Origin of the sequence: Duganella dendranthematis (assembly GCF_012849375.1) — a bacterium.
Lineage (GTDB): Bacteria > Pseudomonadota > Gammaproteobacteria > Burkholderiales > Burkholderiaceae_D > Rugamonas > Rugamonas dendranthematis.
In genome coordinates this window covers 339,276-1,251,462 of record NZ_CP051684.1, presented here as the reverse complement: position 1 = coordinate 1,251,462, position 912,187 = coordinate 339,276, and the positions used below count along the sequence as shown (strand labels likewise).

817 protein-coding genes, 9 tRNA genes, 1 other RNA gene, 14 pseudogenes and 1 riboswitch (2 of these 842 only partly in view) are annotated in these 912,187 nt (G+C 62.8%); of the genes and pseudogenes, 474 read left to right on the top strand and 367 right to left on the bottom strand.

Going from position 1 to position 912,187, the window contains the following annotated elements:
* Positions 1–716 carry the 5' end (the start) of a methyl-accepting chemotaxis protein gene (locus HH213_RS05840; protein ID WP_169111359.1) on the bottom strand. It extends 1,096 nt beyond the left edge of the window, so 716 of the gene's 1,812 nt are visible here — the first part of the coding sequence; the start codon lies at positions 714–716; its stop codon lies beyond the left edge, outside the window.
* A 257-nt stretch (positions 717–973) separates the two neighbouring features.
* Between HH213_RS05840 and HH213_RS05835 the strand changes: the two genes are divergently transcribed.
* Positions 974–3,505, top strand: coding sequence for a S9 family peptidase (locus HH213_RS05835; protein WP_169111357.1), 2,532 nt, complete (start codon positions 974–976; stop codon positions 3,503–3,505).
* 64 nt (positions 3,506–3,569) lie between these two features.
* Here the strand turns inward: HH213_RS05835 and HH213_RS05830 are convergent, their stop codons facing one another.
* From HH213_RS05830 to HH213_RS05760, 15 genes are all read right to left on the bottom strand, one after another.
* Complete coding sequence (locus HH213_RS05830; RefSeq protein WP_169111355.1) at positions 3,570–5,804, bottom strand: Ig-like domain-containing protein; 2,235 nt, start codon at positions 5,802–5,804, stop codon at positions 3,570–3,572.
* A gap of 2 nt (positions 5,805–5,806) precedes the next feature.
* Positions 5,807–6,535 (bottom strand): LytR C-terminal domain-containing protein, encoded by a 729-nt coding sequence (locus HH213_RS05825; protein ID WP_169111353.1) that lies wholly within the window; start codon positions 6,533–6,535, stop codon positions 5,807–5,809.
* Between the two features lie 4 nt (positions 6,536–6,539).
* Positions 6,540–7,463 carry a type II secretion system F family protein gene (locus HH213_RS05820; RefSeq protein ID WP_110845013.1) on the bottom strand — a complete coding sequence of 308 codons (924 nt, stop codon included), beginning with the start codon at positions 7,461–7,463 and terminating at the stop codon, positions 6,540–6,542.
* A 9-nt stretch (positions 7,464–7,472) separates the two neighbouring features.
* Positions 7,473–8,447, bottom strand: a complete 975-nt coding sequence (locus HH213_RS05815) for a type II secretion system F family protein (protein WP_110845012.1) — start codon at positions 8,445–8,447, stop codon at positions 7,473–7,475.
* Positions 8,448–8,455: 8 nt separating this feature from the next.
* The gene (locus HH213_RS05810; protein WP_110845644.1) at positions 8,456–9,793 is read right to left on the bottom strand and encodes a TadA family conjugal transfer-associated ATPase; all 1,338 of its coding nucleotides are present in this window, start codon (positions 9,791–9,793) and stop codon (positions 8,456–8,458) included.
* 22 nt (positions 9,794–9,815) lie between these two features.
* The gene (locus HH213_RS05805) at positions 9,816–10,985 is read right to left on the bottom strand and encodes a CpaE/TadZ family protein (RefSeq protein ID WP_110845011.1); all 1,170 of its coding nucleotides are present in this window, start codon (positions 10,983–10,985) and stop codon (positions 9,816–9,818) included.
* 39 nt (positions 10,986–11,024) lie between these two features.
* Positions 11,025–11,306 (bottom strand): hypothetical protein, encoded by a 282-nt coding sequence (locus HH213_RS05800; RefSeq protein ID WP_110845010.1) that lies wholly within the window; start codon positions 11,304–11,306, stop codon positions 11,025–11,027.
* Positions 11,303–12,811, bottom strand: a complete 1,509-nt coding sequence (locus HH213_RS05795; RefSeq protein WP_169111351.1) for a type II and III secretion system protein family protein — start codon at positions 12,809–12,811, stop codon at positions 11,303–11,305. Before HH213_RS05795 ends, HH213_RS05800 begins: the two co-directional genes overlap by 4 nt.
* A gap of 21 nt (positions 12,812–12,832) precedes the next feature.
* On the bottom strand, positions 12,833–13,690 hold the full coding sequence (gene cpaB / locus HH213_RS05790) for a Flp pilus assembly protein CpaB (RefSeq protein ID WP_169111349.1): 858 nt from the start codon (positions 13,688–13,690) through the stop codon (positions 12,833–12,835).
* Between the two features lie 15 nt (positions 13,691–13,705).
* Positions 13,706–15,115 (bottom strand): DUF8689 domain-containing protein, encoded by a 1,410-nt coding sequence (locus tag HH213_RS05785; protein ID WP_110845007.1) that lies wholly within the window; start codon positions 15,113–15,115, stop codon positions 13,706–13,708.
* Between the two features lie 98 nt (positions 15,116–15,213).
* Positions 15,214–15,786 (bottom strand): prepilin peptidase, encoded by a 573-nt coding sequence (locus tag HH213_RS05780; protein WP_169111347.1) that lies wholly within the window; start codon positions 15,784–15,786, stop codon positions 15,214–15,216.
* Between the two features lie 109 nt (positions 15,787–15,895).
* The gene (locus tag HH213_RS05775; RefSeq protein ID WP_110845005.1) at positions 15,896–16,069 is read right to left on the bottom strand and encodes a Flp family type IVb pilin; all 174 of its coding nucleotides are present in this window, start codon (positions 16,067–16,069) and stop codon (positions 15,896–15,898) included.
* 75 nt (positions 16,070–16,144) lie between these two features.
* Positions 16,145–16,288, bottom strand: a complete 144-nt coding sequence (locus tag HH213_RS05770; RefSeq protein ID WP_158288029.1) for a Flp family type IVb pilin — start codon at positions 16,286–16,288, stop codon at positions 16,145–16,147.
* A gap of 187 nt (positions 16,289–16,475) precedes the next feature.
* Entirely contained in the window at positions 16,476–17,141 is a 666-nt protein-coding gene (locus HH213_RS05765; protein ID WP_110845004.1) for a response regulator, read from the bottom strand.
* Between the two features lie 12 nt (positions 17,142–17,153).
* Entirely contained in the window at positions 17,154–18,842 is a 1,689-nt protein-coding gene (locus HH213_RS05760) for a sensor histidine kinase (protein WP_146235876.1), read from the bottom strand.
* A 392-nt stretch (positions 18,843–19,234) separates the two neighbouring features.
* Here HH213_RS05760 and HH213_RS05755 point away from each other — a divergent pair, with 392 nt between their 5' ends.
* The 3 genes from HH213_RS05755 to HH213_RS05745 are packed head-to-tail and all read left to right on the top strand — an operon-like array spanning position 19,235 to position 21,728.
* Positions 19,235–19,672, top strand: a complete 438-nt coding sequence (locus tag HH213_RS05755) for a TadE family protein (RefSeq protein ID WP_229263315.1) — start codon at positions 19,235–19,237, stop codon at positions 19,670–19,672.
* A complete protein-coding gene (locus tag HH213_RS05750; protein WP_169111345.1) occupies positions 19,669–20,316 on the top strand; it encodes a TadE/TadG family type IV pilus assembly protein in 648 nt (215 codons plus the stop codon). The genes HH213_RS05755 and HH213_RS05750 overlap by 4 nt, the downstream gene beginning before the upstream one ends.
* A 2-nt stretch (positions 20,317–20,318) precedes the next feature.
* Positions 20,319–21,728 carry a TadE/TadG family type IV pilus assembly protein gene (locus HH213_RS05745; RefSeq protein ID WP_110845000.1) on the top strand — a complete coding sequence of 470 codons (1,410 nt, stop codon included), beginning with the start codon at positions 20,319–20,321 and terminating at the stop codon, positions 21,726–21,728.
* A gap of 3 nt (positions 21,729–21,731) precedes the next feature.
* Here the strand turns inward: HH213_RS05745 and HH213_RS05740 are convergent, their stop codons facing one another.
* Entirely contained in the window at positions 21,732–22,418 is a 687-nt protein-coding gene (locus tag HH213_RS05740; protein WP_169111343.1) for a hypothetical protein, read from the bottom strand.
* Between the two features lie 178 nt (positions 22,419–22,596).
* Here HH213_RS05740 and HH213_RS05735 point away from each other — a divergent pair, with 178 nt between their 5' ends.
* The gene (locus HH213_RS05735; protein WP_169109982.1) at positions 22,597–23,517 is read left to right on the top strand and encodes a hypothetical protein; all 921 of its coding nucleotides are present in this window, start codon (positions 22,597–22,599) and stop codon (positions 23,515–23,517) included.
* 8 nt (positions 23,518–23,525) lie between these two features.
* Here the strand turns inward: HH213_RS05735 and HH213_RS05730 are convergent, their stop codons facing one another.
* Positions 23,526–24,425 carry a LysR family transcriptional regulator gene (locus HH213_RS05730; RefSeq protein ID WP_169111341.1) on the bottom strand — a complete coding sequence of 300 codons (900 nt, stop codon included), beginning with the start codon at positions 24,423–24,425 and terminating at the stop codon, positions 23,526–23,528.
* A gap of 106 nt (positions 24,426–24,531) precedes the next feature.
* On the opposite strand from HH213_RS05730, the gene HH213_RS05725 reads away from it, so the two are divergent.
* From HH213_RS05725 to HH213_RS05700, 6 genes are all read left to right on the top strand, one after another.
* The gene (locus HH213_RS05725) at positions 24,532–25,380 is read left to right on the top strand and encodes an aldo/keto reductase family oxidoreductase (protein WP_169111339.1); all 849 of its coding nucleotides are present in this window, start codon (positions 24,532–24,534) and stop codon (positions 25,378–25,380) included.
* A 224-nt stretch (positions 25,381–25,604) separates the two neighbouring features.
* Complete coding sequence (locus HH213_RS05720; RefSeq protein WP_110844995.1) at positions 25,605–27,185, top strand: isocitrate lyase; 1,581 nt, start codon at positions 25,605–25,607, stop codon at positions 27,183–27,185.
* Between the two features lie 125 nt (positions 27,186–27,310).
* The gene (locus tag HH213_RS05715) at positions 27,311–28,072 is read left to right on the top strand and encodes a class I SAM-dependent methyltransferase (protein ID WP_229263314.1); all 762 of its coding nucleotides are present in this window, start codon (positions 27,311–27,313) and stop codon (positions 28,070–28,072) included.
* 3 nt (positions 28,073–28,075) lie between these two features.
* The gene (locus HH213_RS05710) at positions 28,076–28,462 is read left to right on the top strand and encodes a ribosomal maturation YjgA family protein (protein ID WP_229263313.1); all 387 of its coding nucleotides are present in this window, start codon (positions 28,076–28,078) and stop codon (positions 28,460–28,462) included.
* Positions 28,463–28,752: 290 nt separating this feature from the next.
* A complete protein-coding gene (locus HH213_RS05705) occupies positions 28,753–30,633 on the top strand; it encodes a S53 family peptidase (RefSeq protein WP_169111337.1) in 1,881 nt (626 codons plus the stop codon).
* Between the two features lie 65 nt (positions 30,634–30,698).
* On the top strand, positions 30,699–31,238 hold the full coding sequence (locus tag HH213_RS05700; protein WP_169111335.1) for an FxDxF family PEP-CTERM protein: 540 nt from the start codon (positions 30,699–30,701) through the stop codon (positions 31,236–31,238).
* 48 nt (positions 31,239–31,286) lie between these two features.
* Here the strand turns inward: HH213_RS05700 and HH213_RS05695 are convergent, their stop codons facing one another.
* The 9 genes from HH213_RS05695 to HH213_RS05655 all read right to left on the bottom strand — a co-directional run bounded on the left by HH213_RS05695 (position 31,287) and on the right by HH213_RS05655 (position 38,502).
* Positions 31,287–31,523: a hypothetical protein gene (locus tag HH213_RS05695; protein WP_169111333.1), complete on the bottom strand. Its 237-nt coding sequence runs from the start codon at positions 31,521–31,523 to the stop codon at positions 31,287–31,289.
* A 28-nt stretch (positions 31,524–31,551) separates the two neighbouring features.
* Positions 31,552–33,018: a ribonuclease G gene (rng, locus tag HH213_RS05690; RefSeq protein ID WP_161058103.1), complete on the bottom strand. Its 1,467-nt coding sequence runs from the start codon at positions 33,016–33,018 to the stop codon at positions 31,552–31,554.
* A gap of 98 nt (positions 33,019–33,116) precedes the next feature.
* Positions 33,117–33,737 (bottom strand): Maf family protein, encoded by a 621-nt coding sequence (locus tag HH213_RS05685; protein WP_169111331.1) that lies wholly within the window; start codon positions 33,735–33,737, stop codon positions 33,117–33,119.
* Between the two features lie 10 nt (positions 33,738–33,747).
* Positions 33,748–34,218: a 23S rRNA (pseudouridine(1915)-N(3))-methyltransferase RlmH gene (gene rlmH / locus HH213_RS05680; RefSeq protein WP_160989439.1), complete on the bottom strand. Its 471-nt coding sequence runs from the start codon at positions 34,216–34,218 to the stop codon at positions 33,748–33,750.
* Positions 34,219–34,224: 6 nt separating this feature from the next.
* Positions 34,225–34,905 carry a ribosome silencing factor gene (gene rsfS / locus HH213_RS05675; RefSeq protein WP_110844989.1) on the bottom strand — a complete coding sequence of 227 codons (681 nt, stop codon included), beginning with the start codon at positions 34,903–34,905 and terminating at the stop codon, positions 34,225–34,227.
* Positions 34,905–35,564, bottom strand: a complete 660-nt coding sequence (gene nadD / locus HH213_RS05670; RefSeq protein WP_169111329.1) for a nicotinate-nucleotide adenylyltransferase — start codon at positions 35,562–35,564, stop codon at positions 34,905–34,907. The genes rsfS and nadD overlap by 1 nt, the downstream gene beginning before the upstream one ends.
* A 1-nt stretch (position 35,565) precedes the next feature.
* On the bottom strand, positions 35,566–36,489 hold the full coding sequence (gene hemF, locus HH213_RS05665) for an oxygen-dependent coproporphyrinogen oxidase (protein ID WP_169111327.1): 924 nt from the start codon (positions 36,487–36,489) through the stop codon (positions 35,566–35,568).
* 1 nt (position 36,490) lies between these two features.
* Complete coding sequence (purD, locus tag HH213_RS05660; RefSeq protein ID WP_169111325.1) at positions 36,491–37,759, bottom strand: phosphoribosylamine--glycine ligase; 1,269 nt, start codon at positions 37,757–37,759, stop codon at positions 36,491–36,493.
* Between the two features lie 17 nt (positions 37,760–37,776).
* Positions 37,777–38,502 carry a YebC/PmpR family DNA-binding transcriptional regulator gene (locus HH213_RS05655; protein ID WP_110844985.1) on the bottom strand — a complete coding sequence of 242 codons (726 nt, stop codon included), beginning with the start codon at positions 38,500–38,502 and terminating at the stop codon, positions 37,777–37,779.
* 205 nt (positions 38,503–38,707) lie between these two features.
* Between HH213_RS05655 and HH213_RS05650 the strand changes: the two genes are divergently transcribed.
* Positions 38,708–41,218, top strand: coding sequence for an alkaline phosphatase D family protein (locus tag HH213_RS05650; protein ID WP_169111323.1), 2,511 nt, complete (start codon positions 38,708–38,710; stop codon positions 41,216–41,218).
* Here the strand turns inward: HH213_RS05650 and HH213_RS05645 are convergent.
* Both HH213_RS05645 and HH213_RS05640 read right to left on the bottom strand, forming a co-directional pair.
* Positions 41,211–41,510: a transcriptional regulator gene (locus tag HH213_RS05645; protein ID WP_169111321.1), complete on the bottom strand. Its 300-nt coding sequence runs from the start codon at positions 41,508–41,510 to the stop codon at positions 41,211–41,213. The two genes, HH213_RS05650 and HH213_RS05645, sit on opposite strands and share 8 nt — an antisense overlap.
* Positions 41,501–41,890, bottom strand: a complete 390-nt coding sequence (locus tag HH213_RS05640) for a type II toxin-antitoxin system RelE/ParE family toxin (RefSeq protein ID WP_229263312.1) — start codon at positions 41,888–41,890, stop codon at positions 41,501–41,503. Before HH213_RS05640 ends, HH213_RS05645 begins: the two co-directional genes overlap by 10 nt.
* Before the next feature lie 47 nt (positions 41,891–41,937).
* Between HH213_RS05640 and HH213_RS05635 the strand changes: the two genes are divergently transcribed.
* From HH213_RS05635 to HH213_RS05620, 4 genes are read left to right on the top strand one after another with little or no spacing between them, the layout of a single operon-like run.
* Complete coding sequence (locus HH213_RS05635) at positions 41,938–42,843, top strand: DMT family transporter (RefSeq protein WP_169111319.1); 906 nt, start codon at positions 41,938–41,940, stop codon at positions 42,841–42,843.
* Positions 42,844–42,857: 14 nt separating this feature from the next.
* Positions 42,858–43,238, top strand: a complete 381-nt coding sequence (locus HH213_RS05630) for a methylglyoxal synthase (RefSeq protein ID WP_110844981.1) — start codon at positions 42,858–42,860, stop codon at positions 43,236–43,238.
* Between the two features lie 15 nt (positions 43,239–43,253).
* Entirely contained in the window at positions 43,254–44,228 is a 975-nt protein-coding gene (locus HH213_RS05625; RefSeq protein ID WP_169111317.1) for a quinone oxidoreductase family protein, read from the top strand.
* Entirely contained in the window at positions 44,225–44,701 is a 477-nt protein-coding gene (locus HH213_RS05620; RefSeq protein ID WP_169111315.1) for a DUF6328 family protein, read from the top strand. Before HH213_RS05625 ends, HH213_RS05620 begins: the two co-directional genes overlap by 4 nt.
* A gap of 65 nt (positions 44,702–44,766) precedes the next feature.
* Here the strand turns inward: HH213_RS05620 and HH213_RS05615 are convergent, their stop codons facing one another.
* On the bottom strand, positions 44,767–45,456 hold the full coding sequence (locus HH213_RS05615; protein ID WP_169111313.1) for a DUF4136 domain-containing protein: 690 nt from the start codon (positions 45,454–45,456) through the stop codon (positions 44,767–44,769).
* A gap of 213 nt (positions 45,457–45,669) precedes the next feature.
* Between HH213_RS05615 and pepN the strand changes: the two genes are divergently transcribed.
* The 8 genes from pepN to HH213_RS05580 all read left to right on the top strand — a co-directional run bounded on the left by pepN (position 45,670) and on the right by HH213_RS05580 (position 51,770).
* Entirely contained in the window at positions 45,670–48,312 is a 2,643-nt protein-coding gene (gene pepN / locus HH213_RS05610) for an aminopeptidase N (protein WP_169111311.1), read from the top strand.
* 75 nt (positions 48,313–48,387) lie between these two features.
* Positions 48,388–49,392 (top strand): class 1 fructose-bisphosphatase, encoded by a 1,005-nt coding sequence (locus HH213_RS05605; protein WP_110844976.1) that lies wholly within the window; start codon positions 48,388–48,390, stop codon positions 49,390–49,392.
* A 106-nt stretch (positions 49,393–49,498) separates the two neighbouring features.
* Positions 49,499–49,574 (top strand) — tRNA-Thr (locus HH213_RS05600).
* A 125-nt stretch (positions 49,575–49,699) separates the two neighbouring features.
* The gene (locus tag HH213_RS30635; RefSeq protein ID WP_371875695.1) at positions 49,700–49,930 is read left to right on the top strand and encodes an NYN domain-containing protein; all 231 of its coding nucleotides are present in this window, start codon (positions 49,700–49,702) and stop codon (positions 49,928–49,930) included.
* Complete coding sequence (locus HH213_RS05595) at positions 49,927–50,163, top strand: OST-HTH/LOTUS domain-containing protein (protein WP_169111309.1); 237 nt, start codon at positions 49,927–49,929, stop codon at positions 50,161–50,163. The genes HH213_RS30635 and HH213_RS05595 overlap by 4 nt, the downstream gene beginning before the upstream one ends.
* A gap of 114 nt (positions 50,164–50,277) precedes the next feature.
* A complete protein-coding gene (locus tag HH213_RS30630) occupies positions 50,278–50,874 on the top strand; it encodes a PAAR domain-containing protein (RefSeq protein WP_169111307.1) in 597 nt (198 codons plus the stop codon).
* Positions 50,816–51,460, top strand: coding sequence for a hypothetical protein (locus tag HH213_RS05585; protein ID WP_199240413.1), 645 nt, complete (start codon positions 50,816–50,818; stop codon positions 51,458–51,460). Before HH213_RS30630 ends, HH213_RS05585 begins: the two co-directional genes overlap by 59 nt.
* Positions 51,461–51,470: 10 nt before the next feature.
* The gene (locus tag HH213_RS05580; protein ID WP_169111305.1) at positions 51,471–51,770 is read left to right on the top strand and encodes a hypothetical protein; all 300 of its coding nucleotides are present in this window, start codon (positions 51,471–51,473) and stop codon (positions 51,768–51,770) included.
* 7 nt (positions 51,771–51,777) lie between these two features.
* On the opposite strand, the gene HH213_RS05575 is transcribed toward HH213_RS05580, so the two are convergent.
* Positions 51,778–52,410: a response regulator transcription factor gene (locus HH213_RS05575; RefSeq protein WP_169111303.1), complete on the bottom strand. Its 633-nt coding sequence runs from the start codon at positions 52,408–52,410 to the stop codon at positions 51,778–51,780.
* A 181-nt stretch (positions 52,411–52,591) separates the two neighbouring features.
* Here HH213_RS05575 and HH213_RS05570 point away from each other — a divergent pair, with 181 nt between their 5' ends.
* The gene (locus HH213_RS05570; protein WP_169111301.1) at positions 52,592–53,497 is read left to right on the top strand and encodes an AraC family transcriptional regulator; all 906 of its coding nucleotides are present in this window, start codon (positions 52,592–52,594) and stop codon (positions 53,495–53,497) included.
* Positions 53,498–53,742: 245 nt separating this feature from the next.
* Complete coding sequence (locus HH213_RS05565; RefSeq protein WP_161044861.1) at positions 53,743–54,285, top strand: hypothetical protein; 543 nt, start codon at positions 53,743–53,745, stop codon at positions 54,283–54,285.
* 57 nt (positions 54,286–54,342) lie between these two features.
* Here the strand turns inward: HH213_RS05565 and HH213_RS05560 are convergent, their stop codons facing one another.
* A complete protein-coding gene (locus tag HH213_RS05560) occupies positions 54,343–55,398 on the bottom strand; it encodes an FUSC family protein (protein ID WP_169111299.1) in 1,056 nt (351 codons plus the stop codon).
* A gap of 105 nt (positions 55,399–55,503) precedes the next feature.
* On the opposite strand from HH213_RS05560, the pseudogene HH213_RS30625 reads away from it, so the two are divergent.
* Positions 55,504–56,390: pseudogene (locus HH213_RS30625) on the top strand (LysR family transcriptional regulator).
* Here HH213_RS30625 and HH213_RS05550 read toward each other — a convergent pair.
* On the bottom strand, positions 56,378–57,121 hold the full coding sequence (locus HH213_RS05550) for a substrate-binding periplasmic protein (RefSeq protein ID WP_169111297.1): 744 nt from the start codon (positions 57,119–57,121) through the stop codon (positions 56,378–56,380). The pseudogene HH213_RS30625 and the gene HH213_RS05550 overlap by 13 nt on opposite strands.
* A 97-nt stretch (positions 57,122–57,218) precedes the next feature.
* Between HH213_RS05550 and HH213_RS05545 the strand changes: the two genes are divergently transcribed.
* Entirely contained in the window at positions 57,219–58,493 is a 1,275-nt protein-coding gene (locus tag HH213_RS05545; protein WP_169111295.1) for an aminotransferase class V-fold PLP-dependent enzyme, read from the top strand.
* Positions 58,494–58,736: 243 nt separating this feature from the next.
* Complete coding sequence (locus HH213_RS05540) at positions 58,737–59,570, top strand: alpha/beta fold hydrolase (protein WP_199240426.1); 834 nt, start codon at positions 58,737–58,739, stop codon at positions 59,568–59,570.
* A gap of 24 nt (positions 59,571–59,594) precedes the next feature.
* Here the strand turns inward: HH213_RS05540 and HH213_RS05535 are convergent, their stop codons facing one another.
* The gene (locus HH213_RS05535; protein ID WP_229263310.1) at positions 59,595–60,959 is read right to left on the bottom strand and encodes a PepSY-associated TM helix domain-containing protein; all 1,365 of its coding nucleotides are present in this window, start codon (positions 60,957–60,959) and stop codon (positions 59,595–59,597) included.
* A 63-nt stretch (positions 60,960–61,022) separates the two neighbouring features.
* A complete protein-coding gene (locus HH213_RS05530) occupies positions 61,023–61,367 on the bottom strand; it encodes a DUF2946 domain-containing protein (protein ID WP_169111291.1) in 345 nt (114 codons plus the stop codon).
* A 781-nt stretch (positions 61,368–62,148) separates the two neighbouring features.
* Here HH213_RS05530 and HH213_RS05525 point away from each other — a divergent pair.
* Entirely contained in the window at positions 62,149–62,802 is a 654-nt protein-coding gene (locus HH213_RS05525; RefSeq protein WP_169111289.1) for a TonB family protein, read from the top strand.
* On the opposite strand, the gene HH213_RS05520 is transcribed toward HH213_RS05525, so the two are convergent.
* Positions 62,803–63,210, bottom strand: a complete 408-nt coding sequence (locus HH213_RS05520) for a response regulator (protein ID WP_110844960.1) — start codon at positions 63,208–63,210, stop codon at positions 62,803–62,805. It abuts the gene before it with no gap.
* Between the two features lie 195 nt (positions 63,211–63,405).
* Between HH213_RS05520 and msrA the strand changes: the two genes are divergently transcribed.
* From msrA to HH213_RS05480, 8 genes are all read left to right on the top strand, one after another.
* On the top strand, positions 63,406–63,903 hold the full coding sequence (gene msrA, locus HH213_RS05515; RefSeq protein ID WP_169111286.1) for a peptide-methionine (S)-S-oxide reductase MsrA: 498 nt from the start codon (positions 63,406–63,408) through the stop codon (positions 63,901–63,903).
* A 111-nt stretch (positions 63,904–64,014) separates the two neighbouring features.
* The gene (locus HH213_RS05510; protein ID WP_110844958.1) at positions 64,015–64,413 is read left to right on the top strand and encodes a DUF1842 domain-containing protein; all 399 of its coding nucleotides are present in this window, start codon (positions 64,015–64,017) and stop codon (positions 64,411–64,413) included.
* Positions 64,414–64,445: 32 nt separating this feature from the next.
* Entirely contained in the window at positions 64,446–65,462 is a 1,017-nt protein-coding gene (locus HH213_RS05505) for a cupin-like domain-containing protein (RefSeq protein WP_169111284.1), read from the top strand.
* 39 nt (positions 65,463–65,501) lie between these two features.
* Positions 65,502–66,233 (top strand): YoaK family protein, encoded by a 732-nt coding sequence (locus tag HH213_RS05500; protein WP_169111282.1) that lies wholly within the window; start codon positions 65,502–65,504, stop codon positions 66,231–66,233.
* 18 nt (positions 66,234–66,251) lie between these two features.
* Complete coding sequence (locus tag HH213_RS05495; RefSeq protein ID WP_169111280.1) at positions 66,252–66,950, top strand: TetR/AcrR family transcriptional regulator; 699 nt, start codon at positions 66,252–66,254, stop codon at positions 66,948–66,950.
* A complete protein-coding gene (locus HH213_RS05490) occupies positions 66,950–67,438 on the top strand; it encodes an arsinothricin resistance N-acetyltransferase ArsN1 family B (RefSeq protein WP_169114982.1) in 489 nt (162 codons plus the stop codon). The genes HH213_RS05495 and HH213_RS05490 overlap by 1 nt, the downstream gene beginning before the upstream one ends.
* Positions 67,439–67,509: 71 nt before the next feature.
* Positions 67,510–69,729 (top strand): ATP-binding protein, encoded by a 2,220-nt coding sequence (locus tag HH213_RS05485; protein ID WP_169111278.1) that lies wholly within the window; start codon positions 67,510–67,512, stop codon positions 69,727–69,729.
* Between the two features lie 8 nt (positions 69,730–69,737).
* On the top strand, positions 69,738–70,193 hold the full coding sequence (locus HH213_RS05480) for a response regulator (RefSeq protein WP_110844952.1): 456 nt from the start codon (positions 69,738–69,740) through the stop codon (positions 70,191–70,193).
* Here HH213_RS05480 and HH213_RS05475 read toward each other — a convergent pair.
* Positions 70,180–71,799: a response regulator gene (locus HH213_RS05475; protein WP_169111276.1), complete on the bottom strand. Its 1,620-nt coding sequence runs from the start codon at positions 71,797–71,799 to the stop codon at positions 70,180–70,182. The two genes, HH213_RS05480 and HH213_RS05475, sit on opposite strands and share 14 nt — an antisense overlap.
* Positions 71,800–71,926: 127 nt before the next feature.
* Between HH213_RS05475 and HH213_RS05470 the strand changes: the two genes are divergently transcribed.
* On the top strand, positions 71,927–72,511 hold the full coding sequence (locus HH213_RS05470; RefSeq protein ID WP_308494528.1) for a biliverdin-producing heme oxygenase: 585 nt from the start codon (positions 71,927–71,929) through the stop codon (positions 72,509–72,511).
* On the opposite strand, the gene HH213_RS05465 is transcribed toward HH213_RS05470, so the two are convergent.
* Together HH213_RS05465 and HH213_RS05460 are read right to left on the bottom strand one after the other, a co-directional pair.
* Positions 72,474–73,595, bottom strand: coding sequence for a branched-chain amino acid ABC transporter substrate-binding protein (locus HH213_RS05465; protein ID WP_169111272.1), 1,122 nt, complete (start codon positions 73,593–73,595; stop codon positions 72,474–72,476). The genes HH213_RS05470 and HH213_RS05465 overlap by 38 nt on opposite strands.
* Positions 73,596–73,856: 261 nt before the next feature.
* Positions 73,857–76,352, bottom strand: coding sequence for a hypothetical protein (locus tag HH213_RS05460; RefSeq protein WP_169111270.1), 2,496 nt, complete (start codon positions 76,350–76,352; stop codon positions 73,857–73,859).
* Between the two features lie 180 nt (positions 76,353–76,532).
* Between HH213_RS05460 and HH213_RS05455 the strand changes: the two genes are divergently transcribed.
* The 5 genes from HH213_RS05455 to HH213_RS05435 all read left to right on the top strand — a co-directional run bounded on the left by HH213_RS05455 (position 76,533) and on the right by HH213_RS05435 (position 83,784).
* On the top strand, positions 76,533–76,886 hold the full coding sequence (locus HH213_RS05455; RefSeq protein WP_110844947.1) for an ElaB/YgaM/YqjD family protein: 354 nt from the start codon (positions 76,533–76,535) through the stop codon (positions 76,884–76,886).
* A gap of 87 nt (positions 76,887–76,973) precedes the next feature.
* Positions 76,974–79,394: a catalase gene (locus HH213_RS05450; protein ID WP_169111268.1), complete on the top strand. Its 2,421-nt coding sequence runs from the start codon at positions 76,974–76,976 to the stop codon at positions 79,392–79,394.
* A gap of 108 nt (positions 79,395–79,502) precedes the next feature.
* The gene (locus HH213_RS05445; protein ID WP_169111266.1) at positions 79,503–81,134 is read left to right on the top strand and encodes an MFS transporter; all 1,632 of its coding nucleotides are present in this window, start codon (positions 79,503–79,505) and stop codon (positions 81,132–81,134) included.
* Between the two features lie 5 nt (positions 81,135–81,139).
* A complete protein-coding gene (locus tag HH213_RS05440; RefSeq protein WP_174864393.1) occupies positions 81,140–82,354 on the top strand; it encodes an HlyD family secretion protein in 1,215 nt (404 codons plus the stop codon).
* Positions 82,351–83,784 (top strand): efflux transporter outer membrane subunit, encoded by a 1,434-nt coding sequence (locus tag HH213_RS05435; protein ID WP_229263309.1) that lies wholly within the window; start codon positions 82,351–82,353, stop codon positions 83,782–83,784. Before HH213_RS05440 ends, HH213_RS05435 begins: the two co-directional genes overlap by 4 nt.
* Before the next feature lie 73 nt (positions 83,785–83,857).
* Here the strand turns inward: HH213_RS05435 and HH213_RS05430 are convergent, their stop codons facing one another.
* From HH213_RS05430 to HH213_RS05395, 8 genes are all read right to left on the bottom strand, one after another.
* Positions 83,858–84,316, bottom strand: a complete 459-nt coding sequence (locus tag HH213_RS05430; RefSeq protein WP_169111264.1) for an AraC family transcriptional regulator — start codon at positions 84,314–84,316, stop codon at positions 83,858–83,860.
* Entirely contained in the window at positions 84,288–87,413 is a 3,126-nt protein-coding gene (locus HH213_RS05425) for an efflux RND transporter permease subunit (protein WP_169111262.1), read from the bottom strand. The genes HH213_RS05430 and HH213_RS05425 overlap by 29 nt, the downstream gene beginning before the upstream one ends.
* Before the next feature lie 8 nt (positions 87,414–87,421).
* Complete coding sequence (locus HH213_RS05420; protein WP_169111260.1) at positions 87,422–88,531, bottom strand: efflux RND transporter periplasmic adaptor subunit; 1,110 nt, start codon at positions 88,529–88,531, stop codon at positions 87,422–87,424.
* 15 nt (positions 88,532–88,546) lie between these two features.
* Entirely contained in the window at positions 88,547–90,187 is a 1,641-nt protein-coding gene (locus tag HH213_RS05415; RefSeq protein ID WP_229263308.1) for a TolC family protein, read from the bottom strand.
* 101 nt (positions 90,188–90,288) lie between these two features.
* Positions 90,289–91,479, bottom strand: coding sequence for a GGDEF domain-containing protein (locus HH213_RS05410; RefSeq protein ID WP_169111258.1), 1,191 nt, complete (start codon positions 91,477–91,479; stop codon positions 90,289–90,291).
* A gap of 282 nt (positions 91,480–91,761) precedes the next feature.
* The gene (locus tag HH213_RS05405) at positions 91,762–93,120 is read right to left on the bottom strand and encodes a hybrid sensor histidine kinase/response regulator (RefSeq protein ID WP_110844938.1); all 1,359 of its coding nucleotides are present in this window, start codon (positions 93,118–93,120) and stop codon (positions 91,762–91,764) included.
* 53 nt (positions 93,121–93,173) lie between these two features.
* Positions 93,174–93,914 (bottom strand): 2OG-Fe dioxygenase family protein, encoded by a 741-nt coding sequence (locus tag HH213_RS05400; RefSeq protein WP_169111256.1) that lies wholly within the window; start codon positions 93,912–93,914, stop codon positions 93,174–93,176.
* A gap of 5 nt (positions 93,915–93,919) precedes the next feature.
* A complete protein-coding gene (locus HH213_RS05395; RefSeq protein ID WP_110844936.1) occupies positions 93,920–94,378 on the bottom strand; it encodes a MarR family winged helix-turn-helix transcriptional regulator in 459 nt (152 codons plus the stop codon).
* A 116-nt stretch (positions 94,379–94,494) separates the two neighbouring features.
* On the opposite strand from HH213_RS05395, the gene HH213_RS05390 reads away from it, so the two are divergent.
* Both HH213_RS05390 and HH213_RS05385 read left to right on the top strand, forming a co-directional pair.
* Entirely contained in the window at positions 94,495–95,580 is a 1,086-nt protein-coding gene (locus HH213_RS05390) for an HD-GYP domain-containing protein (RefSeq protein ID WP_169111254.1), read from the top strand.
* Positions 95,581–95,583: 3 nt separating this feature from the next.
* Positions 95,584–97,515, top strand: a complete 1,932-nt coding sequence (locus HH213_RS05385) for a CHASE domain-containing protein (RefSeq protein WP_169111252.1) — start codon at positions 95,584–95,586, stop codon at positions 97,513–97,515.
* Here the strand turns inward: HH213_RS05385 and HH213_RS05380 are convergent.
* Positions 97,506–98,321, bottom strand: coding sequence for a sugar phosphate isomerase/epimerase family protein (locus HH213_RS05380; protein ID WP_169111250.1), 816 nt, complete (start codon positions 98,319–98,321; stop codon positions 97,506–97,508). The two genes, HH213_RS05385 and HH213_RS05380, sit on opposite strands and share 10 nt — an antisense overlap.
* Positions 98,321–99,160, bottom strand: a complete 840-nt coding sequence (locus HH213_RS05375) for a phytanoyl-CoA dioxygenase family protein (protein WP_169111248.1) — start codon at positions 99,158–99,160, stop codon at positions 98,321–98,323. Before HH213_RS05375 ends, HH213_RS05380 begins: the two co-directional genes overlap by 1 nt.
* A gap of 110 nt (positions 99,161–99,270) precedes the next feature.
* Between HH213_RS05375 and HH213_RS05370 the strand changes: the two genes are divergently transcribed.
* The 3 genes from HH213_RS05370 (at position 99,271) to HH213_RS05360 (ending at position 101,409) form a co-directional block, all read left to right on the top strand.
* On the top strand, positions 99,271–100,206 hold the full coding sequence (locus HH213_RS05370) for a LysR family transcriptional regulator (protein WP_229263307.1): 936 nt from the start codon (positions 99,271–99,273) through the stop codon (positions 100,204–100,206).
* 286 nt (positions 100,207–100,492) lie between these two features.
* On the top strand, positions 100,493–100,816 hold the full coding sequence (locus HH213_RS05365) for a low molecular weight protein tyrosine phosphatase family protein (RefSeq protein WP_169111246.1): 324 nt from the start codon (positions 100,493–100,495) through the stop codon (positions 100,814–100,816).
* Positions 100,817–100,851: 35 nt separating this feature from the next.
* A complete protein-coding gene (locus tag HH213_RS05360) occupies positions 100,852–101,409 on the top strand; it encodes a hypothetical protein (RefSeq protein WP_169111244.1) in 558 nt (185 codons plus the stop codon).
* 22 nt (positions 101,410–101,431) lie between these two features.
* Here HH213_RS05360 and HH213_RS05355 read toward each other — a convergent pair whose 3' ends face one another.
* Positions 101,432–102,187, bottom strand: a complete 756-nt coding sequence (locus tag HH213_RS05355; RefSeq protein WP_169111242.1) for an SDR family NAD(P)-dependent oxidoreductase — start codon at positions 102,185–102,187, stop codon at positions 101,432–101,434.
* A 158-nt stretch (positions 102,188–102,345) separates the two neighbouring features.
* Between HH213_RS05355 and HH213_RS05350 the strand changes: the two genes are divergently transcribed.
* Positions 102,346–103,290: a LysR family transcriptional regulator gene (locus tag HH213_RS05350; RefSeq protein WP_169111240.1), complete on the top strand. Its 945-nt coding sequence runs from the start codon at positions 102,346–102,348 to the stop codon at positions 103,288–103,290.
* Between the two features lie 18 nt (positions 103,291–103,308).
* Here HH213_RS05350 and HH213_RS05345 read toward each other — a convergent pair whose 3' ends face one another.
* The gene (locus HH213_RS05345) at positions 103,309–104,814 is read right to left on the bottom strand and encodes a S10 family peptidase (protein WP_169111238.1); all 1,506 of its coding nucleotides are present in this window, start codon (positions 104,812–104,814) and stop codon (positions 103,309–103,311) included.
* Between the two features lie 59 nt (positions 104,815–104,873).
* The gene (locus HH213_RS05340) at positions 104,874–105,935 is read right to left on the bottom strand and encodes a M29 family metallopeptidase (RefSeq protein ID WP_169111236.1); all 1,062 of its coding nucleotides are present in this window, start codon (positions 105,933–105,935) and stop codon (positions 104,874–104,876) included.
* 150 nt (positions 105,936–106,085) lie between these two features.
* Between HH213_RS05340 and HH213_RS05335 the strand changes: the two genes are divergently transcribed.
* Positions 106,086–106,535 (top strand): hypothetical protein, encoded by a 450-nt coding sequence (locus HH213_RS05335; RefSeq protein WP_110844924.1) that lies wholly within the window; start codon positions 106,086–106,088, stop codon positions 106,533–106,535.
* Between the two features lie 84 nt (positions 106,536–106,619).
* A complete protein-coding gene (locus HH213_RS05330; RefSeq protein ID WP_169111234.1) occupies positions 106,620–106,958 on the top strand; it encodes an apolipophorin in 339 nt (112 codons plus the stop codon).
* A 10-nt stretch (positions 106,959–106,968) separates the two neighbouring features.
* On the opposite strand, the gene HH213_RS05325 is transcribed toward HH213_RS05330, so the two are convergent.
* The 4 genes from HH213_RS05325 to HH213_RS05310 all read right to left on the bottom strand — a co-directional run bounded on the left by HH213_RS05325 (position 106,969) and on the right by HH213_RS05310 (position 113,551).
* On the bottom strand, positions 106,969–109,074 hold the full coding sequence (locus HH213_RS05325; protein WP_308494527.1) for a diguanylate cyclase: 2,106 nt from the start codon (positions 109,072–109,074) through the stop codon (positions 106,969–106,971).
* A gap of 122 nt (positions 109,075–109,196) precedes the next feature.
* A complete protein-coding gene (locus tag HH213_RS05320) occupies positions 109,197–110,981 on the bottom strand; it encodes an ABC transporter ATP-binding protein (protein ID WP_169111232.1) in 1,785 nt (594 codons plus the stop codon).
* Between the two features lies 1 nt (position 110,982).
* Complete coding sequence (locus HH213_RS05315; RefSeq protein ID WP_169111230.1) at positions 110,983–112,737, bottom strand: ABC transporter transmembrane domain-containing protein; 1,755 nt, start codon at positions 112,735–112,737, stop codon at positions 110,983–110,985.
* The gene (locus HH213_RS05310; protein WP_169111228.1) at positions 112,730–113,551 is read right to left on the bottom strand and encodes a phasin family protein; all 822 of its coding nucleotides are present in this window, start codon (positions 113,549–113,551) and stop codon (positions 112,730–112,732) included. Before HH213_RS05310 ends, HH213_RS05315 begins: the two co-directional genes overlap by 8 nt.
* Positions 113,552–113,734: 183 nt before the next feature.
* Here HH213_RS05310 and HH213_RS05305 point away from each other — a divergent pair, with 183 nt between their 5' ends.
* The 5 genes and pseudogenes from HH213_RS05305 to HH213_RS05285 all read left to right on the top strand — a co-directional run bounded on the left by HH213_RS05305 (position 113,735) and on the right by HH213_RS05285 (position 119,435).
* Positions 113,735–115,009 (top strand): amidohydrolase family protein, encoded by a 1,275-nt coding sequence (locus tag HH213_RS05305; protein ID WP_169111226.1) that lies wholly within the window; start codon positions 113,735–113,737, stop codon positions 115,007–115,009.
* A 68-nt stretch (positions 115,010–115,077) separates the two neighbouring features.
* Positions 115,078–115,599 carry a GNAT family N-acetyltransferase gene (locus HH213_RS05300; protein WP_110844918.1) on the top strand — a complete coding sequence of 174 codons (522 nt, stop codon included), beginning with the start codon at positions 115,078–115,080 and terminating at the stop codon, positions 115,597–115,599.
* Positions 115,596–116,108 carry a GNAT family N-acetyltransferase gene (locus HH213_RS05295; protein WP_110844917.1) on the top strand — a complete coding sequence of 171 codons (513 nt, stop codon included), beginning with the start codon at positions 115,596–115,598 and terminating at the stop codon, positions 116,106–116,108. Before HH213_RS05300 ends, HH213_RS05295 begins: the two co-directional genes overlap by 4 nt.
* A gap of 136 nt (positions 116,109–116,244) precedes the next feature.
* Positions 116,245–117,867, top strand: coding sequence for a methyl-accepting chemotaxis protein (locus tag HH213_RS05290; protein WP_169111224.1), 1,623 nt, complete (start codon positions 116,245–116,247; stop codon positions 117,865–117,867).
* A 114-nt stretch (positions 117,868–117,981) separates the two neighbouring features.
* Positions 117,982–119,435: pseudogene (locus HH213_RS05285) on the top strand (putative bifunctional diguanylate cyclase/phosphodiesterase).
* A gap of 1,533 nt (positions 119,436–120,968) precedes the next feature.
* On the opposite strand, the pseudogene HH213_RS30045 reads toward HH213_RS05285, so the two are convergent.
* Positions 120,969–121,103: pseudogene (locus tag HH213_RS30045) on the bottom strand (hypothetical protein); the annotation flags it as partial.
* Positions 121,104–121,912: 809 nt separating this feature from the next.
* The gene (locus HH213_RS05275; RefSeq protein WP_169111222.1) at positions 121,913–123,757 is read right to left on the bottom strand and encodes a glycoside hydrolase family 13 protein; all 1,845 of its coding nucleotides are present in this window, start codon (positions 123,755–123,757) and stop codon (positions 121,913–121,915) included.
* A 451-nt stretch (positions 123,758–124,208) separates the two neighbouring features.
* Between HH213_RS05275 and HH213_RS05270 the strand changes: the two genes are divergently transcribed.
* From HH213_RS05270 to HH213_RS05260, 3 genes are all read left to right on the top strand, one after another.
* Positions 124,209–127,013: a TonB-dependent receptor gene (locus tag HH213_RS05270; protein WP_110844913.1), complete on the top strand. Its 2,805-nt coding sequence runs from the start codon at positions 124,209–124,211 to the stop codon at positions 127,011–127,013.
* A 77-nt stretch (positions 127,014–127,090) separates the two neighbouring features.
* The gene (locus HH213_RS05265; RefSeq protein ID WP_169111220.1) at positions 127,091–128,617 is read left to right on the top strand and encodes a tryptophan halogenase family protein; all 1,527 of its coding nucleotides are present in this window, start codon (positions 127,091–127,093) and stop codon (positions 128,615–128,617) included.
* Positions 128,614–129,084 carry a hypothetical protein gene (locus HH213_RS05260; RefSeq protein WP_169111218.1) on the top strand — a complete coding sequence of 157 codons (471 nt, stop codon included), beginning with the start codon at positions 128,614–128,616 and terminating at the stop codon, positions 129,082–129,084. Before HH213_RS05265 ends, HH213_RS05260 begins: the two co-directional genes overlap by 4 nt.
* A 92-nt stretch (positions 129,085–129,176) precedes the next feature.
* On the opposite strand, the gene HH213_RS05255 is transcribed toward HH213_RS05260, so the two are convergent.
* Positions 129,177–130,994: a M2 family metallopeptidase gene (locus tag HH213_RS05255; RefSeq protein ID WP_169111216.1), complete on the bottom strand. Its 1,818-nt coding sequence runs from the start codon at positions 130,992–130,994 to the stop codon at positions 129,177–129,179.
* Between the two features lie 299 nt (positions 130,995–131,293).
* On the opposite strand from HH213_RS05255, the gene HH213_RS05250 reads away from it, so the two are divergent.
* On the top strand, positions 131,294–132,928 hold the full coding sequence (locus HH213_RS05250; RefSeq protein ID WP_169111214.1) for an ATP-binding domain-containing protein: 1,635 nt from the start codon (positions 131,294–131,296) through the stop codon (positions 132,926–132,928).
* Here the strand turns inward: HH213_RS05250 and HH213_RS05245 are convergent, their stop codons facing one another.
* On the bottom strand, positions 132,929–135,370 hold the full coding sequence (locus HH213_RS05245) for a TIM-barrel domain-containing protein (protein WP_169111212.1): 2,442 nt from the start codon (positions 135,368–135,370) through the stop codon (positions 132,929–132,931).
* A 159-nt stretch (positions 135,371–135,529) separates the two neighbouring features.
* Here HH213_RS05245 and HH213_RS05240 point away from each other — a divergent pair, with 159 nt between their 5' ends.
* The 3 genes from HH213_RS05240 to HH213_RS05230 all read left to right on the top strand — a co-directional run bounded on the left by HH213_RS05240 (position 135,530) and on the right by HH213_RS05230 (position 140,261).
* Complete coding sequence (locus HH213_RS05240) at positions 135,530–136,846, top strand: MFS transporter (protein ID WP_110844907.1); 1,317 nt, start codon at positions 135,530–135,532, stop codon at positions 136,844–136,846.
* Between the two features lie 100 nt (positions 136,847–136,946).
* Positions 136,947–138,578, top strand: a complete 1,632-nt coding sequence (locus HH213_RS05235; protein WP_169111210.1) for an alpha-D-glucose phosphate-specific phosphoglucomutase — start codon at positions 136,947–136,949, stop codon at positions 138,576–138,578.
* Positions 138,579–138,596: 18 nt separating this feature from the next.
* On the top strand, positions 138,597–140,261 hold the full coding sequence (locus tag HH213_RS05230; protein WP_169111208.1) for an alpha-amylase family glycosyl hydrolase: 1,665 nt from the start codon (positions 138,597–138,599) through the stop codon (positions 140,259–140,261).
* Positions 140,262–140,263: 2 nt separating this feature from the next.
* Here HH213_RS05230 and HH213_RS05225 read toward each other — a convergent pair whose 3' ends face one another.
* From HH213_RS05225 to HH213_RS05185, 9 genes are all read right to left on the bottom strand, one after another.
* Positions 140,264–140,887: an NF038129 family PEP-CTERM protein gene (locus tag HH213_RS05225; RefSeq protein ID WP_169111206.1), complete on the bottom strand. Its 624-nt coding sequence runs from the start codon at positions 140,885–140,887 to the stop codon at positions 140,264–140,266.
* A 9-nt stretch (positions 140,888–140,896) separates the two neighbouring features.
* Complete coding sequence (locus tag HH213_RS05220) at positions 140,897–142,537, bottom strand: right-handed parallel beta-helix repeat-containing protein (protein WP_169111203.1); 1,641 nt, start codon at positions 142,535–142,537, stop codon at positions 140,897–140,899.
* 50 nt (positions 142,538–142,587) lie between these two features.
* A complete protein-coding gene (locus tag HH213_RS05215) occupies positions 142,588–144,390 on the bottom strand; it encodes a sensor domain-containing phosphodiesterase (protein WP_169111201.1) in 1,803 nt (600 codons plus the stop codon).
* A 156-nt stretch (positions 144,391–144,546) separates the two neighbouring features.
* The gene (locus tag HH213_RS05210; protein ID WP_169111199.1) at positions 144,547–146,829 is read right to left on the bottom strand and encodes a GH92 family glycosyl hydrolase; all 2,283 of its coding nucleotides are present in this window, start codon (positions 146,827–146,829) and stop codon (positions 144,547–144,549) included.
* Between the two features lie 3 nt (positions 146,830–146,832).
* Entirely contained in the window at positions 146,833–147,180 is a 348-nt protein-coding gene (locus tag HH213_RS05205; RefSeq protein ID WP_169111197.1) for a PKD domain-containing protein, read from the bottom strand.
* Positions 147,181–147,183: 3 nt separating this feature from the next.
* Positions 147,184–149,895, bottom strand: coding sequence for an alpha-1,6-glucosidase domain-containing protein (locus tag HH213_RS05200; protein ID WP_169111195.1), 2,712 nt, complete (start codon positions 149,893–149,895; stop codon positions 147,184–147,186).
* 107 nt (positions 149,896–150,002) lie between these two features.
* A complete protein-coding gene (locus tag HH213_RS05195) occupies positions 150,003–150,278 on the bottom strand; it encodes a type II toxin-antitoxin system RelE family toxin (RefSeq protein WP_169111193.1) in 276 nt (91 codons plus the stop codon).
* On the bottom strand, positions 150,262–150,489 hold the full coding sequence (gene relB / locus HH213_RS05190; RefSeq protein WP_169111191.1) for a type II toxin-antitoxin system RelB family antitoxin: 228 nt from the start codon (positions 150,487–150,489) through the stop codon (positions 150,262–150,264). Before relB ends, HH213_RS05195 begins: the two co-directional genes overlap by 17 nt.
* A gap of 17 nt (positions 150,490–150,506) precedes the next feature.
* Complete coding sequence (locus HH213_RS05185) at positions 150,507–152,069, bottom strand: POT-type proton-dependent oligopeptide transporter (RefSeq protein WP_169114970.1); 1,563 nt, start codon at positions 152,067–152,069, stop codon at positions 150,507–150,509.
* A 219-nt stretch (positions 152,070–152,288) separates the two neighbouring features.
* Here HH213_RS05185 and HH213_RS05180 point away from each other — a divergent pair, with 219 nt between their 5' ends.
* Complete coding sequence (locus HH213_RS05180) at positions 152,289–153,926, top strand: alpha-glucosidase (RefSeq protein ID WP_169111189.1); 1,638 nt, start codon at positions 152,289–152,291, stop codon at positions 153,924–153,926.
* A 67-nt stretch (positions 153,927–153,993) separates the two neighbouring features.
* Complete coding sequence (locus HH213_RS05175; protein ID WP_169111187.1) at positions 153,994–155,868, top strand: glucokinase; 1,875 nt, start codon at positions 153,994–153,996, stop codon at positions 155,866–155,868.
* Here HH213_RS05175 and HH213_RS05170 read toward each other — a convergent pair whose 3' ends face one another.
* Positions 155,869–157,998 carry a TonB-dependent receptor gene (locus tag HH213_RS05170; protein ID WP_169111184.1) on the bottom strand — a complete coding sequence of 710 codons (2,130 nt, stop codon included), beginning with the start codon at positions 157,996–157,998 and terminating at the stop codon, positions 155,869–155,871.
* 170 nt (positions 157,999–158,168) lie between these two features.
* On the opposite strand from HH213_RS05170, the gene HH213_RS05165 reads away from it, so the two are divergent.
* Positions 158,169–158,708: a PadR family transcriptional regulator gene (locus tag HH213_RS05165; protein WP_169111182.1), complete on the top strand. Its 540-nt coding sequence runs from the start codon at positions 158,169–158,171 to the stop codon at positions 158,706–158,708.
* Entirely contained in the window at positions 158,705–159,949 is a 1,245-nt protein-coding gene (locus tag HH213_RS05160; protein WP_169111180.1) for an MFS transporter, read from the top strand. Before HH213_RS05165 ends, HH213_RS05160 begins: the two co-directional genes overlap by 4 nt.
* On the opposite strand, the gene HH213_RS30040 is transcribed toward HH213_RS05160, so the two are convergent.
* A complete protein-coding gene (locus HH213_RS30040) occupies positions 159,946–160,536 on the bottom strand; it encodes a hypothetical protein (protein ID WP_229263305.1) in 591 nt (196 codons plus the stop codon). The genes HH213_RS05160 and HH213_RS30040 overlap by 4 nt on opposite strands.
* Positions 160,537–160,747: 211 nt before the next feature.
* On the opposite strand from HH213_RS30040, the gene HH213_RS05150 reads away from it, so the two are divergent.
* The 6 genes from HH213_RS05150 to HH213_RS05125 all read left to right on the top strand — a co-directional run bounded on the left by HH213_RS05150 (position 160,748) and on the right by HH213_RS05125 (position 164,562).
* Positions 160,748–161,647 (top strand): 2-dehydro-3-deoxygalactonokinase, encoded by a 900-nt coding sequence (locus tag HH213_RS05150; RefSeq protein WP_371875694.1) that lies wholly within the window; start codon positions 160,748–160,750, stop codon positions 161,645–161,647.
* Between the two features lie 2 nt (positions 161,648–161,649).
* Positions 161,650–162,273 (top strand): 2-dehydro-3-deoxy-6-phosphogalactonate aldolase, encoded by a 624-nt coding sequence (locus HH213_RS05145; RefSeq protein ID WP_169111176.1) that lies wholly within the window; start codon positions 161,650–161,652, stop codon positions 162,271–162,273.
* A gap of 31 nt (positions 162,274–162,304) precedes the next feature.
* Positions 162,305–163,186, top strand: coding sequence for an SMP-30/gluconolactonase/LRE family protein (locus HH213_RS05140; RefSeq protein WP_169111174.1), 882 nt, complete (start codon positions 162,305–162,307; stop codon positions 163,184–163,186).
* Positions 163,187–163,215: 29 nt separating this feature from the next.
* Complete coding sequence (locus HH213_RS05135) at positions 163,216–163,638, top strand: DUF7684 family protein (protein WP_161054294.1); 423 nt, start codon at positions 163,216–163,218, stop codon at positions 163,636–163,638.
* Between the two features lie 62 nt (positions 163,639–163,700).
* Positions 163,701–164,186: a hypothetical protein gene (locus HH213_RS05130; RefSeq protein WP_169111172.1), complete on the top strand. Its 486-nt coding sequence runs from the start codon at positions 163,701–163,703 to the stop codon at positions 164,184–164,186.
* Positions 164,187–164,199: 13 nt separating this feature from the next.
* Entirely contained in the window at positions 164,200–164,562 is a 363-nt protein-coding gene (locus HH213_RS05125) for a hypothetical protein (protein ID WP_169111170.1), read from the top strand.
* Here the strand turns inward: HH213_RS05125 and HH213_RS05120 are convergent.
* From HH213_RS05120 to groES, 4 genes are all read right to left on the bottom strand, one after another.
* Complete coding sequence (locus HH213_RS05120; RefSeq protein ID WP_169111168.1) at positions 164,559–164,987, bottom strand: VOC family protein; 429 nt, start codon at positions 164,985–164,987, stop codon at positions 164,559–164,561. The genes HH213_RS05125 and HH213_RS05120 overlap by 4 nt on opposite strands.
* Before the next feature lie 86 nt (positions 164,988–165,073).
* Positions 165,074–165,526, bottom strand: a complete 453-nt coding sequence (locus HH213_RS05115; RefSeq protein WP_169111166.1) for a cupin domain-containing protein — start codon at positions 165,524–165,526, stop codon at positions 165,074–165,076.
* An 88-nt stretch (positions 165,527–165,614) separates the two neighbouring features.
* The gene (gene groL / locus HH213_RS05110) at positions 165,615–167,264 is read right to left on the bottom strand and encodes a chaperonin GroEL (RefSeq protein ID WP_110844882.1); all 1,650 of its coding nucleotides are present in this window, start codon (positions 167,262–167,264) and stop codon (positions 165,615–165,617) included.
* Positions 167,265–167,311: 47 nt separating this feature from the next.
* Positions 167,312–167,602: a co-chaperone GroES gene (gene groES, locus HH213_RS05105; RefSeq protein ID WP_026637491.1), complete on the bottom strand. Its 291-nt coding sequence runs from the start codon at positions 167,600–167,602 to the stop codon at positions 167,312–167,314.
* Between the two features lie 196 nt (positions 167,603–167,798).
* On the opposite strand from groES, the gene HH213_RS05100 reads away from it, so the two are divergent.
* Positions 167,799–168,554, top strand: coding sequence for a helix-turn-helix domain-containing protein (locus HH213_RS05100; RefSeq protein ID WP_229263304.1), 756 nt, complete (start codon positions 167,799–167,801; stop codon positions 168,552–168,554).
* Positions 168,555–168,608: 54 nt separating this feature from the next.
* The gene (locus tag HH213_RS05095; protein WP_169111162.1) at positions 168,609–170,063 is read left to right on the top strand and encodes an FAD-dependent monooxygenase; all 1,455 of its coding nucleotides are present in this window, start codon (positions 168,609–168,611) and stop codon (positions 170,061–170,063) included.
* Here HH213_RS05095 and araH read toward each other — a convergent pair.
* The 5 genes from araH to dgoD are packed head-to-tail and all read right to left on the bottom strand — an operon-like array spanning position 170,038 to position 177,299.
* Complete coding sequence (araH, locus tag HH213_RS05090) at positions 170,038–171,018, bottom strand: L-arabinose ABC transporter permease AraH (RefSeq protein ID WP_110844879.1); 981 nt, start codon at positions 171,016–171,018, stop codon at positions 170,038–170,040. The genes HH213_RS05095 and araH overlap by 26 nt on opposite strands.
* Entirely contained in the window at positions 171,015–172,589 is a 1,575-nt protein-coding gene (araG, locus tag HH213_RS05085) for an L-arabinose ABC transporter ATP-binding protein AraG (RefSeq protein WP_169111160.1), read from the bottom strand. Before araG ends, araH begins: the two co-directional genes overlap by 4 nt.
* Before the next feature lie 2 nt (positions 172,590–172,591).
* Complete coding sequence (locus HH213_RS05080; RefSeq protein WP_110844877.1) at positions 172,592–173,563, bottom strand: arabinose ABC transporter substrate-binding protein; 972 nt, start codon at positions 173,561–173,563, stop codon at positions 172,592–172,594.
* A gap of 29 nt (positions 173,564–173,592) precedes the next feature.
* Positions 173,593–176,157, bottom strand: a complete 2,565-nt coding sequence (locus HH213_RS05075) for a beta-galactosidase (protein ID WP_169111158.1) — start codon at positions 176,155–176,157, stop codon at positions 173,593–173,595.
* On the bottom strand, positions 176,151–177,299 hold the full coding sequence (gene dgoD, locus HH213_RS05070; protein WP_169111156.1) for a galactonate dehydratase: 1,149 nt from the start codon (positions 177,297–177,299) through the stop codon (positions 176,151–176,153). Before dgoD ends, HH213_RS05075 begins: the two co-directional genes overlap by 7 nt.
* A 220-nt stretch (positions 177,300–177,519) precedes the next feature.
* Here dgoD and HH213_RS05065 point away from each other — a divergent pair, with 220 nt between their 5' ends.
* The 8 genes from HH213_RS05065 to HH213_RS05030 all read left to right on the top strand — a co-directional run bounded on the left by HH213_RS05065 (position 177,520) and on the right by HH213_RS05030 (position 186,436).
* Positions 177,520–178,446, top strand: coding sequence for an SMP-30/gluconolactonase/LRE family protein (locus HH213_RS05065; RefSeq protein ID WP_229263303.1), 927 nt, complete (start codon positions 177,520–177,522; stop codon positions 178,444–178,446).
* Positions 178,447–178,504: 58 nt separating this feature from the next.
* Positions 178,505–179,473 carry a LysR substrate-binding domain-containing protein gene (locus HH213_RS05060; RefSeq protein ID WP_169111154.1) on the top strand — a complete coding sequence of 323 codons (969 nt, stop codon included), beginning with the start codon at positions 178,505–178,507 and terminating at the stop codon, positions 179,471–179,473.
* Positions 179,474–179,610: 137 nt separating this feature from the next.
* Entirely contained in the window at positions 179,611–182,142 is a 2,532-nt protein-coding gene (locus tag HH213_RS05055) for a TonB-dependent receptor (RefSeq protein WP_169111152.1), read from the top strand.
* A 104-nt stretch (positions 182,143–182,246) separates the two neighbouring features.
* Positions 182,247–185,027: a beta-galactosidase GalA gene (gene galA, locus HH213_RS05050; protein ID WP_169111150.1), complete on the top strand. Its 2,781-nt coding sequence runs from the start codon at positions 182,247–182,249 to the stop codon at positions 185,025–185,027.
* 88 nt (positions 185,028–185,115) lie between these two features.
* Positions 185,116–185,358, top strand: coding sequence for a hypothetical protein (locus tag HH213_RS05045; RefSeq protein WP_169111148.1), 243 nt, complete (start codon positions 185,116–185,118; stop codon positions 185,356–185,358).
* Positions 185,355–185,666 (top strand): cell division protein ZapA, encoded by a 312-nt coding sequence (locus tag HH213_RS05040; protein ID WP_110844870.1) that lies wholly within the window; start codon positions 185,355–185,357, stop codon positions 185,664–185,666. Before HH213_RS05045 ends, HH213_RS05040 begins: the two co-directional genes overlap by 4 nt.
* 55 nt (positions 185,667–185,721) lie before the next feature.
* A non-coding RNA gene (gene ssrS / locus HH213_RS05035) (6S RNA) lies at positions 185,722–185,901 on the top strand.
* Between the two features lie 76 nt (positions 185,902–185,977).
* A complete protein-coding gene (locus HH213_RS05030; protein WP_169111146.1) occupies positions 185,978–186,436 on the top strand; it encodes an EVE domain-containing protein in 459 nt (152 codons plus the stop codon).
* On the opposite strand, the gene lgt is transcribed toward HH213_RS05030, so the two are convergent.
* Positions 186,420–187,277: a prolipoprotein diacylglyceryl transferase gene (gene lgt / locus HH213_RS05025; RefSeq protein WP_110844868.1), complete on the bottom strand. Its 858-nt coding sequence runs from the start codon at positions 187,275–187,277 to the stop codon at positions 186,420–186,422. The two genes, HH213_RS05030 and lgt, sit on opposite strands and share 17 nt — an antisense overlap.
* Positions 187,271–188,179, bottom strand: a complete 909-nt coding sequence (locus HH213_RS05020) for a LysR family transcriptional regulator (protein WP_169111144.1) — start codon at positions 188,177–188,179, stop codon at positions 187,271–187,273. Before HH213_RS05020 ends, lgt begins: the two co-directional genes overlap by 7 nt.
* A 157-nt stretch (positions 188,180–188,336) precedes the next feature.
* On the opposite strand from HH213_RS05020, the gene ilvD reads away from it, so the two are divergent.
* Positions 188,337–190,199: a dihydroxy-acid dehydratase gene (ilvD, locus tag HH213_RS05015; protein ID WP_169111142.1), complete on the top strand. Its 1,863-nt coding sequence runs from the start codon at positions 188,337–188,339 to the stop codon at positions 190,197–190,199.
* Positions 190,200–190,270: 71 nt separating this feature from the next.
* Here ilvD and HH213_RS05010 read toward each other — a convergent pair whose 3' ends face one another.
* Complete coding sequence (locus HH213_RS05010; protein ID WP_110844865.1) at positions 190,271–190,495, bottom strand: TIGR04438 family Trp-rich protein; 225 nt, start codon at positions 190,493–190,495, stop codon at positions 190,271–190,273.
* A gap of 155 nt (positions 190,496–190,650) precedes the next feature.
* On the opposite strand from HH213_RS05010, the gene HH213_RS05005 reads away from it, so the two are divergent.
* A complete protein-coding gene (locus HH213_RS05005; RefSeq protein ID WP_110844864.1) occupies positions 190,651–190,971 on the top strand; it encodes a c-type cytochrome in 321 nt (106 codons plus the stop codon).
* Between the two features lie 53 nt (positions 190,972–191,024).
* Here HH213_RS05005 and HH213_RS05000 read toward each other — a convergent pair whose 3' ends face one another.
* The 5 genes and pseudogenes from HH213_RS05000 to folD all read right to left on the bottom strand — a co-directional run bounded on the left by HH213_RS05000 (position 191,025) and on the right by folD (position 196,238).
* Entirely contained in the window at positions 191,025–192,161 is a 1,137-nt protein-coding gene (locus HH213_RS05000) for a branched-chain amino acid ABC transporter substrate-binding protein (protein ID WP_110844863.1), read from the bottom strand.
* 244 nt (positions 192,162–192,405) lie between these two features.
* Positions 192,406–192,783, bottom strand: a complete 378-nt coding sequence (locus HH213_RS04995; protein WP_110844862.1) for a DUF2486 family protein — start codon at positions 192,781–192,783, stop codon at positions 192,406–192,408.
* The gene (locus HH213_RS04990) at positions 192,780–193,211 is read right to left on the bottom strand and encodes a DNA polymerase III subunit chi (RefSeq protein WP_110844861.1); all 432 of its coding nucleotides are present in this window, start codon (positions 193,209–193,211) and stop codon (positions 192,780–192,782) included. Before HH213_RS04990 ends, HH213_RS04995 begins: the two co-directional genes overlap by 4 nt.
* A gap of 90 nt (positions 193,212–193,301) precedes the next feature.
* Positions 193,302–195,373 (bottom strand): annotated as a pseudogene (locus HH213_RS04985) (M3 family metallopeptidase).
* A 19-nt stretch (positions 195,374–195,392) separates the two neighbouring features.
* On the bottom strand, positions 195,393–196,238 hold the full coding sequence (gene folD / locus HH213_RS04980; RefSeq protein ID WP_169111139.1) for a bifunctional methylenetetrahydrofolate dehydrogenase/methenyltetrahydrofolate cyclohydrolase FolD: 846 nt from the start codon (positions 196,236–196,238) through the stop codon (positions 195,393–195,395).
* Positions 196,239–196,504: 266 nt separating this feature from the next.
* On the opposite strand from folD, the gene aceE reads away from it, so the two are divergent.
* From aceE to HH213_RS04950, 6 genes are all read left to right on the top strand, one after another.
* Positions 196,505–199,195 carry a pyruvate dehydrogenase (acetyl-transferring), homodimeric type gene (gene aceE, locus HH213_RS04975; protein WP_110844858.1) on the top strand — a complete coding sequence of 897 codons (2,691 nt, stop codon included), beginning with the start codon at positions 196,505–196,507 and terminating at the stop codon, positions 199,193–199,195.
* A 29-nt stretch (positions 199,196–199,224) separates the two neighbouring features.
* On the top strand, positions 199,225–200,883 hold the full coding sequence (gene aceF / locus HH213_RS04970) for a dihydrolipoyllysine-residue acetyltransferase (protein ID WP_169111137.1): 1,659 nt from the start codon (positions 199,225–199,227) through the stop codon (positions 200,881–200,883).
* 6 nt (positions 200,884–200,889) lie between these two features.
* Entirely contained in the window at positions 200,890–202,689 is a 1,800-nt protein-coding gene (gene lpdA / locus HH213_RS04965) for a dihydrolipoyl dehydrogenase (protein ID WP_169111135.1), read from the top strand.
* Positions 202,690–202,751: 62 nt separating this feature from the next.
* On the top strand, positions 202,752–203,135 hold the full coding sequence (locus HH213_RS04960) for a hypothetical protein (protein WP_110844855.1): 384 nt from the start codon (positions 202,752–202,754) through the stop codon (positions 203,133–203,135).
* An 18-nt stretch (positions 203,136–203,153) separates the two neighbouring features.
* On the top strand, positions 203,154–203,306 hold the full coding sequence (locus tag HH213_RS04955) for a TfoX/Sxy family protein (protein WP_169111133.1): 153 nt from the start codon (positions 203,154–203,156) through the stop codon (positions 203,304–203,306).
* A 4-nt stretch (positions 203,307–203,310) separates the two neighbouring features.
* Positions 203,311–203,619 (top strand): hypothetical protein, encoded by a 309-nt coding sequence (locus HH213_RS04950; RefSeq protein ID WP_169111131.1) that lies wholly within the window; start codon positions 203,311–203,313, stop codon positions 203,617–203,619.
* Between the two features lie 11 nt (positions 203,620–203,630).
* Here HH213_RS04950 and HH213_RS04945 read toward each other — a convergent pair whose 3' ends face one another.
* Together HH213_RS04945 and HH213_RS04940 are read right to left on the bottom strand one after the other, a co-directional pair.
* A complete protein-coding gene (locus HH213_RS04945; RefSeq protein ID WP_169111129.1) occupies positions 203,631–204,929 on the bottom strand; it encodes a M20/M25/M40 family metallo-hydrolase in 1,299 nt (432 codons plus the stop codon).
* Positions 204,930–204,951: 22 nt separating this feature from the next.
* On the bottom strand, positions 204,952–205,374 hold the full coding sequence (locus HH213_RS04940; protein ID WP_169111127.1) for a PACE efflux transporter: 423 nt from the start codon (positions 205,372–205,374) through the stop codon (positions 204,952–204,954).
* Positions 205,375–205,473: 99 nt separating this feature from the next.
* Between HH213_RS04940 and HH213_RS04935 the strand changes: the two genes are divergently transcribed.
* Together HH213_RS04935 and HH213_RS04930 are read left to right on the top strand one after the other, a co-directional pair.
* Entirely contained in the window at positions 205,474–206,385 is a 912-nt protein-coding gene (locus tag HH213_RS04935) for a LysR family transcriptional regulator (RefSeq protein WP_169111125.1), read from the top strand.
* A 33-nt stretch (positions 206,386–206,418) separates the two neighbouring features.
* On the top strand, positions 206,419–207,084 hold the full coding sequence (locus tag HH213_RS04930) for a thiol:disulfide interchange protein DsbA/DsbL (RefSeq protein WP_169111123.1): 666 nt from the start codon (positions 206,419–206,421) through the stop codon (positions 207,082–207,084).
* Positions 207,085–207,087: 3 nt separating this feature from the next.
* Here HH213_RS04930 and HH213_RS04925 read toward each other — a convergent pair whose 3' ends face one another.
* The 4 genes from HH213_RS04925 to HH213_RS04910 all read right to left on the bottom strand — a co-directional run bounded on the left by HH213_RS04925 (position 207,088) and on the right by HH213_RS04910 (position 209,509).
* Positions 207,088–207,600, bottom strand: a complete 513-nt coding sequence (locus HH213_RS04925) for a GNAT family N-acetyltransferase (RefSeq protein WP_110844850.1) — start codon at positions 207,598–207,600, stop codon at positions 207,088–207,090.
* The gene (locus HH213_RS04920; RefSeq protein WP_158288021.1) at positions 207,597–208,535 is read right to left on the bottom strand and encodes an alpha/beta fold hydrolase; all 939 of its coding nucleotides are present in this window, start codon (positions 208,533–208,535) and stop codon (positions 207,597–207,599) included. The genes HH213_RS04925 and HH213_RS04920 overlap by 4 nt, the downstream gene beginning before the upstream one ends.
* 1 nt (position 208,536) lies before the next feature.
* Complete coding sequence (locus HH213_RS04915) at positions 208,537–208,719, bottom strand: hypothetical protein (protein ID WP_110844848.1); 183 nt, start codon at positions 208,717–208,719, stop codon at positions 208,537–208,539.
* Between the two features lie 76 nt (positions 208,720–208,795).
* Entirely contained in the window at positions 208,796–209,509 is a 714-nt protein-coding gene (locus HH213_RS04910; RefSeq protein ID WP_110844847.1) for a TetR/AcrR family transcriptional regulator, read from the bottom strand.
* Between the two features lie 130 nt (positions 209,510–209,639).
* On the opposite strand from HH213_RS04910, the gene HH213_RS04905 reads away from it, so the two are divergent.
* The 3 genes from HH213_RS04905 (at position 209,640) to HH213_RS04895 (ending at position 213,928) form a co-directional block, all read left to right on the top strand.
* Complete coding sequence (locus tag HH213_RS04905; RefSeq protein ID WP_169111121.1) at positions 209,640–210,764, top strand: HlyD family secretion protein; 1,125 nt, start codon at positions 209,640–209,642, stop codon at positions 210,762–210,764.
* Between the two features lie 10 nt (positions 210,765–210,774).
* Positions 210,775–212,388 carry a DHA2 family efflux MFS transporter permease subunit gene (locus HH213_RS04900; RefSeq protein ID WP_110844845.1) on the top strand — a complete coding sequence of 538 codons (1,614 nt, stop codon included), beginning with the start codon at positions 210,775–210,777 and terminating at the stop codon, positions 212,386–212,388.
* A gap of 64 nt (positions 212,389–212,452) precedes the next feature.
* Positions 212,453–213,928 (top strand): efflux transporter outer membrane subunit, encoded by a 1,476-nt coding sequence (locus HH213_RS04895; RefSeq protein WP_110844844.1) that lies wholly within the window; start codon positions 212,453–212,455, stop codon positions 213,926–213,928.
* On the opposite strand, the gene HH213_RS04890 is transcribed toward HH213_RS04895, so the two are convergent.
* Positions 213,915–214,850: a LysR family transcriptional regulator gene (locus HH213_RS04890; RefSeq protein WP_169111119.1), complete on the bottom strand. Its 936-nt coding sequence runs from the start codon at positions 214,848–214,850 to the stop codon at positions 213,915–213,917. The genes HH213_RS04895 and HH213_RS04890 overlap by 14 nt on opposite strands.
* A gap of 96 nt (positions 214,851–214,946) precedes the next feature.
* On the opposite strand from HH213_RS04890, the gene HH213_RS04885 reads away from it, so the two are divergent.
* The 5 genes from HH213_RS04885 (at position 214,947) to HH213_RS04865 (ending at position 219,473) form a co-directional block, all read left to right on the top strand.
* Positions 214,947–215,555 carry a short chain dehydrogenase gene (locus HH213_RS04885; RefSeq protein WP_169111117.1) on the top strand — a complete coding sequence of 203 codons (609 nt, stop codon included), beginning with the start codon at positions 214,947–214,949 and terminating at the stop codon, positions 215,553–215,555.
* Positions 215,552–216,151, top strand: a complete 600-nt coding sequence (locus HH213_RS04880; protein ID WP_169111115.1) for a short chain dehydrogenase — start codon at positions 215,552–215,554, stop codon at positions 216,149–216,151. Before HH213_RS04885 ends, HH213_RS04880 begins: the two co-directional genes overlap by 4 nt.
* A 45-nt stretch (positions 216,152–216,196) precedes the next feature.
* Positions 216,197–217,897, top strand: a complete 1,701-nt coding sequence (locus HH213_RS04875) for a DUF8614 domain-containing protein (RefSeq protein ID WP_169111113.1) — start codon at positions 216,197–216,199, stop codon at positions 217,895–217,897.
* A gap of 96 nt (positions 217,898–217,993) precedes the next feature.
* Positions 217,994–218,674: a DUF2268 domain-containing putative Zn-dependent protease gene (locus HH213_RS04870; RefSeq protein ID WP_169111111.1), complete on the top strand. Its 681-nt coding sequence runs from the start codon at positions 217,994–217,996 to the stop codon at positions 218,672–218,674.
* A gap of 88 nt (positions 218,675–218,762) precedes the next feature.
* Positions 218,763–219,473 (top strand): BON domain-containing protein, encoded by a 711-nt coding sequence (locus HH213_RS04865; RefSeq protein WP_110844838.1) that lies wholly within the window; start codon positions 218,763–218,765, stop codon positions 219,471–219,473.
* 83 nt (positions 219,474–219,556) lie between these two features.
* On the opposite strand, the gene HH213_RS04860 is transcribed toward HH213_RS04865, so the two are convergent.
* Entirely contained in the window at positions 219,557–220,669 is a 1,113-nt protein-coding gene (locus HH213_RS04860; RefSeq protein WP_169111109.1) for a DegT/DnrJ/EryC1/StrS family aminotransferase, read from the bottom strand.
* Positions 220,670–220,678: 9 nt separating this feature from the next.
* Positions 220,679–221,569, bottom strand: coding sequence for a glycosyltransferase family 2 protein (locus HH213_RS04855; protein ID WP_169111107.1), 891 nt, complete (start codon positions 221,567–221,569; stop codon positions 220,679–220,681).
* A 258-nt stretch (positions 221,570–221,827) separates the two neighbouring features.
* Between HH213_RS04855 and HH213_RS04850 the strand changes: the two genes are divergently transcribed.
* Both HH213_RS04850 and HH213_RS04845 read left to right on the top strand, forming a co-directional pair.
* Positions 221,828–223,135 carry an MFS transporter gene (locus HH213_RS04850; protein WP_169111105.1) on the top strand — a complete coding sequence of 436 codons (1,308 nt, stop codon included), beginning with the start codon at positions 221,828–221,830 and terminating at the stop codon, positions 223,133–223,135.
* A gap of 88 nt (positions 223,136–223,223) precedes the next feature.
* Positions 223,224–225,371: a metallophosphoesterase family protein gene (locus HH213_RS04845; RefSeq protein WP_169111103.1), complete on the top strand. Its 2,148-nt coding sequence runs from the start codon at positions 223,224–223,226 to the stop codon at positions 225,369–225,371.
* A 1-nt stretch (position 225,372) separates the two neighbouring features.
* On the opposite strand, the gene HH213_RS04840 is transcribed toward HH213_RS04845, so the two are convergent.
* Positions 225,373–227,484: a dipeptidyl-peptidase 5 gene (locus HH213_RS04840; RefSeq protein WP_169111101.1), complete on the bottom strand. Its 2,112-nt coding sequence runs from the start codon at positions 227,482–227,484 to the stop codon at positions 225,373–225,375.
* Between the two features lie 98 nt (positions 227,485–227,582).
* Between HH213_RS04840 and HH213_RS04835 the strand changes: the two are divergent.
* Positions 227,583–228,427, top strand: a pseudogene (locus HH213_RS04835) (PhzF family phenazine biosynthesis protein).
* A gap of 6 nt (positions 228,428–228,433) precedes the next feature.
* Here the strand turns inward: HH213_RS04835 and HH213_RS04830 are convergent.
* From HH213_RS04830 to HH213_RS04805, 6 genes are all read right to left on the bottom strand, one after another.
* Positions 228,434–229,213, bottom strand: coding sequence for a substrate-binding periplasmic protein (locus HH213_RS04830; protein ID WP_169111099.1), 780 nt, complete (start codon positions 229,211–229,213; stop codon positions 228,434–228,436).
* Positions 229,204–229,977 (bottom strand): substrate-binding periplasmic protein, encoded by a 774-nt coding sequence (locus HH213_RS04825; RefSeq protein ID WP_110844829.1) that lies wholly within the window; start codon positions 229,975–229,977, stop codon positions 229,204–229,206. The genes HH213_RS04830 and HH213_RS04825 overlap by 10 nt, the downstream gene beginning before the upstream one ends.
* 118 nt (positions 229,978–230,095) lie before the next feature.
* Positions 230,096–230,171 (bottom strand) — tRNA-Lys (locus HH213_RS04820).
* A 49-nt stretch (positions 230,172–230,220) separates the two neighbouring features.
* Positions 230,221–232,020 (bottom strand): type IV pilus assembly ATPase TfpB, encoded by a 1,800-nt coding sequence (gene tfpB, locus HH213_RS04815; RefSeq protein WP_169111097.1) that lies wholly within the window; start codon positions 232,018–232,020, stop codon positions 230,221–230,223.
* A 19-nt stretch (positions 232,021–232,039) separates the two neighbouring features.
* Positions 232,040–232,843, bottom strand: coding sequence for a spermine/spermidine synthase domain-containing protein (locus tag HH213_RS04810; RefSeq protein WP_169111095.1), 804 nt, complete (start codon positions 232,841–232,843; stop codon positions 232,040–232,042).
* A 101-nt stretch (positions 232,844–232,944) separates the two neighbouring features.
* Entirely contained in the window at positions 232,945–233,460 is a 516-nt protein-coding gene (locus HH213_RS04805; protein WP_110844826.1) for a glycine zipper 2TM domain-containing protein, read from the bottom strand.
* A 421-nt stretch (positions 233,461–233,881) separates the two neighbouring features.
* Between HH213_RS04805 and HH213_RS04800 the strand changes: the two genes are divergently transcribed.
* The 5 genes from HH213_RS04800 to HH213_RS04780 all read left to right on the top strand — a co-directional run bounded on the left by HH213_RS04800 (position 233,882) and on the right by HH213_RS04780 (position 239,020).
* Positions 233,882–234,274, top strand: a complete 393-nt coding sequence (locus tag HH213_RS04800; RefSeq protein WP_229263302.1) for a barstar family protein — start codon at positions 233,882–233,884, stop codon at positions 234,272–234,274.
* An 80-nt stretch (positions 234,275–234,354) separates the two neighbouring features.
* Positions 234,355–234,966 (top strand): phosphoribosylglycinamide formyltransferase, encoded by a 612-nt coding sequence (gene purN, locus HH213_RS04795; protein ID WP_169111093.1) that lies wholly within the window; start codon positions 234,355–234,357, stop codon positions 234,964–234,966.
* Positions 234,967–234,985: 19 nt separating this feature from the next.
* Positions 234,986–236,293: an RsmB/NOP family class I SAM-dependent RNA methyltransferase gene (locus HH213_RS04790; protein ID WP_169111091.1), complete on the top strand. Its 1,308-nt coding sequence runs from the start codon at positions 234,986–234,988 to the stop codon at positions 236,291–236,293.
* Between the two features lie 68 nt (positions 236,294–236,361).
* On the top strand, positions 236,362–237,708 hold the full coding sequence (locus HH213_RS04785) for a mechanosensitive ion channel family protein (protein ID WP_169111089.1): 1,347 nt from the start codon (positions 236,362–236,364) through the stop codon (positions 237,706–237,708).
* Between the two features lie 115 nt (positions 237,709–237,823).
* On the top strand, positions 237,824–239,020 hold the full coding sequence (locus HH213_RS04780) for a DesA family fatty acid desaturase (protein WP_169111087.1): 1,197 nt from the start codon (positions 237,824–237,826) through the stop codon (positions 239,018–239,020).
* Positions 239,021–239,149: 129 nt separating this feature from the next.
* Here the strand turns inward: HH213_RS04780 and HH213_RS04775 are convergent.
* The 4 genes and pseudogenes from HH213_RS04775 to radC form a co-directional block, all read right to left on the bottom strand.
* Positions 239,150–240,547: pseudogene (locus HH213_RS04775) on the bottom strand (methyl-accepting chemotaxis protein); the annotation flags it as partial.
* Between the two features lie 85 nt (positions 240,548–240,632).
* Complete coding sequence (gene rpmG / locus HH213_RS04770; RefSeq protein ID WP_005665735.1) at positions 240,633–240,800, bottom strand: 50S ribosomal protein L33; 168 nt, start codon at positions 240,798–240,800, stop codon at positions 240,633–240,635.
* Between the two features lie 13 nt (positions 240,801–240,813).
* On the bottom strand, positions 240,814–241,050 hold the full coding sequence (rpmB, locus tag HH213_RS04765; RefSeq protein WP_008451488.1) for a 50S ribosomal protein L28: 237 nt from the start codon (positions 241,048–241,050) through the stop codon (positions 240,814–240,816).
* A gap of 161 nt (positions 241,051–241,211) precedes the next feature.
* Positions 241,212–241,886, bottom strand: a complete 675-nt coding sequence (gene radC, locus HH213_RS04760) for a RadC family protein (RefSeq protein WP_110844820.1) — start codon at positions 241,884–241,886, stop codon at positions 241,212–241,214.
* A 111-nt stretch (positions 241,887–241,997) separates the two neighbouring features.
* Here radC and HH213_RS04755 point away from each other — a divergent pair, with 111 nt between their 5' ends.
* The 6 genes from HH213_RS04755 (at position 241,998) to HH213_RS04730 (ending at position 247,335) form a co-directional block, all read left to right on the top strand.
* Positions 241,998–242,450, top strand: a complete 453-nt coding sequence (locus HH213_RS04755) for an FKBP-type peptidyl-prolyl cis-trans isomerase (protein ID WP_169111085.1) — start codon at positions 241,998–242,000, stop codon at positions 242,448–242,450.
* Positions 242,451–242,457: 7 nt separating this feature from the next.
* On the top strand, positions 242,458–243,423 hold the full coding sequence (ispH, locus tag HH213_RS04750; protein WP_169111083.1) for a 4-hydroxy-3-methylbut-2-enyl diphosphate reductase: 966 nt from the start codon (positions 242,458–242,460) through the stop codon (positions 243,421–243,423).
* Positions 243,424–243,671: 248 nt separating this feature from the next.
* Positions 243,672–244,601, top strand: coding sequence for a branched-chain amino acid ABC transporter permease (locus HH213_RS04745; protein ID WP_161046799.1), 930 nt, complete (start codon positions 243,672–243,674; stop codon positions 244,599–244,601).
* Positions 244,602–244,613: 12 nt separating this feature from the next.
* Positions 244,614–245,831: an ABC transporter permease subunit gene (locus HH213_RS04740; protein WP_110844816.1), complete on the top strand. Its 1,218-nt coding sequence runs from the start codon at positions 244,614–244,616 to the stop codon at positions 245,829–245,831.
* An 11-nt stretch (positions 245,832–245,842) separates the two neighbouring features.
* Positions 245,843–246,613 (top strand): ABC transporter ATP-binding protein, encoded by a 771-nt coding sequence (locus tag HH213_RS04735; RefSeq protein WP_169111081.1) that lies wholly within the window; start codon positions 245,843–245,845, stop codon positions 246,611–246,613.
* A complete protein-coding gene (locus HH213_RS04730; RefSeq protein ID WP_110844814.1) occupies positions 246,613–247,335 on the top strand; it encodes an ABC transporter ATP-binding protein in 723 nt (240 codons plus the stop codon). The genes HH213_RS04735 and HH213_RS04730 overlap by 1 nt, the downstream gene beginning before the upstream one ends.
* 247 nt (positions 247,336–247,582) lie before the next feature.
* On the opposite strand, the gene HH213_RS04725 is transcribed toward HH213_RS04730, so the two are convergent.
* On the bottom strand, positions 247,583–248,140 hold the full coding sequence (locus HH213_RS04725; RefSeq protein WP_169114966.1) for a phasin family protein: 558 nt from the start codon (positions 248,138–248,140) through the stop codon (positions 247,583–247,585).
* A 340-nt stretch (positions 248,141–248,480) separates the two neighbouring features.
* On the opposite strand from HH213_RS04725, the gene HH213_RS04720 reads away from it, so the two are divergent.
* From HH213_RS04720 to pbpG, 3 genes are all read left to right on the top strand, one after another.
* The gene (locus HH213_RS04720; protein ID WP_174864392.1) at positions 248,481–249,389 is read left to right on the top strand and encodes a DMT family transporter; all 909 of its coding nucleotides are present in this window, start codon (positions 248,481–248,483) and stop codon (positions 249,387–249,389) included.
* A gap of 10 nt (positions 249,390–249,399) precedes the next feature.
* Positions 249,400–250,095, top strand: coding sequence for a nitroreductase (locus HH213_RS04715; protein ID WP_169111079.1), 696 nt, complete (start codon positions 249,400–249,402; stop codon positions 250,093–250,095).
* Between the two features lie 130 nt (positions 250,096–250,225).
* Entirely contained in the window at positions 250,226–251,296 is a 1,071-nt protein-coding gene (gene pbpG, locus HH213_RS04710; RefSeq protein ID WP_110844811.1) for a D-alanyl-D-alanine endopeptidase, read from the top strand.
* On the opposite strand, the gene HH213_RS04705 is transcribed toward pbpG, so the two are convergent.
* The gene (locus tag HH213_RS04705; RefSeq protein ID WP_110844810.1) at positions 251,278–252,057 is read right to left on the bottom strand and encodes an IclR family transcriptional regulator; all 780 of its coding nucleotides are present in this window, start codon (positions 252,055–252,057) and stop codon (positions 251,278–251,280) included. The genes pbpG and HH213_RS04705 overlap by 19 nt on opposite strands.
* Positions 252,058–252,152: 95 nt before the next feature.
* Between HH213_RS04705 and HH213_RS04700 the strand changes: the two genes are divergently transcribed.
* The 10 genes from HH213_RS04700 to HH213_RS04655 all read left to right on the top strand — a co-directional run bounded on the left by HH213_RS04700 (position 252,153) and on the right by HH213_RS04655 (position 261,317).
* The gene (locus HH213_RS04700; RefSeq protein ID WP_110844809.1) at positions 252,153–252,536 is read left to right on the top strand and encodes a diacylglycerol kinase; all 384 of its coding nucleotides are present in this window, start codon (positions 252,153–252,155) and stop codon (positions 252,534–252,536) included.
* Between the two features lie 88 nt (positions 252,537–252,624).
* Complete coding sequence (locus HH213_RS04695) at positions 252,625–253,629, top strand: sulfate ABC transporter substrate-binding protein (protein WP_161046792.1); 1,005 nt, start codon at positions 252,625–252,627, stop codon at positions 253,627–253,629.
* Between the two features lie 16 nt (positions 253,630–253,645).
* A complete protein-coding gene (locus HH213_RS04690; protein WP_169111077.1) occupies positions 253,646–254,206 on the top strand; it encodes an RBBP9/YdeN family alpha/beta hydrolase in 561 nt (186 codons plus the stop codon).
* A 22-nt stretch (positions 254,207–254,228) separates the two neighbouring features.
* Positions 254,229–254,867: a peroxiredoxin gene (locus HH213_RS04685; protein ID WP_169111075.1), complete on the top strand. Its 639-nt coding sequence runs from the start codon at positions 254,229–254,231 to the stop codon at positions 254,865–254,867.
* An 85-nt stretch (positions 254,868–254,952) separates the two neighbouring features.
* Complete coding sequence (locus tag HH213_RS04680) at positions 254,953–255,729, top strand: sulfite exporter TauE/SafE family protein (protein WP_110844805.1); 777 nt, start codon at positions 254,953–254,955, stop codon at positions 255,727–255,729.
* A 95-nt stretch (positions 255,730–255,824) separates the two neighbouring features.
* A complete protein-coding gene (cysT, locus tag HH213_RS04675; RefSeq protein ID WP_229263301.1) occupies positions 255,825–256,700 on the top strand; it encodes a sulfate ABC transporter permease subunit CysT in 876 nt (291 codons plus the stop codon).
* A 2-nt stretch (positions 256,701–256,702) separates the two neighbouring features.
* The gene (gene cysW / locus HH213_RS04670; RefSeq protein ID WP_169111073.1) at positions 256,703–257,593 is read left to right on the top strand and encodes a sulfate ABC transporter permease subunit CysW; all 891 of its coding nucleotides are present in this window, start codon (positions 256,703–256,705) and stop codon (positions 257,591–257,593) included.
* Positions 257,594–257,597: 4 nt separating this feature from the next.
* Complete coding sequence (locus HH213_RS04665; protein ID WP_110844802.1) at positions 257,598–258,668, top strand: sulfate/molybdate ABC transporter ATP-binding protein; 1,071 nt, start codon at positions 257,598–257,600, stop codon at positions 258,666–258,668.
* Positions 258,665–259,597, top strand: coding sequence for a CysB family HTH-type transcriptional regulator (locus HH213_RS04660; RefSeq protein WP_169111071.1), 933 nt, complete (start codon positions 258,665–258,667; stop codon positions 259,595–259,597). Before HH213_RS04665 ends, HH213_RS04660 begins: the two co-directional genes overlap by 4 nt.
* Before the next feature lie 115 nt (positions 259,598–259,712).
* Positions 259,713–261,317 carry a methyl-accepting chemotaxis protein gene (locus HH213_RS04655; protein ID WP_169111069.1) on the top strand — a complete coding sequence of 535 codons (1,605 nt, stop codon included), beginning with the start codon at positions 259,713–259,715 and terminating at the stop codon, positions 261,315–261,317.
* A 73-nt stretch (positions 261,318–261,390) separates the two neighbouring features.
* On the opposite strand, the gene HH213_RS04650 is transcribed toward HH213_RS04655, so the two are convergent.
* The 6 genes from HH213_RS04650 to HH213_RS04625 form a co-directional block, all read right to left on the bottom strand.
* A complete protein-coding gene (locus HH213_RS04650; RefSeq protein ID WP_229263300.1) occupies positions 261,391–263,715 on the bottom strand; it encodes a TonB-dependent receptor plug domain-containing protein in 2,325 nt (774 codons plus the stop codon).
* Positions 263,716–263,909: 194 nt separating this feature from the next.
* Positions 263,910–264,959: an aldo/keto reductase gene (locus HH213_RS04645; protein ID WP_169111065.1), complete on the bottom strand. Its 1,050-nt coding sequence runs from the start codon at positions 264,957–264,959 to the stop codon at positions 263,910–263,912.
* Positions 264,960–264,972: 13 nt separating this feature from the next.
* Positions 264,973–266,013: a quinone-dependent dihydroorotate dehydrogenase gene (locus tag HH213_RS04640; protein ID WP_169111063.1), complete on the bottom strand. Its 1,041-nt coding sequence runs from the start codon at positions 266,011–266,013 to the stop codon at positions 264,973–264,975.
* A 33-nt stretch (positions 266,014–266,046) separates the two neighbouring features.
* Entirely contained in the window at positions 266,047–266,775 is a 729-nt protein-coding gene (locus HH213_RS04635; protein ID WP_110844796.1) for an arginyltransferase, read from the bottom strand.
* A gap of 7 nt (positions 266,776–266,782) precedes the next feature.
* Positions 266,783–267,544, bottom strand: coding sequence for a leucyl/phenylalanyl-tRNA--protein transferase (aat, locus tag HH213_RS04630; RefSeq protein ID WP_110844795.1), 762 nt, complete (start codon positions 267,542–267,544; stop codon positions 266,783–266,785).
* 9 nt (positions 267,545–267,553) lie between these two features.
* On the bottom strand, positions 267,554–268,135 hold the full coding sequence (locus tag HH213_RS04625) for an NUDIX hydrolase (RefSeq protein ID WP_110844794.1): 582 nt from the start codon (positions 268,133–268,135) through the stop codon (positions 267,554–267,556).
* Positions 268,136–268,296: 161 nt separating this feature from the next.
* Between HH213_RS04625 and HH213_RS04620 the strand changes: the two genes are divergently transcribed.
* Positions 268,297–268,373, top strand: a tRNA-Met gene (locus tag HH213_RS04620).
* Between the two features lie 22 nt (positions 268,374–268,395).
* On the opposite strand, the gene HH213_RS04615 is transcribed toward HH213_RS04620, so the two are convergent.
* From HH213_RS04615 to HH213_RS04590, 6 genes are all read right to left on the bottom strand, one after another.
* Positions 268,396–268,863: a DUF29 domain-containing protein gene (locus tag HH213_RS04615; RefSeq protein WP_169111061.1), complete on the bottom strand. Its 468-nt coding sequence runs from the start codon at positions 268,861–268,863 to the stop codon at positions 268,396–268,398.
* 46 nt (positions 268,864–268,909) lie between these two features.
* Positions 268,910–269,944: a MerR family transcriptional regulator gene (locus HH213_RS04610; protein ID WP_169111059.1), complete on the bottom strand. Its 1,035-nt coding sequence runs from the start codon at positions 269,942–269,944 to the stop codon at positions 268,910–268,912.
* Positions 269,945–269,954: 10 nt separating this feature from the next.
* A complete protein-coding gene (locus tag HH213_RS04605) occupies positions 269,955–270,767 on the bottom strand; it encodes a class I SAM-dependent methyltransferase (RefSeq protein WP_169111057.1) in 813 nt (270 codons plus the stop codon).
* Positions 270,768–270,832: 65 nt separating this feature from the next.
* Complete coding sequence (locus HH213_RS04600; RefSeq protein WP_169111055.1) at positions 270,833–271,720, bottom strand: DNA-3-methyladenine glycosylase family protein; 888 nt, start codon at positions 271,718–271,720, stop codon at positions 270,833–270,835.
* The gene (locus tag HH213_RS04595; protein WP_169111053.1) at positions 271,717–272,601 is read right to left on the bottom strand and encodes a DMT family transporter; all 885 of its coding nucleotides are present in this window, start codon (positions 272,599–272,601) and stop codon (positions 271,717–271,719) included. Before HH213_RS04595 ends, HH213_RS04600 begins: the two co-directional genes overlap by 4 nt.
* 181 nt (positions 272,602–272,782) lie before the next feature.
* Positions 272,783–273,805, bottom strand: a complete 1,023-nt coding sequence (locus tag HH213_RS04590; protein WP_169111051.1) for an XdhC family protein — start codon at positions 273,803–273,805, stop codon at positions 272,783–272,785.
* Positions 273,806–273,855: 50 nt separating this feature from the next.
* On the opposite strand from HH213_RS04590, the gene HH213_RS30430 reads away from it, so the two are divergent.
* Positions 273,856–273,984, top strand: coding sequence for a hypothetical protein (locus tag HH213_RS30430; protein ID WP_255458245.1), 129 nt, complete (start codon positions 273,856–273,858; stop codon positions 273,982–273,984).
* Here the strand turns inward: HH213_RS30430 and HH213_RS04585 are convergent.
* From HH213_RS04585 to HH213_RS04515, 15 genes are all read right to left on the bottom strand, one after another.
* Complete coding sequence (locus tag HH213_RS04585) at positions 273,981–274,376, bottom strand: surface-adhesin E family protein (RefSeq protein WP_110844787.1); 396 nt, start codon at positions 274,374–274,376, stop codon at positions 273,981–273,983. The two genes, HH213_RS30430 and HH213_RS04585, sit on opposite strands and share 4 nt — an antisense overlap.
* Positions 274,377–274,391: 15 nt before the next feature.
* Positions 274,392–275,474: a M48 family metallopeptidase gene (locus HH213_RS04580; protein WP_229263299.1), complete on the bottom strand. Its 1,083-nt coding sequence runs from the start codon at positions 275,472–275,474 to the stop codon at positions 274,392–274,394.
* Positions 275,475–275,500: 26 nt separating this feature from the next.
* Entirely contained in the window at positions 275,501–275,950 is a 450-nt protein-coding gene (gene dut / locus HH213_RS04575) for a dUTP diphosphatase (RefSeq protein ID WP_110844785.1), read from the bottom strand.
* Complete coding sequence (gene coaBC / locus HH213_RS04570) at positions 275,951–277,174, bottom strand: bifunctional phosphopantothenoylcysteine decarboxylase/phosphopantothenate--cysteine ligase CoaBC (protein WP_174864448.1); 1,224 nt, start codon at positions 277,172–277,174, stop codon at positions 275,951–275,953.
* 15 nt (positions 277,175–277,189) lie between these two features.
* Positions 277,190–277,693: a signal peptidase II gene (gene lspA / locus HH213_RS04565; protein WP_110844783.1), complete on the bottom strand. Its 504-nt coding sequence runs from the start codon at positions 277,691–277,693 to the stop codon at positions 277,190–277,192.
* Positions 277,694–277,810: 117 nt separating this feature from the next.
* On the bottom strand, positions 277,811–280,678 hold the full coding sequence (gene ileS, locus HH213_RS04560; RefSeq protein ID WP_169111049.1) for an isoleucine--tRNA ligase: 2,868 nt from the start codon (positions 280,676–280,678) through the stop codon (positions 277,811–277,813).
* 63 nt (positions 280,679–280,741) lie between these two features.
* Complete coding sequence (locus tag HH213_RS04555; RefSeq protein ID WP_110844781.1) at positions 280,742–281,710, bottom strand: bifunctional riboflavin kinase/FAD synthetase; 969 nt, start codon at positions 281,708–281,710, stop codon at positions 280,742–280,744.
* Between the two features lie 115 nt (positions 281,711–281,825).
* Positions 281,826–283,049 carry a tetratricopeptide repeat protein gene (locus HH213_RS04550; RefSeq protein ID WP_229263298.1) on the bottom strand — a complete coding sequence of 408 codons (1,224 nt, stop codon included), beginning with the start codon at positions 283,047–283,049 and terminating at the stop codon, positions 281,826–281,828.
* A gap of 71 nt (positions 283,050–283,120) precedes the next feature.
* The gene (locus tag HH213_RS04545; protein ID WP_174864391.1) at positions 283,121–283,549 is read right to left on the bottom strand and encodes an ExbD/TolR family protein; all 429 of its coding nucleotides are present in this window, start codon (positions 283,547–283,549) and stop codon (positions 283,121–283,123) included.
* A 59-nt stretch (positions 283,550–283,608) separates the two neighbouring features.
* Positions 283,609–284,037, bottom strand: coding sequence for an ExbD/TolR family protein (locus HH213_RS04540; RefSeq protein ID WP_110844780.1), 429 nt, complete (start codon positions 284,035–284,037; stop codon positions 283,609–283,611).
* 6 nt (positions 284,038–284,043) lie between these two features.
* Positions 284,044–284,946: a MotA/TolQ/ExbB proton channel family protein gene (locus HH213_RS04535; protein WP_169111047.1), complete on the bottom strand. Its 903-nt coding sequence runs from the start codon at positions 284,944–284,946 to the stop codon at positions 284,044–284,046.
* 83 nt (positions 284,947–285,029) lie between these two features.
* Complete coding sequence (locus tag HH213_RS04530) at positions 285,030–285,692, bottom strand: energy transducer TonB (protein ID WP_169111040.1); 663 nt, start codon at positions 285,690–285,692, stop codon at positions 285,030–285,032.
* Between the two features lie 528 nt (positions 285,693–286,220).
* Positions 286,221–287,759, bottom strand: coding sequence for a SpoVR family protein (locus HH213_RS04525; RefSeq protein ID WP_169111038.1), 1,539 nt, complete (start codon positions 287,757–287,759; stop codon positions 286,221–286,223).
* A 12-nt stretch (positions 287,760–287,771) separates the two neighbouring features.
* Entirely contained in the window at positions 287,772–289,040 is a 1,269-nt protein-coding gene (locus HH213_RS04520) for a YeaH/YhbH family protein (protein WP_110844777.1), read from the bottom strand.
* Between the two features lie 61 nt (positions 289,041–289,101).
* Complete coding sequence (locus tag HH213_RS04515) at positions 289,102–291,024, bottom strand: PrkA family serine protein kinase (RefSeq protein ID WP_110844776.1); 1,923 nt, start codon at positions 291,022–291,024, stop codon at positions 289,102–289,104.
* A 442-nt stretch (positions 291,025–291,466) separates the two neighbouring features.
* Here HH213_RS04515 and HH213_RS04510 point away from each other — a divergent pair, with 442 nt between their 5' ends.
* Positions 291,467–292,474, top strand: a complete 1,008-nt coding sequence (locus tag HH213_RS04510; protein ID WP_169111036.1) for an adenosine deaminase — start codon at positions 291,467–291,469, stop codon at positions 292,472–292,474.
* The gene (locus HH213_RS04505) at positions 292,475–295,012 is read left to right on the top strand and encodes an ABC transporter permease (RefSeq protein WP_169111034.1); all 2,538 of its coding nucleotides are present in this window, start codon (positions 292,475–292,477) and stop codon (positions 295,010–295,012) included.
* Positions 295,013–295,016: 4 nt separating this feature from the next.
* Here HH213_RS04505 and HH213_RS04500 read toward each other — a convergent pair whose 3' ends face one another.
* On the bottom strand, positions 295,017–296,024 hold the full coding sequence (locus HH213_RS04500; RefSeq protein WP_169111032.1) for a hypothetical protein: 1,008 nt from the start codon (positions 296,022–296,024) through the stop codon (positions 295,017–295,019).
* 3 nt (positions 296,025–296,027) lie between these two features.
* Positions 296,028–297,299, bottom strand: a complete 1,272-nt coding sequence (locus tag HH213_RS04495) for a sensor histidine kinase (protein ID WP_110844771.1) — start codon at positions 297,297–297,299, stop codon at positions 296,028–296,030.
* Between the two features lie 175 nt (positions 297,300–297,474).
* Here HH213_RS04495 and cqsA point away from each other — a divergent pair, with 175 nt between their 5' ends.
* From cqsA to HH213_RS04465, 6 genes and pseudogenes are all read left to right on the top strand, one after another.
* On the top strand, positions 297,475–298,707 hold the full coding sequence (gene cqsA / locus HH213_RS04490) for an alpha-hydroxyketone-type quorum-sensing autoinducer synthase (protein WP_169111030.1): 1,233 nt from the start codon (positions 297,475–297,477) through the stop codon (positions 298,705–298,707).
* Between the two features lie 14 nt (positions 298,708–298,721).
* A complete protein-coding gene (locus HH213_RS04485; RefSeq protein WP_161046756.1) occupies positions 298,722–299,114 on the top strand; it encodes a group II truncated hemoglobin in 393 nt (130 codons plus the stop codon).
* Between the two features lie 4 nt (positions 299,115–299,118).
* Positions 299,119–300,393, top strand: a complete 1,275-nt coding sequence (locus HH213_RS04480) for a DNA recombination protein RmuC (RefSeq protein WP_169111028.1) — start codon at positions 299,119–299,121, stop codon at positions 300,391–300,393.
* 10 nt (positions 300,394–300,403) lie between these two features.
* A pseudogene (locus HH213_RS04475) lies at positions 300,404–301,903 on the top strand (acyl CoA:acetate/3-ketoacid CoA transferase); the annotation flags it as partial.
* A 52-nt stretch (positions 301,904–301,955) separates the two neighbouring features.
* Positions 301,956–302,735 carry a DeoR/GlpR family DNA-binding transcription regulator gene (locus tag HH213_RS04470; RefSeq protein WP_169111024.1) on the top strand — a complete coding sequence of 260 codons (780 nt, stop codon included), beginning with the start codon at positions 301,956–301,958 and terminating at the stop codon, positions 302,733–302,735.
* Positions 302,736–302,740: 5 nt separating this feature from the next.
* Entirely contained in the window at positions 302,741–303,895 is a 1,155-nt protein-coding gene (locus HH213_RS04465) for an MFS transporter (protein ID WP_110844767.1), read from the top strand.
* Here the strand turns inward: HH213_RS04465 and HH213_RS04460 are convergent.
* The 5 genes from HH213_RS04460 to HH213_RS04440 all read right to left on the bottom strand — a co-directional run bounded on the left by HH213_RS04460 (position 303,846) and on the right by HH213_RS04440 (position 311,685).
* Positions 303,846–304,643 (bottom strand): ABC transporter permease, encoded by a 798-nt coding sequence (locus HH213_RS04460; protein WP_169111022.1) that lies wholly within the window; start codon positions 304,641–304,643, stop codon positions 303,846–303,848. The genes HH213_RS04465 and HH213_RS04460 overlap by 50 nt on opposite strands.
* Positions 304,640–305,260 (bottom strand): ABC transporter ATP-binding protein, encoded by a 621-nt coding sequence (locus tag HH213_RS04455; RefSeq protein WP_169111020.1) that lies wholly within the window; start codon positions 305,258–305,260, stop codon positions 304,640–304,642. Before HH213_RS04455 ends, HH213_RS04460 begins: the two co-directional genes overlap by 4 nt.
* Positions 305,261–305,266: 6 nt before the next feature.
* Positions 305,267–307,267, bottom strand: coding sequence for a molybdopterin molybdotransferase MoeA (moeA, locus tag HH213_RS04450; protein WP_308494526.1), 2,001 nt, complete (start codon positions 307,265–307,267; stop codon positions 305,267–305,269).
* 7 nt (positions 307,268–307,274) lie between these two features.
* A complete protein-coding gene (gene moaA, locus HH213_RS04445) occupies positions 307,275–308,390 on the bottom strand; it encodes a GTP 3',8-cyclase MoaA (protein ID WP_169111016.1) in 1,116 nt (371 codons plus the stop codon).
* 166 nt (positions 308,391–308,556) lie between these two features.
* Positions 308,557–311,685 carry an Rne/Rng family ribonuclease gene (locus HH213_RS04440; protein WP_169111014.1) on the bottom strand — a complete coding sequence of 1,043 codons (3,129 nt, stop codon included), beginning with the start codon at positions 311,683–311,685 and terminating at the stop codon, positions 308,557–308,559.
* Positions 311,686–312,356: 671 nt separating this feature from the next.
* Between HH213_RS04440 and HH213_RS04435 the strand changes: the two are divergent.
* The 4 genes and pseudogenes from HH213_RS04435 (at position 312,357) to HH213_RS04420 (ending at position 315,425) form a co-directional block, all read left to right on the top strand.
* Positions 312,357–313,339: pseudogene (locus tag HH213_RS04435) on the top strand (RluA family pseudouridine synthase).
* An 11-nt stretch (positions 313,340–313,350) separates the two neighbouring features.
* Positions 313,351–314,010 (top strand): HAD-IIIA family hydrolase, encoded by a 660-nt coding sequence (locus tag HH213_RS04430; RefSeq protein WP_110844756.1) that lies wholly within the window; start codon positions 313,351–313,353, stop codon positions 314,008–314,010.
* The gene (locus HH213_RS04425) at positions 314,011–314,388 is read left to right on the top strand and encodes a Rieske (2Fe-2S) protein (protein ID WP_110844755.1); all 378 of its coding nucleotides are present in this window, start codon (positions 314,011–314,013) and stop codon (positions 314,386–314,388) included.
* Between the two features lie 20 nt (positions 314,389–314,408).
* Complete coding sequence (locus HH213_RS04420; protein WP_110844754.1) at positions 314,409–315,425, top strand: S49 family peptidase; 1,017 nt, start codon at positions 314,409–314,411, stop codon at positions 315,423–315,425.
* Between the two features lie 172 nt (positions 315,426–315,597).
* Here the strand turns inward: HH213_RS04420 and HH213_RS04415 are convergent, their stop codons facing one another.
* On the bottom strand, positions 315,598–315,894 hold the full coding sequence (locus HH213_RS04415; RefSeq protein ID WP_174864390.1) for a hypothetical protein: 297 nt from the start codon (positions 315,892–315,894) through the stop codon (positions 315,598–315,600).
* 123 nt (positions 315,895–316,017) lie between these two features.
* Between HH213_RS04415 and HH213_RS04410 the strand changes: the two genes are divergently transcribed.
* From HH213_RS04410 to motD, 10 genes are all read left to right on the top strand, one after another.
* Positions 316,018–316,734, top strand: coding sequence for a pseudouridine synthase (locus tag HH213_RS04410; protein ID WP_169111012.1), 717 nt, complete (start codon positions 316,018–316,020; stop codon positions 316,732–316,734).
* Entirely contained in the window at positions 316,731–317,711 is a 981-nt protein-coding gene (locus HH213_RS04405; RefSeq protein ID WP_169111010.1) for a fumarylacetoacetate hydrolase family protein, read from the top strand. Before HH213_RS04410 ends, HH213_RS04405 begins: the two co-directional genes overlap by 4 nt.
* A 128-nt stretch (positions 317,712–317,839) precedes the next feature.
* Positions 317,840–319,030, top strand: coding sequence for a flagellar biosynthesis protein FlhB (flhB, locus tag HH213_RS04400; RefSeq protein WP_169111008.1), 1,191 nt, complete (start codon positions 317,840–317,842; stop codon positions 319,028–319,030).
* Positions 319,027–321,150, top strand: coding sequence for a flagellar biosynthesis protein FlhA (gene flhA / locus HH213_RS04395; protein WP_110844750.1), 2,124 nt, complete (start codon positions 319,027–319,029; stop codon positions 321,148–321,150). The genes flhB and flhA overlap by 4 nt, the downstream gene beginning before the upstream one ends.
* A gap of 43 nt (positions 321,151–321,193) precedes the next feature.
* Entirely contained in the window at positions 321,194–322,231 is a 1,038-nt protein-coding gene (locus HH213_RS04390) for a DUF4351 domain-containing protein (protein WP_169111006.1), read from the top strand.
* Between the two features lie 129 nt (positions 322,232–322,360).
* Complete coding sequence (gene flhF, locus HH213_RS04385) at positions 322,361–323,821, top strand: flagellar biosynthesis GTPase FlhF (protein WP_169111004.1); 1,461 nt, start codon at positions 322,361–322,363, stop codon at positions 323,819–323,821.
* Positions 323,814–324,614 carry a MinD/ParA family ATP-binding protein gene (locus HH213_RS04380; protein ID WP_110844747.1) on the top strand — a complete coding sequence of 267 codons (801 nt, stop codon included), beginning with the start codon at positions 323,814–323,816 and terminating at the stop codon, positions 324,612–324,614. The genes flhF and HH213_RS04380 overlap by 8 nt, the downstream gene beginning before the upstream one ends.
* Before the next feature lie 20 nt (positions 324,615–324,634).
* The gene (locus HH213_RS04375) at positions 324,635–325,366 is read left to right on the top strand and encodes an RNA polymerase sigma factor FliA (RefSeq protein WP_110844746.1); all 732 of its coding nucleotides are present in this window, start codon (positions 324,635–324,637) and stop codon (positions 325,364–325,366) included.
* A complete protein-coding gene (locus tag HH213_RS04370; protein WP_169111002.1) occupies positions 325,348–326,094 on the top strand; it encodes a flagellar motor protein in 747 nt (248 codons plus the stop codon). Before HH213_RS04375 ends, HH213_RS04370 begins: the two co-directional genes overlap by 19 nt.
* Before the next feature lies 1 nt (position 326,095).
* Positions 326,096–326,866, top strand: a complete 771-nt coding sequence (gene motD, locus HH213_RS04365) for a flagellar motor protein MotD (protein ID WP_169111000.1) — start codon at positions 326,096–326,098, stop codon at positions 326,864–326,866.
* A gap of 66 nt (positions 326,867–326,932) precedes the next feature.
* Here motD and HH213_RS04360 read toward each other — a convergent pair whose 3' ends face one another.
* The 3 genes from HH213_RS04360 to flgA form a co-directional block, all read right to left on the bottom strand.
* A complete protein-coding gene (locus HH213_RS04360; protein ID WP_110844743.1) occupies positions 326,933–327,409 on the bottom strand; it encodes a flagella synthesis protein FlgN in 477 nt (158 codons plus the stop codon).
* A gap of 7 nt (positions 327,410–327,416) precedes the next feature.
* On the bottom strand, positions 327,417–327,734 hold the full coding sequence (gene flgM, locus HH213_RS04355) for a flagellar biosynthesis anti-sigma factor FlgM (RefSeq protein WP_110844742.1): 318 nt from the start codon (positions 327,732–327,734) through the stop codon (positions 327,417–327,419).
* Positions 327,735–327,830: 96 nt separating this feature from the next.
* Positions 327,831–328,526 carry a flagellar basal body P-ring formation chaperone FlgA gene (gene flgA / locus HH213_RS04350; RefSeq protein ID WP_110844741.1) on the bottom strand — a complete coding sequence of 232 codons (696 nt, stop codon included), beginning with the start codon at positions 328,524–328,526 and terminating at the stop codon, positions 327,831–327,833.
* Positions 328,527–328,680: 154 nt separating this feature from the next.
* On the opposite strand from flgA, the gene flgB reads away from it, so the two are divergent.
* From flgB to flgL, 11 genes are all read left to right on the top strand, one after another.
* Positions 328,681–329,109: a flagellar basal body rod protein FlgB gene (flgB, locus tag HH213_RS04345; RefSeq protein ID WP_110845623.1), complete on the top strand. Its 429-nt coding sequence runs from the start codon at positions 328,681–328,683 to the stop codon at positions 329,107–329,109.
* 2 nt (positions 329,110–329,111) lie between these two features.
* Positions 329,112–329,522, top strand: a complete 411-nt coding sequence (gene flgC / locus HH213_RS04340; protein WP_110844740.1) for a flagellar basal body rod protein FlgC — start codon at positions 329,112–329,114, stop codon at positions 329,520–329,522.
* A gap of 22 nt (positions 329,523–329,544) precedes the next feature.
* Positions 329,545–330,243, top strand: coding sequence for a flagellar hook assembly protein FlgD (locus HH213_RS04335; RefSeq protein WP_110844739.1), 699 nt, complete (start codon positions 329,545–329,547; stop codon positions 330,241–330,243).
* 26 nt (positions 330,244–330,269) lie between these two features.
* On the top strand, positions 330,270–331,826 hold the full coding sequence (locus HH213_RS04330) for a flagellar hook protein FlgE (protein WP_110844738.1): 1,557 nt from the start codon (positions 330,270–330,272) through the stop codon (positions 331,824–331,826).
* A 23-nt stretch (positions 331,827–331,849) separates the two neighbouring features.
* Positions 331,850–332,590, top strand: coding sequence for a flagellar basal-body rod protein FlgF (gene flgF, locus HH213_RS04325; protein ID WP_169110998.1), 741 nt, complete (start codon positions 331,850–331,852; stop codon positions 332,588–332,590).
* Between the two features lie 70 nt (positions 332,591–332,660).
* Positions 332,661–333,452 carry a flagellar basal-body rod protein FlgG gene (gene flgG, locus HH213_RS04320; RefSeq protein WP_110844736.1) on the top strand — a complete coding sequence of 264 codons (792 nt, stop codon included), beginning with the start codon at positions 332,661–332,663 and terminating at the stop codon, positions 333,450–333,452.
* A gap of 10 nt (positions 333,453–333,462) precedes the next feature.
* On the top strand, positions 333,463–334,125 hold the full coding sequence (locus HH213_RS04315; RefSeq protein ID WP_169110996.1) for a flagellar basal body L-ring protein FlgH: 663 nt from the start codon (positions 333,463–333,465) through the stop codon (positions 334,123–334,125).
* Positions 334,126–334,130: 5 nt separating this feature from the next.
* Complete coding sequence (locus HH213_RS04310; RefSeq protein ID WP_110845621.1) at positions 334,131–335,252, top strand: flagellar basal body P-ring protein FlgI; 1,122 nt, start codon at positions 334,131–334,133, stop codon at positions 335,250–335,252.
* 12 nt (positions 335,253–335,264) lie between these two features.
* On the top strand, positions 335,265–336,236 hold the full coding sequence (flgJ, locus tag HH213_RS04305) for a flagellar assembly peptidoglycan hydrolase FlgJ (protein ID WP_169110994.1): 972 nt from the start codon (positions 335,265–335,267) through the stop codon (positions 336,234–336,236).
* 54 nt (positions 336,237–336,290) lie between these two features.
* Positions 336,291–338,237, top strand: coding sequence for a flagellar hook-associated protein FlgK (gene flgK / locus HH213_RS04300; RefSeq protein WP_110844734.1), 1,947 nt, complete (start codon positions 336,291–336,293; stop codon positions 338,235–338,237).
* Between the two features lie 16 nt (positions 338,238–338,253).
* The gene (gene flgL, locus HH213_RS04295; protein ID WP_110844733.1) at positions 338,254–339,528 is read left to right on the top strand and encodes a flagellar hook-associated protein FlgL; all 1,275 of its coding nucleotides are present in this window, start codon (positions 338,254–338,256) and stop codon (positions 339,526–339,528) included.
* Positions 339,529–339,624: 96 nt separating this feature from the next.
* On the opposite strand, the gene HH213_RS04290 is transcribed toward flgL, so the two are convergent.
* The 14 genes and pseudogenes from HH213_RS04290 to fliF all read right to left on the bottom strand — a co-directional run bounded on the left by HH213_RS04290 (position 339,625) and on the right by fliF (position 361,152).
* Positions 339,625–349,188, bottom strand: a complete 9,564-nt coding sequence (locus HH213_RS04290) for an SPM autocatalytic domain-containing protein (RefSeq protein ID WP_229263296.1) — start codon at positions 349,186–349,188, stop codon at positions 339,625–339,627.
* A 75-nt stretch (positions 349,189–349,263) separates the two neighbouring features.
* The gene (gene fliR, locus HH213_RS04285) at positions 349,264–350,115 is read right to left on the bottom strand and encodes a flagellar biosynthetic protein FliR (RefSeq protein ID WP_169110991.1); all 852 of its coding nucleotides are present in this window, start codon (positions 350,113–350,115) and stop codon (positions 349,264–349,266) included.
* An 88-nt stretch (positions 350,116–350,203) separates the two neighbouring features.
* Complete coding sequence (gene fliQ / locus HH213_RS04280; RefSeq protein ID WP_110844731.1) at positions 350,204–350,473, bottom strand: flagellar biosynthesis protein FliQ; 270 nt, start codon at positions 350,471–350,473, stop codon at positions 350,204–350,206.
* A 9-nt stretch (positions 350,474–350,482) separates the two neighbouring features.
* Positions 350,483–351,244 carry a flagellar type III secretion system pore protein FliP gene (gene fliP, locus HH213_RS04275; RefSeq protein ID WP_110844730.1) on the bottom strand — a complete coding sequence of 254 codons (762 nt, stop codon included), beginning with the start codon at positions 351,242–351,244 and terminating at the stop codon, positions 350,483–350,485.
* Entirely contained in the window at positions 351,234–351,914 is a 681-nt protein-coding gene (fliO, locus tag HH213_RS04270) for a flagellar biosynthetic protein FliO (RefSeq protein WP_229263291.1), read from the bottom strand. The genes fliP and fliO overlap by 11 nt, the downstream gene beginning before the upstream one ends.
* A complete protein-coding gene (fliN, locus tag HH213_RS04265) occupies positions 351,911–352,348 on the bottom strand; it encodes a flagellar motor switch protein FliN (RefSeq protein WP_110844729.1) in 438 nt (145 codons plus the stop codon). Before fliN ends, fliO begins: the two co-directional genes overlap by 4 nt.
* Positions 352,349–352,374: 26 nt before the next feature.
* Entirely contained in the window at positions 352,375–353,355 is a 981-nt protein-coding gene (gene fliM / locus HH213_RS04260) for a flagellar motor switch protein FliM (RefSeq protein ID WP_110844728.1), read from the bottom strand.
* Between the two features lie 25 nt (positions 353,356–353,380).
* Positions 353,381–353,896 carry a flagellar basal body-associated protein FliL gene (gene fliL / locus HH213_RS04255; RefSeq protein ID WP_169110989.1) on the bottom strand — a complete coding sequence of 172 codons (516 nt, stop codon included), beginning with the start codon at positions 353,894–353,896 and terminating at the stop codon, positions 353,381–353,383.
* Between the two features lie 202 nt (positions 353,897–354,098).
* A complete protein-coding gene (locus tag HH213_RS30520) occupies positions 354,099–355,733 on the bottom strand; it encodes a flagellar hook-length control protein FliK (protein ID WP_169110987.1) in 1,635 nt (544 codons plus the stop codon).
* 18 nt (positions 355,734–355,751) lie between these two features.
* Positions 355,752–356,192, bottom strand: a complete 441-nt coding sequence (fliJ, locus tag HH213_RS04245; RefSeq protein ID WP_110844725.1) for a flagellar export protein FliJ — start codon at positions 356,190–356,192, stop codon at positions 355,752–355,754.
* A 34-nt stretch (positions 356,193–356,226) separates the two neighbouring features.
* On the bottom strand, positions 356,227–357,660 hold the full coding sequence (fliI, locus tag HH213_RS04240; RefSeq protein WP_169110985.1) for a flagellar protein export ATPase FliI: 1,434 nt from the start codon (positions 357,658–357,660) through the stop codon (positions 356,227–356,229).
* A gap of 4 nt (positions 357,661–357,664) precedes the next feature.
* Positions 357,665–358,420 (bottom strand): flagellar assembly protein FliH, encoded by a 756-nt coding sequence (locus HH213_RS04235; protein WP_110844723.1) that lies wholly within the window; start codon positions 358,418–358,420, stop codon positions 357,665–357,667.
* Complete coding sequence (gene fliG, locus HH213_RS04230; RefSeq protein ID WP_110844722.1) at positions 358,420–359,418, bottom strand: flagellar motor switch protein FliG; 999 nt, start codon at positions 359,416–359,418, stop codon at positions 358,420–358,422. The genes HH213_RS04235 and fliG overlap by 1 nt, the downstream gene beginning before the upstream one ends.
* Positions 359,411–361,152 (bottom strand): annotated as a pseudogene (fliF, locus tag HH213_RS04225) (flagellar basal-body MS-ring/collar protein FliF). Before fliF ends, fliG begins: the two are co-directional and overlap by 8 nt.
* Before the next feature lie 184 nt (positions 361,153–361,336).
* Here fliF and fliE point away from each other — a divergent pair.
* Entirely contained in the window at positions 361,337–361,681 is a 345-nt protein-coding gene (gene fliE / locus HH213_RS04220; RefSeq protein WP_110844720.1) for a flagellar hook-basal body complex protein FliE, read from the top strand.
* 27 nt (positions 361,682–361,708) lie between these two features.
* On the opposite strand, the gene HH213_RS04215 is transcribed toward fliE, so the two are convergent.
* The 13 genes from HH213_RS04215 to HH213_RS04160 all read right to left on the bottom strand — a co-directional run bounded on the left by HH213_RS04215 (position 361,709) and on the right by HH213_RS04160 (position 374,615).
* Positions 361,709–362,467 carry a flagellar brake protein gene (locus HH213_RS04215; RefSeq protein ID WP_169110983.1) on the bottom strand — a complete coding sequence of 253 codons (759 nt, stop codon included), beginning with the start codon at positions 362,465–362,467 and terminating at the stop codon, positions 361,709–361,711.
* 15 nt (positions 362,468–362,482) lie between these two features.
* Positions 362,483–362,815 (bottom strand): EscU/YscU/HrcU family type III secretion system export apparatus switch protein, encoded by a 333-nt coding sequence (locus HH213_RS04210; RefSeq protein WP_169110981.1) that lies wholly within the window; start codon positions 362,813–362,815, stop codon positions 362,483–362,485.
* Positions 362,805–364,352 carry a flagellar hook-length control protein FliK gene (fliK, locus tag HH213_RS30515; protein ID WP_169110979.1) on the bottom strand — a complete coding sequence of 516 codons (1,548 nt, stop codon included), beginning with the start codon at positions 364,350–364,352 and terminating at the stop codon, positions 362,805–362,807. The genes HH213_RS04210 and fliK overlap by 11 nt, the downstream gene beginning before the upstream one ends.
* Positions 364,353–364,366: 14 nt before the next feature.
* Complete coding sequence (locus tag HH213_RS04200; RefSeq protein WP_110844716.1) at positions 364,367–364,696, bottom strand: flagellar protein FliT; 330 nt, start codon at positions 364,694–364,696, stop codon at positions 364,367–364,369.
* Positions 364,697–364,699: 3 nt separating this feature from the next.
* Positions 364,700–365,134: a flagellar export chaperone FliS gene (fliS, locus tag HH213_RS04195; protein WP_110844715.1), complete on the bottom strand. Its 435-nt coding sequence runs from the start codon at positions 365,132–365,134 to the stop codon at positions 364,700–364,702.
* Between the two features lie 30 nt (positions 365,135–365,164).
* The gene (fliD, locus tag HH213_RS04190) at positions 365,165–367,147 is read right to left on the bottom strand and encodes a flagellar filament capping protein FliD (protein ID WP_229263290.1); all 1,983 of its coding nucleotides are present in this window, start codon (positions 367,145–367,147) and stop codon (positions 365,165–365,167) included.
* The gene (locus tag HH213_RS30015) at positions 367,084–367,839 is read right to left on the bottom strand and encodes a flagellar cap protein FliD N-terminal domain-containing protein (RefSeq protein ID WP_229263288.1); all 756 of its coding nucleotides are present in this window, start codon (positions 367,837–367,839) and stop codon (positions 367,084–367,086) included. Before HH213_RS30015 ends, fliD begins: the two co-directional genes overlap by 64 nt.
* A gap of 209 nt (positions 367,840–368,048) precedes the next feature.
* Positions 368,049–368,435: a flagellar protein FlaG gene (locus tag HH213_RS04185; protein WP_169110977.1), complete on the bottom strand. Its 387-nt coding sequence runs from the start codon at positions 368,433–368,435 to the stop codon at positions 368,049–368,051.
* Between the two features lie 91 nt (positions 368,436–368,526).
* Positions 368,527–370,077 (bottom strand): flagellin N-terminal helical domain-containing protein, encoded by a 1,551-nt coding sequence (locus tag HH213_RS30510; RefSeq protein WP_110844712.1) that lies wholly within the window; start codon positions 370,075–370,077, stop codon positions 368,527–368,529.
* Positions 370,078–370,370: 293 nt separating this feature from the next.
* Complete coding sequence (locus HH213_RS04175; RefSeq protein ID WP_169110975.1) at positions 370,371–371,963, bottom strand: GGDEF domain-containing protein; 1,593 nt, start codon at positions 371,961–371,963, stop codon at positions 370,371–370,373.
* Positions 371,964–372,140: 177 nt separating this feature from the next.
* Positions 372,141–372,788 carry a response regulator gene (locus tag HH213_RS04170; protein ID WP_169110973.1) on the bottom strand — a complete coding sequence of 216 codons (648 nt, stop codon included), beginning with the start codon at positions 372,786–372,788 and terminating at the stop codon, positions 372,141–372,143.
* Between the two features lie 48 nt (positions 372,789–372,836).
* On the bottom strand, positions 372,837–374,033 hold the full coding sequence (locus HH213_RS04165) for a sensor histidine kinase (RefSeq protein WP_169110971.1): 1,197 nt from the start codon (positions 374,031–374,033) through the stop codon (positions 372,837–372,839).
* Between the two features lie 12 nt (positions 374,034–374,045).
* Positions 374,046–374,615: a hypothetical protein gene (locus HH213_RS04160; RefSeq protein WP_169110969.1), complete on the bottom strand. Its 570-nt coding sequence runs from the start codon at positions 374,613–374,615 to the stop codon at positions 374,046–374,048.
* A gap of 49 nt (positions 374,616–374,664) precedes the next feature.
* On the opposite strand from HH213_RS04160, the pseudogene greB reads away from it, so the two are divergent.
* The 4 genes and pseudogenes from greB (at position 374,665) to HH213_RS04140 (ending at position 377,325) form a co-directional block, all read left to right on the top strand.
* Positions 374,665–375,230, top strand: a pseudogene (greB, locus tag HH213_RS04155) (transcription elongation factor GreB).
* Positions 375,172–376,107 carry a hypothetical protein gene (locus HH213_RS04150; RefSeq protein WP_229263287.1) on the top strand — a complete coding sequence of 312 codons (936 nt, stop codon included), beginning with the start codon at positions 375,172–375,174 and terminating at the stop codon, positions 376,105–376,107. Before greB ends, HH213_RS04150 begins: the two are co-directional and overlap by 59 nt.
* A gap of 209 nt (positions 376,108–376,316) precedes the next feature.
* Positions 376,317–376,604: a hypothetical protein gene (locus tag HH213_RS04145; protein ID WP_229263286.1), complete on the top strand. Its 288-nt coding sequence runs from the start codon at positions 376,317–376,319 to the stop codon at positions 376,602–376,604.
* A gap of 67 nt (positions 376,605–376,671) precedes the next feature.
* A complete protein-coding gene (locus HH213_RS04140; protein ID WP_169110967.1) occupies positions 376,672–377,325 on the top strand; it encodes a transposase in 654 nt (217 codons plus the stop codon).
* 66 nt (positions 377,326–377,391) lie between these two features.
* Here the strand turns inward: HH213_RS04140 and HH213_RS04135 are convergent, their stop codons facing one another.
* The 4 genes from HH213_RS04135 to HH213_RS04120 form a co-directional block, all read right to left on the bottom strand.
* Positions 377,392–379,725 carry a RelA/SpoT family protein gene (locus tag HH213_RS04135; RefSeq protein WP_110844706.1) on the bottom strand — a complete coding sequence of 778 codons (2,334 nt, stop codon included), beginning with the start codon at positions 379,723–379,725 and terminating at the stop codon, positions 377,392–377,394.
* 82 nt (positions 379,726–379,807) lie between these two features.
* Entirely contained in the window at positions 379,808–380,011 is a 204-nt protein-coding gene (gene rpoZ / locus HH213_RS04130; protein WP_056443456.1) for a DNA-directed RNA polymerase subunit omega, read from the bottom strand.
* 25 nt (positions 380,012–380,036) lie between these two features.
* Positions 380,037–380,675, bottom strand: coding sequence for a guanylate kinase (gene gmk / locus HH213_RS04125; RefSeq protein ID WP_110844705.1), 639 nt, complete (start codon positions 380,673–380,675; stop codon positions 380,037–380,039).
* Between the two features lie 83 nt (positions 380,676–380,758).
* The gene (locus HH213_RS04120; RefSeq protein ID WP_110844704.1) at positions 380,759–381,502 is read right to left on the bottom strand and encodes a DUF72 domain-containing protein; all 744 of its coding nucleotides are present in this window, start codon (positions 381,500–381,502) and stop codon (positions 380,759–380,761) included.
* Between the two features lie 72 nt (positions 381,503–381,574).
* Here HH213_RS04120 and HH213_RS04115 point away from each other — a divergent pair, with 72 nt between their 5' ends.
* Positions 381,575–381,862 (top strand): putative quinol monooxygenase, encoded by a 288-nt coding sequence (locus tag HH213_RS04115; protein WP_169110965.1) that lies wholly within the window; start codon positions 381,575–381,577, stop codon positions 381,860–381,862.
* On the opposite strand, the gene HH213_RS04110 is transcribed toward HH213_RS04115, so the two are convergent.
* The 3 genes from HH213_RS04110 to HH213_RS04100 form a co-directional block, all read right to left on the bottom strand.
* Positions 381,840–382,247 (bottom strand): type II toxin-antitoxin system VapC family toxin, encoded by a 408-nt coding sequence (locus HH213_RS04110; RefSeq protein WP_308494525.1) that lies wholly within the window; start codon positions 382,245–382,247, stop codon positions 381,840–381,842. The genes HH213_RS04115 and HH213_RS04110 overlap by 23 nt on opposite strands.
* 22 nt (positions 382,248–382,269) lie before the next feature.
* Positions 382,270–382,527, bottom strand: coding sequence for a type II toxin-antitoxin system Phd/YefM family antitoxin (locus HH213_RS04105; RefSeq protein ID WP_169110963.1), 258 nt, complete (start codon positions 382,525–382,527; stop codon positions 382,270–382,272).
* A 66-nt stretch (positions 382,528–382,593) separates the two neighbouring features.
* Entirely contained in the window at positions 382,594–382,980 is a 387-nt protein-coding gene (locus tag HH213_RS04100; protein ID WP_169110961.1) for a nuclear transport factor 2 family protein, read from the bottom strand.
* A 209-nt stretch (positions 382,981–383,189) separates the two neighbouring features.
* On the opposite strand from HH213_RS04100, the gene HH213_RS04095 reads away from it, so the two are divergent.
* The 3 genes from HH213_RS04095 to HH213_RS04085 are packed head-to-tail and all read left to right on the top strand — an operon-like array spanning position 383,190 to position 386,095.
* Complete coding sequence (locus HH213_RS04095) at positions 383,190–384,224, top strand: sensor histidine kinase (RefSeq protein WP_229263284.1); 1,035 nt, start codon at positions 383,190–383,192, stop codon at positions 384,222–384,224.
* A complete protein-coding gene (locus tag HH213_RS04090) occupies positions 384,221–384,982 on the top strand; it encodes a LytR/AlgR family response regulator transcription factor (protein ID WP_169110959.1) in 762 nt (253 codons plus the stop codon). Before HH213_RS04095 ends, HH213_RS04090 begins: the two co-directional genes overlap by 4 nt.
* An 18-nt stretch (positions 384,983–385,000) precedes the next feature.
* Positions 385,001–386,095, top strand: a complete 1,095-nt coding sequence (locus HH213_RS04085; RefSeq protein ID WP_169110957.1) for a S41 family peptidase — start codon at positions 385,001–385,003, stop codon at positions 386,093–386,095.
* A 46-nt stretch (positions 386,096–386,141) separates the two neighbouring features.
* On the opposite strand, the gene HH213_RS04080 is transcribed toward HH213_RS04085, so the two are convergent.
* Entirely contained in the window at positions 386,142–387,032 is an 891-nt protein-coding gene (locus tag HH213_RS04080) for a YicC/YloC family endoribonuclease (RefSeq protein WP_110844698.1), read from the bottom strand.
* A gap of 88 nt (positions 387,033–387,120) precedes the next feature.
* Between HH213_RS04080 and HH213_RS04075 the strand changes: the two genes are divergently transcribed.
* The 5 genes from HH213_RS04075 to hemW are packed head-to-tail and all read left to right on the top strand — an operon-like array spanning position 387,121 to position 391,671.
* The gene (locus HH213_RS04075; protein ID WP_169110955.1) at positions 387,121–388,116 is read left to right on the top strand and encodes a serine/threonine protein kinase; all 996 of its coding nucleotides are present in this window, start codon (positions 387,121–387,123) and stop codon (positions 388,114–388,116) included.
* A 17-nt stretch (positions 388,117–388,133) separates the two neighbouring features.
* Positions 388,134–389,075, top strand: coding sequence for a PP2C family protein-serine/threonine phosphatase (locus HH213_RS04070; RefSeq protein ID WP_169110953.1), 942 nt, complete (start codon positions 388,134–388,136; stop codon positions 389,073–389,075).
* Between the two features lie 9 nt (positions 389,076–389,084).
* Positions 389,085–389,819 (top strand): ribonuclease PH, encoded by a 735-nt coding sequence (gene rph / locus HH213_RS04065; RefSeq protein ID WP_169110951.1) that lies wholly within the window; start codon positions 389,085–389,087, stop codon positions 389,817–389,819.
* Positions 389,820–389,827: 8 nt separating this feature from the next.
* The gene (rdgB, locus tag HH213_RS04060; protein WP_169110949.1) at positions 389,828–390,412 is read left to right on the top strand and encodes an RdgB/HAM1 family non-canonical purine NTP pyrophosphatase; all 585 of its coding nucleotides are present in this window, start codon (positions 389,828–389,830) and stop codon (positions 390,410–390,412) included.
* Positions 390,409–391,671: a radical SAM family heme chaperone HemW gene (gene hemW / locus HH213_RS04055; RefSeq protein ID WP_169110947.1), complete on the top strand. Its 1,263-nt coding sequence runs from the start codon at positions 390,409–390,411 to the stop codon at positions 391,669–391,671. The genes rdgB and hemW overlap by 4 nt, the downstream gene beginning before the upstream one ends.
* On the opposite strand, the gene HH213_RS04050 is transcribed toward hemW, so the two are convergent.
* From HH213_RS04050 to zwf, 9 genes are all read right to left on the bottom strand, one after another.
* Positions 391,607–393,247 (bottom strand): methyl-accepting chemotaxis protein, encoded by a 1,641-nt coding sequence (locus HH213_RS04050; protein WP_169110945.1) that lies wholly within the window; start codon positions 393,245–393,247, stop codon positions 391,607–391,609. The genes hemW and HH213_RS04050 overlap by 65 nt on opposite strands.
* Positions 393,248–393,333: 86 nt before the next feature.
* Positions 393,334–394,962, bottom strand: coding sequence for a methyl-accepting chemotaxis protein (locus tag HH213_RS04045; RefSeq protein WP_169110943.1), 1,629 nt, complete (start codon positions 394,960–394,962; stop codon positions 393,334–393,336).
* A 99-nt stretch (positions 394,963–395,061) separates the two neighbouring features.
* A complete protein-coding gene (locus HH213_RS04040; protein ID WP_169110941.1) occupies positions 395,062–396,135 on the bottom strand; it encodes a patatin-like phospholipase family protein in 1,074 nt (357 codons plus the stop codon).
* Between the two features lie 13 nt (positions 396,136–396,148).
* Complete coding sequence (gene tal / locus HH213_RS04035; RefSeq protein ID WP_169110939.1) at positions 396,149–397,084, bottom strand: transaldolase; 936 nt, start codon at positions 397,082–397,084, stop codon at positions 396,149–396,151.
* Between the two features lie 72 nt (positions 397,085–397,156).
* The gene (locus HH213_RS04030) at positions 397,157–398,020 is read right to left on the bottom strand and encodes an EamA family transporter (RefSeq protein WP_169110937.1); all 864 of its coding nucleotides are present in this window, start codon (positions 398,018–398,020) and stop codon (positions 397,157–397,159) included.
* Positions 398,021–398,023: 3 nt separating this feature from the next.
* Positions 398,024–398,422, bottom strand: a complete 399-nt coding sequence (locus HH213_RS04025; protein ID WP_229263282.1) for a response regulator — start codon at positions 398,420–398,422, stop codon at positions 398,024–398,026.
* A 9-nt stretch (positions 398,423–398,431) separates the two neighbouring features.
* Positions 398,432–399,868 (bottom strand): ATPase domain-containing protein, encoded by a 1,437-nt coding sequence (locus tag HH213_RS04020; RefSeq protein ID WP_229263280.1) that lies wholly within the window; start codon positions 399,866–399,868, stop codon positions 398,432–398,434.
* Between the two features lie 62 nt (positions 399,869–399,930).
* On the bottom strand, positions 399,931–400,785 hold the full coding sequence (locus HH213_RS04015) for an SIS domain-containing protein (RefSeq protein WP_110844686.1): 855 nt from the start codon (positions 400,783–400,785) through the stop codon (positions 399,931–399,933).
* Positions 400,786–400,790: 5 nt separating this feature from the next.
* Positions 400,791–402,263: a glucose-6-phosphate dehydrogenase gene (zwf, locus tag HH213_RS04010; RefSeq protein ID WP_110844685.1), complete on the bottom strand. Its 1,473-nt coding sequence runs from the start codon at positions 402,261–402,263 to the stop codon at positions 400,791–400,793.
* A gap of 921 nt (positions 402,264–403,184) precedes the next feature.
* Between zwf and HH213_RS30755 the strand changes: the two are divergent.
* Positions 403,185–404,039: pseudogene (locus HH213_RS30755) on the top strand (methyl-accepting chemotaxis protein); the annotation flags it as partial.
* Here HH213_RS30755 and HH213_RS04000 read toward each other — a convergent pair.
* From HH213_RS04000 to pgi, 12 genes are all read right to left on the bottom strand, one after another.
* The gene (locus tag HH213_RS04000) at positions 404,014–404,622 is read right to left on the bottom strand and encodes a hypothetical protein (protein WP_110844683.1); all 609 of its coding nucleotides are present in this window, start codon (positions 404,620–404,622) and stop codon (positions 404,014–404,016) included. The pseudogene HH213_RS30755 and the gene HH213_RS04000 sit on opposite strands and share 26 nt — an antisense overlap.
* On the bottom strand, positions 404,615–404,881 hold the full coding sequence (locus HH213_RS03995; protein ID WP_110844682.1) for a PAAR domain-containing protein: 267 nt from the start codon (positions 404,879–404,881) through the stop codon (positions 404,615–404,617). The genes HH213_RS04000 and HH213_RS03995 overlap by 8 nt, the downstream gene beginning before the upstream one ends.
* 5 nt (positions 404,882–404,886) lie before the next feature.
* Positions 404,887–405,468, bottom strand: a complete 582-nt coding sequence (locus tag HH213_RS03990) for a hypothetical protein (RefSeq protein WP_169110931.1) — start codon at positions 405,466–405,468, stop codon at positions 404,887–404,889.
* Positions 405,452–406,090, bottom strand: a complete 639-nt coding sequence (locus tag HH213_RS03985; RefSeq protein ID WP_169110929.1) for a hypothetical protein — start codon at positions 406,088–406,090, stop codon at positions 405,452–405,454. The genes HH213_RS03990 and HH213_RS03985 overlap by 17 nt, the downstream gene beginning before the upstream one ends.
* Positions 406,087–406,677 (bottom strand): hypothetical protein, encoded by a 591-nt coding sequence (locus HH213_RS03980; RefSeq protein WP_110844678.1) that lies wholly within the window; start codon positions 406,675–406,677, stop codon positions 406,087–406,089. The genes HH213_RS03985 and HH213_RS03980 overlap by 4 nt, the downstream gene beginning before the upstream one ends.
* 1 nt (position 406,678) lies before the next feature.
* Positions 406,679–407,314 carry a hypothetical protein gene (locus HH213_RS03975; protein ID WP_169110927.1) on the bottom strand — a complete coding sequence of 212 codons (636 nt, stop codon included), beginning with the start codon at positions 407,312–407,314 and terminating at the stop codon, positions 406,679–406,681.
* Complete coding sequence (locus HH213_RS03970; RefSeq protein ID WP_169110925.1) at positions 407,311–408,954, bottom strand: hypothetical protein; 1,644 nt, start codon at positions 408,952–408,954, stop codon at positions 407,311–407,313. Before HH213_RS03970 ends, HH213_RS03975 begins: the two co-directional genes overlap by 4 nt.
* Before the next feature lie 29 nt (positions 408,955–408,983).
* Positions 408,984–409,448 carry a hypothetical protein gene (locus HH213_RS03965; RefSeq protein ID WP_169110923.1) on the bottom strand — a complete coding sequence of 155 codons (465 nt, stop codon included), beginning with the start codon at positions 409,446–409,448 and terminating at the stop codon, positions 408,984–408,986.
* 1 nt (position 409,449) lies between these two features.
* The gene (locus tag HH213_RS29830; protein ID WP_217363491.1) at positions 409,450–410,913 is read right to left on the bottom strand and encodes a hypothetical protein; all 1,464 of its coding nucleotides are present in this window, start codon (positions 410,911–410,913) and stop codon (positions 409,450–409,452) included.
* Positions 410,914–410,915: 2 nt separating this feature from the next.
* Positions 410,916–413,648 (bottom strand): type VI secretion system Vgr family protein, encoded by a 2,733-nt coding sequence (locus HH213_RS03955; RefSeq protein WP_169110921.1) that lies wholly within the window; start codon positions 413,646–413,648, stop codon positions 410,916–410,918.
* 145 nt (positions 413,649–413,793) lie between these two features.
* The gene (locus HH213_RS03950) at positions 413,794–414,678 is read right to left on the bottom strand and encodes an SMP-30/gluconolactonase/LRE family protein (RefSeq protein ID WP_229263279.1); all 885 of its coding nucleotides are present in this window, start codon (positions 414,676–414,678) and stop codon (positions 413,794–413,796) included.
* A complete protein-coding gene (gene pgi / locus HH213_RS03945) occupies positions 414,675–416,327 on the bottom strand; it encodes a glucose-6-phosphate isomerase (RefSeq protein WP_169110919.1) in 1,653 nt (550 codons plus the stop codon). Before pgi ends, HH213_RS03950 begins: the two co-directional genes overlap by 4 nt.
* Before the next feature lie 225 nt (positions 416,328–416,552).
* Here pgi and edd point away from each other — a divergent pair, with 225 nt between their 5' ends.
* Together edd and eda are read left to right on the top strand one after the other, a co-directional pair.
* Positions 416,553–418,487 carry a phosphogluconate dehydratase gene (edd, locus tag HH213_RS03940; protein WP_110844672.1) on the top strand — a complete coding sequence of 645 codons (1,935 nt, stop codon included), beginning with the start codon at positions 416,553–416,555 and terminating at the stop codon, positions 418,485–418,487.
* Positions 418,488–418,489: 2 nt separating this feature from the next.
* Positions 418,490–419,113, top strand: a complete 624-nt coding sequence (eda, locus tag HH213_RS03935) for a bifunctional 4-hydroxy-2-oxoglutarate aldolase/2-dehydro-3-deoxy-phosphogluconate aldolase (RefSeq protein ID WP_110844671.1) — start codon at positions 418,490–418,492, stop codon at positions 419,111–419,113.
* 6 nt (positions 419,114–419,119) lie between these two features.
* Here the strand turns inward: eda and HH213_RS03930 are convergent, their stop codons facing one another.
* The 5 genes and pseudogenes from HH213_RS03930 to HH213_RS03910 all read right to left on the bottom strand — a co-directional run bounded on the left by HH213_RS03930 (position 419,120) and on the right by HH213_RS03910 (position 422,089).
* Positions 419,120–419,758 (bottom strand): phytanoyl-CoA dioxygenase family protein, encoded by a 639-nt coding sequence (locus tag HH213_RS03930; protein ID WP_217363490.1) that lies wholly within the window; start codon positions 419,756–419,758, stop codon positions 419,120–419,122.
* Entirely contained in the window at positions 419,759–420,070 is a 312-nt protein-coding gene (locus tag HH213_RS03925; RefSeq protein WP_169110917.1) for a hypothetical protein, read from the bottom strand.
* Positions 420,071–420,138: 68 nt separating this feature from the next.
* Entirely contained in the window at positions 420,139–420,363 is a 225-nt protein-coding gene (locus HH213_RS03920; RefSeq protein ID WP_169110915.1) for a BrnA antitoxin family protein, read from the bottom strand.
* 89 nt (positions 420,364–420,452) lie between these two features.
* Positions 420,453–420,635, bottom strand: a pseudogene (locus tag HH213_RS30010) (BrnT family toxin); the annotation flags it as partial.
* 44 nt (positions 420,636–420,679) lie between these two features.
* A complete protein-coding gene (locus HH213_RS03910; protein ID WP_169110913.1) occupies positions 420,680–422,089 on the bottom strand; it encodes a cytochrome P450 in 1,410 nt (469 codons plus the stop codon).
* Positions 422,090–422,142: 53 nt separating this feature from the next.
* Here HH213_RS03910 and HH213_RS03905 point away from each other — a divergent pair, with 53 nt between their 5' ends.
* Together HH213_RS03905 and HH213_RS30005 are read left to right on the top strand one after the other, a co-directional pair.
* Positions 422,143–422,823, top strand: a complete 681-nt coding sequence (locus HH213_RS03905) for a DUF6597 domain-containing transcriptional factor (RefSeq protein WP_229263277.1) — start codon at positions 422,143–422,145, stop codon at positions 422,821–422,823.
* Positions 422,777–423,007, top strand: a complete 231-nt coding sequence (locus HH213_RS30005) for a helix-turn-helix transcriptional regulator (RefSeq protein ID WP_229263275.1) — start codon at positions 422,777–422,779, stop codon at positions 423,005–423,007. Before HH213_RS03905 ends, HH213_RS30005 begins: the two co-directional genes overlap by 47 nt.
* Here the strand turns inward: HH213_RS30005 and HH213_RS03900 are convergent.
* From HH213_RS03900 to HH213_RS03885, 4 genes are read right to left on the bottom strand one after another with little or no spacing between them, the layout of a single operon-like run.
* Positions 422,989–423,462 (bottom strand): DUF6265 family protein, encoded by a 474-nt coding sequence (locus HH213_RS03900; protein ID WP_169110911.1) that lies wholly within the window; start codon positions 423,460–423,462, stop codon positions 422,989–422,991. The two genes, HH213_RS30005 and HH213_RS03900, sit on opposite strands and share 19 nt — an antisense overlap.
* A gap of 8 nt (positions 423,463–423,470) precedes the next feature.
* A complete protein-coding gene (locus HH213_RS03895; protein WP_169110909.1) occupies positions 423,471–424,412 on the bottom strand; it encodes a sensor domain-containing diguanylate cyclase in 942 nt (313 codons plus the stop codon).
* Positions 424,409–425,041: a chemotaxis protein CheC gene (locus HH213_RS03890; protein ID WP_110844664.1), complete on the bottom strand. Its 633-nt coding sequence runs from the start codon at positions 425,039–425,041 to the stop codon at positions 424,409–424,411. Before HH213_RS03890 ends, HH213_RS03895 begins: the two co-directional genes overlap by 4 nt.
* A gap of 2 nt (positions 425,042–425,043) precedes the next feature.
* The gene (locus HH213_RS03885) at positions 425,044–425,415 is read right to left on the bottom strand and encodes a response regulator (protein WP_110845612.1); all 372 of its coding nucleotides are present in this window, start codon (positions 425,413–425,415) and stop codon (positions 425,044–425,046) included.
* Positions 425,416–425,604: 189 nt separating this feature from the next.
* Between HH213_RS03885 and rpiA the strand changes: the two genes are divergently transcribed.
* Complete coding sequence (gene rpiA, locus HH213_RS03880) at positions 425,605–426,282, top strand: ribose-5-phosphate isomerase RpiA (RefSeq protein ID WP_169110907.1); 678 nt, start codon at positions 425,605–425,607, stop codon at positions 426,280–426,282.
* Positions 426,283–426,369: 87 nt separating this feature from the next.
* Here the strand turns inward: rpiA and HH213_RS03875 are convergent, their stop codons facing one another.
* Together HH213_RS03875 and argA are read right to left on the bottom strand one after the other, a co-directional pair.
* Complete coding sequence (locus tag HH213_RS03875) at positions 426,370–426,642, bottom strand: oxidative damage protection protein (RefSeq protein WP_161043868.1); 273 nt, start codon at positions 426,640–426,642, stop codon at positions 426,370–426,372.
* Positions 426,643–426,677: 35 nt separating this feature from the next.
* Complete coding sequence (argA, locus tag HH213_RS03870) at positions 426,678–427,988, bottom strand: amino-acid N-acetyltransferase (RefSeq protein ID WP_110844661.1); 1,311 nt, start codon at positions 427,986–427,988, stop codon at positions 426,678–426,680.
* 56 nt (positions 427,989–428,044) lie between these two features.
* On the opposite strand from argA, the gene hrpA reads away from it, so the two are divergent.
* Together hrpA and HH213_RS03860 are read left to right on the top strand one after the other, a co-directional pair.
* A complete protein-coding gene (hrpA, locus tag HH213_RS03865) occupies positions 428,045–432,154 on the top strand; it encodes an ATP-dependent RNA helicase HrpA (protein ID WP_371875693.1) in 4,110 nt (1,369 codons plus the stop codon).
* A 64-nt stretch (positions 432,155–432,218) separates the two neighbouring features.
* Positions 432,219–433,349, top strand: a complete 1,131-nt coding sequence (locus HH213_RS03860) for an extracellular catalytic domain type 1 short-chain-length polyhydroxyalkanoate depolymerase (RefSeq protein WP_169110905.1) — start codon at positions 432,219–432,221, stop codon at positions 433,347–433,349.
* A 7-nt stretch (positions 433,350–433,356) separates the two neighbouring features.
* Here the strand turns inward: HH213_RS03860 and HH213_RS03855 are convergent, their stop codons facing one another.
* Positions 433,357–434,610, bottom strand: a complete 1,254-nt coding sequence (locus HH213_RS03855) for a putative Na+/H+ antiporter (RefSeq protein WP_169110903.1) — start codon at positions 434,608–434,610, stop codon at positions 433,357–433,359.
* A 117-nt stretch (positions 434,611–434,727) separates the two neighbouring features.
* Between HH213_RS03855 and imuA the strand changes: the two genes are divergently transcribed.
* Genes imuA through HH213_RS03835 form a run of 4 tightly spaced genes read left to right on the top strand, consistent with a single transcriptional unit; the run spans position 434,728 to position 438,475 of the window.
* Complete coding sequence (gene imuA, locus HH213_RS03850; protein WP_169110901.1) at positions 434,728–435,420, top strand: translesion DNA synthesis-associated protein ImuA; 693 nt, start codon at positions 434,728–434,730, stop codon at positions 435,418–435,420.
* Positions 435,350–436,828 carry a Y-family DNA polymerase gene (locus HH213_RS03845; RefSeq protein ID WP_110844659.1) on the top strand — a complete coding sequence of 493 codons (1,479 nt, stop codon included), beginning with the start codon at positions 435,350–435,352 and terminating at the stop codon, positions 436,826–436,828. The genes imuA and HH213_RS03845 overlap by 71 nt, the downstream gene beginning before the upstream one ends.
* Before the next feature lie 39 nt (positions 436,829–436,867).
* Positions 436,868–437,689, top strand: a complete 822-nt coding sequence (locus HH213_RS03840; protein ID WP_169110899.1) for a TlpA disulfide reductase family protein — start codon at positions 436,868–436,870, stop codon at positions 437,687–437,689.
* Positions 437,690–437,716: 27 nt separating this feature from the next.
* On the top strand, positions 437,717–438,475 hold the full coding sequence (locus HH213_RS03835) for an alpha/beta hydrolase family protein (RefSeq protein ID WP_110844657.1): 759 nt from the start codon (positions 437,717–437,719) through the stop codon (positions 438,473–438,475).
* On the opposite strand, the gene HH213_RS03830 is transcribed toward HH213_RS03835, so the two are convergent.
* The 3 genes from HH213_RS03830 to HH213_RS03820 form a co-directional block, all read right to left on the bottom strand.
* A complete protein-coding gene (locus HH213_RS03830) occupies positions 438,472–438,810 on the bottom strand; it encodes a hypothetical protein (RefSeq protein WP_110844656.1) in 339 nt (112 codons plus the stop codon). The genes HH213_RS03835 and HH213_RS03830 overlap by 4 nt on opposite strands.
* 27 nt (positions 438,811–438,837) lie before the next feature.
* Positions 438,838–439,476 carry a glutathione S-transferase family protein gene (locus tag HH213_RS03825; RefSeq protein WP_169110897.1) on the bottom strand — a complete coding sequence of 213 codons (639 nt, stop codon included), beginning with the start codon at positions 439,474–439,476 and terminating at the stop codon, positions 438,838–438,840.
* Between the two features lie 89 nt (positions 439,477–439,565).
* A complete protein-coding gene (locus tag HH213_RS03820; protein WP_169110895.1) occupies positions 439,566–441,440 on the bottom strand; it encodes a M61 family metallopeptidase in 1,875 nt (624 codons plus the stop codon).
* A 225-nt stretch (positions 441,441–441,665) separates the two neighbouring features.
* Here HH213_RS03820 and HH213_RS03815 point away from each other — a divergent pair, with 225 nt between their 5' ends.
* The 5 genes from HH213_RS03815 to coaD all read left to right on the top strand — a co-directional run bounded on the left by HH213_RS03815 (position 441,666) and on the right by coaD (position 447,033).
* Positions 441,666–442,121 carry an Hsp20 family protein gene (locus tag HH213_RS03815; RefSeq protein WP_110844653.1) on the top strand — a complete coding sequence of 152 codons (456 nt, stop codon included), beginning with the start codon at positions 441,666–441,668 and terminating at the stop codon, positions 442,119–442,121.
* Between the two features lie 141 nt (positions 442,122–442,262).
* Positions 442,263–443,759: a Do family serine endopeptidase gene (locus tag HH213_RS03810; protein WP_169110893.1), complete on the top strand. Its 1,497-nt coding sequence runs from the start codon at positions 442,263–442,265 to the stop codon at positions 443,757–443,759.
* 48 nt (positions 443,760–443,807) lie between these two features.
* A complete protein-coding gene (locus HH213_RS03805) occupies positions 443,808–444,467 on the top strand; it encodes a response regulator (RefSeq protein WP_110844651.1) in 660 nt (219 codons plus the stop codon).
* Positions 444,464–445,852, top strand: a complete 1,389-nt coding sequence (locus HH213_RS03800; RefSeq protein ID WP_169110891.1) for an ATP-binding protein — start codon at positions 444,464–444,466, stop codon at positions 445,850–445,852. The genes HH213_RS03805 and HH213_RS03800 overlap by 4 nt, the downstream gene beginning before the upstream one ends.
* 32 nt (positions 445,853–445,884) lie before the next feature.
* Positions 445,885–447,033: a pantetheine-phosphate adenylyltransferase gene (coaD, locus tag HH213_RS03795; protein WP_169110888.1), complete on the top strand. Its 1,149-nt coding sequence runs from the start codon at positions 445,885–445,887 to the stop codon at positions 447,031–447,033.
* On the opposite strand, the gene HH213_RS03790 is transcribed toward coaD, so the two are convergent.
* The 8 genes from HH213_RS03790 to HH213_RS03755 form a co-directional block, all read right to left on the bottom strand.
* Entirely contained in the window at positions 447,034–447,543 is a 510-nt protein-coding gene (locus tag HH213_RS03790; protein WP_110844648.1) for a hemerythrin domain-containing protein, read from the bottom strand. It abuts the gene before it with no gap.
* Between the two features lie 103 nt (positions 447,544–447,646).
* Complete coding sequence (locus tag HH213_RS03785; protein ID WP_169110886.1) at positions 447,647–448,372, bottom strand: tetratricopeptide repeat protein; 726 nt, start codon at positions 448,370–448,372, stop codon at positions 447,647–447,649.
* A gap of 13 nt (positions 448,373–448,385) precedes the next feature.
* Complete coding sequence (locus HH213_RS03780; RefSeq protein WP_169110884.1) at positions 448,386–450,503, bottom strand: bifunctional 2',3'-cyclic-nucleotide 2'-phosphodiesterase/3'-nucleotidase; 2,118 nt, start codon at positions 450,501–450,503, stop codon at positions 448,386–448,388.
* A 73-nt stretch (positions 450,504–450,576) separates the two neighbouring features.
* Positions 450,577–452,289, bottom strand: a complete 1,713-nt coding sequence (locus tag HH213_RS03775; protein WP_169110882.1) for a DUF3443 family protein — start codon at positions 452,287–452,289, stop codon at positions 450,577–450,579.
* A 10-nt stretch (positions 452,290–452,299) separates the two neighbouring features.
* On the bottom strand, positions 452,300–452,773 hold the full coding sequence (locus HH213_RS03770) for a DUF2844 domain-containing protein (RefSeq protein ID WP_169110880.1): 474 nt from the start codon (positions 452,771–452,773) through the stop codon (positions 452,300–452,302).
* 83 nt (positions 452,774–452,856) lie between these two features.
* Positions 452,857–453,219, bottom strand: coding sequence for a hypothetical protein (locus HH213_RS03765; RefSeq protein ID WP_169110878.1), 363 nt, complete (start codon positions 453,217–453,219; stop codon positions 452,857–452,859).
* 55 nt (positions 453,220–453,274) lie between these two features.
* Positions 453,275–455,659 (bottom strand): TonB-dependent receptor plug domain-containing protein, encoded by a 2,385-nt coding sequence (locus HH213_RS03760; protein WP_169110876.1) that lies wholly within the window; start codon positions 455,657–455,659, stop codon positions 453,275–453,277.
* Between the two features lie 132 nt (positions 455,660–455,791).
* Complete coding sequence (locus tag HH213_RS03755; protein ID WP_169110874.1) at positions 455,792–456,580, bottom strand: PhzF family phenazine biosynthesis protein; 789 nt, start codon at positions 456,578–456,580, stop codon at positions 455,792–455,794.
* Between the two features lie 90 nt (positions 456,581–456,670).
* On the opposite strand from HH213_RS03755, the gene HH213_RS03750 reads away from it, so the two are divergent.
* The 4 genes from HH213_RS03750 (at position 456,671) to HH213_RS03735 (ending at position 461,472) form a co-directional block, all read left to right on the top strand.
* Positions 456,671–457,471 carry an alpha/beta fold hydrolase gene (locus HH213_RS03750; RefSeq protein WP_229263273.1) on the top strand — a complete coding sequence of 267 codons (801 nt, stop codon included), beginning with the start codon at positions 456,671–456,673 and terminating at the stop codon, positions 457,469–457,471.
* 76 nt (positions 457,472–457,547) lie between these two features.
* The gene (locus tag HH213_RS03745; RefSeq protein ID WP_110844638.1) at positions 457,548–457,904 is read left to right on the top strand and encodes a toxin-antitoxin system TumE family protein; all 357 of its coding nucleotides are present in this window, start codon (positions 457,548–457,550) and stop codon (positions 457,902–457,904) included.
* Positions 457,905–457,909: 5 nt separating this feature from the next.
* On the top strand, positions 457,910–458,260 hold the full coding sequence (locus tag HH213_RS03740) for an HVO_A0114 family putative DNA-binding protein (RefSeq protein WP_169110870.1): 351 nt from the start codon (positions 457,910–457,912) through the stop codon (positions 458,258–458,260).
* 50 nt (positions 458,261–458,310) lie between these two features.
* Positions 458,311–461,472 (top strand): error-prone DNA polymerase, encoded by a 3,162-nt coding sequence (locus tag HH213_RS03735; RefSeq protein WP_169110869.1) that lies wholly within the window; start codon positions 458,311–458,313, stop codon positions 461,470–461,472.
* 4 nt (positions 461,473–461,476) lie between these two features.
* Here HH213_RS03735 and HH213_RS03730 read toward each other — a convergent pair whose 3' ends face one another.
* A complete protein-coding gene (locus tag HH213_RS03730; protein ID WP_158288018.1) occupies positions 461,477–461,653 on the bottom strand; it encodes a hypothetical protein in 177 nt (58 codons plus the stop codon).
* Positions 461,653–462,072, bottom strand: a complete 420-nt coding sequence (locus HH213_RS03725; RefSeq protein WP_110844635.1) for a PRC-barrel domain-containing protein — start codon at positions 462,070–462,072, stop codon at positions 461,653–461,655. The genes HH213_RS03730 and HH213_RS03725 overlap by 1 nt, the downstream gene beginning before the upstream one ends.
* Before the next feature lie 144 nt (positions 462,073–462,216).
* On the opposite strand from HH213_RS03725, the gene pyrG reads away from it, so the two are divergent.
* The 11 genes from pyrG to HH213_RS03670 all read left to right on the top strand — a co-directional run bounded on the left by pyrG (position 462,217) and on the right by HH213_RS03670 (position 471,317).
* The gene (pyrG, locus tag HH213_RS03720; protein ID WP_169110867.1) at positions 462,217–463,866 is read left to right on the top strand and encodes a CTP synthase; all 1,650 of its coding nucleotides are present in this window, start codon (positions 462,217–462,219) and stop codon (positions 463,864–463,866) included.
* Positions 463,863–464,717, top strand: coding sequence for a 3-deoxy-8-phosphooctulonate synthase (gene kdsA, locus HH213_RS03715; RefSeq protein ID WP_110844633.1), 855 nt, complete (start codon positions 463,863–463,865; stop codon positions 464,715–464,717). The genes pyrG and kdsA overlap by 4 nt, the downstream gene beginning before the upstream one ends.
* A gap of 126 nt (positions 464,718–464,843) precedes the next feature.
* Complete coding sequence (gene eno / locus HH213_RS03710; RefSeq protein ID WP_110844632.1) at positions 464,844–466,127, top strand: phosphopyruvate hydratase; 1,284 nt, start codon at positions 464,844–464,846, stop codon at positions 466,125–466,127.
* Positions 466,128–466,169: 42 nt separating this feature from the next.
* Positions 466,170–466,505, top strand: a complete 336-nt coding sequence (ftsB, locus tag HH213_RS03705; protein ID WP_169110865.1) for a cell division protein FtsB — start codon at positions 466,170–466,172, stop codon at positions 466,503–466,505.
* A 31-nt stretch (positions 466,506–466,536) separates the two neighbouring features.
* Complete coding sequence (locus HH213_RS03700; RefSeq protein ID WP_229263272.1) at positions 466,537–467,328, top strand: transporter substrate-binding domain-containing protein; 792 nt, start codon at positions 466,537–466,539, stop codon at positions 467,326–467,328.
* Between the two features lie 3 nt (positions 467,329–467,331).
* Positions 467,332–467,712, top strand: coding sequence for a VOC family protein (locus HH213_RS03695; protein ID WP_169110863.1), 381 nt, complete (start codon positions 467,332–467,334; stop codon positions 467,710–467,712).
* A 51-nt stretch (positions 467,713–467,763) separates the two neighbouring features.
* Positions 467,764–468,732 (top strand): L,D-transpeptidase family protein, encoded by a 969-nt coding sequence (locus HH213_RS03690; RefSeq protein ID WP_229263271.1) that lies wholly within the window; start codon positions 467,764–467,766, stop codon positions 468,730–468,732.
* Between the two features lie 67 nt (positions 468,733–468,799).
* Positions 468,800–469,189, top strand: a complete 390-nt coding sequence (locus HH213_RS03685) for a hypothetical protein (protein WP_169110861.1) — start codon at positions 468,800–468,802, stop codon at positions 469,187–469,189.
* A 122-nt stretch (positions 469,190–469,311) separates the two neighbouring features.
* Positions 469,312–469,944, top strand: a complete 633-nt coding sequence (locus tag HH213_RS03680) for a glutathione S-transferase (protein WP_110844627.1) — start codon at positions 469,312–469,314, stop codon at positions 469,942–469,944.
* A gap of 60 nt (positions 469,945–470,004) precedes the next feature.
* Positions 470,005–470,775, top strand: coding sequence for a transporter substrate-binding domain-containing protein (locus HH213_RS03675; RefSeq protein WP_169110859.1), 771 nt, complete (start codon positions 470,005–470,007; stop codon positions 470,773–470,775).
* Between the two features lie 11 nt (positions 470,776–470,786).
* The gene (locus HH213_RS03670; protein ID WP_169110857.1) at positions 470,787–471,317 is read left to right on the top strand and encodes a gamma carbonic anhydrase family protein; all 531 of its coding nucleotides are present in this window, start codon (positions 470,787–470,789) and stop codon (positions 471,315–471,317) included.
* 12 nt (positions 471,318–471,329) lie between these two features.
* Here HH213_RS03670 and HH213_RS03665 read toward each other — a convergent pair whose 3' ends face one another.
* On the bottom strand, positions 471,330–471,773 hold the full coding sequence (locus tag HH213_RS03665) for a hypothetical protein (protein WP_146235868.1): 444 nt from the start codon (positions 471,771–471,773) through the stop codon (positions 471,330–471,332).
* Between the two features lie 179 nt (positions 471,774–471,952).
* On the opposite strand from HH213_RS03665, the gene HH213_RS03660 reads away from it, so the two are divergent.
* The gene (locus HH213_RS03660) at positions 471,953–474,229 is read left to right on the top strand and encodes a TonB-dependent hemoglobin/transferrin/lactoferrin family receptor (protein ID WP_229263270.1); all 2,277 of its coding nucleotides are present in this window, start codon (positions 471,953–471,955) and stop codon (positions 474,227–474,229) included.
* A 10-nt stretch (positions 474,230–474,239) separates the two neighbouring features.
* Positions 474,240–475,421 (top strand): hemin-degrading factor, encoded by a 1,182-nt coding sequence (locus tag HH213_RS03655; RefSeq protein WP_169110853.1) that lies wholly within the window; start codon positions 474,240–474,242, stop codon positions 475,419–475,421.
* Positions 475,422–475,457: 36 nt separating this feature from the next.
* On the opposite strand, the gene HH213_RS03650 is transcribed toward HH213_RS03655, so the two are convergent.
* The 3 genes from HH213_RS03650 to HH213_RS03640 all read right to left on the bottom strand — a co-directional run bounded on the left by HH213_RS03650 (position 475,458) and on the right by HH213_RS03640 (position 480,334).
* Positions 475,458–476,555 carry a S41 family peptidase gene (locus HH213_RS03650; RefSeq protein WP_169110851.1) on the bottom strand — a complete coding sequence of 366 codons (1,098 nt, stop codon included), beginning with the start codon at positions 476,553–476,555 and terminating at the stop codon, positions 475,458–475,460.
* A 186-nt stretch (positions 476,556–476,741) separates the two neighbouring features.
* On the bottom strand, positions 476,742–477,944 hold the full coding sequence (locus tag HH213_RS03645; RefSeq protein ID WP_169110849.1) for a glycerophosphodiester phosphodiesterase: 1,203 nt from the start codon (positions 477,942–477,944) through the stop codon (positions 476,742–476,744).
* Complete coding sequence (locus HH213_RS03640; protein WP_217363489.1) at positions 477,944–480,334, bottom strand: TonB-dependent receptor; 2,391 nt, start codon at positions 480,332–480,334, stop codon at positions 477,944–477,946. Before HH213_RS03640 ends, HH213_RS03645 begins: the two co-directional genes overlap by 1 nt.
* A gap of 113 nt (positions 480,335–480,447) precedes the next feature.
* Here HH213_RS03640 and HH213_RS03635 point away from each other — a divergent pair, with 113 nt between their 5' ends.
* On the top strand, positions 480,448–480,759 hold the full coding sequence (locus tag HH213_RS03635; RefSeq protein ID WP_110844618.1) for a hypothetical protein: 312 nt from the start codon (positions 480,448–480,450) through the stop codon (positions 480,757–480,759).
* Positions 480,759–481,724 (top strand): bile acid:sodium symporter family protein, encoded by a 966-nt coding sequence (locus HH213_RS03630; RefSeq protein WP_110845607.1) that lies wholly within the window; start codon positions 480,759–480,761, stop codon positions 481,722–481,724. Before HH213_RS03635 ends, HH213_RS03630 begins: the two co-directional genes overlap by 1 nt.
* 31 nt (positions 481,725–481,755) lie before the next feature.
* Here the strand turns inward: HH213_RS03630 and hslO are convergent, their stop codons facing one another.
* Both hslO and HH213_RS03620 read right to left on the bottom strand, forming a co-directional pair.
* Complete coding sequence (gene hslO / locus HH213_RS03625; RefSeq protein ID WP_169110847.1) at positions 481,756–482,712, bottom strand: Hsp33 family molecular chaperone HslO; 957 nt, start codon at positions 482,710–482,712, stop codon at positions 481,756–481,758.
* 3 nt (positions 482,713–482,715) lie between these two features.
* Positions 482,716–483,240 (bottom strand): gamma carbonic anhydrase family protein, encoded by a 525-nt coding sequence (locus HH213_RS03620; protein WP_169110845.1) that lies wholly within the window; start codon positions 483,238–483,240, stop codon positions 482,716–482,718.
* Positions 483,241–483,385: 145 nt separating this feature from the next.
* Between HH213_RS03620 and HH213_RS03615 the strand changes: the two genes are divergently transcribed.
* From HH213_RS03615 to bamC, 9 genes are all read left to right on the top strand, one after another.
* Positions 483,386–484,273 (top strand): alpha/beta fold hydrolase, encoded by an 888-nt coding sequence (locus HH213_RS03615; RefSeq protein ID WP_169110843.1) that lies wholly within the window; start codon positions 483,386–483,388, stop codon positions 484,271–484,273.
* Between the two features lie 9 nt (positions 484,274–484,282).
* Positions 484,283–485,122 (top strand): 3',5'-nucleoside bisphosphate phosphatase, encoded by an 840-nt coding sequence (locus tag HH213_RS03610; protein ID WP_169110841.1) that lies wholly within the window; start codon positions 484,283–484,285, stop codon positions 485,120–485,122.
* Positions 485,123–485,242: 120 nt separating this feature from the next.
* Entirely contained in the window at positions 485,243–486,118 is an 876-nt protein-coding gene (gene htpX, locus HH213_RS03605) for a protease HtpX (protein WP_169110839.1), read from the top strand.
* A gap of 3 nt (positions 486,119–486,121) precedes the next feature.
* The gene (locus tag HH213_RS03600; RefSeq protein WP_110844612.1) at positions 486,122–486,745 is read left to right on the top strand and encodes an L-threonylcarbamoyladenylate synthase; all 624 of its coding nucleotides are present in this window, start codon (positions 486,122–486,124) and stop codon (positions 486,743–486,745) included.
* A 76-nt stretch (positions 486,746–486,821) separates the two neighbouring features.
* On the top strand, positions 486,822–487,499 hold the full coding sequence (locus tag HH213_RS03595; RefSeq protein ID WP_110844611.1) for a site-2 protease family protein: 678 nt from the start codon (positions 486,822–486,824) through the stop codon (positions 487,497–487,499).
* A gap of 2 nt (positions 487,500–487,501) precedes the next feature.
* Positions 487,502–488,704: a tryptophan--tRNA ligase gene (locus HH213_RS03590; protein ID WP_169110837.1), complete on the top strand. Its 1,203-nt coding sequence runs from the start codon at positions 487,502–487,504 to the stop codon at positions 488,702–488,704.
* Between the two features lie 15 nt (positions 488,705–488,719).
* The gene (locus HH213_RS03585) at positions 488,720–489,268 is read left to right on the top strand and encodes a class I SAM-dependent methyltransferase (protein ID WP_169110835.1); all 549 of its coding nucleotides are present in this window, start codon (positions 488,720–488,722) and stop codon (positions 489,266–489,268) included.
* A gap of 84 nt (positions 489,269–489,352) precedes the next feature.
* Positions 489,353–490,228: a 4-hydroxy-tetrahydrodipicolinate synthase gene (dapA, locus tag HH213_RS03580; protein WP_110844608.1), complete on the top strand. Its 876-nt coding sequence runs from the start codon at positions 489,353–489,355 to the stop codon at positions 490,226–490,228.
* A 79-nt stretch (positions 490,229–490,307) separates the two neighbouring features.
* Positions 490,308–491,507, top strand: coding sequence for an NlpB/DapX family lipoprotein (gene bamC, locus HH213_RS03575; protein ID WP_169110833.1), 1,200 nt, complete (start codon positions 490,308–490,310; stop codon positions 491,505–491,507).
* Positions 491,508–491,664: 157 nt separating this feature from the next.
* Here bamC and HH213_RS30000 read toward each other — a convergent pair whose 3' ends face one another.
* The 9 genes from HH213_RS30000 to HH213_RS03530 all read right to left on the bottom strand — a co-directional run bounded on the left by HH213_RS30000 (position 491,665) and on the right by HH213_RS03530 (position 499,454).
* Entirely contained in the window at positions 491,665–491,901 is a 237-nt protein-coding gene (locus HH213_RS30000) for a hypothetical protein (RefSeq protein ID WP_110844607.1), read from the bottom strand.
* Between the two features lie 275 nt (positions 491,902–492,176).
* The gene (locus HH213_RS03565; RefSeq protein ID WP_169110825.1) at positions 492,177–492,653 is read right to left on the bottom strand and encodes a DUF7931 domain-containing protein; all 477 of its coding nucleotides are present in this window, start codon (positions 492,651–492,653) and stop codon (positions 492,177–492,179) included.
* Positions 492,654–492,669: 16 nt separating this feature from the next.
* Positions 492,670–493,791 (bottom strand): cupin domain-containing protein, encoded by a 1,122-nt coding sequence (locus HH213_RS03560; RefSeq protein WP_110844605.1) that lies wholly within the window; start codon positions 493,789–493,791, stop codon positions 492,670–492,672.
* Between the two features lie 85 nt (positions 493,792–493,876).
* Positions 493,877–494,629 carry an ABC transporter permease gene (locus HH213_RS03555; RefSeq protein WP_174864388.1) on the bottom strand — a complete coding sequence of 251 codons (753 nt, stop codon included), beginning with the start codon at positions 494,627–494,629 and terminating at the stop codon, positions 493,877–493,879.
* Positions 494,629–495,858, bottom strand: a complete 1,230-nt coding sequence (locus tag HH213_RS03550; RefSeq protein WP_169110823.1) for an ABC transporter substrate-binding protein — start codon at positions 495,856–495,858, stop codon at positions 494,629–494,631. Before HH213_RS03550 ends, HH213_RS03555 begins: the two co-directional genes overlap by 1 nt.
* Complete coding sequence (locus HH213_RS03545; RefSeq protein WP_169110821.1) at positions 495,855–496,700, bottom strand: ABC transporter ATP-binding protein; 846 nt, start codon at positions 496,698–496,700, stop codon at positions 495,855–495,857. Before HH213_RS03545 ends, HH213_RS03550 begins: the two co-directional genes overlap by 4 nt.
* On the bottom strand, positions 496,697–497,767 hold the full coding sequence (locus HH213_RS03540) for an acyl-CoA dehydrogenase family protein (protein ID WP_169110819.1): 1,071 nt from the start codon (positions 497,765–497,767) through the stop codon (positions 496,697–496,699). The genes HH213_RS03545 and HH213_RS03540 overlap by 4 nt, the downstream gene beginning before the upstream one ends.
* A 2-nt stretch (positions 497,768–497,769) precedes the next feature.
* On the bottom strand, positions 497,770–498,324 hold the full coding sequence (locus tag HH213_RS03535; RefSeq protein WP_110844601.1) for a carboxymuconolactone decarboxylase family protein: 555 nt from the start codon (positions 498,322–498,324) through the stop codon (positions 497,770–497,772).
* Positions 498,325–498,488: 164 nt separating this feature from the next.
* Positions 498,489–499,454 carry an AraC family transcriptional regulator gene (locus HH213_RS03530; RefSeq protein ID WP_229263269.1) on the bottom strand — a complete coding sequence of 322 codons (966 nt, stop codon included), beginning with the start codon at positions 499,452–499,454 and terminating at the stop codon, positions 498,489–498,491.
* 83 nt (positions 499,455–499,537) lie between these two features.
* Here HH213_RS03530 and HH213_RS03525 point away from each other — a divergent pair, with 83 nt between their 5' ends.
* Positions 499,538–500,080, top strand: a complete 543-nt coding sequence (locus HH213_RS03525) for an FKBP-type peptidyl-prolyl cis-trans isomerase (RefSeq protein WP_110844600.1) — start codon at positions 499,538–499,540, stop codon at positions 500,078–500,080.
* Between the two features lie 13 nt (positions 500,081–500,093).
* Here HH213_RS03525 and HH213_RS03520 read toward each other — a convergent pair whose 3' ends face one another.
* From HH213_RS03520 to HH213_RS03500, 5 genes are all read right to left on the bottom strand, one after another.
* Entirely contained in the window at positions 500,094–501,074 is a 981-nt protein-coding gene (locus HH213_RS03520; protein WP_110844599.1) for a hypothetical protein, read from the bottom strand.
* Positions 501,071–503,749: a DNA mismatch repair protein MutS gene (gene mutS / locus HH213_RS03515; RefSeq protein WP_169110817.1), complete on the bottom strand. Its 2,679-nt coding sequence runs from the start codon at positions 503,747–503,749 to the stop codon at positions 501,071–501,073. Before mutS ends, HH213_RS03520 begins: the two co-directional genes overlap by 4 nt.
* Positions 503,750–503,861: 112 nt before the next feature.
* Positions 503,862–504,470, bottom strand: coding sequence for a cytochrome c (locus HH213_RS03510; protein ID WP_169110815.1), 609 nt, complete (start codon positions 504,468–504,470; stop codon positions 503,862–503,864).
* Complete coding sequence (locus HH213_RS03505; RefSeq protein ID WP_169110813.1) at positions 504,467–505,387, bottom strand: hypothetical protein; 921 nt, start codon at positions 505,385–505,387, stop codon at positions 504,467–504,469. The genes HH213_RS03510 and HH213_RS03505 overlap by 4 nt, the downstream gene beginning before the upstream one ends.
* Positions 505,388–505,413: 26 nt before the next feature.
* Entirely contained in the window at positions 505,414–506,397 is a 984-nt protein-coding gene (locus HH213_RS03500) for a hypothetical protein (protein ID WP_169110811.1), read from the bottom strand.
* A gap of 161 nt (positions 506,398–506,558) precedes the next feature.
* Here HH213_RS03500 and HH213_RS03495 point away from each other — a divergent pair, with 161 nt between their 5' ends.
* From HH213_RS03495 to HH213_RS29995, 5 genes and pseudogenes are all read left to right on the top strand, one after another.
* Positions 506,559–507,002 (top strand): DUF6152 family protein, encoded by a 444-nt coding sequence (locus tag HH213_RS03495; RefSeq protein WP_169110809.1) that lies wholly within the window; start codon positions 506,559–506,561, stop codon positions 507,000–507,002.
* Between the two features lie 134 nt (positions 507,003–507,136).
* The gene (locus HH213_RS03490; RefSeq protein WP_169110807.1) at positions 507,137–509,764 is read left to right on the top strand and encodes a TonB-dependent receptor plug domain-containing protein; all 2,628 of its coding nucleotides are present in this window, start codon (positions 507,137–507,139) and stop codon (positions 509,762–509,764) included.
* 11 nt (positions 509,765–509,775) lie between these two features.
* Positions 509,776–510,264, top strand: a complete 489-nt coding sequence (locus HH213_RS03485) for a DUF6644 family protein (RefSeq protein ID WP_169110805.1) — start codon at positions 509,776–509,778, stop codon at positions 510,262–510,264.
* A 9-nt stretch (positions 510,265–510,273) separates the two neighbouring features.
* Entirely contained in the window at positions 510,274–510,744 is a 471-nt protein-coding gene (locus HH213_RS03480) for a DUF6644 family protein (protein WP_169110803.1), read from the top strand.
* A 3-nt stretch (positions 510,745–510,747) separates the two neighbouring features.
* Positions 510,748–511,746 (top strand): annotated as a pseudogene (locus HH213_RS29995) (dipeptidase); the annotation flags it as partial.
* A gap of 115 nt (positions 511,747–511,861) precedes the next feature.
* Here the strand turns inward: HH213_RS29995 and HH213_RS03470 are convergent.
* Together HH213_RS03470 and HH213_RS03465 are read right to left on the bottom strand one after the other, a co-directional pair.
* A complete protein-coding gene (locus tag HH213_RS03470) occupies positions 511,862–514,159 on the bottom strand; it encodes a hybrid sensor histidine kinase/response regulator (protein ID WP_169110801.1) in 2,298 nt (765 codons plus the stop codon).
* Between the two features lie 8 nt (positions 514,160–514,167).
* A complete protein-coding gene (locus HH213_RS03465) occupies positions 514,168–515,373 on the bottom strand; it encodes a GAF domain-containing sensor histidine kinase (protein WP_169110799.1) in 1,206 nt (401 codons plus the stop codon).
* Between the two features lie 159 nt (positions 515,374–515,532).
* On the opposite strand from HH213_RS03465, the gene HH213_RS03460 reads away from it, so the two are divergent.
* The 4 genes from HH213_RS03460 to HH213_RS03445 all read left to right on the top strand — a co-directional run bounded on the left by HH213_RS03460 (position 515,533) and on the right by HH213_RS03445 (position 520,732).
* Complete coding sequence (locus HH213_RS03460) at positions 515,533–516,207, top strand: type 1 glutamine amidotransferase domain-containing protein (protein WP_161056571.1); 675 nt, start codon at positions 515,533–515,535, stop codon at positions 516,205–516,207.
* 2 nt (positions 516,208–516,209) lie between these two features.
* A complete protein-coding gene (locus HH213_RS03455; RefSeq protein ID WP_169110797.1) occupies positions 516,210–516,512 on the top strand; it encodes a putative quinol monooxygenase in 303 nt (100 codons plus the stop codon).
* A 175-nt stretch (positions 516,513–516,687) separates the two neighbouring features.
* Positions 516,688–517,551, top strand: a complete 864-nt coding sequence (locus tag HH213_RS03450; protein ID WP_169110795.1) for a hypothetical protein — start codon at positions 516,688–516,690, stop codon at positions 517,549–517,551.
* A 421-nt stretch (positions 517,552–517,972) separates the two neighbouring features.
* On the top strand, positions 517,973–520,732 hold the full coding sequence (locus HH213_RS03445) for a TonB-dependent receptor (protein ID WP_169110793.1): 2,760 nt from the start codon (positions 517,973–517,975) through the stop codon (positions 520,730–520,732).
* Between the two features lie 54 nt (positions 520,733–520,786).
* Here HH213_RS03445 and HH213_RS03440 read toward each other — a convergent pair whose 3' ends face one another.
* On the bottom strand, positions 520,787–521,662 hold the full coding sequence (locus HH213_RS03440; protein ID WP_169110791.1) for a LysR family transcriptional regulator: 876 nt from the start codon (positions 521,660–521,662) through the stop codon (positions 520,787–520,789).
* A 114-nt stretch (positions 521,663–521,776) separates the two neighbouring features.
* Here HH213_RS03440 and HH213_RS03435 point away from each other — a divergent pair, with 114 nt between their 5' ends.
* Positions 521,777–522,805, top strand: a complete 1,029-nt coding sequence (locus tag HH213_RS03435; protein ID WP_169110789.1) for a zinc-binding dehydrogenase — start codon at positions 521,777–521,779, stop codon at positions 522,803–522,805.
* Here HH213_RS03435 and HH213_RS03430 read toward each other — a convergent pair.
* A complete protein-coding gene (locus HH213_RS03430; RefSeq protein ID WP_169110786.1) occupies positions 522,769–523,641 on the bottom strand; it encodes an ion transporter in 873 nt (290 codons plus the stop codon). The genes HH213_RS03435 and HH213_RS03430 overlap by 37 nt on opposite strands.
* A gap of 112 nt (positions 523,642–523,753) precedes the next feature.
* Between HH213_RS03430 and HH213_RS03425 the strand changes: the two genes are divergently transcribed.
* Entirely contained in the window at positions 523,754–524,761 is a 1,008-nt protein-coding gene (locus tag HH213_RS03425; protein ID WP_169110784.1) for a glycoside hydrolase family 53 protein, read from the top strand.
* On the opposite strand, the gene HH213_RS03420 is transcribed toward HH213_RS03425, so the two are convergent.
* The gene (locus HH213_RS03420; RefSeq protein WP_169110782.1) at positions 524,758–526,386 is read right to left on the bottom strand and encodes a diguanylate cyclase domain-containing protein; all 1,629 of its coding nucleotides are present in this window, start codon (positions 526,384–526,386) and stop codon (positions 524,758–524,760) included. The genes HH213_RS03425 and HH213_RS03420 overlap by 4 nt on opposite strands.
* 221 nt (positions 526,387–526,607) lie before the next feature.
* On the opposite strand from HH213_RS03420, the gene HH213_RS03415 reads away from it, so the two are divergent.
* Positions 526,608–527,261 (top strand): hydrolase, encoded by a 654-nt coding sequence (locus HH213_RS03415; RefSeq protein WP_110844578.1) that lies wholly within the window; start codon positions 526,608–526,610, stop codon positions 527,259–527,261.
* On the opposite strand, the gene HH213_RS03410 is transcribed toward HH213_RS03415, so the two are convergent.
* The gene (locus HH213_RS03410; protein WP_169110769.1) at positions 527,262–528,506 is read right to left on the bottom strand and encodes an MFS transporter; all 1,245 of its coding nucleotides are present in this window, start codon (positions 528,504–528,506) and stop codon (positions 527,262–527,264) included.
* Positions 528,507–528,786: 280 nt separating this feature from the next.
* Here HH213_RS03410 and HH213_RS03405 point away from each other — a divergent pair, with 280 nt between their 5' ends.
* Positions 528,787–530,538: a methyl-accepting chemotaxis protein gene (locus HH213_RS03405; protein ID WP_169110767.1), complete on the top strand. Its 1,752-nt coding sequence runs from the start codon at positions 528,787–528,789 to the stop codon at positions 530,536–530,538.
* A 48-nt stretch (positions 530,539–530,586) separates the two neighbouring features.
* Here HH213_RS03405 and HH213_RS03400 read toward each other — a convergent pair whose 3' ends face one another.
* From HH213_RS03400 to HH213_RS03385, 4 genes are all read right to left on the bottom strand, one after another.
* Complete coding sequence (locus tag HH213_RS03400) at positions 530,587–531,072, bottom strand: Dps family protein (protein WP_371868288.1); 486 nt, start codon at positions 531,070–531,072, stop codon at positions 530,587–530,589.
* Positions 531,073–531,152: 80 nt separating this feature from the next.
* A complete protein-coding gene (locus HH213_RS03395) occupies positions 531,153–532,574 on the bottom strand; it encodes an efflux transporter outer membrane subunit (protein WP_229263268.1) in 1,422 nt (473 codons plus the stop codon).
* Positions 532,571–533,725, bottom strand: coding sequence for an efflux RND transporter periplasmic adaptor subunit (locus HH213_RS03390; RefSeq protein WP_169110765.1), 1,155 nt, complete (start codon positions 533,723–533,725; stop codon positions 532,571–532,573). The genes HH213_RS03395 and HH213_RS03390 overlap by 4 nt, the downstream gene beginning before the upstream one ends.
* Positions 533,715–536,885 carry an efflux RND transporter permease subunit gene (locus HH213_RS03385; RefSeq protein ID WP_229263438.1) on the bottom strand — a complete coding sequence of 1,057 codons (3,171 nt, stop codon included), beginning with the start codon at positions 536,883–536,885 and terminating at the stop codon, positions 533,715–533,717. Before HH213_RS03385 ends, HH213_RS03390 begins: the two co-directional genes overlap by 11 nt.
* A 397-nt stretch (positions 536,886–537,282) precedes the next feature.
* On the opposite strand from HH213_RS03385, the gene HH213_RS03380 reads away from it, so the two are divergent.
* Positions 537,283–538,017: an alpha/beta fold hydrolase gene (locus tag HH213_RS03380; protein WP_169110761.1), complete on the top strand. Its 735-nt coding sequence runs from the start codon at positions 537,283–537,285 to the stop codon at positions 538,015–538,017.
* Positions 538,018–538,020: 3 nt separating this feature from the next.
* Here the strand turns inward: HH213_RS03380 and HH213_RS03375 are convergent, their stop codons facing one another.
* From HH213_RS03375 to HH213_RS03360, 4 genes are all read right to left on the bottom strand, one after another.
* Positions 538,021–538,902 (bottom strand): cyclase family protein, encoded by an 882-nt coding sequence (locus HH213_RS03375; RefSeq protein WP_169110759.1) that lies wholly within the window; start codon positions 538,900–538,902, stop codon positions 538,021–538,023.
* A gap of 102 nt (positions 538,903–539,004) precedes the next feature.
* Positions 539,005–540,351 carry a YncE family protein gene (locus tag HH213_RS03370; RefSeq protein WP_169110756.1) on the bottom strand — a complete coding sequence of 449 codons (1,347 nt, stop codon included), beginning with the start codon at positions 540,349–540,351 and terminating at the stop codon, positions 539,005–539,007.
* The gene (locus tag HH213_RS03365; protein WP_229263267.1) at positions 540,348–540,764 is read right to left on the bottom strand and encodes a DUF305 domain-containing protein; all 417 of its coding nucleotides are present in this window, start codon (positions 540,762–540,764) and stop codon (positions 540,348–540,350) included. The genes HH213_RS03370 and HH213_RS03365 overlap by 4 nt, the downstream gene beginning before the upstream one ends.
* Positions 540,765–540,768: 4 nt before the next feature.
* Entirely contained in the window at positions 540,769–541,095 is a 327-nt protein-coding gene (locus HH213_RS03360) for a CzcE family metal-binding protein (protein ID WP_169110754.1), read from the bottom strand.
* 127 nt (positions 541,096–541,222) lie between these two features.
* Here HH213_RS03360 and HH213_RS03355 point away from each other — a divergent pair, with 127 nt between their 5' ends.
* The 6 genes from HH213_RS03355 to HH213_RS03330 all read left to right on the top strand — a co-directional run bounded on the left by HH213_RS03355 (position 541,223) and on the right by HH213_RS03330 (position 546,363).
* Entirely contained in the window at positions 541,223–541,894 is a 672-nt protein-coding gene (locus HH213_RS03355) for a heavy metal response regulator transcription factor (RefSeq protein WP_110844568.1), read from the top strand.
* Positions 541,891–543,318, top strand: coding sequence for a heavy metal sensor histidine kinase (locus HH213_RS03350; RefSeq protein WP_169110753.1), 1,428 nt, complete (start codon positions 541,891–541,893; stop codon positions 543,316–543,318). The genes HH213_RS03355 and HH213_RS03350 overlap by 4 nt, the downstream gene beginning before the upstream one ends.
* Before the next feature lie 76 nt (positions 543,319–543,394).
* Positions 543,395–543,835: a VOC family protein gene (locus tag HH213_RS03345; protein WP_169110751.1), complete on the top strand. Its 441-nt coding sequence runs from the start codon at positions 543,395–543,397 to the stop codon at positions 543,833–543,835.
* Positions 543,836–543,845: 10 nt separating this feature from the next.
* Positions 543,846–544,259, top strand: a complete 414-nt coding sequence (locus HH213_RS03340) for a YciI family protein (protein ID WP_169110749.1) — start codon at positions 543,846–543,848, stop codon at positions 544,257–544,259.
* Positions 544,260–544,295: 36 nt separating this feature from the next.
* Complete coding sequence (locus HH213_RS03335) at positions 544,296–545,108, top strand: YciI family protein (RefSeq protein WP_169110747.1); 813 nt, start codon at positions 544,296–544,298, stop codon at positions 545,106–545,108.
* Positions 545,109–545,139: 31 nt separating this feature from the next.
* A complete protein-coding gene (locus tag HH213_RS03330) occupies positions 545,140–546,363 on the top strand; it encodes an RNA polymerase sigma factor (protein WP_169110745.1) in 1,224 nt (407 codons plus the stop codon).
* Here the strand turns inward: HH213_RS03330 and msrC are convergent.
* Positions 546,360–546,866, bottom strand: a complete 507-nt coding sequence (gene msrC / locus HH213_RS03325) for a free L-methionine (R)-S-oxide reductase MsrC (RefSeq protein ID WP_169110743.1) — start codon at positions 546,864–546,866, stop codon at positions 546,360–546,362. The genes HH213_RS03330 and msrC overlap by 4 nt on opposite strands.
* 167 nt (positions 546,867–547,033) lie before the next feature.
* Between msrC and HH213_RS03320 the strand changes: the two genes are divergently transcribed.
* From HH213_RS03320 to HH213_RS03295, 6 genes are all read left to right on the top strand, one after another.
* Positions 547,034–547,216 (top strand): hypothetical protein, encoded by a 183-nt coding sequence (locus HH213_RS03320; RefSeq protein ID WP_169110741.1) that lies wholly within the window; start codon positions 547,034–547,036, stop codon positions 547,214–547,216.
* A 76-nt stretch (positions 547,217–547,292) separates the two neighbouring features.
* Entirely contained in the window at positions 547,293–548,429 is a 1,137-nt protein-coding gene (locus HH213_RS03315; RefSeq protein ID WP_169110739.1) for a ligase-associated DNA damage response exonuclease, read from the top strand.
* A complete protein-coding gene (locus tag HH213_RS03310; RefSeq protein ID WP_110844561.1) occupies positions 548,422–550,041 on the top strand; it encodes an ATP-dependent DNA ligase in 1,620 nt (539 codons plus the stop codon). The genes HH213_RS03315 and HH213_RS03310 overlap by 8 nt, the downstream gene beginning before the upstream one ends.
* Positions 550,038–552,536, top strand: coding sequence for a ligase-associated DNA damage response DEXH box helicase (locus tag HH213_RS03305; RefSeq protein ID WP_169110737.1), 2,499 nt, complete (start codon positions 550,038–550,040; stop codon positions 552,534–552,536). Before HH213_RS03310 ends, HH213_RS03305 begins: the two co-directional genes overlap by 4 nt.
* Positions 552,533–553,174: a ligase-associated DNA damage response endonuclease PdeM gene (gene pdeM, locus HH213_RS03300; protein WP_169110735.1), complete on the top strand. Its 642-nt coding sequence runs from the start codon at positions 552,533–552,535 to the stop codon at positions 553,172–553,174. Before HH213_RS03305 ends, pdeM begins: the two co-directional genes overlap by 4 nt.
* 113 nt (positions 553,175–553,287) lie before the next feature.
* Positions 553,288–553,614 carry a KGG domain-containing protein gene (locus HH213_RS03295; protein ID WP_169110733.1) on the top strand — a complete coding sequence of 109 codons (327 nt, stop codon included), beginning with the start codon at positions 553,288–553,290 and terminating at the stop codon, positions 553,612–553,614.
* A 68-nt stretch (positions 553,615–553,682) separates the two neighbouring features.
* Here the strand turns inward: HH213_RS03295 and HH213_RS03290 are convergent, their stop codons facing one another.
* Entirely contained in the window at positions 553,683–554,180 is a 498-nt protein-coding gene (locus HH213_RS03290; RefSeq protein ID WP_169110731.1) for a pyridoxamine 5'-phosphate oxidase family protein, read from the bottom strand.
* A 151-nt stretch (positions 554,181–554,331) separates the two neighbouring features.
* Between HH213_RS03290 and HH213_RS03285 the strand changes: the two genes are divergently transcribed.
* The 5 genes from HH213_RS03285 to HH213_RS03265 are packed head-to-tail and all read left to right on the top strand — an operon-like array spanning position 554,332 to position 558,754.
* Positions 554,332–554,979: a PepSY-associated TM helix domain-containing protein gene (locus tag HH213_RS03285; protein ID WP_169110729.1), complete on the top strand. Its 648-nt coding sequence runs from the start codon at positions 554,332–554,334 to the stop codon at positions 554,977–554,979.
* 17 nt (positions 554,980–554,996) lie between these two features.
* Positions 554,997–555,506, top strand: a complete 510-nt coding sequence (locus HH213_RS03280) for a DUF2271 domain-containing protein (RefSeq protein WP_110844557.1) — start codon at positions 554,997–554,999, stop codon at positions 555,504–555,506.
* Positions 555,507–555,529: 23 nt separating this feature from the next.
* Positions 555,530–556,357, top strand: coding sequence for a DUF4198 domain-containing protein (locus HH213_RS03275; protein WP_308494524.1), 828 nt, complete (start codon positions 555,530–555,532; stop codon positions 556,355–556,357).
* A 7-nt stretch (positions 556,358–556,364) separates the two neighbouring features.
* On the top strand, positions 556,365–557,390 hold the full coding sequence (locus HH213_RS03270; RefSeq protein ID WP_169110727.1) for an FAD:protein FMN transferase: 1,026 nt from the start codon (positions 556,365–556,367) through the stop codon (positions 557,388–557,390).
* Entirely contained in the window at positions 557,390–558,754 is a 1,365-nt protein-coding gene (locus HH213_RS03265) for a sulfite reductase subunit alpha (protein WP_169110725.1), read from the top strand. Before HH213_RS03270 ends, HH213_RS03265 begins: the two co-directional genes overlap by 1 nt.
* On the opposite strand, the gene HH213_RS03260 is transcribed toward HH213_RS03265, so the two are convergent.
* The 6 genes from HH213_RS03260 to HH213_RS03235 all read right to left on the bottom strand — a co-directional run bounded on the left by HH213_RS03260 (position 558,751) and on the right by HH213_RS03235 (position 563,097).
* Complete coding sequence (locus tag HH213_RS03260) at positions 558,751–560,055, bottom strand: DUF2325 domain-containing protein (RefSeq protein ID WP_169110723.1); 1,305 nt, start codon at positions 560,053–560,055, stop codon at positions 558,751–558,753. The genes HH213_RS03265 and HH213_RS03260 overlap by 4 nt on opposite strands.
* Before the next feature lie 15 nt (positions 560,056–560,070).
* Positions 560,071–560,403, bottom strand: a complete 333-nt coding sequence (locus tag HH213_RS03255; RefSeq protein ID WP_110844554.1) for a hypothetical protein — start codon at positions 560,401–560,403, stop codon at positions 560,071–560,073.
* Positions 560,404–560,512: 109 nt separating this feature from the next.
* On the bottom strand, positions 560,513–560,707 hold the full coding sequence (gene hemP, locus HH213_RS03250) for a hemin uptake protein HemP (RefSeq protein ID WP_174864386.1): 195 nt from the start codon (positions 560,705–560,707) through the stop codon (positions 560,513–560,515).
* Between the two features lie 190 nt (positions 560,708–560,897).
* Positions 560,898–561,692: a Crp/Fnr family transcriptional regulator gene (locus HH213_RS03245; RefSeq protein WP_110845596.1), complete on the bottom strand. Its 795-nt coding sequence runs from the start codon at positions 561,690–561,692 to the stop codon at positions 560,898–560,900.
* A 203-nt stretch (positions 561,693–561,895) separates the two neighbouring features.
* On the bottom strand, positions 561,896–562,540 hold the full coding sequence (locus HH213_RS03240; protein WP_110844552.1) for a response regulator: 645 nt from the start codon (positions 562,538–562,540) through the stop codon (positions 561,896–561,898).
* A gap of 89 nt (positions 562,541–562,629) precedes the next feature.
* Positions 562,630–563,097, bottom strand: a complete 468-nt coding sequence (locus HH213_RS03235) for a universal stress protein (RefSeq protein ID WP_110844551.1) — start codon at positions 563,095–563,097, stop codon at positions 562,630–562,632.
* 268 nt (positions 563,098–563,365) lie between these two features.
* Between HH213_RS03235 and HH213_RS03230 the strand changes: the two genes are divergently transcribed.
* The 19 genes and pseudogenes from HH213_RS03230 to HH213_RS03140 all read left to right on the top strand — a co-directional run bounded on the left by HH213_RS03230 (position 563,366) and on the right by HH213_RS03140 (position 585,015).
* On the top strand, positions 563,366–564,187 hold the full coding sequence (locus HH213_RS03230; protein ID WP_110844550.1) for a protein phosphatase CheZ: 822 nt from the start codon (positions 563,366–563,368) through the stop codon (positions 564,185–564,187).
* Positions 564,187–566,094: a chemotaxis protein CheA gene (locus HH213_RS03225; protein ID WP_169110721.1), complete on the top strand. Its 1,908-nt coding sequence runs from the start codon at positions 564,187–564,189 to the stop codon at positions 566,092–566,094. The genes HH213_RS03230 and HH213_RS03225 overlap by 1 nt, the downstream gene beginning before the upstream one ends.
* A 196-nt stretch (positions 566,095–566,290) precedes the next feature.
* Positions 566,291–567,694: a 3-isopropylmalate dehydratase large subunit gene (leuC, locus tag HH213_RS03220; RefSeq protein WP_110844548.1), complete on the top strand. Its 1,404-nt coding sequence runs from the start codon at positions 566,291–566,293 to the stop codon at positions 567,692–567,694.
* Between the two features lie 24 nt (positions 567,695–567,718).
* Positions 567,719–567,841 (top strand): entericidin A/B family lipoprotein, encoded by a 123-nt coding sequence (locus HH213_RS03215; RefSeq protein WP_169110719.1) that lies wholly within the window; start codon positions 567,719–567,721, stop codon positions 567,839–567,841.
* Between the two features lie 53 nt (positions 567,842–567,894).
* On the top strand, positions 567,895–568,542 hold the full coding sequence (gene leuD, locus HH213_RS03210) for a 3-isopropylmalate dehydratase small subunit (protein ID WP_110844546.1): 648 nt from the start codon (positions 567,895–567,897) through the stop codon (positions 568,540–568,542).
* An 11-nt stretch (positions 568,543–568,553) separates the two neighbouring features.
* Entirely contained in the window at positions 568,554–569,624 is a 1,071-nt protein-coding gene (gene leuB, locus HH213_RS03205) for a 3-isopropylmalate dehydrogenase (RefSeq protein ID WP_110844545.1), read from the top strand.
* 25 nt (positions 569,625–569,649) lie between these two features.
* On the top strand, positions 569,650–570,777 hold the full coding sequence (asd, locus tag HH213_RS03200; protein ID WP_169110717.1) for an aspartate-semialdehyde dehydrogenase: 1,128 nt from the start codon (positions 569,650–569,652) through the stop codon (positions 570,775–570,777).
* A gap of 227 nt (positions 570,778–571,004) precedes the next feature.
* On the top strand, positions 571,005–573,776 hold the full coding sequence (locus HH213_RS03195) for a motility hub landmark protein FimV (RefSeq protein WP_169110715.1): 2,772 nt from the start codon (positions 571,005–571,007) through the stop codon (positions 573,774–573,776).
* Between the two features lie 50 nt (positions 573,777–573,826).
* Positions 573,827–574,630, top strand: coding sequence for a tRNA pseudouridine(38-40) synthase TruA (gene truA, locus HH213_RS03190; protein WP_169110713.1), 804 nt, complete (start codon positions 573,827–573,829; stop codon positions 574,628–574,630).
* Positions 574,631–574,633: 3 nt separating this feature from the next.
* Positions 574,634–575,305 carry a phosphoribosylanthranilate isomerase gene (locus HH213_RS03185; RefSeq protein WP_169110711.1) on the top strand — a complete coding sequence of 224 codons (672 nt, stop codon included), beginning with the start codon at positions 574,634–574,636 and terminating at the stop codon, positions 575,303–575,305.
* A gap of 7 nt (positions 575,306–575,312) precedes the next feature.
* Positions 575,313–576,545, top strand: coding sequence for a tryptophan synthase subunit beta (gene trpB / locus HH213_RS03180; RefSeq protein WP_110844540.1), 1,233 nt, complete (start codon positions 575,313–575,315; stop codon positions 576,543–576,545).
* A gap of 11 nt (positions 576,546–576,556) precedes the next feature.
* Positions 576,557–577,354, top strand: coding sequence for a tryptophan synthase subunit alpha (trpA, locus tag HH213_RS03175; RefSeq protein ID WP_169110709.1), 798 nt, complete (start codon positions 576,557–576,559; stop codon positions 577,352–577,354).
* 159 nt (positions 577,355–577,513) lie between these two features.
* A pseudogene (accD, locus tag HH213_RS03170) lies at positions 577,514–578,385 on the top strand (acetyl-CoA carboxylase, carboxyltransferase subunit beta).
* A gap of 80 nt (positions 578,386–578,465) precedes the next feature.
* Positions 578,466–579,755, top strand: coding sequence for a bifunctional tetrahydrofolate synthase/dihydrofolate synthase (folC, locus tag HH213_RS03165; protein ID WP_169110707.1), 1,290 nt, complete (start codon positions 578,466–578,468; stop codon positions 579,753–579,755).
* 22 nt (positions 579,756–579,777) lie between these two features.
* On the top strand, positions 579,778–580,806 hold the full coding sequence (locus tag HH213_RS03160) for an SPOR domain-containing protein (protein ID WP_169110705.1): 1,029 nt from the start codon (positions 579,778–579,780) through the stop codon (positions 580,804–580,806).
* A gap of 1 nt (position 580,807) precedes the next feature.
* The gene (locus HH213_RS03155) at positions 580,808–581,296 is read left to right on the top strand and encodes a CvpA family protein (protein ID WP_169110703.1); all 489 of its coding nucleotides are present in this window, start codon (positions 580,808–580,810) and stop codon (positions 581,294–581,296) included.
* A gap of 51 nt (positions 581,297–581,347) precedes the next feature.
* Positions 581,348–582,874, top strand: a complete 1,527-nt coding sequence (gene purF, locus HH213_RS03150; RefSeq protein ID WP_110844534.1) for an amidophosphoribosyltransferase — start codon at positions 581,348–581,350, stop codon at positions 582,872–582,874.
* A 2-nt stretch (positions 582,875–582,876) separates the two neighbouring features.
* Positions 582,877–584,121 carry a cystathionine gamma-synthase family protein gene (locus tag HH213_RS03145; protein WP_110844533.1) on the top strand — a complete coding sequence of 415 codons (1,245 nt, stop codon included), beginning with the start codon at positions 582,877–582,879 and terminating at the stop codon, positions 584,119–584,121.
* Between the two features lie 108 nt (positions 584,122–584,229).
* Positions 584,230–585,015: an SEL1-like repeat protein gene (locus HH213_RS03140; protein ID WP_169110701.1), complete on the top strand. Its 786-nt coding sequence runs from the start codon at positions 584,230–584,232 to the stop codon at positions 585,013–585,015.
* Here the strand turns inward: HH213_RS03140 and lexA are convergent.
* The 3 genes from lexA to HH213_RS03125 form a co-directional block, all read right to left on the bottom strand.
* Positions 585,012–585,650 (bottom strand): transcriptional repressor LexA, encoded by a 639-nt coding sequence (gene lexA, locus HH213_RS03135; RefSeq protein ID WP_110844531.1) that lies wholly within the window; start codon positions 585,648–585,650, stop codon positions 585,012–585,014. The genes HH213_RS03140 and lexA overlap by 4 nt on opposite strands.
* Positions 585,651–585,743: 93 nt before the next feature.
* Positions 585,744–588,353, bottom strand: a complete 2,610-nt coding sequence (locus HH213_RS03130; protein WP_217363488.1) for a DUF5695 domain-containing protein — start codon at positions 588,351–588,353, stop codon at positions 585,744–585,746.
* A gap of 46 nt (positions 588,354–588,399) precedes the next feature.
* Entirely contained in the window at positions 588,400–589,140 is a 741-nt protein-coding gene (locus HH213_RS03125) for a DUF5695 domain-containing protein (RefSeq protein ID WP_169110699.1), read from the bottom strand.
* Positions 589,141–589,297: 157 nt separating this feature from the next.
* Here HH213_RS03125 and rpsF point away from each other — a divergent pair, with 157 nt between their 5' ends.
* From rpsF to HH213_RS03065, 12 genes are all read left to right on the top strand, one after another.
* A complete protein-coding gene (gene rpsF, locus HH213_RS03120) occupies positions 589,298–589,684 on the top strand; it encodes a 30S ribosomal protein S6 (protein ID WP_110844529.1) in 387 nt (128 codons plus the stop codon).
* 21 nt (positions 589,685–589,705) lie between these two features.
* Positions 589,706–590,011, top strand: coding sequence for a primosomal replication protein N (gene priB, locus HH213_RS03115; protein WP_161053856.1), 306 nt, complete (start codon positions 589,706–589,708; stop codon positions 590,009–590,011).
* A 15-nt stretch (positions 590,012–590,026) separates the two neighbouring features.
* Positions 590,027–590,317, top strand: coding sequence for a 30S ribosomal protein S18 (gene rpsR, locus HH213_RS03110; protein ID WP_090176193.1), 291 nt, complete (start codon positions 590,027–590,029; stop codon positions 590,315–590,317).
* A 27-nt stretch (positions 590,318–590,344) separates the two neighbouring features.
* Complete coding sequence (gene rplI, locus HH213_RS03105; RefSeq protein ID WP_110844527.1) at positions 590,345–590,797, top strand: 50S ribosomal protein L9; 453 nt, start codon at positions 590,345–590,347, stop codon at positions 590,795–590,797.
* Between the two features lie 119 nt (positions 590,798–590,916).
* On the top strand, positions 590,917–592,302 hold the full coding sequence (locus tag HH213_RS03100) for a replicative DNA helicase (RefSeq protein WP_110844526.1): 1,386 nt from the start codon (positions 590,917–590,919) through the stop codon (positions 592,300–592,302).
* A 65-nt stretch (positions 592,303–592,367) separates the two neighbouring features.
* Positions 592,368–592,994 (top strand): DUF47 domain-containing protein, encoded by a 627-nt coding sequence (locus HH213_RS03095; RefSeq protein WP_110844525.1) that lies wholly within the window; start codon positions 592,368–592,370, stop codon positions 592,992–592,994.
* Between the two features lie 10 nt (positions 592,995–593,004).
* On the top strand, positions 593,005–594,015 hold the full coding sequence (locus HH213_RS03090) for an inorganic phosphate transporter (protein WP_110844524.1): 1,011 nt from the start codon (positions 593,005–593,007) through the stop codon (positions 594,013–594,015).
* A gap of 98 nt (positions 594,016–594,113) precedes the next feature.
* Positions 594,114–594,497 carry a hypothetical protein gene (locus HH213_RS03085; protein WP_174864385.1) on the top strand — a complete coding sequence of 128 codons (384 nt, stop codon included), beginning with the start codon at positions 594,114–594,116 and terminating at the stop codon, positions 594,495–594,497.
* Positions 594,498–594,575: 78 nt separating this feature from the next.
* On the top strand, positions 594,576–595,427 hold the full coding sequence (locus HH213_RS03080; protein ID WP_169110697.1) for a metallophosphoesterase: 852 nt from the start codon (positions 594,576–594,578) through the stop codon (positions 595,425–595,427).
* Positions 595,428–595,437: 10 nt separating this feature from the next.
* Complete coding sequence (locus HH213_RS03075) at positions 595,438–595,896, top strand: GNAT family N-acetyltransferase (protein ID WP_174864384.1); 459 nt, start codon at positions 595,438–595,440, stop codon at positions 595,894–595,896.
* On the top strand, positions 595,893–596,801 hold the full coding sequence (locus tag HH213_RS03070) for an alpha/beta hydrolase (protein WP_169110695.1): 909 nt from the start codon (positions 595,893–595,895) through the stop codon (positions 596,799–596,801). The genes HH213_RS03075 and HH213_RS03070 overlap by 4 nt, the downstream gene beginning before the upstream one ends.
* Positions 596,802–596,876: 75 nt before the next feature.
* Positions 596,877–597,425 (top strand): cyanophycin synthetase family protein, encoded by a 549-nt coding sequence (locus tag HH213_RS03065; RefSeq protein WP_110845595.1) that lies wholly within the window; start codon positions 596,877–596,879, stop codon positions 597,423–597,425.
* Here HH213_RS03065 and HH213_RS03060 read toward each other — a convergent pair whose 3' ends face one another.
* Positions 597,426–598,322, bottom strand: a complete 897-nt coding sequence (locus HH213_RS03060; protein WP_169110693.1) for an MBL fold metallo-hydrolase — start codon at positions 598,320–598,322, stop codon at positions 597,426–597,428.
* A gap of 229 nt (positions 598,323–598,551) precedes the next feature.
* Between HH213_RS03060 and HH213_RS03055 the strand changes: the two genes are divergently transcribed.
* From HH213_RS03055 to HH213_RS03005, 10 genes are all read left to right on the top strand, one after another.
* Complete coding sequence (locus HH213_RS03055; RefSeq protein ID WP_169110691.1) at positions 598,552–600,195, top strand: HD family phosphohydrolase; 1,644 nt, start codon at positions 598,552–598,554, stop codon at positions 600,193–600,195.
* A complete protein-coding gene (locus HH213_RS03050) occupies positions 600,176–602,440 on the top strand; it encodes a CHASE2 domain-containing protein (protein ID WP_229263266.1) in 2,265 nt (754 codons plus the stop codon). The genes HH213_RS03055 and HH213_RS03050 overlap by 20 nt, the downstream gene beginning before the upstream one ends.
* A 142-nt stretch (positions 602,441–602,582) precedes the next feature.
* Entirely contained in the window at positions 602,583–604,160 is a 1,578-nt protein-coding gene (locus HH213_RS03045; protein WP_169110689.1) for a ShlB/FhaC/HecB family hemolysin secretion/activation protein, read from the top strand.
* Positions 604,161–604,176: 16 nt separating this feature from the next.
* On the top strand, positions 604,177–608,979 hold the full coding sequence (locus HH213_RS29990) for a beta strand repeat-containing protein (RefSeq protein ID WP_229263265.1): 4,803 nt from the start codon (positions 604,177–604,179) through the stop codon (positions 608,977–608,979).
* Complete coding sequence (locus HH213_RS03030; protein ID WP_169110687.1) at positions 608,948–609,796, top strand: FecR family protein; 849 nt, start codon at positions 608,948–608,950, stop codon at positions 609,794–609,796. The genes HH213_RS29990 and HH213_RS03030 overlap by 32 nt, the downstream gene beginning before the upstream one ends.
* A gap of 68 nt (positions 609,797–609,864) precedes the next feature.
* A complete protein-coding gene (locus HH213_RS03025; protein WP_229263264.1) occupies positions 609,865–612,087 on the top strand; it encodes a heavy metal translocating P-type ATPase in 2,223 nt (740 codons plus the stop codon).
* Positions 612,084–612,470 (top strand): Cu(I)-responsive transcriptional regulator, encoded by a 387-nt coding sequence (gene cueR, locus HH213_RS03020; protein ID WP_110844514.1) that lies wholly within the window; start codon positions 612,084–612,086, stop codon positions 612,468–612,470. The genes HH213_RS03025 and cueR overlap by 4 nt, the downstream gene beginning before the upstream one ends.
* Before the next feature lie 68 nt (positions 612,471–612,538).
* Positions 612,539–613,390: a hypothetical protein gene (locus HH213_RS03015; RefSeq protein ID WP_169110685.1), complete on the top strand. Its 852-nt coding sequence runs from the start codon at positions 612,539–612,541 to the stop codon at positions 613,388–613,390.
* A riboswitch (cobalamin riboswitch) is annotated at positions 613,387–613,605 on the top strand. Its footprint overlaps the gene before it by 4 nt.
* A 60-nt stretch (positions 613,606–613,665) precedes the next feature.
* Complete coding sequence (locus HH213_RS03010) at positions 613,666–615,720, top strand: TonB-dependent receptor (RefSeq protein WP_169110683.1); 2,055 nt, start codon at positions 613,666–613,668, stop codon at positions 615,718–615,720.
* Between the two features lie 41 nt (positions 615,721–615,761).
* Entirely contained in the window at positions 615,762–616,484 is a 723-nt protein-coding gene (locus HH213_RS03005; RefSeq protein ID WP_169110681.1) for a glutathione S-transferase, read from the top strand.
* Here HH213_RS03005 and HH213_RS03000 read toward each other — a convergent pair.
* Positions 616,414–616,800, bottom strand: a complete 387-nt coding sequence (locus tag HH213_RS03000) for an HVO_A0114 family putative DNA-binding protein (protein ID WP_229263263.1) — start codon at positions 616,798–616,800, stop codon at positions 616,414–616,416. The genes HH213_RS03005 and HH213_RS03000 overlap by 71 nt on opposite strands.
* Before the next feature lie 88 nt (positions 616,801–616,888).
* On the bottom strand, positions 616,889–617,089 hold the full coding sequence (locus HH213_RS02995) for a heavy-metal-associated domain-containing protein (protein WP_169114922.1): 201 nt from the start codon (positions 617,087–617,089) through the stop codon (positions 616,889–616,891).
* Between the two features lie 84 nt (positions 617,090–617,173).
* On the opposite strand from HH213_RS02995, the gene HH213_RS02990 reads away from it, so the two are divergent.
* From HH213_RS02990 to HH213_RS02980, 3 genes are read left to right on the top strand one after another with little or no spacing between them, the layout of a single operon-like run.
* Positions 617,174–617,599: an HD domain-containing protein gene (locus HH213_RS02990; RefSeq protein ID WP_169110679.1), complete on the top strand. Its 426-nt coding sequence runs from the start codon at positions 617,174–617,176 to the stop codon at positions 617,597–617,599.
* Between the two features lie 58 nt (positions 617,600–617,657).
* Positions 617,658–618,422: a DUF4349 domain-containing protein gene (locus tag HH213_RS02985; protein WP_169110677.1), complete on the top strand. Its 765-nt coding sequence runs from the start codon at positions 617,658–617,660 to the stop codon at positions 618,420–618,422.
* Positions 618,423–618,474: 52 nt separating this feature from the next.
* Positions 618,475–619,014, top strand: coding sequence for a hypothetical protein (locus HH213_RS02980; protein WP_169110675.1), 540 nt, complete (start codon positions 618,475–618,477; stop codon positions 619,012–619,014).
* On the opposite strand, the gene HH213_RS02975 is transcribed toward HH213_RS02980, so the two are convergent.
* Positions 619,011–619,298 (bottom strand): type II toxin-antitoxin system HicB family antitoxin, encoded by a 288-nt coding sequence (locus HH213_RS02975; RefSeq protein ID WP_110844507.1) that lies wholly within the window; start codon positions 619,296–619,298, stop codon positions 619,011–619,013. The two genes, HH213_RS02980 and HH213_RS02975, sit on opposite strands and share 4 nt — an antisense overlap.
* A gap of 284 nt (positions 619,299–619,582) precedes the next feature.
* On the opposite strand from HH213_RS02975, the gene HH213_RS02970 reads away from it, so the two are divergent.
* Positions 619,583–620,227: a CCXG family PEP-CTERM protein gene (locus tag HH213_RS02970; protein ID WP_110844506.1), complete on the top strand. Its 645-nt coding sequence runs from the start codon at positions 619,583–619,585 to the stop codon at positions 620,225–620,227.
* 68 nt (positions 620,228–620,295) lie between these two features.
* On the opposite strand, the gene HH213_RS02965 is transcribed toward HH213_RS02970, so the two are convergent.
* From HH213_RS02965 to HH213_RS02920, 10 genes are all read right to left on the bottom strand, one after another.
* Positions 620,296–622,137, bottom strand: coding sequence for a PhoH family protein (locus tag HH213_RS02965; protein ID WP_169110673.1), 1,842 nt, complete (start codon positions 622,135–622,137; stop codon positions 620,296–620,298).
* Positions 622,138–622,384: 247 nt separating this feature from the next.
* Positions 622,385–622,807, bottom strand: coding sequence for a peroxiredoxin (locus HH213_RS02960; RefSeq protein WP_202424299.1), 423 nt, complete (start codon positions 622,805–622,807; stop codon positions 622,385–622,387).
* A 51-nt stretch (positions 622,808–622,858) separates the two neighbouring features.
* Complete coding sequence (locus HH213_RS02955) at positions 622,859–623,806, bottom strand: polysaccharide deacetylase family protein (protein ID WP_169114921.1); 948 nt, start codon at positions 623,804–623,806, stop codon at positions 622,859–622,861.
* A gap of 21 nt (positions 623,807–623,827) precedes the next feature.
* Complete coding sequence (locus tag HH213_RS02950) at positions 623,828–624,880, bottom strand: bifunctional UDP-4-keto-pentose/UDP-xylose synthase (protein ID WP_169110671.1); 1,053 nt, start codon at positions 624,878–624,880, stop codon at positions 623,828–623,830.
* Between the two features lie 37 nt (positions 624,881–624,917).
* A complete protein-coding gene (locus HH213_RS02945; RefSeq protein ID WP_169110669.1) occupies positions 624,918–625,862 on the bottom strand; it encodes a formyltransferase in 945 nt (314 codons plus the stop codon).
* Positions 625,855–626,868, bottom strand: coding sequence for a glycosyltransferase (locus HH213_RS02940; protein ID WP_110849174.1), 1,014 nt, complete (start codon positions 626,866–626,868; stop codon positions 625,855–625,857). Before HH213_RS02940 ends, HH213_RS02945 begins: the two co-directional genes overlap by 8 nt.
* Positions 626,865–628,004 (bottom strand): DegT/DnrJ/EryC1/StrS family aminotransferase, encoded by a 1,140-nt coding sequence (locus HH213_RS02935; RefSeq protein ID WP_169110667.1) that lies wholly within the window; start codon positions 628,002–628,004, stop codon positions 626,865–626,867. Before HH213_RS02935 ends, HH213_RS02940 begins: the two co-directional genes overlap by 4 nt.
* Positions 628,005–628,068: 64 nt before the next feature.
* Positions 628,069–628,440: an SMR family transporter gene (locus HH213_RS02930; protein WP_110849172.1), complete on the bottom strand. Its 372-nt coding sequence runs from the start codon at positions 628,438–628,440 to the stop codon at positions 628,069–628,071.
* A 15-nt stretch (positions 628,441–628,455) separates the two neighbouring features.
* Complete coding sequence (locus HH213_RS02925; RefSeq protein ID WP_169110665.1) at positions 628,456–630,114, bottom strand: glycosyltransferase family 39 protein; 1,659 nt, start codon at positions 630,112–630,114, stop codon at positions 628,456–628,458.
* On the bottom strand, positions 630,114–630,506 hold the full coding sequence (locus tag HH213_RS02920) for an Mth938-like domain-containing protein (RefSeq protein ID WP_110849170.1): 393 nt from the start codon (positions 630,504–630,506) through the stop codon (positions 630,114–630,116). The genes HH213_RS02925 and HH213_RS02920 overlap by 1 nt, the downstream gene beginning before the upstream one ends.
* A 198-nt stretch (positions 630,507–630,704) precedes the next feature.
* On the opposite strand from HH213_RS02920, the gene HH213_RS02915 reads away from it, so the two are divergent.
* On the top strand, positions 630,705–631,937 hold the full coding sequence (locus HH213_RS02915; protein WP_161053543.1) for a pyridoxal phosphate-dependent aminotransferase: 1,233 nt from the start codon (positions 630,705–630,707) through the stop codon (positions 631,935–631,937).
* A gap of 21 nt (positions 631,938–631,958) precedes the next feature.
* Positions 631,959–633,281, top strand: a complete 1,323-nt coding sequence (locus HH213_RS02910) for a homoserine dehydrogenase (RefSeq protein WP_169110663.1) — start codon at positions 631,959–631,961, stop codon at positions 633,279–633,281.
* Between the two features lie 76 nt (positions 633,282–633,357).
* Here the strand turns inward: HH213_RS02910 and HH213_RS02905 are convergent, their stop codons facing one another.
* The 5 genes from HH213_RS02905 to HH213_RS02885 form a co-directional block, all read right to left on the bottom strand.
* Positions 633,358–633,690, bottom strand: a complete 333-nt coding sequence (locus HH213_RS02905; protein WP_110849167.1) for a BON domain-containing protein — start codon at positions 633,688–633,690, stop codon at positions 633,358–633,360.
* A gap of 199 nt (positions 633,691–633,889) precedes the next feature.
* Entirely contained in the window at positions 633,890–635,290 is a 1,401-nt protein-coding gene (locus HH213_RS02900) for a sigma 54-interacting transcriptional regulator (RefSeq protein ID WP_110849166.1), read from the bottom strand.
* The gene (locus HH213_RS02895; protein ID WP_110849165.1) at positions 635,287–635,856 is read right to left on the bottom strand and encodes a hypothetical protein; all 570 of its coding nucleotides are present in this window, start codon (positions 635,854–635,856) and stop codon (positions 635,287–635,289) included. The genes HH213_RS02900 and HH213_RS02895 overlap by 4 nt, the downstream gene beginning before the upstream one ends.
* A complete protein-coding gene (locus HH213_RS02890) occupies positions 635,846–637,270 on the bottom strand; it encodes a sensor histidine kinase (RefSeq protein WP_110849164.1) in 1,425 nt (474 codons plus the stop codon). Before HH213_RS02890 ends, HH213_RS02895 begins: the two co-directional genes overlap by 11 nt.
* Before the next feature lie 83 nt (positions 637,271–637,353).
* On the bottom strand, positions 637,354–637,695 hold the full coding sequence (locus HH213_RS02885) for a ribonuclease E inhibitor RraB (RefSeq protein WP_110849163.1): 342 nt from the start codon (positions 637,693–637,695) through the stop codon (positions 637,354–637,356).
* Positions 637,696–637,968: 273 nt separating this feature from the next.
* Between HH213_RS02885 and HH213_RS02880 the strand changes: the two genes are divergently transcribed.
* The gene (locus HH213_RS02880; protein WP_229263262.1) at positions 637,969–638,598 is read left to right on the top strand and encodes a 4'-phosphopantetheinyl transferase family protein; all 630 of its coding nucleotides are present in this window, start codon (positions 637,969–637,971) and stop codon (positions 638,596–638,598) included.
* 42 nt (positions 638,599–638,640) lie between these two features.
* Here the strand turns inward: HH213_RS02880 and HH213_RS02875 are convergent, their stop codons facing one another.
* Both HH213_RS02875 and HH213_RS02870 read right to left on the bottom strand, forming a co-directional pair.
* Positions 638,641–639,201 carry an outer membrane beta-barrel protein gene (locus HH213_RS02875; protein ID WP_169110661.1) on the bottom strand — a complete coding sequence of 187 codons (561 nt, stop codon included), beginning with the start codon at positions 639,199–639,201 and terminating at the stop codon, positions 638,641–638,643.
* 126 nt (positions 639,202–639,327) lie between these two features.
* Positions 639,328–639,957 carry an energy transducer TonB gene (locus tag HH213_RS02870; protein ID WP_169110659.1) on the bottom strand — a complete coding sequence of 210 codons (630 nt, stop codon included), beginning with the start codon at positions 639,955–639,957 and terminating at the stop codon, positions 639,328–639,330.
* 132 nt (positions 639,958–640,089) lie between these two features.
* Between HH213_RS02870 and HH213_RS02865 the strand changes: the two genes are divergently transcribed.
* The 9 genes from HH213_RS02865 to HH213_RS02825 all read left to right on the top strand — a co-directional run bounded on the left by HH213_RS02865 (position 640,090) and on the right by HH213_RS02825 (position 649,756).
* Positions 640,090–640,728: a response regulator transcription factor gene (locus HH213_RS02865; protein ID WP_110849159.1), complete on the top strand. Its 639-nt coding sequence runs from the start codon at positions 640,090–640,092 to the stop codon at positions 640,726–640,728.
* The gene (locus HH213_RS02860) at positions 640,728–642,005 is read left to right on the top strand and encodes a sensor histidine kinase (protein WP_169110657.1); all 1,278 of its coding nucleotides are present in this window, start codon (positions 640,728–640,730) and stop codon (positions 642,003–642,005) included. The genes HH213_RS02865 and HH213_RS02860 overlap by 1 nt, the downstream gene beginning before the upstream one ends.
* A gap of 86 nt (positions 642,006–642,091) precedes the next feature.
* Entirely contained in the window at positions 642,092–644,236 is a 2,145-nt protein-coding gene (locus HH213_RS02855) for a TonB-dependent receptor (RefSeq protein WP_169110655.1), read from the top strand.
* A gap of 14 nt (positions 644,237–644,250) precedes the next feature.
* Complete coding sequence (locus HH213_RS02850) at positions 644,251–644,523, top strand: hypothetical protein (RefSeq protein WP_169110653.1); 273 nt, start codon at positions 644,251–644,253, stop codon at positions 644,521–644,523.
* A complete protein-coding gene (locus HH213_RS02845; RefSeq protein WP_169110651.1) occupies positions 644,513–644,782 on the top strand; it encodes a hypothetical protein in 270 nt (89 codons plus the stop codon). Before HH213_RS02850 ends, HH213_RS02845 begins: the two co-directional genes overlap by 11 nt.
* Positions 644,779–646,338: a PepSY-associated TM helix domain-containing protein gene (locus tag HH213_RS02840; protein WP_169110649.1), complete on the top strand. Its 1,560-nt coding sequence runs from the start codon at positions 644,779–644,781 to the stop codon at positions 646,336–646,338. Before HH213_RS02845 ends, HH213_RS02840 begins: the two co-directional genes overlap by 4 nt.
* An 86-nt stretch (positions 646,339–646,424) precedes the next feature.
* Positions 646,425–648,329, top strand: a complete 1,905-nt coding sequence (locus tag HH213_RS02835) for an MFS transporter (protein WP_169110647.1) — start codon at positions 646,425–646,427, stop codon at positions 648,327–648,329.
* Positions 648,330–648,331: 2 nt separating this feature from the next.
* Positions 648,332–648,856 (top strand): GNAT family N-acetyltransferase, encoded by a 525-nt coding sequence (locus HH213_RS02830; protein ID WP_169110645.1) that lies wholly within the window; start codon positions 648,332–648,334, stop codon positions 648,854–648,856.
* A gap of 150 nt (positions 648,857–649,006) precedes the next feature.
* A complete protein-coding gene (locus HH213_RS02825; protein WP_174864383.1) occupies positions 649,007–649,756 on the top strand; it encodes a hypothetical protein in 750 nt (249 codons plus the stop codon).
* Between the two features lie 14 nt (positions 649,757–649,770).
* Here the strand turns inward: HH213_RS02825 and HH213_RS02820 are convergent, their stop codons facing one another.
* The 3 genes from HH213_RS02820 to HH213_RS02810 are packed head-to-tail and all read right to left on the bottom strand — an operon-like array spanning position 649,771 to position 654,950.
* The gene (locus HH213_RS02820; protein ID WP_169110643.1) at positions 649,771–651,300 is read right to left on the bottom strand and encodes a hybrid sensor histidine kinase/response regulator; all 1,530 of its coding nucleotides are present in this window, start codon (positions 651,298–651,300) and stop codon (positions 649,771–649,773) included.
* 5 nt (positions 651,301–651,305) lie between these two features.
* Complete coding sequence (locus tag HH213_RS02815; RefSeq protein ID WP_110849150.1) at positions 651,306–652,799, bottom strand: ATPase domain-containing protein; 1,494 nt, start codon at positions 652,797–652,799, stop codon at positions 651,306–651,308.
* A 51-nt stretch (positions 652,800–652,850) separates the two neighbouring features.
* Positions 652,851–654,950 (bottom strand): diguanylate cyclase domain-containing protein, encoded by a 2,100-nt coding sequence (locus tag HH213_RS02810; protein ID WP_169110641.1) that lies wholly within the window; start codon positions 654,948–654,950, stop codon positions 652,851–652,853.
* Between the two features lie 291 nt (positions 654,951–655,241).
* Between HH213_RS02810 and HH213_RS02805 the strand changes: the two genes are divergently transcribed.
* The 5 genes from HH213_RS02805 to HH213_RS02785 all read left to right on the top strand — a co-directional run bounded on the left by HH213_RS02805 (position 655,242) and on the right by HH213_RS02785 (position 662,502).
* Positions 655,242–656,441, top strand: coding sequence for an efflux RND transporter periplasmic adaptor subunit (locus HH213_RS02805; RefSeq protein ID WP_174864382.1), 1,200 nt, complete (start codon positions 655,242–655,244; stop codon positions 656,439–656,441).
* Between the two features lie 11 nt (positions 656,442–656,452).
* Positions 656,453–659,590, top strand: a complete 3,138-nt coding sequence (locus HH213_RS02800) for an efflux RND transporter permease subunit (protein WP_169110629.1) — start codon at positions 656,453–656,455, stop codon at positions 659,588–659,590.
* Between the two features lie 4 nt (positions 659,591–659,594).
* Positions 659,595–661,028 (top strand): AdeC/AdeK/OprM family multidrug efflux complex outer membrane factor, encoded by a 1,434-nt coding sequence (gene adeC, locus HH213_RS02795; RefSeq protein ID WP_169114917.1) that lies wholly within the window; start codon positions 659,595–659,597, stop codon positions 661,026–661,028.
* A 68-nt stretch (positions 661,029–661,096) separates the two neighbouring features.
* Positions 661,097–661,708: a TetR/AcrR family transcriptional regulator gene (locus HH213_RS02790; RefSeq protein WP_110849146.1), complete on the top strand. Its 612-nt coding sequence runs from the start codon at positions 661,097–661,099 to the stop codon at positions 661,706–661,708.
* Positions 661,709–661,794: 86 nt separating this feature from the next.
* Complete coding sequence (locus HH213_RS02785; RefSeq protein ID WP_169110627.1) at positions 661,795–662,502, top strand: fumarylacetoacetate hydrolase family protein; 708 nt, start codon at positions 661,795–661,797, stop codon at positions 662,500–662,502.
* A 5-nt stretch (positions 662,503–662,507) separates the two neighbouring features.
* Here HH213_RS02785 and HH213_RS02780 read toward each other — a convergent pair whose 3' ends face one another.
* Positions 662,508–663,332 (bottom strand): SIR2 family NAD-dependent protein deacylase, encoded by an 825-nt coding sequence (locus tag HH213_RS02780; RefSeq protein ID WP_169110625.1) that lies wholly within the window; start codon positions 663,330–663,332, stop codon positions 662,508–662,510.
* Positions 663,333–663,401: 69 nt separating this feature from the next.
* Here HH213_RS02780 and HH213_RS02775 point away from each other — a divergent pair.
* Positions 663,402–663,478: transfer RNA gene (locus HH213_RS02775), tRNA-Pro, on the top strand.
* Positions 663,479–663,565: 87 nt separating this feature from the next.
* On the opposite strand, the gene HH213_RS02770 is transcribed toward HH213_RS02775, so the two are convergent.
* Together HH213_RS02770 and HH213_RS02765 are read right to left on the bottom strand one after the other, a co-directional pair.
* Entirely contained in the window at positions 663,566–663,793 is a 228-nt protein-coding gene (locus HH213_RS02770) for a site-specific integrase (protein WP_169110623.1), read from the bottom strand.
* 80 nt (positions 663,794–663,873) lie between these two features.
* Positions 663,874–664,176, bottom strand: coding sequence for a hypothetical protein (locus HH213_RS02765; protein WP_169110621.1), 303 nt, complete (start codon positions 664,174–664,176; stop codon positions 663,874–663,876).
* A gap of 282 nt (positions 664,177–664,458) precedes the next feature.
* On the opposite strand from HH213_RS02765, the gene HH213_RS02760 reads away from it, so the two are divergent.
* Positions 664,459–664,962 (top strand): DUF4760 domain-containing protein, encoded by a 504-nt coding sequence (locus HH213_RS02760; RefSeq protein ID WP_169110619.1) that lies wholly within the window; start codon positions 664,459–664,461, stop codon positions 664,960–664,962.
* 280 nt (positions 664,963–665,242) lie between these two features.
* On the opposite strand, the gene HH213_RS02755 is transcribed toward HH213_RS02760, so the two are convergent.
* The gene (locus HH213_RS02755) at positions 665,243–668,107 is read right to left on the bottom strand and encodes a sensor histidine kinase (protein ID WP_169110617.1); all 2,865 of its coding nucleotides are present in this window, start codon (positions 668,105–668,107) and stop codon (positions 665,243–665,245) included.
* Positions 668,108–668,399: 292 nt separating this feature from the next.
* Between HH213_RS02755 and HH213_RS02750 the strand changes: the two genes are divergently transcribed.
* A complete protein-coding gene (locus HH213_RS02750) occupies positions 668,400–668,960 on the top strand; it encodes a manganese efflux pump MntP (RefSeq protein WP_110849142.1) in 561 nt (186 codons plus the stop codon).
* 61 nt (positions 668,961–669,021) lie between these two features.
* Positions 669,022–669,231 carry a hypothetical protein gene (locus HH213_RS02745; RefSeq protein WP_110849141.1) on the top strand — a complete coding sequence of 70 codons (210 nt, stop codon included), beginning with the start codon at positions 669,022–669,024 and terminating at the stop codon, positions 669,229–669,231.
* A gap of 7 nt (positions 669,232–669,238) precedes the next feature.
* Here HH213_RS02745 and HH213_RS02740 read toward each other — a convergent pair whose 3' ends face one another.
* From HH213_RS02740 to HH213_RS02725, 4 genes are read right to left on the bottom strand one after another with little or no spacing between them, the layout of a single operon-like run.
* A complete protein-coding gene (locus HH213_RS02740) occupies positions 669,239–669,469 on the bottom strand; it encodes a hypothetical protein (RefSeq protein ID WP_110849140.1) in 231 nt (76 codons plus the stop codon).
* Complete coding sequence (locus HH213_RS02735; protein ID WP_169110615.1) at positions 669,466–670,044, bottom strand: TadE/TadG family type IV pilus assembly protein; 579 nt, start codon at positions 670,042–670,044, stop codon at positions 669,466–669,468. The genes HH213_RS02740 and HH213_RS02735 overlap by 4 nt, the downstream gene beginning before the upstream one ends.
* A complete protein-coding gene (locus tag HH213_RS02730; RefSeq protein ID WP_169110613.1) occupies positions 670,031–670,468 on the bottom strand; it encodes a TadE/TadG family type IV pilus assembly protein in 438 nt (145 codons plus the stop codon). The genes HH213_RS02735 and HH213_RS02730 overlap by 14 nt, the downstream gene beginning before the upstream one ends.
* Complete coding sequence (locus HH213_RS02725) at positions 670,465–671,937, bottom strand: pilus assembly protein TadG-related protein (RefSeq protein WP_169110611.1); 1,473 nt, start codon at positions 671,935–671,937, stop codon at positions 670,465–670,467. Before HH213_RS02725 ends, HH213_RS02730 begins: the two co-directional genes overlap by 4 nt.
* A gap of 274 nt (positions 671,938–672,211) precedes the next feature.
* On the opposite strand from HH213_RS02725, the gene HH213_RS02720 reads away from it, so the two are divergent.
* The 7 genes from HH213_RS02720 (at position 672,212) to HH213_RS02690 (ending at position 682,862) form a co-directional block, all read left to right on the top strand.
* Positions 672,212–673,471, top strand: a complete 1,260-nt coding sequence (locus HH213_RS02720; RefSeq protein WP_169110609.1) for an ABC transporter substrate-binding protein — start codon at positions 672,212–672,214, stop codon at positions 673,469–673,471.
* Positions 673,472–673,552: 81 nt separating this feature from the next.
* A complete protein-coding gene (locus tag HH213_RS02715) occupies positions 673,553–674,563 on the top strand; it encodes a LacI family DNA-binding transcriptional regulator (protein ID WP_169110607.1) in 1,011 nt (336 codons plus the stop codon).
* 96 nt (positions 674,564–674,659) lie between these two features.
* Positions 674,660–675,949, top strand: coding sequence for a glycoside hydrolase family 5 protein (locus HH213_RS02710; protein WP_169110605.1), 1,290 nt, complete (start codon positions 674,660–674,662; stop codon positions 675,947–675,949).
* A gap of 1 nt (position 675,950) precedes the next feature.
* Positions 675,951–677,297 (top strand): GH1 family beta-glucosidase, encoded by a 1,347-nt coding sequence (locus HH213_RS02705; protein ID WP_169110603.1) that lies wholly within the window; start codon positions 675,951–675,953, stop codon positions 677,295–677,297.
* A gap of 21 nt (positions 677,298–677,318) precedes the next feature.
* The gene (locus tag HH213_RS02700; protein ID WP_169110601.1) at positions 677,319–679,844 is read left to right on the top strand and encodes a glycoside hydrolase family 3 protein; all 2,526 of its coding nucleotides are present in this window, start codon (positions 677,319–677,321) and stop codon (positions 679,842–679,844) included.
* A 24-nt stretch (positions 679,845–679,868) separates the two neighbouring features.
* Entirely contained in the window at positions 679,869–681,173 is a 1,305-nt protein-coding gene (locus HH213_RS02695) for a sugar MFS transporter (RefSeq protein WP_169110600.1), read from the top strand.
* Positions 681,174–681,302: 129 nt separating this feature from the next.
* Positions 681,303–682,862 carry an oleate hydratase gene (locus tag HH213_RS02690; protein WP_169110598.1) on the top strand — a complete coding sequence of 520 codons (1,560 nt, stop codon included), beginning with the start codon at positions 681,303–681,305 and terminating at the stop codon, positions 682,860–682,862.
* On the opposite strand, the gene HH213_RS02685 is transcribed toward HH213_RS02690, so the two are convergent.
* The 3 genes from HH213_RS02685 to HH213_RS02675 all read right to left on the bottom strand — a co-directional run bounded on the left by HH213_RS02685 (position 682,863) and on the right by HH213_RS02675 (position 686,323).
* The gene (locus tag HH213_RS02685; RefSeq protein WP_169110596.1) at positions 682,863–683,327 is read right to left on the bottom strand and encodes a hypothetical protein; all 465 of its coding nucleotides are present in this window, start codon (positions 683,325–683,327) and stop codon (positions 682,863–682,865) included.
* A gap of 248 nt (positions 683,328–683,575) precedes the next feature.
* Positions 683,576–684,043 carry a cyanophycin metabolism-associated DUF1854 family protein gene (locus HH213_RS02680; RefSeq protein WP_110849128.1) on the bottom strand — a complete coding sequence of 156 codons (468 nt, stop codon included), beginning with the start codon at positions 684,041–684,043 and terminating at the stop codon, positions 683,576–683,578.
* 6 nt (positions 684,044–684,049) lie between these two features.
* Entirely contained in the window at positions 684,050–686,323 is a 2,274-nt protein-coding gene (locus HH213_RS02675; protein ID WP_169110594.1) for a cyanophycin metabolism-associated ABC transporter, read from the bottom strand.
* Positions 686,324–686,540: 217 nt separating this feature from the next.
* On the opposite strand from HH213_RS02675, the gene HH213_RS02670 reads away from it, so the two are divergent.
* Positions 686,541–688,715, top strand: a complete 2,175-nt coding sequence (locus HH213_RS02670; RefSeq protein ID WP_169110592.1) for a cyanophycin synthetase — start codon at positions 686,541–686,543, stop codon at positions 688,713–688,715.
* Positions 688,716–688,742: 27 nt separating this feature from the next.
* A complete protein-coding gene (gene cphA, locus HH213_RS02665; protein WP_169110590.1) occupies positions 688,743–691,313 on the top strand; it encodes a cyanophycin synthetase in 2,571 nt (856 codons plus the stop codon).
* 26 nt (positions 691,314–691,339) lie between these two features.
* Here cphA and HH213_RS02660 read toward each other — a convergent pair whose 3' ends face one another.
* A complete protein-coding gene (locus tag HH213_RS02660) occupies positions 691,340–692,530 on the bottom strand; it encodes an MFS transporter (RefSeq protein ID WP_169110588.1) in 1,191 nt (396 codons plus the stop codon).
* 85 nt (positions 692,531–692,615) lie between these two features.
* On the opposite strand from HH213_RS02660, the gene HH213_RS02655 reads away from it, so the two are divergent.
* The 7 genes from HH213_RS02655 (at position 692,616) to HH213_RS02625 (ending at position 699,415) form a co-directional block, all read left to right on the top strand.
* The gene (locus HH213_RS02655) at positions 692,616–693,173 is read left to right on the top strand and encodes a TetR/AcrR family transcriptional regulator (protein WP_169110586.1); all 558 of its coding nucleotides are present in this window, start codon (positions 692,616–692,618) and stop codon (positions 693,171–693,173) included.
* A 104-nt stretch (positions 693,174–693,277) separates the two neighbouring features.
* Positions 693,278–694,741 (top strand): catalase, encoded by a 1,464-nt coding sequence (locus HH213_RS02650; RefSeq protein WP_169110584.1) that lies wholly within the window; start codon positions 693,278–693,280, stop codon positions 694,739–694,741.
* 45 nt (positions 694,742–694,786) lie between these two features.
* Complete coding sequence (locus HH213_RS02645) at positions 694,787–695,890, top strand: patatin-like phospholipase family protein (protein ID WP_229263260.1); 1,104 nt, start codon at positions 694,787–694,789, stop codon at positions 695,888–695,890.
* Positions 695,891–695,977: 87 nt separating this feature from the next.
* Positions 695,978–697,474 (top strand): succinyl-CoA:acetate CoA-transferase ScpC, encoded by a 1,497-nt coding sequence (gene scpC / locus HH213_RS02640; RefSeq protein WP_169110583.1) that lies wholly within the window; start codon positions 695,978–695,980, stop codon positions 697,472–697,474.
* Between the two features lie 33 nt (positions 697,475–697,507).
* Entirely contained in the window at positions 697,508–698,635 is a 1,128-nt protein-coding gene (locus tag HH213_RS02635; RefSeq protein ID WP_169110582.1) for a M14 family metallopeptidase, read from the top strand.
* A gap of 2 nt (positions 698,636–698,637) precedes the next feature.
* The gene (locus tag HH213_RS02630; protein WP_169110581.1) at positions 698,638–699,102 is read left to right on the top strand and encodes a CYTH domain-containing protein; all 465 of its coding nucleotides are present in this window, start codon (positions 698,638–698,640) and stop codon (positions 699,100–699,102) included.
* Positions 699,103–699,130: 28 nt separating this feature from the next.
* Positions 699,131–699,415, top strand: a complete 285-nt coding sequence (locus tag HH213_RS02625; protein WP_169110580.1) for a hypothetical protein — start codon at positions 699,131–699,133, stop codon at positions 699,413–699,415.
* 30 nt (positions 699,416–699,445) lie between these two features.
* Here the strand turns inward: HH213_RS02625 and HH213_RS02620 are convergent, their stop codons facing one another.
* Positions 699,446–700,708 carry a DUF2863 family protein gene (locus HH213_RS02620; RefSeq protein ID WP_169110579.1) on the bottom strand — a complete coding sequence of 421 codons (1,263 nt, stop codon included), beginning with the start codon at positions 700,706–700,708 and terminating at the stop codon, positions 699,446–699,448.
* A gap of 77 nt (positions 700,709–700,785) precedes the next feature.
* Positions 700,786–701,682, bottom strand: a complete 897-nt coding sequence (locus HH213_RS02615) for a LysR family transcriptional regulator (protein ID WP_229263259.1) — start codon at positions 701,680–701,682, stop codon at positions 700,786–700,788.
* A 76-nt stretch (positions 701,683–701,758) separates the two neighbouring features.
* Between HH213_RS02615 and HH213_RS02610 the strand changes: the two genes are divergently transcribed.
* A complete protein-coding gene (locus HH213_RS02610; protein ID WP_169110578.1) occupies positions 701,759–703,540 on the top strand; it encodes a M61 family metallopeptidase in 1,782 nt (593 codons plus the stop codon).
* A 15-nt stretch (positions 703,541–703,555) separates the two neighbouring features.
* Here the strand turns inward: HH213_RS02610 and HH213_RS02605 are convergent, their stop codons facing one another.
* From HH213_RS02605 to HH213_RS02585, 5 genes are all read right to left on the bottom strand, one after another.
* Positions 703,556–704,707, bottom strand: coding sequence for an acyltransferase family protein (locus HH213_RS02605; RefSeq protein ID WP_217363487.1), 1,152 nt, complete (start codon positions 704,705–704,707; stop codon positions 703,556–703,558).
* Between the two features lie 142 nt (positions 704,708–704,849).
* Positions 704,850–707,558 (bottom strand): aconitate hydratase AcnA, encoded by a 2,709-nt coding sequence (gene acnA / locus HH213_RS02600; protein WP_110849111.1) that lies wholly within the window; start codon positions 707,556–707,558, stop codon positions 704,850–704,852.
* Between the two features lie 64 nt (positions 707,559–707,622).
* Positions 707,623–708,144, bottom strand: coding sequence for a hypothetical protein (locus tag HH213_RS02595; RefSeq protein ID WP_169110577.1), 522 nt, complete (start codon positions 708,142–708,144; stop codon positions 707,623–707,625).
* The gene (locus HH213_RS02590; RefSeq protein ID WP_110849203.1) at positions 708,144–709,148 is read right to left on the bottom strand and encodes an HpcH/HpaI aldolase/citrate lyase family protein; all 1,005 of its coding nucleotides are present in this window, start codon (positions 709,146–709,148) and stop codon (positions 708,144–708,146) included. Before HH213_RS02590 ends, HH213_RS02595 begins: the two co-directional genes overlap by 1 nt.
* Before the next feature lie 101 nt (positions 709,149–709,249).
* A complete protein-coding gene (locus HH213_RS02585; protein WP_110849109.1) occupies positions 709,250–710,242 on the bottom strand; it encodes a malate dehydrogenase in 993 nt (330 codons plus the stop codon).
* 257 nt (positions 710,243–710,499) lie between these two features.
* Between HH213_RS02585 and HH213_RS02580 the strand changes: the two genes are divergently transcribed.
* The 7 genes from HH213_RS02580 to gltA all read left to right on the top strand — a co-directional run bounded on the left by HH213_RS02580 (position 710,500) and on the right by gltA (position 716,501).
* The gene (locus tag HH213_RS02580) at positions 710,500–711,297 is read left to right on the top strand and encodes a GntR family transcriptional regulator (protein ID WP_169110576.1); all 798 of its coding nucleotides are present in this window, start codon (positions 710,500–710,502) and stop codon (positions 711,295–711,297) included.
* A 210-nt stretch (positions 711,298–711,507) separates the two neighbouring features.
* On the top strand, positions 711,508–711,930 hold the full coding sequence (gene sdhC, locus HH213_RS02575) for a succinate dehydrogenase, cytochrome b556 subunit (protein ID WP_110849107.1): 423 nt from the start codon (positions 711,508–711,510) through the stop codon (positions 711,928–711,930).
* A 2-nt stretch (positions 711,931–711,932) separates the two neighbouring features.
* Positions 711,933–712,304, top strand: coding sequence for a succinate dehydrogenase, hydrophobic membrane anchor protein (gene sdhD / locus HH213_RS02570; protein WP_110849106.1), 372 nt, complete (start codon positions 711,933–711,935; stop codon positions 712,302–712,304).
* A gap of 2 nt (positions 712,305–712,306) precedes the next feature.
* The gene (sdhA, locus tag HH213_RS02565) at positions 712,307–714,085 is read left to right on the top strand and encodes a succinate dehydrogenase flavoprotein subunit (protein ID WP_110849105.1); all 1,779 of its coding nucleotides are present in this window, start codon (positions 712,307–712,309) and stop codon (positions 714,083–714,085) included.
* Positions 714,086–714,095: 10 nt separating this feature from the next.
* The gene (locus HH213_RS02560) at positions 714,096–714,806 is read left to right on the top strand and encodes a succinate dehydrogenase iron-sulfur subunit (RefSeq protein ID WP_110849104.1); all 711 of its coding nucleotides are present in this window, start codon (positions 714,096–714,098) and stop codon (positions 714,804–714,806) included.
* Positions 714,807–714,868: 62 nt separating this feature from the next.
* Entirely contained in the window at positions 714,869–715,147 is a 279-nt protein-coding gene (locus HH213_RS02555; RefSeq protein WP_110849103.1) for an FAD assembly factor SdhE, read from the top strand.
* A gap of 52 nt (positions 715,148–715,199) precedes the next feature.
* Positions 715,200–716,501, top strand: coding sequence for a citrate synthase (gene gltA, locus HH213_RS02550; RefSeq protein WP_169110575.1), 1,302 nt, complete (start codon positions 715,200–715,202; stop codon positions 716,499–716,501).
* A gap of 72 nt (positions 716,502–716,573) precedes the next feature.
* On the opposite strand, the gene HH213_RS02545 is transcribed toward gltA, so the two are convergent.
* From HH213_RS02545 to HH213_RS02535, 3 genes are read right to left on the bottom strand one after another with little or no spacing between them, the layout of a single operon-like run.
* Positions 716,574–717,560: an alpha/beta hydrolase gene (locus HH213_RS02545; RefSeq protein WP_169110573.1), complete on the bottom strand. Its 987-nt coding sequence runs from the start codon at positions 717,558–717,560 to the stop codon at positions 716,574–716,576.
* A 5-nt stretch (positions 717,561–717,565) separates the two neighbouring features.
* Positions 717,566–717,904, bottom strand: a complete 339-nt coding sequence (locus HH213_RS02540) for a PilZ domain-containing protein (protein ID WP_169110571.1) — start codon at positions 717,902–717,904, stop codon at positions 717,566–717,568.
* A 33-nt stretch (positions 717,905–717,937) separates the two neighbouring features.
* Positions 717,938–718,294 carry a hypothetical protein gene (locus HH213_RS02535; RefSeq protein ID WP_229263258.1) on the bottom strand — a complete coding sequence of 119 codons (357 nt, stop codon included), beginning with the start codon at positions 718,292–718,294 and terminating at the stop codon, positions 717,938–717,940.
* Positions 718,295–718,506: 212 nt separating this feature from the next.
* On the opposite strand from HH213_RS02535, the gene HH213_RS02530 reads away from it, so the two are divergent.
* A complete protein-coding gene (locus HH213_RS02530) occupies positions 718,507–719,754 on the top strand; it encodes a hypothetical protein (RefSeq protein ID WP_110849097.1) in 1,248 nt (415 codons plus the stop codon).
* A gap of 10 nt (positions 719,755–719,764) precedes the next feature.
* On the opposite strand, the gene HH213_RS02525 is transcribed toward HH213_RS02530, so the two are convergent.
* The 3 genes from HH213_RS02525 to HH213_RS02515 form a co-directional block, all read right to left on the bottom strand.
* On the bottom strand, positions 719,765–720,142 hold the full coding sequence (locus HH213_RS02525) for a BlaI/MecI/CopY family transcriptional regulator (protein ID WP_110849096.1): 378 nt from the start codon (positions 720,140–720,142) through the stop codon (positions 719,765–719,767).
* An 18-nt stretch (positions 720,143–720,160) separates the two neighbouring features.
* Complete coding sequence (locus tag HH213_RS02520; RefSeq protein WP_169110569.1) at positions 720,161–721,450, bottom strand: leucine-rich repeat-containing protein kinase family protein; 1,290 nt, start codon at positions 721,448–721,450, stop codon at positions 720,161–720,163.
* A gap of 75 nt (positions 721,451–721,525) precedes the next feature.
* A complete protein-coding gene (locus HH213_RS02515) occupies positions 721,526–722,359 on the bottom strand; it encodes an MBL fold metallo-hydrolase (RefSeq protein WP_169110567.1) in 834 nt (277 codons plus the stop codon).
* A 100-nt stretch (positions 722,360–722,459) separates the two neighbouring features.
* Between HH213_RS02515 and HH213_RS02510 the strand changes: the two genes are divergently transcribed.
* From HH213_RS02510 to HH213_RS02480, 7 genes are all read left to right on the top strand, one after another.
* Positions 722,460–723,377 carry a LysR family transcriptional regulator gene (locus HH213_RS02510; RefSeq protein ID WP_169110565.1) on the top strand — a complete coding sequence of 306 codons (918 nt, stop codon included), beginning with the start codon at positions 722,460–722,462 and terminating at the stop codon, positions 723,375–723,377.
* Between the two features lie 214 nt (positions 723,378–723,591).
* On the top strand, positions 723,592–726,447 hold the full coding sequence (locus HH213_RS02505; RefSeq protein WP_110849092.1) for a 2-oxoglutarate dehydrogenase E1 component: 2,856 nt from the start codon (positions 723,592–723,594) through the stop codon (positions 726,445–726,447).
* A 75-nt stretch (positions 726,448–726,522) separates the two neighbouring features.
* Positions 726,523–727,779: a 2-oxoglutarate dehydrogenase complex dihydrolipoyllysine-residue succinyltransferase gene (gene odhB, locus HH213_RS02500; RefSeq protein WP_169110563.1), complete on the top strand. Its 1,257-nt coding sequence runs from the start codon at positions 726,523–726,525 to the stop codon at positions 727,777–727,779.
* Between the two features lie 87 nt (positions 727,780–727,866).
* The gene (locus tag HH213_RS02495; RefSeq protein ID WP_110849090.1) at positions 727,867–728,196 is read left to right on the top strand and encodes a PspC domain-containing protein; all 330 of its coding nucleotides are present in this window, start codon (positions 727,867–727,869) and stop codon (positions 728,194–728,196) included.
* A gap of 3 nt (positions 728,197–728,199) precedes the next feature.
* The gene (gene lpdA / locus HH213_RS02490; protein WP_110849089.1) at positions 728,200–729,630 is read left to right on the top strand and encodes a dihydrolipoyl dehydrogenase; all 1,431 of its coding nucleotides are present in this window, start codon (positions 728,200–728,202) and stop codon (positions 729,628–729,630) included.
* Positions 729,631–729,699: 69 nt separating this feature from the next.
* Positions 729,700–730,797 (top strand): cell division protein ZapE, encoded by a 1,098-nt coding sequence (zapE, locus tag HH213_RS02485; RefSeq protein ID WP_110849088.1) that lies wholly within the window; start codon positions 729,700–729,702, stop codon positions 730,795–730,797.
* A gap of 17 nt (positions 730,798–730,814) precedes the next feature.
* Complete coding sequence (locus HH213_RS02480) at positions 730,815–731,474, top strand: hypothetical protein (RefSeq protein ID WP_169110561.1); 660 nt, start codon at positions 730,815–730,817, stop codon at positions 731,472–731,474.
* A 92-nt stretch (positions 731,475–731,566) separates the two neighbouring features.
* Here HH213_RS02480 and HH213_RS02475 read toward each other — a convergent pair whose 3' ends face one another.
* Positions 731,567–732,328, bottom strand: coding sequence for a PP2C family protein-serine/threonine phosphatase (locus HH213_RS02475; RefSeq protein WP_110849086.1), 762 nt, complete (start codon positions 732,326–732,328; stop codon positions 731,567–731,569).
* Between the two features lie 115 nt (positions 732,329–732,443).
* Here HH213_RS02475 and HH213_RS02470 point away from each other — a divergent pair, with 115 nt between their 5' ends.
* Together HH213_RS02470 and yoaA are read left to right on the top strand one after the other, a co-directional pair.
* Positions 732,444–732,644, top strand: a complete 201-nt coding sequence (locus HH213_RS02470) for a YdcH family protein (protein WP_008450659.1) — start codon at positions 732,444–732,446, stop codon at positions 732,642–732,644.
* A 157-nt stretch (positions 732,645–732,801) separates the two neighbouring features.
* Positions 732,802–734,706, top strand: coding sequence for a DNA repair helicase YoaA (gene yoaA / locus HH213_RS02465; RefSeq protein WP_229263257.1), 1,905 nt, complete (start codon positions 732,802–732,804; stop codon positions 734,704–734,706).
* 88 nt (positions 734,707–734,794) lie between these two features.
* Here the strand turns inward: yoaA and HH213_RS02460 are convergent, their stop codons facing one another.
* Complete coding sequence (locus HH213_RS02460; RefSeq protein WP_169110559.1) at positions 734,795–735,781, bottom strand: NADPH:quinone oxidoreductase family protein; 987 nt, start codon at positions 735,779–735,781, stop codon at positions 734,795–734,797.
* 158 nt (positions 735,782–735,939) lie between these two features.
* Here HH213_RS02460 and HH213_RS02455 point away from each other — a divergent pair, with 158 nt between their 5' ends.
* From HH213_RS02455 to pbpC, 9 genes are all read left to right on the top strand, one after another.
* Entirely contained in the window at positions 735,940–736,545 is a 606-nt protein-coding gene (locus tag HH213_RS02455; RefSeq protein WP_110849083.1) for a toll/interleukin-1 receptor domain-containing protein, read from the top strand.
* 9 nt (positions 736,546–736,554) lie between these two features.
* Positions 736,555–738,516, top strand: coding sequence for a tetratricopeptide repeat protein (locus HH213_RS02450; RefSeq protein WP_169110557.1), 1,962 nt, complete (start codon positions 736,555–736,557; stop codon positions 738,514–738,516).
* A 70-nt stretch (positions 738,517–738,586) separates the two neighbouring features.
* Positions 738,587–739,324 carry a 5'/3'-nucleotidase SurE gene (gene surE, locus HH213_RS02445; RefSeq protein ID WP_169110555.1) on the top strand — a complete coding sequence of 246 codons (738 nt, stop codon included), beginning with the start codon at positions 738,587–738,589 and terminating at the stop codon, positions 739,322–739,324.
* On the top strand, positions 739,321–740,187 hold the full coding sequence (locus tag HH213_RS02440) for a protein-L-isoaspartate(D-aspartate) O-methyltransferase (RefSeq protein WP_169110553.1): 867 nt from the start codon (positions 739,321–739,323) through the stop codon (positions 740,185–740,187). The genes surE and HH213_RS02440 overlap by 4 nt, the downstream gene beginning before the upstream one ends.
* 27 nt (positions 740,188–740,214) lie before the next feature.
* Positions 740,215–741,168 (top strand): peptidoglycan DD-metalloendopeptidase family protein, encoded by a 954-nt coding sequence (locus HH213_RS02435; protein WP_169110551.1) that lies wholly within the window; start codon positions 740,215–740,217, stop codon positions 741,166–741,168.
* Between the two features lie 38 nt (positions 741,169–741,206).
* Positions 741,207–742,202: an RNA polymerase sigma factor RpoS gene (gene rpoS / locus HH213_RS02430; protein WP_110849078.1), complete on the top strand. Its 996-nt coding sequence runs from the start codon at positions 741,207–741,209 to the stop codon at positions 742,200–742,202.
* Positions 742,203–742,280: 78 nt separating this feature from the next.
* The gene (rlmD, locus tag HH213_RS02425) at positions 742,281–743,621 is read left to right on the top strand and encodes a 23S rRNA (uracil(1939)-C(5))-methyltransferase RlmD (RefSeq protein WP_169110549.1); all 1,341 of its coding nucleotides are present in this window, start codon (positions 742,281–742,283) and stop codon (positions 743,619–743,621) included.
* An 80-nt stretch (positions 743,622–743,701) separates the two neighbouring features.
* Positions 743,702–749,386, top strand: coding sequence for an alpha-2-macroglobulin family protein (locus HH213_RS02420; RefSeq protein WP_169110547.1), 5,685 nt, complete (start codon positions 743,702–743,704; stop codon positions 749,384–749,386).
* Complete coding sequence (gene pbpC, locus HH213_RS02415) at positions 749,383–751,491, top strand: penicillin-binding protein 1C (protein WP_169110545.1); 2,109 nt, start codon at positions 749,383–749,385, stop codon at positions 751,489–751,491. The genes HH213_RS02420 and pbpC overlap by 4 nt, the downstream gene beginning before the upstream one ends.
* Before the next feature lies 1 nt (position 751,492).
* On the opposite strand, the gene HH213_RS02410 is transcribed toward pbpC, so the two are convergent.
* Together HH213_RS02410 and HH213_RS02405 are read right to left on the bottom strand one after the other, a co-directional pair.
* Complete coding sequence (locus HH213_RS02410; RefSeq protein WP_169110543.1) at positions 751,493–752,188, bottom strand: endonuclease/exonuclease/phosphatase family protein; 696 nt, start codon at positions 752,186–752,188, stop codon at positions 751,493–751,495.
* Positions 752,189–752,251: 63 nt separating this feature from the next.
* On the bottom strand, positions 752,252–752,932 hold the full coding sequence (locus HH213_RS02405; RefSeq protein ID WP_110849073.1) for a Bax inhibitor-1/YccA family protein: 681 nt from the start codon (positions 752,930–752,932) through the stop codon (positions 752,252–752,254).
* Between the two features lie 273 nt (positions 752,933–753,205).
* On the opposite strand from HH213_RS02405, the gene ndk reads away from it, so the two are divergent.
* The 30 genes from ndk (at position 753,206) to HH213_RS02255 (ending at position 790,250) form a co-directional block, all read left to right on the top strand.
* A complete protein-coding gene (gene ndk, locus HH213_RS02400; protein ID WP_019920462.1) occupies positions 753,206–753,613 on the top strand; it encodes a nucleoside-diphosphate kinase in 408 nt (135 codons plus the stop codon).
* A 70-nt stretch (positions 753,614–753,683) separates the two neighbouring features.
* A complete protein-coding gene (rlmN, locus tag HH213_RS02395) occupies positions 753,684–754,856 on the top strand; it encodes a dual-specificity RNA methyltransferase RlmN (RefSeq protein WP_110849072.1) in 1,173 nt (390 codons plus the stop codon).
* Positions 754,856–755,677 carry a type IV pilus biogenesis/stability protein PilW gene (pilW, locus tag HH213_RS02390; RefSeq protein WP_110849071.1) on the top strand — a complete coding sequence of 274 codons (822 nt, stop codon included), beginning with the start codon at positions 754,856–754,858 and terminating at the stop codon, positions 755,675–755,677. Before rlmN ends, pilW begins: the two co-directional genes overlap by 1 nt.
* Positions 755,678–755,690: 13 nt before the next feature.
* On the top strand, positions 755,691–756,677 hold the full coding sequence (locus HH213_RS02385; protein ID WP_169110541.1) for a RodZ domain-containing protein: 987 nt from the start codon (positions 755,691–755,693) through the stop codon (positions 756,675–756,677).
* A gap of 29 nt (positions 756,678–756,706) precedes the next feature.
* On the top strand, positions 756,707–757,972 hold the full coding sequence (gene ispG, locus HH213_RS02380) for a flavodoxin-dependent (E)-4-hydroxy-3-methylbut-2-enyl-diphosphate synthase (protein WP_169110539.1): 1,266 nt from the start codon (positions 756,707–756,709) through the stop codon (positions 757,970–757,972).
* Complete coding sequence (gene hisS / locus HH213_RS02375; RefSeq protein ID WP_110849068.1) at positions 757,959–759,302, top strand: histidine--tRNA ligase; 1,344 nt, start codon at positions 757,959–757,961, stop codon at positions 759,300–759,302. The genes ispG and hisS overlap by 14 nt, the downstream gene beginning before the upstream one ends.
* 34 nt (positions 759,303–759,336) lie before the next feature.
* Complete coding sequence (locus HH213_RS02370; protein ID WP_169110537.1) at positions 759,337–759,987, top strand: tetratricopeptide repeat protein; 651 nt, start codon at positions 759,337–759,339, stop codon at positions 759,985–759,987.
* 94 nt (positions 759,988–760,081) lie between these two features.
* Positions 760,082–761,221, top strand: a complete 1,140-nt coding sequence (gene bamB, locus HH213_RS02365) for an outer membrane protein assembly factor BamB (RefSeq protein ID WP_110849066.1) — start codon at positions 760,082–760,084, stop codon at positions 761,219–761,221.
* A gap of 4 nt (positions 761,222–761,225) precedes the next feature.
* Positions 761,226–762,572: a ribosome biogenesis GTPase Der gene (gene der, locus HH213_RS02360; RefSeq protein WP_110849065.1), complete on the top strand. Its 1,347-nt coding sequence runs from the start codon at positions 761,226–761,228 to the stop codon at positions 762,570–762,572.
* A gap of 192 nt (positions 762,573–762,764) precedes the next feature.
* A complete protein-coding gene (gene hfq, locus HH213_RS02355; protein ID WP_072780809.1) occupies positions 762,765–763,001 on the top strand; it encodes an RNA chaperone Hfq in 237 nt (78 codons plus the stop codon).
* A gap of 42 nt (positions 763,002–763,043) precedes the next feature.
* The gene (hflX, locus tag HH213_RS02350) at positions 763,044–764,213 is read left to right on the top strand and encodes a GTPase HflX (RefSeq protein ID WP_110849064.1); all 1,170 of its coding nucleotides are present in this window, start codon (positions 763,044–763,046) and stop codon (positions 764,211–764,213) included.
* Between the two features lie 17 nt (positions 764,214–764,230).
* Entirely contained in the window at positions 764,231–765,541 is a 1,311-nt protein-coding gene (hflK, locus tag HH213_RS02345) for an FtsH protease activity modulator HflK (RefSeq protein WP_229263256.1), read from the top strand.
* Positions 765,541–766,452 carry a protease modulator HflC gene (gene hflC / locus HH213_RS02340; RefSeq protein WP_169110532.1) on the top strand — a complete coding sequence of 304 codons (912 nt, stop codon included), beginning with the start codon at positions 765,541–765,543 and terminating at the stop codon, positions 766,450–766,452. The genes hflK and hflC overlap by 1 nt, the downstream gene beginning before the upstream one ends.
* 201 nt (positions 766,453–766,653) lie before the next feature.
* Positions 766,654–767,814 carry an ATP phosphoribosyltransferase regulatory subunit gene (locus HH213_RS02335; RefSeq protein WP_110849061.1) on the top strand — a complete coding sequence of 387 codons (1,161 nt, stop codon included), beginning with the start codon at positions 766,654–766,656 and terminating at the stop codon, positions 767,812–767,814.
* Positions 767,815–767,818: 4 nt separating this feature from the next.
* Entirely contained in the window at positions 767,819–769,129 is a 1,311-nt protein-coding gene (locus HH213_RS02330; protein WP_161044114.1) for an adenylosuccinate synthase, read from the top strand.
* Between the two features lie 12 nt (positions 769,130–769,141).
* Positions 769,142–769,687: a phosphoribosyltransferase gene (locus HH213_RS02325; protein ID WP_110849059.1), complete on the top strand. Its 546-nt coding sequence runs from the start codon at positions 769,142–769,144 to the stop codon at positions 769,685–769,687.
* A gap of 49 nt (positions 769,688–769,736) precedes the next feature.
* Positions 769,737–770,333, top strand: a complete 597-nt coding sequence (locus tag HH213_RS02320) for a MarC family protein (protein WP_110849058.1) — start codon at positions 769,737–769,739, stop codon at positions 770,331–770,333.
* A gap of 191 nt (positions 770,334–770,524) precedes the next feature.
* Positions 770,525–771,538: a LacI family DNA-binding transcriptional regulator gene (locus tag HH213_RS02315; protein ID WP_169110530.1), complete on the top strand. Its 1,014-nt coding sequence runs from the start codon at positions 770,525–770,527 to the stop codon at positions 771,536–771,538.
* Between the two features lie 61 nt (positions 771,539–771,599).
* Positions 771,600–774,449: a TonB-dependent receptor gene (locus HH213_RS02310; RefSeq protein ID WP_169110528.1), complete on the top strand. Its 2,850-nt coding sequence runs from the start codon at positions 771,600–771,602 to the stop codon at positions 774,447–774,449.
* 10 nt (positions 774,450–774,459) lie between these two features.
* On the top strand, positions 774,460–775,878 hold the full coding sequence (locus HH213_RS02305) for a glucoamylase family protein (protein WP_199240540.1): 1,419 nt from the start codon (positions 774,460–774,462) through the stop codon (positions 775,876–775,878).
* On the top strand, positions 775,875–777,140 hold the full coding sequence (locus HH213_RS02300) for a sugar ABC transporter substrate-binding protein (protein WP_169110526.1): 1,266 nt from the start codon (positions 775,875–775,877) through the stop codon (positions 777,138–777,140). The genes HH213_RS02305 and HH213_RS02300 overlap by 4 nt, the downstream gene beginning before the upstream one ends.
* On the top strand, positions 777,137–778,012 hold the full coding sequence (locus HH213_RS02295; protein ID WP_110849053.1) for a carbohydrate ABC transporter permease: 876 nt from the start codon (positions 777,137–777,139) through the stop codon (positions 778,010–778,012). Before HH213_RS02300 ends, HH213_RS02295 begins: the two co-directional genes overlap by 4 nt.
* Positions 778,009–778,824: a carbohydrate ABC transporter permease gene (locus tag HH213_RS02290; protein WP_161044120.1), complete on the top strand. Its 816-nt coding sequence runs from the start codon at positions 778,009–778,011 to the stop codon at positions 778,822–778,824. Before HH213_RS02295 ends, HH213_RS02290 begins: the two co-directional genes overlap by 4 nt.
* A 2-nt stretch (positions 778,825–778,826) precedes the next feature.
* Positions 778,827–782,003, top strand: coding sequence for a discoidin domain-containing protein (locus tag HH213_RS02285; protein WP_217363486.1), 3,177 nt, complete (start codon positions 778,827–778,829; stop codon positions 782,001–782,003).
* A 19-nt stretch (positions 782,004–782,022) separates the two neighbouring features.
* On the top strand, positions 782,023–783,381 hold the full coding sequence (locus HH213_RS02280) for a GH1 family beta-glucosidase (RefSeq protein WP_169110523.1): 1,359 nt from the start codon (positions 782,023–782,025) through the stop codon (positions 783,379–783,381).
* Positions 783,382–783,386: 5 nt separating this feature from the next.
* On the top strand, positions 783,387–787,205 hold the full coding sequence (locus tag HH213_RS02275) for a GH36-type glycosyl hydrolase domain-containing protein (RefSeq protein WP_217363485.1): 3,819 nt from the start codon (positions 783,387–783,389) through the stop codon (positions 787,203–787,205).
* A gap of 10 nt (positions 787,206–787,215) precedes the next feature.
* A complete protein-coding gene (locus HH213_RS02270; RefSeq protein WP_169110521.1) occupies positions 787,216–788,301 on the top strand; it encodes an ABC transporter ATP-binding protein in 1,086 nt (361 codons plus the stop codon).
* A 75-nt stretch (positions 788,302–788,376) separates the two neighbouring features.
* Complete coding sequence (locus HH213_RS02265; RefSeq protein ID WP_169110519.1) at positions 788,377–788,664, top strand: autorepressor SdpR family transcription factor; 288 nt, start codon at positions 788,377–788,379, stop codon at positions 788,662–788,664.
* A complete protein-coding gene (locus HH213_RS02260; protein WP_169110517.1) occupies positions 788,661–789,296 on the top strand; it encodes an SdpI family protein in 636 nt (211 codons plus the stop codon). The genes HH213_RS02265 and HH213_RS02260 overlap by 4 nt, the downstream gene beginning before the upstream one ends.
* A gap of 12 nt (positions 789,297–789,308) precedes the next feature.
* Complete coding sequence (locus HH213_RS02255) at positions 789,309–790,250, top strand: alpha/beta hydrolase (RefSeq protein WP_169110515.1); 942 nt, start codon at positions 789,309–789,311, stop codon at positions 790,248–790,250.
* A gap of 10 nt (positions 790,251–790,260) precedes the next feature.
* On the opposite strand, the gene uvrB is transcribed toward HH213_RS02255, so the two are convergent.
* The gene (gene uvrB / locus HH213_RS02250; protein ID WP_371875706.1) at positions 790,261–792,369 is read right to left on the bottom strand and encodes an excinuclease ABC subunit UvrB; all 2,109 of its coding nucleotides are present in this window, start codon (positions 792,367–792,369) and stop codon (positions 790,261–790,263) included.
* 78 nt (positions 792,370–792,447) lie between these two features.
* Between uvrB and HH213_RS02245 the strand changes: the two genes are divergently transcribed.
* From HH213_RS02245 to HH213_RS02205, 9 genes are all read left to right on the top strand, one after another.
* Positions 792,448–793,644, top strand: coding sequence for an amino acid aminotransferase (locus tag HH213_RS02245; protein ID WP_174864381.1), 1,197 nt, complete (start codon positions 792,448–792,450; stop codon positions 793,642–793,644).
* A 113-nt stretch (positions 793,645–793,757) separates the two neighbouring features.
* Positions 793,758–793,833, top strand: a tRNA-Asn gene (locus HH213_RS02240).
* A gap of 55 nt (positions 793,834–793,888) precedes the next feature.
* Positions 793,889–794,137, top strand: a complete 249-nt coding sequence (locus HH213_RS02235) for a hypothetical protein (RefSeq protein ID WP_110849044.1) — start codon at positions 793,889–793,891, stop codon at positions 794,135–794,137.
* 74 nt (positions 794,138–794,211) lie between these two features.
* A tRNA-Asn gene (locus HH213_RS02230) sits at positions 794,212–794,287 on the top strand.
* Between the two features lie 20 nt (positions 794,288–794,307).
* A tRNA-Asn gene (locus tag HH213_RS02225) sits at positions 794,308–794,383 on the top strand.
* Between the two features lie 218 nt (positions 794,384–794,601).
* A complete protein-coding gene (locus HH213_RS02220) occupies positions 794,602–795,294 on the top strand; it encodes a DUF3334 family protein (RefSeq protein ID WP_110849043.1) in 693 nt (230 codons plus the stop codon).
* A gap of 388 nt (positions 795,295–795,682) precedes the next feature.
* Positions 795,683–797,881: a TonB-dependent receptor gene (locus HH213_RS02215; RefSeq protein WP_169110511.1), complete on the top strand. Its 2,199-nt coding sequence runs from the start codon at positions 795,683–795,685 to the stop codon at positions 797,879–797,881.
* Between the two features lie 441 nt (positions 797,882–798,322).
* Complete coding sequence (locus HH213_RS30505; protein ID WP_169110509.1) at positions 798,323–799,897, top strand: methyl-accepting chemotaxis protein; 1,575 nt, start codon at positions 798,323–798,325, stop codon at positions 799,895–799,897.
* A gap of 93 nt (positions 799,898–799,990) precedes the next feature.
* Positions 799,991–800,066: transfer RNA gene (locus HH213_RS02205), tRNA-Asn, on the top strand.
* A 42-nt stretch (positions 800,067–800,108) separates the two neighbouring features.
* Here the strand turns inward: HH213_RS02205 and HH213_RS02200 are convergent.
* Positions 800,109–800,381 (bottom strand): DUF2322 family protein, encoded by a 273-nt coding sequence (locus HH213_RS02200; RefSeq protein ID WP_371875692.1) that lies wholly within the window; start codon positions 800,379–800,381, stop codon positions 800,109–800,111.
* Positions 800,382–800,542: 161 nt separating this feature from the next.
* Positions 800,543–801,097 (bottom strand): flavodoxin family protein, encoded by a 555-nt coding sequence (locus HH213_RS02195; RefSeq protein WP_110849040.1) that lies wholly within the window; start codon positions 801,095–801,097, stop codon positions 800,543–800,545.
* A 208-nt stretch (positions 801,098–801,305) separates the two neighbouring features.
* Between HH213_RS02195 and poxB the strand changes: the two genes are divergently transcribed.
* Positions 801,306–803,027 carry a ubiquinone-dependent pyruvate dehydrogenase gene (gene poxB, locus HH213_RS02190; RefSeq protein ID WP_169110504.1) on the top strand — a complete coding sequence of 574 codons (1,722 nt, stop codon included), beginning with the start codon at positions 801,306–801,308 and terminating at the stop codon, positions 803,025–803,027.
* Here the strand turns inward: poxB and HH213_RS02185 are convergent, their stop codons facing one another.
* The gene (locus tag HH213_RS02185; protein ID WP_169110502.1) at positions 803,028–804,275 is read right to left on the bottom strand and encodes a coiled-coil domain-containing protein; all 1,248 of its coding nucleotides are present in this window, start codon (positions 804,273–804,275) and stop codon (positions 803,028–803,030) included.
* Between the two features lie 148 nt (positions 804,276–804,423).
* Here HH213_RS02185 and HH213_RS02180 point away from each other — a divergent pair, with 148 nt between their 5' ends.
* Entirely contained in the window at positions 804,424–805,128 is a 705-nt protein-coding gene (locus HH213_RS02180; protein WP_110849038.1) for a glutathione S-transferase N-terminal domain-containing protein, read from the top strand.
* On the opposite strand, the gene HH213_RS02175 is transcribed toward HH213_RS02180, so the two are convergent.
* Positions 805,129–805,905 carry a hypothetical protein gene (locus tag HH213_RS02175; RefSeq protein ID WP_169110499.1) on the bottom strand — a complete coding sequence of 259 codons (777 nt, stop codon included), beginning with the start codon at positions 805,903–805,905 and terminating at the stop codon, positions 805,129–805,131.
* A 102-nt stretch (positions 805,906–806,007) separates the two neighbouring features.
* Here HH213_RS02175 and HH213_RS02170 point away from each other — a divergent pair, with 102 nt between their 5' ends.
* The 4 genes from HH213_RS02170 (at position 806,008) to HH213_RS02155 (ending at position 812,487) form a co-directional block, all read left to right on the top strand.
* Positions 806,008–806,847 carry a M15 family metallopeptidase gene (locus HH213_RS02170; RefSeq protein ID WP_169110497.1) on the top strand — a complete coding sequence of 280 codons (840 nt, stop codon included), beginning with the start codon at positions 806,008–806,010 and terminating at the stop codon, positions 806,845–806,847.
* Positions 806,848–806,946: 99 nt separating this feature from the next.
* Positions 806,947–810,753 (top strand): type VI secretion system membrane subunit TssM, encoded by a 3,807-nt coding sequence (gene tssM / locus HH213_RS02165; RefSeq protein WP_174864380.1) that lies wholly within the window; start codon positions 806,947–806,949, stop codon positions 810,751–810,753.
* The gene (tagF, locus tag HH213_RS02160; RefSeq protein WP_169110495.1) at positions 810,750–811,718 is read left to right on the top strand and encodes a type VI secretion system-associated protein TagF; all 969 of its coding nucleotides are present in this window, start codon (positions 810,750–810,752) and stop codon (positions 811,716–811,718) included. The genes tssM and tagF overlap by 4 nt, the downstream gene beginning before the upstream one ends.
* Before the next feature lie 13 nt (positions 811,719–811,731).
* Positions 811,732–812,487, top strand: a complete 756-nt coding sequence (locus HH213_RS02155; protein ID WP_169110493.1) for an OmpA family protein — start codon at positions 811,732–811,734, stop codon at positions 812,485–812,487.
* Position 812,488: 1 nt separating this feature from the next.
* Here HH213_RS02155 and icmH read toward each other — a convergent pair whose 3' ends face one another.
* Together icmH and tssK are read right to left on the bottom strand one after the other, a co-directional pair.
* The gene (gene icmH / locus HH213_RS02150; RefSeq protein WP_169110491.1) at positions 812,489–813,271 is read right to left on the bottom strand and encodes a type IVB secretion system protein IcmH/DotU; all 783 of its coding nucleotides are present in this window, start codon (positions 813,269–813,271) and stop codon (positions 812,489–812,491) included.
* Complete coding sequence (gene tssK, locus HH213_RS02145) at positions 813,268–814,614, bottom strand: type VI secretion system baseplate subunit TssK (protein ID WP_169110489.1); 1,347 nt, start codon at positions 814,612–814,614, stop codon at positions 813,268–813,270. The genes icmH and tssK overlap by 4 nt, the downstream gene beginning before the upstream one ends.
* 179 nt (positions 814,615–814,793) lie before the next feature.
* Between tssK and HH213_RS02140 the strand changes: the two genes are divergently transcribed.
* From HH213_RS02140 to HH213_RS02100, 9 genes are all read left to right on the top strand, one after another.
* Positions 814,794–815,393 carry a tetratricopeptide repeat protein gene (locus HH213_RS02140; RefSeq protein WP_169110487.1) on the top strand — a complete coding sequence of 200 codons (600 nt, stop codon included), beginning with the start codon at positions 814,794–814,796 and terminating at the stop codon, positions 815,391–815,393.
* Between the two features lie 9 nt (positions 815,394–815,402).
* Complete coding sequence (gene tssB / locus HH213_RS02135; RefSeq protein WP_169110485.1) at positions 815,403–815,903, top strand: type VI secretion system contractile sheath small subunit; 501 nt, start codon at positions 815,403–815,405, stop codon at positions 815,901–815,903.
* Position 815,904: 1 nt separating this feature from the next.
* The gene (gene tssC / locus HH213_RS02130) at positions 815,905–817,392 is read left to right on the top strand and encodes a type VI secretion system contractile sheath large subunit (protein ID WP_169110483.1); all 1,488 of its coding nucleotides are present in this window, start codon (positions 815,905–815,907) and stop codon (positions 817,390–817,392) included.
* 24 nt (positions 817,393–817,416) lie between these two features.
* Positions 817,417–817,908: an Hcp family type VI secretion system effector gene (locus HH213_RS02125; protein ID WP_169110481.1), complete on the top strand. Its 492-nt coding sequence runs from the start codon at positions 817,417–817,419 to the stop codon at positions 817,906–817,908.
* Between the two features lie 95 nt (positions 817,909–818,003).
* On the top strand, positions 818,004–818,465 hold the full coding sequence (gene tssE / locus HH213_RS02120) for a type VI secretion system baseplate subunit TssE (RefSeq protein ID WP_169110479.1): 462 nt from the start codon (positions 818,004–818,006) through the stop codon (positions 818,463–818,465).
* On the top strand, positions 818,462–821,071 hold the full coding sequence (gene tssH, locus HH213_RS02115; protein WP_169110477.1) for a type VI secretion system ATPase TssH: 2,610 nt from the start codon (positions 818,462–818,464) through the stop codon (positions 821,069–821,071). The genes tssE and tssH overlap by 4 nt, the downstream gene beginning before the upstream one ends.
* 9 nt (positions 821,072–821,080) lie before the next feature.
* Entirely contained in the window at positions 821,081–821,941 is an 861-nt protein-coding gene (gene tssA / locus HH213_RS02110; RefSeq protein WP_169110475.1) for a type VI secretion system protein TssA, read from the top strand.
* Between the two features lie 101 nt (positions 821,942–822,042).
* Positions 822,043–823,770, top strand: a complete 1,728-nt coding sequence (locus HH213_RS02105) for a methyl-accepting chemotaxis protein (protein WP_169110473.1) — start codon at positions 822,043–822,045, stop codon at positions 823,768–823,770.
* Positions 823,771–823,790: 20 nt separating this feature from the next.
* Positions 823,791–824,417 (top strand): tRNA-uridine aminocarboxypropyltransferase, encoded by a 627-nt coding sequence (locus HH213_RS02100; protein ID WP_169110471.1) that lies wholly within the window; start codon positions 823,791–823,793, stop codon positions 824,415–824,417.
* On the opposite strand, the gene HH213_RS02095 is transcribed toward HH213_RS02100, so the two are convergent.
* From HH213_RS02095 to HH213_RS02085, 3 genes are read right to left on the bottom strand one after another with little or no spacing between them, the layout of a single operon-like run.
* Entirely contained in the window at positions 824,401–827,253 is a 2,853-nt protein-coding gene (locus tag HH213_RS02095) for an Hsp70 family protein (protein WP_169110470.1), read from the bottom strand. The genes HH213_RS02100 and HH213_RS02095 overlap by 17 nt on opposite strands.
* Before the next feature lie 2 nt (positions 827,254–827,255).
* Positions 827,256–829,103 (bottom strand): Hsp70 family protein, encoded by a 1,848-nt coding sequence (locus HH213_RS02090; RefSeq protein WP_169110468.1) that lies wholly within the window; start codon positions 829,101–829,103, stop codon positions 827,256–827,258.
* Positions 829,100–829,681, bottom strand: a complete 582-nt coding sequence (locus tag HH213_RS02085) for a DUF2760 domain-containing protein (protein ID WP_169110466.1) — start codon at positions 829,679–829,681, stop codon at positions 829,100–829,102. Before HH213_RS02085 ends, HH213_RS02090 begins: the two co-directional genes overlap by 4 nt.
* 173 nt (positions 829,682–829,854) lie before the next feature.
* Between HH213_RS02085 and HH213_RS02080 the strand changes: the two genes are divergently transcribed.
* Complete coding sequence (locus HH213_RS02080; RefSeq protein ID WP_169110464.1) at positions 829,855–831,012, top strand: PA0069 family radical SAM protein; 1,158 nt, start codon at positions 829,855–829,857, stop codon at positions 831,010–831,012.
* Here the strand turns inward: HH213_RS02080 and HH213_RS02075 are convergent.
* The 3 genes from HH213_RS02075 to HH213_RS02065 form a co-directional block, all read right to left on the bottom strand.
* Complete coding sequence (locus tag HH213_RS02075) at positions 831,004–831,573, bottom strand: gamma-glutamylcyclotransferase (protein ID WP_169110462.1); 570 nt, start codon at positions 831,571–831,573, stop codon at positions 831,004–831,006. The two genes, HH213_RS02080 and HH213_RS02075, sit on opposite strands and share 9 nt — an antisense overlap.
* Before the next feature lie 44 nt (positions 831,574–831,617).
* The gene (locus HH213_RS02070) at positions 831,618–832,169 is read right to left on the bottom strand and encodes an NAD(P)H-dependent oxidoreductase (RefSeq protein WP_169110460.1); all 552 of its coding nucleotides are present in this window, start codon (positions 832,167–832,169) and stop codon (positions 831,618–831,620) included.
* A gap of 99 nt (positions 832,170–832,268) precedes the next feature.
* On the bottom strand, positions 832,269–833,183 hold the full coding sequence (locus HH213_RS02065) for a LysR family transcriptional regulator (RefSeq protein ID WP_110849029.1): 915 nt from the start codon (positions 833,181–833,183) through the stop codon (positions 832,269–832,271).
* A gap of 87 nt (positions 833,184–833,270) precedes the next feature.
* On the opposite strand from HH213_RS02065, the gene HH213_RS02060 reads away from it, so the two are divergent.
* The 4 genes from HH213_RS02060 (at position 833,271) to HH213_RS02045 (ending at position 836,868) form a co-directional block, all read left to right on the top strand.
* On the top strand, positions 833,271–833,810 hold the full coding sequence (locus HH213_RS02060; RefSeq protein ID WP_169110458.1) for a VOC family protein: 540 nt from the start codon (positions 833,271–833,273) through the stop codon (positions 833,808–833,810).
* Positions 833,807–834,829, top strand: coding sequence for a fumarylacetoacetate hydrolase family protein (locus HH213_RS02055; RefSeq protein ID WP_169110456.1), 1,023 nt, complete (start codon positions 833,807–833,809; stop codon positions 834,827–834,829). Before HH213_RS02060 ends, HH213_RS02055 begins: the two co-directional genes overlap by 4 nt.
* Positions 834,829–835,473: a maleylacetoacetate isomerase gene (gene maiA, locus HH213_RS02050; RefSeq protein WP_169110454.1), complete on the top strand. Its 645-nt coding sequence runs from the start codon at positions 834,829–834,831 to the stop codon at positions 835,471–835,473. The genes HH213_RS02055 and maiA overlap by 1 nt, the downstream gene beginning before the upstream one ends.
* Positions 835,474–835,623: 150 nt before the next feature.
* Positions 835,624–836,868 (top strand): glucoamylase family protein, encoded by a 1,245-nt coding sequence (locus tag HH213_RS02045; RefSeq protein ID WP_308494523.1) that lies wholly within the window; start codon positions 835,624–835,626, stop codon positions 836,866–836,868.
* On the opposite strand, the gene HH213_RS02040 is transcribed toward HH213_RS02045, so the two are convergent.
* Entirely contained in the window at positions 836,800–837,852 is a 1,053-nt protein-coding gene (locus HH213_RS02040) for a S41 family peptidase (protein WP_169110450.1), read from the bottom strand. The two genes, HH213_RS02045 and HH213_RS02040, sit on opposite strands and share 69 nt — an antisense overlap.
* 117 nt (positions 837,853–837,969) lie before the next feature.
* Here HH213_RS02040 and HH213_RS02035 point away from each other — a divergent pair, with 117 nt between their 5' ends.
* From HH213_RS02035 to HH213_RS01985, 11 genes are all read left to right on the top strand, one after another.
* Positions 837,970–838,746, top strand: coding sequence for a uracil-DNA glycosylase family protein (locus HH213_RS02035; protein WP_169110448.1), 777 nt, complete (start codon positions 837,970–837,972; stop codon positions 838,744–838,746).
* Between the two features lie 116 nt (positions 838,747–838,862).
* On the top strand, positions 838,863–839,342 hold the full coding sequence (gene iscR, locus HH213_RS02030; RefSeq protein WP_110849022.1) for a Fe-S cluster assembly transcriptional regulator IscR: 480 nt from the start codon (positions 838,863–838,865) through the stop codon (positions 839,340–839,342).
* A gap of 37 nt (positions 839,343–839,379) precedes the next feature.
* Complete coding sequence (locus HH213_RS02025) at positions 839,380–840,636, top strand: IscS subfamily cysteine desulfurase (RefSeq protein ID WP_169110446.1); 1,257 nt, start codon at positions 839,380–839,382, stop codon at positions 840,634–840,636.
* 25 nt (positions 840,637–840,661) lie between these two features.
* Positions 840,662–841,054, top strand: a complete 393-nt coding sequence (iscU, locus tag HH213_RS02020; protein WP_110849020.1) for a Fe-S cluster assembly scaffold IscU — start codon at positions 840,662–840,664, stop codon at positions 841,052–841,054.
* Between the two features lie 49 nt (positions 841,055–841,103).
* Positions 841,104–841,427: an iron-sulfur cluster assembly protein IscA gene (iscA, locus tag HH213_RS02015; RefSeq protein WP_110849019.1), complete on the top strand. Its 324-nt coding sequence runs from the start codon at positions 841,104–841,106 to the stop codon at positions 841,425–841,427.
* A gap of 6 nt (positions 841,428–841,433) precedes the next feature.
* Positions 841,434–841,949: a Fe-S protein assembly co-chaperone HscB gene (gene hscB / locus HH213_RS02010; RefSeq protein WP_169110444.1), complete on the top strand. Its 516-nt coding sequence runs from the start codon at positions 841,434–841,436 to the stop codon at positions 841,947–841,949.
* Between the two features lie 60 nt (positions 841,950–842,009).
* Positions 842,010–843,890 carry a Fe-S protein assembly chaperone HscA gene (hscA, locus tag HH213_RS02005; RefSeq protein WP_110849017.1) on the top strand — a complete coding sequence of 627 codons (1,881 nt, stop codon included), beginning with the start codon at positions 842,010–842,012 and terminating at the stop codon, positions 843,888–843,890.
* 22 nt (positions 843,891–843,912) lie between these two features.
* Positions 843,913–844,254, top strand: coding sequence for an ISC system 2Fe-2S type ferredoxin (gene fdx / locus HH213_RS02000; protein ID WP_110849016.1), 342 nt, complete (start codon positions 843,913–843,915; stop codon positions 844,252–844,254).
* Positions 844,255–844,264: 10 nt separating this feature from the next.
* Positions 844,265–845,155 carry a class I SAM-dependent methyltransferase gene (locus HH213_RS01995; protein ID WP_169110442.1) on the top strand — a complete coding sequence of 297 codons (891 nt, stop codon included), beginning with the start codon at positions 844,265–844,267 and terminating at the stop codon, positions 845,153–845,155.
* Positions 845,155–846,165, top strand: a complete 1,011-nt coding sequence (gene ltaE, locus HH213_RS01990) for a low-specificity L-threonine aldolase (RefSeq protein ID WP_169110440.1) — start codon at positions 845,155–845,157, stop codon at positions 846,163–846,165. The genes HH213_RS01995 and ltaE overlap by 1 nt, the downstream gene beginning before the upstream one ends.
* Before the next feature lie 34 nt (positions 846,166–846,199).
* Positions 846,200–846,838 (top strand): RNA pseudouridine synthase, encoded by a 639-nt coding sequence (locus HH213_RS01985; protein WP_169114904.1) that lies wholly within the window; start codon positions 846,200–846,202, stop codon positions 846,836–846,838.
* On the opposite strand, the gene HH213_RS01980 is transcribed toward HH213_RS01985, so the two are convergent.
* The 5 genes from HH213_RS01980 to HH213_RS01960 all read right to left on the bottom strand — a co-directional run bounded on the left by HH213_RS01980 (position 846,839) and on the right by HH213_RS01960 (position 851,278).
* On the bottom strand, positions 846,839–848,971 hold the full coding sequence (locus HH213_RS01980) for a prolyl oligopeptidase family serine peptidase (protein ID WP_169110438.1): 2,133 nt from the start codon (positions 848,969–848,971) through the stop codon (positions 846,839–846,841).
* Positions 848,972–849,078: 107 nt separating this feature from the next.
* Positions 849,079–849,606 (bottom strand): RDD family protein, encoded by a 528-nt coding sequence (locus HH213_RS01975; protein WP_169110436.1) that lies wholly within the window; start codon positions 849,604–849,606, stop codon positions 849,079–849,081.
* A complete protein-coding gene (locus HH213_RS01970) occupies positions 849,596–850,303 on the bottom strand; it encodes a DUF3106 domain-containing protein (protein WP_169110434.1) in 708 nt (235 codons plus the stop codon). The genes HH213_RS01975 and HH213_RS01970 overlap by 11 nt, the downstream gene beginning before the upstream one ends.
* 4 nt (positions 850,304–850,307) lie before the next feature.
* The gene (locus HH213_RS01965; RefSeq protein WP_169110432.1) at positions 850,308–850,712 is read right to left on the bottom strand and encodes a DUF3619 family protein; all 405 of its coding nucleotides are present in this window, start codon (positions 850,710–850,712) and stop codon (positions 850,308–850,310) included.
* Complete coding sequence (locus HH213_RS01960) at positions 850,709–851,278, bottom strand: RNA polymerase sigma factor (protein ID WP_110849009.1); 570 nt, start codon at positions 851,276–851,278, stop codon at positions 850,709–850,711. Before HH213_RS01960 ends, HH213_RS01965 begins: the two co-directional genes overlap by 4 nt.
* Positions 851,279–851,736: 458 nt before the next feature.
* Here HH213_RS01960 and HH213_RS01955 point away from each other — a divergent pair, with 458 nt between their 5' ends.
* The 5 genes from HH213_RS01955 to HH213_RS01935 all read left to right on the top strand — a co-directional run bounded on the left by HH213_RS01955 (position 851,737) and on the right by HH213_RS01935 (position 856,044).
* The gene (locus HH213_RS01955) at positions 851,737–853,476 is read left to right on the top strand and encodes an acetolactate synthase 3 catalytic subunit (RefSeq protein WP_110849008.1); all 1,740 of its coding nucleotides are present in this window, start codon (positions 851,737–851,739) and stop codon (positions 853,474–853,476) included.
* Between the two features lies 1 nt (position 853,477).
* Complete coding sequence (gene ilvN / locus HH213_RS01950) at positions 853,478–853,969, top strand: acetolactate synthase small subunit (RefSeq protein WP_110849007.1); 492 nt, start codon at positions 853,478–853,480, stop codon at positions 853,967–853,969.
* 42 nt (positions 853,970–854,011) lie between these two features.
* Positions 854,012–855,028 (top strand): ketol-acid reductoisomerase, encoded by a 1,017-nt coding sequence (gene ilvC, locus HH213_RS01945; RefSeq protein ID WP_110849006.1) that lies wholly within the window; start codon positions 854,012–854,014, stop codon positions 855,026–855,028.
* A 120-nt stretch (positions 855,029–855,148) separates the two neighbouring features.
* Positions 855,149–855,841: a hypothetical protein gene (locus HH213_RS01940; protein WP_169110430.1), complete on the top strand. Its 693-nt coding sequence runs from the start codon at positions 855,149–855,151 to the stop codon at positions 855,839–855,841.
* Entirely contained in the window at positions 855,838–856,044 is a 207-nt protein-coding gene (locus tag HH213_RS01935; protein WP_110849004.1) for a DUF6434 domain-containing protein, read from the top strand. Before HH213_RS01940 ends, HH213_RS01935 begins: the two co-directional genes overlap by 4 nt.
* Positions 856,045–856,051: 7 nt before the next feature.
* Here the strand turns inward: HH213_RS01935 and HH213_RS01930 are convergent, their stop codons facing one another.
* Positions 856,052–856,303: a hypothetical protein gene (locus HH213_RS01930; RefSeq protein WP_169110428.1), complete on the bottom strand. Its 252-nt coding sequence runs from the start codon at positions 856,301–856,303 to the stop codon at positions 856,052–856,054.
* A 176-nt stretch (positions 856,304–856,479) separates the two neighbouring features.
* Between HH213_RS01930 and HH213_RS01925 the strand changes: the two genes are divergently transcribed.
* The 10 genes from HH213_RS01925 (at position 856,480) to HH213_RS01880 (ending at position 864,533) form a co-directional block, all read left to right on the top strand.
* Positions 856,480–857,241, top strand: a complete 762-nt coding sequence (locus tag HH213_RS01925; protein WP_169110426.1) for an SIMPL domain-containing protein — start codon at positions 856,480–856,482, stop codon at positions 857,239–857,241.
* Positions 857,242–857,359: 118 nt separating this feature from the next.
* Positions 857,360–857,986, top strand: coding sequence for an Npun_F0296 family exosortase-dependent surface protein (locus tag HH213_RS01920; RefSeq protein WP_169110424.1), 627 nt, complete (start codon positions 857,360–857,362; stop codon positions 857,984–857,986).
* Between the two features lie 42 nt (positions 857,987–858,028).
* Positions 858,029–858,769 (top strand): SIMPL domain-containing protein, encoded by a 741-nt coding sequence (locus tag HH213_RS01915; protein ID WP_169110421.1) that lies wholly within the window; start codon positions 858,029–858,031, stop codon positions 858,767–858,769.
* A gap of 97 nt (positions 858,770–858,866) precedes the next feature.
* Positions 858,867–859,736, top strand: a complete 870-nt coding sequence (gene pssA, locus HH213_RS01910) for a CDP-diacylglycerol--serine O-phosphatidyltransferase (RefSeq protein WP_110848999.1) — start codon at positions 858,867–858,869, stop codon at positions 859,734–859,736.
* A gap of 58 nt (positions 859,737–859,794) precedes the next feature.
* A complete protein-coding gene (locus HH213_RS01905; protein ID WP_169110419.1) occupies positions 859,795–861,342 on the top strand; it encodes a 2-isopropylmalate synthase in 1,548 nt (515 codons plus the stop codon).
* The gene (locus tag HH213_RS01900; RefSeq protein WP_169110417.1) at positions 861,339–862,262 is read left to right on the top strand and encodes a sugar kinase; all 924 of its coding nucleotides are present in this window, start codon (positions 861,339–861,341) and stop codon (positions 862,260–862,262) included. The genes HH213_RS01905 and HH213_RS01900 overlap by 4 nt, the downstream gene beginning before the upstream one ends.
* Positions 862,263–862,331: 69 nt before the next feature.
* The gene (locus HH213_RS01895; RefSeq protein ID WP_110848996.1) at positions 862,332–862,640 is read left to right on the top strand and encodes an NIPSNAP family protein; all 309 of its coding nucleotides are present in this window, start codon (positions 862,332–862,334) and stop codon (positions 862,638–862,640) included.
* On the top strand, positions 862,637–863,533 hold the full coding sequence (locus tag HH213_RS01890; RefSeq protein ID WP_169110415.1) for an alpha/beta hydrolase: 897 nt from the start codon (positions 862,637–862,639) through the stop codon (positions 863,531–863,533). The genes HH213_RS01895 and HH213_RS01890 overlap by 4 nt, the downstream gene beginning before the upstream one ends.
* On the top strand, positions 863,530–863,862 hold the full coding sequence (locus tag HH213_RS01885; protein ID WP_169110413.1) for an antibiotic biosynthesis monooxygenase family protein: 333 nt from the start codon (positions 863,530–863,532) through the stop codon (positions 863,860–863,862). Before HH213_RS01890 ends, HH213_RS01885 begins: the two co-directional genes overlap by 4 nt.
* Positions 863,859–864,533, top strand: coding sequence for an ArsR/SmtB family transcription factor (locus tag HH213_RS01880; protein WP_169110411.1), 675 nt, complete (start codon positions 863,859–863,861; stop codon positions 864,531–864,533). Before HH213_RS01885 ends, HH213_RS01880 begins: the two co-directional genes overlap by 4 nt.
* 11 nt (positions 864,534–864,544) lie before the next feature.
* Here the strand turns inward: HH213_RS01880 and HH213_RS01875 are convergent, their stop codons facing one another.
* From HH213_RS01875 to HH213_RS01865, 3 genes are all read right to left on the bottom strand, one after another.
* A complete protein-coding gene (locus HH213_RS01875) occupies positions 864,545–865,588 on the bottom strand; it encodes a TonB family protein (protein WP_169110409.1) in 1,044 nt (347 codons plus the stop codon).
* Positions 865,589–865,635: 47 nt separating this feature from the next.
* Positions 865,636–866,448, bottom strand: coding sequence for a hypothetical protein (locus HH213_RS01870; RefSeq protein WP_169110407.1), 813 nt, complete (start codon positions 866,446–866,448; stop codon positions 865,636–865,638).
* 110 nt (positions 866,449–866,558) lie between these two features.
* Positions 866,559–867,044 (bottom strand): hypothetical protein, encoded by a 486-nt coding sequence (locus HH213_RS01865; RefSeq protein ID WP_169110405.1) that lies wholly within the window; start codon positions 867,042–867,044, stop codon positions 866,559–866,561.
* Positions 867,045–867,190: 146 nt separating this feature from the next.
* On the opposite strand from HH213_RS01865, the gene rpsO reads away from it, so the two are divergent.
* The 16 genes from rpsO to HH213_RS01785 all read left to right on the top strand — a co-directional run bounded on the left by rpsO (position 867,191) and on the right by HH213_RS01785 (position 881,149).
* A complete protein-coding gene (rpsO, locus tag HH213_RS01860) occupies positions 867,191–867,460 on the top strand; it encodes a 30S ribosomal protein S15 (RefSeq protein WP_026637007.1) in 270 nt (89 codons plus the stop codon).
* Between the two features lie 191 nt (positions 867,461–867,651).
* On the top strand, positions 867,652–869,772 hold the full coding sequence (gene pnp / locus HH213_RS01855; RefSeq protein ID WP_110848989.1) for a polyribonucleotide nucleotidyltransferase: 2,121 nt from the start codon (positions 867,652–867,654) through the stop codon (positions 869,770–869,772).
* 201 nt (positions 869,773–869,973) lie between these two features.
* Complete coding sequence (locus HH213_RS01850; RefSeq protein ID WP_169110403.1) at positions 869,974–870,429, top strand: hypothetical protein; 456 nt, start codon at positions 869,974–869,976, stop codon at positions 870,427–870,429.
* 69 nt (positions 870,430–870,498) lie between these two features.
* Positions 870,499–871,017: an SEL1-like repeat protein gene (locus tag HH213_RS01845; protein WP_169110401.1), complete on the top strand. Its 519-nt coding sequence runs from the start codon at positions 870,499–870,501 to the stop codon at positions 871,015–871,017.
* Between the two features lie 268 nt (positions 871,018–871,285).
* Positions 871,286–871,699, top strand: coding sequence for a hypothetical protein (locus HH213_RS01840; protein ID WP_169110399.1), 414 nt, complete (start codon positions 871,286–871,288; stop codon positions 871,697–871,699).
* 215 nt (positions 871,700–871,914) lie between these two features.
* On the top strand, positions 871,915–872,292 hold the full coding sequence (locus tag HH213_RS01835) for a hypothetical protein (protein WP_169110397.1): 378 nt from the start codon (positions 871,915–871,917) through the stop codon (positions 872,290–872,292).
* Positions 872,293–872,311: 19 nt separating this feature from the next.
* Positions 872,312–872,692 carry a nuclear transport factor 2 family protein gene (locus HH213_RS01830; protein WP_169110395.1) on the top strand — a complete coding sequence of 127 codons (381 nt, stop codon included), beginning with the start codon at positions 872,312–872,314 and terminating at the stop codon, positions 872,690–872,692.
* On the top strand, positions 872,685–873,197 hold the full coding sequence (locus HH213_RS01825) for a hypothetical protein (protein WP_169110393.1): 513 nt from the start codon (positions 872,685–872,687) through the stop codon (positions 873,195–873,197). Before HH213_RS01830 ends, HH213_RS01825 begins: the two co-directional genes overlap by 8 nt.
* Before the next feature lie 9 nt (positions 873,198–873,206).
* Entirely contained in the window at positions 873,207–873,422 is a 216-nt protein-coding gene (locus HH213_RS01820; protein WP_169110391.1) for a hypothetical protein, read from the top strand.
* Positions 873,419–873,754, top strand: coding sequence for a hypothetical protein (locus HH213_RS01815; protein ID WP_146235974.1), 336 nt, complete (start codon positions 873,419–873,421; stop codon positions 873,752–873,754). The genes HH213_RS01820 and HH213_RS01815 overlap by 4 nt, the downstream gene beginning before the upstream one ends.
* An 86-nt stretch (positions 873,755–873,840) precedes the next feature.
* Positions 873,841–875,424, top strand: coding sequence for an AAA family ATPase (locus HH213_RS01810; protein WP_169110389.1), 1,584 nt, complete (start codon positions 873,841–873,843; stop codon positions 875,422–875,424).
* Positions 875,421–876,401 (top strand): hypothetical protein, encoded by a 981-nt coding sequence (locus HH213_RS01805; RefSeq protein ID WP_169110387.1) that lies wholly within the window; start codon positions 875,421–875,423, stop codon positions 876,399–876,401. The genes HH213_RS01810 and HH213_RS01805 overlap by 4 nt, the downstream gene beginning before the upstream one ends.
* Positions 876,398–878,161: a vWA domain-containing protein gene (locus HH213_RS01800; RefSeq protein WP_169110385.1), complete on the top strand. Its 1,764-nt coding sequence runs from the start codon at positions 876,398–876,400 to the stop codon at positions 878,159–878,161. The genes HH213_RS01805 and HH213_RS01800 overlap by 4 nt, the downstream gene beginning before the upstream one ends.
* Positions 878,158–878,751, top strand: coding sequence for a hypothetical protein (locus HH213_RS01795; protein ID WP_169110383.1), 594 nt, complete (start codon positions 878,158–878,160; stop codon positions 878,749–878,751). Before HH213_RS01800 ends, HH213_RS01795 begins: the two co-directional genes overlap by 4 nt.
* Positions 878,736–880,106: an AMP-binding protein gene (locus HH213_RS01790; protein WP_169110381.1), complete on the top strand. Its 1,371-nt coding sequence runs from the start codon at positions 878,736–878,738 to the stop codon at positions 880,104–880,106. The genes HH213_RS01795 and HH213_RS01790 overlap by 16 nt, the downstream gene beginning before the upstream one ends.
* A complete protein-coding gene (locus tag HH213_RS01785) occupies positions 880,103–881,149 on the top strand; it encodes an AAA family ATPase (RefSeq protein ID WP_169110379.1) in 1,047 nt (348 codons plus the stop codon). Before HH213_RS01790 ends, HH213_RS01785 begins: the two co-directional genes overlap by 4 nt.
* Here HH213_RS01785 and HH213_RS01780 read toward each other — a convergent pair.
* A complete protein-coding gene (locus HH213_RS01780) occupies positions 881,095–882,018 on the bottom strand; it encodes an MBL fold metallo-hydrolase (RefSeq protein WP_110848977.1) in 924 nt (307 codons plus the stop codon). The two genes, HH213_RS01785 and HH213_RS01780, sit on opposite strands and share 55 nt — an antisense overlap.
* A gap of 119 nt (positions 882,019–882,137) precedes the next feature.
* Here HH213_RS01780 and HH213_RS01775 point away from each other — a divergent pair, with 119 nt between their 5' ends.
* Together HH213_RS01775 and HH213_RS01770 are read left to right on the top strand one after the other, a co-directional pair.
* On the top strand, positions 882,138–882,479 hold the full coding sequence (locus tag HH213_RS01775) for a YciI family protein (RefSeq protein ID WP_169110377.1): 342 nt from the start codon (positions 882,138–882,140) through the stop codon (positions 882,477–882,479).
* 220 nt (positions 882,480–882,699) lie between these two features.
* Complete coding sequence (locus HH213_RS01770; RefSeq protein ID WP_169110375.1) at positions 882,700–882,924, top strand: hypothetical protein; 225 nt, start codon at positions 882,700–882,702, stop codon at positions 882,922–882,924.
* 76 nt (positions 882,925–883,000) lie between these two features.
* Here HH213_RS01770 and HH213_RS01765 read toward each other — a convergent pair whose 3' ends face one another.
* Positions 883,001–884,362, bottom strand: coding sequence for a PQQ-dependent sugar dehydrogenase (locus HH213_RS01765; RefSeq protein WP_169114902.1), 1,362 nt, complete (start codon positions 884,360–884,362; stop codon positions 883,001–883,003).
* 119 nt (positions 884,363–884,481) lie between these two features.
* Complete coding sequence (locus HH213_RS30500) at positions 884,482–886,137, bottom strand: methyl-accepting chemotaxis protein (RefSeq protein ID WP_169110373.1); 1,656 nt, start codon at positions 886,135–886,137, stop codon at positions 884,482–884,484.
* 170 nt (positions 886,138–886,307) lie between these two features.
* On the opposite strand from HH213_RS30500, the gene HH213_RS01755 reads away from it, so the two are divergent.
* A complete protein-coding gene (locus HH213_RS01755) occupies positions 886,308–887,021 on the top strand; it encodes an alpha/beta hydrolase (RefSeq protein ID WP_169110371.1) in 714 nt (237 codons plus the stop codon).
* Here the strand turns inward: HH213_RS01755 and HH213_RS01750 are convergent.
* The 12 genes from HH213_RS01750 to HH213_RS01695 form a co-directional block, all read right to left on the bottom strand.
* Positions 887,006–887,101 (bottom strand) — tRNA-Sec (locus HH213_RS01750). The two genes, HH213_RS01755 and HH213_RS01750, sit on opposite strands and share 16 nt — an antisense overlap.
* Before the next feature lie 22 nt (positions 887,102–887,123).
* Complete coding sequence (gene selB, locus HH213_RS01745; RefSeq protein ID WP_169110369.1) at positions 887,124–889,022, bottom strand: selenocysteine-specific translation elongation factor; 1,899 nt, start codon at positions 889,020–889,022, stop codon at positions 887,124–887,126.
* Positions 889,019–890,512 (bottom strand): L-seryl-tRNA(Sec) selenium transferase, encoded by a 1,494-nt coding sequence (gene selA, locus HH213_RS01740; RefSeq protein WP_169110367.1) that lies wholly within the window; start codon positions 890,510–890,512, stop codon positions 889,019–889,021. Before selA ends, selB begins: the two co-directional genes overlap by 4 nt.
* Positions 890,509–891,516 carry a formate dehydrogenase accessory protein FdhE gene (fdhE, locus tag HH213_RS01735; protein ID WP_110848971.1) on the bottom strand — a complete coding sequence of 336 codons (1,008 nt, stop codon included), beginning with the start codon at positions 891,514–891,516 and terminating at the stop codon, positions 890,509–890,511. Before fdhE ends, selA begins: the two co-directional genes overlap by 4 nt.
* Before the next feature lie 164 nt (positions 891,517–891,680).
* Positions 891,681–892,334, bottom strand: a complete 654-nt coding sequence (locus HH213_RS01730; RefSeq protein ID WP_110848970.1) for a formate dehydrogenase subunit gamma — start codon at positions 892,332–892,334, stop codon at positions 891,681–891,683.
* On the bottom strand, positions 892,331–893,245 hold the full coding sequence (fdxH, locus tag HH213_RS01725; protein WP_110848969.1) for a formate dehydrogenase subunit beta: 915 nt from the start codon (positions 893,243–893,245) through the stop codon (positions 892,331–892,333). Before fdxH ends, HH213_RS01730 begins: the two co-directional genes overlap by 4 nt.
* A gap of 18 nt (positions 893,246–893,263) precedes the next feature.
* Positions 893,264–896,335: a formate dehydrogenase-N subunit alpha gene (gene fdnG / locus HH213_RS01720; RefSeq protein WP_169110365.1), complete on the bottom strand. Its 3,072-nt coding sequence runs from the start codon at positions 896,333–896,335 to the stop codon at positions 893,264–893,266.
* 135 nt (positions 896,336–896,470) lie between these two features.
* The gene (locus HH213_RS01715) at positions 896,471–897,925 is read right to left on the bottom strand and encodes a histidine-type phosphatase (RefSeq protein WP_169110363.1); all 1,455 of its coding nucleotides are present in this window, start codon (positions 897,923–897,925) and stop codon (positions 896,471–896,473) included.
* 3 nt (positions 897,926–897,928) lie between these two features.
* Entirely contained in the window at positions 897,929–900,046 is a 2,118-nt protein-coding gene (locus tag HH213_RS01710; protein WP_169110361.1) for a TonB-dependent siderophore receptor, read from the bottom strand.
* Between the two features lie 110 nt (positions 900,047–900,156).
* Positions 900,157–901,059, bottom strand: coding sequence for a carbohydrate kinase family protein (locus tag HH213_RS01705; RefSeq protein ID WP_169110359.1), 903 nt, complete (start codon positions 901,057–901,059; stop codon positions 900,157–900,159).
* 1 nt (position 901,060) lies between these two features.
* A complete protein-coding gene (locus HH213_RS01700; RefSeq protein WP_169110357.1) occupies positions 901,061–902,272 on the bottom strand; it encodes an AGE family epimerase/isomerase in 1,212 nt (403 codons plus the stop codon).
* A 2-nt stretch (positions 902,273–902,274) separates the two neighbouring features.
* Positions 902,275–903,303: a LacI family DNA-binding transcriptional regulator gene (locus HH213_RS01695; RefSeq protein WP_161044210.1), complete on the bottom strand. Its 1,029-nt coding sequence runs from the start codon at positions 903,301–903,303 to the stop codon at positions 902,275–902,277.
* Positions 903,304–903,569: 266 nt separating this feature from the next.
* Here HH213_RS01695 and HH213_RS01690 point away from each other — a divergent pair, with 266 nt between their 5' ends.
* Genes HH213_RS01690 through axe2C form a run of 6 tightly spaced genes read left to right on the top strand, consistent with a single transcriptional unit; the run spans position 903,570 to position 911,366 of the window.
* Positions 903,570–904,841 (top strand): sugar MFS transporter, encoded by a 1,272-nt coding sequence (locus HH213_RS01690; RefSeq protein WP_169110355.1) that lies wholly within the window; start codon positions 903,570–903,572, stop codon positions 904,839–904,841.
* Positions 904,838–907,030, top strand: a complete 2,193-nt coding sequence (locus tag HH213_RS01685; RefSeq protein WP_169110353.1) for a beta-glucosidase family protein — start codon at positions 904,838–904,840, stop codon at positions 907,028–907,030. The genes HH213_RS01690 and HH213_RS01685 overlap by 4 nt, the downstream gene beginning before the upstream one ends.
* Before the next feature lie 16 nt (positions 907,031–907,046).
* On the top strand, positions 907,047–908,369 hold the full coding sequence (locus HH213_RS01680; RefSeq protein ID WP_229263254.1) for a glycoside hydrolase 5 family protein: 1,323 nt from the start codon (positions 907,047–907,049) through the stop codon (positions 908,367–908,369).
* Positions 908,366–909,568 (top strand): glycoside hydrolase family 27 protein, encoded by a 1,203-nt coding sequence (locus tag HH213_RS01675; RefSeq protein ID WP_169110351.1) that lies wholly within the window; start codon positions 908,366–908,368, stop codon positions 909,566–909,568. Before HH213_RS01680 ends, HH213_RS01675 begins: the two co-directional genes overlap by 4 nt.
* Positions 909,569–909,575: 7 nt before the next feature.
* Positions 909,576–910,322 (top strand): GDSL-type esterase/lipase family protein, encoded by a 747-nt coding sequence (locus tag HH213_RS01670; protein ID WP_169110349.1) that lies wholly within the window; start codon positions 909,576–909,578, stop codon positions 910,320–910,322.
* A 3-nt stretch (positions 910,323–910,325) separates the two neighbouring features.
* The gene (gene axe2C / locus HH213_RS01665) at positions 910,326–911,366 is read left to right on the top strand and encodes a bifunctional acetylxylan esterase/glucomannan deacetylase AxeC2 (RefSeq protein WP_169110348.1); all 1,041 of its coding nucleotides are present in this window, start codon (positions 910,326–910,328) and stop codon (positions 911,364–911,366) included.
* Here the strand turns inward: axe2C and HH213_RS01660 are convergent.
* Both HH213_RS01660 and HH213_RS01655 read right to left on the bottom strand, forming a co-directional pair.
* The gene (locus HH213_RS01660; RefSeq protein ID WP_110848956.1) at positions 911,353–912,036 is read right to left on the bottom strand and encodes an LrgB family protein; all 684 of its coding nucleotides are present in this window, start codon (positions 912,034–912,036) and stop codon (positions 911,353–911,355) included. The genes axe2C and HH213_RS01660 overlap by 14 nt on opposite strands.
* On the bottom strand, positions 912,033–912,187 hold the final stretch of the coding sequence (locus tag HH213_RS01655) for a CidA/LrgA family protein (RefSeq protein ID WP_169110347.1). Its footprint extends 256 nt past the window's final position; only the last 155 of its 411 coding nucleotides appear in the window; its start codon lies beyond the right edge, outside the window; it ends in the stop codon at positions 912,033–912,035. The genes HH213_RS01660 and HH213_RS01655 overlap by 4 nt, the downstream gene beginning before the upstream one ends.

The window sequence follows — 912,187 nt, the reverse complement described above, 5'->3', positions numbered from 1 at the left end:
ATCCGGCTGCGCAAATCGCCTGCTGCGACCGTGCGCGCAATCCGCACCGCCGCACTGAGCGGACCGACGATGCTGCGGCTCAGGATCCACGCCAGCACCGCCGCCAGCGCCACCGTCAGCAGGCCGCCGATGATTATGGTGTTGGCGGTCAGGCTTTGCAGCGAGGCGGCATCGGCCGCGCGCTGCACCAGCAGCGTTTGTTCGGCGCCGCTGATGTCCTTGAGCAGTGCGCGCATCGCATCCATGCCGGCGCGGCCACGGCCTTCGCGCTCGAATTGCAGCAGCGGGTCGATGCTGGCGCCGTCGTTGGCCTTGGCGCGCAACGCCAGCACCGGCGCCACCGCATCGGCGTACCACGCCTGTTCGGCCTGTTCCAGCTTGCGCAGCCGGTCCTGTTGCGCCGGGTTGTCGGCAGTCAGCGAACGGGCTTGGTTGAGGTGTTGGGAAAATGCCGCCTGGCCGGCCTTGAGCGGCGCCATCGAGGCGTCCTCACCGGTCAGTGCGTAGCCGCGTTCGCCCGTTTCCATATTGAGCAAGCTCTCCAGGATGGCCTGGGTTTCGGCGATCACTTCATGGGTATGGTTGTTCCAGCCATTGGCCTGCGCCAGCCGCGAGAAGTTGGTGTAGGCGGTGCCCAGCAGTAGCGCCAGGATGACCACCACCGCGCCGAAGCCGAGATACAGCTTGCGGGTGATGCCGAAGTCGGAGAATCGCATGGTGATACCCTCCCGATGAGCACGTCAAAGTTTTAGGTCAAGCAGCCAGCAAACAATTTAGTGTATCGAAGTTTTCCGGCACGGCCTACCTCGATCCGAAATATTCGCGGCTAGCAAGCACGCAGTAATGCAACTTGCATGCAACAATTTATTATTGCTCCAGAAATGTTTTCGTGGCTTAATGTTCCGTTCCACATGCGCGGACAGCGATCCTGTCCATGCATTCATGTAGTTACATAAATCGGGAGAGAAATACTATGCAGGGACAACACCTGTTGCGCACGCTGGTCAGCGCAGCCCTCGCCGCCGGCCTCAGTACCGCTGCCGTGGCCGCTCCAGCGGCGGCCACCATGCCTACGCCAGCCGCCAGCATCTACAACCAGCCACCGAAAGAGATCCTCGACGTGATGCGCGCCGCGGCGCCGCCGTCGCCGTCGCTGAGTCCGACCCGCGACAAGCTGATGCTGGTGACCATGCAGGACTACCCGTCGATCGCCAAGGTGGCGACGCCGTTCCTGCGCCTGGCTGGCGTACGCATCGAGCCGGGCAACCACAGCCAGCACGATACGCCGGGCGGCTACGGCATCCCGCCGTGCGTCAGCGCCATCGATCTGGTGCAGGTGGACAGCGGCAAGAGCATCGCCGTCAAGCTGCCGGCTGCGGCCGACGCCTGCCCGCGCCGTCCGGTGTGGAGCGCCGATGGCCAGCGCTTCGTGTTTGAAAACGTCACCACCGACGCGGTGGAACTGTGGGTGGGCGACGCCAAAAGCGGCGCCATCCGCCGTCTGCCGGGTGTGCGCCTGAACCAGATGTTCGGCGACCAGCTGCACTGGATGCCGGACCAGAAGACGCTGCTGGTCAAGCAGGTCGTCGCGCGCAAGGCGCCGCCGGTTGAAGCGCCGGGCTCGGAAGGTCCGGGCATCCAGGAGTCGCTGGGCCAGAAAGGCCAGAGCAGCACCTATGAAAACCGCGACACGCTGCGCAACCGTCACGACGAAGAGCTGTTCAACTACTACGGCACCTCGCAGCTGGCGCTGGTCGATGTGGCCACCGGCAAGATCACCCCGGTTGGCAAGCCCGGCCTGTATGAAGACCTGTCGATCGCACCGGATGGCCGCCATGTGGTGGTGACCGAGATCCGTCCGCCGTATTCCTACGTCACCACGTTTGACCGTTTCCCGAAACAGGTCGACCTGTGGGATCTGGCCCAGCGTCCGGGCAAGGACGGCAATCCGGTGGTGCGCGAAATCGCCGCGCTGCCGCTGGCCGACCGCGTGCCGAACCGCGGCGTGCCGACCGGTCCGCGCAACTTCACATGGCGCCCAACCGACGCCGCCACGCTGGTGTGGGTGGAAGCGGTCGACGGCGGCGATCCGAACGTCAAGGCCAGCGAACGCGACAAGCTGATGCTGCTGAAGGCGCCGTTCAACGCCGCGCCGGTCGAACTGACCCGCACCGAACAGCGCTTCGGCGGCCTGTCGTGGAGCGAACAGCCTGGCGTGGCGCTGCTGACCGACTACGACGTCAACCGCAAGTGGGTGCGCACCTGGCAAATCAATGTCGACGATGCGGCCAATTCGCGCCGCCTGATCTGGGACCAGTCGAGCGACGAGAAGTATGCCAATCCGGGCCAGCCGGTGCATCGCCGCCTGCCGAACGGCTTCTCGGTGATCCGCCTGCAGGGCGACACCATGTACCTGTCCGGTGCCGGTTCGTCGCCGGATGGCGACCGTCCGTTCCTCGACAAGTTCGACCTGAAGACGCAGCAGAAAGAACGCCTGTTCCGCAGCAGCAAAACCTCGTATGAACAGTTCATCGGCTTTGCCGGCCCCGGCGAAGGCCGTTTGCTGACCTGGTCGCAGTCGCCGGAAGATACGCCGAACGCCTTCGTCCGCACCTTGGGCGCCAGCACCACCGCCGAGGCGGGTGAACCGACCTACGCGTCGTCCAGCGTGGCGCTGACTCACCTGGTCGATCCGGTACCGCAAGTGCGCGAGATCAAGAAGCGTCTGGTCAAGTACAAGCGCGCCGACGGCATCGACCTGTCGTTCACGCTGTACACGCCGCCGGGCTACAAGGAAGGCACGCCGCTGCCGACCATCCTCAACGCCTATCCGATGGACTTTGCGGATGCGTCCAAGGCTGGCCAGACCACCGGTTCGCAAGCTACCTTCACCCGTCTGCGCCAGTACCGTCTGCTGCTGTTGTCGGGCTACGCGATTATCGACAGCGCAGCGTTCCCGATCGTCGGCGATCCGCGCAAGGCGTATGACACCTACACCGAACAACTGGTCGCCAACGCCAAGGCTGCGGTGGATGAGGCGGTACGTCTGGGCGTAACCGATCCGAACCGTGTCGGCGTCACGGGCCACAGCCACGGCGCGCTGATGACCGCCAACCTGCTGGCGCATTCGGACCTGTTCCGTGCCGGCGCCGCCACCAGCGGTTCGTACAACAAGTCGCTGACGCCGTTCGGTTTCCAGAACGAGCGCCGCTCGGTGTGGGAAGCGCCGGATGTCTACACCAAGGCGTCGACCTTCTTCTACGCCGACAAGCTGAAGACGCCGTTGCTGATCGTGCACGGCGGCGACGACGCCAACCCAGGCACTACGCCGCTGCAATCGGTCAAGCTGTTTGAAGCAATCCGCGGCAACGGTGGCGTGACCCGCCTGGTGATGCTGCCGCACGAACCGCACTGGTACGCCGCGCGCGAGTCGAACGAACAGCTGATCTACGAAATGCTGCGCTGGTTCGACAAGTATGTAAAAGACGCGCCGCCGAAGCAGTAACGCGAACGGCGCAATAAAAAAGCCGCCAGGTTGTGACCTGGCGGCTTTTTTTTGTCCAGCGATTTTAGTCGGTGACCGGGAAGCTGGCGCTGGTGGTGGTGCCGTTTGGCGTGGTCACGGTAATCGTCAACGCGCCGCTGGAAATGGCGTTGCTGCACACCAGGGTGTCGGAGGCCTGGGTGGCGTCGCTGGCCAGCAGCACGGTGTAGACCCACGAGTTGGAGTCGGCGTCGTTGGTGCTTGGCACTGCCAGCGAGGTGGCCGAGCCGATCAGGCCGTTAGACGTGCTGAACAGGATTTTGCTTCCTGCCGGCAGCGGATTACCCGGCCGGTCGAACAGCCACAGCGGATCGCCGGGATGCGCCGCCATGCGGTTGTTGGCAAACACGGTCGGATTGTTATCGCGGATCGCGAAGTGGAAGGTGCGGCTGACGTTATTGAATACGGTGCCGCTGGTGCAATGCGGCAGCGCCAGACCGGTGACCGGCGACTGGTCCAGCAGCGAGATGGCGGCCGTGCTGTTGGACATCACCATCACCATCGATTTGCGCACATGCACGGTGTTGTTGATGGCGGTGTTGGGCACCGCGCGCAGCACGCCATTGTATACGCCGTCGCCGGTGGCGTTCCAGGCGCCGTCGCCGTTCGAGTCGATGTATTGCTCGCCGCTGACGCGGGTGGCGTTGCCGCTCTTCCAGATATCGTCGGTGCCGTTGGCATTGTCGTCGGTGACGGCGCGGTCATTGCGGAACGGATCGCCCAGGTCGCCAAATGGTTCGCCGGCGTCGTAACGGTTGTTGCCGTTGTTGTCGACAAAGCTCTCCTCGCCCAGCGCATAGGCCAGCACGGTGATGCGGCCGTCTGCCTGGCGCGGATTACCCGAGCAGAAGCGGACCGTGCACTCGCCCGGCGTGCCTTTTTGCGTGATCACGGTGCCATCGGTCAGCGTGGTGCTGGTCAGACCGGTCAGGCAGGACGCATCGATCGAACCACCCTCGGCGGTGAAGCTGACGGCGGTGCCGTCCGGCGCCGGGTTGTGGAAGTGGTCGGCCAGGCGCGCCGTGACAATGGTGCCGGTTGGATCGGTACAGCCGTTGAACTGGCCGCCTTCGACATTCTTGATGACGGCGCTCAGCGAGAAGCTGTTTTGCTCCGGCACGCCGGTCGACACCACCAGCTGGTCGGACAGGGTGCTCAGCGTGGTGCCCGGCAAGGTGGCGGTGACGCGCACCGGCGTATTGACGGTGCCGGAGGCAACCGTGGTGGTAACCAGGCCGCCGGCGCCGGTGGTGGCGCTGGCAGGATTCAGCGACAGGCCGCCGGCGGTGGTGTTCAGCGCGAAGCTGACGGCCTGCCCGGATACCGGATTGCCGTTGCGGTCGAGTACCTTGAAGGTGACGGTCGAACTCTCCTGACGACCGGCGCCGCCGGTGCCTTTCAGCGAGATATTCTGCGGCAGCGCCGAGACAAACACCAGTTGCCCGGCCGCTGCCGGCTGCACCGTCAGGTTGGCGCTGCTGGTAATGGTGACGCCATTGGCGACGAAGGAAGCGGTCACCGGGTCGACGCCGCCGCAACCGAGGTCGGTGTAGGAGGTGGTGGCGATGCCGCTGACGGTGGTGACCGGCGACGCGATGCGCGCTTTGCCGGCGGTGACGCACGGCGAGCTGAAGGTGACAACCTGGGCCGGCGCATACGGCGTGCTGCCGTTGAGCACGGTGGCGGTCAGGCTGGCGGTGCCGCCGGCTGCCAGCGTGCTTGGCGAAATGACCGGCGCCGCCAGCGTCAGTTGCAGCAGGGTGACGGTGTAATTGAGCGTGGCGCTGAGCGCCGTACCGTTGACCGTAGCGTTGGCGGTGGCGCTGAAAGCGCCGGCCGCGGTGCCGGCCGCGATGCCGATGCTGGCTTTGCCGCTGGCGTCGCTGACGGCGGTGCCGGTGGCTGGCGTCAGTACGGCGCTCTTGTCGGTGGTGGCGAAGCTGACCAGGGCGTTGGCCACCGCCAGGCCGTTGGCGTCCTTGACGGTGGCCACCAGCGTGCCGCTGCGGTCGGTGGCGATGCTGGTGGTGGCCCCGCTGGCGTCGTTCAGCGCCAGCGCCAGCGTCGACTTGCTGGCATCCGGCGTGGTGGTGGTCGGGCAGCCGGGCAAGCTGGATGGGCGGCTCGGATCGATCGTGGTGCAGCCGGCGCTGTTGCTGCCGCCACCGCCGCAACCGGCCAATATTGCCGCGAAGGCGGCCGCCAGCATCCAGCCGGCGGCATCATGAGCCCAGTGTTGGGGCTGCTTGTTTCTGAACATAGTTACTCCTGGTTGAAAGAGGGGAGTGCCGGCGCGTCGAGCGCGCTCAGCAGCGGCGCCGTGGCGGCTAGCCGGGCAGCCGGCGCGGCCAGTGCTGCCAGCGTACTGAGCCGGGCGACGTGGTCGCGGCCCAGCACCAGCCGCAGCGCCAGCCCATCGGGCAGCGCGCGCGCCGGCAGCAGCACGGCATGGCCGTTGAGCGCGGTTCGCACGTCGGCGGCGCGTTGCTGCTGGCCGGGCAGGTATTCGATGATGGTGGTGCGCTGGTAGTGGCCACGCTGGTTGACGACCCGGCTGGCGGCGATGCCCTGGCGCGCCAGCAGTGCGCGCACCCGCTCGCCCATGCCGCGCACGCCGTTGCCGTTGACGATTTGTAGCGGTGCGGCGGTGTCCTGGCCGGCAGACGCAGTGGCGGCGGGGCTGGCAGCGGCAGGCTGCTGGCGGTACTGCAGCCGGTATTCGTTCGGTCCCAGCTGGACGATTTCCATGCGCGACGGCGTCACGGGCAGCGTGGCGCGCTGCGCGGCGAGCGAGATTGGCGACACTGGCGCCACGGTTGCCGGCGCCGGCTGGCGCGGCAGCGCTGAGGCGCGTTGCTGCGTCAGCATGGCGCGCGCGTCGTCGATGCGCAGCACCGGCGTCACCGCCAGCGACGCCTGGCCGCAGGCTTGCAGCAGGGCGCCGGTCAACATCGCGGCGGCCGTCGTGACGAGCGAGTTGGTGCGGACCATGCGCCTAGCCTCCCTCAACCAGATTATGGTACAGGGTCAGCACCGCCGGTCCCAGCAGCACGGCGAACAGGGCCGGGAAAATAAAGAACACCAGCGGGAACAACAGTTTCAGCGAGACCTTGGCGGCCTGCTCTTCCGCGCGCTGGCGGCGTTTGATGCGCAGCTGCTCCGATTGCACCCGCAGCGAATCGGCAATGCTGGTGCCAAAGCGGTCGGCCTGGATCAGCAGCGTGACCAGCGCATCGACATCCTCGACCCCGGTGCGCAGCGCCAGATTGCGCAGCGCCTTGTCCTTGGCGCTGCCGGCGCGCAGTTCCAGCGTCACCAGTTGCAGTTCTTCGGCCAGCACCAGGCTTTTCAGGCCGATCTCGTTGGCCACGCGGGCCAGCGCCGCATCCATCGCCAGGCCGGCCTCGACGCAGACCGTCATCAGGTCCAGCGCATCCGGGAAGCTTTCAAAAATGTCGCGCTGACGGCGCTTGACCACATGGTTCAGCACCAGGTTGGGCAGGTAGTAACCGAGGCCGGCGCTGGTGATCAGCCACAGCAGCTTGCTGTCGTCGCCATCGGCGGGCCGGCTGCTGAGATACAGGAAGGCCAGCAGCGGCAGCACCAGCGCCAGCATGGTTTTACCGGCATAAAACATGCCGGGCGTGGACGGCGTGCGCCAGCCGGCGTTGATGAAGCGCTTGCGCACCGGCGAGCTTTCCCAGCCCTCGGTCGGCACCGACAGCTTGGCCAGCGGCGCCGCCATGTTGACCAGCGTATCGACCCATTGGCGGTTGTTGCGGGTGACCTTGCTGCGCTCTTCCAGCGCCTCCAGCCGGTCTTTCAGCGGATTGCTGGTCAGCACGCGCACCGCCAGCAGAATGCCGCCAAACACCACGATGAACAGCACCAGCAGAAAGGCGATTTGAATGACTGTCATGGCGGCTCCTCAGACCCGGACCTGGGTAATGCGGCGCGTAGCGAACATGCCGATCACCATCAGGATGCCGACGATGGTCATCATCTTCTGGCCCAGCGGGTCGGTAAACAGTGGCGCCAGCGTTTGTGGATTGGTCAGCCCGATAAACCCGGCCATGGCGAATGGCAGCGAACTCAGCACCCAGGCCGACATGCGGCCCTCGGCGCTCATCACGCGGATCTGGCCGAGCAGCTTGAGGCGGTCGCGGATGATCGCGCTGATCGACGTCAGCAGGTCGGTCAGGTTGCCGCCGGTCTCGCGCTGGATCAGCACGGCGATGACGAAATAGCGCAAGTCGGTGCTGGGCACGCGGGTGGCCAGGTTCATCAGCGCATCCGGCATGGCGACGCCGAAATTGACTTCGTCGAACACCGCGCGGAACTCGCCGCCGAGCGGATCGGCCAGCTCTTCGCCGACCATTTTCAGCGCGGTTGGGAAGGCGTGGCCGGCGCGCATGGCGCGGCTCATCATGTCCAGCGCATCGGGCAGCATGGCTTCGATCCGGGTCAGGCGCTTGCTTTTGGCGCGGTTGGCTTCCAGCAGCGGCAGCCCGGCAAAGCCGAGCGCCAGCAGCAGGCGTAACAGCCACGGCAGGTGCATGCCGGACAGGATGATCAGCCCCAGCAGCCAGCAGCCGCCCATCAGCACCAGCAGTTGCGCGGTGGTCATGCTGCGGCCGGTTTGCAGCAGCAGGCGGTCCAGGCGCTGGATGCCGGGCAGCCGTTGCAGCAGTTTTTGCAGGCCGGGATCGCGGCTCAGCACGCGTTCCTTGGTGATCGACACCGCCAGTTCGCTGCCTTCGTCGCCGATGGCGTTGCGCAGGCGGCGCGCGACCCGCTCGGCTTCCGGGCCGCGGGTGGTGTTCCAGCCGCTGTAGACGCCCCACACCAGCAGCGCCACGGCGCCGAAGATCAGCAGGCCAAACAAGAGCAAACGGATATCCATGATGGGACCTAGCGGTTGACCGGATCGAACACGTTGGCCGACACCGTCACGCCGAAGTTGCGCAGGCGCTCGATGAAGCGCGGCCGCACGCCGCTGGCGGTGTGGTGGCCCAGCACGGTGCCGTCGTCGGCCAGCCCGGTCTGTTTGAAGGCGAAGATTTCCTGCATGGTGATGATCTCGCCCTCCATGCCGGTGACTTCCTGGATCGACATCACCTTGCGCTTGCCGTCGGTCTGGCGCGAGACCTGCACCACCACCCCCACGGCCGAACTGATCTGCTGGCGCATGGCCTTGGTTGGCAGGTTGGCGGCCGCCATGCTGATCATGTTCTCCAGCCGGGTCAGGGCGTCGCGCGGGGTGTTGGCGTGGATGGTGGCCATCGAGCCTTCGTGGCCGGTGTTCATCGCGCCCAGCATGTCGAGCGCCTCGGCGCCGCGCACCTCGCCCAGGATGATGCGGTCGGGGCGCATGCGCAGCGCATTGCGCACCAGCGCCCGCTGCGACACTTCGCCCTTGCCTTCGATATTGGCCGGGCGGGTTTCCAGCCGCACCACGTGCGGCTGCTGCAGTTGCAGCTCGGCCGCGTCTTCCACCGTGACGATGCGCTCGGTGCGGCCGATGAAGCCGGAAATCACGTTCAGCATGGTGGTCTTGCCGGAGCCGGTGCCGCCGGAAATCAGGATGTTGACCTTGGCCTTGCCCAGCCCTTGCAGCACCTCGGCCATATCGGCCGTCATGCTGCCGTAGGCCACCAGGTCGGCCAGCCGCAGCGGGTCGGCCGAAAAGCGCCGGATCGACATGATCGGACCATCGATCGCCAGCGGCGGGATGATGGCGTTGACGCGCGAGCCATCCGGCAGGCGGGCGTCGACCATTGGGCTGGACTCGTCGATGCGGCGGCCCACCCGTGAGACGATCTTGTCGATGATCTTCATCAGGTGGGCGTCGTCGCTGAAGGTGACGTCGGTCAGCTCCAGCTTGCCGCGCCGTTCGACATAGATCTGGCGGTAGGTATTGACCAGGATGTCCGACACGGTCGGGTCTTCCAGCAGCGGTTCCAGTGGGCCAAAGCCCAGCATCTCATTCTGGATGTCGCGCGTCAGCGTCTTGCGTTCGGCGTCGTTGATCACCACCGCGTCTTCTTCCAGCAGTTTCTCGACCAGGTTGCGCAGCTCGGTGCGCAACTGGTCCTGGGTCAGCCGCTGCATGCTTTCCAGGTCGACCCGGTCGAGCAGCGCGGCGTGCAGCCGCTGCTTGAGCTTCTGGTAGGCGCGGTTGTCGATGCCGGTGACGCGCTGGCCGGCGACGCGGGCTTCGCCGCTCTCCAGCCGTTCACGCAATGAAATCGGGGTGCTCATGGTTCAATCCTTATTTGCGCGGCAGCAGCTTGGACAGCCAGCCGCCGCCCTGAGCTTCCGGCGCCGCTTCGCCGGTCAGGGTGCGGGCCAGTGCCGCCAGCGCCAGGCTCAATGGACTGCTCGGCGACAGCTTCAGCACCGGCACGCCCTGGTTGACCGAGGCGGCGGCCGCATCGTAATGGTTGGGGAAGGTGATATTGACGTCGGCGTCAAACGCGCCTTCCAGGTCTTGCAGGCGGATCTCGCCGCCCTTGTCGTAGCGGTTGACCGCCAGGTGGATTTTCTCCTTGCCGTATTCCAGCGAACGGAACACGTTGAGCAGGCGCTTGCCGTCGCGGATATACGGCAGCGTGGTCTGCAGAATCGGGTAGATATGGTCGGCATGGTCGAGCGCGCGGATGCTGACCGCGTCCAGGCTGCGGCCGACGTCGAGCAGAATGAAATCGTACTGGCGGCGCGCCAGCTTGAGGATGGCGTCGATGTGGTCGGGCTTGACGTCGTTGGCGTGGGCCGGATCGGACGGCGCCGCCAGCACGCCATAGTTGGGCGTCACGCTCAGCATGCTGGACGACAGGAACGACGGGTCCAGCCGGTGGATCTGCTGCGCCACATCGCTCAGCGTGGCCAGCGGCTTGTGGTCGGAGACGAACAGCGAGGCGTCACCGAACTGCAGGTTCATGTCGATCAGCGCCACCTTGTGCTTGCCGCTGGCGGCCAGCGCGTAGCCCAGATTGGTGGCGAGGAAGGTGGCGCCGCTGCCGCCCTTGCACGAGATGAACGCCAGCACCTTGCCGCTGACCTGGCCGCGCCGCTCCAGCTTTTCGCCGATGCGTTCGATGGCCGGATACAGCGTGGTGCTGGTGGCCGGCGACGGCAGCACTTCGCGCACGCCGGCGCGCATCGCCTGCATCAGGAATTCCGGATCGCGCTCGGTGCACAGCGCCACGCAGGCGATGCGCGGATACTGCGCCGAGAAGCGCTCCAGATTTTCCAGGTCGCCATCCTCGCGCGATGGCCGGTCGAGGATCAGCACGTCCGGCAGCTGTTCGTCGGTTAGCGTGGCGGCGCGCGTGACGCCCCCCACCAAGTGGTCGATTTCATCGGCGGGCGAGCGCGCGCGCAACATGCGCATCACTTCGGCCAGGTGTCGCTCATCGCGGGAAATGACTGCTATCTTCAATTTGGTTCCTGCATGCTCGTGAGTGGGCGGATGCGGCGGCTACCTGGTGGCGCCGATGCTGAAACTGTTTTGCTGCTGTTCCGGGCTGGCATACGAACGCTGGTAATTGTCGTAGGCGCTCTTGGCTGCCTGGGCGTCGAGGCCGTTGACCGGGGCGCGGTTGTCGCGCGCCTGCGGATTGAGCGTTTGCTGCGCCAGCGCCAGGCGCACGCTGCTGCCGAAATTGCGGTCGACCCGCGGCGTCAGCGCACAGGCGCCGAGACTGGCCGCCATCGCCATCACGGCCAGCAGTCGGGCGGTCGGAAAGAGAAAAGTTTTCATGGGCGGTCCTGTGGGGCGGCGGGGGCCGGCGGCGGCGTGCCTTCCATTTTGCCGCGCAAGAAGAAATCGGCGCGGTTGGGCGGCGTGTAGTCGTCGGTCGGCAGCTTGTGGTCGGGTGGCAGCGGTTGCGCCAGGTGCGGCGTGACGATGAACACCAGTTCGGTGCGGTCGCTCTGGAAGTCGCTGCTGCGGAACAGCGCGCCGAGGATCGGAATTTCACCCAGGCCGGGGAAGGCCTTGATGCTGGTGGTCACATTGTTCTTGATCAGGCCGCCGATAGCGAAACTCTGGCCGTCGTACAGCTGCACCGTGGTGCTGGCGCGGCGCGTGGTAAACGACGGCAGCACGGCGGTGGCGGTGGCGCCGGTGGCCGAGATGCCGATGCCTTCGCGGTTCAGTTCGGACACCTCGGGCGACACGCGCAGATTGATGCGGCCGCCTTCCAGCACGGTCGGCGTGAACTTGACCGCCACGCCGTATTCTTTTTCTTCCAGCGTCACGCGGCCGGAGCCGCTGGTGCTGTCCTGCGCCACCGGAATGAAGATTTTGCCGCCGGCCAGGAAGCTGGCCTCCTGGCCGCTGATCGCCATCACCGTCGGCTCGGCCAGGATCTTGATCAGGCCGTCGTTCTTTTGGGCGTCCAGCGTGGCGAACTTGCCGTTGGCGCGGTTGAAGGCGTCGAGTTTGTTCGGATTGCCGCTGAGCAGATTCGACAGCAGCGTATAGGTCCAGTTGCCGGCGGTGCCGGTCAGGCCGACGCTGGCGCCCAGCTGGTCGACCAGGGTCTTGGAAATTTCGGCGATGCGCACTTCCAGCATCACCTGTTGCGGCGCGGCGATGGCCAGCATATTGATGACGCGTCCGCTGTTCTGGCCTGAACCCTGGCTGGCGGCGGGATCGGCGGCGGGGGCGGCGGCGGCCGGCGCACCGGCGCCAGCGCTGGCATTGGCGGCGGCCGCTGGTGCGGCACCGCCAGCATTGCCGCTGCTGCGGCTGCTGCGCTGCAGGTGAGCGCTGGCGACGGCGACGATCTGCGCCGCCCGCACCGAGTCGGCCACCGTGCCCGACAGGATCAACGAGCCGCCCGAGACCGTCATGCGGATGTCTTTTTCAGTCGGGAACAGCTGGTCGAACTGCTGGCGCAGCAGGCTGGTGTCGAGGCCGACCACGATGTCGATGATGGTGGCCTGGTTGGCCTTGTTCCAGACGATTAGATTGGTGGTGCCGCTGGCTTTGCCCAGCATGTACACCTCGCTCGGATTGATCAGGATGACGTCGGCAATGTGGGCGTCGCCGACCGCCAGCCGGGCGGCCGGGAACGGCAGGTGCATCAGCGTCGACTTGCCTTCCGAGAGCGTCATCTGCGCCGCCAGTTCCACGCTGGTGGTCTGGCCCGGTGCGCTGGCCGGGGCGGTCTTGACTGCGGCGGCCTGGGCCGGGGCGATGGCCAGCAGCGCGGCCAGCAGGGCGACTTGCAGCGGCGTGGCCGGGTAAGGAACGGACATCAATCAGTCTCCTGGTTAGCTTTAAAATTGTTGTGAACTACGGTCCAGGCCCTTGATGACTTCGATGGTCTCGCCGCGCGGCGCCGGCTTGGCCACGGGCGCGTGCACCGCCGCCGGCGGTGGCGGCGGCGCCGATGGCGGCGCGCTCACGGCCGGCCGCTGCGGCTTGCCGTCATCCAGCAGCGAACTCTTGGTCGCGCCCTCGGTGTTGGCCACTTGCGGGTCGACCTGGTTGCGCAGCACCAGCGACAGGGTGCCGACGCTGCGCGCCAGGTCCAGCTTCTCGACCTGCTCGGGCGTCAGTTCCAGCGTCACCGCGTTCACCACTTTTGGCTTGGTGTCGTCGCGGTTGGACTCCTGCGCGATCGCCAGCACCAGGATACGTTCCAGCACAATTTTGGAAATCGCCTGGTCGCGCGGCGCATTGTCGCCGCGGTAGTCGCTCTGGGTGTTGACCAGGATGTCGACGAAATTGCCGGGCAGCGCAAAGCCGGCCACGCCGACCACGTCGTTGACGCGCACCGTCATCGCGCGCTTGCCGGCCGCCACCACGGCCGACAGGCCGCCGGTGGTGCCGGCCGGCGCCAGCTTGCCTTCGGTGATCGGTTCGCCGCGCTGGATATTGGTGCGGGTGATGCGGCCGTCGGTCGACTTGAGGTCGACCAGCGCGCCGGGCGGCATCGAGTTGGTCGGCCAGTCGACCATGTGCACCAGCTCGGGCGTGACGCGCGCGCCCATGCTGATGTCGAGCAGCGCCACCGCCACCTTGTTGCTGTTGGTGGCCGACTGGCCGGCGATCCATTGCGCCGCCAGCACCACGGCGCCCAGTGCCATCACCAGCGCCACTGCAATCATTGTCAAGGCCCGCGTATTTCTCATGCTGTACTTTCTCGGTTATCCCAAAATCGGGGAGTCGCGTCGTTCGCGCTCCTTTTTTTGCTGTTCGGCCGCGACACGTCGCGCGCCGGCGCCAGCGAAATAATTTTGCCAGGCCCAGTCGAGCGAGCGCCGGTCGATTTTCGGCTGCGTGTTTTCATAGCGCGCCAGATCGCGCACTTGGCGGATCAGGTCGCGCGGATAACAGGCCAGCAACGGCGTCTGGTCCTTGGCATGGTGTTCGTTGAGCAGATACGCGAAGGCGTCGGCGTCGAACGCCATGCCGTGCGCGGTGCAGGCCTGGCGAAACAGCAGCTCATATTCCGCCTGGGTTTGGGGCGGGACTTCAATCTTGTAACCCAGTCGGCGCAAGAAGGCGCCGTCGGACAATCGTTCAGGAAGAAAGTTCGAGGAGAATACCACGACGACATCGAACGGCACCTGAAAAACCAGTCCCGTGTGCAAAGAAAGATAGTCGACGCCACGGTCCATCGGCACGATCCAGCGGTTCATCAGTTCCAGCGGCGAGCAGCGCTGCCGTCCCAGGTCGTCGATGATGAAGATGCCGTTGTTGGCTTTCAGGTGCGGCGGCGCCTGGTACAGGCGGGTGTTGGCGTCGAAGCGCAGGTCCAGCATCTCCATGGTCAGTTCGCCGCCGGTCAGCGCGGTCGGCCGCTGCAGGCCGCGTACCCAGCGCGCATCCAGCGTGCGGTTGCGGTCGCCGAACTCAATGGAGATGGTGTCGCCCGGCGCGCTGGCTGCCGCCGCCACCGGCTGGTGCTGCACCGGATCGTAGAACGGCACCACCTCGGCGTCGATCATGATCGCGTAGGGCACGGCAATCGCGCCGTGCAGCAGGCCGCACAGGCGCTCGGCCAGGAAGGTCTTGCCGCTGCCGGCCTGGCCGTAGATGAACATCGCGCGGCCGGAATTCATGGCCGCGCCCATCTGGTCCAGCACGCCCTGGCTGGCGACCACGTCGCTGAAGGCGCCGGCGACATCGGCGCGCGTCACATGCAGGTGGCGCACGCTCTGGGTGGCGACCTGCGCCACGTAGGCGGCCAGCGTCACCGGCGCCGGGCCGGCGTAGGCGTTGCGGTTGAGGCAGGCGGTGGCGCGCAGCGCGCCGGCATCGGTCAGGTGATAGGTGAGGTCGGCGTCAGTGCCGCTGTGGCCGCTGCGCGTGACTTCGCACAGCTTTTCATCGCGCAGGAAAGTCACCAGCGGCGTGATGACGCTGATGCTGAGTTTGATATGGACCGCCAGTTCGGGCAGCCGCACCTGGCCGCGCTGGAATAGTACCTTGAGCACCAGCTCGGTGAGGAACAAGAACGACAAACCGGTTTCTTCGACGCTGCGCGGCGCGCGGGCGTCGGCGGGAGCGCTGGATTCTGCAGCAGTGGCGACTAAGCCGTGCTCAGCTTGCATGAGGTCCTTGATAGTTAGCGGTCAACAATTTTGTTGATTTGAAAATTATATCGCCAGCAAGGGCTAGCGCCTGCACCTTGTTGTAAAAAAAAGACTGTTCAGACCAGCGCGTTGCCGGTCAGCGCGCCCGCCACCAGCCACGGCAGCGTGCCGGCGGCGATCGCCACCGCATACGGCAGGCGGCCGCTGGCTTCGGCCGGCGCGTCGAACTGCAGGCGTTCGCCGCTCAGGTTGCGGAACATGGCATGCACGCCCATCTGGTAGGTATTGCGCAGCAAGTGACGCAGGCGGCCAGTGGCGGCCGCCACCGCCAGCGCCAGCACGCCGCCCGCCAGCAACGTCAGCGCGGTGCACACCAGCACCCCGTGCGGGCCGACGAAGGCGCCCACCATGGCCATCATCTTGACGTCGCCGGCGCCGAGCGTGCGCAGCATATACATGGGCAGCAGCAGGCCGAGGCCGGCGCCGAGACCGGCCAGCGACATCAGGAAGCCGAGGCCGCCGAACGGCGTGGTGAACAGGCTGTCGCCGGCCGGGTAGGCGCTGTTCAGTGCCACGCCCAGCAGGGCGCCGCCGAACACCAGCAGATTCGGAATGCGGCGCGTGCGCACATCGTTCCACACGGCCAGCGCAAGCAGGCAGCACAGCAAAATCAGAGGCAGTCGGGTCATGGCGCGGGGCGGGATAGAGGATGAACAATGTTACCGCAGCAGACATCGCTTGCGGGCAAAAAAAAGCGGACCTGCAGGTGCAGGTCCGCTTTCTTGAAGCAAGCGAGGCTTAGACAGCGGTGCCGCCCAGTGCGACCAGAACAGCGTTCAGTTTGGTTTTGACTTGGGTACCGATGTTGGTGAAGACCACGCCCACGATGGCGGCGATGGCGCCAGCGATCAGTGCGTATTCCATGGCGGTGACACCGGATTCGTCCTGGATGAAGTTTTTGATGGCGTTCATGATAGTTTCCTTGATATCTGTGGGTTAAATTAAGTTTGTGTACATCGTCAATTCAACTAAAACGGGGTTCAGGTTTTAGGTCCTAAAAAATGCGAGCAGCGCGATGATGACGATCACCGATCCGAGAGCTGTCATCAGTGCGTATTCCATCAGGGTGGCGCCGTGCGTGTGGCGGATAAAGCGGCCGACGCGGTGTGCCTTACTGATTGAACGCTGCATGCTGATGCTCCTGTTAGCCTTTCGGTCCGTTGCCGGTTCAGCCGGTACAACACCGCTGCTGATGTAATGAATTCTACGGAAGCCCCGGCGGCGTGACATCCGACAGATGTCACTTTGTGGGCAGGAGGATGGTCACGATTTGCACGGCGGCAGGCGTGACATTTGTCACGCCTGCCGCCGCCGGCCGTCATTGCAGGCCGTGGCGGGTGGCGTAGACGTACAGTTCCAGGCGGTTGGCGACGCCCAGTTTCTGATAGATCGAGGTCAGGTTGTTGCGCAGCGTCGGTTCGGCGATGAATAGCTTGGCCGCCAGCTCCTTGTTGGCGGCGCCATTGCTCTCGACCACGATGGCGACGATCTTGCGTTCCTTCGGCGTCAGCGTGGCGATGCGCGCAGCTTCCGGATCGGCCTTGACCGGCGCCGGCTGGGCCAGCAGCGCGCCCATCAGGCTGGCGTCCAGGTGCATTTCGCCGGCATGCACCCGTTCGATGGCCTTGATCACCTGGTCGGCCGGCGCTTCCTTGCTGAGCACGCCGCGCGCGCCGAGCTTGACGGCTTGCGCCAGCAGCGACTGGTCGCGGTTGCCGCTGAGGATCAGCACGCGCGCGCCGCTGTCCTGCAGCAGTTGCGGCAGCACTTCCAGCGAGCTGCGGCCTTCGAGGTCGAGGTCGAGCACGATCAGGTCCGGCCGCAGGCGGCTGGCTTCGCGCAAGGCGCTGTCGTTGTTGTGGGCGGTGCCCACCAGCCGCAGCGCGGCGCCGGCGCCTTCGATCAGTTTTTCCAGCCCCCACAACATGGTCTTGTGGTCGTCGACCAGCATGATGCGGATCGGAGTAGCAGTGGTAGTGGTCATTTCTAGTCTGGGTCAGACCGGAATGGTGATGTTGACCGCAGTGGCGCCGGGCGCCGCGCGGTCGATCGTGATCGTTCCACCGAGCGCTGCAGTGCGCTCGGCGATCGATCCTGGCAGGAATGGGGCCGGTGGACCTTCCGGTGTTTCATTTTCAATGCGGATGCGTAGCTGGTCATCGACGGTGCTTAGGTAGATGCGCCCGCTACGCGCGCGGGTGTGTTTACGGATGTTGCTCATGCCTTCATTGACGATCTGGAACACCTCGGCCGCCAGCCGGTCGCTGACGCGCAGGCCGTCGGCGGCATCGACCGCGATCGCCAGGCCGTAAAATTCCTGGACCTGCCTGGCCTGGCGCCGCAGCGCCACGAGCAATTCGTGTTCCTGCCGGGCTGCACCTTCCCGCACGGTTTTGGCAAACGTCCGCATGTCGGTGATGACCTGGCTCGTCATGTCCAGTAGTTTATCGAGTTCCGGCACACTTGGGTGTTCTGATTGCATGCTCTGGCGAATCGCACTGATGCCGTGGCGCAGGCCGATGTAGGGCTGGATCGTGGTGTCATGCAAGTCACGGGCGATTTTTTGCCGCTCGCGGAACGCCGCGTCCGAGGCCAGCCGGTCCAGCAGCACGATGTTTTCGATCACCGGGAAGAACTGCGCCGCCAGTTGCCGCAGGAAGGCGGCGTCGCCGCGCGTCAGGCGGTAGCCGGCCGATACCACGTACAGCCGGCCTTCGCCCTTGCGCAGCGGCAGCGGCACGCTGACGAACGAGGCCGCATCGAGCAGGTCGACCAGATTGGCCAGTTCGGCGGGCGGCAGCTTGCGCCACGCCGGATCGCCGCCGTCGCGCACCCGCGCCTCGACCGTGCCGCCCAGGCGCGGATGCAGCGCGCGGGCGAATTGCACCATGGTGCGCGGACCAAACGCCAGCAGCGGCGCCGCGGCGGCGTCGGATAAATGCGACAGTGTGACCTTGTCCCCGGTCGCCGAATGCAGCTGCCACAGGTCGTCGGCGCCGCTGCGCATCAGCAGCAGGCAGTTGCTGGCGTGGTAAAAACGCCCGGTCTGCTGCAGCATCGAGGCGATGGTCTGGTCGACGCCGAAGCGCGGATTGGATAGCTGGCTGACCCGCCGCAGCAAGCTCAGACGGCGACGCTGCGACAAGCCCATGCCGCCCCAGTAGGAAATCATATAGCCCAGCGCCAGCAGGAAGGTGGCGCGCAGCAGCAGGTGGGCCTGGTCAGTGCTCTGGTCCGCCAGCCAGGTCGACAGGGCCAGCACCAGCGCCGCCGCCAGCGTGATGCGGGCGCCTTCGTCAAAGCCCCACTGGAACGAGGCGGTCAGGATCACGAAAAAGAAAAACGGGAAGAAGAAGCTGTTGGTGCCGCCGCTGCAGTACACCATCAGGCCATACCAGCCGAGATCGAGCCAGTACACCACTTTGCCGTGCCAGAACGGCGTGCGGTGGCGGCGCGCGGCCACCAGCAGCGTTACGCTATGCACCAGGTAGGCGCTGAACACCAGCCATGGCAGCAGGCCCGGCGCGCCGGGATTGCCCAGGTCGGCCGGAGCGATGGTCAACGTCAGCAGTGCGGACAACGCCAGCAGCAGACGCATGATGAACACCATCGAGGCGCCGGCGACATCGCCGTTGCGGCCATGAAGGCTATCAATGTCGCTTGCTTGCTGAGTAAGGTCGTCCAATGTCGTTCGCGTGGGCGTATGGATTAAATAATATTAACTTAGTTGCTCTACTTGCAATTGCGCGAGTCTACTCATAGAATCGGGTCCTGTCCAGCGCCGTTTTGGCGGCGCTTGACCTGACCCGCTGCCGTGCCAGGGCGACAGGTGTTGTGCGCGACTGACTTGATACTTGAAATCAACTTTAAATGAAAAGACGAAACATTCAAATCAGGCTACAATGCGCCATCGCCACCTCAATCCCGTGACGCCGCCGCGCCTGCAACAGGTTGCCGGCCGCCGTTTCGCCGTGCCGCGCAGTGCGCGCCGCCGCCCGTTTCCCTTCTTTTACGCTTCACGGACGCCAGGTCATGAGAGTACATAATTTCAGGTCACGCCGAGCCGGCGGATCGACGGTGGTTGAGTTTGCGCTGGTGGCGCCCATCGTGCTGCTGCTGATGTGCGCGATTCTGGAATTCAGCCTGCTGTTCTTCACCACGATGACGATGCAATACGCGGTGCGCGAAGCCGCGCGCTACGGCGTCACCGGCCAGTCCGACAAGGACCCGAGCGGCGGCAACCAGCGCTACAAGGCGGTGCTGCAGGTGCTGCGCGATAACTCGGTGGGCATGTACGATATGGTGTCGCCGGTGATCACCGTCAACGGCACCACCTATGCCACCACGTCGGCGTATTCCAACACCATGTTCGGCGCGCCGGGCGACATCGTGTCGATCCGCGTCGATTGCAGCTGGAAATTCGTGACGCCGCTGATCGGCGCCCTGTTCAAGGACGGCAAGCTGAGCTTCACGGTGGGCGCGACCATGCTGAACGAAACGTGGAATTCATTATGATGGCCGAACTGGTTCAACCTGGCCGCGCGCGCCGGCGGCAGCGCGGCATCGCGGCGCTGGAACTGGCGCTGATGCTGCCGATCATCGTGGTGCTGTTCATGGGCCTGGTCGATATCGCGCGCGGCATCCAGGCCAATATGATCCTGATTAACATCGGCCGCGAAGCGGCCAATCTGGCGTCGCGTTCGCCGGGGCAGCTGTCCGACAATGCGCAAATCATCATGAAGGCGGTGACGGACTCGGCGCCGCCGCTGAATATGAACCAGCAGGGCATGATCTACATCACGCGCATCGTCGGCCAGAAAACCGGGACCGCCAGCACGCCTACCCGCACCATCGTCGATGCGCAATTCCGCTGGGACGATAGCGCCAACAACCGTGGCTACCGCGTCAGCGGCTATGCGCCGCTGAGCAAAGTCTGGAACTGCGGGAACTGGGCTGGCTCGACCGGCGGCAGCTGCACGGTGCCCAGCGGCAGCAGCGCGCCGGTGATTTCGCTGCTCAGCAATCAATTGGCTGATGGCCAGGTGGTGTATGCGGTCGAAGTCTTCTACAAATTCAACATGGTGTTTTCGCCGATCACGTTGGGATCGACCGGCACCGGAACCATCGGTCCAGACCTTTACTCAATGTCGGTATTCTGATCATGCGCATTCATACACGTCAACAACAGGGAGCGGTGATGCCGCTGGTGGTGCTCGGTCTCATGGTGCTGATCATGGCGGTCGGCCTGGCGTTCAGCGCCGGTCTCAGCTACATGATCAAGGCCAGGCTGAATGCCGCCACCGACTCGGCCGGCCTGGCGGCGGCGAACGCCATCAGCCAGGGCACGACCCAGGCGGAACAGATCACCTTCGCCAAGAACGCCGCCACCAACTTTTTCAATGCTAACTTCCCGGCCGGCTACCTGGGCTCGACCGGCAAGCTGGGCGACGTGTCGGTGACTTTTGACAACAACGCGGTCACCGTCTCGGTGTCGGCCTCGGCCACCATGCCGGCGACCCTGCTCGGCACCAACCTGAGCGGTCCGCTGACGCCCAGCGTGACGACCCAGACGGTGCGCAAGAACCTGGATATGGTGCTGACGCTGGATACCTCGGGATCGCTGAGTTCCAGCGGCGCGACGGTGCGCAGTTCGGCCATCACCTTCCTCAATCAGTTCAATATCAATCAGGACCGGGTGGGACTGGTGCATTTCGCCTTCGGCTCGGTGGTGGATGATGCGATCCGGACCACGGTGGGCGCGCGCGGTTTCGACCGCGTCAGCATGACCAATCACATCAATGACACCAAAGCGTTCAGGTTCGAAGGCTCGACCGCTTCGGTGGAGGGCATGTGGCGGGCGCGGGATCAATTGAACAGTGTACCGACGACCAATCTGAACCGTTCCAACCTGCGGGTGATCGTGTTCTTCTCGGATGGCGCCCCGAACTCGTTTGCCGCCTATCTCAACTGGAAAACGCCAAGCGACTGCACCGTGGCGGGCACGATCGCCACCGACGATGACGGCAGCGGTGAACCGTATGGCCTGTACAGCCCGGACGCGACTTACACCGCTTCGCCTGACAAATGCAACACCTATAACTACTATGGCTACAATTATCAGAAGGGGAAGTACAACTACGAGTTGTCGGCCAAGGTGGACTCCTTGCCGGACTGGTACAACGGCCATAATCTGCCCACCAATCCCAACGATCCGAACGCGCGCGATTTCAAGATCGTGACCAATTCGCCGCGCGTGGTGACCAACGCCATCACCTACCAGAACGTCAACCGTGCCGCGCGTAATCTGGTGGAAGCGATGGCGGCGAAGTCACAGGATGAAGGGATCTACGTGTTCACGCTGGGCCTGGGATCGCAATTGAAGGCCGCTTCCGGTTTCGATGGCGAAAAGGGGGAGGACACGCTGAAATGCATGGCCAATTCGGTGGACGCGCCGGCGCGCTGCGCGCGTCCCACCAAGCCGATGGGCGTCTACTGCTACGCCGCCACCCAGTCCGACCTGACGCCATGCTTTGGCAAGCTGGCGTCGGCCATCATGCGGATTACCAAGTAAGTCTTAGTGCACCGCCGGCGCGGTCGCTGCCAGCGCCGGCGCCTTGTGGGTAAATGACATCAGCTCCCAGCTGTCGCGGCTGTAGAGCCGGCCGGCGGCGTCGGCGTCCTGGTAGTCCAGCTTGACGTAGTTGCTGAGCGTCGGCACAAACCACACGGTCTCGGTCAGCTTGCCGCCGATCTTGCTGCTGTCGTTGACGTCGGCATACTGGGCCTCGACCACGATCTTCAGCGCGTCGAACTCGCCAGCCGGCACCCGCACTTTTTCCCAGTCCACCACTTTGCCCTTGATCGCATAGCGCCATTGCTTGCCGGCCTTGCTGTTATCGCCGAGCACATCGTTGCTCCATTCGGCGCCGGGCGCCAGCGGGAACACGTAGCGCGTGAACGACGGCGCGAAATGCATGCCGCCGCGCTCGACCGGATTCATCTCGGGGGTGAATAACTGCGTGCTGATCAGGGCGCCGCTGGCGGCACGCTTGATCGCCACGTGGATGCCGGCGTCGTCAATCGCCGCCACTTCCATGCGGTTGATGTTGCCCTTGGCCCCTTTCCATACATCGGTATATTGATAGGTCCACGAATCGCCGACCGCCTGTGCCGGGGCCGGCACCGCTTCGTGGTTGCCCGCGTGCGCGAGTGCGCACGGCAGGATGAAACAGAGCACTGCAAACGAACGTTTGATGGTCATGCTGTCTCCTTTATTGTGATTTGTGCATTGAATATAGCACAAGGTTGGAGCAGTGCAAGCTGCATGTAACGCCGGAAAACAGTGTCAAAAAGTTTGAACCCGTTGCGCGCCGGCGACGAATAGCTAGGTGTCCGCCCAATCCACGCGGTCGCCAACCTATACACTTAAAGGAATCACCATGCGCGCATTTCACCTGACTTTGACCGCAATCCCCCTGGCCCTTGCGCTCACCCTGAGCGCCTGCGGCGGCGGCGGCGGCAGCGATACCGATACCGCCGCCGTCACGCCGCCCGTGACGACGCCGCCGGTCACTACGCCGCCTGTCACAACCCCGCCGGTGACCACGCCGCCGGCCACCACCGGCAACGACCTGAGCTCGTTCGCCGTGGCCTGGGCCAGCTTCCAGATGCTGGAATCGGTGCAGGCGCTGCAATTGACCGCCGGCGGCAGCGGCAACTGCGGCGCGGGCGGCACTACCGCCTACGACGCGAATAAGGCCACGCAGACGCTGAACCGTTGCAAGCTGAACGAAATGCCGTACCAGCTGTACAGCGGTACCAGCACCGTCAAGCAATTGACCGCCAATGCCGACCACACGCTGGTGGTGGCGCAGCTGACCGCGCCGGCGATCGATGTGTTGGACACCGACGGCGCGCTGGAGTTCAAGCTGGTCGGCGGCGATATTAACGGCACCATGCAGGACAACGGTAGCGACGACAGTTACTTCTACAACTCCACCCAGTTGCAATTCCGCGCCGGCGCTTCGACCAATTACACCATCAGCAACGCCGGCAGCACCTCGACCGTGATCGTCTTCGTTGCCGGCAAGCCGGAGCGCAGCACCAACAACCTGGTGTACACCGTCAGCAACGGCAAGGACAGCTGGCAGGTCAGTGTGATGAGCCCGGTGCATGAGGCCGGCGACAACCGTCCCGACCGTGGCCAACTGATGATCACCCGCCTCGGCGCCACCCAAGCGTTGCAGGCCGTGTTGGGTAGCAACGGCGTGACCCTGTCCGGCGGCGAGCAGAATCAGACCCAGACCTATGGCTGGACCGACGCCAGCCTGCGCGCCGCTATCGCGACCGCTACCCAGTAAGCGCCGACTTACCAGCGCATGGTCTGGATGAAATCGGCGAAGGCGCGTAGCGGCGCCGGCAGATAGCGGCGGCCGGGGTAGTACAGCGACGGCCCGCTGAAGGCCGGCCACCAGCGTTCCAGCACCGGCGCCAGTTCACCGCGTTCCATATACGGTCGCAGCCAGTCCTCGAACAGGTAGACCAGGCCGCTGCCGGCCAGCGCTGCATCGACCGCAAGGTCGGCGCCGGCGCCCAGGCTGACAATCAGCGGGCCGGCCGGCTCGATCACCACCGTGCGGCCCTTGTTGTGGAACTCCCAGGCCGGCATAGCGCCGCTGGAAAAGCGTCCGCGCAGGCAGATGTGCTGCAACAAGTCCTGCGGCTTCTTCGGCAGCCCATGCTGCTGCAGATAGGCCGGCGACGCCGCCAGCGCCATGCGCTGCGTGCGCGGGCCGATCGGCAGCGCCACCATATCCTGTTCCATGCGCTCGCCGTAGCGGATGCCGGCGTCGCAGCCCGAGCGCAGCAGGTCGACAAAGCTGTCCTCCACCGTGACCTCGACGCAGATCTCCGGATAGGCCGCCATGAACGGCGGCAGAATGCGCGGCAGGATCAGCTTTGACGCACTCAAAGGCACGTTGAGGCGCAGCCGTCCGGCAGGGCGGTCGCGGAAGCCGTTCACCACATCCAGCGCCGAGGTGACCGCGTCCAGCGCCGGCGTCAGCTGCTCCAGCAGGCGCTGGCCGGCTTCGGTGGCGGCCACGCTGCGGGTGGTGCGGTGGAGCAGGCGCACGCCCAGTTGCGCCTCCAGCCGCCGCACCGCCTCGCTCAGTTGCGACGCGCTGCTGCCGCTCTGGCGCGCCGCTTCGCGAAAGCCGCCATGCGTGGCCACCGCCACGAAGGCGCCGATGTCCTGTAATTCCGCCATTTTTGGATTGTCCTGTTTTCGGCACAAGCTGTGCCACTGTGATGTATTGTCGCACAGCAGAAAGCTGCCTAGACTGTGTTCATTCACTCATCCACAGGAGAACACCATGAGCACCTTTCAACTCGGCGACCTGACTGTCAACCGCATGGGCTATGGCGCCATGCAACTGGCCGGCCCGCACGTGTTCGGCCCGCCGAAGGACCGCGAGGCGGCGCTGGCCGTGCTGCGCGACACCGTGGCCAACGGCATCAACCACATCGACACCAGCGATTTCTACGGCCCGCACGTGACCAATCAGCTGATCCGCGAAGCGCTGCACCCGTATGCGGACGATCTGACCATCGTCACGAAGGTCGGCGCCTTCCGGGATGCAGAAGGCGGCTGGCTGCCGGCGCAATCGCCGCAGCAACTGGAAGCGGCTGTGCATGACAATCTGCGCAACCTCGGACTGGACGTGCTGGACGTGGTCAACATGCGCCTGATGTTTGACGTGATGGGGCCGGCCGAAGGCGACATCGAAGCCCACATCAATGCGCTGGCCGGCTTGCAACAGCGCGGCCTGATCCGCCACATCGGCCTGAGCAACGCCACCGCCGCGCAAGTGCGGCAGGCGCGCAGCATCGCTCCCATTGTCTGCGTGCAGAACCAGTACAACCTGGTGCACCGCCATGACGACGCCATGATCGATGAGCTGGCGCAAGACGGCATCGCCTACGTGCCGTTCTTCCCGCTGGGCGGTTTCTCGCCGCTGCAATCGTCGCAGCTGGCCGAGGTGGCGGCCGAGCTGGACGCTACGCCGATGCAAGTCGCGCTGGCCTGGCTGCTGCAACGTGCGCCGAACATCCTGCTGATTCCCGGCACGTCGTCGGTGGCCCATCTGCGCCAGAACATCGCCGCCGCCACGCTGGTGCTGCCTCCGGCAGCGCTGCGCAAGCTGGACAGCATCAAGAGCTGAAAACGCCTTCCACATTATGGGATGCGGCATGATGGGCTGCCGCATCTTTTTTTCCATTTTTTGAAAAGACGTTTCACATCAAGAAAAGTGTGGTCTATCTCATTGAAAAATAACGAATAAATTTAACTTATATGTCTTATATAAGACTTGGTGCAACGCATCAGAATGTCCTACTATTTAGTCATACGGTTTTGCTTATTTGTGTTTTTCTTTAGGAGATAAAAATGTCCCAGTACCAAGACGACATCAAGGCAGTTGGCGCTTTGAAAGAGCAACAAGGTTCCGCCTGGAACGCCATCAATCCCGAGTCCGCCGCCCGCATGCGCGCGCAGAACAAATTCAAAACCGGCCTGGACATTGCCAAATACACGGCTGGCATCATGCGCGCCGACATGGCAGCCTACGACGCCGATCCAAGCAAATACACCCAGTCGCTGGGCTGCTGGCACGGTTTCATCGGCCAGCAAAAAATGATCTCGATTAAAAAGCACTTCAACAGCACCGACCGCCGCTACCTGTACCTGTCGGGCTGGATGGTTGCCGCGCTGCGCTCGGAATTCGGCCCGCTGCCGGACCAGTCGATGCATGAAAAAACCGCTGTTTCGGCGCTGATCAAAGAGCTGTACACCTTCCTGCGCCAGGCCGATGCGCGGGAACTGGGCGGCTTGTTCCGCCAGCTGGACGCCGCCGAAGGCCCGGCCAAGGCCGCCATCCAGGACAAGATCGACAACCACGTCACCCACGTGGTGCCGATCATCGCCGACATCGACGCCGGCTTCGGCAATGCGGAAGCGACCTACCTGCTGGCCAAGCAGTTCATCGAAGCGGGCGCCTGCTGCATCCAGATCGAAAACCAGGTATCGGACGAGAAGCAGTGCGGTCACCAGGACGGCAAGGTCACCGTGCCGCATGAAGACTTCCTGGCCAAGATCCGCGCCATCCGCTACGCCTTCCTGGAACTGGGCGTGGACAACGGCATCATCGTCGCCCGCACCGACTCGCTGGGCGCCGGCCTGACCAAGCAGATTGCCGTCACCGCCGAGCCGGGCGACCTGGGCGACCAGTACAACGCCTTCCTTGACTGCGAAGAAGTGTCGGCCGATGCGCTGGGCAATGGCGACGTCATCATCAAACGCGAAGGCAAGCTGCTGCGTCCTAAGCGCCTGCCGAGCAACCTGTTCCAGTTCCGCGCCGGCAGCGGCGAGGCGCGCTGCGTGCTGGATTGCATCACCTCGCTGCAAAACGGCGCCGACCTGCTGTGGATCGAAACCGAGAAACCGCACATCGCGCAGATCGGCGGCATGGTCAGCGAAATCCGCAAGGTCATCCCGAACGCCAAGCTGGTGTACAACAACAGCCCGTCGTTTAACTGGACGCTGAATTTCCGCCAGCAGGTGTACGACGCCTTCAAAGCCGAAGGCAAGGACGTCTCCGCCTACGAGCGCACCCAGCTGATGAGCGTGGAATATGACGAGAGCGAGCTGGCCAAGGTGGCCGATGAAAAGATCCGCACCTTCCAGGCCGACGCCGCGCGCGAAGCGGGCATCTTCCACCACCTGATCACGCTGCCGACCTACCACACCGCTGCGCTGTCGACCGACAACCTCGCCAAGGACTACTTCGGCGACCAGGGCATGCTGGGCTACGTGGCCGGCGTGCAGCGCAAGGAAATCCGCCAGGGCATCGCCTGCGTCAAGCACCAGAATATGTCCGGCTCGGACATCGGCGACGACCACAAGGATTACTTCAGCGGCGAAGCGGCCCTGAAGGCGGCCGGCAAAGACAACACGATGAACCAGTTCTAAACACCGGTTCACGCACCACTTCAAGCTCGCTTCGGCGAGCTTTTTTTTATGCAGTAAGATAGCGCTGCCGCGCGACGTGTGCGGAAAAATCAGGAAAGGTCCGATCCATGAAATCAGTATTGTTCTTGAAGTCAGCGCTCGTGACGCTGGCGGTTGCACCGGTGTTGTGGTCCGTGCCGGCTCAGGCACAGGCGCCGTCGGCGGCGGTGACGGCGGCGGTTGCCGATAAGGCCCGGCCGGAAAAAGATGTGCAGCAGGATGCAGTGCGTCATCCGGCCGAGCTGGTCGCTTTCGCCAAGGTCAAGGCGGGGGATACGGTGGTCGATGTCTGGCCGGGCGGCGGCTACTGGTCGCGCCTGTTCTCCACGGTGGTTGGCCCCAAGGGCAAGGTGTACGCCTATGTGCCGGCCGAGATTACCGGCTTCAAGTCCGATCCGCTGGCGCTGGCCAAAGCTATCTCTACCGAAGCCGGACACGGCAATGTCGAGGCGACTTCTTACCCGGCCGCCGAGCAGCCTGCAGCCGATATGGTCAACAAGGTGGATGTGGTCTGGACCTTCGAGAACTACCACGACCTGCATGACAGCTTCATGAAAGGCGCCGATGTGAACGCCTTCAACCAGGCCGTCTTCAAGCGCCTGAAATCGGGCGGCTACTACATCGTTGCCGACCATGCCGCCGCTGCCGGAACCGGCTTGAAAAACACCGAAGACCTGCACCGTATCGATCCGGCCACGGTGAAAGCCGAAGTGGAAAAAGCCGGCTTTGTGCTGGATGGCGAAAGCACCGTGCTGGCCGTCGCCGGCGACGACCACCAGCTGAAAATCTTCGACCCGGCCATACGCGGCAAGACCGACCGTTTTGTGCTGCGCTTTAAAAAGCCCTGACGCGTGGCACGAAATCGGCTGCTGTATTGCGGCATCACGTTGGCTGTCATTGCGATCGGCCTGGCGTCGCGGCGTTTTCCGATGATGTTGCCCGCTGCGGCGGGCAAGTATCCGGGTGACGTACTGTGGACCATGATGGTGTTTTTTGGTCTCGCCGTTATCTGGCCGAGACTTGGCGTCATGCGGCTTACCGCTGGTGCGCTGGTGATTTCGTATGCGGTTGAATTCAGCCAGCTGTACCAGGCACCGTGGATCAATGCGGTACGCGCACATCCGCTTGGGCACCTGGTGCTGGGTTCCACCTTCAACTGGCCCGACCTGGCGGCCTATGCCATCGGCGCTTTACTGGCCATGCTGCTCGAGTTGTCCATCAGACAGTTTGCTGCGTGACATAACTACAACATTTGTATCGATTTGTATCAAATCTATAACAGCTAGCGTCGCGCCGCATTTAATCATTCGCTACCCGCTTGCAAGCCGCAGCACGCGCGTTTTCCCTCTGGCGCCCGCTACATCATGAATTTCCTTCAAGTAAAAACACTGGCATCCCTGTAACTATGCGGATTTTCCGTCTATCAATGCTCGGGAAAATATGTATAAATTTCAACAACGGAATGCTAGAGTGGTGTGTCAAAAATCATCACATTCATTGACATTCATACCAGCCGATAAGGGATCAAATGAAGACTAAGCTTCTGATAGTGTGTGCCGCCATCGCGGCCGTAGCGGGTAGCTCGCAGGCCATCACTCTGCCGGGTACAACTCCCCTGACCAAACCGCGCGTCGCTGCCGATACGCGGATCGTCGACCTCGGTCTGGCCGCCTCGACCGATGTGAAGACCATCTCGCTGTCGCTGGCGGTCCGCAACGCCGACCAGCTGGATACGTTCATCGCTAGCCTGGCCGATCCGACCAGCACCAACTTCCGCAAATTCATCACCCCGCAGCAGTTTGCCGCCAACTACGGCCAAAGCGCGGAATCGGTGGCCAGCGTCGTCAGCTACCTGAAGTCCAAAGGCTTCACGATCAACAAGGTGTTTGGCAATAACCTGCAGATCACCGCCACCGGCACCAATGCCCAGATTAGCGCCGCCTTCGGCGCCAGCGTGCACAACTACTCGCTGCTGGGTAACCGCTTCCAGGCCGCCGCCACCACGCCCACCATCCCGACCGCGCTGGCGTCGGTCGTGAAGGCGGTCAACGGCATCAGCACCCGCGCGCTGTTCAACAAGCATTCGACTGCCGTGCCGCGCACCGGCGCCCTGGCTGGCGACGTCAATCTGAAAGTGGCGGGCGCCATCGGCGGCACCCCGGGCCAGTACACCACCACCGATCTGGCGGCCAAGTACAACATCAATCCGCTGTACGCGCGCGGCATCACCGGCGCCGGCAAGACCATCGGCATCGCCACGCTGGCCGGCTATCTGCAATCGGACGCCTTCGCTTACTGGAACCAGCTCGGCCTGAGCGTCGACAGCAAGCGCATCACCGACGTGCTGGTCGACGGCGGCCCGCGTCCGCAGGACGGTCCGGGCTCGGACGGCGCCGGCGAAACCACGCTGGACGTGCAGCAGTCGGGCGGGGTGGCGCCGGGCGCCAAGCTGCGCGTTTACCTGGCGCCGAATACCGACGCCGGCTTCATTGACGTGTTTGCGCAAGCGGTGGACGAGAACCTGGTCGACGTGCTGTCGGTCAGTTGGGGCAATCCGGAAGTGTATTTCGACGATCCTACTATCGCTGCCTTCCATGCCGTATTCCAGCAGGCGGCCGCACAAGGCATTCCGGTGATCGCCGCCTCCGGCGACGCCGGCGCGTTCGATATCAACCGTTCGCTGCCATATCCGGCGTGCACCACGCTGCTGGGGGTCGACTTCCCGGCCGCCGATCCGCTGGTGCTGGCCGCCGGCGGCACCACGCTGCCGAATACTGCCGTGCGTAAATACGGCACCGTCACCGTGCCGACCGAGCGCGCCTGGGGCTGGGACTACCAGAAAGACTACATCGTCAAGTACTACGGTACCGATCTGTACTACGCCAGCTACCTGGCCGTAGGCGGCGGCGGCGGCGTCAGCTCGGTCTACGCTGCGCCGTCGTACCAGAAGAACCTGGCCGGAGTGCAGAAAACCGCCGCTGCGCAATCGCTGGTGTGCGAAAACGCGGTGTTCGACCAAGGCGCCGGCTATGGCGACTACCTCGACCTCCCGGCCAACCTCCCTGGCCGCAACCTGCCGGACGTGTCGCTCAATGCCGACCCGTACAGCGGTTATGCGGTGTACGTCAACGGCGCCTGGTCGACCGGTTCGGGCGGCACCAGCTTCGTCTCGCCGCAGCTGAACGGCATCCTGACCCTGATCAGCGCCGGCATCAACGGCCGCGTCGGACCGATCAATCCGCAGCTGTACAGCGCCTTCAAGACCTACGGCTATGGCGCCGGATCGCCGTTCAAGCCGATTACCGCCGGCACCAACCAGTTCTATCCAGCCACCGCCAGCTACAACCCGGCCACCGGCCTCGGTTCGCTGGACGTGAACGCGCTGGCCAAGGCGCTGGGCCTCAAGTAAGCACTACCTGGACGGCGCCCGGGTGGCCGCCGTCTTTTTCCTGACCTTTTAGATATGGATAGCACATGAAATTCTTCAAGCAACTCATCGTTACCGTCGCGCTGGCCATGAGCGCCTTCGCCGCCCATGCGGACACCTTTATCAACAAAGACATCGGCGTACCAGGCGACTTCGACAATACCTGGACCTTCCTCGGCTCGACCGACACCGCGCACGCGGCCGGCCAGATGTTCGAAGACTTCTTCATCTTCAACGTGCCCGATACGCAGTACATCTCGGTCACGCTGACCTCCCTGTTGCGCGGCAAGTCGGATGGCGTCAACTTCCTGGGTGGCGGCTTCCTCATTTACACCTACAGCGATGGCGACGTGGTGGCCGCAGTCGACGCCACCAAATCCAACACCGTTACCGGCGACGCATGGCTGTTGGGCAGCGGCACCTACGGCCTGTATGTGGCCGGCACCTATCTGCTCAACGGCGGCAACTACGGCGGCCAGATCCTGGGCACGCCAGTGACGGCCGTACCGGAGCCATCGAGCATCTTGATGCTGCTGGCAGGCATGGCGCTGGTGGCGGGCGTGGCCCAACGCCGTCGCCGCAGCTAAGCGCTTTTACGGTATTGAAAGCCGCGCTGCCGCGCGGCTTTTTTTATGTCAGCGCGACGGCAGGCCGCGCGACTCCGCGCACGGGTCGTTCTCGTCTGGAATGTGGCGCACCTTGCTGGTGGCGGTGGTGGTCGCGGCCGGCGCGGCGCCGCAGGCAGTGCGGGCGTTGCTGCCATTGCTGCCATTGCTGGCGGCGCTGACCGGCGGCGCCGCCTCCTGCTTGGCCGGCGCACAGGCGCTAAGACACAGCAGCATCAGCCAGCGGGGAAGGGCGGAAGAGGTCATGGCGACTCCACAAACGTTCGGTGTGTAGTTACATCAAAATGACGTCGTACTGTTCCTGGTCGTAGGCGGTTTCCACTTGCAGTGAAATCTTCTTGCCGATGAAATCGCCCAGCATCGCCAGGTGCTGGGATTCCTCTTCCAGGAACATATCCACCACCTCCTGCGAGGCGAGGATGCGGAATTCGCGCGGATTGAACTGCTTGGCTTCGCGCAGCAGTTCGCGCAGGATTTCGTAGCAAATGGTGCGCGAGGTTTTCACCTGACCTTTGCCGTGGCAGGCCGGGCATGGTTCGCACAGGATGTGCGCCAGCGATTCGCGGGTGCGTTTGCGCGTCATTTCCACCAGCCCCAGCGCCGAGAAGTTGCTGACCGAGACCTTGGTGCGGTCGCGCGACAGCGCTTTCTTCAACTCGCCCAGCACGGCGTTGCGGTGCTCGGTGTTCTCCATGTCGATGAAGTCGAGGATGATGATGCCGCCCAGGTTGCGCAAGCGCAGCTGGCGGGCGATCGCGTGCGCCGCTTCCAGATTGGTCTTGAAAATCGTATCGGCGAAATTGCGTCCGCCCACAAAGCCACCAGTGTTGACGTCGATGGTGGTCATGGCTTCGGTCTGGTCGACGATCAGATAGCCGCCCGATTTCAGGTCCACGCGCCGGCCCAGCGCGCGCAGAATTTCTTCTTCCACGCCATACAGGTCGAACAGCGGCCGTTCGCCGGTGTAGTGGTGCAGCCGTGGCAGCACGCCCGGCGTGTAAGCCTGGCCGAATTCCTGCAGGTTCAGATAGTTCTCGCGCGAGTCGACCTGGATGGTGGCGGTTTCGTCCTGCACGAAGTCACGCAGCACGCGCTGGGCCAGGCTCAAGTCCTGGTGCAGCAGCGTGGTGGCCGGCTTGGTGCGGGCACCGTGGGTGATCGCGGCCCAGGTCTTGCGCAGGTAGTCGACATCGGCGGCGATGTCCGGATCGGAGGCTTCTTCCGCCTGCGTGCGGATGATGTAGCCGCCTTTTTCATCCTTCGGCAGCAGGCTTTGCAAACGCGTGCGCAGCGCTTCGCGTTCGGCTTCCTTTTCAATTTTTTGCGAGACGCCGATATGGCCATCCTGCGGCAGGTACACCAGCATGCGGCCGGCGATCGAGATCTGCGTCGACAGGCGCGCGCCCTTGGTGCCGATCGGGTCCTTGATCACCTGTACGGTCAGCACCTGGCCGTCGAACAGCAGCTTCTCGATTGGCGTCGGGGTGGCGTTGTTGCCGCCATCGTGCGGGCGGGCTTCCCAGATATCGGCCACGTGCAAAAACGCGGCGCGTTCCAGGCCGATGTCGATAAAGGCGGATTGCATGCCGGGCAGCACGCGGACCACTTTGCCGGAATACACGTTACCGGCCAGGCCGCGCGTGAGCGTACGCTCGATATGGAGTTCCTGCACTGCGCCCTGGACGATCAGGGCGACGCGGGTTTCCTGCGGGGTGATGTTGATCAGGATGTCTTCGTTCATGCCCTGATCATACACGGGCGCGTGCAGACCGCCAACCCGCACCGGCCAGCGGGGTCTGACCCCGTGCGGGGTCAGACCCCTGCATCTGTCTTGCGGGTTTAGGGGAGCGGCAAACCGGCTTGGCGCAGCAGTTGCACCGTTTCGTAGATGGGCAGGCCCATGATGCCGGAATGGCTGCCGTCGATGTGCTCGATGAACTGCGCGGCCGGTCCCTGGATGCCGTAGGCGCCGGCCTTGTCGTACGGTTCGGCGGTGGCGCAATAGGCGGCGATGGCGGCCGGCGACAGCACGCCGAAGCGCACATCCGATACTTGCGTGATCTGCGCCGAGAAGCCGGCTGCTTCCACTGCAATCGCCGTCAGTACCTGGTGCGTGCGGCCCGACAGTTGTTGCAGCATGGCGGTGGCTTCGGCCGGATTGGCCGGCTTGCCGAGGATGGCGCCATCGATGGTGACGGTGGTGTCGGCCGACAGCACCGGGCGCGGCGCCATGCGGCGGCGCACCACCAGGTCGGCCGCGAACACGGCTTTTTCCCTGGCCACGCGGGCCACGTAATCGAGCGGCGCTTCGCCGGGCAGCACTTCTTCCGTCACGTCGGCGCCGCGCGGGCCGTCGTTGCGCAGCAGCAGAAGTTCAAAGTCGATGCCCACCTGGCGCAGCAACTCGCGCCGCCGTGGGCTTTTGGAAGCAAGGTAGATCTTCTTGTCGACCGGTTTCATATGGTTATTGTTAGACGCGGTGATAAGGGTGGTTCTGCGTAATGGTCCAGGCGCGGTACAGCTGCTCGGCCAGCATCACCCGCACCATACCATGCGGCAGCGTCATGCTGGAAATGCGGATCAAGCCTTCCGCGCGCGCCTTGAGCGCCGGATCGAGGCCGTCGGCGCCGCCGATCAGGAAGGCGGTGTCGCGGCCATCCTGCTGCCAGGTTTCCAGCTGCTGCGACAGGCCGACCGACGTCAAATCCTTGCCGCGTTCATCGAGGGCGATGATGCGCACCGATTTCGGCAGCGCCGCCTCGATGCGCTCGCGCTCCAGCGCCATCGCGGTGGCGGCGGTCTTGCTGCCGGAACGCTCGACTGGCTTGATTTCTTTCAGCACGATCTTCAGTTCCGGCGGCATGCGCTTCACATACTCGGCGTAGCCGCTTTCGATCCAGGCCGGCATCTTGTGGCCGACCGCAGCGATAATCAGCTGCATGCCGGATTACTCTTCCGATTTTTTGATGCGCTTGATGACGGTTTTGACCGGCGCTTCGTCAGCCTTCGGCTTGGCGACTTTTGGCTTGGAAGCCTTCAGTGCCTTGACGGCGGCGGCGGTGGCCTTCGGCACGCCGACCTTGATCTTCTTGCCGGCTGGGACGGCGGCCGGCTTGGCGGCGGCTTTTTTGGTCGCGGTAGTCGCTTTGGCGGCGGCAGGCTTGCGTGCCGAGACCTTTTTCTCGACCACTGGCGAGGCTTCCACGGCTTTTTTGCCGGCGGCCAGGTGGGTGCTGACTTTCTTCGGCTCGGCGGCGGCTTCACCTTCGGCGGTGTTCTTGCGCTTGGCGGCGCCCAGTTTCACCGGCTTGTCGCCCCACAGCTCTTCCAGGCGGTAGTAGGCGCGGATCGGCGCTTGCATGATGTGGACGATGATGTCGCCCAGGTCGACCAGCACCCATTCACCGGTGTCCTCGCCTTCCATGCCATAGACTTCGCCGCCGGCGGCTTTGACCTTGTCGCGCACCGAGGCGGCCAGCGCCTTGGTCTGGCGATTCGAGGTACCGGACGCGATGGCGATGCGGTCGAACAGGCTGGTGAGGTGGGTCGTGTCGAACAGGACGATGTCTTGGGCCTTGACGTCTTCGAGGGCGTCAACGACCAGGGTTTGCAGTTTTTTGATGTCCATTAGCTTTTGTATAGATGATGTTGTTCAATATAGTCTAGCACTAGCGGCGGGATAAGCGAGTCTGCCTTCTCCCCCCGTTGTAATGCCGCACGTATCTGGGTGGCGGAAATATCCACCGCGAAGTCTTGTGCCAGATAAGTCAGACCATGCGGCGTGTTACGGATTTGTTCAGGCGTTCCCAGTCGGCTGGAAAACGCCTCGGCCACTGCTGGCGGCAAGCCGGCGGTGGCCATGTCATAGCCTGGACGGGCCGCTACGCAGAAATGCGCGTAGCCGAACAGCGACTGCCATTCGTGCCAAGAGTCGAACCGCTGCAGCTGGTCGGCGCCCATCAGGAAACTGATCGAGGCTTGCGGCCCCAGTTCGGCGCGGATCTGGCGCAGCGTGTCGATGGAATACGTCGGCAGCCCCTGGGCGCCGCGCGCGATTTCCTGCAGGTCGACCGCGACGCTGAACGGGCGGCCGGCAAACGCCAGTCCCAGCATGTCGGCGCGCTGCTGCGCCGATGCTTTCAGCGTGGCTTTCTGCCACGGCAGTCCGGTCGGGATCACGCGCAACTGGTCGACTTGCAGCAGCGCGGCGAAATATTCGCCCAGCGCGACGTGACCTAGATGCACCGGATCGTAGCTGCCTCCCAGCAGTGCGATGCGGTATGCCATCTTATGCGGCAAGCCAGTCGCGGTGCGGCAGGAAGTCGGTGTACAGCGCCGCCTCCGGCGTGCCGTCTTCCGGTTCCCAGCGATAGCGCCATTTGACGATCGGCGGCATCGACATCAGGATGGCCTCGGTGCGGCCACCGGATTGCAGGCCAAACAGCGTGCCGCGGTCGAATACCAGGTTGAATTCGACATAGCGGCCGCGCCGGTAAGCCTGGAAGTCGCGTTCGCGCTCGCCGTACGGCGTGTCCTTGCGCGCTTCCAGGATCGGCAGGTAAGCGGTGAGGAAGGCGTCGCCGACGCTTTGCGTCATGGCGAAACTTTGCTCGAAACCGCCGGCGCTGTGGTCGTCGAAGAAAATGCCGCCGACGCCGCGCGCTTCCTGGCGGTGTTTCAGGTAAAAATACTCGTCGCACCATTGCTTGAACTTGCCGTGCAACTCAGCGCCGAACGGGGCGAGGGCGTCATGGCAGCTCTGGTGGAAATGCTTTGCGTCGTCCTTGAAGCCGTAGTACGGCGTCAGGTCCATGCCGCCGCCGAACCACCATACCGGCTCGCCGGCAGCGTTGGTGGTGCTGAAGAAGCGCACGTTCATGTGCACCGTCGGCGCGTACGGATTGCGCGGATGGATCACCAGCGACACGCCCATGGCTTCCCACGGATTGCCGCCGATGTCAGGACGGTGGGCCGACGCCGACGGCGGCAGCTTGGCGCCCTGCACATGCGAGAAATTGACGCCGCCGCGCTCGATGACATTGCCTTCTTCCACCAGGCGCGAAATGCCGCCGCCGCCTTCAGGACGCTGCCACGCGTCGCGCAGGAATGGCGTGCCGTCGATGACTTCCAGTCGCTGCACGATGCGGGCTTGCAGGTCGAGCAGCCAGGCCTTGACGGCTTGCGGCTGCGGTGAAGAGGCGGTTACGGTCATCTTAGTGTTTCAGACCACGCCAGCCGATGTCGCGGCGGCACTGCATGCCGGCGAAGTGGATCTGGTCGACCACTTCGTAAGCCTGCTTCTGCGCCAGCTTGACGCTGTCGCCCAGGCCGACCGCGCACAGCACGCGGCCACCGGTCACCACCAGCTGGCCGTCCACTTCGGCGGTGCCGGCGTGGAAGGTCACCGATTCCGGCGTTTCGGCCGGGATGCCATCGATCACGGCGCCTTTCAGCGGCGCGTCCGGATAGCCTTCGGCGGCCAGTACCACGCCGACGGCGGTGCGGCGGTCCCATTCCAGTTCGATCTGGTCCAGCGTGCCGTTGACGGCGTGTTCCATCACCGCCAGCAGGTCGGTCTTCAGGCGCGACATGATCGGCTGGGTTTCCGGATCGCCCATGCGGCAGTTGAATTCCAGCGTGCGCGGATTGCCGGCGGCGTCGATCATCAGGCCGGCGTACAGGAAGCCGGTGAAGACGATGCCGTCCTTCGCCATGCCGGCGATGGTCGGGTTGATGATCTCGCGCATCACGCGGGCGTGCATTGCCGGCGTCACGATCGGGGCAGGGGAGTAGGCGCCCATGCCGCCGGTGTTCGGGCCTTCGTCGTTGTCCTTGAGGCGCTTGTGATCCTGGCTGGTGGCCAGTGGCAGGATGTTTTTGCCGTCGCACATGACGATGAAGCTGGCTTCTTCGCCGGCCAGGAATTCTTCGATGACGATGCGGGCGCCGGCGTCGCCGAAGCGGTTATCGGCCAGCATGTCGTCCACTGCCTGGTGCGCTTCTTCCAGCGACAGCGCCACCACCACGCCCTTGCCGGCGGCCAGGCCGTCGGCCTTGATGACGATCGGTGCGCCATGGGCGTCGATGTAGGCGTGCGCCGGAGCGACGTCGGAGAAGGTTTCGTACTTGGCGGTCGGGATGCCGTGGCGATGCATGAACGCCTTGGCGAAGTCTTTCGACGACTCCAGCTGCGCCGCTTCTTTCGTTGGGCCGAAGACTTTCAGGCCGCGCGCGCGGAACAGGTTGACGATGCCGCCGGCCAGCGGGGTCTCCGGGCCGACCACGGTCAGGCTGATGCCTTCGCTCTCGACGAAGTTCGCCAGCTCGTGCAGGTCGGTGATGTTGACGTTGACCAGGCGCGAATCGCGCGCGGTGCCGCCATTACCTGGGGCCACGTACACCATCTGGATGCGCTCGGACTGCGCCAGTTTCCAGGCCAGTGCATGTTCACGGCCGCCGGAGCCGACTACCAATATTTTCATAATCCCTCAGTCTTCGCTCAGTCTTCAATCAGGGTGTTGGAATACACTTCCTGCACATCGTCCAGCGCTTCCAGCGCGTCCAGCAGTTTCTGCATCTTGATCGCGTTGTCGCCGTTGACGGCGATTTCGACATCCGGCTTCATGATGATCTCGGCCACTTCGGCCTTGAAGCCCTTGGCTTCCAGCGCGTCTTTCACGCCGGCGAAGTCGTGCGGGCCGCACAGCACTTCGATGCCGCCTTCCTCATCGGTGACCACGTCTTCGGCGCCGGCTTCCAGCGCCGCTTCCATCAGTGCGTCTTCATTGGTGCCCGGCGCGAACAGGAACTGGCCGCAGTGCTTGAACATGAAGGCCACCGAGCCTTCGTTGCCCATGTTACCGCCATTCTTGTTGAAGGCGTTGCGGACTTCAGCCACGGTGCGCACGCGGTTGTCGGTCATGCAGTCGACGATGATCGCCGCGCCGCCGACGCCGTAGCCTTCGTAGCGGACTTCCTCGTAGGCCGCGCCGTCTTCGCCGCCGGTGCCGCGGGTGATCGCGCGCTGCACGTTATCTTTCGGCATATTGGCGTCGGCCGCCTTGTCGATGGCGAGGCGCAGGCGCGGATTCGACGTGATGTCGCCGCCGCCCATGCGCGCAGCAACGGTGATTTCCTTGATCAGGCGAGTCCAGATCTTGCCGCGTTTCGCGTCAGTTGCTGCCTTTTTGTGCTTGATGTTGGCCCATTTGCTGTGTCCAGCCATGTTCGGTCTTCCTTCGGCGGTGTGTCGGTAATTTAAGCGATGGTGCTGCGGTGAGGGCGGTATTCTAGCATAAGAGCCTTGACAGAAACCGTCTTGGCCTCCCTGTGCTGCCGCTAGAGGCCGGCCTCCACTTTTTGTAGGGAAGTTGTCACATCGACCTGCTAATGTTGATTCTTTTGTCACTATTACATTGGCGGGAGTGGACATGGATCGTCGGCAGTTTATTAAATTCGGCAGCTTTATCACGGTATCGGTGGCCTCGGGCGTGGGCTTGAGCGCCTGCGGCGGCAGCGATGGCGCGCCCGGCAGCGACCTGGCGCTGGCCAGCGGCGCGTGGAAATTCCCGCAAAGCGTGGCCTCCGGCGACCCGCGCGCCGACAGCATTATGCTGTGGACCCGCGCCGTGCCGTCGGCTTTCGACAACGTCGCCGTCGCCACCGGCAGCGACACCGCCATCCGTCTGATCGTCACCACCACCGACAACAGCGCCGCGCTGGGCAGCAATGCCGCGCTCAGCGGCGCCACCGTGGCCGACGTCAAGCTGCCGTTGCAGGTCCAGTACGACAACACCGTGCGCCACAAGCTGACCGGGCTGTCGGCCGCCACCACTTACTATTACCAGTTCATCGCCGGCGACAACCGCTCGAATGTCGGCCGCTTCAAGACCGCACCGGCGGCCGACGCCGACGTCGCGCAGCTGCAGTTCGTCTACATGACGTGCCAGGACTGGAGCGTCAACCACTGGGGCGCGATGACGTCGATCGCCGCCGAGCAGCTGGACTTCATCGTCCACCTGGGCGATTACATCTACGAAACCGTGGGCGAGGACTTCCAGCTCGGCGCGGTGGAAAGCCGCCACGATGCGCTGGTGCTGCCGGACGGCGTGTATAAAAACGGCAGCTCCGGCGCCAAGTACGCCAACACGGTCAACGATTACCGCTACCTGTACAAGAAATACCGCACCGACGCGCGCCTGCAGGCGCTGCACGAGCGCTTCGCCTTCATCGCCATCTGGGACGACCATGAATTTACCGACGACGCCTGGCAGGACGCCGAAACCTACGACGGCTCGTTCAACGCCGACGGCTCCGACCTGCACCAGCCGGCGCGCCGCCGCAGCGCCAACCAGGCCTGGTTCGAGTACATGCCGGCCGATGTGACGCTGGACGGCGCCAACACCACCTTCCAGAACATCAAGATCTACCGCGACTTCCAGTTCGGCAAGCTGATGCAACTGGTGATGACCGACGAGCGCCTGTACCGCGCCGACCACATCATTCCGGAATCGTCGATTAACCCGGCAACCGGCAAGCCGCTGGGCCGCATCGGCTCGCGTTACCTGGTGCCGCAAGACCTGTTCAATAGCGTGGAAGCGCAGAAGATGGCCGGCGCCAAGAGCATCGGCCTGGACCCGCTGACCACCGCCACCATGCTCGGCAACACCCAGCGCCAGTGGTGGATGGACAAGATGAAGGCCGCCACCGCGACCTGGAAACTGTGGGGCAATGAAGTCTCGCTGCTGCGCATGGGCCTGAACGGCGTGGACGCCATTGCCACCTTGCTGGCCTTGAACGCGGTGACGACCGTGGCGACTTCGGTCGGCACGGCCGCTGCATCGACCGGCGGCAACTTCGCCGTGGCTGGTGCGATTGTGGCGGGTGTGACGGCGGGCGCATCATCGGCCGTGGCGCAAGCGGCCGCAGTCGCCATCGCCACCAAGGCGGCCGGCGGCGCCGCAGCGGATGCGCAAGCGGCGGCTGGCGTGGCGGCCGGACTGACGGCGGCGCAGGCGGCGATTGCCGTCGCCACCTTCGGCAAGGTCGCTGCTGCGGCGGCTGCCGGCCAAAGCGGCGCGGCGCTGGCTGCGGTGGCGGGGCAGACCATCGCCTTCGGCTACATCAAGCCGGAAGTGCAGGCCAACAAGGCCAATTCCGCGTTTGTGGCGGCATCGGGCAAGAAGGATGCGCTGTCGGCGTTCTTCACCAAGTTCCTGCTCAACTGTGACCAGTGGGACGGCTACAACAGCGAGCGCAAGGCGCTGATGGCTCACCTGAAGACCAACAACATCGGCAACGTGGTGGCGATGACCGGCGACATTCACTCCTTCTTCGCCGGCACCGTCAACGACGACTTCGACGCCACCGGTGGCGGCACGCCGGTGATGGTGGATCTGGTATCGGCCGGCATCAGCTCGGACTCGTTCTTCAGCTACCTGCGCGATGCGGCATCGACGCTGGGCGACATCGGCACGCTGGTGTCCTACCCGGTAGCGGTGCCGGTGACCGGGCTGGGCACGGTCAACCTGAACTTCAACCTGCTGGATTACACCATGGGCAAAGCTGCGCCGACGGTGGCGTCGCTGGCCGAACAGACCCGCGTGCAGCTGCGCGGCGCGCTGGCGGCGAAAGGCGTGCCGGAGTCGCAGCTGGAAGCGACCACCGGCGCCGTACTGGCCGGCCTGCAAGCCAACAGCGACTTCAACACCAGCCTGCTCACGCTGGCGCAGCAACTATCCGCGCTGGGCAACAATCCGTGGCTCAAGCATCTGAACACCGATGCGCAGGGCTACACGCTGGTGACGCTGACGCCGGGCAAAATGACGGCCCAGTTCCGCCAGGTGAACAAGCTGGTCGGCACCACCGCCCCAGCCACCATCGTCGCCCGCACCACCACCGCGACGGTCACCGCCGGCACGCCAGCGGTGACGATTAGCTAGCAGCAACCCCCAACGCCAGCCTGAGCGCCTTTTCTACCGCTCTCAGGCTGGCGGTGTCTGGCGTTGCGTCTTGCGAAAGCAATTGCTGCAGTGTCTCCGCCGTCAATGACAAGGAATGTGCCAAAGCTGAGAACCCAACTGTGCCGAAGGTTAAGACTCGCAATATACCTTTTGCGATATTGTTTTCATCTTCTGCAAAAGCTTCATTTACTTCTGTCATCAAGGCGACGGCAAAAGCTGGCTCACGTTGAATGCGCTCAACAATGCCGACTTCAAAACCCGCTAGCTCCATAGTAATCCTCCGCCGGTCTCTTTCTTGCGCCTTTTGAATTCTTCGTGCATGAGCTTTGCGCGTGTGATATCGATTTGTTGATGTTTTTTTGTTCCGCCACCAAGCAATAGAATCGTCATCGCGCCGTCTTTTGCAAGATAAATCCGATATCCAGGCCCCCAGTCGATGACATATTCCCCAATACTGGCAAACCATTTCACTCGGGACAGGTTTCCATCGCCCATTCTAAATAGCGCCCTTGAGACTTTTGCCGCCGCGAGTTTGTCCAAATGGTCAAACCATTGTTGGAAGGGAACGGATAGATCCGCTCGCGTATATCTTCGAATCTCCATCTCGCGATGCTCACACAGCCTATCACCAATCAAATTGACGCGGCTCAAAATGGGGCTGCCGAGCGAGGTTGGGGTTTAGGCGATACAATTTGCCTATGGACAAAAGTACCACACACAGCCCGCTGACGCGCGCGGCATTTCTCAGCGGGTTGGGTATCGCCATCGGCGGCTCGGTTCTGTTTTCCACCAAGGCCATCGTCGCCAAGCTGCTGTACCGCTACCACATCGACGCCGTCACCCTGATCGCTTTCCGCATGCTGTTCTCGTTCCCGGTGTTCGCCGCTGTGGCGGTGTGGAAGATGCGCACCGGCGCGCCGCTGACCGGTGGCGACCGCTGGCGCATCCTCGGCCTCGGCCTGGTCGGCTACTACCTGTCCAGCTTCCTCGACTTCCTCGGCCTGCAATACATTTCAGTCGGCCTGGAGCGGCTGATCCTGTTCCTGACGCCCACCTTCGTGCTGCTCATCAGCTCCACCTTTCTCAAGCAGCACATCAGCCACAAGCAGTGGATGGCGCTGCTGATTTCTTACTGCGGCATCGTGCTGGTGTTCGTGCACGACCTGCAGGGCGGCCATAACGTCGTGTTGGGTGCGGCATTGGTGACCGGCTCGGCCGCCGCGTATGCCGCCTACCTGCTGCTGTCCGGTGAAATGGTCAAGCGGCTCGGCTCGCTCAAGCTGGTGTCGTACGCGATGTGCGTCTCGACCGTGGCCTGCGTTGGCCAGTTCTTCCTGCTGCGGCCGCCCGAGATGCTGATCCAGCCGTTGCCGGTGTACGGCCTGTCGCTGCTGAACGGCCTGCTGTGCACGGTGGCGCCGGTGTTCATGACCATGATCGCCGTCGAACGCATCGGCGCGGGCACCGCCTCGCAGGCTGGTATGATCGGCCCGGTGTCAACGCTGTTCCTGGGCGCGCTGCTGCTGGGCGAACCCGTCACCTCCTGGCAACTGGGCGGCACCGCCCTCGTGCTGGCCGGGATCTATCTGCTGTCCAAAAAATAAACTAGGATCAAGACATGAAATTCCGCATTGCCCTGATTGCGCACGACAAGAAAAAAGACGACATGATCACGCTGGCCACCGAATACAAGGCGTTCCTGTCGACCTGCGCGCTGGTGGCCACCGGCACCACCGGCGGCCGCCTGATCAACGAAGTCGGCCTGGAGGTGGAGCGCAAGCATTCCGGCCCGTTCGGCGGCGATTTGCAGATCGGCTCGCTGCTGGTGGAAGGCCAGATCGACTGCGTGATCTTCCTGCGCGATCCGATGACGCCGCAGCCGCACGAACCGGACATCAACGCCCTGGTGCGCGCCTGCGACGTGCACAATACGCCGTGCGCCACCAACCTGTCGTCGGCACATCTGGTACTGTCTCAGCTTCAGCAACGCGCTGCCTAATTGAGGAGAAGAGCAATGGTCAAGGCGATCCGCATCAACCGCGTCGGCGGTCCCGAAGTGATGGAACTGGTGGAGGTCGATCTGCCGCCGCCCGGTCCGGGCGAGGTGCGGATGCGCCATGAAGCCATTGGCCTGAACTATATCGACGTCTACCACCGCACCGGCCTGTACCCGCAGCCGATGCCCGGCGCGCTGGGCGTGGAGGGCGCCGGCGTGGTGGAAGAAGTGGGCGAGGGCGTGACCGATCTGAAGGTCGGCGACCGCGTGGCCTACGGCGGCCGTCCGCTGGGTTCGTATTCGGAAGCGCGCATCATCCCGGCCTCGCAGCTGCTGGTGCTGCCGAACCAGATCGAATTCGACACCGCCGCCGCGATGATGCTGCAAGGGCTGACGGTGCAATACCTGTTCCACCGCACGGTGCCGCTGAAGGCCGGCGACACCATTCTGTTCCACGCGGCGGCCGGCGGCGTCGGCCTGATCGCCTGCCAGTGGGCGAGGGTGATGGGCGTCAAGCTGATCGGCACGGTCGGCTCGGAAGAGAAGGCGGCGCTGGCGATTGAAAACGGCGCCGCCGAGGTCATCAACTACAACAAGGAAAACTTCACCGAGCGCGTCAAGGAACTGACCGACGGCAAGGGCGTCTCGGCAGTCTACGACTCGATCGGCAAGGATACCTTCATCGGCTCGCTGGATTGCCTGCAGCCGCTGGGCACGATGGTCAGTTTCGGCAACGCCTCCGGTCCGGTGACGCCGTTCGCCCTGAGCGAGCTGGCCAGCCGCGGTTCGCTGTTCGTCACGCGGCCGACCTTGATGACTTATGCCGCCAGGCGCGAGGATCTGGAAGCGATGGCCAAGTCGCTGTTCGGCGTGGTCAGCAGCGGGGAAGTGAAAATAGATATTCGCCAACGCTATGCGCTGGCCGACGTGCAACAGGCGCACCGCGACCTGGAAGCGCGCAAGACCACCGGCTCGACCATCCTGCTGCCATGAGCGCGGCCCCGGAAGAGCGCGACAACGACACCCAAAGCGACGAGCGCGACGACGGTGATTTTTCGGACATGCTGAGCGAAATGCGCATCCTGCTGCCGGGTGCGCAGATGCTGTCGGCGTTTCTGATCATCCTGCCGTTCAACGGCGGCTTTGCGAAAATTGTGCACCTTGAAAAGCTGCTGTTCCTGGCGACCTTCTTGTTTTCGCTGGCCAGCCTGGTGCTGCTGAGCGCGCCGGCGATCCAGCACCGGCTGCTGCGGCCGCTGAAGGACCGGGCCCGCTTCAAGCGCATCGCCACGCGCCAGATCGTCGCGGGCGCGTTTGCGCTGGCGATTGCCCTGGTGCTGGGGACGGATCTGGTGATGTCGGAAGTATTTGGCGCCACCGTGGGGATGGCGGTTGCCGCCGTGATGGGGCTGCTGATTGTGTGCGCCTGGTGGCTGATGCCGGTCTACCTGAAGCGCCGGTTATGACGCGTCGCTCCCGCGCAAGCGGGAGCCCATGCTGAGTATGGATTCCCGCGTGCGCGGGAATGACGTCAGTTAGCCTTCGGCGCCGGATTGGCCGCCTGCACCGTCGGTGTCTTCGGATCGATGGTGATGTCGATGGTACGCGGCACGCCATTCTGGCCCGGGAAGCCGGTGAACGCACTCTGCACCAGCGCCGGCATCACATACGGCGTCGCCTGCACGCCGCTGGTGTTCTGCACCGTCACGTCATACAGCTTGCGGCCCGATACGGTATCGATGGTCACACGCAGCTGGCGTTGATACTGGTGCTTGATCTGCTCGCTCACATAACGCGGACCGAAACGGTACGGATCATAGAAGAACGGACGATAAGCCCAGCGCGAATAGCCGAAGCGGCCATAGTAGCCGTAGCGGCCAAAGCCCGGCCCCCAGTACGGATCGTCAAACGGATCGGCCTGAATCACGCGCACCGGATGATCGATGGTGAAGTATTTCATGCTGACCATCAGCTGCGGCTGTTGGCCTTCGCCAGCCTGATGGAAGCCCAGCTGGGTCAGCTGGTTGGCCACCAGCGCCTGGTAGTTGCGGAATTCCAGCGTATCGTTGGCCCCCTGCGGCGCCTCGAAAGCGAAGGACTTGTCCTGAAGATCGGCGGCCGGCCAGTCGTTGAACGCGGTGACGTTGCTGTGCAGCGTGGTCGCGCATCCGCTCAACAGCACCACGGCGGCCGCTCCCAGCGCGGCAAGATAGTTTTTCATGATGATTCCCTTTCAGCTAAAACGGGTGATCCGGGATCCAGTGTATGCCGCCGGCACGGCGCCCGCTTGATTATTACAGACTGTTACGGCGCGATGTACGCCAGCAATGTTAGTTCCCACCAAAGGTCAATTGTCTCTCAAACCACGATTCCGCGCATCAGGCAGCCCCGGTATTGGTAAAATAAGCCTTTGTATCCGTCCTCAGAGCCTCCAATGCGCACCGACAGCAGCCCCACGACGATCTACCGCAAAGATTACACCCCTCCCGCCTTCCTGGTTGACACCGTAGAACTCGGTTTCGACCTGGCGCCAGCGCGGACCGTGGTGGCGAATCGCATCACCCTGCGCCAGAACCCGGCCTCGTCCAGCCACGACATCGTGCTGCATGGCGAAGCTATTGAACTGGTGCAACTGCGCCTGAACGGGAAGCAGCTGGACGTCGGCGATTACATGCTGACCGAATCGACGCTCACCATCCGCAAGGCGCCGGCCGATGTGGTGCTGGAAATCGAAACCATCTGCGCGCCGGTGGAAAACACGACTTTGTCCGGCTTGTATGTGTCCAACGGCAACTTTTTCACCCAGTGCGAGGCTGAAGGCTTCCGCCGCATCACCTTCTTCCCCGACCGTCCGGACGTGATGGCCAAGTACACCGTGATGCTGCGCGCCGACAAGGCCGCCTACCCGGTGCTGCTGTCCAACGGCAATTTGATCGAAGAGGGCGATCTCGGCGACGGCCGCCATTACGCCAAATGGGAAGACCCGTTCAAAAAGCCTTCCTACCTGTTCGCGCTGGTGGCGGCCAAACTGGTTTGCCAGGAAGAAACCTTCAAGCTGGCCGACGGCCGCGACGTCCTGCTGCAAGTGTGGGTGGAAGAGGGCAACCTCGACAAGACCGACTACGCCATGCAGTCGCTGAAGAACTCGATCCGCTGGGACGAGGAACGCTTCAACCTGGAACTCGACCTGGACCGCTTCATGATCGTCGCCGTAGGCGATTTCAACATGGGGGCGATGGAAAACAAGGGCCTGAACATCTTCAACACCAAGTTTGTGCTGGCCAACCCGCGCACCGCCACCGACATCGACTTCGCCGGCATTGAAGCGGTGGTTGGCCACGAATACTTCCACAATTGGACCGGCAACCGCGTGACCTGCCGCGACTGGTTCCAGCTGTCGCTGAAGGAAGGCCTGACCGTGTTCCGCGACCAGGAATTCTCGGCCGACATGATCGGTACCGACAGCGGCCGCGCCGTCACCCGGATCGACCAGGTGCGCACGCTGCGCCAGGCGCAGTTCCCGGAAGACGCCGGCCCGATGGCGCACCCGGTGCGTCCCGACTCCTTCGTCGAAATCAACAACTTCTACACCGTCACCGTGTACGAAAAAGGCGCCGAAGTGGTGCGCATGTACCAGACCCTGCTGGGCCGCGACGGCTTCCGCAAAGGCATGGACCTGTACTTCGAGCGCCACGACGGCCAGGCCGTGACCTGCGACGACTTCCGCGCCGCCATGGCCGACGCCAACGACCGCGACCTGGCCCAGTTCGAGCGCTGGTATTCACAGGCCGGCACGCCGGTGGTGACCGCGCGCACCCGCTACGACGCAGTCAAGCGCAACTTCGACATCATCCTGTCGCAGCGCGGCCAGGCCGACCAACAACCGTTCCACATTCCGGTGGCGGTGGGCCTGCTGGGCGCCGACGGCAAGGACCTGCCGCTGACGCTGGAAAATGGCAAGCACGAAAAAGGCGCCACCACCATCGTGCTGGAGCTGACCACGCAGGAGCAGATCTTCCGCTTCCGCAACGTCGACGAACGGCCGATTCCATCGATCCTGCGCGACTTCTCGGCGCCGGTGATCCTCGAATACGACTACACCGATGGCGAACTGCTGCACCTGTTCAACCACGACAGCGACCCGGTCAACCGCTGGGAAGCCGGCCAGCGGCTGGCCATGGAGCGCCTGCTGAAACTGACCGCGCAAGTGGCGGCGCACGGCGACGGCAACCTCAAGCTGGACAACACCTTCATCAACGCCATGCGCACCGTGCTGACCGACGAAACGCTGGACCCGGCGTTCCGCGAACTGGCGCTGATCCTGCCGTCGGAAACCATCATCGCCGAGCAGATGGAAGTAGTCGACCCGCAAGCCATCCACACCGCGCGCCAGTTCCTGCGCCGCACCATCGGCGCCGCGCTCAAGCCGGAACTGCTGGCGCAATACCACGCCAACCAGACGCCGGGCGAGTACAGCCCGGACGCGCTGTCGGCCGGCAAGCGCGCGCTGAAAAACCTATGCCTGTCTTACCTGATGGCGACGCCGGACATGGCCGAGCTCAAACTGTCGCAACAGCAGTTTGAAAGCGCTACCAACATGACCGACCGCTCGGCCGCACTGGTGGCCATGATCCACAGCGGCGTCGAAGCCGGTCCGTACCTGAAAGCCTTCTACCAGGACTTTGAAAACGAAGCGCTGGTCATCGACAAATGGTTTGCCATGCAAGCCTCGGCGCCGACCACCGATGCGGCGGCCGTGCGCAAGCTGATGCAGCATCCGGCCTTCACGCTGAAGACGCCGAACCGCGCACGCGCGCTGATCTTCAACTTCACCAACGCCAACCCGTCGCAATTCCACGCTGCCGATGGCAGCGCCTACGATTTCTGGGCCGAATACGTAATCAAGCTCGACGCCATCAACCCGCAAGTGGCGGCCCGCCTGGCGCGCGCCATGGACCGCTGGCGCCGTTACGCCCCGGCGTTGCAGGCCAAGATGAAACAGGCGCTGGAAAAAGTCGCCGCCCAAAAACTGTCTAACGACGTCGCCGAAGTGATCACCAAAGCACTCGCGGCCTAGCACGCGTCATTCCCGCGAACGCGGGAATCCATGCTGAGCCGAAAAAATCGCATTACCTCTACCTCAAGGGAAAACATGAAACGCATCAGTCTTACGCAATACCTGGTGGAAGAACAACGCCAGCACAACACGATCCCGGCCGAACTGCGCCTGCTGATCGAAGTGGTGGCGCGCGCCTGCAAAACCATCAGCCACTCGGTGGGCAAGGGTGCGCTGGGCGAAGTGCTCGGCACCGCCGAGACCGAAAATATCCAGGGCGAAGTGCAGAAAAAGCTGGACATCATCTCCAACGAAATCCTGCTGGAAGCCAACGAATGGGGCGGCCACCTGGCTGCCATGGCATCGGAAGAAATGGAATCTATCCATCCGATTCCAAACCGCTATCCAAAGGGCGAATACATGCTGCTGTTCGACCCGCTGGATGGCTCGTCGAACATCGACGTCAACGTCTCGATCGGCACCATCTTCTCCGTGCTGAAAGCGCCGGAAGGCATGGGCCAGCCGACAGAAGCCGACTTCATGCAGGCTGGCACCAAGCAGGTTGCCGCCGGCTACGCCGTGTACGGCCCGCAGACCATGCTGGTGCTGACCACCGGTAACGGCGTCAACTGCTTCACGCTGGACCGTGAAATGGGTTCGTGGGTACTGACCCAGCGCGACATCCAGATTCCGGCCAAGACCAAGGAATTCGCCATCAACATGTCGAACCAGCGCCACTGGCATGCGCCGGTGCAGCGCTACATCGGCGAACTGCTGGCCGGCGACACCGGCCCGCGCGGCACCAACTTCAACATGCGCTGGATCGCCTCGATGGTGGCCGATGTGCACCGCATCCTGAACCGCGGCGGCATCTTCATGTACCCGGCCGACACCCGCGACACCTCGATGCCAGGCAAGCTGCGCCTGATGTACGAAGCGAACCCGATGGCCTTCATCGTCGAGCAGGCGGGCGGCGCGGCCACCGACGGCAAACAGCGCATCATGGACATCCAGCCGCACAAACTGCACCAGCGCGTGCCGGTGTTCCTGGGCTCGCGCGACGAGGTGGCGGTGGTCACCGGTTACCATAGCGAAGGCTGAAAAGCCTGAAACCGGCATAAGGCAATGAAATAGTTGCAACCAGCGCCAAAAATTATTGCTTTGGGGCTGGTTGGAGTGCTGGTTCTTTGTTAAAATGCTGGTCGTCGCCGCTTTAGCTCAGTTGGTAGAGCAGTTCATTCGTAATGAAAAGGTCGCCAGTTCGATTCCGGCAAGCGGCACCAAGGAATAATCAAGAAACCCGTTTTTCTCTTTGAGGAAAACGGGTTTTTTGTTATCTGCAGCCAAAAGCGGGTTCAACTTCCATTTTCTACTCGCTTTATGAAGTGTCGGTGTTAGTATTTAGGCATTGCCCAACACTCTGCATCTCCTTTCAGATAGCGATTTCACCCGGCTTGCCACGCGCATTCGCGAAGCCGGTTTGCTGGCATATGGCTTTGGCGAAAAGAAAACGCCTGAACCTTTTGTTGTGGCATGTGACAAGTTTGTGTACACGGAAATTCTGAGAATTGCGCCGTCTTCGGCCGGTGAGTCAAAACTTTCACTTGCGACGCCCCCAAGCCTGTTATCGAATCAATGACCGGACTAGAAGACTTGTTCCGGAAAGCGATTTTGGCGGTGGCGCGCGATGATGGATTTGCTCCTCTTGGGCCGGTCGGACACCTGATGCTAAAAATGGATCCGTCATTCGACCCCCGTAATTACGGTAGCCAGAAGCTCGGTGAGCTGGTCAGAAAGCAGCAATACATCGAAGTGAAAGAAGTCCTGAGCGAGAAGTCTACTGCACCCCATTTATATATCCGCCTCAAATAAAAGACCGGACCGACGCTCCTGAAGTGTTTGCATTGAGCGTGGCTCTTGCGCATACGCAAAGAGGGTAATTGCAACAGGTTAATAATTAGCGCTTCATCTTGCCGGAGAATAAGGATGAGGCGTCACACAATCACGCTTGGAGCATCAACCTCTGCGGGCGGTAAAGTTATCTCTGCGAGCAGCGCAGGGAGCATCAATGGCGCGACGATCGCATTGGAAAGCGATGCAATCTTTTGTCATGCGTGTAAATCGCAGGGGAAAATACTCTGTGTCGGTCCGCGCATTCCTGAGACGTGGAATGGGAAGCAAATCGCGTTGGAGGATGATTTGTGCGCGTGCGCTTGCCCCATCCCCCCAAAGCTGATTCCCAATCAGAACATGCGATACCAAGTCATCGAAGCGCCAGCTGGTACGCCTACGGTGGCGTCGAATGCTGCTACAGGTGATATTTGCAATCTGAAAACTAATAGATCCAACTACGATCTGGTCTTCGTGATTCAGGATCAGGGTACAGGGCTTCCTCTCGCGGGAATCCCATACAAGATAACACTTGAATCAGGAAAAACCATCACAGGAATCAGCGATCAACAAGGACGGACGCAGTTGGTGTCAAGTGATGTCCCTGAAACTGCCACTCTTGAGGCTCCATACTATGACCAAGACTCGACACAGACTGACGGCTGTTTCGGATACGACGCCTGCGATTGCTAAGATTGCCTGCCGAGAGCTGAGTGGCGTCATATGGGTATCTAGGTTTCCCGGTAGTGTGTCGCTCAGTGACTTGGCTCCGCCTTTCCAGGACTATGCCAATGCCTTTATTGATGCGCTCAAGGCCGCAGGTGCAGTAGTATCAATTGCAGCCACGTACAGGCCATTGGAACGAGCTTATTTGATGCATTGGTCATGGCTGATTGCGAAAGCGGGGCAAGATCCACGGAAGGTACCGTCTACGCCAGGCGTTTCGATCCAGTGGGATCATCAGGATGATGAAGGAGAGTATTCGTCGGAGCGTTCGATCGATGCAGCCAAAGCCATGACCAAGGCGTACGGTATCGATACCCTTGCGATAGCCCCTGCATTGATCTCACGGCACACAGCCCGCTGCGCAGTTGATATGTCGATTCGCTGGCATGGTGCTTTGGGTATCTTGTCGGCGGATGGGAGCCATGTATGCATTGCGGAGGGGCCGAAGACCGGCATGAACCGTCAGTTGCATATGGTCGGCGCGACGTATGGCGTGATTAAATATAACCAGCGTGGACAGGACCGTCCGCACTGGTCCGATACGGGAGCTTAAGGTGAGGACATTGCTGATTGCAGCGTTTTTGTTATTGGGTAACTTGAATATGGCCCATGGGGCGTCTGCCGTTCCCAAGGACGTTAGCAGCTTCATTTCGAAAAGGGATGGCTGCGATCACTTTCGTGGCGAACTTCCTGATCCATCGGAGAAGAAACGTATGAAGGAAGTCATCCGCAAAATCAACACCCTGTGTAAGGGCACCGATGAGGCGTTGGCTGCGTTGAAGAAAAAGTACGCCAATAACGCGAAGGTCATGTTTCTGCTTAATGAGTACGAAGAAGAGATCGAAGGCCATCCAGTCCAGTAGCTACGCGCTACACCCGCAACATTCCCCGCTGCAGCGCAATGGTCACCGCATGCGTGCGGTCGTGGGCCTTGGTTTTCGCCAGGATGGTTTTGACGTGGGTCTTGATGGTCTCTTCGCTCAAGCCCATCAGCTCGCCGATTTTGCGGTTGGTGTTGCCGACGGCGACGTAGCGCAACACCTCCAGCTCGCGCTGGGAGAGCAGCTCGCTGTCGCAGTAGTGGCCCAGCTCCAGCGCGACGTCGAGCGAGATATGCTTGAAGCCGTTGGCGATGTTGCTGATCGCCTCCACCAGCTCTTTGCGGATGCCGTGTTTCAGCATGTAGCCTGCGGCGCCGGCGGCTAGCACTTCGCGCGCCAGTACGTCTCCCTGGTAGGCGGTCAGCGCCAGAATGCGGGCCGCGCTGTCGATGCGGCGGATGGCCTTGATCGCTTCGATGCCGCCCATCAGCGGCATTTTCAAATCGAGTACCGTGACGTCCGGGCGTAATTGCTCAAACAGCACCACCGCCATTTCCGCATTGTTCGCCTCGCCCACGACGTCGATCGCTTCCATGGTCGAGAGCACTGACACGATGCCTTCACGAAGAATTTCATGGTCATCGGCGATCAGGACCCGGACAGGTTTCGTTGAGGTTTTCATTGTCGGCTCAGTCAAGTATGTGTCAGTTGGCACCGTCATATCTTACGATTCGGCCGCAATCGCTGCCAAGCTCTGCTGCGGTTTCAGCGCGATTCGCAGCGCGATCCTTCCAGTTATGCGGATTTTGTTCAAGCGCCGTCAAAACTTGCTAAGATGATTAATTCGCACATTGGAAAGAGTCATGGAACGGGCATACGGCGAAACAATGGGCGACTACTTTGCAGAGCAGCAGGCAGCTCTGCAAATCCGCTCGGCCGCGCTGGATCATCATGTGGCGGTGACGCACATGCGCTACGACGGCCCGGGAACCGGCTTCACCGATCCGGTGCCGCCGCAGCCCGCGCTGCTGATGGCGGTGCAGTTGAAGCCGCTGCTCAAGCACAATCTGTGGGTGGACGGCAAGGACATGCGGGTCAAGCCGTATCCGGCCGGCGCCCTGACGATGATGGATCTGCAGGCTTCGCCCATGGCCAATCTGGCCAGCAGCTACAACTGCGTGCAGCTGTATTTCGCCCGCGGCGCCCTGGACGCGCTGTCGGAGGCGGAGGGCGTCGCCAGGTTTGGCGAAATCCCGCTGATCAACGGCGGTGAAGACACCATCCTGGCGCATCTGGCGCAAATGGCCGTGTTCGCCGTCTCCCACGTTGGGCCGGCCACGCCGCTGTTTCTGGAAGCGATGGCGCTGTCGGTCCATCGTCATCTGCTGAAACAATATTTTGGCCGCGCGCCGGCCTCGACGGCCGTGCGCGGCGGACTGGCGGGATGGCAGGAGCGCCGGGTGAAGGAGTACATCGAGGCCCATCTGCACGCGGGGATCGGGTTGCTGGCGCTGGCCGAGCAAGCCCAGCTGTCGCCGAGCCAGTTTGGGCGCGCCTTCAAGGCCAGCGTCGGCATCACGCCGCATCAGTGGATCATCAGCCGCCGGCTGGCCCGGGCCCGGGCGCTGATCGCGCAGCCGCATTTGTCGCTGGCGGAGGTGGCGCGTCTGTGCGGCTTTGCCGACCCAAGCCACCTGGCGCGGGAGTTCCGCAAAAGCGAGGGCGTGAGCGCCAGCGCGTGGCGCAAGGCGTTCGCCATCAACGGCTGACCGCATGTTCGGCTCTGCCGGTCGGCTGGCGGTGTTGCCATAGGCGGTGGCTTGTCTGGCCGCGCGGCCACAGGGGAGGGCACTGGCCTACCCAACTCAGGGATGCCGCGCGTTTCGCATGGCATATGTGTCCGCACTTCCTTTGCGATTGTCGTGAAAATTTGTCGCCTGCGATGATGATGTCTCCAGCCAACCTGCTCGAACTTTCCAAACGTTTAGATGCATTTCATTTCAGGAGAATTATCATGACTGTTATCCGTACCGACCTGGTGTTGTCGCAATCCGCCTTCAGCCACATCGTCGACGTGCCGTTTGAACAAATCGATATCGCCAAGTGGCTGTTCGCCTTGCCCGATGCGGAATACCAGCGCTGCGCGCCGCCCGACCACATCGCCGCCGGTGCCACCTTCACCGATGACGGCCGCCGCATGTCCATCAACGTGGAGATGATCGGCACCGGCCTGGTGGTGCAGCATTACGTCGGCGACATCACCGAAGCGGCGCATTGCCGCATGGTCTCCACCTCCGACGTCTTCACGCCCAACGGCCGCACCAAGGTGCAGGTGATCTGGGATCTGAGCGCGAAGAAAATCGACGACAACCGTACCGAGTACACCAACAGCGTGGTGTCGCATCCGACCGAAGAGTTCCTCGACTTCATCAAGGCACATGGCATCTCGTGGGAGCAGGCGTGCGCCGACCGCCAGGCCTCGTCGGGCGACCACAATCGCCGCGAGACGCCGCTGTTTGCTGAAAGCATCGCCCGCGCGGCGCGTGCCAACGGCTGATTGTGGCGGTTGCGGATTCCGCATCAACCGCCATGGCCGAGCGGGACGCTTGGCAGCTTACTTTCTGAAGCGCTCCGTCAGCGGCCACAGGGTCAGTGTGGCGACTATGGCGATGGCGCTGCCGAGCAGGTTGGTTTCCAGTCGCGCCAGTGCGTAGTTGTATTCGTTGAAGACTGGCATGGCGTAGTCGGCCACCAGTACGAAGGAGGGCGTCAGGAAGGCGACGAAGACGCCGTAGCCCACTGGCCGCAAAGTCATCGTCAGGCCGATCAGCGGGAACACCGCCAGCGCGATTGCCAGTGGCGACGTTGCAAGGCCGCTGATGGCTACCGCGATGATGGTGCCGACCACCGTGCCAACCGCGCGCTCGACGCTACGCGGCAGCGTGCCCGAGGCGGACGGTTGCAAGATCAGCAGCACTGCCATGGTCGCCCAATACCCGTTCGACAGATCCAGCATGTGCACCGTCAGGTAGGCCACGGTGGTGGCGATGCCGAGCCGCAGCGCGAAGTGCACGCCGTCGCTGGACAGCGAGGCGTGGTTGCGCAGATGCCGCCAGCCTTCGCGCACGCTCCGCGCGCCGGCGGCGTGCCAGCTGGTGGCGTAGTGCTCCGGCGCGAAAGGGCGGATCTGCCAGATCACCACGCTCAGCGCGGTGGCGAACAGGCAGCCGAACAGGTACACGCCCAGGTAGGCCATGCCGCCGCTGCCGCCATGCCACGGCCGGTCCACCATCACCACGCAGGCGGTGGCGGCCAGGATGGCGACCTGGTAGGCCTTGGCGCCCCACACGCGCGCCAGTCCGGCGCCGGTGACCACCACCAGAATGGCCAGCGCGCCGGCCGCCGTGCCCAGGCTGGCGGCGTAGGTGGTCAAGCCGCCGGCCACGGTCGACAGCACGGCGAACGACAGCATCGACGCCAGCCGGTTACGTGCAGTGTCGGAGGCGGTAGCCAGCGAGGTCCAGAAAGCGCCAATCGCCGCCCACGCAAAGTCCGGCGCGTGCAGCGCGCAGCCCACCAGCAGCATGATGGCGGACGCCGAGGCGGCGCGCATGCCTTCCAGCAGGTTGGCCTTGTCGGTGGCGTGGGTGAGCAGGGATTTGAGCATCATGAGGTCCAGCTTAAGCGCACACGCTCCGCGAATCCAATATTTCGTGCTAGTCTCTTCAAGACGAAAAAGATATCGCAACATGCTCTTCAAGATGAAAGGACAACGATGGAGTTTCGCCAGTTACGCTATTTTCTGGCCGTGGCCGAGCACCTGCACTTCACGGTAGCGGCTGAGCGGCTGGGCATTGCGCAGCCGCCGTTGAGCCAGCAGATCATCAAGCTGGAACGGGAGATCGGCACGCAGCTGTTCATCCGCCATCCGCGCCGCGTGGAGTTGACTGCGGCAGGGGTGATTTTCAAAGAGCGCGCGCGGCGCGTGCTGGACGACGCCAACGACGCGCTGGAACATGTGAAGATGGCGGCGCGCGGCGAGAGCGGCAACCTGTCGATCGGTTTCGCCGGGTCGACGGTGTTTCATCCGACCGTGGCGCGTCTGCTGCGCCGCTTCCGCGAGGACTATCCGGGGGTGAAGATCCGCACCGAGGAGAGCAACAGCACGGCGCTGCTGGGCAAGCTGGCCGACGCCCAGGTCGATTGCGCCATGATCCGCCTGCCCTCGATTGCGGCGACCTGACCGTGACGCCGCTGGTACAGGAGAAGATGATCGCGGTGCTGCCCAGCGGCCATGCGCTCGGCCGGCGCCGCACCATCGACTTGAAACAGCTGGCGGCCGATCCGTTCATCCTGTACCCGCGCGCCATCAATCCGGAGCTGTACGACGCCATTATCAGCGCCTGCCACGTGGCCGGCTTTTCACCCAGGATCGAAATGGAGTCGCCGCAGATTTCGTCGGGCGTCAACATGGTGGCGGCGGGCTTCGGCGTGGCCATCATTCCGGAGTCCATCGGCCAGTTTCGTTCCGAAGGCGTCACCTATCAGGACCTGCGCAATCAGGGACTGGGCACGGCGATTGCGCTGATCACGCGGCCGCGCGAGAAGTCGGTCACGGTGCAGAACTTCACCGAGATGGTCAAGCAGTTTTACCGGCGCTGAGGGCGATGTAGCAACTCGTCCAGCACGCGTTTCTGGCGCAGCTGGCGGCAGGCCGTTTGCAGCGCGGCGATGGTGGCGGCGTCGAGCTTGGGCTCGGCGTACAGCGCCACCCGGCCGCTCGCCAGCGTATAGCGCGGACTGACCTCGCCGGCCGCTTTACCCAGCGCATATTCGATGCTGTCGCGCACGCCGAGCACCACATCCAGCCGGCCGGCCTGCAGCATGCGCACGCCCTGGTCGTAGCTGTCGAAAGCGTGTTTGCGGATGCGCGCTTCGGCCTCCAGTTCCGGGCTGTAGCCGGAGTGACGCAGCGTGCCGACGGTTTTGCCGAACAGGTCTTCCATGCGCTGGAAGCGGAAGCCGCTGCGGCCGAACACCACAATATCGACCGTGCCCACGTAGTCGATGCCGCCGCCTTTGGCGCTGGTGTCGATGATCAGCATCAGGTCCGCACCGCCGCTGTTCAGCATGTGCGGCGCACGGCCGTACGGCACCGGAATGGGTGTGATCGGCACGCCGCTCAGCGTCGCCATTTGTGCGCATAAGCCGATCAAGGCGCCGATCGGCCGGCCATGCGCGTCGTTGCTGGCCCACGGCATCAGGTTGACCATCGTCAGGCGCAGCGGCGCGCGTGCACTGGCGGCGGAGGCCGACGATGTCGCCGGCAGTGCGCCGAGCGCCGCGATGGAGGCCATGGACGCCAGGGCACGGCGGCGTGTTGGTACATGCATGGAATGCTCCTCGTGCGCGTTATTCTTCCCGTATTATGCCCATGAGCTGGCGAAAGCTGTGCAACTGGTTTGCGATACTAACTTCTGGAGGTACGGAATGGATGGATTTCAAGCGGGGCGGCGCAGGTTGTTGGGGGCGGCTGCGGGGATGACGGCGCTGGCGGTGCCGGGCGTTTCGTCGGCATTGCCGGCGGCGCCGTCGTCGTCGGCGGACTGGGAGGCGGTCGCGCAAAGTTACGACGTCGCCGGCGATATCGTCAATCTGGAAAACGCCTATTACGGCATCATGGCGCGGCCGGTGGTGGAGGACTTCAAGCGCAATATCGATTACCTGAACCGCAACAACTCCTACTATCTGCGCCGTCAGTTCGACCACGCCGGCATGGAGCAGCTGCGCGCGCTGCTGGCGACACACACCGGCGTGGCGGCGGAAGAACTGGCGATCACGCGCGGCGCCACCGAGTCGCTGCAAAACCTGATCTGCAATTATCGTTTGCTCAAGCGCGGCGACACCATCATGTACGCCAATCTCGATTACGACGCCATGCAGTACGCGATGAACGATCTGGCCCAGCGCAACGGCGCTAAAGTGGCGCTGGTGAAGATCCCTGAGCCTATCAACCGCCAGACCGCCATCGACGTCTATGAACAGGCCTTGCGCCAGCATCCGCGCACCCGCCTGCTGCTGCTCACGCACGTCAATCACCGCACCGGCTTTGTGCTGCCGGTTGTGGAAATCATCAAGCTGGCCAAGGCGCGCGGCGTCGATGTGATCCTCGACGTGGCGCAGTCGTGGGGACAGCTGGACTACAAGCTGCCCGACCTGGGGGCGGATTTTATCGGCGCCAATCTGCACAAATGGGTTGGTGCGCCGCTGGGCACGGGTTTTCTGTATATTCGCAAAGAGCGGCTGGCGGATATCGGCATTGAGCGAGGCGACGAGGATTATCCTGCCGGCGATATCCGTTCGCGCGTGCATTCGGGTACCTTCAACGCTGCGGCTTTGATGACCGTACCGGCGGCGCTCAAGCTGCACGCCGAAATCGGCGTCGCCAATCGCGGACGCCGCCTGCGCGAGCTGCGCGATTACTGGGTGCGGAAGGTGCGCGGCATGGACGGCGTGCAGGTCCTGACGCCCGATGAGGCGGGCAGCTATGGCGCGGTGACCTCGTTCCGCCTGCGCGGTCACACCTCGTTTGAACAGAACGCGGCGCTGGTCAACCGGCTGGTGGAGGAATACCGGATTTTCACCGTGGCGCGCAAGGGGCCGGTGGGCGGCGCCTGTATCCGGGTCACCCCCGGCTTGTTCACCCGCACCGGCGATCTGGATCAGCTGGTGTCCGCAATCAGTCACTTATCCAAAATGGGATAAGCCTACCTTTAGGCGGGTTACAAAAGAGGGTCGGTTCGGTTCCAATGTGATCTGGCTTTGCCACATCAATCACATAAGAAGGAGTATCACGTGAATTCCGAAAAGACTTCCTCCGACGTCAGCTCATCCCGCCGCTCGGCCATCGTCGGCGGCCTGGGTGCTGTTGCCGCCGCAGCGGCTGGCCTGCCTTCGATCGCCTCGGCTGCGACATCTTCCACCACCCCTCATCAAGGAGCATTCAACATGGACAGCGGTTTTGTTACAGTAAAAGACGGTAGCCAGATTTTCTACAAGGACTGGGGTCCTAAAGACGCACCAGTCGTCTGGTTCCACCACGGCTGGCCGCTGAGCTCGGACGACTGGGATGCGCAGATGATGTTCTTCCTGCAGCACGGCTACCGCGTCATCGCCCATGACCGTCGCGGTCACGGCCGTTCGACCCAGACCGACCATGGCAACGACATGGACACCTACAGCGCCGACACCGCCGCCGTAGTCGCGGCATTGAAAGTGAAGAGCGCGATCCACGTGGGTCACTCGACCGGCGGCGGCGAGGTAGTCCGCTACGTGCGTCAACACGGCAAAGGTCTGGTGACCAAGGCTGTGCTGATCAGCGCCGTGCCACCAATCATGGTGCAATCGGCCACCAATCCGGACGGCGTGCCGCTGAAAGTCTTCGACGACATCCGTCAGGGCACCGCGTTCAATCGTCCACAGTTCTACATGGACCTGACGATTCCGTTCTACGGCTACAACCGTCCAGGCGCCAAAGTGTCGGAAGCGATTCGCCAGAACTGGTGGCGTCAAGGCATGAACGGTGGCGTTAAAGCCGCCTACGATTGCATCTTCCAATTCGCCCAGGTGGACTTCACCGAAGACCTGCGCGCGCTGGATATCCCAGTGCTGGTGCTGCACGGTGAAGACGACCAGATCGTCCCATTTGGCAACAGCGGCGCGAAATCGGTCAAGCTGCTCAAGCATGGCAAGCTGATTTCCTACCCAGGCTTCCCACACGGCATGCCGACCACGCACGCCGATGTGATCAACCCGGACCTGCTGGCCTTCTTCAAGTCCTGATAGCCGGTTGGCGCAGACCGTCCCTTAAAGTGATGGTCTGCGCCTTGCAGTAAGCAGGGCCGCCAGCAGCATTGACGCGCCCAGCAACGGAAACATCATGCCGGTGACGACGGCAATGATGATGGCGCCCAGCGCCAGGCGATCCCCATCCCGGCATGGCGGCGGTGCAAAGCTGCCCGTGGGTCTACGTTTCCACCACACCACCACGCCGCTCACGCACAGCAGCATCAGCGCGACGCAGCCGAGCAGCATCACCATCTGATTGATCCAGCCATATTCCCCACCCTGATGCACGCTGACGCCCCATTCGGTAACGCGGCCAATCGCGCCGATGCGGTCCGCGCCGAGGTCCATTAGCACCTTGCCGCTGTACTGGTCGAGATGGATCACGCGCCGTCCGGCCAGCTGGCGCGGCGTGCGGATGGCGCTATAGACGGCTTGCGCGTCTTGCGGCAGCACCAGCCGGTAGCCTTGGCGCAGGCCGGCGGCGGCCAGCGTGCTGACTGCCTGGTCGGCGCTAACGCGGGCAATGCCGGCCGGCGCGACGGGGCCGTGGTGGCCGCCATGCCCGTGGTGTTCGGCGTGCGGATCGTCGGAGGCGGGCAGTGGTTGCTGCTGCAAGGTCCAGGGCAGGTCGCCCAGCGCGGAAGCGGGGACGGTGGAATGCGGCAGGTTGCGCCACATGCCGTTCGGCGCGCCAAGATCATGTTCGCTGAGCCAGCGGTTGACTTGCTGGCCCCAGACCGCAGTCCACGGCATGCCGGTCAGCGCCAAAAACAGGATGACGATGCCGCCGAAGGCGCCGGTGACGGCGTGCAGGTCGCGCCACCAGTTGCGTCCTGTGGCGCCGGGACGGATGCTGATCACGCCGTGACGGCGGCCGCGCGGCCACCACAGGTAGGCGCCGGTCAGTATCAGCACGATGATCCAGCCGGCCACGGTTTCGATGACCATGCGGCCGCCGTTGCCCAGTACCGTCAGCGAATGCAGGTGCTTCACGAAGGTCATCACGCGCGCCGATTCGTCGATAGCGCCGAGCACTTTGCCGGAGGCGGGATCGATGAATACCTGGCGCACTTTGCCGCCGGCTTGCGTGACGTCTACCTGCACGCTGTGCGTGTCGTCGTCCGGCAGCGTGATGGCTTTGACGTCGCCGGGTTCGGCGCGCAGGGCGGCGGCGATCAGCTGTGTCGGCGCCAACGTTGGCCTGGGGTCGGCTTCGCGCAGTAGCAGGCGGGCGTAGATGACGTCGTCGATCTGCTGGTGGAACAGGTAGGCGGCGCCGGTCAGCGCCAGTAAAAAGATAAAGGGCAGGCAAATCAGGCCGGCATAAAAATGCCAGTGCCAGACGCGCCGGTACATTCCGGACGCGGAGGACGGGTGGGACATGAGCAATCTCCAGCTTTACAGATGCGAAAGCGCAGCGCGCTAACAGCGCTGCGGACGAACGGATTAGATCAAAGCGGGAGGCGCGCGTGGATTGGCGGTCGACCAGGCGAATAGCGGCGACGGCGCGTGGTAATACAGCGCAGGGAAAATCGGCTGCGCGCGGTGCAGCGGAAAGTGCCATGCCGACTGTGGCGGCAACGCGGGCGGCGTCGCGTGCGCGGCGCAGTAAGGACAATGTTCGAAGGCGTGCACAATCGCGTCCGACAGCGACTTGCCCGGTGGCGCCTTGACGCCGGCTATGGTACACAGCTCCAGCCCCGGAACGCCGCCGGCCCCCGACATCGCATGCGACACGGCAGGCGCAATCGCACTAAATAGCAGCGCCAGAATGGCGATCCACAAGTGCAAGACGTTCCGTTTATCCGATAGGCGCATCCACCAATTATACCCACCCGCGCTGCGCTATCTTACATGACTTGGATCATGCGGCGTGTGGCTGAACTTCAGTAGGCTGGAAGTCTCATCCGTCTACCGGGGCGCTGCATGAACCAGAAAGAAAAAAGCACACTGGATTGCTGGCAGAATTTTGTCGTCACGCTATACCGTCACTTTTGGTATTGGCTTCTTAATTGGCGTGATTTTTTCTGCTGTGTTTGGTTACCTGTCCACTGAACCCGTTCGCCTGCTTCACAATGTGTTACCGGCTTCCGGTGCGGCTATTGTATTTATATTCGCCGCGCATATTATTGAGAGATCCTTTCGTCACGTACGTGGCAAAGAAGATTTCTTTGAGTTTTTGACAGATAAGTAGGAGGCACTAATGGACCCCTTCTCTGTTTTTTTTAATGGTAGGCATGGGCATTTGCGCGCTAATGGGTATTCGGGTTGCTTACGATTTGTACCGGACGTTTTTTATGTACAGCAAGCTGGTGCAGAGCTTGGCGAAAGATCCCGAATTTCTACAGCATGCTTCGCACACCTGGGATGATGAACAGTTTGAAAGATTGCGCATTGTGGTGCGCAATCATATCTAGCGTCTCCGCTTTCCCAATCCGGCACAAATAGTATGGCCGTTGAACCAAACGCCCGTGGCCAACCGCTTCAGTTATGTGCGTGGCTTGGCGAGCGCTGCCGAGAAACGTGCTCAGCAGGCTCAGTAAGAAGCTGACAAGTAAGCTATCATCGCGGCATGAACCGGAAACTTCTTGCCCTCGCCGCGATCTCTGCGGTGTTTGGCGTCATTAATTTCGCCAGCCGTGCCGCCCAGTCGGGGCAGCAGGCGCCGTTTCAGGCCTTGGTCAGCCCGGCCAGTTGCGCGCAGCCGCAGTGGCCGGCTGAGGCGCGCCGCTATGAAATCGAGGGCGCGACGACGATCCGCTTTGAAATCGGCAGCGACGGTCGGGTGCTGCATCCGTCGGTGACACAGGGCAGCGGCTGGCAAATCCTCGATCAGGCGGCGCTGCAAGGCATCGCCAGCTGCGTGTTCCAGCCGGATCTGCCAGCCGCCAGCAAGCAGACGGTGTTCCCGTTACAGTACGTGTGGAAATTGAGCGGCACGCCGGCGGCGCGGCCGGTGCTGCTGGCCGACAGTTGCCCGCCGTCCGACCGCTTTGCCACTTTCCGCGCGGCCGACCAGCGGCCCAGCAATGCCGATGGCATCCTGCTGCGTTTTCTGGTGAACGCCGACGGCGCGCCGACCCGCGTGGTGGCCGAGCCGAACGGCCAGCCGCCGGCGCTGGTGGCGCAGGCGGTTGGCTATCTGCAAAGCTGCCGCTTCGGCTACGCCGCCGGTCAGGCCGGCGAACGCACCGATACCGGTTTCGGCCGGGTGTTGCTGAAGTGACTAGGCGGCGCTGGTGTGCATCTGCGCGCGCGCGGCCAGTGCTTCGCGCACCGCGTTCAGGATGCGTTCCAGGTTGGCCGGTTTGATCACGTGGGCGTCGAAGCCGGTGTCGATCACGCGCTGGCGGGTGACGACGTCGCCCCAGGCGGTGAAGGCGATCAGCGCCACCTGGTCGAAGTCCGGCACGGCGCGCAGCGCGGCCGCGACCTGGTAGCCGTCCATGCCGGGCATGCCGAGGTCCAGCAGCACGGCGTGCGGCTCGAAAGTGCGCACCGCTTCTAGCCCGGTCAGGCCGGTGTAGGCGACTGCGGTGCGATAGCCGTGCAGTTCCAATAGTTCGGCCGAGATGTCGGCCGCTTCGCTGTTGTCGTCGACAACGAGAATACGTTGGGTAGTGGTCTGGTCCATGATATGAACGAAAAATGAAACGTTGCGTTCGGCTGGGTCCAGGCCGGAGGAGAGAGGGCGCGACAGGGAAGGGGCACGCGAGCCAAAGAAATTTGGCTTTCCTAGCGTCAATTATAGTGCTTATTCCGCTGTTTGCTTGAAGAATCGTCGAGATGTCTCCAAATTAGCTAAGAACATTTATTGAAAGGAACGAATATGAGCACGGAAAAAGCCATTCTGGCCGGCGGATGCTTCTGGGGCATGCAGGATCTGATTCGCAAAATGCCGGGCGTGGTGTCCACGCGGGTCGGCTACAGCGGCGGCGACGTCGCCAACGCCACCTACCGCAACCATGGCACGCACGCCGAGGCGATCGAGATCAGCTTCGATCCGGCCGTGCTCAGCTACCGCAAAATCCTGGAATTTTTCTTCCAGATTCACGACCCGAGCACCGCCAATCGGCAAGGCAATGACCTTGGTACGAGTTACCGTTCGGCTATTTATTATGCTGATGAGAAACAACGTGAGGTGGCCGAGGACACCATCGCCGATGTTAACGCCTCTGGTTTGTGGCCGGGCAAAGTGGTCACCGAACTGGCCCCGTTTGGCCCGTTCTGGGAAGCCGAACCGGAGCATCAGGACTATCTGGAACGCATTCCGAACGGCTACACCTGCCATTACATCCGTCCGGGCTGGGTCTTGCCCAAGCGGTAAATTGTCTTTATAAACAGCGGCTTACGAATCGGAAGGTAACCGGAAGGCAATTCTGTGGCGGTCCGCCTACAGTGCAGAGCATGTTTTCAGCTCTTCACTTTAGGAAATGCCATGAGTCAGTTATTTGCCGCCGTTTATGAAATCCACAGCGCCGCCCTGGGCCGTCCGTCGCTGCGTCTGAACCTGGTTGTCAACCGCGAAACCGAGAGCGTGGTCGGCACCGCGGTGCTGGAAACCGTCACCGGCGAAGTGCACGAAATGTCGGTGCGCGGTCACCACATGGAGATCGATACCGGCGAGCCGATGCAGGCCATCGTGCTGGCCGGCACGCCGCCGATTTTCGGCGCGCAGAGCGATCAGCCGACGTCGTTCCAGATGTTGCTGGTGTTGCCGACTGCATGGAAAGATGGCCAGGCTTGTTATAAGATGAGTTTCGGCAAAGTGTTCCCGCGCGTGATCGATGTCCGCGACGGCGTGGCGCGTGCAGTGTTGCCGGAAACTGTGTATTAAAAAAGCAACAATGCAAAAAGGATAGCTCGCCGATGAACCGCCAGGATGCCGTGCCGCCGATCGCTGTCAACGATTCCTGGCGCGGCTGGATCGCCGAGAACCTGATCCTCGGCGGCCAGCCCGGGCATCTGGCCGGCATCATGGTCCAATCCGGCATCGCCGAGGCGGCGGCGCGCGCCGAGGTCGAGGCGGCGCTGGCCAGTCCCTATTTGCGCGGGGTGGCGCGGTTGCACAACCGGCTGGCCAAGCGCGACTGGGTGCTGGGCATCCAGTCTCGGCTGAATCAGCTGGCGCCGGCCGAGGTGCCGCGCCGCGAGCGCCTGTCGGGCGACGCATTCCTGCACGAGTTCTACCAGCGCAACCAGCCGGTCATCATCACCGGCATGCTGGACGACTGCGCCGCGCGCGAAAAATGGACCTTCGACTACCTGGCCGCGCAGTTGGGGCAGCGCGAGGTGGAAGTGCAGTTCGGCCGCAACGCCGATCCGGACTACGAGATCAACAGCACCTCGCACCGCCGCCGCATGCCGTTCAGCGACTATGTGGCGCTGGTGCAAAACGCCGGCGTTACCAACGATTTCTACATGACCGCCAATAACGACGGCCAGAACCGCGCCGCCTTGCAGGAGCTGATGGCCGACCTGCCGCCGCTGGACGCCTATCTGCAGCCGGGCAGCAGCGGCTTTTTCTGGTTTGGCCCGGCCGGCACCATCACGCCGTTCCACCACGATCTGACCAACAACTTCATGATCCAGATCGCCGGGCGCAAGCGGGTGCGGCTGGTGGCGCCGTGCGACACGCCCAGGATGTACAACCAGCGCCACTGTTTTTCACCGGTGGACGGCCGACACATCGACCTGGAGCGCTTCCCGCTGATGGCCGGCGTGCCGGTGCGCGAGTGCGTACTGGCGCCGGGCGAGATCCTGTTCCTGCCGGTCGGCTGGTGGCATTTCGTCGAGGCGCTGGATGTCACCATCACCATCTCCACCACCCACTTCCACTGGGACAACGACTTCTACAGCCAATATCCGGCCACCCAGGACTTCTGATTTACAATCGACGGGCGACATTCCTCACGGAGACCCGTCATGCCCATGCACTATCTGCGCACCTACGCCAGTCCGCAGCGCACCGATCTCAGCAACCGCCGGCTGGGGCGCGCGCTGGCGTTTGTGGCCGGGGCAGTCAATGCGGGCGGCTTTTTCGCGGTCGGCCAATACACGTCGCACATGTCGGGCGTGGTGTCGGCGCTGGCCGACAATCTGGCGCTGGGCCAAGGCGGGCTGCTGCTGGCGGGGCTGGCGTCGCTGGCGGCGTTTTTTCTCGGCGCCGCCACTTCGGCCATCCTGATCAACTGGGGCCGGCGCCGCGCCGCGCACAGCTGTTACGCGCTGCCGCTGCTGCTGGAGGCGGCGCTGTTGCTGGCCTTCGGCTTGCTCGGCGCACGGGTGGCGGCGCACGGCCATATCGCCGCCACCGTCGCGCTGCTGTGCTTTGTGATGGGGCTGCAAAACGCCATCGTCACCAAGGCCTCGCGCGCCGAAATCCGCACCACCCACGTCACCGGCCTGGTGACCGATATCGGCATCGAGCTGGGCAAGCTGTGTTACTGGAACCGCGCTGCTGACGTCACGCCTGTGACGGCCGATCACCGCCGGCTGGCGCTGCTCGGCTCGCTGCTGGCGATGTTCTTGGCGGGCGGCGTGGCCGGCGCCTTCGGCTTCCAGCAATTGGGCTTCGCGGCCACGTTGCCGCTGGCGGCGGCGCTGCTGCTGTTGGCCATCGTGCCGCTGCTGGACGACGTGCGCGGACGTAATTAGTTGGTCTATACTTCCCGCATGAACGAAATCCTCACCACTCCAGCACCCAATCACCAGCAGCGCGTCGGCATCGAACGGCGCGAGCGCACCCGCGCGCTGCTGATCCGCAGCGCCATCGACGTTTTCGCCCGGCTCGGCCCGGACGCGCCGGTGATCGACGACTTTATCGCCGCCGCCGGCGTGGCGCGCGGCACGTTCTACAATTATTTCAAGACCACGCACGAGCTGCTGGCGGCCGTCACCGAGGACCTCAACGAAGAGCTGCTGGGCGTGGTCGATCCGCAGGTGCTGCGCTACGACGATCCGGTGGTGCGGTTTTGCGTCGGCACCCGGCTGTATGTGTATTTTGCGCTGCGCTATCCGGTGTGGGGCACCTTCCTGACGCGCATCGGCCCGGCGCACGCGGTGCGCGGGCGGCGGCTGGACCGCTACCTGTTGCGCGACCTGGAACTGGGCCTGGCCAGCGGCCGCTTTGCCGCCAGCAGCGCGCTGGCGCTGCGCGACATGATTCTGGGTTCGCTGTTCTTCGGCATCGAGACCCAGCTGACCGAGGGCGGCGGCGGGCCGCAGCACATCGAGGAAATGCTGACGGTGGTGCTGCAAGGCATCGGCTTGCCGGCCGACGAGGCGCGCGCCATCGCCTTCATGCCGCTGCCGGACACCGGCCCGATGGCCTCGCCGCTGTTCGCCTCGTTGCGTCCGGCGACCGACAATTGATGCTGCGCGCCGCCACACCGGAGGACGCCGGCGCCATCGCCGCCATCTACAACCACTACATCGCCACCACCACCATCAGCTTCGAGGAGCGCGCGGTCACGGAAGAGGAGATGGCGCAGCGCATCCGCGACGTCAGCGCCGTGCTGCCGTGGCTGGTGCGCGAGGACGCCGCCGGCCAAGTGACCGGCTACGCCTACGCCACCAGATGGCGGGTGCGCAGCGCCTACCGTTTCTCGGCCGAAACCAGCGTGTATGTGGCGCCGGGGCAGGGCGGGCAGGGCATCGGCAGCGCGCTGTACACCGCGCTGCTGGACCAACTGCGCCAGCGCGGCGTGCACATGGTGATCGGCGGCATCGCCCAGCCCAATCCGGCCAGCGTGGCGCTGCATGAGCGGCTGGGCTTCGTCAAGGTGGCGCATTTCAGCGAGGTCGGGCGCAAGTTCGACCGCTGGATCGACGTCGGCTACTGGGAATTGAAACTGGGCTGAGGCGTGCGGCGGCGTTGGCTAGAACTTGCTATCATGCAGGCCTGATAACTTCGTATTTTTGCGTCCAGACAATGCCCCAGGATAGTCCCGCCATCGATCTCACCAGCTGCGACCGCGAACCGATTCGCACGCCCGGCGCGGTGCAGCCGCACGGCTTTTTGCTGGCGCTGGACGAGCAACTGACGGTGCGCCAGGTCAGCGCCAACCTGGCCCCGTTCACCGGGATGACGCCGGAGCAGGCGCTGGGCCGGCCGCTGGCCGAGGTCATCGGCGCCGAAGGCGCAGCGCTGCTGGCCCCGCACCTGACGGCCGGCGGGCTGCGCGAGCAGCCGGCCTATCTGGCCACCGTGGTACAGAGCGCGTCACGCTTCGACGTGCTGGCCCATGCGTGGGACGGCTTGCTGCTGCTGGAATTCGAGCCGGCCAGCGGCGCCGGCAGCGATCTGCAGCAGCTGTATCCGCTGGTAGGCGATTTCCTCAACAAGATCAGCGACGCCGACACCATCGCCGAACTAAGCCGACTGGCGGCGGAGGACATCCGCGCCCTGACCGGCTTTGGCCGGGTGATGGTGTACGCCTTCGACGAAGACGGCCACGGCACGGTGCTGGCCGAGTCGCTGGCCGACGGCTACGACAGCTATCTGGGCCAGCGCTTTCCCGCCAGCGACATTCCGCGCCAGGCGCGCGCGCTGTACGTGGCCAACCGGGTGCGGCTGATTCCGGACGCGCACTACACGCCGGCGCCGCTGGTGCCGCCGCAGCATCCGTTCGGCGGCCACGCCAGCGACCTGTCGTTTGCGGCGTTGCGTAGCGTGTCGCCGGTGCACCTGCAATACATGCGCAACATGGGCACGCTGGCGTCGATGTCGGTGTCACTGGTGGTCAAGGGCAAGCTGTGGGGACTGATCTCCTGCCACCATGCGCAGCCGCACCGGCTCAGCTTCCACCAGCGCACCGTGTGCGAGCAGCTGGGGCAGATCCTGGCGCTGCACATCAAGAACCGCAGCGACGCCGACGAGTTGCAGTTCCGCCTCGAAGTGCGGCGCGCCATGGTGCGCATTCTCGGCGGCCTGACCCAAGGCGCCGACTTCATCGAAAACCTGCGCAGCGTGCTGCCCGAGCTGCTGCACTTCGCCCGCGCCGGCGGGGTCGCCATCGTCATCGGCGAACGGCTGATTACGTTTGGCGACACGCCGTCCGAGGAACAGATCCAGGCGCTTGCCGCCTGGCTGAATGGAGAGGTGCACGACGACGTGTTCCACAGCGCCCACCTGGCGGCGCGCTATGCGCCGGCAGCCGCCTACACCGATTGCGCCAGCGGCCTGATGGCGATGCAGATCTCGCGCATCCACCCGCACTACCTGCTGTGGTTCCGGCCCGAGCACGTGGTGCAGATCGACTGGGCCGGGCGTCCGGACGACAAGCCGGCCGGCCCGTTCGGCCAGCTGTCGCCGCGCAGCAGTTTCCAGCTGTGGCGCGAGACCATCCATGGCAACAGCGAGCCATGGCGCGACGGCGAGGTGGAACTGGCGCTGGAATTCCGCACCGCGCTGCTGGGCATCGCGCTGGAGCGCGCCGAACAGATGGCCGATCTGGCCGAGGAACTTGGCCGCGCCAACAAGGAGCTGGAGGCGTTCTCGTATTCGGTGTCGCACGACCTGCGTGCGCCGCTGCGCCACATCGTCGGCTTTGCCGACCTGCTGCTGGAGGCGGCCGCCAACGACAATCAGGAACGCCGCCAGCGCTTCCTGGTCAACATCAAGGACGCGGCGCGGCTGGCCGGCAAGCTGGTCGACGATTTGCTGAGTTTTTCGCAGATGGGCCGGGCGGCGTTGCGGCCGGTGCCGGTGCGCATGGAGCAGCTGGTGCGCGGCTGCATCGACAAGCTGTCGCCGGACTTGCCGGCGCACCGCATCGAGTGGGTCATCGAACCGCTGCCGGAGATCATCGCCGACCCCACCTTCCTGCAGCTGGCCTTGTATAATTTGCTGTCGAATGCAGTCAAGTTCACCAGCACGCGCGATCCGGCGGTGATCCGTATCAGCAGCGTGCAGTTGCCGGGCGAGACTGTGTTCCACGTGGCCGACAATGGCGTCGGCTTCAACATGGAATATGCCCACAAATTATTTGGCGTATTCCAGCGCCTGCACCGGATGGAAGATTTCCAGGGCACCGGCATCGGCCTGGCCAATGTGCGCCGTATCATCGAGCGCCATGGCGGCCGCGTCTGGGCCCACTCGGTGCCGGGAGAGGGCGCCACGTTTTCGTTTGCTTTACCCGTAACTGATTGAGACCGACTATGTTAAAGCCCATCCTGCTGGTGGAAGACAATCCCAACGACCTGGAACTGACCCTGATCGCGCTCGAGCGCAGCCAGCTGGCCAATGAAGTGGTCGTGGTACGCGACGGCGCCGAAGCGCTCGACTACCTGCACGCGCGTGGCGCGTACGGCAGCCGCGACCAGGGCAACCCGGCGGTGGTGCTGCTGGACCTGAAACTGCCCAAGGTGGATGGGCTGGAAGTGCTGGCCGAGATCCGCGGTTCGGCGACGCTGAAAAGCATCCCGGTGGTGATGCTGACCTCGTCGCGCGAAGAGCAGGACCTGGTGCGCAGCTACGAGCTGGGCGTCAACGCCTATGTGGTCAAGCCGGTCGACTTCACCGAATTCGTGCGCGCGATCGCCGACCTGGGCATCTTCTGGGCGGTGCTCAACGAACCGCCGCCGGGATCGCAGCGCTACGTCAAGCCGCTGTAGAAGCGGCGCGCTGCCCCAGCAAGTGGCGGATGCGCGCGCTCAATGTTTCGGCGCTGTACGGTTTCGGCAACAGGTTGACGCCCGGCGGCAGCTTGCCGTCGTGCGCCAGCACCCCCTCCGCGTAACCCGACGTGAACAGAATCTGCGCCTGCGGCAGCTTGCGCTTGACCAGCTCGCTCAAGGCCAGGCTGCTGACGCGGCCCGGCATGACGACGTCGGTAAACAGCAAGTCGATGTGGGCGCCGTCTTCGATCAGCCGGGCGGCCTGTTCGCCGTCGACGCTGCTCAGCACATCGTAGCCCAGTGCCGCCAGCAGGTCGGCGGTGGCGGCGCGCACATCTTCCTCGTCCTCCACCACCAGAATGGTTTCGGCGCCGCCGCGCAGTGGTACGGCCGTGTCTGGCACGGTGCCGGCCGGCGTGCCGTGGCTGCGCGGCAAATAGATCTGCACGCAGGTGCCGTGGCCGACCTCGCTGCGCAGCGCGATCTCGCCGCCCGACTGCTTGACGAAGCCATACGCCATGCTCAGGCCGAGGCCGGTGCCCTGGCCGGTCGGCTTGGTGGTAAAGAACGGCTCAAACGCGCGTTGCAGCACTTCCGGCGGCATGCCGGCGCCGGTGTCGGCGATTTCGATCAGCACATAGTCGCAGCCGCACGGACCTTGGTTGTCCGGCAGCGGCGCGCCAGCGGCGACATTGCGGGCGCGGATGGTCAGCGTGCCGTCGCCGTGCATGGCGTCGCGGGCGTTAATCGCCAGATTCAGGATCACGTTGTTGAGCTGGCCGACATCGACCTCGGTGTGCCACAGCTGCGGCGCCAGGTCGGTCAGCACCTGGGCCTGCGCGCCCAGCACGCGGCGCAGCATGTCGTCCATATTGGCCAGCAGCGGCGCCAGCGCCACCACCGCCGCCTGCAAGGGCTGGCGACGGGCAAAGGCCAGCAGGTGGGCCGCCAGCCGGGCGCCGCGCTCGACGCCGTTGAGGGCGTTGTCGACCCGCGCCAGCCCCTGCGGATTGACGCCGCCGATCATCTTGACCAGCTGCAAATTGCCGCCGATGACCTGCAGCACATTGTTGAAATCGTGGGCAATGCCGCCGGTCAGCTGGCCGATGGCTTCCATTTTTTGCGACTGGTGCAGCGCGGCCTGGCTGGCGCGCAGTTCCGCCTCGCGCTCGCGCAATTCCAGGAAGGCGGCGTCGCGCTGGCGGCGCGCCTGGTAGGCGGCGCTGTGATAGCGGATGCGCGCCTCCAGTTCGCGCGCCTCCGGCCACTTGACCAGATAATCGTTGGCGCCGAGCGCGAAGGCGCGTGCCTTGGTATCGGCGTCGTCCTCGGACGACAGCAGGATGACCGGCACATGTTCCGTTTCGGGGGCGGCGCGCAGCAGTCGGATGACGTCGAAGCCGTCCGGCCCCGGCATGCGCAGGTCGACCAGCACCACGCTGGCCGCGGTCTCGCAGCATAGCTTCACCGCCAGCTCGGCGCGGGCGTCGTAGCGCAGCCGGATGTCGGCCTGCTGCGACAGGCGATAGCCGATCAGGTCCTCGGCCATGGCTTCGTCATCGATCAGCAGCACGGAACAAAAAGAGGCAGGAATGTCGTTCATGGGCGCGGCAAAAAAAAGATGATTAAAATTTTACCTGAGCGCGGCCCTCTGCGATGGTGCCATAGCGTACCGTGCGCGGGTAATGACTGTGTAGAATCGTCACTTCATGTTGAATCTGGGGAATATATTGGATGTCTTGACCGCCCTGCGCGCCGCCACTGCCGACCGTCACGCCGAGCTGGACTCGCGCACGCCGCTGGCGGCCGCCGCGCCGGACCTGCGCGCCTACCGCGATCACTTGCAGTTGCTGGAGACGTGGCTGGCGCCGCTGCAAGCGTGGCTGGACAGCTACCCGGATGGCCCACGCCAGCAGATGCCGCCCCGCGATTATCTGGCGCAGCTGCGTATCGACCTGGCCGATCCGTCGCTGCAAGGGCTGCCCGCCGCCACGCCGCTGGCGGCGCAGCCGCCATGGCCGCCGCAGGCCAGTGCCGCCTATCGTTGGGGCGTCAGTTATGTCATCGAAGGTTCGCAGCTGGGCGGGGCGGTGCTTTACAAGCGCCTGGCCGCATCATTGGCGCCGCATCCACTGGGCTATCTGCGCGGACAGGGCTCGCCCGGCCCGCGCTGGCAGCAGTTCCTGGCCGCCCTGCGCGCCGACGTGGTGACGCCGGTGCAGGTCGAACAGGCATGCCAGGGGGCCCAGCAAGCCTTCGACAGCCTGATCGGGCTGCTTAATAGCTGGTCAACGGCACCGGCTGGCCGCCCTTGAAGGTGAAGATGGTCACCGGCGACTGCTTCATGTCGCCCTTGGCGTCGAAAGCATAGGTGCCGGCCACGCCCTGGTAGGAGCCGGCGCTGATGATGGCCTGCACTTTTTGCGCATCGATCGAGTTGGCCTTTTGCATGCCTTGCGCGTACAGCATCACCGCATCGTAATAAGCGGCGGCGTAGACGTCGGCGTCCTGCTTGAAGCGGGCCTTGAACTTGGCCTTGAAGGCCGGGCCGGTGGCGGCCTTGTCGAGGATGGCGCCGCCTTGCGAGCACAGCACGTTGTCGCCGACGGTGTCGCCGCCCAGCTTGCCCATTTCGGCGGTGCAAATGGTGTCGCCGCCCAGCAGCTTGGCGGTAATGCCCAGCTGTTTCATCTGGCGCGCCATCGGCGCGGCTTGCGGCGCGTAGCCGCCGAAGAAAATCGCCTGCACGTTCTTGGTCTTCAGCTTGGTCAGGATGGAGGTGAAGTCGAACGCCTTGTCGTTGGTGAATTCGTGGCCGGCCACGGTCATGCCGGACGCCTTGGCCTGCTTCTTGAATTCTTCCGCCAAGCCCTGGCCGAAGGCGGTGCGGTCGTCGATCACGGCGACGTTTTTCAGTTTCATTTCATTGGCGGCGTACAGCGCCATTTTCGAGCCCAGCTGGGAGTCGCTGGCGTTGACGCGGTACAGGCCTTTGTAGCCTTGTTGGGTCAGCTTGGGGTTGGTGGCGACGCTGGCCACCAGCGCGCCGGCGTCGTTGTAGGCGCGCGAGGCAGGGATGGCGACACCCGAGTTGTACGGGCCGACCACGTAGTGCACGCCAGCGTCGATCAGTTTCTGGGCGGCGGCCATGCCGGCTTTCGGGTCGCCCTGGTCGTCTTCCGACAGCAGTTCGAATTTCAGCTTCTTGCCGGCCACGGTGATCGGCTTGGCATTGAGTTCTTCCACCGCCAGGCGGGCGCCGTTTTCATTGTCCTTGCCGGCAAATGCCTGGGCGCCGGACAGCGGGCCGCTGTGGCCGATTTTGATGACGGTGTCCTGGGCATGGGCGCCAAAGGCGGCCAGCAGGGCCAGGGCGGCGGCGGTGTGCTTCAATTTCATGCGATCTCCTGTTTGTTGATGCGATGATTATCGCTAAAAACGCAGAATATTATCGTGCGAGTTGCGCTAGCAAACAGGGAGTCTTCAAAATTTAATTTGGCCGGCCGTGCCGGTGGCGGGGCGATGTGGCGAGCGCGCCCCGCGCCAGTGCACTCGCCGGCATGCGGTGCGCGGTCCGCACGGTCGCGGTGCGCCGCCCGGCGCGAATGACGGAGCGGCGCGTCGCCAGAGCGGAATGCCGCGCCCGGCGAGGCGTCGGGGTTACGGTGCGTTGCCGATGCTGCGGGTGGCGCTGGTGGCGTTGACCGCGCCCACACGCGGAATCGCGGCGGTGGCGGCGCGGGCGGCATTGGCGGTGGTGCCGGCAATGTCGTTGACGTTGTAGGCGGCAATGGCGGCGGCCAGCGCTGGATTGGCGCGCAGATCGGCCGGCGTGTTGACGACGTTCTGTGCTGCGGCCACTTGGGCGGCGTTGGTCTGCTCGGCGGCGGCTTGCGCTGCGGCTGCCTGCTGAGCGGCATTGGCGGCGGCAGCGGCTTGCTGGTTGGCGTCGGCGGCGGCAGCGTTGGCGGCGGCCAGGCTGGCGGCGGTCTGCTGTACGGCCGCGGCTTGTTGCGCGGCGACGTTGGCTGCGGTGGTGGCGGCATCGGCGGTGCCGACGTTATTCTGCGCCAGGCGAGATTGCGCGGCGGCCGCCACGGCGGCTGCGTTCTGCGCGGCCATGGCGTCAGCGGCATTCTGCGCGGCCTGGGCCTGCACGGCGGCCGACTGCGCTGCCGAGTTGGCGATCGCCACCTGGGCGGCAGCGGCCTGCGCGGTCTGGGCTTGCTGCGCGGCGGTGGCGTTGGCCGGCAAGGTCGGGATGTTCTGTACGGCGTTCTGGGCCGCCACGGCTTGTTGCTGCGCCTGCTGTGCGGCGCCGGTGGCGGTGGTGACGGTGGCCGTGGCCTGCTGACGCGCTGTTTGCGCCTGTGCGGTGGCCTGCGCCTGCTGGGCTGCGGTCAGCGCGGTTTGCTGCGCCTGCTCGGCGGCGGTCGGTGCGGCTTGCTGGGCTTGCTGTGCCGACGCCGCATTCGCTGCATTCTGGGCCTGTCGGGCATTTTGCGCCTGCAGACTGGTTTGGGCGCGTTGCGCCGCCAGCGTCTGCTGCGCCTGCTGTCCTTGCAACGCGGCCTGGGCTTGCTGCGCGTTCTGCGCCTGCTGCCCTTGCAATGTGGCTTGGGCTCGTTGCAACGTCTGTGCCTGCTGGCTTTGCAGCGTGCCTTGCGCTTGCTGTGCATTCTGCGCTTGCTGGCCCTGGCGCGCCGCCTGGGCTTCCTGTGCGGCGCGAGCCTCCTGTTGCGCTTGCTGCGCGGCCTGATTCAGTTGCAAGGTTTGCTGCAAGGCCGATACCTGGGCCGCCTGCGCCTGCTGGGCGTTCTGCACCTGCGTGGCCGCCTGCTGCACTTGCGCTTGTTGCGCGGCGCGTGCCTGGTCGAGCTGGGTTTGCTGGTTGAGCGCCGCCTGCGTCTGTTGGGCCTGCGTCAGGTTGGCTTGCTGCGTCGCTGCTTGCAGCAACTGCGCTCGCTGGGCATCGGCGGTCTGGTCGGCCTGCGCCAGTTGCGCCGTCCGCAATTGATCGGCCTGCGCCTGCTGTGCGGCTTGCTGGGTTTGCTGCGCGGTCAACTGGTTGGCCTGCAGCTGCTGGGCGTTGGTTTGCTGATCCTGCAATTGCTGTTGCGCCAGTGCCTGATTGGCCTGTTGCTGGGCGTTGGTCTGCTGTGCGGCCTGAGCCTGCTGGGTTTGCGCCAGATTGGCTTGCTGGGTGGCTTGTGCCTGCTGGTCGGTGGTGGCCTGGTCAAGCAGGGCTTGTTGCAGATTGGCCTGCTGGACGTTGGCCTGTGCCTGTTGCGCCGCTTCCGCCTGCTGTTGCTGCACGATGGGCGATGGCGTTTCCGGCTGCTGCGCCGTATTCGTTTGCTCCAGTTGCGCGCGCTGTGCCGACAAGCGGTCGGCCGCCGTTTCCGGCAGCGGGTTCTGCGACAGGTTATCGATTTCCTGTCGCGCCAGGTCCAGTCGCGTATTGGCCGACAGTTCTTCCGGCGTCAAGCCGGCGCGCTGCTGCACGTTCAGACTCTGGAACGGATTGCTGCCCAACGCAGGAAACTGCGCGCTGCCCGCCACGCTGAGTTGCTCGGCAAATTCGGTTGCCAGCGTGCGGAAATTGTTCAGGGTATTGTCCAGCGTCGATGTGGTCTGCTGATTGTTGGCGTTGAAGGCGGCGCGGAGTTGCTCCGGTTCCAGCGACAGGCCGCCGGTTAGTGCCGACAGCAACGGCGGCTGCAAGGTCACGCCCAGTTGCGCCAGATTCTGCGCCTGCGTGGTGGTGCTATCGTTGAGCTGCTGGTTCAGGCTGCTGACCAGGTTGTTCAACAAAGATCCTTGCAGCGGTTGGCCCTGATCGAAATCCACAGTCGGCAGCAGGTTGAACGCATCCACCACATTCTGCACCGCCGTATTGACGGTATCGGCGCGTTGCGCAGTGTCGAGCAAGGTGTTGCCCTGCACCTGAGATAACTGCTGCTGAGCGTTGGTCACCGACAACAGAAAGCCCGCTACCGGCGACAAATCCACCGTCACCGACGCCGCCGGTGGCGCATCCAGCGCGCTGCCGACCGCATTGATGGTGGCGTTATTCACCGCCGCCGTTTCCGAAGCGCGGTTGACCGCTTGCAACTCCGTCGTCGCCGATGGCGTCAGGGATGAGATGGGAAACATTGCCGCTCTCCAAAAGTAGGTATGGCTCACGTATAGCATGCTCCGATGTGGCAGCCGCGTCCGTGTGTCATTTCACATAGCCGGCCATTTTGCACACTGTGTGTTCCCGCACGGTCAAGCGCGCTGGTCAAGCCTATCGTAAGCCTTCCAACCCCGAACAACCCACGAGAGGATCGCATTATGGATAACAGCATCGATACCAAAATCAACAGCACCCGCGACGGCGTTACCCAAATCGGCAAAGACCTGCGCGCCGACGCCCACGCTGCCATTGACAAAGTCGCCGACAAAGTGCCGCCGACCACCGACCGTCTGGCCAGCCAGGCCCACACCGGCGTCGACAAAGTTGCCGACACCGTGGAAAGCACCTCCGACACGCTGGCCGCACGCAGCAAGCAAGTCGTTGAATCGTACAAAAACTTCACCGAAGCGAGCCGCACCCACGTGCGCGCCAATCCGGTGATCTCGGTACTGGTGGCAGCGGCCGCTGGTTACGGCATCTCCAAGCTGCTGGGTTCGCGCGGCAGCAAGTAAATTTTTCGTTGGCCCGGCTGGTGTCATCGCCGGGACGACCGGTGATGTCCGCAAGGGCATTCCGTTCGTCTCGTTCAAAGGATATCCATGACCACCAAGCAAAAATCGCCGGCCTCCGTAATGGGGGCCGGTAGTGTATTGAGCACCGTTGCGGGCCCATCGTCCGCCAATCCGCCCACCAGTCTGGGTGGCGCCAGCACCCAGGACCAGGCCCTGATCGACAAAGTGACCGGCGGCCAGCAGGCCGCCGACGCCATGCCGTACAACGCCAATAAAGCCGGCGAACACGGCGAAGCCGCACGTACGCCGCAGCCCGGCCAGACCTGCCCGGTGCCGCACCCGGTGGCCAGCGCCAGTACCGCCGGCGAAACCACCCCATCGCCGAAGACCGGCAATGGCGCGCCGCCGCTGGGCGTGTGCCCTGCAGGTGACCTGGACCGTGTGCGCGCAGACGGCAGCGACCAGCGTCTGACCACCAACCAGGGCGTGCCGGTCGCCGACAACCAGAATTCGCTGAAAGTCGGCCTGCGCGGACCAACCGCGATGGAAGACTTCATCCTGCGCGAAAAAATCACCCATTTCGACCATGAACGCATTCCGGAACGCGTGGTGCATGCGCGCGGCTCGGCCGCCCATGGCTACTTCGAAAGCTACCAGGACCTGAGCGACCTGACCCGCGCGGCGCCGTTCGCGGCGGCCGGCAAGCGCACCCCGGTGTTCGTGCGCTTCTCGACCGTGGCCGGCGAGCGCGGTTCGGCCGACACCGTGCGCGACGTGCGCGGCTTTGCCGTCAAGTTTTACACCGACGAAGGCAACTGGGATCTGGTGGGCAATAACATTCCGGTGTTCTTCATCCAGGACGCGATGAAATTCCCGGACCTGATCCACTCGGTCAAGCCCGAGCCGCACAACGGCATCCCGCAGGCGGCCAGCGCGCACGATACCTTCTGGGACTTCGTCACGCTGATGCCGGAATCGACCCACATGCTGATGTGGCACCTGTCCGACCGCGCCATCCCGCGCAGCTACCGCACCATGCAGGGCTTCGGCGTGCATACCTTCCGCCTGGTCAATGCGCAGGGCGCCTCGGTGTTCTGCAAATTCCACTGGCAGCCGGTGGGCGGCACCCACTCGCTGGTGTGGGACGAGGCGGCCAAGATCATCGGCGCCGATCCCGACTTCCACCGCCGCGACCTATGGGAAGCGATCGAGGCCGGCGCCTATCCGGAATGGGAACTGGGCCTGCAGATCTTCAGCGAAGAGCAGGCGGCATCGTTCCCGTTCGACGTGCTGGACCCGACCAAGATCGTGCCGGAAGAGCTGGTGCCGGTGCAGGTGGTCGGCAAGATGACGCTGAACCGCAACCCGGACAATTTCTTCGCCGAGACCGAACAGGTGGCGTTCTGTACCGCGCACATCGTGCCGGGCATCGACTTCACCAACGACCCGCTGCTGCAGGGGCGTATCCATTCGTATCTGGATACGCAGATTAGCCGCCTGGGCGGCGTCAACTTCCACGAGATTCCGATCAACGCGCCGCTGGCGCCGGTGCACAACAACCAGCGGGACGGCATGCATCGCCAGGCCGTACATCGCGGCCGCGTGGCCTATGAGCCGAACTCGCTGGGTGGCGGCTGTCCGTTCCAGGCCGGCATGGCCGGTTTCACCACCGCCTTCAGCCAGATGCCGCAACCACTGGAAGACAAGGTGCGCGGCAAGCCGGAACTGTTCGCCGACCACTATTCCCAGGCGCGCCTGTTCTGGATCAGCCAGAGCCCGGCCGAGCAGGCCCACATCGTCAACGCCTACCGCTTTGAATTGAGCCGGGTAACGGTGCCGGCGATCCGCGTACGTCTGCTGTCGATGCTGGCCAATGTCGACCCGATCCTGGCCGAAGGCGTGGCGCAGGGACTGGGCATGGAGGTGCCGCCACCGATGCCGCTGGCGACCGACGCGCCGCCGCCGCACTACGAGCCATCGCCGGCGCTGTCGCTGCTGAGCCGTCCCGGTGCCATCGGCGCCAAGACGCGCAAGGTGGCCATTCTGGCCGGCCACGGGGTTGACGCCGACAGCGTGAAAAAAGTGTATGCCGCGCTGCTGGCGGCCGGCGCCGTGCCACGTGTGGTGGCGCCGCAACTGGGCCAATTGACGGCGGCCGACGGCAGCCGTCTGGATGTCGAGATCTCGATCGAAGCCGGTCCCGGCGTGCTGTATGACGCGGTGGTGATCGCCGACGGCGCCACCAGCGCCTCGATGCTGGCCGGCGACGCCGACGCCCGCGACTTCGTGCGCCTGCAATACCGTCACTGCAAGCCGATGCTGGCGATCGGCGACGGTCAGCAGCTGCTGGCGGCGGCCGGCATTCCAGCCGCGCTGGCCGACGGCACGCCTGATCCGGCGCTGTGGCAGGTTTCTGCCGGCGCGTTGGACAGCGCATTGAGCGAGTTCCAGCAGGCGCTGGGCGGTCACCGTAACTTCCAGCGCGAAACCGACGCCGTGCCACTGTAAAACCGTCCTGTACCATTGACGTGTTCCATTGATGGCGAGCATAGTGATATGCTCGCCATTAACGCTTTTATTGCCTCTACCAAAAGAAAGAATCAGGATACCTGACGCATGGACGTATACGCCCCTCAAGTATGGCAGCCGCACGAACGGCCGACCCTGCCGGGATCGCCGTCCAATCCCGACCATTCCATGCCGAAGCGGGTGGCCTTCCTGGTGGTGGGCTTCATCGTCGCCATCACCGGCGGCCTCGGCAATGCGCTGGTGTCGGTCAACCTGCCATATCTGCAAGGCTCGCTGGGCGTGTTCACCACCGAAATCCAGTGGCTGCCGGCCGCCTATGTGATGACCAACGTGTCGATGAACCTGCTGCTGGTGAAATTCCGCCAGCAGTACGGGCTGCGCCTGTTTACCGAATTGTTCCTGGTGCTGTATGCGCTGGTCACCGTGGCCCACTTGTTCGTGCATGGCCTCGGCTCGGCCATCGCCGTGCGGGCCGCGCACGGCATGAGCGGTGCGGCGCTGACCACACTCGGCCTGTATTACACGCTGCAAGCCTTTCCGGCCAAGCATCGGCTCAAGGGGGCGGTGCTGGGCATCGGCTTTTCTCAGCTGGCGATTCCCATGGCGCGGCTGTTCTCGTCCGACCTGCTGGACTTCGGCGAATGGCGCGGCCTGTACTTCTTCGAACTGGGCATGGCGCTGGTGTCGCTGGCCTGCGTGCTGGCGTTGAAGCTGCCGCCGGGCGACCGCATCAAGGTGTTCGAGAAAATGGACTTTTTGACTTTCGGCCTGTTCGCCCCCGGCGTGGCGCTGCTGTCGGCCGTGCTGGCGCTGGGCCGCACCGTCTGGTGGCTGGACGCGCCGTGGGTCGGCTATGCGCTGGCCGGCTCGATCGCGCTGATCTGCGCCGCGCTGGCGATTGAACACAACCGCGCGCGGCCGCTGCTCAACACGCGCTGGCTGATCAATCCCAACATCGCCCGGCTGGCCACCTCGGTACTGCTGATCCGCGTGGTGCAGTCGGAAGCCAGCGGCACGGTCGGCTTTTTGCAGACGCTGGGCCTGAACAACGACCAGATGCTGACGCTGTGGTGGATCGTCATGGCCGGCGCCGTGGCCGGACTGGTGGTCAGCGCGCTGTACATTGCGCCGTCGCGCATTCCCGGTCAGCTGCTGTTCTCGCTGGCGGTGATGGCGCTGGGCGCCTACCTGGACTCCGACGCCACCAATCTGACGCGGCCGCAAGACCTGTACTTGTCACAGTTCCTGCTCGGCTTTGGCGGCGCGCTGTTTGTCGGTCCCACATTCATCTCAGGCTTTGGCGCGGTGATCGCCGCGCCGAACAACCTGGTCAGCTTCTCGGTGATGTTCTCGATCACGCAGACGCTGGGTAGTCTGCTGGGTACGGCGCTGACCGGCACCTTCCAAGTATGGCGCGAGAAATACCATTCCAGCATTCTGGTTGAGCACCTGACGCTACTCGACCCGCAGGTGGCGGCGCGCATCCAGTCCGGCGGCGCGCGCGGACTGGCCTCGCTCAGTGCGACGGCCACGCGCGAAGCCAACATCCTTGCCTACAACGACGTCTTCCTCGGCGTGACTGTGCTGGCGCTGTTTACGATGGCGGCGATGCTGACGCATTACCTGTGGACCGCCTGCGTGTCCCATCAATCGAAATCGGTGCAGAACGCCCAGACCGGCATGGCGGCTGCTTCTCTTAACAATTCCGGATCTCGCTGAAACCTATGGCCACTACTCCACCTCCCGACACCCCGTCCACTTCCGACAGCCGCATGGCGGCGATGGCTGCCGCGGCGGCCGCTGCTGCCGTGGCGGCGTCCAGTCCCGCCGCGCAGACTCCGGACCGGCGCGCGCAAGTGCTGTCCGCAACCTTGTTTGCGCTGGTGGCGCTGGTGGGCGTGCTGGTGGTGCTGTATGCGTGGCGGCTGCCGCCATTCACCAGCGCCATCGTCTCCACCGAGAATGCGCTGGTGCGCGGCCAGGTGACGCTGATCGGCACGCAGTTGCCCGGCTATGTGGTGGACGTCAAGGTACAGGACTTCCAGTGGGTTAAGCAGGGCGAGTTGTTGGCGCAGATCGACGACCGCATCTACCAGCAGCGCTACGAACAGGCGCACGCGCAGCTGGCCGCGCAAAAAGCCGCGCTGGAAAACTGGGTGCAGGCGCATCGCTCGGCCGAGGCCAGTGTGCTGCTGAACCAGGCCACGCTGGCCAACGCGCAGGCGCAGGCAGCCAAGTCGGTGGCCGATCTGAAGCGCGTCAATTCGCTGGCGGAAGATGGTTCGCTGTCGCTGCGCGAACAGGATTCGTCGCGCGCGGCCAATGCCCAGACCTCGGCGGCGGTGGCGCAGGCGCGCGCCGGCCTGGATATCGCCAAGCAGCAGGTGTTGTCGGTAACGGTCAACAAGCTGTCGCTAGAGGCGGCGGTGGCCAACGCGGAAGCGGCGCTGAAGGCGGCCAAGGTGGATCTCGACAATACCCGCATCACGGCGCCGGAAGATGGCCAGCTGGGGCAGGTGACGGTGCGCAAGGGCGCGTACGTCAACGTCGGCGCGCAGCTGATGGGGCTGGTGCCGAAGCAGCTGTGGGTGATCGCCAACCTCAAAGAAACGCAGATGAACGGCGTGCAGGTCGGTCAGCCGGCCACGTTCAAGGTCGACGCGCTGGATGGCGCGCAGCTGACCGGCGTGGTGGAGCGGATATCGCCGGCCACCGGCTCGGAGTTCAGCGTGCTGCCGGCCGATAACGCCACCGGCAACTTCGTCAAGATCGCCCAGCGGATTCCTGTGCGCATTCGCATCGACCAGGGCCAGGCCAATGCGCGCCGGCTGGCGCCGGGCATGTCGGTGGTGGTCAGCATCGACACCTCGGTCAAGGTGCGCGAGACGGCGCATAGCCAGCCCGCACCAGCCGTAACGCCGACGGGAGCCCAGCCATGATGTGGCGCGCCTGGTGGAGGCGCCCGCGCGCCACGGGCGTGGCGTTGGCCGTGGCGCTGGTTCTGGCTGGCTGCGCGGCGACTGTTGCACCGCCGCCGGCATCGACCTTGCAGGTGCCAACCGCATGGCGCACGGCGGTGCAGCAGCAGGGTAGCGGGCCAGTGGCGCAGCAGTGGTGGCAGAGCTTTGGCGATCCCGCCTTGACGGCGCTGGTCGACCAAGCCTTACAAAACAACGGCGACCTGCGCGTGGCCCGCGCCCGCGTTGCGCAGTACCGCGCGCTGATCGGCGTGGCCGAAGCGGGACAGAAACCCACCGTCTCGGTCGACTCGACGCCGACCCGCGCGCGCCAGCTGGCCTACAACGGCGTGCCATACGTGACCAATGTCTACCAGGCCGAATTCCAGGCCAGCTACGAAATCGACGCGTGGGGCCGACTGGCCGCACTGACCGACGCCGCCACTGCCACCTATCAGGCCGAGCAAGCCAACGCCGATGCGGTGGCGCTGTCGATCGCCGCCACCGTGGCTTCCGGCTATCTCAACCTGCGCGGGCTGGATGCGCAGCTGGAACTGACCGAAGCCACGCTCAAGCTGCGCGAAGAATCCGCCAAGCTGGCTAAGCGCCAGTTCGACGTCGGCTACAGCTCGCGGCTGGAATGGCTGCAGGCGCAGGCCGAGTACCAGACCACCGCCGAAACCGTGCCGCAGCTGAAACGGCAAATCTTTGAACAGGAAAATGCGCTGTCCATCCTCACCGGCGGTAATCCCGGGCCGGTGGCGCGCGGCACCGCATTGGCCGACCTGCAATCGCCGCCGGTGCCGGAAGGGCTGCCGTCGGAACTGCTGCGCCGCCGTCCCGACATCGCGCGCGCCGAATACAACCTGGTGGCCCTCAACGCCAACCTGCAAGCCACGCGCGACCAGTTGCTGCCGTCGTTCCGGCTGACCGCAGCGGGTGGCGTGCAGAATCTGAAGTGGCACGATCTGCTCAATGCGCCGACGGCGCTGTGGCACCTGACCGCCGCCGTGGCCGCGCCGGTGTTTGACGGCGGCCGCGTGCAGTCGCAGACCGACTCGGTGGCGGCGCAGCGCGACCAGAGCATCTATGCGTATGAGAGTGCGGTGAGGACGGCGTTTTCGGAAACCGAGAATGGTCTTGGCGCGATTGTACGGCTGCGTGAACAGGCGATCCAGAACGACGCGCGTCGCGCCACGGCGGCGGAAACGCTGCGCATCGCGCACAACCGCTATCGCAACGGCTACGCCTCGTATCTGGAAGAACTGGACGCCCAACGCACGCTGTACAGCGCGGACGTCGGACGCCTGCAGTTGAAGACGCGGATACTGGTCGCTTCAGTGGACCTGTACCGCGTAATGGGCGGGGGATGGCAACCGCGAGTCGGCGGCGCCGATTTGGGTGCAAGGTGACGGCGCCCGCTACCCCGCACGGCGGCGTGCCGGGGTCAGACCCCGTGCGGGGTCAGACCCCTTCGGACTGGGGTTACTTAACAGGGATGCACAGTTCTGCGGAGAACACGCCGGTGTCCGGGTCCATGTTGTACTCGGCCGGATAACGCTCGAAGCACACGCCTTCGTCGATCTTGCCCTCGGCCGACAGTTGGCCGAAGAATTCGCCCCATGCTTTCGGGACGTCGGCGCCGGCGCCCTTGAACGGCGCCACCGCGTAATGCCCCGCCGGCAGGTGCGATTCCTTGGCCGGTGGCTGGATCGGATACTCGGCCGATACCGCCACGCAGGCGTCGTAGCGGCACTCGGCGGCCGGCGTGGTGGACGGATCATCCTGCGCCACGCCGTAGGTCACTTTGCCGGTCAGGCCCATGGCCTGCTGCCACGGCGTGAACACTTCCTTCCAGAACTCGCCGACGGCGGGACCGAACGGTCCCTTGTAGCGCAAGTAGGCGACACGGACTTCAGGCAGTTCTTTTATCTCGTATTGCATGCACGTCTCCTTCATGAACAGCCGGCTGGCGGCGCACCTTGCGCAGCATGCGCTGCAGCCAGTGTTCAAAGTCGTCGACATAGGTGAACACGGCAGGCACCACCAGCAAGCTCAAAAGCGTTGAAGTAATCAGGCCGCCAATCACGGTGATCGCCATCGGGGAGCGGAAGCTCGGGTCGGCGCCCCAGCCCAAGGCCAGTGGCATCATGCCCGCGCCCATCGCAATGGTGGTCATCAGGATCGGACGGCTACGTTTGTGGCAGGCATCGACCAGCGCTTCAAAGCGCCCCATGCCTTCCTGACGGGCCAGAATAGCATAATCAACCAACAAGATTGAATTCTTGGTCACGATCCCCATCAGCATGATCAAGCCGATCATCGACGGCATCGACAGCGCGCTATGCGTCACCAGCAGCGCCACGAAGGCGCCGCCGATCGACAGCGGCAGCGCCGCCAGAATCGTCGCCGGCTGCATGAAGTCTTTGAACAGCAGCACCAGCACACAGTAGATGCACAATACGCCGATCAGCATGGCGAGGCCGAAGCTGGCGAACAGCGACGCCATCTCCTGGGTGTCGCCGAGTTCCGCGATCTTCACCGACGGCGGCAGGTTTTTCAGCGACGGCAGCGCGCGCGCTTCGCTGTTGACTTCACCCAGCGCGCGTTTGCCCAGCTCCACTTCCAGCGTGACGTTGCGGCTGCGGTTGAGGCGATTGATCTGCGCCGGACCGCTTTCCATGCTGATGTCGGCCACGGTGGCCAGCAGTACCGGGCCGTTCTTGCCCGGCACCGTCAGGCGGCCGATGGCGTCCAGGTCGGCGCGTACCGCGTCCGGCAGCTTGACGCGGATCGGCACCTGGCGCTCCGGCAGGTTCATTTTGGTCAGGTCGGTGTCGTAGTCGCCGGCGGTGGCCACGCGCACCGTCTGGCCGATGGATTCGGCGGTGACGCCCATGTCGGCCGCCTTGGCGAAATCCGGCTTGACGATGATTTCCGGCCGCACCAGCGACGCGGTCGAGCGCACGTTGCCGACGCCCTTCAGCGTGCGCAGTTCACGTTCGGCTTTCTGTGCGGCGGCTTTCAGCGCCACCGGGTCTTCGCTGCGCAGCACCAGCTGCATCTTGACGCCGTTGTCCGGCGGGCCGACCTTGAAGCGGGCGCCGGGAATGGCGTCCAGCTTGTGGCGGATTTCGGCTTCCAGATCGGCCATCGATTCCTTGCGGTCGGTGCGGTGCACGGTGGTCAGCGTCAGCACGGCGCTGCGCGCTTCGGCTGCGGCGCCGGGGGCGAAGGCGTCGCCGCTGGAGCCGCCACCGATGGAGCTGAAGATCGACTTGATGCCTTTGACCTGCATCGCCGCCTGGCGCGCGCGCTCGGCCACCACGCTGGTTTCGGCCAGCGTGGAGCCGGGCGGCAGTTCCAGGTTGATCTGCGTCTGCGAGCGGTCGGCGGCGGGCACGAAGCCGGTCGGCAGCAGGCCGACCAGCATGATCGAGGTGACGAAGAACACGGCGGCGGCGCTGGCGGTCACCAGGCGGTGCGTCAGGCACCAGCGCATGACGCGGATGTAGCGCGACATCAGCCAGCCGTCTTTTTCTTCCTTGTGCGCGGCAGGCTTGAGGATGTAGGCCGCCATCATCGGCGTCAGCAGACGCGCGACCACCAGCGACGCCAGCACCGCGATCACGGCGGTCCAGCCGAACTGCTTGAAGAACAGGCCGGGAATGCCGCTCATGAAGGCGGTCGGCAGGAACACCGCCACCAGCGCGAAGGTGGTGGCGATGACGGCCATGCCGATTTCGTCGGCCGCTTCCATCGCCGCTTCCATCGGCGTTTTGCCCATGCGCAGATGGCGCTCGATGTTTTCGATTTCAACGATGGCGTCGTCCACCAGCACGCCGACCACCAGGGCCAGCGACAGCAGCGTGACGGTGTTGAGCGTGTAGCCGAACAGGTAGATGCCGAGGAAGGCCGGCATCACCGACAGCGGCAGGGCGGCGGCGGCCACCAGCGTGGCGCGCCAGTCGCGCAGGAACCACCACACCACCAGTACCGCCAGCAGCGAGCCTTCGTACAGCAGTTCCATCGAGCCGTCGAAGTTTTCTTCAACCGGATGGGCGTTGTCGATGACCTGTTTCAGTTCGACTTTTGGATTGTTCTTTTGCAGCTCTTCGATGGCGGCGCGCGCGCCTTTGGCGACCGCCACTTCGCTGGCGCCCTTGGTACGGAAGATTTCAAAGCCGACCACTGGCGCGCCGTCTTGCAGTGCGACGGCGCGCGGTTCGGAGACGGTGTCGGTGACGGTTGCCACCTGATCGAGCCGCACGCGGCGGCCGTCCGGCAGCGGCAGGTCCATGGCCGCCAGTTCGGCCGCCGTCTGCACGGTGGCGATGGTGCGCACCGATTGTTCTGCGCCGCTGACGTCACCGCGTCCGCCTGGCGCTTCCTTCTGTACCTGATGCAGCTGGCGCGAGACGTCCAGCGCGGAGACGCGCAGCGCTGCCATGCGGGCGTCGTCCAGCTCCACGCGGATTTCGCGATAAACGCCGCCGACGCGCTTGACCGCGCCGACGCCGGGCACCGCCAGCAGGCGCTTGGCGACGGTGTTATCGACGAACCAGCTGATTTCCTGGCTGTCCATTTTGTCGCCATGGGTCGGCGCGGCGGCGGCGGTGAAGGTCAGCACCACGCGGCCGGCGGTGGAGGCTTTGGTGACGCTGGGGTCGCGCAGCTCGGCCGGCATGTCGGCCTTGACGCGGGCGACGGCGTCGCGCACATCGTTCACCGCGTCGGAGATGTTCTTCTCCAGGATGAATTCGATGGTGGTGGTGGAAACGCCATCGAGCACGGTGGTGGAGATGTTCTTGATGCCTTGCAGCGTGGCCACCGAGTCTTCGATCTTGCGTGAGACTTCGGTTTCCAGCTGCGCCGGCGCGCTGCCGTCCAGCGTGGCGGTGACGGTGACGATCGGCAGTTCGATGTCCGGGAAGTCCTGCACCGGATTGGCTTTGTAGGCCAGGAAGCCGGCCAGCGACAGCAGCGCAAACAGCATGATCGCCGGGATCGGATTCTTGATGGAGAGGGCGGAGAAGTTCATGCTGTTCCTTAGCTGGCGACGACGTTGACCAGGTCACCGTCGTTCAGGAAGCCGGCGCCACGCACCACGATCTGGGTGTCGGCTTTGAGGCCGCCCAGCACTTCGATGCGGTCGCCGAGGCGGCGGCCCGGCTGCACCTTGATCTGGCTGACATGCTTGTCGGCGTTTAGGCGGAACACGAAGCTGAAACCGTCGCGCACCACGATGGCCTGCTGCGGCACGGTCATGGCGTCGGAGGCGCCCAGTTGGAACTGGCCGCTGGCGAACATGCCGGCCTTGAACGGCGCGTCCTTGCTGCCGGCGCTTTGCGGCAGGTCCACGTAGACCAGTGCCGAGCGGGTTTGCGGGTCGACGGTTGGTGCGATCATGCGCACCTTGCCGGTGACTTCGCTGCCGTTGGCGGCTTTGACGATGGCGTTGACGCCGGGCTTGAGGTAGCGCAGGTCGGCGGCGACGACTTCGGCGCGCCATTCGAGGCGGCCCTGGCGGATCATGCGGAACAATTCCGTGCCGGCGCCGGAAACCGCGCCGACGGTGGCGCTGCGGGCCGAGATGACGCCGCTGTCGGGGGCGACGACTTTGGTGTATTTGAGGCGCAGCTGTTGGCTGGCCAGTGCCGCCTTGGCAGAGGCGATGCGGGCGTTGGCGGTTTGCTCGGCGGTGTTGTATTGGCTGATCTGCTGCGTGCTTAATGCGCCGGAGTTTTGCAGGGTGCGGGCGCGGGCGGCGTTGGCGGCGGCATCGGCGGCATTGGCTTCGGCTTCGTGGACAGCGGCTTGGGCTTGCGCGAGGTCGGCGTTGACGGTGTCGGCGGAGAACACGGCCAGCACCTGGCCGGCCTTGACGATGTCGCCGACGTTGACGCGCACGTCGGTCAGGCGCAGGCCACTGGATTCGCTGGAAACGCTGGCTTCCTGCCAGGCGGCGACGTTGCCGTTGGCGGCCAGTTTGATCGGCAGGCTGGCGGCGCTGGGCTGGGTGATGGTGACGGTCAGCGCGGCTTTCGGCGCTTCGGCTTTCTTGTCGTCGGCGGCTTGCGCGTAGCTGGCGATGCCGGCGGCGGCTACTGCAAAAGCGGCGGCCAGGACGTAGGCGAGTGGTTTCAGTTTAGCGTTCATGATGGGTTGATGGAGTTAGTTGGCGACGCGGAGGATGGCTGCCACCTGGGCAGGGCGGCCAGTGGTTGCCGTGACAGCGGCGCGGGTGGCGTCGTCGGCGGCGCTGAAGCCGCCGACTGGCGCGGTCGGCTGCGGCGCGGCTGCGGCTGAAGGCTGCGGGCTAGCGGGTGGTGTGAAGCCACCGCCGGCGGCGCGGTACAGGGCCACCCAGGCGGCGCTGCGGTCGCGTTGCAGGTTGATGACGGCTTGCTCGGCGGTGAGGCGGGTGCGGCGCGCGTCTTCCAGTTCGAACAGGCTGGCCATGCCGTTCTTGTAGCGCTCATCGACGGCGGCGTAGTTGGCGCGGTAGCCTTCCAGCGCGCTCTGGGCGTGGCCGGCGCGGGCGGCGGTGCTGTCCAGGTTGACCAGCGCCTGTTCGACTTCACTGACCGCCTGGCGCACGGTGGCGCGGTAGCTGCTGACGGCGGCGTCATAGCGCGCATTGGCCGAGTCGACGTTGGCGCGGCGGCGGCCGGCGTCGAACACCGGCAGCGACAGCGCGACCGGGCCGATGGTCCAGGTGTCGGTTTTGGTGTTGTCGCCGCTGGCGCGGAAGTTGGCGACGCCGACCGAACCGGATAAGGTCAGGCGCGGATAGCGCTGCGCCTGGGCGTTGCCGACATCGGCACTGGCGGCTGCCACTTCGCGTTCGGCAGTGAACACGTCCGGCCGCTGACTTAAGGTACGCGCCGGCAGCTCGGCAATCGCCATCGCCGGCGCGGTGAAGGACGCATACACAGCGTCCGTTGCTGTGTCGGCCGCGCCGCTTAGCATTTCGCCCGCAGCGCGGCCCATCATGCTGCCGCTGCCGCTGCCGCTGGCAACGCGTGTCGCATCGTTCGGTAGGCCGGCCGCGAGTTTCTGGCGCAGTGCCGGTTCGTCGATGGCGGTCAGGGCGGACAGCACTTTGACGTCGATGTCGCACGCGGCACGCTGGGCGAGGTAACGGTTGTTGCCGTCGGCGGCGCTGGCGCGGGCCAGCGACAGGCTGGCGGGCGACTGGAAGCCCGCTTTGGCGCTCAGCGCCGTCAGCCGCTCGGTGTCGTCGCGCGACCTTGCATCCTGCTGCGCCACGGCCAGCAGCTGCTCGCAGGCGCGCAGACCGTAATACTGGTTCGCCACCTCGGCCGCCACCGATACGCGCGCATCATGCCAGCCCGCATGCGCGCTCTCCAGCCGCGCCTGCGCCGCGTCGCGCGCCGCGCGGTTGGCGCCAAACAGATCCACCTCCCACGACGCATTCAACGCTGCTTGCGAGGTGGTCCCCATCGGCAGCGACGACTGCTGGTTGGAGCGGTTCACGCTGGCCGCCGCATCCACATTCGGCAGCAGCGCCGCTCCTGCGGCCACCCGCTCGGCACGCGACTGCGCAATGCGCGAGGCGGCCGACGCCACGGTCGGACTGACCGCCTGCGCCGATTCGATCAGCTGCACCAGCAAGCCATCGGCCTGTCCGCGCCACCAGGTGGCGAGATCGGTCTGGCTGCCGTTATGCGGCAACGGCGCCTGCCACTGCTGCGGCGTTGGCGCTTCCACTTGCGCCGCCGGTCCCTGTACCGCGCAGGCGCTCAACGTCGCCGCGACGGCCAGGGCCATCGCGCGTAATAAAACTTTCATGCTTTCCCTTGTTGTCGTAGTGTGTTTTTCGCGTTGACCGCTGTGTAGACGCGACTGCGCCTCCAATATTGCAGGATCGGAAAAATAAATAACGAAAAGGATCAGGCCACGAGTGCGGCCGGCGGCTGGTTCAATTCTTCTTCATGCAGGCGAACACGATTGCGGCCGTGGCGTTTCGCGTAATACAGCGCCTGGTCGGCGCGGCGCAGGGCGTCTTCCCAATGCTGATCGTCGCGCATGCAAGCGGACAGGCCGACGCTGACGGTCAGCGTCAGGCTACGATCATTGAGTTGCAGTGCTGCTGTCTCGATCTGCCCGCGCAGGCGTTCGCCAACCTGGAGCGCGTGCTGCGGACTGCTGCCGGCGATCAGTACGGCGAATTCCTCGCCGCCGATGCGGAAGCGGGCGTCGTAGCCACGCAGCGCCTGCGCAGCAACGTCGGCCACATGGCGAATGGCGGCGTCGCCGGCGGCATGGCCGTATTGATCGTTGATCGGTTTGAAGTGGTCAATGTCAAACATCAGCATATGCAGCGCGGCGCCGCTGCGGCGATGGCGCTGGAATGCCGGTTCCGCGGCTTCCTGCAGCGCGCGGCGGTTGTGCCAGCCGGTCAAGGCGTCGGTCAGCGCGGCGCTGTGCAAGGCCAGTTCCTGACGCCGCATGACGATCAGCGCGCAGCACATCGTGGCCAGCGACAGGAACGCCAGGACCGCCAGCGAACCGGTGGTCTGCACCCACTGGGCGCCGATGAAGGTCAGCTGCGAGGGCTGGTCCTGCGCCATGACGATCGTGCGCGCCGCCTGCTGCAGCATGAAGACCGCTTCCACCAGCATGAGCGGCAGATAGCACGATCGCATGGCGGGATCGGTGCGGCGCGCCAGCAGCCAGACTACGCTGGCGTTGATGACGATGATGGCCGGCGCCAGCATCACCAGGCGCTGGTTGACCGGGCCGTGCGCGTAGTTGGTGGTGTGGATCGCCAGCAGTGACAGCGCCAGCAACGCCAGCCAGTCGAAGCGCGGCCGCCGGCCCAGGTGGCGGCGCACGCCGGCCAGTATCAGGTAATGACCGCTGATGTAGAAGACGTTGGCCAGCCCCGGCACCAGCAGGAACGGCAGCCGGTGGTGGATGGCGCCCAGCGCCAGCCCATTTGATGCGAGGAAGGCCAGCCCGGCCAGTGACCAGTCCAGCAGACAGCGCTCGCGCGGGCTTGCGCGGTGCAACAGGAACATGCTGGCGGCCATGATGGTGGCGGCCATTGCGGTCGAGATGACCAGAGTAGAGGGATCCATGGCGATGCAGGATGGCGCAGGGATGGGGCGCCGGTAACAATGTAGCCTGGAAGTATAGATGTTTGAGTATCGGAAAGACTCTCCATTTCTCACCGTGTCGCATTGCTGCATCAGCAGTCGCCATCCCTGGTACAGGCAAAAAAAAACCCGCTGCCAGTGGCGCGGGTTGAATTCCAATGTTCAGCGAACGGATTGGAGGAGACAGTTCCAACTATACCCCTCTTTATGTTGCACTGCAATACCGTAGAATTACGTTGTTATTATTGTCATCTTTTAAAATCCTCAAACGCCTCTGGCAGGCAGTGCCAGCGTGAAGGTGCTGCCTTGGCCGAAGTCGCTCTTGAAGAACAGCGAGCCGCCGATCAGGTTGGCCAGGTTCTGGCACAGGTACAGGCCCAGGCCGGCGCCTTCGGCGTGCCGGGTGGAGGTCGAATCCAGCTGCGAGAACGCCTGGAACAGCTTGGCCTGGTCTTCCTCGCGGATGCCGGCGCCGCTGTCGGCCACCGAAAATTCGATCACCGGCGCCTGGCCCTCGACCACGCGCTGGCTCAGCGACACGCGCACGGTGCCGCTTTCGGTGAACTTGATGGCGTTGTTGCCCAGGTTGAGCAGAATCTGCGTCAGCGCCCGGCGGTCGGTCTCCAGCACGATGGCCGGATCGGCCAGGTCCATTTCCAGCGTCAGGTTCTTTTGCACGGCCAGCGGACGTAGCGTGTCCACCACATCCTTGACCACGCCCTGGCACTGCACGGTTTCTAGTTCCAGCGTGACCTTGCCGGCTTCGATCTTGGCCACGTCCAGAATGTCGTTGATCAGCGAGAGCAGGTGGCGCGCGCTGGTGCGGATGGTGTTGAGCTGCTTGTCCTGTTCCGGCGTCAGCGGGCCGGGCAGCTTCATCAGCAGCGCGCCGGTGAAGCCGATGATAGCGTTCAGCGGCGTGCGCAGTTCGTGCGACATATTGGCGATGAAGGCTGACTTCATGCGGCTCGCCTCGGCCAGCTCCAGGTTCTTCAGCGCGATTTCGCGGTTGATGGTTTCCAGTTCGCCGGCGTGGTGCGCCAGCCGCATATTCAATTCGATCACCTGGCGCTCGCGCGCTTGCAATTCGCTATTGACCTGCACCGCCTGTTCGTAGGTGGAGATCAGCAGGTCGAGGATCTGCTGGCGGTCGGCGTTGATGAAGTGCTTTTGCTCGCCCAGATACAGGGCGATGCCGATCTCCATATTCTGGTTCTTGCGCAGCTTCTGGTTCATCAGCATATGGCCGATGCGGTTCAGCAGATAATCTTCCGCGTACGGCTTGCGGATGAAGTTATCGGCGCCGCATTCGATGCCGCGGATGATGTCCTTCGGGTCCATCAGCGAAGTGACCAGGATCACCGGGATGTCGCGCAGTTCCGGGTCGGCCTTGATGGCGCGGCACAGCGTGTAGCCGTCCATTTCGGGCATGACGATGTCCGACAGCACCAGGTGCGGCTTGCGCTCGCGGATGGCTTCCAGCGCCAGGCGGCCGTTCGGCGCCACGCGGGCGTTGTAGCGCATCGACTGGATCAGCCGGCGCAGACGTTCGGCCTGGGTGGGACTGTCTTCGACGATCAGTATTTCGATTTCATCTGGCTGTATTTCGTAACTGGTGTCCACAGACCACCCTCCTGGTGCATAGTTGGCTAGGCAAACTATATCGGATTACCCCATCAAGGGGAAGTTTCCTGTCCCTGGAAACTGCCGGCGCGCCAGGTCAGTACCAGTGTGTCGCGATGGCCGTGTTGCGCCAGGGGCTGGATCGGCGTGGATTCATGGATGACAGTGGCGTCATTCAGCAACAACATGGTCCACGGCGCGGTCATGGTGAAACGCTTGCCGTTCGGGCCATCGGCCTCGAACACGCGCGTCTCGCCGCCCTTGATACCGTCGCGGGCGATCAGGATCACGGCGACGAAATCGACGCCGTCGCGGTGCGCGCCTTCCGGCGTGGGCCGGCCGATGCCGTCGGTGGTGTCGATGCGGAACTGGTGCGCTTCAACATACCAAGGCGCGGAAGTGTCGCGCGCCGCGCTGCACAACTGGCCGATGGCGGTGATCAGCGCCGGCCAGCTTTGCTGCGTGACGGTGGCCGGCAGCACCGGCTCGAACAGCCGGTGCATGCCGCCGTGCAGGGCGTTGTATTCCAGCGGCTGCCAGTGCGCGCGGTGCGGCGTCTGCGTCAGGTGGCGGCCTTCCTGGATGAAGCAGGAATGGCGGCGGCGCCGGTAGCGGCCGCCGTCCTTCAGATACTGGTCGGTCGCGAGGTCGTTCCAGCTGGGGATCAGCGCGTCCAGCGCGGCCAGCGGCAGGCCGGCCAGCGTGGCCACGTCCTGCGGTTGTAGCAATGCATAGCCGTCGCGGCGCAGGGCCGTCACGGTGTCGGCCAGTGGCGTGTAGATAGGTGTCGTCATATTAGTTAACCGGCCGAGGTCATCAGGCTGGAACGCAGTTCGTCCAGCTGCTGTTTCATGCCCACCACCTGGTCCAGCGTGCATTGCGTGGCTTGCAGGATGGACGGCGGCAGCTTGGCCGCCTCGTGGCGCAGCGCGTCGCCGTGCGGCGTCAGCTTGATGATGACCTGGCGTTCGTCGCTGGCGGCGCGGTTGCGGGTGATCAGCTCCGCCACTTCCATGCGCTTGAGCAGCGGCGTCAGGGTGGCCGAGTCGAGGAACAGGCGTTCGCCGACTTCCGACACGGTCAGTTCGTTTTTCTCCCACAGCACCATCATGACGAGGTATTGGGAGTAGGTCAGACCCAGGCCGCGCAGCAGCTTGCGATACAGCTTGCTCATTGCCAGCGAGGTGGAGTAAAGAGCGAAGCACAGTTGCTGATCGAGCTGCGGGACGCCGGAGGTGGGGGTAGTTTGCGTATCCATCTTCCCAGTATAGGTAGTGCACTATCCAATTGCAAGCTCGCCGGGGAAAAATAGTTTTGGCCGGCAAATCCGCTCGGTTATGATGATGGAAAGAATACTCGCGGGAGCAGCGGCGCATGAATGTCAAAAAGGCCATCGTACTCATAGTCGATGAAGCGACGGACAACCTGATCCAGATGAATAGCATGCTGGAGGATCAGTACGAAGTCCGGCTGGCCAACAGCGGCCGCGCGGCGCTGGACATCATGCAGCACGTGCCGCGCCCGCACCTGGTGGTGGTGAATGCCGACCTGCCCGGCGTGGACGGCTACAGCGTCTGCCAACAGCTCAAGTCCAGCCCCGACACCGCCGATATCCCGGTCATTTTCCTGCAACGCGCGCTGGACGAGCAGCGCGCGCTGGACGCCTGCGCGGCCGACGTGGTGCCCAAGCCGGTGCAGGGCGGCGTGCTGCGCGCGCGGGTCGACACCCATCTGCAACTGCGCCACGCGCGCGAACTGCTCAAGCAGCAGCGCAATCTGCTGGAACACGTGGTGGAAGAGGTGACGGCGGAACTGAGCCAGATGCTCGATGCGATGATCTGGGCGCTGGCGTCGCTGGCCGAAACGCGCGAATACGAAACCGCCAACCACCTGCGCCGGGTGCAGCACTACATTGTGGCGCTGGCGCGCCAGCTGCGCCATCACAAGCGCTTTGAGGAAGAACTGAGCGACGCCAATATCAAGGCGCTGTTCAAGGCCGCGCCGCTGCACGATATCGGCAAGGTGTCGATCCCGGACGCCATCCTGCTCAAGCCGGACCGTCTGACCGACGCCGAATTCGAGGTCATGAAAAAGCATACGGTGTATGGCCGCGACGCCATCGCCAACGTCGAGAACACGCTGGGCTACACCAACACCTTCCTGCGCTACGCGCGCGAGATCGCCTATTCGCACCAGGAGAAGTTTGACGGCTCCGGTTATCCGCAAGGCCTTGCGGCCGAGGCGATCCCGATGTCGGCGCGCCTGATGGCGGTGGCCGACGTGTACGACGCGCTGATTTCCAAGCGCGTCTACAAGCCGGCCTTCACCCACGAAACCGCCATGGAGATGATACGGCAGGGAAGCGGCGAGCATTTCGACCCGGACGTGGTCGACGCCATGCTGACGGTGGAGGAGGAATTCATGGCCATCGCCAACCGTTACAGTGACGCTGCCGGCTAGGCCATGCGCGCGCGCGGCTACCTGGCTTTCTTTGTCGGGATCTGCCTGACAGCCTGGACCTGCTATTTTGTGATTCAGGAACAGCAGAAGCAGCAAGTGCAGGCCAGCTTCCAGCGCGACACCGAGAGGGTGGCGCGCGATATGCAGAACCGGCTGCAAATCTATTTCGACACGCTGCACAGCATGAAGGGCATGTATGCGCTTAGTGACAGTATCGATGCCATCGACCGCAAACACTTCCACCGCTTCGTCAATGAACTGAAGGTCGACAAGCGCTACCCCGGCTATCAGGCCTTGCAGTTTGTGCGCGTGGTGCCGGAGGCGGAACTGCCGGCGTTTGTGGAACGTGTGAAGCGGGACACTACGCTGGAAGCGCAAGGCTATCCGCAATTTCATGTGCACCCGGCCACGCGCCGCCCGCTGCACTACATCATTGAATACACCGAACCGCTGAAGGGCAACGAGAACGCCTTTGGCCTCGATCTGGCGGCGCTGGCGCCGCACCTGAAGGCGCTGGAACTGGGACGCGACAGCGGCGACATCGTCGCCACCGAGCGCATCACGCTGGTGCAGGACGCCAGCGGCGAACCGGGCTTCGTGGCGCGCGCGCCGGTGTACCGCAACGGCCTGCCGCTGGAGACCACGGCGCAGCGGCGCGAGGCGCTGGAAGGCTTTGTGGCGATTGTGTTTCGCGTTAATGCGCTAATGCGCGAGGTGCTCGATCCGGCGCTGCTGGAGCATTTGCACGTGCGCATCGAGGACGGCGGCTTTCAGCAGGGGAAACCGCCGGCGCCCGGCGTCGACACACTGCTGTACGACAGCGACGGCAGGGTCGAGACACATCAGGAGCGCGGCGAGAAGGTGACTGGACTGACGGCGCAAACCGTGCTGCCGGTGGCGCAGCGCCACTGGATCGTGCGGTTTGAAGGCCGCGCCGGCGCGCGTTACGGCCGCTCGCAATTGCCGGTGGTGCTGATCGGGATAGCGGGCGTGATCATCAGCGCGCTGATCGCCGCGCTGCTGGTGGTCAACCGGCGCGAGACGGATGCGCGGCACGGCATGGAATTCAGCCTGAATGAACTGGCGCTGCAAAAGCAGAATGCCGAGCAGGCGCGCAACAGCCTGTCGCGCGTGGTGGCGACGCTGAAGCAAGCGCAGACCAATCTGCAAACCTCGGAGAAGATGGCGTCGCTGGGGGCGCTGGTGGCCGGGGTGGCGCATGAACTGAATACGCCGATCGGCAACAGCCTGCTGACCGCCACCGCGCTGGCCGACATGGTGCGCGACTTTGAGCGCCGCTTGCAGGAAGGCGGTGGCCTGAAACGTTCGGCGCTGGAGGCGCATCTGGCCGACGCCCGCAAGGCTTGCGACATCATGGCGCATTCGCTGACGCGGGCGGCGGACCTGATCACGTCCTTCAAGCAGGTGGCGGTGGACCAGGCCAGCGGCCAGCGCCGCCGCTTCCGGCTGGACGAGGTGCTGCACGATACGCTGGCCACCTACGCGGCGCAGCTGCGGCGCGCCTGCTGCACGGTGACGGTGGACGTGCCGGCCGATCTGATGTTCGATTCCTATCCGGGGAGTTTGGGCCAGGTGCTGAGTAATCTGATCGGCAACGCGCTGCTGCACGGCTTCGATGGCCGCGAGAGTGGTGTGCTGGCGATCAGCGCGCGGCGCGAGGGACGCGACCTGGTGGTGCTGCAAATGAAGGACGACGGCATCGGCATGACCGACGTGGTGCTGCACAAAATCTTCGATCCCTTCTTCACCACCAAGATGGGGCAGGGCGGTTCAGGGCTGGGGATGAATATCGTTTATAACATTGTGACCGGTGTACTGAAAGGGACCATCCGCGTAGAGTCGGTGCCGGCCGGTGGCACCAGCGTGCTGCTGGTGCTGCCACTGGCGCCGGAAGAGGAATTGGCTCAGGCGTAGCGCTGGCGCAGCAGCTGGAGCATTGCCACGTTCAGTTCCCACGCGTTCGAGACTTCCTTCTGCGTGTAGGGCAGGGTTTGCGTGTAGGGCACCGGGCCGAATTCCGGCGTCAGCGTCATGCGCGATGCACCGGCGGCGCGGCGCAGGCGTATCACTTCATCCCACCATGACAGGTGCGCTTCCAGAGCGGCCTGCGATTCCGGCGCGCGGAAGTCGGCTACTTGCGGACCTTGCGCGTGTCCCACGCGGGCGTGGATGTGGCGCACGTGCGGCAGCGTTTTGGCCAGCGTCTCCGGCTGGTCTTCCAGCAGGGATTCGCAGGCGCAGCACCAGTGTGACAGGTCGGCCGTCAGCTGCAGGTCCGGCATCTGTTCAAGGTAAGGCATCAGCAGCATCGGGTGGCCGCTGAAACGGCTGCGGTGGATCTCGTGGACGATCGGCACGCCATGCTGGCGTGAGATGTCGGCGGCGAGGTCCAGCAGTTCGCGGTTCTGCGCAGGCGTGAAGTAGTCCTTGCCGGTGTGCGAATTGACGTGCAGCGGCCTGGCGGCGCAGGCGTTGTGCAGCAGTTCGGCCAGCGCTTGCTTGTGCGGCGCGAAGGTCGGGTGAAACACCGTCTCCCATTGGGCGACGATCAGGCCCAGACCCGCGTCAGCGATCTGGCGGGTCCAGTCATCGCGTTCGGCGGCGTCGAGCGGCAGCGACATTTCGATGCCGTCGAAACCTGCGGCTTTCACGCGCTCGATGAACACCGGCGCCGGCAGCTCGTTATTGCCCCACTGGGCGGCGAAAATCTGGATCTGCATTACAGGAAGCCTCGCGCCGGCAGTTTTTCGTCGCGCTGGATCCAGTTTTGCGGCGAGTAGCGGGTGGCGCCGTCGGTGACGTGCAGCGTGTAGGCGTGGCGCGATACCGCCGAACGGTTCGGCGCGCTGTAGTGTGGCAGCAGGCCGTGGAAGCACACCAGGCTACCGGCCTTGCATTCCAGCGGCACGGCGGTGCTGTTGTCCGGCCAGCCCATGTCGCTGAGCTTTTCCATGCGCACGTCGTCGCCGTTGCGCAGGAAGCGTTCGCGCATCGGGCCGCGATGGCCGCCTGGTTCAGCCCACATGCAACCGTTGTCCAGGGTGGCGTCTTCCAGCGCGAACCAGAAGGTGGTGACGCTGACCGGATCGGTGTCGAAGTAGGTGGCGTCCTGGTGCCAGCGCACTTCGCCGCCGATGCCGGGCTGCTTGAAGATGTACATCGACTGCCAGACTTTTGGATCGGACAGACCGAGTTCGCGCGCCAATTCTTCCAGACGGGCGTCGGCGGTGAAGGCGCGAAAGGCCGGGTCGAGATCGTGCATGGCGTGGCCGATCTTGTTGATCGATAGTTCCTTGGCCTGTTTCAGCAGGCCGTCGGCGCCGAAGGCTTCTTCTTCAAAGAAGCAGCGCACGGTGTTGTCGGAGCCGAGGAAGTAATCGTCGGTGGTCTTTTCCTGCTCGATTGTGCTGAAGATGCCGGATTGCGCGGCCGGATCGAAATCGTTGACAATCTGCGCGGCGCGGGCGCGCAGCCTGGTGATCTCATCGGCGCTCTTGAAACCGGGGATGACGATGAAGCCATCGCGTTGATATTGTTGTTTTTGTGATTCTGTCAGCATGTCTGGCTCCATGGCGGGATATTTGATCCATCGCATTTTACGGACATGATAGGGCCATCACAATCCGCAAAAGGTTGACACATTGTCGCTAAAGTGGAGACAATCAAGGTATGGACCAATTACGGGCGATGGAAATATTTGTTGAGGTGGCACGGCAGCGCAGCTTCAGCGAGGCCGGCCGCCGCCTGGGACTGACGCGCGCCATGGTTAGCAAGCACATCCTGCAACTGGAGGGAAATCTGGGCGCGCGGTTGCTGCACCGCTCCACGCGTGAAGTGAGTCTGACCGACGTCGGCCAGGCGTATCTGACGCCGTGCATGGCGACGGTGGCGCAGGCGCAGGAAGCGGCGCGGGTAGTGGCGCAGCAGGCCGGCGACGAGCTGGCAGGGCCGCTGCGGATACAGGCGCCGTCGAGCTTCGGCAGCGAGTGGCTGGCCGGCGCGCTGGCGCGCTTCGCACTGCTGCATCCCTTGCTGGAGCCGATGCTGTTCGTCGACGACGCGCTGCTCGATCCGATCGAACATGGCTTCGACCTGACGATACGGGTGGGCGGCATACCGGACGTGCATGCGCTGGCCATGCGGCCGCTGGCGCCGTGTCGCGGCGTGCTGTGCGCATCGCCGTCGTACCTGGCGCGGCATGGCGTGCCGGCCACGCCGCAGGATTTGCAGCAGCACCGCTGCCTGCACTTCAGCCACCTGACCGACGGCACGCAATGGCATTTTACGCGCGGCGACCAACAGCAATCGGTGCGCGTCGCCGCCAGCTTCACGGCCAACAATGGGCTGGTGCTGCAACAGGCCGCGCAGCAGGGACTGGGCATCGTCTACAACACCACCTTCCTGGCTTGGCGCAGCCTGATGGAAGGCACGCTGGTGCCGGTGCTGGGCGACTGGGAACTGCCGCTGAATCACCTCAGCGCACTGTATCCGGCCAGCCGCCAGCCATCACCCAAAGTGCGCGCGCTGATCGACTTCCTGGTCGCCGAATACCATCCCGTGCCGCCGTGGGACCGCGAATTGCAGACCTCCGGCATATTGCGTTAAGCCGGTGGAAATGCGCGTATTTCTTGGATTGAGTAAAGTGTTATTCTAATCGTCAACATTTCCATGATTGGGGTTACATAGATTAGGTTGGCACAAGCTCGATCTTGATTTTTTCTGCCACGCAATAATGCGCTTTACTGCGACCGCTGCCGCTTCTTCCAGCAAGCCTTCCTCCATCAGGTTCAGTCGCAGGTGTCCGCTGCGATTTCTTAATAAACCCATGAAGCAGCACTATGGCGTTTTCTAGCTTGGAGTGATCTTTGAATTTTATTATTGGCGAAATCGATTGAAACGAGCCTTGTTCATCTGTAGCCAGAACCGTCTGCGAAGCCCGACGGCCGAGCAGATATTTTCTACGTGGCCTGATGTGGAGACCGACTCGGCCGGCTTGGGCGGCGATGCGAATGTGCCGCTGTCAAGCGAGCAGATTGCGTGGGCCAATATCATCTTCGTGATGGAAAAAGCCCATCGGAATCGCTTGTCGACCAGGTTCCGCTCTCACCTTAACGGCAAGCGCATTATCTGTCTCGATATCCCTGATGATTACGACTATATGCAGCCGGCGTTGATCAAGCTGCTGGAGGTCAAAGCTGGTCGTTTTCTACGCTAGACGGTGAATGAATTCAGTGGAAAGGTAATGTGATTATGAGCTTCGAAGAAGACTCAGAACTAACTCCGCTTACTGACGCCCAGATGGAAGCGTTACGCAGGCTTACGATTGAACGGGCACCTGGAGAACTGGCCACAGTGGACAGGGCGGCGACGGACCTGGACTTGTTTTACGCATTGCCTCATGGCGCCATGGGCGCGTGGCATCTCGGAAAAATCGACCTTGCCATCAGCCTGGCAGAAAAAGCGCTCGCCATTGCGCCAAACTTTACGGACGACTGGAACTATGGGAATGCGCTGCACTTTGGCCATACCGCCCTTGGACTATGCGCGCTGCACAACGGCCAAGCCGACGAGGCGTTGACCCGGCTTCACCAGGCTGGCGAGACGCCAGGGTCGCCGCAACTGAATTCCTTCGGTCCGTCGATGCAACTCGCCAAGGCCTTGGCTAAGCAGGGCGAGTTCAGCGCCGTCCTCACCTACCTGGAACAATGCCGCGTCTTTTGGAAGAGCGGCGATGTGTGGCTGGCCTTATGGAAGAAGAAGCTGTTGGCCGGGGACGTGCCAAATTTCTCCTTCTCCGCATACCGCTGAGGCGGACCCTGTTTCCTTAGCCTTAAACCTGCGCCATGCCGCCGTCCACGCTCAGGTCGATGCCGGCGACGAAGCTGCTCTCATCCGACGCCAGGAACAGCGCGGCGGCGGCGACTTCTTCCGGACGGCCCATGCGGCCGAGTGGGATCATTGTCGAGAACATATTGCGTAGCTGATCGGCGCTGGCCTGGTCGCTGGCCTGGCTGTCGATGATCGGCGTATCCACCGGCCCTGGGCTGAGCGTGTTGACGCGGATGCCGCGCTCCTTCAATTCTATGGTCCAGGTGCGCGCGAACGAACGCACGGCAGCCTTGCTGGCGCTGTAGGTGCCGTAGCCTGGCATGCCCTTGACCGAGGCGATCGACGCGGTCAGCACGATGGCGCCGCCTTTGCCCATCAGTGGCAGCGCTTTTTGCACCGTGAACAGCAAGCCTTTGGCGTTGATGTCGAAGGTCTTGTCGTAGTGCTCGCTGGTGACGTCGTCGATGCCGGTCGGATCGACGATGCCGGAGTTGGCCACCAGGATGTCCACCCGGCCTTTGCTGGCTTTCACCGTGGCGTACAAGCGGTCCAGGTCGGCCAGCTTGCTGACGTCGCCTTGCACGGCGGTGACATTGGCACCGATCAGTTCGACGGCTTTGTCCAGCTCGACCTGACGGCGGCCGGTGATGAACACATGTGCGCCTTCGGCAACGAAACGCTGCGCGGTCGCCAGACCGATGCCGCTGCTGCCGCCCGTGATGACGGCGATTTTGCTTTCCAGTTGAAGCTTGCCCATGTTGTTGCTCCTTTAATGAGTTGATAAAGCTGGTGAGCCGGCTATTCCGCTGCACCATGACCAGCAGTATCGAGATCCGGGCCAGAATTGATAAGTCAATGCCGCCGTATAATGCTCATTCCTCAGAAGCATGAATCGGCGTATTTTGGAGTGATTTAATGGACCGCTTTCTTTTGATGCACTGCTATGTCCGCGCCGTCGAAACCGGCAGCTTTTCCGCCGTCGCGCGCGAACTGGGCACCGGCCAGCCCAACATCAGCCGCAATATCGCGGCGCTGGAGCAGCATTTGGGCACGCGGCTGCTGCACCGCTCCACCCGCAAGCTGACGCCAACCCCGGAGGGTGAGCGCTACTACGTCGAGGTGCGCCGGGTGCTCGATGCCGCCGAGGAAGCCGACGCCAATGCACGCGGGGAGGGCAAGCCGAGCGGCCTGTTGCGGGTCAGTTGTTCGACCGTGCTGGGACGCGTGCATCTATTGCCGCATGTAGGGGCACTGCTGGCCCGCTATCCCGAGATGGAACTGGACCTGCAACTGAGCGATCGCTATATCGATCTGGTGGAAGATGGCGTCGACCTGGCGATACGGGTTGGCGTGCCGGAAGATAGTGCGCTGCGCGCGCGCCGCATCGGCATGTCGGAGCGGGTCTGCGTGGCGAGTACCGCGTATCTGGCCGGACGCGCGGCGCCGCAAACGCCGGGCGACCTGCAGCAGCATCACTGCATTGTCTACACGCTGATGAATTCAGGCATCAGCTGGCGCTTCCGTGAGGGCGAAGTGCCGGTGCGCGGTAGTTTTCGCTCGAATACGCTGGATGGCGTGCATCGCGCTGTCATGGATGGGCTGGGAATCGGCTACGGGCCGCAATGGATGTTCGAGCGCGAGATACTCGACGGCAGCGTGCGCATGCTGTTGGCTGACCACTATGCGCCGGCGGTACCGATCAACATCATTTATTCCGCGCATCGCCTGCTGCCACGGCGCGCCGCTGTGTTCATGGACTTCATCGCCGAAGCGTTTGGCCGCGATCCGACATTACAGGAAGGAGCGCTGGCGCGCTTGTCGGCAAAGACGCCTTCGCGCAGGCGAAGGCGTCGTCGATAACACCTCGTTAAGCGTGATTCACTTCGCGAATAAGGCTTGCGCGTCGCGCTTGAAGGAGAGTGCCGAACCATCGCGGCTGTAGAACATGTGGCCGCCTGGGTAGACGGCCAGTTTCGCCGGGGTGGCCATGGCGGCTGGCATCTGATCGAGGATCAGCGACGACGTGAAGTACGGGCACGACAGGTCGTTGTAGCCGTGCGCGATCAGCACGCCCATTTTCGGATCGTTGGCCATAGCCTGGCGCAAGTCGCTCACCGGCTTGTCCTGGCTGGCGCCACGGTCCCAGGCGGCATTCACTTCATACGACAGCGCCTTGTACTGGGCGTCCGTTTTCCAGCCGACTTCACGCGTGATGAAATCGACCATGGCGCTGGTGGTCGGGGCGATCAGCGCGTTCAGGATCGGGTCGCCCGACTTGCGCTCGGCCGAGGCCGGGAACGGGTCGTAGGCGGTGACGTTGGCGTCGTACACGGAGCCGATCTTGCGGTCGTTGCGATGCAGTTCGCGCAGGAAGGTCTGGATGTCGAGGCGGCCGTCCAGGCGGCCCACTGTGACGGCGTCGATGCCGGTCAGCTCGCTGACCTTGCCCACCAGGCGCGTGATGGCGCCGGGATCGGAACGGCCCGCCAGCAGGTCGGTGGCGAACTGACCACGGGTGTAGGCTTCCACGCTGCGCATCGCCTCCGGCGTCAGGCGTTGCTGCGCTTCCAGGTGCGAGGCCGCCATCGACGGCAGGTTGATCATCCATGGCAGCGGCGACAGCGCGGTGTCGTCGCCAATCGCGGCCGGGTCCAGATACGGCGAGACCATGAACAGGCCTTTGATGCCGACGCCCAGCTGGGTTTGCAACTCGCGGGCCAGGCGCGGCGCGCGGTAGCCGCCGTAGGATTCGCCCATCAGGAATTTCGGCGAGCGCAGGCGGCCGTTCTTGACCAGCCAGTCATACACGGTGCGCGACAGGTATTTGATGTCCGGTTCGGTGGCGTAGAAGTCGGCCTTGGCCTTGGCCGGTTCTTCCAGCGCGCGGCTGAACCCGGTGCCGATCGGGTCGATGAAGACCAGGTCGGTCATGTCCAGCCAGGTGTGCGGATTGTCCTGCAGTTCCGACGAGTCGGACGGCGTATCGCCGGCGGCGCCAAACTGCACGCGGCGCGGGCCGATGGCGCCCAGGTTCAGGTACACCGACGAGGCGCCTGGACCGCCGTTGAAGGCGAAGGTGACCGGCCGGTTGGGGCTGCTGCCCGGCACCGTGTAGGCGGTGTAGACCACTTCGCCGATCACTTTGCCTTTGGCGTCGCGCACTTTGATGGTGCCGACCGTGGCATCGTAATTGAACGGCTTGCCGTTCAGGCGGATGGTCTGGTGGATGGTTTTGTCGTCCGGCAGCGGCGGCAGTTCGAGGTCGGATTTGGCTTTGGCGTCGGCTGCCGGTGGCGTATCGGCGGCGTGAACAACGGGCAGGGCGATCAGCAACGTCGCAAGCGCGGCGGTGCGAAGCAGGCTGGAAACTGGTGAGCGGGGCATGACATCCTTATCTGGAAAAATGTGACCAGCGCAACATTAGCACAGCCCTTCGTCCGGCGTCAGGGGAGCTGCCAGGCGGCGTCCTGGTACACGCGCTGGTCGTCGAGGTAGACGCCGTCGGTGACGGCGAAGACGTCAATGTGGTAGCGGGCGTCCTTGCGTTTCAGCTGCGGTTTCATATAGACGCCGTGCTTGGCGCCGAGCGACAGGTGGATGCCGCACATGCGCTCGTAGGTGCCGATGTCGTCCACCATGCGGTCGCGCGCGAAGGCGCGGTTCATGCCGAAGCCCAGTTCGCGCAGCCACACTTCGCCTTCGTGTTCGCGGATGATGGCCAGCATTTCGTCGAATTCGGGCGTGCTGTTTTCGGTGCCGACCACGCGGCCTTTTTCTACGACGATGGTAATCGGCGCGGCCGGGCGGTTGACCAGGAATTTGGTGTCGCCAAACACGAAGATGCGAGCGCGGCCGCTGACCGCTTCCAGATCCTGCGCTTCGGTAAACACTTCGCCCAGCGGGAACTGGCCGCCGACGTTGGTCATGCCGCTGTAGTCGCCGATATTCAGCTTGGCTGCTTCAAACGGCGAGGCAAACACCAGCTGCGCGCCGTCGCCGCTGTCGACCACACCGCGTTGCGCGCGGTCGATGCGCGCCTTCAGGCCGTGGCCGACGCCGCGGTAATAGGCCGGGTCGTAGGCCAGCGAGTTGATGTAGTGCAGGCCCTGTTCGCCCGGCATGCGCGACAGGTGGACGTGCTCGATCACTTTCAGCCCGCGCTTGAACAGCTCGATGCGGATGCGGTAGGCGTCCATGCGGAAGCTGGTCGATTGCACCAGCACCACCAGGTCGCCGGCTTGCAGGCGCTCGAAGGTGGCCAGGGTGGCGGCCGGCTCGGTGCTGTCGAAGTCGATGAACTGGGCGTCCGGCGCGGCGCGGCGATAGGCTGCCGTCAGCGCGCGATTAAGGTCGGTGCGGGTGTCGTAGACGATCAGCGCGGCGTGCGGTGCGCGGTGTTCGATGGCGATGGTCAGCGTGTCGTGCAGGTGGCGTGCGGCCTGGTCGACGGCGGCTTCGGGAATGGCGCCGAAACGGGACAGGGTGGGGGAAGCGGAGGACGTCATGGTGAGGCGATATTGGGATCAGCCCGCATTATAAGGTAGTTGTCGGCAATGCCACGCTGACACGCATTCTTCTTGTAATAGAGAAAAGAGCGATATAGAATTAAAAAATAGCCTACCGGCAACTCCGTGGCGATAACAACAGGAAGCGTGATGACCGTATTAATGGGACAGGATTTGCCGCTGGAACGACCGGATATGACCGGGCGGGCCGCATTGTTTGTGCCGACGGCATCGATCAAGGGCGATGTGCTGGAGACGGTGCGGATGGGGGCGGCAATTGTCGGTTATGGCAACCACGATCGTACCTTGACGATTTATTACGAAAGCAACCGCTTCAACGAGCCGAACCTGGTCAAATGGGAGCAGAAAGCGCGCAAGGCGTTTGAGCGGCTGGCGGAGAATCTGCCGACCGTCTCCAAGATGGTCAGCAAGCCGGAGAATTTTGAGCAGGTGGGTTACATCAGCAGCAAGGGCATCCTGATCCGCCGCATGGAAAAGCTGCGCAACTGGCTGGAAAAGTCCGAGATGCTGGACGGCGGGCCGGAATCGGAAAACGTCGTTTTCACGCCACCCCCACCACCGAAGAAAATCGTCGAATAGCAATCCGCAATTCTGGTTAGGCGTGCGCTGCGAAGCAGTAGGACGTTGTATGCTCTTGGCAAGAATTCATTCTTTCAGGAGACGATGATGATGATCCGTTATGTAGCGGTGACGTTGACGGCGCTGGCGCTGCTCGGCGGCTGCCAGAAGAAGGACGATCCGAGCGAAGCCGGTCCTGCCGAACGCGCCGGCCGCAAGCTGGATGAAGCCACGCAGCAAGCCGGCCAGAAGCTGGACAACGCCGCGCAGCAAGCCAATCAGCAACTGAGCGACGCCGCCAAGGACACCAGCCAGAAACTCGACAAGGCGGCCGATACGGCCAGCGAGAAGTTGAACGAGGCCACCAAGGAAGCCGGCCGCAAACTGGAACGGGCCGGCGAGAAGATGCAGACCGCCGCCGACGAGCGCGAGGCCAAGAAGTAATCAGTGTTTGTCAGTGTTTATGCCCGGCCTGCTTGATCGAGACCACGTTGAGGTGCTCGCTCGGGGCAGGCGGGTGCGTGTCCGGATCGCCGCCCAGCACCACGCTCAGGTCGACGAAGCCGGCACGCCAGGCACGTTCCAGATCGCGTTCGATCGCCTCCATCGAGGTCAGATGGAAGTTCTCGAAGCCGCGCACGCCGTAGGCGCGGTTGCGGCCGTGCGCCTTGGCCAGGTACAGCGCCATGTCGACCAGGTTGACCGCGCGTTCCCACACCAGCGGCACGCCGTCCGGCATCAGCGGGAACGGCGAGAAGCCCACCGACACATTCACGCTGATCTCATGCTCGCCGTATTGGAGCGACTGCGATGAGATGCTGGTGAGGATGCGGCGCGCCACTTCTTCCATGCCATGGCGCGGTATCGCCGGCAGGAAGGCGAGGAATTCCTCGCCGCCCCAGCGCACGATCATGTCGGTTTCACGCAGCGCGATGCGCAGATTCTCGGAGATCATCTTCAGCACCGCATCGCCGGCCGCGTGGCCGTAGTTGTCGTTGATATGCTTGAAGTGGTCGACGTCCAGCAGGAACAGCGCGCCGACCACGTCGTCGGAGCGCTCCTGTATTTTCAGGCCGCGCATATAGTCCTGGAAGTGGCGACGGTTGTACAGCGACGTCAGTGGATCGAGCGTGGACTGCGCCTTCAGCTCCAGGTTCTTCACCTCCAGCTGGGCGTTGGTGTGCCGCACCTTGCGGTACAACAGGCCGACCACCGCCGCCGCCAGCGCAAACACCAGTGCCAGCAGCCACCACACGCGCTGTTGCAGGCGGCGGTTGTCGATCTCCGCGCCCTTGACCTGGTTCTCGCGGCTCAGTAGTTCGATCTGGCGCTGCTTCTTCTCGGTCTCGTACTTTTCCTGCAGTTCCAGCATGGCCTGCTGGCGGCGCTTTTCAAACAGCTCGTTGGAGATATTGCGTTCGCGGTGATAGGCGGACAGCGAGCCGGCCAGGTCGCCGGCACGCTCCAGCGCTTCGCCATATTCGCGCAGCGCCGCTTGCAGATCGGGCTTGTTGTTCTCCTGCTCCATGCGCGCCAGGCCCATTTCGAACTGCCGCTTGCCTTCGGCCAGCCGCCCGGTGCCGAGGTAAGTCTGGCCCAGGTTGACGCGCGCCGTCGCTTCGGTGGTTTTGTCGCCGGTCTTTTGCGCCGACAGCAGCGACTCCTGCGCGTACTGCGCGGCGCGTGCAAAGTCGCGCTGCTTCAAGGCGTTGTCCGACAGATTGACCAGCGTGATGCCGACCATGCGTTCCGCCCCCAGCTTGCGTTCCAGCGCCAGGCTTTCCTCCAGCACGCGCAAGGCGCGCTTGGGCTGCCCCGAGTCGATGGCCAGTCCGTACTCGGTGTTCTTGGCCATCGCCATGCGGCCGGGCGAATCGAGTTTTTCGGTTTCCGCCAGCAGCTCTTTCAGTGTTTCGGCGGCGTTTTCGTATTCCTTCATTTGCACGTGCAGCTTGGTCAGCGCATTGAGCGCAGCCACCAGGCTGATGGCGTCGCCGGCCGGCGGACGCGCCTGGTCCACCGCATGCTGCAGCTTGAGCAGCGCGGCCGGGAAGTTGCCCTGTTCGGCGTAGGATTGTCCGGCGGTGATGGTCGATTGGACCTTGAGCCCGATGTCGCTGGTGGTTAGCGCCAGCGCCTCGGAATCGAACGCCAGGCGGTGCGCGGCGTCGACGTCGGCCTGCGCAAACAGCACATAGGTCTTGGCCAGCATGCCCTTGGCGATGATGGTGTTGTCGCGCAGCGATTGACCCAGCGTGATGACCTGCTCGGCCGTTTCCATGGCCCTGTCGTTCTGGCCCAGTCGCATGCGCACGGCGCTCATCTGGGTGAGGAATTCGGCGCGGGTATGGGGCGGCGCGTCGCGCAGTTCCGGTTGCAGCTTTTGCAGTTGCGCCAGCGCCTTGTCGGGCACGAAACGACTTTGTTCGCGGATGTCGAGGATGCGGTCGTCCAGCGTGGCCGGAGTTTGCGCCCACGCCGGCGCCAGCGTCAACGCCATGGCTGCCGCCACGGCCAGCCGCTTGCTATGCCACCATCCACCGTTTCTTGATCCAGCCAACTTGACGCCCCCAAAACGCAACGCAATGTCTAGACAATTATAGGCGTGTTGCAGTCGAGAACGCCCTTGAGCGTGCGATTTTTCCTCAAAATCGCACAGTTTTCAATGGCTTTTCAACTACATTAAGCAGCTAGTTGCTGCAAAAGGTATAGGCGTTGATACAAGCCGCCGTCGATCTGCATCAGCTGCTCGTGCGGGCCGGTTTCCGTGATGCGGCCGTGATTGAGCACGATGATGCGGTTGGCGTCGCGGATGGTGGACAGGCGGTGGGCGATGGCGATCACCGTCACCTTGCCGCGCAGTTCATCCAGCGCCACTTGCACGATCTGCTCGGTTTGCGAATCGATGTGCGAGGTGGCTTCGTCCAGCAGCAGGATGCGCGGCGCGCCGGCCAGCGCGCGGGCGATGGCGATCAGCTGCTTCTGGCCGACCGACAGGCGCGAGCCGCCTTCGCCCAGCGGCGTGTCGTAGCCCTGGTCCAGCGCCGCAATGAAGTCATGCGCGTGGGCGGCGCGGGCGGCCGCTTCGATCTGCGGCTGCGTCAGGCCGCGGCCCATGTCGATGTTTTCGCGCGCGGAGGCAGCCAGCAGGAAGGGGTCTTGCGGCACCAGGCCCACTTCGGCGCGGAAGCGTTCATTGTCGATATCGTCAAGCGGCACACCGTGCATCAGGATACTGCCGTGCGGCGCCGGATAGAAGCGCAGCAGCAGCGACAGCAAGGTCGATTTGCCGCTGCCGGTGTGGCCGACGATGCCGACGAAATCGCCCTGCGGGATCTCCAGCGACAGGTCGTGCAGCACCGGCTGGCCGGGGTTGTAGGCGAAGTCCAGGTGGCTGATCGAGACGGCCGGCGCGCTGCTGTCGTTGGCGGCGGCCTGGCCGGCGCTGGCGCGGTTGCTGGCGTGTTCCTGTGCCGCGCCTTCTTCCAGCAGCGTCGCCACGCGCGCGCTGGCCACCACTGATTGCTGCAATTGGCTGAACTGCATGGTGATCTGGATCAGCGGTTCGATCACGCGCGCCAGGTAGCTGATGAAGGCGTACAGGATGCCGACTTCGGTGGCGGTCATTTCGCGCTGGCCGAACATGAAGATCACGGCGCCCAGCAGGATGATGTTGAACATGTCCAGCGCGGGCCGCAGCAGCCAGGCGTTGGCGCGCAGTTCGGCCAGGCGCGCGGTGTAGTGGTCCTGGTTGGTGTTGGCGAAGCGCTGGCCGAAGCGCGCCTCGGCGTTGCTGGCCTGGAGCACGCTCATGCCGCCGATGGATTCGGCCATCTGGCCATTGATCTCGCTGCGCAGCGCGCGGGCGCGGGTCACGGCCGGCGCGCTCCAGCGCTGGTACAGCCAGACGATCAGCAGCACCGCCGGCAACAGCGCCAGCACGATCAGCATCAGGCGCCAGTCGAGGAAGGCCATGGCGCAGACGGTGCCGATCAACACGATGGTCGAATCGAGCATCACGAACAGCACCTGGATATAGAGACTCTTCACCGCCTCGGTATCGTTGGTCACGCGCGAGACCAGCTGGCCGGTGATGGCGCGGTCGAAGAACGACATCGGCAGCAGCAGCACGTGGGTGTAGACCATCTGCCGCAGCCGCATCACCGAGCGCATGGCGAGGCCGGACAGTCGCACCAGTTGCAGGTAGCGCAGGCCGCTGGCGATCCAGCCGGTCAGCACCACGCCGGCCAGCAGCGCGGCCATGCGCGGCCAGTCCAGGTGATGCGGTAGCAGGTGCTCGTCGATCAGCGCCTTGCCCATGATGGGGCCCATTACTTCCAGCAGCGCGGCGGCGACCAGCCACAGGACTGCCCAGCCGAGATGGTGCTGGTCGGGCAGGGCGGCGCGGCGCAGCAGGGACAGCGCCTGGCGCAGCTGGCCGCGTGGATTGGCGGTTTCAGACTTCATTTCAGGCTTCATCAAGACTTGCTTCCAATTGTTGATAGCGCCACTGGCTGGCGTACCAGCCATCCAGTGCGAGTAGCTGTTCGTGGCTGCCGGTTTCGCTGATGCGGCCATCGCGCAGCACCACAATCAGGTCGGCGCTGACCACGGAGCTCAAACGGTGGCTGGCGATGATGGCGCTGCGGCCCTTGCGCGCCTGGCGCAGTTCTTCCAGATGGTGGAGGATGCGCGTCTCGGTGCCGGTATCGACGGCGGACAGCGCGTCGTCGAGCAGCAGCAGGTCGTTGTCGGCCAACAGCGCGCGGGCGATGGCGACGCGCTGGCGCTGGCCGCCCGACAGCGTGATGCCTTTTTCGCCGACCTGCGTATCGTAGCCGTCGGCGAACAACAGGATGTCGTCGTGGATGGCGGCCAGGTCGGCGGCGTGTTCGATCTGCGCGCGCGTGGCGTCCGGGCGGGCCAGCGCGATGTTGTCGGCGATCGAAGCGGAGAACAGGAAGGACTCCTGCGGCACCCAGCTGATGGCGGCGCGCAGCGCCTGCAGCGTGTAGGCGTCGAGCGTATTGCCGCTCCATTGCGCGCTGCCGTGTTGCGGCGTGACCTGGCGCAGCAGCACGCGCAGCAGCGTCGACTTACCGCTGCCGGTGGGACCGACCAGGCCGAGCGTCTGACCGGGCTTCAGTTCCAGCGTGATGTCGCTGATGGCTTGCACGGTCTGGCCGGTGTAGGCGTAGCTGATGTCGCGCAGCGACAGCGGGCCGGCCGGCACGGTGGCCAGCGTGCCGTGATCGTCGATGGCCAGCGGCGCATCCAGCATCGGTTGCAGTCGCTGCCAGGCGGCGCGACCACGCTCGATCAGCGACAGCACCCAGCCGGCGGCGAACATCGGCCAGATCAACTGGCCTAGGTACATGGTGAAGCTGGTCAGCGCGCCGATGGTCAGCTGGTTGTGCCAGATCAGATAACCGCCGAGGCCCAAGGTCAGGCCGGTGGCAGCGGTCAGCGTCAGGCCGACGGCGGGTTCGTAGGCGGCTTCCCAGACTTGTGCGCGCAGGCTGGCGTCGGAGGCCTTGGAGGCCAGTTCGGAAAACTGGTCGGCGCTGCGCTGTTCCAGGCCGAGCGCGCGCAAGGTGCGCACGCCGGACAAGGTTTCCTGTACATGGTCGTTCAGCGCGCTGAAGCGCTTGAGCGAATCGGTGGAGGCGGTGTGGATGTGGCCGGAGATGTACCAGAACGCCCAGCCCATCAGCGGGAACGGCAGCAGCGCGATGCAGGCCAGGCGCCAATCGACGCCGAGCAGCATCACCCCCAGCACCATCACCAGTGTCAGGGCGCCGTCGAAGCCGGCCAGCATCGCTTCGCCTGCGGCCATTTCGATGGCGTCGATATCGTTGGTGGCCAGCGCCATCAGGTCGCCGGTGCGCTGGCGCTGGTAGAAGGCCGGGCCTTGTAGCGTCATGCGGGTGTAGAGGCGGGTACGCAGCGACACGCCGAGCTGGTAGGCGGCGCCGTACAAAATCTGGCGCCAGGCCACGCGCAGGAAGTAGATGCCCAGGCCGATCAGCAGCAGCGAGCCGATTTGCATCAGCAGTGCGTTGCCGGACAGGGTATGGTTGGCCAGCCCGTCGATCATGGCGCCGACCTTGCGCGGCACCCAGACGCTCAGGGTAGCGACGCCGGCCAGCATGATGCCGGACACGATATAGGCGCGGCTGTGCTGGCAGACAAAGCCGCCGATCAACCGGGAGAGTTTAGACATGCATGTTGCCTTGAAAAGCGTATAGCCCGCTAGGATACAACATGCACAAAAAAGGCGTAAAAGCCAACGGCTGCTGCGCACCCCGCACTGCGCTGCGGCTAGGGTCTGACCCGTGCCGGGTCAGACCCTTTCGTTCGGGGGCAGCTGGTTTATTTCTTGGCTTTGGGGCGGATTTGGCAGGCTTGGTTTCCGGCGCCAGGGCGATCGGCTTTGGCGGCGGCGCCGGGAAGCTTGGCTTGACCTGGGCTTTGACTTCGATGAATTCTTGCTGCTCCGGGATCGGCGCGGCGGCTGGTTTGGCTTTTGGCGGTTTCGGCGGGGTGGCGATCGGTTCGTTGGCGGCGATGACCGCCGCGCTGACCGCTGCGGCCAGCGCCGGCGCCGCCTCAGGAATCGACTGCGCCGAAGGCGCGGCCGGCGCCGCTGGCGCTGTTGGCGCGGACGGCGCCAGCACAGTCGGCTTGGTCGCCGCCAGGTCGCTCACCTGCTTGAAGCTGCTCTGCGCGCTTTTGATCAGCTCGGCCTGGGCGGCGGAGGCGATGCTGGCCAGTTCGCGGCCATAGGCCAGCAGGCTGTCGAAGCTGCCCGTCGGCTGCGCGCCCAAGGCGAAAAGTTCTTTCGGGTCCTTGACGGCCAGCCATTGCTTGGCGGCGGCCGAGGATTTTTCTACCGAAGCCTTGGTGGCGTTGATGTTGAGCGCGATGACTTTTTCTGCGCTCTCGACCGCCGCGCTGGCGATGGTGTTGAAGATCTGGAATTGCGCTTCTAGTTGCGATTTCGTGGCTGCGGAAAACTGTTCGGTGATCGAAGACATGGTTTCTCCTGAAATTATGATGCAACGCAATAAGCCCATTCTAACGACGATTTTTGGCGATGGAAAGTTATTTTTTCTACCATGTGCATGCAGGAAATATATAAGCCTTAGTGCAATGCAACAATTGCTGTATTTTGTTGAATATGTCTACAATGGTTTTACTTGAAATCAATGGGAGCGCAGATGGATGTCGTGATACGCAACGCCAATCTGGCCGATGGCCAGCAGGGTGTGGATGTGGCCATCGAGCACGGCCGTATCGTCGAGGTCGGGCCGCGTCTGGCGGTGCAGGCCGGACAGGAAATCGATGCCGACGGCGATCTGCTGAGCGCGCCATTTGTGGACGCGCACTTTCACATGGACGCCACGCTCAGCTACGGCCTGCCGCGCGTCAATGCGTCCGGCACGCTGCTGGAAGGCATCGCGCTGTGGGGCGAGCTGAAGCCGCACCTGACACAGCAGGCGCTGATCGACCGCGCCTTGCAGTATTGCGATTGGGCGGTGGCGCGCGGCCTGCTGGCGATCCGTTCCCATGTCGATATCTGCGACGACCGTTTGCTGGCGGTGGAAGCGCTGCTGGAGGTCAAGCGCCGCGTGGCGCCGTATCTGGATTTGCAGCTGGTGGCGTTTCCGCAGGATGGCGTGCTGCGCGCGCCGAATGCGCTGATCAACCTGAAGCGCGCGATCGGCATGGGTGTGGATGTGGTGGGCGGCATTCCCCATTTCGAACGCACCATGGCCGATGGCGCCGAGTCGGTGCGCATCCTGTGCGAATACGCTGCCGACCAGGGCTTGATGGTGGACATGCATTGCGACGAGTCGGACGATCCGATGTCGCGCCATATCGAAACGCTGGCCTATCAGAGCAACCGTCTCGGCCTGCACGGCCGCGTGACCGGCTCGCACCTGACCTCGATGCATTCGATGGACAACTACTATGTCAGCAAGCTGCTGCCGCTGATGCGCGAGGCCGGCGTCAACGCTATTGCCAATCCGCTGATCAATATCACGCTGCAGGGCCGCCACGATACCTATCCGAAGCGGCGCGGCATGACGCGCGTGCCGGAGTTGCTGGCGGCCGGCGTGCCGGTCGCCTTCGGCCACGATTGCGTGATGGACCCCTGGTACAGCTTGGGCTCGGCCGATATGCTGGAGGTGGCGCAGATGGGCTTGCACGTGGCGCAGATGACGGGGCAGGAGGCGATGCGCGATTGCTTCCGCGCCGTGACCAGCACGCCGGCCGCCATCCTCGGCCTGCAAGGCTATGGCGTGGCGCCCGGCTGCCATGCCGATCTGGTGTTGCTGGATGCTGCCGACCCGGTGGAGGCGATCCGCCTGCGCGCCGCGCGCCGCATGGTGATGCGTCGAGGAAAAATTATTGCAGAGTCGCCACGCGCCCATGCGCGCCTGAGCTTGCCGGACCGGCCGGACAGTGTGAATTTCCGTCTGAACCGCTAGCATGCGTGCTGGACTTGGGCGGGGAAATCCATGACAATTGAACACTGTTTAATGCGCTTGGAGTTGCCTTGAAAGAAATCGCCATCCGCCCCGCCACGGAAGCCGACTTCGGCGCCATGTGGGACATATTTCAGGAACTGATCGCCAGCGGCGACACCTATTATTTTGCCGCCGATACCAGCCGCGAGGATTGCCACGCTTACTGGTTCGGTCCCGGCATCGACAGTTACGTGGCCATCCACAACGGCGAACGACTGGTCGGCATGTACCGGCTGATGCCCAACCAGCGCGACCGCGGCGCCCATGTGGCGAATGCTTCGTTTATGGTCAGCCCGGCGGCGCAGGGCGTCGGCGTCGGCAAGCTGCTGGGCGCCGATTGCCTGGAACGGGCCCGCGCCGAGGGTTATCTGGCGATGCAGTTCAATTACGTGGTCAGCTCGAATATGCCGGCCGTGCTGCTGTGGAAGAAGCTGGGCTTTTCCATCGTCGGCACCTTGCCGCGCGCGTACCGCCACCAGTATCTCGGCTTTGTCGATGTGTATGTCATGTACCAGTTGCTGGAGGATCCTTCACACTGGCCGGACGCATGAAGATACTTGAAACGCAACGCCTGTGCCTGCGCACCATTACGCCCGACGACGCGGCGTTCTATTATGAGCTGGTCAACGATCCGACCTGGATCGAGCATATCGGCGACAAGGGTATCCGCAGCGTGGAGGGCGCCCGCATCGCTATCATTGATGGGCCGTGCGCGATGCAGCAGCGCCATGGGCATTCGCTGTATGTGATGGAACGCAAGAGCGATGGCCAGGCGCTGGGCTTGTGCGGACTGATCAAGCGCGACAGCCTGCCGGATGTCGATATCGGCTACGCCATCCGGCCGGCGCATTTTGGCCAGGGCTATACGTACGAGGCGGCGTCGGCAGTGGTGGCATATGCGCGCGATGTGCTCGGCATGAAGTGCTTGATGGGCATCACCAACCCGCACAACACGGTATCGATCAAACTGCTGGCCAAGCTTGGCCTGACGTTTATTGAACACAAACCGCTGCCGCCCGATAATCGTCCTACCAACATTTACCGACTCGCGCTCTCCTAGCGTGGAGATTTGATAGATTTTTTCAGCGCGATATAGCAAGATGGACTCCGGGTATTGAGTATTGCCCGTTCCCCAAACAACGGAACCAATTAAGCACAGCAAGCTTGTCTGAATTGAATTCTTGAAAGGGGTAGTCATGAAACTCGCCAATCTAAAGATCGGTGTGCGCTTGGGCCTGTTGGGGGCGTTCTTCTTCCTGGCACTGGCGATCGTGGCGCTGGCCGGCTGGCGCGCGTTGGACAGCAGTAACACGCGCAGCGCAGAAGCGCTGGCGCGTTCGGTGGCGCTGAGCCAGGCCATCGACACCGCGCGCAGCGCGCAGGTGGAATTCAAAATTCAGGTGCAGGAATGGAAGAACATCCTGGTACGCGGCAACGATCCCGCCCAACTCGACAAATACAGCAAGGCCTTCGTCAAGGGCGGCGAAACCACGCGCGGCGAGCTGCAAAAGCTCGATGGCCTGCTCAGCAAGCTGGGCCTGAAAACGCCGCTGGTGGATGAGGCGATACAAACCCAGAACGAGCTGGTGGCGCGCTATATGGAGGCGCTGAAGAAATACGATGCCGCCAATCCCGACAGCGCGCACCTGGTGGACAACCTGGTCAAGGGCATGGACCGCGAGCCGACCAAGAAAATCGATGACATCGTGGCCTTCATCGGCAAGGAGTCGGTGCGGCTGATCGGCGCGATCGAAGAGGAAAGCAGCGCTGCTTACCGGCAGACGCTGATTACCATGGGCGTGACACTGCTGGTGACGGTGGTGGTGGGCGTGCTGACGGTGACGTCGCTGATCCGCAGCATCACGCGGCCGCTGGATGCCGCGGTCAGCGTGGCGCAAACGGTGGCCGCCGGTGACCTGCGCAGCGAGGTGCGGGTCGACAGCAAGGATGAGATCGGCGACCTGCTGGGGGCGCTGAAGCTGATGCAGAGTAATCTGAGTTCCATCGTCGGCAAGGTGCGCACGGGAACCGAGACGATCCACGGCGCCTCGGTCGAGATTGCCGCGGGCAATCTGGATCTGTCGGGCCGCACCGAGGAGCAGGCTAGCTCGCTGGAGGAGACGGCGGCGGCCATGGTGGAGCTGACCGCCACCGTCAAGCAGAATAACGAGAACGCGGCCGAAGCCTGCCGCCTGGCCGATAGCGCGCGCGAGGTGGCGGCGCGTGGCGGCAACGCGGTGGCCCAGATGGTGCGCACCATGGGCGAGATCAACGACAGTTCGCGCCAGATCGCCGACATTATCGGCGTAATCGATGGCATCGCCTTTCAGACTAATATCCTGGCGCTGAATGCGGCAGTGGAGGCGGCGCGCGCCGGCGAACAGGGGCGCGGCTTTGCGGTGGTGGCGTCGGAAGTGCGGACGCTGGCGCAGCGCTCGGCTGCGGCGGCGCGCGAGATCAAGGAGCTGATCGGCACCTCGGTCGGTCGGGTAGAGGCGGGCAGCCGGCTGGTCGGCCAGGCTGGCGAGACGATGAGCGAGGTCGAGGCCAGCGTGCAGCGCGTCACCGCCATCATCGGCGATATTTCGGTGGCCAGCGGCGAGCAGCGCGACGGCATTGAGCAGATCAGCATCGCCATCAATCAGATGGACAGCGTGACGCAGCAGAACGCGGCGCTGGTGGAGGAGGCCGCCGCCGCCGCCGAGTCGCTGGAGCAGCAGGCGGCCAGGTTGTCGGAGGCGGTCAGCATCTTCAAGCTGCACGGACCGGTGGTGGCATTAGCGCCATCGCGCCGCCGCACCTTGCAGCTGGCTGGCTGAAAATTGCCACAAGCCGTTTGACGTGCCTCAAGCGGGCGGCTGAACGGCTCATCGGGCGCAGCCCGATCCACTATCATTCCCTCTTCCGCACTGCAGCCGACGAAGAGGGACAGCATGAACAGCATATGGCCGGTAGCGGCCGGCGTTGCGCCATGTTTGCTGGCGCTGTTGGCCGGTCAATGGCAGACGCGCGGCCTGCGCGCGCGCTGCACCCAGTTGCAGGCGGCGCTGGCGGCGCAGCGCGACAATGAGATGCGGCTGGATTTCATCGCCCATCACGACAGCCTGACCGGCCTGCCCAACCGCTTGCAGTTCCAGATGCAGCTAGAGCATGGCGTGGCCTATGCGCGCCGCCACGAGAGTTTGCTGGCGGTGCTGTTTGTCGATATCGACCGCTTTAAAACCATTAACGATACGTTGGGCCATGACGCCGGCGACCAGGTGCTGGTGCAGTTTGCCCAGCGCCTGCGCCAGTGCGTGCGTGAGGTGGATACGGTGGCGCGCCAGGGCGGCGATGAGTTCATCGTGCTGCTGACGGAGCTGCACAACGGCGCCGATGCGCAGCAGGTGGCGGAGAAGATCATGAACACCATCGCCGAGCCGTTTGTGGTCAATGGCGATCTGCTGGACGTGGCGGCCAGCATCGGCGTGGCGGTGTATCCGGATGACGACGACGATATCGAGACGCTGATCGAGAAGGCGGATCTGGCGATGTATGCGGCCAAGCAGCGCGGCAAGGGCGCCAGCCTGCGCTTCCTGCCCAGCATGCAGGCCAAGGCTTATTCGCGGCTGATCCTGGAGACGGCGCTACGCCACGCGCTGGACAACGATGAGTTTATTCTTACTTATCAGCCCAAGCTGGATCTGAAGCGGCAGCAGATCACCGGCGTGAAGGCGCTGCTGCGCTGGAAGCATCCGGAGTTAGGCGTGGTGATGCCGCTGGATTTTCTGCCGGTGCTGGAACAGAGTTCGCTGATCATGCCGGTGGGGGCGTGGGTGATGGCGACGGCGGCCGAGCAGGCGCGCCGCTGGCTGGAGCAGGGCAGGGCGCTGACGGTGACGGTGCATCTGTCGCAGCGTCAGTTCTTCCACAAGGATATCGTGCCGAGTTTTGCGGCGATACTGGAGAAGGCCGGTGTGCCGGGCCGTTGCATCGAGCTGGAAATCACCGAGGCTATGCTGATCGATAAAAACCAAAACGCGGAGGAGATCCTGCAGCAGTTCAAACAGTTGGGTATGCGGATTGCGATCAGCGATTTCGGCACCGGTTATGCGTCGCTGAATTATCTGCGGCGTTTTGCGGTGGATGTGGTGAAGATCGATAAGTCGTTTGTCGATGATCTGGCGCGCGGCGGGCCATGGTGCGGGCGATTATCGAGATGGCGCATACACTCGACATGCAGGTGATTGCGGCCGGCGTGGAAACCGCCGATCAGCTGGCGCAGTTGCAGCAGATGGCGTGCGACGAGGCGTTTGGTTTCTGCATCAGCGCGGCGGTGCCGGCGGATGAGGTGGAGCTGCTGCTGGCGGGCGGCCAGCAGCAGGTGGCGGCAGCGCTTACTTCTTGACTTGCGCAGCCGGCATGATGCGCACGGCGTCGATGTCGAACTTGTTGGATGGCCCCGGACGCCACCTGCATCACTGTAGGTGGCGTTGTTTTTCATGTAGCTCATGTTGTAGAAGTCTTCCAGTTGCAGCGTGTAGCTGCCGGGCTTTAACGCGGCGCGCAGTGGCGTCGAGTATTTGGCGCCTTCGCTGGCCGGGGAGTGCGGCAGTTGGACTATGCCGCTGGCGACTGTGGCGCCGCTGCTGTCTTTCAGCGAGGCCCATTTGACGCCGCCGCTGATGCCCAGGTTGATCTGGTGCGCGGTGTTGCGGTATTTGATTTGCACCGCGTAGTCGCCGGCGCTGTCTACTTTGAAGGCTTGCGCGAAGGTGTCCGCCGGCGCGCCCCAGCCGGCGCGGGAGACGTCGATTTCCTGGCCGTTGTTCAGGCATGCGGGCATGCTGTGGTGGCTGCGGTTGCCAGAGCGCGTGTACACGGCTTCCACCGCGTAGCAGGCATTACCTTCCTTGCCGGCGTGGCGGTCGGACCACATGCTGGCGCTGATGCGCGGCCCGACCAACTGGCCGTTGCGGTAGATGTTGTAGGTGATGGCATCGCCGGCCGCCTTGTCACCCGCGCCGCCAGTCGCACCGCCGTCGATGTGCAGCGTCGGGAAACCGTAGGCGCCGCGTTCCAGTTTGGTGATGCGCGGTTCGACCGGTGCGTAGACGGCGGCGTCGTGCGCCAGTGGTTTGGCGGTCACGCTGCGCTTGGCCTGCTGGCCCGGCAGCAGTTTGCCGAGGCGGATCTCGATGCTGTTGTCGTCGCCCAGCGCATCCCATGCCAGCGCCGCGCTGGCAGGCTTGCCGTTCAACGTGATGCCGGCGACTGCGTAGTAGCCATCGCCCGCAACGGCGGTCGGCAGTTGCACGCGCACGGCGATGCGCTTGCCGCGAAGCGTGAGTTGATTCAGCGTGATCGCATCGCTGCCTACAAATGTCTCGCGCCGCAGCCGCGCCGTGATGAACGGCCGCACGGCGATGCCGTCGTTGGTGGTCTGCACGCCAAACACGCTGCCCACCACCATGCCCAGGTAACCGCCGACAGACCACAACTGGCGGCGCGAATTGACTACCGGACCACTCAGTTTGCCGTCGTCGAGCATCGGCTGGCCGGACAGCCATTCCAGATTTTCCATGTTGGACAGGTTGGTGGCTGCGCCGCGCATCAGCGTGGCGTAGGCCGCATCTGCCACGGCGACGTTGCCGCCGATGGCAGCCGCCTTCAAGCCGTACGCGGTAACGAACGGCCACATGGCGCGGTTGTGATAAACGGCGGTATTGGCCTGCTGCGGCCAGATGACCGGCGCGCCGAACGGGCCATGCGGATAGTGGGCCAGAATGCTTTCCGTCTGGCGCTGATCGGCGATGCCGGTGACGATGGCCAGCGACTGCCCCAGCCAGTCGTATTTGTACAGCGCCGCGCCGTCGAAGTGGCCGGCGGTGACGCTGCTGTACATGCCGCTGTCGGCTTGCCAGAAGCGCCGGTTGATGGCGGTCTTCAATGCGGTGGCCCAGCCGTTGTAACGCGCGGCGGTGGCGGTGTCGCCCTGTTCCTTGGCCAGTTGCGCGGCCAGCGTCAGCGCCTTGTAGTGGGCGGCGTTGGTGGACAGCGCCTTGGACGTGGCCATGTACGACAGCTCGTTCGGCAGCCAGGCGGCGTAGCTTTGTTCGCGCCAGTCGAGGAAGGATTCTTCGCCGTTGTACAAGCCGTCGGCGGCGTCCCAGATGGCGATGCGGTCGTTGTCCAGCGTGTTGCGCAGGGCGTGCAAGGCTTGTTGTGCGAAGGCCTGGCGTTCGGCCGGCGGCAGCGCTTTCAAGGCTTCGTCAGCGCCGAAGGCCCAGCTGACGCGATCGGTGCTGACCGGCCAGCTGCCGCCGCTGCCGGTGTCCTGCACGATCTGGTAGCCGTCGCCGACCGCGTGGGCGCCAGCCGTGACGCCATCGCGGTAGCCGGCAAGTTTGAAGGCAAGCGAGTTGCGGGTGCGTTGCGGGTCGAGCATGCCGAGGCCCAGCAAGGCGGCGTAGGACAGGTCGCGCGTCCACACGTAGTGCCACAACTCGCCGGTTTCGAAGCAGTCGCACGGGATGGCGTTGCCGCCGTTGTAGCTGCCGTCGCGGATTTCACTGACGGAGTCCAGCTTCATTTCGGCGCCGGCCAGCGCGAACAGGGCGTCGAAGGCGAGGTTGCCGCTGCGGACCGTTGGCAGCGACGCGCTTTCGCTGTAGCTGATTTCTTGTTTGCCGCCTTCGCGCACCTTCATGGTGGTCGACTGGGTGTAACTGCGCTGCGCGGCGCCGGCGTCCGGGGTGGCGTAGCGCACGGTTTCCTGCTTGCCGTCCCAGGTCGGGTAGCTGGCAGTGGCGGTGCTAGTGCCGGCGGCCGCGTGGGCGAATAACGGCAGCAGCGCGGCGCAGAGCGCGGTGCGGACGGGCTTCATTATTGGATCTCCAGGATCATCACCGAGCGCGCCGGTAGCCTGACTTCGCCCGCCAAGGACACGCGCTGACCGGTCATGACGTCGGTGCCGGCGCTGACGCCGTCCAGCATTTCGTGGAAGCGGCCGGTCTTCAGCACGGTGTCGGTCTGGTTCTTGTTGAAGGCCACCATGACTTTGTGCGTGCCGTCATAGCGGAAGTAGACGTAGGTGTTCTGCTCCGGACCGTAGTGCATCATCTTGCCGTTGTGGATGACGGTGGCGTTCTTGCGCCAGTTGAACAGCCGCTTGACGTAGGCTTGCGCCGCCAGCTGCTGTGGCGTCAGGCCCTGGCCGGTGAAGGCGTTGACGGTGTCGCCGCTCCAGCCGCCGGGGAAGTCGAGGCGGTAGGAGGCGTCGTCGCGGTGCTTGACGGTGCTGGTCATCAGGATCTCGCTGCCGGTATAGAACTGCGGGATGCGCGGCGCGGTGGCGACGAAGGCCATCGCCATGCGGAACAGGTTTTCATCGCCATGCAGTTCGCTAAAGATGCGCGACATGTCATGGTTGCCCTCGAACAGCACCAGGTTGCCCGGATTCGGGTACAGGTAGTCGAGCGACAGCGCTTCGTACAGCGTGGTCAGGCTGCGCTCGTCGCCATCGGCGGCGGCCAGGCCGCGGCGCATGGCGTCGGTCAGCGGGAAGTCCATCATGCTCGGCATGTGCGATTCGTAGCCGTTGAAGTTGCGCTTGCCCTGCTGCCAGTGAGCCACCACCGGCGCCATGGTGCTCCATTCCTCGCCCACCAGATTCAGGTGCGGGTACTCGGCCATCAGCGCGCCGGACCAGCGGCTGAGGAAGTCGGTGTTCGAGTAACCGTAGGTGTCCACCCGCAGGCCGGCCAGGCCGGCGTATTCGATCCACCAGATGTCGTTCTGGATCAGGTAGGTGGCCAGGTAGGGATTGGCCTGGTTCAGGTCCGGCATGCTTTGCACGAACCAGCCGTCGGTGAAGTTGCGCTTGTCTTCGTCCGATGCGTACGGGTCCTGCAACGCCACGCGGTGGTGCTCGGTCGGCACGTATTTGCCTTGATAGGTCAGCCAGTCCGGGGTTGGCATGTCCTGCAGCCACCAATGGCTGGAACCGATGTGATTCAGCACCACGTCCTGGATCACGCCCAGCCCTTTGCCGCGCGCGGCCGCCACGAAGTCGCGGTATTCGGCGTTGCTGCCGTAGCGCGGGTCGATGCGGTAATGGTCGGTGGTGGCGTAGCCATGGTAGGAGTAGGCCGGCATGTTCGACTCCAGCAGCGGCGTCGGCCACAGCATGGTGAAGCCCATGCCGGCGATGTAGTCGAGGTGCTGGGCCATGCCGCGGATGTCGCCGCCGTGGCGGCCGCCGCCTTCGGCGCGGTTGGCGCGCTCGCGCATGCCCGCGGCGTTGTCGTTGGCCGGGTCGCCGTTGGCGAAGCGGTCCGGCATCACCTGGTAGATCGCGTCCTTGCTGCTGAAGCCGGCGCGCTGTGCCGAGCCGGGTGCGCGCGCCAGCAGCTGGTAGCTGTAGTGGACGTTCTGGCTGCCGCGCTGGAAGGTCAGGTCGATCTTGCCGGGCTTGGCGTCGGGGGCGATCTCCAGGTCGACAAACAGGTAGTTGCGGTTGGCGACGCGGCTGACCGAGGCGATGCGCACGCCTGGATAGGCCAGCGCCGGTTCCAGGTCGGCGATCTGCTGGCCGTGCACCATCAGTTGCAGCCGGCTGTTGTGCATGCCGGTCCACCACAGCGGCGGGTCCATGTGGTCGATCTGATAAGGGGCGGCGGTGGCGCTGAGCGGCAGCAGCGCCAGCAGGGCGGCGAGAATCTTGTGCATATGGTCTCCGGAAGCACCCGTGGTAGTTGTACTACAGATGCGTTTTGATGGTTTTTGGCGAGAATACTACGGAATCCGGCTGAATTTCTAGTTTTAATACAGATATTCGACCGAGGGCGGTGCCGTGCGTGGTGGCGAAGGGTTGACAGGTAGGAAATGCCACAGAATTGCAGCTTGCCGGCCACTAAAATGTAGTTCCACTACAGTTTGATGACGACACTTCTGTAGCCGAAATACAACGACATCGCGGTTTTCATAGGAGAAGCAAGGGCTGGCGCACCTATGACGCCGTAGGATTACAGAAGCTTGATTGACACAGAATCTAGTTTTAGTACAAAATTCTGTTTAGAACGTCCTAAAGAGCGTTCATATTCCTTGGAACCCGTGTAGTCGATGTAGCCAGAGCCGGCCGTGGTGTCGCGGGTATTTTTTTGATGATGAGGGGACACAGATGAAGAATTCCGTTAACCAGCGCGGCGCCGCCCAGGCCGTTGTATTTAAATTGAGCCCGGTCGCAGCTGGTTGCGCCGTCTTGCTGTCGACTCTGGTCCAGCCTGCGTTTGCGCAGACCGCGCCAAGCGCCGACAGCGTGCAGAGCGTGACCGTGTCCGGCATCCGCCGCGGCATCGAGGACGCGATTTCGGTTAAGAAAGACGCCAGCTCCATCGTGGAAGCGATTTCGGCGGAAGATATCGGCAAGCTGCCGGACACCACCATCGCGGAATCGCTGGCACGCCTGCCGGGCCTGACCACCCAGCGTACCAAGGACGGCAACGCCTCCACCGTCAGCATCCGCGGCCTCGGCCCGGACTTCGCCGGCTACCTGCTGAATGGCCGCGAACAGACCAGCACCGGCGACAGCCGCGCGGTCGACCTGAGCGCGTACCCGGCTGAACTGATCGCCGGCGCCACCGTTTATAAAACCACCGATTCGACCGTGATGGGTGCGGGCCTGGCCGGTACCATCGACCAGCAGCTGATCGATCCGCTGGCCTTCGGCAAGCGCACCATCGCCGCCAAGTTCCAGCGCACCAAGAACGGTCTGGGCCTGGAAGCCCAGGGCAAGGGCCACCGCGAGAGCGTCACCTACATCGACCAGTTCCTGAACCGCACGCTGGGCGTGGCGGTCGGCTTCGTGCGTCAGACCAACGATTCCTCGCAATATGAATTCGGCACCTGGGGCGACTACACCGGTGCCGTCACCGACACCGCCGGCAATACCGTCACCGCCAAAGTACCGGGTGGCTCGGGCTATAACGCCAGCACCCGCAATGTGCGCGACGACCGCAAGGGCGTGGCGGCGATCATCGCCTTCAAGCCTAGCCGCGACTTCAACAGCCAGATCGATATGTTCTGGTCGAAGATCGACGACTACACCAAGCTGAGCCAGATCCAGGTGCCAGGCACCGGCGTGTTCACCAACGCCACGGTGGCCAACGGCATCGCCACCTCGGCCACCATGAACAATGTCGGCCTGATCGACCGCAACGAAGGTATTCTGGACAACGACACCATCAAGTCGATCGGCTGGAAAACCAACCTCAAGCTGGGTAACGGCTGGAGCACCATGGTTGACCTGAGCCACAATTCGGCCGACCGTGTTGAGCGCGACGTGGAATACTACGGCGGCACCCCGACCAACGCTGCGCTGACGCTGACCGGCCTGGATGGCCACATCCCGAGCATGAGCTACGGTAACAGCCTGACCGATCCAAACACCATGGCCGTGCGTAACCAGTGCGGCTGGTCCGGCATCGCCAATACCTCGGCCTGCGGTTCGGTGTCGCAAGCCGGCTACTACAAGGGCCCGACGATCCGCGACCAGGTCAATGCGATCCGCGCCGAAGCCAAGTACGAAATCCCGGAGAATAACTACTTCTCGAACCTGCGCTTTGGCGTCAACTTTACCGACCGCACCAAGAAGCGCGTGGCCGATGAAGGTGTGATCCAGTCGGCCACCAACGACGGCTACGACCGCGTGCCGTTCCCGAGCGGTTCGACCGTGGCCAGCAATGTCGGCGGCACCGGCATCAGCATGCTGGTGTTCGATCCACAGGTGGACCTGATCCCGGGCGCGGTAGTGCAGCGCAAGTACGCCAACGACATTCTGTCGAAATCCTACGGCGTGCAGGAAAAACTGAGCACGGTCTACGCCAAGCTGGATATCGACAGCCGCGTGGGCGAGATCCCGGTCAGCGGTAACGTCGGCTTCCAGGCGGTGCACACCAAGCAGGAAGCGACCGGCTACCACGCTGCCGTGGGTTCGTCGCCAGTGCTGAACGACCCATCGACCGGCCTGGTGACCGATGGCACCAGCTACAACGATTTCCTGCCGTCGCTGAACCTGAATTTCGATCTGGGTAACAGCTACCTGGCGCGTTTCGGCGCGTCGAAACAGGTGGCGCGTCCGAACATGACCGACATGCGCAATTCGTTCAGCTTCGCCGTGAACAATACGCCAACCGCCGTCAATGGCGTGGTGCCGCCGGCCCGCTTTGAAGGCTCGGCCGGCAATCCGAACCTGAAGCCGTTCCGTGCCGATGCGCTGGACTTCTCGCTGGAGAAATACTTCGCCAAGAAGGGCTACGTCAGCGCCGCGCTGTTCTACAAAAAGCTGAACAGCTACATCGTGCCGCAGACGATTTCGGACTTCGACTTCTCGCCGTACCTGACCACCTTCGGCCTGTCGACTCCAGCCGGTGGTAACAAGGGTATCTACACCACCACCACCAATGGTAACGGCGGCAACCTGAAGGGCTTCGAGCTGACCGCATCGGCGCCGTTCGAGCTGATTCATCCGATCCTGAATGGCTTCGGCGCCTCGGGCAGCTACTCGTCGACGTTCAGCTCGGTGCAACTGCCTAACATCATCGGCAAGAATCCGGACCAGGCGGCTGACGCCGGCAACATCCCGCTGCCAGGCCTGTCGAAGACCAACGCCAAGCTGCAGGTGTACTTCGAGAAGAAAGGCTTCAGCGCCTTCGTGGCCACCAACTACCGTTCGCGTTACGTGGGTAACGTCGCGAATGATACGGTCGGCGGTTTCCCATCGCTGGTGTACATCGAGTCGCAGAAGTGGCTGTCGGCACAGATCGGCTACGAGATCCAGGAAGGTCCGATGAAAGGACTGTCGTTCCGCGTCGAGGGTAACAACCTGAACAGCCCTTACTACGTGGAGTCGAATGCCGACGGTTCGACCAAGACCCGCACGCAGACCGGCCGCACCCTGTTCTTCAGCCTCAGCTACAAGATGTAAGCTGAAGTTGTGAGGTAAAGTGAAAGCCCCTTGACCGGATTTGTTCGGCAAGGGGCTTTTTCTCTTCTGGAGCGAAGATGCAACCATTAAAAGACATCGTCATCGTCGGTGGCGGCACCGCCGGCTGGATGACGGCTGCAGCGCTGTCGAAGATGCTGAAGGGCCAGTACAACATCAAGCTGGTGGAATCCGACCAGATCGCCACCATCGGCGTCGGCGAGGCCACCATCCCGATGATTAACCTGTTCAACCGCATGCTCGACCTCGACGAGGACGATTTCATGCGGCAGACCCAGGGCACCTTCAAGCTGGGCATCGAGTTTGTCAACTGGGGACGCATCGGCGACCGCTATGTGCACGGGTTCGGCGTGATCGGCCAGGATGGCTGGACGGTGGATTTCTACCAGCACTGGCTGCAGCAGTACCTGGCCGGCAAGGCGTCGGCGCTGGAGCACTACTCGATCAACAATGTCGCCGCCATGCACAACAAGTTCACGCGCGCGCGGCCGGAGCTGGGCAATTCGCCGCTGTCGCAGATCGTCCATGCGTACCAGTTCGACGCCTCGCTGTATGCGCGCTTCCTGCGCAATTTCAGCGAGACGCGCGGCGTGCAGCGGGTGGAGGGCAAGATCACCCAGGTGCGCCAGCGCGATGCGGACAACCACGTCACCGCCGTGGTGCTGGAAAACGGCACGGTGATCGCGGGCGATCTGTTTATCGACTGTTCCGGCTTCCGCGCGCTGCTGATCGAAGGCGCGATGAATACGCCGTTCGAGGACTGGTCGCACTGGCTGCCGTGCGATACGGCGATTGCGGTGCCGTGCGCGAATGCGCCGGAGTTGACGCCGTACACGCGCGCCACCGCGCATGGCGCCGGCTGGCAGTGGCGCATCCCGCTGCAGCACCGCATCGGCAATGGCCATGTGTTCTCCAGTAAGTTCATGAGCGCGGACGAGGCGCAGTCCATTCTGATGAATAATCTGGATGGCGAGGCGCTGGCCGAACCGCGCACCCTCCGTTTCCGCACCGGCAAGCGTAGCAAGGCGTGGCATGGCAACGTGGTGTCGATCGGGCTGTCGTGCGGGTTTATCGAGCCGCTGGAGCCGACCAGCATTCATCTGATCCAAATGGCGATCGCGCACCTGATCAGCTACTTCCCCTCGGGCGGTTTCGAGGCGGCCGACATCCGGCAGTACAATCGGGTGATGGATGAGGAATACCGCTGGGCGCGCGATTTCGTTATCCTGCACTACAAAGCCACCGAGCGCGATGACACGCGCTTCTGGAACTACTGCCGGCAGATGGAGGTGCCGGAAGATTTGCAGCACCGGATCGATTTGTTCCGCAGTCACGGCCGGGTGTTCCGCGATGGGCTGGAGCTGTTCACCCAGCATAACTGGCTGCAGGTGCTGCATGGCCAGCGCGTGCGGCCGCGCGCCAGTCATCCGCTGGTGGGCCTGACTGGCGAGGCGCAGATCGATGGTTTGCTGAAGGAAGTGGAAAGTGTGATCCGGAACTGCGTGGGCGCGATGCCGACGCAGGCCGCGTTTATCGCCGCACATTGTGCGGCGCCTATTATAAAAACCGAGGGGAGAAAACAATGAAAAAAATCGTTCGCGTCGCCATGGCGGCTGCGGTAGTGGCAGTTTTTAGCGGCTGTGCAGCGCCAGGTGCGCGCACCGCGATGCTGACCTACGACAGCATGCCGGTCGGCGCCACCATTTACGAAAACGGCAAGGCGCTGGGCGTGGCGCCAGTGGTACGCACCTATCAATATCCGGATGGGGTGAGCAGCATCGCCACGCCGGAAGTGACGGCGGTGTGGGTCAGCGGCGCGAAGAATACTTATTGGACCAACCTGCCGGTGTTTGCCGATCTGGCGGCGACCATCACGCGTCCGGCCAATGTGCCGGGGCTGGAGCAGGATCAGGCGGCGGCGCAGCCGATCATGGAAGCACGCGCGCGCGAGGCGGAGCGCCTGAAGGAAGAAAACCAGCGCACCATGGCGCGTGATTCTCCTCGTTGCCGCGAGCAGCAGAAGAAGGGGATTGTGGCGGGATCGGATTGTTGATTGGGCGGTATTAGCACTGCGCTCCCCGAGGCTTGCGCTCGGGGTCTGACTCCGTACGGAGTCAGACCTTTGCGTTGCCGTGCGGGGTGGCTTTACGACTTCTTCTCTGCCGCCGCCAGCGCGGCGTTCTGCTGATCCAGCCAGGTTTTCAGCGGCGCGAAGTATTCGAGCAGCGCGTTGCCGTCGATTTTGTCTTCGCCGGAGATGGCTTTCAAGGCTTCCGGCCATGGCTTGCTGGCGCCCAGTGCCAGCATCTGTTGCAGCTTGGCGCCGGCCTTGGCGTTGCCGTACACCGAGCAGCGGTTCAACGGGCCGGTGTAGCCAGCTTCGCGGCACAGCGCGCGGTGGAACTGGAATTGCAGCATGTCGGCCAGGAAGTAGCGCGCATACGGCACGTCGGCCGCTACGTGGTACTTGGCGCCGGCGTCAAAGCCACTGGTGCCGTTGGCCGGCACTGGGCGCTTCATGCCCATGTATTGCTCACGCAGCTGCCACCAGCTGTTGTCGTAGTCGGCCGGCTTGGTTTTGCCGGAGTAGACGTCCCAGCGCCATTTATCCACCGAGTAGGCGAACGGCAGGATCGCCACCTTGCTCAGCGCGCGTTCCAGCAGTTGCGGGATGTCGGCGGTGACGTCCGGTTCCTGGTCCATCAGGCCGATCTGCTTCAGGTAGCTCGGCGTGATCGACAGCGCGACGGTGTCGCCGATGGCTTCGTGGAAGCCGTCATTGGCGCCGTTGCGGAACAGGAAGGGCTGCTTGGTGTAGGCCAGGAAGTAGTAGATGTGGCCCAGTTCATGGTGGATCACGGTGAAGTCTTCGGCGGTCGGCGTGATGCACATCTTGATGCGCACGTCGTCCTTCTCATTCAACGGCCAGGCCGACGCGTGACACACCACGTCGCGGTCGCGCGGCTTGGTCAGCAGCGAGCGTTCCCAGAACGATGTCGGCAGCTTCTGCATGCCCAATGAGGTGTAGAAGCCCTCGGCATATTGGGTCATCTGTTTGGCATCGGTCTTGCGTTGCTCCAGCACCTTGGTCAGGTCGTAGCTGCTGGCGCCCGTCGTCGGTTTCAACAGCGGGTACAGGTTGGACCAGTTTTGCGCCCACATATTGCCGAATAGGTGCGACGGAATCGGGCCGTCCAGCGGCACCACGTCCGGGCCGTAGGTGGCGCGCAGCTTGTAGCGGGTGTAGGTCAGCAGCGAGTCGTACAGCGGCTTGACCTGCTGCCACAGACGTTCCATCTCGGCGGCAAAGGCTTCCGGCGGCATGTCGTACTGCGAGCGCCACATCACGCCGGTATCGGCAAAGCCCATCTGCTGCGCGCCTTTGTTGGACAGGGCGACGTAGTCGATGTATTTCTGTTTGTACGACGGCGACTGGGCGTGCCAGCCGACCCACATTTCCTTCAGTTTGGCTTCGTCGTGGCTGGTGGCCAGGACTTTTTCCATTTCGCCGAGCGCCATGCAGTTGTCGGGCGTGGAGCAGTATTTGGCTTTGCCGTAGGCGCCGTTCATGGCGGCTTGCAGCTGGGCGTACTGTTCGCGTTCCTTCGGATCGGCGAAGACCAGCGTTTGCTGCAGCAGCATGATCTTGCGCGCGGATTCCGCCGGCAGCTTGACGCCGTTGAAGCGGCGCGCGCCGATGGCGGCTTCGCCGGAGGCGGTCAGGTAGCGTTCGGCGAAGTAGGAGGCGATGCCTTCGGTGTCGTCGGTGATGAAGTTGGAACCGACCCAGGCGGCGCGCGACTGTTCGTTGTTCAGCTTATTCAGCCTGGCTTCAGTGTCGGCAAGGAAGCGTTCGGCTTCGGCGGCGGTGGGTTTGGCAGCGGGTGCGGCCAGCGCGGTAACGCTGGTGGCTGCGAGGGCGGAGGCCAGCAGCGTGCTGATAATTTTTGGTGTCACAGACATCTCCCGAGGTATTGGTGTTGGTCATCGCACGACGGCGGCGATGAGTAATGATACATGGTCGAAGGCGGTCTATATCGGGTAGGTGGACCGTCCCCCGCTCCCTGTGGATTTCGTTCTATTTGGCCTTCTATTTCCTTCTATTTTTCTCTGTTTGGTTCTGCAGCCCACTTAATAGAAAAAAGCAGAAGAAAATAGTGAAAAATAGGGGCGAAAATAGAAGGATTGCCACAGGGGCGTAGATCGGGCTCCCGTGGGTATATAACTTACAATGTATTTTTTATTAGGGCGGCGCTCACTACATGGCTCATCTTCATCCCACCGGCTGGCAAGAGATGTCGGCGACTGGCGCGGCGGCGCGCGAGATTGAAACGCTGGCGTATCTGAATGCGACGCTGGCGGAATCGCCCTACCATATCTATCACGGCGTCCACTGGACTAATGTGGAGAAGGGCTACTCGGCGTTTGACCAGGTTGACTTTGTGATCGTGGCGCCGAACGGCCGGGTGCTGCTGATCGAGCAGATCGCCGGCTTCCTCAACGAGACGCCGGATGGCCTAGTCAAGCAGTACGCCGGCAAGCCGCGCCGCGTGGCGCAGCACATCATGCGTTCGATCCGCGTGCTGACCGAGCGCTTTGGCAGCGAGCTGTCGATCGACTACGTACTGTATTGCCCGGACTACCTGGTGCGCGATCCGCACCTGGCCGGGCTGGACCCGCGCCACATCATCGACGCCAGCAACAAGCACCTGCTGGCGCAAATGGTGCGCGACATCCTGCCGGTGGGCGATGCGCCAGCCGACGCGCAGTTCGACAAGGTCACGCGCTTCCTTGGCAATATGCTCAGCCTCCGTCCCGACCCGAGCGCGATGATCGGCAATGCCGCGCGCATGGTGGCGCGGCTGTCGGGCGGCCTGGCAACGTGGGCGCACCGGCTGGAGTTCGCGCCGTTTCGCCTGCGCGTGATGGGCACCGCCGGCAGTGGCAAGACGCAGCTGGCGTTGTCGGAATACGCGGCCGCCATCGAAGCGGGCCTGTGTCCGCTGTACGTGTGCTACAACCGGCCGCTGGCCGACCATATCCAGACGCTGGTACCGGACGGCGGCCGCGTGACCAGCTTCCACATGCTGAGCGACGCCTTCGCGCGTGAGCAGGGCAATACGCCCAACTATGCCGCGCCGGATGTATGGGAAAAAATCGAAGCAGAAATGACAGTGTCGCCGCTGCCGGCGAACTGGCAATACGATGTGCTGATCGTCGACGAAGGGCAGGATTTCTCGTCCGCCTGGCGCGACATTTTGCTGCGCATGCTCAGGCCCGAAGGCCGCGCAATCTGGCTGGAAGATCCGAATCAAAACCTGTACGGCAAGGAGAGTGTTCCTTTGCCTGGCTGGGTAACGCTGCACTCTGACACCAACTACCGCAGTCCGCGCCAGATCGTCGAACTACTGGCGACCATCGGCGCCACCGACACGCCGGTGGAAGCGGGCAGCCCGTTCAAGGGCGCCGATATCGAGGAACTGGTGTATCCGGAAGGCGACACCGAGGCGATGCTGGCGCAAACGCGGCGCGCCGTCACACTATGCCTGGGCGCCGGCTTTACGCGCGAGGACATCGCCATCGCGTCTTTCCGCGGCCGCGAGAAATCGGCCATCCTGCACCTCGACCAGCTGAGCGATGTGCACACGCTGAAGTCCTTCACCGGCGAATACGATTTGTTCGGCAATCCGCAATACCGCGACGGCGGCCTGCTGGCGGAATCGGTGTACCGCTTCAAGGGCCAGTCGGCGCCGGCCATCATCTTCACCGAGATCGATTTCGAGGAGATGGATCAGCTGGTGCTGCGCAAGCTGTTCGTCGGCATGACGCGCGCGCGCCTGAAGCTGGTGCTGGTGCTGAGCGAAAGGGCCGAGCAGCAGCTGCTCGACCGCATCTGACTACAGCGCGATCTCGACGCTGCGGCTGGCCTGCGCGCTGGCCGGCAGGTCGACGGTGAGCAGCCTGGCCGCCTCGTCCCACGCATAGACGGCGATCTTGCCATCGACGCGTACCGACGATGGCGCGGCCGTGACGTTATGCACGGTCAGCGCGATGGCACGTTCCGGCCGCTGGTAGTGCTGGCCGACTTCCGACTCCACCCGCAGCGACAGCGCCTTGCCTTGCAGCTTGCTGGCGAAGCGCACCAGCTCATACTTGCCTTGTTCGTAGGCTTGCGCGGTCAGGCCGTCGTCGTCATATAGCTTGCCGCTGCCGGCTGGCGCCGAGGGGTCGTGCCAGTAGTGCAGTTCCAGCTGACGCGTGTTGTAGTCGCGCGTGGTCTGCACCACTTTCGTCATCGGGATGAAGGCGCCGGCACGGACGTAGACCGGTACGTGGTCGGGCGTCAGCGCGACCGAGCGCGTGGCCCCGCCGGCCTGCTTCTCGCCGGTGTAGAAGTCGAACCACGCGCTGCGCGCCGGGAAGTAGACGTCGGCCGTGGTGGCACCAGGCTTCATCACCGGCGTGACCAGGAAGTCCTTGCCCCACAAGTAGGTGGACGACATGGCGCGCACCTTGGCGTTGCCCGGCTCCTCGTACAGCATGGGACGCATCAGCGGCAAGCCTTGCTGATTGTTGTCGAAGCCCAGCGTGTAGTTATACGGCAGCAGGCGGTAACGCAGGCGAATCGCCTCGCGCGCCAGCGCCTTGGTTTTTGCTTCGCGATAGACTGGCTCGGACGGCACTTCTTCCTGCGCATGCGGGCGGAATACCGGCTGGAACACGCCGTATTGCAGCCAGCGCTGATACAGCTCGTTGTCCAGCACCGGGTTGGCGAAGCCGCCCAGGTCCGAGTGCATATAGCCGACGCCCTGCATGCCCATTTGCAGCGAGATTTCCGGCTGCGATTGCAGTCCGTCCCAGCCGCGATTGACATCGCCCGACCACGGCATGATGCCGTAGCGCTGCGTGCCCGAATAGCCGGCGCGCATCAGGATAAACGGCCGCTCGTTCGGGAAGTCGCGCTGGTAGCCTTCCGCCACCAGTCGCGCCCATTGATGGCCGTAGATGTTGTGCACCTGGTCCGCGCTGCCGGTGGCGTGGCGCGCCGCAGTCGGATGCACTTCCGGTTCACCGAGATCGCCCCACACGCCCTTGACGCCTTGCTGGTGCAGGCCCTTGTAGATATCCCACAGCCAGTCCTTGCCCTGCGCGCCGAAGATGTCGATCAAGCCGGTGTGGCCGAAGTAGAAGTCGTAGGCCAGCGGCTGGCCGTCGGCACCGGTGGCCAGCACCTTTTTGTCGACCGCCTCCTGCCAGCGGCTGGAGGTATCCAGCACAAACGGCTCGGAGATCAGCACCGTCTGCACGCCCTTGCTCTGGAAGTCGGCGATCATCGCCTGCGGATTGGGGAAGTTATTCTTGTCCCAGGCCAGGTTACCCATGGTGCCTTTGATCTCTTTGCCGAACCAGAACAGGTCGAACACGATGGCGTCCAGCGGAATGTCGTCGGCGATGAACTGGTTGACCGTGTCGCGCGCCTGCTGCTCATTGTGGTAGCCGAAGCGCATGGCGAAATTGCCGAAGGCCCAGCGTGGCGGCAATGGCTGCTTGCCGGTCAGGCTGGTGTAGTTGCCCACCACGTCGGCCCAGCTGTCGCCGGCGATCACCTGATAGGTCTTGCGTCCGCCGATCGCTTCATAGGTCAGCGTGTTGTCCTTGCGGCTGTCGAAATCGAGGTAGCCAGTTTGCGGATTGTCGAAGTGGATCGCGTACATCTTCGACGACAGCGCGACCGGCATGGTGTAGCCCATCAGCTCCGAGTGTTCGCCGTAGCCGTAGTGCGCCTTGTTATATAGTGTGAAGCGGTAGCCGCGACGGTCCATGCCGACCGCGCGCGAGCCGGCGCCGTACAGGGCTTCGGTTTTATCGAGCGCGAACTCGATGGCCTCCAGCGTGCGCGGCTCGCCCTTGTTGATATCCTTGCTGCCCTTGGCCACGTCGTCGGTGACGTGGATGTAGCCGCGTTTTTCGGCCACCAGCGGCTTGCCCTTGTAAGCGTAGGCGATCCTGAACGGCGACTTGGTGATGATCACGGTCAGGCCCGGCGTGGCGTATTCGATGGCGCCGGCCTTCTGTTTCAGCGTGGTCTTGACGGCGGCCGGCGCCAGCACCACCGCGTGCGAGGCCGGATCGGCGCTTTCGCCCTTGGGCACGAAGGTGGTTTCGATAATGCCGGCCGAGTAGGGCGTGATCAGGTAGCTGCCGTCGCTGGTGCGGACTTCCAGATGGCCGTCACGCTGGGTGACGCCGTCGAACTTGCGGTCGGCGTTTTGCGCGTGGGCGGGCAGGCTGGCCAGCAGCGTGGCGGCGGCCAGGGCGGTGAACGGGGTGATTTTCATGTAGTTAAGTCTCAGCGCTTGTTGTTTGGCTACATTTGACACCATATCTGCTCCACTAAACAAGCATATTCCCTTCATTTCATTGGGATTTCGTTGTGATTGACACGTCTGGGGTCGCGTGTTATTTTGCTACAAATTTTAAAATTCGGGACGCGCAGCATGCAATCTTCCAGCCACAAGCCCCTCCTGTCATTCTGGCAGTTGTGGAATATGAGCCTCGGCTTCTTCGGCATCCAATTCGGCTTTGCGCTGCAAAACGCCAATGTCAGCCGGATTTTCTCCACGCTGGGCGCCAATCCCGACGATTTGTCCCTGTTCTGGCTGGCGGCGCCGGTGACCGGACTGCTGGTGCAGCCCATCATCGGCTACCTGAGCGACAACACCTGGCACCCCGTGTGGGGCCGCCGCCGGCCGTTCTTCTTCGTCGGCGCCTTGCTGGCGTCGATCGCGCTGCTGCTGATGCCCAATTCCGTTTCGCTGTGGATGGCGGTGATCGTCCTGTGGCTGCTGGACGGCGCCATTAACGTTTCGATGGAGCCGTTCCGCGCCTTCGTCGGCGACAAGCTGGGACCGCGCCAGCAGACCGCCGGCTTCGCGATGCAGACCTTCTTCATCGGCTGGGGCGCGGTGATCGCCTCGCTGCTGCCGACCATCTTCACCCACTTCGGCGTCAGCAACGACGCTGGCGGCGGCGCGATTCCCGACACCGTGCGCTACGCGTTCTACGCCGGTGGCGCGGTGTACTTCTGCGCCGTGCTGTGGACCGTGCTGACCGCCAAGGAAACGCCGCCGACCGACCTGGCCGCGTTCCGCGCCGAACAGCAGCGCAGCGCGGGCCTGGGCCACGCGCTGAAGGAAATCTTCAGCGGCTTCGCCCACATGCCAAAGACCATGGTGCAGCTGGCGGCGGTGCAGTTCTTCACCTGGATTGGCCTGTTCGCGATGTGGATCTACACCACCAACGCGGTGGCCGAAAACGTGTTCGGCACCACCGACGCGCAATCGGCGGCGTTCCAGAACGCCGGCAACCACGTCGGCGTGATGTTCGCCGTGTACAGCGGCGTGTCGGCGCTGGCCGCGTTCATCCTGCCGGTGTTCGCGCGCCGCACCAGCCGCAAGTTCGTGCACCTGGTGTGCCTGGTCATCGGCGGCGTCAGCTTGTTCAGCATCTACGCCATCCGCGACCTGGAAAGCCTGTACTACCCGATGATCGGCATCGGCATCGCCTGGGCCTCGATCCTGACCATGCCGTACGCGATCCTGGCCGGGGCGCTGCCGGCCAACCGCATGGGCTACTACATGGGCGTGTTCAACTTCTTCATCGTTATCCCGCAGATCGTCAGCGGCCTGCTGCTGGGCTTTGTGACCAAGCACTGGTTCGCCGGCCACACCGTCAAGACCCTGATGCTGGGCGGCGTGTGCATGGTGGTGGCGGGCGTTTTGACGCTGCTGGTGCGGGACGACGCCGAGCAGTGATGTAATATTGTCCGCGAGACAAGTTAGTTGTGCGACGCGATTTTGCCGGAACAGGTAAAACCGTTGGGTTGAATTTGTCAATTACCTACGCGGAGCAATCATGAGCATCAACACGGTCAGCACCACTCCCTTCCCCGGCCAGCGGCCGGGCACCTCGGGCCTGCGCAAGAAAGTCAGCGTATTCCAGCAGGCCCATTACCTCGAAAACTTTGTGCAAAGCGTGTTCGACACGCTGGGCGACTGCGCCGGCAAGACGCTGGTGCTGGGCGGCGATGGCCGCTTCCACAACCGCGAGGCGGTACAGACCATCCTGCGCATGGCGGCGGCGCACGGCTTCGCCAAGGTGCTGGTGGGGCAGGGCGGCATTCTGTCGACGCCGGCCGTCAGCTGCGTCATCAGAAAGCACGGCGCGCTGGGCGGCATCGTGCTGTCGGCCAGCCATAATCCAGGCGGCCCGGATGGCGATTTCGGCATCAAGTACAACATCAGCAACGGCGGCCCGGCGCCGGAGAGCGTGACCGAGGCAGTCTACCAGCGCACCGAATCCATCACCGAATACCGCATCAGCGACGCCGCCGACATCGACTTGCAGAAAATTGGCGCCACGCGCATCGAAGCGATGGATGTCGAGGTGATCGACTCCGTCGCCGACTACGCGGAACTGATGCAGCAGCTGTTCGACTTCGACGCCATCCGCAAGCTGTTCGCCGGCGGCTTCCGCATGTGCTTCGACGGCATGCACGCCGTCTCCGGCCCGTACGCCAAGGCCATCTTCGAAGGCCAGCTGGGCGCCCCGGCCGGCAGCGTGATCAACGCCGTGCCGCTGGAAGATTTCGGCGGCCACCATCCGGACCCGAACCCGGTCAACGCCGCGCAGCTGATCGACATCATGGCGGCCGATGACGCCCCCGATTTCGGCGCCGCCTCCGACGGCGACGGCGACCGCAATATGATCCTGGGCCGCAAATTCGATGTCACGCCGTCCGACAGCCTGGCGGTGCTGGCCGCGCATGCGACGCTGGCGCCGGGCTACCGCGCCGGCCTGAAAGGCATCGCCCGTTCGATGCCGACCTCGCAGGCAGCCGACCGCGTGGCGCAGGCGCTGGGCATCCCGGCGTTTGAAACGCCGACCGGCTGGAAGTTTTTCGGCAACCTGCTGGACGCCGGCAAGGCCACGCTGTGCGGCGAAGAGAGCTACGGCACCGGCTCGGATCACATCCGCGAAAAAGATGGCGTGTGGGCGGTGCTGTTCTGGCTTAATCTGCTGGCGGCGACCGGCAAGTCGGTGGAAGCGTTAGTCAGCGAACACTGGCAGCGTTTTGGCCGCAACTACTATTCGCGCCACGACTACGAAGGCGTCGATACCCACGCCGCCAATGAACTGATGGCGTCCCTGCGCATCAAGCTGGCCCCGATGAAGGGCCAGGACCTGGGCCACTACGTAGTCGACTTTGCCGATGATTTCGAATACAAGGATCCGGTCGACGGGTCGGTGTCGCAGCAGCAGGGCGTGCGCATCGTCATGACCAACGGTTCGCGCATCGTGTTCCGGCTGTCCGGCACCGGTACCGAAGGGGCAACGCTGCGGGTCTACCTGGAACGCTACGAAGCCGATCCCGAATTCCACCATCTGCCGACGCAGCAGGCGCTGTATCCACTGATCCTGATCGCCGAGCAGGTCGCGGGCATCGCCGACTGGACCGGCCGCGCTCACCCCACCGTCACAACATAAACCATAAAGGACGACAGCATGAAATTGACGACACTCGCATTGACCATGGCACTGGGCTTTACAGCGGCCGCACCGGCCGTGGCGGCCGACAAGCCGAGGCCCTTCCTGTGGGAGAATGCGACCGTCTATTTCCTGCTGACCGACCGCTTCAACAACGCTTTCACTGGCAACGACCTGGCCTACGACCGGAAGAAGGACGCGGCGCCGCTGCGCGGCTACATGGGCGGCGACCTGGCCGGCGTGATCAACAAGATCAACGACGGCTACTTCGACAGCCTGGGCGTCAACGCCATCTGGATCACGCCGCCGGTGGAACAGATTCACGGCAGCACCGACGAAGGCACCGGCAAGTCCTACGCCTTCCACGGCTACTGGGCCTCCGACTTCACGGCGGTTGACGCCAACCTCGGTACCGAGAACGACTTCCGCAACCTGGTCGACGCGGCGCACGCGCACGGCATCCGCGTGCTGCTGGACGTGGTGATGAACCACACCGGCCCGGTGACGGAAGAAGACCCGGTGTGGCCGAGCGACTGGGTGCGCACCGCGCCGCAGTGCACCTACAAGACTGCCAAGACCACTATTGAATGCACGCTGGTGAAAAACCTGCCGGACTTCCTGACCGAGAGCGACACCCCGGTGGAGCTGCCGGAACGGCTGGCCGCCAAATGGCAGCGCGAGGGCCGTTTCGAGGAAGAGATCAAGAGCCTCAACGACTTCTTCGCCCGCACCGGCTACCCGCGTGCGCCGCGCTACTACCTGATCAAATGGCACACCGACTGGATCCGCAAGTACGGCGTGGACGGCTTCCGCGCCGACACCGTCAAGCACGTGGAAGCCAAGGTGTGGAAAGAGCTGCAGAAGGAAGCCGCGCTGGCGTTCGAGGACTGGAAGAAGGCCAACCCGGAGAAGAAGCTGGGTGACGACAAGTTCTACACCACGGCGGAAGTCTACAACTACAAGGTCAGCGACGGCCTGTATCACGACCTGGGCGCAGGGCAGAGCGTCAACTACTATCTGGCCAACTTCAACAGCATGATCAACTTCGGACTGGTGAAGGATGCGGAGCAGGATTATGAAACGCTGTTCAGCAGCTACTCCACCGCGCTGCATGGCGGCCGTTTGAATGGCTACTCGGTACTGAACTATCTCGACTCGCACGACGACGGCGCGCCATTCGACCCGTCGCGCAAAAAGCCGTTCGAGAGCGCCACCAAGCTGCTGCTGGCGCCTGGCGCGGCACAGATCTACTACGGCGACGAAACCGCGCGCCGGCTGGATGTGGCGGAAGCCACCGGCGACGCCAAGCTGCGCTCCTTCATGAACTGGAACGAGCTGGCGCAGAACACCGCGCGTGATGGCTACAAGGTGGCCGAGGTGCGCGCGCACTGGGCCAAGCTGGGCTTATTCCGCAAGGCCCACGTGGCGGTCGGCGCCGGCGTGCACCAGCAGCTGCAGGCCAAGCCTTACGTTTTCAAACGCACCTACGACAAGGACGGCGTGCGTGACAAGGTAGTGGTGGCGCTGGACCTGCCGACCAATAAATCCACCAGCATCAATCTGCATGGCGTGTTCGCCAACGGCCAGCGCGTGACTGACTACTACTCCGGCAAGACCGCCGTGGTATCCGGCGGCGCTGTCAATTTCGGCACGCGCAACGCGGTGGTGCTGATTGGCCAGTAGCCTTAAACGCGGCGGGCGATCAGGCCGGTGATCAGCAACAGGCCCGCCGCCAGCATCACGTAGGTCGCCGGTTCCGGCACTGGGCTGATGTTGCTGACGGTGGCGTAAGCCGCATCCGTGCTGACCGTTGTAACGGCGGCCGGCAGCAGCGCGAAGGTGGCGATGTCGCCGCTGGCGCCGAGGTAATTCAGGCCGGCGTCCAGCAGCGCGACCGACAGCGTGGCCCCGGCGACGCTGCTGCTGCTGCTGCTGCTGCTGCTGCTGCCGGCCGGCCGGCTGAAGCTGACGTCGAACGACAGTGTGCCACCCAAGCGCGTCCACTGCGCAAACTCATTCCACGCGTCGCCGTTGCCAATGGTGAGCTGCGACGCCAGCGATCCAGACACCTGTCCCTGCGCGAAACTGGACGAGGTGAAGTCGCCGGCAAAGTTGGACAGTTTTGCCTGCACTGGACCGGCATTGGCCAGCCCGAGAAACAGGAAGTCCAGATAGCCTTCGCGCCCCGCCAGCGTGCTGGTGTCGATCGACACATGATAGGACTCGGCCGAAGCCGAAGCCGGCACCACGTCGGCGACCAGCATCAGCGCAAACAACAAGCGCGCACTCAGTTTATTCAGAATCGACATCGTTGCTCCTTAAGGCGTGCCGGCAATCAGCTTGGGCAGATAGCCCACGCTGGCGCGGTTGGGATTATTGAAGATGGTGGTGACGCTGGCGGTCTGCCCCGGCGCCAGCACGGACACCGGCAGCGCCAGCGTCGGCGAGCCGCCTTGCACGCCGCTCTGGTTATCCAGCGTCACGCCCTCGGTCAGGTAGTCGGCGCGGAACAGGAGATTGCCGCTGATGATGGCGTTGGAGGTATTGGTGAACGACACCGTGCCCTTGCTCTTTTGCGTGGCGCGGTCCAGCGTCAGCCCTGACTGCACAACCTTCACGCTGGCGGTAACGTCGGTGAGTAGCGACACCCTGGCGCTGCCTTCAAACGCGCCCAGGTCCGGCGCGGTGCCGCTGTAGGGCAGGCCCAGATTCACACCCTTGTCGATCAAATCGCTGCCGGCCGCCAGATGCAGGTAAGGCAGCAGCGGCAGGCTGCCGTCCGGCTGGCGCGGGGTATCCCAGCCGGTGGTCGACACGCTCTGGAAGTCGGCCGCTGTCACGCTGACCGGCAGGCTCCAGCTGTTGTAGGCGGTATCGGCGCCGCCGGCACTGGCGATCGGCGTGTTCTCGACAGCGAGGTTGTTGCGCGCCACACCCAGCGAGATGGCGGCGTTGGCCGAATCGATGCCGAGGAAATTGAAGCCGGCGCCATTGGCGATGCTGGTGTTGTTGTAATACAGGTTGGCGACCGGATGGTGATTTGCATAAAAGCCGTTGGCTTTGTTCTTGAACGCCACCGAAAAACGCACCGTGTGCACCGGCGCATTGGGCTGATACACACCGCTGTAGCCGCCGACCTTGAAGCCATTGCCGTTGCCCGCCGCCAGCGAGGTGAAAGTGCCCGGCAGGTAGCCGTGCTGCCACGCCCACGAATTCTCGATCAGCACCGGCGAGTAAGCGTTGATCAGGTCAAAGCCGTCGTCGGTATTGGCCCACGCGCGGCAACCGCGAAACACATTGCCCGGATTGCCGGCCTTAATATGCGCGCCGAAGCCGTCGGCATTCTGGCCGGCGCCGGATTTGCTGTATGGGTCGTAGTTGTGGTGCAAGTCGACATTGAGCACCAGGTTGTAGCTGCCGTTCGACAGGAAGAAGCCTGGCCCCATATGGTGATGGGTGTTGAGCGCTTCAAAAGTGTTATAGCTGCCCTTGACCCAGATGCCCCACGATTCGTTGTTGAGTAAATTGCCGGGCTGCTGCGGCGCGCCTTTCAGCTCCAGCCCTTTCAGGTGCAGATAGCTGGCCGTGACGTTGAAACCCTTGACGCGGCAGTTCTCCTTGATCGGCGTGAAGTCGAATACCGGCGTCTCGCCCGGATAGGCCCAGTAGCGGATCGGCTGGTCCTGCGCGCCGCTCTTGTCCAGCGTGATGGCGTTGACCACGTCGGTCTGGCTGGCGCAGCTGGCGATGGTGCCGGTGTAGACGTAATCGCCGCCACGGAAATAGATGGTGTCGCCCGGCGCTGCTGCCGCCTGCGCCCTTGCGATGGACTGCCATGGCGCCGCCAGCGTGCCGGCATTGCTGTCATTGCCGCCCGGTGCGACGTAGTAGGTTGCCGCCTGCGCGGCAGACGTCAGTGCGAACGCCGCCAGCGCGGCGCCCTTGTGCCACTTGCTCATCACTGCTCCTGTCGTAGTCGATGGTGTATGCCACGGACTGTAAAGGAAGCTTATATGTCGGACAACGAAGCAATTCGCGCTTGTTTATTCTGTTGGGTTATTTGATGCGTGTGCTGCACAAAGGCGGCCGGCTCCAGCGGCTTGGCGAACAGGTAGCCCTGGACTTCATCGCAACCGGCGCGGCGCAGGAAGGCCAGCACCGCCTCCGTCTCGACGCCTTCCGCCACCACGCGGTGGCCCAGGTCTTGCGACAGCGTGATCATGGCCGTCACCAGCGCCTGCTGTCGCTTGTCGTCGGCCAGGTCGCGGATGAAGGACTGGTCAATCTTCACCACATCGGCCGGCATGGTCTGCAAATACGACAGGCTGCTGTAGCCGGTGCCGAAATCGTCGATCGCCAGACCGACACCCAGCGCGGCGATCTGCGTCAGCGTGGCGTGCGCTTTTACCGGCTGCTCCATGATGGCGCTCTCGGTGATTTCCAGCTCCAGGCAATCAGCCGGCAGCTGGCAGCGCGCCAGGCCGGCCGCCACGCTGGCGGCAAACGCCGGCTCCAGCAGGTTGGCTGCCGATACGTTCACCGACACCTGCACCACCAGGCCGCACGCGCGCCAGGCCTGCTGCTGGCGCAGCGCCGCCTCCAGCACCCATGCGGTGGTCGCTTGCGCCAGCTCCGAGCGTTCGATGATGGGAATGAATTCCGCCGGTCCGATGGCGCCCAGTTCCGGATGGTTCCAGCGCAGCAGCGCTTCGGCGCCGATGCACTGGCCGCTGGCGACGTCGATGCGCGGCTGGTACACCAGCCGCAGCTGGTCGCCGCTGTCGAGCGCAGCGACAAAATCGTTCAGCAGGCGGAAACGGCGCTGGTACAGCGCATCCTCCACCTGCGAGTAGACGGCGACATGGGTCGAGCTGTCGATGGCGTCATGCGCGGCGCTTTGCGCCTTGCGTAGCACCATCATGCTGTCGGCGCGGCCGATCTCGAACGGCACCACGCCGGCCGATGGCGTCGCCATATGGCGCGCCTTGGCGATGAACAGCGCATCCTGCATCCGAGCTTTCACCACCGGCACGATGGTGTCCAGCGTGGCGCCGGGCGGCGACAACAGCATGAACTGCGCGGTCGCTACATGGTAGATGCGGCGGTGAGGGCCGATTTCGGCGCGCAGCCAGCGCGCCGCCTCGGTCACCAGTTCGTCCAGATAAGAAGATTTCATGGCGCGCGTGGCGTGCACCACCTGTTCCGGCGTGGCCAGGTTGACCAGTACCGCCAGCCGCTGCTCGCCATCGACACTGTCCAGTTCCAGGTCGGCGAAATCCTCGATGAACTGATGGCGGTTGGGCAGGCCGCTGACGGCGTCGATGCGGCCCAGCGCGTGCTGCAATTCGATCTGTGCCATCACCATGCCGGCCAGGTCGCACAAGGCGGTCAGCTCTTCCGGCGTGGTGTCGCGCGGTTCGGTCCCCAGCACGCACATGGCGCCCAGACAGTGGCCGTCGGTGGTGGTCAGCGGCGCGCCGGCGTAGTAGCGGATGCCGCTGGCGGCGAGCGGGCTGTCGCGATAAAAGTCGTCGGTCAGCAGATCGGGAATCACCAGCACATCGCTGCTGTCGGCCACCTGGGCGCACGGCGCGCGCAGGCGCGGAATGCTGGTGTGCTCGACGCCGACGCGCGACTTGAACCACTGGCGGTCGGCGTCGGTCAGCGAGATGGCGGCGACCGGCAGCTTGAAGACGCTGGCCGCCATGCGCGTGATGCGGTCGAACGCCTCGCTGGGCGGCGTGTCCAGCAGATTGAGTTTGTGAAGCGCATCGAGGCGGCGCGCCTCGGTAAGTTCGCAGGATATCGTCATGTGCAATCCGAAAAGCCGGTCAGGTAGCAATGCGGGGCGGGGCACTGGCAATAAAAGCGGGAGCGGGGCGGGGCTCGCGATGGCGGAAATATAACTATATTTCCGCATGGAAACCGTATGGTATCACGATTCGGCCCCCGCCGCCGCTGGTGTTTTCTATGGGACCGATAGCGAATACGGTGCATCGGCGGCGCTGGCGCCGCGCGCTGTGTTGGGCGTGGCCGACATCTCGAAGTCCAGTGTGGCGCCCCGCATCAGCGCCGCATGATCGAGCCAGTTGTGCGCGTAGGGCTTGCCGTTGACCTTCAGCGCCCGCACGTAGCGCTGCCGGTCACTATTGGCCGGCGCGTTAATGATGACGGTTTTGCCATTCTCCAGATGCAGCGTGGCTTTCTTGAACAGCGGCGCGCCCAGCACGTACTGCGGCACCGCCGGCGTCACCGGGTAGAAGCCCAGCGCCGAGAACACATACCAGGCCGAGGTCTGGCCGTTGTCCTCGTCGCCGCAGTAGCCGTCCGGCGTGGCCTTGTACAGGCGGTTCATGGTTTCGCGCGCCCAGTACTGGGTTTTCCACGGCGCGCCGGCGTAGCCGTACAGGTAGATCATGTGCTGGATCGGCTGGTTGCCGTGCGCGTACTGGCCCATGTTCGCGATCTGCATTTCGCGGATCTCGTGGATCACTTCACCGTAGTAGCTCTCGTCGAAGACCGGCGGCAGCGTGAACACCTGATCCAGCTTGGCGACGAACTTGTCACGGCCGCCCATCAGCTGCATCAGGCCCTGCACGTCCTGGAACACCGACCAGGTGTAGTGCCAGCTATTGCCCTCGGTGAAAGCGTCGCCCCACTTGAAGGGATTGAACGGTGACTGGAAGCTGCCATCCTGATTCCGGCCGCGCATCAGGCCCGTCTCCGGATCGAACAGTTTTTTGTAGTTCATCGCGCGCTGCTTGTAGATGGCGATTTCCGACTCCGGCTTGCCGAGCGCTTTGCCCAGCTGCCAGATGGCGAAATCGTCGTAGGCGTATTCCAGCGTGCGGGCGGCGTTCTCGTTGATCTTGACGTCGTAGGGCACGTAGCCCAAGTCGTTGTAATACTTGACGCCCTTGCGGCCGACGGCGTCCATCGGCCCTTCATTGTCGGCGCCGTGCTTGAGCGCCTGCCACAGCGTCTCGACATCGTAGCCGCGCAGGCCTTTGACGTAAGCCTCCGCCACCACCGAGGCCGAGTTATTGCCGATCATGACGTTGGCCAGGCCGGGACTGGACCACTCGGGCAGCCAGCCGCCTTCCTTGTAGTCGTTGACCAGGCCCGCCTGCATTTCGCGGTTGATCGACGGGTACATCAGATTCAGGAACGGATACAGTGCGCGGAAGGTGTCCCAGAAGCCGGTGCCGGCGAACATATAGCCGGGCAGGATCTGGCCATTGTAAGGACTCCAGTGGACGATCTGGTTGTTGGCGTCGATTTCGTACAGCTTATTCGGGAAGAACAGCATGCGGTACAGGCTGGAATAGAAGGTGCGCGTCTGATCGACGCTGCCGCCTTCCACGCTGACGCGGCTCAGCGTCTTGTTCCAGACATCCTTGCCCTTTTGCGCGGTGGCGTCGAAGCTGTCGTCGGCCAGTTCGCGCTTGAGATTCAATTCCGCCTGTTCCTCGCTGATGAAGGAGGAAGCCACGCGCATGCCGACCTTTTCGCCTTTCTCGGTCTTGAAGCCGACCACCACGCCGCTATGGTTGCTGGCCAGCTCCGTCACGCCGTCCACCAGCTTGTCGCCGCTCCAGATGTGGGTGGAGGTGAACGGTTTGTCGAAATAGATGACGAACCAGTTCTTGAAGTTCTTCGGCAGCGGGCCGCGCGCGTAGCGGGTGCTGTAGCCGACGATCTTGCGCTGCTCCGGCAGCACCTTGATGTAGGAGCCCTTGTCGTAGGCGTCCACCACCACGTAGGCCTCATCGGTCTTCGGATAGGTGAAGCGGAACTGCGCGGCGCGTTCGGTCGGCGTGATTTCGGTGGTGACGTCGGAGTCGGCCAGATACACGCTGTAGTAGTAAGGCTTCGCCACTTCCGCCTTGTGCGAGAACCAGCTGGCGCGGTCGTCCTGCGTGAAGCGCATTTTTCCCGTCAGCGGCATGATGGCGAACTGGCCGTAGTCGTTCATCCACGGCGACGGCTGGTGCGTCTGCTTGAAGCCGCGGATCTTGTCGGCGTCGTAGGTGTAGGCCCAGCCATTGCCCATCTTGCCGGTTTGCGGCGTCCAGAAATTCATCCCCCACGGCAGCGCGATGGCGGGGTAGGTATTGCCGTTGGAGAGTTCCGGCTTGCTGGCGGTGCCCATCAGGGGATTGATCCATTCGACCGGATCGGTGATCGGCGCGGCAGTGGCGGCGGAGGCGGTGAGTATCGTGAAGAGGAACGGCAGTGCGAGTAGTTTCATGTCCTATTGCGCTGTAATGGTGACGGAGGAAGGCGCGCTATCGAGCTTCCCGTCATTCACTATCAGCGTGGCGACATACACGCCCGGCAGGTCGGCGAAAAAGGTCGGTGTGGCGACATGGTAGTTTAGCAGCGTTGCGCCACTGCCTGCCGGTTTTGTCAGTGTCCACGAATACAGCACAATATCCTGGTCGGCATCGGCGCCGCTGCCGGCCAGTTTGATCGAACTGCCGGCAGCGACGGTTTGCGCCGCGCCGGCGTTGGCTACCGGCGCGCGATTGGCCTGCGGCGTGTAGTCACCACCGCCGCAGGCGCTCAGCGCCAACAGGATCGCAAGGGGGAATTTTCGCATCCATCAATTTTCAACGAAAACGACCGCGCTGCGTGCAGGGATGGTGAAGGTACCGCTGAGTTTATCGTATTTGGCTTCCGCGGCCACGCGTTTGTCCGCTGCGGCCATGCCGGTGTGGACAGGATGCAGCTGATAGCGGCGGTTGCGTTCTTCGGTGGCGGTGACGCGCTGCTCGGTCTTGTCGACGTTGATCAGGTAAACCACCGTCTTGAAGCGCGCGCCGGCGTAGCCCTTGCCGTCGATGCGGGCGGCCACCACGGTCGGCACCTGTGACGGACCGGTATTGAAGAAGCGCAGGCGCTGCTTGATGTCGGCCGCGCTACGCAGGCGGAACAGCGTGCTGCTGCTGCGGATCGCCAGCAGGTCGCGGAAGGCGTCGCGCGCGTAGGCGATGTCCGCCGGCGCCGGCTTGATGTTCTCGTTGCGCAGCACGGGTTTGAGCAGCGCGTAATCCTTGCCGTTGTCGGCGGCCGGCGGCAGGCCGGTGCCGAAGTAGTTGTCCTGGTAGCTCCAGTCCAGGCGATTGAACCAGTCGCCCGATTCAAAGCTGTTGCGGTCCAGCGATTTGGATCGCAGGATGTCGAAACCGGCGTGGAAGTAAGCCACGCCCTGACTGAAGGCGTTGATGGCGGCGCCCAGCATCTGCACCTGCGCGCGGTCGTGCGCAGTGGTGGACTGCGGCAGCTTGAAGGCGTTGATGTCGTACAGCGTCTGGTTGTCGTGGTTCTCGACGTAGTTGACCACTTCACCCGGTTCGCTGGCGTAGCCGGCCGGCTGGTTGCCGCCGTAGACAATGTCCTGCAAGGCCACGGTATTGCCGTCGGCGGTGGTCAGCTGGTAGGTGCGCAGCGTGCCGGCCAGTCCGACCTTGACCATGTCCGAGGCGTGCAGCAGGTCGGCGACGGGACGCTGGCCGACTTGCGCATTGGTGTCGTAGACCAGGCCATTGATGTATCCCTGCTGCGCGAACAGCTGCTGGCCGCTGTCGCCGGCGCCGCCGCCGCGAACGGCGTCGCGTCCACGGTCGCTAAAGGTGCCGATGCCGCTGCCGTTGAGCGACAGCTGCGAGGCTTGTAGGAAGCGCGCGCCGTCGGCCACTTCGCCGAAGTTCCAGCCTTCGCCGATCAGGTTGATGTGGCGGCCGGCGGCCTTGTCGGCGCGGGCCTGCACTTGCTCCATTACGGCGCGCGGCTGGTGGCCCATCAGGTCGAAGCGGAAGGAATCGATCTTGTAGTTCCTGGCCCAGAAGGCCACCGAGTCCACCATCAACTTGCCCATCATGAGGTTTTCGGTGGCGGTGTTGTCGCAGCAGGTCGAGCGTTCGATATCGCCTTTGGCGTTGAGGCGGTGGTAGTAGCCGGGCACCACGCGGTCCAGTACCGATTTCTCGTTCTGGCCGGCGATAAAGGTATGGTTGTAGACCACGTCCATGCCGACCCGCAGGCCGGTCTTGTGCAGCGCCTGCACCATCTGGCGGAATTCGACGATGCGCCTGGCGCCGTCGGCGGGATCAGTGCTGTAGCTGCCTTCCGGCGCGTTGTAGTGGAAGGGATCGTAGCCCCAGTTGAAGCAGTCCTGCGCGCTGGCTTCGGCCACTGCGGCCTGCTGCGCGTCGCTGTCGGCATCGGCGACTGGAATGGCGGGTGTTACGCAGGCTTTTTCCGGCACGCTGCCGATGTCGTAGACGGGCAGCAGGTGGATGTCGGTCATGCCGGCTTTGCTCAGCGCGGCCAGGTGTTTCATGCCGTTGGACTTGGCCTCGGTGAAGGCCAGGTACTTGCCGCGGTTGGCGGCGCTGACGGTGTTGTCGTTGATCGAGAAATCGCGCACGTGCAGTTCGTAGACCGTCATGTCGGTCTGCGCGGCGACCTTGTTTGGCGACGGCGTGCCGTCCCAGCCGGCCGGTTTGAGTTTGGCGGCGTTGAGATTGGCGACGTAGCTGCGCTTCGAGTCGGTGGTCAAACTCACCGAGTAGGGATCGGTCACCAGGTTGCGGACGATGCCGGCGCTTGGTGTCATCACGTCCACCACGTACTGGTAGTAAGGGCCCTGAGCGCTGGCGGACCAGATGCCGGTGGCGTCGTCGCGTTGCATGGTCGTGATGGCGGTGGCTTTGCCGGCGCCGCTGGCGTAGGAGCAGACGGCCACGCTTTGCGCAGTGGGAGCCCACAGCTTGAAGGTGGCGCCGCGCGCTGTGACGGTGGCGCCGAGATCGTCGGCCTTGGCGGCGTTGGCGTAGAGGTCATCCAGCGCGCCGGCGATTTGCAGCGAGGTGGCGGCGATGACGGCGCCGTCGTCGGCTTCCTGCACCAACAGCACTTGCTGCGTCATCAGCTTCGCTGCATTGGCGACATTGAACACGATGCCGTCGGCGGTGAACTTGAAGCGCTGCGCGGCGGCAGCCGGCACGTCGCCCTCAAAGCGCGCCAGCGTCAGCACGCCATCCTCACCGCTGACGCGTGCGCCGGGCGCTGCGCGCAGTAAGGCGTTGGAGGAGAAGTAGAGTTTGAAGACGCCGCGCGATGCATCGACGCCCGGCCATTTGATCAACTGACGATTCAGCCAATAAGCGCGGGCATCGACGGCGGGAGCGGCATGCAGCGGCGCGGCAAACGGCCCATCGCAATCCGCCAGCGCCGGCGCCGCCGACGCCGTCAAACAAGTCAGCGCCAGAGCGCCCCCCAACGAACCAGCCGCCCAACGCTTACCAACCATCTACCGTCTCCTGAAACTTGAAATTGGCGGCTATGGTACTCCAGAATCAACAGCTTTGAAATTCGCGCTCTGCAGTGTGTAAAAGTCGGAGGTCACAAAGTGTGATCTTAAACCTGACGGTATATTTGCTTACGATAACCGATGCCGACGACAAGCACATGGAGAATTCCATCCTGTATGTCGCAGATGATGCGGTAGTCGCCAACACGGTAGCGCCAGTAGCTGCCGAGTTTTGCTCCGGTCAATGCTTTGCCCAGGCTACGCGGGTCAGCTTGCGGCGCAACCTGCTGGTCCATATAGTCAAGAATGCGCCGCGCTGCGGCTTTGTCCAGCTTTAATAGCTGACGCTGTGCCTGGCGAGTGTAGTCAATCTGCCAGGCCAAGATTTTTCCTGACCTGTTCAGATGAATAAACCGGCTCTTTGCCGCTGGCTACGCGCTGCATCGTGGCCTCGGCGAGATAGAGATCTTCCAGATCGTCGATGCTTTGCGCGATGAGTTCTTGCAGGTGGGCGTCTAGCGACTTCCCGGTGCGCATGGCCAGCTTTCTTAAGCGCTGTTCTGTTTTGTCATCCAGTTCAAAAGAAATGGCCATGGTTTGCCTCTCTGTGATTATGCCGTCTTGCGGTAATTATCCACCATCTTGTAGCGTAGGGCGTAGAGCGCGAAGAGTGCGGCGACTGCGGCGGCGAAGGCGGCGAACAGGAACATCTGGAAGGCGATCGGACTCAGGCCGCTGCTGGCGATCCAGCCGCCCACCACGTCGTTCTTCACGCCGGCATTGACGATCAGTACCCACAGGTTGCCGACCGTGACGGCCAGGTACCAGAAGCTGAGGATGATGCCCTTCATCGAAGCCGGCGCCTGGCTGTAGGCGAATTCCAGTCCGGTGGCCGACACCAGCACCTCGCCCAAAGTCAGCAGCGCATATGGCAGCAGCTGCCACAGGATGGAGACTTTGTCGCCGCCATCCATCCACAGCTGGATCATGCCGATCACCACCCAGGCCGATGCCGACAGCGCGATGCCCAGCCCCATGCGGCGCAGCGGCGTCGGCGTGATGCCGACCGCGCGCATGAGCGGGAACAGCGCGACGTTGTTGAACGGGATCAGCAACATCACCAGGATCGGATTGACCGCCTGCATCTGCGCCGGCAGCAGCGTGAAGTTCCAGCCGAAGATCGACAGCAGCGGGCTGTCCATGGTGTTGGCCTGGACGATCCAGGTCGAGGCCTTCTGGTCGAACAGCGACCAGAACGGCGTGGTCAGCGCGAACACGATCAGGATGCGCAGCACCGAGCGCACGCCTTCCACCGCTTCGTCGGTGTGCTTGCCGCGCGCGCGTTCCAGCTGCATCGACACGCCGATGCCGCCAAACGCCAGCACCAGCGCCAGCGCCGTGCAGGCGGCGATGACGAAGCCCCAGGCCGGCGTCATGCACAGCGAGACCACACCGGCCAATGCGCCGAAGCCGGCCACCATCAGGCCGGGACGCGACAGACCGTGCCACGACTGGCTGCTGGCGCGCGCCAGCAGGGCGGTGCGCGCCACGCTGCTGAATGAATCCGGATTCGGCGCGGCCGGCGGCACGTGCACATACTTGCCGCGGCCCAGCCAGAACACCAACGTCGCAATCGCCATCAGGATGCCGGGAATGCCGAACGCCACGGCCGGGCCGTAGTCGCGCAGGAACAGCGGCATCAGCAGCGAGGCAAAGAAGGAGCCGAAGTTGATGATCCAGTAGAAGGCGTCGAACACCAGCTTGGCGCGGTTCTTGTTGGTCTGGTCGAACTGGTCGCCGACGAAGGACACCACCAGCGGCTTGATGCCTCCCGAGCCGAACGCGATCAGCGCCAGCCCAAGGTAGAAGCCTTGCAGGTTGTGTTCAAAGATCGCCAGGCAGGCATGGCCCGCCACGTAGATCAGGCTGAACCAGAACACCGTCTTGTACTTGCCCCAGAAGCGGTCGGCGATCCAGCCGCCCAGCAGCGGGAAGAAGTAGACGCCAATGACAAAGGTGTGGAACACATGCTTGGCTTCGGTGGCGCGGTCGCCAATCGGAATGAACAGCAGCAGGGTACTCAGCAGGAAGGGCGTGAGGATGTTGCGCATGCCGTAAAAGCTGAACCGCTCGCAGCCTTCGTTGGCGATGATGTAGGGAATTTGCCGGGGCATCGGCCCGTTGCCGTTGTTGCTCACTGTATTTCACTCCTGATGTTGTGTAGTTTGACTACTATTTTTTATCTAAAGAATCCCGGTTGGAATTCTTAAGTTTTTGTTTTTAAAGGGTTGTTTGCTATTTTAGTGTGACTGGGTGCGGATTGAAAAATCTGTTTTCGTGCTGTATATTCTCTACAAAAATGTGTGACCGCCCAGCCAACCCCGGATTTTCTTATGACTAAGCAACTTACTCAAGTGTCCCCCCACTCCCCAGACTGGTATCGCGACGCGATCATTTACCAGGTTTACCCGCGCAGCTACATGGACAGCAACGGCGACGGCGTGGGCGATCTGCCGGGGATTACGGCAAAGCTGGACTATATCGCATCGCTGGGCGTGGACATCCTGTGGATTTCGCCTTTCTTCAAATCACCGATGAAAGACTTCGGCTACGACATCGCCGATTACTGCGACGTCGATCCTCTGTTCGGCACGTTGGCCGACTTCGATGCGCTGATCGCCAAGGCGCACAGCCTGGGCCTGAAGATCATGATCGACCAGGTGATGGCGCATACTGCGGAAGATCATGCGTGGTTCAAGGAGAGCCGTTCCAGCCGCGATAATCCGAAAGCCGACTGGTACGTCTGGTCCGATCCCAAGCCGGACGGCAACCCGCCCAACAACTGGCTGTCCGTGTTCGGCGGTTCGGCCTGGCAGTGGGATACGCGCCGCCGCCAGTACTACATGCACAATTTCCTGGTCAGCCAGCCGCAACTGAACTTCCACAATCCGGCGGTGCAGCAAGCGCACCTGGATGCGCTGCGCTTCTGGCTGGAGCGGGGCGTCGACGGCATTCGCCTGGACGCCTGCAACTACCACTTCCACGACCAGCAGCTGCGCGACAATCCGCCGGCCACCAACCGCGACTCGATCACCGTCACTGACGTCAACCCGTACGGCATGCAGGCGCACGACTTCGACAAGACCCGTCCGGAGAACGTACCGTTCCTGCAAAAGCTGCGCGCGCTGCTGGATGAATACAAGGCGGTGTCGATCGGCGAAGTCGGTTCCGACGATTCGCTGGCCACCATGGCCGAATACACCGCTGGCGGCGACAAGCTGCACATGGCCTATAGTTTCAACCTGCTGGTCAACCTGCTGTCGTCGCACTACATCCGCGAGCAGGTGGAGCAGTTTGAAAAACGCGTGAAGGGCGGCTGGGCCTCGTGGTCGGTCGGCAATCACGACGTGCCGCGTGTGGCCTCGCGCTGGGGCGGGCCGTCGGCGCCGCAGGCGTTTGCCAAGCTGGCGCTGGCGATGCAGCTGTCGCTGAAGGGCACGCCGTGCCTGTATCAGGGCGACGAGCTGGCCTTTGCCGAAGCGGACGTGCCGTTCGAGTTGCTGCAAGATCCGTATGGCATCACCTTCTGGCCGGAGTTCAAAGGCCGCGATGGTTGCCGCACGCCGATCGCCTGGACCGATGGCGCCAACGGCGGCTTTACCACCGGCAAGCCATGGCTGCCGGTGTCGCCGGACCATCTGGCCAAGGCGGCCTCGGTGCAGGAGGCGGACGCGGCATCGTCGCTGGCCTTCACCCGCGCCTTCACCGCCTGGCGTCGCCAGCATCCGCAACTGCTGCGCGGCGAGATCGCCTTCTTCGACACGCAAGACCAGGTGCTGGCATTGCGCCGCGACCTGGCCGGCCAGCGCAGCATCTTCGCCGTGTTCAACCTGAGCGGCGAAGCGCAGACGGTGGACCTGCCGGCCAGCGCCGGCGCCGAGCAGTTGCAAGGCTACGGCCTGCCGGGCACCGCAGCGGACGGCAAGGTCCAGCTGCCGCCGTACGGCGCTTGGTTCGGCTACGCGGTCTAAGGGGATTTCCTTCTTAACATCAGGTATTTCAGGTATGCTTCCGCCAACTGTTTGGACTGAACCGACAATGAAACAAGCTGAAGTGGATCAAAAACTGAATCGTACCGCCTTCGCCGACGGCCCGCGCCTGCTGGCCGACATCGGCGCCACCCATGCCCGCTTCGCCTTGCAGACCGCGCCCGGCGAGTTCCGCGCCGTGCGCGTGCTCAAGTGCGACGACTATCCGGACATCGTGGCGATGCTGCGTTCGTATCTGTCGGACCACGCCGGCGTCAACCTGAACCACGCGGCGCTGGCCGTGGCCAACCCGGTCAGCGGCGATTACATCCGCATGACCAACCGCGACTGGGAATTCTCCACCGACGAAGTGCGCCGCGCGCTCGGCCTGCACACGCTGCTGGTGGTGAATGACTTTACCGCGCTGGCGATGTCGCTGCCGGGCCTCAAGCCGGCCGATTTAATGCAGGTGGGCGGCGGCAAGCCGGCCACCAATTCGGTGATCGGCGTGCTGGGACCGGGCACCGGTCTGGGCGTGTCAGGCGTGATTCCGACCGTCGACGGTTTCGTCACGCTCGGTTCGGAAGGCGGCCACACCAACTTTGCGCCGGCCGACGAGCGCGAATACGCGATCCTGCAATATGCATGGCAAACCTGGTCGCACGTGTCGACCGAGCGTTTGATTTCCGGCCCCGGCATGGAAATCATCTACCGCGCCATCGCCAAGCGCAACGGCCGCCAGGTGCGCGATCTGAGTTCGCAGGAAATCATCTCCGGCGCGCTGACCGACAAAGACCCGCTGTGCCTGGAAGTGCTGGAATGCTTCTGCGCCATGCTGGGCGGCGCCACCGCCAACCTGGCCGTGACGCTGGGTGCGTTCGGCGGCATGTTCATCGGCGGCGGCATCGTGCCGCGTCTGGGCGAATGGTTCGCCTCGTCGCCGTTCCGCGCGCGCTTTGAGGCCAAGGGCCGCTTCACCAGCTACCTGGCCGAGATTCCGACTTACGTGATTACCACGCCGAATCCGGCGTTCTACGGCGTGGCGACGATTTTGTCGGAACACCTGCGCGGCCGCAGCGGCGCCAACACGCTGATGGAGCGCGTGCAGCATCTGCAACACGAGCTGACCCCGGCCGAGCAGCGCGTGGCGCAGCTGGTGCTGGAGCAGCCGCGCCTGGTGCTGAACGAGCCGATCGCCGATATCGCGCGCATGGCGGAAGTCAGCCAGCCGACCGTGATTCGCTTCTGCCGTTCGCTGGGCTTCCTCGGCCTGGCCGACTTCAAGCTGAAGTTCGCCAGCAGCCTGACCGGCGCGATTCCGGTGCGCCACAGCCAGGTGCGCGTCAGCGACAGCACGCACGACCTGAGCGCCAAGGTGATCGACAACACGGTGTCGGCGATTTTGAAATTCCGCGACCAGCTGGACGTGCGCTCGCTGGACAAGGCGATTGCGCTGGTGGCCAAGGCCAAGCGGGTTGAGTTCTACGCCATGGGCAATTCGCGGGTGGTGGCGCTGGACGGCCAGCACAAATTCTTCCGCTTCCGCATTCCGACATCGGCGTATGGCGATTCGCACTTGCTGACGCTGGCGGCCGAGCTGCTGAATCCGGGCGATGTGGTGATTGCCATCTCCAATTCCGGCAAGCTGCCGGATTTGCTGGCGGCGGTGGATGCGGCGCGCGCCGCCGGCGCCGACGTCATCGCCATTACCTCCAGCAACTCGCCGCTGGCGAAGAAAGCCACTGTCTGCCTGGCGGTCGATCACACCGAGGACAGCACCAGCTTCCTGTCGATGATCTCGCGCATCCTGCAACTGCTGCTGATCGACATCCTGTCGGTCGGCATTTCGCTGGACACGCAAAACGCCCGCCTGGTGGTCGAACACAAGAGCAACAACGGCGAGGCCGACAACCGCCGCTTGATGATCTCCCACCTGGACGGTTAATTACAGCTTGTAGCGCAGCGTCAAGGCGATGCTGCGCGGCGAACCTGGCAAGCTCAGGTTAGGGCTGGAGCCGTGACCGGAGACGATGTAGCGCGCGTCGCCGATGTTGTTCAGGTTCAGCTGCACTTCATATTTGCTCGCCTGGTACGCCAGCATGGCGTCCGCCGTGATATAGCCCGGCAGCACCACGGTGTTGCCGGTGTTGGCGTAACGGCTGCCAACCGCATTAATGCCGCTACCGGCCTTGAAGCCATATCCCAATTCCTTGGTCAGCCACAGGTTGCCGCTGTTGCGTGCCGTCAGCGTGGCGCGCTTGCCTTGTACCGGAATCTGCGCGCCCACGGTTTTGCCGGGCTGGTTGACGCTGGTATCGACCGCCACCGATTCGGTCACGGTGGCGTCGGTGTAGGCGTAGCCGGCCAGCACCTTCCAGGCGTTGCCCAGGTCGGCGCTGAAGGTCAGCTCCAGGCCGTCCGAGCGCTGCTTGCCGATCGGGACGATGCGGTTGGTCAGCGGATCGGTGATCTTGATGTTGTCGCGCTCCAGGCGGTACAGCGACACGGTGGCGTTGGCGCGGCCGCCCCACAGGTCATATTTGCCGCCCACTTCGGCATTGCGCGTGGTTTCCGGCGCCAGGTCGGCATTGTTGGCGGCCAGCGCGAAGTTCTCGCCGCTCGGCTGGAAGGAACGGCTCCAGGACGCGTAGTACGACTGCTGCTGGCTCGGCTGCCACACCAGGCCGGCGCGCGGGCTCCAGGCGTTGTCGGTGCGGCTCAGGCTGGTGGCGACACCGGCCGGGCTGACGATGCGCGATTCCTGCTTGAAGCCGTCGTAGCGCACGCCAGCCAGCGCCTTCCATTCATCGCTGAACACCAGGGCATCCTGCAGATAGGCGGCCGAGGTTTTGTAGGTGCCGAAGGTGTCGGTGCGCGCGCCGAGTTTGGCCGGATCGACCTGCGGCAGCACCGGGTTGAAGATCGACACATTGGTGGCCACCACCACGGCGGCGTTGGTGAACGCATCCTTGCGTTGCTGGCCGAATTCCACGCCGTACAGCAGTTCGTGCTGGATGCCGCCGGTGGTCAGTTTTTGCGTCAGCTCGGTCTGGTTGGACCAGCCGTGTTCCACGCGCGCCAGCTTGGCGTGCGCCAGCGACATGGTGGCGGCCACTTCGTTGACGTTGCCTGAGATGTTGGTGTTGTTGCGGTCCAGCGTGTAGTCGTAATAGCGCAAGCCGTTGCGCAGCGACAGGCTGGCGTCGACGCGGTGCGTCAGCGTGGCGGCGCCGGAGACCACGCGCGACTGGCTGTAGTCGGCCTGGCGGGCGTTGGCGGCGCCGTAGTACCGGCCTGGCTCGACGTCGACCGCGCGGCCGTTGTACGACGGGATGCCGAAGTCGGTCAGGCGGCGGTCTTCCAGGTAGTCGGCTTGCAGCAGCACTTTGGTGTCGGCCGACACGCGCAGCGCCACCGATGGGGCCAGGGCAGTGCGGTCGAGGAATTGCTGCGAACGGTAGCTGTCGGCTTTTTCGCGCGCGCCGGTCAGACGCCAGGCCACGGTGTCGCCGGCGCGGCCGAAGTCGATCTCGCCACGGCGGCCGCTGTGGTCGCTCAGGCTGACGGCGATGTCGTTGACGTCGGCGCCCGGTTTCTTGGTCACGCGATTGACCAGGCCGCCCGATGAGCCTCGGCCATACAGCACGGCCGCCGGTCCTTTGACCACTTCCAGTCGCTCGATGTTGGACAGGTCGCGGAAGTACAGCGCGTCGTCGCGGAAGCCGTCGACGAACTGGTCGCCGATGGCGGTGAAGCCGCGAATGAACACCTGGTCGCGCTGGCCGTCGCCGGTGGACAGGCCGACGCCCGGCACGGTCTTCAGCACGTCTTGCAGCGACGTCGCGTGCAGATCCTTGATGACGGCGGCGGGGATGACGTTGACGGTTTGCGGCACGTCCTTCAGGTCCATATCGGTCTTGGTGGCGCCGCCCGAGCTGCGCGCCACGTAGTTGCTGCCGTCGTCGCGCGCGCCCACCACTTTGATTACCTGCAACTGCTGATCGTCTTCCGCATGTGCCACCAGGGCGAACGCCGACCACACTGCAATACTTACCGCTTTCATCTTCAACCGCATTTTGATCCCCGTACGCATGTAAATCCTGCAATTGTAAGGCGTATGTAAAGAATAGTAAATGCGAATCAATCTCATTAATTATTTCGCGCTGTTACAAATCGGTACTTGAGGTTCTGAAAGAATAGGTTAAGATATATCGAAATAAGTTATATCTTAAAAGGAGTTTCACCATGTTTGGATTTCATCACCACCACCGTCCACACGGCCCGCACGGCCATCACCCACACCATGGCGGCCCTGGCCATGGCGGCGGTCCCCGTGGCCGTGGACCGAAAATGTTCGACGCCGGCGCCATGCGCTATGTCGTGCTGCAACTGATCGCCGAGAAGCCGCGCCATGGCTACGAAATCATCAAGGAGCTGGAGCAGCGTTCCAGCGGCGGCTATTCGCCGAGCCCGGGCGCGATCTATCCGCTGCTGTCGATGCTGCTGGACATGGGCCACGTGCTGGCCTCGCCGGACGGCAACAAGAAGCTGCACACCATCACCCCGGAAGGCGAGGCTTTCCTGGCCGAGAACCGCCAGTTTGTCGACGCCATCCTGGCGCGCCTGGCGGAAGGCGACGAGCACCGCGAAGGCCTGCGCACCGCCATGCACGAGCTCAAGCATGCCGCCATCGAGCAGGCCCGCGCCAGCAACCACAGCCCGGAACGGATCGAGCAGATCCGCGCCATCCTGCGCCAGGCTGTGGTGGACATTAACGCCCTATGAGCAGCGCGCTGCCTTTGACACCGGCGCGCGAGCGCATCGTGCTGTGGCTGCTGGCGCTGACGCAGTTCACCGTCATCATGGACTTTATGGTGATGATGCCGCTGGCGCCGCAATTGATGCGGGCGTTCGCCATCGAGCCGGCGGCGGTGTCGGGCGCGGTCTCGGCCTACGCCTGGTGCGCCGGCATATCCGGGCTGGCGGCGGCGATGTATATCGACCGCTTCGACCGCAAGAAGCTGCTGCTGGTGGTGTTTGCGCTGTTTACGCTGTCCAACCTGGCGTGCGCGGCGGCGCCGAACTTCCATGTGCTGGTGCTGTCGCGCGCCTTTGCCGGCTTGAGTGGCGGCATCCTCGGCGCCATCGTCATGGCCATCATCGGCGACCTGATTCCGGCCAACCGCCGTGGCGCCGCCACCGGCATCGTGATGACGTCGTTCAGCATGGCCTCGGTGCTGGGCGTGCCGACCGGCGTGATGCTGGCCGCGCATTACGGCTGGGCGTCGCCGTTCTATATTCTGGTCATTTGCTCGCTGCCGATTCTGCTGCTGGCGGCGCGCGTGCTGCCGGCGCTGGACAGCCATATGCCGAACAACACGCCGTTGTCGGCGGTGCTGCCCAACCTGCTCGCGCTGTACAAGAAGCGCGAGCATCTGAAGGCCTTCCTGCTGTCGGTAGTCAACATGATGACGGGCATGATGGTGATTCCGTTTATTTCGCCGGTGCTGGTCAACAACGTCGGCTTGCAGCCGGCCGAGATCACCTATGTCTATCTGGCCGGCGGCCTGGCGACTTTCTTCACCGCGCGCCGCATCGGTACGTGGTCGGACCGTTACGGCGCACAGAAGGTGTACCGCATCGTCTCGCTGCTGTTCATCTTGCCGGTGCTGTTCATCACCCATATGCCGGTGCTGCCGCTGGTGGGCGTGATGCTGTTCTTCCCGTTCTTCATGGTACTGGCGTCGGGCCGCAATATTCCGATGCAGGCGCTGATGACCACGGTGCCGGAGCCGGCACGACGCGGCGCCTTCCTCAGCGCGAACGCGGCGATCCAGCAAGTGGGCACCGGCGTCGGCGCGTTGCTGGGCGGGCTAACCTTGCATACGCAGGCGTCGGGCCACATCGCCGGTTACGGTCTGAACGGCTGGATTGCGGCCGGGCTGTCCTTGTTGACGGTGCTGTGGGTCGGGCAGGTACGCGGCGCCGCGCCAGCGGCGGCGCCGGTAGGGGTGAAAGCGGCTTAGTTGGCCGGCTGGCTGTCGAATGCGGTGCGCTTGGCTGGATGCTTTTCGCGGCGCCAGCGCGCCAGGCTGATGACTTCGTCGTTGGCGCCGTCTTCGACCAGGATCTCATCGTCGCTGGACGACACCAGGAAGCTTTCCCAGCGCAGCGCCGACTCGGCACTGTTTTCCACAAAGCTGAACTGCCAGTAGTTTTTGCCGTTTAGCTTGCGTGGCACCGGATCGTATTCCAGCAGGCCGCCGTGGGCCTTGCCGTTGGTGTTTTTCTCAATCAGCGCCGACCAGGCTTGCAGTTCCGGCAGCGACATCAAAGCCGCTGCGCCTTGTTCCTTGGTGCGCACGGCACGCGGCTCAGGCGGTGGCGCCGGGTCCTTGATCTCGGCCGGACGTGCTGGCGTCGCGGCCGGGACCGGCTTCTTGGCGACGGCTGCGCTGCTGGCGCTGGCCGACGACGCTGCGGGCACCTTGACCACGACCTGCGATTCGGCTGACGGGGCGCTGGCAAAATAGGCGGCAAAGCCCAGCGCGACAACCGCCGTGGCGACGCCGGCGATGACCAGTTTGCGGGAAGACTGCTTGCTTAATTCCATGAGGGGGATTCAGAAGACTGATTTTATAGTCGGCCATACTAAACCAAAGGCATCTTAGGGGCAACTTTTGCTCTTTTTTTACGCGTTTTGCATTGCTTTGTCGATAATGTTTCGTGGCTTCCCTATATTATTTTGGTATTACTCCGGCGAGATAATTCATTGGCTGTTGAGGGCGGATTTTCGTACCATCGTCGCAGCATCAGTAAAGGATATGCCTGTGAACAAGAATATTGTGGGAATCGATTGGGGCACCAGCAACCGGCGCGCCTATCTGATAGATCAATCGGGCGCCTGCCTGGCCGAGCATGAAGACGGCCAGGGCATGCTGGCCGTGGGCGGACGCGACCAGTTTGGCGCCTCGCTGGCCGGTCTGCTGGACGCGATGCAACTGCCGGCCGACGTGCCGGTGATCATGTCCGGCATGGTGGGCAGCGCCTCCGGCTGGCAGGAGGTCGATTACCTCGACGCCTCGGTGCCGCTGACGCAGTTGCCGCAGCACTTGGCGGCCGTCACCGATCCGGCCTGGGCCGGCCGTGCCACCATCGTGCCGGGCTATGTGTACCGCAACGGTGCTTCGTCCGATGTGATGCGCGGCGAGGAAACCCAGCTGCTGGGCGCGGTCGCGCAGGGCCACCGCGACGGCTGGCTGGTGCTGCCCGGCACCCACAGCAAGTGGGTGTTGCTGCGTGACGGCGTGATCCAGTCGTTTGCCACCTACATGACCGGCGAACTGTTTTCCATGCTGTCCAAGGGCGGCACCTTGTCGTCGATGATGGGCGGCGACAGTGCCGACGCCGACGGCTTTGCCACCGGCCTCAATCAGGCGGCGCGCAACGAACCGCTGTCGAATAGTCTGTTCCGCGTGCGCGCCGGCGTGGTGTCGCGCGCGGCGCCGGCACAGCAGGCGGCGGCCACCGTCAGCGGCCTGCTGATCGGCGCCGAGTTCGCCGCTGCGGCGCGTGCGGCCGAAGGGCAGGGCATTGCCGTGATCGGTTCGCCGGCGCTGGCGGCGCGCTATGCGCTGGCCGCGCAGCATTTCGGCTTGAACTGTAAGGTGCTCGACCCACATGCGGTGTATTGCACCGCCATTTCCCAATTCCTGAAAGCCTGACCATGACTACTGTTACCCATCCTGCCACGCCGCTGGTTGCCATCCTGCGCGGCTTGAATCCCGCCGAAGCGGTGGATGTCGCCAAGGTGCTGCATACGGCTGGCTTCCGCGCGCTGGAAGTGCCGCTGAACCGTCCGGGCGCGCTTGAGGCGATCGCCGCCATCGTCGCGCTGGAACTGCCCGATACGCTGGTCGGCGGTGGCACCATGCTCACCGTCGATCACGTGGACGCAGTCTTCGCAGCCGGTGGCCGCCTGCTGGTGTCGCCGAACTGCGTGCCGGCGGTGATCCGTCGCGCGGCCGAACTGGGCATGTACTGCGCACCAGGCGTGGCGACGCCAAGCGAGGCGTTTGCCGCGCTGGACGCCGGCGCCCACGCGCTGAAGATTTTCCCGGCCGAGTCGGTTGGCCACGGCGGCATCAAGGCGCTCAAGAGCGTGCTGCCGGCTGGTACGCCGGTGTGGCCGGTGGGCGGCGTGTCGCCGGAAACCATGGCCGACTGGGTCAAGGCCGGCGCCACCGGTTTCGGCATCGGCGGCGCGCTGTACACCCCGGGCGTGACGCTGGAGCAGCTGAAGGAGCGCGCGGAAGCGTTCGTTAGCACCTGGCGCGCTTTGGCCGTATGATGGCGGCTCTCTAATCTGAGGAACCGAACTGATGAGCAAGCATGATGTGCAGTGCCTGTGGGACCTGGGCGCACAACTGGGCGAAGGCCCGCTGTGGGTGGCGGAACAGAACCGCCTGTACTTTGTCGACCTGAAAAGCCAGAACCTGCACGCGGTCGATGTCGGCAGCGGCGAGCGCTACAGCTGGGCCATGCCGGACTACATCTGCTGGCTGATCGCACGCCGCGACGGCGACGGCTTCATGGCCGGCCTGCGCGACGGCATTGCCCGCGTGTGGCTGGAGCCTGAGCTGCGCATCGCGTATCTGCACCGTCCGTTCCCCGAGGATAGCGGCCTGCGCATGAACGATGCCAAGGTCGACAGCGCCGGCCGTATCTGGGCCGGTTCGATGCACAACACCGATTACGCGCAAGCGATCGGCACGCTGTTCCGCCTGGATACCGATCATCAGCTGCACGCTACCGAGAACGACTATCACATCTGCAACGGCCCGACCTTCAGTCTGGACGGCGCCACCATGTACCACACCGACAGCTACGAAGGCCGCACCTACGCCTATCCGCTGGCGGCCGACGGCACGCTGGGCGAGCCGCGCGTATGGCGCCAGTTCGGCGATGGCGAAGGTTCACCGGACGGCATGACGGTCGACAGCGAAGGCTGCGTGTGGATCGCGCAATGGGGTGGCAGCCGCGTCTGCCGTTACTCGGCGGATGGCGAGTTACTGGAGACCATCGCGGTGCCGGTGCGCAATCCGGCCTCGTGCACCTTCGGCGGCGACGATCTGAAAACGCTGTTCATCACCACCGCCAGCGAGGACAACACGCCCGAGCAACTGGCCGCTCATCCGCTGACCGGCGCCGTGTTTGCGGTACGGGTTGACGTTGCCGGCGTGCCGGCGGCGCGCTTCGGCTAAAATGCGGGCTTTAGTACAAGCCCGCCGCCATGCAAACTCCAGCACCTAAATATTTTCACTTTCACCCGGACGCCGACCTTCCTGTATTGGAAGGCCTGCGTGCGTTCAAAACCATTCTTGTCGCCGATGTTGAAGTGCAGGAAACCACCATGTGGGACATCAGCCGCTGGCTGATCGAGTCCGGCAGCCTGTATGTGCTGGTGTGGGGCAAGGACAGCGAACAATGGCGCGAGGCGGTCGAGGATGCGGCGCTGGAAGCCGTCAACTACGAAGACGTGGCGGAACAGCACCGCGTGCTGGTCACCGCGCATGAGGATGACGATCTGGAAGAAGTGTTCTGGTTCGCCCGCCACCGCGCGTCCCATCCGGCTGACCTGCAAGACACCCTCATCCTCCACATCGCCGACACCCCGCGCCGCGAAGAACTCGAAGACGCGTACAGCGACGCCTGAGTTGATCAGCCTCAGTCGCCGCCACGCTTCGTTGTGCTACAAGCGCAGGAGGAGGTGGCGACATGAACAGCAAGCGCATCTATTATTCCTGCAGTACGTGGCTGTCCTACCAGATCTGCCAGCATTATTATGGCCAGCGACATTACGCCTGGTGCGCACCCTTCTTCGACGCGGAATCTGTGTTCAGCCTGCCCAACTCGATCCCGCCGAGTTCGAATCCCCGCGCTATCTATTGGAGTCTCAAAAGGGATGTCGACGCTGGCGACCTTCACTCGGCAAAGATAGCGGACGTGCGGGACGGAATTGAACATGGAGCAGCCATCAAGCGCGCGGCTGGTATCATAACGCGATCGCAATACCTTCAAATCAAACGGATAGCACGGTTTGCTCACGTATCAGATTTTGTGCCACTAATGTTTGTTATTCCCTTGCATCCTGTTACCGGCAGAGTGAAGTTGGTTGATATCAGAAACAGGGCCAGTTCGTTATCCGAGGAATACATCATCACGGATCTGCCACGTCATCTGTTCGATGCGATTGAACTGTAACAGGGAGGATGACATGAACATACTTGCTTATGTTGAATCAGTACCTTATGACACAGCTATCGAAGCAATGTTCTACGTTCGGCGAGCATTTGAGCATGCGGCGTGGCCTAAGGAAATGCGACTGGATATCTTTACGGATCATCCCGATTGCGTGCCTGGCCCGGAGAGTCGGGCGCTAACGCTCGCAATTCTGGCGGGCATCGAAGCCGAGCAGCAAAAAGAAATTGATCAGCTGGATCAACAGACCATCCGGCACTACTCCATCGCCATGAGTGAAGCGAGTACCATCCTGAAAGAGCGCGATCCGGAAATGTACCCGGACAATGGCGAGGAGTTGCTGCGCCAGTTGCGCGCGGAATGGCCTCGCCACCGTTAGAACGTGATGCGCACGGACGGCGCGCTGCGCTTGGCCTCACCGTGGAACACCGCTTCGATGTTGTTGCCGGCCGGGTCGAGCACGAAGGCGGCGAAGTACCCGGGGTGGTAGGGACGTTCGCCCGGTGCGCCATTGTCCTTGCCGCCGGCGTCCAGGGCCGCGTGGTAGAACGCCTCCACCATCTTGCGGTCGCTGGCCTGAAACGCCAGGTGATGGCGGCCCGTCAGCACGCCTAGCGCCGCATCGCTGTCCGCGGTCGACACGAACAACTCATCAGCCCAAAAATAGTCGTCGCCGGCGCCACCCAGTGGGATGCCCAGCACGTCAAACACGGCGATATAGAATTTTTGCGTAGCGGGAAGGTCGGACACGACCAGGTGAATATGGTCGATCAAGCGGCCACGGTGCAGTTCTTGTGTTTCCATGCTGTACTCCTTCAGGCGAAGTTCATGGGAACGCAGATTGTAGTCCGAAAGCGCCTTTGGGACGCGCCACGATAGCGGTCGGGCGGTTATTTTGGGGCGCCGACAGGCGCGGCGGTCAGGACGTCATCGTCACTGCTCCACGCGGGCGACGTGACGGCGTAGAACGTCAGCGGCACGCCCTTGCTGGCGCGGATCGAGCGCACCGTGCTGGGCTGGATGACGATGTAGGAACCAGGCTTCACCGCCTGCACCTTGCTGTCGGTCCAGACCTCGCCCTCGCCGCTGAGCACGAAGAACGATTCCTCGCCCAGCTTGTTGTGGCTCCACGCGCTGGCCTTGCCGGGTTCGAGCCGGAACAGCGCCACGCTGACCTTGTCGCTGCGGGCGCCGGGGGGCGCGGTGCGGCCGCTCAGTTCCCACAGCGTGACGCCGGGCGCGGCGTGGATGGCATTCAGTTGGTCGGGATGCAGCACCGGCGGCACGTCCTGCGCCAGTGCGATGGCCGGCAGCGCGGCGAGCAAAAGAGGGAATAATTTCATGCGCATCAGTTTAGCAGATGCAAAAAAGCCCGCGTCGCCGAAGCTTCGCGGGCTCTTGTTGGCAGGCTAAGTCAGCCGGCCGGCAACATTACATCATGCCGTCCATGCCACCCATGCCGCCCATGCCACCCATACCGCCCATGCCGCCGGCTGGTTTGTCTTCGGTGACTTCAGCGATCATGCAGTCGGTGGTCAGCATCAGGCCAGCGATCGACGCTGCGTTTTGCAGTGCCGAGCGGGTGACTTTAGCTGGATCCAGCACGCCCATTTCAACCATGTCGCCGTAGGTGCCGTTGGCAGCGTTGTAACCGTAGTTACCGGTGCCAGCCAACACAGCAGCAACCACTACCGACGATTCTTCGCCAGCGTTTTGCACGATCATGCGCAGTGGCTCTTCCATGGCGCGCAGAACGATCTTGATACCTGCGTCCTGGTCTGGGTTGTCGCCTTTCAGGCCTTGTACCAGCGCACGAGCGCGCAGCAGGGCAACGCCGCCGCCTGGCACGATGCCTTCTTCCACGGCAGCGCGGGTAGCGTGCAGTGCATCTTCCACGCGGGCTTTTTTCTCTTTCATTTCAACTTCGGTAGCAGCACCGACTTTGATCACGGCAACGCCGCCGGCCAGCTTGGCCACGCGCTCTTGCAGTTTTTCACGGTCGTAGTCCGAGGTCGCTTCTTCGATCTGCACGCGGATTTGCTTGACGCGCGCTTCGATGTTAGCGGCTTGACCAGCGCCATCGATGATGATGGTGTTTTCTTTGCCGACTTCGATACGCTTGGCTTGACCCAGTTCTTCCAGGGTGATTTTTTCCAGGGTCAGGCCGATTTCTTCAGCAACTACCTGGCCGCCGGTCAGCACAGCGATGTCTTCCAGCATGGCTTTACGACGGTCGCCGAAGCCAGGAGCTTTGACAGCAACGGTTTTCAGGATGCCGCGGATGTTGTTGACCACCAGGGTAGCCAGTGCTTCGCCTTCGATGTCTTCAGCGATGATCAGCAGTGGACGGCCAGCTTTGGCGACTTGTTCCAGTACCGGCAGCAGGTCACGGATGTTCGAGATTTTCTTGTCGCACAGCAGGACGAATGGGCTGTCCAGCGCGGCAACTTGTTTCTCTTGATTGTTGATGAAGTATGGCGACAGGTAGCCGCGGTCGAACTGCATACCTTCAACGATGTCCAGCTCGTCGTTCAGCGATTTGCCGTCTTCCACGGTGATCACGCCTTCTTTGCCGACTTTTTCCATCGCTTCAGCGATACGCTCGCCGATCGAGGTGTCCGAGTTGGCCGAGATCGCGCCGACCTGGGCGATTTCTTTCGAGGTGGTGGTTGGCTTGGCGATTTTTTTCAGTTCTTCGACGGTCGCTGCAACAGCTTTGTCGATACCGCGCTTCAGGTCCATCGGGTTCATGCCGGCGGCAACGAACTTCATGCCTTCGCGCACGATGGCCTGGGCCAGCACGGTTGCGGTGGTGGTGCCATCGCCGGCGTTGTCGCTGGTACGGGAAGCAACTTCCTTGACCATTTGCGCGCCCATGTTCTGCAGCTTGTCTTTCAGTTCAACTTCTTTGGCAACGGATACGCCGTCTTTGGTGACGGTAGGGGCGCCGAACGAACGTTCCAGCACAACGTTGCGGCCTTTCGGGCCCAGGGTGACTTTAACGGCGTTAGCCAGGATGTTCACGCCTTCAACCATTTTGGCGCGCGCTGCGTCGCCGAAAATAACTTCTTTAGCTGCCATGTTTATTGCTCCTTGAGGTGTTGAGTGGGATCAGTCGGGACCAGGAATTACTTGGTGACGATCGCCATGATGTCTTCTTCGCGCATGACCATCAGTTCCTGGCCGTCGATCTTGACGGTCTGGCCGGCGTATTTGCCGAACAGGACGCGGTCGCCTACCTTGACATCCAGAGGACGGACTTTGCCATCTTCCAGGATCTTGCCATTGCCAACCGCCAGGACTTCGCCTTGATCTGGTTTTTCAGCAGCCGCATCAGGGATGATCAGGCCGGACGCAGTTTTGGTTTCCTGGTCGAGGCGTTTGACGATTACGCGATCGTTCAAAGGGCGAAGGTTCATACAAAACTCCTTAATTTTTAACAATGGTACAGTTGGTTGTCGTTTCAATCAGATTGCTACGACGGAAAGTTGAGCTGGGTGCTGTTAGCACTCCACCGTAACGAGTGCTAATTATAGGGACGACCTCGGTCCATTTCAAGGCGCACAAGCTTGCGAAGCATCAAATAAACATGAAAATAGTATCGATATGACTACAATGCATGATCTTCACCGCGAATTTGCGCCTCCTGAGCCGTTGCGCGGCGCCATCCGGTGCTTCTGGCACACCCGCCGCGCCGACCATGGACCGCGCTTCGAAATCATCCCGGATGGGTATGCGGAGATCATTTTTTACTTCGGTAGCTGTTATCTGGATGGCAAGCCACTGCCGTCGCCATTCCTGATGGGTTTGCTCAACCAGCCGCTGCATCTGACCACCGACGACGTGCTGGAGGTGATCGGCGTCCGCTGTTATCCGTGGACCGTGTTCGATTTGCTCGGCCTGCCGGCGGACAGGGATGGCTTGCGCGCGTTCGAGCATCCGGTGGCGGCGCTGCAACCGGCTTTGCAAGCCTGCGTGGCTGACGGGCGCATCGAGGATGCGGTGGCGCTGCTGGCGGATTACTTCAACGGCGCACAGCCGGCAGCGCTGGATCCTACGCTGTTCAAGGCCGGCGCGGCGATGCTGGAGGCGCGCGGCGTGCTGCCGGTCAGCGAGGTGGCCGCAGCGGCGCATGCGACGGTGCGCACGCTGGAGCGCAAGTTCAAGCAGTCGTCCGGGCATACGGTGAAGGACGTGTCCGGCCTGATGCGCTTTGAACAGGCGCGTAACCGGCTGTGGGCCGAGCCGGACATCAAGCTTGCCGACTTGGCGCAGGCGCTGGGCTACACCGACCAGTCGCACCTGAGCCGCGATTTCAAGCGCTACAGCGGCATGACGCCGGCGGCGTTCGCGCGCAAGCGAAGACCGTAATTTTTGTCGCGTTTGTACAATCCGGCCTGGCCCGCAGAATTTAGACTTGCGGGCATGAAAACTTATGACATCATTATTTCAGGCGCCGGTCCGGTCGGCCTGTTTCTCGCTTGCGAGCTGGCGCTGGCCGACTGTTCCGTACTGATTCTGGAGAAGGCGGAAGATCCGCACTCGCCGTTGAAGCAGATGCCCTTTGGCATACGAGGTCTGAACGCGCCGTCGATTGAGGCGCTGGATCGTCGCGGCCTGCTCGACCAGCTGGAAGTGCCTAAACGTGTCAAAAATCCGTTTGGTCATGTGGGCTCGGCGCAGGCGGGGCATTTTGCTGGTATTCCGTTTTTGTATGGCGATATCGATACCGCACAGTGGCCGCATCGGCTGCCCAGTTCCACGCCCACCAATATGATCTCTGAAATGGCGGAGACCGAAGCGGTGCTGACGCGTCGCGCACAGGCGCTGGGCGTTGAGATCCGGCGTGGCGTGGGCGTGACTGGCGTTGAGCAGGATGATGCTAGCGTTACGGTGAAGGCCGGCTACAGCAGCTTCCAGGGACTGTGGCTGGTGGGTTGCGACGGCGCGCGCAGCGTGGTGCGCAAGGAGGGCGGTTTCGAGTTCGCCGGCACCGAGCCGGAATTCACCGGCTACACGGTGAAGGTGGATTTCGCCAATCCGGAGCTGCTTAATTCCGGCCGCAACGTTACGCCGCGCGGCATGTACTTTCAAACGCAGCCCGGCTACCTGGCTATCCAGGATTTTGATGGCGGCGCGTTTCATCAGCGCGGCGAGGCGGTCACGCTGGCGCACGTGCAATCGGTGTTGCGCAGGATTTCGGCTACCGACATCACCATCAGCGCACTGCACGTCGCCACCACGTGGACTGACCGCGCGCGCCAGGCCACCAGCTACCGCAATGGCCGCATCCTGTTAGCCGGCGATGCCGCGCACATTCACTCTCCGCTGGGAGGGCAGGGCCTCAATCTGGGACTTGGCGACGCGATGAACCTAGGCTGGAAGCTGGCCGCCACCATACGCGGCGATGCACCGGACGGTCTGCTGGACAGCTACGAGGCCGAACGCCATCCGCTGGGCGTGCGTGTGCTGGACTGGTCGCGCGCGCAGGTTGCCATCATGCGTCCTGGCCCGGAAGCCAGCGCGCTGCATGCGATCTTCCGTGATTTGATCAAGACACGCGACGGCGCGACCTACATTGCCGGCCGTGTGTGGGGTATCACCACCAACAGCGTACCTAACTTTGAAATTGATGGCGTGACGGTGCAGGCACTGATGCGTGACGGGCTGGGCATGCTGCTGGACTTCGACGCCGATCCGGCGCTGCGCAGTTGGGCGACTTCGCATGCCGTCAAGTACGTGACGGGCAGCGTGCCGGACCGGCTGGGATACAGCGCATTGCTGGTGCGCCCGGATGGCGTGATTGCCTGGCGAGACGGCGACGGCGACCTTGCGCAGGCCGCCGCGCCGTGGTTCAACGTCGCTCGCCGCGCGTCTTGAGCTGGTCGAGCAGCACCGCGACCAGCAGAATCAGACCGCGCATCAGGTATTGGTAGAAGGCGTCGACGTCCAGCAGGTTCATGACGTTTTCCACAGTCCCCATAATCAGCACGCCGATCAGCACACCGAAGATGCGCGCCTTGCCGCCCTGGAGCGAGACGCCGCCCAGCACGCAGGCGGAGATCACGTCCAGCTCAAAGCCTTGCGCCGCGTTCGGCTGGCCGCTGGTAATGCGTGAGGCGAGGATCAGGCCCGCCATGGCGGTTACCACGCCTTGCAGCAGGAAGATCCACACGCGCAGTCGTTCGACGCGCACGCCGGCCAGCCGCGCGGCTTCTGGATTGCCGCCGATGGCCAGCGTGTTGCGGCCGAAGACCGTCTGGTTGAGCAGGATGCCGAAGACGACGAAGCAGGCGCCGGCCACCAGCACCGGCAGCGGCAGGCCGAAGATGCGGGTGTCGCCGAAGTCGATAAAGCTGTCGTCGTTGATGCCGACTGCCTGGCCTTTGGAGACGATGAAGGCCAGGCCGCGCACCATCAGCATGGTGGCCAGGGTGGCGATCAATGCGTTCACGCGCAGGTAGGCGATCAGGACGCCATTGAGGGCCCCGATCAGCGCACCGGCGCCCAGGCCGGCGGCGACGGCGATGGCGACGCTGCCGCTATGTTCCAGCACGATGGCGCCCAGCACGCCGGCGAAGGCGATGGTGGAGCCGACCGACAGGTCGAAATCGCGCGAGGCAAGGCACAGCATCATGGTGCAGGCGACCATGCCGATCTGCGCCACCGACAGCATCAGCCCGATGACGTTGGTCACGGAGAAGAAATTTTCCACCGTCGCCGACAACACGGCGAACAGCACCAGGTAGGCCAGCGGCATGCTGTATTCCGACAGCCATTGGCGCGAGATTAGCGGCGAGGCCGCAGCGGCGGGATTGAGTTGAGAGACGCTCATGCGATGCTCCGTGTAGGTTGGGCAGGCGATTCGATGTAGGCGGCCGGCGCGGTGGTGGAGGTGGCGGCGGCTGGCGTGGCGCCGTCAGGCAGGGCGAGGCGCAGGACTTCGGTTTCGTTGGCGTCTGCGCGCGACAGTTCGCCGCAGATGGCGCCTTCGCGCATGACGATTACGCGGTCGGCGATGCCCAGCACTTCCGGCAGTTCGCTCGACACCACGATCACGCAACAACCGCGTTCCGCCACTTCATGGATGATGCGGTAGATATCGTTCTTGGCGCCGACGTCGATGCCGCGCGTCGGCTCATCGAGTATCAGCACCTTCAGGCCCGGCTCCGCCAGCCAGCGCGCCAGAATCACCTTCTGCTGATTGCCGCCTGAGAGCAAACGTATCTCCTGCTGGCGATTGGGCGTCTTGATGCGCAGACGGGCGATGAATTCATCCGCCAGCGCCGCTTCGCGCTTGTGGCGCAGGAACACGCCGCCACGCAGATCATTCCTTCGCACGCTGATGTTGATGTTCTCCGCCACCGACGCCGTAGCAAGAATGCCTTGCTCCTTGCGGTCCTCCGGGCACAGCACGATGCCGGCGGCAATCGCATCCGCCGGACCGCCAGTGGCGACAGGCGCGCCATCCAGCAGCACCGTGCCGGCACTGCGCGCATCGGCGTTGTACAGCAGGCGCATTAACTCGCTGCGTCCCGCACCCACCAGGCCGAAGAAGCCCAGCACTTCGCCACCATGGACGCTGAAGCTTTGCGGTCCTTTAATATGCTTGCCATCGAGGCCTTGTACCTGCAGGCGCGCTTGCGTATGCGGACGTTCTCGATAATCGTAGATATCGCTTAGTTCCCGGCCGACCATATCGCTGATCAGCCGATCGCGTGGCACGTTGGCCATCACCTCATGCGTGACGATCTTGCGGCCATCGCGAAAGATGGTGCAGGCGTCGCACAGCTCATACAACTCTTCCAGTCGGTGCGAAATGTAAATCAGCGTGCGGCCATCGGCGCGCAGCTCTTTCACTAAGCGGAACAGGATTTCGGTTTCGCGGTGCGACAGCGAGGAGGTGGGTTCATCGAACGCGATCACCTGCGCGTCCTGCATGATGGCTTTGCAGATCTCCACCATCTGCCGCTGCGCGATCGACAGGTCGGCCAGCCGCGCAGCTGGCGACAGGTCTACGCCGATGGCGGCTAGCTTCTCCGCCACGATGCGATGCGCGCGCGCCTTGTCGAGAAAGCCGAAGCGCGACGGCATGCGGCCCAGCAGCACGTTCTCCGCCACTGTCAGTTCGGGCACGTACTGCAATTCCTGGTGAATGATGGCGATGCCGGCGCGGATTGCATCCTTGGCGCTGGTGAAGTGGCGCTCCTGCCCATCCACCAGCAGCCGGCCGCCATCCGGCTTGTACTGGCCGCCGAGTATTTTCAACAGTGTTGACTTACCTGCGCCATTCTCGCCCAGCAGCCCATGCACCTGACCGGCGTGGGCTGCGAAGCTCACACCGTTCAGCGCCTTCACGCCGGGGAAGAATTTGCACACATGGTCGAATTCCAGATATGCGGCCATGGCTACTGGCCCATCGCTTTGCGGACCTCGGCCTGATTGGCGCGGGTCATCAACATTCCTTTGGTGAGCACTTCAGCCGGTGGCGTGGCTTTGCCGTTGATCCAGTTAACCAGATTGACGGAGGTCTGGTAGCCGTGTTCCTTAGCGCTGATCATCACCGAGCCAAAGAAGCCGGTTGGCTGCGGCTTGTTCAATTCATTTTCCGCGGCCTTGGCGCCGCCGATGCCGATGCCGATCATGTTGTCGGCCTTGATGCCGCGTCCTTCGGCGGCGCGCACGGCGCCGAGTACCGCTTCATCGTTCAGGCCCACCGCCACCCAGTGTTTGAACTTGGCGTTCTTGGTCAGCGCGATGTTGGTGGCGTTGAAGGCGTTCTCGGTGTCGGTCTTGGCTTGGGGAGCGTCGATGATGTTCGCGGCCGGGAAGCCGGCGGCTTTCAGCGCATCGACTGCGCCGGTGGTGCGTTCCTTGCCGGTCGGGAGCTGGTCGTAGGCGACGCGGATTGCGCCGACTTCCGCCATATTCCATTTGCGGGCCTTGATTTCGGCGATGATGCCTTCGCCGACCTGCTTGCCGATCTGGTAGCCGGAAATGCCCATGTGAGGTATGGACTCAATCGGCTTGCCGCTGCCATCGACCAGACGGTCATCGACTGAAACGACTTTGAGGTTGTTGCGCTTGGCCGCGCGTTCGATGGCCTTGCCCAGCTTGACGTCCGGCGCGCAGATGACAAAGCCTTGTGCCTTCTGCGCCGCCAGATTGTCGATGGCCGCCATGGTCTTTTCGCCGTTGGGGATGCCGATCTTCACCAGCGTGAAGCCTTTCTCCTTGGCGGCGACTTCCGCATAACGCCACTCATCCTGGAACCACGGCTCCTCCGCCTGTTTGACGAGGAAGCCGATTTTTACGGGATCAGCGGCATGCGCCCAGGCCGCAGCGCAAAGCGCCGCGGCAACCAACAAAGTACGTTTCATATCCTGTCTCCATTCGATTTATATCGTTATTATGGGTTGATACGTAATTGATACACTGGAATCACCGTCACACTGCGCACGGTTGCCATCTGCTTCGCGCCGCCGAAATCGGGGCGTGCCTCTTTGGGCAGGTAGATAGGCGCATCGGCGCGGAGCGGCAACACGGATACGGTCAGCGGCTGGTCCAGCAGCGCGGCTTGCTGACGCAGGCCGAACTGCCATTGATAGCCGCTGTAGTACCAGTCGTCCAACATGCGGGTGCCTGCATACAGGCGGCCGATGTCGCCGACAAAGTCGATTTGCAGCAGGGCGTCGTCCAAACCTTTCAGCTGCTCGCGCGGGACGTTGATCTGCCATGCGCCGGCGGCCTTGAAGTTTTCCGGCGCCGGCTGGATGGCCGCTTTCGCGCTGCCGCCGATAACCACAGGCGCCGCTTCTTGCGCGTTGCGGGTCTGCGTGACAGTAGCTTTGATCTCGTGCGCAGGCAGCGTCGCTTCAAACGCCTGGAAGATGCCGTCGTTGCCGGCCGCGCGCAGGGCGACGGTGGCGGTCGGCGCATCCACAGCCGCATACGCGCCGGCGTTGGACGGCGCTGCCGCAGCCTTGGCCGCCGGCTTGGCATTCCACGCCGCGCCGGTGGTGGTGGCTTTTGGCGCATTCACCAGTGCCGGGTAGATCGCGAAGCGGAACTTGCTGTCGCCGACCGAACGCAGTTGCAGCGCGTTGCCGTCAACGTAGGCCTGGTCGGCGCTAAGCAGCAGCCGCTGTTGGCCGGCCAGCTGCACCACGCTCAGTTGCTGCGATTGTTCCGCCGTCAGCACCACGATGGTTAGCGGACGCTTGCCGTCGCGCTGCACCGTCACCGCCGCGCCAGCGCCAGGCTGCACGCCGGTGACCAGCGTGTGGCCGGCGCTGGCGGCAACTTGTGCACCGCCTGCCGCCGTAACACGTGTTCCGGCATCGAACGACAGCTCGACCGGCACGCCGGCATTGGCGCCGAATACCGCCACCAGGCCTGCCTTGCCCTGATCCAGCAGCGTCAAAGGCTGGGCGGTGGCGTAGTGCAGGTTGGTGCCGTCGAGGTCCAAATTCAGCGGCCAGATGAAGTAAGCGCCGTTGGCGATGTCCACCGGCTTGCTCGGCAGCGTGATCTGCTGGCCCGGTAACTTGACCGAGAATTGCGTCGTCTTCTGCGCAGCCATGTCGTACTGGCGCACGTGGTTGTTCACGAACAGGAAGCCGCGTTCACCTTCGCTGCGCACCGCAAAGCGCGCGGTGCTCAGGTCATCTGGCTTGGCCGGCGACACGTCCGGCTTGCGCACGGTCATCGGCGCCAGGCGTGAACCGAAGGCGCGCGTGAACAGGTGGAATGGACGCAGCTTCTCCAGCACCTTGCGCTGCTGGCCATCCGGGCCGAGTGGCGCCTGGAAGTCGTAGCTGATCATGGTGGTGTCGTTGTAGCCGCCACTGAGGGAGCTTTCTTCCATGCCGGTGCCGCCGAGGCTCAGCGGATTGCGGCCGCCGTGGAACATGTAGTAACCCATCAGGTTGACGCCGGAACCCAGCTGCACCGGCAGCATGGAGGCGATGTCGTCGGCCGATACCACGGTGCGGCGGCGATACATGAACGGCAGTCCGGCGCCATATTCGGCGCCGAGGAATGGCGTGACCTCCTTGTCGGTTTCGGCGGTGCCCGGCGCGTGGGCCGCGGTCTGCGCACCCAGGTCGCCGCTGACGCGGGTGTCGAAGCGGAAGGCATAGGTTTCTTTCGGCGGCAGCTCTTTGGTGCTAACGCCCCAAGGCTCGTCGGGATAGCCGCCGAATACCGGCGTCACTTCGCCGGTCGGGTAGATGGTGCCGTCCCAGCCGGTGACGGTGTAGTAGGGCACATCCATGCCCGCCTTGAGCGCCAGCTTTTTCAGCGCGGCGATGTGTGCCGCGCCTTTGCCGGGACCATCGATGTTGTATTCGTTTTCCAGCTGGATGCCGATCACATGGCCGCCGTCTTTCCACAGCTGGCCCTTGAGCTGCTGGCCGATCTGCCCATACAGGCGCTCGACGAAGCGCATGTACTGCGGATCGTTGCCGCGCGTCGGCATGGCGTTGACCACCCAGTCCGGGAAGCCGCCGAACCGCACTTCGGCGTGCGCCCACGGGCCGACTCGGACCACGACATCCAGCCCGGCCTTGCCAGCCAGTTCGATGAAGCGATGCAGGTCGCGGTTGCCGGACCAGTCGAATTTTCCTTCGACTTCTTCGTGGTGATTCCACATGACGTAGCTGGCGACGATGTCGATGCCGGCCGCTTTCATCTTGCGCAGTTCCGCTTCCCATTGCGAGGCGGGGGTGCGGCTGTAGTGGAATTCGCCCATCACCGGCAGCCATGGGGCGCCGTTGCGGGTCAGGTAGCGGGCGTTGGCGCCGAGCGTGGCGCCATTTGGCGCGGTGGCGGTGCCGAGCCGCAGCGCGGCGTTGAGCGGGGCGGGCGTTGGCGCGCTGGCGTCGATGGACAACGTGCCGGCGCCGGCAAAGCCGGTGGCCAGCACGCTTGCCACCACCGCCGCGCAAATGCGGAGGCGGGGCGCGATCACCATTCGGCGACGCTGCCGTCTTCGTGGCGCCATACCGGGTTACGCCAGTCCGGCGCGTTCTTGGCGGCTTCGATGACGCGCTCTTCGTCCACTTCCACGCCCAGGCCTGGTTTCGGCAGCGGGTTGCAGTAGCCGTCGACGATCTTGAAGTCTTCCTTGTTGATCACGTAGTCCAGCAGCTCGCCGCCCTTGTTGTAGTGGATGCCCATGCTCTGCTCTTGCAGCACGGCGTTGTACGACACGAAGTCCACCGCCAGGCAGGCCGCCAGCGCGACCGGGCCCAGAGGGCAGTGCGGCGCCAACGTGATGTCGTAGGCTTCGGCCATCGAGGCGATCTTCAGGCACTCGGTGATGCCGCCGGCGTGCGACAGGTCCGGCTGCACGATCGACAGGCCACCGGCCGCGAACACGTTCTTGAATTCGAAGCGCGAGTACATGCGCTCACCGGCGGCCAGCGGGATCGAGGTCATCTCGGCCAGGCGCGGGTAGTACTCGGCCTGCTCGGCCAGTACCGGTTCTTCCACGAACAGCGGACGGAATTGTTCCAGCTCGCGCAGCAGGGTCTTGGCCATCGGCGCGGCCACGCGGCCGTGGAAGTCCAGGCCGAATTCGATGGTGGTGCCGAAGGCTTCGCGGATCTCGGCCACGCGGCGCACCGCTTCGTCGACCTTGGCCGAGGTGTCCAGCATGCCCAATTCTTCGGTGCCGTTCATCTTGAAGGTGTTGAAGCCGCCCTTTTGCAGCGTGCGGATTTGTTCGATGATGTCCGACGGACGGTCGCCGCCGACCCAGCTGTACATTTTCATGCGGTCGCGCACCAGGCCGCCCAGCAGTTCGACCACCGGCTTGCCCAGTACTTTGCCCTTGATGTCCCACAGCGCCTGGTCGATACCGGCGATCGCGCTCATCAGGATGGCGCCGCCACGGTAGAAGCCGGCGCGGTACATGGTCTGCCACAGGTCGTTGATGCGGGCCGGGTCCTGGCCGATCAGATACGGCTCCATCTCCTGAACCGCAGTCTCCACGGTGCGGGCGCGGCCTTCGATGACCGGTTCGCCCCAGCCGACGACGCCTTCATCGGTTTCGATTTTCAGCAGCATCCAGCGCGGTGGAACACGGTAGGTCGTCAGTTTAGTGATTTTCATAGGGTAAAGTCAGGATGGAGTTCGGGGAACAGACGCTCAGTCTAAAACGGCCGGCTAGACTGGAAATATGATTAATTCGCTGGGAGCCATATCATTATCGGATAGCAGCCATGCCGGCGCTGCTATCCGATATCTGCATGGCTGGCGGCGCTTTATTCATAGCTGCGGCCGGCCGCCTTCCCTTAGACTTTCCGCTGTCGAAAACCGTTTCAGGACTCCTATGAATGTAGCCACCCATGCAGCCACCCCGGTCGCCTCCACGCCCGGCATCATGCTGATCCGGGTGGGGCAGGCCGGCTGCGCGCTGCGTTGGGATGCTGTACAGCAATGTTGGCGCTGGCCCGATCCGGTGGGCAGCCAATTGTATGCATGGCCGGCGCCGCCCGCCATGCCGAGCGGCGTCCGCCTGCACGAGAGCGCCTGCGTGATGGTCTGTTGCAGCTCCGGCCGCGTGCTGCTGGGACTGGGCAAGCGGCTCGGCATGCTGGAATTGCCGCAGCCGGGCCAGCCGGTGCGCACCTTGCAGGCCCAAGTGCTGATCACCATCGACGCGGCCGAACCGCGCACCGCCATCAGCGACGGTTGCACCGACCGCGACGGCAATTTCGTGTTCGGCACCGCCAACACGGCGCAGGACCAGCGGCCGATTGGCAGTTTTTACCAGTATTCGCAGCGCTACGGTTTGCGCCGGCTGGCTTTGCCGGCAGTGGTGAAGGCCGCCAGCATCGCATTCAGCCCGGATGGCCGCACGATGATCTTTGCCGACGCCACCCGCGGCGAGTTGATGCAATGCGACTACGATGCCGAGCGGGCCAAGGTTGGCGGAATGAGAACTTTTTCGCAACTGGTCGAGCGCGGCGCCGGCGCCGCCATTGCTGATAGTAAAGGCAACATCTGGAGCGTGCAGGGCGGCGTGCTGGTGCAGTACGACAGCGCCGGCGAAGTCTTGCGGCAGATTTCGCTGGCGCGCGAGGCCGTCGCCTCGGTGGCGTTTGGCGGCGAAGGCCTGCGGCAATTGCTGGTGCTTGGCGCGCAGGGCGGCCTGTACGGCTTGCCGCCCGATGTGGCCAAGGGACTGGCGCGGGGCGTCGCCGACAGCCTGTTTATTGATAGCGGTAGCGCTTCCATACCGGTTTCCCGCACGTGACGGTGATTGACGCTGGTCCAGCCCGCATTTATGATGGGCAATCAAACCAATCACCCTTATGACTGATTCCCGCTCGGACCGCTTTGTTCGTTCCCACCTGAAAACCCGCCACCTGGTCCTGCTCGTTGAGCTGGGCCGGCACGGCTCCATCGCTCACGCAGCGCAAGCCGCCAATCTGACGCAGCCTGGCGCGTCCAAGTTATTGGGCGAGCTGGAACACGCGCTTGGGGTGCAGCTGTTCGAGCGTCTGTCGCGCGGCGTGTCGCCAACGTGGTACGGCAAGGTGCTGATTCGCCGCGCCGGCGCGGCGCTGGCCGAGATGGATGCGGCGCATCAGGAAGTGATGGAACTGCTATCCGGCCTGCGCGGCCGCGTGGGCCTGGGCACGGTGCTGGCGCCGGCCACTGGCCTGGTGCCGAAGGCGATTAACCTGCTGAAGGCGCGACATTCGCGCGTGCATGTGGCGGTGACCATGTCGACCAGCAAAGTGCTGGTGGAACGCCTGCGCAGCGGCGAACTGGATCTGGTGGTGGGCCGCATCCTCGATACCGAGGCGGCCGACGAACTGAATTTCGAACCGCTGACCGACGAGCCGCATGTGCTGATCGCCCGCGCCAGTCATCCGCTGATCGACCGCGCAGACCTGAAGCTGGAAGACCTGATGGAGCAGTGCTGGATCCTGCCGCCGGCCGGCTCCATTCTGCGCGATCGCCTGACCGCGCTGTTTTTATCGCATGGCCTGGAGCAGCCGGCGGAAACCGTCGAAACGCTGGACATGCCGGTGGTTGCTAGTCTCCTGCTCAATAACGACATGATCGTGGCGCTGCCGGTGGAAGCAGTGCAGCCGTATCTGGACGCCGGTTTGTTGAAGGCGCTACCGTTCGATCTGGGTGTGAGCATGGATTCGTTCGGCATTGTGACGCGCAAGCGACACCAGCTCTCGCCTGGCGCCGATGCCATGCTGATCGCGCTGCGCGACGCCGCAGCCAGCATCTATCCTCACTATCGCGCGCCAGCGCAGGCATGACTTGCAGCGTGATATACGAACTTGGTATGGCCCGCGCTAAATAATCTATTGGTTTGAAAATTGGTGTTTCGCTAGCATCCGGTTATCCGTCCAATCTTTAACAGAGACGGGACAAAGACAAACACTGGAGATGCACAATGAAACACAAAAAAATGAGCTGGCTGATTGCCACGCTCTTCACTTCCCCGCTGCTGGTTCAACAGGCCATGGCACAAGACGCCGCCGCAGCAGCAGGCGACATTCAACAAATTAATGTGACCGGTATCCGCGCCTCGGTGCGCAATGCGCTGGCGGCCAAGGAAGCCTCCAACAGCATGGTGGAAGTCGTATCGTCGGAAGACATCGGCAAACTACCGGATACCACCATTGCAGAATCGCTGGCGCGTTTGCCAGGTTTGTCGTCCGGCCTGGATCGCGGCAACGCATCGCAGATCGTCGCGCGCGGTATGGGTCCACGCTTCATCGGCGCCACGCTGAACGGCCGTGAGCTGGCCTCGTCGGAACCAGATCGCGCAGTGCGTTTCGAGCAGTTCCCATCGGAGTCGATCAGCGGCGCGACTGTGTATAAAACGCAGAACGCGGAACTGGTGGAAGGCGGCATCGCTACCACCATCGACCTGCAAACCGTATCGCCACTGAAGTACAACGGCCGTCAGATCAACCTGAAAGCCGATGCACTGTACTACCCGATCTCGAAAGACATCGCCGGCGCCGACAAGACCGCGCCACGCGTGGGCGGCATTTACGTCGACCAGTTCCTGAACAAGACGCTGGGTGCGGCCATCGCTTTCAGCTACCAGGACCAGCCATCGGTGCAGAAGGGCGTGCAGCAGTGGGGCTTCGATGAAAGCACCGCCACCAACAAGACGCCTTGGGGCTTCCAGGATGACATCCGCCGCGGCGACAACAAGCGTAGCAGCGTGCTGGGCAAAGTCGAATGGAAACCGAACAACGATGTCCTGATCACCGCCGACACGTACTTCGCCAAGACCAAGATCAACGAAGACCAGTTGCAGCATTGGACCGAAGGTCTGGCCAACTACGGCAACTACACCAACGTTAACCTGATCAACGGTTACGTGGCCGGCGCTACCGCCGACTGGACCAAGGTTGTGAACAACCACTCGCGCTGGCTGCAGGACGCCAATGTGGCCGCCACTGGCCTGAACGGCAAGTTCACCGCCGGCGACTGGAAAGTCGAAACCGACCTGTCGACCTCCCACGCCATGCGCAGCAGCCAGTGGGTGGATGTGCGCCAGTGGAGCAACGACTACATCAAGACCACCTTCGACTTTACCGGTAACGAACACCAGGCCTACAGCTTCGGCATGGACACCGGCAATCCGGCCAACTACAGCGCCGCAACGCTGTACGTCGACACCGACGGCCACGTGAAGGATCTGCTGAATGCCGTGTCGGTCAGCGCTTCGCGTCCGATCGATAACAGCATCATCAGCCGTATCAAGGTTGGTGTGCGCGCCACCGATCGCGAGAAGAGCTATCGCCAGACCACCTGGGATATGGGTTCCCAAGCGATTCCGCAATCGGCATTTGAAACCGTGAATGTCGCTGGCTTCCCGTCGTACATCGCGCTCAAGGACTTCGACAGCACCATCGCCTCGGTCTACGGCGCCAACGCCACCAACCCGACCGGCCGCGTGCAGACCCAGGACGATCTGCTGTCCGGCTGGAAGGTCAAGGAGCGCAGCACCTCGGCCTTCATCCAGGGTGACCTGGACGGCGAAGCCTTCGGCAAAACCTACCGCGGCAACGTCGGTGTGCGCGTTGTGCACACCAAGACCGACAGCTACGGCATGGAGTCGATCGGCGGCGCGGATGCCACGCCAGTGGAAGGCGGCACCTCGTACACCGAAGTCCTGCCTAGCCTGAACCTGATCTTCAATCTGGACGAAGCGCAGGAACATCAGATCCGCTTCAGCGCGGCGCGCGCCATGTCGCGTCCACCGCTGGACGAGCTGCGTGCTTCGCGCATCCTGAGCACCGTCACCACCGGCCGTCCGCAAACCGGTACCGCCGGCAATCCTGATCTGCTGCCGATGATGGCCAATCAGCTGGACCTGGCGTACCAGTGGTACTTCGCCAAGGGCGGCCTGGTATCGGTGGCCGGCTTCTACAAGCAGGTGCAGCGTTACATCGCCATCACGCAGAGCGAGGCAATTACCCGCTCGGTCAATGGCGAAGGCGGCAATGTGCGCGGCCTGGAACTGGTGTATCAGCAGGCATTCAACTTCCTGCCGGCGCCATTCGACGGCCTGGGTATCGCCAGCAACTACGCTTACACGCTGAGCTCCATCCATGAACAGGTACCGGTCGGTAATCCGTACCCGATCCAGGGTCTGATGAAGAACAACGGCGGCATCACGCTGTGGTACGAGAAAGCAGGCTACGAAGCACGCCTGTCAGCTACCCATCACAGCTCGTTCGTGCGTAACCCAAGCTGGGATGCCGGCCAGCTGCTGGTGAACGGCGCGGAGACCTACTACACGCTGAACCTGGCCAAGCAACTGACGCCTAACATTCAGGTCCGCTTCGGCATCGATAACCTGAGCAATCAGAAATCGGTCTACACCAGCGCCAACAACCCGCTGCAACAGCAGGTGACCGATTACGGCCGCCGCTACAATCTGGGCCTGTCGTTCAAGCTGTAAGCACGTAACCTTTTTATCGTGGTATTTGCGGAGCGGTGCGTGATGGCACTGCTCCGTTTTTTTTATCAGGGGAGACTGCTTTGAAAATAAGACTGATAAGTATCATGCTGTTGTTGATGGCCTGCGTGAATGTCAACGCCGCCACACGCGAACGGCTGTCGCTGGATCGCGGCTGGCTGTTCCACCAGGGTGACATCGTTCAGCCGCCTATCGTTGGACACGAAGAATCCTACAGCAACGCCAAAGCCGGCAGCGCCGGCGGCGCGGCTGGCAATGAATACGACGACTCGGACTGGCGCCGCCTCGACCTGCCGCACGACTGGGCCGTCGAAGGTCCGTTCGATCCGAAGGCCAATGTGGCGCAGGGCTACCGTCCGCGCGGCATCGGCTGGTATCGCCGCTACCTGCAAGTCGATCCGGCGGATCGCGGCAAGCATTTTGAATTGCAGTTCGACGCCATCGCCACCCACGCCACGGTGTGGGTCAACGGTAATGTGGTCAGCCGCAACTGGTCCGGCTACAACGCCAGCTACATCGACATCACCCCGTTCCTGCGTTATGGCGATGCGATGAACACCATCGCCATCCGCGTCGATGCGGAAGCGATGGAGGGCTGGTGGTACGAAGGCGCCGGCATGTATCGCCACAGCTGGCTGGTGAAGCGCAATCCGGTGCATGTGGTGACTGACGGCGTGCACGCCACGCCGCGCCTGGTGAAGGACAAGCAGTGGAGCATTCCGGTTGAAGTCACGCTGAATAACAGCGGCAAGGCCGCCAGCGACGTGATCGTCGAAGTGACGCTGTACGACGCCGCAGGCAAGCAGGTGGCGCAGCGCACCGCCCCGGCGCGCGTGGGCGTGCTGGCCACCAGCACCGTGCAGCTGCCGATCACCGTCAACAATCCTGCCATCTGGTCGCTGGAGAAAACCAATCTGTATCGCGTGACCACGCGCGTTCTGCAAGCCGGCAAGGCGCAGGATGAAGTGTCGCTGAACACCGGCTTCCGCACCATCCGCTTCGATGCGGCGCAGGGCTTCTTCCTCAACGGCGTGCACGTCAAGCTGCAAGGCGTGTGCATTCACCAGGATCACGCCGGCGTCGGCGTGGCGGTGCCGGATTCTGTGTGGGAGTTTCGCCTGCGCCGTCTGAAGGAAATGGGCGTCAACGCCATCCGCTTCTCGCACAATGCGCCGGCGGCGGAAGTGCTGGACATGGTGGACCGCATGGGCTTCGTCGTCATGGACGAGAACCGCAACTTCAACCCGTCGGCGGACTACATGAAGCAGCTGGAGTGGATGGTCAAGCGTGACCGTCACCACCCTGGCATCGTCCTGTGGTCGGTGTTTAACGAGGAGCCGGTGCAGGCCACCGAAGTGGGTTACGAAATGGCGCGTCGCATGTCGGCCGCCGTCAAGGCACTGGACGATACGCGTCCGGTCACCGCTGCGATGAACGGCGGTTTCCTGACCGAGTTGAATGTGTCGCACGCGGTGGACGTGGTCGGCGCCAATTACCAGGTGCCGGATTACGACCGTTATCACAAGGCTTATCCGAACAAGCCGTTCACCAGCTCCGAAGACACGTCCGCCTTCATGACGCGTGGCGAGTACAAAACGGTCAAAGAGAAGAACCTGATCGCCAGCTACGACGACGATGCGGCGCAGTGGGGTAATACCCACCGCGATGCGTGGGAAGCCATCGACAAGCGTCCTTTCGTGGCGGGCGGCTTTGTGTGGACCGGCTTCGATTATCGCGGAGAGCCGACGCCGAATGAATGGCCTTCGGTGAGCTCCGTGTTCGGCATCATGGACTTGAACGGTTTCCCGAAAACCGCCTACTACATCCACCAGGTACAGTGGATCAAGGACAAGCCGCTGATCCACATCGCGCCGCACTGGAACTGGAAGCAGGGCGACAAGGTGCGCGTGATGGTGATGGCCAACGTCGAACGCATCCAGCTGCTGCTGAATGGCCGCGCCTTGGGTGAGCAGAAGACCGATCCTTATCGCATGAATAACTTCGACGTCGCCTTCGAGCCGGGCAAGCTGGAAGCCATCGGCTACCGTGGCGGCAAGGAAGTGGTGCGCACTGCCGTGGAGACCACCGGCGCGCCGGTGTCGCTGGAGCTGGTGCCGGACCGCGCGCAACTGAACGGCGATGGTCGCGATGCGCTGCCGATCACCGTGCGCGCGCTGGATGCACAGGGGCGCGCCGTGCCGCTGGCGGACAATGAGGTGACCTTCGCCGTCACCGGCGGCGGCCGCTCCATCGGCCATGGCAACGGCGATCCGAATTCGCACGAAGACGAGAAGGGCGCCACGCGCCGCCTGTTCAACGGCCTGGCGCAGCTGATCGTGCAGACCAACTACGATGCCAAGGATGCCGTCACGATCAGCGCCACGGCGCCCGGCCTGCAAGCGGCGCGCGTGACGATTCCGGTCAAGCCGGTGGCGGCCGAACCGTTCGTGGCGCCGGCCGATGCGCCGCTGACGTTTGTGCGCAGCTGGCGGATCGCGCCGGATGGCGACGCGCGCCCGGACCCGAACCAGAAGCTGGCCAGCTTCGACATGAATACCTGGGGCTGGGGATCGCCGCCGATGCGCGCCGCCGCAGGCAGCAAGTATCACCTGTACCGCGCCAGCTTCACGCCGCGCAAAAACCTGTCGGATGGCAGTGGCCACATTCGCTTTGCGTCGATCAAGGGCAAGGCCGAGATCTGGCTCAACGGCGCGCTGGTCGGCAAGAAAGACAGCTACGCCGCCGCGCCACTGGACGTGGTGCTGCCGGCCGGCGACGGCAAGCGCGAGATCAATGTGCTGATCGAAGCGGAAGCGGGGCAGGGCGGCGGCATCGAGGGCAATGTCACCATCGAGCCGGTGCAGTAGTTGACGGCGAGTAAATAAATCGCGTGCTTGTCGGTAGCAAACACGCGATTCGGTTGACGGCATCCCGCGCGCTGCCTATAGTGGCGGGATGATTTCAGATTTCCAAGAACTGTCCGATAAAATCGACCAGCTGGCCGAGATGACCGTCGCCCTGCGCCGGGAAAATGCGCAGCTGCGCCAGGCCAACGCCGCCCTCGTGGTGGAGAACATGGGTTATCAACGCCGCCTGAGCGAGGCCTCGACGCGGGTCGAGGCTTTGCTGGAGCAGATCCCGTCCCTGGACGCCGACACTCCCGACGAAAAGCAGCCTGAAAACGAGGACGCACGATGATCCAGGTGGATGTGACCATCATGGGCCTGAGCTACAAGCTGGCCTGCAAGGAAGAGGAAGAAGCGGCGCTGCGCAAGGCGGCGTCTTTCCTGGACAAGAAAATGTCGACGATCCGCGACGCCGGTAAAGTCAAGGGCAATGACCGCATCGCCGTGATGGCGGCATTGAGCGTGGCGGCGGAATTCCTGACGGTGAAAGCGCCGCAAGGTCCGTTGTCTGACATGTCGATTCTGGAAGTACAGACCAAGATCAGCGCCATGCACAAAGTGCTGGACGCCGCGCTGACGCCACAGGAAACCTTGTTTTAATTCGTTTTTAATTGGATCAGCCCTTCCTTTGCGGCGCACAAGAGAGTAAACTTCATTCACCCTGCAGTGTTCGAGACTTGTCATATATTCCTTGAACCATTTTTTTGCACCGGTTACGGAAATTTGTTCGATGGGCGAGAGCGTCGCTAGTCCGATGAACCCGAAATTGAACTAACTGTGACCACCTGAGCCTTTTGGTTCGGGATGCCGGCAAGACGGCACACGTGGGGCCCTATTCAACGAAGAGCGGTTGCAAGCATGTGAATGCGCAGCCGCTTTTTTTCGTCTGGACGTTTTTGCGAGGAGGCGCGATGCAGTATTGGCTGATGAAATCCGAACCGGATGAAGTGAGTATCGACGACGTCATGGCTTCGAAGGACCAGACCACGCCGTGGTTCGGCGTGCGCAACTACCAGGCGCGCAATTTCATGCGCGACCAGATGCAGGTCGGCGACGGCGTGTTGTTCTACCACTCCAGTTGCCCGGAGCCCGGCATTGCGGGCCTGGCGGAGATAGTGAGCGCTCCTTATCCGGACGCTTCGCAGTTCGACGCCAAGGGCAAATACTACGATCCCAAGGCCACGCAGGAGCAGCCGCGCTGGATTTCGATCGATGTGAAGGGCACGCGGAAAACGCGCTTGCTGTCTCTCGCGGAGATGCGGACCATCCCGGCGCTGGAAGAGATGACGGTGCTGCAGAAGGGCAGCCGCTTGTCCATCACGCCGGTCACGCCGGCGCAATGGAAGGCAGTGGTCAAGCTTTTGAAATAATCGGCGGCCGTCCCTGCTGGCGGACCTTGTAAGCCCACACCAGCATCAGGATGGCGCCGACGATCATCGGCAGCGACAGCACCTGGCCTGAGGTGATCGGCAAACCAAGCACGTTGGTTTCCCAGTCCGGCGTGCGGAACCATTCGGTGAAGAAGCGCGCGCAGCCATACAGCAGCGTGTACATGGCGCCGACCGCCAGGCGTGGGCGCTCCTTGCGCGAGTACAGCCACAAAATCACGAACACCAGCAGGCCGTCGATCAGCATCTGGTAGATGGGCGACGGATGGCGCAGTCCTTGCAGGAACACCGGGTCCGGATGCAGCGGGTAGCGGATGTCCGGCCACAGCATGGCCCACGGCAGCGATGGATCGCTGACCACGCGGCCCGGCAGTTCGGCGTTGATGAAGTTGCCCATACGGCCGGCGGCGTAACCCAGCGGCACCAGCGGCGCGATGAAATCGTACACGTCCAGCAGGTTGCGGCCGGCCTTGCGCGCCCACAGCGACATGGCGATCACCACACCGAGGAAGCCGCCGTGGAATGACATGCCGCCATGCCAGACCTTGAAGATTTCGATCGGGTCGGAGAAGTATTTTACCGGCTCGTAGAACAGCACCTCGCCCAGGCGGCCGCCGATGATCACGCCCATCATGCCGTAAAACAGCATGTCGTCCAGATCCTCTTTCTTCCACAGCTGCGCGGCGATGTGCGGCTGCTTGATGCGCACCCGTCCCAGCGCGATGAACAGCGCAAAGGCCAGCACGTACATCAAACCATACCAGTGGATTGCTACCGGCCCCAGTTGCAGGGCGACGGGATCGGGCATTGGGTGTATCAGCATAGAGCGCTTTTCCTCAATTCGTTTCTTAATAAATCCAAAAAGCCGTGCAGCACCGGCGAGGCGTTGTCGCGCCGCCAGGCCAGGCCGGTTTCGACCAGTGGCGTGGCGGTGGCCAGCGCCCGGTATTCTACCCCGGTCCGCATCAGATTGGAGACGGACTGCGGCACCAGCGCCATGCCAATGCCGGCCGATACCAGGCTGACGATGGTCTGCATCTGGATCGCTTCCTGCCCGATCTGCGGCGTGATGCCGGCGTCGCGGAACACGGACAGGATGGCGTCATGCAGCGCCGGCGAGATCGCGCGCGGGAAGATGATCAGCGGTAGTGGCGGCAGGGCTGACAGCGTCAGCTTGCCTTTCTTTTTCAGCGCCGGCAGGCCGGCGGGCAGGGCCAGCACCAGCGGCTCGTTCAACACTGGCAGGTAGTCGAGTTGTTCTTTCGCCTTGTCGGGCAGCGGCGGGATCAGCAGGCCGGCGTCGATGCGGTTGTGCAGCAGGTCGTTCAGTTGCAGGTCGGAGGTGGCTTCCTGCAGTGTGATCTGTACTTGCGGATAGGCGGCGCGGTAGGCGCGCAGAAAGGGCGGCAGCACGCTGTAGTCGGCCGACGAGACGAAGGCCAGCGTCAGGCGCCCGACTTCGCCGCCGGCGGCGCGCTGCACCAGTTGCGGCAGCTCCTGCGCGTGCGCCAGCATGCGGCGGGCTTCCGGCAGCAGCGCGGCGCCGGCCGGCGACAGCGTCACGCCACGGCGGTTGCGCTCGAACAGCGGCGCTCCCAGTTCTTCCTCCAGCGCCTGGATGGTTTGCGACAGCGGCGGCTGCGTCATGTGCAGGCGTAGCGCCGCCTTGCCGAAGTGGAGTTCTTCGGCGACGGTCACGAAGTAGCGCAGCTGTCGCAGTTCCATATGGTTTACTATGTTGTTTTTGCTCTGTGATATTTTATACGACTCACAGCTGTGCAAATCATATATTTGACACCATCGTGGGGACGTCGCAAACTCCCATGCTAAGCCAGCCGAATTAAGCTCGCCTTAGCAGCCGAGCAACACCAGGAGAAACACCATGCCGCAATACCGTTCCCGCACCACCACCCACGGCCGCAATATGGCCGGCGCCCGCGCACTCTGGCGCGCCACCGGCATGAAAGATGGCGACTTCGATAAGCCGATCGTCGCCGTGGTCAACTCCTTTACCCAGTTCGTGCCGGGTCACGTGCACCTGAAGGACCTGGGTCAGCTGGTCGCGCGCGAGATTGAAAAAGCGGGTGGCGTGGCGAAAGAATTCAACACCATCGCGGTGGACGATGGTATCGCCATGGGCCACGGCGGCATGCTGTACTCGCTGCCGTCGCGCGACCTGATCGCCGACTCGGTCGAGTACATGGTCAACGCCCATTGCGCCGATGCGATGGTCTGCATCTCCAACTGCGATAAGATCACGCCGGGCATGCTGATGGCTGCCATGCGCCTTAACATTCCGGTGGTATTCGTATCCGGCGGCCCGATGGAAGCGGGCAAAGTGGTCAAGGTGGTCAACGGTGGACAGAAGATCATCAAGCTCGATCTGGTGGACGCCATGATCAAGGCCGGCGACAGCAGCGTCAGCGACGCCGACGTAGCCGAGATTGAGCGTTCGGCCTGTCCGACCTGCGGTTCGTGCTCCGGCATGTTTACCGCCAACTCGATGAACTGCCTGACCGAGGCGCTGGGCCTGTCGCTGCCGGGTAACGGCACCATCGTCGCTACCCATGCGGACCGCGAACAGCTGTTCCTGCGCGCCGGCCGCCTGATCGTCGAACTGGCCAAGCGCCACTACGAGCAGGACGACTATTCGATCCTACCGCGCACCATCGCCAACAAGGCGACGTTTGAAAATGCGATGGCGCTGGACGTGTCGATGGGCGGCTCGACCAACACCGTGCTGCACCTGCTGGCGGCCGCGCACGAAGCCGGCGTGGACTTCACCATGGCCGACATCGACCGCATCTCGCGCAAGGTGCCGTGCCTGTGCAAAGTGGCGCCGATGACTGACAAGTTCCACATCGAAGACGTGCACCGCGCCGGCGGCATCATCTCGATCCTGGGGGAACTGGCACGCGGCGGTCTGCTGGATACGTCGCGTCCGACCATTCATGCGCCGACGCTGGCCGATGCGATTGAACGCAACGACATCAAGCGCAGCGACGATCCTGCCGTGCACAAGCTGTTCAGTGCAGCGCCGGGCGGGGTGCCGACCCAGGTGGCGTTCTCGCAGTCCGAGCGCTTCGCATCGCTGGATCTGGACCGTTCCACGGGCTGCATCCGCGACAAGGAACACGCGTATTCGCAGGACGGCGGTCTGGCGGTCTTGTACGGCAATCTGGCGGAGAAGGGCTGCATCGTCAAGACGGCGGGCGTGGATGAAAGCATTCTGAAATTCAGCGGCAAGGCGCGGGTGTTTGAATCGCAGGACGCGGCGGTCGAAGCGATCCTCGGCGACCACGTGCATGAAGGCGATGTGGTCATCATCCGCTACGAAGGTCCGAAGGGCGGTCCTGGCATGCAGGAGATGCTGTATCCAACCTCCTACATCAAATCGAAAGGTCTGGGCAAGGCATGCGCGCTGTTCACCGATGGCCGCTTCTCAGGTGGTTCGTCGGGTCTGGTGATTGGCCATGCTTCGCCGGAAGCGGCGGAAGGCGGGGCCATCGGCCTGGTGGAAGAGGGCGACATGATCGACATCGACATCCCTAACCGCACCATCGGCCTGCGCATCACCGACGCCGAACTGGCAGCGCGCCGAGCTACCATGGAAGCCAAGGGCGTCGACGCATGGCAGCCGGTGAATCGCGAGCGCTACGTCTCGCAAGCACTGCAAGCCTACGCCGCCCTGACCACCTCCGCCGACCGCGGCGCGGTGCGCGATCTTTCTCAGCTTAAGCGTTAACCCGCACTTCGGACGCGAGGGTCTGACCCCATGCGGGGTCAGCCCCTTTTTGCCGCATTGCGGGGTTGGCTTTATTTCTTGTTGTCGAACGACTGTTTGACGCGTTCCTTGCGGCGTTTTTCGTCTTCGTTGTGGGCCTTGCGTTTGTCAAAGCCCAGCATCGGTTCGAGGAATTCGAACCACAGGAAAGCCAGCACCATCAGGGCGCCGATCGCCCACCAGGACAGCTCGGCAAACTTCCAAACTTCAAAATAGCGTAGCACTACCAAAGCTAGAATTAGCAAGATCAATGGCATGATATTCTCCTTTTCCGCTATCTTACATTGGTTTCATTGACAGCAATATTCCCCGCATCGTCAACCATTACTTGATTTGAGCGTTAAATGCGCTAAAGCAAAACGCGGTAAAATGGTTCGGCAAGATTTAGTCGCATTCACCTGGAGAACACACAATGAAACGCAATTTGATGATGGTTGGGGTAGTGGTGGCATCGGCCTTCGCTTCGCAAGTCGCCATGGCGGACGCCGGCCTGGATCTGGCCAAGGCCAAGAACTGCATGGCTTGCCACGCGGTCGCCAACAAGGTCGTCGGTCCTGCCTACAAGGATGTCGCCGCCAAATACGCCGGCCAGAAAGATGCCGAAGGCAAACTGGTTACCAAGGTGATGAAGGGCGGTTCGGGCACCTGGGGCGCGATCCCTATGCCAGCCAATCCTCAGGTGAGCGAGGCCGAAGCCCACACCCTGGTGAAATGGGTGCTGTCGCAGAAATGAACGCGGCCGGCTGATGCATAAAAAAACGCGCCTTCAAGGCGCGTTTTTCATTATTACTTGATGACTTCAAACTTGGTCTTCTTGCCGTTGTCATAGTTGAACAACGTCAGTGCGCCATCCTTGATGTCGCCCTTGGCGTCGAACGAGATCAGGCCGGTCACGCCCTGATACTTGATCTTCTGCAGGAAGGGCAGGTACTTGGCCGGCTGTGCGGAGTTGGCTTCCTGCATGGCGGTAGCCATGGTCATCACCGCATCGTAGACGTAGGGCGAATACAGCTGCACGTCGGCGTTGTATTTCTTCTTGTAGCGGGCCTGGAAGTCGTCCATGCCTTTCTGCTGTTCGGCGGTGACGCCGCCGGCTTCGGCGCAGGTCACGGTGCCGGTCACGGCCGCCACGCCGGCCAGCTTCGGCAGCGATTCGGTGCAGGTGCCGTCGCCGCCCATGTACTTGGCGGTGATGCCCAGCGCCTTCATCTGGCGCAGCAGCGGGCCGCCGACCGAGTCCATGCCGCCGAAGAAGATCAAGTCCGGATTCTTGGCCTTGATCTTGGTGAGGATGGCGTTGAAGTCGGTGGCTTTGTCGGTGGTGAATTCCTTGGCGACGATGTCGATGCCTGGCGCCGCCTTCTTGGCGCCCTTTACGAATTCTTCCGCCACGCCCTGGCCGTAGGCCGTGCGGTCGTCGATCACGGCGATTTTCTTGGCGCCGATTTTGCTGACGGCGTAGCCGCCCAGCGTGCCGCCCAGCTTGGCGTCATTGGCGACTACGCGGAAGGTCGATTTGAAGCCTTGCTGCGTGTACTTGGTCTGGGTGGTAGCCGGCGAGATTTGCGGGATGCCGGCGTCGTAGTAAATCTTGGAGGCGGGGATGGAGGTGCCGGAGTTCAGGTGGCCGATCACGCCGTTGACCTTGGCGTCGACCAGCTTCTGTGCGACCGCCGTGCCTTGCTTCGGGTCGCCGCCGTCGTCTTCCAGCTGCAGCACGAACTTGACCGGCTTGCCGTCGATCTTGATGCCCTTGGCGTTCAAATCCTCGATCGCCATTTTGGCGCCGTTTTCATTGTCCTTGCCGAGGTGAGCCGATGGACCCGAGACCGGCGCCACGTGGCCGATCTTGATCACTTCCTGCGCACCGGCGCTGCCGGCAAACGCCAGGGCCAGGGCCAGGGGAATGAATTTGAACTGCATGTGCAAATCTCCAAAGTTGTATGCAAGGCCACCAAGGTACAACAATTTATTCGCCGCGCAAAGCGGCAAACAGGGGCTTTTGAACTTTTTTGGAGCGTTTCCCTGATTTGAGGCAAAGCTGCTTCAGGGTGGTGCGGGTGGCGCACTATGATGGTGTTGATTTGGCGGCTGGCGACACCGTTTAACCCGCACTGCAACAGTGCCGGGGTCTGACCCCGCATGGGGTCAGACCCCTTCGGCAGGATTACTTTTTCTGCGCTTGCAGATGGGTCAGTTCCTGGGCGACTGCGCGCGAGACGATCTTTTCGATCGTGTCGTGCAGGCCGATGCGGATTTCGTTGGTCAGGTCATGCAGTGCATGGCTGAGCACTTCGGCCATGCTGTCCTTGATGCGCTGCTCCAGCACAAAATCCACGCGCGACTGCAACTGGTGCATGATGCGTACCGACAGCCGGTGTTCCATGACGGCCCATTCGGCGTCGGTCCAGCCGTCGATGGCCTCGGCTTCCAACTGGGCCTCGGTGGAGATCGGTGGCGGCGGTGCGCCTTCGTCATTCAAAGGCTCCGCTTTCAGAACTTCCGTCAGGACAGGGATACTTGCGTCAAACGATGCTTGGCTCATGATTTTCCTGCGACAAAGTGGGTAAGTGGATAGTCTTGCTGCTTGTATGCGACATAACGCTTGCGGCCGGCAGCCGCATCATCTTCTTCAGAAGAAATCACTTCAATCATGCGCGCAAACTGCGTCACATTGCGCGGGGCGCGGCGCGACAGATTGACCAATAATTCTTTGTGCGTGTGTGGTAATTCCGCCTCATCATCGTCCGTCAGCAGGATTGGGGTGTGCGCCGCCAGCGCATCGTCCGCCAATACATGCGGCAGAAAGTCGGTGGAAGAAAATGCCCACATCGCCGCGTTAAGTTCTGCCAGTTGCACGGCATCGTCGGTCATCAGCACCACGCGGTTATTCGCGGCCCAGGCCTTGCGCACCAGGCGGCAGGCGTAGGCGACTTTGTCCGGGACGTTGGTGTGGAAGTCGATGCGTGTCATGGTAAATCCAGTGTATGCGAAAACGCCGGAAACCGCTGGCATCGATGTTGCTACCGCGCGGTTCCCGGCGGGGGGAAGGAAGAGGAATGGTTACGCGGCCATGCCGCTGTGACGCAGCAGTGCGTCGATGCTTGGCTCGCGGCCGCGGAAGGCGGTGAACGATTCCAGCGCCGGACGCGAACCGCCGACCGACAGGATCTCGGCCAGGTAGCGCTTGCCGGTTTCCGACACGGCGGCCGCCCCAGTTTCTGCGCTTCTTCAAACGCGGCGTACGCATCGGCGGACAACACTTCGGCCCACTTGTAGCTGTAGTAGCCGGCCGCATACCCGCCGGCGAAGATGTGGCCGAACGAGTTCTGGAAGCGGTTGAACGCGGGCGGAATCACCAACGAGAATTTGCTGCGCACTTCGTCGATCAGCTGCTGCACGCTCTTGCCGCTGCTGGCGTCGTAATCGTAGTGCAGGTGCATGTCCAGCAGCGAGAACTCGACCTGGCGCAGCGTCTGCAAACCGGACTGGTAGTTCTTCGCGGCCAGCATCTTGTCGTACAGCGCGCGCGGCAGCGGCTCGCCGGTGACCGCGTGCGCGGTCATGTGTTCCAGCACTTCCCACTCCCAGCAGAAGTTTTCCATGAACTGCGACGGCAGTTCCACCGCGTCCCACTCGACGCCGGAAATGCCGGATACGCCCAGCTCATCGACCTGCGTCAGCATGTGATGCAGGCCGTGGCCGAATTCGTGGAACAGCGTGATCACTTCATCGTGCGTGAACAGCGCCGGCTTGGCGACGCCGTCTTCCACCGCAGGTTCGGTGAAGTTGCAGGTCAGGTAGGCGACCGGCGTCTGCACATTGGTGGCGTCGGCGCGGCGGCCGCGCGCATCGTCCATCCAGGCGCCGCCGGACTTGCCGGCGCGCGCGTACAGGTCGAGGTAGAACTGGCCGATCAGCTTGCCATCACGCTCGATGCGGAAGAAGCGCACGTCCTTGTGCCACACCGGCGCGTCGTCGGGCTTGATCTCGACGTTGAACAGGTTCTGGATCTGGCGGAACAGGCCGTCGACCACTTTGTGTTCAGGGAAGTATTGCTTCACTTCCTGCGCCGAGAAGGCGTAGCGCGCTTCCTGCAGTTTTTCGGAGGCGTACGGAATGTCCCAGGCTTTCAGCTCGTCGATGCCGAGCTCGTCCTTGGCGAAGGCGCGCAGTTCGGCTAGGTCTTTCTCGGCGAACGGGCGCGCGCGTCGGGCCAGGTCTTCCAGGAAGGCGATCACTTCGTCGGGCGACTTGGCCATCTTCGGCACCAGCGAGACTTCGGCGAAGTTGTTATAGCCGAGCAGCTTGGCTTCTTCGTCGCGCAGCTTGAGCAGCGTGACGATGTTGGCGGTGTTGTCCCAGTCTTCCTTTTTGCTGAAGACGTCGCCTTGTTCGGAGGCCTTGGTGGCGTTGGCGCGGTAGATGGTTTCGCGCAGTTCGCGCTTGTCGGCGAATTGCAGGATCGGGTAGTACGACGGGAAGTGTAGCGAGAATTCCCAGCCTTGTTTTTCGGCCTTCTCGGCGGCGGCGCGGGCGGCGGCCTTGACGTCTTCCGGCAGGCCGGCCAGATCGGCTTCATCGGTCACCAGCAGCTTGTAGTCGTTGGTCGCGTCCAGCACGTTTTCCGAGAAGCGGGTCGAAGTCTTGGCGTGCTCTTCCTGAATGTCGGCGAAGCGTTCTTTTTGCGCTTCCGGCAGTTCGGCGCCGCCCATGCGGAAATCGCGGATGGCGTTGTCGATGATGCGCTGGCGGGCCGGCGTCAGCGTGGCGAATTCGGCCGAGGCGCGCAGCGCCTTGTACTTGGCGAACAGCGCTTCGTTCTGGCCCAGCTCGGTCCAGAATTCGGTCACTTTCGGTTGGTTCTCGTTGTAGACGGCGCGCAGTTCCGGCGTGTCCACCACGTTGTTCAGATGACTGACGATGCCCCAGGCGCGGCCCAGCAGCTCGGTGGCGTCTTCCAGCGGCGTGACGAAGCTGTTCCAGGTGACGTGGTCGGCAGGTGCTTGCAGCTGTTCGACCACGGCGCGGCTTTTGGCCAGCAGGTCGTCGATGGCTGGGGTGACGTGCTCCGGTTTGATGGCGTCAAAACGCGGCAGGCCGCTGAAGTCGAGCAGGGGATTCTTGTCAGTCATCTTGGGGTCCTATATTGGTTTATACGCGCTCGGCCGCTTCCACCGTGTTCATCAGCAGCATGGTGATGGTCATCGGACCCACGCCGCCGGGTACCGGCGTGATGTGCGATGCCACTTCCTTGATGCCGTCGAAGTCGACGTCGCCGCACAGCTTGCCTTCGTCGTTACGGTTGATGCCGACGTCGATCACGATCGCGCCCGGCTTGACCATATCAGCAGTCAGGGTATTGCGGCGGCCGGTTGCGGCCACGACCACGTCCGCCTGGCGGGTGTACACGCCGATGTCCGGGGTCGCACTATGACAGATGGTGACGGTGGCGTTGGCTTGCAAGAGCAGCAGCGCCATCGGCTTGCCGACCGTGTTGCTGCGGCCAATGACCACCGCATGCTTGCCGCGCAGGTCCACGCCGGTGCTCTCGATCAGTTTCATGCAGCCATACGGCGTGCACGGGCGGAAGCCTTCCAGGCCGGTCATCAGCTCGCCCGCGCTCAGCACCGAGTAACCGTCGACGTCTTTCTTAGTGGAGATGGCTTCGATGACCTTGTGCGGATTAATGTGCTTGGGCAGCGGCATCTGCACCAGGATGCCGTGGATGGCCGGATCGGCGTTCAGCGCGGCGATGCGTTCCAGCAGTGCAGCCTCGCTCAGATCCGCAGGGTATTGATCCTTGAGCGAATAGAAACCGGCGTCCTCGCAAGCCTTGACCTTGTTGCGTACATACACGTGGCTGGCCGGGTCGTCGCCGACAATGATGACGGCCAGGCCGGGCTGCTTGCCTTGGGCGGTCAGTTTTGCAGCACGTGCAGCAATTTCCGCGCGCAGTTTTTGGGAGAGGGCGATTCCGTCGATCAGTTGAGCAGGCATGATTTAACCAGAGTGGTAGAGGGAGAACCGCATTATAAAGCGGCAGCGGCCATCCCGCCGCGTTTTCCGCCATCGCCGAATGCTGCACTGCACAAGGTTTTCATAGGGAAATCCCATAATATGAAATGCCTTATCGTAATTTGAAAAAGGCAAAATAGGCTGCTAGAATCCCCACACATCATTAAAGTAATAGTAAATAATCAGCAAACTCTCAACCCGGAAGCCGCATGGTTCGGGGCACAATCTCAACTCAGGAGACTTAATACATGTCAGCTCAACTTGACCAGGTAACGGCAAACACCGACCCGGATTCGCAAGAAACTAAAGAATGGTTGGATTCCCTGGCCTCAGTGCTGGAACAAGAGGGCCCTGATCGTGCTCACTACCTGCTGGAACGCCTGATCGACCTGGCCCGCCAGAGCGGCTCGGACATCCCGTTCTCGGCCAACACCGCTTACGTCAACACGATTCCACTGTCCCAGGAGCAACACTGCCCGGGCAACCTGGAATACGAAGAAAAACTGCGCTCGTGGATGCGCTGGAACGCCATGGCGATGGTGGTCAAGGCCAACCGCGTTGACGGCGACCTGGGTGGTCACCTGTCCTCGTTCGCCTCGCTGGCCAACATGCTGGGCATCGGCTTCAACCACTTCTGGAAAGCGCCGAGCGAAAACCACGGCGGCGACCTGCTGTACATCCAGGGCCACTCGTCGCCTGGCGTCTACGCGCGCGCCTTCCTGGAAGGCCGCCTGAGCGAAGACCAACTGCTGCACTTCCGTCGCGAAGTCGACGGTGGCGGCCTGTCGTCGTACCCGCACCCGAAACTGATGCCAAGCTTCTGGCAGTTCCCGACCGTCTCGATGGGCCTGGGCCCGCTGATGGCGATTTATCAGGCACGCTTCCTGAAATACCTGCACGCGCGCTCGATCGCCGACACCACCGACCGCAAAGTCTGGGCCTTCTGCGGCGACGGCGAGATGGACGAACCGGAATCGCTGGGCGCGATCGGCATGGCCGCGCGCGAGAAGCTGGACAACCTGGTCATCGTGGTCAACTGCAACCTGCAGCGCCTGGACGGTCCGGTGCGCGGCAACGGCAAGATCATCCAGGAACTGGAAGGCGAATTCCGTGGCGCCGGCTGGAACGTGGTCAAAGTCATCTGGGGTCCGGGCTGGGACGCGCTGCTGCAACAGGATAAAGAAGGCATCCTGCGCAAAGTGATGATGGACACCGTCGACGGCGAGTACCAGAACTACAAGGCCAAAGACGGCGCCTACGTGCGCAAGCACTTCTTCGGCAAGCATCCAAAGCTGCTGGAGATGGTTGCCAACATGACCGACGACGACATCTGGCGCCTGACCCGCGGCGGTCACGATCCGCACAAGATCTACGCCGCCTTCAAGGTCGCGCAAGAACACAAAGGCCAACCGACCGTCCTGCTGGTGAAAACCATCAAGGGCTTCGGCATGGGCAAGCACGGCGAAGCACGCAACACCGCGCACAACACCAAGAAACTGACCGACGAAGCCGTGCGCGAAATGCGCGACCGCTACTCGATCCCGATTCCGGACGATCAACTGGCCGACATCCCGTTCTACAAGCCAGCCGACGACGCACCGGAAATCAAATACCTGCACGAGCGCCGCGCCGCGCTGGGCGGCTACCTGCCGGCCCGTCGCCAGCAAGCCGACGAAAAACTGACCGTACCGCCGCTGAGCGCCTTCCAGAACGTGCTGGACGCGACCGCCGAAGGCCGTGAAGTGTCGTCGACCCAGGCTTACGTACGTATCCTGACCACGCTGCTGAAAGACCAGAGCGTCGGCCCACGCATCGTGCCGGTGCTGGTCGATGAATCGCGTACCTTCGGTATGGAAGGTCTGTTCCGTCAGGTCGGTATCTTCAACCAGCAAGGCCAGTTGTACGAGCCGGTCGATAAAGACCAGGTGATGTACTACCGCGAAGACAAGGCCGGCCAGATCCTGCAAGAAGGTATCAATGAAGCCGGTGGTATGAGCTCGTGGATCGCTGCGGCGACCTCGTACTCGACCAACAACCGCGTGATGATCCCGTTCTATACCTACTATTCGATGTTCGGTATGCAGCGTATCGGCGATCTGGTGTGGGCAGCGGCCGACATGCGCGCACGCGGCTTCCTGATGGGCGGCACCGCCGGCCGCACGACGCTGAACGGCGAAGGCCTGCAGCACGAAGATGGTCATAGCCACCTGTTCGCAGCGGCTGTGCCGAACTGCATGCCGTATGACCCGACCTTCGGTCACGAGCTGGCAGTGATTATTCAAGACGGTATGCGCCGCATGGTGGAAGAACAGGAAGACGTGTTCTACTACATCACCATCATGAACGAGAACTACCCACACCCAGGCATCAAGCCAGGCCAGGAAGAGGGCATCCTGAAAGGTATGTACCTGCTGCAGCAAGGCGACGAGTCGCTGAAACAGCGCGTACAGCTGATCGGCTCCGGCACCATCCTGCGTGAGTCGATCTTCGCGGCTGAACTGCTGAAGAACGACTGGAACATCGCTGCCGACGTGTGGTCCGCTCCTTCGCTGACACTGGTGGCGCGCGATGGTCAGGACGCCGAGCGCTGGAACCTGGTCAATCCGACCAAAGAACAGCGCGTGCCATACGTGGCGCAACTGCTGAAAGACACCAGCGGTCCGATCGTGGCGACCACTGACTACATGCGCGCGTTTGCTGAACAGATCCGCGCCTTCATTCCTAAAGACCGCACCTACCGCGTGCTGGGCACCGATGGTTTCGGCCGTTCGGACAGCCGCGCCAAGCTGCGCGAGTTCTTTGAGGTGAACCGTTACTACATCACGGTCGCCGCACTGAAGTCGCTGTCGGAAGAAGGCAAGATCGACGCTTCGGTGGTTGAACAGGCTGTGGCCAAGTACAACCTCAATCCGAACAAGCCAAATCCGGTGACCCAATAATCCGCTTAGAAAAATACGGAGCAAACGCTATGAGCATTGTGGAAGTTAAAGTCCCGGATATCGGCGATTTCAAGGAAGTTGAGATCATCGAAGTGATGGTCAAGGTTGGCGACACCATCAAGGTCGATCAGTCGCTGATCACCGTTGAATCGGATAAGGCCAGCATGGAGATTCCTTCGTCGGCCGCCGGCGTGGTGAAGGAGATCAAAGTGAAGGTTGGCGAGAAGGTTGCCATGGGTTCGCTGGTGCTGCTGCTGGAGGCCGATGGCGCCGCCGCTGCGCCTGCGCCGGCTGCCGCTCCTGCCGCCGCTGCGCCAGCACCGGCTGCCGCTGCCCCTGCGCCGGCGCCAGCCGCCGCGCCGGCAGCATCGGCCGGCCCGGTTGATGTCAAGGTACCGGACATCGGCGACTTCAAGGAAGTGGAAGTCATCGAAGTCATGGTCAAGGTTGGCGACACCATCAAGGTAGACCAGTCGCTGCTGACCGTTGAATCGGACAAGGCCAGCATGGAAATCCCATCGTCGCACGCCGGCGTGGTGAAAGAAGTGAAGGTCAAGGTAGGCGACAAGGTTGCCATGGGCACGGTTGTATTCGTCGTCGACGCGGTGGGTAGCCCAGTCGCCGCTGCGCCTGCGCCGGCCGCTGCTCCTGCTGCTCCGGCGCCTGCCGCCGCTGCACCGTCGCCAGCACCTGCGCCGGCTGCTGCCGCTGCCGCACCGACCGCATCGCAAGGTTCGGTCGCAACCGGCAAACTGGCGCACGCATCGCCATCGATCCGCAAATTCGCCCGCGAACTGGGCGTGGACCTGGGCAAAGTGCCAGGCTCCGGTCCTAAAGGCCGCATCACACAGATCGATGTGCAGAACTACGTCAAGGGCGTGATCGCCGGTACCGTTGCTGCACCTTCGGGCGCTGCTGGTGGCGCCGTCGGTGGCGGCGGCAACTTCAGCGTGCTGCCATGGCCGTCGCTGGACTTCAGCAAATTCGGCGAAACCGAACTGCTGCCGCTGTCGCGCATCAAGAAAATCTCGGGTCCTAACCTGCACCGCAACTGGGTGCAGATCCCGCACGTCACGCAATTCGACGACGCCGACATCACCGACCTGGAAGCCTTCCGCGTTGAATCGAACGCCGCTACCGCCAAGAACAAGGACGCCACCAAGCTCACCATGCTGGCCTTCGTGATCAAGGCGTCGGTCGCCGCGCTGAAGAAATTCCCGACCTTCAATTCGTCGCTGGACGCGAAGGGCGAGAACCTGATTCTGAAGAAGTACTACAACATCGGCTTCGCCGCCGACACGCCGAACGGCCTGGTTGTCCCAGTGATCAAAAACGCCGACCAGAAATCGGTCACGCAGATCGCCAAGGAAATGACCGAGCTGTCGCTGCAAGCGCGCGAAGGCAAACTGAAACCGGCCGACATGCAAGGCGCGACCTTCACCATTTCGTCGCTGGGCGGTATTGGCGGCACGCACTTCACGCCGATCGTCAACGCGCCGGAAGTGGCGATCCTGGGCTTGTCCAAGGCATCGCTCAAGCCGGTGTGGGATGGCAAGGCGTTCCAGCCTCGCCTGCTGATGGGTACCTCGCTGTCCTACGATCACCGTGTGGTTGATGGCGCGATGGGCGCGCGCTTCTCCGTGTACCTGAGCGAAGTGCTCGGCGACATGCGTAAAATTCTGCTGTAAGGAGCCATGATGAGCACAGAAGTAAAAGTGCCGAATATCGGCGACTTCGCGGAAGTAGAAGTAATCGAAGTGATGGTCAAGGTGGGCGACACGATCAAGGTGGATCAGTCCCTGATTACCGTGGAATCGGACAAGGCCAGTATGGAAATCCCATCGTCGCACAGCGGCGTGGTGAAGGAAGTGCGCGTCAAGGTTGGCGACAAGGTCAAGGAAGGCGTTGCGCTGCTGGTGGTTGAAGCCAGCGAAGGTGCTGCTGCTGCTCCTGCTCCTGCTCCTGCGCCTGCCGCTGCTGCCCCAGCAACTCCCGCCGCCGCATCGGCGCCGGCAGTTGCTCCTGCCGCACCGATCGCCGCGCCAGCCGGTAGCAGCTACACCGGCCAGGTCGACATCGACTGCGACATGATGGTGCTTGGCTCCGGCCCTGGCGGTTACTCGGCTGCGTTCCGTTCGTCGGACCTGGGCCTGAACACCGTGCTGGTCGAACGTTACGACGTGCTGGGAGGCGTGTGCCTGAACGTGGGTTGCATCCCATCGAAGGCGCTGCTGCACGTGGCAGCCGTGATCGACGAAACCTCGCACATGGCCAAGACCGGCGTGACCTTCGCCAAGCCGACCATCGACATCGACCAGGTGCGCAAGCACAAGGAAAGCGTCATCAAGAACATGACCAACGGCCTGGCCGGCATGGCCAAGGCACGCAAGACGCAGGTTGTCACCGGCGTCGGCCAGTTCCTGAGCGCGAACCACATCGAAGTCACCGCCAACGACGGCACCAAGAAAGTGGTGCAGTTCAAGCAGGCCATCATCGCCGCCGGTTCGTCGGTGGTGAAGCTGCCGTTCGTGCCGGAAGATCCGCGCATCGTCGATTCGACCGGCGCGCTGGAACTGCGTCAGATCCCGAAACGCATGCTGGTTATCGGCGGCGGCATCATCGGCCTGGAAATGGCCACCGTCTACTCCACTTTCGGCGCGCGCATCGACGTGGTCGAAATGATGGACGGCCTGATGCAAGGCGCCGACCGCGATGCGGTCAAGGTCTGGCAGAAGTACAACGAAGCCCGCTTCGACAACATCATGACCAAGACCAAAACCGTCGGCGTTGAAGCGCTGCCGGAAGGGATCAAAGTCACTTTTGAAGCAGCGGAAGCCGGCGCACCGTCGCCTGCGCCACAGGTCTATGACCTGGTGCTGGTGGCCGTTGGCCGCAGCCCGAACGGCAAGAAGATCTCCGCCGACAAGGCTGGCGTGGTGGTGACCGACCGTGGCTTCATCCCGGTCGACAGCCAGATGCGCACCAACGTGCCGAACATCTTCGCCATCGGCGACCTGGTGGGCCAGCCAATGCTGGCGCACAAGGCGGTGCACGAAGGCCATGTAGCTGCCGAGGCGGCAGCGGGCCAGAAGTCGCACTTCGATGTGAAGGTGATTCCATCGGTGGCCTACACCGATCCGGAAGTGGCGTGGGTCGGCGTGACCGAAGACGAAGCGAAAGCCAAGGGCATCAAGGTCGAGAAGGGCCACTTCCCTTGGGCCGCGAGCGGCCGCGCTGTGGCCAATGGTCGCGCAGAGGGCTTTACCAAGCTGCTGTTCGACGCTGAGACGCATCGCATCATCGGCGGTACCATGGTCGGCACGCACGCCGGCGACATGATCGGCGAAATCGCGCTGGCCATCGAAATGGGCGCCGACGGCACCGATATCGGCAAGACGATCCACCCGCATCCAACGCTGGGCGAATCGATCGGCATGGCCGCCGAAGTCTACGAAGGCGTCTGCACCGACCTGCCGCCACCGCGCAAGCGCTAAGCAGGTAGTGGCAACACAAAACCGGGACATGCTCCCGGTTTTTTTATTTGTGAGGTTTGACCATGAGCTCTTTTTCTTTTTTGTTTCTGCTGCTGATCGTGGCGCTGTACGCCGGCAGCGTCAAGCTGGCGGCCTTGCTGTACAAGCGCGCCCGTTTGAGCTGGCGCGACGCCAGCATCTTCAGCCTGATTTTATTGCTGGTGCTGGGCGCCGGTATGCTGCTCAACCGCTTGTCCGGGGACGTGATTCCTGACTTGGTGGCGGTGGCTGCCAGTGTCGTCATTCAGGTCGGCATCGGCGCCTGGTATCTCGCTGCGCGCGCCCGCACGCTGGATGGCAAGCCGGTAGGCAGCAAAGGCGCCGCCATGTTGTCGCTGATCGCCTACGGCTTGCTGGTGCCGCTGGTGATGGTGTGGGCGGTGATGCATTCGGCGATGATGCACTAAATTTTATCGGAGACGCGCATGGCCGCGAATGTTGAGCAGCCCTTCAAGTACACCACCAAAAAGGGCGAGGTCACCGTCCGCAAGTTCTACACCGCCCCGGAATTCCTGCTCGACGATGCCGAACAACTTCTGCATTGGTCTCGCCGCGCCATCGACGCCGCTGCGGACTAAAACCATGAAAACTCTTTGCCCCGCGATTCTTCTGGCTGCGTTATGCGCCACCGCTCATGCGGATGTCGATATCGATACCGCGCGCAAACTGGCTGCAGTGGATAGACAGTGTCTTCGTCAGGACGACCTGGTCAAGGTCTTTCAGAGTGCGCCAGTAGCATCGGCTTCGCCGGCATTTCCCGAGCCGACGCTGCCCTGCATCCCGGTCCGCACCTACCAGTTTGTTTTTCCCGGCCACAGCGACAGTGAAATGTATTTGCGCGTGGTTCAAACTGGAGACTGCATCACCACCGTGGATTTGATCAGGAATTAGCTTCAATAAAATCAGCGCGTCAGGCGATACAGCAGGATGGCGGTGCGGATGGTGGCGCGTTCGATCGAGGCGATTTCCAGGTCTTCGTCGGGCGAGTGGGCGCCATTGCCGGTGGCGCCCAGACCGTCCAGCGAATCGAGCAGCGGGGCGACGAACTGGATGTCGCCTGCGCCGCGTTGGCCCGGTGGCAGCGCGGGGATCTCGCCCAAGCCAGCGTCCTGGCTGGCCTGCGAATAAATTTTCAGCACCGCCAGGTTGCCGGCAGTCGGCGACATCGGCGGATATGAATCGTGGAAGGTGATGCTGGCGCTGGTGCCCGGCAGGTTCTGGGCGACGATGGCTTTCATTTTCGCGTGCGCGCGGTCGCGCTGTTCGTAGGTCAGGTAGCGCAGGTCGCCCTCCACGGTGGCGCTGCGCGAGATGACGTTGGTCTTACCGGCCGCCTGACCGGTGGTGCCGAGCGTGTTGGTGCTGGCGTCGGTGCCGCCGACGATCATGCCGGGGCTGAAGGTCAGGTCCGGCTCGATCACCTGCTGACGGAAGCCGTCGAGGATGCGCGCCGCTTCGTAAATCGCGCCATAGCCGGCGCTGTCGCTGAAGATACCGCTGGAGTGGCCCTGCTTGCCGCTGACTTTCAATTCCCACGACGACGACGAGCGGCGGCCGATAGTGCCGGTATCGCGCCCGCTCTTGTCGCGCACCGTGGCTTCGAAGGCCAGGGCGATGTCGCTGCGTTTGGCGGCGTTGACCATGTCGGCGCGCGAGACCGCAATCGGCTCGCCGGCATTCTCTTCATCGCCGCTGAAGACGATGGTGATGCTGGTGTTGTCCAGCGCTCCCACGCGCTGCAAGGCGCGCAGCGCTTCGACGATGATGACGTCGCCGCCTTTCATGTCGTTGACGCCCTGGCCGCGCACGCGGTCGCCGTTGCGCTGCCACAGCTGCACCTGGCTGTCCTTTTCAAACACCGTGTCCAGATGGCCGATCAGCAGCAGGCGCTTGCCTTGCTTGCCTTCGCGCGTGGCGATCAAGTGGCCGGCGCGCTGCATCGCGGCCGGCATGTCGGACCAGCGCGTGGCAAAGCCCAGCTGGGCGAACTGTTCTCCAAACAGCTTGCCGACCGCGCGCACGCCGTCGTGGTTCATGGTGCCGCTGTTGATGTTGACCGAGCGTTCCAGCAGGTCCAGTCCCTGCGGCGCATGCGCCTTGATTTCGGCGACGATTTTCTGCTCGGTGGGGGAGAGTGCATCGGCATGCGCCGCGCTGAAGGTCAAAGCCAGGACTGCGACAGCAAGCGGATGCAACTTCATGTGATCTCCAATAGGTGGTGGCTTAGCCTTGCGCCGATGCGGGCAGGCCGAAGATTCGGTCGAACGTCAGGCTGAAGATATACGTATACACCATAAAGAACAACAGCAGGCCGATATCCAGCACCAGCGCGTCCCACAGTGAGATGCGCAGCCACCAGGCGAACAGCGGCACCAGCATCACCACCAGCCCGCCCTCGAAGCCCACAGCGTGGGCGACGCGGCGCTTCCAGTTGCGACCGCGCGTGGCCTGGCGCGTTTCCCACGCCTCGAACGCCGAGTTGAATACGAAGTTCCAGGCGAAGGCGACGCTCGACGACGCCACCGCCGCCACGCCGGCATGGCTGGCGTCGTGGCCGGCGCCGAACATCAGCAGGCTGCTGGTCAGGCCGATGGCGATCAGTTCAAACAGGGATGCGTAGACGACTTTGCGTTTCATGCCTTGCATGGGATTTCCTTGGTTCAGATAACAACAGTGCGTATGGTATGGGAATTTTTCTGATTGAAAAAGTCAGCCGCTGTCAGTTTTTCTGATAGATTGCCAGCTATGGCTTTTTCATCGGATAACGTCGCGGTCTTTCTGGCGGTGCTCGACCACGGTTCGTTCTCGGCGGCCGCGCGGGCGCTGGGACGGGTGCCGTCGGCGGTCAGCATGACCATCGGCCATCTGGAGGCGGAACTGGGGCTGGCGCTGTTCGAGCGCAGTTCGCGCGAGGTGCGGCCGACCGAAGCGGCGCGCGCGCTGGAGGCCGAGGCACGCCAGATGGCCGGTCAGCTACGCCGCCTGCAGGCGCACGCGCTGTCGCTGCACCAGGGGTTGGAGCGCAGGCTCACGCTGGCGGTGGCGCCGGAACTGCTGTCGGCGCCATTCAGCGATCCGCTGGCGCGGCTGGCCGAGGAATTCCCCTCGCTGGAGGTCGAGGTGCTGTCGGCGCCGCAGGACGCCTTGCAGCGCATGCTGCATGACGGCACCGCGCAACTGGGTTTGATGTATGAGCGCACGCGGGTCGATGGCCGCGAAAGTTTTCAGGAGCTGGGCAGCGAGGTGCTGGTGCCCGTCATCGCGCCGCGCCACCCGCGCGCCCTCGCGCACAACGGCAGCTTCCGGCTGGAAGATCTGGTCGACTTGCGGCAGATCGCCATCGCCAGCAGCATCGGCGAGCAGGCCGACCTGCGCCTGCTGATCTCGCGCAAGTTGTGGCGCACCGACAGTCATCTGGCCACGCTGGGACTGGTGCGCGCCGGTCTGGGCTGGGCCTACCTGCCGCGCCGCCTGGCGCAGCCGCTTATGGACAGCGGCGAGCTGCTGGGCATCGTCTTCGCGCACATGAGCAGCGAGTTGCGGCTGTGGGTCGACGTGGTGTGGATCAACGACCGGCCGCTGGGCCTGGGCGCGGCGCGGCTGATCGCGCTGATGCAGGATATCGCCGGTTTGGAAGCGCGCCCGCCACAGAAGTGATAATCTGCTGTCTTTGCTCTTTTGAGGATGATCATGCGTTTGTTGAAGATTGCCCTGGTGGTCGCCGGCCTGTGCGCCGCCACCGCGTTTGCTTCGCCGACCGCGCCGCGTAACGGCGCCGAATACACCACCCTGAAAACCCCGCAGCCGGTGCAGGCGCAGGGCCAGAAGGTCGAGGTGATCGAGTTCTTCATGTATCACTGCCCGGCGTGTTACGCGCTGGAGCCGGACATGCTGGCTTGGGTCAAGAAGCAGGGCGACAACATCGTGTTCCGCCGCATCCACCTGCCGCTGACCGGCGAGAATGATCCGGAAGCGCATATGTTCCTGACGCTGGAAGCGCTGAAGCTGGAAGAGCAGCTGCACGCCAAGATCCTCAGCACCTGGCACGTCGAGCGCCGCCGTCTGAACAGTGACGAGGCGAATATCGACTGGGCGGTCAAGAACGGCATCGACAAGCAGAAGTTCACCAGCATGTACACCTCGTTCGCGGTGATGACGCGCCTGAAGAACGCCGGCCGCGTGGCCAGTACCTATGAAGTCAACAGCACGCCGACGATGGTGGTGGACGGTCGCTACGTCACCAATCCGACCATGGTCGACGCCAGCAATCCGGGCACGCCGCGCCAGCAGCTGAACGCGGCGACGCTGCAGGTGCTCGATGCGCTGGTGGCGCAGGCGCGCGCCGGCAAGAAGTAAGCTCTACAGGTGACACTGGTACAGGTGGGAGGCGTGATCGACGCCGTTCACCTGCGTCGTCACCGGTGCGGCCAGCGCATCACGCGTGAAGCCGCATTTCTCCACCACCCGCCGTGAGCCGAGGTTTTGCGGCGAGATCCAGGCGTTCAGCATACGCAGGCCGTAGCGCTCGCGCGCCAATTCCATCAGATGCGTTAACGCCTGGCTGCCCAGCCCCTGGCGCGCTTGCGCCTGGCCGATGCGGTAGCCGACTTCGCCGCTGCCGGCTGCGTGGTCGATATGGCGCAGGTTGGCGCGGCCGATGATGGCGGCGCCGTCGTCGCTGGTCAGCACGCACGGATGCATGGCGCCGGCCTGGTAGCTGTCCAAGTAATCGGCGATATGGGCGGCGACGCCGGATTCCGAATAGAAGCTGGGCGCACGCGCTTCGACGTGCTGCTCGAACCAGGCGCGGTTGGCGGTTTCAAACGCCAGCAGGCGCTCGACGTCATCGGCTTGCAGAGTGCGGATGTTCATGGATGGGCCGCCAGGTAAGTCAGCATGTCGTGGTTGAACAGGGCCGCCTGCTCCATCTGCGGCAGGTGGCCGGACTGGTCGATCTCGCGGTAGGCGGTCGACGGGATGGCGTTGCGGATATGCGTCGCCTGCGCTACTGGAATGGTCGGGTCCTGCTTGCCCCACACCAGATGCACCGGCGTGCCGGCGCGGGCGATGGCGGCGTAGATGCCGTCAAAATCCTCGCGTGCCAGCGCGACGCGCGACCGGTACAACGCGCGGCCGAAGCCGTGGTACTGCATCTGCTGCTTGTAGCGGTCGGCCCAGCCGGGGAATTGTTCCGGATGCAGGAAGTCGCTGCTCTGGTTGTCCGCCATGCCGGGCACGGCGCCGGTCTGGAACAGGTAGGGGCCAAGCAGTGGGGTGGTCATCTGCCAGCCCAGCTTGGGTGCGCTGTTGGACGGGTCGACCAGGTTTAGAGTGCGGATGCGCTGCGGATGGGTCGAGGCGTAGTGTGCGCTGACATAGCCGCCGAACGACAGCCCGAACAAATCGATCTTGCCGTCCACCTTCAGTGCGGCCAGCAGCTGGTCCAGCTGGCGGTCGTAGAAGGCGCCGTCATAGGCGGCGTCGGGCCGGTCCGACAGGCCGCGGCCGTACAGGTCGTAGCGGATCACGCGATAGCCGGCGTCGCGCAGCGCGGCAAAGGTCGGGTCCCAAATATACGAGGGCACCGAGAAGCCGTGCACCAGCACCACCACCCGGCCGTTGTCCGGGCCGGCCACTTCGTAATGGGTGACGCCGTCGCCCAGCGTGACGTAGGCGCCGGGCGCCTGGGCGTCGCGCCGTGCCACCGTATTCAGCGTCAGCGATTCGGGATTGCGGATGTAGTAGTAGCCGGCAGCGCCAACGCCTGCCAGCACCAGGGCCAGCACGGCCCAGCGCAGGGCTTTCATGTCAGTTGACGGTAAAACGCGCCGGGATTTCGATGCCGCCGCTGCGCGCTGCTTCTGCATACGCCTGCAGTTCGACGATCACCGCTTCCAGCTGTTCCTGGCCCGGATTGGCCTGGAAGTTCTTGATGCGCTCATTCATGAGCGTGATTTGTTTGCTCCAGTCCAGACGATTCATTTTGCTCATGTGCGCTCCGATTTTCAAAAAACCAGTATAGAACAAAAGGCAAATACGCGGCGCCTTTTGATGTGCGCTAGCGTACTTAGCGCAGCACGCCGCGCAGGAACAGATCCAGCCCCTCGTCGGCTTGGCGGCGCAGTTCTTCCCGCGTGGCCGGCTGCTCGGCCGGGAACAGCAGGCGCGCCATGTGGTCGCCCATCAGGCAGTTGATCAGGAACACCGGCAGCAGGTCGGGGCGCAGGTCGGGCCGCAGCTGCGCCTGGACGTCGGCGCGGGCGAAGAAACGGCCGAGTTCCTCGCGCGTGCGCAGCGGGCCGGCCTCGAAGAATGCGGCCGCCAGTTCCGGCGTGCTCTTGGCTTCGGCCACCACCATGCGGTGCAGGCTGGTGAAGGTGGGCAGCGAGATCAGTTCCAGGAAGCGCACGGCGAAGTCGGACAGAATCTGCTGCATCGGTCGCGGATCGGTTTCCATGTTGGCCACGCCGGCCATGTAGTTGGCACGGCCGTCGGTGATGATGGCTTCCAGCAGGCCGACCTTGCCGCCAAATTTGACGTAGATGGTGCGCACCGCCACGTGGGCTTCGCGGGCGATCATTTCCAGGCTGACCTTGCTGTAGCCTTTTTCCAGGAACAGCTGGCCGGCAGTGTGCAGCAGGGCGGCGCGGCGCGCGGCCTTGTCGGCGGCGCGCGGGCGGCCGGCGGCCTTGCCGAAGCACGGCGAATCGGGGGAGTAATGGCCTTCCGGACAATCTTGCTCGTCCAGCGCGGCGGCCTCGGTGGGGGCGGTGGTATTCATGGCGGTCGAATGATAGCGAATGCCGCCATGCTAGTCCAAAAAAAAATGAAATGCAACCGTTTCATTTCTTGACTTTGCGCAGAAACCCGCCATAATGCTCCCATCTCATTTCATTTTCTCGGAGCTGTCCATGTCCACCCAAGAACAAAAAATCAGTGCCGTTCCTCCAGCGGCAGCACCAGCCGCCCCTGCAGCCCCGGCAGCGCAGGGCCCGAACCGTCGCGTGCTGATCGTGGCCGCCATCGTCGCGCTGGCCGCGATCGGCATCGGTGGACGCATGTGGTACCGCAGCCATTACTATGTCGAGACCGACAATGCCTACGTGGCCGGCCACGTGACGCCGGTATCGTCGCGCATCGCCGGTGTGGTGACCAAGGTGCTGATCGAGGATAACCAGCTGGTCAAGGAAGGCGATGTCATCGCCGAGCTGGACCCGTTTGACCAGGGCGTGCGCGTCGAACAGATCCAGGCGCAGATCGCCTCGGCCAAGCAGCAGGTGGTGCAGGCCGACGCGCAGATCGTGCAAGTGCAGGCGCAAGCCAGCGCCGCCGCCGCGCAAGTGGCGCAGTCGCAGGCGCAGCTGGTGCGCGCCAATCAGGACGCCGAGCGTTTCGGCCAGCTGTATAACAGCCAGATGAAAGCCGTGTCGAAGTCCGAACTGGATGCCGCCGTCGCCGCCCGCGCCAGCGCCGTGGCCGATGTCGCCGCGCGCAAGGACAGCACGTCCGCCGCCAAGGCCCAGATCGAGTCGGCCAAGTCGGCGCGCGATGTGGCGCAGGCGCAGGTCGGCGTGCTGCAAGTGCAACTGAAAGACGCGCAGCAGCAACTGGCGTACAACAAGATCCTGGCGCCGGTGTCGGGCCGGATCGGCAAGCGCACCATCGAAGTGGGCCAGCGCGTGCAGCCGGGCCAGCAACTGACCGCCATCGTGCAGGAAAACGTCTGGCTGACCGCCAACTTCAAGGAAACCCAGCTGGCCGAACTGAAGCCGGGCCAGGAAGTCAAAGTGTCGGTCGATGCGCTGCCGGGCAAGGAACTGATCGGCAAGGTCGACAGCTTCTCGCCAGCCTCAGGCGCGCAGTTCGCGCTGCTGCCGGCCGATAACGCCACCGGCAACTTCACCAAGATCGTCCAGCGCGTGCCGGTCAAGATCACCTTCAAGCCGGAAGACGTCAAGGCCCTGAGCGGCCGTCTGGTGCCGGGCATGTCGGCGATCGCCGAAGTGTCGCTGAAGTCCGATAACGCCGCCCGCTAAGGAGCGCGTCATGGCTAGCACCACAATCGATACGCCGGCCGGCGGGAAGGCGGCCGCCCCGGCGGCGCCGAGCGAAAAGGTCTCCGGCCGCACCTGGCTGGCGGTGGCCGCCGGCATGTTGGGCGCCTTCATGGCGGTGCTCGACATCCAGATCACCAACTCGTCGCTGAAGGACATCCTCGGCGCCCTGTCCGCCACCCAGGAAGAGGGCTCGTGGATCGCCACCGCCTACCTGGTGGCGGAAATCATCGTGATTCCGATGACCGGCCTGTTCGTGCGCGTGTTCGGCATGCGCGCCTACATGATCGGCACCACCACGCTGTTCCTCGGCTTCTCGACGCTGTGCGGCTTCGCCTGGAACCTGCCGAGCATGATCGCCTTCCGCATGCTGCAAGGCTTTACCGGCGGCGCGCTGATTCCCATGGCGATGACGCTGGTGATGGCCAAGCTGCCGCCATCGAAACGCGCCACCGGCATGGCCATCTTCGGCCTGACCGCCACGCTGGCGCCGTCGATGGGCCCGACGCTGGGCGGCTACCTGAGCGACCTGTATGGCTGGCCGTCGATCTTCTTCATCAACTGGGTGCCTGGCCTGCTGCTGATCGGCGGTATCGCCGTCGGCCTGGACAAGGAGAAGCGCAACCTGTCGGCCCTGCTGGACGCCGACTGGCTGGGCATCGCCTTCATGGCCGTCGGCCTGGGTAGCCTGACCGTGTTCCTGGAAGAGGGCAACACCAAGGATTGGTTCGACTCGCCGTTCATCAACACCTTTGCCGCGCTGGCCGTGGTCGGCTTGCTGGGCTGGGTGGTCAACAGCACTTTGCGCAAGCAGCCGTTTGTCAATCTGGGCCTGTACGGCCAGCGCAACTTCGCCGCCGCCACCGCGCTGTCGATGGCGATGGGTATGGGTTTGTACGGTTCGGCGTTTATTTTGCCGCTGTTCCTGGCGCAGATTCCGGGTTACTCGCCGATGCAGATCGGTGAAGTGATCATGTGGGCCGGCCTGCCGCAGCTGTTCATCATGCCGTTCGTGGCCAAGCTGTCGTCCAAGATCGACAACCGCGTGCTGTGCACCTTCGGCCTGCTGCTGTTCGGCGGTTCGTGCCTGATGAACGCCTACATGGACGCCACCACCGGCTACGACCAGCTGCTGCTGTCGCAGATCGTGCGGGCGCTGGGGCAGCCGTTCGTGATGCTGACCTTGTCGAACTTTGCGATGAACGGCATTCAGCCGAAAGATATTCCATCGGCGTCGAGCCTGATCAACATGACCCGTAACCTGGGCGGTTCGATCGGCATCGCGCTGCTGGCCACCGCGCTGACCAACCGCGAACACTTCCACTCGGCCCGCATCGGCGAGTCGGTCAGCAATTACGCGCTGACCACGCAGGAACGCCTGTCGACGCTGACGTCGTCGTTCATCAACAACGGCTTCGATAGCGCCACCGCGGCCGACATGGCGCTCAAGGCGGTGGACGGCATCGTCCGTCGCGAAGCGTACGTGATGGCCTATAACGACGGCTTCTTCCTGGTGGCGATGGTGCTGTTTGGCTGCATCGCGGTGCTGTGGTTCTCGGACAAAGTCAAAGCCCCCTCCGGCGGCGGTGGCGGCGGTGCGCACTAATAACGTCGTCGTTCCCGCCTGCGCGGGAACGACGGGATAACTGTTTAATCTTAGAGGTAATCACATGTTGAATTCAGCTCTGAAGCGCCTGACGCTCGCTGTTTCCGTCACCCTGGCCGTCACCGGCTGCACCACCGTAGGCAGCGACTTCAAGGCGCCGGCGAATGTCGCCGACGCCTCGTTCCGCCATTTGCCGCAGGCCGGCGCCAACGCCGCGCACCTGCCGGCGCAGTGGTGGACCGTGTTTAACGACGCCACCCTGAACCAGCTCGAAGAAACCGCGCTGCGCGACAATCCGAGCGTGAAGGCAGCCGCCGAACGCCTGATTCAGGCGCAGCAGCAGGCCGGCGTTTCGCGCGCCAACCAGCAGCCGCAGTTGAGCGTCAACGCCGGCATCTCCAACTCGCGCACCTCGGCCGAAACCTCGCAGGGCCTGGCGCTGGGCGGCCGCGCGATCGAAGGTAACAACTACTCGGTCGGCACCAGCTTCTCGTATGAAGTGGACTTGCTGGGCCGCGTGCGCCGTCTGGTGGAAGCATCGGACGCGCAAGCGCTGGCGGCCGAAGCGGACCGCGACGGCGTGCTGCTGGTACTGTCGTCGCAACTGGCCACCACCTACTGGCAGCTGCGCGGCCTGGATGCAGAAATCGCCATCCTGAACGGCGCGCTGGATACCCGCCGCGAAAGCGAACAGCTGGTGACGGCGCGTTTTGACGCCGGCCTGTCGAACGAACTGGACGTGTCGCGCGCCCGCATCGAGCGCGCCAATGCGCAGGCCGACCTGCATGAAGTGCAGCGTCAGCGCAACCTGCTGGAACACAGCCTGGCGACCCTGGTCGGCGCCTCGCCGTCGTCGCTGCTGACCGCGCCGAAAGCGGATGCCGCCGTGCTGCCGCAGCCGCCGGCGATTCCGGTCGGCCTGCCGGCCAGCCTGCTGGCGCAGCGTCCGGATTTGGCCGGCAGCGTGGCGACGCTGCGCGCCGCCAATGCGCAAATCGGCGTGGCCGAAGGCGCGTTCTATCCATCGTTCTCGCTGACCGGTAACTTCGGCTTTGCGTCGGAAAGCCTGAGCAATCTGGCCAAGGGCGATTCGCGCCAGTTCAGCGTCGGCCCGCTGGCATTGTCGCTGCCGGTGTTCGACGGTGGCCGCAACAAGGCCAACCTGGCGATCGCCAAGTCGCGCTACGAAGAGGCGATTGCCAACCACCAGACCAAGCTGCTGACGGCGCTGCGCGAAGTGGAAGATGCGCTGTCCGACGTGCAGCAACGCCAGCAACAGGGCGATGCGCAGCAAGCCTCGCAGGTGGCGGCAGCGCGTGGCTACCTGGTGGCGCGCGCCCGCTATGAACGCGGCGTCTCGACCTACCTTGACGTCACCGATGCCCAGCGTAGCGCGTTGACGGCGGACCGCGCGGCGGTGCAAATCAATACTCAGCGCCTGCTGGCGGCAGTGGCCGTGGCGCGCGCGCTGGGCGCCGGCTGGCAGCCTTCGGCGCAGCTGTCGCAAGTGGCGCAGAACGGCAATCTCAAGGCGCAGTAAGCGTCGTCCTTTTACGCGAAGAGGCCAGCGGCAACGGTGCCGCTGGTCCTAAGCGTTCCAGAATAAAGTCAATGAAGGTGGTCAGCTTGGGCGTGGCGCGGCGGTCGCGCGGGTAGACCACGTGCATGGCGCGCGGCGCCGGCAGGTAGTCGCTCAAAATCGGCACCAGCCGGCCGGCGGCGATGTCCTGCGCCAGCAGCACTTCGGCCTGCATCACAATCCCGAAATCCTTGAGCGCGGCCATGCGCAATGCCTGGCCATTGTTGGCGCGGAAACGGCTCGGCGGCAGCGCGTGCTTGCCGTGCACCGATTGCAGGCGCCAGCTGACACCGATATCTCCCACCACGAAATCCAGGCATTCATGCTGCGCCAGCTCCTGCGGCGTGTGCGGCGTGCCGCGCTGCCGCAGGTAGCCGGGCGCGGCGCAGATGGCCATCTTGTATGGCTGTAGCGGACGGGCGATCATGCCCGAGTCGTCCAGCGCGCCGATGCGGATGGCGGCGTCGTAGCCCTCGTCCACCAGATCGACCGTGCGGTCGTTCAGGTTCAGGTCCACGCTCACTTCTGGATGCAGGCGCAGGTAGTCGGTCAGCGCCGGCGCCAGCCATTCGTTGCCGAAAGAGGTGGAGGCGGTGACGCGCAGGCGGCCGCGCGGCACGCTGCGCATGGCTTCGGCGCCGCGTTCGGCGGCTTCAATCTGCGCCAGAATCGCGCGGCATTGGTCGGCGTACTGGGCGCCGATTTCGGTCAGGCTCTGGCGGCGCGTGGTGCGCGTCAGCAGGCGCGCGCCGAGCGTGGCTTCCAGTTGCGCGATGTGTTTGCCGACCATCACCGGCGACAGGTTGAAGCGGCTGGCGGCGGCTGTGAAGTTGCCGGCATCGACCACCGCGATGAAGATTTCCATGCTGCGCAGCTTGTCCATCGATTGCTAACTGTGGGTTGGTAATGTTGTTCATGGTAGCGCATTTATTCTTTGGTGGAAGGGGACCATACTGGATTTTTGATACGGAGGTTCAGCATGAAAGTGATTGTGATCGGCGCAACGGGCGCAGTGGGCAAGGCGGTGGTGGCGGAGCTGGGCCAGCGCCATGAGGTGGTAATGGTGGGGGCGCGCGGCGGCCAGCATCAGGTGGACTTCGCCGATATCGCCTCGGTGCGTTCGCTGTTTGCCAAGGTGGGCAAAGTGGACGCGGTGGTGGTGGCGGCAGGCTCGTTGCACTTCGCGCCGCTGGACAGCTTTACGCCGGAGCAGTTTTACGTGGGACTGAACAGCAAGTTGATGGGACAGGTGAATGTGGCGCTGGTGGCGCAGGAGTATCTCAACGACGGCGGCTCGATTACGCTCACCAGCGGGATTGTGGCGGAGGAGCCGATCCGCAACGGCGTTAGCGCCACCATGGTCAACGCGGCCGTCGAAGGCTTTGCGCGGGCGGCGGCGATCGAGCTGCCGCGCGGCCTGCGTATCAACGTCGTCAGCCCGACGGTGCTGGCGGAATCAATGGACAGCTATGGCCCGTTCTTCGTCGGCTTCGAACCGATTGCCGCCAGCCGCGCCGCGCTGTCATACGCGCGCAGCGTCGATGGCGCCCAGACCGGGCAAGTTTACCGCGCGGGAGGACGCGCATGAAAGTGATGGTGATCGGCGCCACCGGCGCCATTGGCTCCGCCGTGGCGCGCGAGCTGGCGCAACGGCACGAGGTGATTGCGGTGGGTTCGCGCAGCGGCCAGTATCAGGTGAACATCGAAGAATTCGACCAGGTACAGCGCTTGTTTGCGCAGGCCGGCAGTCTGGACGCGGTGGTGGTGGCGGCCGGCGCCTTGCATGTGGGGCCGCTGGCGCAGCTGGCGCCGGAGCATTTTCACGTCGGCCTCAGGGGCAAGCTGATGGGGCAGGTCAACGTGGCCCTGGCTGCGCAGCAATACTTGAATGACGGCGGCTCCATCACGCTGACCAGTGGCGTCGATACCGATCATCCGATACGCGGCGCGGTCGCGGCCTCGACCGCCAATGCCGGGGTGCTGGGGTTTGTGCGCGCAGCGGCAATCGAACTGCCGCGCGGCCTGCGCATCAACGTGGTCAGCCCGACGGTGCTGCAGGAATCGATGAGCACCCATGGTCCGCTCTTCATCGGCTTCGAACCGATTGCCGCCAGCCGCGTTGCGTTGTCGTACGCGCGCAGTGTCGATGGCGCGCAAACGGGGCAGGTCTACAAAGCCTGGTAAGCCGCGGTGCTTTACAATGTGGTCCTCACTGCACAAGAGGACCACATGAAAAAAATCCTGCTCCCGCTGGCGCTGGTAGTCGCCTGCGCCACCGCCTGGGCCGCCCCGGCCGACGTCAATCAACTCAACCAGATGAGCCAGCGCTACGCGCCGGTCGCGCTGACCGCCGATACCAGCCAGCTGTCGGCCGGCGACAAGAAAGCCATCGCCAAACTGATCGAAGCGGCCAAGATCGTCGACGTGCTGCAACTGCGCCAGCGCTGGTCCGGCAACGAAGCGCTGTGGGCCGCGCTGCAAAAAGACACCACGCCGCTCGGCAAGGCCCGCCTGAACTATTTCTGGCTCAACAAAGGCCCATGGTCGATCCTCGACGATCACCAGTCCTTCCTGCCGGCGGAAGTGGCCGGCATCCAGGTGCCAGCCAAGAAGCCCGAAGGCGGCAATTTCTATCCGGCGGGTGCCACCAAGGCCGAACTGGAAAGCTGGATCAACGCGCTGCCGGCGGCCGACAAGGAGCAGGCGCAGTGGTTCTTCACCGTGATCCGCAAGAACAAGGATGGCAAGTTCGCCACCGTCAAGTATTCCGAGGAATACAAGGCCGATCTGGAAAAAGCCGCGTCGCTGCTAAAGCAGGCCGCCGCCGATACCGACAACGCCTCGCTGAAAAAATTCCTGCAACTGCGCGCCGAAGCCTTCCTCAGCAACGACTACCTGGCTTCTGACTTCGCCTGGATGGACCTGGATGCGCCGGTCGATATCACCATCGGCCCCTACGAGACCTATAACGACGAACTGTTCGGCTACAAGGCGGCGTTTGAAGCCTACGTCAACATCCGCGACCAGAAGGAAACCCAGAGGCTGGACTTCTTCGCCAAGCACATGCAGGAGCTGGAAGACAATCTGCCCATCGATGCGCAATACCGCAATCCGAAAGTCGGCGCGCTGGCGCCGATGGTGGTGGTCAATCAGGTGTATGGTGCCGGCGACGGCAATATGGGCGTACAGACCGCCGCCTACAACCTGCCCAACGACGAGCGCATCATTAGCCAGCGCGGCTCCAAGCGTGTAATGCTGAAGAACGTGCAGCAGGCCAAATTCAAGTCGACGCTGACGCCGATTTCCAAGCTGGTGCTGCGTCCGGCCGACCAGAAGGATGTGGATTTCGACTCCTTCTTCACCCATATCCTGGCGCATGAAATCACCCACGGCCTGGGGCCGCACATCACCAAAACCGGCGGCAAGGAATCGACCCCGCGCCAGGACTTGAAGGAAGCCTATTCCACCATCGAGGAGGCCAAGGCCGACATCACCGGCCTGTACGCGCTGGCCTATATGATGGACAAGGGCCAGCTGAAAGGCACGCTGGGGCAGGGCGAGGCGGCCGAGCGCAAGCTGTACACCACCTTCCTGGCGTCGGCCTTCCGCACGCTGCACTTCGGCCTGACCGACTCGCACGCGCGCGGCATGGCGATCCAGGTCAACTACATCCTCGACAAGGGTGGCTTTGTGTCGCATGGCGATGGCACGTTTGCGGTGGATTTCGGCAAGATCAAGCAGGCCGTGACCGACCTCGACCGCGAGTTCCTGACCATCGAAGCCACCGGCGATTACGCGCGCGCCAAGGACTTGATGACCAAGTACGTGGTGATCCGTCCGGACGTGCAGAAGGCCTTGGATAAGATGAAATCTGTACCGAACGACATCCGTCCGGAATTCAAGACCGCCAATAGCCTGCTGGGCAAGTAGCATTCCAAAACCTTAATCATTCAGGTTTTTCTACGTAGTAATTTACCTGCCACCGGGCAATAATTCTTGCCCGGTGCATGCTACAGTTTGATCACCATGATCAAGCGCGCCTTCCTCCCCTTGCTATTGTTGACGTCCGGTCTGGCCTCGGCTGCCGACCTGACCGAGATGGAAATCCGCTGGCTGAGCGCCGGCGCCGCGGTGCTGTCCTATGCCAAGCAAGACCTGAAGCTGCCGATCGATATCACCGTCCAACCGCAGGTCGGCCCCAACGACGTGCCGCTGGCGCTGGGTTACGACAAGGGCCGCTGCAAGCTGGTGCTGTCGATGCGCGGCAATCCCACCGCCGAAGACATCCTGAACAATGTAGCTCCCGCACAACGCCCGCTGATGATCGAAGCCATGGTGGCGCATGAAATCGGCCACTGCTGGCGTTATGCGCAAGGTGTGTGGCACGTGCTGCCGGCCGGCTTTGAAGCCAGCCAGAACCAGACCACGCCGCACGAAGCCGCCGCCGATCAGCTGCGCGACACCCGCCGCGAGGAAGGCTATGCCGACCTGGTGGCGCTGGCGTGGATCCAGCAGCGCCATCCCGACCAATACGCCACGGTGGCGACCTGGATGCGCCAAGTGCGCGCACCCTCGCCCGCCGCCGGCAGCCACAGCACGTTGAACTGGCTGCAACTGGCGTCCACCGGCGCCGCCTTCACGCCGGGACTGCCGGTGTTTGAACAAGCCAGCCTGGTGTGGCGCCAGGGCTTGTTGCAAGAACAATGAAAACCGGTTCTGTGTACGTTTCCGCACGGAGGCTGTAGCCCGGCGGGGGTTTAATGTGTCCATCAACCACCACAAGAGGGACACGATCATGAATAAATTACTCTGCTTCGTGCTGGCCACCGCCGCCAGCGCCGCCTTTGCCGCCACCCCGACCAACGACACCGTGGCCTACAAAGCTGCGATCAACCAGTCGGACGCCGCCTACAAAACCGCCAAGGCCGCCTGCGATGCACAATCGGGTAATGCCAAGGATGTCTGCCAGGAACAGGCCAAAGTCAGCCGCGCCAACGCCGAGTCGACCGCCGCCCTGCAATACAAGAACGATAAAAAATCGGTCGAGAAAGCCCAGATCAATGTGGCCGACGCCAACTATGACCTCGCCAAAGCCCAGTGCGCCAACCGCACCGGCGCCGACAAGGACAGCTGCCTGAGCGGCGCCAAACAACAGCACACCGCCTGGGTCAGCGATGCCAAAGCCGGCAAGAAAGCTGCCGACACCGCGCAGACCGGCATTGACTGCAGCACCATGACCGGCACCGACAAGGCATCGTGCGAAACCCGCTCGAAAACCGCGCTGACCAAGGATGCGCTGGCCGACACCGCCATCACCACCAAAGTCAAAACCGAACTGCTGGCTGAGCCTGCACTGAAATCGCTGGACGTGCACGTGGAAACCAACAACGGCACCGTGATGCTGAGCGGCTTCGTGCCATCGCAAGCTGAAGTAGATAAAGCCGTTGACGTCGCCCGCAACGTCAAGGGTGTGAACAAGGTGCAAAGTTCGCTGCGCATCAAGTAATGCACAGGGCGGCGCTGAGCGCCGTCTGATCCTGACGCCCGGCCGGTCTTCAGTGACGCGGCCGGGCGTTCGCTTATGCGCCGTCAGGCGGCCGAGACGATCAACTCGATGATGCGTTCCTGCTGCTCGACCGGCAGGTCCGGATAGATTGGCAGGCAAATCACTTGCTGGGCCGCCTGGCGCGCGGTCGGCAGCAACGCCGGCGCCGCCGAAGGCAGGCCGCGGTACATCGGGAAATCGCTGATGAGCGGATAGAAATAGCGGCGCGCCATGATGCCGTGCTCGCGCAGGCGGGCGAACAGCCCGTCGCGGTTGAGCGCAAAGCCAGGTTGCACCAGGATCGGGAAGTAGGCGTAGTTGGCCACCGCATCGTCCGAGCCGGACAGCAGGCCGATGCCGGTGATGCCGCCCAGCGCCGCGCGGTAGCGGGCGTCGATGGCCTGGCGCCTGGCGATGGCGTTGTCGATGTCCTTCAGCTGCAACAGGCCGAGAGCGGCGTTGAACTCGCTCATCTTGCCGTTGATGCCCGGCGCGATCACGGTCACTTCGTCGACAAAGCCGAAGTTTTTCAGGTGATCGATGCGTTGCTTGGTCTTGGCGTCCGGGCAAATGATGGCGCCGCCTTCGAAGGTGTTGAACACCTTGGTGGCGTGGAAGCTCAGCACCGACAGGTCGCCGTAATTGAGGATGCTGCCCCGGGCGTTCCTGACGCCGAACGCGTGGGCGGCGTCGTAAATCACCTTCAGCCCGTAGGTATCGGCGATGCGCTCGATGCGCTCGACGTCGCACGGGTGGCCGTAGCAGTGCACCGGCATGATGGCGGTGGTGTGCGGCGTGATGGCCGCCTCGATGCAGTCCGGGTCGAGGTTGAAGTTGCGCGGGTCGACATCGATGAACACCGGCTTGACGCCGGTCCACAACAGCGAGTGCGCGGTGGCGACGAAGGAGTAGGGTGTGGTGATCACTTCGCCGGTGATGCGCAGCGCCTGCAGCGCCGTGATCAGCGCGATGGTGGCGTTGGTGAACAGGCTGATGTGCTTGACGCCCAGGTGCTCGCACAGCGCCTGCTCCAGTTGCTGGTGGAACGGCCCGCCGTTGGTCAGCACCTTACTGTCCCAGATCTGTTCCAGGTAGGGAATAAACTCTTCCAGCGGCGGCAGCGCCGGCTGGGTCACATAAATGGGCTTGTTCGACATCGGATGGCTTTATTTATTCCGCAGGTGGCGACCGATACACTTGGAGACGATCTCGGCAAACAAGGCTGGATCCGGCACTCTGCGGCCCAGTTTGAGCAGCAGCGGCAGCGATTGTTCAACCACGGTAATTGCCACCTCCTGGCTCGTGAAAGAGGTCATCAGGGAGAAAAACTCGGCCAGGTTGTCAGGCGCGTCGCCGTCCAGCAGGGCCGTAATATATTTGCGCTTGATGATCAGGTCGCGCTCGTATTGCAGCTGCATCTTCTGCACGCTAACCGAGTTGGCGTGGCGGCGATAGTGCGTTAGCACGTCCGGCAGGTTGGTATAGCGTTTGCCGAGCAGCGCGCCGCGAGTCCACAGGTCATAGTCTTCGGCAAAATCGACCCGCGTGTCGAACACGCCGACGTCGTCGAAAAAACTCTTGCGGAAGGTCGACGCGGTGTGCGACAGGGCCGAGTATTGCAGCAGCGCAGTCTTGATGGTGGCGTCGTGCTGCGGCTTGGTCAGCACCTCGGTGGCCTTGCCGTCGTCAAAAAACATCTGCATCGCGCTGCTGCAGACGGCGATGTCCCGATTGGCTTCCAGGAACGCCATCTGCCGTTCCAGCCGTTGCGGAAAGGCCATATCATCGGCGTCCAGGCGGGCGATGTATGGCGATTCAATTAGCGCCAGACCGTGGTTCAGGGCGCCTGCAACGCCGGCGTTTTCGGTCAGCGTCACCACCTCGATCGCCAATTGTTGACGGTAGCCGAGCGCAAGCTCGGCGGTGTTGTCGGCGGACGCGTCGTTGATGATCAGGACGTCGAAATCGCGATACGTCTGGGCGACCAGGCTGTCCAATGTTTGGGCCAGCGTGGCGGCGGCGTTATGGGCCGGGATGAGAACGGTAACGGCGGGCATGGTGTTCCTTAGTAAGGCAGATCTGTTGCTTCAGCGCCAGACGTTATTTCAGTGGACTTCCGGACCGGTAATCGGTGCTATGCAGCTACATTGCCAATGATGCTATAAGGACGCTTGCGCGTCAAGAAAGGTGCTGGCAGTACAACAGACGCAGCGGCGCCGGCGTTAGCCCCGTATTTTTCTGATTGTATTCATTACGATCATCATTTAAAATACAGGCAAGCGTGCTGCCGGCGCGCATTGCCTTGCGAGGATCTGATGTTTGCACAACCGTTATCCAATTGGCTGCACCGCCGTGGCCTGCACTTTTCCTGGGTGATCGTCGCCCTGACTTTCCTGACTGCGTTGAGCTCGTCGGCGGCGCTGGGGCTGCCGGGCGCCTTGCTGCAGCCGCTGTCCAAGGAGTTCGGCTGGGACGTCGAGCAGATCTCGTCCGCGCTGGCCCTGCGCTTCGCCCTGTTCGGCCTGATGGGACCGTTCGCCGCCATCCTGATGGAGCGCTTCGGCGTGCGCAACGTGGTGGTCACGGCGCTGACGCTGGTGGCGGCCGGCATGGCGCTGGCCACGCAGATGACGCAGTTGTGGCAGCTGGTACTGTTCTGGGGGATCATGCTCGGCGTCGGCTCTGGGCTGACCGCGCTGGTGCTCAGCGCGGTGGTGTCGAATCGCTGGTTCGACAGCCATCGCGGCCTGGTGGTCGGCCTGTTGACCGCCAGCTCCGCCACCGGCCAGCTGATCTTCCTGCCGGTGGGGGCGTGGTTGGTGGAGCACTTCGGCTGGCGCCTGGCGGTGCTGCCGGTGCTGAGCGCCTGCGCGCTGGTGGCGGTGGCGGTGTTCCTGCTGATGCGCAACCGGCCATCCGATGTGGGCCTGACGCCGTTCGGCGCCGCGCCCGGCACGCCGGTGGCGGCCGCTGCACCGGCCATGCGCATCACCTTCGCCACGCCGTTCAAGGTGCTGGCCGAGGCCGCGCAGCACCGCGTATTCTGGGTACTGGCCGGCACCTTCTTCATTTGCGGCCTCAGCACCAACGGCCTGATCCAGACCCACTTCATCTCGCTGTGCGGCGACGCCGGCCTCGGCCCGGTGCCGGCCGCCTCGGTGCTGGCGATGATGGGCGCGTTCGACCTGGTCGGCACCATCGCTTCCGGCTGGCTGTCGGACCGTTACGACAACCGCAAGCTGCTGTTCATGTACTACGGCCTGCGCGGGCTGTCGCTGCTGTGGCTGCCGTATTCGGAATTCACCTTGTACGGCCTGTCAGTGTTCGCCATGTTCTACGGCCTCGACTGGATCGCCACCGTGCCGCCGACCGTGCGCCTGACCGCCGCCACCTTCGGCAAAGAAAAGGCCGGCATGGTGTTCGGCTGGATCTTCGCCGCCCACCAATTGGGGGCAGCGGTGGCCGCGTATGGCGCCGGCCGCGTGCGCACCTTGCTGCTGACCTATGACCCGGCGCTGTTCGCCGCCGGCGCCGCCTGCCTGGTGGCGGCCGCCATGGTCTGGATCATCCGCAAACCGGCCGCCGCCAGCGCGGCCGCTCCGGCCCAAGCCAAGGCCGCATAAAAAATGGGAGCGCTTCCAAAATGTAATCAGCTTGTCATTTGCTAATGTGACAATGCGGCGGTTTGCAACCAGCCTGATGGAGTTTTGTATGCGTTATGCCTTGCCTGCGGCGGCCCTTGCGGCTGCTGCCGCGGTTGCCACTTCCGCGCTGCTGGCCGCCTGCGGCAGCGACAACCAGCCCGCTGCCGCCACCCAGCCGGCCGACACGGTCAACCAGACCGCGGTCGCCTTCATGAGCGACGTCCACTTCGAGAACATCTACGGCGACCTGAAAAGCACGCAGTTCGCCGGCATCCCGACCAAGGATGGCAAGAACGCCACCATCCGCACCATGTACGCCCAGCTGACCTCGACGCGGCTGTTCAACGAAAACTACTTCGCCTTCCGCGCCGCGCTTGACGACGCCTACAGCAAAGGCCTGCGCCTGGTGGCGCTGCCGGGCGATATCTCGGACGACGCCCAGCCGATCAACATCGATGGCCTGACCGACATCCTGCACGAATACCAGGCCAAGGGCATGCGCTTCTTCATCGCTCCCGGCAACCACGACCCGAACGAGCCGTTCGACGACGACGAAGCCGGCAAGAACGACTTCCTGACCAAGGACGGCAAGGAGCAAAAAATCTACGCCGTCAACAACGCCGCCTGCAAGGCCAAGGACCCGGCGGTGGTGTGCACCAACCAGCTGATGGAGCAGGGCTACGACAAGCTGCTGACCAAACTGGCCGAGTTTGGCTACGCGCCGAACAAGAACGACGTCTACTGGGAAACCCCGTTCACCACCTACGCCGATGGCAAGTACAGCTACGACGCTGCTGCCGCAGCGGCCGACCTGAGCAAGCGCAAGTTCGAAATTTGCAGCGAAGGCGAGGGCGGCAAGTACAAGGTGGCCGGCAAGACCTACAGCCGCTGCGCCAATATCATCGACGCCAGCTACCTGGTGGAACCCGTCAAGGGCGTCTGGCTGCTGGCGCTGGACGCCAATGTGCACGTGCCGAACGCCAACTTCGACCCGGCCAATCCGACCGCCTTCAAAGGCTTCGACAACGCCGGCGACGCCGGCTGGAACAAAGTGCAAACGCACAAGATTCACCAGATGGAATGGATCAAATCGGTGGCCGCGCGCGCCAGGGCGCAGGGCAAGCAACTGATGGCGTTCTCGCACTATCCGACCATGGACTTCTACGCTAACCAGACCGACGCGATGAAAGCCGTGTTCAAGCCGGGTGCATTCCAGGTGACGCGCATGCCAGCGGCGGCCACCACCGCCGCGTTGGCGGCGACCGGCCTGCCGCTGCATATCGGCGGCCACATGCACTTCAACGGCAGCAACGATTACAAGGACAGCGCCGGCAACTATCTGGTCAACGTGCAGTCGCCGTCGCTGGCGGTGTTTGGCGCGGCGTACAAGATCGTCAGCTACCAGAGCAAGGACGTGATCGACGTGCAGACCGTGGGTCTGAACAGCGTGGCGCGTCACAACGAACTGTTCCCGCTGTACCAGGTGGAGTACGACTACCTGCAAGGCAGCACTGCGGCCGGCGACATCGCCAAGCGCTGGAATCGCAGCATCCTCGACAGCAAATCGTATGGCGAATTCACCCGCACCTACTTCGGCGAACTGTCGCGGCTGCGCTTCATGAGCGACTACTGGCCATGCGAAATGAAGGAAGCGGCGATGTCACTGGATGCGCGCCAGATGTTGATTTTGTCGCAGCTGCAAACCAAGGTCACCCTGGCGCAGTTGAAGGACAATCCATCGGTGCTGCCGATCACCGCGACCTGCGCCGCCAAGGGCACGGCGTCCGGCGACGGCGTCGCCGCCAGCCAGCTGACGGCCGACTGGGCCACGGCCACCGCCAAGGCCGAGCAAGTGGCAGCAGCCGCCAACCTCAAGCTGGCCGACTTCGCCAAGATCAGCGCCTATGAATTCTATGGCGACTTCCACCGCACCGTGTACGCCGGCGAACTGGCTTTGCGCGACATGGGCGCGGAGCGGGTGGCGCAATACAAGGTGCTGATGAACGCGTTCCCGGCCTCGCCGGCGGCGATCGTCAGGATCGGCGACCAGCTGTCCGACCAGAACCCGGTGCAGGTGGCGTTCCAGTCGCAGTTCAAGCAAGTGTTCGCAATCCTGAAAGGCCTGGGCTCCGGCAAGCCAAGCGACCACTTCACGATCGACCTGAAAGCGCAGAAGCTCAGCAACGCCAGCAGCAGCGCACTGAGCTTCAACTAGCTTATTTCAGGTATTTGGCCAGCCAGCCGTGGACTTCGCTGTAGAAGTAGCGGCTGTTTTCGCCTTTGAGGATCCAGTGGTTTTCGTCGGGGAAGACCAGCAGTTTGCTCGGCACACTCAGGCGCTGCTGGGTGGCGAAGTTCATCAGGGCGTTGTTGGCCGGGACGCGGTAGTCCAGCTCGCCCACCGAGATCAGGATCGGCGTCGTGAAGCCGGTGCCTTTGGCGTGGTTGCCGCCTTGTAGCACCGGGCTTTGTTCGCGCCACACGGCCTGGTCGCCCCAGACCGGGCCGCCGCTGTTGACTTCGCGCCCCCAGATGCTGTCGCTGCTGCCCCATTGCATCATCAGGTCCATCTCGCCGGCGTGCGAGATGATGGCCTTGTAGCGCGTGGTGGTGGCTTGCAGCCAGTTGGCCAGGTGGCCACCGTAGCTAGCGCCGCCAGCCGCCAGTTTGCTGCCGTCGATGTAGCTGTATTTTTTGACGGCTTCATCGACCGCCTCGTTGATTTCGTCGGCCGGGCCTTTCAGCGGATCGCCCTGGATGGCGCGGGCGAATGCTTCGCCGTAGCCGGTCGAGCCTTTGTAGTCGGTCAGCAGCACTACGTAGCCGGGCTGGGCCAGCAGGTGGTAGTTCCATCGCAGCACGAACTGGTCGCGCCACATATTGGCGGCGCCGCCGTGGATCACCGCGAACAGCGGATACTTTTTGCTCGGATCAAAGTTGGCCGGCTTGATCAGCATGTTGTGGATCATGCGGCCGTCGCTGGCCTTGAACCAGAAGTGTTCCGGCGTCTGCCAGTCAATGGTCGCCGCGCGCGCGGTGTTGAAGGCGGTCAGGCGTTTCGGCGCGCCGTTGCCGAAGGCGTACACCTCCGGCGGATTGATCGCCGATTCCCACACGCCCACCACGGCCTTGCCGCCGGCGTTCAAAGAGTTGATGCTGCCGGTCGGCAGCGATGCTTCGTCGCGCAGGTCGCCACCGGCGTAGTTGATCGAATGCAGCTGCTCCAGGCCTGCATACTCGAAGCTGAATACGACGCGGTTGCTGCCGGCCGGCAGCGCGTAGCGCGTGATCGAGCGGTCCAGCGTGGCGGTCAGGATTTTCGGTGCGGGGTTGGCGATCGGCCAGGCGAAGCTGGCCAGGCGGCTGAGGTCGTAGACCTTGCCGGCTTCTTCCGCTTCGGTCAGCGTGAACAGGATCTTGCCGTCGGCGCTAAATTTCAGGTTGTTGTAGCTGTGCTTGTCCGCAGTCAGCTGGGTGGCGTCGCCGCCCGTGACCGGCACGCTGAAGATCTGCGTGTAGGCCGCGTTGCGCGCCTGTTCGTCGCGGTTGGTCGAGGCCGAGAACACGATGCTGTTGCCGTCCGGCGCCCAGATCGCATCCAGCGATTGGCCTTCGTCGCCCTGGCCGCCGCCGAAGCCCGGCAGCGCCGCCAGCTTGCTGCCGCTCAGCAGGTCGCGCGGCTTGGCGCCGGTGGCGGCGTCCATCACGAACAGGCGCACTTGTTTGTCGTCCAGCCATTTGTCAAAGTAGCGCGGCGGGAAGCTTTCGTAGGCGCGCGCCGAGTATTTGCGGTCCTTGCGTTCCTTGGCGGTTTTCTTGACGTCGTCTTCGGTCACGTTGCCGGGGAAGATGTCGCTGACGAACAGGATCTGCTTGCCGTCCGGGCTGAACTTCGGCGTGCGGGCGCCCAAGGTCAGCGTGGTCAGGCGCTGGGCTTCGCCGCCGCCGGCGACGTCGATGCGGTAGATCTGGCCGGCGTCGTCGCCGTCGCGCTTGGCGATGAAGACCAGTCGTTTGCTATCCGGCGACCAGTTGACCGAGCCTTCGCCGCCTTTGCTGAAGGTCAGGCGGCGTGCCGGCGTGTCGTCGGTCAGCGATTTGATCCACAGGTCCGACCATTGTTCCTTGCTGTCGTAGGCCGGATCGGTGACGGAGAACACGGCCCAGCGGCCGTCCGGACTCGGCTGCGGCGCGCCAACGCGCTTCATCAGCCAGACGTCTTCGTGGGTGATGGCGTGCTTGGCAGGGATCGCGTCGGCGGCGACCGCGGCGCAAGTCAACTGGGCCGAAATGATGAAGGCAAGAACGGAAAGTCGCGGTATAGTCATGGCGAGTTCGGTAATAAAGTCAGTGAAAACAACGATAGTGGCCACATCCCTCATTGCTGTCAATCAAGTATCCGCAACTTTCCAAGCCAGGAGACAACATGCAGACGATTACCAAAGTTCACAAAGTGGCAGCGTTCACCGCCGGCGCGCAGGGCGGCAATCCGGCCGGCGTGATGATCCGCGCGGCGCTGCCGGAGGAGCCGGCGATGCAGCGGATCGCCAGTGAAATGGGCTACTCGGAAACCGTGTTTGCCGCGCCGCATGAAGACGGCTGGCGCGTGCGCTATTTTTCGCCGGACGGCGAGGTGCCGTTCTGCGGCCACGCGACGATCGCGCTGGGCGCCGTGCTGGCGCAGCAGAATGGTGACGGCATTTTTCCGCTGACCACCAATCACACGCGGGTGACGGTGGAGGGCCGTGCACATGCCGATGGCGCGCATGCGGCGCTGCAATCGCCGGCTACGCACAGCTCGCCCGCCACGCCGGCGCTGGTGCAGGAGGCGCTGGCGCTGTTCGGCTACACGCTGGCCGACCTAGACGACCGCATTCCTCCGGCGGTGGCGAATGGCGGCGCGCACCATCTGATCCTGGCGCTGAAAAGCCGTGACAAGCTGCGCGCGATGCGCTACGAACTGGCCGCCGGCCGCGAGCTGATGCGCCGGCATGGTTTTGCCACCATCTCGCTGATCTATGCGGAAACGCCGCAGCGCTTCCATGCGCGCAATGCGTTTGCGTCGGGTGGCGTGTACGAGGACCCGGCCACCGGTGCTGCTGCGGCGGCGCTGGCCGGCTATCTGCGCGACCTCGATTGGCCGCATGGCGGCGCGATCGACATCATCCAGGGCGAAGACATGGGGCGCCTTGTCATCTGCAGGTGCAGATTCCGGCCGAGCAGGGGAGTTCGATACGGGTGGCGGGCAGCGCCCGATGGCTGGGCGAATAAGGTTGCTCAGTCCCACTTCTTCAGCAGCTTGGCCAACTCGCCGCTGCGGTCCAGCTGCTCCACCGCGCGCTGCACGCGCAGCCGCACGGCGGGATCGACGTGGGTGCCCATCGCCATGTAGACGTCGGTGGAAGCCATCACCGCCGGCAGGATCTTGACCTTGCCGGCCACACCGGCGCGGGCGATAAAGCCCTGCATGCCGGGCGCGCGGTGCAGGAAGAAGCGGCCGCGTCCCGCCACCAGCTTGTGCAGATTGATGCTGGGGCTGGTGGCGCTGGAATCTACGCGCAGGCCGCCGATCCGCTCCAGCATTTCCGGCGTGGTGTAGCCGCGGTTGGTCAGCACCACGCCTTGCGTGCCAAGCTTGCGCACATCGTCCCAGTTGGCGATGACGGCCGGATCGTCGGCGCGTGCAATCAGCTGGTAGCGGAACTGGAACAGCGGCGGATCGAGGAAGACATACTGGCGGGCGCGCTCGTCGGTGCGCTGCACGGCGCACAAGGCGTCATGCTGGTGGGTGGCCAGTTCGGAATGTGCGCGCAGCAGCGGCAGCCATTGCTGGTCGCCGACAAATTGCAAGCCGGGATCGACCCGCTCGATGGCGCGGTACAGATCGACGCACAGGCCGACCACGCGACCGATGCCGGCCGGGATGAACTTGGGTTCGGTGCCTTCCTGCGCCACTACCTTCAGCACGGTCGGTTGCGCCCACGCCAACGGCGCGCACAGCAGTGCGCCGCTGAATAGCAGTCGTGCTTGCCATCGTGCTGGCGCCTTCAATCCCATTTGTGTATCAGCCTTTCCAGTTCACCTTTTTTTTCCAGCGAGAAGAGCGCGTTCGCGATGCGGTCGCTGGTCTTGCGGTCCAGCTGCTTGCTGGCAGTGAAGTATAACTTGGCGCTGTACATTATCTGCGGCAGGATTTTGACCTGGCCGGCGGTGCCGGTGCGTTGCAGTAGTTTATGCAAACCGGGGCCGCGATGGAAGTATAGGCGGCCGCGCCCGGCGACCAGTTTATGCAGGTTCAGTTCGGCGCGCGGCGAACTGGCGTCGACCGTGAAGCCGCCCATGGCGGTGAGGATCTCGCCGGCCGCATAGCCGCGATTGACCAGCACCACTGCGCTGGGTCCCAGCTTGCGCACGTCATCCCAGTTGTTGACGGTGATGTCGTCGTCGCTGCGGACCAGGAAGTGATAATCGATGGTGTACAGCGCCGGGCCGATGAAGTTGAAGAGTTTTTCGCGATCCGGCGTGCGCTGGATGGCGCAGCCCGCGTCCTCGGTGCCGTTGGCCAGTTCCGCGATAACGCGGATCAGCGGCTTCCATTGCTGATCGCCGACGAAGCGCAGGCCAGGATCGATCTGCTCGACAGCGCGCATGATGTCGATGCACAGGCCGGCGATCTTGTCCTTGCCGTCGGCGATGAATTTGGGTTCGGAGCCTTCCTGGGCGGCGGTGCGCAATGTCACCGTGGCTTCGGCGGCGGCCAGCGTGGGCATCCAGAACGCCGCTACCAGCAGCGCTGCCCCTATGCTGTACATGCCTGCCATAACGTCCCCAAAAGTCCGGCGCCTCGCGCTCTATGACACTAGCTTACACCAGAGGATGCTTGCCAACATCCGGGGCGAAAAAAAAGCTTCCAGTCTGGAAGCTTTTTTAGGAATTCGGTGGTAGGCCGTGCGGGATTCGAACCTGCGACCAACGGATTAAAAGTCCGCTGCTCTACCAGCTGAGCTAACGACCCCCGAAAGAGGCCGTATTATATACAGTCCGGCGACAATTGCAAAGTTCTTTTATTTCATGCCCAGCGCGGCCGTGACTTTCAGCACTTCGTCGGCGGTGGTGACGCCTTCCTCGATCTTCAGCGCGCCGGCGATGCGCAGCGGTTTCATGCCGTCGGCCAGGCTTTGCCGGCGCAGCGCCTGGATGTCGGTTTCTTCGCGCACCTGCGCGCTGAAGGCTTCGGTCACGGTCAGCAGTTCGTACAATCCCGTGCGACCGCGATAGCCGGTCTGCCGGCACTCCGGACAGCCGACCGGCTTGTACACGGTGGCCGGCTTGGGCAGATTCCATTCGCCCGCCAGGCTGGACCAGATCTCGTCGCTCAGCTCGCCACCCTCGGCCTTGCAGTCTTCGCACAGCGTGCGCACCAGCCGTTGCGCCATGATGCCGATCAGCGTGGCTTCCAGCAGGTAGTAGGGCACGCCCAGCTCCAGCAGTCGCATCACGGCCGATGGCGCATCGTTGGTGTGCAGCGTCGACAGCACCAGGTGGCCGGTCAGCGCCGCCTGGATCGCCATCTCGGCGGTGGCCAGGTCGCGGATCTCGCCAACCATGATGATGTCCGGGTCTTGCCGCATCAGCGCCCGCACGCCATCGGCGAACGACAGGTCGATGCCGGGCTGCACCTGCATCTGGTTGAAGGCCGGCTCGACCATCTCGATCGGATCTTCCACCGTGCAGACGTTGACCTCGGAAGTGGCCAGCGCTTTGAGCGTGGTGTACAGCGTGGTGGTCTTGCCGGATCCGGTCGGTCCGGTCACCAGGATGATGCCGTGCGGACGCTGGGTCAACGCGTCCCAGCGTTCGGCGTCGTCCAGCGGGAAGCCGAGTTCCGGCAGCGTCTTGACCACCACCTCGGGATCGAAAATCCGCATCACCAGCTTTTCGCCGAACGCGGTCGGCAAGGTCGACAGGCGCAGCTCGACTTCCTGGCCGCCGGCGGTGCGGGTCTTGATGCGGCCGTCCTGCGGGCGGCGCTTTTCGATCACGTCCATGCGGCCCAGCAGCTTGATGCGCGCGGTCATGGCGATCATCACCACCGCTGGCACCTGGTAGACCTGATGCAGCACGCCATCGATGCGGAAGCGGATCGCCGCCATGTCGCGCTTGGGTTCGAGATGGATGTCGGAGGCGCGCTGTTCAAACGCGTACTGCCACAGCCAGTCGACGATGTTGATGACGTGCTGGTCGTTGGCGTCGACCTGCTTATTGCTCTTGCCCAGCTCGACCAACTGCTCGAAGTTGTTGCGCAGCGACAGGTCGTTGCCGCCGGTCTTATTGGCCTTCTTGATCGACTTGGCCAGGCTGAAGAACTGCGTGATGTACTGCGCGATGTCGAGCGGATTGGCGATCACGCGGCGCACCGCGCGGCGCGAGATCTTGGCGATCTCGGCTTCCCACTCGTGCGAATACGGATCGGCGGTGGCCACCACCAGCGTATCGGCGTTGAGTTCCACCGGCAGGATGTTGAAGCGGGCGGCGTAGCTGGCCGACATCACATCGGCTACTTTGGTGAAGTCGATCTTCAGCGGATCGATGCGGATGAAGGGCAGGTTGACGCGCGCCGCCAGCCATTCGCACAGCGCGTCAAGCGTCAGCAGGCGGTGCGGCGGTTGCGCCGACAGCAGCTTGGCGTGCGCCACCGCGCACAACGGATGCATATAGCCGCTGGTGTTCTTCAAAATGGCCGAGCTCTGCGCGTAGAGCTCCTTAACCTCGGCCTTGCGGATCATGCCGTCGGCCAGCAGCCAGGTGTAGATCTGTTGCAGATCGAGCGGGGCCGCTTTGCTCGGGGCGATTGCTGAATTCATCTGTGCGGCCACCTTTCCGTTATTTTGTGGCGATGCCCTTGACCCAGGACTTGGCCGGCAGTTTGGTCGCGGCGACGATCTGCGCGGCACGCGCCGTCAGCGCTTCCAGGTCGATGCTGCGGGCGCGCTTGAAGGCGATCGCGACTACGTTACCATCATGCACCTGCGGCAGGCAAATCACCTGCGCAAAGGCGAATTTGATGGCCTTGAGGTTGCGCGCGTAGCTCGGGTGGTCGCCGAACAGGTTGATGGTCATCACGCCGTCGTCGGTCAGGCAGGCGTTGCAGGCCTGGTAGAACTCCGGCGTGTCGAGCACTGGACCGCGCGCGGTGGCGTCGTACAGGTCGACCTGCAGCGCGTCCAGCGTGTCGACGTTGGCCTTGTCGTTGACGAAATCCAGCGCGTCCATTTCCAGCACATGCAGGCGCTCGTCGTTGGGTGGCAGCTTGAACATGGTCTCGCAGATGGTGATCACCGACGGATTCAGTTCGATCGCGGTGACCTGCGCCGAGGGAAAGGTGGTGTAGCAGAACTTGGTCAGCGCGGCCGTGCCCAGGCCCAGCTGGGCGATGCGGCGCGGCTGTTCCAGCCACAGCATCCAGGCCATCATCTGCTGCGCGTATTCCAGCTCCAGCCAGTTCGGCTTGCGGATGCGCATCGCGCCCTGCACCCACTCGGTGCCGAAGTGCAGGTAACGCACGCCATCGAACTCCGACAAGGTCACCGGCGCATACTTCGGCTTGCGCGCCGGTTTGGCGGCCGGCGCCGATGCTGCCGGACGCGAGGATTCTTCTTTTTCGATGGATTTACGTTTGATTAACATTGGGAGTGATTAGAGGACAGCAGCAGGAGGATGAACCGGCATTATCTGAAAACAACAATGCCGGCGCAAGGCCGGCATTGAAAAGACGTAAGCTGATTGGCTTAACGTTGCGATGGCTCAACCACCACGCGCAGACGGATGCGGTCACCCGGGTCGTAGGACATCGGGGTGGTGTAGTTGCGGCCCTGGTAGCTATACGTCACCTGGTAGCCCGAGGTGCGCGACTCCCAATGGTCGACGGTGCGGCATTGCTTGACCGCTTGTTCCTGCACGCCGCCGCTGTTTGGCGTGTTGGCGTTGTCGACGCGGTCACCGACCAGCGCGCCGGCGATGGCGCCCGCAGCGGTAGCCACCGAACGGCCCGAGCCGCCACCGATCTGGTTACCGGCCAGGCCGCCCACCAGGCCGCCCAGGATGGCGCCGCCGACGCCGCGTTCCGGCGCCGGTTGCTGGACCTGTACATATTCAGTGCGGCATTCCTGGCGCGGGCTGTTGACTTGTTGGACTTGTGGCACGACATTCACCACGCGGCCGAAATCTTCAAAATCGGCGGCCTGGGCAAAAGGCAGGGCGCTAGCGCAGAGTGCAGTTGCGATCAGTTTGGCTTGCAAGTTCATTTGGAGACCTCGTTGTGTTCAGGGTGTCTATCAGGGGGATTCTGATATTGCATGAATCGTATGGTAATCCTGTCGCCGCGGCGCGACTAGCCCCTCTTCGGTATCTGTGGCAACAAATTGTAACAGCGGACATCAAGCGAATTGTGCCGATTTCACCGCTAAACCCGATGAAAATCTTCTGTTTTTAACAAATATTGCGTTGAATATCATATACGTGTTGATCTGGGAGGAACAACACGTTACCCTAATATGCGTATGGGATTCAGAAACATATTGAATCAACCATGGCCGGCGCCGACCCGTCAGCCATGTTTCGTGGACAGGTGCTCAAATTATTTACTCATTAATTCACAAGTTAGGCACTCCCGACAGCAAAGTGGACACTCCGTACATACCAGGTCAAATTGAGGGAAACGAGAGCTTGCTGGCCAGTGTGCCGGCCAACCTCGTGCAGTCGATCCGCGCCTTCCGCGTCGGTGAGCTGCAGGAAGAGGCGGCCCGCCTGGGACAGCACTTCCTGTATGCGCATCCAAACACCGGCGCCACCAAGCAGCAGGTGCTGGGGCTGATTGCGGAATCGTTCCTGTTTCCCAAGGGGATAGGCAAGAATTTCGACGGTCTGCGCGCCACGCTGACCGACACCATGTTCCAGGCCGGTACGCAAACCGGCTTCCTGGTGGTACTGGAACAATTGCCTAACACCCAGAAATTTGACAAGGAAGCACGGGAAACCCTGCTGGACGTGTTCCGCGACGCGGCCGACTACTGGGCCGACAAAAAAGTGCCGTTCCGGGTCTTTTACTCCTTCGAGTAGGCCGGCGCGCGCCTGCTGCATCGCAACAATTCTTGCCTTTTAGTGGCCCTGCGAGGTGGGACGCGGTACAATGCCGGGTTATGAAAAACATCGTCATTCTGATTTCTGGTCGCGGCAGCAATATGGAAGCCATCGTCCAGGCGCTGCAATCCGAGCGCTGGCCGGCCCGCATTGCCGCTGTCATCAGCAATCGCGCTGACGCGCCCGGCCTGGCTTTTGCGGCCGCGCACGGCATCGCGACGGCGGTGGTGGCCAACAAGGACTACGCCAGCCGCGCCGAATTCGACGCCGCGCTGCAAACCGTGATCGACGGCTTTGCGCCGGATCTGGTGGTGCTGGCCGGCTTCATGCGCATCCTGACCGAGGCATTCGTCACGCATTACGCGGGCCGCATGCTGAATATCCATCCGTCGCTGCTGCCGCTGTTCCCCGGGCTGGCGACGCATGCGCAGGCGCTGGCCGCCGGCGTGCGCGAGCATGGCGCCACGGTGCATTTCGTAACGGCCGAACTCGACCACGGGCCGATGGTGTTGCAGACCAGCGTGCCGGTGCAGCCGGAAGATACGGTCGAAACCCTGTCGGCCCGCGTACTGGAACAAGAGCATGTCATTTACCCGCGCGCAGTGCGCTGGTTTGTAGAAGACCGGCTGACGGTGGCGCAGGGCGCGGTCCAGGTGGACCACAGCAAGTAAAAATTAACCAAGGAATTCCATGAGATTGCCTCCAGCGATACTCGCCAACGCCGAAGAAGTGTTGCGCGAGATTTTGCGCTTTGCCGCGCCAGCCGATACCACCCTGTCGCGCTATTTCAAAGACCACCCGCGCCTGGGCGGCCGCGAACGCGGTGCGATTGCCGAGTCCGTGTACAACGTGCTGCGCAACAAGAACTTCTACACCGACTTCTCCGAAGCCGGCGGTGGCGCCACCATGCGCCGCCTGACCCTGCTGGGCATGGCCGACGCCGTCGGCCTGGACTCGCTGGGCGGCCTGAGCGAAGACGAAGTGGCGTGGGTGACCCGCATCCTGGAAATCGACCGCAAGGTGATGCATAAATCCAGCCGTTCCAACATGCCGAAATGGCTGTTCGAGAAACTGGTGGAGCAGTATGGCGAAGCAGAATCGCTGGAGCTGGCCGACGCCCTGAACCAGCCGGCGCCGCTGGACCTGCGCGTCAACACGCTCAAGGCCAACCGCGACGACGTCATCGCCAAGCTGGCCGAGGCGCCGATCCGCGCCACGCCGACGCCGTTCGCGCCGCAGGGGCTGCGCGTGCTGCAAAAGCCGCAGCTGCAAAACCTGCCGCTGTTCAAGGACGGCCACATCGAAGTGCAGGACGAAGGCAGCCAGCTGCTGTCGGCCCTGGTCGCGGCCAAGCGCGGCGAGATGGTGGTGGACTTCTGCGCCGGCGCCGGCGGCAAGACGTTGTCGCTGGGCGCGACCATGCGCAACACCGGCCGTCTGTACGCGTTTGACGTGTCGGAAAAGCGTTTGACCAAGCTCAAGCCGCGCCTGGCGCGCAGCGGCCTGTCGAACGTGCATCCGGTGGTGATCGCGCATGAGCGCGACGCCAAGATCAAGCGTCTGGCCGGCAAGATCGACCGCGTGCTGGTCGATGCGCCATGCTCGGGCCTGGGCACCTTGCGCCGCAACCCTGACGTCAAATGGCGCCAGAAGCCGGAAGCCATCGGCGAACTGCAAGTCAAGCAAGCCGCCATCCTGGACGGCGCCGCCCGTCTGGTCAAAGGCGGCGGCCGCCTGGTCTACGCTACCTGCTCGGTGCTGGAAGACGAGAACGAGTTCATCGCCAAGCAATTCCTGGAAAGCCATCCGGACTTCGAACTGGTGCCGATGAACAAGGCGCTGGCCGAGCAGAAGATCGAGCTGGAGATGGGCGACTATCTGAAGCTGCTGCCGCACAAGCACCAGACCGACGGCTTCTTCGCCGCCGTGTTCGAGCGCAAGCCGATGGCCAAAAAGGTCAAGCAAGAGGAAGAACCGGCCGAGCAAGCCGACGAGTAATGCAACAGGCCGGAGATTCCGGCCTGTTTTACGTTAATCTATCCATCCCTTATATACAGTCACGCGCAATGACCCAACAACAGCCCCTGCTCAATCTGATCGACGACCTGACCGGTGACCTGCATGAACCCAGCCTGGTATTGCAGCTGCTGGCCATCGCGCTGTCGGTGCTGGTCGGCTTTGGCCTGGCGCGGCTGTTGCGCAAGCGTTTCGGCCGGCACCACGAGGCGCACACCGGCATGCTGGGCTTTGGCGTGGAGAGTTTCGGCCGCGTGATGGCGCCGTTGGCGGTGATCGGCCTGCTGGCCTTGTCGCGCCTGATCCTGGTCAAGTACCACTACACCCATGTCAACTGGATCCGGGTGGCGATGCCGATCTTCGGTTCGCTGGCGGTGATCCGCTTCACCTTCTATCTGCTGCGCCGCGTGTTTGCGCGCAATGGCCGCACCATCAGCCCGAATATGCTGGCGTTCGAGAAAGTGTTCCAGCTGCTGGTGTGGCTGGCCTTCGTGCTGTACATCACCGGCCTGTGGGTCGATGTGTTCGAGTTTATGGACAACACCGTGCTGCCGCTGGGGAAATACAAGGTGTCGATTGGCGACATCCTGCAGGCCACGGTGTCGGTGGTGGTGCTGCTGATGCTGGCGCTGTGGGCCGGCGCCGCGCTGGAAGAATGGCTGATGAAAATGCCGGGCATGCACACCAATCTGCGGGTGGTGGCGTCGCGCACGGCGCGCGCGGTGCTGATCCTGGTGGCTGTGCTGATGAGTCTGTCGCTGGTGGGGATCGACCTGACCGTGCTGTCGGTGTTCGGCGGCGCGCTGGGCGTCGGCCTTGGTCTGGGCTTGCAGAAGATCGCCAGCAACTATGTGTCCGGCTTCGTCATCCTGCTGGACCGCTCGCTGACCATCGGCGACATGATCACGGTCGACAAATACAGCGGCAAAGTCACGCAGATCAACACCCGGTACACGGTGCTGCAAAGCCTGGACGGCATGGAATCGATCGTGCCTAATGAAATGCTGGTGTCGGGCGCGGTGCAGAACTCGTCGCTGTCCAATAGTCTGCTGAATATCTCGACCAAGGTGTCGGTGGCGTACGACACCGACGTCGATCTCGTCATCCAGCTGTTGAACGACGCCGCCTTGACGGTCGAGCGCGTGTTGAAGGACAAAGCGCCGTCGGTCAACCTGACCAGCTTTGGCGCCGACGGCCTGGAACTGACGGTCAGTTTCTGGATCAACGATCCGCAGAACGGCCGCGGCGGCGTAACGTCCGACGTCAACCGGGCGATCTGGCGTACACTCAAAGAAAACAATATCTCTGTGCCATTCCCGCAACGGGAGATGCGCATCCTCGGCCCGGTGCCGGCCGTCCTGGCGGAACCGGAAAGCACGACCGTGCCTAAAGAATAGTCAGTAGACCCCGCTTGTTTCAGCGTACAATGTCGTCCAAAAGTTATAACTGACGGGTGACCGTACGCCTGTCGAAAACACAATCTTGGCCCTCCGGCCATCCTTTGGAGTAGTAATGGATTTATACGCAGTATTGGATTTCTTGTCGAACGGCATCACCCGCCTGAGTGGCTGGGAAGTGTTCTTCTACACGATGGTGGTCACCCACATCACCATTGCCAGTGTGACGATTTACCTGCACCGCTGCCAGGCGCATCGTGCGCTGGACCTGCATCCGATCGTCAGTCACTTCTTCCGTTTCTGGCTGTGGCTGACCACCGGCCAGGTGACCAAGGAGTGGGCCTCGATCCACCGCAAGCACCACGCCAAGTGCGACACCGAGGAAGATCCGCACAGCCCGGTTACGCGCGGCATCAAGAAAGTATTCTGGGAAGGCGCCGAACTGTATCGCGCCGAATCGAAAAACCAGGAAACCATGGACAAGTATGGCCATGGCACGCCGGATGACTGGATGGAACGCAACGTCTACACGCGCCACAGCGCGGCCGGCGTGGTAGCGCTGCTGGTGATCAACTTCGCGCTGTTCGGCGTCATCGGCATCACCGTGTGGGCGGTGCAGATGATGTGGATTCCGGTGACGGCGGCCGGCATCATCAACGGCATCGGCCACTATTGGGGCTATCGCAACTACGATTGCGCCGATGCGGCCACCAACATCATCCCGTTCGGCATCCTGATCGGCGGCGAAGAGTTGCACAACAACCATCACACGTTTGCGACCTCGGCCAAGCTGTCGTCCAAATGGTACGAGTTCGACATCGGCTGGGGTTATATCCGCGCGCTGGAAATCGTCGGCCTGGCCAAGGTGAAGAAACTGGCGCCGGCGCCGAAGTTCGCCAAGGACAAGCTGGAAGCCGACTTCGACACGCTGCAATCGGTGATCGCCAACCGCTACGACGTGATGGCCAAGTACGCCAAGTCGATGAAGCATGCATGGAAAGAGGAACTGGAGCACCTGAAGGACAAGGCCCAGCTGGAAGCGCGCTTCCTCAAATCGTCACGCAAGCTGATGCAGCGCGAGCCGGCCAAACTGGAAGCGCCGCAGCAGCAGCAGCTGACGGAACTGTTCCAGCACAGCAAGGCGCTGGAAACTATGCACAATATGCGCGTGGAACTGGGCGTGATCTGGGAGCGTTCGCACTTCACCCGCGACCAGCTGCTGCACAAGCTGCAAGACTGGTGCAACCGCGCCGAAGCGTCGGGCATCAAGTCGCTGGAAGACTTTTCGCTGCGCCTGCGTAGCTACGCTTAACGCGGCGACACGCGATACCATGGCCCTGCGGGGCCATTTTTTTTGTCGTCCGCAATATGCGATAACAGTCCCGGCAGTGGGCGCGGGACGAAAAAAAAGCCACTCACACACCGAGTGCGGTTGTCAACCTCAGTTGGCGTCCTGCAGCATCAGTCCGGCCGGTGGTGCAGCGCGCCGTGGCGCCGGCCCGGTGTGGCGGGCGTCGCTGCGGCTGTCGCCCAGCTGGAACACGCTGACCGCCTGCGACAGGTCTTGCGCTTGTTCCTGCAGCGCGCCAGCGGCAGCGGCCGCTTCCTCAACCAGCGCGGCGTTCTGCTGGGTCACCTGGTCCATCTGGGTGATGGCGTCGTTGACCTGCTCGATGCCGTTGCGCTGCTCTTCGCTGGCGGCGGCGATATCGTTGATCAGATCGGCCACGCTGCGTACGCTGGCCACCACTTCCTGCATAGTGGCGCCGGCGCGGTCGACCAGCTTGCTGCCGGCATCGACTTTGTTGACCGAGTCGTCGATCAGGGTCTTGATTTCCTTGGCGGCGCTGGCCGAGCGCTGCGCCAGATTGCGCACTTCGGTGGCCACCACGGCAAAGCCGCGGCCTTGTTCGCCGGCCCGCGCCGCTTCCACCGCCGCATTCAGCGCCAGGATATTGGTCTGGAAGGCGATACCGTCGATCACGCCGATGATGTCGGCAATCTTGCGTGCCGAATCGTTGATGGTGCCCATTGTGGTCACCACTTCGGCCACCAGCTCGCCGCCGCGCGTGGCCACCCCGGAGGCCGTGCCGGCCAAGTCGCGCGCCTGGCGGGCGCTGTCAGCATTCTGCTTGACGGTGGACGTCAGTTCTTCCATGGAGGACGCGGTTTCTTCCAGCGAACTGGCCTGCTGTTCGGTGCGCGACGACAGGTCCATATTGCCGGCGGAGATTTCGACCGCCGCCGTGGCGATGGTGTCCGTGCCCTAGCGCACGCCGCGCACGATGGTGGTCAGCGCGGCGTTCATGTCGCGCAGCGCCTGCATCAGCTGGCCGATCTCATCCTTGCTATCGACCGAGATATGGCTGCTCAGGTCGCCACGCGCCACGCGCTGCGCCAGCGTTACTGCGGCCGACAGCGGCACGCTGATGTTGCGGCCCAGGAGCCAGGCCAGCAGTGCGGCCAGCGCCGCCGCCGCCAGGCCGCCGCCGATGATCAGCAACTCCGTCTGGCTACGCACGGCAGCCGCTTCCGTATTGCGGCGCTTGAGCAGATCGCGCTCGGTGCCGCCGATGTCGCTCAATAGTTGGCGCATGCTGTCCATGGCCGCCTTGCCCTTGCTGGACTGTTCCTCGGCGACCACCGCCGCCAGCGCCTCGGCATCGTCGCCGCGGCGACGCAGGGCGATCGCCGGATCGATCGCGGCGCTGAGCCATTCCTGCTGTTTTTCCGCTAAGCGCTTCAGGCGTTCCTGTTGCGCCGGGTTGTCGGCGGTGAGTTCGGTCAATTCGCGCAGATGGGCCTGGAACGACTTCTTGCCGCCGTCAATTGTGCGTAGGGGCAATACTTTGGAGAGAGGACGGGCAGAGGGCAAAAAAAACCGCTGACGTCGTCAGCGGCTTTTCGTAAGAAGCGAGATCGAATTACTTGATCTTGGTTTCTTTGTAGATCACGTGCTTGCGTGCTTTAGGATCAAACTTGGTGATCTCCATTTTAGCAGGCATCGTGCGCTTGTTTTTGGTCGTGGTGTAGAAGTGACCCGTACCTGCGGTCGATTCCAGCTTGATTTTGTCGCGGCCAGTTTTTGCCATGATAGCTCCCTATTTAGACTTTTTCGCCACGGGCGCGCATGTCGGCCAGTACGGCATCGATGCCGACTTTGTCGATTACGCGCAGACCAGCGTTGGACAGACGCAGGGAGACCCAGCGGTTTTCAGATTCAACAAAAATACGACGGTTCTGCAGGTTAGGCAGGAAACGACGTTTGGTTTTGTTGTTTGCGTGGGAAACATTGTTGCCGACCATCGGCTTCTTCCCAGTAACTTGGCAAACACGTGCCATAACGCACTCCTTAAAAGACATTCCACAATTGGAAAAACGAGAGTATATCCAAAAACAGCAGGTTTTTCAATCACTTACGAAAAACAATTGTGTCTTGATATCGTTAAAAAATTTAACAATTGTGAATCCACTCGTAAACCCTTGAGCGCACAGGGGTAAACTTACAGTTGTCCATGCTCGGCAAACGAATGAACTTGATGCCCGGCCACCACAAAATGGTCGAGGATGCGGATATCCACCAGCGCCAGCGCCTGCATCAGGGCCCGCGTCAGCAGCAGGTCGGACTCGCTGGGCTCCGGCGTGCCGGACGGGTGATTGTGGGCCAGCATCACGCTGGCTGCGTTGCGCGCCAAGGCTTCCTTGACCACCTCGCGCGGATACACGGAGGTGTGCGTCAAAGTGCCGCGAAACATTTCCTTGGCGTCGATCAGGCGGTTCTTTACGTCCAGGAACAGCACGTGGAAGGATTCAAATGGCTTGCCGGCAAAGGCGGTGCGCAGGTATTCCTTTACCGCGCGCGGTGAGCTGAGCATGACGCCGGCCTTGATCTCTTCAAGAATGGCACGCCGCGCCAGTTCCATCACCGCCTGCAGCTGGGCGAACTTGGCCGGTCCCAGCCCGTGCACCAGGGCGAATTCCGGCAGGGTCGCGCCGAATAGCCGTTGCAGTGATCCAAAGTGGTGCATCATCTCCTGGCCCAGCTGAACCGCATCCTTGCCGGCCACGCCGGTGCGCAGGAAAATCGCCAGCAACTCGGCCTCCGACAGCGCCTGCGCGCCTTCGCGGATCAGCCGCTCACGCGGGCGTTTTTCTTGCGGCCAGTCCAGGATCGGCATGTGGATTCTCCTAAATCGCCATTTACTTTGCATCAGTGGCGGGCAGACAAAGCGATGCGGATCAAAGGTGGCTTACAATATGGCCTTTCCCAGTCCAACGAAGCTTAAGTCATGTCTAACGAGCAACCTGTTGTCACCGCGTCGTCGTATCTCACCCTGAATTACCGTCTGGCCTCGCTGGATGGCAACAATATTGTCACCACCTTTGACGCCACGCCGGCCACCCTGCTGATGGGCCAGGGCCAGTTGGCACCGGTGCTGGAAGAATTGCTGATCGGCCTGCCTGAAGGCACGCACAAGACCTTCGACCTGGAACCGGGCGTCGGCTTCGGCCCGCGTAATCCGGAGTTGATCCGCGAAGTCAGCCGCGCTACGCTGGACCAGAACTCGGCGCCGGACGCCGACTACAAGATCGGCGACCTGGTCGACTTCGCCGCGCCGGGCGGCGGCCGCTTTGCCGGCATTCTGCGCGAGCTGGGCGATGAAACCTGCGTGTTCGACTTCAACCACCCGCTGGCCGGCCAGCCGCTGAAGTTTGAAGTGCAACTGATTTCCGTACTGTGAGGAATGCATGAGCGATAAAGAACTCCTGCTGGCCCAGCCGCGCGGCTTTTGCGCCGGTGTCGACCGCGCCATCGAAATCGTCGAGCGCGCGCTGCAACAGTTTGGCGCGCCGATCTACGTGCGCCATGAAATCGTCCACAACGCCTACGTGGTGGCTGACCTGCGCGCCAAGGGCGCGGTCTTTATCGAGGATCTGAACGAAGTCCCGGCCGGCAATACGCTGGTGTTCTCGGCGCACGGCGTGTCGAAGGCGGTGCGGGCGGAAGCCGACGCCCGCGGCTTCAGCATCTTTGACGCCACTTGCCCGCTGGTCACCAAGGTGCACGTGGAAGTGGCCAAGATGCGCAAGCAGGGCTGCGAGATCATCATGATCGGCCACGACGGTCACCCGGAAGTGGAAGGCACCATGGGTCAGACCGAAGAGGGCATGTATCTGGTGGAAACCGTGGCCGATGTGGCCAAGCTGCAGGTCGCCAAGCCGGACCAGCTGGCATACGTGTCGCAGACCACGCTGTCGGTCGACGACACCGCCGACATCATCGCCGCGCTGAAGGTTAAGTATCCAGCCATCATCGAGCCGAAGAAGGGCGATATCTGCTACGCCACCACCAACCGCCAGGAAGCCGTGAAGTTCATGGCGCCGCAGGTGGAAGTGGTGATCGTGGTCGGCAGCCCGAATAGCTCCAACTCCAACCGCCTGCGCGAAGTGGCGGAAAAGAAAGGCACGCCGGCCTTCATGGTCGACAACGCCACGCAGATCAAGCCGGAATGGCTGGAAGGCAAGCTCCGGGTCGGCGTCACCGCTGGTGCCTCGGCGCCGGAAGTGCTGGTCCAGGCCGTGATCGACCGGTTGAAGGAACTGGGTGTGCGCAGCGTACGTCCGCTGGAGGGCGTGGAGGAGAATGTCACCTTCCCGCTGCCGAAAGGTCTGGACGGTGGGCCAAAAACTGCACCAATCGAGGGCGCGGCCTAATCATTTACCTTTAAAAACGGAATATAATTCCGTTCTGTTCGCGTTATTCCGGGATTAGTTTTCTGGAATTCTCGTTATGATTTGCCTCGCCCTAAAAAGTTGTCCTTTCGGCTTAATAAAACCGGGCGACAGAGAGATCAGGCAGGCATGAAACTTGCATCGTGAACGTGTAGTCAACGGCGGCACTACGGGGACACCCGGGTGCCGTTTTTGTTACATGGACGCATAACAATAGGTAAAGGCAGAGCATGGATACTTTTATCCAACAAATTATTAACGGGCTAGTGCTGGGCAGCATGTACGCACTGGTCGCGCTGGGCTACACCATGGTGTACGGCGTACTGAATCTGATCAACTTCGCCCACGGCGACGTGCTGATGATCGGCGCCATGACCGGCTTGACGATCCTCAACTTCCTCAACACGCATTTCCCCGACATGCCGGGCGCCGTCAAACTGGCGATCGCCATCGGCGGCGCCATTCCGGTCTGCATGATCGTCAACATCATCATCGAGCGCGTGGCTTACCGCCGCCTGCGCAATGCGCCACGGCTGGCGCCGCTGATCACCGCGATCGGCGTCTCGACCCTGCTGAACGTGTTTGCCATGATGATCTGGGACCGCAACCCGCTGCCGTTCCCGCAACTGCTGCCGTCCGACCCGGTCATGATCGGCGGCGCCGTGATTACCCCGACCCAGATCCTGCTGCTGGCGCTGGCGCTGGTGTCGATGGCCGGCCTGGTGCTGCTGGTGGAAAAAACCAAGATGGGCCGCGCCATGCGCGCGACGGCGGAAAACCCGCGCGTCGCCGGCCTGATGGGCGTCGATTCGAACCTGGTCATCGTCGCCACCTTCGCGCTGGGCGCGGCGCTGGCGGCGGTGGCTGGCGTGATGTGGGGCGCCAACTATGCGTCCGTGCAATTCACGATGGGCTTCCTGCCGGGGCTGAAAGCCTTCTGCGCGGCGGTGCTGGGCGGCATTGGCAATATCTACGGCGCCATGGTCGGCGGCATCGTGCTGGGCATTATTGAAAGCCTGGGCGCCGGCTACATCGGCGACCTGACCGGCGGCTTCCTCGGCAGCCACTACCAGGATATCTTCGCCTTCGTGGTGCTGATTCTGGTGCTGACGGTGCGTCCGTCCGGCATCATGGGTGAGCGCGTGGCGGACCGGGCATAAGGGGAGACGACCATGGCACTGATTAATTTCGACTTCCAACGCAATCCGCGCAAGGCCGCCGTCAGCACGACGGTGCTGGTGGCGCTGTTGCTGATCTTCCCATTCTTTGCCCAGCAGTTCGGCAACTCCTGGGTGCGCATCGCCGACATGGCGCTGCTGTACATCATGCTGGCGCTGGGCCTGAACATCGTGGTCGGCTTTGCCGGCCTGCTGGACCTGGGCTATATCGCCTTTTACGCGGTCGGCGCCTACCTGGCCGGCCTGCTGGCCTCGCCGCAATTTGCGGCGCTGCTGGAATCCATCATTAACCAGTACCCGGTGCTCGGCGATTCGCTGGTGGCGATTCTGGGACCGGAAATCCAGCAGAACGGCATCCACCTGTCGGTGTGGGCCATCGTGCCGATGGCGGCGGCGCTGGCCGGCTTCTTCGGCGCGCTACTTGGGGCGCCGACGCTGAAGCTGCGCGGCGACTACCTGGCCATCGTTACGCTGGGCTTTGGCGAGATCATCCGCATCTTCATGAACAACCTGAACGAGCCGATCAATTTCACCAACGGTCCGCAGGGCATCAATATGATCGACCCGATCCGCGTGTTCGGCGTCAATCTGGGTGGCGAGGCCGGTTCGCGCGCCACCGTGTTTGTCGGCGGCTTCGGCATTCCTTCGGTCAACGCCTACTACTTCCTGTTCCTGGCGCTGTGCGTGGCGGTGGTGTTCGTCACCTCGCGCCTGCAACACTCGCGCCTGGGCCGCGCCTGGGTGGCGATCCGCGAAGATGAGATCGCCGCCAAGGCGATGGGCATCAACACCCGCAACGTCAAGCTGCTGGCGTTCTCGATGGGCGCCTCGTTCGGCGGTGTGGCCGGCGCCATGTTCGCCTCGTTCCAGGGCTTTGTGTCGCCGGAGTCGTTCTCGCTGACGGAATCGATTGTGGTGCTGGCGATGGTGGTGCTGGGCGGTATCGGCCACATTCCGGGCGTGATCTTGGGCGGCGCGCTGCTGGCGGCGTTGCCGGAGGTGTTGCGTCACGTGGTGGAGCCGCTGCAGGAGAAATTGTTCGGCCACGTGCTGATCGAGGCGGAAGTGCTGCGCCAGCTGCTGTACGGCCTGGCGCTGGTGCTGACCATGCTGCTGCGGCCGGCCGGCTTGTGGCCTGCGCCCAAGCATGAAGACCGGCCGGATGGCGACTCCGACACCAAGAATCAATCGTCCGGCGTGATGGCGGCGTAAGGAACACAGACATGACAGAACAGGTAATTCTCCAGATCGCCGGCGTCAACAAGCGTTTCGGCGGCTTGCAGGCGCTGACCGATGTCGGCATCAAGATCATGAAAGGCCAGATTTATGGCCTGATCGGCCCGAATGGCGCCGGTAAAACGACGTTTTTCAATGTGATTACCGGCCTGTACCAGCCGGACACCGGCACCTTCGAGCTGGCCGGCAAGCCGTATTCACCGTCCGCGCCGCATGAGGTGGCCAAGGCGGGGATCGCCCGCACCTTCCAGAATATTCGCCTGTTCGGCGAGATGACAGCGCTGGAAAACGTCATGGTGGGGCGTCACGTGCGCTCCAGGCAGGGCGTGTTCGGCGCCATCTTCCGCCACAAGGCGGCGCGCGAGGAAGAGGCGGCGATTCGCCAGCGCGCGCAGGAGCTGCTGGATTTCGTCGGCATCGGCAAGTTTGCCAGCCGCACCTCGAAATTCCTGTCGTATGGCGACCAGCGCCGCCTGGAAATCGCCCGTGCGCTGGCGACCGATCCGCAGCTGCTGGCGCTGGACGAACCGGCGGCCGGCATGAACGCCACCGAGAAACTGGCATTACGCGATTTATTGACAAAAATCAAAGAACAGGGCCGGACAGTGTTGCTGATTGAACACGATGTCAAGATGATGATGAGCTTGTGCGACCGCATGATGGTGCTGGAGTACGGCAAGCCGATTGCAGAAGGACTGCCGGCGGAGATACAAAGTAATCAGGCTGTGATTGACGCCTACCTGGGAGGATCGCACTAATGAGCGACAATGTTCTTAAAGTATCGGGACTGAAAGTCGCGTACGGCGGCATTAAAGCCGTCAAGGGTATCGATCTGGAAGTGAATAAGGGCGAGTTAATCGCTTTGATCGGCGCCAATGGCGCCGGTAAAACCACCACGTTGAAAGCAATTACCGGCACGCTGCCGCCTTGTAAAGTCGAAGGCACGATTACTTATCAGGGTGAATCGCTGAAAGGCAGTAAATCTTTTCATTTGGTTGAAAAGAAACTGGCGATGGTACCGGAGGGCCGTGGTGTATTTACCCGTATGTCGATTCAAGAGAATCTGATGATGGGTGCATATACTCGCAATGATAAAGCCGGGATTGAAGCGGATATTGCCAAGTGGTTTGATATATTCCCGCGTTTGAAAGAACGCGCGCAGCAATTGGCAGGGACGTTATCGGGCGGTGAACAGCAGATGCTGGCGATGGCGCGGGCATTAATGTCGCATCCCCAATTGCTGTTATTGGATGAGCCGTCGATGGGCTTGTCGCCTATTATGGTGGAAAAGATTTTCGAGGTGATTCGCAATGTCTCGAAAGAGGGCATTACCGTGCTGTTGGTGGAACAGAATGCGAAACTCGCACTGCAAGCCGCGCACCGCGGTTATGTCATGGACTCCGGGAATATCACTATGACCGGCAACGCCAAGGATATGCTGGACGATCCACGCGTCAAGGCCGCCTACCTCGGGGAATAAGCCCCAAGCATCATGCAAAGCCGCTCAGAGCGATCTGAGCGGCTTTTTCTTGGGCGATGCATGCCATTTATTGGCATATTCGCGCCACGCTTTAGCGTAGGCGGCGACTTTGTACCCCCGCACATCACTGCGGCCGGGGTCTGACCCCGGATGGGGTCAGACCCCTCTGCTAGGGGTAATAAAAAAGCCTCGGGTCACCGAGGCTTTTGCGAGATAAGCGGCACCCTACCGTGCCGTTTTATCTTAATTATTTCTTAGGCGTTACTTTAGCGGCAGCAGCGTTGAATTGGCTCACGGCTGCATTCACATTGGTTTCCAGCGATTCAACAGCTTGTTTCGCGGTTTTGGTGAACTGCTCGTAACCGGCGGTGGCATTGCCGATTGCCGATTTAAACAGTGCCACGGCATTTTCGCTACCGGCTGGTGCATTTTTGCTGACTTCATCAACCAGCGAAATAACTTTACGATTGGTTTCAGCGATTTGGTTTTCAGCAGCTTTGCTGAATTCAGCGCCGGTGGTGCTGGCGATGGTTGCCAAGTGGCGGCCATACGCGATGGTTTTTTCTGCATTAGGCTGAGCTTGAGCAGTAGCCAGCGAGAAGAATTCTTGTGGATCTTTAGCGGCCAGCAATTGCTTGGTGGTTGCCGAAGTTTCTTCCAACGAAGCCTTGGCAGCGGTCAGATTCAAGTCGACGAATTTCTCCACGCCTTCAAATGCTTTATTGGTCAGGGTCGAGAAGATAGCGAATTGCGCTTCGAAATTGGCTTTGGTCGCATTGGAAAATTGCTCAGGAATCGAAAACATTTGGTTCTCCAGAAAATAGTCGTTCATTAAAATAACTGCTTGTGTGTGTTTCTACCGTCGGTGAGAAACAGCCCAACTACGTTTCAGACCGAACAACAAATTGTGCAACGCAACAAACCCGATTTTACGACCTCCAGAAATTAAGTCAAGCGATTTTTTGTGCGTTGCATCAAAGAACCTTAAGTTCGTCAACTAGAATATTTTCCTAGGGAACTATTCCTTAGGAATGAGGCAAACAGGGGCTTGCCGGTGGAAAAAACGCTGCCGTGTTAGACTCAATGACACCCGAGTCGGCGCCGCATTCCGGCGCCGATTGCCTTTTAGATCACAAGTTATTCTGATGCCTGATACGCCCCACGCCGCGCAAACCGCCCGGAACGCCAGTTTTTTGTCGCCGTTGCCGCTGTTTTTCGTGCTGTTGTGGAGCAGCGGCTTTATCGTCGCCAAGTTCGGCCTGCCGTATGCGCCGCCGCTGACTTTCCTGTTGTTGCGCTTTCTCGGCGTGCTGGTGTTCCTGGTACCGGCCGTGCTGGTGCTGCGCGCGCCTTGGCCGCATGGCAAGATCGGCCACATCGCGCTGGCCGGGCTGCTGGTGCAGGCCGGCTACCTGATCGGTGTCTGGTGCGCCATCAAACAGGGCATGCCTGCCGGCTTGTCGGCGCTGATCGTCGGCATGCAGCCAATCCTGACGGCGTTCGCCGCGCCCCTGATCGGTGAAAAAGTGCTGCCGCGCCAATGGCTGGGTTTGCTGTTCGGCATTGGCGGGGTAGGGCTGGTGGTGGCCGCCAAGATCCAGCTGGTCGGACTTTCGCCGGATGCCATTTTATTGTGCGTGCTTGCACTATTCAGTATCACGGCCGGCACGCTGTACCAGAAACATCATTGCCCGCAATTCGACCTGCGGGTGGGCACGGTGATCCAGTTTGCCGCCTCGACCATTGTGGTCTTGCCGCTGGCAATGTACTTCGAAGGTCTTGGCCCGGATTTTGCTGCGGTGCAGTGGACACCGCGCTTTGTGGGCGCTTTGCTGTGGTCGGTGCTGGGGCTGTCGATCGGCGCGATTTTCTTGCTGTTCGCGTTGATCCGCAGAAATGACGCCACCCAGGTCACCAGTTTGATGTATCTGACGCCGCCAACCACCGCTATCATGGCATGGCTGATGTTTGGCGAAGCGTTCAACGCCCTCGGCATGGCTGGCATGGCGCTGGCGGTGACCGGCGTGATATTTGTAGTCAAGAAATCCAAGTGAGCGAGGAAGCATGATTTCAACTCCCGAGCAGCAGGCTGTCGACGCCGCGATCACCTCGCGCCGCTCCCTGCGTGCCTTTTTGCCGACCCCGGTCGCGCACGAGGATATCGAACAGATTTTGCAAGTGGCCGGCCGCGCGCCGTCCGGCACCAACACGCAGCCGTGGAAAGTCTATGTGTTGCAAGGTAAGCGCAAGCAGCAGTTGTCTTCGGCGATATTGGCCGCACATAATAATCCAGAGCAAGCGAGTCAGCACAAGGAAGAGTACGCCTATTACCCGCAGGAATGGGTATCGCCTTATATAGATCGCCGCCGCAAGGTAGGCTGGGATTTGTATTCGCTGCTGGGCCTGACTCGGGACAACAAAGCCGGCATGGCCGCCCAACATGCAAAGAATTACGATTTCTTCGGCGCCCCGGTCGGCCTGATCTTCACCATCGACCGCGTGATGGAGCAGGGCTCCTGGCTGGACTACGGTATGTTCCTGCAGAACATAATGGTCGCGGCCCGGGCCCGCGGCTTCGACACCTGCCCGCAGGCAGCTTTTACCCAGTATCACCGCATCATAAGCCAGCAGTTGCAGTTGCCTGAAAGCGAAACGGTGGTGTGCGGCATGGCGCTAGGTGTGGCCGATTTGAGCAAAATCGAAAACTCTTTAATCACTGAGCGGATGCCGCTCACAGAATTTGTTAAATTTGTCGAGTAAGACTAGCTTGTTTTTTCCTCTATTGCGCCAACACAACCATTGGTGCGATGAGTGTTAAATTTCCTTGCGCTGGCGCAGCGTTTTGCTACACTGCAACGGGTCTTGGCTGATTTCTTTTTTGGGGATACGAATGATCAAACTCGCATTAAGCGCCCTTATTTCGCTGATGTTTGCTTCCGCAGCCATTACCGTGCAGGCAGCCGACGCCGGCAGCGCGCCCAATAAAAAGCTGGTGCTGAAAAAGCGCCAACCGGTGCGCGTGGCCGCCGCCGATGCAAGCGACCGCATGGTCAAGCGCGTGATCAAGGTCAAGGGCAAGCGTAAGGTGGTCTACCAGCGCGTGCTGGCAGCGGCACCTGCCGTGCCGACCATGGGTGACCTCGCCGGCCTGAACAGCACGCACGATCCGCTGGACCTGAAATCCAACGTGGCGCTGGTGCTGGATCAGGCCAACTCGGAAGTGCTGTTTGAAAAGAATTCCAACGTTGCCTTGCCGATCGCCTCCATCACCAAAATGATGACTGGCCTGATCGTGGTGGAAGCCAAGCAGGACATGGACGAAATCCTCACCGTGACCGACGAGGATGTGGACCGCGAAAAATTCAGCAGCTCGCGCCTGAAAGTCGGCACGCAGATGACGCGCGCCAATATGCTGCACATCGCGTTGATGAGTTCGGAAAACCGCGCCGCCTCGGCACTGGGCCGCAACTATCCGGGCGGCCGTCCGGCGTTTGTGGAAGCGATGAATGCCAAGGCGCGTGAACTGGGCATGAGCGACACCCACTACGTCGATTCCAACGGCTTGTCGAAAATGAATGTGGCCAGCGCGCGCGATCTGGCCAAGCTGGCGATGGCGGCGTATCAGCAGCCGATGCTGCGCCAGTTCTCCACCGATCCGAAAGCCACGGTGGAACTGAGCAACGGCCGGCCGATGCAGTTCGGCACCACCAACCATCTGGTGGCCAGCCCGGACTGGGCGATCGGTTTGCAGAAAACCGGTTTCATCAATGAAGCAGGGCGTTGCCTGATGATGCAGGCGGTCATTGAAGGCCGCTCGGTGATCATGGTGTTCCTGGATTCCAAGGGCAAGCAATCGCGGACGGCAGACGCCGGCCGCATGCGCAAATGGCTGGAAGCGCTGCGTCCGGCCAACCTGGTCGGCGGCGGCAGCAGCACCGGTGCTTATTCGACCGGCATGTAACCCAGCGTGACGGAGATCTGGCGCGCAGTCAGCACCAGATCTTCCAGCCAATCTTCCTGCAAGCGGTCGGCCGGCGCCGAGATCGACAGTCCGGCAATCAGCTTGCCGCTGTCGTCGTAGATGCCGGCGGCCATGCAACGCACCCCAAGCTCCAGCTCTTCATTGTCGCGCGAGTAGCCGCGTGACTTCACCAGCCCCAGTTCGCGCTCCAGCTTGCCCAGATCGGTAATCGAATTTTTGTTGTGTCCGGCCAGCCCGGTGCGCGTGGCATAGGCGCGGATGGCTTTCGGCTCATCCACCGACAGGAACAACTTGCCGGTCGAGGTCAGGTGCAGCGGGCCGCGGCCGCCAATGGCGCGCACCACCTGCATGCCCGAGCGTTCCGAGAAGGCGCGGTCGATGTAGACGATCTCGTCGCCCTGGCGCACCGACAGATTGATGGTCTGCTGGGTTTTTTTGTGCAGTGCACGCATGAAATCCAGCGCAGCTTCGCGCACCGACAGCCGGCTCTTGACCACATTGCCGAGTTCCAGCAGCCGCATGCCGAGCCGGTAAGTGCCCGGTTCGACCCGGTCGACAAAGCGGGTGACCACCATGTCGTTCAGGATGCGATGGGCGGTGGACGGGTGTAGCCCCGAGACCTTGGACAATTCCTTGAGGCTGACGGGGTCGGGATACTTGGCCAGCGCATCGAGCAGCGCTACCATGCGTTCGATCACCTGGATGGTGGTCTTCTGCTCGGGAACGGATTCGATTTTCATGATGTGGTTGGTGCAATGCGGTAAGGGATACCTGATTTATACCATAATGTGGTAAAAGGTGCATAATATGCTATTCACAACGCACAACTATTCCCATGCAACCGATCAGCGAATTCAAGAGTAAAAGCGGCCTCAAACGTATCCACCAGGCGTTCTTCTACTCGCTCGATGGCTTCCGCTCGGCGTGGCGGAATGAACACGCTTTCCGCCAGGAGGTCAGCGTGTTTGTCGTCGGCACCATCATTGCGCTGCTGTTGCGCGTGTCGGCGTTTGAAAAGCTGGTGCTGATCGGCGTGCTGATGCTGATCTTGATTGTCGAGCTGATCAATTCGTCGATCGAAGCGGTGGTGGACCGGGTCTCGTTGGAGCGCCATCCTCTGTCCAAGAACGCCAAGGATTTCGGCAGCGCGGCAGTATTGCTAACCTGTTTGCTGGCGATCGCCACCTGGGCGGTGGTGCTGTATAACCGATTCATATGATTTTTCGGTATATAGAACTGATAAAAGCTTAGTTCTCATTTATAAGGGGCAGCAGTAATCTGGAGACCTTCACTACTAGGGGAATCAAATGCTGTCCAAAAAAATTATTGCCGCTGCTGTTCTCGCCATTTCCGCCGTCGCCCCAGCAATGGCAGCGGACATCTCGCTGTTGAACGTGTCGTATGATCCAACCCGCGAGTTGTACCAGGACGTCAACACAGCATTTGCCAAAGAGTGGAAAACCAAGACCGGCGACACGGTCAAGATCAAGCAGTCGCACGGCGGTTCCGGCAAACAGGGCCGCGCGGTGATCGACGGTCTGGAGGCCGACGTGGTCTCGCTGGCACTGGCCTACGACATCGACGCCATCGCCGAACACAAGTTGCTGTCGCCGGACTGGCAGAAAAAGCTGCCGCACAACAGCACCCCGTACACCTCAACCATCGTGTTCCTCGTCCGCAAGGGCAATCCTAAGGGCATCAAGGACTGGGCCGACCTGGTCAAGCCAGGCGTATCGGTCATCACCCCGAATCCAAAAACCTCTGGCGGCGCCCGCTGGAATCACCTGGCCGCTTACGGCTACGCGCTGCGCCAGCCGGGCGGTAGCGAAGCCAGCGCCAAGGACTACCTGACCAAGCTGTATAAAAACGTGCCGGTGCTGGATTCCGGCGCGCGCGGCGCCACCACTACCTTCGTCGAGCGCGGCATCGGCGACGTGCTGATCGCCTGGGAAAACGAAGCGCTGCTGGCCGTGAAGGAACTGGGCCCGACCAAGTTCGACATCATCGCGCCGTCGGTCTCGATCCTGGCGGAACCGCCGGTGGCCGTGGTCGATAAAGTGGTCGACAAGCGCGGCACCCGCAAGGTGGCGGAGGCTTACCTGAACTTCCTGTACACCGACGAAGCGCAGGACATCATCGCCAAAAACTACTACCGTCCAGCCACCGAGAAAGCCGCCAAGAAATACGCCGGCCAATTCCCGAAAGTGAAGCTGTTCACTCTGGCTGACGTAGCCGGCGACTGGACCAAGGCGCAGAAGACCCACTTCGCCGACGGCGGCCTGTTCGACCAGATTTACCAGCCTAACAAGTAATCTGCGAGGTAAGCTAATGACCAGCGTCTTTGAACAGTTTCGCGTGCTGATCGCGCCCGGCCTGCATAACAGCGGACCGGATCACTGGCAAAGTCGCTGGCAACGGCTGTTCCCCGCTTTCGAGCGGGTGCAGCAGGATGACTGGGAAGTACCCGACCTGCCGCGCTGGTCGGCGCGCGTAGACCAGCTGCGCCAACGCGGCAACGATCCACGGCCGATGCTGATCGTTGCCCACAGCTTCGGCGCGCTGGCCACGGTGCACAGCGTGGCGCGCAATGCCGGCGGCGTGGCTGGCTTGCTGCTGGTGGCGCCGGCCGATCCCGACAAGTTCAATGTGGCGTCCTTGCTGCCGCAGCAGGCGCTGGCCGTGCCGTCCATCATGGTCGGCAGCACCAACGATCCGTGGATGGCCGCGCCGCGCGCCGCCTTGTGGGCACAGCGCTGGGGCAGCCGCTTCATCAACGGTGGACCGCTCGGCCACATCAATGCGGAGTCCGGCCTGGGCGACTGGCCGGAAGGACTGGAAACCTTGTATTTTCTGTCAGAACAAGCGCACAATGGTGCGTTGTCCGCGTGACCTTTTTATTCTGGAGACCAACATGACTATCCGCCTGGGCGATACCGCCCCTGATTTCGAACAAGATTCTTCCATCGGCCCACTGAAGTTCCATGAATGGGCTGGCGATTCGTGGGTGGTGCTGTTTTCGCACCCGGCCGACTTCACGCCGGTCTGCACCACCGAGCTGGGCCTGACCGCCAAGCTGAAGCCTGAATTTGACAAGCGCAATGTGAAAGCCATCGCGTTGTCGGTCGACCCGGCCGAGTCGCACAAAGCCTGGATCAAGGACATCGAAGAAACCCAGAAGACCGTGGTCGGTTTCCCGATCATCGCCGACGCGGACCGCAAGGTCTCGGGCCTGTATGACATGATTCACCCGGAAGCATCGGCCACGGCCACCGTGCGCTCGCTGTTCGTGATCGATCCGAACAAGAAAGTGCGCCTGACCATTACCTATCCGATGAGCACCGGCCGTAACTTCGACGAAGTGCTGCGCGTGATCGATGCGCTGCAACTGACTGATGGCTACACGGTGGCCACGCCCGGCAATTGGAAAGATGGCGACGACGTCATCATTCCGCTGACCGTGCAGGATCCGGAAGTGCTGAAGCAGAAATATCCAAAAGGCTTTACCGCCGAGCGCCCATATCTGCGCGTGACCCCACAGCCAAACAAATAAGCGAGCAAATAAGCTTATTAGTTTTCCGTTGTTTGGATCTTTCCCCAGAGTAGGTTAACCTTCGGGCCTACTTTGGGGAAATCGCATGGATGTGCAGTTTGTCGTTTCAGGATTCGCAGTCGGCTTACTGGTCGGCATGACCGGCGTCGGTGGCGGCTCACTGATGACGCCGCTGTTGACCTTGCTGTTCGGCGTCACGCCCGCCGTGGCGGTCGGCACCGATCTGGCGTTTGCCTCGCTGACCAAGGGCGTCGGCACCTTCACCCATAAAATGCGCGGCACCGTCCACTGGGACATCGTGCGCCGCCTGTGCATCGGCGCGCTGCCGGCCGCCTTCTTCGCCAGCCTGGCGCTCAAGCACTTCGGCACACTCAACAAAGAAATGGGTCAGATCATCCGCTACATGATCGCCAGCTCGGTGCTGCTGACCGTGATCGCGCTACTGTTCAAGCGCAAGATGCTGGCCTGGATCACCGCCCATCCGGAACGCCAGCTGCAAGGCCGTGCGCTGAGCAGCGCCACCATCGTCTCCGGCGCCGTGCTGGGCACGCTGGTGACGATCTCGTCTATCGGCGCCGGCGCGATTGGCGCCACGCTGCTGGTGATGCTGTATCCGCGCCTGACCGCCGCCGAAGTGGCCGGCACCGACATCGCCTACGCCGTGCCGCTGACCGCCATCGCGGCCGTCGGCCACTGGTGGCTGGGCTCGATCAACTGGAGCTTGCTGCTGACCTTGCTGGTCGGTTCGCTGCCCGGCATCACCATCGGCGCCTATGCCGCGCGCGCGGTGCCCGAGCGCCTGTTGCGGGGCTTGCTGGCGGTAACACTTGTTGCCGTTGCGGCAAAGCTCGTATATAGCTGAATCATCTAATCAAATGACTATTGCTTCGTTTGTATTATGAAGCAGAGGTGAGAACATGCAGCCCTTATAGAAGGTTTTGTAATAAGGGAGCATTCATGTCAGCTGTTCTTGCAGCATCCGAGGTCACCCCGCCGGTGGCCAAGCGGGGCGCACCATTCCGCGTGATGCCGGGATTCCGGCTCTCGCTGGGTTTCACCATTTTCTACCTGACGCTGATCGTCCTGATCCCGCTGTCTGCGGTGTTCCTCAAAACGTTCACGCTGACCTGGGATTCGTTCTGGACCACGGTGACGTCGGCGCGCGTGATGGCTTCTTACCGATTGACGTTTGGCGCCTCGCTGCTCGGCGCGTTCATCAACGTCATCTTCGGCGGCATCGTGGCGTGGGTGCTGGTGCGCTATGAATTCCCCGGCAAACGCATCATCGACGCGCTGGTCGACCTGCCATTCGCGCTGCCGACCGCGGTGGCAGGCATCACGCTGACCGCGCTGTATTCGGCCAATGGCTGGCTCGGCCAGGTGATTGAAGGCATGTGGGGCATCAAGGTGGCGTTCACGCCGGTCGGCGTGGTGATCGCGCTGACCTTCATCGGCCTGCCGTTCGTGGTGCGCACGGTGCAGCCAGTGCTGGAAGACGCGGAACGTGAACTGGAAGAAGCCGCCGCCAGTCTCGGCGCCAACGCCTGGCAGACATTTTCGCGCGTGGTGTTCCCGACCATCATGCCGTCGCTGATGACTGGCTTCGCGCTGGCCTTCGCCCGCGCTACCGGTGAATACGGCTCGGTAATTTTCATCGCCGGCAATATGCCGATGGTGTCGGAAATCACGCCGTTGTTCATCATCACCAAGCTGGAGCAGTACGACTACGCCGGCGCCACCGCGATTGCAACCGTGATGCTGGTGGTGTCCTTCCTGCTGCTGTTGGGGATTAATCTGCTGCAAGCCTGGGCGCGCGGAAAGTCGGGGAAATAATCATGAGTGCTACGCCTGTTACTGTCGCCCGTCGCGGCGAATTGCCGTCGGCGCCGAGGAGCCTGGAACCAGGCTGGGTCCGCATCGTGCTGATTGCCATCGCGCTGATCTTCCTGACTTTGTTCCTGTTCGTGCCGCTGGTGTCGGTATTCTACGAAGGCCTGAAAAAAGGCTGGGACGCCTACGTCGCCGCGATCATCGACGAAGACGCCATCTCGGCCATCAAGCTGACGCTGATTACCGCCGCCATCGCCGTGCCGCTGAACCTGGTGTTTGGCGTGGCGGCCTCGTGGTGCATCGCCAAGTTTGAATTCCGTGGCAAGAGCATCCTGCTGACCTTGATCGACCTGCCGTTCTCGGTGTCGCCGGTGATCTCCGGTCTGATTTACGTGCTGCTGTTCGGCGCGCAAGGCTACTTCGGCCCCTGGCTGATGGACCACGACATCAAGATCCTGTTCGCGGTGCCGGGCATTGTGCTGGCCACCATCTTTGTCACTTTCCCGTTCGTGGCGCGCGAGCTGATCCCGCTGATGCAGGCGCAGGGCAGCGAAGAAGAAGAGGCCGCCATCGTGCTGGGCGCGTCGGGCTGGGACACCTTCCGCCGCGTGACGCTGCCGAATATCAAGTGGGGCCTGCTGTACGGTGTGATCCTGTGTAACGCCCGCGCCATGGGCGAATTCGGCGCGGTGTCGGTGGTGTCCGGCCACATCCGTGGCGAGACCAACACCATGCCGCTGCAAGTGGAAATTCTCTACAACGAATACAACTTTGCCGCCGCCTTTGCCGTGGCGTCGCTGCTGGCGCTGCTGGCGCTGGTGACGCTGGTGGTGAAAACCTTTATCGCCTGGCGCCTGAACGAATCCGTCGCTGACGACGCCCGCATTTCGGAGTAATACCATGACGATCCAAGTTAAAAACATCAACAAGCGTTTCGGCGATTTCGTCGCCCTCAACAACGTGTCGCTGGATTTCCCGCAAGGCGAGCTGACTGCGCTGCTGGGCCCGTCCGGCTGCGGCAAGACCACGCTGCTGCGTTGCATCGCCGGCCTCGAACATCCGGACTCGGGCCAGGTGCTGCTGGAAGGGCAGGATGCGTCGCGCAGCCATGTGCGCGAGCGCCAGGTCGGCTTCGTGTTCCAGCACTACGCGCTGTTCAAGCACATGACCGTGTTTGAAAACGTCGCCTTCGGCCTGCGCGTCAAACCGCGCAGCGAACGTCCGTCGGAAGACCAGATCCGCCGCAAGGTGAAAGACCTGCTGGAACTGGTGCAGCTGGACTGGCTGGCCGACCGCTATCCGCCGCAACTGTCGGGTGGCCAGCGTCAGCGCATTGCGCTCGCGCGGGCTTTGGCAGTTGAACCTCGTGTATTGCTGCTGGACGAACCGTTCGGTGCGCTGGACGCCAAGGTGCGCAAGGAACTGCGCCGCTGGCTGCGTCGCCTGCATGACGAGCTGCACGTCACTTCCATCTTCGTCACCCACGACCAGGAAGAAGCGCTGGAAGTAGCCGACCAGGTGGTGCTGATGAACAAGGGTAACGTCGAACAGATCGGTGCGCCGGACGAGGTCTACAACCATCCGGCCTCGCCATTCGTCTACGGCTTCCTCGGCAATGTGAACGTGTTCCACGGCCGCGTGCAGGACGGCATCCTGGCCAGCGGCGACGCCAGCTTTACCGTGCCGGGCGAAGGCGGCGCGGCCGGCAAAGGCACGGCTTATGTCCGTCCGCACGAGCTGGAAGTGGACCGCTACACGCCGGGCGCCGAAGGCATTGTGGTCAAGCTGCGCCGCGCGCATGCGATCGGCCCGCTGGCCCAGCTGGACCTGGAACGCGACGATACCAACGAATTGATTGAAGCAGTGATTCCGAATGAGCGCTTCAGCTCCCTGGGCCTGAAAGAAGGCGAAACTTTAGTTGTACGTCCAAAGCGCCTGCGGGTGTTCGTGGACGAAGGAGCCTCCATATGAATTTTCAACAGCTGCGGTCCATCCGCGAAGCAGCCCGTCGTGGCTACAACCTGACCGAAGTGGCGAATGCCCTGTTCACCTCGCAGCCTGGCGTGTCGCGCCAGATCCGTGAGCTAGAAGACGAACTGGGCGTCGTGATTTTCGAACGCAACGGCAAGCGCCTGACCGGCATGACCGAGCCGGGCAAAGGGATCTTGAAGATCATCGACCGCCTGCTGATCGAGGCCGAGAACCTGCAACAGGCCAGCCTGGAATATACCGGCCAGCAGAGCGGCACCTTGAGCGTGGCGGCTACCCACACGCAGGCGCGCTACGCGCTGCCGAAAGTGGTGCAGAGCTTCCGCACCGCCTATCCGGACGTGCGCATCGCCTTGCAGCAGAGTGCGCCTGAGCACATTGCCGAATGGATCTTGTCCGGCAAGACCGACATCGGCATCGCCACCGAAGGACTGTCGCAGTTCCCGGACCTGGTGTCGTTCCCGTGCTACCGCTGGAGCCATTTGATCGTGGTGCCGGATGGCCATCCGCTGCTGTCGCGTTCGCCGATCAGGCTGGAAGACCTGGCCGAGTTCCCGCTGATTACCTATGACGTCGGTTTTACCGGCCGTGGCCATATTGATGCGGCGTTCGCGCAGGCCGGCGTCAAGCCGGACATCGTGCTGACCGCCATGGATTCGGACGTGATCAAGCAGTACGTGTCGCTGGGCCTGGGCGTCGGCATCGTCGCCTCGATGGCCTTCGACCACGGCCGCGACAAGGGCATGCGCGCGGTGGAAGCGTCGCACCTGTTTGCGCAGAACACCACCCGGCTGGCGGTGCGCAAGGGCGCCTACCTGCGCTCATACGCCTACCACTTCATCCAGGAATTCGCGCCGGATCTGACCCGCGCCGACATCGACGCCGCCCTCAACGGCGGGGATCTGTCCTGATCTGTTGCTGCCGCCGCATCAGTTGTGGCGGCAGCAAAACAGTCGTTCAATTTTTTCATTTGCCATATCGAAATGACCATATACTGAATCCCTGCAACCAACTTTGGGAGCGCACATGGGTATCGGTAATTGGAAAATCGGCTACCGCCTGGCGGCCGGTCTGGGCATGGCCATCATTTTCATGATCGGCATCGCCGTCGAAGGCATCAGCAATCTTGGTAAGCTCAACAGCAACACCAAGGATCTCGCGGTTGATAAAGTCCCCAAGGTCATCCTGGCTTACGAAACGATAGGCGGTCTGAACGACATCGCCCGCGCCATGCGCAACGCCATGCTGTCGACCGATCCGGCGGTGGTCAAGGCCGAGCTGGAGCGGGTGGAAAAACGCCGCGTGGAAAACGTCGAACGGCTTGACAAGCTGGGCAAGCTGATCGCCGATGACGGCGACCCGCAAAGCAAGCTCAAGCTGCAGGCGGTGCTGGAGGCGCGCGAAAAATATGTGGTGGTGCAGAGCGCGTTCCTGAAAATGTCCACTGACCAGAGCCAGCGCGACGAGTCGGTCAAGTATCTGCTGACCACGGTGCGCAAGGAGCAGACCGCTTACCTGAATGCCTTGAACGACATGGTCAAGTTCCAGATCGCCGCTGTCGAGGAGACCAGCGCGGTGGCCGAGCGCGCCTATGCCAGCTCGCGCACCACGATGATTGTACTGACCGTGGTGGCGGCCGCGCTGGCGGCGTGGGTACTGTACGTGATCACGCGCAGCATCACGCTGCCGCTGAACCGCGCGGTCGGTATGGCGCAGGCGGTGGCCGGCGGCGACCTGACCATGCGCATGGAGTGCCACACCACCGATGAGACCGGCCAGCTGCTGCGCGCGCTGATCGACATGAACGATGCGCTGGCGCGCACCGTCGGCCAGGTACGTTCGGGCACGGATACCATCGCCACGGCGTCGAACGAAATCGCCAGTGGCAACCTGGACCTGTCGTCGCGCACCGAGCAGCAGGCATCCAGTTTGGAAGAGACGGCGTCCTCCATGGAAGAGCTGACCTCGACCGTGTCGCAGAATGCCGAGAATGCGCGGCAGGCAACCAAGCTGGTGGTGACTGCCAGCGACTATGCCACCAAAGGCGGCCAGGTGGTCGGCCAGGTGGTGACCACGATGGGCGCGATCAAGGAAAGCTCCAGCAAGATCGTCGATATCATCAGCGTGATTGATGGCATTGCGTTTCAGACCAATATTCTGGCCTTGAATGCGGCGGTGGAAGCGGCGCGTGCCGGCGAGCAGGGGCGGGGCTTTGCGGTGGTGGCGTCGGAAGTGCGCAACCTGGCGCAGCGGTCGGCCTCGGCGGCCAGAGAAATCAAGGAGCTGATCGGACGTTCGGTGGAGACCGTCGATGCCGGCGCGGCGCTGGTCAGTCAGGCTGGCGCGACGATGGAGGGCATTGTGCAGTCGGTGCAGCAAGTGGCGGAAATCATGCACCAGATCAGCGCCGCCAGCAGCGAGCAGAGCACGGGCATCGAACAGGTCAATCAGGCCATCGTGTCGATAGACGATGTAACGCAGCAGAACGCCGCGCTGGTGGAACAGGCCGCCGCCGCCGCGCAAAGCATGCGCGACCAGGCGGACTTGCTGGCGCAGGCGGTGAGCGTGTTCAAGCTGGCGGGGAGTCCGTTGCCAGCAACACCGCGCGTGACCCGGCTGGCGGTGGCGTGAGCCGTAACGCTAAACCCGGGCACACCGGGGTCTGACCCGGCACGGGTCCGACCCCAGCGCGCCGCCGTGCGGGTTACCAGGTGTAGCTGGCCTTGGCGTAGTAGTAGCGGCCATTGAAACCGTTCGGCGCCCAGCCGCTGTACGGGTAGATGCCGTTGGTGTTGAGGTTGCCCGCCGACGTTACCTGGTCCGGGTAGCGGTTGGTGGCGTTATCCACGCCCGCCGTCAGGCGCCAGTTCTTGCCCAACTTGACGTTGCCCGACAAGTCCAGCGTCCATTGCGGATCGTAGGTCTGATCCAGCGTCGCGTTGTTCTGCGGTACCGTGAAGCTGCCGTAGCGGTTGACCACGGCGCGCAGGCCCCAATTGCTGATGGCCCAGTCGGTCGTCAGGCTCAGCTTGTCTTTCGGCGAACCGACGGTCAGGCGGTTGACGGTCTGGCGGTCGATCAGCGTCAGGCCGTTGGCGGTCAGGATCGCCGGGTTGGCTTTGATGCCTTCCACATCCGTCTTGTTATGGTTATACGCGCCGGTGAAGTCGAAACGGCCGTAATCGCGCGTGTCCCAACGGTAGGTGCTCAGCACATCGACGCCGGTGGTGCGGGTGTCGATGGCGTTGGTGAAGTAGCGGCCCGCGCCGACCAGAATGCCTTGCGTGGCCAGCGCATTTTTGAGCGTCTGGTTCAGCGTCATATTGGCCGACAGCGCCACGCGGTCGTCGATATTGATGCGGTAGGCGTCCACCGTGGTGGTCCAGTTGCGGCTTGGCTGCACCACCAGGCCGAGGCTGTAGTTGCGGGCTTTCTCGGCCTTCAGCGGGGTTGCGCCGAGCGCGGTGGCGGCGGCGCTGCCGACCGCAAAGGTGCCGGTTTCAATCGGCGTGTTGACGCCATTGACCACGGAGAAGTTGGTGGTGGTGATCGTGTAGAACTGCTGCGCCAGCGACGGTGCGCGGAAGCCCGACGAGGCGGTAGCGCGCAGCGACACGATGTCGTTGAACGCATAGCGGGCCGAGCCCTTGGCCGAGGTGGTGTTGCCGAAATCGCTGTAGCGCTCGTGACGCAGCGCGGCGGAGGCCGAGAACTGCTTGGTGATCTCCGCTTCCACGTTGGCGTAAATGGATTTGTTGTTGCGGCTGTTGCTGCCGGCGTTGACCGGACGGAAGCCCGAGAAGCCTTGCGCGCCAGTGCCGCTGTACGAGGCCACGTCGCCGGCGCCGATTTCATAGGTCTCCTTGCGGTACTCGGTGCCCAGCGCCACGGTGACCGGGCCGCTGAAGGCCTCGACCGGGAAGTCCTTGGCGACGTCGAAGTTGAGCACGGTTTCCGAGTTCTTCAGGCGGCCGGCGTAGAAGTGCGTCGGGCTGTTGGCGCCCAGGTCCTGGTTGACGGTGTTGTCCAGGTTCAGTTTGAACTCGTTCTCGCCGTAGTTCACGCTCAGGTCCCAGCGCCAGCCGGTGTTTTCGCCGCGCACGCCGGTTACCAGCGAAGTGTCGGTCGAGCGGCTGTTTTCCAGCGGCAGGAAGCCTTGCGGGAACAGCGGCGAACGCAGCGCGGTGCCGTTGAAGGCGGTGCGCCAGGTGGCCGCCGCCGAAGTGTCGCGCTGGCCGTAATTGGCGAAGGCGTACCAGTCGATGTCGTCGGTAACGCGGTATTCGCTGTTGAGGAACAGCGAGGCCGGCTTGGTGTCCGGATCGCCGAAGCGCTGCGTGACCTTGCCGTACAGCGGCTCGGCCGGATTGCGGAAGTCGGCGCCGGCGCGGTTGGTCGGATCGCGGTCGGCGGCATCGACTGCCAGACGTACCCAGCCGCTTTCGCCAAGCGCCAGGCCGCCGGAAGCGCGCACCGAGCGTTGGCGGCCGTCGCGTTTCTGGTACTCGCCAAAGCCGATTTCCGCTTCGCCGCCGCTGGCGCCTTTTTTCAGGATGATGTTGATCACGCCGGCAATCGCATCGGAACCGTACTGGGCGGCGGCGCCGTCACGCAGCACTTCGATGTGGTCGATGGCCGACAGCGGAATCGCATTCAGGTCGACCGGCGCCGAGCCGCGGCCCTGGGTGCCGTTGACGTTGACTACCGCCGACGTGTGGCGGCGCTTGCCGTTGACCAGCACCAGCACCTGGTCCGGGGACAGGCCGCGCAGCTGGGCCGGGCGCACCGCGTCGGAGGCGTCGGCGCCGGATGGGCGCGGGAAGTTCAGCGACGGCAGCACACGGCCCAGCACGGTGGCCAGCTCGGTCGAACCGCTGGCTTGCAGCTCCTTCGCGCCGATGATGTCGATCGGCGATTCCGAGTCGACGGTGCGGCGGTTCTTGGCGTAGGTGCCGGTGACGACGACGGACTGCAATTCGCCGTCCGTAACGCTGCTTTCCTGCGCCTCCGCGGCAAAAGTAGTCACCATCAGCCCGCCCAACAGCAGGGCACGAGGCAGTGGGGCGAGAGCGAAGCGGGGAGCGGTGCGGCGGTTCTGCATGGTGACTTTCTTTCTCAAGTGGCATTAATACGTAAATCTTATATGCCGCGCCCCCCAAAGCACACTACTCGTTAGCAATTAACATATGTGAATTTTGAATATTGTTGTTACAGCGCCCGGATTTACTGGCCTGGATTGGTGATTTCGGCGTGGATCTGGTCGATTTGCTTGATGACGTCCAGCGACAACACAATGCTGTAGGCGTCGATATTGGCTTGCAATTGTTCCAGGCTGGTGGCGCCGATAATGGTCGAGGCCACGAACCAGCGCGAGTAGCACCAGGCCAGCGCCAGTTGCGCCGGCGTCAGGCCATGCTCGCGCGCCAGCTGGACGTAGCGGCGGGCCGCTTCCACCGTAGCCGGCCGCACGTAGCGCGGGCTCCAGTTGGCCGGGAAGATGGTCAGGCGGCCGTGCGCCGCCGGATCGTCGATGTATTTGCCGGTCAGTTGACCGAACGCCAGCGGACTGTAGGCCAGCAGGCTGACGTTCTCGCGATAGCAGGTCTCGTCCAGCAGGCTGGTTTCGTAGTGGCGCGCGGTCAGGTTGTACAGGTTCTGGATGGTGGCGATGCGCGGCAGACCGTTGATCTCGGACTGCTTGATGAATTCGCTCACGCCCCAGCACGATTCGTTGGAAACGCCGATCGCGCCGATCTTGCCTTCCTTGACCAGCTCGCCCAGCGCGGCCAGCGTTTCTTCAATCGCCACGCCGGCGCGTTCCTGCTTGGGATTGAAGACGTTGTTGCCGAAGATAGGCACGTTGCGGCTCGGCCAGTGCAATTGGTATAAATCGATATGCTCGATTTGCAGCCGCTTCAGGCTGGTCTCTACCGCGGCCTTCAGGTTGGCGGCGTCGAAGTTGCGGGCACGGCCGCCACGCAGCCAGCTGATGCTGGCGTTCGGTCCGGCCGCCTTGGTGGCGATCACCAGCTGGTCGCGCCGGCCGCTTTTCTTCAGCCAGCTGCCGATGTAGCGCTCGGTCGCGCCCTGGGTTTCAGCGCGCGTCATCACCGGGTACATTTCCGCCGTATCGATGAAGTTGATGCCGCGCTCGATGGCGTAATCGAGCTGGCTGTGCGCTTCCGCTTCGGTGTTCTGCTCGCCCCAGGTCATCGTGCCGAGGCAGATTTTGCTGACGTTGAGGTGGCTGCTACCCAGTTGTACCTTGTCCATGCAGAACTCCGTGTTAGTGGCCGCGCAGGGCGTCGGCGCAATCCTTGATCAGTGCCGGGCCGGCGTAAATCAGTCCGCTGTACAGCTGCACCAGCTGGGCGCCGCACTCCATCTTCATGCGCGCATCCAGCCCCTGCATGATGCCGCCGACGCCGATGATCGGCAGCGCATCGCCCAGCTCGGCCTTCAGCAAGCGGATCACGGTATTGGAGAACTGGAACACCGGCGCGCCCGACAGCCCGCCCGCTTCGGCGCCATGCAGCATGCCGGTGACAGCGTCGCGGTTCAGTGTGGTATTGGTGGCGATGACGCCATCGATCTTGTGGCGGATCAGCGCGTCGGCGATGTTCTTGACCTGGTCGCCGTCCATGTCCGGCGCAATCTTCAGCGCCAGCGGCACGTAGCGTTTATGCTGGTCGGCCAGGCGCAGCTGGGCTTGCTTCAGCGTGCTGAGCAAGCCGTCCAGTTCCGAGCCGCCTTGCAGCTGGCGCAGGTTTTTGGTGTTCGGCGACGAGATGTTGACGGTGACGTAGCTGGCGTATGGATAGACTTTTTCCAGGCAGTGCAGGTAGTCCTCGGTGGCGCGCTCGATCGGCGTATCGGCGTTCTTGCCGATGTTCAGGCCCAGCACGCCTTCCTTGTTCTGGTAGAAGCGCGAAGCCTGCACATTGGCGACAAAGGCGTCGACGCCGCCGTTGTTGAAGCCCATGCGGTTGATGATGGCGTGCGCTTCCGGCAGGCGGAACATGCGCGGCTTCGGATTGCCCGGCTGTGCGCGCGGCGTCACGGTACCCACTTCGATCGAGCCGAAGCCGAGGTCGGCCAGCGCGTCGATGTAGGCGCCGTCCTTGTCCAGGCCGGCGGCCAGGCCGACCGGGTTCTTGAAGGTAATGCCCATCACGGTGCGCGGATCGGCCTGCGGCTGCTTGACCAGCTTGGTCAGGCCCAGCGCGGCGGCGCGTTTCAGTGCGGGAAGGGTGAAGTGGTGGGCGGCTTCGGCGTCCATCGAAAACAGCATAGGACGGGCCAGGGAATACAGGAATTTGTTGGACATGGGGCGCTCAGGTTGTGGTTCGCCCGTATTTTATCAGGCGTCCAGCACGCTCCACACGCCTTTGACCCGCGCTTCCAGCGGTTTGAAGTTGGTTTTATAGGACATTTTCGGGCTTTCCTTGATCCAGTAACCAAGGTAGACGTATGGCAGCTTGAGCTCGCGCGCCTGTTCGATTTGCCACAGCACGTTGAAGGTGCCGTAGGACGCGCCTTCCATATCCGGGTCGAAGAAGGTGTACACCGACGACAGGCCGTCCGACAGCACGTCGATGATGCTGACCATGCGCAGCGTGCCGCCCGGTTCGCGGAATTCCACCAGCCGCGTGTTGACACGGCTTTGCAGCAGGAACTGCGCGTATTGATCGCGGCTGTCCTGGTCCATGCCGCCGCCGGCATGGCGCCGGCTCTGGTAGCGAAGGTAGAGGTCGTAATGCTCGTCGGAGAACGACAGCGTGGCGACGCCGGCGGTCAATTCGCCGTGCTTCATCCACGCGCGGCGCTGGGTGCGGTTGGGACGGAACTCGTCGGTCACCACGCGCACCGGGATGCAGGCCTGGCAGCCGTCGCAATATGGACGATAAGTAAAGATGCCGCTGCGGCGGAAGCCGTTCTTCACCAGCTCCGAGTAGACATCCGCGTTGATCAGGTGCGACGGCGTCGCCACCTGCGAACGCGCCTGGCGCGCGTCAAGGTAGCTGCAAGGGTAGGGCGCCGTCGTGTAAAACTGCAGCGTCGCGAAGGGCAGGTCGTTCAGGTGCGTCATGCACGTCCTATCGAGCGGTGGTGGAGTCTATGGCTAGCTTAACACCGTCCGGGCCCAGAGGTGCAATGGGTTCCCATTTGCTGATCTGCGGCAAGTCGATATTGTTGCGCAGATGCGCCAGGAATTGTGACCGTGCAATCGGCGCCGCCCCCAGCGAAGCCAGATGCCCGGTCTCCTGTTGACAATCGATCATCGCCACGCCGTGCGCGTGCAGAAAGCGCACCAGATAGGCCAAGGCGATCTTGGACGCATCGGTGACGCGTGCGAACATCGATTCGCCATAGAACATGCGGCCCAGGCAGACGCCGTAGGCGCCTCCGACCAGTTCGCCATCGAGCCACACTTCGGCCGAGTGCGCGTGGCCCATGCGGTGCAGGCCGCTGTAGCCGGCGATGATCTCTTCCGAGATCCAGGTGCCGGGGCCGTCGCGGCGCGGCGCGGCGCAGTTGCGCATCACCTGCTCGAAGGCGCTGTCGAAGCGGACTTGCCAGCGGCCGCCTTCCTGCCGGCTGCGCTCGACCTTGCGCAGGGTTTTCTTGAGCGAGTCGGAAACACGGAACTGTTCGGTGCGCAGTACCATGCGCGGATCGGTGCTCCACCACAGGATGGGCTGGCCTTCCGAGAACCACGGGAAGATGCCGTGCCGGTACGCCATCAGCAAACGCTGCGGTGACAGGTCGGCGCCGGCCGCCAGCAGGCCGGGCGCGTCGGTGGTCAGCGCCTGGCTAACGTCGGGGAAGGGCGTGTTGGTGTCGAGCCAGGGAATCATGCGGCCGCGTCAGGTTGGCTGGTCGTCGGAGCGCATGGGGCGCGTGATGTCCTGGGTGTGGAAGCCGTAGCCGCCGCCTTCGCGGATCTTGACGCGGTCGGCGAAGAACAGTTCCAGCGTGGTGCGGATGGTGGGGAAGGCCAGGTCGTCCCACGGGATCTCGCTTTCGGTGAACAGCCGCACGTCCAGGCTTTCCTCGCCGGGGGCGAAGTCGAGGTCCAGCAGCTCGGCCAGGTAAAACATATGCACCTGGTGCACGCGCGCCACGTTGAGCAAGCTGAACAGATTGCCAAGCTTGATATTGGCGCCAGCTTCTTCCTCGGTTTCGCGGATGGCGGCCTCGCCGGTGGTCTCATTGTTTTCCATGAAGCCGGCCGGCAGCGTCCAGTAGCCATGGCGCGGCTCGATGGCGCGCTTGCACAGCAGCACCTTCAGTTCGCCGTCGCGTTCCCAGACCGGGATCGAGCCGAGCACCATTTTCGGATTCTGGTAATGGATGGTCGCGCACTGGCTGCACACATAGCGGGGACGGTTATCGCCAGCTGGGATGCTGAGGCTGACAGGGGAGGCGCATTCGGAACAGAATTTCATAAGCTAGTAGTGAGGTCGGTTTATGCTTACTTTACACCGATTGCCCCTGCTACGGCACGCCCGCTACGGACGCGGCTCAGCATTTATTCGATCTATCGTGCCGGATTCAAGGATTAATATTGCCTAATCACCTGATCTGCCCTATAATACATGCATACAGACGCGGGGTGGAGCAGTCTGGCAGCTCGTCGGGCTCATAACCCGAAGGTCACAGGTTCAAATCCTGTCCCCGCAACCAAATTCAAAAGCCGTTGATACCGTTAAGGTTCAACGGCTTTTTCGTTTTCGCCGGGGAAAAAATCTTCGTCAAAGATTTGCTGTTGCGAGAAAGGACATTTCCTGGGAAAGATGGACGGCGGCAATCGCGTTTCCAGTGCGGCCTCCCGCACCGCCCGGGGATACGCGTCCATGATGTATTCGGCGAGCACTGGCGCCAGGCTAGGCATCTGCTTGATTATCCCGCCGATCTTCATGCGGTGGTTGTGGATGGTGTGGATCCAGCTTTTGCTGATGCGTTGCGGCTGGTATTGGTATTTCAGCAGATGGCTGAGCAAACCCACCATGCGGTGCGCCACCTGACGTTTGTCTTTTCGCACTTGGTATCCTAGTTCTGAAATGATGTTTTCCAGATCCAGCTGATCGAATTTGCCGGCGCGCAGCAGCGCGATCTGGGTTTCGGTCCAGATCAGGGCGTCGGATTCGTAGAGGTTGTTGAGATGATCGTCCATAAGACACCATCATAGAACGGGGATTGGGCTTTTACTTTATGCCGTATCAACCTGCGCCGCAAGCGGCCACGGCCTGACGGATGAAGGCGATGGTGTCCTTGCTGACCCAGGTGCCTTTCAGCAGCTCGGGCTCGGCTTCGTGGGCGTGGCGGATTTTTGCCTGCGTCTGCGGATCGCTGCCGGCGCGCGCGTGGAACAGGCGCATCCACTCTTGCGCCAGCGCTTGCGACGACGGCGCTTCCGGCGGTACGCCTTGCTCCATCTGCTTGTGGACTTCAATGAACAGCAGTATCCATTCCTGCTGATACTTGCGGCTGTGCTCGCGCAGGTAGTGCAACTCGTCGTCGTTGAGGTATTTCGCGTACAGCGCCATCTTGCGGGCGTTGAAGGCGGCGCCGATGTAGAGTTGCATCTCTTCGGTAATCGGCGAACGGCGGCCTTCCGCGCGTTCTTGTTGCAGCAACTGCGTCATGCGGTGGGCGAAGGCGGGATTGGTGGCGGTGTCGTGTTCCAGTGTCTCCATCCAGCGCTGGGACAAGGCGCTGGCCTCTTCACTGTCGGTGGCGACGCCGCGCTCCATCAGCGATTGCAGCTCGTTTACCATCCCGCGCCACCTGGCGTTGCGGCGTGCGCTCTGCTGCCAGAACGGCAGCCGGCGCAATTCCTCCGGCGTAAAGTATTGTTCGTACAGCTTCATGTGTTCGAGCGCGCCCAGCCAGTCTTCCAATGCCGGCGCCTCCTCACTCGGCATCTGCCGCTGTAACAGGCTGAGTTGATCACGCAGTGTGCTGGCCTGCTTGATCTGCTGGTCCAGCGCGACGATCTGCTGCGCGACGATGTCGGCAAACTGCGCATCCGGACTGGCGAGGAAGGTGGCGATGTCCGCCAGCGACATGCCGAATTTGCGCAGCGCCTGGATCTTGTGCAGGCGTTCGACGTCGTCGCGGTTGTAGAGACGATAGCCGGAATCGGCGCGCGCCGATGGCGTCAGCAGTTCGATGCTGTCGTAGTGGTGCAGCGCGCGCACCGTGAGGCCGGAGCGTGCGGCCAGTTCGCCGATTTTCAGTACGGTTTTTTCCATGCCCCGTAGTTTAAACCGTGGCGCGAACCAGGCGGAAAATCCCGCTCAGGCGCGGACCATACAGCGCACTCAATTCCTCCGCGCCGAAATGTTCGATGTGGCGATAGCCGTGATGGCGCAGCATGTGTTCCAGCAGCGGCGGCTCAAAGCTGCTCTGTAAAGGTTCGCCTTGCGCCGCCAGCGCGGCGGCGACGAAGTCCAGGCCAGCGCGTTCGTTGTCGTTGAGGTGGCGGCGCTGCACGCAGTAGTCGAACACGATGCTGCTGCCGGGCGCGCAGTCGGCGATGTCGCGCAAGGTGCGCATGACTTCATCCGGCCGCAGATACATGCTGACGCCCAGCCACGAGAAGCACGCCGGGTGCGCGGCGTCGAAGCCTTGCTGTTGCAAGTCTTCCAGCAGGCTGCCGTCGGTGAAGTCGGTGGCGGTGTAGCGCACGTTGGCCGGTTCGCTGATATCGGCGGCACGCAGGCAGTCGCGCTTCCACTGCTGCATGGCTGGCAGATCGACTTCGTAGATGTGCGCTGTGTGTTCGGCGCGGTAGGCGTAGGTGTCGAGGCCCGCGCCGAGGATGACGTATTGCTGCATGCCGCGCGCTTGCGCCGTCAGCCAGCTGTCTTCCGCCAATCGCGCACGGACCGCCATGGTGGCGCGCATGGCAACGGCCAGCGGATGCTGCTGGCGCTGGGCGTCGGCGCGCAGTTCGGCCTCGCGTTCCGCGCCCAGCAGGCGCACGGCCAGCGGGTCGTTCAGGATCAGTGGCTGGTCGTACAGCTGGTGGGCGGCGCGGGCGGTGGCGGTGATCCAGGCGCTGGGCTTCTGCATTGTGCTCTCCTTGTAGTTGATGAGAAGAGCGTAAAGCCTGACGTTACGTGAGGCTCAAGCGGAATTTAGTCGCGTGGGTGCAGGCTGGCCCACAGGTGGGCGGCGGCCATGGTGCGGTGAGGGCTGTAGCGGGCGAGAATTTCTTCGGTGCGTTTGATGCCCGGTTTGACGTCTTCGCCGAGCAGCGTTTGCAGCGCGGCGCGCACGGCGACATCGCCATGCAGCGAGCAGTCGGCATGTCCGTAGCCGCGCAGCAGGCCGTAGTTGACGGTCCACGGACCGATGCCTTTGACCGCCAGCAGCGCGGCCGAGATCTGATCGATGCTGTTGTCGTCCGCCGGTTCCAGCCGCAGTTCGCCGTTGGTGATCAGCGCGGCCAGGCGTAGGATGGTTTCGGCCTTGGCACGCGAGAATTTGCGGCTGGTGAGGTCTTCCAGCGTCAATGCGGCGGCGCGGTGGGCGTCGGGATAGCACCACAAGCCGCTGCTGTGCTGACGGCCGGCCAGCAGGATGAAGGTGCGGCGTAGCGCGATCGCAAACGACAGGTTGATCTGCTGGCCGATGATGGCCCACGTCAGCGCCTCGAATACGGTGGCCGATTGCACGATGCGCAAGCCGGGCTGCTTGCGCGCCAGCGCGGCAAAGAGTTTGTCCTTTTTCACGAAGGTGTAGAACGGCGCGGGATCGATGCGCAGTCCGAGGATATTCAGGACGGCGTCGCGAGCTTGCTGCTGTGCTGCTGCGGTCAGTTTGGCGTCTGCATGCACAGTCACCTGTGCGGAGGAAGACGACAGCGCGATGTCCAGCACGACCGGTATGCCGTCCAGCAGCATGCCTTTGCGAAAGCGCTCAGCGCTGACTTCCTCGGCGACGCTTTCGGTGTCGCGGCGGTGGAAAGCCAGCACGTCGTCGACGCGGTAGTCGTCCGGCAGCGGCAGCGTGTAGGGCTTCATGCGGTGCGCGGTTTCAGGCGGAAGCTTGGGCGGAATCCAGTTACCAGCGCGGTGCCGGTGATGACGATGGCGGCGCCTGCGAAGGTGTACCAGCCGACCGTCTCGCCGAGGAACATGACGCCCCACAAAATGCCGAACAAAGGACTGAGGAACGTCACGGTCAATGCGGACGACGGGCCGACATCCTGGATCAGGCGGAAGTAAATCAGGTAAGCCACGCCGCTGCACAGCACCGCCAGCGCGATCACCGCGCTCATGATGCCGATGGTCGGCTCGGCCGGCGCCGGGAAGAACGGCACTACCGGCAGCACCAGCAGCGCCGAGGCCCACATCGAACCATGCGCATTGGCGAACGGTTCGACCGCCTTGGCCTGCTTGGCGTAGTTGCTGGCGATGCCGTAATTGAATGAGGCGAACAGCACGGCGGCGATGGCGATGCCGGCGCCTGGCTTGGTGCTGACGTGGTCAAAGCCGACCAGCAGGGCGACGCCGCAGGTACCCAGTCCGAGGCCCATCAGCACTTTGCCGCTGACCATGGTGCGCGACCAGATGGCGGCGATTAGCGTGCCCCACAGCGGCGTGGTGGCGTTCAGCACCGCCAGCACGGAGGCCGACAGGGTGCGCGCGGCGAAGGCGAACATCAAAAAGGGCAGGGCGGAGTTGAACAGGCCGAGAATGAAGAAGTGCTTCCAGTGCTGCTTCCACATCAGGGATTTTTTCAGGAATACGCCGACGATTGCGAGGAAGATGGCGGCGAACAGCACGCGGTATTCGATCAGCACCGCAGCGCCCAGCACCGGCGCGGCGATGCGCATGAAGAGGAAGGAGCCGCCCCAGATGGCGGCGAGCAGGATGAGGCGTAACAGGTTGGCGGTGCTCATGCGGGTTCCAGTGGGTTGAGCGGGGGCGGCGTACCCCAGCCGCGCTATTGTCGCTTAAGCGCGCGCAGCAAACCAGCCGATTCTTGCTTTTGAATTGAAAGTTTAAGTTAGCCGCATATTCACCCGGTAGAGGCAGGGTCTGACCCCGCAGGGTCAGACCCTTGAATGCCGCCGTGCGGGTCTATACCGCGCCGCTGTCCACCACGCAGACCGCGTCGCCGGCCTTGGTCGGCGCGGCGGCGTGCGGCACGATCAGATTGGTCGGCACGCCGTTTTTGATGGCCGTCATTTCGGCCAGGATGGAGATGGCGATTTCCGATGGCGTCTTGCTGCCGATGTACAGACCGATCGGCCCGTGCAATCGCGCCAGCTGTTCCGGCGTCAGGTCGAATTCCAGCAGTCGCTCGCGGCGCTTGCTGTTGTTCACGCGCGAGCCGATGGCGCCGACGTAGAACGCGTCCGACTTCAACGCCTCCATCAGCGCCAGGTCGTCCAGCTTGGGATCGTGGGTCAGCGCGACGACCGCGCTGCGGTGGTCCAGGTTCATTGCCAGCACGACGTCGTCCGGCATGTCGTGCACCAGCTGCACGCCGTCGACATGCCAGCCGGCGCGATATTCCTCGCGCGGATCGCAGACGGTGACGCTGTAGTCCATGGCCAGCGCAATCTGCGCCAGAAAGCGCGACAGCTGGCCGGCGCCAATAATCAGCAGCCGCCAGCGCGGCCCGTGCAAGGTCACCATGGCCTGCTCGCTGACTTGCATCTGTGCGCCGGCGCCGGCCTTGGACAGTTCGACTTCGCCGCTGCGCAGGTCCAGCCGGCGCTGCACCAGTTCGTGCTGTTCCAGCCGCGCCAGCAGTTCGTCGATGCGGCTATGCGCCGACAGTGGCTCGATCGACAGTTCAATCGTGCCGCCGCAAGGCAGGCCGAAACGATGCGCTTCGTCAGCGGTAATGCCGTAGCTGACGATTTCCGGAATGGTGCGGCGGATGCCTTCGTCGCGCACGCGCGCGATCAAATCGTCTTCAATGCAGCCGCCTGACACCGAACCGACCACCGTGCCGTCTTCGCAGATGGCCAGCGTGGCGCCGACCGGACGCGGGCTGGAGCCCCAGGTCTTGATGACAGTGATCAGCTCACAGCGGCGTCCGGCCGCGATCCACGCGGCGCTGGTTTTTAATACTTCGAGGTCGATAGAGTCCATGAATGGAATATACTACGGCTCATCAAAGCTTGCAGACACCGGAGAAGCGTATGCCCCTTAAGGAAGATGACGGCGCCCCCAAATTTGGCCGTTTGCTGGTCGTGCTGATTTTTGCCGTGCTGCTGTGCGCCGGCCTGACCTGGCTGATGGCGACGGTGTTCCCCAACTTCCCAGGCTAGCTTTTGCAGGCGGCGGCCAACGTGGCGTCGAACGGGCTGTCAGGCACAATGTCTTCCGGGTTGAACTTTTCGAACTTGTAGTTCTCCACCGGCTCGCCCTTGCCCATCGCTTCCGGATAATAGACCTGCGCCAGCAGGGTGGTGGTGTGGTCGTCGCAGCCATACACGTGCAGCATCTTCACCGACTTATACAGCTTGCCCTCCGGCGTCTTCTGCATGCGGGCATAGGTTTGCATCGACCACGCCTTGCGCGTCTTGTCGATCGGGATCACGCTGGCTTTGTCGATGTAGTAGGTGGCGGTTTTGTTGCCGCCCACGCGCACCCACTGCGCCGCCTGGGCCGAGCCGGCCGCCAACATCAGGATGATTGCGATCAGGCCGGACTTGTTCATGGCGTCATCTCTCGATTAAGGAACCAGCGGCTGCTTGGCCGACCGTTTGTTGCGGATCGCCGCCACGCTCTTGTCGATGGTCGACAGGCGATAGGCCACGGCTGGGTGGTTGGCGGTATAGCCGTTCAACACGGTGGCCGGATATTGCGTGGCCAGGCGCTGCCAGAAGGCGCGCGCGCCATCGACGTTGTAGCCGGCGCGCGCCACCATGTACAGCGACAGGTTGTCGGCCGCCGCATCCAGCTCCTGCGGCATCGGCTTGACGCCGGCGGTGCCGATCAGCATCGACAAATCAGGCCGCACGGCCACCAGGTTGTCGATGATGCTGCCCACCGTGTAAGCCTGCTTGGTGGTGGCGGCGTGGCCCAGCACATTGTGGGCGATGTCCTTGGCCAGCACGTAGGCGATGGCGTCATCGCTCTGCGCAAAGTTGACCATGCCGCGCGTGATCATCACGCGCTGGCCGTCGGAATAGGCGTTGATATTGTCCGAGTTGCCGATGTCGATCTTGAAGGCGCAGGCGCGCGTCACCGGCACCCGCAGCTGCTGGTTGTTGCCCCCGCGCGCGATGGTCAGCGTCAGTACCTTGTTGGCGCTGACCAGTGGACCGAGTACCGCAGCCGCTTCGGTTTCCGCGTTGGTCCCCACCGGCAGCAATTTGCCGTCGGCGGCCACCAGTACGTCACCCTTGCGCAGGCCGACACGGGCGGCGCCGCTGCCGGCCAGCACGCTGGCTACTTCCAGGCGGTCGCCGTAGTTCAGCACCGCTTGCGCGGCGTCGACGAATTCGCCGGAGTACGAATATTTGTTCTTGGCCGTGAAGCCGAGCAGGTTGCGCGCCTGGTTGCGGCACAGGTCTGCGTTGTTGATCAGCAGCGGGCCGGCGACGCGGTACAGGCGATCCTGCAGCGCCACCATCTGGCTCAGTTGCTGGCGCGCGGCGGCCATCTTGGCGGTGACCACCGGCGGCGCTTCGGTGACGGTCGTCACCACCGCCGGCGCAGGTTCCGGCGCGGCCGGTTGCGATTGAAAGGTGGAGCAGGCGGAGAGCAAGGCGCTCGCAGCCACCAGGGAGAAGGCGCCAAATTTATTCGTCATATTCATCCCTGCACTCCGTCTCCATTTTATTGTTTGCCGGTGCTGCCGAAACCGCCGACACCACGCTCGCTCGATTCGAATTCTTCCACAACGTTAAAGCCGACTTGCAGCACCGGCACAATAATCAGCTGCGCCAGGCGCTCCATCGGGTTCAGCGTAAAGGCGCTGTGACCGCGATTCCAGGTCGAAATCATCAACTGACCCTGATAGTCGGAGTCGATCAAGCCTACCAGATTCCCCAGCACGATGCCGTTTTTGTGGCCCATGCCGCTGCGCGGCAGGATCATGGCGGCATAGCCCGGATTGGCGACGTGGATCGCCAGGCCGGTTGGAATCAGCACGGTCTGGCCGGCTTCGATCACCATCGGTGCGTCGATGCAGGCGCGCAGGTCCAGGCCCGCCGAACCAGGGGTGGCGTAGGCCGGCAGTTGGTCCTTCATGCGCGGGTCGAGGATTTTTACGTCTACAGTGTTCATTTACTTGGCGAAGAGAGAGTGCTGCGAGATGCGTTTCGAGATCTCGGAAATCAGTTGGCGCGCCAGCGTCAGTTTGTCGGCGCGCGGCAAAATGGTGTGGCCGTTTTCATCGAACAGGATGATGGTGTTGTCGTCCTGACCGAAGGTGTGGTGGCCGATATTCCCTACTAGCAGAGGGATGCCTTTTTTCTCGCGCTTGTCGGCGCCGAACTTGACCAGGTTTTCCGACTCGGCGGCAAAGCCGACGCAGTACGGATGGCCGGCCAGATTGGTCAGCGCGGCCACCGAGGCCAGGATGTCCGGGTTCTGCTCGAACTTCAGGTCCGGCGCGGTGCCGTTCGGGTTCTTCTTCAGTTTCTGGTCGCTGGCGTTGGCGATGCGCCAGTCGGCCACCGCCGCCACCGCGATGAAGATATGCTGGTGGTCGACATTGGCCATCACCGCGTCATACATCTGCTGCGCGCTCTGGACGTTGATGCGCTGGACGCCGAAAGGCGTCGGCAGGGCCACCGGGCCGGAGATCAGCATGACTTCGGCGCCGGCTTCGCGCGCGGCGCGCGCCACGGCGTAGCCCATCTTGCCCGAGGACAGATTGGTGATGCCGCGCACCGGATCGATCGGTTCGAAGGTCGGGCCGGCGGTGATCAAAATGCGTTTGCCCGCCAGGACTTTCGGCTGGAAGGCGGCGATCACTTCTTCCAGCAGCTGTTCCGGTTCCAGCATGCGGCCGAAACCCACTTCACCGCAGGCCTGGTCGCCGGCCGCCGGGCCGAAGATGGCAATGCCGTCGTCGCGCAGCGTCTGCACGTTGCGCTGGGTGGCGGGATTGAGCCACATCTCGACGTTCATGGCCGGTGCGATCAGCAGCGGCACATGGCGCGGACGCGCCACGCACAGCGTTGACAGCAGGTCGTCGCAGGCGCCGTGCGCCAGCTTGCGGATAAAGTCCGTTGAGCAGGGCGCGATGATGATGGCGTCGGCGTCACGGGTGACGTCGATGTGGGCCATGTTGTTGTTGACGCGCGCGTCCCACTGGTCGGTGTACACCGGGCGGCCGGACAGCGCCTGCATGGTGACGGCCGTGATGAAGTGGGTGGCCGCTTCCGTCATCACCACCTGCACCGAAGCGCCGGCCTTGGTAAAGGCGCGGCACAGTTCCGCCGCCTTGTAGCAGGCCACGCCGCCGGACAGGCCGAGGACGATTTTTTTACCAGTCAGTTCCATCATGGTGCGGCTCCGTTATTTATTCACCCGGCGCAGTTCGTCGAGGATGAACAGGGCGGCGCCGACGCAAATGGCCGAATCGGCGACGTTGAAAGCCGGGAAGTGGCCCAGGCCTTGCCAGTGGAAGTCGAGGAAATCGACCACGTGGCCATACAGCAGGCGGTCGATGACGTTGCCCAGCGCACCGCCCAGCACCAGCGACAGCGCCCACGCGAACATACGCTGGCCACTGTGCTTTTTCAGCAGGTAGATGATGAAGATGGCGGCGCACAGGCCGATGCCGGTGAAGAAGTAACGCTGCCAGCCGCCGCTATTGCTCAAAAAGCTGAAGGCGGCGCCTTTGTTATACGCCAGCACCAGGTTGAAGAACGAGGTGATGAATTTTTCTTCGCCCAGCTGGAAGGTCTTGGTGATGGTGATCTTGGTCAGCTGGTCGATCAGGATCACGAGCGCAGCGACGCACAGCCATGGCGTGATGCTGGCCGAGGATTTGGTCGGGAAGATTTTTTTGGTGGCCATGTTATTTAATTTACGTAGCTTCAAACCCGTCATTCCGCCGCACGCCGGAATCCATAGAACGCATGAGCGCAAGCGACGTATGGATGCCGGCTTTCGCCGGAATGACGGTGCGTCATATTAAGCGAACTTGCGTTTTTCGCCCGCACCAAACAGGTTGCTGTAGCAGCGGCCGCACAGGGTAGGGTGGTCGGCGTGGGCGCCGACGTCGGCGCGGTAGTGCCAGCAGCGCTCGCACTTCTCGGCGGTCGACGCGGCCACGGTAACCGCTTCTTCCGCTTCCGACGCCACTTCCGTCACTTTCGCCAGCGAGGTGATGAAGATGAACTTGAGGTCATCTTCCAGGCTGGCCAGCAGCTGGTACTTGTCGCCGGCGGCCTTGATGCCCAGTTCCGCCTGCAGCGAGGAGCCAATCGCGCCCGAGGTGCGCAGGTCTTCCAGCTGTTTGGTGACGTCGGTGCGCACTGTGCGCAGCGCCGCGTACTTGGCCAGCAGCGCGTCGCCGTCGGCCAGCTCCGGCAACTGCCACCAGGTTTGCGTGAAGATGGTTTCATCGCTGGCCTTGAAGGCTTCTTCGCCGGCGAAGATGGCCCATGCCTCTTCGGCGGTGAACGACAGCGCCGGCGCCATGATGCGCAGCAGGCTTTGCGTGATGTGCCACAGCGCGGTCTGCGCCGAGCGGCGCGCGTGCGAGGTCACGGCAGTGGTGTACAGGCGGTCTTTCAGCACGTCCAGGTAGAAGCCACCCAGGTCTTCCGAGCAGTAGTTCTGCAGCTTGGAGTAAACCGGCTGGAATTCATACTGCTCGTAGTGCGCTTCGATTTCCTTCTGCAGCGCGGCCATGTTGGCGATTGCGTAGCGGTCGATTTCCAGCAGCTCGGCGACCGGCACGGCGTCTTGCGCGTGGTTGAAATCGGAGATATTGGCCAGCAGGAAGCGCAACGTGTTGCGGATGCGGCGATAGGCTTCCGTCACGCGCTTCAGGATCTCGTCCGAGATCGACAGCTCGCCGGTGTAGTCGGTCGAGGCGATCCACAGGCGCAGAATGTCGGCGCCCAGCGTGTCGGAGATTTTCTGCGGCGCCAGCGTGTTGCCCAGCGACTTGGACATCTTCTTGCCTTCGCCATCGACGGTGAAGCCGTGCGTCAGCAGCGCTTTGTACGGCGGCGCGCCGTTCAGCATCGAGGAGGTCAGCAGCGACGAGTGGAACCAGCCGCGGTGCTGGTCCGAACCTTCCAGGTACAGGTCGGCCGGGAAGGCCAGCTGCTGTTTGTGCGAGCCGCGCAGCACGGTCTGGTGGGTGGTGCCGGAGTCGAACCAGACGTCCAGCGTGTCCTTGTTCTTGACGTAGTCGGATGCCTCTTCGCCGATCAGGTCTTTCAGGTCCAGCGCCAGCCAGGCGTCGATGCCGCTCTTTTCGATCAGCTGGGCGACTTGCTCCAGCAGTTCCGGCGTGCGCGGATGCAGCGCGCCGGTTTCCTTGTGGACCACGAAGGCCATCGGCACGCCCCACTGGCGCTGACGCGACAGGGTCCAGTCCGGACGGTTGGCGATCATGCCGTGCAGGCGCGCCTGGCCCCAGTCCGGGAAGAACTTGGTCTCGGCGATGCCTTTGAGCGCGGTCTCGCGCAGGCTGGCGTCGCCGTCTTTCGGCTTGATGTCCATGCCGGCGAACCACTGCGAGGTGGCGCGGTAGATGATCGGGGTCTTGTGGCGCCAGCAGTGCATGTAGCTGTGGTCGAACATCTTGACTTCAAACAGCGCGCCGGCTTCGCGCAGCGCGTTGCAGATCGGTTTTGACGCTTCCCAGATGGTCATGCCGCCGAACAGCGGCAGGGTCGAGACGTATTTGCCGTCGCCCATCACCGGCGTCAGGATGTGATCGTCCTGCATGCCGTGGGCTTTGCAGGAGATGAAGTCGTCCAGGCCATATGCAGGCGCCGAGTGCACCACGCCGGTGCCGCTCTCGGTGGTCACGTAGTCGGCCAGGTACATCGGCGACAGGCGGTTGTAGAAGGTGTCGGCGGCGTGCAGCGGATGCAGGAAGCTGATACCGGACAGGTCTTCGCCCTTGCAGGTGGCGATGGTGACGCCTTCCAGCTTGAAGCGCGCCAGCGACGACTCCACCAGGTCTTGCGCCAGGATCAGCAGCAGCGGCTGGCCGTCACGCTCGGTCTGCACCAGCGCGTAGGTCACTTCCGGATTGACGTTGAGCGCCTGGTTGGCAGGAATGGTCCATGGGGTGGTGGTCCAGATGACGATGTAGCCTTCATGCGTCGGCAACTGGGTCAGGTCGAAGGCGTTGGCCAGCTTGTCGAATTCAGCGAACTTGAAGCCGACGTCGATCGCCGGATCGCGCTTGTCCTGGTATTCCACTTCCGCTTCGGCCAGTGCGGACTGGCAGTCGAAGCACCAGTTGACCGGCTTCAGGCCGCGATAGACGTAGCCTTTTTCCAGCATGGTGCCGAGCGCGCGCAGTTCGTCGGCCTCGTTGGAGTAGTTCATGGTCAGGTAAGGGTTCTGCCATTCGCCCAGCACGCCCAAGCGGATGAAGTCCTTGCGCTGGCGGTCGACCTGTTCCAGCGCGTAGGCGCGGGCCTTGGTCAGCACGTCGGCGGTCGGCAGGTTTTTGCCATACAGCTTTTCGATCTGGATCTCGATCGGCATGCCGTGGCAATCCCAGCCCGGCACGTAAGGGGCGTCGAAACCGGCCAGCGAGCGCGATTTGATCACCATGTCCTTGAGGATCTTGTTGACGGCGTGGCCCAGGTGGATGTCGCCGTTGGCGTACGGTGGGCCGTCATGCAGGATGAATTTCGGACGGCCGGCGGCGGCCTTGCGCACGCGCTCGTAGATCTTCTTGGTCTGCCATTGCTGGACCCAGTTCGGTTCGCGCTTGGCGAGGTCGCCGCGCATCGGGAACGGGGTTTCGGTCATATTGACCGGGTATTTGCTTTCAGGCTTTTTTGCGGATTTGTTATCGGACATAGTGGTCTTCAGTGATTTATTCGGGAATGCTGGGTAGCCGGCGCGCGTAGCTAAATCGCGCGGTCAAATTCGGTCGGTGGCGGCGGTTGCCATGCGCTGGGCAAAGAAGGCGCGGGCGATGTCGGCGTCGCGATGGATGGCGGCCGTTAGCGTCGGCAGGTCGATGTATTTTTCTTCGTCGCGGATCTTCTGCAGGAATTCGACGCGCACCTGGCGGCCGTAGCAGCCCTGGTCGAAGTCGAACACGTGCACCTCCAGCAGCACGCGGCCGCTGTCGTCGACGGTCGGACGCACGCCCAGGCTGGCGACGGCCGGCAACGGCTGCTCGGCCAGGCCGTGCACCTGCACGATGAAAATGCCGGACAGCGCAGGGCGGTGCGGCACGCGCAGGTTGAGCGTCGGGAAGCCCAGCGTGCGGCCCAGCTTCTGGCCGTGGATCACATGGCCGGAGATGGCGTACGGATGGCCCAGCAGCGCTTCGGCGTGCGGGAAGTCGCCTTGGTTCAGCGCGGCGCGCACGGCGGAGGAGGAGATGCGGGTGCTGCCGTTCATCACGGTCGGCAACGTCTCGACGTGGAAGCCGTATTTCTGGCCGGCCTCCAGCAGCATTTGCACATTGCCGGCGCGGCGGGCGCCGTAGCAGAAGTCGTCGCCGACCATCAGCCATTTGACGTGCAGGCCTTCGACCAGCACTTTTTCGGTGAACTCCTGCGGCGTCAGCGCCGCGAACGGCGCCGAGAAATGCTCGACGATGACGCGGTCGATGCCGTTGTCGGACAGCGATTGCAGCTTGTCGCGCAGGTTGGCGATGCGGGCCGGGGCGCGCGACAGGTCGCCGGCTTTCTGGGCGAAGAATTCGCGCGGATGCGGCTCGAAGGTCATCACGGCCGCTTCCAGTCCCAGGCCGGTGGCGGCCGCGCGCACGCGGGCCAGCAAGGCCTGGTGGCCGAGATGGACGCCGTCGAAATTGCCGATCGTGAGCGCGCACGGCGCGCGCGCCGCTGCATTGGGAAGACCTCGAAATACCTTCATGGGAATCTGGGGAAAACTTGTCGCAAATACGGGATTATACGGGGAATCCCTCAAAGCGAAAAAAAAGCGCTGTCCGGCTGGGCCGGAGCAGCGCTTTGCTGATCAACCGCCCGAATTACATCGGGTGATTAATGTTCAGGGTCCAGTAGCGGGCCAGATCGGCGGTGCCGTCGGTGCCTTTTACGGTTTTCAGGGTTGCCAGCGCAGCAGGTTTCTTGCCGGCGATGCTCTGAGCGATACCGTAGTGCAGTTTGATGGCTTCCGGATTGCGGCCGGTGCCCAGCTTGACGGCTTGATCCATCAGCGGCAGACCCTTGTCGGCTTTGCCTTCCGACACCAGGCCGTAGCCCAGGTTGGCCAGTGCGTCGGCGTCTTTGGCTTTGACGGCTTCGGCTTCAGCCGTCGCGGCCTTGGCGTCGAACTCGGTCTGGGTCTTGGCGGCCAGGTCTTTCAGACGCTGGTGGCGCGGCGCGTCGGAGCCGGTGCCCAGAATGCCTTTTTTGTAGCCCTGGTCGATGATCTTGATGGCTTCAGCCGGGTTGCCGGCTTGCAGCGACAGCTGGGCCATTTCCAGGTATTCCGATGGTTTGGTCAGCAGGCCGTTGACCAGGCGCAGGCGCAGCACGTCCAGCGACAGGGTCGGCGAGAAGCCAGGCTTGCCCGAGACGCGGTTCAGCAGGTCGGCCCAGTAGCTGGTTTTTGGATACGAACCGGCCAGTTTTTCCAGCGTCTGGACATAGCCGGCCTTGTCGTTCTGCTTCAGCTGGATATTCGCCAGCATTTGCAGGTTCTGCTCCGATGCACCCTTGGCGTTCGACAGTTCCTTGGCGGCTTCAGCGTACTTGCCGCTGATGTAGTAGGTCTGGATCAGCAGGTCATGCATCTGACCATCGTTTGGATTGTCTTTCAGCGCGCGCTGGATCCAGGTGATGGCTTTTGGGTAGTCCTTGGCGCGGTAGTAGATACCGGCCAGGGCCTGGGTGAATTTGGGTTGTTCGGCAGCCGACAGCTTGCCCGAATTGATGACCGACTCAAAGGCTTTGGCGGCGGCGTCGTTATCGCCAGCAGCAGCTGCAGCCGAGGCGCGGGTGCGCTCGATCAAATAGGTCTCGTTGGCGGATTTGCCGCCGACAGAATCAGTTTCTTTCAGTTTGGCAAGTGCTTCTTTGTTCTTGCCGGCCGCGGCCAGTTTCTGTGCTTCTTGCAATGGTTTGCCGATTTCTGCGCGTACCGTTTCGGCGGCGTAAGCGACCGACGAGAAACCTGCGAGTGGAGCTGCTGCGGTAAAACCAATAGCGGCCATTACCAGGCCGAGATGAGCGAGACGAAACTTGGTCATGGGTGAATTTTCTTTCTTCAAAAAAGCAAATAGGCAGGAATGGTCCTGCCTATTATTGTACATGGGACTGTTTACTGGAACTGTTCGTTACCGACCAGACCAATTTTGGTCACGCCCAAGCGCTGGGCCGAAGCCATGACGCCTGCGACAACTTTGTACGAGACCAGCTTGTTCGGACGCAGATGCACTTCCGGCTGATCCGCTTGCGCGGCGACGTCGGTCAGTTTCGCTTCCAGGGTGGCGCGGTCAGGTACGACAGCGTTATCCCACAGAATCGTACCGTCGAAGTCGACGTCAATCGTTACCACCACTGGCTCCTTGGTCGGAGGCGGCGGGGTGCCGACTGGCATATTCAGGTTCACCGAGTGGTTGGCCTTAGGAATCGTAATGATCATCATGATAATCAGCACCAGCATCACGTCGATGAGGGGCGTCATATTCATTTCCATCATTGGTTCCGGATCCGCGCCTGCGGAAGGGGAGCCCACATTCATACTCATGATGTTTTCCTTTTGAGAAGGGCAGGCCTGCGGACAGGCCTGCGATGCACTGTCGGGTATTAACCCTTATCAGGCGGTTCGGTGATGAAGCCGACCTTCTGAATACCAGCACGCTGGGTGGTGAAAATAACCTTGCCGATGGCTTCGTACTTGGTTTCTTGGTCGCCACGTACATGAACTTCCGGCTGAGGCAGTTTCACAGCTTCCACCTTCAGATTGTCGAACAGCTCATTGGCGTCGCGCATTTTGCGCTGATTCCAATAGATGTCGCCATCTTTGCTAACGACAATGTTGACGTCTTCCGGCTTGGTCTGGATAACCTGGTTGGTTTCCTCTGGCAGCTTGATCTTGATCAGCTTCAGAACAACCGGGCTCGTGATCAGGAAGATAATCAGCAGCACCAACATGATGTCCACCAGGGGCGTCGTGTTGATTTCTGACATGACTTGATCTTCGTCTCCGCTATCGGAGCCTACGGACATGGACATGGTTAATTACCCAACTTTTTTGTTGCCGGTAGCGGTCGACATGGCGCCCGAGATCAGCACCGAGTGAACGTCAGCCGAGAAAGCACGGACATCTTCCATTGCCGACTTGTTACGACGCACCAGCCAGTTGTAACCCAGAACGGCTGGAACTGCCACGAACAGACCGAAAGCGGTCATGATCAGCGCTTCACCCACTGGACCTGCGACTTTATCGATCGAGGCGTTACCCGACATGCCGATGGCGATCAGTGCATTGTAAATACCCCACACGGTACCGAACAGACCGATGAACGGTGCGGTCGAACCCACGGTTGCCAGGAACGACAGGCCATCTTGCAGACGCGATTGGACTTTCTCAACAGCGCGCTGGATCGACATGGTCACCCAGGTCGACAGGTCGATTTGTTCCAGCAGGGCGCCGTCGTGGTGCGCGGTCGCCTTGGTGCCGGTTTCAGCGATGAAGCGGAATGGCGAACCGTCGGTCAGCGAAGCCGAACCAGCAGCGATCGACGAAGCTTTCCAGAACTTGGCCGAAGCTTCTTTCGATTGCTTGAAGATCTTGGTCTGGTCGATCAGTTTGGTGATGATGATGTACCACGAACCCATCGACATCAGCGACAGGATGATCAGGGTGCCGCGCGAAACGAAACCAGCTTCCCACACAGCTGCGAAGCCGTATGGATTTTCCACTTCTTCTTTACCGCCTTTAGCTGCTGGCGCTGCGGCTTCTGCTGCTGGCGCTGCTGCTGCATCCGCTGCTGGCGCTGGTGCTGGCGCTGCTGCGTCTGCTGCTGGAGCCGAAGCGGCTGCCGAGGCTTGCTCTTGAGCCGAGCTAACCAGGGCGGTGGCTGCGGTCACCGAGAACAGCACAGCGGCCAGTACAGCGGACAAACGGGTATTCTTAAACATGCTTCCTCCAAATTGATAAAATAATCAGATCGCTGGCGTAATGACAACGAAAACTACATATGAGACGGTGTTCTGCCTCGGTTTTACTCCAGCGTCCAGACGTATTGCATCTGCTGCCAGCCTTCTTTTGGTACGCCATCTTCCGTTGCCGGTTTGAAGCGGCATTTGGTGATACCGGCAATCGCGGCCTTGTCCAGATCGCGGAAACCACTGGATTTCACGATCTTGCCTTCGGCGACGCGGCCATCGGCTGCGATCAGGAAGGACAGCTGCACGGTACCGGTTTCTTCGTTACGCAGCGACGACTTCGGCCATTCCGGCTTGGCGCAAGTGCTGAAGTCAACCACTGCTGCAGTACGCACACCGGTTTTGGCCGGGCCAGGTGGCGCCGCAGGTGGTGCTGGCGGTGCCTTCTGGATCTCGGTGGTGGCCGGCTTCACGTTAGTCGCGTTCTGAATAACGTTGTTCGGCGGTGGCGGCTGCTGCACGTTCACCTCAACTGGTGGGATGAATGGCGGTGGTGGCGCTTTCATCTCTGGCGGAGGTGGCGGTGGTGGGAGTTCCTTTGGTGGAGGAGGTTTGACCTCCTCAATGATCTTGGTCTCCACTGGTTCGACCATTTTGGCCACCAGACGTTTTCCCAAGCCCGTCACGATCCCATAAGCAACCAGGATGTGCAACAAAACGACAATCGTAATGCCTGTAAAGTTCTTCCCGGTGCTTTTCTCGTTGTGCGTGAAATTCATGCCTGCTTTCTCCAATACCAACTCTCTTTGGTGCTACTTAAACCCCAAAATGGCGACACAAAACAACAGCCGCATCCGGGACGTCGGCGAATTATACATACGAATTCTTGATTTTACATAGAATTTTCATCCCTAAAACCGGTTAAATTTCATAGGGTTTTCCTATGTGGTAGCGCTCCCTTTGCACCGTTCTGGCTCAACGAGCAAGACTCTACGGCGCATTTTTGGGCGTACACGCACCACGACGTTACTTAGTTTTCCCTTAAGGCCAAAAACGGAATTTTATGCCGGTAGTTTTACTACAGGCAGTTGATAATTTGGCCGTAAATGTTTCTTTCGTGAAATTCTAGCGGGCACTACTATACAAGTAGCTTCAGAAAAATATTGACTTCTGCCCCGCATCATGCATCCGCGAAAAAAAACCGGGAACAACGCGCCGTCGCTGCCCCCGGTTCTGACTCTTGCAAGAGCCGTGCCTGAAACTGGTGCAGGACACGCCGCCTGAAAAAAGCCTTATATATTAGTTGGTCACGGAATCCTGCTGCGTTTCTCCCGTCTGACCTCCAGGGTACTAATGACTTCGCCGTTTGGCGCCACTGTTTCCAGATGGACGTCGAAGCCCCATAAGCGTGCAACATGCTTCAGCACTTCGCCGGCCTGCTGGTTCAGCGGACGGCGCTGGAACTGGGTATGGCGCAAGGTCAGCGCGCGGTCGTCCTGGGTGTTGACCGACCATACCTGGATGTTGGGCTCACGGTTACCCAGATTATATTGTTCCGCAAGTTGCTGGCGCACGTATCGGTAGCCGCTGTCGTCGTGGATGGCCGAGACGTTGAGCTTCTCGTTGTTGTCGTCGTCCAGCACGGCGAAGAAGTGGAACTCACGGATCAGCTTGGGCGACAGATACTGGGCGATGAAGCTCTCGTCCTTGAAATTGCGCATGGCGAAATCGAGCGTCTTTTGCCAGTCGCTGCCGGCGATGTCGGGGAACCATTCGCGGTCCTCATCGGTCGGATTTTCGCAGATGCGCCGGATGTCGGTCATCATCGCAAAGCCCAGTGCATACGGGTTGATGCCGCTGTAATGCGGGCTGTTGACCGGCGGCTGGTACACCACGTTGGTATGGCTCTTGAGGAACTCCATCATGAAGCCGTCGCCGATCACGCTCTCATCGTACAACTGGTTGAGGATGGTGTAATGCCAGAAGGTGGCCCAGCCTTCGTTCATCACCTGGGTCTGGCGCTGCGGGTAAAAGTACTGGGAGATCTTGCGGACGATCCGCACCATCTCGCGCTGCCACGGTTCCAGCAGCGGCGCGTACTTCTCGATGAAGTACAGCAGATTTTCTTCCGGCTCGACCGGAAAGCGCTTGGCGGCCTTGGCGGTTTCTTCTTCCTCGCGGCGCGGCAAGGTGCGCCACAGGTCGTTGAGCTGCGACTGCACATAGGCTTCGCGTTCCTTCTGCCGCGCGCGCTCTTCCATCAGCGACAGCTTGGCCGGCCGTTTGTAGCGGTCGACGCCGTAGTTCTGGATCGCGTGGCAGGAATCGAGCAGCGTTTCGACCGCGTCGATGCCATGGCGCTGTTCGCACTCGGCGATGTAGTTCTTGGCGAACACCATGTAATCGACGATGGCCTCGGCATCGGTCCAGGTACGGAACAGGTAATTGCCCTTGAAGAAGGAGTTGTGCCCATAGGCCGCATGCGCGATCACCAACGACTGCATGGTCAGGCTGTTTTCCTCCATCAGGTAGGCGATGCAGGGATTGGAGTTGATGACGATCTCGTACGCCAGTCCCATTTGCCCGCGCTTGTAGCCCTTCTCGGTGCTGAGGAAATGCTTGCCGAACGACCAGTGGTTGTACGACACCGGCATGCCGACCGAGGTGTAGGCGTCCATCATCTGCTCGGCGGTGATGATCTCCAGCTGGTTCGGATACGTATCCAGCCCGAAGCCTTCGGCCACGCGGCGGATTTCCTGGTGAATCTGTTCGATCAGCTCAAAGGTCCATTCCGACTGCTCGGGCAGGGCGTTGGGGTGACGCGGTTTGGCGGTCATGTCATTCATAGATGGGGTCCACTATTTCGGCTGCTTCTTGAACAGTTCACGGAACACCGGATAGATATCGGCCGGCGTGACGATTTTCTGCATGGCGAAATGCTGGTGGTGATCCGGCACCTGCGAATACTGTTCCCACAGATTTTGCGGCGGGCCGTCGGTAATCTCGACGTAGGTGTAGTACTGGACCTTGGGCATGATGGTGTTGACCAGCAGCTGGCGGCACAGCACCGAATCGTTGTCCCAGTTGTCGCCGTCCGACGCTTGCGCCACGTAGGCGTTGTAGCTGCCGCCGCCGTAGCGCTCGTCGATGATCTTGTCCAGCAAATGCAGCGCCGACGACACCACCGTGCCGCCCGACTCGCGCGAGTGGAAGAACTCTTCCTCATCGACCTCGGCCGCCGCCGTGTGGTGGCGGATGAACACCACCTCGATCTTGTCGTACACGCGCTTGAGGAACAGGTACAGCAGGATGAAGAAGCGCTTGGCGGTGTCCTTGCGCGTCTCGTCCATCGAACCGGACACGTCCATGATGCAGAACATCACCGCCTGCGTCATCGGCTTGGGCACCTTGATGCGGTTGGTGTAGCGCAGGTCGAACGGATCGATGAAGGGGATCGCCAGCAGGCGGGTGTGCAGGTGGTGGATCAGTTTTTTCAGTTCGACCACGCGCGGGTCGAGCAGCGGCACGCCGTCCAGCAGCAGTTGTTCCAGTTCGCGCTCGGCTTCGGCGACGCGCTTGCGCGAACCGCCGCCAACCGCGATGCGCCGGCCCAGTGCGCCGCGCAGCGAACGCAGCACATGGATGTTGGAGGGCGTGCCGGACATATTGTAGCCGGCGCGCTGGTTCTTGAAATCGGTGCTGGCGGTCAGCTGGGTCTTGACCATGTGCGGCAGTTCCAGGTCCTCGAAGAAATAGTTCATGAATTCTTCGCGCGACAGTTCGAAGATGAAGTCGTCTTCGGTCATCTGGTCGCTATTGCCGGCCTTGCCGCGGCCGGAACCGGCGCCGCCCTTGGGCCGGTTGATCTGATCGCCTTTGAGGTATTCCTGGTTGCCGGGGTTGACCACTTCCCACACGCCGCCATGGGCGTGGCCAAACGAGGGCTCGCTCACATCCTTGACCGGGATGGAGACCTTTTCGCCGTTCTCCACGTCGGTGATGGAGCGGCCCTTGATGGCGCGGCCCACCGCGTCCTTGATCTGCGATTTGTAACGCCGCAAGAAGCGTTCGCGGTTGACGGCGGACTTGTTCTTGCCTTGCAAACGACGGTCGATGAGGTAAGTCAAAAGATGCCTCCTACAACTGTTTTCCGGCCGTCCCTCCCACGTCAGCAGGAGGGACGAGGCACTACGAGGACTTCCTCACGCGCAGATACCATTCGCACAGCAAGCGGACCTGCTTGGCGGTATAGCCTTTCTCCACCATGCGCGCGACAAAGTCGGCGTGCTTGTTGGCGTCTTCCGCGCTGGCCTTGGCGTTAAACGAAATCACCGGCAGCAGCTCTTCCGTGTTGGAGAACATTTTCTTCTCGATCACGGTGCGGAACTTTTCATAGCTGGTCCACGCAGGATTCTTGCCCCCATTATTAGCGCGCGCCCGCAGTCCGAAGTTGACAATCTCGTTGCGGAAATCCTTGGGATTCGAAATGCCGGCCGGCTTCTCGATTTTTTCCAGTTCATTGTTCAGCGATTCGCGGTCGAAGCTCTCGCCGGTATCGGGATCGCGGTATTCCTGATCCTGGATCCAGAAGTCGGCAAAGGTGACGTAGCGGTCGAAGATATTCTGGCCGTATTCGGAATACGATTCCAGATAAGCGGTCTGAATCTCCTTGCCGATAAACTCGACATAGCGCTGCGCCAGGTGCTCCTTGATGTACGAGAAGTATTTTTGCTCCAGCTCGGGCGGGAACTGCTCGCGTTCGACCTGCTGCTCCAGCACGTACAGCAGGTGCACCGGATTGGCGGCCACTTCGGTGTTATCGAAGTTAAACACCTTGGACAGAATCTTGAATGCAAAGCGCGTCGACAGCCCGTTCATGCCTTCATCCACACCGGCATAGTCGACGTACTCGTGGATCGACTTGGCTTTCGGATCGGTGTCCTTCAGATTGTCACCGTCGTACACCAGCATCTTGCTGAAGATGCTGGAGTTCTCCGGATCCTTCAGCCGCGACAGGATGGCGAACTGCGCCATCATGCGCAAGGTGCCCGGCGCGCAAGGCGCACTCGACAGCGAGGAATTGAACAGCAGCTTGTCGTAAATCTTGATCTCATCGCTGACGCGCAGGCAATACGGCACTTTGACGATGTAGATACGATCGAGGAACGCCTCGTTGTTGCGGTTGTTCTTGAAGGTTTTCCACTCAGACTCATTCGAGTGCGCCAGCACCACGCCGTCGAACGGAATCGCGCCAAAGCCTTCGGTGCCCTTGTAGTTGCCTTCCTGCGTGGCGGTCAGCAGCGGATGCAGCACCTTGATCGGCGCCTTGAACATCTCGACGAATTCCATCAGGCCCTGATTGGCCAGGCACAGGCCGCCGGAGTAGCTGTAGGCGTCCGGATCGTCCTGCGAATAATCTTCCAGCTTGCGGATATCGACCTTGCCGACCAGCGAGGAAATATCCTGGTTGTTCTCGTCGCCCGGTTCCGTTTTGGAAATGCCGATTTGTTTCAGCACCGACGGGTAGCGCCGGATCACGCGGAACTGGTTGATGTCGCCGTTAAACTCGTGCAGGCGCTTGACCGCCCACGGCGACGGGATATTGCGCAGGTAGCGACGCGGGATGCCGTAGTCTTCTTCGAGGATGGTGCCATCCTCCTCCTCGTTGAACAGGCCCAGCGGCGATTCATTCACCGGCGAACCCTTCAGGCAGTAGAAGGGCACATGTTCCATCAGCGACTTGAGCTTTTCCGCGATCGACGATTTACCGCCGCCCACCGGGCCCAGCAGGTAAAGGATCTGCTTGCGTTCTTCCAGTCCCTGCGCCGCGTGGCGGAAATAGGACACCACTTGCTCGATGACTTCCTCGGTGCCGTAGAACTCGCGAAATGCCGGATAAATCTTGATGATCTTGTTGGCGAAGATGCGCGACAGGCGCGTGTCGTTGCGCGTGTCGATCAGGGTGGGTTCGCCGATGGCGGCCAGCATGCGCTCGGCGGCGCTGGCATAGGTCAGCCGGTCTTTCTTGCAAAGTTCGAGATATTCCTTCATGGACATCTCTTCTTCTTTGGTCCGTTCGTATCGTGCGGCGTAGTTGTCAAAAATGGTCATGTGAATGTCCTTTGATGATGAAAACCTGCTGGTCACGAGTCACCGGCAGTTCGCCTGCCCTGGCTCTGATTTGTATAATCCCTTTCGTTCTTATTTTTCTTCTGGTCAGCTTCTCTTGGGTGGCACGGATTGCCCGTGCCGGTGAGCTGGCTTTCTGGCCGGATGGCGGCTTTTATGTGTTGGTCGTAACGCTTCTTACGTCTATGAAATTGATTATTGCGCTATTGCCGCAGGAAGTCAAAAGGTATGTCGTAATATCGTTAATACTCTTTTGTAACTTCATGATTTAAAAAGAAAATATCGATTTAATCACGCCAATTTCGTGGTGTTTTTTAGTCCTTCAACACCACAGTAACACGGCTTGGGAAGATGTGCTGACACGCTATCCGCCGCATGAGATAAGATGGATCAATTCAGGAACCAGGTAACAGGAATAAATCAAATGTTGAACGATCAATTACGCCGTGTTTTGCAGCAAATGCCCAAAGCCGAGCTGCACATCCATATCGAAGGCTCGCTTGAGCCCGAACTGATCTTCGCGCTGGCCGAACGCAATGGCGTCCAGCTGGCGTACGGTTCGGTGGAAGAGTTGCGTGCGGCGTACGCTTTTACCGATTTGCAATCCTTCCTCGACATCTACTACGCCGGCGCCAGCGTGTTGTTGCAGGAACAGGATTTTTACGACATGACCGCCGCCTACCTCAAGCGCGCGGAACAGGACAATGTCCGTCACACCGAAATCTTTTTCGATCCGCAGACGCACACCGCGCGCGGCGTCGACATCAAGGTGGTGATTGAAGGCATCTACCGTGCCTGTCAGGACAGCCCAGTCAGCGCCAAGCTGATCCTGTGCTTCCTGCGCCACTTGTCGGAAGAAGATGCGATCGCCACGCTGGAGGCGGCGTTGCCGTACCGCGACAAGTTCATCGGCGTCGGACTGGATTCGTCGGAAGTCGGCAATCCGCCAGAGAAATTTGCCAACGTGTTTGCGCGTTGCCACGCACTGGGGTTGCACCTGGTGGCGCACGCGGGCGAAGAGGGACCGCCGGCCTACATCTACACCGCGCTCGATACGCTCAAGGTGGAACGCATCGATCACGGTGTGCGCTGCCTGGAGGACAAGGCGCTGACCCAACGCCTGGCACGCGAAAAAATGGCGCTGACCGTGTGCCCGCTGTCCAACATCAAGCTGTGCGTGTTCGACAAAATGGAGCAGCACAATATTCTGGAACTGCTGGACGCCGGCATCGTGGCGACCGTGAACTCGGACGATCCTGCCTACTTCGGCGGCTACATGAACGACAACTTCATCGCCACCTTTGAAGCGCTGCCTTTGGGGCTGTCGCACGCGCAGACGCTGGCGCGCAACGGCTTCTCGGCAGCCTTCCTGCCGGCCGACAAAAAGCAGCAGTATCTTGATGAAGTAGACGCCTTCTTCGCTAAAATCTAAATGCTCAAACTCGCCCTCAACATGACGGCGCGCGACTGGCGTGCCGGCCAGTTGCGCTTTCTGCTGATCGCGCTGACGGTGGCGGTGGCCGCTTTGTCTGCCACCGGCTTCTTCATCGACCGCCTGCGCAGCGGGCTGGATCGCGACGCCCATCAACTGCTGGGCGCCGACGTGGTGGTCAGCGCCGATTTGCCGGTACGTGCCGACTGGCGCGCGCAAGCCATCCAGCGCGGCCTGACGGTGACCGATACCGTCACCTTCCCCAGCATGGCGCAAGCCGGCGAGGGCGATGCGTCCACCTCCATGCTGTCGGCTTTGAAAGCCGTCGGTCCCGGCTACCCCTTGCGCGGCAAGGTGAAGATCACTACCGACGCCGCGCAGGCCGAGCAAAGTATCGGCACGCCTGCCAGCACCGTTCCCGCACCGGGCACGGTGTGGATCGAACCAGGCTTGCTGGGCAGCCTCAATACCAAGGTCGGCCAGCCGCTCAAGCTGGGCGACAAGACCTTCACCGTCACGCAACTGATCGCTACCGAACCGGATCGCGGCGCCAACTTCCTGGCCTTCGCGCCGCGCGTGATGCTGGCGCTGTCGGACCTGGACGCCACCAATCTGATCCAGCCCGGCTCGCGCGTGAATTACCGGCTGCTGGTCGGCACGCCGCCGTCGCTGAAGAACGGCGCCGCCGTCGCCAAGGCTTATCAGGACTGGCTGCAAGCGCAAATCAAGAACAACAATATCAAGGGCGTGCGGGTCGAGTCGCTGGAAAACGGCCGCCCTGAAATGCAAACCACGCTGGAACGCGCCGACCGCTTCCTGTCGCTGGTCGGCCTGCTGTCGGCGATGCTGGCGGCGGTGGCCGTGGCCATGGCCGCGCGCCGCTTCATGCAGCGCCACCTCGACGCCTGCGCCATGCTGCGCTGCCTGGGACTGACGCAGAATCAGGTCACCAGCATGTACCTGATCGAATTCCTGCTGGTCGGCCTGCTGGGCAGCGCGATGGGCGTGGCGCTCGGCTTCGGCGCGCACTACGTGCTGCTGGAAGTGCTGGGATCACTGGTCTCCGCCGAACTGCCGGCGCCGACCATTTATCCGGCGCTGCAGGGCATGGCGATTGGCATCCTGCTGCTGGCCGCGTTTGCGCTGCCGCCGATTCTGCAACTGCGCAAAGTGCCGCACAACCGCGTGATCCGTCGCGAGCAGGAACCGCCCAAAGTCACCGCGCTGGCCACCTACGGCTTCGGCATGGCCGGCTTTGTGGCGCTGCTGCTGTGGCAAGCCGGCGATGTGGCGATGGCACTGTACACGGCGCTTGGCTTCATCGGCGCTTTTGCCGTCTTCGCGCTGGTGGCCTGGCTTGGCCTGCGTTCCCTGCGCTCGCTGCGCGGCGCGATTGACCATCAAAGCTGGCGTTTCGCCGTCACGTCCTTGCAGCGCCGCCCCGGCGCGACCATCGTGCAGGTGGTGTCGCTGGCGCTGGGCATGATGGCGCTGCTGGTGCTGACCGTGGTGCGCGGCGACCTGATGACTGCCTGGCGCAACGCCACGCCGCCGGATGCGCCGAACCGCTTCATCATCAACATTCAGCCGGAGCAGCAGCAGGACCTCGGCAAGCGCCTGCAGGCTGCGGGTGTACAGTACGCGCCGCAGTATCCGATGATACGCGGCCGCCTGACCGCCGTGAACGACAAGCAGGTCACCGCCGACACCTATACCGAAGACCGCGCCAAAGGCCTGGCCGACCGCGAATTCAATCTGTCTTCGATGGCGCAGATGCAGGCCGAGAACAAGCTGGTCGAAGGCAAATGGTTCGAGGACAAGCCGGGCGCCGGCGAAGCCTCGGTGGAGCAGGGCATCGCCAAGACGCTGCACTGGAAGCTGGGCGACAAGCTGCGCTTCGATATCGCCGGCACGCCGGTCGATGTGACCATCACCAGCATCCGCAAGCTCGATTGGGGATCGATGCGGGTCAACTTCTTCGTCATCATCAACCCGGCGGCGATGACGGAGGTGTCGCAAAGCTGGATCACCGCCTTCCATCTGCCACAAGGGCAGGGCGCGGCGATGAATGCGCTGACGCGCGATTATCCCAACCTGACCATCGTCGATGTCGGCGGCATCCTGCGCCAGGTGCAGGCGGTGCTGGACCAGGTGATTACGGCGGTGGAGTTCCTGTTCATCTTTACGCTGGCCTCCGGCGTGCTGGTGCTGTACGCGGCGCTGATGGGATCACAGGACGAGCGCACGCGTGAAGCGGGCCTGCTGCGGGCGCTGGGCGCGACGCGCAAGCAGCTGTCGCAGGCGCAGCTGATCGAGTTCACGCTGGTCGGCGCGCTGTCCGGCGTGCTGGCGGCGACCGGCGCGGCGGCCATGGGCTGGGCGCTGGCCACCTACCAGTTCAAGTTTGCTTGGGAATTCAGCCCTGTGGTGTGGCTGGTCGGCCTGCTGGCCGGCGCACTGTGCGCCATCACCGGCGGCTGGCTAGGACTGCGCAACGTGCTGCGCCAGCCGCCGCTGCAAACGCTGCGCGAAGCGTGAACGGTTATGCCGCAATCACCTGCGGCTGCAGCTCCTGCAGGAACTGCGCATAGGTATGGGGGCGCTGGTCGAAGTAATGGGCCGGCAGTTCGAACAGCGCCCAGTAGTAGGTCTCCTTGCCCTGGCAGATGCGCGGCGCGGCGCTGTAGCGGTGCCAGTTCTCGCTCATGCTGCTGGTGTACATGCCGTCGCCGAACGGATCGCTGAAGAAGGTCAGCACGCGCCGCTCCAGCAGCGCGCGCAGCAGCGAGCGTGGGGCGTCGCTGTCACGGGCGATTTCGTATTGCGACTGCATGCTTTCCTCGGTTTCAATCATCATCAGCGTGGCCTTGCCGTCGCGGTCGAGGAACAGGATACCGGTCGGATTGGGGAAGATGTAATGCTCGACAAAGCCCAGCGTGCGCTTGAGTTCCCGCACCACTTCCGCCAGCGCCGGATCGGTCAGAAAGCGGTAATCGTGCAGCGCCACCATGTCGCGGATGGTGTCGGAGCGGTTGTCGAAATAGCGCTCCTGTAGCGCCGCCACTTCCATCTCCAGGATATCCAGCGCGTGGTCGTCGCTCTTCTTGATATAGCGGTCGATCAGGCCGCGGTTGAAGGCGCTGACGGCGATCTTCTCATCGGCCGCGCCGGTGAATAGGATCTTCTTGCATGGCAGGTGCGCCACCGCTTCGCAGAACTCCACCCCATTCATCTGCGGCATCGAATAATCCACCACCAGCACCGATGGAATCGCAAAGCGTTCGCGCTGTTCGGCGATGCGGTAGATGCGCTCCAGGTCCAGCGCCACGTTGCACTGGTCGGCGGGCAGGTTCTGCATGTCGAAGTTGACGTGCAGCGGCACGCCGGGTTCTGGCGCGCTGGCGCGTAGCCAGAGCAGCGCTTCGGCGGTGTCGTGGAAGGTCTTGTTGGCCAACATCGGATCCAGCTGAAACGACAGACTACGCAAGAACGAGTCGCTGTCGTCAATCAGTACGGTCAGCGTGGGATGGGCGTAGACGGGTAGATGCATGGTTCACCTCGCGGGGAATTCCAGAATAAAGATGGCGTAGGCGCTCTCGCGCGATACGCAACGGATCTTGGCGCGCCACGCGTCCATGATTTCCTGGCACAGCGCCAGGCCGATGCCGGCGCCGTTGTGCGGCGGATGCGAATAGAAGCGGCGGAAAATCATCGCCAGCTGCGAGGTCGGTATGCCGCAGCCGGTATCGATGAACAGCAGGCGTGGCGGCTGGTGGCCGCCGTCGATAATGATGCGCACGCGTCCCTTGCCGGCGCGCTGCACGGCGCGCAGCGCGTTGCGCAGCAGATTAAGCAGCACCACCACCGCCAGTTCCGTCTGGCCGGCGAACTGGAAGTTGTGGCGCACCTCCAACCGGACCTGCTTCTGCTGCTTGGTGCTGGAGAATGGATAGCGCTTCAGCACCGCCTCCACCACGGTCTCCATCGACACCGTCTCCACCGGGTGCAGGTTTTGCCGCACCGCCGTGGCGCTCAACAAAAACAGATCGATCATGTGGTTCATATGGCGCACCTCGAACTGGATGCGCGCCAGCGCGTCGATGATGGTCAGGCGGTCGTCCGGACTCTGGCCCTGGCTCTGGGCGTCGGCCATCATGCGCAGCAGGCCGCGCACATTGGCGTCGACGCTGGTCAGCGGCGTGCGCAACTCGTGCGCCACGGTGGCCAGGCCGGCGCCCATGCCGGCCAGCTTTTCCTGCGCCAGCACGTGGCGGCTGATCTTGGCCACCGACAGCACGGCGATGGTGAACAGGTGGATTGGAAGTTGCTGCAACACCTGCCGGCTCAGCAGCATGTCGCCGGCGCCCAGCGCGCTCGCCGCCACGCAGGCCAGCGTGGTGCCGATGACGTAGGCGCGCAGCGCCAGGCCGGTATCGAAATGGAACAGCACCACCAGCCCGATCAAAAGCGATTCGCCCCATACGCCGGACGCGTGATTCATCAAAAACATAAACGTGAAGAAGAACGGGAAGATGTAGCTGAGCGTGACCAGCAGGTACAGGTTGAGCATCTGCCGGCTGAACTGGCGCGCGAACAGACCCAGCGCGCACAGCAGGATGCCGAGCAGGCGCAGCGACAGCGACTCGTACTCCTGCGGAAAGAAGTGCTGCCAGATCACGTAGTACAGCGGCATGCCCACCGTGCCGATGCAGGACAGCAGCAGCACGCGCACGGTCGCATGGTCTTCGCGGCCGTGATACAGCAACAAAGACTGCACCAGTCCGTGTTGCCAGCGCTTCCAGCGTTCTTGCAGGGTCGGGCTCATGATTACGTTTGATTTTTATCAAGTTGCCATCATGGCCTTAATTTACAACGTGGTTGGGGGTATCAAAACGGGAATTGATCCGCATCAATCTCTTTGAGTTTTTTTCGCCGCATCGTGGGCTTCGCGGTTCATAAAAAAACAATCTTTCTTGTTACTACCTCCAGGAGATTTCGCCATGACCTACGCTATTGCCGACCACCAAGCTCATTCCCTGTTTCCCGACTTTGTCGCGCGCCGCATGGACTTGCACTATGTCACGCGGATCGCCCAGTTGCTGGGCGGCGAGCATCCACACGCCTGGCAACCGACGCCGGCCAACGCGGTTTTTTTGGCTGGCAATGACTATCTGTGCCTGGCCGGGGAACCAGCACTGGTGCGCGCGCAGGTAACCGCCTTGCAGCATAGCCAGGGCGAGATGCTGATGTCGGCCGTGTATCTGCAGGAGGGCAGCCCCCAGCACCGGCTGGAACGCAAGCTGGCGCGCTTCATGGGGGCGGAGGACGGCATTCTGGCGCAATCCGGCTGGGCCGCCAACGTTGGCTTGGTGCAGACGCTGGCCGGGCCGGGCATCCCGGTGTATCTGGACATGCAGGCGCACGCCTCGCTGTGGGAAGGCGTGCAGTCGGCCGGCGCGCTGCCGGTGTCCTTTCTGCATAACGACATGGAGCATTTGCAGAAGCAGTTGCAGCGCCACGGCCGTGGTCTGATCGTGGTCGATGCGCTGTACAGCACCAACGGCAGCGTGGCGCCGCTGGCGGATCTGGTGGAGATCGCGGAGCGCAGCGGCTGCATGCTGATTGTCGACGAGTCGCATTCGCTGGGCACGCACGGTCCGCGCGGCGCCGGGCTGGTGGCGGCGCTGGGCTTGAGCGACAGGGTGCATTTCCGCACGGCGTCGCTGGCCAAGGCGTTTGCCGGACGGGCGGGCTTCATCAGTTGTTCCAGCTATTTCAAGGGTTACTTCTTGTCGGAGTCGCGGCCGGCGATTTTCAGTTCCTGCCTGCTGGGGCATGAGCTGGCGTGGTTCGACGCCGCCATCGACTTCATCGCCGCTGCCGATGACCGCCGCGCCACGCTGCATGCGCACGCGCGGGAGCTGCGCGAGGAGTTGAGCGCCTTGGGCTACAACGTCAGCGACGGCAGCGAACAAATCATCGCGTTGGAGCCAGGACCGGAACCGAAGACGCTGGCCCTGCGCAAGCTGCTGGAAAACCATGGCGTCTACGGCGCCATGTTCTGCGCGCCGGCCACGCCGAAGAATCGCTCGCTGGTGCGGCTGACGCTCAATTCCGGGCTGGATCGCTTGCAGCTGGCGCGCATCGTCCACGCTTGCGATGCGATTCGCAGCCAGATCGAGCTGGAGAACTGGTCTTCCACGCGGCGCCTGCGCAAGCTGGCGCTGGTATAAGCTATCATGGCGGGATGACTGAAGAATCCCGCACCCTGTATGAAGTAATTGGTGGCGAGCCGACCGTGCGCGACATGGTCGATCGCTTTTATGATTTGATGGAACTGGAACCGGAGTTTCAACTGCTGCGCTCCGTGCACGGCCCGTCGCTGGAGAATGCGCGCCAGCGCCTGTTCATGTTCCTCAGCGGCTGGATGGGCGGCCCGGATCTGTACCAGGAAGCGCACGGCCATCCGCGCCTGCGCATGCGGCACATGCCGTTCGCCATCGGCACCCAGGAGCGCGACCAGTGGCTGCGCTGCATGGCGTGGGCGATGGAGGATGTCGGCATCGACACCGAGCTGCGTGTGCGGCTGATGAACTCCTTCTTCCAGACCGCCGACTGGATGCGCAACAAGCCGGATTAAGCCCATGAGCCAGATCGAGTTTTTCGTGTTGTTGGCGGCGCTGGCCGCCGTGATCGTATTGCAGGTACTGGCGATGCTGCGATCCCGCAGCAGCCCGGCGGCCGATCTGGCCGAACGCATCGAACGCGTCGAGCGCGAAGTGCGCATGCAGCTGCAAACCACGGCGCAGACCAGCAACGCCGCCACAATGCAGCAGTTTGAAGCGATGCGCCGCCAGCTGGAGGCGCAAGGACTGGTCGGCCGCAACGAACAGGCGCGCAGCCTGAAGGCGTTTGCCGACACCATGCATCAGCGCATGGAAGAAATCCGCGGCACGCTGGAAACCAAGATCAAGGATCTGCAAGCCGACAACGGCATGCGCCTGGAAGAGATGCGCAAGACAGTCGACGAGAAACTGCACGCCACGCTGGAGACGCGTTTGACCGCGTCGTTCCAGCAGGTGTCGGAACGGCTGGAGCGCGTGCATCAGGGCCTGGGCGAAATGCAGCAGCTGGCGCTGGGCGTCGGCGATTTGAAGCGCGTGCTGACCAACGTGAAAACGCGCGGTACCTGGGGCGAAGTGCAGCTGGAAATGCTGCTGGAGCAGGTGCTGACGCCGGAGCAATATGGCAAGAACGTTGAGACCATCGCCGGCAGCGGCGCGCGCGTCGAGTTCGCGCTCAAGCTGCCGGGGCAGAACGACAATGGCACGCCGGTGTGGATGCCGATTGATGCCAAGTTCCCGAAAGAGCAGTACGAACGTTTGCTTGAAGCGGCCGACAACGCCGATGCGGAAGGCGTGGCGCTGGCCGGCCGGGAACTGGAACGCGCGGTGCGGGTCGAAGCCAAGACCATCTCCGAAAAGTATGTGTCGCCGCCGCACACCACCGACTTCGCCATCCTGTTCCTGCCGACCGAAGGCTTGTACGCGGAAGTGATGCGCCGTCCCGGCCTGGCCGACGACCTGCAACGCGTGCACCGCATCAGCATCGCTGGACCATCGACGCTGACGGCGCTGCTCAACAGCCTGCAAATGGGCTTCCGCACGCTAGCGCTGGAAAAACGCTCGTCGGAAGTGTGGCAGGTGCTGGGTGCGGTCAAGACCGAGTTCTCCAAATTCGGCGATGTGCTGGCCGCCACCAAGCTGACGCTGGAACGCGCCGCCAAGAATATCGAATCGGCCGAAACGCGCAGCCGCGTGATGGCACGCAAGCTGAAGACGGTGGAGGCGCTGCCGAGCGAACAGGCGCAGTTGCTGATGGGAGCAGAGTTGGACAAGAGCGACCTCGATACGGAATAAGGAGCGCGGCATGGACGGCAAGGTGGTGAGCGCGGCGCACGCCGTGGGCCTGATACGCGACGGCGACACTATCGCCACCGGCGGCTTTGTCGGCGTTGGTTTTGCCGAAAACCTGGCAGTGGCGCTGGAGCAGCGCTTCCTGACCACCGCCACGCCGCGCGACCTGACGCTGGTCTATGCGGCCGGGCAGGGCGACGGCAAGGACCGTGGCCTGAATCACCTCGGCCACGAAGGGCTGGTGCGGCGCATTATCGGCGGCCACTGGAGCCTGGTGCCCAAGCTGCAACAGCTGGCCATCAGCGGCAAGGTGGAAGCGTACAACCTGCCGCAAGGGGTCATCAGCCAGCTGTTTCGCGATACCGCCGCCGGCAAGCCGGGATTGCTGACGCACGTTGGCCTAGGCACGTTTGTCGATCCGCGTCATGGCGGCGGCAAGATCAACGACCGCACCACCGAAGACCTGGTCGAGCTGACCACGCTAGGCGGCAAGGAATACCTGTTCTACAAAACCCATCCGATCCAAGTGGTACTGATACGCGGCACCACGGCCGACGCCAACGGCAACGTGACGATGGAGCGCGAGGCGCTGACGCTGGAGGCCTTGGCCATTGCCATGGCGGCGCATAACTCGGGCGGCATCGTCATCGTGCAGGTGGAGCGCATCGCGCAGCGCGGCACGCTCAATCCACGTCAGGTGAAAATCCCCGGCATCATGGTGGACTACGTGGTGGTGGCGGAGCAGCCGGCCTATCACATGCAGACGTTTGCCGAGGCCTACAACGCGGCCTTCGCCAGCGAAGAGCGTGTGGCCTTGTCGGCGCTGGGCGAGATGCCGCTGTCGGACCGCAAGGTGATCGCGCGCCGCGCGCTGATGGAGCTGCGGCCGGGCGACGTGGTCAACCTCGGCATCGGCATGCCGGAGGGCGTGGCGGTGGTGGCGGCGGAAGAGCAGATGCTGGAACTGGTGACGCTGACGGCGGAAGCGGGCGTGATCGGCGGCATGCCGGCGTCGGGCCTGAATTTTGGCGCCGCGATCAACGCCGACGCGGTCATCGACCAGCCCTACCAGTTTGACTTTTACGACGGCGGCGGGCTCGATGTGGCCATCCTCGGGCTGGCGCAGGCGGACCGGCAGGGTAATCTGAACGTCAGCAAATTCGGCAGCAAGCTGGCTGGCGCGGGCGGGTTTATCAACATCAGCCAGAACGCGCGCAAGGTGGTGTTTGTCGGTACCTTCACCGCCGCCGGCGGCGCCACGCGCAAGTTTGTCCATGAAGTCGAACACCGCACTTACAGCGGCAGTTATGCGGCGCAGCGCGGGCAGGAAGCGTTGTTCGTAACGGAGCGCTGCGTGTTCCGGCTGGTGCTGCGGGATGGCGAGTCCGGGCTGGAGCTGATCGAGATCGCGCCGGATATCAACGTGGAGCGCGACATCCTGGCGCACATGGACTTTCAGCCAGCGATCAGCCCGCAGCTGAAAATGATGGATGCACGTTTGTTCCTGCCTGGCATCATGAATCCTTAGTTATGCGTGTTTGTGCGTATTTGTGTACAATGTGCGCATGAAAACAGACAACCTACTGCTGCCCGAGCGGCATGCGTTAATACTTAAGCAACTCGAAACCGAAGGCCGCGTGCTGGCCGCCGTGCTGGCGCGTGAGCTCAACGTTACCGAAGACACGATCCGCCGCGACCTGCGCGACTTGGCGGCTACCGGCTTGTGCCAGAAGGTCTACGGCGGCGCGGTGCGCATGCCGGCCGCGCCGGAAGGCGGCACGCTGACGCAGCGCATGACGCGCCAGCAGTCCGACAAATCGCGGCTGGCGGTTGCCGCAGTTACGCTGGTGCAGCAGGGCGCCACCATCTTCCTCGACGCCGGCTCCAGCAACCTGGCCATCGCCGACGCGCTGCCGGCGGTGCCGCTGACGGTGCTGACCAACGCGCCATCAATCGCCGCGCGGCTGCTGGATAAGCCGCATATCGATCTGATCATGATCGGTGGCCGCATCAAGCAAAGCCTGGGCGGCAGCGTCGGCGCGACCGCGCTGCGCGAGGTGGAACTGATTCATCCCGACCTGTACTTCATCGGCGCCTGCGGGGTGGATGTTGATGCCGGCGTCACTGCGGTCGATTACGAAGAAGCGGAATTCAAGCGCCGCCTGGCCGCGCAAAGCAAAGCCACCGCCGTCGTCGCCACCGGCGCCAAGCTGGGCGCCGTGGCGTCCTACCGCGTGCTGCCTCTCTCTCAACTCACTCACCTGATCGTCGAAGCGGAAGCGGGCGCGGAACTGGTTGCGGCGTATGCCGCCGCCGGCGCCAACCTGCTGCGCGCGGACGCCTGAATACAATGAAAACAACTGGTTTAAAGCAGCGCGTTTCGACGCGCCTGGCGTTCCTGGCGGCCGGCATGGCCATGTCCTCGTGGGCGCCGCTGGTGCCGTATGCGCAGGCGCGCACAGGCGTCGAGGCCGCGCAACTCGGCCTGCTGCTGCTTTGCTTAGGCATCGGTTCCCTGCTGGCGATGCCGGTGACCGGCATCCTGGCTGCACGCTTCGGCTGTCGCCGCGTGATCCTGTTGTCTGGTCTGGGCTGCTGCGCGGTGTTCCCTTTTTTGGCCATCGCGCCGAGCGCGCCCTTGCTGGCGCTGGCTTTGTTCCTGTTCGGCGCCACCATCGGCACGCTGGATGTGTCGATGAACGTGCAGGCGGTGATCGTCGAGAAGGATTACGGCGGCGCGCTGATGTCCGGCTTCCATGGCCTGTTCAGTGTGGGTGGCATCGTCGGTGCGGGTAGCATGAGCGCCATGCTGTGGCTGGGCATGGACATCGTCAGCGCCTCGGTGGCGATGACGATTGCGGTAGCGTTGGTGCTCCTGGCGGCGGGTCCGAACCTGCTGCGTGAAGCGCCGGCAGCGGAACGCGATGCGCCGCTGCTGGTGGTGCCGCGCGGCGCGGTGGTGCTGATCGGCGTGTTGTGCATGTTCGTGTTCCTGGCCGAAGGCGCGGTGCTCGACTGGAGCGCGGTGCTGCTGACCAATGGCGGCATGAGCGGCGCGCAGGGCGGCCTGGGTTATGCGGCGTTTGCGGTGGCGATGACCATCGGCCGTTTGAACGGCGACCGCATTGTGCAGCGCTGGGGCGGCCGCCGCATCATGCTGCTGGGCGGTCTGGCGTCGGCGCTGGGCTTCTTGCTGGTGGTGCTGGCGCCATCGGCTTGGCTGGCGCTGCCGGGCTTTGTGCTGATCGGCTGTGGCGCGTCCAACATCGTGCCGGTGCTGTTCACGGCGGCGGGTAGCCAGCGCGATATGCCGGCCAGCCTGGCCGTGAGCGCGATTTCTACAATCGGCTATGCGGGCATCCTGGCCGGTCCCGGCGTGATCGGCTTCGTGGCGCACGCCGTTGGCTTGCAGTGGGCATTTGCGGCGCTGGCGTGCGGCATGCTGGTGGTGGCGCTCAGCGGCTCGTCAGTCGCTCCAGCCGCAGGCGGTGACGCTCGTCCGTGACGCTGCGCGCGGCCAGGTAGACCGCCAGCGTGACGGAAATGCCGCTGCCGCCGGCCAGCAAAAACATCAGCAGGATCTGGTAGCGCACCGCGTCCATCGGGTCCATGCCGGCGAGGATCTGGCCGGTCATGATGCCAGGCAGCGTGATGATACCGGCCGCCGACATCTGGTTGATGATCGGGATCAGGCCTTTGCGCACCGAGTCGCGGATCAGCGGCGCCAGTGCTTCGTTGCGGGTGGCGCCCAGCACCAGCTGCCCTTCGATGGCGGCGCGCGAGTTGACCACACCGCCGTAGAAGGTGTCCAGTCCCAGGCTGGCGGAGTTCAGCACGTTGCCCAGCACGATGCCGATCAGCGGCACCGCGTACTGCGGCTCGTACCACGGTGTCGGGTGCAGCACCGTCAGCAGCGCCAGCACGACGGTGGCGATGCTGGACAGGCCGACGCTGGCCGTGGCCAGCCCTACGCCGGGCCAGCCGCGCACGCTGTGCGCCGGCCGCGCCACCACCTCGCGCGCGGCGGCGACAATCATCAGCAGCGCTACCGCCAGCGTGGCGGCGGGCGACGCCAGCGCGAACACCCAGCGCAGCACCAGGCCTACCAGCAGCAGTTGCACCACCATGCGCACGGCGGACCATAGCATCATGCGCTGCATGCGCAAGCCGAGATAGGCGGAGATGCCGGCGTTGAGCACCACCAGCGAGGAGGCGATGGCGAGATCGATGGCGCCGGGCTGGATGGCGTTCATGGCGTGGCCCCGCCATGCATGTGCAGCTGGCGGTCGCGCAGGGTCATGTGGCGGTGGCCCAATGTTTGCGCCTGCGCTTCGGAGTGGGTGACCAGGATTAGCGACAGGCCGTTGGCCACTTCCTGATGCAGCAGCGCTTCGGTGGCGGCCACGGATTCCGGGTCCAGCGCGGCGGTGGGTTCGTCCAGCAAGAGCACCTTGGGATTGCAGGCCAGTGAGCGGATCAGTGCCATGCGCTGGCGTTCGCCGGTGGAGAGGCGGCTCACTTCATGTTCCAGCAGTTGCGGCGACAGGTTCAGTTGCGGCAGCAGCTCCTGCATGCGCGGAATCTGGCCTGGCCGGAAGTGCGCGCCGGCAGTAGGCAGCCACCATGCCGGCTCGGCCGGCTGGTACAGCACCTGCGCGCGCCACGCGGGCGGATTGATGCTGGAGCGCGGCGCGCCGTCCAGCAGAATTTCGCCGGTGTTGGGATCGAGGTCGCACAGCATCCGCAACAGCAGGCTTTTGCCCGAGCCTGACGGGCCGGAGATGGTGATGCACTGGCCGGCCGCCAGCTCGAATGAGTAGGGGCCGGCCAGTGGCGATTGTAGTTGGCGGACCTGAAGGCGCGGCGGCATGTCGCTTCAGGTCAGGCCGTCGAACAGCAGCACGTCGACCAGTTGGCCGGCGGCGACGTTGGCCTGCGCGTGGTGCAGCACGACGATGCAGTTTGCTTCGGTCATGGAGCTGAGGATGCCGGAACCCTGGGCGCCGGTCAGGCGCACTTGCGGCGTGCCGTCGGCGGCGGTGCTGACGATGCCGCGCTGGTATTCGGTGCGGCCGGGACGCTTGCGAATGTTCTCCGCCGCGTGCGCCTGCATGGTCTGCAGTTTGCTGTCGGCGCCCATCATGCGCAGCAGGGCGGGGCGGGCGAACAGGTAGAACGAGACCATGACGGCCACCGGGTTGCCGGGCAGGCCAAACAGCCAGGCGCTGTCTTGCTCCGTTTGGACTTTGCCGAAAGCGAGCGGACGGCCGGGACGCATGGCCAGCTTCCAGAAAGCGACGTCGCCCAGCAGCGCCATGATGTCGCGCGTGTAGTCGGCCGCGCCTTCGGAGACGCCGCCGGAGGTGATGATGGCGTCGGTGGTTTTGGCGGCCTGGCGCAGCGCGGCTTCCAGTGCTTGCGGGTCGTCGCGCACCACGCCCATGTCGATGATGTCGCAGCCGAGCCGTTGCAGCATGCCGAACAGGGTGTAGCGGTTGCTGTCGTAGACGCAGCCGGCTTCCAGTTGTTCGCCGATGGAGCGCAGTTCGTCGCCGGTGGAGAAGAAGGCGACGCGCAGTTTGCGGCGCACTGTCACGTTGGGGATGCCGAGTGAGGCGATCAGGCCGAGGTCCGCAGGACGCAGCAGTTTGCCGGCGGCGATGGCGATGCCGCCTTGTGGCAGGTCTTCGCCGGCGCGGCGCAGGTTTGCGCCGGCGCGGATGACGTTGGCGGCGATGGTGACGTTTTCGCCGTCAATCGCGGCGGTCAGTTCTTGCGGCAGCACGCTGTCGCAGCCGGGCGGGATGGCGGCGCCGGTCATGATGCGGATGCATTCGTTTTGCTGCGGCGCTTGCGTGAACGGGTGGCCGGCGTAGGCGATGCCGATGTTCTTGAAGGTGACCGCGGCGGCGCCGTCGGCGGGCAGGTCGGCGCCGCGCAGGGCGTAGCCGTCCATGGCCGAGTTGTCGTAGGCGGGGACGTTGATCGGCGAGATGATGTCGACGGCGAGCACGCGGTCCAAGGCGTTGAGCAGAGGGAGGGTTTCGGTGGCCTCGACGGCGGTGATGCGGTCGCAGATCAGGCGCTGCGCTTCATCGACCGGCAGCGCGGCCGGATCGTTGTCTGCCGGGCGGGCGGCGGGCGCGCTGGTCGCAGCCGGCTCGAAACCGGCGGCGGGGTCGGCGGACGGCGCTGGCGCCAGGCCGGACGCGGCGTCGGCACTCGGCGCCGGTGTGGCGGCCGTCTGCACGGCTGGCGTGGCGCGTTCGGCGCGGTGCAGGTCTTCGAGGGTGTTGATGTTGCCGAAGGCGGCGCTGTCGTCGAACAGCACTTCGGCCACGCGCAGGGATTTGAAGAAGCCTTCCATGCGGCGCCCGCCGGTTTCCAGATACGCGTCCAGCTGCGGCAGCACGCTGGCCTTGATCAAGCTGAAGACGGGGTGTGGCTGGCGGTACGGCGCGGCGTCCGGCTGCTCAGGGTCGCGCTCCATGGTCACCGCCATCGCCAGGTCGGCATCCTGGACCGCCATCGCCGCGTGCAGGCGCTCGGCCAAATCGAGCGGGAAGAACGGCGAATCGCACGGCGTCGTCAGCAGCAACTCGGTCGGGCAGAACTGCAAGCCAATCTGCAAGCCCGCCAGCGGCCCGGCAAACCCTTCGAGGAAGTCCGGCAGCACCGGCGATGCGCCAGCCACCACCTGATACTGCGGCAAATTACGGTTGGCGTTGATCGCCACCGACGCCACTTGCGGCGACAGACGCGCCAGCACATGCGCTACCAGCGTCGATTCGCGAAACGGCTGCAAGCCCTTGTCCACACGGCCCATGCGTGTGCCGCGACCGCCCGCCAGTACCAGTCCCGTGACCTTGCTCTTCAAAGACAAACTATCCCCCGATATATGACATTTCCACTTTATTGGCGCTGCGCTCGCGCTTCAGCTCCTCGGTCTGACTGGTGCGCAGCTCCGAATAGCGGTCGCCGCGCGCGCGCCACAGATGCGCCAGCGCGGTGCTGATTTCGGCATCGCTGCGGCCTTCGCGCAGCAGCGCGCGCAGATCGTGGCCGCTGGTGGCGAACAGACAGGTGTACAGTTTACCCTCAGTTGACAGTCGCGCGCGAGAGCAGTCGGCGCAAAAAGCCTGGGAGACGCTGGAAATCACGCCGATTTCACCGCCGCCGTCGGTATAACGCCAGCGCGACGCCGTCTCTCCGGTGTAGTTGGCGGCGATGGGCTCCAGCGGCATGGCGGCGCTGATGCGGCGCACCACTTCCGCCGACGGGACTACCTCATCCATCTTCCAGCCGTTGGAAGCGCCGACGTCCATGTATTCGATAAAGCGCAGGATGTAGGGCGAACCACGGAAATGGCGCGCCATTGGCACGATCTCCTGGTCGTTCATGCCGCCCTTGACCACCATGTTGATCTTGATTGGGCCGAGGCCGACCTGGTGCGCGACGTCGATCCCCTTCAGCACATCGTCCACCGAAAAATCGACATCGTTCATGCGGCGGAAGGTGTCGTTGTCGAGCGCATCGAGCGACACCGTCACGCGTTGCAGGCCGGCGTCCTTGAGCGACTGCGCCTTGCGCGCCAGCAGAGAGGCATTGGTGGTCAGCGTCAGGTCGAGCGGCTTGCCGCTGACGGTTTTCAGTTCGGCCAGCATGCCGATCAGGCGTTCGACGTTCTTGCGCAGCAGTGGCTCGCCGCCGGTCAGGCGCAGCTTTTCCACGCCGTGTGCGACGAACAGGCGCGCGATGCGGGTGATCTCTTCAAACGACAGCAGCGAGGTATGCGGCAGGTATTGGTAGTTATTGTCGAACACCGCCTTCGGCATGCAGTACACGCAGCGGAAGTTGCAGCGGTCGGTGACCGAGATGCGCAGGTCATGCAGCGGCCGCGCCAGGCGATCGCTCAGCAGACCGGTAGGCGCTTCCAGCGTGGTGGGGATGACCGGCGTATCGCCGCGCTGCTCGGTCATCATGATGATTTTTTCTGCCATGGGTCATGCAATCTTGCTGTTTTTGAAAAACGGCGCGCACCCTCGTACGTACCAACCGGGTACGATACCACGAGCGGCCAGTTGACGTACTACCCAGAGGTGAGAAGCAGGTTGCCAAGAAAAAAGGGAAGCCGAAGCTTCCCGTTTTTTTCTTTACCGGAGCAGATTAGCGGCGAGTATCGACCTGGATCAATGGCTCGTCAACTTGCTGCTGTACTGGCTTGCGTTCACGCGGCACGCGGACCGGCGGCGCGACTTGCGCAGCAGCTTCCTGTGCTGCACGCAGTTTTGCCGGATCGGTGGCTGCCAGCGTCAGGCCGGCGGAGCCGAGCACTGCTTGCAGGTCGATTGTCGCCGATGGGGCTGGCGCAGGGGCTGGTGCTGGAGCAGGAGCAGGCGCGGCAACGACCGGTGCTGGCGCTGGTGCGGCCACTGGTTCTGCAACCACCGGTGCAACTTCTACTGCTACTGGCGTTGCTTCGAGCACCACTGGTGCGGCGACTGGCGCTTCTGCTACAGGCGCTGGGGCCGGTGCTGCTTCCATCACTGGCGCGGCGACGGCGACTGGCGCGGCTTCTTCTACCACGGCCGGTGCGGCGATGGTTTCGGCTGCCACTTCAACTACCGGTGCTGGCGGAACAATTGCTTCCGCCACAACGGCGACTGGCGCGGCTTCGACTGGTGCCGGGGCTGGCGCCTCGACCACTACCGGAGCGGCTTCTGCTACTGGCGCGGCAGGTGCAGCTTCCACGACTGGGGCAGCGTCAACAACTGGGGCAGCGTCAACAACTGGGGCAGCTTCAACCGCCGGAGCGGCAACAGCCACAGCCTCGGTGACGACTTCCGTCACGGCGACAGCGGTGACGGCCACAGCGGCGGTTTCCGCGACTGGCGTGAAGCTCAGTTCTGCCTGTTCGCCCGCTTCGCCTTCCTGACCTTCTACGCCATCCACGCCTTCAGCGCCTTCGCGCTCACGACGGTTACGGTTACGGCCGCCACGACGACGACGACGGCGTGGCTCATCGCCTTCGCCTGCGACGTCGTTTTCATCGCCTTCCGGACCGGCGTTCGGTGCGGTTTTCAGGATGCTGGCGGCGTCGGCCACTGGACCGGTCGCTGGAACACCGGCGTTCAGTGCCAGTTCTTCCACTTTGGCTTCTACTGGCGCCTTGTCGCCGCGCGGTTCGCGTGGCTGGCGTGGTGGACGCTCGCCACGTTCCGCACGCTCGGCGCGCTCAGGACGTTCTGCGCGTTCCGGACGTTCTGCACGCTCAGCGCGTTCACGGCCCTGGCCTTCGGCGCCCGCTTCACGTGGCTCGCGGCCTTCACGCGGTTCGCGGGGTGGACGTGGCTGACGTGGTGGACGGCCGTTGGCGTCGGCTGCCTTGCCTTCTTCCTGGCCGGCGCCGGCGCGGGCTGCGCCTGGTTCTTTCTCTTCACGCTCAGGACGGCCGGTTTTGCCGTTGCGGTTGCGGCCGCGTGGGCCACGGGCGTTGCGGTCGCCACGGTCGGCGCCGGCTGGCGCCTTGACCACGATGGTCGGCTGCTGCGGCAGGGCCGGAGCGGCTGGCGCGCCGGTGAAGAAGCTGATCAGCTTGGCGAAGAAACCTTGCGGGGCCGGCGTCGGCGCTGGCGCCGGTGCTGGCTTGATCACGGTTTCGGTCGGCTTGCGCTCGACCAGCGGCGCCGGTTGATCAGGAGTGATGGTCTTGACCATGGCTTCCTGGCGCGGCTTGGCTTCTTCCTTCTGGCGCTTGCTGTAGGCCATGTCGGTTTCGGCGGTCTCGGCCAGCGAGTAGCTGGCGGCGCTGTCTTCCAGGCGCGGATCGTCGTGCTTGATGCGCTCCAGCTTGTAGTGCGGGGTTTCCAGGTGCTTGTTCGGCACCAGGATGACGTTGATGCGGTGACGCGTCTCGATCTTCAGCACTTCGCTGCGTTTTTCGTTCAGCAGGAAAGCGGCGACGTCCACGGGCACTTGCACGTGGATGGTGGCCGAGTTTTCCTTCATCGCTTCTTCTTGGATGATGCGCAGGACTTGCAGCGCCGACGATTCGGTATCGCGGATGTGGCCGGTGCCCGAGCAGCGTGGGCAGGCAACGTGCGAACCTTCCGACAGCGACGGACGCAGGCGCTGGCGCGACAGTTCCATCAGGCCGAAGCGGGAAATCTTGCCCATCTGGACGCGGGCACGGTCGTGGTGCAGCGCATCTTTCAGGCGCTGTTCCACTTCGCGCTGGTTCTTGGCCACTTCCATGTCGATGAAGTCGATCACGATCAGGCCGCCCAAGTCGCGCAGGCGCAGCTGGCGGGCCACTTCTTCAGCAGCTTCGCAGTTGGTGTGGAAGGCGGTGGTTTCGATGTCGGAACCGCGGGTGGCGCGGGCCGAGTTGACGTCGACCGAGACCAGGGCTTCGGTGTGGTCGATGACGATGGCGCCGCCCGATGGCAGCGGCACGGTGCGGCTGTAGGCGGTTTCGATCTGGTGTTCAATCTGGAAACGCGAGAACAGCGGCACGTCGTCGCTGTAGCGTTTTACACGGTGCACCATGTCGGGCATCACGTGGCTCATGAACTGATGGGCTTGCTCGTAGATCTCGTCGGTGTCGATCAGGATCTCGCCGATGTCCGGCTGGAAGTAGTCGCGGATGGCGCGGATCACCAGCGACGATTCCTGGTAGATCAGGAACGCGCCCGAGGCCGATTTGCCAGCGCCTTCGATGGCGCGCCACAGTTGCATCAGGTAGTTCAAGTCCCACTGCAGTTCATCGACGTTGCGGCCGATGCCGGCGGTGCGGGCAATCACCGACATGCCTGGCGGCAGGTCCAGCTTGTCCATGGTTTCGCGCAGTTCCTGACGCTCTTCCCCTTCGACGCGGCGCGATACGCCACCACCACGCGGGTTGTTCGGCATCAGCACCAGGTAGCGGCCGGCCAGCGAGACGAACGAGGTCAGGGCGGCGCCCTTGTTGCCGCGTTCTTCTTTTTCGACCTGAACCATGATTTCCTGGCCTTCGCGCAGCGCATCCTTGATCGAGGCGTTACGGACATCGACGCCTTCCTTGAAGTAGGTGCGGGCGACTTCCTTGAAGGGCAGGAAACCGTGGCGGTCTTCGCCGTAGCTGACGAAGCACGCTTCCAGCGACGGTTCGATACGGGTGATCACGCCTTTGTAGATGTTGGACTTGCGCTGTTCGCGTCCGGCGGTTTCGATGTCGATATCGATCAGCTTCTGACCGTCGACAATCGCTACGCGCAGCTCTTCTTGCTGCGTAGCGTTAAATAACATGCGTTTCATTTTTATTAACTCCGCGACCCTCGGGCCATCTATGCTGTCCGGTTTCTTAGTCCGGTCCAGCAAGCTACAGGGATATACGCGAGAATAGGAGTGATTGCGGTGGGTTATGCCCATCCTGTGCGGCTGCACGAAACGGCCGCAACTGGGCGCATGAGGCTGATCGACATGCCGAGTGCTCGCTTCATCTGTAGTTCTCCATGCGGCCCCAACGGACGGCAGAAAAGAACAGACGGAGAGCAGCGTCTAAATGACCAGATCTCGACCATGCTTGCTACTACAAATAATGCAACTTCGGTAACCAGGCTGGTTTCCAGCCTTCCGTCGAGCTTGCAGTAAAGCATGGGGTCTGGCGAAAACGGCAAGCGTTATCAACTACTCATCAAACCGGCCAGCCCGCGTGAGCTGGCTGACCGGACTTTTATCCTTACTAACCAATCAATCTTCTTCGCCACCCCTGCCGCCCTCCGATTACAACGACGGTGCAACCTTGATTCCGTCAGGGATGGTGCGTATACATTTTTTCCTCTGAATTTGCAATTTGGCGAGGCCAGTGGAGACGCCCCTGTGTAAAATGTGCTTTTATTCTTACACTTGCCGCAGGTTGAACCGCAGCGAAACAATTATATATTCAAAATGAAGGACTTAGAGAGATTTCTGGGAAGACAGAGCAAATGAAGATGCAAAAAGATGTTGTTCCCGCTTCAACGTCCGCCCCGCTGCAAGCCCAATTCGTCACCATCACTGAAGAAGAAGCCGGTCAACGGATCGATAACTACCTGTTGCGTATCTGCAAAGGCGTGCCGAAAAGTCACGTCTATCGTATCCTGCGCTCGGGCGAAGTACGCGTTAACAAGGGGCGTATCGACCAACTGTACCGTCTGGTACAAGGGGATGTTGTGCGGATCCCCCCATCCGTTTGGCAGAGAAGCCGGATAACCACGTGCCGGCGGCCGAATTCGATATTATTTTCGAGGATAGCCACCTGCTGGTGATCGACAAGCCGGCCGGCGTGGCCGTGCATGGCGGTTCCGGCGTCTCGTTCGGCGTCATCGAGCAGTTGCGCGCCTCGCGGCCGGACGCCAAGTTCCTGGAACTGGTGCACCGCCTGGACCGTGAAACCTCGGGCCTGTTGTTGCTTGCAAAGAAACGCTCGGCGCTGACCAACCTGCACGAGCAAATGCGCGACGGCCTGACCGACAAGCGCTACCTGACCATGGTGGCAGGCGACTGGAAAAACGCCCGCCAGCATATCAAGTTGCCATTGCATAAATACACGACGGCGGATGGCGAACGCCGCGTGACCGTGTCGCACGAAGGCGGCATGGCGTCGCACACGATTTTTTCGCTGCTGAAGAAATTCGACGGTTTCGCCTTGCTGGAAGCCGAACTGAAAACCGGCCGTACCCACCAGATTCGCGTTCATCTGTCTTCGTCGGAGTTTCCCATCCTCGGTGACGACAAATACGGCGATTTCGCGCTGAACAAGGCGTTGCTGAAAGCTACGGACAAACGCGGCGCGCTGAAGCGCATGTTCCTGCATGCGCATCAAATTACGTTTACCCATCCCGAATCTGGCAAAAACATGACGCTCAATGCGCCATTGGCCGCCGAATGTGAGCGATTCTTGGTAAGCTTGGGCAAACCTCTTAATTAATCGCAAACACAATGGCAAGAAAGCAATTTGATCTGATCGTCTTCGATTGGGATGGCACCTTGATGGATTCCACCTCCACCATCGTGAAATGCATCCAGGCGGCGGCGCGCGACCTGGCGCTGCCGGTGCCGCGCGACGAAATGGCGGCGCACGTGATCGGCCTCGGCCTGCACGAAGCCATGCAAGCGGTATTGCCGGACATCGATCCGACCTACTACCCGCGCATGGTGGAGCGCTATCGTTACCACTTTTTGTCGCGCGACCACGAAATCAGTCTGTTCCCCGGCGTGCACGACATGCTGGAGGATTTGTCGCACCACGGCTATTTCCTGGCCGTGGCCACCGGCAAGAGCCGGGTCGGTCTGAACCGCGCCATGAACGACGTCAAGGTGCTGTCGTTGTTCGACGCCACGCGCTGCGCTGACGAAACCTTCTCCAAGCCGCACCCGGCCATGTTGCAGGAATTGACGCGCGAGTTGGGCCAGGATATGCGCCGTACCGTGATGATCGGCGATACGTCGCACGATTTGCTGATGGCCAATAACGCCGGCGCGGCCGGTGTGGCGGTCGAGTACGGCGCGCATCCAGTCGAGCAATTGACCGCCTGCAAGCCGATGTTCTCGGCCAAGACGGTGGCCGAGCTGCATGGCTGGTTGAGCGAGAATGCCTAGATGAGTGACACCGTGGATGACATCCTGATCTGCGCCTCGGACGCCATCGAGAATGGCGGCAAGGGCGTGCGCTTTCCGCTGACGGCTGGCGGCGAAGACGCCACCGGCTTCGTGGTGCGTCACGGCGGCACCGCCTACGCCTACCTGAACCGTTGCGCCCATGTGCCGATCGAACTGGATTGGGCGGAAGGCGAGTTCTTTGAATCCAGCAAGCTGTACCTCATGTGTTCGACCCACGGCGCGGTGTATGTGCCGGAAACCGGGCAGTGCGCCGGCGGGCCGTGCCGTGGTGGACGGCTGCGGCCGATCGCCGTGGTCGAGCATGACCAGCAGATTTACTGGCAGCCGGATGAATACGTGCGCCCCGTGCGCGCCTGATTAACCAAGACAAGCAATCCATGAGCGACAACATCGATCCGAGCAGCACCCCGACGCCGACGCCTGCTCCGCAGCCGGCCAAGCCAGCCGTCAGCGCCTCCAACTGGGAGCGCGAGGTGCTGGAAAAGCTGGTGTTCGCCACGCTGAAGGAACAGAAGGCTGCGCGCCGCTGGGGTATTTTTTTCAAGGCCGTGACCTTGCTGGTGATCGTGTTTGCGCTCAGCGCCTACTTCGACTTCAGCTGGACCGGCTCGGACAGCGAAACGCTGGGCCGCCACACGGCGCTGATCGAAGTCGAGGGCGCCATCGAATCCGAAGGCAGCGGTTCGGCGGCAGTGGTGATTCCGGCGCTGAACAAGGCGTTTTCGGACACCGGCTCGGTGGCGGTGGTGCTGCATATTAATAGCCCCGGCGGCAGCCCGGTGCAAGCCGGCATGATCGTCGACGAGATGGTGCGTCTGCGCAAGGGCTATCCGGCCAAGCCGCTGTACGTGGTGGTGGACGAGATCTGCGCCTCCGGCTGCTACTACATCGCCGCCGGCGCCGATCGCATCTACGTCAACAAGGCCAGCATCATCGGCTCGATCGGCGTGCTGATGGACGGCTTCGGCTTTACCGGCGCGATGGAAAAGCTGGGCGTCGAACGCCGCCTGCTGACCGCCGGCGAAAACAAAGGTTTCATGGACCCGTTCAGCCCGCTGACCGAGAAACACAAGCAGCACGCGCAAGTGATGCTGAATGAAATCCACGAACAGTTCATCCAGGTGGTGCGCAACGGCCGTGGCAAGCGCTTGAAGGAAACGCCGGAGATGTTCTCCGGCCTGTTCTGGACCGGCGCCAAGTCGATCGACATGGGCCTGGCCGATGCTTACGGCACCGTCGATACGGTGGCGCGCGACGTCATCAAGGCCGAAGACATCGTCGACTACACGCAGCACGAAGGCCTGCCTGAACGCGTGCTGAAGAAATTCGGCGCGGCCATGGGCGCGGGCGCGATGAAGTCGGCGGTCGATACCGTGCGGCCGAGCCTGCATTAGCCTGCGTCATGGTATGACTGGCGCGGCGATTAACATTATCAATACGGTCTCTTTTTCACTTGCATATCCGGGGTGGTGAACTATAGTGGTGTTGTAGTTCTTTCCAAGGGGGGCCGATATAAACAGTTTAGCTTGTTGTCAGCACGTTCTTGATTCAGACTGAATGATGGAACTACTCCACCGCATCGTCGATGCGGCTCAGAGAGAATTTCGATTCCTCTTTCGAGTCCCCTTGTGGGGCTGAAAACAGCGGCGCAATGCCGCTGTTTTCTATTGGTGGCTCGCTTTGTGCAAAGCCGCCGGCATCCAGCCAGGCCAGGAACAGGGTTTGCTGATAGCGGTGCCACAGCGCTTGCGCGGTAGCGGTCGGTGCGGGCAGTGGCTGCTCATAACGGCAGCGTTCCAGCAGCAGCGCGGCCCGGTGCCTGGCTGCCTGGGCTTGCGCCGCTGGGTTGGCGGGAAAAGTCATATGATGTCCTGCTGAAATTCCGAAGCGCAGTAGGGGAATTCCTAATGCAGTTTCAGTTTATCAATAGAATCCGAGCAGGGCTTGATATGCATCAATGATCCAGACTCCTGTAAAATCCCGGCCATGAGCAAATTATCCTTGGACCGCATCCTGCAATCGCAGGGCTATGGCACCCGCAAATACTGCCGCTCCCTGATTGAGGACGGCGAAGTCACCATCAACGGCGTGGTGCACGACAATTACAAAGAAACCATCGACACCGACGGGTTGGTATTCAACCTGTTCGACGAAGACGTCGTGTACCGCGAACACGTCTATATCGCGCTGTTCAAGCCGCAGAACTACGAATGTTCGCGCAAGCCCAGCCACCATCCGGGCGTATTGACCCTGCTGCCGGAGGAACTGACCTGGCGCGACGTGCAGCCGGTCGGCCGGCTCGACCACGACACCACCGGCATGCTGCTGATGTCAGACGATGGCGCGTTTATCCATGCGCAATCGTCGCCGAAGCGGCATGTGCCGAAGATTTATCAGGCCACCACGGCTGAGCCGGTCACCGATGAACTGATCGCCCAGCTGCTGGCCGGCGTGCAGCTGCATGACGAACCGGCGCCGCTGGCGGCGCAGACCTGCATCAAGCGCGGCGAATTCCAGCTGGAAATCGTGCTGGAGCAGGGCAAATACCACCAGGTCAAGCGCATGCTGGCTGCGGCCGGCAACCATTGCTCGGCGCTGCACCGTTCCGCCATCGGTGGCCTGGAGCTGGTGTCGCTGGGCATCGAGGAGGGCGACTGGTGCTACCTGACGCCTGAACAATTGGCTTTGCTGACGCCGGCATGAAACTCGCGACGCTGAAGGACGGCACCCGCGACGGCCAGTTGATGGTGGTCTCGCGCGACCTGAAAACCGCCCAGCTGGCCGACGGCGTGGCCCGCACGCTGCAACGGGCGCTGGACGATTGGACCTTCATCTCCCCGCAACTCGATGCCATCTACCGTGAACTGAACCGCGGTGACGGCCGTCGCAGCTTCGATTTCGAGCCACAAAACTGTATGGCGCCGCTGCCGCGCGCATTCCAGTGGGCCGACGGTTCGGCCTACGTCAACCACGTCGAACTGGTGCGCAAGGCGCGTGGCGCCGAGCTGCCGGCTTCGTTCTGGGAGGAGCCGCTGATGTACCAGGGCGGCAGCGACGACCTGCTCGGCCCGACCGACGACATCGTATTGGCGCATGAAGAGTGGGGCATCGATTTCGAAGCAGAAGTCTGCGTGATCACCGACGATGTGGCCATGGGATCGACGCCTGACCAGGCCCACCAGCGGATTCGCCTGCTGATGCTGGCCAACGATGTGTCACTGCGCAACCTGATTCCGGAAGAGCTGGCCAAGGGTTTCGGCTTCGTGCAATCCAAGCCGGCCACCAGCTTTTCGCCGGTGGCGGTGACCCCGGACGAGCTGGGCGACGCCTGGAAAAACGGCAAGGTGCATCTCCCACTATTGTCGACCTTGAACGATAAACTGGTGGGCAAACCGCATGCCGGCGTCGATATGGTGTTCAATTTTCCGCAACTGATTGCCCATCTGGCCAAGTCGCGCAATGTGCGGGCCGGCTCCATCATCGGCTCGGGCACGGTGTCCAACAAGGACGCCAAGCGCGGCTATTCCTGCATCGCCGAGCAGCGCTGCCTGGAGATGATCGCCGGCGGCGCGCCGGTCACGCCGTTCATGGCGTTTGGCGACACCATCCGCATCGAAATGCTGGACGACGGTAAATCCGTGTTCGGCGCCATCCAGCAAACCGTCAAGCAAACCGCTTAACCAGCCTGAGTTTCCGTATGGAATTGTGGAGTAGGCGGTGAAAAACCGCCGTATTCCACCGATGCCGCGCGCCTGCCGCCGTCGATAATGGCACTGTCGACAATTAACCCACGCAGCAGGCAGAATCCATGGCAGAAGACAGCGACGCCGAAAAGACCGAACCCGCGTCAGCGAAGCGCCTCGAGCAGGCGCGCGAAGAAGGCGATGTTCCCCGTTCGCGGGAAGTGGCGACGTTTACCGTGCTGATGTCGGCCGGTGCCGGCCTGTGGATGACCGGCGACGGCTTGATCCGGCAGCTGGAGACGGTGCTGGTGTCAGGCCTCAAGCTGACTCAGGAGCAGATTTTCGACAGCGACGTGCTGATTCACCGCATTGCCGTGGACTTGGTGCAGGTGCTTATCGCCTGCCTGCCGCTGGGTGTGGCGGTGATGGTGGTGGCGCTGGCCTCGCCGTTGCTGGTGGGCGGCTGGCTGTTCAGCAGCAAGGTCTTCACGCCGAATTTCGGCAAGCTCAATCCGATCAGCGGCATTACCAATATGTTCTCGAAGAACTCGCTGGTCGAGCTGTTCAAGGCCATCCTGAAAACGGTGGTGGTCGGCTTCGTCACCTATCTGGTGGTGATGAAGTACAAGGATGCGGTGATCGGCCTGTCGGTCGAACCGCTCAAGCTGGGCATCGGCCACACGCTGAACATGCTGGCGTCCAGCTTTATGTTCATCGTCGGCGCGCTGGGCCTGATCGCCGCCATCGACGGCCCGTACCAGATGTGGCACTACGCCGACAAGCTGAAGATGACGCGCCAGGAGCTGATCCAGGAATCCAAGGAATCCGACGGTAATCCTCAGATCAAGGGCAAGATCCGCCAGCTGCAACGCGAAATGGCCAAGCGCCGCATGATGGCCGACGTGCCGACCGCCGACGTCATCGTCACCAATCCGACCCACTATGCGGTGGCGCTGAAATACAACGACGGCATGCGCGGCGCGCCGAAAGTGGTGGCCAAAGGTATCGACGAGGTGGCCGCCAAGATCCGCGAAATCGGCAAGGAAAACAAGGTGGCGATCCTGGAAGCACCGGCACTGGCGCGGGCGCTGCACAAGCACACCGAGATCGGCGACGAAATTCCGGAGCAGCTATACGCGGCCGTGGCCGAGGTGCTGGCGTATGTGTTCCAGCTGCGCGTGTTCAGCCGTGGCGGTGGCAACCGTCCGGAAGAGCCGAAGCAGCTCGACGTGCCAGCCACCCTGGACCCGCTGAACCCCGCTTTTATCCCGAAGCATGGCAAGAACCCAGATTTGAATAACGGAGCATCCGCATGAACGCCCTCAGCAACGTGAAGTTACCCCCATGGCTGCAAGGCCTGGCGTCCTCGCCGAACAAGTCCAGCCTGGCGGCGCCGGTCCTGATCATCATGCTGCTGGCAATGATGATCCTGCCGTTGCCGGCGTTTGTGCTGGATATCTTCTTCAGCTTTAATATCGCGCTGTCGGTGATTGTGCTGCTGACCTCGCTGTACACGGTGAAGCCGCTGGACTTCATGTCGTTCCCGACCATCCTGCTGGTATCGACCATGCTGCGGCTGTCGCTGAACGTGGGCTCGACCCGCGTGGTGCTGACCGAAGGCCATACCGGCGCCGATGCGGCCGGTAAGGTGATCGAGGCCTTCGGCCACTTTCTGATCGGCGGGAACTACACGGTCGGTATCGTGGTGTTCATCATCCTGACGATCATCAACTTTGTGGTGGTGACCAAGGGTGCGGGCCGTATCGCCGAGGTGGGGGCGCGCTTCGCCCTGGACGCAATGCCAGGTAAACAGATGGCGATTGACGCCGACCTCAACGCCGGCCTGATCGGCGAGGCGGAGGCCAAGAAGCGCCGCAGCGAAGTATCGATGGAAGCCGAATTCTACGGCGCCATGGACGGTGCATCGAAGTACGTTCGCGGCGACGCCGTGGCCGGCATCATGGTGACGGTGATTAACGTGATCGGCGGCCTGCTGGTCGGTCTGATTCAGCACGACATGCCGTTTGCCGACGCGCTGAAAAACTACACGCTGCTGGCCATTGGTGACGGCCTGGTGGCGCAGATTCCCTCGCTGATTATTTCGGTGGCGGCCGGTATCGTGGTGTCGCGCGTGGCCAGCGACAAGGATATCGGTACGCAACTGGTGGGCGAGCTGTTCGCCAAGCCGGAAGTGCTTTACATCACGGCCGGCATCATCGGCGGCATGGGCCTGATTCCCGGCATGCCGAACCTGGTGTTCATCATGCTGGCCAGCACGCTGGCCGGTTCGGCTTATCTGATGTCGAAGAAAAAAGTACAGAAAGTCGCGGCGGAGACGGCTGCGGCGGAAGCGGCGGCGCCGGCTGCGGCGGCCACCTCGGAGCAGGAAGAGGCGACCTGGCAGGACATCATGCCGGTCGATACACTGGGGCTGGAAGTGGGCTATCGCCTGATTCCGCTGGTGGACAAGACCCAGGGCGGCGAGCTGCTCAAGCGCATCAAGGGCATCCGCAAGAAGTTCGCGCAGGAGGTGGGTTTCCTGGCGCCGCCGGTGCATATCCGCGATAACCTGGAACTTAAGCCGTCGGCCTATCGCATCGCGCTGAAGGGCGTGGAAGTGGGCGCGGGCGAGGCGTTCAATGGCCAGTTCCTGGCGATTAATCCGGGTATGGCGAGCGGCACCTTGCAGGGTATGGTGACCACCGATCCGGCCTTCGGCCTGCCGGCGGTGTGGATCGACGCCAGCCTGCGCGACCAGGCGCAGGGCATGGGCTATACCGTGGTGGACGCCGGCACGGTGGTGGCGACGCACTTGAATCACCTGATTACCACGCATGCGTCGGAGCTGCTGGGCCGTTCCGAAGTGCAGTCGCTGCTGGATCACCTGGCCAAGGAATCGCCGAAGCTGGTGGAGGATCTGGTGCCGAAGATGGTGTCGATCTCGACCTTGCAGAAAGTGCTGCAGAATCTGCTGACGGAAGGCGTGCATATCCGCGATATGCGCACCATCATCGAGACGCTGGCCGAGCATGGCGCGCATACCCAGGATGCCGGCGACCTGACGGCGCTGGTGCGCATTGCGCTGGGCCGGGCGATTGTGCAGCAGCTGTTCCCCGGCGCCGGCGAGTTGTCGGTGATGACGCTGGATAATCGCCTGGAACGCTTGCTGATGCAGGCGCTGGCGGCCAGTGGTCCGGATGGCGCCGGCATCGAGCCGGGGCTGGCCGATACCATTGCACAGCAGGCGGCGGCCGCCACGCAGCAGCAGGAGGCGCTGGGCCTGACGCCGGTGCTGCTGGTGCCGGGGCCGTTGCGGGCCTTGCTGTCGCGCTTCCTGCGCCGTTCGCTGCCGCAGCTGAAGGTGCTGTCGCATGCCGAAATCCCGGAAAGCAAAACCATCCGCGTGACGGCGCTGGTGGGCCAGCAGCCGGCTTGATCTAGCGCGTCATGTTCCCATGCAGGCAGCCTAGACTGCCTGCATGAATGACGATTACGATACGCCGTGGAAGGACGTGATCACCGATCACTTCCCTGAATTCATGGCTTTCTACTTCCCCTCGGCGCATGCCGTGATCGACTGGTCGCGGCCGCATGATTTTCTCGATCAGGAGTTGTCTGCGCTGTCGCCCGGTGCCGAGCTGGGCAAGCGCCTGCTGGACAAGCTGGTGCGCGTGTATCTGCATCACGGCGGCGAGCAGTGGGTGCTGGTGCACCTGGAAGTGCAGGGCTGGCGCGACGTCGGTTTTGCCGAACGCATCTTCACGTATCACTACCGCGTGTATGACCGCTATCGCAGGCCGGTCGCCAGCATGGCGGTGCTGGCCGATCCGGGGCCGCGCTGGAGGCCAGCATCGTTCGCGTATTCCCTATTGGGCTGCGAGTTGCGCTTGAATTTTCCAGTGGTCAAGCTGCAGGACTATGCCGGCTGCATGGACGCGCTTTTGACTGATGCCAATCCGTTTGCGCTGGTGACTGCGGCCCACCTGTTGACGCAGCAAACCAAACACAGCCCTCATCAACGCCGCCGCGCCAAGTGGCGTTTGGCCAAGCTACTGTATCAACGTGACTGGGACAAGCGGCGTATCATTAATCTGCACCGCACGATCGACTGGCTAATGCGTCTGCCCAAGTCGCTTGATAAGCGGCTTAGGTATGGAATCCTGGAATTGGAAAGGAGAAGAGCTATGCCTTATGTCACCTCATATGAGCGTATAGGGATGGAGATTGGTATGAACAAAGGCCTGCAGGAGGGGTTGCAGAAAGGATTGGAGGAGGGGTTGCAGAAGGGAATGCAGAAGGGGTTACAGGAAGGCCGACAGAAGGGGCTGCAGGAAGGCCGACAGGAAGGTCGAAAGGAAGGTGGGGCGGAGCTGCTGGTGGCGCTACTGAACAAGCGCTTCGGCCCGCTCGCTCCTGACATGGTGGCGCGCCTGGCTAACGCCGAGGTTGACCAACTGTCCAAATGGGGGCTGAACTTCGTTGACGCCAGTACCCTAGACCAGGTTTTCCGCGACTGAAATACGGGCCATTTGTGCTCCTGTTCATCAGATCGTTTCCAGAGTGCATCGTCAATAATGGAAGCATTGGAGTCGAGGCGTCTTGCTTTAAAGGCGCGTGGCTCAACCTGGTTCCCTTGAGAGACGGTCATGAACGTTAAAAAATTTACCGCACCGACTTCCCGCGAAGCGCTGCGCAAAGTCCGCGAATCCCTCGGCCCTGACGCCGTGATCCTGTCCAACCGTCAATCCGACGGCATCGTCGAAATCCTCGCCCTGGCAAACGACGACGCCGCCTCTCTGGCCATGCCGGCGCCGCATTCGCCGATGGCGGAACCCGCACCGTCGCTGGACCTGGACGCCCCGGTGATCGCCGCCGGCCGCGTCGAGCCGCGCTTCGAAGATGAATTGCCGCATATGTCGCCGCCGGTCGCCAACACCCGTCCAGCCAGCCTGCCGGTGCAGCCGCAACGCCGCGTGGTGGCCTCGCATTCGTCGCTGGCCACCAAGGTTGCCGCTGCCGCGCCTGCACCAGCACCGACCCCGGCGCCAGCGCTGCAACCGAAAGCCGCGCCAGCCATCGACGCCCACCAGATCGCCGCCCTGGTCACCGCCGCCGTCGCCAGCGCCAAGGAATCGGCCGCCGTCGAGATGAGCGGCATGATGAGCGAAATCCGCGCCATGCGCGGCATGATGGAAACCCAGTTGGCCGAACTGTCGTGGGGCGCCACGCAAGCGCGCGAACCGCAGAAGACCGCCGTGCTGCGCGAAATGCTGGCGGCCGGTTTCTCGGCCAGCCTGGCGCGCTACCTGATAGAAAAATTGCCGGCCGGCCGCGATGCCGCCGACAGCCTGCGCTGGATGAAAACCGTCCTCACGCGCAACCTGCAAACCATGGCCAACGAAGACGCGCTGATCGAGCAGGGCGGGGTGTTCGCGCTGGTCGGTCCGACCGGCGTCGGCAAGACCACCAGCACCGCCAAGCTGGCCGCGCGCTGCGTGATGCGCCACGGCCCGGACAAGCTGGCCCTGATCACCACCGACGCCTACCGGATCGGCGCGCATGAACAGTTGCGCATCTACGGCAAGATCCTCGGCGTGATGGTGCACTCGGTCAAGGACGAAGCCGACCTGCGCATCGCCTTGAAAGAACTGAAGAACAAGCATACCGTGTTGATTGACACCGTCGGCGTCAGCCAGCGCGACCAGATGGTCACCGAGCAGGTGTCGATGCTGCAAGGCGCCGACACCAACGTCAAGCGCCTGCTGTGCCTGAACGCCACCGCGACCCAGGAGACCCTGAGCGAAGTGGTGCGTGCCTATCAGGGCAGCGGCCTGGCCGGCTGCATCATGACCAAGCTCGACGAAGCGGCCGCGATCGGCAATGCGCTGGACGTGGTGATCCGCCACAAGCTCAACCTGTTCTACGTGTCGAACGGCCAGCGCGTGCCGGAAGATCTGCACCTGGCCGATCCGGCCTACCTGATCGACCGCGCCTTCAAGCTCAAGCGCGACATCGTCAACACCCAATACCAGGATGCGGAGCTGCCTGTGCTGATGAGCAACGCAACCCAAGACAACCGCAGCATGCGCGAGGTGCAACTTGGCTAATTTTAATTTCGACCAGGCGGAGGGCCTGCGCCGCATGCTGGCCGGGGCCCAGCCCCGCATCGTCACCTTCTTGTCGGCCGCGCCGCAGGACGACAAGGGCGCCATGCTGGTCAACCTGGGCGCCTCGCTGGCCCGCGCCGGCAATGACGTGCTGATCGTCGACGCCTGCGCCAGCGCCCACGGCGTCGCCTCGCGCCTCGGCGTCGACGGCGGCGACAGCCTGCTGAACGTGGCGCGCCAGGAATGCGCGCTGAACCAGGTGATCCACGCGGTGCCGCAAGGTTTCTCGGTGGCGTCGATGACGCGCGGCGCGGTGCGCGGCGGTCCGGACGAGACCCGGCGCCTGGCCAAGGCCTTCGATGTGCTGGCCAAACAGACCGGCATGGTGCTGGTCGACGGCGAATTCGACGGCGAAGCCTTCCCGGTGCCGATCATGGCCAGCTCGGAGATTGTGGTGCAGGTCTCGAATAGCGCTACCTCGATCAAGGCTGCGTACAGTATGATTAAGCGCCTGAACCAGGAACTGGGCCGTCGGCCGTTCGGCATTCTGGTCACCGGCGCCTCTGAAGACGAAGCGCGGTTGGTTTACGATAATATGGCACAGGCGGCAAGCCGTTACCTGGCCGTCAACTTGGTGTCGATGGGATCGGTACCGGCGGATGAGTACCTGCAACGTGCGGCGCGCTTGGGGCGCGCGGTGGTCGATGCATTTCCGCTGGCAGGGGCCTCGGTCGCGTTTCGCCAATTGGCGGGCCGCTTCGCGCTGGGGGGGGATCACCAACTGCGCGCTTGATTAATATAATAAATATTCGAATGTATACGGTAAAAGGGAAAGCGGACAAGGATACTTTACTGACGGAGCATATGCCGTTGGTGAAACGCTTGGCCCACCACATGAAGGCGAAACTGCCGCCCAGCGTCGAAGTCGACGATCTGGTGCAAGCCGGAATGATCGGCCTGTTGGACGCCATCAGCCGTTACGAAGAAACCCACGGCGCGCAATTTGAAACCTATGCGGTGCTGCGCATCCGCGGCGCCATGCTGGACGAACTGCGCAGCAGCGACTGGCTGCCGCGCTCGCTGCGGCAGAATATGCGCAAGGTCGAAGCCGCCATGTCGACGCTGCAGCAGCGCCTGGGGCGGCCGCCTAGCGAATCGGAAGTCGCCAAGTCGCTCAAGCTGTCGCTGGCCGACTACCAGGAAATGCTGGGCGACGGCGGCGGTCACCAGCTGGTGTATTACGAAGATTTCCATGACGACGACGGCAACGACAGCTTCCTCGACCGCTATGCCGCCGATGACGACGCCGATCCGCTGCGTTCCCTGCTGGACGGCGACTTCCGCCAGGCCGTGATCGATGCCATCGATATGCTGCCGGAACGCGAGAAGATGCTGATGGGCTTGTACTACGAAGAGGAGCTCAACTTGAAAGAAATTGGCGCCGTGATGGGCGTATCCGAATCGCGCGTATCGCAATTGCATACGCAGGCCGTGGCGCGTCTGCGCGCCTCACTCCGGGAGCGGTCTTGGACTGGGCCAGCGTAGCCGGCGTGCTGCTGGCGCTGGCCGGCATCATGGCCGGCCAGACCATGGAGGGCGGCAAGCTCACTTCCTTGTTGCAACCCGCGGCGTTTGCGATCGTCGTGGTCGGCACGTTTGGCGCGGTGCTGTTGCAGACCCGTTTCAAGACCTTTGTTCGCGGCGTGCGCATGCTGCGGCTGGTGTTTGCGCCGCCCAAGGACACCCGCGCCGCCCTGGCGCGCGACATCAACGCCTGGAACCTGGCGGCGCGCCGCGACGGCCTGCTGTCGCTGGAGCGCTATATGCTGGCGTCCAAGGACCAGTTCAACGTCAAGGGCTTGCGCTTGATCGTCGACGGCATCGCGCCGGAAAAACTGCGCCAGCTGCTGGACACCGAAATCACCGCCTATGAAACGGCCGAACGGCAGGCGGTGCGCATCTGGGAATCGGCGGCCGGCTATTCGCCGACCATTGGCATCCTGGGCGCGGTGCTGGGCCTGATCCATGTGATGGAAAACTTGACCGATCCCAGCAAGCTGGGTTCCGGCATCGCGATCGCGTTCGTGTCGACCATTTACGGCGTCGGCCTGGCCAACCTGTTCTTCTACCCGATCGCCAATAAGCTGAAGGCCATCGTCACGCAGGAAGTGCACCAGCAGGAGATTGCCGCGGCGGTGTTCTACGACATCGCCACCGGCGACCACACGCGGGTGATTGACGAACGCATCGCCACGCTGCTGCGGGAGCATTGAGATGTATTACCGTCGCGCCCGCAAAAAGTTCGACGACGAGCCGGAGAACCATGAGCGCTGGCTGATTTCGTATGCCGACTTCATCACGCTGCTGTTCGCGTTCTTTGTCGTGATGTATGCGATTTCGGCGGTCAATATCGGTAAGTACAAGGTGTTTTCCGATGCGCTGGGCAATGCCTTCGGCGGCCAGGGTTCGGCCACGCCGGTCAATACGCAGGTGCAGAACCTGCCGATTCCCAATCCCGGCCTGAAGCGCCGCACCGAGATGCTGCGCAAGGAAAAAGAGCAGATGACGCGGCTGGCCCAGGATTTGCTGTCGACCATGGCGCCGCTGGTCAAGGAAGGCAAGGTGCGGGTGACGCAGAACAGCCGCGGCGTCAGCGTCGAAATCAATGCCTCGGTGCTGTTCGATCCGGGCGAGGCCAGGCTGATGCCGGAATCGGTGGAGGCGCTGCGCGCGGTGGCCAATCTGCTCAAGAGCGACGGCCACGATGTGCAGGTGGAAGGGCATACGGACAACCAGCCGATCGCCAATCCGCGCTATCCATCCAATTGGGAATTGTCGTCGGTGCGCGCCAGCAGTGTGGTGCGGCTGTTTATCGATGCCGGCGTGGCGCCGACGCGGTTGACTGCCGTGGGTTTCAGTTCCAACCAGCCGGTGGCCGATAACGACACGCCACTGGGCCGCGCGCGCAACCGCCGCGTGGCGGTGACGATCTTGTCGGGAATTCCTGATCCGAGTACGGAAGTCCCAACTCTGCCAGCGCAGTAACCCTCAGCAAAAAAGGGTCAGTCCCCGCATGGGGACTGACCCTGGTATGCGCAGTGCGGGGGAGCGTCAGCCGGCCAGAAAACCGCGGCTGCGCGGCAGGGTGGTGGTCACACCGCCTGGACCGTAGAAGTTATTGCCAGCCGAACCCTGCGGACGCAAGGCGTGCAGCGCATCCTGGGTTTGCCCCATCTGCTTGTTGATCAGCACGCCATTGATGAGGTTCAGTTCCTTGGCGGTGCGGGTATGCTGCAACAGCGCCCCCCACAAGCTTTCCGATTCCGCGCGCGCCTCGCCGCTGGCGGCGATCCACGCATCCATGCCGGCTTCCTCTGCAGGAAAGCCGCATTTGCCCAGCGAGCGGTGACGTTGCGCGGACAACAGGGTCATTTGCGTGACCAGCGCGGTCTTGCGGGTGGTGACGGCCGGCAGGCCTTCGATATCCGCCGCCACCAGCATTTGCTGTTCCTGGCGCAGCACATCCAGCAGGGTGGACATGATGTGTTCTTCTTCGCGCAGGCTGTTCAGCGGGGTGACGGTGGTCATGACTATCCTATCGTTTTCTTGAGTGCAGCAGATCCTTGACGGTATCCAGCAAGCCATCCGCTACTTTTTCCGAGTTGACCTGGAACTGGCCATCGGCAATTGCCAACTTGATGCGCTCGACTTTTTTGGTGTCGAACACGGCATTGGCGCCGCTGGCCGAACTGGCCGCCATGGCCTGGCCTTGCGGCGACAGGCGGACACTGTCCGACGCCACATTCGACGGCGCCGCTTCCGCTGCCTTGTCCGCGCCGCGCGCGGTGGAGCTGGTTGCAGCAGGCGTCGACGGCAGGCCGGGCGTGCTCTTTAATGTATCGTTAATTTTCACAGCATTTCCTTCTCAGCGAGGAGTACGAAACTCCGGGATCTGAGTCGGTAACGGCGATTCGGTCGTAAACTTTAGCCGGGTTTGCCTGGCCATTGCTCAAAATGCCACCTCGACCATACCACCGGTCTTGGCGATGCCGGTAATCTGTTGCCCATTGCCGGTTTTTACCTGTACCACCTGGCCGTCGCCGGCCGTGCTCATGGCGCGGCCCTCGGCCGACACGCTGAAACCGCTGCCGCTCGACACCAGCCGCACCAGCTGGCCGGACTGCACCACCGGCTTGCTGCGCAGCGTGTCCAGACGCAAAGGAGTGCCTGGGGGCAACGATACCGAGGCGCTGCGGCCGATCACCTGGCTAGCGTCGGTAGCTATACCTGCCGGCAACATTGTCAGATCGCCTTTGAGGACGGTCAGCTGGTTGGCGTCGATTGGCTGGCCCTGCACCAGCGGGGCGGCGGCGGCGATGTATTCGCCCACCACGGTCACGTTGGCTTGAATATATACCGTCCACGTGGCCGGTGTCGCACAGCGCACGCCGACCGTGGTTTTGCCCCAGGCGCGGGCGCCGGGCATGAAGAAAGCTTGCGGATCGGGGCAGGCGGCCAGTTGCATGCGCGGATCGATGGCGCCGACCGTGACCGTGACCTGGCCCGGCAAGCCGCCCGCCTGCACCTGCAGGAATTGTTCGACCGTGCGCTTGATGGCGGCGATGTCCTGCCGACCGGGCTGGGCGGCGGCGCTGGCGCTGAGTGCAATGGCTAACAGTGCAGGGAGGAGCAGACGTGGTTTCATGGTGATGGTTTCCCGTTCAATAGTGCCATCATAGTCTGGCGGTCTGAACTTGAAGCGTTGAATAAGACGGGAAATGGCGTGCTTATCGCCAGATTGTTACGGCGGGCAACTCCGTATCATCGATCCTGTCATCAATGTGGAAGGGGAGCACATCATGCTCGGCAGCAAGTTAGACGATTACATGCGCTTTAATGAAACGGCACTGAGCCTGCGTTCCACGCGCCAGTCGGTGCTCGCCTCCAATATTGCCAACGCGGACACGCCGAATTACAAGGCGCGCGACATCGACTTCAGCGCCACCATGCAGGCCGCGCTGGACAAGGCCAATCCGAACGCCCAGCAATCGTTGGCCACCACCGCCGTCAAGCATTACCCCAACCCTCTGCAAGACGCCGGTACGCTGGCCGACGGCACCCCGCTGCTGTACCGCGGCGTGATCCAGGGCGCGGTGGACGGTAACACGGTGGACATGGACGTCGAGCGCAACCAGTTTGCCGACAACGCCATCCGCTACGAAGCCGGCATCACCGCCATCAACGGCCAGATCAAGTCGATGCTGGCGGCGATCCAGTCAGGGAGCTGATCATGTCACTGTTTAATATTTTTAATGTTTCCGGTTCGGCCATGAGCGCGCAGTCGCAGCGGCTGAACGTGGTGGCCTCCAATCTGGCCAATGCCGACAGCGCCACCAGCGCCACTGGCGAAGCCTACCGCGCGCGCCAAGTGGTGTTCGAGGCGCAGACGCCAACCAATGGCGGCGCCTCCACCGGCGTGCGCGTCAAGCAGGTGGTGGAAGACCAGTCGCCGATGAAGATGATGTACGACCCCAAGCATCCGGGCGCCGACGAAAACGGCTACGTCACCATGCCGAACGTCAATGTCGTGGACGAGATGGTCAACATGATGTCGGCCTCGCGCTCCTACCAGAACAATGTGGAAACCATGAATACGGCGAAAACGCTGCTGTTGAAAACCCTGACCATCGGTCAAAACTAAATAAGAGAAACAAGAGGCCATCATGACCATTAGCGGCATCATCGACACGCCGGCGGCGGTAAACAGTACTCCGACCACCACGACCACCACCTCGACCGACAGCGTGCAGGCGGACCAGGACAAGTTCATGAAGCTGCTGGTGACCCAGCTGCAGAACCAGGATCCGCTGAATCCGATGGACAACGCGGCCATGACCAGCCAGCTGGCCCAGCTGTCGACCGTGACCGGCATCAACAAGGTCAACGCCACGCTGGAATCGCTGCGCTCCGATATCGCCAGTTCGCAGTCGCAAAGCGCGATCAGCATGATCGGCAAGGGCGTGCTGGTGGAGGGCAAGGGCATCGAACTGGCGACCAGCACCGCCGACGACGGCACCAAGACCAGCTCCAGCGTGTTCGGCATCGATCTGGCCTCGGCGGCGCAGAGCGTCACCATCGCGATCCAGGACAGCACCGGCAAGACGGTGCGCACCATGGCCATGACCAATGCCGACGTCGGCACCTATCCGATCACCTGGGACGGCACCCAGGACGACAAAACCGCGGCGCCGGCCGGCAAGTACACCTTTACCGTCACCGCCACCAGCGGCGGCAGCACGCTGACCGACGCCACGCCATTGCAACTGGCGGCGGTGGCCAGCGTGTCGACCGGCAGCGGCGGCGTCAAATTGAATACCTCGCTCGGGCAGTTCGCCATGAGCGATGTCAAAGAAGTTCTGTAAGCAGTCATCACCAATAGGGGAATACCATGTTCCAACAAGGACTGAGCGGCTTGAATGCTGCATCCAAATCGCTGGACGTCATTGGCAACAACATTGCCAATGCCAGCACGGTGGGTTTCAAGGCATCGCAAGCGCAGTTTGCCGACTTGTACGCCAACTCGCTGAACGGCGTGTCCGGCAACAACGCCGGTATTGGTGTGACGGTGTCGAAACTGGCGCAGCAATTCACGCAGGGTAATATCGAGACCAGCAGCAATCCGCTGGACGTGGCGATCAATGGCGGCGGTTTCTTCCGCCTGGTGGTCAACGGCGCGGTGGAATACTCGCGTAACGGCCAGTTCCACGAGGACGCAAGCCACACACTGGTCAACGCCCAGGGCGCACAGCTGACCGGTTATCTGTCCAACACGGCCGGCGTGATCCAGCTCGGTTCGCCAGTGCCGCTGACCTTGGACAAGTCCGACCTGACGCCGGTGGAAACCACCGAAGCCAACTTCCAGCTGAACCTGAGCTCGGCGGAAAAAGTGCCGGCCACGATTCCGTTCGACGCCACCGATCCGACCAGCTACAACAAGCAGACCGTGCTGAACGTGTACGATTCGCTGGGTACGGCGCACATCATGACGACTTATTACGTCAAGACCGACGCCAACACCTGGGATGTGTACGCCGCCGCCGACAACAAGGAAGTGGTGTCGGCCAGTGTGGCCGCCGCCGTCAACAGCAATGCCGATGTGGTGGCCGCCCGTACCGCATATAACGCCGCGGTCCAAGCTACCCCGCCGGATGCCGACGCCATCGCCCAGGCCGCAGGCGCCTATGCTGCCGTGGCTTACCAGACCATGTTTGATGCGGCCCAAGTGGCGCCAGCCGCCGCCAGCCAGGCTCAGCTGGATGCGCTGACCGCCGCCTACACCGCGCTGGACCCGAGCGGCAGCCAGTCGATCACCGGCAAGACGCCGGACCAGATCAATGCCCTGCTGGGCGCCGCCATCACGGTGCCGGCGGTCAAGGCCGGCACGCTGCTGTTCACCAAGAACGGCGCGCTGGACCCGCAAGCCATGGCGCAGCTGGACCCGCCACAAACGCTGCCATTCCAGATCCAGCTGCCAATCTTCCCGGACACCGGCGCGCAAGAGCCGATGACGGTCGCCACCACCTTCGACAAGACCACCCAGTACGGCAGCGTGACCAACGACCTGGGCTCGACCCAGAACGGTTACTCGGCCGGTTCCTGGCAGCGTTATTCGATCGACGAGAACGGGGTGATCCTGGGCCAGTACAGCAACGGCAAGTCGCGCGCCATGGGCCAGATCGCCATGGCCAACTTCGCCAGCGTCGACGGCCTGACGCCGCTGGGCAACAATGCCTGGGCGGAAAGCTCGTCGTCGGGTCCGCCAACTATCGGCGTGCCGAACGCGGGCTCGATGGGCTCGCTGCGGTCGTCGGCGGTGGAGACTTCCAACACCGACCTGACGGCCGAACTGGTCAACATGATCACCGCGCAGCGCGTCTACCAGGCCAATGCGCAGACCATCAAGACCGAGGACTCGATCCTGCAAACGCTGGTCAATCTGCGTTAATGACGCAGTTAAAGGGATAAGTTATGGACCGTCTCGTCTACACCGCGATGACCGGGGCCCGCCACGTGATGGAGCAGCAAGCCACCGTGTCGAACAACCTGGCCAACGCCACCACCACCGGCTTTCGCGCCCAGCTCGATACGTTCCGGGCGGTGCCGGTGGTGTCCGAGGGCTTGCCCACGCGCGCCTTTGTGGTCGACTCCACGGTCGGCACGGACTTCCGTTCCGGCCCGATCGAGACCACCGGCCGCGCGCTGGACATCGCCATCCGCGACCAGGGCATGATCGCGGTGCAGTCGGCGGACGGTTCCGAAGCCTATACCCGCAACGGCAGCCTGAAAGTCACCGAAAACGGCATCCTGCAAACCACCAGCGGGCAGAACGTGATCGGTGACGGCGGGCCCATCGCGGTGCCGCCGGACACCAAGATCACCATCTCCAGCGACGGCACGGTGAGCGTCAACGACGACAACTACGCGCCTGGCCCGGCCAATGTGCTGGGCCGCATCAAGCTGGTCAATCCGGACACCAAGACGCTGCTGCGCGGCGATGACGGTCTGTTCCGCCAGGCCGACGGCACGCCGGCCCAGAACGACCCGACCGTGCGGGTGGTCGACGGCGCGGTCGAGGGCAGCAACGTCAATCCGGTCGATTCCATGGTCAACATGATCAGTCTGGCAAGGCAGTTCGAAATGCAAATGAGCCTGATGAAGAACGCCGAGAATAACGCCGCAAAAGCCACCCAGATCCTCGCTTTGAGTTGATGCGCCCTCCCGCATAATGCTTGCATGGGATGAACAGGTTTGATGTTCGTCCGGCATTGGGAGAAGCATCATGATACGTTCGTTATGGATCGCCAAGACTGGCATGGAAGCGCAGCAGACGCAGATGGACGTGACGTCCCATAATCTGGCCAACGTCAGCACCAACGGTTTCAAGAAGTCACGCGCCGTCTTCGAAGATCTGCTGTACCAGAATATCCGCCAGCCGGGTGCGCAATCGTCGCAGCAGACCAATCTGCCGTCCGGCATGCAGCTCGGTACCGGTGTGCGCACCGTCGCCATCGAGCGCATCCACACTCAGGGCAATCCGCAGTCGACCGGCAACGATAAAGACATCATGGTCAACGGCAGCGGCTTCTTCACCGTGCTGCTGCCGGACGGCACCACCGCCTACACCCGCGACGGCTCGTTCCAGCGCGACCAGAACGGCCAGATGGTGACTTCGGAAGGCTTCGCGCTGCAACCGGCCATCACCATCCCGATCACCGCGCAATCGATCACCGTGGCGCGCGACGGCACCGTCTCGGTCAACATCGCCAACACCAACGGCGCCACCACCACCCAGCAGCTGGGCAGTTTGCAGCTGGCCACTTTCATCAACCCGACCGGGCTGGAATCGAAGGGCGAGAACCTGTACGTGGAAACCACCGCTTCCGGCGCGCCGCAGCAGAACACGCCGGGCAGCAACGGCACCGGCACGATCTTGCAAGGCTATGTGGAAACCTCCAACGTCAACGTGGTGGAGGAGATGGTCAATATGATCCAGACCCAGCGCGCCTACGAGATCAATTCCAAGGCCATTACCACCTCCGACCAGATGCTGCAAAAACTGTCGCAGATGTAAGGACATGATCATGAAATACGCCATCCCCTTTGTTGCTGTTGTTGCCGCCGCTCTGTTGAGCGCTTGCGCTTCGACGCCGACCTCGATCGTCAGCGCGCCGATGACCGCGCGTCCGCTGACCACCGAGCAGATGCAGGCAGTGCCGAACAACGGCGCCATCTACCAGCCGGCCGCGTTCCGTCCGGTATTCGAAGACCGCCGCGCGCGCCATGTGGGCGATGTGCTGACGCTGGTGATCACCGAGCGCACCTCGGCCAACAAGGCTGGCACCGCCACCGGCAACAAGTCGGGCAGCGTCAGCGCCACCTTGCCTGGCAAGCTGAGCAGCACCTTCGGCAATCCATTGACTGCCGCCACCACCAACACCTACACCGACGGCGACAACCAGACCGCCAGCAACGCCTTCACCGGCACCATGGGCATCACGGTGGTGGAAGTGCTGGGCAACGGCAACCTGATCGTCGCCGGCGAAAAGCAGATCGGCATGAACAAGGGCACGGAATACATCCGCTTCTCCGGCATGATCAATCCGGACAGCATCGCCACCGGCAACACTGTGCAGTCGACCGCCGTGGCCGACGCCCGCGTCGAGTACCGCACCGCCAACCATATCGACCGCGCCGAGCTGTCGTCGATGGCGTCGCGCTTCTTCCAAAGCTTGCTGCCTTTCTGATGATCATGAAAACTCCACTCAAAGCCGCCATCCTGGTCTGCCTGGCGTTGTTATCGCCGCTGACCCAGGCCGAGCGCATCAAGGATCTGGCCAGCATCGCCGGGGTGCGGAACAACCAATTGCTGGGCTATGGCCTGGTGGTCGGCCTCGACGGTTCGGGCGACCAGACCACGCAGACGCCGTTCACCGTGCAAAGCGTGGTGTCGATGTTGCAGCAACTGGGCGTCAACCTGCCGCAGGGCGGCACGCAGTTGCAGCTGAAAAACGTCGCCGCCGTGATGGTCACGGCCACGCTGCCGCCGTTTGCGCAGCCGGGGCAGCAGCTGGACATCACCGTGTCGTCGATGGGGAACGCCAAGAGCCTGCGCGGCGGCACGCTGCTGATGACGCCGCTGAAAGGCGCCGACGGCCAGGTGTATGGCATGGCGCAGGGCAATGTGCTGGTCGGCGGCGTCGGCGTGCAAGCCGGCGGCGGTGGGGGCGGCGGCAGTTCGCTGACCGTCAACCACCTGAGCGTGGGCAAGATTTCCGGCGGTGCAACGGTTGAGCGCGCTGTCGCTTCCAACTTGGGCGAAGGCAATATGATCAAGCTGGAACTCAACAGCGCCGACTTCGCCACCGCCAGCCGCGTGGTCGAAGCCATCAATGACAAATACGGCGCCGGCATCGCCTACGCGCTGGACAGCCGCGTGATCCGCGTGCAGGCGCCTAGCAGCAGCGACCAGCGCGTGACCTTCATCGGCACGCTACAGGACATGCAAGTCAATCCGGCCGAGCAGCAGGCCAAGGTGATCATGAACGCCCGCACCGGCTCGGTGGTGATGAACCGCGCCGTGACGCTGGATACGTGCGCCATTTCCCACGGTAATCTGTCAGTATCGGTCAACGCCGATACTTCAGTCAGCCAGCCGAACCCGTTGTCGGGCGGCCGCACGGTGGTCACGCAGAACCCGCAGGTCGGCATCAAGGCCGATGGCGGCAAGGTGATGCTGGTCAAGGGCGGCGCGTCGCTGGCCGATGTGGTCAAGGCGCTTAACGCCATCGGCGCGACGCCGCAGGACCTGCTGTCGATCTTGCAGGCGATGAAGGCGGCAGGTTCGCTGCACGCCGAACTGGAAATCATTTAAGCAGGTGCGACCATGACCAGTCCAACTTCGACCAATACCGACCTGAGCGGCAAGTTTGCGCTGGATGTGCGCGATATGGGCAGCCTCAAGCAGTCGGCCCGCGCCGGCAGCCCGGCCGCGCTGAAGACCGCCGCCACCCAGTTCGAAGCCATGTTCGTCAACATGATGATGAAGAGCATGCGCGAGGCGACGCCGCAGGATGGCCTGACGGACAGCGCGCAGACCAAGATGTTCCAGACCATGCAGGACCAGCAGACCAGCCAGAGTATCGCCAAGAAGGGCATCGGCCTGGCCGATATGCTGGTGCGCCAGCTCAACAAGCAGACCGAAGCGCAAGCGCTGGCGCTCAGCGGCGAGGCGGCCGACAGCAGCAGCGGCGCCAACGCCGGCAGCTTTGCCGGCGTGGCCAGCCTGATGGACGCCAAGCTGCAACGGGCGATCGCCGCCGCCGGCGGCAATGCCGCCGCCACCACGAGCGCCACCACCAGCACCGACGCCACCAGCAGCAATAAAGGTTCGCAGGCGCCGCATGTGCGCAGCTTCCAGGAGAAACTGGCGTCGCACGCGGAAGAGGCCAGCAAGGCCACCGGCATTCCGGCCAAGTTCATGCTGGGCCAGGCGGCGCTGGAGTCGGGCTGGGGCAAGCGCGAGATCAAGGGCCGCGACGGCACCAACAGCCACAACCTGTTCGGCATCAAGGCCAGCGCCGACTGGAAGGGCAAGGTGGTCGAGGCCACCACCACCGAATACGTCAACGGCAAGGCGCAGACCAAGGTCGAGCGCTTCCGCGCCTATGACAGTTATGCCGATAGTTTCAAGGATTACGGGAAATTGCTTGCGAGTAACCCCCGCTATGAAAAAGTCTTGGCCAGCGCAGGCGACGCCAGCAGCTTTGCCCAGGGCTTGCAGAAGGCCGGCTACGCTACCGATCCGAATTACGCCTCCAAGCTGACCAGCATCATCAAGCGCTCGCTGGCCGGCTAATCAAGTTTTTCGGCGGTTTGCCGTTAACACGCATATCACAGAGTTAAACATACTATGTCCAGTCTTCTCAGCATCGGTAAAAGCGGTTTGTTGGCTGCCCAGGTCGGTTTAGCGACCACCGGCAACAACATCACCAACGCCAATACGGCCGGCTACAACCGCCAGGTGGCCATCCAGGGCGATACCGGTACCCAGTACCAGGGCTTCGGCTACGTGGGCACGGGTACCGAAATCCAGGCTGTGCGCCGCTATTACGATAACTTCCTGGCCACTTCGCTGCGCGGCGCCGAGGCCAACCAGGCGTCGCTGGACGCCTATAGCGGCCAGATCAGCCAGATCGACAATCTGCTGGCCGATCCGACCGCCGGCCTGTCGCCGGCGCTGCAGGACTTCTTCAGCGGTGTGCAGGACGCCACCGCCAATCCGGCCTCGGCCGCCGCGCGCCAGTCGCTGCTATCGAACGCGCAGTCACTGGCGTCGCGCTTCCAGGACATGAGCGCCAAGCTGACCGAGATCAGCTCCGGCGTCAATTCGACAATCACGTCCAGTGTCAACGAAATCAATTCCTACGCCACGCAGATCGCCGCGATCAACAACACCATCGCCGGCCTGACCACCGACCAGGCCGCGCCGAACGACCTGTTGGACAAGCGCGACCAGATGCTGACCGAGCTGAACAAGCTGGTCAAAGTCAGTGTGACGCCGGGCGACAACAATATGCTCAATGTGCAGTTCGGCACCGGCCAGCCGCTGGTGGTGGGCAACCAGCCGTTCCAGCTGACCACGTCCACCTCGCCGACGGATGTCAGCCGGGTGACGATCGGCTACCAGTCGTCCAATGGCAACTTCAGCGCGCTGCCGGACAGCGCTTTCACCGGCGGCCAGATGGGCGGCCTGATGGAGTTCCGCAACGGCGCGCTGGACAAGGCGCAAAACGCGCTGGGACAGGTGGCGGCCAGCCTGGCCACCGCCTTCAACGCCCAGCACGTGCTGGGGCAGGACCAGAACGGCGACCTGGGCACCAATTTCTTCAACCCGATTCAGGCCTATGTCGGCACCAACACGCACAACTCGCCGGCCAGCACGGCGGACGTGACGGCGGTGGTGACCGATGGCTCGGCGCTGACCGCCAGCGATTACAGCGTCGATTACGACGGCACCAATTACAACGTCACCCGCAAGAGCGACGGCCAGGTGACGGCGGTGACCGGCTCGCCGCAGGAAATCGACGGCGTCACCTACACCTTCAGCGGCACGCCGCAGCAGAACGATAACTTCCTGGTGCGGCCGACCTACAACGCCGCCACCAGCCTGTCGGTGGCGATCACCGACACCACCAAGATCGCGCTGGCGGCGCCGATCGCCACCGCTGCCGCGACCGCCAACGCCGGCAACGCCAAGATCAGCGCCGGTAGCGTCGACAAGAATTACCTGACGCCTGGCAATGCGCTGACGGCGCCCGCCACGCTGACCTTCGACAGCGCCAGCGGCACCTTGTCCGGCTTCCCGGCCGGCCAGGATGTGACGGTCACCGTGAACGGCACGCCGACCGTGTACCCGGCCGGCACGCCGGTGCCGTATACCGACGGCGCCAACATCAGCTTTGGCGGCGTCAACTTCGCCATCAGCGGCACGCCGGTCGACAAGGACACCTTCACGGTCGGCCCCAACACCAGCGGCGTCGGCGACAGCCGTAACGGTGCGCTGCTGGCCGGCCTGCAGACCAAGAACGTGATGAACAACGGCACCGCCACCTTCCAGACCAGCTACGCGCAGATGGTCAACTTCGTCGGCACCAAGGCGCGTGAGGCGCAGATCAGCAGCACCGCCGCCGATGCGTCGGTCAAGCAGGCCACCGCCGCGCAGCAAAGCGTGTCGGGGGTTAATCTGGATGAGGAAGCGGCCAATCTGCTGCGCTACCAGCAGGCTTACCAGGCCAGCGGCAAGGTGATGCAGGTGGCCAGCCAGTTATTTGATACTTTGCTCAGCATCGGCAATTAAGGAATAGGGTAGCTCTATGGTTATGCGCATCAGCACCAGAACAATTTTTGACACCGGCTCGATGCAGATCACGTCGCTGAGTTCGGCCATGGCGCGCACGCAGCAGCAGCTGTCGACCGGCCGCAAGAACCTGACCGCGGCCGACGATCCGATCGCCAGTTCGCGCGCGCTGGAAGTGACGCAGTCACAGTCGCTCAACACCCAGCTGGCCACCAACCGCTCCAACGCCAAGGGCGTGCTGGGGATCGAGACGACGGCGCTGTCCAGCACCACGTCGCTGCTGCAGGACATCAAGGACCTGGCGGTGAAGTCCGGCAACGGCACCTACACCGACGCCGACCGCGAGTCGGTGGCGATCGAGCTGGAAGGCAAGCTCGCCGACCTGATGGGCATCGCCAACACCGCTGACGGCGTCGGCGGCTATGTGTTCTCCGGCTACAAGTCGACCACTTTGCCGTTCACCAAGACCGCCACCGGCGCCGACTACCAGGGCGACCAGGGACAGCGTTCGCTGCAAGTGGGCACCACCCGCACCGTGCCGATCACCGATTCCGGCTCTTCCGTGTTCGAGGCCAACCAGACCGGTAATGGCACCTTTGTCACCAAGCCGGACCCGGGCAACTACGGTCGTGGCGGTAGCGGCATCATCAGCGCCGGCTCGGTCAAGGACGCAACCCAGGTGCTGCCGGGACACAATTATCAGATCAGTTTTCAGGTGGTGCCGGCCACGGCGGGCGTGCCCAAGGCCACCACCTACACAGTGACCGACATGACCGATCCCGCCAACCCGGTGCCGGTGCCGCCGACCCCGGTGCCGGCCGTGCCGCAGGCGTATGTCAGCGGCCAGAATATCTCGTTCGACGGCGTGCAGTTTGATGTCCAGGGCGATCCGGCCGACGGCGACAGCTTTACGGTCGAGCCATCGACCAAGCAGTCGGTGTTTACCACGGTGCAGAGCTTTATCGACCAGCTGCGCCAGCCGGGTTCCGGTCCTGCCGGCCAGGCCAGCCTGAACAATATGCTGAACCAGTTGCAGGTGAATATCGATAACGCCGCTGAAAATGTGTCGTCGGTCAACTCTGCGGTCGGCGCGCGGCTGAAGGAGCTGGATTATCTGGACAGTTCGGGTGATGACGCCGGCTTGCAGTACGCCAGCACGCTGTCGACCCTGCAGGATCTGGATTACACGGCGGCGATTTCGCTGTTCACGCAGCAGCAGACCACGCTGACGGCGGCGCAGAAATCGTTCACCACGATGTCGGGCCTGTCGCTGTTTAATTACATCAGCTAAGTTATATCCATTCAGTTTTCGCCGCCATAAAAAAACGGCCAGCTTGCGAGCTGGCCGTTTTTGTTTGTGCGCCCCGCCGTAGCAGGTCGCTGCCGCTTACTTGGCCGCCAGGATGCCGTGGCTGGCGCTGGCCTGCTTGCGCAGCCAGTCGTCGTCGCGGGTGGCCGTGGTGACGCCGCTGAGCGCGGTGGTGGCCTGGTAGTGATGCATTTCCCCGGCCAGCGCGGCCACGCTGCTGCTGAGGCCGCTTGCAGTAGTCGTGTCCAGTTTCGTCGCCGGCGTGCTGGTCGTGCTCGTGGCGCTACTGTTCTGGTAACCGCTGATGGCCGAACTCAGCGCACTGACATCGCTGGCGCGTCCCGCCTGGAACCAGACGTCGGCCAGCGCATGCGTGCTGCCATCGGTGCTGGTGTAGCTCGACTCCATGCCGATCCAGTTGCCGTTGTCGAAGTTCTTCACGCCTTGCGCCGCCACCGTCAGGCTGGCGATGTTCAGCGAAGCCAGCGTCTTCAGTTCGTCGGCCTGGCTGACGCCGTCCGCATTGGCGTCCACCCACACGCGCAGGTTGCCGAACTGCGCATCCTTGCTGTCGATCACGCCATCGTGGTTGCTGTCGATGTCGGCCAGCGCGGCAAAGCCGTTGCTGGTCTTGCCACCGCTGCTGCTGGCGGTCGCCGTGCCGAACAGTTCGCTGCCGTCGTTGATGAGGCCGTCGCCGTTGCGGTCCAGGGCCAGCAAACCGTCGCCGGAACCGACCCAGCCGGTGTTGACCTTGGTGCCGTCGGCGCGGATGTCGAAGGTGACGCCGGCGTTGATGTTCAGCGTGTTGATGCCGAGGCCATCCAGATCCAGCACCAGCGGGCTGGCGGTCAGCGCCGCCAGTTGGTCGGTCGACAGCGAGGCCTTGGCCGGATTGGCCAGCAAGGCGGTGGCCTGGGTCATGCTGAGTGCCGCCAACTGGTCGGTGGTGATGGCTTTGAGCTGGGTCGAGATCAGCGATTTCAGCTGGCCGGTGGTCAGCGCCTTGAACTGGTCGGCGCTGAACAGCTCCACCGTGGCCGCCTTCAGGCCGACCAGCTGCGCGGTTTTTAGCGCCGCCATGTCGGTGGCGTCGAGCGCGGTGATCTGGTCGGAATTGAAGGCGTTCAGCGCCACCACCGACAGCGCGCCGAGGTCGGCGGTGCTAAGGGTGGCGATCTGCGTGGTGGTCATGCCGGCCACCTGGGCCGTGGCCAGCGCCGACAGCTGGCGCGTGCTCAGCGTGTCGAACAGGCTGTCGGACAGCGCCGCTACCTGTTCCGAGGTCAGACCCGGGATTTGCAGCGTGGTGAAACCAGCCAGCGTGTTCATGCCGCTCAACTGCTCGGTGGTCAAGCCCTTGATCTGGCTAACCGTCAGCGCCGCCAGCGTGCGCGTCGACAGTGCGTTCAGCTGCGTCGCCGTCAGCACGCTCAGTTGGGTGGTTTTCAGCGTGCTGATCTGGGTCGAAGTCAGGCCGCTCATGGCCGTCACGCTCAGCAGCGGGAACTGCTCGGTGGTCAGGTAGGTCAGCGTCAGGCCGCTGACCTGCTGGGTGGTCAGGTTGGCCAGCTGGTCGGTCGACAGCGCCGCGACCTGGGCCGCTTTGAGCGCCGCCATCTGCGCCGAGCGCAGCGACAGGAAGCTGTCGTCGTCCAGCGCACCCAACTGCTCGACGGTCAGTCCCGCGACCTGACTGTCGTTCAGCGTACCCAGCGTGACCAGCGCGTTCAGCTGGTCGGTGCTGAGCGCCTTGAGGTCGGCGGCGTTCAGGCCCGGCAGTTGCGACGATTTCAGGCTGGACAACTGGTCCAGCGTCAATGCCGTCACTTGGGTGGTGTTCAGCATCGCCAGCTGGGCGCTGCTGAGGGCGGCCGCGTCTTCCACTTCCATCAAGGCGATCTGTTCGGTCGACAGGCCGGCCAGCGCGGCCAGCGCCAGCGCCCGTGTTTGCGCGGTGGTCAGCGCAATGATCTGATCGGTGCCCAGGATCTGCAGCTGGGTCTTGGTCAGCGCAGCGACTTGGCTGGTTTTCAGTGTGGCGATGTGGGCCGCGTCCAGCGATTGCAACTGCTCGCTGGTCAGGCCGCTGAATTGCAGCGTGGTCAGCGGATTGAGCGAGTTCAGTGCGGCCAGCTGGTCGGTGGTCAGGGTCTTGAGCTGCGCCGCCGTCATCGCGGCGATCTCGGCGGTGCTGAGCTGGCCCATCTGGTCGAGGCTCAGCTGGCTGATCTGCAAGGTGCTGAGCGCGGCGAACTGGTTGGTCTTGAGGCCGGCCAGGTCTTCCTGTTCCATCGCGGCTAGCTGCTCGCTGCTGAGGGCGCGAATGGCGCCGGTGCTCATGGCGCGCCATTGCGCCACCGACAGCGCCTGGATCTGGTGCTCGGTCAGCGTGGCGATCTGCTTGCTCGACAGCGAGGCGATCTGGGTCGTGCTGAGGTTGCCCAGCTGGCTATCGTCCAGTCCGCTCAAGTTGTCGGTGCTGAGCGCCGGCAGCTGGCGGGTGCTCAGCCAGCCGATCGGCAGCAAGGCTAGCTGCTCGGAACTCAGCGCGGCGACCTGGGCGGTGCTGAGCGCGCGCACTTGCGATGAGGTCAGGCCTTGCAGCTGGTCGTTGCTGATGATCTGGATATCGGCCGTGCCCAGCGCAACGATTTGCGCGGTGGTCAGCGACGCCATGTCGGCCGCCTCGATGGCGCCGAACTGGGTGGCGTCGAGTGCGGCGATGGCCTTGGTGCTGAGGGCGCGCAGCTGGCCGCCAGTCAGGCCGGTCACCTGGCCGGCACTCAGGCTCTGCACCTGGGCCACGGTCAGGCCGGCCATGGCGGCGGTGCTGAGGAAGCTGATCTGGTCGTTGGTCAGTGCGCCGAACTGGGCCGAAGTCAGGGCGGCGATCTGCGCCGATTTCAGCGCGACCAGGTCCTGGCCTTCGATGGCGGCGATCTGCTCCACGCTCAGCGATTGCAGCGCGCGGGTATTCATTGCCAGCAGGTCGCCGGTTTCCAGTGCGACGATCTGTTCGGTGGTCAGCGCCGCGGCCTGGGCATTGCTGAGGGCGGCGATCTGGTTGGTCTTCAGCGCGGCGATCTGGTCGGACGACAAGCCGGTGATCTGGTCGCTGGTCAGCGCACGCACCTGCGCCGTGCTGAGGCCGACGATGTGCAGCGCGTTCAGTTGCTCGGCGCTCAGCGACGGCAGCACGGCGGCCTTCAGGCCCGCCACGCCCTGGGTACTGAGGGCGGCAAACTGGTCGCTGGTCAGTGCGGCCAACTGATCGGTAGTGAGCGCGGCCACCTGGGCCGATTTGAAGAAAGCGAAGTCGTCGGCGTCGATGCTCGGCAACTGGGCGGCCGTCAAGCCGGCCAGGCCCTTGATGCTGAGCGCGCCGATCTGGGCGCCGCTCAGGGCGGCCAGCTGGGTGGCGTCCAGCACGCCGGTCTGCACCGACGTCAGGGCGCCGATCTGGCGCGTGCTGAGCAGGGCCAGGTCGTCCGCCGTCAGCGTCATGATGCGGTCGGTCGACAGGCCGGCGATCTGGGTGGTGGTGTAGTCGGCCAGGTTGCCCAGCGCGGCCAGTTGGGCGGCGCTGAGGGCGCCGATCTGGGCCTGGCTGAAGGCGTTGATGTTGGCGCTGCTCAGGGCATGCAGTTGCTCGGTCAGCAGCACCGCCATCTGGTCGGTGGTCAGCGCGCGCAGCTGGGTGCTGCTGAGCGCGGCAAAGTCTTCGGTCTCGATGGCGGTCAGCTGGGCGTCGCTCAGGTGCGCGATCAGCGCGCTGGACAACGAGCGCACCTGGCCGGTGCTGAGGGCGATCAGTTGCGCCGCGCTCAGGCCGTCCGCCTGGGCGGCGGTCAGGGCCGCCAGCTGGCTGGTCTTGAAGGAGGTCAGCTGGTCGACCGTCAGGCCGCCGATCTGGTCGCTGCCGAGGGCGCGTACCTGGCTGCTAGTCAGCGCTGCCAGGGTGGCCAGGGCGGCCAGCTGGGTGTTGTCCAGCCAGCTGATCTGGCGGGTGCTGAAGCCGGCGATTTCCTGGGTGGTCAGCACACCGTACTGGGCCAGCGTCAGCGCCGCCAGCTGGTCGCTGCCGAGGGCGGTGATCTGGCGGGTGCTGAAGGCGCGCAGGTCGGCGTCTTCCAGCGCCGCCAGCTGGTCCGGCGTCAGCGCGGCAATGGCGGCGTTTGACAGCGAGCGGATCTGGGCGGTGGTCAGGGCCGGGATCTGCGTGACGCTCAGGTACTGGATCTGGGTGCTGCTGAGCGCGGCGATCTGGCTGGTTTTCAGGTTGGCGATCTGGTCCGGCGTCAGCGCGATGATCTGGTCCGACGACATGGCGGCGATCTGCTTGGTGCCGAGCCCGCCCAAGCTGCCGAGCGCGGCGAACTGGGCATCGCTCAGCACGCTGAGCTGGGCCGGTGTCAGCGCGGCGATTTCCTGCGAGGTGAAGGCCGAGAGCTGGGCCACCGTCAAGGCCGCCACCTGGTCGGTGTTCAGCGCCACCACTTGCGCGGTGGACAGCGCGGCGATATCGTCCAGCGCGATTTCGGCGATCTGGTCCGGCGTCAGCAGCGCCAGCGCGGCGCCCAGGCCGCGGATCTGCGCGGTGCTCAAGGCCACCAGCTGGTCTTCGCTCAGCGTTTGCAGCTGGTCGCTGGTGAGCGCGCGCAGCTGGCGCGTGGTCAGCGTGCCGATCTGCGGCAGCAGCAGGCTGGTGATCTGGCCGCTGGTCAGCGCGCGCACCTGGTTGGTGGTCAGCGGCGCCAGCGACGCCAGGCTGTCGATCTGGTCATTGGACAGGGCCGCCACCTGGCGGGTGGTCAGGCTGGCCAGGATGGCGGTGCGCAGCGCCGCGAACTGGGATGACGTCAGCGCCCCCAGCTGGCTGCTGGTGAAAGCGGTGATCTGCTTGCTGGTCAGCGCGCCGATGTCGACCGCTTCAATCGCCGCCACCTGGCTGAGTGACAGCGCGCCCAGCGCGCTGGCGCTCAGACTGCGCACCTGGGCGGTGGTAAGGGCGACGATTTGGCTATTGGTCAGCGCGCCGATCTGGTCGCTGGTGAGGCCGGCGATCTGGTTGGTCTTCAGCGTGGCGATGCTCGACAGGCTGGCGATCTGCTCGGTCGTGAGGGCGCCGATCTGCTTGCTGGTCAGCGGCGCCAGCGTGCTCAGCGCCGCCATCTGCCGGGTACTCAGCGCATGCACCTGGGCGGTGGTCAGCGCGCTGATCACTTGCGTGCTGAGGCCGCCGATCTGGCTCAGCGTCAGGCTGCTGATCTGGTCGGTGCTGAGGCCGACGACCTGCTTGGTCGACAGCGCTTGCAGGTCGGCCACCTCGATGGCCTGGATCTGGTTGGTGCTGAGCGCCGACAACTGCAGCGTGCTCAGCGCACGCACCTGGCCGGTGCTGAGGGCGATGATTTCGGCGCTGGTCAGCACGCTGGTCTGTTCGGTGGTCAGGGCGGCGATCTGGCGCGTGGTCAGGCTGGCCAGCGTCGCCAACGGCAGCGCGACGATCTGCTCGGTGGTCAGCGAAGCGATGGCCAGTGTCGAGAAGCTGGCCAGCGACGGCAGGGCGGCGATCTGTTCGCTGCTGAGCACGGATTTTTGCGCCGGCGTCAGCGCCGCCACTTCGGCCGTGGTCAGCGCGGTGATCTGCTGGGTGGTCAGGGCCACCACCTGGTCGGTGGTCAGCGACGCGATCTGGCGCGTGCTGAGGCTGGACAGCGCGGCGCCGCTAAGCGAGGTCAGCTGCTCAGTGCCGAGCGCCTGGATGGCGCGCGTGCTGATGGCGCGCAGCTGTTCGTTCAGCAGGCCAGCCAGCTGGGCGGTGCTGAGCGCCGCCACCTGGTCGCTGCCGAGCGCCGATACCTGGCGCGTACTGAGCGAGCGCAGGTCGGCCACGTTCAGGTGCGACACCTGTTCGGTACTGAGCGCCTGCAACTGGCGGGTGGTCAGCGCGCCGAGGGTTTGCAGCGCGTCGAGCTGGGCATCCACCATCGCGCTCAATTGCAGCGCCGTCAGCGCGGCGATTTCCTGGGTGGTCAGCGCGCGCAGCTGGGCCGTGCTCAGCGCGGCCAGCTGGTCGCTGGTCAGCGCGGCGATCTGGCGCGTGGTCAGCGCCGCCAGGTCGCCGTTGCTGAGGGCGACGATGCGGTCATCGGCCAGCGCCGACAGTGTGGCGGTGCTCAGCGCGCGCAGCTGGTCGGTGCCCAACGCCACCATCTGGGCGCTGGTGATGGCGCCGGCCTGGGCCGCCGACAGCGCGGCCAGCTGCACGGTTTGCAGCTTGGCGAAGTCGCTGCTGCTCATCTGCGAGATCTGGTCGCTGGTCAGCGCGACGATTTGCTTGGTGACCAGCGGCAGCAGTTGCAGCACGGTCAGTTGCTCGGTGGTCAGCACGCTGATCTGGGTCGGCGTCAGCGCCCGCACTTCGGCGGTGGTGAACGCGGCCAACTGGTCGCTGGTCAGCGCCATCACCTGGTCGGTACTGAGGCGGGCGATCTGGGCGGTCCGCATAGCGCGGATGTCGCGGGTTTCGATGGCGGCGATCGCTTCCAGGCTGAGCGCGGTAATCGCGGCGGTGCTCAGTGCGGCGACCTGCGCCGTGCTGAGCGCGACGATCTGGGCGGTGCCGAGCGCCTGCAACTGGTCGCTGCTGAGGGCGGCCAACTGGCGGCTGGTCAGCGTCACCAGGTCGTCGGTGTTGAGCGCGCCGAGCTGGTCGCTGGTGAGGGCGCGGATTTGCAGCGTGGTCAGCACGCTGAGATTGCTCAGCGCGTCCAGCTGAGCGTCGTTCAGCGTGGCGATCTGGTCGCTGGTCAATGCGGCGGTCTCGGCGGTGGTGAGCGCGGCCAGCTGCTCGGTCAGCAGCGCGACGATCTGGTCGGTGGTGAATTTGGTGATCTGTTGCGTGCTGAGCGCGGCGATGTCGCGGGTTTCGATCGCATGCAGCTGGTCGGGGGTGAGGGCGGCGATGCCGACCGAACTGAGACCGCGGAACTGGTCGCCGCTGAGGGCAACGATCTGGTCCGATGTCAGCGACTGCACCTGGTCGGAGGTCAACACACCCAGCTGGCTGCTGGCCAGCGTCGTCAGGTTGCGCGTCGACAGCGTGCTGATCTGGTCGGTGGTGAAGGCCGCCAGCTGGCGGCTGCTGATGCCGGCCAGCGTGCTCATGGCGTTGAGTTGCTCGCTGGTCAGCACCTGGATCTGCGCGGTGCTGAGGGCGCCGATGGCGGCGCTGCTGAGCGCGGTGAACTGGTCGGTGGTTAGTGACGACAATTGACCAGTTGCCAGCGCCGCCACTTGCGCGCTGCGCAGCGCGGCGATGTCGCGGGTTTCAATCAGGATCAGCTGGTCGGTGGTCAGCGTGTTGAGCATGTCGGTGCCCATGCTGGCGTACTGGTTGGTGCTGAGGTCGACGATCTGGGTGGCGCTCAGCGACTGGATCTGGTCGACGGTCAGCGCGGCCAGCTGGGTGCTGGTCAGCGCCACCAGGTCGCGGCTTTCCAGCCCCACCAGCTGGAGCGTGGTCAGCGCCTGGATTTGCAGCGTGCTGAATGGCGCCAGCGATGCCAGCGCGGCGATTTGTTCGGTGGTCAGCGCGGCGATCTGGTCGGCCGTCAGGCCGCGTTCGGCGGCGCTGCTCAGCGCGCCGAACTGGTCGGTGGTGAGCGCGGTCAGCTGCTCGACCGACAGCGCGCCGATCTGCGCCGAGCCGAGCGCGGCGACGTCGCGGGTTTCCAGCACCTGCAACTGGACGGGCGTCAGTTCGCTCAGCAGCGTGGTGCCGAGCGTGGTCATCTGGGTGGTGCTCAGCGCCACCAGCTGGTCCGAGGTCAGTGCCTGCACCTGCTCCAGGCCGAGTGCGGCCAGCTGGGCGCTGGTCAGGGTGGCGATGGTCTTGGTTTCCAGTGACGCCACCTGTTCGGTGGTCAGCGCGGCGATCTGCGCGGTGGTCAGCGGCAGGATGGTCTTGATCGCGACGATCTGGGCGGTGGTCATCACGGCCAGTTGGTCCGGGCGCAAGGCCTTGGCGTCGTCGGTGGTCAGCGCGTAGATCTGATCGGTGGTCAGCGCCACCAGCTGGTCGCTATTCAGCGCGCCGATCTGGCCGGTGGTCAGGGCGCGGATGTCGCGCGTTTCAATCGCGGCGATCTGGGCGGCGCTGAGCTGGCCGACCACGGCGGTGGTCAGGGCGCTGACCTGGGCTGAGGTCAGCAGCACCACCTGGTCGGTGCTCAGTGCGGCGATCTGGTCGCCCGTCAGCGCGCCCAGCTGGGCGCTGGTCAGGGCCACAAAGTCGCGGGTTTCCAGCCCGGCCAACTGGTCGGTAGTCAGCGCGGCGAACTGCGCGGTGGTGAGCAGCAGCAGGTTTTTCAGCGCGGCGATCTGGTCGGTGTTGAGGACGCTGATCTGGTCCGGGCTCAGCGATGGCAGCATGGCGCTGGACAAGGCCGCCAGTTGGCCGGTGGTGAGCGCCACCAATTGGTCGTAGGTGAGGGCGCGCAGCTGGCCGCTGGTCAGCGCCGGCACGTCGCGGGTTTCCAGCGCCCCCAGCTGGTCGGTGCTCAGCTGGCTGATCATGCCGGTGGTCAGGGTCGACACTTGCAGGCTGCTGAGCGCGACGATCTGGTCGGTGCTGAGGCTGGCGATCTGGTCGGCGTTGAACGCGGCCAGTTGCTCGCTGCTGAGGGCGGTGATGGTCTTGGTGGTCAGGCCGACGATCTGGTCCACCGTCAGGCCGCCGATCTGCGCCGAGTTCAGCGGCGACAGCGTGGTCAGCGCATTCAGCTGGTCGGTGCTCAGCGCGCTGATCTGGTCGGCCAGCAGGGCGGCGATTTCGTTGGTGCGCAGCGCATGCAGCTGGTCGGTGCTGAGGAAGGCCAGTTGATCGCCGTTGAGCGCGCGGACCTGCTGGCTGGACAGCCAGATCAGGTCGCGGGTTTCCAGCGCGGCGACCTGGTCGCCGGTCAGTGCCGCTACCGAAGCGGTCGCCAGCGAGGCGACCTGGAGCGTGCTCAGGTAGGCGATCTGGTCGACGTTCAAGGTATTCAGCTGGCTGGCGTTGAGGGCATTGATCTGGTCGGTGCGCAGCGCTTGCAGCGCCTGCGAACTGAGCGACGCCACCTGGTCGGACGTCATGGTGGTCACGGCGCTGGTGCTGAGCGCGCGCAACTGCAGCGTGCTCAGCGCGGTGAACTGGTCGGTGCTCAGGGCCGGCAACTGGTTGGAATTGACAGCGGCGATCTGCTGGGTGCGCAGCGCGCGCAGGTCGTCGGTTTCCAGCGCGGCGAACTGGGCGGCCGACAGCGCGCTCACCTGGCCGGTGGTCAGGGCCGGCATGTCCTGGGTGGTCAGCGCCACCAGCTGGTCGGAGGTCAGGCCGGACAGGATGGCGGTCGGGATCGCGGTCAGCTGGGTGGTGCGCAGCGCCTGGATGCCGTCGGTGCTCAGGCCGCCCAGGGTGGTGGCGGTCAGCTGGGTCACGGCGCGGGTGGTCAGCGCCCGCACCTGGTCGGTGCTGAACCAGCTCAGCTGGTCAGACGTGAGGGCCTGCATGTCTTCGCTGGCCAGTGCTGCAATCTGCTCGGTCGAGATGGCGGCGATTTGGTCAGAATTGAGGTTGGCGATAATCGAAGTCATTACAGGATCTCCCTAGGGTGCTGCCATGATACGCGTTAAATTTCCTTAAGGAAACCAAAATGCGAATGGATGAGGCTATTCCGCCATCGGTTGCAGCACCGCTGGCCGAACCGGAACGGTTGCCGGTTTGACTACTTGCGGTCGCTGCGACCAGGTCCGCGGCATCAGCCGCGCGCGCTCTATCCCGTCCAAAAACAGATTCTGGATCGGCATTCCCAGGTAAGGCAGCGTCATGGCGATGACCAGCAAGCCGACGCCCAATGTTATCGGGAAGCCAATGCCAAACAAATTCAGCTGCGGCGCGGCGCGCGTCAGGATGCCGAGCGCCACGTTAGTAATCAGTAAAGCTGCGACGATCGGCAACGACAGTTGCACCCCGACGCTGAAAATCATGCCGCCCCAGTCGGCCAGCTGCTTGAAACCGCCGCCGTAGACTGGAATGGCCGACACCGGCAGCGTGGAAAAACTTTCCACCAGCGCCGACAGCAGCACCAGGTGGCCGTTGACCGCCAAAAAGGCCATGGTCGCCACCAGCGACAGAAACTGGCTGATCGCCGACGAGCGGCCCTGGGTGGTCGGATCGAAAAAGGTGGCGAATCCCAGGCCCATGGTCAAACTGGAAATTTCCCCCGCCATCTCCACCGCCGCAAAAATAATGCGGATGCTGAAGCCCATGGCCAGCCCGATCAACATTTCCTGCATAACAATCAGCAGGCCGGCCCAGGACATCGGGTCGGTGGCTGGCCAGGCCGGCACCGCCGGCGCGACGATGGCGGCGATCATCACCCCCAGGCTCAGCTTGACGCTGGCCGGCACCGCGCTATTGCCCAGCAGCGGCGAGGCGGCGATCAGCGCCATGATGCGGCACAGCGGCCACAACAGGCCGGCGATCCACATATTGATATCGGCAGAAGAGACGGTCAGCATAAGGGTCTGTTACATTTCCGTCCGGCATCTTTTGTATTGTAGATCAAGTGCTTACTAAATCGGAAACTGTTACATATTGATAAAGTGACTATCCCACCAGCAGGGGGATGCCGCCGAACACTTCGCGCATGTAGTCGAGCATGATGGACAGCATCCACGGGCCGGCCACCACCAGCGCCACAAACACCCCGACCAGCTTGGGAATGAAGGACAGCGTCTGTTCGTTGATCTGGGTGGCGGCCTGGAAAATGCTGACCACCAGGCCGATGACCAGCGCCACCAGCAGCAGCGGCGCGGCCACCATCAGGGTGATTTCCATGGCGTGCTTGCCCATGGTCATGACGCTTTCGGGTGTCATGGCGACCTCCTAGTAGAAACTCTGGGCCAGCGAGCCGAGCAGCAACTGCCAGCCGTCCACCAGCACAAACAGCATCAGCTTGAACGGCAGCGAAATCACTGCCGGCGACATCATCATCATGCCCATCGACATCAGTACAGAGGCGACCACCATGTCGATAATCAGAAATGGAATGAAGATGGCAAAGCCGATCTGGAACGCAGTTTTCAGCTCACTGGTGACGAACGCCGGCACCAGAATGCGCAGCGGCACGTCTTCCGGCCCTTGCAAGGCCGGGCTGCGCGACAATTTGACGAACAGCGCCAGGTCGGCCTCGCGGGTTTGCTTGAGCATGAACGTTTTTAATGGCGCGGCGCCCTTGTCCAGCGCCTGACTCATGTTGAGCTTGTTTTCCTGCAGCGGCAGGTAGGCTTCGTTGTAGATTTTATCGAACGTGGGGCCCATGACGAACAGCGTCAGGAACAGTGCCAGCCCGACCATCACCTGGTTGGGCGGCGCCGATTGGGTGCCCAGCGCCTGGCGCAGCAGCGACAGCACGATGATGATGCGGGTGAAGCTGGTCATCAACAACAGCGCTGCCGGGATGAAGGTCAGCGCCGTCATCAGCAGCATGGTCTGGATCGGCAGCGTGTAATTGGTGCCGCCGCCCGGCGCCGGGGTCGCGTTCAGGGCCGGGATGCCGATATTGGATTCGGCGCCGGCCACCAGCGGCAGCGCCAGCAGCGTCAGCGCGAGCAGCGGCGGGATGTAGCCGGACAGCTTATTTGCCATTGCGTTTGTCGATCGTTTGTTTGAACCATTCGGCGAAATTGGCGGTCGGCAGGGCGACCGTCTGCAACGGTTCGCTGCTTTCCTGGCGCGGCATGGTGGCCAGCGCGTTCATGCGGCCGGGCGAGGCGCCCACCACGATCCATTGCTCGCCCACTTCCACCACCAGGATGCGCTCGCGCGTGCCGACGCTGAGCGTGCCGACCAGCTTGATGTTGCTGTTGCCGCCGCCGAAGTTGCGCGGGCCGAAGCGTTTGGTCAGCCAGGCCAGGCCGAGCATCAGGCCGATCACGAAGATCAGCGCCAGCGAGGTTTGCAGCAGGCCGCCGCCGGTCGATGGCGCGGCCGGTTGCGGCGTCGGGATGGTCATGGCCATGGCGCCGGATGGGGCAGGCGCGGCTGGCGTGAGCGGGACAGCCGGTGCGGCCGGGGCAGATGCCGCGGCAGCGTTGTCGGCCGCCGCAGCGGCCGTGCCGCCGGCCGTCGGCGCAGTGTCCGCCGGCGCCGGCGTGGCAGCGGTGGCGGCGGTGGAGGCTTGCGCGGTGGCGGCTGCGGCGGCCGGTGTGGCCGCATGGGCGCCGCCGATGGTGCCCGACACAGTGTGCTGGGCCATCGCAGGCGCGGCGGCCAAGGCCGCCGCGATCGTCAGAGAGGAAATCAGTCCGTGCTTCATTTATTCAATTTTCGGATACGTTCGGAAGGCGTGATGATGTCGGTCAGGCGGATACCGAACTTGTCGTTCACCACCACCACCTCGCCCTGGGCGATCAGGCAGCCGTTGACCAGCACGTCCATCGGTTCACCGGCCAGGCCGTCCAGTTCCACCACCGAGCCCTGCGCCAATTGCAGCAAGTTCTTGATGGCGATCTTGGTGCGACCCAGCTCCACCGTCAGCTGGACCGGGATGTCGAGGATGAAGTCGATATCGTTATGGGTTTCGGTCTTGCTCGGCGTGCTGGAAAAATCCTTGAACACGGCGGCGCTGGCCGCTTGCGACGCGGCTTGCTGCTTTTCCAGCGCGGCCGCTTCGGCCTGCGCCTGTTCGGCGATCGCCGCACCCCATGGATCGTCATCGTCCAGCGGTTGATCGTCTTGATTGTCCGACATGATTCTCTCCGGGTTTATTTACTTGCTTATTTAAGGTTATCGGCATTGGCCAGCAGTTTCTCGACCTTGAGCGCGTACTGCCCATTCATCACGCCATAACTGCAATCCATGACCGGCACGCCGTCCACGGTGGCCGAGATGAATTCCGGAATCGACAGCGGGATGATGTCGCCCACCCGCATATTCAGGATCTCGTCGAAATTGACTTTGGCCGTGCCCAGCGAGGCCACCAGTTCGACTTCGGCGATCTGGATCTGCTGCGTCATCAGGCGGATCCAGCGCTTGTCCACTTCCAGCGCCTCGCCTTGCAGGCTGGAGGTCAGCGAGTCGCGGATCGGTTCGATCATCGAGTACGGCATGCAGAAGTGGATCTGGCCCGACACCGAGCCCAGCTCCACCGTGAAGGTCGACGCCACCACCACCTCGTTCGGCGTGGCGATGTTAGCGAACTGGGTATTCATTTCCGAGCGGATGTATTCGAACTCGACCGGATAGACCGGCTCCCACGACTTGGTGTAAGCCTCGAACACGATGTCCAGGATGCGCAAAATGATGCGCTGCTCGGTCTGGGTAAAGTCGCGGCCCTCGACGCGGGTGTGGAAACGGCCGTCGCCGCCGAACAAGTTGTCCACCAGCAGGAACACCAGGCCCGGATCGAACACCATCAGCGCGGTGCCGCGCAGCGGCTTCATATGCACCAGATTCAGGTTGGTCGGCACCACCAGGTTACGGATGAACTCGGAATACTTGGAGACCCGCACCGAGCCGACCGAGACCTCGGCGCTGCGGCGCAGGAAGTTGAACAGGCCGACACGCAGCAGGCGGGCAAAGCGTTCGTTGATAATTTCCAGCGTCGGCATCCGGCCGCGCACGATACGTTCCTGGGTGGCCAGGTTGTACGTGCGTACGCCCGCGACGTCTTCCGCCGCCGCGACATCGTCCTGGTCGCCGTTGACGCCCTTTAAAAGGGCATCGACTTCTTCCTGGGATAGAAAATTATCAGCCATGGGGTGTGCTCTGCTTACTTTCTACTTACTGGATGATGAACGACGTAAACAATACGTCTTCGATTTCTTGCGGCGAACCACGGTCTTCAAACGGTTCTTTCAGCGCCGTGATGATTTCCTTGGCCAACTGGATCTTGCCTTCCGGCGTGTTGATGTCGGCGGCGTGCTTGGCCGACAGCAGCAACAGGATGCGGCTGCGCACCTTGGCCATGTTCTTCTTGACCTCTTCCTGGGTTTCGGCGTCCGCCACCTGCAGCGAGAACGCCACTTGCAGATACTGGTCGGCGCCGCTTTCGCCCGGTTGCAGGTTGACGGTAAATGGTTCGACCGGCTCGTAAATCGCCGGACCGGCCGGCTTCTTGGATTTTTTCTTCTTGGACGGCGCCTCGTCGTGCTCTTCGGCATCGGCTTTGCCGTGCAGGAAGAACCAGGCCGCACCGCCGCCGGCGGCGCCCAGCACCAATACCACGGCCAGAATGATGATGATCAGTTTTTTGCTGCCACCGCCTGCGGGTGCTTCAACTTTCTGATCGGCTTTCATTTTTGGGTTCGCTTTCAAAGTAGCCCTTCATGTTGCGGAGTGTTTCACGCCGCCATTATGTCATTATCAGTCGCGCCAAGGCAGACGGAAGCGCTGAAAAGAGGGGCGTTCCCGGTGCTGCTTGACATTTCCCTAGTGTAACAGACAACAAAACCGGGAGGGCGTGAGCGCCGGTCCCGGTTTGCGCTGTGGCCGAGCCCGCTCAGGCGAAGGTATCGACCGCACCGGCCGGCAGGCGGCGCACCGGCGGCGCGCTGCGGGCCGCATCGGCCTGGTTGTTGTTATCGCGCCCATAGCTGCCACCCGAACGGCCGCTGCCGCCACCGTTGCCGCTCTGCGCCGAGCTGGCTTGTTGGCTGAAGCTGCTGTTGCTCTGGTCCGACATGCTGGACGAGACGGTGGCGCTGCCCAGCTGGATGCCGGCGTCGCTCATCATTTCCTTCAGCTTCGGCAAGGCGTTTTCCAGCGCCTGACGCACTTCCGGCGCGGCCGAGCTGAAGGCGGCGGTGGCCTGGTCCTTGTTGACGCTCAACACCACCTGCAGCGGACCCAAGTCTGGCGGATTCAGCTCCATGGTGGCGCTCTGTTCGCCGCCGGCGGCCATGAAGATGATTTTCTGGCCCAGTTGCTGGTCCCAGGCCTGGCTGCCGACGCGGCTGCTGAGCTTGTCGGTCGGCACGGCGGTGGCGGTGGCCTTGGCGATCTCCTGCGCCGCATGGCTGGCGGTCGGCGCGATGGTGATGCTGGCTTGTTCTTTCAGCGTTGCGGCGGCCTCGGCGTTGGCAGCGGTGGCTTTGGGCGCGGCGGCCAGCTGGGCCGGATCGGCGGCCGCCTGCTGTTGCTGCTGGGTTTGCGACACTTGCGGCTGGGCGTCAGTCTTCGGCGCGGCCTTGGTGTCGATGTGGTTGATGGCGTCGGCGCCGGTTTTTGGCGCGGCGGCATCGGCCACGGCGGCGTTGTCGGCCGGCTGCGCGGCGGCCTTGGTGCTGTCAGCAGCATCGCCCGCTACGGTGGTGGCGACGGTCACTGGTTTGAGGCTGTCGGTGCCGTCGCCCTTGCCGGCAGCGGCTTTGACGGCGGCAGCGGCGGCCAAGGTCGCTGCGTCGGCGGCGGTTTGCGTGGCGGTGCCGGCCTTGTCCAAGGTGCTCTTGAAGTCGGCCGCGCCAGCGGCGGCCTGGTCCTGGGCGGTTTGCAGCGCGGCGGCATCGGCAGCGAGTGCGGCGGCATCGGCAGCGGTGGCTGGATCGGCGGGCAGGGCGGCGCCAGCGGCGCTTGCGGCAGCCTGGGCGGCCGCAGCCGCAGCGGCATCGGCGGCCAGCGCGGCGGCGCTGCCACCACCGGCGCCAATGGCGCCAGCGTCCGCCGCAGTGGCGGCCGGTGCGGCAACAGGCGCGGCAGGCTGATTGAAAGCTGCGACCAGGGCCAGCATATCGGCTACCGGATCGGCTGCTTGCGCTGCCTGGGCGTCGCTGTTGGCGCTGTCTTTGTCACTGCTGTCGCTATCGCTGGCGGCGGTTTTTTCCTGCACCGGCGCGGCAGCTGGCGCGGCGGCGGCTTCGTTATTGGTATTGGCTGGCGCGTCGGCCTGCTCCGATTGCGCCTGCCTGGCCGGCGCGGCTTGCTGTTTCGGCGCCGAGGCGCGCGATGCGTTCGGCCGTTCGGCGGCCTTGGCCGGCTGGTTGCTGCTGGTGTTATTGGCCTGGCGCTGGTCGATCTCGCGCGACAGGGCTTGCTTGAAGGCGCTGTTGTCGCCGCCCGCACTCAGGTTCAGGTTGACTTTGGGCGCGGCCACTGCATTGGCATTCAGGCTGGGAATCTGGAGGTTATTGCTTTGCATGTTACGCGCTCTCTCGTGTCATCGTTTGTAGTACGCCCCGCGTGCCGCGTGTTCGTCCATGGCCTTCTGGTCGCGCTTGTTTTCCAGCTTGAGCGCCGCCGCATCGGCCCGGTCGTTCAGGGTGGAATACGACATGCGCTTGCGTTCGCTGCCTTGCCACGCCGCTTTTTCTTGCTCGCTGCGCAGCTGGGCGTGCCGTATCATTTCCAGCTGGCCCTTGATCGCCACTTCCAGCTTGTCGATGAACGCCACGAAGTTGCGGTAGGCCATGGGCGTGATACCGGCCGCCTGGGCTGCCTCGAAACGCTTGATGTATTCCTCGCGGAAACCGATCAGCATTTCGTGCTTTTGCTTGGCCTCGTCGACGGCTTTCAGGGACGCACCGAGCCGCTTGGCGGCGTCGTCGGTTTCACGCCGTGCCAGGTCCATCAGGGTTTCAAGTTGCGCTTTGGAGGCCATGGTGAGAATTATAAGGAACGTCCAGCCAGATCAATCAGTCGAATAGAGAGGTCAATTGCCCCAAACTCTCGCCCATGGTGACCTGTTCCGTGATTTGTTGCTGTAAGAAATTTTCTATCCGATCATGCAATTGGATAGCCTGATCCAGCACCGGGTCGGTACCGGCGGCGTAGGCGCCGACGCTGATCAGGTCGCGGCTGCGCTCGAAGCGCGAAAACAGTTGCTTCAGCTGGCGCGCCTTGCTCTGATGCTCGTGCGAGGTGATCGAGTGCATGGCGCGGCTGATCGACTGTTCGATATCGATGGCCGGGTAGTGGCCGGCTTCGGCCAGGCGGCGGTTCAGCACGATGTGGCCGTCCAGGATCGCCCGCGCCGAGTCGGCAATCGGGTCCTGCTGGTCGTCGCCCTCGGTCAGCACGGTGTAGAAGGCGGTGATCGAGCCGCCGCCCAGCTCGCCATTGCCGGCGCGTTCGACCAGCACCGGCAGCTTGGCGAAGACCGACGGCGGATAGCCCTTGGTGGCCGGCGGTTCGCCGATGGCCAGCGCGATTTCGCGTTGCGCCATGGCGTAGCGGGTCAGCGAATCCATGATCAGCAGCACGTTCTGGCCCTTGTCGCGGAAGTGCTCGGCAATCGCGGTGGAATAGGCCGCGCCTTGCAGTCGCATCAGCGGCGGCGTATCGGCCGGAGCCGCCACGACCACCGAACGCGCCAGGCCATCCTCGCCGAGAATTTGCTCGATGAATTCCTTGACCTCGCGGCCCCGCTCGCCGATCAGCCCGACCACGATGATGTCGGCTTCGGTGTAGCGCGCCATCATGCCCAGCAGCACGGATTTACCGACGCCCGAGCCGGCGAACAGGCCCATGCGCTGGCCGCGTCCCACGGTCAGCATGGCGTTGATGCAACGCACGCCGACGTCCAGCGTCTCGACAATCGGCGCGCGGCCCAGCGGATTGGCCGGGCGGGTGTTGATCGGCGCGCTGTCGACGGCGTTGATCGGGCCCTTGCCGTCCAGCGGGCGGCCGGCGGCATCGACCACCCGGCCCAGCAGTTCGACGCCGACCGGCAGGTGGCGCGCGCGGTCGCTCGGACGGCGGCGCGGATGGGCCACGCTGCCCGGTTTCGGAATGGCCGGCTCGACCGGGAAGACGCGGGTGCCGGGCACCACGCCTTCGACGTCCGACTGCGGCATCAGGAAGAGTTTGTCGCCTTCAAAGCCGACCACTTCGGCTTCGATCTTGCCGCCGTTGGGCAGCGGAATGGTGCAGGCGGCGCCCACCGCCAGGCGCAGGCCGACCGCTTCCATCACCAGCCCGGCCACGCGCGTGACGCGGCCGGAGATCTGCATCGGCTCGACCATGCTGGTCAGGGCGGCGCAATCGCTGAGGTAGGATTTCCAGCGGCCGGCGTGCGGGCTGGCGGCGGGGGCGGTGTTGCCGGCGGGGCTGCGGTCGATGGTGTCCATGGCGTCAGTCCAGCCAGTCCACTTCCTTGCCGAGCGCATGGCTCAGGCGCTGCCAGCGCGCGGCGGCGGTGGCGTCGATGGTGTTGCTGGCGGTATCGACCTTGCAGCCGCCACGGCCGACCGACGGGTCTTCGACCACGCGCCAGCCGCCCTTGTCCAGCTCCTCGCCGATGCCGGCGCGCACAGTGGCGGCGTCGTCCGGATGTAGCACCAGCAGGGCAGGTTGTTGCAGCACCGGCAGGTATTCGATGGCGTCGCGCACGATCGGCAGGATCAGCTCCGGCTTGACCTGCAAGGCGTTCTTCAGCATGCCTTTGGCCAGTTGCAGCGCCAGTTCCAGCACCTCGTTGGCGATCAGCTGGTCGGCGTCCTGCAGTGCGGTGCTAAAGTTGTTGGCGATAACGCGCACTTGCTCCAGTTCACCCTTGAGCGCTTCCTTGGCCACTTCCATGGCGTCGGCGTGACCGGCCTCATGACCTTCCTGGTAGCCATCCTTGCGGGCGTCCTCGCGGATGCCTTCCAGTTCCTCGACGGTGGGGTATTCGATGGGCGGCGGCAGCGGCGGCCCCATTTCCATTTGCTGCTGCTGCGCCTGCAAGGCTTCGTGCACCCGCTGTTCGGCTTCCAGCCGGGCGTTCTCGGCGTCGATCTCGCGCTGTTCCGCTTCGCGCAGCGCCACCGTGCTGGGGCGTTCGTCGCCAAACGAGGTCATTTCCCAGCGTTTGAAGGCCGGCTGCGCGTCTTTGCTGTGCATACTCATTAAACGAAGGAATCCTCACCTTTGCCACCGAGCACGATCTGGCCTTCGTCGGCCAGGCGGCGCACGATTTGCAGAATTTGCTTTTGCTGGGTTTCCACTTCCGACAGGCGCACCGGACCCTTGGACTCCAGGTCTTCGCGCATCATTTCCGAGGCGCGCGCCGACATGTTCTTGAAGATCTTGTCGCGCAGCTCCTGCGAGGCGCCCTTGAGCGCGACGATCAGCATTTCCGACTGCACTTCGCGCAGCAGCAGCTGGATGCCGCGGTCGTCGATATCGATCAGATTATCGAACACGAACATCTCGTCCATGATCTTCTGCGCCATATCGTTGTCGTAGTTCTTGATGTTGTCCATGACCGAGCTTTCCTGCTCGCCGGACATAAAGTTAAGAATCTCGGCCGCCGCGCGCACCCCGCCCAGCGTCGATTTCTTGATGTTCTCGTTACCCGACAGCAGCTTGGTCAGCACGTCGTTCAGCTCGCGCAACGCGGCCGGCTGTACGCCGTCCAGCGTGGCGATACGCAGCACCACGTCGTTGCGCAGGCGGTCGGTGAAGTTGCCGAGAATCTCGCAGGCCTGGTCGCGCTCCAGGTGGACCAGGATGGTGGCGATGATCTGCGGGTGTTCGTTGCGGATCAGCTCGGCGACGGATTGCGAATCCATCCACTTCAGCGACTCGATGCCGGAGGCGTCCTTGCCGCCCAGAATCCGCGACAGCAGCACCGACGCCTTGTCGTCGCCCAGCGCCTTGGTCAGCACCTGGCGGATGTACTCGTCCGAATCCAGGCCCACGGTGGAGGCGGCCGCGACCATGTCACGGAAATTGTCGAGCGTGCCGACCACTTCCTCGTGCGGCACGTTCTTCATGGTGGCCATGGCGGCGCCGAGCTTCAGCACCTCGCGCGGGCCGAGGAATTTCATCACCTCGGCGGCCTCGGTTTCGCCCATCGCCAGCATCAGGATGGCGGCTTTTTGCAGTCCGGTATTCTCAGTCATTGGCGCCTATCCATTCCTTAATCACGTTGGCCACAATGCGTGGGTCTTCCACCGCCAGTTTCTTGGCCATGGCCAGGTTTTCGCGGTAGCCGCGGGCGGTGCTCTCTTCCATTTTGCGCAGTGCTTCTTCGGCGATGAGGGCCTCGTCCGGACCTTCCTCGACCTCTTCTTCCGGCACTTCCGGCTCCGGCTCGGGCGCATTGATCTCGTCGATTTTCTTGAACACCGGGCGCATCATCGGACGCACAATGCGCATCACGATGTACAGCAGAATCAGGGCGGTGATCAGGAACTTCGCCAGATCCTTGGCCATCGGCAAGTTGGCCGGATCGCGCCACCAGTCAGGCGGGCGCTCGAACGGCTTGTCGACGCCGTCGAACGGCGAGTTGGCGACGCTGACGGCGTCGCCGCGGTCCTGGTTGTAGCCCATGGCCTGCTTGACCAGATCATTGATCTTGGCCATCTCTTCAGGAGTATAGGCTTTTACCGTGACTTTGCCGTCCTTATCGACGATGCGCTTGAAATTGACCACCACCGCCACGGTCAGGCGGCGCAGGCCGCCCATGCCGCGTTGCTCGTAGCGCACAGTCTTGTCGACTTCATAATTGGTGGTCGATTCCTTGTGCGACGGCGAACCGGCGGCGCCGCTGGCGGGCAGCGCGCCCGGCGGCGTGCCGGGGGCGGCGCGTTGGGGCCGTTGGCGGCGGCGGTCTGGTTCAGCGGCGCGGTGGCGGTGCCCGGCGGCTGGTTCGACAGCGCACCCGGAATCCCGCCCGGATTGGCGGCGTTGTTGTTGCCATTGGTCTCGCTGGTCTGCTGGCTGCGGATGGCGGAGGCGGCCGGCGGCGAGTTCGGCTTGTAGTTCTCGGTGGCTTGCTCGATCTGGGCGAAGTCGACATCGGCCACCGCTTCGGCGCGCACATTGCCGTCGCCGACGATCGGGATGATGATCGACTCCACCTGCTTGATCACCTGGGTTTGCATGTCCTTGACGTATTTCAGCTGCTGCTCGTCGAGCTTGGCGTTGCCGGCGCCGGCCTTTTCCTGGTCGGAAATCAGATTGCCGGCCTGGTCGACCACGGTGACGTTGGCCGGCAACAGCTCCGGCACGCTGGAGGCGACCAGGTGGACGATGGCGCCGGTTTGCTGCTTGTCCAGCATGCGGTTCGGGTGCAGCGTGACGATCACCGATGCGGTCGGCTTCTGCTGGTCACGCACGAACACGGACGGTTTCGGCAGCGCCAGGTGGACGCGGGCGTTTTCGACCGGCGCCAGCGACATCACCGACCGCGCCAGTTCGCCTTCCAGCGCGCGCTGGTAATTGACCTGTTCCTGGAATTGCGACACGCCCAGCTTCTGATTCTCCATCAGCTCGAAGCCGACGTTGCCGCCTTTCGGCAGGCCCTGGGCGGCCAGTTTCAGGCGGATGTCGTGCACTTGCTCGGCCGGCACCAGGATGGCGGTGCCGTTGTCCGAAAACTTGTGCTTGACGTTCATCTTGTCCAGCTCGGCCGTGATGGCGCCGCCGTCGCGGTCGGTGTAATTGGAGAACAGCACCGCGTACTCGGGTGGTTTGTTCCACAGCCACAGGCCGATCAGGATGGCGACGATCGCCGCAGCGCCGGCGGCGCGCACGAAGATCTTGCCCATCGGCGTCTGGATGAAAGGCAGTTTCTCGGCGCCGTCGTCTGGCGCGCCTGCTGTGGCGTTATCGATTTCTTCCGCTACGGCCATGATGATTAGGTCCCGAATACGAGGGTTCTTGAAGGAATAGCGCCATTATTACTTGTAACGGGGAAATTCAAATCCTTGAATAGCGCACCCTTTACGGCCCTGCTCGATGCTGGTGGGTGGACTTTCCCTTGGTATTCTGTCAGCACTGATAGAGCCTTGCCCTATTGTAACAAGAGGAGTAGCAATGAGAACAGGTGGAATCGACAGCAGCCAGATTCAGTCGATGATCGCGCAGCTGAAAGCCCACGCCACACGGCCGAGCCTGACGCCGCCGGTAATCCAGACGGAGCCGGCCGCCACGCCCAAGGCCGACTTTGGCGACGCGTTGAAAAAGTCGCTGGACGCAGTCAACGCCAGCCAGATGGAGGCGGACGGCATGGGCAAGAAATTTGCGATGGGGGACGACTCGGTCAGCCTGTCGGACGTGATGATTGCGCAACAAAAAGCCAGTATCAACTTCCAGGCCACCCTGCAGGTGCGCAACAAGCTGGTGTCGGCCTATCACGACATCATGAATATGCAGGTGTAAAAAAAAGGAGCTACGGCTCCTTTTTTCTTAGCTGAGGCCGGCGATGCGGGCGTTGCGTTCGCGTTCCAGCTTGGTGATGTAGCGCTGCACCGTTGCCAGCGCGCCGCGTGAGATGTTGCGGAATTCACAGCCCAGCCGGCGGTTGCTCTTGTTGTTGAGCAGCGTCAGGTCCAGCGAATTGCGCACCTGTAGCGCGGTGGCGACCGCCCCCACTTCCGGCAAGTCGATGCGGCAATCCGGATATTCCTTGCCGACCGCGTTCCCCAGGATCATTTTGTTGTCGAGGATGGAGATGCCGCCGCAGCTGATGTCGGCCAGCGGGAAGCTGGTCGGTCCACCCAGCTCGGCCGGCAACGCGATCAGCACCCGCACCGGGTTGCTGACCGGCGTGCCGATGCGGTAGAACTCGCGCCGCTGCAAGCGGATCAGCGTGGCGGGAATGGCAATCTTGAAGGCGGGATTGCCTTCGTAGGTGGTGGCTTCGACGTTTTCGGCGGCAAACAGGATGCGCACCTTGTCCAGCGTGGTCTCAAACGACAGCTGGCGTGACGCCAGCACCCGCCGGTTCTGGTCCTGGTCGATCGAACAGTCGAGGTAGACGGCCTGCGCCGCTTCGTCGACATCCAGAATAGAGGTCACGCAGACATCGGCCTCGCCCTTGATGAGCATGCGGATTAACTGATTTTTCTCGCCGATGCCGCGCAGCAGGGCGATGATCTCCCGCCGCGACTCGACTTCAAAATCATGCCAGTTTTCCAATTCCGCATCCTGAAAGTGTGGGTACATCTGTTACCAGTCGAGTCAAATTTCGGTCAATGGGATGCTGGTGTCCGGCGCCGGCGGCAGTGGCGTACCAGACTTTTGCGCTGCTTCAATATGATATAGCCACGCTAATAGTTCCGCAATCGTCCGATACAACATGGGCGGAATCTGTTGATCAAGATCAATATCCATGAGCAGCGAGACAAGCTCCTTGGATTCGTGGATAGCCACTCCGGCTTCCTGGGCGACGTGGATGATCTGCTCGGCGATCAGGCCACGGCCCTTGGCCACCACTTTGGGGGCCGGCTGGCCGGTGTCGTAGGCCAGCGCCACCGCCTGTTGCAGCGGCTTGCGGGCGGTTTCATCCGGCATCGCCGTCCTCCTGGCTGATGCTCAGCGACGATAACTGGGCGCCGGCCGCCGCCATGGCGCTTTCCAGCTGGCCGGACCAGGCGCGCAGCGTGGTGGCGCTGCCGTCGCTGGCGGTCTGGACCTGAATGTGGACCTGGTCGCCGATCAGCGTCACCGCCGCCGACACCGCGCCCAGCAGCGGCAGGCGAAAACGCACGCCACTGCGCCAGATCGGCTCGGCCTGTTCGTCGGCCTCGCCGCCGCGACCGCCTTCGCGCTGGTCGCGCTGCACTTCCCATTGCATTTGCTGGCCCGGCCAGGCCTGGCCGTTCCACAGCACGCGGTTCTGCTCCTGGGTGTGCAACTGCTGATTGACCATCTGCGCGGCGCTCAGGTCGGGACCGTTGGTGGCGGCGCGCGCGGTTTCGGCGCCTTGCTGCATCAGGCGTTGCATTTGCGGCTCGCGCATCAGGTCGGCCAGCGGACGGTCGCCCTTGACCCATTCGGCCACATGCGATTCGTAGAACAGGCCGCTTTTGGAGATGCTGTCCTGTAGCTTTTGCGCCAGGTCGGCGGTGTCCGGCGCGGCGTTGCCGAACAGCGCGGTCTTGCCGATCAGGGCCAGTTGTCCCGTCTGGCCGGCCTGGGCGGTGCTGAGCAGCGTGGTCAGCGCGCGGGCGGCGCTGCTCAGCGTCGGCTGCGGCGTGCTGGCGTTCAGGTCGGGCAGTTCGCTGGATGGCGTCAGCGGCGCCTTGCCCAGCAGTGTGGCGGCCAGGCTTTGCGGTTTGACGCCGTCGGCCGGGGCGGCGCCGCCAGCCGTGCCGGCCGCCAATGCAGCGCCGGCCTGGGCCTGTGTCAGGACCGGGGCCTGGCCCGGCGTCGCCAGCGCGGCGGCCGGATTGGGCGTGGCGCCGCCAGTCACGACGGGGCGGCCGGCCTGCGGCAGCGCCGCAGCGGGCAGGTCGGCGGCGCCGGCTGGCAGGCCGGGACGGGCGGGCGTGGCGGTGGCGGGCGTATTGGCGGCGCCGGGTCTGGCTTGGCCGGGAATGGCGTCGGCGTCGCCTTGCGGCGCCGCGCCGGCGGCTTGCCCGGCGTTGGTCGCGCCACCCGGCAGCGCGGGCTGGCCTGGCGCCGCGCCGCTGGCTGGCTTGCCGCCACCGGGCACATACACGGCCGCGCCTTGCGAGGGCAGGGTGGCGGCCGGTTCGCCGCCGTCAGGGACGCTGCCCTCGGCAGTGACCAGAGTCGGCGTGGCGCCCGGCGTGGTGTTACCGAGCTGGAAGGTGGGACGGGGCTGGGCGCTGAGCACGGTCAGCGACACATTGCTGCCGATCTGGGTGTCGCCCGGCAGCGCCATGCGCACGGTGTTGTCGGCCACCTTGACCAGGTAGCTGCCGTCCTTCATCTTGGACACGACCTCGGCGCTGACGGTCTGTCCAACGAGGCCTTGCAGCGCGCGCTGGAACGCGGCCTGGCGGCTGTCGCCAACCGCCGCGCCGCCGCCAGCGCCGTCAGCCGGTGTAACCGGCGGGAGAGCGGCGTCCAGGCGCGGCAACATGGCGCGCGCCGGCGTTAAACGCTACCGTAGGCGTTGACGACGCGCCGTTCCGTGCCGGTGGAGTTGATCAGCTTGGACAACTGGGCCATCCACGGCATGGTCAGGTCGCGGATCTGGCGGTCGGCGTTCAGCATCTGGCGGATGAGTTCGATCTTGCGCTCACGGTCGGCGCCGCGCATCGGTTGCAGCGTTTCCTGTTCGCGCAGCGCTTGCGCATGGGCGGCGCAGCGCTGTTCCAGCAGGACCAGGGCATCCCAGTCGCTGCGCGTGGCGGCCTGCACCATTTGTTCGGTCAGGTCGGCCATGGCGGCGTACACGGATAGCACGTCTTGAATCGTCATCATAAATCAGGCGCTCGCGAGGTTAGGTTGGGGGATGCCGCTTGCGGCAGGGGTGTCGGCGATGGCGTTCCAGGCGTCGCGCAACTCGATCAGCAGGCGCTGCACTTCCTCGACCATGCCGAGGTCGCTATTGACGTTGGCGGCCAGCAGCCGGTTGCTCATGTATTCGTACAGCGCATCCAGACTTTCGGCGATGTCGCCACCGGCTTTCTTGTCGAGCGCGGCGCGCAGGCCGCTGTCGATGATCATGATCGCCTTCGACAGCGATTTGCCTTTCTGGCCGATGTCGCTGTTTTTGATCCCGGCCGCCGCATCGTTGAGCGCGGTCAACGCGCCGTCGAACAACATCACGATCAGCTTGTGGGGGCTGGCGGCCAGGACACCGGTTTCCATGCCGATTTTGGCATAGGCGTTGACGCCAGTTTGTCGAGATCCGAACATACGTATTACTCCTTTTCAGTGCGGTCGTGCTTAGCTGTTGGCGGCCAGTTGCGCCAGCTGTTGGGTCAGGAACTGCTGGGTGCTGTTCATGCTGGCGATGGTGGTGTCGAGCGCCGAATATTGCGTGCGGTAGCGTTTTTCGATATCGGTCAGGCGGTCGGCAAAGCTGGCGCGCTGGGTGGCGATGTCGGTTACCGACGCATTCAGCCCCTTGGTGCGGCTGGCAATCGTGCCGCTGCTGCCGAGGTAGCCGGCCGCCAGCGTGTTGAGCATGTAGGCATAGCCCTGCGAGAAGCCGAAGGTGCCGCGCGCGCCCAGGGTGTCGCCCTTGACCGTCAGCTTCAGGCCGTCGACCGGGCCGCCGGGCGACCCGGTCAGCACCTGGCCCTTGCCGGTGGCGCTGTAACCGCCGATGGTGCCGACCACATCGAGACCGTCGACCGCGCTGCCAGTGCCGAACACGGCCGAGACATCGGTGCCCGTGGCGGTGGTGATCTTCAGGTTGGACGCGGCGCCGTAGGAGGCCGACTGCAGCTTCAGCGAGCCGTCGTCGCCCAGCGTGGCGGTGACCGCCGCGCCGGCATTGGAAAACGCGCTGACGCCGTTGATGCTGGATTGCAGCAGCGTCGCCAGCTGGCTCGGATTGTAGGTGCCGGCTGGCAGCGTGATGGTGGCGGTGTTGGCCAGCGTTGGCGGCGTGGTGTCGTCCAGCGTCACGGTCCAGGTGGTGTCCTGGTCGATGGTGGTCTCGGCCGGCAGCGGCACATTGCCCTGCAGCGTGCCCTGGGTGGCCAGCTGGGTGATGTTGATGCCGTAGCTACCGGCCTGCGTCTTGGTCGACGAACTACTGAACGTGATGTCCGGGTCGGACGAGCGGCCCACCGCCGCAAACAGGCCGGCGATGTCGTTGAAATTGTTGGTGATGGCCTTTTGCAACTTGGCGTTGTCGACCGCCAGCGAGCCGTCCTTCTGGAATGACACGCCGATCTGCGACAGACTGGTCAGGCTGGTGCTCTGCAGGCCGGCGATCGCACTGCTGAGCGTGGCGCGCACCGACGACGACAGGTTGCGCAGCGTGCTGTCGCCCAGCAGCGGGCCGGCGGCCTTGGTGTCGGGGTCGTAGGAACCGAGCGCGGCCAGCTGCGTGTTGAGGTCGTTGTAGGCCTTGACGAAGGAGTTGACCGAATTGGTCAGGGTGGACGAGTCCTTGGCCACTGTGACGCTGGTGCTGCCGATCTTGAGCGCGTTGAAGGTGACGCCGGTGACGGCGCCGGTGATGCTGGTGCCGCTGCTGGTGACGGCGATGCCATTGACGGTGGCCAGGGTATCGGCGGCGGCCGCCTTCTGGCTCAGGTTCTGGTCGCCGCCCGGATCGTAGCCCAGCAGCTTGACCAGGTCGGGGTCGGCCGGGTCGCCGCCGGAACCGGCCAGCGTGATCTTCATGGTCGAGTTGGCGCCGGTGGAGCTGGAGGTCAGCACCAGGTGATTCGGCGTGGCGCCGGTGCCGGTGCTGCCGTCCGAGACGATCGACGCGGTGACGCCAAAGTTGCCCTTGTTGATGGCATCCATGATGCCCTGCAGCGTGTTGTTGGTACTGTCGATGACGATGTTGCCGGCGGTGCGGGTGGAATCGGCGCTGAAGTCGGCGCTCAGATAGTTGCCGCCGACACCGGCCGTCAGGCCGGCCGCAGCCGGGTTGCTGCCGCCCACGGTGATCGGGCTGCCGTCGGCCGACACCAGCGTGATGGTGCCGACCGCGGTGACGCTGGAACCGATGTTGGCGGTGCCGGCGGTGTTGCCGATGCCGCCGGTCACATTCCCGGTGACGGTTTCGGTCAGCGCCACGTTGCTGCCGTCGGCGTTGCTGAACTGTAGGTCGCCGCCGGCAGCGGTGCCGGTGACGGTGATGTTGGCGTCGGCCAGGGCGCGCGAGATGGCGGTGTCGCCGCTCAGCGCAGCGTCCAGCGAGGCGGCGGTGACGCCGGCGCCGCCGGCCACATTGGCGCCCTGCACCGCGATGTCGACGCCGCCAACCGACAGCGTATAGCTGCCGCCGGTGCTGGTGTCGATGTCGCCAAAGGTGCTGAACAGCGCCTTGTCGGTGAGCGCCGGCGAGGCCTTGGCCGAGACCCGGTGGTGGTGGTCTTGTCGTTGATGGCGTCGGCCAGCGCGCGCGCGCTGCGGGTGGTGTTGTTGGTGGTGATGGTGGTGCCGTTGATGCTGACCGAGCCGGCCGTCAGGCCACTGGTGCGCATGCTGTTGGCCAGCGCCGTGCCGGCGATGCCGAATTCGCTGTTGCTCACCGTGCCGAGCGCGAAACTAATGGTGGTCTTGGCGCCCGTGCCGAGGGTGGCCGTGCTGCTCTTGTAGCCGCCCGACGCCAGCGTCTGCGCCTGCGCCAGCTGGCTGATGTTGACCCGGTAATTGCCGGCCTGGGCGCTGCTGGTGGTGGTGGCCGTGACCACCGTCGCGTCGCCCGGCGTGGTGGTTAGGGCCTGGAAGCTGGCGATCGAACTGAGGCTGGTCAGCGTGCTCTGGAAATTGCCGAGCGCACTGGACATGGCGCCAAACGCCGAAACCTGCGCCTGGAAGCTGGCGGTCTTCTTGTCGAAGTCGGTCAGTGGCGCCGACTCCACGGCCATCAGTTTGCTGACGATGGTGTTGACGTCAAGGCCTGAACCAATGCCGGGTGATGAAATGCCCACGATGCGCTCCTAAGTAAAGCAATAATATAAGCTGATATCGGCAGAATCAAACCGGACTTGAGAGGGGGAAATACCGGCTTGTTTGGCGCAAGCTGTGAAAGCGGGTAAAAACCCAGTGCGGAGGGCGGATCACCCCGCAGGCAGGCGCTCCCGGAACAGGATGCCACAGATGAGAAAAAAACGGCGCGCACCAGGTGGTGCGCGCCGTTTCAGGCGGTCTGGTCGATCAACAGACCGGGACTGCCTTTGCTTTCTTCGTCGAGCGCCTTGGCGATCGCCAGTGCTTCCTTGGTCGGAAACTGGCGCACCACTTCTTTGGTGTTCTGGTCGATCACCTTGACCACCGTGCGCTTGGTGTCCTGGTCGACCGAAAACTCGAGGTTGTTGGCTTGTGCCTGCGGCGTCTTGTTCAACTTGGACAGCGCATCGCTGACTTGCTGTTCGCTCGGCAAGGCTTCGGCGGCCTTGACCGCGTTGGCAGTCTCGACGGGGGCGGCCGGGGCGCGCGCAGCGCCGCTGGCCGGCGTGGCGTCGCCGCCGACCGCGCGGTCGGTGGGGCGCGCCGTGCTGGCGGAGCCTATCGTGTCGATAGTCATGATTGTTCCTTTGTGAAAAATCCCCGGCTGAATAAATCAGCCGGGGACCCCGATCAGCGTGACCGTTAGCCGGTCACCGCTGCTCCGGATTTTAACGCAGCAGGGACAGCACGCCGTTCGGCAGCGAGTTGGCTTGCGCCAGCATCGCGGTACCAGCTTGTTGCAGGATCTGGCCGCGGGTCAGGTTGGCCGTTTCTGCTGCAAAGTCGGTATCTTGAATCCGGCTACGCGACGCGGTCAAGTTTTCCGTGGTCGTGTTCAGGTTCGAGATGGTCGACGTGAAACGATTCTGGATCGCACCCAGTGCTGCACGGTTGCTGTCCACCTGGGCCAGGGCCGAGTCGATGGTTTTCATCGCCGCGTTGGCGCCATCCACGGTGCTGACGTCGATCTTGGCGACCGATTGCAGGTCCGAACCGGCGGTGCCGGTCAGGATGCCGGAACCGCTGTCGGTGATGGTGAAACCGCTGTCCGACGAGAAGCTCAGGTGGCCGCCGACGGTGGCGCTGAGGCCGGCCGTGACAGGGATCGGCGCGCCGGTGGCGGCGCCGGTGCCAGCCGCACCCGAACCAGGCTTGTCGGTGCCCAGCAGGTTGGCGGCTGCCAGGGCATCGGTGGTGCCGGCCGCTGGCGCGGTGTTGACGTTCTCCAGCTGGATGTCGGAGCCGGAGGCATTGGTCATCTTCAGCTGTTTGGCGCCGCTGGAATCGAGTTCGATTGCTGCCGTGATGCCGGTGGTGCCGGACTGGGCGTTGATGGCCTGGGCCAGCGACGACAGGTCGTTGTTCTTCACCTGGGCCGAGATGGTTACAGCGGCCGAGTTTGGATCAGCTTCAGTCGAGTTGTCGCCGCGCAGCTTGAACTGTACCGAACCGTTGCCGACGCCGGCCAGCGTGGCGCTGGTGGTGGCGGTGGCGGTCACGCCGCTTTTGCCGCTCAGGGCGTTGACGTTGGCAGCGACCTTTTTGGCGCTGTCGCCGTCATTGGCGATGTTGACGGTGGTGGAGATGCCGTTGCCCGACGTGATATTCAGCGTCTGGGTGCCCTTGATATTGTTGACCGTGCCGGCCACTGCGGCGTCAGCGGCGCCGGTGGTGGCAGCGTCGCCGTAGTCGGCTTGCAGGGTGTTGTTGCCGATATCGGTCGCTTTGGCCGACAGGATGCCGACGTTGATGGTCTGACCCGAGTTGGCGCCGACCTGGAACTGGGCCGAGGTCAGCGAACCGTCCAGCACGTTCTGGCCGTTGAACTGGGTGGTGTTGGCAACGCGGTCCAGCTCTTGCGACAACGAGGCGACCTCGCCCTGGATCGATTGACGGTCCGATGCCGAGTTGGTGCCGTTGGCCGACTGCACGGCCAGCTCACGGATACGCTGCAGCAGGTCGCCGGCGGTGCTCAAGCCACCCTCGGCCGTTTGCGCCAGCGAGATACCGTCGTTGGCGTTACGTGCAGCCGTGGTATTACCGCGAATCTGCGCGCTGAAGCGGTCGGAAATGGCCAGACCGGCAGCGTCGTCCTTGGCGCTGTTGATGCGCAGACCCGACGACAGACGTTGCAGCGAGGTCTGCAGGCTAGCTTGCGAGGACGACAGGTTGCGTTGCGAGTTCAGCGATGCGACGTTGGTATTAATGACTTGTGCCATGGTATTTCTCCAAAACTGGTATTACATATTGTGGGCTGGGTGCCTCAGTTCCCTTTGGTGTGTCTCCTTGTTTCGAGACAATCACACCGCAGTTATTGCTGGTAACGGGTTCCCGTATGGAAAGTTTAGGCACAAAAAGCAGGTAAATTTTTACGATCAGGCCTCAAGTTCGTCCCGCCTAAGCGTCTAAACGACGCCGGAAAACGAAACTTGAGGGCGAAAAAAAATTTATTTCGGGCAAAAAAAATGCCCGGCGCAGGGTCCGGGCACGTTGTTGGAGCTGAGAAACTTATTTATTCGGCAACGACCACCCGGTTTTTGCCGGTTTGCTTGGCGGTGTACATGGCCTTGTCGGCCCGTTTGACCAGCTCGGTCTGCTCTTCGTTGGGACGGCGCAGCGCCACTCCGGCCGAGAAAGTGATCAGCACTTTCTCGTTATCGTGCAGGAAGAAATGTTTGGTCAGCTCGCGCTGCAGCCGGGTCATCGTCGATGCTGCCGCCTCGACCGAGGTCTCCGGCATCAGGATCAGGAATTCCTCGCCGCCGAAGCGGGCGATCACGTCCATCGAGCGCAGCGTGTCCTTGACGATCTTGACCAGGTGCTTCAGCGCGGCGTCGCCGGCGATGTGGCCGTAGGTGTCGTTGAGCTTCTTGAAATCGTCCAGGTCCAGCACGGCGATGCACAGCGGCGTGCCGCGGCGGTCGGAGCGGGCGGTCTCGCGCTCGAACACATCGTCCAGGCCACGACGGTTGAGGCTGCCGGTCAGCTGGTCTTCGCGCACCAGTTCGCTCAAATGCTGCAGCTTGGCTTCCAGCGAGTGGATGCGCGCTTCGGCATCTTGCACTTCCTGCTTGGCCAGCATCATCTTGTCGCGCGCTTTCAGCGCCTCGCTCTGGACCAGCCGGGTTTCCTTCAGCACCTCGTCGAGGATGCTGTTGAGTTCGGCGATATTGTCGGCCTTGCTGATCTTGTCGGAATAGCCGCCGATTTTTTCGTGGAAGTCGCCGGTCGACGCGGCCACCTGGCCGAGCCGGTCGATAAAGGTCATCATCATATTCTTGACGGTGAGCTTGACGTCCGACAGGCTGTGCTTGAGCTGCCCCTGTTTATAGATGACTTCCTTCAGGCTGCGGGTGGCTTCCTCCAGCGCGCGCACGTCCAGCGGGCCGGCGATCAGGTTCTGCACCGCCTCGATCTGGCCGCGCAGCCAGCTGTCGTCGTCCAGCAGCTCGCTGACGTTTTCCAGCAGCAGGCGGAACAGGCGCAGTAGCAGCTCCTGCTGTTCGCCGCTGTCGCCGCCGCGCACTTCGATCTGGTAGCACAACTGTTTCAGCCGCACGGCGATCTCGGCCAGCGCTTCCTCGCTGTGGGCGCTCTTGGTGGCGTTGCCCAGCGATTCGGCCTCGGCCGCCAGCACCGGCGCCCCGGCCAGCAGCGACGCCACGGCAAAGGTCAGGGTGCGCGCCAGCAGGTCGCGCAGGCTGCGCGACTGTTCGCTTTCCTCACCGCCGATGCCGGCCACTTCGATGCCTTTTTTCGGGCTGACAAAGTGTTTTTCGACCAGTTGCGACAAGGCGCGCGCATAGCCTTCCCAGTCGCGCGTCTTGACGGCGCGGTTGAAGCGGCGGCCATACTCGCCCAGTTCGCCGGCGCCTTCGGTCATGCGGGTGGCAAACTGGCTCAGCACCGATTCCGGTCCGGGATCGGCGCTGCCCAGTGGCGCAGCGGTAGCCGGGGCCGGCTCAGGCGCGATGCCGGCAATTTCGTTATAAATCTCGCGATAGGCTTCCGGGGTCGGGGCGATGCGGCGCACCGCCAGGCGACGGAACGCCTCGCGTGCGATATCGGCCGGATTCTGCTCGGGCGTAGTGGGTTTGCTGGACATAATGACGCGCGTACCTCTGTATGGATTACCAATTACAGCAATGATAAGCGCGCTGCCCAGCCGGCATTGCCCGAATAAAGGGCGGGAAGGTGGCTTTCATCAAAGCATTAACCATTTTCCTTTCGGCAACGTTGGCGTGATGCGATCGTTGCGCAGGAGTTGTTATCTTACTCTGGCTTATTCAATGAGTTGATTTTTAATGGCGTAATGCGTCAATTCGGCGCTGTTTTTCAGTTTCATCTTGACCAGCAGGCGGGCCCGGTACTCGCTGACCGTCTTGACCGACAGCGACAGTTCCTTGGCGATCACGCCGACCGTCTTGCCGGAGGCGATCATGGTCAGGGTCTGGTATTCGCGGTCGGACAGGCTCTCGTGCAGCGGCGCCTCGTGGTCGTCGCCGACGTGGTTGGCCAGTTCCTGCGCCAGCGCCGCACTGATGTACTTCAGACCGCCGCCGACCTGGCGGATCGCCGTCACCAGCTCCTTCGGCGCGCTCTGTTTGGTCAGGTAGCCGGACGCGCCGGCCTTCAGCGCGCGAATCGCGTACTGATCTTCGCGATGCATCGACAGCATCAGCACGGCCAGTTCCGGTTTTTCCTTCTTGATCTGCTTGAGCACCTCGATGCCGTTGCGATCTGGCAACGAAATGTCCAGCAACAGCACCTGGCATTCGGATTTGCGGAACAGCTTGATGGCGTCCAGGCCGTTTTCCGCCTCGCCGGCCACCACGATGTCGCGCGTTTCGGCCAGGATTTGCTTCAAGCCTTCGCGCACAATGGCGTGATCATCGGCGATGAAGACCTTGATGATGGCTTTTTCTGTCATGAACTCTCTTTTACCCTGTGTTTCCTGTCGTGTGTTCGTGACGACACATTATTTCGCGGAAGAAATGTTTTCTTCCGCTATTGTAGCGCCCGCAGTGAGCTGCAGGAGGCTATCCTGTGCAGTGTCCGGCTTAATTTCTTGCTTGATCTTGATCGCGACCACCGTGCCGCCGCCGCTGGCGTGGCTCAGGGTCAGGGTGCCGCCCAGCGCGCGGGCGCGTTCGGCCATGCCGCGCAGGCCGAACGAGGCCGGTTTGCTGCGGTCGGCGTGGGCGATGCCGGTGCCGTTGTCGCTGATTTTCAGGGTCACGTGGTAGCGCTGCTTGACCAGTTTGACGCTGACCCTGGTTGCGTGCGCATGCTTGGCGACGTTGGTCAGCGCCTCCTGGGCGATGCGGAACAGGGCGGTGGCCTGGTCGGTGTCGAGGCCGATGTCGCGCTGGTTGGCGCTGAAACTGGCGTGGATGCCGGTCTGCTTGTCGAATTCCTTGGTTTGCCATTCCAGCGCCGCCACCAGTCCCAGGTCCAGCAGCGGCGGCCGCAGGTCCAGTGAAATGCGGTGGATCGCCTCGATGGTGCGGTCGACCAGCAGGTCGACATAGTCGGTCTTCTCGCGCAGCGCCGGCTCGGCCGCGCTGTGCTCCAGCCGCGCCGCCAGCATCGCCACCGCCATCTTGATCGCGGTCAGGTTGCCGCCCAGCTCATCGTGGATTTCGCGGGCGATGCGGGTGCGTTCCTGTTCCTTGACGCGGTCGGTATGCGCGCTCAGCTCGGCCAGGCGGGCGCGTGAGTGGCGCACTTCCATTTGCTCCAGCTTGCTGTCGGTGATATTCGTCATGATGCCGTCCCAGCGCACCGCGCCGTCGCCCAGCGCGTGGGGCGTGCTGCGCAGATTGATCCACTTGATGTCCTTCCAGGCGTCGACCCAGATGCGGCCTTCCCAGTTCCAGCTCCACTGCGCCGCCGCCGAGGCGCGCATGGCGTCCAGGTAGGACGGGCGGTCATCCGGCAAAATCAGTTCGAGAAAGCGCTGCGGCGTGGCGTGCAGTTCGGCCGTGGTCAGCCCCAGCAGCGCCTGGCAGCCGTCGCTCAGGTAGGGGAAGCTGACCTGGCCGTCGGCGTGCAGCACAAACTGGTACACCAGCCCGGGCGTGTTGGAGACGATCGCGGCAAAGCGCGCGCGCACCTGTTCCAGTTCCGCCGCCAGGGCCAGGGGATCGTGAAGGGAGGGGACGGTTGCGCTCATGTGACCGCCATTCTAGCGCGTGTCCCAGCGGCGGCGGAAGCGCTTCAGCAGACGGCGGAAGCGCGCCAGCCAGCTGCCGGGCCGCGGCGCGACGTGCTGGCGCCAGTGGTGGAAGGCGTGGCGCAACGCTTCGACCTTGCGCCAGGCGCGGGTGGCGCGCAGCCGTTCGATCCAGCGTTCCTTCAGCGCCAGGAACCAGCCCAGCAGCGCGGCGAACCAGACGATGGTCATCAAGACCGGCCGCGTCAGCAGATACAGCCGCGCCACCGCGGCCGCGCCGCCCAGCTTGGCCAGCACGATCACCGTCACGCCGGTCAGCGGGTGGCCGTTGGCCATGGCCCACAGCGCCAGCAGCTTGACCGGGAACAGCAGCGTGGCCGGCAGCACGAACAGCACCAGCGCCGCCTTCGGGCCGAGGCGGCAAATCCACGCTTCCAGCCGGTGCAGCGGCGGCCACTGGGCCAGCCGGTTCATCACCCGCGCGCCGAGGTTCCACAGCCAGTCTTCCAGCAATAGCAACAGCGCCGCCAGATAAACCAGCGGCGCAAACAGCCAGCGACGGTAGCGGTGCAGTGTTCTCATGGTTGTTCCTTCGACAGCATGATACGTGAAAGCCGTTACAATAGCCCGTATGAATAAAGCCTTTGTCAAAGAGAGCGACCAGGACGATGACGACGAAGCCGCAGCGCTGGCGTTGGCGATCCCGGCTGGCTCGAAAAACTACATCCGCCCGAGGGCTACCAGCGCATCAAGGAAGAGTTGCTGCAATTGATCGACGTCGACCGGCCGGAAGTGGTGAAAATCGTCCACTGGGCCGCCTCCAACGGCGACCGCTCGGAAAATGGCGATTACATCTACGGCAAACGCCGGCTGCGCGAGATCGACCGCCGCATCCGTTTCCTGACCAAGCGGCTGGATTCGGCCGCGATCGTCGATCCCAGCGCGCATTTTGGCAGTGATCAAGTATTCTTTGGCGCCACAGTGACCTACAGCAACCAGAGCGGCGAGGAACGCACCATCACGATCGTCGGCATCGACGAGCTGGACCCGCTGAACGGCAAGATCAGCTGGGTGGCGCCGGTGGCGCGCGCGCTGACCAAGGCGCGCGAAGGCGACACCATCACCTTCCAGGCGCCGCATGGCGTCGAAGAACTGGACATCCTGGAGGTACGCTATCCTGCGCCGGTCGCTGACTAAGTTCGGGAAGTGGCTGTGCCTGCTGGCGCTGGCCGGCTGGCAGGGCGTGGCGTGTGCGGTCGATGTCTATACCATCGACATGAATTCCAGCAAATCGCAGTACAGCGACAGCCACATCGTGCATCTGCTGCAAGCGGCGCTGGACGCGTCGCGGCCCAAATACGGGCCATACGAACTGAAAATAGCGCAGCTGCGCATGGAGCGCGACCGGCTGATGCAGGAAATGATCAAGGGCGAGCTGGTCAACCTGAGCGGACAGGTGACGTCGCTGGAGTGGGAGCAAAAGCTGACCCCGATTCGGATTCCGCTCGACAAGGGGATCTCCTGCTACCGCATCTCGCTGATCGACGGTCGCAACCAGGACTTGTTCAGCGCGGTGCGCAATGTCGAGCAGTTGAAAGCGCTGTCGCTCGGCGCCGGCCGCCAGTGGAGCCTGACCATCACCTACAAGCAGGCCGGATTCCATGTGGTGGAGGGCAGTACCTCGGCCGGCTTGCACGGCATGCTGGCGGCGGGGCGCTTCCAGCACTTTCCGCGCGCGATAGATGAAGCGGTGTATGAACAGGCGGCGTATATGCCGGGCTTCCCGACACTGGCGCTGGAGCGCAGCTTTGCGCTGTACGTGCCGTCGCCGCGCTACTTCTTCCTGGGCGGCGCCGAACAGCGGCGCCTGGCGCAGCGGCTGGAATACGGCATGCAATTATTGATTGCCGACGGCCGCTTCGATCAGTTGTTCCATCAATTTTACGATGCACTGATCGACAAGGTGGGCCTGCGCAAACGCCGCATCTTCCGGCTGGAGAACCCGCTGCTGTCGCCGCAAACCCCGTTGTCCAACAAAGCCTACTGGTTCGACCCGTTGGATCCGCCGCGCTAGTGTGTGTTACCTCAAAAGGGCTGCCCGGTGCGTCGGCAGGCGTATTTGCGGCTATTTCAGCAAGCGCTGACCCCAATGCAGGTGGAGCAGATTCGTGCCGCAGGCAATAGCAGCGGGGGGCTGGGTGATGCAGCGTTTGTCGCCAGCCATCAACGTCCCACCCGCAACCGCAAGTGATAGTATGATTCGCCGCATAGGGGTCTGACCCCATGCGGGGTCAGACCCCGCCTGGCGGTGCGGGTCTAGTTTCGTTCGCGCAGAATGCGATGGACGCCGGCCACGAGGCGCACATTGCGCAGCGGCTGGAATATGGTATGCAATTATTGATTGCCGACGGCCGCTTCGATCAGTTGTTCCATCAATTTTACGATGCGCTGATCGACAAGGTGGGCATGCGCAAACGCCGCATTTTCCGGCTGGAGAACCCGCTGCTGTCGCCGCAAACCCCGTTGTCCAACAGAGCCTACTGGTTCGACCCGTTTGATCTGCCGCGCTAGTTTGTGTTACCTCAGTAAATGGCTGCCCGGTGCCTGCTATTTTGGCTGGATATTGGGGAGGAAAGCCATGCCACGCCATTCTCGTGTTGTGTTGCCCGCTGTTCCGTTACATGTGATTCAGCGAGGGCATGATCGGCAGCGTTGTTTTTTTGTGGATGAGGATTTTGCGGCATACCGGCAATGGCTACATGAGGAGGCCGTTGTTGCCGGGTGTCGAATTCATGCGTATGTGCTGATGAGTAATCATGTGCACTTGTTGTTGAGCGTGGAGGGTGTGGAACAACTGGCGAGGCTGATGAAGAACGTGGGGCAACGGTATGCGCAGCGTTTTAATAAATGCCATGGGACGTCAGGATCGCCTTGGGATGGGCGGTACAAGAGTTGTCTGGTGCAGACTGAGGGATATTTGTTGACGTGTCAGCGGTATATTGAGCTGAATCCGATAAGGGCGGGAATGGTGCGGTTTCCCGGCAATTACAAGTGGTCCAGTTACCGGTCGAACGCGGAAGGGCGGCATGATGGGGTGGTGACGCCGCATTTAGTGTATGACAGGATGGGGCGGGATGCATCGGCGCGTCGGCAGGCGTATTTGCGGCTATTTCAGCAAGCGCTGACCCCAATGCAGGTGGAGCAGATTCGCGCAGCAGGCAATGGTAGCGGGGTGCTGGGCGATGCAGCGTTTGTCGCCAGCCACCAACGTCCCACCCGCAACCGTAAGTGATAAGTATGATTCACCGCATAGGGGTCTGACCCCATGCGGGGTCAGACCCCGCATGGCGGTGCGGGTCTAGTTTCGTTCGCGCAGAATGCGATTGACGCCGGCCACGCGGCGCACGTTGCGCAGCAGGCCTGCCAGGTGCACGCGGTCTTTCACCTGCACGGTGAAGCGCAGCTGGTGCAGCACGTTGTCCTTGTCCTCGTCCATGCCGACGTAGGTGATGTTGGCGTCCGATTCGCCGATCTCCGCCGCCACGCGCGCCAGGATGCCTTTTTCGTTGTTGATCAGCAGCTTAATGCGGCTGTCGAAACGGCGGTTCAGTTCCGTCCCCCATTTGACGGCGATCCAGCGGTCCGGCTCCTTGGCACGCTGACGCTTGGCCTGCGTGCAATCCGACGTATGCACCAGCAAACCCTGATCGCGCCGCAGCTGGCCGATAATCGCATCGCCCGGAATCGGCAGGCAGCACGGCGCCAGTTGCACCGACACGCCTTCGCTGCCGCAGATGGTGACCGGGTCCAGTTCGGCCGCGCTGTTGTGATCGATCGGCGCGCTGGCCGATTCGCCGCCGCGCAGACCAAAGATATGGCGCGCCACCAAGGCCGCCATGCGCTTGCCGACGCCGATATCGGCATACAACTCATCCAGCGACTTGGCGCTCGATTCCTTCAGCAGTCTCTCGACCAGATGGTCTTCCAGATCCGGGCTGATGCCCAGCGAGGTCAACGCATGCGCCAGCAATTGCGCACCCAGCGCGATCGATTCCGGCAGGTTAATCGTGCGCAGGTGGTGACGGATCGCCGAACGCGCCTTGCCGGTGCGGACGAACGACAGCCAGCTCGGGCTTGGACGCGAGTTCGAATCCGTTACGATCTCGACGATGTCGCCATTGCGCAGCTCGGTGCGCAGCGATGCCGGTTCGTTGTTGATGGTGACCGACACCGTGTGGTCGCCAATGCCGGTGTGAATCGCATAGGCAAAATCGATCGGCGTGGCTCCGCGCGGCAGCGCGATGATCTTGGACTTTGGCGTAAACACGTACACCGAATCCGGGAACAGATCGACCTTGACGTGTTCCAAAAACTCGGCCGAGTCGCCGGTCTGCTGCTGGATGTCCAGCAGCGATTGCAGCCACGCGTGGGTACGCTGCTGCAAGTCCGACATATTGGCGTCGCCGTTCTTGTACAGCCAGTGCGCCGCCACGCCCGATTCGGCGGTGCGGTGCATTTCCTGGGTGCGGATCTGGAACTCCACCGGCGTGCCATACGGGCCGATCAAGGTGGTGTGCAGCGACTGGTAGCCGTTCAGCTTGCGAATCGCAATATAGTCCTTGAACTTGCCCGGCATCGGCTTGTACAGCTGGTGCAGCGTGCCCAGTGCCACATAGCATTCGGAGAAGTTGTCGACCACCACGCGGAAGCCGTACACGTCCAGCACCTGCGAGAACGACAGGTGCTTGTTGCGCATCTTCTTGTAGATGCCGAACAGGGTCTTTTCGCGGCCATATACTTCGGCCTCGATATTGGCCGTGGACAGCGTATTCTTGACCGACTCCAGGATTTTCTTGACCACTTCGCGGCGGTTGCCGCGCGCCGCCTTGACGGCCTTGCCCAGCACGCGATAACGCAGCGGGAACAAATGGGCAAACGACAAGTCCTGCAGTTCGCGGTAGATGTTGTTCAGGCCGAGCCGGTGCGCGATCGGCACATACACTTCCATGGTCTCTTTGGAGATACGGGCCTTGGCGGCCGGCTTCATCACATCCATGGTGCGCATATTGTGCAGGCGGTCGGCCAGCTTGATCAGGATCACGCGCACGTCCGAGGCCATGGCCAGCAGCATCTTGCGGAAGTTTTCCGCCTGCGCTTCGATCTGGCTCTGGAACTCGATTTTTTCCAGCTTCGACAAGCCGTCCACCAGGTTGGCGACCGGCGCGCCGAAGCGTTCGATCAGCTCGTCCTTCTTGACGTCCTGGTCTTCCATCACATCGTGCAGCAGCGCGGCCATGATGGCTTGCGCGTCCAGCTTCCAGTCGGCGCAGATTTCCGCCACCGCGATCGGATGCGAGATGTACGGCTCGCCCGACTTGCGCAATTGCCCAAGGTGCATCTCGTCCGAGAAGCGATAGGCTTCCTTGACCTTTTTGAGATCGGCGGCCGACATGTATTCGGCCAGTTTTTCGGTGAGATGGGTTACCGACGCGACACCGGCCGTCAGGGCAGGAGGCGTGGCCAGGGGCGACGAGGAAATCACAGGCGGGACTGGGGGTGGGGCAGGTGGGGCGGAGACAGTGGCGTCCCCTGCGCTGGTCTCAGACGTGACCACAGCCGACGCTTTGGCCGGCCGTTTTGCCCTGGTGGGCGGGGTGTCACTCAGTGTCGGATCGGCAGGGATCAGATTCATACGTATGCGTTCCGTCTCGATGAGAATGTCTAGCTGCTACAAAACATACCACATTCGCATTGATCGGGAACGCGGTCCCAACTTACATTGGGACCTTTTTCAACATTTCCAGACCGACTTTGCCGGCTGCGATTTCACGCAGGGCGACCACGGTCGGCTTGTCCTTGGCTTCCACTTTTGGGGTGTGGCCTTGCAGCAGTTGGCGCGCGCGGTAGGTGGCGGCCAGGGTCAGCTGGAAACGGTTCGGTATATTTTTCAGACAATCTTCAATCGTAATGCGGGCCATCTAAAACTCCTAAAATCTTGTGTAATTATTCAGCGTGGATGCCCAGCTGGGCAAAGAGCGAGGTGTTGCGTGCCGCTTGTTGCGCAAACCGGCAACGGGCCGCTCGGACTATCGCTGTCAATTCCGACAGCGCGACGTCGAATTCTTCGTTGATAATAGCATACTCGAACTCGGGAGCGTGGGCGATTTCGCCGCCCGCCGCCAGCAGCCGTTTGGTGATCACGTGCGGTTCATCGGTGGCGCGTTTTTTCAGGCGCTCTTCCAGCGCGTCGATCGATGGCGGCAGGATGAAAATGCCGGCCGCTTGCGGGAACAGTTTCTTGACCTGGCGCGCGCCTTGCCAGTCGATTTCCAGCAACACGTCGGTGCCGGATTTCATCTGTTCTTCCACCATCAGGCGCGAGGTGCCGTAATAATTACCGTGCACTTCGGCCCACTCCAGGAACTCGCCGTTGTCGGCGCGCGCGACGAAATCTTCCGCCGTGGTGAAGTAGTATTGCTGGCCGTGGGTTTCGCCCGGACGCGGCGCGCGGGTGGTGGTGGAAATCGACAGCTTGATGGTCGGTTCCTTGGCCAGCAGCGCGTTGACCAGCGTCGACTTGCCGGCGCCGGACGGCGCCGCCACCACGAACAGGCTGCCCGAAAATGCCTTGGTTGAGCTCATGTTGATCTTTCAAATTCGTCAGCGGGCGCCGTTTTCCGTCGCCCAAAGATGTATTTTACCAAGAGCAACGCGAGGTACTCAATTTACAGCAACGACAGCAAGTGTTGCGCCGCCGCCGGCGCCCGCTCCTTGGCGCCGTTGATGAAGTAGACGTAGACCTGACCGGACTTGGCTTGCTGCTGCCAGGCCTGCGCCTGCTTGGCCCACTTCTTCAGCGCCGGCTTGGTGTAACCGGTTGCGATGTCGCTGTGTGCATCCATCAGGCGGGCGTAGGCGAAGTCGCCGGTGAGCTCGGTGAAGTTGGGGAATTTCGGCGAGTCGGTGATGACGGTGGCGACCTTGTATTTACGCGCCAGCTTGAGGTAAGCGTCGTTGAGAAAGCTGTCGTGGCGCGCGTCCAGCACGTGCTGCAGCTTGCGTTTACCGAGCTTGGTAGGCAGCAGCTTGAAAAACGCTTCCAGGTCGTCGGGATCGAACTGCTTGGTGGCGGCCAGCTGCCACAGGATGGGGCCGAGTTTGTCGCCCAGTTCGGTCAGGCCGCTGTCCATGAAGCGCGCGATCGACTCGCCGGCTTCGGCCAGCACCTTGCGGTTGGTGGCGTAGCGCGAGGCCTTGACCGAGAACACGAAGTCATCCGGCGTCTTCTCGGCCCAGCTGGCGAAGTGTTCGGGCTTGGCGGTGCGGTAGAAGGTGCCGTTGATTTCGATGCTGGTCACCTGCGTGCTGGCGTATTCCAGCTGCTTCTTGATCGGCACTTCCTTGGGATAGAAAGTTTCGCGCCAGGGTGCGAAGTCCCAGCCGCCGATGCCTGCCCGTATCTCTGCCATATGGTCTGCTCTCCTGCCGAGTTGTGGCGCCGATGATAGTATCGGTTTTTTTAGCCTAGACAGGGATATACCATGAAAGATCTGATCGTCGTCGCCACCATCACCGCAAAAGAGGGCAATGAAGTGCTGGTGCGCGAGGCGCTGGAGCGGGTGGTGCCGCCAAGCCGCGCGGAAGCCGGCTGCCTGCGCTACGACTTGCATATCGACCTCGGCAACCACGCCAGCTTCGTCATGCTGGAAGCCTGGCGCGACCAGGATGCGCTGACCGCGCACGAAGCCACGCCGCACTTCCAGGACCTGGTCAAAGCCATGGGCGGCAAAGCCGACATCCAGATCCTCAAGCTGAATCAGGTGTTATAAGCGGATTTATAACGGTAACGCCCATGGGGTGAAAGTCACGTGTATTCCGTGTGATTACGACCATGCCATGCACGAGCGCGGTGGCTGCGATAAACGCATCCGCCCATGGGCGTGTCTGCGGAAAATGTAGCGCGGCGCTGCTTTGTGCCACTGTGGTATCTATCGGCAGGATGCGGCCCGAAAAAGTTTTTAGTACATAGCTGTCCAGCCATCTGCGCAGGGCTTCGCTGCTGAAGTCACGGCGGCGCTGGAGCCGACAAATCCCTACCTCCAGCTCATGAATAGTGATGGCTGACAGGTACATCGTGTCGACATCCTTCTGTGATGCCCATCTTTGGACATTCACGTTGGCTTTGCCGAGTGCGACTTTGCGCAGTTCGGACACCACTTGGTATCCAGGATAATCATTACGAGAGGTCGGCTGGGGGCACCGATTCGATGGAGCGCACAGGGTCGAAGTCGATGTCCGGCATGCCCGGCATCCACAACATTTCGATGATGTTCAGCTTGCCGCTAATAATGCGCTCGTAGTCGGCGATGGTCATTAGTACGTGCGAAGGGCCATGTTCGTCGCTCAAAAACACTGGCCCGTCGCTGCACTCTTCCAGCAGCAGGTCGGGCAGATTGGGATCGATTTTTCTACTCGGTAAGGTGGCTGTGGCCATGATGACGCCTCCTCCTGAAAGTGAGTCAACATTACGCTTTTCAGGAGGAAGTCGCAAGCAAGCTGTTCAGTCTGGCGTGAAGGCTTTGGCGGCGGCGAGGGTGTCGAGGGCTTCGCGCAGGTGTTTGATTTTGCCGTTTTCGGCCACCAGCATGCCGGCGTAGGTTTGTTTGTAGATTTTGCCGGTCGACGGCACCAGGGCTTCCACGCTGTATTCGCCGAATACTTTGTCTTCCGTGTCGATGAACAGCTGCACATCTTTGAAGTAGAAGTCCGGCACTTTTTTCAGCAGACCGCCGATGAAGCTTTCGATCGCGGCGGGGCCGACCGCGCGCACTTGCGGGCCCAGCGATGGCAGTTCCAGCACGCCGTCGTCGGCAAACAGCGCCGCAGCGGCGGCAGGGGTTTGGATATTGGCCAGGTAGGCGTGCAACAGTTGGTTAGCGTTTTTCATGATATTTCTTTCGGTAAGAAGTTGAAGTGACTCCACTGTAACGCCAGTCGATTGTTGAATAAATCCGCTAAAGACGAAATGTTTATTCCCATGGGTGGATAATCGCCGACCGGCTCGCCGCAAGGAATGCACGGGTCGCCGCATGGGACTGGACCGCCACGCGGCCTTCACCTAAGATCAATGCTTCCTTACATCTTTGGAAAGCCTGCGTGAAAGTTGAAACGCCCTTGCTTGCTCCCGTGCTGGCCGCACTGCCGGTGTGCGTCTGCATGGCCATCCTGGGCCTGCCGGCCTACAGCAATCGCTATATCATCGCCTTTCGTGCGCTGTTCTTCGTCGCCTGCCTGTTGTGGCTGATTCCGCTGACGCTGATGCAGCGGGCCATGTGGCGCCGCGAATGGTCGTGGCTGCGGATGGGGCCGATACTGCTGGTGACCACCTATGCGATGGCGATTACCAACGCCTTTCTGGGACAGAGCTTTGGGATCGCGATCGGACGGGAGACGGGCTACCAATGGCAATATCTGGCACGGGGCCTGGATAGCTGCTGGCTGGCGCTGGTCGCATTCTGCGCGGTGCATGCGGTGGCCGCCTATTACCTGTCGCTGCAGCAGGTCCGCCTGCATCTGGCCCAGGCGCAAAGCGCGGCCCGCGACGCCGAGTTGCGCGCGCTGCGCCTGCAGGTCAATCCGCACTTTCTGTTCAACTCGCTGAACGCGATCTCGGCGCTGGTGTCGGCCCAGTCCAACCGGGAAGCCAACCGCATGCTGGCGTGCGTGGCCGATTTCCTGCGCGCCACCCTGGCGCATGATGGCCGCCACGAGCATGCGCTGGCCGATGAACTGGCTCTACTGGACGCCTACCTCGCCATCGAAAAGGCGCGCCTCGGCGAGCGCCTGCAGCTGACGATGAAGACCGGCCCCGATCTGCTGGGCAGCGTCGTGCCCTACCTCATGTTGCAGCCGCTGGTCGAGAACGCGATCCGCCACGGCATCGCGCCGCTGGCCGCGCCTGGCCGGCTGGATATTCTGGTCGAGCGCGCCGGCGCGCGCCTGTTGATCGGCGTGCAAAATGACGGCCAACCAGCGGCGAACGAAGGCAGCGGCATCGGCCTGGCCAACGTCCGGGAACGCCTGCGCCACCTGTACGGCGCGGATCAGCAGGTGGATGCCGGCTGGCGCGCGGACGGCCGCTTCCACGTGCAAATTTCCATGCCGCTGCGCGGTATGGAGGTGGCGGCTTGAACATCCGGGTGGTGATCGTCGACGACGAGCCGCTGGCCAGGCTGGCGGTCAAAGTGAGGCTGGCGCAGCGCGCCGCCTTCGAGCTGGTGGGCGAATTTGGCGACGGCGACAGCGCGTACGAAGGGATTGTGGCGCTGAAGCCCGACCTGGTGTTCGTCGACGTCGAGATGCCGGGCAAGAGCGGCCTCGACATGCTGGCCGCACTGCCGCCGGCGCAGCGGCCGATGGCGATCCTGCTGACCGCCTACGAAGGCTTCGCCCTGCAAGCGTTTGAACTGGCCGCCCTCGATTACCTGCTCAAGCCGGTCGATGACGAACGCTTCGACGAAGCCCTGGACCGCGCGCAGCAGGCGTTTCCCTACCGTTGCCAAAGCCGTGCCGCAGCACAGGCAGCACCTGTGGCACCGGCGTTGCGCAGCTTCAGCGTGCGGGTGGGATCGCGCACGGTGCTGGTGCCGGTGGCCGACGTCGAGCGCATCGAGGCCGACGGCGACTACGCCTCGCTGCATGCCAACGGCAAGATCTGGCTGGTGCGGGAACGCCTGCACAACCTCGCCACGCAGCTCGATCCACGCCAGTTCCACCGCGTGCACCGTTCGTCCATCGTGCGGCTGGACATGATCACCGAGCTGCGTTCGCTCACCAACCGCGACGCCATGCTGCGCCTGCGCGACGGCAGCGTGCTGCGCGCCAGCCGCTCCTATATGCCTGCCTTGACGGAGGCGCTACAACACCTCAACACCAAAACCGATTCGTAGTCCAACCTGGAGGAATGTATGTCTGGTAGCAAGAAGCTTATCGCAGCGGTCGTGTTGGGGGCGCTGTTGTCGTGGCCCGCCCTGGCGGTGGAGGACACCGCGTTGAAAGCATCCGATCGCGCCGCAATCGTGCAGACGCTGGCGGCGAAAATCAACGCGAATTACATCGAGCCGGAAAAGGCCGAACGGCTCGGCAGTGCGATCATCAGGAAGAATGCCGACGGAGGCTATGCGGACGCCGCCGGCGCCAAGGCGTTCAGCGCGGCGCTGCAGCAGGACTTGCGCGCATTGAGCGGCGACCTGCATTTCAGCGCCGCGCGTTACGAGGGTTTCACCGAGCCCAGCGGTCCGCCGGAGCCGCCGACCCGCGCCAAGCTGGACGAATGGCGCAACGCGGCCGCGCGGCGCGGCTATGAGATCGAGAAGATCGAACGCCTGCCTGGCAACGTCGGCTACATCGAGTTGCGCGGCTTCGGCAACGTGGAATTCGTCGGCCCGGCCTACGCGGCGGCGATGTCGCTCATCAGCGGCACGGATGCGCTGATCCTCGACCTGCGCCGCAACGGCGGCGGCAGTCCGGCCAGCGTGGCTTACCTGATGAGTCATTTCCTGCCGGCGGGCGACGTGCGCCACCTGATCGACATCTACGATCGCCCGACCGACACGACGCGCCAGATCTGGAGCGTGCCGACGGTGGCGCAGCGTTATGACAAGCCGGTGTATGTGCTGACCTCGGCCCGGACAGGTTCCGGCGGCGAGGACTGCGCTTACGACTTCCAGGTGCTGAAGCGCGGCACCCTGGTCGGTGAAACCACGGCCGGCGCCTCCAACCCGGTGAGCTGGTTCAGCCTGGGACACGACATCGTGGCCTCGATCCCGACGGCGCGCACCACCAATTTCGTCTCCAAAACCAATTGGGAACACGTCGGCGTGAAACCGGACGTCGCCGTGCCCGCAGCGCAGGCATTGCAGACCGCGCATGTCGCCATCCTGCGCAATCTGGTGGCCGCTGCAAAGCAGGGCGACGAGCGCACGGAACTGCAGCGCCTGCTTGCCATGGCGGAGAAAGGCGAGGTCGATCAACCGGTCTACAAGCTCAAAGGGCAGCTTTGAGCCAAGCGGTTGCGCCATAAAAAAAAGGAGCCGCGGCTCCTTTTGATTACTCCAGGTTTTGCACCTGTTCGCGCATCTGTTCGATCAGCAGCTTGAGTTCCATCGACGCATCGGCCAGTTCCTTCACCGACGCCTTGGCGCCCAGCGTATTGGCTTCGCGGTTCAGCTCCTGCATCATGAAGTCCAGGCGCTTGCCGACCTGGCCGCCTTTTTTCAGGATATGACGGGTCTCGGTCAGGTGTGCCGACAGGCGGCCCAGCTCTTCGGCCACGTCAATGCGGATGCCGTACAGGATCACTTCCTGCCGAATGCGCTCCAGCGCATCCTGGCGCGACAGCGCCGAATTCGACCCCTGGCACGCCAGCCCCAGCGCATCCTGCATGCGCTCGATTGCCTTCTGCTGGAACGCCGCCACCACTTGCGGTATCAGCGGCGTAATGCGCTTGACGATGGCTTCCATCGCCTCGATGCGCGAAATCAGCATTGCTTCCAGCGCCGCGCCTTCGCGTTGACGGCTGGTCACAAACGCTTCGATGGTGCGGCCGGCGAGGGTGGCCACATCCGCCTGCAGCGACTCCTGGCCGATCTGCGCCTCTTCGATAACGCCGGGCCAGCGCAGTAATTCTGCTACTGACATCGTTTGCACGCCGGGGAACAGGCCGCTGACTTCGCCCTGCAAGCGTTGTATTTCAGTCAATAAGGGGAGATTCAGCGCCTGGGTGCCGGTGGTGGCCGCCTTGCGTCCGAAGCTGAGGCGCAATTCCACCTTGCCGCGCGTGATAGCGCCCATGATCGCGGAGCGTAAATCGGGTTCGAGCGCTCGCAAATCGTCGTTTATTCGAAACTGTAAGTCCAAAAATCGTGAGTTGACGCTCTTGATTTCAATGGTCAGTGTTCCCGCCGCACTTTCACTGGTGGCGACCGCGTAGCCCGTCATGCTGGAAATGCTCAATGGATATCCCCGATTTAATCTTTACAAAACAGTGATTTATCCACACAATCCGGGTGTTGAGGCGAGGAATCTTATGGCTGCACAAAACAACGCCCCGTTACCAGATGGTCTGGAAATTGCTGGATATCGCATTGTAAAGAAAATTGCGTCCGGTGGGTTCAGTATTGTTTACCTTGCATATGATACTGATGGTAACGCGGTGGCAATCAAGGAGTATTTGCCCAGTTCTTTGGCGCTGCGGCAGCCCGGCGAACTGGTGCCTTCCGTCTCAAAAGCCCATCTTCCCGTGTTCCGCATCGGTCTCAAGTGCTTTTTTGAGGAGGGCCGGGCGTTGGCCCGCATCTCGCACCCGAATGTTGTAAGTGTGCTCAATTTCTTCCGCGCGCACGAAACTGTTTATATGGTGATGGCCTACGAATCGGGGCATTCGCTGCAGGAACACATCCAGCGGCAGCGCGGCAAGGGCAGCAAAGTGGGCGAAGCCTTCATCCGCACCATTTTCACGCAGGTGGTCAAGGGGCTGCGCGAAGTCCACGCCAACCAGCTGCTGCACCTGGATCTGAAACCGGCCAATATCTACCTGCGCACCGACGGCACGCCGATGCTGCTGGACTTTGGCGCCGCGCGCCAGACCGTCAACACCGACCTGCCGACGCTGACACCGATGTACACCCCCGGCTTCGCGCCGCCCGAACTGTACGCCAAGACCGGGCTGGGACCGTGGACCGACATCTATAGCATCGGCGCGTCGATGTTTGCCTGCATGGTCGGCTCGCCGCCGCAGCCGGCCGACCAGCGCAAGAGCGAAGACAAGATGGCCAGCCATTTCCAGCAGCTGAACGGCATGTATTCGGCGGAACTGGTGCAACTGGTGCGCTGGTGCCTGGAAGTGGAGCCGCTGGAGCGGCCACAAAGCCTGTTCGCGGTGCAGAAGGGCTTGCAGGCCGCCGTGGCCGTTGCGATGCCGGCGCCGGCCGCGCCGACCATGATCGACAAGCTGCGCGGGCTGATGGGCAGGCTGGGCGGCAGCGGCGCCCGCGCCAAGGCCGGCCCGGACACGCTGGTCTGAATCGAGAGGACGACACCATGCAATTCTCCGTGTATCAGGAAAGCCACATCGGCGGCCGCAAGGTCAACCAGGACCGCATGGGCTACAGCTTTACGCGCGACGCGCTGCTGCTGGTGCTGGCCGACGGCATGGGCGGCCATCTGCGTGGCGAAGTGGCGGCCACGGTGGCGCTGCGGACCATTTCCACCATGTTCCAGCAACAGGCGCAGCCCTATGTGAAGAAGCCGCAGCGTTTCCTGGAAGAGGCGCTCCACGCCGCCCACCGCGACATCCACCAGTACCGCATCGAACAGCAGATGCCGGAGGCGCCGCGCACCACCATCGTCGCCTGCCTGATTCAGCACAACATAGCCACCTGGGCCCATTGCGGCGACTCGCGCCTGTACTGGCTGCGCGAAGGCCAGCTGCTGGCGCGCACCCGAGACCACTCGCACGTGGAAAACCTGATCGCGCGCGGCCTGGCGCAGCCGTCCGAGCGCGCCACCCATCCGGACCGCAACAAGCTGTTCAACTGCCTGGGCGCCGACAGCCCGCCCAAGGTGGAAGTCTCGCCCGGCGCCAGCCTGCTGCCGGGCGACCGGCTGCTGTTGTGCTCCGATGGTTTGTGGTCTATGCTGCCGGACGATGAACTGGTACGCCGCATGCACGAGCAAACCGTGGTGCGCGCCGTACCGGATATACTGCAGGCCGCGCTGACGGCGGCGGGCGGCGCCAGCGACAACGTCACGGCGCTGGCCATCATGTGGCAGGGCAGCAGTATGGCGGATGATCTGGGGCCGATCACGGCCACCATGATTTCCACCGAAGCGCTGCCGCAAGACCTGCACAGCACCACCATCCGCGACACGCCGGCAGCCGATGACGCCGCGCCGGCCGACGCCTTCGATGACGACGAAATTGAAAAAGCCATCGCGGAAATCCGCGGGGCGATCGAGAAATCCTCCCAAATACTCAAATAAGGAATCCCCATGACTGTTGTAACCCGTCCTAGCGGCCGCGCTGTCGATGCGCTGCGCACCTTGCGTCTGACCCGCGACTTCACCAAGCACGCCGAAGGTTCGGTGCTGATCGAATGCGGCGACACCAAGGTGATCTGCACCGCCAGCATCGAAGACAAAGTGCCGGGCTTCCTGAAGGGTAAAGGCCAGGGCTGGCTGACCGCCGAATACGGCATGCTGCCGCGCTCCACCAACACCCGCATGGACCGCGAAGCGGCGCGCGGCAAGCAGTCCGGCCGCACCCAGGAGATTCAGCGCCTGATCGGCCGCTCGCTGCGCGCCGCCTTCGACCTGGAAGCCTTCGGCGAACGCACGCTGCACCTGGACTGCGACGTGATCCAGGCCGACGGCGGCACCCGCACCGCCTCGATCACCGGCGCCATGGTGGCGGCGTATGACGCCTTCTCCAAACTGGTGGCGCGCGGCGCGATCCCGGCGATTCCGCTGAAGCACTTCGTGGCCGCGATCTCGGTCGGCGTCTATCAAGGCACGCCGGTGCTGGACCTGGACTACGTGGAAGACTCCAACTGCGACACCGACATGAACGTGGTGATGACCGACGCCGGCAACTTTATTGAAGTGCAGGGCACGGCAGAAGGCGCGGCGTTCGACCGCGCCGGCATGGACCGCCTGCTGGACCTGGCGCAGGCCGGCATCGCCGACATCGTCAAGCTGCAAAAGCAGGCACTGGGCATCACGGAGTAAAATACGCCATGACCAAACGCCTGATCCTCGCCTCCAACAACAAGGGCAAACTGAAGGAGTTCAACGAGCTCCTGTCCACCGTCGGCTTCTCCGTGCACGCGCAGGGCGAGTACGATGTTCCTGAAGCGGATGAACCTTTTCACACGTTTGTGGAAAATGCACTGCAAAAGGCCCGCCACGCGGCGCGCATCACCGGCCTGCCGGCGTTGGCCGACGATTCCGGCGTGTGCGTCAACGCTTTGGGCGGCGCGCCCGGCGTGTACTCGGCGCGCTTCGCCGGCGAGCCGAAATCGGACGCCCGCAACAATGAGAAGATGATCGTTGAACTGGCCAAGCATGAAGACAAGTCCGCGTATTACTACTGCGTGCTGGTGTTCTTGCGCCACGCCGACGATCCGCAGCCGATCATCGCCGACGGCCGCTGGAACGGCGTGATGGTCGATACGCCGCGCGGCCAGGGCGGCTTTGGGTACGATCCTTACTTCTTCATCCCATCGCTCGGCAAATGCGCCGCCGAATTGGCGCCGGAAGAGAAAAACGCCTTGTCGCATCGCGGCCAGGCATTGCGCGCATTGGTAGAGAAACTGAAATGATCCCGATTAAAGTCGTCGGCGCCAGCACCAAGGCAAACGCCAAGCCAGCAGCCGACATCAGCGAAGCCGCCGGCGTCGCTGCGAAATACCTGCAAGGCGGCTCGCTGAACCTGACGGCGCTGCCGCCGCTGTCGCTGTACATTCACTTCCCGTGGTGCGTGCGCAAATGCCCGTATTGCGATTTTAATTCGCACGAGCCGAAGGAGGGCGAAGCCTTCCCCGAACAGGAATACCTGGACGCGGTGCGCGCCGACCTGGAACAGGCCTTGCCGCTGATCTGGGGCCGCAAAATCTATACGATCTTCATCGGCGGCGGCACGCCGAGCCTGATGTCGGCCGCGGGGCTGGACCGCCTGCTGTCCGACATGCGCACCTTGCTGCCGCTCGACAGCGACTGCGAGATCACGATGGAAGCCAATCCCGGCACCTTCGAGGCGGAGAAGTTCAAGTCGTACCGCGCCAGCGGCGTCAATCGGCTGTCGATCGGCATCCAGAGTTTCAACGCGCGTCACCTGAAGGCATTGGGCCGCATCCATGACGACGGCGAAGCCAAACGCGCGGTGGAAATCGCGCTGGACAACTTCGACAACTTCAACCTGGACCTGATGTACGCGCTGCCGTCGCAAACGCTGGAAGAAGCGCGCGCCGACGTGGAAACGGCGATGGCGTTCAAGCCGCCGCACCTGTCGCTGTATCACCTGACGATGGAGCCGAACACGCTGTTCGCCAAGTATCCGCCGTCGCTGCCGGACGATGACGCCAGCGCCGACATGCAGGACATGATCGCCGAACTGACCGCCGCCAATGGCTACAACCAGTACGAGATTTCAGCCTACGCCAAAGAGGGCCATCGCGCGCGCCACAACCTGAATTACTGGGAGTTCGGCGATTACCTCGGCATCGGCGCCGGCGCGCATTCCAAGCTGTCGTTCCCGCACCGCATCCTGCGCCAGGCCCGCTACAAGCAGCCCAAGGCCTATATGGAACAGGTCAAACTCGGCGCGCCGGTGCAGGAGGAGTATGAAATCCAGCGCGAGGACATGGGCTTCGAGTTCATGCTCAACACGCTGCGCCTGCACGGCGGCTTCGACCCCAATCTGTTCAGCGAACGCACCGGCTTGAGCATCAACGCCATCGACCAGCAGCTCAATGCGGCCGAGGCCAAAGGGCTGCTGTATCGCGACTACAAAATCATCAAGCCGACGGAATTAGGCCAACGCTTCTTGAACGACCTGCAGGAGATGTTCCTGAAGGGGTGAAGCGCGCAGTTGCGCTGGCGCTGGCATCGCTACGCAGTTTGAACTGCGACGATACACCGGCCAGCGACGCCGCCTGATCCTGCATGCTGGCCGCCGCCGCTGCCGCCTGTTCCACCAGCGCCGCGTTCTGCTGCGTCATTTCATCCATCTGCGTAATCGCTTCGTTGACCTGATTGATGCCGATGCTTTGCTCCGCGCTGGCGGCGGTGATTTCGCTCATGATGTCGGTCACGCGGCGCACGCTGGCCACCACTTCCGCCATCGTGGCGCCGGCCTGCTGCACCAGCTGCGAACCGGCATCCACCTGCGCTACCGAATTATCGATCAAGCCCTTGATCTCCTTGGCCGCCGCCGCCGAGCGTTGCGCCAGGCCGCGCACTTCGGACGCCACCACGGCAAAGCCGCGACCTTGTTCGCCGGCGCGCGCCGCTTCCACCGCCGCATTCAGCGCCAGGATATTGGTCTGGAAAGCGATGCCGTCGATGACGCTGATGATGTCGACGATCTTGCGCGCCGAACCATCGATGGCCCCCATGGTGTCGACCACCTTGTTGACGATGGCGCCGCCTTGTTCGGCCACCGCAGACGCGGCATGCGCCAGCTTGTCGGCCTGGCGGGCGTTGTCGGCGTTCTGGCGCACGGTGGTGGTCAGTTCCTCCATCGAGGCGGCGGTTTCCTCCAGCGCGCTGGCCTGCTGCTCGGTGCGCGCCGACAGGTCATGGTTGCCGGCCGCGATTTCGCTGGACGCCAGCGCGATCGCCCTGGCGCCATGCTGGACGTCGCCCACCACCTTGACCAGTTCATTGTTCATGCCTTGCAGCTCGCGCATCAGGTCACCGATCTGGTCGCGCGTAGCGACGCCGAATTCGGTGGTCAGGTCGCCGCCGGCCACCGGGGTGGCCACTGCCACCGCCGATTCCAGCGGCCGCGTGATGCTGCGCGAAATCAGCGCCGCGCACACCACGCCCAGCGCCACCAGCAGCACGCCCAGCGTGATCGACAGGTTGATGCTGCGGCTGGTGGCGGCCTCCACATCCTGCGCCATCTGGTCCAGCACCTTGCGCTCGTACTCCACCAGTTTCAGCATGCCGGCCTGGTAGGCTTCGGCCGATGGCGTAAAGCTGGCAGTGAAGATGCGCGCCGCGTTGTCGCTGTCGCCGGCCTTGTTGGCATCCATTAGCGCCTGCTTGGATTCGACGAACTTGGCGCGCACGCCCAGCGTGGCCTGGTAGATGGCTTTTTCCTCATCGCTGCTGATCAGCTCACCCATCTTGCGGTTCATGACGTTGCCCTTTTTCGAGCCGTCGGCCATGGTTTCGGCAAAGGTGGTGGCCAGCGAGGTGTCGCTGCTCTTGGCCATCATGATGGTGCGGGCGATGGTGACGGCGGTCTGCGTGTACCAGTCGGTGGCGAGGCGTTCGCGCGCCAGCGGTTCGGCCATCATGCGCTTGGTGGCGGCGGCGTTGTCCACCGCGTTGCGCAGCGCGAACGAGGTCGAAATAATGGAGAGTATGAGAACAATGGCAAAGCCCAGCGCCAGCCGGGAACCAATGCGGATGTTGGAAAGAAAGGACATGGCTGGTCGCAAGCCGCAGATGGCTTGTAATTATTGGTAACGCTACCAATATATCCTTTTGTTTAAAAAGTTTGGTTTTAGAAATATTACGTTACAGAATGCTGCAACGTTGGTCCCAGCGCCAGTCGCCGGGCCGGCGCCGCCAGCCTGGTGTGCAATCCGTCATTGCCGAGCCGGAAGGACGACGCCACCTCGGCAAGCCGGGCCGCCTGTTCCTGCATGCTGGCGGCGGCCGCAGCAGCCTGTTCGACCAGCGCGGCGTTCTGCTGCGTCACGCTATCCATCTGGCCGATGGCGGTGTTGACCTGGTCGATGCCGATGCTTTGCTCGCTGCTGGCCGAGGTGATCTCGGCCATGATGTCGGTTACGCGGCGCACGCTAGCCACCACCTCGTCCATGGTACTGCCGGCCTGCTGGACCAGCTTGGAGCCGATCTCTACCTGATCGACCGAATTGCCGATCAGTTCCTTGATCTCCTTGGCGGCGCCGGCCGAGCGCTGCGCCAGGTTGCGCACTTCGGACGCCACCACGGCAAAGCCGCGTCCCTGTTCACCGGCGCGCGCGGCTTCCACTGCGGCGTTGAGCGCCAGGATATTGGTCTGGAAGGCGATGCTGTCGATTACGCTGATGATGTCGAAGATCTTGCGCGAGGAATCGTTGATCGAGCCCATGGTGTTGACCACCTGGCCGACGATGGCGCCGCCTTTTTCCGCCACATCGGACGCGGTCTGCGCCAGCTGGTTGGCCTGGCGGGCGTTCTCGGCGTTCTGACGCACGGTCGAGGTCAGTTCTTCCATCGAAGAGGCGGTCTCTTCCAGCGAACTGGCTTGTTCCTCGGTACGCTGCGACAGGTCCATATTGCCGGAAGCGATCTGGTTGGAGGCAGTGGCGATGGTGCTGGTGCCGATCTGCACCTGGCTGACCACGTTGCGCAGCGCGTCATTCATGCCGCTCAGCGCTGTCATCAGGTCGCCGATTTCGTCCTTGTCGTGGCGCGTGGCGAATTGCGTGGTCAGGTCGCCGTTGGCGACGGTAGCGGCGATGTCGACCGCCGATTTCAGCGGCACGGTGATCGAACGCGAAATCACCCAGGCCGCCAGCGAGCCGATGGCCACCATCAGCCCGCCCAGCACCAGCAGCAGCGCGTTGCTGCGGTCGTTGGCGGCATCGATCGCGTGGGCGGTGTCGTCGATGGCCTTGCGCTGCATGGCGAGGAAGCTCTTGACGCGGTCCTGGTAAGCCGAGGCGGACGGCGAGAAGCCGTTCTGGAACAGCTGTTCTGCGCGGGCGGCGTCACCCGCCTTGCGGGCGTTCATGACGTCGGTCTTGGCCTTCTGGTAGGTGTTGCGCAGCGTCGTGATCTCGTCGTAGATCTTGCGTTCCTCGTCCGTCGACAGCAATTCCTTGATCTGGCCCAGCAGCTCACCGCCGCGCTTGGTGCTGGCGGCGATGACATCGGCAAAGGTATCGGACAGTTTGTCGTCGCTGCTGCGGGCGATCAGTGCGGTGCGGGCGATGGCCGAGTAGATCAGCACATACCAGTCGGACACCAGCCGCTCCTTGGCCAGCGGCTGCTCCATCATGGCGCGTGTGGCCTTGGCGTTGGTGCGGGCGTTGACCAGCGCCACCGAGGTGGCCAGGATGGCCAGCAACAGCACCACCGCGAAACCGATGGCCAGACGGGTGCCGATACGCATCTGCGACAGGACGTTCATAATCATGACTCCCAACAAGAAAGCGGACAATAAAGTATGCACCTGTCGCGGCGGCTGGTGGCCGCCTTCGTGGCGTTTCGTTGCGTTTTGGGAACAGAGTCAGAAACTGGCGGCTTGCTTCAGGTCGGGTTGCTGGCACCAGCGGGCGAAGTCGTCGGCCATCCGCTGGCTCTCGCCGATGGCCTGCAGCCAGTCGCGATTACGGCGTCCGTGGTCCTGGGCGTAGACGGTGAAATCCTTGCGGTCCGGCAGCTTGGCGTTGGGCAGCTTGCGGACGAAATCGGCCGACGGCGAGACCAGGATCAGATTGTCGAGCGACTGGTCGCGCGCGCGGCGCCACGGCATCGATTTGTCCAGCCAGCCGGGCACGATGCCGTCACTGAAATGCGGGTACAGCACCAGGCCGGGATCGCGCTGGTAGGGCAGGTGCAGGTGGTAATCGATCAGGCCGCCATCCCAGTAGGCGCCGGTAGGAGCGCCGGCGATGTCGGTCACCGCCTGCAGCACCAGCGGGATCGAGCCGGAGGCCAGCAGGGCGTCGCGCAGATTGTCTGCCGACAGGCCGACGAAGTGGCCGGCGAAGGCGTCGAATTCCTCGCGCAGCCAGCGCGCGTCGTCGTCGCGGTGGTGGAAAATCACGCGTTCCATCGAGGCCGCCAGGCGCTTGCGCGACACGGCGTTACCGGCGGCGGCCAGCAGAAAGCCGGCCATTTCACGCCAGCGGGCGCCGTTGGTATTGCCGAGCGCGCCGATGCCGCGCACCGTCAGCACGGAGACGTGGTGGTGTGGGTGATTGACGGCTTCGGCGGCGCGGCCGTCCAGCAATTCATCGAGCAGCGCGCGGCAGGTGCGGCTGACGTAATCGGGCGTGACCTTGGCGGGGTAGCGCTGGCCGGCATACAGCCGCACCAGCCGCTGATGCGCGGCGACCGGATCATCGAAGGCCGACGCCGCCATGCGCCAGGCGCCGATCGACGCGCCCACGAGACGGCGCTGGCGTGGCGCGTGACGCAAGAATTCGCCGAACATCCAGCAATCGAGGCCGTGCAGGATCAGGCCTTTCGGCCCGCCGGCCGCCGCCGGCACGATAGCGATATCGGCCGCCTGCACGCCCTCGGCCGCAATCCGCTCCCGCGCCCGCCGCCCCAGCCGAATCGTAATCGACGAACTCATCAAGCCCGGTAGATTAACGCATGCCCGAGATGATTTGCTTTAGCTTGCCGGTGTCGGCGACGAAGGCGCGGATGCCTTCGGCGGTTTTTTCGGTCGCCATCGCGTCTTCGTTGACCATGAAGCGGAAGGTGGCTTCATCCATCGCGATTTTGCCGATGGTGGCGTTTTTGCCGCTGTCCGAACTCAGCTTGCGCTCGACTGGGGCGTTGGTGTCGGCCAGCTGTTGCAGCAGGTCCGGGCTGATGGTCAGCAGGTCGCAGCCGGCCAGTTCCAGGATCTGGCCGGTGTTGCGGAAGCTGGCGCCCATCACTTCGGTCTGGTAGCCGAACTTGCGGTAGTAGTTGTAGATGCGCTTGACCGACTGCACACCCGGATCTTCCGCGCCCTGGTAGTCAATGCCGGTCGATTTCTTGTACCAGTCGTAGATGCGGCCGACGAACGGCGAAATCAGCTGGGCGCCGGCTTCAGCGCAGGCGATCGCCTGCGGCAGCGAGAACAGCAGCGTCATGTTGGTGTGGATGCCTTCTTTTTCCAGGATCTCGGCGGCACGGATGCCTTCCCACGTCGAGGCCATCTTGATCAGGATGCGCTCGCGCTCGATGCCATTCTTTTCATACAGCTTGATCAACTCGCGGCCCTTGGCCACCGAGCCGGCGGTGTTGAACGACAGCGCGGCGTCGATCTCGGTCGACACGCGGCCCGGAATCACGCGCAGGATCTGCTTGCCGAACGCCACCAGCAGGTGGTCGATCACTTCGCCGGTGCTGGCGTCCAGGTTGTCGCGCACGGCTTTTTCCAGCAGCGGCTTGTACTCGTCCTTCTGCACCGCCTTCAGGATCAGCGACGGATTGGTGGTGGCGTCGCGCGGCGTGTATTGCTGGATGGCCTGGAAATCGCCGGTGTCGGCAACTACGGTGGTGTATTGTTTGAGTTGTTCGAGTTGGTTCATAAGCACTGCCATTCTGATAAAGAAGTTGTTGTCCGTTTATTTTACTCCGAACCTGCCGCGTTGCCGTCCTATTCAGCCCAGCCGCATGACAATTGCGCCACAGGCAATCAGGCTGACGGCGACGATGCGCCCCGGCGCCAGCCGTTCGCGCAGGAACACGGCGGCGATGACGGCCGCAAACAGGATCGACGTCTCGCGCAGCGCCGCCACCGCCGCCACCGGCGCCAGCGTCATCGCCCACAGCGCCAGCCCGTACGAGGCCAGCGTGCCGCCGCCGCCCAGCAGCAGGACCCGCGCATGGCGCCGTGCATAGGCCGGCAGTTCGGCCCAGCGGTTGGCGGAGCACAACAGCAGCAGCACGGCGGTCAGCACGAACAGCCACATGGTGTAGCCCGCCGGCGTACCCGAGCGCCGCACGCCGACTGCGTCGATCATGGTGTAGGTGGCGATGACGGCGGCGTTCAGCAGGGCGTAGCCGGTGGCGCGGCGGCGGGCGTCACGGTTGGCGGCGGTGTCGGCGCCGGCGCGGGCGCCGCGCAGGATGGTCAGCGTCAGTACGCCACCGCAGATCAGCATGACCGCGATGTCCTGGCGCAGGTGCAGCCGTTCGCCCAGCAGCGGCACGCTGGCCAGCGCCACCAGCAGCGGCGCGGCGCCGCGCATCAGTGGATAGGCCTGGCTCATGTCGCCGTGGCGGTAGGCGGCCGCCAGCAGCCGGTAGTAGATCACCTGGCAGCAGGCCGACGCCACCAGCCACGGCCAGCTGTCGGCGTGCGGCAGCGCCGCCAACGGCAGCAGCGGCAGCGATACCAGACCGGCGCCGCAGGCCACCAGCAGGGTGCTCAGGTATTTGTCGGGGCCGGCCTTGACCAGCGCGTTCCAGCTGGCGTGCAGCAGCGCGGCCAGCAGGACGACGGTAACGACCTCGCCCGCCATCGGCTAGTCCGGGCGCGCGATCAGTTGGTGGATGGCCGCCAGCAGCGTGTCGAACGACACCGGCTTGCGGAAGAACAGGTCGTACGGCGGCAGCAGGTCGCGCGGCAGGATGCCGGCGCTGGTGAGGATGAACGGGATGGCCGCCAGCGCCGGGTCGGCGCGCCACGCCACGCACAGGTCGGCGCCGTTCATGACCGGCATCATGTAGTCGGACACCACGATGTCGGGCCGCTCGCGCTGCGCCGCCGCCAGCGCCTCGGCGCCGTTGGCGGCGGTGCGCACGCGAAAACCGCGAAACTCAAACAGCATGGTGTAGGCCGACAGGACGTCGAATTCGTCGTCGACCACCAGAATGAGCTTGCCATCCGGGTTGCTGTCCATGAGGGCGGGATGATCGCTCATGGCCGCACGCTACCGGTTCAGCACGGGCGGCACGCTGGGGGACACGGGGCCGTCGATGCTCATGCCCAGGTCGGAAATGAGCAGCACGTGGTTGGCGGCGTCGTAGCCGTTTTCGCGCAGCTTGAGCACGCCGATCTGGCGCAGGTTGATGCCGGCCACGTCCACATAGCGCAGCAGGATGATGTTTTCGAACAGCATCGAGGCGGTGACCTCGCCCTGCACCGTGCCGGCGCCGAAATACGGCAGTTCCTGGGTGAAGAAGGTGGTGACGTTGCGCACCCGCAGTTCGTTGACGAGCGCCGCCAGGAACGAGCGCGAGCGGCCCTCGTGCATGACGATTTCGCGCAGGCCGTCGATGCCGTCGATCAGCAGCCGCGTCACGCCGCGCTGTTCGATGTTGCGCAGCAGGCCGTTGGCCAGGCTGTCGACCAGCACCTCCAGCGGCGGATGCCAGATGATCTGCAGCGCGCCGTTATGGAAATAGGTGGCCAGATCGAGGCCGACGCTGCGCGCCTTTTCCAGCAGCCGCTGCGGCGACTCGTAGAAGCCGATGATCAGCGCCTGTTCGCCGCGCTGCAGTCCCTCGTGGATGAAGTGCAGGCCCATCAGCGTCTTGCCGACGCCCGGATTGCCGAGCAGGGCGGTGGTCGAGCCGCGCGCCACGCCGCCCTTGGTCAGGCCGTCCCAGCCGGGGATGCCGAAGCTGACCCGGCCCGCCGCCGCGGTCGGCATGGCCGGCGACAGGCTGCTGACCGCTTCCAGGCGCGGATAGATCTCGACGCCGTCCTCGCCCACCTCGAACACGTGGCGGCCCAGCAGGTGCTTGCTGCCGCGCAGCTTGAAGACCTTGATCTCGCGGATCAGTTGCAGGCCGCGCTCGTACTGGCTCAGTTCGATCAGGCCGTCGACCAGCGTGTTTTCCGAATCGGCCACATTGCCTTCGGTGGGCGACAGCAGGAAGGTGGTGCATTCCATGGTCGACACCAGCGAATTGAGCGAGAGCATGAATTCGGACAGCGCCACGTCGGACGGCTTGGCCTCGCGCACGGTGCGGAAGCCGTCGATGATCATGATGTCGGGCTGTTGCTCGGCCAGCGTGGCGGCGATCGATTTGAGCAGTTCGCGCAGGCCGCCCTTGAGCAGGTCGCTGTAGGCGCCGATGAAGACGATGCGTTCGCCCACCAGTTGTTCGTCGAAGAACGAGAAGTTGCTCAGGTGATTCAGCATCTTGCCGTGGGTTTCGGCGATCAGCGTCAGGATCAGCACCTTCTTGCCCTGGTGCGCGTGCTGGAAACCGATCTGGCAGGCCAGCGTGGTCTTGCCGCTGCCGGCCAGGCCCTGGATCAGGTACAGGCTGTGCGCGGGAAAGCCGCCGCCCAGGATGTCGTCAAGGCCGGGAATGTTGGTGCTGAGCAGAGGGATGCGCTGGGAGAGGCGGTTGTGCATGGCGCAAGGTTGTAGATGCGGCAAATAATCCATGCACTGTAGCACACCCGCCGTCAAGCCGCCTAACCGATAAACGAATCGAACTGCAGGTCGAATTCCTGCAGGGCTTTCTGGGCGTTCTGCATTTTCTTGCGGAATTCCGGGCCGCGTTGCAGCGCCAGGCCGACCGCCAGCACGTCGATCACCACCAGGTAGGCCAGCCGCGCCGAAATCGGCGTGTACGGGTCGATGTTGAAGATCAGGTCGATCGGGATCAGCACCGTGGCCAGGTCGGCCAGCGGCGTGCCGGACGGCGCCAGCACGATCACCTCGGCGCCGCCGCGCTTGGCCAGCTTGACCGAGCGCACCAGCGACGGGCTGTTGCCGCGCTGCGAAATCGCCACCAGCGCGTCGCCGGTGCGCAGCAGCGCCGCGGCGATGCTGTGGATGTGCGGATCGGCATAGGCCACGGTCGGTACGCCGGAACGGAAGAACTTGTGCTGGGCGTCGGCGGCAACGATGCCGGAGGTGCCCTGGCCGTAGAACTCGATCTTGTTGGCCTTGGACAGGATGTCCAGCGCCTTCTGGATCTGCTCCGGGTTGAGGTTGTTGCGCAAGTCCAGCAGGGTATTGATCGAACGGCTGCAAATCTTGTTGACCAGGTCGGCCGCAAGGTCGTCCTGGGTCGGCTGTTCGTTCAGGCCCGGCAAGGCCAGCGCCAGGCCCTGGGCCAGCTTGAGCTTGAACTCGTGCCAGCCGTCATAGCCCAGCGTGCGACAAAAACGCACCACGGTCGGTTCGGACACCTGGGCGTTCTTGGCCAGCGCAGTGATGTTCTGGTTGACCGTCTGCGTCGGGTGTTCGAGCACGGCCAACGCCACCTTGCGCTCCGATTTGGAGAGCGAGTCGAGTTGGGTGCGGATGGAATCCAGCAGCATCTACATTAATCCTCAGGCAGCACTTCTTCGCGCCATTGCAGGCCGTCACGGCCGATCAGCGCGGAGGCCGCGGCCGGACCCCAGGTGCCGGAGGCGTACGGGAGCGGGTAGCTGTCGTCCGATTCCCAGTTGTTGAGGATAGGTTCGACCCATTCCCAGGCGGCTTCCAGCTCGTCGCCGCGCATGAACAGCGTCAGCTGGCCGCGCAGCACGTCGAGCAGCAGGCGCTCGTAGGCTTCCATACGCGGCGATTTGAACTGCTCGCGGAAGTCCAGTTCCAGTTCGGCTTGCTTCAGGCGCATGCCGTCGCCCGGCGTTTTCGCCATCAGGTTCATGCGCAGGCCTTCGTCCGGTTGCAGACGGATCACCAGCGAATTCGGCTGGAAGCTGTTGGTCGGCTGGGCGAAGATCGAGTGCGGGATCTGCTTGAAGCGCACCACGATTTCGGCCAGGCCGTCGGCCATGCGCTTGCCGGTGCGCAGGTAGAACGGCACGCCGGCCCAGCGCCAGGTATCGATTTCCGCCTTCATGGCAACAAAGGTTTCGGTGCGCGAATGTTCCGGTGCATCCGGTTCGTCGCGGTAGCTCGGCACGGCTTTGCCGTCGACGTGGCCGGCGCGGTACTGGCCGCGCACGATGTTCTGTGCCAGCGTGGTCGGCGTGAATTTTTTCAGCGAGCGCAGCACTTGCAGCTTGGAGTCGCGCACCGCGTCCGGCGAAATCGAGGTCGGCGGTTCCATGGCGACGATACACAGCAGTTGCAACAGGTGATTTTGCAGCATGTCGCGCAGCGCGCCGGAGGTGTCGTAGTAGCCCAGGCGGTTGCCCACGCCCAGTTTCTCGGCGATGGTGATCTGCACGTCGGAGATCCACTCGCGGCGCCACAGCGGCTCGAACAGGATGTTACCGAAGCGCAGGGCCAGCAGATTCTGCACGGTTTCCTTGCCCAGGTAGTGGTCGATCCGGTAGATCTGCGATTCCTCGAACACCTTGCCGACTTCGGCGTTGATCTGCTTGGCCGAGGCCAGGTCGCGGCCCAGCGGTTTTTCCAGCACCACGCGCGAGTTCGGCGTGACCAGGCCGTTTTCCTTCAGCGCTTCGCAAATCTGCGAGAAGATCGCCGGCGGCGTGGCCAGGTAGTAGACCTTGGTGATGGCCTCGTCCTTGCGCAGCGCGTCCACCAGCGGCTTGTAGCTGCCGGCCTCGGTGGCGTTGAGCGAGACGTAGACGATGCGCTTGGTGAAGCGGTCCCAGTCGGCCGGCGTCACGGCCGGCGATTTGATCAGGGGCTTGGAGGTGGTCTCGACGGTTTGCAGGAATTCTTCCTGGCTGGCGTCTGCGCGGCCGACGCAGATGATGCGCGCGGTCGGCGGCAGGTCTTTGGCAACGTCGCGGGCGTACATCGCGGGCAGGAGTTTGCGCATCGCCAGATCGCCGCTGCCGCCAAACAGGACCAGATCAAAATCGGAAAGAGCCATAGTATGAAAATCGTCGCAAAAAAAGTGCCGAAGGAATGGCCGCGAGATGGTTGCGGCCGCCAATGTAAATTTACTACTTATAAGAGCCGTTTGCAAGAAATTTTACTACATAACGCCTATGGAAACTGAGAGTATCCGTATGCAAGTGTTGCGCCCACTCCGCCTTCCGCTACGCTGCCTTTCCACTGGGCAAACGACGATCCTATAATTGAATGATGCGGTAAGCCGTGACGCAAATTATAAGCTGGCCCGTCATCGCGTGCAGTCGCGTTGTGCAGACCGGCTCGCCGGGAGCGATTCATGACCAAGCAATACGATCCTTTGCAAGCGATCGGCGTGCAAGCCGACAAGATGATGCTGTGCGTGCTGTGGGCTTTGCAGCTGTTCTCGCTGGCGCTGGCGGGACTGTACGACACCTGGCACTTGGCGCTGCTGATCGGCCTGCCGGCGGCCGGCGTGCCGAGTGCGCTGCACTACACGGCGCCCGGTTCGCTGCTGACGCGCTGCGCGGTGGCGGTGGCGGTCATGGTGTTTGCGGCGCTGAACATCCATCAGGGCGCCGGGCTGACCGAGCTGCACTTCGGTATTTTCGTTTATCTTGCCTTCCTGCTGGCTTACCGCGACTGGCGGCCGATTGTCGTCGCGGCGGCCGTCATCGCCGTGCACCATCTGAGTTTCCACTATCTGCAGGAATGGAACTACGGCGTGATGTGCTTCACCCGGCCGCAGCTGTCGACCGTGTTTATTCACGCCGCGTATGTGGTGGTGGAGTCGGCGGTGCTGATCTTTCTGGCTACGATCCTGCGGCGCGCCGCCAACCAGGCCGCTGAACTGGAAAGCATCGTTGCCGCGCTGGCTGCGATCGAGGGCCGGATCGACCTGTCGGCCACCGAGGCGAGGCCGCGCAGCCGGCTGGCGCGTTCGCTGCTGGAGATGCTGGTGACCATGCGCGACACGATTGCCGGCGTGCGCGATGGCGCGCATACCATTGCCGGCGCCTCGGGCGAGATCGCGCAGGGCAACGCGGAATTGTCGCGCCGTACCGAACGGCAGGCCGGCAGCATCGAGCAGACGGCGGCGGCGATGGCGCGACTGGCGGCCACGGTGCGCGCCAATAACGAAAGCGCGCGCCAGGCCAACGAACTGGCGCAGAGCGCATCCACCATTGCCGCCAAAGGCGGCGCGGCGGTGCGGCAGGTGGTCGATACCATGGGCGAGATCAACGCCTCATCGCGGCAGATTGTCGACATCATCTCGGTGATCGACGGCATCGCCTTCCAGACCAATATCCTGGCGCTGAACGCGGCGGTGGAAGCGGCGCGCGCCGGCGAGCAGGGCCGGGGCTTTGCGGTGGTGGCGTCCGAAGTGCGCAGCCTGGCGCACCGCTCGGCGGCGGCCGCCAAGGAAATCAAGGAGCTGATCGGCAACACCGTGCAGACGGTGGAGGGCGGCAACAAGCTGGTGGAAGAAGCCGGGGCCACCATGCTGGAAGTGGTGGACAGCGTGCAGCGCGTGACCGCCATCATGGGCGAGATGAGCAACGCCAACCAGGAGCAGAACGAAGGCATCGAGCGCATCAACAGCGCCATTGTCGAGTTTGACGAGAGCACGCAGCAGAATTCAGCCTTGGTGGAAGAAGACGCCGCAGCGGCCGATGCGCTGGCGCAGGAAGCGCAACATCTGACCGGGCTGGTATCAGCCTTCAAGCTGGAGCCGGGCGGCGTGGATGCAGGCGTGGCGGCGCGGCGCCTCACGCATACAGCGCATCGAGCTGCCTGAACGCCGCTTCTTTTGCTGTGGAGTCTAAGGCACGCAGTCCCAGATAAATTTCCCGGTATGGCTTGGCACCGACTGACTCCTTGCTGACGTCATAGCACGCCAGCAGGGCGTTGACCGCGTGAATGGCCGCAAGTCGATCGGTTTCCACGCGGATCATCTGTTTCAGCGCGGCGAGTAACTCCAGTGTGACGGTATCCGCAGGAACATAGTACGCGGCCGCCTGACGAACGCGTTTGTCGTCGCTGGACATGGCGCGGATAAATATCTCCAGCAGCGAACGGTCGCGCTCGACCCGGTAGACGTTCCAGGCGGCGATCACCTCTGCTTCGCCCTGGAACCTGTGTTCCTTGAGCAGCCGCGTCAGAACAGTGGTCGCCCGCTCCCAATCGGCGATGAACAAGCCATGGATGCTCTCCCGGCCGCCGCCCGCTTCGACCAAGCGCCGCAAATATTCAAACGCCTGGTTTCTTTCGTTGGGCGTCATTCCGCTGAAGTAGCCTTCATTCAGCCCATCGAGCCGCTCCTTGTCGCGCCGCGAAAAGAAGTCCAGGAAGTTCTGATAGGCGTTCGTATCAGCCATGCGTTGCGGTGACCAGACTGGAGATTAATGTGCAGCCGCAGGCGCAATGATGGCCGTGCAACGCCACCATGCGGCCGCCAATCAGATACGTCGGCGCCCCCTCGACGATCATATTCACGCCATGCCCCGGTAGCGGACAGGTGATTTTGTCGCCTACCCGCGCGATGCCGATGCCGCCCGCCAGATGCGTGGTCGAAGCGGTGATGACCTTTCCGCCATGTGAGGTCAGGTCGCCCAAACGGACAAGTGGAAGTGCCATAGTAATTAGTTCCCGAACTGTTGGTCTAGCTGTGCCAATGCCGCAGCCCTGAGTTCCACATCCTCACTTCGCAGATGGCCCAGCAACTGCTCATATTCGGCGGTATCAGGGACTTGAAGACTATCCAACACGCTAAACGCGGCGGCAAAACGTGCGTCGGCATCCGCATCCTCCAGCACGACATACTTGAAAAAGGCGATGGTCTCCACGTTCACCGGTGTGTAATGGATGGCATCCACAACTCGATGTTTCATTTCGTCGTGATAGCCTGGATAGTCCTCGACCATTTGCTGCTGGTAGCGTAAGTCTCCGGTGTGTCTGACCAGACTTTGCTGGGCCATATAAACATGTCTGTAAGGATCTCCGCGCCGTGCCTCAATCCACTCTTTGAGTACAATTTCTGCTTTATCTGGAGCGACAACCCAAATCCAGTCTGCGGACCAAGGCAATTCCTGCAGCAGCAATGACAGGACGATGGGCTTTTCTTCTTCGCTAAGATCCACGAACACACTCGGGCTGTATCCGTCAGCCTTCTCGCTGCCGGTCATGCGGTGTTGCCGCATAAACTCATCAAATGCTGCGGTCATTTTCGATCTGCTGGATAGCAGCCCTTTTCTCCTCTTCATCGCTCGACGTCAGCGCGCGGTAAAGTGCTTTGTAATGCTCATCGCGGAATTTAAAATTGTAGCCTCGAACGGCCATGAATTTGGAGATCGCGAGTGATTGCGCGATGCTGTCCGTCTCTGTAAAAATCATTCCTTTAAGCAGGTCTAACGAACGTTGTGAAACCTCTGCAACCGGGAGATAGTCCGCAAATCTTGCTCGGACGTCTGCAAACTCGCTGGACGCAAATGCGTTGAGGATTTCAACGTACGCGCGCGCGGGCTCGTGCGACAAGATAAGATGAAGCATCAGCGTGCGATTTTCCTCTCTTGCGCATCGCTGATCGCGATAAGTGCTCTCAGCTATCGGCATAGAGACCTGTTTCTTAAACTCTTCAACAGCTCTTAGCGGGTTAATCAGATACAATCCGCGTGTGCTCTCCAAAGAGACCGCAAGGTTTTTCTCAAGAAAATTCCACGCCTCTTCTGTCTCGCTGTCAGTGAGGCCGCGAAAGTGGCTCGCGTCGAGTCCATCAAGACGCTCCCGCCCCCAAGATTCAAAGAAGGCGTAAAACCTGGTCAACCCCGGTGAGGATGTACTCATCATGCCACGACTCCGATCTGCTTCAAGGCTTTCTGCTTAAGCTCGTCGTCTTCGCTTCTCAAATGACTGGTCAGTTGATCGTAATCCTTCTTGCTGAGCTCTGTAGCGCAGGAAAATCCGAGCGAGTCCAGCAAGTGACGGCTTGCGCGTGCAACTGCATTGGGGTTGACTTCGAACAGGATGACACGCCTGAAAAAACTGACCGTGTCTGCGTTGGCGGGTGTGCGATGAACGGCATCCACCACGAGCGGCCGCTTCTTCTCGATATAGTTAGGATAATCCTCGATCATGTGTTTTTGATAGAGCAAGTCGCCGGTGTAGCTCACCAGATTCTGCTGAATCATATAAACATCCCCATGAGGATCGCCGCGTAACGCTTGTTCCTGTGCTTTCAGGACCGCTACTGCCCGCTCTGCATCGATGAGAAAAATCCAGTGAGCTGACCAAGGCAATTCTTGTTCGAGCAGCTTAAAGGCGATATCCTTTTCCCGACCCATTAGTCTTTCTAAAACATGCGTGCTATAACCGTCAGCCTTTTGACTTCCAGTCATTTTGTGCTGGCGTATAAATTCATCGAACGCCGCTTTCATTCTACGTCCTGCTTTCAATCTGAGTGATCGCAGCAATTTTCTCTCTCTCGTTTCCCAAACGTAGTGCGCGGTAAAGTGCTTTGTAACGAGTCTCATCAGTGCTGGAGTCGAGTCCGTAAATCGCCATAAACTTCCGGATGGCGGAAGATATCGGAATTGTTTTGGTCTCTGTAAAAATCATGCCTTTCAGGATTTCAAGAGAGCGAATTGTTGCACCCCACACAGGTAAATATTCTGCAAAATCTGCTCTCACGTTGTCAAATTCACTCATTGCAAAGGTATTCATGAGATCAACATATTTCTCGTCTTTATCAAGCGCGACAATGTAGCGCAACATGAGCATGCGATTTTCTTCCATCTCGCGCCGGTCCTCGGGGTAAAGATCTTCTTCCAGAGGTAAAACTACTTGTTCTTTGAAAAGATCAAGTGCTTTGCGTGCATTCAGGAGAAACAATCCCGCTATTTTGTCTCCCGAAGAGGGGAAATTATTTTTCAGAAAGTTCCAAGCCTCTAATTTCTCGTTGTCACTTAATCCCTCAAAATAACTTCTATCCAGGCCACTCAATCTTTCAAGACCGGTGGTGTTGAAGAAGTCATAAAGTCTTGTCAAGCCGGTGTTTGGGGAGAGGGTTTTCATGGTGCGGTGCCTACAATAGCCATAAGAGATTTGACCACATTTTTTTCTAAAGGTACGAAGTCGTTTCCTTGAATAACATACATGTTCAATGCAGTGACATCCCCGGTATCCAAGCGATCGGCGATCACTCGTTTCTCTACATTGTGCCATAGCGTATAAGAGGCATCGAGCTTGTCAGCCGTTTGTACTGTGTTCACGATTCCTGATGCTCCTTCAGCATATTTCTCTGATGCTGCTTTCCATAAATCCCTGGCATGTGGTGGTGGACCGTTATCTTTAACCCAGTTGTAGGATTTTAGATCTGGCCATTCGTCGATAATCCTGCCCCCTGCGGTAGTTTCCAGGGTCACTCCGTGAATTCCCTCTGCAAACTTTTGTGCGGTTTTTGGGTCTCCAGACCAGAAAACTGCACCGTCACGAGGCGAAGACACATCCAGGCGCTTTACTATTTCATCCCAGGAGTCGCCTGACTTTTTTGGAAGATATGGTCTGAGGATGTCGCGTGCTTCTTCAATCTTGGCCTGTGCAAGTACCGTGTCACCTTTCTTTTGAGCTTCGCGTGCCTCGTTGGACAGTTGCGTAATGCGCTCCCGGTCTGCCGCTACTGCCACATCGGCCACCGCCTGCTTCTTCGTGTTGGCGCCTTCGTCAGGCGGCTTGACGGGCTCGGGCGCGTCTTTCAGTGGTGGTGGCGGGGCGGCTGGCGGTTTCGGCGCGGCCTTCGGCTTCGGTTTTGATTTGGCGGCCGATGTTGTCGCTGGCTTTGGTTTGGGCGTGGCCGGCTTGTCTTCGACCTTGGGCATTACTTTGCCCGGCGTGTCTTTCACGCGTTGCTTGGCCGGCGCGGCGGCGGCGGCCTTGTCGGCTTGCACGCCGGCGGGCACCGTGTGCGCTTCCTTGGGCGCAGTTTCGGATAGCAGCTTGGTCAGACGCGCGTCCAGTTCGGCCAGCGCTTTGGGCACCTGGCGGATGGCGTCCTGCTGCACCGCGTAGAACTTTTTCTCCCACGCCGCCAGCTTGGCGATGGTGGCTTTGACGCGGTCGAAATAGCTCAGGCTTTCCAGATGGCCGCGCAGCGATTTGACCAGATCCACCAGCTTGCCGCTGATTTTGCTCAGCGCTTGCAGCAGCGGCTTTTCGTACTTGGCAAACTTGACGGCGCGCAGGAATTTGAGGATGTCGCCTTTAATGAATTTCTGCAGGAAGCGGATCAGCTCCACCAGCTTGGAGGCCTCTTTGATCAACAGCAGCATCACCGAGCGCAGCGCCGCGCCCAGTTCGGAGCCGGCGATGCCGCCCACCACCGCGCCAACGCCGGCCGCCGCCGCGCCGCCGGCGGCCATCGCCAATGGCAGCGCGATGACGATCAGGCAGGCACTCAGCAGCACCCATTCCATCAGCTCTTCGCGCTTTTCGGGATGGTTGGCCAGCCGCAGGATCACTGCCACCGCATCGCGCGCGCTGGTGACGATGACCACGCCGGGAATGAAGCTGACCAGCATGTCGGCCACCACGGCCGACAGCGGCCGGTGGTCGGCGAACTCGCCGAACAGCACGGACTTGAGCCAGTCCATGCCGCCCACCACCTGGCTCCAGGCGTCTTCCAGGATTGAGTGTTCCGGTGGCGGTGGTGGCGGCATGTCAGGCAGTTCTCTGTGCGGTCAGCCGATTAGCTGAGATATTCAATGTCTTTGGTGTAGGTCGTATAAAACTTTGGATCGCTGATTTTCTTGCTGAGCCAATAGTAGAAATCGATGTCTTCGCGGGTGCGGTTGTAAGGGTGCAGACCAATGCCAAATTTGCTCTCGTAAAACAGGCCAAACACCAGCTCACCGTCATCCATCAGCTTGAAGTGCGAGTAATTGCCGTCATCGGTGATGTCGATCGTGGTCTTGCCGGGTTCCGGGTAGTACACGTCGTCGTCGAATACCAGCAGCGGGCCGTCAGGCGTTGCCAGCAGGGCCAGATACTCCAGCTTCGGCTGCTCGCTTTCCAGCTCAAACAAGCCGAACGACACATGGTCTTCATTGACTGTGTCGGCGGCGATGATCTCTCGTTCACCGGAGATCAGATTGAGCTTCAGTAGATTCACAGTCCCGTCGAACTGGCTGACTGCGATGGGTTTGCTTTGCATATTAGTTTCCTACCTTTTTCAGGGCTGCATCCAGATAGGACGCATCTTTTTTGGCCAGCCAGTCCTCGAATTTGGACAGCAAGGCATTGACGTCACTATTGGGCCGGGAAGACGAATCGATGATGGTCTGGTACGGATCCAGCATTTTTTTCTCGGCCGACTTTACCAGACTGTCGAACGACGGCCCCAGCGGATCGTTGTAGCGGCCGGTGTTGACCTCATAAATGTAATCGCGCAGCGGTTCCGGCGTGACGTTCTTGTATTTCACGCCGATGTCCCGGCGCCGCTGCCACATCGCCCTGGCGATCGATTCATCCGATGCGCCTGCTTTTGCCATGGCGTCCGCTTCCTCCTTGAGTCCCGCCACTTCCGCCTCGTAGGCCTGCCGCAGCGGATGGTTCTTGATATCGTCGCCGATCTGGCCGGCGATCTTGTTCGCCTTTTCGCGGGCCGCGACCGCTTCCGCATCCAGCGCTTCCTGCTTCTTGGTGTTCGGTCCCTCGTCCGGCGGCTTGACCGGGTCCGGGCTGCCCTTGGGCGAGCCGGCCGCCGCCGGCGTCCCGGCCTTGGCGCCATGGCCGGATGACGCCGGCACCCCGCCAGCGGCGCCGGCTTCGTCCTCCACTTTGGCCAGTACCTTGCCTGGCGTGTCCTTGACGCGCTGTTTCGGCGGTGATGCCGCTGCCGCCTTGTCGGCCTGCACGCCGGCCGGAACGGTATGGGTCTCTTTCGGCGCGGTTTCGGACAGCAGCTTGCCCAGCCGCGCGTCCAGTTCGGCCAGCGCCTTCGGTACTTGGCGGATGGCGTCCTGCTGCACGGCGTAAAACTTCCTTTCCCACGCCGCCAGCTTGGCGATGGCGGCTGTCACGCGGTCGAAATAACTCAGGCTCTCCAGATGCACGCGCAGCGATTTGACGATGTCCACCAGCTTGCCGCTGATTTTGCTCAGCGCTTGCAACAGCGGCTTTTCGTACTGGGCAAATTTCACGGCCCGCAAAAACTTCAGGATGTCGCCCTTGATAAATTTTTGCAGAAACCGCACCAGTTCCACCAGCTTGGACGCTTCCTTGATCAGCAACAGCATCACCGAGCGCAGCGCCGCGCCCAGTTCCGAACCGGCGATGCCACCCACCACCGCGCCGACGCCGGCCGCCGCCGCGCCGCCGGCCGCCATCGCCAGCGGCAGGGCGATCACGATCAGGCAGGCGCTCAGCAGCACCCACTCCATCAGGTCCTCGCGCTTTTCCGGATGGTTGGCCAGCCGCAGGATCACCGCCACCGCGTCGCGCGCGCTGGTGACGATCACCACGCCGGGGATGAAGCTGACCAGCATGTCCGCCACCACCGCCGACAGTGGCCGGTGATCGGCAAACTCGCCGAACAGCACGGACTTCAGCCAGTCCATGCCGCCCACCACCTGGCCCCAGGCGTCTTCCAGTATCGATTGCTCCGGTGGCGGCGCCATGCTCAACCTTTTTGGCTGCCTGCGCCCGGCGTCCAGTTCAGGAACTCGTGCAGATCGTCGTGCATTTCGGTGCTGACGGTGGAACTGGCCTGCAGCGGCTTGTAGTCGTACTCGATCTTGGCGCCGGCGCCGGCCGGCACGCCGGCGATGCGGGCGATGCCGGCGGCGTCGAGGATGCCCTTGCGGATGCTGCCGTCGCTCAGCGTGGCCTTGTAGGCGGCGCCGGCCAGCGGCGCGCCCCAGTCGGTCAGGTGGCGGAATTCCAGGTCGGACTTCTGCAGCTCCGGCTTGGCCACGTGCGGCATCACGTACTGCTGGTTGGCCGGCCCGGGCATGGTGTGCATCGATGCCTGCGCGGTCCAGGTGCCGGAGGTGCCGTTGGCGATGCCGGAGGCGTTGATCTTGATGAAGGAGCCGCCGGCCGAGATGGTGATTTCTTCTTTCGCGTGGATGTCGATGCTGGCCGTGGTGGACAGCAGCCGCACCACTTTTTCGGCGATCAGGTCGAGGTCATCGCTTTGCGCCTGTATTTCCACCTTGCCCTTGGCGGCAAACAGTTTGACGCCGGCGTTGTAGGCAAACAGGCTGATTTTCTCGCCGATGCTGGCCAGCAGGCTCTTGCCAACCGCGATATTGGTGTCCTGCCCGGACGACAGCGTGACTTCGGCGCCGGCGTGCACGTGTGCGCCTTTGTTAGTGGCCAGGCCGATGCCGGCCGGCGAGCCGGCCAGCAGGATAGGCTCCTTGAAGCGGTTGGCGTCGGTTTGGCCGTCGCCGTCATAGCGCTCCTGCGTGGCGTCGGCAAATTGGGTCAGCGCCTCCTGCCCGATCAGCGCTTCGGCGCCGGCTTTGGCGGCGGTGTCCGACAGCTTCTTGGTCAGCTCGGCGCCGGCCTTGAGCTGCGCGGTGGCCTCGGCGGCATCCAGCTGCGTGCCTTGCGGGCCGGGGCGGCCATAGGTGCTGAGGTACAAGCCCTTGTGGGTGACGATGGCGCCGAATTCATCGGTGCTCAAGGCGAAGCCGGAGCCGTAGAAGCCGTTGCGCTTGTTGCCGGTCTGGCTGACCAGGTAGCCCAGGTTGAGTTGCGCATGTGTACTGGTACTGTACAGGTGCACCCGGTTCTGCTGTGTTGTGTCGTCCAGCACCAGTTGGTTGAAGCCGCTGCCTTTGTATTCCTTGGATTTGTAGCCGGACAGCTTGCCGTCCGTGTGCCACTGCGGCGTCTGGTCTTCGTTGTACAGGCGTCCGGTAATCACCGGACGGTCCGCGTCGCCATCAAGGAAGGTGACGATGACTTCCTGGCCGATGCGCGGCACGTTCAGCCCGCCCCAGCCTTGTCCCGCATTCGGATAGCTGACGCGCACCCAGCACGAGGCGCGTTCGTCGCCAGGATTGAGCCGGTCCCAGCGGAATTTGACTTTGACGCGGTTCAGGTGGTCGGTGTAAATCTCTTCCTCGGCCGGGCCGACCACCATCGCCGTTTGCGGATGCAGTGACGGTTTCTCGTGCTCGAACGGGCTGCGGAACGGCACCTTGCGGCGCTGGACTTCCAGCCGGTTGAAGCAATGGCCGGTGTGCTCGTTGTCGACCGAAGTCACCTCGTCGCGGTCTAGCGTTGCTTTAAACGCCGCCACCTGCGGCGCCAGGCTGCCGGGAAATTCCTTGACCTTGTTCGACAGCGGCAGATTATTCTCGATGCACCACTCGACGGCGGTGACCACGAACTGCCGGTCCTCGGCCGCATCGATCAGATGCGCCGGATGGTCTTCCAGCGTGAACCAGCTGCCCGCCGGCAAAAAGCGTACGCCGGAAACGGCCGAAAACCGCTTCATGCTCGACTCCCATTGCTCGACGCGCAGCCGCGATTGCCTGTCGCCCTGGTCCTGCTTCGAGTAAGTGTAGGCGCCGGTATATTCGTACACCTCCAGCTGGGCCGGCAGGTCGCCGTGCTCAGCCTGGACGATGGTGTTGCTCTGTCGCGATTCGTTGGGTGCCTTGTAGTCGTAAGTGCGCGTAGTCAGCTGGCTGGACGCCAGGCTGCGTTCGGCGCTCCAGTGGACGATCTTGTTCAGCTCATCATCGGTGCCGGCGCCATGGAAATGGATCTGCTCCTGCGGCAGCGGCTTCAGCTGGTCGGTGCTATCGGTGATCACCAGCGTATGGCCGGAGCCGTCCGGCTTCTGCTCGTGATAGCCGTACCAGCCTTCCTCTTCCATCAGGCGCTGGGCAAAGTGCCAGTCGGTCTCGTACTGCGTGCAGTAGGAGCGGGGCAGGGCGGCTTCCTTGATCTCGAAGCGGAAGTTACCTTGCGCCTGCTGGTGGCCGCCGAATACGTCGCTGAGAATGGCGTCGGCAGGCTTGTCCTGCCAGATGCGCGCGTCCTTGCGGAACTTGAGGAAGTGCAGCCACGGCGCAAACGCCAGCTGGCAGTGGACGAACTGGCCGTCGCTGCCCAGCCGTTTCATGCGGTACGCATAGCCGTGTACCGGAAGGTAGCTCTGGTCGGCCTGCTGCACCCACAGCGTGACCGGCTGCGCGATGAGTTTCTTCAGCTCGATATCGTCCCGCACCGCAAGGCAATCGACGGTGTACGCATAATCCCTGCCCAGCACGTCATGGCCGACCACGCGTTGCGGCAGCAAAATATCGTCGCCCAGCGGCGTGCTGAGCTTGAGCAGGCGGCTTTGCTGGTCGATCAAAGCCTGGCCGGGAATCAGGGTATCCAGAGCGGTCATGGGGGTGCTGCCCTATGAGATATTCTGTGATAAAAATGATAAGTTTTTAGATTTTACCCGGATTCGCGCAGTGGCTACGCACGGTAGAGTTTGCTTGGGGAGTGGTGCTGCGTCCGGCGCGGATGGCCGGACGCGAGGGGGGAATTTACTGCTTGTAGCTAGGCTCGACGCGGCCGGCGACGTCCATCTGGATCGCCAGCAGCTTGCCGCTCAGCGGGTACTGTTCCAGCTCGGCTGCTGGACGGGCGCCGGCGCTGGTGACGTACAGCGTGCGCAGGTCCGGGCCGCCGAAGGCCGGCATGGTTGGGCAGCGTACCGGCAGCTTGATTTCATCCAGCAGATCACCCTGCGGCGACAGCTTGGCGATGCGCGCGCCTTCAAACATCGCCACCCAGTAATTGCCTTCGCTATCGACCGCCGCGCCGTCCGGGCGGCCGCCGTAGTTGTTCTCCTTGTCGGCCGAGAACTGGTGCAGCAATTGCTGATTGCTGACGGTGCCGGTGGAAATGTCGTAGTCGTAGCGCGAGACGCGGTGGGCGGCGGTGTCGGCGTGGTACATAGTCTTCTGGTCCGGGCTAAAGCCGAGGCCATTCGAGTTGGTCATGCCGCCGGCCCAGGCCTGGCGCAGCTTGCCTTGTTCCAGCACGTACATCTCGGCGGCCGGCTTGTCGCGCGGCTCGTAGATGGTGCCGACCCAGAAGCGGCCCGCAGGATCGACGTGGCCGTCGTTGAAGCGGGTAATCGATTGGTCGTACGGCGCCACGATAATCTCGGTCAGTTTGACTTCGTCGCTGCTGGTGTCCAGATGCGCGAAGCCGCTGCGCATGGCGACGATCAGGCCGCCCTGGTCGCTGATGGCCAGCGTGGCCGGTTCGCTGGCCAGCTTCCACGCGCGGTGTGCGCCAGTGGCCGGGGCGAGACGGTGCACGGTAAAGGCGGGAATGTCCACCCAGTACAGCGCCTGTTCCTGCGGATGCCACAACGGGCATTCACCGGTTTGCATTACTTCATCGTAGGCTACCGTGATCATATGTGTTGCGCCGCCTTCGCCATGAAGATCAGGCCATTGGTCGAGCTGTCGTGACGTTCCGGTTTGACTTCGCCGGTCAGTTCCGACTGGATGTTCTTGGCCAGGACTTTGCCCAGCTCCACGCCCCACTGGTCAAAGCTGTTGACGTCCCAGATCACGCCCTGCACAAAGGTCTTGTGCTCGTACAGCGCGATCAAGGCGCCCAGAGCGCCCGGCGTCAGCTGGTCCATCAGGATGGTGTTGGATGGACGGTTGCCAGGGAAGGTCTTGTGCGGCACCAGTGCGTCGATCTGGTCGTCGCTCAGGTTCTGGCCGGCCAGGTCGGCGCGCACTTCGTCGGCGGTTTTGCCGGTCATGAAGGCTTCCGATTGCGCGAAGCAGTTGGCCAGCAGGGCATCGTGATGGCCCGGCAGGTCATGCGTGGCGCGCAGTGCGGCGATGAAGTCGATCGGCACGATGTCGGTGCCCTGGTGCAGCAGCTGGAAGTACGCGTGCTGTGCGTTGGTGCCGCACTCGCCCCACACCACCGGGCAGGTGGGCGTATCCACTGCGGCGCCGTTGCGGGTCACGCGCTTGCCGTTGGATTCCATGTCCAGCTGTTGCAGGTAAGCGGCAAAGCGGTTCAGGTCCTGGTGGTAGGGCGCGATCGACAGTGAGCCGCAGTCGAGGAACTGGCGGTTCCAGAAGCCGGTCATCGCCAGCAGCACCGGCATGTTCTGTTCCAGCGGCGCTTCGCGGAAGTGTTCGTCCATGGCGTGCGCGCCTGCCAGGAAGTCGCTGAAGTAGCCGAAGCCCACCGCCAGCGCCACCGACAAGCCAATCGCCGACCACACCGAGTAACGGCCGCCGACCCAGTCCCAGAACGGGAACATATTGGCGGTGTCGATGCCGAATTCCGCCACTGCCTTGGTGTTGGTGGAGACGGCCACGAAGTGTTTGGCCAGATTGTCCGCCGTGCCGCCGTTTTGCAGGAACCAGTTGCGCGCGCTGGTGGCATTCAGCATGGTCTCGGCGGTGGTAAAGGTCTTGGAGGCGATGATGAACAGCGTGGTTTCAGGATTGACCTGCGCCAGCGCCGCATCCATGTCATGGCCGTCGACGTTGGAGACGAAGTGCATTTTCAGGCGAGGATGCGCGTACGAACGAAGCGCCAGCACCGCCATTTTCGGTCCCAGGTCCGAGCCGCCGATGCCGACGTTGACGATGTCGGTGATCGGCTTGCCGCTGTAGCCCAGCCACTGACCGTTGCGCACACGGTCGGTGAATTCCTTAACGTGATCCAGCACCGCATGGACGTCGGCGTTGACGTCCTGGCCGTCCACCACCAGCGTCTTGCCGCGCGGCATGCGCAACGCAGTGTGCAGTACGGCCCGTTGTTCGGTAAGATTGATCTTCTCGCCACGCAGCATGGCGTCGCGCTGGGCTTCCACGCCGCGCTCGCGGGCCAGGTCCAGCAGCAGGCCGACGGTGGTGGCGTCCAGTCGGTTCTTGGAGTAGTCCAGGAACAGGCCCGCCGCATCGACCGTCAGTTTCGGGAAACGTTGGGCGTCGCTGGCGAACAACTGGCGCAATTGCCATTGTTTGGCGTCGACGGCGTGGGATGCGAGGGCTTGGAAGCTGGCAGTGGAAGTGAGTGCAGGCTGGCGCATAATGTTGGCAGATGGAGAAGGATGATCGAATGATACAGGAAAAACAGGTAAATTCACTACGGTTTGCATATCGTGCCCGAATATTTACGCCTGTAAAAAGGATGGTTATGCCGTGTTGCTGATCGCCAGCGCAAGCCAGCCAAAGCCCGCCAACTATATAGAAAGGGCGGCGGGTTTCAAGATTTTGTAGTAAAATTTCATGGAATCCATTCATAAGGAACGATCATGGCGTTGCATCCAGTCCTGGAAACTGTCACCAATCGCATTATTCAGCGTAGCAAACCTTCGCGCGGCGCGTATCTGGCGCATCTCGAAGCGGCCCGCGTCAAAGGCGGCCCGCAGCGCGGCACGCTGGCCTGTACCAATCTGGCACACGGCTTTGCCGCTTTCCCCGCCAACGATAAATTGGTGCTGAAAGAGATCAAGAAGCCATCGGTGGCGATTATTTCGGCCTACAACGACATGCTGTCGGCGCACCAGCCGTTCGAGCGTTACCCTGAAATTATCAAACAAGCCGTGCGGGAAGTCGGTGCGGTGGCGCAGTTTGCCGGCGGTACGCCTGCCATGTGCGACGGCGTCACGCAGGGACAGCCTGGCATGGAGTTGTCGCTGTTCTCGCGTGACGCGATTGCCATGTCGGCCGCCATCGCGCTGTCGCACAATATGTTCGACTCGGCGGTGTACCTGGGCGTGTGCGACAAAATCGTGCCGGGCCTGTTGATCGGCGCGCTGCACTTCGGCCATCTGCCGGCGGTGTTCGTGCCGGCCGGTCCGATGACCACCGGCTTGTCGAATTCCGAGAAAGCCAAGATTCGCCAGCTGTACGCGCAGGGCAAGGTCGGTCGCGCCGAACTGCTGGAAGGCGAGTCGCAGTCCTACCACGGCGCCGGCACCTGTACTTTCTACGGCACCGCCAACAGCAATCAGATGCTGATGGAAGTCATGGGCCTGCACCTGCCGGGCGCCGCGTTCATCACGCCGAACACGCCGCTGCGGGATGAACTGACCAAGGCTGCCGCACAACGCGCTGCCGTCATTTCGGACCAGGGCAACGAATACATCCCGGTCGGCCATGTGGTCGACGAGAAGGCCATCGTTAATGCGATCGTCGCGCTGCTGGCCACCGGCGGTTCCACCAATCACACGCTGCACCTGCCGGCCATCGCCAAGGCAGCCGGCATCGTGATCGACTGGAACGACTTCGACGAGCTGTCGAAAGTGGTGCCGCTGCTGTGCCGCATCTACCCGAACGGCGAAGCGGACGTGAACCACTTCCACGCTGCCGGTAGCACTGGTTTCGTGATCCGCGAACTGCTGGCCGCTGGCCTGCTGCACGACGACGTCACCACCATCCTGGGCAAGGGCCTGAGCAAGCACTGCGCCGAGCCGTTCCTCGGCGAAGGCGCGCCAGGTAATGAAGGCGTGGTGTTCAAGCCATCGCCGGCCGAATCGGGCGACGAAAAAGTGCTGCGCAAGCACGACAATCCATTCTCGCCGGATGGCGGCATGGTGCTGGTGCAGGGTAACCTGGGCCGCGCCGTGATGAAGGTATCGGCGGTCAAGCCGCATCACCGCACGGTGGAAGCGCCGGCGCTGGTGTTCAATTCGCAGGAAGACTTCATGGACGCGTACAAGACCGGTCAGCTGGACCGCGACTTCGTGGCGGTGCTGCGCTTCCAGGGCCCGCGCGCCAATGGCATGCCGGAACTGCACGCGCTGACCCCGGCGCTGGCCAACCTGCAAGACGCCGGCCGCAAAGTGGCGCTGGTGACCGACGGCCGCATGTCGGGCGCGTCGGGCAAAGTGCCGGCGGCGATCCACGTGTCGCCGGAGATCCTGGCCGGTGGTCCACTGGGCCTGGTGCGCGATGGCGATATCATCAAGGTGTGCGCCGAAACCGGCACGCTGGAAGCGCTGGTCGATTCGGCCGTGTGGCACGCGCGCTCGATGGCGCATGCCGACATGTCGATCAACCAGATCGGCATGGGCCGCGAACTGTTCTCGATGTTCCGCAACAGCGTGTGCGAAGCCGAGAAGGGCGCGACCACGTTCCCGCTGCCGTCGCCGATCGGCACCACGGTGGGCCTGCATGACAAAGAACCGGTCGGTAACACCGTGCCGGGTTCCGACGAAGATTTCTCGACGAAGAAAGCAACCTAATCATGACCATGACTCTGCTCGACATTATGCGTACCTCGGCCGTGATCCCTGTGATCGCGATTGACGACCCTGAACATGCCGTGCCGCTGGCGAAAGCGCTGGTGGCCGGCGGCATCCGCGTGCTGGAAGTCACGCTGCGCACCAAGCATGGCCTGGGCGCGATCAAGGCGATGAGCGCGGTGGAAGGCGCCATCGTCGGCGTCGGCACGCTGACGCAGCCGGAAGAATTTGCCGCCGCGCGCGATGCGGGTGCGGTGTTCGGCGTGTCGCCTGGTTTGACGGCCGCGCTGATCGCTGCCGCCAAGAGCAGCGGCCTGCCGCTGCTGCCGGGCGTGATGACGCCGTCGGAAGTGATGGCGGCGCGTGAACAAGGCTTCCGTCAACTGAAGCTGTTCCCGGCGGTGCCGGCGGGCGGCGTTGGCATGCTGAGCGCGATCAACGGCCCGCTGCCGGACGTCACCTTCTGCCCGACCGGCGGCATCTCGCAAGAGACGGCGTCGCAATTCCTTGCGCTGAAGAACGTCGCCTGCGTGGGTGGTTCGTGGCTGACGCCAAAAGACGCCATCGCCGCCGGCGACTGGGGCCGCATCACCGACCTGGCAAAAGCCGCCAGCGGCCTGCGTTAATTGTCGTCAGGCCCACTCCAGGCCGAAGGGCAGTGCGGGTGGGCCGAACAGAAAATGCAGCACGCGCCTGCGGCTGCTGCCGGTCGCTTTGGACGATGCGTGCAGCAGCAACGGGCGCATCGCCATGCCGGCGCCTTGGGCGACCGGACATAACACCGCCTCCGCGCCGGCTTTCGCCCGCGCCTTGTCGTTCTCGTCCAGCCGTCCGTTCAGGTGCGAGCCGGGGATGACTTTCAGCGCGCCGTCTTCCGGCCCGCATGTGTCGATATGCAGGCGTAGCGCCAGCAGCTGCTCCAGCACTGCCACCGGCGGCTGCACAAACAGCGCGCCATCCTTTTCCGACCAGCCGCTTAACGACGCATGCTCGATCCGCATTTTGACGGGAATGCTCAAATCCTGATGCAGCGCCACCAGCCAGTTATGGCCGCGCGATTTCTCGAAGTAGGTGCATTGGACGGCGACATAGTCTGCTGAAATCAGACCGCTGGCAATCAGCTGCATGCGCACTTCTTCGGCCAGCTCTCTGCACCAGCCCAGCTGCAACATCCGCCGCGAGTTCTCGGGCGCTGCGCCAAGCGCCGCATCCAGCGCCTGTAAGTGCGCGGGCGTGAGCATGTCTGGCAGCGTGGTGTAACCTTGCTTCACTTAGCCACCGAGCTTGTTGTACAGCGTGCCGGGCCAGCGTTGCGTGATGCGGCTGCAGTGCATCTCGAATTCGTCGCCGTCCTTGGTTTTGGTGGCCTGGAAGTGGTTGATGGCGATGCGGGTCGCGTCCTGCAGCGCGCCGGCTTCGGTGATCTGCTTGGGTAGCGGTTCGTCGCGGATATGCAGCAGGTATTCAACGCGTTTGGGATCGGTGTTTTCGTCGTACCAGATTTCGACCCGAATGCTGTCTTCATCATGCTCGCTCTCGGCATAGCATCGTCCATGCCGCTTGGTTTCAAATTTAAACCGCATCGCGCTCCTCCGTTGATACAAGGGGTCAGCGTAGCATGCCGGCCGCGCACGCGAAACATGCTTGCAAATCAGGAGTGTTCAGATTCCTGGGGAGGTATCGCGCTGTGTTTCATCGTTTCTCTTAAAGCGTCGTTAATCAAGCCTTGATAACCACGTCCCTGTGCCTGTGCCTGTGCTTTGGTGCAGAAGAAGGCGTAGACGTCATCATCCAGCCAGATTGAGGTGTGGGTTTTTCCTTCTGTGGATAATACGGAACCGTGTTGTCCTTTGCTGAAATCATAATCTTTGCGCATAATATTGCTCCGCTTCGCCTTTGCTGGCCTTGCGCGGAAATCAGTCGAGTGCGTGTGCCGCGCGGTGTATGAATGACGATCAGAACTCTTCCACTGGCGTCAGCGCCGAGCGTTGAAACGCGCTGCTCATTAGCGATTCGAGTGTCTTCGGTGGTAATGGCGAGTTGGTCGTATAGCGCTTGTTCGGCCTGAGCAAAACTGACCTGGTGCTTGCGCAGATTTGCTCGCTCTTTTCTCGGATCGAATTCGACGTCGTTGAATTGATTATGCATCGACTATCTATATAGTCAAGCGAAGCCCAGCGTGTTGTTCTTGGTCAAAGCCGCATCTGCAAGCCGATTGGCGACATGGTAAAGCCATCAAGTTCCTGTGGTTCCGCGCCGCTGGCGGTGCCGATTGAGGCGATGTCGAAGCTCGATAGCAGCATCGCGCTGGCGAGTTTGATTTCCAGTAGCGCCAGATAACGTCCCGGACAGGTGCGCACGCCGGCGCCGAAGGGCATCGATACCTGCTTGTTCATCGGCTGTGCGGCGCCGGCCAGCCAGCGTTCGGGATGGAAATCGGCGGCGTCGGCGACGAAGTCGTTGGATACGCTGTCGTTCCGCATCACGCACCATACCAGGCTGCCCTTGGGCACTTGCACATCGCCGACCACGCTGTCGCGCAGCGCCTCCATGGGTATGAACGGCGCCACCGGCTTGAGGCGCATGGCTTCCTGCGCGCAGGCGTCGAGATAATCCAGTCCATCCATTTGCTCGATGGTGAACGCGCGCGGATCGGGCGCCACGCGCAGCACTTCTTCACGCGCCTTTTGCATCGCAGCGGGATTCTGCTGCAAAAGGTAGAGCATCCACGCCAGCGTGTTGCTGGTGGTGTCCTCACCGGCCAGCAGCATGGTGGCGACGTTGCCGGCCACCGCCACGTCATCGACACCGCTGCCGCCTTCATCGGCCGCGCAGATCATCGCCTCCAGCAGATTGGCAGGACGCACACGCCGCTCCGGCTCGGCCGCCAGCCGCGCGCGGGCGATGGTGATCAGGCCATCGATGGACTGGTTCAGCGCCAGCAGGCTGGCGTCCAGTTGACGGTCCTGCGGCAGCCTGACATAGCGCCAGTAAGGGAACAACGCCATCGAACGGCGCGCCACCGCCGGCAGCACAATATCCATATGACGCTGGATCACATCCTCGCCGCCGTCGATGGTATTGACGTCGCTGCCAAACGCCAGCCCGGCGATGACGTCGACGCTGAAGCGCTTCAAGTCTTCGGTCAGGTCGATGACGCGGCCCTCGCGTGCGGCCCGCTGCCAGTGCTGTTGCAGCCGCAGGCCCACCGCCACCAGCGACGGGAAATACGCCTTCACCGCATGCGGCGCCAGCGCCGTCATCACCATGCGCCGCTGGTCGCGCCACGCCGTGCCTTCGGCCAGGAACAAGCCGGGACGGCCGCCCATTTCATCCGACACGGTTGCCGTGATGGACGGGCGGCGGAAGCCATCCGGCCGGTCGCGTAGCACCGCATTCACCAATTCATGCGACGACACCACCAGCATCTGCGTGCGGCCAAAGCTGATCTTGAACAGCGGGCCGTATTGCTTGGCCCAGCCCTCCAGGTCCTGATGCAGGCGCGTCGGCGTTATCTGCGGCAGGTTGCCGGCCAGTGGCCATGGACGTGGTCCGGGCAGGTCGGCGATGTGGCGAAGTTCGGCTGCGATGGTGTTGTACATGGCTGCTCCTCGGTTGACGATGGCCCAGTGTGCGCCTGATTAGATTCGCTGTATTGAATGATTCCGACATCGGCTCCTGGTATAAACTGTTTGGCATGGAACCGACGACCCGACTGATTTTCCCGCGCAAATCGCTGGCATCGTGCGTGCGGGCGACCATCGTTCGCAGCACGGTGGAGACGCCGCTGGCCAGCGATGGCGACCGCCTCAATCACTATCCGGCCACGCCGCATTGCTGGGTGACGTTCTACATCGAAGGCGACACGGAAGTGCTGCTACCAGAGAACGCGCCGCAGGAACGCTTTCGTGCCGTCTTCGGTGGCCCGCAGACGCGGCCAATCACCACCTACAATCCCGGCCCGGTGCGCATGTTGATGGTGATGTTTTATCCGCACGCGCTGCATGCGCTATGCGGCATCGACGTGGCCGAGTGGGTGGATCGTTGGGATGACATCAAGGCGCTGGGCCTCGAGTGGCAGGCGCTGGCCGATGCAATACTGACGGCGCCGGACGATGCCACGCGGCTGGCGCTGGTCGACAATTTCCTGGAGCCGCGCTGGCAGGCCGCCCGTCCCGGCGGCGCCGGCGCCATGGGTGCGCCACTTGGCCACCGAGGTTGCAGACACCGCGCTGGGACGCGGCGTCCGCAATATCGAGCGCCGCATCAAGGCCCGCGCCGGACAACCGATGCGCAAGCTGCTGCGCCGCCAGCGCGCCGAGCACACCTTCTTTGAGGCGCGCGAGGATTACCTGTCCGGCAAAGCCGTGTGGTCGGACATCGCCGCGCGCGGCGGCTATTCGGACCAGGCGCACTTCTGCCGCGAAGCGCGCGAAATCACCGGCCGTACCCCGCTGGAGCTGGCGCGCGTGCTGGCCTCCAGCGACGAAAGTTACTGGATTTACCGCGTCTGGAGCTGACCGCCGCAAGCCGCGCGGGTCATCGGAAAGTCGATACGTTTGATGGCGCCCTTGATCGTGCCTTCAATGCTGGCGCGCAGCCGGGACGGCGCTTCAAAGCGATAGATCACGCGCTGTGGAAAGTCGTGGCCGAGGTTTTCAAATACCACCTCCGTCGCGGTCAGCGTGGTGGCGGTGAAGCTGGCGCCATCCTGCCCTGAGGGCTGCGCGTGGAAGATAACCGCGCCATCGTTGGCGGTGGAGATGCGCATGAATTCATAGTTGGCCACCTTGCCGCCCTTGAGCGTGCGGCTCATGCCCATCATCGAATCGCCGGCCGGTGCGGTCCATTGTTCGACCGAACCGGCTTCGCCGCCGTCGGCGCTCCAGCAGCCGGCCAGCCAGGCCAGCTGGTCAATTGGCGCGGCGTGGACGCCGGCCGAGGCCAGCAACAGGGGGAGCAGTACGTTACGCATCACGGTCCTCACGCGGGAAGCATTGAAGCAATCAGGTTGCGGCCATTGCGCTTGGCCTGGTACAGCGCGCGGTCGGCAGCGCCGATCAGGGCGTCGATGTCCACCGGCGCGTCGCTCTTTTGCGTGGCGATGCCGATGCTGACCGTGACCTGCTGCGACGGATCGGTGGTGCGTTCATGCGGTATCGCCAGCTCCTGCGCCCGCGCGCGGATCGACTCCGCCATCAGCAGCGCCTGATCGACGTCGGTCTCCGGCAGTATCATCGCAAACTCTTCGCCGCCGTAGCGCGCCATCAGGTCGCAGGGGCGCTTCAGCATATCCGCCAGCGCGGCCGCCACCTGGATCAGACACTGGTCGCCTTTCTGGTGGCCGTAGTGATCGTTGTAGGCCTTGAAGTGGTCGATGTCGATCATCAGCAGCGACAGCGGCGTGCCGCCACGCTTGGCGCGCCGGTGTTCCTTCTCCATCGCCACGTCGAAGTGGCGGCGGTTGGCGATGCCGGTCAGGCCGTCGGCAAACGTCTGCGAACGCAGCACCATGGCCTGCTCGCGCAGCAGCTTCTCGCGCGTTACCGCGATGCTGACATCGGTAACCTGGATCAGGCAGTGGCGCGGTGCGCCGTCCACCTCCAGCGGCGTGACTTCCACCGCCTGCTGGATGCGTTCATCGCGCACATACAGCGGGAACGGCGCCTTGTTCAGCGTCTGCGACAGCAGCGAAGGGAAGTTGTTGTACAGCGCGTACTGGATGGCGGCGTCCACGCGGCCGCCGCGCAGTTCCGGGCAGACGGCGAAGAAGTCCTGGCCCAGCACCTGCTCGTGCGCCAGTCCGGAATGTTTGATCATCCACGCATTCCACAGCGCGATGCGGCGCTGCTGATCGAGCACGATGGCGCCCACGTTCACCGCGCAGAATACGCTTTCCAGCAGGGGCAGACGCGAGGAGTTCATGTCTGCCCCATGACGCGCGCGATGTACAGGTTGATCTGGTCTTTCAGGTCGTGCAGCGCGGAGATGGCCAGCACGAAGGCGACGTAGCCGTGGATCTGGTGCTTCTCCAGCAGGAAGTCGATGTGTAGCATGAGCACCACGGTATCGGCCTGGCTGCCGGCGGCGGTGGCGGTGAGGATCTCGTCGCTGGTGCCGACGTGATACTGCGGCAGCGACCCTTGCAGCTCGCGCTGGAAGATATTGGCCAGCGTGCCGACGCAGGAGTTGAGCATGATGTTGCCGATCTCGCACATGGCTTCCTGCTCCATGTCGGTCAGCTCCTTCAGCGGCACCGCTTCGCCCACCATCAGGCGCACGATTTCCAGGCTTTTATCTTCGGGGAACATGAGGATGGCTTCGGTCTCGAAGGCGCCGGCGTAATGCTGGCTGACGCCGCAGATGCGCTCCGGCCCGGCATCGCCGGCGCCCAGCAGCCGCGCCGCCTCGGCGCGCGGAATGAAGCTGATCGACGGCACCGACATACGCACTGCCTCATTGACGATGGCGCTCATCGACGCCGCCGCGTGGCCGACGCCGATGTTGAAGATCTCGATCAGCGCATCGTTTTCCAGTTCACTCAGCGTGAACATGATTACGCCGCTTCCAGCGTGGCTACCAGCTGCGCGATGCGCGCCTCGGTGATCGGCTTTTCAACGAAACCGATGCCCATGGCGGCGGCGCGTTCGCGCGTGGCCGTCTGCACATTGGCAGTCAGCAGCGAGATGGGGATGGCGGGGAATTCCTGGCGCAACTGCTCGGCGGCGGCGATGCCGCCCATGCCGGGCATGTTGACGTCCATCAGGATCAGGTCGGGCGGGGTGCTGCGCGCCTTGAGCAGCGATTCCTCGCCGGTGCCAGCTTCCTCGACGATCCAGTCGGCGTGCATGCCGACGATGTACTGGCGCGCCATCATGCGCGAGACGCGGCTGTCGTCGACTATCAGAACAGTTTTGGTGCTGGTCATGGTCTCTTCCCCGGCGATCTTTTTATAGGCATGCGCTGTGTCCATTCTCGCATACTCAATGGCCTGACTGATCACAGGTGTTGTTACGTTTATACGCTTATTACATGGTGTTGTCCGTGCGCAATTTTTAGGCAAAAAACGGGGTGGTAAAATAGCGCCATCCGATTTCCCCTCTCTTATGTATTTATCATGACCCAAGACGAACTGAAACAAGCCGTAGCCCGCACCGCCATCGACTATGTGGTGAAAAATGAGATCATCGGCGTCGGCACCGGCTCCACCGCCAACTTCTTCATCGACGAACTGGCCAAGATCAAGGGCGACATCAAGGGCGCCGTGGCGTCGTCGGAAGCCACCGCCGCCCGTCTGCGCGGCCATGGCATCGAAGTGTTCGACCTGAATGACGTGGCGGACATCGCCGTCTACATCGATGGTGCTGATGAAATTGACAACAGCGGTGCCATGATCAAGGGTGGCGGCGCGGCGTTGACGCGCGAGAAGATCGTCGCCTCGGTGGCCAGGCAGTTCGTCTGCATCGCCGACGGCTCCAAGCTGGTGGACGTGATGGGCAAGTTCCCGCTGCCGGTGGAAGTGATCCCGATGGCGCGCGCGTCGGTGGCGCGTGAGCTGGTCAAGCTGGGCGGCACGCCGAAACTGCGCCTGAAACCCGGTACGGATGAGGCGTTTGTGACCGATAACGGCGGTTATCTGCTGGATGTGGCGGGACTGTCGATTACCGATCCGAAGGCGCTGGAAGCGCAGATCAACCAGATCGTCGGCGTGATTGCGGTGGGCTTGTTTGCGGCGCGTGGCGCCAATGTCTGCCTGCTGGGCACTGCGGAGGGCGTGAAGACGCTGAAGTTCTGATGTGGTGGCGTTCCGGCGCAAGCCGGAATCCATAGAGCGGCGGAATCGCCGCTCAGCATGGGTCCCCGCTTTCGCGGGGACGACGAATTAGTCCGCAGGCGGCACGTAGCCTTGAGCCGCATCGGCGCCATCGCCGAAGAAGTGTTTTTCCATCTGCGTCGCCAGATACTTGCGGGCGCGCTGATCGGCCAGGTTCAGGCGGTTTTCATTAACCAGCATGGTCTGGTGCTTGAGCCAGGCAGCCCAGGCTTCTTTGGACACCGACTCATAAATCTTCTTACCCAGTTCACCCGGATACGGCGGGAAGTCCAAGCCCTCGGCTTCCTTGTTGAGTTTGATGCATTGAACGGTGCGGGCCATATGGGTTGCTCCTAAAGCTTTAAGTAAAAACGAGATTATAAGGTTTTAATCAGAACCTGGGATTTGCGCTGCCAGTTATACATGCGCTGACGGTCCTTCGGCAGCGCATCGACGGTGGCCGGCGCGAAGCCGCGTTTGATGAACCAGTGCGCGGTGCGGGTGGTTAGCACGAACAGTTTGTTCAGGCCGAGCGCGCGGGCGCGGTTTTCCATGTGCTTGAGGATGCGGTCGCCGTCGCCCTGGCCCTGGACGTCCGGGTTGACGGTCAGGCATGCCATTTCGGCCATTTTCTGTTCCGGGAACGGGTACAGCGCGGCGCAGCCGAAGATCACGCCATCGTGCTCGATGACCGAGAACAGGTCGATCTCGCGTTCGATCAGCTCGCGGCCGCGCTTGACCAGCGTGCCGTCGGCTTCCAGCGGTTCGATCAGCTTGATAATGCCGCCAACGTCCTCAATTGTGGCGGTGCGCAGCGATTCCAGGTTTTCGTGTGAGATCATGGTGCCCACGCCATCGTGGGTGAACAGTTCCAGCAGCGCCGAGCCGTCCATGTCGAACGAGACGATGTGCGAGCGTTCGACGCCGTTGTCGCAGGCCTTGACGCAGTGCTTCAGGTAGAACGCGGTGGCGTCGGGCAGGAAGCCGGCCTGCAGCACGGCTTCCGCCTGGTGCGACGACAGTTCGCGGATTTCGAAGCCGCCGGCATCGGTCATCAGCGGCGTTTCGGTGATGAAGATCAGCTTGTCGGCGTGCAGCGCGATGGCGGTGGAGCAGGCCACGTCTTCCATGGTCAGGTTGAACGCCTCGCCGGTCGGCGAGAAGCCCAGCGGCGACAGCAGCACCAGGCCGTCCGAGCCGAGAATCGAGTGGATGGTCTCGGCGTCCACCTTGCGGGTGACGCCGGTCAGTTCCAGGTCGACGCCGTCGATCACGCCGAGCGGCTTGGCGGTGATGAAGTTGCCGGAAATGATACGGATCGCGGCGTTGGACATCGGCGTGTTCGGCAAGCCCTGGCTGAATGCGGCCTCGATGTCGAGGCGCAGTTCGCCGGCGGCTTCCTTGGCGCACTCCATGGCGGCCGTGTCGGTGATGCGCACGCCGTTGTGGAAGCGGCCTTCGACGTTACGCAGCGCCAGTTGTTCGGCGACTTGCGGCCGGGAGCCGTAGATGACGGTGACGTTGATGTCGAGCGCGTGCAGCAGCGACAGGTCGTGGGCCAGCACCGGCAAGGCGCCGGCGGCCACCAGTTCACCTGGGAAGGCGACCACGAAGGTCTTGCCACGGAAAGCGTGGATGTAAGGCGCGACAGAGCGCAGCCATTGGACGAATTGGGTAGGATTTTCCATTAGCCGCATTATAATTCGGGGCGCGACGTCCGCGCCAAATACCTTTGTAAAAAACAATGTCAGAAGCCAGCAACAAGCAAAAAAACTTCCAAAGCGCCGCTGCACCCCGAACCGAGGCGGGGTCTGACCCCGTGCGGGGTCAGACCCCTGTGGCCGCAGTGCGGGGTGGCGGGCGCGGACCACGCACGCCGCCGGGCACCGAAAACCGTCCGCGCCGCGAGCCCAAGCCTCGGCTCACCCCGGAGCAACTGGCCGCGCGCGAGGCCGAGCGCAATTTCCGCAATCCGCTGCCGCCGATCACCTTCCCGGAAGACCTGCCGGTCTCCGGCCGCCGCCAGGAAATCGCCGAAGCGCTGCAAAACAACCAGGTCGTCATCGTCTCCGGCGAAACCGGTTCCGGTAAAACCACCCAGCTGCCGAAGATCTGCCTGGAACTGGGACGTGGCCAAAAAGGCATGATCGGCCACACCCAGCCGCGCCGCATCGCCGCCTCGTCGACCGCCAAGCGCATCGCCGCGGAACTGGGCTCGCCGCTGGGCGAACACGTAGGCTTCAAGGTCCGCTTCGCCGACACGCTGCAAAAAGGCGCCTACATCAAGCTGATGACCGACGGTATCCTGCTGACCGAAACGCAAAGCGACCCGCTGCTCAAGGCCTACGACACCATCATCATCGATGAAGCGCACGAACGCAGCCTGAACATCGACTTCCTGCTCGGCTACCTGAAACAGCTGCTGCCGCGCCGTCCGGACCTGAAGATCATCATCACCTCGGCGACCATCGACGCCGACCGCTTCGCGCGCCACTTTGGCACGCCGGAGAAGCCGGCGCCGGTGATCGAGGTCTCGGGCCGCCTGTATAAAGTGGAAGTGCGCTATCGCCCGATCGAAAGCGACGTGGTGGGTGGGGCAAATGCGCCGGCAGTGGCCAACGCCGAAGGCAAGGGCGCGCGCACCGCCGCCGCCCGCGAAAAGCGCGATCTGATGGACGCCGTGATTGACGGTGTGGACGAAGTAGCGCGCATCGGCTCCGGCGACATCCTGGTGTTCCTGCCCGGCGAGCGCGAAATCCGCGACGCCGCCGAAGCCCTGCGCAAGCACCATCCGCCGCACGTGGAAATCCTGCCGCTGTTCGCCCGCCTGTCGGCCGAAGAGCAGGAGCGCGTATTCAAACTGACCAATGCGCGCCGCATCGTCCTGTCCACCAACGTGGCCGAGACCTCGCTGACCGTGCCCGGCATCCGCTACGTGGTGGATGCCGGCCTGGCGCGCGTGAAGCGCTACAGCTACCGCAACAAGGTAGAGCAGTTGCAGATCGAGCCGATCGCGCAATCGGCCGCCAACCAGCGCGCCGGCCGATGCGGCCGCGTGGCCGATGGCGTCTGCATCCGCTTGTACGACGAACAGGACTTCCTGCAGCGGCCTAAATTTACCGAGCCGGAGATCTTGCGCTCGTCGCTGGCCTCCGTCATCCTGCGCATGAAGACCTTGCATCTGGCCGATGTGGAGACCTTCCCGTTCATCGAACCGCCGCTGGCGCGCGCCATCGCCGACGGCTACCAGCTGCTGCAGGAACTCGGTGCGGTCGATGAATACAACCAGATCACGCCACTCGGCACCAAGCTGGCCAAGCTGCCGCTGGACCCGCGTGTGGGCCGCATGATTCTGGCGGCGCTGGACAACGTCTGCCTGACCGAAGTGCTGATCATCGCGTCGGCACTGTCGGTGCAGGATCCGCGCGACCGGCCGATGGAGCACCAGCAGGCCGCCGACGAAGCGCACAAGAAGTTCGCCGACGAGAAGTCCGAATTCCTCAGCTATATCAAGATCTGGCGCTGGTTCGAAAACGCGATTGAGCACAAGAAGACCAACCGCCAGCTGCAGGACAACTGCCGCACCAACTTCCTGTCGCAACTGCGCCTGCGCGAATGGCGCGACGTGCACTCGCAACTGCTCACCATCGTCAAAGAGCAGGGCTGGCGCCTGAACGAAGCGCCGGCCACTTACGAGAACCTGCACATGGCGCTGCTGACTGGCTTGCTGGGCAATGTCGGCTTCAAGATGGAAGACGATCCCGGCTTCCTCGGCGCGCGTGGCATCAAGTTCAATATCTGGCCGGGTTCTTCGCTGAGCAAAAAGCCGGGCAAATGGATCATGGCGGCGGAGCTGGTGGACACCACGCGCCTGTACGCGCGCTGCATCGCGCAGATCCAGCCGGAGTGGCTGGAAAAGATCGGTGGCCACCTGCTGAAAAAATCGTGGGGCGAGCCGCGCTGGGAGAAAAAATCGGCGCAGGTCACCGCGTCCGAGCGCGCCACCTTGTATGGCCTGGTGGTGTACAGTCAGCGCCGCATCAACTACGGCTTGTTCAATCCCGCAGAGGCGCGCGAGATCTTTATTCGCGATGCGCTGGTCGGCGGCGATTACGAGACGCGCGCGCCGTTCTTCGCCCACAACCACAAGCTGATTAAAGAGATCGAGAACCTCGAACACAAGTCGCGCCGTCAGGACGTGCTGGTGGACGATGAACTGATCGCCGCCTTCTACGACAAGCTGCTGCCGGCCGATGTGGTCAACGGCGCCGGCTTCGAGAAGTGGCACAAGGACGTGACGGCGCAGGAGCCCAAGCTGCTGTTCCTGAACCGCGATGAGCTGATGCGCCACGAGGCGGCCGGCGTGACCACCGACCTGTTCCCGAAGAAGATGAGCGTATCCGGCCTGGAGCTGGCGCTGACCTATCACTTCGAACCGGGCAGCGTGCGCGATGGGGTGACGCTGGCGGTGCCGCTGTATGCATTGAATCAGCTGTCGCGCGAACGCTGCGAATGGCTGGTGCCGGGCATGTTGAAGGAGAAGGTGCATTTGCTGCTGAAATCCCTGCCGCAGAAACTGCGTCGCCATTGCGTGCCGCTGCCGGATTACGCCGCCAAGTTCTGCGAGCGCGTGGAGGAGAAGCACGCTTTCGGTCGCGGCGAGTTGATTGACGCGATCATCGCCGATATCCGCAAGGAGATCACGGTAACGCCGCTGACCACCGACTTCAAGCCGGAAACGCTGCCGGCGCACCACTTCATGAACTTCAAGGTGATCGACGAGCATGGCCGCCAGCTGGACATGGGCCGCAACCTCGCCACTTTGCAGGCAGAATACGGCACGCAGGCGCGCGAGAGCTTCCAGAAGATGGCAGAGGCTTCCGGCCCGCAATCGACCGTCGCCGCGCGCGCCGTGGTGCCAGCGAAGGCCGTCGCACCGGCGAAAGCCGGCGCCCATGCGACGCCTGATGCAGCCAAGTCCAGCGCGCCAGCCAGCAACATTACGCTGACCAACCTGACCTCGTGGACCTTCGGCGAACTGCCGGAACTGCTGGAAATCGCCCAGGGCAAGCTGACGCTGATCGGCTTCCCGGCGCTGGTGGACAAGGTCACGCACTGCGATCTGGAAGTCTTCGACGATCCAACAGTGGCGGCGCGCACGCACCGCGTCGGCTTGCGCCGGTTGTTCGCCTTGCAGATGAAGGATCAGATCAAGTTCATCGAAAAGAGCATCCCCAACCTGCAGCAAATGGGCATGCAGTTCATGAGCATGGGCACGCAGGAAGAGCTGCGCGAGCAGATTATCAACAAGGCGCTGGACATCGCGTGCCTGCAAGACCCGCTGCCGATCGACGCCGCCAGTTTCGCCAAGCGCAAGGACGAAGGAAAATCGCGCCTGGTGCTGCTGGTGAACGAGATCGCGCGCCTGCTGTCGCAAGTGCTGACCGAATTCCACGGCCTGCCGAAACGCCTGCAAGGCTTGTCACAGCAGGCGGCGCAGGACATGCAGCAGCAGTTGCAAGGCCTGGTGCACAAGCGCTTCCTGCAGGAGAACGACTACAGCCAGCTGGCGCACTTCCCGCGCTATCTGAAGGCGATGAATGTGCGGATCGAAAAGCTGCGCGGCGATCCCGCGCGCGATACCAAGCTGATGGCGGAGTGGCAGCAAGCCGCTGCGGCTTACCTGCGTGCGAGCCGCGACAAATCGGCCGGCAAGAACACCGATCCGAAGATGGTGGAATTCCGCTGGATGCTGGAGGAGCTGCGCGTGTCGCTGTTTGCGCAGGAGCTGCGCACGCCGATGCCGGTATCGGCCAAGCGCTTGCTTAAAGTATGGGAGTCCATGCAACGCTGAGCGGCTTGTCGCACGCTTGACGCGGCGGCTTTCAGGTAGACTGTGGCAACAGGGAGACGTTGCGATGGCCAAATCCGGAAAGCTGCTGCGTAGTCTGATTCGCGCCGGCACGCGCACGGCCAAGCTATTCGTCGCCATGGCGACGCCGCCGGCCAAGCCGAAGCCCAAGCCTCGGCGCCCACGCGTAAAGCCGCTCGCCGCCAAATCTCCCACCACATCCTTCACCAAGCCGTCCGCACCACGTCCCGCCGCCAAAACCCGCACACCGCGCACTACCGCGACGCCGACCCTTCGCCCGTCCGCCGTCGCGCCGGGCAAATGGCTCTCCGCCCACGTGCTGACCGCCGCCGGGCAACGTATGAGCTACTGGCTTTACCTGCCCAACCAGCTTCCAGAGCGCGCCGAACGCAAAGGCATGCCGCTAGTCGTGATGCTGCACGGCTGCCACCAGACCGCCACCCAGTTCGCGCAAGGCACGCGCATGAATTTGTGGGCCGAGAAGAAGGGCTACGCTGTGCTCTATCCGCAGCAACTCGCCACCATCCAGCCGCAGCGCTGCTGGAAATGGTACGACCGCGCCACGCAGGAGGGCGGCGGCGATGTCCCGACCATCCTCGCCATGGTCCACCAGGTGCTGACACAGTACGCTATCGACCGCTCACGCATCTACGTGGCCGGCATATCGGCCGGCGCCGGCATGGCCAACATCCTGGCGCTGAACCACCCGCGATTATTCGCCGCCGTCGGTCTGCACTCCGGTCCCGTGTTCGGCGCGGGCCACAACACGCTCGGCGCGCTGGGCGTGATGAAACACGGCGCCGGACTGCGGACCGACACCGCCGTCCACGATTTGCTGCAACGCCAGCCGCACTTTCCCGGGATGCCGGCGATCCTGCTGCAAGGCGCTGGCGACAACGTGGTCCGCCCCATCAACCAAATCCAGCTGGCGCGCCAAAGCATGCTGCTGAACCGCCTCACCGGCCCGGCCAAAGTCACGTTCAAACCGAAAGGCCGCCACAACGCGCACCAGCTGCACGACTTGTACGTCGGCCGCAAACTCATGCTGCGCATCGCCCACATCGAACAACTGGAACACGCCTGGAGCGGCGGCGATCCCGCGCTCGCCTTCAACGCCAAGGCCGGTCCCGACGCCAGCAAAATGCTGCTGGAATTCTTCTCGCGCCACCAGCGCTAGGCCTTACTTACAACAACAGGAAGGCCAGCGCCGCGACTGCGGTGGGGGCCAGCGCGCCGGCCAGCAGGCCGAGGGCGCCGATGGATTCGTCGCGGAAGCCGCGCCGCAACAGCGAGGCGCCGGCCGGATTCGGCGCGTTGGCGATCACTGTCAGGCCGCCGCCGGTGACGGCGCCGGCCATCAGCATGTATTGCGCATGCGGCGAGATGCCGTCGATCAGCGAGCCGAGATAGGTGAGGGCGGCGTTGTCGGTGATGGCCGTCAGGCTCATCGCGCCGAAGAACAGCGCCAGCGGCGACAGGCTTTCGACGATCGGTTGCAGCCACCATTGCTGCATTCCGCCCAGCACCACCAGCCCGGCCAGAAAGAAGCCGACCAGCAAGCCTTCCTTGATGATCAGCGGACTCTGGTAGCGCTGGTAGGCGGTGGTAAAGCCGAGGAACAGCATGAATATGCCGAGGAACAGTTCGACATGATGACCCAGCACCACCACTGCCGCCAGGAAGCCCAGATGGATCAGCGTCACGGCCCATGGCACCGCCGGCGCCTTGTCAGCCAAGGCGGCCGGTGCCGATGCCCGCAAATGCTTGCGCAGCATGAAGCTGATCACGGTGGCGTTGATCAGTACCGCGATCACGGCCTTCCATCCAAAGTGCGCCGCCATGTGGGCGGTGTCCCAATCCCAGGTGGCGGCCACCATCAGCACCGGCGGCGCGGCGTAGGCGGTCAGCATGCCGCCGATGGAAATGTTCACGAACAGCACGCCCAGCGCCGCATACTTCAACCATTCCGGCATGCCGTCGCGGAAGATGAGCGGCGCCAGCATCAGCGCCGCCAGCGTCATTGCGGCCGGCTCGGTGATCAGCGAACCGGTCAGCGGCACCAGCGCCAGGCCGAACCACACCAGCGCCAGTTCGGCCCGCACCGGCATCCATTGCGCCAGCGCCGACAAGACGCGCTGGACGAAGTCCATCACGGGGCGCGAAGCCGCCACCACCATCACCACAAACACAAACAGCGGCTCAGTGTACTGGCGCGATTCGGCGTAGGCGATGGCCGCCTGGCCGCCATTCAGCAAGGCCAGTGCAATCATCAAGATAAACGCCCAGAACCCGAACACCACCTCGACTTCGCCCAGCAGATGGAACAGGCCGGCATGACGCGGATGACGATGCGCCAGCTTCTCGAAAGACTTGGCGGCGAAGGTGTGAATCAGTGCCAGACCGAACAGGATTGCGCCTACCAGTTGTATCGTTTGCAAAGTGCTTCCTTTGATCATTTCTCCTGGGTACATGGTACAGCAAAGGCAAAAAAACCTTGTCAAACTACGGTGTAGATAGTACTGTGTATTTATACAGTATTTTTGCGGTACAATGCCATGATACACCCGGAAACCCTGCATCCGTCGCTCTGGCGCGCGGACCAACTGGCGCATAGCGCCACGCGCTGCGCGGACACAGGCTTTGCCGCCTTGTCCGCGCAGTTGCCGGGAGGCGGCTGGCCGCTGGGCACGCTGATCGATCTGCTGGTGCAGCAGCATGGCATTGGTGAACTGCGTTTGTTGCAGCCGGCCTTGGCCGCGCTGGACAAGCGTCCCATCGTGTTGCTGCAACCGCCGCATTTGCCGCAAGCGCTGGCGCTGGCCGCGCTGGGGCTGGAGCCGTCGCAACTGCTGTGGGTGCGCAGCGGCGCCAAGGCCAGCGATGCGCTGTGGGCGGCTGAACAAATCCTGCGCAGCGGCTGTTGCGGCGCGCTGCTGTTCTGGCAAAAGCAGGCGCGCGGCGAAACGCTGCGGCGGCTGCACCTGGCGGCGCAAAGCGGCGAGACCCTGTTCTGCATGGTGCGGCCGCTGGCGGCCGCGCAGGACGCGTCGCCGGCGCCGCTGCGGCTGTCGTTGAAACCGGCAGCGGGCGGGGTCGACATCGGCTTTGTCAAACGGCGCGGACCGCAACGCGATACGCCCTTGTTCTTACCTTTAACCCCTGCTTTGCTGCAACGCCATGCGCCTCTGGATCGCGATACACCTGCCACAGCTCCCGCTCGAAGTATTCTGCCCGCGCTGGTCAACTGACCAGGGCACGGTGGTGCTGGAGCAGGAGCGCGTGATCGCCCTGTCGGCGGCGGCGTATGAAGCCGGCGTACGGCGGGGCTTGCGGCGCGGCGGCGCCATCATGCTGGCGCCGCAAACGCAGTTCCAGCAGCGCTCGTTGCCGCTGGAAGCGGAAGCGTTGCAGGCCACCGCGCTGGCGCTGCTGCAATTTACGCCGCAACTGGCCGAGGCGGAAGAGGCCACGCTGCTATTGGATGTCGGCGCCAGCCTGCGCCTGTTTGGCGGCATTCGCGCGCTGTGCCATCGGGTGGCGCAGAGCGTGCGGGCGCTGGGCTTTACCGGCACGCTCAGCTGCGCGCCGACCGCGCGCGGCGCCTGGATGCTGGCGCGTAGCAACGCCGGCCGCAGCTTGACGATGGCCTCGCTTGAACGTCGTCTGGAGGGCTTGCCGCCCGGGCTGCTGCCGCCGGCGCGCGCCTATCTGGACTGGTTGGAAGGCATCGGTTGCCTGACCATCGGCCAACTGCGGAGCCTACCGCGTCCCGGCTTGCAGCGCCGTTGCGGTCGCGCTTTGCTGGACATGCTGGACGACGCCCACGGCGCCCGGCCGGAGCTGCACCAGTGGTTGGCGGCGCCGGCCAGTTTCCACGCCAAGCTGGAGCTGTTCGACCGCGTGGAAAATGCCGAAGCGCTGCTGTTCGGCGCGCACCGGCTGGTGCTGCAATTGACCGGCTGGCTGAGCGCGCACCAACTGGCGGTCGAGCGCATCCAGTTGCTGCTGGAGCACGAGCGCGGCCGCATCGCCGGCCCGCCCACAGTGGTGGAAATCATGCTGGCCGAACCGACCTGGAAAGACACGCATCTGGTGCGTCTGCTGAAGGAGCGGCTGGCCAAGCTGGAGTTGCCGGCGCCGGTCATCGGCCTGTGCCTGGAAGCGCCGCAGGTGCAGCCGATGGCGCCGCCCAGCGAATCGCTCTTTCCCGAACCGGGCGGCAGCAAGGAAGACTGGCAGCGCCTGCTGGAACTGCTGGCTGCGCGGCTGGGCGCGGACAACGTGCTGCAAGCCGCACCCAACGCCGACTACCGGCCCGAGCATGCCAACAGCTGGGTCAGCATCCAGACTAAAATCCGTCCGGCCGAAGCCCGCGCGCAACTGCCGCCGGACATCGGCAGCCTGCCGCGTCCGACCTGGCTGCTGCCCAAGCCGATTGCGCTGATGATGCGCGACCACCGCCCGTACTACGGCTCGCCGCTGCGCATCCGCTCCACCGGCGAGCGCATCGAATCAGGGTGGTGGGGCGCGATGCAGACGCGCGATTACTTCATGGCGCAAGGGGAGGACAACGCACACTACTGGCTGTTCAAGGAACGCGACAGCGGCGCGACGGAACCGGAAACGCGCTGGTATCTGCACGGATTGTTTGGATAAGACGTATCATGCGCTTTTTTGCTTTCACGTATCGACGTCATGAAGATAGGCCCGCTGTTACTGCCGTACACCGCGCTGTTGCTGTTGATCGTGGTAACGATCAGCTTTGCAATCGCCCGCTATTTCGACCGCCGCAATGAGCGCAAGATCGAGACGTCGATCACCATCATGTTTATTGTGGCGGTGCTGGTGGCGCGGCTGGCGTTTGTCCTGCGCTACCAGTCCTTGTATCTGAGTCATCTGTTGACCATTCTGGACATCCGCGATGGCGGCTGGGATGCGCAAAGCGGTGTCATCGCCGCGTGGGTGGTTGCGCTGGTGATATGGCAGCGTGATCGCACCATCCGCAAGGCCGTGGCGGTGACGGTTGGCGCAGCCAGCGTGCTGTGGCTGGCAGGTACGGTGCTGCTGATTACCAGCACGTCGGCGCAGGGCAGCATGCCCGGCAACGCATTGCGGAGCCTGAACGGCCAGCAGGTGGCGCTGTCGGATTTTCACGGCAAACCCACCGTCATCAATTTCTGGGCGACCTGGTGTCCGCCGTGTCAAAAGGAAATGCCAGCCATGGCGCAAGTCCAGGCGCAGCGGCCGGATGTGAACTTTGTGTTCATCAACCAAGGTGAATCGCCGCAAGTGATCCAGCAATTCCTGGCGGCTGGACGGCTGGCGCTGAACAACGTGCTGCTGGACCCGGCGCAGGCGACCGCGCGCGGGTTTTCGGTCATGGGCTATCCCACCACCTTGTTTTTCGATGCCTCCGGCAAGCTGGTGTATCAGCACATGGGACCATTGTCGGAAGCGGCGTTGCTCCATCGTTTGGACGAGACGGGCACACAAGGCGGCGGAAGTTTGGTTAAATAGCCGCAGACATTCTTTTCGGGACACGCGATGCAATCACAGCGACAGGAATTTATCGGCGCACATGGCCACAAGCTGGCGGCGCGGCTGGATGGGCCGGACGGTGAGGTCAAGGCCTATGCGCTGTTCGCGCACTGTTTTACCTGCGGCAAGGATGTATTTGCCGCCAGCCGCGTGGCGCAGGCGCTGACGGAACACGGCATCGCGGTGCTGCGTTTCGACTTTACCGGCTTGGGCGCCAGCGAAGGGGAGTTCGCCAACACCAACTTCTCGTCCAACCTGGCCGATCTGGTGGCGGCGGCCGATTTCATGCGCCAGACCTATCAGGCGCCGCAGTTGTTGATCGGCCACAGCCTTGGCGGCGCGGCGGTGCTGGCGTCGGCTGATCAGATGCCGGAAGTGAAGGCGGTGGTGACGATTGCCGCGCCGAGCGATCCGGTATCGGTTACCGGCATGTTCAGCCAGCATCTGGACGAGATCGCGCGCGACGGCGAAGCGCTGGTGCAGCTGGCCGGAAGGCCGTTCCGCATCCAGCAGCAATTCGTCGAAGATGCGGGCGGGCACAATTTGAAATTGAAGATCGCGGCCCTGAGACGGGCCTTGCTGGTGATGCATGCGCCGGGCGACGACACGGTCGGCATCAGCAATGCGATGGAAATTTTCACCGCCGCCAAGCATCCGAAAAGTTTTGTCTCGCTGGACAGCGCCGACCATCTGCTGACACGGCGTGAAGACGCCGTGTATGTGGCCAATGTGATCGCGGTCTGGGCCGACCGCTATCTGTTTTAGAAGTCTTCCGACAGGTCTTTCCAGCCTTTGCTGACGGCAAAGGCGGTGAACTCGTCCGGCGCTTCCAGCACCAGCAGCCGGCCCTCCTGCAACACCGGATCGCCAGCCGTCAGGTCCGGACCTTTGTAGCCGACGGTGCGCAGTTGCGCCACCACGGCGCCGATCAGCGCCTTGTCCTTGTGCAGGCCGCTGATCGGTGCTTTGAAGTCGACGTAGACGTCGATGGCGCCATAGCCTTCATCAAAAATACGAATCGCGCTGGCGTCGTGGGCACGGCCGGAGCCGTCGGTGGCCTTGAACGGGCCGCTGAGTTGGATGTCGGTATCTTGTGTCATAGGATGAGCATACACGCCAGTAACGGCTTAGTCCACTTTCGGCAGCGCCATGCCGCGCTGCACGGCCGGCCGGGCGCCAATCATATCCAGCCAGCGGCGCAGGTTGGGCTTGCTGTCCAGCTTGTCGCCGAGCGCCGGCTTCAGCTTGTCCAGCACGCCGACCGCCCACGGATAGCAGGCGATGTCGGCAATGCTGTAGTGCGTGCCGGCGATATAGACGTTGTCGGCCAGTTGCTTGTCCATCACGCCCAGCAGCCGGTCTGCTTCCTCGACGAAATGCTTGATGGCCAGCGCGGATTTTTCTTCCGAGCGGATGGCGAAAAAGCCGACCTGGCCCAGCATCGGACCCAGGCCGCCGATTTGCCAGTGCAGCCATTCCAGGACCTTGTAGCGCTCCGCACCGGCGGCGGGCAGCAATTTGCCGGTTTTCTCCGCCAGGTAAGTGAGAATGGCGCCGCTTTCGAAGATGCTGACGGTGCCGCCATCCACATCGGTATCGATGATGGCGGGGATTTTGTTATTGGGGGAGATGGCCAGAAACTCGGGCGTGAACTGTTCGCCCTTGCCGATGTTGACGGTCTTGATGGTGTACTGCAGGCCCAGTTCCTCCAGCATGATGGGGATTTTGCGGCCGTTGGGCGTGGTCCAGGTGTACAGGGTCAGCATGGTGGTCCTCGGGATGGATTTTCTGTAACGATAATCCATCCCGCGATAACGCCGCGCCCCGTAGACCGGCGCGGCGTGCTGCTTGCCGCTTACTTCAGTGGTTGCAGAATGGCTTCCAGGCGATCTGGCGTGCCTTCGATGCGTTCCAGGCGCGGGTACTTCAGGCCGCCGTGGTAGTCGAGCGAGACGGTCTGGTACAGATTGCCTTTTTTGACCAGCAGGTTGATCGGCTCTTTGCCGTCCTTGGCCGCCGTCACCGCCGCCCGCAGCAGTTCCGCCTTGTAGGCGCGGCCGTTGACGGCCAGCAGCGTGGTGCCGCCCGACAGGCCGGCCTTGAAGCCGACGCCATCCCACTGGAACGCTTCCAGCTTGCCGTCCGCACCGACCGAGAAGCCCAGCGAGTATTGGAAGTTGGCCGATTTGCTCAGGTCTTCCTGCGCCTTGAGGAACTCGGTCGGCTTGTCGCTGTAGGCCAGTTTCCAGCCGGCGCGGGTCAGGCCGTCCAGCGGCGCGCCCGGGCCGTGGCCGTCCAGGCGGGTGCGCAGGAACTTGGCCCACTCGTACGGCTGCACGGCGTTGAGGGCTTTGACCACGTCCTCGAAGGTGTACGGCTTGGCGACGTTGACGCCATCATCCACGCCGAAGAAGGCTTTGGCGAAGTCGTTCAGCGATTTCTTGTCGCCCGACAGTTCGCGGATCTTGGTGTCGGCGTCCAGCCAGATCAGTTCGCCTTCCGAGTAGTAATCCTCGGCGCGCTGCCAGTTGTTCCAGCCTTGCGGACGGCGGGCGTTGATGATCGGGTCGTTGACGGTGTCCTGCACCGCGCGCCAGTCACGGCCCTTGACGTTGTCGTAGCGGGCGGCGGTAGCGGCGATCAGGTCACGCGTGTGTTCCGGCTTGATCAGGCCCGAACGCGCGGCCAGTACCGCGCCCCAGTACTGGGTCTGGCCTTCGTACACCCACAGCAGTTCGTTCTGCAACGGGGTGTTGAAGTCGGCCACGGCCTGGCCGGCCGGACGGCGGAACTTGCCGTTCCACGAATGCGTAAATTCATGCGGCAGCAGTTCGCGCCGCGCTTCGTATTTCTTCCATTCGGCGAAGTAGCCCAGCTTGACGCCGTTCTCGCTCGACTGGTGGTGTTCACGGCCGATGCCGCCAAATTCGTCGCTGATGGCGAACAGGAAATCGTAGTGCTTGTAGTGCTGCGAGTTGAACAGCTTGTAGGCCTGCTGGATCAGTTCGCGGTGCGGCGCGATCTGTTCCGGCGTGGCGTCCAGCTGCTCGGCCGAGTCGGCCACGACGTTCAGGTGCACCGGAATTTTCGCGCCCGGATCGAGGTCGATGCGGCGGAAGTAGCGGCCGGCGAACAGCGGCGAATCGACCAGGGTTTCCAGATCGGTCGGCTTGAAGGCGATCTGGTCGCCGGTGCGAGTCTGCTGCTCCAGCGCGCTGCCGAACTGCCAGCCGGCCGGCACGGTCAGGTTGGGTTGCACGGTGATCTTGTTGCTGGCGTAGCCGGCCGGATACAGCGCCACCGATTGCCATTGCACGCCAAGGATGTCGTTGGTCATGGTGGTGCGACCCTGGTTGGCTTCCACCGGCGACAGGTATTCGAATTCGACGTCGACGCTGCTGGCGCCTTTCGGCACCGTGACGTGGAAGGCGTAGACATTGACCGGGTCGCGCGTCCATTCCACCGGCTGGCCGTTGGCGCTGACCTTGAGGCCGGCGAACTGGTTCAGCGCGCCGCTCGGGCCGTGATTGCCGGGAATCCACTGCGGATACAGCAGCGTCAGCTTGCCGGCCTTGGCCGGGATGCTTTCGCGCACGCGGAAAATTTGCTGGGCGGTGTTGGTGGCGTCCACTTTGAGGACGATGGTGCCTGGATAAGGCTGGTCGGAAGCGGCCTGGGCGCTGAAGGCGGTAGCCAGCACGGCGGCAAGTACGGCACGGGTCAAGGTCATAGTTGTCACGCAAAACGGTTGAACAAGAGAAAGAGTGTAGCACGCGCCTAACTTGCAAATCTCGCAAAACCCATGCCGCAATGCAGCGAAAAAAAATTCGCGCAAGAACTCTTGAAAGCCCTGGAGCACGACGCATATGGGAATCAGCGGTTGCCCAGATGGGGACCGTGAGAAGGGGATGCTCCCCGTTTAACCATATCGCTTATTTTGACAAGGATATCTACCATGCGTACTTTTGACCTCGCCCCGCTGTACCGTTCCGCCATCGGTTTCGATCGTCTGGCACAACTGCTGAACGACGCCCAACGCAACGAGACCCCTAGCTATCCCCCATACAACATCGAGCTGGTATCGGATGACCAGTACCGCATCGTCATGGCCCTGGCCGGCTTCGACCGCTCGGAAATCGACATCACCTTTGAACGCGATGCGCTGACCGTGGTCGGCCGCAAACAGAAGGACGCCACCGAGCGCACCTATCTGCATCGTGGCATCGCCGCCCGTGACTTCGAGCAGCGCTTCCAGCTGGCCAACCACGTCAAAGTGACCGGCGCCAGCTTCGACAACGGCATGCTCACCATTGAACTGGTGCGTGAGATTCCGGAAGCGCTGAAACCACGCAAGATCATCATCGACGGCGGCGAAAACGTCACCTCGCTGGAGCAGCGTCAAGCAGCTTAATCCCGCTTTAATATAGTAGTTGCAACTGGCCGGTATATCCGGCCAGTTTTGCGTTTTAGGCCGCTTTTTGGTTAAGTAGGGCCTAAGTTTTTAGCGTCATATTGGATACATCTAAAGTCTTCACTCATTAGGAGAACCGTTATGTCCACCACTACTTTGAAACGCGCTGCCGTCGCTGTCGCCGTGCTGGGCGTGATCGGCGTCGGCGGTGCGGTCGCAGTCAAACAGAGCGCCGCCGTGGCCGCCGCCACTGTGCCGGTCGCTGCCGTCGCCACCAGCGCCGCCCCTGCGCCGGTCGGCGCGCCAGCCATCTCCCTGCCTGATTTCAGCAGCATCGTCACCCAGAACGGTCCGGCCGTGGTCAACATCAACGTTACCGGCAGTACCAAGACCGCCTTCGATCCGGACGCCCAGCAGGGCCGTAACGATCCGTATGCGGACGATCCGTTCTACGAATTCTTCCGCCGCTTCCAGGGCCAGCAGCGTGGCCAGCAGCGCCAGCAGGCGCCGACCCATGGCCTCGGTTCCGGCTTCATCATCAGCCCGGACGGCATCATCCTGACCAATGCGCACGTGGTGCGTGACGCCAGCGAGGTGGTGGTCAAGCTGACCGACCGCCGCGAATTCCGCGCCAAGGTGCTGGGTTCCGATCCGCAAAGCGACGTCGCCGTGCTGAAAATCGACGCCAAGAACTTGCCGGTGGTGCCACTGGCCAAGGGCAACGACCTGAAAGTCGGTGAATGGGTGCTGGCGATCGGTTCGCCATACGGCCTGGATAACACTGTGACTGCCGGCGTGGTCAGCGCCAAGGGCCGCTCGCTGCCGGACGGTAATGTGCCGTTCATCCAGACCGACGTCGCCGTCAATCCGGGTAACTCCGGCGGCCCGCTGTTCAACACACGCGGCGAGGTGGTCGGCATCAACTCGCAGATCTACAGCCAGACCGGCGGTTACCAGGGCTTGTCGTTCGCCATCCCGATTGATGTGGCCAACAAGATCAAGAACCAGATCGTCTCCACCGGCAAGGTGGTGCACGCCAAGCTGGGTGTGACGGTGCAGGAAGTGAATCAGGGCTTTGCCGATTCGTTCAACCTGGCGACGCCGGAAGGCGCGCTGATCTCGAATGTCGAGAGCGGTGGCCCGGCGGACAAGGCCGGCCTGAAGGCGGGCGACGTGATCCGCGCGCTCAACGGCCAGAAGATCATCAGTTCGGCCGACCTGCCGTCGGTGGTGGGCCTGTCGACGCCGGGCGACAAGATCGCGCTGGAGATCTGGCGCCAGGGCAAGCCGTTGCAGGTGACGGCGACGCTGGGCAATGCCGCCGACAAGACGGCCAAGGCCGATGCGCCGGCTGGCGATCCGGCCACCGCCAAGATGCGCCTGGGCCTATCGCTGCGTCCGCTGGAACCGGCTGAACGCCGTGATTCCGGCATCGCCGGCGGCCTGCTGATTCAGGATGCCGGTGGCGCGGCGGCCGATGCCGGCGTGCAGCCGGGTGATGTACTGCTGTCGGTCAACGGTCGTCCGGTCAACAGCGTCGACCAGGTGCGCGAGGTGGTGGGCAAGTCGTCCAAGTCGGTGGCATTGCTGATCCAGCGCGGTGACGATAAAATCTTCATTCCGGTGCGCCTGGGATAAGATGCTTCGCATCGGCAGAACGCTTAACAAAAATAGAAAGGGAATAACATGCGACTTCTGCTGGTAGAAGACGACACGATGATCGGCGAGGTAGTGCTCGACCTGTTGCGGGCCGAGCACTACGCGGTCGACTGGGTCAAGGACGGCGCCATGGCCGACACCGCGCTGCAAACCCAGACCTACGATCTGGTGCTGCTGGACCTGGGCCTGCCGCGCAAGGACGGTCTTGAAGTGCTGCGCTCGATGCGCCTGCGCAAGGAGCTGACCCCGGTGTTGATCGCCACCGCGCGCGACGCCAAGGAACAGCGCATCGCCGGTCTGGACGCCGGCGCCGACGATTACGTGCTCAAGCCGTACGACCTGGACGAGCTGCTGGCCCGCATCCGTGCGCTGCTGCGCCGTTCGGCCGGGCGCGCCGAGCCGGTGTTCGAGCACGGCAACGTCACCGTCAATCCGCAAACCCGCGAAGTGATCGCCGACGGCAAGCCGGTCAGCCTGTCGGCGCGCGAATGGGCGGTGCTGGAGGCGCTGATCGCGCGGCCGGGCATCGTGCTGTCGCGCCACCAGTTGGAAGAAAAGCTGTACAGCTGGAAGGATGAAGTCAACAGCAACGCGGTGGAAGTCTACATCCACGGCCTGCGCAAGAAACTCGGTGCGGAACTGATCCAGAACGTGCGCGGCCTGGGGTACATGGTGCCGAAACTATGAAAGTAAGGATGCCGCCGCTGCCGCGCGTGCCGGTGGTGACCCACTCGCTGCGCGGCCGTTTGCTGTGGTTCCTGCTGGCCGCCATCACCATGGCGGCCTTTGCGCAAGCGATGATCGCCTACCGCAGCGCGCTGAGCGACGCGGACCAGATCTTCGACTATCACATGCAGCAGATGGCAATGTCGCTGCGCTCCAGCGCCACCCTGACCAACAAGGCGGCCGACACGGCGGCCGATCCGGAAAACGACGATCTGGTGGTGCAGGTGTGGACCCCGGACGGTGCGCAGGTGTTCCGCTCGCTGTCGCGCGCGGCGCTGCCGCAGCGGGCGGTGCTGGGCTTCTCCAACGTCCGCGTCAACAAAACCACCTACCGGGTGTTCTCGGTGCAGACTTCCAACCAGACGGTGCAGATCGCGCAGGACATGGCGGTGCGCCAGCGCATGGCCGGTACGCTGGCCTTGCGCACGGTCGGCCCGATCGCCGTCATGGCGCCGGTGCTGATGCTGGTGGTGTGGTGGGTAGTGTCCGGTTCGCTCGCGCCGGTGTCGCGCGTCAAGCGTCAGGTGGCGGCGCGCCAGGCCGAGGATTTGTCGCCGGTGTCGGAAAACGATTTGCCCGATGAGGTGCTGCCGCTGGTGCAGGAGCTCAATCTGCTGTTTGTGCGGGTGAGGACGGCGTTTGACGCCCAGCAGCACTTTGTGGCCGACGCCGCGCACGAATTGCGCACGCCGCTGGCGGCGCTCAAGTTGCAGGTGTTGAGCCTGGAGCGCGCGCAGGATGAGGCGTCGCGCAAGCTGGCGGTGTCGCGCGTGACGGCCGGCATCGAGCGCGCCACGCGGCTGGTCGAGCAGTTGCTGGTGCTGGCGCGGCAGGAGGGCGCCAGCGAGGAGATCAAGTCCGAGCCGGTCAACCTGGGCGACGTGGTCAAGCGCGTGCTGGGCGATATGAACGGGCTGGCGCAGGCGCGTCAGATCGACCTCGGCCTGCACCATAATGAGGATGTGGTGGTGGCCGGGCATCCGGATGCGCTGCTGATCCTGCTGCGCAACCTGGTCGACAACGCCATCAAGTACACCCCGGCCGGCGGCACCGTCGATATCGACCTGCAGCGTAGCGTCGCCGCCACAAAACATGCCAAGCCGCGCATTGTGCTTAGCGTCGAGGATTCCGGTCCCGGCATCCCGGCCGAGGAGCGCGAACGGGTGTTCAGCCGCTTCTACCGCGTGCCGGGGAGTCCGGCCGGCGGCAGTGGCCTGGGCATGGCGATTGTGCAGTCGATTGCCGAGCGCCACGGCGCGGTCTTGTCGCTCGCCCAGTCCGAACGGTTGGGCGGTCTGAAGGTGAATGTCGATTTTCCCGAGACTAGCAAGCCCACTCCGGTCTAAAATGCCGTTTTGACACGGTGTTGGAGTGGTGCATGAAGAAAATCGGATTTTCGGGAACCCTGGACCCGATCACCAACGGCCATATGTGGGTGATCAACGAAGCCCGTTCGCTGGCGGATGAGGTAGTGGTCTTCCTGTCCGAGAATCCGGCCAAGAAGCCCAAGTTTTCGGCCGAGGAGCGCAAGAGCATCATCTCGCTCAGCTGCACGGAACAGGGCTGGCACAATGTCTCGGTGGTGATCGTGCGCGGCGACTACACGGCGCGCGCGGCCAAGAAGCAGGGCGTCGAGTGCCTGATCCGCGGCATCCGCACCACTGCCGACTTCGATTACGAGAACCTGATCCAGCAAACCAATGTGGACGTGCTGCAAGGCGCGAAGACGGTATTCGTCATGCCGCCGCGCGACCTGGGCTCGGTCAGCTCGTCGTTCGTCAAGGCGCTGGAAGGGCCGATCGGCTGGAACTGGATCATGAAGAAATTCGTGCCTGGCCCGGCGTATCACGCCTGGGTGCTGAGCTGGCTGCGCAAGGAGTGGGAAACCTTGTGGGACTACGAGCACCGCGACGCCACCGCCATCGCTCATGCAGACGACTGGTTCGCGCGGCTGACCGGCCCCGATTGCTACGGCGGTGCGGCACGCTATTATCACAACCTCGACCATCTGGTGCACGGGCTGTGCGAAATCCGCGTGTGGGCCGGCAATATGCGGCCTGATCCGGCGGATGTCGACATTATCAAGCAGGCCTTCTGGTTCCACGATGCCGAGTATGGCCATCATGGCGACCCGGCGGCGGCCACCAACGAAGAAGCCAGTGCACAGATGTGGCTGGGTAGCCACCTGGGCCAGGAAATGGACGATGCGGCCGAGCTGATACGCGCCACCGATCATTTCCAGGAAGCGGCGATCACGCACCGGCTCAAAGATGTACTGTTGAGCGTGGACTTGGCGATTCTGGGGCAGGATGACGAGGTCTACCAGAATTACGCGCGCGCCATCCGCCAGGAGTACAGCCATATGGCGGACGACGTCTATCGCGAACAGCGCGGCGCAGCGCTGGCGCACCTGTGCCGCAAGGCGCAGCAAGGTCTGCTGTTCGGCAACGCCTACTTTGCCGAGCAGTACAACGAGCGCGCCATCGACAACATGCAGCGCGAGATGGCGCGGCTGGCGGCCGGCTGATCAGGCGGTCGGCGGCAGTTCGACCTGTTCCTTGCGGATGGCGATGGCTTCGCCCAGCGCCATCAGGTCCAGCTTGGCCTTACGCGCCTTGGGGAACATTTCTTCTTCCTCTTCCTTGACGTGATGGTCGATCAGCTCGCCCAGCACCTTGACCTTGGCGTCGTACAGGTCGTCGGTCGGCTCCATGCTGATGATCTGCGCGATCAGGTCTTTGGCCGACGCGTGCTCGACCACGGCTTCGTCCACCAGGTCTTCTTCCTTGGTGGCCTTACGTACGGCCGGGTAGAAAATCTCTTCTTCCGCCGTCGCATGCTTGGTCAGCTCTTCGCAGATTTGCAGGGCCAGCTTGTGTTTGCTGACGTGCGCGCGGTCGCCCAGCTCTTCATACTGTTCGAACATCGATTTAACGTGCTCGTGGTCTTCGGTGAGCAGCGTGATCGCGTCTTGCGGTTCGGTGGAGGTGGGAATAGGCTTTGGAATCTTGTCCTGCGATTGTGAAGTGGTTCTCATGTCGGCTCCTTGCGTGGCTAATGAAACGTGCGGGGACTGCCAAGCCAGTCTAGGAGCACCCCTCACCCCGGTCTGTGCGCCGGACCACGCTGTACGCCGTTGCTCAGAAGCGATTCCAGTTGTTGCGACGGTGTTCGCTGGCTTCTTTCATCAGCTCGCCGGCGCGGCGCTCGTCCCTGGCGGACAGGGCGTCACCCAGCTGCACGGTCATCGCCAGTTCCTGCAGCGCCGGCGGATATTCGTGCTCGGCCGCTTCTTCCAGCCAGCTGCGGGCCTTGACGGTATCCTGCGCCACGCCGTCGCCTTCGCGGTAGATGTTGGAGAGCAGGAACATCGCATGCGCATTACCCAACTCCGCCGCCTGCGTCAACAGGCGCGCCGCCCGTGCCGTATCGCGCGGCACGCCGTTGCCGTTCCTGACCATCAGTCCCAGCGCCAGCGCCGCCCTGGCGTGCTGGTGCTGCGCAGCCAGCGCGTACCACGGCGCTGCCGCCGCGGGTGCGGCCGGCACGCCCAGCACGCCGATCCGCAGCATTTCGCCCAGCTGGAAGGCGGCTTCGACATCGCCCCCTCGTGCCGCCTGCTCAAACAGCTTGAGCGCGTCGGCGCGTTGCTCGGGACGCGACTGGTAGAGTATCGCCAGTTCGCGCTGCGCCACCGGCAGGTTCTGCTCCGACCAGGCGATCAGCTTGCGCTCGGCGTGCGCGTCCGCTTCCTGCTTGGCCTTCATGCCGGTGACTTCGATTTGCGCCGAGGTCGGTTTTTCCTGCTGCATCTGGCAGCCGAACAGCAAAACCGAACTCAGCAACGCTGCGGTCAGGGTACGCATGGTAGTCCTCAGCTTATTTGCTCAAGTCGATGGTGTACTTGGCGAAGCCGCTGGCGTCCAGGCCGCCTTCAGCCGTCACCGCCGTCAGGCCGCTGCCCTTGGCGACCGCCAGGTGGCCCGGCGCCGAGCGCAGGATCACCGGACCGGCGGTGGCCACCTTGACGAAGCTCCAGCTGCGCGCGCTGCCGTTGCCGGTCAGCGTGACCTTGCCGGTGGCCGCACCTTGCGCCGTCAGGTAGTTGCTGACCACGGTCTGGTTGGCGTCCGGCGACTTGATGATGGTTTTGCTGCCGTCGATGCCCGGCACTGCGCCACCGCCGCCTGCGCGGTAGTCGTTGGTGGCGACGATGAAGTCGTCGCCATCGGCCACGGCCTTGCCCAGGTAGGTCAGGTTGACGATGCGGCTGCCGGCTGGCTTGGTGACGTCGATCTGGTAGGTCAGCGCGTTGTTCTCGGCGTAGAACACGTCGTAGTTGTAAATGGTGCTGTAGCTTGGCACCAGATCCTGCTCGGCAGTCTTGGCCGGATCGATCTGGCCGAACTGCTTGGCGGCGGTTTCCAGCCAGGCCTTCAGGTCGGAACCCTTGATCTTGACCGCTTGCAGGTTGTTGTTCGAGTACAGGTACAGGTCGCCCGGATTACGCACCTGCAGGCCGATCGGCGCAGCCGACGAGGCGCCCGGCGCCACATCGGTAAAGTCCGAAGGACCGTTGCGGCCGGCCTTGAACGGCGCGCTGCACGAAATCACCGGGATGTTCTTGTAGCTGGCCAGCGTGGCGTCGGTGCTGGTGGCGATGAAATTCTTCACGTATGCCAGCTGTGCCTGGTTGACCAGCTGGATCGCGCTGACGTCGCCGGCCAGCGAGAAGTACGAGGACATCTCGAAGTCGGTGGTCACGCCCAGCGGCTGCTTGGCGTAGGCGATGGTGGCGGCGTGCTCGGTGGCCACCAGCGGCGCGACGCTGCTGTCGGCGGCGATATTGGTGGCGCCGTCGGTGTACTTGAAGCCGCGCGATTCCACCGTGGTCTTGGTTGGCTGCACCACCCATTTGCCGCCGGTGTAGGCCAGGGTCAGCTTGATGATGCCCAGGCGGCGGCCCCAGCTTTGCGCCATGACGGTCGGCACACCGTTGACGAAGCCGTTGACGGCGTCGATGTTGGCGCTGGCCGGGAACGCGGCGAACGCCGGGTCCAGTGCCGCCGCGCCGGTCTCCTTACCTTTCGGGAAGATCAGGTGCGAGTGGCCGATCAGCAGCGCGTCGATGCCGGTGCTGGTCAGGTGGTAGGAGCCGTTTTCCATTTTCGGGCTGTAGGCGCTTGGGTCGAGGCCGCCGTGCGACAGCGCCACCACCAGATCGGCGCCTTTGCTGCGCAGTTCCGGCACGTATTGCTTGGCGGCTTCCTGCACACCGGTGATGGCGACTTTGCCGGCCAGGTTTTTCTGGTCCCACTCGAGGATCTGCGGCGGCACGAAGCTCATGATGCCGATGTTCATTTTCACGTCCAGCTTGCTGCCGTCCGGCTTGGTGGCCGAGAAAGTGCGCGGCAGCAGCGTGTACGGCTGGACGATCGGCTTGCCGCTGGCCACGCCGGTGACGTTGGTCAGCACCAGCGGGAAGGCTGGCGCGCCGCAGGTGCCGCTCGGCTTGGTCACGCCTGGAATGCCGAAGTCGGTATTGGTGACTTGGCTCAGGAATGGCAGGCCGTAATTGAATTCGTGGTTGCCAAAGCCGCCGCCGTCGAACTTCATGGCGTTCATGACTTTGTGCACGGCCAGCGTGTCGGTGCAGGCGATCGGCTTGGTGACGGCTTGCAGGTCGCCCAGCAGCGTGCCCTGGATGGTATCGCCATCGTCCAGCAGGACGTTGTTCGGATTCTCGCTGCGCGCGGCCTTGACCAGCGACGACGTGCGCTCCAGGCCGAGGCTGGTGTCCTCGGCCAGCGAGTAGTAGTTGTAGCTCATCACGTTGGCGTGGATGTCGGTGGTTTCCAACAGTGCCACGGTGACGGTGGTGCCTTCCGGGATCGCCGGCGCGGCGGGTGGGGTTACTGCAACAGGACTGTTATCGCCGCCGCATGCTACCAGGCCGGCTGCCGTCATGGCAGCCAGCATCACCAGATTTAATTTCATCACTACCTCGAAGGGGAAAATTCAAGGTTGCGACTTTAGCTATCTATCGTGACAACGATATGACATGGCGCAATCAATATGCCCAGTACGGTCCGGCCTTGCCGGCCACGGTATTGTTTTCCATCACCACGAACACGCGGCGGCCGTAGAAGAACGGTAGCCCCCAGTCGAAATAGTTGCTGGAGGCGCCGCTGCTGCCGACCGTGCCGCCGACCTGCGCCGCGTTGATGGTCGACGCCAGGTTGACCAGATTGACCACGTTGAAGTTGACCGCGCCGCTGGCGCTGCCGTCGGAAGCGGTGTTGGTGGCGCTCAGCGACAGCGTCGAGGCCGGGCAGTAGAAGTCGCCGCCCGAGCATTGGCGGATGCTGCTGTCGGTGAAAAAGTAGCCGTTCGAGCCGCTGTCGATGAAGCTGGCGCTGTAGGCCTTGCCATTGTAGGTGGTGGTGAAGTCGCCGCTGCTGTTGGCCTTGAAGATGGTCTCGCCGGCGATGGTGTTGTTGCTTTGCGTGTTGACGCCGAAGACCAGCGTACCGCTGACCGAGGTCAGGCCGGCGGTGCCGACGCTGGGCATGGTGATCAGCAGGCCGTTGTTGTTGACGGCGAATGAGGATACCGGATTGGTGATCTGCTTGGCCAGCGGCATGGCGCTGGCGCTGCAACTGCCGCTGGCGCAGGCGTAGTAGACGCCGCTGATGGCGGCGTTGGCGCACGAGCTGCCGCAATCCTGCTTGAACATGCCGACGCCGAGGATCCCCTTGGCGCCGAGCGCCGACAGCGTACCCATATTGCTGCCGGCGCTGCTGCAACTGGACGGTGTGCTGGTGTAGCTGCTGCCGGTGTCGCCGATGACCTGGATCGAGATGGCGGACGCCACTTCATCGGCCATCTTGACGTCGGCCTGGCGCACCGCGCCCCACGTGTAGCCGCTGATGAACTTGCCGCATTCGCCGGCGTCGGCGCCGCTGGCGGTGCTGACGGCCGGCAGCGCCAATGTCGAACTGAGCTGGCCGGCCAGCAGGCGCAGGCCGTAGGAGCCGGTATCCAGCAGCACGTGGTCGATGGTCTGGCAGGTGGTGGTGCCGGGACGGCAGACGGTGACGCTGACATACGGCACATTGATCACGCCGCTGACGCCGCTCGGGCCACTGTCGACCAGGATGGCGGTGCTGTTGCTGAGCGCTGCCGTGACGCTGAGCGCGGTGCTGGCGTCGGCGCTGCCGCCGTCGCCGCTGCAGGTCATGCTGTAGGTGAAGCTGCCGACTGCGGTCGGTGTGATCGTCATGGAACCGGAGGTGGCTTTGCTGCCGCTCCAGGCGCCGCTGGCGGTGCAACTGGTGGCGTTGGCCGACGACCAGCTGAGCGTGGTGCTCTGCGCAGTGGTGATATTGGCCGGCGCCAGCGTCAGGCTGACGGTGGGCGAGGGCGGCGGCGTGGCCACGGTCACCACGGCGGTGTTGCTGACGCTGCCGCAAGTCAGCGTGTAATTAGCGGTGCCGGCCGCGCCGGCGGTGACGGTCTGGGTGCCGCTGGTGGCCAGCGTGCCGCTCCAGGCGCCGGAGGCGGTGCAGTTGCTGCCGGTCGGGTTGGCGACGCTCCAGGTGAGCGTGACGACCTGGCCGGTGGTGGTGGCGGTGGGCGAGGCGCTGATGCTGACGACCGGCGTGGCCGCAGCCATCGATTCGGTGGTGCTGGTGGTGGCTGCGGTGGAAGAGGAACTGCCACCGCCGCCGCACGCAGCTAGCGCCAGGCACAGCAAGGCGCCCGCCAGATGAGATACTTTCATGCAGACTCCCTTATTCTATGGTGGTGGTATCGAAGCCGGCCGGCAGCGCGCTGGGAATCCAGGCCTGGCCGGCATACGCGCGCATGTGGCCGCTGGAGACGATGACCACGTCGGACTGGTCGACCGCCAGTTGCGAATGTCCCGCCTTGGGACGCTTGGCGGCGTTGCTGGTCATGACGGTGAATTTATCGCCGAGCAGCGTGCGCAGGTCTGGCAATGTCGGGCCGGTCCAGCTGACGGCAAATACCACGCCGCTGGCGTCGGTGTATTCGCGCACGACGGTGCCGCTGTCGAGCGTGCTCTGGCTGATGGTGTAGACCGCCGCGGTGGTGCTGCTGGTGCTGGTGGCCGCCAGGCTGCGGGCCGCCAAGCGGGTCTGGGTGGTAGTGCCGCCGAATTCGGACGGGGTGCTGCCCAGTGCTGCCCAGGCGAGTGCGCCTTGTAGCATGGACAGGAATAACATCAGGGTGAGTGCGCGGCGCATAGACGCTCCATTGCCGAAAATAAAGACAATGCTAGTCTAGAACGGTCGCGCGTTCAGTTAGGTTAGCGATATGTAATAAAACGTTACATGCGCGGCGCGGCAGCCGCAGGAGCAACCGGCACCGGCTGAGTGTAGATCACCACCGGCGGCAGAGGCGCCGGCGGCGGCGTTTTGGGCACCGCATTGTTGAGCACGAAGGTCATGACGACGATGCCGGTGCCACTCATGACAATCGCTGTGCCGACGATCCACTTGATGATGTCGGCAAAGCCCTTGTGCATTTCGGCCCGTAAGGCTTCGAGGTCGGACTTAGTGGCGCACTGGTCCAGGCGCGTCTCTATTTTCACCAGCCTTTGCTTGGTGTCTATAGCGAATTCTTCCAGCTTAACCAATCTTTCCTTGGCGTCGGCTGCGAATTCTTCGAGTTTTGCGATCCTGGTTTCCATACCAGGATCGTATTCCGCGTCATTGGCGCCGTCAAACGCGCACCATTGAGCCAGCTCAGAACTTCACGTAGAGCCTGCCGAAGTAGGACGCCCCATTCAGGCCGAACTGTACCGACTCGTACTTGAAGCCATTGTCGGTCTCATCCGGATTCTGCGTGGTCGGGTGCACGTTGAAGATGTTGTTGCCGCCAAACGTGAACTTCATGTTCTTGTTGATGGTGTACGTGAAGCTCAGGTCGGCCGAGGCCTTGGCGTCGTAATGCTGGTTGGCTACGCCAGCGGCGGTGCCGCTGTAGGTGCCCAGCGTCTGCGGGCCGAAGTAGATCAGCTTGAGATCGGTTTCCCAGGCGCTGTGCACGTAGTCGAAGCCCAGCGTCGCTTTGGAACGCGGCGCGCCCTGCTCGATGTAGAGGCGTTCCTTCTCCGACAGCAGCACATCTTCATAGCCCTTCAGCGAGGCTGGCGCGTGGATGCCGGTCACTTCCGTCTTGCTGACGTTGAGCGCCAGGAAGGTGGTCAGCTTGTCAGCGCCAAAGGTGGCCTTGTGCGAGGCGGTCAGGTCCAGGCCCTTGGTCTTGGTGTCGACCGAGTTGACGAAGAACTGCGCCTGGCCCACGCCCAAGGTCGCCAGCTTGCTCGCCAGGTCCGGATAGTTGCTGTCGTCAAAGCGGCCGGACAGCACGATGCGATCCTTGATCTTGATCTGGTACAGGTCGGCGGTGACGGACACGGCTTGCGTCGGCGTCCAGGTCGAGCCCAGCGTGAAGCTGGTGGATTTCTCTTCCTTCAGCTTGGGAATGCCGGCCAGGTTGGTGACCGCGCTATTGTTCGGCGCCAGCACCACATCGGTCGGCACGCCGCCGATGAAGTCGGTGAAGGTAGACGAAAAATACATCTGCTGCAACGACGGCGCGCGGAAGCCGGTCGAAGCCGAACCGCGCAACAGCACGGTTGGCGCCACGCGCCAGCTGCCGGCCAGCTTGCCGGTGGTGGTCGAGCCGAAGTCGCTGTACTTCTCATAACGCACCGCACCCTGCGCCTTGACGGTGTCGGTCAGGTCCGCTTCCAGATCGAGGTAGGCGGCGACGTTGTGACGGTTGGCGTCGACCTGGTCGGCTGGCTGGAAGCCGGGGAAGCCCTGGCTGCCGGCCGCGCCGCCGATGCCGACGCCGTCGGCGTCGATGTACGAGCCGGTTTCACCGGCGTAGATCTTGTAGTTCTCGTGACGGTACTCGGCGCCGAAGGCGACGTTCAGGCCACGGCCCATCACGCCTTCAAAGTAGCGGTTGAAGTCGAGGTTGGTGGTCAGCTGCTCGAACGAGAAACCGCCGGCGTTGAAGCTGGTCGGGCTGATGCCCTTGCCGCCGGCCAGCAAATCCTTGTTGGCGATCGACGCATTCAGCGTGTTGCTGATGTCGTAGATCATTTTGTTGTAGCCGTAGGTCTGCGACAGGTCCATATTCCATTCGCCCACCTGGTTGCGGTGGCCGATGGTGGCGTAGCGGTCGTCGATGGTGGCGTTGATGAACGGCACGAAACCGTTCGGGTACATGGCGGCCGAGTTGCGCGACGGGATGTCGTCGCTGTCGATGCCGCCGCGCGCCCAGGCGCCGGACGAAGCGTCGCGGGTTTGCGCGCCGGCGGTCAGGTACAGGCGGCCGGTACCGACAGTTGGCAGTTCGCCATTCAGGTACAGGGTCTGATTCTTGGTCTTGCTATCGCCGATGGTGCGCGGGTTGCCGTCTTCGGCGCGGTTGGAGCGGCCACGGTCGAGGTATTCTCCGGTGATGCCGAGCACGCCGCCGTTGCCGATGTCGACGCCGCAGTAGGCCGAGGCCAGGTAATTCTTGCCGTCGCGGCGCGAGTATTCGCTGAAGCCGGCGACCGCTTCGCAGCCCTTGGATTTCTTCAGGCCGATGTCCAGCACGCCCGCGATGGCGTCGGATCCGTACTGGGCGGCAGCGCCGTCACGCAGCACTTGCACGTCCTTGATGGCCAGCATCGGAATGGCGTTCATGTCGGTGCCGGTGTTGCCGCGGTTGCGCGCGCCAAACAGGTTGACCAGCGCAGTGGTGTGGCGGCGCTTGCCGTTGACCAGCACCAGCGTCTGGTCCGAACCGAGGCCGCGCAGCGCGGCGGAGTCGACCAGGTCGGCGCCGTCGGAACCGGTCTGGCGGGTCGAGTTGAACGATGGGGAAATATAGGTCAGCGTCTGCGCCAGGTCGAACTGGCCGCCCGATTCGGTGATTTTGCTCAGCGGAATGACATCGACCGGTACCACAGTATCAGTGGCCGAGCTGGTGGCGCGGCGCGATCCGATCACGCTGACCGATTGCATCGAGGTATCAGTTTGCGCAAAAGTAAGCGGGGTGACTGCGACCGCGCTGGCGCCGTACAGTGCGACCAAGACGGCTTTGCGTAGGGTTTTTGTTTTGAACACGTGTCATCTCCCATGAAAAATTTGATTCTATGCAAATATTTCATATGGATAGACGATTTTGTATCACTTTGATGCGCAAACATTATTTTGTGTTGTATGCACGCGCCACTAGCGTGTTCACCCTACGTAGCACTACGCAAATTCGGTTTTTCCACCGATTAAAATACTTTCATCGAGGAACTCTGCGCGCAGCTGGCAGGGCGTGCCGAGGTTAGCGCCCTGGTAGACCGTGACGCTGCTTTTCAGCAACACGGAGAGCGCGCCGGCTGCCACGCCGGTGGCGCCGTCTTCTGCCTCCGGATTAAGATGGTTGAAACTGCGGCCTTCCAGCGCGCCGTCCGGGCGGCGGCACCAGGCGTAGGCGCCGCTGACGCCGTGCTGCTTGCCCCAGTCGGCGATGCCTTGCAGGTCAGGCGTCAGCGCTTGCAGCGTAGCGCTGTCGGCCACTTCCAGCAGCAACTTGGGGCTGCCGACCGAGGCGATTGCCGGCGGCGAGGCCAGCTGAATGCCGGGCGCGGCCAGTAACTGCTGCGCCAGCTCGTCGGATAGGTTCACTTGCGGTGCTGGTTGCGGCGACAACTGCAGGAAAACTTCGTCATCGTGCAGAATCAGCGTCAGCGGCTGGCCATGCATGGCGGAGCGCACTTCCAGTCTGGGACGTTCCGCCGATAGCAGCACGCGCGCCGCCGCCAGCGTGGCGTGCGAACACAGCGGGCTGCGCATGTGGGGATAGAAAAAGTCCAGCACGATGCCGCCATCGGCCGCCGTATCGATAAACACGCAAGCCGGCTTGTTGCGTTCTCTGGCGAACTGCTGGCGCTGCTCAGCGCTGGAATGATCGTGCTGGACTACCAGCGCCGCATTGCCGCCGCCCGGCGCAACGCCAAAACAAAGCAATTCGCATACTTGTGAATATTGCATTCTGAGTCTCCGTATCTGCGTTTCATCGCATTCTCCGCGCTTGGTGGCACGCAGTCTGGAAAAATGCAATTTTCGTCAGGGAAGGGCATTATGACAAAGCGTATCGCGCTGTGCTGGGCAGGCCTGCTGTTTGCCGGACCGCTGATGGCGGCTACCATCACCACTCAACTGATCGATGGCCGCAAGGTGGAACTGGTGGCGGTGAAAAATCCGGCAGCCTTGGCCACGGTGGTCTTTGAAAACGGCTCACGCGCTACGGTGGATAAATGGGACAAGGTCATCGACGGCATCGCGTTGCAGGCCTCGGTGTTTGCCTACAACCGTCCCGGCTACGGTGACAGCACGGCCACCGACACGCCGCGCGACGGCCTGACCATCGTCGAAGAACTGCGCCGCAACCTTCAGCATGAAGGCCTGAGGCCGCCGTACATCCTGGTCGGCCACTCGCTGGGTGGCTTGTACATGCAGCTGTTCGCCAAACGCCATCCCGACGAAGTGGCCGGCATCGTGCTGGTCGACGCGCTCTATCCGCATGTGATCAAGAAGCCGGAAGACTTTCCGCTGCTGACGCGTGCCGGCGAGTGGCTGTTTTTCTCCAGCACCGTGCGCAAAGAAATCGGCAGTATTTACCAGACAGGTGAGCAGGTGCTAGTCCAAGGCAATATCGACGACAAGCCGATGATCCGCCTGGTCAACCAGCCCAAAGGCGCAACCGCCGTGCCGGTCGATTTCGGCGTCGTCAACAGCGATCCGCAAACCATCGCCGCAGTGCGCGCCATGTATCCGCAAGCAAAAACCATCGTGGTGGATTCCGACCACCAGATGCAAACCGCCTCGCCCCAAGTCATCATCGACGCCATCCAACAACTTCTCGCCATACTGCGTAGATAACTTTCTGCGCAAAATCAAAAAGAAGCGTCCCAATCTGGCGACCATCGTGGTGGCAGACAGATGAAATGGGACTCATATGAACCGCGATCCTGCTGTTGATTTTTTACTGGACTTTAACGGCGCAATCCTGGAGCAGGAGAATGGATATTGGATTGGGATTGAAGCCAGATTGGTCGAAGCATCAAGCGCAATCCCGCACGGTATCCGATATTCGCTGACGTTGCATGACCCATTTGATAAGCGTATTCTCGGTTATGACAATGCCCACGCCATCAAACAGCCTAAGAAGTTCAAGCACGCAGGACATAGTCTCGCTTTTGATCACAAACATCGGCACCCGTCGGATCATGGCGTGCCTTATGCATTTACGAATGCCCAGCAACTGCTCAATGATTTTTGGGTGGACGTTAATCGGCTATTGCGGGAGGTATAGAGTTAATGGAACCGTTGCCTATTGGTGTGATGTCGCCGGAACGCATACGACAGCGGATGCAGGCGATTGCCGGAGGTACATACAAACCTCCGCCAGGGGAGCCGAGAATATGGTTTGCCTCGATGACGTCCTTGGCTGAAGTGTTGAGCGATGAAAACCGTGAATTGCTGCGGATTATCGCTGACACCAAACCCGTCTCGCTTGCTGCTTTGGCCAAAACGACAGGTCGAGAAACGGAGGCGCTGTCTCGTGCCTTGAAAAGCCTTTCCCGATGTGGCATCGTCGAATTAAAACGAAGACGCAACCAGGTACGTCCTGTTGTCAAAGCAGTAGAGTTTCGAATCGTCGCTCCTTGAACAATGGCGTAAAAAGCGTGTGCTATACTGTATAAAAACACAGTATCCATATGAATTCGCCCCCCTTGCGACTGCCGGCCTATGCCGAGCTGTTCTGTCTGTCCAATTTCTCGTTTCTGCAAGGCGCTTCGCATGCCGAGGAGCTGGTTGCGCGCGCCGTGCAGCTGGATTACGCGGCGCTGGCGATTACCGATGAATGCTCGCTGGCGGGCGTAGTGCGTGCTCACGCCGAAGCCAAGGAGGCGGATTTTCCGCTGATTATTGGCAGCTATTTCCGGCTGACCCATCCGGATGGCACGCCAGCGCTGTCGTTGGTTGCGTTGGCAAAAAGTAAAGATGGCTACGGTAATCTGTGCGAGCTGATTACGATAGCCCGCAACCGCGTGGCCAAGGGCAGCTATCTGCTGACGCCTGCCGACCTGACGTCGCCGCCGCCAGCGTTTGCGCATCTGAAAGGGTTGCCGGACTGTTTGCTGATCCTGCTGCCGGAATACCCGGTGCATCGGCCGGACGACGTGGACCGCTTGCACGCGCAGGCAGCGTGGATGGAAGCGACCTTTCCGGGCCGCACCTGGATGGGACTGAATCTGCTGCTGCGCTCGTTTGACGAGGCGCACCGGCTCAGTATTGCCGAGGTTGCGTCGCAGCATCAGATGGCGGTGGTGGCGGTGGGACAGGTCTGCATGCACGTGCGTTCGCGCAAGCCGTTGCAAGACACGCTGACGGCGATCCGGGTCGGCAAGCCGGTGGGCGAGTGCGGCTACGCGCTGGCGCAGAACGCCGAACAGCATCTGCGCGCCCGCGTGCAACTGGCCAATCTGTATCCGCAGGCGGCCTTGGCGGAGACGCTGGAGATCGCCGGGCAGTGCACCTTCAATCTTAGCGAACTGCGCTACGAGTATCCGCACGAACTGATTCCGCCCGGCCACACGCCGGCCAGCTATCTACGCCAGGAGGTCTACGCCGGCACGTTGCGGCGCTGGGCCGATGGTCCTTCCGACAAGGTGCGCGCGCAAATCGAGAAGGAGCTGGAACTGATTGCCGAGTTGCGATACGAGCCGTATTTTCTGACCGTGTTCGACATCGTCCGCTTCGCCCGCTCGCAGGGCATTCTCTGCCAGGGAAGGGGCTCGGCCGCCAACTCGGTGGTGTGTTACTGCCTCGGCGTGACCGAAGTCGATCCCGAGCGCAGCAATATGCTGACCGGGCGCTTCATTTCGAAAGAGCGCAACGAGCCGCCGGATATCGATGTCGATTTCGAGCACCAGCGGCGCGAGGAGGTGATCCAGTACATCTACCAAAAATACGGTCACGACCGGGCGGCGCTGGCGGCGGTGGTGATCAGCTACCGTCCCAAGAGCGCGTTACGCGACAGCGGCAAGGCGCTGGGCGTGGACCTGGCGATCGTCGAAAAAGTCTGCAAGTCGCAACGCTGGTTCGACAGCCGTCACGATCTGGTGCAACGGTTGGCTGAGTGCGGACTGGACCCGGAATCGCAACTGGCGCAGCAGTGGGCCGCGCTGGCGTTTACGCTGCTGAGTTTTCCGCGCCATCTGTCGCAGCATCCGGGCGGCTTCGTCATCTCGCACGAGAAGCTGACGCGGCTGGTGCCGATCGAAAAAGCCACCATGGAAAACCGCTACGTCATCCAGTGGGACAAGGATGACCTGGAGGAGCTGGGGCTGATGAAGGTGGATGTGCTGGCGCTCGGCATGTTGTCGGCGCTGCGCCGCACACTGGATCTGCTGAGCGCGCAGCGTGGCCAGCCGTTCCGCATGCAGGATATTCCCGCCGAGGACCGCGACACCTACGACATGATCTGCGAGGCCGATACCATCGGCGTGTTCCAGATCGAATCGCGCGCGCAGATGAGCATGCTGCCGCGCCTGCGGCCGAAGACGTTTTACGATCTGGTGATCGAAGTCGCCATCGTGCGGCCGGGGCCGATACAGGGCGGCATGGTACATCCGTATTTACAGCGGCGCATGAATCGGAAGCTGGTGGTGTATCCGCCCAAGCTGGAGGACGCGCTGGGCCGCACGCTGGGCGTGCCGATCTTCCAGGAGCAGGTGATGCAGATCGCCCAGATCGCCGCCGGCTTCACCGAGGGGCAGGCCGACCAGCTGCGCCGCGCCATGGCGGCCTGGAAGCGTAAGGGCGGCGTCGACAAGTACGAGCAGCAGATCAAGGACGGCATGCGCGAGCGCGGCTATGACGACGATTTCGCCGACGGCATCTGCAAGCAAATCCAGGGCTTCGGCGAATACGGTTTCCCGGAATCGCACTCGGCCAGCTTTGCGCTGCTGAGCTACGCCAGTTCCTGGCTCAAATGCCACGAACCGTCGGCGTTTCTGTGCGCGTTGCTGAACAGCCAGCCGATGGGCTTCTACAGCCCGTCGCAACTGGTGCAGGACGCCAAGCGGCATGGCGTGGTGGTGCGCGAGATTGATGTCACCATCAGCGGCTGGGAGTCGTCGCTGGAGGAAGCGGCCGGCCCGCGCGGGCAGCCGGCGGTGCGGCTCGGCCTCAACATGCTCAAGGGCATGCGCGAGGACACTGCGCTGCGCATCGAAGCCACACGCGCCGCCGGACCGTTCGCCAGCGTGGCCGATCTGGCGCGGCGGGCCGACCTTGATCGCCATGCGCTGCAAGTGCTGGCCGGTGGGGATGCGCTGAGCCGGCTGTCCGGCCATCGGCGCCAGGCCCTGTGGCAAGCGGTCGGCGCGGTGCCGGACAAGGATTTGCTGCGTCCCACCATGCCTGACGAGGAAACGCCGGCGCTGCCGGCGCCCAGCGAGGGCGAGGACATCCTCGGCGATTACCGCTCGCACGGCCTGACGCTGCGCCGCCATCCGGTGGCGCTGTTACGCGAAACGCTGCTGAAGCACCGCTTCATGCCGGCCGAAACGCTCAACACCTACACCAGCAACATGGTGGCGCGCGCCTGCGGCATGGTCACGGTGCGGCAACGTCCCGGCACCGCCAAGGGCGTGCTGTTCATGACTTTGGAAGATGAGACCGGCAGCGTCAACGTGATTATCTGGCCAACGCTATTGGAACAACAGCGGCGTGAAGTGCTCAGTGCGCCGCTGCTGGGAGTGTATGGAGTGTGGCAACAGGAGGGCATGGTGCGCCACCTGGTTGCCAAGCGGCTGGTCGACATGTCGCACCTGCTGGGCAGGCTGCCGACGACCAGCCGTGATTTTTGCTGACAACTCAGCGGTTTTTACGCCGCAAATGTACCGCCACCATGGATTCCTGTCCGTCGTCCCAACTGCTGAGCATGACGGGCATGCCACCCCGCAGCCGCTTTGGGCGGCCCAGGTAGTTGCGATACAGCCAATGACCGGCTACGCCGGCTATGCCGGCCAGCACCAGGATGGCGGCAAACATTAGCGCACCCCTGGACGGGTGTCCCCGCCGATGCCGTAGTAATTGTGCACCTGGCTGGCCCAGGTCTGGTTGGCCATGTCGGGCCAGCTGTCTTTGTCAAAGCCCGGCGCCGCCTCGATGCGTTCCTTGTCGAGGTTGAGCGTGAAGCGTTTGTTGACGGTGTCCAGCGTCAGCGCTTCCCATGGTACGGCGAACAGTTTTTCGCCGATGGTCAGCACGCCGCCGGACGACATCACCGCGTAGGCGATCTTACCGGTGCGCATGTCGAGCATGATTTCCTTGATCTCACCCAGATGCTCATTTTGCAGGTTGTGGACGTGGTCGCCGATCAGCGTGTCAGCGCCCATCAGTTCCGGGCCGGGGCCCTTATGGCCGTTGTCCACGTACATGCCATATTGATCACGATCTTCGTAGCTCATCATGAATCTCCTTTAAGTATTGAGCATTCATTTTGTTCTTTTTTGCAAGCCGGGTCTGTACGCTGATGCACATGGAAGATGAAGAATCGGGGGTTTTGGTGTATAATTTCAATTTCCCGCATGTGCCGTTCGGCACCATCCGCAATGACCAAATTTGTCTTCGTCACCGGTGGCGTTGTGTCCTCCCTTGGTAAAGGGATTGCCGCCGCCTCCCTCGCCGCGATCCTCGAATCGCGCGGCCTCAAAGTCACCATGCTCAAGCTCGATCCGTACATCAACGTCGATCCGGGCACCATGTCGCCTATGCAACACGGCGAGGTGTTCGTCACCGACGATGGCGCAGAAACCGATCTGGATCTGGGCCACTATGAGCGTTTCATTTCCACCCGCATGAAAAAGGTGAACAACTTCACCACCGGCCAGATCTACGAATCGGTGATCCGCAAGGAACGCCGCGGCGAGTACCTGGGCAAGACCGTGCAGGTGATTCCGCACATTACCAATGAAATCCAGGACTACATCCGTCGCGGCGCCGAAGGCTACGACGTGGCCCTGTGCGAAATCGGCGGCACCGTCGGCGATATCGAATCGCTGCCGTTCCTGGAAGCGGCGCGTCAGCTGAGCCTGCGCGCTGGCCGCAAGAACACCGCCTTCGTGCACCTGACGCTGGTGCCGTTCATCGCCTCCGCCGGCGAACTGAAAACCAAGCCGACCCAGCACTCGGTACAGAAACTGCGTGAAATTGGCATCTCGCCGAACGCGCTGCTGTGCCGTGCCGACCGTCCGATCCCGGACGACGAACGCGCCAAGATCTCGCTGTTCTCCAACATCGAAGAGCAGGCCGTGATTTCGGTATGGGACGTCGACACCATCTACAAAGTGCCGCAAATGCTGCACGACCAGGGCCTGGACGCGATCATCTGCGAAGCGCTGGACATCAACCCGGCGCCGGCCGACCTGTCGGTCTGGAGCCGCCTTATCTACACGCTGGAGCATCCGAAAACCGAAGTGTCGATCGGCATGGTCGGCAAGTATGTGGAGCTGACCGAGTCGTACAAATCGCTGACCGAAGCGCTGCGTCACGCCGGCATCCACAACGAGTCCAAAGTGAACATCGAGTACATCGACTCGGAAGAGATCGAAACCACCGGTTGCGACAACCTGGCCAAGTACGACGCCATCCTGGTGCCGGGCGGCTTCGGCAAGCGCGGCGTGGAAGGCAAGATCATGGCGGCCCAGTTCGCCCGTGAAAACAAGATTCCTTACCTGGGCATCTGCCTCGGCATGCAGGTGGCGCTGATCGAATACGCGCGCCACAAGGCCGGCCTGACGGAAGCGAATTCGACCGAGTTCGACCTCGACACCGCCCAGCCAGTCGTCGCCCTGATCGACGAATGGCAAGGCCAGGACGGCAAGGTTGAAAAACGCGACGAGAATTCCGATCTGGGCGGCACCATGCGCCTGGGCGCGCAAACCTGCGCCATCAAGCCAGGCACGCTGGCCTCGGAAATCTATGGCGCGGTGGTGACCGAGCGTCACCGTCACCGCTACGAAGCCAACAACCACTACCTGCCACGCGTGGAAGCGGCCGGCCTGGTGGTGGCGGCCCGTACGCCGACCGAAGACCTGTGCGAAATCATGGAACTGCCACGCACCGGCGATAATGCGCATCCATGGTATATGGGCGTGCAGTACCACCCGGAATTCAAATCGACCCCGCGTGACGGCCATCCGCTGTTCACGTCTTACATCAAGGCAGCGCTGGCCCACAAGGCAGCAGGAGAGGCAGCATGAAACTGTGCGGATTTGACGTCGGCCTGGACAAGCCGTTCTTCCTGATTTCCGGCAACTGCGTGGTGGAGTCGCGCCAGATGGCGTTCGATACCGCCGGCACGCTGAAGGACATCACCACCGAACTGGGCATTCCATTCATCTTCAAGGCCTCGTTCGACAAGGCCAACCGCTCGTCGGGCAAATCCTACCGCGGCCCGGGCCGCGAGCAGGGCCTGGAGATCCTGGCCGCCGTCAAACGCGAACTGGGCGTGCCGGTGCTGACCGACGTCCACTCGATCGAAGACATCGAAGTGGCCTCGAAAGTGGTGGACGTGCTGCAGACCCCGGCCTTCCTGTGCCGCCAGACCGACTTCATCGTCGCCTGCGCGCAGTCCGGCCTGCCGGTCAACATCAAGAAGGGCCAGTTCCTGGCCCCGCACGACATGAAGAACGTGATCGATAAGGCGCGCGCTGCCGCCAAGGAAGCCGGTCTGCCTGACGACAACTTCATGGCCTGCGAACGCGGCGCCTCGTTCGGCTACAACAACTTGGTGTCCGACATGCGCTCGCTGGCGATCATGCGCGAAACCGGCGCGCCGGTCGTGTTCGATGCGACCCACTCGGTGCAACTGCCGGGCGGCAACGGCACGTCCTCGGGCGGCATGCGCGAGATGGTGCCGGTGCTGTCGCGTGCGGCCGTGGCCGTGGGCGTCGATGGCCTGTTCATGGAAACCCATCCCAACCCTGCAGAAGCCCTGTCGGACGGCCCCAACGCCGTGCCGCTGGGCCGCATGAAGGACCTGCTGTCCGTTCTGATCGAACTGGACCGCGCTACCAAAAAAGCTGGCTTCCTGGAGAACAGCTTCAACTAAGCAGCCTGCCCGGTGTGGAAACTTTAACAATGTTCCCTGCACCGGGTACAATTCCCGTTATCCTTGACCTCGCAACGCGCGTAAAGACGCGGCGCGACTTCGTATCGCCTAACTTTGGAGAATGACATGAGTGCTATTGTTGATATTATCGGCCGTGAAGTAATCGATTCGCGCGGCAATCCAACCGTCGAATGCGACGTCCTGCTGGAATCGGGCGTGATGGGCCGCGCCGCGGTGCCGTCCGGCGCCTCGACCGGTTCGCGCGAAGCGATCGAACTGCGTGACGGCGATCCGAAGCGTTACTTCGGCAAGGGCGTCCTGAAAGCCTGCGAAAACATCAACACCGAAATCTCGGAAGCCATCATGGGCCTGGACGCCAATGAACAAGCCTTCCTGGACCGCACTCTGATCGACCTGGATGGTACGGAAAATAAGGCACGCCTGGGCGCCAACGCCATGCTGGCCGTGTCGATGGCCGTGGCCAAGGCTGCGGCGGAAGAAGCCGGCCTGCCGCTGTACCGCTACTTCGGCGGTTCGGGCGCGATGCAACTGCCAGTACCGATGATGAACGTGATCAACGGCGGCGCGCACGCCGACAACAACCTGGACATCCAGGAATTCATGATCATTCCAGTCGGCGCACCGTCGTTCAAGGAAGCCGTGCGTTACGGCGCGGAAGTGTTCCACACGCTGAAAAAGATTCTGCACAAGAAGGGCCTGAACACCAACGTCGGCGACGAAGGCGGCTTTGCGCCTTCGCTGGCCAACCACGAAGAAGCGATCAAGCTGATCATTGAAGCGATCGAGCAGGCCGGCTACGAGCCAGGCACCCAGATCGCCATCGGCCTGGACTGCGCGGCGTCGGAGTTCTACAAGGACGGCAAATACGAGCTGGCCGGCGAAGGCCTGTCGCTGACCGCCACCGAATTCACCAACCTGCTGGCGACCTGGTGCGACAAGTACCCGATCATCTCGATCGAAGACGCGATGCACGAAGGCGACTGGGACGGCTGGGCCATCCTGACCAAGGAACTAGGCAAGAAAGTCCAGCTGGTGGGCGACGACCTGTACGTCACCAACACCAAGATCCTGAAGGAAGGCATCTCGAAAGGCATCGCCAACTCGATCCTGATCAAGATCAACCAGATCGGCACCCTGACCGAAACCTTCGCCGCCATCGAAATGGCCAAGCGCGCCGGTTATACCGCCGTGATCTCGCACCGTTCGGGCGAAACCGAAGATTCGACCATCGCCGATATCGCGGTGGGCATGAACGCACTGCAAATCAAGACCGGCTCGATGTCGCGTTCGGACCGCATGGCGAAATACAACCAGCTGCTGCGCATTGAGGAAGATCTGGGCGATATCGCTTCCTACCCAGGCCGCGATGCGTTCTATAATCTGAAGTAATTAAGCAAGCGCGGCCGGAGCAAATCCGGCCGCATTCACCTCATGCGCCTGATTACGCTCGGACTGGCTTTCCTGCTGCTGTTGATCCAGTACCCGCTATGGCTGGGGAAGGGCGGCTGGCTGCGCGTCAAGGATTTCGAGATGCAGGTCGACGCGGCGCACAAGAAGAACGCCGAACTGCTGGCACGTAACGCCAAGCTCGACTCCGAAGTGCGAGACCTCAAGGACGGCACCGGCGCGGTCGAAGAGCGGGCCCGCTACGAGCTGAGCATGATCAAGCAGAACGAGATCTTCGTTCAGATCGTCGGCAAGGACCAGGCTGCGGCACTCGCCCCGCTGGCGCCCAAGCCGGCAGCATCCACTCCGCCTCATCCCTGATCTCATGACGCTGCGCGCTGGCATATCGTTGATGTTGCTTGCCGCCGTGGCTGCTACCGCTATCACTGTCGCGCCGCTGGTGCGGGCGGCTGATTGCATTCCCATTCGTGTCGGCTATCTGGACCAGAACCGTCCGCCTTACTGGCTGGGCGACGGCGATAAAGTGCCCGACCCGCCCGGCGCGGCGGTCGACCTGATTCTTGATGCCGTGCAGGGTTCCGGGTTTGGTCCCTGTATGCCGATCTGGGTGCGGCTGCCGGCGGCGCGCATCAAGGTGGCGCTGGCCGCTGGCGACATCGACCTGGCGCCGCTGGGCGAGATGAGTTTCTATCCGGCCGAAATCGCCATCCCGCGCGACAAGGCCGGCAATATCGATTTGAACCGCGCCCTGCACAACCAGGTGCTGGTCTTGGTGCGTAAGAGCGACAAGCTGCCGGCCAGCACCAACCCGATGCAATACTTCAAGGGCAAGACGCTGGGCATCCCGATGGGCAACAGCTACGCGCCCCGCCTGCGCGAATCCGGCCTGACGCTGGACGACGGCGCCCGCGACCTCGACCGCAATATCGAAAAACTGCGGCTGGGCCGGGTGGACGGCGTGGTGGTGGCGGCGGTGGCGCCGAAGCACCTCAAGCAGACGCTGGCCAAGTACAAGGGCGAGATCGTGCAGCTGCCGCAGCCGCTGCTCAACATCCGCCTGTGGCTGGCGTTCAACGACAGCTTTTACCACGCCCATCCGCAGCAGGCCGAAGCCCTGTGGACCTGGCTGGACACCAACCGCAGCCGCCTCGGCTACGTCATGCAACGCTACAAGAAGGATTAAGCCATGCAACACATCAGCGCGATCAGCTTGTTTGTGGAAGACCTGCCGGCAGCCAGGGCGTTTTATCTGGATGTGTTTGGCGTGCCGGTAGAGTACGAGGACGACAACTGCACCGTCGTCAAATTCGACAATGTGCTGATCAACCTGTTGCAGATTGCCCATGCGCCGCAGATCGTGGCGCCCGCCGCCGTGGCCCCGCGCGAGGCAGGGTCACGCTTCCAGCTCAGCATCTGGGTGGCGGATGTGCAAGCGGTCTACGAGCGCCTGCAACAGCGCGGCATTGCACTCAACGGTCCGCTGGATCGGCCATGGGGACTGCGCACCATCAACTTTATCGATCCCGCCGGCCACAGCTGGGAAGTCGGCCAGCAATTGGAACGCTGATCCTGCCTCCCGTCGGCTAGAATAAGCTCCCTGGTTTGATCCGAGTCTGGTTTGAGAGTCTTATTTTTTGTCGCCATGCTGGCGCTGTCCAGCGCAAACGCCGCCGAGCCGGCGCTGTCCGCAGCCGATACCCTGAATGTAGCGCAACGCGCCAAGCCGGTTGCTCCCAAGAGCGCCGGTCCGAATGTGCTACGCGCGCAGGTGCTGCTGGACCGCGCGCACTTTTCTCCCGGCGAGATGGATGCGGCCTACGGCAGCAATATGCATCAGGCGATACGCGGCTTCCAGAAACTGCATCAACTGCCGCTGACTGGCAATGTCGACCCCGCCACCTGGCAGGAACTGGAGCGCGATGACGCGCCGGTGCTGGCGGTCTACACGCTGACCGCGCAGGACGTCGCCGGTCCCTATGTGCCGGTGCCGTCCGACATGGCCGGCAAGGCCAAGTTGTCGGCGCTGGGTTACGCCAGCGTGGCCGAAGCGCTGGGCGAGCGCTTCCATTGCAGCCCGGAGCTGCTGCGCCGCCTCAATCCCGGCAAGAAGCTCAACAAGGCCGGCGAACAATTGCTGGTACCGAATGTCGCCATCATCAAGCCACTGCCGAAAGCCGCGTCGATCCTGGTCGACGCGAAAGAGGGCACGCTGACCCTGCTGGACGCCGGCGGCATGCCGTTCGCGCAGTTCCCGGCCAGCACCGGAAGCAAGCACGATCCTCTGCCGGAAGGCCGCTGGCAGGTGCGCGGCGTCGCCACCAATCCCGAATACCGCTACAACCCCAAACTGTTCTGGGATGCCAAGGCCGGCGACACCAAGGCCCGCATCGCGGCCGGCCCCAACAACCCGGTCGGACTGGCCTGGATCGACCTCAGCAAAGAGCACTACGGCATCCACGGCACGCCTGAGCCGGGCAATATCGGCAAGACCCAATCGCACGGCTGCATCCGCCTCACCAACTGGGACGTGATGCAAGTGGTACGCGCCGTCGCGCGCGGCGCCGCCGTATTGCTGCAAGCTTCGTGACAATCTAATAGTTTTCCGCACGGAAATCTCCTTATAATTTCGAAATAATTGTTATTGAGGAAAAACTGTGAGTTCGACTGATCAGAATAGCCCGATTGTTTCGACACTGGACCAGCGTTCCCCCACTTACGGCTGGAATGTCGCCAAGGCGCAGAAATGGCTATTGCTTGGCTTCGTCCTGGAGTTGGCGAGCATGGTGCCGCAGTTAGGCACCCCATTTTTTGTGGTCGGTGTGCTTTTATCGTACTGGGCTGTCTACAGCATGGGAGACGCTTTGCAGGCGCATCACGACGGCTTTTCGACAGGCGGCGGCAGTAAGTGGTTGTTCTTCCTGTGGATGCCCTATATCGGTTTCTTCACATTGCTGATTTTGAACCATAAAGCGACCAGCTTCCTGCGCGACGCAGGGTATTCTGTGGGTTTGTTCGGCGCGCGCCGTAAAAGGCCTGGCGTCTGAAGAAAGCACTGCGCATTCTTTTCCCCTTCAGCTAAACTGCGCATAACTTGCCACGGTCTGTCCCCTATGGGGGCAGGCCCTTGCGTAATGCATCTATTCAAATAGAAAAGTCTGGAGTGGTTATGAAACTGATCGGTATGCTGGATTCACCTTACGTCCGCCGCGTGGCGGTGTCCTTGCAGTTGCTGGGGCTGAAGTTCGAGCACCAGTCGCTGTCGGTGTTCAGCACCTTCGAGCAGTTTCGGCAGATTAATCCGGTGGTTAAGGCGCCAACGCTGGTCGATGAGGAAGGCAATGCGCTGATGGACTCCACGCTGATCCTGCAATATGCCGAATCCATCGCCCGCCCATCGGCGCGCCGCACGCCGTCGATGCCAACCGAATTGATGCGCTCGCAGCGGCTGCTGGGCCTGGCGCTGGCGGCTTGCGACAAGGCAGTGCAGCTCGTCTATGAACGGCAGTTGCGTCCAGCCGAGAAGCTGCACCAGCCGTGGGCTGACCGCGTCATCCTGCAACTGCGCGCCGCGCTGGACGTGCTGGAAGCCGAACAGCAGCAGCAACCATTGGAAGCCACCAGCGCCGCCATGCCGCCGCCCGGCGTGATGCAGGCGATCACCTGGCACTTCATCCAGCAGATGCTGCCGGATGTGGTGTCGGCCGCCGATTATCCGGCCCTGGCTGCGTATTCGCGTGAAGCTGAAGCGTTGCCGGAGTTCCGCGCCGCACCGCATGGCGACAGCACTTACCAAGGCTGACTTGCCACACGTATAATGACGTTTTCGTCACTAATATTGTCCTAGTTTATGCTGCGCGTCTTGCTCGTCTTTGCCTTACTGGCTTCCACCGGCGTCCAGGCCGCCTGTCCACCGGTACGCATCGGCTATATGGACCAGGACCGGCCGCCTTACTGGCTGGGCAAAGGCGCCGAGGTGCCGGACCCGCCAGGCGTGGCCGTCGATTACCTGCGCGCCGCTGCGGCCGCCGCGATTCCATGCCCGGTGCAGTTTGTGCGCCTGCCTGCCAACCGCCTGCGCATCGCGCTGCAAACCGGCGCCATCGACTATCTGCCGATCGAAGAGCGCGCCGAGCTGCCGACCGAGGTAATGCTGCCGCGTGACCGCAACGGCGCGCTGGACCGCAGCCGCGCGGTCCACACCAGCATCATCGTGCTGGTGCGCGCCGCCGACCAGCTGCCGGCCGACACCATCACGCCGCGCTATTTTCAGGGCCGCGTAATCGGCGTGCCGTACGGTGCACCGTACGCGGATACCCTGCGCGACGCCGGCATCAAGGTTGACGAGGGCGGCCGCGACCTGGAAAGCAATGTCGGCAAGCTCAAGCTCAAGCGCGTGGATGGCGTGGCGCTGACGGTCGGCGCAGTCAACGATATGGACCAGTCGATCGCCGAGCGTTACGGCAATGACGTGGTGCGCTTGCGCGTGCCGCTGTTCAGCGGCAATATCTGGCTGGCCACCAATCCGGCCTACTACACCGCGCACCGCGATCAGGTGGAAGCCGTCTGGACCTGGATGGCTACCCACCAGCAGGAGCTGAGCAGTATGATGGCGAAATACTCCCGCAAATAAGGATTTACCGCATGGCAGTCACTTCCTACCTGAACACCACGCCGCAGCTGGGCGAGGGCCTGTACCTGCATCCATCGGCGCAAGTGATTGGCGACGTCACCGTCGGCAAGGATTGCTCGATCTGGTGCAACACCGTGCTGCGTGGCGACGTCAACCGTATCGTCATCGGCAACTGCACCAATGTGCAGGATTTCGCCATGGGCCACGTGTCGCACAAGAATGACAAGAAGCCGAACGGCTCGCCGCTGATTATCGGCGACTATGTCACCATCGGCCACCAGGCCATGCTGCATGGCTGTACCATCGGCAATGAAGTGTTGATCGGCATGGCCGCCATCATCATGGACGATGTGGTGGTGCAGGATCAGGTGATGGTCGGCGCCGGCAGTCTGGTATCGCCGGGCAAGGTGCTGGAGAGCGGCCACTTGTACGTCGGCCGTCCGGCGGTGAAGGTGAGGGCGCTGACGCCGGAAGAAATCGCCTACATGAAGTATTCGGCCGAGCACTATGTGCGCGTGAAGAACAACTATCTGGCCGGCTGATTACAGACGCGCTTATAGCCGATAAGCCGCCAGCCACTGGCTGGCCGCCGCGCTGGCGGCCTTGCTGTCCGCAGCCGAGTGCATCGGAAAAAACACCGCCGCGCCTTTCAGCGCGCCACGGCCGGTCTGCACGCTGAGGCCACCCTCGGCGGCGTGCACTTCCAGGATTTCCGTCCATTTATAACGCGATACCTGGCCGTCCTGGCCGGTCATGTGTACGTAGCGCAGGCCGTCTTCATCGGCTGAAAAATATTCCACTTCCCGTTCCAGCGGCTGCGTATGCAGCAGCCAGCCGCACGCTAGCGTGCCGCCCAGGCTGATGGCCAGCGGCCAGATGGCAGTCAATGCCATTGCCATCAGCGCGCCGGCAAACGCGACCACCGCGCAGGCAGCTGGCGCCCAGCCTGGGTAGCTGGCGGCGGCCATATTGGGCGTGGTCAAAGAAAGACGTTCCATACATGGATTGTAGCGGATTTACCAAGATTGATTGCAATGGCACTTGTAAATGAGAATCATTATTGTTAGGATGTCTCCTTTGCCAGCAATCGTCCATCTTCCGAGAGCCAGCCGTTCAACTTCTCTCTTGGAAAACTATGATCGCTACCCCTACGGGCGCTCGGCATCGGGCCGCGCCATTGTCTCTTCACGTCCGCTCGGCCCTGCTGGTGATGCTGGGTGCCGCCATCCTGCCGGCGGTAGCGCAGGATGCGCCGGCCAAGTCCGCTTCCGAATTGTCGGAGATCCTGGTCAAGGCCAGGCGCGACGACGTTAATTCCACCAAAAACGGCAGCACTACCATGCTGACCTCGCGCCAGCTTGAGCAGAATAATGCCATCGACATGGCCAACATCGCCCGCTACTCGCCACTGGTGGCGGTACCGTCGGCGGCCAGCGGCGGCGGCAATATCTGGGATGGCGCCGGCAATACCGGCATCAACATCCGTGGCGTCGAAGGCAACCGCATCAGCCTGGAAGTGGACGGCATTTCGCTGCCGGATGCGGCCGCGCGGCCGGACGGCACCTCGAACAGCTCGTTCGGCATCGGTCGCGACTACTTCGATCCGGAGACTTTCCGCGAAGTGCGCATCGGTTCCGGCGCCAGCCCGACCGGCGGCGGTACGCCTGGCCTGGGCGGTTCGGTATCTTTCATTACCAAGGACCCGGAAGACTACCTTGACGGCACCCGCAAGGTTTATGGCGAATACAAGTTCGGCCACACCTCGGACCACGGCATGCGTCTGCACGCGGTGACCGGCGCCGCCGAAATTAGCCCGAGCCTGAAAGCTCTGATCGTGGTTGCGCACCGCACCGGCGACCAGTCGATGATCAACAGCACCGCGCCGTCGAATCCTGATGACTGGGATTCGACCGCCGTGTTGGCCAAACTGAACTGGACCATTGCCAAAGGCCAGAAACTGGGCTTCACCATCGACAGCTACAAGAACGAGCACAACCGCGAATTCGACAACAAGGTCGGCTCGTCATACCCGGATGGTGCGACGCAGAACTCCAACACCAAGCGTAACCGCTTCAGCGTCGAGCACCAGTGGACGCCGGTCGGCATCGCCCTGTTCGATACGCTGGACACCAAGCTGTTCACGCAAAAAGCCGAAGTGGTGGACCTGACCCACGCCGACTACATCACCGGCGCGCAGCCCTACGTGCGCGACATCAACACCGGCTACTTCAACGACAGCAAAGGCATCGCCGCCGACGCCACCAAGCAGCTGGCTCCCGGCAATCTGCTGAGCTACGGCGTCAGCTACGAGCAGCAGCAAACCCGTCGTCCATGGAGCGAAGACCGCGTGGTGGTCAAGACCGGCGTGCACCAGGTCACGCTGAAGAACCGCATGGTCGACATGGACACCGACAAATTCGTCGCCTATGTGCGCGACGAGATCGGCTTCACACTGGGCGGCAGGCAAGCCACGCTGACGCCGGGCCTGCGCGGCGAACAGCGCAAGCTGACGCCGAAGAATCTGCAAAGCTACATCGTCGCCGTGCCGAGCGCGGCCAAGGAAATCAAGGAGGAGACCGATTCCTTCCTGACGCCGTCGCTGAACCTGTCGGTGGAAGTGGCGCCGAACCTCAACGCATTTGCGCAGTATTCGCGCGGCACGCGCCTGCCGTCAGCGGCCGAGCGCACCGGCACCTACGACTCGTTCAGCTACACCGGCACCGGCAACGGCTACGCCGTGCTCGGCAATCCCAACCTGCAAAAAGAAACCAGCAACGCCTTTGAAGTGGGCCTGAAAGGCGCGCCGACGCCGGGCGTGGAATTCAGCGCTTCGGTGTTCGACACCCGCTACAGCAACTTCATCGAGTACGCCACGCAGGCGCCGGACCCGGTCAACTATCCGACCATCACCTTCGGCCTGTACCGTCCGGAGAACATCGGCAAGGCTAATATCTACGGCGTTGAATTCAGTTCCAACTTCCAGCTGGGCCAGTGGCTGCCGGCGATGAAAGGCTATAGCGTCAATCTCGCGGCCGGCGCCTCCAAAGGCACGTCGGAAAACACCACGACCGGCAAGCAAGCCGACCTGCCATCGGTGCAGCCGTACAAAGCCAACGCCACCTTCGCCTATGACGATCCGGCCCTGCGCGGCGGCGCGGCACTGACCGCCAGCACCGCGCGCGGCAAGCGCGCCGTCGGCGACGTGCTGACCGGCAGCACCACCACCTTGTTCGATGTGCCCGGCTACAGCGTGCTGGACCTGACGGCGTACTGGAACATCAACAAGCACGTCACCCTCAGCGGTGGCGTCTACAACCTGGGCGACAAGAAATACTGGGACTACGCCTCGTCGCGCAGCCTGCCGGCCGGCACCACGGCCGCCACGCTGGCCGATATCGAACGCCAGACTCGTCCAGGTCGCAACTATGCATTCAACCTCAAAGTGATTTACTAAGGAGCTCGCCATGAAACCCCACCATCGATTTGCCCTGGCGCTGACCGGCGCTTTGCTGATCTCGTCCGTGCCGGCGGTTGCAGCCAGTCTGGCCGAACGCTACGACGCGCTGCGCGCCGAACAGCCGAAGCTGGCGCTGCGCGACGCCGCCGCCAGGCTGAACGTCTCGGAAGCCGAGCTGCTGGCCACCACCGGCCTCGGCAAGACCGTCACGCGTTTGCAGGAAGGGGACAACGTGCCGCGCGAAATCATGCGTCGCGCGCTCGACCTCGGCACCGTGATGGCGCTGACGCGCAATGAAAATGGCGTCATCGAACGCACCGGCGTCGCCACGCGCCTGAAGCCGCAGGAAGAAATCGCCGGCCTCGACGCCGACAAGGAAAAGGAACGCGAAGCACGCCTGCGCAACATCGCTGGCGGCTATCTGGGCGGCGAGATCGATCTGCGCTTCACCTTTAAAAACTGGAAGTACGCGTTTGCCGTGGTACAGCCGGGCAAGGATGGCGCCGTCACGCGCAGCCTGCAATTCTTCGACCAGAGCGGCAACGCCGCGCACAAGCTGTACGTCAAGAGCGAAGCAGGCGTGGCGGTGTTCGACAAGATCGTGGCCGACTTCCGCAATCCGGTGCAAAGCGCCGACCTGAAAGTGGCGGCGGCGCCGCTCAAGCCGGCCTCCAAGCCGGACAGTGCGATCGACGTCAAGGAGTACCAGCTGGCGTGGAATGAACTGAACGATGTGCACCAGTTCAACCGCCTGGTGACCGAGTTCGGCATGTCGCGCGAACAGGCGCTGCGCCTGGGACCGGTGGACAAGGTGCAGCCGATCACGCCGCAGGCAGTGCGTCAGTTGCTGGAAGAGTCGGCCAAGCAGAAGCTGGACATCATGGCCTTCCTCGGCAATGACGCCACGATCCAGATCTACAGCGGCAAGATCGTCAAGGTGCAGGAAGCCGGCGGCTTCTTCAACGTGCTCGACCCGGAGTTCAATTTGCACCTGCGCGACAGCGCCTTCCACAGCGGCTACGTGATCAAGCGCGCCGGCGTGACGTCGGTGGAATTCTTCGATAAGAATGGCGACCTGGTGGTCAGCTTCTTCGGCGTCCGTGAGCGCAACAAGCCGCAGCCGCAAAGCTGGGTCGATATGACCGCGGCGCTGCCGAAAGCCGACGCTACGCGACAGGCCAACCGTTAAAGTCAACAGGCCGGAAGAGACTCCGGCCTTTTTGATTTACAAAGCGGCTTCCAATTCGGCGAGCTGTTTCTCTAGGGTAGATCGCTCTTGGGGATTTTTAATTGTTGGCAATACCTGACGCAGGGCCAGCACATTTGCTTTGGTCAGGGCCTTGTCCGCAGCGGTGGCAACGTCGGGTTTTACGCCATTACCTTCCCAATCGGCTTTGGTGATCGGGTTGATGGAGCGTCCGATTGGGATGACGGCGACCAGGTTAGGATCGATGCGGAACGGCTGGATCGGATGCGCACCGCCGCCGCTGGTTTCACCCACTACCGTAATGCGCTTGATGGCCTGCAGGTTGTAAGTAAAATCTTCCGCTGCGGAGAAGGTGTTGCCGCTGGTGAGCACGTAGACCGGCTTGTCCGCGCCGAAGCGCGCGCCCGGAACGGCGGGATCGCTCCAGAAGGAATTGGTTTCATTATCCGCCCGGTAGTAGATGTCCGACAGATGGATTTTCTGATCGCCCAGCAGGTAGCTGGCCACGTGCGCCACCATGTTCGGGTCGCCGCCGCCATTCTCGCGCAGGTCGATGATCATCGCGTCGCCATTGGCTGCCAGGTTCATGGCGGCCGTCGCGGCTGCCTTGCCGAGATTCGCTTCAAAGAACGCGTCGAACTTGATGTACATGATATTGCCCGGCAGGCGCTCCACCTTTTCAAATCCGAAATTGATGTGTTTGCCCACTTCGGTCATACGCTGTCGCATGTCATCCGGCATGCCTTGCTTGGCAGTGGGGCGAGGCATATCAGGCCGTGCATTGGGGACGTAGCGGATGCTCAGGTGTTTGTCCGGGTTGGCGGCCTGGATATCGGACGTCAGCATTTTTGCGAACTCCTCATCCGTCGCAATCTTCTCGTAGTCACCCTTGCGCAAATGGTCGCGAACGGCGGCGGCCATCTTGTCGCCTGCGTCAGCGTAAATGTATTTGGCGGACAGGCGTTGGGCCAGCAGATCGACGGCGCCGGCCTTGTCGGCGGCGCTCAACGGCTGCGACGATGGCGCCGCTGCGGCAGGCCCCGGTGCTTGTGCGTGCGCGGTAGTGAGGGTGACGGCGCAGAGGGTCATGACTGCTGCGGGAAGGAATTTACGCATAGGCTTCAGCTCCATAAGTATGAATAATTTATCAGGATGCAATCGGGAGTGATCGTGCTGGAAGCTTAACTGTTGACTTGTTTATAAGCTGGCGCATGCGACGAACAGGCATATACGCGGCATAAAACAGATGTGGGAGGAGTGAACAGGCTTGGGGGCAGTTCTTCGGAACTGACCCCGGGTTGTTTAGCCGAGGGCGGCGCGGCCTAGGGCGGGGTCGTCGGTGAAGAAGCCGTCGATGCCGGTGGCGATGTAGCGTTTGATTTCGGCGATGGAGCCGGCTTCGTTGCGGACGGCGTCGCCGGCGCTGTTGCGGAAGTCGGCGGCCAGGAAGTGGTTCTCCGGACGGAAGGTCCATGGCTCCACCCGCAGGCCGGCTTTGTGCGCATCTTCCACCAGCGACGATGGCGCATCCAGCGAACCGTCTTTTTTCAACGGGATGATGCTGCGCGTCGGCGGCGCTACCACGTCGGCGTACTGGGCGATGTCGCGCAGGCCGGCTGGCGTGCACATTTGTGCGAAGGTCAGCGTGCCGCCGGCGGCTGCCACGTCCATCGGCCGCACGTTCTCGCCGATCACCAGCTGCATCAGGCGCAGGTTGGCACGGCGGCCCAGCTTGCCGCGCAGGTATTTCAGGTTGGCCACTTCAAACGACTGGATCTCGATGGGATTGCGGCGCGTGTAGTCGTGCGCCGCGATGATCGCCAGGAAGCGGTCTTCCAGCGGCAGGCCGACGCTGGCGAAGTAGGTCGAGTGTTTCAGCTCCGGCACGATGCCGACGATGCGGCCGCGCGCTGCCGACTCGGCCGCGACGAAGTCGATGATTTCTTCGAACGTCGCCACCTGGAACATGCCGTTGTACTGCGCGCTGCCCGGACGGTATTGCGGAATCCGCTCCACCGCGCGCAGCGTTTTCAGTTCGGCCAGCGTGAAGTCGTCGACGAACCAGCCTTCGTGGGTTTCGCCGTCGATGGTTTTGCGGGTCTTGCGGCTGGCAAATTCCGGACGGCTGCTGACGTCGGTGGTCTCGCTCAGGAAGGCTTCGTGACGCGCCACCAGCACGCCATCCCTGGTGCTGACCAGGTCCGGCTCGACATAGTCGGCGCCGTCGGCAATCGCTTTGGCGTACGAGGCCAGCGTATGCTCGGGACGCAGCGCACTGGCGCCACGATGGCCGAAGATCAGCGGACGCGGCTGCACCACGCCGACCGGACCGACACCCGGCATGCCGGACAGGTCCGGCGTGGCGAACGCACCCGGCGTCAGCATACTGGCCGCGTGCGACAGGCCCGGCAGCAGCAGGGCGGCGCCGGCCGCGCCGGTCGCCACTGCCGCGGTCTGGATGAAGCCGCGACGAGACAGGCGCTTAGGCAAATAAAGTGTGGTCATCAGAAGTCCGCCATCAAAGTCAGGAAGCCCTGACGAGGTGCAATTGGGAAGGTATTGTACGTGCCGCTGGCCGCGCCGACCACCACGTTGAGGTCACCCTCGCGATTGGCCAGGTTCGTCACGTTCAGGCGATAGCGCGCGTTTTTGACCCAGCCGCCGTTCATGAATGGCAGCTTGCCCGATACGCCCAGGCTCATCAGGAAGTAGCTCTTGACCGACAGGTCGTTGGTGAAGGTGGCGTAGCGCTTGCCGACGTAGTCGCCGATCAGCTGGAACTCGGTGTCGGCCACGGTCAGGGTGGCGACGGTCTTGTTCATCCACTCCGGGCTGCCTGGCACTTTCTTGCCAGCGGTTTGTACGGTGTCTTTGCCGTTCAGGTAGTTGTCGTCGTACTTGGAGTCGTTGTACGACAGCGCGTTGTACAGCGAGAAGGTGCGGCCGAAGTGGGCGGTCGCCGACAGGTCGATGCCGTTGGTCTTGACGCTGCCGACGTTGGTCAGCACCGCCAGGTTGCCGCCGATAATCGACGAGATTACCGACGTCGGGCTGATCTGCAGCAGGCGGTCCTTGAAGTCGACGTGGTAGACGTTGATCTGGCCGTCGATCGCGCTCAGCGCACCCCAGTTCAGCTGGTGACTGCTGCGCAGGCCGGCTTCGTAGGTGATCGAGGTTTCCGGCTTCGCGGTCTGTTTGAACAGGTCAAACGCGGCCTGGCTCGACAAGCTCCATGGCGACGCGCCGCCACCGCCGTAGGTGACGAACTGGCGCATGTTTTTCTGCACGTTGAAGAAGGCCTGGTCTTGCGCGGTGATATCCCAGCGGCCGCCGATTTGCGGCAGGAACCATTTCTTGGTGTCGATATTACCGACCGGCAGTGCGGTCGAGCCGGCAATCGCGCCGTTCTTCGGCTGCACCGGGAACTGGCCATCGGCAAATTGCAGGCTGGATTTGAAGCCGGCCAGCAAGGTCATGTCCGGACGCAGACGCCATTCGTCTTGCAGGCTTAGTTGGGCGACCTTGTTGTCGATCTCGCTGCCGTACTGGGTGATCAACGGGTTGCTCGGACGGTCGTATGGCGAGCTAGGATTGTTGACATCCAGCGCGTACCAGCGGCGGTAGGCCGACGAGCGGTTGTGCTCGAACCACAGGCCGGCTTGCAGGGTGTGGTCGCCGAGTTCGGTCTTGAAATTCGACAGCCAGCCGTTGCGGTTGATCGCGTATTCGGTGGTGCGGGTGGCGTAGCCGGAGTTGCCGAACACCTGCTTCAGGTTCTGGCCCGGGAAGTAGACCGCGAACAGCGCCGGCAAGCCTGCCACGCCGATAGGACCGGCCACCACGCCGACGCCGTCGTCGTTATGGTAGTAGATCTGGTTGGACCAGGTGGTGGTGTCGTTGATGTTCCAGTCGTACTTGGCGTAGGTCAGGTAATCGGTACGCTGCGCATCGCTGTAGTAGTTGCGGTAGTTGTTGCCGTCCGCAGCAGGGGTGCCGCCGGTGGGCGACAGGTAGTTCACCGCTTGCTGGAAGTTCGGATACATGAACGGACGGGTGTACGGCTGGTACTTCTCGGTAGCCGAGCGCACGGTGCTGTCTTCGTTCGGCTCGATCTTGTCCGAGTACGCGAAGTACAGGGTCAGCTTGCCGTTGTTGCCGTTGTTGACGAACTTGGCGTTGACCTGGTCGCCGCCCTGGCGACCGTTGAAGTCCCAGGCCTTCTGCTCGTGGTGCACGGCCGAAATGTAGGCGCTGTTGCCGTCGCCGAAGTTGCCGGTGTCGTAGCGGACGAACGTGCGCGAGGTCTTGTAGCTGCCCACGGTCTGTTGCACGGCGACGTTCTGGTTGGCCAGCGGGTTGCTGGAGAAGGTCTCGATGGTGCCGCCCAGGTTGCTGGTGGAAGCGGTCGACAGGTCGCCGGCGCCCGACGACAGGATCACGCTGCCGACGTTTTCGCTGGTGATGGCGCGCTGTGGCGACAGGCCGTTGTAGTTGCCGTATTGCTGGTCGCCCAGCGGCACGCCGTCCAGCGTGTAGCCCAGCTGCGAACCGCTGAAGCCGTGGATGAACAGCGACAGATTCTGTTCGTTATTGCCCCATGGATCGGCGGTCTGGAAGCTGACGCCCGGCAGGGTTTGCAGCGCCTTCAGCGGGTTAATGCCCGGCAGGATTTTCTGCATGTCGCTCTTGCTCAGGTCGACCGACGAGCGGGTCTTGCGGGTGGCCACTTCGACGGTGGCGATCGGACCGGCGGCGGCGGCCTCGGCCTCCGAAGCAGTTTCGACGGCGGCAGGGGTATCAGCCATTTCGGCAACAGCGGCGGCAACGTTGGCTGCCATCGCCAGCATAGGCAGGCTCAGCACGGCGAAGCACACTACGGAGAATTTCTTGTTCATGAATTGTCCAGATTAAGGGATGAATAACGCTGCGCATCATAGGTGGCAAGTGTGACCGGATCATGACGCGCACATTGCGTTACACTGCTGTCTGGCAATAAGGAGAAAGCTACATGCGCAGAATATTCTTGGCGGCGCTGCCACTGCTGTTGGCAGCCTGTTCAATCGACCAGTCGCGGCTGGGCCATTTCGTCACCCAGACCGTGCAGCCCGGCATGCCGATGGAGCAGGCGCTGGTGCGCATGCAGGCCGAAGGCTTTTACTGCAACGCCGGCAGCGGCGCCGACGCCGTGATCAGCTGCACCCGCACCTACGAGCGGCTGGTGCAGAAGAATTGCCTGGAACGGGTCGACCTGGTGCGCAGCGCCTCGTCCGCCAAGACCGTGGGCGCCATCGATGTGCTGGAAGTAAAGTGCCCTAAATGATCAAGCGTCCCCGTTTTTTGCCGGATAACTTTACGCTGGCGATGATTGCGACCGTGATCGCCGCCAGTTTCTTCCCCTGCCATGGGCAGGGCGAAATCATCTTCAATAACGTCACCCACGTGGCGGTGTCGCTGCTGTTCTTCCTGCACGGCGCCAAGCTGTCGCGCGAGGCGGTGATTGCGGGAATCACGCACTGGCGCTTGCACCTGCTGGTGATGCTGTGCACCTTCGCGCTGTTCCCCTTGCTGGGACTGCTGCTCAAGCCGGTGCTGACGCCGCTGGTGACGCCGGACCTATACCTCGGCATCCTGTTCCTGTGCATGCTGCCATCGACCGTGCAGTCGTCGATCGCCTTCACGGCGGCAGCGCGCGGCAACGTGCCGGCGGCGATTTGCAGCGCGTCGGCGTCGAACCTGTTCGGGATTTTCCTGACGCCGGTGCTGGTCGGCTTGCTGACCTCGGCGCAGATGGCCGGCGGTTCGCCGTTGGACTCGGCCTTGCAGATCGCCTTGCAGCTGCTGCTGCCGTTCATCGCCGGCCAGATCGCGCGGCGCTGGATCGGCGGCTGGGTCGAGCGCAACAAGGCGTTGACGCGGCTGGTGGACCAGGGCTCGATCCTGCTGGTGGTCTATACCGCGTTCAGCGAAGCGGTCGGGCAGGGCTTGTGGCACGACGTGTCGTGGGCCACGCTGGCCGGGCTAATGGTGGTGAATGCGCTGCTGCTGGGATTGGTGATGTTCATCAGCGCGCAGGCGGCGCGGCGGCTGGGGTTCAATCGCGAGGACCGGATTGCGATCGTGTTCTGCGGTTCCAAAAAGAGCTTGGCCAGCGGGGTGCCTATGGCCAAGGTGCTGTTCGCAGGCGGCGCGCTGGGCGCCGTGGTGTTGCCGTTGATGTTGTTCCACCAGTTGCAGCTGATGGTGTGCGCTGTGCTGGCACAGCGCTACGCCAAGGAAGTCGATTAAATGGGATCCCCGCGTTCGCGGGAATCCATACTTAGTGCTTGACTTCGCCGGCCGGTAACAAGGCTTCGACCGGGTCATTGCTGACAAACAGCTGCGCGCAATCGACCTTGTCGTACTCGTAGTGCTGGCCGCAGAAATCGCAGTTGACGCCAACATGGCCCAGCTCGGCGATCACGCTTTCCACTTCTTCGCGGCCCAGCATCTTCAGCATATTGCCGACCTTTTCGCGGGTGCAGCTGCAATGGAACTGCGGGTGCAGCGGATCGAACACGCGGATCGTCTCTTCCCAGAACAGGCGCTGCATCAGCACCTCGATGCCGGTCTCCAGCAGTTCCTGCTCCTTCAGCGTGGAACCCAGCATGACTGCGCGGTTCCAGGTTTCCAGCGCATCTTCTTCGCTGACCGGCGTGGCTTCCGCCTTGCCGCCGTGATGCGGCAGCTTTTGCAGCAGCAGCCCGCGCGAGACATTATCGTCCGCCGCCAGCCACAGCTTGGTGTCCAGCTGTTCCGAGCGCAGCATGTAATTTTCAATCACGGTCGCCACGTCGTCGCCGTCCAGCGGCACGACGCCCTGGTACGGCTGCTGGCCCGGCATCTTGTCGAGCGGATCGAGTGTGATGATGAAGCGGCCATTGCCATGCGGGTTCAGTAGCGTGGTCAGGTTGGCGTCGTCGGCGATCGCCAGGTCCGGATTCAGCTTGGCAGTGGCGCGCAGGCGCAGCTCGGCGTCGCACTCAACCACCAGCAGGCGCACCGGACCGTCACCATGAATCTGCATGATGATCGAACCGTTGAACTTCAGGTTCGCCGACAGCAGCGCCGCCGCCGCCGTCATCTGGCCCAGCAGCTTTTTGACCGCGACCGGGTATTCGTGACGCGACAGCACTTCGCGCCAGGTGGCGGAAATGTCGATCAGCTCGCCGCGCACGGCAGCGTTATCGAAGATGAATTTTTGCAGGGTGTCCTGGCCAGTGATGGTAATGCTCATTATTTATCCGATCTTTTTGAGTTGCGTCTTGAACAGTTGACCGCGTTTTACGTAGCTGTCGGCGCTGCCTTGCAGGGCGGCGACTTCTTCCAGCGATAGCTGGCGCGCCACCTTGGCCGGCGCGCCGATGATCAGCGAATGGTCGGGGAAGGTCTTGCCTTCGGTGACCAAGGCGCCGGCGCCCACCAGGCAGCCCTTGCCGATCACCGCGCCATTCAGGATCACGGCCTGGATGCCGACCAGCGAACCGTCGCCGATGGTGCAGCCGTGCAGCATGGCCTGGTGGCCGATGGTCACGTTGCGGCCCACACTCAGCGGGTAGCCCATGTCGGTGTGCATCACCGTGCCTTCCTGGACGTTGCTGTTTTCACCGATGGTGATACGCTCGTTGTCGCCGCGCAGCGTCGCACCAAACCACACCGAAGTGTTGTCGTGCAGGCTGACCTTGCCAATCACAGTGGCAGAATCGGCAACAAATGACGATGCAGCTATCTCGGGCGTGTGATCGCCCAGTTGATATATAGACATTGGAACCTGGTTGAGTGCGGTGGGATGGCGCTATTTTACGCTTGCTTTTTGTTTTCAAAGCTAACGAACGGTCGTGCTATTATTTTGCTTTGCGCCAGTAAGCATCCGATATGGCGCTGCCGTTCCTAATTTCAAGGTCCACGTAATGAGCATTCACACTCCGTCCCGTTCTGAATTCCTGACCATTCGCGGCCTGCGCTGCCACGTGCGCCACTGGGGCCGGGAAGGCGCACCCAAGCTGTTCATGATGCACGGCTGGATGGATGTGGGCGCCTCGTTCCAGTTCGTCGTGGACGAGTTGAAGGGCGACTGGCATGTGATCGCGCCGGACTGGCGCGGCTTCGGCCTGTCGCAGCGCAACGGGCTGGATACCTACTGGTTCCCCGATTACCTTGCCGACCTGGACGCCATCCTGCGCCACTATTGTCCGGATCAGGCGGTTTATCTGCTGGGCCACAGCATGGGCGGCAACATCGTCGGCCTGTATGCGGGCGCGCGGCCGGAGCGCATCCGCAAGCTGATCAACCTGGAAGGCGCCGGCCTGCGCAGCGCCAAACCGGAGCAAACGCCGGGCCGCTACGCCAAGTGGATGGACAGCCTGCTGGAGCAGCCGGAGATGCGCACCTATCCGAATCAGGCCGCCGTGGCCGCGCGCCTGCAAAAGACCAATCCGCGCCTGAGCGACGAGCGCGCCGCCTTCCTGGCGCAGCACTGGTCGGCCCAGAATGACGCCGGCGAATGGGAAATCCTCGGCGATCCGGTGCACAAGCAGGCCGGTCCGCTGCCGTATCACGTGGATGACGTGATGGCCTGCTGGCAGGCGATCACGGCGCCGGTGCTGTGGGTGGAAGCCGACCAGACCAATATGTGGGACTGGATGGGTGCCAAGCCGGCCGGGCGCGTGGAACTGGAGCGCCGCCTGTCCCATCTGCGCGACGTTACCAGCAAGATGGTCTACGATGCGGGCCATATGCTGCACCATGATCAGCCTCAAGCGCTAGCGGAAATGATAGAGGAATTCCTCGCCGGCTAACGTTGTACAATGCCTGTTATGAAAGTTGATCTGCATTGTCATTCCAACGTCTCCGATGGCGTTCTGGCTCCGGCTGCCGTGGCGGAAACCGCGCGCAAGGCCGGGGTCGACGTCTGGGCGCTGACCGACCACGACGAGGTGAGCGGCATTCCGGCCGCGCGCACCGCTGCCGCCGCGCAGGGCATGCGCTTTGTCACCGGCGTCGAGATTTCCATTACCTGGGCCAACGAGACGGTGCACATCGTCGGCCTGCAAATCGACGAGAACAACCAGGCGCTGGTGGATGGCCTGGCCTGCACCCGTTCCGGCCGCGACAACCGCGGCCGCGAGATCGCCAGGCAGCTGGAATTGATCGGCATCGAGGGCGCCTACGAAGGTGCGCTGAAATACGTCGGCAATCCGGACCTGATGTCGCGCACCCACTTTGCGCGCTACCTGGTCGAGATCGGCGCCTGCGCCAATACGGGCGAGGTGTTCAAGAAGTATCTGTCCGAAGGCAAGCCGGGCTATGTGCCGCATTGCTGGGCCTCGCTGCAGCAGTCGGTCGACTGGATTCGCGGCGCCGGCGGCATCGCCGTGATCGCCCACCCGGGCCGTTACCGCTTCACGCAGCTGGCGCAGGGCCAGTTGTTCGAGGAATTCAAGCAATTGGGCGGCGCCGCCATCGAGGTGGTGACCGGCAGCCACACCCCGGACCAGTATCCGGAATACGCGCAGTTGGCAAACTACTACGGCTTCCTGGCCTCGCGCGGCACCGATTTCCACGCGCCGGGCGAATCCCGCGTGGATTTTGCCGCCTTGCCGCCGCTGCCCGCCAACGTCACACCAGTCTGGCACGACTGGTTCTAAGCCGCGCGGTGAAATCGCTGCAAGATTACCGGTGGCATCTGGCCGCCGGGCTCTTGATTTTGCGTCCGCCCGGTCTTACCTTATTATTTCGGCAAACTGTCCGTACCGGAGATTCTTGATATGAAACGCATTGTCCTGTTTATTGCTACCAACCTCGCTGTGATGGTGGTGCTGTCCATCGTCCTGTCGCTGCTGGGTATCGGCCGTCCGGGCTCGGGCAGTACGCTGCAGCTGGGCAGCCTGCTGGCGTTTTCGCTGGTGGTCGGCTTTACCGGCGCTATCTTTTCGCTGCTGATCTCCAAGCCGATGGCCAAATGGTCGACCGGCGCGCGCGTGATCGACAATCCGTCCAATTCCACCGAGCTGTGGCTGGTGAATACCGTCAAGGCACTGTCCGAACGCGCCGGCATCGGCATGCCGCAGGTGGCCGTCTACCCGGGCGAGCCGAACGCCTTCGCCACTGGCGCCTTCAAGAATTCGGCATTGGTGGCCGTTTCCACCGGCCTTCTGGAAAGCATGAACCGTGACGAGGTCGAAGCCGTGCTGGGCCACGAGGTGGCGCACATCGCCAATGGCGACATGGTCACCATGACCCTGATCCAGGGCGTGACCAATACCTTCGTGGTGTTCCTGGCTCGTATCGTCGGTTTCTTTGTCGACAACATGCTGAACAAAAACGAAGAACGTCGAGGCCCCGGCATTGGCTACATGATCACCGTGTTCGTCTGCGAAATCGTGTTCGGCCTGCTGGCGTCGCTGATCGTGGCCTGGTTCTCGCGCCAGCGCGAATTCCGCGCCGACGCCGGTTCGGCCAAGCTGCTGGGCAGCACCGTGCCGATGCAGCACGCGCTGGCCCGCCTGAACGGCGTGGAGCCGGGCGCGCTGCCGCAGTCGTTCGCGGCCTCGGGCATCACCGGCGGCGGCGGCTGGGGTGCGCTGTTCTCGACCCATCCTCCTTTCGAGCAGCGTATCGCCGCGCTGCGTGCAGTACAATAAGGCATGAGCCAATTTTTCCAGGTCCATCCCGTCAATCCGCAAGCCCGCCTGATCAAGCAGGCGGCGCAGATCATCCATGATGGCGGCATCGTCGCCGTGCCGACCGACTCCAGCTATGCGCTGGTTTGCCATCTGGACGACAAGGGCGCCGTCGAGCGCCTGCGCCGCATCCGTGGCATTGACGAAAAGCACCATCTGACCCTGCTGTGCCGCGATTTGAGCGAGCTGGGCGTCTACGCCCGCGTTGACAACCGCCAGTTCCGCCTGCTGAAGGCGGCCACGCCGGGGCCGTTCACCTTTATTCTTGAGGCCACCAAGGTGGTGCCGCGCCGTCTCAGCCATCCCTCGCGCAAGACCATTGGCCTGCGCGTGCCGGAAGATAACATCGTCAATGCGTTGCTGGCCGAGCTCGACCAGCCGTTGCTGGGCAGTACGCTGATTATGCCGGGCGAGACCGAGGCGCTGAATGACGCCGACGTCATCTGCGACCGGCTCGGCAAACAGCTCGAGCTGATCATCGACGGCGGCGCCTGCTGCATGGAGCCGACCACCGTCATCGACCTGACCGGTCCTGAAGCCGTACTGGTGCGCCAGGGCCGGGGCGACGCCAGCGCATTCGGACTCTGATTCCACATTAGGCGAGGGCGCCGGCCTTTGACGGCGCCGCAAGTAGGCAATCCAGCCTCTGGTAGAATCCCGCTCCATGAACGACATTGACAGTATTGTCCAGGCCATCGCGGTGGCCTTGATTCCCATCCTTTTTGCCATTTCGCTGCATGAAGCCGCTCACGGCTTCGTCGCCCGCTATTTTGGCGATCCGACCGCCGCCAACGAGGGCCGCCTGACCGCCAACCCGCTTAAGCACATCGACCCGTTCGGCACCGTCCTGCTGCCGCTGATGCTGGCGCTGGCGCACCTGCCGCCGCTGGGCTATGCCAAGCCGGTACCGGTGGACTATGGCCGTCTGCGTAATCCGAAGAAACAGATGGCGTTCGTCGCTGCCGCCGGCCCCGCCGCCAACTTCGTCATGGGTTTCGGCTGGATGGTGTTGTGGGTGGTACTGATTCGTGGCATGAACTTCGAACAGCATGATTTCTTCGTGCAAATGGCCGAGGTGGGCGTGCTGGTCAATTGTTCGATGTGCGTGTTCAACCTGATTCCGCTGCCGCCGCTGGACGGCGGCCGCATCGTCACTGGCCTGCTGCCGCTGTCGATCGCGCGCCACTACGCGAAAATCGAGCGCTACAGCCTGATCGTGTTCATCGGCCTGATCGCGATGGTCTACTACGGTTTGTTGAGCGGCTATATGCGCGCTGGCAGCGCGATCATGCAGTCCATCTACGGTATTCTGGTCAAACCCCTCCTTATCCTGTTGAGTTGACTATGTACCCCGATCGCGTTGTCTCCGGCATGCGTCCTACCGGCGCCATGCATCTGGGCCACTACCACGGCGCCCTGAAGAACTGGGTCAGGATGCAGACCGAGCTGCCGTGCCTGTTCTTCGTGGCCGACTGGCACGCGCTGACCACGCACTACGACGACCCCACGGTCATCGAGCGCAGCACCTGGGACATGCTGGTCGACTGGCTGGCGGCCGGCGTCGATCCGTCGCAATCGACGCTGTTCATCCAGTCGCGCGTGCCCGAGCACGCCGAGTTGCACCTTCTGCTGTCGATGGCCACGCCGCTGGGCTGGCTGGAGCGGGTGCCGACCTACAAGGACCAGATCGAGAATCTGGCCACGAAAGACCTGGCAACTTACGGCTTCCTCGGCTATCCGCTGCTGCAGGCCGCAGACGTGCTGATCTACCGCGCCAGCCAGGTGCCGGTCGGTGAAGACCAGGTGCCGCACATTGAAATGATGCGCGAGATTGCGCGCCGTTTTAATCACTTGTACGGCAAAGAAAAGGGTTTCGAGGAGAAGGCGCAAGATGCTGTCAAAAAGCTGGGCAGCAAGCGCGCCAAGCTGTACAACGAACTGCGCACCGAATACCAGCAGGACGGCAAGGACGAGGCGCTGGAACAGGCCAAGGCCATGCTGGACGATGCCCAGAGCCTGTCGATGGGCGACCGCGAACGCTTGTTCGGCTATCTGGAAGGCAGCCGCAAGCTGATCCTGGTCGAACCGCAGGCACGCCTGACCGAAGCAGCCCGCCTGCCGGGGCTGGACGGCCGCAAGATGTCCAAGAGCTACGGCAACGCCATCGCGCTGCGCGAAGACAAGGAATCGGTCAGCAAGAAAATCAAGACCATGCCCACCGACCCGGCGCGCGTGCGCCGCACTGACGCCGGCGATCCCGAGCGTTGCCCGGTGTGGCAGTTCCACCAGGTGTATTCCGATACAGCCACCAAGGAGTGGGTGGTCAAGGGCTGCAAGTCGGCCGGTATCGGTTGTATCGAGTGCAAACAGCCGGTCATCGACGCCATCATCAAGGAACAGGAGCCGATGCACGAGCGCGCCCAGCCGTATCTGGACGACCCGTCGCTGGTGCGCGCTATTGTTGCCGACGGCAACGATGTGGCGCGCAAAATGGCACAGGAAACCATGCGCGATGTGCGCGAGGCCATGGGCCTGGTCTATACGTAAAAGCAGGTAAATCAAATGAGCGATCAAATCTCGCCCTGGGTGCAGCGTTATGCGCCCCTGGTCCCCGGCGGCGCCGTGCTGGACCTGGCATGCGGCAGCGGCCGCCATTCGCGCCATATGGCGGCGCTGGGCCACGAGGTGGTGGCGGTCGACCGCGACCCGGCGGCGCTGGCGGCCACTTGCGGGCCTGGCATCACTACCAGTGCTATCGACCTGGAAGAAGAGGGCGCCGTCTGGCCTTTCGGTCCGCAGCGTTTTGCCGGCATCGTGGTCACAAACTACCTGCATCGGCCGCTAATTGCCGACATGCTGGGTAGTCTGGCGCCAAATGGCGTGCTGATTTATGAGACCTTCGCCGACGGCAATGCGCAGTTCGGCAAACCGTCGAATCCGGCATTTCTCTTGCAGCCGGGCGAATTGCTGGCGCTGGCTGCCGCCCACGGCTTGCGGGTGGTGGCGTTCGAAGACGGCGTCATCGACAGCCCAAAAGCTGCCATGGTGCAACGACTATGCGCCGTAAAGCCTGAATTTCCCCGAGAGGCGGCTCTATTACCGCCATTTTGAGCGTCGATTTGTCCCGCCGAATGCACCACGGGCGCAACCTATCGACTACAATCGTTGTTTTAATACTTTTAGCAGTGGTTTCCTATGATTAAGGGCAGCATCGTAGCAATCGTCACCCCGATGCACGCAGACGGCAGTCTGGACTTTGAGGGTTTGAACAAGCTGATCGACTGGCACATCGCCGAAGGTACGGACAGCATCGTCATTGCCGGCACCACCGGTGAATCGGCTACCGTCAGCGTGGAAGAGCATTGCGCGCTGATCAAGGCGACGGTTGCCCATGCCAAGGGCCGCATCCCGATCATCGCCGGCGCCGGCGCCAACTCGACCGCCGAAGCGATCAAGCTGACCCGTTACGCCAAGGAAGCCGGTGCCGACGCCACGCTGCAAGTGGTGCCGTACTACAACCGTCCTACCCAGGAAGGCATGTACCAGCACTTCAAGGCCATCGCCGAAGCGGTGGACCTGCCGGTGATCCTGTACAACGTGCCGGGCCGTACCGTGGCCGACATGAGCAACGACACCATCCTGCGCCTGGCCGCGATTCCGAACATCGTCGGCGTCAAAGACGCGACCGGCAACATCGGCCGTGGCTACGACCTGTTGCGCCTGGCGCCGAAATCGTTCGCCGTCTACTCGGGCGACGATCCAACCGCCATGGCCCTGATGCTGGCCGGCGGCGCCGGCAATATCTCGGTGACCGCCAACGTGGCGCCGCGCGCAATGGCCGATATGTGCCGCGCCGCCATCGCCGGCGACGTCGCCAAGGCGCTGGAGCTGAACAATAAAGTCTTCCCGCTGCACCAGAAACTGTTCATTGAGCCGAATCCGGTGCCGGTGAAATGGGCGCTGGCCGAAATGGGCAAGATGCCTGCCGGTATCCGCCTGCCGCTGGTGCCGCTGGCGGACGGTTATCATGAGTCCGTTCGCGACGCCCTGCGCGAAGCCGGCATCCTGTAAAACCCGTAGCAACGAGCAACGAGCCCCGACCTGGTCGGATCATATTTTGCTGCACTCAGCTTCTTAAAACAGTAACGACATGACTATTCGCAAGACAGCTTTTATTTCCTCGCAGCGCGCGCTGGTAGTGGGCGCCGTGGTGGCCACCGTGACCAGCCTGAGCGGCTGCGGCATGATCAGCTCGGTGGTGGGCAACGACAAGGTGGACTACAAGTCCGCCAAAAAAGCCAGTACGCTGGACGTGCCGCCGGATCTGACCCAGTTGCAAAAAGATAACCGCTATTCGCTGCCGGATTCGAGCAATGGCGTGGCCACTGCTTCCGGCTACAACGCCTCGAAAGCGGCGCAATCGGGTGCGCTGAACCAGACCGCCATCATTGTGCCGGGCCAGCCGGCCGCCGGCACCGTGGCGCAAGTCAGCCTGAACGACATCAAGGTGGAGCGCGACGGCAACCAGCGTTGGCTGATCATCAAGCAGACACCGGAGCAACTGTGGCCGCAACTGAAACAGTTCTGGGAAGATTCGGGCTTCACGCTGTCGGAAGAGCTGCCGGCGTCGGGCATCATGGAAACCGAATGGAACGAGAATCGCGCCAAGATTCCGCAGGATTTCATCCGCAATACCATCGGCAAGGTGTTTGACTCGGTGTATTCCAGCGGCGAGCGCGACAAGTTCCGCACCCGCATCGAGCGCCGCGCCGACGGTTCCAGCGAGATCTACATTAGCCATCGCGGCGTGCAGGAAGTTGCCACCGGTTCCGACAAGGAAACCACCAAGTGGATGCCGCGTCCGAACGATCCAGGCCTGGAAGCCGAATTCCTGGCGCGCATGATGAACAAGCTGGGCAACGGCGGCGAACAGCTGGCGTCGGCCAAGACGGCAGTGGAAGGCGCGATTGTGCAGCCTCAGCACGCCTCGCTGGTGGGCGCAGGCGCCGACCGTGCGGTGCAGGTGGACGAGGGCTTCGACCGCGCCTGGCGCCGTGTAGGCCTGGCGCTGGACCGCGCTGGCTTCACCGTGGAAGACCGCGACCGCACCCAAGGTATTTACTTCGTGCGTTATATCAACGACGCAACCGAAACCAAAGGTTTCTTCAGCAAGCTGTTTAGCTGGGGTTCGTCGGATGAGGCGGATAAAGAAGCGCAGCGCTACCGTATTTCGGTCAAGGCTAACGAAGGCAATACCAGCATCGTGAAGGTGTTGAACAATTCGGGCCAGCCGGAAACCAGTGCTGTCGGCGAAAAGATCGCGACGCTGCTACATGAACAGTTGAAGTAAAAGAATTGCCGCTAATCGCGGCGTGAAAACCGCCAGCCTGAACGCGCTCAAGATCGCGCTCAGTGCTGGCGGTTTTTTTTATATGTCTGAAATTAATTCTATAAAACTCGGGACGAAAAAAAACCGGCCGAAGCCGGTTTTTTTACTCAAGCTGATATTACTTCGAAGCAGCTGGAGCAGCAGCGGCTGGAGCAGCAGCAGCGTCCGAAGCAGCAGGAGCAGCAGCAGCTGGAGCAGCAGCGTCAGCTGGAGCTGGTGCTGGAGCTGGTGCTGGAGCAGCGGCTTCTGGAGCAGCTACTGGAGCTGGGGTAACGGTGGTGGTTTCTTCTTTTTTCGAGCAAGCGGTCAGAGCAACAACGGCCAGCAGGGAAGCGATCAGCAGGGATTTTTTCATGGATTTTCCTTAGTTAATTCAAAAATTAAACACAGTGTTGCGATTAATAATTACCGGTAATTATCGCTCAATTAGGTCGTCTTCGAAGGCTTTCGTACCTAAAAGGTGCCTACTAGACAACGGAAACTTCCTAGCCGAATATTATAGCGATTTTTAGTGCATCGCAATAGTTCTATAGACCTAACGCATAACTATTTTGCGATATCGCAACATTTCGTTTTGGACCTCATTGACACGCTATCTACCGTGTTGGCAGCATTTTACTCCTAAGCCGCTCATAATCCAGTGAAGTTTGCTACCAAAGCGGGGGTAGATTCTATCCAAATTGTAAGGAAACGTTCCAGGCTGATTTGCAGGTCTTGCGGACCGTTAAATACGGCTTCCCCACGGAAATGGTCTGCATGAAACCGGCGCACCATATCGCGCTGATCGGCGATGCAGAACGAGTCGGTCAACTGGCGTAATGGCTGGCTGGTGCGACGCGCTTCGATCAAGTGGCCATAGTCCTTCAGCAGGCGCAGGAAACGCGGCGCCTCACGTTCGATCAGACGGCCGTCGTGCGCCACCAGCTGCAATTTGCCGCCGGCGTGCAGGAAACGGCGCAGCTCGGTCTCGGTGGCGCTGCTGCCCAGCTGCCAGATGCTGTAATCCGGATCGAACATCTGCAGCGTGTGCTGCGCGCCGGACAGGCAAGTGGCCAGGTGCTGCTGAAATTCCGCCCGCGTGGTGAAGGGAATGACTTGTCTGTCCATCTTGCCGTCTCCGCAATTAGCCTAACTCGACCCAGCCGTCCTGGTACCAGGTGTACAGCGCTTCCAGCACATCGTCCGAGGCGGCGGCAAACTCCGCACCTTCCAGGCGGCGATTGTTGGCCAGCAGTTCCAGCGTGGCCTTGTCCTGCTTGCCGACGCCGAACGATTCGCCGTTGATGAAGACGTTCTTGCCGCGATACAGCATCTGCGTCTTGCGCGACAGGACCAGGCCTTTCTTTGCCACCGCGTCGCCGAACTTGCCGACCGTGAGCGGCTTGGCCGGGCCGGTGAAGAACACATTGTGCTTCGGCTCGGACATGTACTCGCCGAAGAAGATGGTGATGTCTTCCTCGGTGAAGCGGACCTTGTTCAGTTCCTCGGTCAGCGCGGTCAGCATGTGGCGCGGGATTTCGGCCGGCTTGCTGGTGGCTTCCAGCTCCGGGTCGGCGTAGCGGCCCGGCAGGTCGATCGAATCGGCCATGAACTGCAGGAAGTTCTCGCCCAGTTCCTGGTATGACGGCGAACGGAAGCCGATCGAATAGGTCTGGCAGTCGCCGATGGCGATGCCGTCGTGCGCATAGTGCGGCGGCAGGTACAGCATGTCGCCCGGATTCAGAACGAATTCTTCGTTCGGGGTGAAGTTGGCCAGGATTTTCAGCGGCAAGCCGTCGATCAGCGACAGGTCCTTCTGCGGACCGATGCTCCAGCGGCGCTGGCCCTGCGCTTGCAGCAGGAAGACGTCGTAGGAGTCGAAGTGCGGGCCGACGCCGCCGCCGTCGGTGGCAAAGCTGACCATCAGGTCGTCGAGGCGGGCGTCCGGCAGGAAGCGGAACTGGCGCAGCAGTTCGTCGGCTTTGGCGTCGAACAGGTTGACGCCCTGGACCAGCATGGTCCATTCGCGCTTGTCGCGCGCCGGCAGGGTTTCCAGTGGGCCGTGCTGCATGGCCCATTCGCCGTCGAAGCCGGTGACCAGGCGCGATTCGGCGTGGTTGGTGGACGCCAGTTTAGTCAGGGCGTCAAAGCTCAGCAGCGGCTTGAAGCCGGGGATGGCGTTGCGGATCAGCAGTGGCTTTTTATGCCAGTAGTCGCGCAGGAATTGGGCTGGCGTGATGTCGCCGAGGAGAGGTAATTTTTTCATACCGCGATTATAAACCCCCAACCGACAGAGGGGTCTGACCCCGCATGGGGTCAGACCCCGCCACTGAGCGTGGTGTGGGGTACTGCTAGCGCGTGTGCAGCCACCTTGCATGCGCTGCGCGGGCCAGCCAGTCGAGCGCGAAGCCGAGGATGCCGATCAATACAATCGCCGCCATCAATTCGTTATACGCCAGCCGGTCGCGCGCATCCAGGATGAAGTAGCCCAGCCCCGCCGACACGCCCAGCATCTCCGCCGGCACCAGCACAATCCAGATAATGCCGATCGCCAGCCGCACGCCGGTCAGGATGTCAGCCGTGATCCCCGGCAGCACCACCTTGAACACCGTCTCGCTGCGCGTGGCCGACAAACTGCGCGCCAGCAGCAGCCAGTTGGGATCGAGCCGCGCCACGCCGCTGGCGGTGTTGAGCAAAATCGGCCACACCGCCGCAAACGCCAGCAGGAAGTACACCGGCGCGTCACCCACGCCCAAGGTCATCACCGCCAGCGGCATCCACGACAGCGGTGACACCATGCGCAGCAGCTGGAACAGCGGCATGGCAGCCGCAGCGAAGCGTTTCGAGCTGCCCACCAGGACACCCAGCGGCACGCCGATCAGCACCGCCGCCATCAATCCATACCCAACGCGCCGCAGACTCAAACCGATGTCGCGCCAGATATCCGGCCCTTGCAGCATCTGCGCCAGCGCCAGTGCGGCCTGCTGCGGCGCGAAGGCTGCGGCGATCGGCGTGTCCTTCTCCAGCGCCGTCACGCCGGCCTGCCACAGCACCAGCGCCACCGCAAAGCCCAGCAGCGGCAGGCCCAATCGTTTCAGCGGCATCAGATGGCCAGCGTTTCAGTGCGCATCAGGTTCGCCGGCAGGCCAAAGGCTTGCGGGCCGCCGACGGCGGTAATCGCCTTGCGCACGAAGCGGTCGTCCACCAGATCCTTGGCGACATAGGCGGGATCGAGTTTTTGCAGGAAGCCGGTGTCGCCTTCCAGACGGACCTTTTGCAAGGCGCGCACCATCTGCTCGGTGTACGAGGCAAACGGGTAAGGCTGGAAGTCGATGCGACGCTGGTTCCAGTCCTTGTGCACGATGATGCCGCTCTTTTCGTAGTCGGCGTAATCGGTCACGGTCAGCACCTTCGACAGCACTTGCAGCGCATGCGGCGTGTATTTGTGACTATCGCTGTTGGACAGCAGGCGCGCGGTGTCGAGCTGGTTGGAACGGGTCCACAGCTGCGCCTTGACGATGGCGTTGGTGACGCGCTGCGCCCACTCCGGACGGGTGGTGATGTCGCGCTCCGACAGGAACGTCACGCAGCAGGCGTGGTTCTTCCACACGTCGCCGGAGAAGCGCAGCACCTTGCCGACGCCGGCGGTTTCGGCCAGCGCGTTGAACGGCTCGGCGACGATGAAACCGGCGATCGATTTGCTGGCCAGCGCAGACACCATCTCGGCCGGCGCCAGCACGATCAGATTGACTTCCTTCGGGCCGATGCTGCCATCGCGCCCCTTGCTCACCACCGACAGGCCATTCTTGGCCAGGATCTCCTGCAGCAGCACATTGTGGATCGAGTACCAGAACGGAATCGCCACCGTCTTGCCACCGAGGTCGGTGACTTTGTTGATGTCCTTGGCGACCGTCAGCGCCGAGCCGTTGATGTGGTTCCACGCCACCACTTTGGCCGGGAACTTGGCGCCGTAGCGTACCGACATGGTGGCCGGCGACAGCAGGTGAATCACGTTGACCTGGCCGGAGACGAAGGCTTCGATGATCTGTGCCCAGCTGCGGAACAGGCGTGGCGTTTCGGCCTGCAGGCCTTCCGCTTCAAACAGCTTGCGGCCATGCGCCACCAGCAGCGGCGTGGCGTCGGTGATCGGCAGGTAGCCGATCTTGACCGGCTGGTCGTCGCCTTTCGGGCCTTGCTGGGCCATGGCGTCGCCGGCGAACAGCAGCGGCGCGGCGACGCTGGCGGTACCCAGAGCGGACACGCGCAGGAAGTCGCGGCGGGTCATGCCGCAGTCGCAGTCGGAGGATACGCAGATGTGAGGTGCTTGGGTCATATAGTGCTTTCTGTCGTCATAGTGGCGGTGGTGCGTTGGCCTTGTAGCGCGGCCAGGATGTCAAGCCGCAGCGCGGCGACGGCGGCGCCGTCGGCAAAGCGCGGGCGGGGCAGGTCGACCTGCCATTCGCGGACGATGGCGCCGGGACGGCCGCCCATCAGCACGATGCGGTCGGCGACCAGGATGGCTTCGTCGATGTCGTGGGTGACCAGCAGCACGGCGGTGTGCCAGCGGTGGACCACGTCGACCAGCAGGGTTTGCATTTCGGCGCGGGTGATGGCGTCCAGCGCGGAGAACGGTTCGTCGGCGAACAGCAGTTCTGGCTGACGCGCCAGCGCGCGCGCCAGGGCGACGCGCTGCGCCATGCCGCCGGATAGCGCGGCCGGGTAGCGTTTTTCGCTGCCGGACAGGCCGACGGCGTCAATTGCGTCCTGTACGCGCCGTGTGTGCTCCGTGCGGGCGATCTTTGGCTGGCGCGCGAAGTCCAGGCCGAAGCCGACGTTGGACGTGACGTTCAGCCAGGGCAGCAGGCTGGCTTGCTGGAACACCAGCGCGCTGCGGGGACTCGGTTCGGTCAGCGGTTGATCGAGGAATTGCATGCTGCCGGCGCTGGGGGGCTGCAAACCGGCCAGCACGCGCAGCAGCGTGGATTTGCCGCAGCCGCTACCGCCCAGCAGCGCGACAATCTCGCGCGGTCGCACGCCGAGTGAGATGTCTTTAAACGTAGGCTTGCCACCAGCGTAGGCAAACGTCAGGCCGTCGGCGCGCAGCGCCCAGCCGTCCGCCGCCGGATCGTCGCTTGGCGCCGGCTCGTGCGTCACTCGCCCGCCGTCGCGGCTCATTGCGTCGCCGCCGCGTGCTTGGCCAGCGCTGCTTGCAGTTGCGTGATGCTCGGCGTGATCACCGGGATGAACGCCGATTCGCGCCAGCGGCGTGCAAAGCCGTCTTCTTCCTGCACCAGATAGGCGTGGCCGCCCTTAGCTTGCAGCTCCAGCGTAACCGCCTGCTGCACCAAGTCCGCCAGCGCAATGCGCAGCTTGAACATTGACGGCGCAGCGGTGACGAAGCGACCATCGGCCACACCATCCAGCAATTGCGCCGTCAGCGCCGCCAATGCCTGCTGCGCAGCGGCGATCTGCTCACCAAGCTGACCGCGCGCGGCTGCCGCCACCTGCGATGCCTTGTCCAGCGACGCTGTGGCGAGGCCGATCGACATCCCGCATTGCATTCCGAGGAACGCCGGCCGCACGCGCGCCAACCATTCCGGCGCCTGCGCTGCGATAACGTAATCGGCCGGTGCCGCCACATTCTCCAGCCGCACCGCAGCCGTGTGACTGCCTCGCATGGCGATCAGTTGCAGGTTGTCGCTGCGCTGCACGCCATCGTCACCGCTGGCGAACATCGTCACCAGCGGCGTTGATCCATCCACCGGCGCCACGGCAGCCGCCGCGACAAAACGCTGCGGTCGCAGATTGGTAATCCATGCCAGCTTGCCATTCAAACGCCAGCCATCGCCATCGGCCGTTCCCTGCACCGACAACGGCTCCATGCCAGACAAGAATTTCATCGCATTGGACAAACCGGTGGCGCCGGCCAGCGAACCATCCAGCAACGAAGGCAGCAAGCGGTCGCGCAGCGCCGTGTTGGAACTTTGCAGCAGATATTCGATAAAGCTGCGCTGGCCCCAGTACACAAAGGCCGCCGTCACCGAATAGCGCGCCACATCGGCGATGCCGAGAATGGCGTCGCGCACGTCGCCATATTCGCCCGGCTCACCGCCGAGCGCCAGCGGCACGCCGGCGCGGAAGCTGCCATGTGCAGCCAGCGCCGGCATCACTTCATCGCTGAGCGATTCCGATTGATCGAGCGTGTCGGCGTTCTGCGCCAGCCAATCGTGCAAGGTCGCCATGCTTAGACCGCGCCGGGCAGGTAAGGCTGCAACTGCGGATTGACCGGCGTGCCGGCCAGGCTGTTGGCGAAGTTGCACAGCGTCGCCAGGCTGATGCCCAGCACCACTTCCAGCGCCTGCTGCTGGTTGTAGCCGGCGGCCAGGAAGGCTTGCAGGTCGGCGTCGTCGACGGCGCCACGGCGCGCGATGACGGCGGTTGCAAACGCAGCAACGGCGTCCAGCTTGGCGTCGCCGGTTGGCGCACCTTCGTGCAGTGCCCGTACCGCTTCGGCGGATTGGCCGGCTTTCTTCAGCCAGATGGCGGTGTGGCCGGCGACGCAGAAGTCGCAGCCGTGGATGCGGGCGGCGGTGATCTGCACCACTTCGCGTTCGGCCAGCGACAGGCTGGCGCGCGCGTTGATGCCGGAGACGGTCAGGTAGGTTTCCAGCGCCACCGGCGCGTTGGCCAGCACGCCGATCAGGTTAGGCAGGTAGCCATTGTTGGCAATCGCTTTTTCGACGAAGGGGCGGCTGTCTTCAGGCGCGGTGTCGAGGGTGTGCAGGGTCAGACGGGACATGGTGGGCTTTCATAAACATTGACGACATATTATCAGCGCGCCACGGATTTGACACCATGTCCAAAAGTCGCGCTTTTGTGTTCAAACGTCTTTTTATGGGCAACCCGCACAGCGCTGCGGCCAGGGTCAGACCCCGTACGGGGTCTGACCCTTTCGTCTTGGGGTCATCCGGCGGCGCGCAGTTGCCGGCGATAAGCGCCGGGCTGCTCGCCGACGATGCGTTTGAAGGCGCGCGTGAATGCGGCATGCGACTGATAGCCCACATGGCTGGCCGCTTGCTCGACCGAGTCGCCGGCGTTCAGCCGCTGCGTGGCCAGCCGCATGCGCAGGTGCAGCAGGAACTGCGCCGGCGTGACACCGCCAGCACCGGTGAAGTGCTTGCAGAAGGCCGCCCGCGACATATGCGCAGCCGCTGCCATGCGCGCGATCGACCACTCTTCGCCGGGACTTTGCAGCATCTGGTCCAGCAGTGCCATGAACTCGCCGCGCTGCGCCAACGCCAGCAGCCCGGCGCTCAGGGCTTCGCGCTGGCTGGCGTGGCGGATCAGGTAGAAGAACAGCAGCTCCACCAGCCGCGCAATCAGCGGCGATGGCTTGTCCGGATCGCCGCCAGTTTCGGCCAGGATCATGTCGAACAGCGCTGCGGTGTGGCCCAGCGCAGCGTCGCCGCTGCGGCACACCAGGTAAGCGGGGAAGGACGCCACCACCAGCGGACTCAAAGCGCCGCTGAAGCGGAAGAAGCCGCAGGCCAGTCCGGCGCTGTCCGGCTCCGCCGCGCCGCCCAGCGGCCGCATGGCCGGGCGCTTTAGCGGGATGGCCGGATCGGCCGAAGGGCTGAGGAAGTGCGGCACGTCGCTCATCAGGAACACGCCGTCGCGCGCCTGCAGGTGCAGCGGCGGCTGGCCGTCGATGTGCAGATAGCAGTCGCCTTCCAGCACCAGGTGGAAGCTGGCCAGCGCCTTGCCGGCCGTGGAGGCGCGCCATGGCCCGCAATAGCGGCCCACGTGCAGCGCGGCGGCATCCAGCTCGATGCTGTTTAACAGCCATTGGGCGAGTTTGTCGGAGGTGGCGGCTTGCATGGCCATGATTGTAAAACGTGTGGCGTGCTGCGGCCAGAACGGATTCGGCATATCCTTATGCGGCCAGCGTGGCAAAGCGGCCCCGCGCCGATCCAAGGTATAATCCGGGGCTAATTACAGAAAGGATGCATAACATGAAGATTGCCAAGAATACAGTCGTGACTGTGAACTATAAACTGTCCGATGCCCAGGACAATCTGATCGAAGACGGCCGTCAGCCTATGGTTTACCTGCACGGTGGCTACGAGAACACCCTGCCGAAAATCGAAGAAGAACTGGATGGCAAGGAAGTCGGCTACTCGTCGATTATCCAGATCGAACCGGAAGATGCGTTCGGCGATTACGACGCAGCGCTGGTCAAGGTCGAGGCGCGTAACCGCCTGCCGGAACCGCTGGAAGTGGGTATGCAGTTTGAAGGCATGCCGGACGGCGAAGGCGACGATGAGGCCATGATCTTCACCGTGACCGATATCGCTGACGACAAAGTGGTCCTGGACGGCAATCATCCGCTGGCCGGTATGGCACTGCGCTTCTCGCTGAGCGTCGCTGACGTGCGCGAAGCCACCGACGAAGAAATCGCCCACGGTCACGTGCACGGCGCCCACGGCCACCACCACGGTGACGAGGACGACGAAGGCGAAGAGGGCGACCACGTCGCCATCCACCCGATTCACTAATCGGTTGTAGACCTTAGTCGCTTGCCGCGGCGCTGCCGCCCTTGATGGAGAACAGGGCGGCGGCGCCCGGCGTTACGTGCACTTCGGCCCAGTCCGAGGTCATGGTCACATGCCCCACATTGCCGCGCCATTGAATGGCCGGTTCAGGATGCGCTCCCGGCGCTACCGGCTGGGCATCAATCAGCAATACCGTCCCTTTGTATTTTTCCGCCATGCTGCGAATCTGTTTGCGCGCTTCGGCAAAGCCATCCTGTTTGGTCCGGAAACTGGACAGCAGCGAAAAACCTTCTTCCGCCGTGACGCCGGCATCGCCATCCGAGAACAGCACCAGGCCATGCATTTTTTCGCGTTCGGCCAGCGTGAATAGCCGATGCAGCCACGCGCGGTTGGCCACCAGCCGGTCTTCGAATTCGCTGTTGCGGCCCGCTTCCGGGCGATAGTGGTTGTTATTGGCCGGCAGGTTGATGGTGGCGAATAGCACCTTGCCGTATTCCCAGTGCGAGTTCTCCGCATAGCTGCGGAACTTGGCGGTGGCCGACAAGCGCGTTACCTGCAGGCGGCGCGCGCCGAGCGATTCGGCATCGACGTAAAACACTTCGCGCAGGCGGTTCAGGCGTTCGATGGCGTTGGAGCGGCCGGCCGAATTGAGGCACGCGCTCCAGTCGCTGCCCGCCAGCGACACAATCATCGGCGCCGACGATTCATTCAGCAGCTCGCGGCGTTGCGCATACAGCTTGTCGCTGCATGGCTCGGTGATCGACTTGATGCCGGTGGCGACGACGAAAGCTGGATTGGCTTGCGCCGCTTCTGTAATGGCGCGCTTGAGCGCCGCTTCATCGCGACCGTGCTGCAGGGGATGGCCGATGACGCCGAATTCGAAGTTGCGCGGCGCTGCCGGCGCCGATGTCGGCGCGGCGTGGCCAACATGCGCCGCCATGACCGCCAGCACCATCAAGGCGGTTGGCAGTGTGCGGCGGCGCATGCGCGGCGTCATGCTTGCGCCGACTCCGTCAGGCGCTTCAGCTGATACAGGCGGTCCAGCGCTTCACGCGGCGTCAGCGCGTCTGGGTCCAGATCGTCCAGCGCGTCGAGCAGTTCGCGCATCGCCGGGCTGGTGGCGGCGGCCGGCGTTGCGACTTCTTCGTCATTGGCGTCGACCGACGGCGCGGCAAACAGGTCCAGCTGCGGCGTGGCGTCCAGCGCCTGTGCTTCCAGTCGCGCCAGATGCTTGCGCGCGGCCTTGATCACCGGCTGCGGCACACCAGCCAGTTGCGCCACCTGCAAGCCGTAGCTCTGCGACGCCGGGCCGTCCTGCACTGCGTGCAGGAAGACGATGGTGTCCTTGTGCTCCACCGCCGACAGGTGCACATTGCTGGCGGTTGGATGGCTGTCCGGCAGCTGCGTCAGTTCGAAGTAGTGGGTGGCGAACAGCGAGAAGCTGCGGCTGGTCTCGATCAGATGGCGCGCAATCGCCCACGCCAGCGCCAGGCCGTCGAAGGTCGAGGTGCCGCGGCCGATTTCGTCCATCAGCACCAGCGAGTTTTCGGTGGCGCCGTTCAGAATCGCGGCAGCTTCCGTCATCTCCACCATGAAGGTCGAACGGCCGCCGGCCAGATCGTCGGTGGCGCCGATGCGGGTGAAGATGCGGTCGATCGGGCCGATCACGGCGCTTTGCGCCGGCACGTAACTGCCCATGTAGGCCAGCAGCGTAATCAGCGCCACCTGGCGCATGAAGGTCGATTTACCGCCCATGTTAGGACCGGTAATCAGCAGTAGGCGGCGTTCGTCGACGAAGCGGCAATCGTTGGCGATGAAGCGTTCGATCTGGTTCTCCACCACCGGGTGGCGGCCTTCCTTGATATTGATGCACGGCGTGGCCACCAGCTCCGGCGCGCACCAGTTGTGGCGCAGCGCGTGGTCGGTGAGGGCGGTCAGCGTGTCCAGCTGCGCCAGTGCGCGGGCGATGGTTTGCAGCACACCGATGAACGGCGCGAGGTCGCCAAGCAGCTGGTCGTACAGCATCTTCTCGCGCGCCAGTGCGCGGTCCTGCGCCGACAGCGCCTTGTCTTCAAACGCCTTCAGCTCCGGCGTGATGTAACGCTCGCAGTTCTTCAACGTCTGGCGGCGGCGGTAATCGTCCGGCACCTTAGTGGCCTGGCCGTTGGTGACTTCGATGTAGAAGCCGTGCACCTTGTTGTACTCCACGCGCAGATTGGCGATGCCGGTGCGGGCGCGCTCGCGCGTCTCCAGGTCGACCAGGTACTGGCCGGCGTTTTCCGACAGGCCGCGCAGCTCATCCAGCTCCGCGTCGAAGCCACGCGCGATGACACCGCCGTCGCGCACCATCACCGCCGGTTCCGGCATGACGGCGCGTTGCAGCAGATCGAGGCAGGACTCCGGCGTGGCTAGGTCGGCGTGGATGGCGGCCAGCAGGCCTTGCGCATCGGTCAGCGTGCGCTGCATGCCGTGACGCAGCGCCGGCAGCTGCACCAGGCCGTCGCGCAGGCTGGCCAGGTCGCGCGGACGCGCCGACAGCAAGGCGATGCGGGTCGTGATGCGTTCGATATCCGGCACCTGCGCCAGCGTGTGCGACAGCGAACCTGTGGCGTCGGCCTGCGCCAGCGCGGCGATGGCCTGATGACGCGAACGCGCCATGTTCTGGTCGCGGCGCGCATGGTGCAGCCAGTGGCGCAGCAGGCGCGACCCCATGGTGGTGCGGCAGTGGTCCAGCAGCGAGAACAGCGTCGGCGATTCCTGGCCACGGATGGTTTCGGTCAGCTCCAGGTTGCGGCGGGTGGCGGCATCGAGGCCGATGAATTCATTTTCCGTTTCGGTGGTCAGCGTGCGCACGTGTTGCAGGCCGCGTCCTTGCGTCGACTGCGCGTAACGCAGCAGCGCGCCGGCGGCGCCGAATGCCGCGCCCAGGCCATCGGCGCCAAAGCCGGTCAGCGTGGCCACGGCCAGTTGATCCAGCAGCGCCTTGTGGCCGCTGACGACGTCGAAGTGCCACTCCGGCACGCGGTTGACGTGGCAGGCGGTGTACTCTTCAAATAGCTCGCCATTATCGCCGCGCAGCAGTTCGGCCGGGGCGATGCGTTCCAGCTCCTGCTGGATGCGCGTGTTGACCGTGTGAGCGTCGCCGGAGAATTCCATCAGGCGCAGCGCGCCGCTGGCCAGCGACAGCCACGCCAGGCCGGCGGTGGCGACCTTACGCTGGCTGATGATGGCCAGGGCCAGCAGCGGACGTTCCGATTTTTCCGGCAGCAGATCGGCATCGGTCAGCGTGCCTGGCGTGACCACGCGCATCACCTTGCGTTCGACCGGGCCTTTGCTGGTGGCCGGATCACCGATCTGTTCGCAAATGGCGCAGGATTCGCCGATCTTGACCAGCTTGGCCAGATAACCTTCCAGCGAGTGGAACGGCACGCCGCACATCTTGATCGGCTGACCGCCCGACGAACCGCGCGCAGTCAGCGTAATGCCGAGAATGCGCGACGCCTTTTCCGCGTCTTCATGGAACAGCTCATAGAAATCGCCCATGCGATAAAACACCAGCATGTCGGGATGCTGGTTCTTGATGCCCATGTACTGCTGCATCATCGGCGTGAGCTTTTCGGTAGGACTGTTCTTGACGGCGGCGGCGTTGATTTCGTTCGGGACGGTGGTCATTGTTTCTTTTCGGCAGTGCGATAAGGCTGGTTTTGCGGGAGCGAAAATCGCCCCCGTGCGTAACCCGTCATTCTACCGCTTCGGCCGCGCTACTGGTGAAATCACACCTTTGTCATGGCGAAGGTGGCTTCAACGGGGGGTACGGGACTTTTTCATCCGGGTACCAAAACGTTTTGTGGCAACTTTCGCATGCTTTGTCCAGGGCATCGCCCAATTCCAATAAGGCCTTCACATTGCGCGTGTCCGTGGCCTTCAGCAGTTCTTGCGCAGCGCCGCGCAGGTTCAGCGCCATGCTGTTGAAGACGGCGCGGCGCGTGTCGATTTGATGCTGGACTTCAGCCGAACTGTAGACACCGGGGCCGGCCGATTCAAACGGCGTATCGGCTACTTTGCGATCAGGTATCAACAGCAAGTTGCTGGCTTCCAGCAGACGCAATACGGCCCGTCGCTGCGCTTCCCAATCTGCATCTGTTCTGGGGTAATTCTCGACGACGCCTTTCTTGGTGGCGATGGAGCCGGTGGCGTTCCAGATCACGTCGGCTTCCGGATCGACGATCTGATTCATCAGATCCTGCAAGGTGATCTGCGCCGCATAGGGCGGTATATTGACGAATGCCGCTTTCGTGGGCGCGGGCGTTTCCGGTTGCGGTTTGCATGCCGCCAGCAGCGCCAACGCTGCCAGCCCGATCAGGCGTCGAAGATGGCGTGTGGGTATGATCATAAATCGTAGGCGTCCGGACCAGGTGGGGTTTTAGGCAAGGGGGTGTTATAGCCGAAGCCGCGGCCGCCGTCTGGACCGATCACGCCGGCTCCCGGTCCGATATGTTCGCGCTCGACATTGTTCTCGTTGCAGGAGTATTCGCCTACGCCGCGCCCGTCGCCGCCGTAATTCCACTTGCGCGTGAATTTGAAAGGCGCGCGGTAATACTTCAGGTCTGTCACGGTCTCTTCCAGTTGCAGGTGGTGGTAATCCGGACGCGACCAGCGTTCGACCACGGTGGTTTGGTCGCTGGTGGGATTGCCGTTTTCATCGAGCCAGATTTTCTCGAACGAAGAATCGCGCAAGCCGGTGGTTTCAATCACCAGCGTATCGCCGTCCCAGTACGCTACATTGGTGCCGAAATATGTCTTGGTGACCTGGTCTTTCGGCGGCAAGTTGCGCTTGGGGCCGACAGCCGCCGAACGGTGCGTGGTGTAGTGATAGAGCGTACTGAAGCGGTCGGTGGTCTGCAGGATTTCAAACGGCAGCCCGCTGCTGTTGTGGCGCGGGATGCCGCCGTTGATGCAGACTGCTTCCGGGTCCGGCGTATGGTTTTGCGAGTAGATCATCGCCCGCTTGCCCTTTTCGCTCAGCGGCAAAATGAAGCCAGGCTGGTCTTTTCCGTGATTCCCGCCAGGCACGCCTTTTTCACGCGCACCTTGCCAGAACCCACTCAAGTCCGGCTTGCCATCCGACAGGCGCGGCGTCGCGACTGGCGGGCCGTTGTAGATGAACGGCCTGAACATTTCAGTTTCCGCATCGCCGCTATCAGCCTGGGCCTGCGCCGGACGCGTGGCAGCCGGCTTTTTTTGCGCCAGCGCGTTGCCGCTCGAGGCCGCCAGTACACTCAATAACAAGACACTTTTCGCCAAGCTCATGCACCTGATCTCCGTATTGATTCTATTCACTTGGCCTCCGGCTTGGGTGGCAAATCCGATGGTTTCGGTTTGTTTTTGCGATATAGCCAGTAGCCGGTGCCGCGACCGTCGTCGTCCACCGCGCCCAAGGGCCAGTCCGGCACGAGCTGCTTGTCCGGCCCGAAGTAGCGATTGCCGTCGGCGCCGATCTTGCCTGGTCCCGGCTCCAGTTGCGTGGTGACCCAGTGGGTGTTCCACTCGCAGGAAAACTCCTTCAGCGCTTCACCTTCCGGCGCCAGTACAAACTTGCGCGTGTACTTGATCGGCTTGCTGTAATACTTGGCATCGGTCAGGGTGAATTCCAGATTCAGGTGGTGATAATCGGGACGTGTCCAACGCTCAACCAGCACGGCCTCAGTGCTGATGGGATTGGCATTGTCATCGGCCCAGACCCGGCCTTCGCCGCTGCCCTTGAACGCATGCGAACGAATCACCAGCGTATCGCCGTCCCACTTGCCGATGCCGTTGCCGCTGTAACGCGGATCGGGATCTGGCGCTGGCTTGCGGTCGTCCAGCCAGGCCAGGCGATGCCAACCCAGTTGATGAAAGCTGGCAAAGCGCACACCGTTATGTTGAATTTCAAACGGCAGCACGGCAGTGAGCGCGCGCGGGATGCCGGTGACGATGCAGCGCGCTTCCGGATCAACGATTTTGGTGTTGGCGGCCAGCGCAGCCTTGCCGGCTGCCGTGTAGGGCAACTGGAAATTCGGCAAATCCTTCCCCAGATTGCCGTCGGGCTTGTCGGCTTCGTGCAGCAGCTTCCAATAGCCATTCAGCAGCGGTTTGCCTTTGGCATCACGCGGCGTGCTGACAGGCTTGCCAGCATATTCAGTGCCGAGCCAGATGGCTTCGGACTTGGTGGTGATGCTATCCGGCTTGGCTTCATCGCGGTATTGCGCAGAGGCCGACAAGGCTGCCGCGGATAGAGCCAAGCCAACCGCCATATGCAGCGGATTGATTCGAAGAGGCATTGGATTCTCTTGGGGAAGTGATTTAAGGAAAGCGTAATTTGCCAGCAAGCACGCACCCCGTCCAATAAGCTTATTGCATATCCATATCTTAAGTACGCGTTTGGTCGGGGACATATTTGCAGGTAAGCTGCACGCACCTCGTCAGCTATTGGAGATCCACCTTGAAGAAAATTTTCCCCCGCGCCGTGCTGGTTCTGGCGGCTTTGACAGTTGGCCCGCTGGCCTCTGCCCACCATTCCTTTGCCGCGCTGTTCGACGCCAACAAACCGATACGCCTGAAAGGGACGCTCACCAAAATTGAATGGACCAACCCGCACAGTTATTTCCACGTCGACGTGGTCGACAGCAAGGGCGTCACCAACAGCTGGGCGGTGGAAGGTGCGGGACCGGGCGCCTTGTCGCGTCGCGGTTTCAAAAAGGGCGACGTGAAAGTTGGCGATACGCTGATCGTGGATGGCTACCTGGTCAAGAAGGCCGGCGTGCGTTTGATTGATGGCCGCGTGGTGACCTTGCCCGACGGCCGCGTGATCAATGGCGGCACCGATGGCGATGGCGGCCCCGGCGACAGCAAGCCTGCCGAGACGCCGAAGCCGGCTGGTGCCTGAGTCAACGATTGATTCAATATTGTAATTAGCTTACGCTGCCGGGCCGCATATCGGTGTGAGGTTTTATTCTTCGACAGCAGTGTGTGCCGCGTGGAAAATCGGGCTTTCGTTCACTAAATGATGAAAGCGCCGAGATGAGTTCAAATCCAAAAGATCACCACAACGTTCCATTAACTGCGCTGGCTCTGGCGGTTTCCCTGGCCCTGATTGCGCCCGCGCAGGCGGCCGATCCGGGCGCGGAGGGGAGTGTGGTGGTGGTTACCGGTTCGCGCGTGAGTGGACGCACTGTGGAGAATAGCGCCTCGCCGATCGACGTCCTCACGCAGGAAGATTTGGCCAACAGCGGTTCGGACAATCTGCTCGGCGCGCTGGTTGCGCTGGTGCCGTCCTTCAATCTGCCGGGCCAATCGCCGCAACCCGATTTGGGCAGTATTGTGCTCGGCGTACAACAGCGCAATCTGTCGCCGGCGTACACGCTGGTACTGATCAACGGTAAGCGCCGCAACACCACGGCGGTGGTCAACGAGGGCGGCTTCGCCGGCTCGGCTGCGGTGGACCTGGGCTTGATACCGACCAGCGCGATCGACCACGTCGAAGTGTTGCGCGACGGCGCATCGGCATTGTACGGTTCGTCGGCGATTGCCGGCACCGTCAACGTGATACTGAAACACAATGCGCAAAGCGGCAGCGTCGTCTTTAAAGGCGGCTCCACGTTCAAAGGGGGCGGCGAGAACGGCAGCATTGCCGTGGACCAGGGCCTCGCATTGGGCGAGGGCGGTTTCGTCAACCTGTTCGGGCAATTGAGCAAGCAGAAACCGGCAATCCGCAGTTCGCCCTTGAATCCGAACTATTTGTATTACCCTGCGATCAAAGCCGACGGCACCTTGTCCACCACGCTCGGCGCCAACAACACATTGCCAGCCGGGGCCAAGCCGAATCCCAAGGAAGCCACGCGCGACAATGCGCCGTGGAGGAACAGCGGACAAAAACTCGACGTCAGGAACGCCAGCGTCGGCTTCAATGGCGAGTATGACCTGGGCCGCGACCTCACCGTCTACAGCTTCGGCACGTATGCCGACCGCCGCGCATATTCGGCGCAGAACTTCCGCAGCCCGTTTTCCATCTATAGCAGCACGCTGGCGCGGACCAACGGCTGGTACGGGTTTTATCCAGACGGCTTTACGCCGCAGGAATCCACCTCCGACCGTGAGGCGCAACTGGTGGCCGGTATCCGTGGCGTGCTTGGCGGCTGGAATTGGGACTTGAGTACCAACTACGGCAAGGACAAGGTCGATGTCTACACCGTGGATTCCGCCAACTACGCGCTGCCAGCTTCTGCCGGTCAAACCGATTTTTACATCGGCCAGAACGCTTATTCCCTGTGGTCGAACACGCTAGATCTGACCCGCAGTGTGGAGACCGGTTGGACCGCCAAGCCGCTGAATCTTTCGGCCGGTCTCGAATATTCCCAGGAACATAGCCAGCTCAAGCCGGGCGAGCCCAACGCCTATCTGGGTGTGATTCCGGGCGACGGCGGCAGTGGCAGCGGCGGTGCGCAATCGCTGCCCGGTTATCTGCCGCGTGATGCGTCCGATACCAAGCGCCATAGTTATTCCGGCTATCTCGGCGCCGGCGCCAACATCACCAAGGAATGGTTCCTCGACGGCGGCCTGCGCGGCGAGCATTACTCGGATTTCGGTAGCAGCGGGGCAATCGGCAAGCTGTCGACGCGCTATGACTTCAGCCCGGCGTTTGCATTACGCGGTACCGCCAGCAATGGCTTCCACGCGCCGGCACTGCAAACCGTCTCGTTCAGCAATACGTCCGGCCGCCCGAATGGCCTGATTTCCTCGCTGGTGAGGCCGGACTCGGCGGCCGGCCTGGCGCTGGGCGCGGTTCCTCTGGCGCCGGAAAAAGCCAAGGGCTACACTCTCGGCATTACCGGCGACGTCGCGTCGCAATTCAATTACGCGCTGGACTTTTATCAGACGGAAGTGCAACACACGCTCGGCACTTCCGCCTCCGTCGGCCTGGACCGCACCAACGCGGACGGCCAATTCCGCGACGCCACCGGCGCGCTCCTGACGCCTGCGCAGCTGGCCGTCCTGCAAAACTACTTTACGACGGCCGGGCTGGCCATTCCGCAGCAAGGCAATGGGCTGACGGCGCATTACTTCACCGATGTCGGCGACGTCCGCAGTCGCGGCCTGGACTTGACCGTCGATGGCAAGCACCGTCTGGGCGATGGTGTGTTGAGGTGGAACTTCGCCGCGAATATCAATACCAGCGCATTCACGCGCATTTCCGGCATCCCGGCGAAGTTGCAGGGGCTGCCCAACATCACCACCTTGTCGCTGACCAACCAGCAGAACACGCTGTACCTGGCGCCGCGTGACAAGCAAATCCTCAACGTCAATTACAAAAGCGGCGCCTTCACCGTCAATGTGATTGAAACCCGGATTGGCAAAGTGCGCCGCTTCTGGACCAACGCCGACAACGCCGCGGCCGGTCTCCCGACCACCGGAGAATGGAACGCCGGCAAACTCTGGACCACCGACCTGACGCTAGGCTGGAATCTGGGACATGGGTTTGACGCCAAAGTATCCGCCTTCAACCTGTTCAACGAACGCGCGCGACGCGTGCCGGATATCTCGCGCACCAACGCGTCCAAGGGCCAGTATCTGTACGCCTTCGACACCAGCGGACCGCTGGGCGCCGACATCGGCACGCAGTATGCCGCCACGCTGAATTACAAGTTCTAAGGAGCGATGCAATGCCTGTTGGCATTTTTTTTGACGAGTTGGCGGCGCTGCCTGTCAGCCAACTCATTGGTGAATCACTGAATCTGTTCACCGCGCTCGATGTGATCCATGTGGTGGGCGTCTTGCTGCTTGCGGGCAGCATTGCGGTCGTGGACTTGCGTTTGCTCGGCCTCGCGTTTCCGGAGGTCGGGCTGGCGACGCTGCAAAAGCAAGTCCTGCCGATCACCATACTCGGCGCCGTGCTTGTTTTCCCCAGCGGCATCGGACTGTTTTTGCCGCAAGCGGCCAGGATATGGGTCAACCCGCTGCTGCAAGCCAAGCTGCTGTTGCTGATATTGGCCGCGCTGAACATCGGCTATTGGCACTATAACTTTTCGCGCCATGCGCAATGGAGCAACGCGCCGGTGCTGCCGTGGCAAGCCAGATTCGCCGGGGCTTCCTCGCTGCTGTTATGGACGGGCACGCTGATCGCCGGCCGCCTGATCGCTTTTTATATCTGAGGAATTACGATGTCTGTCCACACGCATCCAGCGGTCATCGAATGGCTGGCGCAAACTTCGGTCGCCCATACTTTCAACGAAGCCGATCCCTGGATTTTCGCCGCCGTCATGAGCATCCATTTGCTCGGCATCGCGCTGGCATTCGGCACCTCCCTGATACTCGATTTGCGCCTGGTCGGAATCGGCCTGCGGGCCAGTTCGGCGGCGAGTATCGCTCAAAACGTGCAGCCCTATTTGCTGGCCGGATTGAGCGTCGCCTTGCTCAGCGGCTTCTGGTTGTTTGTTGCCGATGTATTGAAATTCTGGGCGAACCCGGTATTCAAAACAAAACTGGTGCTGCTCATCGTGATGACGGTGGCGCAGATATGGCTGCTGCGTAGCGCCAAACATGACGCCGCGCCAGCAAGGCCGGTTGCCGCGCTGATCGCGCTGACGTGGCTGGCAACAATTATTGCGGGCCGCTTGATTGGTTTACTTTAAGGGATGCATTCAATGAACAGAACACTGTACTGCCTGATAGCAGGCTTGATCCTTGGTGCCGGCAATGCCGGCGCGGCAGACGCCACGCTGGCCGAGCAGGCCCGGCAAATCCATCAGCGGATTATTGCCATCGACAGCCACGTTGATCTGCCGTTCGATTACCCAGGCGCGGCGACGGACGGACCCACGCAGATCGATCTTCCAAAAGTGGCGCGCGGTCAGTTGAAGGGGGCGGCGCTGGCGGTATTTGTCCCGCAAGGCCCGAGAACGCCGGAGGGTTACGCCAAAGCGAGCGAAGAGGCCGAGAAGAAATACCAGCTGATCAAGTCCTTCGCCGAGGACAATCCGGACAAGGTGGCGCTTGCGTACACGCCGGATGACGTGCGGCGGCTTGCAGGGCAGGGCAAGTTTGCGGTATTGATCAGCGTGTTGAACGCCTATCCGCTGGGCACCGATGTGAATCAACTCGACGCTTGGTACCAGCGCGGCGTGCGCGTGTTGGGCTACACCCATGCGGGCAACAATCAGTGGTCCGATTCATCCCGTCCAAGCAAGACACTCAACGATACGCCGGACCAGAGCGGCGGTTTGACGGAGCTGGGCAAGCAGGGCGTGGCTCGCCTCAATCGGCTCGGGGTCCTGATCGATGTCTCGCAGCTGACGACGCCGGCGCTCAAGCAGGTGCTGGCGCTGACCAAGGCGCCGGTCGTAGCGACGCACTCCGGCCTCAAAGCCATCGTGGATGCGCCGCGTAATCTGAGCGACGAGGAATTGGATCTGATCAAGCAGAATGGCGGCGTGGTGCAGGTAGTCGCGTTCAGCAACTATCTGCGCAAGGCGCCGGAAGGCGTGAAGGCAGCTCCGGCGACCGTGGCGCAACTGGTGGATGCGATTGCTTATGCCGTCAAGAGAATCGGCGTCGATCACGTCGGCATCGCGTCGGACTTCAATCACGGCGGCGGCGTGCAAGGCTGGGACAATGAGGGTGAAGCGCAAAATGTCACCATCGAACTGCTGCGGCGCGGATATGCCGAGGGCGACATCGCAAAGCTATGGGTGGAAATTTCCTGCGCGTGCTGGGCGAGGCGCAAAAACTGGCGACGACACATTAACCGACTTAATCACCGGGGAATGCGACAGCCGCTAGCCGCTCGAACTCCACGGGCTTGGTCAAATGGGCATCGAAACCCGCCTCGGCTGCCCGATGACGATCGCTGTCCTGCCCCCAGCCAGTCAGGGCGACGATGCGAACCCCGGTCCCGCTCATGGCACGCATGCGTTTGCACGCTTCGTACCCGTCCATAAAGGGCAAGCCGATGTCGAGCAAAACGATGGCAGGATCGAATTCGCCGAGCAAGTCGATCGCAGGTTCAGCAAGATAGCTGATGCGCACGTCGCTGCCATGGTGTGACAACAAGTGTCCCAGCGCCTCCGCAGCGTCCCTGTTGTCGTCGACCACCAGGACCCGCAGGCCTGCCAGTTTTGCTGCTGCAGATGGTATGGATTGAGGTGCAGCCAGGCTCGCCAATGCGGGTGCTGGAATACGAATGACAAACGTGCTGCCGGTACCCGGGCCTTGGCTTTCGGCACTGAGTGTGCCGCCATGCAGGCTGACCAGGCTTCGCGCCAGGGCCAGGCCGATGCCCATGCCGCCATGACGCAGGGCACTGTCCGGGCGGGCTTGGGTGAACAGTTCAAAGATGGTGGGCAAGGTGTCCGCAGCGATGCCGACGCCGGTATCCGTGATCGCGATCACCTGCTCAACCTGAGATGGACTTGGCCCAGGATCGAGGCGCGTGCTGAGGATGATCTTGCCGCCGGCAGGCGTGAACTTCACCGCGTTATGCAAAATATTCGACAGCACCTGCGACATGCGTGTGGCGTCGACATCCAGCCGCCGCTCCGGTTCGTCCATCTCAACCTGCAATTCGAGACCCGCGGCGACCAGTGCACTGCGGTTGGCTTCGACGGCGGTTTCCACCAGGCTGCCCAAGGTGACGGTCTCGTGTTGCAGCACGACCTTGCCGGAGGTAATGCGCGAGACGTCCAGCAGGTCGTCGATGAGACGCACCATATGGGTCGTCTGGCGCTCCATCATGGGCTGCACTTTGGCGACGATGGGCTCATGCATGGCGCGCTTGAGCAGGTCGGTGCCGGTCCGGATCGGCGCCAGCGGATTGCGCAGCTCATGGGCCAGCACCGCCAGAAACTCATCCTTGCGGCGCGCGCCTTCGCGCAGCGCTTTTTCGCTACTGCGCAGCGCTTCCTGTACCTCGATCCGTTCGATCAAATCGGCCGCCTGGCGGCCCAGCAGGTCGAGGAAACGCAGTTCGCGCTCGCTCAGTTCGCGAGGCGCATGCCAGTGCGTGGAAAACATGCCCATCGGTTGGCCGGTGCGGCTGATCAGCGGCGTGGACTGGGCTGAACTGAAACCTGCGTCTGCATGTAATTTGATCGAACCGTCCGGATCAGGGGCGTCGCGCCGGAATTCGACCATGGCGCGCTTGCCGGTGGACAGGGCAATCCCGCACGGGGAGCCGGATGATGCATCCACGCGCGCAAAATGAGTCAATATGTCCGGAGCGAAGCCGCGCGTGGCGAGAAAGGTCAGGGTATTGCTATCCTTGTTGTGCAATTGAATCGTGCCGGCATCGGCCTGCGTAATATTGATCGCAGCATCAAGAATCTCGCCGAACAACGCGTCGCTGCCTTCCGTGCCGATCAGACGCGAGGCGACATCCCGCAATAAACGGGTGTCCTGCAGTTCGCGTGAAATGGCCTGGGCATTCTGGTCCCGCTCTGACTCACGGGCAGCAAGGTTACGGACCACGCTCACGGTGGCGGACACGGCCGACGCGAACACCGCCAGGCTGGCGACCACCCGCAAGTCTTCCTTGTCGAAGGTGTGACCCGGATCGTGCGCGACGATCCAGACGGTGCCGACCAGCTTGCCATTGTTGGCAAACGGCACCAGCAATACCTCGGTCGGTGGCGCGTGCAGGCTGGCGGTGTAGGGATAGGCGCGGACCACGTCGCGCATCAGCAGCGGCTCGCCTCTGCGCAGAACCTCGCCGCAAGGGCTGAAGTCGCGCGGCATGGTGCCGTGCAAATAACGAGCGTATTGGCCAGCGGTGGCGATCCACCGGAAGATTTCCTTGCCGTCTTCCGTCTCGGCAAGACTGAGCCCGGCCGACCCGGCAGCCGTCAATCGCAGTGCGACTTCCACCAGGCGCTGCGTCACCGACTCGGGATCGTTGGCCAGTTCGCCCATCAACTCCATCATCGCAGCGTTTTCCGCCTGATAGTTGGGGGCTTTCGACGGCCGCTGCTGAAGCAAGTGGGTGTGAATCACCGGGTCGGCGCTCCAGGGGAGGTCAACCGCCGCATGTAAAGTTTGAGCCACTTCATTCTCCATGGGATGCATCACTCCCGCGCGAGAATGCGTCGCTCGACAAACGATGCAGTCCGGTAGCGATAGATGAACGATGTGGTGGTGTCGGACGAAACGACGTCCAGCGTGCCGCCGTGGGATTTGGCGATTTCGGAGACGATGAACAGGCCCAGGCCCAGGCCTTCGCTCGGGCTTTGGCCTTGGGCCCGCCAAAACGGCTTGAACAATTTCGCCACGACTTCTCTGCTGATCGGGCTGCCCTGGTTCGATACCGCGAGTTCAAAGATGCCGTTGACCTGGCTGGCCCGGACGTGCACGGGTTCCGACTGGCTGCCGTGGACCAGGGCATTTTTCAGCAGGTTGGACAGCAGCTGCCCCATGCGCGCCGCATCGCAGAGCAGCGACAGATCCGCGGGCAGCACGGCGATGATTTGCCGATCCGCATGCGCGGCCCGCAGTTCTTCCACCACCTGCGCCAACGTCAGATGCAGGGCTTTCTCGTGCCGCATATTGAGCGAGATCCCGCCGCCCATACGGCCGCGCGTAAAGTCCAGCACATCGTCGATCAGGCCGGCGATGCGTTCAATACTGCGGCGCATGCGATTCAGCACTGGAACGGCGGCGGGCGTCGCGTGGTGGCGCAGTAATTCGGTACCGTTCAGCAGCGCGCCGAGCGGGGTGCGCAAATCATGCCCCAGGACTGCGATGAATTGCTCGCGCAGCTGCGAGGTTTCCAGCGCGTCGCTCAGCGCCGACTCGGAGGCGTTGATCCTGACTTCATTGACCAGTTGACGCGAAATGAGTTCGGCAAACAGCATCAGCGTGTTTTGAATCGACGCCTTGGTCAGCGCCGCCGGCTTGGGGTCGAGACCGCACAAGGTGCCGAAATACTCGCCATCGGGCCGATACAAAGGAATCGAGAAATAGCTTTGAAAGCCATACATTCGCGGTGTGTGGTGGTCGCGGTATTGGTCGTTCTCCGACACGTGGTCGATGATGACGGCGGCGTTGTTGTCGCGGACTTCCTCGCAAATCGTGGTAGTGACGTCGAGGCTGTCGCCGACGTTCAAGCCAAATTCCAGCTGGTCCAGGACGGCGCACGAGTGCCAGCTATCCTGCGTGACGCGGGCCACGCAGACGAAGCCCAATCCGGTGAGTTCGGCGACCGCCTTGAGAATGGTCGGCACGGAACCGATGCTCTGAATGGAGGCGATATCTGTCTGTAAGCTGGAAGTCATGCGATGAAATGATATCACCCTTTGGCGCAAAGCCATGCCAGTGACTGGCAGTCATAGGATAACAACACGCCTTCTTCCGTGTTGCTTGCCGCTCTAAAGTGACGTCAGAGCAGTTCTGAACCGGGCGCTTCGCCTGACTACACTTTTTTGGAGAATATCATGAGCGTTAAACATGTCTTGTTTGTCCTGACCAACACCCCTGAAATCGGCCCTCAGCATCGTCCTACCGGTTACTTCTTCGCTGAGGTGGCGCATCCTTACGACGTATTTGACCAGGCCGGCATCGCCATCGAATACGCGTCGCCGCTGGGCGGCACGCCGCCGGAAGATGGCTACGACGGCGCCGATCCGGTCCAGGCGGCCTTCCGCGATAGCGCGGCGATCCGCCGCATGGGCCGCAGCCGCAAACTGTCCGAAGTCGATGTGCTCGACTACGACGCCGTGTTCTTCCCAGGCGGGCTGGGACCGATGGTGGACATCGCCGTCGACCCCGAGGTCAAGCGCGTGGTGGCGCGTGCCTGGGAGGCCGGCAAGATCGTCGCCGCCGTCTGCCACGGCCCGGCGGCATTCCTGGGCGTGACGCTGTCCGACGGCACGCGCCTGATTGAAAACCGCAAGCTGACCTCATTCTCCAACGCGGAGGAGGCCGGCTACGCCCAGGCCGACGTGCCGTTCCTGCTGGAAGACGCGCTGCGTGCCGAAGGCGCCGATTATGTGGAAACTGCGGTCTGGCAGCCGAAAGTGGTGATCGACGGCCGCCTGTTCACCGGCCAGAACCCCGCTTCGGCCGGCCCGTTGGCAGAAGCCATCGTTGAAGCAATGAAAGGAGAATGAGCATGAGCGCAACCAACCCAATCACCATTGTGGCCCGCTGGCTGCCGACCGAAGGCGCGTATGAGCAGGTGCGGGCTGTCATAGACGAGCTTCGTCCACTATCGCTGGCGGAGCCGGGCTGTCTCGGCTACGAAGTGTTCGAAAGCGCCGCGCAGCCACGCAGCTTCCTGTTGCTGGAGCATTACCGCGATGCGCAGGCGCTGGAGGACCACAAACAGTCGTCGCATTACCAGGCGCTGGTGGTGGGCCGCGTGCTGGCTTTGCTGGCCGAGCGCAAGGTCGAGGTGCTGCAGGCGCGGAGCTAGCTGTAGGCTCCCGGCCGGCGCTCAAAATCGCCACGATTCCCATCCTCCATTTGGGGGCGCATCAGGATATCGCGCTCCCGATGGAGAACTGGTACGCTCTCAATAAGCTGTTGCCGACTTTGCATCTGGTGACCTTGCCACCTTTGTGGAAACTTGATTATTTACCTGACCTCCCATGCGCAAAATCCTGATCCAGACCACCATTGAACCGGCCATTGAAGACTGGTCGATCCAGCGCTTCTCGCTGATGGTGCAACTGCTGCGCGACCAACGCGACGCCGACGGCGCGCCGCTATTCGAGGTGCTGGCGCGCGACCGCGCCGTCAGTGGCCAGCCCGATCCGGTGCTGGCCGGTCTGGATCTCAGCGATATCGACGTGCTGTGGCTGCTGGCGGTGGATGTGGGCGACGGCCTGCACCCCGAGGAATGCCGGGCCATCGAACGCTTCCGCCAGCGCGGCGGCGGCGTGCTGGTGGCGCGCGATCACATGGACCTGGGCTCGTCGGTGTGCGGCCTGGATGACATCGGCGCCGCCCACCATTTTCACAGCCACAACCCGGAACACGATGCGCGCCGCCGCGTCAACGACGACACCGGCACGCCGGCGATCCAGTGGCCGAATTACCATTCCGGCCGCAACGGTGACTATCAGCCGGTGACCATTTGCGCGCCGCTGCATCCGGTGCTGGCCGATCCTTCCTCGCCGACCGGCGCGATCCGCTGGTTCCCGGCCCATCCGCACGAAGGCGCGGTCAGCGCGCCGCCGGGACAGCACGCGCGCGTCATCGCCCAGGGCCGCAGCATTGTCAGCGGCGAGATGTTCAATCTGGCCGTGGCTTTCGAGGGCGAGGGCGGTCGTGGCCGCGCGCTCGCCGCCAGCACCTTCCACCATTTCGCCGACTACAACTGGGACGCGCAACAGGGCTGCCCCGGCTTCGTCAGCGAGGCGCCGGGCGACGGCATGCACACCCATCCGGCAGCGCTGGCCGACATCCACCGCTACGTGGTGAATGCGGCAAATTGGCTGCTACCCGCTTAATCTGTTGTATCTCACCAACTTTATGCAAGTTTCATGCATGTTGCAGGAAAAGTATGCTAACTTCCCAAGAGAGTTTGGTATCAAGTGTAACAAGATGTTCCCAAAAATAGTGGACTGATAAGAGTCATCCGCTCCAACCCGCTCGGCCGCCTGCCGCATGAACAGACTTTATTTAGTCTTTCAATAGTTTACTAGTGAAAAAACTGGTAAATCGCCGTTAAGAAACTTAAATTCGCCACGATTCTTAAGATTGCCTTAATGCTGCGGTGTTTTTACACTTGCGGCTGACAAGTGACGCATTTTGTCCACGCTGTCATTGGTGAAATCTTTCCCGCGTGTTGTCATGTGACCCGACTTTGATTACCCCTCAAGGTCCCGCCCATGCAGTCTCAAAGACTCACACAACAAATCGGGAATTTAAATGACCAAAGAAACTGTTATCTCGCGCTCGCTGCGCCTGATGTTCTCCGGCACCGTGGCCTTTGGCGCGATCGCCGGCGCCCATGCCCAAACCGCGCCGGAAGCGCCGATCGCCCGCGTGGAAATCACCGGTTCGTCCATCAAACGCGCGCAAGTTGAAGGCGCGCTGCCGGTGCAGACCGTCTCCCGTGAAGACATCGCCAAGACCGGCGCCACCAGCACCGAAGCACTGCTGGCCAGCATCACCGCCAATACCGCCGTCGGCGGCACCGTGAGCGCCCAGGGCGCCGGCGCCTCGACCTACGGTCTGGCTGCCGCCTCGCTGCGCGGCCTCGGCTCGAACAAAACCCTGGTGCTGGTCAACGGCCGCCGCCTGGCCAACTTCGCCACCGACGGTACCTCGGTCGACATCAATTCGATCCCGCTGGCCGCGGTGGACCACGTGGAAATCCTGAAGGACGGCGCCTCCGGAGTGTACGGTTCCGACGCCATCGGCGGTGTGATCAACTTCATCCTGCGCAACAACTACAACGGCGTGGAAGTGACCGGCTACGGCAGCGGCACCAAGGACGGCGGCGGCCGCAACACCAAAGCCTCGATCCTGGCCGGCTTCGGCGACTACGACGAAGACCGCTACAACTTCACCGTGTCGGCTGACGTTGGCAAGGAACAAGCGATCTACGGCAGCCAGCGCGGCTACGCCCGCGAATCGTGGAACAACAACGGCCTGCGTGACGCTTCGGCGACCCCAAGCGGCAACCTGAGCACCTTCAACCCGACCACCACGCCAAACGCCAACGGCGTGATCCCGAATTCGCTGGCCTCGCTGGGCTCCGGCCTGGGCAACCCGCTGAATGGCGGCGATTGCACCACCAACGGCAGCCAGTTCGACGCCAACACCGGTTCGTGCCGCTTCAACTCGGCCGGCGCCGTGCCGCTGTTCCCGGACGTGACCCGCGCCAACGTCTCGGCCAACTTCCGCTTCAAGCTGAACGAGCAGAATGAATTCTTCATCGAAGGCTTCCACTCGGAACAGAAAACCACTACCAACGAACAGTCGTCGCCGTACAGCGCCTCGTTCCTGTCGACCGACAACGCATTCGCCACCGCCAATGTGTACCCGGCCATCATTCTGTCGCCAAGCAGCCCGTACTATCCAGCATCCTACCTGGCCGCCAACTACCCAACGGTCAATGGCCAGCCGGTGACCGTCAGCTACCGCGCGTTTGACGGCGGCGGTCGTTCGCACGACGACCACGCCAAGATGAGCCATCTGGTGATGGGCTTCCGCGGCACCGTCAAGGGTTACGACTACGATGTGGCCTACACCCACAACTCCAGCAATGTCAGCGAAGACACCATCTCCGGCTACCAGTCGCAGCTGGCGCTGGTCAAACTGCTGAGCAACAACAACGCCTTCAACCCGTTCGCAGCGACCCAGTCGCCAGCGCTGGCCCAGCAGATCTACGCCACCAACTACGTTGGCAACATGATCAACTCGACCCTGAGCAATGACTCGCTGAACGCGCGCATCTCGGGCGACCTGTACCAGCTGCCGGCCGGTATGGCCAAGTTCGCAGTGGGCGCGTCGATGACCGACGAGAAGCTGGACCTGAACCCGTCGGCGGCGTACCAGTCGGGCGACATCTCGGGCTACGGCGGCCAGACGCTGCCGCTGTCGGCATCGCGTAACTCGTCGGCGATCTTCGCCGAGCTGAACGCACCGATCCTGAAAAACCTGGAAGCCGATCTGGCCGTGCGTACCGACCGCTATCCAAACGCGACCGCGACCAATCCGAAGGTCAGCTTCCGCTACCAGCCGCTGCAACAAGTGCTGGTGCGCGCTTCCTACGGCCGCGGCTTCCGCGAAGCGGCGCTGCCTGAGCTGAACAACCCGCAAACCCTGGGCACCAGCGCCAGCTTCACCGATCCGAAGACCAATACCTTCGGTCAGTTCAACGTGCTGGCCGGTGGCAATCCAAACCTGAAACCAGAGAAATCGGAACAGACTTCGGTCGGCTTCGTGATTGATCCGGTGCCAGGCGCTTCGATCGCCATCGACTACTGGAAAATCAACGTCAACAACCTGGTGACGTCGCTGACTCCTGAGTTCATCGTCGACCACGAAGATGTTCCTGCCTACGGCGCGCTGGTGCAGCGTGACTCGGCCGGCAACATCACCCAGATCACCAGCACCAACCTGAACGCTGGCGGCCTGAAAACCGCCGGTATCGATCTGGATGCCCGCTGGACCATCGCCAAGACTGCCAACTACGGCACCTTCGCCACCCGCCTGAACGGCACCTACGTCACCAAGTACGACATGACCCTGCCGGACGGTACCGTGCAGCAGAGCGTGGCGCGCACCGTTGATGAAACCGGCTCGCCGCTGAACGCGGTCGGCAACGGCGGCATCATCCTGCGCTGGAAGCATCAGCTGGCGTTTGACTGGAAATACCAGAACTGGGGCGTCAACCTGACCCAGAACTTCCAGTCGGGCTACCACGACGCAACCCGCGCGGATGAAGACCTGGAAAAATCGGTGACGCCAGTACGTGTTGGCGCGTTCTCGACCTGGGATTCGCAAGTGTCGTACACCGGCGTGAAAAACCTGACCGTACGTGTTGGCGTGAAGAACCTGTTCAACCGTCAGCCACCTGAGATCATCGGCCTGGGTAACTACTTCCAGGCTGGCTACGATCCAACCTACTACGATGCACACGGCGCCACTGGCTACGTGTCGGCTAGCTACAAGTTCTAAGCTGTAGCAGTCTGTAGAATCGGAAGCCCTCGGCAGCAATGCTGGGGGCTTTTTTCATTGGGCCAGCAGATAGTCGATCAGCACGCGCACCCGCATCGGCACGCGGCGCCCGGCTGCGTAGACGATGTTGAGCGGCAGCCGCTCCGGCTGTAAGGCCGGCAGCAGCACGCTGACCTGGCCGCTGCGGATCTCGTCTTCCAGTAGCCAGCGCGGCGCCTGCGCCACGCCCAGGCCGCACAGCACGGCGGCGCGCACGTGTTCGGCATCGCCGGTCAAGAGCGAGCCGCGCGGCATGTAGGACACGGCCTGCTGGCCCCTGTGGAAGCGCCATGGGTAACGCTCGCGCCCGCGCGCGAAGACGATGCAGGTGTGATGATCGAGGTCGGACAGATTCGACGGCGTGCCATGCGCCGCCAGATACGCCGGGCTGGCGGCCAGCACAAAATCCGTCTCCGACCATTGTTGCGCAGTGAGTGAGGAGTCCAGCAGGCGGCCATGGCGGATGGCGATGTCGATCCCTTCCGCCACCAGATCGACCGGCCGTTCGGATACCGATATTTCCACCGACACCTGCGGATAGCGGCGGAAGAATTCGGCCAGCAACGGCGTCACGCACAGCCGCCCGTGGCCGGGTGCGGTACTGACCCTGACCAGGCCGTGAGGCGATTGCTGGCGGTCTCCCACGGACGATTCCACCGCGTCAAAGTCATCGATCAGCTGCTTGGCCGATTCATAGAAGGCCTGGCCGGCATCGGTGATGACGACATTGCGCGAATTGCGCAGCACCAGCTGCGCGCCCAGATGCCGCTCCAGTGCGGCGATCTGCTTGCTGACCGCCGGCTGCCCAATGCCTTCCTCGCGGCCGACGGCGGAAAAACTGCCGCATTCCACCAGCCGCACAAACAGGCGCATGGCATCCAGACGATCCATCTTTTCTGCTCCAATCAATTCCAAAGTGGAATCGATGGTATGTCGCCGGCCGGCGTTTCGTCAATCGATCAGGTTTCCTATGATGCTGTCTGGATCATTCAACGGAGTGCAGCAATGAAAGCGATTTGTGTCACCGTCAACCGCGAGCTTGAAGTGCGCGACCTTCCGGCCCCGCAGCAACCGGCGGCCGGCCATGTGCTGGTGGCGATGGAAGCCTCTGCCATCAACCATGGCGACAAGGCCTTCCTGAAAATGCCAGCAGCGGCCGGCCCGCAGATTCCGGCGTCGCGCCACGACGTGTGGGGTGCGTCTGGCGCGGGCAGGGTGGTCGCACTGGGCGACGGCGTGCCAGCCGAATACGCCGGCAAGCAGGTGGCGATCTACCGCTCGCTGACGCGCAGCCCTGATAGCGTCGGCTTGTGGTGCGAGACAGCAGTTATTCCTTACACCAGTTGCCTGATCTTGCCGGAGCAGGTGAACGCCAGGGACTACTGCGGCTCGCTGGTCAACGTCATCACCGCCTACGCATTTCTTGAGGAAGTCGCCGAAGCCGGACATCAGGGCGTGATCGTCACGGCAGGCAATTCGGCTACCGGCCATGCCATGGCGGCGCTGGCGCGTGCCCGGCAAATGCCGGCAATTTTTCTGGTGCGCAGCGAGGCCGCTGCCGAAACACTGCGCGCGCTGGGCGTCGAGCACGTCATCGTCACCAGCGAAGGTTATGCCGGGCAACTGGCCTTGCTGGCTGCGGCGCTGCGGGCGACGGCGGTGTTCGACGGCGTCGGCGGCGAGTTGATGGGCCAGATCGCACCGGCCCTGCCGGCGAATAGCACCATCTATTGCTACGGCTTCCTGGGCGGCGCGGCGCCTGCCGCCATCCACACCACGCTGTTGATGATGAAGAATCTTACGATCCGCCGTTTCAGCAATTTTGAAAGCGCCACCGTCAAGCAGCCGGCGCGGCTGGTGGCGGCGCTGAAGGCACTGGAGCCGCTGATTGCCGATCCGATGTTCGCCACCTGGCAGGGACAGCAATTCAGCTACCAGCAGATCGACGCGGCCATGGCCTATGCCTCGCCCGACGGCCGCAAAGCGATCCTGACGGCTCAGGAGGGCAGCGCCGTGCCGCAATCTTTGCAGTAGCGTGCTTCCGGCTCATGGCCGGTGCTGTGGCAGTTGGGGCAGACGCGCATCGAGAGCAGCCGCTGGCCGCGCTGGTGGGTGATCTCGGAGCTGATGATACCGGTCGGCACGGCCAGGATGCCCCAGCCCAGCAGCATCATGAATGAGGCGATGGTGCGGCCGATGTCGGTCTTGGGCACCAGGTCGCCAAAGCCGACCGTGGTCATGGTCGAGATGGCCCAGTAGACGGCGGTGGGGATGCTGGTGTAGCCGTTTTCCGGACCTTCGACCACGTACATCACGCTCCCCAGCAAGAACACGACCAGAAATACCACCGACAAAAACACGAAGATCTTGCGGCGGCTGGCTAGCAGCGCGTCGCCCAGCATGCTGTATTCCTGGATGTACAAGGTCAGCTTGAGGATGCGGAAAATGCGCAGCAGCCGCAGAATGCGCACGCCCGACACGACGTGCGCGGCCGGCACAAACAGCGAGATGTAGGCGGGCAGGATGGACATCAGGTCGATCACGCCGAAAAAGCTGCGCGCGTACAGCACCGGCCGCTGCACGCACAGGCAGCGCGCGGCATATTCGATGGTGAACAGCGCGGTGAAGAACCATTCGCCGGCATGCAGCCAGTCGCCATATTTGTCGGCGATCGGCTTGACGCTGGTGAGCACCACCACCAGCACACTGAGCAGGATGGCGCCGATCAGCGCCAGGTCGAAAGCGCGGCCTTTCGGCGTGTCGGATTCGAAGATGATGGCGTACAGCGCGGCACGCCAGCCGCCGGCCGGCTTGCCGAGGCGCTGGTGGGGATCGGAGGTGAGGACGGTGGCGGAGTCTTGGGTGGTCATGGTGTTTCTATCTTACCGGCAAACGCCATGGCGGCGCGTCCATATCGAAAGGGCATGGATTCTGCCATTTTCCGCATGCCTGCGCGCTCTGCCTTTGGGCTAGCATACGCGCATGAAAAACATCCTGATCGCATTCATGATGGCTGCTGCCATCACCGCCCACGCCGAACCATTCGTCAAAGGCGCCGATGTCGGCTGGCTGCCGCAGATGGAAGCCACCGGCTACAAATTCTACAACCGCCAGGGCAAGCAGGAAGACCTGTTGCAGATACTCAAGGAGGACGGCATCAACACCATCCGCCTGCGGACCTGGGTCAACCCGTCCAGCGACCGCGCCAGCGGCCACAACAGCAAGGACGAAACCGTCGCCATGGCGGTGCGCGCGCAGAAGATGGGCATGCGCGTGATGATCAATTTCCACTACAGCGACAGCTGGGCCGATCCGCAGCAGCAGCGCAAGCCGGCCGCGTGGATCGGTCACGATTTCCCGCAACTGCTGAAGGATGTCTATGGTTACACGCATGAGGTGATGAGCGCGCTGAAGCAGGCCGGTGTCACGCCCGAGTGGGTACAGGTGGGCAATGAAACGCCGACCGGCATGATCTATCCGGAAGGTCACACCGACAACTGGCCGCAACTGGCGCAGCTGATCAACCAGGGCTATGACGCCATCAAGGCCGTCAGCCCCACGTCCAAGGTGGTGCTGCATCTGGATCGCGGCAACGACAGCCAGCGCTTCCGCACTTGGTTCGACAACGCCAGGGCCAACGGCGCCAAGTATGACGTGATCGGCATGTCTTATTACCCGTACTGGCTGGACGGCCGGCCCGACTACACCGCCTCGATCAACGACCTGGCCGCCAACATGAACGACATGGCGGCGCGCTACGGCAAGGAAGTGATGGTGGTGGAAGTCGGCGGCGAAGACACGCAGCCGCAAAATACCTACGACATGCTGGTGGCCGTGCAGCGCAAGGTGAAAGCGGTGCCTGACCACAAGGGCCTGGGCGTGATCTACTGGGAACCGCAAGGCGCGCGCAGCTGGAGCCACTACGAGCTGAGCGCATGGGGCGCCGACGGCCGACCAACCAAGGCGATGGAAGCCTTCCGCGCCGACTAACCACGGCCGCTTACCAGCGCCACGCGTTCGGCGCCGACGGCATTGATGGCGAAGCTGTTGCGGCCGGCGGTCTTGACGCCGTACAAGGCCTGGTCGGCGGCGCGCATCAGTTCCTCCACATCGACGCCGGCGCTGTGGGTGACGGCGATGCCGATGCTGGCCTGTACCACGCGCTGCACGCTGCCCAGCGCAAACGGCGCGTGCATGGCTTCCAGGATGCGCTTGCCCAGCACGTCCATCTCGGCGGGGCACGACAGCTGCTCGAACACGATGACGAATTCATCGCCGGCCAGCCGCGCCACGGTGTCGCTGGCGCGCACGGCCGCCGACAGCCGGCGTGCAAATTCCACCAACACCTGATCGCCGGCGGCGTGGCCCAGCGTGTCGTTGATGTCCTTGAAGTGGTCGACGTCCAGGATGGCCAAGGCCACCGGCTGGCCGGAGCGGGCCGCGCGCGCCAGGGCTTGCGGCAGAAAGGCGTCGAACATGCGGCGGTTGTTGAGGCCGGTCAGGACGTCGGTGGTGGCCAGGTGGTGCAGTTCCTGCTCCGCCTGCTCGCGGCGCTGCGACAGACCATAGAAGGCGCGGCTCAGGTCGCCGAACTCGTCGCGCCGCGCGACATCGAACACGACGATATCGGCGCGGCCGGCACTGATGTTTTCCACATGTTCATGCAGCTTGGTCAACGGACGCAGCAGCTTCTTGGTGATGGCCCAGCCGAACAGGCCGGCGCAAGCGGTCAGGACGGCCGCACCCAGCAGCGCCCGCAGCCGCACGCTTTGCATCGAGGCAAACGCGCTGCGCAGCGGGTAGGAGAGGGCGATGGTCCAGTCCACTTCGCGCAGGTGCCTGTGCACCAGCAGCACCGGCACGCCGTCGTCGAGCAGGCCGTCTTCCCAGCCTTCCGGCGTGCGCAGCGCGGCGTCCAGCAGGGTGCCGGGGGCGTCGTCGGCCTTTTCCAGGATGCGCGCCTTGTCCGGATGGTGCACGGTGACGCCGTCGCCGGCGACGATGAACAGGTAGCCATCGGCGCCCGAGCGCAGCGCATCCAGCTGGGCCGAGAACGATGGCCGTAGCAGGTCGATGGCGCCTAGCACGATGCCGATCAGCTTGCCATCGGCATCGCGCAACGGTTGGGTAATCACCACCACCGGCTGGCCAGACAGTGCGCTTTTGATCGGCGGCGAGATCACGCCTTCCTGCAGGCGCAGCGTGTCCTGGAAATATTTGCGTTCGGCGATATTGATGCGCCTGGCGTTGCGGTCGCGCAGGCTGGCGACCAGGTTGCCCGACAGGTCGAAAGCGTTGACGTTGAAAAAAGTGTCGCGCAGCGTTTCGTGCGCCTCCAGCATGGTCTGCAGCTCGGCCAGCGGCAGGCCGCGGTCGTTGATCTCCTCGCCCAGCGCTTTCAGCAACTGGCGCTTGTTTTGCAGGTCGTTGTCGATGAAGGCTGCGGCGCCGGTCAGCAGCGACAGTTCCTGGCGGGCGAGGATCTGGCGCAGTTCGGATTCGGCAATCAACAGCGAAATGCCGCCGGCGCCGATGCCGGCGAACAGCAGCAGCGCAATGATCAGCGCGCTGATCTTGAACTTAAAGCTGAGGAAGAAGCTGAAAAGCGGCCGCATCGGGGCTCCTGACCTGCACCGCGCAATAGGGAGCCCAGTATAGCCCCGTCGCCTGAAAGGCCGCGTTCGGATGGCTTTCGAAAATTTCGATAATAGAGCGGTAACTTTTCCGCTTTCTGATTGTGAATGGCTGCCGCATAATTCATTCCATCAGCAAGGCACACAGCAAAACGCAGCGCTAAACACCATATCGAAATTTTTGAATTTTAGGAGAATACATTATGCCAACCGCCATCGCCAAACCAGGTCAAACTCTGCTGAGCCCAACTAACCACGCCCTGATCCTGATCGATCACCAGTCGCAGATGTCGTTTGCCACCAAGTCGATTGACCCGGTCCAGCTGCGCAACAACGTGGCGCTGGTGTCGAAAGCGGCCAAGGAATTCAAGGTGCCGACCATCCTGACCACGGTGGCGGAAAAATCGTTCTCCGGCCCGATCTTCAACGAAATCAAGGACGTGTTCCCGGACGAAGTGGCGATTGACCGCACCACCATGAATACCTGGGAAGACCCGCGCATCGCCGAGCGCGTGAACGCCATCGGCAAGGACAAAATCGTGCTGGCCGGTCTGTGGACTTCGGTCTGCATCGTCGGCCCAGCGCTGTCGGCACTCGACCAAGGCTTTGAAGTCTACGTCATCACCGACGCCAGCGGTGACGTCTCCGACGAAGCGCATGAACGCGCCGTGGCCCGCATGATCCAGGCCGGCGCCCGTCCGATGACCTCGCTGCAATACCTGCTGGAACTGCAACGCGACTGGGCCCGTGGCGAGACCTACAACGAAACCGTAGCGACCTCGATCGCCCACGGCGGCGGCTACGGCCTGGGCCTGATCTACGCCAAAACCATGTTCAACGCGGCTGAAGGTCACTAATCAGCGGATCTTGGGCGCCCACTGGCGGCGAAATAGCACCAGCGTGCTGGTGGCGCCCAGCAGCAGGAACAGGAAGATGGCTTGCATCGATAGCGTGTAACTGCCGCTGGTGTGCAGCAGCCAGCCGGAAAGGCTGGCCGAGACGCCGCCCGCCAGGCTGGTGGCGACTTGCAGCAAGCCCGTGTTGAGGCCGACCGCCGGCAGCGGGATCAGTGTCAGCTTGCTGAGCGCCAGGTGGTTGGCGGTCACCAGCCCCAGCAGCGAGAGTGACACCACATTCCAGAACAGCGCCATGCGCAGCGTGTCGGCATACGCGCCCAGCAGCACGGTAGTGGCGCCGATGAAGCCGGCGACGATGAAGCATTTGCGCACCCGTACGGCGTCGTGACCGCGCGCGATCAGGCGGTCGGCGCTCCAGCCGGCCAGCGCCGCCACCACGGCGATGCCGGCAAAGCTGAAGAAGGTGTAGAGCCCGGATTTTTGCAGCGTCAATCCGCGCTGCTCGACCAAATAGGCCGGCATCCACGTCATGCAATAAATGTAGAAGTAGGCGTAGCAGAAGTTGTTCAGCATGCCGCCCCAGATCACCGGGCTGGCCAGCAGATTACGCAGCGGCACCGACGCCGCTTGCTCCACCCGTACCGCCAGTTCTTGCGGCGACGGAAAATCATTCTTCACCTGCGTCAGCCACGGCCACAGCCACAGCAGTCCAGTCAGGCCGGTGGCGATGAACATCAGCTGCCACGAGTGATGCACAATCAGCCAGGCGGCGATTGGCGCACCCAGCGCCGGCCCCATCTTGCCGCCGACCGAGAAGATGCCCAGCGCCGTGCCGCGCTGACGCTCGGCAAAGTGGTTGGCGAGGTAGCGGTAGGTGGCCGGCACCACCACGCCTTCGGCTGCGCCGATCAGCAGCCGCATCAGAATCAGCGCCCACAGTGTGCCGACCAGGCCGGTGGCCGCCGCCGTCATGCACCACACGGCCAGGCAGATGGCGTATGGCCACTTGACGCCGTAGCGGTCGACGACCCAGCCCATCGGCAGCTGCACTAGTCCATACGACCAGAAAAAGGCTGAACTGAGCCAGCCGCGCTCGACACTGGTCAGTCCGAATTCACTGATGAACCCGTGGTCGGCCAGTGCCGACGACAGGCTGGTGCGGTCGACAAAGGAAATCATCTGCCCCAGCGCCAGCAGCACCACGATTAGCCATGGCCGCTCCAGCGCCGCGCGTTTTGTTTCCATGCCCTGTACCTTGATCAGCCAAAAACAGGCGCCAGTATATTTCATTGCCTATGGTCACGTAACGAGGCCGGCACGCCCCAAAGGATCGCCATGGATATCACTTGTTATATGGAAAGTATTCCGCTAAGCTGATTGCACTCGATTCTCCGCCGCCATGCCACCCCCTGCCGGGCGTGCGTCATTATTATTACGGCCCCATCCCCGCCGTGTCCGAATTCATTTAGCGATCTCAATGTCCTCATAGGACAGCTATCGATTTTCTTTCGATTGGAAAAATATTATGTTTGCTAACCTGACTATTCGTACCCGGCTGATCGGCACCATGGCCTTGCTGGGACTTCTCATTATTTTCATCGGCGTGCGCGGCATCCAGGCGTTGCATACATCCAACGATGTGCTGAAAGATGTCAACAGCAATGCGATGGTGTCGATGAAGGCAATTTATGAAGCGCAGATCCAGATCGACCGCGCGCGCCTGTCGCTGGACCGCATCGCCATGGCGCCGGACGCGGCCAACGTGCCGGAGACGCTCAAGCGCACCCAGGACTTCATCGACAACAGCGACAAGCTGTGGAAGACTTACTATTCGCTGCCATTCGGCGAGGGCGAAAAGGCGCTGGCCGACCAGGTCGCGGCGCAGCGCGAGGCGCTGATCAAGCAGGGTATTCTGGTTGCCATCAAGGCCATCACCGACAAGAACAAGCCCGAGATCGACCGCATGATGCTGAGCGAGGTCACGCGTCTGTTCCGCCTGTACACGGACAGCTCGGAAAAGCTCACCACCTACCAGCTGAAGTCGACTACCGATCAGTATGAAGCCAGCCAGGCCGCCTACCAGCGCAACCTGACGCTGGCGATTGTCGCCATCGTGATCGGCATCGCGCTGGCGGCGTTCTCCGGCTTGCTGCTGCTGCGCGCGGTCATGGGGCCGCTGAACCAGGCGCTGACGCTGTTCAACGCGATGGCGGACGGCAACTTGGCCAATCGCATCGAGCATGGCCGCAAGGATGAGATGGGGGCGATGATGGAAGGCCTGGGCGCGATGCAGGAGCGGCTGGCCGACACCGTGCGCAGCGTGCGCGAAGGCAGCGATGCGATCGCCACCGCGTCCAGCGAAATCGCCGCCGGCAACCTCGACCTGTCGCGCCGCACCGAGCAGCAGGCCGCCAGCCTGGAAGAGACGGCGTCGTCGCTGGAAGAGCTGACCTCGACCGTACGCCAGAATTCCGATAATGCGCGCCAGGCCAATACGCTGGCGTCGTCGGCGTCCGACATTGCCATCAAGGGTGGCGAGCTGGTCAGCCGCGTGATCGGCACCATGGGCTCGATTACCGAATCGTCCGACAAGATCGCCGACATCATCGGCGTCATCGACGGCATCGCCTTCCAGACCAACATCCTGGCGCTGAATGCGGCCGTGGAAGCGGCCCGTGCCGGTGAGCAAGGCCGTGGCTTCGCGGTGGTCGCCACCGAGGTGCGCAATCTGGCGCAACGCTCGGCCGCTGCCGCCAAGGACATCAAGGCGCTGATTACCGATTCGGTGGAGAAGGTCGGCAGCGGCAGTGCGCTGGTCAACGAGGCCGGCACCACGATGGAAGAGATCGTCACCAGCGTCAAGCGCGTGACCGACATCATCAGCGAGATCAGCTCGGCAGGCCGCGAGCAGGAAATCGGCATCGAACAGATCAATACGGCAGTGGCCGAGATGGATACCGTGACGCAGCAGAATGCGGCGCTGGTGGAACAGGCGGCGGCGGCATCGCAAGCGATGCAGGAGCAGGCCGTCAAGCTGGCCGAGATGGTGGCGGTGTTCCAGGTGGAAGGCGGCAATATCGCAGCCCGCAAGATCTCGACTGCCCGGCCGGCGGCGCGGGCAACGGCGGCGGCCCCGGCCGCTGCGGCGCCACGCAAACCGGCGCTAAAACTGGCGAGCAAGCCGGTAGCCAAGGCGGCGGCCAAGGCAGCCGCGCCAGCGTCGTCGGCGCCGCGCAAGGCGCCGGCCGATAACAGCCAGGAGTGGGAAGAGTTCTAAATGAAAAAAGGGGCCGCATGCGGCCCCTTTTGCTAAGGTACGAAAGGTTTATTCTTCCAGCAGGCTGCGCAACATCCACGCGGTTTTCTCGTGCACGTCCAGACGCTGGGTCAGCAGGTCGGCGGTCGGCTGGTCGTCGCACTCGTCGACCACCGGCAGCAGCTTGCGCGCGGTGCGGGCGGTGGCTTCCTGCGCTTCGACCAAGTGACGCACCATGTCCAGCGCGACCGGCACACCGTCGACTTCCTTGATGGTGGCCAGCTTGGCGAACTGGGCGTAGGTGCCCGGCGCCGGGTAGCCCAGCGCACGGATGCGCTCGGCGATCTGGTCCAGCGCCGCCCATTGTTCGGTGTACTGCGTCATGAACATCTGGTGCAGCGAGTTGAACATCGGACCTTTGACGTTCCAGTGGAAGTTGTGGGTCATCAGGTACAGCGTGTAGCTGTCGGCCAGCAGGCCGGACAGGCCAGCCGCGATTTTCGCACGGCTTTTATCGGACAGGCCGATATCGATCTTCATTGCTTTCGCCATCATGGAGCTCCTTGATTAGTCGTTAACTCATCCATTGTAGCGCCATGACGGCGATTCTGCCTGCCCCGCTAGCCAGATCCCGCTTAACCTGCGGTCCAGCCGCCGCCGATGGCCTTGACCAGCTGCACGCCGGCCTGGCGGTAGCGGGTGGTCAGGTCCAGTTCGCTGCGCGCCGATTGCAGGTAGGCGGTTTGCGCCGTCACCACTTCCAGGTAGCTGGCCGCGCCTTCGTCGTAACGCTTCTTGGCCAGGTCCAGCGCGCGCTGGGCGGCGGTGGCGGCCAGATGGTCGGACTTGGACGCTTCGTCGTAGTTGGTCAGCAGCGACAGCTGGTCTTCGACCTGCTGGAAGGCGGTCAGCACCACCGAACGGTAGCGCGCGCCGGCTTCATCCAGCTGTGCCTCGGCATTGGCGATCTGCGCCTTGCGGCGGCCGCCATCCAGCAGGCTGACGGCCAGCGACGGACCGACTGCCCAGAACAGGTTGGAAGCCTGGGCAAAGCGGCCGAAGTCGCTCGACTGGAAACCACCCGACGCGTTCAGCGTCAGCGACGGGAACAGCGCGGTGCGCGCCACGCCGACCTGGTCGCTGGCGGCCGCCACGCGCAGCGCCGCTGCGGCGATGTCGGGACGGCGTTGCAGCAATTGCGACGGCAGGCCGACCGGCAGCGCCGGCGTCACGAAGCTGACGTCGTTCGGCGCCAGCGTGAAGCTGGCGGCGTTGGCGCCGACCAGTGCGGCGATCGCGTGTTCCTGCACATTGCGCTGGGCCTGGCGCTGACGCAGCAGCGAGCGGGTCGATTCCAGCTGGGTCTCGGCGCGGGCCAGGTCCAGGCCGGAGGCGCTGCCGCCTTCATGCCGGCGGTTGATCAGGTCGGCCTGGCGCTGGTAGGCCACTTCGGTTTCGCGCAGCAGCTTGAGGTCGGCATCGGCGCCGCGCAGGGCCAGCAGCGTGTCGGCCAGCTGGATTTGCAGCGACAGGCGGGCCGCTGCCAGATCGGCATTGGCGGCGCGTTCCTGCGCCACGCCAGCGCTGACCTGCTTGCTGATGCGGCCCCACAGGTCGACTTCGTAGCCGAGATCGAATTGCAGCGTGCCGCTGTTGTATTCAGCCGGCGAGGTGGCGCCGCGCAGCGGCTTGAGGTCGGACTGGCGGTCGCGCTGGCCGTTGAGCGAGGCGCCCAGGGTCGGCGATTGCGCCGCCCGCAGCGTATTGGTGGCGGCCTGCGCCTGCAGGTAGCGCGCCAGCGCGCTGGCCAGGTCGGGGCTGTTATCCAGCAGCTGTTGTTGCAGCTGGTCGAGTTGCTGGTCGCCGTACATTTTCCACCAGTCGGCGGGCAGTTGCGGCGCCTTGGCGTTGGCGTCGGCCCAGCCGGGCGGCAGGTCGCGGAAAGCGTCGGCCAGCGGCACCGCCGGCGGAGCCTGAACCGGAGCGTCGGCGCAGGCGCTCAAGGCCAACGCCAGCGTCACGGCCAAAGCGAGGGGAGCGGGATTAAAGATCTTCACAGCTTGGCCTTGGAGTTAGTAGCAGCGGCGGCAACGCGGACCACATCGCCGGTGGCGACGCCGTCCGGCGGATTGGCGATCACCTGGTCGTTGCTATCGAGGCCGGAGGCGATTTCCAGCACATTGCCGAGGTCGCGGCCAACGGTGATGGTTTTCACTACCACATGGTTATCCTTGCCCAGCGTCGCGACCTGGGTGCCGGCCTTGTTGAAGATCAGCGCGCTTGGCGGGATGCTCAGCGCGTTGCTGGTCAGCGGCGCGTCGAAGTGCAGCGAGGCGTAACCGCCCGGCAGCAGGTCGTGGCTGTCGTTCTGCACGCTCAGCTGCACCAGCATGGCGCCGGAACTGACATTGATCGACTGCGACAGCGACTGCACGGTGGCGACGAAGGTCTTGCCCGGACGTTCCGGCACGGTCAGCTCGGCCTTGTCGCCGACCTTGATGGCGGCGATCTGGCGTTGCGGCACGTTGACGTAGACGCGCAGGCGGCTGATGTCGGACACCACGAACAGTTCCGTGCCCGGCGCACCGCCGACGCTGATCAGCGCGCCGACATCGGTGTTGCGGGTGGTCACCACGCCGTCGAACGGCGCCACCAGGCGGGTGTAGCGCTGCAGCGATTGCACGCGGTCGACATTGGCCTGCATGGCGCTGACGGCGGCCTGCTTGGCGGCCAGGTCGCCGGCTTTCTCGTCCGCTTCCTGGCGCGACACGGCGTCCGCCGTCAGCAGACCCTGCCAGCGCTTGGCGGTGCTGGCGGCCAGCGTCAGGTTGCTGCGCGCGCTGGCCAGTTCGGCCTTGGCTTGCAGCAGTTGCTGGTCGAGGTCGGGCGTTTCGATGTCGGCCAGTTGCTGGCCGGCCTTGACCGGCGCGCCGATGTCGACGCTCCAGCTTTTCAGGTAGCCGCTGACGCGGGCATAGATCGGTGCGCGTTGCCACGCTTCGATGCGGGCCGGCAGTTCCAGCGGCGCGCCGCTGATCGGCTTGACGGCCAGCACGCTAACCATCGGCACCAGCGGTGCGCTGGCTTCGTTGACTTGCTCGGCGACCGAGCGGCGGCTTATCACGCCGGCCGCCACCAGGGCGACGGCAAGCACGATCAGACCCAGGGCCAGCGGCTTGTGACCCATACGAGTAGTTTTAGTTTGCATGGACAGGTGCTCCGGAAATAGGTTGGTCGTTGGATTGGGATTTCGGCGCATGCTTCCGATGCACCAGGCTGAACACAACCGGCACGAACAGCAGCGTGGCGGTGGTCGCGAAGATCAGGCCGCCGATCACGGCGCGGCCCAGCGGCGCATTCTGCTCGCCGCCATCGCCCAGGCCCAGGGCCATCGGCAGCATGCCGATGATCATCGACAGCGCCGTCATCAGCACCGGACGGAAGCGGACCGAGCCGGCTTCCAGCGCGGCGGCGGTGGCGTCGCCCAGTTCTTCCAGCCGTTCACGGGCAAACGAGATCACCAGCACCGAGTTGGCGGTGGCCACACCCATACACATGATGGCCCCGGTCAGCGCCGGCACCGACAGCGTGGTATTGGTGGCGAACAGCATCCAGACGATACCGGCCAGGGCGGCCGGCAGCGCCGAGACGATCACGGCCGGGTCCAGCCACGACTGGAAGTTGACCACGATCAGGAAGTAAATCAGCACCACGGCGCCCAGCAGGCCGAACAGCAGGCCGGAGAAGGCGCGGTCCATGGTTTTCACCTGGCCCAGCATCTGCGCCGACGAACCTTTCGGCAGTTCGGCCTTGGTTTCTTCCAGCACCTTGTTGATGTCCTTGGCGACGGCGCCGAGGTCACGGTCCTGGGTGGTGGCGTAGATCTGCACCATCGGCGAAATATCGTACTGGCTGACCAGCGCCGACGCGGTGCCGCGCTGGAAGCGGGCGACGCCGCCTAAGGTAGCGGTGCCGGTGGAGGTGCCGTTACCGACCGGCAGGTTGGCCAGCGCGGTCAGCGAATCCAGCTGCGGTTGCGGGGTCTGCATGACGATCGGATAGCTGACGCCGTTGGCGGGATTGAGCCAGAAGGTCGGCGCTACCTGCGACGAACCGGCCAGGTTGACCACCATGCTGTTGGTGATGTCGCGCGTGTTCAGGCCCAGCTGCTGCGCCTGGGTACGGTCGAGGTCGACGTTGAACACCGGCGCCTTGTTCGACTGCTGGATGCGGGCGTCGGCCACGCCCTTGATGGCGCGAATGCGTTTCAGCAGCTTGTCAGCGTAGACGTAGTTGTCATCGATCTTGGCGCCGCGGATCTGGATATCGATCGGCGCCGGCGAACCGAAGTTCAGGATCTGGCCGACGATGTCGGCTGGCGGGAACGAGAACGTGGTGTCCGGGAATTCTTCCGGCAGCACCTTGCGCAGCTTGCGCACGTACTCGGCGGTCGGCGCATGATCCTCGCCCAGCGCGATCTGGAAGTCGCCGTCCTGGGTGCCCATCATGCCGGTGTTGTTGTACACCATATTGATCGAGCTGGCCGGCATGCCGATGTTGTCGGTCAGGGTGACGATTTCCTTGGACGGGATCACGCGGCGGATGGCTTGCTCGATGTGGGCGAAGCGGGCTGCGGTTTCCTCGATCCGGGTGCCGACCGGCACGCGCACGTGCAGCAGCACTTGACCGGAGTCGACCGATGGGAAGAAGTTACTGCCCAGGAAAGGCACCAGTGCAAACGACGCCAACACCACCACCATGAAGCCGATGATGAACTTCGGACGGCTGCCGATGGCCGATTCCAGGATGCCGTAGTAACCGGCGCGCAGGCGCTCGAAGCGGGCTTCGAAGGCGCGCTGGAAGTTGACCAGTGGATTGCGCGATGGCGGCAGGGTGGCCGCGCCGTGGTGGCCGTGGGCATGGCCTTCGCCGGTATCGTGCGCCTTCAGCAGGTAGTTGGCCATGGTCGGCACCAGGGTACGCGACAGCAGGAACGAGAAGATCATTGCGAAGATCACCGCCTCGGCCATCGGCACGAACAGGAAGCGCGACACGCCGTCCAGGAAGAACATCGGCACGAACACGATACAGATACACAGCAGCGAGACGAAAGCCGGGGTGGCGATCTGCGCCGCGCCGTCCATGATCGAGGTTTCAACCGGCTTGCCTTGTTCCAGGTGCCAGTTGATGTTTTCGATGGTGACGGTCGCATCATCGACCAGGATACCCACGGCCAGCGCCAGGCCGCCCAGGGTCATCAGGTTGAGCGATTCGCCGATGGCCGACAGGGCGATGATGGAGCCGAGAATCGACAGCGGAATCGATACCGCAATAATAATCGTCGAGCGCCAGCTTCCGAGGAACAGCAGGATCATCAGGCTGGTCAACGCAGCGGCGATCACGCCTTCCGAGGCCACGCCTTTGATGGCAGCGCGCACGAACACGGACTGGTCATTGATCGGTGTGACTTTCAGCGCTTCCGGCCAGCCGGATTTCAGCGTGTCGATCTTGTTGCGGATGCCGTCAACAATTGCCAGCGTCGAGGTCGAACCATTCTTCAGCACCGACATCAGCACCGAGCGGCTGCCGTCGACGTGCACCACGTTGGTTTGCGGCGCATTGCCGTCGTGGACGTTGGCGATGTCGCCCAGGTAGATGGTGGTGCCGTTGACCACTTTTACCGGCAGGCGGGCCAGGTCGGCGATGGCCGTTGGCGCGCTATTGAGCTGGATGGTGTATTCGAGCGAATCGATTTTCTGCGTGCCGACCGGGGTCAGCACGTTCTGGGCGGCCAGCGCGTTGGCGATGTCCTGCGCCGACAGGCCGCGCGCCTGCAACAGCGCCGGATCGACGTCGATCTGCACCTGGCGCTGCTTGCCGCCGTACGGCAGCGGAATTGCCGCGCCGGGCACGCTGACGAGCGGCGTGCGCACGGTGTTGGTGCCCAGGTCGGACAGCTGCTGTTCCGTCAGGCCTTTGCCCGACAGCGCCACTTGCAGAATCGGCACGGTGGCCGCATTGTAGTTAATGATCAGCGGCGGGGTAATACCGGCCGGCATTTGCTTCAGCAGCGCCTGCGAGATTGCCGTTACCTGGGCATTGGCCACCGCCACGTTGACGCCTGGCTGGAAGAAGATCTTGACGATCGACACGCCGGTGAAGGTGTTGGCCTCGATGTGTTCAATGTCGTTGACCGTGGTGGTCAGCGCGCGCTGGAACAGGGTCGAGACGCGGCCAGCCATCTGGTCGGGCGGCTGGCCGGTGTACTGCCATGCGACCGCGATCACCGGAATCCGGATGTCGGGGAAGATGTCGGTCGGCGTGCGCATCGCTGCCAGCGGACCGATGATCAGCAGCAGCAAGGCCATGACCACAAATGTATAGGGACGCCGGAGCGCCACGCGGACGATTTCAATTAACACACAAATTACCCCCAGGGACAGACTGACCGGACAATATAGCGCGGTGCAGCATTTTGAATAATGCGGCGGAATCGCATGACCTTATGAGCCAGGCTAATCAATGCCAAGGTGATGCTGATGATGCTGCGCTTATGCAGCAGGGATGCTAACAAGTGCTACATTAGTGAATAATTTTATCGTCTTAATCGTTATAGTTGACTTAAGAATTGTTTCTGGCATGTATCAATCGGCGGATACGCTGTATTCCAGTGCGGAATGTAATCTGTTTGTAATCCAGCTGTCACCTTGCCGTCAGGGAGGGATTTTTATACTGGTTTCATTCCCATCACTGAAGGAAACCATCATGAAAAAGCTGTTACTGGCCGGCGCCTTCGCCGCCTTGTTCTCCGGCGCCGCTTCCGCAGAAGTGAATAATATCGTGTTAGTGCATGGCGCGTACGCCGACGGCTCGTGCTGGAATGACGTGATCGCCAAATTGCAGCAAGCCGGCAAGCACGTCACCGCCGTGCAGAACCCGCTGACCTCGCTGACGGATGACGCCGACGCCACCCGCCGCGTGCTGGCGCTGCAGGACGGGCCGGTGGTGCTGGTGGGCCATTCGTGGGCCGGTACGGTGATCAGCGAGACCGGCGTCGATCCGAAGGTCAAGGCGCTGGTGTATGTGGCGGCGCGGGCGCCGGATGCCGGTGAGGATTACGGCGCGCTGGCGGCAAAGTTCCCGGCGCCGCCGGCCAGTGCCGGTCTGGTGAAATCGCCGGACGGCTTCGCGCAACTGAGCGAGGAGGCGTTTGTGCGCGACTTCGGCGGCGATCTGGACCCGGCGCGCGCGCGCGTGCTGTATGCCGGCCAGGGCCGCATCTCGCAGACCCTGTTCAGCGCCCGCACCACGCAGGCGGCGTGGAAGGTCAAGCCGACTTATTACGCGGTATCCACCAACGACCGCACCACCTCGCCGGACCTGGAGCGTTTCCTGGCCAAGCGCATGGGTGCCAGGACCATCGAGCTGGCGTCCAGCCACCTGTCTATGATTTCGCACGCGGACGAGATCGCTAATCTGATCCTGGAAGCCGCCAAATAACGCTCAGGCAATCGCGACCGGATTGATGTTGACCTGGGTCGAGCCGACATACAGCGGCTGGCCCAGCACAAACAGAAATTCAAAGATGCCGTCGCGCAGCAGCGCCCGGGTGTCGATCAGTTCCAGGTTGTAGATGCCGCGCTGCGCCAGCATGAACTGGTTGACCGGGAATTCCTCGCCGGTCGGGTTCGGATACACCTCCGAGGCCCAGGTGTCGCCGCCGAAAGCGACGATATCACGCTCGGCCAGCCATTTCGCCGCCTCGATGTCGATGCCCGGCTCCACTTCCAGGAATTGCTTGTCGTCCTTGCCGATTAGCTCCAGCCAGCCGGTATTGAACAGCACCACGTCGCCGGCCTCGATCTGAACGCCCTGGCGCGCCAGCGTGGCTTCAATATCGGCCACCGTGATGGTGGTGCCGCCCGGCACGATAGCCACGCCGAAATGCACGGTCATATCCAGCACCACGCCGCGCGCCACCAGCGGCGGCACTTTTTCCACGCCCAGCTTTTTGACCCCTTCCACGGTGACGAAGTCGGTGGCGTGGTTGCCGTTGTAATACACATGGTTGATGCCGATATGGCCGATGCCGTTGAGTTGCGTGCCGACACCGGTCCACGCCACCGCCAGTTCGTCATTGAAGGTGAACTGGTTCGGCCCCGTGGTTTTGCCGGCTTGTTCGCCCGGCTGAATGTTGTACAGTTTGAAGCTGCGGTGGCGGAAGGCCGGCAGGTCTTTGCTGACCGGCACCGCCAGCGGATAGGTGCGGCCCGTCTTGATCAGCGCCGCCGCCTTCAGCACCCGTTCCGGGGTAATGAGGTTGGCGGCGCCGATTTCATCTGCCGCGCCAAAGCGCGACGGATACCAGCTTGGCTTGTTTTGCATTGTGTCTCCTGAGATGGGGGGGAGCCCCAGTCTCAGTGGCACGGTAAGAAGCGGCAAGCACCGCACGGTAAAAAGAGATTTGAGCCAGGCTCAATAATCCTCTTACTTATGGAATAGGGAGGTCAGCACGGTGGCGCCGCCGGCCTGCTTGACGGTGATGGCGCCATCGGCGTGGCCCGGGCCGATCATGGTGCCGTTGGCTATGCCCATGGCGTTGGTGCGGAAACTGCCAACCGGCGCCGCGCCGTTGCCCGCATAGACGTCATATTGCGTATCCGGCTTGAGCTTGTACAGGAAGGCCTCGATCGATTCCACCACGCCCAGGCTGCGCACCACCACAAAGCCCTTGGCTTCGCCGGCGACCGGTTTGAGCTGGATATTCGCCGAATCCTGATTCACGCGCGGCACCAGGTTGGACGCGTCGGTGGCCGATGGCGCCACGTTCGACAGATAGACCAGCGCCTGCGGCGCCTGCCCGCCGCCCATGGTGGCAATCACTTTATTGGTGGCGGTGTCGATCACTTGTACGCCGTCGCCGTTTTCCAGGCCGATGTAGACCCGGCTGTTGTCGTCCGAGGTCCAGGCGCCGTGCGGCAGGGCGCCGGTCGGAATGGTGGCCAGCAGTTTCGCTTGCGGGCCGGTGCTGTACACCTTGACCACGTTTTCGCCGCCGATCGTCACATACGCGCGCACTTCGCCGCCGACCTTGGCAAACGCCAGGTGGTTGGTGATGAAGCCGGTATCGATCACGCCGGTCACTTCCAGCGTCTTGGTGCTGATGCGCGTGACTTTGCCGACGTCCTTGTGCGTCATCCAGATTTCGCTGTAGTCGGGGGTAAATTGCAGGAAGGGCGAGAACGGGCTGACCACATTGATGCGTTTGATGATGGTGTGCGTCGCCACGTCGATGATGTCGACGGTCGGCGTAAAGCTGGAAACGGCAAACGCCAGCTTGCCATCCGGATGGAATTGCACCATGCCCGGTCCCAGTTCGGTCTGGATGCGGTGGGTTTCCTTGAAGGTCACCGGATCGATCACCGAAATATAGTCCTCGCCGCGCACCACTACCCACACTTCCTTGCCATCGGCGCTAAAGAAACCTTCATGCGGCGAGCGGCCGACGTAGGTTTTACCTTTGACCTTGTTGGTGGCGGTGTCGATAAACGTAACCGAGTTGGAGCCGTTGGAAATCGCAATCAGCGTCTTGTGGTCCGGCGAAAACCCCAGGCCGTGCACATTGATCTCGCCTTTGTACAGCGGCGACAGCACGTCAGGCCGCTGGTTGCCCAGTTTGATCTGGCCCAGCAGCTTGTTGGACGCCGGGCTGAAGACGGACACGGTATTGGTATTCTGGTCGGCCGTGTAGACCCGGTCCAGCGGCGAGATGGCGGCTTCGGCGTGGACGCTCAGGGCCATGCCGATGGCGGCGGCGAATGCGAGTTGCTTCATTTGGTGGTCTCCTTGGTGGGATGGTGGTCTAGCCAGGCCTGCATGACCTGGATTTCGACCTGCTGCTCGGCGATGATGCCCAGCGCCAGGTTGCGGATCTCGGGATCTTTGGTCGATAGCAGCACTGCTTTTGCCATGTCGACAGCACCCTGGTGATGGGGCATCATCATGGTGACGAAGTCGTGGTCGGGATTGCCGTTCATCGGCGCCTGGCGCATGCCGGCGTCCATGACGGCCATGGCGTCGTCCATCAGCGCGCTGAACGGCTTGGCGCTGCTGGCGACGAAGACGGGCGGCGCTGCCGACGCCGGGGGCGTCGATGCGGCCTCGCCATGATGGTGGTGCTCCTGCGCGCTGGCCGCTGCCGCTGTGAGCGACAGCGCGGCCAGGCCGGCGATGAGGGCGGCGCGCACCAGCTTAGCCTCGGTACAGCGGGTTGCTGCCGACGTAGACCGTCACGTTGCCGAGATCGATACCGGCCGGGGCGATTTTGGCCAGGCTGAAGGCTTCTTCGGCGTGCAGCGTGTCAAAATGCCAGGTGAAGGTCTTGCCATTGACGTTGAAGGCCACGGTGTCGCCGTTGTTGACGTTGACCGATTTGGTGTTGGCGTTGATGGTCACCTGGCGGTCGGCGCTGGCGTTGCTTTCGGCCATGCCGAACTGCGGATTCGGATTGACCACAGCGTGGGCGGCGCCGGTGAACAAGGTGGCGGCGATGATGGTGGTGCGCAGAGCGTTGAACATGATGTTTCCTTTCGGGGTGAAGTGAAGATGTAGCCAGTCTAAGCAATGGGCACTGACAGGAAGATGACGCTCAAATGACAGATTTGTAATCCCCACGGCGGCGCAAACAGCCGAGAATGCAGCCATCATGAAAATACTTATTGTTGAAGACGAGCCCAAAGCGGGCGACTATCTGGTCAAGGGCCTGCAGGAATCGGGCTACGTGGCCGACCTGGCGCGCAACGGCGTCGACGGCCTGTCATTGGCGCTGGAGATCGATTACGACTTGATCGTGCTGGACGTGATGCTGCCGCAGATGGACGGCTGGCAGGTGCTGGCCAGGCTGCGTGAACGCAAGGAAACGCCGGTGCTGTTCCTCACCGCCCGCGACGACGTGGCCGACCGCGTCAAGGGGCTGGAGCTGGGCGCCGACGATTACCTGGTCAAGCCGTTTGCGTTTGCCGAGTTTCTGGCGCGCGTCAAAACGCTGATGCGGCGCGGCCCGGTGCGCGAGGCGGAAGTCATCCGCGTGGCGGACCTCGAAATCGACGTGTTGCGACGGCGCGTGTCGCGCGGCGGCCAGCGCATCGAGCTGACCGCCAAGGAATTTGCCTTGCTGCACCTGCTGGCCAAGCGCCAGGGCGAGGTGCTGTCGCGCACGCAGATCGCTTCCATGGTGTGGGACATGAATTTCGACTCCGACACCAATGTGGTGGACGTGGCGATCCGCCGCCTGCGCGTCAAACTGGACGACCCGTATCCGCTCAAACTGGTGCAGACGGTGCGCGGTATGGGCTATCTCCTGGAAGCGCGCTCGTGAAGCGCCGTCCGCTGTCGCTGACATTGCGCGTGGCCTTGCTGCTGTCGGCGGTGGCGGTGGCGACCTTTCTGGCCGTTGGCGCCTACCTGTATCACACCTTGCAGCGGCAGATGGCCTACCGCGACGACGTCGAGCTGATCGCCAAGGTCGGCCAGATCCGCCGCGTGCTGGCCGAGCTGCCGTCGGTGTCGGCCATGGTGCGCAACGCCCGGCCGCTGACCGACACGCTGTATGGCCACAACGACTTCATGCTGAAGGTGAACGGCGCCGACGGCAAGCAACTGGTGCAGACCTCGGTCACCTCGCGGCCGCTGCCGACAGTGGCCAGCGTGCCGGCGCAACGCGCGCTGACCATGGACGATGTGCACGACTGGCAGCCGGCCATGGGACGCGGCCGCATGGTGCGCGCCACCGGGCTGGTGGGCGTCAACCCGACCGCCGGCGACGCTGGTGAACCGGTGCAGATCACGCTCGCGCGGGAACGGTCGGACCGTTTGCAGCTGCTGCGCGCCTATGTCGCCGATCTGCTGGTGGCGCTGTGTGGCGGCGCTTTGCTGGCGACCGCGCTGGGCTATGCGGTGGTGCGTTACAGCATGCGGCAATTCCGCTCGGTGATTGCCAAGGCCGGGGACATCAACGCCAGCCGCCTGAACACGCGCTTGTCGGTAGAGGACGCGCCGGCCGAGTTGCGGCAGATGGGCGAAGCCTTCAACGCCATGCTGGACCGGTTGGAGGACGGCGTGCAGCGATTGTCCGGCTTTGCCGCTGACCTGGCGCACGACATGCGCACGCCGGTCAACACGCTGATGGTGGAAACCCAGGTGGCGCTGTCGCGCCCGCGCACGCCGGAGGAATACCAGGCGCTGCTGGCGTCAAACTCCGAGGAATACGAGCGGCTGGCGCGCATGATCGAAAACACGCTCTTTCTGGCGCGGGTCGACAACGCTCAGCTGGCGCTGCGGCGCGAGTCGCTGGACTTGCAGGTGGAATTGCAGCGCATCCACGAGTATTTCGAGATCCTGGCCGATGACGGCGGCGTTCGCCTGACCGTCGAAGCCGAGCCGCTGCGCGCCGAGATCGACCCGGTACTGTTGCAGCGCGCCGTCAATAACCTGGTGTCGAATGCGATCCGCTACACGCCGGCCGGCGGCGAAGTGCACCTGTCGGCGCGCGCGGTGGAAGAGGGCGTGCAACTGGCGGTCAGCAACACCGGCCCCGGCATCGCGCCCGAGCATTTGCCGCATATCTTTGACCGCTACTACCGGGCCGACCAGGCGCGCTCGGACCAAGCCCATTCGGCCGGACTGGGCCTGTCCATCGTCCGCGCCATCATGAATTTACATGGCGGAAAGATTTCCGTGGACAGTCAGCCGGGCGCCAGCACCACGTTTTTCCTGCTGTTCAAAAAAGCTCAAAATAGTTAAAAAATCGTGTCGATTTGTGTGTTGCTGGTGCGTCGTAGGGGTAGAGTGACTTACTCGTCAACCCAAGGAGACCATCATGACCACCACCGTGATTCCACACCTGGTATGCGAAGGCGCCGCCGACGCTATCGAGTTCTATAAAAAAGCCTTCAACGCCGTCGAGCAGATGCGCATGCCTGGCGATAACGGCCGCATCATGCATGCCGCCCTCACCATCGGCAACTCCACCATCATGCTGGCCGATGACTTCCCCGAATACGGCGGTCTCGGGCCGAAGGCGCTGAAAGGCAGCCCGGTCACGCTGCATATGGTTGTGCCGGACGTGGACGCCTCGTTCCAGCAGGCGGTGGACGCCGGCGCCTCGGTGCGCATGGCGCCGGCCGATATGTTCTGGGACGACCGCTACGGGCAGGTCACCGATCCGTTCGGCCATCACTGGTCCATCGCCACCCACATCAAGGACATGACGCCGGCCGAGATGATGGAAGCGATGAAACAGCAGTCCGAATGTCAGTAAGGAGCGCCGCATGCGATTCATGATCATTGTAAAAGCCACCGCCGACTCCGAAGCGGGCAAGCTGCCCAGCACCGAGCTGATGACCGCCATGGGCAAGTTCAACGAGGAACTGGTCAACGCCGGCGTGCTGCTGGCGGGCGAGGGCCTGCATCCGACCGCCAGAGGCGCGCGCATCCATTTCGACGGCGCCAGCCGCACCGTGACCGACGGCCCGTTCTCCGAGACCAAGGAGTTGATCGCCGGTTTCTGGCTGATCCAGGTGAAATCGAAGGAAGAGGCGATTGAGTGGATGAAGCGCTGTCCGAATCCATTCGATGTGCCGTCGGACATCGAAATCCGTCAAGTGTATGAAATGAGCGACTTTGGCGACGCCGCCACGCCGGAAGTGGTGGCCCAGGAGGAGGCTTTACGGGCGCGCCTGTGATACCTTAATGCCTAAGTCAATCGGGAGCTCGATGTAATGGAATTCATGGTACTGCGCCGCGCCAATCAAAGCACGGAACGAGGGATACAACCGCCAGCGCTGGAGCCGGGCATTTTCCTGCGCCCCAGCGTGGAGGCGGTGCGCTTGCAGCGCCGTGACGGCGAATGGGGCGAGCTGAAAGGCCCGTTTCCGCCGAAGGAGCTGATCGCCGGCTTCGTGCTGCTGGAGGCGGCGTCGCGCGAGGACATCGTCGAACAGGTGCGCTGGTGGCCCTTGTTCGACAGCGGCGCAGTGTATGAAATCCGCGACGCCGGCTGCCCCGGGAACTGCGTCGGCTTCGATGAGCGCGGCACGGCGGCCGGCACTATTCCAAAGCGCAATGAAGCGTTGAAGCGCTATGTGATTTTCCTGCGTTCGGACGTGTATGCGGAAGCCAACGCCGAACCGCCGCCGGAAGTCATCGATGTGATGAACGCGTTTAATGAAAGCGGCGTGCAGCAGGGCGTGCTGCTGGCCGGCGAAGGACTGAAGGGAACGGACACCGCCGCCCGCGTCCACTACGCCAACTCGCGCACTTCGGTGGTGGACGGCCCGTTCACCGAAGTGAAGGAGCTGATCGCCGGCTACTGGATGATCCAGGCCGCCTCGCTCGAGGAAGCGATTGCCTGGGCCAAGACTTATCCCTATCCGCAGCCGGGCGAGATCACGCTGGAAATCCGCGAGGCCTGCGAACGCATCGACCGCCAGGAGTTCACGCCGGAGATGGTCAAGGCGGAAGAACGCCTGCGCGCCGAATTGCTGGAAGCGGGGCTGCGCAACGCATTCAGTAAAGCGGCCCGTGGCGGCTGACGTTCACAAAATCGTTGAAGCGGTATGGCGGATGGAGTCCGCCAAAATCATCGCCGTGTTGGCGCGCATGCTGCGCGACGTCGGCCAGGCCGAGGAACTGGCGCAGGACGCACTGGTGCTGGCGCTGGAGCGCTGGCCGGACAGCGGCGTGCCGGAACAGCCGGCCGCCTGGCTGACCACCGTCGCCAAGAACCGCGCGCTGGACGCGCTGCGCCGCCGCCAGCTGCATCACGAAAAAGAACCGCAACTGAGCTATGAAATCGACCAGCTGCTGCAAGACGCCGCGCCCGATCTGGAGCACGCGGTGGCCGAGGCGCTGGAAAACGACATTGGCGACGATGTGCTGCGGCTGGTGTTTGTGGCCTGTCATCCGGTTCTGCCGACCGATGGCCGCGTTGCGCTGACCTTGCGCATGCTGGGCGGTTTGAGCACCGAGGAAATCGCCCGCGCCTTCCTGGTGCCGGAAAAGACCGTGGCGCAGCGTATTGTGCGCGCCAAGCGCACGCTGGCCGAGGCCAAGGTGCCGTTCGAGCCGCCGCGCGCGCATGAGCTGCACGAGCGGCTGGCGTCGGTGCTGCAAGTGATCTACCTGATCTACAACGAAGGCTATTCCGCCAGCGCCGGCGCCGACTGGATGCGGCCCGCGCTGTGCGAGGAAGCGTTGCGGCTGGGGCGCGTGCTGGCCGGCTTGCAGCCGGACGAAGCGGAAGTGCACGGGCTGGTGGCGCTGATGGAAATCCAGTCCTCGCGCGCCCGCGCCCGCGTAGGGCCGGCCGGGGAGCCGATTCTGTTGCTGGAACAGGATCGCGCGCGCTGGGATCAGTTGCTGATCCGGCGCGGACTGGCGGCGCTGGCACGCGCCGAACGCAGCGGCCGTGGCCTCGGGCCGTACGGGCTGCAGGCCGCCATCGCCGCCTGTCACGCGCGCGCCCGGCAGGCGCAGGATACCGACTGGCCGCGAATCGCCGCGCTGTATGACGCTCTGGCGCAGTTGTCGCCGTCCCCAATCGTCGAGTTGAATCGCGCTGTGGCGCTGTCGATGGCGTACGGTCCGCAGGCGGGACTGGAGGTGGTAGATGGTTTGCTGGCAGCGCCGGCGTTGAAGTACTACCATTTGCTGCCCAGCGTGCGTGGCGACTTGCTGGCCAAGCTGGGACGTCACGACGAAGCGCGCCTGGAGTTCGGCCGCGCCGCGTCGCTGACACAGAACGAGCGCGAACGCCAGCTGCTGCTGGCGCGCGCCCAGGCGCATTAAGCCAGCGTGGCTTCCAGCAGCTTGATCAGCGCTTCGATGCCGTCGGCGTCGGTTTGGTCGAAGCGGTTCGGCAGCGGGCTATCGAGGTCGAACACGCCGACGATGGCGCCGTCCGGGCCGCGCACCGGCACCACCAGCTCCGAACGCGAATTGACGTCGCAGGCGATGTGGCCCGGGAAGGCGTGCACGTCCGGCACGACGATGGCTTTGCCTTCCACCACGGTGGTGCCGCAGACGCCACGGCCTTTCTTGATGCGGATGCAGGCCGGCTTGCCCTGGAACGGGCCGAGCACCAGTTCATCGCCTTTGAGGAAGTAGAAGCCGGCCCAGTTCAGGCCCGGCATGGTGTTGAATACCAGCGAGCTGAAATTGGCGGTGTTGGCGATCAAATCGGTCTCGCCGTGCAGCAGGCCTTGCAGCTGTGGGCGCAGGTCGTTGTACATGGCATTTTTGGCGTCGGCGCTGTCGGTGCCGTAAGCGTTGTCGCTGAGGGTGAAGGTCATGATGTGTTGTTCTGAAAATAAGCGCAGGCGCGCCGAGGCCTCTATGGTAGCCGATCCGGCCAAATTACGAAGACTTCCTACCCTTTTTGTAGGCAGTATCTGATAGCGGAACGGCCGTGTGCAGGATACTCTGGTGGGCAGCGCGTCATTCACCAAGCGGGGTAAATATGTCCACCAGAAAAAAGAACGCTGAGCCGCCGCGTCACAACAAGCCAAAACACGTTGAGTCGCCACCGCCGCCCACTATCGATATCGACGCCTTGCTGATGGTCGGCGAGGAGCGCGTGCATATCGTATATGAGGAAGACGATAACATTGCCTTTATGGCGGAAGTGATCGATACCCTCTAGCCTCGGTGCGTTCTCTCACAGACGGGAGCGCAGCCGGGCGTGACAATCGGCTATCTTCAGAAAATGAAAGCCGTTTATGTCCGCAGATATGGTGATCGTCCGCAAGGAAGGGCTGTATTGCGTGCCCGGCCAGTTTTACATCGACCCGTGGCGGCCGGTGGAGCGTGCCGTCATCACCCATGCGCACGGCGACCATGCGCGCGGCGGTCATCAGCATTATCTGACGGCAGCGCCGGGCGTAAATGTGATGAAGTCGCGGCTGGGGCCGATCAATATCACCGGGCTGGCGTATGGCGAGCAGGTGGTGCATAACGGCGTGACGGTGTCGCTGCATCCGGCCGGCCATGTGCTGGGATCGGCCCAGGTGCGCATGGACTATCGGGGCGAGGTGTGGGTGGCGTCGGGCGATTACAAGGTCGAGGCGGACCGCACCTGCACGCCGTTCGAGCCGGTGCGCTGCGATACCTTCATCACCGAATCGACCTTCGGCCTGCCGATTTACCGCTGGCAGCCGGAGCAGCAAATCTTTGAGGACGTCAACCAATGGTGGGCGGCCAATGCGGCGCAGGGCCGCGCCAGTGTGCTGCTGGGCTATAGCTTTGGCAAGGCGCAGCGGCTGTTGAGCGGGCTGGATCCTTCTAATGGGCCGATCATCTGCCATGGTGCGGTGCAGACCTTGAACCAGGTGTATCGCGATGAGGGCGTGTGGTTGCCGTCGACTGTGATGGTGGCTGATGTGCCCAAGAGCGAGATCAGCAGGTCGATTGTGTTGGCGCCGCCGTCGGCTGCCGGCTCACCCTGGATCAAGCGCTTTGGCGATTACAGCGATGCCTTTGCCAGCGGCTGGATGCAGCTGCGCGGCGCCCGTCGCCGGCGGGGTGTCGATCGTGGCTTTGTGCTGTCCGATCATGCCGACTGGCCGGGTTTGCTGGAGGCGATCGGCGCCACCGGCGCGCAGCGCGTGATCGTGACGCACGGCTCGATTGCGGTGCTGGTGCGCTGGCTACAGGCGCAAGGCTTGCAGGCCAGCGGCTTCGATACCGAATATGGCGACGATGAGGCCGACGATGCTGCGACTGCTGACAGCGCCGCAGCGCCTGCCGATGGCGCCGCGGCCCCGGCCGCCGTCGCCGCCCGCGCTGGCGACTCGGCTGCTGCGGCTGGCCCCGGCCTCCCTGCATTCCCGGCTGCCGAAGGAGCGGAGCATGCGTGACTTCGCCCGCCTGTACGCCGAATTGGACGAGACCACGTCCACCACCCGCAAGTTGGCGGCGCTGCAAACCTATTTCACCACTGCCGCGCCGCAAGACGCCGCCTGGGCCGTTTACTTTCTCGCCGGTGGCAAACCGCGCCAGGCGGTGCCGACCAAGCTGCTGCGCCAGTACGCGATGGAATACGCCGGTCTCGACGAATGGCTGTTCGACGAGTGTTACCACTCGGTTGGCGATCTGGCCGAAACCATCGCCCTGGTGCTGCCGCCGCCGACCCACCCAAGCGAAATCGGCCTGGCCGACTGGATCGAACTCGGCATCGCGCCCTTGCGCGGCGCACCGCCGGAAACCGTGCGGACAGCATTGTTCACCTACTGGGACCAGCTCGACACCCGCGAACGCTTCCTGCTGACAAAGCTGATCGGCGGCGGTTTCCGCGTCGGCGTCTCGCGCTTGCTGGTGACGCGCGCGCTGAGCGCCATCGCCGGCCTCGACAGCAAACTGATCGCCCAGCGCCTGATGGGCTGGACCGACGGCAGCGTCAGCCCAACCGCCGCCGGGTTCAAGCAGTTGACGGCCGCCCACGCGCCGGAAGAACTGGCGCAGCGGGGCGGCCAGCCATACCCATTCTTCCTGGCGCACCAGCTGGAACGGGAGCCATCCACACTGGGCGACCTGGCCAACTGGCAAGTCGAATGGAAATACGATGGCATGCGCGCGCAACTGGTGCGGCGCGAAGGCAAGAACTGGCTATGGTCGCGCGGCGAAGACCTGATCACCGAACGCTTCCCCGAACTGGCGGCGCTGCGCCTGCCGGACGGCGTGGTGCTGGACGGCGAAATCCTGATCTGGCACGGCGGCACCGCACCGGCGCCGTTCGCCGACCTGCAAAAACGCATGGGCCGCAAACAAGTGTCGGCGCGCCTGCTGGGCGAATTGCCCGCCGTGATGGTGGCCTATGACCTGCTGGAACTGGACGGCCGCGATCTGCGCGACCTGCCGCAAGCCGAGCGGCGAATGCTGCTGGAACAACTGATCGGCAGTTTGCAAGGGACGCCGCAGCTGAGGCTGGCGCCGTTGATCGTGGCGGACAGCTGGGAGCACCTGGCCGAGATCCGCGCCGAATCGCGCGAGCGCGGCGTCGAGGGCATGATGCTGAAGGCGGTCGATGCGCGCTACGGCGTCGGCCGCACCAAGAGCGTCGGCACCTGGTGGAAGTGGAAGATCGATCCCTACAGTGTGGATGCGGTGCTGATCTACGCGCAGGCTGGGCACGGCCGCCGCGCTTCCCTGTACACCGACTACACCTTCGCCGTGTGGGATCAGGAACGCAACCTGGTGCCGTTCGCCAAAGCCTATTCCGGCCTGACGGATGTGGAGATTGCGCAGGTGGACCAGGCGATCCGCAAGACCACCATCGAGAAATTCGGACCGGTGCGCAGCGTGACGCCGAGCATGGTGTTTGAAATCGGCTTTGAAGGCATCGCCAGTTCGCCGCGCCACAAATCCGGCATCGCCGTGCGCTTTCCGCGCATCCTGCGGCGGCGCGAAGATAAATCCGTGGACGAGGCCGACACGCTGGAGTCACTCAAAAGCCTGCTTGTGGCGTCATGAAGGCGGAAGCCTGGTTCGCCGCGCGCGGCTGGACGGTGTTCCCGTTCCAGCGCGCCGTATGGGAAGCCGCCGCCGAAGGCCGCTCCGGCCTGCTGCACGCCACCACCGGTTCCGGCAAGACCTATGCTGTGTGGTTCGCCGCCTTGCAGCGCGCCGGTTATGGTGAGCGCTTGCTTGGCCGCGCCAACGCCCTGCGTTCTCGCACGCGCCGCATGCCTGCCGATGCCAGCGACACGGCGCGCAGCACGCCAAAGACCGGCCTGCGCGTGCTGTGGATCACGCCGATGCGCGCACTGGCCGCCGACACCTTGCGCGCCTTGCAGGACGCCGCTCCCGACTGGCAAGTGGAAGCCCGCACCGGCGATACCAGCTCGGCCCAACGTGCGCGCCAGAACAAGCGCCTGCCCGATGCGCTGATCACCACGCCGGAAAGCCTGACGCTGCTGCTGAGCCATCCGGACGCCGCCGACCGCTTCAAGCAGCTGCAAATGATCATCATCGACGAATGGCACGAGCTGATGGGTAACAAGCGCGGCGTGCAGACCCAGCTGGCGCTGGCGCGCTTGCGGCAGTGGAATCCGTCGCTGCTGGTGTGGGGCTTATCGGCCACGCTCGGCAATCTGGAACGGGCGCGCGATGTGCTGATGCCGGAAGGCGTCATCATCGAAGGCCATGTCAGCAAAGAGCTGCTGGTGGATACGCTGATTCCTGAAAATCCGTCGCGCTTCCCTTGGGGCGGCCACCTGGGCGTGCAGATGTTGCAGCCGGTGATACGCGAAATCGAACAGGCGTCCACCACGCTGGTGTTCACCAACACCCGCTCGCAGGCCGAGCTGTGGTATCAGCACATGTTGGACGCGCGTCCCGACTGGGCTGGGCTGATCGCACTGCATCACGGCTCGCTGGACAAGGAAGTGCGCGAGTGGGTGGAGCAGGGCCTCAAGCAGGGCCAGCTGAAAGCCGTGGTGTGCACTTCCAGCCTTGACCTGGGCGTCGACTTTTTGCCGGTGGAGCGCGTGCTGCAAATCGGCAGCGCCAAAGGTATCGCCCGGTTGTTGCAGCGCGCCGGCCGCAGTGGGCACGCGCCCGGCCGCATCTCGCGCCTGACGCTGGTGCCAACGCAAAGCATGGAATTGCTGGAAGCGGCCGGCGCCATCCACGCCGTCGCCGCGCGCGACATCGAAGCGCGGCCGGTGCCGGACAAGCCGCTGGACGTGCTGGTGCAGCATTTGGTGACCATCGCGCTGGGTGGTGGTTTCCGGCCGGATGAGTTGCTGGCCGAAGTGCGCAGCGCCTGGTCGTTCCGCCACCTGAGCGATGAGGAGTGGCAATGGGCGCTGGACTTCGTGGCACGCGGTGGCCAGACGCTGACGGCGTATCCCGAATACCGCCGCGTGCTGCCGGACGAGCAGGGCGTCTATCGCGTGCCCGACGCGGCGATCGGTCGCCGCCACCGCATGGGTATCGGCACCATTGTTTCCGATTCGTCGCTGCAAGTGAAATACGTCAGCGGCGGACGGCTCGGCAGCGTGGAGGAATCGTTCATCGCCCGCTTGCGCAAGGGCGACCATTTCCTGTTCGCCGGCCGCATCCTGGAATTTGTGCGGCTGCACGAGATGACCGCTTACGTGCGGCGCGCCACCGGCGCCAAGGGGGCGGTGCCGCGCTGGCAGGGCGGTCGCATGCCGATGTCGTCCGAGCTGGCGCATGCGGCGCTGGAGCAATTGCGGCTCGCCACGCTGGAGCGCTACGAGGGGCCGGAAATGCAGGCACTCAAACCCTTGCTGGAGATCCAGCAGCGCTGGTCGTCGCTGCCGACGCCGGACGCCACCGTCATCGAAACCATGCACAGCCGCGAGGGCCGTCATCTGTTCATGTTTCCGTTTGCCGGGCGCTCGGTGCACGTCGGGCTGGCGTCGCTGCTGGCGTACCGCGTCGGCCGCATGACGCCGGTAACGTTTTCGATTGCCGTCAACGACTATGGCTTCGAGCTGCTGTCCGCGCAGGAACTGGACTGGGCGCCGTTGCTGGACGCCGCCCACGGCGCCGATGTCGATCTGTTCAGCACCGAGCATCTGCTGGAAGACGTGCTGGCCAGCCTCAACGCCACCGAAATGTCACAACGCCGCTTCCGCGAAATTGCCCGCATTGCCGGCCTGGTGTTCCAGGGCTATCCGGGACAGGGCAAGAGCGCGCGCCAGTTGCAGGCGTCGTCGTCCCTGTTCTTTGCGGTCTTCCGCCAGCATGACGCCGGCAATCTATTGCTGACCCAGGCCCAGCGCGAAGTGTTGGAGCAGGAACTGGAACTGGGCCGACTGCGCGCCACACTACTGGAATTGCAGGCGCGCCGGGTGCAGTTCCATGCGATCAAACGCGCCACGCCATTCGGGTTCGCCTTGATGGTCGAGCGCTTCCGTGAAAAACTATCGACAGAAAAACTGTCGGACCGCGTCGCCCGTCTGGTACGCGAACTCGAAAAGGCTGCTGGACCATGATGCTGACCCTGGCCAATGAACAACTGCTGCTGTTGCCGCAAAAGGCCGCCTATTGGCCGCGCGAGGGCATGCTGATCATCGCCGACATTCACTTTGGCAAGGCCGCCTCGTTCCGCGCCTTGGGCGTGCCGGTGCCTGCGGGCACCACCAGTGCCAATCTGCTGGGGCTGGATGCGCTGCTGGCGCAGTACGATGTGCGCCACGTCATGTTCCTCGGCGACTTCCTGCATGCGCGGGCGGCCCATGCGCCGGCCACGCTGGCGGCGATGCTGGCCTGGCGCCAGCGCCATCCCGACCTGCGTCTGACCGTGGTGCGCGGCAACCATGATGCGCATGCGGGCGATCCGCCGGCGGAGCTGGAGATTGAGATGGTGGACGAGCCGCATGTGATCGGGCCGTTCGCGTTTTGCCATCACCCGGACGTGCTGGTGCCGTCGTATGTGCTGGCGGGGCATGTGCATCCGGTATACCGGCTGCGTTCGGGCTGGGAGTCGTTGTTGCTGCCGTGCTTCCTGGTGGGGCCGCAGCGCATGGTGCTGCCGTCGTTTGGCGCGTTCACCGGCGGCCATCCGGTGATGGCGCAGCCGGACGAGCGCATGTACGTCAGCAGCGGCGAGGCGGTGTTGTCGATTCCTTGATGCGGAACGCTCCTACATCGGCTATTGCCGGCGTCCTACGTTGGGTGCATTGGACGTGAACTAGGATGACTGCTCCTGTGCTGCACGCAGGAGTTTTATCTCAGGAGATGATCATGGCAACCAATGACAAAGGTAACAAGCAAAGCGACAACACCAGCAAACGCGGGTTCGCTTCCATGGACCCGGAACAGCAGCGCGAAATCGCTGCGGAAGGCGGTCGCGCCGCGCATGAAAAAGGCACGGCGCATGAGTTCACATCGGAGGAGGCGCGCAAGGCCGGCGCGATGAGTCACAAGAACGATCCGGGACGCAGCAAGCAGAGCGCCAACCCGGGCAACAAGGGTAGCGCCAAGCCCGAGGAGGAGGAGGAGGAGGACGAAGGCGAGAATATGGAGCAGGATAACAGCAAGGGCGGGCGGGGCGGCAGCCGATCGAAATAGCGCGCTTGCCCCCCTTACACCGCGATGCCAGGGTCTGACCCCGCGGGGTCAGACCCCTTGGTGTTGGGTTACAAACAGATCGTGTAATGCTTGCCCATATCCACCGCCGTGCGGCCGGTGACGGCCGCTTTGGCTAGCTGCACCAGCTGCTTCATCTTGCTGGCGCTGGCGTCCCAGTACTCGGCGGTCTGGATGCGGACCCGTATCATGGCCAGATGCGGGTCATCCAGACCACCGGGGAACCATGCCCGCACCAGCGGACTCCACAATTCCCGCGCCTTGGCCCGGTCCTTCAGCAAATACGCCTGCCCGGTCACCGACAGGTATAACTGCTCGTCCGGATTGGAAAAACTCACATTCACCTCCGGATGCTGCGCCAGATCGTGCGTGAATGCCGCCTCGTCCGAGGTGAAGAACCACATATTGCCCTCGTTATCCATCTGCTGCGTGGTCAGCGGACGGCTGCTCAGCACGTTATCGCCATCCACCGTGGTGAACATGCCGAACTTCACATGCTTGATCTTGGCGGCGATGGTGTTGATTTGTTCCTGCGAATAGAGCGGCATGATGCGCCTCCATGATAAAGATGTCGTTGCGTTCACCTTAACCCGCTTGCCGCCCACACAATGTGCGCAACTTTACATAGCAGATACACAATCGGCTTGACCCATCAAATGATAATCATTATCATTTATGTTTTTCGTCGAGGGAATTCCCGTGAGCGTACAAGGCGCCAGTTCCGCCCGCAATGCCAGCCGCGCCGTCTGGCTGAAGCAGTTGCACCAGTGGCATTGGATCAGTTCGGCCATGTGTCTGCTCTGCATGTTCCTGTTTTCGGTCACCGGCATCACGCTGAACCACGCGTCGCAGATCGAGGCCAAGCCGGTCATCACCCGCCAGCAGGCGCAGTTGCCGGCGCCGCTGACGACCCAGCTGCGCAGCTATGCCGAGCAGCACGACGGCGCCAAGGAGCCGCTGCCGGCGCCGGTTGAGCAATGGCTGAAGGACACATTCAAGGTGCAGCCGGGCGGCCGCAATGCCGAGTGGGCCAGCGACGAAGTCTATCTGCCGATGCCCAAGGCCGGCGGCGACGCCTGGGTGCGCATCGGCCTGGAAGACGGCGCGGCCGAATTCGAAAATACCGACCGCGGCTGGATCTCGTGGCTGAACGACGTCCACAAGGGCCGCAACACCGGTCCGGCGTGGAACTGGTTCATCGACATCTTCGCCGTGCTGTGCCTGGTGTTCTGCATCACCGGTTTATTGATTTTGAAGTTCCATGCGGCGAATCGGCCGTTCACCTGGCCGATGGTGGGCCTGGGCGTGCTGATTCCCATCGTAATTGCACTGCTGTTTATCCATTAATCCCACACAGGACTTCCATGAAATTACGCTACTCCATCGCGCTTAGTCTGCCACTCGCCAGTGCTTCGGCCATGGCCGCCGATCTGGCCCTCAAACTCGACGTGCCGCAGTTGAATGTGGCGGAATACCATCGCCCTTACATCGCTGCGTGGGTGGAAAACGCCGACCAGCAGGTGGTGGCCAACCTGGCCGTGCTGTACGACACCAAGAAAAAGGACAACGCCGGCACCAAGTGGCTGAAGGACATGCGCACGTGGTGGCGCAAGACCGGCCGTGAACTGACGATGCCGCTGGATGGCGTGTCGGGTGCGACCAAGGCGCCAGGCGAGTTCACGCTGAATGCACCGAAAGGCGCGCTGGACAAGCTGCCGGCCGGCCAGTACACCGTGATGGTCGAAGCGGCGCGCGAAGCCGGTGGCCGCGAAGTGGTCAAGGTGCCGCTGCAATGGCCGCCGAAGTCGGCACAGAACGTGAACGGCCAGGGCAAGGAAGAACTCGGCGCGGTCGTTGTGCAAGTCAAACCATAAGAATGGACGGGGATATGTCGAAAATGAATAAGTCGTTGATCGCACTGGCGCTGGCTGGCCTGTCCGTTGTCTCGCTGAATGCGCAGGCGCACAAGCCGTACATCCTGGCCTCGACCACGGAAGTGGAACCGGCGCGTGACGGTTCGGCCTGGGTGACGTTTGACGCCGCCGTGGCCGAGAATCTGTTCACCATCGATTTCTCGCTGAAGCTGGACGGCTTGAGCATCACCGCGCCGGACGGCAGCGCCTTGCAGCCGCAGAACGTCAACAACGGCAAGCTGCGCAGTACGTTCGACCTGAACCTGCCGAAGCCGGGCACCTACAAAGTCGCGCTGGTCAACGCCGCCGTGATGGGCAGCTACAAGGACAAGGAAGGCAATATGAAGCGCTTCCGTGCTACCGAGGAAACGCTGTCGAAAGAAGTGCCGGCCGATGCCACCGAGGTGAAAATCTCGCGTCAGGAAACCCGTCTGGAAACTTTTGTCTCCACCGGCAAGCCGGACATGAATGTGTTCAAGCCGACCGGCAAAGGCCTGGAAATGGTGCCAGTCACCAATCCAACCGAGCTGCACGCGGGTGACAAGGTGACCTGGCGTTTCCTGGTGGACGGCAAACCGGCCGCCAACCAGGGCGTGAGCCTGTTCCAGGGCGGCGTCAAGTTCCGTGGCACGCTGGGCGAAATCCGTCAGACCACCAACGACAAGGGCGAACTGACGCTGACGCTGCCGGCCGCCGGCCAGTACATGATCAGCAGCAGCTGGCCTGAAATCAAGCGCGTCGAAGGCCAGCCGCCGCAGATGGCGCCACGCCGCGTCAGCTACTCGGCCGTGGTCGAGATCCTGCCGGAATAAGGCAGGCATGCGCCGGGTTCTTCTGCCACACGATATTTCCGACGACCCGGCGCCAGCAGGCGGCGTGATCCACGACTACGCTGGCCGCAGCATGGGTACCAGCTGGTCGGTGCGGCTGGTGGCCGCGCCGGATGCCGTCTGCACGCATTTGCAGGACGGGCTGCAACAGCAGCTCGACGCCATCGTGGCTGAAATGAGCCACTGGGAAACCGATTCCGACCTGGGCCGCTTCAACCGCGCGCCCGCCGATAGCTGGCACGTGTTGCCGCCGGCATTTTTTGATGTGCTGGCTTTTGCGATGGATGTAGCGCGCGCTTCCGGCGGCGCTTACGATCCGACCGCCGGTACGCTTGTCAACCTGTGGGGCTTCGGCCCGTGGGGGCGCTACGACCAGCCGGATTTTGTACCGCCTTCCAACGATGAAATCAGCATCGCCCGCAGCCAGCTGGCGGCGCGGCCGGTGCGCCTGCAGCGCGATGGCCGCAAGGCCTTGCAGCCGGGCGGCGTGCAGCTGGATCTGTCGGCCGTGGCCAAGGGCTACAGCGTCGACCGGCTGTCTTATTACCTGAAAACCCAGGGCTTTGCGCACCACCTGGTCGAGGTGGGCGGCGAGTTGCGCGGCGCCGGCGTCAAGCCGGACGGCCAGCCTTGGTGGGTCATGCTGGAGCAAGTCACCGACATCGCCCCGGGCGCAACCGCGCCGGACGAACTGGTGCTGGCCTTGCATGGGCTGGCGGTCGCCACCTCTGGCGACTATCGCCGCTATTTCGAGCTGGACGGCAAGCGCTATTCCCACACCGTCGATCCGCGCAGCGGCATGCCGATCGCCAACGACCTGGCCTCGGTCACGGTAGTGCACGCGCAGTGCATGGCAGCCGACGCCTGGTCGACCGCGCTGACCGTGCTGGGCTGGCGCGACGGCCTGCATCTGGCTGAGCTGCAAGGACTGGCGGCGCGCTTTGTCGTGCGTCAGCCGGACGGCAGTTTCGCCGAATACCTGAGTACCCATTTACGCAGCATGTTAGACGAATAATGATTTGGACCAACGACCCTTCCCGATTGATGATGGTGGCAGGCATGAGCGTGGGGTACGCGCTGGTGTGTCTGGCGCCGTACCTGCGCACGCGCCGCAAGCGTCAGGCCGCCGCGCGCGCCAAGGCGGAAGCAGCGGCCTCGCCCGGCTGGATCGTCACCTACGCCAGCCAGACCGGCAATGCCGATGAACTGGCGCAGCAAACCGCCGCCACGCTGAAGCTGGCCGGTATTCCGGCACGGCTGTGCGAATTGTCCGAGCTGGAGGCGCAGGATTTGCAGGAAGCCGAGCGCATCCTGTTCCTGGTCAGCACCTATGGCGAGGGCGACGCGCCGGATGCGGCGGCCGGCTTTGCAGGCCGCCTGATGACCACCTCGCTGCCGCTGCCGAAACTGCATTACGCGGTGCTGGCGCTGGGCGACAGTGCTTATGCGCAGTTCTGCGGTTTCGGCCGCGCGCTGGATCAATGGCTGCAGGCGCAGGGCGCGCAAAGCCTGTTCCCACGCGTGGAAGTGAACCGCAGTTCGGAACAGGCGATCGGGCAATGGCGGCAGCAATTGAGCCACCTGGCAGGCACCAGCGATGCGCCTGACTGGAGCGCGCCGGCGTTTGACGCATGGCGTCTGAGCGAGCGGGTGCAACTGAATGCCGGCAGCGCCGGCGCGCCGGTGTATCACTTGGAACTGGAACCGCTGAACGGCGCGCTGCCGGCCTGGCAGTCGGGCGACCTGGTGCAGGTGGCCGCGCCGGCCGATCCGTCGCGCGCGCGGGAATATTCAATCGCCTCGATTCCGGCCGATGGCCGCGTCCATTTGCTGGTGCGTCTGCATACGCATGATGACGGCAGCCACGGCGTGGCCTCCGGCTGGCTGACGCAGCAGGCGTCGCTGGGCGAGACCGTGCAATTGCGGCTGCGCCAGCATCGCCGTTTCCGCCTTGAAGGCAACGTCGAACGGCCGCTGATCTTGATCGGCAACGGCAGTGGCATCGCCGGCCTGCGCGGCCACCTGAAAGCGCGTGTGCTGGCAGGGCAGGGACGCAACTGGTTGCTGTTCGGCGAACGCAACGCCGCCTACGACTACCACTACCGCGCTGAACTGGACGGCTGGCAGCGCGACGGCATGCTGGAAAAACTGGATATGGTGTTTTCTCGCGACCAGACCGAGCGGCGCTACGTGCAAGACCGTTTGGCCGAGCAGGCGGAAGCGGTGCGAGAATGGATCGCCGAAGGCGCCGCCATCTACATCTGCGGCAGCCTGGAAGGCATGGCGGCCGGCGTCGACGCCGCACTGGAAGCCGCGCTAGGCCGCGACGGCCTGGACGCACTCGCCGTCGCCGGCCGCTACCGCCGCGACGTCTACTAATCGGCGCCGGCTTGTTCCAGGCCGCGGGCCAGGCTGGAGATGGAGGGGTTGTCGATGAAGACGCAACGCTTGCCGTTGCGCTTGCAGTAGTCTTTGACCCGCCAGTACGCGCTGTGGCTGATGCAGCCGGTCTGACAAATCACCAGGTCGGCCGCCGCCAGGCTCGCTTCCAGGCGGTTGGCGTTGTCTTCCAGGCCGCCGTCGTGGTGGCTGAATTGCGCGCCTTCGCGCTCGATCAGTTCGCGGTAACTGGCGACGTTACCGTTGCGACCGCCGACACACAGCACCGCGCGTTCACGCAGACTCAACGGCATTTTCATGACGTGCTCGACCACCTGCCGGGCCGCTTCCTGCACCGGCGCCGGGGCTACTGAGGCGTCGTTGGCGCGCGCCAGTTCCAGTTTCAGTTCGGCGATCTGGTTGCGCATGGCGCGTTCGCGTTCTTCCATCTGGCCTAGGCGCTCGGCCAGCTTGGCGCGCGATTCCAGGCCGGGAATCGATTCGCGCAATTGTTCCAGTTCGCCCCTGATCGAGTCGATCATGCTGTCCTTGCCCACCACCTGCGCGCGCAGCTGCATCAGCTGCGAGGCGTGCTTGTCGGCGTCGGTGGTTTTCTCGGCCATCAGCGCGCTGGCGCGTTGCTGGGCTTTGGCCAGCTCGTGCGTCAGGCGCTTGTTTTCTTCCAGCGTGGCGTTGAACTTGGTGATGTCGGCACGCACGCACGCGCCAGCCTGGTGCTGCACCATGTGCAGGTCGCGGCACATCTGTTCTTCCAGTTCGGAATTGCAGCGCGGATGCGTCAGGCCGGCCCAGAAGGCGCCGGCGACGTCGCCATTGTTGACCGCAGCGCGCCACAGCTCGGCCACCTGTTCGGTCGTCTTGGCGTTGCGGAAACGCAGCAGCACGGCCGCGTAGCGACGTTCCAGCTCTTTTTGCAGCGCTTCCGACAGGCGGTTGCGGCTGGCGCATTCGGTCACCGCGCCGACGTGTACTTCGTAGTCGTCGGCCACCACTTTGCCACTGGTGACTTTGTCGACCAGCTTGCGCAGCACGCCCAGCGGGAAGCCGACCCCGACCAGCGGGCAGTGGCAGGCATGGCCCAGTTCCCACAGCCGGCGGCGGCGCGAAGCCTGCGCTTCCGGTTCCTTGCCCAGCACGCTGAAAACGTTGTTGATGACCGGCTTGATGACTTGCCGGGCGTTCTGCTCGGCCAGACGCTGACCGGGCTGGGCTACCGGCCCGGCCACCTGCGGCATGGCGGCGGCGATGATAGCCGCCAGTGGATCGTGTTTCTCGCACATGGTCAACGGCTCCGCTCAGGCGACCGACGGCGCAGTGCGCGCGCGGGCCATGATGCGGCTCAGGAAGTTGGTCTTTTCCTGTTCGTGCATGTTGCGTTCCACCTCGCTTGCCCACTGTTCCGACAACTGGGCGCAGGTCGCGCTCAGCACCGGCGCCAGTTCCGGCAAACCGGCTAGTGCTTTCAGATGACGCTCGATCACCGAGGCCAGCTTGACGCAACCACCGGCGTCATCGCTGCCGGCGGTGTAGTGCGACATCAGATGCAGCACGGCGGACAGCATCAGTTCGGGATTGTGGCCGCCATGCGATGAGGCGAGGAAAATCGGGTTGCTATGTTCGATGGCCATCAGACGCTCCAGGTGTGGAAAGAGAGTGTGGCTGGCGGCGGCTGGCTACTCAAGGGGAGATTGGGCGCGGCGGCGCCCTTTAACGCACAGTTAATCGGTACGGCACAAATCAGGCAGTGAGGATCAGCTTGTTCAGCTGGGTGATGCGCAGGCGGTAGACGCGGCCGCCGTGCTCGATTTCCATCTCGCGGCCGCCATCCATCAGGCCGGCGCTGCTGACGCGTTTGACCGGCTTGACCGCCTGAGCGGCAGCTACGGCGACAGGGTGGGCGGCGGGGGCCATCGCAGGGGTAGTCGTGATCATCTTCGCTTCTCCTTAATAAGAATGATTCGTATTTGCATTCATTATTGAGGAAGACGCGGCGGAATGCAAGCGTTTTTGCAGTCTTTTCGTTACCAAGACGATAAAAAAACGGCCCAGTCAATGACCGGGCCCAAGGCTGGGTAATGCGGGAGGTAGTACTTGAATCACTACAATGAATCACTGCGGGTTACTACAAAGCCGCCAGCAACTGGCCGGACGGTACGGTAGCGCCACCTTTGGACTTGCTGGTGGCGGGCTTGCCCCGCGTGCGCGAGGGCGGCAGGCGGCGCAAGGTTTTCAGGGCTTCGGGATCCTTGATGCCGATGGTGCGCTGGTCGACGCTGATCAGGCCGATCTCGTTGAAGGCGGACAGGGTGCGGCTGACGGTTTCCAGCGTCAGGCCCAGGTAGCTGCCGATTTCGTGGCGCGTCATGCGCAGGTTGAACAGCTTGCTGGAGTAGCCCATCTGCGCGAAGCGTTCGGCCAGCGCCACCAGGAAGCGCGCCACCCGGGCCTCGGCGCTGAGCGCGCCCAGCATGCCGATCATCGCCTGCTCGCGCACCAGCTCGCGGCTCATGACGCCGTACATCATGTTTTCCAGCTCAAGGTGGATGCGGCCGAGCGCGGTCAGTTTCTTGAACGGCAGCAGGATCAGGTCGCAATCGGACAGCGCCACCGCTTCCGACGAGTAGTGGCGGGTGTGGATGCCGTCGACGCCCAGCATGTCGCCCTTCATCGGGAAGCTGAGCACCTGCTCGTTGCCGTATTCGTCGATCAGCACGGTTTTGAGGAAGCCGGAGTTGACGATGTACAGCGTGTCGAACGGCTGGCCGATGGTGTGGATGCGCTGGCCGGTTTTAAACTGCACGTGCTGGAACAGCAATTCCTCGTTGGCCATTGAACTGGCGGCGGGAATGTGCAGCAAGTCGCAGACCTCTTTGAGGTTCGACCAGAGCCGCCCCTGCCGCTGGCGGCCGGCTTCCATCGACGACGATTGCAGTGCCGTCGTGGCCGGGCGAATTTCAGACGTTTGCGTTGACAGCATAGTGGTCTCCTGTAGACAGGTATCTGAACGGTATGGTTTCAGTATGTCAACACGGAGGTCGGATAGATATCAGCAATGGCTGAATCTACTGGTAGGAGTCGGGCTAAAGTTTGTAGGAGTCGTCCTACAGGTGAGCTCGGCTATCAGGTTTTGAACGGGGATAACAGACGGTGGGCGACGGCGTACTGCACCATTTCCGCCAATGAACTCATGCCCATTTTCTGCATGATGCGGGTTTTGTGGGTGCTGACGGTTTTGACGCTCAGGTGCAGGCTGTTGGCGATCTCGGTGATGGAACGGCCGGCCACCAGCAGCGAGAACACCTCGAATTCGCGGTCCGACAGTTGTTTATGCAACAGCGACTCGTGCGGCATCATGATGTTGAGCGCCAGCTGCTCGGCTACTTCGGTGCTGATGTACGGGCGGCCGGAAGCGACCTTGCGGATCGCGCCGACCAGCTGGGTGCCGGCGCTTTCCTTGGTCAGATAGCCCTGGGCGCCGGCGCGGATGGCGCGCACCGCGTACTGTTCTTCCTCGTGCATGGTGAGGATCAGGATGGCCAGCTTGGGCGCCTCGGCCTTGACCTGGCGGATCAGGTCGACGCCACTGCGGCCCGGCATCGACAAGTCCAGCAGCAGCAGGTCGAAGCCGCCCTGGCGCACATGGCCGAGCACCTCGAAGCCGTCGATGGCCTCGCCCACGATGTCGATATCCGGCGCGCCATCAAGAATGCGTTTCAGCCCCTCGCGCATGATGGTGTGGTCGTCGGCAATCACTATACGAATCATGGAATGGTGGCAAAAAAATGATTAATAGTAAGTTTTGTTACTGTTGAGTCAAGTTGGTCATATTACTATAAACGTTGACCGACGGGCGCTTATTTGGCGCCAGGCTCCTTGATCAGGCGGTGTACCAGCACCGGGATTTTGGAATGCTGCAACACCTTGTTGGTTACACTGCCCAGTAACAACTGACCCCAGCCGCTGCGGCCGTGCGATCCCATGAAGATCAGGTCGCAACCATGCTGTTGCGCGACGTCGACGATTTTCAGCGCGGCGCTCTCGTGGAAGGCGGTGAGCGTGGTGCAGTTGACGCCGCGTTTGGCGCAGGAATCGGCCACGTCCTGGGTGTGGTCGGCGCCGGCGCGCTCCATCGCGGCGCGGTATTCGGCCTCGCTGGGATAGCTGGGTGGAATGATTTCGACGTAGATCGGGTACTGGTATTCCGGCGCAACAAACAGGGCCAGCACTTCGGCGCCCAGCTGTTCGGCAAACTGCACGCCGGCGCAGGCGGTCTTGCTGGATACGGCCGAGCCGTCGGTGGTGATCAGGATTTTGCGGTACATGACAAACCTCCCTTTTATGCATCAACTCACAAGATGATTGTAGCCCCGATTTACATTATTAACAGTATGGAAAGACTTGATGTTTATCAAATAAAATCGCTTTATCCTGTGGTGCAGGGTGTGGGCTTTTATGCGTCTGACACGTTTTTTTTGCACTAAAGCACTACTTTTGTGTCCTGCGGCATACCTCGGTGATCTTTCCAATGTTAGTATCTCCAAATACAGCTAGTTTAGGCAGTAAATTTATCAATATGGAGAAGCAGGGATTATGACTAACGCCGCTGACGATTTCGACGCCTTATTTGAAGAAGTGTCCGCTCAGAGCAAGACAGCAGCGCCCGCTCCAGCGCCTGCGCCAGCCCCGGCCGCCAGCGCAGAAGACGACCTGGAAAGCCTGTTTGAAGAAGTCGCAGCGGCCCGTCCGGCCGATGCCGCGCCCGCCGCCGTTGCTGCGCCCGCCGCAGCCGCCCCAGCCGAGGGGGCGCCCGTCGAAGACAAGGCCATGTTCGAACGCCTGGGCGGCATCGTGCGTTTGTTGCACGATTCGCTGCGCGAACTGGGCTACGACAAGGCCCTGACCGAAGCGTCGAGCCAGATCAACGACGCCCAGGACCGCCTCGAATACGTCGCTACGCTGACCGAGCAAGCCGCCAACAAGGTGCTCAACACCCTGGACGAGGGCATGCCGGAGCAGGACACGCTGTCGAAAAAATCAAAAGACATGGAAAACCGCTGGGCCGACCTGTTCGCAGGCAAGCTCAGCCTGGAGCAGTTCAAGCAACTGGCCGGCGACTCGCAGCAGTTCGCGATCGCCGTGTCGGCCGCCACCGAAGCGGAAAAGGCGCGCCTGCTGGAAATCATGATGGCCCAGGACTTCCAGGACATCACCGGTCAATTGATCAAGAAAGTGGTGACTATCACGAAAACTGTCGAGAGTGAATTGGCCACGCTGCTGCGCGACAATGCGCCGCCGGCGGTCAAGGAGAAGATTGCACAGAAAGAAGTGTCCCTGATGTCCGGTCCGTCCGCTCCGGCCGTGGCGCTGAATCAGGACAGTGTTGACGATCTTCTTGCCGATCTGGGGTTCTAATGGACGATATGCTGAAGGATTTCGTCGTTGAGGCGATGGATCTGGCGGTCAACGTGGAGGAGCACCTGCTGCGCCTCGAACGTGACCCCGAGAACAAGGAAACGCTGAACGCGGTGTTCCGTTCGTTCCACACCATCAAGGGCGGCGCCGGTTTCATGGGCCTGCCGGCGATGGTGACGGCCTGCCACCTGACCGAGAATCTGTTTGACGCCCTGCGGACCGGCGCCGCGCCGGTGACGCCGCTGTCGATCGAAGCGGCGCTGCAAGCGTCGGGCTTTGTCGCCGACCAGCTGGCCGAACTGAACGACGGCGCCGAGCCGAGCAGCCTGCCGGCGCTGCCGAGCGATCTGGAACAGTTGCTCAACGACGCCATCGCCGGCAAGTCCAGCGCGCCGGCCAAGCCGGCTGCCGCCGCCGCCGCGCCCGCACCGGCGCCAGTTGCCGCCGCCCCTGTCGCCGTTGCCGCCGCGCCATCGGCCGACGGCCTGGACTGGGAAGGCATGTATGAAACCGTGATGCCTGCCGGTAGCTACACCCGTTCCGCCCCGGCCCCGGTCGCGGTGGCCGCGCCGGTGGAAGCCGTTGCCGCAGCGGCCGCGCCGGCCGCTTCCGCGCCGCCAAGCGCCGCGGAAATCGCCGCTGTCGCGGCCGAAGTCAAGGCCGCGCCAGGTGCGCGCCGCGAAGTGGCCGACAAAAAAGACGAACGTGCCCACGCCGCGCCGGCCAAGGAAGAATCGATCCGGATCGACGCCGTCAAGCTGGACGCGCTGCTCGAAGTGGCCGGCGAATCGGTACAGGCCGCCAACCAGGCCGCCGTGCTGCTGGAACGCCTGATGCAGTTCAAGTTCGAAGGCCAGGCGCAGACGCTGATGTCGACGCTGGCCGAAACGCTGGAACGCGCCTCGCGCTACTCGACCGAACTGCAGCGCGCCACGCTGGCGACCCGCATGCAGCCGGTCGGCCGCCTGTTCCAGAAATTCCCGCGCCTGGTGCGCGAGCTGGCCAAGGATCTGGGCAAGGAAGTCGATCTGAACATCGAAGGTGCGGAGACCGAAGTCGACCGTGTGGTGGTCGATTCGCTGTACGATCCGCTGGTGCACATGCTGCGCAACGCGCTCGATCACGGCGTCGAGACGCCGGAAGAGCGCGCCGCAGTCGGCAAGCCGCTGCGCTCGTTCATCCAGCTCAAAGCGTGGCAGGAAGCCAACAGCGTGATGATCGTGCTGCAGGATGACGGCAAGGGCATGGACCCGGTCAAGCTGCGCCAGATCGCCTTGCGCAAGGGGCTGATCTCGGAATCGGCACAGTTGACCGCCGACGATTGCTATCAACTGGTATTCTTGCCGGGTTTCTCGACCAAGGAAGTGGCGTCCAGCGTCTCCGGTCGCGGCGTCGGCATGGACGTGGTGAAAACCGCCGTGGAGAAAAACCGCGGCGCGATCCACATCGAGTCCGAGCTGGGCAAGGGCACTAAGTTCTCCATCCGCCTGCCGATCGAGCTGTCGATCGTGCCGACCATGCTGGTCTCGACCTCGGGCGCCGCGCTGGCGCTGCCGATGGCCGTGGTACAGCGCGTGGTCGAGCTGCCGGAAGTGTTCATGGAAGTCGGCGGCGCGCCGGTGCTGAAGGACCAGGGCCGTCCGCTGCCGGTGCGTTCGCTGGCCGACTCGCTGGGCTACGAAAGCTGCCGCGAGAAGGTGGGTATTGTTGTCTCGGCACCACAGCCGTACATCCTGGCCGTGGAAGCGGTGGATGGCACTGCCGATCTGGTGATCAAGCCGATGACCGCGATTACCGTCGAGGGCATTACCGGCACGGCGCGCTCTGCAGAGGGCGAGCTGGTGCTAGTGGTGGGCCTATCGTTCCTAATGGACGGTTGCAGGGGTAGTGTACGCATGGCGGCTTGATTCACGGATCAAGCCAGAAAAGACCAAAAGCCTGCGTTCACGCAGGCTTTTTTTTCGCAGTAAAGAACACGGGGTCATACCAAGTGGATGGATGGGCAGAAGGCGTCGGGCTCAAGAGGCTGGACAGCGGTGGCTGCTATTGCATTGCACAATATGGCATAATCAAGTTGGATAATAGTAGCAGTACGCAAAGAACATCATGAAGACGCTTTACGACAAACTCTGGGAATCCCACGTAGTCAAGACCGAGGAAGACGGCACCACCATCCTCTATATTGATCGCCACCTGGTCCACGAAGTGACCAGCCCGCAAGCATTCGACGGCCTGCGCGCCGCCAACCGCCAGCCGTGGCGCCTGTCGGCCAACCTGGCCGTGGCCGACCACAACGTGCCGACCACCTCGCGCGCCGACGGCATCGCCGACCCGGTCTCGCGGCTGCAGGTCGAAACGCTGGACAACAACGCCAAGTCCTACGGCCTGACCTACTTCAACATGAACGACAAGCGTCAGGGCATCGTCCACGTGATCGGGCCGGAGCAGGGCGCGACCCTGCCGGGCATGACCGTCGTGTGCGGCGACTCGCACACCTCGACCCACGGCGCGTTCGGCGCGCTGGCGCACGGCATCGGCACCTCGGAAGTGGAGCATGTGCTGGCCACCCAGACGCTGCTGCAGAAAAAATCCAAGGCGATGCTGGTGGAAGTCAATGGCGTGCTGCCGGCCGGCGTCACCTCCAAGGACATCGTGCTGGCCATCATCGGCAAGATCGGCACCGCCGGCGGCAATGGCTACTGTATCGAGTTCGGCGGTTCGACCATCCGCGCGCTGTCGATGGAAGGCCGCATGACGGTCTGCAATATGGCGATCGAAGCGGGCGCGCGTGCCGGCATCATCGGCGTTGACGACACCACCATCAACTACGTCAAGGGCCGCCCGTTCTCGCCGGCCGGTCCGCATTGGGACCAGGCGGTGAGCTACTGGCGCACGCTGCACACCGATCCGGGCGCCAAGTTCGATCTGGTGGTGACGCTGAACGCCGCCGAGATCAAGCCGCAGGTCACCTGGGGCACTTCGCCGGAAATGGTGCTGCCGGTCGACGGCCGCGTGCCGGACCCGGACCTGGAAAAAGACGCCGTCAAGCGCGACGCCATGGAAAAGGCGCTGGTGTATATGAACCTCAAGCCGAACACGGCGATCGAGGACATCCGCATCGACAAGGTCTTCATCGGTTCCTGCACCAACTCGCGCATCGAAGATTTGCGCGCGGCGGCGGCGGTGGTGCGCGGCAAGCAGCGCGCGTCCAACGTCAAGCTGGCGCTGGTGGTGCCAGGCTCCGGCCTGGTCAAAGAGCAGGCCGAACGCGAAGGCCTGGACCGCATCTTCAAGGATGCCGGTTTCGAGTGGCGCGAACCGGGCTGCTCGATGTGCCTGGCGATGAACGCCGACCGTCTGGAACCGGGCGAGCGCTGCGCCTCGACTTCCAACCGTAATTTTGAAGGACGCCAAGGCCAGGGCGGACGCACCCATCTGGTGTCTCCCGCCATGGCGGCGGCAGCCGGTATCGCCGGCCATTTTGTTGACGTGCGTGCACTGCACTAACCCCTCTACCCACCGGGAATTATCATGAAAAAACTGATCGCTCTGACCATCCTCGCCATCACTATCACCGGCTGCAACACCATTGCCGGCATGGGCAAGGATGTGCAGAAAGCCGGCCAGGCGGTGCAGGGCGCTGCCGGGCATTAACGAACCGACGCCCCTCGCCCGCAGCGGCGGGGTGGCGTCCCAGGAAGAGCATTATGGAAAAATTTACGATTTACGAAGGTCTGGTCGCGCCGCTGGATCGCGCCAATGTCGACACCGACGCCATCATCCCGAAGCAGTTCCTGAAGTCCATTCACCGTACCGGCTTCGGCCCCAACCTGTTTGACGAGTGGCGCTATCTGGACCACGGCGAACCGGGCATGGACAACAGCAAACGTCCGCTGAACCCGGACTTCGTGCTGAACGAGCCGCGCTATCAAGGCGCCTCGATCCTGCTGACCCGCAAGAACTTCGGTTGCGGCTCCTCGCGCGAACACGCGCCGTGGGCGCTGGACCAGTACGGCTTCCGCGCCGTGGTCGCGCCATCGTTTGCCGACATCTTCTTCAACAACTGTTTCAAGAGCGGCTTGCTGCCCATCGTATTAACTGAAGCGCAGATCGATCATCTGTTCAACGAAGTCAAGGCGTTCCCCGGATACAAACTGGTGGTCGACCTTGAGCAGCAACGCATTTCCACCAGCAATGGCAGCATCTCCTATCCCTTCGAGATCGACGCCTTCCGCAAATACTGCCTGATGAACGGCCTCGACGATATTGGCCTGACGCTGCGTCACGCCGACACCATCCGTGAATACGAAGCGCGTCATCTGGCAAACCAACCCTGGTTGGCTAACGTCATCTAAAGATCAAAGACATGAAAATCGCAATCCTCCCGGGCGATGGCATCGGCCCGGAAATCGTCACCCAAGCGGTCAAGGTACTGAACGCGCTGGGCGAGCAATTTGAACTGGAAACCGCGCCGGTCGGCGGCGCTGGCTACGAAGCCAGCGGCCATCCGCTGCCGGACGCCACGCTGCAACTGGCCAAGGACGCCGACGCCGTGCTGTTCGGCGCCGTGGGCGACTGGAAGTACGACACGCTGGACCGTCCGCTGCGTCCCGAGCAGGCGATTCTGGGCCTGCGCAAGAACCTCGGCCTGTTCGGCAACCTGCGTCCGGCCATCCTGTATCCGGAACTGGCCAACGCCTCGACGCTGAAGCCGGAAATCGTCTCCGGCCTGGACATCCTGATCGTGCGCGAACTGACCGGCGATATCTACTTCGGCCAGCCGCGCGGCGTGCGCGAGTGCCCGGACGGTCCGTTCAAGGGCCAGCGCGAAGGCTTCGACACCATGCGCTATGCGGAAGGCGAAATCCGCCGCATCGCCCACGTGGCGTTCCAGGCGGCGCAAAAGCGCGACAAGCGTCTGACCTCGGTGGACAAGGCCAATGTGCTGGAGACGTTCCAGTTCTGGAAAGACATCGTCACCGACGTGCATAAAGAGTACCCGGATGTCGCGCTGGACCACATGTATGTCGACAACGCCGCCATGCAACTGGTGCGCGCGCCGAAGAAGTTCGACGTCATCGTCACCGGCAATATGTTCGGCGACATCCTGAGCGACGCGGCGGCGATGCTGACCGGTTCGATCGGCATGCTGCCATCGGCCTCGCTGGACGCCAACAACAAGGGCTTGTACGAGCCGTCGCACGGTTCGGCGCCGGACATCGCCGGCAAGGGCATCGCCAATCCGCTGGCGACCATCCTGTCGGCCGCGATGATGCTGCGCTTCTCGCTGAACAAGGAAGAGCAGGCCAACCGTATCGAAAACGCCGTCAAGAAAGTGCTGGCCCAGGGCCTGCGCACCGCCGACATCTACGAAGCCGGCACCACCAAGGTGGGCACGGAAGAGATGGGCAACGCGGTCGTCAAAGCACTCGCATAAAAATTCATAGACAAGGAAGAGCAAAATGAAACTCGTAGGTCTGGTAGGTTGGCGCGGTATGGTGGGTTCGGTCCTGATGCAACGCATGCAGGAAGAGGGCGATTTCGCCCATATCGAGCCGGTGTTCTTCACCACCTCGAATCCGGGCGGTAATGCACCGGCGATGGCCAAGAACGAAACCAAGCTGAAAAGCGCGACCGACATCGACGAACTGAAAAAGTGCGAGATCATCATCTCGTGCCAGGGCGGCGATTACACCACCGAGGTGTTCCCGCAACTGCGCGCAGCCGGCTGGAACGGTTACTGGATCGATGCGGCATCGACCCTGCGCATGGAAAAAGATGCGGTGATCGTGCTGGACCCGGTCAATATGCACGTCATCAAGGACGCGCTGGGCAAGGGCGTGAAGAACTTCATCGGCGGTAACTGCACCGTGTCGTGCATGCTGATCGGCCTGGGCGGTCTGTTCCAGCACGGTCTGGTCGACTGGATGACCTCGATGACGTATCAGGCGGCATCGGGCGGCGGCGCGCAGCACATGCGTGAACTGCTGACCCAGTTCGGCACCATCAACAGTGCGGTCAAGCCGCTGCTGGATGATCCTGCTTCGGCGATCCTGGAAATCGACCGTCAGGTGCTGGTCACCCAGCATGGCCTGTCGCCGGACGAGATCAAGCAGTTCGGCGCGCCGCTGGCCGGCAACCTGATTCCGTGGATCGACAAGGACTTGGGCAACGGCCAATCGAAAGAAGAGTGGAAAGCCGGCGCCGAGACCAACAAGATCCTCGGCCTGGGCGCGGACTTCGGTTCGAAAGCGATCCCAGTGGACGGCCTGTGCGTGCGTATCGGCGCCATGCGTTGCCACTCGCAGGCGCTGACCATCAAGCTGAACAAGGATGTGCCGCTGGACGAAATCACCGACATCATCGCTTCGGCCAACCAGTGGGCGAAAGTGGTGCCGAATACGCGTGAAGCCTCGGTCAAGGATCTGTCGCCAGCCGCGGTGACCGGCAGCCTGACGATTCCGGTGGGCCGTCTGCGCAAGATGAGCATGGGTCCGGAGTATCTGTCGGCCTTCACGGTGGGCGACCAGCTGCTGTGGGGCGCGGCCGAACCGCTGCGCCGCATGCTGCGCATTGTGCTGGACCAGTAAACCCGCACCGCCATGCGGGGTCTGACCCCGGATGGGGTCAGACCCCAAGCCGTGCAGGCTGCGTCATCATTGCAAGAGAAGGGGTTTTTCCTATGTGTTCTCATAGGGGAAATCCCTTTTTGTCGTTTAAAGTGGTGCAAAGCTTGCACGCTCCTGTGCATGATGTTATGTTGATATATCTGGGAAAGTAACATTTTCCAACTGACAACCATAAGAACCGCCCCACTATGCCTGTACAAAATCGCCCCCGCATTGTTTCGTTTGCGTTGAAAACGCTCACCAGCGCTGTTGCTAGCGCGGTGCTAGTGGCCTCCACGGCCAATGCGGCTGGGTTAGGCAAGTTGACGGTGCTATCGTCGCTGGGTCAGCCGCTGCGGGCGGAAATCGAATTGACCTCGGTCTCGGCCGAGGAAGCCAGCGCGCTGGTGGCCAAGCTGGCGCCGGCGGATGCCTTCCGCAGCGCCAATATCGACTTCAATCCAGCATTGAGTTCGCTACGTTTTGAAGTCGAGCCGCGCAATGGCCGGCAGGTCATCAAGGTCAGCTCCAGCCAGGCCATCAACGAGCCGTTCGTCGACATGCTGCTGGAACTGACGTGGAACGGCGGCCGCATGGTGCGCGAATATACGTTCCTGCTCGACCCGCCGGACCTGCGCGCTGCCCAGGCGCCGCAAGTGACCGCGCCGGTGGATGTCAGCAATCGCACCGGGCAGGCGCCAGCCGCAGCACCGGCGCAGACGCCAACCGCCGCGCAGCCAGCCGCGGCAGCTGCTGCAGCGGCACGCGCAGAGCCGGCACGTCCGCAGCCGGCCGCCAAACCGACGGCCAGGGCCGCCGCCGCCGACTACACCGTCAAGCAGGGCGATAACCTGACCCGCATCGCCAACCAGGTCAAGCCGGTGGATGTGTCGCTGGATACCATGCTGGTCGCGCTGTACCGCGCCAATCCGGAAGCCTTCGCCGGCAAGAACATGAACCGCCTGAAATCCGGCCAGATCCTGGCCGTGCCGGATGCCGAACAGATCCGCGCTGTCGGCGGCGAAGGCGAGGCGCATGGCGTGGTGGTCGCGCACGCAGCCGACTTCAACGCCTACCGCGCCAAGCTGGCCGGCCAGGTCGCCGCCAGTCCGGCCGCCAAGGAAACCGAACCGAGCAAGATCGCGTCGGGCAAAGTCACCGCCAAGGTGGAAGAGAAACCCAACGCCACCAACACCGCGCAGGACAAGCTGACGCTGTCCAAGGCCACCACCGAGAAACCGCAAGCCGGCAAGACCGGCGTGGCGGCGGAAGAAGACAAGATCGCCAAGCAGAAGCAGGTGGACGAAGCTGCCGCCCGCGTCAAGGAACTGGAAAAGAACGTCAACGATCTGGAAAAGTTGATGGCCTTGAAGAGCAAGACGGCCGCCGATGTGAAGGCGCCGGCCGCCTCCGCCTCCGCAGCGGCCTCCGTTGCGGCCTCGGCCCCGTCCGAAGTCAAGCCGAAGCGCACGCTGGTGCTGCCGCCGAAGTTTGCCGAGCCGAGCCTGTTCGAAACGCTGATGGACAATATCGCCTATGTCGGCCTGGCCGCCGTAGCGGTGCTGGCTGGCGCGCTGGGCATCATCGCTTCGCGCCGCCGCAAGAAATTCGTCGTGCCGCAGGACGAACCGTCGATCCTGGGCGATACCGCGCTGCCGCCACCACAGCCGCTGATCGCCGATGCCGGCGGCCAGAGCATCGATACCAACAACAGCGTGTTCAACTCGAACTTCGCGCCGTCCGCCAGCCAGCTGGACACCAATGAAGTCGATCCGGTCGCGGAAGCCGATGTCTACATCGCCTACGGCCGCGACGCCCAGGCCGAAGAGATCCTGAAAGAAGCGCTGCGCACCCATCCGGAACGCCACGCCGTGCGCCTGAAGCTGCTGGAAATCTATGCCGCCCGCAAGGATGCGCGCGCGTTTGAAACCCAGGCCTCCGAGCTCTACGCGCAAACCCGCGGCCAGGGCGACGAGTGGGATCATGCTGCCGGGCTGGGCAAGGCGCTCGATCCGTCGAATCCGCTGTACACCGCCGGCCAGGATGAGGGCAGCTTTGCCGCCGTGCCGCTGGCTGCCGGCGCTGCTGGCGTTGCCGCCGGCGCCGCTGCTGTCGCCGCGTATGAATCGTCGGACTTCAGTAACGACTTCGGTGACACCTTCGGCGCTGAAGCGCCGGCCCCGGCACCTGCCGCCGCGCCATCGCCGCTGGACTTCGACCTGAGCCAGGACGCCGTGCGTTCGGCCCCAATCTCGCACAGCCCCGACTTTGGCGCCGATTTCGCTGCCGACGACATGGAAACCGCGCTGCCCCAAGCAGCCGATGCCGCCATCTCGCCAGCTTCGGTAGCGGCAGAAAACGACAACCTGATGGACTTCGACCTGGGCGGCCTGAGCTTCGAGCCGGTCCCCGCGCCGTCGCCGGCGATTGAAATGCCGGCCCCTGCCGCCGAGCCGGAAGCGCCTGCGCCAGTCGACGACATGAGCCTGGACTTCGGCCTTGACCTGCCATCGCCGGCCGCCGCGCCTGTTACTGCGCCCGCGCCGGAACCACGCGACCTGACCACCGTCGATCCGCTCGACCTGGACCTGGCCGGCTTCGACATTCCGGAAGTACGCGCCTTCACCGAGCCGCCGAAGGAACCGGCGCCGCTGGACTTCGACGCCACTTTGGACCTGCCGCCTGACGTGGAAACCATCACGCCAGCACCGGCCCCGGCAACGCCGGAATTCGACCTGTCGAATATCGACCTGGACCTGGGCAGCTTCAACAACGACACCGCCGCCCCGGCTGCCGCCGCAGCCAGCAACGAACCAATGTCGGCGATGCAGATGGAGATGGATACCAAGCTGGATCTGGCAGTCGCCTATCAGGAAATCGGCGACAAGGAAGGCGCGCGCGAGCTGCTGGACGAGGTGCTGCGCGGCGGCAGCGACGAGCAAGTCGCCAAGGCCAACGCCATGAAGGCCCAGCTGGGATAAAAGCCCGGCGTTATATAATGGCTGACTCAGACATTTAGATTGGGCAGCAATTGAAACGGATCGCAATCGGGCTCCAGTACGACGGTCAGGCCTGGCAGGGTTACCAGAAGCAAATCCACGGCCTTACCGTGCAGGACAAGCTGGAGCATGCGCTGCAGGAGTTCACCAAAGTGCCGCTGGCAACCACTTGCGCCGGCCGCACCGACGCCGGTGTGCACGCCAGCGAGCAGGTGGTGCATTTCGATACCGATCTCGATCGCGTGCCGTACGCCTGGCTGCGCGGCATCAACGCCTTCCTGCCGCCATCCATTGCCGTGCGCTGGGTGAAGGAGCTGGAAGGCGATCCGAGCGTGCTCGATTTCTTCCACGCCCGCTTCAGCGCCCAGGCGCGCACCTATCACTACGTGCTGTACAACAATCCCACGCGTTCGCCGCTGCTGGTCGGCCGTGCCGGTTTCTACCATCGCCCGCTGGACGTGGAGCGCATGCAGGCGGCGGTCGCGCCCTTGCTGGGCTGGCACGACTTCACCACCTTCCGCGCCGCGCAATGCCAGGCCAAGTCGCCGGTCAAGCTGATGCACGATATCCAGATCCGCCGCCATGGCGAGCTGATCGTGTTCACCTTGAAAGCCAACGCCTTCCTGCACCATATGGTGCGCAACCTGGTCGGCTCGCTGGTGTACATCGGCCAGGGCCGCGAAGAGGTCAGTTGGCTGGGCGAATTGCTGGCATCTAAAAATCGCGGACTGGCCGCGCCGACCTTCATGCCGGACGGCCTGTACCTGGCGAAAATCGACTACGATGAAAAGTGGGCACTGCCGCAGGAAAGCACCAGCGCGCTGCCCTGGTTTTAAAGGATGAGCATGCGCACCCGTATCAAGATCTGCGGCCTGACCCGCGAAGAAGACGTGCAAGCCGTGGTGGCTGCCGGCGCCGATGCGATCGGCTTCGTGTTCTATCCGAACAGCCCGCGCTACGTCACGCCCGAGCGCGCCGCCGAACTGATCCGCAGCGTGCCGCCGTTTGTCAGCACCGTCGGCCTGTTCGTCAACGCCACGCCGGACGAGGTGGCCGCGATTGTGCGGGTAGCGCCGTTGTCGTTGATTCAGCTGCATGGCGATGAAACCGTGGAAGAGGCGGCCACCATCGCGGCGGCGGCGGGGCGGCAGTACATGAAAGTGTTCCGCGTCAAACCTGACACGCTGCCGCATGAACTGCTAGAATATGCGCAGGCAAACCGCGCCGCCAGTCCCTTGTTCACCAGCCTGTTGCTGGATACCTATGTGGACGCCTACGGCGGTGCAGGAAAGGGTTTTGATTGGTCTCTCATTCCAAAAGATCTCGCGCCTCGGGTCGTTTTAAGTGGTGGCTTGAGCGTACACAACGCGACTGACGCGGTGGTCGGTGTACGTCCCTACGCTGTCGACATCAGTTCTGGTGTCGAGGCGGCCAAGGGAATCAAGGATGCCCGCAAGATCGCCGACTTTGTCGCGGCGGTGCGGGCCGGAGATGCCATTTTAGAAAGCTAAGCCCATCATGAATCCTCAAGCGAAACCGCTGTTCCACGCTAAAGAATACGATTTACCCAACGCCAAAGGTCACTTTGGCCCCTACGGCGGCAGTTTTGTCGCCGAAACGCTGACCTACGCGCTGGCCGAGCTCAACGAAGCCTACGAGCGCTACAGCAAAGATCCCGAGTTCCTTGAAGAATTCCGCTACGAGCTGAAGCACTTCGTCGGCCGGCCGTCGCCGATTTATCACGCCAAGCGCTGGTCCGAGCTGGCCGGTGGCGCGCAGATCTACTTCAAGCGCGAAGACCTGAATCACACCGGCGCCCACAAGATCAACAACGTGATCGGCCAGGCGTTGCTGGCCAAGCGTATGGGCAAGCCGCGCATCATCGCCGAGACCGGCGCCGGCCAGCATGGCGTGGCTACCGCCACCATCTGCGCGCGTTTCGGCCTGGAGTGCGTGGTCTACATGGGCAGCGAAGACGTCAAGCGGCAGGCGCAGAACGTCTACCGCATGAAGCTGCTGGGAGCGACGGTTGTGCCGGTCGAATCCGGTTCCAAGACGCTGAAGGACGCGCTCAACGAAGCGATGCGCGACTGGGTCACCAATATTGAAAACACCTTCTACATCATCGGCACTGTGGCTGGTCCGCACCCGTATCCGATGCTGGTGCGCGACTTCCAGTCGGTGATCGGCGAGGAATGCCTGGTGCAGATGCCGGAAATGACCGGCCGCCAGCCAGATTATGTGGTGGCCTGTATCGGCGGCGGTTCCAACGCCATGGGCATTTTCTACCCGTACATCGATGAGAAGAATACCAAGCTGGTTGGCGTTGAAGCGGCGGGCGAAGGGCTGGACGGCGACAAGCATGCCGCCTCGCTGACCAAGGGCTATCCGGGCGTGCTGCACGGTAACCGCACCTATCTGCTGCAAGACCAGAACGGCCAGATCATCGAGACGCATTCGGTGTCGGCCGGGCTGGACTATCCAGGCGTCGGTCCGGAGCATGCGTATCTGAAGGATAGCGGCCGTGCCGAGTACGTCTCGATCACGGACGAGGAAGCGTTGCAGGCCTTCCATGATTGCTGCCATATCGAGGGCATCATTCCGGCGCTGGAGTCGTCGCATGCGCTGGCCTATGCGGCCAAGCTGGCGGCTACGCTGCCGAAAGATAAGATTGTTTTGGCCAACCTGTCGGGCCGTGGTGACAAGGACATGCATACGGTCGCAGAGCGTATGGGTCTGAACTTCAACTAAGGAAACCGACAATGTCCAACATCGCAGCAACCTTCAGCGCTTTGAAAGCGCAAAACAAGACCGCGCTCGTCACCTTCATCACCGCCGGCGATCCCGGCAAGGACTCCACGGTGCCGTTGATGCACGCGCTGGTGGCCGGCGGCGCCGACATCATCGAACTGGGCGTGCCGTTTTCCGACCCGATGGCCGAAGGCCCGGTGATCCAGCGTGCCTGCGAGCGGGCGCTGGCCAATGGCGTCGGCATTCAGGATGTGTTTGACTACGTGGCCGAGTTCCGCAAGACCAACCAGACCACGCCGGTGGTGCTGATGGGCTATGCCAACCCGATCGAACGCATCGGCGCAGCCGAATTCATTTCGCGTTCGACAGCGGTGGGGGCGGATGGCGCGATTGTGGTCGACTATCCGCCGGAAGAATGTGAAGAGTTCGCCGCCGCCATGCGTGCGGCCGGGCTGGACCTGATCTTCCTGCTCGCGCCGACCTCGACCGAGCAGCGCATCGAGCAGGTGGCCAAGGTCGGCGGCGGCTTCAGCTACTACGTCTCGCTGAAAGGCGTGACCGGCGCCGGCAATATCGACGTGGCCGATGTGGCGCAGCGGCTGACGGCGATCCGCAAGCACGTCAAGTTGCCGATCGGCGTAGGTTTCGGCATCCGCGACGGCGCCACCGCGCGCGCTGTGGCCGAGGTGGCGGACGCCGTTGTCATCGGCAGCCGTATCATCCAGGAAATCGAAACCGCCGGCAAAGACGGCGCAGTCGCCGCCGTACAAGCCTTCACCACCTCCATCCGCACCGCCCTCGACGCTTAATGCGTTTACCGGGGGGCGCCGCCATGGCGCCCCTTGAAATATCCCTAATGTTGAGTATATTGAAATAATGTCTCTTCAATAGTGTATTTCCTCTAAAGTTCGACAGGTCTGCGAGAAACGGCTACACTTCGGCCCACGAGTAAGCTGCAAGGAGAATTTATGAGTTGGTTGGAAAAACTGCTGCCCCCCGAATCCAGCGTTCTGACGCTGCCGCGCGCAAGACCATGCCGGAAGGCCTGTGGGTCAAATGCCCGTCGTGCGAAGCTGTCCTGTACCGCACCGACCTGGAGTCGAACCTGCACGTTTGCCCGAAATGCGACCACCATATGCGCATCCGCGCCCGCGAACGCCTCGACAGCCTGTTCGACGCCGGCGGCCGTTATGAAATCGGCATGGACACGCTGCCGGTCGATACGCTGAAGTTCAAAGACAGCAAGAAATATCCAGACCGTCTCAAACAAGCCATGGAAGCCACCGGCGAGACCGATGCGCTGATCGTCATGGGTGGCTCCATCATGAGCCTGCCGGTCGTGGTGGCGTGCTTCGAATTCGAATTCATGGGCGGCTCGATGGGCTCCGTGGTCGGCGAGCGCTTCGTGCGCGGCGCGCAACAGGCGCTGGAACAGAAAGTGCCGTTCATTTGCATCACCGCCACCGGCGGCGCCCGCATGCAGGAAGGTCTGCTGTCGCTGATGCAGATGGCCAAGACCACCGCCATGCTGACCAAATTGTCGGAAAAGAAACTGCCGTTCATCAGTGTGCTGACCGACCCGACCATGGGCGGCGTGTCGGCCTCGTTCGCCTTCATGGGCGACGTGGTGATCGCCGAGCCAAAAGCGCTGATCGGCTTCGCCGGCCCGCGCGTGATCGAGAACACCGTGCGCGAGAAACTGCCGGAAGGCTTCCAGCGCGCCGAGTTCCTGGTGACCAAAGGCGCGGTGGACATGATCGTCGACCGCCGCAAGATGCGTGAAGAAATCGCCCGTCTGCTGGCCTTGCTGCAAAATCAACCTGTGGAAGTGCTCGCCTAAAAAACGACCCGGCCCACACACTACGGCGCGCAATCGGATATCATCCGGCCTGCGCGCCGTTTTCATTTCAGAGTCCCATCATGTCGAACCTCCCAACTACTTTGCCCGCCTGGCTTGCGCTGCTTGAATCGCGCCATGCCGAAACCGTCATCAACATGGGCCTGGACCGCGTTCTCGCTGTCAAGGAACGCCTGCAGCTGAGCTTCAGCTGCCCGGTCATCATGGTGGCCGGCACCAACGGCAAGGGCTCGACCTGCTCGATGCTGGAATCGATCCTGCTGCGCGCCGGCTACAAGGTCGGCCTGTACATCAAGCCGCATTTCCTCGATTTCAACGAGCGCGCGCGCGTCAATGGCGACCTGGCCAGCGATGAAGTGCTGGTGGCCGCTTTCAACGAGGTCGAAGCCGCCCGTGGCGACACCACGCTGACCTATTTTGAATTCACCACGCTGGCGATCATGAAGCTGCTGTCGCAAGCCGGCATGGACGTGGTGATCCTGGAAGTGGGCCTGGGCGGACGCCTCGACGCAGTCAACATCGTTGACGCCGACGTTTCCATCGTCACCAGCGTCGACATCGACCATACCGACTACCTGGGCGACACCCGCGAGAAGATCGGCTTCGAGAAGGCCGGTATTTTCCGCGCCGGCAAAACCGCGATCTGTTCCGACCCGGTGCCGCCGCAGTCGCTGATCGACCACGCCGAAGCCATCGGCGCCGACTTGTGGCTGATGGGCCGCGATTTCAATTATTCCGGCGACAAGCAGCAGTGGAGCTACGGCGGCCGCAACCAGCGCCGCAATTCGCTGGCCTACCCAAGCCTGCGCGGCGCCAACCAGATCCTCAATGCCTGTGCCGCGCTGGCCGCACTGGAAGCGCTCAAGCTGGAATTGCCGGTCGGCGCGCAGGAAGTGCGCACCGGGCTGGTGACGGTGGAACTGCCGGGCCGCTTCCAGGTGTTGCCGGGCCGTCCAACCACCATCCTCGACGTCGCTCACAATCCGCACGCCGCCGCCGCGCTCAACCAGAATCTCGGCAATATGGGTTTTCACCGTTACACCTACGCCGTGTTCGGTTCGATGCAGGACAAGGATATCGACGGCGTGATCGCCGCCATGTCCGAGCACGTCGATCACTGGTGCCTGGCGACGCTGCCGTCGCCGCGTTCGGCCAGTGCGTCGGAACTGGCCGCCAAGGTGCAACTGGTGCAGCCGGAGCGCGACGAACGCACCATCAATGTGTTCGATGATCCTGCCGCCGCGTACGCAAATGCCGTCAGCCGGGCCGGTGAGGATGATAGAATTGTGGTCTTTGGATCGTTCCTGACCGTGGCTGGTGTCATGGCGGCACGAAAATCCTCACTCCACTGAACGCACAGGACTGAAATCACGCATGGGCTTGTTCTCGAAATCCGGTAAAAACAAGCAAGACGCTGGCCAGGACAGCGGCTATTACACCAGCGCAGATGACCAGGCGGCAACGGAACGCGCCCGCTCCAAGCGCGCTTCGTCGGCCGATGGTCCCAAGCGCCGCTCGCGCGACCGCGAAGAGGATGATCCGGTGTTGCCGGAAAAGAAACGCGCGCGCCGCCGGCTGGTCGGCGCCATCATGCTGGCGCTGGGCGTCGCCGTCGGCTTGCCGATGCTGCTCGACTCCGAGCCCAAGCAGATCGCGTCCGATATCGAAATTAAAATTCCATCCAAGGACAAGCCGGTCGCCGAGGCTGCGCCTGCGCCTGCGCCTGCCGCCACCGTGCCGGCCAACGCCGCGCTAGACAGCAGGGAAGAAATCGTCGAGGACGTGAAGCCGGCCGCCAAGCCAGCCGCCACCACCACTGCCGCAGCCACTGCCGCAGCCGCGCCGGTGGTCGCCGCCGTCGATACCACCAAACAGGACGCCGCCAAGGCGGAAGCCAAAGCCAAGGCGGACGCCCGCGCGGAAATCATGGCAAAGGCGCAAGCTGAGCGCGAACTGAAGGCCCGCCAGGACGCCGACTACAAGCAGGAACAGGAACGCAAGCAGGCCGAGGCCAAAGCCGAAGCCAGGCTCAAGGCCGACAAGGACGCCGAACGCAAACTGGCCGAAGCCAAAGCCGCCAAGGCCGCCGAAGCCAAGCCGGCCGCTGCGCCGTCCAAGTCCGACGACGCCCGCGCGCTGGCCATCCTGGAAGGCAAGGGCGCCGCGTCGGCGGCCGAAGGGGGGCAGAAATTCGTACTGCAAGTGGCCGCACTGAGCGACCAGGGCAAGGCGGACGAACTGCGCGCCAAACTGAAAAACGCCGGCATCAGCTCGTTCACGCAGAAAACGCCATCGGGCATTACCCGCGTGCGGGTCGGCCCGTTCGGCAGCAAGGAAGAGGCCGAGAAGGTCAAGGCCAAGCTGACCAGCATGGGCCTGGACGGCCGCCTGGAAACCGTCTGACGTGACGCTCTTCGACTACCTGGTGATCTTCGTGCTGGCCACGTCGGTCATCATTGGTCTGGTGCGCGGCCTGGTCAAGGAAGTGCTGTCGCTGCTGAGCTGGATCGTGGCGTTCGTGGTGGCCAATGCCTACGCGGCGCCGCTGGCGCAGATGCTGCCGGCGGCGGTGCCGGGCGAGGTGCTGCGGCTGATCGTTGCCTTTATTGCACTGTTTATCGGTGCACGGATTTTGATGAGCCTGTTGTCGCTGGCGCTGGACGCCTTGCTCGACGCGGGCGGCCTGAGCTTCATCGACCGCGTGCTCGGCGCCGCGTTCGGCGTTGCCCGTGGACTTGTAATTGTGCTGGCCGCCGTCATCTTGAGTGGGATGACCTCGCTGCCACAACAGGATTTTTGGAAGCATGCGATGTTGAGTCCTTACGCGGAAGAAGGCGTACGGATGGCCAAACCCTATCTTCCCGCTGCCATCGCGCAGCATGTAAATTTTTGAATTCTTTAAATCTGCGTTTTTAAATCTGTAGTCCAGTCCAGGAGCACCATCATGTGTGGCATTGTCGGCGTCGTTTCCCATCAACCTGTCAACCAAATGCTGTATGACGCCTTGCTGCTGTTGCAGCATCGCGGTCAGGATGCGGCAGGTATCGCGACCAATCACAGCAGCATGTTCGCCATGCACAAGGCCAACGGCCTGGTGCGCGACGTTTTCCGTACCCGTAACATGCGTACGCTGCAAGGCAACTCCGGTATCGGTCACTGCCGCTACCCAACCGCCGGCTCGTCGAGCGAGGAGGAGGCGCAACCGTTCTACGTCAACGCCCCGTTCGGCATCACGCTGGCCCACAACGGTAACCTGACCAACTGGGAACAGCTCAAAAAAGAGATGTTCGAGAATGACCGCCGCCACATCAACACCGATTCCGATTCGGAGGTGCTGCTGAACGTGCTGGCGCACGAAATCGAAAAAGCCACGGTCGGCATTTCGATCGACGCCAACACCATCTTCAACGCCGTGACCGTGTTGCACCGCCGCGTGCGTGGCGGTTACGCTGCGGTGGCGCAGATCGCCGGCGTCGGCCTGCTGGCATTCCGCGATCCATTCGGCATCCGTCCGCTGTGCCTGGGCATTAATGAAACCGCCGAAGGCACCGAATACCTGATCGCGTCGGAATCGGTGGCGCTGGAAGGCATGGGCTTCCGCTTTGTGCGCGACATCGCGCCGGGCGAAGCGGTGTTCATCGACACCAACAAGCAGCTGCATTCGCGCCAGTGCGCCGACAATCCGTCGCTGAACCCGTGCGTGTTCGAGTTTGTGTATCTGGCCCGTCCGGATTCGGTCATCGACGGCGCCTCGGTGTACGCCACCCGCCTGAAAATGGGCGAGTACCTGGCCGAGAAAATCAAGCGCGAGCTGAAAGACATGAAGATCGACGTCGTCATGCCGATCCCGGATTCGTCGCGTCCTGCCGCGATCCAGCTGGCGCTGGCGCTGAACGTGGAATACCGCGAAGGCTTCATCAAGAACCGTTACATCGGCCGGACCTTCATCATGCCGGGCCAGGCCGCGCGCAAGAAATCCGTGCGCCAGAAGCTAAACGCGATTCCGGACGAATTCAAGGGCAAGGTCGTGCTGCTGGTCGATGACTCGATCGTGCGCGGCACCACCAGCCGCGAAATCGTGCAGATGGCGCGCGACTCCGGCGCCACCAAGGTGATTTTCGCGTCGGCCGCGCCGCCGGTGATCTACCCGAACGTGTACGGCATCGACATGCCGACCCGCGACGAGCTGATCGCCCACGGTCGCACGGTGGAAGAAGTCTGCCGCGAAATCACCGCCGACGCCCTGGTGTACCAGGACATCGATGCGCTGAAACGGGCGATTTCGGATGTCAATCCGGCGTTGACCAACTTTGAAGCATCGTGCTTCGACGGCGTCTACGTGACCGGCGACGTGACCCGCGAGTATCTCGATAAACTGGAATACGAGCGTCACCACCCGACCAAGGCCGCCGCGCCGGAAGATGCTGGCCGTTCGCAGCTGAACCTGAACCTGGCAGCCAGCGAAGCGTAACTATGAGCGACAAGAAGAACTACGGCTTCACCACCACCATCCTGCACGGCGACCGCCAGAAGGGCATCGAGCACGGTTCGCTGCACAAGCCTATCCATACCTCGGTGGCCTTCGGCTACGCCGATGCGCGTCAGCTGGCGTCGGTTTTCCAGGGCAAGGAACCGGGCTTCCGCTACGGCCGCCAGGGCAACCCGACCATCTCGGCCCTGGAAGACAAGGTCAACAAGATGGAGCAGGGTGTCGGCACCATCTGCTTCGCCACCGGCATGGGCGCGATCGGCGCCGTGGTGCAGGCGTTGTTGCGCACGGGTGATCATGTGGTGTCGTCGGCCTTCTTGTTCGGTAATACCAACAGCCTGTGGCAGACCGCCATGAGCCAGGGCATCGGCGTGTCCTTCGTGGACGCGACCGATGTGGCCAATGTGGAAGCGGCCATCACCGAGAACACCCGCGTGGTCTTCGTGGAAACCATCGCCAATCCGCGCACGCAAGTGGCGGACCTGAAGCGCATCGGCGAACTGTGCCAGGCGCGCGGCATCCTGTACGTGGTGGACAACACCATGACCACGCCCTACCTGTTCCTGCCGAAAGCGGTGGGGGCGGGCCTGGTGGTTAACGCGCTGACCAAGTCGATCGGCGGCCACGGCAATGCGCTGGGCGGCAGCCTGACCGACACCGGCGCCTACGACTGGACCCGCTTCCCCAATATCTACGAGAACTACAAGAAAGCCGCGCCGCTGCAATGGGGGCTGGCGCAGATCCGCGCCAAGGCGCTGCGCGACTTCGGCTCCTCGCTGGCGCCGGACGCCGCGCACCACATCGCGGTCGGCGCCGAAACGCTGGCCCTGCGCATGCAGCGCACCACCGCCAACGCGCTGGCGCTGGCCGAGTTGCTGGAGAAGGATGAGCGCGTCGCCGCAGTATACTATCCGGGCCTGCAGTCGCATCCGCAGCACGCCATCAGTTCGGAACTGTTCCGCGCGCACGGCTCGCTGCTGAGCTTTGAACTGAAGGATGGCCTGGACTGCTTCGACTTCCTGAACCGCCTCAAGCTGGCGATTCCGGCATCCAATCTGGGCGACAACCGCACGTTGATCATCCCGGTCGCGCACACCATCTTCTACGAGATGGGCGCCGAACGCCGCGCCTCGATGGGCATTGCCGAATCGCTGATCCGCGTCTCGGTCGGCATCGAAGACACCGCCGATCTGCTGGATGATTTCTGCACCGCCCTCGAAGGCTGCTAATTGCTTTTGCCCCCGGTGGCGAATAACCAACGGGCGATATGTTTAGTTTGCTCAAAGTTACCTTCTTGGATAGACTTGATTTTTAAGCACTTAAGTCGAGGGGTAACCATGAAAGCCGCTTTTTTACTGATGGCCGCGCTGGCCGTGGGCAATGTCGCACTGGCTGACGAATTGACCGACGCCAACAAGCTGATGGAAGCGAAGAATTATGCGGGCGCGATGCCGCTGTATGTGAAGCTGGCGTCGGCCGGTAATCCTGCAGCGCAGTTCCGGTTGGGCGAGATTTACTGGTATGGCGAAGGTATGCCTGCCGATACCGCCAAGGGTGACGAGTGGTTCCGCAAAGCGAGTGCCGCCGGCTACGCCGAGGCCAAGGCCGCCCTGACGCTGACCACACAACGCCAGGCCCGTCAAAAAGACATCGACTACTACGTGCAGGGTTATGACGGCGCCGATGTGGCCCTGTCCAATGCCAAATGCGTCACGCCGGACATTCCGGCACGCTCGACCAACAAGCAGGAAATCAAAGGGGTCGGGGATGGCATCGATGCCTGGATGACCTGCTACAACGGCTTCGTGCAAAAGCTACAGGAGTTGCTGCCAGCCGGAAAGGCGATTCCCGCCGACCTGTCCAACCTGATGACCGATGCCGAGATTGGCCGCGCTTCGGCGCAGATGGACCGCGCCTACAGCGCAGTGATTCAGGATGCCCGGCGTCAGGCCGACAAAATCGTTGCCGCGCGCACTGCATGGCAGGCTGGCACCAATGAGTATGTCAGCACGGAGAACGAGCGTACAGCCCGTCACAAGGAAATGCGCGATCGCGAAATACTGGACTTCGCGACCGCATCCGGATCGGTGCGGGATGTCGCACCGAACAACATCAAGCGTTAGTGCCAGGTGCGCATCAGGCCGACCGCCAGGCCTTCCAGCGCGAACTCGTCCGCTTCCGGATCGACGGTGATGATCTTGAAGTCCGGATTTTCCGGCAGCAGTTCGATCAGGCCGCCGGTCTTGCGGTAGCGCTTGACCGTGACGTCGTTGCCGATGCGGGCGACGACGATCTGGCCGTTCTTGGCGCTATCGACTTTTTTCACGGCCAGCAGGTCACCGTCCATGATGCCGGCGTCGCGCATCGATTCCCCGCGTACCTTCAGCAAATAATCCGGCTTGGCGGCGAACATGGCCGGGTCGACGTTGTAGTTGGTTTCCAGGTTTTCTTGCGCCAGGATCGGCGAGCCAGCGGCCACGCGGCCGATCAGCGGCAGCGACATCATCAGCGCGGCCGGAATTTTCGACGCGGCCGGTTCGGCGTGCACGCCCAGCAGACGGATGCCGCGTGAGGTGCCGGCGGCGATTTCAATCGCACCCTTGCGGGCCAGCGCCTGCAAGTGTTCCTCGGCGGCGTTGGCGGACTTGAAGCCCAGTTCATTGGCGATCTCGGCGCGCGTCGGCGGGAAGCCGGTGTTTTCGATCGCGTCCTTGATCAGATTCAGGATTTGTTCCTGGCGGGCGGTGAGCTTAAGCATGGGGTACGGTGAGCCTGTGTATATAGACAGTCTGTATTTTTGTACAGTATGCCTTGAAATGCAAGGGAATTTGTTGCCTCGGACGAAATAAATTCACTTGGTGCGCCAGGCGGTCACTCCCTCTGTCAACGTCACCAGCGCGTCGTTGCGCTTGCCGTCGCGCTCGACGATCACGCGCGCGGTCGGCGTCGATGCCGTGCGCGGCGCCAAATGCAGCGTGATGGCGCCGTTGCGGATGTCGATATCGGCGCTGTCGATCTTGCCGGCTTCCAGCGTGATCCAGGTGCGGGTCGAGGCGACAAACAGGCGACTGCGGGCGCTGTCCTTCGGCGTGATGTGCAGCGTGGCGCCGTCATTGCGCAGGTTGGCGCCAAAGGCCAGCCAGCCGAACACCGGATCGTTGAGAACGTAGGTGGCGGTGGCGTAGGCGTGGCCGTAGAAGCCCATGCCGTAGTCGCCGCTGTAGGCGTCCCAGCGCATCATGTCCGGCCAGGCGTGGAACGCGGCCGAGGCAAAGCCTTGCTGGTCGATATTGGTGATGCCGCCCAACAGGCCACCGTACGCCACGCGCAGCAGGTGCAGGTCGGTCGGGTTGGCGCGGTAGGCGGCAAACAACGGCACCGCGTTCAGCGTCGAGCCGTAGTGGTGCAGCTGGCGTTCGATGCGGCGCGTCTTGCCGCCGTACAGGAAGTCCCAGTAGCGGCGGGCGTTGCCGTTATAGCCCCAGCTTGGCAGCGTCGGGTCGTAGCCGAGGATGACCTCGCGCGTGATGTCGGCCTGCTTCTGGTAGCCGAAATAGCGCATCCAGGCGTAGACCTCGGCCTGGCCCGTCGAGTCCCACGCCATCTCGCTGCCGAACGGGTAGGCCAGCGAGCGCCAGTGGTCGGCGCGCTGCTTCATCAGGCGTTCCATATTGGCGGCTTCGGCTTGCAGGCCTTCACGTTGCAGGTCTTGCAGGATGTCGACGAAGACGTCGCCTTCCATCAACCCGAACTGCGCGTATTCGGGCGCGTCGCGCTCCATCGCCACCACGGTCTGGTAGGCGTGTTGCAGATACCAGCGCCAGTCGTGCGCGGTGACCAGGCCGCTGTGGTTGCGCGCCAGGCGGTACAGCACCCAGTGGCCGATCGCCACGTGCGGATAGTTGTAGGCGCGGCCGAGGTCGCCGGCATCCTTCTTGTTCCACGAGGTCCAGCTCTTCCAGTCTTGCGTGGCGCCGTAATAGGCCGGGAAGGCTTGCGGATCGTAGTAGAACAGGCTCTTGCGCACAGCGCCGGCCTGCGGGCCTTCCGCTACTTGCAGTTTGCCGAGCACGGTCTCGTTGACCAGGCGTTCCAGCCTGGCCACCTCGGCCGCGTCCGGATTGTCGAGTTGTTTCATGATGGCCGCGACCCAGCTGCCGGCGCCGCCTTCGTCGCTCATGCCGGAGATCCACACGCGGGTGTCGTCGGTGACGATGCGTTTGGCGTCGTTGTCGTAGGTCAGGATCGCCGGCGCACGCTGGAAAGGATCGGTCTTGTCATCGAACCATTGCTGCGTGGTGCTGAAGCGGCCGAGGTCGGCCACGGCCTGTTCCAGCGGCTTGGTGATGAAATAGCTGATGGTCTGCACGCTGTGGTCGGCGTAGGTGATGTTCAGCCGCGCCGGTCCCCAGCCCTGGCTCTTGATGGTATAGCGCAGCCAGCCTTTGGCGGTGGCGCTGGCTGGCGCTGTGGCCGGCGTGGCAGTCAGCGCGCCGGCCGGTTCGGCGCTGATGGCGGAGATTTTCTGTGCACTGTGCAGGAACAGTGTGGCGTCCAGGTCGGTCGGTACCACGTAACCGGGGATGCCAATCGCCACCGGCCGCTGCTGCGCCACCAGCGTCTGCTCGATGGCACGGATGGACTGCGCGGTGACAAAGCGCACGCCGATCTCGCGCCGTTCGCCCGCTTGCAGCGTCAGGCTGGTGGGCGTATTCCATTGCTGGCCGGCGGTTTTCCAGTCGGTTTCCGCATAGGCCTTGCTGGCCACGGTCCAGTCGTAAAAGCCCTCGGCGGTCTGCGCGCGTTTGCTGTTGTCGTCGATCGGGCGCCAGGCTTCCAGCGGCGTATGGCCGTCCGGCAGCACCAGCAGCGCCGGACCGGCGCCGTTGAGGCGCGTCACCTGCACGTAACCGGCGTCGCGGCCGATGTAGGGATCGGCGAAGCTGGCGCTGGCGTGGGCCTGCTCCAGCGTGCGGTCGGTGATGATGTTGTCGAACACCATCGGCATGCCGAGGCCGCCGATTTCCACCGGCCGGGCCGAGCGATTGATCAGCGTGAAGCGCAGCACCAGCGCGCCCTTGTCGTTGAGCCAGCGTCGCTCCACCGTCAGCGGCAGGCCGGCGCCGAAGGTGGCGCTGATGTCGGCGGCGGCCAGCGCGGGGCCGGCCGCCAGCACGCGCACCGGCTTGCGTTCCCTGGACGAGGAATAGTCCTGCCAGGCGCCGTCGCCGCTGCGCAGTCGCAGGTTGAGGTCGCCGATATGGGCGTAGCCATTGCCGCTGCGCTCGGCCTCGCGCGTGCCCGGCGTGAAGTCGAAGCCGGGATCGCTGACCGGCGTCAGCCGCGCCAGCGTCTGCGTGTCGGTGCGCAGGGCCAGCAACAGTTGCGGCGTGCTGTAGGCGCGCTCGGCGGCGAAGCAGGGAAGGGCGGCGAGGAGGGCGGCGGCGAACAAAGATTTCATGTGCATTCCTGAGGGCAATGCACACATTCTAACCAACTCGCCGGCTTTAGCGGACTATGAAGTGCAGGCCGATGTCGCGCTTGGCGCCGGGTTTCAGCGTGAAGCCGCCAGTGACCCAGCTTGGGTGGTTTTCGCCGCTTGCGCGCTGCTCGGCCGGCGGCTGCCAGCTGTCGAGTGGCGTGCGACCGTCCGGCTGCACCCGCAGCGTTGGCCGCTGGCCCTCCGGCCGCCTGACTTCTACCACACCCTGGTCGCCGGGGCGGGCCTTGACGCCGCCGCTCTGGTCGACGATCAGCGGCATGCCGGCCTCGGCCACCTCGACCGGCTGCTTGCTGCGGTTGATCAGCGTGTAGCGCAGCACCAGCGCGCCCTTGTCGTTGATCCAGCGGCGCTCCACCGTCAGCGGCAGGCCGGCGCCGAAGCTGGCGCTGATGTCGGCCGCGGCCAACGCCCGCACGGCCGGCAGCACGCGGACCGGCTGGCGTTTCGCGAAGGTGGCGTAGTCTTGCCAGGCGCCGCCACCCTGGCGCAGTTTCAGCGTCAGGTCGCCGATGTGGCGGTAGCCGTCGAACTGGCGTTCTTCCTCGCGCGGGCCGAGCGTGAAATCGTGGCTGGGGTCGCTAACCGGGGTCAGCCTGGACAAAGTCTGGGTGTCGGTGCGCAGCGCGAACAGCCATTGCGGCGTGCTGTAGGCCTTGGTCTGGATGGCCGGATAATCGGCCGCCAGGGTAGGGGCGGCGGCCAATACGGCCATCGGCAGCAACCAGGTGGATAAATGTGGTGTCATGGGCAATCCTGTTTGAACGACAATACCGGCACTGTAACACCAGCATGGCCGGGCTGGCGTTCCGCCTGAAAAGCTGGTATAGTCGCGGGCTTACCTCTTCCCACACCTGTCTTGACGCCAGGGTGGGCTCATTTTCAAGTCCTTAAGGGAGTTATACATGCGTCACTACGAAATCGTATTTATCGTCCATCCGGACCAGAGCGAGCAAGTGCCCGCCATGATCGAACGTTACAAAGCAACCGTAACGACTCGCGGCGGCTCCGTGCACCGCGTTGAAGATTGGGGCCGCCGCCAAATGGCTTACCCAATCCAGAAACTGGCCAAAGCGCACTACATCTGCCTGAACATCGAAGCAGACAACGAAACCCTGGTTGAGCTGGAAACCGCATTCAAATTCAATGATGCCGTTCTGCGTCACCTGACCGTCAAGCTGAAGAAAGCCGAAACCGCTCCTTCGCCAATGATGAAGTCGGTACAACGCGAAGATGCAGCGAAATCGCATCGCACCGAAGCTCCAGCCGCTGCTGCTCCAGCCGCTGCTTAATTGGTCTGAGAAGGAACCGCGCTGAACCAGCTCCAGTTCATCGCCCTCATCGCCGAACGGGATGCAATACGTTACACCCCGGCCGGTATGCCGATCGTCAATGCTGTACTCCAGCACCGGTCGCAGCAGATGGAGGCGGGCATCGCCCGATTGAGCGAGTTTGAAGTGTCCGCGATTGCCGCGGGCGAGATTTCAAGCCGCTTCAGTCAGACGCCGCTGGCAGGACTGTATCAGTTCACCGGTTTTCTCAACAAGAAAAGCCGCAATAGCAAAAGCCTGGTGTTTCACATCATTGATTTTAGTGCTGTCCAAGACAGCGCAATTTAAATACAGGAGCCTAAAATGGCATTCGGTAAAAAGTTCGACAAAAACAAGCTCAAGCTGAAAGAAAAGCGCAAGCAACAAAACCCACTGTTCAAGCGCAAGAAGTTCTGCCGCTTCACCGCCGCTGGCGTTGAGCAAGTAGACTACAAAGACGTAGACACCCTGAAAGACTTCGTCCAGGAAAACGGCAAAATCATGCCAGCACGTCTGACCGGTACCAAGGCGCACTACCAGCGTCAAGTTGACACCGCGATCAAGCGCGCTCGCTATCTGGCCCTGCTGCCGTACACCGATCTGCACAACGCTTAATCGCGGCAGAGTAACTGGAGAAGAACTATGCAAATCATTCTGTTGGAAAAAGTTGTCAATCTGGGCAACCTGGGTGAAGTCGTTAAAGTTAAAGACGGCTACGCACGTAACTTCCTGATCCCGCAAAAAATGGCCCGTCGTGCAACCACGTCGGCTATCGCGGAATTCGAAGCCAAACGCGCTGAACTGGAAAAAGCTGCTGCCGCCAAGCTGGCCGCTGCCCAAGCCCAAGGCGAGAAACTGAACGGCATGACCGTGACCGTTTCGCAAAAAGCTGGTGTTGACGGCCGTCTGTTCGGCTCGGTCACCAACTTCGACATCGCTGAAGCGCTGAGCAAAGCCGGCTTCGCAGTGGAAAAAGCTGCTGTGCGCCTGCCAACCGGTCCGCTGAAGACCGTCGGCGAGTTCCCAGTCACCGTTTCGCTGCACACCGATGTGCTGGCGGAAGTGACCGTTGCCGTCGTAGGCGAAGCTGCCTAAGACTGGACCGGGCGGCAACGCCTGTCTGGTTTGCAACACCCTTGAAAAAGCCGGGCTTTGTCCCGGCTTTTTTCTCGTCATAATTTTGTAGTACGGCACAAGCAGGTATAATTCGCGCCATGAACGCCCCCTCCGATCCGCAAGTCGATTCGCTCCGCGTCCCGCCGCACTCCATCGAAGCAGAACAGTCCGTCATTGGCGGCCTGCTGCGCGATAACGCGTCCTTTGACCGTATCGCCGACATGATGAATCCGGAAGACTTCTACCGGTACGACCACCGCATCATCTTCGAGCAGATCGTCAAGATGATCAACAGCTCGCGCCCGGCGGACGTCATCACCGTGTTCGAGAACCTGACCCAGCTGGGCAAGGCCGACGACGTCGGCGGCCTGACCTATCTGAACGCGATGGCGCAGAACACGCCGTCCGCCGCTAATATCCGCCGCTACGCCGAGATCGTGCGCGACCGCTCGGTGCTGCGCCAGCTGATCACCGTGGCCGACGACATTTCCGGCCAGGCGTTCAGTCCGCAGGGCAAGGAAACCAAGGAAATCCTCGACGAGGCCGAATCGCGCATCTTCGCCATTGCCGAGCAGGGCGCCCGCGGCGCCGCCGGCTGGCTGGCGGTGCAGCCGCTGCTGACCCAGGTGGTCGAGCGCATCGACGAGCTGTACTCGCGCGAGAACCAGTCGGAAATTACCGGCGTGCCGACCGGCTTCATCGACCTCGACCGCATGACGTCGGGCCTGCAGGGCGGCGACCTGGTCATCGTGGCCGGCCGTCCGTCGATGGGTAAAACCGCATTTTCGGTCAACATCGGTGAAAACGTCGCCATCGAAGCCGGTTTGCCGGTGGCGATTTTCTCGATGGAGATGGGCGGCGCCCAGCTGGCGATGCGTATGCTGGGCTCGGTCGGCCAGCTTGACCAGCACCGCCTGCGTACCGGCCGCCTGAACGACGAGGACTGGCCGCGCCTGACGCACGCCATCCAGAAGATGAACGACGCCCAGGTGTTCATCGATGAAACCCCGGCGCTGAATCCGATCGAGATGCGCGCCCGTGCGCGCCGCCTGGCGCGCCAGTGCGGCAAGCTCGGCCTGATCATCGTCGACTACCTGCAGCTGATGCAGGGTTCCAAGGCGGGCGACAACCGCGCCTCCGAGATCTCGGAGATTTCCCGTTCGCTGAAAGGCCTGGCCAAGGAGCTGGGCTGCCCGGTGATCGCGCTGTCGCAGCTGAACCGCTCGCTGGAACAACGCCCCAACAAACGTCCCGTCATGTCCGACTTGCGCGAATCCGGCGCTATCGAGCAGGACGCCGACGTCATCATCTTCCTGTATCGCGACGAGGTCTACAATCCCGACTCGCCCGATAAGGGAACGGCCGAAATCATTATCGGTAAGCAGCGTAACGGCCCGATCGGCGCGGTACGTCTGACCTGGATCGGCCAGTACACCAAATTTGGCAATTACTCTGGTAGCTTGGGTGTGTACCAGGGTGACTAATCCTTAACGCTGGTACCTCATCCAAGAGACCGGCGATCTGCAGTAGTAATAAAACGGAGAAAAATATGTTTGGACGTTTGATGCCCACCGAGGGCAAATTCTTTGACCTGTTTAATCAGCACGCCGAGCTGTGCGTCAAAGGCGCAAAAGAAATGGTGGGCCTGATGTCCAACTTCGACGACCTGGAAAACCGCGTGCACGCGATCGAGAGCATCGAGAAACAGGCCGACAAGATCACCTACCAGACCGTCGACCTGCTGCACAAAACTTTCATCACGCCGATCGACCGCGACGACATCCACAAGCTGATCACGCGCCAGGACGACATTCTCGACCTGCTGGAGGACGCGGCCCAGACCGTGTCGCTGTACGACCTGCATTCGGTGACGCCGGAAGCCAAGCGCCTGGCCGAGCTGGTGCTGGCCTGCGCCGAGAAGGTCAAGGAAGCCGTGTCGCTGCTGCATAACATGGACAACTCGCGCCAGATCGTCGCCATCTGCGAAGAAATCGACCGCCTGGAGTCGGACGCCGACCACGTGATGCGCGCCGCCATGTCCAAGCTGTTCCGCGATGAGCCGGATGTGCGCAACCTGATCAAGATGAAGGCCATCTACGAAATCCTCGAAACGGTGACCGACCGTTGCGAAGACGTGGCCAACATCATCGAAGGCATCATCGTCGAAAACGCTTAAGAATAACAATATGCATACCATACAAATCAGTCTCTACGTGCTGATCCTGCTGATCGGGCTGGCGCTGATATTCGACTTCATGAACGGCTTCCACGACGCCGCCAATGCGATCGCCACGGTGGTCTCGACCGGCGTGCTGAAGCCGCAAACGGCGGTGGCCATGGCGGCGCTGTTCAACTTCGTGGCGATCTTCGTGGTCGGCCTGCACGTGGCCGGCACGGTCGGCAAGGGCACCATCGACCCCGGCATCGTCGACCAGTACGTCATCTTTGGCGCGCTGGTGGGCGCCATCGTCTGGAACCTGTTTACCTGGTACTACGGCATTCCATCGTCGTCGTCGCACGCGCTGATCGGCGGCCTGGTGGGCGCCGCGGTGGCCAAGTCCGGCACCAGCGCGCTGGTCGGCGGCGGCCTGTGGAAGACCGTGCAGTGGATCATCCTGTCGCCGCTGATGGGCTTTGTGTTCGGCTCCATCATCATGTTGATTGTGTCGTGGATCTTCGTGCGCTCGACGCCGCGCCGGGTCGACAAATGGTTCCGCCGCCTGCAACTGATCTCGGCTGCTTCGTACAGCCTGGGCCACGGCGGCAATGACGCGCAGAAAACCATCGGCATCATCTGGATGCTGCTGATCGCGGTCGGCCAGGTGCCGGCCGGTGGCGAAACGCCGCCGCTGTGGGTGATCGTGTCGTGCTACGGCGCGATCTCGTTCGGCACGCTGTTCGGCGGCTGGCGCATCGTCAAGACCATGGGCCAGAAGATCACCAAACTGAAGCCGGTCGGCGGCTTCTGCGCCGAGAGCGGCGGCGCCATCACCTTGCTGATCGCCTCGCACTTCGGCGTGCCGGTGTCGACCACGCACACGATTACCGGCGCCATCGTCGGCGTCGGCTCGGCGCAGAAGATGTCGGCGGTGCGCTGGGGCGTGGCGGGCAACATCGTCTGGGCCTGGATCTTCACCATTCCCGCTTCGGCCTTCGTGGCCGCGCTGGCCTGGTGGGTCGGACACCACATCATGTAACACCAAGGGAGCTGCGGCTCCCTTTTTTGTTGCTGCCGATACGAAGAAAAATTACTTTAGGTATAGTGGCTGCTGGTCGTATTTTAGTGAATAAGAGCATGTTTATCGATTTCGCAAACCTGCAGCGGATGGCGCAACAATCCGCCGCTGTGACGCAACCCTGCAGCTGTAACGACGCGCAGGCGTTGGCCTGGCAGCAGATTCCGCTGACGCTGGAGCTGGACCAATTCGAAGAAGTAGGCACGCTGGTGCAAGATCCGTATGGCGAACCGGCTTTCAAGGAATACCATCCAGCCGGCACCCGCCTGCAAAGCGACGACGCTCCCATCGCGCCACGCTACTATCCGGCCAATCTGAGCCAGGTATTGCGCTGCGTAAAATGCAGCCGCCTTTATCTGCGCTACACGGAAGGCGGCGGCTACTTCACCGAAGTGCGGCTGCGCGCGCTGCGTCCGCAGTTGCTGGTCGACGCGCCGCTGTAGGAAGCGATTCGCGAACGCCGGCCATGGCCGCCGCCAGTTAGGCTATGATGCCGGGTTTTCCGCTTTCCTGGCCGCCTCATGTCCGCTCCGCGTAACAAACGCTATTCCCGCCGCCGCAGCACCACGGAAGCGTGGCTGAATGCCGCCTTGCTGGGCGGGCGCGTGGCGGCGTGGAGTTATCGGCTGGGCTTGCACGGCCGGTTCGGCGTCACCCGCCACACGGTCGCGCTGCCGCCCGAGCGGCGCTTGCCGGAGCCGTTGAAGATCGCCTTCGCCTCCGACTTCCACGCCGGCCCATCGACCCATCCGGCCATCTTTGACGATCTGTTCGCGCAAATGGCCATCGAGCTGCCGCATGTGCTGCTGCTGGGCGGCGATTACGTCTCCGGCCCTGCGCATTACGCCGAGGTGCTGATGCCGCGGTTGTCGGCCTGCCATCCGCCGTGCGGCAAGTTCGCCGTGTTCGGCAACCACGATCTGTCCACCGACGACATGCAGCTGACGCAGATGTTCAGCCGAGCCGGCGTGCACACGCTGGTCAACCGCGCGCTGACGCTGCCGGCGCCGTTCGACAGCGTCTCGATCTGCGGCATGGATGATCCCTGGACCGGCGCGCCCGACGCCGCCGCCACTTTCGCCGGCGCGGCCGCTACCCGCGTGTTGCTGATGCATGCGCCAGACGGCCTGCTGATGCTGGATCGCCAGCGCTACGACATCGGTTTCGCCGGTCACACGCACGGCGGCCAGATCGCCTTGCCCAACGGTACGCCCTTGCTGATGCCGCAGGGTCCGCTGTCGCGGCCGTTCTATTATGGCCGCTTCCCGGTGCCCGCTAACGGCGACTTGATCGTCAGCCGCGGCGTCGGCTGCGGCAATATTCCAGTCCGCATCAACGCCGATCCGGAACTGGTGATCTGCACTGTGCAATAATCTAGCCACCATGCACACCATCCACCTGATTGAAGAAGATCCGACCGCGCCCGAGTCCGTTCTGCTGATGGCGGAATTGTCGACCGCGCTGGAAGCCATCACCGGCGATAGCGGCAGGGCCTCGTTCGATGCCGACGACGTGCGCGGCCCGGCCGCCTGCTTTGTGGTGGCGCGCAGCGATAGCGGCGCGGCGCTCGGCTGCGGCGCCTTCCGCCCGCTGGAACCCGGCGTGGCCGAGATCAAGCGCATGTACGCGCGCCACGGCACCAGCGGCGTCGGCAGCGCCGTGCTGCGCTATCTGGAAGGCGAGGCGCAGGCGCTGGGCTACCAGGCCGTCTGGCTGGAAACGCGGCTGGTCAACCGTCGCGCCATGGATTTTTATGAAGCGCGCGGCTACCAGCGCATCGCCAACTACGGCAAGTACATCGGCAACCCGCTGGCCGTCTGTTTCGAGAAGCAATTGCCATGAACCGTCACGCCGTCCTTGCCGCACTGCTGATGCTGGCGCTTGGCGCGCCGGCGGCTGGCCCGCTGCGCGACCGCCTTGCCGCCTTGCAGGATGAGATGGACGAGGGCGGCGCTGCGGCGCCGTTTGCGCTGCCCGCCGGCGTGCGGCTACTGGCCGACCAGGCGTACGGCGAGGATCGCCTGCAGCGTTTCGATGTATATCTGCCGCGCAACGCCAGCCATGCCCCGGTGATCTTCATGGTCCACGGCGGCGCTTGGCGCACCGGCGACAAGGCCAGCGCGCAGGTGGTGAGCAACAAGGTACTGCGCTGGACCGCGCGCGGCATCATCGTGGTGTCGGTCAACTACCGCCTGCTGCCCGGCGCCAGCGTGGCGACGCAAGCGGCCGACGTGGCTGCCGCGCTGGCGGCGGCGCAGGCCGGCGCCGCCGGCTGGGGTGGCGACCGCAGCAAGTTCGTGCTGATGGGGCATTCGGCCGGGGCCCATCTGGTGGCGCTGCTGGCCTCGGCGCCGCCGGCGCAGGGCGTCACGCCGTGGCTGGGCGCGGTGGCGCTCGACAGCGCCGCCATGGACGTGCCGGCGCTGATGGCGCAGCGCCACTTTCCATTCTATGACCGCGTTTTCGGCAGCGATGCCGCTTACTGGCGCAGCGTGTCGCCGGCGGCGCAACTGAAACCGGGCGCCTCGCCGCTGCTGGCGGTGTGCTCGTCGCGGCGCCAGGACTCCTGTCCACAAGCCGAAGCGTACGCCAGCCGCGCCGGCGCGCTGGGGATGCGCGTGCAGGTGTTGGCGCAGCCGCTGAGCCACATGGAGATTAACGCCACGCTGGGCCAGCCGGGCGCCTACACTAGTGCCGTGGAAACTTTCCTTGCCGAGCTGGATCCAATTTTCGCCGCGCGGCCGTGATGTAAGTTTTGTCTTACAAGTCGCCGCGCCCGGCGCTGCTTACGCGCACAGTCGCCAACGGGCACAATGCTGCTCATGAAAATCATCGACCAACGTTATCTGGAAAGTGGCAACCGCTACTCTACCCAAACCTGCCTGCTGAGCATCCTCGAACTGGACGCCGTCAGCGAAGAAGCAACTGAAAAATTACAGGAACGACTGTACGCCGCCTTGCCGGGCCTGGCCCGTCTGCGTGGCCTGGTCGGCAAGCGTGCCGACGCTGTGCCGCCCGTGGTGGAACTGGTGCAACAAACTGCCCTGGAATTGCGCCGTCTGGCGCTGAATGAAGTGACGGTCGGCTTTGTCGACGTGGTGCCGCGCATGCAGGGCCGCTATCGCATGGTGCTGCCGTATAGCGCGAAAAGCGCCGCCGCGCCGTCGCTGAAAATGGCGACGCAACTGGTGAACGCCATGCTGGCCGGCCGATCCTTCAACGTCAAGGCCGGCCTGGCCCGCTTGCGGGCTCTGGCCGACCGCCGCAGCAAACCGCGTGGTTCGCTGATGCAGACCGCGCGCACCATCCTGATGTCGGTGATTCCCAAGCAACCGCTGGCGATGCTGCTGCCGACGCCGCACCTCGGCTAATCAGGCTAGCTCGACTTCCATACCCTCGTAAGCCAGCACCACCTTCAAATCGCCCAGCACCGGCGCATGGCGCGCCATGACTTCGGCGAACACGGCTTCCAGCTCATCGTCGCTGCGGGTCGGCTCATGGTGGGTGCAGAACAGCGTTTTGGCGCCGGTGCGCAGTGCCAGTGCAAACGCCGAGTCGAAGGTGCCGTGCCCCCAGCCCTGCTTGGCGGGGTATTCCTCGCGCGTGTACGAACAATCGACGATTAACGCATCGACGCCGCGCACCGTGGCGTCGATGGCGGCGTTGCGCTCGGCCATCCACGCTTCGTACGCCGCATGCTCCGGGTGACCGGCCGGATGAATGTTGTAGTGCGGTTCGTGATCGCCGGTGAAGAACAGCGAGCGGCCATTGCATTCCACCCGATAGCCCAGATCCGTCACCGGATGGTTCATCACCACATTGCTCACCGTGGCGTCGCCCACGCTGATCGGCTGGTCCACCTCCAGCGTCTGGTATTCAATGGTCGCGTCCATCTGCGTTTCGCTGACTGGGAAATAACTGTTCTGTAGCTGCACCCCCATCACATGTTCGATGCCGTTGCCGGTGACCGGATCGGTCACGCCATGCAGCCGCACCCGGCTGTCGCGGATAAACAGCGGCGTAAAAAACGGCAGGCCGTGGATGTGATCCCAATGACTGTGGGTAATGAAAATGTTCGCGTGGATAGGACGGGTTTTTTGCTGGATCAGCGATTGCGCCAGCGAAAACAGGCCGGTGCCGCCGTCGAGAATGATCAGGGTGTCGTCATCGGTGCGGACTTCGATGCAGGTGGTGTTGCCACCATAGCGCGCCGTCCGTGGACCGGGGGAGGGAATCGAACCACGGACTCCCCAAAATGTGAATTTCATACGCAAAATCCCTGGTGTACTTTTTTATTCTTGCTATTTGGTGTGTTGCCGCATTACCTACAGCCGATGATAGCTTTTTTTTCCCGCCGCAGGGAAAAAGCCGATGCAATTTCATCGCTTCCCGCTATTTCCCGATGTACAACAGCTTGCGCTAGAGATACACTTCCACCCTGAGCCTGCTCATTGTACGGCCGCTGCCATCCCCTCCACAGGTATCTAAAAAGCAACCATGCAAGAGTTGAATCAATCGCAAATCGCCGAGCGGCTGGATCAGCTGACTGAACTCAACGTTCAGTTGGGCAGCAGCCACGATACCGACTCCTTGCTGGAGCGCATACTGATCGTCGCCAAGCGCATGACCAATGCCGATGGCGGCACGCTGTACCGTCCCAGCGACGACAAGCGGCAGCTGAATTTTCACATCCTCATCAACGACACGCTGCAAACCCACCAGGGCGGCTCCAGCGGCCAGCCGGTGACGGCCGGCAGCGTGCCGCTGTACAACGACGACGGCGAGAAAAACCTGTCGGCGGTGGCGGCCTACGCCGCGCACTTCGGCCTGTCGGTCAACATCGAGGATGTGTACAAGGCCGATGTGTTCAACTTCTCCGGCATGGTCAAGTTCGACCAGCTGCGCAACTACCACTCGCAATCCTTCCTGACGGTGCCGATGAGCGACCACGAAGGCGAACTGGTGGGCGTGCTGCAACTGATCAATTCCAAGGATACTGAAACCGGCGAGATCCGCGCCTTCACCCAGACCGACCAGCGTTTCATCGAAGCCCTGGCGGCGCAGGCGGCGGTGGCGCTGACCCACCAGCGCCTTATCGCGCAACTGGAAGAGCTGCTGGAATCCCTGGTGAACCTGATCAACATCGGCATCGACGAAAAGTCGCCGTACACCGGCCGCCATTGCCAGTTCGTGCCCGAGCTGACCATGATGCTGGCCGAGGCCGTGCACAACACGGACACCGGCCCGCTGGCCGATTTCCAGATGAACGACGCCGACCGCAAGGAATTGTGGCTGGCCGGCCTGCTGCACGATTGCGGCAAGATCACCACGCCGGTACACGTGGTCGACAAGGCCACCAAGCTGGAAACCATTTTCGACCGCATCGCGCTGGTGGACACGCGCTTTGAAGTGCTGCTGCGCGACGCTGAAATCGCCGCCCTCAAGCGCAAGCTGGAGGTTGGCACCGGCGCGGGCGCCGACCATGCCGCCATCGATGCCGAGCTGGCGCAGCAACAGGCCGCGCTGCGCGAAGAGCGCGACTTCATCCGCTACGCCAACGTCGGCGGCGAGGGCATGCAGCCGGACGACCAGGCGCGCGTGCGCCAGATCGGCCAGCGCCGCTGGACCGGTCCGGACGGCGCCGAACAAGCCTTCCTCAGCGCCGACGAGCTGACCAACCTGACCATCAAGTTCGGTACGCTCACCGAACCGGAACGCAAGGAAATCAACAACCACATCTCGATGACGATCAAGATGCTGGAGGCGCTGCCGTGGCCGAAGCACTTGAAGAACGTGCCCGAATACGCCGGCGGCCACCACGAGCGCATGGACGGCAAGGGCTATCCGCGCGGCCTGACCAAGGACCAGATGTCGGTGCAGGCGCGGGTGATGGCGATTGCCGATATCTTCGAGGCGCTGACCGCCAAGGACCGCCCGTACAAGAAGGGCAAGATGCTGTCGGAGTCGCTGCGCATCCTCGGCCATTTCGCGCTGAACGGCCACATCGATCCGGACCTGTTCGACATCTTCATCCGCAACAAGATTTACCTGGAATTCGCCCACAAGAACATGGACGAAAAACAGATCGACTTCATCGACGAAACGCAGATCCCTGGTTATCGTGCGGATCAAAACGCTTAAAAAGTACGGCCTGCGCTGGGCGCTCGGCCTGCTGCTGACGGCGCTGGCGGTGTTGCAAGTGTCGGGCGCGCTGCACATCGACGCCGTCGAGCGCATGGACACATTCTTTGCCGATTTACGCATGCGGCTGGTCAAGCCGGTGCTGGACCCGCGCATCGTGGTGGTCGATATCGATGAAAAAAGCATCGCCGAAGTCGGCCACTTTCCGTGGAACCGCAAGATCGTCGCCCAGCTGGTCACGCAGCTGACCGAGCACTACGGCGTGGCAGCGGCCGGCTTCGACATCGTCTTCGCCGAAGCCGACAACACCTCCGGCTACGACGTACTGGAGCAATTGGCGCAGCGCGAACTGAAGGACGTCGGCGGCTTCGGCGCCCGCGTCGCCGGCCTCAAAGAACAGCTGGACTACGACGGCCTGCTGGTCAAGGCATTGGAAGACCAGCCGGTGGTGCTGGGCTATAACGTGGCCGAGAACCAGCGCAAGGGCAAGCTGCCCAATCCCTTCTTTAATACCGACACGCTGAACGGCCGCGAACTGCCGGCCGTCGCCTCCAACGGCTACCTGGCCAACCTCGACCGCTTGCAGGGCGCGGCGGCCAGCGGCGGCATCTTCACCGCCTTGCCGGACCCGGACGGCATCCTGCGTCACACCGCGCTACTGATGCGCATCGGTGATGGCTTCTATCCGACGCTGTCGCTGGCGACGGCGGCGGTAGCCTTGCAGGCGCGCGCCATCACGCCGTTGTGGGAAACCAATGTGGCCGAGATGTCGGCCCGGCAGCGCGCCAACGGCGGCCTCGACACGCTGCTGATGTTCGTCGGCCAGGAGAAAGTACCGCTGCACATCGCGGTCGGTGAAAACCTGTCCAACCTGATCGAGTTTCGCGGCACCGGCGGCCCCCAAGGCGGCGCCTTCCCGTACGTGTCGGCAGCTGACGTGCTGGCCGGCCGCGTCAAGCAAGAGGTGCTGGCCGACCGCATCATCCTGATCGGCACCACCGCGCCCGGCCTGCTGGACTTGCGCGCCACGCCGGTCAGCAGCGCCTACCCCGGTGTCGAGGTGCACGCCAACATGATCAAATCCATCCTCGACGACCGCTTCAAAGTGCGGCCGGATTATGCCGATGGCATCGAGGCGATCCAGGTTCTGGTGGTGGGCGGCGTGCTGGCGCTGGCACTCGGCGTGCTGGCGCCGCTGCCGTCGATGCTGCTGGCGGCGGCCCTGGCCGCTGCGGTGTTCGGCTTCAACTACTGGAGCTACACCGAGATGGACGCGGTGCTGAAGATGGCGATGACGCTGGTGCTGATCGCCGCCGTGTTCGTGCTGAACGTGGCCTGGGGCTACTTCTTTGAAGTGCGCCGCAACCGCGGGCTGGTGTCGCGCTTCGGCGAATACGTGGCGCCGGAACTGGTGGCGCAGATGGCCGAGAATCCTGCCCAATACAATATGGATGGCGAAAGCCGCGAGCTGACCGTGATGTTCGTCGACGTGCGCGGCTTTACCACCATCTCGGAAGATCTGACGCCGAAGCAGCTGCGCGAATACATCAACCTGTACCTGACGGCGATGTCGGAAGACATCCGCAGCGCCCACCAGGGCACGCTGGACAAATACATCGGCGACGCCGTGATGGCGTTCTGGGGCGCGCCGGTGCACTTCAGCGACCATGCCCGCCGTGCGGTCGCCACCTCGCTGCTGATGCAAGCCAGCGCGCGCCGCCTGAACGACGACTTCATCGCGCGCGGCTGGCCAGAACTAAAGATCGGCATCGGCCTCAACTCCGGCCTGATGCACGTGGGCGACATGGGCTCCAACATCCGCCGCGCGTACACGGTGATGGGCGATGCCGTCAATCTGGGTTCGCGGCTGGAGGGCATCACCAAGGTGTATGGCGTCGGCATCGCGGTGGGCGAGGCCACGCGCGCGGCAGCGCCGGAATTCTGCTACCGCGAACTGGACCTGGTGCGGGTCAAGGGCAAGAACGAGCCGGTGGCGATTTTCGAGCCGCTGGCGCTGGATGCCGAGGTGGACGACGCCACCCGCGCCGAACTGGCAAGCTGGCACGCGGCGCTGGCCGCCGTCCGCGCGCAACGCTGGGGCGAGGCCGAAGCGCAGCTTGCAGCATTGCAGGCACTGTCGCCGCAGCGCGGCCTGTACCAGCTGTACCGCGACCGCATTGCCCACTACCGCGCCCATCCGCCGGGCGAAAGTTGGGACGGTGTTACCACCTATGACACAAAATAATACTTAAAAAGTAACAATCGACAGAATTACATGGCGATTCGTGCCAAGGCAGTTTACACTTCAATAAAAAGTTTCCCTGGGGCTATTTTTTAGCCCGTACCTCACCCCAGTCAATCGAATGCCATCCGTCATGCGTCACAACATGAAATATAAAATCACGCGCCTGCTTGCAGCTTCCTTTCTTGCCGCTGCAGTGGCGTCGGCGTGGGGCGCGGCGGACGATGGTGTCATCCGCTTTGAGATTTCCCGCTTTGACGTCAAGGGCAATACCTTGTTGCCGCAGGCCGAAATCGACGCCGTACTGGCCGGCTACAGCGGCCAGCAGCGCGATTTCGGCGATGTCCAGCGCGCGCTGGAAGCCTTGGAGGCGCGCTATCACCAGCACGGCTACAACATCGTCACCGTCGAGCTGCCGGAGCAGGAGCTGAACGGCGGCGTGGTGACGCTGCGCGTGGTGGAGACGAAAATCGGCCGCGTAACGGTCAAGAACAACCGCTATTTCGACGAAGCCAATATCCGCCGCAGCCTGCCGGCCTTGCAGCCGGGCCGCTCGCCGGATCTGACGGCGGTGTCGGCCAACCTGAAGCAGGGCAACGAGAATCCCTCCAAGCAGGTGACGATGAAGCTGCAAGGCGGCGAGCGCGACGACGAGGTCGATGCGCTGCTGGACGTCAAGGATGAGTCGCCGTGGAAGGTCATGGCCAACGCCGACAACACCGGCACCGAGGGCACCGGCAAGACCCACGTCGGCGTGGTGCTGCAAAACGCCAACCTGTTCGGCCGCGACCATGTGGGTTCGCTGCAATACACCACCTCGGCCGAGGAACCGGGCCGGGTCAAGGTGTATGGCGCCGGCTACCATATTCCGCTGTATGACCTGGGTGACTCGCTGGACTTGTTCGCCAGCTATTCCAACGTTGATTCCGGCACCATCAGCGCCGGCTTGCTCAATCTGGCCGTCAGCGGCAAGGGCGCGGTATACGGCGCGCGCTATAACCAGGCGCTGGCCAAGCGCGGCGAAGTCGAGTCGAGGCTGTCCTACGGCGTTGATGTGAAAGCGTTCAAGAACAGCGTGCAGTACGACGGTGTTGAGCTGGGCAATGATGTGACGGTGCATCCGGTCAGCGTCAGTTATCAGGTGAATGCGCCTATCCCGCAAGGCGAGGTCGGCGGCCAGCTGACGCTGCTGCGCAATATCTCCGGCGGCGCCAACGGCGATCAGGGCGCCTTCACCGCCGCGCGCCTGAACGCTAAAGCGGACTACACCGTGTTGCGCTTCGCCGGCAGCGTCACGCGCGCGCTGGTCAGCGACTGGCAGCTGCGGGCCATCGTCAACGGCCAGTACACGCGCGATGCGCTGATTCCCGGCGAGCAGTTCGGCGCCGGTGGCGCCACGTCGGTGCGCGGTTTCATCGAGCGTGAAATTTCCAACGATTCCGGCGTCAGCCTCAACCTGGAGGTCTACACGCCCAACCTGTGCACGCGCGCGGGCTGGAACTGCCGCCTGCTGGGTTTCTACGATACAGCCTACGTCAGCCGCAACAAGGCGCAGCCGGGCGACCTCGATACCACCACCATCGCCAGCGCCGGCCTCGGCGCGCGCCTGGTGCTGTCGACGTATGTGAATCTGCAACTGGACTATGGCCACGTGACCAAGGCCGGCCTCACCACCCGCGCCGACGCCAACCGCCTGCACCTGCGCCTGGGCGTGGCTTACTAAGTAAAGAAGAGACAAGATGAAACCGACCCCACGTTTTAACTTGCGCCGCAAAGCCCTCGCCATGATGGTGGCGGCCTGTTACGCCAGCGTCCAGGCGGCGCCCGTCAACCCGACCGTGGTGGCGGGGCAGGCGAGCTTCAGCCAGCAAGGCAAGACCTTTACGATTACCAATACGCCGAACGCCATCATCAACTGGCAGGGATTTTCGATAGCCGCCGACGAGGTCACCCGTTTCATCCAGCAAAGCAGCGACAGCAAGGTGCTGAACCGGGTGACCGGCGTGGACCCTAGCCTGATCCTCGGTTCGCTGCAATCGAACGGCAAGGTGTTCCTGATTAATCCGAACGGCGTGGTGTTCGGCGCCGGCGCGCGCGTGGACGTCAACGGCCTGGTGGCGTCGAGCCTGAATATTTCCAACGCCGATTTCCTGGCCGGTAAAAACAACTTCACAGCTGGCGATGTCGCGGGCAAGGTCAGCAACCAGGGCACGATTACCACGCCGTCCGGCGGCCAGATCTTCCTGATCGCGCCATCGGTGGAAAACAGCGGCGTCATCACCGCGCCGAATGGCGATGTGGTGCTGGCTGCCGGCCATAGCGTGCAGCTGTTCGACTCGAAAGATCCGAATGTGCAGGTGGTGGTGTCGGCGCCGGCTGATCAGGCGCTGAATCTGGGCAGCATCGTGGCGCAGGGCGGGCGCGTGGGCGTGTACGGCGCGCTGGTCAATCAACGCGGCGTGATCAACGCCAACAGCGCGGTGCGCGGCGAGAACGGCAAGATAGTCCTCAAGGCCAGCGCCACCACGCTGGTGGAGGCGGGCAGTGTCACCAGCGCCACCGGCAGTGATCAGAACACCGGCGGCGATATCTTGCTGCTGGGCCGGCAGGTTGGCGTGACCGGCAATGCGGTAGTGGACGCCAGCGGCGCGGCTGGCGGCGGCAAGGTCCTGGTCGGCGGCGACTATCAGGGCAAGAACGCGGCGGTGGTCAATGCCGAGTCGACCTACGTCGGCAAGGACGTGGTCATCAGCGCCGATGCGACTCAGGGCGGCAATGGCGGCACGGTAGTGGTGTGGAGCCAGGACGCGACGCGCATGTACGGTTCGATCTACGCACGCGGCGCCGCGCAGAGCGGCAATGGCGGCCAGGTGGAAACCTCCGGCGATTATCTTGACGTGGCCGGCGCGCGCGTGAACACAGGCGCGGCCAGCGGCAAGACCGGCAGCTGGCTGCTCGATCCGCTGGATATCGAGGTGGTTGGCGGCACAACGCTCACGCAGCTGAGCGACGTTGCCACCTTTGGCGTCAGTCTGCTTACAGACCTGACGTCCATCGGCGCCGGCTTGATTACGGATTCCTCCTCCAACGTTGTGCTGCAAGCCAAGCGCGACGTCACCATCAGCAGCAGTATTTCGAACGACTCCAGTGCGTCGCTGACCGTGCAGGCCGGCAATGACATCAAGGTCAACGCGCCGATCTACATGGGCGGCGGCGTCACGCTGACCGCCAATGATGCCGCCAGCGGCAACGCCACCGGTATCGGCGGCATCACACTGGCCAGCGCCGCCAACAACGCTTACATCCTGCGCACCGGTGGCAAGAACGCGACGTTGACCGGCGCCTACGTCAACATCGACGGCAAGGTGGATCTGGCCGGCGGCAACCTGGACGCGCGCGCCAATGTGGCCGGCGGCACCATCACGCTGGGCGCCAGCAGCAGTGTGGCGACCAGCGCCGGCAGCCCGGCAGTGCTGTCCTTCGTGGCCGACAATATTGTGCTGAACGGCGCCAGCGGCACCGTCGGCAGTGGCGCCAGCGATGGCAACGATTCGGTCTCGTTTGCGGCCTACACGGCTGGCCGCGGCATTACTCTCGGCGGCAGCAATGCCAATGCGCTGAGCCTGAGCGCAGCCGCGCTGGGGTCAGTGTCGACCGGCACGCTCTCCATTGGTGATGGTGCGGCTGGCGCGGTGACGGTGGCTGGTCCGCTCGACCTGAGCAGCGGCGGCGCCAGTGGTCAGTTGAACCTCACCGGCGCCTCGATCGCGATCGACGGCGCGCTGACGGTGGCGCACGGGCTGAACCTGAACGCAACGAATAGCCTTAGCGGCACCGGGGCGATTACCGCCGACAGCTTGAGCGCCAACGGCGCCAGCGTCGCCCTCACCGGCGCCAATAACGTCGACAATATCTCCGGCGCTGCGCGTACTGCCGGCTTCAGCTTCAGCAGCGTGGACGACATGAACATTGGCGGCAACATTTCGGCCGTCACCGGTATCACCCTCAATTCCGGCGGCGGCATTCAGCAGACCGGGTCCTCCGCGCTGACAGCAAACTCGTTGGCGGTGACGGCGACCGGCGCGGCGCGGCTGAACGGTTCCTCCAATCAGATCGCGGCATTGAGCGCGACCAGTGTTGGCTCCTTGTCCTTCACTAACAGCGCCAGCCAGGCGCTGACGCTGAATGCCGTCACGTTGACCGGCGATTATGGCGACGGCACCATCAGCATCCGCACCAGCGGCGACCTGCTGGTGTCCGGCGCGCTGAATGCCAAGACGCAAAGTGTGACGCTGATGGGCGCCAACATCACGGGCAGCGGCGTGATCACGGCCAGCTACCTGGACGCCATTGCGGGCGGCAGTGTCGGCCTGAGCGGCGCCAACCTGGTCGATCGCGTCACCGGTAGCTCCAATGGCAACTTCGGGTATAGCGGCGCCGGCGATTACGTTGTGAGCAATATCGACGCCGGTCAGAACAGTATCGCGCTGTCGGGGCCCGGCAACATTTTCCAGACTGTCGATGATGGCGCACTCCGCGCGCTGTCGCTGAGTGTGAGCACGCCGGGCGAGGTGAGCCTGCTGGGGAACAACCGCATCACCGCGCTTAGCGCCACGGATGTGGGTTCGCTGTCGCTCTATAACGGTCAGGCGCTGACGTTGGGGAACGTCTCGCTGAGCAGCGGGTCTACCGGCGCTGTCAACGTGGAGGCGACTGGCATCACGGTGAGCGGCACCTTGAACGGCCGCGCGCAGAAGGTATCGTTGTCGGGCGGTTCGGTGGTGGTGAGTCACACCGGAACGGCCGGCACTTTCGAGATCGGCGCCGATGCACTGACGCTGGCGGCGGACCTGACGTCCAGCTACGCGATTGTGCATCCGTACAGCAGCGACTACAAAATGGTGATTGGCACCAACGCCGGCTGTGGAGGCGATTGCCTGGCGGTGAGCAATCTGTGGCATTTGTCAGCGCCAAGCGTGACGCTGGGCTCGACCGATGCCACGCTCAACCTGGGCAATATCACGGTGGCTGGCATCATCGGCGGCAATGGCGGCACGCTGGCGACCCGTAATGCTGCGACCACTCGCATTGCGCTGTTCAGCAATAGCGGCCACATTACCCAGACCGGCGCCATTGATGTGCAGGATCTGGCATTGCAGACCTCCGACAATATAATGCTGACCAATTCGGGCAATACCGTCACCAACCTGGCGGTGGCGCAGACCGGATCGGGGCACCTGCACTTCGCCAATACCGGTACGCTGGCGATTGCGCAGCTCGACGGCATCGATGGCGTCAGCAGCAATGGTGATGTGGAGCTGTCGGTGACCGGCGGCGGCGTGGTGCGCGGTAGCGGCATGGCGTTGACGGCGGATTCGCTGACCTTGAACACCACGGGCGGCGTGGGCGCCAACGGCAGCCCGCTGGTGACCGAGGTGTCTGACCTGACGGTGACCAATACGGCCGGTAGCAGCAGCATGGCGGGAATTTATATCGCCAACACCAACCACAATACGCAGATGATGACGGTGCATGACGTTACGCAGGTGAACGCGGGAGGCGGTAATGGCGGCGCCATCAGCATCGATAATACCGGCGGCATGAAGATTGCCGGTACGGTGGCGACCACCACTGGCGCGATCGCTTTGCAGACGCATAGTCCGCTGGTGGTGGATGGCTCTGTCGCGTCGGATAGCGGCAATATCACGTTGGCCGCGGGTACGGGCTATGACGTTAGCAATACAATTACGATCGGTAACGGCGCGGTGGTGAAGTCGATCAGTGGGCATGTGGCCGTTACGGCGACATCGTATAGCTCCGCCGGTCAGGTGCAGGATGTGAATGGGGCGGTGACGGCAACGCTGGTGCCGGCTCCTACGCCAACGCCGACGCCAACGCCAACGCCAACGCCAACGCCAACGCCAACGCCAATGCCGACGCCGACGCCGACGCCGACGCCAACGCCTGTGCCGACTCCAGTACCAACTCCAGTACCAACGCCGACGCCAGTACCGACGCCTGTGCCAACGCCAGTACCGACGCCTGTGCCAACGCCAGTACCGACGCCAGTACCGACGCCAGTGCCGACCCCTGTGCCGACGCCAGTGCCAACACCGGTACCGACTCCGGTACCGACCCCTGTACCGACGCCAGTGCCGACCCCTGTGCCGACGCCTGTACCGACGCCTGTACCGACGCCTGTACCGACGCCTGTACCAACACCGGTGCCAACGCCAACGCCAACGCCGCCGCCATCGGCCGACATCTGCACCATCGCGCCGAATTCGGCGTTGTGCCAAGTGCTGTCGCCGCCAACGGCTTCAGAGCCGGTCAAGCCAGTCCAGCAGGCATCCAACGAGGTCATCAAGACCTTGTCGACCAGCGACGGTGTGCCGGGCAGCAGCTCGTCCGGCAGTTCCAGCTCGGGCGGCGCGGCCACATCGTCCACGCCTGACGACAGCAAGAAGACGGACAAAGTAGAAGCAACCAGCGACAAGACCGGAACGAAAAATGAACCAACTAAAAAGACTTACTGCAATTAAGGCCTGGCTGGCGCTACTGCTGTGGTGTGTGGCCAGCGTCGGTTGGGCCGCGCAGGTGGCGGGCACCATCACGCAACTGAGCGGCCCGTTGATGGCGCGCAAGGCCAACGGCGCGGTACGCATACTGTCGATGAAGTCCGAAGTCGAAAGCGGCGACACCCTGGTGACCGAGAAGAACACCTACGCCATGGTCAAGTTCATCGACAACAGCGAGATCACGCTGAAGCCTTCCACCACCTTCAAGGTGGAGAATTTCGCCTACGATGCCGACAAGCCCGATGGCGACAACGCGTCCTTTAACCTCGTCAAGGGCGGCTTGCGCTCGGTGACCGGCCTGCTGGGCAAGCGCAACAAGGAAAAGTTCTCGCTGAAGACGCCAAGCGCCACCATCGGCATTCGCGGCACCACCTTTGTCGCCGAGTGGGTGGAGCCGACCGAGCAGGCCGTGGCATACGCCGCTGCCCAACGGCAGGCTTGGCTCATGGCCAGCACTGCCAGCCTGGGAGACACCTATCCGCTGCAGCCGCTGATGCTGGCGCAAGCCGCCATTCCCGCGCCGAACACGCCCGCGCTGCCGCCGGGACTGTACGTTCAGGTGATCGACGGAATGATCAATCTGACCAATAAGGGCGGGGCACAGAACTTTGCTGCCGGCCAGTTCGGTTACACGGCGAGCCCGACGCAGCCGCCGGTGATCGTACCGAAGAACCCTGGCATTCAATTCACGCTGCCACCGGCCTTTACGCAGCCGCCTGCCCCGGCTGGCGGGGCCGCCACGCCACCCAAGTCCAATACAGTGGATTGCGAAGTGCGCTAAAAAGCCTTGACCTTCCAATCGTGGGATACTTGATGCTGTAGGCAGGTAAATACAGCATCGGGTAGACCATGAATCAGCAAGCGATCAAAATTGACGGTATGAGCTGCGCCTCCTGCGTTGGCAGGGTGGAGCGGGTGCTGGCGGCGGTGCCGGGCGTCGACAAAGTCAGTGTCAATCTGGCCACCGAAATGGCGCGCGTGGAATCGGCCGAACCGGTCGACTTTGCCGCGCTGGCGCAGGCGGTCGACAAGGCCGGCTATCAGGCCTCGCTGCCGCCACCGGAGCCGGGCGCCGCGCCTGCCGACGATGCAGCCGCCGTCGCTGCGCCGACCGCGCGCGGTTTCTTCGCAGCCTTCGCGCCGAGCGGTGGCACGGCGGTCCTGCTGGCCGCGCTGTTCTCACTTCCCCTGATTTTTCCAATGCTGCTGGAACTGGCCGGCATCCACTGGATGCTGGATGGCCGCCTGCAATGGCTGCTCGCCACGCCGGTGCAATTCTGGCTGGGGGCGCGCTTCTATCGCGCCGGCTGGCTGGCGGTGCGTGCGGGCAGCGGCAATATGGACTTGCTGGTGGCCCTTGGCACCAGCGCGGCTTATGGCCTGAGCGTGTATCAGTTGCTGTCTGCCGGCGCTATGCCACACCTGTATTTTGAGGCATCGGCGGTGGTGATTACGCTGGTGTTGCTGGGGAAATGGCTGGAGGCGCGCGCCAAGCGCCAGACGGCGCAGGCGATTCGCGCGTTGCAAACACTGCGGCCCGAGTCGGCGCGTGTGCGCCGGGACGGCCAGGATGTGGATGTCGCGATTCATGAAGTGCGCGTGGATGACGTCATCGTCGTGCGGCCGGGGGAGCGCATCGCTGCCGACGGTGTGGTCAGCGAAGGCGCCAGCCACGTGGATGAGGCGCTGATTACCGGCGAGAGCCTGCCGGTGGCCCGTCATGCCGGCGAGCGGGTGACGGGAGGCGCCATCAATGGCGAAGGTTTGCTGCTGGTGCGCGTGACGGCGGTGGGGGCGGAAAGCACGTTGTCACGCATCATTCGCCTGGTGGAGGATGCACAGGCGGCCAAGGCGCCGGTGCAGCATCTGGTAGACCGCGTGAGCGCGGTGTTCGTGCCGGTGGTGCTGGCGCTGGCGCTGCTGACCTTCGCAGGCTGGTGGCTGGTGGCCGGCGATGCCGAGCAGGCCATCATCAATGCGGTGGCGGTGCTGGTGATTGCGTGCCCCTGCGCGCTGGGGCTGGCGACGCCGGCCGCCATCATGGCCGGCACCGGCGTCGCGGCGCGCTACGGGATTCTGATCAAGGATGCGGAAGCACTGGAACTGGCGCACCGCATCACCACCGTGGCCTTCGACAAGACCGGCACGCTGACCGAAGGCCAACCATCGCTGGCCGTGCTGGCGCCCGCGCCGGGCGTCGACGAACCGCACCTGCTGCAACTGGCCGCCGCTGTGCAGCGCGGCAGCGAACACGCGCTGGCCCGCGCCGTCCAGCTAGCCGCCGGCGTGCCGAATGCCGCCGCGCCACTGCTGGCGTCCGACATCAGCGCCTTGCCTGGACGCGGCGTGAAGGCCACGGTGGCCGGCGCCCGTCTGCTGCTGGGCAGCACGCGCCTGATGCAAGAGCAGGGCATCTCACTGCAAGCGCTATCCACCCGTGCCGAAGAACTGGAGCACACCGGCCACACCATCTCCTGGCTTGCCGACGCCACCACCCACCAGCTCCTTGGCCTGCTGGCCTTCGGAGATCGCATCAAACCGCAAGCCCAAGCCGCCATCGCCGCGCTGCATGCGATGGGCATCCACACCGTGCTGCTCACCGGCGACAACCAGGGCAGCGCCAACGCCGTCGGCCAGCAGCTCGGCGTGCAGCGCATTGTCGCCAACATGCTGCCGGCCGATAAAGCCAGCACCATCGCCGCGCTCAAACAGGAAGGCGGCACCATCGCCATGGTCGGCGACGGCATCAACGACGCGCCGGCGCTGGCCGCCGCCGATGTCGGCATCGCCATGTCCAGCGGCACCGACGTCGCCATGCACGCCGCCGGCATCACGCTGATGCGCGGCGATCCGGCACTGGTGGCCGCCGCCATCTCCATCTCGCGCCGCAGCTACAGCAAGATCCGCCAGAACCTGTTCTGGGCCTTTATCTATAATTTGATCGGCATTCCGCTGGCCGCCTTCGGCCTGCTCAACCCCATGGTGGCCGGCGGTGCGATGGCACTCAGCTCGGTCAGCGTGATCAGCAACGCGCTGCTGCTGCGCCGCTGGAAACCGGAGGACCGCACATGAATATCGGACAGGCCGCAACGGCCACCGGCGTTTCGGCCAAAATGATCCGCTACTACGAAAGCATCGCCCTGATCCCGGCCGGCAAACGCACTGACGCCGGCTACCGCATCTACGGCGACAACGACCTGCACACGCTGCGCTTCGTCAAGCGTGCCCGCTTGCTGGGCTTCTCGCTGGAGCAGATTCGCGGCCTGCTGTCGCTGTGGCAGAACAAGGGACGCGCCAGCGCTGACGTCAAGACGATCGCCATGGGCCATGTGGCCGAACTCAATCAGCGCATCGCCGAACTGACCGAAATGCGCGACACGCTGCAAACCATGGCCAGCTGCTGCCACGGCGACCAGCGCCCCGATTGCCCCATCCTGCAAAGCCTCGCACAATAGAAGGCCGGTCGTTGTTTAAATGATATTTGCGCTACACTCGCGGTCTGATATCGCCCGAGGTAAAGCCTATGCAGGTAAACAGCAGCGCACTGAGTCAATGGTCGTCGTCTCTGACGGACTTTGTGTTCACCCTGATCTGGAGCAGCATGCCGACCGCATTGCTGTACGCGGCCATGGGCTTGGTCGCAGCCATCGTGCTGATGGTCTGGGTAGGCAGAAAAAACCTGCTGCGCCGCCGCCCGCGCGTGTGGAACGTGCTGGCGAAAGTGAGCTATCTGGCGATCCTGCTGGTGACGCTGTTTGCCTTCACCGCCGTCGGCGTGGTGCGCCATGTGCAGAAGGAGACCATGAGCGCACTGGAGGTCTCGGTCACGCCGCTGGTGCGCACCAACACCGTGCTGCTGCGTCAGTATCTGACGCTGAAGATGTCGGCCTACGCGCCTGGCCAGCCGGTCAGCGCGCGTGAGCTGGTCGATGCCACGCTCAAGGATCTTTATTACCGTCCCACGTCGGACAGCCTGTGGGAGCGCGGCAAGGCGCGCATCGTCAACTGGACGTTGCGCAAGCTGGGTGGTGAAGTGCTGACGGCTGTGTTCCAGAAGATCATCGTCGCCAAGGTCGAGACCATGGCGGCAGGGCTGAAGAACCAGACGCAAAACGAAGCCGCCAAGGTGGGCGTCGATGCGCTGCGCAAGGTGCTGCTGGATGCCAATCGCCGGGTCGACCTGTCGGCGCTGGATCGCACGCTGCCGCAGATTATCCTCGACGTGGCAGGGCAGCAGATCCACGCCGTCTTCGTCCACGCCTACCTGATGATCGCCCTGATCTGGCTGGGCGCCGGTGCGCTGATCGGCGCCGAGATGCTGCTGTACTTCCGCTGGTACGAAAAGCGTCAACAGCCATCGCCGAATCTCGTATAATCCTGACACGTTTTGGTGCTCGCGCGTCCGTCTGGATGCGCAGTTAAACGGGAAACAGGAAGCCGTCAGCGGCCCACCTGTGCTGCCCCCGCAACGGCCAACAAGCGTCGTCGCATGACGACACTCCGCCTCGCAATACCACTGTGCTTCATGCATGGGAAGGTCAGGCGGATTTGCTTGCCAGCCCGGATACCGGCCAAACAGGGGAGATGCCGCAGGCATTTCTATTCAATCCGCTCACGGGGAGGTGAGTGGCTTGCTTCTGAAAGCTTTCAATGATCTACAAATCGATCGTCGCCTTGGCGACTTTCCTGCCGCTGGCCGTCCATGCGGACACCACGGATGCTGGCGATACGCCGGCGACCACGGTCCAGGTACGCGGCCATTACGATAACGGCGTGGGCACCTCCAACGCCGCCAGCCAGGGTGCGGTAACGGCGGAGCTGATCGCCAACCGTCCTGCCTTGCGGCCGGGCGAACTGCTGGAGTTTGTACCCGGCGTGATCGTCACGCAGCACAGCGGCGACGGCAAGGCCAATCAATACTTCCTGCGCGGCTTTAACCTCGACCACGGCACCGACTTCGCCACCTTCGTCGACGGCATGCCGGTCAATATGCGCACCCACGCGCATGGCCAAGGCTACACGGATCTGAACTTCCTGATCCCGGAACTGGTGGACCGCATCAACTACAAAAAAGGCCCGTACTATGCGGACGAAGGCGACTTCGCATCCGCCGGCGCGGCGCATCTGACGCTGGCGAACAAGCTGCGCGAAAACACCGCCAGCGTGTCGGTGGGCGAGAATCAGTATTACCGCTCGGTGGTCACTGGCTCGACGCCGCTGGGCGCCGGCAATCTGGTGTACGGCGCGGAGCTGGGCCACAACAACGGCCCGTGGGTGGAGCCGGAGGCCTTCCACAAAAGCCTGGGCGTGCTGCGTTACGCGCAAGGCGCCAGCGATGACCAGTTCACTGTGACCGGCATGTTCTACAAGGGCGCCTGGCACGCGAGTAATCAGATTCCGCTGCGCGCGGTGCAGAGCGGCGAGATCGATCCGTTCGGCGCCATCGATCCGACCGACGGCGGCGAGACCTCGCGATACAGCCTGTCCGCCGCCATGCGCAAGCGCACCAGCGACGCGCTGTTCCAGGCGAATGCCTACGTGGTGCAATCCAGCCTGACGCTGTACAACGACTTCACCTACTTCCTCGACGACCCGGTCAATGGCGACCAGTCGCGCCAGACCGAGAAGCGCCGCATGGCCGGGTTCGACGTCGGCCAGACGTGGTTCAGCCACTGGGGCGGTCTGGATGTCAGCAACAAGGTTGGCTTGCAGGGACGCTACGACTACATCTCGCCGCTGGGCCTCTACAAGACGGCGCACCAGCAAACGCTGGGCGTGATCACCGAATCGAAAGTGAAGGAAGCCAGCGCCGGCGCCTACGTCGAGAACACCGTGCAGTGGCTGCCGTGGATGCGCACCACGGCCGGCCTGCGTTATGACCGTTACCGCTTTGACGTCGACAGCAATATCGCCGAGAACTCAGGCAACGTCAGCGCCGGCACCACGTCGCCGAAATTCTCGGTGGTGCTGGGGCCTTGGGCCAGGACCGAATTCTTCGTCAACTACGGCGAGGGCTTCCACAGCAACGACGCGCGCGGCACCACCGTGCATCTGACGCCGAAGGAGCGTGAACCGATCGACCCGGTCACGCCGCTGGTGAAGACGCGCGGCGCGGAGATCGGCGCGCGCACCGAATTCCTGCCTGGCCTGCAAAGCTCGATGGCGTTGTGGAAGCTGCGCTCCGAATCGGAGCTGGTATTTTCCGGCGACGCCGGTGATACCTCGCCGAGCCGTGGCAGTTACCGTTCCGGCATCGAGTGGAACAACCACTACATCGCCAATTCGTGGCTGCTGTTCGATCTGGATATGGCGTATTCGCGCAGTCACTACACCGAGCACGATCCGGTGGGCGACTACATTCCCGGCGCGATCGGCAAGGTGGCGTCGTTCGGCGCCACCACCATGGATCTGGGGCCATGGTCGGGCGCGTTCCAGATGCGCTATTTCGGACCGCGTCCGCTGATCGAAGATAACAGCCAGCGCTCGGCCAGCACCGCGATCGCATATGCACGTGTAGGCTACAAATTCAACCGCCGCTGGACGGTGCAGCTGGATGCCTTCAACCTGTTCGACCGCAAGGCCAGCGATGTCGATTACTACTACGCCTCTCGCCTGCCGGGCGAACCGGCGGAAGGCGTGGACGATATCCACTACCATCCGGCCGAACGCCGCACCTTCCGCCTGACGGTCAAGACCACGTTCTGAATCGGGCTACGCCATGGTGGCGCCGGTGCTACCATGGCTGCATGACGACTCCATACCAACTTTATTATTGGGACGGTCTCCAGGGCCGCGGTGAATTTGTGCGGCTGGCGCTGGAGGAAGCCGGCGTGCCGTACGTGGATGTGGCGCGCAAGAAGGGCGGTATGTCCGCGCTGACGGCCAGCCTGGATGGCGAGCAGGTGGCGCATCCATCGTTTGCGCCGCCGGTGCTGCAGGTAGGCGAACTGCTGATCGGGCAGACCGCCAATATCCTGCTGTATTTGGGGGCGAAACATGGACTGGCGCCGCGTTCGCTGGACGGGCGTTTGTGGGCCAATCAGCTACAGCTGACCATCGCCGATATCGTCGCCGAGGCGCATGATACGCATCATCCGATTTCTTCCAGCGCGTACTACGAGGACCAGAAGAAGGAAGCCAAGGCGCGCGCCAGGGATTTTCGCGAACATCGCATACCGAAGTTCCTAGATTATTTTGAAGGCGTCATCGAACGCAATCCGGGACGTGGCGGTTACGCGGTCGGCTCACGGCTGTCGTATGTGGACCTATCGCTCTTCCAGCTGCTGGACGGGCTGGCGTATGCCTTCCCCAACACGATGGCGAAACTGGCGCCATCGTATCCCGGCCTGTTTGCTCTGCACGCCAAAGTAGCGCAGCGCTCCAACGTCGCCGCCTACCTCAACTCGAAGCGCCGGATTCCGAATAACGAGACCGACATCTTCCGCCACTATCCGGAGCTGGATAGATGATTTCATCGTAAGGTAAACTGATCGCGCCGCCGCGTTTACGGTCAACCACGCCAGCGTTCAGGAGCGCATCAACATCATCGTGAACCGCCTTCACATCGCGATCAAGGCGGCTGGCCAGTTCCTTGACCGGCATCGGCGACGTGCCGCAAAGCTGGTGCAGAATCTGGAGGCGTTTTTCGGTAAGCACTTGCAGCAGCAGTTCCTGCGAAATGAATGTCAAGGTGGCGTACGGCATTGGGCAGCCGGATGCCACAGTTCTGATGACATCGTCCATCGCCTCCGCAGCCGAGCGAACTTCAATCTTCACCGTTTTCATGATTCCACCTCGCTATAAACGACGACGCACAACATAGGCCAAGCGGTATTTGTATTTGTGGCTTGAACCAATAACAATCACCGGGGGATCAGGCGGCGCTGGTGACCGGGTAGCCGGCGTCGGCGATGGCGGATTTCAGCGGGGCGAGTGGGGTGCTGCTGTCGATCTTGACGGATTTGGTGGTCAGGTCGATCTCGACTTTGGCGCCGGCGTCGATGGCTTGCACGGCCTTGGTGACGGCGCCCACGCAGTGGCCGCAGCTCATGTTTTCTACTTGCAGCTGGTACATCGCATACTCCTTAAACAGTTTCATTACCTGTACTTTAATCCTTCCTGCCATGGGAAGGTCAAGCGTTCATTTGGGAGGGTTGGCATGGCAACTTTGGAGCGGGCGATTGCGATCGCCGCAGCGGCGCACGCGGGGCAGGTGGACAAAGCGGGGCAGCCGTATATCCTGCATCCGTTGCGCGTGATGCTGCGCGTCACCACCGAGCATGAGCGCACGGCGGCGGTGCTGCATGATGTGGTCGAAGATACCGATGTAACACTGGACACGCTGGCGGCGGAAGGCTTTGCGCCCGAGGTCATCGCGGCGGTGGCGGCGCTAACCAAGCGTCCAAACGAGTCGCGCATGCAGGCAGCCGAGCGCGCCGCCGCCAATCCCATCGCGCGCGTGGTCAAGCTGTCGGACAACGCCGAGAACATGGACCTAAGCCGCATCGCCAACCCCACCGCCGACGACTACGCGCGGCTGGAAGAATACAAGCTGGTGCGCGAAGCGCTGCTGCGCGTCGGCTAGTGCGGCGGCGATCAGGGCGGTGTATGATTGCCAAATGCTTAACTCGCCTTGATGACTGATGAACAGACTTCTGTTGGTACTATGCGCGCTCTTGCTGGCAGCCTGTAGCAGCAAGGTGACGCCGGCTGGTTCAAAGGCCGTGTCGCCGGCCGACGCGCGCGACAAGTTTCTGGCGTATGAACACGGCATTACCATTGACGCCGCCGAAGGCAAGGTTAAGCCCCTGTTCCGGCAACTGGTGGCCGCGTGCGAAGCAGATCGCGATAATCACTGCACCGTGCTGAATTCCTCGCTGGAGGCGGGACGTTACGACAGCGCGAATATCCGTCTGCGCGCGAAAGCGCCAGGGATCAACAAGCTGCTGGCGCTGGCCGCCGCCGGTGGCGAACTGGCGCGGCAGGACACCCGCGTCGAAGACCTCGCGCGGCCGGTCGCCGACAATGTCAAGCGGCTGGAGATGCTGCGCGCATATCAGCAAAAGCTGAGCGAACTGAATCGCCGGCCCGGCCTGGATGCCGACGCCCTGATCAAGCTGGCGAAGGAGCAGGCCAGCGTGCAGTCGGATCTGGAAACCGCCGCCGGCGAGAATGCGCATCTGATGGACCGCATCAATCTCGACATCCTCACGATCACGATTTACTCACGCCATCAGCAGTCGTTCTGGACGCCGATCCGCGATGCGCTGGTCGCTTTTGGCGGCAACCTGTCCAGCGGCATTGCCGGGCTGGTTACAGGGCTGGCGTATATGCTGCCATGGTTGTTTGCGCTGGCCGTGGCTGTGTGGCTGGGACGCAGGCTGTGGCGGAAGGTGCGTAGCCGATGAGAGCGCTCATGCTTGCGGCGGCATGTCGTCTGCTACAAACACTTGAGAAGGAATGATGAAAAAAACGCTGTTGTTCGCCATGATGGCGATGTGGTGTGGCGCTTGCGCTGCGACTGACCTGCAATCCAATCCGGAGTTGCGGGCGATGAACCGGGCGGACGCGGCGGACCGGGAGCCGGATAAGATCGACTGGACGGTAGTCAACGCCAAGGATGCGCAGCGGCGCCAGCGGGTGTCCGAGATGCTGGCGCATGGCGAGATCCGGACGGCGGAAGATTTTTACTTTGCCGGCATGATTTATCAGCATGGCGAGGGGCCGGAAGATATCCGGCTGGCGCAAGCGTTTGCCACCATCGCGTCCAAGCTGGAGCCGGAACATCCAGCGCCCAAGTGGCTCTTCGCCGCGTCATGGGACCGCTATCTGATGTGGAAGAAATTACCGCAGTGGTATGGCACGCAGTATCAGGTGTCCAAAGAGGGCGTGCGCACGCTCTACCCAGTCGATCCCAACGCCGTCACCGACGCCGAACGCGCCGCCTTCCACGTCCCCTCGCTGGCCGAGGCCATGGCGGAAGTGAAGGCGCCTGATTAATCCTGCGGCGGGTCGTCCAGGCGGGCCAGGTCGAGGCTGACCAGGGCCCAGATGCCGCCTGCGTAGTCCGGTTCCTGCGACAGGGTTTCCACTTCCGACGGCCGGATTTCGAAGGCTTTGCCTTGCTCCACCAACTGGCCCACGTGGCCATAGATGGCCTTGGTGGCGTTGCTCATGGCGGTGCCCACCGTGTCGCCCGTGGTGACGCAGCCGGGAATGTCCGGCACCGTCACGCCATATTTTTTGGCGCCGATGGTTTTCTGGATCAGGATAGGAATGTCCATGATGTCTGACCTCTGCTAGGGCGCGAAATCCGGGCAAAATCAATAACTTGGATTCTTAGTGTCATACAGGATGCCGACGGTTTCAAGCACTTTTTCAGACGTGTGTTTACTCCGCTATTCGTGGTTTTTGAGCGATTGACATCGCCTGTTGCCTCAGATAACATTCGAGTCATGCATTAAAGAATTTAAAAGTGCACAATAGAAGCACTCTTTCGCCAAGGTCCCACACCCCCGTACCTGGTTAAGCCTCACCGCTTTTCAACCATTTACCTACAGGGACCATCATGAAATACGCCAAACTCGCCGCACTCGCCGTTGCACTCGCCTACGGTAGCGCAGACGCTGCTGTCATCACTTTCCAAACCGGTACGTCGAGCGCCGGTGCGCAAACCACCGCCAACGCCTACCGCGATATCGTCGACGCCGCTGTTGCCAATTCGTCGCATTCAACCGTACTGAACAACTACGATATCGTCTCCAACCAGTCGCTGTTCGGCGCCGGCGCCACCAATATCGCCTTCAAGTCGACCATCAACTTTGGCCTCAGCGCGTCCGGCACCTATTCGTTCCGTGCCGGCGTCGACTTCGGCAACGGCGGCGCGGTGTTCCTGGACGGCCAGGCGGTCGATCTGAAAACCACCGACATGTGGTGGGCGCATGATTACGCCAACACCAATTCGGTGTTCAGCGTCAGCAACAAGGCGCTGACGGCCGGCAATCACACGCTGACGATCTACGGCCTGGAAGGCTGCTGCGACGGCGGCCAGCAGGTGCAGTATTCGGCCAACGGCGCCGCGTTCCAGAGCTTCAGCGCCAGCACCCTGCAGATGGCGCCTGTGCCTGAGCCGGAAACCTACGCCATGATGCTGGGCGGCCTGGGCGTGGTCGGCGCCATTGCCCGCCGTCGCCGCGAGAAAAAGCAGGCGTAAAAAAAACTCAGCCCCGCCGGCATTGCTGCGGCCGGGGCTGAGGGGATCGAACTAAACGATTTATACCATTACAGAACTTCGCTGGCGTGATCGGCCAGGCGCGAACGTTCGCCGCGCGCCAGCGTCACATGACCGCTGTGCGACCAGCCCTTGAAGCGATCCACCACATACGTCAGGCCGCTCGACCCTTCGGTCAGGTATGGCGTGTCGATCTGCGCGATATTGCCCAGGCAGATAATCTTGGTGCCCGGACCGGCACGCGTCACCAGCGTCTTGACCTGTTTCGGCGTCAAGTTCTGCGCTTCGTCGATGATCAGGAACTTGTTGACGAAGGTACGGCCACGCATGAAGTTCAGCGACTTGATTTTGATGCGCGAACGGATCAGGTCTTGCGTTGCCGCGCGGCCCCACTCGCCGCCATCCGAATCGGACTTGTTGAGCACTTCCAGGTTGTCGTCAAACGCGCCCATCCACGGCGACATTTTCTCTTCCTCGGTGCCCGGCAGGAAACCGATGTCTTCGCCGACCGGCACCGTCACGCGGGTGACGATGATTTCGTTGTAGAGCTTGGTTTCCAGCACTTGCGCCAGGCCGGCCGCCAGCGCCAGCAGGGTTTTACCCGTACCGGCCTGGCCCAGCAGTGTGACGAAGTCGCATTCCGGATTCATCAGCAGGTTGAGTGCGAAGTTCTGCTCGCGGTTGCGCGCGGTCACGCCCCACACATTGTTCTTGTTATGGCTGAAGTCGCGCAGGGTTTGCAGCACGGCGGTTTTGCCGTTGATCTGCTTGACCTGACCATAGAACGGCGCTTCGCCATTCTTCGGCTCCAGGAACACGAACTGGTTGACCAGCATCGACGGCACGAACGGGCCGGTCACGCGGTAGAAGGTAGCGCTCTGGCCGCTCTTGTTCTCCTGCCACGACTCCAGGTCCTTGGCGTGCTTGTTCCAGAAGTCTTCCGGCAGTTGCAGGATGCCCGAGTACAGCAGGTCGGTATCTTCCAGCACGTGGTCGTTGAAGTAGTCTTCCGCCGGCAGGCCCAGTGCGCGCGCCTTGATGCGCATGTTGATGTCTTTCGACACCAGCACGATGGCGCGGCCTTCCTGTTCCGATTCCAGCGAACGCACCACCGACAGGATCTGGTTGTCGGCTTTGCCCGACGGCAGGCCGACCGGCAGTTCCGCCGTCTGCAGGCGGGTCTGGAAGTACAGGCGGCCCTTGGCGTCCTTGTTGCCCAGCTTGGACAGCGGGATGCCGTTTTCGATGGCGTCGTCGTCGGTGTTGGAGACCAGCGCGTCCAGCGTGCGCGAGACCTGGCGTGCATTGCGCGCCACCTCGGTCATGCCTTTCTTGTGGTTGTCCAGCTCTTCCAGCGTCATCATCGGCAGGTAGACGTCGTGCTCTTCAAAGCGGAACAGCGACGATGGATCGTGCATCAGCACGTTGGTGTCGAGCACGAACATCTTGGTGGCGCCGGTCTGGTCGGCATTGCGGCTGGTGGACGACTTGATCGCCACCTCATTGGCCTTGTGCTTGGCCGGATGCGGCGCTTCGTTGGTGATCGGCGTGACCTTGCCGCGCGGCGACGGCTTGCCCTTGGCTTCGACGGCGTCGGCCGCCGCTTTCAACACGGCCGGTGCGGCTTTCAGCACGGCGGCCACGGCTTTGGATTTGGCAGGCGCAGGCGCCGGTGTTGCAACGGCGGCGGGCGCTTTGGCGACCACCGGTTTTTTTGCTACGGGAACGGCTTTGACGGTCGCCGCTTTCTTCGGCGCTGGTGCTGGCTCGGGTGCGATGTCGGCAACTGCCGCGAGGGCAGGGGCAGCAACATTGCGTGGGCCGGTGCCCTTGGGGTAATCTTTTGCCAACAGTATAGTCGCTGGCTTACTTGGTATTTTTGGCAGTGGCATCAGGATCTCAATCGAAAGATATCTGGAGGAATCCGCCCACAGGGAGTCGTCCCGATGGGGTGGATGCTGGGTAAAAGGGAAAAGGAGACTGCCGACGGGCACGCAGGGCGCCCGGTGAAAGTACCGCGTGGTGGCCGGCTGGCCACCATGTAGGGTGGGAAGAATTACAGTGCTGACTCAAAATAACTGGATACGCTCGGTTCTGCTACGGTTGAGCAAACTGGAAGCTGCAACGCATCCCTACAACTTAAGCCTGGCGCGTGACAAATTCCAGCACTTCATCGACGTGACCCGCTACCTTCACGCCTCTCCATTCTTTCACCAATTGACCAGTAGCGTCAATCACAAACGTGCTGCGTTCGATGCCCCGGACAGTCTTACCGTACATTTGCTTCATCTTCATGACACCGAACTGTTCGCAGACTTTTTCTTCCGGGTCGGAAATCAGTTCAAACGGCAGGCCCAGCTTGGCGCGAAAGCCTTCGTGCGAACGCAGCGAGTCGCGGCTGATGCCGTAGATTTCGGTCTCGGCCGCCTGGAATTGCTCGTACAGGTCGCGGAAGGCCATGTTTTCGGTGGTGCAGCCTGGGGTGTTGTCCTTGGGGTAGAAGAACAGCACGGTATAACGCGCCGGGCGGCCGGACAACTGGAAGGTCTGGCCGCTGGTCATCGGCGCGGAGAAATCGGTTACTACATCAGCCACAGGCGTCTCCTGGAAGGGTTATTCGGCGCGGGCGGGGCCCTGAATGATCAGCTGGCCCGAGCGTCCCGGCAGCTCGCCCCAGGTGATGGGACAAACCGGCATCGGCAGGTCTTGTATCTTCTGATGGTAGTCAGCCATGGACGCCAGTTGGTATCCCTGTGCTTGCCACCCTGCCAATAGCTGCTCGAATATGGGGGCGAGTTTCTGTCCTTCAAGCTCAGCGTGCAAAGTATAGACGTGGTCGCGCGTGGCGCCTTCGGTCAGCTTGAGCAGGAAGGCGGCGATATTGCCGGTGCCGATGGTCACGCCATCGATTTCGCAGCCCAGCACTTCGTCCAGCGTCGGCAGCGTGGTCGGCATCTGGATGTGCTTCAGCACCTGCGCGCCGTCGGACAAGCGGTGCGGACCGTCGGCCGGATTGGCCAGCTGGCCGTTTTCCTTCAGCACGCAGCGGCCGTCGGAAGCGTAGGCGTAGCCGGCGCTGTCGTGTTCGTGGAAAGCGGCGTTGTTCATCTGCCAGCCGGCGGCGCCGTGGGTGCGCGGCGCCTGGCCGAACACCTGGGTGAAGCGGTTGGCGGCCTTGCGCATCATGCTGGTGGCCCAACCGGCGTCGCGCTTGGCGACGTTGTCCTGCCACAGCACATGGTCCCAGGTGTGGATGCCACATTCGAAGCCGGCGTCCTGCACCGCACGCATGTCGGCGGCGCAGTGCTTGCCAATGTCCGGGCCGGGCAACAGCACGCCGTACATCAGCGTCTTGAAACCATAATGCTCCACCACCGACGTGCGCGACACCTTGCTGAAGAAGCCCGGACGCAGCGCGCGCCGCATCGCCCAGCCGGTGTGATCCGGCCCGAGCGAAAACAGGAAGGTGGCGCCGGCGTTGTGCGCCTTCAGCATGCGTACCAGGTTGGGTACGCCCTCACGGGTGCCGCGGTAGGTGTCGACGTCGATCTTCAACACCATCAATGGTTGTTGATTCAATGCTTAGTCCATCAGTTTCTGTGCTTCGGCCACCTGGCTGCGGTAGGCGTCGAAGATTTTCTTCAGCGCGTCAGCCATGGTGGTGGTCGGTTTCCAGCCCAGCTCTTCGCAGGTGTTGGTGATTTTCGGCACGCGGTTCTGCACGTCCTGGTAGCCGGCGCCGTAGTAGGCGCCCGAGGTGGTCTCGACGATCTTGACCTTGGCCGCGCCTTCGGCGTATTCAGGATATTGCGGCGCCAGTTCCAGCATCATGTTGGCCAGTTCGCGGATCGAGAAATTGTTGACCGGGTTGCCGATGTTGTAGATCTTGCCGGTGGCGGCGCCGTTCTTGTTCTCAATGATTTTCATCAGCGCGTCGATGCCGTCGTCGATGTCGGTGAAGGCGCGTTTCTGCGCACCGCCGTCCACCAGCGAGATGTTCTCGCCACGGACGATGTGGCCGAAGAACTGGGTCACCACGCGCGACGAACCTTCTTTCGGCGTGTGGATCGAATCGAGGCCGGCGCCGATCCAGTTGAATGGACGGAACAGGGTGAAGTTCAGGCCTTCCATGCCGTAGCCCCAGATCACGCGGTCCATCAGCTGCTTGGCGTTGGAGTAGATCCAGCGCGGCTTGTTGATCGGGCCGCAGATCAGTTCCGAGTTCTCAGGGTCGAACTCTTCGTCGTGGCACATGCCATACACTTCCGAGGTCGACGGGAACACCAGGTGCTTGCCATATTTGGCGGCCGAACGCACGATCGGCAGATTGGCTTCGAAGTCCAGCTCGAACACGCGCAGCGGCGCTTTCACGTAGGTCGACGGGGTGGCGATGGCGACCAGCGGCAGGATCACGTCGCATTTCTTGACGTGGTACTCGACCCATTCCTTGTTGATGGTGATGTCGCCTTCGAAGAAGTGCATGCGCGACTTGTAAGCCTCATTCTCCAGCACGTCGGTGATACGGTCGGTACTCATGTCCATGCCGTACACGTGCCAGTCGGTGGTTTCCAGAATGCGTTTCGACAGGTGATGGCCGATAAAGCCATTGACGCCGAGGATGAGAACTTTTTTCATGTGTGTAGGTCCAGGTAATGTTTAGTGCTGCCGCCGCTTAAGTGCGCGCGGCCAGGCGAATATCGAGCTGCTCCGCCGTGATCGGTTCACCATCGGCGGTCAATGCGGAAATCGTCAGCATGCGGCCATCGCCGCAAACGCCAAAGATGCAATTATCTACTACTGTCAAGCCCGGTGGCAAACTGAGGGAGACAACATTGCCAAAGTTGCCATGTCCAGTGCCGGTAATCCGGGCGCGCTGGATGACGTAGCGTACACCGTCGATATCGGTAAAGGCGCCCGGATAGGGCGGCGCCACCGCGCGGTGCAGGTTGTAGACGTGCTGGGCTGGCCAGAACCAGTCGATGCGGCCGTCTTCCGGCTTGCGTCCGCCGAAGTAGCCGCCCTTGCTCAGGTCGTTGTGCAGGCGCGGCGCGGTGCCGTCCAGCAGCGACGGCAACACGCGCCACAGCGCCTGCTCGGCCGCGACCTGCACCTTGCCGAACACTTCGTGCGCGGTGTCGTCCGGCAGGATTGGTACTTCCATCTGCGCGACGATGGCGCCGGCGTCTGGCTTGACGGTCATTTCGTGCAACGTGGCGCCGGTGACGGTGGCGCCGTGCAGCACCGCCCAGTTGACCGGCGCGCGGCCGCGGTATTCCGGCAACAGCGAGCCGTGCATATTGAACGCGGGCGCCACCGCCAGCAGTTCGGCCGGCAGCATGTTGCGGTAGTAGAAGCTGAACATCAGGTCCGGCTTGGCGGCCTTGACCTGTTCCAGCAGCTCGGGCGACTTGGCGTCGGCCGGCGTGATGTAGGGAATACCTTCGGTCTGGCACAGCGAAATCACCGATTCGAACCAGATGTTTTCGCTGGCGCTGTCCTCGTGCGTGACCACCAGCGCGACGTCCACGCCGCCGGCCAGCAGCACTTTCAGGCAGCGCACGCCGACATTGTGATAGCCGAAGACGACGGCGCGCTTGCGCGGTTCCAGGTCACTCATGGTGACGGCCCACGGTGCGTTTCTCGACGCCGGGCGGCGGCAGCGGCTGGCCGTTGTCGTCGCGCTGTTGCAGGATGGTCTGCACCACATAGCGCGGACGGGCCCGCACCTGCTGGAAGATGCGGCCGACATATTCGCCCAGCAAACCGATGCCGAACAGGATGATGCCCATGAAGAAGAAGGTGATGGCAAACAGCGTGAACACGCCTTCCGCTTCCGCGCCGAGGAACAGGCGGCGCGCCACCAGCACCACGACGAGCAGCGCCGACAGCAGCGACATCAGCATGCCCATCATCGAGTAGAACTGCAGCGGGATCAGCGAAAAGCCGGTGACCAGGTCGAAGTTCAGGCGGATCAGGCTGTACAGCGAGTATTTCGACTCGCCGGCCGAGCGCTCTTCGTGCTCGACCACGATTTCGGTCGGGTTGCGGGCGAAGCGGTAGGCCAGCGCCGGCACGAAGGTATTCACTTCCGCGCACTGGTTCATCAGGTCGACAATGTTGCGGCCGTAGGCGCGCAGCATATTGCCCTGGTCAGTGATCTTGATGTTGGTGATGCGTTCGCGCAGGCGGTTCATGGCCTTGGATGCGTAGGTGCGCCATGCCGAGTCCTGTCGCTTGCGACGGATCGAGCCGACGTAGTCGTAACCTTCGCGCATCTTGGCCACCAGGTTGCCGATTTCTTCCGGCGGATTTTGCAGGTCGGCGTCCAGCGTCACCATGATCTCGCCACGCGACGCTTCAAAGCCGGCCAGGATGGCCATGTGCTGGCCGTAGTTGCCGTTGAACAGCACCACGCGGGTCACGTCCGGACGCTGGCGGAATTGCTCGGCCAGGATCGACACCGAGTTGTCGCGACTGCCGTCGTTGACGAACACGATTTCGTAGCTGGCGCCCAGCTTGTCGAGCGCCGGGTACAGGCGCGCGAACAGGGCGGCCAGGCCGGCTTGTTCGTTGTAGATCGGAATGACGACGGAGATTTCCGGTTTGGTCAGGGAGACGGTCATTTGATCAGGATCGCTTTCACGGCTGCGACGGCGCGATCGACATCGGCAAAGGTCATGGCGTAGAACATCGGCAGCGTCACGGTCAGGTAGCCAAGTTTTTCGGAAACCGGGAACATGCCTTCCTTGAAGCCGCGTTCGCGGTACAGGCTGAACAAATGGATCGGCGAATAGTGGTAGCCGGTGCCGACGTTGAAGCGGTCCTTCATGGCGGTCATGAAATCGGCGCGCGTGCTCGGGCCGTTGTCCGGCAGGATGATCTGGAACAGGTGGTAATTGCTGGAATCGAACGCTTGCAGCGGCAGCTGGGCGCCGGACTGCGCTTCAAACTCCGGACCAAACGCCTCGTAATAGCGGCGCGCCAATGCGCGGCGGTGGGCGGTGATCTGCTCGATATTGGCGAACTGGCCCAGGCCGATGGCGGCCATGATGTCGCTCATATTGTATTTGCCGCCGAGCACATCGACATCGATGCCGTCAACGCCACTGCGGGTCACGCCTTGCAGGCGGTACTTGTCGGCCAGTTTGGCTTCTTCCAGATTGTTTAGTACCAGCGCGCCGCCTTCACCAGTGGTCAGGTTCTTGTTGGCCTGGAAGCTGAACGAGACGAAGTCGCCGAACGAACCGATGCGCTTGCCTTTCCACTCGGCGCCGAAGGCTTGCGCCGCATCTTCCACCACGCGCAGATTGTGCTTTTTCGCGATGGCGTACAGGCGGTCCATATCGACCGGCAGGCCGGACAGGTAGACCGGAATAATGGCCTTGGTACGCGGCGTGATCGCGGCTTCGACTTTGTCGAGGTCGATATTGCGGGTGATCGGGTCGATGTCGGCAAACACCGGGGTGGCGCCGACTTCGATGATGACGTTGGCGGTAGCCACCCACGAAATCGGCGTGGTGATCACTTCATCGCCAGGACCGATGCCGGCGATGCGCAAGGCGATTTCCATCGTGCAGGTGCCGGAATTGAAGGTGCGCACCGGACGGCCGCCGAAGTACTCGGACATCTGGGCTTCGAACGCCGCCACTTTGGGGCCGCTGGTGATCCAGCCCGAGCGCAGGACTTCGCCCACGGCGGTAATGGTGGCCTCGTCGATCGTAGGCTTGGAAAAAGGCAGGAAGGGCTGATCAGCACTCATGAGGTGGTTTGCTCTCTTAATCTATTTTTATCTATGACGTCTGGCCGCCATTCTAAATTGTTCGTCAGGTGCGCGCCAGCCACGCCACCCCGACCAGGATGACGAAAATGGCAAGCAGGCGCTGTACCGACAGCGCTTCGCCAAACAGGTACCAGGCGCCGACGGCGGTGACCACATAGCCTAAAGACAACATCGGATAAGCGACGGAAACGTCGACGCGCGACAGCGCAATAATCCACAGCACCACCGACAACACGTAGCAAGTAAGCCCGCCAATGATGGGCAACTGGGTGGCGACGCGCCAGCCGACACTGAACAGATTGCTCAGCGTCAGGTGGATTTCGCCGACGTTGCGGGCGCCGGCCTTGAGCAGCAGTTGTGCCACTGCATTCAGCAGCACGCCGACGATGATGAAGCTAAACGTTGCAATATTCATTTATGGTTTTATTCATTACAGATTGGTAATGACCAGCCGGCGGCTGTCTTCCGCGATCACGCGCATGGTTACGCCCTTGGTTTTCAGTTCACGATAGGCATCGTCGCTGACGATGGCCATGGCCTTGACCTTTTGCGCCGTATGCTCCTGCCAGCGGGCGATAAAGCCGTCCACCGTCGGAATCGACAGCTCCGGCTGTTGCTGCAGGCCGAAGGTGAATTCATCCCAGTAGTTGACCAGGATCACCGTGCGGCGCAGGTAGAAGGTCATCGATTGTTCGTAGGTAGATACCGAATAGATCTTGGTGTCCGCTTGCAGCTCGGGCAACATCTTCAGCGCCAGCTGCTTGCCGGCGCGCAGGTTGCCGTACGGCTCAAAGCCGGTCAGGATCAGCTGCACCGACACAAAACCGGCGATGGCCAGCGTCAGCACCGTCAGGTCGCGGCGCAGCTGGCGCGCGTGGAAGATCGCCAGCGCGCCGCCGGCGGCGGCGACGATGGCGGCGCTCAGCACCCAGGGCTGGTAGGCTTCCAGCAGCGCGCGTTCGTCCGGATGTCGCGGCGCCGAGCCGATCCAGTGCGGCAGCGCCGCCAGGCCGGCCACGCCGAGCAGCAGCAGCAGGCCGGCGGCCAGCATGCGGTTCATGCGCGAGGCGCTTTCCAGGTAGCTGGCGATCAGGATGGCCAGCGCCGGAAACACCGGCAGGATGTAACCCGGCAGCTTGGAGCTGGAGTAGCTGAAGAAAAAGGTGATGAACACGGCCCAGAGCACCAGCAGCAGCTTGGGCTGGAACACCCCCGGCGCCCGCTTGACGCCCTGCACCAGCGCCTGCGGCAGCAGGCCGAACCATGGCATCACGCCGGGAATCAGCAGCAGCAGGAAGTAGTACCAGGCGCCTTCGCGGTGGTGGGTCTTGAGGAAGAATCGTTCCCAGTGTTCGTGGATGAAGAAGAAGTGCGGCTGTTCCGGATTCTTCAGCGCCACCAGCACAAACCATGGCGTGGCGATGGCAAAGAACAGCAGCAGTCCTTTGCCCAGGTGCAGGCGGGTCCAGATGGCCAGGTCGCGCGACAGCAGGGTGTACAGCACCAGCACCGCGCCCGGCAACACCACGCCGATCAAGCCCTTGGCTAACACCGCCAGCGCCATGCCGGCCCAGCACAGCAGCATCCAGTTGCGCTGCTCGGCGGGCGTAGCGGTGTCACGCTGGGCGATCAGCAGACTGCACAGGGCGACGGTCATCATGCCCGACAGGCCCATGTCCAGCGAATCGATCTGGCCGCCTGCGACCCAGTACAGCGTCGAACCCAGCGCCAGTGCGGCGTAGAAGCCGGTGCGCTGGCCGAACAGGCGGTTGGCGGTGTAGCTGGTGAGCAGCACGCCGCCCAGGCCGCACAGCCCGGTCCACAGGCGTGCTTGCCACTCGCCCAGGCCGAACAGGCCGAACGAGACTGCGTTCATCCAGGTTTGCAGCGGCGGCTTTTCGAAATACTTGATGCCGTTCAGGCGAGTGGTGATCCAGTCGCCGGTGGCCCACATTTCGCGCGCCATTTCAGCGTAGCGGCCTTCATCGGGCGGCACCAGCGTGCGCACGCCCAGCACGTACAGCCAGACGATGACGAACGCGGCCAGCAGTCCCCATACGACTTTCTTCGAATTGTAGAGGTCGTTCATCAGGCGCTTTTGCCCTCGTTGGCGTCGATGATCAGGGCCAGCGCGACCTTGCGGCCTTCGCCCATCAGGATGTTGTAGGTGCGGCAGGCGGCCTGGCTGTCCATGCACTCGACGCCGATGCGGCGCAGCGTCAGCGCGGCGGTCAGCTTGGGATGGATGAAGCGCTGGCGGGCGCCGGTGCCGAGGATCACCACGTCCGGATTCTCGGCGCCGATCAGGTCGAAATGTTCGGCGGTGATCGACTCGAAGGTCGGCGCGTTCCAGGCGCGCGGCGCCACTTCCGGCAGCACGATCAGGCTGTAGTTGTAGCGCTCAGCGTTGATTTCGACGCCGGTTTCGTCGTAGCCGGTAACGGTCTGGTATTTTTGGGTATCGCTTTGGTGGAGCTTCATGTCGGAAATCGTGGATGGAATCGGGTGTATAAAGCGCAAAAGAAGTTGTCATTGTAGCGTTTTCAAGGGGCGTCCGGCCTGAAAGGTTGATTAAATCGGCCCTTTCGGCAGAATGGTCCTCTTTGCATTGCAGCATGGGCCGCCACCGGTATTTTTGGCAGGTCATGGAAGTTTGCCTCACATAAACAGGATTTTATTTTGCGACCGATTCAAAAATCGAACAAACTGGCGGAAGTCTGCTACGAGATCCGCGGCCCGGTGCCGGAAAAAGCCCGGCAAATGGAAGAGGAAGGCCATAAGATCACCAAGTTGAATATCGGCAACCTCGCCGTGTTCGGCTTTGATCCGCCGGACGAGATCGTGCAGGATATGAAGATCAACCTGTCGAATGCGGCTGGCTATACCGATTCCAAGGGCATGTTTGCGCCGCGCAAGGCGGTGATGCACTACACCCAGGGCAAGAATATCGCCGGCGTCAGCATTGACGATATCTACCTGGGCAACGGCGCGTCCGAGCTGATCGTGATGTCGATGAACGCGCTGCTGAACAACGGCGACGAGGTGCTGGTGCCGGCCCCGGACTATCCGCTATGGACGGCGGCGGTCTCGCTGTCGGGCGGCACGCCGGTGCACTATGTGTGCGATGAGCAGCAGGAGTGGTATCCGGACATCGAGGACATGCGCCGCAAGATCACGCCGAACACGCGCGCCATTGTCGTCATCAACCCCAACAATCCGACCGGCGCGCTGTACCCGGTCGAGCTGCTGTTGCAGATCATCGAACTGGCGCGCCAGCACGACCTGATTATTTACGCCGATGAAATCTACGACAAGGTGCTGTACGACGGCGCCGAGCACGTGTCGATCGCCTCGCTGGCGGACGACCTGCTGTTCGTGACCTTCAACGGCCTGTCGAAGAATTACCGCGCCTGCGGCTACCGCTCCGGCTGGATGGTGGTGTCGGGCGAAAAGTCGCACGCAAAAGATTATATCGAAGGCCTGAACATGCTGGCCTCGATGCGCTTGTGCGCCAACGCTCCGGGGCAGTTTGCGATCCAGACTGCGCTCGGCGGCTACCAGTCCATCGACGATCTGGTGGGCCCGGGCGGGCGCCTGTTGAAGCAACGCGATCTGGCCTACAAGCTGCTGACCGAGATACCGGGCGTCACTTGTGTCAAGCCGAAAGCGGCGCTGTATATGTTCCCGCGCCTCGATCCGAAGATCTATCCGATCGCGGATGACCAGCAGTTCGCCTACGAGCTGCTGGCCGAAACGAAAGTGCTGATCGTCCAGGGCAGCGGCTTTAACTGGATCGCGCCGGATCACTTCCGCGTCGTGTTCCTGCCGAACTCGGACGATATGGTGGAAGCCTTCGGCCGCATGGCCAAGTTCATGGAAAGCTACCGCAAGCGCCACGGCGCCAGCTTCTAAGTCAGATCTCTGGAAACACATATGAAACCAATCAAAGTAGGTTTATTAGGCGTCGGCAATGTCGGCGGTGGCACGTTCGACGTGCTGGAGCGCAATCAGGAAGAAATCCGCCGCCGCGCCGGCCGCAGCATCGAGATCGTGGCCGTGTCGGCACGCAATCTGGAACGCGCCAAAACCCGTACCGGCGGCAAGGTCAACGTCGTGGCCAGCCCGTTCGACATCGTCAACGATCCGGAAATCGACATCGTCGTCGAACTGATCGGCGGCTACGACCAGGCGCGCGAGCTGGTGCTCAAGGCGATTGAAAACGGCAAGCACGTGGTCACCGCCAACAAGGCGCTGCTGGCCGTGCACGGCAACGAGATTTTCGCCGCCGCGCAAGCCAAGGGCGTCATGGTGGCGTTTGAAGCGGCCGTGGCGGGCGGCATCCCGATCATCAAGGCGCTGCGCGAAGGCCTGACCGCCAACCGCATCGACTGGCTAGCCGGCATCATCAACGGCACCACCAACTTCATCCTGTCCGAAATGCGGGACAAGGGCCTGGACTTCGCCACCGTGCTGAAGCAGGCGCAGGAACTGGGTTATGCGGAAGCCGACCCGACCTTCGACATCGAAGGCGTGGATGCGGCGCACAAGGCCACCATCATGTCGGCGATTGCCTTCGGCATTCCGGTGCAGTTCGACAAGGCGCACGTGGAAGGCATTTCCAAGCTGAACGCTATCGACATCCGCTACGCCGAGCAACTGGGTTACCGCATCAAGCTGCTGGGCATCGCCAAGCGCGCCAAGGTCAACGGCAAGGAAGGCGTGGAGCTGCGCGTGCACCCGACCCTGATTCCATCCAAGCGTTTGATCGCCAATGTGGAAGGCGCGATGAATGCGGTGCTGGTGCAGGGCGACGCCGTCGGCGCGACGCTGTACTACGGCAAGGGCGCCGGTTCGGAGCCGACCGCCTCGGCGGTGATCGCCGACCTGGTGGACATCACCCGCCTGGCCACGGCCGATCCGGAGCACCGCGTGCCGCATCTGGCGTTCCAGCCGAACGCCATGACCAATATCGAGATTCTGCCGATGTCGGAAGTGACCACCAGCTACTACCTGCGCATGGATGTGAGCGATGAGCCGGGCGTGCTGGCCGACCTGACGCGGATTCTGGCCGATGGCGGCATTTCGATCGACGCCATGCTGCAAAAAGAGCCGGCGGAAGGCGAGACCCGCACCGATATCATTTTCCTGACGCACCAGACGCAGGAAAAGCATGTGACGGCGGCGATTGCCAAGATGGAAGCCTTGTCGACGGTGGGCGGCAGCGTCACCAAGATCCGTCTGGAAAACCTGAGCTGAATAAAAAAATCCGGTCAGCGTCTACGCACGCTGACCGGCAAAGGGTTCTCTCTACAGTTTAAAGCCGGCTACATCTTTACTTCGAAGCGACAGTCAGCTCGCTTTTTACTTCCTTCACGCCTGGTACGGCCGATGCGACCTGGATGGCCTTGGTGCCAACATCGGTGCTGGCAACGCTACCCGACAGGGTGACCACGCCGTCTGCGGTGGTCACGCCGATTTGCTTTTGATCTGCCAGCGAAGCCTTGATCTTGCTGGTGATGGCCTCGTCATTGGTGGCGGTGCCGGCTTTCGCGGCGCCAGCCAGTGCTCCATCCTGTTGGCCAGCGGCGAAGGCGGTTCCGGTTGCGGCGGCGGCGGTCAGAGCGGTGGCTACCAGCAGGCGGGCGATCAGTTTGTTGGTCATCATGATTTGCTTCCTTTATCGAGTTTGAGGATAAGACGTCAGTGACGTTAGCCAACTCCTTTGCAAACCCCGTGCCAGCTCTGATTTTCTATTTGAATTCAATGGCTTAGCTATATTGTTCCCTCGTGGAACTATGACAATATGGATTATGTGTCCAAATTTGTCGGGAAATAGCGACGACGTTGCGTCGCCATTACTTAAGTCATTGATTTTTAAGCGATTCGTCTTGTCGCTCTTCGGCGACATCGCTGCGGAACAGGCTAGCGTCCAGATTGTGTTTCTGCAGCAGACGGTAGAATTCCGTGCGGTTGCGCTCGGCCAGGCGGGCGGCGTCGGCGACGTTGCCGTCGGCCAGTTTCAACAGCTGGACCAGGTAATTGCGCTCGAATCGCAGGCGCGCCTCGGTGTAGCTCAGCACCTCCAGCGACGGCACCCGCAGCGCCCGTTGCACTAGCGACAAGGGCACCAGCGGCGCCGTCGCCAGCGCGCAAACGTGCTCGACCACGTTATATAACTGCCGCACATTGCCGGGCCAGGACGACATGGTCAGCGCCTCCAGCGCGTCCGGCGCAAAGCCGCGCACCGTCTTGCCGTATTTGGCGGCCAGCGTTTGCAGGAACTGGTTGGCCATCGGCGCCACGTCCTCACGCCGTTGCGCCAGCGGCGGCAAGGTCAGGGCGATGACGTTGAGGCGGTAATAGAGATCCTCGCGGAACTGGCCTTCGCGCATGGCGACATCCAGATCGCGGTGGGTGGCCGACAGGATACGCACATCGACCGGCTTGGCCACGTCCGAACCCAGCTGGCGCACCACGCGCTCCTGCAACACCCGCAGCAGTTTAACTTGCAGCAGCAGCGGCATGTCGCCGATCTCGTCGAGGAACAGGGTGCCGCCGTCGGCCGCCTGCAGCAGACCCTCGCGCGCGGCGACGGCGCCGGTATAGGCGCCCTTGACGTGGCCGAACAGTTCCGATTCCAGCAGCGCTTCCGGGATCGCGCCGCAGTTGACGGCGATGAACGGCGCCTTGGCGCGCCGGCTGGCGCGGTGAATGGCTTGCGCCAGCAACTCCTTGCCGGTGCCGCTTTCGCCGCGTATCAGCACGCTGGCGTCGGAGGCCGCCACCAGCCGGGCTTCGGCCAGCAGCTCGTCCATGCACTGGCTGCGGCTGATGATGGCGGCGCGCCAGTCCTCGCCGGCTTCAGTGGCGCTGGCGGCCGGCGCCGACAGGCTGAGCGCCTGGGCGATGCGCTCCAGCAGCAGCTTGGCGTCGAACGGCTTGGTCAGGTAGGCGTAGGCGCCCAGTGTGGTGGCTTCCACCGCATCGGGAATGGTGCCGTGTGCGGTCAGCAGGATCACCGGCAGCGCCGGGTAGCTGCGGCGGATTTCCTGGAACAGCCACATGCCGTCGCGGTCGGGCAGGCGGATGTCGCTGATGACCAGACGAGGCAGCTCCATCGACAGCCGCGTCACGGCCGCTTCGGCGCTGCCGACGGCGGTGACGCGGTAGCCGTTGGCGGTTAGCCGCATCGAGAGCAGGCGCAGCAGGTCGTCGTCGTCATCCACCAGCAGCAGGTGGGCGCCCTGGCCTTGAGTCGTCGTCATTTGGTCACCTGTGGTCCTGGCGCCGGGCGGACCGGCAGTGTACGTTCGATGGTTTTCAGGCCTTCCAGCATGTCGCTCAACTGATCGATGCGGCGCTGGTTTTCTTTTTGCTGCGTGGCCAGCTTGTCGACGTGGTCGTACAGGCGGCGGGCTTCGGCGCAGTTGCTGGACAACAGTTGCGCCAGCGGCCGCAACGGCGCGGCGTCCACATCGGCCGCGGTGGCCACGCTGTCGAGCAGCGCCTGCGCGCGGGCCAGGTCGCCATTGCCGCGCGTTAGCATCAGCGCCATGCCCATCTGGATTGCTACGCGCGGACTGCGCTGTTGCAGGCCGAGGCCGCTCAGTTCCTTGACCAGCTCGCCCTGGCTCATGCGCCGCAGCGACTGGTGGTAGCTGAGCAGCGGGCCGACCTCGTCCGGCGGCGGCAATGGCGGCGCCACCAGTTCGATCACCGGTGGGGGCGTTGGCGCCGGCGGCGGTTCGGCCGGCAGCGGCGAGTTGAGCGTGCAGGCGGCCAGCGACAGGCAGGCCAGCACGGTCAGGATCAGGGGGAGCTTAGGATTCATAGGGCAATTCAATGCGGAAGTGGGCGCCTCGTTGCGAGGGCATCAGTTTGAGAAGGCCGCCATGCGCGGCCACGTATTCATGCACGATGGACAGTCCGATGCCATTGCCGCGGCGGGCGCCGGGCGGCTGGCGCTGTCCCTGGTAAAACGGTTCGAAGATATGGGCGGCGTCGTCCGGCGCCACGCCCGGCCCCTGGTCGCGGCAATCGAGCAGCAGCATGCCGTCCAGTTCGCCCAGGCGGAAGGAGATCAGGCCGTCCGGCGGGCTGAAACGCACGGCGTTCGACAGCAGGTTGCCGACTGCAATCGCCATCTTGTCGGTATCGATGGCGATGCTGCGCGCCTTGCCTTCGGTGGCCACGGTCAGGCGCATGGCCTGCCATTGCAGCCGCTGGCTATCGATGGCGTGCGCCAGCAGGTCGCCCATGTCGGCCGGCTGACGGTGCAGGTGCTGGGCGTCGAAGGTGGCGGTGTTGTAGCGCAGCAGCGCTTCGATCTGCGATTGCAGCGCGGCGGTGTTCTGGTTGAGGATGCCGGCGATCTCGCGCTGGTTGGGCGACAGCGCGCCGGCCACGCCGTCTTCCAGCAACGCCACGCCTTCGCGCAGCGCCGCCAGCGGCGTTTTCAGTTCGTGCGAGATGTGTCGCAGGAAGCGCGCCTTGTCGGCTTCCAGGTCGGCCAGGCGCTGACGCAGCCAGTTCAGCTGCTGGCCCACGCGTTGCAGGTCGCTGGGGCCGCGCACCACCACCGTCTGGTCGTAGCGGCTTTCGCCGAGCGTGTCGATGGCCTGCTCGATCTGCGCCAGTGGCCGCGACAGCCACAGGCCGAAGCCGGACGCCAGCAGCGCGGCCAGCAGGATGGAGCCGATCACTTGCGCCTTCAGCACGGCGCGCCGTTGGTCGAGTTCGGCCAACAGCTCGGCGTTGCGGCGTTCGACTTCCTGTTTGACTTCCTCGGCCAGTTGCTCGTTGATGGTGGGCAGCGGATCGAGCGCTTTTTCCAGTGCCTGCTGGCGCGCGCTGTTGCGCGAGCGGGATGGCATTTGCAGGATATCCCACGCCTGTTCGCTGGCCTGGCGCCAGCGCTGGAACAGCGCTTCGGGCGCGTTCGGCAGGGCGGCCGCCACCGCGTCGAGCGACAGGCGGGCGTCGCGCCAGGCGTCGGCGTAGCGTTTGCGGAAGGCGGGATCGTCCAGCACCAGGTACTGGCGGGCGCTGCGCGTCATGGCGACGCTGCGTTCGGCCAACTGTTGGGTATTTTCAGTGAGCGCCAGCGCGTGGTGTCCGCTGTCGCGGCTGTGGGCCGCCAGGCGGTCCAGCGTCCACAAAGCGTGCAGCGAGGCGGCGCTCAACAACACGGCAATCAGCAAAAAGACACCCAGCAGCAGCTGGCGAAACGAGAGTTTCGAGAGCATCGCGGGTTAAAGAGTGGCTATATTAAAGAAATAATAAGGCCAAACAGCCGCGATAGCCTGTTCGATTGGGCGCTTGCGGCGGGTCAGGAAGCCGGGCCGACGTCCATGCCGTCGTAAGATTCCAGCTGCTGTTCTTCGGCGAACTTGTAGAATTCCTGGTTGCGGGCGTGCAGCGTGTCGACCGTGTGCTTCTCGACTTTTTCGATATGCAGCCACCACAGCGCCGGGCTGTCGCCCTCCGGTTTGGAGTCGTAGATGCCGACCACCTGGTAGCCCTTGGCTTTCAGCAGCGCCTGCGCGGTTTCCAGCTTGGCCTTGTCGGCGTCGGCGAAGAAGTAGCCCCACAACAGCGGCTTGCTAAGATCCCATGGGGCGTTTTGTTTCATGTCGTCGAACAGCGCGACCATTTCTTCTTTGGTAATCATGTTATTCCTTGTTGCTGCGCCGGCAAAAATCGGCATAGGTCAATAGCGGCCCGCGCTTGAAATTGCCTGCGGGCCGCGAGCCTTACAGTATAACTTGCCCAACCTCGGTGAAGCGCGCGAATACTTCATTCATTTGCGCGATGAGGGCTGGCTTTAGCCCGAAATTCCGGCGCGTCAGAGTCCATGCGACAGCTCCCACATATCGACTTCGACCGCAGCGTGCCGCCGGCGGCGCGAATGGCCCTCGTTTATAATGCCCTTTTGATTCTGGCAATGTTCAAGATGACGAAGGCTACACTCTGGATGGTCGACGCGGATGCGGTGGCGGATGCTGATTTGCAGCGCTGGCGTGGCTGGCTGTCGGCGGACGAGATGGCGCGTCATCAGCGCTTCGTGCGCGCGCAGCGGCAGCGCCAGTTCATCGTCGGCCGCGTGCTGTTGCGGATGATGCTGGCGCGCTTGCTGGGCGTGACGCCGCAGGAGATCCGTCTCGACGAGCAGGTTGGCAAGGCGCCGCGCATGGTGGCGCCGGCAATCAAGGGTGTAGCGCCGGGTTTCAGCATTTCGCACAGCGGCCGCTGGGTGGCGTGTGCGGTCAGTGCGCAAACTGCGCTGGGACTGGATATCGAGATGAAGGATGCGGCGCGCGACCTGAACGCGCTGGCTGCGCAAGCGTTCGACAGCGGCGAGATGCTGCGGTGGGAGCGTCTGCAAGGCTTACCCGATGATGAACGGGTCGAAGGCTTTTACCGTTTGTGGAGCGAGAAGGAAGCCCGCTTCAAGTTGGGCGTGGCGGCCGGCGGACACGCTGTCGTGCTGCCGCATGCCGAATTGTCGGTGGTGCTGTGCAGCGAGCAGCCGCTGGGCAAGGCGCCGATGATAGAACTCGTTACGCTTGAATGAAAAAAGCCGGCGCATGCCGGCTTTTTGTTTAAGCGCTAAAGCTTAGAACGCATAACGCACGCCAACCGATACCAGGTTGGCTTTGATGCTGGCGTCGCCGTCCTTGGCGACTTTGCCGAAGTACTCGTATTCCGCCACGAAGCTGACGTTTTTGTTCAGTACATACGCTGCGCCGGCGCTGATGTATGGCGAGGTGCGGTTATCCGATGCGCTGTCCGAGTAGCCTGGCGCCGATGCCGACACTTTGACATGGTTGTAGGCGACGCCCAGTTTGCCGATCAGCGCGAACTGTTCGTTCAGCGGCAGGGTGCCCACGGCAGCCACGTACAGCGATTGCGGTTTCGATGCGATGCGCGCGCCGTTGCCGGTTTTTTCTACTTCACGCAGGTCGGCGAAGCCGATTTCGGCGCCGAAGTTCTGGCTGTAGTTGTAGCCGCCGTACACTTTGTACGCGGTTTTGTGTTCTTTGATCGACAGGCCGTCGAGATCCACTTTCTGCTCGGCGCGGCCGACGTTGCCGCCGACGTAGTAGTTGCCTTCAGCGTGAGCGGCCAGTGGGGCAGCCAGTGCTGCGATCAGTGCGAACAAGATATTCTTTTTCATTTGCTATTCCCTAAAGTGTGGCTAGAAAAGCAAAACGGAACAACCTGCGTGATGCGGTTGTTCCGTTTCGCTGGGGCAATATTATATGGAAGAATACTCAATCATGCAAATGTGATTCAAGTAGCGTTAGTCCAGGCTCCAGACGTATTGCATTTTTGTCCACAGCTGCTGGGGCACGCCGTCCACGGTGCCGGGCTTGAATTTGCACAGACTCAGGCCGGCCTGGGCGGCGCGGTCGAGGTCGCGGAAGCCGCTGGTTTTCTCGATGCGCGAATCGGCCACCTTGCCGTCGACGCCGATCAGAAAGGCCAGCAGGACGGTGCCGGTATCGCCGTTGCGCAGTGCGTTTTTCGGATAATCCGGCTTGGTGCAGGCTTGCGCGTCGACCACGGCCGCCGTAATCACCGGCGCCGATTTGGCCGGCGTCGGCTTGACGCCGGTGTCGGCGGTTCCGCCCATCGGCGGCAGGGCCGGTGGCTGATCCGGCATGGCGCGCGCCGTGACGTTCGGTGGCGACTGCACCGGCACGTCGAAGGGGAGTTCAGGCACGAAGATATCCGGCCGCGTCATTTTTGGCAGTTCCACCTGCGGATCAAGCGGTTTTGGCTTGGGTGGATCAAGCGTGGGCACCAGATCGACCACCGATGGCGACGGCTTGAATATCGTCAGCTTGGAGCCGTGCAGGAACACAGCCAACAGCGCGATGTGCAGCAGAACGACGGTGCTCATGCCGGTCAGGTTCTTCTTTTGGTTCATGGTTGCTCCTTTGTGGTGGGTGAAATTGCTATGTATTGGAAGTATACTATTCTATGCATTAGCAAAATAAAAGCGGTTTTTGTGCAATGGCGATGTGATATGCTTCGCCCAAGGCATGCTTTGGAGTAGAAAATGAAAAAAATACGCGTGATGCTGGCGGACGATCACCCAATCGTGATGACGGGTTTTGCCATGTCGCTGCAGGGGCAGGGGCTGGACGTGGTGGCGCAGGCGCGCACGCCGGCCGAGGCGCTGGCGCAGTACCAGGAATTGAAGCCGGACGTGATCGTGTTGGACATCCGTTTCGGCGAACAGTTGACCGGGCTTGATGTGGCCAAGCAGATCCTGGCGCAGACGCCTTCCGCCGCCGTTGTCTTCCTCAGCCAGTTCGACCAGGATAGCCTGATCAAGGAAACCTACCGCCTCGGCGGCCGCGCTTTCATGACCAAGGATTGCGACCCGGCCGACCTGGCGGCGGCGGTAAAACGTGCGCATGACGGTGAGTTGTACTTCCTGCCGCATATCGCCGAGCGGCTGGCCAATCTGTCGGTGCGCGGCGATGCGTCGCCGCAGTCGCAGCTGGACGAGCGCGCGCTGGAGATTTTTACCCTGATGGCGGAAGGCCTGACCAACGCGGAGATCGCGGAGAAGCTGGATGTCTCCACCAAGACCATCAGCAATATCAGCCAGGCGGTGAAGGAAAAGCTGGGCGTGCACCGTCCGGCCTACATCACGCGGCTGGCGGTCAAGCACGGATTGATTGAGCCTTGATGCGCTGGCACTGGCGCCACTGGAGCGTGCGCACGCGTCTGATGGCGATGACCGCGCTGCCGCTGGCCTATCTGTTTTGCACCTTTGTCTGGTACGCGTACCAATCGCGCTTGTCGGAAGTGCGCGAGGAGATGGCGGAGCGCGGGCCGCTGGTGGCCAAGGTGCTGGCCGATAGCAGTGAATTCAGTTTGGTGTCACGCCGCTATGATGATCTGAAGCTGACCATCAATGGCCTGCTGCGTGCGGACCCCAGTATCCAGCGCATCGAGGTGCTGGATGCGCAGCGGCGCGAGTTGGTGCAGGCGGCCGCGCGCGCCGGCAGCGCTTCGTCGCAGGAGCTGCGTTATGACGAGGCGCCGGTCCTCAAGCGCCTGATGTGGGTGTCGATGCTGGCGCCGGACGGTACGCCGTATCAGAAGGACCGTCCCGCCGCCAGCGGCATGACGGTGGAGACCATGGGCTATGTGCGGGTGACGATGTCGCCGTCAGCGCTGCTGCTCAAGCAGACGCGCAGGTTCTATGTGGAGCTGATGGTCGGCTGTCTCGGCCTGCTGGCGTGCGTGCTGCTGGCATGGCAACTGGCCAAGGGACTGGATGCGTCGTTGCAGGCGTCGATGCGCGCGCTGCGCGAGGCGGATGATGAGAAGCGCCGCTTGATCAGCAAGGTCAACACGGCGGTGGAAGATGAACGCCAGAGCATCGCGCTGGAGATCCATGATGAACTCAACGCCACGCTGATCGCGGTGCGGCTGGAAGCGCAGCGGATTGCCGCCATCAGTCCGGAGGGCGAGGCGCGCGACAAGGCGCAGTCCATCATCAAGCTGGCGCTTGGTTTGTACAACAGCGGCCGCGCGCTGGTGCGCCGTCTGCGGCCCGAAGTGCTGGACATGCTGGGCCTGGACGGCGCGGTGGAGGAGATGATGCGCCACTACGACAGCGCGCGCAGCGGCTGCCGCTTCGATTTGCAGGCGCAGGGTGACTTCTCGAAGATGGAAGCAGGAGTTGCTATCTCGGCGTACCGGATTGTGCAGGAGGCATTGTCCAACATCGTCAAACATGCACGGGCCACGCAATCGTCTGTACAGTTGTCGCTGGAAGAGGGCGAGTTGCGCATGCAGATCAGCGACAACGGCGCCGGCTTTGATCCGGCCCAGGCTTCATCCGGCATCGGCCTGGTGGGCATGCGCGAGCGCGTGTACGCCCTCAATGGCCGCATCGCCATCGATTCCCGGTTGAGCGCCGGCACACGTATCAACATTGCAATGCCAATTCGATAAATTTTCTCTTTGAATGTAAACGATTCTCATTTAATATTCTTATTTGGGAATAATTCTCATTCAATAAAAACAGGGGAAATAGGGAAATGCGCATCAAGGTGATGGTGGTGGCGCTGGCCGGAGTCATGGCTGGCTGGGCAGTGCAGGCGGAAGAAGTAGAACCAGTGGAGCAGGTGGTGATTACCGGCGACAAGCTGAAACGCACGGAAATCGACAGCAGCGCCAGCGTCGGCGCGCGCAACCGCCGCCAGATCGCCGAATCCGGCATGTCGTCGCTGGACGAAGTGGCATCGCAGATGGCCAACGTCGGCACCGCCGAAAACCTGTCGATCCGTGGTGTGCAGGCCTATGGTCCGACCGGCGGTGGCGGCAAGACCATCACGCTGGTGGTGGACGGCGTGCCGCAGGACGGCTTTGGCCAGGACATCTCCAATCTGAGTGTGTGGGACGCCGACCGCGTGGAAGTGCTGCGCGGGCCGCAGTCCACCAACCAGGGCCGCAATTCGCTGGCCGGCGCGGTGGTGTTGAAGACGCGCGACCCGCAGGATGCACGCGATTTCAGCTACCGCGTCAGCGCCGGCAACCAGCATGCGCACCGCGAGGCGATCGCCGGCGGCGGCGCCATCGTGGACGACGTGCTGGCGGGACGCCTCTCGCTGGAGCAGCACAAGCGCGACGGCGACGTCTACAACCCGACCCGCGACGACCGCCGCTCCAATCACGACGATGGCTACACGCTGCGCGGCAAGCTGCGCATCACGCCACGGGGCGACAACTACCAGGCGCTTGTGACGCTGGTGGACGACAAGCAGGAGCGCGGCTACGGCAATGTGGAAGCGGTGACGGTGCCGGCGTCGGCGCGCGAGAATTTCTCCAACGAGCCGCGCGACACGGTCAACCGCACGCGGTCCGCCGCGCTGGAGCAGACCTTCCGCGCGCTGGGCGCGGACATCACGCTGCTGACGACGTATTCGCACAACCGCTACAGCCGCATTCAGGACTACGACGGCACCGAGCTGCGGCAGGGTTACCGCGATGGCGTCAACATCGACCGTCAGTGGGTGCAGGAGGCGCGCGCCAATTTCGACACGGTCGTGGCAGGCAACAAGCTGAAGGGCGTGGTCGGCCTGTACTACTCGCAGCAGTACTACGATGGTGATGATCTGTTCACTGTGCCGGTATCGTATGTTCTGGGCCTGACCGGCCAATGCCGCGTGCAAGCCGCATGCGACGCCCAGTACGGCGCCGACTTCATCAACCGCCGCCAGATGCAGAATAACGCCAGCAAGACACGCGCGGCGTATGGCGAGGCGGACTATGTAATCGGCAAGCTGACCCTGACGGGCGGCATCCGTTTCGACGGCGAGCGCCAGAAGCGCATCCTGCAGTCCGAGACCAACGGCACGTCGCCGCTGGCCAGGCAGGTGTTCACGCAGCTGATCCGCGGCGGCATTTTTGCGCCGGATGGTGTGCAGGACCTCGCCAACGATAATTCGGTGTGGCTGCCGAAGCTGGGCGTGCGCTACGCACTGGCGCCGGAGTGGGTGGCGGGCCTGACGGCGCAGCGCGGCTACCGCACCGGCGGCGTCGACTACAGTTATCAGCGCGGCGCGCACGCCTTCGGACCGGAATACACCAAAAACTACGAGGCCTCGCTCAAGGGCGTGCTGGGCAGCGGCCTGATGGTGTCGCTGAACGCCTACCGCGTCAACTGGACCGACCAGCAGGTCGACGTCGGCCGCAATTCGCTGGACACCTATCTGGTCAACGCCGGCAGTTCGCGCCTGCAAGGAGCTGAGGCCGAACTGCGCGGCAAGGTCACGCCGACCCTGGAGCTGTTCGGCGCGCTGGGTCTGGCCCGCACCAAATTCATCGATTTCGTCTCGCCGACCGGCGACTACACCGGCCATCAGTTTGGGCGTTCGCCGCGCCAGACGCAGTCGGTCGGCTTCAGCTGGACGCCGGGCCGCTGGATGCTCAATATGAACCTGCAGCACGCCGACGGCACCTACATGGATGCCGCCAATATCGACCGCAACGACGGCCACACCACGCTGGGCGGCAAGGCTACTTATGAGCTGAGCAAGGGCGTCACGCTGTTCGCCTACGGCAGCAATCTGACCAACCAGACCTACATCACCGCCAACAAGCTAGTGTCGGTGACCGGCCGCTACAACGTAGCGCTGGGCGCCGCACGCCAGTTCGGCTTCGGTGTGCAGGGCACGCTGTAACGCGGAGGGATGGCATGAACTGGATCTGTATCGGCGTGGCGGCACTGGCTGCCTTGTGTCTTTACCTGGCGTCGCCGCATCAGGCCTTGTGGCCGGCGGCGTTGCGGCGGCGGGCTTTCCTGCGCTGGTTGTCGGTGCCGCTGGCGGTGGGGGCCATCGCCACGGCGACCGAAACGTATGGCGGGTGGTGCGGCGTGTGCATGGCGCTGGCAGGCTTCATGACCACGCTGGTGTTGCTGCCGTATCTGGACGCATGGCGTCGGAAGGGAGCACGCCATGTGGGGTAAATCGACTGCCGCTGTTTTCCTTGGCTTGCCGCTGTCCGTACTGGTGGTTGGCTTTGCGGCGCTGCTCAGCAGCGACCAGGCCAATACCACGCTGCCTTGGCTGCTGCTGTTCTTCGTGGTGTGGATCGTGGTGATGACGGGTACTTTCCTGTTCAGGACCGGGTTGCGCGCCTGGCTGTGGATGGGCGGGCTGACCGTGGCCGGCTACGCCGCACTGCATTTTCTCAAGGCCAGTGGCCTGATCAGGATCGCCGCATGAAGGCCGCGACTTTACGCACCTATATTTCGGTGCATACCTGGGTGGGGATTGTGGCGGGCTTCTTCCTGTTTATCGCCTTCTATGCGGGGGCGGTGACGCTGTTCCACGAGGAGCTGCATGCGTGGGAGACGCCACTGCCGCAAACGGCCGTGCCGCAGCGCGATCCGCAGGCGCTGATCGACGCAGTGCTGCAAGCGCACCCCAAAGCTAAGGATATGTTCTTCCTGCGCCTGCCGTCGAAGACCGCGCCGGAGCTGGTGCTGGAATTCGACGAGCGCCACTTCCGCTTCGACGCCAGCGGCAAGCTGGAAGAATTCCACGAACGTTCGCAACTGGTGGACTTCATCTACCGCCTGCATTACACGGCGGGCTTGCCGAATAGCTGGGGCATCTACGTGCTGGGCGTGGTGTGCATCCTGTACGGACTGGCGCTGGCCAGTGGGGTGATCATCTACGCGCCGAGCTTCGTCAAGGACTTGTTTGCGCTGCGGATCGGGAAGAACATCAAGCGCATGTGGCAGGACGCGCACAACGCGATTGGCATCCTGTCGCTGCCGTTCCACCTGATGTATGCGTGGAGCAGCGCCGTGCTGGCGCTGGGCCTCATCCTGCTGGCGCCATTCCAGTACATGGTCTTCGACGGCAAGCTGCTGCAACTGGTCGGGCAGGACATCAACGCCGCTGCGCCGCCGCAAGCATCCGGCACGGCGGCGCCGCTGATGCCGGCCGCGCAGCTGTTGGCCGAAGTGCAGCGCGCCGCGCCGGGCATCGAAATTGAGACGATGGTCTACCGCCAGGCCGGCGACGCCAACGCGCAGTTGCAGGCGTATGGGCCAATGCATCAGCAGACCGTGGCCAGCATCGGCGCGGTGGTGCTGAACGCCAGCACCGGCAAAGTGCAGCGCGCGATGATGCCGGAGAATTTCAGCCCCGGCACGCGCTTCCTGCGCAGTTTGCAGTCGCTGCACTTTGCCAGCTTTGGCGATTTGGCGGTGCGGTGGATGTATTTCATACTCGGCCTGGCAGGGGCGTTCCTGTTCTACAGCGGGAACCTGCTGTGGATCGAAGCGCGCCGCAAGCGGCAGAAACTGGTGCAGCCGCGCAGCGGCAAGCTGATGGCGCAAGCCACGCTGGGCGTATGCCTTGGCTGCGTGGCCGGCGTGTCGGCGGTGTTCCTGGCGAATAAACTGGGACCGGCAGGGCAGTTGCCCCTGTGGGAAGCGCGCAGCTATTACGCGGTGTTCTTCGGCTGCGTGTTGTGGGCCTTCGCCCGTCCGCCGGCGCGCGCCGCGCATGAGTTGCTGGTACTGTGCGCCGCGCTGACGCTGGCGGTGCCGCTGGCGCACTGGTGGAACACCAGCCGCAATCCGCTGCTGGCGCTGTTGCAGGGTGACGGCGTCGTGACCGGCGTTGCCATCGTTGCGCTGCTGGTGGCGACGCTGTTCTGGAAAATGGCCCGCGCCGCCCTGCATCGCGGCCGCCACGGCGATCCGCACAGCGTCTGGTCGTTGCGCACACCGGCGCAACAAGCCGCAGAGGTGCAGCAGGCAGCTTGAGGGAACGCATGCCGGGCGGCGGCGGCATGCGGTTATAATCCGTTCAATCTTTCCGGAAACTTCATATTGAACGGACCCGCCCTCATATGAGCCAGCCCAATCAGTTTTCCCTGCTCAAGCAACGCCGTTTCGCGCCGTTTTTCTGGACCCAGTTCCTCGGCGCCTTCAACGACAATCTGTTCAAGACCGCGCTGGTGGTCATCATCACCTTCGATGCGCTCAGGTGGACCTCGATGGAACCATCGCTGATCACCAACCTGATCCCCGGCCTGTTCATCCTGCCGTATGTGCTGTTCTCGGCGACCGCCGGCCAATTGGCCGACAAGTTCGAGAAGGCCGGCCTGACGCGCTTCGTCAAGTGGCTGGAAGTCGGCATCATGTGCGTGGCCGCGCTGGGCTGGGTGACGCATCATCTGTGGCTGCTGATCGCGGCGGTGGTGGGCATGGGCGTGCATTCGACGCTGTTCGGTCCCGTCAAATATGCCTACCTGCCGCAGCAGCTCAAGCCGGAAGAACTGATCGGCGGTAACGGCGTCACCGAGATGGGTACCTTCGTCGGCATCCTGATGGGCGAGGTGCTGGGCGCGGTGCTGGTGGTACAGCAGCCGCATGGCCTGCTGTATGAAGCTGCAGCCACGGTAGTGGTGGCTGCGCTTGGCCTGGCCGCAGCGTACCGCATTCCCAATTCGCCGGCGCCGGCGCCGGACCTGAAGATCAGCTGGAACTTCGTCAGCGAATCGGTCCGCAATATCAATTTCTCGCGCAAGAACCGCACGGTGTTCCTGTCGATGCTGGGCAACTCGTGGTTCTGGTTTTATGGCGCGCTGATACTGGCGCAGTTCCCTGTGTACGCCAAGGATTACCTGCACGGCGACCACGGCGCTTTCGTGCTGCTGTTGACGATTTTCTCGCTGGGCGTGGGCAGCGGCTCGCTGCTGTGCGAACGGCTGTCGGGCCGCAAGGTGGAGATTGGCCTGGTGCCGTTCGGCTCCATCGGCCTGACGGTGTTTGGTATCGACCTGTATTTCGCCAGTTTGGCCTTTAGCGGCGGGGCACTGATCCCGGCGGGCGTGCATCTGGACGCGTTTGCGCTACTGGCGCAGCACGGGATGTGGCGCATCCTGTTCGACGTGCTGATGATCGGCATGTTCGGCGGCTTCTTCATCGTGCCGCTGTTCGCGCTGATCCAGCTGCGCTGCGATCCGCAGCATATCTCGCGCACCATCGCCGGCATGAACATCCTCAACGCGCTGTTCATGGTGGCGGCGGCCGGCCTGGCGATTGTGCTGCTGGGCCAGGGCTTGACGATCCCGCAGCTGTTCCTGGTGACCGCGCTGCTGAACGCCGTGGTGGCGATCTATATCTTCTCGCTGGTGCCGGAATTCCTGATGCGCTTCCTGGCCTGGCTGCTGATCCATACTGTGCACCGCGTGCGCACGGTGGACGTCGAACGGATTCCGGCCGAAGGCGCGGCGGTGCTGGTGTGTAACCACGTCAGCTACGTCGACGCCATCGTCATCGGCGCCACCGCGCCACGGCCGATCCGCTTCGTCATGGATCACCGCATCTTCAAGCTGCCGCTGCTGGGGTGGATCTTCCGTACCGCGCGCACGATTCCGATTGCGCCGGCCAAGGAAGATCCGTGGCTGATGGAGAAGGCGTATATCGATATCGCGCAGGCGCTGCATGAAGGTGAGCTGGTGTGCATCTTCCCCGAAGGGCAGCTGACGCGCACCGGCGACATCAACGACTTCAAGGGCGGCATCGCCAAGATCATCGACCGCACCAAGGTGCCGGTGATTCCAATGGCGCTGCGCGGGCTGTGGACCCATCTGCTGACCCGCAACCGCGAGAACGTCTTCGGCCGCGCCTTCCGCATCGGCTTGCGTTCGCGCCTGGAACTGGTGGTGGGCGAACCGGTGGCGCCGCAGGACGTCACGCCGGAAGACCTCAAACAGCGCGTAGCGGCCTTGCGCGGCGATTGGAAATAAGTATGGCAGACACCTTTACCGCCTCCGTCCCGCGCCTTCAGACCGAGCGACTGATACTGCGCGAATACCGGCGCGAAGATTTTGAGTTATTTGCCGACCATCTGGCGAATGCGGAAAGTTCGGCGTTCCTGGGCTCCGCCGACCGTGCCACGGCGTGGCGCATTTTCGGCTCGCATGCCGGATTGTGGCTGCTGCACGGCGCCGGCTGGTGGACCGTGGAGGATCGGCAGACCGGCCAGGTGGTCGGCTGCGTCGGCGCTTTCTTCCGCGAGCAGGCCACGGTGATGGAACTGGGCTGGAATACCTATCGCGCATTCTGGGGGCAAGGTATGGCCAACGAGGCCGCTGCGGCGGTCTTGCAGTATGCGTTCGAGGTGCGCGGTGAACCGAAAGTCCGAGCGCTGATCACCACTGGCAATGAGTCGTCACGCCGCGTGGCCGAGCGCCTGGGCATGGTCTACGAAATGGAAACCGAACTGCACGGCAAGGCTATCAATAGTTACATGCTCGAGCGTCGATGCCAATAATGCCATCTGGCTAAAATGTCCATGTCATAGTGGTTAGAAAATGTAACTTACCACAGGTTACAAATTCCATTTTTGTCTTTACAGGTTTTCTTTAGACTGCCATGCGGCGCCTCACGAGGGCGTCACATACCAATCAGGGGAAAACTAAAAATGCAAAAACTTACCTACAGCGCGTTGGCGCTGGCGGCTGCGCTGGCGCTGAGCGCTTGCGGCGGCGGCTTCGACAATACTTACACGCCGCCACCAGCCGCACCACCTGCGCCGCCGCCAACACCGGTGGCCTCGGTCATCAAGGTTGATTTTACCCAGGGCATCGACGGCTGGACGCCGGGCGTGGCCGATTATGTCGACGGCGATGAGCCGAGCGAAACCGGCTATGGCTGGTCCAAGCTGCCCGCACCGCTGGAAGGCAAGGGCTACTTCCTGACTTCCCACAACAACAGCGACGATGTGCTGACCTATGCCAAGCATCAGGTCGGCGGCTTTGTGCCGGGCGCGAAATACAATCTGACTTTCTCGATGACCTATGCCACCGATGCCTCCACCCAATGCTTCGGCGTCGGCGGCTCGCGCGGGCTCGGCATCTTCATGGTGGCGGCGGCCAGCGGTGACGAGCCGAAAACGGTCAAGCAGGCGAATGGCGCATACCGTCTGAATCTGGATCGCGGCAATAACGGCGAATCTGGCACCCAGGGCAAGACGCTGGGCGTGCTGGGCTCGGAAGATCTGGAGTGCGGCGCCGGTGTGTGGGTGAAACAGACCCGCGCTTCGGACGAGGCTATTCCGGTCACCGCCGACAAGGACGGCAAGCTGTGGATCGTGCTGGGCGCCGATTCCGGCTTTGAAGCCACCAACGCCTGGTTCCTGCTGGGCGCGACCGTCAACGTCAAGCCGCAGTAATCAAGCTACGGTAATCAGCGCGCCGCCTGCACCTGCTCGCGGTTATGCCGCGCGCCGGCCAGGCGGACGATTTGATCCAGCTCCACCGGCTTCACCAGATGATGGTCGAAGCCGGCTTCCACGGTGCGGCGGCGGGCGTCGCTCTGGCCCCAGCCGGTCAGGGCCAGTAACAGAATGCGCTCGGCGCCGGGCCGCTGGCGGATGGCACGCGCGGTTTCGTAGCCATCCATGCCCGGCATGCCGAGGTCCATGATGATCATGTCCGGCGCCAGTTTTTCCACAGCGGCGATGGCGGCCGGGCCGTCGTACACGGCGCGCACGTCGAAGCCGTCGATTTCCAGCAGTGCGGCCAGTGAGTCGGCGGCGTCCTGGTTGTCGTCCACCACCAGGACCTGCATTTTGCGGCCGTCGTGGCCGGCGTGCTGCGCAAGCGGCACCGGCTGGCGCGCGCCTTCGCTGTCGAGCACCGGCAGGCGGATTACGAATTCACTGCCCTGGCCGAGTCCGGCGCTGTGGGCGTCCACACTGCCGCCGTGCATTTCGGCGAACTCGCGCGCCAGGCTCAGGCCAATTCCCAGCCCGCTGGAAAACTGGCCGCTGACGGTATTGCTTTGCTCGAACATACGGAAGATGCGCGGGATGGTATCGGCATCCAGCCCGATGCCGTCGTCGCGGATGGTGACTTGCAGCGTGCCGTCGTCCGCCGTGGCGCGCACCAGCACATGGCCACCCTGCGGCGTGAACTTGACCGCGTTGGACAGGATGTTGGCGTAGATTTGCACCACGCGCGCGTAATCGGCATTCAGCATGATTTCGCTGGGCGGCAGCTGCCAGGCGATGTGGATGCGCTTGGCGTCGGCGGCTTGCTGGCACAGTTCGGACACGTGGCTCATCACCGAGCCCAGCGACACCAGCTGCGGTTGCAGCCTGATCTTGCCGCTGGTGATGCGCGACACGTCCAGCAGGTCGTCGACCAGGCGCGTCAGCAGGCGCACCTGGCGTTCCACCATGTCGCGGATGCGCGCCACCGGCGCCGCGTCCGGATACAGGTGCGTCAGCAGCGACACCGAGGTGCGGATCGGCGCCAGCGGATTGCGCAGTTCGTGTCCGAGGCTGGCGAGGAATTCATCCTTGCGGCGCGCCGCTTCGCGCACCTGGTATTGCTTGTTGCGCGCGCGCAGCGTCGAATGCAGCGCGGTGATCAGGGTCAGCGTGCGCACCGGCCGCTCCATCAGGCTCAGGTTGCCCAGGCCGGTGATGGCGCGCCGCACCACCGCCGAATCGGCGCCGTTGTGCGTCAGCAGGATGATCGGCAGGTCGGACCAGTCTGGCTGACGGTCGACGCAGCGCTGCAACAGCTGCAAGGCGCCCGGCGCCAATGCTTCCTCCACTGTCAGCACGGCGCCGGCGCCGCGTGCCAGTTCCTCCTCCAGTTGCGCCAGGTTGGCGCACACCTGGCTGTCGATGGCGGCCAGCGCCAGCACCTTGGCCGCCAGCGGCGCGTCCTGACCGGTGGGGGCGTAAATCAGGATGCGCGTTTCCATGGTGCTCAGAGCGCCGGCGGCTGAATGGCGGCCGGGCCGTGATAGGTCGGCACGCCGGTCAGCACGCCGTGGAAGTCCTTCAGCACCGGCCCCACCCGCAGGCCGGTGGCGCTGATCTCGAAGCGGCGCAGCGTGCGCTCGTGCGTGCTGCCGCGCTTCTTGAACACCGAGATGGCCTGGCGCACTTCGCCTTCGGCCTCGAAATAGCGCAGCATGATGATGTTGTCGGCCAGGTAGCTGGCGTCGACGGCGGAGGTCATGCCGGGACCCATCACGCCCGATTGCACGCCGACCAGCACGCTGACCACGCCACGCTGACCCAGGTAGGTCAGCAGCTCGTGCAGGTGGATGATCAGGAAGCGCTCGTCCGGCACCGCGTTCATATAGCCGTTCAGGCTGTCGATGACGACCACCCGCGCGCCGTGTTCCACCTCGCGCACGACGGCGCTGGCGAATTCGCCCGGCGACAGTTCGGCCGGATCGATCTGCTGCACCGACAGCAGGCCCTTGTCAATCGCGCCGTGCAGGTTGAAGCCGAGGTTGGTGCAGCGGTTGAGCATATTGTTGCGCGCTTCCTCGAACAGGAACATGGCGCAACGCTCGCCGCGCTCGGTGGCGGCGTGGACGAATTGCGCCGCCAGCGACGACTTGCCGGTGCCGGAGGGACCGGACAGCAGCGTGCTCATGCCTTCCTCCAGGCCGCCGCCCAGCAGTGCGTCGAGCGAGGCCAAGCCGCTCGACAATTGCCGGCGGCTGGCCGATTCGCGCGTGGCAGCGGCCACCAGGCGCGGATAAATATACAGTCCGCCCTTGATGATCTTGTAGTCGTGCGCACCGCCGCGGAAGGCCACGCCGCGGTATTTGACCACGCGCAGCCGGCGGCGCTCGGCGCCATAAGCCTGGTCGGCCAGTTCCAGCGTCATGACGCCGTGCGCCACGCTGCGCACTTGCAAGTCGGTCGACAGCGCGGTGCGGTCGTCGAGGAAAATGGTGGTGCAGTTGCGGCTGCTCATGTATTGCTTGAGCGCCAGCACCTGGCGCCGGTAGCGCAGCGGGCTTTCCGCCAGCAGTTGCAGCTCGGACAGCGAATCGAGCACCACGCGGCTCGGATGGTAGCGGTCGATGGCGCCGAGAATGCGCTGGGTGGTGTTGCCCAGTTCGATTTCGGACGGGTGGAAGATGGTGTACTGCTGGTCCGGGTCGAGCGCCTTTTCGTCGGGAATGATCTCCTCGATATGGATGCCGTCCATGCTCCAGCCGTGCGACTGCGCCACGCTGCGCAGTTCCACGGCGGTTTCGGCCAGCGTGATGTATAGCGTGGTTTCGCCGCGCCGCACGCCTTCGTTGAGGAACTGCAGCGCCAGCGTGGTCTTGCCGGTGCCCGGCTCGCCTTCGACGAGGTACAGCCGGTCCTTGGTCAGGCCGCCGGTGAGGACCACGTCCAGGCCCGGCACGCCGGTGGGGAGAAAATCGGTGCTCAGGCTGTTTTGTTCTTCCATTGGTCGCGTTCCAGGCATTAATTGTTGTCTGGACGATGCTACCGGAAAGCGCTAACGGCGGGCGCGCTGCTGAATTCCCTGTTGCTTGTGGCGGTACATGGCGCGGTCGGCGCGGCCCAGTAGCATTTCGGTATCCTGCGGGTCGTCCGGGTGGTGCACCGCGATGCCCAGGCTGGCGCTGAGGGTGACGCTGGTGGTCTTCAGCGTGAACGGCTGGCTTAGCGCCGGCAACAGCTTGTCGGCCGCTTCCTGGGCGGCGGCGTCGCTGGCCAGCATCTCGAGGATGACGATGAACTCGTCCCCGGCCAGGCGGCCGACGGTGTCGGTCTTGCGCACCGCGCCGCGCACGCGCTGGGCGAACTGACGCAGCAGCTCGTCGCCTTCCTCGTGGCCGTAGCGGTCGTTGATCTGCTTGAAGCGGTCGAGGTCGAGGAAGAACACGGCGCAGGCCTGGCCCGAGCGGTTGGCCCGTTGCAGCGCTTCCGGCAGCGTCTTCATCAGCGCGCGCCGGTTCGGCAGGCCGGTCAGGGTGTCGCGCAGCGCCAGTTCCTCCATCGACGCAAACAGCTGCTTGCGCTCGCTGATATCGTGCAGGAAGGCGATAAACAGGTGGCCGCTGCTGCGCGGCACGTAGGCCAGCGACACTTCCACCGGCAGTTCCTGGCCGGCGCGGTTGTGCAGCGCCAGTTCGACCCGGCGGCTCAGCACGGTGGTGGCGCCGTCGGCGCTTTCGGCCAGCTGACGCATGTCGCGTTCGTAGGCGCGGCGCAGCGGCAGCGGCAGCATCATGGCGGCCAGTGGCTGGCCGATCACTTCCGAGCGCTTCCAGCCCAGCAGCTTTTCCGCTTGCAGGTTCCATTCGCGCACCACGCCGCCCGGATCAAGCGCAATGAAGGCGTCGTGGGCGTTGTCCAAAATGGCACGCAGTTCGGCCGCGCGCTCCTGCAGCAGCTGTTGCGTGCTTTGCTCCTGGCCCAGCGCGCGCTCCAGCTGCAAGGCCTTGCGGGCGATTTCTCGGGTGCGCTCGGCCACCGTCGATTCCAGCTTTTCATTCAGGCCGCGCAGCGCGTCCAGGTGGTGCTGCTCGTTGCGCAGCATTTCCGCCAGCGCGCGCGATAGCACCTGCGCCTCGTGGAAGGTGTCGACCGGCTGGATCGCCGGCAGTGTCGGCAGCGCGTCGGTGGTCACCAGCCGCGCCTCGATGGTGTGGCTGAGTTCATTGAGTGGCCGGGTCAGGCGGCGCGTGACGATGGCGGCGGCCAGCGCCATGGCGGCGCCGAGGATGGCGCCCAGCAGCAGGATCTGGCGTTCCAGTGCGCGGGCGCCGGACAGCGCCTGCTCCTCCGGCTGGCGCGCCAGGATGGCCCAGCTGAGCGTGGCCGGATCGTCAGGACTGCCGCTGCGGGCGTAGCCGGTCAGGTAGCTGCGGCCGTCGGCCCAGGTTTCCTTGAGCGCGCCGGAGGCGCCGCTGCGCGCCATGGTCAGGCTGTCGCTATAGATCTGTTGTTCCTCGCTGCCCGGCGGCCCGAGCATGACGGTGCCGTCGGCGCGCACCACGAACAGGTCGGCCGAATACTGCTGGTCGCCGGCCGGCGCCAGCATGGTCTGCGCCAGGCGCCGCATCCAGCCCCAGCTCAGGCGCACGCACAGCACGCCGCGGTAGTTGCCGTCGGCGTCCTGCAGCGGGCCGGCGGCGTCGATGAAACGCCATGGTTCGGCGGCGGAGGACGGCTTTTGGCCGGTCAGCGCGGGAGACGAGGCCTCGCCAGCGTACAGCGCGCGCTGGCCCTGCTTGAACCAGGGGCGGCCACTGACATCGGCGCCTTCCAGCACACCCTGGGTGGCGGCCATCACCACGCCTTGCGGGTTGGCCAGGCCGATCCAGGCGTAGTCGGGGAAGGTTTTTTGCAGGCTTTCCAGCGCCTGGCGCACTTCGGCCGGCGCGCGGGCGGCGCGCATGTCAGGCAATGACGTGAGCAATTGGACATCGCCGCTGGCGCGCCGCACTGCGCCATTCAGGGCGTCGCGCATTTGCCACGACAATTGTTGTAAACGCTGTTGGGCCTCGCGGCGCGCGTAGTTCAGCGCGAAATGGTCGACCAGAATCAACAGCGATAGCACCGTCAGCAGCACCGTGGCGCTGACGCCCATCGTCACCAGGGTGGTGAGGCGGGGCGGGTGGTAGAGGACGGTTTAGGAATGTGCACGAGCGTACTAAATGATGACGTAAAGAAATTAACTGATTGTAGCATTGCAACGTCCCTGCACTAGGACAGTGCGCTGAATTTCATCGCCTTAAGCCACGCTTAAATCTTTCGGTATCACCCCGCACTGCACCATATAGTTGCTTGACTTAATTAGAATGATCGTTCATTCTATAGGTTGTGCTTAATTTTTATACAGAAAGCTCATCACATGGAAGCCCTTTTCTGCAAAAAAACAATGCTGCGCACCGCTGGTGCCGCAGCTATCGTCTCCGCACTGGCCGTGTTGGCCGGTTGCTCCAAGTCCACGTCCGAAGCACCTCACCAGCAGCAGGTGGCGGAAGTGGGCGTTTTCAAAGTGGCGCAAGCGCCGCTGCAAATCACGACCGAACTGCCGGGCCGCACCAGCGCATACCAAGTCGCTGAAGTGCGCCCGCAGGTCAGCGGTCTGATTCAGAAACGCCTGTTTGTCGAAGGCGCCGACGTCAAAGCCGGTGTCCCGTTATACCAGATTGACCCGGCCACCTATCAGGCCGCGTACAACTCCGCCAAGGCCACCCTGGCCAAGGCCAAGGCCAACCTGCTGACGTCGCAGCCGAAAGTGGGCCGCTATAAAGAGCTGGTGGCCATCGAAGGCGTCAGCAAGCAGGATTACGACGACGCCGTGGCCGCCTACGAGCAAGCCAAAGCCGATGTGGAATCGGCCAACGCCGCCGTGGAACAAGCCAAGATCAATGTGAACTACACCCACGTCGATGCGCCGATCAGCGGTCGTATCGGCCGTTCGACCGTCACGCCGGGTGCGCTGGTGACCGCCGGCCAGACCACCGCGCTGACCACCGTGCAGCAGCTGGACCCGATCTACGTCGACGTTACCCAGTCGAGCGAAGACATGCTTCGCCTGAAGCGCGACGTCGCTAACGGCAGCCTGCGCAAAGACGGCCAGGCCAAGGTGACGCTGGTGCTGTCGGACGGCACCAAGTACGCGGAAGAGGGCAAGTTGCAGTTCTCCGATGTGACGGTCGATACCGGCACCGGCAACGTCACGCTGCGCGCGCTGTTCCCGAATCCCAAGCATGATCTGCTGCCTGGCATGTTTGTGCGCGCCATCGTCGATTCCGGCGTCAACGAGCACGCCATCGCCGTGCCACAGCAGGGCGTGACCCGCAACGCCAAGGGCGAAGCGACGGCACTGGTGCTGAACAAGGAAGGCAAGGTCGAACAACGCGTGCTGACCACCGGCGGCACCATCGGCGACAAGTGGCTGGTTAAATCGGGCCTGAACGAAGGCGATCTGTTGATCGTCGAAGGCGTGCAGAAAGTTAAACCTGGCGCGCCGGCCAACGCCGCCAAGCCTGCCGCCGCACCGGCCGCTGCACCTGCCGCGGCGCTCGCCGCCGGCGGCGCCGTCCCCGCCAACGCCAAGAGCGCGCAATAAGGAGTTAGTCTATGTCTCGTTTCTTTATTGATCGCCCGATTTTTGCGTGGGTGGTCGCGATCGTGATTATGCTGGGCGGCATAATCTCGATTCTCGGCCTGCCGATCGCACAGTATCCAAGCATTGCGCCGCCGTCGATTTCGATCAGCGGCACCTACCCAGGCGCCTCGGCCAAGACCGTGGAAAACGCCGTTACCCAGATCATCGAACAAAAGATGAAGGGTATCGACGGCCTGCGTTACATGTCGTCATCGTCCGATTCGGCCGGTGGCGTGACGCTGACGCTGACCTTCAAGAGCGGCACCAATCCTGACATCGCGCAGGTGCAGGTGCAGAACAAGCTGCAGCTGGCCACGCCGCTGCTGCCTGCTGCCGTGCAGCAGCAAGGCCTGGTGGTGGCGAAAGCTACCAAGAACTTCCTGATGGTGCTGGGCTTCGTGTCGGAAGACGGCTCGATGAAGCAGGCCGACATCGGCGATTACGTCACCGCCAGCGTGATCGATCCGGTCTCGCGGGTGGAAGGCGTGGGCGATGTGACCAACTTCGGTTCGCAGTACGCCATGCGCATCTGGCTGGACGCCGCCAAGCTGCAAAGCTACCAGCTGACCCCTGCCGACGTCAGTGCCGCGATCAGCGCGCAGAACACCGAAGTCTCGGCTGGCCAACTGGGCGGCCTGCCGGCCGTCGCCGGCCAGCAGCTGAATGCCACCGTGACTGCGCAAAGCCGTTTGCAAACGGCCGAGCAGTTCGGTGAGATCCTGCTGAAGACCAGCACCAGCGGCGCCACCGTGCACCTGCGCGATGTGGCCCGCATGGAGCTGGGCAGCGAGACCTATAACATCCTGGCGCGCTACAACGGCAAGCCGGCATCCGGCATGGCGATCAAGCTGGCCACCGGCGCCAACGCGCTGGACACCGCCAATGCGGTCAAGGCCAAGATCAAGTCGATGGAAGGCCAGTTCCCGAAAGGTCTGAAAGCCGTCGTCGCGTTCGACACTACGCCATTCGTCAAGCTGTCGATTGAAGAAGTGGTGAAAACCCTGGTCGAGGCAATCGTCCTGGTGTTCCTGGTGATGTACCTGTTCCTGCAAAACTTCCGCGCCACGCTGATTCCAACCATGGCGGTGCCGGTGGTGCTGCTGGGTACCTTCGCCATCCTGTCGGCGCTGGGCTATTCGATCAACACGCTGACCATGTTCGCGGTGGTGCTGGCAATCGGCCTGCTGGTCGATGATGCGATTGTGGTGGTGGAAAACGTCGAGCGCGTGATGACGGACGAAGGCTTGTCGCCGCTGGAAGCGACGCGCAAGTCAATGACCCAGATCAGCGGTGCGCTGGTCGGCATCGCCATGGTGCTGTCGGCGGTGTTTGTGCCGATGGCCTTCTTCAGCGGTTCGACCGGCGTGATTTACCGCCAGTTCTCGGTGACCATTGTGTCGGCGATGGTGCTGTCGGTGCTGGTGGCGATGATCTTCACGCCAGCGCTGTGCGCCACCATCCTGAAGCCGGTGGAAAAAGGCCATGCCATGTCCAACAAGGGTTTCTTCGGTTGGTTCAACCGTACCTTTGAGCGTGGCACCAATAAATACCAGGGCATCGTTGGTTCGATCCTGAATCGCGGCGGCCGTTCGCTGGTGCTGTACGCAGTGCTCCTGGTGGTGCTGGCCGTGGTGTTCATGCGCCTGCCGACTTCCTTCCTGCCGGAAGAAGACCAGGGCGTGCTGTTCTCGCAGATCCAGCTGCCAACCGGCGCAACCCAGCAACGCACGCTGAAAGTGATCGAAAAAGTCGAGAACCACTTCCTGACCAACGAGAAGGACAACGTCGCTTCCGTGTTCGCGGTGGCTGGCTTCAGCTTCAGCGGCAATGGCCAGAATACCGGCATCGCCTTCGTGCGGATGAAGGACTGGGCGGATCGTCCGGGCGTCTCCAATCGCGTCAGCTCGATCGTCGGCCGCGCCATGGGTTCGTTCTCGCAGATCAAGGACGCGATGGTGTTCGCCTTCGCCCCGCCTGCGGTGCTGGAACTGGGTAACGCCAGCGGCTTCGACCTGCAGCTGCAGGATATCGGCGGCGTCGGTCACGATGCGCTGATGGCTGCGCGTAACCAGATGCTGGGCATGGCATCGCAGAGCAAAGTGCTGGTGGGCGTGCGTCCCAACGGCCAGGAAGATACGCCGCAGTACAAGATCACCGTCGACCAGCAGAAAGCGATTGCGCTCGGCCTGACCGTGTCCGATGTGAACTCGGTGCTGAGCACTGCCTGGGGTAGTGCTTACGTCAACGACTTTGTCGACCGTGGCCGCGTGAAGAAGGTGTACCTGCAAGGCGCGGCCGAAGCGCGCATGACGCCGGAAGACCTGAACAAATGGTTCGTGCGTAACGCCAGCGGCCAGATGGTGCCATTCTCGTCGTTCTCGGCGGGCGAATGGATTTACGCCTCGCCGCGCCTGGAGCGCTACAACGGCCTGCCATCGACCGAGATCCTGGGCGCGCCTGCGCCGGGTCAGAGCTCGGGTACCGCGATGGCGGAAATCGAAAAGCTGGCGGCGCAACTGCCGCCGGGTATCGGCTTCGAGTGGACCGGCCTGTCGACCGAGGAACGCGATTCCGGCTCGCAGACCACGCAGCTGTACGCCATCTCGGTGCTGATCGTGTTCCTGTGCCTGGCCGCGCTGTATGAAAGCTGGTCGATTCCGTTCTCGGTGCTGCTGGTAGTGCCGCTGGGTGTGATCGGCGCGGTGGTGGCGACCTATGTGTTCAAGCTGTCCAACGACGTCTACTTCCAGGTCGGCCTGCTGACCGTGGTCGGTCTGGCGGCGAAGAATGCGATTCTGATCGTGGAGTTTGCGAAGGAACTGCAGGACGCCGGCGAGGATCTGAAGAAGGCCACGCTGCACGCGGTCAAAATGCGTCTGCGTCCGATCCTGATGACTTCCATCGCGTTCGGCCTGGGCGTGTTCCCGTTGGCGATCAGCAGCGGCGCCGGTTCCGGCAGCCAGAATGCGATCGGCATCGGCGTGCTGGGCGGGATGCTGACGGCGACCTTCCTGGGGATCTTCTTCGTGCCGCTGTTCTTTGTGCTGGTGCGTGGCTACTTCGCTCCGAAGAAGCCGGCCGCTCCTGCTCCTGCTGTAGAGGTGCACTAATATGATGAAAAAATCTTTATTCACGATGGCGGCGCTGGCGATGTTGGCCGGCTGCAGCCTGGCGCCAGTGTATGAACGCCCGGCGCAACCGGTGGCGCAGACCTTCCCGCACGGCGAGGCCTACCAGGGCGTGCCACAGGCGGCGGCCGACGCCAAGCCGGTGTCGCAAATCCTGTGGCGCGAATACTTCGCCGATCCCAAGCTGCGCAAGGTGATCGAGCTTGCGCTGGCCAACAACCGCGACCTGCGCGTGTCGGTTCTCAACATCGAGAAGGCCAAGGCGCAGTACAACATCGACACGGCGGCGCTGCTGCCGAAACTGTCGGCCAACGTTAGCCAGAGCGCCTCGCGCACGCCGTCCAACATGACCGGCACCGGCCAGTCGATCGTCAACCGCCAGTACAACGGCGGCCTGGTGATGTCTTCGTATGAGCTGGACTTCTTCGGCAAGGTGCGCAACCAGTCCGAGGCTGGCCTGCAAAGCTACCTGGGCACCGAGGAAGCGCGCCGCACGCAGCAGATTACGCTGGTGTCGGAAGTGGCGAATGCCTACCTGACGCTGATCGCCGATCAGCAGCGTTTGAAGCTGTCGCTGGAGACCGTCAAAAGCCAGCAGACCAGCTATGACCTGAGCCGCAAGCGCTTCGCTTCCGGCGTGGTGGCCGGCACCGATATGTACGACGCGCAGACCAGCGTGGAAACCGCGCGCAACGACGCCGCGGTCTACACCGCGCAGGTGGCGCTGGACCAGAATGCGCTGGCGCTGCTGGTCGGCAGCGCCGTGCCGGACGAGCTGCTGCCAACCGGCGAGCTGGAAGAGGTGACGCAGCTGGCGGCGATTCCGGCCGGCCTGCCATCGGACCTGCTGCAATCGCGTCCGGACGTGCAGGAAGCGGAGCGCTCGCTGCGCGCCGCCAATGCCAATATCGGCGTGGCGCGCGCCGCCTTCTTCCCGAGCATTTCGCTGACGGCGTCGGGCGGTAGCGCCAGCAGCACCTTGTCCGGCTTGTTCAAGGCCGGTTCGTCGACGTGGAGCTTTGCGCCGCAGATCAACCTGCCGATCTTCGATGGAGGCGTCAACCGCGCCAACCTGAATATCGCCAAGGCCGATCGGGACATCTCGGTGGCGCAGTATGAGAAGTCGATCCAGACCGCGTTCCGCGAAGTGGCCGATGCACTGGCCACGCGCGGCACGCTGGATCAGCGTCTGGCGTCGTCGCAGGCGCTGGTCGAGGCTTCGCAGAAGAGCTACACCATCAACGAAGCGCGTTATCGCCAGGGGGCTGACACCTACCTGAACGCACTGGTGTCGCAACGCGCGCTGTACACGGCGCAGCAAGGTTTGATCACCACGCGCCTTGCAAAAAACAGCAACGCCGTCACCTTGTATAAGGTGCTGGGCGGCGGCTGGCAGCCTGAGTTGCCACCGCAGCGCTGATGCTGCACGGTGGACGCCGCACTGGCGTCCACCGGTTTGATCTTTTCATATTACCCAAGGACCGCTCCATGAAATCCCACGTCAAGCGACGCACTGACCCGGAACGGGCGCAGAGTCGCCGTAACCAGGTTTTGCAGGCCGCTGCCGTGTGCTTCGCGCGCAGCGGCTTCCATGGCGCCAGCATGTCCGAGATTTCGAAAGAAGCCGGCATGAGCGCGGGCCACATCTACAACTACTTCGACAACAAGGAAGCCATCATCATGGCCTTCGTCGACCTGGAGTCGGAGCATGTGGCGGCGCAGTTGCGCGAATTGAGCGGCAAGGACGATCCGCTGCAATCGATGATCGACGAGGCGCCGCGCCACATCGACGAAAACCTCGATCCGCAGTACTTCCAGCTGCCGCTGGAGATGTTTGCCGAAGCGGCGCGCAATCCCAAGATCGCCGACGCCATGCGCGCTTCCGACGTGGTGGCGATGGCCGAGTTCCGGCCCATCATCAAGCGCGAACGCGAACGGCGCGGCCTGCCGGTTGACGACGCGCTGCTCGACGGCCGCATCAACACCATGGTGTCGCTGTTCCACGGCCTGCCGATCCGCGCCTTGCACCGTCCGGACATGGACCGCAACTCCCTTGTGGAAGGGTACCGGGTCGCCATGAAGGCGCTGCTGCTGAGCTGATTTGTCTCTTAATGTATCCTTCCGCTGCACGCGGTTGGCTGCTGTTGTACCATGCGTGATGTCCCTCTACAGCCTACAGGAGCATCATGACTGCCTACGTAATTCCCGCCCATGACATCGTCGGCCTGCCGGTCGCCGGCACTTCCGACTTGTTCCCGGTGCGCCGCGTCTACTGCGTCGGCCGCAACTACGCCGGCCACGCGCGCGAGATGGGTTCCGACCCGACCCGCGAACCGCCATTCTTCTTCTCCAAGCCGGGCGACGCCCAGGCCGTGGTGCCGGCCGCGCCGAACCGCGTGCTGGAACTGCCGTACCCGCCGCTGACCAATAATCTGCACTACGAGTGCGAACTGGTGGTCGCGCTGGGCAAGGGCGGCGCCAATATTTCGGTGGAAGATGCGGCCTCGCACATCTTCGGCTACGCGGTCGGCTTCGACATGACGCGCCGCGATCTGCAATTCAAGATGCGCGACGTCGGCCGTCCGTGGGAAATCGGCAAGGCGTTCGACTACTCCGCGCCGATCGGCCTGATCACCCGCGCCGAAGATGCGGGCGACATCAACCACGCCGCGATCCAGCTGGATGTGGATGGCGTGACCAAGCAGTCGTCGCATATTTCGGAGCTGATCTGGTCGGTCAGCGAAACCATCGCCAACCTGTCGACCTATTTCACGCTGGCGCCGGGCGACTTGATCTTCAGTGGCACGCCGGAAGGTGTGGGCGCGGTGGTGCGCGGTAATGTCCTGGAAGGCAAGGTTGCCGGCCTCTCCCCGATTACCGTTAAATTGGTATAAACCGGTTATAGCAGCGCGTTGATGGCGCTCAACGCCATCAACGCGTTGGCCGCCAGCCCCACATCCTGCGGGCTGGCGACCTGCGGCTCACGCGGGTTAATCCGTATCATGCGGCCGTTGTGGTGGCGGATCACGGACTGGCCGAAATGGCGCACCGATGGAATTGCCACTCCAGCGCCCAGTTCAATCACCAGCGGCTTGCTGGCTTTGTGCAGCAGCGCGTGCAGACGCGCTTCCTGGGCGCTGGCACGCGACTCGATCCAGCCACTGTCACCAAACATCAGAATATTTGGCCGCGCCAATGCGCCGCAGTGCGGGCAAGTGGGCGGCTGGTTCAATAACTGGCAGTTGACGGTGTCCACTTGCGGCGTGTAGCCATCCGCCGGCCAGATATGATCGCCGCAGGGCGTCAGGCATTGCAGATGGTGGATAGAGCCGTGGCATTCCAGGATGCGCTGCGGATCGAAGCCGGCTTTCTGAAAATGGCCATCGACATTGCTGGTGAAGACTGCGGCGCCATGCTGCATGCGTTCGCCCCATCGCTTCAGCAGCGTGAAGCCGACGTGTGGTTGCGTGTCGCGGTAGAGATTGAGCCGGTGCCCGTAAAATCCCCAGGCCAGCGCCGGATCTGCATGAAACGTGGCGGGCGAGGCGACGCTGGTAAACGCCATGCGCGCGCGACCGAGGGCAGGATAGGCCCGCCAGAAACCTTCATTGCCGCGAAAATCCGGCAAGCCGGAATCGACGCCCATGCCGGCGCCGGCCGCGATGATCAGCAGGTCGGCTTGTTGGAGCAGGGCGGCGGCGTGTTCGAGATCGGCGGTATCCATGACGCCATCTTAGCTGCGCCCGGCAAACATGACAAATACTTAAACGCGCTGCTATAATAAGCCGTTCGTCGGGGCGTAGCGCAGCCTGGTAGCGTACGTGCATGGGGTGCACGGGGTCGGAGGTTCGAATCCTCTCGCCCCGACCAACAAAATCAAATACTTAGAGTAGGAACTGTATAAAAGCCCAGCGCTGTATATTAGACGATTGTCTAATATGTTCGCCGGGCTTTGTGCTATTTCGCCTCGTCGGCCCATGGCAGGTCCATCACAATTTCCGACACATCCGGGATCGCTTCTTTGATATAGATGTCGGTCGTCTGGGAGGATGTATGGGCCAACTGCGTCTGGACCTCACCCGTCGCGATGCGGCCCCGTGCCGCGTCCGTGGCGCCCAGGGCGCGGATATCCTTGAACATCGCCCCCACTTCGATCTTCTTGCGCTTGGCGGCCCGCTTCCACATCGAGGAGAGTCCCGATTTGAAGTATGAGGGACAGCAGCGGCCGGTCATCGCCTGCAGCCGATAGTCGCGTTAGCCTGTAGCTACCGTTGGCCGTCGACCTTGCAAGGCAAGTTTGCCGGCGACAGCATGTAAGTTCGAACGCCTCTTGAACCATCTTCAAAGGTGAACTTGGTGTTGCCGCTCACATAGCTGTCCATATAGACGTAATTGATCGCGTGGTCGAGTTCGACCCATACACCTGTGGCGTTTTTGCAGCTGACAACACAACCGCTAGAGCTGCACTCGTACACTGCTCGGGTGCTGGCAAGCTGGGTTTGATTTTGCGCCGATGCGGGGAGAACTAGAGCCGTCACGGTAGTCGTGAGGAAAGCAGCGAGTTTCATAAACTTCCTATAAAATGTGTCCATGAGGAAATATTGTACATTCTAGTTTGCTTTCCCGTAAGTAGGATTTCTGGCGAAACCCTTTTTCGCATCACAACCAGATGATTGTGATCGGTCGTAGAATTTCAGGGCCGTTGCGGGAACGCAATAAGTTTGATATGGTGCATACCCATTGATCAAATTTGATGTAGACTTTCTGCATACACCTTGGATCAGGTAATTTTTCTGGTGTCATTTTAGGAGGAAATTATGAACCGATATCGCGAAGGTTGGGATGGCTAAGTGAGCGATCCCGTACAGTCTACCAAGGTCATCTTGTGGTTAGGCGAAAGTTTAGGCTTCTGGATACAAACAGGAGCCTTTCTTTTATCTGCTTTAGCCGCTGCATATATCATCTATCACAATGGAAAGCTTGCAAGATTGCGTGCGACCATTGATCTCGTAATGCATCAGAAAAGCGATCAAGATTTGTTGAGGTGTATCGAGGAGGTCTACCGTCTGAACGAGAGCCAAGTGAAGTTCAGCACCTTGGATCTGGGATCAGCAGAAGGCAAGTGTGTCCTCCGTGTGCTCAACAATCATGAATTCATTGCAGGTGGGATCCGGTCCGGAGCTTTTTCTGAGTCACTGTATAAGCAGATGCAATGCTCCAACGTATTGAAAGTTTACGCTGCCTCCCAAGCGATGATAATCGAGCTCCGAAACAAGGATAAAAAAGACACTATTTTTCAGGATTTTGAGTGGCTTGCTGCGCGTTGGAAAGTCGATCCTCTAAAGAAAAAGTGAAAACCTATCTAATTTTTCATATTTGGATCATAAAATACCCTTGCAACGCTGCATCATACAGGTGCTGGATATTAAACAGTTCTATGCAAACACCGCATTAATTCTACGTTTGAGGGATTTGCACCCGCGCATGAGATGCACGGGTCGGAGGTTTGGATCCTCTCGCCCCGACCAAAATCAATGACTTAGGCCAGCCTCGATGCTGGCCTTTTTCATTTTTCCGCTTGCCCGTCGGGATCGGCGCCGGCAAATAACTGTGGAGGTCGCAAGAATGCCCTCTTTACCGATAAGCCAGGCTCGCAGGAAGTTTCACCACGATGGTGGTACCTTCGCCGCGCTTGCTGTGGATGGCCAGCTTGCCGCCGATGCGGGCGGCGCGTTCTTGCATGCCGGTCAGCCCCCAGTGGCGGTCGCGGTGCCCGGTTTGGCGCACTTCGTCGTCGAGGCCCTTGCCGTGGTCGCGCACTTCCATCGTGAAGCTGGACGCATCATAAATTAGCTGCACCATCACCTGCGCGCTGCCGGAATGGCGCAGCGCGTTGGCGACGGCTTCTCTGCCGATGGCAAACAGTTCGTCTCCGACCTCGACCTGCAGCGCGCGCTGGGTGCCCGACTCACTCAGCGAGAACTCCACGCCGTACTGGGTCGCTGCAGCGACGCCGGCTTCTTTGAGCACTGGCGCCAGGGCGCTGCCACCGCCGTAATGCACGCGCAGGCCCATCAACTGGTCGCGGCCCTCATCGGCCACGGTGTCGGCGGCGTCGAGTGCGGCATCGATCTGCTGCTGTACCGCAGCGTTCTTCGGCAGCACCGCCTTGATGCTGTGGAAGCGCAGGATCAAGCTTTGCACGCTTTGCAGGAAGGTGTCGTGCAGCGTGCGGGCGATGCGTTCGCGTTCTTCCAGCCGGGTACGCATGCGCTCGACGGCGCGCGCGGTCAGGTAGGCTAGCCTCCGCAGGTATAGCAGATACACGCCGCCCGCCAGCAGCGCCGCGCACATCAGTTTGAACCAGAGCGCCTGGTAAAACGCCGGCGCGATACGAAAGCTCAGGCTGGCAGGCGCAGCGCTCCACAAGCCGTCCTCGTTGGCCGCCATCACCTCGAAACGATAGTCGCCCGGGCCGAGGTTGGTGTAGAACCCCTGGCGCAAAGCGCCGGCGTCCTGCCATTCATGGTCTTGTCCGATCAGCCGGGTACGGAAGCGTGCCCGCTCCGGGATCGACAAGACGGCGGCGGTGAAGTCGACGCGCAGATTGTGTGTGCCCTGTGGCAGGCCGAGGTCGTTGACGGCGGGGTAACGCCGGTTGTTGATGCTGAGCGAGGTGATCAGCGGCGTCGGCCGGACCGGGTTGCGGGTAATGTGGCGTGGATCGATCCAGCCCACGCTGCTGGAGGTGGCGTACCACAGGCGGCCATCGCCGGACTCAATCAGGCTGTCGGAAGGCACCGACGCCGTCGCGCCTTCGTGGCCGTCCAGGTAGCCGAAGCGCTCGGCGGTGACCCGGTCCAGGTCGCCGGCCAGCGCGGCGGCCACATCGGCGGCGCCGATCCGCACCAAGCCGTCAGGGCCGTGCAGCCACAGCTCGCCCTGTGCCGTTTGGACGATGCCGGACACGCCGTTGAACGGCTGTCCATTGCTGTCATTGAGCGGGATAAAGCGGCCGTTGCGCCAGTGCGCCAGGCCCAGCTCGCCACCGATCCACAGCGTGCCCTGGCCGCTGAACATGGTCGTCACGCTGCCGACCGCCAAGCCATCGGCGGGGCCGAACTGGCGCAGCTTGCCGTGGTCCAGCATGGTGATGGCGTTGCTGGTGTAGCCGAACCAGATCCTGCCCTGGGCGTCGCGGTGCACCGAGAGGGCGGTGCGCCCGGTCAGCGCGGCATGGCCGCCGCCGGCCTGCCAGACGCCGTCCTTGAAGGTATAGACGCCGCGCCGCAAGATGGACAGCCATAGCTGCCCCTCGTCGCCCATCGCCATCGCCTGCACCGGCTGTTGTATCAGCGCCGGCGGCAGCGGCCAACGACGTTGCTTGCCGTCACGCCAGCGCCACAACTGATGCGGGTTGCCAAACCACAGCGTGCCATCAACGGCGCGCGTGCTGGCGGTGGCGGACGGCATGTCGCTGGCGATGCGCCGGCCATCACGCGCGATGGCGAAGGTCGGCGGCGACAGCGCCTGCCGCGACGAGTGGCTGTTGATCCAGACTTCGCCGTCAGGACCGGCCGTGACGATGAAGTCGGTGCTGCCCTCGGGCATCGCTTGCACCGACAGATGGTTTTCCCGTATCCGGTCGATGCCGTTTTCCGTCATGAACCAGAGATTGCCCTCGCGGTCGTCAAACGGCGGCGTGAAGGTGCGCGCGGCGCTGAACTGGTAGGGCGCCGGGAATTGCTTCTTCAGCACAAAGTCGGGGGTGTACAGCCGCATGCCGTCGCCGGGACCGATCCACCACCCATTGCGGCGATCCCGGTGGACGCTGTAGGGCAGGCCGCCGCTGGCCGGCAAGCGCAGTGGTGACGAGGTCTCGGTAACGGGGTTGAATAGCCTCGGCGTTTCGCCGAATTTCATCACGATCACCTTGCCATCGGCCTGGACCTGACTGGCCAGCATGCTGCCCGCCGTGTCGACCTTGCGGAAGCGATGCGTGCCAGGTACGCTGCGAAACAGGCCAGCCGGGTGGGTGATCAACAGACCGCCGTCATGCAGCAGGTTGATGGAAGGGCGCTCGCCGGTCGGCAGGCCATCGTCCGGCCCCACCTGGCGCCAGCGCGCGCCGTCCAGCCAGTAAATTCCGGCATGGCTCGACATCCACAGCGTGCCGTCTGCGGTCTTGATGAACTCCAGGATGCGACCGGCTGGCACGCCTTGCGCTTCGCCGTAGTGCCGCACCGTGCCGTGTTCGAACACGCTGATGCCGCCGGCGTTATAGCCTACCCACAGCGCATCGCCGAACAGGGCCAGCGCTTGTACATTGGGCGACAGCAGCTTGTTGCCGCTGATCTCGTCGATACGCTCGAAGCGTACGCCGTCGAAGCGGAACAGGCCGTTGGGTGCGCCAAACCACAGCATACCATTGCGGTCCTGCAGCATCGTGCCGGCATCGGACGGCGCGCCATCCCGCGCCGTCCACGCGGTATGCGACAAGTTGGATTGCCAGAACGGTAGCGCCTCCATGGATGCCGCGCAGGACTCGAGCGCAGCCGTCGCCAGCAGCGCAGAGACACAGACCCGCAGCCGGGACCACCGATGTGAAGCAACAGGCATCTTGGTTATCGCATTAAATGTCGTAAACGCAACAGCCTACAGCATCGAGTTTTTTTGTTCAATGCCAGATAGTGCAAGTCAGACACGTGCTGTGACTTCTGGTTTGTCTGGCCATATCGGTCTCGTCCTGCGCCGCATGTATAATTTTCGTCCTACCCGACCAGGAAGCTAGATGAACTTCGCAGCCACCGCCGCCTTATCCCTGGCCATGTCCACCGATGCTTTTGCCGTCGCCATCAGCAAAGGCGCATCGATCCAGAAACCTACCTTGCGCCAGGCGCTGCGCATCGGTTTGATCTTTGGCGTGATCGAGGGTCTGACGCCGATCATCGGCTGGCTGCTGGGCCAGGCTGCGGCGCCGTATGTTGAAGCCTGGGACCACTGGATTGCCTTTGGCCTGCTGGTGGCGCTCGGCGCCAAAATGATCCATGAGAGCTTTGATAAAGCGGACGGCGACGAGCAGAAGGGCGCCGATCAGTCGGCCTGGGTGCTGGCCATCACCGGCCTTGCGACCAGCATTGATGCGATGGCAGTCGGCGCCAGCCTGGCGCTGATCGGTGTGAATATTTACGCGACCGCTGCCGCCATTGGCTTCAGCACCTTTGTGATGGTCACTATCGGGATCATGGTGGGGCGCGCGCTGGGGGCGGTGATCGGCAAGCGTGCTGAGCTTATCGGTGGCGTGGTGCTGATCATCATCGGCAGCGTCATTTTGTACGAGCACATCGGTTAAGCCGGGTCCGGGCCAGCCGTTATCGGCTATCATATTTCCTCAACTAAATATGAGGTTCGACATGGCAGATTGGGATTGGAATAGCGCGTCGGCGAGGGAGTCGCTGGTGCTGCCGCGCGTGGATGCGTTGGCGATCTACGCAAACAATAACGGTGAAATCGTACTGCGCCAGCAGGGTATGGATGGGCAGGAGGACAGCATCATCATCATTCCCAAGAGTCAGGCGCAGGAAGTGATCGACGCCATGTCGGCCATGCTGGGTGACAAATAATTGCTGGTTAGAGGCCGAACTTTTTCATCAAGACTGGCAATAGTTGCGCGAGCAAAATGGCGCTGACGACCCAGATGATGATGCTGTTCTTGGCCTCAGCCACATCTGCCTTGGTGGCATAGTTGGACTTGATTACGGCCACATCGGTTTTGATGGTGGCCAATTCAGTTTCCAGTATTTGGACGCGGTTTTCCATCGCCTGATCATAGGCCTCGCGTCCGCTATCGTCAAATTTCATGGGCATAATGTGCTCCCCGGTTGAAAGCCCAGTGCTTCCGCCTTGGCGATGGTAATCGTCTGCGGCAGTGGGAAACTGAGGCCCGTCAAAGGGAACAGCGGTTGGTAGGTGACTTGGCCGCAGTCCGAACCGCCCGGCGCGCACACGCGCACGCGTACGTAGCGGATGCAACTGGCGCCGTGGGGATTGGCCACGCACTGGATGCGTGCCCGCACCGGACAGGCCGGCAGGCTGGCGGTCGGTATCTCGGTCAAGGTCATGCTGCCGTTCGAGGCGCGCGCCAGCGACAGGTAATCGATGCGGATATGCGCATCGGTGATCGGCGCCCCCATCAGCAGCGGCCCCGGCGTATCGCGCAGCACGGCCGCCTGGCGGATGCTGGCCATCACCGCCGGATCGCTGAAGTCGCTGACGGCCGCCGCCGCCGCGGCGCGGCGCGAGGCTTCCTGCAGCGTGTGCAGCAAGTACATCGCGCGCGCCATTTCGATGATGAAGAACAGTGCACCGAAGAACACCACCACGCACAAGGCGAATTCGGCGGCGGTGGCGCCGCGCTGGCGCTCAGTTGCCCACATAGCGCATGCTTTGCGTCGCGGTGATGTTCTGGTCGGCCAGCTCCGGCGCGTAGCCGTACATCTGGTTGCGCACCTTGATCTGCACGCCGACCGTGACGGTGGTCGGCACGCCCAGGCCGAGGCATTGCAGGCCATCGCAGGCGACCGACACGCCCAGCACACTCGGGTTGAGCACGCTCACTTCCTCCCGCACGATCGCCTGCGCCACAGCGACTTCGAAGCCGACCATGGCGTTGTTGTTGATGTTGAGGACGTTGGCGCTGGCCATGTGGCGCACCGCGTCATGCGCGGCTTTCTGCGCCACTTCATAGTTGTACAGCACGCGGCCATAGAACAGCAGCATGGCCGCCACCGGGAACAAAAAGCCCAGCGTCAGCGCCAGTTCCAGCGCCACCGCACCGCATTGTTGGCGCATCGCCTTCATGGCTGTAACTCCACCACGCCGCTCAGCGTCGACAGCGGCACGGCGCCGGCAAATTCCGCGCTCAGGCTGGTGCTGGTGGCCGGCACGGTCATGAAGAAGCGGCCCACGCCCAGCACGCTGGCGCTGGTGATGGCGCCGGCCGCCACCGGGCAGCCCAGCAACGCCACGTTGAGCACGCGCCGTCTGGCTACTCCCGGCTGGTGGTCGGCGATGGGCGCGAGAAAGTTGGCGCCGGCCAGCTGGGCGTACGGTGTGGAGGTCGAGGACGACGCGGGGTAGCTGGTGGAGGCCGCCGGCGGATTCGGCGCGTACAGCTTGAGCCAGGCGCTGGTGGAGAAGCCGCTATAGCCGGTGGCCGGCTCCACCGGCTGCGCGCTGTAGGCACTGTAGGGAACGGCATGGGTGTACGCCCACAGCGGCCCGTACTGCGACGCGGTGTTGCTGGCGTCCCCCGGCAAGGGGTCGGCGCGGGTCCACAGCTTGCCGCTGCTGGTCCAGCTGGCGGCGGTTTGGCTGCTGGCTGCTGGCGTCATCCAGGTGATGGCGGCTTTGTCGTACGGCATGATGTTGCTGTCCGGCGGCGCGCCCTCCGCCGTGCAGGCATGGTCGGCGTAGTCGTCAAAGCGCGAGTTCAAATGGTGGTACAAGGCGGTCAGCGGAAAGCCGCGCTTCAGCGTCAGCGTGCCGCCGGCGACGGTCGGCAGCGGCAACTGGCCGGCGCACACGAAGGGGCCGACCACGTCGGTGGCAAAGTGGCTCGCGACGCCAGTGACGCCGGGCGGGGCCAGCGGATCGATCAGGAAATTTTCCGGCGTGACGCCGCTGGCATTCAGGTTCATCAGGTCATAGGCGACGCCGCGCCGGAAGCCGTATTCCACCAGTTCGTTATAGCTGGAGCTGCCGGTGACATTGACCCGCGACGCCGCCGGCGTTGTTGACTGCGCGCAGATCGCCAGCGGCGACAGCAGTGTCGACACGCGTCCGGCCACCGCCCGCGCCGCCGTGGTGGCGCTGCTTGGGCCGTTGTCGGCCATGCGGATGAAGACGGTCGACACCAGGCCGATATCGGCCCTCAGCGCGCGCGTATCGACCTTGACGAACATGATGCTGGTCGGCGCGGTTTCGGCGGCGGTTTCGTCGAGCCAGCTGGCGTCCGGCGTGGCGGCCGAGGCGGCGAAGCGCAGCGCGTCGCCGCTCCAGGTGATCAGCCGGCGGTTGTACTGGTAACGGTAGCTAGCGGCAGTGTCGGCGGCGGCTATCGCCGCATTGGCGACGCCGCTGGCGGTGCCGTTCAGTTCGCGCGCGGCGGCCAGCGCGGTGGCGTCCGCCAGCGCCTGCAGTTCGGCCTTGCGGTTGTACAGCATGGCCAGGTCGAGCGCCATGCCCACCATGGCCAGCATGCCCAGCGCCATGACGCAGCAGATGATGGCGATCACGCCCCGCTGGCGGGGCAGGCTGTTGGGACGCATGCGCTTCTCCTGTCGGTGCTTGCACGCTTCGATTTTATCCAGCAAGAAATATTGGAAATTGATGCGGCGCAAGGTGGCAATGTTCGGCTTTCCGTTGACACTCAAAATCATTGGATGCTATATTTGGTTCCAGATTGGGAACGTTTCCAATTTTGTTTGGCGCACTGTTCGTCTCTTCGCCCCGCGAAGTTGCCGGCGCCTCAGGCGGCGCCGGCTTTTTTGCGGCTGGAAGACGGTAGTATTAGGTTTGTACAAAAAAATACACGGAGACTGGATGACCAAGCAAAGTAGGGGCGCCACGCGCATTGCATGGGTGTTGCTCGCGATGTTGGCGTTTGCCGCCGGCAAGTCCGGCGCGGCCGCAGCCGCCGCACCCAAGGCCGAGGTCATGCACTGGTGGACCTCCAGCAGCGAGTCGGCTGCCGTGCGCAAGTTCGCCGACGCCTACCGCGCCGCCGGCGGCGTCTGGGGCGATACCGCGATTGCCGGCGCCGACCAGGCCAAGGCAGTGGCGATCAACCGCATCGTCGGCGGCAATCCGCCCACCGCTGCGCAATTCAACACCACCAAACAATTCCGCGACCTGATCGACCAGGGCTCGCTCAACAACGTCGACGACATCGCCATCCGCGACCGCTGGGACCAGCTGATGCCGCAGCCGATCCTGGACGTGATCAAGGTCAAGGGCCACTTCTACGCGGTGCCGGTGGACATTCATATGTCGACCTGGATCTGGTATTCAAAAGCCGCGTTCAAGAAGGCCGGCATTGCCAAAGAGCCCGCCACGCCGGACGAGCTGTTCGCCGCGCTGGACAAGCTGAAAGCCGCCGGCCTGGTCGGCCTGGCGCACGGCGGCCAGCCGTGGCAGGAGAACATCCTGTTCCAGGCCATGCTGGCCAATGTCGGCGGCCGCGAGCTGTACCTGCAAGTGCTGCGCGACCGCTCGCCGAAGGCCATCAATTCCGACGCCTTCAAGAAAGTGCTGCTGGCCTTCAAGCGCCTGCAAGGCTATGTCGATACCGGCTCGCCCAACCGCAACTGGAACGACGCCACCGCGATGCTCATCAGCGGCAAGGCCGGGGTGCAGATCATGGGTGACTGGGCCAAGGGCGAATTCGCTTCCGCGCGCCAGACCGCCGGCAAGGACTTCGGCTGCATTCCCGGCCTGGGCGCCAACGTGCCGTACCTGATCCAGGGCGACGCCTTCGTCTTCCCCAAGACCAGCAATCCGGAAGCGGTGCGGGCGCAGAAGCTGCTGGCGACCACCATGCTGACGCCGGGCGCGCAGCTGGAGTTCAACAAGATCAAGGGCGCGCTGCCGATTCTCAGCAATGTCGACACCTCGGGCATGGACGTGTGCGCGCAAGCCGGCATGGCGATCCTGAAGGACAAGACGCGCGCGGTCGGCATGATCGAGGTGTTTTTGACGCCGGACCAGAACGGCGCCTTGCAGGATGTGCTGACCACGTACTGGAATACCCGCATGCCGGTGGAGAAGGCACAGAAGGGAATTGTCTCGGCATTGCAGGATTGATCAGAGGCATAGCCTGCTTGTCATGCTTGAGGGTGTGGGTTATCCTTGCCGCCGCACAGACTAAAGGGATAAGGGAAATTCGTGGCAACCATCAAGGACGTAGCCCGGCTGGCGGGTGTGGGGTTGGGCACCGCCTCGCGTGTTATCAGCGGCAAGGGCTCGGTATCGCAATCCACGCAGGACAAGGTGCGCAAGGCCATCGAAGAACTGGAATTCCGTCCGTCGCATGCGGCGCGCTCGCTGTTGTCGGGCTCCTCGCAAATGATCGGCGTGTACATCCCCTACCTGGCGGGGACGTTCTATACGCCCATTTTGCAGTCGATTTACACAGCTTTACGTGAGGCGGGTTTGAACATGGTGGTGGCGTTCGGCGTCGGTGACGGCGATGCGCGCAACCAGGCCATCGATGGCCTGAACTTCCTGATTGAGCGTGGCAGCGATGGCCTGATCGTCATGAGCACCGCGATGGAAGAGGAAGACTTTGCGGCACTGGGGCCGTTCCAGTCGCGGGTGGTGGTGATCAACCAGGACTTGCCGGGCATGGCGCCGCAGTGCTTCACGGTCGATCACGACGCCGGCGGGCGGCTGGCGGCGCGCACCTTGCTGGCACAGGGCCACCGCAAGATCGCCGTGATCGCCGGTCGCGCGGCGGCAGCCGATAATCAGCAGCGTATCGCCGGGTTCATGGCGGAGCTGGAGGCGGTGGGCATCGATACCAGCACGGTGTGGATGGCCGACGGCGAGTTCACGCCGGAAGGCGGCTTTGCCCGCGCCGATGAATTGCTGAAGTCCGGCGCGGAGTTTACGGCGGTGTTTTGCGCCAATGATGAAATGGCGGTGGGGGCGTTGTCGCTGTTCCAGAAGCAGGGCGTCAAGGTGCCGGAGCAGGTCTCAGTGCTGAGCTACGATGATACGCACAGCGCGGAGTTCACCGCGCCGCAGCTGACCAGCGTGCATATCCCGTGGAGCGAGATGACCTTGAATGGTTTAAATTATCTGCTGAACCACTGCTATGGCCTGAAACGGCCGGTCACGCGGGAATATCAGCTGCACGTGACTGAAAGGGCTTCGCTGGCGTCACTGAAGCAGTAAAACGGCGTAAATAAAAGGAGCATGCGCTAGCCGCTTGCTCTTTTTTTACAGTATATTGGAAACGATTCCATATCGAATGGAACAGGGGGAGACAAGATGCTGATAAAACGATTGCTTAAAACGGCCGGATTGGCGGCGTGGCTGCTGGGCAGCACCGCACATGCGCAGACCACTGCGCTGCCGATGCTGCACACGGAAGGCACCAAATGGCTGGCCGCCGACGGCACGCAACCGGCGCTGCGCGGCATCAATCTGGGCAACTATCTGATCCAGGAGTTCTGGATGATGGGGCAGGAAACCAAGGCGGTGGACGACCAGTGCAAGCTGGAAGCGGTGCTCGACAAGCGCTTCGGCTACGCAGAGCGCCAGCGCCTGTACACGCTGTTCCGCGATAACTGGATCAAGCAGCGCGACTGGGACATGCTGCCCAAGATGAATCTGAACCTGGTGCGCCTGCCGTTCATCTACAGCGTGGTGGAGGACGAGAAGAACCCGCGCCACCTGCGCGCCGACGCCTGGAAGTATCTGGACAACGCCATTGACCAGGCCGAGAAACGCGGTATCTATGTGATCCTCGACCTGCACGGCGCCGTTGGCAGCCAGGGCTGGGAGCACCACAGTGGCTGCGCGGGCCAGAACAAATACTGGGACACGCCGGAATACCAGGAGCGCACCATCTGGCTGTGGCAGCAGATCGCCGCGCGCTACAAGGACCGCGGCGCGGTGGCCGGCTACAGCATCCTGAACGAACCGTGGGGCACCACGCCGGAAAACCTGGCGGCGGTGATGGGCACCTTGTACAAGGCGATTCGCGAGGTCGATCAGAACCATGTGATCATCCTGCCCGGCCATAACAAGGGCATCGACGCCTACGGCAAACCATCCGAGCATGGCATGACCAACGTCGCCTTCGAGATGCATCCGTATCCCGGCCACTTCGGCTGGGGCAAGCCGGGACTGGCCGTGCACAAAGACTGGCTGCAATGCACGGGCGAAGGTGACAACGTTTGCAAATGGAAGACTAAGCTTGATGCGCTGGACACTGCGTTCTTCGTCGGCGAGTTCCAGCCGTGGGCCTTCATGGGCGCCGAGAACGGCGGCCAGGTCATGCGCGTGACTTACGACACCTACGTCGCCAATGGCTGGGCCAGCACCGCGTGGGCCTACAAGCGCCTGTCCAACAAGGGCGGGCAGGGCGTAGGCACCTGGGGCCTGGTGGCCAACGCGCCCGGCGCCCGTATTCCCCAACTCGATTTCAACAAGGCCTCACTGGCCGAGATTGAAAACCTCTTCCGCCTGTTTGGCAGCGTGCCGTATCAACCGCAGCAAACCGCCATCAAATGGATGAACGCCCCTGTTCCACCTACACCTTTCGCTAAAAAATAATATGACCATGATTAAGCGTACCGACTTTGCCAGCGACTTCCTGTGGGGCGTCTCCACATCGGCCTATCAGATCGAAGGCGCCGCCGCCGTTGATGGCCGCGTGCCGTCGATCTGGGACACCTTCAGCGAGACGCCGGGAAAAATCCGCGACGGCTCCACCGGCGCCGTGGCCTGCGACCACTATCACCGCTGGGAAGAAGATCTCGACCTGGCGCAAGCGATGGGCCTCAACTCCTACCGCTTCTCGATTGCGTGGACGCGCATCTTCAACGGCGTCGATGCGGAACCGAATGCCAAAGGGCTGGCGTTCTATTCCAGGCTGGTGGACGGCATGCTGGCGCGTGGCTTGCAGCCCTGGTGCACGCTGTATCACTGGGACTTGCCGCAGTACCTGCAAGACCAGGGCGGCTGGAACAACCGCGCCACCATCGACGCCTATCTGCACTACGTCGATGTGATCACCAGGCATCTGGGCAGCCGCATTAAGCACTGGATCACGCATAACGAGCCATGGTGCACGGCCATGCACGGCAACTGGGACGGCATGCACGCGCCGGGCAACAAGAGCCTGCCGCTGGCGCTGCAGGTCTGCCACAACGTGCTGGTGTCGCACGGCCGCGCCGTGCCGCTGATCCGCGCCAATGCGCCGGGCGCGCAAGTCGGCATCGCATTAAGCCTGCATCCCATCAAGGCCGGCAGCGACAGCGCGGCCGATCTGGCGGCGGTCTCGCGTCACGACGCGCTGCGCAACCGCTGGTTCCTCGACGTGCTGTATGGCCGCGGCTATCCGGCCGAAGCGCTGGCGCTGGTGGGCGCGGATGCGCCGGTGGTGGAGGCGGGCGATCTGGACGCCATCGCCGTGCCGTGCGATTTCCTCGGCGTGAACTACTATTTCCCGGAAGTGGTGGTCGATGCGCCAGACGAATATCCGCTGCGCACCCGCATCATCCATCCGGAAGGCCGTCAGCGCACCGACTTTGGCTGGGAAGTCTCGCCGGAAGGTCTGATCTCGCTGCTGGAACGCGTGGCGCGCGATTATCCGACCGGCGATTTGTACGTGACCGAAAACGGCTCGTCCTACGACGATCACCTGAACGAGGACGCTACCGTGACCGACACCGCGCGCCGCGATTACCTGATCCGCCACCTGACCGCGATGCGCGATGCGATCACCGCCGGCGGCAACATCAAAGGCTATTTCGCCTGGAGCCTGCTGGATAACTTTGAATGGGCGGAAGGCTATCTGCGTCGCTTCGGCCTGACCTACATCGACTACCCGACGCAGCGCCGCATCGTCAAACAGAGCGGCGAATGGTATAGCGCCTTCGTGCGCGGCCAGAACTCATAATCACAACGGAGACAATACGTAATGAAGACCACGACCAATCACATTCTGCGTCGCGCCGTGCTGGCGGCAACGCTGGCCCTGGGGGCCAATGTCATCGCCGCGCCGGACGCCAAGCCGCTGGCCGACTGGCCGCACATCGCCAGCCCGGTCAAGCAGGACGCCCGCATGGAAGCGCGCATCAAGCAGATCGTCGCCGGCATGACGCTGGCGCAGAAGATCGGCCAGATGACGCAGCCGGAAATCAAATTCAGCACGCCGGAAGATATCCGTAAATATTACATCGGCTCCGTGTTGAATGGCGGCGGCAGCTGGCCGCAAGGGAACAAGCACGCCAGCGCCGCCGACTGGGTCAAGCTGGCGGACGCTTACTACGACGCCTCGATGAGCACCGACATGAAGGTGCAGATCCCGGTCATCTGGGGCATCGACGCCATGCACGGCAATTCGAATATGTACGGCGCCACGCTGTTCCCGCATAACATCGGCCTGGGCGCCGCGCGCGATCCGAAACTGGTGGAAGCGATGGCGAAGACCGTCGCCAAGGCGGTGCGCGCTACCGGCATCGACTGGGTATTTGCGCCAACGCTGGCGGTGGTGCGCGACGATCGTTGGGGACGCACGTACGAGAGCTTCTCGGAAGATCCGGCCATCGTCAAATCGTATGCCGGCGTGTACGTCAAGGGTTTGCAGGGTGATCTGAAATCCGATAACACCGTGGTGGCGACGGCCAAGCACTTCGTCGGCGACGGCGGAACGGCGGAAGGCAAGGACCGTGGCGTCAACCAGTCCACCATGTCGGAGATGATCAACATCCACGCGCAGGGCTACTACCCGGCGCTCGCCGCCGGCGTGCAGACGGTGATGGCGTCCTTCAACAGCTGGAACGATGTCAAGGGCGGCACCGACCACGGCAAGATGCACGGCAGCCGCGAGCTATTGACCGTGGCGCTGAAAGAGAAGATGGGCTTCGACGGCCTGGTGGTCAGCGACTGGAACGCGATCACCGAAGTGCCAGGCTGCGCGGAAGACAGCTGCGCCGCCTCGATCAACGCCGGTGTCGACATGGTGATGGTGCCCGAGAAGTGGAAGACCTTCATCGCCAACACCATCGCGCAAGTGGAGAAGGGCGAGATTCCGATGTCGCGCATTGACGATGCTGTGACCCGCATCCTGCGCGTGAAGCTGCGCGCCGGTCTGTTCGATGGCAAGAAGCCTTCGCAGAATATCTACGCCGGCAAGCAGGAAGCATTGCAGGACCGCGCACTGGCGCGCCAGGCGGTGCGTGAATCGCTGGTGCTGCTGAAGAATAACGGCGGTGTGCTGCCGCTGGTACGCGGCAAGAAAATCCTCGTGGTCGGCAAGAGCGCCGACAACATGGCCAACCAGTCCGGCGGCTGGTCGCTGACCTGGCAAGGCACCGACAACAAGAACAGTGATTATCCAGTCAGCGACACCATCCTGACCGGCATCAAGGAAGCGGCGGGCGAGGCCAACGTCACCTTCAGTGAAAAAGCTACCGACGTCGATGTCAGCAAGTTCGATGCGGTGATCGCGGTAATCGGCGAAACGCCTTACGCCGAGGGCGATGGCGACATCGGCCCGGCCGGCACGCTGCGTTTATCGGGCCGTCATCCGGAAGACCTGGCGGTGCTGCAAGCCGTATCGGGCAAGGGCAAGCCGGTGGTGACGCTGCTGGTGACCGGCCGCCCGCTGTACACCAACGACATCATCAACCTGTCGGATAGTGTGGTGGCCGCGTGGCTGCCAGGCACTGAAGGCAAAGGCGTGTCGGATGTGCTGTTCCGCAAAGCGAACGGCAAGGTCAATGCGGACTTCCGTGGCAAGCTGTCGTTCTCGTGGCCGAAGTCGGCCTGCCAGTCGCCACTGAACGTCGGCGATGTGAATTACGATCCGCTGTTCAAATACGGCTATGGCCTGAACTACGCTAGCAAGGCCACTGTGCCGGCGCTGGATACCAGCTATCCGGAAGGCGGCTGCGGCAAGTCGCTGGCGGTGCCGGTGTACAATCCGACCGACCGTTCGACCTATGCGCTGTATGTCAGCAGCGGCGGCCAGCGCGTGGCGTTGGGTGCGGACCTGAATGCGGTGTTCAATCTGCCGACCGTGAAAGTGGAGACGGCGCAGATCAACACCCAGCAGGATGCCAAGCGCCTGACCTGGGGCGGTCCGGCCAAGCTGGAAGCGCAGGCGAACAAGGCGATCAAGCTGCCGGCCTACGCCAGCACCGACGGCGCGCTGCAATTTGATACTATCGTGTCGGCTGCGCCGCAGGGCAAGGTCAACATCGGTATCGAAACGGTGGAACTGGACGCCAGCGCTGTATTCCAGCAGCTGGCGGGCAAGGGCAAGCAAACGGTAAAAATCCCGCTGGCCTGCTTTAGCGCCAAAGGCTTACCGCTGGCGGCATTCAGTACGCCGTTCAGCGTGGCCGCCGATGCGCCGTTTGCCGCGACCTTCGCCAACATCCAGATCGTTGGCGGCGCCGCCAAGGACAAGGATGCGCTGGCGTGCGGCGCATTCAAATAAATAAAACGAGGAGAAAGTAAAAGTATGGAACACTATTCGCAAGCTGCCCCGGTGGCATCCGGGCAGCCGAAGGGGGAGCACCAGACGGGCAATTACACCGGCCCGCTGGTCATCGTCACCATCCTGTTTTTCATGTGGGGTCTGCTGACGTCCCTGAATGACGTGCTGATTCCGCACCTGAAGGCGGTCTACACGCTCACTTATGTGCAGGCGATGCTGGTGCAGTTCTGCTTCTTCGGCGCGTACTTCATCGTGTCGCTGCCGGCCGGGATGCTGATCAAGAAGATCGGCTACCAGAACGGCGCCGTGGCCGGCCTGACGATTGCCGCTGCCGGTTGCGCGCTGTTCTACCCGGCGGCCACCAGCGGCTACACGCTGTTCCTGATTGCCTTCTTCGTGCTGGCGGGCGGGATCACCATTTTGCAGGTGGCGGCCAATCCATACGTGGCGGTGCTGGGCGATCCGCGCACCGCATCCAGCCGCCTGACGCTGACTCAGGCTTTCAACTCGCTGGGCACCACCGTGGCGCCGTTCCTGGGCGGGATGCTGATCCTGGCCGGCGGCGTTCTCAGTTCGTCCGATCTGGCGAAGTTCAGCGCCGACCAGCTGGCGGCATACAACGCGGCGCAGGCCACCGCCGTGCAAGGTCCATATCTGGCGCTGGCTGCTGCGCTGCTGCTGCTGGCGATTCTGTTCGCGCTGGCGCGCCTGCCGAAGATTGCCGATGCAGAGGCGGCGCCGGGCGAAGCGCAAGGCACTTTCGCCGATGTGCTCAAGCATCGTCACCTGGCGCTGGGCGCGGTGGCGATCTTCCTTTACGTGGGTGGTGAAGTCAGTATCGGCAGCTTCCTGATCAACTTCCTGGGCGAGCCGCACGTGGCCGGCCTGACGGCGGCCGAAGCGTCGCATTACGTCGGCTACTACTGGATGGGCGCGATGATCGGCCGCTTCATCGGCTTCGTCGTGATGCAGAAGGTCAGCCCGGGCAAGGCGCTGGCGTTCAACGCGGCGGTGGTGATTGCGCTGGTGCTGACGGCGATCTTCAGCAATGGCGATGTGGCCAAATGGTCGATCGTGGCGGTGGGCCTGTTCAACTCCATCATGTTCCCAACCATCTTCTCGATGGCGCTGAACAAACTGGGTCCGTTGACCGGCCAGGGTTCGGGCGTGTTGTGCATGGCGATTGTGGGCGGCGCGCTGGTGCCGTTCGCGCAAGGCTTGCTGGCCGATCACCTCAGTTTGCAGGTGTCGTTCTTCGTGCCGGCCGCGTGCTACCTGTTTATCCTGTACTTCGGCCTGAAGTACGCCAATATGTACAACGAAAAGTAGGCTTTCTTGTTCAATGCCGTTGCGATTTAGGTAAGCACTACTAATCGCGGCGGTTTTTGATCGCACGCATGCGCACCGGTTGTTTTGATTGCCTATTATCGGCTCACTACAACTGAAGGAGTGTGCATCATGACTAAAGCGTATTTGATCGGCGGCGGCATCGGTTCTCTGGCCGCTGCGGCCTTCATGATTCGCGACGCCGGCGTGGCCGGCAGCGATATCACCATCTTCGAGGCGCTGCCGCTCGCCGGCGGCAGTCTCGATGGCGGCGGCAACCCGGACAGCGGCTACACGCTGCGCGGCGGCCGCATGCTCACCACCGACAACTACGAGTGCACCTGGGATCTGTTCAAGAGCATCCCGTCGCTGGAGCATCCCGGCCAGACGGTGTACGACGAAACCATCGCCTTCAATGAACTGCACAAGTCGCATTCGCGCGCGCGACTGGTGGACCGCAACCGCTTCAAGGTCGATGTCACCTCGATGGGCTTTTCCATGCAGGACCGGCTGGAGCTGGTAAAGCTGGAGGAGGCCGACGAAAAAGATCTGGGCGACAGCGCCATCACCGACTGGCTATCGCCGGAATTCTTCGAGACCAAGTTCTGGTATATGTGGGCCACCACGTTTGCCTTCCAGCCGTGGCATAGCGCGGTGGAGTTCAAGCGCTACCTGCGCCGCTTCATGATGGAGTTCTCGCGTATCGAGACGCTAGCGGGTGTCAAGCGTACCGTCTACAACCAGTACGATTCGTTTGTGCGCCCGTTGCAGCATTGGCTGCAGCAGCAGGGCGTGCAGGTGGTGTTCGGCGCCAGGGTTGACGATCTGTCGTTGAGCGAGGATGCATCGACCGTCACCGCGATCCGCTATGTGCGCAATGGTGAGGCGCAAACCATTCAGGTTGCGCCGGACGATCTGGTGTTCTTCCAGAACGGTTCGATGACGGATGCGTCGAGCTACGGTACGATGCAAAGCGCGCCGGCCAAACTGGACAAGCGCGATAGCCAGGGCTGGGCGTTGTGGGAAAAGCTGGCGCAGGGCAGGCCGCAGTTCGGCAATCCGTCCGCATTCAATTCCAGTATTCCGGAATCGTGGTGGGAGTCGTTCACCGTCACGCTGAAAGACGCTGCCTTCTTCGACCGTATGCAAAAATTCAGCGGCAACGTGGCCGGCACTGGCGGACTGGTGACCTTCAAGGATTCCAACTGGTTCATGTCGGTGGTGCTGGCGCATCAGCCGCACTTTGTCGGGCAGCCGGAAGGCGTCCAGGTGTTCTGGGGGTATGGCCTGCATCCTGACCGCATCGGCAACTTTGTTGCCAAGCCGATGGCTGAATGCAGCGGCGAAGAGATCTTGCGCGAGTTGTGCGGCCATCTGAACTTCGACTACGACGACGTGATGTCGACGGCGAACTGCATCCCGTGCCGCATGCCGTACATCACCAGCATGTTCATGCCGCGCCAGTACAGCGACCGCCCGCTGCCGGTGCCGACGGGTTCGCGCAACCTGGCGTTTGTCAGCCAGTTCGTCGAGGTGGCGGAGGATGTGGTGTTCACCGTCGAATACTCGGTGCGCGCGGCGCAGACGGCGGTCTACCAACTGCTGAATGTGCAACGCGAAGTTCCGCGCGTCACGCCGCACGATGAGTCGTTGAAAGTGAAGTTTGATGCGGTGATCAAGGCATTCAAATAATCACGCCAACGCCCCGATCAGTTTCTGCATCGGGGTCAGCGGAATCAGGGCTTCCGGCTCGTCGATTTCCAGCACCACGTCGTTATACGCGACGGGCCGTAGATGCTCGACTTCCGTGGTATCGGAAAGTCGCGCCTCATCGAGCAATTGCTGCAGCGATGCGGCATCCATCTGCTTGAGTTTGGCCAGCAGCGCGCCATACTTCCTGACGTCAGCTTCGTTGGCCGCAATACGCTCGGCAGGGCGTATGGCCACATTCATGCAGCCGAGAACAGCAAATGTGGCCAGCAGCCAGGCCGACTGCGCCGGTAGTTGCGCCGCGAGGGTTGCTACAGCACTGCTGCCGGCGAGCAAGCTCATAAAGGTGAGCAAGGTTTGAATGCGGCGATAAAAACGTGCCGTCCGTTGGCACAATCGCTGCGCGTAGCGGAAATTAAAGTAGAGCTCTTCCTTGTCTTCATCCATGATCAGCTCCCTTCTTCGGTGGCTGCGGCGTGGCAGGTGCTGGCTTGCGGCGCTTGCGCTTCCGCTTTGGAGCCGGGCGCTGCGGCACGTGTGACTTTGGTTCAAGGAGTTTCATTGTATGCCTTTCCGCGCCTTCTTGATGGGCGCACGATTCCCATCATGGCCTCGCTATTTGAGGCCGCTTTGCGGTGGATCAGAGGGGAAAGGCGGCGCCATCAGCCGGGTGGCCGATGGCGCGAGAGGTGCGCTTACAGGAAGCGGTCGATGATTTTCTTGCTGTGCTTGTCCAGTTCGCGAAGATCGCGGATCAGGTAGTGAATGCCGTGAATGTCGGAGATCAGCAGCGTGTCGATGGTCAGGCGGCGGATGTCTTCTTCGCCGCGCAGCACGAACTCGGTGTCGCCGCGATCCGTCGCCACGTTCCAGGTGCACGGCGTGGCGTAGCTGGTCACGCTGTTGATGCGCGCAATCTCCGGCATGAATTCGCGGCCGCTCAATTCCTCGCTCACAAGCGCGCCGATGGCCGGCGGCAGGTCGCTGATCACATCGATCCACGCCACTTCCTTGCCGTCGGTGTTGAGCAGCGAGATGCCGTCTTCCGGCGCCTGCACCGGGAAGGCGCGTACCGGCGATACGCCCTCGTGCACCACGCCTTCGGTGGTGGTCAGCACCAGCCGGCCGAAGGGATTGCGGATCAGTTCAAATGTCGTCGTCATAATCTGTTATTCCTCACTGGCGCTGTCGTCCAGATCCTTATCCACATTGCGGGCCTGGGCCTGATACAGGCGGTAGTAAGCGCCTTCGCGCGCCATCAGTTCGTCGTGCGGTCCATCCTCCACCACCACGCCGCGATCCAGCACCACCAGGCGGTCGGCCTTCTGCAAGGTCGACAGGCGGTGAGCGATGGCGATGGTGGTGCGGCCTTGCACCAGATTGTCCAGCGCCTTCTGGATTTCTTTTTCGGTTTCCGAGTCGACCGAGGCCGTGGCTTCGTCAAGGATCAGGATCTTCGGATCGATCAGCAGCGCGCGTGCAATCGAGATGCGCTGACGCTCGCCGCCCGACAGGCCCTGGCCGCGCTCACCGACCATCGAGTCGTAACCCTGTGGCAGGCGCAAGATGAATTCGTGCGCATGCGCGGCGCGGGCGGCGGAGATGATCTCTTCGCGCGTCGCCCCCGGCTTGCCGTAAGCCAGATTCTCCGCGATGGTGCCAAAGAACAGGAACGGCTCCTGCAGCACCAGGCCGATATTGCGGCGGTAGTCCGACACTGCAAATGCGCGGATGTCGACGCCGTCGAGCATGATGGCGCCTTCGGCCACGTCGTAGAAGCGGCAGATCAGGTTGACCAGCGTCGATTTGCCGGAGCCCGAGTGGCCCACCAGACCGACCATCTGGCCGGCCTTGATATCCAGGTTGATGCCGCGGTTGACGGCGCGGTTACCGTAGCGGAAACCGACTTCGCGCAGCGAGATATTGCCTTCCACTTTATCCAGCTTGACCGGGTTGACCGGCTCCGGCACCGACGACACGTGGTCGAGGATGTCGAAGATACGCTTGGCGGCCGACGCCGATTTCTGCGTCACCGAGACGATGCGGCTCATCGAATCCAGGCGGCCGTAGAAGCGGCTGGCATACGCCACGAACGACGACAGCACACCGACCGTGATATTGCCCTTGGAGACCTGGTAGATACCGAACACCCAGATCACCAGCAGTCCCAGTTCGGTCAGGAACGACACGGTCGGCGAGAACAGCGACCACACCTTGTTCAACTTGTCGTTGACGGCCAGGTTATGTTTGTTGGCGGTGCGGAAGCGGTTGGCTTCGCGCGCTTCCTGCGCAAAGGCTTTCACCACGCGGATGCCGGGAATGGTATCGGCCAGCACGTTGGTCACTTCGCCCCACACGCGGTCGATTTTCTCGAAACCGGTGCGCAGGCGGTCGCGCACCAGGTGGATCATCCAGGCGATGAACGGCAGCGGCGCCAACGTGCAGATGGCCAGCCACGGATCGAGGTTGAACAGGATCACGCCGGTCATGATGATCATCAGGCAGTCGGACAGGAAGTCCAGCAAGTGCAGCGACAGGAACACGCAGATGCGGTCACTCTCGGAGCCGATGCGCGACATCAGGTCGCCGGTGCGCTTGCCGCTGAAGTATTCCAGCGACAGTTGCAGCAAGTGCTCATACGTGGTGGTGCGCAGGTCGGCGCCGATGCGTTCCGACGCCAGCGCCAGCACATAGGTTTTGCCCCAGCCGAAGATCCACGCCAGGATCGACGCGCCGACCAGGCCGGACATATACATCACCACCAGCATCGGATCGACCGCCTTGCCGTTCTGGTAGGGGATCAGCACATTGTCCATCAGCGGGATGGTGAGGTAGGGCGGAATCAGGTGGGCGCCGGTGGACAGCAGCATGAACGAGAAGCCCAGCGCCAGTTGCCATTTGTACGGCTTGGCGAAGCGCCACAGGCGAAACAGCGTCCAGGTCGACGGCGGCGTGTACACCACCTTGGTGCAGATCGGGCATTCCTCCTGCTCCGGCTCCATCGGCGCCTTGCAGCTTGGGCAGACGTTTTTGTCGTCGACGATGACCGGCTCGCCGGAGGCGTGGCTGTCGAGGTGCGCGTCGAATTGCTCGACCAGGCGGATGGCGGCCAGGTTCTGGCCCAGCGTGAAGCGCCACGCCGCCAGACGGCCTTGATTATTGACTAACTCCAGATGGCCGACGCCGGCGTGGTCGTGGTGTTTCAGCACCATATCGGGCGTAAACGGCCACGATTCCCATCCAGCCGCACCCGGCGCGCGCGCCAGAACGCGGTGTGGCGTCACCAACACAACACCCTTGGAAAAACGAAGTTGCTGATCCAAGTCAACCTCCAGGGCACCTGCAACGTTTTCCCCTTGGGAAAGTTGTGCCTGTATCTCGGAACGCCAGCGTTCAGGTAGTTCGCTCTGGCTGGATACGGTGGAAAGTTGTTCTGTCGTCATCGTGTGGCGTACTCCTGAGGGGAAAAGGGCTGTTGTAACGGATTATTTACGGTATTCTGTCAGTGATTAAACATTTGACAGAAAACAATAAAATCAGATGGTTGCGGCGGCGTCAAACTTGACGGCAAGTATACCGCACAGCAGCATGGCAAGGGTACAGGGTTTACAATACGGCGCGGGCTGGCTCAGCCGATAACAAAGTTATAAGAATCAATACATGACTAAGAAGAAAGACATTGAAGTTCAGCGCGTCACTTATTTGCGCGGACCCAACATCTGGACCTATCGCCCAGTCGTCGAGGCGTGGCTGGACATTGGCGAGTTGGAGAACTTCCCCTCGAATTTGTTGCCCGGTTTGTATGAGCGCCTGACGGCGATCCTGCCGGGCCTGATCGTCCACCGCTGCGGCGTGGGCGAACACGGCGGCTTCCTGGAGCGGCTGCGCGACGGCACCTATGCCGGCCACATCCTGGAACACGTTGTGCTAGAGCTGCAAAACCTGGCCGGCATGAAAACCGGCTTCGGCAAGACCCGCGAAATCGGCGAAAACACCGGCCTGTATAAAATGGCTTTCCGCACCCGCCAGGAAGAAGTCGGCCGCGCCGCGCTGGCCGCCGGCCGTGACCTGTTGATGGCGATGATCGAAGACCGTCCGTACGACCTGGCTGCCACCGTGGCGCAGCTGACGGATATGGTCGAGAGCCTGTGCTTGGGCCCGAGCACCGGCAACATCGTCGATGCCGCCGGCGTGCGCAAGATTCCATTTATCCGTCTGACCGACGGCAACCTGGTGCAGCTGGGCCATGGCGCCGCGCAGCGCCGCATCTGGACGGCCGAAACCGAACAGACCTCGGCCATCGCCGAAGGCATCGCCAGCGACAAGGACCTGACCAAGACGCTGGTGTCCTCGTGCGGCGTGCCGGTGCCGGAAGGCCAGTTGGTCAAAAGTGCCGAGGAAGCCTGGGAAGCCGCGCAGGACATCGGCCTGCCGGTGGTCCTGAAACCGTATGACGGCAACCATGGCCGTGGCGTGTCGCTCAACCTGAGCACCGAAGCCGATGTCGCCGCCGCCTATGCGCTGGCCGCAGTGGAAGGCGACAGCAGCAGCGTGATCGTCGAGCGCTTCATCGTCGGCGAAGAACATCGCCTGCTGGTGGTGGGCAAGCGCATGGTCGCCGCCGCCGCCGGCGAATCGCTGTGGGTCACCGGCGACGGCAAGGCCAGCGTGCTGGAACTGTGCAACACGCAGATCAATACCGATCCGCGTCGCGGCGATACCGAAGAATTCCCACTGGGCCTGGTCACGCCGGACACCTCGGGCGAGATCGTGCTGGAGCTGAAGCGCCAGGGCATGACGCACGACTCGGTGCCGGCCGAAGGCCAGAAGGTGCTGATCCAGCCGAACGGCAATGTCGCCATTGACGTCACCGACAAGGTGCACCCGCAAGTAGCGGCGATGGCCACGCTGGCGGCGCGCATCGTTGGCCTGGACATCGCCGGCATCGACCTGGTGACCTCGGACATCAGCCGTCCGCTGGAAGAAACCGGCGGCGCCATCATCGAAGTCAACGCCAGTCCTGGCTTGCTGGCCCACCTGAAGCCGGCCGAAGGCGAACCGCGTAATGTCGGCGAGGCGATTGTCGATCACCTGTTTGGCGACGCCACCGGCCGCATGCCGATCGTCGGCATCACCGGCAAGCACGGCACCACCATGACCGCGCGCCTGGTCGCTTGGCTGCTGCAAATCAGCGGCAAGAAAACCGGCCTGACCTGCGCCGACGGCTTGTTCGTCAACGGCCGCCTGCTGCCGCGCGACGGCTTCAGCGACTGGGAAACCGGCGAGCGCCTGCTGTTGAACAAAAACGTCGAAGCCGGTGTGTTTGAAAACAGCGCCCGCATGATCCTGTCGGAAGGCCTGGCCTACGACAAATGCGCGGTGGGCGTGGTGACCGACGTCAGCGACTTCGCCGACCTGAACGACTTCCACATCGACAGCGAAGATAAGCTGTATAACGTGCTGCGCACCCAGGTGGACGTGGTGCTGCCGGACGGCGTGGCGGTGCTGAACGCCGCTGATCCGCAAGTAGTGGAGATGGCCGGCCTGTGCGACGGCGAAGTGATTTTCTACGGCGTCGACGAGCATCTGCCCGCCATCGTGGCGCACCGCCAGGACGGCAAGCGTGTGGTATTCGAGCGCAAGAACGGCAGCCGGGACAGCATCGTGATGGCGATCGGCACCGAGGAAGTGGGCAGCCTGCCGCTGTCGCCGCTGGTGCCGCCGGAAGCCGTGCTGGCCGCGATTGCCGCCGGCTGGGCGCTGGGCCTGACGCCCGACCTGATCGGCGCCGGCCTGCGCACCTGGGAAGCGTCGCCGAAACGCGGCCACCACTGATACATCATTGAGAGAATAAAAAAGAGCATGGAAGTCATACGCACCCGCGCCCTTCGCGGCCCGAATCTTTGGAGCCACCACACTGCGGTGGAAGTCATCATCTCGTGCCCGCCGGAAGAACAATCGATCGCGACGCTGCCGAACTTCGTGCAGCGCCTGCACGCGCGCTTCCCGGCCGTCGGCGCACTGCAGCCCACCGGCACCTCGGACGCCGTCTCGCTGGCGGGCGTGCTGGAAGTGGCGACATTGAGCCTGCAGGCGCAAGCCGGCTGCCCGGTCACTTTCAGCCGCACCCACGCCACGCTGGATGAGGGCATCTACCAGACCGTGGTGGAGTACACCGAGGAAGCCGTCGGCCGCCGTGCCGTGGAAATGGCCGAAGCGCTGATCAACTCCGTGCTGGCCGATACCGCCTTCGATTTGGAAGCCGCGCTGACGGAACTGCGCGACCTGGATGAAGACGTGCGCCTTGGCCCAAGCACCGGCGCCATCGTCAACGCCGCCGTGGCGCGCGACATTCCGTTCCGCCGCCTGACCGAAGGCTCGATGGTGATGTTTGGCTGGGGCTCGAAACAGCGCCGCATCCAGGCTGCCGAAATGGACACTACCGGCGCCATCGGCGAGACCATCGCGCAGGACAAGGAACTGACCAAGAAGCTGCTGCATGCGGCCGGCGTGCCGGTGCCGATCGGTCGTTCGGTGGAAGACGAAGCCGACGCGTGGAAAGCCGCGCAGGAAATCGGCCTGCCGGTGGTGGTCAAGCCGAAGGACGGAAACCAGGGCAAGGGCGTGACGGTCAACATCATGACCCAGTCGCACCTGGAGCAGGCCTTCCGCACCGCCAAGGAATTCCGCGACGACGTCATGGTCGAACGCTACCTGCCGGGCCACGATTACCGTCTGCTCGTCATCGGCAACAAGCTGATTGCTGCGGCGCGCCGCGATCCGCCGCTGGTGATCGGCGACGGCACCCATACCGTGCGTCAGCTGGTCGACATCGTCAACGCCGATCCGCGCCGCGGCTCGGGCCATTCGACCTCGCTGACCAAGATCCGCTTCGACGACATCGCGGTTGCGCGCCTGGCGCTGCAAGACCTGAACGCGGACTCGGTGCCGGCCAAGGGCCAGCGCGTCATCCTGCGCAACAACGCCAACCTGTCGACCGGCGGCACCGCCACCGACGTTACCGACGACGTGCATCCGGAAGTGGCGGCGCGCGCGGTGGAAGCGGCGCAGATGATCGGCCTCGATCTGTGCGGCGTGGACGTGGTCTGTGATAACGTGCTGGAACCGATTGAAAATCAACGGGGCGGCGTGGTGGAAGTCAACGCCGCACCTGGCCTGCGCATGCACATCGCGCCATCGTTCGGCAAAGGCCGCGCGGTGGGCGAGGCGATTGTCAACACCATGTTTGCGCCGGGCGAGAACGGCCGCATTCCGGTCGTGGCGGTGACCGGCACCAACGGCAAGACCACCACCGTGCGCCTGATTGCGCACCTGCTGACCGCCAGCGGTCTGCGCACCGGCATGACCAACACCGACGGCGTCTACATCGAAGGCCGTCAGACCGACAGCGGCGATTGCAGCGGTCCGCGCAGCGCGCGTAACGTGCTGCTGCATCCAGACGTCGACGCGGCGGTGTTCGAGACCGCGCGTGGCGGCATCCTGCGCGAAGGCCTGGCCTTCGACCGCTGCCAGGTGGCGGTGGTGACCAATATCGGCATGGGCGACCACCTGGGCCTGAACTACATCACCACGGTGGAAGACCTGGCGGTGCTCAAGCGCGTGATCGTGCAGAATGTGTCGGCCAGCGGCTTCGCTGTGCTGAACGCGGTCGATCCTATCGTCGCCGGCATGGCGCAGAATTGCCGCGGCAAGGTGATCTTCTTCGGCGCCGACCGTTCGCACCCGGTGATCGCCACGCACCTGGCGCAAGGCAGCCGCACCGTGTACGTGGAAGACGGCCATCTTGTGGCGGCGGAAGGCCGCGAGCAGAACCGGATTCCGCTGTCGGCCGTGCCGATCACCCGCAACGGCGCGATCGGCTTCCAGGTCGAGAACGTGATGGCGTCGGTGGCGGCGGCGTGGGGCGTGGGCATCAGCTGGGACGCGATCCGTCTCGGCCTGAAAACCTTCGCCAACGATTCCGACAATGCGCCGGGCCGCTTCAACGTGTTCGATTACAAAGGCGCGACCCTGATCGCCGACTACGGCCACAATCCGGACGCCATCCTGGCGCTGGTAAAGGCCGTGGAGACCATGCCGGCCAAGCGCCGCGTGGTGGTGATCTCGGGCGCCGGCGACCGCCGCGACCAGGACATCACGCAGCAGACCGAAATCCTCGGCCGCGCGTTTGACGACGTGCTGCTGTACGAAGACGCCTGCCAGCGTGGCCGCGTGGATGGTGAAGTGGTGGCGCTGCTGCGTTCCGGCCTGGCCGGCGCGCCGCGCACCTCGCACATCGAGGAAATCTACGGCGAGTTCAAAGCCATCGACACCGCGCTCGCGCGCCTGCAGGGCGGCGACTTGTGCCTGATCCTGATCGACCAGGTGGAGGACGCGCTGGCCCACATCGCCAAGCGCATCAAGGAAGTCTGATCTTCTCTCCCGCCTGGCGTCCCCGTTTATCGAGCGGGGACGCCAGGCGTTTTTCTGGTCATCAGCGCCAGCGCAATCAGCGCCAATGCCATGATTCCCGCCAGGAAGCCGAGCGCCGTGGCATACAGGCCGAAGTAGCCTACCGCCAGTCCCGCCAGAATCGCCGGTACACTGAACGCCAGATAGCTCAGTGAGAAAAATCCCGCCATCAAGTCGCCGCGTTGTTCCGGCCGCGCCAATCCCACCAGACTGCGTAACGAGCCGTTAAAGCCGGCGCCGAAGCCCGCTCCCATGATCGCTGTCCCGATAAAATATGCGGCGGCGGAGTAGCTAGCGATGCCGGCCAGCGTCACCACCATGCCTGTGGCCAGGGCGATCGTCCCGCCGATCAGCACCGCGCGTGGTGGATGCGTGCGCACCACCAGAATCGCCGCCGCACTGGTGAGTACCAGCGCAGCGATGGCGAAGCCGCCTACCAGCGGCGATTGGCTGGCGGTGACGATGCGCGCCAGGCTCGGTCCCAGCGACAGCGAGAAACCGCCCAGCGCCCATAGCGCCGTATTCACTGGCAAGACCTGCCACAAGGTGGCGCGGGCCTGCTGGGGAATCGCGATGCTCGGCCACAGCGAGCGCCAGACGCCCGGCCTGCGGGACACGGTCTCCGGCAGGAACCACATGGCGGCCGCCTGCACGATAAACACCACGATCAGCAGTTCGAACACGATCTTGGTCGGCGCCGGCGCGAACTGCACCAGCAGGCTGGTGCCCAAGGCGCCGATGCCCATGCCGATCATCGGCGCGACGCTGTTCACCAATGCGCCGTGCGTTCGGTCGATGTCGATCAACGCGGCGCTGAGGGCGCTGGTGACGATGCCGGTGGCGAGTCCTTGCAGCGCACGGGCGGCGATCAGCGAGGCAACCGAATCGGCGTTCAGGAACAGCAGCAGCGAGCCGACCTCCAACCCCAGGGCGAGCAGAATGATGTCGCGCCTTCCGCGGAAGTCCGACAGCGAACCAAATACCAGCAGTGCGCTCAGCAGCGCGAAGGCATAGACGGAGAACACCACCGTGAGGGTAAGCGCGGAAAAGCCCCAGGCCTGCCGGTAGATCGCGTACAGCGGCGACGGCGCGCTGGAGGCGGCCAGGAAGCCCACCATAATGCTGGCCAGTAGCCAGAGTGATGTCTTGGAGCTGAGTTGCTGTCCAGTCGTTTTCATAAAAGTCCATTTCCGCACAAAAGCAAAGAATTTGCTTTTGTGCGATTAAACCACTAAAGCGAATTCTTTGCATTAGAATCGCGAAATGAATTCAAAAACATCTCCACGCCCAGGAGGGCGCAGCGCCCGCGTCCAGGCGGCGGTACACCAGGCGGTGCAAGAACTGTCCGCTGAAATCGACCGCGCCGACCTGACGGTGCCGATGATCGCCGACCGTGCCGGCGTGACGCCGTCCACCATCTACCGGCGCTGGGGCACGCTGGCGGACCTGCTGTCCGATGTCGCCGTCGGCAGCTTGCGCGCGGATGCGCCACTGATCGACACCGGCACCGTGCTGGGCGACCTGCAGGCCTGGGCGGAACTGTATCTCGATGAAATGACGTCGGCGGTCGGCATGACAATGATGCACGACGTACTGGCCAGCAATCGCGCGGAAGCGAGCTGCCAGTGCGCGGTGTACGTGGCCGGGCAAATCCAGCAAATCCTTGACCGTGGCATTGCCCGGCGGGAGGCGGTGCCTGAGGTGGACCTGGTGATGGATGGCGTTGTCGCGCCTATCATCTATCGCTCGCTGTTTGGTCCGACCCTGCCGTCGCGCGCGCATGTCCGCACACTGGTCGAGCGTTGCTTCGATAAGGTATAGCAATCATTGCCATAAGCTATCAAAGCTATAGATATTTATAGTTTTTATTTATTGATTATCCTCGTTAGAATAGCCCTACGCTATCAACAACGAGGAGCCATAGTATGAGCCAGCCACCTATCACCACCGCGTCCGGCATTCCAGTCGCCGACAACCAGAACTCCGTCACTGCCGGCCCACGCGGCCCTGTGCTGCTGCAGGACTTCCACCTGATCGAGAAGCTGCAGCACTTCAACCGCGAGCGCATTCCTGAGCGCGTGGTGCACGCCAAAGGCTCGGGCGCGTATGGCACCTTCACCGTTACACACGACATCACCAAATACACCAAGGCCAAACTGTTCGCCGAAGTCGGCAAGCAGACCGAGACCTTCCTGCGCTTCTCCACCGTTGGCGGCGAAAAGGGCAGTGCCGATACCGAGCGCGATCCACGCGGTTTCGCCGTGCGCTTCTATACCGAAGAAGGCAACTGGGACCTGGTCGGCAATAACACGCCGGTGTTCTTCCTCAAGGATGGCATCAAGTTCCCGGACTTCATCCACACGCAAAAACGCGATCCGCAAACCAACCTGAAATCGCCGACCATGATGTTCGATTTCTGGAGCCGCACGCCGGAGAGCCTGCACCAGGTCACCACGCTGTTTTCCAGCCGTGGCACGCCGGATGGCTATCGCCACATGCACGGTTTCGGCAGCCACACCTACAGCCTGATTAACGCCGAAGGCAAACGTGTCTACGTCAAATGGCACTTCCTGACGCAGCAAGGCATCAAGAACCTGAGCGCAGAGGAAGCCACGCGCATCGCCGGTTCCGATCCGGACTACGCGCAGCGCGATCTGTTCAACGCCATCGCCGGCGGCGATTTCCCGCGCTGGGACGTCAAGGTGCAAGTCGCCACCGAAGCCGAACTGGCGACGTGGGAAGCGCGCACCGGCTGGAATCCGTTCGACCTGACCAAGGTCTGGCCGCATGCCGACTTCCCGATGCTGCCGGTCGGCGTGCTGGAACTGAACCGTAACCCGGTCAACTACCACGCGGAAGTGGAACAAGCCGCGTTGTCGCCATCGCACGTGGTGCCAGGCCTGGGCTACTCGCCCGACAAGATGCTGCAAGCGCGCCTGTTCGCCTACCACGACGCGCAGCTGTACCGCGTCGGCACCAACCACCAGCACCTGCCGGTGAACGCGCCACGCTGCCCGTTCCACAACCAGCAGCGTGACGGCGGCATGGCTATCGCCAACGGCGGCGCGGCGCAGAACTACGATCCGGTGCAGGGCGGCGGCAGCAATCCGCAAGGACTGGGCAATGGCGAACCGGCACTGGCGCTGCAAGGCGCGGCGGCCCGCTACGACGCCCGCGGCACCGAGGACGATTACACCCAGGCCGGCAACCTGTTCCGCCTGATGCCGGCAGAGGAGCAGCAAAATCTGTTCAACAACATGGCAGGTCCATTGAGCCAGGTCAGCGCCGAGATCATCGCCCGCCAGCTGGGTCACCTCGACCTGGCCGATCCAGCGTACGGCGCCGGCGTGCGCGCGGCGCTGAAAGCGAAGGGCGTGACTGTCGCCTAAGATGGCATACAATCTCCACGTTGCCATGCATCGTGGAGGTCTGTCTTGAGCCGCAAATCAGCTAGTCCGCCATCGCCCGCCTTGCCGGGCCAGATTGTTCTGGTCCTGCAGGGCGGCGGCGCTTTGGGTGCTTATCAACTGGGCGTATACCAGGCCTTGCACGAAGCCGGCATCGAGCCGGACTGGGTGATCGGCACCTCGATTGGCGCCATCAATGGCGCCATCATCGCCGGCAATCCGCCCGAGCAGCGGCTGGACCGACTGCGCGAGTTCTGGCATCGCATGGAGCGCAATGCCTTCGGCTTCTCCACCATGCCGCGCGCGATCGCCAACGCGATCACGGTGGGGCAGGGCATCCCGGCGTTCTTCGAACCTAATCTGACCTCGTGGTGGAATCCCGAGGCGCGCGTGGGAATCGAACACGCTTCCTTCTATCAGACGACGCCTTTGCGCAGCACGCTGGAGGCGCTGGTCGATTTCGATTACCTCAATCAAAAGCAGATGCGCCTGACGGTCGGCGCGGTTAATGCGCGCACTGGCGCGATGCGTTATTTCGACAGCAAGCAGGAACCGCTGCGGGTCGAGCATGTGATGGCGTCGGGCGCGCTGCCGCCGGCGTTTCCGGCGGTGCGCATCGACGGCCAACCGTACTGGGATGGCGGCATCTACTCCAACACGCCGATTGAAGCGGTACTTGACGATGAGCCGCGCCGCAGTTCGGTGATCTTCTCGGTGCAGGTGTGGAATCCGGACGGCAGCGAGCCGGAAAGCGTGCTCGATGTGCTGGACAAGCACAAGGAGATCCAGTACGCCAGCCGCGCCAGCAATATCGAGCAGCAGCGCAAGCTGCACCGGCTGCGCCATGTGATCCGCGAGATGAGCAAGCATCTGTCGGCGGACGAAACTGCGTCGCCCGAGATGCGCGAGCTGGCGTCATGGGGCTGCGGCACCGACATGCATGTGGTGTCGCTGCGCGCGCCGCGCATCGGCAATGAGGACCACACCAAGGACATCGACTTCAGCGCCGCCGGCATCCGCGCCCGCTGGCAAGCCGGCTATGAGGATACGCAGCGTTTCATTGAGCTGCGGCCGTGGCAGCAGGCGGTCGACCCGATCGAGGGCATCGTCATCCACGAACTGCCATCATGAAAAAAACGACTGGAAAGTGGGAATTTAATTCATAAGCATGCAGTTTTCCTGATTCTATACTGAAACAAAAGAATGAGGAGAACCACCATGTATGAAGATCGCATTCGCCGCCCGGCGCTGATGAACAAACTGATGAGCGCCGAACAGGCCGCCCTGCTATTCAAGGACGGCATGACCGTTGGCATGAGCGGCTTTACCCGCGCCGGCGACGCCAAGGCGCTGCCGGCGGCGCTGGTTGAACGCGCCCGCCAGGGCAATCCGCTGCAACTGACACTGCTGACCGGCGCTTCGCTCGGTAACGACAGTGATGGGCTGATGGCCAACGCCGGCGTCGTCGCGCGCCGCATGCCATTCCAGGCCGACGCCGCGCTGCGCCGCAAGATCAATTCCGGTGAGGTGATGTTCATCGACCAGCACTTATCGGAGACCGCCGAGCAGCTGCGTTCCGGCGACCTGAAAGGCATCGACATCGCGGTGATCGAGGCGGTGGCGATTACGGCCGATGGCGGCATCATTCCCACCATGTCGGTCGGGAACTCGGCCAACTTCGCGCAGCAGGCCGGCAAGGTAATCGTCGAGATTAACCTGAGCGCGCCGCTGGCGCTGGAAGGCTTCCACGATATTTATGTGCCGGATGCGCGTCCGCACCGCAGCGCGATTCCTTTGACGACGCCTTGGGACCGCATCGGCGTGACAGAAATTACCCTCGATCCGGAGCGCATCGCCGCGATTGTGATCACCGATAGTCCGGACAGCCCATCCAACGCGCTGCCACCGGACGACGAGACCGACGCCATCGCGCGCCACATCATCACCTTCCTCGAAGCCGAAGTGAATGCAGGGCGCATGGATCCTTCATTGCGTCCGCTGCAAGCCGGCATCGGCACCATCGCCAACGCGGTGCTGCATGGCCTGATCGATTCGCCGTTCCGCAACATGACGATGTTCTCGGAAGTGCTGCAGGATAGCGCGATCGAACTGCTGGATTCGGGCCAGTTGATGATGGCGTCGGCGTCGTCGATCACACTGTCGGCGGCCATGCACCAGAAATTCATCGACAACATCGAGCAGTATCGCGAACGCATCGTGCTGCGGCCGCAGGAGATCAGCAACCATCCGGAGATCGTGCGTCGTCTCGGCGTCATCGCACTGAATACGGCGTTGGAGTTCGACATCTACGGCAACGTCAATTCGACCCACGTCGGCGGCACGCATATGATGAACGGCATCGGCGGCTCGGGCGACTTTGCCCGCAATGGCCAGCTGTCCTTCTTTGTCAGCAAATCGGTGGCCAAGGATGGCGCGATTTCCAGCGTGGTGCCGTTTGCCGCGCACGTGGACCACACCGAGCATGATGTGGATATCCTGGTGACCGAATGGGGCCTGGCCGACCTGCGCGGCCTGGCGCCGCGCGAACGGGCGCCGCGCATCATCGACAACTGCGCGCATCCGGACTACCGCCCGCAGCTACGCGCCTATTTCGAGGAAGCGCTGCAAGGCGGCGGCCAGACGCCACACGTGCTGGAGAAGGCGTTGTCGTGGCACGCCCGCTATAAACGGGAAGGGAGCATGCTGGTAAAATAATGGTCATCTGCATTCACTTAACATTGGATCAACATGACCATTAAAATCAGCCAGAACTTCGACTCCGGTGCGATCGAAGTTCTGCGCGCGGACAGCGCAGCCTCCATCGAACTGAATCTGCGCAAGGATTCTCACGCTGACATCCACCAGTGGTTCCACTTCCGCGTGCAGGGTGCGCGTGGCCAGAAGCTGACCATGCGCTTCCTGAACGCCGGCCAGGCCACCTATGCCAAGGGTTACGAGGATTACCAGGCAGTGGCCAGCTACGACACCGAGAACTGGTTTCGCGTGCCGACCAGGTTCGACGGCGCGGTCATGACGATCGACCACACGCCGGACACCGACAGCATCTACTACGCTTACTTCGAGCCGTATTCGTTCGAGCGCCATCTGCGCCTGCTGGGCGAGGTGGGCGAGCATCCGCTGGCGCGCGTGCTGGACCTGGGTTCGACGGTCGATGGCCGCGATTTGAACCTGGTGGTCATCGGCAAGCCGGAAGCGGAGAAGAAAATCTGGTTCATCGCGCGTCAGCATCCGGGCGAGTCGATGGCCGAATGGTTCATCGAAGGCCTGATCGATTCGCTGCTGGACGATGCCAACCCGATCGCCCGCAAGCTGCTGCAACGCTGCGTGTTCTACATTGTGCCGAACATGAATCCGGACGGTTCGGTGCGCGGCAACCTGCGCACCAATGCGGCCGGCGCCAACCTGAATCGCGAGTGGATGACGCCTTCGGTCGAGCGCAGTCCGGAAGTGCTGTACGTGAAGAAGAAGATGCACGAAACCGGCATCGATATGTTCTTCGATATTCACGGCGACGAGGCGCTGCCGTACAACTTCGTGGCGGGTAACGAGATGCTGGAAAACTTCAGCGACGAGCGTCGCCAGAAGCAGCAGGCTTTCATTGACCGCTACAAGAATGCCACGCCGGACTTCCAGGATAAAGTCGGCTACGCGGCCAGCAAGTACAAGGAAGACATGCTGACGCTGGCGTCCAAATACGTCGGCCACCACTTTGGCTGCCTGGCGCTGACGCTGGAGATGCCGTTCAAGGACAACGCCGATCTGCCGGATCCGCATGTGGGCTGGAGTGGCGCGCGTAGTGCGGCGCTGGGCGCTTCGATCCTGCAGCCGATCCTGCTGTCGCTGGACGATTACTGATCGTGGGCGTCGAGATCGAACGCAAGTTCCTGCTGTCTGGGGATGACTGGATGGCGCTGGGCGAGCCGGTGTTTTTTCGCCAGGGCTATCTGTCGTCCAGCAAGGAGCGGGTGGTGCGCGTGCGCATCGAGGGCGAGCGGGCGGTGATCACGATCAAGAGCGCCAACAAGGGCGCTACGCGCGGCGAGTGGGAGTATGAGATCCCGGTCGCCGATGCGGCTGAGCTGCTGGATGGCTTGTGCGAGCGGCCGTTGATCGAGAAGTACCGCCGCCGCATTACGTTCGCGGGCAATGTGTGGGAAGTGGATGAGTTCCTCGGCGTGAATGCCGGTTTGGTGGTGGCGGAGATCGAGTTGCAGTCGGAAGACCAGCAGTTCGACAAGCCGGACTGGATCGGCGAGGAAGTCACCGATGACCTGCGCTACCTCAACTCGAACCTGATTCAGAAGCCGTTCTCCACTTGGTAAGCGCGCCGTTCTGTCCTAAGCTGGATGCATGGACATTGAACGCCAAACTGCGCTGGAGGCGCGCTTCGATACGATACTGCCGACCTTGGCCACCAAGGCGGACGTGGAGGCGTTGCGCGCTGATATACACAAGTGGATGGTCGGCAGCATGATTGGTCTGTTCATCGGCTTTGGCGGCCTGGCGGCTGCGTTGGCTCAGTTGATCAAGCCGCCAGCCACGCCGGCGCCGGTTGTTGTGCAGGCGGCGCCGACGCAGCCGGCGCAAGCCAGTCAGCCAATCGTCATTTACCTCTCGCCGCCGCCGCAGAAATAAAAAAGCCCCTGTCTCGCAGGGGCTTCTGTTTTAGTGGAAGTGCTCGGTACCGCTGGGGGCGTCTTCGGGCATTTCGGCGTGGGCCAGTTCGCCCTGCGGGTCGGCGAACAACGGCGCGCCGCAGTCGTCGCAGAACTCGACCACATAACGTTCGTTATGCTTTTTGATCTGCGTAACACCGGCCTCGTTCAGGTGCGAGATGATGTCTTCCATCGGCGTCATCGGCTTCTGTTCCAGTGGGACGGCGCCTGGACCTTCCGGCGGTGTGCCTTCCTCATCTTCCTGGCCGTACAGCGGCCACACCACACCGTAGATCACATCGCTCGACGAACGCTGCGTGAAGGCCACGCGGTATTCGTCCACCTGGTTCTCGGCGCTTTCCTCGCCAAAGCCGGCGATCACCGCGCGCAGTTCGGACGGTTCCACGCCCAGCGTGTGCGTCAGGTAGTGCACGGCGGCGCGGATCGACACCGGACGAATTTGCTTGTCGGCCTCGCGGCAGGCCATGTAATAGGCTTCCGGCAGCAGCAGCTCAACGCCACAACCCGGCAGCAGGCGGCTGACGGTCGGCGTGGCCTGCGCGCGCCATTGCTCCAGCGCGGCGCCGCGTTCGACGGCGAAGCTGGCCTGGTGTTCCGGCATCTGCCAGCGGAACAGCGGGCCACCGGCCGGCGCCACCACGGCCACCAGCAGGTAGCGGGTGTCGGCCAGGAAGGGGGCGGTTTCCGGGACTTTGGTGTCAGCCTTCAGCGTCGTGCCTTTGACGGCGGCTTGCGCCAGCTTGTGGATCTTGCCGTAGGTTTCCACGTGGCTGCGCGGCAGCTGGTCGATCGAGAACAGCGTCGGCGACACCGCCAGCTGCGTGCCGTCGGCCAGCAGGTGGGCGGAGAAGTGCGCTGTCAGCGTGTGCAGAATGTCGGCCGGAATCGCGCCGGAGGCGATGGCGAAACGGGTCCAGGCCAGGATCGGCGCGGCCACCAGCAGCACATCATACGCCTTGCTGACGCCGTCGGCGGTGTCGATGGTGATGTGGGCCGATTCGCTGGCCGCCTCCACGCTGTCCATCAACACGTCGTAAGCGTTCAGATCTTCCTTGAACAGCGCATTGAGGGTGGCGTCGACGGTGTCCTGGTGACCGGTTTTGAGGAGCTTCTGGAGCTGCGCATCGAGTGAGTGCTCCCAGGCCCGCTCTTCGATGCGACTGGCCGCCTGCCCGACTGCCTGGGCATAGGTGGCGAGGCGTTGGCTCTCGGAGGATAACTTGTGGGATGAAGCTTTAGATGGACGACGCATAGCGCAATAAGAGTCTCAGGTAAGAAAAAGCGAATAAAAAAACGGATCAGTCATGCAGATCATAACCCTTATGATCCCTATTGTAGTTGATTCGTGCGCCGGGCATACATCTGACGCAGGCAGGCGGCCATCGCCTGCGTGGCGGGGGCGTCGCCGGCCAGCAGTGTGATGGCGTACGGCGGCAGCGGCGGCAGGCCGCTGTCGTGGCCGAGGATGTCCAGCGTGGCCGGCACGGTGGAGGCCAGCCAGGCGCTGACGGCCAGATCCGCCTGCACGGTGGCGGTGGTGGCCTCCATGCTGGCGTAGTCGATGACGGTGCGCGCGGCGATGCCGGCCTGACGCAGCGCAGCATCGACCGGCTGGCGGAATACGCAGGTGTCCGACACCAGGCACACCGGCAGCGGCCGCCGGCTCCATGCCCTGCCGCCGGCGGCGCCGACCCACACCGGCTGCTCCAGCGACAGCAATTCGCCTGGGCCAACGTCGGCCCCGGCCGGTTCCTCGACCAGCGCCAGATCCACCTTGTGGCTTTCCCAGGCCCGCCGCAGTTCGTGCGAGGAGCCAGCCATCAGCGCCACGTCGATATCGGGATGGTGCTGCGCGAACTGGTGCAGCATCGGCGGCAGGTGCGTGCCGATCAGGTCATGCGGCACGCCCAGCCGCACGCGACCCGACAGTGCCGGCGTCAGCGTGGCGAGAATAGCGTCGTTGAGGTCGACCATTTGGCGTGCGCTGGCCAGCAGGCGTTCGCCGGCGGGCGTCAGGCGCGCACCCAGCTGGTCGCGTTCCATCAGGACCAAGCCGGTGGACGTTTCAAGCCGCTTGATGCGCTGGCTGATGGCGCCCTGCGTCATGTGCAGCCGGCTGGCGGCGGTGCTCATGCTGCCGCAGTCGGCCACCGCGATCAGGGTGCGCAACAGGCCGACGTCGAGATTCCTGGGCATGATGGTATTAGGGTTGTTAATGGCGTCCATTATACCTATTCGCTATGCGCCGCTGCCTCGCGGCCATAAGCTGGCCGCTTCTCCATTTTCTTGAAAGCAGGTCTGCATGATCGCCTCTGTCTGTCTGGCCGCCATCACCATGACGGTGGATCTGCGCGACGCGCCGCGCAAGCTGTATCACGCCGTCGAGGTGATTCCTGTGACGCCGGGGCCATTGACGCTGGCGTATCCGCAGTGGCTGCCCGCCGAGCATGCGCCGGCGCCGGTGGAAAATCACGTCGGCATCGTCATCCGCAGCGACGGCGCCGTGCAGCAGGCGATCCCGTGGACGCGCGACCCCTATGACGCCTATCTCTATCACCTGAACGTACCGCAGGGCGTGAGTGCGCTTCGTATCCAGTCCGATTTCATCACCACCGACAGCGGCAGCGTCCGTGGCGGCGTGGCCAGCCGCGACCTGGCGGCGCTGAGCTGGAACAGCATGCTGCTGTATCCGTATGGCGGCCCACAGACGCAGGCCAGCGCCATCATGGTCCAACCGAGCGTGACGCTGCCGCCGGACTGGCGCTATGCGACCTCGCTGCCGCAGCGCGACGGCGCGTTCGAGGCGGTCTCGCTGGAGCGGCTGGTCGATTCGCCGCTGATCGCCGGACGCAATTTCCGCGAAGTCGAGGTCGCGCCACACCGTTACCTGGACATGGTGGCCGACAGTCCGCAAGACCTGGCGGTCAGCGATGCGCAGATCGGCCAGTTGCGCGAACTGGTGCGGCAATCCGGCTATCTGTTCCGCAGCCGGCATTACGGCGACTTCCGTTTCCTGATGACCTTGTCGGATCAGGTCAGCGGGCTGGCGGTCGATCATCATGAATCGCTGGACAACCGGCGGCCGGCGAAATTCATGGTGGATGCCGACATGCGCGCGCTGTATGGCAATTTCCTGCCGCATGATTTCGTCCACAGCTGGAACGGCAAGTATCGCCGGCCGGCAGGCCTGATTGCGCCCAACTTCCAGCAAACCGTGGACAGCAGCGGCCTGTGGGTGGTTGAGGGACTGGCCGATTATCTTGGCGGTGTGCTGACCGCACGCGCCGGCATCTGGACGCCGGCGCAGTATCTGGCCTCGCTGGCCGACACGGCGGCGCGCTACAGCCACCGGCCGGGCCGCGCCTGGCGCGATCTGCAAGATACCGCCAGCATGGCCATGACGCTATGGCAGCGGGAGGGTGGCGGCTACGGTGGCCTGCGTCGCGATGGCTTTGACTTTTACGGCGAGGGCGCGCTGGTGTGGCTGGACGTGGACGTCACCATCCGTCGGCTGAGCGACGGTCGCAAGTCGCTGGACGACTTTGTCGCGCTGTTCCTCGGCGCTGGCGGCGATACGCCGCCAACCACGCTGCCATATGGCTTCGAGGACCTGATAGTGGCGCTGAACGCGGTGGTGCCGCATGACTGGCGCGGCTTCCTGCAAAAGCGGCTGCATGCGCTGGGGCCGGACGCGCCGCTGGACGGCGTCACCGGCGGCGGCTATCAGCTGGCGTACCGCGCAAGTTCGGCGCGCAATGGCTCAGGGCTGCTGTATTCGGTCGGTATGGAGGTCGGGCAGGGCGGCGTCGTCAGCGATGTGCTGCAGGACGGGGCGGCGTGGCGCGCCGGGCTGGCACCCGGCATGAAGATTGACCTGGTGAATGGCAATGCCTACACCACGGCCGCGCTGCGCCAGGCGATCCGCGACGCGCAGCAGACGCCGGCCGCCATCACCCTCAAGGTGGCCGGCGCAGCGGAGACGCTGGCGCTGGACTACCACGACGGCGAACGCTTCCCGGCGCTGGAGCGCGTTGCCGGCAGGCCGGATGTGCTGCGCGAGATTCTCGCACCGCGCACCCGCTAACACCCAGGGCCAGGGTTAGGCCAGCGCCTGTTGCCGGCCTTGCTGCCGCAGGCGCTGGGTGAGCCAAGTGCGGACCGGGATATCGTAGAACCGCAGGCACAGGTAGGCCACCAGCACGCACAGCGAAAAGGTGGCGATGGTTATCGGTAGCGCCTGCATCAATGGCACTTTGCCTTTCGCCACCCACGCGGTGTAGGTGTAGACGAAGGGGTAGTGAATGATGTACAGCGGATAGGAGATCGCGCCTAGAAAGCCGCAGACTTTGGTTCCCAAGGCCGTGCGCACATCGCCGCTGGCGCCGAGGTAGACCACCAACGGGAAAATTAGCGTGATGCACAGGGCGTCATACAGGCCGTTCTGCCACAGGTCGGACGGGCCGCCGATGCGTGGCATCGCCAGCGCGACAATAATGATGGCGCTGCACAGCAGGAAGGCGTGCTGGTAGCGTCCCGGCGTAACCAGGCGTGACAGCAGCAAACCGGCAAAGAACGGATACAGCAGCCGCGTGAGGCCGATGCGCAATTGCGCCGGTTCCAATGACCAGCCGCCGATCACGTCGCCGTTGGGACCGGTCACGCAATAGTGCAGCAGCACCGCGCCGGCGATGAACACGCAGACACCCAGCACCAGTTTGGAAAATTTGCGGACAAATAGCGCGTACAGGATGTTGGCGACATACTCGTAAAACAGCGACCATCCCGGACCATTGAGCGGATGCATTTCGCCCCAGCCACGAATATCCAGCGCCGCGCCCACCGGCAGCAGTGTCATGCCGATCACCATCACCACCAGCATCAGCCAGGGCGGGGTGTCCTGGATTTTTGGAAATATTGGGCTGGTCTGGAAGTAGAACATGCCGGCGCCGATCAGCATGGCAATCACGATCATCGGGTGTAGCCGGATCAGCCGGCGCTGAAAGAACTCCGTGGTGGACATGCTGCGCCAGCGGTCATCGTAAGCGTAGCCGATGACAAAGCCGGACAGCACGAAGAAAAAGTCGACGGCCAGGTAACCGTGGTTGATGATCTGTTCAAAGCGGCTGGCGGCATGAGCCTCGAACAGGTGGAACGCCACCACCAGCAAGGCGGCCACACCGCGCAGGCCGTCAAGGATGGCGTAATGACGCTTGGTATCGGCGAAGCCTGTCGCCGTCGGATTGCTGTCCACCGGGTCTCCTTTGTGCTTGGGAATTGTTTTTAACATCATGGTATGGAAACGTTTCCATGTCAAGCGATTGCGCAGCGGCGACCCAATAAAAAACGCCCCGGGGCTTCGCAGCCACGGGGCGTTTTAGTGAGCGCTTAAAGAATTAAGCGGCCAGCAGTTGACGCAGTACGAATGGCAGGATACCGCCGTGTTTGTAGTAGTCGACTTCGATCGGGGTGTCGATGCGCAGCAGCACGGTTACGTCCTGGCTGGTGCCGTCGGCACGGTGGATCACCAGCGTGGCCAGTTGTTGCGGCTTGATGTCGCCGTCCAGGCCTTTCAGGTCGTAGGTTTCCTTGCCGGTGATGCCCAGCGATTCGACCGAGTCGGTGCCGATGAATTGCAGCGGCAGCACGCCCATGCCCACTAGGTTGGAGCGGTGGATACGCTCGAACGAACGCACGATCACCGCCTTCACGCCCAGCAGCTGGGTGCCTTTGGCAGCCCAGTCGCGCGACGAGCCGGTACCGTACTCTTCGCCACCGAACACCATGGTCGGGGTGCCGGCTGCCACGTATTTCATGGCGGCGTCGTAGATCGACAGCTGTTCGCCCGATGGCTGGTGAATCGTGATGCCGCCTTCGACTGCGGAACCGTCGGCTTTCGGCGGAATCATCTTGTTCTTGATGCGCACGTTGGCGAAGGTGCCGCGCATCATGATCTCGTGGTTGCCGCGGCGCGAGCCGTAGGAGTTGAAGTCCGCTTTCAGCACGCCGTTGTCCTTCAGCCACTTACCGGCCGGGCCGTCTTCCTTGATCGAGCCGGCAGGAGAGATGTGGTCGGTGGTGATCGAATCGCCAAACACGCCCAGTGCGCGCGCGCCGCTGATGTTCGGGTTGGTCAGTTTCGGCGTCATCTCGAAGCCATCGAAGAATGGCGGCTCGGCGATGTAGGTCGAAGCTGGCCAGTTGTAGACCTGGCCTTCGGTCGACGATACGTGTTCCCACAGCTTGCCCGGGTTGCCCTTGACGTCGGCGTAGTTGGTCTTGAACACTTTCGAGTTCATCGCGAACTTCATCAGCTTGTCGATCTCTTTCGAGGTCGGCCAGATGTCGCCCAGGTACACGTCCTTGCCGTCCTTGCCCTTGCCGACCGGCTGGGTCATCAGGTCGACCGTCATGTTGCCGGCGATGGCGTAAGCGACCACCAGCGGTGGCGAGGCCAGGAAGTTGGAGCGGATGTTCGGATGGATCCGCGCTTCAAAGTTGCGGTTACCGGACAGGACGGCCGAAGCGACGATGTCGTTGCTGGTGATGGCGGCGTTCAGCTCGGGCGTCAGGTCGCCGGCGTTACCGATGCAGGTGGTGCAGCCGTAGGCGGTGACGCCAAAGCCCAGTTGCTCCAGGTACGGCAGCAGGCCGGCGGCGGTCAGGTACTCGGTCACCACGCGCGAGCCAGGGGCCAGCGACGATTTGATGTGCGGCGCTACGGTCAGGCCGGCTTCCACGGCTTTCTTGGCCAGCAGGCCGGCGGCCAGCATCACGCTCGGATTCGAGGTGTTGGTGCACGAGGTGATGGCGGCGATCAGCACGTCGCCGTTTTTCACGTTCAGGCCGTCGCTGGTGGTGTAGTTGTGGTTCAGGTCTTCCGGCTTTTTGTTGAAGCCGTTTTCCGAGGTCGGTTTCGAGAACAGTTCGGTGAAGTTGCTCTTGACGTTGCCGATTTCGATACGGTCCTGTGGACGCTTCGGACCGGCCAGCGATGGGGTCACGCTCGACAGGTTCAGGTGCACCACGCGGGTGTAGTCGATGTCGCCGGCTTTTGGAATGCCGTACATGCCCTGGGCCTTGAAGTAAGCCTGGAAGGCGTCGATTTCAGCCTTGGTGCGGCCGGTGCCTTCGAAGTATTCGATGGTGGCGTCGTCGACCGGGAAGAAGCCCATGGTGGCGCCGTATTCCGGCGCCATGTTGCCGATGGTGGCGCGGTCGGTCACCGACAGCGTCTCGGTGCCTTCGCCGAAGAACTCGACGAACTTGCCGACCACTTTTTCCTTGCGCAGCAGTTCGGTGATGGTCAGCACCAGGTCGGTCGCGGTGCAGCCTTCGCGCAGCACGCCGGTCAGGTTGACGCCGATCACGTCCGGGGTCAGGAAGTAGACTGGCTGGCCCAGCATGCCGGCTTCCGCCTCGATGCCGCCCACGCCCCAGCCGACGACGCCGATGCCGTTGATCATGGTGGTGTGCGAGTCGGTGCCGACCAGCGAGTCAGGGTAGTACACGCCTTCGTTGTCCTTGTGGACGCCGCGCGCCAGGTATTCCAGGTTGACCTGGTGGACGATGCCGAAGCCCGGTGGCACCACGCCGAAGGTGTCGAAGGCCTGCATGCCCCATTTCATGAACTGGTAGCGCTCGTTGTTGCGCGAGAATTCCAGCTTCATGTTCAGATCCAGCGCCTGCGGCTCGCGGAAGTGGTCGATGGTGACCGAGTGGTCGACCACCAGGTCAACCGGTACCAGCGGTTCGATTTTCTTGGCGTTGACGCCCATCTTGTAGGCGACGTTGCGCATCGCGGCCAAATCGGCCAGCAGCGGCACGCCGGTGAAGTCCTGCAGCACCACGCGCGCGACCACGAACGGAATTTCATCGGTGCGCTCGCCGGTGGCGGCCCAGTTGGCGACCTGGCGCACGTGTTCTTCGGTGACTTTCTTGCCGTCGACGTTACGCAGGACGGACTCCAGCACCACGCGGATCGAAACCGGCAGGCGGGAGATTTTAGCGCCCAGGCTCTTTTCCAGGGCTGGCAGCGAGTAGAACTTCGCCTTCTTGCCCGAAATAGTGAATTCCTTCAGCGTGTTCAGAGTGTTGCGGGACATGACCTCTCCTTAGTGATGGGGTAGCGTCTATTACTATTATTGAAGTGAAACGTGGTGCTGGTATTTATTGAATCGAGATCTTGGCGCTGGTCGGCTCGCCCGCTGCAGTCGACACCGGCTTGCGCTGTTCGGCGTCGCGGCATTCGTTGGCCAGCTGGCGGTTTTGCTTGGAATCGAGCAGCATGCCCTTGGCCGGAATGCCGATCCAGATCAGGCCATACATCTTGTTTTCGAAGCGGTTGGCGCCGGTGGTGGTGCCGACGCGGGTCAGGCGGTGCAGGCGCTTTTTCCAGCGCAGCGCGATGTGGCTGTCGTCGGTGGCGTTCTGGTAGATGGTGATTTTGTTGCCCAGTTCGCAGTCGAAGTCGGTGGAGGCGGTATCGGTGATGACCGGCTCGTCTTCTTCCTCGTTCGGCGCTTTCGGTTCAGCGGCAACGACGGGCTTGGCGGCGGCCTTCTTGGTGGACTTGGCGGCCGCCTTCTTGACGGTTTTCTTGGCCGGCGCGTCGTCGGCGTGGGCGCCGGCGGCCAGGGTCAACGAGGCCAGCGCGAGGCTGCAAGCCATGAATAATTTGGAAATGGACATCAGTGTGCTTCCTGTGGGAGATCGGTGGGTGTGCCGTTGAACAGCGCGGCCACGGATTCCGGCAAACTGAGGCCGGCCTGCCTGGCACGCTGTAAAACGGTCCAATAATATCGGTAGCTGGCGCGGTCATGCAAGCGTCCATGCTGGGCAATCGGGCCCCAGTGCGCGGCGGCGGCTTCGTGCAGGATGGCGGCGGCCTCGCTGACCTCGGACAAACGGGGCGTAAACGTCTTGACGATCGGCTTGATCTGGTTCGGGTGGATGCTCCACATGCGCGTGTAGCCGAATTCGGCGGCGGCGCGCTGGGCATCGTTGGCGGCCACCGCGGTGTCCTTGATGTCGGTGGTGACGTTATGCGACGGCACCTTGCCGTGCGCGTGGCAGGCGGCGGCGATTTCCAGCTTGGCGCGGGTCACCAGCGGATGGGTGAACTGGCCCGGCGTGCGCATCGCGCTGCCGGGAATCGCGCCGTAGTGGGCCGACACGAAATCCATGATGCCGAACGACAGGCACTGCACCTGCGGCAGGGCGGCGATGGCGTAGACGTCGTGCAGCGCGCCGTGGGTCTCGATCAGCACGTGCACCGGCAAGTCCTTGCGGCCGGCCTTGGTGGCGTGGGTGTTAATCAGCTTGATGGCGCGCGCCACTTCATCGACGCTCTGCACTTTCGGCAGGGCGAGGTAGGCCAGGCGCTGCGCGGCGGTGCAGATGATTTCGACATCCTGCGCAAAGTAAGGGCTGTGGACATCGTGCACGCGGGCGCCGATGCGATTGAATTTGTTGTCGTCTGATTGCAGCAGCTCGGCCACCAGGCGGGCGTGGGCCAACTCGTTGCCGGCGCTGGCGCCGTCCTCGCAATCGAGGGTGATGTCGAACAGGGGACCAAGTTCTTGTTGCAGGGCGATCGATTTGCGCATCAGCTTCTCGGAGCCGGCGTAGTGGTCGCAGGCCGGGAGGATGGCCGGCTGAAGATTACCCTGGAATAAAACCTCGGATGGATGCATGCGTGCTGGGTCGGCTGGCGAAATGACCGCCGCGCTGCTCTCGGCAGCGCGGCGGGTGCGGCGGATCGGCGGTTTAACCGGTTCCACGTAAGGGGTGAAACTTAGGCCGGCAGCAGGTGCTTGACGCCTTCACGCTCTTCGGTCAGTTCTTTCAGGGTCAGGTTGATGCGCTCTTGCGAGAATGCATCGATTTCCAGGCCTTGAACGATTTTGTATTCGCCGTTTTCGGTGGTGACCGGGAAGCCGAACACGATGCCTTCCGGGATGCCGTACGAACCATCCGATGGAATGCCCATGGTGGTCCATTTGCCGTTGGTGCCGACGTGCCAGTCATGGATGTGATCGATGGCGGCGTTAGCGGCCGAGGCAGCCGACGACAGGCCACGCGCTTCGATGATGGCGGCGCCGCGCTTGCCGACGGTTGGCAGGAAGGTGTTGGCGTTCCATTCCTGGTCGTTGATCAGGTCTTTGACAGCCTTGCCGTTGACGGTCGCGAAGCGGTAGTCAGCGTACATGGTTGGCGAGTGGTTGCCCCACACGGTCAGTTTCTCGATGTCTTTGACGGCGGTGCCGGTCTTGGCAGCCACTTGCGACAGCGCGCGGTTGTGGTCCAGGCGCAGCATGGCGGTGAAGTTTTTGGCCGGCAGCGATGGCGCCGATTTCATGGCGATGTAGGCGTTGGTGTTGGCCGGGTTGCCGACCACCAGGACTTTGACGTTGCGCGAAGCAACTTGATCCAGCGCCTTGCCTTGCGCGGTGAAGATCTGGGCGTTGGCTTCCAGCAGGTCTTTGCGTTCCATGCCTGGGCCGCGTGGACGGGCGCCAACCAGCACGGCGTAGTCAACATCCTTGAAAGCGGTCAGCGGATCGCCGTGGGCGGTCATTTCGGTCAGCAGCGGGAATGCGCAGTCATCGATTTCCATCATGACGCCTTTCAGCGCCTTCTGTGCTTTTTCGTCAGGGATTTCCAGCAGTTGCAGGATGACCGGCTGGTCCTTGCCGAGCATGTCGCCGTTGGCGATGCGGAACAGCAGAGCGTAGCCGATTTGGCCGGCGGCGCCGGTAACAGCAACGCGCAATGGGGTTTTAGCCATGATGAATCTCCAAAGTGTGAAGTAACAAGTGCGTAACAGGTGCTAAGGACTTAGCGCTGGACCGTCGCCCGGTCCGGGAAAACGTAATCATACTGCAAAATTCGGCGCTTATAATCATCTGTATCCCATAAGCGTCGGCGGCGAGTGTAGGCTCGTCGCAACTATCTGTCAATCCTATCTTATGTCTTATATAAGACAGATAACTTATTGCCGTTTTTTCTGGACGGCACTGTGTATTTGTGGTGAAATCTTGGCCTATGAGTTCCGTGCCGCCAAATTCGAATAACAATCCCGCCGCCAGCAGTGTCGGCGGTGCGGCAACGGCATCGTCCAATGCGTCACCGACGTTCTCCCCGCTGTACCAGCAAATCAAGGCCCTGATCACCAAGAGCCTGCAGTCCGGCGAATGGAAGCCGGGCGAACTGATCCCTAGCGAAGTGGAACTGGCCAACCGATTCAAGGTCAGCCAGGGCACTGTGCGCAAGGCGATCGACGAGCTGGCCGCCGAGAATCTGGTGATGCGCAAGCAGGGCAAGGGCACCTTCGTCTCCACCCATCATGAGGAGCGGGCGCAGTTTCGCTTCCTGCGGCTGATGCCGGACGAGGGCGTGCCACACCCGGGCGTCAGCCAGTTCATCGAAGTCAAGCGCATGCGCGCGCCGGCCGATGTGGCGCGCCTGCTGGACCTGAAGTCGGGCGACGCCGTGATCTTCATCAAGCGGGTCCAGCACTTCGACAGCGTGCCGACCATCGTCGAGGAAATCTGGCTGCCGGGTATTACTTTTAAGGGGCTGACGGCGGAGCGTCTGGAAGAGTATAAAGGTCCGATGTATGGCCTGTTTGAATCCGAATTCGGTACGCGGATGATCCGCGCCACTGAAAAAATCCGCGCCGTGTGCGCCGCCGAAGGCGACGCCGTGCTGCTGAAGATTGCCGCCAACACGCCGCTGCTGGCATCGGAGCGGGTGTCCTATACCTATGGCGACAAGCCGGTGGAGTTGCGCCGCGGCCTGTATTCGACCGAACGCCACCATTATCATAATGAGCTGAACTGAGTGAGTTGAACTGAAGGAGACATGGCGCGCAGTCATACGCCGGTAGCATTGTTGCGCTGATAATACGTTGAGCTACGGAAAGTAGCCGCCGGCTGGTGTCGCTGACCACTATTTTTATTCTATGTAACAATAGATATTGGTTGTAAGAGTGGAAATCGGCGAAAATCGCAGTCTCACCAAATTTTTGTATAAGCCTGAGGAGGTCTTGTTATGTCAGAAGCCGTAAGGGAAGCCCCTAAAAAAGAACGGCCGGAGTTCCGTAACATCCATGTTACCGAGCTGTCCAATTACCGCATGCCACTGGCTGCCATCGTGTCCATCCTGCACCGCATCAGCGGCGTATTGATGTTCGTGCTGCTGCCGTTCGTGCTGTATCTCTTGCAGAATTCGCTGCGCTCCGAGATCTCTTTCGCGTACTACGAAGGTTTCGTGACCTACCCGCTGGTCAAGCTGATCATCCTGGCCCTGAGCTGGGGCTTCCTGCACCACCTGTGCGCCGGCGTGCGCCACCTGGTGATGGATATGCACGTCGGCCTGGACAAAGATTCGGCGCGTAAATCGTCCGCCACCGTGCTGGTCATCAGCCTGGTCCTGACCGCGCTGGTCGCCCTGAAACTGTTTGGAGTGTTCTAATTATGTCGATTAACGATAACGGTATCGGTCCTAAGCGCCGCGTCGTTGGCGCCCATTACGGCATGCGCGACTGGCTGGCGCAACGCGTCACCGCCGTGCTGATGGTGTTGTACACCGCCATCCTGCTGATCTCTTTCCTGACGGGCCAGAACTTCACCTATGAAGGCTGGGCCGGCCTGTTCGCCCAGCAGTGGTTCAAACTGATCACGGCCGTGACCCTGATCGGCCTGTTCTACCACGCCTGGGTTGGCATGCGTGACGTCTGGATGGACTATGTACGCGCCCTTGGCCTGCGTCTGGTCTTGCAAATCGCCACCATGGCCTGGCTGATCGGCTGTGCCGTCTGGTCGATTCAAATTATCTGGAGTGTGTAATCGTGGCAGCTATTAAAACTGGAATTCCTACCCGCCGCTTTGACGCGGTCATCGTCGGCGCCGGCGGCTCCGGCATGCGCGCATCGCTGCAACTGGCCGAAGCCGGCCTGAACGTCGCCGTGCTGTCGAAAGTGTTCCCAACCCGCTCGCACACCGTGGCGGCGCAGGGCGGCATCGGCGCTTCGCTGGGCAATATGGCCGAAGACAACTGGTTCTGGCATATGTTCGACACCGTCAAGGGTGGCGACTACCTGGGCGACCAGGATGCGATCGAATTCATGTGCCGCGAAGCACCGAAGGTCGTGTACGAACTGGAACACTTCGGCATGCCGTTCGACCGCAATCCGGACGGCACCATCTATCAGCGTCCGTTCGGCGGCCACACCGCCAACTTCGGCGAAAAAGCCGTGCAACGTGCTTGCGCCGCCGCCGACCGTACCGGTCACGCACTGCTGCACACGCTGTATCAGCGTAACGTCAAGGCGCGCACCCACTTCTTCGTGGAGTGGATGGCGCTGGACCTGATCCGCGACGCCGAAGGCGACGTGGTCGGCGTGGTCGCGCTGGAAATGGAAACCGGCGAAACCATGATCCTGGAAGCCAAGACCACCATCTTCGCCACCGGCGGCGCTGGCCGTATCTTCGCTGCCTCGACCAATGCCTTCATCAACACCGGCGACGGCATGGGCATGGCGGCACGCGCCGGCCTGCCGCTGCAAGACATGGAATTCTGGCAGTTCCACCCGACCGGCGTGGCCGGCGCGGGCGTGCTGATCACCGAGGGTGTACGCGGTGAGGGCGGTATCCTGATCAACTCGGAAGGCGAACGCTTCATGGAGCGCTATGCGCCGACGCTGAAAGACCTGGCGCCGCGCGACTTCGTGTCCCGTTCGATGGACCAGGAGATCAAGGAAGGCCGCGGCGTCGGTCCGAACAAGGATCACGTGCTGCTGGACCTGCGCCACATCGGCAAGGAAACCATCGAGAAGCGTCTGCCGTCGATTCTGGAAATCGGCCACAAGTTCGCCAACGTCGATGCGACCAAGGAGCCAATCCCGGTCGTGCCAACCATCCACTACCAGATGGGCGGCATCCCGACCAACATCCACGGTCAAGTCGTCACGCCAAACGGCGACGGCACGCAGAAAGTGGTCAACGGCCTGTACGCCATCGGCGAATGCGCCTGCGTCTCGGTGCACGGCGCCAACCGCCTGGGCACCAACTCGCTGCTGGACCTGCTGGTGTTCGGCCGCGCCGCCGGTAACCACGTGGTGGCATCGAACCTGAAGCAGAAGGAAAACAAACCGCTGCCGAAAGACGCCGCCGACTTCGCGCTGAACCGTCTGAACGCGCTGGAAACCTCGACCGGCACCGAAAAAGTGCAGGGCGTCGCCAACGACATCCGCGCCACCATGCAGAAATATTGCGGCGTGTTCCGTACCGACGAGATGCTGAACAAAGGCGTGGAAGAGATCCTGAAGCTGGACGAGCGCCGCAAGCACGTGTCGTTCAAGGACAAGTCGAAAGTGTTCAACACCGCCCGCGTGGAAGCGCTGGAACTGGACAATCTGATCGAAACCGCGAAAGCCACCATGGTCTCGGCCGCCGCCCGCAAAGAATCGCGCGGCGCCCACGCCCAGGACGACCACCCGCACCGCGACGACGACAACTGGATGAAGCACACTCTGTGGTACTCGGAAGGCAACCGACTGGATTACAAAGCCGTCGTGACCAAGCCGCTGACGGTCGATACCTTCAAACCGAAACCACGTACTTTCTAAGGCTATAACCATGGCACGCACTCTGAAACTGAAAATTTACCGTTACGATCCGGACCGTGACGCCAAGCCGTATATGCAGGACGTCACCGTCGAGCTGAAAGACACCGACAAGATGCTGCTGGACGCGCTGCAACGCATCAAGTCCGACGTCGATGACTCACTGGCCCTGCGCCGCTCGTGCCGCGAAGGCGTGTGCGGTTCGGACGCGATGAACATCAATGGCAAGAACGGCCTGGCCTGCACCACCAACCTGAACGAGCTGAGCGAGCCGATCGTGCTGCGCCCGCTGCCAGGCCTGCCGGTGATCCGCGACCTGATCGTCGACATGACCCAGTTCTTCAAGCAGTACGATTCGATCAAGCCGTACCTGATCAACGATTCGATCCGCCCTGAAAAAGAACGTCTGCAGACGCCGGAACAACGCGAAGAACTCGACGGCCTGTACGAGTGCATCCTGTGCGCGTGCTGCTCGACCTCGTGCCCGTCGTTCTGGTGGAATCCGGACAAGTTCGTCGGTCCTGCCGGCCTGCTGCAAGCCTACCGCTTCATCGCCGACTCGCGCGACGAAGCCACCGGCCCGCGTCTGGACAACCTGGAAGATCCGTACCGCCTGTTCCGCTGCCACTCGATCATGAACTGCGTCGATGTCTGCCCTAAGGGTCTGAACCCGAACAAGGCCATCGGCAAGATCAAAGAGCTGATGGTACGCCGCGCGATCTAACGCACACGGGCGGCGTGGCAGTGTCTGCGGCGCCGCCCAATTTTGTGTAAAGTAGCAAACCTATGGAAACGAATCATTCTGCGCATCAGTCCGACCCAGCCAACCGCGCCCGCCTGCGCTGGCGCTCACGCCGGGGTCTGCTGGAAAACGACATCATCCTCACCCGTTTTCTCGATGCGCATGAAACCGAATTGACCGACGACGAAGTGGACGCATTCACGCGGCTCCTCGACTTGTCGGACAATGCCCTGATGGATCTGGTACTGGCCCGTAAAGAGCCGGAAGGCGACACCGACCTGCCGCACGTTCACGCGTTGTTGCAGCGACTGCGCCTGGCGTAGTAACACACCCAGTTTCTTTTACATGCATCATCTCTCCAAGAAGGAAGAGTCCATGAATATCTCTGATAACAAAGCCACTCTCTCGTTCTCCGATGGCAGCCCATCGGTCGAATTCCCGATTTACAAAGGCACCGTTGGTCCGGACGTGATCGACATTCGCAAGCTGTACGCCGGCACCGGCAAGTTCACCTACGATCCAGGCTTCATGTCGACCGCGTCGTGCAACTCGTCGATCACCTACATCGACGGCGACAAGGGCGAACTGCAATACCGCGGCTACCCGATCGAACAGCTGGCTGTGAACGCCGACTTCATGGAATCGTGCTACCTGCTGCTGAACGGCGAGCTGCCGAACGCGGTGCAGAAAGAGCAATTCGTTGAGACCGTGACCAAGCACACCATGGTGCACGAGCAGATGCAATTCTTCTTCCGCGGCTTCCGTCGCGACGCGCACCCGATGTCGGTGCTGGTCGGTACCGTCGGCGCGCTGGCGTCGTTCTACCACGACTCGCTGGACATCAACGACGCCGAACAGCGTGAAATCTCGGCCATCCGTCTGATCGCCAAGATGCCAACCCTGGTGGCGATGGCGTACAAGTACTCGATGGGCCAGCCTTTCATGTACCCACGCAACGACCTGTCGTACTCGGCCAACTTCATGCGCATGATGTTCGGCAATCCGTGCGAAGAATACAAAGTCAACGACGTGCTGGTGCGCGCGCTGGACCGTATCCTGATCCTGCACGCTGACCACGAACAGAATGCTTCGACCTCGACCGTGCGTCTGGCCGGTTCGTCGGGCGCCAACCCGTTCGCCTGTATCGCTGCCGGTATCGCCTGCCTGTGGGGCCCTGCCCACGGCGGCGCCAACGAAGCGGCACTGAACATGCTGAAAGAAATCGGCTCGGTCGACAACATTCCTGCCTTCATCGCTCAGGTGAAAGACAAGAACTCCGGCGTCAAGCTGATGGGCTTCGGTCACCGCGTCTACAAAAACTTCGACCCACGCGCCAAGCTGATGCGTGAAACCTGCTACGAAGTGCTGGAAGAGCTGGGCCTGCAAGACGACCCACTGTTCAAGCTGGCGATGGAACTGGAAAAGATTGCACTGAACGACGAATACTTCGTGTCGCGCAAGCTGTACCCGAACGTCGACTTCTACTCGGGCATCGTGCAATCGGCGCTGGGCATTCCAGTGTCGCTGTTCACCGGCATCTTCGCGATGGCACGCACCATCGGCTGGATCGCCCAGTGGAACGAAATGATCGCCGATCCGGAACAGAAAATCGGCCGTCCACGTCAACTGTTCGTCGGCGCCACCGTGCGCGACGTACCACCGCTGGACAAGCGTTAATCTTTGGATTGACGTCGCAATAAAAAACGGGCTTCGGCCCGTTTTTTTTTCGTCTGACGTCGGGAGTGTTGCTTACTTGATCTGCGCCAGCACCTCGACCACCGCCTGGGTGACGGCGGCGGGTTTGTCGCCCTGGATGCCGTGCGATGCGCCGGGCACGACGCGCTGTTTGCCCTTGCTGGACAAGGCGGCGAGTTCTTTGTGGATTTTCTCGTTCTCGTCTTCCATCGCCTTGTTGACGGCGCTTTGCGGCTTGGACGGATCCATGTAAGGACTCACGCCGCGCGTCAAGACGACCAGCGGCAGGTCGCCGAACGGCTTGCGCAGGGCGCGCAACTGGTTGTCGCTGGTGTCGTAGGCGTTGGCTTCGTCGACCCGCGTGCGCCAGTAGGACTTGGTCATCATCGCCGCCTTGACCTGCTTGCCCAGCACCGGCCCGTAGTATTGCGCCGGGTCGCCGATGCAGCTGTCTGCCGCATCGCTGCCGGGTTTCATGCCTTTGTTCGCAGCGTCCAGACACTGCTGGTCGTGCTCCTTGACCATCGCATAGATCTTGTTGATGAAGCCTTGTGACGCCTTATTGCTGCGCGTGGTTTCGTCTTCGCTCTGCGGCTCGACCAGCACAAGTCCTTTCACCTCGCCGGGGTAGCGATAGCTGTACACCTGCACATTACTGCCGCCTAAGGAATTGCCGACCAACAGATACGGCGGCTTGATGCCTGCCACCGACAAGGCCTTGTGCAGATCCTCTGCCGCGTTTTCCGAGGTATTTGGGCGGGGAGCAGGATCACTGAAGCCGAAGCCGGCTCGGTCGTAGGTGCAGGCGCGCGTGTGCCTGGCCACCTCGGGCTGGACCTTGAACCATGCCCAGCCGGCATCGCCCGCCGGGCCATCGAAGACCACCGTCGTGCTGCCGGTGCCGGCGCAGAAAAGGTTGATGTAGCGGCCGCCGATATCGACGCGCTGATGCGGCTTGGCGAAAGCGTCAGTCGTGGGGAGTGCTGCAGCATGTGCCAGCAGCGGCAGGATAACAGGGAGCGCACAAACCAATTTCTTCATTTGAGTCATGTGTTCTGATTTTCCTGCAGCAGTTGGTGGAAAATGGCGCGGCTATCGTCGTCGATGCGGAGAAATTGCACGCCGGTCTTGAAGCCCAGTTCGGCGTCGGGATCGCTGTAGACGATCTGGCCCATGGCCAGCACGTTGTGGTCGGTGTCGCCCAGCTGCACCTTGAAGGACACCGCGCAGTATTGCGCCAGACGCAGCTGGCTGTCGGTTTGCAGGCTGATGCCGCCATGTGACAGGTCCAGCGTCTGGACGGTATGACGGGTCTCGTCGGTCATGGTCAGCGTGGCCGGCTGGCGGACCGTCTGGCGTCGGGCTGTGCGGGCTTTCTGCGTCATGATGCTACTGGAAGTTTGATTATGGAAAGATTATCACACTCTTCCATTGCGGCGGTCAGGACGTAGCACCAATAACCACCAACACAACACTCCCAGCGTCACTTGCGGCAAGTTGAACAGGAATTTGTCGAGCGTGACGTCGCGCCGCTGCGGCCAGGCGGTGTTGGCGGTCTCGGCGATGATGTTGGTGTGATAGAAGCAGGCCGCCAGCAGGAATAGCGCAGCGATGCCCCAGATGGCCGGCAGGCTGGTGATGCGATGGCGCAGCAGCGCCGCCACCGGATAGATCAGCACGCAGCAGAACACATACGCAAACAGATTGGCCGGCAGGTTGGCCAGATCGAAGTGGGGCAGCACCACCGGCACCGCGCAAATCGCAACTGCCAGCATTACGGCAAGGATGGGATGGGCGCGAGCGGCCACGACGACAAATGTGAGTTCATTATTCAAATTAGGTGGACAAGGGCACCATTGTAGCTGGGCTTTGTCTGCGTGATTCAGGTGTTGAAAAGATCTTGCGTTCGTGCAATACGGGAAAAGCTTAAGTTAAGCAAAATTGCCTTGTTCTTTCAACCTACGCATCGATTGAATGAGGAGCTCTGATGAAAATTTCCCTATCTGGCAAGTGGATGTTGGCGATAGTGTTTTTGTCGATGAATTGTGCTGCACCAGCGCTAGCGCAAAAAAACACGTTGTTTTCATTGCCAGTTACATCCGCAACTTACGCTATCAATGGTCAAGTGGATTGGGCGGGGGCGAATTTGGCCGACTGGAGTGGGCCAATTGTCGTTTTGATTAATCCCGGCGAGCCTATTAACCGAGATGGATGGCAGCTCAAAGATCTGGACTCTGCTTTTAACGAGCGTTCGGTTCTGGAAGAGTTGTCGCAAGTATTTGTCCAAGAAGGCATGGCTGTCGTGCGCTTCGATAATCCTGGCGTCGCCACACCACAAGAAATGTGTCGGCAGGTCGTATCAACCCAGGCCTTCGATGAGGAGAAGATGCAGCAATACTGCGTGAATACCGACATTTATGCTTCTTTGGCTGGCCCCAAATTGGTGGCAAGTATTGAGAGAGTTCTGAATCACGTTCAGAATTTAGCGCCCAAAAGCAAGCAACTCGCCTTGCTTGGCATTCGTGAAGGGATTGTGCATGCCGCCGCCATTGCTGAAAGGCAGAATATCAAGATCTCTGCATTGATTGCCTTAGGCGCGTCCGGTGAAAGTCCTAAGGCGACGATGCGTTGGCGCATAGTTGAAAGGCCGATAGGCATTCTTCCTTTATTCGATGCCAATCATGACCAAGTAGTGACAAATGATGAGATCGAGAAAGGATACCAAGCTGGAATCGGCAATTTTATTGCAATCGATGATTGGCTAAGCAGTGATGGCAAATGGACGCCTCAAACGCACCCGGAATTTGAGCGTTATTTCGAAGAGTGGTACGCAGGAGCACTTGAGCGATTTATACAGAGTGAGGATGAAGACGGTATTGGGGGGAACCGTGCAGTGCACGGTGTTTTCATCCCTTCAATAGCGGCCAGGATAAACAAGCAGTATTTTCTGGATGCCTTGTCGCCGCTCGATGTGATGCAGGAGAAGGCGATACCCGGTTTGTTTTTCTGGGGAGAGAAAGGAGATGAGATTAACCTTGTCCGGCAACAGGAATTGATCTCAGCTAAAACCAATGCTGGTGCATTTATTTGGTCTGAGATTTTCCCACGCCGTTATGCGCTGTTGTCAGCGCGCTCAAATAATGACTGGCCCGAGAAGCCGTTTATGCGCCGGTTGGCTGTGGGCAGCAGGGATTTTTTAGCTCAGTCATTAAGGCGTAGTGATGCAAAGAAGTGAGCAGATACGGCTACTTTTCCTGGTCCAGCAAGGCCTGGATTTCTTCGCGTTCTTTTTTGCTGACGTGGCCACCGCGCAGGGCGGCCAGGACCAGCGCTTTGCCGGAGCCGGCGAAAGCTTTCTGGATCAGGTCTTTCAGCAGATTGGTCTGGACCGAGTCCTGCTCCTGCACCGGCGAGTAGACGTGGGCGCGCTGGCTTTCGTCGCGGTTCAGCAGGCCTTTGGTGTGCATCACTTGCAGCACGCGCAGCACGTTGGCGTAGCTCGTCTCCGGACGCGTTTCCAGCGCGGCTTCGTGCACTTGCCGCGCCGTGGCGGGGCCGAGCGCGAACAGCAGGCGTAGCATCTCCAGTTCGGCAGCGGTCGGTTTGGGCAGATTGGTACTCATGGATGTAGAATAAAATATCTAGAACGGATTGTCTAGCTGTTCTTTGATGTCGTTGAAGTGCGGCAGGCCTTGCTGGCAGGCGGCTTGCAATTCACGCAACGCCGCTGGCGCACTGTCGCTGCGGTCCAGCAGTTCTTCCAGCAGGTTGCCGAAGGCGCGTACTTCCAGCGTTTGCAGTGCGGCGGCTTGCGGGCCGGCCGGGTCATAGAACGAGGCAGCGCCAAAGTCGCCCAGCAGGGTGTTCCCGTGCTCGTCGTGCAGGATGTTGTGGCCATACAGGTCGCCGTGCAGGATGCCGTGCGCGTGCAATTGCGCGGCGGCGGAGGCGATGCCACGGGCGATGCGCAAGGCGGCGGCCAGCTCGAAGCGTTTATCATCGGCGTAGATGTCGCGGGTGCAGCTATCCAGGCTCGGCGGCCCAGCCAGGTTGTGGAAGGCCGGCGAGATCAGCGACATCACCAGGCCGTGGGCGCCGTCGGGATGCCCTTCAACATGGCCAAGGATGGGAATCAGGTTGGGATGGCCGCCGGCGCCGAGGCAGGCTGCCATTTCGCTTAGCGGCGAGCCGTCGCTGGTCATGGCGCCTTTGAAGAGTTTGACGGCGACCGGTTCGGCGGCGTCAGCACTACGTTGCCAGTCGGCGCGGTAGATGACGCCGGATGCGCCTTCGCCCAGCTTGTCGCGCAGCGTCAGCATGGACCAGTCAATCGCGGCCGATGGTGTGTGGACCAGCGCGTCTTCATGCTGCTCGCTGAAGGGATTGCCGGCATAAGCCAGCCATGTCAGGCGCGGTAGCGATAGCAGCCAGTCCGGCAGCGCGCTCAGCTGGTTGCTGGCGATGCGCAGCAGTTCCAGTTTGTGCAGCTGCGCCATGGAGTCGGGCAGGGCGCGCAGGCGGTTCCCGGCCAGCATCAGCTTCTGCAACTGCGGACGTTCGCCCAGCGCGGCCGGCAATTCCTCGATCTGGTTATCGGTGAGTACCAGCCAGCGCAGTTGCGGTGGCAGCGCGGCAGCGGGCACATCGCGGATCTGGTTAGCCTTGAAGCCGACCATGGTGAGTGCCGCGCAGCCGCCTACGGCCGCCGGCAGTTCGGTAAATTGATTGTCCGAGCAGAACAGGATGCGCAGCTTGTGCAGCCGGTGCAGATCGTCCGGCAGCGACGACAGGGCATTGCCGGTCAGATCGAGGATTTCCAGCGTGTCGGCCAGCGCAAAGATTTCGCGCGGGAATTCGGTGAGGCCGCAGCGCATCGACAGGCGTTGGACGCCGGCCAGCGCGCCGCTGCGCAACTGCTGCAGAGTGTGCATGAGAGGGGACGGTAAAGACGACGGCGCAGTGTATCACTTCACCGTCATCGTTGGCGGCCGCTTAGCCCCTCGGGCTTACCACTTCATTTCGCCCTTGGCCACCTTGGCGCTGATGTCGAGCGCGCTTTCCAGTCCGGCGCTCGGGTACAGCGCTTTCATGCGGGCGATCAGCGCCGCCGAGTTGGCGGCCTTGGCGGTTTCCGCTTCAAACTTAACCAGGTAATTGCGGGTGTAGCTGACCGACTCCGGCGTCAGCGGCAGGCCCGGCGCAAAGTGGCCCGGCACCACGGTCGCCGGCTTCAAGGCGGCGATGCTGTCCAGCGTTGCCAGCCATTGCTTGCGCGAGGCTGGCGTTTGCGAGTCGGCGGTCCACACGTGCAGGCCGTTGAACACCGCCACGCCGCCCACCACCGCCTTGATCGACGGAATCCAGACGTAGTGCTGTTCGATCTTCAGTGTTTGGCCTTCCAGCGTCAGGTCGCCTTTCAGTGGCTGCGGCACGATTACTTCCTTCGGCGCGTTGTCCTTCAGGATTGGACCCCAGTAGGCGACCTTGGCGTCCTTCTTGGCCTGAATGCCGGCGATAACGTGCGGCAGCGCGACCAATTTGGCGTCCGGGAAGGCGGCGTGGATGACGTCCAGGCCGAAGTAGTAGTCCGGGTCGTCGTGGCTGATATAGATGGTGGTCAGGTGCTTGCCGCTCGCCTTGATCTTATCGGCCAGTTTCACCGCCTCTGCGCGCGAGAACTGGGTGTCGAGCAGCACCGCATCCTTGTCGCCGGTCACCAGCACCGAGGCCACCGGGAAGATGGCGGCTTCGCCAGGATTGAACACTTCCAGCTTCAGCGGCGCCGCTTGGGCGCTGATGGCGGTGGCGAGGGCGGCGGTCAGCAGGGCTTGTTTGAACATGGTCACTCCAGAAAAGTAAGAATGCCGCCATCTTAAATTTCTCAAACCGATAGAAAAATACGGTAATCTGGCTTTGTTAATTGCATATATCGGACGAATCATGGATCGCATCACTGCCGCCCGCGTGTTTGTCAGCATTGCCGAGCGCGGCAGCATGATCGCCGCAGCCGACGCATTGGATATGTCGCGAGCCATGGTCACCCGCTATCTGGCCGAGATGGAAGAGTGGGCCGGCGCCCGTCTGCTGCACCGGAGCACCCGCCGCCTGAGCCTGACCGACGCCGGCGACCTGACGCTGGCGCGTTGCCGCCGCATGCTGGAACTGGCGGACGACATGGCGGTGTCCGCTGGCGTCGATGCCGACACCCCCGGCGGCCTGCTGCGCATCACCTGTTCGCAGGCGCTGGCGCAGGCGGAGCTGCTGGGCGCCATCAGCGAATATCTGAAGCGCTACCCGCGCACCGCGGTCGACCTGCAGATGAGCAACCGCGCCGTCAACCTGATCGAGGAGCGCATCGACCTGGCGCTGCGCGTCACCAACACGCTGGAGCCCAACCTGGTCGCGCGCCAGCTGGGCGTGTGCGATTCGGTGGTGTGCGCCGCACCATCGTATCTGGATCAGCATGGCACACCGCAGCTGCCGCAAGACCTGGCCGCTCACAACTGCCTGACGTACACCTATTTTGGCAAAAGCCTGTGGCAATTTACCGATGCCGACGGCGCGGCGCTGTCGGTGCCGGTCAGCGGCAATCTGTCGGCCAACGAGGACTTCATCGTGCTGAAGGCGGCGGAGCAGGGCGGCGGCATTGCGCTGCAGCCGCTGTACAGCGCCGGCCCGCTGATCCGCGCAGGCAAGCTGGTGGCGTTGCTTCCTGGATACACTCCCTTAAGTATGGGAATCTATGGCATTTACACTTCGCGCCAGTACATGTCGCCGGCCTTGCGCGCCATGCTGGACTTATTGTTAACGTGGTTTGGCAGCGAGCGGCAGAGCCAGCATCGGCGCGGCTTAAGTTAGCATTAATGCTGCAAGTTTCATCGGTATTTTTCCGCACATATGGTTGTTGGGATACAATACCGGTGCTATGCTGAAGGACCCGTTTTAGGTAAGACCCGAACAAAAGCCCTTCCCCCACAACTTGATGTGCAATCCGCTAACCGGTCAGGCCGTGTCGCGGAAGGTTAGACCAACCCGCTAATTCCTCGCGAAACGCGAAGAAAGGTGAGCAAGAATGATGCAACAATATACGTCCAACTCCTACCTGTTTGGTGGGAACGCCCCGTACGTTGAAGAACTGTACGAAGCGTATCTGAACAACCCAGGCTCGGTGCCAGATAACTGGCGCTCCTATTTCGACGCCATGCAACACGTGCCGGCTGTCGATGGTTCCAACAAACCGGACGTCGCCCACGCCTCCGTGATCGCCTCCTTCGCCGAGCGCGCCAAAGCTGGTCCAATCCGCACCGTTACCGCCTCGGCCGATGCCGAAATGGGCCGCAAACGCGTCGCCGTGACCCAGCTGATCGCTGCTTACCGCTATCTGGGTTCGCGCTGGGCCAACCTGGATCCGCTGCAACGCCAGGAACGTCCAAGCATCCCTGAGCTGGAGCCAAGCTTCTACGGCTTCACCGATGCCGACATGGACACCGTGTTCAACGTCAGCAATACTTACTTCGGGCCAGAGACCGCGACCCTTCGCGACCTGCTCAATTTCCTGCGTGATACCTACACCCGTTCGATCGGTGCAGAGTACATGTACATTTCCGACCCGGCCGAAAAGCGCTGGCTGCAAGAACGTCTGGAGTCGATCCGCTCGACCCCGAACTTCACCCCGGAAAAGAAAAAACACATTCTGGAGCGTCTGACGGCGGCCGAAGGCCTGGAACGTTACCTCCACACCAAATACGTCGGCCAGAAGCGTTTCTCGCTGGAAGGCGGCGAAACCTTCATCGCGTCGATCGACGAGATCATCCAGCGCGCCGGTGAAAAGGGCGTGCAAGAGATCGTGATCGGCATGGCCCACCGCGGCCGTCTGAACGTACTGGTCAACACCCTGGGCAAAGCGCCGAAAGACCTGTTCGAAGAATTCGAAGGCAAGCACGGCGACGACCTGCCGGCCGGTGACGTCAAATACCACCAGGGCTTCTCGTCGGACATCTCGACCGTTGGCGGTCCGGTCCACCTGTCGCTGGCGTTCAACCCGTCGCACCTGGAAATCGTCAACCCAGTCGTTGAAGGTTCGGTCAAAGCCCGTATGGATCGCCGCGGCGACCACGGCGGCAAACAAGTGCTGCCGATCCTGGTACACGGCGACGCCGCATTCGCCGGCCAGGGCGTGGTCATGGAAACGCTGAATCTGGCGCAAACCCGTGGCTATGGCACCGGCGGTACCGTGCACATCGTCATCAACAACCAGATCGGTTTCACCACCTCCGATCCGCGCGACGCCCGTTCGACCATCTACTGCTCGGACGTGGTCAAAATGATCGAAGCACCGGTGCTGCACGTCAACGCCGATGATCCTGAAGCCACCGTGCTGGCATCGCAAATCGCGATGGACTACCGCACTGAGTTCGGCAAGGACATCGTGGTCGACATCATCTGCTTCCGCAAACTGGGCCACAACGAGCAGGACACCCCAGCGCTGACCCAGCCGCTGATGTACAAGAAAATCGGCCAGCACCCAGGCACCCGCAAGCTGTACGCGGACAAACTGGTTGCCCAGACCGTGATCGCGGCCGATGGCGGCGAACAGCTGCAAGCCGCTTTCCGCGACGCCATGGACGCCGGCAAACACACCGTCGATCCAGTCATCTCCAACTTCAAGAACAAGTACGCGGTCGACTGGCTGCCGTTCCTGAACAAGAAATGGACCGACGCTGCCGACACCGCCGTGCCGCTGACCGAACTGAAACGTCTGGCCGCGCGCATCACTACCGTGCCGGAAGGCTTCAAGGTCCACTCGCTGGTCGAGAAGGTACTGGGCGACCGCGCTGCCATGGGCCGTGGCGAACTGAACCTGGACTGGGGCATGGGCGAACACCTGGGCTTCGCGTCGCTGGTATCGTCGGGCTACGCCATCCGCCTGACCGGTCAGGACGCCGGCCGTGGTACCTTCACCCACCGTCACGCCGTGCTGCACGATCAGAACCGTGAACGTTGGGATGCCGGCACCTACGTGCCGCTGCAAAACGTCGCTGAAGGCCAGGCGCCATTCACCGTGATCGACTCGGTGCTGTCGGAAGAGGCAGTGCTGGGCTTCGAATACGGGTACTCGACCGCCGAGCCAAACACGCTGACCATCTGGGAAGCCCAGTTCGGCGACTTCGTCAATGGCGCCCAGGTGGTGATCGACCAGTTCATCAGCTCCGGCGAAGTGAAGTGGGGCCGCGCTTCGGGTCTGGTGATGCTGCTGCCACACGGCTACGAAGGCCAGGGTCCAGAGCACTCGTCGGCACGTCCAGAGCGTTTCCTGCAACTGTGCGCAGACAACAATATGCAAGTGGTACAGCCGACCACCGCGTCGCAGATCTTCCACGTGCTGCGTCGTCAGATGGTGCGTCAGTTCCGCAAGCCGCTGGTAGTCATGACGCCGAAATCGCTGCTGCGTAACAAGGATGCAGGTTCGCCACTGTCGGAACTGGCCAAAGGCGCGTTCCAGACCGTGATCGGCGAAGTCGACGAGAGCATCGACGCCAAGAAAGTCAAACGCGTGATCGCCTGCTCGGGCAAGGTCTACTACGACCTGGTCAACGCGCGCAAAACCCGCGGCCAGAGCGATACCGCCATCGTGCGTATCGAACAGCTGTATCCGTTCCCGCACAAGGCCTTCGCTGCCGAACTGAAAAAGTTCCCAGCGGCGACCGAAGTGGTGTGGGCGCAGGATGAGCCGCAGAATCAGGGCCCATGGTTCCAGATTCAGCACAACATCTTCGAGAGCCTGGAGTCGGGCCAGCGTCTGGCGTATGCCGGCCGCCCAGCTTCCGCATCGCCAGCGGTCGGTTACTACGACAAGCACTACGCTCAACAGAAAGAGCTGCTGGAAACCGCTTTCTCGAAGCTCAAAGGCTTCATTCTGACGAAATAAGTTTTAATTTATTGAACGGAGCGCCGTCCTGCTACGCGGGGCGGCGCCGCAAAAACAAATAACGGAGTTTTTCAAATGGCAAAAATCGAAGTCAAAGTTCCTCAGCTGTCGGAATCGGTCGCAGAAGCAACCATGCTGACGTGGCATAAAAAAATCGGTGACACCATCACCCGCGACGAAAACCTGATCGACATCGAAACCGATAAAGTGGTTCTGGAACTGCCAGCACCGGCCGCTGGCGTCCTGGTGGAAATCATCAAGGGCGACGGCAGCACCGTAGTGGCTGACGAATTGATCGCCATCATCGATACTGAAGGCACCGCCGCCGCCGTTGCGCCAGCCGCTGCCCCGGCTGCCGCCGCTCCAGCCGCCGCTGCTGCACCAGCCGCTGCCCCAGCCGCAGCCACCGGTGGTTCGAAAGGCGACGTGGCGATGCCAGCCGCCGCCAAGATCCTGTCGGAAAAAGGCCTGAGCGCTGGCGATGTCGCCGGTTCGGGCAAAGACGGCCGCGTGACCAAGGGCGACGCCCTGGCCGCCGGCGCCAAAGCGCCAGCCGTTGCACCACTGGCCGCACCAGCCGCCAAGCCAGCACTGGCACAAGTGGCCGCACCAGCCGCCGCCAACCTGGGCGACCGTCCTGAAGAGCGCGTGCCGATGAGCCGCCTGCGCGCCCGTATCGCCGAGCGACTGATCCAGTCGCAATCGACCAACGCCATCCTGACCACGTTCAATGAAGTGAACATGGCGCCAGTGATGGAACTGCGCAACAAGTACAAAGACAAGTTCGAAAAAGAGCACGGCGTCAAGCTGGGCTTCATGTCGTTCTTCGTTAAAGCCGCTGTGGCCGCGCTGAAGAAATACCCAATCATCAACGCTTCGGTGGATGGCAACGACATCGTCTACCACGGCTACTTCGACATCGGTATCGCTGTCGGTTCGCCACGTGGCCTGGTGGTGCCGATCCTGCGCAACGCCGACCAGATGTCGATCGCTGAAATCGAAAAGAAAATCGGCGAATTCGGCGCCAAAGCCAAAGACGGTAAGCTGACCCTGGACGACCTGACCGGCGGCACCTTCTCGATCTCGAACGGCGGCACCTTCGGTTCGATGCTGTCGACCCCGATCATCAACCCACCGCAATCGGCGATCCTGGGCGTGCACGCGACCAAAGACCGCGCTGTGGTGGAAAACGGCCAGATCGTGATTCGTCCAATGAACTACCTGGCAATGTCCTACGACCACCGCATCATCGACGGCCGCGAAGCCGTACTGGGTCTGGTGGCCATGAAGGAAGCGCTGGAAGATCCTGCACGTCTGCTGCTGGACCTGTAATAAGTACCGGCGACCCCGGTAGACCGGGGTCTGACCCCGTACGGGGTCAGACCCCAGGCTTGCAGGGGTTAACTAGGAGGATCATGAATGAGCGTTGCGGAAGAAATCAAACGTTTGCATGAACTGCACCAGGCGGGCGCGCTGTCGGACGAAGAGTTCGCGGCCGCCAAGGCCCGGCTGCTGAACAGCGGTCCCACACCGGGCCTCGGCGGCGACGCCGATCTGTGGCGCCTGCGCCGCTCGCACACCGACCGCTGGCTCGGTGGCGTCTGTGGCGGCCTGGCGCGCGTCAGCGGCGTCGAGTCGTGGATCTGGCGCTTGCTGTTTGTGCTGTTCGTCTGCACCTTTGGTTTCGGTCTCGCCATCTACATTCTGCTTTGGATCTTCGTTCCAGAAGACGAACTGATTGGAAATTAAAAAATGAGTAAACAATTTGACGTAGTAGTTATCGGCGCCGGTCCTGGCGGTTACATCGCCGCGATTCGTGCTGCCCAGCTGGGTTTCTCGGTTGCTTGCGTGGACGCGTGGGAAAATGAAAAAGGTGGCCCGGCGCCAGGCGGCACCTGCACCAACGTTGGCTGCATCCCGTCGAAAGCGCTGCTGCAATCGTCGGAACACTACGAGCACGCCGGTCATGCGTTCAAGGAGCACGGCATCGATGTCGCCGGCCTGTCGCTGAACCTGCCGCAAATGATCAAGCGCAAGGATAACGTCGTCAAGCAAAACAACGACGGCATCCTGTTCCTGTTCAAGAAAAACAAAGTCACCTTCTTCCACGGCCGCGCTGCGTTCGCTGGCGCCGCCACCGCTGACGGCTACCCGCTGACGATCTCGGCGCCTGCCAACGAGACCATCAACGCCAAGCAAGTCATCGTGGCCACCGGTTCCAACGCCCGTGCGCTGCCAGGCGCGGAGTTCGACGAACAACTGATCCTGTCGAACACCGGCGCGCTGACCATCGGCGACGTGCCGAAGCAGCTGGGCGTGATCGGCGCCGGCGTGATCGGCCTGGAAATGGGTTCGGTATGGCGTCGTCTGGGTGCTGAAGTGACCGTGCTGGAAGGTCTGCCGACCTTCCTGGGCGCCGTGGACGAGCAGATCGCCAAGGAAGCCAACAAGCTGTTCACCAAGCAGGGCCTGAAGATCAACCTGGGCGTCAAGATCAACAAGGTCACCAAGGGCGACAACAACGTCACCGTTGAATTCGACAACGCCAAGGGCGAAGCCAACACCGCCGTGTTCGACAAGCTGATCGTCTCGATCGGCCGTACCCCGAATACCGACGGCCTGGCTGCTGACAAAGTCGGTCTGGCGCTGGACGAGCGCGGTTTCGTGGCCGTCGACGGCGACTGCAAAACCAACCTGCCAGGCGTGTGGGCAATCGGCGACGTGGTACGTGGCCCGATGCTGGCGCACAAAGCGGAAGAAGAGGGCGTTGCCGTGGCCGAGCGTATCGCCGGCCAGCACGGTCACACCAACTTCAACACCATTCCTTGGGTGATCTACACCTCGCCGGAAATCGCCTGGGTCGGCAAAACCGAACAGACGCTGAAGGCCGAAGGCGTGGCATACAAAGCCGGCACCTTCCCATTCCTGGCGAACGGCCGCGCACGCGCGCTGGGCGACACCGCCGGTATGGTCAAGTTCCTGGCCGATGCCAACACCGACGAAATCCTGGGCGTGCACATCATCGGCCCAATGGCGTCGGAACTGATCTCGGAAGCCGTTGTCGCGATGGAGTTCAAGGCTTCGGCTGAAGACATCGCGCGCATCTGCCACGCTCACCCATCGCTGTCGGAAGCCACCAAAGAGGCGGCACTGGCGATCGACAAGCGTACGCTGAACTTCTAAGCTGGATTTGTTGTAGCTAGCAGGGCGGGCCACCATGGCCCGCCGTTTTTATTTGCGCAGATTGAAACCATGAACGTCGAAGAGTACTACCACCACGCGCTGGCCCAGCGCGACTACAAGGCCGATGAGGCACAACAGCGCGCGATCACCCGTCTGCAGCAATGCTATGACGAGTGGGTGGCCTACAAGGGGCAGCGTTCCAGCACCTTCAAGCGCCTGATCAATCGCCCGGCCGTGCCGAAAGGCGTGTACATGTGGGGCGGAGTGGGACGTGGCAAGTCGTTCTTGATGGACAGCTTCTACTCGGTGGTGCCGCTGGTGCGCAAGACGCGTTTGCACTTCCACGAATTCATGCGCGACGTGCACCGTCAATTGGACGAACTGCGGGGCGTGGCCGATCCGCTGGACGAAGTGGCCAAGCGCATCGCCAAGAAATACCGGCTGATCTGCTTCGACGAGTTCCACATCTCGGACGTGGCCGACGCCATGATCATGTACAACCTGCTGAAGGCGCTGTTCGACAACGGCGTGTCCTTCATCATGACCTCGAATTACGATCCGGAGCTGCTGTATCCGGATGGCCTGCATCGCGACCGCATTTTGCCGACCATCGCGCTGCTGTACGAAAAGCTGGACGTGATGAACATCGACGCCGGCATCGACTATCGCGGCCGCGCGCTGGAGCAGGTCGAGGCGTATTACACGCCGCTCAACGCGCAGACCGACAAGGCGCTGCGCGACGCCTACGCCAGCGTGGCCGAAACCGCCGACGAAGATCCGGTGATCCGCATCGAGGCGCGCGAAATCCGCGCGCTGCGCCGCGCCGGCACCATCATCTGGTTCGACTTCAACACGCTGTGCGGCGGCCCGCGTTCGCAGAATGATTACCTGGAAATCGCCAGCCGTTTCCATACCGTGATATTGTCAGGGGTGCCGATGATGTCGGCGTCCATGTCGTCCGAAGCACGCCGTTTCACCTGGCTGATCGACGTGTTCTACGACCAGGGCGTCAAGCTGCTGATGTCGGCGGAAGTGGAGCCGGAAGAGCTGTACACCAACGGCGCCATGGCCAACGAATTCCATCGCACCGTGTCGCGCATCGTCGAGATGCAGTCGCGCGAATACATGGACCGCGAACAGCGCGCTGCGGCCGCATCGCTGTCGTAAGTCACAGGATTTAGAATATGAAAGCACTGATTACCATGATGGCCATGCTGGCGGCGACGATGTCGGCCGCCGTGGCCCAGAACGTTCAGACCGTGGAGCAGGCCAATGCCGCGCTGGTGAAAGTGGCACAGGACCGCGCCGCCATCACCGACGAATTCGCCGCCAGCGAGCGCGAATGCTCGGCCCGCTTCTTCGTTACCAACTGCATGGACAAGGCCAAGGAAAAACGCCGCGCGGCGCTGGCCGAGGTACGCGTGCGCGAAGTCGACGCCGAGCACTTCAAGCGAGCCGACTCGGTCGCCAAGCGCGACGCCGACCTGGCCGACCGTGCCCGCAAGGACGCCGACGAAGCGATGCTGCGTTCCGCCCAGCCGCCGAAAGCCCCGAAGGAAGAGCACGAAGCGGCGAAACCATCGTCCGGCCCCCGTCTGGCGGAGCGCGAGGCCGAACATGCGGCCAAGCTGAAACGCCAGCAGGCCGAGGACGCCGCCAACGCGGGCAAGCGGAGCGCCAATGTGGCTGCCTTCGAGCGCAAGCAGGCCGAGTCGGAGCGCCGTCAGAAGGAAGTCGCGCGCAAGAAAGCGGAAAACGAAGAGAAGGCCAAACAGGCCGCCGCGCGTGCTGAGGCGGACAAGAACAAGGCGGCTGCAGCGTCGGCGGCTGCGTCGGCCAAGTAGCGGCGACACCCGTCGTTTGCGCGGGAACCCATGCCGAGTTGGATTTTGCCGGTTGTGTATGGATTCCCGCTTGCGCGGGAATGAGGGGCTGGCTAAGTGGCTGGCGCCACCAGCTTGATGATGGCCATCGAGCAGTTGTCGCCCTTGCCCTGTGCCCGTTCCGCCGCCTTGGCGATCAGTCGCTCGGCGGCCTGGCGCGGCGTATTGCGGGCCACGGCGGCGGCCAGTTCCTCGTGACGGAACAGCTGCCACAGTCCGTCCGAACACAGCATCAATGAATCGCCGGCCTGCAAGCCTTGTTGCGTGCCGGTGCTGACATGCGGATCTTTCAGGCTGTTGCCGAGCGCGTTATTCAGCAGGCGCGAACTGCGGTGTTTTTTGGCCGCTTCCCCCGGCAGCTTGTCGTGGTTGACCAGATGGTCGACGTAGTCGCTGTCGCTGGTGCGCATCAGACATGTTTCGCCACGGAAGTGGTAGACGCGGGCGTCGCCCACATGGGCCCACACCAGTTGCGCTTGCGGCGTCAGCACCAGCAGCGCCAGTGCGCTTTGCGGTTCGGCCACGGCGGCAATCGGATTCATTTTGATCACGGCGTGCGCTTCCTGCGCGATATTGCGTAGCAACTCCTCCAGCCGGGGCAGACTGGGCGCGTCGCCGATGCGGAATTCGTCGAACAGATGTTTGCTGGTGAGCAGCGCCTGATCCGGTCCGATCGGGCTGGTATTGCCGTCGGCCAGCACCGCCAGCACGTATCCGGGCGCCCTGGCGGCGGTAAATAGCGCAACGCGGTCGTTCTGCTGCGGCCGGTTCCCGATGTGCTGGGCGGTCCCGGCCTCTATTTTATAAGTGCGCATAAGATGATTTGTTGGCGTCCGACGCGCCGTAGATTAAACTATGCACCGTGTCGCAGTTTGTTGGCAACGTGTTTGCAATTCTTGTTGTTCCGGTGAAACCATTTGACTGAGAAATATGACTGATGTACAAGATATCCAACGTCGTTTGATTGAACTCGACGTCGAACACCGCGATCTGGACGCGGTCATCGATATGCTCACCCTGGACGGACACCACGATCAACTGCAATTGCGCCGTCTCAAGAAGCGCAAACTGCAACTGAAAGACCATATCACTCTGCTGAAAATGCAACTGGTGCCGGACGTTCCGGCCTGAGCCGAAACGTTACAACGAAGTTTATTTTGACCGAACACCTTCCACCTGCGTCCGACGCGACACCCGCCATCATCGGCGCCACTCCCGACCATCCCCCGGCAAGCACGACGCCGAGGTAGAGCGCCTGTTCGGCGCTGGCGGCCCGCTGGGGCCGGCGGTGGGCGATTTCCGTCCGCGCCGCTCGCAAACCGAGATGGCCAAGGCGGTCGCGGTGGCCATCGCCAACCAGACCACGCTGATCGCCGAGGCCGGTACGGGCACGGGGAAAACCTTCGCCTATCTGGTGCCGGCGCTGCTGTGGGGCGGCAAGACGATCGTCTCGACCGGGACCAAAAACTTGCAGGATCAGCTATTCCTGCGCGATATTCCGACCGTACGCGCCGCCTTGCAGGCGCCGGTGTCGGTGGCGCTGCTCAAGGGCCGTTCGAATTACCTGTGCCATTACCACTTGGAACGCACGCTGCAGAACGGCCGCATGACTTCGCGCGACGACGTCGGCTATCTGCGTGAAATCTCGCGTTTCCTGAAAATGACCAAGACCGGCGACAAGGCCGAGCTGGCCCGCGTGCCGGAAAACGCGCTGATCTGGAACCTGGTGACCTCGACCCGCGACAACTGCATGGGCGCGGAATGCCAGTATTACCAGGATTGCTTCATCATGAAGGCGCGCAAGGAAGCGCAGCAGGCCGACGTGGTGGTGGTCAATCACCACCTGTTCTTTGCCGATGTGGCCCTGAAGGATTCCGGCGTGGCCGAGTTGCTGCCGTCCGCCAACACGATTATCTTCGATGAGGCGCACCAGCTGCCGGACACCGCCACTTTGTTCTTCGGTGACACGTTTTCGACTTCGCAAGTGCTGGAACTGTGCCGCGACGTGCTGGCCGAAGGCCTGTCGAACGCCCGCGATGGCGCCGACTGGGGCAAGGTGGTCACGGTGGTGGAGAAGGCCGCGCGCGACCTGCGGCTGACATTCCCGCAAGACATCGTGCGGCTGTCGCTGCCGCAAATCGCGCCATCGAGCGACTTTTACCCGGCGTTGCAAACGCTGAAAGATGAGCTGGACGGCATGATGGCCGTGCTGGAGACCCAGGCCGAACGGGCGGAAACGCTGGAGCAGTGCCGTCAGCGCGGGCTGGATCTGGTGTCACGCCTGGCGGCGTGGAAATTCGACCCGAAAGCCAAGGTCGCCAAGGGCGAGGAGGCGGTGTTCTGGGTCGAGGCGTATGCGTCGTCACTGCAGCTGCACAAGACGCCGCTGTCGATTGCGCCGATCTTCGCCGGCCAGCGCGAAGGCGTGCCGCGCAGCTGGATTTTCACGTCGGCGACGCTGGCGGTGAAGAAGGACTTCAGCCACTTTTCCGAGCAGATGGGCCTGACCGACGAGCCGTCGATGTCCTGGCCGAGCCCGTTCAATTATGAAGAGCAGGGCATTTTGTACGTGCCGACCGGCTTACCGGACCCGAATTCGATGGGATATACAGATGCCGTGCTGGATCTGGCGCTGCCGATTATCGAGGCGGCGGGTGGGAAAACTTTCCTTTTGTGCACGACTTTGCGGGCCGTGAAGCGGGCTGCCGAGCGGCTGCGCGATGAATTTGAGAAGCGTAATCTGCCGTTCCCGCTGTTTGTGCAGGGGGATAAGGGCCGGACTGAGCTGCTAGACCAATTCCGCAAGGCCGGTAATGGCGTGCTGATCGGTTCGCAGAGCTTCTGGGAAGGTGTCGACGTGCGCGGCGATGCACTGTCCTTGGTCATTATTGACAAACTGCCATTTGCGCCGCCGGACGATCCGGTGCTGGCAGCGCGCATCGAGGTAATGGAAAAGCAGGGCAAAAATGGCTTTATGCACCACACTTTGCCGGAGGCGATCATCAATCTGAAGCAGGGAGCCGGACGTCTGATTCGCGATGAGGCCGACCAGGGCGTGCTGATGTTGTGCGATCCACGGGTGATTTCCAAGCCGTATGGCAAGCGGATCTGGCAGAGTTTGCCGTCGTTCAAGCGCACGCGGGAGCAGGAAGTGGTGCTGGAATTCTTCCGAAACAAGAATTCCAGTTCGTAACTTCTAGTCACAAACCCCCGAGGCGAAAGGGGTCTGACCCCGCATGGGGTCAGACCCCGGCAAATCGACTTGCGGGGTGAAAGCAAGCTCAGCGATCCTTCTGCGGCAACACTACCACCTTGCCAGTAACCCGTCGCGCCGCCATATCATCCAGCGCCCGCCACGCATCCTCCAGCGCATAGCGCCCCGAAATCAGCGGCTTAATTTTGCCCTCCTGCAGCCACTGCAACACCTGACGCATATTCTTCAAGTTGCCTTTCGGATCACGCTTGGTGAACTCGCCCCAGAACACGCCCATCAGCGACGCCCCCTTCAGCAAGGTCAAATTCAGCGGCAACTTCGGAATCTCGCCGTTGGCAAACCCGACCACCAAATACCGCCCACCCCAGGCTATCGACCTGAACGCCGGCTCCGCATAGTCGCCGCCGACCGGGTCGTAAATCACATCCGGTCCCTTGCCGCCGGTCGCCGCCTTGACCGCCTCGCGCAAATCCTGCTTGCTGTAATTGATCAGCACGTCCGCGCCATGCTGGCGGCAGACTTCCAGCTTCTCATCAGTCGAAGCGCAAGCAATAATGCGGGCTCCAAGGGCTTTGCCGATCTCGATCGCGGCCAGGCCCACACCGCCTGCTGCGCCAAGAATTAGCATGTTCTCACCAGCTTCTAGCTTGGCCCGGTCCACAATCGCATGATACGAGGTGCCGTAGGTGAGGGTGATGGCTGCTGCCGTGTCGAAATCCATGCCCGGCGGCATCGGCATCAGGGCTTGCACAGGCGCTAACAACTGCTGCCCAAAACCACCAGTCGAAGTGAAGGCGATAACCTTGTCACCGACCTCGAAAGTTGTCACATCAGCAGCAACTGAGCGAATCACGCCGGCCACTTCGCTGCCGGGAACGAACGGCAGTTCCGGCTTGAATTGATACTTTCCTTGCACAATCAGCACGTCCGGGAAGTTGACGCCGGCGGCCTGGACATCGATCACCACCTGGCCCGGACCCGGCTGCGGGTCTTGTAATTTTTGTACTTTTAGCGACTCGGGCAAACCCCACGCTTCACATACGACAGCTTTCATACTGGTCTCCTCTGGTTATAAAAAAGAACGCTCGTAATATTTTTATCTTACCTTAAAGCGCCAGCCGTTTGCGCAAAGTTCGGCCTGCCGCACGTTTGTTCTGCCTCAAGGTGTCGCCAGATTGGATTGTTAGAGTTGGTTAAACGAAGGGGGATATCATGACTATCCGTCACGGCTGTTTCTTCAGCTATGCACATGGCCAGCATGCTTACATGAGCAAATTCAAGGACGACCTGGTGGACGCCCTGAAATGCTATCTGGAACCTCACTTCGACAACGAGAACGAACTGTTTGTTGATAGTGAGCAGCTCGGGGGCGGTGACGACCTCGACGGCAAAATCGCGCGCGCGTTGTGTGAGAGCGTGTGCATGATTGTCATTTATACACCCAAGTATGAGGCCCATGGCTATACGCGTCGCGAGTTTGCAGCAATGCAACTTATCGAGCGCGAACGCCAGCATTGGTATCAGCTGCCCAGCCACCTGATCATCCCCGTCATCATGACCCGCCACCCGGTCGGCCTGCCGCCGCAAATTACCGGGCCGGGCATGTATGTGGATTTTTCCCGCTACACGCTGGCCAGCGGGGACTTGAAGACCAATCCCGATTTCATCCCGGACATTGAAAAAATCGTCCACCGCATCGCCGAGCATTACCACTGCCTAAAACGAAGCACGCCGCCGGAGCATGACTGCAGCCGTTTTGTCTTGCCGGAGATCCCGCCGGAATGGCGTGCCGTTCCTCCTCCACACTTCCCACGCTAAAGGTTTGCCATGGAACTTACCTCCCTGTCATTACCGCCGCTGAGCGCCGGCGGCGAAGTTATTACTTTCTATTCTTACAAGGGCGGCACGGGTCGCACCATGGCCTTATCTAATATAGCGGTGCTATTGGCGCGCCAGCAAAACGCCACCGCGCCGGTGCTGATGATCGACTGGGACCTGGAGGCCCCCGGTTTGCACCACTATTTCGAGCAGCCGCAGGAGCACAAGCCGGGGGTGCTGGAGTTTTTCGAGGCCTGCCGGGAGCAGCTGTTGCGCCGTCGCACCGGCCCGCTGACCGTGGATGACGACGAATTGGCGCACGATGTGCTGGCGGCGGTGGGCTGGGAGCAATATGTGACCCGCGTCGATCAGGGCAGCCAGCTCTATCTGATGCGCGCCGGCCGCTTCGACGACAGCTATCCCGACCGGCTGGCCGCCATGCAGTGGGAGGAGTTGTTTTACAGTTGCCCGGCGCTGTTCCGCTGTTTCGCCGATCGCTTGTCGCGGCATTTCCGCTACGTGCTGATCGATTCCCGCAACGGCCGCAGCGACAGCGCCGGCGTCTGCACGACTTTGCTTCCACGCAAATTGGTGTTGATGTTCACGCCCGGCCGTCACAGTCTGGATGGTTTGCAGGAACTGGTCAGCCGCGCCACCACCTATCGCCGCAGCCATGAGGACGAGCAACGGCCGTTGCTGGTCTATCCCTTGCCATCGCGCATAGACATGGCCGACTGCGGCGAGCGCCTGCAGTGGCGGCGCGGCGATGCTTCGCAGCAGATTTCCGGCTACCAGCCGGGCTTTGAGGAACTGATACGCGAGTGCTATGGGATGCAGCACGTTTCGCTGGAAAGCTATTTTGATGAGGTTCAATTGCAGCAGACCCGTTCGCTGGTGTACGGCGAGCAGGTGGCGGTGCGGCTCGATCAGGGCGGCGACCGTTTTTCCATGACACGTACCTTCGAGGCTTTCCTGTCATGGCTGGGGCCCGGTTATTTCCCGTGGCAATCCAGCGGCGAAATCCAGCTACTGGCCAAGATTAACGAGGCGCGCGGCGCGCTGGACGACGGCGGGGCTGCCGCGCGCGCCATGTCGCAGCCGCTGGCGCGCGAACTCAATCTGCTGGGCGAACTATATCGACGCGAGGGCAAGCTACGGCCGGCCCTGTCCAGCTTCGAGGAAAGCCTGTCGCTGCGCCAGCGGGCGCTGGGCGAGGATCACCCGGATACGCTTGCCAGCAAGATCAATCTGGCCGGCGCGCTGCGCCAGCAGGGGCGGTTGGATGAGGCGCAATTCCTTGAAGAATGCATCGTCGAGGCGCGTGAACGCGTGCTGGGCGGCGAACATCCCGATACGCTGGCAGCGCGCGCCAACCTGGCCGCCACGCTGGGCCAGCAAGGCCGGCTGGTCGAGGCGCTGGCCATGCAGGACGGCGTGCTCGACACCTACACCCGGCTGGTCGGCCCCGAACATCTGCAAACCCTGGGCGCCAAGGCGGCCCGCGCCGAACTGCTGCTGCAACGCGGCGACATCCAGCTGGCGCGCAGCGTGCAGGAGCAGGTGCTGGCCGCGCACAAGCGCTTGCTGGGCGCCGAGCACCCCGACACGCTGCGCAGCAAGACGGCGCTGGCCTACACGTTGTTGCAAATGCAAGAGCTGGACACGGCGCGCAGCCTGCTGGACGCGGTACTGCAAGCTTATCTGCGCCGGCTGGGGCCGGATCACCCGGAAACCGGCAAGGCGCGCGAACAATTAATTGACGTGCAACTACAACTGGGCGTGCCAGCCGACGAGGCGCCCATGGTGCCGGAATTACATCAGGATGCGGCCATGGACGACTACGGCGACGCCCTGATGCGGCCGCTGCGGCGACGCGGCGCGCTGACGGCCAACAGTGCGTGGTCGCGCACGGCGGACGAAATGGTAGCGCTGGACGGGGCATTGTATGGCGGCCGTACGCCGCCGCGTTGACGAAAATTTATACGTAAAGGGGGCGGCCGGCATGCGCAGTAGCGGCATTGCTTCAGGTAAAATCATTTGAATGAAAATCCTGATTAGCAATGACGACGGCTATTTGGCACCCGGCATCAATGCGCTGGCCAACGCGCTTGCCCCGATCGCCGAGATCGTGGTTGTGGCGCCGGACAGCAACCGCTCGGGCGCATCGAATTCGCTGTCGCTGGACCGGCCGCTGTCGGTGCAGCAGGCGGCGAATGGTTTCTACTTTGTCAACGGCACGCCCAGCGATTGCGTGCACGTGGCGTTGACGGCCTTGCTGGATGCGCCGCCCGACCTGGTGGTCTCCGGCATCAACAACGGCCCGAATATGGGCGACGATACGCTGTATTCCGGCACCGTGGCCGCCGCCACCGAGGGCTATCTGTTCGGCATTCCCGCCATCGCCTTTTCACAGGGCACCTACGGCTGGGAGCATATCGACGACGCTGCGCGTCATGCGCGCGACATTATCCAGCGCTACTATGAAACGTTGCCGCGCCCCTATCTGCTGAACGTGAATATACCGAATCGTCCTTATGACCAGCTTAACCAGGTGGTTGCCACGCGGCTGGGCCGCCGCCACCAGTCGGAACCGGTGATCAAGGCCAAGGACCCGCGCGGCAGGGATATCTACTGGATCGGCCCGCCGGGCGCGTGCAAGGATGCCGGCGAGGGCACGGATTTCCATGCCTGCGCCAACGGCAGCACGTCGATCACCCCGCTGCAGATCGATTTGACGCACTCCACCCAACTCAATGCATTGGCAAAGGCCTTGGCATGACTGAAAAAAACCGTACCTTTCCCTTGCCGCTGTCCTCGGTAACCGACCAGGGGGCCAGGAAGGCAACGGTCTTCAAGCCGGTGGCCACACCGCAAACCGCCACCCAGAACGCCGCCCGCCACGCACCGCCGCCATATCCGGCGCCGCGCGCGGTGGCCACGCCGTCCAAGTCGCACAGTTACGCCCTCGAGCGGGCCCAGGTCCCGGCGGCGGCGCCGCGCCAGAGCGCGCTGGTGTCGGACGGCGTGCGGCGCGCCATGGTGCAGCGGATCGCCAAGCAGGGCGTCAAGGACCCGGTGGTATTGGGAGCGATGGACACCGTGCCGCGTCACATGTTCATGGACGAAGGGCTGGCGCCGCAGGCGTATGTGGACGCCTCGCTGCCTATCGGCCACCATCAGACCATCTCGCAGCCCTACATCGTGGCCCGCATGATCGAGGTGCTGCGCAACGGCGGCCAGCTGCAGCGCGTGCTGGAGATCGGCACCGGCTGCGGCTACCAGGCGGCGGTGCTGTCCTGTGTGGCGCAAGAAGTGTATTCCATCGAGCGTATCAAACCTTTGCACGAGCTGGCCAAGGCCAATCTGCGCCCCTTGCGCGTCCCGAACCTGCGTCTGCATTACGGAGATGGTATGCTTGGCCTGCCGCAAGCTGCGCCGTTTGACGGTATCATTCTGGCCGCGGCCGGAATGGAAGTGCCGCAAGCCCTGCTGGACCAGCTGGCCATCGGCGGCCGATTGGTTGCGCCAGTGGGCGTCCGCACGCAGCATTTGGAACTGATTACGCGCACCGGCAAGGCGGAGTGGACCAGCGAAACACTGGAAGATTGCCACTTCGTGCCGTTGCGTCCGGGCGTGATTTAGCGCCCGAACCACTAGACAAAGATGAGAATGACGAATAAAAGCAATCTGCTCGTACTGAGCTTTGCGCTGGTTTTATTGAGCGCCTGCCAATCCCCCCCTAACCAAGCCCCGGTCGTCGACCGCCCCGTCTCTCCCGCTGTCAAACCCGCCACCCCGAGCGAAACGGCGCAGATCGGCCGCGAGGAACGCGGCCTGTACACCGTGAAAAAGGGCGACACCCTCATTCGCATCGCGCTGGAATACGGCCAGAACTACCGCGACCTGGTGGCCTGGAACAATCTGGCCAACGCCAACGATATCAAGGTCGACCAGGTGCTGCGCGTGCTGCCGCCGGATAGTGCGCCGAATGGCGCCGGCGTGGAAACCGCCGCCGTCATCATGCCGCCGTCCGACAAGACGCCGCCGCCGGCGCCGGTGGTCAAGAAAACCGGTCCCAAAGGCGAGAAAAAGCCGTATACGGACGCTAACCTGGCCGAATTGCAGCGCGCCGACAATGGCAAGGACGTCGCCGCCGCGCCCGCGCCGTCCGCCGCCGCTGCCTCTGCTTCGGCCCGTGCTTCTGTCCCGGCTGCACCGGCAGCGCCAGCCGGTCCGACCCTGGCCGCCGACGACGCCGCCGTGACCTGGGTCTGGCCGGCCGAAGGCAAGGTGACCGCCGTCTTCGACGAAGGCAAGAACAAGGGCGTGGACATCGCCGGCAAGGCCGGCCAGCAAGTCGTGGCTGCCGGCGCCGGAAAAGTCATGTTCGCCGGCAGCGGTATCCGCGGATATGGTAATCTCGTTATATTGAAGCACAGTAGTAATTTGCTGTCGGCCTACGCGCATAACCGGACCATCCTGGTGAAGGAAGGTCAGACTGTCAGCAAGGGACAAATGATTGCGGAAATGGGTGATTCCGATACCGACTCCGTCAAGCTGCACTTTGAAATCCGCCAGCAGGGCAAGCCAGTCGATCCATCCCGCTTCCTGCCGAATCGCTAGATTAACTCTAGATAACCGCTAGTTGAGCCATGTGAGCCATGACCTCTACGCCGCACGATCAGATGGACGACGACTCGCTCCCGGATGATTTCCAGGATGAGGAGGCCAGCATCGACGACGCGGACGAGGCCGACGCGCCGGAGACCGGCGCGGTTCTGGAAACCGTCGACGAGCTGAAGAAGGTGCTGGCGGCCGAGCTGTCGACCGACACCACCCAGCACTATCTGAACCAGATCGGCACCCGGCCGCTGCTGACGGCGCCGCAGGAAGTCCATTACGCCACGCTGGCCAAGGCCGGCGACTTCAGCGCGCGCCAGACCATGATCGAGCACAACCTGCGGCTGGTGGTGTCGATCGCCAAGCACTACATCAACCGCGGCGTGGTACTGCTGGACATGATCGAAGAAGGCAACATCGGCCTGATGCGCGCCATCGACAAGTTCGAGCCCGAGCGCGGTTTCCGTTTTTCCACCTACGCCACCTGGTGGATCCGCCAGAGCATCGAGCGCGCCATCATGAACCAGGCGCGCACGGTGCGGCTGCCGGTGCACATGGTGCGCGAGCTGAACCAGATTCTGCGCGGCAAATACCACCTCGAAGCACAGCACCACAACGGCAAGGACGCCACCGCCGAAGACATCGCCGAGCTGGTCGGCCGTCCGGTGGAAGAGGTGCAGGACATCCTGGCCTTGTCCGAACACGCCACCTCGCTCGATGCGCCGCTCGACAACGATCCGCAATCGTCGCTGATGGACATGCTGCCGGGCGACAGCGACGACAGTCCCGACGCCCGCGCCGAGCACCACGAAATGACGGTGCTGGTTCGCGACTGGCTGACCAAGCTGCCGGACAAGCAGCGCATCGTCATCATGCGCCGTTTCGGCCTCGATAATGACGATCCGGCCACGCTGGAAACCCTGGCCGAAGAGATGGGCGTGACGCGGGAGCGGGTGCGCCAGATCCAGCAGGAAGCGCTGGTCAAGCTGAAACGGGCGATGGCGGCGCGCGGCGTGGTCCGCGATTCCCTGCTGTAGTCGCGTAGCCCCAGCCTGTTCTGGTATCATGTCGCCCCTGTACGCGGGCCGGCCGCGCTTTCCCTACTATTGAACGTTATGCAAGAAAATACCATCGACATCAAATCGCTCGACATGGACGCCCGTGGCGTCGGCCATATTGAAAACGAAGACGGCACGCCGGGTAAAGTAGTGTTCGTGGAAGGTGCGCTGCCAGGTGAGCGCGTCAGCTTTGAGACGTTCAAGAAGAAGAAAAACTGGGAAGCCGCGCGTATGACCGCGCTGCACCGCGAATCGTCGATGCGCGTCAAGCCGCAGTGCGAACACTTCGACTATTGCGGCGGCTGCTCGATGCAGCACCTGGAGCCGACCGCGCAGGTGGCGATCAAGCAGCGGGTGCTGGAAGATAACCTGTGGCACATCGGCAAAGTCACCGCCGACAACATCATGCGCCCGATGTACGGCCCGACCTGGGGCTACCGTTTCCGTGCGCGCCTGTCGGTGCGCTGGGTCGAGAAAAAGGGCACCGTGCTGGTCGGCTTCAAGGAGAAGCGGTCGGTGTTCGTGGCCGACATCAAGAGCTGCCAGATCCTGCCAAAGCACGTGTCGGACATGCTGCTGCCGCTGCGCGCGCTGATCGGCTCGCTGACGCTGTACAAGGAAGTGCCGCAGATCGAACTGGCGATCGGTGAAGACGTCACCGCGCTGGTGCTGCGCGTGATGGCGACCCCGACCGCCGACGACGAAGCCAAGCTCAAGGCCTTCGCCGACGAATACAAAGTGCAGTTCTGGCTGCAAACCAAAGGCCCGGAAACCGCCGCGCCGTTCTACCCGCTGGAGCCGCAGCTGCACTACCTGCTGCCGGAATACGGCGTGCGCATGCCGTTCAAGCCGGTCGACTTCACCCAGGTCAACCACCACATCAACCGCGCGCTGGTGCACAAGGCGCTGCGCCTGCTGGACGTGCAACCGGAAGACCGCGTGGCCGACCTGTTCTGCGGCCTGGGTAACTTCACGCTGCCGCTGGCGACGCTGGCGCGCGAAGTGGTGGGCATCGAAGGCAGCCAGGCGCTGACCGACCGTTCGCTGAGCAACGCCAAGGCCAACGGCCTGGACGGCAAGACCACCTTCTACAACCGCAATCTGTTCGAAGTCACGCCGGCAGACCTGATCGCGCTCGGCAAATTCGACCGCATGCTGATCGACCCGCCACGCGATGGCGCCATGACCTTGTGCGAGTCGCTGGGCGAACTGCGCAAGACGAATCCGGAGTTCCTGCCGAAGCGCATCGTCTACGTCTCGTGCAGCCCGTCGACGCTGGCGCGCGACGCCAACGCGCTGGTCAACCTGGCCGGCTACAAGCTGGACAAGGCCGGCGTGGTGAATATGTTCCCGCACACCTCGCACGTCGAATCGATGGCCGTGTTCGACCTGGCCTAATGTTTTTCTTCTAATATTATTGACTTTGCAGGAGGCGTGCGCAACACTGGGCTGATTGTTAATCAGCGCCTGGAGTTGGCATGCGCCTTCTGTCCCGAATCATCGCGCTGGCTGCGTTAAGCAGCCTGCCGCTGGCCGTTCTGGCCGATACTTCCGTAACCTCGTTTTCGCCATCGGGCACCGTCAAGGGCGTGCGCCAGGTGGCGGCGCGCTTCAGTGGCCAGATGGTGCCGCTGGGCGATATGCGGCTCAGCGATCCGTTCACCGTCGATTGTCCGCAAGAGGGCAAGGGCCGCTGGATCGATGGCCAGAACTGGAGCTACGATTTTGTGCGCGACCTGCCGGGCGGCGTGGCTTGCCGCTTCACGCTCAAGGACGACGTCAAGGACATCGACGGCAAGCCGCTGAAGGGCGACCGCCAGTTCAGCTTCGACACCGGCGGGCCGGCGGTGGTAGAGGCCGCACCGCGCGACGGCTCCGGCGCCATCGACGAACAGCAGATCTTTGTGCTCGGCCTCGACGCGCCGGCCAGCGAATCAACCATCACCGCCCACGCCTGGTGCCAGGCGGAGGGCATCAACGAGAAAATCGGCGTGCGCCTGCTGCAGGGCGCGGAGCGTCAGCGCGTGCTGGAGATGCGCAAGTCGTTCACGGAACGCTATCTGTCCCTGTACTTCAAGGCGCGCGGTGTGGTGTGGCGGGCGACCGCCAAGGTCAATAACCAGAAGCTCGACAAACTGCCGATCGTGGTGCTGCAATGTCAGCGGCCGTTGCCGGCGGACGCCAACGTGTCGCTGGTGTGGGGCGCGGGCATCGCCGCCGACAGCGGCCTCGTCACCACGCAGGAGCAAAAGCTGGCCTTCAATACGCGGCCGGATTTCAACGCGCGCTTCAGCTGCGACAGGCTGGCGGCCGATGGCGCCTGCATTCCGTTCCTGCCGATGCGCGTGCAGTTTTCGGCGCCGGTGCCGCGCGCCGACGCGCTGGCGGTCAAGATCACGGGGCCAAGCGGCAAGGTGTTCAAGCCGGTGCTGACCAAGGAAGAAGAGCAGGCCGAGTATCTGCAATGGCTCAACATCAAAGGCCCGTTCCCCGAAAGCGCCAGGCTGACGCTGTCGATGCCGCCCAAGCTGAAGGACGATGCCGGCCGCATGCTGGTGAACCAGGCCAGCTTCCCGATGACGGTGCGCACCGATGCGCAGCCGCCGCTGGTCAAGTTCCCGGCGCGCTTCGGCATCATCGAGGCGAAGGGCGACAAGCTGTTGCCGGTCACCGTGCGCAATGTCGAGGCGCGGCTGGCGGGCAGCAAGGTGGATGGCGCCGCGCTGCGGGTCAACGATGGTGCGGCGTCGAGCGATCAGCAAGACCAGCAGGTAATCGCATGGCTCAAGCGCATGGGCACCAGCTACAGCTGGCAGCCGCAGGAGCAGTGGGGCGATAGCCTCGGCAAGCAGCTGCTGGACGCCAAGGCCGGCAAGGTGGAACGCTTTGCCATGCCCAAACCGAGCGGCGGCCGGGCGATGGAGGTGGTCGGCGTCCCGCTGCGCAAGCCGGGCTTCTATGTGGTGGAGCTGGCGAGTCCCAAGCTGGGCGAGGGACTGGGCGTTGGCAAGAAGGCTTACGTCAGTGCGGCCGCGCTGGTGACCAATATGGTGGCGCACTTCAAGCACGGCGCGGAGTCGTCGGTGGTGTGGGTGACGTCGCTCGACAAGGGCCAGCCGGTGCCGCAGGCGCAAGTGGTAGTGCGCGATTTTGAAGGCAATCTGCTGTGGCAGGGTATGACCGACGCCGGCGGCCTGGCGCACATCCGCAAGGAGCTGCCGACCTCGCGCAAGGCAAAGGATGGCCGCTACTTTGTCAGCGCGCGTCTTGGCGCGGACATGACGTTCACCTTGTCCGACTGGGATCGCGGCATCGAGACCTGGCGCTTCAATCTGCCTGGTGGCGACGGCGGCGCCGATAACGTCATCGCCACCACGGTGTTTGACCGCATGCTGCTGCGCGCCGGCGAGACGGTACACATGAAGCACTTCCTGCGCCGTCACGTCGAGCAGGGCATTGTGCAGGCGTCGAAAGAACAGGATCGTATGCTGCACATCATGCATGAAGGCAGCCAGCAGCAGTACGACGTGCAGATCAAGTGGAATCCCAGCGGCTCAGCCGAAAGTACCTGGACCATTCCGGCGGACGCCAAGCAGGGCTGGTATCAGCTGATGCTGAGTGGCCGCACGGCAGGTCGCTTCCGCGTTGAACAGTTCCGCGTGCCGACCATGAAGGCGCTCTTGCAAGGGCCGAAGACGCCGGCGATTCAGGCGTCGTCGGTGGCGCTGGATATCCAGCTGGGCTACCTGTCCGGCGGCGGCGCGGGCGATGCGCCGGTACAGCTGCGCACTGTGGTGCAGGACAAGGGCGTCAGCTTTGCCGATTATCCGGACTTCAGCTTCAGTAACGGCGACGTCAAGGTCGGCGCCGAAAAGAACGCCGGCACCTTCGATGACGACGAAGGCATGTACGAGGGCGACGGCGAAGGCGAGGATGGGGCGGTCGCCGGCCCGGCCAATATCAAGACCCGCAACCTGACGCTGGACAAGGCCGGCGGCGCGCGCGTTACGCTGGACCAGCTGCCCGAGGTGCAGACGCCGAAAGAGCTGATGGCCGAGATGACCTTCCAGGACGCCAATGGCGAAACGCTGTCGGCCGCCACGCAGATTGCGCTGTGGCCTTCCAGCTATGTGATCGGCATTCAGCCCGATGGCTGGGTCGCCAGCAAGGAAGGCCTCAAATTCACGGTAGCGGTGCTGGACCTGCAAGGCAAGCCGGTGCCCGATGCGCCTGTGGCGGTGGACTTCTTCCAGCGCCTGTCGTACTCGCACCGTCGCCGCCTGATCGGCGGCTTCTACGCCTACGAGAATAGCAGCGAGATCAAGGCGCTGGGCGCCGCGTGTGAAGGCAGAACCGACAACAAGGGACTGTTGATCTGCAAGGTCAAGGCGCCGGCGTCGGGTAACCTGATCCTGCGCGCGAAGACGCAGGATGGGCAGCAGCGCGCCGCCATCGCCCATCGCGAAACCTGGGTAGCCGACGGCGCTGACTGGTGGTTCGCCGCCACCGACAACGATCGCATCGACCTGCTGCCGGAGAAAAAACGCTACGAACCCGGCGAGACGGCCAGCTTCCAGGTACGCATGCCGTTCCGCGAAGCGACCGCGCTGGTAACGGTGGAGCGCGAAGGCGTGATCGATACCTATATCCGTCCGCTGAGCGGCAGTGAGCCGGTGTTCACCATTCCGGTCAAGAAGTCGTATGCGCCGAATGTCTACGTCTCCGCGCTGGTGGTCCGCGGCCGCGTGAACAGTGTGCAGCCGACCGCGCTGGTCGATCTGGGCAAGCCGGCCTACAAGCTGGGGATCGCGCCGCTGCGCGTGGGCTGGTCGGCCAACGAATTGAAGGTGCAGGTCACGGCGGACAAGCCGGTGTACAAGGTGCGCGACAAGGCCACGGTGGCGGTCAAGGTCACGCTGCCGGATGGCTCGGCGCCGCCGGCCGGCGCGGAAGTGGCGCTGGCGGCGGTCGATGTCGGCCTGCTGGAGCTGATGCCCAACACCAGCTGGGATCTGCTGGAAACCATGATGGGCCAACGCAGCCTGCAAGTGACCACGGCTACTGCGCAGATGCAGGTGGTCGGCAAGCGCCACTTCGGCCGCAAGGCGGTACCGGCGGGCGGCGGCGGCGGCAAGGGCGCGGGACGTGAGCTGTTCGACACACTGCTGTTCTGGAAAGCGCGCGTGACGCTGGATGCGAACGGCGAAGCCACGGTGCAGGTGCCGATCAACGATTCGCTGACGGCGTTCCGCATCGTGGCCGTCGCCAGCGCACAGGCGGATTTGTTCGGCACTGGCCGCACGGAAGTACGCAGCTCGCAGGATCTGATTCTGCTTTCCGGCTTGCCGGCGCTGGTGCGCGAAGGCGACCGCTTGCGCGCCGGCTTCACGCTGCGCAATACCACCGACGCTGCGGTGAAAGCCACGTTGACCGCCAGCGCGGGTGGCAAGGCGTTGTCGCCGCAATCGGTGTCGCTGGAGCCGGGGCAGGCGCGCGAGATCGGCTGGGACGTGCAGGTGCCGGCCGGCGCCAGCACGCTGGATTGGGATGTCAGCGCGGCAGTGGAGGGCGGCGGCGCGGGGTCGACGGACCGCATCAAGATCAAGCAGAAGGTGGTACTGGCCGTGCCGGTGACGGTAATGCAGGCCACCCTGCTGCAACTGGACCGCAAGCAGTCGATGCAGGTGGCGCTGCCGGACGACGCGGTGCCGGGACGCGGCGGCGTGCAAGTGCAGTATAGCCCATCGCTGGGCGGCGACCTGCCAGGCGTTCAGGAGTACATGAAGAAGTACCCGTACCGCTGCTTCGAGCAGGTCACTTCGCGTTCGATCGCGCTGCATGACAAGTCGATGTGGCAGTCGGCGATCGATACGCTGCCGGCGCATCTGGACAGCGATGGCCTGGTCAAGTATTTCGCGACGATGCAACAGGGTAGCGATACGCTGACGGCGTATGTGCTGTCGGCGGCGGCGGAAGCGGGCTATGTGATTCCAGATGGTCTGCGCGGACAAATGGAGTCGGGCCTGCTGGCCTTCGTGCAGGGCAAAGTGGTGCGCTACTCGGCCTTGCCGACCGCCGATCTGGCGGTACGTAAGATCGCCGCGCTAGAGGCCTTGTCTCGTTCGCGGCCGACGCAGGCGGCTGATCTGGAGTCGTTCACGCTGCAGCCGAATTTGTGGCCGACGTCCGCAGTCCTCGACTGGTACCAGATCCTGCAACGCTCGAAGGAGCTGCCGCAGCGCGTGCAGCGCCTGAAGGAGGCGGAGCAGATCCTGCGCTCGCGTCTGAACCTGCAAGGCACGACGATGACATTCTCCACCGAGCGCACCGACGACTGGTGGTGGCTGATGTCTTCCGCTGACGGCAATGCCAACCGGCTGTTGCTGGTTATGGCCGACAACCCGGCGTGGAAGGATGATATCGGCCGGCTGGCGCGCGGCGCGCTGGGACGTCAGCAGAAGGGCCGTTGGGGCACGACGGTCGCAAATGCCTGGGGCGTACTGGCGGTGGACAAATTCTCGCGCCTGTTCGAGAAGGACAAGGTGACGGGCACTGCCGGCGCTACACTGGCCAACGCCAGCAAGAGCATTGCCTTTGGTGGCGAGCCGGCTGGCGGCACGGTGATGCTGCCTTGGCCGCGCGGCGGTAGTGGCCAGCTGGCGCTGGAGCACGCGGGCGCCGGCAAGCCATGGGCCACGGTGCAGACCTTGTCCGCAGTGCCGCTCAAGGCGCCACTGTCCAGCGGCTATCGCATCGCCAAGACCATTACGCCGGTGGAGCAGAAGGTCAAAGGCGTGTGGTCGCGTGGCGATGTCTATCGCGTACATCTGGATCTGGAAGCGCAGTCGGATATGACCTGGGTGGTGGTGGATGATCCGATCCCGGCCAGCGCCACGGTGCTGGGCTCCGGCCTGGGCGGCGATTCCAAGATCATGCGCAGCGGTGAAGCCAGTACCGGTTGGGCATATCCGGCCTTCCAGGAGCGCACGTTTGAGGGTTATCGCGCGTTCTACGAGTTTGTCCCGAAAGGCAAATGGAGCGTGGAGTACACTGTGCGCCTGAATAATCCGGGCCAGTTCAACCTGCCGCCAACCCGTGTCGAGGCGATGTACAGCCCCGAGATGTTTGGCGCTTCGCCCAATGCTGCCATTACCGTGAAATGAAGCTGATCGTTTGTACCCTTGCGCTGGCGCTGGCCGGCGCCGTTCACGCAGCGCCGACATTTGATGAGGTGCGGAAGGCGTATCGCTCGTCGGACGCGGAGCTGCTGGACCGGCACGGCGAGGCGATTCAGTCGCTGCGCATCGACATGACGGTGCGGCGCTTGCCGTGGGTGGCGCTGAACGATATCTCGCCGGCGCTGCCGGCGGCGGTGCTGCAAGCTGAGGATCAGCGTTTCTACCAGCACGATGGTGTGGACTGGAATGCGGCGGCCAAGGCGGCGTGGGATAATCTGTTCCGCACCCGTCCGCGCGGCGCTTCAACCATCACCATGCAATTGGCGGCTTTGCTCGACCCCGCCTTGCAGCCGGCCGCCAAGGGTCGTAGCTGGGGGCAGAAGTGGGATCAGGTGAAGGCAGCGCGCGAGCTGGATACGCAGTGGACCAAGCAGCAGATCATGGAAGCGTATCTGAATATGGTGTCGTATCGCGGTGAGCTGCAAGGCGTTGGCGCGGCGGCGCGCGGCATGTTCGGCAAAGCGCCTTCCGGACTGGATCTGAGCGAGGCGGTGATTCTGGCCAGTCTGCTGCGCGGACCGGCGGCTGGGCAGAAGGTGGTGTCGCAGCGGGCTTGTGCGCTGGCGCTGGAGTTGCGTTTGCCGTCGACCTGTAGCGAGATCCAGTTGCGGATTGTGGTGGCGATGAGCCGTCCGCAGTTGGCTGCTAACCTGCCGCCGGCGCCGCAGGTGGCGCAACAGCTTCTGACGCGCAGCGGGCAGGCGGTGCGCAGCACGCTGGATGCGGGCTTGCAGCGCTACGCGCAGAATGTGCTGCGCCAGCAGCTGGCCGCGCTCCAGGGCCGCAATGTGAACGACGGCGCGGTGGTGGTGCTGGATAACGCCAGCGGCGAGATTCTGGCCTATGTCGGCAACGCCGGTGGCGGCGAAGTGGATGGCGTGGCGGCGCTGCGCCAGGCCGGATCGACGCTCAAACCGTTTCTGTACGAGCTGGCGCTGGAGCGCAAGCAGTTGACGGCGGCGTCGCTGATGGACGATACGGCGATCGATATCTCGACGCCGGGCGGCATGTACATCCCGCAGAACTACGATAAGAATTTTAAAGGCTACGTCAGCGTGCGCACCAGCCTTGCCAGCTCACTCAACGTACCGGCCGTGCGCACGCTGGTGATGACGGGCATGGAGCGTTTTCACGAGCGCCTGCGCGAGGTGGGCTTGAGCAGTTTGACGCGGCCGGCCGAATACTATGGCTATTCGCTGGCGCTGGGATCGGCCGAGGTGTCGCTGCTGGAGCTGAGCAATGCCTATCGCACGCTGGCCAACGGCGGCATGTATGGCGCGGTGACACTGGCGCCGCAGGCAGCTGCGATTGCCGCCACGGCCGCGCCACGCCGCGTACTCGATGCGCGCGCCAGCTTCATCATCAGCGACATCCTGGCCGACCGCGCGGCGCGCAGCGTCACCTTCGGCCTGAAGAACGAACTGGCGACCACCTTCTGGGCCGCCGTCAAGACTGGCACCAGCAAGGATATGCGCGACAACTGGTGCGTCGGCTACACCGACAAATACACGGTAGGGGTCTGGGTCGGTAATTTTGACGGCCAATCGATGTGGGACGTTTCCGGCGTCAGCGGCGCCGCGCCGGTGTGGCGCGACGTGATGGACTACCTGCATCGCGGCCAGTCCAGCCGCGCACCCAAGCCGCCGGCCGGCGTGTTGCGCCAGCAGGTCGCCTATCAACCGGCGCTGGAAGCGGCGCGCAACGAATGGTTCATCGCCGGCACCGAAAGCCCGGTGATCGCACTGGTGCAAGACCTGCATCGCGCACCGAAGATCTTGTATCCAGGCGAAGCTGCCATCATTGCGCTTGATCCTGATATCCCGGACGCCATCCAGCGCGTATTCTTCCAGGCGCAGGGCGGGCAGAACCTGAGCTGGCAGCTGGACGGCGAGCCGCTAGGCCAGGCCGCCAGCAGCTACAGCTGGCGCCCCACTCCCGGCCAGCACCAGCTGGCGCTGGTCGACGCCAACGCAAAACCGATCGCGACCGCCCATTTCCAGGTCCGGGGACTCAACAAGTCTGCCGAGTGAATCAATCCGCCGGCAAGCGCAGGCGCGCGGCGACAGGGAAGTGGTCGGACGGATAGCGCGCTTCCATCGAATCGGTCAGCACTGCGTAGCGCAGCACTTGCCACTTCGGGCTGAGAAAGATGTAGTCGATACGCTCCTGCGCCGGCTTGCTGATATCGAAGTCGTTGAAGGTCTCTAAAGGCCCATAGGCGGGCATCTGGCTGATGGCCCTGGCGTCGCGCAGGGTGGCGCTGATGGTGGCGACCACCTCGCTGTCCGGCGTGCTATTGAAATCGCCCAGCACAATCAGCGGCAGCTTGCCGGCCAGTGCGCGACTGCGCTCCACCAACAGGCGCGCCGATTCGCGCCGCGCCATCACGCCTTCGTGGTCGAAGTGCGCATTCAGCACTACAAACGTCTGGCCACTCGGCTTGTCGCGCAACTTTGCCCAGGTCACGAGGCGTTTGCAGCAGCGCGCGTCCCAGCCCATGGAGGGTTTGTCGGGCGTGGTGCTGAGCCAGAAATCGCCATGGTCTTCCAGTGCAAAACGCTCACGCCGATAAAAAATGGCCGAGTGCTCGCCGGCCTGCTTGCCGTCGTCGCGGCCGACACCGACGCGCGCATATTCATTCAGTGTATCCAGGTCGGCCAACTGGTTTTCCGGTCCTTCCTGCGTGCCCCACAGGTCGAAGCCGTGGTAGCGCACCAGCGCCCGCATGGCGTCGCGGCGCGCCGATAAAAAAAGCCGGCGCGAGGCCGGCTTTCTGGGAATGCTTAACGCTTAGTTGCGGTTGCCGCCAAAGATGCCCAGCAGCGACAGCAGGTTGGTGAAGATGTTGTACACGTCCAGGTAGATGCTCAGCGTGGCGCGGATGTAGTTGGTCTCGCCGCCGTTGACGATCTGCTGCACGTCATACAGGATATAGGCCGAGAAGATACCAATCGCCACCACCGAGATCACGATTGCCAGCGCCGGGATATGCAGGAAGATGTTGGCCAGCGACGCCAGGATCAGGATCACCACACCGGCGAACAGCCACGTGCCCATGCCCGAGAAATCACGCTTGGAGACGGTGGCGATCGACGCCAGCGTCGCAAACACCGCCGCCGTACCGCCAAACGCGGTGGCGATCAGGAAGCCGCCGTTCGAATAGCCCAGGATGCGCGACAGCAGTGGGGTCAGCCACAGGCCCATGAAGAAGGTGAAGCCCAGCAGCAGGGCGACGCCGACGCCGGAATCCTTGTTCTTTTCAATCCCCCAGATGAAGCCGAAGGCAATTGCCAGGAAGGCCAGCGCCATCAGGCCGCCGCTCAGCGGCAGGTGCAGCGATACGCCAATGACCGCGCCGAAGATGGTTGGCACCATCGACAGGGCCAGCAGCCAGTAGGTATTGCGCAGCACGTTGTGCTGCACCAGGCGACGGCTTCCCGCCAGGTCGTAGGTGTTTTGCATGTTGTTCATAGTGCCCTCCATTAAAGGATGAAAGTTTACTGCTTTGATAAAAGCATAGCACGCCGGGGTCGGGAAATCCTTAAAACCTGCTTTTATTGCACTTAAATCGGGCTTAATCTGCCTTCATGGGCGTTTCCCGGCACCAAAAACGGGCAAATAGTAGCCGTATTGCAAGCTTATCTATGCCCTTGTTTCGGAATGTGGGGTGTTCTATGGTAAAATCAAAGGTTGATTGGATTATCAATTTCGTTTTAAACCTTTCTTTTTATTGGAGTTTTTCAAATGGCAATCGAACGCACCCTGTCGATCATCAAACCAGACGCAGTTGCAAAAAACGTGATCGGCCAAATCTACAGCCGCTTCGAGAACGCTGGCCTGAAGATCGTCGCTGCGCAAATGAAGCAGCTGTCGCGTGAAGAGGCTGAAGGTTTCTACGCCGCGCACAAAGAGCGCGGCTTCTTCAAAGATCTGGTGGACTTCATGGTTTCGGGTCCAGTCATGATCCAGGCACTGGAAGGCGAAAACGCCGTCCTGAAAAACCGCGAACTGATGGGCGCGACCGATCCTAAGAAGGCTGACAAAGGCACCATCCGTGCTGATTTCGCCGACTCGATCGACGCTAACGCCGTTCACGGCTCGGACGCTGTTGAAGCTGCCCAAGTTGAAATCGCTTACTTCTTCGGTAAGTAATTTGATGTAATTCTGCTTCCGCGCCCCGCGCGGAAGCGGTATCTTTTTTTGTACTGTTTTGAACCTGAATATGAACGCACCTCTGACCAACTTGCTGGACTTCGATCCCGCGCAGCTTATCGCTTATTGCGCCGAGTTGGGGGAGAAGCCGTTCCGCGCCAAGCAACTGCAGCGCTGGATCCATCAATTCGGCGCGTCGGATTTCGACAGCATGACGGATCTGGCCAAGTCGCTGCGCGATAAACTGAAAACCCGCGCCCACATCGCGGCGCCGGCCATTATCAGCGACCATACCTCCACCGACGGCACCCGCAAATGGCTGGTCGATGTCGGCAATGGCAACGCGGTCGAAACCGTGTACATCCCGGAAGAAAACCGCGGCACGCTGTGCATCTCCACCCAGGCCGGTTGCGCCGTCAACTGCCGTTTCTGCTCGACCGGCAAGCAGGGCTTCAGCCGCAACCTGAGCGTGGGCGAGATCATCGGCCAGCTGTGGATGGCGGAATTCGAACTGCGCCGCACCAAAGGCATCGAGCCCGGCCCGAAAGGCGAACGCCAGATCACCAATGTGGTCATGATGGGCATGGGCGAGCCGCTGCTGAATTTCGATCCGACCGCCACCGCGCTCAAGCTGATGCTGGACGATAACGCCTACGGCCTGTCGCGCCGCCGCGTAACCCTGTCCACTTCGGGCGTGGTGCCGATGATCGACAAGCTGTCGCAGGAAGTGCCGGTGGCCCTGGCCGTCTCGCTGCACGCCTCCAACGACGAGCTGCGCAACGGCCTGATCCCGCTGAACAAGAAGTACCCGCTGAAGGAGCTGATGGCGGCCTGCAAACGCTACATCGAGTTTGCGCCGCGCGACTTCATCACTTTCGAGTACTGCATGCTCGACGGCGTCAACGACAGCGACGAGCATGCGCGCGAACTGGTGGCGCTGGTGCAGCATCCCGAGTTCGGCGTCAACTGCAAATTCAACCTGATTCCATTTAATCCCTTCCCGGAATCGGGTCTGCTGCGCTCGAAGAACCCGCGCATCAGCGCCTTCGCCCAGGTGCTGCTGGACGCCGGCATCGTCACCACCATCCGCAAAACGCGCGGCGACGATATCGACGCCGCCTGCGGCCAGTTGGCCGGCGAAGTGCAGGACCGCACCAAGGTCCAGCAACGGATGGAAAAAATGGCCGAGTACCAGCAAAAATTCGGCGCCAACTTCGGCAAGATCGTGGAGATCCATTCCTGATGACCTTCCTGGCGCAGCGGAGCCGGCTCAGTCTCGTCGCCCTGTGCGCGGCAGGGACGCTGGCCGGTTGCGCCTCGCCAGGCACGCAGAACGGCAATAGCGGCAAGGCCGAGCTGACCACCGCGTCGGACCAGACGGCATTGCAGCGCAAGGTGGACATCCGCATGCAGCTGGCGATCGGCTACTTCGAGCAGGGCCAGTATCCGGTGGCGCTGGATGAAGTCAAGCTGGCGCTGGCGGCCGATCCGGCCTACGCCGACGGTTACGGTATGCGCGGCCTGATTTACCAGCAGATGGGCGAACGCGCGCTGGCCGAAGACAACTTCGTGCGCGCCCGCAAACTGGCGCCGGCCAGCCCGGATCTGGCCAACAACTACGGTTCTTTCCTGTGCCAGGAAGGCCGCGTAAAGGAAGCGTTGCCGCTGTTTGATGCGGCCCTGGCCAACCGCTCGTACCGTTCGCCGGCCAGTGCCGCGAACAACGCCGGTTCGTGCGCATTGAAGATCAAGGATTACGCCAGCGCGGAGCGTTATCTGCTGCAAGCCTTGCAGTTGACGCCTGACCTGCCGGCCACCAACGCCAATCTGGCGCGGGTATATTTTGAAAAGGGCGATTATGTGCGCGCCAATTTCTTCATCACCCGTTTGAACAAGGTGGCAAAGATGGAGAGTCTCACGGCCGATGTGCTGTGGCTCGCGATTAAGGTGCAGCATAAGCTGGGCGATACGGATGCGGAGGCTGGCTGGGCGACGCAATTGCGCCGTCACCACTCCGGCTCGACCGAGTATGCTGCTTATCAACGTGGGGCGTTTGATGAGTGAAACAGGGGTACCAATGAATTCTGAGTGGGCAGAACCGCCGCAAGAGCAGGGCAGCACCAGTACCGGCAAGGCGACGCCGGGTGCATTACTGGCGTCCCAGCGCGAGTCCCTGGGCTGGACGGTCGAACAGATTGCGGAACAACTGAAGCTGGCGGTACGCCAGGTGAAGGCATTGGAAGCCGGCGATTACGCCGCGCTGCCCAACATGGCGGTCACGCGCGGCTTTGTGCGCGCCTACGCCAAGGTATTGAAGATGGACGCGGCGCCGCTGGTCGCGATGATCGACGCGGCCGCGCCTCCTGCCCCCGAGGTGGTGGTGCCGCGCAAGGATTTGTCGGCCTCGTTCTCGGAGTCGCGCTTCCCGTCGATGACCGGACGTTCGTCCTCGCCGGCCGGCTGGCTGGTGGGACTGGCAGTGGTGGTCGTGGTGGGCGCCGCCGGTGCTTACGCTTACCATAACGGTCTGATTCCGGCCTCGCTGTTCCAGCGCAAGGAAGCCCCTGCGGAAGAAGCCAAGCCGGTCGAAGCCTCGGCGCCGATCGAGACCACGCTGGTCAAGCCGGGCGAGGAGGCCTCGCCGGTGCAGTCGACCAATGTGCCGCTGATTTCCGTGCCGCCGCAAGGCGAGCAAACGACAGCGCCAGCGGCTGAAGCGCCGGCAGCGGTGTCGCCGCCGGTCGCTGCGCCGGCACCAACGCCTGCGCCAGTCGCGGTTGCGCCGACGCCGGCACCGGCCGCATCGACCGCGCCAGCCGCCAGCACCGGCCATGAACTGGTGCTGAAAGTGAAAGAAGATTCGTGGGTGGAGATCCGCCGCCCAGGCACGACGTCGCTGATTGCGCGCCTGGTCAAAGCCGGCAGCACCGAGACCTTCGATATCAAGGACCCGGCCATGCTGATCGTCGGCAAACCTGGTGCGGTGGAAGCGACGCTGGGCGGCACGCCGCTGGCATTGCCGACCATTCCAGGCGGCACGATCTCACGCGTGAACATCAAATAAGCATCAAGTAAGAACAGAGTTAAGAAACCATGACGCAAACTGCTATTCCATCGGGACCACTCGACCGCCGCGCCAGCCGCCGCGTGTTGATCTCGCACGGCGAGCGCAAAATATGGGTGGGCGGCGACGCGCCGGTGGTGGTGCAATCGATGACCAACACCGACACCGCCAACGCCATCGAGACCGCAATCCAGATCCGCGACCTGGCGCGCGCCGGTTCGGAGCTGGTGCGCCTGACCGTGGACCGTCCGGAAGCCGCCGAAGCGGTGCCGTACATCCGCGAACAGCTGGACAAGATGGACGTCGACGTGCCGCTGGTCGGCGACTTCCACTACAACGGCCACACGCTGCTGAACGATTACCCGGAATGCGCGAAAGCGCTGTCGAAGTACCGCATCAACCCGGGCAACGTCGGCAAGGGCGCCAAGCGCGACACGCAGTTTGCGCAGATGATCGAAGTGGCGGCGCGCTACGACAAACCGGTGCGCATTGGCGTCAACTGGGGCAGCCTGGATCAGGCGCTGCTGGCGCGCATCATGGACGAAAACGCCGGCCGCGAGAATCCGTGGACTGCGCAGCAGGTGATGTATGAGGCGCTGATTACCTCGGCCATCGAGAACGCCGTGCGCGCCGAAGAACTGGGCCTGGGCCGCGACAAGATCATCCTGTCGTGCAAGGTCTCGGGCGTGCAGGATTTGATCGCCGTGTATCGTGAACTGGGCAAGCGCTGCGACTATCCGCTGCATCTGGGCCTGACCGAAGCGGGCATGGGCAGCAAGGGCATCGTCGCCTCGACGGCGGCGCTGTCGGTGCTGCTGCAAGAAGGCATCGGCGACACTATCCGCATCTCGCTGACGCCGGAGCCGGGCGGCGACCGCACCAAGGAAGTCGTGGTCGGGCAGGAGATCCTGCAAACCATGGGCCTGCGCAAATTCACGCCGATGGTGATCGCGTGCCCGGGCTGCGGCCGCACCACCTCCACCACTTTCCAGGAGCTGGCGGATAACATTCAGACCTTCCTGCGCGACCAGATGCCGGAGTGGAAAAAGACCTATCCGGGCGTGGAGGCGATGAACGTGGCCGTGATGGGCTGCATCGTCAACGGTCCGGGCGAATCGAAGCACGCCAACATTGGCATCAGTTTGCCGGGCACCGGCGAATCGCCGGCGGCGCCGGTGTTTGTCGATGGCGCCAAATTCGCCACGCTGCGCGGTGAGCGCATCGTCGAGGAATTCCAGGAAATCGTACTAAATTACGTTAAGAAGAACTACAGTAAAGAACATGTCCAAATCTGAAAAAATCACTGCCGTTAAGGGCATGAACGACATCCTGCCGACCGACTCGCATCTGTGGCAGCTGTTCGAGAACACCGCGCAGTCGGTGGTGCAGAGCTATGGCTTCCAGCAGATCCGCACGCCGATCGTGGAAGACACCGCGCTGTTCAAGCGCGCCATCGGCGCCGTCACCGACATCGTCGAAAAGGAAATGTACTCTTTCGAAGACTCGATGAATGGCGACCAGCTGACGCTGCGTCCTGAAGGCACGGCCGGCGCGGTGCGCGCCGTCATCGAACATAACCTGGTCTACGAAGGCCCGAAACGCCTGTGGTACACCGGCCCGATGTTCCGCCACGAGCGCCCGCAGCGCGGCCGCTATCGCCAGTTCTACCAGTTCGGCTGCGAAGCTGTGGGCTTCTCCGGTCCGGACGTGGACGCGGAAATGATCATCATGTGCCGCCGCCTGTGGGATGATCTGGGCCTGCCGGAAATCCGCCTGGAGATCAATTCGATCGGCGACGCCGAAGAGCGCGCGCGCCACCGTGTCGACCTGATCGCCTACCTGGAAAAGCACGAAGACATCCTTGACGCCGAAGCCAAGCGCCGCCTGCACAGCAACCCGCTGCGCATCCTGGACACCAAGAATCCTGCTATGCAGGACATGGTCAACGCCGCGCCGAAGCTGATGGACTACCTGGGCGAAGAGTCGCTGGCCCACTTCAACGGCGTGCGCAAGATCCTCGACCACGCCAACGTGCAGTACGTGATCAATACGCGCCTGGTGCGCGGCCTGGATTACTACAACCGCACCGTGTTCGAATGGGTCACCGATGCACTGGGCTCGCAGGGCACCGTGTGCGCCGGCGGCCGTTACGATCCGCTGATTGCATCCTTCGGTGGCAAGCCGACGCCTGCCGTCGGTTTCGCCATGGGCATCGAACGCCTGCTGGAACTGATGAAGGAAGCCGGCGAGCCGGATGCGCCTAATCAGTGCGACGTCTACCTGGTGCACCAGGGCGAAGCGGCGCAGCTGCAAGCCTTCGTGCTGGGCGAGCGCCTGCGCGATGCGGGCCTGGACGTGATCATGCACGGTTCCACCGCCGCCGGTCCGGGCAGCTTCAAGTCGCAGATGAAGAAGGCCGACGGCAGCGGCGCATCGTTCGCCGTCATCATCGGTGACGATGAAGTGGCCAACAACACCGCCGCCGTGAAAGCGATGCGCGCGGCGGAAGGCGACCAGCAGCAAACCACGGTGCCGTTCGAGGAAGTGGTCGACTTTGTGGTGGACCAGATCACCGACAGCGGCGACCACCATCACCACGTGCACGACGAACACTGCAACCACTAATTCAACCAAACCAACGATACGGCAGACGAATACCATGGCATACGATCTTGAAGAACAAGAACAAATCGCGTCCCTCAAAGCTTGGTGGGACAAATACGGCAACGCCACTACCTGGGTAGTGATCGCGGCGCTGGCGGCGTACTCCGGCTGGACCGGCTGGAAGTACTACGAGCGCAATCAGTCAGGCCAGGCCTCGGCGCTGTACGCCGAGCTGCAATCGGCGGTGGAAGCCAAGGACAACGCCAAGGTGCTGCGCGCCGCCGGCGACATGGAAAGCAAATTTGGCAGCACCACCTACGCGCCGATGGCCGCACTGGTGGCCGCCAAGAGCGCGTTTGAAGCCAACGATCTGAAATCGGCCAAGGCCCAGTTGCAGTGGGCGGCCGATCACGGCGCCGACGAATTCCGCGCGGTCGCCAAGATCCGTCTGGCCGGCGTGCTGCTGGATGAAAAAGCCTACGATGAAGCACTGAAGGTGCTGTCGGGCGACGTGCCGGCGCAATTTGCCAGCGCCGTGGCGGACCGCAAGGGTGACGTGCTGGCCGCGCAGAACAAGCTGGCCGAAGCCCGCGCCGCCTACCAGGCCGCGCTGGACGCCGACAAGAAGAATCCGGGCCGTCAACTGATCCAGCTGAAACTGGAAGCAATCGGCGGCTCCGTGCCGGCTGAAAAAGGCGCAGCTTAACGGCAGGTCGTTCCCGCGCACGCGGGAATCCATGCTGAGTATAGACTCCCGCATGCGCGGGAGCGACGGCTCTAACGATCAAGGTTTATAAATTATGCGTATTACCGAAAAAGTAGTTGCAGCAAGCGTGTTTGCGATGTTGGCCGGTTGTTCCTTGTTCGGATCCAAAGATGCCAAGAACCAGCCGGCGGCGCTGGTGGAGTTGAAAAACCCGACGCTGTCGCCGAAGACGGTGTGGAAGTACTCGGTCGGCAAAGCCGGCAATGCAGTCTTCACGCCAGCGGTGGTGGGCGACAGTGTCTACGTGGCCGATGCCGGCGGCGCACTGGTACGCCTGAACGCCGCCACTGGCAAGGAAATCTGGCGCGTCAAAACCGGCACCGACCTGACGGCCGGTGTGGGCAGCGACGGCGAAGTGGTGGTGGTCGGCGGCGTCAAGGGCCAGATACTGGCCTATGACATCAACGGCAAGCAGCTGTGGAAGGCGCAAGCCACCAGCGAAGTGCTGTCGTCGCCGGAAGCGGGCGGCGGCCTGGTGGTGGTGCGCAGCGTCGACAACGTCATCACCGGCTTCGACGCCAAGACCGGCGACAAGAAATGGAACGTGACCCGTACCACGCCGGCCCTGACCCTGCGCAATGCGCCGGGCATGGTGATCGCCGCGCCGAACGCGTACATCGCCCAGCCGGGCGGCAAGCTGCTGGCGCTGGCGCTGGCGGCAGGTCAGCAGCGCTTTGAGGTAGTCGTCGGCGAACCGCGCGGCGCTACCGAACTGGAACGCGTGACCGACATCGCCGGCACGCCGGTCATTTACGAGAAAGACATCTGCGCGGTTTCCTATCAGGGCCGCGTAGCCTGCTTCGACGTCGCCACCGGCGCGCCGAAGTGGAGCAAGGCCGCTTCGTCCGACAAGGGCGTGGCGGTCGATCAGCGTTTCGTTTTCGTTTCGGATGACAAGGGCTCCGTGTCCGCGTTCAGCCGCGAAAACGGCGCTAACGCCTGGAAGAACGACAAACTGACCTTCCGCGTGCTGTCGACCCCCGTGTCGTATGGCCGCGCAGTGGCAGTTGGCGACTACCAGGGTTACATCCACTTCCTGTCACGGGAAGATGGCGCATTTATTGGTCGTGTGGCGACCGACGGCAGCCCTATCCAGGCTGATCCCGTCATCGCTGGCACGAATTTGATTTTCCAAACCCAATCAGGGACAGTGACCGCACTCGCGGTCGAGTAATAAAATGAAGCCGGTAATCGCACTAGTGGGTCGACCCAATGTAGGGAAATCGACCTTGTTCAATCGTCTGACCCGCTCGCGCGATGCGCTGGTGGCGGACTTGCCTGGGTTGACGCGCGATCGTCACTATGGCGAGGGCCGTGTCGGCGAACGTCCCTTCCTCGTTATCGACACCGGCGGCTTTGAGCCGGTGGCCAAGGAAGGCATCCTCCACCAAATGGCCAAGCAAACCAAGCAGGCCGTGGCCGAAGCTGACGTTGTCATCTTCCTGGTCGACGGCCGCCAGGGCTTGACCCCGCACGACAAGACCATCACCGACTTCCTGCGTAAAAGCGGCCGTCCGGTGCTGCTGGTCGTGAACAAGGCGGAGGGCATGCGCTACAACGCAGTGGTGGCGGACTTCTACGAACTGGGACTGGGCGAACCGGCTGTCATTTCGTCGGCACACGGCGACGGCGTGCACGATCTGGTCGATCTGGCGCTGGATACGGCGTTTGAAAAGCGTCCGGAAGATCCGGAAGAGCTGGAGCCAACCGATCGCGGTATCAAGATCGCGCTGGTGGGCCGTCCCAACGTCGGCAAGTCGACGCTGATCAATACCCTGGTGGGTGAAGAACGCGTCATCGCTTTCGACATGCCGGGCACCACCCGCGACTCGATCGAGATTCCGTTTGAGCGCGACGGCAAGCAGTACACGCTGATCGACACCGCCGGTATCCGCCGCCGCGGCAAGGTATTCGAAGCCATCGAGAAATTCTCGGTGGTGAAGACGCTGCAATCGATCTCGGAAGCCAACGTGGTCGTGCTGATGCTCGACGCGCAGCAGGACATCTCCGAGCAGGATGCGCATATTGCCGGCTTCGTGCTGGAGACCGGCCGCGCGCTGGTCATCGCCGTCAACAAGTGGGACGGCCTGCGCACCGACGAACGCGACGAGATCAAGATCGACATCGACCGCAAGCTGGACTTCCTCGGCTTCGCCAAGATGCACTTCATCTCGGCGCTGAAGGCGCAGGGCATCGGTCCACTGATGAAGTCGCTGGACCAGGCCTATGCCGCCGCGTTTGCCGACCTCTCGACGCCTAAGCTGACCCGCGCGCTGATCGAAGCGGTGGAGAAGCAGGAGCCGAAGCGCAAGGGTTCGATCCGTCCGAAGATGCGTTATGCGCACCAGGGCGGCATGAATCCGCCGGTGATCGTCATCCACGGCAATGCACTCGACGCCATCAGCGATCCGTACAAGCGTTATCTGGAGAAGCATTTCCGCGAGACGTTCAATCTGGTCGGTACGCCGTTGCGGATCGAACTGCGCACGGGTAAGAACCCGTTCGCAAAAACTTCCGGAAAATAAGGTTTTTTTTGCAGGAACAGCCTGCAAAAAAAACAAAAACAAGGTACAGTGGCTTAGAAGCACCACTTTTCACGTGGCGAGCGGTGTTTCAGCGAAAATAGTTTGACTTTTAAAGACTTTTCGCTGGGCCACGACCTTGAATTCAAGCGTTTCGCCTCCACTTCCAACACAACAACATAAAATGGAGCTGTTATGAGCAATAAAGGGCAACTGTTACAAGACCCATTCCTGAACGCCTTGCGCAAGGAACACGTTCCTGTTTCGATCTACCTGGTCAACGGCATCAAGCTGCAAGGCCACATCGAATCGTTCGACCAGTACGTCGTACTGCTGCGTAACACTGTGACCCAGATGGTGTACAAGCACGCCATCTCCACCGTGGTGCCGGCGCGCGCCGTCAACCTCAATATTGAAAACGAAGCGGAATAAGCATTTGCAGCATCGCTTCTCTCCACATAGCGTGACCGTCGTATGCGCGCAGCTTTAGTCGGTATCGATTTCGGCCAGGGCGACTTTGCCGCCAGCGTCGAGGAACTCAACCTGCTGGCGCGTTCAGCCGGGGCGGAACCGGTGACGGTGATCACGGCAAAGCGCTCCGCTCCGGACGCGGCTTATTTCGTCGGCAGCGGCAAGGCGGACGAAATCGGCCAGGCCGTGCTGGCCGACCGCATCGAAATCGTCATCTTCAACCACGCGCTGTCGCCGGCGCAGCAACGCAATCTGGAAAAGCGCCTGAACATTCGGGTGCTGGACCGGACCAGTTTGATCCTTGATATTTTCGCGCAGCGCGCGAAGAGCCATGAGGGCAAGCTGCAAGTTGAGCTGGCGCAGCTACAGCACCTTGCGACCCGATTAATCCGCGGCTGGACTCACCTTGAGCGCCAGAAGGGCGGTATCGGCTTGCGCGGCCCCGGTGAAACGCAGCTGGAAACCGATCGCCGATTGATCGGCGAGCGGGTCAAGGCCCTGCGCGCGCGTCTGGCCAAGCTGCGCAAGCAGCACGAGACCCAGCGCCGTTCTCGCAACCGTACCCAGACGTTCTCGATTTCGCTGGTCGGTTACACCAATGCCGGCAAATCCACCCTGTTCAACGCGGTGACCAAGGCCGGCGTGTATGCGGCCGACCAATTGTTCGCCACGCTGGACACGACCTCGCGTCGCGTCTACATGGGCGAGGAAGTCGGCAACGTGGTGCTGTCCGATACGGTGGGTTTCGTGCGCGAGTTGCCGCACCAGCTGGTGGCGGCATTCCGCGCCACGCTGGAAGAGACCATTCATGCCGATCTGCTGCTGCACGTGGTGGACGCCGCGTCGCCGGTACGCATGGAGCAGATCGAGCAGGTCAACCTGGTGCTCAAGGAAATCGGCGCCGATCATATTCCGCAGATTCTGGTGTGGAACAAGATCGACGCGGCCGACCTCGAACCCTCGGTTGAGCGAGATGAATATGATAAGATTTCTCGCGTCTTCCTCAGTGCCCGCACTGGCGAAGGCCTGGACTTGCTGCGCGGCGCCATCACCGAATGGGCCAAGGCCGCGCCGAACGCGCGCCTGCAGCAGCCGTACGACACCGAAGACACACAAGAAGAATTAGAAGAAGTAGAGAGCAGTCCCACCCTCACTGACGTTGGATCACACTAATGCGTGTCTCCTCACTTATGAAACGACTCGGCTTGAAGCTGTCGCTGAACGACCCTCGCTGGGGGAAGGACAACAAGCCGCAGGCCAATGAAGGCAAGAAGCCCGGTGAAGGTCCGCCGGATATGGAGCAGCTGTGGCGCGACTTCAATCAGAAGCTGAACAACCTGTTCGGCCAGAAGCGTCCGCCCAACAATAACAACGACAACAACGGCAGCGGTGACGGCGGCGGCAATCGCCCCGATCTCGCCGGCGGCATCCGCGCCACGGCTGGCGCCATTGGCGCGGTGGTAGCGCTGATCTGGCTTGCCAGCGGTTCGTTCATCGTGCAGGAAGGCCAGACCGGCGTGGTCTACACCTTCGGCAAAGTCAGCCACACCACCGGCTCCGGTTTCAACTGGCGCTGGCCGTATCCGTTCCAGAGCGACGAGACGGTCAAGGTGTCGCAGATGCGCATGGTGGAAATTGGCTACCGTGGCAATATCAAGAACAAACAGGCGCGCGAATCGCTGATGCTGACCGATGACGAAAACATCATCGACATCCAGTTCGCCGTGCAGTTCAAGCTGAAAGATCCGGTCGCGTGGTTGATGAATAACCGCGACGAGGAAGACACCGTGCGCCAGGTCGCCGAGACGTCGATCCGCGAAATCGTCGGCAAGAACAAGATGGACTTCGTGCTGTACGAAGGCCGCGACAAAGTGGCGTTTGAAACCCAGCAGCTGATGCAGCAGATCCTCGACCGTTACGCCTCCGGCGTGCTGGTGTCCAGCGTGACGCTGCAAGCGGTGCAGCCGCCGGAGCAGGTGCAGATCGCCTTCGACGATGCGGTGAAAGCAGGGCAGGACCGCGAGCGTCAAAAGAATGAAGGCCAGGCTTACGCCAACCAGGTGATTCCTACCGCGCGCGGCGCCGCTTCGCGCCTGCTGCAGGAAGCCGAGGGCTATCGTTCGATGGTGGTGGAAAACGCCACCGGTAATGCCTCGCGCTTCAAGCAGGTGCTGGTCGAGTACCAGAAAGCGCCAGGCGTGACGCGTGACCGCATGTACCTGGACACCATGCAGCAGATCTTCTCCAGCGCCTCCAAGGTGATGGTCGATGCGAAAAGCGGCAGCAATCTGCTGTATCTGCCGCTGGACAAGCTGATCGCCCAAGCCGCGGCCACCGATGCGCAAGCCACCGCGGCGCGCGCCGCTGCGGCGGCACAGGCGGCCGGCGGCTCGCCAGCCACCAGCGCCACGCTGCCATCCGACCTGATACCGTCGGTGGAAGTCAACCGCCTGCGCGACCCGCGCACGCGCGAGTCCTTACGTGACCGGGAGAGCCGTTAATGAATCGCATAGCTAGTACCGTTGTCCTGGCGTTCATCGCGCTGATGCTGCTGTCGTCGACCGTGTTCGTGGTCGACCAGCGCAAGTATGCGATCGTGTTCGCACTGGGCCAGATCAAGGAAGTGATCCGCGAACCGGGCCTGCACTTCAAACTGCCGCCGCCGTTCCAGAATGTGGTGTTCCTGGATAACCGCATCATGACGATCGAATCGCCGGATGCCGAGCGTTTCATCACCGCCGAGAAAATGAACATCCTGGTGGACAGCTTCGTCAAATGGCGCATCGGCCGCGGCGAAGCCCAGCCCAAGCTGTACTACGTGACCTTTGGCGGCGAAGAAAGCCGCGCGCGTGATCGTATGTCGCAGATCATCAAGGCGGCGCTGAATGAAGAAATTACCAAGCGCACCGTGGCGGAAGTGATTTCCGGCCAGCGCGGCAAAGTGATGGAAGGCATTCGCGCCAAGGTAGTGCAGGAAGCCGCCCAGATCGGCGTCGAGATCATCGACGTGCGCCTGAAGCGCGTGGAATATGTTGAGCAGATCAACACCTCGGTGTACGAACGCATGAAGGCCGAGCGCATGCGCGTGGCCAACGAGCTGCGCTCGACCGGCGCGGCGGAATCGGAAAAGATCCGCGCGGATGCCGATCGTCAGCGTTCGGTGATCCTGGCGGAAGCGTACCGGGAAGCGGAAGAAACCAAGGGTGAGGGCGATGCCAAGGCATCCGCCATCTATGCTGATGCATTCGGCAAAAACCCTGAGTTCTACAAGTTCTATCGCAGCCTGGAAGCTTACCGCACCACCTTCAAGAACCATGGCGACGTGATGGTGATGGATTCCAGCTCGGACTTCTTCAAATACTTCAAGGGCGCTGGCGCCGGCGGCGCAGCCCCGGCTCCGGCCAAGAAGTAACCCGAGGCTACGGCAAAGGGTCGGACCCCGTACAGGGTCCGACCCTTCAGTCGCCGGCCGGCGGACAGCCCCGCATCAGCGTGGGTTCGCATCTTTTTCCCCTCATTCAACGCATTTTCGCGTAAAATATCAGGTTCGGCCGTCCAGTTTGGTGGCCTCGGCCTGCGTGCCGCATTGTTCATTTCTTAAATAAATAGTCCCATGCCGAATTGGCTGCTGCCTGAGAATATCGCCGACGTTTTGCCGTCGGAAGCTCGCAAGATTGAAGAGTTGCGTCGCCTGATGCTGGATAATTTCCGTCTGTACGGCTACGAGCTGGTCATGCCGCCCTTGCTGGAATACCTGGAATCGCTGCTGACCGGCGCCGGTGAAGACACCGACCTGCGCACCTTCAAGCTGGTCGACCAGCTGTCGGGCCGCATGCTGGGCCTGCGCCCGGACATGACCACGCAAGTGGCGCGCATCGACGCCCACCTGCTGAATCGCACGTCGGTCACGCGCCTGTGCTATGCCGGCAGCGTGCTGCATACCCGTCCCTCGGGCCTGCACGCCACCCGCGAGCCGTTGCAGATCGGCTGCGAGATGTACGGCCATGCCGGCCTGGAAGCCGACGCCGAAATCCAGGAACTGGCGCTGGCCTCGCTGGCCCTGGCCGGGTTCACCGAAGTGCGGCTGGACCTGATGCACGTCGGCGTGCTGCGCGCGTTGCTGGATAATTGCCCGGCCGCCCAGCGCGACCAGGCGAAACTGTATGCCGCGCTGCGCGCCAAAGACGTGCCGGACCTGCAGGCGCTGACCAAGGATTACGCGCCGCTGGTGCGCGACGCCTTGCTGGCACTGCCGTCGCTATACGGCGACGTCGATGTGCTGGCCAAAGCGCGCGAAGTGCTGCCTGATCTGCCGGGCATCGCCAAGGCGCTGGCCGAACTGGCCGCACTGGCGGCGTCGGCGCTGGGCCGGGCCCAGGTCGCCATCGACCTGGCCGACCTGCGCGGTTACCAATACGAAAGCGGCGCGATGTTCGCGCTGTATGTACCAGGCTTGCCGAACGCGGTGGCGCGCGGCGGCCGATACGATCACGTAGGCGAGGCCTTCGGCCGGGCACGTCCCGCCACCGGTTTCTCGCTCGACCTGCGCGAACTGGCGCGCCTGTTGCCTACTGCGGAGCGCAAGCATTCGATCCGCGCGCCGTGGGGCAATGCGCCGGAATTGAAGGAAAAAATCGCCGAGCTGCGCAAGTCCGGCGAAGTGGTGATCCAGAGTATGCCGGGTCACAGCCACGAACTGGACGAGTTCGAGTGCGATCGCGCGCTGGTCCTCGAAGAGCATGGTAGTAACTGGATTCTTAAAAACTTAGGTTAATGTGATGTCAAACAAAAACGCAAAAAACGTCGTCGTCATCGGTACCCAATGGGGCGATGAAGGTAAAGGCAAAATCGTCGACTGGCTGACGGATCACGCGCAAGGCGTGGTGCGCTTCCAGGGCGGCCACAACGCCGGCCATACGCTGGTTATCGGCGGCGTCAAAACTGCGCTGCAACTGATCCCGTCGGGCATCATGCGCCCGGGCGTGGCCTGCTACATCGGTAACGGTGTGGTGGTGTCGGTGCCGGACGTGCTGCGCGAAATCGACAAACTGGAAGCGGTCGGCGTCGAAGTCGCCTCGCGCCTGAAAGTGTCGGACGCGGCGCCGGTCATCCTGCCTTACCACGCTGCGCTGGATCACGCCCGTGAAGCCGCCCGCGGCGACGCCAAGATCGGCACCACCGGCAAGGGCATCGGCCCGGCCTACGAAGACAAGGTGGCGCGCCGCGCCATCCGCATCGCCGACCTGCTGAACGAAAAACGTTTCGCCGAAAAACTGGAAGCCAATCTGGACTACCATAACTTCGTGCTGGAAAACTATCTGAAAGCACCGAAGGTCGACTACCAGAAGACCCTGGACGACGCGCTGGCCTACGTGCCGCGCCTGCGTCCTATGGTGACCGACGTTTCGAGCGCGCTGTACAAGGCGCACAAGGCCGGCGCCAGCCTGCTGTTCGAAGGCGCCCAGGGCTCGCTGCTGGACGTCGACCACGGCACCTATCCGTTCGTGACCTCGTCGAACTGCGTGGCCGGCAATGCCGCCGCCGGCGCCGGCGTCGGCCCGAGCATGCTGCACTACGTGATGGGCATCACCAAGGCCTACACCACCCGCGTGGGTTCCGGTCCGTTCCCGTCGGAGCTGCCAACCGACGCCGGCGTGGGCCACCACCTGGCGCAAGTGGGCCACGAGTTCGGCACCGTGACCGGCCGTGCCCGTCGCTGCGGCTGGTTCGACGCCGCGCTGCTGCGCCGCTCGGTCCAGATCAACGGCGTGACCGGCATGTGCATCACCAAGCTGGACGTGCTGGACGGCCTGGAAACCCTGAAGCTGTGCACCGGTTACACCATCAACGGCGTGGCCACCGACATCTTCCCGTCGGGCGCTGAAGAAGCCGCGCTGTGCGTGCCGGTGTACGAAGAAATGCCGGGCTGGACCGACACCACCGTCGGCGCCAAGTCGATGGACGCGCTGCCGGTGGCCGCCCGCAACTACATCAAGCGTATCGAAGAGTTGGTCGGCGTGCCGGTCGACATGGTATCGACCGGTCCGGATCGTGAAGAAACGATCGTGCTGCGTCATCCGTTCGCGTAATCAAGGAATCTTATGACCACTCCACAAACCAACGAAAAACACCTCTGGGTCTCCTGGGACGAATACCACCGCCTGATCGAGCGCCTGGCGCTCAAGGTGCATGAATCGGGCTGGAAGTTCGACATGGTGCTGTGCCTGGCGCGCGGCGGCGTGCGTCCGGGCGACGTGTTCTCGCGCATCTTCGACGTGCCGCTGGCGATTCTGTCGACCAGCTCGTACCGCGAAGACAAGGGCACCACCCAGGGCGACCTGGACATCGCCAAGTACATGACGATGACCAAGGGCCCGCTGTCGGGCAAGATCCTGCTGGTCGATGATCTGGCCGACTCCGGCGTGACGCTGACCAAGGTCATGCAGCACCTGAAGGACAACTTCGACGGCGTGACCGAAGTCAAATCGGCCGTGATCTGGACCAAGGGCAGCTCGGCCTTCCGCCCGGACTACCAGATGGAAGAACTGCCGCACAATCCATGGATCCACCAGCCGTTTGAAGACTATGACGGCCTGCGTCCGCACCAGCTGGCGGCGTGGATCAAGAAAGGCGAAACGGCCGCTTAAGCCGTGTTAACAAGGGAGCTGCGGCTCCCTTTTTTCTTCAAGAGAGTTTATGACTCAAGACTTCTTCCAGACCTTCATCCTGCTGGTGCTGGTGACCGACCCCTTCGGCAATGTGCCGCTGTTTGCCAGCGTGCTCAATCCGGTGCCGGTGGCGCGCCGGCCGCGCATCGTCATCCGCGAATGCGGCATCGCCTTTGTGCTGCTGCTGATCTTCATGTTCTTCGGCCGTCACTTCCTGGCGGCGCTGCACCTGTCGGAAGTGGCGCTGCGCATCGGCGGCGCCGTGATCCTGCTGCTGATCTCGATCCGCATGATCTTCCCGCATCCGGATGGCGTGCTGGGCCGCACCGACGGCGCCGAGCCGTTCATCGTGCCGTTGGCGATTCCGGCGCTGGCCGGACCGTCGGCGCTGGCCACGGTGCTGCTGTTCTCGCGCGAAAGCACCGGCGAAGTGCTGGTGCACGTGGCGGCGCTGGCGGCGGTGGGCGTGGTGTGGCTGCTGGTGTTTCTCAGCGCCGAGAAGCTGCAGAAAGTCCTCGGTCCGCAGGTGATGACCGCCTTCGAGCGCCTGATGGGTCTGATCCTGACAGCGATGTCGGTCGAAATGCTGCTGGGCGGCATCCGCGAGTTCGTCAAGTCGCTGTAAGGTTGGCGGCGGCGCCGGCGTGGCGCCGCTGCGTACAAAAATCCACAACATTGTAAAAAAGCTTTGGTGCGCGCCGAAAACGCGAGTAGACTTTATTCGAACGTCATGTAACCGGTTACATTCGTCATTGATCGAGCCGGTTTTATTTTTAGATAACGATGTAACCGGTTACATTTTAAAGAAGGCAGGCTATGGCGGTAACCATCAAGGATGTGGCGCAGGCGGCGGGCGTGTCGGTGGCGTCGGTGTCGCGCGCGCTCAACGGCCACGCCAGCATTACCGACGACACCCGCAAGCACGTGCTGGACGTGGTCAAGCGCATGCGCTACATGCCGCATGTTGGCGCGCGCAGCCTGACCACCAGCACCACCAACACCATCGGCGTGCTGCTGCCTGACCTGTACGGCGAATTCTTCTCGGAGATGATCCGCGGCATCGACGGCGCCGCGCGCCGCCACGGCCTGCAGCTGATGGTCTCCAGCCTGCACGGCGATGCCGACGAAGCGGCGCTGGCGTTGCGCGCCATGCGTGGCCGCGTCGACGGCCTGCTGGTGATGTCGCCGCACGTCGACGCCGCCTTCCTGTCCGATAACCTGCCGGACGAGCTGCCGATCGTGCTGATGAACACCGCCAGCGGCGGCGCTCACTATCCGTCGCTGTCGGTCGACAATTACAGCGCCGCCCACGCCATGGTGGCGCATCTGGTGGCCTGCGGCTACCAAGACATCGCCTTCCTCGCCGGCCCGGCCGGCAACTACGAAGCGCAGGAACGGCTGCGCGGCTACCACGCGGCGCTGGCGCGGCTGGCGGCAGGCGCAAAGCCGCGCGTGTTCGAAGGCGATTTCTCCGAGCAGTCCGGCGAGGCGGTCGGCCGTGCGCTGTTGGCTATGCCGGCCGACCAGCGTCCCGCCGCGCTGTTCGCCGCCAACGACATGATGGCCATCGGCGCGCTGCTGACGCTGACCCAAGGCGGCCTGCAGGTGCCGCGCGACATGGCGCTGGCCGGCTTCGATGATATTCCCATCGCGCGCTATGTCAGCCCGGCGCTGACCACGGTGCGCGTGCCCATCGCCGAGCTGGGCGTGCAGTCGCTGGAGCGCCTGCTGGCCGCTATCGGTGACGCCGGCCGCAGTGAGGCCAGCATGGAAATGCTGGCCGCCGAACTGGTGTTGCGCGCCTCGACGGGAGAGTCCAGTTCACCCTAAGCACGACCGCAGCACCACAGCTTCATGACCTAGATACATACAAAAAAATCAGGAGACAACCATGAAAACGACACACCGCATTCCCGTACTACGTTTGTCCGTGATGGCGGCCGCACTGGCCGCCGCCTTGCTGGCCGCACCCTACGCCAGCGCGCAATTGAGCAGCGCCACGATCCAGGGGCAGGTGACGCGCGGCAGCGCGGCCGCCGCCGGCACGCCGGTGACGGCGGTCAATCAGGCCAACGGCTACGCCTACAACGCCGTGACCCACGCCGATGGCAGTTATGTGCTGACCGGCGTGGCGCCGGGCACCTATCAGATCAAGGTCGGCAATCAGCAGTCGGAACTGGTGACCGTCAGCGTTGGCCAGACCAGCCAGGTCGACCTGCAATTGCAAGAGGGCATGACGCAGGTGGTGATCACCGGTTCGGCCACGCGGCGCGACGTCGCCGGCTCCGAGGTCGGCACGTCGGTATCGCGCCAGCAGATCGAGAAGCTGCCGCAGGTGACGCGCAACTTCCTGTCCTTCGCCGACCTGGCGCCGGGCGTGCGCTTCGACGTCGACCAGAGCGGCAATGTCAAGCTGCAGAGCGGCTCGCAGAATCAGGACAACGTCAACGTCTTCATCGATGGCGTCAGCCAGAAGAACAACATCCTGCGCGGCGGCGTGTCCGGCATCGATTCGAGCCGCGGCAATCCGTTCCCGCAGTCGGCGGTGGCCGAGTACAAGGTGATCTCGCAGAACTACAAGGCCGAGTATGACCAGGTGTCCAGCGCCGCCATTACCGCCGTCACCAAGTCGGGCGGCAACGAGCTGCATGGCGATGCCTTCTGGGACCACACCGGCACCAACCTAACCGCGCTCGATCCGTTCCAGAAGACCGCCGAAGCGCAGGGCGTGGCGCGGCCGGCGTCCTCGCAGGACCAATACGGCATGACGCTGGGCGGACCAATCAAGAAAGACGTCGCGCATTACTTCTTCGCCTACGAGGGCAAGAAAATCGACAGCCCGCGCCAGGTGATCCTGCAGCGCACCGATTTGCTGCCCGACGCCGGCATCGTGCCGTCGCTGCTGGCGCAGCAGGGCGCCGCCGTCTCCACCTTCAAGGAAAACCTGTTCCTGCTGAAGATCGATGCGCAGATCGGCGAGGACCAGCGGGTCGAGGCCACGGCCCGCATCCGCCGCGAGACCGACCAGATCCCGGAAGACGCAAAGCTGAGCGTCGCGGAGAACACCCTCAACCGCAGCAACGACGAGGACCGCTTCGATTTCAAGCATGAGTGGAGCGGTCGCGGCTTCCTCAACGAGGCCCGCGTGGGCTACGAAAAATACACCTGGAATCCGCATTCGACGGCGGTGGCGCCGTATATCCGCTACCAGGTTTCCCCCAGCAACAGCGACAACAACGTGGTGGACGTGATCATCACCGGCGGCTCGCCCAACAACCAGTTCCGCGAGCAGCGCGGCGAGATGGTGCAGGACGACCTGACCTACACCGGCATGCGGGGCCACACGATGAAGGGCGGCTTCAAGATCAAGCATATCAGCTACGACCTGTCCGGGACCGCGCGCGCGGTGGACCAGCTGTATGAACGGATCGACACCGTCACCGGCCTGCCAAGCATCATCCGCACCGACGGCGCGATTCCCGCCTCCGGCGTCGATTTCGACAACAACCAGTACGGCGTCTACTTCCAGGACGACTGGCAGGTCAACAACAAGCTGCTGCTGAACCTCGGCCTGCGCTACGACTACGAAGACAATATGCTGAACGACAGCTATGTCACGCCGGCCGACCGCGTCGCCATCTTCAACAAGCAGGACCCGCGCGACGGTGCGCCGGCAGGGCAGACGTATGCACAGTCGCTGGCCAAGGGCGGCGTCAACATCAACGACTACATCAGCACCGGCAACAGCCGCAAGCCGTTCAAGAACGCATGGGCGCCGCGGCTCGGCCTTTCGTACGACATCAACGGCGACCGCGCCTCGGTGCTGTTCGCAGGTTGGGGCCGCGCCTACGACCGCACCATCGCCAACCACGCGCTGGACGAAGCGCAGAAGAACGCGCAGGCCGGCGGCGAAGTGTGGCTGATCAAGAACGACCACAAGATGGCTTACACCGACCAATACAGTTTCGGCCTGCGCCAGGCGCTGGGCATGTGGAACGGCGAGGCGGGCTACACCAACTCGCGCAGCCATAACCAGTTCAACTGGTTCGGCGGCAATCGCGATCCGCAAGGCGGCTACGGCAGCGCGAGCCCGATCGATCCGCTGTTCGGCTCCATGCCGGGATACTCGACGCTGGTGCTGGGTGACTTCATCAGCCAGGCCAAGACCGACTCGGTCTACCTGAAAATGGACAAGCCTTACAGCAAAGCCTCGACGTGGAGTCTCGGCGCGACCTATACCTACAGCCGCGGCGAGACCACCAACAAGGAATGGACCAACAATATCTTCAACTGGACTTACGGCCGCTATCCGTATGCGTGGAATCCATCGACGGATGTCGAACGCCATCGCCTGGTGGTGGCCGGCGTGTCGGATGGCTTGCTGCCGTGGGGCCTGATGCTGTCCGGGAAGCTGACGCTGGGCTCCGGCCTGCCGTACCGCATCACCGATTGTTCGACAGGCTTCGACCAGTGCGTGTCCGCCAAGGGCGAGGGAAGCGCCTTCCATCAGGTGGATGTGGGCCTGTCGAAGGAAGTGGCGTTCCGCTTCGGCCGCGTATCGCTGCGCGCGGACGTGCTCAACCTGTTCAACAGCATCAACTACGGCGGCTACGATGGCTGGGGCGGTGGACCGGGTAATCCGCAAAATCGCCTGGGCGGTGACAACAAAAACCTTGGCACGCCGAATTCGGTCGGCGGCCCGATGCGCACCGTGAAGTTCAGCGCGCGTTATGCATTCTAAGGACCGCCGCATGCGACCACACGCCCGTCATACCGTCCTGAATCTGTTGCTGGCTTCCTGCGCGCTGGCTGGCGCGGGAGCAGCGGCGGCGCGCGATACAGCGTTGCCGCCGGTGTTCGACGACCTGCAACAGCGCACCTTCCGCTTTTTCTGGGATACCACCAATCCCGCCAATGGCCTGGTTCCGGACCGGTATCCGACGCCGTCCTTTTCCAGCGTGGCGGCGGTGGGCTTCGGCCTGACCGCCTATCCGATCGGCGTCGAGCGCGGGTACATTACGCGCCAGCAGGCGCGCGACCGGGTACTGGCCACGCTGCGCTTCTTCCGCAACGCGCCGCAGGGCGATGGCAAAGGCACCGTCGCCAGCGGCTACAAGGGTTTCTTCTATCACTTCCTCGACATGAAGACCGGCCTGCGCTACAACGACAAGGTGGAACTGTCGACGGTGGACACGGCACTGTTCCTGGCCGGGGCGCTGTTCTGCGAATCCTATTTTGACGGCAGCGACGCCGGCGAACAGGAAATTCGCAAGCTGGCGAAAGAGATCTATGAGCGGGTCGACTGGACCTGGGCGCAGACGCGCAAACCCTCCATCGCACTGGGATGGGAACCGGAATCCGGCTTCCACGGCTACGACTGGAAGGGCTATAACGAAGCGATGCTGATTTACGTGCTGGCGCTGGGATCACCGACGCATCCGGTACAGCCGGACGCCTGGAAAGCGTGGACCAGCACCTACGACAAAAGCCTGCAAGGCCAGCGCGGCGAGGAACACCTTGGCTTTCCATCGCTGTTCGTGCACCAGTACAGCCATGTGTGGATTGATTTTCGCGGCATTCGCGACGACTACATGCGGACGCGCGGCTACGACTACTTCGAAAACAGCCGCCGCGCGACATACGCACAGCAGGCTTACGCGGTGGCCAATCCGCTGCGCTGCAAGGGCTATGGCCAGAACGTCTGGGGGATCACCGCCAGCGACGGTCCAGTCGACCAGGTGCTGGAGTACAACGGCACGCAGCTGCCATTCCGCACCTATTCGGCGCGTGGCATCGGTGGCCTGAAGGCCTATGACGACTGCACGCTGGCGCCAACCGCCGCCGCTGCGTCACTGCCGTTCGCGCCGGAGATCGTGGTGCCTGCGGTGCTGGAAATGAAGCAGCGCTACGGAGACTTCATCTACGGCGAGTACGGCTTCTACGACGCCTTCAATCCCAGCTTTACCTACAACGTGCCGGTGTCGCAAGGGCAGGTGGTGGCCGGCAAGGGCTGGGTGGACAAGGATTACCTTGGCATCGACCAGGGGCCGATCATCGCCATGACGGAGAACTACCGCAGCGAGCTGGTATGGCGCGCCATGCGCAAGCACCCGGCGATCCGCCTTGGACTGCAACGCGCCGGCTTCACCGGCGGCTGGCTGGAAAAATGACGCGACTGGTCTCCATCGCACTGTTGCTGTCGCTGGTCGCGCTGCTGTCGTCCTGTTCGCAGCGGCAGGAGCAGGGCGTGGTGCTGAAGTTCTGGGCCATGGGGCGCGAGGGCGAAGTGGTCACGGCGCTGATTCCGGAATTCGAGCGCACGCATCCCGGTGTGCGTGTCGAAGTCCAGCAACTGCCATGGACCGCCGCCCACGAGAAGCTGCTGACCGCTTTTGCCGGCGAAGTAATGCCGGATGTTTTTCAACTCGGGAATACCTGGATACCGGAGCTTGAAGTGCTGAACGCACTGGCGCCGCTGGACGGCTATGTCGCCGCATCGGCGGTGGTCAGGCAGGATGACTACTTCCCCGGCATCTGGGACACCAATGTGGTGAACGGCAGGCTGTGGGGACTACCGTGGTACGTGGACACGCGGGTGATGTTCTACCGCCAGGACATGCTGAAACGCGCCGGCTTCAACACGCCGCCACAAACGTGGGCGGGGTGGATGAAGGCGATGACCGCCATCAAGCGCATGGTCGGTCCGGACAACTACGCCATCCTGCTGCCGAGCGATGAATTCGAACCGCTGCTGGCACTGGCGTTACAGCAGGACGAACCGCTGCTGCGTAACGGCGACCGCTATGGCAATTTCCGCAGCGCCGGCTTCCAGCGCAGCCTACAGCTGTATGCCGACATGTACGCGCAGAAGCTGGCGCCGCTCAACCGCATCACCAACGTCTATCATGAATTCGGCATGGGTTATGTATCGTTCTACATCTCGGGCCCCTGGAATATGGGCGAGTTCAAACGCCGGCTGCCGGCCGAGCAGCAGGACAAGTGGATGACCGCCATCCTGCCAGGACCAGCGGGACCGGCTGCCTCGGTGGCCGGCGGCTCCAGCCTGGTGCTGGCGGCGTCGTCGCGCCACAAGACGGAAGCGTGGCAATTGATCGAATACCTGTCGCGTACCGACAGCATGGCGCGCTTCAATGAACTGACCGGCGACCTGCCGCCGCGACGCAGCAACTGGACCCTTCCCAAACTGGCGCAAGACGTCTACGCACGCGCCTTTGCGCAGCAGTTCGAGCGCGTGCGGCCAACACCCAAGGTGCCGGAGTGGGAGCAGATCGCCACAGAAATGCGGCTGGTGGCCGAACGCGTGACGCATGGCGAACTGACCGTCGCGCAGGCCGCTGAACTGCTGGACGCCAAGGCCGATCACATACTGGAAAAGCGCCGCTGGATGCTGGCGCGGAAGGAGGCGCGATGAATTCGCAACGTGCCGCCTGGTGCTTCGTCGCGCCTGCGCTGCTGGTCATCAGCGTGTTCTTCTTCCTGCCGGTGCTCGCTGCGCTGATCATGAGCCTGACCGATTTCGACATCTACGCACTGGCCGATCTGCGCAACCTGCGCTTTGTCGGCCTGCGCAACTACATCCAGCTGCTGCAAACGCCGCTGTTCTGGCAGGCGCTGGGTAATACGCTGTATTTCGTGGTGGTCGGCGTGCCGCTGTCGATCGCCGCTTCGCTGGGCGCCGCGCTGCTGCTGCATTCGCGGCTGACGTGGTTCAAGGGCCTGTTCCGCACCGCGTTCTTCGCGCCGGTGGTGACCTCGCTGGTGGCGGTGGCCGTGATCTGGCGCTACCTGCTGCACACCCGCTACGGCATGATCAACTACGGCTTGCAAGAACTGGGAATACCGGCGATCGACTGGCTCAATGATCCGCAGTGGGCGATGCCGGCAATTATCCTGTTCGCGGTGTGGAAGAACTTCGGCTACAACATGATCATCTTCCTGGCCGGGCTGCAAAGCATTCCCGAGGATCTGTACGAGGCGGCAGGACTGGACGGCGCGGGCACGTGGCAGCAGTTTCGCTTCGTGACCTGGCCGATGCTCGGGCCGACGCTGCTGATGGTCAGCATCCTCAGCATGACCGGCTACTTCCAGCTGTTCGCCGAACCGTATGTGATGACGCAGGGCGGGCCGGTGCAGAGCACCGTCAGCGTGCTGTATTTCATGTATGAGCAAGGCTTCAAATGGTGGAACCTGGGCGCCGCATCAGCGGTGGCGTTCGTACTGTTTGCGATCATGTTCGGCGTCACGCTGCTGCAACTGCGCTTTGCCAAGGGAGGCGAGGTATGAAACCGCGTGCCTTGCTGCTCAATGGCCTGATGCTGGTCGCGGGCTTGCTGACGCTGTTCCCGCTGCTGTGGATGTTGTCGTCGTCGCTGATGACGCCCGGCGAGTCCAGTGCATTTCCGTTGCAGGTTCTGCCAAAGTCGCCAACGCTGTTCAACTACCGCGAGTTGTTCAGCCACGCCGGCATCGGCCAGTACCTGCTGAACAGCGTACTGCTGTCGTGCGCGGCGACGGTGCTGTCGCTGCTGTTCAACGTCAGCGCCGGCTATGCGTTCGCCAAGCTGCGCTTTCAGGGCCGCGAACGGATCTTCAAGGTGATGCTGGGGGCGCTGGTGATTCCGAGCCAGGTGGCGATGCTGCCGCTGTTCCTGCTGCTGAAATATATGGGACTGGTGAATACCTACGGTGCGGTGCTGGTGCCGGCGATGGCGGGCATCTTCGGCATCTTCCTGGTGCGCCAGTATGCGTTGACGATCCCGGACGCCTTGCTGGAAGCGGCGCGCATGGACGGTGCCAGCGAGTTCCAGATCTTCCGCATCATTGTGCTGCCGCTGCTGACGCCCATCCTGGTCACACTGGGGATCTTCACCTTCCTCGGCACCTGGAACGATTTCATGTGGCCTTTGATCGTGTTGACCGACAAGGAGCTGTACACGCTGCCGGTGGCATTGGCATCGCTGTCGCGCGAGCATGTGCAGGACAATGAACTGATGATGGCCGGGTCGGTGCTGACCGTGCTGCCGGTGCTGCTGTTGTTCCTTGGTCTGCAGCGCTACTACATCCAGGGTCTGCTGGTGGGGAGCGTCAAGGGATGAAGATGCCGAGCGCATTCCTGGCCCTGATGCTGACTGCGGGCGCCGCGCTGGCCGCGTCGCCACGCGTGCTGGACGATTTTTCCAACATCGCAGCATGGCAGGCGCAGGCCTCCGACGGCGTGCAATCCCGCGCCAGTGCCGCGGACGGCGGCCTGCGGCTTGATTTCGACTTCGCCGGCAAGGGAGGATACGCCTTCGCGCGCCGCAGCCTGCCGCTCGATTTGCCGGACAATTACGAAATTTCTTTCTATGTGCGGGCCGACGCGCCGGCCAACCATTTCGAGTTCAAGCTGACCGATGCCAGCGGCGACAACGTCTGGTGGTTCCAGCAGCAAAACTATGCCTTCCCCAAACAATGGCAACTGGTGCGAGTCAAGAAACGCCAGATCGCATTCGCCTGGGGACCGACCAAAGATCGCAACCTGAGCCACGCCGACAAGCTGGAATTCGTCGTCAGCGCCGGCAGTGGCGGCGGCAAAGGTTCGATCTACTTGCGGCAGCTGACGATTCGCGCTTTGCCGCCAACGCCGGCTGTGTGGCCGCAGCCGACGGCGCGCGCATCATCGGCATTGCCGCGCGGTGGTGCGGCGCTGGCCCTGGACGGCAACCCAGCCAGCGCCTGGCGCAGTGCCGGCGGCGAGCAGCAGCTGGTCATCGACCTCGGCGCGCAGCGCGAATTCGGCGGCCTGCTGCTGCACTGGCAAGGCCGCCGTTATGCCAGTCGCTATGATGTAGCCCTTTCCGACGACGCCCAACAGTGGCGCACGGTACGTCGCGTCGCAGAAGGTAACGGCGGCGACGATGCCTTGCGCTTGCCGGAGTCGGAGGCGCGCTACATCCGCCTGGCGCTGCACGCCGGCCCCGCCGCAAATGCCGATGGCTACGCGCTGGCGGAAGTGGAACTGAAAGACCTGGCTTACGGCGCCACGCCGAACCAGTTCCTGTCGGCGGTGGCCGCCAGCGCGGCACGCGGCCTGTATCCGCGCGGCTTCAGCGGCGAGCAGCCTTACTGGACGCTGGTTGGCGTCGACGGCGGCGGCGACCACAGTGCGCTGATTTCCGAAGACGGCGCGCTGGAGGCGAAACAGGGCGGCTTTTCGCTTGAGCCGTTTGTGCGCGATGGTGACCGACTATTTAGCTGGGCCGACGTGGAAGTCAGCCAAAGCCTGGAGGACGGTTACCTGCCAGTGCCGACGGTGACGTGGCGCCATCCGTCATGGACGCTGAGCGTGACCGCTGCTGCCGCCGGCACCCCAGCAGTGTCGCAACTGCTGGCGCGTTACACGCTGACCAATCTGGACGCGAAGGTGAAGAAACTGACGCTGGTGCTAGCTGCGCGTCCGTTCCAGGTCAACGCGCCGCGCCAGTTTCTCAACACGCCTGGGGGCTATAGCGCGATCACCGATCTGCAATGGGACGGCAAGGCGCTTACCATCAACGGCAGCGGCAAGGTCTATCCGCTTACACAGCCTGCCGGCATCGCGCTGGCTTCGTTCGATGCGGGCTTGCTGCCAGCCGAGCGCGCGACTGCAATGCGCAATGCCCCGTCGCCGGCAAGCGGACAGGCGTTGCACGATGACGTTGGCATGGCTTCCGCTGCGCTCAGCTATGACGTCACGCTGCCACCGCACGGAAGCGTGGTGCTGGGCGCCGTGTTACCGATGGCGGGCGAAGCGGCCAGCCCGGCTCCCGCCAGGCTGGCGCCGCAGCGCGATCCAGCCGGTTGGCTCACCAGACAGCAGGAGCAGGTCGCCGCCGGCTGGCGCGCCAGACTCAATCAGGTCAAGCTCTCGCTGCCGGCCTCCGGCCAGCACATGGCCGATACGCTGCGCTCCTCGCTGGCCCACATCCTGATGACGCGTGAAGGCGACGCGCTGCAGCCAGGAACCCGGTCCTACCGCCGCTCCTGGATACGCGATGGCGCCATGATGTCCGAGGCGTTGCTGCGTCTCGGTCAGGCGGAAACCGCCGCCAGCTATCTGCGCTGGTACGCGCCATACCAGTTCGATAACGGTAAGGTGCCGTGCTGCGTGGACTCGCGCGGCGCCGATCCGGTGCCGGAAAACGACAGCCATGGTGAACTGATATTCCTGGCCGCTGAACTGCATCGCTACACGCAGGACAAAGCCGCATTGGCCGCCGCCTGGCCGCGCATCGAGGCTGCCGCAAACTACATGGAAAAGCTGCGCCAGTCCGAGCGCATGGACGCCAATCGTGCCGCCGGCCGGGAAGCGCTATTTGGCCTGATGCCCGCCTCGATCAGTCACGAAGGCTACTCGGAAAAGCCGATGCACTCCTACTGGGACGATTTCTGGGCCATGCGTGGCTACAAGGACGCCGCCGACGTCGCCGCAGTCCTCGGTCATACCGCCGCCGCACAACGTCTGGCAGCACAGCGCGACGAATTCCGTCACGACCTTTACGCGTCGCTGGAGGCCAGCACCCGCGCGCACGGCATCGACTACCTGCCCGGAGCGGCGGAGCTGGGCGACTTCGACCCGACATCCTCCACCATCGCACTGACGCCCGGCGGCGAGCAGCAGCAACTGCCGGCTGCGATGCTCAAGGCAACCTACGAAAAATACTGGGACTTCTTCCGCGCGCGCCGCGACGGCAGCAAAGCCTGGGAAGACTATACGCCCTATGAACTGCGTAACGTTAGCGCCTTCATTCGTCTTGGCTGGCGCGAGCGCGCGACGGAACTGCTGGACTACTTCTACGCCGACCAGCGCCCCCGCGCCTGGAACCAGTGGGCCGAAGTGGTAGGCCGCGATGCGCGCGCGCCGCGCTTCCTCGGCGACATGCCGCATGGCTGGATCTCGTCGGACTACATTCGCGCCGCGCTCGATTCCTTCGCCTACGAACGTGAAGCCGATCACGCGCTGCTGCTGGCGGAGGGCGTACCGACTGCATGGCTGGCCGGCGACGGCGTCGGCCTCCAAGGCCTGCGCACGCCGTATGGGCCGCTCAGCTACACGCTGGCGCGGCAAGGGGGGCAGCTCACGTTGCGCATTGCGGCGATGGCAAAGATGCCGCCCGGCGGCTTGATCTACACCTGGCCGTGGCCTGCCGCTCCTGCTGCGTCTAGCCTCAACGGCCAGCCGGTGACATGGCAAGGCCGCCAGATCGCCATTACCAGTCTGCCAGCGGTCCTGCATATCGATGGCGCGCCGTTTTAACTTTCAGGGATATCGACACATGAGCAAACCGATTCATTTTCCGCCTGATTTCATTTGGGGTAGCGCCACTTCCGCCTACCAGATCGAAGGCTCGCCGCTGGCCGATGGCGCGGGACCGAGTATCTGGCAGCGCTTCTGCGCGGTGCCCGGCAACGTGCGTGACGGCGACAACGGTGACATCGCCTGCGACCATTACAACCGCTACAAGGAAGACGTGGCGCTGATGGCCAGACTGGGGCTGAAAGCCTACCGCTTCAGTGTATCGTGGAGCCGCATCCTGCCGCAGGGGCGTGGCGCGGTCAATCAGCCCGGGCTGGATTTCTACAGCAAACTGATTGACGAGTTGCTGGCGCATGGGATCGAGCCGATGGTGACGCTGTATCACTGGGACTTGCCGGCCGCGCTGGACGATCGCGGCGGCTGGCTCAATCCCGATATCGCCGACTGGTTCACGGACTACACGCGCATCCTGTTCAAGGCCTTCGATGGACGCGTCAAATCCTGGGCCACCCTGAACGAACCCTGGGTGGTGACGGACGGCGGCTACATGCACGGCACGCTGGCGCCGGGGCATCGCAACCTGCACGAGGCGGCGTTGGCCAGCCATAACCTGATGCGTGCGCACGGCAGTGCCGTCCAGGCCTACCGCGAAATCGGGCGGCATCAGATCGGCATCGTCGTCAATATCGAACCGAAGTACCCCGCCAGCCAGTCGCAGGAAGACCTTGACGCGACCCGCCGTGCCGACGCCTATATGAATCGCCAGTACCTCGATCCGATTTTTCTCGGCAGTTACCCACCGGAGCTGAAGCAGATGTTCGGCGACGCCTGGCCGGACTGGCCGGCGGCCGATTTCGATCTGATCGGCCAGAAGCTGGATTTCGTCGGCATCAATTACTACACGCGCAGCGTGGTGCGCAACGAGCCGTCCAACTGGCCGCTGAAGGTGGCCCCGGTGCGCCAGCCGCAAGCCACCTACACCGAAACCGGCTGGGAAGTCTTCCCGCAAGGACTGACCGACACGCTGACCACCTTCACTCAGCGTTATGGCCCCATGCCGGTGTACATCATGGAAAACGGTTCAGCGTTCTACGATCCGCCGAACGCGGAGAACGGCCGCGTGCACGATCCGCTGCGGATCGATTGTCTGCGCAAGAATATGCAAGCCCTGAGCAATGCGCTGGCGCAGGGTGTCGATGTGCGCGGCTACATGGTGTGGTCGCTGCTCGACAACTTGGAGTGGTCGCTGGGCTTTGCCAAGCGCTTCGGCATCGTCCATGTGAATTTCGAAACGCAGCAGCGCACGCTGAAAGACAGCGCCTACCTGTATGCCGATATCGTCGCCAGCAATGGCGCCTGCCTGAACCCAACCGTATAACGACCATGACCAATGTACTGATGCGCCATGCGCAATTGCTGTCGAACGGCAGCTTCACCACTTTGCTGACCGGCGCCGGCACGGGCTTCAGCCGTGTTGGCGACACCACGCTGTCGCGCTGGAATGGCGACCGCATTGAAGACGCGGAAGGCTACTTCTTCTACCTGCGCGATACCGAAAGCGGCAGGCATTGGCCGCTGGGCGCGCAGCCCGGTGGCGGCGTCGCCGCGCAACGCGCCGCTGGCGGTGATGCCGGCAGTTGCTGGATCAGCGCCACCGCTGATGGCATCGAGGCGCGCCTGGAAGCGGCGCTCGATCCTGAGCGGGACGTGGAGGTGCGCAGCATCCTGCTTAGTAACCTGTCGGACCGCGCGCGCAAGATTGAGCTGACCAGCTATCTGGAAGTGGTGCTGAACCGCCAGTCCGAGGAAGCAGGGCATCCTGCGTTCTCAAAATTGTTTGTGCAGACCGAGCATGATGCCGGCAGTGGAGCGCTACTGGCGCACCGCCGCCCACGAGGCGAGGGCGAGGCCGGACTGTGGATGGTGCATGCCGCCGCCGGTGGCGAGGCCGCCGGCTTTGAAACGGACCGCACGCGCTTTGTCGGCCGTGGCCGCGATCTGCGCACGCCGGTGGGGATGGATGGCGCCTTGTCCGGCACCGCAGGCAATGTGCTGGACCCGGCTTTCAGCCTGCGCCGCAGCGTGGCGCTGGCCCCGGGCGGACAGGCGCGCGTGGTGTTCGTGCTCGGTGCAGCACCCAGTCGCGATCAGGCGCTGGCGCTGGTCAGCGCGGCGAGCGGGGATGGCCTGCCGCTGCTTGCCGCCGCGCGCACCGCCGGCGAAGCGCTGCGCCAGCAGATTGGCCTGAGCGCGGAGCAGGCTGCATACTGCCAACGACTGGCAGGCGCGATGCTGTATGGCCAAGCGGGCCTGCGTCTGCCACCAGCGGCAATTGCCGTGGCCAGCGGCCTGATCGCCGCGCCAATTGACGCGGGCGTAGCCACCGGTGAAGTTGGCGCGGCGGCGCACGGCCTGCCGCCGATCGATGTGCTGCTGTGGGCCACGCGGCCTGGTGACGCTGATGTGGAACTGGTGCTGCAGGCGCGCCGCTACTGGGCCGCAATGGGGCTGCACTTCAACGTGCTGCTGCTGGGGGGCGACGGCGCCTGGGCCACTGACGACGGTCTGCACGTCCGCGATCATGCCAGCCTGTCGACTGCCGATCTGGCGCATATCGAACTGAATGCTCTGCTCGTGGTGCGCGATGGCTTGCCAGCGCTGGACACGTCCGATGGCGCAGCGCTTTCCACGCCGATTGCGTCAAATACGCCCAAAGCCACGCTGGCCAACGGCCCGGCCGCAGTCAGCAGCGATGCAGCGCTACGCTTCTTTAACGGCAACGGCGGCTTCACTGAAGCGGGCGATGAATATGTGATCCGCATGGACTGGGACGCCGATCGCGGCCTGCATCGCCCGCCGCTGGCGTGGACCAACGCCATCTCCAACGAACATTTCGGCTTCCTGGTCAGCGACAGCGGTGCGGGCTACACCTGGAGCCGCAACAGCCGCGTGCATCGCCTGACGCCGTGGTATAACGATCCGATACGCGATCCGCATGGCGAGGCGTTATATGTGCGCGACGAAGACAACGGCCAATTCTGGTCGCCGGTACCCGGTCCGGCGACGGCATGCGCAGGCTACGAAGCGGCGCACGGCTTTGGCTATACGCGCTTCCGCCATATCAGCCATGGGTTGGAGCAGCAAACCACGATGTTCGTGCCACGTCACGATCCGGTGAAACTGGTGCGCGTGCGGGTGACCAATCATGGCGATACCGCGCGCCGCCTGTCGCTGTTCTCGTATCAGCGCCTGGTGTTGGGCGGCACGCCCGCCGACAGCAGCCGCTTTGTCGTGACCGAACACGATCCTGCTGGCGTGCTGCTGGCGACCAATCCATTGGCCGGGGTATTTGCAGACGGCGTGACCTTCGCCGCCGCCTTGGCGGCAGATAACGCCGCAGTGCATCACAGCGCCGACCGCGCCGCGTTTATCGGCCTGCATGGCAGCACGGCGCAACCGGCGGCATTGGCCGCGCCCCGGCTGGATGGCGTCAGCGGCGCGGGACTCGATCCCTGCGCGGCCTTGCAGGTGGTGCAGGAGCTGGCGCCGGGCGCCACGCTGGAATGCGTTTTCCTGCTCGGCGAGACTGTGGAGCGCAACGCCGCGCTGGAGCTGGTACGGCGCTATTCGACGCCCGGCGCGGTGCAGCAGGCTTACGACGAGATTACCGCCTTCTGGCGCAAGACCGTCGGCGCGGTGCAGGTGCGCACGCCGGCGCCGGCAGTTGACCTGATGCTGAATGGCTGGTTGGCCTATCAGAACCTGAGTTGCCGCATCTGGGGCCGCTCGGCCTTCTATCAGTCCGGCGGCGCGCTGGGGTACCGCGACCAGTTGCAGGATTCCAGCGCCATGATTTATGCCCGTCCCGACCTGACGCGCCAGCAGATCCGCATCCACGCCGCCCATCAGTTCGTGGAAGGCGATGTGCTGCACTGGTGGCACACCGCGCCGATGGAGCAGGGGCTGCGCACGCGCTTCTCGGACGATCTGTTATGGCTGCCCTACATCACCGCTTTCTATGTCCACACCACCGGCGACCGCAGCGTGCTGGATGAAGTGGAGCCGTTCCTGACCGCGCGGCACCTGGAGGATGGCGAGGACGAAGTTTACCTGAAGCCCGAACTGTCAGGCGAAAGCGCCGATATCTATGAACACTGCTGCCGCGCACTGGACCGCTCGCTGACGCAGGGCGCGCACGGCCTGCCGTTGATGGGCACCGGCGACTGGAATGACGGCATGAACCGCGTCGGCCGCGAAGGGCGGGGCGAGAGCGTGTGGATGGGCTTTTTCCTGTCGCGCATCATCAAGGATTTCCTGCCGATCTGCGAACAGCGCGGCGACCACGCACGCGTGACCATCTACCGCGCCTACCACGATCATCTGGACTACGCGCTGAATGCCGATGGCTGGGACGGCGACTGGTATCGCCGCGCCTTCTACGACAACGGCGCCGTCATCGGCTCGAAGGACAGCGACGAATGCCAGATCGACGCGCTGGCTCAGGCCTGGGCGGTGATCTCCGGCGCAGCGCCGGCGCAGCGCGCCAGCCAGGCGCTGGATGCGATGGAACAGCGGCTGATCTCCGAACACGATGGCCTGATCCGGCTGCTGACGCCTGCCTTCGTCAACACGCCCAATGATCCCGGCTACATCAAAGGCTACGTGGCCGGCGTGCGCGAGAACGGCGGCCAGTACACGCATGCCGCCTGCTGGGCGGTGCGCGCCATGGCCGAAGCGGGCCGCCGCGACCGCGCCGCGCGGCTGCTGGAAATGATCAGCCCTGTCAGTCACGCGCTCGATCCGGCCGCTGTCGCGGTGTATCAGGTCGAGCCGTATGTGATTGCGGCAGACGTCTATGGCGAGGCGCCGCATGTGGGACGCGGCGGCTGGACGTGGTACACCGGATCGTCCGGCTGGATGTTCCGCGTCGGGCTGGAGTCGGTGCTGGGCTTCAGCATCGAGGCTGGCACACACATCGTATTGTCGCCGCGCGTGCCGGATGACTGGCCGGAGTTCAGCATCCAATACGCCGCGCCGGATGGCGCCAGCTATCAGATCGTGGTGCACAATCCGCAGGGCTGCGCGGGTCAGGTAGTGGGCGTTACGCTGGACGGCGTGTCGCTGGCGCCGCAAGCCGGCGCGGCGCGCATTCCGTTGTCGCAGGGCGACGGCTTGCATCGTATCGAAGTGCTGTTGGGTTAAGGGGAAGCGCATGGCAGGACTGGAGATTCAAGGTGTCCGCAAGGGTTTCGGCCAGCAACCGATTTTGCGCGGCATTGATCTGAGCATCGCCGATGGCGAGTTCGTGGTGTTCGTCGGACCGTCGGGCTGCGGCAAGTCGACGCTGCTGCGCACGATCTGCGGATTGGAGACTGTCGACGAAGGCGCGGTGCGGATTGGCGGGAAGGACATGACGCACGTGCCGCCGGCGCAGCGCGGCATTGCCATGGTGTTCCAGAGTTATGCGCTATATCCGCACATGACGGTGTACGACAATATGGGCTTTGCGCTCAAGCTGGCGGGTTTGACGCCGGAGGCCATTCGCGAAAAAGTGATGCAGGCGGCAGCCATCCTGCGCATCGAGCCGCTATTGCTGCGCAAGCCGAAAGAGCTGTCCGGCGGCCAGCGGCAGCGCGTGGCGATAGGCCGCGCGATTGTGCGCCAGCCGGAGGTGTTCCTGTTCGATGAGCCGCTATCCAATCTGGATGCGGCGTTGCGGGTGCAGATGCGCATCGAGTTAAAGAACCTGCACCGCACGCTGCGTAGCACGATGATTTACGTGACCCACGATCAGGTGGAGGCGATGACGTTGGCCGACCGCATTGTGGTTCTGCGTGGCGGTGTGGTGGAGCAGGTCGGCGCGCCGCTGGAGTTGTACCAGAAGCCGGCCAATCTGTTTGTGGCCGGTTTTCTCGGATCGCCGGCGATGAACCTGATCAGCGGCGGGGTTGAAGAGATGAATCAAGGGCGGATGATGGTGCGCGTGGCCGGCGGCGCCTTGGTGGTGGTGGCGGCGCGCGCCGGAGTGGCGACCGGCGCCGGCGTAACGCTCGGCGTCCGGGCCGAACACATGGCGTTGGAGCCGGCCAGCGACAGCGACGGCATCCATGTGGTGGTGCAGGCGGCCGAGTTGCTGGGCGACGCCAGCTACGTCTATCTGACGCCGGACGGTGGCACCACGCAGTTCATCGCCCGCGTCGATGCCGAGGCGCTGTGGAAGAATGGCCAGATGGCGCGGGTGCGGGTAGCACCGGAGCGCTGGCATGTGTTCGATCAGGAAGGCGTTGCGCTGCCTTGATTGCGCAGGCCGGGACTTGACCCGGCTTTTAAAACGGCCTATATTTAGATAACTGTCTAATTAGATGTATGCCTAATGAATGCTTCCAACAGCGCCTTCAAAGCCATTGCCGATCCCGCCCGGCGCGAGATCCTGCGCCTGCTGCGCAACGGCGAGATGACGGCCGGCGATCTGGCGCAGCAGTTCGACATTAGCAAGCCGACCATGTCGCACCATTTCTCGGTGCTGGCGGAAGCGGACCTGATCACGCGTCGGCGCGAAGGGCAGACCATCTGGTATGGACTCAATACGACCGTGCTGCAAGACGTGCTGTCCTGGATGATGGACCTGGCCGGCGCCGATACCAAGGGGAGAAAAAAATGAAGCCACGCGCAATCATGCTGTGCTTCTTGATGATCCTGGCCATGGCGGCCGTCACCGCGTATTACTATTCGTCGCTGCCCGAAATCATTCCGGTGCACTGGAACGCGGCCGGCAAGGTCAATGGCTACGGCGGACGCTGGCAACTGTGGCTGGCCGGTCCGGGCACCATGACCGGCATGCTGCTGTTTGCGATGGCGATACCGTGGCTGTCGCCCGAAAAATTTGAAGTGAAAAGCTTCCCGGAGACCTATAGCTATATCATGGCGGCGGTGGTGGCGCTATTTGGCGGCATCGAGATTATCATGCTATGCGGCGCGCTGGGTGTGCAGCTGCCGACGGTACGCGTACTGCTTGCCCTGATCTTGCTGGCGCAGGTTTTGATCGGCAACTCAATGGGTAAGGTACGCCGCAACTTCTTCATCGGCATCCGCACGCCGTGGACGCTGGCCAGCGAAGCGGTGTGGTACGCCACCCATCGACTGGCGGCGCGGCTGATGGTGGCCAGCGGCTTGCTTGGCCTGCTGGCCGTGTGGCTGGCCGCCCCGTACTGGGTGCTGTTGGTGCTGATGAGTGCATGGGCGCCGCTGGCGGCAGCTTATTCGCTGCTGCTGTATAAACGTCTTCCTCAGTAATTGGAGAAAAGTATGCGTTTCAAATTCATGTTGCCGTTGTTGATGGTGTCGGTATCGGCGATGGCTGCGCAACGGCCGGTATCGGTGGAAGTGGGCGGCGGCGCCGTCTATGGCACCGAGCTGACACCGGATGGCGTGAGCGGCAAAGTCCCGGTGGTGGTGCTGCACGCCGACGCCGGCCCCACCGACCGCGATGGCAACAGCACCACGCAGTTCGGCGCCAACGATGCCTTGCGCTTGCTGGCCGAAGCGTTGGCAAAGAAAGGCATCGCCTCGATCCGCTACGACAAGCGCGGCGTCGCCGCCAGCGCGCTGCCAGTGTGGAAGGAAGAGGATCTGCGCCTGGATGACTGCATCGGCGACGCTACGGCGTGGCTGAAAAAGTTGCGCAGCGATGCGCGCTTTTCGCGCGTGGTGATGGCCGGTCATGGCGAAGGCGCATTGATCGCGTCCGAAGCTTGCGAGCAGGGCGGGGCCGATGCCTGCGTACTGATCGCGGGCACCGGCCGTTCGGTCGAAGAACTGCTGCGCGAACAGATGAAGGAGCAATTGCCGCCGCCAATGCAGGCTGAAAGCGACCGCATTCTGGATGAGCTCAAGGCCGGAAAAACCACCAGTAATGTGCCGCCGCCACTGATGTCGGTGTATAACCCGGACGTGCAGCCCTATCTGATCTCCGCGCTACAGCACGACCCGCGCAAAGCCATCGCCGCGTTAAAAATGCCGGTACTGATCCTGCAAGGCAGCACCGACATGCAGGTTAAGGCGGACGACGCCAAGGCGCTGGCGGAAGCTGCGCCGAAGGCCCGGCTGGTGACCGTCGACGGCATGAACCACATCCTGAAACTGGTGCCGGATGACGAGGCCCAGCAAATGAATTCTTACGCTACGCCGACGCTGCCGGTGGCGCCGCAACTGATCGACGCCTTGAGCAGCTTCGTCAAGGCGCCGTAAGCACGGGGTATCAGGCGATATTGTCGGCGCCTGGTGCGCCGAACAGTTGCTGCTTGAGGAGGTGCAGCTGGTCGCGCACTTGCGCGGCCTTTTCGAATTCCAGATTCTTCGCGTGATCCAGCATGGCTTTCTCCAGCCGCTTGATCTCCTTGCTGATCTGCTTCTCGCTCATCGATTCGTACTTGGCCGCTTCCTGCGCCACCTCCAGCGTTTCCTTCGCGTCCTTCTCGTTGTAGACACCATCAATCATGTCCTTGATGATCTTCTTCACGCCGCGCGGCACGATGCCGTTGGCTTCATTGAAGGCGATCTGCTTGGCGCGCCGGCGTTCGGTCTCGCCGATGGCGCGCTCCATCGAATCGGTCATGCGGTCAGCGTACAGAATAGCGACGCCGTTCAGGTTACGCGCCGCGCGGCCGATGGTCTGGATCAGCGAGCGATCGGAACGCAGGAAGCCTTCCTTGTCCGCGTCCAGAATCGCCACCAACGACACCTCCGGCAAGTCCAGACCCTCGCGCAGCAAGTTAATCCCGACCAGCACATCAAAGGTGCCGATGCGCAGGTCGCGCAGTAACTCGACGCGCTCCACGGTTTCGATATCGCTGTGCAGGTAGCGCACCTTGATGCCATGGTCGCTCAGGTACTCGGTCAGCTGTTCGGACATGCGCTTGGTCAGCGTGGTCACCAGCACGCGCTCGTTCTTGGCGACGCGGTCTGTGATCTCGGACATCAGATCGTCCACCTGCGACAGGGCAGGGCGTACGATCACCAGCGGGTCTACCAGGCCAGTCGGCCGCACCACTTGCTCTACCACCTGGTCGGCATGGGACTTTTCGTATTCGGCCGGCGTGGCGGAGACAAAGATGGTCTGCCGCATCTTGCCTTCGAATTCCTCGAATTTCAGCGGACGGTTGTCCAGCGCCGACGGCAGGCGGAAGCCGTAGTCGACCAGGTTGGTCTTGCGCGAACGGTCGCCGTTGTACATTGCGCTCAACTGGCCCACCAGCACGTGCGACTCGTCCATGAACATCAGCGCGTCTTTCGGCAGATAGTCCACCAGCGTTGGCGGCGGTTCGCCCGGCATGGCGCCGCTGAGGTGACGCGAGTAGTTCTCGATGCCCTTGGTGAAGCCAATTTCCGCCATCATCTCCAGGTCGAAGCGGGTGCGCTGTTCCAGGCGCTGTTCCTCAATCAGCTTGTTCTCCTTGCGGAAGAACTCCAGCCGGTCGCGCAGTTCCAGCTTGATGGTCTCGATCGCGCGCAGCACGGTGGAGCGCGGCGTCACGTAGTGCGAGCCGGGATACACGGTGAAGCGCGGAATCTTCTGCTTGACGCGGCCGGTCAGCGGATCGAACAGCTGGATCGATTCCAGTTCGTCGTCGAACAGGTCGAGGCGCACCGCGAGGTCCGCATTCTCGGCCGGGAAGATGTCGAGCGTATCGCCGCGTACGCGGAAGGTGCCGCGCCCGAAGTCCACTTCATTGCGCGTGTACTGCATCTGGATCAGGCGCGCGATGATGTCGCGCTGCGAGACGCGATCCTTCTGGCGCAGCGTCAAAATCATCTGGTGGTATTCGTTTGGATTACCGATACCGTAGATGGCCGACACGGTCGCCACGATCACCACGTCGCGCCGCTCCATCAGCGACTTGGTGCACGACAGGCGCATCTGCTCGATATGCTCATTGATGGACGAATCCTTTTCAATGAACAGGTCGCGCTGCGGCACGTAGGCTTCCGGCTGGTAGTAATCGTAGTAGGAGACGAAGTATTCGACCGCGTTCTCCGGGAAGAATTCGCGGAACTCCGAGTACAGCTGCGCCGCCAGCGTCTTGTTCGGCGCGAACACGATGGCCGGACGGCCCTTGCGGGCGATCACGTTGGCCATTGTATAGGTCTTGCCGGAACCGGTCACGCCCAGCAGTGTCTGGAAGAACAGGCCATCGTCGATGCCTTCGCACAGCTGGTCGATCGCCACCGGCTGGTCGCCGGCGGGCGGGAAGGGCTGGTGCAATTTGAACGGCGAATCGGGGAACGTCACCACGGTTGCCTTGGGGAATTCTGCTACAGGTAAATCAGCCATCGTGCTCAGACCTTTGTTAGAATAATGGCCTGCCAGCGGCCTGAAGTCGGTATTTTAGGGGCGCTGTCTATACATCTCTGCTGCGAACCGCTTCCAATCGAATCCAATCTTATCATGACGAATCCTAGCTTGTTCAGCGCCATCGACATGGCACCGCGCGACCCTATCCTGGGTATTACCGAGGCGTTTAACGCCGACATCAACCAGAACAAAATCAATCTGGGTGTTGGTGTTTATTATGACGATAACGGTAAGGTGCCTCTGCTATCGTGCGTACAGAAAGCGGAAGAAATCCTGATCGCCACGCCAGCGCCGCGCACCTACCTGCCGATCGAAGGTCTGGCGGCCTACGACAAGGCAGTGCAAGAGCTGGTATTTGGCGCCGACAGCGCTGTAATTCAAGAGAAGCGTGCGGTCACCGTGCAAGCCATCGGCGGCACCGGCGCCCTGAAGATCGGCGCCGACTTCCTGAAGCGCTTTGCGCCGGACGCCGAAGTCTATATCAGCGACCCAAGCTGGGAAAATCACCGCGCGCTGTTTGAAAGCGCCGGTTTTAAGGTCAATAACTACGCGTACTTCGACGCGGCGACCCACGGCGTCAATTTCGCCGGCATGATCGCCGACCTGAAAGCCATGCCGCGCGGTTCGATTGTGCTGCTGCACGCCTGCTGCCACAACCCGACCGGCGCCGACCTGACCGCAGACCAGTGGACCGAAGTCATCGGCACCATCAGCTCGGGCGGCCTGGTGCCCTTCCTGGACATGGCTTACCAGGGCTTTGGCGCCGGCATCGCGGAAGATGGCGAAGTGGTGCGCCGCTTCGCTGCCACCGGCGGCCCGCTGCTGGTGTCGAACTCGTTCTCCAAATCGTTCTCGCTGTACGGCGAGCGCGTGGGCGCGCTGAGCGTGGTGGCAGCATCGGCTGACGAAGCGGCCCGCCTTATGTCGCAACTGAAGCGCGTGGTGCGCACCAACTATTCCAATCCTCCGGTACACGGCGGCAAGGTAGTAGCCACCGTGCTGACCACGCCGGAACTGCGTCAGCTGTGGGAAGACGAACTGGCCGGCATGCGCGTGCGCATCAAAGAAATGCGCGAAGCGTTCGTGCAGAAGCTGGCTGCCAAAGGCCACGACTTCGCCTTCGTGCGCGACCAGATCGGCATGTTCTCGTACTCGGGCCTGAGCAAGGCGCAAGTGGAGCAGCTGCGCGCTGAATCGATCTACGCCGTGGACACCGGCCGCATTTGCGTGGCGGCGTTGAATTCGCGCAATATCGACATCGTTATTGACGCCATCGCCAAAGTGCTCTAAAATCTCGTTTCTTCGCGCTGCGTTGTACAGCACGTGAAGGATGGCAACATGAAATACCGCAGTAAATCGCATCTTGCTGATGTGAAAGAAACAGTATAAAATGTTGCCTCTATTCCCTGATAGCTCAGTTGGTAGAGCGACGGACTGTTAATCCGCAGGTCCCTGGTTCGAGTCCAGGTCGGGGAGCCAGAATACTAAAAGCCCAATCTTTCGAGGTTGGGCTTTTTACATTTGAATGATTGATATGGAAAACAACGATCAGCGTTACCTGGTGCAGCAGAACAAAATCAGCGACGGCGACATGAAGCCGCCGGTATTCGCCAAGGTCATGCGCAGCAAAGAGGGCGTGTTTGAAGGCGTCTCCTTTATCAAGAATAAAGAGAAAGCCACCGTGATGACCATCGCGGAAGCGGAAGAGGCGATTGCCTGGGCCACCAAAAAGAAGCCAGGCGCCCAGGAATACGCCACCAAGATCATCTGCCTGGGGCAGTAAGCTAAATCGGGCTAAAAAAACCTGTTTTAGCTCTAGGCAAATCGGCTTCTGACCGATACAATTCGGGCCTCAATTCCCTGATAGCTCAGTCGGTAGAGCGACGGACTGTTAATCCGCAGGTCCCTGGTTCGAGTCCAGGTCGGGGAGCCACAATTTAGAAGCAGCACAATTCCCTGATAGCTCAGTTGGTAGAGCGACGGACTGTTAATCCGCAGGTCCCTGGTTCGAGTCCAGGTCGGGGAGCCAGAACACTGAAAAGCCCAATCTTCGCGGATTGGGCTTTTTGCATTTCAGAGACTCTTTCTTGCGGATTGTGGCGTTCACGGATTTTGCATTTTTGCACCGAAAGTTCACAAAACACACGATTCAGGTAGACGAGAATCTTGCACCTCGGTATTCTGGATCTGATTTCCGCCACAGAGTGGAATGCGTTTTCATCTAAAGAAAGTAACAGAGGTAGAAATATGAGCGGCGAAAACGAAGCGATTGTCTACGGCACGGAAGACTTGTTGTCGAGTCTGTGCAACTCGGTCACCCGGGTGCTGAATGTGGCAACGCAAAGCAAGGTGAATTATTCCGGCATGGTGCAGCGGATTACCAAGGTCGGCCTGAAGCCCGACATCGGCTGTTTCGTGCTGTTTGACGGCGGCTTTACCGGCCTAGTGGTGCTGAACTTTGCCGCCGATACCGCGATGGAAATCTACGAGCGCTACATGCTGCACATGGGCATGCCGAAGTCGGAACTGGCCAGTTCGCACACGTCGGACGAAGTGTCCAACATCCTCGGCGAGCTGATGAACCAGATCGTCGGCGACTTCACCGGCAAGATCCGCCGTGAGCTGCAAACCAACATCACGCAGAATCAGCCGAAAATGCTGGTGCTGAACAAGCAGATCGTGCTCAGCGTCGATACCCCGCTGGACCGTCCGGAAATGCGCCGCGTCAGCTTCTATACCGAGAAGAGCAACATCTTCTACCTGGAACTGGCGATCGACCGCACCGAGTTCATCCGTCTGCACGATTTCGACTCCAGCGAAATCAGCGATCCGGATGCGCTGCTGGACCAGGAGCGCGACAGCCAGAAGTCGGCCAGCGCGCCGGCCGTGTCGTCCGCCGATGACGAAGCCGACGAATTGCTCAAATCGCTCGGCATGTAACCCCTCCCCACCACGGCCAGCCTGCGCTGGCCGTGCGTCATTTGCGCAACAGCGCAGCCGCCGTATCTCCCCGCCAAGCTTGTCGAACGCACCACACTGTGGACAAGCCGACACGCGTAAACCACTGAATATTCAGTTATTGCATATGCTTAACCGAATTTCTAACAGTTAATTTGGTTTTAGATATATTCAGCTTGCAATACCCACTATCAATAAAAGAAAATATCGCCTTTCAAAAAAGTCAGTGCACTATTGCTAGTTTCCGCAACGGCGTAGAGGCCTTGCGCTACCACGATCACGACAGATGACCGGGTGGTGACCAAAAATAAGAGAAAGCAGGAGACAACTGTTTCTAACTCTTTGCACTACATTTAAATCGGGAAATTGAATGATCAAACTGTCGAAGATGCACAAGCGCCTGCTGGCGCTGAGCGCCGTGTTGCCTATCGGTACCGCCCTGGCCCAGACTGACGCCGCCAGCACCACCCAGCCACAGCTGGAAACCGTGACCGTGACCGCCCAGCGCCGCGCGGAAAACATCAAGGATGTACCGGTCTCCGTGACCATGCTGAGCGGCGAAAAGCTGGACGTGCTGCTGTCCGGCGGCCAGGACATCCGTTTCCTGGCAGGCAAAGTGCCTTCGTTGAACGTTGAGTCGTCGAACGGCCGTACCTTCCCACGCTTCTACATCCGCGGCTACGGCAACACCGACTTCTCGACCTTCGCCTCGCAGCCAGTGTCGCTGATCTATGACGACGTGGTGCAAGAGAACGGTATCCTGAAAGGCTTCCCGGTGTTCGACGTCGCTGGTGTCGAGGTCCTGCGCGGCCCACAGGGCACGCTGTTCGGCCGCAACACCCCAGCCGGTGTGGTCAAGTTTGATTCGGCCAAGCCGAACCTGGACAAGATCGAAGGCTACTACAGCGCTTCGCTGGCCACCCACAAGACCTCCAGCGTGGAAGCCGCCGCCAACATTCCGCTGTCGAGCGAATGGGCGATGCGCGTGTCGACCCTGCGCCAGCACCGCGACGACTTCGTTGACAACACCTTCACCAAGCAGAACGACTCGCTGGAAGGCTACAACGAACACGCCGAGCGCGTCCAGTTCCTGTACCAGCCAAGCACCACCTTCAACGCCCTGTTCAACGTGCACTCGCGCACCACCGACGGCAGCGCCCGTCTGTTCCGCGCCAACATCATCAAGAAGGGCACCAACGATCTGGTCGACGACTACGACTTCACCAAGATCAACACCAACGGCCTGAACATGCAGAACCTGCGCACCAACGGCGCCAACGTTCGCCTGACCTGGGATCTGGGTTCGGTCAAGCTGTTCTCGATCACCGGCTACGAAGGCGTGGACAACTACTACAGCCGTGGCGACATCGACGGCGGCACGCCGACCGGTCCAGGCTTCATTCCGTTCCAGGTACAAACCGGTGGCGGGCTGAGCGGCCTGAAGCAGTACACCCAGGAATTCCGCGTGGAGTCGAAAAACCCAGGTCCGCTGAACTGGCAGACCGGCGTCTACTACTTCAAGGAAAGCGGCGACGGCTACAGCGACAACTTCGACAGCAACACCCAGCTGCAGACCTCGCACCTGGCCAGCCATCAGAACAACGAAGCCTATGCGGTGTTCGGTTCGGTATCGTATGACGTGTCGAGCGACTTCACCGTGCGCGGCGGCGTGCGTTACACCCACGACCAGAAAGACTTCCGCACCGTGTCGGCAGTCAACGTGGTGCAGGTCGGCGCCACCTCGGTGGACGAGAGCAAGAACAAGGCAAACTGGGATCTGAGCGGCACCTACAAGCTGAACAAGGACGTCAGTGCCTACGCCCGCGTAGCGACCGGCTTCCGCGCACCATCGATCGCAGCGGCGTCGGCGTCGGTGCCGATCACCGTGGCCGATGCGGAAACCATCACCTCGTATGAAGCCGGCATCAAGGCCGACCTGTTCAACCGCCGCGCCCGCGCGTCGCTGAGCGTGTTCGACTTCGAAGTCAAGAACCAGCAGCTGACGGTGGTTGGCGGTAACTCCAACGTCACCAAGCTGATCAACGCTGCCAAGAGCAAGGGTCGCGGTCTGGAAGGCGAGATCGAAGGCTTCATCACGCCGGACTTCAAGACCACGCTGAGCGGTTCGTACAACTTCACCAAGATCGAAGATCCAAACCTGTACGTGGCGAAATGCGCACAGTGCACGATCACCGATCCGATCGGCGCCAACGGCCTGGTCTCGATCAACGGCAACCCGCTGCCGCAAGCAGCCAAGTGGATCTTCAACGCCACCGCGCGTTACAACTGGCCACTGGCGAACGGCAACCTGTTCGTGCTGACCGACTGGTCGTACCGCAGCAAAGTGAACTTCTTCCTGTATGAAGCGAAAGAGTTCACCGGCAAAGCCCTGACCGAAGGCGGCCTGCGCACGGGTTACAACTGGGATGGCGGTAAGTATGAAGTCGCAGCCTTCGTGCGTAACATCACCGACAAGCAACAAGTCATCGGCGCGATCGACTTCAACAACCTGACCGGCTTCGTCAACGAGCCACGTCAGTTTGGCGTGCAGTTCCGCGGCAACTTCTAAGAAATTGCCGTTCAGCCTAGACAGCTGATATAACTTGGCCGCGTTCCGCAAAATTGATTTTGTGGGCGCGGCCACTTTTCTTCTGCGCAGCTAAAAGCGCTGCGTCGCCCCGCACGCTGCCATCCCCAGCAAGTCACTCGGAGCCCGCTCTCGGCGCGCCGTTCGCCCCATTTCTCCTGGCTATCTATCCTATCCTTTTGGAAAGGATAAGTTTCCACGTGGAAAATTCCAGTACAATTCATTCATCGACATACGCCGCCTAGATCCGCCGCGTAGTGTCCCTCCGATTTAATGGTAAGTCTTACCTCAATCATCGTCGCCAGCAAACGCGATATCCATTTATTCCCGGCCCATGCCCGCCGCTGTCATTCGAAACGGATTCCCCTTCGCCATGTTGTCGTGGCCAATCCGTAAAGATTTTCCTTGCAAAGGAGCAGCAAAATGAAAATAACAAATCTGAAAATCGGAGCCCGGCTTAGCGGGGCCTTCGCCATCGTTCTGGCAATGCTGGTCGGTGTCTCCATTGTTGGCTTGACGCGAATGGCGGCAATCCAGGCATCGATGATCGAGATCACCAAGGGCAATGATGTTGAGGCAAACCTCGCTTCCGATATGAAGCTAAGCCTTGATGATCGTATGATTGCTCTGCGCAATGTGGTCCTGCTGGAGGATCCACAACAGATGCAGCAGCAGGTGGACCGGGTCACCGCGCAAAGCAAGCTTTACGACGCCGCTGAGGAGAAGCTGCGAGCGACCTTCTTTACTTATGGCATCAACGCCGATGAATCCAAGCTGCTGGCTGAGGTCAAGGAAAGTAGCCTGGCTGCTCAGCCACTGATCCAAAAGGTGCAACAGCTTGGCCTGGCAAACAATAATGCCGAGGCAGTACGACTTTTGATGGGCGACTTGCGCACCGTGCAGAATCAGTGGACTGCGCGCTTAGCATCCCTCGTCGCGTCGGAACGCCAGCAAAACGAGGATCTGATTGCCGCTGCTGACGATGCTTACGCGTTCGCGCGCAATATCGTGCTCGCCTTGGCTACGGCTGCGGTGGCCGTTGGGGTTACGCTGGCACTACTGATTACGCGCAGTATCACTGCCCCCATTAACCGGGCTGTAGAAATAGCCCAGACCGTTGCGGCCGGCGACCTGACCAGTCACATCGAGATCCACGGCACTGACGAAACCAGCTTGTTGTTGAGTGCTCTTAAGACTATGAATGAGAGTTTGCAGCAGATCGTTAGCCAGGTCCGGAACGGTACCGAAACCATGACCACGGCGTCGCAAGAAATCGCGTCCGGTAACCTGGATCTCTCTTCCCGCACGGAACAGCAAGCAAGTTCGCTTGAAGAAACCGCATCCTCAATGGAAGAGTTGACCAGTACCGTCAAGCAAAATGCCGACAACGCCCGTCAGGCAAACAACCTGGCCAACACCGCGTCGGAAGTCGCCACCAAAGGCGGTGCCGTGATCGCTGACGTGGTAAGCACGATGGGCGACATCAATGCCTCGTCGAAGAAAATCGTTGAAATCATTGGCGTGATTGATGGTATCGCGTTTCAGACCAACATTCTGGCGCTGAATGCGGCAGTCGAGGCGGCGCGTGCGGGTGAGCAGGGACGAGGCTTCGCCGTGGTGGCAACTGAGGTGCGCAACCTCGCTCAACGCAGCGCGGCGGCGGCGAAGGAAATTAAAACGCTGATCAGCGATTCGGTCTCAAAAGTTGAGTCTGGAACGCAGCTGGTTGACCAAGCTGGTGCGACCATGAGCGAAGTGGTGGACAGTGTGCGGCGAGTGAGCGACATCATTACCGAAATCACCGCCGCCAGCCAGGAGCAAAGCCTGGGCATCGAGCAGGTTAATCAAGCGATCATTCAGATGGACGGCGTAACGCAGCAGAATGCCGCTCTGGTTGAGGAGTCTGCTGCTGCTGCCGAATCATTGCAGGACCAGGCCGTTGCACTGTCGCACGTCGTGGGGAAGTTCGTGTTGCATCAGACGGCTGTCATGCGCTGACAGAACCGGCCCGGGCCGCCAAACCGCGTTTTTCCGGCATTCCTAAGTCAGACTAGACAGCAGAAAACCGGCCGTATATAATGCGGCCTCTTTTCCCTGATAGCTCAGTTGGTAGAGCGACGGACTGTTAATCCGCAGGTCCCTGGTTCGAGTCCAGGTCGGGGAGCCAGAATAAAAAAAGCCCAATCCTTACAGGTTGGGCTTTTTGTTTTTACAGGCCTTTTACCTGCAGGGTTTGCGCCGGCGTTTTAATGTCGAACAGACGGTCGATATTGGGGTGTTTGCCTGGATTGGTGCGGGCATCCTGCGTGTGTTCGGCATAAATCTTCAGGCCGAGCTGCGCTGCTTCTGGGGTAATCGCGCCGAGTGTTTCGGCCAGCCAGCCATACACCCGCAGTGATCCCGCCTGGCCTGGTTTATTTTCGATCGTTGCCACTGGCGTGCCGGACTGGTCGATCAGTTCGATGGCTGCAACTGTATCCATGGCAGGAAGCAGGGACAGATTGTCGGAAAATTTATCGTTGAAGCTAGGTAGTTGCATAGGGACTCTTACACCTGTTCATGGGGTTAAAAACAGTATTTTGTCATATGCGGAAGAAAAAAGGCCCGTGAGCAATCACGGGCCTTTTGCGTTTAGACGCGGATTTACTTGGCCAGACGACCTGCGATGTCAGCCACACGCTTGCCGTAGGCTTTGGCGGTATCTAGGTCGCCTTGCGGGATTTCTTCCACGCTGGCGTCCGATGGCGATTGCACCAGCAGGCCGACCGAGCCGCCCAGGTTGTTGATGTCGGTGCGCTGCGCGGCCTTGGTGTTGGCCGGTGGCAGGCCCAGGCTGACCCAGATGCCGCCGTGTTGCGACGCCAGCGTTTGCAGGGCGATCAGCGACACTTGCTTGTCGCCGTTGAAGCTGGCGCTGTTGGTGAAGCCGCCAAACACTTTGTCTTGCCACGCGCGGCCGAACCACGGCTTGGAGGTGGCGTCGGCAAATTTTTTGAACTGCCAGCTTGGGCTGCCCATGTAGGTCGGGGCGCCGAAGATGATGGCGTCAGCCGCTGCCAGTTTCTCCCAGCCGCCTTCCGGCAGGTTGCCATCGGCATCGATGGCCAGCAGTTCGCCGCCGGCGCCTTCGCTCACGTACTCGGCGACGCGCTTGGTATGGCCGTAGCCCGAATGGTAGACAACGATAGTCTTGCTCATATATGCCCTTGTGTGGATGTTGGATTCTGAAGTGTAAAGCACCAATACCGGACTCGTAAGTACGCACCTAAAAGTTAGTGCTGGCTACTGCCCATGGGAGGATTGGAGCGTGCGCCACGGATGGCTACACTCAGCAATCATACTAGCTGGCAGCAATCAAGCTATCTGCCTATTGTCAGACCTTAGACCTTTCCCTGGAGATTCGACTATGAGCGGTACGGCAGCAGACTACATGGCACATACCCTGGCTCAGGCCGGCGTCAAGCGCATCTATGGTGTGGTGGGCGATTCTCTGAACGGTTTTACCGACTCGCTGCGGCGCCAGAAGGAGATCGAGTGGATTCATATGCGTCACGAGGAGGGGGCGGCCTTTGCCGCCGGCGCCGAAGCTCATTTGACCGGCGACCTGGCGGTCTGCGCCGGGAGCTGTGGACCCGGAAACTTGCATCTGATCAACGGTCTGTTCGATTGCCAGCGCAGCGGCGTACCTGTGCTGGCGATTGCCGCGCATATTCCGAGCAGCGAGATCGGCATCGATTATTTCCAGTCCACCCATCCCGAGAGCCTGTTCAAGGAGTGCAGCCATTATGTCGAGCTGGTGTCGAATCCGGCCATGCTGCCGCAAGTTCTGCAGCGGGCAATGCGGGTGGCGGTGGCCAAGCGTGGCGTGGCGGTGGTGGTGATTCCGGGCGACGTTGCGCTGAGCAAGTTGGACGCCAAACCGCCGCACTGGCTGCTGCCCACGCCGCCGGTGGTATTGCCGGCCGCTGCCGAGATCGATCAATTGGCCGAGTTGCTGAATGGCTCGGAGCGGGTAGCGCTGTTCTGCGGCGCCGGTTGCGCCGGCGCGCACGCGGAAATCATGCAACTGGCGCACACGCTGCAAGCGCCGATTGTGCATACCTTGCGCGGCAAGGAGCATCTGGAATACGACAATCCCTACGACGTCGGCATGACCGGCCTGGTCGGCTTTGCATCCGGCTACAAGGCCATGAAGCGTTGCGATACCTTGCTGATACTGGGCGCCGATTTTCCCTATCGCCAGTTCTTCCCCGAGCAGGCGAAGATTGCCCAGATCGACCTGCGGCCGGAAGCGCTGGGCAACCGTTGTCCGTTGACGCTGGGATTGCTTGGCGGCGTCAAGGACACGCTGGACGCGCTGCTGCCGAAGCTGGCCGTCAAGAGCGACAGCAGCTTCCTGCACAGCGCGCAGGAAGACTATGTGACGGCGCGCAAGGATCTGGATAGTCTGGCCGAGCTCGATGAGAGCACGCGCACGATTCACCCGCAGGCCGTCACCCGGCTGGTCAGCGAACTGGCGGCGGACGATGCCATCTTCACCTGCGATGTCGGTACGCCGATCGCGTGGACGGCGCGCTATCTGAAGGTGAACGGCAAGCGGCGCATCGTCGGCTCGTTCAACCACGGCTCGATGGCCAATGCCATGCTGCACGCGATTGGCGCGCAGGTGTCGCATCCGGACCGGCAGGTGATTTCGTTCTCCGGCGATGGCGGCTTTTCGATGATGATGGGCGAGTTTGTCACGCTGTTGCAACTGGGGCTGCCGGTGAAGATCATCCTGCTCAACAACGGCACGCTGGGCTTCGTTGAAATGGAGATGAAGGCCAACGGTTTCCTCGATACCGGCTGCGATTTGCACAATCCTAATTTCGCCGCGATGGCGGAGGCGATGGGCATCAAGGGCATCCGGGTAGAGCAGCCGGGACAGCTGGAGTCGGCGATCCGCGAAGCCTTGGCGCATGATGGTCCGGCGCTGGTGGACGTGGTCAGCGCCCGCCAAGAATTGATCATGCCGCCGACCACCACGGCCGAGGAAGCCGGAAAATTCGGCTTGTTCATGCTGAAAGCGGTGATGGACGGCCGCGCCGCCGAGCTCATCGACTTGGCGAAGGTGAACCTGTTGCGCTAGTCAAGCCAAAGTGCCGCAGTGGCTGCAATGGAACGCCAGTAGACGTCGCGGCTGGCCACATTGCCGGCAAGGCGCTGTCTGGCTGGCGCCGCAGACTTCGCACCAGCCTTGTTCCTTGCCGCGCAGTTTTTCACCGCAGTGCTGGCATTGGGCTTTGCGCAGGCGAATCAGGCGCAGCCGGGCGGTACTGAACAAGGTGCGTTGTGCGATGTAGATCAGCAGCAGCCCGCCGGCGATGCAAGCAAAGATGAGCAGGTAGTACCAGATGAAGCCGAGTCGCCATTGTTCGAGACTCCGCAGCAGCCAGTAGAGCAATTCCTCCGGCAGCAGTTCTTCAACAAAATACAGTAGCCGCAATAGCATCGGAATGGCGCATACGAGGATGATGTGTGATGACACCAGAATCTGGGTATCTTGTTGCCGCTTGATTGAATACGCGTTCCAAAAGATGGCAAATAGCAGCGGTATCAAGATAAAGACTGCCTGGATGCCCAACACTTTCAGGGGGTACCAGAATTGCCAGCTTTCGTAGCGAATCTCTTCCTTCTTGAATTCGCTATCGATGGGTAAGGATGCCAGGTACTGTAGGTAGGCAAGGATGTGAGGGTTTTGTGCCATGGCGATAGCTGCGTTATGCTGCTGCTGTTTCAAAGCGGCCAACGTCTCAGTCAATTCGTCGATGGTGCTTTTAGTGTGTGTCGCATCGGCTGGCAGAATGGAGTCGCTGCGGCTTTGACGGGCGATTTTCTCCAGCAGTGCCGTGCTATAGCTGCTTTTCAGTTCTTTGATCTCAGACTCGACCTTGTCAATTTCGGTTTCGAGCGCTTTGCGCTCCTCGGCCAGTGGTCGTAATTGCGGCATCGCATTATCGATGGCGGCCAGCCATTTGTCCCGGATTTGAACGCAGATTGCCGGGATTTCGTCATACGTATTACTGAAGCCGTTGCTAACGGCTGCTTTGTTGTCTTTTACCGCGGTGACAAACCAGCCGATGGCAACCGCACGTTCGGCAGGGGTGCTGCGCGCAAGGAATTGCTGAGACGCCGTCGCACAATTGTCTGAGATAGGATGAACGGGGTACGCAATGGTGCGACCGGCGTGTTGTGTGCCCTCAAATAGCAGGCTCAGCACGTATCCGTCCAGCGCAAATACAAGCAGGAGCGCAAACCAGGACAGGCGCCGTGTGCCAGTGTGGCGCGTTAGTCTTTGCCATTTGGATTTGATTGCTTTCGTGATTGCAGCCCACATGGTCATCGCTCCATTGATCGGGGTAGACGTCTATTGTTGACTGATCGGGGCAGGGAAGAATTGCTATTGGTCAAATTCAGGGGGGCAAGCGCGTTTCTCTCTCTTCGGTGATAATCGGCCTATCTTTTCTTTTGTGAGCCCGTATCCCATGAGCGATCTGTCCGCATTCCCTATCACCGGCAAATGGCCGGCCCAGCATCCTGAGCGCATTCAGCTGTACTCGCTGCCGACGCCGAACGGCGTGAAGGTGTCGATTGCGCTGGAGGAAACCGGGCTGGCCTACGAGCCGCATCTGGTCAGCTTTGAGACCAACGATCAAATGTCGCCGGCCTTCCTGTCGTTGAATCCGAACAATAAGATTCCCGCCATTCTCGACCCGAACGGGCCGGACGGCAAGCCGCTGGCGCTGTTCGAGTCCGGCGCGATTCTGCTGTATATCGCCGACAAGACCGGCCAGCTGATTCCGCAGGATGCGGCAGGTCGCTACGAAACCATCCAGTGGCTGATGTTCCAGATGGGCGGCGTGGGGCCGATGTTCGGCCAGGTCGGCTTCTTCCACAAGTTTGCCGGCAAGGATTACGAGGACAAGCGTCCGCGCGACCGTTACATCAACGAAGCCAAGCGTCTGCTGGGCGTGCTGGAGCAGCGTCTGGAAGGTCGTGAGTGGATCATGGGCGATACCTACACCATCGCCGACATCGCCATCTTCCCGTGGATTCGCAATCTGGTCGGCTTCTACGGCGCCGGCGATCTGGTCGAGTTCAGCAAGTTCACCAATGTGCAGCGCGTGCTGGCGGCCTTCGTTGCGCGTCCGGCCGTGGCGAAAGGCCTGGAAATCCCCAAGCGCGGTTAATTAGTGCGCCGGTGCGCGGCAGGCGGCGTCCGTATCCCAGCGGCCGGAGCAGATGCGCGAGCGGCACAGCATGCCTTCGATTACGCCCAGCTGTTTGCAGCGCGCTAGCAGTTGCGGGGTGGTGTCGCCGTCCTGGCGCTCGACGACGTCGCGGCTGCGTTCGGGCGTGACGGAGGTTGGTTTGCCGGCGTGCGCCACCAGTGCGGTGAGGAGGGTGACGTCGGTGTCGGCGCTGATTGGCGGCGTGGCGCTGGCTGGCGTGGCCGGTGTGCGCGCTAGCGGCTTGCTTGTTGCCGCGCCGGTCGCCCGTGGCGTCTGCGGATGAACGGCAGACGGTGGCGTTGCATTCGCCGCACTCGCCGAGTTGGCCGCGTTGGCGATGGCCACCGTCGCTGCAGTCGGCGTCTCGGTCTCGACGACGGCCTCGTCCGCCGCTACATTGACGATGGCGGCTGCCTGCGCCGTCTCCGCCACAGGCTGAGCGGGCGCCGCATGGCGTGTCGCTACATGCGCAATCGCGCCGCCACTGGCGCTGCTGCGGAACGTTCCCGGCGTGATGGTACGGTCGTGCAACAGCCACGCCATGACGCACATCAATAGCAACAAGCCAAACAATCCTATCGTCCAGCCATCGATGGTCCAGCCCGGCACGCTGGCGGCGCGGACTGGCGTTTTGGCGCCATGCTCCAGATGCGCCAGGATGCGCTTGTCCGTCGCCGGACGGTGTGAACTGGCGGCGCCGGCCATCAGGTCCGGCTTCGGTTTCGACGTTTCCACAATATCCCCCTTGCATTTGATCTGGCCGATATCGCCGTGCTGCGAACGGCCTACGATGCAGTGTCCGGTCTGCGGCAGGGGACCGTTTTGATGGAGCGCACCATGTTTCTCTTTTCCATGCTGTTGTTCTTCGTTTTGACGTGTTTTTGCGCCTGGTTGCTGCTGTTTCCGGCCGGCCGGGAAGTGGTGGTGCAGTCGCTCGGCCTGTTGGGCATCCGTATGGGACGGCGTTTGCGCGGCGGTTATCAGCAGGGCGTGCAGCAAGCGGCAGGCCTGGGCCGCGAGGCGGGCGGCCGGGTGCATCGTCTATTGAGTTTTTTGAAGCGGCGCTATCTGCTGTTGCTGGCCGCCATGGTGCTGCTGACGGTGCCACCGCTGCTGGCGCTGATGCTCAGTGGCCGCAGCATGCTGTCCGGCTACGACAGCGATACGCACGCCATCAACGACCAGATCGCCGGTCTGCTGCAAGGGGAGCAACTGACTGCGCCAACGCCACCACCGCCGCTGGTGTTCACTACCGCCGAGGTGACGCTGGTGCGGCCGATGCTCGACAGCGCCAACCGCAACTGGCAGCTGCTCGATCCGGCCTTCGCGCAGCGCCTGCTGCTCGTGTTTCGCATCATGAAGGAGCGCCACGGCTACGACATGGCGATCCTGGAGGGCTACCGTAGCCCGGAGCGGCAGAATACGCTGGCCGCCGCCGGACCCAGCGTGACCAATGCCAAGGCTTTCCAGAGCTATCACCAGTTCGGCCTGGCCGCCGACTGCGCCTTTCTGCGCGACGGTAAACTGGTGATCTCGGAAAAGGATCCCTGGGCCATGCGCGGCTACCAGCTGTACGGCGTCGCCGCCGAAGCGGCCGGCCTGACCTGGGGCGGGCGCTGGACCATGATGGACTTCGGCCACACCGAATTGCGCGTGCCGGGCACGGTGAAGAAGTAAGCGCCATTGTTCTTGCGCAAGAAATTCCCGCTTTGTTGGTGGCAACATTGATCGGTCCGCCCGCCGCCTGGGCGTCGCCGTCTTCGCCGGACACCTTCTATGCTGCGCAGAACCTGGAGCTTCCTCACCGATAGCCGCAATCTCACCATCCTCGGCCTGACGGCGGTGGCGGCCTTGTTCTACCTCGGCGCGCAAGTGCTGGAATTGGCGCTGATGTGGGCGCTGCTGGCCATCGTCCTGATGCTGGCGCTGGTCGGCGCCGTGTGGTGGTGGCGCCGCTGGCGCGCGCGGCGCGAGTCGGAGCGGCTGGGAGAGGTCATCGGCAAGCAGGAGCCGTCCGCCGATCCCTCCGCGGCCGAGGTCAAGGTCATCCGCGACAGCATGATGAAGGCGATCGAGACGATCAAGGGATCGAAGCTGGGCATCGTCGCCGGCGCGAGCGCCCTGTATGAGCTGCCGTGGTACATGATCATCGGGAATCCGGCGGCCGGCAAGAGCACGGCCATCACCAACTCCGGCTTGCAGTTCCCCTTCGCTGACGGCAAGGTGCTGCAAGGCGTGGGCGGCACGCGCAACTGCGACTGGTTCTTCACCACCGAAGGCATTTTGCTCGACACGGCCGGCCGCTATTCGGTGCAGGACGAGCATCGCGCCGAGTGGTTCGGCTTTCTGGATCTGCTGAAGAAGTACCGCCGTCGCGCGCCGGTCAACGGCATCATCATCGCGGTCAGCATCGCGGAGCTGCGCGGCGACGATCCGGAAGCCGGCATCCAGCTGGCGCGCAGCCTGCGCAAGCGGGTGCAGGATCTGATCGAGCGGCTGGAGGTATTTGCGCCGGTGTACGTGGTGTTCACCAAGGCCGATCTGATTGCGGGCTTTGGCGAATTCTTCGCCCAGGCCGAGCGCGGGGAGCGAGAGCGCGTATGGGGCGCGACCATGCCGTATCAGCGCAAGACCAGCAGCCAGCAGGTGATGGCATTCTTCGACCATGCCTTCGATGAGCTGTGCGATGGCTTGAAGGCGATGAGTCTCGCCACCATGGGCCAGCAGCGGCGCGAGCGCATGGAGCCTGGCGTGTTCACTTTTCCGCTGGAGTTTTCGACCATCCGCACGCCGCTGCGCGCTTTTCTGGTGACGTTGTTTGAAGAGAATCCGTTCCAGTTCAAACCTGTGTTCCGGGGCTTCTATTTCACTAGCGCGCTACAGGAGGGGATGCCGCGCAGCGAACAGTCGCAGCGCGTCGCCCGTCGCTTTGCCTTGACCATGCCTGATGTCGCGCCGTTGTCTACCTCCGGACATTCCGGCTTCTTCCTGCTTAACCTGTTCCGCAAGGTGATCTTCGCGGACAAGGATCTGGTGTCGCAGTACGCCAGCAAGAACAAGGTGCGCTTGAAATATGCGGCTTTCTTTGCGGCGGTGCTGATGCTTGGCGCATCGCTGGGCGGATGGAGTTGGTCGTACATGGGAAATCGCCAGTTGGTCAGCAATGTGCAGGCGGACCTGGACAAGGTGATCAAGCTGCAGGCCAAGCGGCTGGACCTGCAATCGCGGCTGGAGGCGCTGGAGATTATCCAGGACCGCATCGAGCAGCTGGAGAAATATCGCGCATCGCGTCCGTGGTCTTTGCGCATGGGGCTTTATCAGGGCGACCAGCTGGAGCGCAAGCTGCGCGAGGAATACTTCGCCGGCGTGAAGAACGTGATGCTGATGCCGGTGGTGGCCAATCTGGAAACGCTGCTGTCGGAGATGAACGCGCATGCGTCCGAGTTGCAGCCATCCGGCGCCGGTGCTGTGTCTGCGGTTACGTCGACGGCAGGACGCCAGTTCCAGGAGGCCTCGCCCACCAATGTCGATGACGCCTACAACGCGCTGAAAAGTTACCTGATGCTGGCCGATAAATCGCATGCTGAAGGCAGTCACCTGAATGACCAATTGCCGCGTCACTGGCGCGCATGGCTGGAAAACAATCGCGGCGCCATGCCGCGTGAGCAGATGATCCACAGCGCCGAGCGGCTGATGACGTTCTATCTGGCGCAGATTCCTGATCCGGCTTGGCCGCGCATCGATCCGAAGCTGGCGCTGGTCGACCAGGCGCGCGAAAACCTGCGGCGCGTGGTGCGCGGCATGCCGGCGCGGGAGCGCGTCTACGCCGACATCCGTGCCCGTGCCAACACGCGATTTCCATCGATGACGGTGGCGCGCATGGTCGGCGAGCAGGATCAGGCCCTGGTCACAGGTAGCTACGCAGTCCCTGGCGCCTACACCCGCGACGCCTGGGAGAAGTTCGTGCAGGACGCTTTTCGCGATGCCGCCAGCCGCGAACTGCAGAGCACAGACTGGGTGCTGAAGACCGCCGCGCGTGATGACCTGACGCTGGAAGGCAGTCCCGAACAGATCCAGAAAGGGCTGACCGATTTGTACAAGGCCGATTACGCGCGCGAGTGGCAGAAGTTTGTGCAAGGCGTCAGCATCGCCAACCTGAATGGCTTTGACGCGGCGGTGACGGCGATGAACCGTCTCGGCGATCCGCAGTTGTCACCGCTATCCAAGCTGCTGACGGCATTGCATCAGCAAACCTCCTGGGATAATCCGACGGCGATCAGCGCGGAGGTGAAGGAGGCGCAGACGGGCTTTGTCAACTGGGTGAAATACAGCGTGCTGCGGCGCTCACCGGCGCAGATCAATATCAACCTGCCGGCCAATTCGGCAGATAAGCCGATGGGACCAGTGGGGCGGGAGTTCGCCGGCATCGGCAAGCTAGTGGCGGCCAAGGATAAGGATGCATCACTGATGCGCGCCTACATGGAGATGCTGTCCAAGCTACGCGGCAGACTCAATCAGCTGAAGAACCAGGGCGATCCCGGACCCGGCGCGCGCCAGTTCATGCAGCAGACTTTGGACGGCAGCGGCTCGGAACTGGCCGACGCACTGCGCTACGTCGATGAGCAAATGTTGGTGGGGATGACGGATACGCAGAAGCAGGCGATTCGCCCCATCCTGGTGCGGCCGTTGATGCACATCTTTGCGGTACTGATCGGCCCAGCAGAGACGGAGATTAACAAGACGTGGGTGGCGCAGGTGTATGAGCCATTCCAGAAAACGCTGGCGCCCAAATATCCGTTTTCGCCGGATGCGCGGACCGAGGCAGCCAGCGCGGAGATCGCGCAGTTCTTTGGACCGGATGGCGCGGTCGCCAAGTTTGCCACCACCACGCTTGGCACGCTGGTGCTGCGACGGGGCGATGTGCTGGCGCCGCGCACCTGGGCGGATATGGGTATTTCGCTGTCGCCGCAGATGGTGCTGCGCTTCCCCAGTTGGATCGCGCCTCTGGCGGCGGGTGGCGTAGCCTCATCGCAGTCCGGCCCGCAGACGGTGTTCCAGATCCAGCCGATGCCGGCGAGCGGCACGCTGGAGTACACGGTGGAGATCGACGGCCAGCAGCTGCGCTACCGGAATACGCCGGCACAGTGGGCCAATATGGTTCATCCGAGTCCGCAGGGAGCGCCGGGTGCGCGCATCACGGCGGTGGCGATGGATGGACGTAGCGTGGATATCTTCAATGAGCCGGGACAGTTTGGATTGAAGCGCATGATCGACACGGCGACCAAGCAGAAACGCGACGGCGGCGTATTTGAGCTGCGCTGGAGCAGCGGCGTGATTACCGTGGCGATGGGGCTCAAGATCATCAGCAGCCCGGAAAGCGCCGCCAGCGCGTCGCCGGATCAAGGCTTCCGTGGCATGCGGCTGCCGGAGACCATCGTCGGCGGACCGCCGGCTACGACCACCGCCACCGCACCCCCAGCCGCAGCGGGGGCATCGCCCGCTGCCTTCATGCCGGCCGCTGGCGCTACGCCGACCGCACCGGCGACGCTGGCGCCTGCTGCGCCAACGGGAGCGACGCAATGAAGCTCAGGGCGCAAACGGCGCGCATAGGCTACTTCGGCAAGCTGCCCACACGCGCTGACTTCATCAAGGCGGCCGACAACCTGGCGCTGGCCAGCCTGCTGGACGACTGGCTGGCCGAAGTCATGAACCTCCTCAGCACCGACCCGCGCTGGAAACTCAACTACGACGCCATGCCGCCACTGGACTTTGCCTTTGTCGGCACGCGCAGCCGGCGCGCCATCGCCGGCCACCTGGCCGCCAGCAGCGACCTGTCAACGCGCCGCTATCCCTTCCTCAGCATGAGCGCCATCGAAGTAGACGACCCGCCGCGCTTCGTCCCCAATAGCCCATTGATACTGGCGCCGCTGTGGGAAGAACTGCACCTGCTGACCGCCGACGTCATGGACTCCCCAGAGCCGGAGGCACCGCTACAAACGCTTGCCACCACCCGCATAGACATCGACACCACCGACGGCCAGCACGCGCAAAGCTTCCTCGACTTCCTCGACCGCCATACCATCACCGCGCTGGAAGCCATGCTAGCTAGCACCTGCATGCGCCGCACGATACTGGCCATCGGTCTGTTGTTGCAGCCGATACGCCGCAGCGGCGCGGAACGGCTGGATAAAAGCCTGGTGTTGCCACTACCGCAGTCCTCGCGCCAGCGCTACCTGGTGGCCGCCTTCTGGCTAGACCTGATCATCCCATTCCTGCAACAAGCCGATTTTGAATTGAGCCTGTTCCTTGCAGACCTGCGCGGAAAGCCATCGCTGATCATCGGCTTCGGTGGCGCCGCACCCGAAACACTGGCCGCCATCATCGATCCCGTCAGCGCACCTGAACACCAGGTCAGCTTCGATTACGCCGGCTGGGTCGATGAACTGATCGCCGGCGACGCTCGCGTGCAAAAGCTCTCCGCCTATCTGGAGCAAGGCCAGCTTTCCTTACGCTCCACGCAAGCGCTTTTCCATGAAACCTTTGTCTGATAAGGAGTCCTCCATGCGCAAGACGATAATGACGACCGCGTTGCTGCTGGCGGCAACGTGCGCCACAGCGCAAACACCAGGCCAGATCGTGGTAACCGGCGCCGTGCCGGATGAAGCCAGCAAGGCCGCGCTGCTGGCGCAGGTGCGCGCCTTGTACGGCACGGAGCGCGTGGTCGACCAGGTGAACATCGCCCAGGTGTCGCTGCCGCCCAACTGGAACGGCTACGTGCAAAAGTTGATCAGCCCCAATCTGAAATTAATCAGCAAGGGGGAGCTGAAAATCGACGGCACTAACATTACCGTGCGCGGTGAAGTCTCCAACGAGGCGCAGAGGCAGCAGATCGCCAGTGACATCGCCACCAGCCTCAATCCCAGCTACACCGTCAACAACGGTCTGCGCGTGAGCGCCGCCGAGCAAAACCTGCTGGACGAAACGCTGGCCAAGCGCATCATCGAATTCGATAGCGGTAAAGCGACGCTGACGCCATCGGGGCAAGGCATACTGGATGATATGGCGGCCGCGCTGCAAAAGGTAAAAGGCAAGAAGGTGGAAGTCATCGGCCACACCGACAACGTCGGTCTGCGCGACAGCAATCTGGCACTGAGCCAGGCCCGCGCCGAGGCGGTGCGCACCTATCTGGCGGGGAAGGGCATCAGTCAGGATATGGTGATGGTGTCCGGTCAGGGACCTGATCGCCCGGTGGCCGAGAACACCACGGCGGAAGGCCGTTCGCGCAACCGCCGTATCGAATTCCGCGTGGCGCAGTAGATCAAGGCAGCGTGATGGTGACGTAGGCCGGGCGCGGCGCCAGCTTGACAAGGTCCGAATACCCCGCCAGCGATTCCTGCGTGCTATGCGACAACGACGACTCCAGCCCAATGTATGCACCCAGCGCAATCACCCCAAACACGGCGGACACCGCCCATAGTGGCGTGTTGGAACGCAGCTTGTGCACGATCTGGTCCGGCCGTTCCGCCTGCGGCGCAAAGCCTTTGCTCTTGCCTTGCATGTGCGCGATTTCATCGCCCAGCCGCGCCGTCAGGTAGGACAGCTTGTCGCTGGCATCCAGCGCATGCTTGCCGCGAAAGCCGATCAGCAGGCACATATGAAATACCTGAAGCGCGGGCAGCCGCGCACCGCCGGCACCGCGCAGGGCTTCCAGACGATCGAAGAAGTGCTCACCTGCCAACTGGTCGCCGAAGATCACCAGTTGCAGTGGACGCCGCTCCCACGCCAGCCGCATTGGGAACTGCGACGACAGGATGATTTCATCCAGCGCTGCGCAGTAGGCGTATTTGGCGGCGTCAATATCCTCGCCCTGCGCGCGCATCTTGCGGGCTTCACGATCGAATTCCGCCAGATACGCGGTGATGGTGTCGAGGAAGGGCGCTTCGCCCGGCGGCACGCTGCCGTTCTTTAGCATGAACAGCAGGTAGAAGCCCTCCTGCAGCAGATCGAGCAGCGTTTGCACATGGCCGTATCCTGGCTGGATCTGTTTGCGCTGACCGCCCATCAGCGTTGGATTGGCGCGGCGTTCGACGGGCGGCGTCATGCTGTCACCGCGATCAGGTTGAGGCGCAGGTCGCGTATGCCGGATGGCACGTAGATCGAGATCGACTGCGCTTTGAGCATTTGTTCATACAGCATGCCTTTTCCCTCCAGTGCGAAGTAGTAGGTGTCCGGTTGCAACGGAATCGCCGCCGGCACTTGTGGCGCGTGGGTCAACTTCACGCCAGGCATGGCCGACAGCACGCATTTCTCCACATCGTCCGGCGCGCCGACTTTGACGCGCAACGGTACCACCTCCACCAGCTCCAGCGCAGGCAGCGCGGCGCTGACGGCGAGGTACAGCGTAGTGCGCTGGTCGATTTTTCCGGAATCGAGTTTGCCTAGGTGGTAGCTGGGCTTCTCTTCGGTCAGCGCAATCGAGAAGTATTTGGTGGAGATGACCGTGTCCAGCAGGTCGCGGATGATGTGGTCCAGCGCCGCAAAGCATTGCGCCGGGTCTTCATGCAGGTAGCCCGGCAGGTCGATCAGTGTGTACTGCTTGGAGTAGGTCATCATCGCCCCCGCCAGTGCGAGCAGCGCTTCAAACAGGCGTTCGGGATGCAGCTCGGGGTTGCGGACGTAGTGCATCAATGCGGCCGCCGACGTGCTGACCGTGTGCAGCAGCCAGAATGAGGAGACGTCGCCGGAGCGGAATTCGATCACATTGCGGCTCGGCTCACGCATATGGCCTTGCAGCGACTGCACCTTGGCCTGTAGCGCGTCCAGCAAGCGATCCAGCATGGCTTTCAGGGCCGGCGCGCTGGCCACCGACAGGCCTGGCGGAATGAACGACGGATCTTGCTCAAAGCCGCCCGTCACCACGCGCCGCAGCCGCATCAACGGCACGCATTCGAAGGCGCCCAGCGGCTCCAGATCAGACATCAGCCGCACCGCGCTGAGCAGAAAGCTAACGTCTGCCTCCACCGCCTGCGTGTACAGGTCCGGCACTTCGCGGCTGGCCTGGCCGTAACGCGGCCCGGCGTGATGCTCGTCATGTGACGCCGCATTGCCGCCGTTTGCAGAGAGTGAAGGCAGGGCGGCGTACCACGTCACTTCCAGCACGCTGGCGGAAATGCGGCTCAGGTCCACAGTCTGCGGCAGCGGCGCGCTGGCCGGTGCATCGACAATCTCGCCATCACGGAAGATCAGCGACAAGGCTTCCAACCGCAGCTTGCCGGCCTTGAGTGCGTCGAAGTCCCAACGGATATCGCGTACGCCCCACAGATACGGATGCAGCGCGCATGCAGTGTGGTAAAGGCGCGCTTCGTGATACTGGTCCTGCTGCTGGAAATGCTGCGGCCGCAGGAACAAACCTTCGCCCCACAACACCTTGGATGGAATGCTCATGCTGTCTCCCTGCCTTGTCTTCGATGAGACGTTCATTAGAACGAAAGCGGTGACTCGTCTTTTTGCGACGGCGCAAGCAAAGAGAAAAGAAGACGGCGCTTGAGTAAGCGCAATCGGCACCGCCTGCATTTCATGAATACTGGCCATCTTCTCGCACGGTTACGCAAAAGGAGAAACCGATGATCACCTCAAGAACATGGCTGCCCTGCGTCGCCAGCCTGCTGTTGCTGACAGCGTGCGCCACGGACGGCGCCGTGGTCCGAACCGATAAACCACAAGCACCGCCACTGGATCGCGCACTCGCCGACGCCGATTCCGCGCTCACCGCGGGCCATGTCGACAAGGCGCAAGGCATCCTGAAAAATGCCGCCGCCAGCTACCCGTCCGACAAGACGCCCTGGCTGCATATGGCGCAGATTAAATTCGACCGCGCCAATTACGGCGAAGCGATCCTGAACGCGCAGGAGGCGCTACAGCGCGACCCCAACGACAAGCTGGGAAACAGCATCATCGCCGTCAGTGGCTTGCGCTTGTCGACGCGCGCGCTGGCGGACCTGAGCCAGCAGAATAATCTGAACGGCTCCTTGCGCTCGGAAGCGCAGGATCTGGCCAAGCTGCTACGCACCAGCCTTGGCGAAGATGTGCTGGTGCCGACGTCGAATGCGGCGCGCAAGCCCGCCGCGTCTTCGTCGTCCTCGGCATCCGGAAAAAAAGCACCGCCCACCGCCACCGGCAAGAGCGGCAGTCAAACCAACGATCCCTTCGGCGGATTGAAATAAGGAGCTTGTATGGCTAAAGGTGACAGCATTCAAAAGCGCTTGACCAAGGTACGCCCGCCGCGCGTGCAGATGACCTACGACGTGGAAATCGGCGACGCCATGGAAAACAAGGAGCTGCCATTCGTGGTTGGCGTGGTCGGCGACTTTGGCGGCAATTCGGAGGTAGAGAAGAAGCGCCTCAAGGACCGCAAGTTTGTCAGCATCGACACCGACAACTTCGATGAAGTGCTGGGCGGTGTGGCGCCGGTGGCGCGCTTCCAGGTGCCTAATCAGCTGAAGGGCGACGACACCAGTCTGAATGTCGAACTGCGCTTCAAGGCGATGGACGACTTCCGTCCGGAAGCCGTGGTGCGGCAGGTGGAACCGCTGGCCAAGCTGCTGGAGGCACGCACCAAGCTGGCCGATTTGCGCAACAAGTTGGCCGGCAACGACAAGCTGGAAGACATCCTGAGCGAGGTGCTGAATAACACCGGCAAGCTGGCCAGCCTCAAATCGAACAAGGGAGGCTGACATGTCCGCTCAACTTAACCAGGAAGCGCAGGCCGCGCCGCTGGCCGAAGGCGATAGCCTGCTGGACCAGATAGTCGAAAAAAGCAAGGTCGCCAAGTCCAGCGTGGAACACGACCGCGCCAAGGACATCATCACAGAGCTGGTCGATCAGGTGCTGGAGGGCGCGGTGGTGGTTTCCAACAACCTGTCGGCGACGCTGGACGCACGTGTCGCGGAACTGGACCGCCTGATCTCCACGCAACTGAGCGCCATCATGCATGCGCCGGCGTTCCAGAAGCTGGAGCAAAGCTGGACCGGTCTGCATTATCTGGTGAAGAACTCCGCCAGCAGCTCGGGCCTGAAAATCCGCATGCTCAACGCCACCAAGCGTGAGTTGGTGAAGGACTTCCAGTCCGCGCTGGAATTTGACCAGAGCTGCATGTTCAAGAAAGTTTACGAGGAAGAATTCGGTACCTTCGGCGGCGCGCCGTATGCCGCGCTGCTGGGCGATTTTGAAATCTCGCGCCAGCCGGAGGATATGTACTTCATCGAGCAGATGTCGCACGTGGCGGCGGCCTCGCATGCGCCGTTCATCAGCGCTGCCTCACCCGAACTGTTTGGGCTGGAAAGCTACGGCGACCTGGCGCGGCCGCGCGATCTGTCGAAAGTGTTCGACACCGTGGAATACGCCAAGTGGAAGGCCTTCCGCGAATCCGAAGACTCGCGCTATGTCGGCCTGACGTTGCCGCGCTTCCTCGGCCGCCTGCCTTTCAATCCCGTCGACGGCACCACGGTGGAAGGCTTCAACTTTGTGGAAGAAGTGGACGGCACCGATCACCACAAATATTTGTGGTGCAACGCTGCCTACGCATTCGGCGCCAAGTTGACCAAGGCTTTCGGCGATTTCGGCTGGTGTGCGGCGATTCGTGGCGTGGAGGGCGGTGGCCTGGTGGACGACCTGCCCACGCACACCTTCAAGACCGACGAAGGCGAAGTGGCGCTCAAGTGCCCGACCGAAGTCGCCATCACCGACCGCCGCGAGAAGGAACTGAGTGACCTCGGCTTCATCTCGCTGGTTCACTGCAAGAACACCTCGTACGCCGCCTTCTTCGGTGCGCAGTCGGCGCAGAAGGCCAAGAAGTACAGCAGCGAGGCGGCCAACGCCAACGCCGTGCTGTCGTCGCAGCTGCAATACATCTTTGCCGTTTCGCGCATCGCGCACTACATGAAGGCCATGATGCGCGACAAGGTCGGCAGCTTTGCCGCCGCCTCCAATGTCGAGGACTTTCTCAATCGCTGGCTGATGAAGTATGTGCTGCTGGACGATAACGCCAGCCAGGAACAGAAGGCGCAGTTCCCGCTGCGCGAAGCATCGGTGCAGGTGCACGAAGTGGTCGGGCGGCCGGGCGTGTACCGCGCGGTGTCCTTCCTGCGGCCGCACTTCCAGCTCGACGAGATCTCCGTTTCCCTCCGTCTGGTCGCGGAGCTGCCGCAATCGACCAACCACTAACCCAACAACCTAGAGGAGCATGCAATGGCAATCGACGTTTATCTGTACATTGATGGCATCAAGGGCGAATCGAATGACGATCGCCACAAGGACTGGATCGAGTGCAAATCGGTCAGCTTCGGCGTGGAGCAGCCTAAGTCCGCTACCGCCTCCACCGGCGGCGGCCACACGGCGGAACGTTGCGAGCATCGCGACATCGTCCTCTCCAAGCTGGCCGATTTGTCCTCGCCCATCCTGCTGCAAACCTGCTCGGCGGGCCGCACCATTCCCAAGGCGCGGTTTGAATTCATGCGTGCCGATGCCCAGGGCGAACGGGTTAAATACTTCGAGATCGAAATCGAGAATGTGCTGATCGGCGCGGTGGCGCCGTCGGTGGAAGAGGGCGACATCCTGACCGAAGACGTGGCGCTCAAATTCTCCAAGATCAAGTGGAAGTACACGCAGCAGAAAATCAGTGGTGGCGCCGGTGGCAACACCTCCGGCGGCTGGGATCTCTCCGCCAACCGCATCGTCTAAAGCTCCCCCGCGCCTGTGGTGGGCAAAATGGCGACTCGCTGCGGCGCGCTTTTTCGGCCAGGCCTACCGGCCTGGCTTCTTTTCGAAAGCATCCGATGAAAGGCTTTGCTCCCGGCCTGCTTGACCGTCTTCTTGGCGATCATGACCGCCCGATGACGCTGGAGCAGTACAAGGATAGCGTGGCGCGCGATCTGGAAGATCTGCTGAATACCCGCTGCGCGCTGCCGGATGAACTGATGCGCGCCTATCCCGAATGCACACGCTCCATCGCCAACTACGGCCTGGTGGACTTTGCCGGTATGTGCCTGAACAGCGCCGAGGACCGCGCCCGCATCTGCGCCGCTCTGAAGGCCGCGATCGAGCGGCACGAACCACGGCTGCGCAATGTACAGGCGCGCCTGGAGCGTGAATCCGGCGCCATCAACCGCGTCAGCTTTGCCATCTTCGGCACGCTGACCGGCTTGCCCACCACCGAGGCAGTCAGCTTTGACGCGGTGCTGCAACCGTCATCGCTGCATTACTCCATCAATCGCAGCGCACGCGGAGGCCGGACATGAATCTCAATCTCAAAACGCTGATCGGCAAATTGAATGACACCACGCGCCTGGCCGCCACCCGCGCCGCCAGCATCTGCGTGGCACTCGGGCAGTACGAGGTGGAAGTGGAACATCTGTTGCTGGCGCTGCTGGAACAGGAGCGCAGCGACGTCGTGCTGATCGCGCGCCAGTGCGGCGCCAACATCGAGGCGCTGGAAGCGGACCTGCATCAGGAAATCAGCCAGTTTAAGACTGGCAGCACGCGCACGCCGGTATTTTCTCGCCATCTTCCGCTGCTGCTGGAAAACGCATGGTTGATCGCATCGCTGGCGACGCCGCCGGCACCGATCCGCAGCGCGCATCTGCTGGTGGCGCTGTTGACCGAGCCGGAACTGGAGCAACTGGCGCAGCGCGCCTCGCAGCAGTTTGCCAAAATCCCAATCGACGAAGTCAAACATCAACTGCAGAAGTACACGCATGGCTCGCAGGAAGAGACAACCGCAGCCCCCGACACCGCCGCCGAACCGCTTACCGGTATACCGCAAGCCGGTAGCCCGCGCACGCCGGCGCTGGACCAGTACACCACCAGCCTGACGCGCCAGGCGCGCGACGGCAAGCTCGATCCGGTGATCGGACGAGAAAAGGAAATCCGCCAGGTGGTGGACATCCTGCTGCGCCGCCGCCAGAACAATCCCATCCTGACCGGCGAAGCCGGCGTCGGAAAAACTGCCGTGGTGGAAGGCCTGGCGTTGCGCGTGGCCGCCGGCGATGTACCCGTGTCGCTGAAGGACGTTGAGATCCGCCTGCTGGATATGGGCTTGTTGCAGGCCGGCGCCAGCGTCAAAGGCGAGTTTGAGAACCGCCTCAAAAACGTCATCGACGAAGTGAAGCAAAGCCCGCATGCCATCATCCTGTTCATCGACGAAGCCCACACGATGATCGGCGCCGGCGGCACGGCCGGCCAGAACGACGCCGCCAACCTGCTCAAGCCCGCGCTGGCGCGTGGCGAATTGCGGACCATCGCCGCCACCACATGGAGTGAATACAAGAAGTACTTCGAGAAGGACGCTGCGCTGGCACGCCGCTTTCAGGTGGTGAAGGTGGATGAGCCGGACGAGGACATCGCCAGCGCCATGCTGCGGGCCATGGCGCCGTTGATGGAGCAGCACTTCGGTATCCGCATCCGCGACGAAGCAGTGACTGAGGCGGTGCGCCTGTCGCACCGCTACATCAGCGGCCGCCAGTTGCCCGACAAAGCGGTCAGCCTTCTGGATACGGCCTGCGCGCGCGTGGCGTTGGCGCAGAGCGGCACGCCGGCATTGCTGGAAGACGCCGCGCGCCAGATGGAGCGCATCGCCTCCGAAATCTCGGCCTTACAGCGCGAGGAAGACGGCAAGGCGCCGCAGCAGCGCGCGCAGCAACGTTTGCAGCAGCTACAGGCGGAGCACGCAGCGCTGGCGGAGGAGCATGCACGTCACGCCGAACGCTGGCAGCGCGAACAATCCATCGTCGCAGCTATCACCCGTCAGCGGACGGCGGACGGCAGCGCGGCGGAAGTTCGCGCCTTGAAAGAGGAACTGCTTGCGCTGCAAGGCGAAACGCCGATGGTGCCGCTGGAAGTGGATGGTGTCACGGTGGCGGCGATTGTCTCCGGCTGGACCGGCATCCCGCTGGGCAAAATGGTCAAGGACGAAATTAACACTGTGCTGCGGCTACAGGACGCGCTGCAATCCCGCATCCTCGGCCAATCGCATGCCATGGCCGCCGTGGCGCAGCGCGTGCGTACCGCGCGCGCCAATCTGGATGATCCCAACAAGCCGAAAGGGGTGTTCCTGTTCGTTGGCCCATCCGGCGTAGGCAAGACCGAGACCGCACTGGCGCTGGCCGACCTGCTGTACGGCGGCGAACGCAAACTCCTTACTATCAACATGAGCGAGTACCAGGAAGCGCACAGCGTCTCCGGCCTGAAAGGTTCCCCGCCCGGTTACGTGGGCTATGGCCAGGGCGGCGTGCTGACCGAAGCAGTGCGCCGCAATCCCTATAGCGTGGTGCTGCTGGATGAAATCGAAAAAGCGCATCCAGACATTCTCGAACTATTCTTCCAGGTGTTTGATAAAGGTGTCATGGACGATGCCGAGGGCCGCGAGATCGATTTCCGCAACACCATCATCATCGCCACCGCCAATGCCGGATCGGCCACCATCATGCAGGCCTGCCTGAACCAGGAGACACTGCCGCAGCCCGAGGAGCTGGAAGCGCTGCTGCGCCCACAACTGGTCAAGCACTTCAAGCCGGCCTTCCTCGGGCGCGTGAAGGTGGTGCCGTATTACCCGATTCCGGATGCGGTGCTGAGCGGGATCATCACCCTCAAGCTGGCGCGCATCGCCCAGCGCATCCGCGCGCATCATCATGCCGAATTTACCTACGACGCTTCGCTGGTGAACGCCGTGCTGGCGCGCTGCACCGAAGTCGATTCTGGCGCGCGCAATGTGGATCACATCCTCAACGGCACGCTGCTGCCGGAGATCGCGCAGGCGGTGTTGGAGAAGATGGCCCAGGAAGAGCCGATCACGCAGATCAAGGTTGGCGCCAACAGCAAGGGCCAGTTCAAATACACCGTCAAATAGGAGGTGAACATGTTCAACGTAGCGCAACTGCTGCAACCGGTCAGCGCCGAGCAACGCTGCGGCCAGGATCTGTCCTTCAGCAAGGAGGTCGACGAGATCGCGCAAGCGCGCCAGTACGACGATCCCTCGCTGGACCAGGGCGAATGGGCCACTACGCTGAAAGAAGCCGACTGGCCGCTGGTGGCGGCGCGCTGCGCCGACATGATCGCCACCCGCAGCAAGGATTTGCGCCTGGCCGCCTGGCTGGCCGAAGCCCTGGCCAAGACGCGCGGCCTGCGCGGCCTCGGTGACGGCTTCGCCGTGCTGGCGGGCTTATGCGAAATGTACTGGACCGATTTGTATCCGTTAGTCGATGACGGCGACTACGATCAGCGTATCGGCAACCTGTTCTGGCTGCTTGCCCGAACCCCGCCTCTGGTGCTGGAATGCGCCGTCGAAACACCCCAGTTAAGCGATGCGGAATACTGCCTTGCCAGCCTGATCGCGCTGGAGCGCGTGGTAGATACGCAACTAGGCGCAGACGGTCCCGGCTTTGCGGCGGCCAAGGATGCTGTGCAGGCGGTGATTGGCAGCCTGACGCCGTTTGGCAATGTTGTCATGGTTGCCGATGCTGGTCCGGCCACTCTTGGTAACGCTGTCATACCAACCGGCGCCGGCCTGCAAAACCGAACGCAAGCCCTGCAACAGCTGCGTCTCGTAGCGGATTTCTTCCGCCGTACCGAGCCGCATAGTCCTGTCGCCTATCTGGCGGAACGCGCGGCGAGCTGGGGCGACATGCCGCTGCATGTCTGGTTGAGAAGCGTTATCAGGGATCCCGCCATCCTGGCCGGAATGGATGAGTTGCTGGCGGTGCCGAAGGCCGTCGAATAATGCTGCGCCGCAATGTTGAATATTTCTTTTATGCTACATATTGGGGAGGATTAGTGCTAGCATGAATTGAACAATCCAGACTTTTAGCGAGGGAGTTGGCTATGAACAATCTCAAGATCGGTACGCGCCTGGGCTTCGGTTTTTCGCTCATTTTGTTACTGCTGGTTGCGATGACTTCGATAGGCATACTACGCTTGAGCAGCGCCAGCGACAAAACCGATGAGATGATCAACGTGAAGATCCGCGATGAGCGTCTGACTGCCGAATGGGGCAAGATCATTGAAGTCAATGCCGCCCGCACCACCGGCGCTTTCATGGTGCGCGAGTCCGCCGATCAGAAAAAGCTGGAAACGCTGATGGCCGAATCGTCGGGCCGCGCCACGCAGATCCAAGATCAGATTGGATCGACCATCGACGACGATCAACTCAAACCGCTGTTCAAGCAAGTGCTCGACACGCGCAAGGCCTATACCGATTTCCGCAAAGCGGTCTTCGCCGCCAAGAACGCCGGCGATCTGGAAAAGGCCACCAAAATCTACGAAGGCGACATGACGCAGAGCCGCATCCAGTACTTGGCTGCGCTGAAGAACTTCGTCGACAAGCAGGCCGCTTTACTGGATGCTTCGGCCGCAGAAATTCAACAGCAATACCGCAGCGGACGCACGCTGCTGATCATGCTCGGTCTGGCCGCGATTGTGATGGGTGTATTCGCCGCATGGTGGATCACGCGCACCATCACGCAGCCGATCAATGAAGCGCTGAAGGTCGCGGAGACGGTATCGTCGGGCGATCTGACCAGCGATATCCAGGTAAACAGCAACGATGAAACCGGCCAGTTGATGTACGCGCTGAAAACCATGAACACCAATCTGGTGAACATCGTCGGCCAGGTGCCCAATGGCACGGATTTGATTGCGACGGCGTCCACGCAGATCGCCGCTGGCAATCAGGATCTGTCTTCACGCACCGAGGAGCAAGCCAGCTCGCTGGAGGAAACCGCATCGTCGATGGAGGAGCTGACGTCCACCGTGCGCTTCAACGCGGAGAACGCACGCCAGGCCAATGCGCTGGCGATCAATGCGTCGGAAATCGCCAGCCGTGGCGGCTCGGTGGTGGGCGAGGTGGTGAGCACCATGGGATCGATCAACGATTCGTCGCGCAAGATTGTTGATATCATTTCGGTCATCGACGGCATCGCGTTTCAGACCAATATCCTGGCGCTGAATGCTGCGGTGGAGGCGGCGCGCGCGGGTGAGCAGGGACGTGGTTTTGCGGTGGTGGCGTCGGAAGTGCGCAATCTGGCGCAGCGATCCGCGTCGGCCGCCAAGGACATCAAAGGATTGATCGACGATTCGGTTCAGAAGGTGCAGATCGGCTCCGAGCTGGTGGATAAGGCCGGCCAGACGATGGAAGAAATCGTCCAGAGCATCAGCCGCGTCACGCAGATCATGACGCAGATTAGCAATGCCAGCGAAGAGCAGAGCATCGGCATCGCGCAGGTGAACGATGCGATCACGCAGATGGATCAGGTAACGCAGCAGAATGCGGCGCTGGTGGAGGAGGCCGCAGCGGCGGCGGAATCGATGCAGGAGCAGTCGGCCAAGCTGGCGGATGTGGTCAGCGTATTCAAGCTGGATACGTCGTACGCTTCGTCAGCGCCGGCCTTGTCGCGTGCACCGGCGCGTGCTGCTGCGCTGCCTCGCCGCACGCCGGCCGTGGCGGCGCCGGTGAAACGTGCCGCGCCTGCGGTGGATGCTGCACCCGCGCCTGCGCGGGCCGCTCCGCGCAAAGCCGTCACCACCGGCGAGTCGGACTGGGAAGAGTTCTAAGCCGCGATACAATGGCGGTTATGAATACCGCCAGTTCCTTACCAGCCACGCGGCGTGCCTTATGCGCCGCGTGCCTGCGCCCACAGCAGACCTGCATCTGCCGCTGGGTCACAGCGCTACCCAATCATGTGGAGGTGTTGATCCTTCAACACCCAATGGAAGTCAGCAACGCCAAGGGCAGCGCGCGGCTGCTGCATCTATGTTTGGCCAACAGCCGGCTGGAAGTGGGGGAGACCTTCGATCCGGCGCAACTACAAGCGCTGCTCTCGCCGGAGCGCCGCAACGTGCTGCTCTATCCCGACACGGAAGACGCGTCGCTCGGACTGGCCATGCCGCAGCCGTTTGACGACGCATGGCTGCGCGAACCTTTGCGGTTGGTGGTGTTGGACGGCACCTGGCGCAAGAGCCGCAAGATGCTGTATCTGAATCCGCTGCTGCAAGCCTTGCCACGCCTGCCGCTGCGCGACGCGCCGCCATCGCATTACTTGATCCGCAAGGCACATTTGCCAGACCAGCTTTCGACGCTGGAAGCCACCGTTTACGCGCTGGCGCAACTGGAAAACGATATAAACAAATACAACCCGCTGATCGACGCCTTCGATGGTTTCGTCGCGCAGCAGGCCAGTTACGTCACGCGATCAGCTTGAGGCCAGGTGGCAGCGCGTCGCCCAGCATGCGCTTCTCGTCGGCCTGGTCCAGCTGCACTACCTCGCGCACCATCGCGCTCCAGTTGGCCGGCGCGCCGACGCCTTGCAGGCGGCGCAGCACCTCGGCGCGCAGCGTGTCGTTGATGTCGCGCGAACGGTCGCCGGTCATGCGCGCCAGATGAGCGGCGGCAAAGCCGGCCGGTTCCACCTTCTTCCAATCCAGCGACAGTACCGCGTCCAGCCATCGCTCGACCACCGGCGTTTCCACTACATCGTGTGCGCTGCCGTGGAAAGGCTGGCGCGCGCCGACGCGGCTAAGGCCCCAAAGGAAGCGGCCTTGCGTGGCTTCGGCCTTGGCCAGATCGGCTGCGCCGCTGCGGGTTTTATTGGCGGCGGCTTTGCCGGCGGCCTTGGCGGTTTTGTGTAACTGGTCCAGCATCCACGCGCCGATTTCGGCCTTGTAGTTGCCGGGGATGCGTTCCAGCGAGGCGCCGAGACGCAGCATGTCTTCCTCGCTGCCGTTGACCAGCGTGACGGGACGGCGGCCGCGTTCCGCTGCATCGGCCTGCACATTGAAGGCGAAATCGTCCAGCACGCGCAGTTGCGCTTCCACGCTCAAGCCGCCGGAGACGCGGCGCCACAGCGTCCACCATTCGGCGCAGACCTGGCTGTCCTTGTGATGTTGAATGCCGGTGTCGAACATCGCCCACAGTTTTTCGATGCGCCATTCGTCCAGCGTGTAGCCAAAGCCGGGACGCAGGCAGTAGCCGCTGAGATTGAGCCATGCGCGTTCGTGTTCGGAGGAGCGGCGGCGGCCTTTGGCGCGTTCCAGCAGCGCGTCGAACAGGCGGCGCAGCAGAGGTGTCGGCCAGCTTTCGCGGCTGCCGAGCAGCTGTTCCAGTTGCGCGCGCAGCTGCTTCACTTCCTTGATGTCGACTTGCAGTGCACGGCTGCCAAAGATGCGGTCGATCCTGTCGATGGCTGCGGACAGGCCGGCCGGCATCGGCGCTTCGTCTGGTGCGGTTTCAGTGGCGGCTTCGCCGCGCAACTGAAACTCCAGCAGCCAACGCTGTGCGTCGTCCCTGGCGACGCAGTGGACTTCCAGCGTGCCGACTTCGCTGAGCGAGGTTGCCAGCTGCACCGGGATCTCCTTGCGGGCGTCGGCGCTGCTGCTGTCGCGCAGCACGGTGGCGATGGGCGGCAGTTGGACGTAGTCGTCCGGCTGTAGTGTGACTACGTCGCCGGCTTGTGGCGCATCGGCAGTGGAGGACGCGAGGTGGAAGCGTACCGGCCGACCGAGGCGCAGTGCGAAGGTGCGGTCGGCTAGCAGGATTTCGCGGTTTTCGGCAGCGCCGCGCGGCAGGATGCAGACGGCGCGGCGCGGCTGGTCCGGATGCGCGGCGTCGTCCAGCAGCAGGAAATAGCTGCGCGCGGAGCCGCCGCCAATCACCGGCGCCTGGCCGGATTGGCCTAGCGCGTAGGCTACGCCACCACGGGCGACGGCGACGTCGGGATTATCGTTGTGCAGGATGCGCAGCGGCTGTTGGCGCCAGCCGGCCAGTGTGGCTTCCAGCCGGCGCGCCAGTGCGTCGGCGCGGAAGACGCCGCCGTTGAGCAGCAGCGTGTCCGGGATCGGCACGGCGGTGCTGTCGGCGGGCACGCCGAGGGCTTCGCGCATGGCGAAGGCGTGCTGGCGCAGGAAGTCCGCCAGGTGGCGCGTGATGGCGGCATCGCTGGCGTAAGGCAGGCCGAATTCCACGATGGCACCGCGTCCACGCTTGGCCGGTTCTTGTTGTTCGTTGAGGGGGAAGAAGCCGTCCACCACCAGTGTGGAGACTTCCTCGCGCGTCAGGTCGGCGGAACGGGAGCCGCCGATCAGCTTCGACCCGGCGCCCAGTAGCGTGACGGTGGTGCGCTCCGGCGCGTCGGCCGCCAGCAGCAGCTCCTTGGCAGCGCGGCAGCGCTCCGCCAGTTGCGACAGACGGCTGGCGGACAGCTTGGCCTGCGGCTGCGCTTCACCGGCCATGCGTGCTTCGACCAGGTGGGCGAGGGCGAGATCCATATTGTCACCGCCGAGGATCAGGTGATTGCCGACGCCGATGCGGCTGATGGCCGGCTGGCCGTCGCCGAGATCGACCTTCATCAGGCTGAAGTCCGTGGTGCCGCCGCCGACGTCACACACCAGCACCAGACGTGTCTCCGCCAGCTCATCGGCCAGCGTGGCGCGTTGGCGGAACAGCCAATCATAGAACGCCGCCTGCGGTTCTTCCAGCAAGCGCAAGGACGGTAAGCTGGCCATGCGCGCCGCCTCCAGCGTCAGCGCCCGCGCGCCTTCGTCAAACGATGCCGGAATGGTTAAGACAATCTGCTGCGATTCCAAAGGATACGCGGGAAAGCGCGCATTCCAGGCGCTGCGCAGATGGGCCAGATACGAAGCGCTGGCCGCCACCGGCGACACCTTGGCCACATCGGCCTCCGCGCCCCACGGCAGAATCGGCGCCATGCGATCGACCTGGGGATGTGACAACCAGCTCTTGGCGCTAGCCACCAGGCGCCCCGGCACCTGCGATCCCAGCTTGCGCGCCAGACGGCCGATAACCACCTGCGACAATCCGGCCACGTCGTCGGCACGCCATGGCAGCTGCAACTCGCCATCCGCCAGCTCACCCGCCGCCGGGTGATAGCGCAAGGACGGCAGCAACGCCGCCGCACCAACCTCTCCGGGCGCGATCAGCTGTTCGATCTCGAACAACTGGATCTGCGCGCTGCCGGCTTCCGCGAAGGCCATCACCGTATTGGTGGTGCCCAGGTCGATGCTGACGACGTATTTACTCATGCTCAGGCGGCGGAACGAACGTCGAACTCCACCTTCCAGCGCTGGCCATCGGTGGCCACGGCGGCCAGTTCCAGCGTGCCCGACTCCGTCGCCATCGCATGCAGACGCACCTGCACTACATCGCCGGACTGACGGCCTTCCGGCGACAGGTTCGCTTCGATCTCGTTCATCTCGATCAGCTCATCCGGTCCCCAGAAGTCCAGCAGATCGCCAATCTGGTCCTGGCGTCGTACCGAGGAACCGAAGAAACGGAACTGCACCGGCTCACCGACGACCAGGCCAAACTCCTGATTCGGCAATTCGATCTCGCTGCCTTCTTCCATTCCAAATGGCGCCACGCACAGCGCCTGAATCGGCGGCTCCATGCCGGGAATCGCCGGCATCGCCGACTCAATCGCCACGTAATACGAGCGCGCCGTGCCGCCGCGAATCCGGACGCCACTCCCGCGACGCACGTAGCTGTAGTAAGCCGCACCACGCGCCACCGCCAGATCCAGATCGGCGCCACCCAGCATGCGTGCTGGCTCCGCGCCTTCCAGATACAGCCAGTCGTTGAGGGTACCCATGATGCGCTGCGCCAGCAGGTCCGACTTGAACACGCCGCCGTTGAACAGCACTGCGGTTGGGTGCAAGAACGTCGCGTCGGCGCTTTGCTTGCCGGCGTAGCCTTCCAGTTCCGCCGTAGCGCCCAGCTGGCGTGCCAGGAACGCGGCCAGATGGCGCGTGATGCCGGCGTCCTGCGCGTACGGCAGGCCAAGCTGCGTCAGGCCCGCGCGGGTACGCACAGCCGGACGCGCAGCAGCTTCCACTTGCGGGAAGAAGCCATCGAGAATAAAGGTCGTCACTTCATCGCGCGTCAACTCGGTGCGGATCGAACCGCCAATCAGCTTGGAGCCACGGCTTGGCACCACGATTGGCCAGGTAGCGATGGTGGCGTCAGCCAGCAGCTTTTCCTTGGCGGTGCGGCAGCCGTAGGTCAGCGCGCGCATCTGCCACGCGTCCAGCTGCGTGCCGGCGGCGGCCAGTTTGCGCGCCACCAGGTGTGCCAGCGCCAGGTCCATATTGTCGCCGCCGAGCAGAATGTGATCGCCGACCGCGATGCGGTGCGGTTCCAGCACGCCGTCGCGTTCCAGCACGGCGATCAGCGAAAAGTCGCTGGTGCCGCCGCCTACGTCCACCACCAGAATGACGTCGCCCGGTTTGACTTCCTTGCGCCAGCGGCCTTCGCTGCCTTGAATCCAGCTATACAGCGCGGCCTGCGGTTCTTCCAGCAGCGTGAGGTTGGTGTAGCCGGCGGCGCGTGCCGCGTCGGCGGTCAGTTCGCGCGCGCCCGGATCGAAGGAGGCAGGAATCGTCACCGTCACCGCCTGTTCGCCGAACGGCGCATCAGGGTAGGCCTGCTCCCAAGCCTTGCGCAGGTGGCTCAGATAACGGGTCGAGGCTTCCAGCGGCGACACGCGCGTGACTTCTTCCGGCGCGTCGTTCGGCAGCAGCGCGGAGCGGCGGTCGACGCCGGGATGGCTCAACCAGCTCTTGGCGCTCGACACCAGGCGGATCGGCGTGGTGGCGCCACGGCTACGCGCCATTTCGCCGGCCACGCCGGTAAGTTCTTCGGCGCTTTGCTGCCACGGCAGATTGTTCTCGCCTGGCGCCAGTTCGTCGGCGTGCGGCAGGTACAGGAAGGACGGCAGCAGCGGCAGTTCTTCGATGGTGCCCGGTGCTGTCAGCTGTGGAATCGCCAGCACGCCATGCTCGGTCTTTTCGCCTTCGCTGGCTTGCAGGTTGACATACGACAGCGCGCTGTGCGTGGTGCCTAGGTCGATGCCGATGGCGTAACGTGGATCGCTCATAGTTCCACCTCCGCCGGCGCCAGGATGGCCGCGTCATGGGCTTCCGCCAGTTTCGGCAGGCGTACTTCGGCCGAGCGCCAGCCGCGGTGACTCAGCGTGCCGCGGAACGGTGCTTTGCCGACCACGTTGCCAGTCAGGCGCACTGCGGCGGCGTCGAAGCCTTCCGCCAGTTCGACCCGGCTGCCTTCCGCTTCGCTGCGGATCGGCTGGATCGTGAAGTGCTCTTTCAGCACCTTGGCGCAGCCTTCGTGCACCACGCGCGCGGCGGCGCCGATGTCGGCGTCGGAATAAGCGCTGAGGTTTTCCTGGGTGAAGTCGATCAGGCGCGCTTCGCGCTGGAACAGCGACAGCAGTTGCAGCGCGGCGTCCGGCGTGGCGACGCGCAGCGTGACCGGTGCCGGTGCCGGTACGGGTGCAGGTGCAGGCGGCGCGACCGGTGCGGCCGCCGGTTGCGGTGCATCGTCAATGCGCGCCAGGCGTGCTGCATAGTCGGCATCGGACAGCGCGCGGAAGAAAGCGCCGATGGCGATGGAAATCCGGCTGAAGAAAGACGGCAGAGGTTGGCTCGAATTATTCATGTTATGGCTCACTGTAAGGTTGCCGAGCGCTGCGCTGAGCGCGCGCTGGGGCGAAGCCCGGCATGATACCAGCTTGCCCCGGCGCTCCCCAAGGATGCAAGCGGATTTCACTTGATATGGCGGCGGCGAAGGTCTAATATACTGTATATGTATACAGTATTTCGAGCGATGCCATGTCCCACGATGAAAACAACCAGCAGCAGGTAATGCTGCCACCGCCTTCGCTCAAGGCGCAAAAAGGGCGGGGGGCGGTGTCCAATATGCAGGGCCGTTACGAACTCAACGCGCGCGAAGCCTATGACGACGGCTGGGAACGCGAGGAAGAAGAGGAGCGTCCATGGAAAACCCACGTCACCGAGGAAATCTGCAAGTCCATCCTCAGTCGCAATGCATCGCCGGATTTGCCGTTCAGCGTGTCGCTCAATCCGTATCGTGGTTGCGAGCATGGCTGTATTTACTGCTTTGCGCGGCCTACGCACAGCTATCTGGGACTGTCTCCAGGGATGGACTTCGAGAGCAAGATCTTCGCCAAGATCAACGCGCCGGAAATGCTGCGGCGCGAACTGGCCAAGCCGGGCTACGAGCCGCAGTCGATCGCACTGGGCGTCAACACCGACGCCTACCAGCCCTGCGAACGCCAGTACAAGCTCACGCGCCGCGTGCTGGAAGTGTTACAGGAATGCCAGCATCCGGTAGGCCTGATCACCAAGAATTCGCTAATCGAACGCGACATCGACATCCTGTCGGCGATGGCGGCCAGGCAGCAGGCTGGCGTTGCCATCACGCTCACCACGCTGGACCCGGCCATCGCCCGTACGCTGGAGCCGCGCGCGGCAGCCCCGGCGCGTCGCCTGCGCACCATCCGCACACTGACCGACGCCGGTATTCCCGTGGCAGTCAGTATCGCGCCCATCATCCCCTTCATTACGGAGCCGGACATCGAGCGGATACTGGAGGCGGTCAAGGAGGCTGGCGCCATCAGCGCGCACTACACGGTGCTGCGGCTGCCGTGGGAAGTGGCGCCGCTGTTCAAGGAATGGCTGCAAGCGCATTTCCCCGAGCGGGCGCAGCGGGTGATGAATCGCGTGCGTGAAATGCGCGGCGGTAAAGACTACGACAGCAACTTCGACACCCGCATGAAGGGCGAGGGCGTGTGGGCAGAGCTGATACGGCAGCGCGTCAAGATCGCCTCGGAGCGGCTGGGGCTGACGGGCCACGGCAGCCGCTTCCACCACATGGATGCGTCGCAGTTCACCCGGCCACTGGTGGTGCCACCGCTGGGCGCGCGCGCCAAGGCGGCGGCCGATGCGGGGCAGCTGGATTTATTTTAATCGTAATGCAGCGAGATGGCGTTCGATCTCGAACACGTGCTGGTCGTGGCGGCCCAGTTCGCGCAGGGCGCTGGCCAGGTGGTTGAGGTAGTCGCTATTGGGGCCGCTTGGGCCGGCGGCGCGGGCGATGTGGGCGGCTATCTCCTGCTCGGAGGCGGCACCGAGGAAGGCGGTGTTGTCCGGCGTGGCGATGTAGACCAGGCCTTCGACTTCACCCTCGTCTTCAAAGGTGATGGACAGAGGCAGCCGCAGATAGCCGTTTTTTTCGCGGTGGTCCAGGTGAACGAACACCTCCGGCGTGATCAGGTAGGCCATGCCGTGGCAGATGGCGCCTGGCTCTTCGATCAGCGTAACCACGCGGCCTGGTGCTTCCGGCGTGCCGCGATGGTCGTGCGAGCCTTGCCAGAAGCGCCGCGTCCAACCGGCAATGCTGGCCGGCCGGCGTTGCAGGTAGGGGAAGTCAGCCTTGTAGATCAAGGAGCCGTAGCCAAACAGCCAAACGCTGTGATGGCCGTCAAACTTGTCCATCAATTGATTGATGGCGATGGTGTCCGCAGTCATACCGCTATTATAAAACAGCGGTAGCGCTAACATCAGCGCGCGTGTTAAAGCGCCAGTGCTGCTGGCAGATCGGCCAGCTGGCGTACCACGTGCAGGCGGCGGACGCCCATGAAATCGAAGGCGGCTTTGAGCAGCACTTCGTGTTGACCGACCAGTTTCGCTTCGGACTCCAGGCCCATCACGGCGCAGCCGGAAGTGACCAGGATCAGGTGCGGATCGGCGCGGCCCTGGCCGGTGGCAGTATGCAGTTCCAGCAGGCGGTCCAGCCACGCCTTGAGCGTCGACGGGACGGAGAAGTTGTGCATGGGGGCGCCCAGCACCACCACGTCGGCTTCCTGGAATTCCCGCAGCAGCGAGGCGCTTTGCAGGGCTTCGGCGCGCAGTTCGGCGTTCATCGGAATCTCGGCGTCCCAGCGCTGGCTGATCACTTGCAACAGCGGGCCGCTGGCGTGTGACAGCGGCGAGGCAGCGAGGTCGCGGTACAGGACGGTGGCCTGTTCGTTAGCCGCAGTCAATGCGGTGATGGCCGCCAGCGTGATCTGGCGGGACGTGGAATTGTCGCCCAAGGCGCAGGAGTCAATGTGCAAAATATTCATCAATGAAGCATACACAGAGAGAAACCGCTTCCACAATAGATTTGTGGCAATTAGCCTTTCCTAATTGAAAGGAATTGTAAGTGTCGTAATTTTTGGTGATTAAGACAAGGGCCGGTTCCATTCATGCGCAGCGACAAATTCGTGCAAAAAAGCGGCAAAACTCTCGGCTGCTGGCGACAGCGCGCGGGCGCCACGGCGGTAGATGAAGAAGCGCCGGGTGAGCGCCGGTGCCGCCAGCGGCCGCATTTTCAGGCCATACAGCTGCACCATTTTCTCGGCGTAGGGCAGGCAGACGGTGATGCCCTGGCGCGCATGCACCATCGCCAACGCGGTGGTCATGAAGGTCACCTCATTGTGCGGACTGAGCGAAAGTTCCCTGAAGGAAACGTGAACATCGCGCAACAGCCGCTCGGTGAACTGGCCTTGCAATGATATGAAAGGGTAGCGGTTGACGTCGCTCCAGCTGATGCGCTTGCGCTGGTCCAACTCGTGGCCGTCCGGGTAGACCACGACGAAGGGCATTTCAAACAGCGCCTGCGCTTCGATCTCGGCGGTGGCGTCGCGCTCGGGGCCGATGCCGAAGTCGACTTCGCCGCTGAATACGCGCGCCGACACCTGTTCCAGCGGGCAGTCGGTCAGCCGTACCTGCACCTCGGGATGACGGGCGCGGTAGGCAGCGATCACTTCCGGCATCATGGTGCAGGACAGCATCTGCGGCGCGGCCACGCGCACCGAGCCCTGCTTGAGCGCCTTGCGGCTGGCGATGTCGGCCATGGCGCGATCGAGGTCGTGCAGCATCTTGTCGAACAGCGGATACAGTTCGCGGCCAAGCTCGGAAAGCTGGGTCTTGCGCGTGGTACGCTCGACCACGCGCATGCCCAGCAGCTGCTCCAATTCCTTGATCTGGCCGCTCAACGCCGATTGCGTCACACTCAAATGGTCGGCGGCCAGGGTGAAGCTGCCGGTCTTGGCCAGCGCCACCAAAGCGCGCATTTGTCGCAGGCTGGGATTCATGGGAAATTCTGATAAATGATGAGATAAATACGATTTGTATGATATCTGAATCTGGCATCTAATGCGGACATCAAGATGGAGACAGCTATGAAAATCAAACAGATACACCACGTCGCTTACCGCTGCAAAGACGCCAAGGAAACCGTCGAGTGGTACGTCAAACACCTGAATATGGACTTCGTGCTGGCGATTGCAGAAAACGAAGTGCCATCCACCAAGGCGCCGGACCCGTATATGCACGTGTTCTTGGACGCCGGCCATGGCAACGTGCTGGCCTTCTTCGAACTGCCGACCCAGCCCGACATGGGGCGCGACCAGAACACGCCGGCCTGGGTGCAGCATCTGGCGATGGAAGTCGACAGCATGGAAGCGTTGCTGGCCGCCAAGGAACGCCTGGTCGCCGCCGGCATCGACGTCATTGGCCCGGTCAACCACACCATCTTCAAATCGATCTACTTCTTCGATCCGAACGGCCACCGCCTGGAATTGGCCTGCAACACTGCCACGCCGGAAATGATGCAGAAGCTGGACGACGTCAAATGGGCGATGCTGGAAGAGTGGTCGCAAACAAGGAAAGCGCCGGCCCACGCGGCCTGGATGCACGCGCCGGCCGGAGACCACGCATGAAGCTGGCCACGCTAAAAGACGGCAGCCGCGATGGCCGCCTGGTGGTGGTCAGCCGCGACCTGTCGCATTACCAGCATGTGCCGAAGATCGCCGCCACGCTGCAACATGCGCTCGACAACTGGGAGCTGGTCGCGCCGCGTCTGCTGCAGGTCTACGCCACGCTGAACAGCGGCGAGGCAGTCGATGCCAAGCCGTTCGAGCAGCAGCAATGCCACTCGCCGCTGCCGCGCGCCTACCAATGGGCGGATGGCTCAGCCTACATCAACCACGTCGAGCTGGTGCGTAAGGCGCGCAACGCCGACGTGCCGGCCTCGTTCTACACCGATCCACTCATGTACCAGGGCGGCTCGGACAGTTTCGTTGGCCCGCGCGATCCGATTTACGCATTGTCAGAAGAGTGGGGCATCGACCTGGAAGCCGAAGTCGCGGTCATCACCGGCGACGTCCGCATGGGCGCCACGCCGGCGGAGGCCGCGCAAGCCATCCGCTTGGTGATGCTGGTCAACGACGTCTCGCTGCGCAACCTGATTCCGAACGAACTGGCGAAAGGCTTCGGCTTCTTCCAGTCCAAGCCGGCCAGCGCCTTCTCGCCGGTGGCTGTTACGCCGGACGAGCTCGGCGCGCACTGGGCCGACAGCAAGTTGCACCTGCCGCTGCTAGTGGACTTGAACAGCCAGCCATTCGGCAAGCCCAACGCCGGTGAAGACATGACTTTCAGCTTCGGCCAACTGGTGGCGCATGCGGCCGCCACCCGCGAACTGGCAGCCGGCACCATCATCGGCTCCGGCACGGTATCCAACAAGCAGGGCGGTCTGCACGGATCGAGCATCGCCAACGGCGGCGTCGGCTACTGCTGCCTGGCGGAAGTGCGCATGTACGAAACCATCGAGACCGGCAAGCCGCAGACCGCCTTCCTCAAATTCGGCGACAGCGTGCGCATCGAAATGAAGGACGAGCAGGGCGCCAGCATCTTCGGCGCCATCGAACAAACCGTCACCCCGTACCAGGAGCGCGGCTGATGAAGCTCTACACCTATTTCCGCAGCTCGGCCGCCTACCGCGTGCGCATTGCGCTCAACCTCAAGGGCATCGCCTATGATGCGGCGCCGGTGCACCTGCTGCGCAATGGCGGCGAACAACTGAGCGACGCCTACCGTGCCATCAACCCGGCCATGTTGCTGCCAGCGCTGGAAGACGACGGCAACGTCATCGGCCAATCGCTGGCCATCATCGAATACCTGGAAGAAACGCAGCCGCAAATGCCGCTGCTGCCATCCGATCCGGCCGGCCGCGCCCGGGTGCGTGCGTTGGCGCTGACCGTGGCGGCCGATACCCACCCGCTCGGTAACCTGCGCGTGCTGAAATACCTGACCGGGGAACTCGCGGTGCCGGACGAGGTCAAACTCGCATGGCAGCAGTACTGGCTGCGCACAGGCATGTCGTCGCTGGAATCCTTGCTGGCCAACGACCCGCGCACTGGCCGCTACTGCCATGGCGACACGCCGACCCTGGCTGACTGCTGCCTGGTGCCGCAAGTGTTTAGCGCCCAGCGCTTCGGCGTCGATCTGGCGCCGTACCCCACCATCGCCCGCATCCACGCCGCCTGCAACGAACTGCCCGCTTTCCAGCAGGCACACCCCGCCCAGCAGCCGGACGCCGAATAGCGCCATGTACCGCTACGTGCGCTGAGGAACATATCAGCGTCGCGTGGTGTGCGAGTATGCAGGCTTCGGTATCACCCAGGCTATCCCATGACTTCCGGCGACTCGCAGGCTCTGTTGCATTCAATGCAAAAAGACTCGTTTAATTATTTCTTGAGCGAGTTTAATCCGCTCAACGGCCTGGTGCGCGACAAGACCGCCGATGACTGGCCGGCCAGCATCGCAGCCGTCGGCATGGCGTTGACGGTCTATCCGATCGGCGTCGAGCGTGGCTGCATGCCGCGTGAGGATGCCGTTGCGCGCACGCTGACCACCCTGCGTTTCTTCGCCGCCAGCGAACAGAGCGATTCGCCGACCGCCACCGGCTACAAGGGCTTCTACTATCATTTTCTCGACATGGACAGCGGCCAGCGCGTGCTGGATTGCGAACTGTCCAGCATCGACACCGCCTTGCTGATCGCCGGCATGCTGACCGCCGCCGGCTACTTCAGCGCCGACACGCCCGAGGAGCGCGAGATCCGCGAACTGGCCCACATGCTGTACCGCCGCGTCGACTGGCGCTGGATGTGCCGCCGCAAGCGTTTGATGTGTCACGGCTGGAAACCGGGCAAAGGTTTTTTGCGCTGGCATTGGGAAGGCTACGACGAAGCCCTGATCCTGTACATCCTGGCGCTGGGCTCGCCAACCTTTCCGATCGAGCGTGACAGCTACGACGCCTGGTCCAGCACCTATGAATGGAAGTCGGTCTACGGCATCGATTACCTGTATGCCGGGCCGCTGTTCATCCACCAGATGTCGCACATCTGGCTGGACCTGCGCGGCATCCGCGACGATTTCATGCGCGCGCACGACCTGGATTATTTTGAGAACAGCCGCCGCGCCACCCACGTGCAGCAACGTTACGCCATCGACAACCCGCTCGGCTTTCCCGACTACGGCGAACTGTGTTGGGGCATCACGGCCAGCGACGGACCCGGCCCGGCCACCCGCAAGATCGACGGCATCCAGCGCAAGTTTTACGACTATGTCGGACGTGGCGCGCCATACGGCCCGGACGACGGCACGCTGGCGCCCTGGGCGGTGGCGGCCTCGCTGCCGTTCGCGCCGGAGATCGTCCTGCCCAGCATCGAGCACTACCAAAGCCTGCATTTGTGCGAGCAGAACCCGTACGGCTTCAAGGCCTCGTTCTCTACCGTGTTTCACCATGGCAGGGGCGGGCGGCGCTGGGTATCGCCGTATCACTTCGGCATCAACGAGGGGCCGACCGTCATCATGGTGGAAAACCACCTGCATGATTTTCCGTGGAGCCTGATGCGCGAGAACGCCGCGTTACGGAGCGGACTGCGCCGCGCGGGCTTTGCCGGTGGCTGGCTGGACGAGGATGGCGTCGCGGGCTAGTTGCAGCGCGGTGTCGAGCGCGGCGCCTGACGTGGTCATGCGGTCCGGTTGCACGCCCATGCTTTCCCAGTTGGCGCGGGTCATCGCGTTGCTGGCCCGCGTGACGGCAATCGAGGTCTGCAACTGGCGCGAAATGCGTTGCTTGCTGCCGACCCGCGCATCGCCCATGGTAGGCGCGCCGACCACCACCGCGCGCTTCACATACTGCTGCAAATCGTAGGCAAAGCCCTCGGCCGCGCCGTTGGTCTTGTCGTTGACCAGCACGTACAGGGGCTTGTAGCCGCCAAAGCGCTTGCCGGCCACATCCCATGTCGTCCAATACTCGGCCGTGACGTGGCCCTCGCGATCGATCTGGTCGTGCAGATGCAGTTGCTTGTCCGGGAAAATATAGCTGCGCCGGTCGACCAGTAGATAGCTCGACAGCAGCGCCGCCATTTGCTGCCCATCGCCGCCGGCGTCGCGCACGTCGATGATCAGGGCAGGGCAGTCGGCCGCCTGCGCCATGAAGCGGCCGGCCGCCTCGATGGATGCCCGGTCCAGCGGGGCAAAACGAGTGATTTTCAGGTAGCCGATATTGTTGGCCATCAATTCAAAGCGGCGCAGGCCGAAGTTGTCGGCCGACGGTGCTGGCGGCACAGGACGCTGGCGCTCGTCGCCCAAGTCGTAGGGCACCCATTCCAGATAGGTATGCCGGTCGGGCGCCACCGCCGCCAGGTCGCGGGTGACGCGCGCCGCCAGCGACCGCGCGGTCAGCTGATCGTCGTACTCGCCGCGCGCCAGGCGCTTGCGCAAATCGTCGGCCGCCGCCTTGGCGCGCGGACCGTCGACGTGCTGTTCGGTCAGCCTGCGCGCATATTCGTTGATGATGTGCGCGCGCGTCGGCGCGTCCAGCGCCTCGTCCAGCGCCGGGGCGGAAGCGGTCTGCGCGCCGGCGCTTGTCATCAAGAACAGCAGCGCACCGGCAATCCAGCGTTGACGACCCATGTATTCCTCAAAGTAAGCTATTTATTCGAAAATTATCTTAACACTTTCCCATCAGAAAGTGCCGTTGGAGGGCTGGTCGCGTTACAATCTCGCCTTTCCCCGAAAGCATCTTTCTTCATGACGATTCCAAGCACTATCCTGGAGGCGCTGCAGCGCGCCGATGTTTCCTGGCGCCCGCTGCTGATCGAGGGGCTGGAAGCCATGATGGCGGCCACGCCCGACTACCTGCCGCAACTGGCGCAGGATCAGTACCTGCCGACCGAGCAACGCCTGTTTGCCGCGTTCGCATTACCGCTCAATAAGGTGAAGTATGTACTAGTCGGCGAAGGACCATATCCGCGAGCAGAGAGCGCCACCGGCGTCTGTTTCATGGATGGCGCGGTTGGCGGTCTGTGGTCGGAGGAAAGCGGTGGCGGCTTGTCTAAGCCGGTCAACAAGGCCACCTCGCTGCGCAACTTCATGAAGATGCTGCTGGTGGCCGATGGCCAGCTCCAGCTGAGCAATACCGCCGGCGAAGCCATGGCGGCCGTATCGGCCCGGGCGCGCAGTGGCGCGGGCAGCCACATCCTCACGCTGGCCGATATGCAGCGCAAGCTGACCGAACAGGGTTTCCTGCTGCTGAATGCCTCGCTGGTGTTCCGCAGCCACGTGGCGCCGGTCAAGGATGCCAAGGCCTGGCTGCCGTTCTTTGAGACAGTGATGGCGGGGCTGGCCGGGCAAGCTGCCACCGTGCCGACCATGGTGCTGTGGGGGAAAATCGCTGAATTGCTGAGTAAGTTGCCGGTAATGAAAGATTTCCCGCAGATTGTCGCCGAGCATCCGTATAACCTCAGCTTCATAGGTAATCAGGCCATGCACGAGCTGTTCCGGCCGATGCGCCTGCTCCAGGGCTAAAACCGAGGGCCGACCAGCAAGCTTTATTAAAGTTTGGTATACTTGACTAATTCGATCAACTAATCAGGCTTTGTGATTGGCGATGAGGTCGATATTTTAATCCAACCGAGGTAGTGATGCGTCTGACCACCAAAGGCCGTTTTGCTGTGACTGCGATGATTGACTTGGCGTTGCGCCAAGGCAAGGGCCCGGTTACGCTGTCCGGCATCAGCCAGCGTCAGGCAATTTCACTGTCTTACCTGGAGCAATTGTTCGGCAAGCTGCGCCGCCACGAAATCGTCGAATCGATCCGCGGCCCCGGCGGCGGCTACAGCCTGGCGCGCCGCGCCGATAAAGTCACCGTCGCCGACATCATCATCGCCGTCGACGAGCCGCTGGACGCCACGCAGTGCGGCGGCAAGGAAAATTGTCACGGCGCCGATGCCGCCAGCGGCGTGCGCTGCATGACCCACGAGTTGTGGGCCACGCTGAACGAAAAAATGGTTGATTATCTGGATTCCGTCTCACTGCAGGATCTGGTCGATCAACAAAAGCAGAAGGACGCGGCACAGAACGTGGTGCATATGCACCGCAACGGCAACCACGCCGCAGTGTAAGCCCCTGTGCCATACGGATAGATAACGGAGTAACCAGATGAACGCCCCAGAAAAAAACATCGCTGACGTGAAATTCCAGACCGCGCCGCATTTCCCGATCTACATGGACTATTCGGCCACCACGCCGATCGATCCGCGCGTCGCCGATGCGATGATTCCGTACCTGCGCGAGCAGTTCGGCAATCCGGCCTCGCGCAGCCACATGTACGGCTGGACCGCTGAGAAAGCGGTGGAAGAGGCGCGCGCCAACGTCGCTGCCCTGGTCAATGCCGACCCGCGCGAAATCATCTGGACCTCCGGCGCCACCGAATCGAACAACCTGGCCATCAAAGGCGCGGCGCAGTTCTACAAGACCAAGGGCAAGCACATCATCACCGTGAAAACCGAGCACAAAGCCGTGCTGGACACCGTGCGTGAACTGGAGCGCCAGGGTTTTGAAGCGACCTACCTGGAACCGCAAGACAACGGCCTGATCACCATCGAGCAGCTGACCGCCGTGATTCGTCCGGACACCATCCTGATCTCGGTCATGCTGGTCAACAACGAAATCGGCGTGATCCAGCCGATCGACCAGATCGGCGAACTGTGCCGTTCGAAAGGCATCATCTTCCACTGCGACGCCGCGCAAGCGACCGGCAAAGTGGTGATCGACCTGCAAAAAACCAAGGTTGACCTGATGACCTTCACCGCGCACAAAACCTACGGCCCGAAAGGCATCGGCGCGCTGTACGTCTGCCGCAAGCCGCGCGTGCGCATCGAAGCGCAAATGCACGGCGGTGGCCACGAGCGCGGCCTGCGTTCGGGCACGCTGCCGACCCACCAGATCGTCGGCATGGGCGAAGCCTTCCGCTTGGCGAAAGTGGAAATGGACAGCGAAATCGCCCGCGTCAAAGCGCTGCGCGACCGTCTGGCCAAGGGCCTGCAAGAGATCGAAGAAACCTACATCAACGGCGACATGGACCACCGTGTGCCGCACAACCTGAACGTCAGCTTCAACTACGTTGAGGGCGAGTCGCTGATCATGGCGGTGAAAGACCTGGCGGTATCGTCGGGCTCCGCTTGTACTTCGGCCTCGCTGGAACCATCTTATGTATTGCGCGCGCTTGGTCGTAGCGACGAACTGGCGCACAGCTCGATCCGTTTCACCATCGGCCGCTTCACCACCGAAGCCGACATCGATTTCGCGATTGAACTGATGAAGTCCAAGGTACACAAACTGCGTGAACTGTCGCCGCTGTGGGATATGTTCAAAGAAGGTATCGACATCAGCTCGATCCAATGGGCAGCCCACTAATTTTTCAAGATACAGGAGCATCAAAATGGCTTACTCGGAACAAGTACTGGATCACTACGAAAACCCACGTAACGTTGGCGCTTTCGAAAAAGGCGACGACAGCGTCGGGACCGGCATGGTTGGCGCGCCAGCCTGCGGCGACGTCATGAAACTGCAAATCAAGGTCGGCGCCGATGGCCTGATCGAAGATGCCAAATTCAAAACCTACGGCTGCGGCTCGGCGATCGCATCGAGCTCGCTGGTGACCGAATGGGTCAAGGGCAAAACCCTGGACCAGGCACTGGCCATCAAGAACACCCAGATCGCCGAAGAACTGGCGCTGCCGCCAGTGAAAATCCACTGCTCGATCCTGGCGGAAGACGCCATCAAGGCTGCAGTCCTGGACTACCAGAACAAGCACGCCACCGTAGCAGCGTAATCATTACGACACGTCGCTCCGGCTTGACGCCGGGGCGCGGGAGAATCAAATGGCAGTCACCCTGACCGAAAAAGCAGCGAAACACATCAACCGCTACATCGAACGCCGCGGCAAGGGCATCGGTCTGCGCTTCGGCGTGCGCACCACCGGTTGCTCGGGCATGGCCTACAAGCTGGAATACGTGGACGACGTGACCGACGAAGACAGCGTCTTCGAATCGCACGGCGTGAAGGTATTCGTCGATCCGAAAAGCCTGCCGTACATCGACGGCACGGAACTGGACTTCGCCCGCGAAGGCCTGAACGAAGGCTTCAAGTTCAACAACCCGAACGAAAAAGACGCTTGCGGTTGCGGTGAAAGTTTCCGCGTCTAAGCCGTCATGCAGAATCACTTTGAGCTCTTCAACCTGCCTTTGCAGTTTGCCGTAGACGCGGTGGCGCTGGACAGCGCCTACCGCGACGTGCAAGGCCGCGTCCATCCCGACAAATTCGTCAATGCCACCGACGCCGAAAAGCGCGTCGCCATGCAGTGGGCCACCCGCGCCAACGAAGCCTATCAGACCCTGAAAAATCCGCAGAAGCGTGCGCAGTACATGTGCGAGCTGGCTGGCGTCGATTTGCAGACCGAGTCGAATACTTCAATGCCGATGGCTTTCCTGATGCAGCAGATGGAGTGGCGCGAAGAACTGGGCGACGCCCGCGCCGGCAAGGACAGCGACGCACTGGAGTCGCTCGACAGACAGCTGCGCAACGCCCGCAAGGACCAGCTGGCGCAGATCGAGCAGCAGATCAACGCCGCCGACTACGCCGCCGCCGCACAAGGCGTGCGCGCGCTGATGTTCCTCGAAAAATTCGGCGAAGAAGTCCGCTTCGCCTTTGAAGCAATCGAAGCCTGAAGCCCGGCGCCGCATGCCGGCGCCGCCTCAGCTGATTACATAAAAATACAGGTCTCACCCATGGCACTTCTGCAAATTTCCGAACCAGGCATGTCGACCGCACCGCACCAGCACCGGCTGGCGGTGGGCATCGATCTGGGTACCACCAATTCGCTGGTGGCGACTGTGCGCAACAGCATTCCAGAAGTGCTGAACGACGAAGATGGCCGCGCGCTGCTGCCGTCGGTGGTGCGCTATTTGCCTAACGGTCACGCCAACATCGGCTACAAGGCGCAGGCGGCGCAGACCACCGATCCAAAAAACACCATCGTCTCGGTGAAGCGCTTCATGGGCCGCGGCCTGGCCGATATCGCCTACGCGGAAAACCTGCCATACGACTTCCAGGACACGCCTGGCATGGTGCAGCTGAAGACCGTCGCTGGCGTCAAGAGCCCGGTGGAAGTGTCGGCGCAGATCCTGGCCACGCTGCGCCAGCGCGCAGAAGATTCGCTGGGCGATGATCTGGTCGGTGCGGTGATTACCGTGCCGGCTTACTTTGACGACGCGCAGCGTCAGGCCACCAAGGATGCGGCCCAACTGGCCGGCCTGAATGTGCTGCGCCTGCTGAGCGAGCCGACTGCGGCCGCTATCGCCTATGGCCTGGATAACGGTTCGGAAGGCATCTACGCCGTCTACGATCTGGGTGGCGGCACCTTCGATATCTCGATCCTCAAGTTGAGCAAAGGCGTGTTTGAAGTGCTGGCCACCGGCGGCGATTCCGCGCTGGGCGGCGATGATTTCGATCACCGCCTGTTCTGCCATATTCACCAGCAAGAAAAACTGGCGCCGCTGTCGGACGAAGACACCGCTGTGCTGATGGTGAAAGCGCGTGAAGCCAAGGAACTGCTGTCGACTAAATCCGAAGTGACGGTGGACGCCGCGCTCAAATCGGGCGAGCAGGTGCACATCACCATCACCGCCGAGACCTTCCAGGAGATCACAAAACACCTGATCGACAAGACCATGAAGGCCATCAAGAAAGCGCTGCGCGACGCCAATGTCGATGCGGACGACGTCGATGGTGTGGTCATGGTCGGCGGCGCCACGCGCATGCCACACGTGCACCGCGCGGTGAGCGAGCATTTCCACACCACGCCGCACGCCAACATCGATCCGGACAAGGTAGTGGCGCTGGGCGCCGCCGTGCAGGCCAATCTGCTGGCCGGCAACCGCGCCGCCGGCGACGACTGGCTGCTGCTGGATGTGATACCGCTGTCGCTGGGCATCGAGACCATGGGCGGCCTAGTGGAGAAAATCATTCCGCGCAATTCCACCATTCCTTGCGCCCGCGCGCAGGAATTCACCACTTTCAAAGACGGTCAGACCGCGCTGGCGGTGCACGTTCTGCAAGGCGAACGTGAACTGGTGGCCGATTGCCGTTCGCTGGCGCGCTTCGAGCTGCGCGGCATTCCGCCGATGTCGGCCGGCGCGGCGCGCATTCGCATCACCTACCAGGTGGATGCGGACGGCTTGCTGTCGGTGTCCGCGCGCGAGCTGCGCTCAGGTGTTGAAGCATCGATCACCGTCAAGCCATCGTATGGTCTGGGCGACGACGATGTGGCGCGCATGCTGATGGAGTCGCACGCTTCGGCCGATGTCGATATGAAGGCGCGCGCGCTACGTGAAGAGCAAGTGGAAGCGGAACGCATCCTGCTGGCGACCCAGGCGGCGCTGGACGAAGACGCGGCGCTGCTGTCGGATGAAGAGCGCGCCGCCGTCGATGCCGTGATGGCGAACACCCGCGACATCGTCGCGCAATCGCAGACTGGCGCTGTCGATCATCTGGCCGTGAAAGCGGCGGTGGAGGCACTGGCCCACGGCACCGAAGAATTTGCGTCGCGTCGCATGGACCGCAGCGTGCGCAGCGCGCTGGCCGGCAAAGCGCTGGACCAAGTAGTTTAAAAAATAGATAAAGAGTTTAACCATGCCACAAATCGTATTCCTGCCCCACGCAAAATTGTGCCCGGACGGCGCCGTGATCGACGCCCCAGCCGGCAAGACGCTGTGCGACATCATGCTGGAGAATGACATCCACATCGAGCACGCGTGCGAAAAATCCTGCGCCTGCACCACCTGCCACGTGCTGGTGCGCGAAGGTTTCAACTCGCTCAACGAAGCCAGCGAAACCGAAGAAGACCTGCTGGATAAAGCCTGGGGCCTGGAAGCCGTGTCGCGCCTGTCGTGCCAGGCCGTGGTGGCGGACGAAGACCTGGTCGTCGAAATTCCGAAGTACACCATCAATCACGCGAGCGAAGGCGGTCACTGAGACCAAAGCGATGAAGCAGCCCAAGAAACCCGTCCAGAAGATCGGCGCCACCGTCACCAGCGCCGACAACATGCCCGAGATCCGCGAAGGCCAGACCGTAGCCCTGCTACAGGAACTGCACATCCTGACGCGTGACGGCAAGATGAACCAGGACAGCCGCCGCAAACTGAAACAGGTCTACCACCTGTACCAGTTCATCGAGCCGCTGCTGAAGGAAGTGCTGGCCAAGAAGGACAATGTGTCGCTGGTCGATCACGGCGCCGGCAAGTCCTACCTCGGTTTCATCATCTACGACTTGTTCTTCAAGGCGCTGAAAAACGGTTCGCATATCTACGGCATCGAGACGCGCGAAGAGCTGGTGGCGCGTTCGCAGGAACTGGCCAAACAATTTGAATTCCCCGGCATGTCCTTCCTGCCGCTGTCAGTGGCCGAGTCCACCGAATCGAAGCTGCTGCCGGAGCAGATCGACGTCGTGACCGCGCTCCACGCCTGCAACACGGCGACCGATGACGCCATCCAGTTCGCGCTGAAGAAAAAGGCGAAGCACATCGTGCTGGTGCCGTGCTGTCAGGCCGAAGTGGCTTCGGTCCTGAAGAAGAACAAGGGCCAGTCGCTGGGCAAATCCGCGCTGACCGAAATCTGGCGCCACCCGATTCATACCCGCGAATTCGGCAGCCAGATCACCAACGTGCTGCGCTGCCTGCAACTGGAAGCGCATGGCTACGACGTCACCGTGACCGAGCTGGTAGGCTGGGAACACTCGATGAAGAATGAGCTGATTATCGCCACCTACAAAAACCTGCCGCGCAAGCGTCCGTCCGAGCGCCTGAAAGAGGTGTTGGAGACGGTTGGCCTACAAGAGATGAACACCCGTTTCTTCGCTGAAGAAGAGGTAGCGTAATGGAGAATTGGCTCGACCTGCGCAGTGACACTGTCACGCGTCCCAGCGCCGCCATGCGCGCTGCCATGAATCTCGCAGAAGTGGGCGACGACGTCTACGGCGACGATCCTACCGTCAACCGCCTGCAGGAATATGCGGCCGATTTGTTCGGTTTTGAAGATGCGGTGTTCGCGCCATCCGGCACACAGAGCAATCTGCTCGCGTTGCTGGCGCACTGCGGCCGTGGCGACGAATACCTGGTCGGCCAGGAAGCGCATACCTACCGCTACGAAGGCGGCGGCGCTGCGGTGCTGGGCAGCATCCAGCCGCAGCCGATCATCAATCAGGCTGACGGCAGCATCGCGCTGGATGACATCGCGTCGTACATCAAGCCAGATGATTTCCACTTTGCGCGCACCAAGCTGCTGGCGCTGGAAAACACCATCAACGGCCGCGTGCTGCCAATGGACTACGTGCAGCAGGCGACCAAGCTGGCGCACGATCGCGGACTGGCCACGCACCTCGACGGCGCGCGCGTCTGCAATGCGGCGGTCAAGCTGGGGGTGAGCCCGCGCGAGATCGTCAAAGGCTTTGACTCGGTGTCCGTATGCCTGTCCAAAGGTCTCGGCGCGCCGGTCGGCTCGGTTCTGCTGGGCACCAAGCCGCTGATCAAGGAAGCCAAGCGTTGGCGCAAGATGCTGGGCGGCGGCATGCGCCAGGCCGGCGTCATCGCGGCCGCAGGCCTGTACGCGCTGGAGCACAACATCCCACGCCTGGCCGAAGATCATGACAACGCTGCCTACTTCGCCGGTGAGCTGGCGAAGATGCGCGGCCTCAAGGTCAGCACGCCGCAGACCAATATCTTCTATGTCGACATTCCGCAATTTGTTCAGCAAGGCTTGAGCGACGTGCTGGAACTGACGCGCATCCGCGTGTCGATGGCGCCGCGCCTGCGCATCGTCACCCACATGGACGCGCCGCGCGACGACATCGACCGCGCCATCACCGTGTTTGGAGACTTCTTTGGATAATGATGACAATACCGTCCGCTTGTCCAAGCGCGTGATGGAAGAACGCCAGTGCTCGCGCCGCGAAGCGGAGCTGTACATCGAAGGCGGCTATGTCAGCGTCGATGGCAAGCTGGTGGAGGAAGCCGGCGCGCGCGTCGCACCGGAGCAGCAGATCAGCATTGCGAAAGATGCGACGCTGATGGAAATCGTGCCGGTCACCATCCTGCTGCACAAGCCAGCCGGTACGGCGCAGCCGCTGCATCTGCTGAAGGAAGAGACGCTGACTCGTTCCTCGCCGGGGCAGCGCTTCCTCAAGCGCCACATCACCGGTCAGGAGCAGATGGTGCCGCTGGATGCCAAGGCCAGTGGCCTGGTGGTCTTCACGCAGGACTTCCGGGTCAACCGCAAGCTGTCCGAAGAATCGCTGGAGCAGGAGATTATTGTTGAAGTCTCCGGCGCCATCATCGAAGGCGGCCTGCAGCAGCTGAACCAAATCAACGGCAAGGTAAGCTGGCAAAACGAAACGCGTCTGCGCTTCGCCATGAAGAACGCCAAGCTGGGATTGATTGAGAAGCTGTGCAAGGAAGTCGGCCTGACGGTGGTGTCCATGAAGCGCATCCGCGTCGGACGCATCTCCATGGCCAGCCTGCCGTCAGGCGAATGGCGCTACCTGCAAGGCTACGAGCGCTTCTGATTACTTCGCGGCGGCGCCCGCCGTTTGCGACAGGATGAAGGCGTAGGTATCGGCTGCTTCCGCGTCCTGCTGCGCGCGGGTTGAACCCATGCCGTGGCCTGCATCAAAGTCCACCCGCAGCAGTACCGGCTTGCCGCTCACGGTGGCGGCCTGCAAGCGCGCCGCCATCTTCGCCGGATGGAACGGCGCCACGCGCGGGTCGGTTACGCCGGTAGTCAGCAACACCGCCGGATACTTGGTCCCGTCCACCACCTGCTGATAGCTATCGATGCTCTTCAACGCCTTGAAGCCTGCCGGGTCGGTAATCGCCCCCCACTCAGGTTCCTCACCGTAGCCATTCTGCTCGGCCACGTAGCGCAGCGGATTGTGCCAGCCCACGCCGGAGATCACCGCCGCAAACAGGTCCGGACGTTCTTCCAGTGCGCGGCCCATGGTGATGCCGCCGGCCGAACGCCCACCGATGGTCTGGTACGCCGGCGAGGTGTAGCCCTTGGCCTGGATCTCTTCACACACGGCGATCAAATCGCGCCAGGTATTCGGCTTGTTTTCAAGCTGGCCGGCACGATGCCACTCGCGGCCAAACTCGCCGCCGCCGCGCACATTCGCGTAGCCGACCACCGCGCCTTGGTCCACCAGCGCCAGCGTGCGTCCCGCAAATGACGGGGTGTAGGCAGCGGCGCCATAGCTGCCGTAGGCCGAGATGAAGGCGGGGTTTTTACCATCCAGCTTCAGGCCTTTTTTGTAAATCAGCGAATACGGTATCTTGGTGCCATCCTTGGCGGTGGCGAAGCGGCGCTCGGTGGTGTAGGCGCTGACGTCGATCGCCGGCTTCGGCGTGATGCCGGTGTCGGCCAGCTTGCCGTCGGCGCTTACCGACCAGATGCCGGTGGGCTGCAACCAGCCGGACAGGATCACCAGTGCTCCCGGCGCATCGGCGTCGGCGTCGATGGAGCCAAGGGTGCCGTCAAAGGGCAGGGCAATGCTGGTTACCTTGCCGTCCGTACCGAGGCGTTGTAGCTTGCCGATGCCGCCATCCATGGCGCGGATGTACAAGCCGTCCTTGGCGCGCGCCAGGCCTTGCAGTACCAGCTCGGATTCCGGCGCCACTTCCTGTGCGCTGGCCGGTGACGGCGCCTTGGCCGAGGTTTTCAACAGGCGTCCACGCGGGTGGCCGCGCGTCGACAGCAGATACAGGTCGTCGCCGTGCAGGTCGATGGCGGTCACTTCATCGGCAAAGTCGGCGACCAGCTGCCACTTGGCCTTGCCTGTCAGGACGTCCTTCAGCGGCGCCGTGTAGACGCGCTTTTCCTGGCGCACGTCGGACAACAGCAGCACGGCGCTGTCGGCATGCGGGAAGACTTCGATATATGGCGACTGGATCTTTTCGTACTGGACCGCAGCATCGAGGCCACGTTTCATCAGCACCGGGTCTTTGCCGGCGTCCGTGCCGACCTTGTGGAAGCGCGCCTGCGCGTTGAGATAGCGCTCAGGCGTGTTCACCTTGCCGGTCAACTGGGTGTAGAAAAAGCCGGAACTGTCGGCCAGCCAGCTGGGTTCCGCGCCTTCGGTATTGGGGATGCGCTCTTTCAGTATTTCGCCGCTGCGCACCTCCATGATGTACAAGACCGAATCCTCGCTGCCGTCTTTCGACAGGCCATATACCAATTTGCTGCCATCGGGCGACGGATGCCACCAGTCCAGCGAGACGTGGCTGGTTTTGGTATCGAGCTTGGTGGGATCGACCAGCACGCGGTCCTTGCCGCCCTCGCGCACGAACAGTTTGAAGTTGTTGGAGCCGGCCGGGCGCTGTTGATAGAACAGGCGTGTGCCGCTTTTCTCCACGCGCGCTGGCGCGGCGATGTCGCCGGACAGTTGCTGGATGCGTTTCAGCAGTTCGTCGCGCTTGGGCAGCGTGTCGAGGATCGCGCGGGTGTGGGCGTTCTGTTGCTTGAGGAAGGGCAGCCAGTCCGGGTCCTTGTCGTTCTCCATCCAGCGATAGCGGTCGGTGATGGTTTCGCCGAAGTAGGTGTCGGTGACGGGAGCGACGCGGGCGACTGGGGCCGGCGGGATGTCGGCGGCAAAGGCAGTGGAAGCGGCGAAAGCTAGCGCGACGCCGTAGGCGACAGGTTTCATTTTCAGTCCCTCATGGCAGAAAAACCTATTCTGCCACGGAAGGTTGAAAAAAATACAGCTGCGCCACAAATCCCCGTTCCCGCTTTCACGGGAATGACGACGGGTGGTTACACCGGCGCTGCGGCTTTCTTTTTCTTTGGCAGCGGCGGCAGTTGCACCAGTCGCGTGCCGGCCAGTTTGTCGTGCAGGAACTGGCGGTCTTTGTCGAGGAAGGCGGTCAGCGACCACAGCAGGATGCCGGCCAGGATCGCGCCCAGCGCCGGCCAGCGATGCAGGTCCAGCGCCAGCGCCACCAGCAGCGCCGGCAAGATCCACATCCAGCTCAGCAGGTAGCGCACGGCGGCGGCGCGCGGCGTCACAGTGCCGCCGTTCGCGCCCACCAGCTTCATGCGCCAGGTTTTCATGGCCAGCGTCTGGCCGTCGCGGGTCCATTGATGGATGAAGTAGAAGCCCAGCACCACGAATGCCAGCGCTTGCCGCATGTGTTCGATCAGCGGCGCATGGCTGGCGTGGGTGGCGATCTCGAAGATCAAAAACGGCAGGAACAGCACGGCAAAGCCGAGCAGCGATTCGTACACCATCGAAATCAGGCGGCGCTTGACGGTCGGGAATGTGGTGACCAAGTTATTTGACATCGGCTGGCGTGCCCTGGGTTGGCGGCGTGGAGGTCGGCGGAATCGGCGTCACGTTGGACGCGTTCGGCAGCGGCGCATTCGGATCGGCCGGGGCGGCGGCTGGCGTCGCCGGCAAGATCACCGGTGCGGCTGGCGGCGCGGCCGGCTTGACCGGCGCCGGCGAGTGCATCTTGGCCTGTGCCGGCGTCGGCAGATTGACCACCTGCTTGCGGGTGGACGCGCGCGCGGCCAGCTCTTTCTTCTGCTCGTCCGACAGCGTTTGATACTCTTCCCACGAGACCGCCTTCTGCGACGGATTCAGCTTCTGCGCGCGGGCATAGTTCTGGCGTACCTGACGGCGTTCTTCCGGCGTCATGCGCACCCACTCGCGCATGCGTTCCTGCACGCGGATCTGCTCATCCGCCTTCATCTGTGCGTAGCGCTTGGCGATGCCCAGCCATTTTTGCCGGCGAATCGGCTCCATCTGGTCCCACTCACCGGCGAGCGGCTCCAGCGCCTGCTGCTGGGCAGGCGACAGATCTTTCCACAATACTTTTTCAGGGGGCTTGCCGGCCAGCTTGCCGCCGGCCACCGCCGCTACCGGCGCCTTGACCAGCTCCGGCGCATCCGGCTGGCTACCCAGCCAGGCCGCGCCGCCCAGTGCGACCACCGCCACTGCTACCCCTGCGCCCAGCTTGGCGCGACCGCTCCATGCCATCGGCTTACTCGCTTTGCGACAGATAGGCGTTGAAGCCGTGATCCAGATAGGCGTTCAGCGGCAATTCATCCGACAGCACGGCAGCGTCGATTTCCGCCAGATCGGCGATGCGTTCCTGCTGTTCGTACTGATAAATGCCAACCATGCCGATCACCAGCGCCAGCGCCGGCACCACCATGCTCCAGCGGCCCAGCCAGTTGAATTGCGACATGAAGCCGCCGCCGGCCGCAGCCAGTTCGGTCTTGGCCACGCGTACCGCCAGTGGTACTTCCACGTGGGCTTTCTTGCGGGCGAGCGCCATCTTGCGCGCTTGCGCCAGGCGGTCGGTCGTCGAGGCCGGCAGCTCGTCCAGCCGTTCATTGAGCGCGTGGCGCACTTTGTAAGCGAAATTCAGATCGTCGGTGTTCATAATTTAAGTCCCTTGGCTGCCAGCGCCTCGGCCAGCGCATGTGTTGCACGAGAGCAATGCGTTTTGACGCTGCCTTCTGAGCAGCCCATGGCCGCCGCAGTTTCAGCTACATCCATATCCTGCCAATAACGCATCAGGAAGGCTTCGCGTTGACGTGCCGGAAGCTTTTGTACTTCGGCATCGATGAGCGCCAGGGTTTGCTGGCGTTCGAGCTTGTCGGCGCCGGACTCGGCCGCTTCGCTACCGGCCTCTGCAGCATAGGATTCGAGTATATCAAAGTCCTCATGGTCCTCTCCCGCCGGGCCCATGCCGGAGAACAGGCTGACCCAGGTGTTGCGTACTTTTTCGCGGCGGAAGTAGTCGAGGATAGTGGTCTGCAGAATGCGCTGGAACAGCATCGGCAGCTCGGCGGCCGGCTTGTCGCCGTATTTTTCGGCGAGCTTGATCATCGCGTCCTGCACGATGTCCAGGGCGGATTCGTCCTTGCGTACTGCGTAGACGGCTTGCTTGAAGGCCCGGCGTTCGACGTTTTCGAGGAAGTCGGATAATTCTTTGTCTGTGGCCATGCGTCGGGAAAGGGGGCTGCCGGGTTTTTTGAACTGAGGCGCATGCTAGCAAAAAACGTCGTGTTTTGCATGGTTTTACGTCAAAACTGATCAATTTCCGAATTATCCCTTGCCCAAACGGGGGCGGCGGGTGTAAGTTATGGGACGCTTTGAACAACCCCGAAGCTCTATGGTCTGGTCGCAGCAGGCACACAACGCCGCAACGACACGACGCGCTTTCATATGTAGGCAGTTTGCTCTCGCCCGTACCACAAGTACGAGAGGTACGCATAACCACTACGGAAAACCCGGCCAAACGAGAGTTTGCGCTAGCATCGCTTTGCACGTCACTACGGTTGGCGGAAGAGGCAGTGCGACCGCATAAATAAAGGGACGCTGGGCAGAGCTGTAGCGGTATTTGTACTTCGTCAGGACAGAGCATCCGATCAATCTCCTATGGACCTTGAAAGGAATGTTTCATGAATACCGAAGCATCTTCATTTAGCAGCAATCAATTGACTGGCGCAGAAATACTGGTGCGCTGCCTGGCGGAAGAGGGCGTGGAACACGTCTTCGGCTATCCGGGCGGAGCCGTCCTGTACATCTACGACGCCATCTTCAAGCAAGACAAATTCCAACACGTTCTGGTACGCCACGAGCAAGCTGCGGTGCATGCCGCCGATGCCTATTCGCGCTCGTCGAACAAGGTCGGTGTTGCGCTGGTCACGTCCGGTCCGGGTGTCACCAATGCGGTGACCGGTCTGTCCACTGCGTACATGGATTCCATCCCGATGGTGGTGATCTCCGGCCAGGTGCCGAGCCACGCGATCGGCCAGGATGCGTTCCAGGAATGCGACACGGTCGGCATTACCCGTCCGGTGGTCAAGCACAATTTCCTCGTCAAGGACGTCAAGGACTTGGCGGAAACCGTCAAGAAAGCCTTCTTCATCGCCCGCACCGGCCGTCCCGGCCCCGTGCTGGTCGATATTCCGAAGGATATCTCGATGCACAAAACGACCTTCTCGTACCCGAAAGAGGTCGAGATGCGTTCGTACAAACCGGTCGACAAAGGTCACTCCGGCCAGATCCGCAAGGCGGTGCAACTGCTGCTGCAAGCCGAACGTCCGATGATCTACACCGGCGGCGGCGTGATCCTGGCCAGCGCGGCGCCGGAACTGAACAAGCTGGTGGACAAGCTTGGCTTCCCGGTCACCAACACGCTGATGGGCCTGGGCGCATATAAAGCGTCGAGCGAAAACTTCGTCGGCATGCCCGGCATGCACGGCACCTATGAAGCCAATATGGCCATGCAGCACTGCGACGTGCTGATCGCCATCGGCGCCCGTTTTGACGACCGCGTGATCGGCAACCCGAAACACTTCGCCTCCCATCCGCGCAAAATCATCCACGTGGACATCGATCCTTCGTCGATTTCCAAGCGTGTGAAAGTCGATATTCCTATCGTCGGCAACGTCAAGGACGTGCTGATCGAGTTCCTGGCGCAGCTGGACGCGTCGGACGCCAAGCCGAATCAGCCTGCGCTCAAGGACTGGTGGAAGCAGATCGGCGAATGGCGCGGCAAGGATTGCCTGAAGTTCGCCTCGTCCGACCTGGTAATCAAGCCGCAATCGGTGGTGCAAAAGCTGTGGGAAGTGACCAAGGGCGACGCCTTCATCACCTCCGACGTCGGCCAGCACCAGATGTGGGCCGCGCAGTACTACCCGTTCGACAAGCCTAAGCGCTGGGTCAACTCGGGTGGCCTGGGCACCATGGGGGTCGGCCTGCCGTACGCCATGGGCGTGCAGATGGCCAATCCGGACGCCACCGTTGCCTGCATCACCGGCGAAGGTTCGATCCAGATGTGCATCCAGGAGCTGGCGACCTGCAAGCAGTACCACCTGACGCCGAAGATCATCATGCTGAACAACCGCTTCCTGGGCATGGTCCGCCAGTGGCAGCAGATCGACTACGGTTCGCGCTACTCCGAGTCCTACATGGATTCGCTGCCGAATTTCGAGAAGCTGGCCGAGGCTTATGGCCACGTCGGCATGCGCATCGAGAAACCGGGCGACGTCGACGGCGCACTGCGCGACGCGTTTGCGATGAAGGACAAGCTGGTGTTCATGAACTTCATCACCGATCAATCGGAAAACGTCTGGCCGATGGTTAAAGCAGGCAAGGGTCTGTCCGAAATGCTGCTGGGTTCGGAGGATCTCTAACATGCGACACATTATCTCTGTATTGCTGGAAAACGAAGCCGGCGCGCTGTCCCGCGTGGTGGGCCTATTCTCGGCCCGCGGCTACAACATCGAGACGCTGACCGTGGCGCCGACCGAAGACCCGACCTTGTCGCGGATGACCATCGTCACCTCCGGTTCGGATGACATCATCGAGCAGATCACCAAGCACCTGAACCGCCTGATCGAGGTGGTGAAGGTGGTGGACCTGACCGAAGGCCATCACATCGAACGCGAACTGATGCTGATCAAGGTGCGGGCGGTGGGCAAGGAACGGGAAGAGATGAAGCGCACGGCGGACATCTTCCGCGGCCGCATCATCGACGTTACCGAAAAGAGCTACACGATTGAACTGACCGGCGCCAAGAGCAAGCTCGACGCGTTTATCGATTCGATCGACCGCGCCTCGATTCTTGAAACAGTCCGCACCGGCGGTTCCGGCATTGGACGCGGCGAACGCATCCTCAAAGTTTAAGCAGCAAGCACCTCATACATAACGAATTTACTAGGAATGAACATGAAAGTTTTCTACGACAAAGACGCTGACCTCTCCCTGATCAAAGGCAAAAACGTCGCCATCATCGGCTACGGCTCGCAGGGCCACGCGCACGCACAAAACCTGAGCGACTCCGGTGTCAACGTCACCGTTGGCCTGCGCAAAGGCGGCGCTTCGTGGACCAAGGTTGAGAAAGCCGGCCTGAAAGTCGCTGAAGTGAACGAGGCCGTCAAGGCCGCCGACGTCATCATGATCCTGCTGCCGGACGAGAACATCGCCCAGGTTTACAACGAAAACGTCGCACCGAACGCCAAGCAAGGCGCGGTACTGGCCTTCGCCCACGGCTTCAACGTGCATTACGGCCAAGTCGTGCCGCGCGCTGACCTGGACGTGATCATGGTCGCACCGAAAGCCCCAGGCCACACCGTGCGCGCTACCTACACCCAGGGCGGCGGCGTGCCACACCTGATCGCGGTGTACCAGGACAAATCCGGCGTGGCGCGTGACATCGCGCTGTCGTACGCATCGGCGAATGGCGGCGGCAAGGCCGGCATCATCGAAACCAACTTCCGCGAAGAAACCGAAACCGACCTGTTCGGCGAACAAGCCGTGCTGTGCGGTGGTGCGGTCGAGCTGATCAAAGCCGGCTTCGAAACCCTGACCGAAGCGGGCTATGCGCCGGAAATGGCGTACTTCGAGTGCTTGCACGAACTGAAGCTGATCGTCGACCTGATCTACGAAGGCGGCATCGCCAACATGAACTACTCGATCTCGAACAACGCCGAATACGGCGAGTACGTGACCGGCCCGAAAGTGGTGACCTCGGCGACCAAAGATGCGATGCGTCAGTGCCTGAAAGACATCCAGACCGGTGAATACGCCAAGTCCTTCATCCTGGAAAACAAAGCAGGCGCACCGACCCTGATCTCGCGTCGTCGTCTGACCGCCGAGCACCAGATCGAAGAAGTCGGCGCCAAACTGCGCGCCATGATGCCTTGGATCGCCAAAAACAAAATGGTCGACCAGTCGAAGAACTAATCGACCTCCGCTCCAACGAAAAGCCGGCTCACGCCGGCTTTTTTCATTTGGTGGGAATGTGTGAATATTGCGGCCATTCCCTACGGTTATGCTAGTGGCCCAACCGTTCATGCCAACTGTATGCTGCGCTCAAAATTAGTCATTGGATTGACCTGCATGCTTCTGGCGCGCATTGCGTTTGCCGGCACGGAGGCCGAGTTGATTGCAGCGCAGGCGCCGGACGACGTGGTGCAGCTGAATAAGACACTTGACCTGACGCGCAACACCGCAGCTGACATCGAGCAGCAACTGCGCGCCAAAGGCGTCACCCAATTCGCCATGATTCGCTTTGCCCCGTGGGCATACCGGGAGGAGATCTGGGTGCTGTACCGTAACGAGGAGAAGGCGTTTGTTACCGAGTTCACCGTGGAGAACGCGCGCGTCCGGTTGCGGGCCTTGGTGGAAGTCGAACCGGCAGTCTGGGATCAGGCGTTTAATACCTTTTTTGTGGCCCGGCAAAAAAGGCCCGCAGCGCCGCTGCCTGTAGGTGCCCGCATGCGCCGCGATCCGTGGACGCCAGGCTACTCGGGGATTGTGACTCTCGATAAGGATGGTGAAGCGCGAACCTACCTGCTGGCGACGGACGATCTGCTGACCCTGCACATTCAAAGCCCTGTGGAGGAGCTGCTGTGTTCAACCGTTTTCGCAGGCATGCATTGCTACAACGGCAGCACGACGACTGACGGCTGGGTAAAGCAGCAATTGGACGGACTGATGCAGCACAGCCAGAAGACCACCAGAAAGCTGATTCAACTCACGACAGGCAATCAATGACATTTGACTGGCACGGCGGCGCCATCTCGCGCGCGACGGTGGTGGACGCCACCTACAAAAACACCCAGAACGTGCGCCGTTTCCTGACCGCGCAATGCGGCCCCGACTTCAAGTTCGACCGCGACCTGATGGCGTGGATACGCAGCGGCGCTGCCCAAACCATCGGTGACATCGCCGACGAATGGCAGCGCCGGCGCAGCTGAGTCGCCGTCAGCGCGCCAAAGTAAACGACAGCAGCAGCACACCCCACAGCGTCAATCCGCCGATCAGTGAAGCGCCCCAGGTGGAGATCAGCATCTTGCCGGTTTCCTCATCATAGGTCGCTAGCTTGCCTCGAAAGAACTCCTTGGCATAAATTGCCCGCGCGCGGCCAAACGAGATGATAGGGATAACCACGCGCCCGATGGTGTACAAGATGACTTCCATCAACAGGTAGAACGCAAACTCAATCACAATCGCCATGGCGCTGTCCTCCGTCGCTAATTCCCCATCATAGTAAGCAGAGTATTAAAAAATGCTTAATTGCCGGGCTGCACCGACGCCAGGCGTCTTGTTACAAACACTCACCATGTCTTACAGGTGTGCTTTGTAAATTCATGTACAGTGCGGCTTGTCGTAATCTCAACTTTGGAGCCGTAATGAACCTGATGAAAAAACTTGCCGCCGCTGCTGCTGTGTCCTTCGCGCTGGGCGCGCACGCCGCTCCGACTGATGCACTGCCAACCACTGGCACGCTGGTGGTGGTGCCGGCTTATGGCGAAGTCAAACACGCCAACGACCAGGCCGTCGTAATGCTGGCGATTGAGGAAACCGACAAGGACAAGGCCGCCGCTGCCTCGCGCGTCAACAGCAAGATGAAGCAGGGCCTGGAGATCGTCAAGAAGGAAGATCCGCAAGCCAGCCTGAAAACCCAGGGTTATTACACCTATCCTGTCTACCCGGAAGAGATCGTGCTGGCCAACGGCCGTCCGGCCAAGCAACCGCGCGTGCCGACCTCGTGGCGCGTCGGCCAATACTTGGAAGTCACCACCACCAGCCTGGACAAGCTGCCCAAAACCGTGGCCGCCGCGCAGAAGATCATGACGCTCAACAGCATCAACTTCGGCCTGAAACCGGAAACCACCAAGCAGCTGGACGACCAGCGCATCGCCGCCACCTATAAAAACCTGAACGAGCGCATCGCCTCGATCGCCAATGCAATGGGCCGCAAGGTTGGCGACGCCGTGCTCGATACGGTCGACTTTGAAGGCTCGGGCAATTACACGGAATCCCGGCCGGCGGCGGCGCCGATGATGATGCGCATGAAGACTGCCGACACGGCCGACGTGGCCGAACCAAGCTTCGAGCCGGGCGAAACCACCTTGCAGATGCAACTGGTGGGCAAGGTCCGCTTCAAATAAGAATGATCGCCCCGGGATGGCTTGCAGTTTGCAATCAATAATATTCATTTGATAATCACGTCAAATAATATATTATTATTTTGAAAACAATCTGTTTTCATTCCACCCCGGGAGATTTATGCGATCCATTCAACTTCTGCTCGCCATTTCTTTGGCGGCCGCATCCACCCTTGCCAGCGCGGCGGTGGACTTTTCCACACTGAAGCTCACTTCGGGGCAGTTCACGCCATGGCAAGTGGCGCAAACCGCCACCTTCGACAGCGCACCGCCAGCCGACGTGTATTACACCGGTGGCGAACTCGTCACCGGCACGGCCCCGGACCAGCACTACACCGCGCCGGATTATGACCACACCCAATATCTGATCGTCGGCGCGAACGAGCCAACCTCGCGCATTACCTTTGGCTACCACCAGGGCACGACGTATTTCGGTTTTTATTTCAGCACGATAGATGACTACAATTCGGTCACGTTTCACGGCTCGGACGGTAGCCTGACCACCATCACCGGCCAGCAGATACAAGATCTGGTGCCGGGTTCGCGCGCATCCTACTATTTCAATGTGTTTGCCACCGGCGGCACCACATTCGACTGGATCGAACTGCGTTCGACGAGCGATTCGTTTGAAACGGACAACCACGCCTTCATCGTGTCGGAGGTGCCGGAAGCGGAAACCTATGCCATGCTGCTGAGCGGCCTAAGTCTGTTGGGCACAATGGCGCGTCGCCGTCGTGCGCGGGGCTGACAGTGCGGTAGAGTGAGGGTTTATCCCTCACTGGAGTCCGCAATGAAACACCTCGCTGTTGCCGTCCTGACGACGTTTGTTGTTGCCGCCCAGGCGCAATCCTTGCCGACCACCGGCACGCTGGTGGTGGTGCCGGCCATTGGCGAAGTCACCCACGTCAATGACCAGGCCACCGCCACGCTGTCGGTTGAGGAGATCGACAAGGACAAAGCCGCCGCCGCCTCACGCGTCAACCAGAAGATGAAGCAGGGCGTGGAGTTGCTGAAGAAGGCCGATCCGCAAGCCATCCTGAAAACCCAGAACTACTACACCTATCCGGTTTACCCGGAAGAAGTGCAGGCGCCGCCCGGCCAGCCGCGCAAGCCGCGCGTGCCGACTTCCTGGCGCGTGGGCCAGTCGGTGCAGCTGGTTACAACCAACCTCGACAGCCTGCCGAAGACCGTGGCTGCCGCGCAAATCGCGTTGAGCCTGAACCAGCTGCGCTTCGGCCTTGCGCCGGCCACCAGCAAGAAGCTGGACGACCGGCGGATTGCCGCCACCTATCTCAACTTGAATGAGCGCATCACTTCCATCGCCGCCGCCATGGGCCGCAAGGTCGGCGATGCCGTGCTCGATACGGTGGATTTTGAAGGCACCGGCAACTATGCCGAGCGGGTCCAGGTGACCGGCTCGAGTGTGGCGGCGTATGCCCGCGCCGCTGCCGAGCCGGTGACGGAGCCAAGCTTCGAACCGGGCGAAACCACGCTGACGATGCGGCTGGTGGGCAAAGTGCGCTTCAAATAAGCGAACTTGGGCACAATAGGGGATGGCGCGCCATCCCTTTTTTATAGGCGGCTCCTCTATAATGATGGCGCACACACGATAACCAGAATGGATCACCATGCCCAATTTTCCCCGCCGCCGCGCCAAGAACGCGGCCATCGCCAAACTGCCCAAAACGTCCCGTTTCAGCCGTTTTGCGCGTCGCGCCCGCGGAGAGGATCTTGACCGGCCGCGCCATCGCGGCATTTATCTGCTACCGAACGCCTTCACCACGGCGGCGCTGTTCTGCGGCTTCTACGCCATCGTCATGGCGATGAACCAGAAATTCGAGCACGCCGCCTGGGCCATCTTCATCGCCATGGTGCTGGACGGTCTGGATGGCCGCGTCGCCCGCCTGACCAATACACAAAGCGAATTCGGCGCGCAGTACGATTCGCTGTCGGACATGGTGTCGTTCGGCGCCGCGCCGGCGCTGGTGATGTACGAGTGGTCGCTGCGCGGCCTGGGCAAGCTTGGCTGGATCGCGGCGTTTGTCTACTGCGCCGGCGCCGCCTTGCGCCTGGCGCGCTTCAACACCAATATCGAAGTGGTGGACAAGCGCTACTTCCAGGGCATGCCGTCGCCATCGGCCGCCGCGCTGATTGCCGGCTTTATCCTGATGATGCTGGACCTGGAAGTCTCCGGGCTGGAAATGGCCTGGGTCTCGTGGGGCATCGCCTTGTTTGCCGGCCTGACGATGGTCAGCAACGTGCCGTTCTACAGCTTCAAGGACGTCAACTTCCGCAAGCCGGTGCCGTTTATCGGCGTGTTCCTGATCGCGCTGGGACTGGCGCTGATTGCCATCAAGCCGGCGGCCACCTTGTGGCCTCTGTTTGCGATCTATGGCATCTCGGGCTATGTGGTCGCCGCCTGGCGCGCGGCCAAGGGCAAGAAGGTCAGCCTGATTCAGACCGACATGCACAGCGACGATCCGAGCGAACGGCGCTAAACACCGGGCGGTAGGCCCTGAGAAGATTAAGCAACGAAGCATTAGCCACGGAGCGATCATGAACAACTCATCCAACCGCCTCATCATCTTCGACACCACGCTGCGCGACGGTGAACAATCGCCCGGCGCCTCGATGACGAAGGACGAAAAAGTCCGCATCGCCAAGCAGCTGGAGCGCCTGCGCGTGGACGTCATCGAAGCCGGCTTCGCGGCCGCCTCGCCGGGCGACTTCGAATCCATCAAGGCGATTGCCACGGTGGTGCGCGAATCGACCATCTGCTCGCTGTCGCGCGCCAATGACCGCGACATCGCCCGCGCTGCCGAAGCGCTGGCGCCGGCCGAGCGCAAACGCATTCACACTTTTATCGCCACCTCCAAGCTGCACATGGAGGCCAAGCTGCGCATGCTGCCGGAGCAGGTGCTGGCGCAGGCCTGCGACGCGGTGCGCTTCGCCCGCCAGTTCACCGACGATATCGAATTCAGCCCGGAAGACGGCAGCCGCTCGGACGAGGACTTCCTGTGCCGCGTGCTGGAAGGCGTGATCGCCGAAGGCGCGACCACCATCAACTTCCCGGACACGGTGGGCTATGCGGTTCCGGAGATTTTCGGCGAGACCATCCGCCGCCTGCGCGAGCGCATCCCCAATTCCGACAAGGCCGTGTGGTCGGTGCACTGCCATAACGACCTTGGGCTGGCGGTGGCCAATTCGCTGGCCGGCGTGATGATCGGCGGCGCGCGCCAGGTCGAGTGCACCATCAATGGCCTCGGCGAACGCGCCGGCAACACCGCGCTGGAAGAAGTGGTGATGGCGCTACGCACACGCGGCGGCTACTACAACCTGGAATGCGGCATCGACACCACGCAGATTGTGGCGGCGTCCAAAATGGTGTCGCAGATTACCGGCTTTGCGGTGCAGCCCAACAAGGCGGTGGTGGGCGCGAACGCGTTTGCGCACGCTTCCGGCATCCACCAGGACGGCATGCTGAAGTCGCGCGAGACCTACGAGATCATGCGCGCCGAAGACGTCGGCTGGGCTGCGACCAAGATCGTGCTGGGCAAGCTCTCCGGCCGCAACGCCTTCAAGCAGCGCTTGCAGGAACTGGGTATCGATCTGGAGTCGGAGGCTGAAGTCAATGCGGCGTTCGCGCGCTTCAAGGAACTGGCCGACCGCAAGGCCGAGATTTTTGACGAGGACATCCTGGCGCTGGTGTCGGACGAACAGCAGTCGCAGGAGAGCGAGTTCTATCGCTTCGTCTCGCTGGAGCAGCGCTCGATTAGCGGCGAGACGCCGACTGCCAAAATCGTGTTCGTTATCGACGGCGAGGAACACGCCAGCGAAGGCCGTGGCGATGGCCCGGTCGACGCCACCGTCAACGCCATTGAGGGAGAAGTGGGCAGCGGTGCTGAGCTGGTGCTGTTCTCGGTGAACGCCATCAGCACCGGCACCCAGTCGCAGGGCGAGGTGACGATGCGCTTGTCGAAGGACGGCCGCATCGTCAACGGCGTCGGCGCCGACCCGGACATCATCGTGGCCTCGGCCAAGGCCTACCTGTCGGCGCTGAACAAACTGCATTCGAAAATTGAACGAGTCAATCCGCAACCATGAGTGAGCAATTTGACGTGGTGGCGCTGGGCGAGGCCATGGTGGAATTCAACCAGGCCAACGCCAGCGAGCCGTTGTACCGCCAGGGCTTTGGCGGCGATACCTCCAACGCAGTCATCGCCGCCAGCCGCCAGGGTGCGCGCGTGGCCTACCTGAGCCGTGTTGGCGAAGACCATTTCGGCCGCATGCTGCTGGACCTGTGGCAGGCCGAAGGTGTGGACGTCAGCGCGGTGGCACGTGATGCGCAGGCGCCGACCGGGCTGTATTTCGTCAATCATGGACCTCAAGGGCACAGCTTCAGTTATCTGCGCGCAGGATCGGCGGCCAGCCGTATGCAGCCGCAAACCATGGACCTGAGTGCGGCGGGGCGCACGCGCTGGCTGCACGTCTCCGGCATCTCCCAGGCGATATCGGCCAGCGCTTGCGACACCGTGTTTGCCGCCATCGAAACCGCGCGCGCGGCGAACGGCAAAGTGAGTTTCGATCCCAACCTGCGCCTGTCCTTGTGGCCATTAGCGCGCGCCCGCGCGACCATCTGCGCGACGATTGCGATGACCGATCTGTTCCTGCCCAGTCTGGACGAAGCGGTGGCGCTGGCAGGCACCGACGACGTGCCGGCGATCTTCGCGTGGGCCCGCGCGCACGGCGCTCATACGGTGGTGCTGAAGGCCGGGCCATCGGGAGCGTGGTACGCGGAGCAGGGCGGGGAGCCGCAACTGGCCGCAGCCCGCGCAGTGCAGGCGGTGGACGCCACCGGCGCCGGCGACTGCTTTGACGGCAGCCTGCTGGCGCGTCTCGCCAACGGCGACACGCTGGCCGACGCGGTGCGCTATGCGAATGCCGCCGCCGGCCTGTCCACGCTGGGTCACGGCGCAGTGGCGCCGATTCCGACTGCCGCGCAAGTCCGCGCCGCATTGGGCTGATACTTCGCTCCACGCCGAAGCATTTGCGCGGCCAGGTGACTATCCTGATGTTTTCTACAGGAGGTTCACATGGCTGTCACTTGCTTCATCCGTTACGAGATCGATCCCTTCCAGCGCGATGCGTTTCGCCAGTATGCCGAAAACTGGAACCGCATCATTCCGCGCCTGGGCGGTCGGCTGCTGGGCTACTTCCTGCCGCTGGAAGGCACCAATTACGAGGCGTGGGGGCTGGTCGGCTTTGACTCGCTGGCGGAGTACGAAGCGTACCGCGCCCGCTTGCGCGAGGACACCGAGGCTAAAGATAATTTCGCCTTCGCTCAGCAGCAGCGCTTCATCCTGCGCGAGGAGCGCACCTTTCTTTCAAAGGTAGCGTCGTGATCCGCCTGGAGGCCGCCGGTGAGCCTGCACTGGCGTTGTATCACCAGCCTTCGCCGGCGGACAAAGGCGATGTGCTCTACGTCCATGGCTCGACTTTCGGCGCCGATCTGTCGGTGCGTTACCAGCTGGATGGGCGTTCATGGGCCGATGCGCTGTGTGATGCCGGCTTCAATGTCTGGTCGTTTGACTTCGCCGGTTATGGCGCGTCGGATCGTTATCCGGTGGACGCTGCGCATCCTGTCGGCGACATCGCGCAAGTGCTGCCGCAATTACAGCGCGTGATCGCCGCCATCCGTTCCCGCAATCACGGTCGCTGTGTGAACCTGTTGGCGCATTCCTGGGGAGCCACAGTGGCGCTGAGCTATGCTTCCAGCCACTCGGAGGATCTGGCGTCGCTGGCATTATTCGCCCCGATTCTGGCGCGCGATGCCATCGCAATGCCGCCAGCACCAACATCGTCGCACTTCCTGGTGAGCGCGTGGGCGCAGTACCGTCGCTTCATTGAAGATGTTCCGGCCGGTGAGGCGCAACTGCTGTCGGAGAAACACTTCCAATTGTGGAGCAAGGCTTTTCTGGCGACCGATCCAGACGCCGGCCAGCGCACGCCACCTGCCGTGCTGTCGCCGGTAGGACCGCAGCGGGATATGCGTGCGCTGCGCGGCGGCCAGATGCTCTACGATGCCGCCGCCATCAATGTCCCGACCTTGTTGGTGCGCGGCGAATGGGATCGTGCTTGTAGCGCCGTCGATGCGGATCGCTTGTTGGATGCGATCATCGGCACCGCCAAAGTCAACGTCACCATTCCCGGCGCGACCCACTTGATGCACCTGGAGTCGTCCCGTGGCCTGCTTTACAATGCCGTCAACGATTTCTTATCCGGAGCTGTCACGTGATCGCCGTGATTTTTGAAGTGACGCCTAGTGCCGATGGCCACGCCGAGTATTTGCAGCGTGCGGGCCAACTGGCGCCTTTGCTGGCTGGCGTGGACGGCTTCATATCTGTCGAGCGATTCAGCAGTTTGACGCAGCCGGGCAAGCTGTTGTCGCTATCCTTCTGGCGCGACGAGGCGGCGGTACGGGCATGGTGCAGGCAGGAAGAGCATCGCGCCGCGCAGCAAGCAGGGCGTGGCGGTGTGTTCGACAGCTATCGCTTGCGCGTCGCCTCGGTGATACGCGACTACGGCATGCACGACCGCGCGCAAGCGCCGGCTGGCGCGCCATGACGCTGGCGCAGCCGCGCTTTGCACGCGTCGCCGCCGCCATCGGCGATCCGACGAGGGCGCTGATGCTATCGCGCCTGCTGGATGGCCGCTTCTATACGGCCACAGAGCTGGCGCAGCATGCTGGCGTAGCTGCGCCAACCGCCTCGCAGCATCTGCGGCTGCTGGTCGACGAAGGTCTGGCCCGCGTGCGCGCGCAGGGACGCCATCGCTATTACATGCTTGCCGACGGCAATGTGGCGCACGCACTGGAAGCGCTGCTGCGGGTGGCCGATGGCGCGCTGCCGGAATCCACCCGCTGGAAGGCGCCGTCCATGCACGGCCTGCGCCACGCTCGCAGCTGCTACGGCCACCTGGCGGGCGTGCTGGGCGTGGACCTGTGCCAATGTTTCGTTCAAAACGGCTGGGTAAGTGGCGACGCCCACGACTATGCTGTGACCGAGGAAGGGGCAGTGCACCTGCGGGAACAGGGCATCGTGCTGCAAGAAGCGCCGCGCCAGCTATATGGCTGCGTCGACTGGTCCGAACGGCGCGACCACTTCGCCGGACCGCTGGCAGTGGCGCTGCTGGATAACTTCATAGAACGCGGCTGGCTGCGCCGCAGCGCCGACAGCCGCGCGCTGACGGTCACCGCCAGCGGTCAGCAGTCACTGGATGATTGGCTGAAGCGCTGAACCAGCGGCGCTTATTGCACCGAAATCGCCTGGTTACGCAACTGCTCCGCCTTGGCCGTGTCTTTCGGCACGCCCTGGCCGTTGTCGTACAGCCGCGCCAGCGAAACGAGCGCACTACGGATATTTGCCGTCGCCGCACCCTGATACAGCTTGGCCGCCCGCGTGTAGTCCTGATCCACGCCACGACCTTTTTCGTAGCACTCGCCCAATGCCATTTGTGCGATGCGATCATTCTGCTGCGCCGCCTTGCCCAGCAAGTCGACCGCCTCCGGCAGGTCACCTGACTGACCGCCGTTCAGCAGCATCACGCCCAACATCGACTCGGCTGCGGGTTGATTTTGCGCCACCGCCTTGCGCAGCCAAACCACGGCCTCGTCATCCTTGCCCTGAGTGCGCAGCAGCATGGCGAGGAAATATTGGCTGAGTGGCTTGCCTTGCTCCGCCGCCTGACGGAACCATGATGCCGCCAGCGCGCTATCGCCGGGATAGTTAGCGCGCGGCGCCATGAGCACTCCCATCGCCTCCTGCGCATCGGCCGATCCTTGTGCGGCCGCTTTTTGCAACCACTTGCTGGCCTCGTCGCGATCCTGCTTGACGCCCTGGCCGTTCAAGTAAAGCACGCCAAGTTTGTACTGCGCGACCGTCTCGCCGCGTTCTGCGCCTTCGCGCGCCTTGGCGAATGCCGCAGCCATTTGTTGTGGTGACGGGCCATCGATCTTCCAGACGTACTGCATCTGCGTCCAGCTTTCGACGGCTTGGCCATCATGCATGGCGGGTTTGAATTTACATTTGGAGAGGGAGTCTTTGGCCGCGCTGTCGAGGAGCGGATGGCCGCTGGAGCGGACCACGCGGGTATCTTGCACGTTGCCATCGGCGCCGATCAGGAAAGCCAGTTGCACCGTGCCCTGCTGCTCCTTGCGCAAGGATTCCTTGGGCCATTCCGGCTTGACGCAGGTACTGAACTCCGCCACGGCGCGGTTGGCCGCCGGCGTTTGGGCCAGCGCGGTGGTTACCAATGAAAACGCCGCGAGGAACGCGGCGGGATATTTCGTCATGTTGACACCCTCCAGATAGTGGGTGTCAATTTAGCATGATTGTCGAATTAGAAGCGAACTTTGACGTAAGCCGCAGGACCGTTCAAGCGGATATTCAGGTCGGTGTTGTCGCGCTGACGGTTCAGGCTGATTTTGCTGGCCGTGTATTCCGCCACCACGCCCACCGATTTGACCGGGAACCATTCAACGCCGATGGCGCCGCCGTAGATGTGGCCCTGGATGCTGCCGCCATTTTTCTTGATACCGGAAGCGTCAGCGTAGACGCGGACGTTTTCCGAAATGGAATGACGCCAGCCCAGTTCCAGCAACGGCGCCCAGGCGCTTTCTTTCTCTTCATACGACCCACTGCCGGCCACGCCGTTCAGCACGCCGCTGGCGGTGCCTTTCAGGCTGGCCTGGTAATAGGCTGCGCCGACGCCAACGCCGAATACATCATTGCCGCTGCCGATCCACCATTTATAGGCCAGATTGGCCAGGTCCAGCTTCAGCTTGGCGTCCAGCTTGCCATTGCCGGTCAGTGGCAGGCCGTTGTAATTGGTGGTGCCGCTCAAGGTCGGGCTGTAGGTTTTGTCGTAACGGTAGTAGTCGAAGTCCAGGCCTTGCGAATCGCCCAGCAGCATCGACGCTTTTACGCGTGGCAACGTCACGTGATCGGTCTTGTAAGTGCCGGTGTCGATGCGGCCGTAATTGGTGTCGCCTTCGTAGTTGATGCGTGGCTCGGTATAAAACGCACCGACCGACAGGCTGGCGCGGTCCAGCGCCGGCGACGGGTCTGCCCAGGCAATGGCACTGACAGTGCTCAAAGCCATCAAAGTGGCGGCGTAGATGGCGTGGCGGGCAGGGGGCGTACGGAAGGACATGAATTCTCCATGGGTTGCAATATTGATGGGAAGATAATAGCAACCAAGCGATGAAAAATACGTCGGCGCACTTCTTTAGTGCACGTGGGAATGCTCCTACTTGAAATCGCCTAGCGTCGGCGCACTTCGCGCTCCTCGTCCGGCCCGTTGACCATGGCCTGCACCACGCCCTGGCGGTTGAATTCCACCGACATCATCGAATTCCACACATCCTGCTCTTTATAGCGGTAAAGCCAGACGTCGCCGTCCACGCTCGCATAATGCGTGACCTGGGTCGGGCGGCCGAAGGTGCGCAGGATGCTAGCCTTGTCGTCCCGGCCCAGTTTGACGGTGCCGAACTTGGCGCTGGTCAGCACCTGCTCGTACGACACCAGCCTGCCGTCGGCGCCGATGCGCGCCATCCAGGTGTATTGGCCCATCGGGCCGGTGGCGTATTCCAGCATGGTGTCGGCGCCGTTGACATACACATTGGTCGGCTGCCCGAGGCGCTCCTTGACTGCGGCCAGCGGCGCGCCCGGCTGGGGCGGCGGCTCGCCGAAGTGGGCGCAGGCGCTGACGGCCAGCGCCAGGATTGTCAGAACAATCGCGTTGTTCATGTTTATCTCCTGAAAAAAGCAGCAAAAATAGCGCATGCGTGATTTTTTCCGTTATACTTCCGGGTCTGGTCTTTTCGGCCAGGCTTCATTGTAATCACGGTGGGTGGGGTTATGACTCCGCGCACCGCATGTTAAAGGTAAATATCATGACCGTAGAAAACATCAACAAAGCAGCGATCATCGCTGACAACGCCCGTGGCCAAAAAGACACCGGCTCGCCAGAAGTGCAAGTTGCACTGCTGACCGCACGCATCAACGAGCTGAACGGCCACTTCAAAGCCCACAGCAAAGATCACCACTCGCGTCGTGGTCTGATCATGATGGTTAACCGTCGTAAGAGCCTGCTGTCCTACCTGAAAAACAAGGACGCCACCCGTTATCGCGATCTGATCGCTAAACTGGGCCTGCGTAAGTAATTCTTGCGTCGTCCGGCTTAAATCAAAATGCCTGCGCCAGTTTGCTGTCGCGGGCATTTTGTCTTTCTGGACGTTAAAAAATTGCTAATTTGTAGCATGTAGTGAATGTAGTAAAGGTGGCCTTGCGGCTGCCTGTGGTGAGGTGAACGACAGCCCCTGAAAATCTGTCGGCAAATAGAAAGGGATTACCCATGTTTAATAAAGTTACGAAAACCTTCCAGTACGGTCAACACACCGTCACGCTGGAAACTGGCGAGATCGCTCGTCAGGCCTCCGGCGCGGTGATGGTGTCGATTGAAGACACCGTAGTGCTGGCTACCGTGGTGGCGCGCAAAGACGCGAAACCAGGCCAGGACTTCTTCCCGCTGACCGTCGACTACCTTGAGAAAACCTATGCTGCCGGTAAAATCCCGGGCGGTTTCTTCAAGCGTGAAGGTCGTCCTTCGGAAAAAGAAACGCTGACATCCCGCCTGATCGACCGTCCGATTCGTCCTCTGTTCCCAGAGGGCTACATGAATGAAGTGCAAGTCGTCATTCACGTGCTGTCGGTCAACCCAGAAATCGATCCAGACATCGCCGCGATGATCGGTGCTTCGGCCGCGCTGTGCGTGTCGGGCGTACCGTTCAACGGCCCAATCGGCGCCGCCCGCGTGGGTTACGCCAACGGCCAGTACATCCTGAACCCAACCGTCGAACAACTGAAAACCTCGCAGATGGACCTGGTGGTTGCCGGTACCGAAACCGCCGTGCTGATGGTGGAATCGGAAGCGCAGCAGCTGTCGGAAGAAATCATGCTGGGCGCCGTGGTCTTCGGCCACACCGAAATGAAGGCCGTGATCGACGCGATTCACGACCTGGTACGCGACGGCGGCAAGCCTGAGCAAGTCTGGACCGCACCAGCCAAAAACGAAGCGCTGATCGGCCGCGTGGCCCATTTCGCCGAGTCGAAAATCCGCGAAGCCTACCAGACCCGCGACAAGCAAGCCCGTACCGACAAGCTGCGCGCGATGTCGTCGCAAGTGGTGGCGGACCTGGCGGCGGAAGCTGCCGCTGCCGGCGCTGCGGCCCCGGACAACGTCGAAGTTGGCAACATCCTGTTCGACATGGAATCGAAAACCGTGCGTTCGCAGATCCTCGAAGGCGAACCCCGCATCGACGGCCGCGACACCCGCACCGTGCGTCCAATCGCGATCCGCACCTCGGTGCTGCCGCGTACCCACGGTTCTGCCCTGTTCACCCGTGGCGAAACCCAGGCCCTGGTCGTAGCGACGCTGGGCACCGCCCGCGATTCGCAGAAGATCGACGCGCTGATGGGCGAGTACACCGATGACTTCATGCTGCACTACAACATGCCACCGTTCGCCACCGGCGAAACCGGCCGCGTCGGAACGCCGAAGCGCCGCGAGATCGGCCACGGCCGTCTGGCCAAGCGCGCGCTGATCGCCGCGCTGCCGTCGGCTGACGAGTTCAGCTACTCGGTGCGTCTGGTGTCGGAAATCACCGAATCGAACGGTTCGTCGTCGATGGCCTCGGTGTGCGGCGGCTGCCTGGCGCTGATGGATGCCGGCGTGCCGATGAAAGAGCACGTGGCCGGTATCGCCATGGGCCTGATCAAGGAAGGCGGCCGTTTCGCCGTGCTGTCCGACATTCTGGGTGACGAAGATCACCTGGGCGACATGGACTTCAAAGTCGCTGGTACCCGCAACGGTATCACCGCACTGCAGATGGACATCAAGATCCAGGGCATCACCAAGGAAATCATGCAAGTGGCGCTGGCGCAAGCCAAAGAAGGCCGCGAGCACATCCTGGGCGAAATGCAGAAGGCCGTGCCGAGCGTGAAGACCGAACTGTCGGACTTCGCACCACGCCTGATCACCATCAAGATCAACCCAGAGAAGATCCGTGACGTGATCGGCAAGGGCGGCGCCGTGATCCGCGCGCTGACCGAAGAGACCGGCACCCAGATCGACATCAGCGACGAAGGCGTGGTCACCATCGCTTCCGTCGACGCTGCTGCCGGCCAGGAAGCCAAGCGCCGCATCGAAGAACTGACCGCCTCGGTCGAAGTGGGCAAGACCTACGACGGCGTGGTCCTGAAGCTGCTGGACTTCGGCGCGATCGTGCAAGTGATGCCAGGTAAAGATGGTCTGCTGCACATCTCGCAGATCGCCAACGAGCGCGTGAACGCCGTGGCCGACTACCTGAAAGAAGGCCAGGCAGTGCGCGTCAAGGTTCTGGAAACCGATGACCGCGGCCGCCTGAAACTGTCGATGAAAGCTGCTGCTGAAGAAGCTGCCGCTGCTGCACAGTAATCTGAGCTAAGCTCAGCCAAAACCGCCGGGTGCGCAAGCCCCGGCGGTTTTTTTATGGCTTTTAGTAATAGAGGTATGCTAAATTGGCATACTTTATTGACAACGTCGTCGCGCATAATGGTCCGATTACTCGCAACGCTGCTCCTGTTACACAACGCGGTAGGAGCCCAAGAAATTTTCCAGCCTGAACGGATCGATGGCATGCCGGAAAGCGCACTGTTTGTAGACCTTCGCCTGAAAATTGAGGCGGCCCATTGTCCAAGTTGGGCTCAGTGCAATGTGCGGGCTTCTGGTACTCACAATGGAAAACAGGTTGGATTGGAGGTTCAGGTCAACGAAGAAAAAACGACCGATCGGGTCCTGAAGGTCACCTACGTGTCTGTAGGGGCCGCCAGCGACCAACTCCTCACCGCGATTGCAGCGCTCTATCGTTTGCCGCTTACCAAGTCCCAATTTAATAAAAGGGTAGTCGCCACCTTAGTCCCCCTGCGAGCGACCAAAGATCAATTGGATGCCAAGGTATTTTTCTTCGCTAATGGACCGGAAGCACGATACGCCGAGCTCTACACAAATATCGACTTGCACCAAGGCGCCCTGTGGATCAAGGAAAAAGACCACGATTACAGGAAAAATGTTCTGGATGCTTTTAGTAAATGATTTTTAACCCCGCAGTCCATCAACGCGAACGCGCTAAAGCGCGCTGGTATTTTGAACTTTAGGCATCAAGTGCATAAATTCCTCACCTCCATTTTTATCGCTATTGTCGGAAGTGTATTGACCGCGATCGCGAGTGCCGCTCCATGCCAGGAGCCAAAACTGGAGTCGGTGCCAAGCACTCATACCGAATGCTACTTCTACAAAGGGACGAGGCATTTCCGTGCGGAGGAGTATTCGGCTGCGCTCAAGGAATGGCTCGTGATCGTGGACAAAACCGACATCCCGGTAGAGCTCGGACATTTCCGTGCTAACGCTCAAAATAACATCGGCTTTCTCTACTACATGGGCTGGGGCGTGGAGCAGAACTCGAAGACTGCTATTGAGTACTGGTTGCCTGCCGCGAAGGCGGGACATCACGAAGCTGCCTATCATCTATGCCATGCATATGCTGATGCGGGGAATCAGCTTGCGCTGGGCTACTGTCGCGAGGCGCTTCGCCGCTATAACAACGGTGGGAGCAGCGATAGCGAAGATAGCGAGGTCGTCGCTCAAATTCGCGAATACATATCGCATCTGGAGGTGCAGTGACGCCTTATCAATCGCTCGGATCGGCTCGCGTCGGCCAGCCGCCGCTCGTGGCGCAGCTTCAACGTTAGGCGCTACTGTATGGCATTTTACCGGCGAGTCTTCAACTTCATGGAAAGAAGTTCCGGGTGATAATCTTGTTGTTCGCTGGTTCGCAGTCTGCCACCGCTGGCTCTTTCTATATTAGGTGTAGCGTTTTTCAGAGCTAAACCGTATAACCCACCAGCTACGCTTAAGGGGACTAATGGTTCGTATAATTCTCGGAATTTTATTGGCACCCTGGCTCTATGTCTTGGTGTGGATGCTTCCTTTACTTGGTCAGTCAGCTTTTCATAAATGGGTTGTAATCAACGCATCCTTTGCCTACCTCGTCTTTCTGGTTTTATCTGGTGTCGCTCATATCGTGCTTACACAGTTGAGTAAGACCAGCATTTACTCCTACTGTACGGTTATGTTTATGGTGGCGGCATTGCTGGATTTCACTCTGTCAGTTTCGATGCTCAGCTATTTTGAATCCAACTTTTATGCTCACACTCAGGTTGTCGAAAACGGTTCGATTACTGCTGCTGGCTACCTGCTTCAAATAAGAGAAAGTGTGATACATGGAGGGATTTCGTCGGCTGCCATGGCGATTTTCTGGTTGGTTGCAATTTGGAAACCGAAAAACAAACCAGTACAGACCTGACGTGGGGTTCTAGTTCGCTCGGACAAAAAAAATAACGCTAACTTACAGACCTCGCGTATGCCTTGCGGCGCCGCTGAACAATCACTTTATAGTTTCTTGCATGTGCACATGTACCGAATACGTACCAATTGAGTTTACGCGCTCTGCTGTTAGTGTGCGCCTGAAGGCGTCGCGCTCGCTACGAAAGTCCTTATCTCTCATCGCTAAACACAAGGATGGGGGAGCACAAGCTCTACTCCTGTGAAGGTTGTGGTCAGCTGTGGCAAGGTAGCCGTGCTTGGAACTGGGGGAACGATGAATACCTGTTTCGAGTACCGGATATCGAAATCTCCGGCTGGTTGAAAGAAGTATTTGTCCAACCCGATGAGTTGCTAATCTATGTAGCCAGAATCGCGGAATTCTTGAAGATTTCCTTTGCTGAAGGCGAGTCTGATTGCCGAATTGGTAGTTGTAAGCAGAAGGCCGTGCAGGGGCTTGCAACCTGCTTACCGCATCATGTTGAGTCACTTCAGGATATGGGCCGGTTTCCCCAGGAGCCAGTTGGCCGTTGGTTTGAACCATATCTGCGTGCTCAAATTGTCCCCAAACTCTAACATCCAGACGTCGTTAACCATGAAATCACTACTCTCAGAAATACAGGCGCTTGAAGTCGAGCTTCATCATCCCGGTGTTCGCTGCGATAGCGATCGACTGGGGCAGCTGTTGCACGCGGAGTTTCACGAAGTCGGCCGCTCGGGTAGAACATATGACCGCGCCATCATTGTGAAGTATCTATCTGAGCAGGAAAATTCGCCATCGGTTGTCTCGGACGATTTTGCCGTCAGCCAGCTGGCGCCGAATACTGCGCTGCTGACTTACCGCTCAGCTCATCGAAAAGAAGATGGCAGCTTGGTAGACCATACCTTACGTTCTTCCGTATGGGTTCGTGTTGAAAACCTATGGCAGTTGCGCTACCACCAAGGCACGCCGGCGCACGAGCTTTGGCATGCATAAACTTAACAATCGTTTCAACTACCTGCGCAGGATGGAGGCGCTGGCTGCCGTCGTGCTGCCAATTGTTTTTATTCTGGACTGGCGCAGGCCTGCCACGGATGTGCATTGGCCACTGGGGCTGGGGGCGTTGGTTTCGGTAAGCTATTTGCTGGTGCAAGGCGCCTTGTATTGGCAGCTGAAGCACAGCGCCTTGTCGGCCTCGGCGCCATTGCCGAGTTATTTCTGCAGGCTGTTCAACGCATTCAAGGCATCGAATCTGGTGCTGTTTGGTGGCGTGGCGCTTGGCTTCGTGGTCCAGATACTGGATGCGGGGTGGAGCGCACAATTGGCATGGCCGCTCGGGATTTTTCTGTTCGCCATGCTGGAGCACATTAACTATTACCATTACCAGCTCATGTATGACACCTCGGCTTCGGTGCGGTATGTGCTACGCAATCGGCGTCTGCGCAAGGCTGCACTCGGCGTCGATTTGAATCGTGGTGCTGATCGTGCTGCTGTGTGTTAAGTTCGGCGGATGGAACTCCATATCATTTACACTGAGGCTGACATGCTTCTATCGAAGGAATGCCTTGATGAGCATGCCGGCTTCAAAACGTCGCTTGGCCCTTGGGAGCAAGATGCTGTGATCGAATACCTTACAGACGAGTACGACCTGAAGCCCTCTGCCGCGATTCAGGTCAACACCTTTGTTGTCTCCGAGGCGCCAACCTGCTTGCTGACTTTCTCATGACCACTGTACAAGCCTCATGTAAATGCCAGCATCCGCCATTCTATTTTGGCGACTACGACACCGTTGAGTGTGGCGACGACCCGCGTGGCGCCGAAGTCTCCTTGTCCACATGCCGGCGCTGCGGCGTGGTGTGGCTGACGTATCTCATTGAGGAACCCCACCGTAGCCGTGCCGGACGCTGGTGGCGCGTCGAAGTAGCTCCCGAGAACAGAGCCCAGGTTTCTGCAGTCAGTGCCAAGGAATTCATTGAACGCCAGCCGAGCGGATACGCCGGCGGCAGCTTCTTCAATTCATCTGGACATGCAATCATCGCTCCCATCCACATCGCTTAGAGCTTTCCGGCGCAAGCATGGCGGCGGTTTATGGTGTACTCAGCTATACTGCGATCCATTGTTAATTCCTTAACTGGGTCGCGTCGATGCCGCCTTTCAATCTGTTCCAGCGCGTCTCCAAGGCGCCCACCAATCCCAATGCGCCGCCCAAGCCGCGCCAGTTCGACGTTGCCGACTTGTACCAGGGACCGTTGAACGTCGCGCAAGGCGAGGGCGTAACAGCGCAGCCGCTGGACGAAAAGCTGCGGCAGGCGTACTTCTGGATCGTCAACAACGCCATCATCAGCCCGCATTACGATATCGAATACAACCGCGGACCGGCGCAATCGTACGCGGTGGGCGACAGCAAGCGCAGCTTGAATCTGCCGTCGGCGCAAAGTTATTCCAGCTTTGTGCTGCTGCCGCTGCTGACCTTCGCCACCCGCCGCAAATGCCTGTTTGTCGGCGGGCCGGGACGCGGCAAGACCGCCAGCGCGATCTTGATGGGCGTACTGTCCGGCGCCAGCGTCAAGCAGGTCAAGCGCGCCATGCAGCACGGCCATCCGCAGATGACGATCGCCGACCTGCTGGGCAATCCGCTGCCGGCGGACCTGGTCAACGCGCAGAACATGGACGACATCCGCATCGCCTGGCGTGCGTGGCTCGGCATGCGGGTCAAGATCATCGACGAATACAACCGCATCCCGCCGCGCACCCAGAGCGCGCTGCTGACGCTGATGGGCGATAACTACGCCGAAGTGCTGAACCACATTTACGAATGCCCGGATTCGGCCTGGTACCTGACCGCCAACGACGATCAGGGCGGCGGCACGTATGAGGTGATCGAAGCGCTGCGCGACCGTATCGACGTGATCGTGCAGGCGCTGGCGTTCAATCCGCGCTTCCTCGGTGAGCTGCTGATGCGCATCGAGGAAAACCTCAAGCCGGAGGAACTGGTGCCGGCGGAGATCATCTTCACGCCGGAAGAAGTGGACCGCATGGTGGAGGAAATCCGCGCCGTGGTGGTGCCGCCGCCGCTGCGTCGCCGGCTCGAATTCTTCACCAGCCAGTTCGAGCTGCTGGAAACCGCCGGCGGCCAGTTTGAATACATGACCAAGGACACCGCGCGCCTGTCCGGCTTCGATTGGGACCAGGTGATCGCCGCCGACAGCGGGCGTGACCGCCTCAAGGATCTGGGCTGCCAGACCCGCAACGGCATCTCGGTGCGCAATCTGATGACCTTATTGATCTACGCGAAGGCGCTGGCTTACTTCCGCGGTAACGGCGAAATCGAACTGGATGATGTGCGTCAGGTGCTGCCGTTCGTCCTGCACGATAAGCTGCAGCCGGACCTCGACGCGCCGTTCTTCGGCCTGCCGGAAAATGCCGCCTATCGCACCGACCGTATCAGCTGGCTGCGCCGCTTGTTCGATCTGTCCAACGCCGACTACGACCGCCTCGACCTCGACCAGCATGATCCGGTGGGCGAGCTGTCGGCGCAGTTCGAAGCGGGCCTGGATGGCCTGAGCGAACGCGATGTGCTGGCGCGCCTCAACAAGATCGAGCGCCATGTCAGTGAGCAGATCAAGGGCCGCAAGCTGTATGGGCATCTGTACGACGACCTGCTCAAGCTGAAATATCTGCACCAGCGCTACACCAACTACCTGGTGTGGGTACGCTCGCAATCATGATCTCCGCGCCATTCGCCAGCCTGCTGGCCGCTGGCCGCCCAGGCTTCAACCGGCGCGTGGCCGAGGCGCGGCGCCGCTATCCCGGCTTTGATGCCGAGGCCTTTGGCAGCTTCCTGGCGACAGCGGCGGACGCGGTGGTCGGCGCGGTTGCGGCGTCCGCGCCGGATCGTGCTGGCCCGGTGGCGCTGGCGGTATTCGACCTGGCCCTGGATCTGACGGCGCACAATCACGGTGGCGCGCTGGCGCGTCAGGTATGGAGTGAGGTGGCGCCGCAATACGCCGCGCTGCTGGCGCAGCAGCCCGCCGCTACACTGGGCATGCTGACCAACGCCGCGCTGCACATGCAAAAGGTGCGTGGCGCGCGGGTGGCGGAATGGCTGGCCTGGATGACGCAACTGGCGCCGCAGGTCGATACGCTACAGCAGGTGGGCGTTGTCGGGCAGATCTGCGCCTGGCGCGCCGGTATGGCGCATTTTCGCCAGGGCGCCATCGCTGCGGCGGAGCAGTTGCCGGCGACGCTGGCGCTGGCCGCCTTTGGCGCGACGGAGGGCGAGTGGCCGGCCGTGCGTGAAGCCTTGCTGCGTGATCCATGGTGGACGCCGGAGGCTGCGGTGCGCCGGCGCGCGGCGGCCGGCATCGAGATCGGCAGCTTCACCGGTTTCGGCGGCGAATTTAGCGCGCCGCCGGAAGTGCGGCCGGCGCAGCAGGGCTTCTGGGTGCGCAGCGGCGAACGCCACGCCTTGCTGGTGGCTGACGCTTGCGGCGCCGTGCTGCATCCGGCGACGGCGGAAGAATATGCCCATCCGCAGGCCGCCACCGATGCCAATATCAGCATCGCCGGCCAGCAGGTCATTCTGAACGGCCGCAGCACGCCGCTCGACTTGCCGGGCGAGGGGCTCAAAGTGGTGTGCAATGCCCATGCCGCCGCGATTACTTCACCTTATAGTCACGCCATTCGCGTGCTGCCGCTGCGATGAATACGCCGCTGCTGGAACAATGGCGCGCCGCGTGGGAGCCAGCGCTTGCCGCGTGGAGCCGATTCACGCGCCTGCGTGACGCGCGCCTGTGCCAGACCACGATGGAAGCGGCCAGAGAAGGCTTGCAAGGCAGCTTTGCCATGATCCGCCTGCGCGATCAGAGTGTGGTGGTCGACCTTCAATCGGTGCGGGAGCTGGGACTGCAGGACTATGCGGTGGAAATTCTCGCGCACGAAATTGGCCACCACATCCTGGCGCCGGCCACCGCTGCCGACCAGTTCCGGTTGGTGGCGCGCTTGCGCCGCGCCTTGCCCACGCTGGAAGCGCATGCGCCCATGGTCGGCAATCTGTACACGGACCTGTACATCAATGACCGTTTGCAGCGCCAGGCCGGCCTGCGCATGGCCGACATCTACCGGCGGCTGCAAGCGCATCACCAGCTTACGAATCACAGCAAGGTATGGCTGCTTTATATGCGCATCTACGAAGAGCTGTGGAAGCTGCCCAGGGGAGACCTGGGCGGCGGCGCCGCCGATGATGCGATCGATACCGACGCCTGGCTCGGTGCGCGCCTGATCCGCGTCTATGCGAGGGACTGGATGGACGGCGCCGGCCGGTTTGCCACGCTGCTGCTGCCGTATCTGGTGGAAGGGCAGGACCAGGCGCAAGAATTCAGCCGCATGTTCGACACCCGCGATGCGGCCGAAGGTTGTGAGCCCGCCGGCGGCCAGCAAATCGAGCCGGGAGAACTGGAGCCGGCCATCCATCCGGTGCACGACCCGCGCATCTCCGGGCTGGAAAATGAGACACAGCAGGAAGCCGGCGCCGACCAGCAGGGCGGCCAGACCCGCGAGCCATTCGAGTACGGCGAAATCCTCAAGGCCAGCGGCGTCAAACTGAGTGAAGAGCAAATCGCGATCCGTTATTATCGTGAACGCGCCTTGCCGCACCTGATCTCCTTTCCCAAGATGCCTGCGCCTTCAACCGACCGGCTGCAACTGGAAGGTGTGGAAGCGTGGCAGATCGGCGACCCGCTGGAACAGATCGACTGGCTGCAAAGCGTGATCCAGAGCCCGCGCCCGATCCCCGGCATCACCACCGTACAGCGTCGCTATGGACCGGATGGCGTGCGGCCACCCAAGCCGATGCCGATAGACCTGGACATGTACGTCGACAGCTCCGGCTCGATGCCCGATCCGCGCCAGCGCACATCGTATCTTGCGCTGGCCGGCGCCATCATTGGCTTGTCCGCGCTGCGTGCTGGCTCCCGCGTGCAGGTTACGCTGTGGAGCGGCAAAAACCAGTTCATGTCGACCGACGGCTTTACGCGCAACGAAGACGAGGTGCTGGGCATCCTGACTGGCTTTTACGGCGGCGCCACCTGCTTCCCGATTCACAAATTGCGCGACACCTTCAAAAGCAAACGCGCGTGCCGCACGCACATCCTGATGATTTCGGACGATGGCATCACTACCATGTTTGACCAGGATGAACGCGGCAACGACGGCTGGAGCATCGCCGCCACTGCGCTCAAGAACGGCGACGCCGGCGGCACCATGGCGCTCAATATCCCCACCGATTGGGCGCAAGGTGAACCTTCTTGGTATCAGCGTGCCTACAAGGATCTGAAGCGCGCACGCAGCGAGCAGGATTGGCAGATCCATGCGATTGCGAAGTTTGAAGACTTGGTAGAATTCGCGCGCGCCTTCAGCCGGCGCCACTACGCCCCAAACAGCGCGCCGCAGAAAGAGCACCCATGATGGAAAAATCCGGCCCCGCCCTCGAAATCCTGCTGCACCGGCTGGCCGAAACGCCGGCCGAATTCCTGGCCGAACCGCGCATCGGCAAGACCGGCACCGTGCATGTCGCGGCGCTGGTGAACGATGTCCTCGCGCTGCACGGACAACGCGCCTCGCTGGCGGCGCTGGAGCATTTCAGCGCCGCCGATGCAGACGTACGGCGCGACCGCAATCGCCTGGCGTTGGTGATGATTGCCCTGTGGCTGCTGGCCGATGACTGGTTTGTCGCCGCCGCGCCGCCACAGAGCCAGGTGCTGCATTTGTTGGGAAGCGTGGTGACTGAGCTGGCGCAAGCCGGCGGCGCCCATCAATTCGTCGAAGACCCGGACCGCCGCGAAGAACTGGTACGGGTAACGCTGGCGCGGCTGGACTACCGGCCCGATGGCGAAACCCTGGCGCAAGCTACCGACCGCCTGTCCCGCATCAGCGGCGTTGAGCGCAAGCGACTGCTGGAGGCCAGCCGCGTGGCCGAACAGCGCGCCGCCGACATTCGTGCCGCGCTGGCACGCAAGGCGGCCGAGGAATCCGCCGACAAATGGTCGCGCGAATGAGTGTGGCGCAGGCAGACGCAGAGCGCGAACGCTTTCCCACGCTGAGCGCCGCCGGCAGCGCGATGCTGGCCTTCCTGCGCGAGCATCCGGCGGCGCCGGCCTACCGGAACGAAAGCGGCAACAAACTGCTGGCGCATGAGGTGGAGGAGGTACGCCACTTCGAGCGCGAGGTGGTCACCGCCCGCGTCGGCTGGCCGGCAGGCGGCAAGCCAGCGTGGCTGATGGACTTTGTGCGTGACACCTTCGCCAGCGTGCCGCATTACCGCCAACTGGGTTCCGTGCCGCGCGATTTCGAGACGCTGCCTACCGTCAGCCGTGCCGACTTTGCGCACGACATCGCGGCCTTTGTGCCGGACAGCGCGGACCTGACGCGCATGATCAACTTCCGCACCACTGGCACCACCGGCCATCCGCTGGTGATTGCGTCCCATCCGGTGGTGGCGGCGCGTTATCTGGCGTTCCACAAGCGCGCCATGCGCCGCTTTGGCGTGGAGCTGACGCATGGCGCAGGGCAGGTGGGGGTGGTGCTGCTGGGTTACCAGAAGCGCTGCTTCACCTACGTGTCGGTCACGCCGACCATGGGCGAATCAGGGCTGGCCAAGATCAACCTGTATCCCGACGAATGGCGCAGCCCGGACGATCGCGCCACTTATCTGGATGCGCTGGCGCCGGAAGTGGTGGCGGGCGATCCGATATCGTTTGCCGAGCTCTTAAAACTGCCGCTGACCATGCGGCCACGCGTCCTGCTATCGGTGTCGATGCTGCTGCTGCCGGCCTTGCGCGCGCAACTGGAGCAGCGCTTCGGCTGCCCGGTGCTGGATATTTATTCGCTCAACGAAGTCGGTCCCGTTGCCGTGTTTGACGCTGCCGCCGGCGGCCATGTGCTGCTGCAACCGCAGCTCTACGTCGAGCTGCTCGACCCTGCGGGCCGCCCCGTCGCGCCGGGACAACGCGGCGAAATCACAGTTACCGGAGGGTTCAATTTCTGCCTGCCGCTGCTACGTTACCGGACTGGCGATCATGCCTCGCTGGCGTTCGGCGCTGGCGACGACGCGCCGGTGCTGCTTGGCTTGTCCGGACGTTCGCCGGTGCGCTACCGTACACGTAGCGGCTGGATCAACAACATCGACGTCACGCACGCGTTGCAGCACCTGCCGATTCCGCACTTCGGCGTGCACCAGTGCGCGGACGGCCGCGTGATACTGCGGCTTGCCCAGGCCCGCACGCAGTTGGGCGAAGATGCGCGCCGCGCGTTGGAGGCGCTGTTCGGCGCCGGCGCGGTAGCGCTGGAAGTGCTGACGGCGCAGGACAAGACGGTGCAGTACAGCTCAGACCTTGACGGAGCACACGGATGAAGCAATTTCGAACGGGACTGGTGGTTGGTAAATTCAGCCCGCTGCATCTCGGGCATGAGCTGTTGATCCAGCGCGCCATGGCGGCGTGTGAGGAAACGCTGATCATCAGCTATTCCGAGCCGGAGTTGCCTGGCTGCGAATCGTACCTGCGCGAGCAATGGCTGCGCGCGCGCTTCCCGCAGGCGGTGGTGTTGGTGCTGCACAACGATCAACACGCGCTGCCGCACAACGACGCCGACGCGCTGGTGCACCGACGGCTGATGGGATGGGCGTGCGTGCACTTGTTGAAGCGCGAGGTCGATGCGGTGTTCACCAGCGAGGATTATGGCGACGGCTTTGCGGCAGAACTTAGCCGCTACTTCGGCGGCCGGCCGGTACATCATGTGATGGTGGATCAGGCGCGCACGCTGGTGCCGGTATCGGGAACCAGGATTCGCAGCGACCCGCATGCCCATCGCGCCTTCCTGTCGCCCGAGGTGTACGCCAGCTTTGTGCAGACCGTGTGCTTCCTCGGTGGAGAATCCAGCGGCAAGAGCACCATGGCGGAGGCCATGGCTGCGCGGCTGGAGACCATATGGGCAGCGGAGTATGGACGCGAGCTGTGGGTGGAGAAGGATGGCCATCTTGTCTACGAGGACATGCGCCACATCGGCGAAGTGCAGCAACAACGTGAACGCCAGCTGCGCGGGCAGGCCAACCGCTTCCTGATCTGCGACACGTCAGCGCTGACCACCTTGTTCTACTCGCGCGAGATGTTTGACCGCGTCGACTCGGCGCTGGAAGACATGGCGCAGCTACGCTACGACCATGTCTTTCTGTGCGCACCGGACTTCGACTTTGTGCAGGACGGCACCCGGCGCGAAGCCGGCTTTCGCCAACGCCAGCACGACTGGTATATCGCCGAACTGCAGCACCGTCACATTCCCTACATCCTGCTTTCCGGCGCGCTGCCGCAGCGGATCGCCGCCGTGCTGGAGCATCTGGACGTTTATTTCACGCCGTCATATACCAGCTTGGTGAAGAACTCGCCGTTGATGACATAAGCGCCATACTTGGCGTCATACGCTGCGGTCGGCTTGGCGGCGACTACCTGTTCCAGCGTCTTGCCTTGTTTTTTCAGTGCGGTCACCTGGTCGCGTACACTGACCAGCATGTCGCGCCAGGCGATCAGGTCGGCGCGGGTGCCGGTGTTGCCGTGGCCCGGAACGATCTGCGTGTGGTCGGTGGTAGCATCGATCGCCTTGTTGGCCCAGGCGATGGTGTTGCCGACGCTGCCGCCGTGTTCGTTATCGATGAACGGGTAGTAGCTGTTCCAGAAAGTATCACCGAGTACCAGCACATCGGCTTTTTTCAGGTAGACCCACAGGTCGCCATCCGTGTGGCCGTTGCCGTAGTTGCGGATCATTACTTGCTCGCCGCCGAATTCCATGGTCTTGCTGTCTTTGACGAGGATGGTGGGACGCGCCTCTTTCGGCCAGACGTCGAAGGTATAGCTCCAGTCGTCCACGCGGGTGGCTTCCGACAGGTGCTTGACTGTCTGCGGCGCGCCGATGATGGTGGCGCCGGCGGCATGCATCCAGGCGTTACCATCCGTGTGGTCCCAGTGGTAGTGGGTGTTGACCAGGTACTTCAGCGGCGCCGGGCCGAGCTTGTTCAAGGCGGCGGTCAGCTTGTCTTTCGACACGGCAATGCCGGAGTCGATGACGAACTTCCCCTGTGGGCTGGTGTACACGATGATGTTGCCGCCCGAGCCGTACAGCACGCTGACATTGCCGCGCAGCGTCTCGACCGTGATATCGGCCTTGGCGGTGGCTTCATTGATCTTGACGACCGGGCTGTTGGGATCGGCGGCGTGGGCCAGCGGCAGTCCGGTGACGACGAGCAGCGCGACAGCGGCGATGGGGTTTTTCATTTTGAATCTCCTGAAGAGGTATGTTGGTGTGAAAGGAGTTTAGGAGATCGAAATGATTTACAGAATGCCTAGAAAAGGTGAAAATTTGCTTTATCGTCTCATGCTTAAGAGGGGGCACGATGGTCAAATATCTGATTTCTTTCCCCAGCGCGGCAATGCGGGTGCCGGCTGACGAATTGGAAGTGGTGGGGCATGCCGCGCGTGCGGTGATCGAAGAGAGCAAGGCGGCCGGCGTCTACGTCTTCGCCGGCGGCATCAACGAAAGCGTGCCGCCGGTGCTGGTGTCGGCGGACGGTACGACGGAAGAGGGCGGCTATCCGTGGGCGCCGCCGCTGAACGGTGGCTTCACCGTGCTAGAGCTGCCGTCGCACGACGATGCGCTTGCCTGGGCGGCACGGATCGCCAAAGCCTGCCGCTGCAACCAGGAACTGCGCGTGTTTCAGTTCGATCCGCAATCCTGACCGTGCCGTTTTAAAGTAGCGACTGAACTTATCTATCAGCCGCGATATCGCCAAACACCGCAGCCATACGGCGGTGCTGAGCGATTCCGAGTGGCTTGCTGCCGCATTCGGGGCGTGCCAGAATGATCACTTTTGCCGAAACCGGTCAGCCCGCTTTGACTGACCAACTCCCGTGGACACTGCAGCAACTGCTGTCCCCAGAGTTCTGGCCTGATGCACCATGAGCGCACTGTTTTATGATCCGCTGCCATGGCGGAAGGACATCGATTTCTGGCCGCCTGAAGCGGGGATGATTAGCCATCATCCCCGGCTGCTGCTGACGCAGCGTTGTGCCGAGCTACTGGCCCATCTGGCCCGGTGGCAGCAGCAGCAAGGCAACCAGTGTCCGTTGTGGCGCCGGCTGATTGTTCTGCAGCGCCGCCGCATCGCGCGGATGCCCTGCTGAAGAGCATAGGCGAAGCCAATTGCGCTGACCTGCCGGATATCTGCCCGTGGACCTTTGAGCAGGTACTGGCTGAAGATTACTTGCCGTCGTAAGTCACGCGGAAGATGCGGCCGCCGTAGTCGTCGGACACCAGCAGCGAACCATCGGCCTGCGTCACCACATCCACCGGCCGGCCCACCACCTCGTCACCGCGCAGGAAGCCGTCGATAAAGGCGGTATCGCTGACCAGCTTGTTACCGTACAGCGTGATCAGATGCACCGTGTAGCCGCTCTTGGTGCTGCGGTTCCACGAACCATGCTCGGCCACGAAGATGTTGTTGCGATAGATCTCCGGGAACTGCTTGCCGGTGTAGAAGCTCATGCCCAGCGGCGCCACGTGCGGCCCCAGCTTGGCGACCGGCGGCTCGAACTCCTCGCAGGTGCGGTTCTTGCCAAATTCAGGATCCGGCACCACGCCGCCGTGGCAGTACGGGAAACCGAAATGCTGGTTCGGCTTGGTCACCACGTTCAGTTCGCAGGACGGCGTGTTATCGCCCAGCTCATCGCGGCCATTGTCGGTGAACCACAACTGTTTGGTCGACGGATGGAAATCGAAACCGACCGTATTGCGCACGCCGCGCGCCACTTCCTCCAGCTGGCTGCCGTCCGGATTCATGCGGTAGATCTTGGCGCTCCTGGTGTCGTCGGTATCGCAGATATTGCACGGCGCGCCGACCGGAATGTACAGCTTGCCATCCGGTCCGGCCCGCATCACTTTCTCGCCATGCCACTTGTCGCTCGGCAGGCTGGTCTTGACCACCGCATACGACGGCTTCTGCGCATAACGCTTGTCGATGTTGTCGAAACGGATCACGCGGCTGATTTCGCCCACGTACAGCGCGCCGTTCAGCAGCGTCACGCCGATCGGGTTTTCCAGTCCCTCGGCCACGGTCACCACCTCGGCCGACTGCTTGTCCGCACGTGGCACCAGCGCATAGACTTTACCCGCCTTGCGCGAGCCGGCGTAGACAATGCCGCTGTCCGACACCACCATGCTGCGCGCCGTCGTCGCGCCATCCGCATACACGCTGATATGGAAACCCTTCGGCAGCTTGAAACCGCTCAGCAGGTCGGTGGCGGTCGGCTTGGCCGCTGCGGCGGCAGGGGCCACCGCAGGCGCAGCCAGCTTCTTGTTGGCGCTGGCGGCAATGTAATCGGCCAGCGACGCAATTTGCGCCGCGCTCAGCGTTGGCGACCAGGCCGGCATATTCTTCTCCGGCACGCCCTTGCTGATGATCTTGATGAGATTGGCCTTGGTCGGCGCGCCGTGGATCCAGGCGTGCTCGCCCAACGTCGGGCCGATGGCGCCTTCCATTTTGGCGCCGTGGCAGACGGCGCAGTTGGCTAGATAAAGTTTGTCGGCGGTTTGCGCCGAAGCGGTGAAGGCAGTGAACGCCATGCCGATGGCGGCGGCTTGCAGAGCGAACTTGTGCATTGTTGTTTTCCCCTGTTGGTTGACGGCGTATTGTACAGCCGCCAACCCGGGGTCAGTTCTGCCTAATGCACACGAGCGCAGCCTTAACGTGCGGCGGCGGTCCGCAGCGGCAATGCCGGCAAGCGGCGAGGCGCCGGCTGAGTACGCGCGGCGGCCATTGGCGACACGCTGGCGGTACGCGGCCCGCCATCAACCTGGAACACGCTGACCAGCTCAGCCAGATGGGCCGACTGGCCTTGCAGCGCTTCGGCAGCCGCAGCGGCTTCCTCCACCAGCGCGGCGTTCTGCTGCGTCACGCCATCCATTTCCATGATGGCCTGGTTGATCTGCTCGATGCCGGCTTCCTGCTCGCTGCTGGCGGCCGTGATCTGCTCCATGATCTCGCTGACGTTGCGGATGCTGCCGACAATCTCCGCCATGGTCTTGCCGGCTTCGTCCACCAGCATGCCGCCGTTGGCGATCTTCTCGACCGACTCGTTGATCAGCAGCTTGATGTCCTTGGCGGCGCTGGCCGAGCGCTGCGCCAGCGTGCGCACTTCCTGCGCCACCACGGCGAAGCCGCGGCCCTGTTCGCCGGCGCGGGCGGCTTCCACCGCGGCGTTCAACGCCAGGATATTGGTCTGGAAGGCAATGCCGTCAATGACGCCGATGATGTCGACGATCTGGCGCGACGAAGCGCTGATTTCTTCCATCGTAGTCACCACGCCGCCGACCACTTCGCCGCCACGCACGGCCACGCCGGACGCGCTGGCTGCCAGCTGGTTGGCCTGGCGCGCAAACTCGGTATTCTGCTTGACGGTGGCAGTCAGTTCTTCCATCGACGAAGCCGTCTCTTCCAGCGAGCCGGCCTGCTGCTCGGTGCGCGACGACAGATCCTGGTTGCCGCTGGCGATTTCATCGGCGGCGGTCGCGACCGAATCGGTGCTGCCGCGCACTTCGCTGACAATGGCGGCCAGCCGCTCGCGCATCGCCGCGATGCTGTACAGCAGGCTGCTGTTGTCGCCGTCGGCCAGTTGTACCCGTACCGTCAAGTCGCCGCCGGCGATGCGGTCGGTGATGCCGGCTGCATAGCCCGGTTCGCCACCCAGTTGTTTCAGCAGCGAACGGCTGATCAACCAGCCCAGCGCCAGTGCCGCCACGATCGAGATCGTGCTCAGCACGACGATCATCAGCGCCGAACCGATGCTGCGGTCATGGATGGTCTTGCCGATCTCGTCGATGACAGCCTTCTGACGCTCAACCAGTGCAGCCATGCTGGCGACATACACCTCGCCCGCAGGAATGAACTCTTTCTCGATGATCTGGTTGGTGTGCTCGATATTGCCGGCCGCTTTTTCCGCAAAGGCTTGTTTGCGGATGGCCTGGTAGGTTTTGCGTTTGTCCTGCGCGGCGTCGAACAGCGACTTGGCCTGGCTGTCGCTCAGCAGCTCGACGATCTGGCGCTGATAGCCTTCGGCGATTTTCGAGGTGCTGGCGATGCCGTCCTCAAACATTTTTTGAGTAGCAGGATCGTCGGTCTTGGAAGCCGCCAATGCGCGTTGCACATTGATTTCAACAATGCCTTTCCAGCCGCTGACCAGGCGTTCGGTCTTCAGATGCTGGTCGAGCAGGGCGTCGGTGTCCTGCGCGGTTTGACGGATGCTCATCCAGCTGGCGATGGCGACAGCGAGTAACAGCAACAGCGTCACGCCAAAGCCGATGGCCAAGCGGTTGCTGACTTTCATTTCAGATAATTTCATGATGCCTCCGTATGGTGGTGAAGTGGTTATGTCTTGGAGGAGTTATTATTATTTAAATGCAAATTAATATTGCTTCTAAACATTATATCAGTGAATCATAAATGCCGTACGGCAACAGATCGTTTCTTACTTTTATTTACAAAGTTGAAGAGCTTGGGTACGCTGCGGCCATGACCAACATCCTCGATTTCCACGTGCCGTTCGACGGCCATGTGCTGAAGGCGGACCACTACGTTGGCCGCGACAGCAATCGCATCCTCTACCTGCACGGCGCCGGCAACAGCCAGCGCCACAGTCACCGCCTGCTGCGCGGCGCCTTGCAGCAGCGCGGCCTGGGCAGCGTGTGTTTCGACGCCATCGGCCATGGCGAGACGGGCGGCACGCTGGCGCAGTCGTCGGTGGCCAGCCGCACGCGGCAGGCGCAGGCAGTGATGGCGGCACAGGCAATGCCGGAGCCGCTGGTGGTGTTTGGCAGCAGCATGGGCGCCTACAATGCGATCCGGCTGACCGAGCAGCACAAGATCGATGCGCTGGTACTGATTGTGCCGGGCGTCTACACGCCGTCGGCGTATGACGTGCCGTTCGGCCCTGATTTCTCGACCGTCATCCGGCGCGAACGTAGCTGGGCCGATAGCGATGCGTGGGAGATTCTGTCGCGCTTCGAGGGCCGGCTGCTGGTGATCCACGCCGAGCACGACGCCACCATCCCGCTGGAAATTTCCGAGCGCCTGGTGGCCGCCGCCACGCGCGCCCAATCGCGCCAGCTGTTCATCGTTCCAGGCGCCGAGCACAACCGCCTATGGGCACTGCTGGCCGAAACGCCAGCCGACTTCAACGCGGCATTGGAGTTGGTGCTGGAGGTGGTGGATGGCGGAAGGCAGTAGGAGTCGAACTTACGAGGGAGCGTCTGACGCCCCCCACCGGGTTTGAAGCCCGGCCCCATCACCGGATGAGTGTGCCTTCCATATTGACTTGATTGCTATAGTTCAGCTGCTGTACGACCACACGGCGTTCGGTCGCACCAGATGGACGTTGCCAATCCGGCGAGTATAGCCGACGCGGTCGAAGAACTCCAAGATCTGAATCGCCCGCTTGCGGCCAATGCCGGTCGCATCGCGGAACGACGACGCCTGCACGTCGGGCAGCGTGGCCACCAGCCGCGCCAGCTCGTCCAGCCGCTGCGGATGATAGAACAAATCCGTCACCACCTGGCTCAATTCACCCGTTTTGGATAGCTTGAGCAGCAGGCGCCGCACCTCGGCTTCCGGCAGATGGTGTTCGCGCATCAGCTCGCGTACCCAGGGCGGATCGAAGCCGCCTGCCAGCAGCGACGCCATCAGCGGCGCTACCAGAACCTGTTCCTCTGCACTCAGCTCGACGCTATGCCCGGGCAGGTGCAGGCTGCGGCCGCGCTGCTTGATCGCACCGCTGGCCAGCAGGGTGTCGACCAGGCGGCTCCACAAACGGTCTTCCATCTCCGGCGAGACGATGCGTTTCAAGCGCCACAGCTCCGGCCCCGCATCATCCGGCGCGCGCGCGTGGAACTCGGTCAGCGCCGCCAGGATGCGCGCTTGCAGCGCCTGCACCTCGCCCGCGGCGATCAGCAGCTGGTCGCCGCCTTGCAGGCTGACGGTTTGGGTGCCCGGCGGCGCGCTGATTTCTTCGGCCGGCAGTTGCGACAGCCGCACCAGCGTCGAGACCCGTATTCCCAGCGGCCCGCGCGCCAGCAGCGCAGCGATGTCGCCGGTGGCGATGTAATCGGCCAGCGCATCCAGCCACGCCAGCCGCGTTGCACTGCGCCGCTTGCGCGCCGGCCCGAAGGGATCGAGCACCATGCCGCCGCCGATGGTGGTGGTGGCTTGCGCGTTGCGGATCACAAAGCGGTCGCCCGGCACCGCATGCACCGGCGCGTCCAGCACCAGTTGCACGCGGCCGCTATGGCCGGGCGCCAGCACCTCGTCGTCCAGCAGCACCACGTTGGCGGTGTGATGGGCAGCACCCAAATGCACGTGCACCGGCGACCATGGCTTGAGCGTCTGGCCGCAGTCCGCCGTCAGCGTCAGCTGCACGTCGATCCGCTCGGAGCAGGCGGCAAGCGCCGGCGCCACTACCCAGGTGCCGCGCGCGATCTCGTCCTTGCTTACGCCGCCCAGATTCAGCGCCAGGCGTTGTCCGGAGCGGCCCATATCGGACGAGCGGTTCTGCGCATGGATGCTGCGCACCCGCGCCTCCTGGCCGCCGGGCGCCAGCTGCAGCGTGTCGCCCACGCGCACGCTGCCCGCCAGCGCGGTGCCGGTGACGATGGTCCCTTGGCCCGCCAGCGTGAACACCCGGTCCACGCCCAGCCGGAACAAGCGCCGCTCGTCACTGGCCGGCAGCGTCGCCGCCATCTGCGCCAGATGGCGCAACAGCCCCTTGACGCCGATATCGCCTTCCAGCGTTGCATTGGTGCGGAAGATCTGCGCGCCCGCGAAGTCGGTCGGCGCCAGCAGCGCGTGGATTTCCGCTTCCAGCTGCTCCAGCCGCTGGCTGTCGGCGCGGTCGATCTTGGTCAGCGCCACGGCGCCGCGCCGGACGCCCAGCAGCCGCAGGATGGCCAGATGCTCCAACGTCTGCGGCATGATGCCGTCGTCGGCGGCGATCACCAGCAGCGCGGCGTCGATGCCGGTCACGCCGGCCGCCATGGTGCGAATGAATTTCTCGTGGCCCGGCACGTCGATCACGCCGAGGATCTCGCCGCCTTCCAGTGGCGCGTAGGCGTAGCCGAGTTCAATCGAAATGCCGCGCGCTTTCTCTTCCTTCAGGCGATCGGTATCGACGCCGGTGAGGGCGCGCGTCAGCGTGGTTTTGCCGTGGTCGATGTGTCCTGCGGTGCCGACGATCATGCTGTGAGCAGCCCCAGTTGTTCGATGAAGCGCTGCTGCTGATAGTCCTGCAGGCAGCGCAGGTCGAGCCACAGTGCGTCCTGCGCCACGCGGCCGATCACCGGCAGCGGCAGCGCGCGCAGGCGCTGTTCCAGCACGCCCAGCGCGTTGCTGACGCGGCCCGCAGCGGCCGGCCGCACCACCAGGCCGTGGCTCGGCAACTGGTCGACCGGCAGCGCGCCGCTGCCGATCTGGCTGAACATCGCTGCGTCGGTCACTTCATAGCCGGCGCCCAGCGCGGCCTGCAACTGTGGCAGGATGGCTTGCGCCTGCGCGCGCATGTCGGCGGCGGGGCGGGTCAGCAGCTTGAGGGTGGTCAAGCGCTCCGGCAGCAGGTCCGGCGCGCGGTACAGGGCCAGCACCGGTTCCAGCGCGGCCAGCGTCAGTTTGCCGACGCGCAGCGCGCGCTTCAGTGGATTCTTTTTGATCTGCGCGATCAGGTCCTTGCGGCCGACGATGATGCCGCACTGCGGCCCGCCCAGCAGCTTGTCGCCGCTGAAGGTCACCAGGTCGGCGCCGCCTTCGATGGTCTCGCGCACAGTGGTTTCGTGCGGCAGGCCATACTGTTCAAGATCGACCAGCGTGCCGCTGCCCAGGTCCACCGCCAGCGGGATATTGTGCTTCTTCGACAGCGGCGCCAGTTCGTCCAGCTCGATGCTCTTGGTGAAGCCGGTGATGGCGTAATTGCTGGTATGGACCTTCATCATCAGCGCAGTCTGTGGGCCGGCTGCTTCGTCGTAGTCCTTCAAATGCGTACGGTTGGTGGCGCCGACTTCGCGCAGCACCGCGCCGGCGCGCGTCATCACGTCCGGAATGCGGAAGGCGCCGCCGATCTCCACCAGCTCGCCGCGCGAGACGATCACCTCTTTGCCGAGTGCCACCGTGTTCAGCATTAGCAGCACGGCGGCGGCGTTGTTGTTGACGATGGTGGCCGCTTCGGCGCCGGTCAGTTCCAGCAGCAGTTCTTCGATTAGGTTATCGCGGTCGCCGCGTTTGCCGGTGTCGATGTCCCACTCCAGGTTCATCGGCCAGCGCATCGAATCCACCACCGCTTGCACAGCGGCGTCGGGCAGCAAGGCGCGGCCCAGATTGGTGTGCAGCACGGTGCCGGTCAGGTTGAACACGGGCCGCAGCGGCGAAGCGTTTTGTTCCTGCAGCCGCGCCGCCAGCATCGCCAGCAGCGACGGGATGCTGGTGTCGGGCGCGCCGGTCACGGCCGCCGCCGTCTCGCCGCCTTCGCGCGCGGCCAGCAGCATGGCGCGCAACTCGGCCAGCAGCGCGCGCGCCGCGTCCAGCGTCTGCACGCGGCCATAGGCGGCCAGCAGCGGCTCGCAGCCGGCGTCCGACAGGATCAGGTGCACGGCAGGCAGGCGGATGGCGCCGGCCGGCACGCCAGCGGCCGACACGGCGCCGTGCAGCGTGTTGTCTGAGCGGGCGGACTGCTCGCTCATTCGGCGTTAAACCACAGCAGGGGATTGCCGCTGGAGCGCGAGTAGCCAGCTTCGCCCACCAGCACGTCCAGCGCCAGGCTGGCCAGATCGTCGGCCAGCGGCTCGACGTTGTAGTCGTGCTCCTGGTTGAAGATCTTGCGGTAGGTATGACACGAGTCGCAGATCTCGGCGCGCGCGACCCGGCTTGGATCGTTGGCCTTGTTGACCGGCTCATTCGGGTCCACCGCCGGCATGCCGCCTTCCGGCTCGATGCTCTGGTAGGCCACGCCGGCCGTGCTTTCGCAGGTGGTGCACTTGACGCGCACCATGTGCCATTCGCTGGCGCAGCAGCTGCATTGCAGGTAGCGGTAGCCTTGCGACTGGCCGCCGATACGGATCACGCTGGCCACCGGATGGGCGCCGCACACCGGGCACAGGGTGTTGGTCACCAGCGGCTGCACGCGTTTCGCATCCAGCTGGCTGGCGCGCATGGTCCACATGACTTGCAAGGCCGCAGCCACGAACGGCGCGTGCAGCGGATGCACGCCTTCGGTCAGTTCGGCCAGTACGGCGTCGGCGCAGCCTTCCAGCTCTGCGCTGTCGAGCGCACGCAGCTCGGCCAGCACGGCCGCGAGTTGCGGCTGGCTGGCGGCCAGCGGATCCAGTTGGTCGAGGATGGCGTCAAACACGCGGCGCCAGGTGGCCGGACGCTGGCCGCTGACCGGCAGCGGCGGCATATGGTGGTCGATGGCCAGTTCGATGCCTGCGGCGTCTGGCAAGGCGAAAGTCTCCGCCGGCAGCGTGCGGATCACCGCGGCCTGGGCGTCCACCAGCGCCGCCATCATCAGCAGGTAACCCTTCATGGTATCGCCGACCGGGATACCCTTGATTTGATTATCTGCCAACTGGCGCAGGCGCGTGGCGCGTCCGGTGAACAGGCTGCGTGCTTCAGGCAGCAGCAGGCGCGGGATGGACGTGTGATCGAGGGACTCGATCTCGCCAGGTTCTAACAAACGTTGTACCAAAATATCTCCTTTGCCGGTGGCGGAGAGCTGCCGGCTCAGGTGATATTTTAATCCCAAATCGGCAGCGCTGTAGCTTCGTCCCGGCGGGCGGTCTTTAAGAAGGGGAAGTCATACTTCAGGGAGGGAAAAATGGCGCGCCATTGCGGCGCGCCATGACACTAGTTTCAGTCGCGTGATTTTTTGATCACTGCTTCAAACCAGCGCGGATGGTGCTTGCGCGCCCAGCCATAGGTGACGGTGCCGCGCACCATGGCGCCGATCGAACCCTTGACCCACAGTGCTGCGTAGATGTGGACAATGATCGAGCAGATGATGCCGAACGCGCACACCGCATGCAGCAGCGCCGCCGCGCGGATCAGCGGGATCGGGAAATAGAACGCGAAGTACGCGCGCCAGATCACGATACCCGACAACAGCAGCCCGCACATGCACGCGATCAGCACGAAGAACAGAATCTTCTGGCCGGCGTTGTACATGCCGATTTTCGGCAGCTTGTCTTCGCGGTTGTTCAGCACATCGCCGATTTGCTTCATCCACTGCTTGTCGGCGGCGTCGATGTGGTTGTGGTGCCAGAAGCGCAGCACCAGGATGGCGAAGGAGACAAACATCACCAGCCCGATGAAGGGATGGAGGATGCGGGTCCACTGGCCGCCACCGAGGAACATATACATCCACGACATCGCCGGATGGAACATGGCGAGGCCGGACACCGCCAGCAAAATGAAGCAGATGGCCGTGATCCAGTGGTTGCTACGCTCGTTGGGCGTGTAACGCTGGATCAGCGGATTGCCGTCTTTATCGCGGTTGGAGTGGCTCATGGTGCTTCCTCCCTGATGCGTTGTGCCTCGGCCAGCGCTTCGGCTTCTTCATCCTTCGACACTTCGTTCGGACCGATGCGCGAGTAGTGGAACCAGCCGGCCAGCGCTGTCATGGCGATACCCGCCAGTGCCAGCGGCTTGGTCAGGCCTTTCCACAAACCGACCGTGACGCCGATGCTCGGGTCCTTTTTCAGGCCGTGATACAGCGACGGCTGGTCCGCGTGGTGCAGCACGTACATGACGTGCGTGCCGCCCACACCGGCCGGGTCGTACAGGCCGGCGTGCTCGAAGCCGCGCGACTTCAGATCCTCGATGCGCTCGGCAGCGTGCTCCTTCATGTCCTCCTTGGTGCCAAAGGTGATGGCGCCGGTAGGGCAGGTTTTGACGCACGCAGGTTCCTGGCCGACGGCCACACGATCCGAACACAGCGTGCACTTGTAGGCGCGGCTGTCTTCCTTGGAAATGCGTGGCACGTCGAACGGGCAGCCGGCGACACAGTAGCCGCAGCCAATGCAGTTCTCCTGATGGAAATCCACAATGCCGTTGGTGTACTGGACGATGGCGCCCGGCGCCGGGCAGGCTTTAAGACAGCCCGGATCTTCGCAGTGCATGCAGCCGTCCTTGCGGATCAGCCATTCGAGGTCGCCCTTCGGGTTCTCGTATTCCGAGAAGCGCATGACGGTCCAGGATTTCGCCGTCATGTCGATCGGGTTGTCGTACACGCCGGTGGTTTCACCCACCTCGTCGCGCAGATCGTTCCACTCCATGCAGGCCGTTTGGCAAGCCTTGCAGCCGATGCATTTGGAGACGTCGATCAGCTTGGCGACCGTGCCTGTGACCGGGGTACGCGCCTGGGGCGGCGTCACCGTGGTCGCGGACATGCGCAGGATATCAAGTGATTGTAATGACATAGTGTGCTCTCCTTCGGCTTAAGCTTTTTCCACTTTCACCAGGAACGATTTCGATTCCGGTGTCTGTGAATTGCCGTCGCCCACGGTAGGCGTCAGCGTGTTGACAAGGTAGCCCGGTTTGGTCAGGCCCTTGAAGCCGAAGTTGATCGGCAGGCCGACGTGGTGCATCGGTTTGCCGTCAATCGTCAGTTGCTTGATACGCTTGGTCACCACCGCTTTGGCGATGATGTAGCCGCGCTTGGACGACACCTTGACCCGGTCTCCATGCACCACGCCGACTTCCTTGGCCAGCGCTTCGCCGATTTCCACGAACTGCTCCGGCTGCACGATGGCGTTGAGGCGCGCGTGCTTGGTCCAGAAGTGGAAGTGCTCGGTCAGGCGGTAGCTGGTGGCCGCATGCGGATACTCGTCCTTCTTGCCCAGTTTCTTGCGGTCGTTCGGGAACATCCGTCCGGCCGGGTTGTTGAAGGCCTTGGGATTGTTCGGGTGCATCGGGTTGTGCCCGATCGGCGATTCAAACGGCTCGTAGTGTTCCGGGAACGGCCCTTCGGCCATCGCGTCACGCGAGAAGAAGCGGGCCACGCCTTCGGCCAGCATGATGAACGGACCCATGCCGTTTTCCGGCGGCTCGTCGGCCTTGTAATCGGGCACGTCGGCGCCGGTCCAGGCCGTGCCATTCCACGAGATCAGCTTGCGGGTTGGATCCCACGGCTTGCCCTTCATGTCGGTCGAGGCGCGGTTGTACAGCACGCGGCGGTTGGCCGGCCAGGCCCAGGCCCAGTTCAGCGTATTGCCGATACCGGTCGGGTCGCTGTTGTCGCGGCGGCCCATTTGGTTGCCGGCGGCGGTCCACGAACCGGCAAAGATCCAGCAACCGCACGCGGTGCTGCCGTCGTCCTTGAGTTGAGCGAAGCCTGCCAGCTGCTCGTTCTTCTTCAGGATGACTTTGGTCGGATCTTTCGGATCGGTGATTTCCTTCAGCGCTTTACCGTTGAATTCCATCGCGATCTCTTCCGGCGTCGGCGAGTTCGGGTTGCTGTAGTTCCAGGTCAGATTCAGGATCGGATCCGGGAACTTGCCGCCTTCGGTCTGGTACGCCTTTTTGAGGCGCAGGAACAGCGCCGACATGATGTCAAGGTCGGACTTGGCCTGGCCTGGCGGCTCGGCGCCTTGCCAGTGCCATTGCAGCACGCGCGACGACGACACCAGCGAACCGCGTTCTTCCGCGAAGCACGAGGTCGGCAGGCTGAACACCTCGGTCTGGATCTGCGCCGGATCGACCTTGTGGAAGTCGCCGTGCGGTTTCCAGAACTCGGCGGTCTCGGTCTGCAGCGGGTCCATGATGGCCAGCCACTTCAGCTTGGACAGCGAGTCGGTGATCTTCTGCTTGTCCGGGCCGGAGGCCAGGATGTTGAAGCCCTGGCAGATGTAGCCGGTCATCTTACCCTGATTCATCAGCTCGAAAGCCTGCATCATGTCGTAAGGTTTATCCAGCTTCGGCAGGTAGTCGAAGGCGTAGTTGTTGTCTTCGGTCGCAGCATCGCCCCACCAGGCCTTCATGAAGGAGACCAGGAATTTCTTGGAGTTGCTGTAGTAGCTCAGCTGGTTCGGACGCAATGGTTTCAGTGCGCGCTTGGCAACATAGGCATCCCAATCCTGCTCCGACTCGCTCGGCAGGGTCAGGTAACCCGGCAGCATATTGGTCAGCAGGCCCAGGTCGGTCAGACCCTGGATGTTGGAGTGGCCGCGCAGCGCGTTCATGCCGCCGCCGGCGATACCCATATTACCCAGCAGCAGCTGCACCATGGCGCCGGTACGCAGGGTTTCCGCGCCGGTCGAGTGCTGGGTCCAGCCCAGTGCGTACAGGATGGTCGCGGCACGGCCCGGCACAGCGGTCGAGGCCAGCGCTTCGGCCACCAGATGGAATTTCTCCGGTGGCACGCCGCAGGCCCGCTCCACCATTTCTGGCGTGTAGCGCGAGTAGTGCTTCTTCATCAACTGGTACACGCAGCGCGGATGCTCCAGCGTCGGGTCGACCTTGGCATAGCCGTCGTCGCCCATCTCGTAGTTCCAGCTGCTCTTGTCCGCGTACTTGTTGGCCGCGTCGTCCCAGCCCGAATACAGGCCGTCGTTGAAGGCGAAATCTTCGCGGACGATAAACGGCATGTCCGTATAGTTACGAACGTACTCGTGTTGAATCTTGTCGTTGGTGAGCAGGTAATTGATGATACCGCCCAGGAACACAATATCCGCACCGGTGCGCGTAGCGACGTAATGGTCCGCTACCGAAGCCGTTCGGGTAAAGCGTGGATCGACCACGATCAGCTTGGCGCCGCGATGCGCTTTTGCTTCCGTGACCCATTTAAACCCGCAAGGGTGTGCTTCTGCTGCGTTGCCGCCCATGACCAGGATGACATCAGCATTCTTGATGTCAACCCAGTGATTCGTCATCGCACCACGTCCAAATGTCGAGGCAAGACCTGCCACCGTTGGACCGTGTCAAACACGTGCTTGGTTGTCGAATGGGAGCATGCCAGTGGCACGCATCGTTTTATGGGTTAAATAGCCGACTTCGTTGCTGGCCGCCGAAGCGCACAGCATGCCGGTGGTGGTCCAGCGGTTGACGGTTTTGCCGTCTTCGGTTTTTTCGATGAAGTTGGCGTCACGGTCAGCCTTCATCAGTTTAGCGATGCGGTTCAGCGCGTCATCCCACGACATCGGGCTCCATTCGCTGGCGCCGGGCGCGCGGTATTGCGGCGCAAGCAGGCGGTTCGGCGAGTGGATGAAGTCGATCAGCGAAGCGCCTTTCGGGCACAGCGTGCCGCGGTTGACCGGGTGGTCGGCGTCGCCTTCAATGTGGATGATGCTGGCGGTGGCGTTTTTGGCGCCGTCGCCCAGGCCGTACATCAAAATGCCGCAACCGACGGAGCAGTAGGGGCAAGTGTTGCGGGTTTCGGTACTGCGCGCCAGCTTGTACTGCCGGACTTCGGCCAAGGCCGTTGCCGGCGCAAAGCCGAGGAGCGCAATGCTCGAACCCGCGATGGTCGCGCCGGTTACCCGAAGGAACTGGCGTCTCGACATCTGGTTCATGGGATTACCTCTCTAATTGTCTAGTGACCTCCCAAGTTTATCATTGCGTCGGCGCCCGCCGCGAGTGCTGAATTGTATTAATTGTTGCTTTCGAACCAGAATCGCCTTTTGGTATAGCGAACTTTGCAAGATTACTTAATACTTATAGCAACTTTTCAACTGCCGGTAGTCGTAAAAGTGGCTGGCCGGCGCGATGCGTGCCGCGTCGCAGGCCATGTTGAAGTCAGTTTCGCGCTCGTTGTACAGCATGCGGACCAGCGTGCGGCCGGCGCCATTCTGGTACACATCCCACTGAATATTGGCGGCCATCGGCGCGACTTGTACGCCGCGCCATGGGCTGTTGTCGTAACTGTAAGTCGTCGCGCGCGGCAGCTGTTCGGACATGCTGCTGAGTCCCAGCGCGCTGGCGAACGGGATGACGATTTCGGCGTGGGCGAAGCGCAGCTTGGCGGCGTTGGCCCGCTTGCCGGCGTCGATGGCGTCGGCCTCGCGGAAGAAATCGGCGACCAGCGCGCCGGCCATGCGCCAGGTGACGTCGCCGTTTTCAGTGACGCCGGGGCCTTTTTCGTAGAAGGCGACGGCGTCTTCGGCTTCGGCGTAAACTCGGGCTTGCTGCGGCTGGACGTATTTGGTGAAGTCGGCTTTGAGTTCGGCTTCCATGTCGGCTGCGGCGGCATACAACTCATACAGGGTCAGCGCGGCGTCGGTGGCGGTGCCGATTTTGGTATCGCCGTCGCCGGTGATGTTGGTGGTGAACTTGCCGTCGGCGCTGGTGTAGCTGCGCGTACCGGCATTGGCGGCGCTGATATGGCCGTGTTCCAGCGCCGCGATGAAGCTGGGCGAGAACAACGCACCCAGCGTGGACAGCGCAGCGGCCTTCAGGCGAGGATCGGCGTGAATCGCGGCCTTGCGGGCTTGCAGTTCGTCGCTCTGGTCCCAGCGCTGGTAAGCCAGCGTAGCTTCCGGCGTCATGCCATCCTGCTTGGTATTCAGTTTGTGAAAATAGAGAGTAGGGCGGTCGATGCCGGCGTCGATCAGCGGCGCCAGGCCTGGCTGCTGCGCGGTCAGCGCGCGGCTGAAGAAGGCGGCGCTGTCCACCGCCCGGTCCTTGCCGGAGCTGAGCACCACGATGCGGCGCTGGTCCTTCTGCGCATCACGGAACAGCGCCGGTAAGCGCGCATACAGGCGCTGGGCGAGGCCGGTGTGTTCGTCCACGCCCTGCATGGTCTCGTTGCCGTAGCCTGGTTTGCTGATGCCATCCACGCCGTAGCCCAGCAGCGCGTTGGCCTTGATCATGGCTTCAATATCAGGCCCCAGCTGGCGGCCCAACGGCGACAGCGCATCCTGCTGCTGCGCCAGCTGCCACAGGTTGTACAGCGCGAGATCCGTCTTGAAGCTGCTCAGGCCACGCGAGCCGTGGCGGGCCAGAAGCTGCGTGTAGACCGCCTTGTAGCCGGCAGGCGCCTTCTCGTAGCTGGCGCTGTCCTGCTGTGGTGCGTACGGCGTTTTGGTTTGATAAAACTGCTCGCCATACGCATGCGACAACAGCAGGGACAGAGCGGCGCCGGCCGCAAGACGGAGTGGTTTCATGGCTTAGAAGTCTACCCGAACACTGAGGCTGGCGGTACGCGGCGCGCCGATGTTCAGGTAGTTCTCCTGGTAGTAGGTCCAGTATTTGCGGTTGGCGATGTTGGAGATATTCGCGCGCACGCTGATCATCTTGCCGAAGTAGCGGTGACGATAGTTGAAGCCCGCATCGAACAACGTGTACGCCGGCAGCGTGTTGACATTGGCCGCGTCCATCGGCAGCTCGCCCAGGTACTGCGAACCGACGTGCAGCGCCAGGCCTGGCAGCACATCGCGCAAGGTCGCCTGAATCGACGCCTGACGGCGTGGCGCACCAACGGCGCGCTTGCCGCTATAGCCCGGCGCTGCATCTTCCAGCGATGCATCCAGCAGCATGATGCCGCCTTCGATAGACAGGTTCTTCGCCGCCTGAACCACGCTGTTCACTTCCAGACCATTGTATTTGGACTGGCCGTCCGACACGTAAACGTTGCTGGCGTTGGTGTACTGCGCGCCGCGCTCGATGTGGAACAGCGAGGCGGTGGCGTTCCACCAGCTGCGCTCCATCTTGACGCCGGCTTCCGACTGCTTGCTCTTGAGCGGCGCGAAAGTCTGGTTGGCGTTGACGGTGGTGGTTGGTGCCGACGCGGCTTGTTCCAGTGCTTCCACGTAGCTGGCGTACAGCGTGGTGTCGGCGGCCGGCTTGAACATCAGCGCGACGGTGGGCGTGGTCTTGTTGGCCGGGTAGCTGGCGGTCAGAACGCCCTTGGTCGAATAGGCGTTGTCGGTGAAGCGCGTGTAGCGCGCGCCGGCCACCAGCGACCAGGCGTCGCTGAACTTCAGCGTGTCGCTGGCGAACAGCGCTTCCTGGCGCGTGGTTTCGTCGCGATAGGTACCGCCGCTGTAATTGACGCTGGCGGCGCTGATGATGCTTGGCGCGGACAGGTTGCCGGTGCCGACGTAGGTCTTCGGCGTCACCACCGACGACGTCGACACAAGGTTCTGCGACATCGTGCCCAGCACCACTTCATTGCTCAGGCCAGCGATATTGAATTTGCCGTCGACGGTTGCCTGCACCTGGTCGAAATGGTAGCCGTGCAGCTCGGAGGTAATGCGGTCTCGGTAGTCGCCTTTATTGCTGGTGAGGTAGTACTGGTCCTTCTTGTACACGCGGGTGGAGTCCGAGGTGCGGTACGATACGTTGGCAACCCAGTCTGGCGCCAGGCGGTATTCGACGCCGGTGGTGGCCAGCGTGTATTCCACGTCGTTGCCCGCGCCGATGCTATTCAGTTTGGTGTCGCCATCCAGCGCGGCCGGGATCTTGAACGGAATAGGTGTGTTGGTGAGGATGATGTCGGTACCGCCCACGCTGCGGCGGCGCTGGTAGATCGCATCGTAGGTCAGCGCCAGGTCCCTGGTCACGCGCCATTCCAGATTCAGGCCGGCGGCGTTGCGCTTGATCGAGCCACTTTCCTGTTTGACGTCGCCGTCTTCGTGCACCAGATTCAGACGGTAGCCGAATTCACCGTCTTCGCCGAGACGGCCGCCGGTGTCGATATGCTCCTTGATTGCGCCGCCTTCCTGGTATCCCATCGCCGCGCTGAAGGTCTTCTCGGTGGTTGGACGTTTGGTCACATAGTTGATGATACCGCCCGGCGAACCGAAGCCGTACATATAGCCGGTCAGGCCTTTCAGGGCTTCCACGCTCTCGAACATCTCCAGCGGCATCTCGGTGCCGCGGTTGATGTTGGCCAGGCCATTGACCTTGTAGCCGTTCAGGTCATCCAGGCGCAGGCCGCGCATCTGGATGGTGGCCGGGTGGGTGGAGATCGGTGGCGAGATGGCGGTGACCGACGCGTCATACTTCAGCACTTCGGAAATGCTGGTGGCCAGGCGGTCTTCGATTTCGTCGCTGGAGACGGACTTGGTGGAGAAGGGCGTATCCAGTTCCGACTTGCGTCCCAGAGCGCCGCTGCTGACGCTGTCGCCGAGCTTTTTCTTTTCGACGGTGGCTTTGACTTCGACCGTAGACAGCGCGCCGCCGACATCCTCCGCAGCGATGGCGGAGAAGTGGAGGGCGCACAGGCCGGCGGCGGCCAGGGCGAGTTGCAGACGGGATGGAGCGAAAGGATTTTTCGAGGACATGAAGGACCTGAGGAAGTTGGACAGATAAAGCCCAACATCGTATCGGCGGCATATGACGCCCGTATGACGAGCGGCCGATTCTTCCTCAGGTATTAATGATTTACACCGTTTTACAACAGCGCCTCAATGGCGGCCAGTGACGGCGGCGAAGCGCCTTGCTCCAGGCACGCAGCCGCGCCGGCAGCAACGCAGAAGCGCAGATGCTGTGAGGGTTCCTCGTACTCGCGATGCATCATGCTCCATGCCAGTGCGGCGATGCTGGCATCGCCGGCGCCGACCGTGTCGACCACCTCGATCTGCGGCGCCGGCAACGACCACGATGCATCGCCGATATGCAGCGAGGCGCCGGCGCCACCCTTGGTATATAAATAGGTGGCGGCGGGATTCCAGCTCCGCAGCGTATCGAAGGCGGCAGCGATGTCTTTGGTGCGGAACAGTCCTTCAAGATCCTCTTCCGACACCTTGATCACATCGGCCAGTTCGGTCATGCGACGCAGCGTGGCGTCGTACCGTTCGTCCATCAGCACGCGGTAGTTCGGGTCGTAGCTGATGCGCACTCCGTCCTGCTTAAGCTGCTCGGCCAGCGCGATCAGCTTGCCGGCCAGCGGTTGACGCGCCAGGCTGATGCCGCCGAAGTGCACCCACTTGCACTGCGCGCGCCAGCCTTGCGGCAGTTGCGCGGCATCGAAATGCAGATCGGCGCTGTCGTCGCCGACGAAGAAATAGGCAGGTGGATCGGTGCGATGGACGATGGCCAGCAATGGCGAACGCGCATGCCGCTGCAGGAAGCGCAGATCCAGCCGCGCCGCTTCGCTGGCCCGCCATAGCGCATTGCCGAAGACGTCCTGGCTGATGGCGCCGGCGAACGCCGTCGATACATCCAGCTTCGCCATCGCCCGCGCCACATTCCAGGTCGAGCCGCCAACCTGGCCGAGCCAGTGCTGTTGCGCCGCATCCTGCACGATCATGTCGGTCAGCGCCTCACCCGCCGCCACAAATAAAGGGAAGCCCATCTCAGTCCTTGGTCAATACATTCAGCACTTCATAGCAGGCGCCCATGGTGTGGTAATCCACCTTGCCGGCGGGGCTTTTCTCGTCCGTCAGCTTGCTGTTGTCCGCGCCGAGGATGCGATACCACGCACCGTATTGATGATCGACGAAATGATCCCAGCTATAGGTCCAGATTTTGTCGTACCAGGTCCAGTAACGCGCCTCGCCGGTGCGGGCCGCCAGCAGGGCGGCGGTAGCCAGACTCTCTGCCTGCACCCAGAAATATTTGAGATCGTCGCAGATACTGCCATCTGGCGCAAAGCCGTAGTAGATGCCGCCATGCTCGTGGTCCCAGGCCTTGGCCAGCGCCGCGTCGAACAACTCTACCGCGCGCGGCAGCAGCCAGTTTGAATTGAGCGACAGCTGCGCGCCGTGGCGTTCCAGCAGCAGCAACAGCTTGGCCCATTCGGTCAGGTGGCCGGGCTGGTAGCCCCACGGGCGGAAGATATTGGTCTTGTCATTGCGGTTGTACTCCGCATCCACCGACCAGTCGTCGTGGTAGTGTTCCCACACCATGTTGTCGGCCAGCGCGGCCTGGCGGATGGTGATGTTGTGCGCCAGCGTTTCGGCGCGCAGCAGGTAATCACGGTTGCCGGTGGCTTCAAACGCGGCGATCAGCGCTTCGCAGGCATGCATATTGGCGTTCTGACCGCGATAGCTATCCACGCGCGACCAGTCGGCGCTGGCTTCGTCCGCGTACAGACCATGCTGCGGCTCCCAGAAGCGGCGCTCCATCAGATCGAATGTCTCCGTGATCCATTCCGCCGCCTGCGTTTCGCCGGCCATCAGAGCGTGGCTGTAGGCCAGCAGGACGAAGGCCAGGCCGTAGCAATGATTGGTGGCGTCGATAACAGTGAGTACGCCATCCTTCCATTCCAGTTCCCACGCATAGCCCTTGGTATGCGGATCGCGGTGCACTTCGCGCAGGAAGTCCAGTGCATGACGCAGGCGCTGCTGGTCCGCAGCGTCGCCAAACTGCCGCCACGCCATCGCGTAATTGAAGACGAAACGCGTGCTGCTGACCAGATGGCGCGTGTGCGCATCGTAGACCGAGCCGTCGTCTTTATAGAAGTGATACAGGCCGCCGCTCGGATCGACGCAGCGGCTGTCGTAGAAATTCTTGGTGTGGCGGATGTGATTGAGCAGGGTGGTGCGGGATCGGAAATCTGGGGCCATTATCAGGTCCGTTTGAAGTTGAGGAGGTTCTTGGGGCGCCAGCCTTCCGTGACGGTGCTGGCGCGGATGATCAATTCCACCGGCGAGATCTTCTCCACCGGCTCGTCGTGCGGGCCGTTGAGCAGCATTTCCACGCCCAGCGCGCCCAGTGCTTTTTTATCGATGCGCAGCGTGGTCAGGGGACGGTGCCCCAGCACGGCGGTCGAGATGTCGTCGAAGCCGACAATCGCTATGTCGTGCGGGACTTTCAATCCTCTGGCGATGCAGCAGCGCATGGCCACCAGCGCGGCGCTGTCGTTGTAACAGAACACCGCGTCGGGCGGATGCGGCAGATCCAGCAGCTGCTCCATGGCTTCCCAGGCGCCGGTTTCCAGGTCCACGCCATCGGGCAGGCCGGCGTCCAGACGTGGGTCGGCCAGGATGCCCTCTTCAAACAGCGCTTGCCGGTAGCCGCGCGCGCGTTCGCGGATGGAGTAGTGCGCCAGCGGGCCGGAAATGAAGCCGATGCGCGTGCGGCCGGTGTCGATCAAATGTTTGGTGGCCAGGTAACCGCCCATCATATTGTCCGGATTGACGGAGCTGTAGCCGCGCAGCTTCATATCGATCAGCACTAGCTGCTTGCCGGTCGAGCGCAGGGCGCTCAGCGTTTCCGGTTCGAAGAAGCCGGCGCAGACGATGCCGTCAGGCGCGTGCATGCGGATCTGGTCGATCAGGCCATCGGCCGGCCCCACCGCCATGAACGACAGCACGATGCCCTGCTTGCGGCAGGCTTCCTCGGCGCCGTGCAGCACCGGCGAGTAGAACGGGCTGCTGGACGCCGTGTTGTGCTGGCGGTGTAGCAGGAAGGTGAGGCGGCGCAGGCGCTTGGGACGCAGTTTGCAAAAGTCGTAGCCTAGATCGCGCGCTGTTTCCAGCACCATTTGGCGGGTTGCTTCGGTCAGGCCGGGCTCATTTTTCAGTGCGCGTGAAATCGTCCCCGCCGATACGCCAGCGACCCGGGCGATATCCCTGATCGTGATGTTCGTGCCCATTGTTATATGTCTCCTCCGGTGTGGATGCAGTCTTGCATAAGCGTCTATTGACGGTCAAACGACACATCGAGTTCACCTTTGAGTTTAGCGCAATTTACTAAACAAGCAGGCTTTAGCCGCGCAGAGGAAGCCCAGGCCTGCGTCGCGCCCGTTCTGCCTTGTTTAGTGAAGAGGACTAAACTGCGACCAAATTACGCATGGGGTTTGACCATGGGCCGGCCGGCATGCAGAATCTTTTCAATAATATAAAAAACTTGGAGACATAGATGGAACACGTTGCATCCGCAGCTGTGCGCCCGCACGGCCATACGGAGGGCGGGAACACCGTCCCGCTCATCATCATCACGCTGTTGTTCTTCATGTGGGGGCTGCTGACCTCCCTCAATGACGTGCTGATTCCCCACCTGAAATCGATCTACACGCTCAATTATGTGCAGGCCATGCTGGTGCAGTTCTGCTTCTTCGGCGCTTACTTCATAGTGTCGCTGCCGGCGGGGATGCTGATCAAGAAGATCGGCTATCAGCGTGGCGCGGTCACTGGACTGGTCATTGCGGCCGCCGGCTGCGCGCTGTTCTTTCCGGCCTCGATGAACGGCTACGCCCTGTTCCTGCTGGCGTTCTTCGTACTGGCTAGCGGCATCACCATCCTGCAGGTGGCGGCCAATCCGTATGTGACGGTGCTGGGCGAACCAGCCACCGCGTCCAGCCGTCTGACGCTGACGCAGGCCTTCAACTCGCTGGGCACGACGATTGCGCCGTCGCTGGGCGGTTTCCTGATCCTGACGGAAGGCGCGCCGGTCATCGCGGGCCTGGTCCGCTCCAAGGCCGAGGAAGCGGCTGCCGTGCAAGGCCCGTACCTCGCGCTGGCCGCCGCGCTGCTGGCGCTGGCCATATTGTTCGCCGTGGTGCGGCTGCCGAAGATTAGCCACTCTGCGGAGGAAGGTGGCGCGGTGTCGTCGGTGCAGACCGGCGTGCTGGCGCATCGCCATCTGCTGCTGGGCGCCATCGGCATCTTCCTCTACGTCGGCGGAGAAGTCAGCATCGGCAGCTTCCTGATTAACTTCCTGGGCGAGGCCAATATTGCCGGCTTGTCCAACGGCGCCGCAGCGCACTACGTCAGCTACTACTGGGGCGGCGCCATGGTCGGCCGTTTCATCGGCTTTGCCGTCATGCGTTATATCAGCCCGGGCAAAGCGCTGGCCTTCAACTCGGCCGCCTCCATCGCCTTGATCTTGCTGGCGATCTTCGGCCACGGCCAAGTCGCCATGTGGTCCATCATCGCCGTGGGCCTGTTCAATTCCATCATGTTCCCGACCATCTTCAGCATGGCGCTGCACAAGCTGGGCAAGCAGACCGGCCAGGGCTCGGGCATCCTGTGCATGGCGATCGTCGGCGGCGCGCTGGTGCCGTTCGCGCAAGGGCTGCTGGCTGACACCATCGGCCTGCAACTGTCGTTCGTCGTGCCGGCCGCATGCTATGTGTTTATCCTGTACTTTGGTTTGAAATACGCCAGCATGTATAACAAGGAGACTGTATGAAGTTGAAACTGGCGATTGCGCTGGCGCTGGCCGCGATGTCAGCACAGGCGGCCGAACCATGGATGGACAAGTCGCTGAACGCCGACAAGCGCGCCGAACTCGCGCTGCAGGCGATGACGCAGCAGGAAAAACTGAAGTGGGTGCTGGGCCACTTCGGCTCCGACTTCGGCAACAAGACCAAGAAGCATCCGGCCGCGCTGCCTTCCTCGGCCGGCTACATTGAAGGCGTGCCGCGTCTTGGCCTGCCGGCGCTGTTTGAGACCGACGCCGGCCTTGGCGTTGCAACGCAGGCGTCGAAGACGCCGCGCGAACGCACCTCGCTGCCTTCCGGCCTGGCCATCGCCGCTACCTGGGACCGCGAACTGGCCTACAAGGGCGGCGCGATGATCGGCTCGGAAGCGCGCGCTTCCGGCTTTAACGTCATGCTGGCCGGCGGCGTCAACTTGCTGCGCGAACCGCGCAACGGCCGCAATTTTGAATACGCCGGTGAAGATCCGCTGTTGGCCGGCACCATGGTGGCGCAACAGGTGCGCGGTATCCAGTCGAACAACATCATCGCCACCATGAAGCATTACGCCGTCAACGATCAGGAGACGGGGCGTTTCATTCTCGACGCGCGCATCGATGACGCCAGCAACCGGATGTCCGACCTGCTGGCCTTCCAGCTGCTGATGGAGCAGGCCGATCCCGGTTCGGTGATGTGTTCCTACAATCGCCTGAACGGCGTGTACGCCTGCGAAAACGACTACCTGCTCAACCAGGTGCTGAAGAAGGACTGGGGGTACAAAGGCTATGTAATGACCGACTGGGGCGCGACCCACAGCACGGTGGAATCGGCCAACGCCGGGCTGGATCAGCAATCCGGCTGGGAGTTCGACAAGTCGCAATACTTTGGCGGCGCGCTGGAAGAAGCGGTGGCCAACGGCCACGTGCCGCAGGCGCGTCTGGACAATATGGTATTCCGCATCCTGCGCACGATGTTCGACAAGGGCGTGGTGGACAATCCGGTGGCGGAGGGCGGCAACATCGACTACGACGCCCACGCCCTGGTCAGCCGCGCCGACGCGGAAGACAGCATGGTGCTGCTGAAGAACGCCAACGGTGTGCTGCCGCTGAAGGCCGGCGCGAAGAAGATCGTCATCATCGGTGCGCATGCGGACGTGGGCGTGCTGGCCGGCGGCGGTTCGTCGCTGGTGTATCCGATCGGCGGCAACGCGGTGCCGGGCATTGCGCCGACCTCGTGGCCCGGACCAGTGGTGTACCACCCATCGTCGCCATTGAAGGCGATTCAGGCGCGGGCGCCGGGTGCGCAGGTCATCTACAACGATGGCAGCGATCCGGCCGCCGCCGCGCGAGCCGCCGCCGGCGCCGACGTGGTGCTGGTGTTCGCGCAGCAGTGGATAGGCGAGGCGCTGGACGCCGTGTCGCTGGCGCTGCCGGACAATCAGGATGCGCTGATCGGCGCGGTGGCCAAGGCCAATCCGAAAACCGTGGTGGTGCTGGAGACTTCCGGTCCGGTGCTTATGCCGTGGGTCGATCAGGCGGCCGGCATTGTGCAGGCGTGGTATCCGGGCACCCGTGGCGGCGAGGCGATTGCGCGCGTGCTGTTCGGCGAGGTCAATCCATCCGGACACTTGCCGGCGACTTTCCCGGCGTCGGAAAGTCAGCTGCCGCGCCCCAAGCTGGATGGCGATCCAAAGAACGAGACCGTGCGCTTCACCGTCAATTATCATGAAGGCGCAACGGTCGGCTACAAGTGGTTTGATCTCAAGGGGCTGAAGCCGCTGTTCCCGTTCGGTCACGGCCTGTCGTACACGCAGTTTGCCTATTCGGGACTGGCGTCCAACCAGAAGGACGGCAAGCTGCAACTGAAGTTCAAGATCACCAACACCGGCGCGGTGAAGGGTAAGGATGTGCCGCAGTTGTACGTGGCGCCGGTGAGCGCCAGGTGGGAAGCGCCGAAACGCCTGGCCGGCTGGGACAAGGTGGAACTGGCCCCGGGTGAAAGCAAGGAGGTCAGCGTCACCATCGATCCGCGCCTGCTGGGCGTCTTCGACAGCAAGAGCAAGACTTGGCGTATCGCCAAGGGTGGTTACAAGGTGTTGCTGGCGCATGATGCGGCAGACGCCAAGGCCGCCAGTATCACCGTCCAACTGCCGCAGCGAACGCTGAACGTGGCAGGAAAATAAAACCAAGGAGCGAGACTTGAAACAACTGTACAAATTCTGCGCGGCTGCGTTGATGATCGGCGCCTGCGGCATCGTGGAGGCAGCGCCTGCGGCCATGGGCGACTTCGTTACCGTCAATAAGACCCACTTCGCCCGCAACGGACAGGCGTATTACATTGTTGGCGCCAACTTCTGGTACGGCGGCTATCTGGGTGCGGCCGGCGGCGTGGGCGAACGCGCGCGCTTGCTCAAAGAGCTGGATAACATGAAGGCCATCGGCATCAACAATCTGCGCGTGCTCGCGGTGTCCGAAAAGACCGACATGAAGAGCGCCGTGCGTCCAGCCACCACCAATGCTCCGGGCAAGTATGACGAAGAGCTGCTGACAGGGCTGGACTTCCTGATGGCGGAAGTGGCCAAGCGCGATATGACGGTGGTGCTTTACCTGAACAACTTCTGGCAGTGGTCGGGCGGCATGACGCAGTACCTGAACTGGTTTGAAGGCACGCCGGCGCTGGACCCGAACGTGACCAAGGATTACGACACCTATATGCAGAAGACGGCGGGCTTCTACCGTAACGCCGCCGCGCAAGCCGAGTACCGCAACGTCATCGCGAAAATCGTCAAGCGCGTGAACACCATCACCGGCAAGCCTTATGCCGAGGACACGCACATCATGTCGTGGCAGCTGGCGAATGAGCCGCGTCCCGGCAATGGCAACGCAACGCCGGAAGAGAAGGCGGTGTACGTCAAGTGGATCGACGACGTGGCGGGCTACATCCATAGCCTGGACCGCAATCACCTGGTCAGCAGCGGTAGCGAAGGCCTTGCCGGCTCGGCGCAGGACGCGCAGCTGTATCTCGACGCGCACCGCACCAAGAACATCGACTACCTGACCTATCACCTGTGGCCTAAGAACTGGAGCTGGTTCGATTCCAACAACCCGACCGGCAGCTGGGACAACGCCATCACCAAGAGCCGCGACTATCTGAACTCGCATATCGAGCTGGCCAAGAAACTGGGCAAGCCGATCGTGCTGGAAGAATTTGGCCTGGACCGGGACGGTCCATCGTTCAGCATCAAGTCCACCACGCATATCCGCGATCGCTTCTACCGCGAAGTGTTTGAGATTGTCGCCACGCGCGCGCAGAAGGGCGATCCGATCGCCGGCTTTAATTTCTGGGCATGGGGCGGCGCTGGCCGCGCGGCCAATGCGGATTACTGGTGGAAGCCGGGTAACGACTTCGTCGGCGATCCGCCGCAGGAAGAGCAGGGTTTGTATTCGGTCTTTGATTCGGACGTGACGTCGCTGGTGCTGATCAAAGAATATGCCGACAAGCTGCACGCCATCAAGCGATGAAACGCCTGCTGATCTTATTGGCGCTGCTGGTCGGCGCCAACGTCCACGCCCAGAAATTCGATGGGCTGGCCGCCACCCCGCAAATGGGCTGGAACAGCTGGAACTCGTTCGCCTGCGACATCAACGAGCAACTGATCCGCGACACGGCGGACGCCATGGTCAAGCTGGGGCTCAAGGATGCCGGCTACCAGTACGTCAACATCGACGATTGCTGGCACGGGCAGCGCGACAAGGATGGCTTCATTCATCCCGACCCGCAGCGCTTCCCGTCCGGGATGAAGACGCTGGCCGACTATGTGCACAGCAAGGGCCTCAAGCTGGGCATCTACTCGGACGCGGGCGCCACTACCTGCGGTGGCAAGCCTGGCAGCCGTGGCCACGAGTACCAGGACGCCAAGACCTATGCCGACTGGGGCGTCGATTACGTCAAGTACGACTGGTGCGACACCAAGGGCCTGAGCGCCCCCGGCGCCTACACCACCATGCGTGACGCCATCCGCGCCGCCGGCCGGCCCATGTTGCTCAGCATGTGCGAATGGGGCGACAACAAGGCCTGGGAGTGGGGCAAGGATATCGGCCATTCCTGGCGCACCACCGCTGATATCTACCCGTGCTGGAACTGCGAACTGAATCATGATGCGTTCTCGCGCCTTGGCGTGCTGCGCATCCTCGACCGGCAGGCCGGCTTGCGCAAGTACGCAGGCCCGGGACACTGGAACGATATGGACATGCTGGAAGTGGGCATGGGCATGAGCGGCGACGAAGACCGCGCGCATTTCTCGATCTGGGCCATGATGGCGTCCCCGCTCATCCTCGGCAATGATCTGCGCAAGATGCCGGAGTCCACCCGCAGCATCCTGGCCAACAAGGACGTCATCGCCATCAGCCAGGATCAGGCGGGCATTCAGGCGTGGAAGTTCTTTGACGACGGACGCCTGGAATACTGGGCCAGGCCATTGGCCAACAACGAGTGGGCGCTGATGGTGCTCAATCGCGGCGAGCAGGCGGTGAACCTCAGCTACGACTGGAAGGCACATTTCATCAGCGATGAGATGAGCAAGCGCGAAGTGGACTTCAAGAAGGCCGTCTACGGCTGGCGCGATATCTGGGGCGGCAAATCCGGCGACACCGGCAAAAAGCTGGAAGCCAGCGTGGCGCCGCATAGCGTCCTGCTACTGCACCTGAAAACAAAAGGATAGGAAGACAATGCGCAAGTTTGTGATTTCGCTATTGCTGGCGGCAGCCTGCATTCCTGCGCTGGCGGCCGACGGGCCGGCAGCCGCCAGGCCTGACGGTGGCGCCTGCGGTCTGACGCCCGTGCCGCGCCAGAAAGACTATCCTTGGATGTCGATCACCCGCTGGCGGCAGTTCTACGACGAAGACGTGGCGGTGGCCGACAAGGGCGGCGTCGATCTGCTGTTCGTCGGCGATTCGATTACCGAGATGTGGAACCAGGCGGTGTTTGAGCGCGCGTTCGGCGCCTGGCGCACGGCCAACTTCGGCGTCGGTGGCGACCATACCGGCAACCTGCTGTGGCGCCTGCAAAACGGCCATGCGGAAAAGCTGCATCCCAAGGCCGTGGTGCTGACCATCGGCGTCAACAACTTCGGCTTCTGCGACGCCACGCCGGAGCAGGCCTACCAGGGCGTGAAGGCGGTGGTCGAGCTGCTGCGCAAGATCTATCCCGATGCGCGCATCCTGCTGAACGCCGTACTGCCATACGGCCAGTACACGCAAAGCCCGCAGCGCATCAAGGTGGTTGAGCTGAACCGCATGGTGGCGGGCCTGAACGACGGCCAGCATGTGTTCTACCAGGACTACGGCCTGTTCTTCCTGCAGCCGGGCGGCGACATGGCGGCCGAGGTGATGGGAGACTTCCTGCATCCCAGCCCCAAGGGCTATCAGATCTGGGCCGACGCCATGCTGCCCGCCGTCCGCAAGTTGATGGAGTAATCCATGCGACTGCGTGCAATGGCTTTGCTGCTGGCTGCGTTGACGGCCAATGTCTCCGCCGCGCCTATCGCAGCCAGTGATGCGCATGTCGCCCGCATGGGCCGCGCGCAGGTGGCGGACGATGGCGGCGTGCGGTTCAGTTATCCGGGCGTGAGCTTCTACCTGAATTTTGACGGCACGCGTCTTAGCGCAGTCACCCAGGCCAGCGGCAAGGATAGCTATGTGGATGTGCTGATCGACGGCGTGCCGCGCAAGCTGCGGCTGGAAGCCGGCCGCCAGAACACGGTGCTGGCCGAAGGGTTGAAGCCCGGCCCGCACGTGGCGGAAATCGTCAACCGCTCGGAAACCTGGCAAGGCACGGCCACGCTGCTGTCGTTCGATACGGATGGCGGCTGGCGCGCCGCGCCGGCGCTGCCCGGCCGCAAGCTGATGGTGCTGGGCGATTCGGTCACGTGTGGCGCATCGATGGAGCGCGTGGCCGGCGAAAAGGCGGATGCTTCCTGGGCCAATCCGCGCGCGTCCTATGGCATGCTGCTGGCGCGCCGCCTGGACGCGCAGGTGCAACTGGTGTGCTACGGCGGCCGTGGACTGATTCGCACGTGGGAGGGCAAAACCAATGAGCTGAATCTGGCCGACTACTACGGCATGGCGCTGCCCACGCAGCCGGACAGTGTGCCGTGGGATCAGCGCGACTACCGGCCGGATGCGATTATCGTATCCATTGGCACGAATGACATGACAACCGGCATACCGGAACGCGACGAGTATGTCGGCGCTTATTTGTCTCTGGTGCGCCGGCTGCTGCATGACCATCCGCAGGCGCAGATCATGCTCACCGAGGGCGCGATCCTGCACAGCGAAAAGCAGGCGGCGCTACACAGCTATATCGCCGACACGGTGCGCATCGTGGCGGACCCGCGTGTGCGCGCCATCGCGTCCACCCACTATCCGGGCGACGCCCTCGACGCGCATCCCACCCGCGAGCAGCACGCCGGCATGGCCGACGACTTGCTACCGCAAGTGCGCGCGGTTATGCACTGGTGAGGATGTGACCCAGCAAAGGCGCCAGCAAGACCATTAGCACGCCGCTGAAGATCATGGTCAGGCTGGCGACCGCGCCTTCTTGCGGGCCAATGGACCGCGCCTTGCTCAAGCCGAAGCCGTGGGCCGCCGCGCCATACGGCGCACCGCGCGCGATGCGCATTCGCAGCGGCAGGCGCGCCAGCAGCACTTGTCCCAGCAGGATGCCGAACAAGCCGGTGATGATGACAAACACGCCGGTCAGTTGCGCCGAACCGCCCAGGTGGCGCGTGGCCTCCAGCGCAAACGGCGTCGATACTGAACGCGCCAGCAGGCTTTGCGCCATGCTGCCGTGCAGGCCAAGCAGGCGGTCCAGCAGCAGCGTGCTGCCCAGCGAGGCGACGATCCCGGCCACGCTGCCCAGCGACAGCGCCAGCCAGTGCTCCTTCACCAGTTCGCGATATTGATAGATCGGCAGCGCAAACGCCACCGTGGCCGGGCCGAGTAGCCATGACAGCCAGTGCGTGTCGCCGAAGTAGACCGGGAACGGCGTGGACGACAGCTGCACCACCGCGATCAGCACCGCCGAGGTGGCGATGGCGGGCGTCAGCCAGATGCGCGGATAGCGCTTGTGCAGCGCCTGATTCGCATAGAACAGGCCTAGCGTCAGCAGCAGGAAGAACAGCGGCTTCATGCCACCGCCGTCCTGCCCCGGTCGGCGCGCAGACGGCGCAGCTTGCGGCCGCGCTCAAAGCGGCACACCCATTCCACTGTAAATGCAGTAGCCAGCATCACGCAGGTGAAGCCGATGCCAATGGCGGCGAACAGCCGCAGGCCGTCTTCTT

Excerpts from the sequence above, each read along its gene's own strand:
- HH213_RS05835 (WP_169111357.1), top strand. The coding sequence starts at position 974 with ATGCAGGGACAACACCTGTTGCGCACGCTGGTCAGCGCAGCCCTCGCC.
- HH213_RS05830 (WP_169111355.1), bottom strand. The coding sequence starts at position 5,804 with ATGTTCAGAAACAAGCAGCCCCAACACTGGGCTCATGATGCCGCCGGC.
- HH213_RS05825 (WP_169111353.1), bottom strand. The coding sequence starts at position 6,535 with ATGGTCCGCACCAACTCGCTCGTCACGACGGCCGCCGCGATGTTGACC.
- HH213_RS05820 (WP_110845013.1), bottom strand. The coding sequence starts at position 7,463 with ATGACAGTCATTCAAATCGCCTTTCTGCTGGTGCTGTTCATCGTGGTG.
- HH213_RS05815 (WP_110845012.1), bottom strand. The coding sequence starts at position 8,447 with ATGGATATCCGTTTGCTCTTGTTTGGCCTGCTGATCTTCGGCGCCGTG.
- HH213_RS05800 (WP_110845010.1), bottom strand. The coding sequence starts at position 11,306 with ATGAAAACTTTTCTCTTTCCGACCGCCCGACTGCTGGCCGTGATGGCG.
- HH213_RS05795 (WP_169111351.1), bottom strand. The coding sequence starts at position 12,811 with ATGTCCGTTCCTTACCCGGCCACGCCGCTGCAAGTCGCCCTGCTGGCC.
- cpaB (WP_169111349.1), bottom strand. The coding sequence starts at position 13,690 with ATGAGAAATACGCGGGCCTTGACAATGATTGCAGTGGCGCTGGTGATG.
- HH213_RS05785 (WP_110845007.1), bottom strand. The coding sequence starts at position 15,115 with ATGCAAGCTGAGCACGGCTTAGTCGCCACTGCTGCAGAATCCAGCGCT.
- HH213_RS05780 (WP_169111347.1), bottom strand. The coding sequence starts at position 15,786 with ATGACCCGACTGCCTCTGATTTTGCTGTGCTGCCTGCTTGCGCTGGCC.
- HH213_RS05775 (WP_110845005.1), bottom strand. The coding sequence starts at position 16,069 with ATGAACGCCATCAAAAACTTCATCCAGGACGAATCCGGTGTCACCGCC.
- HH213_RS05770 (WP_158288029.1), bottom strand. The coding sequence starts at position 16,288 with ATGCAGCGTTCAATCAGTAAGGCACACCGCGTCGGCCGCTTTATCCGC.
- HH213_RS05765 (WP_110845004.1), bottom strand. The coding sequence starts at position 17,141 with ATGACCACTACCACTGCTACTCCGATCCGCATCATGCTGGTCGACGAC.
- HH213_RS05750 (WP_169111345.1), top strand. The coding sequence starts at position 19,669 with ATGATGGCCGAACTGGTTCAACCTGGCCGCGCGCGCCGGCGGCAGCGC.
- HH213_RS05745 (WP_110845000.1), top strand. The coding sequence starts at position 20,319 with ATGCGCATTCATACACGTCAACAACAGGGAGCGGTGATGCCGCTGGTG.
- HH213_RS05740 (WP_169111343.1), bottom strand. The coding sequence starts at position 22,418 with ATGACCATCAAACGTTCGTTTGCAGTGCTCTGTTTCATCCTGCCGTGC.
- HH213_RS05735 (WP_169109982.1), top strand. The coding sequence starts at position 22,597 with ATGCGCGCATTTCACCTGACTTTGACCGCAATCCCCCTGGCCCTTGCG.
- HH213_RS05730 (WP_169111341.1), bottom strand. The coding sequence starts at position 24,425 with ATGGCGGAATTACAGGACATCGGCGCCTTCGTGGCGGTGGCCACGCAT.
- HH213_RS05725 (WP_169111339.1), top strand. The coding sequence starts at position 24,532 with ATGAGCACCTTTCAACTCGGCGACCTGACTGTCAACCGCATGGGCTAT.
- HH213_RS05720 (WP_110844995.1), top strand. The coding sequence starts at position 25,605 with ATGTCCCAGTACCAAGACGACATCAAGGCAGTTGGCGCTTTGAAAGAG.
- HH213_RS05705 (WP_169111337.1), top strand. The coding sequence starts at position 28,753 with ATGAAGACTAAGCTTCTGATAGTGTGTGCCGCCATCGCGGCCGTAGCG.
- HH213_RS05700 (WP_169111335.1), top strand. The coding sequence starts at position 30,699 with ATGAAATTCTTCAAGCAACTCATCGTTACCGTCGCGCTGGCCATGAGC.
- HH213_RS05695 (WP_169111333.1), bottom strand. The coding sequence starts at position 31,523 with ATGACCTCTTCCGCCCTTCCCCGCTGGCTGATGCTGCTGTGTCTTAGC.
- rng (WP_161058103.1), bottom strand. The coding sequence starts at position 33,018 with ATGAACGAAGACATCCTGATCAACATCACCCCGCAGGAAACCCGCGTC.
- HH213_RS05685 (WP_169111331.1), bottom strand. The coding sequence starts at position 33,737 with ATGAAACCGGTCGACAAGAAGATCTACCTTGCTTCCAAAAGCCCACGG.
- rlmH (WP_160989439.1), bottom strand. The coding sequence starts at position 34,218 with ATGCAGCTGATTATCGCTGCGGTCGGCCACAAGATGCCGGCCTGGATC.
- rsfS (WP_110844989.1), bottom strand. The coding sequence starts at position 34,905 with ATGGACATCAAAAAACTGCAAACCCTGGTCGTTGACGCCCTCGAAGAC.
- nadD (WP_169111329.1), bottom strand. The coding sequence starts at position 35,564 with ATGGCATACCGCATCGCACTGCTGGGAGGCAGCTACGATCCGGTGCAT.
- hemF (WP_169111327.1), bottom strand. The coding sequence starts at position 36,489 with ATGACCGTAACCGCCTCTTCACCGCAGCCGCAAGCCGTCAAGGCCTGG.
- purD (WP_169111325.1), bottom strand. The coding sequence starts at position 37,759 with ATGAAAATATTGGTAGTCGGCTCCGGCGGCCGTGAACATGCACTGGCC.
- HH213_RS05655 (WP_110844985.1), bottom strand. The coding sequence starts at position 38,502 with ATGGCTGGACACAGCAAATGGGCCAACATCAAGCACAAAAAGGCAGCA.
- HH213_RS05650 (WP_169111323.1), top strand. The coding sequence starts at position 38,708 with ATGGATCGTCGGCAGTTTATTAAATTCGGCAGCTTTATCACGGTATCG.
- HH213_RS05645 (WP_169111321.1), bottom strand. The coding sequence starts at position 41,510 with ATGGAGCTAGCGGGTTTTGAAGTCGGCATTGTTGAGCGCATTCAACGT.
- HH213_RS05635 (WP_169111319.1), top strand. The coding sequence starts at position 41,938 with ATGGACAAAAGTACCACACACAGCCCGCTGACGCGCGCGGCATTTCTC.
- HH213_RS05630 (WP_110844981.1), top strand. The coding sequence starts at position 42,858 with ATGAAATTCCGCATTGCCCTGATTGCGCACGACAAGAAAAAAGACGAC.
- HH213_RS05625 (WP_169111317.1), top strand. The coding sequence starts at position 43,254 with ATGGTCAAGGCGATCCGCATCAACCGCGTCGGCGGTCCCGAAGTGATG.
- HH213_RS05620 (WP_169111315.1), top strand. The coding sequence starts at position 44,225 with ATGAGCGCGGCCCCGGAAGAGCGCGACAACGACACCCAAAGCGACGAG.
- HH213_RS05615 (WP_169111313.1), bottom strand. The coding sequence starts at position 45,456 with ATGAAAAACTATCTTGCCGCGCTGGGAGCGGCCGCCGTGGTGCTGTTG.
- pepN (WP_169111311.1), top strand. The coding sequence starts at position 45,670 with ATGCGCACCGACAGCAGCCCCACGACGATCTACCGCAAAGATTACACC.
- HH213_RS05605 (WP_110844976.1), top strand. The coding sequence starts at position 48,388 with ATGAAACGCATCAGTCTTACGCAATACCTGGTGGAAGAACAACGCCAG.
- HH213_RS05595 (WP_169111309.1), top strand. The coding sequence starts at position 49,927 with ATGACCGGACTAGAAGACTTGTTCCGGAAAGCGATTTTGGCGGTGGCG.
- HH213_RS30630 (WP_169111307.1), top strand. The coding sequence starts at position 50,278 with ATGAGGCGTCACACAATCACGCTTGGAGCATCAACCTCTGCGGGCGGT.
- HH213_RS05585 (WP_199240413.1), top strand. The coding sequence starts at position 50,816 with ATGACCAAGACTCGACACAGACTGACGGCTGTTTCGGATACGACGCCT.
- HH213_RS05575 (WP_169111303.1), bottom strand. The coding sequence starts at position 52,410 with ATGAAAACCTCAACGAAACCTGTCCGGGTCCTGATCGCCGATGACCAT.
- HH213_RS05570 (WP_169111301.1), top strand. The coding sequence starts at position 52,592 with ATGGAACGGGCATACGGCGAAACAATGGGCGACTACTTTGCAGAGCAG.
- HH213_RS05565 (WP_161044861.1), top strand. The coding sequence starts at position 53,743 with ATGACTGTTATCCGTACCGACCTGGTGTTGTCGCAATCCGCCTTCAGC.
- HH213_RS05560 (WP_169111299.1), bottom strand. The coding sequence starts at position 55,398 with ATGATGCTCAAATCCCTGCTCACCCACGCCACCGACAAGGCCAACCTG.
- HH213_RS05550 (WP_169111297.1), bottom strand. The coding sequence starts at position 57,121 with ATGCATGTACCAACACGCCGCCGTGCCCTGGCGTCCATGGCCTCCATC.
- HH213_RS05545 (WP_169111295.1), top strand. The coding sequence starts at position 57,219 with ATGGATGGATTTCAAGCGGGGCGGCGCAGGTTGTTGGGGGCGGCTGCG.
- HH213_RS05540 (WP_199240426.1), top strand. The coding sequence starts at position 58,737 with ATGGACAGCGGTTTTGTTACAGTAAAAGACGGTAGCCAGATTTTCTAC.
- HH213_RS05535 (WP_229263310.1), bottom strand. The coding sequence starts at position 60,959 with ATGTCCCACCCGTCCTCCGCGTCCGGAATGTACCGGCGCGTCTGGCAC.
- HH213_RS05525 (WP_169111289.1), top strand. The coding sequence starts at position 62,149 with ATGAACCGGAAACTTCTTGCCCTCGCCGCGATCTCTGCGGTGTTTGGC.
- HH213_RS05520 (WP_110844960.1), bottom strand. The coding sequence starts at position 63,210 with ATGGACCAGACCACTACCCAACGTATTCTCGTTGTCGACGACAACAGC.
- msrA (WP_169111286.1), top strand. The coding sequence starts at position 63,406 with ATGAGCACGGAAAAAGCCATTCTGGCCGGCGGATGCTTCTGGGGCATG.
- HH213_RS05510 (WP_110844958.1), top strand. The coding sequence starts at position 64,015 with ATGAGTCAGTTATTTGCCGCCGTTTATGAAATCCACAGCGCCGCCCTG.
- HH213_RS05505 (WP_169111284.1), top strand. The coding sequence starts at position 64,446 with ATGAACCGCCAGGATGCCGTGCCGCCGATCGCTGTCAACGATTCCTGG.
- HH213_RS05500 (WP_169111282.1), top strand. The coding sequence starts at position 65,502 with ATGCCCATGCACTATCTGCGCACCTACGCCAGTCCGCAGCGCACCGAT.
- HH213_RS05495 (WP_169111280.1), top strand. The coding sequence starts at position 66,252 with ATGAACGAAATCCTCACCACTCCAGCACCCAATCACCAGCAGCGCGTC.
- HH213_RS05490 (WP_169114982.1), top strand. The coding sequence starts at position 66,950 with ATGCTGCGCGCCGCCACACCGGAGGACGCCGGCGCCATCGCCGCCATC.
- HH213_RS05485 (WP_169111278.1), top strand. The coding sequence starts at position 67,510 with ATGCCCCAGGATAGTCCCGCCATCGATCTCACCAGCTGCGACCGCGAA.
- HH213_RS05480 (WP_110844952.1), top strand. The coding sequence starts at position 69,738 with ATGTTAAAGCCCATCCTGCTGGTGGAAGACAATCCCAACGACCTGGAA.
- HH213_RS05475 (WP_169111276.1), bottom strand. The coding sequence starts at position 71,799 with ATGAACGACATTCCTGCCTCTTTTTGTTCCGTGCTGCTGATCGATGAC.
- HH213_RS05465 (WP_169111272.1), bottom strand. The coding sequence starts at position 73,595 with ATGAAATTGAAGCACACCGCCGCCGCCCTGGCCCTGCTGGCCGCCTTT.
- HH213_RS05460 (WP_169111270.1), bottom strand. The coding sequence starts at position 76,352 with ATGTTTCCCATCTCATCCCTGACGCCATCGGCGACGACGGAGTTGCAA.
- HH213_RS05455 (WP_110844947.1), top strand. The coding sequence starts at position 76,533 with ATGGATAACAGCATCGATACCAAAATCAACAGCACCCGCGACGGCGTT.
- HH213_RS05450 (WP_169111268.1), top strand. The coding sequence starts at position 76,974 with ATGACCACCAAGCAAAAATCGCCGGCCTCCGTAATGGGGGCCGGTAGT.
- HH213_RS05445 (WP_169111266.1), top strand. The coding sequence starts at position 79,503 with ATGGACGTATACGCCCCTCAAGTATGGCAGCCGCACGAACGGCCGACC.
- HH213_RS05440 (WP_174864393.1), top strand. The coding sequence starts at position 81,140 with ATGGCCACTACTCCACCTCCCGACACCCCGTCCACTTCCGACAGCCGC.
- HH213_RS05435 (WP_229263309.1), top strand. The coding sequence starts at position 82,351 with ATGATGTGGCGCGCCTGGTGGAGGCGCCCGCGCGCCACGGGCGTGGCG.
- HH213_RS05430 (WP_169111264.1), bottom strand. The coding sequence starts at position 84,316 with ATGCAATACGAGATAAAAGAACTGCCTGAAGTCCGTGTCGCCTACTTG.
- HH213_RS05425 (WP_169111262.1), bottom strand. The coding sequence starts at position 87,413 with ATGAACTTCTCCGCCCTCTCCATCAAGAATCCGATCCCGGCGATCATG.
- HH213_RS05420 (WP_169111260.1), bottom strand. The coding sequence starts at position 88,531 with ATGAACGCTAAACTGAAACCACTCGCCTACGTCCTGGCCGCCGCTTTT.
- HH213_RS05415 (WP_229263308.1), bottom strand. The coding sequence starts at position 90,187 with ATGAAAGTTTTATTACGCGCGATGGCCCTGGCCGTCGCGGCGACGTTG.
- HH213_RS05410 (WP_169111258.1), bottom strand. The coding sequence starts at position 91,479 with ATGGATCCCTCTACTCTGGTCATCTCGACCGCAATGGCCGCCACCATC.
- HH213_RS05400 (WP_169111256.1), bottom strand. The coding sequence starts at position 93,914 with ATGACGACACCTATCTACACGCCACTGGCCGACACCGTGACGGCCCTG.
- HH213_RS05395 (WP_110844936.1), bottom strand. The coding sequence starts at position 94,378 with ATGGATACGCAAACTACCCCCACCTCCGGCGTCCCGCAGCTCGATCAG.
- HH213_RS05390 (WP_169111254.1), top strand. The coding sequence starts at position 94,495 with ATGAATGTCAAAAAGGCCATCGTACTCATAGTCGATGAAGCGACGGAC.
- HH213_RS05385 (WP_169111252.1), top strand. The coding sequence starts at position 95,584 with ATGCGCGCGCGCGGCTACCTGGCTTTCTTTGTCGGGATCTGCCTGACA.
- HH213_RS05380 (WP_169111250.1), bottom strand. The coding sequence starts at position 98,321 with ATGCAGATCCAGATTTTCGCCGCCCAGTGGGGCAATAACGAGCTGCCG.
- HH213_RS05375 (WP_169111248.1), bottom strand. The coding sequence starts at position 99,160 with ATGCTGACAGAATCACAAAAACAACAATATCAACGCGATGGCTTCATC.
- HH213_RS05370 (WP_229263307.1), top strand. The coding sequence starts at position 99,271 with ATGGACCAATTACGGGCGATGGAAATATTTGTTGAGGTGGCACGGCAG.
- HH213_RS05360 (WP_169111244.1), top strand. The coding sequence starts at position 100,852 with ATGAGCTTCGAAGAAGACTCAGAACTAACTCCGCTTACTGACGCCCAG.
- HH213_RS05355 (WP_169111242.1), bottom strand. The coding sequence starts at position 102,187 with ATGGGCAAGCTTCAACTGGAAAGCAAAATCGCCGTCATCACGGGCGGC.
- HH213_RS05350 (WP_169111240.1), top strand. The coding sequence starts at position 102,346 with ATGGACCGCTTTCTTTTGATGCACTGCTATGTCCGCGCCGTCGAAACC.
- HH213_RS05345 (WP_169111238.1), bottom strand. The coding sequence starts at position 104,814 with ATGCCCCGCTCACCAGTTTCCAGCCTGCTTCGCACCGCCGCGCTTGCG.
- HH213_RS05340 (WP_169111236.1), bottom strand. The coding sequence starts at position 105,935 with ATGACGTCCTCCGCTTCCCCCACCCTGTCCCGTTTCGGCGCCATTCCC.
- HH213_RS05335 (WP_110844924.1), top strand. The coding sequence starts at position 106,086 with ATGACCGTATTAATGGGACAGGATTTGCCGCTGGAACGACCGGATATG.
- HH213_RS05330 (WP_169111234.1), top strand. The coding sequence starts at position 106,620 with ATGATGATGATCCGTTATGTAGCGGTGACGTTGACGGCGCTGGCGCTG.
- HH213_RS05320 (WP_169111232.1), bottom strand. The coding sequence starts at position 110,981 with ATGAAGTCTGAAACCGCCAATCCACGCGGCCAGCTGCGCCAGGCGCTG.
- HH213_RS05315 (WP_169111230.1), bottom strand. The coding sequence starts at position 112,737 with ATGTCTAAACTCTCCCGGTTGATCGGCGGCTTTGTCTGCCAGCACAGC.
- HH213_RS05310 (WP_169111228.1), bottom strand. The coding sequence starts at position 113,551 with ATGTCTTCGATCACCGAACAGTTTTCCGCAGCCACGAAATCGCAACTA.
- HH213_RS05305 (WP_169111226.1), top strand. The coding sequence starts at position 113,735 with ATGGATGTCGTGATACGCAACGCCAATCTGGCCGATGGCCAGCAGGGT.
- HH213_RS05295 (WP_110844917.1), top strand. The coding sequence starts at position 115,596 with ATGAAGATACTTGAAACGCAACGCCTGTGCCTGCGCACCATTACGCCC.
- HH213_RS05290 (WP_169111224.1), top strand. The coding sequence starts at position 116,245 with ATGAAACTCGCCAATCTAAAGATCGGTGTGCGCTTGGGCCTGTTGGGG.
- HH213_RS05275 (WP_169111222.1), bottom strand. The coding sequence starts at position 123,757 with ATGCACAAGATTCTCGCCGCCCTGCTGGCGCTGCTGCCGCTCAGCGCC.
- HH213_RS05270 (WP_110844913.1), top strand. The coding sequence starts at position 124,209 with ATGAAGAATTCCGTTAACCAGCGCGGCGCCGCCCAGGCCGTTGTATTT.
- HH213_RS05265 (WP_169111220.1), top strand. The coding sequence starts at position 127,091 with ATGCAACCATTAAAAGACATCGTCATCGTCGGTGGCGGCACCGCCGGC.
- HH213_RS05260 (WP_169111218.1), top strand. The coding sequence starts at position 128,614 with ATGAAAAAAATCGTTCGCGTCGCCATGGCGGCTGCGGTAGTGGCAGTT.
- HH213_RS05255 (WP_169111216.1), bottom strand. The coding sequence starts at position 130,994 with ATGTCTGTGACACCAAAAATTATCAGCACGCTGCTGGCCTCCGCCCTC.
- HH213_RS05250 (WP_169111214.1), top strand. The coding sequence starts at position 131,294 with ATGGCTCATCTTCATCCCACCGGCTGGCAAGAGATGTCGGCGACTGGC.
- HH213_RS05245 (WP_169111212.1), bottom strand. The coding sequence starts at position 135,370 with ATGAAAATCACCCCGTTCACCGCCCTGGCCGCCGCCACGCTGCTGGCC.
- HH213_RS05240 (WP_110844907.1), top strand. The coding sequence starts at position 135,530 with ATGCAATCTTCCAGCCACAAGCCCCTCCTGTCATTCTGGCAGTTGTGG.
- HH213_RS05235 (WP_169111210.1), top strand. The coding sequence starts at position 136,947 with ATGAGCATCAACACGGTCAGCACCACTCCCTTCCCCGGCCAGCGGCCG.
- HH213_RS05230 (WP_169111208.1), top strand. The coding sequence starts at position 138,597 with ATGAAATTGACGACACTCGCATTGACCATGGCACTGGGCTTTACAGCG.
- HH213_RS05225 (WP_169111206.1), bottom strand. The coding sequence starts at position 140,887 with ATGTCGATTCTGAATAAACTGAGTGCGCGCTTGTTGTTTGCGCTGATG.
- HH213_RS05220 (WP_169111203.1), bottom strand. The coding sequence starts at position 142,537 with ATGAGCAAGTGGCACAAGGGCGCCGCGCTGGCGGCGTTCGCACTGACG.
- HH213_RS05215 (WP_169111201.1), bottom strand. The coding sequence starts at position 144,390 with ATGACGATATCCTGCGAACTTACCGAGGCGCGCCGCCTCGATGCGCTT.
- HH213_RS05210 (WP_169111199.1), bottom strand. The coding sequence starts at position 146,829 with ATGAAACTACTCGCACTGCCGTTCCTCTTCACGATACTCACCGCCTCC.
- HH213_RS05205 (WP_169111197.1), bottom strand. The coding sequence starts at position 147,180 with ATGCGAAAATTCCCCCTTGCGATCCTGTTGGCGCTGAGCGCCTGCGGC.
- HH213_RS05200 (WP_169111195.1), bottom strand. The coding sequence starts at position 149,895 with ATGGTTGGTAAGCGTTGGGCGGCTGGTTCGTTGGGGGGCGCTCTGGCG.
- relB (WP_169111191.1), bottom strand. The coding sequence starts at position 150,489 with ATGGCCATTTCTTTTGAACTGGATGACAAAACAGAACAGCGCTTAAGA.
- HH213_RS05185 (WP_169114970.1), bottom strand. The coding sequence starts at position 152,069 with ATGCCCCGGCAAATTCCCTACATCATCGCCAACGAAGGCTGCGAGCGG.
- HH213_RS05180 (WP_169111189.1), top strand. The coding sequence starts at position 152,289 with ATGACTAAGCAACTTACTCAAGTGTCCCCCCACTCCCCAGACTGGTAT.
- HH213_RS05175 (WP_169111187.1), top strand. The coding sequence starts at position 153,994 with ATGAAACAAGCTGAAGTGGATCAAAAACTGAATCGTACCGCCTTCGCC.
- HH213_RS05170 (WP_169111184.1), bottom strand. The coding sequence starts at position 157,998 with ATGCGGTTGAAGATGAAAGCGGTAAGTATTGCAGTGTGGTCGGCGTTC.
- HH213_RS05165 (WP_169111182.1), top strand. The coding sequence starts at position 158,169 with ATGTTTGGATTTCATCACCACCACCGTCCACACGGCCCGCACGGCCAT.
- HH213_RS05160 (WP_169111180.1), top strand. The coding sequence starts at position 158,705 with ATGAGCAGCGCGCTGCCTTTGACACCGGCGCGCGAGCGCATCGTGCTG.
- HH213_RS30040 (WP_229263305.1), bottom strand. The coding sequence starts at position 160,536 with ATGGAATTAAGCAAGCAGTCTTCCCGCAAACTGGTCATCGCCGGCGTC.
- HH213_RS05150 (WP_371875694.1), top strand. The coding sequence starts at position 160,748 with ATGCCTGTGAACAAGAATATTGTGGGAATCGATTGGGGCACCAGCAAC.
- HH213_RS05145 (WP_169111176.1), top strand. The coding sequence starts at position 161,650 with ATGACTACTGTTACCCATCCTGCCACGCCGCTGGTTGCCATCCTGCGC.
- HH213_RS05140 (WP_169111174.1), top strand. The coding sequence starts at position 162,305 with ATGAGCAAGCATGATGTGCAGTGCCTGTGGGACCTGGGCGCACAACTG.
- HH213_RS05135 (WP_161054294.1), top strand. The coding sequence starts at position 163,216 with ATGCAAACTCCAGCACCTAAATATTTTCACTTTCACCCGGACGCCGAC.
- HH213_RS05130 (WP_169111172.1), top strand. The coding sequence starts at position 163,701 with ATGAACAGCAAGCGCATCTATTATTCCTGCAGTACGTGGCTGTCCTAC.
- HH213_RS05125 (WP_169111170.1), top strand. The coding sequence starts at position 164,200 with ATGAACATACTTGCTTATGTTGAATCAGTACCTTATGACACAGCTATC.
- HH213_RS05120 (WP_169111168.1), bottom strand. The coding sequence starts at position 164,987 with ATGGAAACACAAGAACTGCACCGTGGCCGCTTGATCGACCATATTCAC.
- HH213_RS05115 (WP_169111166.1), bottom strand. The coding sequence starts at position 165,526 with ATGAAATTATTCCCTCTTTTGCTCGCCGCGCTGCCGGCCATCGCACTG.
- groL (WP_110844882.1), bottom strand. The coding sequence starts at position 167,264 with ATGGCAGCTAAAGAAGTTATTTTCGGCGACGCAGCGCGCGCCAAAATG.
- groES (WP_026637491.1), bottom strand. The coding sequence starts at position 167,602 with ATGAACCTTCGCCCTTTGAACGATCGCGTAATCGTCAAACGCCTCGAC.
- HH213_RS05100 (WP_229263304.1), top strand. The coding sequence starts at position 167,799 with ATGCATGATCTTCACCGCGAATTTGCGCCTCCTGAGCCGTTGCGCGGC.
- HH213_RS05095 (WP_169111162.1), top strand. The coding sequence starts at position 168,609 with ATGAAAACTTATGACATCATTATTTCAGGCGCCGGTCCGGTCGGCCTG.
- araH (WP_110844879.1), bottom strand. The coding sequence starts at position 171,018 with ATGAGCGTCTCTCAACTCAATCCCGCCGCTGCGGCCTCGCCGCTAATC.
- araG (WP_169111160.1), bottom strand. The coding sequence starts at position 172,589 with ATGGCCGCATATCTGGAATTCGACCATGTGTGCAAATTCTTCCCCGGC.
- HH213_RS05080 (WP_110844877.1), bottom strand. The coding sequence starts at position 173,563 with ATGAAACGTACTTTGTTGGTTGCCGCGGCGCTTTGCGCTGCGGCCTGG.
- HH213_RS05075 (WP_169111158.1), bottom strand. The coding sequence starts at position 176,157 with ATGGTGATCGCGCCCCGCCTCCGCATTTGCGCGGCGGTGGTGGCAAGC.
- dgoD (WP_169111156.1), bottom strand. The coding sequence starts at position 177,299 with ATGAAAATCACTAAACTGACGACCTACCGTGTTCCACCGCGCTGGATG.
- HH213_RS05065 (WP_229263303.1), top strand. The coding sequence starts at position 177,520 with ATGAATGTAGCCACCCATGCAGCCACCCCGGTCGCCTCCACGCCCGGC.
- HH213_RS05060 (WP_169111154.1), top strand. The coding sequence starts at position 178,505 with ATGACTGATTCCCGCTCGGACCGCTTTGTTCGTTCCCACCTGAAAACC.
- HH213_RS05055 (WP_169111152.1), top strand. The coding sequence starts at position 179,611 with ATGAAACACAAAAAAATGAGCTGGCTGATTGCCACGCTCTTCACTTCC.
- galA (WP_169111150.1), top strand. The coding sequence starts at position 182,247 with ATGCTGTTGTTGATGGCCTGCGTGAATGTCAACGCCGCCACACGCGAA.
- HH213_RS05045 (WP_169111148.1), top strand. The coding sequence starts at position 185,116 with ATGATTTCAGATTTCCAAGAACTGTCCGATAAAATCGACCAGCTGGCC.
- HH213_RS05040 (WP_110844870.1), top strand. The coding sequence starts at position 185,355 with ATGATCCAGGTGGATGTGACCATCATGGGCCTGAGCTACAAGCTGGCC.
- HH213_RS05030 (WP_169111146.1), top strand. The coding sequence starts at position 185,978 with ATGCAGTATTGGCTGATGAAATCCGAACCGGATGAAGTGAGTATCGAC.
- lgt (WP_110844868.1), bottom strand. The coding sequence starts at position 187,277 with ATGCTGATACACCCAATGCCCGATCCCGTCGCCCTGCAACTGGGGCCG.
- HH213_RS05020 (WP_169111144.1), bottom strand. The coding sequence starts at position 188,179 with ATGGAACTGCGACAGCTGCGCTACTTCGTGACCGTCGCCGAAGAACTC.
- ilvD (WP_169111142.1), top strand. The coding sequence starts at position 188,337 with ATGCCGCAATACCGTTCCCGCACCACCACCCACGGCCGCAATATGGCC.
- HH213_RS05010 (WP_110844865.1), bottom strand. The coding sequence starts at position 190,495 with ATGCCATTGATCTTGCTAATTCTAGCTTTGGTAGTGCTACGCTATTTT.
- HH213_RS05005 (WP_110844864.1), top strand. The coding sequence starts at position 190,651 with ATGAAACGCAATTTGATGATGGTTGGGGTAGTGGTGGCATCGGCCTTC.
- HH213_RS05000 (WP_110844863.1), bottom strand. The coding sequence starts at position 192,161 with ATGCAGTTCAAATTCATTCCCCTGGCCCTGGCCCTGGCGTTTGCCGGC.
- HH213_RS04995 (WP_110844862.1), bottom strand. The coding sequence starts at position 192,783 with ATGAGCCAAGCATCGTTTGACGCAAGTATCCCTGTCCTGACGGAAGTT.
- HH213_RS04990 (WP_110844861.1), bottom strand. The coding sequence starts at position 193,211 with ATGACACGCATCGACTTCCACACCAACGTCCCGGACAAAGTCGCCTAC.
- folD (WP_169111139.1), bottom strand. The coding sequence starts at position 196,238 with ATGCCTGCTCAACTGATCGACGGAATCGCCCTCTCCCAAAAACTGCGC.
- aceE (WP_110844858.1), top strand. The coding sequence starts at position 196,505 with ATGTCAGCTCAACTTGACCAGGTAACGGCAAACACCGACCCGGATTCG.
- aceF (WP_169111137.1), top strand. The coding sequence starts at position 199,225 with ATGAGCATTGTGGAAGTTAAAGTCCCGGATATCGGCGATTTCAAGGAA.
- lpdA (WP_169111135.1), top strand. The coding sequence starts at position 200,890 with ATGATGAGCACAGAAGTAAAAGTGCCGAATATCGGCGACTTCGCGGAA.
- HH213_RS04960 (WP_110844855.1), top strand. The coding sequence starts at position 202,752 with ATGAGCTCTTTTTCTTTTTTGTTTCTGCTGCTGATCGTGGCGCTGTAC.
- HH213_RS04955 (WP_169111133.1), top strand. The coding sequence starts at position 203,154 with ATGGCCGCGAATGTTGAGCAGCCCTTCAAGTACACCACCAAAAAGGGC.
- HH213_RS04950 (WP_169111131.1), top strand. The coding sequence starts at position 203,311 with ATGAAAACTCTTTGCCCCGCGATTCTTCTGGCTGCGTTATGCGCCACC.
- HH213_RS04945 (WP_169111129.1), bottom strand. The coding sequence starts at position 204,929 with ATGAAGTTGCATCCGCTTGCTGTCGCAGTCCTGGCTTTGACCTTCAGC.
- HH213_RS04940 (WP_169111127.1), bottom strand. The coding sequence starts at position 205,374 with ATGCAAGGCATGAAACGCAAAGTCGTCTACGCATCCCTGTTTGAACTG.
- HH213_RS04935 (WP_169111125.1), top strand. The coding sequence starts at position 205,474 with ATGGCTTTTTCATCGGATAACGTCGCGGTCTTTCTGGCGGTGCTCGAC.
- HH213_RS04930 (WP_169111123.1), top strand. The coding sequence starts at position 206,419 with ATGCGTTTGTTGAAGATTGCCCTGGTGGTCGCCGGCCTGTGCGCCGCC.
- HH213_RS04925 (WP_110844850.1), bottom strand. The coding sequence starts at position 207,600 with ATGAACATCCGCACTCTGCAAGCCGATGACGTCGAGCGCCTGCTGGCG.
- HH213_RS04920 (WP_158288021.1), bottom strand. The coding sequence starts at position 208,535 with ATGAAAGCCCTGCGCTGGGCCGTGCTGGCCCTGGTGCTGGCAGGCGTT.
- HH213_RS04915 (WP_110844848.1), bottom strand. The coding sequence starts at position 208,719 with ATGAGCAAAATGAATCGTCTGGACTGGAGCAAACAAATCACGCTCATG.
- HH213_RS04910 (WP_110844847.1), bottom strand. The coding sequence starts at position 209,509 with ATGAATACCACCGCCCCCACCGAGGCCGCCGCGCTGGACGAGCAAGAT.
- HH213_RS04905 (WP_169111121.1), top strand. The coding sequence starts at position 209,640 with ATGTCCACCCAAGAACAAAAAATCAGTGCCGTTCCTCCAGCGGCAGCA.
- HH213_RS04900 (WP_110844845.1), top strand. The coding sequence starts at position 210,775 with ATGGCTAGCACCACAATCGATACGCCGGCCGGCGGGAAGGCGGCCGCC.
- HH213_RS04895 (WP_110844844.1), top strand. The coding sequence starts at position 212,453 with ATGTTGAATTCAGCTCTGAAGCGCCTGACGCTCGCTGTTTCCGTCACC.
- HH213_RS04890 (WP_169111119.1), bottom strand. The coding sequence starts at position 214,850 with ATGGACAAGCTGCGCAGCATGGAAATCTTCATCGCGGTGGTCGATGCC.
- HH213_RS04885 (WP_169111117.1), top strand. The coding sequence starts at position 214,947 with ATGAAAGTGATTGTGATCGGCGCAACGGGCGCAGTGGGCAAGGCGGTG.
- HH213_RS04880 (WP_169111115.1), top strand. The coding sequence starts at position 215,552 with ATGAAAGTGATGGTGATCGGCGCCACCGGCGCCATTGGCTCCGCCGTG.
- HH213_RS04875 (WP_169111113.1), top strand. The coding sequence starts at position 216,197 with ATGAAAAAAATCCTGCTCCCGCTGGCGCTGGTAGTCGCCTGCGCCACC.
- HH213_RS04870 (WP_169111111.1), top strand. The coding sequence starts at position 217,994 with ATGATCAAGCGCGCCTTCCTCCCCTTGCTATTGTTGACGTCCGGTCTG.
- HH213_RS04865 (WP_110844838.1), top strand. The coding sequence starts at position 218,763 with ATGAATAAATTACTCTGCTTCGTGCTGGCCACCGCCGCCAGCGCCGCC.
- HH213_RS04860 (WP_169111109.1), bottom strand. The coding sequence starts at position 220,669 with ATGTCGAACAAGCCCATTTATGTGACCCAGCCGGCGCTGCCGCCGCTG.
- HH213_RS04855 (WP_169111107.1), bottom strand. The coding sequence starts at position 221,569 with ATGCCCGCCGTTACCGTTCTCATCCCGGCCCATAACGCCGCCGCCACG.
- HH213_RS04850 (WP_169111105.1), top strand. The coding sequence starts at position 221,828 with ATGTTTGCACAACCGTTATCCAATTGGCTGCACCGCCGTGGCCTGCAC.
- HH213_RS04845 (WP_169111103.1), top strand. The coding sequence starts at position 223,224 with ATGCGTTATGCCTTGCCTGCGGCGGCCCTTGCGGCTGCTGCCGCGGTT.
- HH213_RS04840 (WP_169111101.1), bottom strand. The coding sequence starts at position 227,484 with ATGACTATACCGCGACTTTCCGTTCTTGCCTTCATCATTTCGGCCCAG.
- HH213_RS04830 (WP_169111099.1), bottom strand. The coding sequence starts at position 229,213 with ATGGGATTGAAGGCGCCAGCACGATGGCAAGCACGACTGCTATTCAGC.
- HH213_RS04825 (WP_110844829.1), bottom strand. The coding sequence starts at position 229,977 with ATGGCAGGCATGTACAGCATAGGGGCAGCGCTGCTGGTAGCGGCGTTC.
- tfpB (WP_169111097.1), bottom strand. The coding sequence starts at position 232,020 with ATGAATTCAGCAATCGCCCCGAGCAAAGCGGCCCCGCTCGATCTGCAA.
- HH213_RS04810 (WP_169111095.1), bottom strand. The coding sequence starts at position 232,843 with ATGTTAATCAAACGTAAATCCATCGAAAAAGAAGAATCCTCGCGTCCG.
- HH213_RS04805 (WP_110844826.1), bottom strand. The coding sequence starts at position 233,460 with ATGAACTTGCAAGCCAAACTGATCGCAACTGCACTCTGCGCTAGCGCC.
- purN (WP_169111093.1), top strand. The coding sequence starts at position 234,355 with ATGAAAAACATCGTCATTCTGATTTCTGGTCGCGGCAGCAATATGGAA.
- HH213_RS04790 (WP_169111091.1), top strand. The coding sequence starts at position 234,986 with ATGAGATTGCCTCCAGCGATACTCGCCAACGCCGAAGAAGTGTTGCGC.
- HH213_RS04785 (WP_169111089.1), top strand. The coding sequence starts at position 236,362 with ATGACCCAACAACAGCCCCTGCTCAATCTGATCGACGACCTGACCGGT.
- HH213_RS04780 (WP_169111087.1), top strand. The coding sequence starts at position 237,824 with ATGGATTTATACGCAGTATTGGATTTCTTGTCGAACGGCATCACCCGC.
- rpmG (WP_005665735.1), bottom strand. The coding sequence starts at position 240,800 with ATGGCAAAAACTGGCCGCGACAAAATCAAGCTGGAATCGACCGCAGGT.
- rpmB (WP_008451488.1), bottom strand. The coding sequence starts at position 241,050 with ATGGCACGTGTTTGCCAAGTTACTGGGAAGAAGCCGATGGTCGGCAAC.
- radC (WP_110844820.1), bottom strand. The coding sequence starts at position 241,886 with ATGCCGATCCTGGACTGGCCGCAAGAAAAACGCCCGCGTGAGCGGCTG.
- HH213_RS04755 (WP_169111085.1), top strand. The coding sequence starts at position 241,998 with ATGTCTAACGAGCAACCTGTTGTCACCGCGTCGTCGTATCTCACCCTG.
- ispH (WP_169111083.1), top strand. The coding sequence starts at position 242,458 with ATGAGCGATAAAGAACTCCTGCTGGCCCAGCCGCGCGGCTTTTGCGCC.
- HH213_RS04745 (WP_161046799.1), top strand. The coding sequence starts at position 243,672 with ATGGATACTTTTATCCAACAAATTATTAACGGGCTAGTGCTGGGCAGC.
- HH213_RS04740 (WP_110844816.1), top strand. The coding sequence starts at position 244,614 with ATGGCACTGATTAATTTCGACTTCCAACGCAATCCGCGCAAGGCCGCC.
- HH213_RS04735 (WP_169111081.1), top strand. The coding sequence starts at position 245,843 with ATGACAGAACAGGTAATTCTCCAGATCGCCGGCGTCAACAAGCGTTTC.
- HH213_RS04730 (WP_110844814.1), top strand. The coding sequence starts at position 246,613 with ATGAGCGACAATGTTCTTAAAGTATCGGGACTGAAAGTCGCGTACGGC.
- HH213_RS04725 (WP_169114966.1), bottom strand. The coding sequence starts at position 248,140 with ATGTTTTCGATTCCTGAGCAATTTTCCAATGCGACCAAAGCCAATTTC.
- HH213_RS04720 (WP_174864392.1), top strand. The coding sequence starts at position 248,481 with ATGCCTGATACGCCCCACGCCGCGCAAACCGCCCGGAACGCCAGTTTT.
- HH213_RS04715 (WP_169111079.1), top strand. The coding sequence starts at position 249,400 with ATGATTTCAACTCCCGAGCAGCAGGCTGTCGACGCCGCGATCACCTCG.
- pbpG (WP_110844811.1), top strand. The coding sequence starts at position 250,226 with ATGATCAAACTCGCATTAAGCGCCCTTATTTCGCTGATGTTTGCTTCC.
- HH213_RS04705 (WP_110844810.1), bottom strand. The coding sequence starts at position 252,057 with ATGAAAATCGAATCCGTTCCCGAGCAGAAGACCACCATCCAGGTGATC.
- HH213_RS04700 (WP_110844809.1), top strand. The coding sequence starts at position 252,153 with ATGCAACCGATCAGCGAATTCAAGAGTAAAAGCGGCCTCAAACGTATC.
- HH213_RS04695 (WP_161046792.1), top strand. The coding sequence starts at position 252,625 with ATGCTGTCCAAAAAAATTATTGCCGCTGCTGTTCTCGCCATTTCCGCC.
- HH213_RS04690 (WP_169111077.1), top strand. The coding sequence starts at position 253,646 with ATGACCAGCGTCTTTGAACAGTTTCGCGTGCTGATCGCGCCCGGCCTG.
- HH213_RS04685 (WP_169111075.1), top strand. The coding sequence starts at position 254,229 with ATGACTATCCGCCTGGGCGATACCGCCCCTGATTTCGAACAAGATTCT.
- HH213_RS04680 (WP_110844805.1), top strand. The coding sequence starts at position 254,953 with ATGGATGTGCAGTTTGTCGTTTCAGGATTCGCAGTCGGCTTACTGGTC.
- cysT (WP_229263301.1), top strand. The coding sequence starts at position 255,825 with ATGTCAGCTGTTCTTGCAGCATCCGAGGTCACCCCGCCGGTGGCCAAG.
- cysW (WP_169111073.1), top strand. The coding sequence starts at position 256,703 with ATGAGTGCTACGCCTGTTACTGTCGCCCGTCGCGGCGAATTGCCGTCG.
- HH213_RS04665 (WP_110844802.1), top strand. The coding sequence starts at position 257,598 with ATGACGATCCAAGTTAAAAACATCAACAAGCGTTTCGGCGATTTCGTC.
- HH213_RS04660 (WP_169111071.1), top strand. The coding sequence starts at position 258,665 with ATGAATTTTCAACAGCTGCGGTCCATCCGCGAAGCAGCCCGTCGTGGC.
- HH213_RS04655 (WP_169111069.1), top strand. The coding sequence starts at position 259,713 with ATGGGTATCGGTAATTGGAAAATCGGCTACCGCCTGGCGGCCGGTCTG.
- HH213_RS04650 (WP_229263300.1), bottom strand. The coding sequence starts at position 263,715 with ATGGTGACTACTTTTGCCGCGGAGGCGCAGGAAAGCAGCGTTACGGAC.
- HH213_RS04645 (WP_169111065.1), bottom strand. The coding sequence starts at position 264,959 with ATGGACAAGGTACAACTGGGTAGCAGCCACCTCAACGTCAGCAAAATC.
- HH213_RS04640 (WP_169111063.1), bottom strand. The coding sequence starts at position 266,013 with ATGTCCAACAAATTCCTGTATTCCCTGGCCCGTCCTATGCTGTTTTCG.
- HH213_RS04635 (WP_110844796.1), bottom strand. The coding sequence starts at position 266,775 with ATGACGCACCTGAACGACCTGCCCTTCGCGACGCTGCAGTTTTACACG.
- aat (WP_110844795.1), bottom strand. The coding sequence starts at position 267,544 with ATGATTCCCTGGCTCGACACCAACACGCCCTTCCCCGACGTTAGCCAG.
- HH213_RS04625 (WP_110844794.1), bottom strand. The coding sequence starts at position 268,135 with ATGAAATTCTGTTCCGAATGCGCCTCCCCTGTCAGCCTCAGCATCCCA.
- HH213_RS04615 (WP_169111061.1), bottom strand. The coding sequence starts at position 268,863 with ATGGACGATCATCTCAACAACCTCTACGAATCCGACGCCCTGATCTGG.
- HH213_RS04610 (WP_169111059.1), bottom strand. The coding sequence starts at position 269,944 with ATGGAAAAAACCGTACTGAAAATCGGCGAACTGGCCGCACGCTCCGGC.
- HH213_RS04605 (WP_169111057.1), bottom strand. The coding sequence starts at position 270,767 with ATGCAGAAGCCCAGCGCCTGGATCACCGCCACCGCCCGCGCCGCCCAC.
- HH213_RS04600 (WP_169111055.1), bottom strand. The coding sequence starts at position 271,720 with ATGAAGCCCTACACGCTGCCGCTGCCGGACGACTACCGCGTCGACGAC.
- HH213_RS04595 (WP_169111053.1), bottom strand. The coding sequence starts at position 272,601 with ATGAGCACCGCCAACCTGTTACGCCTCATCCTGCTCGCCGCCATCTGG.
- HH213_RS04590 (WP_169111051.1), bottom strand. The coding sequence starts at position 273,805 with ATGGACTCTATCGACCTCGAAGTATTAAAAACCAGCGCCGCGTGGATC.
- HH213_RS30430 (WP_255458245.1), top strand. The coding sequence starts at position 273,856 with ATGCCCCTTAAGGAAGATGACGGCGCCCCCAAATTTGGCCGTTTGCTG.
- HH213_RS04585 (WP_110844787.1), bottom strand. The coding sequence starts at position 274,376 with ATGAACAAGTCCGGCCTGATCGCAATCATCCTGATGTTGGCGGCCGGC.
- HH213_RS04580 (WP_229263299.1), bottom strand. The coding sequence starts at position 275,474 with ATGACGAATAAATTTGGCGCCTTCTCCCTGGTGGCTGCGAGCGCCTTG.
- dut (WP_110844785.1), bottom strand. The coding sequence starts at position 275,950 with ATGAACACTGTAGACGTAAAAATCCTCGACCCGCGCATGAAGGACCAA.
- coaBC (WP_174864448.1), bottom strand. The coding sequence starts at position 277,174 with ATGGAACTGACTGGTAAAAAAATCGTCCTCGGCCTGTCCGGCGGCGTG.
- lspA (WP_110844783.1), bottom strand. The coding sequence starts at position 277,693 with ATGGCCACCAAAAAAATCTTCCCGACCAAATCCTCGGCCAGCATCACG.
- ileS (WP_169111049.1), bottom strand. The coding sequence starts at position 280,678 with ATGTCCGATAACAAATCCGCAAAAAAGCCTGAAAGCAAATACCCGGTC.
- HH213_RS04555 (WP_110844781.1), bottom strand. The coding sequence starts at position 281,710 with ATGAAGGTATTTCGAGGTCTTCCCAATGCAGCGGCGCGCGCGCCGTGC.
- HH213_RS04550 (WP_229263298.1), bottom strand. The coding sequence starts at position 283,049 with ATGACCAAGTTTCGTCTCGCTCATCTCGGCCTGGTAATGGCCGCTATT.
- HH213_RS04545 (WP_174864391.1), bottom strand. The coding sequence starts at position 283,549 with ATGAGTATGAATGTGGGCTCCCCTTCCGCAGGCGCGGATCCGGAACCA.
- HH213_RS04540 (WP_110844780.1), bottom strand. The coding sequence starts at position 284,037 with ATGTCCATGTCCGTAGGCTCCGATAGCGGAGACGAAGATCAAGTCATG.
- HH213_RS04535 (WP_169111047.1), bottom strand. The coding sequence starts at position 284,946 with ATGTTTAAGAATACCCGTTTGTCCGCTGTACTGGCCGCTGTGCTGTTC.
- HH213_RS04530 (WP_169111040.1), bottom strand. The coding sequence starts at position 285,692 with ATGAATTTCACGCACAACGAGAAAAGCACCGGGAAGAACTTTACAGGC.
- HH213_RS04525 (WP_169111038.1), bottom strand. The coding sequence starts at position 287,759 with ATGAATGACATGACCGCCAAACCGCGTCACCCCAACGCCCTGCCCGAG.
- HH213_RS04515 (WP_110844776.1), bottom strand. The coding sequence starts at position 291,024 with ATGACCATTTTTGACAACTACGCCGCACGATACGAACGGACCAAAGAA.
- HH213_RS04510 (WP_169111036.1), top strand. The coding sequence starts at position 291,467 with ATGTTGAACGATCAATTACGCCGTGTTTTGCAGCAAATGCCCAAAGCC.
- HH213_RS04505 (WP_169111034.1), top strand. The coding sequence starts at position 292,475 with ATGCTCAAACTCGCCCTCAACATGACGGCGCGCGACTGGCGTGCCGGC.
- HH213_RS04500 (WP_169111032.1), bottom strand. The coding sequence starts at position 296,024 with ATGCATCTACCCGTCTACGCCCATCCCACGCTGACCGTACTGATTGAC.
- HH213_RS04495 (WP_110844771.1), bottom strand. The coding sequence starts at position 297,299 with ATGAGCCCGACCCTGCAAGAACGCTGGAAGCGCTGGCAACACGGACTG.
- cqsA (WP_169111030.1), top strand. The coding sequence starts at position 297,475 with ATGACCTACGCTATTGCCGACCACCAAGCTCATTCCCTGTTTCCCGAC.
- HH213_RS04485 (WP_161046756.1), top strand. The coding sequence starts at position 298,722 with ATGACTGAAGAATCCCGCACCCTGTATGAAGTAATTGGTGGCGAGCCG.
- HH213_RS04480 (WP_169111028.1), top strand. The coding sequence starts at position 299,119 with ATGAGCCAGATCGAGTTTTTCGTGTTGTTGGCGGCGCTGGCCGCCGTG.
- HH213_RS04470 (WP_169111024.1), top strand. The coding sequence starts at position 301,956 with ATGAAAACAGACAACCTACTGCTGCCCGAGCGGCATGCGTTAATACTT.
- HH213_RS04465 (WP_110844767.1), top strand. The coding sequence starts at position 302,741 with ATGAAAACAACTGGTTTAAAGCAGCGCGTTTCGACGCGCCTGGCGTTC.
- HH213_RS04460 (WP_169111022.1), bottom strand. The coding sequence starts at position 304,643 with ATGAACGCCATCCAGCCCGGCGCCATCGATCTCGCCATCGCCTCCTCG.
- HH213_RS04455 (WP_169111020.1), bottom strand. The coding sequence starts at position 305,260 with ATGCCGCCGCGCCTTCAGGTCCGCCAACTACAATCGCCACTGGCCGGC.
- moaA (WP_169111016.1), bottom strand. The coding sequence starts at position 308,390 with ATGGCAGAAAAAATCATCATGATGACCGAGCAGCGCGGCGATACGCCG.
- HH213_RS04440 (WP_169111014.1), bottom strand. The coding sequence starts at position 311,685 with ATGAAACGCATGTTATTTAACGCTACGCAGCAAGAAGAGCTGCGCGTA.
- HH213_RS04430 (WP_110844756.1), top strand. The coding sequence starts at position 313,351 with ATGGCAAGAAAGCAATTTGATCTGATCGTCTTCGATTGGGATGGCACC.
- HH213_RS04425 (WP_110844755.1), top strand. The coding sequence starts at position 314,011 with ATGAGTGACACCGTGGATGACATCCTGATCTGCGCCTCGGACGCCATC.
- HH213_RS04420 (WP_110844754.1), top strand. The coding sequence starts at position 314,409 with ATGAGCGACAACATCGATCCGAGCAGCACCCCGACGCCGACGCCTGCT.
- HH213_RS04415 (WP_174864390.1), bottom strand. The coding sequence starts at position 315,894 with ATGACTTTTCCCGCCAACCCAGCGGCGCAAGCCCAGGCAGCCAGGCAC.
- HH213_RS04410 (WP_169111012.1), top strand. The coding sequence starts at position 316,018 with ATGAGCAAATTATCCTTGGACCGCATCCTGCAATCGCAGGGCTATGGC.
- HH213_RS04405 (WP_169111010.1), top strand. The coding sequence starts at position 316,731 with ATGAAACTCGCGACGCTGAAGGACGGCACCCGCGACGGCCAGTTGATG.
- flhB (WP_169111008.1), top strand. The coding sequence starts at position 317,840 with ATGGCAGAAGACAGCGACGCCGAAAAGACCGAACCCGCGTCAGCGAAG.
- flhA (WP_110844750.1), top strand. The coding sequence starts at position 319,027 with ATGAACGCCCTCAGCAACGTGAAGTTACCCCCATGGCTGCAAGGCCTG.
- HH213_RS04390 (WP_169111006.1), top strand. The coding sequence starts at position 321,194 with ATGAATGACGATTACGATACGCCGTGGAAGGACGTGATCACCGATCAC.
- flhF (WP_169111004.1), top strand. The coding sequence starts at position 322,361 with ATGAACGTTAAAAAATTTACCGCACCGACTTCCCGCGAAGCGCTGCGC.
- HH213_RS04375 (WP_110844746.1), top strand. The coding sequence starts at position 324,635 with ATGTATACGGTAAAAGGGAAAGCGGACAAGGATACTTTACTGACGGAG.
- motD (WP_169111000.1), top strand. The coding sequence starts at position 326,096 with ATGTATTACCGTCGCGCCCGCAAAAAGTTCGACGACGAGCCGGAGAAC.
- HH213_RS04360 (WP_110844743.1), bottom strand. The coding sequence starts at position 327,409 with ATGACCACCGTCACCCCGCTGAACAGCCTGCGCGAAGAAGAACACATC.
- flgA (WP_110844741.1), bottom strand. The coding sequence starts at position 328,526 with ATGAAACCACGTCTGCTCCTCCCTGCACTGTTAGCCATTGCACTCAGC.
- flgB (WP_110845623.1), top strand. The coding sequence starts at position 328,681 with ATGCTCGGCAGCAAGTTAGACGATTACATGCGCTTTAATGAAACGGCA.
- flgC (WP_110844740.1), top strand. The coding sequence starts at position 329,112 with ATGTCACTGTTTAATATTTTTAATGTTTCCGGTTCGGCCATGAGCGCG.
- HH213_RS04335 (WP_110844739.1), top strand. The coding sequence starts at position 329,545 with ATGACCATTAGCGGCATCATCGACACGCCGGCGGCGGTAAACAGTACT.
- HH213_RS04330 (WP_110844738.1), top strand. The coding sequence starts at position 330,270 with ATGTTCCAACAAGGACTGAGCGGCTTGAATGCTGCATCCAAATCGCTG.
- flgF (WP_169110998.1), top strand. The coding sequence starts at position 331,850 with ATGGACCGTCTCGTCTACACCGCGATGACCGGGGCCCGCCACGTGATG.
- flgG (WP_110844736.1), top strand. The coding sequence starts at position 332,661 with ATGATACGTTCGTTATGGATCGCCAAGACTGGCATGGAAGCGCAGCAG.
- HH213_RS04315 (WP_169110996.1), top strand. The coding sequence starts at position 333,463 with ATGAAATACGCCATCCCCTTTGTTGCTGTTGTTGCCGCCGCTCTGTTG.
- HH213_RS04310 (WP_110845621.1), top strand. The coding sequence starts at position 334,131 with ATGAAAACTCCACTCAAAGCCGCCATCCTGGTCTGCCTGGCGTTGTTA.
- flgJ (WP_169110994.1), top strand. The coding sequence starts at position 335,265 with ATGACCAGTCCAACTTCGACCAATACCGACCTGAGCGGCAAGTTTGCG.
- flgK (WP_110844734.1), top strand. The coding sequence starts at position 336,291 with ATGTCCAGTCTTCTCAGCATCGGTAAAAGCGGTTTGTTGGCTGCCCAG.
- flgL (WP_110844733.1), top strand. The coding sequence starts at position 338,254 with ATGGTTATGCGCATCAGCACCAGAACAATTTTTGACACCGGCTCGATG.
- HH213_RS04290 (WP_229263296.1), bottom strand. The coding sequence starts at position 349,188 with ATGACTTCGATTATCGCCAACCTCAATTCTGACCAAATCGCCGCCATC.
- fliR (WP_169110991.1), bottom strand. The coding sequence starts at position 350,115 with ATGCTGACCGTCTCTTCTGCCGATATCAATATGTGGATCGCCGGCCTG.
- fliQ (WP_110844731.1), bottom strand. The coding sequence starts at position 350,473 with ATGACACCCGAAAGCGTCATGACCATGGGCAAGCACGCCATGGAAATC.
- fliP (WP_110844730.1), bottom strand. The coding sequence starts at position 351,244 with ATGGCAAATAAGCTGTCCGGCTACATCCCGCCGCTGCTCGCGCTGACG.
- fliO (WP_229263291.1), bottom strand. The coding sequence starts at position 351,914 with ATGAAGCACGGACTGATTTCCTCTCTGACGATCGCGGCGGCCTTGGCC.
- fliN (WP_110844729.1), bottom strand. The coding sequence starts at position 352,348 with ATGTCGGACAATCAAGACGATCAACCGCTGGACGATGACGATCCATGG.
- fliM (WP_110844728.1), bottom strand. The coding sequence starts at position 353,355 with ATGGCTGATAATTTTCTATCCCAGGAAGAAGTCGATGCCCTTTTAAAG.
- fliL (WP_169110989.1), bottom strand. The coding sequence starts at position 353,896 with ATGAAAGCCGATCAGAAAGTTGAAGCACCCGCAGGCGGTGGCAGCAAA.
- HH213_RS30520 (WP_169110987.1), bottom strand. The coding sequence starts at position 355,733 with ATGCAAAGCAATAACCTCCAGATTCCCAGCCTGAATGCCAATGCAGTG.
- fliJ (WP_110844725.1), bottom strand. The coding sequence starts at position 356,192 with ATGGCCTCCAAAGCGCAACTTGAAACCCTGATGGACCTGGCACGGCGT.
- fliI (WP_169110985.1), bottom strand. The coding sequence starts at position 357,660 with ATGGACACCATCGACCGCAGCCCCGCCGGCAACACCGCCCCCGCCGCC.
- HH213_RS04235 (WP_110844723.1), bottom strand. The coding sequence starts at position 358,420 with ATGAGTATGCACAGCAAAGACGCGCAGCCGGCCTTCAAACGCTGGGAA.
- fliG (WP_110844722.1), bottom strand. The coding sequence starts at position 359,418 with ATGACTGAGAATACCGGACTGCAAAAAGCCGCCATCCTGATGCTGGCG.
- fliE (WP_110844720.1), top strand. The coding sequence starts at position 361,337 with ATGAGAACAGGTGGAATCGACAGCAGCCAGATTCAGTCGATGATCGCG.
- HH213_RS04215 (WP_169110983.1), bottom strand. The coding sequence starts at position 362,467 with ATGTACCCACACTTTCAGGATGCGGAATTGGAAAACTGGCATGATTTT.
- HH213_RS04210 (WP_169110981.1), bottom strand. The coding sequence starts at position 362,815 with ATGCCGGATGAAACCGCCCGCAAGCCGCTGCAACAGGCGGTGGCGCTG.
- fliK (WP_169110979.1), bottom strand. The coding sequence starts at position 364,352 with ATGTTGCCGCGCCTGGACGCCGCTCTCCCGCCGGTTACACCGGCTGAC.
- HH213_RS04200 (WP_110844716.1), bottom strand. The coding sequence starts at position 364,696 with ATGATGACGATTCAAGACGTGCTATCCGTGTACGCCGCCATGGCCGAC.
- fliS (WP_110844715.1), bottom strand. The coding sequence starts at position 365,134 with ATGTTCGGATCTCGACAAACTGGCGTCAACGCCTATGCCAAAATCGGC.
- HH213_RS04185 (WP_169110977.1), bottom strand. The coding sequence starts at position 368,435 with ATGACTATCGACACGATAGGCTCCGCCAGCACGGCGCGCCCCACCGAC.
- HH213_RS30510 (WP_110844712.1), bottom strand. The coding sequence starts at position 370,077 with ATGGCACAAGTCATTAATACCAACGTCGCATCGCTGAACTCGCAACGC.
- HH213_RS04175 (WP_169110975.1), bottom strand. The coding sequence starts at position 371,963 with ATGTCCAGCAAACCCACTACGCCCGAGCAGAATCCGGCCGATATCGCA.
- HH213_RS04170 (WP_169110973.1), bottom strand. The coding sequence starts at position 372,788 with ATGACAGAAAAAGCCATCATCAAGGTCTTCATCGCCGATGATCACGCC.
- HH213_RS04165 (WP_169110971.1), bottom strand. The coding sequence starts at position 374,033 with ATGAGCGCAACCGTCCCCTCCCTTCACGATCCCCTGGCCCTGGCGGCG.
- HH213_RS04160 (WP_169110969.1), bottom strand. The coding sequence starts at position 374,615 with ATGAGAACACTGCACCGCTACCGTCGCTGGCTGTTTGCGCCGCTGGTT.
- HH213_RS04150 (WP_229263287.1), top strand. The coding sequence starts at position 375,172 with ATGGCGTCGAAGAACTGGACATCCTGGAGGTACGCTATCCTGCGCCGG.
- HH213_RS04145 (WP_229263286.1), top strand. The coding sequence starts at position 376,317 with ATGCGGGGTCAGACCCCGCCTGGCGGTGCGGGTCTAGTTTCGTTCGCG.
- HH213_RS04140 (WP_169110967.1), top strand. The coding sequence starts at position 376,672 with ATGCCACGCCATTCTCGTGTTGTGTTGCCCGCTGTTCCGTTACATGTG.
- HH213_RS04135 (WP_110844706.1), bottom strand. The coding sequence starts at position 379,725 with ATGAATCTGATCCCTGCCGATCCGACACTGAGTGACACCCCGCCCACC.
- rpoZ (WP_056443456.1), bottom strand. The coding sequence starts at position 380,011 with ATGGCCCGCATTACGATTGAAGATTGTCTGAAAAATATACCGAACCGT.
- gmk (WP_110844705.1), bottom strand. The coding sequence starts at position 380,675 with ATGAGCTCAACCAAGGCATTTTCGGGCAGCCTGTTCGTGGTGGCGGCG.
- HH213_RS04120 (WP_110844704.1), bottom strand. The coding sequence starts at position 381,502 with ATGGCAGAGATACGGGCAGGCATCGGCGGCTGGGACTTCGCACCCTGG.
- HH213_RS04115 (WP_169110965.1), top strand. The coding sequence starts at position 381,575 with ATGAAAGATCTGATCGTCGTCGCCACCATCACCGCAAAAGAGGGCAAT.
- HH213_RS04105 (WP_169110963.1), bottom strand. The coding sequence starts at position 382,527 with ATGGCCACAGCCACCTTACCGAGTAGAAAAATCGATCCCAATCTGCCC.
- HH213_RS04100 (WP_169110961.1), bottom strand. The coding sequence starts at position 382,980 with ATGAAAAACGCTAACCAACTGTTGCACGCCTACCTGGCCAATATCCAA.
- HH213_RS04085 (WP_169110957.1), top strand. The coding sequence starts at position 385,001 with ATGTCTGGTAGCAAGAAGCTTATCGCAGCGGTCGTGTTGGGGGCGCTG.
- HH213_RS04080 (WP_110844698.1), bottom strand. The coding sequence starts at position 387,032 with ATGACGGGCTACGCGGTCGCCACCAGTGAAAGTGCGGCGGGAACACTG.
- HH213_RS04075 (WP_169110955.1), top strand. The coding sequence starts at position 387,121 with ATGGCTGCACAAAACAACGCCCCGTTACCAGATGGTCTGGAAATTGCT.
- HH213_RS04070 (WP_169110953.1), top strand. The coding sequence starts at position 388,134 with ATGCAATTCTCCGTGTATCAGGAAAGCCACATCGGCGGCCGCAAGGTC.
- rph (WP_169110951.1), top strand. The coding sequence starts at position 389,085 with ATGACTGTTGTAACCCGTCCTAGCGGCCGCGCTGTCGATGCGCTGCGC.
- rdgB (WP_169110949.1), top strand. The coding sequence starts at position 389,828 with ATGACCAAACGCCTGATCCTCGCCTCCAACAACAAGGGCAAACTGAAG.
- hemW (WP_169110947.1), top strand. The coding sequence starts at position 390,409 with ATGATCCCGATTAAAGTCGTCGGCGCCAGCACCAAGGCAAACGCCAAG.
- HH213_RS04050 (WP_169110945.1), bottom strand. The coding sequence starts at position 393,247 with ATGTCCTTTCTTTCCAACATCCGCATTGGTTCCCGGCTGGCGCTGGGC.
- HH213_RS04045 (WP_169110943.1), bottom strand. The coding sequence starts at position 394,962 with ATGAACGTCCTGTCGCAGATGCGTATCGGCACCCGTCTGGCCATCGGT.
- HH213_RS04040 (WP_169110941.1), bottom strand. The coding sequence starts at position 396,135 with ATGAGTTCGTCGATTACGATTCGGCTGGGGCGGCGGGCGCGGGAGCGG.
- tal (WP_169110939.1), bottom strand. The coding sequence starts at position 397,084 with ATGAACCAACTCGAACAACTCAAACAATACACCACCGTAGTTGCCGAC.
- HH213_RS04030 (WP_169110937.1), bottom strand. The coding sequence starts at position 398,020 with ATGGCGGGCGAGGTCGTTACCGTCGTCCTGCTGGCCGCGCTGCTGCAC.
- HH213_RS04025 (WP_229263282.1), bottom strand. The coding sequence starts at position 398,422 with ATGAGCGATCATCCCGCCCTCATGGACAGCAACCCGGATGGCAAGCTC.
- HH213_RS04020 (WP_229263280.1), bottom strand. The coding sequence starts at position 399,868 with ATGCACAACCGCCTCTCCCAGCGCATCCCTCTGCTCAGCACCAACATT.
- HH213_RS04015 (WP_110844686.1), bottom strand. The coding sequence starts at position 400,785 with ATGCTGCTGGATTCCATCCGCACCCAACTCGACTCGCTCTCCAAATCG.
- zwf (WP_110844685.1), bottom strand. The coding sequence starts at position 402,263 with ATGGCTCTTTCCGATTTTGATCTGGTCCTGTTTGGCGGCAGCGGCGAT.
- HH213_RS04000 (WP_110844683.1), bottom strand. The coding sequence starts at position 404,622 with ATGGCTGATACGAACGCCTATCAGAACTTCCTGGACTTCTTTTCGCGG.
- HH213_RS03995 (WP_110844682.1), bottom strand. The coding sequence starts at position 404,881 with ATGGCACTTCCACTTGTCCGTTTGGGCGACCTGACCTCACATGGCGGA.
- HH213_RS03990 (WP_169110931.1), bottom strand. The coding sequence starts at position 405,468 with ATGACCGCAGCATTTGATGAGTTTATGCGGCAACACCGCATGACCGGC.
- HH213_RS03985 (WP_169110929.1), bottom strand. The coding sequence starts at position 406,090 with ATGATGAGTACATCCTCACCGGGGTTGACCAGGTTTTACGCCTTCTTT.
- HH213_RS03980 (WP_110844678.1), bottom strand. The coding sequence starts at position 406,677 with ATGAAAGCGGCGTTCGATGAATTTATACGCCAGCACAAAATGACTGGA.
- HH213_RS03975 (WP_169110927.1), bottom strand. The coding sequence starts at position 407,314 with ATGAAAACCCTCTCCCCAAACACCGGCTTGACAAGACTTTATGACTTC.
- HH213_RS03970 (WP_169110925.1), bottom strand. The coding sequence starts at position 408,954 with ATGCCGCCACCACCGCCACCGGAACACTCAATCCTGGAAGACGCCTGG.
- HH213_RS03965 (WP_169110923.1), bottom strand. The coding sequence starts at position 409,448 with ATGCAAAGCAAACCCATCGCAGTCAGCCAGTTCGACGGGACTGTGAAT.
- HH213_RS29830 (WP_217363491.1), bottom strand. The coding sequence starts at position 410,913 with ATGGCGCCGCCACCGGAGCAATCGATACTGGAAGACGCCTGGGGCCAG.
- HH213_RS03955 (WP_169110921.1), bottom strand. The coding sequence starts at position 413,648 with ATGACCGCTCTGGATACCCTGATTCCCGGCCAGGCTTTGATCGACCAG.
- HH213_RS03950 (WP_229263279.1), bottom strand. The coding sequence starts at position 414,678 with ATGATCACGGTAGCCTACGATGAAGTAATGCAAACCGGTGAATGCCCG.
- pgi (WP_169110919.1), bottom strand. The coding sequence starts at position 416,327 with ATGCGCCAGCCTGCACTCACTTCCACTGCCAGCTTCCAAGCCCTCGCA.
- edd (WP_110844672.1), top strand. The coding sequence starts at position 416,553 with ATGGCGTTGCATCCAGTCCTGGAAACTGTCACCAATCGCATTATTCAG.
- eda (WP_110844671.1), top strand. The coding sequence starts at position 418,490 with ATGACCATGACTCTGCTCGACATTATGCGTACCTCGGCCGTGATCCCT.
- HH213_RS03925 (WP_169110917.1), bottom strand. The coding sequence starts at position 420,070 with ATGCGGTTTAAATTTGAAACCAAGCGGCATGGACGATGCTATGCCGAG.
- HH213_RS03920 (WP_169110915.1), bottom strand. The coding sequence starts at position 420,363 with ATGCGCAAAGATTATGATTTCAGCAAAGGACAACACGGTTCCGTATTA.
- HH213_RS03910 (WP_169110913.1), bottom strand. The coding sequence starts at position 422,089 with ATGTACAACACCATCGCAGCCGAACTTCGCCACATCGCCGACCTGCCC.
- HH213_RS30005 (WP_229263275.1), top strand. The coding sequence starts at position 422,777 with ATGCGCAAGCTGCTGCGCCGCCAGCGCGCCGAGCACACCTTCTTTGAG.
- HH213_RS03900 (WP_169110911.1), bottom strand. The coding sequence starts at position 423,462 with ATGCGTAACGTACTGCTCCCCCTGTTGCTGGCCTCGGCCGGCGTCCAC.
- HH213_RS03895 (WP_169110909.1), bottom strand. The coding sequence starts at position 424,412 with ATGAACTCCTCGCGTCTGCCCCTGCTGGAAAGCGTATTCTGCGCGGTG.
- HH213_RS03890 (WP_110844664.1), bottom strand. The coding sequence starts at position 425,041 with ATGTTCACGCTGAGTGAACTGGAAAACGATGCGCTGATCGAGATCTTC.
- HH213_RS03885 (WP_110845612.1), bottom strand. The coding sequence starts at position 425,415 with ATGACCAGCACCAAAACTGTTCTGATAGTCGACGACAGCCGCGTCTCG.
- rpiA (WP_169110907.1), top strand. The coding sequence starts at position 425,605 with ATGACCCAAGACGAACTGAAACAAGCCGTAGCCCGCACCGCCATCGAC.
- HH213_RS03875 (WP_161043868.1), bottom strand. The coding sequence starts at position 426,642 with ATGGCCCGCACCGTTCAATGCATCAAACTCAACAAGGAAGCCGAGGGC.
- argA (WP_110844661.1), bottom strand. The coding sequence starts at position 427,988 with ATGGAAAATCCTACCCAATTCGTCCAATGGCTGCGCTCTGTCGCGCCT.
- hrpA (WP_371875693.1), top strand. The coding sequence starts at position 428,045 with ATGTCAGAAGCCAGCAACAAGCAAAAAAACTTCCAAAGCGCCGCTGCA.
- HH213_RS03860 (WP_169110905.1), top strand. The coding sequence starts at position 432,219 with ATGGCCAAATCCGGAAAGCTGCTGCGTAGTCTGATTCGCGCCGGCACG.
- imuA (WP_169110901.1), top strand. The coding sequence starts at position 434,728 with ATGATACACCCGGAAACCCTGCATCCGTCGCTCTGGCGCGCGGACCAA.
- HH213_RS03845 (WP_110844659.1), top strand. The coding sequence starts at position 435,350 with ATGCGCCTCTGGATCGCGATACACCTGCCACAGCTCCCGCTCGAAGTA.
- HH213_RS03840 (WP_169110899.1), top strand. The coding sequence starts at position 436,868 with ATGAAGATAGGCCCGCTGTTACTGCCGTACACCGCGCTGTTGCTGTTG.
- HH213_RS03835 (WP_110844657.1), top strand. The coding sequence starts at position 437,717 with ATGCAATCACAGCGACAGGAATTTATCGGCGCACATGGCCACAAGCTG.
- HH213_RS03830 (WP_110844656.1), bottom strand. The coding sequence starts at position 438,810 with ATGACACAAGATACCGACATCCAACTCAGCGGCCCGTTCAAGGCCACC.
- HH213_RS03825 (WP_169110897.1), bottom strand. The coding sequence starts at position 439,476 with ATGCTGACCCTGTACACCTGGACCACGCCCAACGGCCGCAAAATCCCC.
- HH213_RS03820 (WP_169110895.1), bottom strand. The coding sequence starts at position 441,440 with ATGACCTTGACCCGTGCCGTACTTGCCGCCGTGCTGGCTACCGCCTTC.
- HH213_RS03815 (WP_110844653.1), top strand. The coding sequence starts at position 441,666 with ATGCGTACTTTTGACCTCGCCCCGCTGTACCGTTCCGCCATCGGTTTC.
- HH213_RS03810 (WP_169110893.1), top strand. The coding sequence starts at position 442,263 with ATGTCCACCACTACTTTGAAACGCGCTGCCGTCGCTGTCGCCGTGCTG.
- HH213_RS03805 (WP_110844651.1), top strand. The coding sequence starts at position 443,808 with ATGCGACTTCTGCTGGTAGAAGACGACACGATGATCGGCGAGGTAGTG.
- HH213_RS03800 (WP_169110891.1), top strand. The coding sequence starts at position 444,464 with ATGAAAGTAAGGATGCCGCCGCTGCCGCGCGTGCCGGTGGTGACCCAC.
- coaD (WP_169110888.1), top strand. The coding sequence starts at position 445,885 with ATGAAGAAAATCGGATTTTCGGGAACCCTGGACCCGATCACCAACGGC.
- HH213_RS03790 (WP_110844648.1), bottom strand. The coding sequence starts at position 447,543 with ATGAGAACCACTTCACAATCGCAGGACAAGATTCCAAAGCCTATTCCC.
- HH213_RS03785 (WP_169110886.1), bottom strand. The coding sequence starts at position 448,372 with ATGCGTACCCTGACCGCAGCGTTGCTGAGTTCGGTTTTGCTGTTCGGC.
- HH213_RS03780 (WP_169110884.1), bottom strand. The coding sequence starts at position 450,503 with ATGAAATTAAATCTGGTGATGCTGGCTGCCATGACGGCAGCCGGCCTG.
- HH213_RS03775 (WP_169110882.1), bottom strand. The coding sequence starts at position 452,289 with ATGAAAGTATCTCATCTGGCGGGCGCCTTGCTGTGCCTGGCGCTAGCT.
- HH213_RS03770 (WP_169110880.1), bottom strand. The coding sequence starts at position 452,773 with ATGCGCCGCGCACTCACCCTGATGTTATTCCTGTCCATGCTACAAGGC.
- HH213_RS03765 (WP_169110878.1), bottom strand. The coding sequence starts at position 453,219 with ATGGAAACCAGGATCGCAAAACTCGAAGAATTCGCAGCCGACGCCAAG.
- HH213_RS03755 (WP_169110874.1), bottom strand. The coding sequence starts at position 456,580 with ATGCAATATTCACAAGTATGCGAATTGCTTTGTTTTGGCGTTGCGCCG.
- HH213_RS03750 (WP_229263273.1), top strand. The coding sequence starts at position 456,671 with ATGACAAAGCGTATCGCGCTGTGCTGGGCAGGCCTGCTGTTTGCCGGA.
- HH213_RS03745 (WP_110844638.1), top strand. The coding sequence starts at position 457,548 with ATGAACCGCGATCCTGCTGTTGATTTTTTACTGGACTTTAACGGCGCA.
- HH213_RS03740 (WP_169110870.1), top strand. The coding sequence starts at position 457,910 with ATGGAACCGTTGCCTATTGGTGTGATGTCGCCGGAACGCATACGACAG.
- HH213_RS03735 (WP_169110869.1), top strand. The coding sequence starts at position 458,311 with ATGAATTCGCCCCCCTTGCGACTGCCGGCCTATGCCGAGCTGTTCTGT.
- HH213_RS03730 (WP_158288018.1), bottom strand. The coding sequence starts at position 461,653 with ATGTTTGCCGCCATCCTGGTGCTGGCCGGCATAGCCGGCGTAGCCGGT.
- HH213_RS03725 (WP_110844635.1), bottom strand. The coding sequence starts at position 462,072 with ATGAGCTACGAAGATCGTGATCAATATGGCATGTACGTGGACAACGGC.
- pyrG (WP_169110867.1), top strand. The coding sequence starts at position 462,217 with ATGACCAAATTTGTCTTCGTCACCGGTGGCGTTGTGTCCTCCCTTGGT.
- kdsA (WP_110844633.1), top strand. The coding sequence starts at position 463,863 with ATGAAACTGTGCGGATTTGACGTCGGCCTGGACAAGCCGTTCTTCCTG.
- eno (WP_110844632.1), top strand. The coding sequence starts at position 464,844 with ATGAGTGCTATTGTTGATATTATCGGCCGTGAAGTAATCGATTCGCGC.
- ftsB (WP_169110865.1), top strand. The coding sequence starts at position 466,170 with ATGCGCCTGATTACGCTCGGACTGGCTTTCCTGCTGCTGTTGATCCAG.
- HH213_RS03700 (WP_229263272.1), top strand. The coding sequence starts at position 466,537 with ATGTTGCTTGCCGCCGTGGCTGCTACCGCTATCACTGTCGCGCCGCTG.
- HH213_RS03695 (WP_169110863.1), top strand. The coding sequence starts at position 467,332 with ATGCAACACATCAGCGCGATCAGCTTGTTTGTGGAAGACCTGCCGGCA.
- HH213_RS03680 (WP_110844627.1), top strand. The coding sequence starts at position 469,312 with ATGAAACTGATCGGTATGCTGGATTCACCTTACGTCCGCCGCGTGGCG.
- HH213_RS03670 (WP_169110857.1), top strand. The coding sequence starts at position 470,787 with ATGGCAGTCACTTCCTACCTGAACACCACGCCGCAGCTGGGCGAGGGC.
- HH213_RS03665 (WP_146235868.1), bottom strand. The coding sequence starts at position 471,773 with ATGGAACGTCTTTCTTTGACCACGCCCAATATGGCCGCCGCCAGCTAC.
- HH213_RS03655 (WP_169110853.1), top strand. The coding sequence starts at position 474,240 with ATGAAACCCCACCATCGATTTGCCCTGGCGCTGACCGGCGCTTTGCTG.
- HH213_RS03650 (WP_169110851.1), bottom strand. The coding sequence starts at position 476,555 with ATGCGTAAATTCCTTCCCGCAGCAGTCATGACCCTCTGCGCCGTCACC.
- HH213_RS03645 (WP_169110849.1), bottom strand. The coding sequence starts at position 477,944 with ATGACCACACTTTATTTGCCTAAGCGCCTGTCTCGTCGCGGCTTCATC.
- HH213_RS03640 (WP_217363489.1), bottom strand. The coding sequence starts at position 480,334 with ATGAACAAGAAATTCTCCGTAGTGTGCTTCGCCGTGCTGAGCCTGCCT.
- HH213_RS03635 (WP_110844618.1), top strand. The coding sequence starts at position 480,448 with ATGCGCAGAATATTCTTGGCGGCGCTGCCACTGCTGTTGGCAGCCTGT.
- hslO (WP_169110847.1), bottom strand. The coding sequence starts at position 482,712 with ATGAGCATTACCATCACTGGCCAGGACACCCTGCAAAAATTCATCTTC.
- HH213_RS03620 (WP_169110845.1), bottom strand. The coding sequence starts at position 483,240 with ATGTCTATATATCAACTGGGCGATCACACGCCCGAGATAGCTGCATCG.
- HH213_RS03615 (WP_169110843.1), top strand. The coding sequence starts at position 483,386 with ATGAGCATTCACACTCCGTCCCGTTCTGAATTCCTGACCATTCGCGGC.
- HH213_RS03610 (WP_169110841.1), top strand. The coding sequence starts at position 484,283 with ATGCCTGTTATGAAAGTTGATCTGCATTGTCATTCCAACGTCTCCGAT.
- htpX (WP_169110839.1), top strand. The coding sequence starts at position 485,243 with ATGAAACGCATTGTCCTGTTTATTGCTACCAACCTCGCTGTGATGGTG.
- HH213_RS03600 (WP_110844612.1), top strand. The coding sequence starts at position 486,122 with ATGAGCCAATTTTTCCAGGTCCATCCCGTCAATCCGCAAGCCCGCCTG.
- HH213_RS03595 (WP_110844611.1), top strand. The coding sequence starts at position 486,822 with ATGAACGACATTGACAGTATTGTCCAGGCCATCGCGGTGGCCTTGATT.
- HH213_RS03590 (WP_169110837.1), top strand. The coding sequence starts at position 487,502 with ATGTACCCCGATCGCGTTGTCTCCGGCATGCGTCCTACCGGCGCCATG.
- HH213_RS03585 (WP_169110835.1), top strand. The coding sequence starts at position 488,720 with ATGAGCGATCAAATCTCGCCCTGGGTGCAGCGTTATGCGCCCCTGGTC.
- dapA (WP_110844608.1), top strand. The coding sequence starts at position 489,353 with ATGATTAAGGGCAGCATCGTAGCAATCGTCACCCCGATGCACGCAGAC.
- bamC (WP_169110833.1), top strand. The coding sequence starts at position 490,308 with ATGACTATTCGCAAGACAGCTTTTATTTCCTCGCAGCGCGCGCTGGTA.
- HH213_RS30000 (WP_110844607.1), bottom strand. The coding sequence starts at position 491,901 with ATGAAAAAATCCCTGCTGATCGCTTCCCTGCTGGCCGTTGTTGCTCTG.
- HH213_RS03565 (WP_169110825.1), bottom strand. The coding sequence starts at position 492,653 with ATGGACAGACAAGTCATTCCCTTCACCACGCGGGCGGAATTTCAGCAG.
- HH213_RS03560 (WP_110844605.1), bottom strand. The coding sequence starts at position 493,791 with ATGAAAAAATTACCTCTCCTCGGCGACATCACGCCAGCCCAATTCCTG.
- HH213_RS03555 (WP_174864388.1), bottom strand. The coding sequence starts at position 494,629 with ATGCCGCTGAAACGATTGGGCCTGCCGCTGCTGGGCTTTGCGGTGGCG.
- HH213_RS03550 (WP_169110823.1), bottom strand. The coding sequence starts at position 495,858 with ATGACCCAAGCACCTCACATCTGCGTATCCTCCGACTGCGACTGCGGC.
- HH213_RS03545 (WP_169110821.1), bottom strand. The coding sequence starts at position 496,700 with ATGAGCCGCGACGGCGGGCGAGTGACGCACGAGCCGGCGCCAAGCGAC.
- HH213_RS03540 (WP_169110819.1), bottom strand. The coding sequence starts at position 497,767 with ATGGCGACCTTGCACGATTGGCTGGCGCAGAACGCCGACACGCTCGAT.
- HH213_RS03535 (WP_110844601.1), bottom strand. The coding sequence starts at position 498,324 with ATGTCCCGTCTGACCCTGCACACCCTCGACACCGCGCCTGAAGACAGC.
- HH213_RS03530 (WP_229263269.1), bottom strand. The coding sequence starts at position 499,454 with ATGCCGAATCCGTTCTGGCCGCAGCACGCCACACGTTTTACAATCATG.
- HH213_RS03525 (WP_110844600.1), top strand. The coding sequence starts at position 499,538 with ATGAAGATTGCCAAGAATACAGTCGTGACTGTGAACTATAAACTGTCC.
- HH213_RS03520 (WP_110844599.1), bottom strand. The coding sequence starts at position 501,074 with ATGACGCCGCGCATGCGCCGCCGCACACTGCCAACCGCCTTGATGGTG.
- mutS (WP_169110817.1), bottom strand. The coding sequence starts at position 503,749 with ATGACCACCGTCCCGAACGAAATCAACGCCGCCGCCGTCAAGAACAGT.
- HH213_RS03510 (WP_169110815.1), bottom strand. The coding sequence starts at position 504,470 with ATGATCATACCCACACGCCATCTTCGACGCCTGATCGGGCTGGCAGCG.
- HH213_RS03505 (WP_169110813.1), bottom strand. The coding sequence starts at position 505,387 with ATGAGCTTGGCGAAAAGTGTCTTGTTATTGAGTGTACTGGCGGCCTCG.
- HH213_RS03500 (WP_169110811.1), bottom strand. The coding sequence starts at position 506,397 with ATGCCTCTTCGAATCAATCCGCTGCATATGGCGGTTGGCTTGGCTCTA.
- HH213_RS03490 (WP_169110807.1), top strand. The coding sequence starts at position 507,137 with ATGAGTTCAAATCCAAAAGATCACCACAACGTTCCATTAACTGCGCTG.
- HH213_RS03485 (WP_169110805.1), top strand. The coding sequence starts at position 509,776 with ATGCCTGTTGGCATTTTTTTTGACGAGTTGGCGGCGCTGCCTGTCAGC.
- HH213_RS03480 (WP_169110803.1), top strand. The coding sequence starts at position 510,274 with ATGTCTGTCCACACGCATCCAGCGGTCATCGAATGGCTGGCGCAAACT.
- HH213_RS03470 (WP_169110801.1), bottom strand. The coding sequence starts at position 514,159 with ATGGAGAATGAAGTGGCTCAAACTTTACATGCGGCGGTTGACCTCCCC.
- HH213_RS03465 (WP_169110799.1), bottom strand. The coding sequence starts at position 515,373 with ATGACTTCCAGCTTACAGACAGATATCGCCTCCATTCAGAGCATCGGT.
- HH213_RS03460 (WP_161056571.1), top strand. The coding sequence starts at position 515,533 with ATGAGCGTTAAACATGTCTTGTTTGTCCTGACCAACACCCCTGAAATC.
- HH213_RS03455 (WP_169110797.1), top strand. The coding sequence starts at position 516,210 with ATGAGCGCAACCAACCCAATCACCATTGTGGCCCGCTGGCTGCCGACC.
- HH213_RS03450 (WP_169110795.1), top strand. The coding sequence starts at position 516,688 with ATGCGCAAAATCCTGATCCAGACCACCATTGAACCGGCCATTGAAGAC.
- HH213_RS03445 (WP_169110793.1), top strand. The coding sequence starts at position 517,973 with ATGACCAAAGAAACTGTTATCTCGCGCTCGCTGCGCCTGATGTTCTCC.
- HH213_RS03440 (WP_169110791.1), bottom strand. The coding sequence starts at position 521,662 with ATGGATCGTCTGGATGCCATGCGCCTGTTTGTGCGGCTGGTGGAATGC.
- HH213_RS03435 (WP_169110789.1), top strand. The coding sequence starts at position 521,777 with ATGAAAGCGATTTGTGTCACCGTCAACCGCGAGCTTGAAGTGCGCGAC.
- HH213_RS03430 (WP_169110786.1), bottom strand. The coding sequence starts at position 523,641 with ATGACCACCCAAGACTCCGCCACCGTCCTCACCTCCGATCCCCACCAG.
- HH213_RS03425 (WP_169110784.1), top strand. The coding sequence starts at position 523,754 with ATGAAAAACATCCTGATCGCATTCATGATGGCTGCTGCCATCACCGCC.
- HH213_RS03420 (WP_169110782.1), bottom strand. The coding sequence starts at position 526,386 with ATGCGGCCGCTTTTCAGCTTCTTCCTCAGCTTTAAGTTCAAGATCAGC.
- HH213_RS03415 (WP_110844578.1), top strand. The coding sequence starts at position 526,608 with ATGCCAACCGCCATCGCCAAACCAGGTCAAACTCTGCTGAGCCCAACT.
- HH213_RS03410 (WP_169110769.1), bottom strand. The coding sequence starts at position 528,506 with ATGGAAACAAAACGCGCGGCGCTGGAGCGGCCATGGCTAATCGTGGTG.
- HH213_RS03405 (WP_169110767.1), top strand. The coding sequence starts at position 528,787 with ATGTTTGCTAACCTGACTATTCGTACCCGGCTGATCGGCACCATGGCC.
- HH213_RS03400 (WP_371868288.1), bottom strand. The coding sequence starts at position 531,072 with ATGATGGCGAAAGCAATGAAGATCGATATCGGCCTGTCCGATAAAAGC.
- HH213_RS03390 (WP_169110765.1), bottom strand. The coding sequence starts at position 533,725 with ATGCAAACTAAAACTACTCGTATGGGTCACAAGCCGCTGGCCCTGGGT.
- HH213_RS03385 (WP_229263438.1), bottom strand. The coding sequence starts at position 536,885 with ATGGCCTTGCTGCTGCTGATCATCGGTCCGCTGGCAGCGATGCGCACG.
- HH213_RS03380 (WP_169110761.1), top strand. The coding sequence starts at position 537,283 with ATGAAAAAGCTGTTACTGGCCGGCGCCTTCGCCGCCTTGTTCTCCGGC.
- HH213_RS03375 (WP_169110759.1), bottom strand. The coding sequence starts at position 538,902 with ATGCAAAACAAGCCAAGCTGGTATCCGTCGCGCTTTGGCGCGGCAGAT.
- HH213_RS03370 (WP_169110756.1), bottom strand. The coding sequence starts at position 540,351 with ATGAAGCAACTCGCATTCGCCGCCGCCATCGGCATGGCCCTGAGCGTC.
- HH213_RS03360 (WP_169110754.1), bottom strand. The coding sequence starts at position 541,095 with ATGTTCAACGCTCTGCGCACCACCATCATCGCCGCCACCTTGTTCACC.
- HH213_RS03355 (WP_110844568.1), top strand. The coding sequence starts at position 541,223 with ATGAAAATACTTATTGTTGAAGACGAGCCCAAAGCGGGCGACTATCTG.
- HH213_RS03345 (WP_169110751.1), top strand. The coding sequence starts at position 543,395 with ATGACCACCACCGTGATTCCACACCTGGTATGCGAAGGCGCCGCCGAC.
- HH213_RS03340 (WP_169110749.1), top strand. The coding sequence starts at position 543,846 with ATGCGATTCATGATCATTGTAAAAGCCACCGCCGACTCCGAAGCGGGC.
- HH213_RS03335 (WP_169110747.1), top strand. The coding sequence starts at position 544,296 with ATGGAATTCATGGTACTGCGCCGCGCCAATCAAAGCACGGAACGAGGG.
- HH213_RS03330 (WP_169110745.1), top strand. The coding sequence starts at position 545,140 with ATGGAGTCCGCCAAAATCATCGCCGTGTTGGCGCGCATGCTGCGCGAC.
- msrC (WP_169110743.1), bottom strand. The coding sequence starts at position 546,866 with ATGACCTTCACCCTCAGCGACAACGCTTACGGCACCGACAGCGCCGAC.
- HH213_RS03320 (WP_169110741.1), top strand. The coding sequence starts at position 547,034 with ATGTCCACCAGAAAAAAGAACGCTGAGCCGCCGCGTCACAACAAGCCA.
- HH213_RS03315 (WP_169110739.1), top strand. The coding sequence starts at position 547,293 with ATGTCCGCAGATATGGTGATCGTCCGCAAGGAAGGGCTGTATTGCGTG.
- HH213_RS03310 (WP_110844561.1), top strand. The coding sequence starts at position 548,422 with ATGCGTGACTTCGCCCGCCTGTACGCCGAATTGGACGAGACCACGTCC.
- HH213_RS03305 (WP_169110737.1), top strand. The coding sequence starts at position 550,038 with ATGAAGGCGGAAGCCTGGTTCGCCGCGCGCGGCTGGACGGTGTTCCCG.
- pdeM (WP_169110735.1), top strand. The coding sequence starts at position 552,533 with ATGATGCTGACCCTGGCCAATGAACAACTGCTGCTGTTGCCGCAAAAG.
- HH213_RS03295 (WP_169110733.1), top strand. The coding sequence starts at position 553,288 with ATGGCAACCAATGACAAAGGTAACAAGCAAAGCGACAACACCAGCAAA.
- HH213_RS03290 (WP_169110731.1), bottom strand. The coding sequence starts at position 554,180 with ATGCCGCTCTATTCGCAGGAACAAATCAACACCATCGCCGCCAAGATC.
- HH213_RS03280 (WP_110844557.1), top strand. The coding sequence starts at position 554,997 with ATGAAATTACGCTACTCCATCGCGCTTAGTCTGCCACTCGCCAGTGCT.
- HH213_RS03275 (WP_308494524.1), top strand. The coding sequence starts at position 555,530 with ATGAATAAGTCGTTGATCGCACTGGCGCTGGCTGGCCTGTCCGTTGTC.
- HH213_RS03270 (WP_169110727.1), top strand. The coding sequence starts at position 556,365 with ATGCGCCGGGTTCTTCTGCCACACGATATTTCCGACGACCCGGCGCCA.
- HH213_RS03265 (WP_169110725.1), top strand. The coding sequence starts at position 557,390 with ATGATTTGGACCAACGACCCTTCCCGATTGATGATGGTGGCAGGCATG.
- HH213_RS03260 (WP_169110723.1), bottom strand. The coding sequence starts at position 560,055 with ATGTGCGAGAAACACGATCCACTGGCGGCTATCATCGCCGCCGCCATG.
- HH213_RS03255 (WP_110844554.1), bottom strand. The coding sequence starts at position 560,403 with ATGGCCATCGAACATAGCAACCCGATTTTCCTCGCCTCATCGCATGGC.
- hemP (WP_174864386.1), bottom strand. The coding sequence starts at position 560,707 with ATGATCACGACTACCCCTGCGATGGCCCCCGCCGCCCACCCTGTCGCC.
- HH213_RS03245 (WP_110845596.1), bottom strand. The coding sequence starts at position 561,692 with ATGGAAGCCGGCCGCCAGCGGCAGGGGCGGCTCTGGTCGAACCTCAAA.
- HH213_RS03240 (WP_110844552.1), bottom strand. The coding sequence starts at position 562,540 with ATGATTCGTATAGTGATTGCCGACGACCACACCATCATGCGCGAGGGG.
- HH213_RS03235 (WP_110844551.1), bottom strand. The coding sequence starts at position 563,097 with ATGTACCGCAAAATCCTGATCACCACCGACGGCTCGGCCGTATCCAGC.
- HH213_RS03230 (WP_110844550.1), top strand. The coding sequence starts at position 563,366 with ATGACTAACGCCGCTGACGATTTCGACGCCTTATTTGAAGAAGTGTCC.
- HH213_RS03225 (WP_169110721.1), top strand. The coding sequence starts at position 564,187 with ATGGACGATATGCTGAAGGATTTCGTCGTTGAGGCGATGGATCTGGCG.
- HH213_RS03215 (WP_169110719.1), top strand. The coding sequence starts at position 567,719 with ATGAAAAAACTGATCGCTCTGACCATCCTCGCCATCACTATCACCGGC.
- leuD (WP_110844546.1), top strand. The coding sequence starts at position 567,895 with ATGGAAAAATTTACGATTTACGAAGGTCTGGTCGCGCCGCTGGATCGC.
- leuB (WP_110844545.1), top strand. The coding sequence starts at position 568,554 with ATGAAAATCGCAATCCTCCCGGGCGATGGCATCGGCCCGGAAATCGTC.
- asd (WP_169110717.1), top strand. The coding sequence starts at position 569,650 with ATGAAACTCGTAGGTCTGGTAGGTTGGCGCGGTATGGTGGGTTCGGTC.
- HH213_RS03195 (WP_169110715.1), top strand. The coding sequence starts at position 571,005 with ATGCCTGTACAAAATCGCCCCCGCATTGTTTCGTTTGCGTTGAAAACG.
- HH213_RS03185 (WP_169110711.1), top strand. The coding sequence starts at position 574,634 with ATGAGCATGCGCACCCGTATCAAGATCTGCGGCCTGACCCGCGAAGAA.
- trpB (WP_110844540.1), top strand. The coding sequence starts at position 575,313 with ATGAATCCTCAAGCGAAACCGCTGTTCCACGCTAAAGAATACGATTTA.
- trpA (WP_169110709.1), top strand. The coding sequence starts at position 576,557 with ATGTCCAACATCGCAGCAACCTTCAGCGCTTTGAAAGCGCAAAACAAG.
- folC (WP_169110707.1), top strand. The coding sequence starts at position 578,466 with ATGTCGAACCTCCCAACTACTTTGCCCGCCTGGCTTGCGCTGCTTGAA.
- HH213_RS03160 (WP_169110705.1), top strand. The coding sequence starts at position 579,778 with ATGGGCTTGTTCTCGAAATCCGGTAAAAACAAGCAAGACGCTGGCCAG.
- purF (WP_110844534.1), top strand. The coding sequence starts at position 581,348 with ATGTGTGGCATTGTCGGCGTCGTTTCCCATCAACCTGTCAACCAAATG.
- HH213_RS03145 (WP_110844533.1), top strand. The coding sequence starts at position 582,877 with ATGAGCGACAAGAAGAACTACGGCTTCACCACCACCATCCTGCACGGC.
- HH213_RS03140 (WP_169110701.1), top strand. The coding sequence starts at position 584,230 with ATGAAAGCCGCTTTTTTACTGATGGCCGCGCTGGCCGTGGGCAATGTC.
- lexA (WP_110844531.1), bottom strand. The coding sequence starts at position 585,650 with ATGCTTAAGCTCACCGCCCGCCAGGAACAAATCCTGAATCTGATCAAG.
- HH213_RS03130 (WP_217363488.1), bottom strand. The coding sequence starts at position 588,353 with ATGAAATCTTTGTTCGCCGCCGCCCTCCTCGCCGCCCTTCCCTGCTTC.
- HH213_RS03125 (WP_169110699.1), bottom strand. The coding sequence starts at position 589,140 with ATGACACCACATTTATCCACCTGGTTGCTGCCGATGGCCGTATTGGCC.
- rpsF (WP_110844529.1), top strand. The coding sequence starts at position 589,298 with ATGCGTCACTACGAAATCGTATTTATCGTCCATCCGGACCAGAGCGAG.
- rpsR (WP_090176193.1), top strand. The coding sequence starts at position 590,027 with ATGGCATTCGGTAAAAAGTTCGACAAAAACAAGCTCAAGCTGAAAGAA.
- rplI (WP_110844527.1), top strand. The coding sequence starts at position 590,345 with ATGCAAATCATTCTGTTGGAAAAAGTTGTCAATCTGGGCAACCTGGGT.
- HH213_RS03100 (WP_110844526.1), top strand. The coding sequence starts at position 590,917 with ATGAACGCCCCCTCCGATCCGCAAGTCGATTCGCTCCGCGTCCCGCCG.
- HH213_RS03095 (WP_110844525.1), top strand. The coding sequence starts at position 592,368 with ATGTTTGGACGTTTGATGCCCACCGAGGGCAAATTCTTTGACCTGTTT.
- HH213_RS03090 (WP_110844524.1), top strand. The coding sequence starts at position 593,005 with ATGCATACCATACAAATCAGTCTCTACGTGCTGATCCTGCTGATCGGG.
- HH213_RS03085 (WP_174864385.1), top strand. The coding sequence starts at position 594,114 with ATGTTTATCGATTTCGCAAACCTGCAGCGGATGGCGCAACAATCCGCC.
- HH213_RS03080 (WP_169110697.1), top strand. The coding sequence starts at position 594,576 with ATGTCCGCTCCGCGTAACAAACGCTATTCCCGCCGCCGCAGCACCACG.
- HH213_RS03075 (WP_174864384.1), top strand. The coding sequence starts at position 595,438 with ATGCACACCATCCACCTGATTGAAGAAGATCCGACCGCGCCCGAGTCC.
- HH213_RS03070 (WP_169110695.1), top strand. The coding sequence starts at position 595,893 with ATGAACCGTCACGCCGTCCTTGCCGCACTGCTGATGCTGGCGCTTGGC.
- HH213_RS03065 (WP_110845595.1), top strand. The coding sequence starts at position 596,877 with ATGAAAATCATCGACCAACGTTATCTGGAAAGTGGCAACCGCTACTCT.
- HH213_RS03060 (WP_169110693.1), bottom strand. The coding sequence starts at position 598,322 with ATGAAATTCACATTTTGGGGAGTCCGTGGTTCGATTCCCTCCCCCGGT.
- HH213_RS03055 (WP_169110691.1), top strand. The coding sequence starts at position 598,552 with ATGCAAGAGTTGAATCAATCGCAAATCGCCGAGCGGCTGGATCAGCTG.
- HH213_RS03045 (WP_169110689.1), top strand. The coding sequence starts at position 602,583 with ATGAAATATAAAATCACGCGCCTGCTTGCAGCTTCCTTTCTTGCCGCT.
- HH213_RS29990 (WP_229263265.1), top strand. The coding sequence starts at position 604,177 with ATGAAACCGACCCCACGTTTTAACTTGCGCCGCAAAGCCCTCGCCATG.
- HH213_RS03030 (WP_169110687.1), top strand. The coding sequence starts at position 608,948 with ATGAACCAACTAAAAAGACTTACTGCAATTAAGGCCTGGCTGGCGCTA.
- HH213_RS03025 (WP_229263264.1), top strand. The coding sequence starts at position 609,865 with ATGAATCAGCAAGCGATCAAAATTGACGGTATGAGCTGCGCCTCCTGC.
- cueR (WP_110844514.1), top strand. The coding sequence starts at position 612,084 with ATGAATATCGGACAGGCCGCAACGGCCACCGGCGTTTCGGCCAAAATG.
- HH213_RS03015 (WP_169110685.1), top strand. The coding sequence starts at position 612,539 with ATGCAGGTAAACAGCAGCGCACTGAGTCAATGGTCGTCGTCTCTGACG.
- HH213_RS03010 (WP_169110683.1), top strand. The coding sequence starts at position 613,666 with ATGATCTACAAATCGATCGTCGCCTTGGCGACTTTCCTGCCGCTGGCC.
- HH213_RS03005 (WP_169110681.1), top strand. The coding sequence starts at position 615,762 with ATGACGACTCCATACCAACTTTATTATTGGGACGGTCTCCAGGGCCGC.
- HH213_RS03000 (WP_229263263.1), bottom strand. The coding sequence starts at position 616,800 with ATGAAAACGGTGAAGATTGAAGTTCGCTCGGCTGCGGAGGCGATGGAC.
- HH213_RS02995 (WP_169114922.1), bottom strand. The coding sequence starts at position 617,089 with ATGTACCAGCTGCAAGTAGAAAACATGAGCTGCGGCCACTGCGTGGGC.
- HH213_RS02990 (WP_169110679.1), top strand. The coding sequence starts at position 617,174 with ATGGCAACTTTGGAGCGGGCGATTGCGATCGCCGCAGCGGCGCACGCG.
- HH213_RS02985 (WP_169110677.1), top strand. The coding sequence starts at position 617,658 with ATGAACAGACTTCTGTTGGTACTATGCGCGCTCTTGCTGGCAGCCTGT.
- HH213_RS02980 (WP_169110675.1), top strand. The coding sequence starts at position 618,475 with ATGATGAAAAAAACGCTGTTGTTCGCCATGATGGCGATGTGGTGTGGC.
- HH213_RS02975 (WP_110844507.1), bottom strand. The coding sequence starts at position 619,298 with ATGGACATTCCTATCCTGATCCAGAAAACCATCGGCGCCAAAAAATAT.
- HH213_RS02970 (WP_110844506.1), top strand. The coding sequence starts at position 619,583 with ATGAAATACGCCAAACTCGCCGCACTCGCCGTTGCACTCGCCTACGGT.
- HH213_RS02965 (WP_169110673.1), bottom strand. The coding sequence starts at position 622,137 with ATGCCACTGCCAAAAATACCAAGTAAGCCAGCGACTATACTGTTGGCA.
- HH213_RS02960 (WP_202424299.1), bottom strand. The coding sequence starts at position 622,807 with ATGACCAGCGGCCAGACCTTCCAGTTGTCCGGCCGCCCGGCGCGTTAT.
- HH213_RS02955 (WP_169114921.1), bottom strand. The coding sequence starts at position 623,806 with ATGGTGTTGAAGATCGACGTCGACACCTACCGCGGCACCCGTGAGGGC.
- HH213_RS02950 (WP_169110671.1), bottom strand. The coding sequence starts at position 624,880 with ATGAAAAAAGTTCTCATCCTCGGCGTCAATGGCTTTATCGGCCATCAC.
- HH213_RS02945 (WP_169110669.1), bottom strand. The coding sequence starts at position 625,862 with ATGAGTGACCTGGAACCGCGCAAGCGCGCCGTCGTCTTCGGCTATCAC.
- HH213_RS02940 (WP_110849174.1), bottom strand. The coding sequence starts at position 626,868 with ATGACCGTCTCCCTGACCAAACCGGAAATCTCCGTCGTCATTCCGATC.
- HH213_RS02935 (WP_169110667.1), bottom strand. The coding sequence starts at position 628,004 with ATGAGTGCTGATCAGCCCTTCCTGCCTTTTTCCAAGCCTACGATCGAC.
- HH213_RS02930 (WP_110849172.1), bottom strand. The coding sequence starts at position 628,440 with ATGAATATTGCAACGTTTAGCTTCATCATCGTCGGCGTGCTGCTGAAT.
- HH213_RS02925 (WP_169110665.1), bottom strand. The coding sequence starts at position 630,114 with ATGAACGACCTCTACAATTCGAAGAAAGTCGTATGGGGACTGCTGGCC.
- HH213_RS02920 (WP_110849170.1), bottom strand. The coding sequence starts at position 630,506 with ATGAAGCTCCACCAAAGCGATACCCAAAAATACCAGACCGTTACCGGC.
- HH213_RS02910 (WP_169110663.1), top strand. The coding sequence starts at position 631,959 with ATGAAACCAATCAAAGTAGGTTTATTAGGCGTCGGCAATGTCGGCGGT.
- HH213_RS02905 (WP_110849167.1), bottom strand. The coding sequence starts at position 633,690 with ATGATGACCAACAAACTGATCGCCCGCCTGCTGGTAGCCACCGCTCTG.
- HH213_RS02900 (WP_110849166.1), bottom strand. The coding sequence starts at position 635,290 with ATGACGACGACTCAAGGCCAGGGCGCCCACCTGCTGCTGGTGGATGAC.
- HH213_RS02895 (WP_110849165.1), bottom strand. The coding sequence starts at position 635,856 with ATGAATCCTAAGCTCCCCCTGATCCTGACCGTGCTGGCCTGCCTGTCG.
- HH213_RS02890 (WP_110849164.1), bottom strand. The coding sequence starts at position 637,270 with ATGCTCTCGAAACTCTCGTTTCGCCAGCTGCTGCTGGGTGTCTTTTTG.
- HH213_RS02885 (WP_110849163.1), bottom strand. The coding sequence starts at position 637,695 with ATGATTACCAAAGAAGAAATGGTCGCGCTGTTCGACGACATGAAACAA.
- HH213_RS02880 (WP_229263262.1), top strand. The coding sequence starts at position 637,969 with ATGTTCAAGATGACGAAGGCTACACTCTGGATGGTCGACGCGGATGCG.
- HH213_RS02875 (WP_169110661.1), bottom strand. The coding sequence starts at position 639,201 with ATGAAAAAGAATATCTTGTTCGCACTGATCGCAGCACTGGCTGCCCCA.
- HH213_RS02870 (WP_169110659.1), bottom strand. The coding sequence starts at position 639,957 with ATGAACCAAAAGAAGAACCTGACCGGCATGAGCACCGTCGTTCTGCTG.
- HH213_RS02865 (WP_110849159.1), top strand. The coding sequence starts at position 640,090 with ATGAAAAAAATACGCGTGATGCTGGCGGACGATCACCCAATCGTGATG.
- HH213_RS02860 (WP_169110657.1), top strand. The coding sequence starts at position 640,728 with ATGCGCTGGCACTGGCGCCACTGGAGCGTGCGCACGCGTCTGATGGCG.
- HH213_RS02855 (WP_169110655.1), top strand. The coding sequence starts at position 642,092 with ATGCGCATCAAGGTGATGGTGGTGGCGCTGGCCGGAGTCATGGCTGGC.
- HH213_RS02850 (WP_169110653.1), top strand. The coding sequence starts at position 644,251 with ATGAACTGGATCTGTATCGGCGTGGCGGCACTGGCTGCCTTGTGTCTT.
- HH213_RS02845 (WP_169110651.1), top strand. The coding sequence starts at position 644,513 with ATGTGGGGTAAATCGACTGCCGCTGTTTTCCTTGGCTTGCCGCTGTCC.
- HH213_RS02840 (WP_169110649.1), top strand. The coding sequence starts at position 644,779 with ATGAAGGCCGCGACTTTACGCACCTATATTTCGGTGCATACCTGGGTG.
- HH213_RS02835 (WP_169110647.1), top strand. The coding sequence starts at position 646,425 with ATGAGCCAGCCCAATCAGTTTTCCCTGCTCAAGCAACGCCGTTTCGCG.
- HH213_RS02830 (WP_169110645.1), top strand. The coding sequence starts at position 648,332 with ATGGCAGACACCTTTACCGCCTCCGTCCCGCGCCTTCAGACCGAGCGA.
- HH213_RS02825 (WP_174864383.1), top strand. The coding sequence starts at position 649,007 with ATGCAAAAACTTACCTACAGCGCGTTGGCGCTGGCGGCTGCGCTGGCG.
- HH213_RS02820 (WP_169110643.1), bottom strand. The coding sequence starts at position 651,300 with ATGGAAACGCGCATCCTGATTTACGCCCCCACCGGTCAGGACGCGCCG.
- HH213_RS02815 (WP_110849150.1), bottom strand. The coding sequence starts at position 652,799 with ATGGAAGAACAAAACAGCCTGAGCACCGATTTTCTCCCCACCGGCGTG.
- HH213_RS02810 (WP_169110641.1), bottom strand. The coding sequence starts at position 654,950 with ATGGGCGTCAGCGCCACGGTGCTGCTGACGGTGCTATCGCTGTTGATT.
- HH213_RS02805 (WP_174864382.1), top strand. The coding sequence starts at position 655,242 with ATGCTGCGCACCGCTGGTGCCGCAGCTATCGTCTCCGCACTGGCCGTG.
- HH213_RS02800 (WP_169110629.1), top strand. The coding sequence starts at position 656,453 with ATGTCTCGTTTCTTTATTGATCGCCCGATTTTTGCGTGGGTGGTCGCG.
- adeC (WP_169114917.1), top strand. The coding sequence starts at position 659,595 with ATGAAAAAATCTTTATTCACGATGGCGGCGCTGGCGATGTTGGCCGGC.
- HH213_RS02790 (WP_110849146.1), top strand. The coding sequence starts at position 661,097 with ATGAAATCCCACGTCAAGCGACGCACTGACCCGGAACGGGCGCAGAGT.
- HH213_RS02785 (WP_169110627.1), top strand. The coding sequence starts at position 661,795 with ATGACTGCCTACGTAATTCCCGCCCATGACATCGTCGGCCTGCCGGTC.
- HH213_RS02780 (WP_169110625.1), bottom strand. The coding sequence starts at position 663,332 with ATGGATACCGCCGATCTCGAACACGCCGCCGCCCTGCTCCAACAAGCC.
- HH213_RS02770 (WP_169110623.1), bottom strand. The coding sequence starts at position 663,793 with ATGTGGAAGCGGGCCGCCAAGCGCAAGAAGATCGAAGTGGGGGCGATG.
- HH213_RS02765 (WP_169110621.1), bottom strand. The coding sequence starts at position 664,176 with ATGAAACTCGCTGCTTTCCTCACGACTACCGTGACGGCTCTAGTTCTC.
- HH213_RS02750 (WP_110849142.1), top strand. The coding sequence starts at position 668,400 with ATGAACTTCGCAGCCACCGCCGCCTTATCCCTGGCCATGTCCACCGAT.
- HH213_RS02745 (WP_110849141.1), top strand. The coding sequence starts at position 669,022 with ATGGCAGATTGGGATTGGAATAGCGCGTCGGCGAGGGAGTCGCTGGTG.
- HH213_RS02740 (WP_110849140.1), bottom strand. The coding sequence starts at position 669,469 with ATGAAATTTGACGATAGCGGACGCGAGGCCTATGATCAGGCGATGGAA.
- HH213_RS02735 (WP_169110615.1), bottom strand. The coding sequence starts at position 670,044 with ATGTGGGCAACTGAGCGCCAGCGCGGCGCCACCGCCGCCGAATTCGCC.
- HH213_RS02730 (WP_169110613.1), bottom strand. The coding sequence starts at position 670,468 with ATGAAGGCGATGCGCCAACAATGCGGTGCGGTGGCGCTGGAACTGGCG.
- HH213_RS02725 (WP_169110611.1), bottom strand. The coding sequence starts at position 671,937 with ATGCGTCCCAACAGCCTGCCCCGCCAGCGGGGCGTGATCGCCATCATC.
- HH213_RS02720 (WP_169110609.1), top strand. The coding sequence starts at position 672,212 with ATGACCAAGCAAAGTAGGGGCGCCACGCGCATTGCATGGGTGTTGCTC.
- HH213_RS02710 (WP_169110605.1), top strand. The coding sequence starts at position 674,660 with ATGCTGATAAAACGATTGCTTAAAACGGCCGGATTGGCGGCGTGGCTG.
- HH213_RS02705 (WP_169110603.1), top strand. The coding sequence starts at position 675,951 with ATGACCATGATTAAGCGTACCGACTTTGCCAGCGACTTCCTGTGGGGC.
- HH213_RS02700 (WP_169110601.1), top strand. The coding sequence starts at position 677,319 with ATGAAGACCACGACCAATCACATTCTGCGTCGCGCCGTGCTGGCGGCA.
- HH213_RS02695 (WP_169110600.1), top strand. The coding sequence starts at position 679,869 with ATGGAACACTATTCGCAAGCTGCCCCGGTGGCATCCGGGCAGCCGAAG.
- HH213_RS02690 (WP_169110598.1), top strand. The coding sequence starts at position 681,303 with ATGACTAAAGCGTATTTGATCGGCGGCGGCATCGGTTCTCTGGCCGCT.
- HH213_RS02685 (WP_169110596.1), bottom strand. The coding sequence starts at position 683,327 with ATGGATGAAGACAAGGAAGAGCTCTACTTTAATTTCCGCTACGCGCAG.
- HH213_RS02680 (WP_110849128.1), bottom strand. The coding sequence starts at position 684,043 with ATGACGACGACATTTGAACTGATCCGCAATCCCTTCGGCCGGCTGGTG.
- HH213_RS02675 (WP_169110594.1), bottom strand. The coding sequence starts at position 686,323 with ATGACGACAGAACAACTTTCCACCGTATCCAGCCAGAGCGAACTACCT.
- HH213_RS02670 (WP_169110592.1), top strand. The coding sequence starts at position 686,541 with ATGACTAAGAAGAAAGACATTGAAGTTCAGCGCGTCACTTATTTGCGC.
- cphA (WP_169110590.1), top strand. The coding sequence starts at position 688,743 with ATGGAAGTCATACGCACCCGCGCCCTTCGCGGCCCGAATCTTTGGAGC.
- HH213_RS02660 (WP_169110588.1), bottom strand. The coding sequence starts at position 692,530 with ATGAAAACGACTGGACAGCAACTCAGCTCCAAGACATCACTCTGGCTA.
- HH213_RS02655 (WP_169110586.1), top strand. The coding sequence starts at position 692,616 with ATGAATTCAAAAACATCTCCACGCCCAGGAGGGCGCAGCGCCCGCGTC.
- HH213_RS02650 (WP_169110584.1), top strand. The coding sequence starts at position 693,278 with ATGAGCCAGCCACCTATCACCACCGCGTCCGGCATTCCAGTCGCCGAC.
- scpC (WP_169110583.1), top strand. The coding sequence starts at position 695,978 with ATGTATGAAGATCGCATTCGCCGCCCGGCGCTGATGAACAAACTGATG.
- HH213_RS02635 (WP_169110582.1), top strand. The coding sequence starts at position 697,508 with ATGACCATTAAAATCAGCCAGAACTTCGACTCCGGTGCGATCGAAGTT.
- HH213_RS02625 (WP_169110580.1), top strand. The coding sequence starts at position 699,131 with ATGGACATTGAACGCCAAACTGCGCTGGAGGCGCGCTTCGATACGATA.
- HH213_RS02620 (WP_169110579.1), bottom strand. The coding sequence starts at position 700,708 with ATGCGTCGTCCATCTAAAGCTTCATCCCACAAGTTATCCTCCGAGAGC.
- HH213_RS02615 (WP_229263259.1), bottom strand. The coding sequence starts at position 701,682 with ATGGACGCCATTAACAACCCTAATACCATCATGCCCAGGAATCTCGAC.
- HH213_RS02610 (WP_169110578.1), top strand. The coding sequence starts at position 701,759 with ATGATCGCCTCTGTCTGTCTGGCCGCCATCACCATGACGGTGGATCTG.
- acnA (WP_110849111.1), bottom strand. The coding sequence starts at position 707,558 with ATGTCCCGCAACACTCTGAACACGCTGAAGGAATTCACTATTTCGGGC.
- HH213_RS02595 (WP_169110577.1), bottom strand. The coding sequence starts at position 708,144 with ATGTCCATTTCCAAATTATTCATGGCTTGCAGCCTCGCGCTGGCCTCG.
- HH213_RS02590 (WP_110849203.1), bottom strand. The coding sequence starts at position 709,148 with ATGCATCCATCCGAGGTTTTATTCCAGGGTAATCTTCAGCCGGCCATC.
- HH213_RS02585 (WP_110849109.1), bottom strand. The coding sequence starts at position 710,242 with ATGGCTAAAACCCCATTGCGCGTTGCTGTTACCGGCGCCGCCGGCCAA.
- HH213_RS02580 (WP_169110576.1), top strand. The coding sequence starts at position 710,500 with ATGAGTTCCGTGCCGCCAAATTCGAATAACAATCCCGCCGCCAGCAGT.
- sdhC (WP_110849107.1), top strand. The coding sequence starts at position 711,508 with ATGTCAGAAGCCGTAAGGGAAGCCCCTAAAAAAGAACGGCCGGAGTTC.
- sdhD (WP_110849106.1), top strand. The coding sequence starts at position 711,933 with ATGTCGATTAACGATAACGGTATCGGTCCTAAGCGCCGCGTCGTTGGC.
- HH213_RS02560 (WP_110849104.1), top strand. The coding sequence starts at position 714,096 with ATGGCACGCACTCTGAAACTGAAAATTTACCGTTACGATCCGGACCGT.
- HH213_RS02555 (WP_110849103.1), top strand. The coding sequence starts at position 714,869 with ATGGAAACGAATCATTCTGCGCATCAGTCCGACCCAGCCAACCGCGCC.
- gltA (WP_169110575.1), top strand. The coding sequence starts at position 715,200 with ATGAATATCTCTGATAACAAAGCCACTCTCTCGTTCTCCGATGGCAGC.
- HH213_RS02545 (WP_169110573.1), bottom strand. The coding sequence starts at position 717,560 with ATGAAGAAATTGGTTTGTGCGCTCCCTGTTATCCTGCCGCTGCTGGCA.
- HH213_RS02540 (WP_169110571.1), bottom strand. The coding sequence starts at position 717,904 with ATGACGCAGAAAGCCCGCACAGCCCGACGCCAGACGGTCCGCCAGCCG.
- HH213_RS02535 (WP_229263258.1), bottom strand. The coding sequence starts at position 718,294 with ATGCTGGCAGTTGCGATTTGCGCGGTGCCGGTGGTGCTGCCCCACTTC.
- HH213_RS02530 (WP_110849097.1), top strand. The coding sequence starts at position 718,507 with ATGAAAATTTCCCTATCTGGCAAGTGGATGTTGGCGATAGTGTTTTTG.
- HH213_RS02525 (WP_110849096.1), bottom strand. The coding sequence starts at position 720,142 with ATGAGTACCAATCTGCCCAAACCGACCGCTGCCGAACTGGAGATGCTA.
- HH213_RS02520 (WP_169110569.1), bottom strand. The coding sequence starts at position 721,450 with ATGCACACTCTGCAGCAGTTGCGCAGCGGCGCGCTGGCCGGCGTCCAA.
- HH213_RS02515 (WP_169110567.1), bottom strand. The coding sequence starts at position 722,359 with ATGTTCAAACAAGCCCTGCTGACCGCCGCCCTCGCCACCGCCATCAGC.
- HH213_RS02510 (WP_169110565.1), top strand. The coding sequence starts at position 722,460 with ATGGATCGCATCACTGCCGCCCGCGTGTTTGTCAGCATTGCCGAGCGC.
- HH213_RS02505 (WP_110849092.1), top strand. The coding sequence starts at position 723,592 with ATGATGCAACAATATACGTCCAACTCCTACCTGTTTGGTGGGAACGCC.
- odhB (WP_169110563.1), top strand. The coding sequence starts at position 726,523 with ATGGCAAAAATCGAAGTCAAAGTTCCTCAGCTGTCGGAATCGGTCGCA.
- HH213_RS02495 (WP_110849090.1), top strand. The coding sequence starts at position 727,867 with ATGAGCGTTGCGGAAGAAATCAAACGTTTGCATGAACTGCACCAGGCG.
- lpdA (WP_110849089.1), top strand. The coding sequence starts at position 728,200 with ATGAGTAAACAATTTGACGTAGTAGTTATCGGCGCCGGTCCTGGCGGT.
- zapE (WP_110849088.1), top strand. The coding sequence starts at position 729,700 with ATGAACGTCGAAGAGTACTACCACCACGCGCTGGCCCAGCGCGACTAC.
- HH213_RS02480 (WP_169110561.1), top strand. The coding sequence starts at position 730,815 with ATGAAAGCACTGATTACCATGATGGCCATGCTGGCGGCGACGATGTCG.
- HH213_RS02475 (WP_110849086.1), bottom strand. The coding sequence starts at position 732,328 with ATGCGCACTTATAAAATAGAGGCCGGGACCGCCCAGCACATCGGGAAC.
- HH213_RS02470 (WP_008450659.1), top strand. The coding sequence starts at position 732,444 with ATGACTGATGTACAAGATATCCAACGTCGTTTGATTGAACTCGACGTC.
- HH213_RS02460 (WP_169110559.1), bottom strand. The coding sequence starts at position 735,781 with ATGAAAGCTGTCGTATGTGAAGCGTGGGGTTTGCCCGAGTCGCTAAAA.
- HH213_RS02455 (WP_110849083.1), top strand. The coding sequence starts at position 735,940 with ATGACTATCCGTCACGGCTGTTTCTTCAGCTATGCACATGGCCAGCAT.
- HH213_RS02450 (WP_169110557.1), top strand. The coding sequence starts at position 736,555 with ATGGAACTTACCTCCCTGTCATTACCGCCGCTGAGCGCCGGCGGCGAA.
- surE (WP_169110555.1), top strand. The coding sequence starts at position 738,587 with ATGAAAATCCTGATTAGCAATGACGACGGCTATTTGGCACCCGGCATC.
- HH213_RS02440 (WP_169110553.1), top strand. The coding sequence starts at position 739,321 with ATGACTGAAAAAAACCGTACCTTTCCCTTGCCGCTGTCCTCGGTAACC.
- HH213_RS02435 (WP_169110551.1), top strand. The coding sequence starts at position 740,215 with ATGACGAATAAAAGCAATCTGCTCGTACTGAGCTTTGCGCTGGTTTTA.
- rpoS (WP_110849078.1), top strand. The coding sequence starts at position 741,207 with ATGACCTCTACGCCGCACGATCAGATGGACGACGACTCGCTCCCGGAT.
- rlmD (WP_169110549.1), top strand. The coding sequence starts at position 742,281 with ATGCAAGAAAATACCATCGACATCAAATCGCTCGACATGGACGCCCGT.
- HH213_RS02420 (WP_169110547.1), top strand. The coding sequence starts at position 743,702 with ATGCGCCTTCTGTCCCGAATCATCGCGCTGGCTGCGTTAAGCAGCCTG.
- pbpC (WP_169110545.1), top strand. The coding sequence starts at position 749,383 with ATGAAGCTGATCGTTTGTACCCTTGCGCTGGCGCTGGCCGGCGCCGTT.
- HH213_RS02410 (WP_169110543.1), bottom strand. The coding sequence starts at position 752,188 with ATGCGGGCGCTGGTGCGCTACCACGGCTTCGACCTGTGGGGCACGCAG.
- HH213_RS02405 (WP_110849073.1), bottom strand. The coding sequence starts at position 752,932 with ATGAACAACATGCAAAACACCTACGACCTGGCGGGAAGCCGTCGCCTG.
- ndk (WP_019920462.1), top strand. The coding sequence starts at position 753,206 with ATGGCAATCGAACGCACCCTGTCGATCATCAAACCAGACGCAGTTGCA.
- rlmN (WP_110849072.1), top strand. The coding sequence starts at position 753,684 with ATGAACGCACCTCTGACCAACTTGCTGGACTTCGATCCCGCGCAGCTT.
- pilW (WP_110849071.1), top strand. The coding sequence starts at position 754,856 with ATGACCTTCCTGGCGCAGCGGAGCCGGCTCAGTCTCGTCGCCCTGTGC.
- HH213_RS02385 (WP_169110541.1), top strand. The coding sequence starts at position 755,691 with ATGAATTCTGAGTGGGCAGAACCGCCGCAAGAGCAGGGCAGCACCAGT.
- ispG (WP_169110539.1), top strand. The coding sequence starts at position 756,707 with ATGACGCAAACTGCTATTCCATCGGGACCACTCGACCGCCGCGCCAGC.
- hisS (WP_110849068.1), top strand. The coding sequence starts at position 757,959 with ATGTCCAAATCTGAAAAAATCACTGCCGTTAAGGGCATGAACGACATC.
- HH213_RS02370 (WP_169110537.1), top strand. The coding sequence starts at position 759,337 with ATGGCATACGATCTTGAAGAACAAGAACAAATCGCGTCCCTCAAAGCT.
- bamB (WP_110849066.1), top strand. The coding sequence starts at position 760,082 with ATGCGTATTACCGAAAAAGTAGTTGCAGCAAGCGTGTTTGCGATGTTG.
- der (WP_110849065.1), top strand. The coding sequence starts at position 761,226 with ATGAAGCCGGTAATCGCACTAGTGGGTCGACCCAATGTAGGGAAATCG.
- hfq (WP_072780809.1), top strand. The coding sequence starts at position 762,765 with ATGAGCAATAAAGGGCAACTGTTACAAGACCCATTCCTGAACGCCTTG.
- hflX (WP_110849064.1), top strand. The coding sequence starts at position 763,044 with ATGCGCGCAGCTTTAGTCGGTATCGATTTCGGCCAGGGCGACTTTGCC.
- hflK (WP_229263256.1), top strand. The coding sequence starts at position 764,231 with ATGAAACGACTCGGCTTGAAGCTGTCGCTGAACGACCCTCGCTGGGGG.
- hflC (WP_169110532.1), top strand. The coding sequence starts at position 765,541 with ATGAATCGCATAGCTAGTACCGTTGTCCTGGCGTTCATCGCGCTGATG.
- HH213_RS02335 (WP_110849061.1), top strand. The coding sequence starts at position 766,654 with ATGCCGAATTGGCTGCTGCCTGAGAATATCGCCGACGTTTTGCCGTCG.
- HH213_RS02330 (WP_161044114.1), top strand. The coding sequence starts at position 767,819 with ATGTCAAACAAAAACGCAAAAAACGTCGTCGTCATCGGTACCCAATGG.
- HH213_RS02325 (WP_110849059.1), top strand. The coding sequence starts at position 769,142 with ATGACCACTCCACAAACCAACGAAAAACACCTCTGGGTCTCCTGGGAC.
- HH213_RS02320 (WP_110849058.1), top strand. The coding sequence starts at position 769,737 with ATGACTCAAGACTTCTTCCAGACCTTCATCCTGCTGGTGCTGGTGACC.
- HH213_RS02315 (WP_169110530.1), top strand. The coding sequence starts at position 770,525 with ATGGCGGTAACCATCAAGGATGTGGCGCAGGCGGCGGGCGTGTCGGTG.
- HH213_RS02310 (WP_169110528.1), top strand. The coding sequence starts at position 771,600 with ATGAAAACGACACACCGCATTCCCGTACTACGTTTGTCCGTGATGGCG.
- HH213_RS02305 (WP_199240540.1), top strand. The coding sequence starts at position 774,460 with ATGCGACCACACGCCCGTCATACCGTCCTGAATCTGTTGCTGGCTTCC.
- HH213_RS02300 (WP_169110526.1), top strand. The coding sequence starts at position 775,875 with ATGACGCGACTGGTCTCCATCGCACTGTTGCTGTCGCTGGTCGCGCTG.
- HH213_RS02295 (WP_110849053.1), top strand. The coding sequence starts at position 777,137 with ATGAATTCGCAACGTGCCGCCTGGTGCTTCGTCGCGCCTGCGCTGCTG.
- HH213_RS02290 (WP_161044120.1), top strand. The coding sequence starts at position 778,009 with ATGAAACCGCGTGCCTTGCTGCTCAATGGCCTGATGCTGGTCGCGGGC.
- HH213_RS02285 (WP_217363486.1), top strand. The coding sequence starts at position 778,827 with ATGCCGAGCGCATTCCTGGCCCTGATGCTGACTGCGGGCGCCGCGCTG.
- HH213_RS02280 (WP_169110523.1), top strand. The coding sequence starts at position 782,023 with ATGAGCAAACCGATTCATTTTCCGCCTGATTTCATTTGGGGTAGCGCC.
- HH213_RS02275 (WP_217363485.1), top strand. The coding sequence starts at position 783,387 with ATGACCAATGTACTGATGCGCCATGCGCAATTGCTGTCGAACGGCAGC.
- HH213_RS02270 (WP_169110521.1), top strand. The coding sequence starts at position 787,216 with ATGGCAGGACTGGAGATTCAAGGTGTCCGCAAGGGTTTCGGCCAGCAA.
- HH213_RS02265 (WP_169110519.1), top strand. The coding sequence starts at position 788,377 with ATGAATGCTTCCAACAGCGCCTTCAAAGCCATTGCCGATCCCGCCCGG.
- HH213_RS02260 (WP_169110517.1), top strand. The coding sequence starts at position 788,661 with ATGAAGCCACGCGCAATCATGCTGTGCTTCTTGATGATCCTGGCCATG.
- HH213_RS02255 (WP_169110515.1), top strand. The coding sequence starts at position 789,309 with ATGCGTTTCAAATTCATGTTGCCGTTGTTGATGGTGTCGGTATCGGCG.
- HH213_RS02245 (WP_174864381.1), top strand. The coding sequence starts at position 792,448 with ATGACGAATCCTAGCTTGTTCAGCGCCATCGACATGGCACCGCGCGAC.
- HH213_RS02235 (WP_110849044.1), top strand. The coding sequence starts at position 793,889 with ATGGAAAACAACGATCAGCGTTACCTGGTGCAGCAGAACAAAATCAGC.
- HH213_RS02220 (WP_110849043.1), top strand. The coding sequence starts at position 794,602 with ATGAGCGGCGAAAACGAAGCGATTGTCTACGGCACGGAAGACTTGTTG.
- HH213_RS02215 (WP_169110511.1), top strand. The coding sequence starts at position 795,683 with ATGATCAAACTGTCGAAGATGCACAAGCGCCTGCTGGCGCTGAGCGCC.
- HH213_RS30505 (WP_169110509.1), top strand. The coding sequence starts at position 798,323 with ATGAAAATAACAAATCTGAAAATCGGAGCCCGGCTTAGCGGGGCCTTC.
- HH213_RS02200 (WP_371875692.1), bottom strand. The coding sequence starts at position 800,381 with ATGGATACAGTTGCAGCCATCGAACTGATCGACCAGTCCGGCACGCCA.
- HH213_RS02195 (WP_110849040.1), bottom strand. The coding sequence starts at position 801,097 with ATGAGCAAGACTATCGTTGTCTACCATTCGGGCTACGGCCATACCAAG.
- poxB (WP_169110504.1), top strand. The coding sequence starts at position 801,306 with ATGAGCGGTACGGCAGCAGACTACATGGCACATACCCTGGCTCAGGCC.
- HH213_RS02185 (WP_169110502.1), bottom strand. The coding sequence starts at position 804,275 with ATGTGGGCTGCAATCACGAAAGCAATCAAATCCAAATGGCAAAGACTA.
- HH213_RS02180 (WP_110849038.1), top strand. The coding sequence starts at position 804,424 with ATGAGCGATCTGTCCGCATTCCCTATCACCGGCAAATGGCCGGCCCAG.
- HH213_RS02170 (WP_169110497.1), top strand. The coding sequence starts at position 806,008 with ATGTTTCTCTTTTCCATGCTGTTGTTCTTCGTTTTGACGTGTTTTTGC.
- tssM (WP_174864380.1), top strand. The coding sequence starts at position 806,947 with ATGCTGCGCAGAACCTGGAGCTTCCTCACCGATAGCCGCAATCTCACC.
- tagF (WP_169110495.1), top strand. The coding sequence starts at position 810,750 with ATGAAGCTCAGGGCGCAAACGGCGCGCATAGGCTACTTCGGCAAGCTG.
- HH213_RS02155 (WP_169110493.1), top strand. The coding sequence starts at position 811,732 with ATGCGCAAGACGATAATGACGACCGCGTTGCTGCTGGCGGCAACGTGC.
- icmH (WP_169110491.1), bottom strand. The coding sequence starts at position 813,271 with ATGACGCCGCCCGTCGAACGCCGCGCCAATCCAACGCTGATGGGCGGT.
- tssK (WP_169110489.1), bottom strand. The coding sequence starts at position 814,614 with ATGAGCATTCCATCCAAGGTGTTGTGGGGCGAAGGTTTGTTCCTGCGG.
- HH213_RS02140 (WP_169110487.1), top strand. The coding sequence starts at position 814,794 with ATGATCACCTCAAGAACATGGCTGCCCTGCGTCGCCAGCCTGCTGTTG.
- tssB (WP_169110485.1), top strand. The coding sequence starts at position 815,403 with ATGGCTAAAGGTGACAGCATTCAAAAGCGCTTGACCAAGGTACGCCCG.
- tssC (WP_169110483.1), top strand. The coding sequence starts at position 815,905 with ATGTCCGCTCAACTTAACCAGGAAGCGCAGGCCGCGCCGCTGGCCGAA.
- HH213_RS02125 (WP_169110481.1), top strand. The coding sequence starts at position 817,417 with ATGGCAATCGACGTTTATCTGTACATTGATGGCATCAAGGGCGAATCG.
- tssE (WP_169110479.1), top strand. The coding sequence starts at position 818,004 with ATGAAAGGCTTTGCTCCCGGCCTGCTTGACCGTCTTCTTGGCGATCAT.
- tssH (WP_169110477.1), top strand. The coding sequence starts at position 818,462 with ATGAATCTCAATCTCAAAACGCTGATCGGCAAATTGAATGACACCACG.
- tssA (WP_169110475.1), top strand. The coding sequence starts at position 821,081 with ATGTTCAACGTAGCGCAACTGCTGCAACCGGTCAGCGCCGAGCAACGC.
- HH213_RS02105 (WP_169110473.1), top strand. The coding sequence starts at position 822,043 with ATGAACAATCTCAAGATCGGTACGCGCCTGGGCTTCGGTTTTTCGCTC.
- HH213_RS02100 (WP_169110471.1), top strand. The coding sequence starts at position 823,791 with ATGAATACCGCCAGTTCCTTACCAGCCACGCGGCGTGCCTTATGCGCC.
- HH213_RS02095 (WP_169110470.1), bottom strand. The coding sequence starts at position 827,253 with ATGAGTAAATACGTCGTCAGCATCGACCTGGGCACCACCAATACGGTG.
- HH213_RS02090 (WP_169110468.1), bottom strand. The coding sequence starts at position 829,103 with ATGAGCGATCCACGTTACGCCATCGGCATCGACCTAGGCACCACGCAC.
- HH213_RS02085 (WP_169110466.1), bottom strand. The coding sequence starts at position 829,681 with ATGAATAATTCGAGCCAACCTCTGCCGTCTTTCTTCAGCCGGATTTCC.
- HH213_RS02080 (WP_169110464.1), top strand. The coding sequence starts at position 829,855 with ATGTCCCACGATGAAAACAACCAGCAGCAGGTAATGCTGCCACCGCCT.
- HH213_RS02075 (WP_169110462.1), bottom strand. The coding sequence starts at position 831,573 with ATGACTGCGGACACCATCGCCATCAATCAATTGATGGACAAGTTTGAC.
- HH213_RS02070 (WP_169110460.1), bottom strand. The coding sequence starts at position 832,169 with ATGAATATTTTGCACATTGACTCCTGCGCCTTGGGCGACAATTCCACG.
- HH213_RS02065 (WP_110849029.1), bottom strand. The coding sequence starts at position 833,183 with ATGAATCCCAGCCTGCGACAAATGCGCGCTTTGGTGGCGCTGGCCAAG.
- HH213_RS02060 (WP_169110458.1), top strand. The coding sequence starts at position 833,271 with ATGAAAATCAAACAGATACACCACGTCGCTTACCGCTGCAAAGACGCC.
- HH213_RS02055 (WP_169110456.1), top strand. The coding sequence starts at position 833,807 with ATGAAGCTGGCCACGCTAAAAGACGGCAGCCGCGATGGCCGCCTGGTG.
- maiA (WP_169110454.1), top strand. The coding sequence starts at position 834,829 with ATGAAGCTCTACACCTATTTCCGCAGCTCGGCCGCCTACCGCGTGCGC.
- HH213_RS02040 (WP_169110450.1), bottom strand. The coding sequence starts at position 837,852 with ATGGGTCGTCAACGCTGGATTGCCGGTGCGCTGCTGTTCTTGATGACA.
- HH213_RS02035 (WP_169110448.1), top strand. The coding sequence starts at position 837,970 with ATGACGATTCCAAGCACTATCCTGGAGGCGCTGCAGCGCGCCGATGTT.
- iscR (WP_110849022.1), top strand. The coding sequence starts at position 838,863 with ATGCGTCTGACCACCAAAGGCCGTTTTGCTGTGACTGCGATGATTGAC.
- HH213_RS02025 (WP_169110446.1), top strand. The coding sequence starts at position 839,380 with ATGAACGCCCCAGAAAAAAACATCGCTGACGTGAAATTCCAGACCGCG.
- iscU (WP_110849020.1), top strand. The coding sequence starts at position 840,662 with ATGGCTTACTCGGAACAAGTACTGGATCACTACGAAAACCCACGTAAC.
- iscA (WP_110849019.1), top strand. The coding sequence starts at position 841,104 with ATGGCAGTCACCCTGACCGAAAAAGCAGCGAAACACATCAACCGCTAC.
- hscB (WP_169110444.1), top strand. The coding sequence starts at position 841,434 with ATGCAGAATCACTTTGAGCTCTTCAACCTGCCTTTGCAGTTTGCCGTA.
- hscA (WP_110849017.1), top strand. The coding sequence starts at position 842,010 with ATGGCACTTCTGCAAATTTCCGAACCAGGCATGTCGACCGCACCGCAC.
- fdx (WP_110849016.1), top strand. The coding sequence starts at position 843,913 with ATGCCACAAATCGTATTCCTGCCCCACGCAAAATTGTGCCCGGACGGC.
- HH213_RS01995 (WP_169110442.1), top strand. The coding sequence starts at position 844,265 with ATGAAGCAGCCCAAGAAACCCGTCCAGAAGATCGGCGCCACCGTCACC.
- ltaE (WP_169110440.1), top strand. The coding sequence starts at position 845,155 with ATGGAGAATTGGCTCGACCTGCGCAGTGACACTGTCACGCGTCCCAGC.
- HH213_RS01985 (WP_169114904.1), top strand. The coding sequence starts at position 846,200 with ATGGAAGAACGCCAGTGCTCGCGCCGCGAAGCGGAGCTGTACATCGAA.
- HH213_RS01980 (WP_169110438.1), bottom strand. The coding sequence starts at position 848,971 with ATGAAACCTGTCGCCTACGGCGTCGCGCTAGCTTTCGCCGCTTCCACT.
- HH213_RS01975 (WP_169110436.1), bottom strand. The coding sequence starts at position 849,606 with ATGTCAAATAACTTGGTCACCACATTCCCGACCGTCAAGCGCCGCCTG.
- HH213_RS01970 (WP_169110434.1), bottom strand. The coding sequence starts at position 850,303 with ATGGCATGGAGCGGTCGCGCCAAGCTGGGCGCAGGGGTAGCAGTGGCG.
- HH213_RS01965 (WP_169110432.1), bottom strand. The coding sequence starts at position 850,712 with ATGAACACCGACGATCTGAATTTCGCTTACAAAGTGCGCCACGCGCTC.
- HH213_RS01960 (WP_110849009.1), bottom strand. The coding sequence starts at position 851,278 with ATGGCCACAGACAAAGAATTATCCGACTTCCTCGAAAACGTCGAACGC.
- HH213_RS01955 (WP_110849008.1), top strand. The coding sequence starts at position 851,737 with ATGAATACCGAAGCATCTTCATTTAGCAGCAATCAATTGACTGGCGCA.
- ilvN (WP_110849007.1), top strand. The coding sequence starts at position 853,478 with ATGCGACACATTATCTCTGTATTGCTGGAAAACGAAGCCGGCGCGCTG.
- ilvC (WP_110849006.1), top strand. The coding sequence starts at position 854,012 with ATGAAAGTTTTCTACGACAAAGACGCTGACCTCTCCCTGATCAAAGGC.
- HH213_RS01940 (WP_169110430.1), top strand. The coding sequence starts at position 855,149 with ATGCTGCGCTCAAAATTAGTCATTGGATTGACCTGCATGCTTCTGGCG.
- HH213_RS01935 (WP_110849004.1), top strand. The coding sequence starts at position 855,838 with ATGACATTTGACTGGCACGGCGGCGCCATCTCGCGCGCGACGGTGGTG.
- HH213_RS01930 (WP_169110428.1), bottom strand. The coding sequence starts at position 856,303 with ATGGCGATTGTGATTGAGTTTGCGTTCTACCTGTTGATGGAAGTCATC.
- HH213_RS01925 (WP_169110426.1), top strand. The coding sequence starts at position 856,480 with ATGAACCTGATGAAAAAACTTGCCGCCGCTGCTGCTGTGTCCTTCGCG.
- HH213_RS01920 (WP_169110424.1), top strand. The coding sequence starts at position 857,360 with ATGCGATCCATTCAACTTCTGCTCGCCATTTCTTTGGCGGCCGCATCC.
- HH213_RS01915 (WP_169110421.1), top strand. The coding sequence starts at position 858,029 with ATGAAACACCTCGCTGTTGCCGTCCTGACGACGTTTGTTGTTGCCGCC.
- pssA (WP_110848999.1), top strand. The coding sequence starts at position 858,867 with ATGCCCAATTTTCCCCGCCGCCGCGCCAAGAACGCGGCCATCGCCAAA.
- HH213_RS01905 (WP_169110419.1), top strand. The coding sequence starts at position 859,795 with ATGAACAACTCATCCAACCGCCTCATCATCTTCGACACCACGCTGCGC.
- HH213_RS01900 (WP_169110417.1), top strand. The coding sequence starts at position 861,339 with ATGAGTGAGCAATTTGACGTGGTGGCGCTGGGCGAGGCCATGGTGGAA.
- HH213_RS01895 (WP_110848996.1), top strand. The coding sequence starts at position 862,332 with ATGGCTGTCACTTGCTTCATCCGTTACGAGATCGATCCCTTCCAGCGC.
- HH213_RS01880 (WP_169110411.1), top strand. The coding sequence starts at position 863,859 with ATGACGCTGGCGCAGCCGCGCTTTGCACGCGTCGCCGCCGCCATCGGC.
- HH213_RS01875 (WP_169110409.1), bottom strand. The coding sequence starts at position 865,588 with ATGACGAAATATCCCGCCGCGTTCCTCGCGGCGTTTTCATTGGTAACC.
- HH213_RS01870 (WP_169110407.1), bottom strand. The coding sequence starts at position 866,448 with ATGTCCTTCCGTACGCCCCCTGCCCGCCACGCCATCTACGCCGCCACT.
- HH213_RS01865 (WP_169110405.1), bottom strand. The coding sequence starts at position 867,044 with ATGAACAACGCGATTGTTCTGACAATCCTGGCGCTGGCCGTCAGCGCC.
- rpsO (WP_026637007.1), top strand. The coding sequence starts at position 867,191 with ATGACCGTAGAAAACATCAACAAAGCAGCGATCATCGCTGACAACGCC.
- pnp (WP_110848989.1), top strand. The coding sequence starts at position 867,652 with ATGTTTAATAAAGTTACGAAAACCTTCCAGTACGGTCAACACACCGTC.
- HH213_RS01850 (WP_169110403.1), top strand. The coding sequence starts at position 869,974 with ATGCCGGAAAGCGCACTGTTTGTAGACCTTCGCCTGAAAATTGAGGCG.
- HH213_RS01835 (WP_169110397.1), top strand. The coding sequence starts at position 871,915 with ATGGGGGAGCACAAGCTCTACTCCTGTGAAGGTTGTGGTCAGCTGTGG.
- HH213_RS01830 (WP_169110395.1), top strand. The coding sequence starts at position 872,312 with ATGAAATCACTACTCTCAGAAATACAGGCGCTTGAAGTCGAGCTTCAT.
- HH213_RS01825 (WP_169110393.1), top strand. The coding sequence starts at position 872,685 with ATGCATAAACTTAACAATCGTTTCAACTACCTGCGCAGGATGGAGGCG.
- HH213_RS01820 (WP_169110391.1), top strand. The coding sequence starts at position 873,207 with ATGGAACTCCATATCATTTACACTGAGGCTGACATGCTTCTATCGAAG.
- HH213_RS01815 (WP_146235974.1), top strand. The coding sequence starts at position 873,419 with ATGACCACTGTACAAGCCTCATGTAAATGCCAGCATCCGCCATTCTAT.
- HH213_RS01810 (WP_169110389.1), top strand. The coding sequence starts at position 873,841 with ATGCCGCCTTTCAATCTGTTCCAGCGCGTCTCCAAGGCGCCCACCAAT.
- HH213_RS01805 (WP_169110387.1), top strand. The coding sequence starts at position 875,421 with ATGATCTCCGCGCCATTCGCCAGCCTGCTGGCCGCTGGCCGCCCAGGC.
- HH213_RS01800 (WP_169110385.1), top strand. The coding sequence starts at position 876,398 with ATGAATACGCCGCTGCTGGAACAATGGCGCGCCGCGTGGGAGCCAGCG.
- HH213_RS01795 (WP_169110383.1), top strand. The coding sequence starts at position 878,158 with ATGATGGAAAAATCCGGCCCCGCCCTCGAAATCCTGCTGCACCGGCTG.
- HH213_RS01790 (WP_169110381.1), top strand. The coding sequence starts at position 878,736 with ATGGTCGCGCGAATGAGTGTGGCGCAGGCAGACGCAGAGCGCGAACGC.
- HH213_RS01785 (WP_169110379.1), top strand. The coding sequence starts at position 880,103 with ATGAAGCAATTTCGAACGGGACTGGTGGTTGGTAAATTCAGCCCGCTG.
- HH213_RS01780 (WP_110848977.1), bottom strand. The coding sequence starts at position 882,018 with ATGAAAAACCCCATCGCCGCTGTCGCGCTGCTCGTCGTCACCGGACTG.
- HH213_RS01775 (WP_169110377.1), top strand. The coding sequence starts at position 882,138 with ATGGTCAAATATCTGATTTCTTTCCCCAGCGCGGCAATGCGGGTGCCG.
- HH213_RS01770 (WP_169110375.1), top strand. The coding sequence starts at position 882,700 with ATGAGCGCACTGTTTTATGATCCGCTGCCATGGCGGAAGGACATCGAT.
- HH213_RS01765 (WP_169114902.1), bottom strand. The coding sequence starts at position 884,362 with ATGGCGTTCACTGCCTTCACCGCTTCGGCGCAAACCGCCGACAAACTT.
- HH213_RS30500 (WP_169110373.1), bottom strand. The coding sequence starts at position 886,137 with ATGAAATTATCTGAAATGAAAGTCAGCAACCGCTTGGCCATCGGCTTT.
- HH213_RS01755 (WP_169110371.1), top strand. The coding sequence starts at position 886,308 with ATGACCAACATCCTCGATTTCCACGTGCCGTTCGACGGCCATGTGCTG.
- selB (WP_169110369.1), bottom strand. The coding sequence starts at position 889,022 with ATGATCGTCGGCACCGCAGGACACATCGACCACGGCAAAACCACGCTG.
- selA (WP_169110367.1), bottom strand. The coding sequence starts at position 890,512 with ATGAGCGAGCAGTCCGCCCGCTCAGACAACACGCTGCACGGCGCCGTG.
- HH213_RS01730 (WP_110848970.1), bottom strand. The coding sequence starts at position 892,334 with ATGAGCCACTCCAACCGCGATAAAGACGGCAATCCGCTGATCCAGCGT.
- fdxH (WP_110848969.1), bottom strand. The coding sequence starts at position 893,245 with ATGTCATTACAATCACTTGATATCCTGCGCATGTCCGCGACCACGGTG.
- HH213_RS01715 (WP_169110363.1), bottom strand. The coding sequence starts at position 897,925 with ATGAAACCACTCCGTCTTGCGGCCGGCGCCGCTCTGTCCCTGCTGTTG.
- HH213_RS01710 (WP_169110361.1), bottom strand. The coding sequence starts at position 900,046 with ATGTCCTCGAAAAATCCTTTCGCTCCATCCCGTCTGCAACTCGCCCTG.
- HH213_RS01705 (WP_169110359.1), bottom strand. The coding sequence starts at position 901,059 with ATGGGCTTCCCTTTATTTGTGGCGGCGGGTGAGGCGCTGACCGACATG.
- HH213_RS01700 (WP_169110357.1), bottom strand. The coding sequence starts at position 902,272 with ATGGCCCCAGATTTCCGATCCCGCACCACCCTGCTCAATCACATCCGC.
- HH213_RS01695 (WP_161044210.1), bottom strand. The coding sequence starts at position 903,303 with ATGGGCACGAACATCACGATCAGGGATATCGCCCGGGTCGCTGGCGTA.
- HH213_RS01690 (WP_169110355.1), top strand. The coding sequence starts at position 903,570 with ATGGAACACGTTGCATCCGCAGCTGTGCGCCCGCACGGCCATACGGAG.
- HH213_RS01685 (WP_169110353.1), top strand. The coding sequence starts at position 904,838 with ATGAAGTTGAAACTGGCGATTGCGCTGGCGCTGGCCGCGATGTCAGCA.
- HH213_RS01675 (WP_169110351.1), top strand. The coding sequence starts at position 908,366 with ATGAAACGCCTGCTGATCTTATTGGCGCTGCTGGTCGGCGCCAACGTC.
- HH213_RS01670 (WP_169110349.1), top strand. The coding sequence starts at position 909,576 with ATGCGCAAGTTTGTGATTTCGCTATTGCTGGCGGCAGCCTGCATTCCT.
- axe2C (WP_169110348.1), top strand. The coding sequence starts at position 910,326 with ATGCGACTGCGTGCAATGGCTTTGCTGCTGGCTGCGTTGACGGCCAAT.
- HH213_RS01660 (WP_110848956.1), bottom strand. The coding sequence starts at position 912,036 with ATGAAGCCGCTGTTCTTCCTGCTGCTGACGCTAGGCCTGTTCTATGCG.